General features: G+C 72.6%; 725 protein-coding genes, 1 other RNA gene, 4 pseudogenes and 1 riboswitch (2 of these 731 only partly in view). Of the genes and pseudogenes, 344 read left to right on the top strand and 386 right to left on the bottom strand.

Annotated elements, in window-relative coordinates:
- The 10 genes from WMF31_RS13450 to WMF31_RS13405 all read right to left on the bottom strand — a co-directional run.
- On the bottom strand, positions 1-727 hold the 5' portion of the coding sequence (locus tag WMF31_RS13450) for a PrsW family intramembrane metalloprotease (RefSeq protein ID WP_436602316.1). Its footprint begins 347 nt before the window's first position; 727 of the gene's 1,074 nt are visible here — the first part of the coding sequence; it begins with the start codon at positions 725-727; its stop codon lies off the left edge, out of view.
- Positions 728-1,730: 1,003 nt separating this feature from the next.
- The gene (locus tag WMF31_RS13445; protein ID WP_436602315.1) at positions 1,731-2,420 is read right to left on the bottom strand and encodes a LolA family protein; all 690 of its coding nucleotides are present in this window, start codon (positions 2,418-2,420) and stop codon (positions 1,731-1,733) included.
- A gap of 370 nt (positions 2,421-2,790) precedes the next feature.
- A complete protein-coding gene (gene ruvC / locus WMF31_RS13440; protein WP_436602314.1) occupies positions 2,791-3,330 on the bottom strand; it encodes a crossover junction endodeoxyribonuclease RuvC in 540 nt (179 codons plus the stop codon).
- A 4-nt stretch (positions 3,331-3,334) separates the two neighbouring features.
- Positions 3,335-4,843, bottom strand: a complete 1,509-nt coding sequence (locus WMF31_RS13435; protein WP_436602313.1) for an FAD-binding oxidoreductase — start codon at positions 4,841-4,843, stop codon at positions 3,335-3,337.
- A 116-nt stretch (positions 4,844-4,959) separates the two neighbouring features.
- Positions 4,960-7,221 (bottom strand): hypothetical protein, encoded by a 2,262-nt coding sequence (locus WMF31_RS13430; RefSeq protein ID WP_436602312.1) that lies wholly within the window; start codon positions 7,219-7,221, stop codon positions 4,960-4,962.
- 40 nt (positions 7,222-7,261) lie between these two features.
- The gene (locus tag WMF31_RS13425; protein WP_436602311.1) at positions 7,262-7,459 is read right to left on the bottom strand and encodes a hypothetical protein; all 198 of its coding nucleotides are present in this window, start codon (positions 7,457-7,459) and stop codon (positions 7,262-7,264) included.
- Between the two features lie 312 nt (positions 7,460-7,771).
- Complete coding sequence (locus tag WMF31_RS13420; RefSeq protein WP_436602310.1) at positions 7,772-8,272, bottom strand: hypothetical protein; 501 nt, start codon at positions 8,270-8,272, stop codon at positions 7,772-7,774.
- Between the two features lie 1,248 nt (positions 8,273-9,520).
- On the bottom strand, positions 9,521-9,976 hold the full coding sequence (locus WMF31_RS13415) for a MerR family transcriptional regulator (RefSeq protein ID WP_436602309.1): 456 nt from the start codon (positions 9,974-9,976) through the stop codon (positions 9,521-9,523).
- The gene (locus tag WMF31_RS13410; RefSeq protein WP_436606555.1) at positions 9,973-10,956 is read right to left on the bottom strand and encodes an aldo/keto reductase; all 984 of its coding nucleotides are present in this window, start codon (positions 10,954-10,956) and stop codon (positions 9,973-9,975) included. Before WMF31_RS13410 ends, WMF31_RS13415 begins: the two co-directional genes overlap by 4 nt.
- A gap of 149 nt (positions 10,957-11,105) precedes the next feature.
- On the bottom strand, positions 11,106-11,561 hold the full coding sequence (locus WMF31_RS13405) for a GFA family protein (RefSeq protein WP_436602308.1): 456 nt from the start codon (positions 11,559-11,561) through the stop codon (positions 11,106-11,108).
- A 113-nt stretch (positions 11,562-11,674) separates the two neighbouring features.
- On the opposite strand from WMF31_RS13405, the gene WMF31_RS13400 reads away from it, so the two are divergent.
- Positions 11,675-12,712: a helix-turn-helix transcriptional regulator gene (locus WMF31_RS13400; protein WP_436602307.1), complete on the top strand. Its 1,038-nt coding sequence runs from the start codon at positions 11,675-11,677 to the stop codon at positions 12,710-12,712.
- 87 nt (positions 12,713-12,799) lie between these two features.
- Here the strand turns inward: WMF31_RS13400 and WMF31_RS13395 are convergent, their stop codons facing one another.
- Entirely contained in the window at positions 12,800-13,345 is a 546-nt protein-coding gene (locus tag WMF31_RS13395) for a response regulator (protein WP_436602306.1), read from the bottom strand.
- A gap of 24 nt (positions 13,346-13,369) precedes the next feature.
- Here WMF31_RS13395 and WMF31_RS13390 point away from each other — a divergent pair, with 24 nt between their 5' ends.
- On the top strand, positions 13,370-14,701 hold the full coding sequence (locus WMF31_RS13390) for an ATP-binding protein (protein WP_436602305.1): 1,332 nt from the start codon (positions 13,370-13,372) through the stop codon (positions 14,699-14,701).
- Positions 14,702-14,848: 147 nt separating this feature from the next.
- A complete protein-coding gene (locus WMF31_RS13385; protein ID WP_436602304.1) occupies positions 14,849-16,891 on the top strand; it encodes a membrane dipeptidase in 2,043 nt (680 codons plus the stop codon).
- 99 nt (positions 16,892-16,990) lie between these two features.
- Here the strand turns inward: WMF31_RS13385 and WMF31_RS13380 are convergent, their stop codons facing one another.
- Positions 16,991-17,506, bottom strand: coding sequence for a hypothetical protein (locus tag WMF31_RS13380; protein WP_436602303.1), 516 nt, complete (start codon positions 17,504-17,506; stop codon positions 16,991-16,993).
- 584 nt (positions 17,507-18,090) lie between these two features.
- On the opposite strand from WMF31_RS13380, the gene WMF31_RS13375 reads away from it, so the two are divergent.
- Complete coding sequence (locus tag WMF31_RS13375) at positions 18,091-18,477, top strand: hypothetical protein (protein WP_436602302.1); 387 nt, start codon at positions 18,091-18,093, stop codon at positions 18,475-18,477.
- Positions 18,478-18,524: 47 nt separating this feature from the next.
- On the top strand, positions 18,525-19,436 hold the full coding sequence (locus tag WMF31_RS13370) for a hypothetical protein (RefSeq protein WP_436602301.1): 912 nt from the start codon (positions 18,525-18,527) through the stop codon (positions 19,434-19,436).
- A 420-nt stretch (positions 19,437-19,856) separates the two neighbouring features.
- Here WMF31_RS13370 and WMF31_RS13365 read toward each other — a convergent pair whose 3' ends face one another.
- Positions 19,857-20,321, bottom strand: a complete 465-nt coding sequence (locus WMF31_RS13365; protein ID WP_436602300.1) for a transposase — start codon at positions 20,319-20,321, stop codon at positions 19,857-19,859.
- A gap of 495 nt (positions 20,322-20,816) precedes the next feature.
- Between WMF31_RS13365 and WMF31_RS13360 the strand changes: the two genes are divergently transcribed.
- Positions 20,817-21,866, top strand: coding sequence for a PEGA domain-containing protein (locus WMF31_RS13360; RefSeq protein ID WP_436602299.1), 1,050 nt, complete (start codon positions 20,817-20,819; stop codon positions 21,864-21,866).
- 443 nt (positions 21,867-22,309) lie between these two features.
- Here WMF31_RS13360 and WMF31_RS13355 read toward each other — a convergent pair whose 3' ends face one another.
- The 4 genes from WMF31_RS13355 to WMF31_RS13340 all read right to left on the bottom strand — a co-directional run bounded on the left by WMF31_RS13355 (position 22,310) and on the right by WMF31_RS13340 (position 25,291).
- On the bottom strand, positions 22,310-23,158 hold the full coding sequence (locus tag WMF31_RS13355; protein ID WP_436602298.1) for a hypothetical protein: 849 nt from the start codon (positions 23,156-23,158) through the stop codon (positions 22,310-22,312).
- 56 nt (positions 23,159-23,214) lie between these two features.
- Positions 23,215-23,724 carry a transposase gene (locus WMF31_RS13350; protein WP_436602297.1) on the bottom strand — a complete coding sequence of 170 codons (510 nt, stop codon included), beginning with the start codon at positions 23,722-23,724 and terminating at the stop codon, positions 23,215-23,217.
- A 6-nt stretch (positions 23,725-23,730) separates the two neighbouring features.
- Complete coding sequence (locus tag WMF31_RS13345; RefSeq protein WP_436602296.1) at positions 23,731-24,933, bottom strand: endo-1,4-beta-xylanase; 1,203 nt, start codon at positions 24,931-24,933, stop codon at positions 23,731-23,733.
- Between the two features lie 91 nt (positions 24,934-25,024).
- The gene (locus WMF31_RS13340) at positions 25,025-25,291 is read right to left on the bottom strand and encodes a DUF6289 family protein (protein WP_436602295.1); all 267 of its coding nucleotides are present in this window, start codon (positions 25,289-25,291) and stop codon (positions 25,025-25,027) included.
- A 494-nt stretch (positions 25,292-25,785) separates the two neighbouring features.
- Between WMF31_RS13340 and WMF31_RS13335 the strand changes: the two genes are divergently transcribed.
- From WMF31_RS13335 to WMF31_RS13325, 3 genes are all read left to right on the top strand, one after another.
- On the top strand, positions 25,786-25,914 hold the full coding sequence (locus WMF31_RS13335) for a hypothetical protein (protein WP_436602294.1): 129 nt from the start codon (positions 25,786-25,788) through the stop codon (positions 25,912-25,914).
- Positions 25,915-25,955: 41 nt separating this feature from the next.
- Positions 25,956-26,561, top strand: a complete 606-nt coding sequence (locus WMF31_RS13330) for a DJ-1/PfpI family protein (protein WP_436602293.1) — start codon at positions 25,956-25,958, stop codon at positions 26,559-26,561.
- A gap of 73 nt (positions 26,562-26,634) precedes the next feature.
- Positions 26,635-27,462 (top strand): hypothetical protein, encoded by an 828-nt coding sequence (locus WMF31_RS13325; protein ID WP_436602292.1) that lies wholly within the window; start codon positions 26,635-26,637, stop codon positions 27,460-27,462.
- A gap of 127 nt (positions 27,463-27,589) precedes the next feature.
- Here WMF31_RS13325 and WMF31_RS13320 read toward each other — a convergent pair whose 3' ends face one another.
- Complete coding sequence (locus tag WMF31_RS13320; protein ID WP_436606554.1) at positions 27,590-28,039, bottom strand: integrase core domain-containing protein; 450 nt, start codon at positions 28,037-28,039, stop codon at positions 27,590-27,592.
- Positions 27,955-28,350: pseudogene (locus WMF31_RS13315) on the bottom strand (DDE-type integrase/transposase/recombinase); the annotation flags it as partial. The gene WMF31_RS13320 and the pseudogene WMF31_RS13315, both read right to left, overlap by 85 nt.
- A gap of 332 nt (positions 28,351-28,682) precedes the next feature.
- On the opposite strand from WMF31_RS13315, the gene WMF31_RS13310 reads away from it, so the two are divergent.
- Positions 28,683-29,864, top strand: coding sequence for a formylglycine-generating enzyme family protein (locus WMF31_RS13310; protein ID WP_436602291.1), 1,182 nt, complete (start codon positions 28,683-28,685; stop codon positions 29,862-29,864).
- 611 nt (positions 29,865-30,475) lie between these two features.
- Here WMF31_RS13310 and WMF31_RS13305 read toward each other — a convergent pair.
- Positions 30,476-30,631, bottom strand: coding sequence for a hypothetical protein (locus WMF31_RS13305; RefSeq protein ID WP_436602290.1), 156 nt, complete (start codon positions 30,629-30,631; stop codon positions 30,476-30,478).
- Positions 30,632-31,047: 416 nt separating this feature from the next.
- Positions 31,048-32,364 (bottom strand): glutaredoxin domain-containing protein, encoded by a 1,317-nt coding sequence (locus WMF31_RS13300; protein ID WP_436602289.1) that lies wholly within the window; start codon positions 32,362-32,364, stop codon positions 31,048-31,050.
- A gap of 338 nt (positions 32,365-32,702) precedes the next feature.
- Between WMF31_RS13300 and ppsA the strand changes: the two genes are divergently transcribed.
- The 12 genes and pseudogenes from ppsA to hypE all read left to right on the top strand — a co-directional run bounded on the left by ppsA (position 32,703) and on the right by hypE (position 45,304).
- Complete coding sequence (ppsA, locus tag WMF31_RS13295) at positions 32,703-35,114, top strand: phosphoenolpyruvate synthase (RefSeq protein ID WP_436602288.1); 2,412 nt, start codon at positions 32,703-32,705, stop codon at positions 35,112-35,114.
- Positions 35,115-35,193: 79 nt separating this feature from the next.
- The gene (locus WMF31_RS13290; protein WP_165373332.1) at positions 35,194-35,670 is read left to right on the top strand and encodes a Crp/Fnr family transcriptional regulator; all 477 of its coding nucleotides are present in this window, start codon (positions 35,194-35,196) and stop codon (positions 35,668-35,670) included.
- Positions 35,667-36,836, top strand: a pseudogene (locus WMF31_RS13285) (4Fe-4S dicluster domain-containing protein); the annotation flags it as partial. The gene WMF31_RS13290 and the pseudogene WMF31_RS13285, both read left to right, overlap by 4 nt.
- A gap of 153 nt (positions 36,837-36,989) precedes the next feature.
- Positions 36,990-37,679, top strand: a complete 690-nt coding sequence (locus WMF31_RS13280; RefSeq protein WP_436606553.1) for an FAD/NAD(P)-binding protein — start codon at positions 36,990-36,992, stop codon at positions 37,677-37,679.
- Positions 37,680-37,686: 7 nt separating this feature from the next.
- A complete protein-coding gene (locus tag WMF31_RS13275; RefSeq protein WP_436602287.1) occupies positions 37,687-38,469 on the top strand; it encodes an oxidoreductase in 783 nt (260 codons plus the stop codon).
- Complete coding sequence (locus WMF31_RS13270) at positions 38,459-39,778, top strand: Ni/Fe hydrogenase subunit alpha (RefSeq protein WP_436602286.1); 1,320 nt, start codon at positions 38,459-38,461, stop codon at positions 39,776-39,778. The genes WMF31_RS13275 and WMF31_RS13270 overlap by 11 nt, the downstream gene beginning before the upstream one ends.
- Positions 39,775-40,257 carry a hydrogenase maturation protease gene (locus tag WMF31_RS13265; RefSeq protein ID WP_436602285.1) on the top strand — a complete coding sequence of 161 codons (483 nt, stop codon included), beginning with the start codon at positions 39,775-39,777 and terminating at the stop codon, positions 40,255-40,257. The genes WMF31_RS13270 and WMF31_RS13265 overlap by 4 nt, the downstream gene beginning before the upstream one ends.
- Positions 40,239-40,505, top strand: coding sequence for a hydrogenase/urease maturation nickel metallochaperone HypA (locus tag WMF31_RS13260; protein ID WP_129349994.1), 267 nt, complete (start codon positions 40,239-40,241; stop codon positions 40,503-40,505). Before WMF31_RS13265 ends, WMF31_RS13260 begins: the two co-directional genes overlap by 19 nt.
- Complete coding sequence (locus tag WMF31_RS13255) at positions 40,505-42,919, top strand: Kae1-like domain-containing protein (protein WP_436602284.1); 2,415 nt, start codon at positions 40,505-40,507, stop codon at positions 42,917-42,919. The genes WMF31_RS13260 and WMF31_RS13255 overlap by 1 nt, the downstream gene beginning before the upstream one ends.
- A 2-nt stretch (positions 42,920-42,921) precedes the next feature.
- On the top strand, positions 42,922-43,149 hold the full coding sequence (locus WMF31_RS13250; protein WP_436602283.1) for a HypC/HybG/HupF family hydrogenase formation chaperone: 228 nt from the start codon (positions 42,922-42,924) through the stop codon (positions 43,147-43,149).
- A complete protein-coding gene (hypD, locus tag WMF31_RS13245; RefSeq protein ID WP_436602282.1) occupies positions 43,146-44,258 on the top strand; it encodes a hydrogenase formation protein HypD in 1,113 nt (370 codons plus the stop codon). The genes WMF31_RS13250 and hypD overlap by 4 nt, the downstream gene beginning before the upstream one ends.
- Positions 44,255-45,304, top strand: a complete 1,050-nt coding sequence (gene hypE, locus WMF31_RS13240; RefSeq protein ID WP_436602281.1) for a hydrogenase expression/formation protein HypE — start codon at positions 44,255-44,257, stop codon at positions 45,302-45,304. The genes hypD and hypE overlap by 4 nt, the downstream gene beginning before the upstream one ends.
- 46 nt (positions 45,305-45,350) lie before the next feature.
- Here the strand turns inward: hypE and WMF31_RS13235 are convergent, their stop codons facing one another.
- Positions 45,351-46,124 (bottom strand): hypothetical protein, encoded by a 774-nt coding sequence (locus tag WMF31_RS13235; protein ID WP_436602280.1) that lies wholly within the window; start codon positions 46,122-46,124, stop codon positions 45,351-45,353.
- Between the two features lie 403 nt (positions 46,125-46,527).
- Here WMF31_RS13235 and WMF31_RS13230 point away from each other — a divergent pair, with 403 nt between their 5' ends.
- The 3 genes from WMF31_RS13230 (at position 46,528) to WMF31_RS13220 (ending at position 50,726) form a co-directional block, all read left to right on the top strand.
- Positions 46,528-47,523, top strand: a complete 996-nt coding sequence (locus WMF31_RS13230; RefSeq protein WP_436602279.1) for an MBL fold metallo-hydrolase — start codon at positions 46,528-46,530, stop codon at positions 47,521-47,523.
- A 222-nt stretch (positions 47,524-47,745) separates the two neighbouring features.
- Complete coding sequence (locus WMF31_RS13225; protein ID WP_436606552.1) at positions 47,746-49,218, top strand: serpin family protein; 1,473 nt, start codon at positions 47,746-47,748, stop codon at positions 49,216-49,218.
- Between the two features lie 140 nt (positions 49,219-49,358).
- Entirely contained in the window at positions 49,359-50,726 is a 1,368-nt protein-coding gene (locus WMF31_RS13220) for a serpin family protein (protein ID WP_436602278.1), read from the top strand.
- 24 nt (positions 50,727-50,750) lie between these two features.
- Here the strand turns inward: WMF31_RS13220 and WMF31_RS13215 are convergent, their stop codons facing one another.
- Both WMF31_RS13215 and WMF31_RS13210 read right to left on the bottom strand, forming a co-directional pair.
- Complete coding sequence (locus tag WMF31_RS13215; protein WP_436602277.1) at positions 50,751-51,602, bottom strand: DMT family transporter; 852 nt, start codon at positions 51,600-51,602, stop codon at positions 50,751-50,753.
- Positions 51,603-51,747: 145 nt separating this feature from the next.
- Positions 51,748-52,830 carry a phosphotransferase gene (locus WMF31_RS13210; RefSeq protein WP_129350021.1) on the bottom strand — a complete coding sequence of 361 codons (1,083 nt, stop codon included), beginning with the start codon at positions 52,828-52,830 and terminating at the stop codon, positions 51,748-51,750.
- 49 nt (positions 52,831-52,879) lie between these two features.
- Between WMF31_RS13210 and WMF31_RS13205 the strand changes: the two genes are divergently transcribed.
- Positions 52,880-54,079: an acyl-CoA dehydrogenase family protein gene (locus WMF31_RS13205; RefSeq protein WP_436602276.1), complete on the top strand. Its 1,200-nt coding sequence runs from the start codon at positions 52,880-52,882 to the stop codon at positions 54,077-54,079.
- Positions 54,080-54,137: 58 nt separating this feature from the next.
- Here the strand turns inward: WMF31_RS13205 and WMF31_RS13200 are convergent, their stop codons facing one another.
- The gene (locus WMF31_RS13200) at positions 54,138-54,740 is read right to left on the bottom strand and encodes a GrpB family protein (RefSeq protein WP_436602275.1); all 603 of its coding nucleotides are present in this window, start codon (positions 54,738-54,740) and stop codon (positions 54,138-54,140) included.
- Positions 54,741-55,300: 560 nt separating this feature from the next.
- Between WMF31_RS13200 and WMF31_RS13195 the strand changes: the two genes are divergently transcribed.
- Positions 55,301-55,918, top strand: coding sequence for a hypothetical protein (locus WMF31_RS13195; protein WP_242515178.1), 618 nt, complete (start codon positions 55,301-55,303; stop codon positions 55,916-55,918).
- Between the two features lie 298 nt (positions 55,919-56,216).
- Here the strand turns inward: WMF31_RS13195 and WMF31_RS13190 are convergent.
- Positions 56,217-56,330 (bottom strand): annotated as a pseudogene (locus WMF31_RS13190) (hypothetical protein); the annotation flags it as partial.
- 72 nt (positions 56,331-56,402) lie between these two features.
- On the opposite strand from WMF31_RS13190, the gene WMF31_RS13185 reads away from it, so the two are divergent.
- From WMF31_RS13185 to WMF31_RS13160, 6 genes are all read left to right on the top strand, one after another.
- On the top strand, positions 56,403-56,732 hold the full coding sequence (locus WMF31_RS13185; RefSeq protein WP_129350034.1) for a hypothetical protein: 330 nt from the start codon (positions 56,403-56,405) through the stop codon (positions 56,730-56,732).
- Complete coding sequence (locus tag WMF31_RS13180) at positions 56,729-57,268, top strand: hypothetical protein (protein ID WP_436602274.1); 540 nt, start codon at positions 56,729-56,731, stop codon at positions 57,266-57,268. Before WMF31_RS13185 ends, WMF31_RS13180 begins: the two co-directional genes overlap by 4 nt.
- Positions 57,222-58,070, top strand: coding sequence for a hypothetical protein (locus tag WMF31_RS13175; RefSeq protein WP_436602273.1), 849 nt, complete (start codon positions 57,222-57,224; stop codon positions 58,068-58,070). Before WMF31_RS13180 ends, WMF31_RS13175 begins: the two co-directional genes overlap by 47 nt.
- Positions 58,071-58,114: 44 nt before the next feature.
- Entirely contained in the window at positions 58,115-58,534 is a 420-nt protein-coding gene (locus WMF31_RS13170) for a GFA family protein (RefSeq protein WP_436602272.1), read from the top strand.
- Between the two features lie 350 nt (positions 58,535-58,884).
- Positions 58,885-61,659, top strand: a complete 2,775-nt coding sequence (locus WMF31_RS13165) for a Kelch repeat-containing protein (RefSeq protein WP_436602271.1) — start codon at positions 58,885-58,887, stop codon at positions 61,657-61,659.
- Positions 61,660-61,897: 238 nt separating this feature from the next.
- The gene (locus tag WMF31_RS13160; protein WP_436602270.1) at positions 61,898-62,515 is read left to right on the top strand and encodes a hypothetical protein; all 618 of its coding nucleotides are present in this window, start codon (positions 61,898-61,900) and stop codon (positions 62,513-62,515) included.
- Between the two features lie 380 nt (positions 62,516-62,895).
- On the opposite strand, the gene WMF31_RS13155 is transcribed toward WMF31_RS13160, so the two are convergent.
- The 4 genes from WMF31_RS13155 to WMF31_RS13140 all read right to left on the bottom strand — a co-directional run bounded on the left by WMF31_RS13155 (position 62,896) and on the right by WMF31_RS13140 (position 68,949).
- Positions 62,896-63,891 (bottom strand): zinc-dependent alcohol dehydrogenase family protein, encoded by a 996-nt coding sequence (locus WMF31_RS13155; RefSeq protein ID WP_436602269.1) that lies wholly within the window; start codon positions 63,889-63,891, stop codon positions 62,896-62,898.
- A gap of 152 nt (positions 63,892-64,043) precedes the next feature.
- Positions 64,044-65,000: a formylglycine-generating enzyme family protein gene (locus WMF31_RS13150; RefSeq protein WP_436606551.1), complete on the bottom strand. Its 957-nt coding sequence runs from the start codon at positions 64,998-65,000 to the stop codon at positions 64,044-64,046.
- A gap of 119 nt (positions 65,001-65,119) precedes the next feature.
- Complete coding sequence (locus WMF31_RS13145; protein ID WP_436602268.1) at positions 65,120-68,275, bottom strand: hypothetical protein; 3,156 nt, start codon at positions 68,273-68,275, stop codon at positions 65,120-65,122.
- 503 nt (positions 68,276-68,778) lie between these two features.
- Positions 68,779-68,949, bottom strand: coding sequence for a hypothetical protein (locus tag WMF31_RS13140; RefSeq protein WP_436602267.1), 171 nt, complete (start codon positions 68,947-68,949; stop codon positions 68,779-68,781).
- Positions 68,950-69,241: 292 nt separating this feature from the next.
- Here WMF31_RS13140 and WMF31_RS13135 point away from each other — a divergent pair, with 292 nt between their 5' ends.
- Positions 69,242-70,948: a glycoside hydrolase family 25 protein gene (locus WMF31_RS13135; RefSeq protein WP_436602266.1), complete on the top strand. Its 1,707-nt coding sequence runs from the start codon at positions 69,242-69,244 to the stop codon at positions 70,946-70,948.
- Positions 70,949-70,981: 33 nt separating this feature from the next.
- Here the strand turns inward: WMF31_RS13135 and WMF31_RS13130 are convergent, their stop codons facing one another.
- Both WMF31_RS13130 and WMF31_RS13125 read right to left on the bottom strand, forming a co-directional pair.
- The gene (locus WMF31_RS13130; RefSeq protein WP_436602265.1) at positions 70,982-72,325 is read right to left on the bottom strand and encodes a CotH kinase family protein; all 1,344 of its coding nucleotides are present in this window, start codon (positions 72,323-72,325) and stop codon (positions 70,982-70,984) included.
- 569 nt (positions 72,326-72,894) lie between these two features.
- Positions 72,895-74,190, bottom strand: a complete 1,296-nt coding sequence (locus WMF31_RS13125; protein ID WP_436602264.1) for a DUF2403 domain-containing lipoprotein — start codon at positions 74,188-74,190, stop codon at positions 72,895-72,897.
- A gap of 153 nt (positions 74,191-74,343) precedes the next feature.
- On the opposite strand from WMF31_RS13125, the gene WMF31_RS13120 reads away from it, so the two are divergent.
- Positions 74,344-75,474, top strand: coding sequence for a hypothetical protein (locus WMF31_RS13120; protein ID WP_436602263.1), 1,131 nt, complete (start codon positions 74,344-74,346; stop codon positions 75,472-75,474).
- 697 nt (positions 75,475-76,171) lie between these two features.
- Positions 76,172-77,767: a hypothetical protein gene (locus WMF31_RS13115; RefSeq protein WP_436602262.1), complete on the top strand. Its 1,596-nt coding sequence runs from the start codon at positions 76,172-76,174 to the stop codon at positions 77,765-77,767.
- A gap of 79 nt (positions 77,768-77,846) precedes the next feature.
- Here the strand turns inward: WMF31_RS13115 and WMF31_RS13110 are convergent, their stop codons facing one another.
- A complete protein-coding gene (locus WMF31_RS13110) occupies positions 77,847-77,996 on the bottom strand; it encodes a hypothetical protein (protein WP_436602261.1) in 150 nt (49 codons plus the stop codon).
- On the opposite strand from WMF31_RS13110, the gene WMF31_RS13105 reads away from it, so the two are divergent.
- Positions 77,995-79,188: a serine/threonine-protein kinase gene (locus tag WMF31_RS13105; protein ID WP_436602260.1), complete on the top strand. Its 1,194-nt coding sequence runs from the start codon at positions 77,995-77,997 to the stop codon at positions 79,186-79,188. The genes WMF31_RS13110 and WMF31_RS13105 overlap by 2 nt on opposite strands.
- Positions 79,185-79,376: a hypothetical protein gene (locus WMF31_RS13100; RefSeq protein WP_129350080.1), complete on the top strand. Its 192-nt coding sequence runs from the start codon at positions 79,185-79,187 to the stop codon at positions 79,374-79,376. Before WMF31_RS13105 ends, WMF31_RS13100 begins: the two co-directional genes overlap by 4 nt.
- Before the next feature lie 338 nt (positions 79,377-79,714).
- On the opposite strand, the gene WMF31_RS13095 is transcribed toward WMF31_RS13100, so the two are convergent.
- Positions 79,715-80,350, bottom strand: a complete 636-nt coding sequence (locus WMF31_RS13095; RefSeq protein WP_436602259.1) for a ribosome-inactivating family protein — start codon at positions 80,348-80,350, stop codon at positions 79,715-79,717.
- A gap of 366 nt (positions 80,351-80,716) precedes the next feature.
- Here WMF31_RS13095 and pdxH point away from each other — a divergent pair, with 366 nt between their 5' ends.
- Positions 80,717-81,310 (top strand): pyridoxamine 5'-phosphate oxidase, encoded by a 594-nt coding sequence (gene pdxH / locus WMF31_RS13090; RefSeq protein WP_129350086.1) that lies wholly within the window; start codon positions 80,717-80,719, stop codon positions 81,308-81,310.
- Between the two features lie 72 nt (positions 81,311-81,382).
- Here pdxH and WMF31_RS13085 read toward each other — a convergent pair whose 3' ends face one another.
- Positions 81,383-81,736: an HNH endonuclease gene (locus WMF31_RS13085; RefSeq protein ID WP_129350089.1), complete on the bottom strand. Its 354-nt coding sequence runs from the start codon at positions 81,734-81,736 to the stop codon at positions 81,383-81,385.
- A 154-nt stretch (positions 81,737-81,890) separates the two neighbouring features.
- On the opposite strand from WMF31_RS13085, the gene WMF31_RS13080 reads away from it, so the two are divergent.
- Both WMF31_RS13080 and WMF31_RS13075 read left to right on the top strand, forming a co-directional pair.
- The gene (locus WMF31_RS13080; protein WP_129350092.1) at positions 81,891-82,304 is read left to right on the top strand and encodes a secondary thiamine-phosphate synthase enzyme YjbQ; all 414 of its coding nucleotides are present in this window, start codon (positions 81,891-81,893) and stop codon (positions 82,302-82,304) included.
- A 386-nt stretch (positions 82,305-82,690) separates the two neighbouring features.
- Positions 82,691-83,890 (top strand): cytochrome P450, encoded by a 1,200-nt coding sequence (locus WMF31_RS13075; RefSeq protein ID WP_129350095.1) that lies wholly within the window; start codon positions 82,691-82,693, stop codon positions 83,888-83,890.
- Between the two features lie 79 nt (positions 83,891-83,969).
- Here WMF31_RS13075 and WMF31_RS13070 read toward each other — a convergent pair whose 3' ends face one another.
- The gene (locus WMF31_RS13070) at positions 83,970-84,425 is read right to left on the bottom strand and encodes a globin domain-containing protein (RefSeq protein WP_436602258.1); all 456 of its coding nucleotides are present in this window, start codon (positions 84,423-84,425) and stop codon (positions 83,970-83,972) included.
- A 311-nt stretch (positions 84,426-84,736) separates the two neighbouring features.
- On the opposite strand from WMF31_RS13070, the gene norR reads away from it, so the two are divergent.
- Complete coding sequence (gene norR, locus WMF31_RS13065) at positions 84,737-86,290, top strand: nitric oxide reductase transcriptional regulator NorR (RefSeq protein WP_436602257.1); 1,554 nt, start codon at positions 84,737-84,739, stop codon at positions 86,288-86,290.
- Positions 86,291-86,296: 6 nt separating this feature from the next.
- Here norR and thpR read toward each other — a convergent pair whose 3' ends face one another.
- On the bottom strand, positions 86,297-86,881 hold the full coding sequence (gene thpR / locus WMF31_RS13060; RefSeq protein ID WP_436602256.1) for an RNA 2',3'-cyclic phosphodiesterase: 585 nt from the start codon (positions 86,879-86,881) through the stop codon (positions 86,297-86,299).
- Positions 86,882-86,908: 27 nt separating this feature from the next.
- A complete protein-coding gene (locus WMF31_RS13055; RefSeq protein WP_436606550.1) occupies positions 86,909-88,861 on the bottom strand; it encodes a M2 family metallopeptidase in 1,953 nt (650 codons plus the stop codon).
- A 311-nt stretch (positions 88,862-89,172) separates the two neighbouring features.
- Between WMF31_RS13055 and WMF31_RS13050 the strand changes: the two genes are divergently transcribed.
- Positions 89,173-90,213, top strand: coding sequence for a phosphatase domain-containing protein (locus WMF31_RS13050; RefSeq protein ID WP_436602255.1), 1,041 nt, complete (start codon positions 89,173-89,175; stop codon positions 90,211-90,213).
- Between the two features lie 2 nt (positions 90,214-90,215).
- Here WMF31_RS13050 and WMF31_RS13045 read toward each other — a convergent pair whose 3' ends face one another.
- The 6 genes from WMF31_RS13045 to WMF31_RS13020 form a co-directional block, all read right to left on the bottom strand.
- Positions 90,216-91,046, bottom strand: coding sequence for a glutathione S-transferase family protein (locus tag WMF31_RS13045; RefSeq protein WP_436602254.1), 831 nt, complete (start codon positions 91,044-91,046; stop codon positions 90,216-90,218).
- 44 nt (positions 91,047-91,090) lie between these two features.
- Complete coding sequence (locus WMF31_RS13040; protein WP_436602253.1) at positions 91,091-92,560, bottom strand: alpha-amylase family glycosyl hydrolase; 1,470 nt, start codon at positions 92,558-92,560, stop codon at positions 91,091-91,093.
- A 175-nt stretch (positions 92,561-92,735) separates the two neighbouring features.
- Entirely contained in the window at positions 92,736-93,692 is a 957-nt protein-coding gene (locus tag WMF31_RS13035) for an MYXO-CTERM sorting domain-containing protein (protein WP_436602252.1), read from the bottom strand.
- A 116-nt stretch (positions 93,693-93,808) separates the two neighbouring features.
- Positions 93,809-94,414, bottom strand: coding sequence for a hypothetical protein (locus WMF31_RS13030; RefSeq protein ID WP_436602251.1), 606 nt, complete (start codon positions 94,412-94,414; stop codon positions 93,809-93,811).
- Positions 94,415-94,476: 62 nt separating this feature from the next.
- Positions 94,477-97,662, bottom strand: a complete 3,186-nt coding sequence (locus WMF31_RS13025) for a hypothetical protein (RefSeq protein WP_436602250.1) — start codon at positions 97,660-97,662, stop codon at positions 94,477-94,479.
- 92 nt (positions 97,663-97,754) lie between these two features.
- Positions 97,755-101,141: a hypothetical protein gene (locus tag WMF31_RS13020; protein WP_436602249.1), complete on the bottom strand. Its 3,387-nt coding sequence runs from the start codon at positions 101,139-101,141 to the stop codon at positions 97,755-97,757.
- 3,081 nt (positions 101,142-104,222) lie between these two features.
- Here WMF31_RS13020 and WMF31_RS13015 point away from each other — a divergent pair.
- Complete coding sequence (locus tag WMF31_RS13015) at positions 104,223-105,179, top strand: hypothetical protein (RefSeq protein ID WP_436602248.1); 957 nt, start codon at positions 104,223-104,225, stop codon at positions 105,177-105,179.
- Here WMF31_RS13015 and WMF31_RS13010 read toward each other — a convergent pair.
- Entirely contained in the window at positions 105,161-108,430 is a 3,270-nt protein-coding gene (locus tag WMF31_RS13010) for a hypothetical protein (RefSeq protein ID WP_436602247.1), read from the bottom strand. The two genes, WMF31_RS13015 and WMF31_RS13010, sit on opposite strands and share 19 nt — an antisense overlap.
- A gap of 149 nt (positions 108,431-108,579) precedes the next feature.
- On the opposite strand from WMF31_RS13010, the gene mug reads away from it, so the two are divergent.
- The gene (gene mug, locus WMF31_RS13005; protein ID WP_436602246.1) at positions 108,580-109,158 is read left to right on the top strand and encodes a G/U mismatch-specific DNA glycosylase; all 579 of its coding nucleotides are present in this window, start codon (positions 108,580-108,582) and stop codon (positions 109,156-109,158) included.
- A gap of 294 nt (positions 109,159-109,452) precedes the next feature.
- On the opposite strand, the gene WMF31_RS13000 is transcribed toward mug, so the two are convergent.
- Complete coding sequence (locus WMF31_RS13000; RefSeq protein ID WP_436602245.1) at positions 109,453-109,959, bottom strand: hypothetical protein; 507 nt, start codon at positions 109,957-109,959, stop codon at positions 109,453-109,455.
- A gap of 310 nt (positions 109,960-110,269) precedes the next feature.
- Here WMF31_RS13000 and WMF31_RS12995 point away from each other — a divergent pair, with 310 nt between their 5' ends.
- The 3 genes from WMF31_RS12995 (at position 110,270) to WMF31_RS12985 (ending at position 114,169) form a co-directional block, all read left to right on the top strand.
- Positions 110,270-112,726 (top strand): PAS domain S-box protein, encoded by a 2,457-nt coding sequence (locus tag WMF31_RS12995; RefSeq protein ID WP_436602244.1) that lies wholly within the window; start codon positions 110,270-110,272, stop codon positions 112,724-112,726.
- A 371-nt stretch (positions 112,727-113,097) separates the two neighbouring features.
- Complete coding sequence (locus WMF31_RS12990; protein WP_436602243.1) at positions 113,098-113,610, top strand: YtxH domain-containing protein; 513 nt, start codon at positions 113,098-113,100, stop codon at positions 113,608-113,610.
- A gap of 10 nt (positions 113,611-113,620) precedes the next feature.
- Entirely contained in the window at positions 113,621-114,169 is a 549-nt protein-coding gene (locus WMF31_RS12985) for a hypothetical protein (RefSeq protein ID WP_436602242.1), read from the top strand.
- A gap of 219 nt (positions 114,170-114,388) precedes the next feature.
- Here WMF31_RS12985 and WMF31_RS12980 read toward each other — a convergent pair whose 3' ends face one another.
- Both WMF31_RS12980 and WMF31_RS12975 read right to left on the bottom strand, forming a co-directional pair.
- Positions 114,389-115,507 carry a CBS domain-containing protein gene (locus WMF31_RS12980; protein ID WP_436602241.1) on the bottom strand — a complete coding sequence of 373 codons (1,119 nt, stop codon included), beginning with the start codon at positions 115,505-115,507 and terminating at the stop codon, positions 114,389-114,391.
- Positions 115,508-115,867: 360 nt separating this feature from the next.
- Positions 115,868-116,062: a hypothetical protein gene (locus WMF31_RS12975; protein WP_436602240.1), complete on the bottom strand. Its 195-nt coding sequence runs from the start codon at positions 116,060-116,062 to the stop codon at positions 115,868-115,870.
- Positions 116,063-116,351: 289 nt separating this feature from the next.
- Between WMF31_RS12975 and WMF31_RS12970 the strand changes: the two genes are divergently transcribed.
- From WMF31_RS12970 to WMF31_RS12955, 4 genes are all read left to right on the top strand, one after another.
- The gene (locus WMF31_RS12970) at positions 116,352-116,915 is read left to right on the top strand and encodes a hypothetical protein (RefSeq protein ID WP_436602239.1); all 564 of its coding nucleotides are present in this window, start codon (positions 116,352-116,354) and stop codon (positions 116,913-116,915) included.
- 157 nt (positions 116,916-117,072) lie between these two features.
- The gene (locus tag WMF31_RS12965; RefSeq protein ID WP_436606549.1) at positions 117,073-117,582 is read left to right on the top strand and encodes an ATP-binding protein; all 510 of its coding nucleotides are present in this window, start codon (positions 117,073-117,075) and stop codon (positions 117,580-117,582) included.
- A 283-nt stretch (positions 117,583-117,865) separates the two neighbouring features.
- The gene (locus WMF31_RS12960) at positions 117,866-118,324 is read left to right on the top strand and encodes a hypothetical protein (RefSeq protein ID WP_436602238.1); all 459 of its coding nucleotides are present in this window, start codon (positions 117,866-117,868) and stop codon (positions 118,322-118,324) included.
- Between the two features lie 198 nt (positions 118,325-118,522).
- Entirely contained in the window at positions 118,523-120,649 is a 2,127-nt protein-coding gene (locus tag WMF31_RS12955; RefSeq protein ID WP_436602237.1) for a serine/threonine-protein kinase, read from the top strand.
- A gap of 58 nt (positions 120,650-120,707) precedes the next feature.
- Here the strand turns inward: WMF31_RS12955 and WMF31_RS12950 are convergent, their stop codons facing one another.
- Entirely contained in the window at positions 120,708-121,070 is a 363-nt protein-coding gene (locus WMF31_RS12950) for a hypothetical protein (protein WP_436602236.1), read from the bottom strand.
- Positions 121,071-121,637: 567 nt separating this feature from the next.
- On the opposite strand from WMF31_RS12950, the gene WMF31_RS12945 reads away from it, so the two are divergent.
- Complete coding sequence (locus WMF31_RS12945) at positions 121,638-122,252, top strand: pentapeptide repeat-containing protein (RefSeq protein WP_436602235.1); 615 nt, start codon at positions 121,638-121,640, stop codon at positions 122,250-122,252.
- On the opposite strand, the gene WMF31_RS12940 is transcribed toward WMF31_RS12945, so the two are convergent.
- Entirely contained in the window at positions 122,230-122,412 is a 183-nt protein-coding gene (locus tag WMF31_RS12940) for a hypothetical protein (RefSeq protein ID WP_436602234.1), read from the bottom strand. The genes WMF31_RS12945 and WMF31_RS12940 overlap by 23 nt on opposite strands.
- 94 nt (positions 122,413-122,506) lie before the next feature.
- The gene (locus WMF31_RS12935; RefSeq protein WP_436602233.1) at positions 122,507-123,097 is read right to left on the bottom strand and encodes a TetR/AcrR family transcriptional regulator; all 591 of its coding nucleotides are present in this window, start codon (positions 123,095-123,097) and stop codon (positions 122,507-122,509) included.
- Between the two features lie 157 nt (positions 123,098-123,254).
- Between WMF31_RS12935 and WMF31_RS12930 the strand changes: the two genes are divergently transcribed.
- Both WMF31_RS12930 and WMF31_RS12925 read left to right on the top strand, forming a co-directional pair.
- Entirely contained in the window at positions 123,255-124,265 is a 1,011-nt protein-coding gene (locus tag WMF31_RS12930; RefSeq protein ID WP_436602232.1) for a saccharopine dehydrogenase NADP-binding domain-containing protein, read from the top strand.
- 48 nt (positions 124,266-124,313) lie between these two features.
- Positions 124,314-125,330, top strand: coding sequence for a hypothetical protein (locus tag WMF31_RS12925; protein ID WP_436602231.1), 1,017 nt, complete (start codon positions 124,314-124,316; stop codon positions 125,328-125,330).
- 167 nt (positions 125,331-125,497) lie between these two features.
- Here the strand turns inward: WMF31_RS12925 and WMF31_RS12920 are convergent, their stop codons facing one another.
- Positions 125,498-125,674, bottom strand: coding sequence for a hypothetical protein (locus WMF31_RS12920; protein WP_436602230.1), 177 nt, complete (start codon positions 125,672-125,674; stop codon positions 125,498-125,500).
- A 427-nt stretch (positions 125,675-126,101) separates the two neighbouring features.
- On the opposite strand from WMF31_RS12920, the gene WMF31_RS12915 reads away from it, so the two are divergent.
- Positions 126,102-127,877 carry a pectate lyase gene (locus WMF31_RS12915; protein WP_436602229.1) on the top strand — a complete coding sequence of 592 codons (1,776 nt, stop codon included), beginning with the start codon at positions 126,102-126,104 and terminating at the stop codon, positions 127,875-127,877.
- Positions 127,878-127,883: 6 nt separating this feature from the next.
- Here the strand turns inward: WMF31_RS12915 and WMF31_RS12910 are convergent, their stop codons facing one another.
- The 6 genes from WMF31_RS12910 to WMF31_RS12885 form a co-directional block, all read right to left on the bottom strand.
- On the bottom strand, positions 127,884-128,714 hold the full coding sequence (locus tag WMF31_RS12910) for a phospholipase D-like domain-containing protein (RefSeq protein WP_436602228.1): 831 nt from the start codon (positions 128,712-128,714) through the stop codon (positions 127,884-127,886).
- Positions 128,715-128,855: 141 nt separating this feature from the next.
- Positions 128,856-130,334: a DUF2330 domain-containing protein gene (locus tag WMF31_RS12905; protein WP_436602227.1), complete on the bottom strand. Its 1,479-nt coding sequence runs from the start codon at positions 130,332-130,334 to the stop codon at positions 128,856-128,858.
- Between the two features lie 150 nt (positions 130,335-130,484).
- Positions 130,485-131,954 (bottom strand): methylenetetrahydrofolate--tRNA-(uracil(54)-C(5))-methyltransferase (FADH(2)-oxidizing) TrmFO, encoded by a 1,470-nt coding sequence (gene trmFO / locus WMF31_RS12900; RefSeq protein ID WP_436602226.1) that lies wholly within the window; start codon positions 131,952-131,954, stop codon positions 130,485-130,487.
- A 76-nt stretch (positions 131,955-132,030) separates the two neighbouring features.
- The gene (gene topA, locus WMF31_RS12895; RefSeq protein WP_436602225.1) at positions 132,031-134,652 is read right to left on the bottom strand and encodes a type I DNA topoisomerase; all 2,622 of its coding nucleotides are present in this window, start codon (positions 134,650-134,652) and stop codon (positions 132,031-132,033) included.
- A 127-nt stretch (positions 134,653-134,779) separates the two neighbouring features.
- Positions 134,780-135,778 carry a DNA-processing protein DprA gene (locus WMF31_RS12890; RefSeq protein ID WP_436602224.1) on the bottom strand — a complete coding sequence of 333 codons (999 nt, stop codon included), beginning with the start codon at positions 135,776-135,778 and terminating at the stop codon, positions 134,780-134,782.
- Between the two features lie 86 nt (positions 135,779-135,864).
- Entirely contained in the window at positions 135,865-136,602 is a 738-nt protein-coding gene (locus WMF31_RS12885) for a hypothetical protein (RefSeq protein ID WP_436602223.1), read from the bottom strand.
- Between the two features lie 79 nt (positions 136,603-136,681).
- On the opposite strand from WMF31_RS12885, the gene WMF31_RS12880 reads away from it, so the two are divergent.
- Together WMF31_RS12880 and WMF31_RS12875 are read left to right on the top strand one after the other, a co-directional pair.
- A complete protein-coding gene (locus tag WMF31_RS12880; protein WP_436602222.1) occupies positions 136,682-137,686 on the top strand; it encodes a hypothetical protein in 1,005 nt (334 codons plus the stop codon).
- Positions 137,683-138,486, top strand: a complete 804-nt coding sequence (locus WMF31_RS12875) for a glycerophosphodiester phosphodiesterase (protein ID WP_436602221.1) — start codon at positions 137,683-137,685, stop codon at positions 138,484-138,486. Before WMF31_RS12880 ends, WMF31_RS12875 begins: the two co-directional genes overlap by 4 nt.
- Before the next feature lie 61 nt (positions 138,487-138,547).
- On the opposite strand, the gene WMF31_RS12870 is transcribed toward WMF31_RS12875, so the two are convergent.
- The 3 genes from WMF31_RS12870 to WMF31_RS12860 form a co-directional block, all read right to left on the bottom strand.
- Positions 138,548-140,056 carry a protein kinase domain-containing protein gene (locus WMF31_RS12870; RefSeq protein ID WP_436602220.1) on the bottom strand — a complete coding sequence of 503 codons (1,509 nt, stop codon included), beginning with the start codon at positions 140,054-140,056 and terminating at the stop codon, positions 138,548-138,550.
- 152 nt (positions 140,057-140,208) lie between these two features.
- Entirely contained in the window at positions 140,209-141,099 is an 891-nt protein-coding gene (locus WMF31_RS12865; protein ID WP_436602219.1) for a LolA family protein, read from the bottom strand.
- A 177-nt stretch (positions 141,100-141,276) separates the two neighbouring features.
- Complete coding sequence (locus WMF31_RS12860) at positions 141,277-143,091, bottom strand: HTH domain-containing protein (protein WP_436602218.1); 1,815 nt, start codon at positions 143,089-143,091, stop codon at positions 141,277-141,279.
- A 764-nt stretch (positions 143,092-143,855) separates the two neighbouring features.
- On the opposite strand from WMF31_RS12860, the gene WMF31_RS12855 reads away from it, so the two are divergent.
- Positions 143,856-144,248, top strand: coding sequence for a hypothetical protein (locus tag WMF31_RS12855; RefSeq protein ID WP_436602217.1), 393 nt, complete (start codon positions 143,856-143,858; stop codon positions 144,246-144,248).
- Between the two features lie 190 nt (positions 144,249-144,438).
- Here WMF31_RS12855 and alaS read toward each other — a convergent pair whose 3' ends face one another.
- The 3 genes from alaS to WMF31_RS12840 all read right to left on the bottom strand — a co-directional run bounded on the left by alaS (position 144,439) and on the right by WMF31_RS12840 (position 150,594).
- Positions 144,439-147,186 carry an alanine--tRNA ligase gene (gene alaS / locus WMF31_RS12850; RefSeq protein WP_436602216.1) on the bottom strand — a complete coding sequence of 916 codons (2,748 nt, stop codon included), beginning with the start codon at positions 147,184-147,186 and terminating at the stop codon, positions 144,439-144,441.
- 102 nt (positions 147,187-147,288) lie between these two features.
- On the bottom strand, positions 147,289-148,128 hold the full coding sequence (locus tag WMF31_RS12845; protein WP_436602215.1) for a HEAT repeat domain-containing protein: 840 nt from the start codon (positions 148,126-148,128) through the stop codon (positions 147,289-147,291).
- Positions 148,129-148,392: 264 nt separating this feature from the next.
- Positions 148,393-150,594: a TIGR04551 family protein gene (locus tag WMF31_RS12840; protein ID WP_436602214.1), complete on the bottom strand. Its 2,202-nt coding sequence runs from the start codon at positions 150,592-150,594 to the stop codon at positions 148,393-148,395.
- A 614-nt stretch (positions 150,595-151,208) separates the two neighbouring features.
- Here WMF31_RS12840 and WMF31_RS12835 point away from each other — a divergent pair.
- The 3 genes from WMF31_RS12835 (at position 151,209) to WMF31_RS12825 (ending at position 154,283) form a co-directional block, all read left to right on the top strand.
- Positions 151,209-152,000 (top strand): OmpA family protein, encoded by a 792-nt coding sequence (locus WMF31_RS12835; RefSeq protein ID WP_436602213.1) that lies wholly within the window; start codon positions 151,209-151,211, stop codon positions 151,998-152,000.
- 114 nt (positions 152,001-152,114) lie between these two features.
- The gene (locus WMF31_RS12830) at positions 152,115-153,665 is read left to right on the top strand and encodes an ATP-binding protein (protein ID WP_436602212.1); all 1,551 of its coding nucleotides are present in this window, start codon (positions 152,115-152,117) and stop codon (positions 153,663-153,665) included.
- Between the two features lie 174 nt (positions 153,666-153,839).
- Positions 153,840-154,283 (top strand): iron chaperone, encoded by a 444-nt coding sequence (locus tag WMF31_RS12825; RefSeq protein ID WP_436602211.1) that lies wholly within the window; start codon positions 153,840-153,842, stop codon positions 154,281-154,283.
- A gap of 260 nt (positions 154,284-154,543) precedes the next feature.
- On the opposite strand, the gene WMF31_RS12820 is transcribed toward WMF31_RS12825, so the two are convergent.
- Positions 154,544-155,395 (bottom strand): SDR family oxidoreductase, encoded by an 852-nt coding sequence (locus WMF31_RS12820; RefSeq protein ID WP_436606548.1) that lies wholly within the window; start codon positions 155,393-155,395, stop codon positions 154,544-154,546.
- A gap of 151 nt (positions 155,396-155,546) precedes the next feature.
- Here WMF31_RS12820 and WMF31_RS12815 point away from each other — a divergent pair, with 151 nt between their 5' ends.
- The 4 genes and pseudogenes from WMF31_RS12815 (at position 155,547) to WMF31_RS12800 (ending at position 159,109) form a co-directional block, all read left to right on the top strand.
- Complete coding sequence (locus tag WMF31_RS12815) at positions 155,547-156,479, top strand: AraC family transcriptional regulator N-terminal domain-containing protein (protein WP_436602210.1); 933 nt, start codon at positions 155,547-155,549, stop codon at positions 156,477-156,479.
- Positions 156,480-156,514: 35 nt separating this feature from the next.
- Positions 156,515-156,928: a protein kinase domain-containing protein gene (locus WMF31_RS12810; protein WP_436602209.1), complete on the top strand. Its 414-nt coding sequence runs from the start codon at positions 156,515-156,517 to the stop codon at positions 156,926-156,928.
- Between the two features lie 122 nt (positions 156,929-157,050).
- Positions 157,051-157,809: pseudogene (locus tag WMF31_RS12805) on the top strand (AAA family ATPase); the annotation flags it as partial.
- 568 nt (positions 157,810-158,377) lie between these two features.
- Positions 158,378-159,109: a tetratricopeptide repeat protein gene (locus tag WMF31_RS12800; RefSeq protein ID WP_436602208.1), complete on the top strand. Its 732-nt coding sequence runs from the start codon at positions 158,378-158,380 to the stop codon at positions 159,107-159,109.
- Positions 159,110-159,172: 63 nt separating this feature from the next.
- Here the strand turns inward: WMF31_RS12800 and WMF31_RS12795 are convergent, their stop codons facing one another.
- The 5 genes from WMF31_RS12795 to WMF31_RS12775 form a co-directional block, all read right to left on the bottom strand.
- Positions 159,173-159,382, bottom strand: coding sequence for a hypothetical protein (locus WMF31_RS12795; RefSeq protein WP_436602207.1), 210 nt, complete (start codon positions 159,380-159,382; stop codon positions 159,173-159,175).
- A 125-nt stretch (positions 159,383-159,507) separates the two neighbouring features.
- Positions 159,508-162,207 carry a valine--tRNA ligase gene (valS, locus tag WMF31_RS12790; RefSeq protein ID WP_436602206.1) on the bottom strand — a complete coding sequence of 900 codons (2,700 nt, stop codon included), beginning with the start codon at positions 162,205-162,207 and terminating at the stop codon, positions 159,508-159,510.
- 239 nt (positions 162,208-162,446) lie between these two features.
- Positions 162,447-163,184, bottom strand: a complete 738-nt coding sequence (locus WMF31_RS12785) for a ferredoxin--NADP reductase (RefSeq protein ID WP_436602205.1) — start codon at positions 163,182-163,184, stop codon at positions 162,447-162,449.
- A gap of 327 nt (positions 163,185-163,511) precedes the next feature.
- The gene (locus tag WMF31_RS12780; protein WP_436602204.1) at positions 163,512-164,489 is read right to left on the bottom strand and encodes a YegS/Rv2252/BmrU family lipid kinase; all 978 of its coding nucleotides are present in this window, start codon (positions 164,487-164,489) and stop codon (positions 163,512-163,514) included.
- 134 nt (positions 164,490-164,623) lie between these two features.
- Entirely contained in the window at positions 164,624-165,343 is a 720-nt protein-coding gene (locus tag WMF31_RS12775) for a glutathione S-transferase family protein (protein WP_436602203.1), read from the bottom strand.
- 299 nt (positions 165,344-165,642) lie between these two features.
- Here WMF31_RS12775 and argC point away from each other — a divergent pair, with 299 nt between their 5' ends.
- From argC to WMF31_RS12760, 3 genes are all read left to right on the top strand, one after another.
- Positions 165,643-166,596 (top strand): N-acetyl-gamma-glutamyl-phosphate reductase, encoded by a 954-nt coding sequence (argC, locus tag WMF31_RS12770; RefSeq protein WP_436606547.1) that lies wholly within the window; start codon positions 165,643-165,645, stop codon positions 166,594-166,596.
- An 86-nt stretch (positions 166,597-166,682) separates the two neighbouring features.
- The gene (locus tag WMF31_RS12765) at positions 166,683-167,369 is read left to right on the top strand and encodes a helix-turn-helix transcriptional regulator (protein ID WP_436602202.1); all 687 of its coding nucleotides are present in this window, start codon (positions 166,683-166,685) and stop codon (positions 167,367-167,369) included.
- 100 nt (positions 167,370-167,469) lie between these two features.
- Positions 167,470-168,891, top strand: coding sequence for a sigma 54-interacting transcriptional regulator (locus tag WMF31_RS12760; RefSeq protein ID WP_436602201.1), 1,422 nt, complete (start codon positions 167,470-167,472; stop codon positions 168,889-168,891).
- 170 nt (positions 168,892-169,061) lie between these two features.
- On the opposite strand, the gene WMF31_RS12755 is transcribed toward WMF31_RS12760, so the two are convergent.
- Positions 169,062-170,810 carry a glycoside hydrolase family 5 protein gene (locus tag WMF31_RS12755; RefSeq protein ID WP_436602200.1) on the bottom strand — a complete coding sequence of 583 codons (1,749 nt, stop codon included), beginning with the start codon at positions 170,808-170,810 and terminating at the stop codon, positions 169,062-169,064.
- An 852-nt stretch (positions 170,811-171,662) separates the two neighbouring features.
- On the opposite strand from WMF31_RS12755, the gene WMF31_RS12750 reads away from it, so the two are divergent.
- The gene (locus WMF31_RS12750; protein WP_436602199.1) at positions 171,663-172,268 is read left to right on the top strand and encodes a hypothetical protein; all 606 of its coding nucleotides are present in this window, start codon (positions 171,663-171,665) and stop codon (positions 172,266-172,268) included.
- An 89-nt stretch (positions 172,269-172,357) separates the two neighbouring features.
- On the top strand, positions 172,358-173,029 hold the full coding sequence (locus WMF31_RS12745; protein WP_436602198.1) for a hypothetical protein: 672 nt from the start codon (positions 172,358-172,360) through the stop codon (positions 173,027-173,029).
- Between the two features lie 93 nt (positions 173,030-173,122).
- On the opposite strand, the gene WMF31_RS12740 is transcribed toward WMF31_RS12745, so the two are convergent.
- From WMF31_RS12740 to WMF31_RS12715, 6 genes are all read right to left on the bottom strand, one after another.
- Positions 173,123-175,642, bottom strand: a complete 2,520-nt coding sequence (locus tag WMF31_RS12740; RefSeq protein ID WP_436602197.1) for a substrate-binding domain-containing protein — start codon at positions 175,640-175,642, stop codon at positions 173,123-173,125.
- 204 nt (positions 175,643-175,846) lie between these two features.
- Positions 175,847-176,224, bottom strand: a complete 378-nt coding sequence (locus WMF31_RS12735; RefSeq protein ID WP_129350253.1) for a hypothetical protein — start codon at positions 176,222-176,224, stop codon at positions 175,847-175,849.
- Positions 176,205-176,663 carry a hypothetical protein gene (locus WMF31_RS12730; RefSeq protein ID WP_436606546.1) on the bottom strand — a complete coding sequence of 153 codons (459 nt, stop codon included), beginning with the start codon at positions 176,661-176,663 and terminating at the stop codon, positions 176,205-176,207. The genes WMF31_RS12735 and WMF31_RS12730 overlap by 20 nt, the downstream gene beginning before the upstream one ends.
- Positions 176,664-176,914: 251 nt before the next feature.
- Positions 176,915-179,389, bottom strand: coding sequence for a SpoIIE family protein phosphatase (locus tag WMF31_RS12725; RefSeq protein WP_436602196.1), 2,475 nt, complete (start codon positions 179,387-179,389; stop codon positions 176,915-176,917).
- A 17-nt stretch (positions 179,390-179,406) separates the two neighbouring features.
- Positions 179,407-179,784 carry a hypothetical protein gene (locus WMF31_RS12720; RefSeq protein ID WP_129350259.1) on the bottom strand — a complete coding sequence of 126 codons (378 nt, stop codon included), beginning with the start codon at positions 179,782-179,784 and terminating at the stop codon, positions 179,407-179,409.
- Positions 179,765-180,289 carry a hypothetical protein gene (locus WMF31_RS12715; protein WP_436602195.1) on the bottom strand — a complete coding sequence of 175 codons (525 nt, stop codon included), beginning with the start codon at positions 180,287-180,289 and terminating at the stop codon, positions 179,765-179,767. The genes WMF31_RS12720 and WMF31_RS12715 overlap by 20 nt, the downstream gene beginning before the upstream one ends.
- A gap of 617 nt (positions 180,290-180,906) precedes the next feature.
- Here WMF31_RS12715 and WMF31_RS12710 point away from each other — a divergent pair.
- The gene (locus WMF31_RS12710) at positions 180,907-181,242 is read left to right on the top strand and encodes a hypothetical protein (protein ID WP_436602194.1); all 336 of its coding nucleotides are present in this window, start codon (positions 180,907-180,909) and stop codon (positions 181,240-181,242) included.
- Between the two features lie 50 nt (positions 181,243-181,292).
- Here the strand turns inward: WMF31_RS12710 and WMF31_RS12705 are convergent, their stop codons facing one another.
- The 5 genes from WMF31_RS12705 to WMF31_RS12685 all read right to left on the bottom strand — a co-directional run bounded on the left by WMF31_RS12705 (position 181,293) and on the right by WMF31_RS12685 (position 184,484).
- Positions 181,293-181,463, bottom strand: coding sequence for a hypothetical protein (locus WMF31_RS12705; RefSeq protein WP_436602193.1), 171 nt, complete (start codon positions 181,461-181,463; stop codon positions 181,293-181,295).
- Between the two features lie 564 nt (positions 181,464-182,027).
- On the bottom strand, positions 182,028-183,278 hold the full coding sequence (locus WMF31_RS12700; RefSeq protein ID WP_436606545.1) for an RHS repeat-associated core domain-containing protein: 1,251 nt from the start codon (positions 183,276-183,278) through the stop codon (positions 182,028-182,030).
- Positions 183,279-183,454: 176 nt separating this feature from the next.
- Positions 183,455-183,757, bottom strand: a complete 303-nt coding sequence (locus WMF31_RS12695; protein WP_436602192.1) for a YrhB domain-containing protein — start codon at positions 183,755-183,757, stop codon at positions 183,455-183,457.
- 35 nt (positions 183,758-183,792) lie between these two features.
- On the bottom strand, positions 183,793-184,092 hold the full coding sequence (locus WMF31_RS12690; protein ID WP_436602191.1) for a YrhB domain-containing protein: 300 nt from the start codon (positions 184,090-184,092) through the stop codon (positions 183,793-183,795).
- Between the two features lie 11 nt (positions 184,093-184,103).
- Positions 184,104-184,484 carry a toxin glutamine deamidase domain-containing protein gene (locus WMF31_RS12685; protein WP_436606544.1) on the bottom strand — a complete coding sequence of 127 codons (381 nt, stop codon included), beginning with the start codon at positions 184,482-184,484 and terminating at the stop codon, positions 184,104-184,106.
- 121 nt (positions 184,485-184,605) lie between these two features.
- Between WMF31_RS12685 and WMF31_RS12680 the strand changes: the two genes are divergently transcribed.
- Entirely contained in the window at positions 184,606-184,782 is a 177-nt protein-coding gene (locus tag WMF31_RS12680) for a hypothetical protein (protein ID WP_436606647.1), read from the top strand.
- Between the two features lie 520 nt (positions 184,783-185,302).
- Here the strand turns inward: WMF31_RS12680 and tnpC are convergent.
- The 7 genes from tnpC to istA (WMF31_RS12645) all read right to left on the bottom strand — a co-directional run bounded on the left by tnpC (position 185,303) and on the right by istA (WMF31_RS12645) (position 194,776).
- Entirely contained in the window at positions 185,303-187,348 is a 2,046-nt protein-coding gene (gene tnpC, locus WMF31_RS12675) for an IS66 family transposase (RefSeq protein ID WP_436600076.1), read from the bottom strand.
- A gap of 254 nt (positions 187,349-187,602) precedes the next feature.
- Positions 187,603-187,947: an IS66 family insertion sequence element accessory protein TnpB gene (gene tnpB / locus WMF31_RS12670; protein ID WP_436600077.1), complete on the bottom strand. Its 345-nt coding sequence runs from the start codon at positions 187,945-187,947 to the stop codon at positions 187,603-187,605.
- Positions 187,944-188,360, bottom strand: a complete 417-nt coding sequence (locus WMF31_RS12665) for a helix-turn-helix domain-containing protein (RefSeq protein ID WP_436600078.1) — start codon at positions 188,358-188,360, stop codon at positions 187,944-187,946. Before WMF31_RS12665 ends, tnpB begins: the two co-directional genes overlap by 4 nt.
- A gap of 99 nt (positions 188,361-188,459) precedes the next feature.
- Positions 188,460-191,528 (bottom strand): RHS repeat domain-containing protein, encoded by a 3,069-nt coding sequence (locus WMF31_RS12660; RefSeq protein ID WP_436602190.1) that lies wholly within the window; start codon positions 191,526-191,528, stop codon positions 188,460-188,462.
- Positions 191,513-192,493, bottom strand: a complete 981-nt coding sequence (locus WMF31_RS12655; RefSeq protein ID WP_436602189.1) for a SpvB/TcaC N-terminal domain-containing protein — start codon at positions 192,491-192,493, stop codon at positions 191,513-191,515. The genes WMF31_RS12660 and WMF31_RS12655 overlap by 16 nt, the downstream gene beginning before the upstream one ends.
- Before the next feature lie 37 nt (positions 192,494-192,530).
- Positions 192,531-193,292 carry an ATP-binding protein gene (locus WMF31_RS12650; RefSeq protein ID WP_436602188.1) on the bottom strand — a complete coding sequence of 254 codons (762 nt, stop codon included), beginning with the start codon at positions 193,290-193,292 and terminating at the stop codon, positions 192,531-192,533.
- Positions 193,289-194,776, bottom strand: a complete 1,488-nt coding sequence (istA, locus tag WMF31_RS12645) for an IS21 family transposase (protein ID WP_436602187.1) — start codon at positions 194,774-194,776, stop codon at positions 193,289-193,291. The genes WMF31_RS12650 and istA (WMF31_RS12645) overlap by 4 nt, the downstream gene beginning before the upstream one ends.
- 225 nt (positions 194,777-195,001) lie before the next feature.
- Between istA (WMF31_RS12645) and WMF31_RS12640 the strand changes: the two genes are divergently transcribed.
- A complete protein-coding gene (locus WMF31_RS12640; RefSeq protein ID WP_436601510.1) occupies positions 195,002-195,292 on the top strand; it encodes a hypothetical protein in 291 nt (96 codons plus the stop codon).
- 829 nt (positions 195,293-196,121) lie between these two features.
- On the opposite strand, the gene WMF31_RS12635 is transcribed toward WMF31_RS12640, so the two are convergent.
- The 4 genes from WMF31_RS12635 to WMF31_RS12620 all read right to left on the bottom strand — a co-directional run bounded on the left by WMF31_RS12635 (position 196,122) and on the right by WMF31_RS12620 (position 205,043).
- A complete protein-coding gene (locus WMF31_RS12635; protein WP_436602186.1) occupies positions 196,122-196,400 on the bottom strand; it encodes a hypothetical protein in 279 nt (92 codons plus the stop codon).
- A 550-nt stretch (positions 196,401-196,950) separates the two neighbouring features.
- Entirely contained in the window at positions 196,951-197,460 is a 510-nt protein-coding gene (locus tag WMF31_RS12630) for a hypothetical protein (RefSeq protein ID WP_436602185.1), read from the bottom strand.
- Between the two features lie 1,129 nt (positions 197,461-198,589).
- The gene (locus WMF31_RS12625; RefSeq protein WP_436602184.1) at positions 198,590-203,344 is read right to left on the bottom strand and encodes an nSTAND1 domain-containing NTPase; all 4,755 of its coding nucleotides are present in this window, start codon (positions 203,342-203,344) and stop codon (positions 198,590-198,592) included.
- A 334-nt stretch (positions 203,345-203,678) separates the two neighbouring features.
- Complete coding sequence (locus WMF31_RS12620) at positions 203,679-205,043, bottom strand: RNA polymerase sigma factor (RefSeq protein WP_436602183.1); 1,365 nt, start codon at positions 205,041-205,043, stop codon at positions 203,679-203,681.
- Positions 205,044-205,610: 567 nt separating this feature from the next.
- Here WMF31_RS12620 and WMF31_RS12615 point away from each other — a divergent pair.
- Both WMF31_RS12615 and WMF31_RS12610 read left to right on the top strand, forming a co-directional pair.
- Positions 205,611-206,123 carry a hotdog fold domain-containing protein gene (locus WMF31_RS12615; RefSeq protein WP_436602182.1) on the top strand — a complete coding sequence of 171 codons (513 nt, stop codon included), beginning with the start codon at positions 205,611-205,613 and terminating at the stop codon, positions 206,121-206,123.
- Positions 206,124-206,293: 170 nt separating this feature from the next.
- Positions 206,294-207,781 (top strand): hypothetical protein, encoded by a 1,488-nt coding sequence (locus WMF31_RS12610; protein ID WP_436602181.1) that lies wholly within the window; start codon positions 206,294-206,296, stop codon positions 207,779-207,781.
- Positions 207,782-207,895: 114 nt separating this feature from the next.
- Here WMF31_RS12610 and WMF31_RS12605 read toward each other — a convergent pair whose 3' ends face one another.
- Together WMF31_RS12605 and WMF31_RS12600 are read right to left on the bottom strand one after the other, a co-directional pair.
- Positions 207,896-209,242 carry a DUF5690 family protein gene (locus tag WMF31_RS12605; RefSeq protein WP_436602180.1) on the bottom strand — a complete coding sequence of 449 codons (1,347 nt, stop codon included), beginning with the start codon at positions 209,240-209,242 and terminating at the stop codon, positions 207,896-207,898.
- A 225-nt stretch (positions 209,243-209,467) separates the two neighbouring features.
- A complete protein-coding gene (locus WMF31_RS12600) occupies positions 209,468-210,217 on the bottom strand; it encodes a class I SAM-dependent methyltransferase (RefSeq protein ID WP_436606543.1) in 750 nt (249 codons plus the stop codon).
- Positions 210,218-210,821: 604 nt separating this feature from the next.
- Between WMF31_RS12600 and WMF31_RS12595 the strand changes: the two genes are divergently transcribed.
- The 5 genes from WMF31_RS12595 to WMF31_RS12575 all read left to right on the top strand — a co-directional run bounded on the left by WMF31_RS12595 (position 210,822) and on the right by WMF31_RS12575 (position 221,976).
- Positions 210,822-211,388: a BON domain-containing protein gene (locus WMF31_RS12595; RefSeq protein WP_436602179.1), complete on the top strand. Its 567-nt coding sequence runs from the start codon at positions 210,822-210,824 to the stop codon at positions 211,386-211,388.
- 176 nt (positions 211,389-211,564) lie between these two features.
- Positions 211,565-212,425, top strand: a complete 861-nt coding sequence (locus tag WMF31_RS12590; RefSeq protein WP_436602178.1) for a glycine zipper family protein — start codon at positions 211,565-211,567, stop codon at positions 212,423-212,425.
- Between the two features lie 173 nt (positions 212,426-212,598).
- On the top strand, positions 212,599-214,818 hold the full coding sequence (locus WMF31_RS12585; RefSeq protein ID WP_436602177.1) for a hypothetical protein: 2,220 nt from the start codon (positions 212,599-212,601) through the stop codon (positions 214,816-214,818).
- 12 nt (positions 214,819-214,830) lie between these two features.
- Positions 214,831-220,503, top strand: coding sequence for a DNA repair ATPase (locus tag WMF31_RS12580; protein WP_436602176.1), 5,673 nt, complete (start codon positions 214,831-214,833; stop codon positions 220,501-220,503).
- Between the two features lie 261 nt (positions 220,504-220,764).
- On the top strand, positions 220,765-221,976 hold the full coding sequence (locus WMF31_RS12575; RefSeq protein WP_436602175.1) for an FIST signal transduction protein: 1,212 nt from the start codon (positions 220,765-220,767) through the stop codon (positions 221,974-221,976).
- A 71-nt stretch (positions 221,977-222,047) separates the two neighbouring features.
- Here WMF31_RS12575 and WMF31_RS12570 read toward each other — a convergent pair whose 3' ends face one another.
- On the bottom strand, positions 222,048-223,010 hold the full coding sequence (locus WMF31_RS12570) for an L-lactate dehydrogenase (protein WP_436602174.1): 963 nt from the start codon (positions 223,008-223,010) through the stop codon (positions 222,048-222,050).
- Positions 223,011-223,170: 160 nt separating this feature from the next.
- Between WMF31_RS12570 and WMF31_RS12565 the strand changes: the two genes are divergently transcribed.
- From WMF31_RS12565 to WMF31_RS12550, 4 genes are all read left to right on the top strand, one after another.
- Positions 223,171-223,512 (top strand): ArsR/SmtB family transcription factor, encoded by a 342-nt coding sequence (locus WMF31_RS12565; protein ID WP_436602173.1) that lies wholly within the window; start codon positions 223,171-223,173, stop codon positions 223,510-223,512.
- On the top strand, positions 223,512-224,003 hold the full coding sequence (locus WMF31_RS12560) for an SRPBCC family protein (RefSeq protein WP_436602172.1): 492 nt from the start codon (positions 223,512-223,514) through the stop codon (positions 224,001-224,003). The genes WMF31_RS12565 and WMF31_RS12560 overlap by 1 nt, the downstream gene beginning before the upstream one ends.
- 159 nt (positions 224,004-224,162) lie before the next feature.
- Positions 224,163-224,609 carry a CoA-binding protein gene (locus WMF31_RS12555; protein WP_129350325.1) on the top strand — a complete coding sequence of 149 codons (447 nt, stop codon included), beginning with the start codon at positions 224,163-224,165 and terminating at the stop codon, positions 224,607-224,609.
- A 149-nt stretch (positions 224,610-224,758) separates the two neighbouring features.
- The gene (locus tag WMF31_RS12550) at positions 224,759-225,796 is read left to right on the top strand and encodes a PA0069 family radical SAM protein (RefSeq protein ID WP_436602171.1); all 1,038 of its coding nucleotides are present in this window, start codon (positions 224,759-224,761) and stop codon (positions 225,794-225,796) included.
- 114 nt (positions 225,797-225,910) lie between these two features.
- Here WMF31_RS12550 and WMF31_RS12545 read toward each other — a convergent pair whose 3' ends face one another.
- On the bottom strand, positions 225,911-227,236 hold the full coding sequence (locus WMF31_RS12545) for an extracellular catalytic domain type 1 short-chain-length polyhydroxyalkanoate depolymerase (protein WP_436602170.1): 1,326 nt from the start codon (positions 227,234-227,236) through the stop codon (positions 225,911-225,913).
- 785 nt (positions 227,237-228,021) lie between these two features.
- On the opposite strand from WMF31_RS12545, the gene WMF31_RS12540 reads away from it, so the two are divergent.
- Together WMF31_RS12540 and WMF31_RS12535 are read left to right on the top strand one after the other, a co-directional pair.
- On the top strand, positions 228,022-228,795 hold the full coding sequence (locus WMF31_RS12540) for a HAMP domain-containing protein (protein WP_436602169.1): 774 nt from the start codon (positions 228,022-228,024) through the stop codon (positions 228,793-228,795).
- A gap of 25 nt (positions 228,796-228,820) precedes the next feature.
- The gene (locus WMF31_RS12535; protein WP_436602168.1) at positions 228,821-229,279 is read left to right on the top strand and encodes a tellurite resistance TerB family protein; all 459 of its coding nucleotides are present in this window, start codon (positions 228,821-228,823) and stop codon (positions 229,277-229,279) included.
- Positions 229,280-229,288: 9 nt separating this feature from the next.
- Here WMF31_RS12535 and WMF31_RS12530 read toward each other — a convergent pair whose 3' ends face one another.
- Together WMF31_RS12530 and WMF31_RS12525 are read right to left on the bottom strand one after the other, a co-directional pair.
- Positions 229,289-230,896 (bottom strand): NFACT RNA binding domain-containing protein, encoded by a 1,608-nt coding sequence (locus tag WMF31_RS12530; protein WP_436602167.1) that lies wholly within the window; start codon positions 230,894-230,896, stop codon positions 229,289-229,291.
- A 20-nt stretch (positions 230,897-230,916) separates the two neighbouring features.
- Positions 230,917-231,645: a hypothetical protein gene (locus WMF31_RS12525; protein ID WP_436602166.1), complete on the bottom strand. Its 729-nt coding sequence runs from the start codon at positions 231,643-231,645 to the stop codon at positions 230,917-230,919.
- 113 nt (positions 231,646-231,758) lie between these two features.
- Between WMF31_RS12525 and WMF31_RS12520 the strand changes: the two genes are divergently transcribed.
- The 4 genes from WMF31_RS12520 (at position 231,759) to WMF31_RS12505 (ending at position 237,332) form a co-directional block, all read left to right on the top strand.
- The gene (locus WMF31_RS12520; RefSeq protein ID WP_436602165.1) at positions 231,759-232,493 is read left to right on the top strand and encodes a formylglycine-generating enzyme family protein; all 735 of its coding nucleotides are present in this window, start codon (positions 231,759-231,761) and stop codon (positions 232,491-232,493) included.
- A 316-nt stretch (positions 232,494-232,809) separates the two neighbouring features.
- The gene (locus WMF31_RS12515) at positions 232,810-233,583 is read left to right on the top strand and encodes a TPM domain-containing protein (protein WP_436602164.1); all 774 of its coding nucleotides are present in this window, start codon (positions 232,810-232,812) and stop codon (positions 233,581-233,583) included.
- A 283-nt stretch (positions 233,584-233,866) separates the two neighbouring features.
- Positions 233,867-234,625 (top strand): hypothetical protein, encoded by a 759-nt coding sequence (locus tag WMF31_RS12510; protein ID WP_436602163.1) that lies wholly within the window; start codon positions 233,867-233,869, stop codon positions 234,623-234,625.
- A 598-nt stretch (positions 234,626-235,223) separates the two neighbouring features.
- Positions 235,224-237,332, top strand: a complete 2,109-nt coding sequence (locus WMF31_RS12505; protein WP_436602162.1) for a DUF6055 domain-containing protein — start codon at positions 235,224-235,226, stop codon at positions 237,330-237,332.
- A 28-nt stretch (positions 237,333-237,360) separates the two neighbouring features.
- Here the strand turns inward: WMF31_RS12505 and WMF31_RS12500 are convergent, their stop codons facing one another.
- Positions 237,361-238,380, bottom strand: coding sequence for a Rieske 2Fe-2S domain-containing protein (locus tag WMF31_RS12500; RefSeq protein ID WP_436602161.1), 1,020 nt, complete (start codon positions 238,378-238,380; stop codon positions 237,361-237,363).
- A 448-nt stretch (positions 238,381-238,828) separates the two neighbouring features.
- Complete coding sequence (locus WMF31_RS12495; RefSeq protein ID WP_436602160.1) at positions 238,829-239,749, bottom strand: transposase; 921 nt, start codon at positions 239,747-239,749, stop codon at positions 238,829-238,831.
- A 472-nt stretch (positions 239,750-240,221) separates the two neighbouring features.
- Between WMF31_RS12495 and WMF31_RS12490 the strand changes: the two genes are divergently transcribed.
- Positions 240,222-241,193: an aldo/keto reductase gene (locus WMF31_RS12490; RefSeq protein WP_436602159.1), complete on the top strand. Its 972-nt coding sequence runs from the start codon at positions 240,222-240,224 to the stop codon at positions 241,191-241,193.
- A 60-nt stretch (positions 241,194-241,253) separates the two neighbouring features.
- Here the strand turns inward: WMF31_RS12490 and WMF31_RS12485 are convergent, their stop codons facing one another.
- The 4 genes from WMF31_RS12485 to WMF31_RS12470 form a co-directional block, all read right to left on the bottom strand.
- Positions 241,254-242,114 (bottom strand): carbohydrate ABC transporter permease, encoded by an 861-nt coding sequence (locus WMF31_RS12485; RefSeq protein WP_436606542.1) that lies wholly within the window; start codon positions 242,112-242,114, stop codon positions 241,254-241,256.
- Between the two features lie 5 nt (positions 242,115-242,119).
- Positions 242,120-243,118, bottom strand: coding sequence for a carbohydrate ABC transporter permease (locus WMF31_RS12480; RefSeq protein WP_436602158.1), 999 nt, complete (start codon positions 243,116-243,118; stop codon positions 242,120-242,122).
- The gene (locus WMF31_RS12475) at positions 243,115-244,503 is read right to left on the bottom strand and encodes an ABC transporter substrate-binding protein (protein ID WP_436602157.1); all 1,389 of its coding nucleotides are present in this window, start codon (positions 244,501-244,503) and stop codon (positions 243,115-243,117) included. The genes WMF31_RS12480 and WMF31_RS12475 overlap by 4 nt, the downstream gene beginning before the upstream one ends.
- Positions 244,504-244,795: 292 nt before the next feature.
- Positions 244,796-245,536: a TetR/AcrR family transcriptional regulator gene (locus WMF31_RS12470; RefSeq protein ID WP_436602156.1), complete on the bottom strand. Its 741-nt coding sequence runs from the start codon at positions 245,534-245,536 to the stop codon at positions 244,796-244,798.
- A 451-nt stretch (positions 245,537-245,987) separates the two neighbouring features.
- Here WMF31_RS12470 and WMF31_RS12465 point away from each other — a divergent pair, with 451 nt between their 5' ends.
- Positions 245,988-247,208 carry a cytochrome P450 gene (locus tag WMF31_RS12465; RefSeq protein ID WP_436602155.1) on the top strand — a complete coding sequence of 407 codons (1,221 nt, stop codon included), beginning with the start codon at positions 245,988-245,990 and terminating at the stop codon, positions 247,206-247,208.
- Positions 247,209-247,239: 31 nt separating this feature from the next.
- Positions 247,240-248,148 (top strand): phosphotransferase, encoded by a 909-nt coding sequence (locus WMF31_RS12460; protein ID WP_436602154.1) that lies wholly within the window; start codon positions 247,240-247,242, stop codon positions 248,146-248,148.
- A 79-nt stretch (positions 248,149-248,227) separates the two neighbouring features.
- On the opposite strand, the gene WMF31_RS12455 is transcribed toward WMF31_RS12460, so the two are convergent.
- The 4 genes from WMF31_RS12455 to miaB all read right to left on the bottom strand — a co-directional run bounded on the left by WMF31_RS12455 (position 248,228) and on the right by miaB (position 252,095).
- The gene (locus tag WMF31_RS12455; RefSeq protein WP_436602153.1) at positions 248,228-249,655 is read right to left on the bottom strand and encodes a VanW family protein; all 1,428 of its coding nucleotides are present in this window, start codon (positions 249,653-249,655) and stop codon (positions 248,228-248,230) included.
- Between the two features lie 161 nt (positions 249,656-249,816).
- On the bottom strand, positions 249,817-250,017 hold the full coding sequence (gene thiS / locus WMF31_RS12450) for a sulfur carrier protein ThiS (protein ID WP_129350378.1): 201 nt from the start codon (positions 250,015-250,017) through the stop codon (positions 249,817-249,819).
- A gap of 7 nt (positions 250,018-250,024) precedes the next feature.
- Complete coding sequence (locus WMF31_RS12445) at positions 250,025-250,591, bottom strand: gamma carbonic anhydrase family protein (RefSeq protein ID WP_436602152.1); 567 nt, start codon at positions 250,589-250,591, stop codon at positions 250,025-250,027.
- Position 250,592: 1 nt separating this feature from the next.
- Entirely contained in the window at positions 250,593-252,095 is a 1,503-nt protein-coding gene (gene miaB / locus WMF31_RS12440; RefSeq protein WP_436602151.1) for a tRNA (N6-isopentenyl adenosine(37)-C2)-methylthiotransferase MiaB, read from the bottom strand.
- A 504-nt stretch (positions 252,096-252,599) separates the two neighbouring features.
- Between miaB and WMF31_RS12435 the strand changes: the two genes are divergently transcribed.
- From WMF31_RS12435 to WMF31_RS12425, 3 genes are all read left to right on the top strand, one after another.
- Positions 252,600-254,432 carry an AMP-dependent synthetase/ligase gene (locus tag WMF31_RS12435; protein ID WP_436602150.1) on the top strand — a complete coding sequence of 611 codons (1,833 nt, stop codon included), beginning with the start codon at positions 252,600-252,602 and terminating at the stop codon, positions 254,430-254,432.
- A gap of 175 nt (positions 254,433-254,607) precedes the next feature.
- Positions 254,608-255,570, top strand: a complete 963-nt coding sequence (gene pip, locus WMF31_RS12430) for a prolyl aminopeptidase (protein WP_436602149.1) — start codon at positions 254,608-254,610, stop codon at positions 255,568-255,570.
- 356 nt (positions 255,571-255,926) lie between these two features.
- Positions 255,927-256,436 (top strand): host attachment protein, encoded by a 510-nt coding sequence (locus WMF31_RS12425; RefSeq protein ID WP_436602148.1) that lies wholly within the window; start codon positions 255,927-255,929, stop codon positions 256,434-256,436.
- Here the strand turns inward: WMF31_RS12425 and WMF31_RS12420 are convergent.
- Positions 256,402-257,895 carry an OmpP1/FadL family transporter gene (locus WMF31_RS12420; protein ID WP_436602147.1) on the bottom strand — a complete coding sequence of 498 codons (1,494 nt, stop codon included), beginning with the start codon at positions 257,893-257,895 and terminating at the stop codon, positions 256,402-256,404. The genes WMF31_RS12425 and WMF31_RS12420 overlap by 35 nt on opposite strands.
- Before the next feature lie 5 nt (positions 257,896-257,900).
- Positions 257,901-261,809: a hypothetical protein gene (locus WMF31_RS12415; protein WP_436602146.1), complete on the bottom strand. Its 3,909-nt coding sequence runs from the start codon at positions 261,807-261,809 to the stop codon at positions 257,901-257,903.
- A 253-nt stretch (positions 261,810-262,062) separates the two neighbouring features.
- Here WMF31_RS12415 and glmU point away from each other — a divergent pair, with 253 nt between their 5' ends.
- The 3 genes from glmU to WMF31_RS12400 all read left to right on the top strand — a co-directional run bounded on the left by glmU (position 262,063) and on the right by WMF31_RS12400 (position 266,168).
- Positions 262,063-263,487 (top strand): bifunctional UDP-N-acetylglucosamine diphosphorylase/glucosamine-1-phosphate N-acetyltransferase GlmU, encoded by a 1,425-nt coding sequence (gene glmU / locus WMF31_RS12410; protein WP_436602145.1) that lies wholly within the window; start codon positions 262,063-262,065, stop codon positions 263,485-263,487.
- 123 nt (positions 263,488-263,610) lie between these two features.
- On the top strand, positions 263,611-265,230 hold the full coding sequence (locus WMF31_RS12405) for an ATP-binding protein (RefSeq protein ID WP_436602144.1): 1,620 nt from the start codon (positions 263,611-263,613) through the stop codon (positions 265,228-265,230).
- Entirely contained in the window at positions 265,227-266,168 is a 942-nt protein-coding gene (locus tag WMF31_RS12400; protein WP_436602143.1) for a response regulator, read from the top strand. Before WMF31_RS12405 ends, WMF31_RS12400 begins: the two co-directional genes overlap by 4 nt.
- Before the next feature lie 39 nt (positions 266,169-266,207).
- Here WMF31_RS12400 and ribA read toward each other — a convergent pair whose 3' ends face one another.
- The 8 genes from ribA to WMF31_RS12360 all read right to left on the bottom strand — a co-directional run bounded on the left by ribA (position 266,208) and on the right by WMF31_RS12360 (position 275,314).
- The gene (gene ribA, locus WMF31_RS12395) at positions 266,208-266,900 is read right to left on the bottom strand and encodes a GTP cyclohydrolase II (RefSeq protein WP_436602142.1); all 693 of its coding nucleotides are present in this window, start codon (positions 266,898-266,900) and stop codon (positions 266,208-266,210) included.
- 374 nt (positions 266,901-267,274) lie between these two features.
- Complete coding sequence (locus WMF31_RS12390) at positions 267,275-269,077, bottom strand: acyl-CoA dehydrogenase (protein ID WP_436602141.1); 1,803 nt, start codon at positions 269,075-269,077, stop codon at positions 267,275-267,277.
- 399 nt (positions 269,078-269,476) lie between these two features.
- On the bottom strand, positions 269,477-269,668 hold the full coding sequence (locus WMF31_RS12385; RefSeq protein WP_436602140.1) for an addiction module protein: 192 nt from the start codon (positions 269,666-269,668) through the stop codon (positions 269,477-269,479).
- 263 nt (positions 269,669-269,931) lie between these two features.
- A complete protein-coding gene (locus WMF31_RS12380) occupies positions 269,932-270,201 on the bottom strand; it encodes a hypothetical protein (protein WP_436602139.1) in 270 nt (89 codons plus the stop codon).
- 9 nt (positions 270,202-270,210) lie between these two features.
- Positions 270,211-273,402: an efflux RND transporter permease subunit gene (locus WMF31_RS12375; RefSeq protein ID WP_436602138.1), complete on the bottom strand. Its 3,192-nt coding sequence runs from the start codon at positions 273,400-273,402 to the stop codon at positions 270,211-270,213.
- A complete protein-coding gene (locus WMF31_RS12370; RefSeq protein WP_436602137.1) occupies positions 273,399-274,694 on the bottom strand; it encodes an efflux RND transporter periplasmic adaptor subunit in 1,296 nt (431 codons plus the stop codon). Before WMF31_RS12370 ends, WMF31_RS12375 begins: the two co-directional genes overlap by 4 nt.
- Positions 274,695-274,754: 60 nt before the next feature.
- Positions 274,755-275,048: a Uma2 family endonuclease gene (locus WMF31_RS12365; protein WP_436602136.1), complete on the bottom strand. Its 294-nt coding sequence runs from the start codon at positions 275,046-275,048 to the stop codon at positions 274,755-274,757.
- Entirely contained in the window at positions 274,970-275,314 is a 345-nt protein-coding gene (locus tag WMF31_RS12360; protein ID WP_436602135.1) for a hypothetical protein, read from the bottom strand. The genes WMF31_RS12365 and WMF31_RS12360 overlap by 79 nt, the downstream gene beginning before the upstream one ends.
- Positions 275,315-275,474: 160 nt before the next feature.
- On the opposite strand from WMF31_RS12360, the gene WMF31_RS12355 reads away from it, so the two are divergent.
- A complete protein-coding gene (locus tag WMF31_RS12355) occupies positions 275,475-276,158 on the top strand; it encodes an HAD family hydrolase (RefSeq protein ID WP_436602134.1) in 684 nt (227 codons plus the stop codon).
- 162 nt (positions 276,159-276,320) lie between these two features.
- Here WMF31_RS12355 and holA read toward each other — a convergent pair whose 3' ends face one another.
- From holA to WMF31_RS12340, 3 genes are all read right to left on the bottom strand, one after another.
- Complete coding sequence (holA, locus tag WMF31_RS12350; protein ID WP_436602133.1) at positions 276,321-277,394, bottom strand: DNA polymerase III subunit delta; 1,074 nt, start codon at positions 277,392-277,394, stop codon at positions 276,321-276,323.
- Between the two features lie 69 nt (positions 277,395-277,463).
- The gene (locus WMF31_RS12345; RefSeq protein WP_436602132.1) at positions 277,464-277,646 is read right to left on the bottom strand and encodes a hypothetical protein; all 183 of its coding nucleotides are present in this window, start codon (positions 277,644-277,646) and stop codon (positions 277,464-277,466) included.
- Positions 277,643-277,987, bottom strand: coding sequence for a hypothetical protein (locus WMF31_RS12340; RefSeq protein WP_436602131.1), 345 nt, complete (start codon positions 277,985-277,987; stop codon positions 277,643-277,645). Before WMF31_RS12340 ends, WMF31_RS12345 begins: the two co-directional genes overlap by 4 nt.
- A gap of 254 nt (positions 277,988-278,241) precedes the next feature.
- Between WMF31_RS12340 and WMF31_RS12335 the strand changes: the two genes are divergently transcribed.
- Both WMF31_RS12335 and WMF31_RS12330 read left to right on the top strand, forming a co-directional pair.
- Positions 278,242-279,498, top strand: a complete 1,257-nt coding sequence (locus WMF31_RS12335; RefSeq protein WP_436602130.1) for an SLC13 family permease — start codon at positions 278,242-278,244, stop codon at positions 279,496-279,498.
- A gap of 601 nt (positions 279,499-280,099) precedes the next feature.
- Positions 280,100-280,861 carry an SDR family oxidoreductase gene (locus WMF31_RS12330; RefSeq protein ID WP_436602129.1) on the top strand — a complete coding sequence of 254 codons (762 nt, stop codon included), beginning with the start codon at positions 280,100-280,102 and terminating at the stop codon, positions 280,859-280,861.
- Positions 280,862-281,083: 222 nt separating this feature from the next.
- On the opposite strand, the gene WMF31_RS12325 is transcribed toward WMF31_RS12330, so the two are convergent.
- From WMF31_RS12325 to WMF31_RS12300, 6 genes are all read right to left on the bottom strand, one after another.
- Positions 281,084-281,752, bottom strand: coding sequence for a hypothetical protein (locus tag WMF31_RS12325; protein ID WP_436602128.1), 669 nt, complete (start codon positions 281,750-281,752; stop codon positions 281,084-281,086).
- A gap of 600 nt (positions 281,753-282,352) precedes the next feature.
- Complete coding sequence (locus tag WMF31_RS12320) at positions 282,353-283,303, bottom strand: OmpA family protein (RefSeq protein WP_436602127.1); 951 nt, start codon at positions 283,301-283,303, stop codon at positions 282,353-282,355.
- 16 nt (positions 283,304-283,319) lie between these two features.
- Positions 283,320-283,760 (bottom strand): DUF4398 domain-containing protein, encoded by a 441-nt coding sequence (locus WMF31_RS12315; RefSeq protein ID WP_436602126.1) that lies wholly within the window; start codon positions 283,758-283,760, stop codon positions 283,320-283,322.
- 89 nt (positions 283,761-283,849) lie between these two features.
- Positions 283,850-285,634, bottom strand: coding sequence for a DEAD/DEAH box helicase (locus WMF31_RS12310; RefSeq protein ID WP_436602125.1), 1,785 nt, complete (start codon positions 285,632-285,634; stop codon positions 283,850-283,852).
- A 235-nt stretch (positions 285,635-285,869) separates the two neighbouring features.
- Positions 285,870-287,849 carry a glycoside hydrolase family 9 protein gene (locus WMF31_RS12305; protein WP_436602124.1) on the bottom strand — a complete coding sequence of 660 codons (1,980 nt, stop codon included), beginning with the start codon at positions 287,847-287,849 and terminating at the stop codon, positions 285,870-285,872.
- Between the two features lie 158 nt (positions 287,850-288,007).
- Positions 288,008-288,907, bottom strand: a complete 900-nt coding sequence (locus WMF31_RS12300; RefSeq protein WP_129350464.1) for a 1,4-dihydroxy-2-naphthoyl-CoA synthase — start codon at positions 288,905-288,907, stop codon at positions 288,008-288,010.
- 297 nt (positions 288,908-289,204) lie between these two features.
- Here WMF31_RS12300 and WMF31_RS12295 point away from each other — a divergent pair, with 297 nt between their 5' ends.
- From WMF31_RS12295 to WMF31_RS12275, 5 genes are all read left to right on the top strand, one after another.
- Complete coding sequence (locus WMF31_RS12295) at positions 289,205-290,404, top strand: PAS domain S-box protein (RefSeq protein ID WP_436602123.1); 1,200 nt, start codon at positions 289,205-289,207, stop codon at positions 290,402-290,404.
- 45 nt (positions 290,405-290,449) lie between these two features.
- Positions 290,450-291,547 (top strand): fibrinogen-like YCDxxxxGGGW domain-containing protein, encoded by a 1,098-nt coding sequence (locus tag WMF31_RS12290; RefSeq protein ID WP_436602122.1) that lies wholly within the window; start codon positions 290,450-290,452, stop codon positions 291,545-291,547.
- Between the two features lie 74 nt (positions 291,548-291,621).
- Entirely contained in the window at positions 291,622-292,140 is a 519-nt protein-coding gene (locus WMF31_RS12285; protein ID WP_436602121.1) for a hypothetical protein, read from the top strand.
- 14 nt (positions 292,141-292,154) lie between these two features.
- Positions 292,155-292,805: a hypothetical protein gene (locus tag WMF31_RS12280; protein WP_436602120.1), complete on the top strand. Its 651-nt coding sequence runs from the start codon at positions 292,155-292,157 to the stop codon at positions 292,803-292,805.
- A 96-nt stretch (positions 292,806-292,901) separates the two neighbouring features.
- Positions 292,902-294,989, top strand: coding sequence for a protein kinase domain-containing protein (locus WMF31_RS12275; RefSeq protein WP_436602119.1), 2,088 nt, complete (start codon positions 292,902-292,904; stop codon positions 294,987-294,989).
- Positions 294,990-295,010: 21 nt separating this feature from the next.
- Here the strand turns inward: WMF31_RS12275 and WMF31_RS12270 are convergent, their stop codons facing one another.
- Together WMF31_RS12270 and WMF31_RS12265 are read right to left on the bottom strand one after the other, a co-directional pair.
- On the bottom strand, positions 295,011-295,922 hold the full coding sequence (locus tag WMF31_RS12270) for a hypothetical protein (RefSeq protein ID WP_436602118.1): 912 nt from the start codon (positions 295,920-295,922) through the stop codon (positions 295,011-295,013).
- A gap of 185 nt (positions 295,923-296,107) precedes the next feature.
- Positions 296,108-300,085 carry a serine/threonine-protein kinase gene (locus tag WMF31_RS12265; protein WP_436602117.1) on the bottom strand — a complete coding sequence of 1,326 codons (3,978 nt, stop codon included), beginning with the start codon at positions 300,083-300,085 and terminating at the stop codon, positions 296,108-296,110.
- Between the two features lie 170 nt (positions 300,086-300,255).
- On the opposite strand from WMF31_RS12265, the gene WMF31_RS12260 reads away from it, so the two are divergent.
- Positions 300,256-301,731, top strand: a complete 1,476-nt coding sequence (locus tag WMF31_RS12260; RefSeq protein ID WP_436602116.1) for a serine/threonine-protein kinase — start codon at positions 300,256-300,258, stop codon at positions 301,729-301,731.
- A 336-nt stretch (positions 301,732-302,067) separates the two neighbouring features.
- On the opposite strand, the gene WMF31_RS12255 is transcribed toward WMF31_RS12260, so the two are convergent.
- From WMF31_RS12255 to WMF31_RS12210, 10 genes are all read right to left on the bottom strand, one after another.
- A complete protein-coding gene (locus WMF31_RS12255; protein WP_436602115.1) occupies positions 302,068-302,202 on the bottom strand; it encodes a hypothetical protein in 135 nt (44 codons plus the stop codon).
- Positions 302,203-302,671: 469 nt separating this feature from the next.
- Positions 302,672-303,265, bottom strand: a complete 594-nt coding sequence (locus WMF31_RS12250; protein WP_436602114.1) for a hypothetical protein — start codon at positions 303,263-303,265, stop codon at positions 302,672-302,674.
- Positions 303,266-303,857: 592 nt separating this feature from the next.
- Entirely contained in the window at positions 303,858-304,223 is a 366-nt protein-coding gene (locus tag WMF31_RS12245; RefSeq protein WP_436602113.1) for a hypothetical protein, read from the bottom strand.
- A 996-nt stretch (positions 304,224-305,219) separates the two neighbouring features.
- Positions 305,220-306,821, bottom strand: a complete 1,602-nt coding sequence (locus tag WMF31_RS12240; protein WP_436602112.1) for a Kelch repeat-containing protein — start codon at positions 306,819-306,821, stop codon at positions 305,220-305,222.
- Positions 306,818-308,326 carry a hypothetical protein gene (locus WMF31_RS12235; protein WP_436602111.1) on the bottom strand — a complete coding sequence of 503 codons (1,509 nt, stop codon included), beginning with the start codon at positions 308,324-308,326 and terminating at the stop codon, positions 306,818-306,820. Before WMF31_RS12235 ends, WMF31_RS12240 begins: the two co-directional genes overlap by 4 nt.
- Positions 308,327-308,526: 200 nt before the next feature.
- Positions 308,527-309,051: a hypothetical protein gene (locus WMF31_RS12230; protein WP_436602110.1), complete on the bottom strand. Its 525-nt coding sequence runs from the start codon at positions 309,049-309,051 to the stop codon at positions 308,527-308,529.
- A 798-nt stretch (positions 309,052-309,849) separates the two neighbouring features.
- Positions 309,850-311,229: a DUF1552 domain-containing protein gene (locus WMF31_RS12225; protein ID WP_436602109.1), complete on the bottom strand. Its 1,380-nt coding sequence runs from the start codon at positions 311,227-311,229 to the stop codon at positions 309,850-309,852.
- Position 311,230: 1 nt separating this feature from the next.
- The gene (locus WMF31_RS12220) at positions 311,231-312,787 is read right to left on the bottom strand and encodes a DUF1592 domain-containing protein (protein WP_436602108.1); all 1,557 of its coding nucleotides are present in this window, start codon (positions 312,785-312,787) and stop codon (positions 311,231-311,233) included.
- A gap of 478 nt (positions 312,788-313,265) precedes the next feature.
- Positions 313,266-315,914 (bottom strand): S8 family serine peptidase, encoded by a 2,649-nt coding sequence (locus WMF31_RS12215; protein ID WP_436602107.1) that lies wholly within the window; start codon positions 315,912-315,914, stop codon positions 313,266-313,268.
- Between the two features lie 576 nt (positions 315,915-316,490).
- Positions 316,491-317,561: a class I SAM-dependent methyltransferase gene (locus WMF31_RS12210; RefSeq protein ID WP_436602106.1), complete on the bottom strand. Its 1,071-nt coding sequence runs from the start codon at positions 317,559-317,561 to the stop codon at positions 316,491-316,493.
- A gap of 116 nt (positions 317,562-317,677) precedes the next feature.
- Here WMF31_RS12210 and cysS point away from each other — a divergent pair, with 116 nt between their 5' ends.
- Complete coding sequence (gene cysS, locus WMF31_RS12205; RefSeq protein ID WP_436602105.1) at positions 317,678-319,216, top strand: cysteine--tRNA ligase; 1,539 nt, start codon at positions 317,678-317,680, stop codon at positions 319,214-319,216.
- Between the two features lie 73 nt (positions 319,217-319,289).
- On the opposite strand, the gene WMF31_RS12200 is transcribed toward cysS, so the two are convergent.
- The 4 genes from WMF31_RS12200 to WMF31_RS12185 form a co-directional block, all read right to left on the bottom strand.
- Positions 319,290-320,105 (bottom strand): arylamine N-acetyltransferase family protein, encoded by an 816-nt coding sequence (locus WMF31_RS12200; protein ID WP_436602104.1) that lies wholly within the window; start codon positions 320,103-320,105, stop codon positions 319,290-319,292.
- A 132-nt stretch (positions 320,106-320,237) separates the two neighbouring features.
- Complete coding sequence (locus WMF31_RS12195) at positions 320,238-321,311, bottom strand: type IV pilus twitching motility protein PilT (RefSeq protein WP_436602103.1); 1,074 nt, start codon at positions 321,309-321,311, stop codon at positions 320,238-320,240.
- A 1-nt stretch (position 321,312) separates the two neighbouring features.
- On the bottom strand, positions 321,313-323,205 hold the full coding sequence (locus WMF31_RS12190) for a PilT/PilU family type 4a pilus ATPase (RefSeq protein WP_436602102.1): 1,893 nt from the start codon (positions 323,203-323,205) through the stop codon (positions 321,313-321,315).
- Positions 323,206-323,402: 197 nt separating this feature from the next.
- Positions 323,403-323,936 (bottom strand): hypothetical protein, encoded by a 534-nt coding sequence (locus WMF31_RS12185; protein ID WP_436602101.1) that lies wholly within the window; start codon positions 323,934-323,936, stop codon positions 323,403-323,405.
- 759 nt (positions 323,937-324,695) lie between these two features.
- Between WMF31_RS12185 and WMF31_RS12180 the strand changes: the two genes are divergently transcribed.
- The 4 genes from WMF31_RS12180 (at position 324,696) to ilvD (ending at position 328,416) form a co-directional block, all read left to right on the top strand.
- Complete coding sequence (locus WMF31_RS12180) at positions 324,696-325,481, top strand: class I SAM-dependent methyltransferase (RefSeq protein WP_436602100.1); 786 nt, start codon at positions 324,696-324,698, stop codon at positions 325,479-325,481.
- Between the two features lie 48 nt (positions 325,482-325,529).
- Entirely contained in the window at positions 325,530-325,766 is a 237-nt protein-coding gene (locus tag WMF31_RS12175) for a hypothetical protein (RefSeq protein WP_129350521.1), read from the top strand.
- 316 nt (positions 325,767-326,082) lie between these two features.
- Positions 326,083-326,403, top strand: coding sequence for a hypothetical protein (locus WMF31_RS12170; RefSeq protein ID WP_436602099.1), 321 nt, complete (start codon positions 326,083-326,085; stop codon positions 326,401-326,403).
- A gap of 90 nt (positions 326,404-326,493) precedes the next feature.
- Positions 326,494-328,416: a dihydroxy-acid dehydratase gene (ilvD, locus tag WMF31_RS12165; protein WP_436602098.1), complete on the top strand. Its 1,923-nt coding sequence runs from the start codon at positions 326,494-326,496 to the stop codon at positions 328,414-328,416.
- Between the two features lie 31 nt (positions 328,417-328,447).
- Here ilvD and bluB read toward each other — a convergent pair whose 3' ends face one another.
- A complete protein-coding gene (gene bluB / locus WMF31_RS12160) occupies positions 328,448-329,125 on the bottom strand; it encodes a 5,6-dimethylbenzimidazole synthase (protein ID WP_436602097.1) in 678 nt (225 codons plus the stop codon).
- Positions 329,126-329,385: 260 nt separating this feature from the next.
- On the opposite strand from bluB, the gene WMF31_RS12155 reads away from it, so the two are divergent.
- Together WMF31_RS12155 and WMF31_RS12150 are read left to right on the top strand one after the other, a co-directional pair.
- Positions 329,386-330,354: an FAD-dependent oxidoreductase gene (locus WMF31_RS12155; protein ID WP_436602096.1), complete on the top strand. Its 969-nt coding sequence runs from the start codon at positions 329,386-329,388 to the stop codon at positions 330,352-330,354.
- Positions 330,355-330,955: 601 nt separating this feature from the next.
- Positions 330,956-331,999, top strand: a complete 1,044-nt coding sequence (locus WMF31_RS12150; RefSeq protein WP_436602095.1) for a fatty acid desaturase — start codon at positions 330,956-330,958, stop codon at positions 331,997-331,999.
- 147 nt (positions 332,000-332,146) lie between these two features.
- Here the strand turns inward: WMF31_RS12150 and WMF31_RS12145 are convergent, their stop codons facing one another.
- Positions 332,147-332,836: an alpha/beta fold hydrolase gene (locus WMF31_RS12145; RefSeq protein WP_436602094.1), complete on the bottom strand. Its 690-nt coding sequence runs from the start codon at positions 332,834-332,836 to the stop codon at positions 332,147-332,149.
- Between the two features lie 539 nt (positions 332,837-333,375).
- Here WMF31_RS12145 and WMF31_RS12140 point away from each other — a divergent pair.
- Together WMF31_RS12140 and WMF31_RS12135 are read left to right on the top strand one after the other, a co-directional pair.
- Entirely contained in the window at positions 333,376-335,415 is a 2,040-nt protein-coding gene (locus tag WMF31_RS12140; RefSeq protein ID WP_436602093.1) for a hypothetical protein, read from the top strand.
- Positions 335,416-335,682: 267 nt separating this feature from the next.
- Positions 335,683-337,911 (top strand): thrombospondin type 3 repeat-containing protein, encoded by a 2,229-nt coding sequence (locus WMF31_RS12135; RefSeq protein ID WP_436602092.1) that lies wholly within the window; start codon positions 335,683-335,685, stop codon positions 337,909-337,911.
- Positions 337,912-337,980: 69 nt separating this feature from the next.
- On the opposite strand, the gene WMF31_RS12130 is transcribed toward WMF31_RS12135, so the two are convergent.
- The 3 genes from WMF31_RS12130 to WMF31_RS12120 all read right to left on the bottom strand — a co-directional run bounded on the left by WMF31_RS12130 (position 337,981) and on the right by WMF31_RS12120 (position 344,507).
- Entirely contained in the window at positions 337,981-341,982 is a 4,002-nt protein-coding gene (locus WMF31_RS12130; RefSeq protein ID WP_436602091.1) for a serine/threonine-protein kinase, read from the bottom strand.
- Between the two features lie 8 nt (positions 341,983-341,990).
- Positions 341,991-342,827: a hypothetical protein gene (locus tag WMF31_RS12125; protein ID WP_436602090.1), complete on the bottom strand. Its 837-nt coding sequence runs from the start codon at positions 342,825-342,827 to the stop codon at positions 341,991-341,993.
- A 786-nt stretch (positions 342,828-343,613) separates the two neighbouring features.
- Positions 343,614-344,507, bottom strand: coding sequence for a hypothetical protein (locus tag WMF31_RS12120; RefSeq protein ID WP_436602089.1), 894 nt, complete (start codon positions 344,505-344,507; stop codon positions 343,614-343,616).
- A gap of 188 nt (positions 344,508-344,695) precedes the next feature.
- Here WMF31_RS12120 and WMF31_RS12115 point away from each other — a divergent pair, with 188 nt between their 5' ends.
- Positions 344,696-346,090: a serine/threonine-protein kinase gene (locus tag WMF31_RS12115; RefSeq protein WP_436602088.1), complete on the top strand. Its 1,395-nt coding sequence runs from the start codon at positions 344,696-344,698 to the stop codon at positions 346,088-346,090.
- A 130-nt stretch (positions 346,091-346,220) separates the two neighbouring features.
- On the opposite strand, the gene WMF31_RS12110 is transcribed toward WMF31_RS12115, so the two are convergent.
- Positions 346,221-350,051 carry a protein kinase domain-containing protein gene (locus WMF31_RS12110; protein ID WP_436602087.1) on the bottom strand — a complete coding sequence of 1,277 codons (3,831 nt, stop codon included), beginning with the start codon at positions 350,049-350,051 and terminating at the stop codon, positions 346,221-346,223.
- A 185-nt stretch (positions 350,052-350,236) separates the two neighbouring features.
- The gene (locus WMF31_RS12105) at positions 350,237-351,160 is read right to left on the bottom strand and encodes a hypothetical protein (protein ID WP_436602086.1); all 924 of its coding nucleotides are present in this window, start codon (positions 351,158-351,160) and stop codon (positions 350,237-350,239) included.
- A 361-nt stretch (positions 351,161-351,521) separates the two neighbouring features.
- On the opposite strand from WMF31_RS12105, the gene WMF31_RS12100 reads away from it, so the two are divergent.
- From WMF31_RS12100 to WMF31_RS12085, 4 genes are all read left to right on the top strand, one after another.
- On the top strand, positions 351,522-351,842 hold the full coding sequence (locus tag WMF31_RS12100; protein ID WP_436602085.1) for a hypothetical protein: 321 nt from the start codon (positions 351,522-351,524) through the stop codon (positions 351,840-351,842).
- On the top strand, positions 351,814-352,686 hold the full coding sequence (locus tag WMF31_RS12095) for a protein kinase domain-containing protein (protein WP_436606541.1): 873 nt from the start codon (positions 351,814-351,816) through the stop codon (positions 352,684-352,686). The genes WMF31_RS12100 and WMF31_RS12095 overlap by 29 nt, the downstream gene beginning before the upstream one ends.
- A gap of 579 nt (positions 352,687-353,265) precedes the next feature.
- On the top strand, positions 353,266-354,093 hold the full coding sequence (locus WMF31_RS12090) for a TIGR02452 family protein (protein ID WP_436602084.1): 828 nt from the start codon (positions 353,266-353,268) through the stop codon (positions 354,091-354,093).
- A gap of 152 nt (positions 354,094-354,245) precedes the next feature.
- Positions 354,246-355,280: an aspartate-semialdehyde dehydrogenase gene (locus WMF31_RS12085; RefSeq protein WP_436602083.1), complete on the top strand. Its 1,035-nt coding sequence runs from the start codon at positions 354,246-354,248 to the stop codon at positions 355,278-355,280.
- 152 nt (positions 355,281-355,432) lie between these two features.
- Here WMF31_RS12085 and WMF31_RS12080 read toward each other — a convergent pair whose 3' ends face one another.
- Positions 355,433-356,092 (bottom strand): histidine phosphatase family protein, encoded by a 660-nt coding sequence (locus WMF31_RS12080; RefSeq protein ID WP_436602082.1) that lies wholly within the window; start codon positions 356,090-356,092, stop codon positions 355,433-355,435.
- Here WMF31_RS12080 and WMF31_RS12075 point away from each other — a divergent pair.
- Together WMF31_RS12075 and WMF31_RS12070 are read left to right on the top strand one after the other, a co-directional pair.
- On the top strand, positions 356,079-356,258 hold the full coding sequence (locus WMF31_RS12075) for a hypothetical protein (RefSeq protein WP_436602081.1): 180 nt from the start codon (positions 356,079-356,081) through the stop codon (positions 356,256-356,258). The genes WMF31_RS12080 and WMF31_RS12075 overlap by 14 nt on opposite strands.
- A 218-nt stretch (positions 356,259-356,476) precedes the next feature.
- Positions 356,477-358,537 carry a hypothetical protein gene (locus WMF31_RS12070; RefSeq protein ID WP_436602080.1) on the top strand — a complete coding sequence of 687 codons (2,061 nt, stop codon included), beginning with the start codon at positions 356,477-356,479 and terminating at the stop codon, positions 358,535-358,537.
- A gap of 79 nt (positions 358,538-358,616) precedes the next feature.
- On the opposite strand, the gene WMF31_RS12065 is transcribed toward WMF31_RS12070, so the two are convergent.
- Positions 358,617-359,174: a GNAT family N-acetyltransferase gene (locus tag WMF31_RS12065; protein WP_129350570.1), complete on the bottom strand. Its 558-nt coding sequence runs from the start codon at positions 359,172-359,174 to the stop codon at positions 358,617-358,619.
- A gap of 2,299 nt (positions 359,175-361,473) precedes the next feature.
- Between WMF31_RS12065 and WMF31_RS12060 the strand changes: the two genes are divergently transcribed.
- Both WMF31_RS12060 and WMF31_RS12055 read left to right on the top strand, forming a co-directional pair.
- Positions 361,474-362,328 carry a hypothetical protein gene (locus tag WMF31_RS12060; protein ID WP_436602079.1) on the top strand — a complete coding sequence of 285 codons (855 nt, stop codon included), beginning with the start codon at positions 361,474-361,476 and terminating at the stop codon, positions 362,326-362,328.
- A 607-nt stretch (positions 362,329-362,935) separates the two neighbouring features.
- Positions 362,936-364,162, top strand: coding sequence for a glycosyltransferase (locus WMF31_RS12055; RefSeq protein WP_436602078.1), 1,227 nt, complete (start codon positions 362,936-362,938; stop codon positions 364,160-364,162).
- 170 nt (positions 364,163-364,332) lie between these two features.
- Here the strand turns inward: WMF31_RS12055 and WMF31_RS12050 are convergent, their stop codons facing one another.
- Together WMF31_RS12050 and WMF31_RS12045 are read right to left on the bottom strand one after the other, a co-directional pair.
- A complete protein-coding gene (locus WMF31_RS12050; RefSeq protein ID WP_436602077.1) occupies positions 364,333-365,400 on the bottom strand; it encodes a serine/threonine-protein kinase in 1,068 nt (355 codons plus the stop codon).
- 466 nt (positions 365,401-365,866) lie between these two features.
- Positions 365,867-370,714, bottom strand: coding sequence for a hypothetical protein (locus WMF31_RS12045; RefSeq protein ID WP_436602076.1), 4,848 nt, complete (start codon positions 370,712-370,714; stop codon positions 365,867-365,869).
- Positions 370,715-371,153: 439 nt separating this feature from the next.
- Here WMF31_RS12045 and WMF31_RS12040 point away from each other — a divergent pair, with 439 nt between their 5' ends.
- On the top strand, positions 371,154-371,675 hold the full coding sequence (locus tag WMF31_RS12040; RefSeq protein WP_436602075.1) for a hypothetical protein: 522 nt from the start codon (positions 371,154-371,156) through the stop codon (positions 371,673-371,675).
- Positions 371,676-371,706: 31 nt separating this feature from the next.
- Here the strand turns inward: WMF31_RS12040 and WMF31_RS12035 are convergent, their stop codons facing one another.
- From WMF31_RS12035 to WMF31_RS12015, 5 genes are all read right to left on the bottom strand, one after another.
- A complete protein-coding gene (locus tag WMF31_RS12035; RefSeq protein ID WP_436602074.1) occupies positions 371,707-373,239 on the bottom strand; it encodes a hypothetical protein in 1,533 nt (510 codons plus the stop codon).
- Positions 373,240-373,336: 97 nt separating this feature from the next.
- On the bottom strand, positions 373,337-374,830 hold the full coding sequence (locus WMF31_RS12030; RefSeq protein ID WP_436602073.1) for a hypothetical protein: 1,494 nt from the start codon (positions 374,828-374,830) through the stop codon (positions 373,337-373,339).
- 368 nt (positions 374,831-375,198) lie between these two features.
- Positions 375,199-376,596 carry a B12-binding domain-containing radical SAM protein gene (locus WMF31_RS12025; RefSeq protein WP_436602072.1) on the bottom strand — a complete coding sequence of 466 codons (1,398 nt, stop codon included), beginning with the start codon at positions 376,594-376,596 and terminating at the stop codon, positions 375,199-375,201.
- Positions 376,597-377,169: 573 nt separating this feature from the next.
- Positions 377,170-378,573 (bottom strand): sigma 54-interacting transcriptional regulator, encoded by a 1,404-nt coding sequence (locus WMF31_RS12020; RefSeq protein ID WP_436602071.1) that lies wholly within the window; start codon positions 378,571-378,573, stop codon positions 377,170-377,172.
- A complete protein-coding gene (locus tag WMF31_RS12015; RefSeq protein ID WP_436602070.1) occupies positions 378,570-380,090 on the bottom strand; it encodes a protein kinase domain-containing protein in 1,521 nt (506 codons plus the stop codon). Before WMF31_RS12015 ends, WMF31_RS12020 begins: the two co-directional genes overlap by 4 nt.
- Before the next feature lie 300 nt (positions 380,091-380,390).
- Here WMF31_RS12015 and WMF31_RS12010 point away from each other — a divergent pair, with 300 nt between their 5' ends.
- The 4 genes from WMF31_RS12010 to WMF31_RS11995 all read left to right on the top strand — a co-directional run bounded on the left by WMF31_RS12010 (position 380,391) and on the right by WMF31_RS11995 (position 386,809).
- On the top strand, positions 380,391-380,780 hold the full coding sequence (locus WMF31_RS12010; protein ID WP_436602069.1) for a hypothetical protein: 390 nt from the start codon (positions 380,391-380,393) through the stop codon (positions 380,778-380,780).
- A gap of 44 nt (positions 380,781-380,824) precedes the next feature.
- A complete protein-coding gene (locus tag WMF31_RS12005; RefSeq protein WP_436602068.1) occupies positions 380,825-381,658 on the top strand; it encodes a PspA/IM30 family protein in 834 nt (277 codons plus the stop codon).
- A gap of 13 nt (positions 381,659-381,671) precedes the next feature.
- On the top strand, positions 381,672-384,500 hold the full coding sequence (locus WMF31_RS12000; RefSeq protein WP_436602067.1) for a cation-translocating P-type ATPase: 2,829 nt from the start codon (positions 381,672-381,674) through the stop codon (positions 384,498-384,500).
- Between the two features lie 365 nt (positions 384,501-384,865).
- Positions 384,866-386,809 (top strand): hypothetical protein, encoded by a 1,944-nt coding sequence (locus tag WMF31_RS11995; RefSeq protein WP_436602066.1) that lies wholly within the window; start codon positions 384,866-384,868, stop codon positions 386,807-386,809.
- Between the two features lie 132 nt (positions 386,810-386,941).
- On the opposite strand, the gene WMF31_RS11990 is transcribed toward WMF31_RS11995, so the two are convergent.
- The 4 genes from WMF31_RS11990 to WMF31_RS11975 all read right to left on the bottom strand — a co-directional run bounded on the left by WMF31_RS11990 (position 386,942) and on the right by WMF31_RS11975 (position 394,317).
- Positions 386,942-389,884 (bottom strand): SBBP repeat-containing protein, encoded by a 2,943-nt coding sequence (locus WMF31_RS11990; protein WP_436602065.1) that lies wholly within the window; start codon positions 389,882-389,884, stop codon positions 386,942-386,944.
- Between the two features lie 961 nt (positions 389,885-390,845).
- Entirely contained in the window at positions 390,846-391,934 is a 1,089-nt protein-coding gene (locus WMF31_RS11985; RefSeq protein ID WP_436602064.1) for a hypothetical protein, read from the bottom strand.
- A 130-nt stretch (positions 391,935-392,064) separates the two neighbouring features.
- Positions 392,065-393,162, bottom strand: a complete 1,098-nt coding sequence (locus WMF31_RS11980; RefSeq protein WP_436602063.1) for a hypothetical protein — start codon at positions 393,160-393,162, stop codon at positions 392,065-392,067.
- Between the two features lie 45 nt (positions 393,163-393,207).
- The gene (locus WMF31_RS11975; protein WP_436602062.1) at positions 393,208-394,317 is read right to left on the bottom strand and encodes a hypothetical protein; all 1,110 of its coding nucleotides are present in this window, start codon (positions 394,315-394,317) and stop codon (positions 393,208-393,210) included.
- Between the two features lie 231 nt (positions 394,318-394,548).
- Between WMF31_RS11975 and WMF31_RS11970 the strand changes: the two genes are divergently transcribed.
- The 4 genes from WMF31_RS11970 (at position 394,549) to WMF31_RS11955 (ending at position 398,799) form a co-directional block, all read left to right on the top strand.
- Entirely contained in the window at positions 394,549-395,901 is a 1,353-nt protein-coding gene (locus WMF31_RS11970; RefSeq protein ID WP_436602061.1) for an RNA polymerase sigma factor, read from the top strand.
- Positions 395,902-396,109: 208 nt separating this feature from the next.
- Positions 396,110-396,853 carry a hypothetical protein gene (locus tag WMF31_RS11965; RefSeq protein ID WP_436602060.1) on the top strand — a complete coding sequence of 248 codons (744 nt, stop codon included), beginning with the start codon at positions 396,110-396,112 and terminating at the stop codon, positions 396,851-396,853.
- 544 nt (positions 396,854-397,397) lie between these two features.
- A complete protein-coding gene (locus WMF31_RS11960; RefSeq protein WP_165373353.1) occupies positions 397,398-397,559 on the top strand; it encodes a hypothetical protein in 162 nt (53 codons plus the stop codon).
- A gap of 13 nt (positions 397,560-397,572) precedes the next feature.
- Positions 397,573-398,799 (top strand): MFS transporter, encoded by a 1,227-nt coding sequence (locus WMF31_RS11955; protein WP_129350605.1) that lies wholly within the window; start codon positions 397,573-397,575, stop codon positions 398,797-398,799.
- 109 nt (positions 398,800-398,908) lie between these two features.
- On the opposite strand, the gene WMF31_RS11950 is transcribed toward WMF31_RS11955, so the two are convergent.
- Positions 398,909-399,493: a hypothetical protein gene (locus WMF31_RS11950; RefSeq protein ID WP_436602059.1), complete on the bottom strand. Its 585-nt coding sequence runs from the start codon at positions 399,491-399,493 to the stop codon at positions 398,909-398,911.
- Positions 399,494-399,507: 14 nt separating this feature from the next.
- Between WMF31_RS11950 and WMF31_RS11945 the strand changes: the two genes are divergently transcribed.
- Positions 399,508-399,678, top strand: coding sequence for a hypothetical protein (locus WMF31_RS11945; RefSeq protein WP_165373354.1), 171 nt, complete (start codon positions 399,508-399,510; stop codon positions 399,676-399,678).
- 25 nt (positions 399,679-399,703) lie between these two features.
- Here WMF31_RS11945 and WMF31_RS11940 read toward each other — a convergent pair whose 3' ends face one another.
- Positions 399,704-400,651 (bottom strand): D-2-hydroxyacid dehydrogenase, encoded by a 948-nt coding sequence (locus WMF31_RS11940; protein WP_242515215.1) that lies wholly within the window; start codon positions 400,649-400,651, stop codon positions 399,704-399,706.
- Between the two features lie 371 nt (positions 400,652-401,022).
- On the opposite strand from WMF31_RS11940, the gene WMF31_RS11935 reads away from it, so the two are divergent.
- From WMF31_RS11935 to WMF31_RS11915, 5 genes are all read left to right on the top strand, one after another.
- Positions 401,023-402,783: an SUMF1/EgtB/PvdO family nonheme iron enzyme gene (locus tag WMF31_RS11935; protein ID WP_436602058.1), complete on the top strand. Its 1,761-nt coding sequence runs from the start codon at positions 401,023-401,025 to the stop codon at positions 402,781-402,783.
- A 152-nt stretch (positions 402,784-402,935) separates the two neighbouring features.
- Complete coding sequence (locus WMF31_RS11930) at positions 402,936-403,790, top strand: ABC transporter ATP-binding protein (protein WP_436602057.1); 855 nt, start codon at positions 402,936-402,938, stop codon at positions 403,788-403,790.
- A gap of 46 nt (positions 403,791-403,836) precedes the next feature.
- A complete protein-coding gene (locus WMF31_RS11925; protein WP_436602056.1) occupies positions 403,837-404,469 on the top strand; it encodes a Uma2 family endonuclease in 633 nt (210 codons plus the stop codon).
- A gap of 217 nt (positions 404,470-404,686) precedes the next feature.
- Complete coding sequence (locus tag WMF31_RS11920; RefSeq protein ID WP_436602055.1) at positions 404,687-407,902, top strand: CARDB domain-containing protein; 3,216 nt, start codon at positions 404,687-404,689, stop codon at positions 407,900-407,902.
- A gap of 189 nt (positions 407,903-408,091) precedes the next feature.
- A complete protein-coding gene (locus WMF31_RS11915) occupies positions 408,092-410,023 on the top strand; it encodes an ABC-F family ATP-binding cassette domain-containing protein (protein WP_436602054.1) in 1,932 nt (643 codons plus the stop codon).
- Positions 410,024-410,045: 22 nt separating this feature from the next.
- Here the strand turns inward: WMF31_RS11915 and WMF31_RS11910 are convergent, their stop codons facing one another.
- The 5 genes from WMF31_RS11910 to WMF31_RS11890 all read right to left on the bottom strand — a co-directional run bounded on the left by WMF31_RS11910 (position 410,046) and on the right by WMF31_RS11890 (position 417,286).
- Positions 410,046-412,250 (bottom strand): catalase, encoded by a 2,205-nt coding sequence (locus WMF31_RS11910; RefSeq protein ID WP_436602053.1) that lies wholly within the window; start codon positions 412,248-412,250, stop codon positions 410,046-410,048.
- A 198-nt stretch (positions 412,251-412,448) separates the two neighbouring features.
- The gene (locus tag WMF31_RS11905; RefSeq protein WP_436602052.1) at positions 412,449-413,549 is read right to left on the bottom strand and encodes a sugar ABC transporter permease; all 1,101 of its coding nucleotides are present in this window, start codon (positions 413,547-413,549) and stop codon (positions 412,449-412,451) included.
- Positions 413,546-415,069: a sugar ABC transporter ATP-binding protein gene (locus tag WMF31_RS11900; RefSeq protein WP_436602051.1), complete on the bottom strand. Its 1,524-nt coding sequence runs from the start codon at positions 415,067-415,069 to the stop codon at positions 413,546-413,548. Before WMF31_RS11900 ends, WMF31_RS11905 begins: the two co-directional genes overlap by 4 nt.
- A 196-nt stretch (positions 415,070-415,265) precedes the next feature.
- On the bottom strand, positions 415,266-416,177 hold the full coding sequence (locus WMF31_RS11895) for a hypothetical protein (RefSeq protein ID WP_436602050.1): 912 nt from the start codon (positions 416,175-416,177) through the stop codon (positions 415,266-415,268).
- Positions 416,178-416,593: 416 nt separating this feature from the next.
- The gene (locus WMF31_RS11890; protein ID WP_436602049.1) at positions 416,594-417,286 is read right to left on the bottom strand and encodes a DUF4142 domain-containing protein; all 693 of its coding nucleotides are present in this window, start codon (positions 417,284-417,286) and stop codon (positions 416,594-416,596) included.
- A gap of 437 nt (positions 417,287-417,723) precedes the next feature.
- Here WMF31_RS11890 and WMF31_RS11885 point away from each other — a divergent pair, with 437 nt between their 5' ends.
- Positions 417,724-420,060 carry a DNA polymerase II gene (locus tag WMF31_RS11885; protein ID WP_436602048.1) on the top strand — a complete coding sequence of 779 codons (2,337 nt, stop codon included), beginning with the start codon at positions 417,724-417,726 and terminating at the stop codon, positions 420,058-420,060.
- 25 nt (positions 420,061-420,085) lie between these two features.
- Here the strand turns inward: WMF31_RS11885 and pgm are convergent, their stop codons facing one another.
- A complete protein-coding gene (gene pgm / locus WMF31_RS11880) occupies positions 420,086-421,732 on the bottom strand; it encodes a phosphoglucomutase (alpha-D-glucose-1,6-bisphosphate-dependent) (RefSeq protein ID WP_436602047.1) in 1,647 nt (548 codons plus the stop codon).
- Between the two features lie 66 nt (positions 421,733-421,798).
- Entirely contained in the window at positions 421,799-422,701 is a 903-nt protein-coding gene (locus WMF31_RS11875; RefSeq protein WP_436602046.1) for a hypothetical protein, read from the bottom strand.
- 144 nt (positions 422,702-422,845) lie between these two features.
- Between WMF31_RS11875 and WMF31_RS11870 the strand changes: the two genes are divergently transcribed.
- Positions 422,846-424,000 carry an alkaline phosphatase PhoX gene (locus WMF31_RS11870; protein WP_436602045.1) on the top strand — a complete coding sequence of 385 codons (1,155 nt, stop codon included), beginning with the start codon at positions 422,846-422,848 and terminating at the stop codon, positions 423,998-424,000.
- Positions 424,001-424,014: 14 nt separating this feature from the next.
- Here the strand turns inward: WMF31_RS11870 and WMF31_RS11865 are convergent, their stop codons facing one another.
- The 6 genes from WMF31_RS11865 to WMF31_RS11840 all read right to left on the bottom strand — a co-directional run bounded on the left by WMF31_RS11865 (position 424,015) and on the right by WMF31_RS11840 (position 430,729).
- Positions 424,015-425,217 carry an oxygenase MpaB family protein gene (locus WMF31_RS11865; protein WP_436602044.1) on the bottom strand — a complete coding sequence of 401 codons (1,203 nt, stop codon included), beginning with the start codon at positions 425,215-425,217 and terminating at the stop codon, positions 424,015-424,017.
- A 99-nt stretch (positions 425,218-425,316) separates the two neighbouring features.
- On the bottom strand, positions 425,317-426,072 hold the full coding sequence (locus WMF31_RS11860) for an STAS domain-containing protein (protein WP_436602043.1): 756 nt from the start codon (positions 426,070-426,072) through the stop codon (positions 425,317-425,319).
- A 350-nt stretch (positions 426,073-426,422) separates the two neighbouring features.
- On the bottom strand, positions 426,423-426,965 hold the full coding sequence (locus WMF31_RS11855; protein WP_436602042.1) for an N-acetyltransferase family protein: 543 nt from the start codon (positions 426,963-426,965) through the stop codon (positions 426,423-426,425).
- A gap of 50 nt (positions 426,966-427,015) precedes the next feature.
- Positions 427,016-428,137 (bottom strand): galactokinase, encoded by a 1,122-nt coding sequence (gene galK / locus WMF31_RS11850; protein ID WP_436602041.1) that lies wholly within the window; start codon positions 428,135-428,137, stop codon positions 427,016-427,018.
- The gene (gene galT, locus WMF31_RS11845; protein WP_436602040.1) at positions 428,134-429,237 is read right to left on the bottom strand and encodes a galactose-1-phosphate uridylyltransferase; all 1,104 of its coding nucleotides are present in this window, start codon (positions 429,235-429,237) and stop codon (positions 428,134-428,136) included. Before galT ends, galK begins: the two co-directional genes overlap by 4 nt.
- 220 nt (positions 429,238-429,457) lie before the next feature.
- Positions 429,458-430,729: a patatin-like phospholipase family protein gene (locus WMF31_RS11840; RefSeq protein WP_436602039.1), complete on the bottom strand. Its 1,272-nt coding sequence runs from the start codon at positions 430,727-430,729 to the stop codon at positions 429,458-429,460.
- Between the two features lie 233 nt (positions 430,730-430,962).
- On the opposite strand from WMF31_RS11840, the gene plsY reads away from it, so the two are divergent.
- Complete coding sequence (gene plsY / locus WMF31_RS11835) at positions 430,963-431,637, top strand: glycerol-3-phosphate 1-O-acyltransferase PlsY (RefSeq protein WP_436602038.1); 675 nt, start codon at positions 430,963-430,965, stop codon at positions 431,635-431,637.
- 33 nt (positions 431,638-431,670) lie between these two features.
- Here the strand turns inward: plsY and WMF31_RS11830 are convergent, their stop codons facing one another.
- Complete coding sequence (locus WMF31_RS11830) at positions 431,671-432,888, bottom strand: purple acid phosphatase family protein (RefSeq protein WP_436602037.1); 1,218 nt, start codon at positions 432,886-432,888, stop codon at positions 431,671-431,673.
- A 261-nt stretch (positions 432,889-433,149) separates the two neighbouring features.
- Here WMF31_RS11830 and WMF31_RS11825 point away from each other — a divergent pair, with 261 nt between their 5' ends.
- Both WMF31_RS11825 and WMF31_RS11820 read left to right on the top strand, forming a co-directional pair.
- The gene (locus WMF31_RS11825; RefSeq protein ID WP_129350675.1) at positions 433,150-433,581 is read left to right on the top strand and encodes a hypothetical protein; all 432 of its coding nucleotides are present in this window, start codon (positions 433,150-433,152) and stop codon (positions 433,579-433,581) included.
- Positions 433,578-434,414, top strand: a complete 837-nt coding sequence (locus WMF31_RS11820) for a class I SAM-dependent methyltransferase (protein ID WP_436602036.1) — start codon at positions 433,578-433,580, stop codon at positions 434,412-434,414. The genes WMF31_RS11825 and WMF31_RS11820 overlap by 4 nt, the downstream gene beginning before the upstream one ends.
- A gap of 83 nt (positions 434,415-434,497) precedes the next feature.
- Here WMF31_RS11820 and WMF31_RS11815 read toward each other — a convergent pair whose 3' ends face one another.
- From WMF31_RS11815 to WMF31_RS11795, 5 genes are all read right to left on the bottom strand, one after another.
- Entirely contained in the window at positions 434,498-435,670 is a 1,173-nt protein-coding gene (locus tag WMF31_RS11815) for a glycosyl hydrolase family 8 (RefSeq protein WP_436602035.1), read from the bottom strand.
- Positions 435,671-435,776: 106 nt separating this feature from the next.
- The gene (locus WMF31_RS11810) at positions 435,777-436,550 is read right to left on the bottom strand and encodes a hypothetical protein (RefSeq protein WP_436602034.1); all 774 of its coding nucleotides are present in this window, start codon (positions 436,548-436,550) and stop codon (positions 435,777-435,779) included.
- Positions 436,547-437,107 carry an RNA polymerase sigma factor gene (locus WMF31_RS11805; RefSeq protein WP_436602033.1) on the bottom strand — a complete coding sequence of 187 codons (561 nt, stop codon included), beginning with the start codon at positions 437,105-437,107 and terminating at the stop codon, positions 436,547-436,549. The genes WMF31_RS11810 and WMF31_RS11805 overlap by 4 nt, the downstream gene beginning before the upstream one ends.
- Positions 437,108-437,336: 229 nt before the next feature.
- On the bottom strand, positions 437,337-438,317 hold the full coding sequence (locus WMF31_RS11800) for a hypothetical protein (RefSeq protein WP_436602032.1): 981 nt from the start codon (positions 438,315-438,317) through the stop codon (positions 437,337-437,339).
- A 132-nt stretch (positions 438,318-438,449) separates the two neighbouring features.
- The gene (locus tag WMF31_RS11795; protein WP_436602031.1) at positions 438,450-439,097 is read right to left on the bottom strand and encodes an HAD family hydrolase; all 648 of its coding nucleotides are present in this window, start codon (positions 439,095-439,097) and stop codon (positions 438,450-438,452) included.
- Between the two features lie 106 nt (positions 439,098-439,203).
- Between WMF31_RS11795 and WMF31_RS11790 the strand changes: the two genes are divergently transcribed.
- The 4 genes from WMF31_RS11790 (at position 439,204) to WMF31_RS11775 (ending at position 444,505) form a co-directional block, all read left to right on the top strand.
- A complete protein-coding gene (locus tag WMF31_RS11790) occupies positions 439,204-439,986 on the top strand; it encodes an ABC transporter permease (RefSeq protein ID WP_436602030.1) in 783 nt (260 codons plus the stop codon).
- A complete protein-coding gene (locus WMF31_RS11785; RefSeq protein WP_436602029.1) occupies positions 439,986-441,050 on the top strand; it encodes an ABC transporter substrate-binding protein in 1,065 nt (354 codons plus the stop codon). Before WMF31_RS11790 ends, WMF31_RS11785 begins: the two co-directional genes overlap by 1 nt.
- 154 nt (positions 441,051-441,204) lie before the next feature.
- The gene (locus WMF31_RS11780) at positions 441,205-442,797 is read left to right on the top strand and encodes a hypothetical protein (RefSeq protein WP_436602028.1); all 1,593 of its coding nucleotides are present in this window, start codon (positions 441,205-441,207) and stop codon (positions 442,795-442,797) included.
- Positions 442,798-443,371: 574 nt separating this feature from the next.
- Complete coding sequence (locus WMF31_RS11775; protein WP_436602027.1) at positions 443,372-444,505, top strand: SMP-30/gluconolactonase/LRE family protein; 1,134 nt, start codon at positions 443,372-443,374, stop codon at positions 444,503-444,505.
- A gap of 31 nt (positions 444,506-444,536) precedes the next feature.
- On the opposite strand, the gene WMF31_RS11770 is transcribed toward WMF31_RS11775, so the two are convergent.
- The 3 genes from WMF31_RS11770 to WMF31_RS11760 all read right to left on the bottom strand — a co-directional run bounded on the left by WMF31_RS11770 (position 444,537) and on the right by WMF31_RS11760 (position 448,496).
- The gene (locus WMF31_RS11770; RefSeq protein WP_436602026.1) at positions 444,537-446,939 is read right to left on the bottom strand and encodes a glutamine amidotransferase; all 2,403 of its coding nucleotides are present in this window, start codon (positions 446,937-446,939) and stop codon (positions 444,537-444,539) included.
- An 82-nt stretch (positions 446,940-447,021) separates the two neighbouring features.
- On the bottom strand, positions 447,022-447,849 hold the full coding sequence (locus WMF31_RS11765; RefSeq protein WP_129350707.1) for a DUF4159 domain-containing protein: 828 nt from the start codon (positions 447,847-447,849) through the stop codon (positions 447,022-447,024).
- Between the two features lie 8 nt (positions 447,850-447,857).
- Positions 447,858-448,496: a hypothetical protein gene (locus WMF31_RS11760; protein WP_436602025.1), complete on the bottom strand. Its 639-nt coding sequence runs from the start codon at positions 448,494-448,496 to the stop codon at positions 447,858-447,860.
- Between the two features lie 140 nt (positions 448,497-448,636).
- On the opposite strand from WMF31_RS11760, the gene WMF31_RS11755 reads away from it, so the two are divergent.
- Both WMF31_RS11755 and WMF31_RS11750 read left to right on the top strand, forming a co-directional pair.
- The gene (locus WMF31_RS11755; RefSeq protein WP_436602024.1) at positions 448,637-450,103 is read left to right on the top strand and encodes an N-6 DNA methylase; all 1,467 of its coding nucleotides are present in this window, start codon (positions 448,637-448,639) and stop codon (positions 450,101-450,103) included.
- Entirely contained in the window at positions 450,100-451,431 is a 1,332-nt protein-coding gene (locus WMF31_RS11750; protein ID WP_436602023.1) for a restriction endonuclease subunit S, read from the top strand. The genes WMF31_RS11755 and WMF31_RS11750 overlap by 4 nt, the downstream gene beginning before the upstream one ends.
- On the opposite strand, the gene WMF31_RS11745 is transcribed toward WMF31_RS11750, so the two are convergent.
- Together WMF31_RS11745 and WMF31_RS11740 are read right to left on the bottom strand one after the other, a co-directional pair.
- A complete protein-coding gene (locus WMF31_RS11745) occupies positions 451,428-452,099 on the bottom strand; it encodes a hypothetical protein (protein ID WP_165373357.1) in 672 nt (223 codons plus the stop codon). The genes WMF31_RS11750 and WMF31_RS11745 overlap by 4 nt on opposite strands.
- A gap of 275 nt (positions 452,100-452,374) precedes the next feature.
- Positions 452,375-452,965: a hypothetical protein gene (locus WMF31_RS11740; RefSeq protein WP_436606646.1), complete on the bottom strand. Its 591-nt coding sequence runs from the start codon at positions 452,963-452,965 to the stop codon at positions 452,375-452,377.
- Between WMF31_RS11740 and WMF31_RS11735 the strand changes: the two genes are divergently transcribed.
- The 10 genes from WMF31_RS11735 (at position 452,868) to trpS (ending at position 463,350) form a co-directional block, all read left to right on the top strand.
- Positions 452,868-453,410, top strand: a complete 543-nt coding sequence (locus WMF31_RS11735; protein ID WP_436602022.1) for a hypothetical protein — start codon at positions 452,868-452,870, stop codon at positions 453,408-453,410. The genes WMF31_RS11740 and WMF31_RS11735 overlap by 98 nt on opposite strands.
- 130 nt (positions 453,411-453,540) lie before the next feature.
- Positions 453,541-453,762: a hypothetical protein gene (locus WMF31_RS11730; protein WP_436602021.1), complete on the top strand. Its 222-nt coding sequence runs from the start codon at positions 453,541-453,543 to the stop codon at positions 453,760-453,762.
- Positions 453,763-453,860: 98 nt separating this feature from the next.
- Positions 453,861-455,516 (top strand): phospholipase D-like domain-containing protein, encoded by a 1,656-nt coding sequence (locus tag WMF31_RS11725; protein WP_436602020.1) that lies wholly within the window; start codon positions 453,861-453,863, stop codon positions 455,514-455,516.
- A 117-nt stretch (positions 455,517-455,633) separates the two neighbouring features.
- Positions 455,634-456,941, top strand: coding sequence for a diaminopimelate decarboxylase (lysA, locus tag WMF31_RS11720; RefSeq protein WP_436602019.1), 1,308 nt, complete (start codon positions 455,634-455,636; stop codon positions 456,939-456,941).
- A gap of 252 nt (positions 456,942-457,193) precedes the next feature.
- A complete protein-coding gene (locus tag WMF31_RS11715; RefSeq protein WP_436602018.1) occupies positions 457,194-458,222 on the top strand; it encodes a GAF domain-containing protein in 1,029 nt (342 codons plus the stop codon).
- A complete protein-coding gene (locus tag WMF31_RS11710; protein ID WP_436602017.1) occupies positions 458,219-458,455 on the top strand; it encodes a hypothetical protein in 237 nt (78 codons plus the stop codon). The genes WMF31_RS11715 and WMF31_RS11710 overlap by 4 nt, the downstream gene beginning before the upstream one ends.
- 196 nt (positions 458,456-458,651) lie before the next feature.
- Entirely contained in the window at positions 458,652-458,870 is a 219-nt protein-coding gene (locus WMF31_RS11705; RefSeq protein WP_436606540.1) for a hypothetical protein, read from the top strand.
- Positions 458,871-459,289: 419 nt separating this feature from the next.
- A complete protein-coding gene (locus tag WMF31_RS11700) occupies positions 459,290-460,549 on the top strand; it encodes a DUF3237 family protein (RefSeq protein WP_436602016.1) in 1,260 nt (419 codons plus the stop codon).
- Between the two features lie 204 nt (positions 460,550-460,753).
- Positions 460,754-461,953 (top strand): MFS transporter, encoded by a 1,200-nt coding sequence (locus tag WMF31_RS11695; RefSeq protein ID WP_436602015.1) that lies wholly within the window; start codon positions 460,754-460,756, stop codon positions 461,951-461,953.
- A 320-nt stretch (positions 461,954-462,273) separates the two neighbouring features.
- Entirely contained in the window at positions 462,274-463,350 is a 1,077-nt protein-coding gene (gene trpS, locus WMF31_RS11690) for a tryptophan--tRNA ligase (RefSeq protein WP_436602014.1), read from the top strand.
- Positions 463,351-463,359: 9 nt separating this feature from the next.
- Here trpS and WMF31_RS11685 read toward each other — a convergent pair whose 3' ends face one another.
- Entirely contained in the window at positions 463,360-463,503 is a 144-nt protein-coding gene (locus WMF31_RS11685; protein ID WP_436602013.1) for a hypothetical protein, read from the bottom strand.
- Entirely contained in the window at positions 463,500-464,165 is a 666-nt protein-coding gene (locus WMF31_RS11680; RefSeq protein WP_436602012.1) for a hypothetical protein, read from the bottom strand. Before WMF31_RS11680 ends, WMF31_RS11685 begins: the two co-directional genes overlap by 4 nt.
- A 232-nt stretch (positions 464,166-464,397) precedes the next feature.
- On the opposite strand from WMF31_RS11680, the gene WMF31_RS11675 reads away from it, so the two are divergent.
- Positions 464,398-464,652: a hypothetical protein gene (locus WMF31_RS11675; RefSeq protein WP_436602011.1), complete on the top strand. Its 255-nt coding sequence runs from the start codon at positions 464,398-464,400 to the stop codon at positions 464,650-464,652.
- A 22-nt stretch (positions 464,653-464,674) separates the two neighbouring features.
- Here the strand turns inward: WMF31_RS11675 and WMF31_RS11670 are convergent, their stop codons facing one another.
- Positions 464,675-464,863 carry a hypothetical protein gene (locus WMF31_RS11670; protein ID WP_436602010.1) on the bottom strand — a complete coding sequence of 63 codons (189 nt, stop codon included), beginning with the start codon at positions 464,861-464,863 and terminating at the stop codon, positions 464,675-464,677.
- A 777-nt stretch (positions 464,864-465,640) separates the two neighbouring features.
- On the opposite strand from WMF31_RS11670, the gene WMF31_RS11665 reads away from it, so the two are divergent.
- Entirely contained in the window at positions 465,641-466,282 is a 642-nt protein-coding gene (locus WMF31_RS11665) for a hypothetical protein (RefSeq protein WP_436602009.1), read from the top strand.
- A 101-nt stretch (positions 466,283-466,383) separates the two neighbouring features.
- Positions 466,384-467,082 carry a hypothetical protein gene (locus WMF31_RS11660; RefSeq protein WP_129350756.1) on the top strand — a complete coding sequence of 233 codons (699 nt, stop codon included), beginning with the start codon at positions 466,384-466,386 and terminating at the stop codon, positions 467,080-467,082.
- A 529-nt stretch (positions 467,083-467,611) separates the two neighbouring features.
- On the opposite strand, the gene WMF31_RS11655 is transcribed toward WMF31_RS11660, so the two are convergent.
- The 6 genes from WMF31_RS11655 to WMF31_RS11630 all read right to left on the bottom strand — a co-directional run bounded on the left by WMF31_RS11655 (position 467,612) and on the right by WMF31_RS11630 (position 475,360).
- Positions 467,612-469,276: a cation:proton antiporter gene (locus tag WMF31_RS11655; RefSeq protein WP_436602008.1), complete on the bottom strand. Its 1,665-nt coding sequence runs from the start codon at positions 469,274-469,276 to the stop codon at positions 467,612-467,614.
- A gap of 232 nt (positions 469,277-469,508) precedes the next feature.
- A complete protein-coding gene (locus WMF31_RS11650) occupies positions 469,509-470,891 on the bottom strand; it encodes a TAXI family TRAP transporter solute-binding subunit (RefSeq protein ID WP_436602007.1) in 1,383 nt (460 codons plus the stop codon).
- Between the two features lie 56 nt (positions 470,892-470,947).
- Positions 470,948-472,051, bottom strand: coding sequence for a metallophosphoesterase family protein (locus tag WMF31_RS11645; protein ID WP_436602006.1), 1,104 nt, complete (start codon positions 472,049-472,051; stop codon positions 470,948-470,950).
- A complete protein-coding gene (locus tag WMF31_RS11640) occupies positions 472,048-473,220 on the bottom strand; it encodes a hypothetical protein (protein ID WP_436602005.1) in 1,173 nt (390 codons plus the stop codon). Before WMF31_RS11640 ends, WMF31_RS11645 begins: the two co-directional genes overlap by 4 nt.
- 152 nt (positions 473,221-473,372) lie before the next feature.
- Positions 473,373-474,425 carry an ABC transporter permease gene (locus WMF31_RS11635; protein ID WP_436602004.1) on the bottom strand — a complete coding sequence of 351 codons (1,053 nt, stop codon included), beginning with the start codon at positions 474,423-474,425 and terminating at the stop codon, positions 473,373-473,375.
- Positions 474,425-475,360: an ABC transporter ATP-binding protein gene (locus tag WMF31_RS11630; RefSeq protein WP_436602003.1), complete on the bottom strand. Its 936-nt coding sequence runs from the start codon at positions 475,358-475,360 to the stop codon at positions 474,425-474,427. Before WMF31_RS11630 ends, WMF31_RS11635 begins: the two co-directional genes overlap by 1 nt.
- A gap of 290 nt (positions 475,361-475,650) precedes the next feature.
- On the opposite strand from WMF31_RS11630, the gene WMF31_RS11625 reads away from it, so the two are divergent.
- Genes WMF31_RS11625 through WMF31_RS11615 form a run of 3 tightly spaced genes read left to right on the top strand, consistent with a single transcriptional unit; the run spans position 475,651 to position 480,399 of the window.
- Positions 475,651-477,441, top strand: coding sequence for a protein kinase domain-containing protein (locus tag WMF31_RS11625; RefSeq protein WP_436602002.1), 1,791 nt, complete (start codon positions 475,651-475,653; stop codon positions 477,439-477,441).
- A gap of 5 nt (positions 477,442-477,446) precedes the next feature.
- The gene (locus WMF31_RS11620) at positions 477,447-478,589 is read left to right on the top strand and encodes a tetratricopeptide repeat protein (protein WP_436602001.1); all 1,143 of its coding nucleotides are present in this window, start codon (positions 477,447-477,449) and stop codon (positions 478,587-478,589) included.
- Position 478,590: 1 nt separating this feature from the next.
- Complete coding sequence (locus tag WMF31_RS11615; RefSeq protein ID WP_436602000.1) at positions 478,591-480,399, top strand: hypothetical protein; 1,809 nt, start codon at positions 478,591-478,593, stop codon at positions 480,397-480,399.
- 251 nt (positions 480,400-480,650) lie between these two features.
- Here WMF31_RS11615 and WMF31_RS11610 read toward each other — a convergent pair whose 3' ends face one another.
- On the bottom strand, positions 480,651-481,169 hold the full coding sequence (locus tag WMF31_RS11610) for a hypothetical protein (protein WP_436601999.1): 519 nt from the start codon (positions 481,167-481,169) through the stop codon (positions 480,651-480,653).
- 491 nt (positions 481,170-481,660) lie between these two features.
- Positions 481,661-482,791 (bottom strand): sugar ABC transporter substrate-binding protein, encoded by a 1,131-nt coding sequence (locus WMF31_RS11605; RefSeq protein WP_436601998.1) that lies wholly within the window; start codon positions 482,789-482,791, stop codon positions 481,661-481,663.
- Positions 482,792-483,677: 886 nt separating this feature from the next.
- On the opposite strand from WMF31_RS11605, the gene urtA reads away from it, so the two are divergent.
- The 5 genes from urtA to urtE are packed head-to-tail and all read left to right on the top strand — an operon-like array spanning position 483,678 to position 488,675.
- Positions 483,678-484,976, top strand: coding sequence for an urea ABC transporter substrate-binding protein (gene urtA, locus WMF31_RS11600; protein WP_436601997.1), 1,299 nt, complete (start codon positions 483,678-483,680; stop codon positions 484,974-484,976).
- 46 nt (positions 484,977-485,022) lie between these two features.
- Positions 485,023-485,919, top strand: a complete 897-nt coding sequence (gene urtB, locus WMF31_RS11595; RefSeq protein ID WP_436601996.1) for an urea ABC transporter permease subunit UrtB — start codon at positions 485,023-485,025, stop codon at positions 485,917-485,919.
- Between the two features lie 12 nt (positions 485,920-485,931).
- Positions 485,932-487,080, top strand: coding sequence for an urea ABC transporter permease subunit UrtC (gene urtC, locus WMF31_RS11590; protein ID WP_436601995.1), 1,149 nt, complete (start codon positions 485,932-485,934; stop codon positions 487,078-487,080).
- 60 nt (positions 487,081-487,140) lie between these two features.
- The gene (gene urtD, locus WMF31_RS11585; protein ID WP_436601994.1) at positions 487,141-487,968 is read left to right on the top strand and encodes an urea ABC transporter ATP-binding protein UrtD; all 828 of its coding nucleotides are present in this window, start codon (positions 487,141-487,143) and stop codon (positions 487,966-487,968) included.
- Between the two features lie 5 nt (positions 487,969-487,973).
- Positions 487,974-488,675 carry an urea ABC transporter ATP-binding subunit UrtE gene (gene urtE / locus WMF31_RS11580; protein ID WP_436601993.1) on the top strand — a complete coding sequence of 234 codons (702 nt, stop codon included), beginning with the start codon at positions 487,974-487,976 and terminating at the stop codon, positions 488,673-488,675.
- Between the two features lie 146 nt (positions 488,676-488,821).
- On the opposite strand, the gene WMF31_RS11575 is transcribed toward urtE, so the two are convergent.
- Entirely contained in the window at positions 488,822-489,787 is a 966-nt protein-coding gene (locus WMF31_RS11575; protein WP_129350796.1) for a DUF4423 domain-containing protein, read from the bottom strand.
- A gap of 108 nt (positions 489,788-489,895) precedes the next feature.
- On the opposite strand from WMF31_RS11575, the gene WMF31_RS11570 reads away from it, so the two are divergent.
- From WMF31_RS11570 to WMF31_RS11550, 5 genes are all read left to right on the top strand, one after another.
- The gene (locus tag WMF31_RS11570; RefSeq protein ID WP_436601992.1) at positions 489,896-490,594 is read left to right on the top strand and encodes a hypothetical protein; all 699 of its coding nucleotides are present in this window, start codon (positions 489,896-489,898) and stop codon (positions 490,592-490,594) included.
- 452 nt (positions 490,595-491,046) lie between these two features.
- Positions 491,047-492,381, top strand: a complete 1,335-nt coding sequence (locus WMF31_RS11565) for a DUF4215 domain-containing protein (protein ID WP_436601991.1) — start codon at positions 491,047-491,049, stop codon at positions 492,379-492,381.
- A gap of 49 nt (positions 492,382-492,430) precedes the next feature.
- A complete protein-coding gene (locus tag WMF31_RS11560) occupies positions 492,431-493,492 on the top strand; it encodes a hypothetical protein (RefSeq protein WP_436601990.1) in 1,062 nt (353 codons plus the stop codon).
- A gap of 514 nt (positions 493,493-494,006) precedes the next feature.
- Positions 494,007-494,414, top strand: a complete 408-nt coding sequence (locus tag WMF31_RS11555) for a hypothetical protein (protein ID WP_129350810.1) — start codon at positions 494,007-494,009, stop codon at positions 494,412-494,414.
- Positions 494,415-494,447: 33 nt separating this feature from the next.
- On the top strand, positions 494,448-495,023 hold the full coding sequence (locus tag WMF31_RS11550; protein ID WP_436601989.1) for an HPF/RaiA family ribosome-associated protein: 576 nt from the start codon (positions 494,448-494,450) through the stop codon (positions 495,021-495,023).
- A 70-nt stretch (positions 495,024-495,093) separates the two neighbouring features.
- Here the strand turns inward: WMF31_RS11550 and WMF31_RS11545 are convergent, their stop codons facing one another.
- From WMF31_RS11545 to WMF31_RS11525, 5 genes are all read right to left on the bottom strand, one after another.
- The gene (locus WMF31_RS11545; RefSeq protein WP_436601988.1) at positions 495,094-497,244 is read right to left on the bottom strand and encodes a protein kinase domain-containing protein; all 2,151 of its coding nucleotides are present in this window, start codon (positions 497,242-497,244) and stop codon (positions 495,094-495,096) included.
- A 138-nt stretch (positions 497,245-497,382) separates the two neighbouring features.
- On the bottom strand, positions 497,383-498,453 hold the full coding sequence (locus tag WMF31_RS11540; RefSeq protein WP_436601987.1) for a protoporphyrinogen/coproporphyrinogen oxidase: 1,071 nt from the start codon (positions 498,451-498,453) through the stop codon (positions 497,383-497,385).
- 76 nt (positions 498,454-498,529) lie between these two features.
- Positions 498,530-498,943 carry a hypothetical protein gene (locus WMF31_RS11535; protein ID WP_436601986.1) on the bottom strand — a complete coding sequence of 138 codons (414 nt, stop codon included), beginning with the start codon at positions 498,941-498,943 and terminating at the stop codon, positions 498,530-498,532.
- A gap of 124 nt (positions 498,944-499,067) precedes the next feature.
- Positions 499,068-500,549, bottom strand: coding sequence for a hypothetical protein (locus WMF31_RS11530; protein ID WP_436601985.1), 1,482 nt, complete (start codon positions 500,547-500,549; stop codon positions 499,068-499,070).
- A gap of 158 nt (positions 500,550-500,707) precedes the next feature.
- Positions 500,708-502,366: a Ppx/GppA phosphatase family protein gene (locus tag WMF31_RS11525; RefSeq protein WP_436601984.1), complete on the bottom strand. Its 1,659-nt coding sequence runs from the start codon at positions 502,364-502,366 to the stop codon at positions 500,708-500,710.
- A gap of 51 nt (positions 502,367-502,417) precedes the next feature.
- Between WMF31_RS11525 and WMF31_RS11520 the strand changes: the two genes are divergently transcribed.
- The 5 genes from WMF31_RS11520 to WMF31_RS11500 all read left to right on the top strand — a co-directional run bounded on the left by WMF31_RS11520 (position 502,418) and on the right by WMF31_RS11500 (position 507,276).
- Positions 502,418-503,041 carry a hypothetical protein gene (locus WMF31_RS11520; protein ID WP_436601983.1) on the top strand — a complete coding sequence of 208 codons (624 nt, stop codon included), beginning with the start codon at positions 502,418-502,420 and terminating at the stop codon, positions 503,039-503,041.
- Complete coding sequence (locus WMF31_RS11515; protein WP_436601982.1) at positions 503,038-503,304, top strand: hypothetical protein; 267 nt, start codon at positions 503,038-503,040, stop codon at positions 503,302-503,304. The genes WMF31_RS11520 and WMF31_RS11515 overlap by 4 nt, the downstream gene beginning before the upstream one ends.
- 88 nt (positions 503,305-503,392) lie before the next feature.
- Complete coding sequence (locus WMF31_RS11510; RefSeq protein ID WP_436601981.1) at positions 503,393-503,569, top strand: hypothetical protein; 177 nt, start codon at positions 503,393-503,395, stop codon at positions 503,567-503,569.
- Positions 503,570-504,939: 1,370 nt separating this feature from the next.
- Positions 504,940-506,295 (top strand): hypothetical protein, encoded by a 1,356-nt coding sequence (locus WMF31_RS11505; RefSeq protein ID WP_436601980.1) that lies wholly within the window; start codon positions 504,940-504,942, stop codon positions 506,293-506,295.
- Positions 506,296-506,670: 375 nt separating this feature from the next.
- Entirely contained in the window at positions 506,671-507,276 is a 606-nt protein-coding gene (locus WMF31_RS11500; protein WP_436601979.1) for an N-acetyltransferase family protein, read from the top strand.
- 10 nt (positions 507,277-507,286) lie between these two features.
- Here the strand turns inward: WMF31_RS11500 and WMF31_RS11495 are convergent, their stop codons facing one another.
- A complete protein-coding gene (locus WMF31_RS11495; protein WP_436601978.1) occupies positions 507,287-508,903 on the bottom strand; it encodes an ABC-F family ATP-binding cassette domain-containing protein in 1,617 nt (538 codons plus the stop codon).
- Complete coding sequence (locus WMF31_RS11490) at positions 508,900-510,036, bottom strand: AraC family transcriptional regulator ligand-binding domain-containing protein (RefSeq protein WP_436601977.1); 1,137 nt, start codon at positions 510,034-510,036, stop codon at positions 508,900-508,902. The genes WMF31_RS11495 and WMF31_RS11490 overlap by 4 nt, the downstream gene beginning before the upstream one ends.
- A gap of 457 nt (positions 510,037-510,493) precedes the next feature.
- Here WMF31_RS11490 and WMF31_RS11485 point away from each other — a divergent pair, with 457 nt between their 5' ends.
- The 3 genes from WMF31_RS11485 (at position 510,494) to WMF31_RS11475 (ending at position 514,417) form a co-directional block, all read left to right on the top strand.
- Positions 510,494-512,671: a membrane dipeptidase gene (locus WMF31_RS11485; protein ID WP_436601976.1), complete on the top strand. Its 2,178-nt coding sequence runs from the start codon at positions 510,494-510,496 to the stop codon at positions 512,669-512,671.
- A gap of 216 nt (positions 512,672-512,887) precedes the next feature.
- Positions 512,888-513,499 carry a cytochrome P460 family protein gene (locus WMF31_RS11480; protein WP_436601975.1) on the top strand — a complete coding sequence of 204 codons (612 nt, stop codon included), beginning with the start codon at positions 512,888-512,890 and terminating at the stop codon, positions 513,497-513,499.
- 156 nt (positions 513,500-513,655) lie between these two features.
- On the top strand, positions 513,656-514,417 hold the full coding sequence (locus tag WMF31_RS11475) for a methyltransferase domain-containing protein (protein WP_436601974.1): 762 nt from the start codon (positions 513,656-513,658) through the stop codon (positions 514,415-514,417).
- An 86-nt stretch (positions 514,418-514,503) separates the two neighbouring features.
- Here WMF31_RS11475 and WMF31_RS11470 read toward each other — a convergent pair whose 3' ends face one another.
- Positions 514,504-515,118 (bottom strand): methyltransferase family protein, encoded by a 615-nt coding sequence (locus WMF31_RS11470; RefSeq protein ID WP_436601973.1) that lies wholly within the window; start codon positions 515,116-515,118, stop codon positions 514,504-514,506.
- A 77-nt stretch (positions 515,119-515,195) separates the two neighbouring features.
- Here WMF31_RS11470 and WMF31_RS11465 point away from each other — a divergent pair, with 77 nt between their 5' ends.
- Together WMF31_RS11465 and WMF31_RS11460 are read left to right on the top strand one after the other, a co-directional pair.
- On the top strand, positions 515,196-515,870 hold the full coding sequence (locus WMF31_RS11465) for a TetR/AcrR family transcriptional regulator (RefSeq protein ID WP_436601972.1): 675 nt from the start codon (positions 515,196-515,198) through the stop codon (positions 515,868-515,870).
- Between the two features lie 54 nt (positions 515,871-515,924).
- Positions 515,925-517,814: a hypothetical protein gene (locus tag WMF31_RS11460; protein WP_436601971.1), complete on the top strand. Its 1,890-nt coding sequence runs from the start codon at positions 515,925-515,927 to the stop codon at positions 517,812-517,814.
- 46 nt (positions 517,815-517,860) lie between these two features.
- On the opposite strand, the gene WMF31_RS11455 is transcribed toward WMF31_RS11460, so the two are convergent.
- From WMF31_RS11455 to WMF31_RS11445, 3 genes are read right to left on the bottom strand one after another with little or no spacing between them, the layout of a single operon-like run.
- The gene (locus WMF31_RS11455; protein ID WP_436601970.1) at positions 517,861-518,973 is read right to left on the bottom strand and encodes a formylglycine-generating enzyme family protein; all 1,113 of its coding nucleotides are present in this window, start codon (positions 518,971-518,973) and stop codon (positions 517,861-517,863) included.
- Positions 518,970-520,289, bottom strand: a complete 1,320-nt coding sequence (locus WMF31_RS11450; protein ID WP_436601969.1) for a radical SAM/SPASM domain-containing protein — start codon at positions 520,287-520,289, stop codon at positions 518,970-518,972. The genes WMF31_RS11455 and WMF31_RS11450 overlap by 4 nt, the downstream gene beginning before the upstream one ends.
- Positions 520,286-520,921: a hypothetical protein gene (locus WMF31_RS11445; RefSeq protein ID WP_436601968.1), complete on the bottom strand. Its 636-nt coding sequence runs from the start codon at positions 520,919-520,921 to the stop codon at positions 520,286-520,288. Before WMF31_RS11445 ends, WMF31_RS11450 begins: the two co-directional genes overlap by 4 nt.
- A gap of 246 nt (positions 520,922-521,167) precedes the next feature.
- Here WMF31_RS11445 and WMF31_RS11440 point away from each other — a divergent pair, with 246 nt between their 5' ends.
- Entirely contained in the window at positions 521,168-522,493 is a 1,326-nt protein-coding gene (locus WMF31_RS11440) for a cytochrome P450 (RefSeq protein WP_436601967.1), read from the top strand.
- Here the strand turns inward: WMF31_RS11440 and WMF31_RS11435 are convergent.
- The 4 genes from WMF31_RS11435 to WMF31_RS11420 all read right to left on the bottom strand — a co-directional run bounded on the left by WMF31_RS11435 (position 522,483) and on the right by WMF31_RS11420 (position 526,484).
- Positions 522,483-523,487, bottom strand: a complete 1,005-nt coding sequence (locus WMF31_RS11435; RefSeq protein WP_436601966.1) for an endonuclease/exonuclease/phosphatase family protein — start codon at positions 523,485-523,487, stop codon at positions 522,483-522,485. The genes WMF31_RS11440 and WMF31_RS11435 overlap by 11 nt on opposite strands.
- Positions 523,488-523,876: 389 nt before the next feature.
- Positions 523,877-524,911 carry a Kelch repeat-containing protein gene (locus tag WMF31_RS11430; RefSeq protein WP_436601965.1) on the bottom strand — a complete coding sequence of 345 codons (1,035 nt, stop codon included), beginning with the start codon at positions 524,909-524,911 and terminating at the stop codon, positions 523,877-523,879.
- A gap of 360 nt (positions 524,912-525,271) precedes the next feature.
- Positions 525,272-526,240 (bottom strand): LysR family transcriptional regulator, encoded by a 969-nt coding sequence (locus WMF31_RS11425; protein ID WP_436601964.1) that lies wholly within the window; start codon positions 526,238-526,240, stop codon positions 525,272-525,274.
- Between the two features lie 115 nt (positions 526,241-526,355).
- A complete protein-coding gene (locus WMF31_RS11420; protein WP_436601963.1) occupies positions 526,356-526,484 on the bottom strand; it encodes a hypothetical protein in 129 nt (42 codons plus the stop codon).
- A 611-nt stretch (positions 526,485-527,095) separates the two neighbouring features.
- On the opposite strand from WMF31_RS11420, the gene WMF31_RS11415 reads away from it, so the two are divergent.
- Positions 527,096-527,575, top strand: coding sequence for a transposase (locus WMF31_RS11415; protein WP_436601962.1), 480 nt, complete (start codon positions 527,096-527,098; stop codon positions 527,573-527,575).
- A 477-nt stretch (positions 527,576-528,052) separates the two neighbouring features.
- Here WMF31_RS11415 and WMF31_RS11410 read toward each other — a convergent pair whose 3' ends face one another.
- Positions 528,053-528,343: a hypothetical protein gene (locus WMF31_RS11410; RefSeq protein WP_436601510.1), complete on the bottom strand. Its 291-nt coding sequence runs from the start codon at positions 528,341-528,343 to the stop codon at positions 528,053-528,055.
- A 225-nt stretch (positions 528,344-528,568) separates the two neighbouring features.
- Between WMF31_RS11410 and istA (WMF31_RS11405) the strand changes: the two genes are divergently transcribed.
- On the top strand, positions 528,569-530,056 hold the full coding sequence (gene istA, locus WMF31_RS11405) for an IS21 family transposase (protein ID WP_436600151.1): 1,488 nt from the start codon (positions 528,569-528,571) through the stop codon (positions 530,054-530,056).
- On the top strand, positions 530,053-530,814 hold the full coding sequence (locus WMF31_RS11400) for an ATP-binding protein (RefSeq protein ID WP_436601961.1): 762 nt from the start codon (positions 530,053-530,055) through the stop codon (positions 530,812-530,814). Before istA (WMF31_RS11405) ends, WMF31_RS11400 begins: the two co-directional genes overlap by 4 nt.
- 22 nt (positions 530,815-530,836) lie before the next feature.
- Here WMF31_RS11400 and WMF31_RS11395 read toward each other — a convergent pair whose 3' ends face one another.
- The 3 genes from WMF31_RS11395 to WMF31_RS11385 form a co-directional block, all read right to left on the bottom strand.
- On the bottom strand, positions 530,837-531,949 hold the full coding sequence (locus WMF31_RS11395; protein ID WP_436601960.1) for an IS4 family transposase: 1,113 nt from the start codon (positions 531,947-531,949) through the stop codon (positions 530,837-530,839).
- A gap of 424 nt (positions 531,950-532,373) precedes the next feature.
- The gene (ltrA, locus tag WMF31_RS11390; protein ID WP_436601959.1) at positions 532,374-533,666 is read right to left on the bottom strand and encodes a group II intron reverse transcriptase/maturase; all 1,293 of its coding nucleotides are present in this window, start codon (positions 533,664-533,666) and stop codon (positions 532,374-532,376) included.
- A gap of 662 nt (positions 533,667-534,328) precedes the next feature.
- Positions 534,329-534,655: a DUF6968 family protein gene (locus WMF31_RS11385; RefSeq protein WP_436601958.1), complete on the bottom strand. Its 327-nt coding sequence runs from the start codon at positions 534,653-534,655 to the stop codon at positions 534,329-534,331.
- A gap of 1,926 nt (positions 534,656-536,581) precedes the next feature.
- Between WMF31_RS11385 and WMF31_RS11380 the strand changes: the two genes are divergently transcribed.
- From WMF31_RS11380 to WMF31_RS11365, 4 genes are all read left to right on the top strand, one after another.
- Positions 536,582-538,330 carry a serine/threonine-protein kinase gene (locus WMF31_RS11380; RefSeq protein WP_436601957.1) on the top strand — a complete coding sequence of 583 codons (1,749 nt, stop codon included), beginning with the start codon at positions 536,582-536,584 and terminating at the stop codon, positions 538,328-538,330.
- Between the two features lie 10 nt (positions 538,331-538,340).
- Positions 538,341-539,330, top strand: coding sequence for a tetratricopeptide repeat protein (locus WMF31_RS11375; protein ID WP_436601956.1), 990 nt, complete (start codon positions 538,341-538,343; stop codon positions 539,328-539,330).
- Between the two features lie 38 nt (positions 539,331-539,368).
- The gene (locus WMF31_RS11370; RefSeq protein ID WP_436601955.1) at positions 539,369-541,036 is read left to right on the top strand and encodes a hypothetical protein; all 1,668 of its coding nucleotides are present in this window, start codon (positions 539,369-539,371) and stop codon (positions 541,034-541,036) included.
- A gap of 135 nt (positions 541,037-541,171) precedes the next feature.
- Positions 541,172-541,936, top strand: a complete 765-nt coding sequence (locus tag WMF31_RS11365; RefSeq protein WP_436601954.1) for a hypothetical protein — start codon at positions 541,172-541,174, stop codon at positions 541,934-541,936.
- Between the two features lie 27 nt (positions 541,937-541,963).
- On the opposite strand, the gene WMF31_RS11360 is transcribed toward WMF31_RS11365, so the two are convergent.
- Positions 541,964-542,131 carry a hypothetical protein gene (locus WMF31_RS11360; RefSeq protein ID WP_436601953.1) on the bottom strand — a complete coding sequence of 56 codons (168 nt, stop codon included), beginning with the start codon at positions 542,129-542,131 and terminating at the stop codon, positions 541,964-541,966.
- A gap of 439 nt (positions 542,132-542,570) precedes the next feature.
- On the opposite strand from WMF31_RS11360, the gene WMF31_RS11355 reads away from it, so the two are divergent.
- The 3 genes from WMF31_RS11355 to WMF31_RS11345 all read left to right on the top strand — a co-directional run bounded on the left by WMF31_RS11355 (position 542,571) and on the right by WMF31_RS11345 (position 545,580).
- Complete coding sequence (locus WMF31_RS11355; RefSeq protein WP_436601952.1) at positions 542,571-542,735, top strand: hypothetical protein; 165 nt, start codon at positions 542,571-542,573, stop codon at positions 542,733-542,735.
- A 180-nt stretch (positions 542,736-542,915) separates the two neighbouring features.
- Positions 542,916-544,352 (top strand): S41 family peptidase, encoded by a 1,437-nt coding sequence (locus WMF31_RS11350; RefSeq protein ID WP_436601951.1) that lies wholly within the window; start codon positions 542,916-542,918, stop codon positions 544,350-544,352.
- Between the two features lie 88 nt (positions 544,353-544,440).
- Positions 544,441-545,580, top strand: coding sequence for a hypothetical protein (locus tag WMF31_RS11345; protein WP_436601950.1), 1,140 nt, complete (start codon positions 544,441-544,443; stop codon positions 545,578-545,580).
- Between the two features lie 220 nt (positions 545,581-545,800).
- On the opposite strand, the gene WMF31_RS11340 is transcribed toward WMF31_RS11345, so the two are convergent.
- Positions 545,801-547,441 carry a glucose-6-phosphate isomerase gene (locus WMF31_RS11340; RefSeq protein WP_436601949.1) on the bottom strand — a complete coding sequence of 547 codons (1,641 nt, stop codon included), beginning with the start codon at positions 547,439-547,441 and terminating at the stop codon, positions 545,801-545,803.
- A 227-nt stretch (positions 547,442-547,668) separates the two neighbouring features.
- Here WMF31_RS11340 and WMF31_RS11335 point away from each other — a divergent pair, with 227 nt between their 5' ends.
- The 4 genes from WMF31_RS11335 to speD all read left to right on the top strand — a co-directional run bounded on the left by WMF31_RS11335 (position 547,669) and on the right by speD (position 552,609).
- Complete coding sequence (locus WMF31_RS11335; RefSeq protein WP_436601948.1) at positions 547,669-550,584, top strand: 2-oxoglutarate dehydrogenase E1 component; 2,916 nt, start codon at positions 547,669-547,671, stop codon at positions 550,582-550,584.
- On the top strand, positions 550,581-551,045 hold the full coding sequence (locus tag WMF31_RS11330) for a PaaI family thioesterase (protein ID WP_436601947.1): 465 nt from the start codon (positions 550,581-550,583) through the stop codon (positions 551,043-551,045). The genes WMF31_RS11335 and WMF31_RS11330 overlap by 4 nt, the downstream gene beginning before the upstream one ends.
- Before the next feature lie 211 nt (positions 551,046-551,256).
- A complete protein-coding gene (locus tag WMF31_RS11325; protein ID WP_436601946.1) occupies positions 551,257-551,973 on the top strand; it encodes a hypothetical protein in 717 nt (238 codons plus the stop codon).
- Positions 551,974-552,249: 276 nt separating this feature from the next.
- Positions 552,250-552,609 carry an S-adenosylmethionine decarboxylase gene (gene speD, locus WMF31_RS11320; protein ID WP_436601945.1) on the top strand — a complete coding sequence of 120 codons (360 nt, stop codon included), beginning with the start codon at positions 552,250-552,252 and terminating at the stop codon, positions 552,607-552,609.
- Between the two features lie 92 nt (positions 552,610-552,701).
- On the opposite strand, the gene WMF31_RS11315 is transcribed toward speD, so the two are convergent.
- Positions 552,702-554,126 (bottom strand): peptide MFS transporter, encoded by a 1,425-nt coding sequence (locus WMF31_RS11315; protein WP_436601944.1) that lies wholly within the window; start codon positions 554,124-554,126, stop codon positions 552,702-552,704.
- 888 nt (positions 554,127-555,014) lie between these two features.
- Here WMF31_RS11315 and WMF31_RS11310 point away from each other — a divergent pair.
- The 7 genes from WMF31_RS11310 to WMF31_RS11280 all read left to right on the top strand — a co-directional run bounded on the left by WMF31_RS11310 (position 555,015) and on the right by WMF31_RS11280 (position 562,768).
- A complete protein-coding gene (locus WMF31_RS11310) occupies positions 555,015-556,145 on the top strand; it encodes a hypothetical protein (RefSeq protein ID WP_436601943.1) in 1,131 nt (376 codons plus the stop codon).
- Positions 556,146-556,271: 126 nt separating this feature from the next.
- Positions 556,272-556,811: a hypothetical protein gene (locus WMF31_RS11305; RefSeq protein WP_436601942.1), complete on the top strand. Its 540-nt coding sequence runs from the start codon at positions 556,272-556,274 to the stop codon at positions 556,809-556,811.
- 182 nt (positions 556,812-556,993) lie between these two features.
- Positions 556,994-558,400, top strand: coding sequence for an endo-1,4-beta-glucanase (locus WMF31_RS11300; protein ID WP_436601941.1), 1,407 nt, complete (start codon positions 556,994-556,996; stop codon positions 558,398-558,400).
- A 649-nt stretch (positions 558,401-559,049) separates the two neighbouring features.
- Positions 559,050-560,366 carry an SGNH/GDSL hydrolase family protein gene (locus WMF31_RS11295; RefSeq protein WP_436601940.1) on the top strand — a complete coding sequence of 439 codons (1,317 nt, stop codon included), beginning with the start codon at positions 559,050-559,052 and terminating at the stop codon, positions 560,364-560,366.
- 382 nt (positions 560,367-560,748) lie between these two features.
- Entirely contained in the window at positions 560,749-561,117 is a 369-nt protein-coding gene (locus tag WMF31_RS11290) for a hypothetical protein (protein WP_436601939.1), read from the top strand.
- 172 nt (positions 561,118-561,289) lie between these two features.
- Positions 561,290-561,784, top strand: coding sequence for a thiol peroxidase (gene tpx / locus WMF31_RS11285; RefSeq protein WP_436601938.1), 495 nt, complete (start codon positions 561,290-561,292; stop codon positions 561,782-561,784).
- 102 nt (positions 561,785-561,886) lie between these two features.
- Complete coding sequence (locus WMF31_RS11280) at positions 561,887-562,768, top strand: 1-acyl-sn-glycerol-3-phosphate acyltransferase (protein WP_436601937.1); 882 nt, start codon at positions 561,887-561,889, stop codon at positions 562,766-562,768.
- Positions 562,769-562,804: 36 nt separating this feature from the next.
- Here the strand turns inward: WMF31_RS11280 and WMF31_RS11275 are convergent, their stop codons facing one another.
- The gene (locus WMF31_RS11275) at positions 562,805-563,851 is read right to left on the bottom strand and encodes a glycosyltransferase family 4 protein (RefSeq protein ID WP_436601936.1); all 1,047 of its coding nucleotides are present in this window, start codon (positions 563,849-563,851) and stop codon (positions 562,805-562,807) included.
- Positions 563,852-564,066: 215 nt separating this feature from the next.
- On the opposite strand from WMF31_RS11275, the gene WMF31_RS11270 reads away from it, so the two are divergent.
- Positions 564,067-565,614 carry a dockerin gene (locus tag WMF31_RS11270; protein WP_436601935.1) on the top strand — a complete coding sequence of 516 codons (1,548 nt, stop codon included), beginning with the start codon at positions 564,067-564,069 and terminating at the stop codon, positions 565,612-565,614.
- A gap of 213 nt (positions 565,615-565,827) precedes the next feature.
- Here the strand turns inward: WMF31_RS11270 and WMF31_RS11265 are convergent, their stop codons facing one another.
- Positions 565,828-566,904 carry a sigma factor gene (locus WMF31_RS11265; protein ID WP_436601934.1) on the bottom strand — a complete coding sequence of 359 codons (1,077 nt, stop codon included), beginning with the start codon at positions 566,902-566,904 and terminating at the stop codon, positions 565,828-565,830.
- Between the two features lie 106 nt (positions 566,905-567,010).
- Here WMF31_RS11265 and WMF31_RS11260 point away from each other — a divergent pair, with 106 nt between their 5' ends.
- The 4 genes from WMF31_RS11260 (at position 567,011) to WMF31_RS11245 (ending at position 571,177) form a co-directional block, all read left to right on the top strand.
- Positions 567,011-567,595, top strand: a complete 585-nt coding sequence (locus WMF31_RS11260; protein ID WP_436601933.1) for a L,D-transpeptidase family protein — start codon at positions 567,011-567,013, stop codon at positions 567,593-567,595.
- Positions 567,596-567,914: 319 nt separating this feature from the next.
- Positions 567,915-568,493 (top strand): RNA polymerase sigma factor, encoded by a 579-nt coding sequence (locus WMF31_RS11255; protein WP_436601932.1) that lies wholly within the window; start codon positions 567,915-567,917, stop codon positions 568,491-568,493.
- Positions 568,494-568,647: 154 nt separating this feature from the next.
- Positions 568,648-569,277: an RICIN domain-containing protein gene (locus WMF31_RS11250; protein ID WP_436601931.1), complete on the top strand. Its 630-nt coding sequence runs from the start codon at positions 568,648-568,650 to the stop codon at positions 569,275-569,277.
- Positions 569,278-569,689: 412 nt separating this feature from the next.
- Positions 569,690-571,177 (top strand): hypothetical protein, encoded by a 1,488-nt coding sequence (locus tag WMF31_RS11245; protein WP_436601930.1) that lies wholly within the window; start codon positions 569,690-569,692, stop codon positions 571,175-571,177.
- Between the two features lie 131 nt (positions 571,178-571,308).
- Here WMF31_RS11245 and WMF31_RS11240 read toward each other — a convergent pair whose 3' ends face one another.
- From WMF31_RS11240 to WMF31_RS11200, 9 genes are all read right to left on the bottom strand, one after another.
- Complete coding sequence (locus WMF31_RS11240; RefSeq protein WP_436601929.1) at positions 571,309-571,707, bottom strand: 6-pyruvoyl trahydropterin synthase family protein; 399 nt, start codon at positions 571,705-571,707, stop codon at positions 571,309-571,311.
- 9 nt (positions 571,708-571,716) lie between these two features.
- Entirely contained in the window at positions 571,717-572,799 is a 1,083-nt protein-coding gene (locus WMF31_RS11235; RefSeq protein WP_436601928.1) for a zinc-binding dehydrogenase, read from the bottom strand.
- Positions 572,783-573,472, bottom strand: coding sequence for a RibD family protein (locus WMF31_RS11230; RefSeq protein WP_436601927.1), 690 nt, complete (start codon positions 573,470-573,472; stop codon positions 572,783-572,785). Before WMF31_RS11230 ends, WMF31_RS11235 begins: the two co-directional genes overlap by 17 nt.
- A complete protein-coding gene (locus WMF31_RS11225) occupies positions 573,469-573,618 on the bottom strand; it encodes a hypothetical protein (protein ID WP_436601926.1) in 150 nt (49 codons plus the stop codon). Before WMF31_RS11225 ends, WMF31_RS11230 begins: the two co-directional genes overlap by 4 nt.
- 132 nt (positions 573,619-573,750) lie before the next feature.
- Positions 573,751-574,026, bottom strand: coding sequence for a hypothetical protein (locus WMF31_RS11220; RefSeq protein WP_436601925.1), 276 nt, complete (start codon positions 574,024-574,026; stop codon positions 573,751-573,753).
- 346 nt (positions 574,027-574,372) lie between these two features.
- Positions 574,373-574,897: an SRPBCC family protein gene (locus WMF31_RS11215; RefSeq protein ID WP_436601924.1), complete on the bottom strand. Its 525-nt coding sequence runs from the start codon at positions 574,895-574,897 to the stop codon at positions 574,373-574,375.
- Entirely contained in the window at positions 574,884-575,240 is a 357-nt protein-coding gene (locus tag WMF31_RS11210) for an ArsR/SmtB family transcription factor (protein ID WP_436601923.1), read from the bottom strand. Before WMF31_RS11210 ends, WMF31_RS11215 begins: the two co-directional genes overlap by 14 nt.
- Before the next feature lie 666 nt (positions 575,241-575,906).
- A complete protein-coding gene (locus WMF31_RS11205; protein ID WP_436601922.1) occupies positions 575,907-576,104 on the bottom strand; it encodes a hypothetical protein in 198 nt (65 codons plus the stop codon).
- A gap of 10 nt (positions 576,105-576,114) precedes the next feature.
- Positions 576,115-577,275 (bottom strand): glycoside hydrolase family 11 protein, encoded by a 1,161-nt coding sequence (locus WMF31_RS11200; protein WP_436601921.1) that lies wholly within the window; start codon positions 577,273-577,275, stop codon positions 576,115-576,117.
- Here WMF31_RS11200 and WMF31_RS11195 point away from each other — a divergent pair.
- From WMF31_RS11195 to WMF31_RS11165, 7 genes are all read left to right on the top strand, one after another.
- Complete coding sequence (locus WMF31_RS11195; protein WP_436601920.1) at positions 577,265-577,444, top strand: hypothetical protein; 180 nt, start codon at positions 577,265-577,267, stop codon at positions 577,442-577,444. The two genes, WMF31_RS11200 and WMF31_RS11195, sit on opposite strands and share 11 nt — an antisense overlap.
- A gap of 1,042 nt (positions 577,445-578,486) precedes the next feature.
- Entirely contained in the window at positions 578,487-578,804 is a 318-nt protein-coding gene (locus WMF31_RS11190) for a hypothetical protein (RefSeq protein WP_436601919.1), read from the top strand.
- Between the two features lie 224 nt (positions 578,805-579,028).
- Positions 579,029-579,529 carry a hypothetical protein gene (locus WMF31_RS11185; protein WP_436601918.1) on the top strand — a complete coding sequence of 167 codons (501 nt, stop codon included), beginning with the start codon at positions 579,029-579,031 and terminating at the stop codon, positions 579,527-579,529.
- A gap of 194 nt (positions 579,530-579,723) precedes the next feature.
- Positions 579,724-580,164 (top strand): response regulator, encoded by a 441-nt coding sequence (locus WMF31_RS11180; RefSeq protein ID WP_436601917.1) that lies wholly within the window; start codon positions 579,724-579,726, stop codon positions 580,162-580,164.
- Positions 580,161-580,292, top strand: a complete 132-nt coding sequence (locus WMF31_RS11175) for a histidine kinase dimerization/phospho-acceptor domain-containing protein (RefSeq protein ID WP_436601916.1) — start codon at positions 580,161-580,163, stop codon at positions 580,290-580,292. The genes WMF31_RS11180 and WMF31_RS11175 overlap by 4 nt, the downstream gene beginning before the upstream one ends.
- Positions 580,289-580,777, top strand: a complete 489-nt coding sequence (locus tag WMF31_RS11170) for a sensor histidine kinase (RefSeq protein ID WP_436601915.1) — start codon at positions 580,289-580,291, stop codon at positions 580,775-580,777. The genes WMF31_RS11175 and WMF31_RS11170 overlap by 4 nt, the downstream gene beginning before the upstream one ends.
- 140 nt (positions 580,778-580,917) lie before the next feature.
- Positions 580,918-581,043, top strand: a complete 126-nt coding sequence (locus WMF31_RS11165; protein ID WP_436601914.1) for a hypothetical protein — start codon at positions 580,918-580,920, stop codon at positions 581,041-581,043.
- A gap of 303 nt (positions 581,044-581,346) precedes the next feature.
- Here the strand turns inward: WMF31_RS11165 and WMF31_RS11160 are convergent, their stop codons facing one another.
- The 4 genes from WMF31_RS11160 to WMF31_RS11145 form a co-directional block, all read right to left on the bottom strand.
- Positions 581,347-582,477, bottom strand: coding sequence for a substrate-binding domain-containing protein (locus tag WMF31_RS11160; protein ID WP_436601913.1), 1,131 nt, complete (start codon positions 582,475-582,477; stop codon positions 581,347-581,349).
- 79 nt (positions 582,478-582,556) lie between these two features.
- The gene (locus tag WMF31_RS11155) at positions 582,557-582,784 is read right to left on the bottom strand and encodes a hypothetical protein (protein ID WP_436601912.1); all 228 of its coding nucleotides are present in this window, start codon (positions 582,782-582,784) and stop codon (positions 582,557-582,559) included.
- A gap of 808 nt (positions 582,785-583,592) precedes the next feature.
- Positions 583,593-584,825 (bottom strand): hypothetical protein, encoded by a 1,233-nt coding sequence (locus WMF31_RS11150; RefSeq protein WP_436601911.1) that lies wholly within the window; start codon positions 584,823-584,825, stop codon positions 583,593-583,595.
- 458 nt (positions 584,826-585,283) lie between these two features.
- Positions 585,284-585,571 (bottom strand): hypothetical protein, encoded by a 288-nt coding sequence (locus WMF31_RS11145; protein WP_436601910.1) that lies wholly within the window; start codon positions 585,569-585,571, stop codon positions 585,284-585,286.
- On the opposite strand from WMF31_RS11145, the gene WMF31_RS11140 reads away from it, so the two are divergent.
- Positions 585,558-585,932 carry a hypothetical protein gene (locus WMF31_RS11140; RefSeq protein WP_436606645.1) on the top strand — a complete coding sequence of 125 codons (375 nt, stop codon included), beginning with the start codon at positions 585,558-585,560 and terminating at the stop codon, positions 585,930-585,932. The genes WMF31_RS11145 and WMF31_RS11140 overlap by 14 nt on opposite strands.
- Here WMF31_RS11140 and WMF31_RS11135 read toward each other — a convergent pair.
- Complete coding sequence (locus WMF31_RS11135) at positions 585,875-586,150, bottom strand: peptidase inhibitor family I36 protein (RefSeq protein WP_436606539.1); 276 nt, start codon at positions 586,148-586,150, stop codon at positions 585,875-585,877. The two genes, WMF31_RS11140 and WMF31_RS11135, sit on opposite strands and share 58 nt — an antisense overlap.
- A gap of 374 nt (positions 586,151-586,524) precedes the next feature.
- On the opposite strand from WMF31_RS11135, the gene WMF31_RS11130 reads away from it, so the two are divergent.
- The gene (locus WMF31_RS11130) at positions 586,525-586,899 is read left to right on the top strand and encodes a hypothetical protein (RefSeq protein ID WP_436601909.1); all 375 of its coding nucleotides are present in this window, start codon (positions 586,525-586,527) and stop codon (positions 586,897-586,899) included.
- A gap of 114 nt (positions 586,900-587,013) precedes the next feature.
- Here the strand turns inward: WMF31_RS11130 and WMF31_RS11125 are convergent, their stop codons facing one another.
- A complete protein-coding gene (locus WMF31_RS11125) occupies positions 587,014-587,919 on the bottom strand; it encodes a DMT family transporter (RefSeq protein WP_436601908.1) in 906 nt (301 codons plus the stop codon).
- Between the two features lie 335 nt (positions 587,920-588,254).
- On the opposite strand from WMF31_RS11125, the gene WMF31_RS11120 reads away from it, so the two are divergent.
- Positions 588,255-588,950: a hypothetical protein gene (locus WMF31_RS11120; RefSeq protein ID WP_436601907.1), complete on the top strand. Its 696-nt coding sequence runs from the start codon at positions 588,255-588,257 to the stop codon at positions 588,948-588,950.
- Between the two features lie 275 nt (positions 588,951-589,225).
- Here WMF31_RS11120 and WMF31_RS11115 read toward each other — a convergent pair whose 3' ends face one another.
- Positions 589,226-590,137, bottom strand: coding sequence for a glutathione S-transferase family protein (locus tag WMF31_RS11115; protein ID WP_436601906.1), 912 nt, complete (start codon positions 590,135-590,137; stop codon positions 589,226-589,228).
- Positions 590,138-590,481: 344 nt separating this feature from the next.
- Here WMF31_RS11115 and WMF31_RS11110 point away from each other — a divergent pair, with 344 nt between their 5' ends.
- The 4 genes from WMF31_RS11110 (at position 590,482) to WMF31_RS11095 (ending at position 594,977) form a co-directional block, all read left to right on the top strand.
- Entirely contained in the window at positions 590,482-592,110 is a 1,629-nt protein-coding gene (locus WMF31_RS11110; protein WP_436601905.1) for a long-chain fatty acid--CoA ligase, read from the top strand.
- A 57-nt stretch (positions 592,111-592,167) separates the two neighbouring features.
- The gene (locus WMF31_RS11105; protein WP_436601904.1) at positions 592,168-592,632 is read left to right on the top strand and encodes a PaaI family thioesterase; all 465 of its coding nucleotides are present in this window, start codon (positions 592,168-592,170) and stop codon (positions 592,630-592,632) included.
- Between the two features lie 134 nt (positions 592,633-592,766).
- Positions 592,767-593,840 (top strand): 1-aminocyclopropane-1-carboxylate deaminase/D-cysteine desulfhydrase, encoded by a 1,074-nt coding sequence (locus WMF31_RS11100; RefSeq protein WP_436601903.1) that lies wholly within the window; start codon positions 592,767-592,769, stop codon positions 593,838-593,840.
- 279 nt (positions 593,841-594,119) lie between these two features.
- Entirely contained in the window at positions 594,120-594,977 is an 858-nt protein-coding gene (locus WMF31_RS11095) for a fibro-slime domain-containing protein (protein WP_436601902.1), read from the top strand.
- Positions 594,978-595,295: 318 nt separating this feature from the next.
- Here the strand turns inward: WMF31_RS11095 and WMF31_RS11090 are convergent, their stop codons facing one another.
- Together WMF31_RS11090 and WMF31_RS11085 are read right to left on the bottom strand one after the other, a co-directional pair.
- Positions 595,296-597,581, bottom strand: a complete 2,286-nt coding sequence (locus tag WMF31_RS11090; RefSeq protein ID WP_436601901.1) for a M20/M25/M40 family metallo-hydrolase — start codon at positions 597,579-597,581, stop codon at positions 595,296-595,298.
- A 65-nt stretch (positions 597,582-597,646) separates the two neighbouring features.
- Positions 597,647-599,911 (bottom strand): tripartite tricarboxylate transporter TctB family protein, encoded by a 2,265-nt coding sequence (locus WMF31_RS11085; protein ID WP_436601900.1) that lies wholly within the window; start codon positions 599,909-599,911, stop codon positions 597,647-597,649.
- A gap of 349 nt (positions 599,912-600,260) precedes the next feature.
- On the opposite strand from WMF31_RS11085, the gene WMF31_RS11080 reads away from it, so the two are divergent.
- Positions 600,261-600,548, top strand: coding sequence for a hypothetical protein (locus tag WMF31_RS11080; RefSeq protein WP_436601899.1), 288 nt, complete (start codon positions 600,261-600,263; stop codon positions 600,546-600,548).
- Positions 600,549-600,582: 34 nt separating this feature from the next.
- Here WMF31_RS11080 and WMF31_RS11075 read toward each other — a convergent pair whose 3' ends face one another.
- A complete protein-coding gene (locus WMF31_RS11075; RefSeq protein ID WP_436601898.1) occupies positions 600,583-601,701 on the bottom strand; it encodes an SMP-30/gluconolactonase/LRE family protein in 1,119 nt (372 codons plus the stop codon).
- Between the two features lie 212 nt (positions 601,702-601,913).
- Positions 601,914-603,128: a drug/metabolite exporter YedA gene (yedA, locus tag WMF31_RS11070; protein ID WP_436601897.1), complete on the bottom strand. Its 1,215-nt coding sequence runs from the start codon at positions 603,126-603,128 to the stop codon at positions 601,914-601,916.
- 155 nt (positions 603,129-603,283) lie between these two features.
- Here yedA and WMF31_RS11065 point away from each other — a divergent pair, with 155 nt between their 5' ends.
- The 5 genes from WMF31_RS11065 (at position 603,284) to WMF31_RS11045 (ending at position 610,088) form a co-directional block, all read left to right on the top strand.
- On the top strand, positions 603,284-604,732 hold the full coding sequence (locus tag WMF31_RS11065; RefSeq protein WP_436601896.1) for a PLP-dependent aminotransferase family protein: 1,449 nt from the start codon (positions 603,284-603,286) through the stop codon (positions 604,730-604,732).
- A gap of 285 nt (positions 604,733-605,017) precedes the next feature.
- Positions 605,018-606,661: a hypothetical protein gene (locus tag WMF31_RS11060; RefSeq protein WP_436601895.1), complete on the top strand. Its 1,644-nt coding sequence runs from the start codon at positions 605,018-605,020 to the stop codon at positions 606,659-606,661.
- Positions 606,662-606,752: 91 nt separating this feature from the next.
- On the top strand, positions 606,753-607,193 hold the full coding sequence (locus tag WMF31_RS11055) for an Rrf2 family transcriptional regulator (protein ID WP_436601894.1): 441 nt from the start codon (positions 606,753-606,755) through the stop codon (positions 607,191-607,193).
- A gap of 206 nt (positions 607,194-607,399) precedes the next feature.
- Complete coding sequence (gene trxA / locus WMF31_RS11050) at positions 607,400-607,723, top strand: thioredoxin (RefSeq protein WP_165373372.1); 324 nt, start codon at positions 607,400-607,402, stop codon at positions 607,721-607,723.
- Between the two features lie 475 nt (positions 607,724-608,198).
- Entirely contained in the window at positions 608,199-610,088 is a 1,890-nt protein-coding gene (locus WMF31_RS11045; RefSeq protein WP_436601893.1) for a serine/threonine protein kinase, read from the top strand.
- A gap of 19 nt (positions 610,089-610,107) precedes the next feature.
- Here the strand turns inward: WMF31_RS11045 and WMF31_RS11040 are convergent, their stop codons facing one another.
- The 9 genes from WMF31_RS11040 to WMF31_RS11000 form a co-directional block, all read right to left on the bottom strand.
- Complete coding sequence (locus WMF31_RS11040) at positions 610,108-611,637, bottom strand: hypothetical protein (protein WP_436601892.1); 1,530 nt, start codon at positions 611,635-611,637, stop codon at positions 610,108-610,110.
- 13 nt (positions 611,638-611,650) lie between these two features.
- Entirely contained in the window at positions 611,651-613,381 is a 1,731-nt protein-coding gene (sat, locus tag WMF31_RS11035; protein WP_436601891.1) for a sulfate adenylyltransferase, read from the bottom strand.
- A 132-nt stretch (positions 613,382-613,513) separates the two neighbouring features.
- Positions 613,514-614,077, bottom strand: coding sequence for a Mov34/MPN/PAD-1 family protein (locus WMF31_RS11030; RefSeq protein WP_436601890.1), 564 nt, complete (start codon positions 614,075-614,077; stop codon positions 613,514-613,516).
- Positions 614,071-615,021: a PLP-dependent cysteine synthase family protein gene (locus WMF31_RS11025; RefSeq protein WP_436601889.1), complete on the bottom strand. Its 951-nt coding sequence runs from the start codon at positions 615,019-615,021 to the stop codon at positions 614,071-614,073. Before WMF31_RS11025 ends, WMF31_RS11030 begins: the two co-directional genes overlap by 7 nt.
- The gene (locus WMF31_RS11020; RefSeq protein WP_129351067.1) at positions 615,018-615,338 is read right to left on the bottom strand and encodes a hypothetical protein; all 321 of its coding nucleotides are present in this window, start codon (positions 615,336-615,338) and stop codon (positions 615,018-615,020) included. The genes WMF31_RS11025 and WMF31_RS11020 overlap by 4 nt, the downstream gene beginning before the upstream one ends.
- Before the next feature lies 1 nt (position 615,339).
- Entirely contained in the window at positions 615,340-615,618 is a 279-nt protein-coding gene (locus WMF31_RS11015) for a MoaD/ThiS family protein (protein WP_129351070.1), read from the bottom strand.
- The gene (locus WMF31_RS11010; RefSeq protein WP_436601888.1) at positions 615,611-616,402 is read right to left on the bottom strand and encodes a HesA/MoeB/ThiF family protein; all 792 of its coding nucleotides are present in this window, start codon (positions 616,400-616,402) and stop codon (positions 615,611-615,613) included. Before WMF31_RS11010 ends, WMF31_RS11015 begins: the two co-directional genes overlap by 8 nt.
- Positions 616,399-617,451 (bottom strand): cysteine synthase A, encoded by a 1,053-nt coding sequence (cysK, locus tag WMF31_RS11005; RefSeq protein ID WP_436601887.1) that lies wholly within the window; start codon positions 617,449-617,451, stop codon positions 616,399-616,401. The genes WMF31_RS11010 and cysK overlap by 4 nt, the downstream gene beginning before the upstream one ends.
- Positions 617,452-617,461: 10 nt before the next feature.
- On the bottom strand, positions 617,462-618,052 hold the full coding sequence (locus tag WMF31_RS11000) for an RrF2 family transcriptional regulator (RefSeq protein ID WP_436601886.1): 591 nt from the start codon (positions 618,050-618,052) through the stop codon (positions 617,462-617,464).
- Positions 618,053-618,234: 182 nt separating this feature from the next.
- Between WMF31_RS11000 and WMF31_RS10995 the strand changes: the two genes are divergently transcribed.
- Positions 618,235-619,923: an acyl-CoA dehydrogenase family protein gene (locus tag WMF31_RS10995; RefSeq protein WP_436601885.1), complete on the top strand. Its 1,689-nt coding sequence runs from the start codon at positions 618,235-618,237 to the stop codon at positions 619,921-619,923.
- Positions 619,924-620,405: 482 nt separating this feature from the next.
- A complete protein-coding gene (locus WMF31_RS10990; protein WP_436601884.1) occupies positions 620,406-621,209 on the top strand; it encodes a helix-turn-helix domain-containing protein in 804 nt (267 codons plus the stop codon).
- 19 nt (positions 621,210-621,228) lie between these two features.
- Here WMF31_RS10990 and ptsP read toward each other — a convergent pair whose 3' ends face one another.
- From ptsP to WMF31_RS10955, 7 genes are all read right to left on the bottom strand, one after another.
- The gene (gene ptsP / locus WMF31_RS10985; RefSeq protein WP_436601883.1) at positions 621,229-623,118 is read right to left on the bottom strand and encodes a phosphoenolpyruvate--protein phosphotransferase; all 1,890 of its coding nucleotides are present in this window, start codon (positions 623,116-623,118) and stop codon (positions 621,229-621,231) included.
- A 158-nt stretch (positions 623,119-623,276) separates the two neighbouring features.
- Positions 623,277-623,561, bottom strand: a complete 285-nt coding sequence (locus tag WMF31_RS10980; RefSeq protein WP_129351088.1) for an HPr family phosphocarrier protein — start codon at positions 623,559-623,561, stop codon at positions 623,277-623,279.
- The gene (gene rapZ, locus WMF31_RS10975; protein ID WP_436601882.1) at positions 623,558-624,613 is read right to left on the bottom strand and encodes an RNase adapter RapZ; all 1,056 of its coding nucleotides are present in this window, start codon (positions 624,611-624,613) and stop codon (positions 623,558-623,560) included. The genes WMF31_RS10980 and rapZ overlap by 4 nt, the downstream gene beginning before the upstream one ends.
- Positions 624,610-625,905 (bottom strand): HPr(Ser) kinase/phosphatase, encoded by a 1,296-nt coding sequence (gene hprK / locus WMF31_RS10970; protein WP_436601881.1) that lies wholly within the window; start codon positions 625,903-625,905, stop codon positions 624,610-624,612. Before hprK ends, rapZ begins: the two co-directional genes overlap by 4 nt.
- Positions 625,902-626,381, bottom strand: a complete 480-nt coding sequence (locus tag WMF31_RS10965) for a PTS sugar transporter subunit IIA (protein WP_129351096.1) — start codon at positions 626,379-626,381, stop codon at positions 625,902-625,904. The genes hprK and WMF31_RS10965 overlap by 4 nt, the downstream gene beginning before the upstream one ends.
- 340 nt (positions 626,382-626,721) lie before the next feature.
- Positions 626,722-627,087: a ribosome hibernation-promoting factor, HPF/YfiA family gene (gene hpf / locus WMF31_RS10960; RefSeq protein ID WP_436601880.1), complete on the bottom strand. Its 366-nt coding sequence runs from the start codon at positions 627,085-627,087 to the stop codon at positions 626,722-626,724.
- Positions 627,088-627,264: 177 nt separating this feature from the next.
- On the bottom strand, positions 627,265-627,609 hold the full coding sequence (locus WMF31_RS10955) for a sigma-70 domain-containing protein (protein WP_436601879.1): 345 nt from the start codon (positions 627,607-627,609) through the stop codon (positions 627,265-627,267).
- 297 nt (positions 627,610-627,906) lie between these two features.
- Between WMF31_RS10955 and WMF31_RS10950 the strand changes: the two genes are divergently transcribed.
- Entirely contained in the window at positions 627,907-628,773 is an 867-nt protein-coding gene (locus WMF31_RS10950) for an oxygenase MpaB family protein (RefSeq protein WP_436601878.1), read from the top strand.
- 201 nt (positions 628,774-628,974) lie between these two features.
- On the opposite strand, the gene WMF31_RS10945 is transcribed toward WMF31_RS10950, so the two are convergent.
- Positions 628,975-630,069, bottom strand: coding sequence for a serine/threonine-protein kinase (locus tag WMF31_RS10945; RefSeq protein WP_436601877.1), 1,095 nt, complete (start codon positions 630,067-630,069; stop codon positions 628,975-628,977).
- 146 nt (positions 630,070-630,215) lie between these two features.
- Here WMF31_RS10945 and WMF31_RS10940 point away from each other — a divergent pair, with 146 nt between their 5' ends.
- On the top strand, positions 630,216-631,247 hold the full coding sequence (locus WMF31_RS10940) for an isocitrate/isopropylmalate dehydrogenase family protein (RefSeq protein ID WP_436601876.1): 1,032 nt from the start codon (positions 630,216-630,218) through the stop codon (positions 631,245-631,247).
- A 131-nt stretch (positions 631,248-631,378) separates the two neighbouring features.
- On the opposite strand, the gene WMF31_RS10935 is transcribed toward WMF31_RS10940, so the two are convergent.
- Positions 631,379-631,822: a gamma-glutamylcyclotransferase family protein gene (locus WMF31_RS10935; RefSeq protein ID WP_436601875.1), complete on the bottom strand. Its 444-nt coding sequence runs from the start codon at positions 631,820-631,822 to the stop codon at positions 631,379-631,381.
- A gap of 203 nt (positions 631,823-632,025) precedes the next feature.
- Between WMF31_RS10935 and WMF31_RS10930 the strand changes: the two genes are divergently transcribed.
- Complete coding sequence (locus WMF31_RS10930; RefSeq protein ID WP_436601874.1) at positions 632,026-633,351, top strand: PAS domain-containing protein; 1,326 nt, start codon at positions 632,026-632,028, stop codon at positions 633,349-633,351.
- A 102-nt stretch (positions 633,352-633,453) separates the two neighbouring features.
- Here WMF31_RS10930 and WMF31_RS10925 read toward each other — a convergent pair whose 3' ends face one another.
- Positions 633,454-634,191, bottom strand: a complete 738-nt coding sequence (locus WMF31_RS10925; protein WP_436601873.1) for a DUF2378 family protein — start codon at positions 634,189-634,191, stop codon at positions 633,454-633,456.
- 307 nt (positions 634,192-634,498) lie between these two features.
- Positions 634,499-635,044, bottom strand: coding sequence for a DinB family protein (locus WMF31_RS10920; RefSeq protein ID WP_436601872.1), 546 nt, complete (start codon positions 635,042-635,044; stop codon positions 634,499-634,501).
- Positions 635,045-635,186: 142 nt separating this feature from the next.
- Between WMF31_RS10920 and WMF31_RS10915 the strand changes: the two genes are divergently transcribed.
- Complete coding sequence (locus WMF31_RS10915; protein ID WP_436601871.1) at positions 635,187-635,582, top strand: VOC family protein; 396 nt, start codon at positions 635,187-635,189, stop codon at positions 635,580-635,582.
- Between the two features lie 133 nt (positions 635,583-635,715).
- Positions 635,716-636,486, top strand: a complete 771-nt coding sequence (locus WMF31_RS10910) for a M15 family metallopeptidase (protein ID WP_436601870.1) — start codon at positions 635,716-635,718, stop codon at positions 636,484-636,486.
- Positions 636,487-636,575: 89 nt separating this feature from the next.
- On the opposite strand, the gene WMF31_RS10905 is transcribed toward WMF31_RS10910, so the two are convergent.
- Together WMF31_RS10905 and WMF31_RS10900 are read right to left on the bottom strand one after the other, a co-directional pair.
- Positions 636,576-637,064 carry an acyl-CoA thioesterase gene (locus tag WMF31_RS10905; protein WP_436601869.1) on the bottom strand — a complete coding sequence of 163 codons (489 nt, stop codon included), beginning with the start codon at positions 637,062-637,064 and terminating at the stop codon, positions 636,576-636,578.
- A gap of 61 nt (positions 637,065-637,125) precedes the next feature.
- Positions 637,126-639,894: an ATP-binding protein gene (locus WMF31_RS10900; protein ID WP_436601868.1), complete on the bottom strand. Its 2,769-nt coding sequence runs from the start codon at positions 639,892-639,894 to the stop codon at positions 637,126-637,128.
- Between the two features lie 99 nt (positions 639,895-639,993).
- Here WMF31_RS10900 and WMF31_RS10895 point away from each other — a divergent pair, with 99 nt between their 5' ends.
- Positions 639,994-641,145 carry a hypothetical protein gene (locus tag WMF31_RS10895; protein ID WP_436601867.1) on the top strand — a complete coding sequence of 384 codons (1,152 nt, stop codon included), beginning with the start codon at positions 639,994-639,996 and terminating at the stop codon, positions 641,143-641,145.
- A 9-nt stretch (positions 641,146-641,154) separates the two neighbouring features.
- Here the strand turns inward: WMF31_RS10895 and WMF31_RS10890 are convergent, their stop codons facing one another.
- Entirely contained in the window at positions 641,155-641,781 is a 627-nt protein-coding gene (locus tag WMF31_RS10890) for a hypothetical protein (RefSeq protein WP_436601866.1), read from the bottom strand.
- 209 nt (positions 641,782-641,990) lie between these two features.
- On the bottom strand, positions 641,991-643,295 hold the full coding sequence (locus tag WMF31_RS10885; RefSeq protein ID WP_436601865.1) for a penicillin-insensitive murein endopeptidase: 1,305 nt from the start codon (positions 643,293-643,295) through the stop codon (positions 641,991-641,993).
- Positions 643,296-643,489: 194 nt separating this feature from the next.
- Here WMF31_RS10885 and WMF31_RS10880 point away from each other — a divergent pair, with 194 nt between their 5' ends.
- The 6 genes from WMF31_RS10880 to glmM all read left to right on the top strand — a co-directional run bounded on the left by WMF31_RS10880 (position 643,490) and on the right by glmM (position 649,949).
- A complete protein-coding gene (locus WMF31_RS10880; protein WP_436601864.1) occupies positions 643,490-644,248 on the top strand; it encodes a CoA transferase subunit A in 759 nt (252 codons plus the stop codon).
- Between the two features lie 30 nt (positions 644,249-644,278).
- Positions 644,279-644,944, top strand: coding sequence for a 3-oxoacid CoA-transferase subunit B (locus WMF31_RS10875; protein WP_436601863.1), 666 nt, complete (start codon positions 644,279-644,281; stop codon positions 644,942-644,944).
- A gap of 10 nt (positions 644,945-644,954) precedes the next feature.
- Positions 644,955-645,812, top strand: a complete 858-nt coding sequence (accD, locus tag WMF31_RS10870; RefSeq protein WP_436601862.1) for an acetyl-CoA carboxylase, carboxyltransferase subunit beta — start codon at positions 644,955-644,957, stop codon at positions 645,810-645,812.
- Complete coding sequence (locus WMF31_RS10865; RefSeq protein ID WP_436601861.1) at positions 645,809-647,131, top strand: bifunctional folylpolyglutamate synthase/dihydrofolate synthase; 1,323 nt, start codon at positions 645,809-645,811, stop codon at positions 647,129-647,131. The genes accD and WMF31_RS10865 overlap by 4 nt, the downstream gene beginning before the upstream one ends.
- A gap of 82 nt (positions 647,132-647,213) precedes the next feature.
- On the top strand, positions 647,214-648,266 hold the full coding sequence (locus WMF31_RS10860) for an SDR family NAD(P)-dependent oxidoreductase (RefSeq protein WP_436601860.1): 1,053 nt from the start codon (positions 647,214-647,216) through the stop codon (positions 648,264-648,266).
- A 246-nt stretch (positions 648,267-648,512) separates the two neighbouring features.
- A complete protein-coding gene (glmM, locus tag WMF31_RS10855; protein ID WP_436601859.1) occupies positions 648,513-649,949 on the top strand; it encodes a phosphoglucosamine mutase in 1,437 nt (478 codons plus the stop codon).
- 35 nt (positions 649,950-649,984) lie between these two features.
- Here the strand turns inward: glmM and WMF31_RS10850 are convergent, their stop codons facing one another.
- The gene (locus tag WMF31_RS10850; RefSeq protein WP_436601858.1) at positions 649,985-650,977 is read right to left on the bottom strand and encodes an ABC transporter ATP-binding protein; all 993 of its coding nucleotides are present in this window, start codon (positions 650,975-650,977) and stop codon (positions 649,985-649,987) included.
- Entirely contained in the window at positions 650,974-652,401 is a 1,428-nt protein-coding gene (locus tag WMF31_RS10845; RefSeq protein WP_436601857.1) for a sigma-54-dependent transcriptional regulator, read from the bottom strand. The genes WMF31_RS10850 and WMF31_RS10845 overlap by 4 nt, the downstream gene beginning before the upstream one ends.
- A 352-nt stretch (positions 652,402-652,753) precedes the next feature.
- Between WMF31_RS10845 and WMF31_RS10840 the strand changes: the two genes are divergently transcribed.
- The 3 genes from WMF31_RS10840 to aat all read left to right on the top strand — a co-directional run bounded on the left by WMF31_RS10840 (position 652,754) and on the right by aat (position 657,599).
- Complete coding sequence (locus WMF31_RS10840; protein ID WP_436601856.1) at positions 652,754-655,612, top strand: carboxypeptidase regulatory-like domain-containing protein; 2,859 nt, start codon at positions 652,754-652,756, stop codon at positions 655,610-655,612.
- Positions 655,613-655,811: 199 nt separating this feature from the next.
- Positions 655,812-656,813 (top strand): glycosyltransferase, encoded by a 1,002-nt coding sequence (locus WMF31_RS10835; protein ID WP_436601855.1) that lies wholly within the window; start codon positions 655,812-655,814, stop codon positions 656,811-656,813.
- Positions 656,814-656,876: 63 nt separating this feature from the next.
- The gene (aat, locus tag WMF31_RS10830; protein ID WP_436601854.1) at positions 656,877-657,599 is read left to right on the top strand and encodes a leucyl/phenylalanyl-tRNA--protein transferase; all 723 of its coding nucleotides are present in this window, start codon (positions 656,877-656,879) and stop codon (positions 657,597-657,599) included.
- 63 nt (positions 657,600-657,662) lie between these two features.
- Here the strand turns inward: aat and rbfA are convergent, their stop codons facing one another.
- The 7 genes from rbfA to WMF31_RS10795 form a co-directional block, all read right to left on the bottom strand.
- Positions 657,663-658,037 carry a 30S ribosome-binding factor RbfA gene (gene rbfA, locus WMF31_RS10825; protein WP_436601853.1) on the bottom strand — a complete coding sequence of 125 codons (375 nt, stop codon included), beginning with the start codon at positions 658,035-658,037 and terminating at the stop codon, positions 657,663-657,665.
- Positions 658,034-658,429: a DUF503 domain-containing protein gene (locus tag WMF31_RS10820; protein ID WP_129351161.1), complete on the bottom strand. Its 396-nt coding sequence runs from the start codon at positions 658,427-658,429 to the stop codon at positions 658,034-658,036. The genes rbfA and WMF31_RS10820 overlap by 4 nt, the downstream gene beginning before the upstream one ends.
- A gap of 9 nt (positions 658,430-658,438) precedes the next feature.
- Positions 658,439-661,609 (bottom strand): translation initiation factor IF-2, encoded by a 3,171-nt coding sequence (infB, locus tag WMF31_RS10815; protein ID WP_436601852.1) that lies wholly within the window; start codon positions 661,607-661,609, stop codon positions 658,439-658,441.
- Between the two features lie 15 nt (positions 661,610-661,624).
- Positions 661,625-662,785, bottom strand: coding sequence for a DUF448 domain-containing protein (locus tag WMF31_RS10810; protein ID WP_436601851.1), 1,161 nt, complete (start codon positions 662,783-662,785; stop codon positions 661,625-661,627).
- 30 nt (positions 662,786-662,815) lie between these two features.
- Positions 662,816-664,459, bottom strand: coding sequence for a transcription termination factor NusA (gene nusA, locus WMF31_RS10805; protein WP_129351166.1), 1,644 nt, complete (start codon positions 664,457-664,459; stop codon positions 662,816-662,818).
- A gap of 30 nt (positions 664,460-664,489) precedes the next feature.
- Positions 664,490-665,110 (bottom strand): ribosome maturation factor RimP, encoded by a 621-nt coding sequence (gene rimP, locus WMF31_RS10800; RefSeq protein ID WP_436601850.1) that lies wholly within the window; start codon positions 665,108-665,110, stop codon positions 664,490-664,492.
- 314 nt (positions 665,111-665,424) lie between these two features.
- Positions 665,425-666,633 (bottom strand): NAD(P)-dependent oxidoreductase, encoded by a 1,209-nt coding sequence (locus tag WMF31_RS10795; RefSeq protein ID WP_436601849.1) that lies wholly within the window; start codon positions 666,631-666,633, stop codon positions 665,425-665,427.
- A 37-nt stretch (positions 666,634-666,670) separates the two neighbouring features.
- Between WMF31_RS10795 and WMF31_RS10790 the strand changes: the two genes are divergently transcribed.
- A complete protein-coding gene (locus tag WMF31_RS10790; RefSeq protein ID WP_436601848.1) occupies positions 666,671-667,759 on the top strand; it encodes an FG-GAP repeat domain-containing protein in 1,089 nt (362 codons plus the stop codon).
- Here the strand turns inward: WMF31_RS10790 and WMF31_RS10785 are convergent.
- The 3 genes from WMF31_RS10785 to WMF31_RS10775 are packed head-to-tail and all read right to left on the bottom strand — an operon-like array spanning position 667,722 to position 671,897.
- Positions 667,722-669,539 carry a hypothetical protein gene (locus WMF31_RS10785; RefSeq protein WP_436601847.1) on the bottom strand — a complete coding sequence of 606 codons (1,818 nt, stop codon included), beginning with the start codon at positions 669,537-669,539 and terminating at the stop codon, positions 667,722-667,724. The two genes, WMF31_RS10790 and WMF31_RS10785, sit on opposite strands and share 38 nt — an antisense overlap.
- Positions 669,540-669,551: 12 nt before the next feature.
- Complete coding sequence (locus tag WMF31_RS10780) at positions 669,552-670,196, bottom strand: hypothetical protein (protein WP_436601846.1); 645 nt, start codon at positions 670,194-670,196, stop codon at positions 669,552-669,554.
- 15 nt (positions 670,197-670,211) lie between these two features.
- Positions 670,212-671,897, bottom strand: a complete 1,686-nt coding sequence (locus tag WMF31_RS10775; protein WP_129351178.1) for an FHA domain-containing serine/threonine-protein kinase — start codon at positions 671,895-671,897, stop codon at positions 670,212-670,214.
- A 1,173-nt stretch (positions 671,898-673,070) separates the two neighbouring features.
- Here WMF31_RS10775 and WMF31_RS10770 point away from each other — a divergent pair.
- From WMF31_RS10770 to WMF31_RS10740, 7 genes are all read left to right on the top strand, one after another.
- Entirely contained in the window at positions 673,071-674,837 is a 1,767-nt protein-coding gene (locus WMF31_RS10770) for a protein kinase domain-containing protein (RefSeq protein ID WP_436601845.1), read from the top strand.
- Positions 674,838-674,950: 113 nt separating this feature from the next.
- Positions 674,951-677,476 carry a TonB-dependent receptor domain-containing protein gene (locus tag WMF31_RS10765; protein WP_436601844.1) on the top strand — a complete coding sequence of 842 codons (2,526 nt, stop codon included), beginning with the start codon at positions 674,951-674,953 and terminating at the stop codon, positions 677,474-677,476.
- 8 nt (positions 677,477-677,484) lie between these two features.
- The gene (locus WMF31_RS10760; protein WP_436601843.1) at positions 677,485-679,038 is read left to right on the top strand and encodes a hypothetical protein; all 1,554 of its coding nucleotides are present in this window, start codon (positions 677,485-677,487) and stop codon (positions 679,036-679,038) included.
- A gap of 82 nt (positions 679,039-679,120) precedes the next feature.
- Positions 679,121-682,828: a S8 family serine peptidase gene (locus WMF31_RS10755; protein ID WP_436601842.1), complete on the top strand. Its 3,708-nt coding sequence runs from the start codon at positions 679,121-679,123 to the stop codon at positions 682,826-682,828.
- Positions 682,829-682,864: 36 nt separating this feature from the next.
- Positions 682,865-683,152 carry a hypothetical protein gene (locus WMF31_RS10750; RefSeq protein WP_436601841.1) on the top strand — a complete coding sequence of 96 codons (288 nt, stop codon included), beginning with the start codon at positions 682,865-682,867 and terminating at the stop codon, positions 683,150-683,152.
- A 60-nt stretch (positions 683,153-683,212) separates the two neighbouring features.
- Positions 683,213-683,548 (top strand): hypothetical protein, encoded by a 336-nt coding sequence (locus tag WMF31_RS10745; RefSeq protein WP_129351192.1) that lies wholly within the window; start codon positions 683,213-683,215, stop codon positions 683,546-683,548.
- Positions 683,549-684,056: 508 nt separating this feature from the next.
- On the top strand, positions 684,057-684,791 hold the full coding sequence (locus tag WMF31_RS10740) for a high-affinity nickel-transport family protein (RefSeq protein WP_129351194.1): 735 nt from the start codon (positions 684,057-684,059) through the stop codon (positions 684,789-684,791).
- On the opposite strand, the gene WMF31_RS10735 is transcribed toward WMF31_RS10740, so the two are convergent.
- The 5 genes from WMF31_RS10735 to WMF31_RS10715 are packed head-to-tail and all read right to left on the bottom strand — an operon-like array spanning position 684,760 to position 689,559.
- Entirely contained in the window at positions 684,760-685,533 is a 774-nt protein-coding gene (locus WMF31_RS10735) for a response regulator (protein WP_436601840.1), read from the bottom strand. The two genes, WMF31_RS10740 and WMF31_RS10735, sit on opposite strands and share 32 nt — an antisense overlap.
- 4 nt (positions 685,534-685,537) lie before the next feature.
- Complete coding sequence (locus WMF31_RS10730; protein WP_436601839.1) at positions 685,538-686,686, bottom strand: sensor histidine kinase; 1,149 nt, start codon at positions 686,684-686,686, stop codon at positions 685,538-685,540.
- Positions 686,683-687,213 (bottom strand): Rab family GTPase, encoded by a 531-nt coding sequence (locus WMF31_RS10725; RefSeq protein ID WP_436601838.1) that lies wholly within the window; start codon positions 687,211-687,213, stop codon positions 686,683-686,685. The genes WMF31_RS10730 and WMF31_RS10725 overlap by 4 nt, the downstream gene beginning before the upstream one ends.
- 3 nt (positions 687,214-687,216) lie before the next feature.
- Complete coding sequence (locus WMF31_RS10720) at positions 687,217-688,923, bottom strand: OmpA family protein (protein ID WP_436601837.1); 1,707 nt, start codon at positions 688,921-688,923, stop codon at positions 687,217-687,219.
- Positions 688,924-688,977: 54 nt separating this feature from the next.
- Positions 688,978-689,559, bottom strand: coding sequence for a hypothetical protein (locus WMF31_RS10715; protein WP_436601836.1), 582 nt, complete (start codon positions 689,557-689,559; stop codon positions 688,978-688,980).
- A 278-nt stretch (positions 689,560-689,837) separates the two neighbouring features.
- Between WMF31_RS10715 and WMF31_RS10710 the strand changes: the two genes are divergently transcribed.
- Entirely contained in the window at positions 689,838-690,812 is a 975-nt protein-coding gene (locus tag WMF31_RS10710; protein WP_436601835.1) for a hypothetical protein, read from the top strand.
- 87 nt (positions 690,813-690,899) lie between these two features.
- On the opposite strand, the gene WMF31_RS10705 is transcribed toward WMF31_RS10710, so the two are convergent.
- From WMF31_RS10705 to WMF31_RS10695, 3 genes are read right to left on the bottom strand one after another with little or no spacing between them, the layout of a single operon-like run.
- A complete protein-coding gene (locus WMF31_RS10705; RefSeq protein ID WP_436601834.1) occupies positions 690,900-691,595 on the bottom strand; it encodes a hypothetical protein in 696 nt (231 codons plus the stop codon).
- On the bottom strand, positions 691,592-692,812 hold the full coding sequence (locus tag WMF31_RS10700; RefSeq protein WP_436601833.1) for an MbnH family di-heme enzyme: 1,221 nt from the start codon (positions 692,810-692,812) through the stop codon (positions 691,592-691,594). Before WMF31_RS10700 ends, WMF31_RS10705 begins: the two co-directional genes overlap by 4 nt.
- Positions 692,813-692,835: 23 nt before the next feature.
- Positions 692,836-693,834, bottom strand: coding sequence for an MbnP family copper-binding protein (locus WMF31_RS10695; RefSeq protein WP_436601832.1), 999 nt, complete (start codon positions 693,832-693,834; stop codon positions 692,836-692,838).
- A gap of 299 nt (positions 693,835-694,133) precedes the next feature.
- On the opposite strand from WMF31_RS10695, the gene WMF31_RS10690 reads away from it, so the two are divergent.
- The 3 genes from WMF31_RS10690 to WMF31_RS10680 are packed head-to-tail and all read left to right on the top strand — an operon-like array spanning position 694,134 to position 698,019.
- Positions 694,134-696,287 (top strand): TonB-dependent receptor, encoded by a 2,154-nt coding sequence (locus WMF31_RS10690; protein ID WP_436601831.1) that lies wholly within the window; start codon positions 694,134-694,136, stop codon positions 696,285-696,287.
- Between the two features lie 8 nt (positions 696,288-696,295).
- On the top strand, positions 696,296-697,165 hold the full coding sequence (locus WMF31_RS10685) for a hypothetical protein (RefSeq protein WP_436601830.1): 870 nt from the start codon (positions 696,296-696,298) through the stop codon (positions 697,163-697,165).
- Positions 697,162-698,019, top strand: a complete 858-nt coding sequence (locus WMF31_RS10680) for a hypothetical protein (RefSeq protein ID WP_436601829.1) — start codon at positions 697,162-697,164, stop codon at positions 698,017-698,019. Before WMF31_RS10685 ends, WMF31_RS10680 begins: the two co-directional genes overlap by 4 nt.
- Positions 698,020-698,101: 82 nt before the next feature.
- On the opposite strand, the gene WMF31_RS10675 is transcribed toward WMF31_RS10680, so the two are convergent.
- The 7 genes from WMF31_RS10675 to WMF31_RS10645 form a co-directional block, all read right to left on the bottom strand.
- Entirely contained in the window at positions 698,102-699,850 is a 1,749-nt protein-coding gene (locus tag WMF31_RS10675) for a serine/threonine protein kinase (RefSeq protein WP_436601828.1), read from the bottom strand.
- Between the two features lie 108 nt (positions 699,851-699,958).
- Positions 699,959-701,188: an NAD(P)/FAD-dependent oxidoreductase gene (locus WMF31_RS10670; RefSeq protein ID WP_436601827.1), complete on the bottom strand. Its 1,230-nt coding sequence runs from the start codon at positions 701,186-701,188 to the stop codon at positions 699,959-699,961.
- Between the two features lie 52 nt (positions 701,189-701,240).
- Positions 701,241-702,005, bottom strand: coding sequence for a class I SAM-dependent methyltransferase (locus tag WMF31_RS10665; RefSeq protein ID WP_436601826.1), 765 nt, complete (start codon positions 702,003-702,005; stop codon positions 701,241-701,243).
- A 79-nt stretch (positions 702,006-702,084) separates the two neighbouring features.
- Positions 702,085-703,110, bottom strand: coding sequence for a dipeptidase (locus WMF31_RS10660; protein WP_436601825.1), 1,026 nt, complete (start codon positions 703,108-703,110; stop codon positions 702,085-702,087).
- Between the two features lie 59 nt (positions 703,111-703,169).
- Positions 703,170-703,487, bottom strand: a complete 318-nt coding sequence (gene sugE / locus WMF31_RS10655) for a quaternary ammonium compound efflux SMR transporter SugE (RefSeq protein ID WP_436601824.1) — start codon at positions 703,485-703,487, stop codon at positions 703,170-703,172.
- Between the two features lie 21 nt (positions 703,488-703,508).
- Positions 703,509-703,576: riboswitch (guanidine-III (ykkC-III) riboswitch) on the bottom strand.
- A gap of 84 nt (positions 703,577-703,660) precedes the next feature.
- Positions 703,661-704,398 carry a pyridoxine 5'-phosphate synthase gene (locus WMF31_RS10650; RefSeq protein WP_436601823.1) on the bottom strand — a complete coding sequence of 246 codons (738 nt, stop codon included), beginning with the start codon at positions 704,396-704,398 and terminating at the stop codon, positions 703,661-703,663.
- A 318-nt stretch (positions 704,399-704,716) separates the two neighbouring features.
- Entirely contained in the window at positions 704,717-705,058 is a 342-nt protein-coding gene (locus WMF31_RS10645; RefSeq protein WP_436601822.1) for an SPW repeat domain-containing protein, read from the bottom strand.
- Positions 705,059-705,446: 388 nt separating this feature from the next.
- On the opposite strand from WMF31_RS10645, the gene WMF31_RS10640 reads away from it, so the two are divergent.
- Entirely contained in the window at positions 705,447-706,598 is a 1,152-nt protein-coding gene (locus tag WMF31_RS10640) for a THUMP domain-containing class I SAM-dependent RNA methyltransferase (RefSeq protein ID WP_436601821.1), read from the top strand.
- An 81-nt stretch (positions 706,599-706,679) separates the two neighbouring features.
- Here WMF31_RS10640 and WMF31_RS10635 read toward each other — a convergent pair whose 3' ends face one another.
- Positions 706,680-708,728, bottom strand: a complete 2,049-nt coding sequence (locus WMF31_RS10635; RefSeq protein WP_436601820.1) for a protein kinase domain-containing protein — start codon at positions 708,726-708,728, stop codon at positions 706,680-706,682.
- A gap of 503 nt (positions 708,729-709,231) precedes the next feature.
- Here WMF31_RS10635 and WMF31_RS10630 point away from each other — a divergent pair.
- The 3 genes from WMF31_RS10630 (at position 709,232) to WMF31_RS10620 (ending at position 716,483) form a co-directional block, all read left to right on the top strand.
- Entirely contained in the window at positions 709,232-714,208 is a 4,977-nt protein-coding gene (locus WMF31_RS10630) for a hypothetical protein (protein WP_436601819.1), read from the top strand.
- A 240-nt stretch (positions 714,209-714,448) separates the two neighbouring features.
- Entirely contained in the window at positions 714,449-715,033 is a 585-nt protein-coding gene (locus WMF31_RS10625) for an N-acetyltransferase family protein (protein ID WP_436601818.1), read from the top strand.
- 262 nt (positions 715,034-715,295) lie between these two features.
- Positions 715,296-716,483, top strand: coding sequence for an MFS transporter (locus WMF31_RS10620; RefSeq protein WP_436601817.1), 1,188 nt, complete (start codon positions 715,296-715,298; stop codon positions 716,481-716,483).
- A gap of 36 nt (positions 716,484-716,519) precedes the next feature.
- Here WMF31_RS10620 and WMF31_RS10615 read toward each other — a convergent pair whose 3' ends face one another.
- On the bottom strand, positions 716,520-717,746 hold the full coding sequence (locus tag WMF31_RS10615; RefSeq protein ID WP_436601816.1) for a M14 family metallopeptidase: 1,227 nt from the start codon (positions 717,744-717,746) through the stop codon (positions 716,520-716,522).
- Between the two features lie 114 nt (positions 717,747-717,860).
- Here WMF31_RS10615 and WMF31_RS10610 point away from each other — a divergent pair, with 114 nt between their 5' ends.
- The 3 genes from WMF31_RS10610 to WMF31_RS10600 all read left to right on the top strand — a co-directional run bounded on the left by WMF31_RS10610 (position 717,861) and on the right by WMF31_RS10600 (position 721,673).
- Positions 717,861-718,391 (top strand): hypothetical protein, encoded by a 531-nt coding sequence (locus WMF31_RS10610; protein WP_436601815.1) that lies wholly within the window; start codon positions 717,861-717,863, stop codon positions 718,389-718,391.
- Between the two features lie 72 nt (positions 718,392-718,463).
- Positions 718,464-719,060 carry a Uma2 family endonuclease gene (locus tag WMF31_RS10605; RefSeq protein ID WP_436601814.1) on the top strand — a complete coding sequence of 199 codons (597 nt, stop codon included), beginning with the start codon at positions 718,464-718,466 and terminating at the stop codon, positions 719,058-719,060.
- Between the two features lie 144 nt (positions 719,061-719,204).
- Positions 719,205-721,673 (top strand): fused MFS/spermidine synthase, encoded by a 2,469-nt coding sequence (locus WMF31_RS10600; protein WP_436601813.1) that lies wholly within the window; start codon positions 719,205-719,207, stop codon positions 721,671-721,673.
- 71 nt (positions 721,674-721,744) lie between these two features.
- Here WMF31_RS10600 and WMF31_RS10595 read toward each other — a convergent pair whose 3' ends face one another.
- Positions 721,745-722,548, bottom strand: a complete 804-nt coding sequence (locus WMF31_RS10595; protein WP_436601812.1) for an OmpA family protein — start codon at positions 722,546-722,548, stop codon at positions 721,745-721,747.
- 230 nt (positions 722,549-722,778) lie between these two features.
- On the opposite strand from WMF31_RS10595, the gene larE reads away from it, so the two are divergent.
- A complete protein-coding gene (larE, locus tag WMF31_RS10590) occupies positions 722,779-723,639 on the top strand; it encodes an ATP-dependent sacrificial sulfur transferase LarE (RefSeq protein ID WP_436601811.1) in 861 nt (286 codons plus the stop codon).
- 149 nt (positions 723,640-723,788) lie between these two features.
- Positions 723,789-724,094 (top strand): hypothetical protein, encoded by a 306-nt coding sequence (locus tag WMF31_RS10585; RefSeq protein WP_436601810.1) that lies wholly within the window; start codon positions 723,789-723,791, stop codon positions 724,092-724,094.
- Here the strand turns inward: WMF31_RS10585 and WMF31_RS10580 are convergent.
- From WMF31_RS10580 to WMF31_RS10565, 4 genes are all read right to left on the bottom strand, one after another.
- Positions 724,060-724,671: a hypothetical protein gene (locus tag WMF31_RS10580; protein ID WP_436601809.1), complete on the bottom strand. Its 612-nt coding sequence runs from the start codon at positions 724,669-724,671 to the stop codon at positions 724,060-724,062. The two genes, WMF31_RS10585 and WMF31_RS10580, sit on opposite strands and share 35 nt — an antisense overlap.
- A 303-nt stretch (positions 724,672-724,974) precedes the next feature.
- Entirely contained in the window at positions 724,975-725,820 is an 846-nt protein-coding gene (locus WMF31_RS10575) for a pyruvate, water dikinase regulatory protein (protein ID WP_436601808.1), read from the bottom strand.
- A gap of 101 nt (positions 725,821-725,921) precedes the next feature.
- Entirely contained in the window at positions 725,922-727,025 is a 1,104-nt protein-coding gene (gene dnaJ, locus WMF31_RS10570; protein ID WP_436601807.1) for a molecular chaperone DnaJ, read from the bottom strand.
- A 52-nt stretch (positions 727,026-727,077) separates the two neighbouring features.
- Positions 727,078-728,817: a class I adenylate-forming enzyme family protein gene (locus WMF31_RS10565; RefSeq protein ID WP_436601806.1), complete on the bottom strand. Its 1,740-nt coding sequence runs from the start codon at positions 728,815-728,817 to the stop codon at positions 727,078-727,080.
- A gap of 47 nt (positions 728,818-728,864) precedes the next feature.
- Between WMF31_RS10565 and WMF31_RS10560 the strand changes: the two genes are divergently transcribed.
- The 3 genes from WMF31_RS10560 (at position 728,865) to WMF31_RS10550 (ending at position 732,295) form a co-directional block, all read left to right on the top strand.
- Complete coding sequence (locus WMF31_RS10560; protein ID WP_129351254.1) at positions 728,865-729,269, top strand: PilZ domain-containing protein; 405 nt, start codon at positions 728,865-728,867, stop codon at positions 729,267-729,269.
- Positions 729,270-729,328: 59 nt separating this feature from the next.
- A complete protein-coding gene (locus WMF31_RS10555) occupies positions 729,329-731,575 on the top strand; it encodes a hypothetical protein (protein ID WP_436601805.1) in 2,247 nt (748 codons plus the stop codon).
- Positions 731,576-731,731: 156 nt separating this feature from the next.
- The gene (locus tag WMF31_RS10550; RefSeq protein WP_129351258.1) at positions 731,732-732,295 is read left to right on the top strand and encodes a hemerythrin domain-containing protein; all 564 of its coding nucleotides are present in this window, start codon (positions 731,732-731,734) and stop codon (positions 732,293-732,295) included.
- A gap of 50 nt (positions 732,296-732,345) precedes the next feature.
- Here WMF31_RS10550 and WMF31_RS10545 read toward each other — a convergent pair whose 3' ends face one another.
- Positions 732,346-733,455, bottom strand: coding sequence for a hypothetical protein (locus WMF31_RS10545; RefSeq protein ID WP_436601804.1), 1,110 nt, complete (start codon positions 733,453-733,455; stop codon positions 732,346-732,348).
- Between the two features lie 75 nt (positions 733,456-733,530).
- Here WMF31_RS10545 and WMF31_RS10540 point away from each other — a divergent pair, with 75 nt between their 5' ends.
- A complete protein-coding gene (locus WMF31_RS10540; RefSeq protein WP_436601803.1) occupies positions 733,531-733,836 on the top strand; it encodes a PilZ domain-containing protein in 306 nt (101 codons plus the stop codon).
- A gap of 43 nt (positions 733,837-733,879) precedes the next feature.
- On the opposite strand, the gene WMF31_RS10535 is transcribed toward WMF31_RS10540, so the two are convergent.
- From WMF31_RS10535 to WMF31_RS10525, 3 genes are all read right to left on the bottom strand, one after another.
- Positions 733,880-735,154 carry a FecR domain-containing protein gene (locus WMF31_RS10535; protein WP_436601802.1) on the bottom strand — a complete coding sequence of 425 codons (1,275 nt, stop codon included), beginning with the start codon at positions 735,152-735,154 and terminating at the stop codon, positions 733,880-733,882.
- A gap of 35 nt (positions 735,155-735,189) precedes the next feature.
- Complete coding sequence (locus WMF31_RS10530; RefSeq protein ID WP_436601801.1) at positions 735,190-736,140, bottom strand: RNA polymerase sigma factor; 951 nt, start codon at positions 736,138-736,140, stop codon at positions 735,190-735,192.
- A 383-nt stretch (positions 736,141-736,523) separates the two neighbouring features.
- Complete coding sequence (locus tag WMF31_RS10525; RefSeq protein WP_242515245.1) at positions 736,524-736,910, bottom strand: hypothetical protein; 387 nt, start codon at positions 736,908-736,910, stop codon at positions 736,524-736,526.
- Between the two features lie 101 nt (positions 736,911-737,011).
- Between WMF31_RS10525 and WMF31_RS10520 the strand changes: the two genes are divergently transcribed.
- Together WMF31_RS10520 and cdd are read left to right on the top strand one after the other, a co-directional pair.
- The gene (locus tag WMF31_RS10520; protein ID WP_436601800.1) at positions 737,012-737,863 is read left to right on the top strand and encodes a purine-nucleoside phosphorylase; all 852 of its coding nucleotides are present in this window, start codon (positions 737,012-737,014) and stop codon (positions 737,861-737,863) included.
- Positions 737,860-738,342 (top strand): cytidine deaminase, encoded by a 483-nt coding sequence (gene cdd, locus WMF31_RS10515; protein WP_436601799.1) that lies wholly within the window; start codon positions 737,860-737,862, stop codon positions 738,340-738,342. Before WMF31_RS10520 ends, cdd begins: the two co-directional genes overlap by 4 nt.
- A gap of 94 nt (positions 738,343-738,436) precedes the next feature.
- Here cdd and WMF31_RS10510 read toward each other — a convergent pair whose 3' ends face one another.
- On the bottom strand, positions 738,437-741,532 hold the full coding sequence (locus tag WMF31_RS10510; RefSeq protein ID WP_436601798.1) for a response regulator: 3,096 nt from the start codon (positions 741,530-741,532) through the stop codon (positions 738,437-738,439).
- A gap of 195 nt (positions 741,533-741,727) precedes the next feature.
- Positions 741,728-742,852, bottom strand: coding sequence for a 6-phosphofructokinase (locus tag WMF31_RS10505; RefSeq protein ID WP_242515247.1), 1,125 nt, complete (start codon positions 742,850-742,852; stop codon positions 741,728-741,730).
- A 350-nt stretch (positions 742,853-743,202) separates the two neighbouring features.
- Between WMF31_RS10505 and WMF31_RS10500 the strand changes: the two genes are divergently transcribed.
- A complete protein-coding gene (locus tag WMF31_RS10500) occupies positions 743,203-744,435 on the top strand; it encodes a lysylphosphatidylglycerol synthase transmembrane domain-containing protein (protein WP_436601797.1) in 1,233 nt (410 codons plus the stop codon).
- Positions 744,436-744,468: 33 nt separating this feature from the next.
- On the opposite strand, the gene WMF31_RS10495 is transcribed toward WMF31_RS10500, so the two are convergent.
- Positions 744,469-745,950 (bottom strand): Do family serine endopeptidase, encoded by a 1,482-nt coding sequence (locus WMF31_RS10495; RefSeq protein ID WP_436601796.1) that lies wholly within the window; start codon positions 745,948-745,950, stop codon positions 744,469-744,471.
- Between the two features lie 263 nt (positions 745,951-746,213).
- On the opposite strand from WMF31_RS10495, the gene proC reads away from it, so the two are divergent.
- From proC to rnpB, 3 genes are all read left to right on the top strand, one after another.
- Positions 746,214-747,071, top strand: a complete 858-nt coding sequence (gene proC / locus WMF31_RS10490) for a pyrroline-5-carboxylate reductase (protein WP_436601795.1) — start codon at positions 746,214-746,216, stop codon at positions 747,069-747,071.
- 136 nt (positions 747,072-747,207) lie between these two features.
- Positions 747,208-747,684, top strand: a complete 477-nt coding sequence (locus WMF31_RS10485) for a hypothetical protein (protein ID WP_436601794.1) — start codon at positions 747,208-747,210, stop codon at positions 747,682-747,684.
- Positions 747,685-747,982: 298 nt separating this feature from the next.
- Positions 747,983-748,447, top strand: an RNA gene (gene rnpB, locus WMF31_RS10480) — RNase P RNA component class A.
- A 66-nt stretch (positions 748,448-748,513) separates the two neighbouring features.
- On the opposite strand, the gene WMF31_RS10475 is transcribed toward rnpB, so the two are convergent.
- Complete coding sequence (locus WMF31_RS10475; RefSeq protein WP_129351283.1) at positions 748,514-749,365, bottom strand: sigma-70 family RNA polymerase sigma factor; 852 nt, start codon at positions 749,363-749,365, stop codon at positions 748,514-748,516.
- Positions 749,366-749,825: 460 nt separating this feature from the next.
- Positions 749,826-750,149 (bottom strand): iron-sulfur cluster insertion protein ErpA, encoded by a 324-nt coding sequence (gene erpA / locus WMF31_RS10470; RefSeq protein WP_129351285.1) that lies wholly within the window; start codon positions 750,147-750,149, stop codon positions 749,826-749,828.
- A 265-nt stretch (positions 750,150-750,414) separates the two neighbouring features.
- Here erpA and WMF31_RS10465 point away from each other — a divergent pair, with 265 nt between their 5' ends.
- The 3 genes from WMF31_RS10465 (at position 750,415) to WMF31_RS10455 (ending at position 756,205) form a co-directional block, all read left to right on the top strand.
- Positions 750,415-751,491, top strand: coding sequence for an ArsR/SmtB family transcription factor (locus tag WMF31_RS10465; protein WP_436601793.1), 1,077 nt, complete (start codon positions 750,415-750,417; stop codon positions 751,489-751,491).
- Positions 751,488-755,237 carry a methionine synthase gene (gene metH, locus WMF31_RS10460; protein WP_436601792.1) on the top strand — a complete coding sequence of 1,250 codons (3,750 nt, stop codon included), beginning with the start codon at positions 751,488-751,490 and terminating at the stop codon, positions 755,235-755,237. Before WMF31_RS10465 ends, metH begins: the two co-directional genes overlap by 4 nt.
- Positions 755,238-755,398: 161 nt before the next feature.
- Positions 755,399-756,205, top strand: coding sequence for a class I SAM-dependent methyltransferase (locus WMF31_RS10455; protein ID WP_436601791.1), 807 nt, complete (start codon positions 755,399-755,401; stop codon positions 756,203-756,205).
- Positions 756,206-756,237: 32 nt separating this feature from the next.
- Here WMF31_RS10455 and WMF31_RS10450 read toward each other — a convergent pair whose 3' ends face one another.
- Both WMF31_RS10450 and WMF31_RS10445 read right to left on the bottom strand, forming a co-directional pair.
- Complete coding sequence (locus WMF31_RS10450) at positions 756,238-756,912, bottom strand: glutathione S-transferase family protein (protein WP_436601790.1); 675 nt, start codon at positions 756,910-756,912, stop codon at positions 756,238-756,240.
- Positions 756,913-757,025: 113 nt separating this feature from the next.
- The gene (locus tag WMF31_RS10445; RefSeq protein WP_436601789.1) at positions 757,026-757,853 is read right to left on the bottom strand and encodes a DUF3025 domain-containing protein; all 828 of its coding nucleotides are present in this window, start codon (positions 757,851-757,853) and stop codon (positions 757,026-757,028) included.
- A gap of 434 nt (positions 757,854-758,287) precedes the next feature.
- Here WMF31_RS10445 and WMF31_RS10440 point away from each other — a divergent pair, with 434 nt between their 5' ends.
- From WMF31_RS10440 to WMF31_RS10425, 4 genes are all read left to right on the top strand, one after another.
- Entirely contained in the window at positions 758,288-759,169 is an 882-nt protein-coding gene (locus WMF31_RS10440) for an MBL fold metallo-hydrolase (protein WP_436601788.1), read from the top strand.
- A gap of 68 nt (positions 759,170-759,237) precedes the next feature.
- Positions 759,238-760,596, top strand: coding sequence for an allantoinase AllB (gene allB / locus WMF31_RS10435; RefSeq protein WP_436601787.1), 1,359 nt, complete (start codon positions 759,238-759,240; stop codon positions 760,594-760,596).
- The gene (locus WMF31_RS10430) at positions 760,575-762,128 is read left to right on the top strand and encodes an allantoicase (protein ID WP_436601786.1); all 1,554 of its coding nucleotides are present in this window, start codon (positions 760,575-760,577) and stop codon (positions 762,126-762,128) included. Before allB ends, WMF31_RS10430 begins: the two co-directional genes overlap by 22 nt.
- Before the next feature lie 463 nt (positions 762,129-762,591).
- The gene (locus WMF31_RS10425) at positions 762,592-763,299 is read left to right on the top strand and encodes a TetR/AcrR family transcriptional regulator (protein WP_436601785.1); all 708 of its coding nucleotides are present in this window, start codon (positions 762,592-762,594) and stop codon (positions 763,297-763,299) included.
- A 395-nt stretch (positions 763,300-763,694) separates the two neighbouring features.
- Here the strand turns inward: WMF31_RS10425 and uraH are convergent, their stop codons facing one another.
- Positions 763,695-764,036 carry a hydroxyisourate hydrolase gene (gene uraH, locus WMF31_RS10420; RefSeq protein WP_129351301.1) on the bottom strand — a complete coding sequence of 114 codons (342 nt, stop codon included), beginning with the start codon at positions 764,034-764,036 and terminating at the stop codon, positions 763,695-763,697.
- A gap of 298 nt (positions 764,037-764,334) precedes the next feature.
- On the opposite strand from uraH, the gene WMF31_RS10415 reads away from it, so the two are divergent.
- Positions 764,335-766,569 carry an alkaline phosphatase D family protein gene (locus tag WMF31_RS10415; protein ID WP_436601784.1) on the top strand — a complete coding sequence of 745 codons (2,235 nt, stop codon included), beginning with the start codon at positions 764,335-764,337 and terminating at the stop codon, positions 766,567-766,569.
- Positions 766,570-766,833: 264 nt separating this feature from the next.
- Here the strand turns inward: WMF31_RS10415 and WMF31_RS10410 are convergent, their stop codons facing one another.
- Together WMF31_RS10410 and WMF31_RS10405 are read right to left on the bottom strand one after the other, a co-directional pair.
- A complete protein-coding gene (locus tag WMF31_RS10410) occupies positions 766,834-768,117 on the bottom strand; it encodes a hypothetical protein (RefSeq protein ID WP_436601783.1) in 1,284 nt (427 codons plus the stop codon).
- Positions 768,114-770,018: a hypothetical protein gene (locus tag WMF31_RS10405; RefSeq protein ID WP_436601782.1), complete on the bottom strand. Its 1,905-nt coding sequence runs from the start codon at positions 770,016-770,018 to the stop codon at positions 768,114-768,116. The genes WMF31_RS10410 and WMF31_RS10405 overlap by 4 nt, the downstream gene beginning before the upstream one ends.
- 298 nt (positions 770,019-770,316) lie before the next feature.
- Between WMF31_RS10405 and hisF the strand changes: the two genes are divergently transcribed.
- From hisF to WMF31_RS10390, 3 genes are read left to right on the top strand one after another with little or no spacing between them, the layout of a single operon-like run.
- Positions 770,317-771,114 carry an imidazole glycerol phosphate synthase subunit HisF gene (hisF, locus tag WMF31_RS10400; protein WP_436601781.1) on the top strand — a complete coding sequence of 266 codons (798 nt, stop codon included), beginning with the start codon at positions 770,317-770,319 and terminating at the stop codon, positions 771,112-771,114.
- Positions 771,111-773,264 (top strand): hypothetical protein, encoded by a 2,154-nt coding sequence (locus WMF31_RS10395; RefSeq protein ID WP_436601780.1) that lies wholly within the window; start codon positions 771,111-771,113, stop codon positions 773,262-773,264. Before hisF ends, WMF31_RS10395 begins: the two co-directional genes overlap by 4 nt.
- 33 nt (positions 773,265-773,297) lie before the next feature.
- On the top strand, positions 773,298-773,681 hold the full coding sequence (locus WMF31_RS10390) for a DUF533 domain-containing protein (protein WP_436601779.1): 384 nt from the start codon (positions 773,298-773,300) through the stop codon (positions 773,679-773,681).
- A 52-nt stretch (positions 773,682-773,733) separates the two neighbouring features.
- On the opposite strand, the gene WMF31_RS10385 is transcribed toward WMF31_RS10390, so the two are convergent.
- A complete protein-coding gene (locus tag WMF31_RS10385; protein ID WP_436601778.1) occupies positions 773,734-774,996 on the bottom strand; it encodes a hypothetical protein in 1,263 nt (420 codons plus the stop codon).
- A gap of 175 nt (positions 774,997-775,171) precedes the next feature.
- Positions 775,172-776,047 (bottom strand): aldo/keto reductase, encoded by an 876-nt coding sequence (locus WMF31_RS10380; RefSeq protein ID WP_436601777.1) that lies wholly within the window; start codon positions 776,045-776,047, stop codon positions 775,172-775,174.
- A 237-nt stretch (positions 776,048-776,284) separates the two neighbouring features.
- On the opposite strand from WMF31_RS10380, the gene WMF31_RS10375 reads away from it, so the two are divergent.
- From WMF31_RS10375 to WMF31_RS10365, 3 genes are all read left to right on the top strand, one after another.
- Entirely contained in the window at positions 776,285-777,916 is a 1,632-nt protein-coding gene (locus tag WMF31_RS10375) for a delta-60 repeat domain-containing protein (protein ID WP_436601776.1), read from the top strand.
- 166 nt (positions 777,917-778,082) lie between these two features.
- Positions 778,083-779,582 (top strand): imelysin family protein, encoded by a 1,500-nt coding sequence (locus tag WMF31_RS10370; protein ID WP_436601775.1) that lies wholly within the window; start codon positions 778,083-778,085, stop codon positions 779,580-779,582.
- Complete coding sequence (locus WMF31_RS10365; RefSeq protein WP_436601774.1) at positions 779,569-781,005, top strand: HTTM domain-containing protein; 1,437 nt, start codon at positions 779,569-779,571, stop codon at positions 781,003-781,005. Before WMF31_RS10370 ends, WMF31_RS10365 begins: the two co-directional genes overlap by 14 nt.
- Before the next feature lie 18 nt (positions 781,006-781,023).
- On the opposite strand, the gene WMF31_RS10360 is transcribed toward WMF31_RS10365, so the two are convergent.
- On the bottom strand, positions 781,024-783,162 hold the full coding sequence (locus tag WMF31_RS10360; RefSeq protein WP_436601773.1) for a TonB-dependent receptor family protein: 2,139 nt from the start codon (positions 783,160-783,162) through the stop codon (positions 781,024-781,026).
- A 724-nt stretch (positions 783,163-783,886) separates the two neighbouring features.
- Between WMF31_RS10360 and WMF31_RS10355 the strand changes: the two genes are divergently transcribed.
- Complete coding sequence (locus WMF31_RS10355; RefSeq protein WP_436601772.1) at positions 783,887-784,087, top strand: hypothetical protein; 201 nt, start codon at positions 783,887-783,889, stop codon at positions 784,085-784,087.
- 1 nt (position 784,088) lies between these two features.
- Here the strand turns inward: WMF31_RS10355 and WMF31_RS10350 are convergent, their stop codons facing one another.
- The 5 genes from WMF31_RS10350 to WMF31_RS10330 form a co-directional block, all read right to left on the bottom strand.
- A complete protein-coding gene (locus WMF31_RS10350; protein ID WP_436601771.1) occupies positions 784,089-785,045 on the bottom strand; it encodes an FAD binding domain-containing protein in 957 nt (318 codons plus the stop codon).
- Complete coding sequence (locus WMF31_RS10345) at positions 785,042-785,527, bottom strand: (2Fe-2S)-binding protein (protein WP_436601770.1); 486 nt, start codon at positions 785,525-785,527, stop codon at positions 785,042-785,044. Before WMF31_RS10345 ends, WMF31_RS10350 begins: the two co-directional genes overlap by 4 nt.
- Complete coding sequence (locus WMF31_RS10340; protein WP_436601769.1) at positions 785,524-787,830, bottom strand: xanthine dehydrogenase family protein molybdopterin-binding subunit; 2,307 nt, start codon at positions 787,828-787,830, stop codon at positions 785,524-785,526. Before WMF31_RS10340 ends, WMF31_RS10345 begins: the two co-directional genes overlap by 4 nt.
- Before the next feature lie 149 nt (positions 787,831-787,979).
- The gene (locus WMF31_RS10335) at positions 787,980-788,636 is read right to left on the bottom strand and encodes an NTP transferase domain-containing protein (RefSeq protein WP_436601768.1); all 657 of its coding nucleotides are present in this window, start codon (positions 788,634-788,636) and stop codon (positions 787,980-787,982) included.
- On the bottom strand, positions 788,633-789,580 hold the full coding sequence (locus WMF31_RS10330) for an XdhC family protein (RefSeq protein ID WP_436601767.1): 948 nt from the start codon (positions 789,578-789,580) through the stop codon (positions 788,633-788,635). Before WMF31_RS10330 ends, WMF31_RS10335 begins: the two co-directional genes overlap by 4 nt.
- Before the next feature lie 187 nt (positions 789,581-789,767).
- Between WMF31_RS10330 and WMF31_RS10325 the strand changes: the two genes are divergently transcribed.
- Positions 789,768-791,687 carry a HEAT repeat domain-containing protein gene (locus tag WMF31_RS10325; protein WP_436601766.1) on the top strand — a complete coding sequence of 640 codons (1,920 nt, stop codon included), beginning with the start codon at positions 789,768-789,770 and terminating at the stop codon, positions 791,685-791,687.
- A gap of 1,752 nt (positions 791,688-793,439) precedes the next feature.
- Here WMF31_RS10325 and WMF31_RS10320 read toward each other — a convergent pair.
- The 11 genes from WMF31_RS10320 to WMF31_RS10270 form a co-directional block, all read right to left on the bottom strand.
- Positions 793,440-794,753, bottom strand: coding sequence for a hemolysin family protein (locus tag WMF31_RS10320; protein WP_436601765.1), 1,314 nt, complete (start codon positions 794,751-794,753; stop codon positions 793,440-793,442).
- A 60-nt stretch (positions 794,754-794,813) separates the two neighbouring features.
- The gene (locus tag WMF31_RS10315; protein ID WP_436601764.1) at positions 794,814-796,187 is read right to left on the bottom strand and encodes a glutamate--cysteine ligase; all 1,374 of its coding nucleotides are present in this window, start codon (positions 796,185-796,187) and stop codon (positions 794,814-794,816) included.
- Between the two features lie 30 nt (positions 796,188-796,217).
- Entirely contained in the window at positions 796,218-797,159 is a 942-nt protein-coding gene (locus WMF31_RS10310; RefSeq protein ID WP_436601763.1) for a homocysteine S-methyltransferase family protein, read from the bottom strand.
- Positions 797,160-797,354: 195 nt separating this feature from the next.
- Positions 797,355-800,207, bottom strand: coding sequence for a VWA domain-containing protein (locus tag WMF31_RS10305; protein WP_436601762.1), 2,853 nt, complete (start codon positions 800,205-800,207; stop codon positions 797,355-797,357).
- Positions 800,204-802,108 (bottom strand): vWA domain-containing protein, encoded by a 1,905-nt coding sequence (locus tag WMF31_RS10300; RefSeq protein ID WP_436601761.1) that lies wholly within the window; start codon positions 802,106-802,108, stop codon positions 800,204-800,206. The genes WMF31_RS10305 and WMF31_RS10300 overlap by 4 nt, the downstream gene beginning before the upstream one ends.
- Before the next feature lie 5 nt (positions 802,109-802,113).
- Positions 802,114-803,067 carry a DUF58 domain-containing protein gene (locus WMF31_RS10295; protein ID WP_129351349.1) on the bottom strand — a complete coding sequence of 318 codons (954 nt, stop codon included), beginning with the start codon at positions 803,065-803,067 and terminating at the stop codon, positions 802,114-802,116.
- A gap of 18 nt (positions 803,068-803,085) precedes the next feature.
- The gene (locus WMF31_RS10290) at positions 803,086-804,090 is read right to left on the bottom strand and encodes an AAA family ATPase (protein ID WP_129351351.1); all 1,005 of its coding nucleotides are present in this window, start codon (positions 804,088-804,090) and stop codon (positions 803,086-803,088) included.
- Positions 804,091-804,162: 72 nt separating this feature from the next.
- Entirely contained in the window at positions 804,163-806,085 is a 1,923-nt protein-coding gene (locus WMF31_RS10285; protein ID WP_436601760.1) for a hypothetical protein, read from the bottom strand.
- Between the two features lie 377 nt (positions 806,086-806,462).
- Positions 806,463-807,710: a response regulator transcription factor gene (locus tag WMF31_RS10280; RefSeq protein WP_436601759.1), complete on the bottom strand. Its 1,248-nt coding sequence runs from the start codon at positions 807,708-807,710 to the stop codon at positions 806,463-806,465.
- A gap of 222 nt (positions 807,711-807,932) precedes the next feature.
- Positions 807,933-808,598 carry a hypothetical protein gene (locus tag WMF31_RS10275; RefSeq protein WP_436601758.1) on the bottom strand — a complete coding sequence of 222 codons (666 nt, stop codon included), beginning with the start codon at positions 808,596-808,598 and terminating at the stop codon, positions 807,933-807,935.
- Entirely contained in the window at positions 808,598-809,203 is a 606-nt protein-coding gene (locus tag WMF31_RS10270) for a hypothetical protein (protein WP_436601757.1), read from the bottom strand. Before WMF31_RS10270 ends, WMF31_RS10275 begins: the two co-directional genes overlap by 1 nt.
- 455 nt (positions 809,204-809,658) lie before the next feature.
- On the opposite strand from WMF31_RS10270, the gene groES reads away from it, so the two are divergent.
- The 3 genes from groES to WMF31_RS10255 all read left to right on the top strand — a co-directional run bounded on the left by groES (position 809,659) and on the right by WMF31_RS10255 (position 812,264).
- Positions 809,659-809,949, top strand: coding sequence for a co-chaperone GroES (gene groES / locus WMF31_RS10265; RefSeq protein ID WP_020738934.1), 291 nt, complete (start codon positions 809,659-809,661; stop codon positions 809,947-809,949).
- Between the two features lie 33 nt (positions 809,950-809,982).
- Positions 809,983-811,611 carry a chaperonin GroEL gene (gene groL, locus WMF31_RS10260; RefSeq protein WP_436601756.1) on the top strand — a complete coding sequence of 543 codons (1,629 nt, stop codon included), beginning with the start codon at positions 809,983-809,985 and terminating at the stop codon, positions 811,609-811,611.
- 119 nt (positions 811,612-811,730) lie between these two features.
- Complete coding sequence (locus tag WMF31_RS10255; protein WP_436601755.1) at positions 811,731-812,264, top strand: GNAT family N-acetyltransferase; 534 nt, start codon at positions 811,731-811,733, stop codon at positions 812,262-812,264.
- A gap of 218 nt (positions 812,265-812,482) precedes the next feature.
- Here the strand turns inward: WMF31_RS10255 and WMF31_RS10250 are convergent, their stop codons facing one another.
- Entirely contained in the window at positions 812,483-813,010 is a 528-nt protein-coding gene (locus WMF31_RS10250; protein WP_436601754.1) for a TrmH family RNA methyltransferase, read from the bottom strand.
- Positions 813,011-813,025: 15 nt separating this feature from the next.
- On the bottom strand, positions 813,026-813,811 hold the full coding sequence (locus WMF31_RS10245; protein ID WP_436601753.1) for a PDZ domain-containing protein: 786 nt from the start codon (positions 813,809-813,811) through the stop codon (positions 813,026-813,028).
- Positions 813,812-813,906: 95 nt separating this feature from the next.
- Here WMF31_RS10245 and asnS point away from each other — a divergent pair, with 95 nt between their 5' ends.
- From asnS to WMF31_RS10225, 4 genes are all read left to right on the top strand, one after another.
- Complete coding sequence (gene asnS, locus WMF31_RS10240; protein ID WP_436601752.1) at positions 813,907-815,244, top strand: asparagine--tRNA ligase; 1,338 nt, start codon at positions 813,907-813,909, stop codon at positions 815,242-815,244.
- 518 nt (positions 815,245-815,762) lie between these two features.
- Complete coding sequence (locus tag WMF31_RS10235) at positions 815,763-816,500, top strand: class II glutamine amidotransferase (RefSeq protein ID WP_242515251.1); 738 nt, start codon at positions 815,763-815,765, stop codon at positions 816,498-816,500.
- A gap of 292 nt (positions 816,501-816,792) precedes the next feature.
- A complete protein-coding gene (locus WMF31_RS10230; RefSeq protein WP_436601751.1) occupies positions 816,793-817,254 on the top strand; it encodes a hypothetical protein in 462 nt (153 codons plus the stop codon).
- 41 nt (positions 817,255-817,295) lie between these two features.
- Positions 817,296-818,210, top strand: a complete 915-nt coding sequence (locus WMF31_RS10225) for a patatin-like phospholipase family protein (RefSeq protein WP_436601750.1) — start codon at positions 817,296-817,298, stop codon at positions 818,208-818,210.
- A 13-nt stretch (positions 818,211-818,223) separates the two neighbouring features.
- Here the strand turns inward: WMF31_RS10225 and WMF31_RS10220 are convergent, their stop codons facing one another.
- The 5 genes from WMF31_RS10220 to WMF31_RS10200 all read right to left on the bottom strand — a co-directional run bounded on the left by WMF31_RS10220 (position 818,224) and on the right by WMF31_RS10200 (position 824,274).
- On the bottom strand, positions 818,224-818,709 hold the full coding sequence (locus tag WMF31_RS10220; RefSeq protein ID WP_436601749.1) for a hypothetical protein: 486 nt from the start codon (positions 818,707-818,709) through the stop codon (positions 818,224-818,226).
- A 115-nt stretch (positions 818,710-818,824) separates the two neighbouring features.
- Positions 818,825-820,741 carry a beta-ketoacyl synthase N-terminal-like domain-containing protein gene (locus WMF31_RS10215; RefSeq protein ID WP_436601748.1) on the bottom strand — a complete coding sequence of 639 codons (1,917 nt, stop codon included), beginning with the start codon at positions 820,739-820,741 and terminating at the stop codon, positions 818,825-818,827.
- A complete protein-coding gene (locus WMF31_RS10210; RefSeq protein WP_436601747.1) occupies positions 820,738-821,652 on the bottom strand; it encodes a hypothetical protein in 915 nt (304 codons plus the stop codon). The genes WMF31_RS10215 and WMF31_RS10210 overlap by 4 nt, the downstream gene beginning before the upstream one ends.
- Positions 821,649-823,982 carry a beta-ketoacyl synthase N-terminal-like domain-containing protein gene (locus WMF31_RS10205; RefSeq protein ID WP_436601746.1) on the bottom strand — a complete coding sequence of 778 codons (2,334 nt, stop codon included), beginning with the start codon at positions 823,980-823,982 and terminating at the stop codon, positions 821,649-821,651. Before WMF31_RS10205 ends, WMF31_RS10210 begins: the two co-directional genes overlap by 4 nt.
- A gap of 25 nt (positions 823,983-824,007) precedes the next feature.
- Positions 824,008-824,274: a phosphopantetheine-binding protein gene (locus tag WMF31_RS10200; protein ID WP_165373379.1), complete on the bottom strand. Its 267-nt coding sequence runs from the start codon at positions 824,272-824,274 to the stop codon at positions 824,008-824,010.
- Between the two features lie 84 nt (positions 824,275-824,358).
- Between WMF31_RS10200 and WMF31_RS10195 the strand changes: the two genes are divergently transcribed.
- On the top strand, positions 824,359-825,150 hold the full coding sequence (locus WMF31_RS10195) for an enoyl-CoA hydratase/isomerase family protein (protein WP_436601745.1): 792 nt from the start codon (positions 824,359-824,361) through the stop codon (positions 825,148-825,150).
- 172 nt (positions 825,151-825,322) lie between these two features.
- Positions 825,323-826,165 (top strand): RNA polymerase sigma factor, encoded by an 843-nt coding sequence (locus tag WMF31_RS10190; RefSeq protein WP_436601744.1) that lies wholly within the window; start codon positions 825,323-825,325, stop codon positions 826,163-826,165.
- A gap of 67 nt (positions 826,166-826,232) precedes the next feature.
- Here the strand turns inward: WMF31_RS10190 and WMF31_RS10185 are convergent, their stop codons facing one another.
- Entirely contained in the window at positions 826,233-827,774 is a 1,542-nt protein-coding gene (locus WMF31_RS10185; RefSeq protein WP_436601743.1) for a flavohemoglobin expression-modulating QEGLA motif protein, read from the bottom strand.
- A gap of 128 nt (positions 827,775-827,902) precedes the next feature.
- On the opposite strand from WMF31_RS10185, the gene WMF31_RS10180 reads away from it, so the two are divergent.
- Positions 827,903-828,937, top strand: a complete 1,035-nt coding sequence (locus tag WMF31_RS10180) for an AAA family ATPase (protein WP_129351389.1) — start codon at positions 827,903-827,905, stop codon at positions 828,935-828,937.
- 90 nt (positions 828,938-829,027) lie between these two features.
- Here the strand turns inward: WMF31_RS10180 and sixA are convergent, their stop codons facing one another.
- Positions 829,028-829,531, bottom strand: a complete 504-nt coding sequence (sixA, locus tag WMF31_RS10175; protein ID WP_436601742.1) for a phosphohistidine phosphatase SixA — start codon at positions 829,529-829,531, stop codon at positions 829,028-829,030.
- 100 nt (positions 829,532-829,631) lie between these two features.
- Positions 829,632-831,530 (bottom strand): MopE-related protein, encoded by a 1,899-nt coding sequence (locus WMF31_RS10170; RefSeq protein WP_436601741.1) that lies wholly within the window; start codon positions 831,528-831,530, stop codon positions 829,632-829,634.
- Positions 831,531-832,330: 800 nt separating this feature from the next.
- On the opposite strand from WMF31_RS10170, the gene WMF31_RS10165 reads away from it, so the two are divergent.
- Positions 832,331-832,891, top strand: a complete 561-nt coding sequence (locus WMF31_RS10165; protein ID WP_436601740.1) for an SMI1/KNR4 family protein — start codon at positions 832,331-832,333, stop codon at positions 832,889-832,891.
- Positions 832,892-832,956: 65 nt separating this feature from the next.
- Positions 832,957-833,982 carry an RluA family pseudouridine synthase gene (locus WMF31_RS10160; RefSeq protein ID WP_436601739.1) on the top strand — a complete coding sequence of 342 codons (1,026 nt, stop codon included), beginning with the start codon at positions 832,957-832,959 and terminating at the stop codon, positions 833,980-833,982.
- Here the strand turns inward: WMF31_RS10160 and WMF31_RS10155 are convergent.
- The 3 genes from WMF31_RS10155 to WMF31_RS10145 form a co-directional block, all read right to left on the bottom strand.
- A complete protein-coding gene (locus WMF31_RS10155; protein WP_129351399.1) occupies positions 833,963-834,226 on the bottom strand; it encodes a hypothetical protein in 264 nt (87 codons plus the stop codon). The genes WMF31_RS10160 and WMF31_RS10155 overlap by 20 nt on opposite strands.
- A gap of 95 nt (positions 834,227-834,321) precedes the next feature.
- Entirely contained in the window at positions 834,322-835,911 is a 1,590-nt protein-coding gene (locus WMF31_RS10150) for a hypothetical protein (protein ID WP_436601738.1), read from the bottom strand.
- Positions 835,908-836,567, bottom strand: coding sequence for a Maf family protein (locus tag WMF31_RS10145; protein WP_436601737.1), 660 nt, complete (start codon positions 836,565-836,567; stop codon positions 835,908-835,910). Before WMF31_RS10145 ends, WMF31_RS10150 begins: the two co-directional genes overlap by 4 nt.
- 167 nt (positions 836,568-836,734) lie before the next feature.
- Here WMF31_RS10145 and WMF31_RS10140 point away from each other — a divergent pair, with 167 nt between their 5' ends.
- Positions 836,735-838,756 carry an OmpA family protein gene (locus tag WMF31_RS10140; protein WP_436601736.1) on the top strand — a complete coding sequence of 674 codons (2,022 nt, stop codon included), beginning with the start codon at positions 836,735-836,737 and terminating at the stop codon, positions 838,754-838,756.
- On the top strand, positions 838,753-839,658 hold the full coding sequence (locus WMF31_RS10135) for a PCC domain-containing protein (protein ID WP_436601735.1): 906 nt from the start codon (positions 838,753-838,755) through the stop codon (positions 839,656-839,658). Before WMF31_RS10140 ends, WMF31_RS10135 begins: the two co-directional genes overlap by 4 nt.
- 52 nt (positions 839,659-839,710) lie before the next feature.
- Here WMF31_RS10135 and WMF31_RS10130 read toward each other — a convergent pair whose 3' ends face one another.
- The 10 genes from WMF31_RS10130 to WMF31_RS10085 form a co-directional block, all read right to left on the bottom strand.
- Entirely contained in the window at positions 839,711-840,304 is a 594-nt protein-coding gene (locus tag WMF31_RS10130; protein WP_436601734.1) for a polysaccharide biosynthesis/export family protein, read from the bottom strand.
- A complete protein-coding gene (locus WMF31_RS10125) occupies positions 840,304-841,695 on the bottom strand; it encodes a hypothetical protein (protein WP_436601733.1) in 1,392 nt (463 codons plus the stop codon). Before WMF31_RS10125 ends, WMF31_RS10130 begins: the two co-directional genes overlap by 1 nt.
- Positions 841,696-841,733: 38 nt before the next feature.
- Positions 841,734-842,309: a hypothetical protein gene (locus tag WMF31_RS10120; RefSeq protein WP_436601732.1), complete on the bottom strand. Its 576-nt coding sequence runs from the start codon at positions 842,307-842,309 to the stop codon at positions 841,734-841,736.
- A gap of 221 nt (positions 842,310-842,530) precedes the next feature.
- A complete protein-coding gene (locus WMF31_RS10115; RefSeq protein WP_436601731.1) occupies positions 842,531-843,976 on the bottom strand; it encodes an AgmX/PglI C-terminal domain-containing protein in 1,446 nt (481 codons plus the stop codon).
- Positions 843,977-844,177: 201 nt separating this feature from the next.
- Complete coding sequence (locus WMF31_RS10110; RefSeq protein ID WP_436601730.1) at positions 844,178-844,768, bottom strand: hypothetical protein; 591 nt, start codon at positions 844,766-844,768, stop codon at positions 844,178-844,180.
- 8 nt (positions 844,769-844,776) lie between these two features.
- On the bottom strand, positions 844,777-845,031 hold the full coding sequence (locus WMF31_RS10105) for a hypothetical protein (RefSeq protein ID WP_436601729.1): 255 nt from the start codon (positions 845,029-845,031) through the stop codon (positions 844,777-844,779).
- The gene (locus tag WMF31_RS10100) at positions 845,028-846,398 is read right to left on the bottom strand and encodes a tetratricopeptide repeat protein (RefSeq protein ID WP_436601728.1); all 1,371 of its coding nucleotides are present in this window, start codon (positions 846,396-846,398) and stop codon (positions 845,028-845,030) included. Before WMF31_RS10100 ends, WMF31_RS10105 begins: the two co-directional genes overlap by 4 nt.
- Complete coding sequence (locus tag WMF31_RS10095) at positions 846,395-850,753, bottom strand: tetratricopeptide repeat protein (RefSeq protein WP_436601727.1); 4,359 nt, start codon at positions 850,751-850,753, stop codon at positions 846,395-846,397. The genes WMF31_RS10100 and WMF31_RS10095 overlap by 4 nt, the downstream gene beginning before the upstream one ends.
- Complete coding sequence (locus WMF31_RS10090) at positions 850,750-853,122, bottom strand: tetratricopeptide repeat protein (RefSeq protein ID WP_436601726.1); 2,373 nt, start codon at positions 853,120-853,122, stop codon at positions 850,750-850,752. Before WMF31_RS10090 ends, WMF31_RS10095 begins: the two co-directional genes overlap by 4 nt.
- A gap of 62 nt (positions 853,123-853,184) precedes the next feature.
- Complete coding sequence (locus tag WMF31_RS10085; protein ID WP_436601725.1) at positions 853,185-854,030, bottom strand: hypothetical protein; 846 nt, start codon at positions 854,028-854,030, stop codon at positions 853,185-853,187.
- 547 nt (positions 854,031-854,577) lie between these two features.
- On the opposite strand from WMF31_RS10085, the gene WMF31_RS10080 reads away from it, so the two are divergent.
- Complete coding sequence (locus WMF31_RS10080; protein ID WP_436601724.1) at positions 854,578-855,198, top strand: RNA polymerase sigma factor; 621 nt, start codon at positions 854,578-854,580, stop codon at positions 855,196-855,198.
- 6 nt (positions 855,199-855,204) lie between these two features.
- On the top strand, positions 855,205-856,239 hold the full coding sequence (locus tag WMF31_RS10075; RefSeq protein ID WP_436601723.1) for a zf-HC2 domain-containing protein: 1,035 nt from the start codon (positions 855,205-855,207) through the stop codon (positions 856,237-856,239).
- Positions 856,240-856,314: 75 nt separating this feature from the next.
- Here the strand turns inward: WMF31_RS10075 and WMF31_RS10070 are convergent, their stop codons facing one another.
- Together WMF31_RS10070 and WMF31_RS10065 are read right to left on the bottom strand one after the other, a co-directional pair.
- Complete coding sequence (locus WMF31_RS10070) at positions 856,315-856,815, bottom strand: TIGR02266 family protein (protein ID WP_436601722.1); 501 nt, start codon at positions 856,813-856,815, stop codon at positions 856,315-856,317.
- Between the two features lie 140 nt (positions 856,816-856,955).
- Positions 856,956-859,712, bottom strand: a complete 2,757-nt coding sequence (locus WMF31_RS10065) for a glycosyltransferase family 39 protein (RefSeq protein ID WP_436601721.1) — start codon at positions 859,710-859,712, stop codon at positions 856,956-856,958.
- A 411-nt stretch (positions 859,713-860,123) separates the two neighbouring features.
- On the opposite strand from WMF31_RS10065, the gene era reads away from it, so the two are divergent.
- The 3 genes from era (at position 860,124) to WMF31_RS10050 (ending at position 863,763) form a co-directional block, all read left to right on the top strand.
- Positions 860,124-861,098 carry a GTPase Era gene (gene era, locus WMF31_RS10060; protein ID WP_436601720.1) on the top strand — a complete coding sequence of 325 codons (975 nt, stop codon included), beginning with the start codon at positions 860,124-860,126 and terminating at the stop codon, positions 861,096-861,098.
- Positions 861,095-862,573 (top strand): ribosome biogenesis GTPase Der, encoded by a 1,479-nt coding sequence (gene der / locus WMF31_RS10055; RefSeq protein ID WP_436601719.1) that lies wholly within the window; start codon positions 861,095-861,097, stop codon positions 862,571-862,573. Before era ends, der begins: the two co-directional genes overlap by 4 nt.
- Positions 862,574-862,761: 188 nt before the next feature.
- Positions 862,762-863,763, top strand: a complete 1,002-nt coding sequence (locus WMF31_RS10050; RefSeq protein WP_436601718.1) for a PfkB family carbohydrate kinase — start codon at positions 862,762-862,764, stop codon at positions 863,761-863,763.
- A 123-nt stretch (positions 863,764-863,886) separates the two neighbouring features.
- On the opposite strand, the gene WMF31_RS10045 is transcribed toward WMF31_RS10050, so the two are convergent.
- Both WMF31_RS10045 and WMF31_RS10040 read right to left on the bottom strand, forming a co-directional pair.
- A complete protein-coding gene (locus WMF31_RS10045) occupies positions 863,887-865,113 on the bottom strand; it encodes an ArsA family ATPase (protein ID WP_436601717.1) in 1,227 nt (408 codons plus the stop codon).
- A gap of 110 nt (positions 865,114-865,223) precedes the next feature.
- Positions 865,224-865,715: a hypothetical protein gene (locus WMF31_RS10040; protein ID WP_242515264.1), complete on the bottom strand. Its 492-nt coding sequence runs from the start codon at positions 865,713-865,715 to the stop codon at positions 865,224-865,226.
- A gap of 101 nt (positions 865,716-865,816) precedes the next feature.
- Here WMF31_RS10040 and WMF31_RS10035 point away from each other — a divergent pair, with 101 nt between their 5' ends.
- Complete coding sequence (locus WMF31_RS10035; RefSeq protein ID WP_436601716.1) at positions 865,817-866,542, top strand: tyrosine-protein phosphatase; 726 nt, start codon at positions 865,817-865,819, stop codon at positions 866,540-866,542.
- A 125-nt stretch (positions 866,543-866,667) separates the two neighbouring features.
- Here the strand turns inward: WMF31_RS10035 and WMF31_RS10030 are convergent, their stop codons facing one another.
- Positions 866,668-868,008 carry a serine/threonine-protein kinase gene (locus WMF31_RS10030; protein ID WP_436606538.1) on the bottom strand — a complete coding sequence of 447 codons (1,341 nt, stop codon included), beginning with the start codon at positions 868,006-868,008 and terminating at the stop codon, positions 866,668-866,670.
- Positions 868,009-868,422: 414 nt separating this feature from the next.
- Here WMF31_RS10030 and recA point away from each other — a divergent pair, with 414 nt between their 5' ends.
- The 4 genes from recA to WMF31_RS10010 all read left to right on the top strand — a co-directional run bounded on the left by recA (position 868,423) and on the right by WMF31_RS10010 (position 872,523).
- Entirely contained in the window at positions 868,423-869,589 is a 1,167-nt protein-coding gene (recA, locus tag WMF31_RS10025; RefSeq protein WP_129351435.1) for a recombinase RecA, read from the top strand.
- A 20-nt stretch (positions 869,590-869,609) separates the two neighbouring features.
- Positions 869,610-870,113 (top strand): SixA phosphatase family protein, encoded by a 504-nt coding sequence (locus WMF31_RS10020; protein ID WP_436601715.1) that lies wholly within the window; start codon positions 869,610-869,612, stop codon positions 870,111-870,113.
- Between the two features lie 410 nt (positions 870,114-870,523).
- The gene (locus WMF31_RS10015) at positions 870,524-871,264 is read left to right on the top strand and encodes a hypothetical protein (RefSeq protein ID WP_242515265.1); all 741 of its coding nucleotides are present in this window, start codon (positions 870,524-870,526) and stop codon (positions 871,262-871,264) included.
- A gap of 284 nt (positions 871,265-871,548) precedes the next feature.
- Complete coding sequence (locus tag WMF31_RS10010) at positions 871,549-872,523, top strand: HDIG domain-containing metalloprotein (protein WP_436601714.1); 975 nt, start codon at positions 871,549-871,551, stop codon at positions 872,521-872,523.
- Positions 872,524-872,715: 192 nt separating this feature from the next.
- Here WMF31_RS10010 and WMF31_RS10005 read toward each other — a convergent pair whose 3' ends face one another.
- On the bottom strand, positions 872,716-873,450 hold the full coding sequence (locus tag WMF31_RS10005; RefSeq protein WP_436601713.1) for a hypothetical protein: 735 nt from the start codon (positions 873,448-873,450) through the stop codon (positions 872,716-872,718).
- Between the two features lie 113 nt (positions 873,451-873,563).
- Here WMF31_RS10005 and WMF31_RS10000 point away from each other — a divergent pair, with 113 nt between their 5' ends.
- The 5 genes from WMF31_RS10000 to WMF31_RS09980 all read left to right on the top strand — a co-directional run bounded on the left by WMF31_RS10000 (position 873,564) and on the right by WMF31_RS09980 (position 878,439).
- Positions 873,564-875,000 (top strand): hypothetical protein, encoded by a 1,437-nt coding sequence (locus WMF31_RS10000; RefSeq protein ID WP_436601712.1) that lies wholly within the window; start codon positions 873,564-873,566, stop codon positions 874,998-875,000.
- Between the two features lie 127 nt (positions 875,001-875,127).
- A complete protein-coding gene (locus WMF31_RS09995) occupies positions 875,128-876,342 on the top strand; it encodes a serine/threonine protein kinase (RefSeq protein ID WP_436601711.1) in 1,215 nt (404 codons plus the stop codon).
- Between the two features lie 103 nt (positions 876,343-876,445).
- Positions 876,446-876,913, top strand: coding sequence for a peroxiredoxin (locus WMF31_RS09990; RefSeq protein WP_436601710.1), 468 nt, complete (start codon positions 876,446-876,448; stop codon positions 876,911-876,913).
- 344 nt (positions 876,914-877,257) lie between these two features.
- Entirely contained in the window at positions 877,258-877,716 is a 459-nt protein-coding gene (locus WMF31_RS09985) for a hypothetical protein (protein WP_436601709.1), read from the top strand.
- 30 nt (positions 877,717-877,746) lie between these two features.
- Positions 877,747-878,439, top strand: a complete 693-nt coding sequence (locus WMF31_RS09980; RefSeq protein ID WP_436601708.1) for a phosphoribosylanthranilate isomerase — start codon at positions 877,747-877,749, stop codon at positions 878,437-878,439.
- 35 nt (positions 878,440-878,474) lie between these two features.
- On the opposite strand, the gene WMF31_RS09975 is transcribed toward WMF31_RS09980, so the two are convergent.
- The 3 genes from WMF31_RS09975 to WMF31_RS09965 all read right to left on the bottom strand — a co-directional run bounded on the left by WMF31_RS09975 (position 878,475) and on the right by WMF31_RS09965 (position 881,601).
- Positions 878,475-879,743 (bottom strand): glycerophosphodiester phosphodiesterase family protein, encoded by a 1,269-nt coding sequence (locus tag WMF31_RS09975; RefSeq protein ID WP_436601707.1) that lies wholly within the window; start codon positions 879,741-879,743, stop codon positions 878,475-878,477.
- Positions 879,744-879,847: 104 nt separating this feature from the next.
- A complete protein-coding gene (locus WMF31_RS09970; RefSeq protein ID WP_436601706.1) occupies positions 879,848-880,603 on the bottom strand; it encodes a metallophosphoesterase family protein in 756 nt (251 codons plus the stop codon).
- Positions 880,600-881,601: a hypothetical protein gene (locus WMF31_RS09965; protein ID WP_436601705.1), complete on the bottom strand. Its 1,002-nt coding sequence runs from the start codon at positions 881,599-881,601 to the stop codon at positions 880,600-880,602. Before WMF31_RS09965 ends, WMF31_RS09970 begins: the two co-directional genes overlap by 4 nt.
- Positions 881,602-881,819: 218 nt before the next feature.
- Here WMF31_RS09965 and WMF31_RS09960 point away from each other — a divergent pair, with 218 nt between their 5' ends.
- Both WMF31_RS09960 and WMF31_RS09955 read left to right on the top strand, forming a co-directional pair.
- Positions 881,820-883,226 carry an NAD-dependent succinate-semialdehyde dehydrogenase gene (locus WMF31_RS09960; RefSeq protein WP_436601704.1) on the top strand — a complete coding sequence of 469 codons (1,407 nt, stop codon included), beginning with the start codon at positions 881,820-881,822 and terminating at the stop codon, positions 883,224-883,226.
- A 311-nt stretch (positions 883,227-883,537) separates the two neighbouring features.
- Complete coding sequence (locus tag WMF31_RS09955; RefSeq protein ID WP_436601703.1) at positions 883,538-883,891, top strand: DUF1801 domain-containing protein; 354 nt, start codon at positions 883,538-883,540, stop codon at positions 883,889-883,891.
- A gap of 55 nt (positions 883,892-883,946) precedes the next feature.
- Here the strand turns inward: WMF31_RS09955 and WMF31_RS09950 are convergent, their stop codons facing one another.
- The gene (locus WMF31_RS09950; protein ID WP_436601702.1) at positions 883,947-886,373 is read right to left on the bottom strand and encodes a substrate-binding domain-containing protein; all 2,427 of its coding nucleotides are present in this window, start codon (positions 886,371-886,373) and stop codon (positions 883,947-883,949) included.
- A 206-nt stretch (positions 886,374-886,579) separates the two neighbouring features.
- On the opposite strand from WMF31_RS09950, the gene WMF31_RS09945 reads away from it, so the two are divergent.
- From WMF31_RS09945 to WMF31_RS09930, 4 genes are all read left to right on the top strand, one after another.
- Positions 886,580-887,557: a fumarylacetoacetate hydrolase family protein gene (locus WMF31_RS09945; protein ID WP_436601701.1), complete on the top strand. Its 978-nt coding sequence runs from the start codon at positions 886,580-886,582 to the stop codon at positions 887,555-887,557.
- Complete coding sequence (maiA, locus tag WMF31_RS09940) at positions 887,554-888,231, top strand: maleylacetoacetate isomerase (protein ID WP_436601700.1); 678 nt, start codon at positions 887,554-887,556, stop codon at positions 888,229-888,231. Before WMF31_RS09945 ends, maiA begins: the two co-directional genes overlap by 4 nt.
- A 206-nt stretch (positions 888,232-888,437) precedes the next feature.
- The gene (locus tag WMF31_RS09935; protein ID WP_436601699.1) at positions 888,438-889,589 is read left to right on the top strand and encodes a 4-hydroxyphenylpyruvate dioxygenase family protein; all 1,152 of its coding nucleotides are present in this window, start codon (positions 888,438-888,440) and stop codon (positions 889,587-889,589) included.
- Positions 889,589-890,749 carry a homogentisate 1,2-dioxygenase gene (locus WMF31_RS09930; RefSeq protein WP_436601698.1) on the top strand — a complete coding sequence of 387 codons (1,161 nt, stop codon included), beginning with the start codon at positions 889,589-889,591 and terminating at the stop codon, positions 890,747-890,749. The genes WMF31_RS09935 and WMF31_RS09930 overlap by 1 nt, the downstream gene beginning before the upstream one ends.
- Before the next feature lie 10 nt (positions 890,750-890,759).
- On the opposite strand, the gene WMF31_RS09925 is transcribed toward WMF31_RS09930, so the two are convergent.
- From WMF31_RS09925 to WMF31_RS09915, 3 genes are all read right to left on the bottom strand, one after another.
- Complete coding sequence (locus tag WMF31_RS09925; RefSeq protein ID WP_436601697.1) at positions 890,760-891,866, bottom strand: deoxyhypusine synthase family protein; 1,107 nt, start codon at positions 891,864-891,866, stop codon at positions 890,760-890,762.
- An 80-nt stretch (positions 891,867-891,946) separates the two neighbouring features.
- Entirely contained in the window at positions 891,947-895,267 is a 3,321-nt protein-coding gene (locus tag WMF31_RS09920; RefSeq protein WP_436601696.1) for a hypothetical protein, read from the bottom strand.
- A 150-nt stretch (positions 895,268-895,417) separates the two neighbouring features.
- Positions 895,418-896,494, bottom strand: a complete 1,077-nt coding sequence (locus tag WMF31_RS09915) for a DUF72 domain-containing protein (protein ID WP_436601695.1) — start codon at positions 896,492-896,494, stop codon at positions 895,418-895,420.
- Positions 896,495-897,066: 572 nt separating this feature from the next.
- On the opposite strand from WMF31_RS09915, the gene WMF31_RS09910 reads away from it, so the two are divergent.
- Entirely contained in the window at positions 897,067-897,474 is a 408-nt protein-coding gene (locus WMF31_RS09910) for a hypothetical protein (protein WP_436601694.1), read from the top strand.
- A gap of 503 nt (positions 897,475-897,977) precedes the next feature.
- On the opposite strand, the gene WMF31_RS09905 is transcribed toward WMF31_RS09910, so the two are convergent.
- Together WMF31_RS09905 and WMF31_RS09900 are read right to left on the bottom strand one after the other, a co-directional pair.
- Positions 897,978-898,157, bottom strand: coding sequence for a hypothetical protein (locus WMF31_RS09905; RefSeq protein WP_129351493.1), 180 nt, complete (start codon positions 898,155-898,157; stop codon positions 897,978-897,980).
- A 149-nt stretch (positions 898,158-898,306) separates the two neighbouring features.
- The gene (locus tag WMF31_RS09900; protein WP_436601693.1) at positions 898,307-898,804 is read right to left on the bottom strand and encodes an RNA recognition motif domain-containing protein; all 498 of its coding nucleotides are present in this window, start codon (positions 898,802-898,804) and stop codon (positions 898,307-898,309) included.
- Positions 898,805-899,496: 692 nt separating this feature from the next.
- Here WMF31_RS09900 and WMF31_RS09895 point away from each other — a divergent pair.
- Entirely contained in the window at positions 899,497-900,093 is a 597-nt protein-coding gene (locus tag WMF31_RS09895; RefSeq protein ID WP_436601692.1) for a glutathione S-transferase family protein, read from the top strand.
- Positions 900,094-900,111: 18 nt separating this feature from the next.
- Here the strand turns inward: WMF31_RS09895 and trxA (WMF31_RS09890) are convergent, their stop codons facing one another.
- A complete protein-coding gene (gene trxA / locus WMF31_RS09890) occupies positions 900,112-900,519 on the bottom strand; it encodes a thioredoxin (protein ID WP_436601691.1) in 408 nt (135 codons plus the stop codon).
- Positions 900,520-900,710: 191 nt separating this feature from the next.
- The gene (locus WMF31_RS09885) at positions 900,711-901,607 is read right to left on the bottom strand and encodes an undecaprenyl-diphosphate phosphatase (RefSeq protein ID WP_436601690.1); all 897 of its coding nucleotides are present in this window, start codon (positions 901,605-901,607) and stop codon (positions 900,711-900,713) included.
- Between the two features lie 450 nt (positions 901,608-902,057).
- Here WMF31_RS09885 and WMF31_RS09880 point away from each other — a divergent pair, with 450 nt between their 5' ends.
- Positions 902,058-902,453, top strand: coding sequence for a cupin domain-containing protein (locus tag WMF31_RS09880; RefSeq protein WP_436601689.1), 396 nt, complete (start codon positions 902,058-902,060; stop codon positions 902,451-902,453).
- Positions 902,454-902,514: 61 nt separating this feature from the next.
- On the opposite strand, the gene WMF31_RS09875 is transcribed toward WMF31_RS09880, so the two are convergent.
- Positions 902,515-903,000: a VOC family protein gene (locus WMF31_RS09875; protein ID WP_436601688.1), complete on the bottom strand. Its 486-nt coding sequence runs from the start codon at positions 902,998-903,000 to the stop codon at positions 902,515-902,517.
- Between the two features lie 695 nt (positions 903,001-903,695).
- On the opposite strand from WMF31_RS09875, the gene WMF31_RS09870 reads away from it, so the two are divergent.
- Positions 903,696-904,691 carry a trypsin-like serine protease gene (locus WMF31_RS09870; protein ID WP_436601687.1) on the top strand — a complete coding sequence of 332 codons (996 nt, stop codon included), beginning with the start codon at positions 903,696-903,698 and terminating at the stop codon, positions 904,689-904,691.
- A 731-nt stretch (positions 904,692-905,422) separates the two neighbouring features.
- Here WMF31_RS09870 and WMF31_RS09865 read toward each other — a convergent pair.
- Entirely contained in the window at positions 905,423-906,319 is an 897-nt protein-coding gene (locus tag WMF31_RS09865) for an SDR family oxidoreductase (RefSeq protein WP_436601686.1), read from the bottom strand.
- Between the two features lie 114 nt (positions 906,320-906,433).
- Between WMF31_RS09865 and WMF31_RS09860 the strand changes: the two genes are divergently transcribed.
- Positions 906,434-907,360, top strand: coding sequence for an AraC family transcriptional regulator (locus tag WMF31_RS09860; RefSeq protein ID WP_436601685.1), 927 nt, complete (start codon positions 906,434-906,436; stop codon positions 907,358-907,360).
- A gap of 970 nt (positions 907,361-908,330) precedes the next feature.
- Here the strand turns inward: WMF31_RS09860 and WMF31_RS09855 are convergent.
- The 3 genes from WMF31_RS09855 to WMF31_RS09845 all read right to left on the bottom strand — a co-directional run bounded on the left by WMF31_RS09855 (position 908,331) and on the right by WMF31_RS09845 (position 913,957).
- Positions 908,331-910,745: an arylsulfatase gene (locus WMF31_RS09855; protein ID WP_436601684.1), complete on the bottom strand. Its 2,415-nt coding sequence runs from the start codon at positions 910,743-910,745 to the stop codon at positions 908,331-908,333.
- Positions 910,746-911,389: 644 nt separating this feature from the next.
- The gene (locus WMF31_RS09850; RefSeq protein ID WP_436601683.1) at positions 911,390-912,355 is read right to left on the bottom strand and encodes a calcium-binding EGF-like domain-containing protein; all 966 of its coding nucleotides are present in this window, start codon (positions 912,353-912,355) and stop codon (positions 911,390-911,392) included.
- A gap of 522 nt (positions 912,356-912,877) precedes the next feature.
- Positions 912,878-913,957: an AraC family transcriptional regulator gene (locus WMF31_RS09845; protein WP_436606537.1), complete on the bottom strand. Its 1,080-nt coding sequence runs from the start codon at positions 913,955-913,957 to the stop codon at positions 912,878-912,880.
- Between the two features lie 298 nt (positions 913,958-914,255).
- On the opposite strand from WMF31_RS09845, the gene WMF31_RS09840 reads away from it, so the two are divergent.
- A complete protein-coding gene (locus WMF31_RS09840; RefSeq protein ID WP_436601682.1) occupies positions 914,256-914,486 on the top strand; it encodes a hypothetical protein in 231 nt (76 codons plus the stop codon).
- An 18-nt stretch (positions 914,487-914,504) separates the two neighbouring features.
- On the opposite strand, the gene WMF31_RS09835 is transcribed toward WMF31_RS09840, so the two are convergent.
- The 3 genes from WMF31_RS09835 to WMF31_RS09825 form a co-directional block, all read right to left on the bottom strand.
- Entirely contained in the window at positions 914,505-915,458 is a 954-nt protein-coding gene (locus WMF31_RS09835; RefSeq protein ID WP_436601681.1) for a rhamnogalacturonan acetylesterase, read from the bottom strand.
- A 501-nt stretch (positions 915,459-915,959) separates the two neighbouring features.
- Complete coding sequence (locus WMF31_RS09830) at positions 915,960-916,718, bottom strand: ferritin-like domain-containing protein (RefSeq protein WP_436601680.1); 759 nt, start codon at positions 916,716-916,718, stop codon at positions 915,960-915,962.
- Positions 916,715-917,938 carry a hypothetical protein gene (locus WMF31_RS09825; RefSeq protein WP_436601679.1) on the bottom strand — a complete coding sequence of 408 codons (1,224 nt, stop codon included), beginning with the start codon at positions 917,936-917,938 and terminating at the stop codon, positions 916,715-916,717. The genes WMF31_RS09830 and WMF31_RS09825 overlap by 4 nt, the downstream gene beginning before the upstream one ends.
- A 719-nt stretch (positions 917,939-918,657) precedes the next feature.
- Between WMF31_RS09825 and WMF31_RS09820 the strand changes: the two genes are divergently transcribed.
- A complete protein-coding gene (locus tag WMF31_RS09820) occupies positions 918,658-919,323 on the top strand; it encodes a response regulator (RefSeq protein WP_436601678.1) in 666 nt (221 codons plus the stop codon).
- A 146-nt stretch (positions 919,324-919,469) separates the two neighbouring features.
- On the opposite strand, the gene WMF31_RS09815 is transcribed toward WMF31_RS09820, so the two are convergent.
- Complete coding sequence (locus tag WMF31_RS09815) at positions 919,470-920,291, bottom strand: helix-turn-helix domain-containing protein (RefSeq protein WP_436601677.1); 822 nt, start codon at positions 920,289-920,291, stop codon at positions 919,470-919,472.
- 283 nt (positions 920,292-920,574) lie between these two features.
- Here WMF31_RS09815 and WMF31_RS09810 point away from each other — a divergent pair, with 283 nt between their 5' ends.
- Positions 920,575-921,825, top strand: a complete 1,251-nt coding sequence (locus tag WMF31_RS09810; protein WP_436601676.1) for a hypothetical protein — start codon at positions 920,575-920,577, stop codon at positions 921,823-921,825.
- 489 nt (positions 921,826-922,314) lie between these two features.
- On the top strand, positions 922,315-922,746 hold the 5' end (the start) of the coding sequence (locus WMF31_RS09805) for an NACHT domain-containing protein (RefSeq protein ID WP_436601675.1). The gene runs 459 nt beyond the window's last position; the window shows 432 of its 891 coding nt (coding positions 1-432); the start codon lies at positions 922,315-922,317; its stop codon lies off the right edge, out of view.

Here is a 922,746-nt window from a genome sequence, read left to right as displayed (position 1 = left end):
ACAGGAGGAGCCACGGAATGAAGACCTCCCCCATCGCGCGCCCGAGCGCGGTCGGGAGGAAATTCCACACGGCGTGGAGCGCGACGCCGAGCAGGTAGCCGCCGATCGGGGCCGCGATGCGCACCCACGTCCTCGACGACTCCCGGGCTAGCCCGAAGCCGATGCCCGTCATCGACGTGAACAGCGGGTGGAGCCACGGCGTGAAGACGCCCCGCAGGACGAACGTGCCGGCGAGCACGTCGCCGCCCTGCATCGCGGCGCGCGCGTAATACAGGACGTTCTCCACCGCGGCGAAGCCGAGCGCGCAGAAGGTGGCGTAGATGATGCCATCGACGATGCCGTCGAACTCCCGGCGCAGGAAGTAGAAGAAGCCGAACACGCCGAGCCCCTTCCAGAGCTCCTCCGCGAACGGCGCGCTGATCGACGCGCTGACGAGCTCGCCCATCGGCGCGCCGAAGCTCGCCGCGACGCCGACGTGAACGACGGTGTTGATCACGATCGAGAAGCCGGTCGCCGCGAGCGCCCCCCACAGGAACGCCATCAGCAGACACCACCACGGCTCCGGATCGAACCTGTCGATGATCGTCGGGACGAAGAGATAGATGGCGAGCGGCGGGAACGCGAAGAGCGCCCCCACGACCATCGCGCTCAGCATGTCCCCCTCGGCGCCGAGCACGCCGAGGAGGGCGAAGACCACGTTGAGCACCGCGCCCGCGAGGATGCCCATGGCCCACAGCCAGAGGCCGGCGAGGCGCCGGCGTCGGTCCGGATCGGGCTTCCGGACAGCCGCCGGATAACCCGGGAGCGGATGCGCATGCCCAGGTTGCGGCAGCGGGGTGAGATGCGGCGCGAGCACGGGGCGCAGAGGAGGGCCGGGCGGCACGGGAGCGCCGCGCTGCGGCTGGCCGCCGTACGCGGGCATCGGCGCGCCGCCCAGCGACCCGTACCCCTGCGGCGGGTGCCCTTGCGGCGGGATGCCCTGCGGCGGATGCCCCTGCGGCCCTGCCCAGTGCGGCGGATGCCCCTGCGGCGGTTGCCCCTGCAGGCCCGCCCAGTGCGGCGGGGGCCCCTGCGGCTGCGGCGGATGCCCCTGCGGCCCCGCCCAGTGCGGCGGGGGCCCCTGCGGCGGGACGCCTTGCGGCACCGGCCCGCGGTCCGCCGGCCAGTGCGGCGGCGGGCCCGAGGGGGCGGGCCAAGCGCCCTGCGCCGGAGCCCCCACGGGGACCTGCCCGCCGCCATGCGCGTGCTCCCCCGGGCGCTCCGCCGGCCGTGGTAGCTGCGGTGTGCCGGGGGAGGCAGGGCGATGCCCGCGAGGATGGTTCATGGCTCGAGCGCCCTCGCGAGGTCCCCGTGACGGCCGCTGTCCTTGCGACCGAGGCGACCGTCCACCCCACCCGTGGCGCCGGCGGAGCCGACGACGATCGGCGGGAGACAACGGCATGCGCGGAGCTGTCGTTCAAACCCGTCGGCTCGTGGCATTTCAACTTTTCTAACACGCGGCGACGCGCAGGGCATACCTCCCCGGGGCCACCTCGCGGGGCGCGCAAGCGTGGGCGCCAGCCGCATGATCACCGAGGTCGGCGCCTGGCCGCGGTCCGGACCTGGGCCAGGCCGCGCGCCGACTCCGGCGCCATGCCGCGATCCGGAGCCGTGACCGGGGTCGGCCACGGCGCCGACTGGCGGACGCCATCAGGGCGCCCGGGGGACAGGGGTGGGGAGGTGAGACGACGTCAGGGGCGGACGACGCGCGTGCCGGGAGGCGGCGCGAACTCGAACTCGGCCTTCGGGACAGGCTGGTTCACGACCGGCGCCGAGAAATCGAACCGGTTCCGGTTGCCCTGCGCGTCGAGGATCAGCACGCGACGGACCTGGTTGGTCCGCCCGTCGACGTAGAGGAGCATCTTCTGATAGGCCGGGGTCGCCTCCTTCGGCGTCCCCTCGAGGACATAGCCGCCCTCGAACTTCATCTGCGCGGCGTCGAGCAGGCGGAGCGAGAAATCCTTCGTGAGCTGCCCCTTGCCCATCAGGAACGAGAGCGCCGCCGGGTACTGCGACCCCTTCACCGGCGTCTCGAACATCTGCTCGTTCTCCTTCTCGTAGACCTTGATCGTGACGCCGTCGGAGACGACGCGGTTCCCGTTCGGCGCGTCGTAGGTCCAGCTCATCTTGCCAGGCTTCTCGAAGATCACCTTGCCGGTGGAGACCTTCTTCACGTCCTGGACCTTGATCGTGTACGTCTGCTTGAAGGTCGCCTTGAAGGTCCTGGTGGAGTCGTAGAACTGCTGGACGCGCCTGCCGAGCTCCTCGGCGGTGGGGCCCGCGGCCTGGGACTCGCCCGCGGTCGCGACCACGACCGTGAGGGGCGCCGTCAGCCCGATGAGGCACGCGGCAGCGAGGCGGTAAAGTGAGGTTCGCGTCATCCTTCCCGATCTCCTTTGATGTCCACAGGCGCCTGGCCTGGGCTCCTCGTGAGCCAGGGGCGCCGGCGTTCGCTCGCCGGCTCCCCTCTCGGCCGCCGCCCTCGCAGGAGGCCGGGGCGCGCCGCTCTGTTTTCGATTTGGACGCGGCGCGAGCGCGACCGATGCAGCCCTCCATAGCACACGGGTCGTGCGCCCGGACCGCCCACGCCGCCGGGCGGGCCCGGCGGCAGGTCGGACCCACGTTGCCGGACCCACGTTGAGCCGTTGCCGGACCCACGTTGAGCCGAGGCGGCCCGCCGCCGCCGGGGTTGACCCGGCGCGTCCCAGGTTGAGCCGAGGCAGCCCGCCGCCGCCGGGGTTGACCCCACGTTCAGCCGAGGCGTACCCGCCGCTGCCGGGATCGGCGCGGCGCGGGCGCGCCCGACGCCGCCAGGGCCGCCGCGAAGCTCGCGGCGCTGAGGTGCGTCATGGCGATGGCCAGCGCGTCGGCCGCGTCCGGCCGCGGGGGCGCGGCGAGCCGCAGGACCGCGGTCATCACCTGGGCCACCTGCGCCTTCTCGGCCGCGCCCCGGCCCACGATGGTCCGCTTGACCAGGGCCGGCGGGTACTCCGCGACCGGCAGGCCGGCCCGCGCCAGCCGGAGCAGCACCACGCCGCGCGCGTGGCCGAGCTTCGCCGCGCTCTGCGCGTCCTTCGCGAAGAACAGGCTCTCCACCGCCGCCGCGTCGGGCGCGTGCGACGCGATCACGCGCTCGAGCGCGTCGTCGATCTCCACGAGCCGGTCGGCGAACGTCCCGCTCGTGTCGACGTCGATGACGCCGTGCGCGACGTGCTCGATGCGCGTGCCCTGCCGCGCGAGCAGCCCCCAGCCGAGGTGGCGCGACCCGGGATCGATGCCGAGGACCCGCATCCGCTCAGCACGCCCCGTGCGACGGGGCCACGGCGTGGGTCGGGAAGCCGGGCGGCCGGGGGATCGGCTCGCCGTGCTCGCCGCGCTCGACCGCCTCGAGCGCGCGCCGCGGGAAGATCTTGTGCGGGTTGAGCAGGCCCTTCGGGTCGAACACCGCCTTGATCCGGCGCTCCAGCGCGATGAGCTCCGGCGACTGCTCGAGCGCGAGGAACTCGGCCTTCGACGTGCCGATGCCGTGCTCGCCGCTCAGCGTGCCGCGCATGCCGATCACCGCGCGGAACAGGCGCGACAGCGCCGCCTCCACCTGGGGGACGAGCTCCGGATCGCTCCAGAGCAGGTTGACGTGGAGGTTGCCGTCGCCGGCGTGGCCGTAGGTCAGCATGCGGACGCCGGTCGCCGCCGAGATCTCCGCGACCTCGTCGAGCAGCGCCGGGATCTTGTCGCGCGGGACCACGACGTCCTCGGAGATCTTGAAGCGCGCCATGGCGCGCGTCGTGGGCGAGAGCTGCCGCCGCGCCTCCCAGAGCCGGTCGCGCTGCGCCTCGTCCTGCGCGACGAGCACGTCGAGGGCGCCGGCGTCCATGCAGACCTCCCCCACCCGCTCGGCCTGGACCTCGCAGTCCGCGGGCTCGCCGTCGACCTCGATGATCAGCATCGCGCCCGCGCGCTCGTCGACCCCGACGCCGCGCGCCCGCACCGCGTCGAGCGTCGGGCGGTCGAGCAGCTCCAGGCAGCGCGGCACCACGCCGGCCGCGACCAGGGCGCTCACGGCGCGGCCGCTCGCGCGCACGTCGGGGAACAGGCAGAGCAGGGTCATGACCGACGGGGGCTTCGCGATGAGCCGCAGCGTCGCCTCGGTCGTGATCGCCAGCGTGCCCTCGCTGCCGACCAGCAGCGCCGTGACGTCGTAGCCGGTCACGCCCTTCACCGTGCGCCGGCCGGCGCGCAGGCGCGTCCCGTCGACCAGGATCGCCTCCAGGCCGAGCACGTACTCCCGCGTGACGCCGTACTTGAAGGCCCGCGGACCGGCGGCGTTCTCGGCGATGTTGCCGCCGAGCGCGCACATCTTGAGCGAGTTCGGGTCGGGCGGGTAGAAGAGCCCCTCGGCCTCCACGGCCGCGTGCAGGTCGGCGAGGATCACACCCGGCTCGACGACCGCGACCTGCTCCTCGCGGCTGATCTCCTTGATGGAATTCATGCCGATCGTGGCGATGACGATCCCGCCCGCGACCGGCACGGCGCCGCCCGACTTGCCGCTGCCGGCGGCGCGCGGCACGACCGGCACCTCCGCCTCGCTCGCCGCCCGCACCGCCTTCTCGATGTCGGCCGCCGACGACGCGAGCACCACCGCGTCCGGGGTCACCGGCGGCTGATCCGACTCGTCCCCCGCGTAGGCGGCGCACCCGTCGGCCTCGGTGATGACCTTCGACGGGCCGAGCGCGCGCTCGAGGAGCCGGCGCGCCTTGTCGATGGCCAGCGCCGACGGGCGGGGAAACGTGGGGTGAAGTCGCATCGGCCCTATTTACCGCGGATCGGGCGGCGATGCTGCGGGATCCGCGCGGGCGGGCTGGGGCGCGGGGGCGCGCCGAGCCATCGAGCAGGCGCGGGGTCGCGCGCGGCGCCGCGCCGTCAGAGCAGGTCCAGGAAGGCGAGGAGCGCCTCGATCTCGCCGGGATCCAGCGCGGCGAGGCCCGCGCCCGCGGGCGCGCCGTCGTGGAAGAAGGCGCCCTCCGCGGCGGCGGCGCCGGCAGGGGCGGGCCGCGCGTCGAACCGCGCCCGCTCGAGGACCTCGCGCAGCGTCTTCGCCGAGCCGTTCGTGAAGTACGGCCTCTTCTTGTAGAGCCGCCGGAGCGACGGCACCCGCGCCCCGTCCTCGTGCACGTACGGCACGACGCCGGTCTTCTCGTAGCCGGCCCTCCCCCACACGATCGCCCCCTCCGGCGCGAGCACGAGCGCCTCCCAGCGCTCGAACGGCACCGCCGACCCGGGGTCGTCGCTCTTTAGCACGGGCGCGTGGCAGCGCGCGCAGCGATCGTGGAACACCCGGGCGCCGGCGCGCTCCAGCGCGGTGAAGCGCGCGCGGCCCTGGGCGGCAGGGTTCCTGCGGTGCGAGAACGCCATGAGGAAGCTCATGAGCGCGCGGCGGAGCGCCTCCGGGCGCAGCTCGGCGCGCCCTTCGCCGGTGACGCCGAGCTCCGCGAGCCACGGCGCGTCCCCGGGCGACAGCGAGAACCACGGGTCGTGGCCGCTCCGCGCGCCGGCGACGCGGAACTCGTTGTCCGCGACCGCGGTGAGATCGGGATCGAGGGCGCGGGAGAAGTGGGGGCGGTTGTTGAACAGGCCGAGCAGCGGCTTGGTCGTGGCGCGCACGTCGCCCCGGCCCGTGTGGTGGGTGCGGCCGTCGACGTAGCCCTCGAAGTGGCACGTCTCGCACGTGAACCGGCTGAGCGGCCCGTCGGTCCTGTTCCACGGCGCCATGAGCGACGTGAAGAACAGCGCCTCGCCGAGGCGGACCTCGGCGGAGCGGCCGTCCTCGCCGTCGTCACGGACCGGGCGCTTCGCGACCGCACCGCCGTCGCCGCCCGCGTCGAGCAGCCACGCGTCGAGCAACGGGTTCGCGTAGGCGAGGGCGCCGCCGCCGAGCGGGGCCATGGCGGCGACGCCGGGCGCGAGCGGGCGCGTGGTCACCTCCGGCGAGGCCGAGAGGCCGGCCTCCGTCGCGCGAAAGACGAGCTCGGCGCGGCGGTCGCCGCCGTAGCCGGTCGCGATCACGCGCGCGCCGGCCGAGCCGGGGAGCGCAGAGAGCGCGATCGCCTTCGGGGTGAGGACGCCGTGCTCGGAGACGTTCACGGCCGCGAGCCGCGTCACCTCGGGCCGGGCCCCCGCGGTGACGCGGTAGAGGAAGACGAAGGAGTCGATATAACCGAACGAGCCGCCGGTCCGATCGAGCGGGTGATCCTCGACGCCGCCCGCGGCGAGCAGGAGCCCTCCTCCGAGCCCGTCGCCACCGGGCCGGTCGCCTCCGGGCCGGTCGCCTCCGGGCCCGCCGAGCTCGAGCGCGTCGAAGCTCCAGATCGGGCCGTCATGGCGGATCCGCGCCGCGCCGTCCGGGAGCGGGTGGCCGTCGGCGCCGACTGGGAGCACGACGAGCGTGTGGTCGAGGAGGCAGTTCACGAGGAGGTGGCGGCCGAGGCGCACGACGCGGATCGGGCCGGCGCCGATCGGCAGCTCCGCGCGCTCCACCGGGAGGCGTCCATCCGCGCCGGCGGGGCCGGGGCGCAGCGTGAGGAGCGCCCCGGCGCGCTCGTCGAGCGCGTAGAGGACGCCCTCGGGGCCGGCGGCGAGATCGCGGACGCCGTGGAGGCCCGCGAGCTCGATGCGGCCGGCGGGCTCGAGCGCCGCGCCGCGGAGCGCATAGCGGAAGAGGACCGGCGACGCCTCGCCGCTCGCGTAGACGTCGCCGGAGGCCGTGACCGCGACCCCCGTCGGCGAGGCGGGCGCGGGGGCGCGGGAGAGCTCGCGCAGCGAGGCGTCGAGCAGGACGAGCGCGTCGCGGCCGCGGAGCGGCGAGAGCAGCGCGGGGGCGGCGGGCGCGGCGGGCGCCTCGGGCGCGGTCGGGCGGCCCGCGGGCGCCACCGGCTGGAGCGCGATCGGATCAGGTCCGAGCAACCGATCGGAGCTGGGCAGGCGCGCGAAATCGGTGGCCGCGCGGCGGGTCGCCTCGAACCGCCGCAGCGGCGTGAGCGGATCGGGATCGCCGCCGCCGCCGGGAGCCGGCGACCCGGAATCGGGATCGCCGCCGCCGCCGGGAGCCGGCGACCCGGAGCGGGCGTCGCAGGCCGCGGCGGCGAGGGCGATGGACAGCGCGAGCGCGAGGTGCTTCGCGTTCATGCCTCGAGCAGGCGGGGCGGCGGGCAGCGCCGCGCGAGGATCACCAGCCGCCCGTGCTGGCGGGCTTCGCGGTCTCGGCGGCCGCCGGCTTCGCGGGCTCGGCCTTGGACGCGGGCTGCGCCGCCTCCGCCGTGGCGGCGGCCTTGGTGGGATCGGGCTTCGGCTGCTCGGGCTTGCTCTCGCAACCGAAGGCACACACGGCGCCGAGCGCCACAAGCACGGTCAAGAATGTCTTCATGGGGCTCCTCCTCGATGAGCGGGCACAGCGAAGCACATCCGTCCGGGCCCCGGAAGAGCATCGTTCCGTCCGCAGGGAGCACAGACGGCACGCGGGTTGCTCGTGAGGCAGCCGGGGGTCAGCGGAGCGGGCGCCGGGCGTCGTTCAGGCGAGATGCGCTGCGGGAGCCGGGCGCTGTTCAGGCGAGATGGCGTGCTCCGAGCAGAGGCAGCCGCCCCTGAGGCGGCGCCTCGATATCGAGTGAGAGGAAGCGGAGAGCGCTGCGCTGGGAGGAGCCCGAGGGGCTCTTCCCAGCGCAGGCCCTGCGTCCTTTCACTTGCCGAACCAGTCGATGAATTGCTGGCCGAGCTCGCGGCGGCCCTTGTCGTTGGCGTGGCAACCGTCGCTGTTCTCGTCCGCTGCCAGCGGGCCCAGGCTACCAGGGTAGATGACGTTCAGGCTCGGGTCCGCAGCGGCTTCCTTGGCGATGCGGTCCGTCTTGTCCGGACCGCCGTTCCCCGCGAGGAAGCAGCTGTTCGGGTCGTCGTAGAGGGGCTGGCCGGTGATGTAGATGGTGGCGTTGGGGGCGCGCGAGCGCACGTTGGCGATGATCTGCTTGGCCTCGTCCAAAGTGACCATGTTGGAGAAGATGCACAGCATCACCCAGACGGCTTCCGGTTCGCCGTACTGGCTCATCGCGTTCTCGAACGCACGCCACACGCCGTCGCTGTTGTTGGCCCAGTTCTGGACGACCTGCCCGTTGTACTGGCCGATGGGCGGCCACAGCCGTTCTCCGTCGAGCATCTGGTAGCCCTCGGCCACGTTCACCGACATCGAGCAGCCGAGGTAACCGAGCGTACGCGCGCCTCCAGTGGACGGCATGAAACCGCCCGCGCCGTCGGTGCCCCCGGTGCCCGGGGCTCCGCCCGTGCCGACGGCTCCGCCCGTGCCTCCGCCCGTGCCGGGGGCTCCGCCCGTGCCGGGGGCTCCCCCCGTACCGGGGGCTCCGCCCGTGCCGGGGGCTCCACCGCTCGTGGTTCCTCCCGAGCTCGCTTCGCCGGCGCCATTTCCTCCAGCGCCGGCACCTTCAGCCGGGGAGCCACCGGTACCAGGATCCGTACCCCCGGTCTCGACTCCGGCGCCTCCCGACCCCGAGCCACCGCCCGGATCGTCCTCTGAACCGCAGGCTCCGAGGCAGAGCATGGTGATCCCCAGAGCGCAGCGTGCAACCCATCTGCAGGAAGGAATAAGAGAGTTCATCTTTGGCACTTTCGTGTGAAAGGGGCAGCCGTTGGTCAGGACCGCGCGAGGCTCTCAGCTCCGCCATCGGTCACCCCCGTTCTACTGCCGGTGCAAACCGTGGGTAGCCGGTGAGATCGTCGCTGCCCCCCACGGACAAATTTGTCATCCCCCCTCAGCGGACGAATCAGCGCGTGTTTCCCCGGCATGTCACGAGGAACGCGCCGCTGGCCGCCGCTGGCGGAGGGCGAGCGGGGGGCCAGAACGCCGATCACGTTGAAGTTCCGCAGCGATCAGCCGATGGGAGAGAAGACCGCGAGGGCGCATCTCTCAGACTGACGATGGCTCCCTGGTGATGATTGCCGCCCCCCGGGCATTCGTGTTAACCGTCAACCAAGCTCGTCCGGTCGCGCTCGAGGCCCGAAGCCCGAACCGCCGCCCCCTCAGCGGTCACCGACGTGAACGTGGGCGTGGACGTCTGAGCGTCCATGACATCTCGCCTAACCTTGCGAAATCCCTCACATTTGCCCTGGGGAGCAAAGTCCTATCATTTCGAGGACTTGAGCGAGATGTGACGGATAATGAGACGTCCACGTCCACGCTCCGCGATGGATCCGCCGAGGGCCATAACCTTTTGAATTTGTACGAGCTTCATCCCGTTCGGCGATGTAGCAGTGCTCGTCAGGGGTCCGGTGTCAGCTGGGGAGATTTGCGCGGCGTGGAGGCAAGGGATTGCTGTTCTGAACGGGCGAGAACACCGCAATTGCGCAAGCGCAAAGGGAGCACATCACGAGGGATGACCCGACAAGGAGGCACGCAAGGCCGCCCCGGAGCGCGCTCCGCTCACCCGCGCTTGCGCGCCCCGCGCTCGAGCTCCTGGTACATACGCACCTTCTTCTCGATGATCTCGAGGTGCGCCTCCTGCTCCGCGAGCTTCGCCGCCACCTCGTCGCGGTGCGCCTCGAGCAGCGCGCGCCGCTCGGAGATCGTGTCGTCCCCTCTCCGCACGAGCGCCGCATAGGCGAGCATGCGCCGGATCGGCATCCCCGTCGCGTGCAGCTTGCGCAGGAACTCGACCCACCGCACGTCGTCCGGGCCGTAGCGACGGTGACCGCTCCGCGCCCGCGACACCGGCCGGATGAGCCCGATGCGCTCGTAGTAGCGGAGCGTGTGCGCGCTCGTCCCGGTCGCGGCGGCGACCGCCGCGATCGTCAATGCCGCGGCCGCCTCGGGGCCCGGCCCGGAGGCGCGCGGCAAGCGCGGCGCGCCCCCGAGCGGCGAGCGTGCCGCGGCCCTCACCGGTTCACGAGCCCCATGACGGCCTCCGGATAGCGCAGGCCGGCGGCCGCGCCCTTCGGCATCACCGCGTCGAGCCGCGCGAGATCGCCCGCGGAGAGCGCGATCGCCTCCGCGGCGACGTTCTCCTCGAGGTAGCTCCGGCGCTTGGTGCCGGGGATCGGGACGATGAAATCCCCCTGCGCGAGCACCCACGCGAGCGCGAGCTGCGACGCCTTCACGCCCCTCTCCCGCGCGAGCTCCTCCACCTTCGCGACCCGATCGAGGTTCTTCTGGAAATTCTCGCCCTGGAAGCGCGGCGACGTGCGGCGGTAGTCGTCCGGCGCGAGATCCTCGAAGCGCTTGATCTGGCCCGTGAGGAAGCCGCGGCCGAGCGGGCTGTAGGCGAGGAAGCCGACGCCGAGCTCGCGGCAGGTGGCCAGCACCTCGTCCTCCGGATCGCGCGTCCAGAGCGAGTACTCGGTCTGCACCGACGCGAGCGGGTGCACGGCGTGGGCGCGCCGGAGCGTCGCCGCGCTCGCCTCCGAGAGGCCGATCGCCCGCACCTTGCCGGCCTTCACGAGATCCGCCATGGCGCCGACGCTCTCCTCGATGGGCGTCTTCGGGTCGACGCGGTGGAGCTGGTAGAGGTCGATGACGTCGACGCGGAGCCGCCCGAGGCTCGCGTCACAGGCGGCGCGGATGTACTCCGGAGCGCCGTTGATGCCGCGGATCGCGCGATCGTTCGGATCGCGGACGATGCCGCACTTGGTCGCGAGGACGACGCGATCGCGGCGGCCCTCGATGGCGCGGCCGACGAGCTCCTCGTTCGTGAACGGACCGTACATGTCCGCCGTGTCGAGCAGCGTGACGCCGAGCTCGAGGGCGCGGTGGATGGTGGCGATCGACTCGGCCTCGTCGCGGGGGCCGTAGAAGTCGCTCATGCCCATGCAGCCGAGACCGATGGCAGAGACCTTCAGGGGACCGAGCGTGCGCGTGTGCATGGTGGGCTCCTCCTCGCCGCGGAGATCGCCCGCGGCGACGCTGTTGACGAACGCCACCGTAGGAGTTCGAGCGCGCTCGAAGTCAAGGGGAGGATGCACATCCGCGCGGGCGGCCGCGATTCATCGCTCGCGGCAGGCCCGCGCCGCGCTCAGGCCTGCTTCACGGCCGTGAACGGATCCACGTACGGAGCGGCCCCGATCTGCTCCCACGTGTCGTGGAGCCCGTCGTGGTACGTGACCGGCACCCCGGTGAGGTCCGCGCCGTCGAGGCAGTTCAGGTTCACGGAGTAGAACTCCCCGCCGAGCTCCGGGATGTCCCCGTGCCCGAAGACGCGGAGGCCACAGGTCTTGCAGAAATGGGCATGGCCGGCCCCGGTCCGCGAGTAGCCGCCGAGGACCTCCTGGCCGGCGACGAGGCGGAAGGCGCCCGGCCTCACCAGGGTGCCCCACCACGCGGTCTTCTTGCAGATGGTGCAGTTGCACCGGGTCGTCCCCTCGCTCGGGTCGAAGTCGGCCTCGAAGCGCAGGGCGCCGCAGTGGCAGCTTCCCCGGTAGGTCCGGACACCAGAGGTCATCGTCGTTTGCGCGGAGGCGGTGTTGGTCATGGGCGGATGCTCCAGGGATGGGGGCGGGCGCGCTCGGGCGCCTCGCCCGTGGGATGAGGGGAAGCTACGATGGGTCGCGGACAGATCCGGTCCTCGATGGAGACGAGCCGCACATGATCCAGACCTCCGCGCGCCTGCTGAAGCTCCTGTCGCTGCTCCAGTCCCGGCGCTTCTGGACGGGCGGGGAGCTCGCCCGCGCGCTCGAGGTGACCGAGCGCAGCGTCCGGCGCGACGTGGACCGGCTCCGGAGCCTCGGGTACCCGGTGCACGCGACCACCGGCGTCGGCGGCGGATACCAGCTCGGCGCCGGCAAGGAGCTGCCGCCGCTGCCGCTCGAGGACGACGAGGCGGTCGCCGTCGCCGTGGGGCTGCGCGCCGCGGCGACCGGGCCCGTGAGGGGGCTGGAGGAGGCGTCGGTCCGCGCGCTCGGCAAGCTCACGCAGGTGCTCCCCAAGCGGCTCCGGCGCAAGGTGAGCGCGCTCGACGCCGTGAGCGTGCGGATGGGCGACGCGGGGCCCACCTTCGACGCGGACGCGCTGGCCGTGATGGCGAACGCGTGCCGCGACGCCGAGGTGCTCTGCTTCGACTACAGCAGCCGGAAGGACGAGGCGAGCGCGCGCCGCGTCGAGCCGTACCGGCTCGTGCACTCGAGCCACCGCTGGTACCTCCTCGCGTACGACCTCGACCGGGGAGCCTGGCGGACGTTCCGCGTCGATCGCATCCAGGGGAGGCCGAGGGCCGGGCGCCGCTTCACGCCGCGCCCGCTGCCCTCCGACGACGTGGCCGCCTACGTGGCGCGGGCGGTCTCGCCGGAGGCGTACCGAAAGCGCGCGCGCGCGACGGTGCACGGCCCCGCGCACGCCGTCTCGGCGCGGCTGACCTGGGGGGCCTGGCAGGTCGAGGCGCTCTCGCCGGACCGGTGCGCGGTCTCCTCCGGCGGCGCGAGCCTCGCGGAGATCGCGTTCCAGCTCGGGTTCGTCGGGTTCGACTTCGAGGTGCACGAGCCCGCGGAGCTCGTCGAGCACATCCGCCGCCTGGCCGAGCGCTTCACGCGGGCCTCCACGGCGAGCCGCGACGCGCGGCCCGCGGCGCGGGCCCCGGAGCAGGCCCCGGAGCGCTCCGCCGCCCTCACGCGAGCAGATCCGGCTTGAAGAGGAGCGCCACCGCGAGGCCCAGATTTCTTGGCGTCCTCGGCGCCCTGGCGGCTCCTCTCTCGCTCGATCGACGTGATCGGCGCTCTACGAGCGCCGCCGGAGGATGTGCTGGAGTAGCTGGCGCGAGATGCTGAGGAGCTTCGCCGCCTTCCGCCGGTTTCCTCCGGCGCGCGCGAGCGCCTCGTCGACCATGACGGTGCGCACCTGCTCCTCGACGTCCTGGATCGACGCCCGCCCCACCGCCGCGCGCACCTGCGGCCGGAGATCGGGCGGCCGGGCCAGCGCGTCGTCGATCGCGCGCTCCAGCTCCTCGAGGTGCAGCGGCTTCGCCAGGAACGAGCGCACGCCCATCTGGGCGAGCCGGAACGAGACCGCCGGGCTCGCCGAGCCGCTGATGGCCACGATCGTCGGCGCGACAGCGCAGGTCATGGCCCGCTCCACGACGTCGACGGCGTCCCCGTCCGGGAGCATGACGTCGGCGATGATCCCTTGAAACACCCCGCCCGCGAGCGCGCGATGCGCCTCGGCCACCGACGCGCAGACGATGACCTCGGCGCCGCGCGTCTCGAGCGCCTCGCGCAGCGCGCGCCGGAGCCGCGCGTCGTCCTCCACGATCAGCCAGCGCAGCATCGCGTGATAGCATGCCCCCGGTCCATGGAGGCGCATAGTCTCAAGAGGGCGGAGCGGGCCAGCCTCCCGGCGCTGTCGACCGAGGCCCAGCTCGACGCCCTCATCACGCGCGAGGCGCTGCGGGGCGAGCGCACCGCCTCGATCGCGCGGAGCGTCTTCTGCGCGGCGCTCCTCGCGCGGTTCGTCGCCGTCCACACGCCGATGGCGCCCGGCTCGTACGCCCGCGTGTTCATCGAGGTTCCGCTGCTCCTCGGCGCGGTCGCCGCCTCGCTGTACGTGTGGTGGAGGAGCCGGCGCATCGACGCCTCCCCCCACCTGCTCCTCTTCTCGGTCGGCGTCGACGCGCTCCTGTGCTTCCTGGCGCTGCTGCCGAACGTGCTCTGGCCCTGGGAGGGCTACCCGGGGATCTTGCAGTTGCCCGATACGGCCGCGCTCCTGATCACGGTGTCCACGAGCGCGTTCCGGCTCGTCCGCCGGGCGGTGCTCCTCGCGACGGCGGCGAACATGCTCTCCGTGCTCGCGCTCATCGCGCTCGATCGCGCGCTGAACGGCAGCCACGACCACGATCTCTGGATACCAGCGTCGCTGTTCTTCATCCTGCTCCTGACGGCCGCCAGCGCGGCGCTCCTCGTCACGACGCGCACGCTCCGCGTCGTCGAGCTCGGGGCGCGCTCCACGCTGCGCACAGAGCGCGCGCAGCGGAATTTGAGCGTCGTGCTGCACGAGCACCACGACGTGAAGACCTCGCTCTCGGCCGCCCTCATCGACGCCGATCTCCTCCGGCGGGAGCTCCTTCGGGTCGAGTCCGCGAGCGCCGAGCGCATGTTGCGAAAGCTGGAGCAGCTCCGTGAGAGCGTCGAGGAGGTCGCCTCGACCATGGGGCACATCCGCGAGCGGACGATCCGCGAGCTCGACGCGCTGCGCGCGGCGGCCCCCGCCGAGATCGGCGAGGCGACCCGCGGCGCCCTCCGGGTCGTCCGGCGGCGCTATCAGGCGGTGAAGGTCGACGTCACGGAGCGCGCGGAGCGCACCGCGGTCCTGTTCGCGGGGGGGCACGACGTGCTGGAGCGCGTGCTCCTGAACCTCCTCGTCAACGCGTGCGAGGGGACGGGCGAGCGCGGGGCGTCCAGCGTGACGCTGGACGCGCGGCCGCTGGGCGGCGGGCGGGTGGCCATCGAGGTGAAGGACGACGGCCCAGGGTTCCACGACACGCCGCGCCCGAAGCCGGGTGGGTCCGGACAGGGGCTCGGCTTCGTGGCCGGCATGGTGGAATCGAGCGGCGGGCTCGTCCTGCGCGCCAACCTCCCGGGGGGCGGCGCCAAGGTCACGCTCGAGCTGCTCGAAGCCCCCGTGTGACGGCGGAGCGCACCAGCGCACGGCGCCCAGCCAGGGGGGCAAAAACATTTGCCCTCATCGTACCACGGGCCATGCGGTACGCCTCGGTGCCGAAATGGATGCTCGCGTGGACTCCATCGCCCGCAAACCTCTGAAGGATGACTCTTTATGAAGAAAGCCAGCCCGATGACAGGTCCTGTATCGGCTCCAGCCTGGAGCGCGCTCGCCGCGGTCGCGCTGACGCTCGCGGCCTCCGGCCCGGCGAGCGCACAGGCGCGGCGCTCGCCGATCTTCGATGCCGCGCTGAACGCTCCCGGCCGACCGCTGCGCGGGTTCGCCGATCTCCACACCCACCCGATGGCGCACCTCGGCTTCGGGGGGCACGTGCTCCACGGCGCTCCCGACGTCGACGTGCTCATGGCGCCGGGGACCATCTACGATCCCAGCGGTCAAGGCATCTCAGGCGCCACGTGCAACGGGTCGATGCGGCGCGCCGCCAGCATCGCGGAGGCGCTGGGGACCAGCTACAGCACGCACCGAGGGCACGACCTCCTCAAGAACAAGTGCGGGAACCACGTCCGCCAGATCGTGCTCGGGGAAATGGCGAAATCCCACGGCATCCGCTCGTTCCAGGTCGAGCGCCCCGTGGGATACCCGACGTTCGCGCACTTCCCGGCGCACAACGATATCCTGCACCAGCAGATGTGGGTCGACTGGATCCGGCGCGCGAAGGAGGGGGGCCTCCGGGTGATGGTCGCGCTCGCCGTCAACAGCCGCACGCTCGCCCACGGCGTCGAGGCGAGCCCGCCCATCGACGACAGGGCGTCGGGCAATCTCCAGATCGACGAGCTCGTCCGCTTCGTCGGCAAGCACGGCACGTGGATGGAGATCGCGCGTTCATCCGGCGATCTCCGGCGCATCGTGGAGCGGAACAAGCTCGCGGTGATCGTCGGCGTCGAGCTGGACGACATCGGCAACTTCGTGTGGAACAAGACGGCGCCGACGGAGGCCCAGGTGCGCGCGGAGATCAGGCGCCTGCACGGCCTCGGCGTGCGCTACGTGTTCCCGGTCCACCTCACCGACAACCGCTTCGGCGGCGCCGCCGCCTACGAGGACGAGGTGGCGCGCGCCAACCGCTTCCAGACGGGCAAATGGTGGGACCTCGAGTGCTCCCGCGGAGAGGGCATCACGAAGCGGATCCGGTCGGGGAACGATCTCTTCAAGCTGATGAAGCTCGGCGCCGCCGGCGGTCACATCCCGCTCCCCAGCTGCAAGCCGGGGGAAGGCCACAAGAACCGCCTGGGGCTCTTGCCCATGGGCCGCGTCGCCATCAACGAGATGATGAAGCTCGGGATGATCATCGACATCGATCACATGTCCCAGAAGATGGTGAGCGACGTGCTCGCGTTCACCCGCTCGACGCCCGGCGGCGCGTACCCGCTCGTCTCGGGGCACAACGGGCTCCGCGGCTCGAGCGGCAACGAGAACGGCCGGACCGCCGCTCAGTACACGGAGATCGCCGCGCGCGGCGGGCTCGCGGGCGTCGGCTTCGACGGCTCCGACGCGCGGAGCTTCCTGCGGAACGCGGCCGCCGCGGCGGCGATCACGTCGGGCGGCAAGCCGCTCCAGATCGCCCTCGGCTCGGACATCAACGGGATGGTCGTCATGCCGCGCTCTCCCGAGTGCCAGGCCCCCCGGGACCAGGTGGTGACGGTGCCAGGCGACGCCTGGCGCCACCCGCCCGCGCAGCTCCGGTGCACGGGGGGGAGCGAGATCGACGTGCGCTCCGCGCGCATCGGCTGCCTCGACATCCAGACCAGCGGAAACCTCACGGGCCTCGTCGGCCGCGCTTGCAACGGGAAGACGTCCTGCTCTTACAAGGCTCCGACCCCCGACGAATACAGCCGTGCCGGTGTACGGGCCGCGACGCGCACGTTCTGTACGCAGGCCATGGAGATCGTGTACCGATGCGTCGCTCCGGCCGCCCGGGCGTGCGTCGATTACTCGAGCTTCCCCAAGGCCCGGATGGGGAGCCGCTCGTGGGATTACAACGAGGAGGGGGTCGTCCACATCGGGCTCTTCCCGGACTTCCTCAAGCACGTCGAGGCGCTCCCGGGCGGAGCGCAGCTCATCGACCGGCTCTACAACGGCGCCGAAGGCTTCGCGCAGATGTGGGCGAAGGCCGAGGCGGTCGGCCGCTCCGTCCGCTGATCCGTGAACGTCCGTCCCGGAGCTGGGGCGCTGCAGAGGACGAGGTAGGCGGCGGAGCCGGCCACCGGCCCCGACGTGGGGCCGGTCCAGGTCCCGCCGCTACTGGCGCAGCCAGGCCACGATGAACTTTGTCGTGTTCTTCCCCGGGTTGAACATGTCGCCCTCGTTGATGGTCGCCGAGAAATCGATGATTCGGTCCCCGGACTGGGACGCGCTATACCCGACAGCGCCGTTGTGGCCATCGATTTGCACGGTGATCGAGCCGGGGACGATGTTCGTCGGGCTCGCGATCTGCCTGAAGCAGCCCCGCGTGCCGGGCCAGCCGCTGTTGCAGGTCACCGACGAGATACCTATCCCGAGCGCCTGCTCCGCCTCGCCCACGGCCTCATCGCTCAGCGCCTCATCGCCCAGGGCCTCATCGCCCTCCTGCGCGATGCAGCCGGCGAGCGCCATGGAAGCGAGAATGGCGATCGCCCCCGTGAGCTTCCTGAGGAGCTTCGCGCCCCGGCCCCCGCCGCTCGAACGAGCTCGTCGCCCATCGCTGGGCCGGGCCACGGTGAGGTTCTCCTGGCATTCGAGGAGCGCGTCTTTTCCACCCTTGATGTCGTGTGTCATGTGGTGCCTCTGTTCATGCTTCCGGTGTTTGTCGTTCCAGCGGCGTGGCCGTGGCGAGCGTCTCGTCGGCGTCGCGCGCTACCTGGGCGCAGGCGCGGAAGCCGACGCGCCGACCCACCACGGAGAGCCGGGGATCCCCGCCGGATCGGCCACGGGCAGTCGTCCCTCTCGTGCAGGCCGGAGCCAATGCCGGGCCTGCGGCGAGATGGCGCTATCCGGGCCGATCTGTCCCTCAGGCGTTGCTGGTCGCGGAGCTCGTGTGAGGACCGCGCCTTGGCGAGGAGGTAGTACCGCACGGTCAGATGCACGATAAGGGCAAATTTTCTTGCCCCACCGGGCAAATCTTCTTGCCCCCACGCGCATGCGCGCCTTGCGCCCCCCGCTGCCGGACCCTCCGATGCGTAGCAGCGGGCGCGCTGCTGCCCTCAGGCGCCGAGCCGGCCTCCGCATATCTCGTTGTCAGCTCGGGTCAGACGCGGCGAGGTACGGAAACCGTGTCAAACGTACGCGCCGCGTGCCGCGGGGCGCTCCGCTCGGGTGAAAGTTGCCGCCCGGTCTGCTCCGCACCACATTCCACCACCTGCATGGCCTCAGAACGCAAGGCCCACCGCGGCCTCACCCTCGTCGGGCTCATCCTGTCCCTCGCCATGGCCGCCCTCGAGTCGACGGCGGTCGCCACCGCGATGCCGACCGTGATCGGCGACCTCGGCGGCATTCGAGAGTACGCCTGGGCCACGACCGCCTGCCTGCTCCCCTCGTCGGTGCTCGTCCCCATCTGCGGCGATCCGTCGGTCGTGCAGCACCTCGGGGAGGCGCTCACGTCGGGGCTCACGACGGTGCTCTGGATCATCGCGGCCATGGGCGTGGTCGGGTTCATCTCGGCGCGCTGGTTTCCGCATGTGCCCCTCCAGGCCGGGGAGGACAAGGCCGTCGCGCCGCCGAGCTCCTCCTCACGGGGCCCTTCGTTGTGAAGGGGGGAGTACGGGGAAGAGGGGGGGCTGCTTGTGAGCGGAGACCCATGAGCTGGTTGCGGGCGATCGCGGGGGCGGGGCTGTGGCTCGCGATCGGCGGGGCGGGGTGCGAGGACCAGCGTATCGTGATCGGTGCGCTCGCGCGGGGGCACGACGGGGGCGTCGCGGGCGCGCCAGAGCGGCCGCGGTTCGAGGCGCCGACGGCGATGGCGGAGCTCAACAGCAGCGGAAGGGAAGAGGACCCGACCCTCACGGACGATCTGCTCGAAATCTATTTCATGTCCGATCGCGGGGGGAACCGGGACATCTGGACGTCGCGGCGGGCAGCGGTGGGCTCGCCCTGGGACCCGCCGCGCGCCGTGGAGAACATCAACCTGGCCGAGAGCATCGAGGATACCCCCTGCGTCTCCGGGGATGGGCTCCGGATCTGGTTCTACAGCAGGCGCGAGCCGGAGGGCATCTGGCTGGCCGAGCGCGAAAGCCGGGACGACCCGTGGGGAACGCCAGCGCACGTGGACACCCTCGCCGTCGAGGGCGCCACGGTGATGGGCCCTCACGTCGATCCCGCAGGGCTCCACGTCGTGACCGGCGTCACGCCCGCGGACGCGGAGACGTACCTCGCGATCGCATCGCGCGAACGCCCGGAGGACGACTGGAGCGCGCTCGCCCCGCTCGCCGGGCTGGACGGCCCAGGCGACGAGGGCGGCCCGTTCCTGTTCGATGACGGCAAGCAGATCCTGTTCCGATCGAGCCGCGCGGGAGGGGGAGACCTGTTCTGGGCACGGCGGGCAAGCGCCGAAGCGACGTTCGAGGAGGCAGCGCCGCTCGAGGAGCCGGTGAACCTCCCCGGGGAGCGCGAAACCGATCCACACCTCTCACCGGACGGCTCCGTCCTGTATTTCGCATCGACGCGGACCAGCGTCGCCGACCTCTACGAGGCCCGCCGCGCCGCGCCTTGATTCGCGAGGCTACACCGATGAGCATGAATCGAAAGCGGTCCTCGGCGGCGACCTCGACGACGGCGGGCCTCTTCGCGCTGCTCGCGGCCGGATACGCGCGGCGGAGCGCTACGTGGCGCCGGGCGGCAGCGATTCCAATCGCGGAAGCATGGACCAGCCGTTCGCCACCTGATGCATCCCCTCATATAGTCCCAAGAATTTCACGGGTCACGGCGTGCTCACGGAGCACCTCGTCGTACGCTGTCATGAGTTGAACAAGCCGCTCTTTCCGCATGTTGGGAATGGCCGTGCACCAGCAGCATCCCTGGTTATAGAGCGACAAGGCTCGATGCTTCACGGTATTGGTCTTCAGGAGGCGATCGAGGCCGGCCCGTTCTCCTGCCTCCCCAAGGAGCGTCAGGAGCACGCGCGCAAAGGCAGCTATAAGCAGGGGTCGGTCGCGTCGGGCAGTGTCGCCAATATGGGTGACGGAGAGACCCATGCCAATATGCACTCGCGAAACCGAATGATGTAGTCCCAGCCCAGCTTGGCGAGATGTGCGTACCGCTCCTGGTCGCCGAAGCCCCGGTCCGCGAGGAGTGTTACTCGAGCTGCTTTCGGGAGGATCTCGTGCAGCCGCTCAATCACCTCGTCTTCATAGGCGTTGCGCTTGCCAGCCAACGACGACTTCTTGACCGTCTTCTGAGGGGATCTGTCAGGAGCCGCCCTGGTGGCTCTCGGCAACGCCCCGTCGTCTACGCGCTCACCGCCAGCCAGCCATCGGTCGGCCGTCATCTTGTGGACGCCGAGCTCCGTGGCGATCTCGGTCGGCGTCGCCCCCGCCCGGGAACGCTCCCTGGCGTACGCCTCCGCCCGCTCCCGCAGCTCGCTCGGGTACTTTCCCACGGCTCTTCTGCTCTCGATACCTCGACAGCTCGGGACGCATCTGCACCAGCTCCCTGCTTCCTGGCATCGCTCGCCCCTCTTCGCTCGGCGAGGGCACGGCTCTTCGCTGAGGTCGCGTAGCGTGAAACCGAATCTGGCCAAGGGAAAGACGTGGTCTGCGGAGCGGCTACAGCTCGACTGGTAGCATGGCTACCCGCTCGTCTGGTGCCTGATGCTGGCGAGCGTCATCGGCCTGCTCGCCTACTACCGCCGCAAGGGCTGGCTCGGGAAGGGCGGCGACGACGGCTGAGCCGACGCGGCGCGCGACCGGCCGCCTCCGCGGCGGCGAACGGCATGTGCGGGCGCGGATCACACGGTCGGATGGAGCGCGGGCGTGGACGCAGGCCTACGGGAGCGTGGCGTGACGAATCTACCAATTGACTTGGGATCGCCGCAGCAAGTATCTCATAGTGCGTGCGTCGCCTGATCTCCTGGCTGCTGCCATGTGCTCTCGCGATGTCCGTCGCTGGTGTCGGGAATACGGCGAGCGCGGACGAGCCCTACCACGATCGGGACGTGCGCGCGGCGTCGATGACGGCGGGGCTGCTGCGCCGCGCCAGGCAGGCGCACGCGGCCAGGCGGCTGGTGACGGCCGCGGCGACCTACGAGCGGGCGCTGGAGGCCGCGCAGGGGGCGTGGACGACCGACGCGGAGCGGGCGACGATCGCCGGTGAGCTCGGGCTGGTCGAGCTCGCGCTGGGGCGGCATCGGGACGCGGCGACCCACCTGGCGCAGTGCCTCCAGCACCGGGGCGTGATCAGCGGATGGCTCCGCGGCCAGGTCGATGATGGCCTGCAGCGCGCCGCGAAGCGCGTGGCGACGGTCTACGTAACGACCAATCCGCCGGGCGCCGAGGTCCTGATCGACGGACAGGCGCTCTCCCCGCCGGAGCCGGTCCACGAGGTGTTCGTGGAGCCGGGGGAGCACACCGTGCGGGCGCGGCTCGATGGGCACGAGGAGGCGGAGCGCTCGTTCACCGCCGAGGCTGGCCAGACGCACCCGATCGTCCTCAAGCTGCCGCGCCTCCCGGAGCGCGTCGCGCGCGCGCCGGAGGCGGCCGCTGCTGCGCCGCTCTCGGCGGCTCCGGCTGCGCCTCCGGCGGGGTCGACCTTCCCGCTGACGGAGCTGCGCATCGGCGGGGTGGCGCTCACGACGGCGGCGGTGGCGGCCGGCACGGTCTTCCTCCTGCGGTCCGGCGTCCTGCGCGACGACCTCGCCGCGCAGGAGGCCGCGCTCCGCCGCGGGGGGTGGGACCCGTTCGCGTGCGGGAGGGCGGACGCGCCGCTGGCCTGCACCGAGCTCCGCGACACCGCCGAGGCGCGGGACCTGTTCCGCGGGCTCGGGGTGGGGACGCTGGTGGCGGGCGGCGTCTTCGCGGCCGTGACGGTGGCCGCGTTCCTCGCGGAGCCGTCGTCCATGGCGAGCGAGCCGGCCCGCCAGGGCGTCCGCGTCGTGCCGGTGATGACGGCAGAGCGGGCGGGGGTCTTCCTTCAGGGCACGTGGTGACGAGGCACGTCGTGCTTCAGCGACGACGGAGCAGCGACATCCGACCACCGCACGGCGCGGCGCGTCGGGCAGGCTCACATAGATGCCCCCGGTGGTGTCCTGCAGGGCGAAGCCCTGATCTCCGGTCGCCGAGTTGAACGTGCCGGGCGCGACGGTCACGACCCCCTCGACCGTCGCCACGGAGCCCTCGGCCAGGCCGCGGGCCTCGGCGACGGTGGCGACAGCCTCCTGTTCCGGAGAGGCTGGCTCTCCGCTGGCGCCGCAGCCAGCGGTCGCGAGGATCCAGGTGGCGGCGGCGATCGCGGCGGGCTTGCGGGCCGAGAGGTGTCTACGCATCCATGGTCTCTGACGCCGCTACGCGCAGGGGACATGCGGTCACGCGTCGCGCTCCGCCGGCGAGGCGCCGGGCCCACGAGGAGCGAGTGCCCCCCGGCGCGTCGGCGTCACTCGCTGACAAAATCCACTTCCTCATGGCCGCACAGCTTGCAAGTCCGCACCCGAGGGACGTGGGCGCCCGTCCTGATGCCCGCATCGTTGCTCGGGAATTTCTCGACCCGCCGCGAGCCCTTGCGGCACCCGGGACAGCGGCGGTCGGTAAGGAGGAACCATGCCGACAGCACGGCGCCGGGCCAGACGGCGTAGCTACCCAGACGAAACCAGCCCGAGGTCTCCTCTCCGGCAGCATGGAAGACGACGGGGATGGCCATGGTGACGAGACCCGCGATCGCCGTCGCGATCACGGAATAGTGCGTGCTCCTCAGCTGGTACATCCGCAGCAACAGGGGCCATACAGCAGCGAAGCAGACGAGAGGCATCGCGATCGACGGTTGCTCCCGGTGATCATAGACGAGGGCAGCAGACACGACGACCGCCGGAACGAGCAGGATCGTCACGAAGATCTCTGCGGCGTGCCACCGGCGCGCTTTCGCGGCTCGCTCGGCGGCCGGCGACTCCGGCCTCCAACACATTGCCATGAAGCCTCCCGGCCCCGCCGGCACCACACGGCCCCCGGGCGTCTGCATGGCCGTCGCCCTCTCCTGCTCCGAAGGGACCGACTCCAGCAGGAGATTGGGATACGCGGGCGCAGGGGCCGGACCAGCGCCCGCCGCGCGGGTCGCCGCCTTCTCCTGCCGCTCCACGGCCTCCCGGAGCTCCGCGATCTCCCTGTCACGATGTGCGATCTGCTCCTCCAGCGCCTTCGCGCGCATTCGCACGGCCTCCAGCTCTCCCCTGTATGCCGACATCCTGGTCTCCCGTGCCTGCGCTGCTCCGAGCGCGGCGGTCCTCGTCAAGGGTCTCGATCGTCAGGCGGTTTCCAGCGATCCAGGCTTTGCAGCAACCGGGAACTCTAGCCAGCTCTCGCCCTCGGCGTCGAGGAGAGCACATTCACGCCGGCCCGGACGACGGCGGCGCTACCGCTCTCGAGCTCCGTCGCGACCGCCGTCGCGCGTCGCCCCGGAGCGCCGCCGCGCCCAGCGCGAGCACGGCGAGCACGCCCGGCCGGGCGTGGGGTGAACGCCGGCCGCGTGCGTCGCGCTCGTCCATGGCGCCGTCGCCTCGTCGCGGGCGAGCCTGGCTTCGCTGGGCGCGGGCCGATGCGCTTACGCCATGGACTTGCGGACGCGAGCCCCCCTGCGTACTTGACCGTATGAAAGCGCGGCGGCGGGACGCTGGCCGCGAGCCGACACAACAGCGAGAGCGGATCCATGTCGACCGCGACGGTCCCGTCGGCGAAGGCGCGCTTGAGCGACAGCCGTACCAGGCCGTCCTGCTGCAGCTCGACGCGCTCCTGGGCGATCTCGGAGGGGTGGCCGCCTCCGGCGCAGGCAGACCTCGAGCTCGAGCGCTCACCACGCACGCGGGATCACTGGCCGCGGCCGAGGAAGTCCATCAGCCAGGCCATGGCCGGCCGCATCGTGCCGTCCGGGTGCATGAGGCCCGTGTTGTCTCGCCAGGTGGAGCCGACGATGTAGCCGTAGAAGGTGATGCCTTTGACGGCGCTGTGGTTGTAGAGCATCGTGAACTGCTCCTCCATCACCCTGCGCTGCTCGTCGTCGTCCGCGATGTCGATGTCGAGCTCGGTGATGTACACGGGCAGGCCCATGGCGGCGAACCTGTCGAGGAAGCCCCTCACGGTGTCGGCGTCCTTCTTGTACACGTCGTGGGCCTCCGCGCCGACGGCGTCGATCGGGGCGCCCGCCTCCAGCGCCGCGCTCAGCATCGCGACGAAGCGGTCGTGCTCGCTCTCGTACTCGATGATGTTGTAGTCGTTGAGGATCAGGGTCGCGCCCGGGCAGAACTCGCGAGCCCACTTGAAGGAGTTGACGATCCAGTCATGGCCGCTCTCGCCGGCGCCGCCGATGGCCTCCTTGAAGGAAGGCGTGGTGTGGGGCGGCGGCTCGTTCACGACGACGATGTACTTCGTGTCGGGGTACCGCTGACAGAACGCCTGCATCCAGTCCCTCACGGCCTGCCGCCGCGCCTCCGCGGGGAGAGGCCCGAGCCAGCTCGGGGGCGTGGCTCCCCACACGAAGGAGGACTGCGCGAAGGGGATGTCGTTGTCCTGCGCGTATTTATAGATCGCGTCGAGCCTGCTCCAGTCTCGCTCGCCGCGGGACGCCTCGACAGAGCTCCACCTGCCCTCGATCTCGGGCGTGATCTGGTCCCAGTACCGGACGAAGCCGTCGCGCACGGCGCGATCGGTCGTGATGTTGCCGACGAACTTGCCACCGCTCGTGCTGCTCGACCCGCCCGACCCGACGCCGGAGCCGCCGGCTCCGGAGCTGCTCGCGCCTCCAGAGCCGCCGTCGCCCGAGCTGCCTGCGCTCGACGAGCCGCCCGCACCAGAGCCAACAGCGCTCGTGCTGCTCGTGTCAGCTCCGCCGGCGCCCGTCGTGCCAGCGCCGCCGCCATGACCGCCTGCGCTCGACGAGCCGCCAGCGCTCGATGAGCCGCTCGGTGCATCGTCGCCCCGGTCCACCCGGCCAGAGCAGCCCGAGAGGGCCACGATTCCGAGCGCGATCCAGGCTGTGCCGTACAGCCATCGAAAAGAACGGTTCTTGTTCATGGCGACCTGAAGCATCCCCTCGGATCGATCACGAGCCGTGCCATGGATAAGGCGGCCTTCGGGGCGGCCGCGCGTCACCGGGGCGCCTCCCTCAGCGAGGAGGCGGGGTGCAGGTGAAGCACCCGCCGCACTCGTAGTGCTGCGTCGTGGTGCCCCACGCGATCCGGTTGTTGCAGCAGTCGCGGCCGTACTGGCCGACGACGGTGGTGTAGCTCTCGTCGCTGTAATAGGTGCAGTTTCCCCCCGGCGCCGCCTCGCTCGAGGGGACCAACAGGGCAGTGGTGCCCAACATCGCCGCGCCTGCCGTCAGGGCAGCGAAGAAGTAACGAACGCGGGCAGCAGGGCTGAGACGACGCATGGACGCTCCTCTTGCAATGGGGGGCCTGTGTCGGCCTCCGAAGCTATGCGAGGCAGCTTAGACCGCTCGCTCGGCTCGAGCAAGCGCGCCGGTCGGAGCGGCCTTTGCGGAGCTCTGTAACGCATGATCCGCCCGACGGTGTGCTCGAGAACCCGACCGACCTCGCGCGTCTGCAGGTGACCGAGCTGCGAATCCGCGGCAGAGCAGGCGTGCGCTGGTCGAGCGGCCCTCGCGGCGAGCGCGCGCACGCGCGGTGCGCCTGCGCACAACGCTTGCAAGAGCTCGCAGGAGAGCGCTGGGCGCGCCGCGAGAAGGGCGTCGCGAGGTCGGCTGAAACAGGAGGGGCCCCGGCCGTGCGGCCCGAGGCGACGGCAGGGCGGCGCGCCCCCTCCTCGAGGGAGCACGCCACGGGATAGGGCCCCTCAGCGCGCCGACGCGCGGCTCGCGGAGCGGGCCTCGGGGCGCGCCCCCGCCGTCACGCGAGGAGATCCGGCTTGAAGAGGAGCGTCACCGCGAGGCCCAGCACGGCGACGCCGCTCACGAGCTTGATCACCTGCTACCGCGACGTGTTCGCCCCGGAGCGCCTGCTCCGGCACCTCGACGAGCGTGAGGGGCGCGCGTGAAGGGAAAGGAGGGGACAGCGAGGACAGGGGAGCAAGAGACGATGAAGACGAGAGGCAAGGTGGGCGTGCTCATCGAGGAGCATTTCGACGCGACGGAGCACCGCCGGTTCAACGCCTATTTCCCGGAGCGCGGCTACGAGGTCGAGTACCTCTCGCATCTCTGGGGCCAGCCGGCGCTGCGCTTCGGGTCGACCCCCGAGGGCGGCGTCGTCGAGGAGGAGGTCACGGTGACGGCCGAGGTGGCGGCGGCCGATCCCGCCGCGTACAGCGGGATCATCGCCATCGGCGCCCACGCCATGGATCGCCTCCGCCACGAGCCGACCGTGCGCGCGGGCCGGCGCAACGAGGCCCCGGCCGTGGCCTTCCTGCGCCGGGCGGCGGCCGTGACGAGCCTGCCGGTGGGCGCCATCTGCCATAGCCAGTGGCTCTTCTGCGCCGCGCCGGAGCTGCTCCGCGGCCAGCGGGTGACCTGCGCCCACAACATCCTCTGCGACGTGGAGAACGCGGGGGGCGAGATCGTCTACGAGGGCGATCGCACCGCCGACCTCGTGATCGACGGCTCGCTCGTGACGGCGCGGCACCCGGAGGTGGTGGACCGCTTCATGGCGGCCTTCGCGGACGCGATGGATATCTGCGCGCGCGGGTGAGCCCCGTCAGGACGCGAGCTTGACAAGCCGGCGCACCTCGCGTCCCATTGAGGGCTGCCACGAGGAGGCGGCCATGGCGAACCCCTATCAGCGCATCTGGGAGCACAACGGCAGGGATCCCGACAAGGACGCTTACACCCTCCCCACGGACATGGTCCTGCCGTCGCACGACGACTGCCCCGGCCGCAGGATCATCGCCCGCACCGCGGCCCACGCGGGCCAGAACGCGATGACCTTCGCACACCTGTTCGCCGCCTTCACCGAGGCCCGGTTCACCCAGCACTGGACCTGGCAGCCCGCCTCCGGCGGCTGGAATACCTACGGCCTGCTCGACGATACCAAGACGCGAGGCGAGTGCCTGCACTTCGCGAAGAACCTCTGGTTCCTGGCCCGCGCGCCCGCGCCCTGGGGCCTCGGCCTGTCCCGGGACCAGATCCGCACCAGCACCTACAAGGGCGCGGCCGGCGAGGGCTTCGTCTCCGCGCACAACGGCATATTCCTCAACCTGCGCGCCAACGTCGCGGCGGCCCAGGGCTACGTCGGCGCTCCGCTGTATTGCTGGGCCGACCACAAGACCGTCCTCTACAACGGCCAGTACTGGGATCCCTGCTATGTCACCCAGTATGCCGCGGAGGCCAACATGGCGCTCTACCAGCTCACCGGCCGGTACGTGCGCACCGACTCCGACGGGGTGTGGGACCTGAACAACAGGACGACCCTGGGCCTCCAGACCGAGGGCAAGACGGCCGAGAAGGCCACGCGGAACGGCCGGTACTTCTATTTCAGGAGGGTCGTCCCCCGGGAGAACCGGGGCGCCCACATCTCCTTCGAAGGGCCGATCGACGAGACGCGCCTCGAGCTGATGCGGTCCGCTTCGCGGGGGATCCGGCTCGTCCGCTGACGGCCGCCCCTCGGGCGCCGCGCGGCGGCTGGTCGATGCGGCTGGTGGCCCCGTCGAGCAACGCGCGGTGGCGATGGTGCTGGAGGCTGTCTACGGTGGGTGTCAAGACAGTTGTCCGTTGATTCGCTCACGTCGTTGTGAGTGCTTGAGGCTCGTGCGTGTGGGGGTTGAGGGTCACAGGACCGATGGGCGTCCAGTTGCGTGTCTGGCCGCTCCAGCGCCGGGGCGTCCTGCGGCGGGCCCGCTGGTAGAGGGCGTGGCGGACGGCGAGCAGCGCGCTGTCGCGACCGCGGTGGCGGTCGTTGGGCGTGACGAAGCGGATGCTGCTGTGCAGGTGCTCGCCGTTGTACCAGGCAACGAAGCGCTCGACCCACTGGCGCGCCTGCTCCACGGTAGCGAACGGCCGGCGTGGGTACTCGGGCCGGTACTTGAGGGTGCGGAAAAGCGCCTCCGCGTAGGGGTTGTCATCGCTGACGCGAGGGGGCTGAAGGAGGGCACCACGCCCAAGCGCTGAAGGGTGGCGAGCATGGTCGAGCCCTTCATCGGCCCGCCGTTGTCCGCGTGCAGCACAAGGCAGCCGGAGCCCACGCCTTCGCGGCCGCAGGCCTGCTCGACGAGCCGAGCAGCAGCGAGCATCGACGCCTCGATCTCGACCGACCAGCCGACAATCTTGCGGCTATAGATGTCCACGATCAGGTACAGGAAGTAGAGCGCTCCGCGCACCGCGCTCCTCAGGTAGGTGATGTCCCAGCACCAGACCTGATTGGGCCTTCTGGCGACGAGCGCGCGAGGACGATGGACACGTGCCGGTCGAGCCGGATTGCGGTGCGCCAGCAGCCCCTGCTCGCGCAGGACGCGATAGAAGCTCGACTCAGAAGCGACATACACGCCGCGATCGGCCGGGCGCGGCACGATCTGCTTGGGCGAGAGATTGCGGAAATCGAGGCTGTGGGCCGTCTCGTCGATGCGCCGGCGCTCGGCCTCGGTCAGCTCGTGCAGCGGGGCGTGGCGCGGTCCGGCTCGACCGTCCTCGCCGCCGGCCTCGGCTCGCCAGCGGGCCACGGTGCGCGCGCTGAGCCCGAGCGCACGGCAGGCCGCCGCGAGCCTGGCGCCGCTACGGACGGCCTCGTCGATGAGCTCGAGCGTCACCTGTCGGTCTCCGCGTCCGTGTCGTCGTCCCCGTCCCCCCAGATAGCCTGGGCTTTTTTTGGAGCACCAGGATGGCCGCCGCCTTGTCTTTGCGCCGTAGCTGCCTCTCCAGCTCCCGAACGCGCCGCGACGGGGCCGAGCGGTGCCCGGGCTTAGCCGGCCCGCCCAGGGCCTCCAGCGCGGCCTCGCACCACTCGGCGAGCTGCGCCTCGTGCAGCCCCTCGGGGGAGGGCGGCGCCGGCGGGGAGGGCGGCGCCGGCGGGGAGGGCGGCGCCGGCGGGGAGGGCGGCGCCGGCGGCTCGTGGAGCGCTTCGGGAGGCGGCGGCGCGGGCGGTGTGTCCGCTCCCGACGGCGATTCCTGCGCGGGCAGCCTCGATTGTGGGGGCATCTCGTGCTGCGCAAGCCTGCTCGTGCCGGGCGGCAGCTTCCTCATGGGCCGAAGCACCACCATCGGCGATACGGACTATGCTCCCCGCGGCAACGCTCCGGAACTCCCTGAGCACACGGCGATGGTCTCGGACTTTCACCTTGACGTCTTCGAGGTGTCGATCGGTCGTTTCCGCAACTTCGTGCGCGCGTTCGACGGCACCCCGCCGGCGATCGGCGCCGGCAGCCATCCGCTGATCGCCGGCAGCGGCTGGCAAGCCGCGTGGAACACCGCGCTCCCGAGCTCGCAGGCGGGCCTCATCAGCAACCTGAAGTGCGACGAGATGTACCAGACGTGGACCGATTCGCCGGGCGAGAATGAGAACCGGCCGATCAACCGCGTGAGCTGGTACGAGGCGTTCGCCTTCTGCGTATGGGACGGTGGGTATCTGGCGACAGAGGCGGAGTGGGAGTACGCGGCCGCCGGTGGGGGTGAAGATCGGCTTTACCCCTGGGGAGGGTCGTTGCCCGGCGGACCCGAGCTCGTTGCCTACGCCTGCGGCGGCGATAACACGCCAGGCTGTGCGCTGACGGACATCGCCCTGGTGGGCACGATGTCGGCGGACGTCGGGCGATGGGGACACCGCGATCTCGGCGGCAACGTGGCCGAGTGGAACCTCGACAAGTGGGATCCCAGCTGGTACTCGGGAGCCGGGAGCGTCTGCGACGACTGCGCGAACGTCGTCGTCGGCGGGCGGCGCGCGATCCGGAGCGGCATCTTCTCGCACGACGCCACGAACCTGCGGGCCGCGAACCGGAATTACTACGACGATCCACCGGCCGCGGTGAGCACCGTCGGAGTTCGCTGCGCGAGGAGCACGCCATGATCTCGAGCGGCGCGGATGCGGCAACCGCGCCACCGCTCGGCCATGGAATACCGTAGCGACCCGGGCTCAGGCCGGCGGCTCCGGCGGACCGAGCAGCGGGGCCTCGCCCTGCAGCCGCATCAGCAACAGGCGGTAGGACTACACGGCGCCCAGGATCAAGGCGTAGGTCCGGATGCCCTCGAGGTATTCGTAGCCGAGCCCCCGCCACCAGGCGCCGCGCTCCCTGTGGCCCCCTCCCCCGCATGGGTACCGCGAACGCCCCCTCCCCCGACGGCGCTCTGGCCTGCGCTGCGCCCCCGGCGCGGCCCTCCTGCTGGCCGCCTGCGGCCCCGCGCCCAGCCTCGGCGAGCCGCGCGCGCCGGAGCCGCCGCCCGCCGCCGAGACGGTGTACAGCGCGCAGGCCAATCAAGCCGGATCGCAGCGCGAGGAAGCGTAGCGCAGCAAACCGAAAGGGTGGACCGGGAGCGTCGTGATGGCTCGATCCTGGGTCGAAAGAGCGTGGTCCGGGCGGCGCCGAGCGCGCTACGGGGCGCATCGGCGTGCCGTGGGCACACGTGCCCGTCCGGGCGTTGGTCTGGCCCGGGAGGCGCGTCACGAGACGCTATGCGGGGTCACCGAGCGCCTTGCGGCGCAGAGCGGTGCTTTTCCAGTACGGTGGCCGCCGCGTGGACGCTGGGAGAGCGTGCTGGAACATCGGTCGGCTCGCCGAGCGCGGAGAGGAAGCGGGCGATGTTCCTTGGCTCGGTCACCATGGCGACGAGCTTCATCCGTCCCTTGCAAGTTGGGCACTCGAGGACATCGATCGGGCGGCGGCGCGGCAGGCGCTGGGCGGGGCTCGGGCTTCAGGAACACCGGCGCGGCCGCGCTCCGCGTGTCGTAGCTGGGCACGTGCACTTCCTCGTCGCCGACGCGCGCCGCCACGCGCAGCGAGACGAGCGCGCGGGCGCTCAGGGCCTCGACCCGCGCGGCGCTCCGCAGCGCCTTGTCGACGAGGTAGGCGTTCGGCCCCTCGCCCCCCGGACGCGAGGGAGCGGATCGCCGCTCCGACTTGCGAGCGGCTCCACCCGCTCCCGCACCGTGACCCGTGCGGCCCCCTCCTCGAGGGAGCACGCCACGGGATAGGGGCCCCCCCGGCGCGCCGACGCGCGGCTCGCGGAGCGGGCCTCGGGGCGCGCCCCCGCCGTCACGCGAGGAGATCCGGCTTGAAGAGGAGCGTCACCGCGAGGCCCAGCATGGCGACGCCGCTCACGAGCTTGAGCACCCGGCCACCGCGCTCCGTCAGCTTGTGGTGGCCCAGCGTGACGACCGCGATCGTCACCATCACCGCGTCATCGGCCATGTAGGCGACGTTGTAGAGCGCGAGGTAGGCGTAGTGCTGCCACGCGGGGAGCCCCTGCATCGTGAGGATCTGCGTGTAGACCGCGGGGAAGCCCGCGGTGCACAGCAGCTCGACCGTGTTGACCAGCACCGCCAGGACGATCACGCCCCCGAGCGCCCCCGCCATGTGCTCCGCGCGCAGGATGGCCCGGACGCGCGCGTAGATCCCCGGCTTCGCGCGCTCGGGGATCGTGAGCGAGATGCCCTTCTTGAACGCGAAGAACTCCTTCACGTTGATCGCGCCGACGACCGCCGCGATCACGCCGAGGGCGATCTGGACGCCCCGCGACAGGCCGATGAGGAGGAACACGTTCAGCCACGCCGCCATGAAGGCGAAGTACGCGAGGCCGCTCACGACCACGAAGGTGGCCGCGATGAGCGCCATCTTCCTGCGACTCTTGAGGTGGACGAGCATCGAGAGCAGGAACAGGAGCACCCACATCGCGCACGGGTTGAAGCCGTCCAGCAGCCCGAGCACGACCGTGAAGAGCGGCAGGCCCAGGCGGGACGCGCTGACCCGCCCGAGCGCGCCCGTCTCGACTTCGTCCGCCGCGAGCGCCGGCGCGCCGGCGGCGCCCTCGCACGGCTCGGCCTCCTCGGCCGAGCAGGCGGCCGCCTCCGGGTCCGCGGCCCCCGCCGGCTCGCCCCCGTCGAGGATCGCGCGGAGCCTCGGGCCGCTCGTCTCCCGATCCTCGAAGCCGATGACCAGCCGATCGCGCGCGGGAAAGTAGAACGCCGGCACCGAGGGCACGCGCACCGCGTGGCGCGTGGCCAGCGTCCTGAGCCGGGCCCGCGCCGCCGCGTCGACGTCCACCGGGTGGACGGTCGCCCTGAGCGCGGGCCGCTCCGCGGCGAGCTCGTCCAGGAAGGCCCTGGCGTCGGCGCAGCGGGGGCAGCCCTGTCGCGAGAAGAGCTCGATGTCCGGCCGCTCCGGCGCCGGCGCCTCCTCCGCGCCCGCGCGGCGCGGGGCGAGGGCGAGGGTCGCGAGGAGGGCGAGGAGCCACGCGGCAGCGAAGCGCCACCACGCGGAGGCCCGGCGCCCTGAACCGATCGGGCGCCCGCCCCCCGACGAGGACGCCGCGCGGCGGCGCGCTGCGATCTGCCCACGACATGCCGAGGTCATCCCTGTCTCCTGCGCCGCGCCCGCGCCGTGCGGCGGGAGCGCGATCCCAAGGGATCCATCGCAGCCGCCATGCCAATCCCAGGCGCATGCCCGGCGAGGCGCCCCTCCCCGCCGCCTGCGCCGCCTGCGCCGCCCGCGCCGCTCCCGCCGGCTCCGCCCGCTCCACCCGGCTCTCCCCGCTCCCCGGAGCTCCCCGCGCAGCGGCTGCACGCCGGCGCACGTCGTTCGCCCCCTGGCTCCCTCTCGTTGCCGCGCAGGCCTGCCCTCGCCACGGGCGCGTGACCGGGCGCGATCGCGTGGGTCCCCACCCCGGCACGGGCGATGCTTGGCCGCCGGGCATGCGCTGGATTCGACGCCTTGAAGACGTGGCCATGAACGATGTTCCCCTCGTGGGCGGCAAGAACGCCTCGCTCGGCGAGCTCCTCAGGAACCTCACGCCGCTCGGCGTGAACGTGCCCGCCGGCTTCGCCGTCACCGCGGAGGGCTACCGGCACTTCGTCGCGAGCGCCGGCCTCGGCGCGCGCATCCGCGAGGCGCTCGCCGGGATCAACAAGGACGACGTCGACGATCTCGTGCGACAGACCGCCCGGATCCGCGAGCTCATGCTCGGGGCCCCGCTCCCGCGCGACCTCGAGGACGAGCTCGTCGCGAGCTACCGCGCGCTCTCCCAGCGCTACGGCGAGGACGCCACCGACGTCGCGGTGCGCTCCTCGGCCACCGCCGAGGACCTGCCCAACGCGAGCTTCGCCGGCCAGCAGGAGAGCTTCCTCAACGTGCGCGGCGCGGTCTTCGTCGTGGAGGCCGTCAAGAAGGCGTTCGCGAGCCTCTTCACCCCGCGCGCGGTCAGCTACCGCCTCGACATGGGCTTCGACCACGAGGGCGTCGCGCTCTCCGTGGGCGTGCAGAAGATGGTCCGCGCCGACCTCGCGAGCGCGGGCGTCATCTTCACGCTCGACACCGAGAGCGGCCACCGCGGCATGATCCTCGTCTCGTCGAGCCTCGGCCTCGGCGAGAGCGTCGTGCAGGGCCGCGTCGTGCCCGATCTCTTCCACGTCCACAAGCCGACCCTGCGCGAGGGCTTCCGCCCGCTCGTCCGCAAGACGCTCGGGACCAAGGAGATCCGCCTCGTGTACGACGAGGGGAACCGGCAGGTGAAGAACGTCCGCGTCCCGGACGAGGAGCGGGCGCGCTGGTCGCTCAGCGACGACGACGTCCTCACGCTCGCGCGCTGGGCCGCGCTCATCGAGGAGCACTACGCGCGCGCGCGGGGCGAGGACACGCCGATGGACATCGAGTGGGCCAAGGACGGGCGGAGCGGCGATCTCTTCGTCGTGCAGGCGCGCCCCGAGACCGTGCACAGCCAGCGGAAGGCGCCCCGGGTGCGCCTCTACCACATCAAGGAGAAGGGCGAGCGCCTCGCGACAGGGCTCGCGATCGGCGAGAGCATCGCCGCGGGCCGGGCGAGGATCGTGCGCGATCCGCGGCAGATCGGCGAGGTGAAGCCCGGCGACATCCTGGTCACCGAGACGACGGATCCGGACTGGGAGCCGATCATGAAGGCCGCGGCCGGCATCGTGACCGAGCGGGGCGGGCGGACCTCCCACGCGGCCATCGTCGCGCGCGAGCTCGGGCTCCCCGCCGTGGTCGGCGCGGGCGACGCCACCCGGACCATCCCGGAGGGCGCGGAGGTCACGATCTCGTGCGCCGAGGGCGAGGCCGGGATCGTCTACCGGGGCAAGCTCGCGTACGACCTGCAGGAGATCGATCCGGCGGCGCTGCCGCGGCCCCGGACGCAGATCATGCTCAACGTGGGCAACCCGGAGCAGGCGAGCCACCTGTCGCTCCTGCCGAGCGCCGGCGTGGGCCTCGCGCGGATGGAGTTCATCTTCGCGAGCTACGTCGGCGTCCACCCGCTGGCGCTCACCCGGTACGCGACGCTCGCCCCCTCCGTGCAGCGCGAGGTCGACCGCGCGACCGCGGGCTACGCGGACAAGACGTGGTTCTTGGTCGACCGGCTCTCGCAGGGCATCGGCACGATCGCGGCGGCCTTCTGGCCGAGGCCGGTGATCCTCCGGTTCAGCGACTTCAAGACGAACGAGTACGCGCGGCTGCTCGGCGGGGCGCGGTTCGAGCCGAGCGAGGAGAACCCGATGCTCGGGTGGCGCGGGGCGAGCCGGTACTACCACCCGGGCTACAAGGAGGGGTTCCTGCTGGAGGTCGCCGCGGTCAAGCGGGTGCGCGAGGAGTTCGGCCTCACCAACCTCAAGGTGATGATCCCGTTCTGCCGGACGCCCGAGGAGGGCGACCGCGTGCTCGAGGCGATGCGCGCGGGCGGGCTCGCGCGGGGCGAGCGCGGGCTCGAGGTCTACGTCATGGCCGAGATCCCGTCGAACATCCTGCTCGCCGAGGAGTTCGCGCGCCGCTTCGACGGCTTCTCGATCGGCTCGAACGACCTGACGCAGCTCATCCTCGGGGTCGACCGCGACTCGGCGACCGTCGCCCCGCTCTTCGACGAGCGCAGCGGGGCGGTGAAGTGGGCCTGCGCGCACCTCATCGAAGCGGCGCACGCGGCCGGTCGCAAGGTCGGCATCTGCGGGCAGGCGCCGTCCGACTTCCCCGACTTCGCGGCGTTCCTCGTGGAGCGCGGGATCGACTCGCTGAGCCTCAGCGCCGACGCGTTCGTCCGCACGACGCTGCGCGTGCACGAGGTCGAGCAGCGCGCGGGCGCGGGCGCGGGGGCGGCGCGGTGAGGGGCCGGGGGCGAGCCCGCGAGGTGAGGAAATGTCCGGATGGCCACGCGGCCGCCCCGGGATGCACAATGGCGGCGTCATGAGCCAGGGATCCGTCGACCCCGCCGTCGTTGGGCGCCTCTCCGTGTTCGCGGGCCTCGGCGAGGCGTCGCTCCGCCGCGTCGCCGCCCTCGCCGTCATCGAGGAGCACGCCGCGGGCTCGATCCTCTTCCGCGAGTCCGATCCGTCCGCCGATGTCCTGTTCGCCCTCGAAGGGCGCGTGTCGCTCAGCATGCGCCTCGGCGACGCGCGCCACGTGACCGTCCTGTCGCTCGGCCCGGGCGAGCTCGTGGGCTGGTCGGCGATGTTCGAGGGCAGCCGCCGCGTCGCCAGCGCGCGGGTCACCGAGGCGGCGTCGCTGCTGCGCCTGCCGGGCCGCGCGCTGCGCGACCTGTGCGAGGCCGACCACGACGTCGGCTACGCGGTCATGCGGCAGCTCGCGGCCGTCCTGGCGCAGCGCCTGCATGACACCAGGCTCCAGCTCATGGACATGTTCGGCAAGGAGCAAGGGGCATGACCGACGCGGCCCCCGTCCCGGCGCCCACGACGGCGGCGCCGCCCGGCGAGCCTGGCGTGGCGCGGCCGGTCGTGCTCGCCCGCGGCGATCTCGGCCGGCTCTTCGACGCGCTCCGCGCCGAGGGCTACCGCGTCGTCGGGCCGACCGTGCGCGACGGCGCCATCGTGTACGACACGATCGAGGGCCCGTCGGAGCTGCCGATCGGCGTCCGCGACGAGCAGGCGCCCGGGCGCTACCGCCTGGTGCGCCGCGGCGACGACGCCTGCTTCGGCTTCGTGGTGGGGCCCCACTCCTGGAAGAACCTGCTCTTCCCGCCAGAGGAGCGGCTCTACGAGGCGACGCGCCGCCCCGACGGCCGCGTCGGCTTCACCCCCGTCCTCCCCGCCGATCCGCCGTACGCGTTCGTCGGCGTGCGCGCGTGCGAGCTCGCCGCCATCGAGGTCCAGGACCGCATCTTCGCCGAGGGCCCGGCGATCGAGCCCCGCTACGCCGCGCGCCGCCGCCGCGCGTTCCTCGTCGGCGTCAACTGCCTCGAGCCGGGCGATCTCTGCTTCTGCGCGTCGGCCGGCACCGGGCCGCGCGTCGATCACGGCGCGGACCTCACGCTGACCGAGCTCACGGACGTCTTCCTCGTCGAGGCGGGCTCCGAGCGCGGGCGCGCCCTGCTCGAGCGCCTCCCCACGCGGCCGGCCACCCTCGCCGAGGTCGACCGCCTCGAGCAGGGCACGGCCGAGGCCCGCGGCCGGATGGGCCGCGCCATGGACATGAACGGCCTGCCCGACCTGCTCTTCGGCAACCTCGACCACCCGCGCTGGGACGACGTGGCCGCGCGCTGCCTGTCGTGCGGCAACTGCACCCTGGTCTGCCCGACCTGCTTCTGCTCGTCGGCCCACGACGCGTCGGACCTCTCGGGCGCCGAGGCCACCCGCGTCCGCACGTGGGACTCGTGCTTCTCCGAGGAGCACGCCGCCATCCACGGGCAGAACTTCCGCCCCACCCTCAAGGATCGCTACCGCCAGTGGCTCACCCACAAGGTCGGGTCGTGGGTGCCGCAGTTCGGCGTGTCGGGCTGCGTCGGGTGCGGGCGGTGCATCGCCTGGTGCCCGGTGGGCATCGACATCACCGAGGAGGTCGCCGCGATCCGCGCGGACGCCCGGGCGCCGGCCGCCCTGCCGGCGCACCGCCCGCCCGCGGCGGCCGCCGAGGACGCGCTCGTCCCCACGCCCGCGGTGGTCAGCGCGGTCGTCCGGGAGACGGCCGACGTCGTGACGCTCCACATCACCCCGGCCGCGCCGATCCGGCACGCGCCGGGGCAGTTCATGATGCTCTCGCTCCCCGCGATCGGCGAGGTGCCGATCTCGATCTCCGGCGCCGACGACGACGCCCTCGAGCACACGATCCGCGACGTCGGCGCGGCGACGCACGCGCTCGTCGAGCTCGCCGCGGGCCAGGAGCTCGGCCTCCGCGGGCCGTACGGGACCGCGTGGCCGCTCGACGAGGCGCGGGGCCGGCCCGTGGTCGTGGTGGCGGGCGGCATCGGGCTCGCCCCGCTCCGCGGCGCGATCCGCGCGATGCTCGACCGGCCGAAGGACTACCCGAGCGTGCGGCTCTTCTACGGCGCCCGCACGCCCGACGACATCCTCTTCGTGCGCGAGATGCTCGGCTGGGTGGACCGGCCGAGCTTCCGGATGGATGTCACCGTCGATCGCGCGGGCCCCGGCTGGCGCGGCCACGTCGGCGTGGCGACGCGCCTCCTGCGCCGCGAGGCGCTGCCGGAGGACGGGACGTACCTGCTCTGCGGCCCCGAGGTCATGATGCGCTTCACCATCGAGGCGCTCGCGGCCGCGGGCGTCCCGGCCGACCGCATCCACGTGTCCATGGAGCGGCACATGAAGTGCGCCGCGGGCTTCTGCGGGCGGTGCCAGTACGGCCCGTGGTTCATCTGCAAGGACGGCCCGGTCTTCCGTTACGACCGGCTCTCCCTGCTCTTCGGAAGGGAAGGGTTCTGAGCGCCCCATGACGTCCCCGCGCCGCCCCCGCCTCGCCGTGTTCAAGCTCGCCTCCTGCGACGGCTGCCAGCTCACGCTCCTCGACTGCGAGGACGAGCTGCTCGCCGTGGCCGGCGCGGTCGACATCGTGCGGTTCGCCGAGGCGACGTCGCGCCCCGACGACGGCCTCCCGTTCGACCTCGCGCTCGTCGAGGGGTCGGTCTCCACGCCGGAGCAGCTCGAGCACGTGCACCGCCTGCGGGCGCGCGCGAGGCGGCTCGTCACCATCGGCGCCTGCGCGACCGCCGGCGGCATCCAGGCGCTGCGCAACTGGGCCGACGCCGAGGAGTACCTGCGCGCGGTCTACGCCCGGCCGGAGTACATCCGGTCGCTCGCGACCTCGACGCCGGTCTCCGCCCACGTGCCCGTGGACTTCGAGCTCCGCGGCTGCCCCATCGACAAGGCGCAGCTCCTCGAGCTCATCACCGCCACCCTCGTCGGCCGGCGCCCGGCCCTCCGCAACGAGAGCGTGTGCATGGAGTGCAAGCGGCGCGGCAACGTCTGCGTGATGGTGGCGAAGGGCGAGCCGTGCCTCGGCCCGGTGACCCACGAGGGCTGCGGCGCCCTGTGCCCGAGCTACGATCGCGGCTGCTACGGGTGCTTCGGCCCGCGCGAGCGCGCGAACACCGGCTCGCTCGCCGGCTGGTTCATCGCGCACGGGATGGTGCCGGAGGAGGCGCTGCGGAGGTTCCGCGGGATCAACGGGTGGGCCGAGGCCTTCCGCGAGGAGAGCGAGCGGCATGAGCGCTGAGGAGCGGGTCTACAAGGTCGACGTGCTCACCCGCGTGGAGGGCGAGGGCTCGTTCTACCTGCGCGCGCGGGGCGGCGCGATCGAGGAGGCGCGCCTCGCGATCTTCGAGGCGCCGCGCTTCTTCGAGGCGCTCCTGCGCGGCCGCGGGATCCACGAGGTCCCCGACATCGTCGCGCGCATCTGCGGCATCTGCCCGGTCGCGTACCAGATGAGCGCGGTGCGCGCGATCGAGGGCGCCCTGGGCCTCGCCCCGAGCGAGCCCGTCCGCCGCCTGCGCCGCCTGCTCTACTGCGGCGAGTGGATCGAGAGCCACGCGCTCCACGTGTTCCTGCTGCACGCGCCGGATTTCCTCGGGTACCCGAGCGCGATCGAGATGGCGAAGGACCACAAGGACGTGGTCGAGCGGGGGCTGGCCATGAAGAAGGTCGGCAACGCGCTCGTCGCGCTGCTCGGCGGGCGCGCGATCCACCCGGTGTCGCCGCGCCTCGGCGGCTTCACCCGCGCGCCGAGGCGGCGCGAGCTCGCCCGGATCCGCGACGATCTCCGCCGCGCGTGCGACCAGGCGATCGAGGCGGTGCGCTGGACGGCCGCGCTCCCGGCGCCCGACTTCGAGCAGGACTACGTCTTCGTCGCGCTCGCCGGCGGCGACGCCTACCCGCTCGAGTGGGGCGACCGCATCGCGATCACCGGCCGCCCGGACGTCCCCGTGGAGCAGTGGGAGCAGCACTTCGTCGAGCGCCAGGTGCCGCACTCGACCGCGCTCCAGTGCCGGCTGGCCGACGGCTCGCCGTACCTGTGCGGCCCGATGGCGCGGCTCGCCCACCACACGGACAAGCTCCACCCGCGGGCCGCCGAGGCGCTCCGCGAGAGCGGGCTCTCGGCCCCGGGATCCCTGACCACGAACCCGTTCCGGTCGATCATCGTCCGGGCGGTCGAGATCGTCCACGCGCTCGCCGAGGCGCTCGACCTGGTGGACGGCTACGAGGAGCCGGACCGCCCCTACGACGAGGTGACGCCGCGCGACGCCGTGGGGTTCGGCGCGACCGAGGCGCCGCGGGGGCTGCTCTGGCACCGCTATGCGATGGGGGCCGACGGGCTGGTACGGGAGGCGCGCATCGTGCCGCCGACCTCGCAGAACCAGGCCCGCATCGAGCGGGACCTCGTGGGGATCGCCGGGGAGCTGCTCGCGCTCGATCACGGCGCGGCGACGCGGCGCTGCGAGCAGCTCATCCGGGCCTACGACCCGTGCATCTCGTGCTCGACCCACTTCCTGAAGCTCACGATCGACCGCGAGGGGGGGTCGCCGTGAGCGGGGGGCCGCTCGTGATCGCGCTCGGCAACGAGGCGGCGGGCGACGACGGCGCCGCGCTCGCCGCCGCGCGGGCGCTCGCGCAGGACGGCGGCGTCGACGTGGTGCTCGCCGGCAGGCCGGGGGTCGCGCTCCTCGATCTGCTCGACGCGGCGCGGCCGGTGGTGCTGCTCGACGTGGTGCGCGCGGGCGGGGCGCCGGGCGCGATCGTGTCGCTGGGCCTCGGCGAGGCGCTGGACCGCGCCGCGCCGGGGCCGCACGTCTCGTCGCACGGCTTCGGCCCGGCCGAGGCCCTGGAGCTCGCGCGCGCCCTCGGCCGGCCGCTGCCGCGGGGCATCCTCGTCGGCATCGAGGGCGCGCGCTTCACCGCGGGCGCGCCGCACTCGGACGCCGTGGCGCAGGGCATCCCCGCGTTGATCGAGGCCGCGCGCGCCGCGGTGGCGGCGCTGAGGAGGGAGTCATGCACGAGCACGGGCTGATCCAGCGGCTCCTCGCCCGCGCGCTCGCCGAGGCGGAGCGCCGTGGCGGGCGCCTCCGCGGGGTGCACGTGCGCCTCGGCGCGCTCGCGAGCGCCACGCCGGAGCACTTCCGCGAGGACTTCGAGCACGTCCGCGCGGAGCTCTCCGCGGGCGACGTCGCGCTCCATGTCGAGGTCGCGCCCGAGCGCCCGGCCGGGGTCGAGCTCGTGTCGATCGACGTGGCCGGCGCGGCCGGCCCGGCGGGCTGATGGAACGGCGCCGCGGCCGCGTCGAGGGGGTCGCCCAGGGGGTGGGCTTCCGGCCGTTCGCGGCGCGGCTCGCGCGCGAGCTGGGCCTCGCCGGCGGGGTGCGCAACGAGGGGGGCGCGGTCGTGGTCGAGGTCGAGGGCGACCGGGAGCGGCTCGACGCCTTCGCCCGGCGCCTCGAGGCCGAGGCGCCCGCGGCGGCGCGGATCGATCGCGTGGCGTGGGCCGCGGTCGCGCCGCGCGGCGCGCGCGGCTTCCGCATCGACGAGAGCGACCCGGGCGGCGCGCCGAGGCTGACCATCCCGCCGGATCTGCGCGCGTGCGAGGGATGCCTCGCGGAGGTCGAGGATCCGGGGGCGCGGCGCCTCGGCTACCCGTTCACGAGCTGCGCGGCGTGCGGCCCGCGCTTCACGATCGTCGAGGCGCTGCCGTACGACCGGCCGCGCACCACGATGGCGCGCTTCGCGATGTGCGCCGCGTGCCGGCTCGAGTACGACGACCCGGCCGACCGGCGCTACCACGCCCAGCCGATCGCGTGCCCGGCGTGCGGGCCCGCGCTCACCCTCCGCGACGCGGCGTTCGCGCGGCTCGCCGGGGGCGACGACGCGCTCGCCCAGGCGTGCGAGGCGATCCGCCGCGGCGGCATCGTGGCGCTCAAGGGGCTCGGCGGTTACCAGCTCCTCTGCGACGCGCGGGGCGAGGCCGCGGTCCAGCGGCTGCGCGAGCGCAAGCGGCGCGCCGAGAAGCCGTTCGCGGTGATGGTGGCGGAGGTCGCCGCGGCCAGGGCGCTCGCCGCCGTCTCCGCGCGGGAGGAGGAGGCGCTCACCTCCGCCGCGGCGCCCATCGTCCTGCTGCGCCGGCGCGGCGACGGGCTCGCGCGCTCGGTCGCGCCCGGCAGCGCCCGGCTCGGCGTCATGCTCCCGGCCACGCCGCTGCACCACCTGCTCGCGCGGCGGCTCGGGTTCCCGGTGGTGACCACCAGCGGCAACCTCCACGAGGAGCCGATCGCCGCGGACGACGAGGACGCGCGGCGCCGCCTCGGACGGATCGCCGACGTGTTCCTGACCCACGACCGGCCCATCGCGCGCCGGTGCGACGACGCCGTGGTGCACGTGGTCGACGGCCGCGTCCGCACGCTGCGGCTCGCCCGCGGCCTCGCGCCCGTCCGGGTCGCACTCGGGTCAACCTCGGTCGGGGCGACCTCAACCTCGGTCGGGGCGACCTCAACCTCGGTCGGGGCGACCTCAACCTCGGTCGGGGCGACCTCAACCTCGGTCGGGGCGACCTCAACCTCGGTCGGGGCGACCTCAACCTCGGTCGGGGCGACCTCAACCTCGGTCGGGGCGACCTCAACCTCGGTCGGGGCGACCTCGACCTCAACCTCGGTCGGCCGCGCCCTGCTCTGTGCGGGCGCGCACCTCAAGAACGCGCCGGCCGCGGCGGTCGACGGGGAGGCGGTGCTGTGGCCCCACGTCGGCGACCTCGACACGCAGGCGGCGCGGGACGCCCTCGACGAGGCGCTCGCGGCGCTCCGCGCGTTCCTCGCCCTCGACCCCGCCGCGGTGGTGGCCGACGCCCACCCGGACTACGCCTCGACGCGCTGGGCGGAGCGCTCGGGGCTGCCGGTCGTCCGGGTGCAGCACCACCACGCGCACGTGGCCGCGTGCCTCGCCGAGCACGGCGGCCGCGAGGCGCTCGGCGTCGCGTGGGACGGCGCCGGGCTCGGCGACGACGGGACGATCTGGGGCGGCGAGCTCCTCCACGTCACGCCGCGCGGCGCGCGCCGCCTCGCGCACCTGCGCCCGTTCCCGCTCCCGGGCGGCGACGCCGCCGCGCGCGACGGGCGGCGGGCGCTCGCCGGCCTCCTGGTCGAGGCCGGCCTCCCGCTGCCCGGGGGCGACCGCGATCTCGGGCGCTTCGCCGCGGTCGCGCGCTCGGCCCGCCTCGCGCCCCGGACGAGCAGCGCGGGGCGGCTGTTCGACGCGGTGGCCGCGCTCACGGGCCTCCGCGCGCGCGCGTCGTTCGAGGGGCAGGCGGCGCTCGCGGTGGAGCACGCGGCCGAGCCCGGCGCCGAGCCGTACCCGTTCCGCGTCGACGGGCCGTCGATCGACTGGGCGCCGATGCTCGCGCCGATGCTGGCCGAGCGCGGCGACGCGCGCCGGGTGGCGTCCCGGTTCCACGCGACGCTGATCGCGATGATCGTCGAGGTCGCCGTCCGGCACGGCGCCCGCGTCGTCGCGCTCGCGGGCGGCTGCTTCCAGAACGTCCTCCTGGCCGAGGGCGCGGCGCGCGCGCTGCGCGAGCGCGGCCTCTCGGTGCTCCTGCCCGCGGCGGCGCCGCCGGGAGATGGAGGGCTCGCGCTCGGCCAGGCCTGGGTGGCGAGCCACCTCGCTTCTCTGCCAAGATCGGCGCGCTGATCATGTGCCTCGCCGTCCCTGGCCGCCTGCTCGATCGCGCCGAGGGCCCCACCGGCCTCCCGGTAGGCCGCGTCCACTTCGGCAGCGTCGTCAAGGAGGTCTGCCTCGCCTTCACCCCGGACGCGCGCCCGGGCGACTACCTCCTCGTCCACGTCGGCTTCGCCATCCAGCGCCTCGACGAAGAGGCCGCGCGCCGCACGCTCGAGCTCCTCGCGGAGACCGCGCCGTGAGGTACGTCGACGAGTTCCGCGACCCCGCGCGCGTGCGGCGCGTGGCCGAGGCCCTCGACCGCGCCGTGACCCGCCCGTGGACCGTGATGGAAGTCTGCGGCGGGCAGACCCACGCCATCGCGCGCTACGGCCTCGACGCGCTCTTCCCGCGCGGCCTCTCGCTGGTCCACGGCCCCGGCTGCCCCGTGTGCGTCACCCCGCTGGAGGTCATCGAGGCGGCGCGCGCCATCGCGCTCACGCCGGGCGTCATCCTCTGCGCCTACGGCGACATGCTCCGCGTCCCCGGCGCGCGCGGCGACCTGCTCGAGGCGCGCTCGCGCGGCGCGGACGTGCGCGTGGTGCTCTCCCCGCTCGATGCCGTCCGCCTCGCCCAGGCCTCGCCGGATCGGCACGTGGTCTTCTTCGGCGTGGGCTTCGAGACCACGGCGCCGGCCACGGCCATGGCCGCCGAGCTCGCGCGGCGCCTCGATCTCGGCAACTTCAGCCTCCTCGCCGCCCACGTCCGCGTGCCGCCGGCCATGGCGCTGCTCCTCGCCTCGCCCTCGTGCCGCGTGCAGGGCTTCCTCGCCGCCGGGCACGTGTGCGCCGTCGCCGGCACGGGCGAGTACCCGGCGATCGCCGCGCGCTTCGGCGTGCCGATCGTGGTGACCGGCTTCGAGCCGCTCGACATCCTGCAGGGCCTCTGGATGCTCGTCCGCCAGCTCGAGGAGGGCCGCGCCGAGGTCGAGAACCAGTACGCCCGGTCCGTGCCGGACGAGGGCAACCCCGCGGCGCGGGAGATGGTCGCCCGGGTCTTCGAGCCGGCGGATCGGCCCTTCCGCGGCCTCGGCGTGGTGCCGGCCGGCGGCCTGCGGATCCGGGAGGCCTACGCCCGATGGGACGCCGAGCGGCGCTTCTCGCTGCGCCTCGCTCCCTTGGACGAGCCCGGCCGGTGCCGGGCCGCCGAGGTGCTGCAGGGCCTGCTCGAGCCGACCGCGTGCCCCGAGTTCGGCCGCGGCTGCACGCCCGACAGGCCGCTCGGCGCCCCGATGGTCTCGACCGAGGGCGCCTGCGCCGCGTACTTCAGGTACCGCCGGGCGCGCCGCGCGCCCGGCGAGGAGCTCCCGTGAGCGACGCGCCCGACCTCACCTGCCCCCTGCCCTGCTCCGACTACCCGCGCGTCGTCCTGGCGCACGGCGGCGGCGGCCGGGTGATGCACCGCCTGATCCGCGAGCTCTTCGTCGCGGCGTTCGACAGCCCGTGGCTCGCCGCGGGCCACGACGGCGCGGTGATCGACCCGGGCAGCGGGGCGCTGGCGCTCACCACGGACGCGTTCACGGTCCGCCCGCTGTTCTTCCCCGGCGGGGACATCGGCAGCCTCGCGGTGCACGGCACGGTCAACGATCTGGCCATGTGCGGCGCGCGGCCGCGCTACCTCACGGCGTCGTTCGTCCTCGAGGAGGGGCTCCCGATCGACGAACTCCGGCGCATCGTGGCCTCGATGGCGGGCGCGGCGCGCCGGTCGGGCGTCGCCGTCGTGGCGGGCGACACCAAGGTGGTCGAGCGCGGCAAGGGCGACGGGGTGTACATCGCCGTCACCGGCGTGGGCCAGGTCGAGAGCCGCGCGCCGATCGCGCCGGAGCGGGTGCGCCCCGGCGACGTCGTGCTGGTCAGCGGGCCGGTGGGCGATCACGGCGTCGCGGTCATGACCGCGCGCGAGGGGATCGGCATCGAGACCGATCTGGTGAGCGACTCGGCGCCCGTGGCCGACGCGGTGCTCGCGCTGATCCGGGCGGGCGTCGACGTCCGCTGCCTCCGCGATCCGACGCGCGGCGGGCTGGCGACGGTCCTGTGCGAGATCGCCTCCGCCGCGGGCATCGGCGTCCGCGTGGCCGAGGAGGCGATCCCGGTGCGGCCGGCGGTGGCCGACGCCTGCGAGCTGCTCGGCCTGGATCCGTGCTACGTCGCCTGCGAGGGGCGGTTCGTGGCCTTCGTCCCGGAGGCGGACGGCGAGCGGGCGCTCGCGATCTTGCGCGCGACCCCTGGCGGCGAGGGGGCGCGCCGCATCGGCCGCGCGACCTCGGAGCCCCCGGGGACGGTGGTGCTCGAGGGCGCGCTCGGCGGCGAGCGGGTGCTCGACATGCTCTCGGGCGAGCAGCTCCCGCGGATCTGTTGACGGTGACCGGCGGCGTCGACCGGTGGACGCCCCCTCGCGGGCTCCATCAGGGCTTCGCCGCCGGCGCGGCGTGGTCGCGGCGCACCTCGGCGTGCCCGTTCGCGAGGAAGGCGTCGATCACGGTCGCGTGGGCCTGAATCAACCGGACGACCTCGGGTGACGTGGAGGTCTCCTTCACGCGGACGCCCTTCTCGGTGGGGGTCGTGGTCATCGCGATCCGGTCGGCGTGGGCGAAGATCGCGGCGAACAGCGGATCTCGGGCGTGGATCGGGCGGCGCTCCTCCATGCGGCGGCGCATCGCCTGCACGTGATCGCGAATCCCCTGCGCCACGGCCGGATCATCGGATTCGGTCAGCGTCTCCACGCCGTCGGGCAGCATCGTGACCTGCCGGCGAATCTGCCCGCGGTGATCGAGCAGGTAATGGAACAGCTCCCTGTCCGACGAGCCCGCGGGGTCGCCGCCCATGGGCCCGTGTCCACCGGGCGCGCCCGTGCCGTCTCCGCCCCTGTGCGGCCCCGCGCCGTGCATGCCGAGGTGCGCGCCGCCGCCGTGGCGCCCCATCCCGGCCATCCCCCCGTGGCCCGCGTGCATCCCTCGGCCCTCGCCTCCGTTCCCGTGGCGCGGCGGGCCGCGGTGACCTCTGCCGTGGCCGCTGCAGCAGGCACACGACGCCCGCTCCTTGCCCGCGCATCCCTCGCGGGCGCAGCCCGCGTGGGCCCCGCCGCCGGCCGTCGCCACGCCCGCGCCCGGCTGGGCCGCGCACCCCGCGAGCGCCAGCGCCATCCCCGCCACCAACCCGATCTCTCGCACCTTCTTCATGACGTCCCATCTCCCTCTCGCGGCGACGTGCAAGCGATGTACCCATCGCGGACATCACGCGCGCTCCGCGCGCGCGACGAGGCGGCGCGCAGCGAGGGAGGGTGCACCACGGCGCGATTCACGGGGGCGCGTGATCCGGAGCTCGGCGGCGCGGCCTGCGGGATCGCGGCCTGGTCTCCTCCATGAGGACGCGGGGATTGCGCGCGTATGCAGCCCGTGCGCCGGCGATGGGGCGGGGCTCTCTCGCCATGCCGCCCGAGGCCTCTGGCACGGTCATCGCAACGATGCGGCGAGGCGGCCATACGCCTTGAGCTCGCGCTGTCCGCAAGCGCGCGATCGCCCCATCACCGCGCGTGCGGTGATCGTGTCCATTCGGGGCTCGACGTCCCGGGAGGTAGTTCCCATGTTGTTTCGACAGCTCTTCGATCCCACCTCGTCCACCTACACCTATCTGCTGGCGGACCCCGAGACCCGCGAGGCCGTGCTCATCGACCCGGTGCGCGATCAGGTCGAGCGGGACATCGAGCTGCTGAGCGACCTCGGCCTGAAGCTCGTTTATACGCTGGACACGCACGTGCATGCCGATCACGTGACCTCCGCGAGCATCCTCCGCCGCCGGCTGGGCAGCAAGACCGTGCTCTCGGCCAAGGCCAGCGTGGCGTGCGCCGATGTACCGGTGAAGCAGGGCGACGTGATCCGGTTCGGCCGTCAGGCGCTCGAGGTCCGCGAGACGCCGGGCCATACCGACGGCTGCGTCACCTACGTCACCGCGGACAGGTCGATGGCCTTCACGGGCGACGCATTGCTCATCCGGAGCTGCGGGCGGACCGATTTCCAGCAGGGCGATCCGCGGAAGCTCTATCGCTCCGTGCGCGAGCAGATCTTCACGCTGCCCCCGGAGACGCGCCTTTACCCCGCCCACGATTACAAGGGGCGGACCGTGACGACGGTCGCCGAGGAGCTCCGGCTGAATCCGCGCCTCCGCAGCGAGCGGACCGAGGAGCAGTTCGTGAAGATCATGAGCGAGCTCCACCTCGCGAAGCCGAAGCAGATGGAGATCGCCGTCCCGGCGAACCTGCAGTGCGGGACGCCCGACCGCGAGACGATGACCGGCGAGCCGAAGCCCGAGCGCGCCTGGGCGCCCGTGACCCGGACGGCGACGGGGACGCCCGAGGTGCCGCCGGAATGGGTCGCGGCGCACGGCTGCGACGTGCGGCTGGTCGACGTGCGGGAGCCCGAGGAATACGCCGGGTCGCTGGGGCACATCGCCGCGGCGGAGCTCGCGCCGCTCGGGCGGCTCCAGGACGTATCCGCGACATCCCGGCGGCCGGCGGCTGCGGCGCCTGACGCCGCGAGCCCGGGCCTCGCCTCGCCCGAGCGCGCGCCCCCGGCCTCCTGAGCGACCTCGGCCAGGGTGGCCCAATCCGGCTCAACGCCGTGCACACCCCGTCTCGAGCCGTGATATCCGCTCATTCAGCGCATCGTGGGGCACTCCATGGCTGGCGCCGCTGGCGCTGCATGGCACACGCCTCGAGCGACGTCGCGATTTCCGCGCGGAGACGCGCTGGCACACAGCCTGCACATGCCCGGCGTCATGCGAACGACGATGGGCTTCTTGGCAATGTTTGTATCGGCTCTTCTGGCATGCGGCCCGAACGAGGGCGGGAATGCGGGAGGGGGCGGCGCCGATCAGGGCGCGGGTGCTGGCGGTGGCGGCTCCAGCCAGGGCGGCGGCGGCTCCAGCCAGGGCGGCGGCGGCTCGAACCAGGGCGGCGGCGGCTCGAACCAGGGCGGCGGCGGCTCGAACCCGGGCGGCGGCGGCTCGAACCCGGGCGGCGGCGGCTCGACCGCGGCCCCCGTCGAGTGCTTCGAGGTGAAGCCCGGCTGCATGCTGCCCTCGGACACGACGCGCATCACGACCCCGGATGTCCCGCCGGAGGACCTGGAGTCGCTGTCACGCAACAACGCGAGCTTCGCGCTGGACCTCGGGCGCGCGCTCCGCAGCGCGGCGGACAACGTCGTCTACGCTCCCTTCAGCGTCTCGACCGCGCTCGCGATGGCCTACGCGGGCGCGCGGGGCGCCACGGAGGAGGCGATGGCCAAGGCGATGCGCTTCGAGCTGCCCCAGGAGCGGCTGCACCCGGCGTTCAACCACGTGGACCTCGAGCTCCAGGGGCGCGCCGGGGACCCCGACGACACGACGGGGCGCGGCTTCCGGCTCCGCACCGCCAACGCGATCTGGTCGCACATCGGTTATCCGATCGAGGAGCCGTTCTTGCAGGCGCTCGGCGAGAACTACGGAGCGCACGTGTGGCTCGCCGACTTCGATCGCCCGCCGGAGGCCGAGGGCCTCATCAACGCGTGGGTGAGCGACCGGACCGAGGGCAAGATCCCGAAGCTCCTCGAGGACGTCCTCGACCCGGAGTCGCGGGTCGTGCTCGTCAACGCGATCTCCTTCGAGGCCGCGTGGAGCGAGCCGTTCTCGGAGCGCGCGACGAAGCCCGACAGCTTCCGGCGCGGCGACGGCATGAGCGTCATCGCCCAGATGATGCGCGGCACGCAGGACACGCGCCACGGCGCGGGCGACGGCTGGGAGGCGGTCGAGCTCCCTTACGCGGGGGTCCCCGTCTCGATGTTCCTCGTGATGCCCGCCGAGGGGACCGCGGACGCGTTCGAGGAGTGGCTCGACGGCGAGGCGCTCGAGGAGATCATCGCCTCGATGCAGCAGCGGTCGGTCGACATCACGATGCCGAAGTTCTCGTTCGGCTCGTCCGCCTCGCTCAACAAGGCGCTCGGCGAGCTCGGCATGGAGATCGCGTTCAGCGGGGAGGCCGACTTCACGGGCATCTATCGCGAGCCAGGAGGGATGCAGATCCAGCACGTCATTCACAAGGCGGTCATCGACGTGGACGAGGCCGGGACCGAGGCGGCGGCGGCGACGGCGGTCGTCCTCGCCGTCAGCGCCTCGGGCGCAGGCCCCCTCCCCGAGCCTGCGACGATCGTCCTGGACCGCCCCTTCTTCTTCTTCATCCGCGATGTGCCCACGGGGGCGATCCTCTTCGCGGGACGCGTCAACGATCCGACAGCGCCCTGAGATCGTGCCACGACTCATCGTGGCACAATCCGCAGCGAACGCCCTGCCTCGACTTGGCACAACCAGAGACATAGATACCATCTCAGCGAGAAGTCTCTGTGCCACACTCTCTGGCACGCAGCCTGCTACGACTCAGCCTCATGAGAACGACCATCGGCTTGGCAGCAATGCTCATGTGGGCTCTTGTGGGGTGCAGCAGCTCGAACCAGGGCGGCGAGACGGGCGGGGGCGGCTCGCATCAGGGTGAGGGGGGCTCCAACCAGGGCGGGGGCGGCTCGACCGCGGCCCCCGCCGAGTGCTTCGAGGTGAAGCCCGGCTGCGTGGTGGCCTCGGACGCGGAGCGCATCACGACTCCGGACGTCCCGGCGGAAGATCGGGAGTCGCTCGCGCGCAACAACGCGAGCTTCGCGCTCGACCTCGGCCGCGCCCTCGACGGCGCGACGAAGAACCTCGTCTACTCGCCGTTCAGCGTCTCGACCGCGCTCGCGATGTCCTACGCGGGCGCGCGCGGCGACACGAAGGAGGCGATCGCCAAGGCGATGCGCTTCGAGCTGCCGGAGGACCGCTTGCATCCGGCGTTCAACCATGTGGACCTCGAGCTCCAGAAGCGCGCCGAGAGCACCAGGGAGGGAGGCGGCTTCCGGCTCCGCACGGCCAACGCGCTCTGGTCGCAGCTCGAGCTCACGCTGCAGCAGCCGTTCTTGAAGGTGCTCGTCGAGAGCTACGGGGCGCCCGTGCGGCTCGCGGACTTCACGAACGCGGAGGAGGCCGAGGGCCTCATCAACACGTGGGTGAGCGACCGGACGGACGGCCTGATCCCGAAGCTCCTCGACGGCAACGTGGAGCCGCTCACGCGGCTCGTCCTCGTCAACGCGATCTCCTTCAAGGCGGCGTGGAGCGAGCCGTTCAAGGAGGAGGCGACCAAGCCCGGGGCGTTCGAGCGCGCCGACGGCACGAGCGTCACCGCCCAGATGATGCGCGGCACGCAGGAGACACGCCACGGCGCCGGCGACGGCTGGGAAGCGGTGGAGCTCCCTTATGCGGGGACCCCCGTCTCGATGGTCGTCGTGATGCCCGATCCGGGGACCGCGGACGCGTTCGAGGAGTTGCTCGACGGCGCGGCGCTCGAGGAGCTCCTCGACTCGATGCAGCAGCGGTCGGTCGATATCACGATGCCGAGGTTCTCGTTCCGCTCGTCCGCCTCGCTCAAAGAGGCGCTCCAGACGCTCGGCATGGGGGTCGCCTTCAGCCCCGACGCCGATTTCAAGGGGATCATCGCCGAAGGCGAGCTCAATATCCAGGACGTCATTCACGAGGCGCTCATCGACGTGGACGAGGCCGGGACCGAGGCGGCGGCGGCGACAGCGGTCCTCTTCGAGGTCACGGGCGGGGGCGCCCCCGAGCCTGCGGAGATCGTCGTGGACCGCCCGTTCTTCTTCTTCATCAGGGACCTGGCGACGGAAGCGATCCTCTTCGCGGGGCGCGTCAACGATCCGACGGCGCGCTGAGGGCGAGCGACCGGCGTTGGCCTCTCATGCCCCCGCGGCCGCCGGGCGCGACGCCTGCACCGTCCGCCAGGCGGTCGCGCCGAGGATGACGGCGCCGCCCACCATCGACCAGACCCCGGGCCGCTCGCCGACGAGGAGGAGCGCCCACACCGGGTTGAGCACCGGCTCCACCAGCACCAGGAGGGAGGCCTCGAGGGCCGGCGTGTGGCGCACGCCTCGGCCGAAGATGGCGTAGGACAGGCCGATCTGCACCGCGCCCAGGAACACGAGGAGCCCGACGTCCAGCGCTCCTGGCCGGGCCGCGCTGCCCAGCGCGAGCGGCAGGGTGCCGAGCCCCGCGAGGAGATTGCCCCAGAGGAGCACCACGGGGTTCTCGTCCTGGGCCGCCCGGAGCCCGACGAGCGCCAGCGCGAACATGACCCCGGACACGAGCGCGAGGGCGTTGCCCAGGAGCTGTCCTGCCGAGAGCTGGTCGAGGAAGAAGAGCCCCATTCCGGCGACGAAGACGGGAACGGCGAGCTTCTCGCCGCGCGAGGGGCGCTCGCGGAGCAGCCAGGGGCTGAGCAGGAGCACGTACAGCGGGGCGGTGGACTGCAGGAAGATGGCGTTCGCGGCCGTGGTCAGCTTGGTGGACTGCACGAACAGCACCATGGTCGCCGCGCTCGCCGCCGCGGCGCCGAGGGTGCGCCACGTCGGGAGTCGGCGGGCGCCCGGCAACGCGAGGCCCAGCACGAGCGCCGCGATGAGCGAGCGGCCGCAGGTGACCTGCCATGCGTTGAGGGAGATCAGCTTGATCCCCGCGCCGCCGGTCGACCAGAGGAGCGCGGCGGTCAGGATCAGCAGTCGAGAGCGGACCGTGAGGGGCAGAGAACTCATGAGGCTGCGTGTGTCCCGATCCGGCGGCGCGTCCTATACACGCCCGGACAGGCGCCGTAAATGGCGGTCACTCGCGTCTCCAGCGCCGCCTCTCTCCGCGCCGCTCGTCCAGGTCGCGGGCCCCGGTGAGCCCGGCAACAGCGGTTCAGCGCGGCGAGATCCCCGCGATCCCGCAGGCGAGCTCGGAGAGCATCGTCACGGCCGCGCCGTACGCGCCGGCGTCCTCGGAGCTCGCGTTGCCCTGCAGGCTCCGCTTGTAGACCCCCTGGGCGATCGCGGCGAGGCGGAAGATGCCGAAGGCCATGAAGTACGGCCACGCCTCGATGTCGTCGCGACCGGAGAGCTTGCAGTAGGCGGCGACCATCTCGTCCTCGGTCGGGATCCCGAGCGACGCGACATCGACCCCGGCGAGGCCGCCGCGACCGGGGAGGTTGATGCGGTACCCCATGCAGGCGTACGCGAGGTCGCTCACCGGATGTCCCAGGGTCGAGAGCTCCCAGTCGAGCGTCGCGAGGATCTCGGGGGGAGAGCCGGATGAAAAGACGAGGTTGTCGATCCGGTAATCGCCGTGGACGAGCGTCGTCTCGTCGTTCGCCGGGACGTTGGTGGACAGCCAGCGCCTGAGCGCCTCCATGGCCGGCACCTCGCCCGTGCGCGAGGCCTCGTACTGCCTCGACCAGCGGTCGACCTGTCGCGCGACGAAGCCGCCGATCTTGCCGTGATCCGCGAGCCCCACGGCGGCGAAGTCGACGCGGTGGAGCGCCGCGAGCACGCGGATGGTGTCGGCATAGATCGCGCGGCGCTCCTCGGCGGTCCCGACGTCCGGCAAGGTCGGATCCCAGAAGATCCGCCCGGCGACGTACCGCATGACGAAGAACGGTGTGCCGATCACCGCGTCGTCCTCGCAGAGGGCGAGCGCGTCCGGCACGGGCACGTCGGTGTCGCGGAGCGCGCGCAGGATCCGGTATTCGCGCTCGACGGCGTGCGCGGACGGAAGGAGCTTGCCGGGTGGCTTCTTTCGCACGACGAGCTCGAGATCGCCGCCCGCCCCGCCGTGGACGCCCACCCAGTACGTCGGGTTCGACTGGCCGCCCTTGAACTGGGCGACGGTCACGGTGCCTCCCGCGCAGCCCTCGACGTGCTCGGCGAGCCAGCGGCCGAGGGCCGCCTCGTCGATCCGGTGCGCCTCGCGGGGCGCGCGGGTGCTGCTCGGCGGGGTGAGCGTCATCGCACGTCCGACCCTATCACGCAGGGCGCCCGCCTCCTATACTGCCGCCGTGACGATCTCGTTCGAGTTGCCCCCCGAGCTGGCCGATCTCCGCCGTCGCGTGCGCGCGTTCGTCGACGAGCACGTCATACCGAACGAGGCGCGGATCCACGAGGAGGATCGTGAGCGACGGAAGGACACGCTGACGGCGCTCCGCGAGCGCGCGCGGGCCGAGGGGCTCTTCGTGCCGCACCTGCCCGTGGAGCACGGCGGCCTGGGGCTCGGCATCATGGGCATGTGCGCGGTCTTTCGCGAGATGGGCCGCTCGCCGCTCGGCGCGGCCTGCTTCAACTGCGATGCGCCGGATCAGGGCAACATGGATCTTCTGCTCAAGGCGGCCTCGCCCGCGATCCGCGCGAAGTACCTGGCGCCGCTCGCCCGGGCCGAGATCACGAGTGGTTTCGCGATGACCGAGCCCGCCCCCGGCGCCGGCGCCGATCCGTCGAACCTGCGCACGCGGGCGGCCCGGGTCGACGGCGGCTGGGTGATCGACGGCCACAAGTGGTACACGACCGGCGGCGGCGAGGCGGCGTTCCTCATCGTGATGGCGCGGACCTCGGAGGATCCCCGCACCGGGGCGACGATGTTCGTGGTGGATCGCCACGCCGAGGGCGTCGAGCACGTGCGCGACATCCCGGTGATGAGCCCGCCGGTGCTGGCGCACCGCGAGGCCGAGATGCGCTTCCACGGGGTGCGCGTCGGCGACGAGGCGGTCCTCGGCGGCGTCGGCGAGGGCTTCCTCCTGGCGCAGCGGCGCCTCGTGCCGGCGCGGCTCACGCACTGCATGCGCTGGCTCGGCTGGGCCGATCGCGCGCTCGCGATGTGCCGCGAGTACGTGCTCACGCGGGAGAGCTTCGGCAAGACGCTCGCGCACCACCAGATGATCCAGAAGAAGCTCGCGGACGCGGCGTCCGGCCTGCACGCCGGCAACCTGATGACGCTGCACTGCGCGGCGATGCTCGAGCGGGGCGAGGAGAAGGAGGCGCGGCCTTACTCCTCGATGGCGAAGAACCACGTCGCGCGGCTCCTCTGCCAGGTGCTCGACGACGCGATCCAGATGCACGGGGCGCTCGGGTACAGCGAGGACATGCCGTTCGCGATGTGGTACCGCCTCGCGCGGTCCGCGCGCATCGCCGACGGGCCGGACGAGGTGCACGACGTCGTCGTGGCGCGGGACTTCTTGCGAGGCGCGTTGACGACGCTGATCTGAGGGGGAGAGGGAGAGCCGGAGAGGGAGAGAGAGCGCGCGTCTCCGGCGGAGCGCGGGATCAGCGGATGAGGCCGTTCGCGCGGAACATGCGGTCGTAGATGGCGCGGATCACGGGCTCCTTGTGCCTGTTGTAGTCCATCACGGTGCCGCCTCGCGCCGAGATCTCGGCGGCGGCCGCGAGCTTGGCGCGGCGGTAGAGGTCGAGCTCCTCCGGATGGTCGATGAGCCACTTCCGGAACATGCGATGGCGGATCACCTCCGGGCAATCGGGGCCGAAGACGTGCACGTTGCTGTGCGGCTCGGCGAGGGTGAGGAGGCGGTGCTCGTGCCAGTCCGGCTCGCGGACGACCAGCGTGAATCCGGCGCTCGACAGGGCGGGCACGTACGCGCGCTCGTCGGCGGGATCGGCGACGGTGAGGTCGACGTCGATCGTCGGCTTGGCGGGCAATCCCGGCACCGAGGTCGAGCCGACGTGCTCGATCGCGAGCGCGGCGTCGCCGAGGGCGGCGCGGATCCGCTGCGCGACGAGGTCGAACTGCTGCGGCCAGCGCGCGTCGGGGTCGACGACGGCGATCGGCGCGGGCCTGGGGGGGCCGTTCACCCAGGGGTCGTGGTCGGGGGCGGGCTCGTGGTGCTTGGTGATCTCCTCGGGGGTGGGCATGGTGCGGGGCAGAGAGTGTAGTACACGACTGGTCGAGGTTGTCCCTGGGTGGTGGGGGGAGGAAAGGTCTTCCGGGCTGCCCGGCGCGCGGCGAACACCCCTCCGGGGACCTACGGGATCGACGCAGAACCAGGAACCAGGGATCCGGGAACGGATCTGGGCGGCGCTCGGTGTCGCCGTGTCGCCGTAACGGCTGCTCGGATCACGTCGGAATACGCGGAGATGGCGCGCGATGGCGTCCGTCGGGCGGTCGCGCAGCAGAGCGTGGGGTTCTCCTCACGCCAGCAAGGCGACGCTTCCGGCTGCCGAAGAGGCCTCGGCCGTCCGCTGACGTGGCAGCTCCCAGCAACGTAGCCAGCGGCTGCAGCGCGCCGCATCGTTGCGTCGTTCGGTTCGTCCGATCCCCTCGTATCGGAGGCTTGACATGGCGGGTTGTCCATTGGTACCTCCTCACGATGCGTAGGAGAGACACAAAATGCAGATTCGAATGCATCGGCGGTCCACGGATGCAATGCACGATACCCCCCTCTCTGCAGGGACCAGCGTACCGATGAGGCACCATGTCACGACCAATTGTTCATGACTTTACCCGGGCCGTCCAGCGCCTGACCTGGGTGAAAGAAGCGCGCGCCTACCACGTGTCCGCAGAGAATCGGCTCGTTGCTGAGACTGGGGTCCACGCAGACTCGCTGCGGCAGGGGCTCTACCTGTATCTGTACAGCAACAGCGGTGAGACCCACCCAATCAGAAACAAGAATAGACACCACCACCCACCGGACGGTGCCGTGATCTGTCCGCCCGGCTACTGCACGCTCAAGAGTGGCATGTTTCGACACGGCTTGCATGAGCATATCAGGAGGAACGTTCATGCCCATCTCTGGCGTCCAGATGCGACCCCCCGGCAAGACCATCTTACCCCGCAGGTGATAGCTTGGTTCCTCGTGTTTGAAACCGATCCGCTTGGCCCTCCACCGCTCGGCGCAAGGCAGAAAACTCGGGAGAAGTATTACAACTTCATGGTTCGAAAATGGTTATCCGAGCGCAACCTGAACGACCCTCGACAAAGCGAGCTATCCGAGCATCGCTGGATTCCTCCTCATACGACAACGCCTCCGCTTGCTCCGGAGGATGGGCGGGGGTTTCTCGAGAACCTTCTCGCGAGCAATCCGGACTGGTAGGCTCCTGGGGCACGTGAAATTGTCTAGGAGGCTGACATGGTGTGCTCGCCTCCGCTCGCCACGTACGGAGAGACGACTGCCTAAAAAAAATAACGTTTTCGCGGCGGCGGAGCGGCGCTCCGACCTGCGTTGAAACGCAACTTCGTCGATCCGAAGCAAGTCGAACACCTTCCAGTCGCGCTGCATGGTGTGGCTGAAAAAGAAGCGGAGCGCGTGCTCGGCGATGTTGATGCTCGATGGCGCCAGCTTCCTCTCGGAGGTAGAGGAAGTATGCGCGGACGTCCTCGTCCGTGATCGCCTCCGGCTCCCGCGCTACCCGATCGATGAACTGCCGCACCGCGAGCAGGTATCCCTCCTGCGTCCGCGGTCGAAGGTCGCGCAGCCGCTGGGGCAGCGACGACGCCTCGCGCATGCGCTCGCCGCACGTCCGCCAGCGCGACCACGTCGTGGTTGTCAGGGCAACCCTCGGAGGGTATGATCGAGCATGCCGTCGAAGGATCAGGTCGCTCGGGAGCTCATCGCGGAGCACTTCGCGATCGAGCCGCATCTTCAAGCTGTCTATCGCATCGTCGCGGATAACGAAGCCAGCGCGACCGAGCCTATCAAGCTGCTGGAGGTCAACGCCGCGACCGTGGCCACGGGAGGCGTTACTCCGTTCGAGTTTGCGCCGACCCAGGACGTTCCATTCCCAACGGTCATCGCTGAAGTGACGCCCGCGGAGTTCGAGGCGCTTCAGACGGATGGTTCGAAGCTTCCGAAAGGTTGGAGGCTGGACCGCGCGCAGAGGTTTACGCGCGACGAGTTGGCAGCGTGATGGACGCTGAGGTTAGACGTCAAGCCTTTGCCGTTGCGTTCGCGACTCAAGGGCGGTCGGATTGGGACGTCTACAAGCATTTCTCGGCGCTCACGAAACCCAGCTTCCCGCAATGTCACACACTCCACCACCTCCAGATGGCGACCGAGAAGATCGCCAAGGCGTACCGCATCCGCGACACCGCCGCGGACGTGGACGAGCTGGTGAAGCATCACACCGGGTTCGTCGAGTTCATCAATCAGTTCTTCCGCTGCGAAACGATTCGGAACGAATATCGAGGGCAGGACGCAGCGCTGCAGACTCTTCAGCGGAATGCGACAGCCCTCGCTCGGGAGATCGAGAAGCTCGCACCCGCTACCGGCCGACTGTCGTCACCCGAGAACGCCGAGTATCCGTGGGAGCGTGACGAAAAGATCCTCGTTCCGTGCACCTTTGATTTTCCGAACCTTACCATGCTGCGGCAGGCAAGCGGTCGGGCGGTCATGAACCTTGTTGAGCGAGCTTTTAACGATTTCGAGCGATTGCGCATCCAGTAGGTCACATACGCTTCCCTTATCGGCGGGCGAGTGCTCGATGGCTGCCGCCCAGCCATCTGTTGTCGTCCTCGAGGTCCAGCGCGACGTGGATCCGGACAAGAAGTTCTCGTGGCCGATGTACGTCACGGGCGTGCGCGCCAGGAGGCGCTGCGCCACGGTCGTCCTCGTGGTCGCGCCGGACGCTGGCGTGGCCGCCTGGGCGGCGGAGAGCATCGACCTCGGCCTGGGCGTCGGCAGCATCAAGCCGCTGGTGCTCGGTCCGGCCGTCGTCCCCGAGATCACCGACCCGGCCGTTGCGGAGAAGGAGACGGAGCTCGCCGTGCTGTCGGCGGTGGCGCATGGCAACGGGCCGAACGGGCTCATCGTGCTCCAGGCGGCGCTCGCGGCCCTGGGCCGGCTCGACCAGGAACACGCGATGGTCTATTTTCAGCTCATCTGGGACGGGTTGCGCGAACCCATGCAGCAGGCTCTGGAGGCGGTGGTCATGGAACGGCAGATCGAAGGTGAGGCGAAGCTTCCCCCGTTCGTGCAGAGGCTCATCGATCGCGGCATGCGCGAGGGCGAGCTCAAGGGCATGCGTGAGGGAAAGCTCGAGGGCATGCGCGAGGGAAAGCTCGAGGGCATGCGCGAGGGCGAGCTCAAGGGCAAGAAGGAAACCCTGCTGCGGCTGCTTGCGCGCGCGGGGATCGTGCTCACCGAGGACGAGAGCGCGCGCATCCAGGCATGCTCGGACGTCGCGACCCTCGACCGCTGGATCGAGAACGTCCTCGGGGCGAAGACTGCCACCGAGGTGCTCTCCTGACGGTTGCTGCTCGGCGCATCGTCGGGCACATGAAGAGAGGACATATGAACGAGCCCTGCATTCACGGTAGTTGCCTTTGCGGAACGGTGACGTTCGAGGTCCGCCCGCCGTTCCAGAAGATGATCCATTGCCATTGCTCGCGGTGTCGCAAGGGCACCGGCACGGGGCACGCAACCAATCTGACCGCCGATCCCGGCCAGCTCCGGTGGCTGTCAGGCGAGGCGGCCATCACGCGCTATGACCTCCCGACGGCCAGGAGCTTCGGCAAGTGGTTCTGCAGCCGCTGCGGCTCTCCGGTCCCGCGCCTGACCCGCAACGGCAAGATCATGGTCATCCCGGCCGGCTCGCTGGACGCGGCGCCGCCGATCGACCCGACAGATCACATCTTCTGGGGATCCAGGGCGTCGTGGGGGTGCCCCAGCGGAGGGCTTCCAACGCACGATGAATATCCGGCGTCGTGGTAGGGCGTGTGCCTGACGGGTACTGCGTCACCCAGGCTCGTCCCGGGGTCGTCGCGGTGGGGCCGGGGCGCAGCCTGGCCACAACAGGCCCCTTCCCGGCCGTCCCGGCTCTCCCATAGGAAGTATTCCTCGGCGGTCGCTTTTCCTTAGGAGCCAGAACGTCGAGGCCGCTATCGTCTGGTATGCGTTCAGCCTCATTCTTACGCCACCTCGCCCCCGTCCTCCTCGTCGCGCCGCTCGCCGCGGCGCTCGGATGTGATGGCGCCGGTGCCCCGCGAAGCCGCGCAACGGAGCGCGGCCTCGGGGCGGCTGCCGCCGCGCTCACGGCGCCACGCTGGGACGTGGCGCCGCCGATGAACGTCGCCCGGCGCAGGCACACGGCGACGCGCTTGCTCGACGGGCGGGTCCTCGTGGCCGGCGGGACGAGCGCGACGGCCGAGGTGTACGACCCCGCCACGAATACATGGGCGCTCGTCGCGCCGATGAGCACGCGGCACACGGGCCATACCGCGACGCTCCTGCCGGACGGCAGGGTCGTCGTGGTCGGCGGCGTGACCGACGCCGTCGAGATCTACGACCCCGCCACGGACACGTGGTCGCTCGCCGCGCCGCTCCTCTCGCCGCGCGAACATCACACCGCGACGCTCCTGCCCGATGGCCGGATCTTCGTGGCCGCCGGCGAGTCCGAAGAGGAGTTGATGCGCTCGAGCGAGATCTACGATCCCGTCACGGATACGTGGACCGCCGCGGCCCCGATAGCGCAGGCGCGCACCTCCCACGCGGCCACGCTCCTGCCGGACGGCAAGGTCCTCGTGGTGGCCGGCGCGGACGCCTCCGGCGACCCCATCGGCAGCGCGGAGCGCTACGATCCGGCAACGGATACGTGGACCGCCGCGGGCTCGATCCAGAACCGGGAGGGGCACACCGCGACGCTCCTCGGCAATGGCAAGGTGCTCGTCGCCGGCGGCTACACCGATTATGGCGGCGAGGGATTCACCTCCACGAACCGCAGCGCGGCGCTCTACGATCCGGCGAGCAACACCTGGACGGCCGCGACGCCGATGAACGTCCCCCACCACAGGCACACGGCCACGCCGCTCGCCGACGGCCGGGTGCTGGTCGCCGGCGGCGGCGCGCTCACGGAGGTCTATGATCCGGCGAGCGGGAGGTGGTCGCTCGGCAAGTACCTGAACACGGACCGGAGCGGCCACACCGCCACGGCGCTCGCGGACGGGCGGGTGCTCGTGGCCGGCGGCGAGAGCGCGAGCGTCGAGGTGCTCGCCCTCGCGCCCCCGGGCGATCCTTGCCTCTTCGCCGGCGAGTGCGCGAGCGGCTTCTGCGTCGACGGCGTCTGCTGCGACACCGCGTGTGACGCGGGCTCGTGCGACGCGTGCTCGGTGAACGCGGGCGCGTCGGCGAACGGCACGTGCACGCCGCTGAGCGGCGCCGCGTGCGGCAGCGCCGACGGCTGCACGGCGAACGGCGTCTGCCAGGCGGGCGCCTGCGTCGGGGACACGCCGGTCGGCTGCCAGTCCGCGTGGACGCCGGCCGGGAACATGCCCGTGCCGCGGCACGACGGCACGTGGGCCGAGCTCGCCGATGGCCGCGTGCTCGTGGCCGGCGGGTTCGACAACAACTGGGACGACACCCTGTCCGCGAACCTCTACGATCCGGCGACGAACGCCTGGAGCGACGCCGCGCCGCTCTCGCAGGCGCGCCGCAAGCCCGCGTCGATCCGGGTCTCGACCGGCGAGGTCCTCGTCGTGGGCGGCGACTCTCCGTCGACGGCCGAGGCCTACGATCCGGCGAGCAACACGTGGACGCTCACCGGCGCCATGGCCGCGCACCACGATCCGAGCGTCGCGCTCTTGCAACTCCCGGACGGTCGCATCCTCGCCGTGGGCGGCGGGACGGCGGTCGCCGAGCTGTACGATCCGGCGACGCGATCCTGGGCCGCGACGGGCTCGCTCGGCGCCTCGCGCTCGGGGCCTTCGGCGGTCCTCTTGCAAGACGGGCGGGTGCTGGTGAGCGGCGGCGCGGGCAATCCGGCGACGGCGGAGCTCTACGATCCGGCCACGGGGGCGTTCTCCCCGGCCGGGACGCTGACCTTCGCGCATTCCGGGCACAGGGCGACGCGGCTGCTCGACGGCAGCGTGCTCGTGGTGAGCGGCGACGGCGCCGATCGGTATGACCCGGCCACGAATACCTGGACGCCCACGCACGCGTTGCTCATGCCGCCCGCCGATTTCACGGCGACGCTGCTCGGCGACGGTCGGGTGCTGGTCACGGGCGCGCCGAACGTCCCGCACGCGCAGGTCTATGATCCCGCGACGAATGACTGGACGGTGACCGGGCCCCTGGACGTCGCGCGCCGGCGTCACACGGCCACGCTGCTCGGAAACGGGATGGTGCTCATCGCGGGCGGCACGGAATGGACCGGCGGCGACCAGTGCGATCTCCGCAGCGCCGCGGTGTACGACCCCGTGACGAACGGCTGGTCGATGGTGCAGACCATGAGCAGGCTGCGCCGCTCGCCGTCGTCCGTGCTGCTCGATGGCAATCGCGTCCTGGTCTTCGGGGGGCTGTCGGGGAGCTGCTCGTCCAGCGACGGCGACCCCGAGGCGCATGCAGTCGCGGAGATTTACGAGGGCGGCGTCACCCCGGAGGGCAGCGGCGGGAGCGGAGGCGCAGGCGGCGCGGGCGGCGCCGGTGGGGCCGGCGGAAGCGCAGGCGAGGGCGGCGCGGGCGGCGCCGGTGGGGCCGGCGGAAGCGGAGGCGCAGGCGGCGCGGGCGGGGCCGGCGGAAGCGCAGGCGAGGGCGGAAGCGGAATGGGCGGCGCGAACGGCGCCGGTGGGTTGGACGGAAGCGGAGGCGCGGCCGGCGCCGGTGGAATGGGCGGCACCGATGGCGGTACCGGCGGTACGGCCGGCTCCGGCGGTCAGGGCGGTATGGGTGGCGTGAGCGGCACCGGCGGTACGGGCGGCACCGGTGGTACGGGCGGTACGGGCGGCGGCGAAGAGCTGGGCGGCGGCTGCAGCGCCGCAGGCGGATCCGCGGAGAGCAGCGGGCGCGGCTTCGCGGCCCTCGTGGCCCTGGGCGTTCTCTTCGCGCGCCGCCGCAGGCGCTGAAACGCAGAAGGCCCCGCGATGGCCCGCAGCCGCGGAACATCGCGGGGCCCCCGCGCCGGGGATCATCGGACGGAGACGCCGAGCTCATGGTCGTGAACGCCAGCCCCCCTGACCGTCGCCCTCGATGTCAGCCTGATCGCCCCGTCACCCGAGGTCCGATCGTGACTCGCAATGACACAGCATACCAGCGTTTCCCACACGGCCGGAGCCGGCATGCCCCGTGCTCGACACGGCGGCCATGACAGGCAAAACCTTTCTCTGGTTGGCTCGTGGTGGCTTTATCGCATGGGCGGCGCTGGGAGCGGCGGCGTGCAGCGATGACGGCGATGAGCCGGCGATCGCGGATTCATCCAGCACCAGCGGCGCGGGTGGGAGCGGCCGCGCGGGTGCAGGTCCGGGAGGCACCGGGAACGGCGGCGACGGCGGCAGCGCCGCGAGCGCAGGGGGCGGCGGCGACGGCGGCGGCGCCGCGAGCGCAGGGGGCGGCGGCGACGGCGGCAGCGCCGCGAGCGCAGGGGGCGGCGGAGCCGGGGGCGAGAGCAGCCATGGTCTGACGTGCCGTGACTCGAGCTTTCCGGTGTTCAGCAAGGCCTGCGAACAGGCCAGCGACTGCGTCGTGCTGGAGCACATCACCAGCTGCTGCGGAGATCTCCTGTTCGTCGGCGTGGACGCCGAGGACAGGGACGCGTTCGAGTCCGCCGAAGCGATCTGCGCCGCCACGCACCCGCCGTGCGACTGCGCCGCAGGTCCGCCGCTCGCGGAGGACGGCAAGGCGCTCGACAACCCGAGCGAGGCGGCAGTCGTGGCGCGCTGCAAGGAGGGCTCCTGCACCACCGAGATCAGAGTTCTACCCTAGCACGACTGCGGGGAGTTGCCCCGGATCAGCAGAAGAACCGCCATGGCGCCAACGAGGCCAAGAAGAGAGGGGAAGGGTTGTCCCTCCATTTCCCCTTCTACTTCCCTGGTTTCTTGGCGTCCTTGGCGTCATGGCGGTTCGCCGCTCGGCCCGACTTCCCGCAGCAGCGCTGGCCCGGCTCTCGCTTGCCCGTCGCGATGAGCGCGATGTAGCTGCCCCGACGAGATGAGCGTCGACAAGGTGCCTGACCCCAGGGGTGACCGCGTGAGGGTCGTCCTGCACGGCAAGCTCCTTTGCTGCCGCACGTGGTGGCGGGACGGCTCGCTGCTCCCTTCATGAAGGGGCAGCGAGCATGAAGGGGCAGCGAGCCGTCCCGTCCTTCACGACGGCACGAGCACCGCCGCCCCGGAAAATCGGCCGTTCCGCAGATCGTCGAGCGCGGTGTTGGCCGCCTCCAGCGGGTAGACGGTCACCTCGGTCCGCACCGGCACCCGCGGCGCGATCGCGAGGAACTCCTCGCCGTCCCGGCGCGTCAGGTTCGCCACCGAGCGCACCACCCGCTCGCCCCACAGGAGCGAGTACGGGAACGAGGGGATATCGCTCATGTGGATCCCCCCGCACACCACGACCCCGCCCTTGCGCACCGCGCGCAGCGCGGCGGGCACGAGCTCGCCGGCCGGGGCGAAGATCAGCGCCGCGTCGAGCTCCTCGGGCGGCGCGTCGAGGGAGAAGCCCGCCCACGCCGCCCCCATCGACAGCGCGAACGCCCGCGCCACGTCGTCGCCCGGCCGGACGAAGCCGAAGATGCGCCGGCCCTCGAAGCGGGCCACCTGGACCACAAGGTGGGCGGCGGCGCCGAACCCGTAGATCCCGATCCGCTCCGCGTCCCCCGCCATGCGCAGCGTGCGGTACCCGATGAGCCCGGCGCAGAGCAGCGGCGCGGCCGACAGATCCGGGAAGCCGTCGGGGATGGGGAAGCAGAAGCGCGCGTCCGCGACCGCCAGCTCCGCGTAGCCGCCGTCGATCTGGTACCCGGTGAAGCGCGCCCGGTCGCAGAGGTTCTCCCGCCCTGCGCGGCAGTGCGCGCACGCGCCGCAGGTCCACCCGAGCCACGGCACGCCCACGCGTGTGCCCGGCGCGAACCGCGGCCGCTCGCCGGCCGCGGGCACCTCCTCGAGGACCTCGCCGACGATCTGGTGCCCGGGCACGAGCGGCAGCCTGGGGTCCGGCAGCTCGCCGTCGACCACATGCAGATCGGTGCGGCACACCGCGCACGCGCGCACGCGGAGCAGCACCTCCCCCGGCCCCGGCCGCGGGGCGGGCCGATCCTCCAGGACGAGCGGGCTCTTCGGGGCGTGGAGGACGAGGGCGCGCATGGCTTCTCGCCGAGTATAGGCCGCGGGCCGCGGCCATCGCCTCGGATCGCTCCACGACGCGCCCTGCCGCGGGAGGTCCGCAGCAGCCCGCTCGCCGGGCCTGAGGATGGCGCGAGGCGCCGCCGCCCAACCAGGCGCGCGAGGGCGGGGTCTCACTGGATGGTTCGGACGAGCCGGAAGCCGACGCCTCGGTGCACCGCATCCGATGATGGGTAGTTCTGGCTGGCCGCTCGCAGCTGATACCTCGATCCCGCGGCGTTGCCTCCTCGGGTCACGCGCAGATCTTGCGGCGCGTCGGTCCTCACGGCGATCTCCGTGGCAGGGTTCGTGACTGGCCCCTCGACCTCGCGAAAGACGGGTCGATCACTGGTCCACTCGGAGGCGTTGCCGAGCATGTCGAACAGCAGCCAGCGGTTGGGGCGCTTCGTCCCCACGGGGTGCGTCCGCCCTCCTGAATTCACGTCATACCATGCGATGGGCTCGAGGCTCGGCTCGGGGTCGTAGCGCGCCTCCGGATTCGCTCCGGTGATGTCACCTCCGTAGTATGCCGTCCTCGTCCCCGCGCGCGCGGCGTACTCCCATTCTGCCTCCGTCGGCAGGCGATAGCCCTCGCACTCGTAGACGCTCGCCGCGCCGCCCGCGAGGTCCACGCGACCGCAGACCACGCCGCGGCCCAGCTCGCCTCGACATTCGGAGAGCTCGTAGCAGGGCGCGAGCGGCGGCTCGTGACGTGCGGAGAGCAGGTTCGCGAACAGGAGGGCCTCGAACCACGTCGCGTAGCGGAGCGGGCACTCGTCGTCCTTGCAGGTCACCGGGCCTTCCTGCACCTTCTCCGGCTTCTCTGGCATGACGCTGACGAGCTCCGACCACCGCTTGCGCGTCAGCTCGAACTGCCCGATCTCGAACCCGCGCTCGAGCGTGACCGCCCTCGCAACCTCGGTGTACTGACCACGCCAGAGCTCGCTCTCCGGCGAGCCCATGATGAAGCAGCCTGGCGGGATGCGACACCAACCGTCCGCGCATTCAGCCACCACCGCCGGGTGCCGACACACGGCCCCGTCGGCGGAGGCAACTTCCCAGCCAGTCACCTCCGGGCCGACCGGATCCATGTTGCTTCCAGGCACGACGGTTGGCTCCGGGCGCTCCGCCCTGGGCTGGCAGCCGAGGGGTACGACCAGGAGAGCGCAGAGAGCGACACCGATCGCGCACGTCATCGAACCGCTCGTATTCATGGCACGTCGCTCACCCCGAACTCGTCACCCAGGTTCTCGAAATTCTCCGCCGCCTCGGGGGTCTTGAACCCCTCCGTCACGAGCAAGGCGACGCCGTCGAGCAGGCTCTCGTGGTCCAGTCCGCCATCCCAGCTGACGCGCTTGTCGGTGCAGGCCTGGATATTCTCCGCCGATTCGCTGCACGCGGCGATGTAGGCGTTGAAGATATCCTTCATCCTCCAGCGCTCCGCCGAAATCGGGTGGTTGTCGATCCGGTAGAGGAACTCCAGCCAATCGTACTCGGTGCCGAACGAGAGGAGGTCGGCGGACGAGCTCTCGTCGATGCAGTGCGTGTTGCGCCACCGGACCGCCTGCTTGCAGCTCACCGGGATCGGCGGCTGGTTGACGTAGAGCTCGGTGTCCGGGTCGAGCGCGCAATCGGTCACCCCCGGCATACACGCCGTGCTTGATATCGGCTTGTAGTAGACGAACGTGCAGTCCGACTCCATGTCGGCGTTGAAGGCCTTGGCCGCGAAGTACTGAGCAAACCCCTCGATCTGCGCGGCGTTCGGCTCCTCCATCGATTGCAGGCAATGGAGCCGCTGATCGGGGGGGACGCCATCGCAGCGGCAGAGCGCGGGCTGGCTGGGGTCGCCCGCGCCGCAGCCGTAGTTCTGCCGCATCAGCCCTTGACCGTTGCCCTGAATGAAGTGACCGAACTCGTGTGCGACGATGTACTTGAAGCGGGTCGTCGAAGCGACCAGCCCGTCAGGCTCCAGGATCAGCGAGTTCTGGCTCCTGCAGCTCGTCTGGAGCTGCTCCCCCGTGCAGGGATCGCTGGTGAGGCAAAATTCGTCGACGACGATCTGGACCCGACCATCGCCCTCGTAGCGATGATCGATCATCGCACGTACGATGCCAAGCTCACCTCCGCTCGCGTCTTCACGCTGGAGCATCTGGCTGATCGCCGCGCTGGTTCGGGTGATCGAGTTGTGCTCGGTGAAGACCGGGCGGAGGGGCGCCGGAGGCATCGCGGGCCAATCGATCTGGCGGGCCGAGCACGTCGCGTCGGTAACGCTCCCGAGGTTCTCCGCGTAGATCGCGCACATGGAGGCCGGCCCGCTCTGCCCGGTTTGCCGCACGACGACGTTGGCCCCGGTGAGCTCCGAGCCGTTCATGGCGCAGTTGGTCCCCGCAGGGTCCAGGCAGTGCTGGCTGATGACGCGGGTCGCGATCTGGAGGTCGGTGCCCAGCTGCCAGTGCGAGCGAACGGGGAGCTTGGGTCGCGGGACGCAGCCGTTGCGGTCGAGCACCCCGCCGCGGTCGAACAACACGCCGGTCGAGTTCGTCATCGTGATCTGGTAGCGCGCGAAGCTCGCCGGGACCGGCTGCACCGCCTTGCCAGCGAGGAAGTCCTCGCTGCCGACGCCAGTCCAGGGTCCAGAGTCGATGAACTGCGCGTTCCAGTCGAAGCAGATGTCCGGGCTCGCGATCGGCGTCGCGGTGAAGCACATGCGGCCGCCGTCGATGCACGTCTCGTTCGCGGCGGTGGCGCCGGAATAAAGATCGACGTCAAACTCGTAGTCCTGGAGGTCTTCGTCCCCCAGGCAGAACCATGCGTCGTCGTCGTCCACGTCGACCGAGACGTGGACCGTGGTCCGGTCGCGGGCGACCTGCACCGTGCCGCTGCTCGCCTGCCCCTTGTCCTGACCGTCAATGACGAGCTTGGCGACGAACGGATCGACCGTACCACACAGCCCCTCGCTATCATCGAAGTTGAGCGAGGTGACCGTGAACGTGAAGGCGGCGGGGCCCGCCTCTTCGTTGCTCGTGTTGCCCACTTGCGGGCCCACGAAGTCGCCGTACACCTCCGATGCCAGGTGCGACGTGGCAGACGTCGTCACCTCCGGCGCGAGCTGCGCGCTCACGGACGAGAGCGACACGCTCGCGCGCTCGATGGGGACGACGGCGGGCGACGGGGTGGGCTCTCGCTCCGGGGGGACATCTCCCAGATCGCAGGCGGGGCTGGACGAGCTCGCGGTCGCCGTCTCTCCGGCGAGCTGCCACTTGAGGCTGCCGCTCAGATCGAAGGGCGCGAAGAACACATTGTCATGCGCCCCGGGCAAGAGCGTCGTGGGCGGCGCCACGTCTCCCGCAGGGACGAGCTGGTTGGCGGGGCCGAGCGGCACCGTGACCGGGAAGTCGCTCTCGTTCTCGTAGCCGAAGAGGGCGGCCCCCGCAGGGTGCTTGAAGCGTCGCACGCACTTGACCACCGGGTGAATGTTCAGGACGTCGTACCAATGGTCGAAGGGGTCGAACGTGATGGTGGAGCCCGCCTCGGCGGCATCGACCGTTTGCCCGAAGAATGCCCCTCGATGTCCGGGCGACCCGACCGGCGCGAGGCGCAGGGTCGCGCTGGGCGCCACGAGGGTCCCGTTGAACGCGGACTCGATCGAGACGGTCCCGGTCCCGAGGTAAGCCAGGAAGAAGCTGCTGTCCGGGCCGACGATCTGAACTCCACCTTTGAAATCGAGCAGCTCGCGTACATAGACAATGACCGGGCCGGCCGACGTGTCGAGGCGGGCGATCGACTGAGGCTGCATCTGGAGCTGATCGAGATAGTACGTGCCCGAGCTGAGGTCCAGCGTGCTCCGAGCGCCGACGGCGACGCTCGTGTAAGCTCCCGGGGCCAGCGAGGCGGTCGTGTCCGGTCCGACGGGCGGTACGCTGACGGTCGACGGGAACTCGACCGTGAAGCGCAGGCTCTCGAGCGGACCGAGGGGCGTGGCCGAGAGCTCGGTCCCGATGATGTCCGCGCCGGCTTGCTTGGTGATGGCGCCTGCCGCCTGAACCGTGCCAGTGGCCTGCGACTGGCTCCCGAGCCAGACATCCCCTCCGCCGATGAGCGACCCCGTACGGGTCCCGGCGTTGACCTCGAGGAGGCCTGTGCCGATGTTCACCGCCGCCGCCGGCGCCCCGTTCGCGTCTTGCAGCGTGGCCCCGCCGGCGATGCGCAACGATTGCGACGCATGAATGGCGACGTTGCTCTGTGAAAAGCCTGCTGGGAACCCGAGCGCGATCTCGAGCTGGGTCGAGAGCGCTTGCTTGGCCGTGGAGACCGCGACCTGCGCCGGAGCTTCCCCCTCGGGCGTGCCACAGCCTACCACGCTCACGCTCGCTGCCAGCACCAGAGCCCGCGCGAGCCGCGCTCGAAACCTGCAAGCGTCGATCCTCGTCCTTTCCCCTCCGTCAGCGGCAGAAGAACCCAGCCTGGTGCGTTCCGGCAGCTCGATCACTTCATTTTTTACGATTGTCATATTGGTCATCCGTGTGAATCTGGCTCATGCCAGGTCGTGCGATGCCTCGAGGATCTCGAAGAAATACGAGCAGTGGCCGCTGAGTCGCTGCCTCGTGGTGATTCGATGCTTCGCACGCCTGATCGCCGCGCATGCGCGACGGATCCCGAATGCTCGTGGATCCTGCGAGCACGGCGCGCCGGCGCCGTTGTGGAGAGCGCTGCTCCTCGGCCGCTCGGAGCGGCACATTGCACTCCATATGCCAGGCGCGGAGGCCGCTCGATTCTCGATCCGCCGCGCTTCACGCGCTGGACGACGGGCCGCTCGCCGCCGGGCGCGGCCCGTTTTCCATGACATGTCACGGGTCGCGGCGTGACATGTCACGGATCGCAGCGTGACATGACCCACGTGAGCATCACGCCCAGCGGGGCGGCCCCGAGCGGGTGGCCCGGGCCGCGCTCGCGGCGGCCCGCGACCAGCGCCACGCCGAGGCGGACGCCATCGAGTCCCCTGCCCTGCGCCACAGCTTCCTCGAGGTCGTGCCGGAGCACGCCCGCCCCCTCGCGCTCGCAGCGGCGTGGGGCGTGGCGGACGGATGATCCCCCGGATCGGCGCGATGTCGCGCATGCCCGGGATCGCGGCGCCGGCCTCGCTCGCCGCCGGCAGAGCGGGGAACACCGCGCCGCGCGGACATATTGCCTGACGAACATGCCGAGTCGCATCCCCCCGCCGGCGCGTCCTCGCGCGCACAGGCTCGCTTTCCGCGAAGGCAAGATTCAGCTACCTTGCTCGTTCGGACACGGCGCACGCACGCGCCGCGTGCCAAGGGGATAGGGGGGGCTCATGCTGAGCGGTGCCGACGTTTCGGTCCACCAGGGACATATCCAGTGGGACGCATTCGCCCCACAGCTCGATTTCGTCTTCATCCGCGCGACCTACGGCCCCGCTGCGGTCGACAGGAAGCTCGCGTACAACCGCGTCGAGGCCGCGCGTCGAGGGCTCATCCGGGGGTACTATCACTATGCGCTCCCGGGCCTGGATCCCCTCGAGCAGGCCCAGAAGGTCTGCAGCGTGGTCGGCGCCCTGGAGCCGGGCGAGCTCGATATCGTGCTCGACCTGGAGGAGACGCAGCACGAGCGCGACAAGGGCCATCGCTGGACGCAGGACGACACCCTGGCCCTCCAGGAATGGACACGGCGCTTCGTCCGCGAGGTGAAGGCGCGTTATCCCGGCCGCTCGGTCATCCTCTACACCCGCCACAACTTCTGGCACCAGCATCTCGGCGGCAGCGCCGAGCTCGTCGACTGCCCCCTGTGGATCGCGAATTACACGTACGGCAGCGATCCGGTGACGGCGAGGCCCCCGGCCGACCCAAAGGAATGGGCGGCGTGGGCGCAGAAGAAGCCGCTCGAGGCCTGGGATCCCTGGGCCGCGTGGTCGTTCTGGCAGATCACGGCCAGGGCCGTGATGCCGGGCGTCACGGCCAACACCGTCGACGCCAACCTGTTCAACGGGACCCGCGGCGACCTCCTTCGCCTCGCCCGGCTCGAGGCCGGGCCGCCAGCGAAGGGGCCGCAGCCCACGGCCGACGCGCTGTGCCTGGGGCCGCCCTCGCCGGCGGACGACCGGTATGTCGTCGGCCCCGAGGTGCGCCTGACCGACCCCGGCCCGTCCGCCGACGGCGCGGCGGCGTTCTTCGCGGCGGCCGACGCGTCGACCCGGACGGCCGCGCCGGTCGCGCACGCCGAGGTCACGCCCGTGCTCGACGGGACGGGCCTCGAGGCGCTGCCGCCGCGGGCGCCGGACGCGATGACCGGCACGCAATTTCACGAGCGGGCCCGGGGCCTGTCGCTTTCGGCGCGCGAGGCGCTGTTCTTCGAGGAGGTGCTGCGGGGGAACGTGCCCTCCTTCCTGCGGCGCTTCCATCACGTCACGGTGGAGGCGCCCGATGGAGAGCAGGGCGTCGTGTACGTGTGCGCCGACTACCTGGCCGTCGGCTCGGACACCGACTTCCTGCGCATGCCGCTCACCGGCGTCACCGCCCAGCGCGTCGCCGACGCCTGCGGCTGCGTGCTGCCCACGAAGAAGCTCGTGAAGGACATCTATGCCGCCTCCCGGAAGCAGACGGCCATCCCGTTTCCCCCCGAGGACGGGACCAGGATGGCCACGATGGATCGGTTCCTCGAGCATCACCTGGCCATCGAGCAGCGTCGGATCGGCGAGCTCGGCGAGCTGCTCGCGGGCCACAAGAAGGACGTCGTGGTGACGAACCGGCTGCGCCACCACCCGCGGCGGCTCGCGATCTACGGCTTCCACAGGGCGGACGGCGCGCCGTGGCAGCCGCTCGACACGTCGCTCGATCGGCGGTTGCCGCACGAGGACACTTACGTCGATTACAGCCACGGGGCGCGGCTGATCGGCGGCCTGATGGCCCTCGGGCCCGAGCACCGCCGCGTGCCCGACGTGCTCCTCGATCCCGCGCTGTGCGACCTCCTGAGCGACGAGGGGGTCATCCGCGCGCCGAGGTACGAGGTGCGCGCGCTCGGGTGACCCGCGCCCTCCGATGCCTCTGCGGCGAGCCCGCTAGTCGCCGCGCTCCGCGTCGCCGAGGAGGCCCTTCAGGCGGGCTCGCATCTGCGACAGCTCGCTCTTGAGGATCCCGACGTCCCGCCTCCACGTCGTCAGGTCGGGCCCGTACGGGTCGTCCTCGACGGCAGCGCGGATGAACCCCGCGTAGCGGTCCACCTGCTCCTCCAGCCGCCCCTCGCTGAACGGCCCCTCGAGCAGCTCCCGGACGGCGCTCCGGTAGCCCGCGAGGTCCTGGCGCAGGGCGCTGAACAGCACGTCGCAGCCGGGCGCGAGCACCTGATTCTTGCCCTGGTACACGTCGAAATACGCGGGGCAGGTCGCCGGCGTCTCCGCCCAGCGCGGCACCTCGCCGAAGAACCGGGAGGCGCCCCAGCTCAGGGTGTTGTCGAGATCCCACGGGACGAGGCGGAACTTGCCCGACGAGGGCCCCTCGTAGAAGAAGAAGTTGTGGTTCTCGGCGGAGCCGTCCTCGCCGACATAGAACGTCGTGATCCCGTCGAAGTTCAGGATCGCGTCGTCGACGGCCATGTAGCGCTGCAGCTCTTCGATATCGGTCCACCTCGACAGCGCGGCGAGGCGGTCCGCGTCCTCGGCGGACTCCAGATCCTTCGCGAACGCGATGAAGCGCTCGTGCGAGGCGGTCTCCTCGTTGGTCTCGAGCCTCTCGGCGTAGTAGTCGTCGTCCGTCGAGACCGGCCAGGCTGCCTCGTAGAGGCTGCCGTCCGGATCCTCGGGGAACCGGTTCTCCGTGAAGCGGCCGTCGACGTCCTCGACCATCGCGAAGAGGCCGAGCGGCTCGCCGTTCACGTGCAGCGTGGCCCACGCGCTCCTCGGGGCGACCACGCCCATGTCCCGGTAGAGATCGTAGGCGATCCGCTCGTGGATCTTGGTGGGATCGCGCATCATGGCATGAAAGTTCAGGCGCTTTTGCCGATGGAGGCGCTGTCCGTCGACGTACTCGTCGAGCTTCACCTTCATGCTGAGCTTCGGGCAGGGGAACGGTGTCTGCTCCTCGAAGCACATCTCGAGGGTGCCGTAGCCGCCCTTGAAGCGCAGGCCCACGAGGCCCAGGCTGCTGCCCCGGTAGCACGCCTGGGCCTCGACGTACTCTTCCTCGCGGGCGTTCGCCCGGAGCTCCGCCCAGGTCTCCTCGTGGAGCCGGAAGTCGAAGCGCGGGATGTCGCTGGCCGCGTACAGCGCGTCCGGGTCGCCGTCGGCCAGCGCGGGGTCCGCCGGATAGCACGGCAGCGTCACGCCCTCCCCGGCAGCCTCGTCCCCGCAGCCCGCGCCCAGCGCGGAGGCGGGGAGCGCGAGCAAGATGCAACAAGTCCTTTTCATGAGCCTCTCCTTGTGGGCGGCGACGAGGGCCGTGACGTCCGCGGGGCGCGAGCCCCCTGCCAGCGTGGGGCGTCAGGCTGGCCAGCGCCGGAGGGGCGCCCGACCGCGCGCCACGCGCGTCGATTGCCCCCCATACCGCTGGCGTGCGTGTCTCGATGACTCACCTCACCTCGATCAAAACCCACGCCAGAGCACGAGCAATGGCCGTTCCATCATGTCGCTCGAGCGCTGCGGTCTCGACCGTCATGCGGAGAACGTGCGACCGAGACGCGGCCAGCGCTGCTGCGGGAAGTCGGGCCGAGAGGCGAACCGCCATGACGCCAGGGGCGCCAAGAAACCAGGGAAATTGAAGGGGAAGAATGGAGGGACAACCCTTCCTCTCTCCTTGGCGTCGTTGGCGCCATGGCGGTTCTTCTGCTGATCCGGGGCAACTTCCCGCAGGAGTGCAAGGCGGTTCGTCGTCAGGCTCGCGTGCGGGTGGCTGTATGCCGGCGGTTGCGCTGGTGCGCGAGCGCTTGCGGCGGCGCGCAGGCGGTTGCGCCGGCGCGCGTGGGCCCGCGCTGGGCGGCTCACTCCGGCAGGCGCATCGCGAGCAGGGCGTCGATCGCCTCGCGCGAGAGCCTGCCCGGCAGATCGGGGAGCATCTCGGCGGCGGCGGAGGGGATCCTCTCGGGGTGGATGACCGCGACCTGGATCGCGCGCCGCGCCTCGTCGAGCAGGATCATGAAGTAGCGATCGCCGCGCGGCCGACGCCACGTCGGGCAGCCGTCCGAGCGCCCGCCGGCCTCGATGACGGGCCCCTCGTCGTAGGCCTTCTGCGCGCACGCGTCGACGACCTCCACGTCCTCGGCGAACGCGTCGCGATCGCAGCCGGCCCCGCAGACGCTGCCGCCGAGGTGTCCTTCCTGGTACGAGCGGACACCGGTGCTCATGAACTCGCGGTTGCTGTGCTCGTTATTGTCCATCACGACCTCGAACACGTTGATCTCGCCGCAGCCGTCGCCGACCGTCCCCGTCTTCGAGTAGCAGTTGCAGAGCCCGTTCCACTTGCGTCCGCCGTCGCGAACCAGCTCGGACGCGACGAACGCGACCCACGGCCCGGGGTGGCCCTGCCCGCCGCCGTCGCATGCCTCGACGTCCGCGTCGTCGAACGTCATCGAGGCGAGAAAGACGACGAGCTTCGAGCCTGCCCAGCCGAGGTGCATGACGCCCGGGTCGTCAGGGCAGTAGTAGTCCTTGCCGTCACTGCACTGGAACGGCCGGTCCTGCGTGAAATACGTGACGCAGTCGTTCTTCGTGAGGTCGCCCGTGAAGTCGGCGGACGTGTTCTGCCCCTCCGTGACGAGCAGGTTCGAGCCCACGCCGCGCCTCGCGTCCCACGAGGAGACCATCTGCCAGGCGGCCGGGTCGCCGCCGGGCTGGTAGACGGCGAGCTGCTTGACGCGGATGGCCTTCATGACGAGGGTCATCTCCTCGTCGAACGGAGCGAGCGCGTCGCTCGTCGTGTGATGCTCCGTCATGCAGCAGTGCCCGCCCCACGTGTCGCTGCCGTCCTTGTAGTCGCACGCCGGGTCCCCGGGCGCGCGGTCGATGCGGCGAGGCCACCAGCCGGGCGCACCGATGTTCGTGAACGTCATCGTCCCGCCGCGCGTCGGCGTGCTCGGCTCGGGGACGTGGGGGCCGAGGCCCCCGCCGGCGCCCGTCGCGCCGCTGGACGGGCCCCCGCCGGCGCCCGTCGCGCCGCTGGACGGGCCTCCGCCGGCCTTGCCCCCTCCGCCGCCCTCTCCTCCGAGGTCGCCTCCGTCACCGCAGGCACACGCGAGGAGGACGAGAGCAACCTGCAAGGAGAACGATGAGCGCCTCATGTCCGGGAGTGTTTCCGGAGCGCGCTGGATCCGTGACGAAAAACGCCGGGGGCACCGCCGGAAGGTCGCCGCGAGGCGCACACCCGCGCCGGTCGGCCCCGGCTTGAGCTGCCGCTCGTCCAACCAGGCGCCGGGAGTGATAGCCTCCGGTTCATGACAAGACTTCGTCTCGCGACTCGAATGTGCGCTGTCCTCGCGGCCCTCTGGCTGCCCGTCATCGCCTGCTCGGCGGCCGGCGGTGACGGAGAAGGCAACACCGCGGGAGATGGCGAGGGCGGCGAGAGCGCGAGCGGCGCCGGCGGCAGCAGCACCAGCAGCACCAGCAGCAGCGACGGGTCTGGCGACGATTTCGGGCTGCCGGGCTCGGATCCGGAGAGCCCGCCGCCGGCCGACGCCGGTCAACCCACGACCTGCGACGACGACGGCAACTGCACCTGCATCACCATCGCGTCGATCGGCCACGAAGGCGTCTGGGGTCCGTGCAGCAGCGACAGCACCACGGCGCTCCAGAACTGGTTGAACACGCAGAGCACGGCCCAGGTCGACAACTACAACACGGAGAAGCCCACGCTCACGCCGGAGTTCCTCGCCAGGTACGACGTGATACTCCTCCAGTGGATGGTGACGAAGGGCGCGCAGAACGACGACGGGGAGCCCTGGCAGTTCACGGCGGACGAGGTGAAAGCGCTCGAGGACTGGGTCAACGACGGCGGCGGCATCATCGCGCTGAGCGGTTATCAGTGCAATGGACAGGGGTGCACCATCCACGACGTCACGGCGACCAACCAGCTCCTCTCGTTCACGGACATCCAGTTCAACGCCGACAGCGTGCTGGATCCCGCGCAGAGCGGCTGCCCGAATTGCAACTGCTGGGGCGGGCCCGTGCCGGTCGGCGGCTCCCTCCCCGGGAGCGTGGGCGCCTGGAACCAGGACTCGCCGATCGGCAAGAACATCCAGAGCGTGGGCGCCTACGTCGCGCGCTCGATCCAATCGACGACCGCGACCGTCGACTGCACCGACGGCACGAACAATTTCGCGGTGCACAAGGAGGTGGGGAAAGGCCATGTCGTCGCCTACGGCGACGAGTGGGTGACCTACTCGGGCCAGTGGCTCGGGACGGCGGCGTGCCTCAATCCCCAGATGTACACGGACCCGAACAGCCCCTGCTATCAGAGATCGGCGGCGCAGATCTTTCAGATCTCGCAGTTCTGGTACAACGCGCTGAAATACGCGGCGTCGTCGGTCGAGTGCTTCACGATCGAGGATCCGGTCATCATCAGGTGATGCCGGGAGACCGGACGGCCGAGCACGTGATTTGCCAGGATTTACCAGAGAGAGCGCACGCCCCGCGAGCTCCCTCTCCATCGCGGAGAGCGGCGCGCCCAGGTGCGACCGGCCTGCGCGCGCCGTCCCGCTCGCGGCTCGGGGCGGGGCCGCGCGCGATGCGCCGAAGCGCCTGGGCTTCCTCCTCGCCCGCCCTGGGGCCCGTTCCTGCTCGACGCCGAGGCCGGGGCGCAGATGCCGCTGCGACCCGGGGAGCGCTGGCCGCGCCGCAATGATGCCGCGCGCCAGCACAACGCGCTGCGGCAAGCTGTTTATCGCCCCGCCGGGCGCGAAGCCGGGCCGCTTTGGACGAATTCCCGCAAGCTGTGCAGTGAAGGCGACCTCTTCAATACACGGACAAGTTATTGATACAGCGTCACTTTCCAGGCGGGAGGCGGATCGCGCCAGAACCCCTCTGCCACCTGAGCGGAGCGTGGCGATTCACCCTTGACATCGTAAAATGTCTTTACTTTCTCTTTCTCCTCGGCTTATCCATAGCCGGCGACGAGCATTCGGCGACAATTTTACACCCGCTTCTCTGGCCGGGAGCCTCGTGCTAGGCAATACGACCAGATGTCGGCCGATCCCCCATCTTGCGTCTCTCCCAACGGCTGCGCGGGAGCATGCTCCCGCCATTCAGCGATTACTTAGGAGCACCATGCGAATCAACGATCTGGCAGGCCTGTCCACCGCGTCATTCGGCAGGGGTTCGCGGCGCACGCTCGGTCTCCTCTCGTGCGTGACGCCCTTGCTGCTGGGAGCCTGCGTCGTCGGCGTAGATCCCGACGCCGGGGGCACCGCTGGCGCAGGTGGGAGCTCCGGCGGAGTGGGCGGCGCCCCCTCCGGCGCCAGCGGCGGCGACGCGCCCACCTCCACCACGACCTCCTCGTGGACCGGCACCGGCGGCGTCGGCGGCGGTGACCCGTCCACCTCCACCGCGACCACGGGCTCCTCGTCCACCGGGGCTGCGGGAGGCGGCGCCGGCGGCTCGAGCGCGACGGGCAGCACACACCCGAAGGATCATTGCGTGGACGGCTATGATCCCCATCCCAGCGACGAGACGATGAAGGACGGTCCGGCGGAGTACATCAAGAACGGCCAGATCGATCTCACGGTCCAGCCGGAAGTCATCGCCTGGATGGAAGAGAACGAGTGGCAAGCCGCCCACTTCGAGTGGCACAGCATCCGGCGCTGCGGCCCCGGCGGGCTCGGCGGGAGCAGGGTCGATATCTGCAATTCGGCGGTCCCGGTCCCGCCGGATCAGGAGTGCAAGACGACGGGCGACGGCTACCAGTTCCTCGCCATGCACCGGCACATGATCCAGTCGCTGAAGCAGCTCTGGCCGAAGCACTCGGAGCAGTTCGAGGGCTTCGAGAAGTTCCCCACGACGGCGGAGGAGCTGCCCGAGCAGTGGAGGGCGGACTTCAGGCCCTGGAGCGCCACGACGCTCGCCAACGCGAAGATCGCCGACGAGATCGACAAGCCGGAGAACCTGAGCCGCTTCCCGGACGAGGGCGCGCTCGGCATGTGGATCCAGTGCTTCGCCGGCACGGCCATCCCCGGGAGCAGCGAGCGGGCCAGCGGCCTGCACGGGGATCTCCATTTCAAATGGGTGCGCCCCAACAACACCGATCACGGCGTCGGCAACCAGTTCACGAACATCGACAACTACATGTTCTGGAAGCTCCACGGCTGGATCGACAAGGTCTGGGAGAAGTACCGCGTCGCCAAGGGCCTGTCCCCCGACGATCCGAAGCTGAAGGACGACATCGCGGCCCAGTGCTACGAGATGGACGCGATCGCGCGGGTCATCAATCCCAGTCTGGAGCCGAACCCGGGGACCTCCACGCCCACCACGGAGTCCGGCGTGTTCCACACCGCCGTCCGCCCGATCTTCGAGAGCGCGGTCCACAAGTGCAGCGGTTGCCACGCTGCGCCGTCGACGGGTCCCCACGCAGGTCTGTCGCTCGGCGGCGACATCAGCTCGGCGGACATCGTCGCGGGCCTCGTCAACAAGCCGTCCAGGGGCGGCGGGCAGTTCAGGCTCGTGGTGCCGGGAAATCCGGACCAGAGCTGGCTCTACCTCAAGGTCGCGGGGACGGCCGCGAGCGCGGGGTGCAGGCCCTCCGCCACGGCCAGCTGCATGACGGGCGTCATGCCGCAGGCCGCGGACGGCAAGCCGAGCCTGACGAGCGCCGAGCTCGCGACCCTCCGCCAGTGGATCCAGGACGGCGCGCCCGCGCCGACGCAGTAGTCGACCCGCCCCGGTCCGCCGCCCCCACGGCCCGCTCGCCCCTGCTCGGGAGCGGCCCGTGGGCGGCAGGCGGGCGCCTTCACCCCGCCGCCTGCGGGAGCTCGTCGACGATCGGGGCCACGGCGCGGAGGCCCTGCGGGGACGGCAGGCGCGAGACCTGATCGGGCGTCCGGAGGTACGCTACCGGGGCGCGCAGCGCGACATCGCCCGAAGGGTTCCCTCTCGCCATGGTCCACACCACGCCGCCTGCACTGCCCTCGCCCGGCACGGTCCTCGGGGGCGACTTCCGCATCGTCCGCCCCCTGAGCCAGGGGGGCATGGGCGCCGTGTTCGTCGCCGAGCAGCTCTCCACGGGCAAGCAGCGCGCCGTGAAGCTGATGCACGCGCAGCTCGCGCAGGACCCCCGCTTCCGCGAGCGCTTCGAGCAGGAGGCGCGGGTCGGGGCGCGCATCGAGAGCGACCACGTGGTGGAGGTGGTCGCCGCGGGCGTGGATCCGGCGACGCAGGCCCCGTGGCTGGCGATGGAGCTGCTCGACGGCGCCGACCTCGCGGCCGTGGTGGCGCAGCGCGGCCCGCTGCCGCCCGACGAGGTCCGCGAGCTGATGGGGCAGCTCGGCCACGCGCTCGGGGCGGCCCACCGCGCGGGGGTCGTGCACCGCGACCTCAAGCCCGAGAACGTCTTCGTCGCGCGGCCTCGCCAGCAGAGCGTCCGCTTCAAGGTGAAGGTGCTCGACTTCGGCGTCGCGAAGGTCGTGGCCGAGACGCGGGCCTCGTCGGTGATGACCGCGTCGGTCGGGACGCCGCTCTGGATGGCGCCCGAGCAGACCGAGCTGGCCGCGCGGGTCACCCCGGCGTCGGACGTCTGGGCGCTCGGGCTGCTCGCCTTCTACCTGCTCACCGGGCGCATGTACTGGGTCGAGCCGAGCCGCGGGCCGAGCGCCTCGGTCATGTCGCTGATGCGCGAGGTGCTGTTCAACCCGCTGGACCCGCCGTCCGCCCGCGCCGCCCAGCTCGGCTGCCTCCACCTGATCCCCGCGGGCTTCGACGCCTGGTTCGCCCGGTGCGTCGCCCGCGACGCCGGCGCGCGTTTCCCCGACGCGGCGCAGGCCATGGCGGCGCTCGATCCCGTGCTCGGGGCGGCCGCGCACGGGCCGGGGGCGGCCGCGCACGGGCCAGGGGCGGTCAGCAGGTTCGCGGCCCCGCTTGCCGCCCAGCGCACGCCGGCCCCGCCGGCCCCCACGGGCCCGGTCTACCCGACGATGGTCGGCACCGAGGTGGGCGGCGTGGCCGGCGGCCCCTCCGCGCGGGTCCCGGTCCCGCCGCGGCGCAGGGCGCCCGCGGGCGTGGTGCTCGCGATCGTCGGCGGCGGGCTGCTCGTCCTCGCCGCCCTCGTGATCGGCGGCCTCCTGCTCGTCCGGTGACCTGGACGCCGAGCACGGGCACGCTGCGGGGGGTGGGCCTCCGCTCAGGCGACCAGCTCGTGGTGAGCTGGTCGCCGGGCGAGCAGGTCGGCGTGGCGAGCCCTGCGATCGAGGGCAGGCAGCTCGCGGGGCGGTGGGCCAGCCTGGGCCGCAGGCTCGCGGGGGCCGAGACGCTGGTGCGCCGGTGAGCCCGCGGATGGGTGGGGCGGGACAGCTAGGTAGCCAGGTCGGCGCGCGGGCGTCGTGGAAGAGCGAGCCGCTGCCCTCGCGCGAGGTGCTGCACAAATCTCGTTGTCAGTGCTCCCGGCTTTGTCAGGATGGGACGATCCGGATGCTGGAGATCTGAACGAGCGCTAGCGCTACTGCGGGAAGTCGGGCCGAGAGGCGAACCGCCATGACGCCAAGGGCGCCAAGAAACCAGGGAAGTAGAAGGGGAAATGGAGGGACAACCCTTCCCCTCTCTTCTTGGCGTCGTTGGCGACGTGGCGGTTCTTCTGCTGGTCCGGGGCAACTTCCCGCAGTAGCGCTAGCGCCCGAAGTGGTGCCAGGTCTTCACCTCGAGCTGGGATGGACGCTCCTTGAGCTTCTTGCGCTCGCGCAGGTCCTCGGTCTTGCGGTTCCACGAGGTCACGTCCTCCTCCCAGGCCTTGAAGGCCGTGAACTTGGCATTGGATTCGTCATTGACGATGCCGCGCATCGTCATGAAGATAGGCTTGAAGCGCATGGCCTCGCTCACGAGCAGGGCCATCGCCAAAAAAGGCAAGGAGAGGCCACCCCAGTTCTTCGTGCCCACGTGGCCGCTGAAGGCGGTGATGGCGTCGACGATGGTCTTTCGCTTGATGGCCGAGCCCTTCGCGCTGCCACTCACGTTCGCATAGTTCACCGGCATGCTGAGGCGGGTCCCGAACGAGCTCGGGGCCTGATCGTCGAAGGCGAAGACGTGGTCCGCGGCGTTCTTGAAGCCGACCAGATAAAGATCACTCTTGCGGAGGTAGAGGACGCAGCTCGGGCCGTTGGAGCCATCTTTGACGGTGACGGTGTGCTCGTCCGCGGATGTGGTGTCGCAATAACGGTAGCCGGCGGCGCTGACCAGGGTCAGCGCCAGCCACATGTTGGTGTGGGTCTCGTGGTATTTCTGGATGTCGAGGTCGTAGTTGGCCATCGCGACGTTGCTCCGAACGAAGGACGGGTCGATCCAAGAAGGGAGGACGATGGCAGGCTAAACGAGGCGCGCGGCGGCGGGCAAACCTGCGCTGCGCCTCCGGCGGAGGTTGGCCCGCCCGCCCCGAGACGCGTCGTCATCCCCGGCGGCGCGACGCCGCGGCCCCGCCGCGTCGCCGGGGCGGCGGAACCCCCGGGGGGCGACGGCGCGGCCCCGCCGCGTCGCCGAGGCGATCGGACGGCTTCCTCCTTGGCATCGCTGGACCGCCCCCGCGCGTCGCTCGGGGACGCGGCGCGCGGGCGGCGGCGAGCGGTCCGGGTTCGCCAGGAGCGCGTCTTGCCTGTATATGCATGCCGCGATCGAGCCATGACCACCCAGCCGAACCCGACCGATCCCTTCGCCCTCGCGCGCGCGCTCCTCGAGCAGCGGCGGACCACCGAACCGACCGACGCGACCGCCATGACGCTGGCCACCGTGGACGCCTCCGGGCGCCCCTCGGCGCGGCTGGTGCTGCTGAAGGGCATCGACGAGCGCGGGTTCCTGTTCTTCACCAACTACGCGAGCCGCAAGTCCGCGGAGCTCGCGGCGAACCCGTTCGCCGCGCTGTGCATCCACTGGGCGAAGGCCGCCGAGCAGATCCGCGTGGAGGGGCGCGTCGAGCGCCTCAGCGACGCGGAGTCGGACGCCTACTTCGCGACCCGCCCGCGGGGCAGCCAGATCGGCGCGTGGGCGTCGCGGCAGAGCGAGCCCTTGCCCTCGCGCGAGGTGCTGCTCGAGCGGGTGCGCGAGATCGAGGCCCGCTTCGAGGGCCGGCCGGTGCCCCGGCCGCCGTTCTGGGGGGGCTTCCGCGTGGTGCCGGATCGCATCGAGTTCTGGCGAGGCCAGGAGAGCCGCCTGCACGACCGCGAGGTCTACCTCCGCGACGGCGACGGCTGGCGCGTCGAGCGGCTCTACCCCTGAGCGCGGCGGAGGCGGCGCCCCCGCCCTCCTCCGCGCCCGAGCACGACCTGGCGCTCGCCGCCCGCGGCGACGCTACGGCCCGGCGCGGCGGAGGCGCCTCGCCTTGCGCTCCCGGAGCCGCTCGATCACGGCGAGCAGCTTCGGGTCGTCGCGGCGCCGCACGTCGAGCCGCATCCCCTTCAGCGCGTTGCACCGCCCGCACGCGAGCGCCACGTTGTCGAGAGCGTCCGTCCCGCCGTGCGTGCGCGGGACGATGTGCTCCACGGTGGCGCGCTGGATCGGCTCGCCGTCGAGGCCGACCACGACGTGCGACTGGCAGTGGATGCACTTGCCCACCCACGCCGCCTGGCCGCGGATCTCGGTGCGCTCGAACGTCGCGTCGGTCGCGACGATATCCAGGATGAGACGCCGGCGCGCGGCCTTCACGGCGCTCGATCGTAGCCGCCCGGCGCGCGATCCGCACGCGGTTCGCGCCGGGCCGGGAGGTGGGCTATGGAGCCGGCCGGATCCGGCGGGCTCGCGGCGGCAGGCGACCGCGGCCGCGCGAGGACGGCGCGCTGCGTGGCGCGCGGGAGGAGCCATGAAATCGAAGACCGAGTATTTTTACTTCGAGACCCGGGCGAAGCGCGAGCTCATCAACATCACCGACCGCGTCGCGGCCGTGGTGACGGCGAGCGGCATCCAGGAGGGCATGGTCCTCGTGAGCGCCATGCACATCACCGCCGGCGTCTTCGTGAACGATCACGAGCCCGGCCTGTGGGAGGACATCTGGGCGTGGTTGCAGCACCTCGCGCCCGAGGGGCCCGACTACAAGCACCACAGGACCGGCGAGGACAACGGCGACGCCCACCTCAAGTCGATCCTCGTGCACCACCAGGTGATGGTGCCCATCACGGCGGGGAAGCTCGATCTCGGGCCCTGGCAGCAGATCTTCTATGCGGAGTTCGACGGCAAGCGGCGCAAGCGCCTCGTCGTGAAGGCGATGGGGGACTGACGCCGGGCGTCGCCCGACGCCCCTGCGCCGCGCGCCCCGCACAGCGTCGCCCCACGAGGAGGCCGTACAGCGCCGATCACGCCGGGATTCGCGGGGATCAGCCCGTGAGGGGAACCGCGAGGGCACGAGGGCGCAAGGGATACAGGGGAGAGGGAGACAGGCCTCTCTCCTCCTCCTCGCGCCCGTCGCGCCCCCGCGACTGGCTCTCTCCCGGCGTCCGTGTGCTCGGCTCACGCACTGGCGGATTCAGCGGGCAACTCGACCTGTTGAATCCGCGCGGGTCGGATCGCCGCCGGGGCCCAACTTGCGCCTCGCTTGCCGGTTGGCTAGTCTGGAAACGACGCGCATGAAGTATTCCCTCATACACCATGAGTCGAGGTGGACCCATGTCGGCCGATCCCGTTCTGACGCTTCCCGTGGCCCGAACCTGCCCGCATGCGCCGCCTGCGGAGCACCGCCGGCTCCGCGAAGAGGCCCCCGTCGCCAAGGTGAGATTGCCTGATGGTAAAACGGTGTGGGCCGTCACCAGCCACAAGCACATCCGGGCGGTCCTGTCCGATCCTCGGTTCAGCTCCAACCGGCGCGCCCCCGGCTTTCCCACGCTGTTCCGCGAGAGTCCGCCCCCGAGCGATTTCAAGCCGTTGCTGCTCGATCTGGATCCGCCCGAGCACGGGCCTGCGCGCCGGGCCGTGCTCGGTGAGTTCACGGTCCAGCGGATCGCCGCGCTCGCGCCGCGCATCCAGCAGATCGTGGACGAGCACATCGACGCCATGCTGGCCGGGCCGCGCCCGGTCGATCTCGTGCAGGCGTTCTCGCTGCCCGTGCCCTCGCTGGTGATCTGCGAGCTGCTCGGCGTGCCCTACGCCGACCACGAGCTCTTCCAGACGCGCTCCGCGCAGCTCGTGAGCCGGAAGACGCCGCCCGAGGCGGTCATGCAGGCGTTCGGCGAGCTCATGGCGTATCTGGGCGAGCTGGTGGTCCAGAAGGCGCAGAATCCCCCCGACGACCTGCTCGGCCGCCTGATCCTCAAGCAGCGCGAGCACGGCGATGTCGATTACGAGTCCGTGATCGGCATGGCGTTCCTGCTCTTGCTCGCCGGGCACGAGACCACCGCGAACATGATCTCGCTGAGCACGCTGGTGCTCCTGCAGCATCCGGAGAAGCTGGCCGCCCTCCGGCAGGACCCCTCGAAGACCGTGGCCGCCGTCGAGGAGCTCTTGCGGTACTTCACCATCGCGGAGCTCGCGGTCGGTCGGGTCGCCAAGGAGGACGTGGAGATCGGCGGCGCGCTCATCCGGGCCGGGGAGGGCGTCCTCACGCTGGCCAACACGGGCAACCGGGATCCGGAGGTCTTCGAGGACCCCGACGAGCTCGACCTCGAGCGTGGCTCCCGGAACCACCTCGCGTTCGGCTTCGGCCCGCACCAGTGCCTCGGTCAGAACCTGGCCCGGCTGGAGCTGCAGATCGTCATCGACACGCTGTTCCGGCGGATCCCCGGGCTGCGGCCCGCCGTGCCCGTGGAGGAGCTCTCGTTCAAGGACGACTCCATCGTCTACGGCATCCACGAGCTCCCGGTCACCTGGTGAGAGCGCGGCAGCGGAGCCGCTGCCGCGCGCCCTGGGCGTCATGGCGGCTCGCCTCTCGGCCCGACTTCCCGCAGCAGCGCTAGCTGCTGGCCTGCGCCCCGGCGCCCGCCGCGGCCTCGGGCCGGCCGTACTGCTTCGCCCCGCGGATCATGAGCGACGCGATCGCGTTGAGCGCGTCGGTCCAGGCCTTGTGGTGCTCCGGGGTCCAGTCGGCGCCGGCGGCCTCGCCCAGCGCGGAGATCAACGCGTCGGCGACCCACGGGTACATCTCGTCCGTGACGCCGTAATCGACGTGCTTGGCCCCCATGGCCATGAGCTTCTCCTCGAGCCAGGACGCGTCCTCCAGCTTGTCGATGACCGCGGCGAGCGCCTCCGCGAGCATCTTCTCCTGCTGCGCCTGGCTGTTGCGGCCGAAGAGCGGCTTCACCTGCGGATACCTCGAGAACAGGATCCCGTAGAAGCGATGGGTGATGTTGGGCTCCCTCTCGAGCACGAGCTCGAAGCTCTCCCGCAACAAGCGAACGTTCAATCCCATATGAAACCTCCGAGCGGGGCCGCATGCCCGCGCGCCAACGGTCTTGCCCGCCGCCTCCGCACGAGCTGTGCCATGGACGCCCCCGGGGCCGATCGCCGGCGGATTCCACCGGGATCCGTCGAGACGCCGCGCCGGGCGGCCGGCCGCGGTTTCCTCCAGGAAACCCGCGCCGCCGGCGGGCGCGGCGGCCCGGAGGGCGCCCAGCCGACGGTGCGCGGTCGTGCGCGCTTGCCCTGCCGCACGGCGCGGTGTTTCCTACCGCGGTGTCCCCCAGGAAACCTCGACCGTAGCCGTCTCCCCGAGGAACCCGCGTGACCCTGCTCGACGCCGTGCTCAGCCTGTCCGAAGCGCCCTCCCGCCACGAGGCGCTGCAGCGGATCCTGCGCGCGCTCGCGCGCGTGACGGCGGCGGACGCGCTCTCGGTGCTCACGGCCGCGGACGACGGCTCGGTCGCGGTGACCGCGCAGATCGGGCTCTCGCCGGCGACGCGGGGGCTCTGCTTCCGGCCGGCGGAGCACCCGCGGCTCCGCCGGGCGACGCTCGCGACGGGGCCGATCCGGTTCCTCGATCCGAGCGAGCCCGACCCGTACAACGGCTGGCTGCTCGGCAACGCCGGCGAGATCCACCCGATCCACGCCTGCATGGCCGTCCCGCTCCGCGTGGAGGACCGGCTCGCCGGGCTGCTCACGCTCGACGCCTGCGATCCCCACGGCCTCCGCGATCTGCGCGACGAGGAAGCGCGGGTGTTCGCGGGGCTCTGCGCCGCCGCGCTGCGGCTCGACGCGTCGCCGGCGTCCGCCCCGGAGGCACGCCGCCTGGTCTCCCCCGCCCCCGGCGCCCCGGCGGTGCCCGGCCGGTCGCTCGGGATGCAGCGGGTCGAGCGCGAGATCGCGGTGCTCGCCCCGCTCTCGGTGCCGGTGCTCGTCACGGGCGAGACGGGTGTGGGGAAGGAGCTCGTCGCCCGCGCGCTGCACGAGCGGTCGCCGCGGGCGAGCCGGCCGCTCGTGGTCGTCAACTGCGCCGCCATCCCGGCGCAGCTCGTCGAGTCGGAGCTCTTCGGCCACAAGAAGGGCGCCTTCACCGGCGCGACGGCGGCGCGCGCCGGCCGGTTCGAGGCGGCGCGCGGCGGGACGGTCTTCCTCGACGAGGTCGGCGAGCTCCCGCTGGCGGCGCAGGCGCAGCTGCTCCGCGTGCTGCAGGAGGGGGAGATCCAGCCGGTCGGCGACGATCGGGCGCACCGCGTCGAGGCGCGGGTGGTCGCGGCCACGAACCGCGATCTCCGACGGGAGGTCGACGAGGGGCGCTTCCGCGCCGACCTGTTCCACCGGCTCTGGGTCTACCCCATCTGCGTGCCCCCGCTGCGCGAGCGGCGCGAGGACATCCCGGCGCTGTGCGAGCGCTTCGCCGCGGGGTTCGCGGTCGAGCTCGGCGCGAGGCGGGTGGATTTCACCGAGGCGGCGCTGCGCGCGCTCGCGCAGCGCGACTGGCCGGGCAACGTCCGCGAGCTGAAGCACGCGGTCGAGCGCGCCGTGCTGAGCCGGACGGTGGCGGACGGCGAGGGCGCGGCCGGCCGGGAGCTCGTCCTCCGCCTGGAGGACGTCGAGCCGTGGGCGGGCGAGCGCTCCCGTGCGCCCCGGATCGAGCCCCCCGGGCCGTGGCCCCTGGACGCGGCGCGCGAGCGGCCCGTGGAGCCCCTGGCCGAGACGCTGGAGCGGGCGCGCCGCGAGGCGTTCGCGCGCGCCTTCCAGGCGGCCGGCGGCAACGCCGCGATGGCCGGCCGGCTGCTCGGCCTGAGCCGCTCGTTCGCGTACAAGGAAGCGGTGCGGCTCGGGCTCCTCCCCGGCCCGGAGCCGCAGCGGCGCTGAGGCGCTCTACCGCCCCGGATCCGCGGCGCCGATCCCCTCCAGCGGCACCCGCGCGAGCGCCGTGTAGCGCGCGCCCTTCGGGGTCAGCTCGCTCTGGTAAACGACGAGCTCGCGCACCTGCGTCTCGCCGAAATCGACGCCCTCGATCCGCTGCGCGCACGCCTCGAGCGCCGGATCCCCCCGCGGATCCCGCGAGCGCGCGAGCGTGAGGTGCGGCGCGAACGGGCGATCCTCGGGCACGTAGCCCGTCGACAGCGAGAGCGCCTGCTCCAGATCGCGGTGAATCGCCGTGAGGGCGCTCACCGCGCCGCCCACGCCGAGCCAGAGGACGCGCGGACGCCGCCGCGTGCCGAACGCGCCGCCCTTCTCGATGCGCAGCGTGAGCGGCCGGTGGAAGCCGGCGACGCTGGCCGCCGCGATGACGAGCGGCAGCCGCTCCTCTCCGATCTCGCCCATGAAGGCGAGCGTGATATGCAGCCCAGCAGGCTCCACCCACTTGGCGGACGGAGCCAGCGGCGAGATCTCCCGGAGGAGCTCTCCGACCCTCGCGAGGAGCTCGGCTCCCGGATCAACAGCGACGAAGACGCGCACAGCTCACCTACGATCACCTACGGCCAGTTACCACCCACAGACTTCACCCTTGTTCTGATCCTTCAGCCATTTCCGGAGCGGCTCGAAGTACTCCAGCATCGCGCCCGGATCCGCCTCGGTCTCCCCCGTCATCACCTGGAGCGCCTCCTGCCACGTGCGGCTCGCGCCGAGCGACAGCATGGCGCGCAGCTTCTCGCCCGCCGCCTCGCTGCCGTAGATCGAGCACGTGTGGAGCGGCCCCGTGTGCCCGGCCGCCTTGCACAGCGCGCGGTGGAACTGGAACTGATAGATGTGCGCGAGGAAATACCGGGTGTAAGGGACGCCCGCCGGGACATGGAACTTCGCCCCGGGGTCGAAGTCGGCCTCGGTGCGCGGCACGGGCGGCGCGACGCCCTGGTACTTCAGCCGCAGCGCCCACCACGCCTTGTTGTAGTCCTCCGGCCTCGTCTTGCCCGCGAAGACGTCCCACCGCCACTGATCGATGAGCTTGCCGAACGGCAGGAACGCGACCTTGTCGAGCGCCTGCTTGAAGAGGACGTTGATCTGCCCCTTCTCGTCCGCGGGCAGCCGGTCGACGAGCCCGAGCGTCTTCAGGTAGCTCGGCGTCACGGAGAGGGCGAGCGTGTCCCCGATCCCCTCGTGGAAGCCGTCGTTCGCGCCCGACTGGAACAGGATCGGGAGCTTGTAGTACTGGCTGTAATAATAGATGTGCCCGAGCTCGTGGTGGATCGTGATGAGATCCTCCTCGGTCGGCTCGATGCACATCTTGATGCGCAGATCGTTCCGGTCGCCCACGTCCCAGGCGCTCGCGTGGCAGACGACCTCGCGATCGGCGGGCTTCTTGAACAGCGACCGCTCCCAGAAGGTGCCCGGCAGCGGGTCGAGCCCGAGCGAGGTGAAGAACCGCTCGCCGAGCGCGACCATCTGCTTCTCGTCGAGCTTCTTCGCCTTGAGCTTGCCCGTCACGTCGAGCGACGGCTGGCCCTTGTACGGCTCCATGAGCGGGTAGACGTTCGACCACTGCTGAGCCCACATGTTGCCGAGCAGGTGCGCCGGGATCGGGGCCTTGTCGCCGATCCTGTCCTTGCCGTGGATCGCCCGCAGCCGCGCGCGCACGTAGCAGTGCAGCTCGTCGTAGAGCGGCTTCAGCTTGCCCCAGAGCCGATCGGTCTCGGCCTCGAACGCGTCGGGGGGCATGTCGTACCCGGCGCGCCAGAGCGCGCCGAGGTCCGGGAAGCCGATCTCCGCGGCGCCCTTGTTGCCGAGGGCGACGTAACGCTCGAACTTCGGCCGGATCGGGGGCGCGATGGCGTGCCAGCCGGTCCACGCCTCGAGCAGCTCGTCCCACTTGCGGCTGGTCCGCAGGATCCGGGAGAGATCGTTCAGCGTGAGGCACTCCGGCGCCGCGGCGCCCGCCTGGGCCTTCTGCCCCGCCGCGGCCCTCGCGGGCGCGGCCCCGGCCGGCGCCGCCCGATCCGCGGCGCCCTTCGGGCAATACTTGCCCTTGCCGTACATGCTCGTCATCTCGATCGCGAGCGCCGCGAGCTCCGCGCGCTCGGCGGGATCGCTCGGGGCCGGCAGCGTGGTCCCGACCTTGAGGAGCGTGAGCTGCCGCGCGAGCTCCCCGGGCAGCGCGAGCCCGTCGAAGCGCCTCGCCGCCTTCATCGTGCGGTTGAGGAACTCCATGGTCGCCTCGTCGGCAGCGGCCGCGAGCGCGTCGGTGTCCTCGGTGATGAAGTTCTGGTTGACCCACGCCGCGCGCGCGGACTGGAGCCGCAGCCGGCGCAGCTCCCTGTCGACGTCGGCCAGGAACGCCTGCGCCTCCGCCGGGGTCGGCGCCGCGGCCCGCTGGGACGCCGCCGGCGCGCCCGCCGTCGACGCCGCGGCCGCCCCGGACGCTTCTCCACCCGGGATCGTCGGCGCCGCGGCCGGCGATCCGGCGCCGCCGCAGGCCGTGCCGAGGCCGAGCGCGACCAGCATCCAGGGGCGCAGGAGGGGTGTCCGGGCGAGGGCTTTGCGGATCACGGGCCCTTCATACACGCCGGACCGTGCCGAGGGAACCCGGAGCGACGCGCCGCCGCCGCGGCGCGCCCCCGCCCCGCTGCCTCCCTCGCGACCGGGACGAACCGGCCGCCGTGACGGCTGCCAAGCCGCCGTGAAGTGCCGTTACAATGCGGACCCACCATGAGGAATGCGCCCGCGCCCTGGCCCACGACCCCGGCGATCCTCGGCGTCGCCCGAACCCTGCACGGCGCCGCGCCCTGCGGCCGCGGGCACACCGGGGGACGGCGATGAGCGACCTCGAGAATTTCTCGTTCGTGATCCCCGGCGAGCTCGCCGGCATGGCCTACCCGCACGCGCCGCGGGCGCTCGCGGAGCTCGTGGAGCTCGGCTTCCGCAGCGTGGTGTCGCTGTCGCGGCGGGCGCCTCCGCCGGGCGCGCTCGGGCCGCTCCTCCACCTGCACTGCCCGCTCGCCGACTTCACGCGCATCCCGAGCCTGGATCTCCTGCGCGCCGTGGCGTTCCTCGGGCGCGCGCCGTCGCCGATCGTCGTCCACGGCGAGGGCGGCGTCGGGCGCACCGGCGTCGTGCTCGCGTGCCGCCTGGTGTCGCTCGGCCGGTCCGCGGCCGAGGCCGTGGCCGAGGTGCGGCGCGCGCGGCCCGGCTCGATCGACGATCCCGAGCTCGAGGCGTCGGTCGAGGAGTTCGAGCTCTTCTACCGGGGCCAGCACGATCACGCGACGCTCGCGCCCTACAACCTCGCGCCGGCGTCGCCGCTCGATCGCGTCGTGCACGGCGCGGAGCGCCCCGGCTTCGGCATGGCGCTCTGGTCGGCCTCCGGGATCCGCTCCTCCGTGAGCGTGCCGCCGCGGGCCGGGGACGCGCCCGACCCGAGCGAGGCGCCCGTGGAGGCGTGGCTCGGCTTCATGGCGCGGCAGGGCATGCGCGAGGTGCTCTGCCTGCTCGACGACGACGAGCTCTCGGCGCTCCGGGTCCCGCTGATCAGCCGCTACCAGCGCGAGTTCCTCCGCGTGACGCACGTGCCGCTCGAGGGCGGCGCGCTCCCCACGCGGGGCGCCCTGGAGCGCGCGATCGCGGCGCTCCGGCGCGCCGAGGAGGGCGGCGCGCCCGTCGTGGTGCACTGCGCGTCGGGCGCGGGCCGCGCGGGCGTCGTGCTCTCGGCGTGGCTGCGCGCCCGGTACGGCCTCGACCCCGACGCGGCGATCGCGACGGTCCGCGAGCACGCGCGGCGCTTCGGCGCGCGCCGCGAGCCGCTTCAGGCGGGGCCTCCCGTGCGGGAGCTGCTCGCGAGCGTGCGGGCCGGCGGCTGAGATCACGCGGCGGCGTCGGCCGCCCGCCGCGCGCGCTGCTCGCGGTACATGCGCAGGCCGAACGCGCCGGCCGGCTCGGCGCGGAGCGCCTCGACGAGCGCGCGCAGGGCGGCCGGCAGCCCGGCGAGCTCGGGGAGCGGCACCGGGTGATGCTCGGGCAGGAGCACCGGCGCGGCGAGCGCGGCGAACGTGAGATCCGCGGCCGAGAACCGGTCGCCGGCGAGGAACGGGCGCCCGTCGCGGAGGCGCTCGTTCACCGCGTCGAAGGCCGCGCGGATCTCGCCCCGCGAGCGCTCGGCCGAGGCCGCGTCGATGCGCATCGCCCGCCGCATGACCGCGCGGGCGACCGGGAAGTACGCGCGGAACATGCGCGGCCCGAACCAGGGCGGCGGCGCCGCGGCGCCGCCCTCGGGCGAGCGGAACGAGCGCGCCATCAGCGAGAACGCGGCCGCCTCGTCCGGCAGCAGGTGGAAGTACACGACGCGGCGGGTCGCGGGGCCGAGATCGCGATCGAAGCGATCCTCGAGCGACGCGACCTCGGCGCGGAGCGCGCCGGGCGCGCGCGGGAAGAGCGCGCGCCCCGCGGGGACGAACGCGTCGAGGTAGCGCAGGATGTCGGTCGAGTCGGCGAGCGCGCCCGACCGGGTGACGAGCACCGGCACGGTGCGGCGGCCGCCGGCGCGGAGCGCGGGCAGCGCGTGGGCGAGCGGGAGGTGGCCCTCCTCGCGGTACGGCACCCCGGCGCGATCGAGCGCCCACCTCGCCTTGTCGCAGTAGTGGCTGAACGGGATGGTGATGAGGCGGAGGGGCGCGCCGGCGCCGTGATCGGTCATCGAGGAGCTCCGTGCGTGGACAGACCCGGGCCGGCGACGCGCCCTCAGCGCCGGATCTCGAAGAGGTGGAGGCCGTACGCGGGCAGCTCGACGCCGAGGCCGCGCGACGGGTCGACCAGCTCGTCGCCGTCGCGCGGGTGCTCGTTGCCGGTCATGAGGTCGACGAGCAGCACCTTGCGGCCGGCGACGCCGGCGACGTCGAGCGGGATGCGGCACCCGCCGCGCGACGGGGCGAAGTTGACCACCGCCACGAGCGGCGCGGCGGTCCGGGGCGCGCCGCGGGCCGGGAGCGGCTCCCAGCGGTACGAGACGAACGCGTCGGCGCCCGGGCCGCGCGGGGCGAGCGTGGCGAAGCTGCCGGTGCGCAGGATGGGGCGGCGCACGGCCGCGAGCAGCCGCTCGTGAAAGGCGAGGCACGCCTCGTCGACCGGCTCGGCGGCCGCGCGCGCGAGGTGGAGCGAGGCGCGCACGGTCCGCCCCTCGATCTGGCCGTGGTGGATGAAGCGCATCCCGGGCACGGTCGCGGCGATGAACGCCGCGGCCCGCCGCCGGTCGGGCGGCAGCACGGCCGCGATGCGCGGCTCGTCGTGGTGCTCGATGAACCGGATGCTCCGCCGCTGGTAGTCGGGCGTCGCCCCGAGGTGGCCGCGGACCGACGACGCCGAGGCGTGGCTCAGCCGATCGTAAAGGCTCCTGTCGAAGGTGTAGTCGAACCCGAGCATCTGCAGGCGCCACTCGAGATCCCAGGCGGCCTCGGCGACGAAGACGAAGCCCGGGTGATCGCGGCGCACGGCGTCGATGGCCTCGGCCCAGAACTCGCCGCTGGCCTGCGCCTGGCCCGGCGCCGGCGGCCGCTTGGACCACGTGCGCCGGAAGTCGTCGTCGAGCACGAGCATCGCCATGTCGCAGCGGACGCCGTCGCAGCGCGCGGCGATGCTGCGGAGCGCCTCGATCGACACGGCGCGCGTCTCGGCGAGGCGGAGGTCGAGCTGGGCCGTGTCGGGCCAGGGCGGGAGGTAGGGATCGCGCCCGCAGAGCGGGGCGCCGTCGTCGTCGGCGATGAAGCACGCGGGCCGCTCCTTCACCCAGTGGTGGTCGCGCGCGACGTGGTTGGGGACGTAGTCGAGCAGGAGCCCGATGCCGCGCGCGGCGAGGCGACGGCGCAGGTCGGCGAGGCCGGCGTCGCCGCCGAACGCGGGGCTCACCTCGTACCGCGCGATCGCGAACGGGGAGCCAACCACGTCGGCCTCGGTCCAGTCGGGCAGCACGCGATCGTACTCGGCGCGCAGATCGGGGTGCGTGCGCGAGATGCGCGGGCCCTCCTCGCCGAGCGTCCACACGCCCATCAGGTACACGTAGTCGACGCCGAGCGCGGCGAGCCGGTCGAGCGCCGCGTCGGGCACGCTGGCGAGCGTGACCCTGGCCCTCTCCGTGCGAGAGAGCTCGTGGAGCCAGACGCGCGCGAAGATCGCGTACAGCAAGGGATGCTGGTGGGCGGGGACTAGGGAGCTCATCGAATGACTCGGGACGGCGGGCCCGCGAGGAGGTCGCGGGCGGGCGGCGTCGGCTGGATTGTCGGCGGGCTCGGGTGCTCGCCGCAAGGGCGATCGGAGGACGCGGGCGTCGTCGCCCCGGGGCGTCCGCCCCGGCTGCCGGCGCCACCTCATCGCGGCGCCCGCGGCGCGCGCCTCACCGCGGCGCGCGCGGCTCGCCGCGGGGCGCGCGGCGCCTCCGGGCGAGCGCGGCGACCGCGCCCAGCGCGACGAGCGGCAGGGCGAGCGGCGTCGCGTCCTCGTCCGGCGCCAGCCGGCAGCCGCAGCCGCCCTGCTTCGGCTCGACCGGGGGCGGCGCCTCGTCGGGCGGCGCCGCCTCGCTCATCGCCTCGTCGCTCGGCGCCTCCGCGTCCGCCTCCGCGGGCTCGCTCTCCGGCGCCTTCTCCGCCGCGTCGCCCTCCTCGGCGCCGTCCTTCTCGGCCTTGTCGTCCGTCTTCTTCTTCGTGCCGGTGAAGACGATCGCGCGGCGGTCGATGACCTCGTTGTCGCCCAGGAGGGTGATCTTCTGCTTCGAGCCCACCTGCACGCCGTCGCTCGCGCGCTTGATCACGAGATCGTACTCGCCGGCCTCGAAGCCCCGGTCGCGCCGGAGGACGAAGTCGAACTTGGTCCTCGAGAAGATCTTGCCGCTGCCGTCGGAGAAGCCGACGTCCATGCTCTCGTTGATCGACTGCTGGTTGTGCAGCGGGATGCGGTTCAGGATCGGCTTGTCGGGCGACTGGTCGGTGAGCGCCCGCTCGTAGTGCACCGTCGGCGTGAACGAGAACAGCATCGGGATGTGCGCGAGGTGCGGCGTCCCTCCGTAGTTGATCGTCATCTTGAGCTTCCAGCGGCCGTCGTTCTCCTTGGGCGAGCGATCGACGATGCTGACGCTGCCGGCCGCGTGCGCCGCGCGCGCGGGGAGCCACGCGCCGAGCAGCGCGAGCGCGGCGGCCACGAGGCGCGCGAGCAGGAGCCGGCGGCCGCCGCGGGCGGGGCGGCGCGCCGTGCCGAGGTGGGCAGGGGCGAGGCGATCGTCGGATCGCCGCGCGGCGCGCGGACATCGCGCGCCGGGCTGGGACAGGAGACCGGTTCGAGATCGGGCGGTTCGCATGCGCAGCACGCTACCAGGGATTTCATGGAAGCGAGCCGCCGGCGAGCGGGGCGACGCGCGGGATCACCGCGGGGGGTCACCGCCGCGCGCGGGCGTCGCGCCGCCGCGCGCCGGCGTCACTCCGGGAACCAGAGCAGCTCGTCGGAGGTGGGCTTGTAGCAGGCCTGGCGGCCGGCTTCCTCGTTGTCGGTGCAGCTCGCGTTGTCGAGGCAGTCGATGATCTCGTAGCGGCCGCCGGCGTTGTAGATGGTCGTGAACATGACCCGCTGGGCGGACTCGAGCTTGCTGAACGCGTCCTTGCAGACGGCGACCGGCACGTTCTCGCAGCGGAGCATGCGCGCGCAGCGCGACTCGATGACGGGCTTCGCCGTGGGCTCGTCGGGGTTCAGGTTGACGGCCACCTCGTCGTTGCACTCCAGGATGATCTGGTCCCGGTCCGGAGAGCTCTCGGCGGCGGCCTCCATGCGGCGCGAGAAGCAGCTCGTCATCGCGCGGAGGTACGTGGGCGAGGAGGTCGGGTACGCGGCCTTGCACGCGCTCATGTGCTCCCAGGAGTCGCCGGCGCGATGGAGCCTCGCGAGCGCGGCGCACCACTCGGCCTGGGCGGCGGCCACGGGGCCGCGATCGGGGAAGTTGGTGGGCCTCGCGGGGCAAGCGGAGAGGACTCCGAGCATCGACGCGGCCACCGCGATCGGCAGGGCCAAGGATCGAAGGGCGGGCATGGGCGCGACCCTACCACGAGTGCCGCGCGGAGACGGAGTCTCCGCCGACGCGGCGTCGCCGGTCACGGCCGGTCCGGCAGGATCGCGCAGCCGAGCCGCGCGCCCCCCCCGCGGAGCAGCGCCCCCCCGCCCGGGCCGAAGGTCACGCCGAGGTGGGGCCCGCCCTCGGGGCCGACGCGGAGCTCGAGCGCCTCGACGCACAGGGCGTCGCGGTCGCCGGCGAGCAGCGCCGTCGCGGGGACGTCCTCCTCGAACAGCGGCGCCCCGGTCCTCGCGGCCACCCGGAGCGTGGCGGGCAGGTCGGCGATGAAGCGGTGCGACGGCCGCGCCCCGCCGCAGGCGCCGGCGCCGATCTCGCCGAGCGTCGCGACGGAGCCGAGCGGCTCGAGCGGGCCGACCTCGGCGCGCGCGAGGTCGAGCGGCCCGGCGAACACCTCCCCCGATGCGGCGGAGTAGCCGACGAGGGCGACGCCGGGCGCGTCGAGCCGTCGGGCGAGCGTGAGCCGCGTCCCCGCCACGCCGGGGACGGGCGCGAGCCCGGCGATCGGGAGCGTGGCCTCCCGGGTGGCGAGGAGGAGCGCCCGCTTACCGGCGTCGAAGGCGAGCAGGTCGCCCCCCGGGAGCTCGGCGGTCACGGCGAGGGTGCCGGCGTGCTCGAACGGCCGCAGCGCCGGCCGCGCGGCGCCGGCCAGCAGGCCCCGGGCGCGCCGCGCGCGGCGCGGCCCCCGCGGCTTCTGCGGCGGCGGGTCGAGGAGCAGCAGCAGATCCGCGGGGGCGCCCGCGCCGGGCGCGAGCAGCACCGGGACGGTCTCGCCCGAGGCCCAGGTGAGCGAGCGGTCGCGGAGCGAGACGCGGCGCGGCGCGGCGGACCTCGCGAACGGCAGGAGCACGTCGGCGGTGAAGACGCCGGCGCGGAGCGAGCCCAGGACGGGGGACGGCGAGGTGAAGAGCGAGACGACGGGGGGCGCGCCGGCGGCGGGCCGGCCGGGCGCGGGCTCGCCCGGGGCGGGCGGAAAGGACGAGGCGTCGTCCTCGAGGCGACAGGAGACGAGCAGCGGCGCGGCGGCGGGCGGCGCGGGGCTCGCGGCCGGGGTGAAGGGCGGCGCGCCGCGCGGCCGCGGCGGAGGGCCGCCCCAGCCGAGCCGGACGAGGCCGTGGTCGCCCATCGCGCAGCCGATCGGGGAGCAGGCAAAGGGGGTGCTCTCGTCGAGCGGGGGCTCGATCCCGCGGGCGGGCGGCCCCTCGACGGGGCGCCACGAGCGGCCGCCGTCGGTCGACTCGAAGAAGGCGGGCGGGTCGTCGCCGGTGGCGGCGAGCGCGAACCGCCCGCCGACGACGACGCGCGCGACGGCGGGCGGGAGGGGAAACACGGTGAGCCTGCCGCCGGGCTCGATGCGCAGGCCGGCGACGCGGCCGCCGCGACGGCGCGAGCGCGGCCGCGCCGCGGGCGCGCGCCCGTTCACGCCGGGCGCGCCGCGGGACAGCGAGGCGGGGTCGGCCTCGTCCGGCAGGTGGAGCCAGCCGCGCACGGCGCCGTCGTCGTCCTCCCAGAAATCGCTGTCGATGAGGCGCGGCGACGCCGCGGGATCGGCGGGCGCGGGAAAGAGGCCGCCCGCCAGCGCCGGATCGTCGTCGCGCGCGCGGATCACGCGGACACCCTCGGGCGCGCCGGGGGCGCGGCGCGCGCGCGCCATGCCCGGGGCCGCGGGGCGCGCGGGGGCGCGGCGCCCCTCCAGCACGAGCGCGGTCACGGCGCCGCCCTCGCCGGGGATCCACCGGTAGAGGCGGCGGGCGTCGTCGCCCTCGATCCGGCGCTCGATCCAGTCGCCGCCGGCGGTGCGCACGCACACGCGCGCGACCGGGGCCGCCGCGGGGTCCGCGCCGGCGGACGCCGCGCGCGCCGCGCCGGCGGCCCGCCCGCCCCGAAGAGGGGGCCACGGGCCGGAGCCCCGGGGCGGCCTCCCGTCGTCCGGCGGCGCGGCGTCGTCCGGGCCCTCGGGGAAGTCGTGGAGCCCGGGCGGCGTGCTGCCGCATCGACCGGCGAACGCGAGGCGGCCGCGGTCGTCGCCGAGGAACGCGCCGCGCGGGGCCGCGAGCGGATCCGGGTCGCGATCGGGTGATGGGAACGTCGCCTCCAGCCTCGGCGCGGAGAGCGTCGCCTCGAAGCGGAGCACGTGGGCGGCCTCGTGCGCGCACGCGAGCAGGACGTCGTCGCCTGCCCGGAGCGGCTGGCAGCGCGCGTCGCGCCGGTCGAGGCCCGCGAGCTCGGCCTCGGCGAGCGGGCGGCCGGTCGCCGCGGCGAGGACGGCGACACCGTCGTCGCGGGCGACGAGGAGCCGGCCGCCGGGGAGGAGGGCGCCGGTCGCCGCGGCCAGCGCGAGCGCGCCCGGGGCGAGCGCGCGGCCCGCGGGGGCGTCGTGGAGCGGGTCGCGCGTCGCCGGGACGTCCAGCGAGGGCGCCGGGGTGCCGCGCGGCGGCGCGGGCGCGGCGGGCGCGAGGCCGGCGGCCGTGACGTGGAGCGCGGGGGCGCCGGACGGGGCGAGCAGCGCGACGGCGTCGTCGCGCTCCTGGAGGAGCGCCGTGACGAGCCCGTGCGTCTCGAGCACGTCGATCCAGGTGGCGCCCGCGTCGAGCGTGACCGAGGCGCGGCCGGCCATGTCGAGGCGCGCCGCGCGGCGCGCGTCGAGGGCCACCGCGTCGGCGACGCCCGCGACCCCGAAGCGGCGCAGGGAGAGCGTGGCGGGGTCGAGCTCGAGGAGGCCTCGATCGCTGCGCAGGAGGATCGACGCGAGGTACGGCCGCGCGCCGCCGGGGGCGCCGACGTCGGCGACGGGCGCGAGCGCGCCGAGGAAGCCGCCGGCGCGGTAGACGCGGCCCTCGGACCACAGGACGAAGCCGCCGCCGAGGCGCGCCGGGATGGACCGGAACCCGCGGAGCGGCTCGGGCGCGGGCGCGGCGGCGAGCACGACGCCGCCCTCGAGGCGCACCCGGAGGCCCTCGTACAGCGCGGGCTCCGGGCGAGGATCGGGCGCGCCGTCGCGGTCGTCGCCGGCGGCGTCGAAGAGGACGCCGACGCCCTCCGTGAGGACGTAGCGCGCCGGAGCGAGCGGCGGCGCAGCGGCCCGCGGCGCGGCGGCGGCCCGCGGCGCTGCGGGCCGCGGCGCGCGCTCCGGGGCCGCGCTGCATCCGGCGGCGAGGGCGAGCGTGACGACGAGGACGGCGCGGGAGGGCCCCCTGGATGGGCTCACCCAGCGCACTGTAGAGGATCTGAAAATACACCGCCGCGCGCTCGTGGTCGAACCGTCCGCCCCGCCGCATGCCCGCGCGGATTTCCCTCCTCTCACCGCGCGATCGCCTCGCACCGGACCGGCTGCCGCACCTCCTGCCCGGGCTGGATGAGCACCAGCGCGCCGCCTCCCGCCCCCGGCGCCGGCCCGCTCCATGCTGGAACGACGCCCGATCGCCCGCGGCCGCCCGCGTCGCGCCCGCGGTCGCCCGCATCGCGCCCGCGGTCGCCCGCGGCGTCCGCGCCGAGCGGGGCCGCCGGGTTCGGCCCGGCGAAGCGCACGAGGAGCTTCTTCAAGGCCCCGGGAGGCTCGTAGTAGCCGAAGTCCGCCTCGAAGCGCTCGTCCCGCACGTTGAGCTCGATGGCGTCGAGGCACGCGCGGTCGCGCGACCACCGGATCACCGCGACGCCCGCGGTGCCGGCCTCGGTGACCCCGGGGAGCGCGCCGGGGACGAGGCCGATCTCGGCGTCGAACGGCAGGACCACGCGGGCGTCGTCGCGGCGCGGCGCGCAGCGCGGCGCGCTCCCCACGTCGAGCTCCCCGAGCGGCGCGAGCGCCTCCTCGGGGCCGAGGGTGCCCCGCTCCGGATCCACCGCCGAGAGCACCGCGCCGCCGGACCTCGCGACCGCGACGAAGACCGGCGCGCCACCCCGCGCGCCCGCGCCGTACGCGAAGCGCGCCCGCTGGGACGTCGTCCCCGCGACGCGCGCGGTGCGCTGCGCGCGGAGCTCCTTGAGCACCGGCGCGCGCGCGCCGGGCCACGCTCCCGCCGGCGCCGCCGCCCCGGGCCGCGCGCCCCCGTGGAGATCGACCGCGCTGACCACGAGCCTGTCGTGCCGGGGGCTCAGGAGCATCACGCGGCCGCCGAGATCGACGCCGACCGAAGGCCGCGCGGCGCAGCCGCCGATCGATCGCGTCACGCCCGCCGCGTCCAGCACGCTGGCGAGGCAGGTCTCCTTCGGGCCCACCGCGACCGGGGCCACGCGCCCCTCGCGATCGATCACGTGCCCGAGCTGCGCCTCGTAGGGCCGGTACACGAGGCCGGCCAGCCCGGCGCGCGCGAGCGGCACGCGCGCGCGGTGGATCTCGGCGCGCACGTCGAGCGGGGCGATCCAGGCGAGCTCCGCGTCGGCGCCGGGCGCCGGCAGCGCGCCGCTCCCGGGCGGCAGCGTCAGCGCCCCGATCGTGCCGAGCCGCAGCGGGCTCGTGGGGCCATGCGGCGCGGCGACGGCGCCGAACCACCCCGGCGACTCCGGGACGCGCGCGGCGGCGAGCGGCCCCGCGAAGGCGCACGCGAGCCGCACGACCGGCGGCGGCGGCACCGGCCTCGAAGGCGCCCTGCGCTCGCGCAGGGATCGCCCGGGAGGAGGCGGCCGGAGAGCCGCCTCGGGCGACCGCGCCCCGGGCGGCTGCGCCTCGGGCGGCCGCGCCCCGGGCGGCTGCGCCGCGCGCGCCGCGTCGGAGGGCGCGGCCGACGCCCACCCGAGCCGGAGGAACACGCCGACGCGGCAGCCCACCGCCGAGCAGCGCTCGAGGTGCGCGACCCCGCGGCCCGGCGGCGGCGCGACCGGCGCCCAGCGCTTGCCGCGATCGACCGTCTCGAAGAGCGCGCCGTCCTCCGTCGCGGCGAGCGCGAAGGGGCCGGACGCCGCGATCGCGGCGGCGCGCGCCGGCGTGGGGAGGCGGCGCAGCCGGCCGGCGGGGTCGATCGCGATCGGCGCGACGCCCGCGCCGCCGTTCACCGGGAGCCACCCCTCGATGCTGCCGTCGGCGAGCGCGGCGAGCGCGCGCGAGAGCAGCGCCGGGCTGCTGTCTCCGTACCGGGGGAGCACGAGCGGCGGCTCGCTCCGCGCGAAGCGCACGACCCGCAGCGCGCCGCGCGCCTCGACGCGCTCGCTGTCCCGCAGGAACGCGCCGGGGCGCGCGACCAGGGCGACCGCGCCCCCGCCGCGGCGCGGGATCCAGGCGAGCACGTCGGTGGCGTCGGCCGGGTCGAGGCGGTGCTCGACCCAGGCGCCCGGCCCGCGCCGGACGCAGAACACCGCGCTCTGCTGCGCCGAGCCCGGGGAGACCGGCGCGCGCGAGATCGCGTCGAGATCGAGCCGGGGCCTCGGCAGCCCCTCGCACGGCCCCACGTAGCCGAGCGCCTCGCCGTCGACCCCGACGAAGCGATCGGTCCCGGGCTCGCGCGCCGGCCGGAGCTCGAACGTGCGCTCGATCCGGGGCGCGCCCGGCCCGCCGGAGAGGTCCACGACGCTCGCGCGGTCCGGGCCCGTGCAGACGGCGAGCAGCGCGTCGGCCGCGCGGAGCGGCGCGCACGCGCCGCTGCCCGGCGGCAGGGCCGCGACCGAGGTGGCGCGCCCGGTCGCGAGATCGACGCGGCCGACGCGGCCGTCCGCGGCGATCACCGCGCCGCCGCCGGGGAGTGGCAGGCCCGAGGTGACGGCCTCCTCGAGCTGGGTGAACGGCGCGCGGTGGCTCCACCGGGGATCGCCGTCGGCCGGCGGCCGCGGGCGCGGGGCGCGGGGCTGGCCGAGGCGGCCGCTCGCGTCGAGGACGCGCTCCATGCCGCCGTCCAGGGAGACGACGATCTCCTCGCCGCGGACCTCGAGCGCGGTGGCGTCGCCGAGCTCCGCGGTGACGTCGCGGTAGGAGGCGCCCGCGTCGAGCGTGAGGAGCGCGCGCCCGAAGGCGGTGAGCGCGAGCGCGCGGCGCTCGCTCGCCGCCGCGGCGGCGACCACGGACGGGAGGCCGAGCGGCCGCAGCGCGCCGCTCGCGCCGTGGGCGGCGAAGCTCCCGGCCGTGGTGATCAGGCCGAGGCCGTCGAGCCACGGGAACACGCCGGCGACCTCGCCGGGCAGGGTGCCGAGCGCGCGGAGCTCGCCGGAGAAGGTCCGCGACGCGTGGAGATCGCCGCCGCTCCAGAACAGGTAGCGCGGCCCGGGGGGCGCGCCTGTGCCTGCGCCCGCGCCCGCCCAGGCGGGGAACGCGGCGCCGCCGGCGAGCTCGGGGCCCCCGGAGCCCACCGGCACGAGCTCCTCGAGGCCGCGCAGCTCGACGCGCTGGCCGTCGATCACCGCCCGTTCGACGCCCTGGCCGTCGATGATCGCGCGCTCGACGAGGCCGAGCTCCGGCGGCGCGACGTACCGGACCGGGCCGAGCGCCGCGACGGAGGCCGCGCGGCGCGCCGGCGCGGCCGCGGCGTGCGGCGCGGCCGCGGCGTGCGGCGCGGCCACGGCGTGCGGCGCGATCACGGCGTGCGGCGCGATCACGGGCGGCGGATCGGCCCCCCCGCAGGCCGCGGGCGTCGGCGCGACGAGGAGCGCCAGCGGGAAGAGCGCGCGCGGGCGAGGAGGCGTCCTCGCGCTGCGCCGGCGCGGGAGGCCGGGCGGCGCGCCGGCCGTGTGGAGGTGCGTGCGCTTCGCGTGGATCAAGGCCATGGCGGCGGTCCGCCCGTACCACCGAGGGTAGGGCGAGCGCGCCCGGATCCTCAACAGCGCATCGGGGCGAGCGCGCGCCGCGGGAGGAAATGCGGCCGCGCGATCCGGGCGCGCTCACGCGAACGTGGTCTTCGCGGAATCCTGGGCGAACCTGGGCGATGCGGCACGAGCGCGCCGGAGAAGGAAACCGCCAGGGGTCTGGATGCGTGGAACGAGAGCGGCCGCGAAGCCCGCGATGGCTGTCGACGGCCGCCCTGTGGCGACCCCCGGCGGCGTGATGCGCCTGCGAGCGCCCGCTCGCAGCCTTCGGCGGGCCGTCCCTGCGCCCGGCGGAGTGACACTACGTGTGTACAGACGTTTACAGGAGAGCATGCGGAATGACACTACGTGTGCCCGAACGTTTACAGGAGAGCATGCGGAATGACACTACGTGTGCCCGAACGTTTACAGGAGAGCATGCGGAATGACACGACGTGTGCCCGAACGTTCACAGCGCGGGGTGCTGATGAACGCGCTCGCAGGCGACGTCGTGCAGCCCATCGCGCGCGGCTGCCAGCGCGCTCTCACGGCGCGACGTGCACAGGCAGCCGTGCGGCGTGTCCCTGTGCGGCCGCGTCGGCGGGATGACGGTGGGCGGGCATGCGCAAGCCGACGTATACGTCGCCGGCCCGCTGGGGGTTTCGGTGAGCGCCCATGTGGACTGGATCGGTGGGAGCAGCCTCGTGCTCCCAGACCACGTGTCCATGGTCGTCGTTGCCGGCCCTGTGCTTCGATGAAGTATCCCGCGAGCTCGAAACGAAGCCTGTTGCACGAACGGTCTTACGCAACGTGGATTGCTCAGGAGATCGAGTCGACCGCCCAGCGCTGCGGTACCACCACGACTGCGGGAAGTTGCCCCGGATCAGCAGAAGAACCGCCATGGCGCCAACGACGCCAAGAAGAGAGGGGAAGCGCTGCCCCTCCATTTTCCCCTTCTACTTCCCTGGTTCCTTGGCGCCCTTGGCGCCATGGCGGTTCACCTCTCGGTTCGACTTCCCGCAGTAGCGCCACGCATTCGGGCGCGGGCTCCGCCCGAACGCGAGCCCATCCTCGGCGGCGACGTCCGTCCGCCTCGACCTCCACGCCCCGCCGCGGGGGCTTCGCCGCGCTCACACTCGAGAACTCCCGCCCCGGGCGTGACAGCGCGCCGAGCACGCTCAGGGCTCAGGGCTCAGGGCTCAGGGCCACGCCGACCTGCGCCTCGACCTTCGATGGTCCGCGCCCAGCTCGGCCGCGACGATGTGCAACCCGCTGCGCTCAGCTCGGGCCCGGCTTCGGACCGGGGCGAGGTGGACAAGCCGCCGCCGCAGGGACGCAATCCTTGCCCTGAATCCCAGTTGACATCGCCCCCCCCGCACACGCATCTGGAAAAACTTGGGGGTGGGGCATGCGCAACAGGCTGAAATTGAAGGCAATCCCTGCTCTTATTCCTCTCGGTCTCACGGTGTGGGCGTGCAACTACGACGTGGGTGAGTGCTATCTCAGGGGGGACGGAAGGCACAGGGGCCGGAGACCCCTACCCACCGGGGTCAGCAGCCACGGGGGACTGGCACGGAAACGGTGACGACGTGGGGAGCGGCGCCACGGAGGAGATGGCAGGGTGCACGCCCGACAAGACGTGCACAGACATGTTCGTCGACTGCCAAGAAATCGGCGGCGAGCGCATCACGGGATATCCAGGCTGCGACAAATGGCGCCACACATCGCGCAAGAGCTGCCTTGAAGCCTGCCAATCGGGCACACCATACCCGCCTGCGTGCAAATGCAGATCATGCGGATTCAGATGATGAACAAGCCGACACAGGGCGCAGTCTACGTTGCCATGGGCAGGGTTGCCGGAGCGGCTCTAGCCAAGGTTGCATCCCCCGTCGTGGTCGACGATGACGTTCTCCTGCTGGGGCCATCAAGAGGCGATCCCAAACGTCATCGCGCTGCGCGCGTTAGATACTTGGGCGGAGAGCCGTCTACCGATCTCAATGAAGAGCTTGCGCGTCCTGATGGGCCGCCGGTCTGCGTGGCGCTCCCACCGACACCACGCGGCCTGCTGAGCCTCTGTCGGATCTGCGCTTCCGTGGTCGAGCGAGGGCGCGCGCTGTTCGTCGTTGATCTCGGCCCGGACGCCGCCGGAGCATTTCCGCAAGGGCCCGGCCCAGGCAGGGCCACATCCCTCGATGTCGCGGAGGCTCTGCGACGCAAGCCGCCTGTGGTCCCATGGTCGAAGCTCGAGACAACCCTCGCGGCCACGCTCTGGAGATTGTGGTGCCGCCGCTCGCCCGTCGCCTTTTCCAGGCTCTGCGCATCTGGGAGCATGTTCCACCCGCAGCTGGCCAACCTTGGGCGTTATCATGCCGGACTCTTTCCACGACGGGCAGGCCATGGGCTCTTGCTATCGCGCTTTGACGAGCTCCTCCTGCGACAGCTATCGCGAGAGTGGCTCTCGCCGGTCAAGGTTTTTGTCAACGCGATCAACGCTGAATCCGAGCTCGACGCATGGCTCTCACACACGGGAGACCTGTACGTGGCCAAACGGCTCAATGATTGGCATCACCACACGCGAGGCCGCATCATCGAACGCCGGAACGCGCATCACCCGAGACCTTCCGAGATGACGAGATGGTCCTTTCGATGGCGCGCGGGCAGCGAGAAAATCCTCGACGCGCTGCCGAGCGTGCAAGCGGCACCCCCCGTATCCATTGGAGGTGCCACCGCGTATGATCCCGACCACGTATGGGTATACCAATTGAATGCACGAGGCACACCTTACCTGAGCCGATCTGGCGCCGCATCGTCGGGCGACAGGCTGGAATAGGACCTCACGGATTTCTCGCGGTATTCCGGGTCTCCAGCGCTGCCGCGCGGGCCCTGCGGAGGAGACGCCCTCTCGGATCAGGACCACGGCAGCGGTGTTCCGCGCTCGACGTCCCCCGCGCATCGAGCGATGAAAGCGATCGATAGACGTCACGAGACGTCCTGACAGCAGAGCACGAAAGCGCGAGCGCCGTTCAGCTCGCCGGGCTACCCTCGCTCCACCACGGAGGTACCATGCATCATCTCCGCCCGGTGAACACCGTATCGAGCTTCGTCCTGCTCGCCGCGGTCACGTCCTGCGCGTCGGGGTGCGGCGCGAGCGAGGGGCCGGACGGCTCCGGAAAGGCGGCTCCGGTCACGACGTTCGAGGCGACGGCAGGCCCGTGGACCCTCGATCCCGGAGGCGAGAAGACGGAGTGTATCGTCTTCCGGCTGGACAACCCCGAGGGGGCCTTCATCCGGCGCCTCCGCGGGTGGCTCGGCGATGGCTCCCATCACATGACGCTTTACAAGTCGGTCGATGCGTTCGAGCGGCGCGAGCCGTTCCCGTGCGCGGCGTTCGAGAGCTCGTTCAGGGGCGACCGGCCGATCTTCATCGCCCAGCAGCGGCAGACGGAGCTGTCGTTCCCTCGCGACGAGGAGGGCACGCCGATCGGGTTCAGGATCGAGCCTCATCAGATGGTGCGGATCGAGATGCACTACGTCAACATGTCGCCCGATCCGACCAGCGTCGAGAGCCGGATCCTCCTCGAGACCGTGCCGCTCTCGACGAAGGTGGTCGAGACCGACATCGCGTTCTGGACCACGTTCGACATCGAGATTCCGCCCAGCTCGGCCCACGCGACCGAGGTGAAGTTCACCCGAGGCCTCGAGGGCTCGCGATCGTTCGCGCTCACCACGCACCAGCACCACCTGGCGACGAGGATGCGCGTCTGGCACGCGGACAGCGCGAGCGACGCGGAGGGGCGGCTCGTCGCGAACAGCACCGACTGGGCGAATCCTCCGCTCGAGATCTTCGATCCTCCGCTCGCGTTCGGGGATGGAGGCAAGACAGGGCTCGCGTTCCAGTGCGAGTGGACGAACCCGACGCCCCGCACGGTGACGGTCGGTGAGAGCGTCGAGGACGAGATGTGCCTTTTATGGCACTACTACTATCCGTCGAGGGGGTTTCACTACGTCGTGGTGCCCTGAGAGGAGAGATCGCGATCCGCCCGAACGCCCAGCGTGCACGTGAGCCGCTGCATCATCCCCCTCGTCCTCACGACCCCCTCCCCCGCCGGAGCGCTCTCCCCTCTGCCCTGCCCTCTCGGCGCGGTCCACCGCGCGACCAGCGCGGCGCTCTCGACGGCCTCCCCTCTCCGCCGCGCGTCGCCGACCGCGACGTTCAACGCCTCGAGACACACCCTCTCCCTCCCCCACCGCACCCGCGCAATCCCCCTCTCCCCGAGCGAGATCGCCGGCATCGCCCGCCGATCGAGGCGAAGGGCGCCCGCGGGGTCGACCGCCACGACCGCGCGCCACGCGCCCTTCATGGCGCGGCAGCGCGCGTCGCTCGCCGCGGTCAGCGTCGCCCAGGGCGCGAGCGCGACCACCTCGCCCGGCGTGCCTCCCCTGGGGTCGAGCAGCGCCACGCCCGCGGTCTCGGGCGCCACGCCGTCGAGCACCACCACGCCCCTCTCGCCGCCGTCCCCCAGGGCGAGCGCCATCCGCCGTCCGCGCAGCTCCTCGCGGTCGAGGCCGATGATGCGCGCAGGCCGCAGGGGCTCCGGCGTGTGCTCCTCGAGGGCCATGCGGCGCCGCTGCTCGCCGAGCACGAGCGCCCGCCCCGGACCGAGCAGCAGGCCGGACGCCCCGCCGAGCACGCCGTCCCCGGGGCCCCGGCGCGGCTCGAACACCGGGAGCGCCCGCGCGCGCTCCGGGCCGAGCAACAGCTCGCCCGCCTCGGTCAGCACGAGCCACGCGACCTCGCCGCCCGCCGCGAGCAGCGGCACCGCGGCCGTACGCTGGGCGGCGCGAAAGCCGCGCAAGGTGAGATCGGTCGCGTCCAGCCGCACGACCTCGCCGCGCAGGTCGAACGGAGGACGGAACAGCGCGCTGTGCGTCCGGATCGGCGCGATCGTCGCGCCGCCCCCCGCCGGCGCCGCGCCGCCGCCCGCCGGGGCCGCGCCGCCCCCCGGCCGCAGCGCGCCGGGCGGCGCCAGCGCCCCCGCCCGCAGCGCGCCGCGCGCAGGAGCCGCCGCGTCCGCGACGATCTCGAGCGGTTCGCCATGGGGCGTGGGCACGGACCACCGCTCCGCGCCCGGGCCGACCTCGGGCTCACCGCCCGGGAGCGGCCCCGGGAGGCCAACCGGCGCGCACGACAGCACCGGCAGTTCGGCCGGCGACCCGGACCGCGCTGGCGGCGCCGGCGGCGCAGGCGGCGCCGGCGGCCGGTCGACACCGCCCGGGCACGCGGCCGCGCCCGGCGCGGCGTCGGGCCGGCTCGCCGTCCGCGGCCAGCAGCCGGCAGACGGCCCGGCAGCGACGGCGGGCGACGGCTCGCCCGCGCCCCAGCCGAGCCGCACCACGCCGGTCAGCGCGCAGCCGAGCGCCGAGCAGACGCCGCGGAACGCCGACGGCGGCACCGGCGACCGCCCGGCCGCGCGCCACGTCCGGCCGTGATCGAGCGTCTCGTAGAGCTCCGCGCGCCGCGTGACGAGCAGGCCGTGATCGCCGGTCACCACCATCCCCGCCGGATCGGGCGGCAGGGCGTGGGGCGTCACCGACCCGTCCCGCGCGACCGTGACGCCCAGGCTCGCCTGCCCCACGGGATCGGACCACTCGACCGACGAGACCCACCCGTCGACGCCCCCGTCGTCACGCGCGCGAAAGCGCCGGTCGACGAGCACCCCCGCGCCGTCCCGCGACGGCGGCGTCCAGTACCAGCCGGGGAGCGCCCGGCCGAGCCGCACGATCTCCACGCCCCCCTCGTCGCGGCCCCGCGGCGCGCCGACCGGGGCCGGCAGCGCGTCGCGCTCGCCGCGCAGGAGCGCCACCGCGCTCCCGTCGCGGCGCGGCGCCCAGGCGACGAGCGCCTCGCCCTCGCCGACCGGGACCGCGCGCTCGACCCAGACGCCGGGGCCGCGCCGGACGCAGATCGTCGGGTGGACGACCGCCTCGCGGAAGCGACGGTCGCGCTCCTCGTCGCTGACCACCCGCTCCTCCGCGGCGCAGCCGCCGACGAAGCCGAGCGCGCCGCCGTCGTCGGCCACGAAGAACCCGTCGCCGCTGAAGGCGCGCTCCCTCCGCGGCGCCTCGCCGCGCTCGGAGCGCAGGACGTAGCCGCCGGGGCGCTCGGCGTCGTCCCACGCGCACAGGAAGAGCAGCCCGTCGTCCGCGCGCATCGGCGCGCAGCTCAGCCCGTCCGGGAGCCAGTCGGCGACGGGGCCCCGCGTCGCCCCGGTCCGCGCGTCGACCCGCGCGACGACGCCGCGCCGGAGCACGCCGAGCGCGGTCCCGTCCGGCAGGAGCGCGCCGGCGGAGACCGCCGCGGCGAGCGGCGTGATCTCCGCGGCGGCCCACGCCTCCCGCCCGGGCGGCGCGCCCGCGAAGCGCAGGGCGAACGAGCCCGAAGGCGACCCCATCGCGCCGAGATCCCCGTCGGGGCGGCCCAGCCCGCCGTCCGGCAGGATGGCCACCCGCCCGAGCGCCGTGACGAGGGAGAGCGCGTCCGGTGCGACGCCGATGCCGCGCGGCGCGAGCCCGATCCGCCGGCCCACGTCGATCCACGTCCTGCCGCCGTCGGCCGTGGTGGCGGCGCGGCCGAAGACGTCGAGGCGCACCGCGCGCGCCGCGTCCAGGGCCGCGAGATCGTGGATGGCCGGCGTCCCGAGCGCCCGGCCGCGATCCTCGCCCGCGAGGAGCACCCGCGGCCCCTGGTCCGTGAAGATCACGACGCCCTCGAGGCCGTTGCGCGCCCCCCGCACGGCGCGGGCGCCGCCCCCGAGCGCCACCTCGGCGAGCGGTCCCGTGAAGTCGCGCGATCGGAACGCGCGGCCCCGGGACCAGTGCAGGAAGCCGCCGCCGAGGCGCGGCGCGATGGCGAGCGAGCCGACGAGGGGCTCGCCGGCGGCCCACAGCTCGGCCTCCCAGGCCGCCGCGACGACGCGCCCGCCGGCGGCGAGCTCGAGCCGCGCGCCGCCCGCGACCACGCGCTCGGCCACGGCCGCGCCCGGTCCGTCGTACGTCACGCGGAACGCGCCCTCCGCGGTCCCGTGGAAATAGCGCGCCCCGGCCGGCGCCTCGCCGGACGCAGGGGTCGCGCCGGCCGCGGCCTTCGCGCGCGCGGCCGGCGCGCGGGCAGCGTCGCGACCCCCGGGGACCGGGCCGGGCGCGCGTGCACAGGCAGCCGCCGAGAGGGCCGTGAGCAGACCGAGGGCGCGCGCCAGCATCGAGGGACGCATGACGGTATCCTCTGCGGCGACGCCGTAAAGAGAGCTGAACCACCCCCGCGGGTCGCCGGACGCGAAAGGCGCCGCGCGCCGCGGTACGCTGCGGCCCGCAGCGCGCTGCGGCCCGCCGCGCTGCGGCCCCCTCCCCTCCCGAGCAGCCTGTGCCCACCCCTCGCCGCCTCCGCCGCCCCACCCAGGAGGAGCTCCTCGCCGCCGCCGGCAAGACGGTGCCGGACATCCTCGCCCCCGACCTCCGCGTCCTGTTCTGCGGCATCAACCCGGGCCTGTACTCGGCGGCCGTCGGGCATCACTTCGCCCGCCCCGGCAACCGGTTCTGGCCGGCGTTGCACGCCGGCGGCTTCACCGATCGCGTGCTGTCACCGTACGAGGAGCGCGCGCTCTTGAGGCTGGGTTACGGGATCACCAACGTGGTGGCCCGCGCGACCGCCTCCGCGGACGAGCTGTCGACGGACGAGCTCGCCGCGGGCGGGCGGGCGCTCCAGGCCAAGGTGCGGCGTCACCGGCCCCGCTTCCTGGCCGTGCTCGGGATCGGCGCCTACCGGAGCGCCTTCGGGCGCCCCCGCGCCACGCCTGGCCTGCAGCCGGAGATGGTCGGAGATACCCGGATCTGGGTGCTGCCGAACCCGAGCGGGTTGAACGCCAACTACCAGCCGCGGCAGCTCGCAGCGATGTTCCGCTCGCTGCACGACGCGGCCGTGTCCGACCTCGCCCCGCCGTGATCGCCGGCGCGCCCGCCGAGGTCCTGAATCAACCAAGCTCGTTCGTCCGCGCTCAGGGCACGGAGCCCGCCCCCCCAGCGACCACCAACGTGAACGTGGACGTCTGAGCGTCCATCACATCCCGCCTAACTTCGCGAAATCCCTCGCATTTGCCCAGAGAGCAAAGTCCAATCATTTCGAGTGCTTGAGCGAGATGTGACGGATGATGAAACGTGAACGTGGACGTGGTCGTGAACGTTCAGGTTGGTGACCGCTGGGAGCGGGGGAGGGCGGAAGGGCGCAGGGAGCCGCGTCTTAATCCGGCAGCGCGTTCTCCTCCTCTTGCGGCACCTTCGCGCGCGCCCGGCGGGCCTCCTCCCGCAGCGTGGCGAGCCCGGGCGGCCCCTCGGGCGCGCGCGCGCTCCGGCCGCCCAGCGCGGCGAGCCAGGCCAGCGGCGAGTCGGCCGCGCGCTGCGCGACGAAGAGGACTCCGCGCGTCGTGTACTGCGCACAGCCGTCCTCGCACACGGGCAGGACGAGGCGGAGCCCCCCGCCGACGCCTCGGCTCACGAGAGGAACCACGCGAGGCTCCCCCGCCTGAGGGAACACGACGATCTCGATCGCACGCTCGATCAGCACCGCGAGGGTCGGCCCGGACGCCTCGGGCGGCTCGGGGAGCGGCAGGGGCGCGCGCTCCTCCGCGTCGACGCGGCCCGGGGGGAGGGCGAAGAGCCCTGCCCCATCGGAGGCGCTCGCCGGCGACGAGGGCAGCACCCCGGCGAGCGCTCCGATCAGACAGGCCAACGTGAGTCCGATTCGCATGCGTGGCTCCCTCGACGGCGGCTCCGGAGTCACGTCAGCAGGCCCCATGCCAGCCGCGGCCGCCGGTGGGCGCGGGCTCGACCTCCAATAGCCACCCTCCGCGCGCCGCGCGCGACGGATCGCCACGGCGCGGCGGCCGCGGGGGAGCTCGGCAGTCTGCTGCGGCCCCGCGGGCGCCGCTCCCCCTTGCCAGGCGGCCGGGGCGCCGTTAACCGTCTCCGGCATGCCCGACCGAAAGCCAGGGCTGGCCTCTCACGAAACGAAGGCTCCCCTCCACCCCGGCGCCGCCCCCTCGACCCCCCCCGAGCCCGTGGCGAGCATCCTCCTCGTCGACGATCACCGCGCGAACCTCCTCGCCCTCGAGGCCGTGCTCGATCCGCTCCGCCAGCGGCTCGTCGCTGCACAGTCCGGGGAGGAGGCGCTCGAGCACCTCGCGCGCGAGGAGTTCGCGCTGATCCTCATGGACGTGAAGATGCGCGGCCTCGACGGCTTCGAGACGGCCGCCCGCGTGAGGGGGCTCGATCAGGCCCGACACACGCCGATCATCTTCATCTCCGGCCTGCCGGAGGACGAAGATCGGCTGTACCGCGGCTACGCCCAGGGCGCGGTCGATTACGTCGTCAAGCCGTACAACCCCGACATCCTCCGCGCGAAGGTGGCCGTCTTCGTCGAGCTGCACCGCAGGGCCGAGCAGATCAAGCGGCAGGAGGCGGCGCTGCGCCAGCTCGAGCGCGAGGCGAGCGACGAGGTGTTCCGGCGCATCATGGACACGAGCATGATGGGCCTGCTCTTCAGCGACTACGAGGGCCGCGTCCTCGAGGCGAACGACGCGTTCCTGTCGATCGTCGGCTACACCCGCGAGGACCTCAAGGCCGGCCTGCTCAACTGGCGGCAGATCTCCCCGCCGGAGTACGAGCACGTGCACCACGACGCGGTGAGCGAGCTGAACCTCCACGGCGTCACGAAGCAGTTCGAGAAGGAGTACATCCGCAAGGACGGCACGCGCGTGTCGGTCCTGGTGGGCTCGGCCCGGGTCGAGAAGCAGCGGCGCAACCTCACCTACGTGCTCGATATCAGCGAGCGCAAGCGGGCCGAGGCCAACGTCAGCCTCCTCGCGAGCGCGGGGGAGATCCTCTCGTCCTCGCTCGATTTCCGCGAGACGCTCCGGCAGCTCGCCGAGCTCGTCGTCCCGGTCCTGTCCGACTGGTGCGCGATCGACATCCAGGCGCAGGACGGGCCCATCCAGCGCGTGGCCGTCCAGCACACGGACCCGCGCAAGGTGGAGCTCGTCCGCGAGATCGAGGCGCGGTACCCCGTCGATCCCGACGCCCCCCGCGGCGTGCCGAGGGTGCTCCGGACCGGGGCGACCGAGTGGCTCGCCGAGATCGACGACGCGCGGATCGTCGCGGCGGCCCGGGACGAGGAGCACCTCCGGCTGGCCCGCGAGCTCGGGCTCCGCTCGTACCTCATCGTGCCGCTGGCCGCGCGCGGCCGCGTCCTCGGCGCGATCACGCTCGCGCACGCGGAGTCGGGCCGCCGCTACACGAAGGCCGACGTGCAGTTCGCCGAGGAGCTCGCCCGGCGCGCCGCCCTCAGCGTCGACAACGCGCTCCTGTTCGAGCGCGAGGTCACGGTCCGCAAGGAGGTCCAGACGCTCGCGGAGGAGCTGAAGCACAGCGAGGCGCAGTTCCGGCTGCTCGCCGAGACGATGCCGCAGCTCGTGTGGACGAACCGGCCGGACGGCCACCACGAGTACTTCAACCGGCGCTGGTACGACTACACGGGGACGACGCCCGAGGACACCGCGGGCGAGGGCTGGAGCCGGATCATCCACCCGGACGAGCGCGCGCAGGCGCTCGAGAGCTGGCGGGAGGCGCTCCGCACGGGCGAGCCCTACGAGAGCCAGTGTCGGCTGCGGCGCGCCGACGGGGTGTATTGCTGGTTCATCGGCCGGGCGGTCGCCGCGCGCGACGGCTCGGGCCGCATCGTCCGCTGGTTCGGCACGTACACGGACATCGACGAGCAGAAGCGCGCCGAGGAGGAGCGGCAAAGGCTCGTGCAGGCGCTCGAGCGCAGCAACAAGGAGCTCGATCAGTTCGCGTACGTCACGAGCCACGACCTCAAGGCGCCGCTCCGGGGCATCGCCAACCTGTCGCAGTGGATCGAGGAGGACCTGAACGACAAGATGACGCCGGAGAGCCGGAGGCAGCTCGACCTGCTCCGCGGCCGCGTCCACCGGCTCGAGAACCTGATCGACGGCATCCTCAGCTACTCGCGCGCGGGCCGCATCCGCGAGAAGCCCGAGGCGATCGACGTGGGCAAGCTGCTCCGGGAGATCGTCGAGCTGCTCGCGCCGCCGCCGGAGACGCGCGTGGCGATCGCCCCCGACATGCCCACCCTCGTCACCGAGCGCGCGCCGCTCCAGCAGACGTTCCTGAACCTCATCAGCAACGCGCTGAAGCACGCGGGGCGCGCCGATCCGGAGGTCCGGATCGGCGCCCGCGACGCCGGCCCGTTCTGGGAGTTCTCGGTCAGCGACAACGGGACGGGCATCGCGCCCGAGTACCACGATCGCATCTGGGGCATCTTCCAGACGCTCAAGGCGCGCGACGAGGTCGAGGGCACCGGGATCGGGCTGTCGGTCGTCCAGAAGATCGTCCTGAGCAAGGGCGGGCGCGCGTGGGTCGAGTCCGCTGTCGGCGCCGGCGCCACGTTCCGGTTCACCTGGCCGAAGGTCGAGGCCCGGGAGCCGTCGTCCCCGGGGTGATCCCGCGGGACCGCCGCGCCTCTCGGGGCCGCGCGCCGCGGCGGTGCGGCCGGGCCGCCGCCCGGCACGGAGCTTGAACTGCCCCCCTGGACAGCAAGCGGCTTGAAGGGATCGAGCGCCGCTGACGGCGGCGTCGAGGAGGCCCTGCGCCTCCTCCATGGCTCCTTCACGGCGCCCGGCGTCACGCCGCCCGAGGCGCGCCACGACAGATGTGGCATTTCGTCACGCGCCTTTCGCGTGCTCGATCGGCTGCATCGTGGACATGCGGCCGCGCGGGGTGTTCCTGCGTGTTCCTGCGGTTGGTCCGGCACCTGCAATGCCTCCCGGCACGAACCGGCGGGCGTCATGTCCGTCACAAGGAGACGAGAGCCATGTCGAACCGATTGAACGATGCGGTGGGGACTGCGAAGGTTGTCTACGAGTCCGCGAAGGACGGCGCGGGCGTCGCGGCCACGAGCGCGAGGGCGACGCTGTTCGACGTCGCGAAGGCGGCCGTCGGGATCGCGACGACCATCAGGGCGCTGGGCGTCGACGACGCGCTCGGCTGGGTGGGGCTGTCGCGCAAGCGGAGCCCGATGACGACGATCGCGGTCTTCGGCGCCGGCGTCGCGCTGGGCGCGGGCGTGGCCGCGCTGCTCTCGCCGACGTCGGGCGAGGCGCTGCGCCGCGACCTCCTGAACCGCCTCGACGGCCTGAAGCACAAGGCGGGCGACGCGCTCCGGCAGGCCGGCCGGGAGGCCAGGCAGGCCGAGCGCAAGGTCGAGGAGAAGGTGAACGAGACGGTCGACTCGATGAAGGGGGCGGTCAGCTCGCCGGAGGCGAGCGCCGGGAACTCGCATTACGGTCTCGAGGGCTCGGGCGAGCGCGGTCACCACCTGAGCTGAGGCGCACTCCGTGTGGCTCGAGGCCATCATCACGCGGGAGGATCTCGCCCAGGTCCTGGGCGAGCTCCTCCCTGTCAAGATTCACCTCGACGACGACGAGAAGACCGACCGGTGGCTCTACCTCGACCGGGCGACGGCGATCACGCTGGTCGAGGACATGGGGTTGCGCGTGAGCTGTCCCGCGGAGCTCAAGTGGTCGATCGCGGGCGTGACTCCCACGATCAAGCTCGATGAGCTCACGGTGCTGATCTCCCCCGAGATCATCGAGAAGAACAAGGGGAGCGTGCTCGGGTTCAACCTCGAGCTCGAGGCGGCGGACATCCGCGGGATCCCCGCCATCATCGACAACACCGTCGTGAAGGCGGTCAACTCGGCGCTCGCGAGCAAGAAGCTCGAGTGGAACTTCACGAAGACGCTCACGCACACCGTGGGGCTCCCTTCCCACCTGGAGCCGATCGAGGGGCTCCACATCGGGGTCGCGTGGGGCAAGCGGCGCATCGGTCAGGAGGCGCTCGCGCTCGTGGTCTCCTTCAAGCTCAGTTTCGTGCGCAACGACTGAGGTCGGGGCGCGGCAGGCGCGGCGGCGGAGGCTCGCCCGGAAGGCGCTCGCCCGGAGACAGAGCCGGGATGAGGTGGCTCCGAGCGGACGCGCCGGCGGGTGGGGCCGTGTTCGAGCAAGAGGGCCCACGCTCCTCCGGCGCCGGAAGAGCGTGGGCACATGGGAGCTCGGCAGCCCGCAATCGGGCCTTTTCGGGGCGAGCTGACCGGGAAGCCCCGGTCAACCCGCGTGGGGCACCAGGCGGATCGCGGGGGGACGGCCGCGGAGACCGCCCATGAGCGCGCCGGCGATGTCGGAGTGCTTCACGAGGCCGAGATAGCTCTCCCCGTCGAATACGGCCACCACCGGGGTATTCTTCTCCACCATCCGCCGGCCCACCTCGTCCAGCGAGACGTCCGCGGCCACGCGTGGGACATCGCAGCGCATGATCCAGGCGATGAACGCGCCCTGCTCGCCCGCCGCCAGCGCTCGCATGATGTCCGCCCGCGTCACGATGCCGATCACCCGATCCTCGTAGACCACCGGGAAGTCCGGCTCGTGGCTCACCAGGATGCGGCGCGCGGCGTCGCCCACGAGCTCGCCTGGCCAGAGGTGGACCGCCCTGCCCTCCAGCGGCCGACGCTCGGACAGCGGCGCGAGCGGCGCCATCACCGCCTGCGCCGCTCGCCACTCCCGCCTCGCCCCCAGAAAGAGCAGCGCCGATAGCGCGCAGACCAGGAGCTGATCGCCGAACAGGCCGAGGAAGAACAGCACCGCCGCCGTCCCCTGCCCGAGCGCCGCCGGGATCGACGCCGAGAGCCACGCGCCGGCGACCGGCGACAGGACCTCGCGCAACACGCGCCCGCCCTGCAGCGGCGACGCGGGCACGCAGCCGAGCACGGCCAGCCCGAGGTTCACGCTGGCAATCCACGCGATCGCGGTCTCGCGCGAGGGCGCCTCGGCGGCCTGAAGCGCGGACGCCCACGGGAGCTCGCCCCCGCGGTGCGCCGCGACGAGCAGGAAGGACACCGCGGCGAGGGCGAGGTTCGCCGCGGGGCCGACCAGGCCGCGCCATGCCCCGCCGTCGACAGGACACGATCGGCGCGCGACCGCGCCAGTCGGCGAGAGCAGGATATCGCGCACCCCGGGGCCGAGGCGCCGCGCGACGAGCCCGTGAACGAGCGCGTGCAGCGCGACGCAGACGAGCAGCGCCCCCCCGAGCGCGCAGCCGAAGAGCGCGCCGCCACCGCCGTGCCGCGCGCCCCACTGGAGCGCGCCCAGCGGGATGACCAGACCGAACGCCGCGTGCACAGTCACATCGATTCCGCCGATCCGCCTGATCCTGATGACCGAATTCATGGCGTGTCGCTCCTGGGTGCTCGCGCAGGCAGCTGCGCAGGGGGGCAGTTCAGAGCTGCCAACGCCCCCTCCCCCAGGGGCGTGGCGAGGACCCTCGTCGCGCGGTCAACGGCTGACGGGCTATTTCCCGAATCTTTCTGATTTCACTGCAAGCCATATGCCGGTTTTCTGCTCAGGCTGCGCGCTGTCCGCGCGCAGGTCGCGGCGAGGAGACGCGCGGCCGGGCGCGAAGCCGCGTCGGGCCTTCGCTGGTCGTGACGTCGAGCGACGTGCTGGAGAGAGGGCCAGTGCGCGGGCGCGGCGCGGCGGAAGAGCGCGCCGGCAGCGCCGCACACCGGGGTGTCGCGGTGTGGCATTTCGCTACCTGATCGACTCGAAGCGCGGGAGCACGAGCGCGCCCGCGATCACGAGGAGCCCCCGCGCGACCCGCTCGAGCGCGCGGGCCCGGGTCCGGAGCGCGCGGGGGGACGGACGCCGCGGGGCTCCGGGCCCGCGCGGCGCCGTGGCGAGCGCGGCAGGGAGATCCGCTGTCGACAGGAGGCGCACCGGGCTCATCCATCGTGTGCGCCGCCGCAACGGCACGGGCCGTGCCGCCGTGTAGGCCCCCGCCGCGCCCCGCCGGACGTCCACGCCATTTCCTGGCCATTCTCCGGGAGTACGCGCTCTCGCGGAGGACGATCCAGGGTGGAGGCGCCTTTGTCACGCTGTGGCAAAACGCTACATCCGCGCCCGGCGCCGCCATCATCGTCCCAGCCGGCGACCTGCGCGCGCGCGGCATGTGACGTGCACCTGCACAACGCGGAGAGTCGGAGCTCCGTCGGGGGACACAGCAAAGGACCCGCCTATGTCAGAGCGCATCTGCCAGGTTGATGATTTCGTGCGGCTCACGGAGGAGACGGAGCGACTCGCGAAGCATGTGGAGGACCTCCGCCACCGGATCGCCGCGACGAACGCGAAGCGCCGCCCATCCTCCGGCACGCTGCCTGCGCAGAACGGCGCCGTGAACAGCGCCCCAGGCGAGGCTCCGTATGGCTCGCTGTCGGAGCGGCCGCCGCACGGGCCGCTGTCGGAGCGGCCGCCGCACGGGCCGCTGTCGGAGCGGCCGCCGCACGGGCCGCTGTCGGAGCGGCCGCCGCACGAGCCGCTGTCGGAGCGGCCGAGCGGCTCGCGGGCGGAGCGGCCGAGCGGCTCGATGGAGCGACCGCACCACCCTGCGACCCCGGTCCCCGAGCGGACCTCGTGCCTCGCCAGCGTGTCGCGGTGGCTGCCGCCGCTCAGCCCGGCGCAGGGCGCCGTGGACTCGGACGCTCACGAGGGCATGTCAGAAGCAGGGCGCTACTGCATCATCTCGCCGCGCAGGGAGCGAGCCCCTGTCCGGCCGAAGCCGCCGAAGTCCGACGTGGCCTGAGACAGCGCACCATCATCCACCTCCGCCCCTGCGCCGTCGACAGGATACGGTGGCGCAAAGCTTGCCAGTCCGCGCGCCTACGGTGGATGCACGTTCCGGCACGTCGCCGAGGCGAAGAGGCTCGATTTCGAGCTCTCCGCCGGATCTGCCGCCCGTGATGTCCACCGACGAGACGGGGCTTCAGCAGGTGCTCAAGAACCTGCGCTCGAACGCCTTCAAGTTCACCGAGCGCTGCAAGGTGATCCTGGAGGTGACAGTCGCCCGGGAGGGCTGGAGCCGTGAGCACGATGTGCTCAACCGGGCCGACGCGGTGATCGCCCTCTCCGTCCACGACACGGGCATCGGGATCGCGCCAGACAAACAGCAGATCATCGTCGAGGCGTTCCAGCAGAGCACGAGCCGCAAGTACGGGGGCACCGGGCTCGATCGTGGGGAACGACGTCGTGTTCGCGCGCTCCCTCGTGGACGTCGCGCGGGAGCGCGGCTTCAAGGCGGTCGTCGCGCTCCGCGGCGCGGCGGCGCTCTCGCTGATGCGGGAGCTCCGGCCGTCGGCGATCACGCTGGACATCAGACCTCGACGGGTGGCGCGTCCTCGACCGACTACCTCTCGAAGCCGGTCGACACGGAGCAGCTGCTCGCGCTGCTCCGGCTCTGGCTGCACCGCTGAGCTCGTCGCCCTCGCCGACCGGCGCCGCGCGCGGCTCCCCCGCCGGGCGCGGCCGGCGGTTCGCATGCGCAGCGAGCGACGCCGCGATGTGGCGTCCCTGCACGAGCGCCCCGTGCGGGCCGTCCGCAACCGACGCCGCAGCCGCGGCCGGAACCGCGGCGGTGTTCCCTGGCACGCCCCCTGCTGTTTGGCGAGGGAGTCCAGAATACAGCGCGGGGACGCGTCAGCGCGGGATGATCGTCGAAAGGAGTTTTCTGTGAGGGCAAGGCTGGTGGCCGGTCTCATGAGGACACGCGCGGACGCCGAGAGGGCGGTCGAGCGCGTGATGCGTTACGGGTTCAGGCGCGACATCATCAGCCTGGTCGCGAGCGACGCGGCGCCCGGCCAGGAGCTCGAGCGCGGGGGCGAGGCGCTGGGGTCGCTCGCGGCCGCGATCGGGGCGGTCAGCACGACCGTGGTGGTCGCCGGCCTCGGGCTCGTGACGGCGGGGCCGCTCGCGGCCGCGCTCGCGGGCGCGGGCGACGCGCCCTGTGGGCTCGTCGGCGCGCTCGCCGGCGCGGGCGTCCCCGAGCACCGTGCGTGGGCCTACGAGGCGGGGCTGCGTGAGGGCGCGGTCCTCGTGGCCGTCCATGCCCACTCCGAGCGGGACGCGGAGATCCTGGCGCTGATCCTCGAGTATGCCGGCGCCGAGGACGTCCGGAGCGAGAGCGCTCCGAGGCGTCCTTACGACAGCTTCATTTAGCTTGCCCGCGAGCGGCGAGCGCGGCCGTCGCGTGGCAAGTTGCCCCGTTGAGGCGCCCTGGCGCGTTCGCCGCCACGAGCGAGGTCAGGCGATCCCCGAGACAGGTTCCTGGCATGGGCGATGCTCCAGATCTCGCGTGGGACGCGTGGAGCCGCAGGGCGAGCGGTTGGACGGCCGGAGCAGGCGTCAGGAGAGCGCATGTCGAACAACATGACCCAGGAGCTCGAGCACACCCTCGGCGAATGCTTCGAGGCCGGCGCGATGATCGGGGACAAGTACCAGCTCCTGCGCAAGGCGGGAGAGGGGGCGATGGGATCCGTCTGGGTCGCCGCGAACACGGCGCTCGAGGCGAACGTGGCGATCAAGGTGCTGCGGCCCGAGATGCGCTCTCCTCCCATCGCGGAGCGGCTCCTCCGCGAGGCGCGCGCCGCGGCGAAGCTCAGCCATCCCGGGATCGTGCGCGTCTTCGATCTCGGCAAGACCGAGTGCGGGACGCCGTACATCGTGATGGAGCTCCTGGAGGGCGAGGCGCTGCGGGATCTGCTCTGTCGGGAACAGCGGCTGACGCCCGAGGCGGCGGTCGCGATCCTGCTGCCCGTCGCGAGCGCCATGCACGCGGCCCACGAGCGGGGCATCGTCCACCGGGATCTCAAGCCGGACAACGTGATGCTCACGGACCAGGGCGGCGGGCGGATCCAGACGAAGGTCGTCGATTTCGGGATCGCGAAGGTCACGTGGACAGAGCCGGAGTCCGGCGCGACGGGCGCGGCGGTGATCGGGACGCCGCAGTACATGCCGCCCGAGCAGGCGATGGGGCAGGGGCGTATCGATCACCGCGCGGACATCTGGGCGCTCTGCACGATGCTTTACGAGGCGATCGCGGGCGAGACGCCGTACGCCGACGAGAAGGGGTTCGGGACGCTGCGCGCGATCGTGCAGGATCCGGTGCCGTCGCTGGTCGAGCGGCGCCACACGGATCCGGCGCTGTGGGCGATCATCGAGCGGGGGCTGCGCAAGGCGCCCGCGGAGCGCTGGGCGAGCATGCGAGAGCTCGGCGTCGCGCTCGCGACATGGCTCGCCGCCCGCGGCGTGTCGGAGGACGTGTGCGGGGCGTCGCTGCGCGCGCAATGGCTGGACGAGCGGGGCAGCCAGGCGCCGGCGCCCTCGCCGCGGCCGGCGGCGAGCTCGGTGCCGACGCTGCACTCGCGCCGCGCCGACGATCCCCTGGAGCGGCCGCCGCGCGCATCGGCGCGCCCGGCGGCGCCGGAGGCGGCGGCGCGCAGGGCGGCGCCGGAGGCGGCGGCGCGCAGGGCGGCGCCGGAGGCGGCGGCGCGCAGGGCGGCGCCGGAGGTGGCGGCGCGCAGGGCGGCGCCGGAGGTGGCGGCGCGCAGGGCGGCGCCGGAGGTGGCGGCGCGCAGGGCGGCGCCGGAGGTGGCGGCGCGCAAGGCCATCGAGGAGAGCGGCGAGCGCGCGTGGAGCGAGGCCACGGTGAGCCTGCGCGAGGCGGCGGCGCCGCCGCTGCGGCCCACGTTGCGGGAGCGCTACCCGCTCCGCGGGGTGGCGGCGGCGGGGCTCGTGCTGCTGGCGGGGGTGGCGACGTGGAAGATGGCGCTCTCCGGGTTCGCTCTCGAAGCCGAGCGGACGCTTGCGGCTCCGGCCGCGCCCGCGCCGCCCGTGGACGAGGACGAGGCGGCGCCTCCCGCACGGCCGATGGCCGAGCCGAGCTCCGTCTCCGTGACAGCCCGCATGGCGAGCGGGTTCGTCGCACCGCCGGTGGTCGCGCCCGCCGCGCCCCCCGCTGCGCGCACCGGGAGGGCCGCTCCCGCAGCCCCGCCGGCATCGCCGGCGCCGGCGGCGCCGCTGGCGCGGGCGGCGTCGCCGGCACCGCCGGCGTCGTCGGCACGGGCGGCGTCGCCGGCACCGGCAGCCCCGGCGACGCCGAGGACGGCGGACCGGCTGGCCGCGCCGGCGCCGAGCGCGCCGCCGGGGCTGCCCGTGGCCAGCGCGGGCCTCTCGGCCGAGGCGGGCGCGGACGCCGCGGCGCCGCGGCTCCCGGTGCAACCGGCCCCGGACGGCTCGCCGCGCGAGCCTGACAGCGCGCGTTGCCCCGACGGAGGGCAGGAGGGCGGGGCAGCGGCCTGTCCGCCCCGGGAGACCCGGGAGGAAGCTCGGGAAGACGCCTCGACGGGCGTGGTGGTCGACGGCCAGGACGACGCCGGGGCGGCCCCGGAGGAGCCCGAGGCGCACGGCCCACCTGCCGACGAGGCGCCGGTCGTGGACGCCGGGCCGGCGGAGGGAGCGCCGCGCCCTCAGGCGACGCCGTAGCGGTCCGGGGCGACGGGGATCGCCCTGCCGTCTCGGTCTCTTCGACCCGAGCGCTCCGTCAGCGATAGCCGCGGAGGCACGCGAGCAGGCTCGGCGTGGGCTCCCAGCGGCACTGGCCCAGGACGTCGCGCGAGCAGATGCCATAGGCCTGGTAGCAGGCGTGGAATTCGCTCCACTCGCAGGTCGTCATGACCGGCCGATCCGAGCAGACCTGCCCTCCGCAGCCTGTCACCATGCAACCGCCGGTCGCGATGGCCGCGGCGCTGCTCTCGCCCACGTTCTCGTCGCCGTTCTCCGCCGGTTCGGTGTCCGTGTCCGCGCCGGCGGGCCCGGGATCGCAGCCGGCCATCGCGGCGAGCAGGGCGACGGGGACGGCTGCGCGACAGGCGCTCTTCCAGTGCTGCGTGATTCGATGTTTCATCCTCGTTCCCCCTCGTGATGGCGCGTTCCCCCGCCTGATGCCGGGCCGACGTCCAGCCCTCCTCGTGCCTGGTCTGGGGCCGGAGGGGAGTCGCGCCAAGCGGGGCGCGCCGGAGGGCATGGCCGCGCCACGCCGGTGAGCGCGGCTCCCCGATCCCTGAACGCGCTCGGGAAGATGCTTCTCGCGCATCTCCTCGGCTCCTCGGGGAGATCGAGGGAGAATGCCCGCGAAAGCGACCATTCGCGATTCTCGTTTCGGCTCTCCGCCAGGCTCCAAGCTTTCTCGGGCGAGACGTCCATGGGTCGAATCTCCGCATCCCACTCCGGGTACCCGCCGACCTCCTCGTGCACTGAGAGCGCCTCTCAAAACCTCCCGCCGCCAGGCGGCCGAGGGGGGGCGCATCGCGTCGTTGCTCCTCGTCGCCCTACTTCAGCCCGCGCGGCTCCGACGGGTGCGCACGCGGGGGGCAGCGCCTCGTCCAGCAGCCAGATCGACTTTGCTCTTTCTCATTGACAACGACCCGACGCACAGTAGGCTTCGCCCAATATCCATGATTTCCATATCCGGATGGTGACTATGGATCCGTTCGAGGGGAAGGACTTGTTCGACGGTGAGACGTTCGATGGGCTCACTCTGGAACGAGCGGACCTGAGCGACCGAGAGTTTTACCATTGTGTATTCCGGCGTTCGAAGCTCACCGAGAGCCGCTGGAGGCGCGCTCGGCTCGAGAGCTGCGTGTTCGAGAGATGCGATCTGACCCAAGCCGACCCCACGATGCTCTCGCTGCGCGACGTGGCATTCAACTCCTGCAAATTGACGGGCATCAACTGGACGAACATCGCAAAGTTCCCCGACATGTCGTTCGAGGACTGCGACATGCGATACAGCATCATGGATTCGCTGGCGGTGCGCAAGACGCGCTTCGAGCGGTGCGCGATCACTGAATCGGCGTTCGCCGCGACGGACCTCGTCGGATCCGTGTTCGAGGAGTGCCGCTTCGCGGGGACACGCTTCGAGCAGTGCGACCTTCGAAACGCGCAGTTCCCTCGGTCCCATGATCTGTTCCTCGATCCGGCGAGGAACAACGTGAAGGGCGCACGCGTTCCGCTCGAGACGGTGCTCCTCCTCGCGGCCTCGTTCGGCATGCACGTGCTCGGCTTCACGGAAAAGGACGGCGGATGACGTGATCGCCGTCGATGTCCGCGGCGGCCACCGCGCCGCGGGGCTCATCGCGCGCGAAGGGAGCCGCCCGCGCCGTCCGCACCAGCGCGCCGGCGACCTGGATGTCGACGCATGACGTCGCTTTCCAGGGGCCGAGTCGCATAGAAAAATGTTCGGTCAACCCAGGGCAGGTCCCGCAGTCGAGGCTTGACGTCTCCGAAGCGTCTGGACCTTCTCCCCGGGCCTCGCCCTGATTCGCGTCACCGCGCGCGGGCTCACGCCTTCGCCGGGAGCCACGCGACGATGAGGGACGCGAGCGTCTCCGCGGCGGCCGCTTCGCTCGTTCGCCCGCGGAGCATCTCGCTCGCGATCGCCTCGGCGGCGCCGATGATCCCGACGCAGCGAAGGTGGAGCTCACGCCCGGGCAGCTTCGCGTACGCGGCGAAGGTGTCCCGGTAGATGGCGGCGTACTCGTCGAGCACGCGTTGCCGGAAGCCCTCCATCTCCTCGTCGCCCTTCAGCGCCGCCGTGATCGCGTACCACTCGGGGCCGACCGTGGTGTAGCAGCTCATGTACGCGCGGCTCGCGACGCGCGCGACGTCCGCGAGGCGCGCGGGCGCGCGCTCGAGCGCCGCGAACATCAGCGCCCGCTGCCGCACGTCGATGCGCTCGCACAGCGCGATGAGGAGCCCCGAGCGGGTCTTGAAGTGCTCGTAGGCGATCGGCTTCGTGACGCCGGCGCGCTCCGCCACCCGCCCGAGCGTCAAGGCGTCGGTCCCCTCTTCCCGGATGATCGCGAGCGCCGTCTCGAGGAGCTGCTCGCGCCGCTCGGCCTTCGGAAGCCGCTTGTTCGATGTGTCGCTCATGCCGCCCTCACCCTGCGACCGCCCCCGCGACCCGCACGGCGAAGAACGCCGCGGGCAGGCTTGACAGAACGATCCTCCGCTCACATTACTCTTGGTAACTTACTGACAGTAAGTTTAGCACGCCCAGCGGGACGCGTGCGAGAGGAGCTCATGGGTCATGAAGAACGGCACGGGGCAGTCGGTTCTCATCGTCGGAGGGTCTGGCTTCGTGGGCGCGCTGGCAGCGAGGACGCTGCGCAGGCTGCACCCCGGCCTGCCGATCACGATCGGCGGCAGAGATCTCGCGAAGGCCGCGGCGGTCGCGGAGCGGCTCGGCCGCGCCGATGCCGTCCGCGTCGACCTCGAGCGGGCGGATCTGGGGCAGCGGGCGGGCGAACGTCACGGCGCGGTCGTCATGTTCGTGAAGGACGAGCGGATGAACGCGCTCCGCTTCGCGCAGCGAGCGGGCGCCGCCTACGTTGACATCTCGACCGCGGGGTTCGAGCTCGCGCCCGAGGTGGCGCTCTACGCAGGGCGCCCGGAGAGCGCGCCCGTCCTGCTCGCGAGCCACTGGCTCGCCGGCTCGGCCACCTTGCCGGCGCTGCACTTCGCGAAGGGCTACGCGCGCCTCGAGAGCATCGCGATCGGCGCGGTCCTCGACGAGGAGGACATGGGCGGCCCGGCCGCGTACGCCGACTTCGAGCGCCAGTCCAGGGCCGGGCAGATCGCGCTCATCCTGAAGGACGGCAGGTGGATCGGGGCGGGCGGGGAGGACGCCTCGCGCTCGTTCGTGACGGTCGATGGGACCGAGGTGAAGGGCCAGGTCTATCCGCTGCTCGATCCCCTGAGCCTCGCCGCGGCGACCGACGCGCGCTCGATCCGCTTCGACCTCGTGGTCGGCGAGACGGCCACCCGCCGGCGGGGCGAGCCGTTCTCGACCGAGATCGTGATCGAGCTCGAGGGCGTGCGAAAGGACGGCTCGCGAGGGCGCTCGCGTCACGAGCTCGTGCATCCGGAGGGCCAGGCGCCGATGACCGCCGTCGGCGTCGCCGTGGCGGTCGAGCGGCTGCTCGGCCTCATCGGCGGCGAGCGCGTGGCCCCCGGCCTCTACCACCCGAACGCGCTGATCGAGCCCGAGCACATGGTCGCGCGCCTCGCCGCGTTCGGCACGCAGATCCGCAGCGCGTGAGCGCGCTCGATGGAACATCACGAGGACCATTCAAGACAGGAGATATCCGTGACAACTGCACTTAAACCCGTTCTCCTCCTGGGTGGCTCGGGCGTCGTCGGCTCCCGCGCGGTCGCGGCGCTCCGCCGGCTCCAGCCCGATCTTCCGATCGCGATCGGCGGCCGCGACCTCGCGCGCGCGAGCGCGGTCGCGCAGCGCGCGGGCAACGCGACCGCGCTCAAGGTCGATCTCGATCGCGCGGACCTCGGCGCGCCCGCCGGGGCGGCGTTCAGCGCGGTCGTCACGCTGCTCAAGGACGAGACGCTGAACTCGATGAAATACGCGCAAGCCCACGGGCTCCCGTACGTCTCGTTCTCGGATTACCTCTTCGAGATCGGCCCGGAGGTCGCGCTGTACGTCCAGGCGCCGACGAGCGCACCCATCCTCTTCCTCGGCCACGCGCTCGGCGGCGCGGTCACCGTCTCGGCGCTCCACTTCGCGCGCGAGCTCCGATCCATCGACACGCTCGACGTGGCGGTCGTGGTCTACGACGACGACCACGGCGGCCCCGCCGCGCACGCGGACATCGAGCGCGGCGGGCGGGTGCCGAACACGCTCCTGCGCAAGGGCGGTCGATGGATCTGGGCGTCCGGGGACGACGCGGAGCGCACGGTCACGGCGGCCGACGGCACGGAGCATCGCGGGCGCGCCTACCCGCTCCTCGACGTCGTGAGCCTCGCGGCCGCGACGGACGCCCCGAACGTCCGCTTGGACCTCGTGGTGCGCAGCGCCGCGAGCCGGCCGGCCGGCAAGCGTCCGTCGACCGAGATGATCTTCGAGCTCGACGGCGTCGGCGCGGGAGGAGAGGAGCGCCGGGTCCGGCACGAGATCGCCGACGACGAGGACCTCTCGACGTTGAGCGCGCGCGGCCTTGCGCTCGCGGTCGAGCGCCTCCTCGGGCTCGCGGGAGGGCCGCCCGTCGCTCCGGGCCTTTACAACCCCGAGACGATCCTCCATCCGGCAGACGTCGTTCAGAAGCTCGAGGCGTTCGGCGCTCGGATCGCGCGCGACGTGCGGAGAGGGTGATCGACGAGCGCCGCTGGCGAGCGCCGAGGACCGACGCGCGGTGCGTGGGAGGAGCAGGAGAGCGCAGGGGGACCATGAACGGCTCGGCGTCGACGCGCACGATCCGCCCGTCGCCCGAGGCCGCGAGCTCCCCGACGAGCGCGCGGGTCGGCGCGTACCGGGCGCGGTTACTGCAGGCCGAGCGCGAGCTCGAGCCCGTCCGCCGTGGTGGCCCGCTCGAAGCTCACGGTCGTCGCGCCGCGCACGAGCCCATCGATCGCCCGGCGAAAGGCCCTGATTCGCTCGACCGCCTGCGCCCCCCGTGAGAGCAACCGAGGTGTCGTGGAGAGGGTTGAGTCGCTCACGTGCCAACGGGCCTCGTGTGTCAACATCCGGTTGACACCGTGGACACCCCTACGTGACGGCGGCGATCGCGCCTTTCGGCCGGAGAGGACGGAAGGCGGTTCCTCGGCGGAAAAATGCAGCAGAGGCGCGCGATTCAGGCCATCGCGTCGGCGGCGCTCGGTGGCCCGCGCGTTGCTGATACGCTCGCGTGACCGTCGCGCGGCGAAGCGCCGCATCGGGCCCACGCGCCGGGGGTCGAGTGCGGTGTCCGCACGGAGATGACCCGAGTCGTCAGGGCGAAGCGTCCTCTCGAGTGGACCGTTCGACAGGCTCGATGGGCCGACCATCACGGCCATGACCAGCACCGGTCACCGGCACGATGGCCATCCTCCAAGTCGAGCGGCACACCATCAATCAGCTTGATCCTTATTACTCCCTGGAGGTCGTTTGCAATACCGGCTCCGTTTCACGCGCACCATGCCCCTGGGCGCGCTCTCTCTCGCGGCCCTGATGGCCGCTCTTTCCTCCTGCGGTGACGACACCGCCGGCTCCACCGCCGGCGGCTCCTCGTCCAGCGGATCCGGCGCAACCGGCGGCGGATCCAGCGCATCCGGCGGCGGATCCAGCGGATCCGGCGGCGGATCCAGCGGATCCGGCGGCGGATCCAGCGGATCCAGCGGCGGATCCAGCGGATCCGGCGGCGGATCCAGCGGATCCAGCGGCGGATCCGGTCCCTCGCCCAGCACCTCCAGCGCCTCATCGGGCGGCGGGAGCTCATCCTCCGGCGGCTCCGGCAGTCCCGGAGCTTCCGGGGACTGTATCGACCTGGTGACCAACCCGGAGATCAACTGGCGCGAGTCGTCGTTGCAGAGCGATCAGGAGATTGTTCAGTGTCTGGCGGAGACCCTGGGGCGGCCCGTGGGTTACGGGGAGAGAGCCCTGGGCGGCTTCGACCCCGATGGCAACAGCCGCCTGACGGTGATCACCACCCGCTCGAACGTCTCGGTGGAGCAACAGATCTACGACGCCGTCACCGGTGACGAGCACAACTGGGTGGTCTTCGACAAGGACGATTTCAAGAGCGATCACGACATCGCCATGTACCGTCTAAAGTGCAGCGAGCCCGCGGTCCTGGCCAAGCTGGGCGCCACCGAGCGGCAGTGCGTCAATTACCAGGAGTGGTGCGACGCCAAGGGCGTGCCGGCGGCCGACTGCGAATATCAGTTCTTCAACGTCGCCATGAACGACGCCGACCTGCCCGTTCGCAACGTGGTGATCGGCTCCAACACCACCATCGACGGCCGCATGAGCCGCGCGGTCTTCCGCTTCAGCGGCTTCGCCATAGGCCGCGACAGCACCGGCACGCCGACCCAGACCTCCGAGAGCGTGATCCTCACGCACTTGAGCTTCAAGGGGGCCGGGCACGTGGAGGACCATGGCCTGGATCCGGACATGATCCGCTCCACCGGCGCGTCCCACGACATCTGGATTCACAAGAACAGCTTCAGCCTCACCGGGGACTCCGCCTTCGACGTGAAGGTCGGCGCCCACGACATCACCATGTCGTTCAACCGCGTCCTCGACGTGAAGCGGGCCACCCTGCATGGATCCAGCGACAGCCACACCATCGACACGCAAATCACCACCACCATGCACCACAACGCGTTCGTCACGAGCGGGTCGTTCTACGACGAGGGCCGCGGCACGGCCCGGAGGGTGCCTTTGCTGCGCCATGGATCCTCGCACATGTTCAACAACGTGTTCGTGAACTACTACAAGGACTTTGCCAGCGTGCGGATGGGCGGCACCTTGCTGTTCGAAGACAATGTCTTCCTGGGCGGAACCCCGGTCCAGAGCGAGAAGAGCGACCTGGGCGCCGCCTTCGACGAGTGGGTGACGCGCCGGCTCTCCGGCAACGTGGTGGACGACGGCAGCTTCACCACCACCGGCTCTTTCGCCTGGTTCTCCGACGACGAGTGCATCATCGACCCGACCTACAAGGCCGCAGTCCTGGCCGGCGGCGGCGCGGCGCGGGATCTCTCCCAGGATTACTCGGAAGAGTCGCGCGCGCTGATTGGCATGCACAAGCTCGGCGCCGGCCAGGACCTCGTGGACTACGTCAACGCGACGGCGGGCAAGTATGGCGCCGTTCCGTTCAACTCGCCTCTCTCCGAGGGGCGCGACGCCATCCTCGGATTGCCACGCGACGCCTGCGTTCGCTAGCCCTATTCAGATCCCGAGGGCCTGCAGCAGCCCGCCGTCGCGCCCGTGGAGCTCGCCGCGCCGGCGGATGCCCGCGCGGCGGGGCTCCAGGAGGTCCAGGCTCACGCTCCACAGCGCGTTCCTCACCCGCTCGATCACCCCCTGCCTGGGCAGGTCGTCGAGGCGCACGGCCGCGCTCCGCTCCACGTCCCGCTCGAACAGCAGGGCGGCGTCCCTCACGAAGGTGGGCTGCTTGACGATGAGGTTCGCCTCGCTCACGCACCGCAGGCTCGTCGGGTTCATGTTGAAGGTCCCCACCGTCGCCCAGTCGTCGTCGATGACGGCGAACTTCGAGTGGAGCATCGACGGCAAGAACTCGTAGATCTGGAGCCCGCTCTCCAGCCACGATCGGCACCTCGCGAGGCTCGCGCGGCGGACGCTGGGGAGGTCGGAGTCGCGCGGCACGATGATCCTCACGTCGATCCCGCGGCGCGCCGCGTCCATGAGCTCGCGCTCCAGGCCGCGGGGCGGGCAGAAGTACGCGTTCTCGATCCACACCCGGCGCCGCGCCGCGCGCACCCGCTCCAGGTGACGCTCGTAGATCAAGGGCGGCGGCGCGGGCGCGTCCGTGATGAACTCCACGTCGTCGTAGACGCCCCCCGTCCAGTAATCGAAGGATCGCCCCGCGGCCTCGTCCGCGAGCATCCAGCGGCGCTCGAACACCCCCGCCATGTCGGTCACGCACGGCCCCGCCACCCGGCTACAGACCTCGTGCCAGCCGCCGCCGCCCTGCTCGCGCGGGAGCCACTCGTCGGCCCACGCGGCGCCGCCGACGTAGCCCGCGCCGTCGATGACCACGATGCGCGCGTGCTCCCGCGGGAACAGCGCGCCCCCGCGGACCTCGAGACGGACGGCGATCTCGCCATCATCCCGGAGGGCGGCCAGGGCCTGCCCGTGCCCCGGGGCAGGGACCGGACGCGGGGCTCGCCTGAGCGCCGGTCAGGCCGGGCCGAGGCGGCGCGCGCCGCGGCGGGCGAGGATGGCCGCGAGGGCGAGGGCGCCGAGCGCCCCGCCGACGGCCGCGCCCCGCCGCCGCGCCCGAGAGGCGCCGTCGCCGTCGAGGAGCGGGGTCGCCGCGCCGCAGAGCGCCTCGGCGTGGACGCTCACGCGGGCGCGCAGCCAGTTGTCGACCGGGGCCTGCTGCGGCGCGGGGCTCAGGACGAGGTCCGTGTCGAGCGCGGCGCGCGGCAGGTTCGCCTCGAGGCGCGTGAGCCAGACGTCCCTCGGGTGCAGGCCGATCATCGCGACCGCGAGGTCGTCGAGCGGCCCGCACGCGAGCGCGCGCGCGTCGATGTCCGCGGCGGCGACCTCACCGCAGCCCGGATCCGACAGCGGGGCGCCCGCGGGGCACGGGTTCGCCACGACGCGGCCGTCCGTCGCGAGCCCGGCGAGGCGCGCGGCGCACGCGGCGTCCTCGGTCTCGCCGTTCGCGAGCCCTTGCTGGACGTACGCCGCGGCGATCGTGTCGACCGGGGTCGTCGAGCCGCTCGTGGTGTACTGCACGCCGAACGGCGCCGCGGAGCTCGACACGCGCGAGAGCAGCGAGCCGCGCTGCGCGTAGGGGGTGAGGAACGCGCGGCCGCCGTCGGCCGCGGCGAGCGCCTTCTCGCGGAGCACGCCGTAGTTCGAGTCCTGCGAGGCGAAGTCCCACGCGAGCAGGTCGTGCGGGACGCTCGCGGCCGCGAACCCGTCGGGGGCGAGGCGCGCCTCGCTGATGGTGAACAGGGTGATGGCGACGCTCGCGCCCGTCCCGGCGGCGACCATCCGGAGCGGCAGCGTGGGGCTCGCGCCGGGCATGACGACGCGCACCGGCTTCATCTCCTTGACGTCCTTGCCCGGCTGGAGCTTGAGGGCGATGAAATCGAAGCCCTCGGCGACGTAGGCGTCGATGACCGGCTGCGTCGACGCGTCGACGCCGAAGCCGTTCGCGTCGAGCCACGCGTTCAGCGCGCCGGGCGTGTCGGTCGCGAGCGTCGCGGTGTCGTACGGGCCGACGGTGCCGCGGTGGAGCACCGTGACCTGATCGCCCCGCGAGAAGCCTCCGGCGGAGTCCGCGGCGCTGGCCACCGCGCCGCAGCCCACCCCGCCGCCCCCGCCGCACATGGAGCTCGGCGGGGTGATGCGCACCGACGTGGCCGCGTCGAGCGTCTCGAACCACGCGTCCGAGCCGACCTCCAGGGTGGCCCCCCGCTTGACCGGCAGCACCCAGGCGAACTCGCTCGGCTCGCCGGCGTACTGGATCTGGTCCCAGAGCACCGACTGGACGGGCGAGACGGAGAGCACCATGCGGTGCGCGTTGACGACGGTCGTCTCGGTGACCGGAGCGAAGCAGCCGCCGCACGCGAGCGCGTCGCGCGGCGACAGGAGCAACGCGGAAGGGGCCGAGAGCGCGAGCACCGCGAACAAGCGAAGTTTCATCGACGTCCTCCATGGGCGCGGGTCCACGCGCGGACCCCGGAGCGCGCGGACGGCGCGCGGCGCACCACGGCCAGGGTATCGAAGCCGGCGCGGGGCAGGTGGCCTGCGCACGATCGGGGCGGCGCGGCCGCGCGCCGCCCGCGACCGCCGTCAGACCTGAGCGCGCCAGGCGTCGATGTCGCGGAGCGCGCGCTCGGCCATGGCCTCGTAGCGGGCGCGCTTGCGCAGCTTGCCGTGCGCGGGGTCGAGCGGCGCGATGTGCGCCCAGGTGATGTTCGACGGCTGATACGACGGCTGCTTCCGGCCGAGGTGCGTGAGGATGCCACCGAGCGCCGTCGTGGGCGGCGGCGGCTGGAGCGGCGCGTTGCGGAGCTTCTGCGAGAGCAGGACGGCGCAGACGAACCCGGCCGCGGCGCTCTCGACGTACCCCTCCACGCCCGCGATCTGGCCGGCCAGGTGCACGCCGGGCAGCGCGCGCAGCTCCATGGCCGGGCCGAGGAGCGCCGGCGCGTCGACGAAGGTGTTCCGGTGCACGGAGCCCATGCGAAGGAACTCGGCCTCCTCGAGGCCGGGCACCATCCGGAACACCCGGAGCTGCTCGGCGTACTTCATGCGCGTCTGGAAGCCGACCAGGTTGTACGCGGTCGCGGCCTCGTCCTCCGGGCGCAGCTGGAGCACCGCGTAAGGGCGCCGGCCGGTGCGCGGATCGGTGAGCCCGACGGGCTTCATCGGCCCGTACGCGAGCGTCTGCTCGCCGCGCGCCGCCATCACCTCGCAGGGCAGGCACCCCTCGAAGTAGCGCACCTCCTCGAACGCGCGGGCCTCCACCTTCTCGGCCTCGACGAGCGCCCGCACGAACGCCCTGTACTGCGCCTCGTCGAAGGGGCAGTTCACGTACGCCTCGTCGCCGCCCTCGGCCTCGTCGCGGCGCTCGGCCTCGTCGCGGCGCTCGGCATCGCCTCGGCGCTCGGCCGCGTCGCCGCCATCGGCCACGCCGCGGCGCTCGGCCGCGTCCGCGTGCGGGCCGGGCCGCTCACCGCGGGCCGCGCCCCCCTTGCCGTAGCGCGACTGCTTCCACACGCGCGACCAGTCGAGCGAGTCGGCGCTGACGATGGGCGCGATCGCATCGTAGTAGGCGAGGTGCTCGGCGCCGACCGCCGCGGCGAGGCTCGCCGCGAGCGCGTCGGACGTGAGCGGGCCGGTCGCGAGGATCACGGGGCGCTCCGCGGGGATCTCGGTCACCTCCCGCCGCTCCACGGTGATGCCGGGGTGGCCCTCGATCGCGCGGGTCATCGCCTCGGCGAACCGCTCGCGATCGACCGCGAGCGCGCCCCCGGCCGGCACCGCGGTCTCGTCGGCGCACCGCAGGGCGAGCGAGCCCACGCGCCGGAGCTCTTCCTTGAGGAGCCCCACCGCGTTGCTCAGCGCGGCGCCGCGCAGCGAGTTCGAGCAGACGAGCTCCGCCAGCCGATCGCTCGTCTGCGCGGGGGTGCGCCGGTGCGGCTTCATTTCGACGAGGCGCACGCGCAGCCCGCGCTGCGCGAGCTGGTACGCCGCCTCGCAGCCGGCCAGGCCGCCGCCGACGACGACGACGTCGTACGGGCTTTCCGATGGATTCATGCAGCTCACCAGGAGGGGGACAGGGACGAACAGGGGGGAACAGGAGCGGGAAGGATGGGGCGACGGCGCGCCCTTGTCAGCTCGCCGTGCGGCGGGCGCGCGCGGGCTTCTCGGCGGCTCCCCGCGCCCCCTTGGCCGCGCCGGGGCTCGGCGACGCGGCCTCTTCCGCCGGCGCGGCCTCGGGCCGCTCGGCCGGCGTGGACGCGGGCCGGATGGCCGACTGCGCCGGGGCGCCGCTCGCGACGCCGGCCGCCGCGTCCTGCGGGGCGGCGCCCTCCGCGGCGGCGCCCTCCTCCCCTTCTCCCTCGACGATCTCCTGCTTGAAGCCGCAGTCCTTCGTCGCGCACACGAGCATCGCCTTCTTCCCGGCGGTGCGGGTGACGAACTTCGCGCCGCACGAGGGGCACGGGATGGGCACCGGCTTCTGCCAGAGCTTGAAGTCGCACTTCTGCTCGGCGTTCCAGTTCGAGCAGCCGTAGAAGGTGCGCCCGCCCTTCTTGCGGGGCCGGATCTCGATGAGGTCGCCGCCGCACTGCGGGCAAGCGACGCCCAGCGGGACCGGCCGCGTGTTCTTGCAGGTGGGGTAGCCGGTGCACGACAGGAAGTCGCCGAAGCGGCCCGTCTTGATGATCATCGGCTTGCCGCACTTGTCACACGAGATGTCGGTCTCGCGGACGGCGGCGGCCCCCCGGGCGTCCGACAGGTCGCGCGTGGCCTTGCACTTCGGGTAGCGCTCGCAGCTCAAGAACCAGCCGTTCTTGCCCCATTTCTTGAGCATCATCGACCCGCACTCGTCGCAGACGATGTCGGTCTTCTCGGCCTCGGGCTTCCACGGCGCGAGCTTCTTCGACAGGTCGAGCTGCTCCTTGAACCTCTTGTAGAAGCGCTTGAGCAGCTGCTCCCGCTTGAGGTTGCCGGCGCCGACCTCGTCGAGCTCCTCCTCCATCTGCGCCGTGAAGTTCGGATCCATGATGTCGAGGTTCGAGCGGACGAGCCCGTCGACCACGAACTTCCCAAGCAGCGTCGGCTGGAACGCGCCGCCGTCCCGCTTCTCCACGTACGCGCGCTGCTGCACCTTGCCGATGATCTCGGCGTACGTCGACGGGCGGCCGATGCCGCGCTTCTCCAGCTCGCGCACCAGCGAGCCCTCGTTGTAGCGGGGCGGCGGCTGCGTGAACTTCTGGTCGGTGACGACGCCCGGCGGCGCCACCACGGCGAGCGCCTCGCCCTCCTTCATGTCGGGCAGGAGCGCCTCCGCGTCCTCCTCGGCCGAGGGGCCGGGCGCGGCCGCGCCGGCCTCCGCGGCGCCGGCCTCCGCGGCCTGCGCCACGACGCCGCCCTCCGCCGCGGCCGCGCCGGCGCCGTTGCTCTCCTCCTCGCCCGCGAACTCCTGCTGGCCCTCGGTCACCTGCAGCCAGCCGGCGAACTTGAGGATCCGCCCGCTCGCCCTGGCGAGGTAGCTCCGGTACGCGGGCCCCGCGACCGTCGGCGTCACGTCGATCTCGACGGTCGTGCGGTCGTAGACCGCCGGGTTCATCTGCGAGGCGACGAAGCGGTTCCAGATGAGCTTGTACAGCTTGTACTGCTCGTCCTTGAGGTGCTTCTTGATCGAGTCCGGGTGGATCTCGACGCTCGTCGGCCGGATCGCCTCGTGCGCGTCCTGCGCGTTCTTCTTCGACTTGAAGACGTTCGGGCGCTCGGGGACGAACTCCTTGCCGTACCGCTTCGCCACCACCCCGCGCACCTCGGCGATGGCGTCGTCGCTCACGCGCGTCGAGTCGGTACGCATGTACGTGATGAGGCCGACCGGGCCGCCGTCGCGCTTGAGATCGATGCCCTCGTAGAGCGCCTGGGCGATCTGCATCGTCCGCTTGGCGCCGAAGTGCAGGTAGTTCGTCGCGTCCTGCTGGAGCTTGGAGGTGGTGTAGGGGGCGGGCGGGTTGCGCTTCTGCTCGCGCCGCACGACCTTCGCCACCTGGAAGCGGGCCGACTCGAGATCGGCGCGGACCCTCGCGGCGACCTCGCCGTTCGTCACCTCGAGCTTCTTCCCGTCGGCCAGGGCCACCTTGGCGACGAACGGCGCGCGGGCCGGCGGGCTCGCCGCGGTGAGGCCGACGGCGATGTTCCAGTACTCCTCGGCCACGAACGCCTCGATCTCGCGCTCGCGATCCACGATGAGCCGCAGGGCGACCGACTGCACCCGCCCCGCCGACAGACCGAACGCGAGCTTCGACCACACGAGCGCCGAGACGTCGTAGCCGACGATGCGGTCGAGCACGCGCCGCGCCCGCTGGGCGTCGTAGAGGTTCTCGTCGAGCTTGCGGGGGTTGTGGACGCCGTGGTCGACCCCCTTCTTCGTGATCTCGTGGAACTCGACCCGCGCCACCTTGAGCTTCGGGTTCTTGATCTCCTCCGAGATGTGGAACGCGATCGCCTCTCCTTCGCGATCGGGGTCGGTCGCCAGGAGCACCTCGTCCGCCTTCTTCGCGGCGGACTTGAGCTCCTCCAGGACCTTCTCCTTGCCCTCGATCACCTCGTAGGTCTCGGCGAAATCGTTCAGCACGTCGACGGCGTTCTGCTTCTTGGGCAGATCCTTGACGTGGCCCTTGGAGGCGAACACCTCGTACCCGTTGCCGAGATACTTCTTGATGGTCTTCGCCTTTGCCGGCGACTCTACGATGACGAGCGTCTTGGCCATCACCACCTTCTGAGCAACGAGATCAGGGCTTGTGAGGAATGAAGGGCGACCTTCGGTTCGAGGGAGACCCCCTCGCGAGGAGGCGGCTCCCCGAAACCGCACAGGGAGGGTGAGCCGGCGCGCCCCTTCAACGAAGAGCCCGCCGAAACAACCCGGCGGGCCCCTCTACTACTACGGCTTGGAGCGTCAACGTCAAGAGTGCCTCCACGGCGCGCCTGGGCGGAAGCCCCGTCTTTTCGCAGACCTCATCCACGTGCGACGGCCGGGCGCCCAGGGCATCGAGGACGGCGCGCTCCTCGGCGCCCCGCTCGCCGCCGGCGCCGAGGCCGCGCGCGGGCGCGCCTTCCCCCGGCGGCGCGGGCGGCGCGCTCGCCAGCGCGGCGGGCGGCGGCGCGGGGAGCGGCAGCGTGGAGCAGGCGGGCGGGGCGCCGCGGGGAGAGCGCCGCGCCCGCCTGCGCGGCGGCGGCGCCGGACCGCCGAGGACGTCGATGACGTCGGCCGCGCGCGTGATCGGGCGCGCGCCGGCGACGAGCTCCATCGCGCAGCCGACGCCGCGCGGGTCCCACGGGGCGCGGGGGACGACGCAGAGGTGGCGCCCGAGGCGACGGGCGGCCGCCGCCGTCGACCGGGCGCCGCTCTCGATGCCCGCCTCGACCACGACGGTCGCGCGCGTGAGCGCCGCGAGCACGGCGTTGCGCTGGAGGAACAGGCCCGGCAGCGGCGGCGTGTCGTCGGGGACGCGGGCGAGCAGCGCGCCGCCCGCGGCGACCACGCGATCGAAGAGCCCCGCGTGCTCGCGCGGATAGGGGTGTGCGTGGCCGCTGCCGCTGACGACCACGGTCGGCGCGCGCGCGTCGAGCGCGCCCTCGTGCGCGGCGGCGTCGATGCCGCGCGCGCCGCCCGACCAGATCGAGAAGCCGGCCTCGCCGAGCGCCGCGGCGAGCCCGCGCGTGAACCGCAGCGCCTCGTCGCTCGCGGCGCGCGTCCCGACGATCGCGACGCCCGGCGCGGCCGGGAGCGCGCCGCGCAGGTAGAGCGTCGGCGGCGCGACCTCGGCCTCCGTCACGAGGGCCCAGAGGGGCGCGGGGTAGGATGGATCGGCGGGCAGGATCTCGATCGACGCCATACGCCGCGTGTCGACCGGCGCGCGGCGCGAGTTGCGCGGGGTGAGCCCCGCGCGCAGGGGTCGCCGCGCGCGCGGCGATCGCCGCGTCACGGGGTATCTGCGGGCGGGGACGCGCTCGGCGGCGCCGTGTCGGGCGGGGACGCGCCGGGCGGAGCGGCCGGAGGCGCGCGCCGGTAGCCCTGCACGAGCACGACGCCCTCGCCGCGCCGCACCTGCGCATGGAGGCCGAGGGCGAGCGGCGCGGCGCCCGGGTTGGAGAAGCACGCGCCCCGGCCGCCGATCACCGCGATCGGGCCGCGGTCCGCGTCCTGGGCCACGATCTCGAGCGCCGGCGGCGCGCCCCTCGTGAGGAAGAGGTCGACCTCGATCACGCCGAGGCCCCCCTGCGCGATGAACGCCGCGCACTCGCCGGGCGCGACGCGCACCGGGATCGCGCCGCTCGCCCCCTCCGCGAGCGCGAGCGACGCGACCTCGCCCCGCGGCTCCATGCCCCTCGCCTCGCCTCGCGCGGTGTTGGCGAGCGCGAGCGCCGTCACCCGCGGCACGGGCGCGCGCGCGGCCGCCGGCTGCTGCCCCGCGCGGCTCAGGAACATGCGCGCCGCCTCGGGATCCGGCGCGGGCGCATCGCTCGGCGGCGGCGGGTTCCGCGGCGCGGGCGCGGGCGCGGGCGGCGCAGGCGCGGGCGGCGGGCTGGGTCGCAGGACCGCGGCGCCGCGCCCCGAGGCGCCGCCGCAGCCCGGCGCGGCGAGCGCGAGCGCCGCGGCGAGCAAGCAGGGCGCCGGCCTGAACGGATGATGCTCGAGCGAAGCGGGGGCGCGCCGCACGGCGCCGACCTTACCAGAACCGTCGCGCGGCGCTCGGTCCGCGAGCGGCCGGCCGTGGGCCGTGCTACCCCCTCGCCCGATGAAACCCAGGGACATCGTCGTCGCGACGCACGGTCATTGCTTCGACGGCATGGCGAGCGCGGCGCTGTTCACCCGTTTGATGCAGGCGCTGCGCCCCGGCGAGCCGCTCGCGCTCCGGTACCGCTCCTGCGGCTATGGCCCAGGCATGACGATGATCCCGCCCTCGTGGCTCGACGGCGACGAGAACGCGATCCTCGACTTCCGCTACACGCCGACGAAGAAGCTGACGTGGTACTTCGACCACCACGTCACGGGCTTCGGCTCGGACGCCGAGCGCGACGCGGCGCTCGCCGGCGCGTCGCGCTCGCCGCGCGCGGGCGACGCGCCGCACGTCTTCTACGACGCCGCCTACGGCTCGTGCACGAAGCTCATCGCGGACGTCAGCCGCGAGCACTTCGGCGTCGAGATGGCCGGCGTCGAGGAGCTCGTCCGGTGGGCCGACCTCATCGACACGGCGCGCTTCCCCTCGGCGGAGGCCGCCGTGAGCCGGGAGGAGCCGATCATGCAGCTCGCCTCCGTCGTGGAGCACCACGGGGACGGGCCGTTCCTCGCGTCCGTCGTGCCCCGGCTGGTCGAGCGGCCCGTGAGCGAGGTGGCGCGCGCGCCCGACATCCAGGAGCTCTGGCGGCCGCTCTCCCTCTCGCGGCAGACCTTCGTCGAGCGCATCGGGCGCGGCGCGCGGAGGCTCGGCCGCGTGGTGCTCGTCGACCTCTCCGACGCGCCGCTCGAGGCGGTCGGCAAGTTCATGACGTACGCGATGTTCCCGGACTGCGTGTACTCGGTCACGCTCTCCCGGCAGAAGCAGCACTACAAGCTCTCGGTCGGCTACAACCCCTGGTGCGGCGTCCCGCGCGATCGCGACATCGCGGCGATCTGCCGCCGCTACGAGGGCGGCGGGCACCCGGCGGTGGGCGCGGCGTCGTTCCCGCTCTCCGCGCTGGAGCGCGCGCGCGAGGCGGCCCAGACGGTCGCCCGGGAGCTCGACGAGGAGCCGCGGGCGTGACGTGGGCCGAGCTGCGCTTCCGCCGCGGCGCGGGCGCGCCGGGGCCGGCGGCGCCGCGGAGCTCGGCCGGGAGGGCGGGCGCGCGCGCGCCGCTCATCATCGGGCACCGGGGCGTGCGCGGCGAGGGCGCGCCCCCGGAGAACACGCTCGCCGCCTTCGAGGAGGCGGCCGCGCAGGGCGCCGACGCGATCGAGCTCGACGTGCGGGTGTGCGGCTCGGGCGAGGTCGTCGCGCTGCACGACCCGGACCTCGCGCGGGTGACCGGAGGCGCGGATCCGCGCGCGGCCGCGGCGCTTCCCTGGGACGAGCTCCGGCGCGTGGATCTGGGGGGCGAGCGGGTGCCGCTGCTCGCCGAGGCGCTCGCGTTCGCGCGCGGGCGGCGGCTCGCGGTCAACGTCGAGATGAAGCGGGACGTGCCCGACCGCGCCGCCGTCGTGCTCGCGACCGCGCGACTCCTGCGCGCCTGGGATCCGCGCCACGCGGTGCTGGTCTCGTCGTTCGATCCGGTCATGCTGGCCTCGCTCGGGCTCATGGCGCCGGCCGTCCCGCGCGCGCTGCTCGTGCACCGGAGCCGCTACCACGACGCGGCCGTCCGTCTCCCCCCGGTGCTCGGCTCCTTCGCCGCGCACGTCGAGCGGACGATCGCGTCGCCCGAGCGCATCGCGCTGCTCCAGCGCGCGGGGCGCGTCGTCAACGTGTGGACGGTGAACGATCCGGGCGAGGCGCGAGATCTCGCGGCGCTCGGCGTCGACGGGCTGATCACCGACGCGCCGCGCCGCATCCGCGACGCGCTCGCCTGACGCGCCGCTACCGCCCGACGCGCCGCCACCGTCGGACGCGCCGCCACCGTCGGACGCGCCGCTACCGTCGCTGCCAGGGGTCGACGAGCTCGTGGGTCCGGCGCGGGCGCTTTCGTGGAGCCGGGCGCGCCGTCGGCGCCGGGCGCGCCGGCGGCGCCGGGCGCGCGGAGGACGCCGGCTCCGCCGTAGCCGACGGCGCCGACGTGGGCGAGGCGCTCTCCGCGGGGGGCGCCTCCTCGCCGCGGGGCGTCGCCGCCGGCACGGCCACGCGGACCACCTCGACCGAGCGCGGGGCCGCGCTCTCGGCCACGGGCTGAGCCGGAGCGGCCCTGGGCGCGGCCTGCTCCTCGCCGGCCGGGCGGCGCAGCGCGGTGAGCGCGATGGCCCCGCTGACGACGAACAGCGCGACGCACGCCAGCAGCCAGCGCCGCGTCGCGCTCGCCCGAGGGGGCCGCTGGATCTCGTGGAGCTCCCCGGCCGCGGCGACCGTGAGCGTGCCGGGATGGAATGGACCGGAGAGCGGCGCGGGATCGGCCTCCTGCGGGGGCGGCGCCGCGCCGTCAGGCACGGCGGCGGAGGGGTCGGGCCCGGCGACCGAACGGACCTCGCCGGGCGGATCGTGCTCGCCGCCGTACGGCGACAGCCCGAGCAGCGTGCCCGTGCGCGACGTCGGCGGCGCCGCCCTCGGCGCGGAGGGCACCGGCAGCGGGATGCCCACGTCGCCGGCTGCGGCCACGAAGGCGTGTGCCATCTCCTGCGCCGACTGGAAGCGCTGGGACCGGTCGCGCGCGAGCGCGCGCTGGAAGAAATCGTCGAGGTCCGCCGGCAGATCGGGCGCGAGCTGCGTCGCCTTCGGGATCGGATCGACGAGGATCCTCGACAGCACGGCGCCGAGCACGTCGCCCTCGAACGGCAGCCGGCCGGTGACCGCGCGGAAGAGGATGACCCCGAGCGACCACAGGTCGCTCCGCGCGTCGAGGTTCTTGTCGCCGCGCGCCTGCTCCGGGCTCATGTAAAATGGGGAGCCCAGGAGCTCGCCGGTCTTCGTGGTCTCGTCCGTGATCGGCGTGCCGCGCAGCTGCTTGGCGATGCCGAAGTCGAGGACCTTGAGGATCTCCTCGTCCTCGTCGGCCCGCGCGAGGAACAGGTTGCCGGGCTTGAGATCGCGGTGGACGAGCCCGGACTCGTGCGCGCGGCGCAGCGCCTTGCCGGTCTGGACCGCGATGAGCGCCGCGTCGGCGACCGGGATGCGCCGGAGCCTCCGCAGGCGGCGGCTGAGATCCTCGCCCCGGAGCAGCTCCATGACGAGGTACGGGACCGTCCCCTGGATGCCGTAGTCCTGCACGCTCACCACGTGCGGGCTGCCGAGGGTCGCCGCGGTGCGCGCCTCACGGTAGAAGCGCGCGCGGAACTCGGGCGAGGCCGCGTGCTCCGGGTCCATGAACTTGATGGCCACCGGCCCGCCCAGCTGGACGTGGCGAGCCGCCCACACGGAGCCCATCCCACCGCGTGAGAGCGGCGCCTCCAGGCGGTATTTCTCGCCGACGATCGTTCCCGGCTCGACGTCCATCGCCGACTCCTCCCGCCATGGCGAGGTGGATTGCGCATTTTTAGACGCTCGCGGGAGCGGCGTCCACGCCGTAAGGCGAAAGCTGCAGGGTACCGAGAGACCGCCCCTTGCCCGACATCATCCCCTCAGCGGGGAGGAGGCGCCCGGCGCTCTCAGTCCCTGCAATCGACATAACGGCGGGTGACGCCGCCGGGAACCGGCTGGATGAACGCCCCCGGCACGAGGGGCGGATTCCACCGGGCTTCCTTGTACTGAAAGATCATGTCGTCCTCGGTGTTGGGCACCCGCATGCGGATCGAGCGAGGGATCTCGGCCTGACAGGCGCCGCCGCTCGGCGGGATGGGATCGTCGATGCCCTCCGGATCGACGCGCGGCGGCGCGGTGCGGATCGCCGCGTGATGGCTCAGCTCGGCGTGATACAGGTCCACGCCGCGCTGCGTGACCCGGACGTCCCTGACGCGCAGCTGCTGCTGGCTCCACGGCAGGCTCCAGTCCCCCGGGCGCGGCTCGAGGTGGATCTCCTCCGTCGCGTCGCGCGTGCTCTGGATGAGCACGCGGTAGAAGCCGTCGCCGTCCCAGGCGATCGAGGCGCCCTGGGGCTCGTGCGCGAGGACCGGCGCCTCGCCGCGGAGCAGCGAGACGAGCGCGTGCCCGGGGATGGGCACCTGGGTGAGCCGCGCCAAGTTGCACGCGCTCGCGGGGCCGTGCAGAAACTGCTTTTCGCCCACATCGAGCATCTGGAACAGGCTGCCGTTCGACGTGAGGGTGTAGAGCGTCGCGCCGAAGGGGCTCACGACATCGAAGCGGACCCGATCGGGGTTGACCGCCAGGAAGTACAGGTCGCCGCGGATCCTCCCGTGGCGCGAGAAGTGATCGATCTTGGCCGTGCCCTGGACGCCGTTCACGCACGCGTACGTGGCCTTCATCCGGTCGAGCGCCGCGTCGGCGGTCGGAAACCGGGACGGGGGCGGGTCCACGGCGGCACAGCCGGTCACGAGCACGGCGAGGGTTGTTGCGGCCCAGGCGGTCGCGCGATGGCGCATGGGCGCGGACGCTGACAAGGATCGCAGAGCCCGTCAACCGCGGAGGCGGCGCGAACACGTCGCTTCCGTCATCGAGGAGATGGGGACGAAGAGAGGGGGACGGCAGGGAGGGTCCGGGGTGCCTGCGCCGCACGTCCGGCCGGGGCGAGACCCCGGCCAGACACGAGCGCCCCCGGATCAGGACGCCCGGAGCGCCTCGAGCAGATCGATGTCGGGGATTGCGATCGGGAGGCGAGCGCGCACGACGGCGACATCGTTGTCCTCGCAGAGGCGTGCCACCGCGAGCCCGTCGAAGAGGGAGATGGGCGCGGTCCCGGGGATCGAGGCCTCCTCGCGCGCGCCGGAGAGCATCTGACCGGCGGTCAGGATCCAGCCGGCGGTCGCGGGGCCGTAGTGGTGGAGCGAGCCGCGGAGCTCGGTGACCCGCTCGCGGCCGACCTCGCGGCCGTCCCGCCGGATGACGAGCGCCAGCTTGATCTCGTCGCCCGCGGTGCGGAGCGCCCCGGAGAAGTGGCTCTCGCCGCCCGGCGCACCGGCGCGGCGCACGGTGCGCAGCTGACCCAGCCCGATGCGCTCGAGGGCGAGGACGCAGACCTCGACGAAGGCGTGGCCCGGGAGCTCGGCGAGCTTCCGCACGAAGGCGCGCCGCGCGGCCTCCCGGTAGCGCTCCACCGCGGCGAGCGCCTCCTGCTCCAGCCGCGCGAGGTCGCCCGAGAGGAGCCAGTCCGTCAGCGCGATCCTGCCGCCGGCGAAGCGGAAGCGAGGCCGCTGCCCCGCGGCGATCCGGCGCGCGTTGTCGGCGCGCACGGCGGCCGCGACCTGGGACTGCACGAGCTGCGCGTCGCCGGCGAGGCGGCCGCGGCGCTGCGCCGTCTCCGCGATCTGCCGGAGCGAGACCGCGCCCGCGTTCCTGTCGAAGGTGGAGAGGATGCCCGCGACCGCGTCGGCCAGATCACGGCCGGCCAGATCGTCGAGCGCATGCCCTTCCCCGCCCGTGAGCTCGATCACCTGCGGGCCGCGGTAGACCGGCTCGCCGCCGAAGCTGTCGGTCCGCTCGGGCCGCTCGGCGCGCTCGATGCGCTCGGAGCGCGGCGGCTCGCGGCCGTTCTCGCGCCGCGCCTCGAACACCGGCGTCGCGACGTACGAGGGCAGCCCGCCGGTGCTCACGCCGGCGTCCGCGGTCCCGCGGCCGCGCCGGCGGCGGCGGCGGCGGCGGCGGCCCTCGCCCGGCTCGCCCGACGAGCCGGGCGTCACCCGGTCGTCGCCGCCGAGGATCGGCTGATCGTCGTCGTCCTCCTCGTCGAAGAGCTCCGCCGCCCCGGCGACCGCCTCCGCCCGCATCGCCTCGTCCGGGCCCGGCGGCTCCGCATCCTCGAGCTCGGCGTCGGCGTCGTCCTCGTCGAGGTACGCGGTCGCGGCGCGCGGCGAGGAGGGCGCCGGCGCCGGCACCGGCTCACGCGCCGCCGGGATCTCCACGCCGTTCAGCCCGGCCGCGCTGTGCGGGCCGGACACGACCTCTCCGCTCGGGGGCACCGCCTGCGCCTCCTCGTCCGCCTCGTCGGCCTCCGCCTCGACCTCGGCCGCGCCCGCCTCGACCTCGGGCTCGGCCGCGAAGGCGCCTGCCTCGCTCTCGTCCGCCACCGCTTCGTCGTCCGCGCTCACCTCGATCGCGACCGCTTCTTCCTCGTCCTTGCGCGCCTTGGGCGCCTCGGGCTTGCCGCCGCGCTTCGCCTTCTTGCCGTCGAGCCCAGACTTGATCGTCTTCTCGTCCCACTCGCGGAGCGCGAAGACGCCCGGCTTGACCCGCACCAGGGGATTGTCCGCCGTGTCCTTCTTCAGCGTCGCGGCGAGGCGGGCGCCCATCGTGACCTCTGGGCTCTTTCCAACGTGGCTAAGGAGGTTCTTCTCGATCGCGATATCGGTGATCTCTTTATAGTGAAGCGGTCTGCCGACGAGGCGAAGCACCTCGGCGGCTGCATCCGTGAACGTCATTTTGTTCGCCCTTCGGGCGCGCCGCCCGGCGGGCGCCCTCGTCGTCCCCATCGCGGCCGCCCCGTCCAAAGTGGCTGACGAAGCGCGCGGGATACCCCACCGCAGCCGGGAAGCGCACATTCGCTCCCACTCGGCCACGACGCGCGGAACGGCGTGCTCGTAGCATGCTCGCCAGCGGCGGTCAACGGGCAGCGCGATCTGGCTCAGGAGCAGCCGCTCGCCGGCTTCGCGCGCGCGGAGCGGAGGCCGGGCGGCATGAAGCCCGGGTCGGCCGCGCGCTGCGGGACGCCGGCTGGCCGCGCGCCGGGGGCGCGCCGGCTGGCCGCGCGCCGGGGGGCGCGCCGGCGGCCGCGCGCTGCGGGGGCGCCGGCTGCGGCTGCGCGCGGCGCGAGCGCGCTCCGGCCGGCTCCGCGTCGACATCGATGTACAGAGGCGGTGACGATAACGGCTGTCGGACAGCCCGGAGCACCGGATTCACCGAGGGTGGGAGATGGGTTGAGCGCTCTCCGCCTGACGCGGCGCGGGCGGCGTGGGCGCGAGATGATGTGATGATGGAGAACGCGATCGGGCGTGACGCGCCACGCCGGAACACCGCGCCGGGCGCCGCGGACGTCGCGGGGCGCTCCCGGACGGCGCGCCGCCCGGCGCACGACCTGGGCGCGCGGCGAGCGGCGCACCCAGGTCGCGCGCTCTCCCCGGCGACAGCCCGCGACATCGCTATTTGCGCTTTGCGATCTCCTCGATAAGGGGGTTACCCTGGGGGGGTGGAGCTTTCGCGGCTACTCGATGAGCTCACCCTGGCGGCCAGCAGGGTCGGCATCGCCGTGAGGATGGAGGCGTTCGATCCGCACCTCTCCGACGCGCGCAATCCCCGCGGCGGGCTCTGCACGGTGCTCGGCAAGCGGCTCATCCTGGTCGACGCCAATGCGTCGCTGCCGGATCGCATCGCCACGGTCGCGGCCGCGCTCGCGCGCGTGGATTTGGAGTCCGTGTTCCTGCCGCCGATCGTCCGCGCGACCATCGGCGCCCATGCCCGCGGCGGGCGGCCGCGAGCGCCCGCGCCGGGCGAGCCTGTGAGGCTCTCCTCGCGCCGCGGGAAGGCCGGAAAGGCCCAGAGGCTGCTCCCGCTCGCCCGCACCAAGTGGCGTGACGCCTGAGGGGCCGAGCCCGGCGCTGGCGCTACTGCGGGAAGTCGGGCCGAGAGGCGAGCCGCCATGACGAAAAGGGCGCCAAGAGACCAGGGAAGTAGAAGGGGAAAGTGGAGGGACGACCCTTCCCCTCTCTTCTTGGCGTCGTTGGCGCCGTGGCGGTTCTCCTGCGGATCCGGGTCAACCTCCCGCAGTCGTGCTAGGCGAGCGCGCGCTCGACCTCGCCGTAGGTCGCCGCGATCGCCGCGTCGAGCTGCGCCACGTCGGTCCCGCCGGCCTGCGCCATGTCCGGGCGGCCGCCGCCCGAGCCGCCCACGATGCGGGCGATCGGCTTGATGAGCTCGCCGGCCTTGAGCCGCTCGGTCGCCGCCTTGGACAGCATCACGGCGAGCTGCGCCTTGTCGCCCACGGCCGCGCCGAGCAGCACCGCCGAGCGATCGCCCAGCTTGTCGCGCAGCTTCTCCGCGAGCTCGCGCAGCGCGCCCGGGTTGGTGCCGTCCGGCACCCGGCGCGCGAGCACCTTGATCCCGCCGATCTCCCGGGCGCCATCGAGCATCGCGTCGATGCCGCCGCCCGCGCCCTGCCCGGGGCCCGCCCCCTCCAGGATCCGCCGCTCGAGCTCCGCGACCTTCTTCTCGAGCTCCCGCTCGTGCGCGACGATCTTGCCGATCTTGTCGGCGAGGTCGCCGCCCTGCGCCTTCGCGACCTGCCGCGCCCGCGCGAGCTCGGCCTCGACGCTCCGGGCGTACGCGAGCGCGTTCAGCCCGGTCGACGCGAAGATCCGGCGCACGCCCGCGGCCACGCCGCCCTCGCTCGTGATCTTGAACAGCCCGATGTCCCCGAGCGCGCGCGCGTGCGTGCCGCCGCAGAGCTCGACCACCTCGGGGGTCATCGTGAGCATCCGCACGGTGTCGCCGTACTTCTCCTCGAAGATCGCCATCGCGCCGCGCCGCCGCGCCTCCTCCATCGGCAGGACCTCGGTCGTCACCTTCGCGTTCGTGAGGAGCTTCTCGTTCACCAGATCCTCGATCCGCGAGATCTCCTCGCGGGTGAGCGGCCGGTTGTGCGTGAAGTCGAAGCGGAGGATGTCCGGGCCGACGCGCGAGCCCTTCTGCTGCGCGTGCTCGCCCAGCACCTTGCGCAGCGCCCAGTGCAGCACGTGCGTGGCCGAGTGGTTGCGCCGCGTCGCCGAGCGCGCCGCGTGATCGACCGCCAGGTGGACGCGCTGCCCCACCGCGATCGCGCCCTCGCGGACCACGCCCTCGTGCACGACCAGCCCGGCGAGCGGCCTCTGCGTGTCCGTCACCTCGACGCGCAGCCCGTCCGCGGTCACCTCGCCGACGTCGCCGACCTGGCCGCCCGACTCGGCGTAAAACGGCGTCTCGCGGACGACGATCTCGACCGTCGCGCCCGCCTCCGCGCGGTCGACCAGGGTCCGCACCTTGCGCGCCCTGTCGCCCTCGCCCTCCAGGTCGACGCGGAGGACGGCGACGACCTCGCTGTCGCCCTCTTCGTGCTCGTAGCCGGTGAACCCGACCGGCTGCGCGAGCCGCGCGCGGGCCTCGCGGTGCGCGGCGGCCACGGCGGCGGTCGGATCGATCGGGCCGTCGGCCTCGGCGGCGCCGTGGATCAGCGCCTCGGCGCCCGGCACGTCGACGTCGAAGCTCGACTCGGCGCAGATGACCTGGGTCAGATCGAGCGGGAAGCCGTAGGTGGTGTACAGGTCGGCGGCCGCGGCGGCCGGGAGCGTCTTCTCGCCCGACGAGCGCATCTCCGCGAAGCGCTCGTCCAGGATCTTCATCCCGCGCTTCAGCGTCGACCGGAAGCGCACCTCTTCATCCTCGGTGACGCGCGCGATGAGCTCCCGCCGGTCCCTGAGCTCCGCGTACGTGTCGCCCATCCTGCGGACCACCTCGAGCGCGACCTCGTGCAGGAACGGCCGATCGATCCCGAGCCGGTGCCCGTGGCGGATCGCCCGGCGCATCACCCGGCGGAGCACGTACTCGCGCCGCTGCCGCTCGGGCATGATCCCCTCGGCGATCAGGAACGCGGTCGTCCGCGCGTGATCGGCGATGACCCGCATCGACACGTCGTCGTCGGCGCTCCCGCCCGTGTACGATTTCCCGCTGATCTCCGCCGCCTTCTCGACGAGGCCCCGGAGCAGGTCCGTGTCGTAGTTCGACGTCACGCCCTGGAGCACGCTCGCGAGCCGCTCCAGGCCCATGCCGGTGTCGATGCTCGGCGCGGGCAGCGGGACGAGCGGGCCGTCCTTCTCGACGCGCTCGTACTGCATGAACACGTTGTTCCAGATCTCGGTCCAGCCGGTGCCGTCGATGCGCGGCTCCTCGCCGAAGCGCGAGACGTCCGGCTCGTTCCCGTGGAAGAAGTGGATCTCCGAGCAGGGGCCGCACGGGCCGACATCGCCCATCGTCCAGAAGTTGTCGGCCTGGCCCAGGCGCAGGATCCGGTCGTCCCCGAAGCCGGTGACCTTGCGCCAGATCGCCGCGGCCTCGTCGTCGGCGGGGAAGCCGCCCTCGCCGTTGTAGACGGTGACCACGAGGCGCGAGGGAGGGATGTCGAACACCCGGGTCAGGAGCTCCCAGGCGAAGGCGATCGCGTCCTCCTTGAAGTAGTCGCCAAAGCTGAAGTTGCCGAGCATCTCGAAGAACGTCTGATGACGGGCGGTGACGCCGACGTTCTCGAGGTCGTTGTGCTTGCCGCTGATCCGGATGCACTTCTGGCTCGATGCGGCGCGCTGGTAGGGGCGCCTGTCCTTGCCCGTGAAGACGTCCTTGAACGGCACCATGCCCGCGTTCACGAACATCAGCGTCGGATCGTTCTGGGGCACGAGCGGCGCGCTCGGCACGATCTCGTGCCCGCGCTGGGCGAAGAACTCGAGGAATGTGCGGCGAAGCAGGTCGGAGCTGGCAGGCGTTTCGATGGACATAGGAGGAGGCGCGGTCTAGCACGACCGGAGGGCGGCATCCCACCTCCGCTCGCGCCGACCGCCCGCGGCCGCGCCGGTCAGCCGGCCAGCCGGCCGCGCCCGTCAGCGGCCGCGCGGGACGACGCTGCTGCCACAGGCGGCCTCGAGGGCCAGGGGGGCCCCCTTCAGCGCGCTCTCGATCGCGCCCGCGACAGCGTCGCTCTGCAGCTGGGCGAGCGCCTGCCGGCCCCGGGCGCGCCGCGCCTCGGCGAGCGCCTGGGCCGAGCCGGAGATCGAGCCCTTCAGCGTCTGGCTGGGCATCTCGCGGATCACGTACTCGACCCGGGCCGCGTAACCGACCCCGTCCGCCCCGTGGCGCCGGCTCAGCTGGGTGACCGAGCCGTCGATCGTAAAGGCGGGCAGCCTGCGGCTCTTGCCCTCGGCCGCCACGTCCAGGCCGTCGGCCACGATCTCGATGTCGGAGAGCTGCGCCACCCGGTCGCGCGTGTGCCGCCGGAGCAGCGACCCGAGCGTCGCGTCCTTCACACCGGAGCGGTTCTCGAACTTGCCCAGACGGACCAGGAAGCGCGCCTTCGAGGACCGCCTCGAGAGCCGGTCGATGGCGCCCTGGATCTGGCGCTTCACGCCGGCGGACGACTCGGCGGCGAGCGCCGCCTTGAGCGCCGGGACGGCGGCAGCGTTGCCCTGCACCTTGAGCGCGGCCGCGGCCGCGGCCCGGACCGCCGGGTGCGGATCGCGGAGCGCCCGCTCGAGGGCGGGCCGCGCGCCGGCGCTCTTCGACTTGCTGAGCGCCAGCACCGCCGCCACCCGCACCCGGTAATCCTTGCCGATCGCGAGGTCGCGGAAGGCCGAGCTGTCCCTGTCCCGGGCGGTCGACGGGGACGTCGACCCCACGACCACCGATGTCGCCAGGACCATCGCAATGAAGAGACGACGAAGCATCACGTCCCTCCGGAGATAGGGCGGCTTTCACCACCTCATCTCCAAGGTGAATCCATCCAGTCCCGCGACGCGCCCGGCGCGCAGACGGGCTTATCCTTGGCCAGGACGGTCGCGGGATCAAGGCCCCCGGTGGCCCGGAGCGCTCATGCAGGAGTCATGACGACCGCCGCGGGGGGGCCACATGGCCGCCCAGAGCGCCCATTTCCAGACATACTGTGACAGATGAGGTCAGTCTGCGCGGCGGTTCTGCTCCGCGGATCGCGCTCAGAAGAGGATTCCGAGATACCAGCGCACCGTCTGCGCGGTCTCGAGGTCGACCTCTCCCTCCGTCGGATCTCCCGGCAAGTGGTCGAGCCCGCCGAGCGGAAACAGCACGCCATACTGCAGCGCCGTGTAGAAGCCGCCCATCTTGTCCGGATCGTCGTTGAGCGTCCCGTCCTTCGACTGGAAATAGAGCTGGAAGTTCAGCTCGATGCCGAGATCCCGGGCGTTCCCGGGCGCCTGGACGAACTCCGAGGCGCGGCTCCAGATGGCCGAGGCGCCGCCGCCGAGCCGCTGACCGTTCTTGTCACGTGCGAAGTCGTAATCGACGCCGGGACGGAAATAATAGGCCCCCTGTACCCGAGACAGGATGTTCCTGAACAGGATCTGGTCGACCCGGTAGTCGGGGTGGAAGCGGAACGTCGAGTACGTGCGATCGGTCGAGTTCTGGGGATCCATGCCGCCGCCCTGCGGCTCGAGGGACGGCACGTCGTCGTCGCCGGTCGCGTAGCCGAAGCCGAAGTGCAGCCGCAGCCGGTCCTCCATGGCGCGGAGCTCGGTCTGCGTCGCGATGCCGAACTGGCGGATCCCCCAGCCCGCGTCGTCCGGCGAGAGGGGGTTCCGGTAATCGCTGTCGTCCTGGGTGCGGGTGTCGAGCGATCCGTAGATCATCGCCGCCTCGAGCTCGAAGCGGAACTTCTTGTAGAGGAGCTGGAGCCACACGTCGGGGAGGATCATCTCCGCGCCCCGGTGCACGTACCCCGCCGCGATGTCGTCGGCCGACTGGCCCAGCGCGGCGGAGCGGTCGCCGCCCGACCTGTCGTTCGCGAGCGCCTGCTTCCGGTAGGCGAAGTAGACGCCGCCGTTCACGACCGCGTTGCCGCGGGCGAGCTCGAGCTTCTGGAGCTCCGGGTTCTTGCGGCGGACGGCGACGAACACGTACTGATCGACGTCGTCGCCCTGGGCGAGATCGTGCGCCTGGCCCTCGAGGTTCTGGAGCGAGTAGCTCGTCGCCCCCTCGTTGGCCCAGTCCCACGCCCCGGCGAAGTAGAGGTCGTATTTCTTGATGCCCGTGACGAACATCAGCCGGTCGACCGTCGACTGATAGTCGGAGTCGTACCCGTCGCCGCTGTTTGCCACCATACCGAGGCCCCAGTGGTTCGGCATGCGGCCGAAGCGCAAGAGGCCGATCGGGGTCATGTACTCGCCCCAGATCCGCTTGACGGTGATGGAGTCGGTCGGCGCGTTCACGCCGGCGCTCGGCGCCCACTGGGTGCCGGCGAAGGCCCCGAGCGGCGAGTAGCCGCCCCGGCGGACCACCTCGTAACCGCCGTTCGCCCCCGGGCGGTTCGCGTAGCCCTCGGGCGTCGAGCCGAGCACGACGTTGTCGAGGAGATCGATCTGCGAGAGGATCCGCAGGTTGTCGCTGATGTGCAGCTCGGGGTTCAGCCGGAATCGCATGTTCGCGCCGGCCTGGGTGTCGCTGTCGCACGACCGGAACGAGCGCGTGCCGTCGCTGTTGTAATCCGGGTCGCAGAGCTGGACGGAGTGGGCCGGATCGTAGGAGTTGTCGAGCGGCTGTGGCCAGAGCGCCCCCTCGCGCGCGTCCTGTCGGCCGAGGGCGAAGCTGTTGAAGAACTCCCACCGCAGCCGGTAGTAGCCGTGGAACTCGAACGTCGGCCGCGCGTGAGACCACCAGTCCTCGGCGTAGACCTCGCTGGGCCGGGCGCCGATCTCGCCCTGGGTCGCCTTGCGCTCCGGCTCGGCCGGCGCCGGCCCTTCCGAGGCCGCCGGCCTGGCCGGTTGCGGCGCGGACGGCGCGGCGGCGCCGGGCGCCGGCATGAGCGGCTCGCGGCTCGCGGCGGGGGGCTCGAGGGCCTCCACGTCGTTGCCGCCCACGGGCGGCGGAGCCGCATCCGGCGTGGCGGGGGCCGCGCCCGGCTGGGCGGCGCCGGGCTGGGCCGGCGCGGCGGGCGCGGCGCCCGGCTGGGCCGGCGCGGCGCCCGGCTGGGCGGCGCCCGGTTGGGCGGCCGCGGCGGGCGCGGCGCCGGGCTGGGCGGCCGCGGCGCCCGGCTGGGCGGCAGGCGGCTGCGCGGGGGCCGCGGGCGCCTGCGCTGGCCGGGGCGCCGGCTGCGCGGGCGCCTGCGCTGGCCGGGGCGCCGGCTGCGCGGACGCGGAGGATGCGCCCAGCACGAGCGCGAGCACGAGACCCGACCGGAGGCGACGGCGAGGGGTGCCAGGGCTGCACGACGTTCCCGGAGACCGCAACGAGATGGGCATCTGCTTGGTTTCGTTCGCGCGTTGTCTGCCCCGCGCGCAGGAAGAGGTTGAAGGTGCGAGACGCGGTGGCCCGGAGGCCGGGGGCCGATGTCTCATGCCCGGCCGGTGTGGTCAAGGCGCCGCTCGGCCCCCGGGCCCTGGAACGCGACCGCCCCCCCGGGACCGCTCGCCCCGGCAGCCCGCAGCGCGCGCCTACCGGCGTCCTCGGCGGGCGCCTACCAGCGTCCTCGGCGGGCGCCTACCGGCGTCCTTGGCGCGCCCGCCTGACGCCCTCGGCGCGCCGCCCGGCGCCCTCAGCGCGCCGCCCGTCAAGCGCGTGATCCCGCGCCCGGCCAGGGAGCCCGAGCAGGCCACGGGCCACGGGAGGCCGCCGCTCCGAGGCGCCGCTCGGCCTGCCCCGTGGCCCGAGGTCGCGCCGCGCCGGCGTGGCGGACGGCGGGCGGGCGCCGTCCTGCCCTCTGGATCTCTCGCCCGAGCTGGGCGAGGCTGTGCGCCAGCAGCATCCCGCTCCGCCTCGAGGAGCCATGGAGAAAGCGCTCATGAACCGGACTCTCATTGCACTACCCCTCGCGCTCGCGTCGCTGTTCGCCACGGGCTGCGGCCACTCCGAGCAGGAGTGGAAGGCGCAGCTCGCCAAGTACAACGACCTCCAGAACCGGAGCCAGAAGAAGGAGGCCGAGCTCGAGAAGGAGCTCGCCGCGGCGAAGCAGCGCGTCGAGGAGCTCGAGAAGCAGCTCGCGGAGCAGGGCGCCGACATCTCGAAGATGAGCTCGACGCTGGAGGACCGCGAGAAGGCGCTGGCGGAGTACAAGGCGCGCGCGAAGCAGCTCGAGACGATCCAGGCGCGGTTCAACCTGCTCAGGAAGAAGCTCGAGGGGCTCGTCAAGCTCGGCCTGGAGGTCCAGGTCCGCAGGAACCGGATGGTCATCTCGCTGCCCGGAGATGTCCTGTTCGACTCGGGCAAGGACACCCTGCGCGAGGACGGCCAGGAGATCCTGAAGAAGATCGCGGACGTGATCCGGAGCGACAAGTCGCTGGTGGACCGCGATTATCAGGTCGCCGGCCACACCGACAGCCAGCGGTACAAGAACGGGCCGTTCTACGACAACTGGGGCCTGTCGCTGATGCGCGCGCGGGCGGTCTTGATGTTCCTGATCGGGAAGGAGGGGCGGCTGCCCATGAGGCACTGGAGCGCGGCGGGGTTCGCGGACACGGACCCCGTGGCCTCGAACAAGACGGCCGCGGGCATGCAGAAGAACCGGCGGTGCGATCTCATCGTGTTGCCGGACGTGGACGAGATGCTGGACCTCACGAAGCTCGCCACCAAGTAACCGGCGGGGCGCGGCGAGGGGCTGTGCCGGACAGGCGGCGCCGGGGGCGCGCCGGCGTTGCCTGCGCCGCCACGCTGGTCAGCCGACGCCCGGCTCCCTAGACTCATCGCCGCGATGCCCCGCTGGTTCAACACGGCAGGCCCCTGCAACCCGGCCGATCATTACATGCTCCCGGCCGAGGAGCGTCTGCCCGGCGTGCGGGAGCTCATCGATCGCAAGGCCTATTTCGTCCTGCACGCTCCACGGCAGATCGGCAAGACGACCTCGCTCCTGACGCTCGCCCAGGAGCTCACGCGCGAGGGGCGCTACGTCGCCGTGCTCGTGTCGGCAGAGGTCGGCGCCCCGTTCCCGGACGACCCCGGCGCTGCGGAGCTCGCGATCCTGGGCGAGTGGCGCGGTACGGCCTGCTCGCAGCTCCCGGCCGCGCTGCAGCCGCCGCCCTTTCCGGAGGCGCCCGCCGGCCAGCGCATCGGGGCCGCCCTGCGCGCCTGGGCGCAAGCCGCGCCGCGGCCGCTCGTCGTCTTCCTCGATGAGGCCGACGCCCTGCGCGACGCGGCGCTCATCTCCCTGCTGCGCCAGATCCGCAGCGGCTACCCCGGCCGCCCGCACGGCTTCCCGCACGCGCTCGCCCTCATCGGCCTGCGGGACGTGCGCGATTACAAGGTCGCGTCCGGCGACAGCGACCGGCTCGGCACGTCGAGCCCGTTCAACATCAAGGTCGAGTCGCTCACGCTGCGCAACTTCACGCGCGAGGAGGTCGCCGCGCTCTACGCCCAGCACACCTCCGAGACGGGCCAGGCATTCCGGCCGGACGCCGTCGATCGCGCCTTCGAGCTCACCCAGGGGCAGCCGTGGCTCGTCAACGCGCTCGCCCGCCAGCTCGTCGAGGTCCTCGTCACGGACCGCGCGCGGCCGATCACGCGCGCGGAGGTCGATCGCGCCAAGGAGATCCTCATCGAGCGGCAGGACACGCACCTCGACAGCCTGGTGGACCGGCTGCGCGAGCCGCGCATCCGCGCCGTGATCGAGCCCATGCTCGCCGGCACCGCGCTGCCCAGCGTGCCTCCCGACGACCTGCGTTTTGCCATCGATCTCGGCCTCGTGCGCATGACCGCGGAGGGCGGCCTCGACGTCGCCAACCCCATCTACCGAGAGATCATCGTCCGCGAGCTCGCATTCCCGATCCGGGCGTCTCTCCCTCAGCTCAAGGCCACGTGGCTCACGCAGGACGGCCGCCTCGATCCGGATCGCCTGCTCGACGCGTTCCTGTCCTTCTGGCGGCAGCACGGCGAGCCGCTCCTCGGCGCGGCGCCCTACCATGAGATCGCGCCGCACCTCGTGGTCATGGCCTTCCTCCACCGGGTCGTGAACGGCGGCGGCACCATCGATCGCGAGTACGCCATCGGCCGGGGTCGGATGGATCTCTGCGTTCGTCATGCCGGTGAGACGCTGGCCATCGAGCTCAAGGTCTGGCGCGACGGCCGCCCCGATCCCCTCGCCGAGGGGCTCACCCAGCTCGACGACTACCTGGCCGGGCTCGCGCTGGATCGCGGCTGGCTCATCGTCTTCGATCAGCGCTCCGGACAGCCCCCCATCGCCGAGCGCACGCGCCGCGAGCGGGCGCTCACCCCCGCCGGCCGCGAGGTCGTCGTGATCCGCGCTTGAGCGGAGGGGGCCCGGAAGTGTCCGCGCGCGCCGCGGAGCGAGCGTTTGGCGGCGGAGCGACCCCACCCCCTTGTAGAGTGCCTCAGCGCGATTCGCTGGTCCCGTTGTGCCGGTACGACGGGCAAGGCAAGGTCAGCTACGCGCGCCATCGCCGGACATGCTAAGTCTTCGCGTATGCCGACCCCCAAGCCCGCTGATGTCGATGCGTACCTCGCTGCCCAGCCTCCCGAAGTCCGCGCCGCCCTCGTCAACGTCCGAGCCGCGATGCGCCGCGCTCTCCCAACTTCCGTTGAAGCCATCAAGTACGGAATGCCGGCGTACCTCGTTGATGGCCGCGCCGTTGCATCCTTCGCGGGATGGAAGGACCATTACGCTCTCTACATCGTCTCGTCTACGCTCTTTGAAGCCATCACGAAGGATCTTGAAGGCCGCGAGGCGAGCAAGGGAATCATCCGCTTCAAACTCGACGAGCCCGTGCCCGAGTCCGTCGTGGTGCGGCTCTCGGAGTGGAACGCCGTCGCTGGCGGTATCGCCTCTGACGTCCCGAAGAAGCCGACGAAACCAAAGGCAGCTCCTTCGCCTACTCCAAAGCGCAACACTCAAAGACGAGCGCCTTGACCGGTTCTTGACGTCGATACAGCGCATCGCGATCCCCGCAGGCCTAACTATCATTCGACTGACCTCGACGAGCAGGTCGAAGCCATCCAGGATCCCTCCTTCCGGACTGCCCAACACCCCTCGACCGAGGCCGGCCTAGCACGGTCCGGAGCCGACCAAGCGACTCCGCCTGTGCCACCGTGTCCCGCTCCGGCTCCAACATCGCTGTAGGGACCATGCTCTCTCGATCGCCTCGTCGTCGATCACGACGCGCTCCTCGGTCAGATGATGCCGCCGTTCGCGAAGATCGTCTGTCCGTTGACCCAGTGGCAATCGTCGCCGCACAGGGCCGAGATAACGCTCGCGATATCCGATGGCTCGCCGATGCGCCTGTGCGGCGTTCGCCGCGCAAAGCCCGCGATCTGCTCAGCGGTCTTGCCGTCCGTGAACAGGGTTGTGTTCACCACGCCCGGCGCGATCGCGTTCACGGAGATTTGACGTCCTTCGAGCTCTCTCGCGAGGACGTTCGCGAATATCTCCTGCGCGCTCTTGGTCGCGGCGTAGGCGCCGTACGTGGCCGTTCGCAGCTGCGTGATGCTCGACGACAGCGTGATGATCCTGCCGCCATTCCGTACTCTCCTCGCTCCTTCGCGCAGGACGAAGAAGCTGCCCTTCTGGTTGACGTCGAGCATCCTCGCAAAATCCGAGTCGCTCATCGCGTGGAACGGCGCGAGGCGCATGATGCCGGCGTTGCTGATGACAACGTCGACGCCCCCAAAGGCGCGCTCAGTCTCGTCGAATAGCCGTCGTACCGCGTCGACCTCGCTGACGTCGGCCTGTACCCAGATCGCGCGTCCGCCAGCAGCCTTGATCTCGTCGACCACTGCGGCCGCCAGGTCGCGGTTCTTTTCGCAGTTCACGGTCACGGCGAATCCATCGCGAGCGAGCCGCTTCGCCGTGGCCGCCCCGATCCCCCTGGATGAGCCGGTCACCAGCGCCACCTTTCCGTTCGCCCGCGGCGCCTCGGCCTGCGCACATGCTACCGCAGCGACGCCAGCGACCGCCATCGCGGGTGCGAGCGCCGCGGCCCCAGCCAGGAACCTGCGCCGCGAATCGTCCTCAGAGCCCGACATGTTCCATGCCCTTTCTGCGTTGGTTGCGGGCTTCAGCATGCTCGCTCGTTCGGCCCCCGTCCTGCCTGGTCCCATCCAAATATTGCCTAATCCTTCAAGGCGAGCTACCGTCTCCGTCGGCGCTCGGGGCTGGACGGCGAGAGGCGAGGCGATGGACGCACTTCGGCGCGCGGTGCGAGACTACGCGAGCAAGCACGCGAATGGAGACGGGCTGGCGCTCACCGAGGTTCCGGGCCTGCGCATGATGTGCGCGCAAGCGCCGAGCGTCCCGCTCCACTCGATCTATCGACCGTTGGTGTGCCTTGTCCTTCAAGGTGCGAAGCACATGCTCGTTGGCTCGGAGGAGCGGATCGTCTCTCGCGGCGATTCGGTGATAGTCACCGCAGACGTGCCGGTCGTCGGGCGAATCGTCCAGGCGAGCCCGTCAGAGCCGTACCTGGCCCTGGCGGTCGAGCTGGACGTCGCGCTCATCAGGGAGATCGCCGCCGGATTGAGCTCGACGGCCGAGGACATGCCGAGCGCGCCACCTCTCCTCACCACGAGCATCGACGAGGTGGTGCTGGACTGCGCATTGCGTCTGATGCGATTGCTCGGCCGACCCGAAGCGATTCCACTGCTCCATCCAGGGATCGTGCGCGAGTTGCACTACTGGCTGCTGTCTGGGCCCCACGGAGCGGCGCTGCGGGCTCTGGCGCTGCCCACGAGCAGCGCCAGCCGGCTCGCGGCCGCGATCGCGATGCTGCGAGCGGAGTATCGGACGCGTATCCCGATCCGTCGCTTGGCGAAGAGCGCGGGGATGAGCTTGACGGCGTTTCACGTGCAGTTCAAACAGCTCACATCGTTGACGCCGGTCCAGTTCCAGAAGCAGCTGCGGCTGATGGAGGCACGACGACTCATGGTGCATGAGGCCGCATCAGCGACAGCGGCCGCCTTTGAGGTGGGCTACGTGAGCACATCACAGTTCTCTCGCGAGTACGCGCGGTTCTTCGGCGCGCCTCCGAAGCGGGACGCCCATCGGGCACGTTCCGCGCTGTCATCCAGGACACCGACCCGGCAGCGGGCGGCGATGAGTGTTTCGAAGTGATCGCACGGCCACGAGCAGCTAGGACTCGCAGGTCCGTGGTCGATCCGTCGGAGCCGCCCGGCCATCGCGGGGTGCTGCGGCGGCGCGCGCGAGGGCGGGAGGCTGAGGCGCCCGTCACGCTCCGGCTGTCGGGGATCGTGCAGTATGTGGCGCACGGGGTGACCGGCGCAGGACGGCCATACCTGGCCATGCAGTGGCTCGATGGCGTCACCCTGGAGGAGAGGCTCGCGGAAGGGCCGCTGTCGATCGCCGAGAGCGTGATGCTGGCGGCGACGCTCGGCGAGGTCCACCGGCTCGGCATCGTCCACCGCGACCGGAAGCCGAGCAACCTGATGCTCGTGGGCGGCGCCATCGACCGCACGACGCTGCTCGACTTCGGCATCGCGCGCGACCTCCGGCTCGCGCGGAGCCTGACGGCGCCCGGCGCGATCCTCGGCACGCCCGGGTAAATGGCTGCTCATCGCGCTGTCCGGCTCCGGGGCCCCGATGGATCTCGCCGCGCGCGCGGCCCGCTGCGCGCTCGCCTTGCGGGCAGCGCTCGGCGGCGTCCCCGTGTCGGTCGCCACGGGGCGTGGCAGAAATCGCCGGACGTCTGCCGGTCGGTGCCTTGATCGATCGCGCGGTGCAGCTCTTCTCGCAGCGCCCCGGCGCGCCCGGCTCGGGCATCCGGCTCGACGGCGCGACGGCGGGCCTGCTCGCGAGCCGCTTCGAGATCGCGCAGGGGCCCGATGGGTGCTGGCTGCGCGGGCCGAAGACGGAGCCGGACACAGCCCCCAGGCTGCTCGGGAGGCCGACGCCCTGCGTGGGGCGCGAGCGCGAGCTCTCGCAGCTCTCGACCGAGTGGCGCCACTGCGTGGACGAGCCCGCCGCGAGCGCCGTGGTGGTCATGGGCGCCCCGGGCCTCGGCAAGTCGCGCCTCGCGTGGGAGTTCCTCCGTGCGCTCAAGGACGGGGGCGACGCGGTCGAGGTCTGGATCGGCCGGGCCGACCCCATGGCCGCAGGCTCCGCCTTCGGCCTGCTCGCCCAGGCGCTCCGCCGCGCCATGGGCATCCTAGACGGCGAGCCGATCGAGGTGCGGCGGCGCAAGGTGCTCACCCGGGTCGGGCAGCTCGACGGGCTCGGGGGCAAGCGTCCGCACATCGCCGCGTTCCTCGGCGAGCTCGTGGGCGCGACGTTCCCCGGCGAGGGCGACGCGCAGCTCCAGGCGGCGCGGAAGAACCCGGCGCTGATGCGCGACCGCCTCCGCGAGGCGTTCGAGGACCTCGTCCGGGCCGAGTGCCAGCGGCGGCCGGTGCTCCTCGTGCTGGAGGACCTGCACTGGGGCGACCTGCCCACGGTGACCCTGGTCGACGCGGCGCTCCAGCACGCGAAGGATCTGCCTTTCTTCGTCCTGGCGCTCGCCCGCCCGGAGGTCCACGAGCTCTTTCCGGCGCTCTGGAGCGAGCGCAACGGGCTCCGGATCCGCCTCGCGCCGCTCTCGCGGCGCGCGAGCGAGCGGCTCGTGCGGCAGGTGCTCGGCGACGGTCTGGGCGCCGGACAGATCGAGGAGCTCCTTTCGCGCGCCGAGGGCAACGCGTTCGTGCTGGAGGAGCAGATCCGCGCGGTCGCCGAGGGCAGGAGCGACGGCATGCCCGAGACGGCACGAGCTGGAGCGCTGGACGGCCGTGGCGGCAGACGCCGAGGCCTCGGACGCCAGTCAAGACGCGAAGCTCGGCTGCCTCGCCGATGCCGCGGGCGTGTTGATGCTGAGAGGTCACTACGCCGCTGGTGCCACGCTCCTCGACATCGTGGAGCGCACCCCCGCGGAGGCACGAAATTTGGGGCTCGTCGCGAAGATTCAAGTGGCGCGCGCCTATCGCGCGATATGCGCGGGCGATCTCGGTGCCTGCGCGGGCAGCATGGAAGCCGCTATCCTCGCGTCCGAGCAAGCAGGCGATGGTCGCAATGCATGCAGCCACCGCGCCGGCCTCGGCGGCATCTACGCGGAGCTCGGCGAGCTCCAGCGGGCGGAGGGGATGCTGCGCGCGGCGCTGGGGGAGGCCGACCGGATGCACCTGCTCGAGCTGAAGCTCGGCGTGCAGGCAAACCTCGCTCACGTCCTCGCGTGTCGCGGCGATCTGGCCGACGCCCGGGCGCTCGCCGAGGAGGCTGTCACGTCGAGCCGGCAAGCGGGCCTCGTGCGCACGGAGCTCTTTGCCCGCTGCTACCTCGCCAACATCTACGTCGTGATGGGCGATCTCGAGGTCGCCGAGCGCGAGGCGCGCGCCGCGGTGGCGCTCTCGCCGGTCGCACCGACGCTGGGCGTACAGGCCTTCGCTGTCCTCGCGCGCGCGCTGCTGGGGCTCGGGCGCATCGACGAGGCGGTCAGGACTGCCGCCGAGGCGAACTCCATCCTTGCGTCGTTCGGCACCCTCGAAGAGGGCGAGTCGCTGGTCCGGCTGACATTCGCCGAGGCGCTCGCCGCGAGCGGCAGACACGAGGAGGCCGCCGCCGCGATCGCGGCGGCCAGGACAGCGCTGCTCGCGCGCGCGGACAAGCTCAGCGACCCGACCTGGCGCGAGCGCTTCCTGCGCGACGTGCCCGACAACGCCCGCACGCTCGAGCTCGCGCGGCGGTGGCTCGGCGGCTGATCCCGCGACGGGCGGCCGCGGCTCGCTCCGCGGCGCGCGCGGACACTTCCGGGCCCCCTCCGCTCAGGCGCGGATCACGACGACCTCGCGGCCGGCCGGGGTGAGCACCCGCTCGCGGCGCGTGCGCTCGGCGATGGGGGGCTGTCCGGAGCGCGGATCGAAGACGATGAGCCAGCCGCGATCCAGCGCGAGCCCGGCCAGGCAGTCGTCGAGCTGGGCGAGCCCCTCGGCGAGGGGATCGGGGCGGCCGTCGCACCAGACCTTGAGCTCCATCCAAACGAGCCTCGTGCCCAGCTCGCCGGCGCCCACCTCGACGCCTGCGGTCACTCCACGGTCGACCAGGGCGAGGGGAGGGCGCTCTCCCGGGCGCCCCCTCCCCTGGCCCCCCGGCGCCAGCCTTACTCCGTGGCCGCCGCCTCCCCCGCCCCGGCCGCCGCTGCCGCCCCCGCCGGTTCCACCTCGCAGCGCACCACCATGAGCTCGCCGTCCGCCAGCTCCGCCCGCTCCACGAGCTCGTGCCCGCCCGCGCGCACCGCCGCGAGCACGTCCCCGAGCGCCGGCCTGAGCCGCGAGAGCGTCGCCGCGTTCCCGGCCAGCGACAGGTGCGTCACCACGCGCCCCACGCTCGCGCCGAGCTCGCTCTTGCGCTTGTTGACCGCCGCCATCGCCGCCGCCGCCACGTCGAGCAGCCCGGGATCCGACGGCGCCGCAACCGCCGCGAAATCCGTCGCCCCCGGCCAGGGCGCCCGGTGGATCGACGGCTGCCCCGCCTCCTCCGCGTACACCCAGCGCCACACCTCCTCGGTGATGTACGGCAACACCGGCGCGAACAGCCGCAAGAGCACCGAGAGCCCGAGCCGGAGCGCCGCCACCGCCGAGCCGCGCGCCGCCTCGCCGGCGCCGCCCTCGCCCCGCGCCCGCGCCTTCGCGAGCTCCAGGTACGCGTCCGTGAACCAGCGCCAGAAGAAATCCTCCGTGCGCTCGAGCGCCGCCGCGAACTCCTGCTCGTCGAACGAGCGCGTCGCGTCCGCCACCACCGCCGACAGCTTGTGCGCGAACGCCCGGTCGAGCTCCTCCGAGATCGGGTATACCTCCGCCGACTGGCTCAGCACGTACTTGCTGGCGTTCCAGATCTTCGTCACCAGGCGCTTGCCGATCTTCAGCACCTTCTCGTCAAACGCCGTGTCCGTCCCGAGCCGCGCGCTCGCCGCCCAGTAGCGGACCGCATCCGACGAGTAGCTGTCGAGCAGGTGCATCGGCGTGACGACATTGCCCTTGCTCTTCGACATCTTCTTGCGATCCGGATCGAGGATCCACCCCGAGATCGCGATGTGACGCCACGGCACCGACGCCTCGTGCAGCATCGCCTTCGCGATCGTGTAGAACGCCCACGTCCGGATGATGTCGTGCCCCTGCGGCCGCAGATCGGCCGGGAACAGCCGCGCGTGCCGCTCCGGGTCGCGCCCCCAGCGCGAGCTGATCTGCGGCGTGAGCGAGCTCGTGAACCACGTGTCGAACACGTCCGACTCCGCCGTGAACCCGCCCGGCTGGTCGCGCTGCGACGGCTCGTACCCCGGCGGCACGTCGACCGTCGGATCGACCGGGAGCATCGATCGCGGCGCGACCAGGGGCCTACCGTGATCCGGCTTCCCCTCGGCGTCGAGCGGGTACCAGACCGGGAACTGCACGCCGAAGTACCGCTGGCGGCTGATGCACCAGTCGCCCTGCAGGCCCTCGGTCCAGTTGCGGTACCGGAGGCGCATGTAGTCCGGGTGCCACTGGATCCGGTCGCCGTACTCGAGCAGCTCCGCCTTCTTGTCGGCCAGCCGGACGAACCACTGCCGCGTCGGCACGAACTCGAGCGGCTGGTCGCCCTTCTCGAAGAACTTCACCGCGCGCTCGATCGGCTTCGGCTCCCCGCGGAGCGGCGCGCCGGAGCCGGGCGCCGCCGCCGACTCCTCGCGGCGGAGCAGCTCGACCACCGCCGCGCGCGCCTGCTTCACCCCCTTGCCCACGAGCGACGCGTACGCGGCGTTGGCCGCCGCCGGATCGCGGCTCTGCCAGTCGCCCTCCCCGAACGTCACCGGCAGGACACGGCCGTTCTTGCCGAGCATCTGCCGGAGCGGCAGCCTCTGCTCGCGCCACCAGACCACGTCCGTCGCGTCGCCGAAGGTGCAGACCATCAAGATGCCTGTCCCCTTCTCGCGATCGACCAGCGGGCTCGGGAAGATGGGCACCGGCGCGCGGAAGATGGGCGTGAGCGCCGTCTTGCCGAACAGGCGCTGATACCGCGGGTCCTCCGGGTGCGCCGTGACGCCGACGCAGGCGGCGAGCAGCTCGGGGCGCGTCGTGGCGATGACGAGCTCCTCGCCCGTCCCCTCCACCGCGAACGTGATGTCGTGGAACGCGCCGGCCTGCGGGCGATCCTCGACCTCGGCCTGGGCGACCGCGGTCTGAAAATCCACGTCCCACATCGTCGGCGCGAAGACCGAGTAGAGGTGGCCCTTCTCGTGCAGATCCAGGAACGAGAGCTGCGCCGTCCGGCGGCAGTGATCATCGATGGTCGAGTACTCGTGCCGCCAGTCGACCGACAGGCCCACCCGGCGGAAGAGCGCCTTGAACACCTGCTCGTCCTCGCGCGTGACCTTGTGACAGAGCTCGATGAAGTTCGGCCGCGACACGATGCGCGGCGGCTCCTTCTTCATCACCTCCGGCGAGGCCTGCGGGAGCGAGAGGCCGCGCTCGTACGGGGTGCGGACGTCCGTGCGCACATGATAGTAGTTCTGCACGCGCCGCTCGGTGGGCAGGCCGTTGTCGTCCCAGCCCATCGGGTAAAAGATGTTCTGCCCGCGCATCCGGCGCTGCCGGACGATGACGTCCGTGTGCGTGTAGCTGAACACGTGGCCGATGTGCAGCGAGCCCGAGGCGGTCGGCGGCGGCGTGTCGACCACGAAGGTCTCCTCGCGGGGGCGCGACGGGTCGTAACGGTAGGTCCCGTCGGCCTCCCAGGCATCGGCGAGGCGCAGCTCGGCGGCAGGCGCGTCGAAGTGCTTCGGGAGCGTCGCGGGATCGATGGTGCGGAACGTCTTCTTGGTCACGTGGTCACCTGGCGAGCAGACCCCGCAGGAACGCCGCGGGGGGCGCGCATCCTACGTCGTACCCCGGGCGCCGCTCAAGGCGCGGCGCCGGGATCGCGAGCGCCGCAGCGCGCTCGGGCGCGAGCGTTGCACCGGCGGCCCAGGCCGGCAACCGCACGGTGACCGCAGGGGCCGCCGGCTCGCCGGGGCGCTCGTCCCCGAGGGAGCCGGTGATCGGTCGACCCCGAGGGAGCCGGTGATCAGTCGAAGCGCTCGACGTGGACGTGCTTGCGGGGGACGCCGAGCTCGCCTCGGGCGAGCCCGCGGACCGTCGAGACCATGCGATCGAGGCCGCAGATGAAGAGGTGCGGGGCCGGATCGCCGCTCTCCTCGGCGAGCGCGCGGTAGAGCTCGGGCACGTGCGCTTGCACGTAACCGCGGCGGCCGGACCAGGAGGGCCCGCCGCGCGAGAGCGTGATCTCGTAGCGGAGCCGGCCCGAGCCGCGCGCGAGCGCCTCGAGCTCGTCGCGGTAGATGATGTCCGCCTCGAAGCGCGCGCCGAACAGGATCCACAGCGGCGGCGCGGAGAGGCCCGCGCGCAGCGCCGCGAGCAGCATGCTCCGGAGCGGCGTGATGCCGGTGCCGGTGGCGACGAGCAAGGCGGGCGCGGGGTCCCCGGGGTCGCGGGTGAAGAGCCCGTGCGGGCCGATCGCGCGGAGCGCCTCGCCGCGCTGGAGCTGGTGCAGGTACTCCGAGCCGACCCCGCCCTCGACGCGCGTGACGGCCAGATCGAAGCGCGGCGAACCGTCGGGGGGCGACGCGATCGAGTAGGCGCGCTTCACCTCGCCCCCGGGCAGCGGCAGGACCAGGTTCACCCACTGCCCGGGCTCGAACGAGAACGCCTTCGCGTCGGCGCGCTCGAACGAGAGCTCACGCACCGACGGGCTGAGAGGGCGCGCGGCGACCAGGCGGGCTTCGAACGGTTCGGCGTGGGTCATGGGCGTCTGACGCTGCTGCCGGCGCGCGACGGCGCGCGGCCGTGAGGTCATTACCGCACCCTTTGCCCCGACCCAACTGCCATCGGAGACGGGGTCGCTCGCCGCGCCCCGGGATGCGGGGGGGTATTTCCTCGTGATTTCAACCTGTTCGGTGCTCCAAAACGAGAGGGTCGTCCACCGGGAACCGGGGCGGCGACGCAGGACTGACCTCGAGCGGGACTCGACAGGAAGGCGAATCGGCGGCCCTCCTGGAGCGGAGACGAGGCGCCGACTTGCGAGGACAGCCGCGGCGACCGCGAAGGTCATGGGCCGCGCCGCCGCGTCACCTCACGCCTTCGGCTCGACCTCGAGATCGGGCAGCCCTTCCAGCTTCACCTCGCCCTCCGGGGCGGGGGGCGGGGCGCGCCCCTCCTCGCGGCGGGGAGCCAGGACCCGGAGGGCGCGCGGGAGGCACTCGACCACGAGCGGCGTGGTCCCGGCCTCCTCGCCGTCGATGAGCACGTGCTGGGGCGGATCGGTGGTGAGGCGGAACCTCCGGGCGGCGAGGAATCCGATGTTGTCGCGCTCGACCGGCTCGCCCTCCATCGCGGTCTTCAGCAGGTGCAGGCCGGCCGCGACCGCCTCGACCAGCGTCGTGGCCGACACGATGGTCAGATCGAGCCGACCGTCCTCGGGCGAGACGACGGAGGGCCCCTGCGCCAGCACCGTGCGCACGGGCGCCATGTTCGCGATCGTCACGGCGGTGGCCCGGCAGTGGATCCGCTGATCGTCCGTCTCGATCTCGACCCCGAACGGCGAGAGGCTCATCAGCTTCTTCAGCCCGGTGCCGACGTACGCGAGCACGCCCCAGCGCTGCTTCAGCTCCTGCGGCGTCTCGCCGACCGTGTCGGCGTGGAGCCCGACCGCGGAGAGCAGGACCATCGTCCGCCCGTTCGCGCGGGCGACGTCGATGGCCAGCGGCTCGCCGCGGGCGAGGACCTCCAGGGCCCCCTCCAGGGTGTCCGGGATGCCCAGCGTGTGCGCGATGGAGTTCGCCGTGCCGAGCGGCAGGACGCCGAGGCAGACGTCTGTCCCGACGAGCGCGGACGCGACGCTCGACACCGTCCCGTCGCCCCCTGCCGCGATCACCAGCGACGCGCCCTCGCGGCAGGCCGCCTCGGCGCACGCCGCGGCGCTGCGGCCCGGCGCCGTCTCGTAGATGCGCAGCGCGAATTCGCCCCCGAGCCGGGCGGGGAGCGACTCGACCCCATCGCCGGCATGACCCGCGGCGGGGTTGAGGACGAGCGCCGCTCTCCGTCCGGTCATCCTGCCATCCTAGGGCACGCGGCGCCGGGGCGCGAGCCGCGCTGGCCGCGGAGAGCGCCCCGGCGCCCGGGGGCGCGCGGCGCCGGCCTGGGCCGCGCGGCGCGCCCCGGCGGGCGAGGGCCCGCGCGCGGCGATCAGCGCGGCGCCTCCCACGGGTGATCCGGGTAGAACGCCCGCATCATCCGCGCGGTGTACGCGACGAGGTTCGCGGAGCCCTCGGCCCTCGTCCGCAGCGGCGAGTCGAAGAACGGCGTGAGGACCCCGGCGAGCATCGCGAAGGCGGTCGCGTCGACGCCCGCGGGGCGCTCGCCGAAGAGGCACGGCTTGTCCCCGAGGATCGTGGAGAGCGCGGCCAGCGAGCGCGCGCCGAGCTCGACGATCTCCTCGTCCGAGTGCCGCGTGACGCCGACGGCGCGGTACGACTCGCGCACGCGCGCGAGCAGCTCCTCGCGCAGCTTCGGGCGCAGCTCCTCGGGCGCGCCGTCGACGAAGTGCGCCGGCCCCTTGGCGAAGTTCTCCGGGATGAGCCAGCGCATGCGGCCCGAGATCGCGGCGAAGTGGTTCTCGAGCATGCGCTCGACGGCCCACGCCTCGGCGCGCTGGCGCGCGTCGAGGCCCGCGTCGAGATCCTTGCCGTGCTTCCTCTCGAGGTGCTCTCGGATGAAGTGCGAGTCGGCGATGCGGGCGCCGTCGTCGTCGATGTAGGGGAGCTGCCCTTTCGGCGACGCGTCGGGGCGCCCGCGCTCCTTTCTGTAGGGCAAGCCCAGCAGCTTGAGCTGGACCTCGGTCTTGGTGACGTAGGGGCTGGCCTCCGGCAGGCCGAACATGGGGCCGAAGCCGTGGAGCGTGATCATGGGCAATCTCCGGGTGCTCTCGAGTCCGCCGTGGACCTCGCCCGATGTAGCCCGGCCCTGCTGACAGCCTGGTGTCAGCAGCCTCGCGCGGCGCGGTGGTGGCCTCGCCTGGGGGGCTCACCTCCGGGGCTTGCGCTCCGGCGGGCCTATCGCGTGGCCCGCCTGCACTCCAGCCCCTCCGGTGAGCCCCCAGGCGAGGCCACCACCGCGCCGCGCCGATCGTCTCCCTCCAGGCCTCCGGGCCCCGCGGGCGGGCAGAACCCCTGGTCCCGCGGGCGGGCTCGGCGTATGGACAGGCCATCATGCATCGGGTGTTCATCGACGGACAGGAAGGAACCACGGGTCTCCAGATCCGGGAGCGGCTGCACGGTCGCCCCGACCTCCAGCTGCTCGAGATCGACCCGGAGCGACGCAAGGACCCGGCGGCCCGCCGCACGCTGATCAACGAGGCGGACGTGCTCATCACCTGCCTGCCCGACGACGCCGCGCGCGAGTCCATCGGCCTCATCGAGAACCCGAGGACGCGCGTCATCGACCCGAGCACGGCGCACCGGACCGCCGACGGCTGGGTGTACGGCTTCCCGGAGCTCCGCCCCGGGCAGCGCGACGCCCTCCGGGGCGCGCGGCGCGTCACGGTCCCGGGGTGTCACGCGACCGGGTTCCTCGCCCTCGTGGTCCCGCTCGTCGCAGAGGGCCTCCTGCCCAGGGACGCCCGCGTGGTCGCGCGCTCGCTCACCGGCTACAGCGGCGCCGGGCGCAAGATGATCCAGGCGTACGAGCAGGCCGACGCCGCCCGCCGCGAGCAGCTCCGCGGCTCGCGCCCGTACGCGCTCACCCTGCAGCACAAGCACCTTCCGGAGATGCGCGCCCTCGCGGGGCTCGACAGGGCGCCCCTCTTCGAGCCGGTCATCGGCAACTTCTACAAGGGCATGCTCGTCTCCGTGCCCCTGTTCGCCGACGCCCTGAGCCGGCCGGCGACGCCCGCGGCGCTGCACGAGCTCTATGCGTCCTTCTACGCCGGGGAGCGCTATATCCGGGTGATGCCGCTCGGCGGCCAGGACGCGCTGGACGGCGGGTACCTCAGCCCCCTCGAGTGCAACGACACGAACCGCCTCGATCTGTTCGTGTTCGGCAACGCGGAGCAGCTCCTGCTCGTGGCGCGCCTCGACAACCTCGGCAAGGGCGCCTCCGGCGCGGCGGTACAGAACCTGAACCTGATGCTGGGCGCGCCGGAGCACACCGGCCTCGACTGACCCCCCACGCCGCGCCGGGGCCCGGGGCCGTCGTGGACCGCGGTGGATGCGGCCCCGCCCCGCGGACGCCCCGGCGCCCGCTCCTCGTGCGACGCGCCGACCGCCTCTTTCAGATCCTCCAGATCCTGCGTCGCAGCCGGGCGCCGGTCACCGCGTCCGCGCTCGCGGAGGAGCTCGAGATCTCGACGCGCACGGTCTACCGCGACATCGCGGACCTCCTGGCCCAGCGCGTGCCGATCCGCGGCGAGGCCGGCACCGGCTACGTGCTGGAGCGCGGCTTCGACATGCCCCCCTTGATGCTCACGCCCGACGAGATCGAGGTCGCGGCCCTCGGCGCGCAGTGGGTCGCCCACCGCGGCGACGCCGCGCTGCGGAGGGCGGCGCGGGATCTCATCGCGAAGATCGCCGCGACCGTGCCCGAGCACCTCCGCCACTTCGTGCTCGAGCCGACGATGGGCGCCCCGCCCGCGCCGGACCAGGCGCCCGACGCGCTCGACATGGCCGCGGTGCGCGCCGCGATCCGCGCCGGTACGAAGATCGCGCTGCGCTACCGCGACGAGCGGGAGCGCGAGAGCGAGCGCGTCGTGTGGCCCGTCGCGGTGGGGTATTTCGAGTCGACGCGCATCCTCGCGGCGTGGTGCGAGCTCCGCCAGGACTTCCGCTACTTCCGGACCGACCGCGTGCTCGGCGCGACGTTCCTGAAGGAGCGCCACGGCGAGCGGTCGAGCGCCCTCCGCGCGCGCTGGCGCAAGACCGTGGCCCCAGGGCGGTGATCCGCGGGAGGACAGCCGCTGTCGCGGCGGCATGACAGCGGCCCCGCGGGCGCGCCGGTTCCGGGTTGACGCGGCACTCCTCAGGGGCACCATGGCGCTCATGGGCGACGATTCCGGGGCGGCCTGCACGCTCACGAGCTTCGATCAAGGCCGCGCTCTCCGGCTCCCGGCGCTCTGCGTGACGGTCACCCTCCCGGACCGGCGCACGCTCACCGCGCCGCTCGATCTGCGCCCCCTCGTCGTCGGGGCGGGCGCGGACTGCGATCTGGTCCTGTCCGATCCCCGCGCCTCGCGGAGGCACTGCGAGATCCGGATGACCGAGCGGGGGATCCTCCTCCGCGACCTGGGCAGCAAGAACGGCACGCTGGTCCGCGACGTCCGGATCGTCGAGGCCTTTCTCCCGCCCGGCGTCCCCGCCACGGTCGGCGGCTCCGAGATCGTCGTCGGCCCCGCGGGCTCCGCGGCGGTGCTGCCGCTCTCCGCGGCGAGCGCGTTCGGCGAGGCGGTGGGCCGGAGCCTGACCATGCGCGCCCTGTTCGCCAGGCTGGAGCGGGCGGCCCCGACCGACGAGACCCTGCTCCTGCTCGGCGAGTCCGGCACCGGCAAGGAGGTGCTCGCGCGGGCGATCCACGCCCGGAGCCCTCGCAGGGACGGGCCCTTCGTGATCGTGGACTGCGGCGCCGTGGCCCCGAATCTGGTCGAGAGCGAGCTCTTCGGCCACGCCCGGGGCGCGTTCACGGGCGCGGCGGCGGCGCGGCCGGGCCTGCTCGAGCAGGCGAACGGGGGCACGCTCTTCATCGACGAGCTCGGCGAGCTCCCGCTCGACCTGCAGCCGAAGCTGCTCCGCGCCATCGAGGGGCGGCAGATCCGGCGGCTCGGGTCGAACGAGTGGCTCCCCTTCGACGCGCGGATCGTGGCGGCCACGCACAGGAACCTGCGCGCGCGGGCGCAGGACGGGTCGTTCCGGGCCGATCTCTACTTCCGGCTCTCGGTGGTGGAGGTCCACGTCCCGGCGCTCCGGGAGCGGAAGGACGACATCCCGCTGCTCGTCGAGCGCTTCCTGGCCGGGCGCGATCCGCCCCGCGCGCTCGCGGACCTGCCGCCGGGCGCGCTCGCCTTGCTGGAGGCCCACGACTGGCCCGGGAACGTGCGCGAGCTCCGGAACACCGTGGCGCGCCTCGTCCTCTTCCCCGAGCTGCTCCACGAGATCGTCGGCGCCGCGCCGGGGGCGGGGGCGGAGCCGCGGGCGACCCCCGGTCCGGATCGCGAGGGCCAAGACCCGTCCGGCGCGGCGCCCTCGGGCGCACCGGAGGCGGGCCCCGGGGAGGCTCGCCTCCGGAGGCTCCTCGAGCTGCCGCTGCCGGAGGCGCGGGAGGCGGTGATGGAGGAGCTGGAGCGCGCTTACGTGACCGAGAAGCTCCGCCAGCACGGGGGCAACATCTCGCACGCGGCCGACGCGATGGGTGTCTCCCGCCAGCTCGTCCACCGGCTGATCCAGCGCTACGGCCTGCGCGCCCGGTGAGCGAGCCGGTGGACGGCTCAGCAAGGAGGAAGATGATCCGGCACCTCGGGAACAGCCTGACCGACAGTCCCGCGTGACGGCCGTCGCCCGCGCGGGACCGGGGCGCCGGGCAAAAGAAAATCGCCCGCAGGCCAGGGCCCGCGGGCGATCCTCATGAGTCGCGAGCCGGTCTACTTGAGACGGGCCAGCATCTCGACCTTCTCCGTGTCGAGCCCCTCCCACGTACCCCAGCCCGACTTGTCGGCGTCGGTGTACTTGTGGTTGTAGAGCCCGCCCGTGTCACCCGACTCGGGGTTGATGGACCAGTAGGTGAAGTCCGTCATCCCCTTGGCGATCAGGTAGTCCACGTAGATGTTCTGCCACTCCCAGTCGTAGCGCTTGCCGGCGGGCAGGTGCGACCAGAGCTCGGCCAGCGCCGGCTCCATCTCGTTCTTCGGCCAGTCCTTCACGCCGCCGAACTCGCCCGTGATCACGCAGAACTTCTCGTCGTGCAGGAACCCGAAGTGCTCGTCCCACTGCTTGCGCAGCGTCGCGACGGCCTCCGCGTTGCTCCGCTCCACGATCAGCCCGCACCCGGCCTTGGCGGCCTCCTCGTCCTCGAGCCCGACGCACTCGGGCTTGGACTGATCGACGTGCTGCTTCTGGACGAACACCGCAGGCCCGTAGGTGTGCGGCGAGAAGCAGAGCCGATTCCTGGGAATCTGGATCGGGTACTCCTTCTGCCCGTAGAAGTTCTCACCCCAGTTCGGGTTGAGGTTCTCATCGCCGTGGGGCTCCGGCTCCAGCGTCAGGCCGCTGGCGCCCTCGGGCTGGTGGCTGCCCGACACGCCCTGGACCACGGCGATCATGTCGTCGTTCTCCTCGGCGATGACGTCGTAGCACGCCTTGGCCATATCGGCCCACTTGCGCCAGCTATACTTCCACGGCTCGTTGAAGCAATCGATGCCGATGATGTTGTCGATATTGAGCTTCTTGGGCAGCTGCGCCATCTTGCGGATGTCCGCGAGCCACTTCTCCATGCTGTAGGCGTCCTCGCCCTGAGTGCAGTTGTAGTCGTCCGCCTTGTACTCGTAGTTCTCGCGGTTGCTGTCCACGTAGGGCGGGGAATCGTCGAGCCGGCCCGCGCGCCACCCGAGGTGGTTCGAGCAGGAGTGGATGCCCAGGATGACGTACAGGTTGTTCTGGTCGGCCTTCTTGAGGAAGTCCTCGAGCGCCTCGTAAGCGTTGGCGTACGGGTACACCTCCTCGTTGTTGTTCCTGATCCGGGGCGAGGTGGTGCTGTAGTTGCCGTCCGGGTGGTTGGCGACCAGGGTCTGCGGCGCGATGGGGAGCCGGATCGTGTTGAACTTGAGATTCGAGCTCGTGAGCTCCTTCATCGTGTCCTCGATGGTGCGCGGGGCGGAGCTCTCCGCCCACCACATCGATCCGATGAAGAGCTCCATGGCGCCGGGCCGCTCGAGATCGTCTTGTCCCTCGAGACCGAACCAGTTGCCGCCGCGAACCTGGAACGGCGTGCCGTTGTGCATCAACTTGCCCGTATTGCGGTCGACGCGGAAGATTCCGTCCGGGCTGCCATCCGTTTCCGGCGTGGGATCCCCATTGGGGTTGGTGGTGCCGCCGCCGGAGCCCGAGCCCGAGCCCGTGGTGGCGCCGCCGCCGACGCCCGAGCCCGTGGGGGAGCCGCCGCCGACGCCCGAGCCCGTGGGCGTGCCGCCGCCGACGCCCGAGCCCGTGGGCGTGCCAGCGCCGACGCCGCTGCTGGTCGGGGTGCCAGCGCCGACACCGCTGCTTCCCTCGGCGCCCGTCGAACCCGCGCCCCCAGCCCCCGAGCCGGAGCTCGAGTCGCCGCCGCAGCCGATGCTCAGCAGACCGGCGATGCACAAGGAAAACGGATAGATCAAGCTTCTTCGCATCATCATAGGTTCGCTCTTCTTGTTAAGCACGAGTTCAGCGCACGGCGCACGGCTTCGAGCGATCACGCCCGTGCTCGGCTGCAAGCAAGTCCAAGAACAACGCTTGTTGGCGCTCGAGAGTCAGCCCTGCGCAGAATCCGCAAACAGGCAACAACGACCGGTTGCCAGCCCGGCGTTATTCATTACCCGTTCTGAAACAGGGGGTCAAGGCGAGACGTGGCCCCTCGGGGCATGGGCGAATTACTGACATAGCGTTGCTTTTCTCCCAGAGCGGATCGCATCGGGCGCTGTTGTACATCCGGGGCGTGCTGCGTGGCGGTGCGATGAGGCCGCCGGGCGCGGCTCGACCTTCGGGGCGCGCCGGGACTTCCAGGCCGTGAGCGCGCGCCGTGCTCCCCGGCCCGATGGGACTGGCCACGATCGCTGCCCGGTTTGACGCGGCGCACGCGCGTTGCCCGGCGATGACGCGAGCGCCCTGCAGGCGCTCACACGGGCCACCTCACGACGCCTTGCGGCATGCCTCGCGCCCCCCGCTGAAGCACCGCTTCCACCGCTTTCCACGATGGATTCTCCCCTTGGGATTTTTCATGTTGCCAGAAGCTGCTGAATCCGCTCGGCGACGCACGCAGTCGCCGAGGGCGCCGGCGCGAGCCGCACGCCCCGTCCTTGCCGCTCCGCCTCCGGTCGCGCGGTCGCGCTGCCGCGAGATTCGCGGTTGACGCGCCCCGGCCCGCTCCTAGCATGGGTCGCCATGCGGCGATCTGGCTGGCTGGCGCATCCTCCGAGGCGTTCACCCCCCCGCGCGGGCCGGCGTCGCGGCGCGCGGCCCTCGGCCCCCCAGGGGCCGGCGCGGGCCCGATGAGGCTGCCGCGCCGCGAGCAGCGACTCCGGCTCGCGGTCGTGCTGTGGGGCGTCCTCGGCGTCGCGCTCGTCCTGGTCGAGGCCGTGTACCGCCTCGCGGCAACGGCCGCGCGCTCCCTGACAACCCACACGCTCACGACTGGCCAGCTCACCTTGCTCGCGGTCTGGACCGTCGTGATCGCCTATGTCGAGGGGTATCGCGGGTTTCAGCAGCGCTTCTCACCGCGGGTCGTGGCGCGCGCGCTCTACCTCGCGGAGCACCGGCGGCCGCTCCACGTCGCGCTGGGGCCGCTCTTCTGCATGGCGCTCTTCCACACAACGCGTCGCCGGCTGATCGCGACCTGGGCGCTCACCCTCGGCATCGTGGCGCTCATCCTGCTCGTGCGGCAGATGCCCCCGCCCTACCGCGCGATCGTCGACGCCGGCGTCGCCCTGGCGCTCGCCTGGGGGACGATATCCATCCTCGTGTTCCTCGCGCAGGCGCTCGCGGGCCGCCCGCCCGGCGTGGCCCCGGAGGTGCCGGGCGAAGCGCCCCGCCTCGCTGGTCCTGCGGACGAGATCGCCCATCGGGCAGCCGGGGCAGGCAGCGCCTGCGATCCGTGATCCCGGAGCGCGGGCGAGCGGGCCCGTCGACGCGATCGCACGTCGCGGGCGCCGTTGCGCGCCGCGCGCATCCGATCGACCCTCTCCGCGTGCGCACCGTGCTCGTGGCCCTGCTCCCGCTGCTCGCAGCCTGCGCGCGCCCGGACGCCGCGCCGGCCGACGACGATGCCGGCAGCCATCCCCCCTCGACGGGAGACGTCGCCGCGCCCCCCGGCGAGCGCAGCGCCCACCTCCCGCCCGCCGGGGCGCCGGCCGTGGGCTCCGCCGAGCCGGAGGCGCTCGCGGAGCTCCTGGCCGCCGCGCGGGGAGCGGCGCCGGCGCCAGGCGACGGCGCGACCGCGGCGAAGATCGGCACGAGCACCGGCGTGCCGGCGCCCTCCGCGAGCCAGGGCCCGCCCGAGGCGACGCACGAGCCGGCCCCGCGGCCGCGCGTCGAGGTCGGCGCGCCGCTGTCGCAGCGCGACATGTCGAGCCCGGCCATCGAGAAGGCGGCGCGGGCGCAGCTCTACTGGAGCCTCGTGCAGCGCTGTCGCGGCCCCGACGGGGAGATGCTGCCGCCCGACGCGATCCGGGTGGAGTTCAACGTCGACGCCGAGGGGTACATCGTGGTGCCGACCCTCATCGGGAGCGCGGCCGATCCCCGCCACGACGAGGCAGCCACGTGCATGCGGCGAGAGCTGTCCGGGTCGGCCTTCCGCGCGCCGCCCGGCGCTCGAGGGCTGCCGACCCGGGTGAGCGCGACCGTCCCGTCGGTGGATTGACCCGGGAGAGGCCGGCGGACACGCCGCAAGGCCGGCGGACACGCCGCAGGGCCGGCGCCGGCGCCGACAGGGGCGAGGGCCGCCGCGAGGGCGCTACGCGGGCGCGCGGTACCTCGCCACGACCAGCGTGATGTCGTCGTCCGGGCTCGAGCACCAGCCCTCGATCTCGCCCAGGATCCGGTCGCGGATCACGTCGACGGGCGCGGCCTGCGCGGCCTCGATCGCGGCGCAGAGGCGCGCCGGCCCGAACGGCTCGCCGTGGGCGTCGCGCGCCTCGATCACGCCGCCGCTGTAGAGCACGAGGACGTCCCCGTCCTCCAGGACGAGCTCGTCGTCTCGCGTCAGCGCGTCGATGGCGGGCTGCGCGCCGATGAGGCCGCCCGCGCCCGGGATGCGCGCGCAGCGCCCGGTGCGCGCGGAGCAGACGAGGAGCCCCTCGTGCGCGCCGGCGAACGTCACCCGGCCGCCGCGCTCGTAGCGCAGGAGGAGGAGCGTCGCGTGCTCGTCCCGCTCCATGCGGGTGCGGACGTTCTTGTACACCGCGGCGTTCAGCGCGATGAGGATCCCGCGCGGGCTCTCGGCGAGCCCGCTGCGCGCCATCACCGAGACCATGCTCTGGATCATCAGCAGGATGAGCCCCGCCGCGAGCCCGCGCCCCGCGACGCCGCCGATCCCGAGCCAGCCGCCGCCGGGCGTCGCGATGACGTCGTAGTAGTCGCCGCCGACCTCGGCCGCGGGCTTCATGATCGCGCTGAGCTCGAGCCCCTCGACGTCGAGCCGCTCCGGCACGAGCGACGTCTGGATGCGCGCCGCGACGCGGCTCTCCTCGCGGACCTTCTCCTGCTCCAGCCGCTCGCGCAGCTCCACCTGCCGCACGACCTCCCGGTGCAGCGCCGCGCCCTGCATCGCGGCGCCGAGCTGGAGGCGCAAGGCGTCGTAGATCATCTCGTTCGCCCGGCTGTCCAGCACCGCGACGCCGAACTTCTCGACCTCGCCGGAGGCGACCGGGAACGCGATCGCGCTCCAGCGCCCCGCGCCGCTCAAGAACCCCGGGGGCGCGAGGTGGCGCGCCGGGAAGCGCGCGGGCGGCGGCTCCACCTCGCGGCCCTCCTCCATCAGGAAGAACGACCTCATCATGGTGCGCTGCGGGTTGTCGAAGAGCGACACGGCGACGCGCGAGAACTGCATCCTCGGCAGCTCCTCCGCGAGCATCGACCGGAGCACGGGCAGGCTCAGGCACGTCGAGAAGCCCCTCGATCCGTAGCTGAGCTCGACCGAGGCGAGCTCCACCCTGAGCCGCTGCTCCCCCTCGGTGTGCACGGACGCGCTCCCGACGAGGATCCGGGCCGCGTGCCAGATCGGCTCCAGGGCCTCGTTCACGGCGGCGTCGCCCTCGCGCTCGATCGGCCTGTAGAGCGCCGCGCGCAGGAGCGAGATGACGGCCTGGAACTGCTCGAGGAGCACCCCCTCGCGGCGCGCGACGTCGAGGAGCGCCTCGAGCGCGCGCAGGAAGCGGCCCGCCTCGCCCGCGAGCTCCGCCTCGAGCGCCGAGAGCAGCGCGCCCGCCCAGCCCTCGAGCGAGCCCGCCGGGACCGTGACGGCCCGCTTGAGCGAGAGCTCCAGGGCCGCCCGCGCGCCCGCGGACGAGCGCGGCCCGCGCGGCTCGGCGAGGTCCGAGGGCCAGCGCGACGCGCGCCCCTCATGCCCGCAGCCGCACGACTCGCGGCGCGTGAGATCGACCTCCACGAGCCGGAGCTCCGGGGCCGCCTCGCCCGCGACCATCCGCACGACCGTCTCCAGGGCGAGCTCCCCGAGCCGCTTGGTCGGCTGGCGGACCGTGGTCAGCGACGGCTTCGCGAAGCGCGCGACGCCGACGTCGTCGAAGCCGCACACGAGGACGTCCTCCGGGACGCGGAGCCCCTGCGCCTTGAGCTGCTCGATCGCCCCGAGCGCCATCCTGTCGTTGGCGGCGGCGACCGCGTCGAGCTCGACCCCGCGCGAGAGGATCTCGCTCATGGCGCGGCGCCCGCTGTCGATCGAGAACTCGCCGAACGCGAAGAGGCGCTCGTCGAGCGGGATCGACCGCGTCGAGAGCGCCTCCCTGTGGGCCCGGGCGCGGAGCTGCGCCTCCTCGTTGTTGGCCGGCCCGCTGATGTACGCGATCCGCCGGCGCCCGTGGTCGTCGGCCATGTGCGCGACCGAGAGCTCGCTGCCGAGGGCGTTGTCGATCATGAGGCTCGGGACGCCCTCGACCGCCATGCCGATGCTGCAGACGGGCAGCGGCGCGTAAGACCGGCAGAACGCGCGCGTGGCCTCGATGCCGACGTGGTGGCAGAGCGTCGACGACGCGATGATGATGCCGTCGACCATCTCCGCGCCGATGAGGCGGTAGAGATCGTTCCAGGCGGCGCCCTCCTTCCCGCCGGGGGCGAGGAGCTCCCCGAACGCGAACGCGATCAGGAGGTTGACGTCCTGCGCCTGGGCCGCGCGCTCGACGCCGGCGCGCACCTCCGACTGGTAGTCGCCCACCACGTTGTTCATCAGGAGGGCGATCGTCGGGCGCACCCTCCCGGAGCTGTCCGCGACCCCTCGCGCCCCCCTCGCGCGGCTCATCGATCCCGGCCCACGCTCGTTCCGGCGCGGCCGCCCGCCGCTCGCCTGGACCCGGCGCCATGGGGAGGCAGGGAGTGGCGACCAGCGCTGGCCCTCATGACGTGATCGCCATACCAGCGCGCGCGGCCCCGGGCCAGCCCCAACTCCCGTGCTCGCGGCCGCTCCCCCGGCGCTCCCCCCGTCATATGGCCTGTCGCGCTCGGGTCAGACGTCCTCGATCGAGACCAGCTCCGGCGACATCCGCTCGAGCGCCGTCAGGCTCCGGCGCTGCCACCCGAGCCTCGCGTCCGTGATGAACCGGATCTTGCTCTTGACGCCCTGGCTGGCGAGGCCGCCGATGAAGCTGACGAACGCCTTGAGGCAGCTCGAGTTCAAGAAGTAAAGGGCCTTCACGTCGAGCTCGATGGCGCGGAGGGAGCGGCCGATCACCTCTCCCTGGAGCGTCTTGAGGTAGGCGCCGAGCGGCCCGGCCGCCGCCATGTCGCCCGTCCCGGTGAGCTTGACGACGAGCCGATCGTCCCTCAGGGCCGCCTCGATGCCGAAGCTGTCGGTGACGACAGGCTCAACCTTGAAGCTGCTCATCCGCCCTCCACCTCTCGACCGGCGCGTGCGCGATGATCGTCAGATGATTGCCCTCGATCATGTAGTCCATGTCGAGCCCGCCCTCGGCGCGCACCCGCGCGAGGCCCAGCCCCGATACCCCTTCTATCATCGCCGTCTCGCTGATGAGCTCGTCGTAGTGTTTCACCGGATCACTCGCCGTCTTCAGCTCCCAGAGCCGCCTCTCCACCTCGCGCAGCCGCTCGGGCGACGCCTCGTTGCGCGCGCAGATCTTCATGACGCACGCGCGCTCGTCCGCCTCTTCCAGCGCGAGCTCCAGACTGACGCGCGGGCCGCTGGAGTACTTGATGATGTTCTCCGCGAGCTCGTGCGCCGCCATGTAGAAGCGCGAGCTCACATTCGCGTCGTCCAGCACCATGCTGCAGAAGCTGGACACGAGCCGCAGCACGGAGTTGGCCATCCGCTCGCTCGGAAAGAAGGTGATGCACAGGAACAGTGAGCCGCTCTGCCCGCTCTGGCACGGTTGGGACGCTGGCACGATGGGGAGAGGTTACGTCTTTCTTGAACCGGATCCAATCCCTTCGCGTGCGGGACATACGTGGCGTTCATGTAGGCGCGCGAGACGCATCGAGCTCCCAGAGCGCATGTTCACCCTTCCACCCCCGCTCGCTTGCCGCGCCGCGGCGCGCCGCGCGGAGGCGGCCTCGGCCGCTACCGGGGCGCGTGATACCTCGCCACCACGACGGTGATGTCGTCGTCCGGGCTCGGGCACCAGCCCTCGACCTCACCCAGTATCCGGCGCAGGATCGCGTCGACCGGCGCGGCCTGGACAGCCTCGATCGTGGCGCAGAGCCGCTCCAGGCCGAACTGCTCCCGATGCGCGTTGCGCGCCTCGGTCACGCCGTCGCTGTAAAGCACGAGGACGTCTCCGTCCTCCAGGACGAACTCGGCGTCTCGCGTCATCGCGTCAATGGCGGGCAGCGCGCCGATGAACACACCCGTGCTCTGGATGCACACACAGCGCCGGGTGCGCGCTGAACAGACGATGATGTCATCGTGAGCGCCCGCGAAGGTCACTCGCCCGTCACGCTCGTAGCGCAGGAGGAGGAGCGTCGCGTGCTCGTCCCGCCGCAGGCGGCTGCGGACATTCTCGTACATCGCCGCGTTCACCGCGCAGAGGATCCCGGCGGGGCTGGCCTCCGGCTCGCTGCGCGCGAGGGCCGAGACCATGCTCTGGATCATCAGCATGAGAATGCCCGCCGCGAGGCCGTGCCCGGCGACATCGCCGATCCCGAGCCACCCGCCCCCGCGCGTCGCGAGCACGTCGTAGTAGTCGCCGCCGACGTCGGCGGCGGGCTTCATGGCGGCGCAGAGCTCGAGTCCGTCGATCTCGAGCTGCGCCGGGACCAGCGTGGTCTGGATGCGCGCCGCGACCGCGCTCTCCTGGCGGACCTTCTCCTGCTCCAGCCGCTCGCGCAGCTCCACCTGCCGCACGACCTCCCAGTGCAGCGCGGCGGCCTTGATCGCCGAGCCGAGCTGGAGGCGCAGCGCGTCGTAGTTCATCTCGTTCGCCCCACCGTCGAGCACCGCGACGCCGAACTTCTCCGCGTCGCCGAAGGCGACCGGGAGCGCGATCGCGCTCCTGCGCTCGGGGCCCCACAGGAACCCTCCGGGCGCGAGGAGGCGGGCCGGGAAGCTCGCGGGCGGCGGCTCCACCTCGCGGCCGTCCGCCATCAGGAACAGCGGCTTCATCGTGGTGCGCTGCGCGTCGTCGTAGAGCGACACGGCGACGCGCGAGAAGCGCATCCTCGGCAGCTCCTCGGCCAGCATCGACCGGAGCACCGGAAGGCTCAGGCACGTCGAGAAGCTCCGCGCGCTCCAGCTCAGGTAGAGCGAGGCGAGCTCCACGTCGAGCCGCCGCTGCCCCTCGGCGCGCACGGACGCGCTCCCGATGACGATGCGGGACGCGTGCCAGAGCCGCTCGAGCGCGCCCGCGGCGCTCCCGTCCCGGAGGTCCCCGGGGCGCGGCCGGAAGCGGTCGCGCAGCAGCGTGATCGCGCCCTGGAAGTGCTCCAGCACCGCGCCCTCGCGGTCGGCGGCGTCGAGCAGCGCCTCGAGCGCGCGCAGGAAGCGGCCCTCGTTGCCCGCGAGCTCCTCGTCGAGCGCCGAGAGCAGCGCGCCGGGCCAGCCTTCGAGCGAGCCGGCCGGCATCGGGACGCTCTTCTCGAGCAGGCGCGCGAGCGCCCCGCGCGCGTCCTCGAGCGAGGCCGCCTCGCGGCGCGCCGCCGCGCTCGGCGGCGCGCTCGCGGCCTCCACCTGGTCGCCGCAGCCGCAGGACTCGCGCCGCGTGAGCTCGACCGGGAAGTCGCTGCGCTCCGGGACGGCCTCGCCGTCGAGCATGCGCACGATGGTGTCGACGGCGCGCGCGCCGAGCCGCTTGATAGGCTGGTGGATGGTGGTCAGCGACGGCTTCGTGAACCGCGCGATCGCGGCGTCGTCGAAGCCGGCCACGAGGACGTCCCTCGGGACGCGGAGGCCGCGGGCCTCGAGCGCCTCGATCGCCCCGAGGGCCATGTTGTCGCTGGCGGCGATCACGGCGTCGAACTCGACGCCGCGGTCCAGGATCTCGCGCATGGCGGCGCGGCCGGAGTCGAGCGAGAACCCGCCGAAGGCGAAGAGGCGGCCGTCGAGGGGGATGGCCCGCGCCGCGAGCGCCCGCCGGTACGTGGCGGCGCGCACCGCCGCCTCCTCGTTGTCCGCCGGGCCGCCGATGTACGCGATCCGCCGGCGCCCGTGCTCATCGACCATGTGCGCGACGGAGAGCTCGATCCCGAGGGCGTTGTCGACGACGAGGCTCGGGATGCCGTCGATCGCCATCCCGATGCTGCAGACGGGCAGCGGCGCGTACGACCTGCAGAACCGCTGCATGCCCTCGACGCCGACGTGGTGGCAGAGGGTCGCCGAGGCGACGATGATGCCGTCGACCGTCTCCCTGCCGATGAGCTGGTAGATGCTGTTCTGGGCGGCGCCGGTCGCCCCGGGGCGGGCGAGCGTCTCTCCGAAGGCGAAGAGGAGGTTGACGTCGTGCGCCCTCGCGGCGCGCTCGACCCCGAAGTGCACCTCGGACTGGTACTCGCCGCGGACGTAGTCCATCAGGAGGGCGATCGTCCTGCGCTTCTTCGTCACGGCGCGCGGCCCTGGGATCAGACGTCCTCGATCGAGACCAGCTCGGGCGACATGCGCTCGAGCGCCGTCAGGCTCCGGCGCTGCCACCCGAGCCTCGCGTCGGTGATGAACCGGATCTTGCACTTGATGCCCTGGTTCGCGAGGCCGCAGATGAAGCTGATGAACGCCTTCAGGCAGCTCGAGTTCAGGAAATACAGGGCCCGCACGTCGAACTCGACGGCGCTGGCGGAGAGGCGGATCACCTCCGTCTGGAGGCCCTTGAAATAGAGGGCGAGCGGCGCGGCCGCCGCCATGTCGCCCGTCCCGGTGAGCTTGATGACCAGGGTGTCGTCCCTCAGGGCCGGCACGATCCCGAAGCTGTCGGTGACGACGGACTCAACCCTCAAGCTGCTCATCTGCCCTCCATCTCTCCACCGGCGCGTGCGCGATGATCGTGAGCTCGTTCCCCTCGATCTTGTAGTCCACGTCGAGCCCGCCCTCGGCGCGCACGCGCGCGAGGCCCAGGCCCGACACCCCCTCTACCATCGCCGTCTCGCTGATGAGCTCGTCGTAGTGCTTCACCGGATCGCTCGCCGTCTTCAGCTCCAGGAGCCGCCGCTCCACCTCGCGCAGCCGCTCCGGCGACGCCTCGTTTCGTGCACGTATCTTCATGATATAAGAGCTCTCGTCCTCCTCCAGCGCGAGCTCCAGGCTGACGCGCGGACCTGTCGAGTACTTGGTGATGTTCTCGGCGAGCTCGTGCGCCGCCATGTAGAATCTCGAGCTCACGTTCGCGTCGTCCAGCACCATGCCGCAAAAACTGGAGACCAGCCGGAGAACCGCGGAGGCCAGCCGCTCGCTCGGGAAGAAAGTGATGCACAGGAACAGTGAGGCATTCTGGCTCGGTTCGGGTGCTGACACGATTGGAGCAGCGTACGTCGTTCCCGGAGCGGAGCCAATCCCTTCTGCGCGGCGCGCCAGGTAGCGTCCATGTGGGTAACGCGGCGCCCCGCGGGCGCGGGCGCGGGCGCGGGCGCGGGCGGCGGGGCGGCGGGCGATCCGACGCGGGCGGCGAGAGGGCGCCTCTCGGGAGAGCGGCCCGGGGGTCGTGGGGCCGGGGAGATGGCGCGCGGCGAGATCGAAGGTGCGCGCGGCGGCGGGAGCGCGTCGAGCGGCGCGGCGGACATCGATGCTGGCCGGCGTCAGGCGTGTTCGCGCATCGAAGTGTGATCCAGGCAACGGCGGCGATGCGACGCAGGATCCATGGCGTGTAACATGAACAACAGCAACGATACGATTCCGACTTCATGGAGCGCGTTGACGCGACGCATCGGTTCGTCAAGGGCGATCTTGGTGTGATCCGGAGGGCCCTCGCAGGCGCCCATGAGATCGTCGCGAACGTCCTCGCGCATACGTCCCCTGCGCGGTCGAGGGCGGCGCCATACCCGCCCGTCGGTCTGCGCGCATCACCGGCGCCCCACCGGGTCACCTGGTTGCCGTAGCGCCGCGCGCCCTCGCCGATCACGCCGGCAACGCCCGTGATCGCCCGCCACGAGGTCGCCCCGAAGCTCGCTACGCGGGCGCTGGCGGCGGCGAGCACCCCCGCCTCGGCCGCCATGCCGTACATCGCCACCGTCAGCGCCGCGGTCGAGATGCCGAGCGAGACGTTGATCGCCGTGTCGCCGTTCTCCTGCAGCCATGCGTCGACACCATCGTCGATCAGGGCGCGCGCGACCGCATCGCCGCCCGCGTACCCGGGTCCGGTGAACTGGACCCCGGTCGGCGTCGGGGTCCGGTACGAGTCCGGGGTCAGGTCGGGCAAGGTCGTGCGGACCTGGGGCCACGACGCGGGGCCCTCGCCCAGCGCTGTGTAGCTCCCGAACGAGAGCTGGAAGGAGCCGAGCGTAAAAGCGCCCACCTCGGTTCACATGGCGATACGGAACCGAAGCAGGCAACGTCCATCCCCGTCGATCACCCCACGAGAATGCGTCGAAGAAGGGCTGAGGAAGCGGCGCTGGTCCGGATCGTACGCGCGCCCGCCCATCTGGATCAGCCCCATGGGCGCGTGCTCGACCCCCGCGAAGCCGAGCGTCAACTCCGTCCAGGTACCCGTCCACGCGCTCCCATCCGCCTCGATCGGGCGGCCGAACGGCTCGTGGTGGAGCCGCTCGGGCGCCGCGTCCGGCGGGAGCGGATCGTATCTGTAATGTAGTAGCAGTCAGCGCGAAACATCATCCCGTTGAACGTACGGGTGCCACCCCTCTCAGCTTCATCTTTCTCAGATACGCAACAGATCTCATCTCGGGACAATCGAGAACCGCTTCCTGAAAGACTGAAGGCGGGCAGTAACCGTGAGCATCAACGTAGTGCGCGATCATGCCTGGAGCAACGTACACTTCGTTGTCCGTGGGAACGAAGAGGTTACTCGACCCAACACGAATCGTCACATCTTCAAACCGAACCTCAGCGGGCCCACCAGTGAAGCGACAGTATGGGCACTTCTGATACCCTGCAACAGCAACGGGCTGCCACGGGTCAGAAAGAAGACGCATTAGCGCCCCCAAAAAAAAAATCCCTTGACACCAAACCTGTTGCAAATGGATAACTTGGGTCGTGCCACCCAACCGCACGCAGAATATCTTGCCAGCGGCCGAAGTAATCACATGGACTCAGATCTGGATAGTAAACCACAACCCCTCCAATCCTTACAGCCCGGACTTAAACAGCTCCCATCTACCATTAGTCCAAAAGTTTCCGGCACTATCAATATAGACAACGTCCGTCGGAGCAAGAACCTCAACCCCGAGTTTGTTCGCAATATTTTTTGCGAGCCCAGTCGCACAAGCCCCGAGTTGCATGCGATCAGACGAACAGGCTGTCCATTGTAACCAGCAGACCGCTGGATGAACTTGGCTAGCGCTCGACGGCTTACGCTCAACCACTGACCGCCACGAATGACATAGGCGGCGCTCGCATCGGCATGGGACACGATATTGAAATAGCCACCGCTCTGGGTTGGTACCGCTGGTCCGTACTGGGCCAGCAAATCCATATCGGCGCTGAGCGTCGGTGCTGCCCGTACGAGGGAGGGCGCCGCCGCGTCGGCACCTCCTCCAGCCCCGCGCACCACCTGCGCGCCCCACCGGGTCACCTGGTTGCCGTAGCGCCGCGCCCCCTCGCCGATCACGCCGGCAACGCCCGTGATCGCCCGCCACGAGGTCGCCCCGAAGCTCGCGATCCGGGCGCTCGCGGCGGCGAGCACCCCAGCCTCGGCCGCCATGCCGTACGTCGCGACCGTCAGCGCCGCGGTCGAGATGCCGAGCGAGACGTTGATCGCCGTGTCGCCGTTCTCCTGCAGCCATGCGTCGACACCATAGTCGATCAGGGCGCGCGCGACCGCATCGCCGCCCGCGTACCCGGGCCCGGTGAACTGGACCCCGGTCGGCGTCGGGGTCCGGTACGAGTCCGGGGTCAGGTCGGGCAAGGTCGTGCGGACCTGGGGCCACGACGCGGGGCCCTCGCCCAGCGCTGTGTAACTCCCGAACGAGAGTTGGACCGAGTCGACCGTGAGCGCGCCCGCGTTCGCGAAGACGCCGCACAACCAGGCGGGCGGCACCCAGTAGCCGGTCGGGTCCGTCAGCGTCGCCGGGTTGTTGTGGGCGTAGCTGTAGCGGTGCCTCGCCTGGTCGAAGTACGGGTCGCTCACCAGCGGGTCCGGGCTGAGGAAGCGGCGCTGGTCCGGATCGTACGCGCGGCCGCCCATCTGGATCAACCCCATGGGCGCGTGCTCGACCCCCGCGAAGCCGAGCGTCAACTCCGTCCAGCTACCCGTCCACGCGCTCCCATCCGCCTCGATCGGGCGGCCGAACGGCTCGTAGTGGAACCGCTCGGGCGCGGCCCCGGGGGGCAGCGCCTCATATTTTGTGATGTATATTAGCGCCTCACACCTGGCGCTGAGCCATGGCTCGCATGTCGTAAACGAATCGGTGTTCGTCTAATCTTACATCGAGAAGCGGATTAGAAGCCAATCTTTACGATGGGCACGACGAGCGACCTTCAGCGATGGATGGGCACGACGAGCGACCTTCAGCGATGGACGAACTCTTCCTGCTCCCCCACTCGGCGCAGCTCCGCATCAAGGCCTTTCGCTGTTCCCACCTCAACAATTCTCTCCCTAGATACATCCGCAATCAGGGAACCATTACCACCAAAGGCATACATCATGTCACCAGCTTCAACAAAGCGACGAGACTCGTAAAAAAACACCCAGCCATAGGGCCGCTCTTTGGTCAACTCATCCAAGAAAACCACGACATCTTCCCCAAGGCCATACTTGCTCTTCAGATGAGACCGCGCTGCCTGCAGCGCCTGCTCCTTTGTCCACGTCATTTTGTCCTCATCAGCCAGAAACCCAATGACCCGAGTCACTTACCGAGCAGCCCTCGCTCCCGCTCAAAGACTTCCACCTCCACCGCACCGGGGCGAGCCGACCCTAACTCGAAGACTTCCCCCGTTTCTGACAACACGACAACCGGCCCGCCTCCAATTAGGGAGTGAATCAACTCGCCCGTCTCGACATACCGCCGCGAATTGTAAAAGATGACCCAGCCGTACGGCTTCTCGATCGTCTTCTCGTCGAGAATGACCACGCCACCTTCACCCCCGACAGATCGCGACTTCAGGATGCTGAGCACTTTATCCTTCGCCTCTGAATACGTGACCATCGGCCGTCCTCCTAATACGTCCGGAGCAGATACAGCGCGTCGTACGCTTCAAGCGCGGCGGCGCCACCCGTTTGCCCGTCGAGAAAACGGATCACCCCACCTTGATTGACGACGTTGAAGACATGTCCTTGCTCATCGACTCGTGTTCCCCAAACAATCCCGCGAGAGCCCGGCCCCCAGTTGCCCATCATAGTGCGAATCCCGCTGTACCCGTTCGCAGGAATGAACGACCTGCCAGGGTAGTGAGCGAGAATGTCCGCAGCGCTGTACGGGCCACCCCCGATTGCAGAAGCTGGATGCCCTCCGAGGGTCGCATCCGTCGCGATGGCACACGCCACGCAGTTCTGTCCTCCACGAAGGACGTTCACGTTGCGGATCGACCCCGCAACCATGTTCGGTGCCCTCTCTGCAGCCGAGGGCACGCCCCTGGCGGCGCGCACCACCTGCGCGCCCCACCGGGTCACCTGGTTGCCGTAGCGCCGCGCCCCCTCGCCAACCACGCCGGCAACGCCCGTGATCGCCCGCCACGAGGTCGCCCCGAAGCTCGCGATCCGGGCGCTCGCGGCGGCGAGCACCCCCGCCTCGGCCGCCATGCCGTACGTCGCGACCGTCAGCGCCGCGGTCGAGATGCCGAGCGAGACGTTGATCGCCGTGTCGCCGTTCTCCTGCAGCCATGCGTCGACACCATAGTCGTAGCCGCTCCGCAGAACGCGTTCTGAAGCGTGCTTGTGGAAGGCGACCCCGTGCGTAGAGTCGCGGTGCGATGACGAAGCGACGGAGCGGGGAGGAGGGAGTCGAGATCCCGAGCCTGACAACGGCGGTGCTGACGCTGTCTGCGCCGCACGTCGCGTGGCAAGGTCGCGAGGACGCCCCCGCCCGCGCGAAGGGGCAACCGCGTCGCGCGGCCGGGCAGAAGGAGCGCGCGGGAGCAGCCGACGCCGCAGGCGTGCGGCGCCGCGAGAGCGCCGCCCTCCCGTCCGCGGAGGAGGTGGGCGGACGGCGGCCGACGCGAGGCGCGGACAAGCAGCGCGGAAGCGATGCGACCCGAAGGCCCCCCGCCAGGACGAGCTCGACGGCGGCCGGGCAAAGCGACGACAGCGCCGGCTCGACGAGCCGACGCTCCTCGGCGCGGAAAGGACGCGCGCCTGGCTCGGCCGCTCCGAACGCGACGAGCGCTGTGGGCGCGATGGAAGCGGGCGACGCGGCGCGATCAGCGAGCGCGCAGGACGAGCCGCGAGCCGGTGATCCGAGCCAGGTCCAGGTACTTCAGCCGCCCCTCGGCGATGAGGCGTTGTCGCGTCGCGACCCAGTTCTTGGGACTCAGGTCGAGGATGCGGCTGAGCGGATAACTCGGAGCCACGGTCAGGATCTCCTGCAAGTAAAGCTCGGGATCGAGCCCGTGCACCTGGCAGGTCGCGATGAGCGACGTGATGGCGCACGCCCGGACCGCATGCTCGTCGCTGCCGTGGAAGAGCCAGTTGCGCCGCCCCTTGACGACGCGGCGCAGCGCCCTCTCGGAGGCATTGTTGTGGATGGGGATCTCCCCGTTGGAGAGGAACTCGCAGAGCGCGGCCCTCTGGTTGTGCAGATAGACCAGCCCTTCGCGCAATGGCGAATGCTCCGGGACGACCTGCCGCCGCGCCTCGACCCACGCGAAGAGCTTGCCAATCAGCGGTGCGGACTCGCGCTTCCGGATCTCGAGGCGCTCGTCGGGGCTGCACAGCGCGCATTCCTCCTCGACCCGGAAGAGCGCCTGGAGGGTCTGGAGCGCGAACGCCGCCTCCTTGCCCGCCCCGGCCTTGAACGCCTTGAAGAAGCGCCTTCGTGCATGGCTCCAGCAGCCGGCCTCGCGCGCCTTGCCCGGCCCGAACAGCACGTTGTGGTTGGACGAGGCATCGGCGACGAGCGTCCCCTGGTAGCCGCCGAAGAGCTTCGTGACGGTGGGGCCGTCGTACGTCGGTGTATAGCGAAACAGCACCCCATCGCCCGGCGCGACCAGGACGAAGACATGCCCGTAGCGGTGCTTCTCCTTGGCCCGGATGGCGGTGCCCGTCGCATCCATGGCGAACCACGACCTCGAGAGCGCGTCGCTCCAGATGGCATCGGCGATGCGCATCGCGATGCCACCACAATCGTACTGCCAGCGTGTCATGTTGCCGCGGCCGATGCGGAAGCCGTGGCGCTCCGACTCCACCTCTTGCCGGTAGTAGGGCGTGTGGTAGTCGAGCTTGTGGACGAACAGGTGGGCCAAGAGGCTCGGATCGGCAAGGCACCTGTCGATCGGGCGCTCCGGCAGCGAGGCGATCTTCACCGGTCCGCCGCTGTCCTCCGCAGCGTCCGACTCGGGCGTGTAGCGAACGAGGACGCCGTCGACGAAGGGGCTTCGCTTGAAGCCCGTGTCCGCGGGGATCCCCAGGAGCTCGTGCTCCCGCACGACGAGGGGCTCGTCGAGCTCGCGCGTGAGGGCCGGTCCACCGGCTGGCAAAGGAGCAGGCTCCTCGCCCGCTCCGCTGCTCGCCGCCGGCGCTTCCGCCTTGGCCACGTACTTGGGGCGACGCCAGATGATCTCCACGGGGCCGCCGCGCCGGTGGCCGATCACCGAGCTGTCTTCGGCGCCCACACGCTCGAAGCGCTCGATGCCTTTGAGCAGCACCTCCGGCGGCAGCGACTCGATGACTACCCGCGGAATGACACTGATGCGGCGGCGCCCGTGCTCGTGGCGCTTGGCTCGTTTGCCTCCTCCGGGATCCGAGCCGGAGGAGGATTCTGCCGTCCCCGCGCGCTCCGGCGGGCTCGCGGGGCCCGGCGGCGGGCTGCTGACCTCGTCTGCGTCTGCTTCGGGCGAGGCGTCGAGGCCCTCGGCCTGCGGTGCAGCCGCCCCCGAACAGGCATCGGGCTCCCCGGCCAGCGAAAGCCGCAGCTGGTCAGGCGAGACTCGCTCGGAAACATGGCGCCGGAACCCGATCTCCAAGGTCCGGATCGTCTCCTGCAGCTGTTGATTATACGCCTTGAGCGACTCGACAGAGCGAGCGAGCTCTTGCGCCTGCTGCGCCGCCGTCGAGAGGTCGGCCAGCCTCGCCTCGAGCTCCTGCACCCGCCGGAGCAGCGCGTCGACCACCGACGCGGCGTCGGCGGGGCTCCCCTGTCCTTGTCCCCTGGCCTGGAGATAGCCGAGCACGAGCGCCGCGCCGTCAAGGCGCTCTGTCTCCGCTGGCTGCGGCAGCTCGGTCTCACCGGGTCGGGTCGTCGAGGTCAAGGCGCGCCATGAATGCCCCCTTTGCTTGCGCTTGGCAAGTACCTTATGTAGACAATATTCGCTGTCTTTGATGAGAATTTCTCACCGAAGACGGGAATGCAAACAGGCATGGTGCGCCCTCGGCGCCGCGCTCTCGCGAGGTCTTCGGGATGATGCAGCTCGTGCCCTGATCCATCTCCGCATCGGGCTGCGCCGGCCACCATCGGGCTGCGCTGGCGCCGGCAGCGCGGTGAACGAGCGGCGGCGCAGACGCCTCAGTGGACCACCCGGCGGCGGCTTGCCAGCTCTTCCACGGGTAGACCGGCGAGCAGTTGCGCGAAGTCGTGTGCTGACAGCTCGATACACTTGCCGTCGGCCTCGGTGAACGAGGGCAGAACAAATGCACCCTTCGAGAGACGCTTGTACAGGATTGTATACCCGTTGCGGTCCCACCAAAGTGCCTTCAGCCGGTTGCGCCTCTTATTGAGGAACAAGAACAGCGCGCCACTGGCCGGGTCCAGACACAGCACCTGCCGGGTGATCGCGGCGAGCCGGTCGAATGCGCCACGCAAGTCCACTGGACCGACCGCCAGATAGACGGCTATCGTCGCGGGGGTCACCGTCCCCTCCGCAACGCTTCGATCGCTTCCACGAGGTCGCGCGCGCCTATCCCACATACCTGCATCCGCGTCCCATCGGTAAATGCGACGTTGAGCCGCAAAGACGGCGCTTCTCGGCGCTCCGGGCGCACCACGACGGGTAGGAACGGAACATCCTGTTGAGCCGCCTTGGTGGCTCCTGGCAACGCCCCGTCGTCTACGCGCTCACCGCCAGCCAGCCATCGGTCGGCAGTCATCTTGTGGACACCGAGCTCCGTGGCGATCTCGGTCGGCGTCGCCCCCGCGCGGGAACGCTCCCTGGCGTACGCCTCGGCTCGCTCCCGCAGCTCGCTCGGGTACTTCCCACGGCTCTTCTGCTCTCGATACCTCGACAGCTCCGCACGCAGCTGCACCAGCTCCCTGCTTCCTGGCATCGCTCGCTCCTCTTCGCTCGGCGAGGGCACGGCCCTCACCGGACGTCGCGTAGCGTGCAACCGAATCTGGCCAAGGGAAAGACGTGGTCTGCGGAGCGGCTACCCATAGTCGATCAGGGCGCGCGCGACCGCATCGCCGCCCGCGTACCCGGGCCCGGTGAACTGGACCCCGGTCGGCGTCGGGGTCCGGTACGAATCCGGGGTCAGGTCGGGCAAGGTCGTGCGGACCTGGGGCCACGACGCGGGGCCCTCGCCCAGCGCTGTGTAGCTCCCGAACGAGGGCTGGAAGGTGCCGAGCGTGAGCGCGCCCGCGTTCGCGAAGACGCCGCACAACCAGGCGGGCGGCACCCAGTAGCCGGTCGGATCCGTCAGCGTCGCCGGGTTGTTGTGGGCATAGCTGTAGCGGTGCCTCGCCTGGTCGAAGTACGGGTCGCTCACCAGCGGGTCCGGGCTGAGGAAGCGGCGCTGGTCCGGATCGTACGCGCGGCCGCCCATCTGGATCAGCCCCATGGGCGCGTGCTCGACCCCCGCGAAGCCGAGCGTCAACTCCGTCCAGCTACCCGTCCACGCGCTCCCATCCGCCTCGATCGGGCGGCCGAACGGCTCGTAGTGGAACCGCTCGGGCGCGGCCCCGGGAGGCAGCGTCTCGTCGAATCGCACGGCGGTGCTGCCGAGCGCGTCAGGCACGAGGTAGCTCACGCGGCGGCCGCTGGCGTCGAGGATGATGTCGGCCACCGGTCCATCAGGCCCGTGCACGTGGTGGACATGGGTCTCGCTTGTCTGCCCCGCCCTGTGCCGCTCGTAGAGGCCCCCGACGTAGATCCGCTCCAGGATGCCGAGCGGATCGGCCTCGCGGAAGCGCTCGCCCGACGCCGTGTACTGGTAGTGCCACCAGACCGAGCTGTTATCGCGCCGCACCCGACGCGGCAGGTCGAACGCGTTGTACGTGATGCTGCGACCGCCGGCCCGGATCTGGCGCCCGCGGTGGTCGTAGTCATACGTCACGCCGCCGGTCGAGTGGTCCAGCTTCTGCGGACCGGCGACGCCCCGATCGACGAACTCCTCGAGGACGGTCGCGCCGCTCAGCACCTTCTCGAGGTTGCCGATCCGATCGTACACGAAGCTCCGCGAGAGCGAGGTCGCGCCGCGCGTGTTGGTCCAGTGCCGCAACCGGTGCAGCTCGTCATACTCGAACATCTCGACGCGGCCCACGACATGATCCTCGCGCCGCTCGACGTTGCCGTTCGGGTCGGGCGTGTACTCGATGTCCATCAGGTAGTCGCTCGGACCGCGGTAGGTTTGCAGGCGAATCGGCCGCCCCATCGCATCGTACCTGGCCGCGTAATAGGCGAGCCCGTCGCCGAACTCGCCGGCCTTGAGCGCGCCGTCGGGCGTGCGCTCGGTGATCGTCCAGAGCGGCTTCGGAGCCGCCGCGTCCGTCGCGTCCTCCACACGCTTCACGTACGCGCCTTCATAGACATTGGCGATCACGAGGCGTTGCCCGTTGGCCTCCGGGTAAATGGTCTTAACAACCCGGCCGTAGTCGTCTCGCTCCAGGTCGAGCTCGAACCATTCGTCCCTTTGCGATGTTACCCAGCTGCTGCCACGGATCCGCCCCGCGTCATCGTAGCGATAAACCACCAGCGGGCCGTCTGCGCTGAACTCCTTCGCGAGCTTGCCAGTGCCGTTAGGGGCATCCCACTTGAACGTCACGAGGCCGTCGACCGTGTCCATTCTTCGGATGCGACCGAGCACATCGCGTTCATAGACCGTCGCGTCGACCGTGCCCGTGCCGCGCTCGGCGCGACGGATCTCACCGAAGCCGTTGTAGAACAGCCGCGTCGTCCCGACGTTCGGGTCCTCCTCGCGCACCCTGCGGCCGAGATGGTCATACCAGAGCTCGGTCACGTTGTTGTCGGCATCTCGGGTGATCCCCGGCAGATCGAACGGCTTATACTCAATCCGGGACGACAGGACCTCCACCCCGTCGACGACGGCGTAGGTCTCGACGAGGCGGCCATCAACGTCCACGATCTGGCGCTTTGCGGCGCCCTTCGCGTCGTAGTGGGTCGCCTCGAAAAGCCCGGCGTACGTCGTCTCGAGCTTCGTACCGTCAGAGCGCTGGACGCGGCGCGGACGGCCAAGCGTATCATACCAGTAGTCCGCCCCTCCCCCGGAGGATTCCACGCCATCGGACCAGCCCGAGCGACTGTGCAGATTTCCGAGGACGTTGTAGGACACCCTCATCTGCTTCACGTTCCCATCCATGCCGCGGACCGTGCGCATCGTCGGCCGGCCGAGTTTGTCAAACAGCGTCGAGCGGACGTCCCCGGACGCGGTCGTCGCTGTCACGTCGAGATGCCCCTCGGATTGCTCGAGATAGGCGAGCTCGACGTTATCTCCTCCCTCCACCGCGGTCCCACGTGGGCGACCGAGATCATCATAGCGGTACAAGGTCTCGACCCCGTCGGGGTTGGCCTCCGCGAGCAGCAATCCGTAGGCCGGGTGGTGGATGAACGTGGTCGTGTGACTGAGCCCGTTCCACTCCCGCGACGGGAAGATCTGCTCGCCGGTCCGGTCGTGCCAGTCAATCCCGGTGAACCGCGGGTTGTCCACGCCGGGCGTGGTCCGGGTCACGCCCGTCACCTGGCCGTAGCTGCCATACGCCGGGTCTCGCTCGTACGTGATCGTCTGCTTGATGTCGTCGATCTGGCTGTCCGGCTCGATCCATTGCGTGCTCAGCCGTCCCTCGGAATCGTGCTGGAACCGCACATGGCGGAAAGACGGCGCGCCGTGCAGGCTCGGGGTCCACGAGCGGAAACGATAATCCCTCGGCAGATCGACCAGCCACGAGGTCGTGTTTGCCGGCTCGAACTCCAGCGTGAACTCGCTGCGGACACCGCCCTGGGTCGTCGCAATTTGCGCGATCACATTGCCATAGTCGTCGAACGTCGGGTCGATTTTGCGCTTGCGGGGCGCGAGCTCGGGTCTCTCGTCGACGCCGCTAACGTAGTCCGTCGCACAGGGCTGCCTTGAATCCTGGACCACATCGACGTCCTCCTCCCACTCGAACACGTCTGTCGCTTCATCGTTGACGACGTAGGTCCTGTTGCCGTTGAGGGACTTATGGTGCAAGTCGTGCTCGACGTAGACTACGCGAGCGCGCACCGGCGTCTTCGGGAGCTCGCGGCCCCACCCCTCGAGGTCGAGGACGAATACGTCTCGCCGCTCACGCGGCGCGCGATGGGATCGGGCCGAGCTTTGTACTTGAACACGATCTCGCGCTGCGCCGCCGCGCCGCTGCTATGAAAGGTGTACTGGATCGACTGGACGAGAGGCGGCGCTGTGTCCCGGTACGCGTAGCGGGCGATGTTCCCGGATCGGTCGTGCTCCTCGGCGAGCGGGAAGCTATGCGTCTTATCGTCGCCATTGTCAGATACCCTTCCGTAGTACCGGATCCGGTGATCTTTCAGATACACCTTCCAGTTGAAGTCCGAGTGGCTGAGGCGCACGATCTTGGCGATCATGTCGTTCTCGGTGCGGAATTCACGCTCCCCGATCTCCACCATCAGCGCTCCGTCCAGGCAGAGCCGGTCACCTTCGGCGGCGAGCTCATCGGTCGCGACGATCGCGTCGCACGGATGAATCGCCGAGAGCCCGCCAACGTTCCAGCCGACGCCGAGCGGACCGTTGCCTGCGCGGCTCGAGTACTCGAGAGAGAGCTGCGGCGTCACCTCGCCGCGCCCAGGGGGGACTTCGAGCGGCAACGCATAGTGGTAGGACCCGTCAGCGCGCACCTCGCCAGATCCCGGCAGATGGTCGCGCGCGGTCGCCGGCAGGATGTGCGCGGCGGGATCTAGATCGGTGAACACGTGCGCCGGGTCGGGCGGGACGTAGGTCTGCTGCTGCGTGACCTGCGCGATCTGCGGGACCTCGCTGTCGCCGTGACAACCGGCGAAGCTGGCCATCACGACGCAGGAACCCAGGAGGTATGCCGCGAAGCGTGCGTTCACGGAGGCCTGTTGATGATCCCGGCAACCCGCGGGAATTCGGTGAAGTTCACCGGTGAAATCCGCAGTCGATGCCGGTGAAGATCGTGTCGGCTGCCGGTGAAGTTCACCGGTGAAATCCACGTCCGATGCCGGTGAGGTATCCCGGGAAAGAGGCGGCTCAGCGCTTCTTGGCGCGGCGCTGCTTGGTGCGGAGGGCGCTCAGCTCCTTGGCTTCCTTGAGCCGGTAGCTCTCGGCCTCGATCTCGATCACCTCGGCGCGGTGCACGAGCCGGTCGACGAGCGTGACGACGCACGCGGCGTGCGGGAAGACCTGGCCCCAGTCGGCGAAGGCCTTGTTCGTGCTGAGCAGGATCGGCCTCCGCGCCTCGTAGCGACGGGTGACGACCTCGAAGAGCAGGTCGGCGTAGCGGCTATCGTAGGAGAGGTAGCCAACCTCATCGATGCAGAGGAGCGCGGGGACCGTGTAGCGGCGCAGCCTTCGCGCGAGCGCGGCGGAGGATTCCTGCGCGGCGAGGTCGGCGAGCATGTCGCTCGCGGTCGAGAAGCGGACCGTGTGGCCCCGGACGACAGCCTGGTGAGCGACGTTCTTGAGGATCATGGTCTTGCCGACGCCGTTGGGGCCGACGAGCACGGCGTTGTGGCCGGTGGCGACGAAACCGGGGGTGAACAGGTCGTCGACGGCCTCGCGGTCGATCTTCTTGGGCCAGGACCAGTCGAAGTCGCTCATGGGCTTGAAGGTGGCGACGCGGGAGTTCTTGAGGCGGCGTTCGAGGCTGCGCTTGTGGCGCTCGCGCTCCTCGATGGCGAGCACCTCGTGAAGCCAGGGCTTGTCGGCGAGCTCATCCAAGCAGGCGAGCAGGCCGAAGAGACCGAGTCTCTTGAGACGGGACTTGGTCTCGGTGGGCGTCAAGTCGGTCATGGCGTCGAGTCCTTCTTCAGGGCGTCGTAGGTGGCGAGTGAATGCGGCGTGACGACGACGTTGGCGTGCTGGCCGCGCGTGACGGGGATCGAGACCGGAGGCGGCAGACGGCGCTCGGAGCGGCGGCGGTCGATCACCTGGCGGACGGCTCCGACGTGGATCGTGTCGCGCTCGAGCACCTCGACGAGGGCCTCTTCGAGCTCGGCGGCGCCGACGGCGTCGAGCATCTGCAGAAGCCGAGCGATCGCGCTGCCGACGTTGCCGCCGCGCTCGGCGACGATGCGCAGGAAGGCCTGGCTGCTGCGGGCGGCACGGGCGAGGCGATCGAGGCCGCGGTGCTCGCGGGCGCGGCGCTTTTCGTCGACGAGGCGCTGGATGTGCTCGGGCTGCTCGATCTGCTGGCCACGGTCCCACGAGCGGGCGTGGGTCGCGACGATCTCGTTGCCGTCGACGATGCGCACCTGATCGAGGTCGGCGAAGACGACCAGCGTGCGGCGCGTGCGGTCGTGGGGGACGGAGTAGTCGTTGAGATCGAAGCGCGCGTAGGGGGTCTTTCCGATCTCGACCTCGACGCGCTCGTGGGCCGGGAACGGCGTGTCGGGGTGTTGCAAGAGCACGCTGCGCTCGTCGTCGAAGGCCTGGCGTACGGTGCGGCTGCGGTCCTCGACCCAGGAGCGATCGAGCGCCGCGGAGCTTGTCCACTCGGCCGCTTGCCGGTTGAGATCGTCGAGGTCGGCGTAGGCCCGGGCCTCGAAGAACGCCTCACGGACATAGCGGATGGCGCGCTCGACGCGGCCCTTCTCGTTACCGCGGGCGACGGCGACGGGGCGCGGCTCGAAGCGGTAATGCGCCGAGAGATCCAGCAGCATGGGGTGGAACCGGATCGCGTCGCCGTGGCGCTCCACGACGGCACTCTTGAGGTTGTCGTAGAGCAGCACGCGTGGAACACCGTCGAACTCGGCGAACGCCTCGACGTGCCCGCGCACGAAGAAGGGCATCGCCGCGCCCGGGAAGAAGCGCAGGAAGATCCGCCGCGAGTAACTGAGCACCATGACGAAGGCCCAGAGCGGTCGCCGAGCCCGGCCGATAGCCAGCTTGCCGAAGTGCGCCCAGTCGACCTGCGCTTGCTCGCCGGGCAGCGTGCGGAGCCGCTGGAATGCCTCGGCCGGCTTCTTGGGGCGGAGGCGGCAGATCACCCGGCGCAGATGATCCGGACCGCCCGGATAACCGCGCTCCTTGAGCATGACGAAGAGGCGACTCGAGCGCAGCGAGGGATACTTGCCGAGCTGCTCGACGATGAACGGCACGAACGGGTCGACCATGGACGGGCGCGGCGCGACGACCTTCGGGTCGACGCCCGCTTGCCCGAGCACGCGCTGCACGGTGGTGTGGTGCAGCCCGAGCTGGCCGGCGATGGTGCCAACGGGCCACTTCTCGCCGTGGTAGAGGCGCAGGATCTCGGCCTCCTTCTCCTTGGCGATCACCGCCACCTCCCGTCACCGCGGTGGCCCTCGTGGGACGCGGGGAGCGCGTCGGTGGAGAGCTGGCCGAGCGCGCCGCTCGCGCATGGCCCAGTGTGGAAGCCGCGCTCCGCAGAGCGAGCAGCGGCCGACATCTCGGATCCGATCGTCATCGTTGTCCTTTCGGCCGGGGGTGATCTCCGGCGCGACCTGGGACATCGACGCGGCCGCGGCTTCCGTCACCCTGTGATGCGTCACTTTCTGCGCCGAGAACTTGTCCCGCTGCCGCTCGCGGTACCGGGCCTGGCGAGCGGCATGGAGGCGGCGAGCGCGAAGCCGGGTCCGATAGGCGGCGCCGGCGCGGCGGAGCGACTCACGACGCCGGAGCGGGCGGCAGTCGAGGCAGAGGCGCTGGCCGCGATCGCAGCGACGGCAGAGGCGAAGCTGGACGCGGCAGCAGGCGCAGAGGGCGAGGCGGTAGGTGGACGAAGGCAACGAGCTCCATGCCGCCGATTTCTGGACCTGGAGCCCGGCTTGTGATGAGGGTGGGGGACTCCGACAAGGCGGAGCTCCAGAAGGCCCGAGGGTGGCAGCCCTCGGGCCTTCGACTTTTCGGCGGGCCCAACGTCTACGCTGCGGAGGCGAGCGGGGCCCAGATCGGCGCAGGTGGTGCGGGCGGTGAACGGTGAACGCTGGCGATCACGCGGCCGCGGTCTTCACCGATCGGACGCGGGACGCGATGATCACCGACAGACACAGAAGCAACATCCGAGACACGGACGCACAATCCAATAAAACACCTCGGAACGCGTCACAACTCAGCAGCAAGCTTCGCCTTCCGCTCGCCAGAATCTCTGATATTCGCTGCATCCGAAGATGGCATATTAAGCGCCATGCTTCGCCGGGAATCAGAAAACCACGTAAGCATCTGGCGACCAATGTCGCTTACGTGGTCATTTCCTTTTCGATCTACGCACAGGCAAGAGTCGACACCGCCAATTTCCACTGAGTAGCCTCGGTGCGACAATTCGGGCCTGGTCCTACGGAGCGGCTATTGGCGGTACTGATTATTGCGCCCAAGAGTTAGACGTGGTGAAAGCTCTCGGGCGTCGCGAACGACCGCGGTACTGCGGACCCAGCGGTCCGGCTCGGCGGGGTCGGTGCTCGCGAGGGCGCGCTCCCGCGCTGCCGCGGGCCACGAGACCTCCAGCCCGTGCCTCTGGACCAAGCAGCGACGGTCGGCTACCCCATCAGTAGTTCATCTTACAAACGGGCGTGCCGTCCGTCTTCGAGCAGCACCCGGGGCGGGGAGCCGAAGGCGAGTACGCCTCCCCAGCGACGAGGCAGGCTTAGCGCATCCGCGGGTAGCTCACTCTCCCTCCTTCATTCGCGGCTCGAGGGGCGGATCGAGCGCATCGCCGTGCAACTCGCGCAACAGGATCGCCGCGTGCCGAGCTCCGCTCTCGATCGCGTCGAGAGGATCTTCCCCAGATACATTGTAATTGCGCCCGTCGACTTCCACAGGGACAACCCAAGGCCACTTTTTCTCCGGCGGGTTTCGGGTCGGCTCGTGGATGCGAACCACGATGTCGCGCGGCTCGCCGTCCTCTCCGGTCACCTTGAAGACTAGTTCGATCGTCACTTGCACCTCCTGTCGCAGTCTTTGAGGCATCGCCCAAGTTCTTCGGTGCATTGGCTCCGACAGTTCCTGTCCCCCTTTGGACAGTTGTCGTAGCACCGTTCCCAGAGCTGATCACACTTCTCCTTACATGCCTCTTTGCAGTCGGACGACCTTGAGCCTGTCCCCCACTCACAAGAGCCGCAGGACTGCGCTTCGGAGTCCTTCCCGACTCCGTAGGCCATCTCGCAATAGTCCTTGGCTTCATCGAGTGACGCATGCTTGCCCTGGTACAGGGTCGTGCAGGTAGCTGCGCTTCCACCACAGATGCTCGAGCCGGCCTTCCATGTGACCGTACACGTCACCGTTTGCGAGGCGCACAGATCATAGGAACCATAGTTACCGTCGGTGCTTTGCGGCTTCCGCGGCACGTTGCCGAAGCCTCCTGCCCCCGTCGGGTAGATGATGCCGCCGCCGGCACCGCTCGTTTCATCACCGGGAAGCCAGCACTCACCGACGTCGAAATTGCAAGCGACAAGACCAGCGATAAGACCGACAAGCAGGACCGCAAAAGCTCTGTTCATTTCGACTCTCCCCCAAATCTCCAAACAGGCCCAGCAGCGACCATCGCCACCCAGCTACCATGAAGCACACGACTATCTCCACCAGCCCAATCCAGGTTAGCGCTCACGGACACGCCCAGGGGCTCGGAGAAGTACCAGTCGGCCTGGGCGTGACCGCCCGGAGCAACCCCCACCACTCGGTTGCAGCTCATGGGGCCGCACACCGGCATCGCGTAGATCGACACGGATGGCCCGAGGCTCGCCTTGCCCGTCTTCCAGGCGTACACGAGGGAGATTGCTGTTCGATCGTAGATCCCGACGCGAGAGCCAGGAACGACGCTGAACATGTTGTGGAGCTCGATCTGGAAATCCTTCTCTCGGCGCCAGAGCAATCCGCCGAAGGGGCTCAGCGCGAGCCTCGGGCCAGTCCCGATCTGGAACCCGCCCACGCTCACGCCACCGCTGAGCTCGAACGCCCTTGCCGGCGCCGGAACGACGACGAGCGCGCAGGCACAGACGCACAGCACGAGCGCCTTCGCCTGCCTCTTCGGCCCGTGGCCCGTGCTTCACCCCCCATGGGCACCGTCCTCCTGCTGGAAGCCGGCGTCAACCGGTAATCCAGGACCCAATTATGTCCACACTGTCACCACGCCTACGGCGAGCCGTGCGCTGGCCCGGAGGGGCTCCAACCAGTGCTTACGAGCATCGTCCTGGGTTCGTTTGTCTCCGTGTGACCTCCGTGTGCCCCGACGTCAGGGCACGAGACTTCACGAGAGGGCACGAGAGGGTACGGGAGGAATCGAACCCGCGATGGCGTCTGACACCGCTCCGACGCGTCCGACGCGGCGATCGCCGTATCTCTCGCGCATGCTGGTCATCGGATCAGATCCGGGTTCGATTCCCGGCGCCTCCACTCAGAAGACACGGCGAGAGCCGTGTCTTTCTTCTTTGTGTGACCTGCGTGTGACCTGACATTCTTTGTTGCGATGCTGGTTTCTGGAAGAGATAGACGTGAGATGGAGCACTTAGCCCGGATTTCGCGCCGCTCGGAGCGTCCGATCGACACTTTTCCGTGTAATTTCAAGTGGTTGCATTGCACCAAGGCTTGCCCGGAAACTCACCCCGCGGTTGAAATCTGGAGCAGTCGCCTCGCTTTCGCAGGAGCCGTCAGATCCAGGTTGGATCGCCACTGACGAGGCGGATGTGGCGCGAAGTAATCGCTTAGAACGGGCGCTGCGGGTGACGCCAGGGCACGGGCTCCACGAAGCTCCACGGCGGACACCAGACCGGCGGGGCGGCCCACCGGTCCGAGTCCGCGTGCTGGCGTAGCCCGGGGGGCCGAGCAGCGGACGCTACGTCATTTCCGTTCAATCAATCAGCATGGGACGGCCGTCGTGCTGGAGCCGCTCTCTTCGGTAGCACCGGGTGCGCTACACCTTCCGAGTGCTCCGCGTCATTCCAGCAGATCGCATGTCACAGCGGAGGAGATTGCCCTGCTGGAACGACCTGCGAGCCAGCAACGAGCGCTGACCTCTTCGTGCCGACTCTACTCGGCTGCCCGTAACTGGTCTGGTTTGGGTGACGATGATCACCAGCTGTCGCTGGATCCTCAGCGACACCCCATCGCCGATCGTCCGGCCCCCCTCCCCCCTCCGCCTACGGCCGCGCCACGAGCCGCTTGTCCTGCGCCCTCAGGTTCGACACCGCCTCGCCCACCTGCCTCGCCAGGGACGGCCCGCGCGGCACCACGAGGCCGCTCGGCCCGCCCACCCGGCCGAACGACCACGACAGCACCGAGCCCTCGGCGTCCCACGCCGCCAGCCGCTCGCGGCCCTCGGACGGCATGGTGCCGACGATCTCGCGGCGCGAGAGGTCGAGCACCGCCAGCCGATCGGTCGAGGAGAGCAGCATCGTCGCGCCGTCGGGCGAGGCGGCGAGGTCCTCCCACTCGGCCCCGATCGTGCCCTCGAGCACCCGCTCCGCGGCCCCCGAGCGGCGGACCACCACGACGCCCGTCGCGTCCGCGAAGGCCACGTCGCCCGGCAGCGGGCCGTCCCCGATCGCGGTCGCCCGCGGCGTCGCGAAGCCGAGCACCCGCACCTCGCTCCGCTCCTCGTCGAGCCGCGCCACCGCGCCCGAGCTGAACGCGAGCCACAGGCCCGGGCCGACGCCGCCGCGCGCGGGGCTCGGGCGCGCCTCGTAGACGTAGCCGTCGGCCACCGTCATCGTGCGCGACGACAGGTCGCCGAGCGAAATCGCGACGAGGTCGCCGCCGAGCTCCTGGACGAACAGCGTCCGGCACGCGGCGTCGACGCCGAGGACGAACGCGGGCGTCCTCGGCACCGTGGCGTGGGTCGCGCCCGTCAGGGCGTCGAACAGCCGCCACGCGCCGCCGTCCCTCCGGTACGCGAGGAGGCGGCCGTCGTCGCAGCGGCGCAGCAGGGCGCCCGGCCGCGCGGCCATCCGGCGCCGCGTGCCCTCGTCGTAGAGGCGCACCTCGTCGCCGAGCTGGATGGCCACCGTGTCGCCGCTCCGCAGCACCGCGGCGGCCGAGGCGCTCGCGTCGCGGATCTCCGGGCCGCCGAGCGGGTCGCGCCCCTCGAACCGCAAGAGGTGCTCGGCGGCGGGCGGCCCCGGGCTGAACAGCACCAGGTCGCGCGTGAGCACGCGGCCGTCCGGGAGCCTCCACCCGCCCAGGAAGACGTGCGGGCCCACGTCGCGCGCGGCGATGTCGCTCGCCTCGCCGCGCGACCTGAGCGGCCGCGGCGCGCGCCGGCCGAGGGGCGCCTCGCACGGCGAGCCCTCGGGCGGCGGGTCGCTCGCGGCGCGCCCGCCCTTGCGGAGGTAGTGCCAAACCCCGCCGCTGGCCCCGCAGACGCCCAGATCGAGCCCGCCCGCGTCCCAGCGCGCCGACGCGGGCGCCGGGTTCGTCGCGAGCTCCAAGAGCGGCGGGTCGGGCCGGTCGAAGGCGTGGATCGACGTGCGGCCCTGCTGCACCAGCGCGATCACCGGGTCGCGCGGGCTGAAGCGCCCGAGCACGGCGGGCGCGCTCAGGAGGACCTCGGCGCTGTCGCGCATCGCCGCGCCCCCGGCTCCCCCGGCCGCGCTCGCAGCACCCCCGGCGTCCCGCGCCGCGCTCGCCGCGTCCCCGGCGCTGCGGCCCGGCGCCCAGAGCAGCGCCCTGCGCCCGAGCACCGCCGCCACGCGGGCGCCGTCCGGCGAGACGCCGAGCACGTTGCCGCGGAACGGGTGCCGGTCCACCGCGCCCTCGCCGCCGCCCCGCCGCATGTCCCAGCGGGCGATCCCGCCGTCGGTCGAGCAGGCCAGGACCGGCGCCGCCTCGGCCACGTGCACCGCGCTGCTGCAGCGCACCGGCGCGACCGCGGCCAGCGCGACCGTGCCCCCCTCCCGCAGCCGGAAGACGCGGACCTCGCCCGTGACCGAGCGCGTCGCCACCGCCGTGTCGAACGCGAACGGCACCCGCTCGACGTGCGGCGCGTCGTGCGGCCGCAGCGCGAGCACACGCGGCGTCCTCGCGGGCGCCTCGACGCTCTCCGGATCGACGTCGAGCGCCACGTCCTCGAACACCTCGGGGTCGGGCGGGGTCAGGTCGGCCACGAGCATCGCGCCGCCGGCGCCGGCGACCACCCAGCGGTCGTCCCACGGCAGCGCCGGCGCCATCACGCCGTCGAGCGTCAGGAAATGCGCGCGCGGCAGGCCCATGGCCGCGACCGCGAGGTCGAGCGGCAGCGCCCCGTCGGCCGCGCGCCGCTCCATGGCCGCGGCGATCCACGCCGCGCGGTGGTACGGGTCCTCGGTGCGGCGCGACTTGCCGATGAGCTCGGCCAGGTCCGCGCGCTCCTCGGCGGCGCGGCGCGCCGCCTCGACGCTCGCCTGGCGCGCCGCGCTCCACCGCTCGGCCGCGATCGCCGAGGCGGCCGCGAGCCCGAGCGCCGCGGCCGCGCCGATCCTCTTCGCGCGCTGGGCGCGGGCGCGCCGCACGCTCTCGCGCACGAGCGCCTGCTCGCGCCGGGGCAGCCGCGGGGCCCCGCCCGCCTGCACCTGCTCGAGCAGGTCGCGCCGCAGGAGGAAGTCCGGGCTCTCGCCGGACCGATCCCACACGTCGGCCGCCTCGCGCAGCCGCTCGAGCAGGATGAGCCGATCCATGTGCATCGCCCGCGTGGCGGCGAGGTGCGGCCAGCCCGAGGCCAGCGCCTCGTGCGCGAGCTCCACCGCCCGATCGCGGCGGACGAGGAGGCGCGCGCGCTCCAGGGCGCCGAGCACGGAGGCGGCCTCGGCGGGCGATCCGGGGCCGCAGGCCGCCTCGACGAGCTCCTCCTCGACCCAGCGCACGCGCGAGCCGTCCATGGCGCCGAGGCGGAGCAGGAGCTCGTCGGCGATCGCCCGGTCGTGCGGGGTGAGCGACGCGAGGGTCGCGTCGGCGTGCCGGGCGAGGGCGCCGCGCACGCCGCCGAGCTCCCGCCAGGCCTCGCCGCGCAGCGCGCCGCCCGGGTCGCGCGCGCTGCGCCACCAGTCGGCGAGCGCGAGCGCCACGAACGACAGCGCCGCGCCGCCGCCGCGGAGCTCGCGCTGCACCTCGGCCGTGACGTCCGCGAGGCCGCGCACGGCGGCGCCGGCGAGCGCCGCGGGGCCGGCGACGAGGTCCTTCACGGCGGCCGCTGCCGGCAGGCCGACGTAGCGCAGCGCCGCCCGGAGGCCGCCGCCGACCGGCCCGGCGAGGAGCGCCGCGGTCTGCTCGTCGGCCTCGTCGAGCACGCCGATGAGCCGCAGCCCCGGCCGCGCCTCGCCCGTGGCGAGCGCGAGGGCGAGGTCGGCGAGGCGCCCGCCGCCGAGGGGCGCGATCGGGTCGACGACCAGCGCGATCCCGACCGGCGACGCCATGCAGAACCGCGTGAGCGCGGCGAGGTCCGCCGCCTCGAGCTCCGGGGAGACGGCGGCGAGCGCGCGGGCGAGGGCGCGGTCCGGGTCGCCGTCGGGCGCGACGCGCGCCTCGACCCAGTCGTCCTTGTGGTCGACATGGCGGCGCGCGAGGTGGGGCACGAGGCCGGCGGAGGCGAGCGAGGTCTTCCCGGCGCCGCGCGGCCCCTGGAGGAGGACGCACGGCTCGAACTCGAGCTCGCGCCCGAGGCGCGCGACGTCGTCGTCGCGCCCGAACAGGAGCCCTTCCTCGGCCGACGAGAGCGGGGCGAGGCCCCGGTACGGGGGGTCGGGGACGCCGTGGGGACGCTCCCAGACCTCGTCGAGGACCTGCTTGAGCCGCCCCGGCGCGACCCGGCGGTGCGCGGGGTCGACCGAGAGCAGGCGCGTGAGGAGCGCGAGCAGGCCGCGCGGCAGCCGCGCGGGGTCACGCCCGAGGTCGCGCATGGCGCCGCGCAGGGTGGCGCTGCGGAGCGCGGCCCACCAGGCGGTGACGCGCGTGGGATCGGAGCAGTCCTCGGGCTCGTCGGGGGCGTCGTGCGGGAGGCGCCCGGTCGCGAGCTGCGCGATGCACACGGCGAGCGCGTACGCGTCGGTGGCGGCGGAGGGCTCGGCCATCTCGAGCACCTCGGGGGCCATGAAGCCCGGGGTGCCGATGACGTCGCGGGCGGCGGCGGGGCTGCTCGCGCCGGCGAAGGCGCGGCGGGTGGACGCGTAGACGTCGCGCTCGACGAGGAAGGCGGTGCCGTGCTCACCGCGGCGGATGGGCGCGTGGGCGTCGTGCTCGACGAGGTGGGCGGTGCCGTGCTCGCCGCGGCCGTCGCCCGCGCGGCCGCCGGGGCCGCCGCCGACGCGGGCGGCCGGGGGCGCGCCGGGGGCGCGCGAGCCAGGGCCGCCCGGCGAGGTGCCGGCGCGACGCGAGATGCCGAAGTCGAGCACCTTGATGGCGCCATCCTGGGAGAGGAACAGGTTGGCGGGCTTGAGGTCGAGGTGGACGACGCCGCGCGCGTGGATGACGTCGAGCGCGCCGGCGACGTCGCGGGCCCAGGCGACGACGCGGCGCCAGGGGATGCGGCGCCGGAACCGGAGCAGGTCGGCGAGGTTTCTGCCCTCGAGGAGCTCCATCGACACGAACGGCGCGCGCGGGGCCTCGTGGAGGATGCCGGCGGCGTAGATGGTGACGAGCGAGGGGTGGCGGAACGAGGCGAGCAGCTTCGCCTCGTCGGCCCAGTCCGCGGCGCAGGCGAAGTCCGAGACGAGCAGCTTGAGGGCGACTTCGCGGAACGGCGTCCCGTCGGGCAGGAGCTCCTCGGCGCGCCACACGTCCCCGAAGCCGCCGCGGCCCAGCCGCACGCGCAGGCGGTAGCGTCGATCGAGGACGTCGCCCGGCGCGTGCGCGAGCCCGCCCGGGGGGAGGGAGACGACGCCCGGATCGCTGGAGGAGCTCCCCTCGTCGATGAGCGTGCGGTCCATCGCGAGGCCACGGTATCACCGGCGCGGGGAGAGCGTCGTCCCCCAATCGCCCGCTCGAGGCGCAGGACCGCGCCTGTCCGGGGCCGCGTGATCTCGAGCTCACGCCCGTCATCGACGCTGGCGGGCGGCCGGTGAGACAGGCATCCATGCGAGAGGGCGGCGCCCCGCCGGACATGAGCTCATCCGCGCTCGGCACGGGCGCCGATCCAGCGAGCGGCCGTGGAGCCGGGGGCGCGTCTCGCCTCGGCGCGCGCCTCCGGCGCCATGGGCGCTGAAGGCGTTTGCGGCCCTGCCGGCCTGCGCGCGCCGCAGCGCGACGCGCGCAGGCCGCGGCTCACCGGGTGGGCGCATCCCGGTCCAGCCCTTCGAGCAGCTTGGGATCGATCGTGGGGTCGAACCGAGCGCGCGCGAGCCGGGCGCGCGCCTCGCTGTAACGCCTCGCCATCCAGAGCGCCCGGATCCAGAGCACCCTCCGCTCCGAGGCGAAGGCGCTCGCCGGAACCTCGCGATCGTAGCGCTCGAGCTCCTGGATCGCCTGGACAGGATCGCGCCGGTTCACCGCATCGCTGCACAGCTTGAAGAGCGAGACGTCGAGGCTGCTGGCCAGTGAGAAGGCGTCGTTCGTGGGCGCGGGCGGCGCCGGCGCGCGGACGCGCGCACGCTTGCCGCCGGTGGCGCGCACCTGCGGCGGGCGGACGACAGGCGCAGGCGCGGCCGGCGGGGGTGGCTCCGGCGCGGCAGGGGGCGGCGGCGGTTCGGGGGGGGTCACCGCCATGACGATGGACCGGACAGGCATCACCTGCGGCGGAGGCGGCGGGTCCGGGGACCCCAGCCAGGCCGTGCCAGCGACGACGGTCGCCGCGGCCGTCGCGGTGACGGCGGGCGTCGCGCCGACGGTCGACCGCAGAGGGGCGAGGCGTCGCCATATCGCCTTGAGCCACGTCACGGCGTCGCCGACCCCCTTGCCGGCGCCGATGGTCGCCGTCTTGGCGCTGGCCACCTCGAACGCGCGCACCGACTCCTGCACGCCGCGGACGACCGCGAGCCGGACGTCCTCGGGTACGCGGGGCGCGATCCGCGCGGCGGCGAAGAGCGCCGCCACGTCGAGCGGCAGCACGCAGAGCGAGCCTTCCTTCTTCCGGTCCTCGCGCCTGCGCTTCACCACGATGTCGTGGAACAGCGAGAGGGCGCGCGCGCGCCACTTGTAGGCGGTGGACAGCGGGACGCCGCGCTGCTCCGCGAGCTCCGCCATCGGGATGCCGTCGAGGTCGTGAGCGACGAGGATCGAGTACGCGTCGACGTCGAGCTGCTGCAGGAGCTCGAGCACCATGAGCCGCTCCTGCTCCACCATGATTAGCTGGTCCGGGGGCTGGGACTGGTCGACGAGGGGCGGGAGCTCCTCGTCCGTCACCAGCTCTTCGTAGCGATGCTGGGCGCGCTCGCGGTAGTGCGCGGCGGTGTGGACCGTGATCCGGTTCAGCCAGCGCTCGGGTCGCGAGATCGCGGGGTTGTAGTTCTCGAAGCTCTGGTACGCAGAGAACAGGATGTCCTGCGCAAGATCTCCACGGTCGCGCAGAGGAATTCCCAGGCGGGTTAACCAGCGCCATACAAGCGCAAATGTCTTCGCACGAAAGAGCAGCTCAAAGGCTCGCTCCTTCTCGGGTGGTCCACCTTGGCCCGGCCGGCGAGGTCGCGTCATACCAGGCCAATTCCGGACGCCGGCGAGCGTTTGCCGGCCCGGGCACACCGCCCACGGCAGGCGCCGGCCCCGGGCCGCCGCTCCACGGCGCCAGAAGGCCGGAAATCGACGCGATCGCGCCGTGGGCGCTGCGCCGGGAGGCCGGGGATCACATCGATACATTGAATAAATTACACACAAACAATTCTTGCGACAAATTGTTGTACAGATAACATTAGCCCTGGGTTGGACGGGGCGGATGGGGCAACCTCAACCCGGGTTGGACGGGCAACCTCAACCTGGGTTGGACGGGCAACCTCAACCTGGGTCGGCAACCTCAACCTGGGTCGGCAACCTCGACCTGGGTCGGCAACCTCGGTCGGGCGGGGGCGGGGCGCGGCACAACCTGGGCGCAACCTGGTCGGGCGTGGCACAGCCCGGGTCGGGCACGGCACGCCCACGACGGCGAGCGATCCGCGCGGCCACCGGATCCCTCCGGGAGCCCCTGCGCCCCGGGTCCCATTCGAGGTGCGCCGCCAGGCGAATTGAGGCACTGTGCGATCGCCGCCCCCGGGTGGCTCACCCCCCATGAAGCTCGCCGACCTCTCTCTCGCTTCGATCGCGGCGACCTCGCGCCGCAACACCCTGCGCGACCTCTGGGACAGGCTGCACCGCCTGCCGGGAGGCAAGCGCCTGTTCAGCCGCCTCATCGGCGCGATGGCCCCCTACACGGACACCATCCGCGCCGACGTCGAGCTCCTGGAGCGCGGCCGCGCGGAGGTATCCATGCGCGACCGGCCCAGGTTGCGCAACCACCTCCGCTCGGTGCACGCCGTCGCGCTCGTCAACCTCGCCGAGCTCACCGGCAACACGGCCCTGTCCTACGCGCTGCCCGACGATGCGCGGTTCATCGTTGCCGGCCTCTCGATCGAGTACCTGAAGAAGGCCCGCGGCACGATCCGCGCCGTCTGCGAGTGCCCTGTCCCCGAGAGCAGCGAACGCAGGGAGTACCAGATCCCCGTGAGCCTCCGCGACGCGACCGGCGTCGAGGTCGCCCGCGCCACCCTCCGCAGCCTCGTCGGCCCGAAGAAGCAGGCTTGAGCCTCATACCAGACCTCCACACACACACGAGCCCTGAGCCTCGGAGAGCCACCTCACCTCATGGGTCGATTCTGAAGTTCCTACCCCCTGCGACATCCGGGTACGGAGCAGGAGCTCGAGTCGAATCCCGCGCTCGACAAAGGGCGCCCGGGATGTTTCGATCCTGTCTTATGGATAACCGCTCAACGATGGTGGCGCTCGCCGCGACAGGAATCAGCGTGTTCTTCGCGGCGTGTGGTGGAGCCGGCGGCTCGGTCTTCGGCGGCGGTGGAACCGGCGGAGATGCGGCGACGGCGAGCACGGGCTCGGACTCGGGCACGGGTGCTGGCGCGGGCTCGGGCTCGGACTCATCGGGGACAGGCTTTGGCACGGGCTCGGGCTTCGGGGACACCGGCGATGGCGGCGCGAGCTCCGGGACGCTCAGCAGCGGCGCGGGAGACGGCGCCGGCGGCGGCACGTCGTGCGCGGGCGAGACGAGCACGGCGGAGCTCGTGCCGCTCGACCTGTACATCATGCTCGACGCGTCGGGCTCGATGGAGGACCGGCTCCCGACGCGCGACACCAAGTGGGAGGCCGTCACCGAGGCGCTCGAGGCGTTCTTCACCGACCCGCAGTCCGCGGGGCTCGGCGTCGGGCTCCAGTACTTCCCGCTGCGCGATCCCGACGTGCCCGCGACGTGCACGTCGAACGAGGAGTGCGGCGCGCACGGGCCGTGCAAACTCCGTATCTGCCGGAACGACCCCCGACTGCGGTACTGCGCCACCGACGCGGACTGCATGCGCGGCGACAGCTGCGTCGCTCTCGGCGTGTGCAGCAGGAGCGGCAACCTGTGCACGGACCTGGGCGAGAGCTGCTACCGGGGCGGTATGTGCGAGGCGGTGACCGAGAGCGAATGCCAGAGCCCGCTCTCGTGCGACGCCGAGGTCTACGCGGCGCCCGCGGTCGACATCACGCCGCTCGACGCCGCGAAGGCCGAGGAGCTCATGGCGTCGATCGCCGCCCAGGATCCCGATGACGGGACGCCGACCGCCGGCGCCCTCGCCGGCGCGATCGAGCGGGCCCGCGCCCACGCCCTGGCGAACCCGACCCACCGCGTCATCGCGGTGCTCGCCACCGACGGGATGCCCTCCCTGTGCGATCCGCAGGACGGCGACGGCATCGCGGAGATCGCGAGCGCCGGGCTGAACGGCTCGCCGAGCATCTCCACCTTCGTGATCGGGGTCTTCGACGGCAACGACGACGGCGCCGAGGCCACGATGAACCGCATCGCCGAGGGCGGCGGGACGCAGGCCTTCTTCATCGACACGAACACGGACGTCTCGAGCGCCTTCCTCGAGGCGCTCAACGAGATCCGCGGCAAGAGCCTCGCGTGCGAGTACCAGGTCCCGACGCCGTCCGCCGGCCAGTCGCTCGACTACGGGACGCTCAACGTCCAGCACACGCCCCCGGACGGCGGCGCGCCGGCGACCATCTTCTACGTGGGCGACGAGGCGAGCTGCGACGCGGTGGCCGGCGGCTGGTACTACGACGTCGATCCCGCGACCGGCAGCAAGCCGACGAAGATCGTGATGTGCCCGGCGACCTGCTCGCAGTTCGGCAAGGGCGGGCAGGTCGAGCTCAAGGTCGGCTGCAAGACAGAGGTCCCGCCGGTCCGCTGAGCGGGCGCGCGCGCCCCTCCCCGCACCCGCTCCCCTCCCCGCCCCCAGCCCTGTTGCCAGCGTGATCGGGCCGTGCCCCGGCCAGGTGACGGCCGTGGTCGACCTCGGCCGCGGTCAACCTGGTTGCTCGCCGGCAGGCTCCCGAGGCCCGCCCACCGCGCGCGAGGTCGCGAGGCGGTCCGCGCGGGTGCGCAGCCAGAAGTAGCCCGCCGACGCGGCGAAGAGCGCCGCGCACACGAGGGCCATCGCGTAGCTGAACCCGAGGAAGAACTCGATCCACGAGCGCTTCGGCTGGCCGAAGCTCTTGTAGAGCAGCACCATCACGCTCCCCAGGTAGCCGAACGCGTCGGCCGCGGTGATCAGGAAGCCCGCGGTCGCCACCGAGCCCAGCGCCGCGATGAGCCGGTCGAAGAGCACGCAGTTGTACGGGACGTAGCCCACGTACAGCCCGAGCCCGACGCTGATCATCCACGCGACCGGGCCGATGACGCCGGCCTGGAAGAGCGCGGTGCTCCCTGCGACGAGCACGGCGCCGGCGAGCATGAGGCCGTGGACCGCGAGGAGCGCGGCGCGGTTGCTGCGGATGCCCATCATCAGCGCGACCGCGACGAGCGCGCCGATGGCCACGGGGATCTCGGCCGTCGTCAGGATCGCCGGCTGGTCGGCGTAGCCCACGGCGTCCCAGATCTCGCGGGCGAAGTTGTCGCGGAAATCGCGGTAGGCGGTGAGCACCATGTAGCCGACGACCAGGGTCACGAGCCCGCCCGCGTTCGCCAGGAAGAACGCGCGCCGCGCGGCGCGGTCCATGGGCGCGCGCCGGGTCCGGAGCGCCTCGTCGTCGGCCGAGGGCGGCGGGATCTGCGCGAGCATCCAGATCGACAGGAGCAGCGGCGGGAAGAAGAGCGCGCCGGTCAACGCCGGCATCCACGCCTCCGGCACCCCCCACCCGAGCGTCAGCTTGCCCACGGTCTTCACGAAGCCGCTCGCGACGATGAAGCTCACGCAGAGCCCGGCGCCGAGCAGGTCGCTGACGCGGCGCCCCTCGAGGAAGCCGAAGACGAGGCCCCAGACCATCCCGAGCGGCAGCCCGTTCAGCACGAGGAAGGCCGCGGCGTGGGGGGCCGGCGCGAGCGCGAACAGGACGAGCGCCGCCTCGCTCACGCCGATGCACGCGAGGATCGCGAGGGCGCGCCGCTCGGGGCGCATCTCGGAGACGATCTTGATGCCGAGGAACTTCGAGGCGCAGTACCCGAGCCCCTGGGCGATGAGGTAGAGGCTCTTCAGATCGAGCGGCGGGAGCAGCGGCAGCGCGACCGCGCCCTGGAAGGTCCCGACCGCGAACGGCTTGCGGAACGCGTACATGCAGAAGTACGTCGCGAACGCGGCGAGCACGGCGAACGCCGTGAACACCGGCGCGGGCGCTCGTTCGAGCCATCTCGTCACGCGTCGCTGGGCCGGCATGGGAGCTCCGAGGCAGGCGCGAGGAGGGCCGCGCGGCCCGAGGGTAGCCGCGCCCCGCGCGGGCGCGCGTGAATTTTCGGCGAGGCGCGCGGCCGGATCCGTCCCGTCTCCCCTGGCCCTGGCCGGGCGTCCGGCGGGCGAAGCGGGTACTGCGGCGAACCGCTCTTCGTGGGCCTCCGGGCCACCACCCGACGTGGAGCCAGGGACGGCGCGGCCGACGCGGCGCTACGCGCTCGCGCGCCGCGGCCGCGTCCCCTCGACGGCCCGGAGGACCATGCGCTGCTCCTCGGCCGATTCGCGGCACCAGCGAGGGTAGTCGCGCCGCGCCTCGTCGCGCTCGAGCTCGCTGAGCGCGCCGGCGGCGATCATCGCAGGGCCGCATGCGTCGATGACATGGAGCCAGATCTCGAGCGCCGCCTCGAAGCCCGGATCGCCCCGGCGCGCCGCTTCGTCCTGGTTCGTGACGCGGACGTCCGCGAGGCCGTGGGCCGCGAAGCGCTCCGCGAGGGTGTCGGCGAGGGAGTTCTCCATGCCGAGGCCCGCTCGCCACGCGAGGAACGCCGCGTAGAACCGCGCCACCGAGGCCGGAGGCTCCGGCCGCCAGCGCAGGCGCTCGTGGCTGTAGTCGAGCACGAGGATCGTGCCGCCCGGCTTCGCGGCCCGCGCCATGCGCGCGAGCGCCTCGTCGAGCCGCGGCACCCACTGGAGGGTGCGCGCCGCGGTGACCACGTCGAAGCGCGCCTCCGCGTCGAGGGTGAGCACGTCACCGCACGCGAAGGACAGGCCGGCCTGGCCGGCGAAGCGCGCCGAGGCCCGCGCGATGTGGCCTTCGTCCCGGTCCAGGCCGAGCACGGCGCCGCCGGGCCGCACCGCCTCCGCGATACCGCGGGTGATGCCGCCCGTCCCGCAGCCGATATCGAGCACCGACAGGCCCGGTCGGAGCAGCTCCGCGAGGCGACGGTGATCCTTGGCCAGGGTCCGACGGTCCAGGACCGCTCCCGACGACTGATGCTGCTGGACCCTGGCTGTGCGAGAGCATGGTCGAGGCCGAGCGGCTGAAAGTCAATGTCTGGCGGACGACCTCGACGGAACGCGTCGGCGGATGGCGCCGCGGGCGCCTGCCGCCCGCAGGGCGACAATGGCAGGAATTGCCCACGAGACACCGTCCGGCCTGTCGCCCTGTCGCCCTGTCGCCCTGTCGGCCCGCCGGCCTGTCGCCCCGGAGCGCGGTCGGGCGAGGCCCGATGTGCGGTTCACCGCTGTGGCGCAACGTCTCGATGGGGCGCCTCGTCGCCGGGCGATGGGGCAGTTTGCGACTCGGCGTCTGGGCGGACGCGAGGGCAGCGTTCCTGAAGGGGATGTGAAACACGACGCGGCTGGATCTGGAATGCGCCTTGCGACATCCGGGCGCGCTGGGGCCTCCGTTCCTTCTGGCAGCGCGGGAGCGGACAGGAGCGGATCACAGGGCGGCCTTTCTCTGCTGCCGCCATGCCTCGAGCGTCGACCGGATCATGGACGGGGAGCGACACGGGCGCGTCGCCGTGTCCCTCGTGTCGCACAGGGAGAGAACGGAGGGGTCATGCCTCATCGTCACGGATGGATCGACGAGGACAACAACGCCGGGCGAGGACGCGACCGCGAGGGGGCCGGGCGCCCCCCGGAACATCGGGGAGAGGAGGCGTATCGCAGCGAGCGCGGGGCCTCCGGGGATGCCAGCTACGGCCATCGCGGCAACTACGAGCAAGTGCTGCAGCGAGACGACGAGCCCCAGGCTCGGCGGGGCCGGCCGGGGGAGCACCGCGGCGGGTGGGCCGGGCAGGAGCTCGGCGGGCCGAGCTTCCACCCCGGCGGACAGCATCGCGGGCTCGGCGGCGCGCGCGGCCGCCCGCCCGAGGGATACAAGCGCCCGGACGAGCGGATCCGTGAGGACCTCTGCGAGCAGATCGCCGAGTGCCCCGATCTCGACGCGAGCGACGTCGAGGTGATGGTCCAGGACGGCGAGGTCACCCTCTCCGGCACCGTCCGCGAGCGCCGCTTCAAGCACCAGATCGAGGCGCTCGCGGAGCGCGTCTCCGGCGTGACCGACGTGCGCAACGAGATCCGGCTGCAGCGCGGCCAGCAACCGGGCGGGCCTGCGGCGCCCTGAGCCGAGCATCCGCTCACCCCAGCCTCGACCGGGAACGTCAAGCCTTTTCCACGGCGCGCCGGGCCGCAGATTTTGGCCCCATCGCCACCCTGCCTGTGATCCAATCGGAGCGCAGGTCGCGGGCGCCGCGTCGCGCGTCGATCTCTCCTGCGCCTGCCCCCTGCTCGCGTCTGCCCATGGCCGAGGTGCTCGCCGCGTCGCTCGTGTTCCCTGCCGTGCTCTTCACGGTCGTGCTCGCGCTCGCGCTCATCTACTGGCTGTTCGTGCTCGTGGGCGCGCTCGACCTCGACGTGCTCGGCGGCGCCCACGGCCACGTGGTGCCGGACCTCGAGGGCGTCGCCAAGGGCGCGCTCGAGGGCGTCGCCAAGGGCGCGCTCGAGGGCGCCGCCAAGGGCGCCGCGGAGGGCCTGGCCGACGGGGGCCATGGCCCGGATGGCGTCGGCTCGCTGCTCTCGGCGCTCGCGCTGCACCGCGTGCCGGCGACCGTGGCGCTCACGCTGATCGCGGCGTTCGGCTGGTTCACCAGCGTGCTCACGACCCTGCTCGCCGAGCCGCTCTGGGCGGGCCTCGGGCTCCCCCGCTGGGCGCTCGGCCTCGCGGTGCTCGTGGGCTCGCTCGCCGCCGCCCTCCTGCTCACCTCCCTGGCGGTGCGGCCGCTCGGCCCGCTGTTCGTGACGCGGCACGCCCCGTCGAAGCAGGACCTCGTGGGCCGCGTGTGCGTCATCTCCACCGGGCGCGTCGACCAGCGCTTCGGCCAGGCCGTGATCGACGAGGGCGGCGCGAGCCACATCCTCGACGTGCGGTGCGACACGCCCGGCGCCCTCCGCCGCGGCGACCGCGCGCTGCTCGTGAGCTGGAGCCCGGACGAGGGTGCCTTCGGCGTCGAGCCGCTCGATTCCCTGCTCGGCCCGCCCCCCGCCCTCGGAACGCGCGTCGCGCCCGTCGTGAACGAGGCGCGCGCCGCCTCCCCGGACGGATCCGAGGAGGAGAGCGCCCCCGCGGCCCGCGCGGGCGACGTGCGCCAGCGCGGCCGCTGAATTCCCGTCGCGCGGGAGGATTCGTGTACGCTCGGCCCCGAGGGGGCATCATCCGGCCCCCGACCCGGATCGGAGCGGGCCCGGGTGCGCGACCCTCGATCACGCGATCACGCGATCACGCGATCACGGGGGCCGGCGCCCTCCCCTCCGCCGCCAACGCGAAGGAGCCCCGCGTGCCCACTGTGACCGTCCCCCTGATCCTCGTCCTGGTCGGTGTCCTCGCCTTCCTCGTCCTCGGGATGCTGGTCATGTACGCCAAGTTCTACCGCCAGGTGGATCAAGGCAAGGCGCTGATCATCAACACGAGAGGCCAGGAGCCCATCGTCACCTTCACGGGGACCCTGGTCCTGCCGATCATCCACCGCGCCGAGTACATGGATATCTCGGTCAAGACGATCGAGATCGACCGGCGCGGCAAGGAGGGCCTCATCTGCAAGGACAACATCCGCGCGGACATCAAGGTCACCTTCTTCGTGCAGGTGAACAAGACCCAGGACGACGTGCGCACGGTGGCGCGGACCATCGGCTGCGCGCGCGCCTCGAACCCCGAGACGCTCGAGCAGCTCTTCGCCGCGAAGTTCTCCGAGGCGCTCAAGACCGTCGGCAAGCGCCTGAACTTCGAGGACCTCTACATGGAGCGGCAGAAGTTCAAGGACGACATCATCGACGTCATCGGCAAGGACCTGAGCGGGTTCGTGCTCGCCGACGCGGCGATCGACTACCTGGAGCAGACGCCCATCGAGCTGCTCGACAAGGACAACATCATGGATGCCGAGGGCATCCGGAAGATCACCGAGCTGACGGTCGCGCAGAACGTGCTCACGAACGATCTCCGCCAGAAGGAGCGGATGGAGATCGGCAGCCAGAACCTGAACTCCGACGAGGCGATCTTCCGCTTCGAGCAGCGCCGGGCCGAGGCGGAGGCGAAGAAGGCGAAGGAGATCGCCGTGGCGCAGGCGCGCGAGCAGAACGAGGCGGCCCGCATCACGAGCGAGGAGCGCAAGAAGACGCTGCTGCTCCAGGAGAAGAACGACGAGGAGGCCGCCATCGCCCGCGAGATGAAGGAGCGCGGCGCGCTGGTCGCCCAGAAGAACAAGGAGCGGGAGATCGCCGTCGAGACCGAGCGCGTGCAGAAGGCGCGGCAGCTCGAGGTCGTGAGCCGCGAGCGCGACGTGGCGCTCCAGCAGATCGCCCGCGAGAAGGAGCTCGAGGTCCAGAAGAAGGACATCGCCGACGTGATCCGGGCGCGGATCGCGGTCGAGAAGACCGTGGCCGAGGAGGAGGAGCGGATCAAGGACGTGCGCGCCGTGGCCGAGGCGACGCGCCTGAAGGACGTGACGCGCATCAACGCCGAGGCCGAGGCGCAGGAGCAGCTCGTCAAGCACATCAAGGGCGCCGAGGCGAGCGAGGAGGCGGCGAAGTTCCGGGCGCGCGAGAAGCTCATCACGGCCGACGCGGAGCTCGAGGCGAGCGAGAAGGCGGCGCGCGCGAAGATGCGGCTCGCCGAGGGCGTGCAGGCCGAGGCCGCGGCCGAGGGGCTGGCGCGCGTCCGGGTGAAGGAGGCCGACGCGCAGGCGGTCGAGAAGCAGGGGTTCGCCGAGGCGCGCGTGACGCTCGAGAAGATGCAGGCGGTCGCGGCCGGCGAGGAGAAGCAGGGCCTCGCGCGGGTGATCGTCAAGGAGGCCGAGGCGGTGGCGATCGAGAAGCAGGGGCGCGCCGAGGCGCTCGTCGCCAAGGAGCGGCTCCTCGCCGAGGCCGCCGGCATCGAGCAGAAGGGGCTCGCGGCCGCGAGGACGCGCGAGGCCGAGGCGCAGGCGCTCGAGAAGACGGGCCTCGCCGAGGCGGCCGCGATCAAGGAGCGGCTCCTGGCCGAGGCCGCGGGCACGGCGGAGAAGGCCGCGGCCATGAAGGCGCTCGACGGGATCGGCCGCGAGCACGAGGAGTTCCGCCTCCGCCTCGAGAAGGAGCGGGCGGTGGAGCTCGAGGCGCTGCGCATCCGCGCCGAGATCGCCCGCGCGCAGGCCGAGATCCTGCGCGGCGCGTTCGAGCAGGCGAAGATCAACATCGTCGGCGGCGACGGGGCGTTCTTCGAGCGGTTCGTCAAGGCGGTCAGCCTCGGCCAGGCGGTCGACGGGATGGTCGACCAGAGCGCGACGGTGCGCGCCCTCCTCGGCGACTACCTGAACGGCAACGCGAGCCTGCCCGAGGATCTGAAGCAGCTCGCCGGCCGCAACGGGCCGCCCTCGGGGAGGCCGGACGCCACGGTGTCCGGGATCCTGAGGGGGCTGCTCTCGAGCGCCGACGACGACGGGAAGAAGAAGATCCAGGCGCTCGCCGACAAGGCGCGGGAGCTCGGCCTCGACGACCTCGTGCAGCGGGGCCCGCGGGCCTGACACGGAGCGTGCATGGTGTCGACAGGGGCCCTGGATGGCGCGGCCCGGGCGGCGGGATCCCCCGCCCCGCAGGCGGCCGACTCGCTGGATGGCGGCAATTACGAGGTGATCCGCCGGCGCCTCGTCGAGCGCGCCGAGGAGCTGGGCCGCCGCGCGGAGGCGCTCAACGCGCGGCGCAAGGAGGTGTTCGGCGGCTCGGACCTCGCGCTCATCGAGAACGCGCGCGTCCGCACCGAGAACAACTGCCTGCCGCGCGACATCGTGAGCATCCGGGGCAAGCTGCTCGTCGGCTACCTCGTGTTCATGGGGTTGAAGGAGGTGAACGTCGGCGACGTCTTCAGCCTCCACCGCTTCACCAAGGCCGACGGCGCCCTCGACCTGTCGCCCGTCCCGCTCGACGAGGGCAGCGCCTTCCTGAGCGACCCAGGCTTCGTCAAGGAGTTCAAGGACCTCCACCGCTACGTCAAGGAGCCCCGGCTGCTCCAGCTCCGGCGCAGCGACACGCGGCTGCTCGCCATCTTCCAGGTCGGCGCCACCGAGCGCGACGTGAAGGTGTTCCGCTGGAGCATCGACCCGGCCGGGCGCGTCCGCTACCTCGACGCGCGCGGCGAGGAGGACAACGTGCGGCCGCGGCCGCACGACTTCGCCTGGACGCAGACCACGCGCGACGACCACGTGCACGGCAAGCACCCGCACGTGTCGATCGCCGGCGAGATCTTCGTCGAGACGGTCGGGGGCGACCTCACCGTCAAGATCGAGGACAACACGACGACGGGGCTCGGCATCTACCACGAGCCGGTCGACGACCCGGGCCAGGCGCTCGACGACGCCGACATCCAGTACGCCCGGCTCGGGCCGCTCATCCTGCTCAAGATCAAGCCGTTCCGGGAGCCGTCGTACCGCTACCTCGTCTACAACGGCCGCACCCGGAAGGTCACGCGCATCGACGCCATCGGGCACGCGTGCCTCAGCCTGCCGGAGGACCAGGGCATCGTCTTCCCGAGCGGCTACTACCTGGTCACCGGCGAGACGAAGCGCTTCGAGGGCGCCGCGGAGAGCCTCGAGTTCGAGCGGGCCATCCGCTCGCCCAACGGCGAGGACGTGCTCTACGTGTTCCACCGGGTCGTGGACGGGCGCTACGTGCTCCTCCCGTACAACCTGATCCGCAAGGAGGTCGCGACCCCGATCCAGTGCCACGGGTACAGCCTCTTCGACGACGGCAAGATGGTGATCTTCCGGGCCGTGGGCGACGAGCCGACGCGCGTCCACCCGATGCAGATCTGGCAGACGCCGTTCACGACCGCGGAGTTCGCGGCCTCGGCCCCGACCGACGGCTCGTACCTCGCCAAGGTGGGCAACGCCGATCTCGTGCGGGGCATCTCCGACGCGCTCAGCGTGCGGCGCGCGGCGATGAGCGCGTCGCCGACCCGCCAGACGTACGAGGATCTCATCAAGATCGCCGGGCGGATGATCGACGCCTACTACTGGCTCGGCCACGCCGAGGCGGGCGACCTCCTGTCGACCGTGAACGAGCTCCGGGCGATCTCCGAGAGCATCGTCGACGAGTTCGAGAAGGTCGAGGCCATCAAGGTGCGCGCGGCGGGCGCGCTCGCCGAGGCCGAGGCGGCGCAGCGGGCGCTGCTCGGCGGCGTGCGGCCCGAGGACGCGGCGAGCGTCGACGCGTTCCTGAAGGCGCTGACCGCGCTGCGGAGGCAGCGGGGCCACCTCATCACGCTGCGCGAGCTCAAGTACATGGACCTCGCCCGCGTCGACGCGCTCGAGGCCGAGATCGTCGCGCGGACCGACGAGGTGAGCGCCGCCTGCGTGACGTTCCTGCTCGGCGAGCAGGCGTTCCGCCCGCTGGCCGACCGGCTCGCCGCGCTCATCGCGCAGATCGAGGCGGTCGGCAAGTCGCCCGAGCTCGCGCCGTTCGCCGCGGATCTCGACGCCGTGAACGAGGGGCTCACGGTGCTCGCCGAGATCGTGGCGGGCCTGAAGGTCGACGATCCCACGGCCCGCACCCGGATCCTGGAGGGGATCAGCGAGGTGTACGCGCAGCTCAACCGGGCGCGCGCGACGCTCGGCGCCCGCGGCAGGGACCTCCGGGGCGCCGAGGGGCGCGCGGAGTTCGGGGCGCAGTTCAAGGTGTTCGGCCAGAGCGTGGCGAGCGCGATCGCGGCCTGCGACACGCCCGAGCGCTGCGACGCCGAGCTCTCGAAGCTGCTCGTCCAGCTCGAGGAGCTCGAGGGGAAGTTCGGCGAGTTCGACGAGTTCCTGGGCGAGCTCGCCCAGAAGCGCGAGGAGGTCAACGACGCGATCGCGGCGCGGCGGCAGGCGCTGCTCGACGAGCGGCAGCGGCGCGTCTCGAACCTCGTCGCCGCGGCCGACCGGATCGTCCAGGGGGTGGCGCGGCGGGCGCGCTCCTTCGCGGGCGTGGACGAGCTCAACACGTACTTCGCGTCCGATCCCATGGTCGCGAAGATCCGCGATCTCGCCGCCCAGCTCCACGCGCTCGGCGACAGCGTGAAGGGGGACGAGGTCGAGGCGCGGCTCAAGTCGGCGCGGCAGGACGCGCAGCGGGCGCTGCGCGACCGCGAGGATCTGTTCGAGGGCGGCGGCGGCGACGTCATCCGGCTCGGCCGCCACCGCTTCAACGTGAGCTCGCAGGCCCTGGAGCTCACGCTCGTCCCGCACGGCGGGGGGCTCGCGCTGCACCTCACCGGGACCGATTTCTTCGAGCCGATCGAGGATCCGGCGCTGGAGGCCGCGCGGGACCTCTGGGACCAGGAGCTCGCGAGCGAGACGCCGGCGATCTACCGGGGCGAATTCCTCGCGGGCTCGATGCTGATGGACGCGGAGGCGGGGCGGCGGGGGCTCACGATCGAGGGGCTCCGCGAGGCGTCGCTCGGCCCGGGCGGGCTGCTCGCGGCGGTGCGCGCGTACGCGGAGGGCCGGCACGACGAGGGTTACGAGCGCGGCGTCCACGACGCGGACGCGGCGCTCCTCCTGGAGCGGCTGCTCGCGCTGCGCGCGACCGCGGGGCTGCTCCGGTTCGGCAGCGCGCCGCGGGCGCTCGCGTGCCTGTACTGGGCGGGGCTCGACGCGCGCGCCCGGGAGCTCCTGCACCGGCGGGCGCGGAGCCTCGGCCGGCTCGCGGCGCAGCTCGGCGAGGACGAGGCGCGGGCGCGGCTCGCGGGCGAGCTCGCGGAGGGCGTGGCCGCGGCCGCGGTGGCGCACCGGCAGCGGCCGAGCGCGGCGGACGTGCGCGGCGCGGCGCGGTACCTCGTGGAGGAGCTCGCGGCGGAGCGGGTGCGGTTCGTGACGAGCGCGGCGGCGCTGGCGCTGCGCGACGCGCTGCTGGCGCACCTCGACGACGCGGGGGGCCGGGCGGCGCTCGAGGACGACCTGCGACAGCTCGAGAAGCACCCGGCCGAGCGGCTGGAGCTCGCGCTCGCCTGGCTCACGGGCTTCGCCGAGCGGGGCGCCGCGGCCGGCCACGACAGGGGCGCGGCGGTCGGCCGCGAGGGCGGATCCTCCGGGGAGCCGGGCGCTGCCCTGCGCGACCTCGCGCTCGAGGCGGCGGTCGTCGTGGTGACGGAGCGGCACGTGGAGCGGGAGCCCAGCGCGGCCGTGACCGAGGCCCGCGTGGAGGGGCTGCTCGGCCAGCACCCGCGCATCAAGGAGCGCGCGCTGGTCCTCCGCCTCGACGAGTTCCTGAGCAGGATCGAGGACTTCGTGCACGAGCGGCTGCCGCGCTACCGTGCCTACCGCAAGCTCCGGAGCGAGATCGTGCACCGGGAGCGCAAGCGGCTGCGGCTCGAGGAGCTCGCGCCGCGGGTGCTCACGTCGTTCGTGCGCAACCGGCTCATCGACGAGGTGTACCTGCCGCTCGTGGGCCAGAACCTGGCGAAGCAGCTCGGCGCGGCGGGCGACGCGAAGCGCACGGATCTGATGGGCATGCTGCTGCTCATCTCGCCGCCGGGCTACGGCAAGACGACGCTGATGGAGTACGTGGCGAGCAAGCTCGGCCTCACGTTCATGAAGGTGAACGGGCCGTCGCTCGGCCACGAGGTGACGTCGCTCGATCCGGCCGAGGCGCCGAACGCGACCGCGCGGCAGGAGGTCGAGAAGATCAACCTGGCGTTCGAGATGGGCAACAACGTGATGCTGTACCTCGACGACATCCAGCACACGAACCCGGAGCTCTTGCAGAAGTTCATCTCGCTGTGCGACGGGCAGCGCCGGATCGAGGGCGTGTGGCGGGGCCGGACGAGGACGTACGATCTCCGCGGCAAGAAGTTCTGCGTGGTGATGGCGGGCAACCCGTACACGGAGTCGGGCGCGCGGTTCCAGATCCCGGACATGCTGTCGAACCGGGCCGACACCTACAATCTGGGCGACATCCTCGACGGCAAGGAGGCGCTCTTCGCGCTGAGTTACCTGGAGAACGCGCTGACGTCGAACCCGACGCTCGCGCCGCTGTCGGGGCGCGCGCCGGGCGACACGCGCGAGCTCATCCGGATGGCGCAGGGCGAGGCGGTGGCGCAGACCGAGCTCGAGCACGCCTACTCCGCGGCGGAGGTCTCGGAGATCGTGAGCGTGTTCGAGCGGCTGTTCCAGGTGCAAAAGGTGCTCCTGTCGGTGAACCTGGAGTACATCAGGAGCGCGTCCCAGGACGACGCCTTCCGGACCGAGCCGCCGTTCAAGCTGCAGGGCAGCTACCGGAACATGAACAAGCTGGCCGAGAAGGTCGTGGCGGCGCACACGCGCGAGGAGATCGAGCGGCTCATCGACGATCACTACGTGAGCGAGGCGCAGACGCTGACGACGGGCGCGGAGCAGAACCTGCTCAAGCTCGCCGAGCTGCGCGGCCGGATGACGCCGGAGCAGCGGGCGCGGTGGGACGAGATCAAGAAGGGGTATCTGCGGCTCAAGCACCTGGGCGGCAAGGAGGAGGATCCGGTGGTGCGCGTGACCGGCACGCTCTCCATGCTGGGCGAGCAGCTCGAGGGCATCCGCGGGGCGATCGGGAAGGCGGCCGCGGTGGCGCAGGCGGGCGACCTGCGGGCGCGGGAGATGAAGCAGTGGCTCGCGCCGGAGATCGAGCGGCTCTCGGCGGCGCTCCGGGGGGTGGCGCAGCCGAAGGTGGAGGTGTCGGTCGAGGCGGATCGCTCGGCGTCGGAGCTGGTCGGCCAGCAGCTCTCGCTCCTGGAGCGGGTCGTCTCGCCGCTCGCGAAGGCGACGACGCAGAGCGCGTTCGGCATCCGGGCGATCGAGGCGCAGATCGCGGAGCTCGGGCAGGCGCTCCGGGCGATCGACGAGCGGGTGCGCGCGGCGGCGCGGCCGCAGAGCCAGCCGCCGCCGCCGCGGTTCGAGGCGCGGGTCGGGGCGGAGTCGGCGGCGAACTTCTACCGGACGGCGCCCGGGGCCGACGTCGTGGAGCAAGGCGGCATCTTCGTGCCGACCTCCCGGCAGCCGCCGGCGCGGGGGACGGCCGTGGCGATCAGGATCCCGTTCCCGGAGGGCGGCGAGATGGACGCGATGGCGGTGGTCGAGTGGACGCGCGAGTCGGAGGGCGACGGCCCCCCCGGGTTCGGGGCGCGCTTCGTGCGGCTGTCGGTCGAGCAGCGGGAGCTCGTGGAGCGGTTCGTGCGGCAAAGGGAGCCGATGCTGCGCGGCGGCTGAGGGGGCACACAGGCGCCGGGGGGCGGAGCCCGACCCAGGTTCGGCGGCGCCCGGCGGCGGAGCCCGACCCCGGCGGAGCCCGACCCAGGTTGGGCGGAACCGGACTCACCAAAGCGAGCAGGCGCACGCGGCAGAGGCCGCGTGGGGGGTAGAGCACCGTCCCGCGCGCATGGTATCAACGGGCCGCGACGCGTACCGCCATCAGGTGGCCTGGACTCGACGCCCGGCGCTCACGCGCCGGGCACGCAGGAGCTTCGGCGCATGAAGATGATGACCCTCGGACCCTTTGAAGGGAACGCGTGGCTCTTGGGCCGAAAGATCGAGCGCGCGGTCGCGGAGTGGAGAGAGTCGGCGCGGCTCGCCCTCGTGGCCATGCCCAGCGGGACGCGGCACGAGGAGTACCTCGCGGCGATCGAGGACGCGACGGGCGTCCCCGTGGTCGGGGCCACCACCGGAGGAGCGTCCTTCACGGAGCGCGGCTTCAGCAGGAGCGGGATCTCGTGCGCGTTCCTCGGCGGCGCGCACCTCGAGGTGGCGTGCGGGGCGGCGCGCGAGCTGCGCGCGGACCACGGCAGGAGCATCCGGGCAGCGCTGAGCGACATCGATGAGGCCCACTCGAGCAGCGGCCCGCGCAGCGCCGCGCCGAGCTCGATGCTGGTCCTCGCCGACGCCTTCGCGTGCGACGGCGACGAGCTCGCCACCTGCCTCCGCCAGGGCGTGCCGCCGCACACCCGCGTCTTCGGCGGGACCGCGGGCGACGCCTGGAGCTTCGAGGGCGGGGCGCGCGTGTTCGTGGATCGCAAGGCGCTCACGGACGCGGCCGTCCTGGTGCGCCTCACGCACCGGCACCGGGTGAACATCGACGTGCTCCACGGGTTCCGCGCGGCCGAGGGGGCGCGGGATCTCACGATCACCGACATCGAGCGGAACGTCCTGCGGACGCTCGACGGGCAACCCGCGGCGCGGGTGTACGAGGAAGAGCTCACGCGGCTCGGGCTCCGCTCGAGCGGCGAGGGGTTGCTCCAGACCATGGCGAAGCACGCGCTCGGCGCGAGGACGCCCTTCGGCGAGGCGCTGAAGATCCGGGCGCCGCTCGCGGTCCGGGCGGACGGCGCGGTCGTGCTGACGGGCGGGCTCTCGCGCGGCCAGATGGTGCGGATCGTGAACGCGCCGGGCGACTCGCTGCTCCAGGCGGCAAAGAGCCTGTCCACCCGGGTGCTCGGGTCGCTGCCGGCGGTGTCGGGAGCGCTCGTGTTCGACTGCGCCTCCCGGCTCCGCCTGCTCGGCGAGCACTACCGCGAGGAGGTGCGCGCGCTGCTCTCGCCGAGCGCGCCGTCGCACCCGACGTTCGGGATGACCTGCTACGGGCAGATCGCGAAGTTCGGAGGGAGCGTGGAGGCATTCCACAACACGAGCGCCGTCATGGCGGCGTGGAGCGAGGCCGATCAGGGGGCGGGGTCGCCGGGCGCGTGAGCCGCTCCCGCGGGTGAGCCAGGGGGCGCCGAGCTCTCAGCCCGAGAGGGGGTCGCGATCGAGGTGCGCAATCAGAACCCGAGCGACCTGACCGCCTTGCGGATCGTGTCCGCGCTGGCCCGGACGCCGGCCTCCTCCTCGGGGCTCATCGGGATCGGCAGCTGCGACCCGACGCCGGAGCGGTTCACGACGCACGGCACGCTCAGGCACACGTCGTCGATCCCGCGGTAGCCGCTCAGCAGGCTGCTGACGGGCAGCACGCGGTTCTCGTCGCGGAGCAGGGCTTCCAGGATCTTGGCGGTCGCCAGGCCGATCGCGTAGTTGGTCGCGCCCTTGCCGGAGATCACCTGGGCGGCGGCGTTCTTCACGTCCAGGAAGATCTCCGTCCGGTCGCGCTCGGTGAGCTTTCCGTGGCCGGCGACAGACCACTCGTCCAGCGGGATGTTCGCCACGCTCGCGCTGCTCCACAGCGGGACCTCGCTGTCGCCGTGCTCGCCCGCGATGTAGGCGTGGACGTTCTGCACGGCCACCTTCAGCCGGCTGGCGATCAGGAACCGGAAGCGGCTGCTGTCGAGCACCGTGCCGCTGCCGAGCACGCGGGCGGGCGGGAGGCCGGTCAGCTTGAGCGTGACATAGGTGATCACGTCGACCGGGTTCGTCACCAGCAGGAAGAGCGCGTCGGGCGCGACGGCCTGGAGCTTCGGCAGGAGGGAACGGCAGATCGCGACGTTCGCGGTGGCCAGGTCCATCCGGCTCTGACCGGGCTTCTGCTTCGCGCCGGCGGTGATGACGACCACGTGCGCTCCGCGGCAGATCTCGATGTCGTCGCTGCCCTCGAGCGTGGCGGCCGGGACGAACTGCAGGCCGTGGTTCAGGTCGAGCACCTCGGCGTCGACCTTGGCCCGGTTCACGTCGAACAGAGCAATCTGCTTCGCCACGCCGCGGAGCAGACACGCGTAGGCGATCGTCGCGCCGACGCTGCCGGCGCCCACCACCGCGACCTTGCTGGGAGAGACGGACTGGTGCTCAGGCATACCGATCGAGGTAGCGCAGCGGAGTGACCAGACCAAGCCAAATCAGACCGTTCCAGGCGGCGCACCTCGGCGACCTCGGCGAGGCGACGGACCTGCCCTGAAGGGCGCCCGGCGATCCGGCGCTTGACAGTTATATGCACGATCGTGTATATACACATCAATGCAACTGGACGTCTTCCAGGCGCTCGCCGATCCGACGCGTCGTCGCATCGTCGAGGCCCTTCGCGATGGCGAGCAGCAGGTTGCCGACGTCGTCGAGAAGGCCGGGATCCACCAGTCCGGCGTCTCGCGGCACCTCCGCATTCTCGCGGAGTCGGGCTTCGTCTCGATGCGACCGGACGGACAGCGCCGCCTGTACGCCTTGAAGCCGGAGCCGTTTCAAGAGCTCGAGACGTGGCTCAACCAGTACCGAAAGCTGTGGGACGCGCGGCTGGATCGCTTCGGAGCCGCGCTGGAGAAGAGACAACAGGCTCGTCGAGCCAGAAAGAGGAGCGAGCAGTGATGAGCAACGAGAGCAAGCCGCGCGCCGAGGCGAAGGTCGTCATCGAGCGCACCTACCGGGTGGGCATCGAGGACGTGTGGGACCTCTGGACCACGAAGGAAGGCTTCGAGTCGTGGTGGGGGCCGCAGGGCTTCCGCGCCGAGGTCCAGGAGCTCGACGCGCGTGCGGGCGGAGCGCTTCGGTACGAGATGATCGCCGACTCGCCGGAGATGATCGCGGCGATGAAGCAGATGGGCCAACCGACGTCCCACGCGACCCGCTCTCGCTTCACCGAGCTGAAGCCCCGCGAGCGGATCGTCCTCACCAACGTCATCGACTTCCTCCCCGGCGTCGCGACTTACGAGAGCGACATCGCCGTGGACTTCTTCACGGTCGGTGACCGCGTTCGCATGGTGGTCACGCTGGATGCCATGCACAGCGAAGAGTTCACCAGGATGCAGAAGGAAGGCTTCACGAGCCAGCTCACCAAGCTCGACACGCGGTTTTCGTAGGCCTCTCGGCCGGCGCCTGTCCCCCGCGGGCCACGACGGCCGACGCTGCCTCGCGGAGGGCTTCACGGCGGCCTCAACCGCGGTGAGGCTCCGGTGAGGCGTCGAGGTCTCGCCCGGAGAGCTTTCGCCAGGCAACGCCGCAGGGCGTAGAATCCCGCGATGAACGACGTTCGCGACATCAGCCATGACGAGGCGCGCGTGGCGGAGCTGGTCCGCTCCGCGCGCCGCGTCGCCGTGCTCGGCATCAAGACCGAGGCGCAGGCGGACCAGCCTGCGTTCTACGTCCCGAGCTACCTGCAGGGCGCCGGCCTGGAGGTGATCCCGGTCCCCGTCTACTACCCCGACGTGACGACCCTCCTCGGCCAGCCGGTCTACCGCCGCGTGGCCGACGTCCCGGGCCCGGTCGACATCGTCGACGTCTTCCGGCGCGGCCAGGACGTCCCCGCGCACCTCGACGATCTCCTCGCCGCCAGGCCGCGCGCCGTCTGGTTGCAGACCGGCATCCGGAACGACCAGGTCGCAGAGCGGCTGATCGAGGCCGGCATCCTCGTCGTGCAGAGCCGCTGCCTCATGGTCGATCACCGCCGCTTCGCCGGGCGCGGCTGAGCCCCCCGCCACGCGCCGCACCACCCGCGCGCGCCTCGCCGTGGTGCCCGCCGGGCTCGTGACCTGAACAGACGCTCCCCACCGGGGCCAGGACGCGCTACGCTCGACGCGGGCGCCGCGGTCACCGGCGCCCCCCTGCCCGCCCGCCCATGCCGCGCCCCGTGAACAACCCTCCGAACCCGTGGTCGTCGACGCACGTGGACTACCTGGAGGAGGCGCCTCCGGCGACGCTGCAGGTGTTCGAGGAGCAGGCGCGCTCGATCATCACCTCGAACGACAGCCCCGATCTTCCTTTCCGCTTCAGCGTCAACCCGTACCGGGGCTGCATCCACGCGTGCGCGTACTGCTATGCCCGCCCGTCGCATCAGTACCTCGGGTGGGGCGCCGGGACCGATTTCGATCGCAAGATCGTGGTCAAGACGAACGCGCCCGAGCTGCTCGAGCGGGAGCTCGACCGGCCGAGCTGGCAGGGCGACACGATCGTGTTCTCCGGGAACGTCGATTGCTATCAGCCGCTCGAGGCGAGCTATGCGCTCACGCGCCGCTGCCTCGAGGTGTGCCTCGCCTTCCGGAACCCGGTCTCGCTGATCACGAAGGGCGCGCTCGTGCGGCGCGACGTGGCCCTGCTCGGGGAGCTCGCGCGGCGCGCGCGCGCCCGCGTCCACTTCAGCATTCCCTTCGCCGACGACGTGGTGGCGCGCAAGATGGAGCCCTACGCGAGCCGCTCGTCGCTGCGCTTCGAGGCGATGCGCGCGCTGTCCGAGGCGGGCGTGCGGACCGGGATCTCCCTGTCACCGATGATCCCCGGGCTGAACGACAGCGACGTCCCGGAGCTGCTCGAGCGGGCCCGCGACGCCGGCGCGGAGAGCGCCTTCATGATGCCGCTGCGCCTGCCGCGCGAGGTCCTCCCCGTGTTCGACGAGCGCCTCGAGGCCGCCTTCCCGGAGCGCGCCGGCAAGGTCCGGCGGGCCATCCAGGAGCTGCGGGGCGGCAAGATGAACGAGGGCGCCTTCGGGGCGCGCTTCCAGGGCATGGGGCCGCGCTGGGCGGCGATCCAGCGGCTGTTCGAGGTGCACTGCCGGCGGCTCGGGCTGAACGCCGGGCGCGGGAGCGAGGAGGAGGTCGGCGAGGGGGAGCGCTCGACCTTCCGGCGCCCGAGCCGCCAGGGGACGCTGTTCGATCTCTGAGCTCGACAGCAGCGCAGGCTCGAGGAGCCCGGTGCGATCGAGGAGCAGCGCGAGGAGCAGCCGCTCGGTCCTCTGCGCTCTCTCCGGCCCGGGCCCTGCATCGGCGCTGCGCGCTTACGCGGCAGATCGGCGGCGACGACGGACCAGCGCGCCGAGCCCTGCCACGAGCAATCCGACGAGCGCGCCGCGAGGCCGCTGACCGCTCGCCGCCAGGGTACAGCCGCCCCCATCCGCATCGGACGGCGTGCCGTCGGAGCCTGTCGTGGCCGAACCGCCCTCTCCGGAAGCGGTGCTCCCCCCCGCAGTGCTCGTCGAGCCGCCCGTGGCTCCGCCCGCACCGTTCGCCGCGCCTCCGGTGCCGACTACGCCACCCCCTTCGCCGGAGGCGCTGCCACCTTCGCCGGAGGCGCTGCCACCTTCGCCGGAGGCGCTGCCGCCTTCGCCGGAGGCGCCGCCGCCTTCGCCGGAGGCGCCGCCGCCTTCGCCGGAGGCGCCGCCGCCTTCGCCGGAGGCGCCGCCGCCTTCGCCGGAGGCGCCGCCGCCCCCGCCCTCTCCGGTGGCCGGAGGATCCATATCGAGCCCGAAGAAGCGCACGACGTCGGCCCACAAGCCTCGCCCCGAGAGATCGTGCGGGGCGCCCTGCGCGACGTTCGTCTCCAGAACGAGCTCTCCCGCAGCGTTCTTGTAAGAGATCCGAGTCCAGGTATCCAGCGAACCCCTGAAGCTGCCCGTCGTACCGTCGGTGTCAGTCAGACCAAGGACGTTCGTCCACTGCGCGACCTCGGCAGGAAAGTTCGGATTGTAGGTGAGCGTGTCATCGCCCGTTCCGTGCCAGAGCTGAACCCGAGGCCGTTCGCCGGTGAAGCCCGGATGCGCATTGCGCACGATGTCCCCCCACTGGGCAGCAGTCCTGTTGCCAGGGGTTGACCAGCCATAGGCGTTGCCTCCCGTCCAGGCTCCAGCGGGGACACCGGCCAGCACGGAGCCCCCGGCAAAGACGTCCGGGTAGGCGGCAAGGAGCGCATTCGTCATGCAAGCGCCGGACGACGCGCCCGCGGCGAAGACCCGGGCTGCATCGGCGTTGTTCTGTGTGATGACGTACTCGACCATCTTGGTGATGGCCTCTCGCTCCCCGCTGCGCGCGGGCGTCGCGTCAAAGCAGTTGCCGCCCGCCTGCGGAGTGATGATGACGAAGCCGTGCTGATCCGCCAGAGCCTGGAACCAGCCGTGAGCGTTTGCGGCACGCCCACTGCAGTAGTGCAGCGAGACCACGATCCCCGGCGAAGCGTCGACGTTGTCGGGGACGTAGAGGTCCATCGCCGTGTTCCCGCCGTACCTGACGTTGGTCTGCCACGAAGCGGCCAATGACGGCGAAACCCCGAGCAACACGGTTGCGAGGGAGGCAACGGCGGGGGCGACGAATCGGAGCTTGGTGGTCATTGGCTGGATTTACCTCGCCGATTCTATATCAGCAGAAGTCGACCGGTGGAACAGAAATCGCGACCAATCGACCCTCGATCCGTCACCTCTGTTCCTGATTTGCATTGCCGCGGTGCGGCTCCCGCGCACAAATATTCCTGTCATATTTTTGCAGAACAGGCCGGGCGCGTGGGCGAAACAAGCCCGCTCGCTGGGCGAGGAGGCTTGACGCTTCGGAAGGACCCGCCAGCGTCGCGGGCATCGCAGAAGATCCGGTTGTCGTCGCGCTGCTCCCAGCGGGTCGCGACCCGCCAGTCAGGATCGGTGGCGACGGGACAGGACGGGCCGGGGCGCAGGGGAGCCCGGAGAGAGCGAGCGAGGAACACTGCATGTCTTCGAGCGAGCTCGACCGACGGTCCGGGCCGCGCAGCAGCTCGTCGGACAGAGCCTGGCCGCGGCGTGGCCGGCCGCGCTCGCCGGATCGCCCGAGCCGGCCCCTCGCGTGCCCCGCGCGCCCACGGGGCGCCGCGGTGGTCGCAGGTAGCCGAACGACGGCTCGCCCCCCCGCGGCCACGCGCCGCGCCCGCGAGGAGCACCGGTCCACGCGCTCGGCGGACAGCCGCGGAGCTCTCCTCGCACCGCGCCCGCGAGGGGCACCGCGGCCCCGCTCGCGATGGGCCTTGCGACCGACGCGAAGAATGGGGTACCACGGAGAGCGCAGTGCGTTTCCGGGGGTCGCACCGGGGCGGCCCGCTCATCGCCCATCCTGCGCACGCGGCGGCGCCATCCGCCGCCGACGAGACCTCATGACCTCTCCCGCCCAGGATCGCACCACGCCTCGCTCGCCGAGCCGCCGCAGATTGCTCCTGAACCCGCGCTTCCAGCTCAAGTACACGGGGCTCCTGGTCGCGGTGGTGCTCGCGGTCATGACCGCGCTCGGACTCGTGATCTGGCGGACGGCGGGCGTCGCGACCGAGCAGGCGCAGATCGCGGCGACCCAGGCGGAGCGCGCGCTCACCGAGGCGGCGAACAGCGCGAGCATCCTGAAGATGAGCGCCGCGGCCCTCGGCGGCGACGAGCTCGGCAGCACCCTCGAGCAGGAGCTCGAGAAGACGAACCGCGAGCACCAGCAGAACCTCGCCGAGGTCGCCGCGCGGCGCGCCCACGTCGAGGAGCAGCGAGAGCGCCTCCTCTACATCCTGGTCGGCGGCGGCGCGCTCCTCCTCGCCATCCTCGGCGTGCTCGGCGTGTTCATCACGCAGCGCATCGTCGGGCCGGTGCACCAGCTCAAGCGCCTGTGCCGGCAGGTCGGGACGACGCGGCTCACCATCGGTGAGGGGCTGCGCAAGGGCGATGAGCTCGGAGACCTGTTCGACACGTTCGTGCAGATGACCTATTCGCTCAAGGCGCTCCAGACAGGCAGGCTCGCCACGCTCGACGCGGCGATCGAGAAGGCCGAGGCCCAGAACGCCTCGGCCGAGGTCCTCGCCGGGCTGCGCGCGCTGAGGGCGCAGCTCTGCCTCGGCCTCGACGAGTCCGAGACCGTGCGGCGCCGCGCACCGAAAGGCGGTCAGGGATGAGGCGAATCGCCGTCACGGAGCCGACATGAAGCCCCCCGCGTTGGTCCAGCAGGCGGCCGGCTTGCTCCGCGCTCGCTTCGACCTGAACGAGTACAACCCGACCCCGATCGTCGATCTCGGCGCGCTCGTGGCGAACGCCGACGGCAACGTCGACGCCGAGGAGCTCGATGCCCTGCGGCAGCTCATCGAGCCGATGCTCGGCGCCGAGCTCAACGCCGAGCTCGTCCGCTACCTCATCGAGGCGAGCCTCAAGGTGATCGCGGCGGCGGGCGTCGAGCCCCGGGTGCGCCTGCTCGCCGAGATCCTCATGGATTGCGACGCGGTGGAGGAGGGCATCATCGTCGCGCTCGCGGTGGCGCACGCGAGCGAGGGGCTCTCCGCGCCCGAGCGCGCGGTCATCGAGTCGCTCGCCCGCGCCGCCCGGCTCCCGCCGGGCCGGCTCGATCGCCTGAGCGACGACGTCCGGGCGGCGTTCGCCACCTGAGGCGCGGCGTCACCCCTCTTTCTTGGTCGCGAGCAGCCGCGAGAGGCGTTCGCCCTCGATGCGGACGGCGATCACCTTCTCCCGGTCGAAGCTCACCGCGCCCGGCGCCGCGCCGCGCGGCTTGCGCACGTAGCGGCGCGGGACATAGCTCACCTCGCACACCGCCTCGCCGCGCGCGTCGCTGAAGTGCGCCGCCAGGGTCGCCGCGTCGACGAGCGCGTCGGCGGGGCAGCTCGCGCCCTTCGGGAGCGGCACGACGACGTGCGCCCCGACGACGCCCTTCGCGTGCAGCCAGAGGTCGTGCGGCCGCGCGTGCTTCGTGGTGAGCGCGTCGTTGTCCTCGGCGCCCCGGCCGACGAGGATCGCCGCGCCGGAGGCGCTCCGGAACACGTGAAACGGCCGCCGCGGCGCGGCGCGACCCGCCCGGGCGCCCTGGATCCCGGCCGGCCCCGGTCCCCCCGCGCGCTCCTCCGCGACGGCCGCCCCGAGGGCGCGGGCCCGCTTCGCGAGCGGCTCGAGCGCCTCGGGCCGCGCCTCGGCCGCGGCCACGTCCGCCGCGAGCGCGGTGATCGCGGCGAGGGCGCGCTCGGTCTCGGCGAGGCGGGCGCGCATCACGGCCTCGCCGCGCTGGTAGCGCCGCGCCCTGGCGAAGAAGGACTCGGCCTGCGCCTTGGCCGGGCGCGCCGGGTCGAGCGCGACCTCGATCGGGCCGCCGGTCTCCCAGTCGTCGAGGAGCGCCTTCGCGGCACCCCGCGGCACGCGCGCGCCCTGGGCGAGCAGGAGCTGCCCGATCTTCTGGAGGTACGAGACGCCCCCGAGCCGGCCGAGATCGCCGCGCACCGCCTCGGCCCTGCGCTCGAGCGCCGCGCGCCGCGCCTTCACGGCGCGCGCGAGCGCCGACTTCTCCTGCCCGGCGGCGGCCTCGTCGCTCGCCTCGACCAGCGCCGCGCCGGCGGCCAGCGGGTCCGCGGGGTAGGCGATCTGCGCCGGCGGCGCGCCCCCCTGCGGCGGCCAGCGCAGGATGAGGTGGCCGGCGGCGTCGAGCAGCCGCGCCTCGCCCCGGCGCCCCGGCGCGAGCTCGAGACGCGCGCCTGGCGCGGGCCCCTCCGCCGACGCGAGCTCGAGCTGCGCGCCTGGCGCCGGCCCCTCCGCCGGCTCGTGCGCGGGCCGCGCGGCCGGCGCGCGCGTCGCCTCGCCCGCTGTCGCGCTGCCGCCCTCGGTCGCGCCGCCGACCACGGTTGCGCCGCCGACCACGGTCGCGCTGCCGACCACGGTCGCGCTGCCGCCCGGGAGCGGATCTCCCGCGATCACGGCGATGCCGTCGCCTCGCACCTCGACGGCCAGCACGCGGCGACCGACCAGGTGCGCCCGCATCGCGGCGACGAGCGGGTGCGACGCCCCGGCGCGGAGCCGGGGCAGCCGCGGCAGCACCCCGACCCCCGCGACGCGCGGGCCGAGGCCGGCGCCGAGCACGCGCCGCATGCCGGCGTACAGGGCGAGCGCGACGAGCCCCGTCGCGGGGCTCGCGTGCGCCGCGTCGATGCGCGCCCCCACGCAGCCCGCGAGCGCCTCGGCGAGCGCCCTGCCCTGCGCCGCGCTCGATGACCGGTCCTCCATGGCCGCGCCCCGTCGGTCCCTCAGCGGAACCGCTCGAACAGCGGCTCGCAGCAGCCGTGGGCGAGGTCGCACGCCGGGCCGGAGTCCTCGCAGATGGCCCCGGACACGCCGTCGATGATGCAGTCGCAGAGGACCGTGTCCGGGCGCCTGCCCGGCCCGCACAGGGCCAGGAGCTCGACGCCGCCGCACGAACCCTTGCAGTTGCAGGCCCTGTCGCTGTTGCCGACGCACTCGAGGCCAGGGCAGGCGGAGCTGGCCGCACACCGCCAGAACTCACGCGCGACGTCCTCGCATTCGGGCGTGTGCAAGTCGCACCGGCGCACGTTGGCCATCGAGCAATCGATGTATCTCACGAGCTGCTCGTCGCACCCCTGCGCCCGGGACAGCAGCGGCTCACAGAACGCGCGGGCGCAATCGCCCGCGTCCCCCCCGCAGGTCGACGAGGTGAGCTCGCAGAAGGACTGGCACATCGACCTCGGATCGCCGCCGCCCGCGCCGGTGGTGGCTGCGATCGCCGAGCTTGTCGTGGTCGTCGAGCTCGCGCTGGAGCTCCCCACGCCGGCGCTGGTCACGGCGGTGCCGGTGCCGCCACCCGCGCCGCCGGCGCCGGTGGTGCCGATGCCGGTGCCCGAGGTGGGGATGCCGGCGCCGGTCCCGGTTGCGCCGTACTCTGCGCCGTCGGGGAGCCCATCGACGACCACGTTGCCGCCGCAGGCGCTCGCCCATGCGAGCGCGGCGAGCGAAGCCATGCTCATCCAAAGCCCCGTCGTTCTCATCGCACCAGACTACCGCGTTGCGTGCGCGATCGCGAGCGCGCCGCCGGCGCGTGCGGCGCGCGCGGCTTTGCGATAGAGGCTGCGGCGTGCTGCTCGACCTCCTGCTCGCCCAGCTGCTCGCCCAGGCCGACCCGCTCCCCGGGCCCAGGCCCCCGCCGGCCTGCCCGGCCGACATGGTGCTCGTGGAGGGCACGCACTTCGAGGACGTGCAGCGCATCTGCACGAGCTACCGCGGCGGCCACTGCTACGGCTTCTTCCCCGGGCTGTTCGCCGCCGAGCCGCGCGCGACGCCGGTGCGCACCTGCATGGACCGCCACGAGTGGCCGAACCGGGCCGGCGCGCTGCCGGTCGTGATGCTCCGCTTCGTCGAGGCCGAGCGGGAGTGCGCCGCCCTGGGCAAGCGCCTCTGCACCGAGTTCGAGTGGGAGCTCGCGTGCGAGGGGCCGTCCGCCCTCCCCTTCCCTTACGGGTACGCCCAGGATCCGGCCGCCTGCAACGTGAGCAAGCCGTACCGGGGCATCAGCGAGCGGCGGCTCGCGTCGCGCGATCCGGCCGTGCGCGCCGCCGAGACGCAGCGGCTCTGGCAGGGAGAGCCGTCGGGCTCCTACCCCGCGTGCGTGAGCCCGTACGGCGTTGTCGATCTCGTGGGCAACGTGGAAGAGTGGGTGTCCACGTCGCGCCCCGAGTGGCCGCACCGCTCGTCGCTGAAGGGCGGTTACTGGTCCAAGCCGTGGGCCGGGTGCCGCGGGACCAACGACTCGCATGGACCGATGTTCCGGTTCTACGAGGTCGGCTTTCGCTGCTGCAAGGATCCCACGTAGCGGCCGCCTCGCCCCGCGGCGCGCCGGCCATCCCGGGCGGGGCCGACGCCCCCCCGGGCGCCGGGGCGACGGCGCGCTCCGCAGGACAGCGACAGGGGATCTGGGCGCGCCGGCGCGGAGGAGCATCCGTTGCCTCCTCGCCCCGCCGGCCGCGCGTCGAATCCTGGCCATGGGATTGATCTCACACTTGACCCGTGATTTCCTCGCTCGGATGAGCTCGATTCGACTTCTGGGGAGGTGGCCTGGGGTGGGTCCGGTGGTGGGGTGTGGCCGCGGAGCGCGGCGCCTCATCGCCGCCGCGCTCGGCGTTGCCGTGATGTTCCTTGCGCTCTCACGCGCGCTCGCGGCGCCGGCCGTGACGATCCAGGCCGCGGTGACCGACCTCGCGGGCGTGCTGGCGCGGGAGGAGCGCGACGATCTCGCGCGGAAGCTCGTCGCGCACCGCGAGAGGACCGGCGTGCAGATCGCGGTCCTGCTCGTGAGGACCACGGGCGGCGTGCCCATCGAGGATTACTCGCTGGAGCTCGCCGAGGCCTGGGGCGGGGGCACGAAGGGTCGGGACAACGGGGTCCTCTACACGCTGGCCATCGACGATCGGCGGATGCGCATCGAGGTGGGCTACGGCCTGGAGGACATCCTGACCGACGGCGTGTGCCGGACGATCCTCGACGCGTCCCGCGACGACCTCCGGCGCGCGCAGTACGGCGGCGCGGCGCACCTCGTGGTGGACCGGCTGATCGCCCTCACGGCGGGCGAGAGAGCCATGCCGGGCTGGATGCCGGCGGGGCTGGTGTCGCCGTCGCGTCACCTCACGGCGCGGTACATCGCGCATTACGGGCTGGGCGCGCTGATCGGTTTCCTGCTGGGCTCCACGATCTGGCGCGCGCGGCGCCCTCCTGCCACGACGGGAGAGCCCGAGCGGCAGGCCACGCCCGGGCGGGGGAAACCGCGTGTGGCCATCAAGGTCGTCCTCGCCTTCATCGTCGTCCCCGCGCTCGCGGTGCTCGCACCGGCATGGTTTACGGGGCGCGCTCCGAGGCCGCCGCCTCGATGTACCTCTCGCAACAGGCAGGCTGCCTCTTCGGTGTGATGCTCCTCTCTACGCTGCTGGGCTTGCTCGGCGGGCTGAGCTTCTTCCACGGGCGAGCGCAGGCGGAGCTCCAGACGCCCTGGAAAGCGTTCTTGAGGACGCTCGGCGTCGCGTTGGGCCTCGTCCTCCCGCTCTGCAGTGGCCTGGTCGAGCTCGCTGCCGCGCGGGCGTCGCTCTCCTTCCTCACGTTCTTCGCGAGCTTCGTGACGAGTTTCGTCACGAGCCAACTCTTCTTGCTCGGCCATTCGTCCGCCAACGGTTCGGGCGCATCGTCGGGCTCATCGTGGAGCTCGTCTTCCGGGTCGAGCTCATTCTCCTCGTCCTCGTCTTCCTCGTACTCATCGTCCTCTTCTTCCTCGTCCTCGAGCAGCGATTATGGCGGCGGCGGCTCCTTCGGGGGCGGCGGGGCGAGCTCGAGCTGGTAGGAGGACGATCGATGAAGGGACGCACGCCGGAGTTGCAATCGGAGCAGGCGGGGGCGGTCGATCACGAGGACGTCGACGAGGTGATCGCGCTCGCCGCGCGCCTCGCCGAGGCGGACAAGGATCGACTTTCGGTCGAGGATCTCGAGCGTATCGGCGCCGAGCTCGAGATCCCGCCTCACCAGGTGCGCCGGGCCGTGGAGGAGCTCGGGAGGCGACGGCAGCGCGAGGCGGCGCGGAAAGCCGCGACGCGGCGGCGGCTCGGCTGGGCGGGCGCTGCCCTGTCGGCGCTCGTCCTCTTGCTCGGCGCCCTGACCCTCTCGGCGCGCGCCTCGCTGGAGCAAGCGCGCGCGGAGGTGGAGCGCAGGAGGGCGCAGGTCGAGAACGTGGTCGAGCGGCGGGAGCGCACCCGCGCGCGCCACGAGGGCGCCGCGCCCTCGCCCGAGCGCGACGCGGAGCTCGCCGGCGCGGACAACCGGGTGAGCATCGAGCGGCGGCGCTACGACGAGGGCGCCAGCGCGTACAACGCGCTCGCCTCGGGGCTCTCCGAGCAGCTCGCCGCGCGCCTCTTCGGCCTGCCGGCGCGCGTGCCGCTCTCGAACGAGATCGGCTCCTGGTAGGGCGCGGTCCGCGCCCGGGGAGCGACGCGCCGGATCAGCCCCATCGTCTCCACTCCACCCGCACAGGCAGAGAGCGCCGTGATCTCCAGCGCGATCCAGGTGGCACCACACAGCGATCGAGAAGATCGGTTCTTGCTCATGGCCTATTCGCAACGCGCCGCAGCACCGCACGGCGGCACCACACGACATTGCACTCGAAGCTGAACATTGCGAGCAGACGACAGTGGCTCATGAGAACGGGAGGCCCACGGAGCGCGCCGGTCGCCGTCAGTCGCGAACGGCCAGCCGTGAACGCATGCGGTGCTCGTTCGTCCGGGCTCTCGGGCAGCCGCCATCATCGCTGCATCGCGCGGCCGGGCAGCCAATCGCTCCGGCCGACTGCCGACGAGTCGACGCCGCCGTCGCGGGGCGGTCGCCGCGGCAGTGGACGCGTCATTTCGCTTGCCCGACGAGCGCATCCCGAGCGAGCATATGGCATCCATGACCATGCTCCATGGCCATGATGCGCAACCATGCTCTCCCTGAGGGATCTGCCCATGGAAGCCAGGTATGCGAGGAATTTCGGCACACGCTCCGCGCTTCGTTCGAGAGGCGGCTCATGAGCCGCTCGGCGCTCATCCTCGCTGGTTTACTCGCCGCGTGCGGTCCATCACCGGAGGAGCGTGAGCCAGCGTCGGCGTCCGGCAGCGGCGGCTCGGGGGCGAGCGCAGGCAGCGGCGGCTCGGGGGCGAGCGCAGGCAGCGGCGGCTCGGGGGCGAGCGCAGGCAGCGGCGGCTCGGGGGCGAGCGCAGGCAGCGGCGGCTCGGGGGTGACCTCTGGCGCCGCTGGTGCCGGAGGAGCAGCGGGGGAAACATCAGGGACAGGCGGTTCGACCACGGGCGGCGGCTCGACGGCCACCGCAGGCGGCAGCTCCGGCGCCTGCGAGCAGGGCACCACGAGCACGACCTGGGCGACGAGCTGCCAGACCACGCCACCGAGCTGCGCAGCGGGTGCCTGGACGGCGCCGCGCGGCGGCGGTGAGACCAAGGCGCCGCTGCGCCACGAATCCGCGCACTTCGCCTTCTACTGGCCAGACGGCACCAACATCACGGTGAGCCAGGCGCAAGCGGCTGCAAACACGCTGGAGACCATCTGGGACGCGTACTTCGGCGCCCCGATCTTCTTCCCCGAGCCGTATTGCAACTCAACAGACAAGTGGAAGGCCGCGGTTCACTTCGACAACGACTTCCCGCTCTGGGGCGGCGGCTGGAGCCGTGACGGCATCAGCTACATGGGGATGTGGGTCGGCCCCGGCGCCGCGAGCGACCCGTGGGGGCTCGCCCACGAGTTCATGCACGGCGTGCAGGCGATGACGCAGGCATTCCCGGACTGTGGCGGGGTTGGCTGCTGGATCTTCGAGAGCCACGCGAACTGGATGCCGCACCAGATATGGCGGGACGACGTGCACTGCTCGGAGATGCTGCCGAACATGCCGCACCTCTACTACGGCAACACGCGCAACCGGTACTGCAACTGGCAGTTCTTCGAGTTCTTGAAGGACAAGCACTGCTATAACGCAGTGAACGACATGTGGAGCTACCAGGCTCCGCGCGGCCAGCGCGATCCGTGGGACAAGCTCACGCTGAGCCGCGGCTGGGACATCGAGCAGCTCAACGACCTGTTCGGCGAGTGGGCGATGCACAACGTCACCTGGGATTACAGGGACCCGCCGCCAGCGGACGGGAGCGATCAGTCCAGCGTGTATCGCAGGGCTTACGGCTCGATCGAGACCGATCCGACGGCGAGGGGTCGTACGGAGCGGCGCCTCCGTCTCACGCGGCTCGAGGCGCTCGCCCCGGACTGGGCACAGAGTCGCCGCTTCGTCTCGCCATACCACTGGGCGCCGCAGCGCTGGGGTTACAACGTCGTGCGCCTGCACCCGCAGTCGGACGCGACCAGCGTGCGGGTGGTGTTCCGGGGTGTCACGCAGGCCGGCGCCGACTCCGGCTGGCGCTGGGGCCTCGTGGCGACGGACCCGGAATTGACCAGCGCGCGCTACAGCCCGCTGCAGCGAGGGGCCGACGGCGAGCTGGACTTCTGCGTCGGCCAGGGCGAGAACGTCTACCTGGTCGTGGTCGCCACGCCGACCGAGTACCAGAAGCTGGTCTGGACGAATCCTTCGGACGGTCCGGCGTACCCCTCGATCTATCGCTATCCGTACATGGTGCAAATCGAGGGGGCGTGGCCCGCCGGGTTCCAGGGCGGCCGGCTCGAAGACTGTCCGTCGGGCACGGTGAGGCATTCGAACGGAGGCGGCTGCGCGCCCTCGGGCACGCCGTCGAGCGTCTACGTCGGCCCCTACGCCAGGATCCTGGGCGGCAACGTGCGCGGGGACGTCCGCGTGGAGGATCACGCGACCCTCATCAACGGTTCGATCTCCGGCGGCCGGATCGGCGCGCTCAGCCTGGTTGGGCAAGGCGGAGCGGGCATTCCGGCGCGCGGGTTCGACGTGGCCGGCTCGGCGCTCGTGCAGACCACATTCTATCCGCTCGGCTGGTTTGGCACTGGCCAATCCGTCTCCGGAACGGCGCGGCTGCTCGGGGATGTAGAGTTCGTTGCTTCGTCGAAGTCGAGCAATACGTTCTATGGATTCGTTCCCAACGACTGGGATGGCGCCTCGACGGTAACCGAGGTCACGGTCGCACCACCGTACGCCTGGCGGCCTTGAGGAGGCGACCCGACCCAGGGGTCGCAGATCAGCCAACGTGGGTCGGGTCGCGCCGGCCAACGTGGGTCGGGTCGCGCCGGCAGGTCGCGGCGGCGCGAGAGCCCTTGAGTTCGCCCAGGTAGTAACGGCGGAAGGCGAGCGTTGCGCGGTCGCTCGCGACGCTCGCCTCTTCCTGCGGCTCGGGTACCTCGGACGGACGGGACGACTCCACCACGGCGCGGTCCTCCAGGAGGATGCGCTCGTTGAACAGGGTAGAGAGACGCGTCAGCGGGTTGAACCGGCCGAAGCCCCGCGTCGTGATCAGCAGCATCCGCGTCCTCGCGGCGTCAACAGGAACGCAGAACATGTGCATCCGGAGATCGCGGCCGGGGATGTTGATCTGGAGGACCATGCCGTTGGGACGCACCCAGTCGAGGGAGACCTCTTGCCGGTCCTCGCCGTCGAGCCGCGCGTGGACCCGCATCCCTGAAGGTGTTCCCGTGGTGTCGACGTGCATCACCGAGCCGGGGCGGAGCGCGCGGCGCATGTTCCGTCCGATCGTCGCGCGGTGAAGGAATGGAAGGTGAGGAAAGTCGAGCATGTTTTCCATCGCACGTGTCCAGTGCGTTCTCCATTCCTGCGTGAGGACCGAGCGCGAGAGCCGCGCATCGAGCAGTGCAGCCGGGACGCATGGCGCTCCCGCTCTCTCGACGCCCGGCTCGGTGAACAGCCAGAGCAGGCCCCCGAGTTCCTGGACCGGCAGCGCCGTCGCCGCGTGGAGCCTTCGCTTCTCCGGCGGCACCTCGTTGAGCGGGATCGTGCGGCACGCCCCCTCGGCATCGAAGCGCCACCCGTGGAACGGGCATTCGATGCACCCATCCGACCCCACCCGGCCAAGCGAGAGCGCCACCCCGCGGTGCGGGCACCGGTCGATCAGAGCCCCCGTACGGCCGCCCGCATTGCGGAACAGCACCACGTCCTCGCCGGCCACTCGAACCGATAGCGGCTTCCGTCCGAGCCGGTCCGCGACCTCGACCGGCGTCCACACCCGCGCGAACCCCTCGAACATGACAACCTCCGGCGGTGCATGATGAACTTGGTGCGCAGACCCCGACCCCGCAGACCCCGACCCAGGTCCCAGGTTGGCGCGCGGACCCCGGACCCCGGACCCCGGACCCCGGACCCCGACCCTGGTTGCGATGCCTCGGACCCAGGTTGCGATGCCTCGGACCCAGGTTGCGATGCCCAGACCCCGACCCAGGTTGGCGCGCGGACCCCGGACCCCGACCCTGGTTGCGCGGACCCCGACCCAGGTTGCGGTGCCTGGCGATGCCTGGTGCCTCGGACCCAGGTTGCGGACCCCGACCCTGGTTGGCGGGCGCCACCCAGGCTGGCGGGCGCCCTGGTTGGCGGGCGCCCTGTGTCCCGACCCATGTTGGCTATTGCGGGTTGGGGTGATTGCCCAGGTTGGGGTTGCCCTGCCCAGGCCCAGGTTGGGGTTACCACGCCATTCAGCTCTATGTTGCGATCACCACGTCATTCACGCTGGCGCCGTGAAACGTGCGCATCCACCACGTCCCCACTGGAAACAGGACGCTGCGCACACCAGCACGCCATCGTTCGAGCGCCGCCCGGTAGGATGTGCGAAACGCACGCACAGTGGCAGCAGCCGAGCGCCGTGCGTCGCCCTGATCTCGGCCAACGGCGAAGGTCGGGTTGCGCTCGCGCAGCCCCTCGAAGCTCGTGGCGCGGTCGTAAGGGGAGACCTTACTAGCCCGCTCGGCTCCCATGAAGCGGAGCCCTTGCCGCTCCACCTCCGCACGAGCCTGCGTCTCCAAGCGCTCGAGCTCGGCTGCGACCTGACAGCGAAAGGCCTCCGCATTCTCCTGGTCAATGCCCGGCGGCAGCGCGAGCGGAAGCGTCGCTTCCTCGGTCCACTGCGGATTCTCCGGGTCGAGATACACCGACGGACGCGTCGCATGGAGCGCGCCACGGCCCAGCTCCCCCACATCCACCTTGGCGCCCGGCCATTCCTTCGCATGCCCGACCAGGCCAGCGGATACAGGGTTCGCGAGCACGTAGGCGATCTTTTCCACAACCGCTGCCTGCGTCAGCAGTCGTACCGCGCTCGTGGCCTCATGGTCCCATACCGGCCCCTCCCACTTCCGCAGCACCTTCGTGCCCAGCGCGATGATGCGGTGGAAGAATTGCAGGAAGCGCGGCAGCACGCCCTGCACATCGGTTACGACCAGGTGCAGATGCGTTGACATCGCGCAAAGGGCATGCACCTCGACGCCGTAGCGGCGGGCCGAGACAGCGAGGGCATAGACCAACAGCTGGTTGATGGCCGCATCGGGACGCAGCAGCAGGTGCCGGCGCAGCACCCGACGGGTGAGGAGGTAGGTCGCGCCTGGAGTGATCTCGCGTGGCTGGCTCATGGCCGGAGCGCAGAAACAAGCAGCGTGCCGTGAGTCATAGTTAATCATTTCAATAATTTGCCTCGCTCGTAGGTTGGCGCTCGCCGAGCTCCGCCAGGTTCCGCCATGCTCGGCCGGCGCGCGCACTGCCGCCTCCACCCGCGTTGCGCCGCACCGCCTGCACCGGCACCGCCCGAACCTGGGTCGGGTCGCCCCGGCACCGCCCGAACCTGGGTCGGGTCGCCACCCGAACCTGGGTCGGGTCACGTCAACCTGGGTCGGGTCACGTCAACCTGGGTCGGGTTACGCGGGGTCGGGTTACGCGGGGTCGGGTTACGCGGGGTCGGTCACGCACGGGATCGGGTCACGCACCCCGAACCTGGGTCGGGTCACGCCTCGGCCGCCCGAACCTGGGTCGGGTCACGTCAGGGTCACGTCAACCTGGGTCGGGTCATGGGTCCACGGGTCCGCGGGGTGCTACGCTCCCGGCGCCATGGACTACCGCCATCTCGGACGCACCGGGCTGAAGGTCAGCCCCCTCTGCCTCGGCACCATGAATTTCGGCCCGGAGACCGGCGAGCCCGACAGCTTCGCCATCATGGACCGGGCGCTCGAGCACGGGATCAACTTCTTCGACACCGCCAACGTCTACGGCCGGAAGCGCGGAGAGGGGATCACCGAGCAGATCATCGGGCGCTGGCTCGCCCAGGGCGGCGGCCGGCGGGACCGCGTCGTCCTCGCCACCAAGGTGTACGGCACCATGGGCGAGGGCCCGAACGACGCGAAGCTCTCGGCCTATCACATCCGGCGCGCCTGCGAGGAGAGCCTGCGCCGCCTTCAGACCGATCGCATCGACCTCTACCAGATGCACCACATCGACCGGGGGACGCCCTGGGACGAGATCTGGCAGGCGATGGAGCAGCTCGTCCGCGAGGGCAAGATCCTCTATGTCGGCAGCAGCAACTTCGCCGGCTGGCACATCGCGCAGGCGAACGGCCTCGCCGCGCAGCGGCACTTCCTCGGCCTCGTCTCGGAGCAGTGCCTTTACAACCTGAACGCGCGCACGGTCGAGCTCGAGGTCCTGCCCGCGTGCCGCGCGTTCGGGCTCGGCGTGCTGCCCTGGAGTCCGCTCGCCGGCGGGCTGCTCGGCGGCGCCCTCCAGAAGGTGCGCGAGGGCCGGCGCTCCTCCGCCGACGCGCAGGCGCGCATCGAGAAGAACCGCCGCAGGCTGGAGGCTTACGAGGCGTTCTGCGCCGAGCTCGGCGAGAGGCCGGCCGACGTGGCCGTGGCCTGGCTGCTCCAGAACCCGGTCGTGACCTCGCCCATCCTCGGCCCGCGCACCATCGAGCAGCTCGACGGAAGCTTGCGCGCCCTCGAGATCGAGCTGTCGCCGGAGCACCTGAAGCGGCTCGACGAGATCTTCCCCGGCCCCGGCGGCGAGGCGCCGGAGGCCTACGCCTGGTAGGCTCGCTCCCGGGCCGCCTCCGCCGAGCCCCGGCCTCGGCCGGCGGCTCAGGGCGCCCGATCACCCTTTCAGCCCCGTGCGGGCGACGCCCTCGATCACGTACCGCTGCGCGGCGATGAACACCGCCAGGATCGGGGCGCTCGCCACCACGGCCCCTGCCGTGACCAGGGCGTAGTCGGTGGTGTGGGCTCCCTGCAGCAGCGCCAGCCCGGGCGAGAGCGTGAGCTTCTCGGGGTTGAACAGCACGTAGATGGGCCAGAGGAAGTCGTTCCAGTTGCTGAGCAGGCAGAGCACGGCCAGCGTGGCCAGGGCCGGCTTCGACAGGGGCAGCACGATCTTCCAGAACACCTCGAGCCGGCTGGCGCCGTCGAGCGCGGCGGCCTCCTCGAGCTCCCGCGGGAACCCGAGGAAAAACTGCCGCAAGAAGAACACGCCGAAGGCCGAGGCGGCCGGCGGCACCACCAGCGCAGGCAGCCTGTCGAGCCAGCCGAGCTCCCTGACGATCAGGTAGTTCGAGGGCAGGAAGATGACCGGCGGGATGAACAGCGTCGAGACGATCGCGACGAGCACGAGCCGCTTGCCGCGGAACTCCATGCGCGCCAGCGCGTAGGCGGCCGGGGCGGCCGTCGCCAGCACGAGCAGCGCGTGGGCCACGGCGGCGAGGACGCTGTTCAGGAGCCAGCGAAACACCGGCGTCCGGGAGCTCGCGCTGGCGAGCGCCTCGTAGCTCTCCAGGGTGACCTGCGTCGGGACCAGGGTGGGAGGCACCGCCGTGGCCTCCGAGGGCGACTTCAGCGAGGTGAGCACCATCCAGATCACCGGGGCGATGTAGGCCACCGTGAGGAGGATCAGCGTGGCGTACGACAGGGCTCTCCCGGCGCTCCGGCGGCGGGCGACAGGACGACGCTCCTCGCGCAGCAGGAGGCTCACGCGCCCTCCTCGCCGCGGCCCCGGCCGAAGAACAGCAGGAACGTGCCGAGGTTCAGGAGCGCGAGGAAGAAGGCGTGGACATAGCTCATCGCCGCCGCGCTGCCGAGCCGGAAGTTCCGGAACCCTTCCTCGGCGATGTACATGATGGTGGTGCGGGTCTCGCTGCCCGGTCCGCCCCCGGTGACCAGGTACGCCTGCCCGAACATGTTGGCGGACGCGAGCAGCGTCATCGTCACGACGAACACGAACACCGGCCTGAGCCCCGGCAAGGTGACGTGCCGGAACTGCTGCCAGCGGGTAGCGCCGTCGATCCGGGCCGCTTCGTAGAGCTCCCGGTGGATGTTCTGCAGCCCGGCCAGGTAGATCACGGCGTTATAACCGAGGGTCCACCACACGGTCATGCCCACCAGCGAGATCCACACCCAGGGCGTCGCCGTGGTCCAGCCCGTGTCCGAGGGCAACCCCACCTTCCCGAGCAGGTGATTGATCGCGCCGACGTGCGGATCGAGCAGCAAGCGCCACATCAGCGCCACCACCGCCACGCCGAGCACGTAGGGCGCAAAGAACATGGCGCGGAAGAACGACCGGCCAGGAAAGCGCCGGTTGAGCGCCAGCGCGACGAGCAGCGGAAACGCCACCAGGACGGGCACGCTCAGCGCCGTGAAGATCGCGGTGGCCCGCAGCGATCGCCAGAAGTTGCCGCGGATCGGCGAGCCGGACCGGAACAGATCCACGTAGTTGTCGAGGCCCACCCAGGGCTTCCAGGGCAGGAACGGGTCCCAGTCATGGAGGCTGATCCACAGGCCGAGGAAGATCGGCACCACGACGAAGAGGCCGAACAGCGCGAGGTACGGCGCGAGGAACAGGTAGGGAGTCCATGCCCGCGAGCGCGCGAAGCGGCGCCGGAGCCGGCCGGCGCTGGTGGCGCTCTGCTCGCCGCCCTGCGCCCCGGCCTGGCCTGGCTCCTCCACGAGGGGCGCGTCGATCGCGGTCACGTCGCCCTCCCGAACTTCCTCAGGTTGTCCGAGAGCAGCGCGTCAGCCGCGCGGGCCGCGCGGTCCAGGGCCTCCCTCGGCGGCGCCCTCAGCAGCACGGCCTCGTTCACCGCCAGATCGAGCGTCGACGCCCTCACCGAGTCGATCCCGGCGATCGCCGGCGGGAAGCGGACATGAGGGATCTGCGTGGCGAAGATCGCCTGTTCCGTCATGCGCAGGAACGCGGCGCTCTCCCGCGCTTCCCGCCGCGCCGGCACCATGCCGGCCTCCGCCCACTCGATGGAATGCCTGCTGAGCCAGTCGAGGAAGACCACCGAGGCCTTTAGGCGGCGCTGGCCGTCCCGTGGCTGTCGGGGGAGCACGAGGTTGTGCGAATTGCCCCAGACCGCCTCCCGCGGGCCGATCGCGGGCACCGGGGCGACGCCCCACTCGAGCCCGGGGATCGCCCTGTAGACATGGATCATCCAGATGCCGTTCCAGAGGAAGGCGTTCCGGTTGTTGGTGAAGGCGATGCTGTCGGCGTCCTGGCCGACGTCGCGCGGGCTGTAGCCCCGCTGGATCAGCTCGATCATGAAATCGAGCGCCTCGACCCCGGCTTCGGAGTTGAACGTGGCCCGGGCGCCGTCCTCGGAGAACAGCTCGCCCCCGAGCTGCCACAGGAGCGACTGGAACATCAGCCCGCCGGTGAACAGGACCGGCGACACCCACGATCCCTGGATCCCCCTCCCCTTGAGCTGCTCGAGGACGGCCAGGTAGTCGCGCCGGGTGCGGGGCAGCGCCGCGTCGCCGAGACCGGCGTCGGCGAGCACGGTGCGGTTGTAGTAGAGGCCCAGCGGGTGGACATCGAGGGGAATACCGTAGCGATGCCCCCTGAAGACGCCCGCATTCCAGAGCGTCCGGGAGAAGTCGCCGGCTCCGAGGCCGAGCGCCTCGACCACCTCGTCGAGCGGGAGGATGGTGTGATGGACCGCCGCCGTGGCCAGCTGGTCCGCGTGCATGACGGCCACGTCGGGCCCGTGGCCGCTGTCGACCGCGGCCGGCAGCTTCTGGTAGAAGTCGCCCCATCGGGTGACGCTCATCCGCACCGTGATGTTGTCGTGCTCGCGGTTGAACCGCTCGAGGAGCCGCTCCATGGGCGGCCTGTCGCCGCCGGTGAAGCCGGTCCAGAACGAGAGCTCGAGGGCCGGTCCGGCGTAGCCCCGGCTGCCGCCAGCGGCGACGGCGGCCTGGTCGCGCACGTCGACCGGCTCGCCACGGCAGCCGAGGAGCAGCAGGCCCGACGTCGCGCCCAGGGCGGCGAGGACGTCACGCCGGCTCGCCTGCCGCGCTCGATCCCCCTGTGCTCCCGGTGCTCGCCGTGCTCCCGGCGCTCGCGTTCTCTGCATTGGCCCTCCGCTCACGCACGCAGTCCCGCCGCGGGGGGCACTCGCTATCGGCCTGTTGCCCGCGACCGAGCTGAGCCGCAACTCACCCCCGGTCCCTCGGCTACTGGCGGTTTACATCGGCGCCATTCCACGTCCAGCAGAATATGCTCATAGCGGACAGACGATCTCGTCCGTGGGCGAGCGCTGTCGTTGGCTGGCTCCCCGCGCGGGCGCTCTTCTCCAGCGATCTCGTGGAGGGCGACGGTGATTTCGGCCGGGCGGGCGCGTGGGTGCCGTGCGCCGCCGGCGGGGATCAGCGGTGCGCCGGATCGCGCGGCGCCGGCGCGGCGGTCGCCGGCGGCTCCGGCGGGCCGGGGGAGGCGGCTCGGAGGACTGCGCCGCCGCTCTTCGCGCCGACCAGGACCGTATCGACGACCGCCTGCAGGACGCTGTCGTCGACGGGCTCGCGCAGCTGGAAGAGGCGGTGCGCGAGGGGGCTGCGGATCATCTCGATGATGAGCCTGAGATCGCTGCCCCGAGGCAGCTCGCCGCGCGCGACGGCGCGCTCGAGCACCTCCCGCCAGGGGGCGAAGCGCTCGCCATCGCACGCGCGGGCGAACGCCTCGACCTCCGGCAGGTGCAGCTCGGCGAGGAGCACACGGTAGATCCCGTGGCCCACCGGCATCGACGCGACAGCGACGATCCGGCGCACCAGCTCGAGCAGGTCGAGCCGCAGCGAGCCGGTATCCGGCGCCTCGCCGTCGCCGTCGACGAGCGAGCGCAGGGTCGCCTTGACGAGCTCGGCCTTCGTCGGCCAGCGACGGTAGACGGTCGTCTTGTTCACGCCGGCCAGCGCGGCCACGTCCTCGATCCGCAGCGCCATGTAGCCCACGCGCGCGAGCTCCGCGGCGGCCGCGTGCATCACGGCGCGCACGACGCGCTCGCTGCGGCCGCCGGGTCGTGCGCCGCGCGCGCCAGTGCGTCGCCGGGGCGTGGGCGCGGGCTCCGTGGCCGACGGATCATCGAGAGAGGGTTCTGCGACGCTCTGCGTCATGGCACCGCCTTGAGCGAGGTGGGAATGGGATGCGGCCCTATTATGGCAACATTTGGTTGCCTTTGTTGAGACCCATGGTAAATCCAACATGCAACTGCATGTTGCCTTAATCGAAGCCACCGGGCACCCCAACCTCGGTCGGGCACCCCAACCTCGGTCGGGCACCCCAACCTCGGTCGGGCACCCCAACCTCGGTCGGGCACCCCAACCTCGGTCGCGGGCACCCCAACCTCGGTCGGGCACCCCAACCTCGGTCGGGCACCCCACCCCAACCTCGGTCGGGCACCCCACCCCAACCTCGGTCGGGCACCCCAACCTCGGTCGGGCACCCCAACCTCGGTCGCGGTGCCCGCTCGCGCGGGTGGTCGCGCCGCATGGTCGCGGCGGGGTGAGCATCGCGGTGGGCGGCGACGCGCGCTTGCGCCCGTGCAGGACGGAACGGAGGGAACTCATGCATCGCACATTCAATGTCTTCACCCCCGAGGTCATCGAGAACCCCTACCCCCAGTACGCCGAGCTGCGCGAGAGCGCGCCGATCTGCCGGCTCGAGCCTTACGACGCCTGGGGCGTGACCCGCTACGACGATGTCGTGCACGTCCTCAAGCACCCGGAGCTCTTCTCGTCCTCCGGCACCTTCCAGGCGAGGGTGCGGATGCAGGACGAGCGGCTCCAGCGCGAGCCCCTGATCATCAGCGAGGTGAACGTCATCTCGACCGATCCGCCGATCCACACCCAGCTGCGCAAGCTCATCAGCGGCGCGTTCACGCCGAGGGCGATCGCGCGGCTGGAGGAGCGGGTCCGCGCGATCGCGACCGAGCACATCGACCGCATCCTCGCGAAGGACACCTTCGACCTGATGGAGGACCTGGCGGTTCCGTTGCCGGTCACGGTCATCGCCGAGATGCTCGGCGTCGACCCGTCCCTGCGCGCAGATTTCAAGCGCTGGTCGGACGACGCCGTGAACGCGGGCATCGGGCGGCTCGGCGACGGGGAGGTCGAGCACATCCTGCGGAGCCGCCGCGAGATGCGCGCCTACTTCCGGGAGGCGCTCGCCGAGCGGAAGCGGCGCCCGCGCGAGGATCTCATCGGCGACCTCCTCCGCGGCGAGGGGGAGTACGGCGCGCTGACGGAGGATGACGTGCTCGGCATGGTGGTCCTCCTGCTCGTCGCGGGCAACGAGACCACGACCAACCTGCTCGGCAACGGCATCGCCACGCTCCTCGATCACCCCGACGCGCTCCGGCGTCTTCGCGAGGATCCCGCCCTGATCCCGGGCTTCATCGAGGAGGTCCTCCGCTATGATGGACCGGTGCGGATGCTCACCCGCCGGGCGACCCAGGACGTGACCCTCGCCGGCATCACGATCCCGAAGGATTCGATCGTGATGCCGATCGTCGCGTCGGCGAACCGGGATCCCGCGCAGTTCCCCGATCCGGACAGGTTCGACATCACCCGGGAGCAGCGCGGGCACGTGGCGTTCGGCCACGGCATTCACTTCTGCGTGGGCGCGCCCCTGTCCCGGCTCGAGGGCAGGATCGCCTTCGAGGAGATCTTCCGGCGGCTGCCTCCGTTCTCGCGCGAGCCAGGGCCGCTGATGTGGAACCCGTCGGTCTCCCTGCGCGGGCTGAAGAGCCTTCCCCTGCGCTTCGACCGGAGCGCGCCGGCCGCGTGACGCATCCCCGGGAAGGGAGCCCCAGGAGACCATGACCGCGCCCTGGATCGCCGAGCACCGCATCCCCGACGCGCTCGCGGCGCAGCTCATCGGGGACGCGTTCCCGGCGCTCCGCCCGGTCCGCCTGGAGCTCCTCGGCGAGGGCTGGGACAACGTGGCCTACCTGGTTCATGGCGAGCTCATCTTCCGGTTCCCGCGCCGCCAGGCGGCCGTCCCGCTCCTGGAAAGGGAGCACCGCCTGCTCCCGGCGCTGGCCCCCCGGCTCCCGCTCGCCATCCCGGTCCCTGAGCTGTTCGGTCGGGCCGCAGCGGGCCCGTATCGCTGGCCGTTCCTCGGATACCGAAACGTCGCGGGAGAGACGGCCTGCCGGGCGAACCTCGACGAGCGCGAGCGGAGCGCGCTCGCCGCGCCCCTCGCGCGCTTCCTGGCCGCGCTCCACGCCTTTCCGACCGGAGAAGCGAGGCGCCTCGGCATGCCCCCGGACCCCATCGGCAAGCTGGATCTCGCGGCGAGGATCCCGCAGGCGCGCGAGCGCCTGGAGAGGATGCGCGCGCTCGGCCTGCTCCGGGACGTTCGACCCTGGTCGGAGCGCCTCGAAGCGGGCGCCGATCTCCGCGCGTCCGAGGATCTCCGCGTCGTCCATGGAGACCTGTACGCTCGGCACCTCCTGGTGAGCGCCGGCCCGGCCCGGGCGCTCTGTGGGGTCATCGACTGGGGCGACCTTCACCTGGGTGACCCCGCGGTGGATCTGAGCGTCGCGCACAGCGTCCTCCCGCCCGAGGCGCACGACACCTTCCGGGCGACCTACGGCGAGATCGACGAGCGCAGGTGGGAGCTCGCGCGGATCCGGGCGATTCATCACTCCGCGGCGGTGGTCCTGTATGGCCACGATATCGGAGACAGCGCCCTCGTGCGCGAGGGGCTTCGGATCTTTCGCTGACGCTGGCGGCCTTGCCTCCGCGCACCGCTCGCCGCCTCCCCCTCACCGAGGGCCCCGCGCGGCGGCCCTCGCGCCCGCCTCACATCGAGTAACCGCCCCCCTGCCCCTCCGGCGACGGGCTCTCCTGCTCGTACAGCTCCTCCACCGTCTTGGTGTGCTCCGAGAGCGGCGGCAGCTCCGAAGGATCATAGTCGGGCGCGACCCAGAAGACCTCGGGCGCGGGCTTGTACTCGCTCGTATAGCTTCGCTCGCCGATCCTGCCGTCCTTGTAACGGAGGGTGACGAACGATCTCACGTCGTACCCGCAAGAGCCCTTCTGATGACGGCGCACCTTGCCCTCGGAGAGCTCGGACTTCACGTAGATCCGCCGGACGAAATCGTCGGTGTGCTCGGCCGCGACGTGGTGCTCCACCTCCGCCACCGGATCGCCGCCCAGGATCTCGACGCGGATCACCGTGGGCGTGGGCAGGTACGCTCGGATCATGATCGGGAACGGCAGCGTGTTCCTGATCTTCAGATCCGACTCCGGATAGGTCACCATCGCGTCGAGGCCCATGGGGATGTAGGCGCTCGGGCGGGAGTGGCTCTGCCGGTCCGGCGTGTCGAGCGCGCCGAAGAGCGACGCGGCGTAGAGCGTGCTGGAGACCTGACAGGTCCCCCCGCCATAGCCGGGGATCATCTCGTCGCCGAGGATCTCCGGGGCGATGGTGAACCCGTTCTTGCGCGTCCGCGGGCCGACGTGGGTGTTGAACGAGAAGGTCTCCCCGGGCGCCAGGATGGTGCCGTCGATCCGGGCCGCCGCGTTCGCGATGTTGGCCGCCCGGCCGGCCTCCTTGCCGTGCCGCTTGAACTTCGTCTCGTAGACCGCAACGACCTTGCTGACGTCCACGTTCACCAGTTCCGAGACCACGACCGCCGGCGCGATGGGCCGCACCGCGAGCGCGACGACCTCCTCCTCGTCGTGGCTCCCGGCCCGCAGCGCCTCGATCGACGCCTCGATGTCGAGCTCCCGGCCGGGCTGCTCCGGGATCTTGCGCCGGTTCGCGAGATCGAGGCGCGCGTCCACCGGCGCCCGGTAGACCTGGGGCGCGAGCCGCTCGAAGAGCGCGCGGGCCCGCTGCTCGTCGAGCGACCAGACGAGCGGCACGTCGATCTCCCCGCGCCGCGCCCGCCGGGCCTCCCGGATCCGGCGCAGCCAGGGCCCCTCGTGCCCGACGCGCTCCGCGGCCGCGAGCGTCGCCGCCACGTCGACCTCGACGCCCGCCTCGCCCAGCGTCGCGGTGAGCGCCACGTCGTCATGGTGGAACCGGACGACCCGCTCGCGGAGCGCGTCGCGCCTCGACCCGAGCCAGGCCGCGGGCGAGGCCCCGTCCGGCACGACACGCTCGTCGATCGAGAGCCCACGGACGATCGGAGAGGCCGGCAGCGCCTCACGCACCGCCACGGCAGCGCCCACGCCGGCGGACGCGCCGAGCGCCAAGACCAGGACAACGGCCCTCGTATCCACGGCGGCTCGCCATGGTAGCCGGATCCAGGACGAGCTGGAAGATCGCTGGACCTCGAGCGACCGGAAAAAAGAAGGCGCCGCCTCCGGAGAGCGGGCCCCAAGGAGGCCTCGCCTCCGGAGAGAGCGCTCCCGCCGAGCGCCGGAGCCCTAGCCGGGCGAGCTCAGCCGCCGCCCACGAAATGCACGATCTCGATCACGTCCCCCTCGGCGAGCTCGGCGGCCGTGTGCTCCGCGCGCGGCACCACCTGGCCGTTGCGCTCCACCGCCACGGGCCCGTCGGTCAGCCCGAGCAGCTCCACGAGACGTCGCACCGTGACCGCCGCCGGCACCTCACGCGCTTCCCCGTTCACCCTGATGTTCATGCTCCCCTCACCTCCCCCCCGAAGCGCCCCGCGCGCCGCTCGCGGCCGCGGCCCCGGCGAGCGCCGCCCGGAAGCGCCGCGCGTTCTCCACGTAGCTCGCCGCGCCCATCCTGCCGAGCTCGGCCTGCTCCGGCCTCACCTCGCCCACCACCCTCGCCGGGTTGCCGCGCACCAGCGACCGCGGCGGGATCACCTTCCCCGGCGGCACCACCGCGCCCGCGGCGATCACCGACCGCTCCCCGATCCTGACGTTGTCGAGCAGGATGCTCCCCATCCCGATCAGGCACCCGTCCTCGACGACGCAGCCGTGCAGGATCGCGCCGTGCCCGATGGTCACGTCGGCGCCGACGATCGTCTCGGAGACGCCGCCGGTCAGGTGCAGGCACGCGAGATCCTGCACGTTGGTCCGCGCGCCGACGCGGATCGCGCCGATGTCTCCGCGCAGCACCGCGCCGAACCACACGCTCGCCTCGTCGCCGAGCTCGACGTCGCCGATCACGGTCGCGTTCGGCGCGAGGAAGACGTCGCGCCCGAGGCGCGGCGACACCCCGTCGAGATCCAGGACGAGCGCCACGTCAGCCTCCCTCGGCCGAAAGCACGGGCAGCGCGCGGCGGGCCGGGCGCCCCGGCTCCGCGCCGCCCCGCTGCCGCGGCCGGGCCGCGGCGCGCGCCGCCCCGGTGAGCTCGGCCTGCAGCGAGTGCTTGTTCGCCCGCACCACCGCGACCTCCACGATCTCGCCGAGCAGATCGAGCTCCTCCGCGCCCTCGATGTGCGCGATCTCGTGGCGGCCCGTCCGGCCCGACCAGAGCGCGCCGCCGGGGCCGCCGTGGCCGCGCTCCTTGTCGCGCCCCTCGACGAGCACCTCTTGCGTCGTGCCCACGAGGCCCTGGAGGTGCGCGGAGAGGAGCGCCTCGCTCTCCTCGAACAGCCGCGAGAGCCGCGCTCCCTTCACGTCCTCCGGCACGTCGTCCGGGAGCCTGAGCGCGGGCGTGTGCGGGCGGCGCGAGTACTTGAAGCCGAACAGCCCCTTGAACCCCACCTCGCGCACGAGCGACAGCGTCGCCGCGAAGTCGTCCTCCGTCTCGCCCGGGAAGCCCACGATGATGTCGGTCGACAGCGAGAGCCCCGGGACCGCCGCGGCCAGCGCCCGCGTCCGCGCGACGTACTCGGCTCGCGTGTAGCGGCGGATCATCCGCCGGAGGACCCGGTCGCTGCCCGACTGCACCGGCAGGTGCACGTGCCGCGGCAGCACCGCGAGCTCCGCGTGCGCGAGGATCAGCGAGGGCGTGAGGTGCCGCGGGTGCGGGCTCGTGTACCGCAGGCGCGCGAGGCCGGGGACGTCCGCCGCGATCCGGCGCAGGAGCGCCGCGAACTCGCTCTCGTCGGGGTCGTCGGGGCTCGCCCCGGGGGCGGCCGGCAGCGCGCCGAGCGGGTCGCGGTAGCTGTTCACGGTCTGGCCGAGCAGCGTGACCTCGCGCGTGCCCGCGGCCACGAGGCCCGCGATCTCGGCCACGATCTCGTCGCTCGGCCGGTACCGCTCCGGTCCGCGGGTGTACGGCACGACGCAGAACGAGCAGCGCTCGTCGCAGCCCTTCATGATGGTGACGAACGCCGTCGGCGCGCGGCCCGGCGCGCCCTGGGCCGACGCGCCCTGGGGCGGCGACGCCGCGAGGAACCGGGGCGCCTCGGTGTCGAACACGGTGCGCGCGATCGGCAGCCCGCCGAGCGCGAGATCGCCGAGCAGGCCCGGCAGCTCGGGGATGTTGTCCGGCCCGACCACCACGTCGATCGCCCGCATCTGCTTGAGGAGGCGCTCCCCCTCCTGCTGCGCCACGCAGCCCGCCACCACGAGCACCCGGTCCGGACGCTCTCGCTTCCAGCGGGCGAGCCTCCCCACCTCGCTCCGCAGCTTCTGCTCGGCCTTCTCGCGCACGCTGCACGTGTTGAGCACGAGCACGTCCGCCTCGTCGGGGTCGCCGGCCTCGGCGTAGCCGGCGCGGCGGAGCACGTCGTGCATCCGCTCGGAGTCGTGCACGTTCATCTGACAGCCGAACGTCGTGATCGCATACCGGGGCATGGAAGCGAGGACCCTCTAACAGAAGGGGCCCGAGGCCGCCACCTCGCGCGCCGCGCGGACGGATCCGCCGCCAGGGCCCCGGGGCATGGCTCACCCGGCATGGCTCACCCAGGTTGGGCATGGCTCAGGTTGGGCATGGCTCGCCCAGGTTGCGGCCCGGCTCACCCAGGTTGCGGCCCGGCTCACCCAGGTTGCGGCCCGGGTCACCCAGGTTGCGACCCGGCTCCCAGGTTGCGGCCCGGCTCCGGGCCCGGGCTCACCCAGGTTGCCGGGCCCCGGGCTCACCCAGGTTGTGCCGGACGCGCCCGTCCCGGACGCGCCCAGGTTGCCGGACGCGCACCGGCCTCGCGCCGACGGCTCAGGCCGTCGCAGGCACACTGGACAGATCGGACGCTCGCTTCCGCCGATGCGCGCGGCCGGGCGCCCCGCGGCGCCGCGAATCGCCAAAAGGACGCAAGCGGCACGCGGTACCATGATAGAAAAAATCGAGGCGGAGGAGACGCGATGGCGAAGCTGGAGAACCTGGTAAAATTGCTCGATCGCTCGGTCGATCTGTATGGCCCCCGGCCGCTGTTCGGCACCAAGACGGAAGGCCGCTGGGACTGGATCACGTACGCGGAGTTCGGGCAGCGCGTCACCAGGTTCCGCGGCGGACTGGCCTCGCTCGGGATCCAGCGGGGCGACCGGGTGGCCCTCATCTCCAACAACCGCGTCGAGTGGGCGGTCGCGGCGTACGCCTGCTTCACCCTGGGGGTCGCCGTCGTGCCGATGTACGAGGCGCAGCTCGCGAGCGAATGGGCGTTCATCATCAACGATTGCGAGGCCGTGGCCGCGATCGTCGCGACGCCGCAGATCTTCGAGAAGTGCAAGGAGATCCCCGAAAAAGCGCCCTCGCTGAAGCACCTCATCTGTCTGTTCGAGCCGAACGGCGGCGCCGAGGCCCCCTCCGCGCGGACCACCTCGTACGAGGCGCTCCTCGAAGCGGGCGAGGAGAGCCCGGCCCCGGCCATCGAGCCGACGTCGCGGGACACGGCGTGCCTCATCTACACGTCCGGCACCACCGGCCATCCCAAGGGGGTCATCCTCTCGCACGGCAACATCGCCTCCAACGTCTGCGCCGTGCTCGAGCTCATCCCGTTCGGCCCCAGCGACCGGAGCCTGTCGTTCCTCCCCTGGGCCCACTCGTTCGGGCACACAGGGGAGCTCCACGTGATGATCACGGTGGGCGCCTCGATGGCGATCAGCGAGTCGGTCGACCGGATCATCCCGAACCTCGCCGAGGTGCAGCCCACCGTGCTGATGAGCGTCCCGCGGATCTTCAACCGCATCTACGAGGGCGTGCACAAGCAGATGTCGGAGAAGCCGGCGCTCATCCAGAACCTCTTCCGCGCCGGGCTGCGCGCCGCCACGAAGCAGAACCGGGGCGACGCGCTCGGCCTCGTCGAGCGGCTCACGCTGGCGGCGGCGGACAGGGTCGTCTTCTCGAAGATCCGCGCCAAGTTCGGCGGCAAGCTGAAATACGCGATCAGCGGCGGCGCGGCGCTCTCGCGCGAGGTGGCCGAGTTCGTGGACGCGCTCGGCATCACCGTGTACGAGGGCTACGGCCTCACCGAGACATCGCCGATCGCCGCGGTCAACTACCCGGGAGCCCGCCGCCTCGGGAGCGTGGGCAAGCCGATCCCGGGCGTCCGGATCGTCATCGACAAGTCGGAGACGCACGACCCGAAGCAGGGCGAGATCGTCGTCCACGGCCCCAACGTGATGATGGGCTATTACAAGCGCGACGAGGAGAACAAGGCCGTCTTCACGGAGGACGGCGGCTTCCGCACGGGCGATCTCGGCTACCTCGACGAGCAGGGATACCTCCACATCACCGGACGCATCAAGGAGCAGTACAAGCTCGAGAACGGCAAGTACGTCGCGCCCGCGCCGCTCGAGGAGAAGCTCAAGCTGTCCCCGCTCATCAGCAGCGCGATGGTCTACGGCGACAACCGCCCCTTCAACGTGGCCTTGATCGTGCCTGAGATGGCGGAGCTCACCGCGTGGGCGCGGGGCGAGGGGCTCTCGTTCGAGTCGCCCGAGGCGATGCTGAAGCACCCGCGGGTGATCGCGCGCGTCCAGGCGGAGGTCGACAGGTGCTCCAGTGATTTCAAGTCGTTCGAGAAGATCAAGAAGGTCGCCCTCACCGCCGAGGACTTCACCGCGGAGAACGGCATGCTCACGCCGACCCTGAAGCTGAAGCGGCGCGTCGCCCTCCAGAAGCACAGCGCCACGCTCGAGGCGCTCTATGCCGGCGCGGCGCGGGACGAGCGGCGCGACGCCGCGTCGCCGGGCTGAGCCCCCGGCACACCGCCGCCGCCCGGGGCCCCCGGCGCATCGCCGCCGCCCGGGGCCCCCGGCGCATCGCCGCCTTCCTCCCTCATCCGCCCTCCGCCCACATCCTCTCCCCTCCGGGCGCGCGTTCGCGTACGCTGGGCGCTGGCCAACGGTCAGGACCACGGATGGGAGCGGGATGACGACGACAGGCACCCCCAGGCGAACGCTGTATCCCGAGATCGAGCCGTACCGCGCCGGGCGGCTGCGCGTCTCCGATCTTCACGAGATCTATTTCGAGGAGTCGGGCAACCCGCGCGGCAAGCCGGTCGTCTTCGTGCACGGCGGCCCCGGCGGCGGCACGGAGCCGAAGCAGCGGCGGTTCTTCGATCCGGCCGCGTACCGGATCGTGCTCTTCGACCAGCGGGGCTGCGGCCGGAGCACGCCGTACGCGAGCCTGGAAGAGAACACCACCTGGCACCTCGTCGCGGACATGGAGGCGCTGCGCGAGCACCTCGGCGTCGAGCGCTGGCAGGTGTTCGGCGGCTCGTGGGGGAGCACGCTCGCCCTGGCCTACGCCGAGAAGCACCCGGAGCGGGTGACGGAGCTCGTGCTGCGCGGCATCTTCCTCCTGCGGAAGCAGGAGCTCGACTGGTTCTACCAGCGGGGCGCGAGCGCCATCTTCCCGGACGCGTGGGAGGAGTACCTCGCGTTCATCCCGGAGGCCGAGCGGGGCGACCTGCTCGCGGCCTACCACCGGCGGCTCACGAGCCCCGATCCCGAGGTGCGGGGGCGCGCGGCGCGCGCGTGGAGCGTCTGGGAGGGGCGGACGAGCTGCCTGTTCATCAACAACGACCTGGTCGCGAAGACGGCGGGCGACGAGTTCGCGCTCGCGTTCGCCCGCATCGAGTGCCACTACTTCGTGAACAAGGGCTTCTTCGCGACGGAGACGCAGCTGCTCGACGAGGTGCACCGGATACGCCACATCCCGACCGTGATCGTGCAGGGCCGCTACGACATCGTCTGTCCGGCGGAGAGCGCCTGGGCGCTCCACCGGGCGTTCCCCGAGGCCGATCTGCGCATCGTGGCGGACGCGGGGCACTCGGCGATGGAGCCGGGCATCCTGCACGAGCTGGTCGAGGCGACCGACAGGTTCCGGTGAGGCGCGCCACCGGACGCCGGGGGGAGCGCGCCGAGGCCTCACGGCCGAGCCTGATTTGCCGCTCCACGACCGAGCCTGGCTCGTCGATCCACGGCCGCGCCCGTTCCTCCAGACCATGGCCGAGCCTGGGATAACCGCGGTACGACAAACACCGTATTTCGCGCTCCTCGCCGTCCTGACAGGCGCCCTCGCCCGCGCTCGTTCACGCTGGATTCGGACCCGAGCGGCCTCCCTCGACTGCCTGGCTGGCGGCGTTCGGGCTCGGTCTCCCACGCTCGGTCGCTCCGGCCGCTTGCGCCACGTGGTGTCGGTCTCTAACGTAGACCGAGGGAATGTGGAATTCCCTGTGGAGGCTTATGGCAACCAAGGCAGCACGGAAGACGTGGATCCTGGTCTCCGACGCGAGCCGGGCCCAGCTCTACCGCGAGGAGCCTGCGGGCAAAGGGTTTACCCTGCTCGAGTCCTATGATCACGAGGAGAGCCGCGCGCGCGTGCGCGATCTCATGGCTGACGCGGCCGGCCGGAAGCCGAACGGCACCCCGGGGGGCAACGGGCTCATCCCGGGCGCAGGGGGCGGCGCTGGCGCCACGTACCTCGGCCGCCCCGGCGCCGCGCCCGACACCGACCCGAAGGAGGTCGAGGCGCAGAAGTTCGCGCACGAGCTCGCGGACGTCCTGGAGAGGGGGTTGAACGACCACGCCTACGACGCGCTGGTGCTCATCGCGCCGCCGCAGTTCCTCGGCCTGCTGCGCGCCACGGTGACCAAGCAGGTCAGCCATCGCATCGAGTCGAGCGTGGACAAGGACCTGAGCTGGCTGGACGGCCCCCGGCTCACCGAGCGCCTGCGCGAGCTGCGGGCCGGATAGGCCCGCTCCCCTCGAAGGTGTACGCGACGCCGAGCCCCACCACGTTCGCGCGGGCGCTGTAGGCGCCGCCGTTGATGGTCACCGGGCTCCTCGGCGGATTGGCCCGCACCGGGCTCAGCTGCGGGATCCGCGCGTCCTCGGGGCGGACCCTCCCGTCCGCGGCGAAGACGTGCGCGTAGCTCGCGTCCACGCGCCACGGGCCGAGGTGCACGCCGAGGCCGGCCGCGGCGGTCAGCCTCGGCGTGTCGATCGTGAGGACCGACAGGTACGCTTCCGGGACGGCGCTCTCCTCGAGGCTGAGCCCGGCCCGCAGGTCCCATGCCCTGCCCAGGAGCTCGACGGCGTACTCCCCGCCGAGCCTCGCGGACAGCGCGTTCCGGAACCTCCGCGGAAACACGACCCTGGGGACACGGAACTCCTCCGGGAAGCCGGCGACGTCCCGCAACACCACGCCGTCGGGCTCGACGCGGATGTCGTCGTGCAGGCTCCACCCCTCGAGGCCGAGCCCGATCTCCACGCGCAGCGCCTCCACGGGCCGCGCCTCGACGCCGACGCGCAGGAGGTACGGCAGCTCGAACGACACATCGGCGTCCTCGCCCTGCTGGGTGGCGCGCTCGAACACGGGCGCCGCGGGGAGGCGCGCCCGGAACGTCGCCGGGGCGCGCACCCAGACCGGGAGCTGGAAGGCCGCGCCGACGCGCCACCTCGGACTCGGGATCCAGAGCGCGCCGAGCTGGCCGGTCGGCGCCACGATGGGCCCGACGCCGAGCTCGGAATGGATGTCCCACTCCGGATCCTCGGGGGCGCAGAACATCCGCTCGGGGACGCACCCGGAGACGGCCACCCGGCTGTTGAACGTGCCGACCAGCGCCCCGAGCGAGGCGCCGAGGCGGAGCGCTCGCGACGGCGCGTAGGCCGCGCCGGCCCCGACGAACGCGAGCGCCGAGCCCTCGAGCGACAGCAGCGCATAACGCTGCGGCGCCGGCTCGCCCTTCACCTGCTCCGGATAGCTGGAGATGGGCGCATACGGCGCCCACATGCCGCCCCAGACGACCCATCGATCATGCACCTTGAACGAGGCGGCGAGCGTGGGGATCGGCAGCACCGGCGCGCTGCCGGTCACCGCATCCATCGTCTGCACGAAGCGCGCCCCCGTCGGCTCGCCGGTGTTCGGGTCGAGCTGCCGCACGATCGCCTGCCGCGTGTGCTCGCCGCGCCACGCGAACAGCCCGACGTCGACGAGGAGCTGGCTGCCCGCCTCGTAGACGCCCGCGGGGTTGTAGGCGATGGCCCCGAGGTCGTCGCCGCCGGCGATGTAGGCCCCGCCGCGGGACAGCGGGCGGACGCCGCGATCGGTGAAGTACAGCCCGGCCGCGCGCGCGTCGCGCGGGGGCGAGAGGAGCGCTCCCGCGGCGAGCGCCGCGGCGAGGAGCGCGGCGCGGTTCGTGAGCTTCTGCATGGGGCTCACTCGCGAGGTCGCTCCTGGAGAATGGCGTAGATCTGCTCGAGCCCGCGCGTCTCGTCGAGCAGGAAGCCTCGCGCCGCCGTGAACACCTGCTGATAGTCCCCGGCCGAGAGCGGGCCTGTGCTCTCCGCGTCGACGCGGTTCACGTCGGCGATCGCCTCCAGGAAGATCTGGATCGGCGCGCGTCCGTCCGCCATCGGCGAGACGAGCGCCGGGAGCACCTGATCCATCACGTGGTACCGGTCGTATCGATCCTCGTTGAGCGCCTGGAGCACCTTGAGCCCGGTGTCGGCGGCGCCCGGCCCGTCGGGATCCCCCTCCGGGCTCAGCGCCACGGCCCCAGCCCGGAGGAGCGGGGCGAGCACGTCGTCGCCGGCGAGGATCTGGAGGCCGTCGACCGCCGTCGCGAGCAGCGACCGGAAGGCAGGGCCGCCTTCGCCCCCGCCGAGCAGGTGCGTGAGGAATTTCTCGATCTCCCGCCGCGCCGGCTCGTGCGCGCGGAGCGACTCCATGACATCGACGAGGCCGGCGAAGAGCGGGTGGCTCAGGAGGTCGGCCGCCTTCGCGCCGAGCTCCTCGCGCGCCCACGCGCACCGCCCGGTCGCCTCGCGATCGGGGCAGCGCGCGTTCAGCTGCTCGCGCAGCGCGCGCAGGACGACGGCGCCGATCCTCGGGAGCGCGCGGTTCTTGAACCGGGTCTCCGGCCCTGAGCCCTCGACGGCGAGGAGCGTGTCCAGGAGCTCGTCCAGGGCGCGCGCCCACTGGCCCTTTCGCGCCATGGCGTCGGGGGCGCTGCTCTGCGCGAAGCGCGCGTCGATGGCGTTCAGGGCGTCGGCGACGAGCGTGAACACGGTGAGCTGCTCCTGGATCCGGCCGTCGGCCCAGGTCGCCGTCTTCCTCCCCCGCCGATCGACCATGCCCACGCTCGCGGCGTGGCGGGTGCTGAAGACGATCCGCGCGAGCTTCTCGAGCGCCTCGGCCTGCGTCCATGCCCGGCCGGCCGCGGGACCGCGCTGCACCGTGATCCTGGCCGACGGGTCGACCGCCATCCGCGCGAACGCGACCGTCGACGGGAGGACGTCCTCGGCCTGGAGCGCGTCGGCGAGGAGCGGCTCGTACGAGCTGGCCCCTGCCTCCGAGCAGTACGCGGGGTTCGTCGCCGGCGTGCCGCGCTTCTCGCACTCCGGGCCGTGCTCCTTGCCTGGCCAGTGCCGGTACGCCGTGCTGAGGAGCTCGATGAGGAGCTCCTCCCCCGTGGTGTCCGGCGCGACCGCGGCGAACGCGCCCACGATCGGGCTCAGGTACTCGCCGAGCCCCAGCCGCTCGATCAGGTAGATCGAACCCGGGTTGCGGATCCGGAGCAGGTCCGCCGGGGAGCTGCACGCGTTCACGCCGGCCGCGTTCCGCGGGCAATGGTTCGTGCCGGCGGGCTCGAGCGTCCCCGAGATGAAGAGGTTCGTGGTCTCGTTCGTGAGGTCCCGCAGCGGGTCGAGGTCGACCAGCCCGGGGAACCTCTCCGAGTCCGCCCCGAAGTAGATGAGCCGGCCCAGCGCGGCCGGCGTGGGGTGGCGCGTCAGCCCCTCGATCCCGCTGGCCAGCTCGAGCACCGAGTCCGTGACGAGCGGCCCGAGGATCGCGGGCTTCATGACGAGCTCCGCCCGCTTCGGGTCGCCCTCGGGGAGGAGGGAGTCGAGGTAGAAGGCGGCCAGGTTGTCGATCTGGAACAGCTCGCACTCGGCGTACTCGACGAAGGGCACCGAGAGGCCGAACGCGCTCACGGTCGCGCCCTCCTTGTTGCACTGCCGGACGCCGGCCGTGTCGTGGAGGAGCTGGAGCAGCCGCTCCATGCCCGAGCGGTTGTCGCCGATCCTGGGCCGCTGGAGATCCACCGGGGTCCGCGGGTCGGCCGTCGAGGGCGCCCCGACCGTGAGGTTGATCGACGGGCCGTTGAGGTCGTCGGGGTTGTACGCGAACCGGTCGCGGGTCCTGAGCATCGTCGCGACCGCGTCGCCGATGTGCCGCGCGCCGCCGCGCGGGGTGACGAGCGACTCGCTCCCGAGCGCTCTCAGGAGGCGCGCCACGAGGCCCGGCTGCTCGACGATCCGGTCGAGCACCGCCGCCACCTCGTCCCAGAGCGGCGCCTCGCCGTCGATCTGCGCGGGCGGCTCCTTGCCCTCGGCCGCGAGCCGGTCGTGCTCGCGGGCGAGATCGCGGATGCGCAGGGCCGCGCCGGTCATGCGGGCGAGCTCGGTCTCGTGGTTCTCGAGCAGATCGATCATCGCGACGAGCAGGGCGTCCGAGTCCCTGTCGGCGAGCACCTGGCCGAGCGCGTGCGCGAGGTCGGCGAGCGGCGAGTCCTCGCCGCGGAAGCGGCGGTAGGAGACGCAGCGCGCGCACGCGGGCGCGGCCAGCTCGGCCAGCGGCTGCGCGACCGCGTCGCGCTCGAAGTCGTACCTGGCCTGCTCGCGGTCGCCGTAGAGCAGGTACGCGCCGGCGAGGGCGTACATGAGCCCCTCGTGCTCGGTCTTCCACGGCTCGGGATCCGCGCCGCCCGCGTAGCGGGTCGCGTCCACGAGCGGCGCGATCGAGCGCATCGCGGCCGCGGCGAGGGTGCGCGAGGCGTCGATGTACGTGTAAAATTGCGGCAACAGCCCGAACCCATCCCGCGGCTGCGACGAGGCGACGCCCGGGATGGCGAACGGCGGATCGACCGGGACGGGTGCGCCGGACGCGTCCACGAAGCGGCCGAACGGGTCGACATCGGCGAGCCCGTCGCCGTCCCTGTCGGCGAAGGGCGCGGGGACGCCGCCCGCGAGGAGCACGAAGCCGCGCCGGTCGCGGCGCGCGATGAAGCTGGGCGGGGCCGAGCCGCTCCCAGGTTGGGTCCCGCTCCCGGGTTGGGTCCCGCTCCCAGGTTGGGTCCCGCTCCCGGGTTGGGTCCCGCTCCCGGGTTGGGTCCCGCTCCCGGGTTGGGTCCCGCTCCCGGGTTGGGTCCCCGCGAACCGCGGGTCCTCCGCGAGCGCGACCGCGCCCAGGAGCTCGGCCAGGGTGCGCGGCCGGTTCGGCTGCGCGGTGGCGGGGTCGACGACGAGGGGCTCCTCGCGCGATGTCGTCGGCTCGAACGAGAGCAGCTCGCCCTTCCCCGCGGCGAGCAGCGCCTGGAGCGCCGGCGCGCCCGCCCCGCCGGGGCCGAGGATCTCGAGCGCCGCCCGCGTCAGGGCGCGGAGGCCGGGGTACTCCAGGGCCGTCCGCGCCGCGCCGAGCGCCGTGTCGGCGGGCCGGTACCCCCGTCGCCCCTCGATGTACGAGAGCTTCCCGGTCGCCTCGTCGCTCCCCGCGAACGCCGCGAACAGCCGCCCGAGCGCCCGCGTCGACTCCGGCACGACCGGCTTGCCCTCCGGGTCTCCCGGGTTCGTCTGGTAGAGCGCCGCCAGGGTCTGCGACAGGCTCAGGAAGGCGTCGTGCAGCCGGATCGTGCCGCCCCCCTCGCCCGGCGCGACGTTGTCGATCTCGATGTCCGGCACCGCCGCGTTCACGGCGCGCACGAGATCGCCACGCCACCGCGCCATGGCCTCCACCTTCGCGACGCCGAGCCTGCGCACCCGCTCAGCCCGCTCGCCCGCGACAGGCGGCAGCCGCGAGACATCGACCCTGTCCTCGTAATGCCCCTCACTGTCGTAGTGGCACACGCGCTGGTACGAGGCGCCCAGGTGGTCCTCGTTCAGGCTCGACGCGCCCACGCGGTCGCAGAGCACGCCGAAGACGTCATCGCCCAGCGTCGCCCTGGGAGGCGCCCTCCGCGTCGTATCGAGCGGCTCGTGACACGATGCGGCCACCGCCCCGATCGCGGTGAGCGCCACCACCCGAAACAGGCCAGCGGCCGAGGAACGCAGCGTGCGCCTGCGCATGACAACCTCCCCAGGAAGCCGCCAGGGTATACTATTCCGCTCCAGGTGCGTAGCGACTTCGCTCCGGCGCGGCCCGCGGGCCGCGCGGGCCGCGCGGGCCACGGTGGCCAAGGACGTGCGCACCGGAGCGCGCCGGCGCTGGCCCTGGGAGCCGTTGACGCGCCCCCGAAGCCGATGACGCATTGCGTCCGCAGCGCATCCTCTGCACGGCGACGGGGACGACGGCGGGTCTCCGGGGGTAGGCTGTGCGGCGATGGCGACCGCCCACCAAGCCCCGCTCACCGCTGTCGTTCTCGCTGCCGGACAAGGGACCCGGATGAAGAGCACCCGGCCGAAGGTGCTCCACGAGCTCTGCGGCCGGCCGATGATCCACCACGTCGTCGATGCCGCGCTGGCCGCCGGCGCCTCGGATGTGGTGGTCGTGGTCGGCCACGGCCGCGCCGAGGTCTCGGCAACCCTGGACAGGGCGTTCGGCGCCCAGGGAAAGAACGTGCGCACCGCGCTCCAGCCCGAGCAACGCGGCACGGGCGACGCGGTGCGCTGCGCGATGCCGCACCTCGCACCGGGCGCGGAGGCGGTGCTGATCCTGTGCGGCGACACGCCGCTGCTCGATCCGGAGCAGCTCAAGTCGCTCCGCGGGGCCCTCGACGCCGCGGGCGACGCGCCGCTCGCGCTGCTCACCGCGAAGCTCGCCGATCCGACCGGGTACGGCAGGATCCTGCGCGACGGCGCGGGCCGCGTCGTGGGCATCCGCGAGCACAAGGACGCGAGCGCCGCGGAGCGCGCGATCACCGAGGTGAACCCCGGCGTGTACCTCGCGCGCGCCGCGTTCCTCGAGCGCGCGCTCGCCGCGCTGACGACCGACAACGCGCAGGGCGAGCTCTACCTGACCGACGTCGTCGCCCAGGCGGCCCGGGCCGGCGGCGCCGCGGCGGTCGTGGCGGACGACGTCGGGTCGCTCGTGGGCATCAACGATCGCGCGCAGCTCGCCGCGGCCGAGGAGGTGCTCTACGGCCGCATCGCCGACCGGCTGCGCAAGGGCGGCGTCACGATCCGGGCGAGCGCCCGGATCGACGCGGGGGTGGTCATCGAGCCCGATGCGGTCATCGAGCACGCCGTGGTGCTGCGGGGCGCGACCCGGATCGGCGCGGGCGCGCGCATCGACGTGGGCTCGGTCCTCACCGACGTGGTCGTCGAGGCGGGCGCCCTCGTGAAGCCGTACTCGGTGGCCTCGCGGTCCACGATCGGCGCGGGGGCGCAGATCGGGCCGTTCTCGCACCTCCGCCCGGACAGCGAGATCCAGGCCGACGCCCACGTCGGCAACTTCGTCGAGACCAAGAAGACGGTGGTCCGGCGGGGCGCGAAGGCGAACCACCTCGCCTACCTCGGCGACGGCGACATCGGCGAGGGCGCGAACGTCGGCGCCGGGACGATCCTCTGCAACTACGACGGCTTCCGGAAGCACCGGACCGAGATCGGCGCCGGCGCGTTCATCGGCAGCGACTCGCAGATCGTCGCCCCGGTGAAGATCGGCGCGGGCGCCTACGTGGCCACGGGCACGACCGTAACCCGCGACGTGCCGGACGACGCGCTCGCGATCGGCCGGGTGAAGCAGGAGAACAAGGAGGGTTACGCCGGCAAGCTGAAGGCGCGGCTGAAGGACGCGGCGAAGAAGTAGGTCCTCGCTGACCGAGCTCGCCGGCAGGGCCGCGAAGGACGCGTGGCAGGCGCCGTCGCTCGACCCTGGCGGTCCGTCGACTGTGGTTGACTCGGGGCTGCCGGCGCGCCTGATGTAACGGCCATGGGGTACCTAGAGAGGCTCCGGAGCTACCTCGAGCGCGTCGCGCGCGCGCCGGGTGGGCTGTCCGCCGTCCATGTCGATCTCGCAGCGCATCGGCGTCACTTCGCCGCCGCGTGGGAGCGCGTCGTGGCCTCCAGGGGGGCGCGCGCCGGCGACACGCCGCCAGCGCCGTGGGAGCTGGACATGTGGCGCAAGGAGGATCAGCTCCTCTACACCATGCGATCGGACCTGCCGACCTTCGTGGAGGAGGTCGCAGATCAGCTCGTCGAGTCGCTGGTGCCGGACGCGTCCGCGGACGAGCTCGGAAAGCTCGTCAACGTCGCGATCAGCTTCGGTATCGGTGCCGAGGACACCTCGGGTGCCCCCGGCCTCGATCAAGAGATCGGCAGAATCGCCGAGGCTGCGTGCGCGCGGCTGCAGCGCTCCCAGCAGCGGTACGGGTGGGAGTCGCCAGCGCGCTACGCCTTCGAGATCCGGGCGACCCGGAAGCACGCCGACCGGTACACGCTGACGAGGAGCGGCGCCACGCTCCTCAGCCTCCCGGGTCTCGACGCAGTGCGTTGGCTCCTGGCGCTGGAGGCCGCCCAGTCGCTCGGGCCCGTCGACGAATGGCGAATCTCCCCGGAGCTCGCCGCGCAGCTGCTCAAGGAGCCACAGCGCGAGGTGGATGTGGACGAGCTGCTCGATGGCTCATGGCCCTTCTCGCTGGCCACCGTTCGCCGCCTCGGTGCGATAAAGCTGCTCCAGTACCAGGGCCAGGATCTCGAGCGAGGGTTCAGGGGCTGGTCCTACACCGTCTTCGATCGGGCCCGGCCCCTCCTGGAGGACATCGCCGAGCAGCGCGCGACGCCGTTCGCGGTGCTCGCCGACGCGCTGCTGCGGGACGAGGTCGCGCTCGCGCTCGACAGCATCCGCCCGGATCCAGCGCGGGCGCTCCGGGAAAGCGCGGCAGCCGCCACGGCGCTCCAGGCCCGGATGGTCGTGCACGAGATCCGGAACGCGCTTGTTCCCGCCCAGATCGCGCTGTCCCGCCTGGTCAGGGAGCTCGGGCACGCGATGGACGGCGAGCCGCTCCAGCGTCATCGCGGCCGCGTGGATGCCGGCATCCACCGTGCGCTCGCGTTCGCGGACGAGATGCTCCGGGTCGCCAACCTCGGCGTGGAACCGGCGGCGCCCTTCGACGTCGCCGCCGCGCTCCGGGACGCCATCGCGGGCCTCGCCGCGGAGCTGAACGGCGGTCTTCGTTGCGCGCCGCTCGAGGGAGCGCCGGCCGTCGTCGGCCCCCGCGGTCGGTTCATCCTCGCCATCACCAACCTGCTGCGGAACGCCGCGCAGGCCGTGGCGGGGCGGGACGGCATCGTCGAGGTCTCCCTCGAGCTGAAGGACGACGCGCTCGCCCTCCGCGTGGACGACGACGGCCCCGGCGTACCGCCTGATCAACGCCGCGCCATCTTCGAGCCCGGGGTGGCGTTGCGCGCGGGTGGCAGCGGGCAAGGCCTGGCGCTGGTCCACCAGGTCATCGAGGGGGAAATGTCCGGGTCCGTCGCGTGCATGGAGAGCCCGCTCGGAGGCGCCCGCTTCGAGATCGTGATACCGCTGCAGAGAGGAAGGACCCCATGAGCGGCGACGGACGCATCCTCATTGTGGACGACGATCCGGCCTTCCTGGAGACCTACGAGGAGCTCCTCGCGGCCGAGGGTCACGCCGTCGAGACCGCCACCACCCACGCCGACGCGCTGCGCCGGCTCGACGAGCCGGGCTGGGCGGTCGTGCTGGTGGACCAGAAGCTCCAGGGCCCAGGCGGCCCGGATACGGGCCTGGGCCTCATCGACGAGGCCCGCCGGCGCGCGCCCGGCGCCAAGGTCCTGCTGGTGACCGCCTACGCTTCCAGGGAGGCGGTCGAACGCGCCTTCCGCGAGGGTGCCTACGACTACCTCGAGAAGACCGCCGTCTTCGAGGCGCTGCTGCGGGTCAAGGTGCGCAACGCGATGGAGACCGTCCGGGAACGGTGGCTCGCGACGCTGGAGACGGACGAGACGGAGCAGGCGATCCGGGCGACGTGGACGGCCGCGCAGACGGAACGCGATCCGAACCGGCGAGGCATCCTGCTCGAGCGCCTCATGGCGCTGCTCCTCAAGACGGTCCCAGGCTTCGAGCGCCTGGACACCCGGATCCGGAACGAGGTCGAGGAGATCGACATCATCGTCCAGAACAGGTCCACGGACCCGTTCTGGCAGAAGGAGTCGTCCTACTTCCTGGTCGAGTGCAAGAACTGGTCGAAGCACGTGGGGAGCAAGGAGCTCCGGGATCTCTGGGCCAAGATGGAAGGCCGCTTCGATCGCTGCCGGCTGGCGCTGCTCGTCGCCCCGGGAGGCATTGCGGACACCGTGCGCCAGCTGCAGCTCCGCAAGGCAGAGAAGGGATTGCTCGTGGTGCTGATCGGGCCCGGCGATCTCGACGATCTGGTCCAGCGGCGAGATCGGAGCGAGGCGCTCCAGGAGCTGCACCGCCGCGCGGTCATGGGTGCGACCGCGCGGGAGGGCGACGGGCTTTCGTGATCCGAGCGAGCAAAAACCGCTACCCCGCGGCCTTTGCTCTCACTCGGCGTCGCTGCTGGCCGCGGAGGCGGCGGCGCCCAGCGCGCCGTCGCGCAGCGACGGGATCGCGTGGCCCATCCGGAGGCGCTTCGCCTCGAGGTACGGCGCGGAGAAGGGGTTGGCCGGGATGATGGCCGGCGCGCGCGAGGAGATCCGCACGTCGAGCGCGCGGAGCGCCTCGACCTTGTCCGGGTTGTTCGTCATGAGCCGGATCGACTCGATGCCCAGGTGCTCGATCATCGCGGCCGCGGGCTCGTAGCCGCGGGCATCGTCGGGCAGCCCGAGGAGCCGGTTCGCGTCGACCGTGTCGTGGCCGAACGCCTGGAGCTGGTACGCGCGGATCTTGTTGGCGAGCCCGATGCCGCGCCCCTCCTGCCGCAGGTAGAGCACCACGCCGAGGCCGCAGCGGCCGATCTCGGCCTGCGCCGCCTCGAGCTGCTCGCGGCAGTCGCACTTCAGGGAGCCGAACACCTCGCTCGTGAGGCACTCGGAGTGGACGCGGAGCGTGACGTCGGACTTGCCGCGCACGTCCCCCATGATCAACGCGACGTGATCGGGCGAGAGCCCTTGCTCGGAGCTCGTCGCACCGCCCCAGCGGAACACCAACATCTGAAACGTGCCGTGCTTCGTGGGCACGGGCGCCTGCGCGCGGATATCGAGCTGAGGCCGGATCGCCGTCGTCGGGACGTGCATCTCGCTCTCCTGGTGGAGGAGTCTCGGGTCGCTTGTCATGCAACGGGCGACGCATCGAGCCGCCCGCTGCGCTCTGTTATGTCCAGCCGCCGTGTTTCGGGGCATCGATCTGGTAGCGTAAGCGCGGAGCCGAGACAAGGTTAGCTCTCCAGGTTGTTGCCCTGGGGACACTCCGGGGCCATCGCACGGCGCCACGGTCGCGGGGCGCCCCTTCCCCCGTGAGGCGCCGGATCGCCGGCGCTCCGCGACGTCCACCCGGCGGCCGAGCGCTCCTCCCCCGGGGCGCCGGAGGTGCCAGCGCCGGCGCTCCGCGACGTCCACCCGGCGGCCGAGCGCTCCTCCCCCGGGGCGCCGGAGGTGCCAGCGCCGGCGCCTCAGAACCACGCCGGCTGCATCCTGGCGTACGAGTCCTCCCCGGATCGGCAGAGCGCCGCGAGCGCCTCGACGCGCGGCAGCTCCGTCGCGAACCAGTACTGCGCCGCGCAGAGCTTGCCCTCGTAGAAGCCGGCGGGCGGCGCGCCCCTGGCCAGCCCTTCCCGGGCGGCCGCGGCCATCGCGAGCCACTGCCAGGCGACCACGATGACGGCGGTGAGCTCCAGGTAGTCCGCGCTGTGCCGCAGCATCCCCTCGACGTCGCCGCGCATCCCCGCCCCGCCGAGGTGCGCCGTCAGCTCGCCGAGCAGCGCGAGCGACGCGGCGAGCCGCTCGCCCCAGGCGGGCTCGACCCCGGCCCGCGCCGCCCGGCCGATCGCCTGCTGGATCTCCTCGCCGAGCGCCGCGAGCGCCGCGCCCCCGCCGGCCACGACCTTGCGGCCGAGCAGGTCGAGGCTCTGGATCCCGGTCGTCCCCTCGTGGATCGTGTTGAGCTTCTGATCCCGGAGCCACGCCTCCGGCAGGTGCTCGCTCGAGTAGCCGTACCCCCCGTGGACCTGGATCGCGAGGGCGTTCGCCTCGAACCCCTTCTCGGCGGGGAAGGTCTTGGCGATCGGCGTGAGCAGGTCGAGCAGCCGCGCCGCGCGCTCGCGCTCCTCCGCGCCCGCGGCGTGGGCGGCGAGATCGGCGCAGCGCGCGGTCGTGGCGACCAGCGCGAGGCTGCCCTCCACGATGGCCTTCTGCCGGAGCAGCATCCGGCGCACGTCGGCGTGCTCGAGGATCGGCACCTGCGGCGCCGTCGGGTCCTTCGCGCCGAGCGGCCGGCCCTGCCGCCGGGTGAGCGCGTAGCCGAGCGCCTCGTGGTAGGCGACCGAGGCGGTCGCGGCCGCGTTGACGCCCACCATGATCCGGGCCTCGTTCATCATCTGGAACATGTACGCGACGCCCTGGTGGGGCCGCCCCACGAGGTAGCCGTGGCAGTCGTCTTTCTCCCCGAAGCTCAGCGAGAGGCTCGGGAGCCCGCGCCAGCCGATCTTGTGGATCATGCCCGCGACCTCCACGTCGTTCGGGACGAGCCGCCCCTCCTCGATCCGCCGCTTGGGCACCGCGAACAGGCTCACCCCCTTGATGCCGGGCGGCGCGCCGTCGATGCGCGCCAGCGTGAGGTGGACGATGTTCTCCGTGAGGTCGTGATCCCCGCCCGAGATGAAGATCTTGGACCCACGGACGAGGTAGTGCCCGGCGTCGGTCGGGGTCGCGCGCGCCTGCACGTCGGCCAGGCTCGAGCCCGCCTGCGGCTCGGTGAGCGCCATGGTCCCGGTCCACTCTCCGGCGTACATCCGGGTCATGAAGGTGGTCTTCAGGGCGTCGTCGCCGAACGCCTCGATGAGGTGCGCGGCCCCCGTGGTCAGGCCCAGGTAGCCGCACGCGCTCAGGTTGGCCGCCATCAGGTAGGCGCCGGCGAGCGTCGCCACGACGAGCGGGAGCTGCTGGCCTCCCACGGCGGCGGGCCGCGCCGCGGTGAGCACGCCGAGGTCGACCATCGGCTGGAAGACCTGCTTCAGCAGCGGGTGCACCGAGATCGCGCCGTCCTGGAAGCGGGGCGGCGCCTCGTCCACCGGCCGGTAGGTCGGGAACAGCACCTCCCGCGCGAACCGCCGGCAGCTCTGGAGGTAGAGATCGAACGTGTCGCGCGCGTGATCGGCGAAATGGGGGAGCGCGCAGAGGCGGGGCGCGTCGAGCACCTCGTAGAGGAGGAAGTCGACGTCGCGGTCGTTGAGCAGGGGGTTCTGCGGGGCGGTCATGGGGTGCCTCGCCGATGTTGGCGCAACGCCAGGCGCCGATGAAGCGGGATGTCGAGGTCTTGTCCCGGCCATGGTCCGGCGAGCGTGGGCTGGGCGGACGCGCGCCGCGGGATCGTGACGGCGCAGCGGGCGAAGCCGCCGGCATCGCGGCGGAGGGCGTCGTCAGCCGGCCGGAGGCCCGTCGTCAGCCGGCCGCGAGCCATCGTCAGCCGGCCGGAGGCCCATCGTCAGCCGGCCGCGAGCCATCGTCAGCCGGCCGGAGGCCCGTCGTCAGCCGGCCGCGAGCCATCGTCAGCCGGCCGGAGGCCCATCGTCAGCCGGCCGCGAGCCATCGTCAGCCGGCCGGAGGCCCGTCGTCAGCCGGCCGCGAGCCATCGTCAGCCGGCCGGGGACCCGTCGTCAGCCGGTCGCGAGGCTCGCACGAAGGTCGGCCTCGACCTCTCCCCAGGACCGGCCAGCGTCCGGTGCTGCTTCGTAGTTGGCGAGCCGACGGCCGAGCTCGGCGCTGTGCCACTCGGGTACCGGCACATCGTCCTCCCTCGCCGCGATCCGCTCCCAGAGCGCCTGGACGTACTCGATCTGCTCGTTCACGGTGAGCTCGTCGAAGCCAGGCGGCGGGTTCTGGATGGCTCTTTCCGTGGTCAGCAGGATACCCCAGGGGCCCGCAGCGGCGCAGCGCCTGGTCGCCGCGGTCAAGAGCGAGCGGCGCCGACGGCGAGCCACGCGCCGCGGCACCGTCACGCCGATCCGGCACCGCAGCGCCCGCCGGTGACGTTCCACTTGGACCCGAAGGCGGCCCTGGCGTCGAGGTCGGTGCGTCGCTCCCCCGGATTCCGACCGTGCTGCGATACGCGTCATCTCGGCGTCGAGATCGCCTTCAGCAGATCAACGAAGCTGGGCTGGCTGACGACTTGGCGGCGTGCTGCCGCGTGGTAGGCGCGGTCAGCACCAGCGCCGCGTTGGGCTGTGTCCCGAGATCGCACAGAATTGCGCGGTCTCTCTTGTTGAAGCTGCTCCTTGAACCACTTTGCCATCTGCTCGAGCTGGTCTTCAGCAAACTGCTTTGCCAGAAACTCATTGAGGCGACGCGGGTCTATCTCTGCATTCCCGGAGCGCGAGCTCAACGACCGACGCTAGCCCTCGGGCGCGGCCGGGTGCGCCGGCGCCACGGGGTGCTCGCCGCCCCGCCGCCGGAGCCGCGCGAGGCGCGCCCGGAGGTCGTCCGCGACCACGTAGAACGCCGGCACCACGAGGAGGCTCAGCGCCGTCGAGACGACCAGGCCGCCGATCACCGCCGCCGCCATCGGGGCCCGGATCTCGGAGCCGGGGCCGAGCGCCAGCGCCGCCGGGACCGCCGCCATCATCGTCGCGGTCGACGTCATCAGGATGGGGCGCAGCCGCACCGGGCCGGCGCGGAGCATCGCCTCGCGGGCGCCCAGCGCCTCCCCTTCCCCCTTGCCGTGCCCGCCTCGAACCTCCAGCGCGTAATCCACGAGGATGATCGAGTTCTTCTTCACGATCCCCATGAGCAGGAGGATCCCGATCATGCTGAAGATGTTCAGCGTGTGCCCGGTCAGGTGCAGCGCGAACGCCGCGCCCGCGATCGACAGCGGCAGGATCGTCAGCACCGTCACCGGGTGCAGGAACGAGTTGAACTGCGACGCCAGCACCATGTAGGCGACCAGGATCCCGAGCACGAGCGCGAAGAGGAGCCCGCCCATCGACTCGCGGAACGTCACGCTCGCGCCGCCCAGCACCACGCGGTAGCCGGGCGGCAGGTCGCGCCCGAGCTCCTCGACCCGCGCGACCGCCTCGCCCTGCGCGCGCCCCGGCGCGATGTTGCCGTAGATCGAGATCGCCCGCTCGCGGTCGCGGCGCGTGATCGCCTGCAGCGCGGGGCGCTCCTCGTACGTGATGACCGACGTCAGCGGGACCAGCGCGCCCGAGGCGCTCCGCACCTGGATGCGCGCCAGGTCCTCGGGCCGGCTCCGCTGGTGGGCGAGCAGGCGCGCGCGGACGTCGATGCGGCGGCCGTCGTCGTTGTACTTCCCGACGCGCCCGCCGCCGATCAGCGTGTTCAGCGTCGTCGCGATCGCCTCGACGCTCACCCCGAGGTCCGCCGCGCGCGCCCGGTCCGGCACGATGCGGAGCTCCGGCATGCCGAGCTGGTAGTCGGTGTCGAGATCCACGACGAGGCCGCTCTGCGCGAGCTCGGTCCGGATGCGCTCGCTGTGCCGCGTGAGCTCGTCCCAGTCGGGGCCGCGCACCGAGAACTCGACCGGGAACCCGCGCTGGGCCGTGAAGCCGGACTGGGAGAGATCCTGGACCACCGCGCGCAGGCCAGGGTAGCTGTTCAGCTCCTTGCGGAGCTCGGCCTGGAGCCCGGCCTGCGACAGCGTCCGCTCGTCGCCGGGCTTCATCGTGATGAACAGCACGCCCGTGTTCACGGCGCCGCCGCCGAAGCCGCCGACCACCACGAACACCCGCTCGATGGCCGGATGCTCGTTCGCGAACCGCTCGGCGCGCTGGAACAGCCGGTCCGTCTCCGCGATGTCCGAGCCGATCGCCGTCTGCAGGCGGACGAGGAGGCGCCCCTGGTCCTGCGACGGGACGAACTCCGTCGGGAGCCGCTGCAGGGTGACGATCGAGGCGGCGAACAGGGCCGCGCCGAGCACCACGACCGCGAGCGGGAACCGGAGCGCCCGGGCCAGGAGGAAGCGGTAGCCGCGCGCGAGCGCCTCGAAGCCGCGGTCGACGAGCCGCCCGAGGCGGCTCCGGCCCTCGCGCGAGACGTCGAGGATCTGCGCGCAGCGGGCCGGGGCGAGCGTGATCGCCTCGAGGTACGAGAGGAGCACCGCGATGCACAGGGTCACGCCGAACTGGAGGAAGAACCGGCCGACGATCCCGTCCATGAAGACGATCGGGATGAAGATCGCGACGACCGCGAGCGTCGCGGCGAGCGCCGCGAAGGTGATCTCGGCCGTGCCCTCGCGGGCGGCGCGGACGCGGTCCTTCCCCCCCTCGGCGTGCCGGTGGATGTTCTCGAGCACCATGATCGCGTCGTCGACGACGATGCCCACGGCGAGCGAGAGCCCGAGCAGCGTGAAGGTGTTCAGCGTGAAGCCGAGGAAGTAGATCGCCGCGACCGTGCCGAGCAGCGACATCGGGATCGCCAGGACGACGTTGAGCGTGCTCGAGAGCGAGCCGAGGAACATCCAGCAGACGAGCGCGGTCAGCGCGACGGCCATGCCGAGCTCGAGCTCGATCTCGTGGACCGACTCCTCGATGAACTTGGTCGAGTCGAAGTTGACCCCGACGGTCATCCCCTCGGGCAGGGTCTTCTCGACCTCGGCGAGCGCCGCCCGGACCCCCTTCGCGACCTCGACCGCGTTCGAGCCGCGCTGCTTCTTGACGCCGAGGCCCTGCGCGGGCTCGCCGTTCACCCGCGCGAGCCGGCGGACGTCCTCGAAGCCGTCCTCGATGAGCGCGACGTCCTCCAGGTACACCGTGGCGCGCGCCGACGACGGCGGGCCCGCGGCCGCCCCGGGGGGGCCCGCGGCCGCCCCGGTCGCGCCCGGCGGGCCGCCCTCGCGGACGACGATCTTCCGGAACATCTCGAGGTCGAGCGCCTCCCCCAGCACCCGCACGTTCAGCTCCCGCCCCTCGGTCTCGATCCGGCCCGCGGGGAGCTCGATGTGCTGGCGGCCGAGGGCCTGGGTCACGTCGACCACGGTGAGCCCGTGGGCGGCGAGGCGATCGGCGTCGATCCAGATGCGGACGTTGCGCTCCAGGTAGCCGCCCAGCATCAGCTCGCCGACGCCGGGCACGGTCTGGAGCTTCTCCTTCAGCCGGTAGCGCGCGACGTCGGCGATGAGCTGGGGAGAGAAGGGGCCGGAGAGGCCGACCCACATGATCGGCTGGTCCTCCGGGTTGCGCTTGGAGACGACGGGCGGGTCGAGATCGGGCGGCAGGCGCCGCTGCGCCTGGGAGATCTTCGTCTGCACGTCCTGGAGCGCGACGTCGACGTCGCGCTCCAGATCGAGCTCGATCGTGACCGAGGCGCTGCCCTGGCGCGACGTCGACGTGATCGACCGGATCCCCTCGACCTGGACGACCGCCTCCTCGATGGGCTCGACGACGTCGTGCTCCATGATCTCGGGGGCGGCGCCCTCGAGCGTGGCGGAGATCGAGATGGTGGGGAAGTCGACGTCGGGGAACTGGCTGATGCCGATGCGCGACGCGGCCACGAGGCCGAAGACGATGGTCGCCGCCATCAGCATCCAGGCGAAGACCGGCTTCTTGAGGCAAGCTTCAGTGAGGCTCACGGCGCGCTCCGGGGCGAGGCCGGCGGCGTGGCGCCGGGGGGCGAGGCCGGCGACGAGGCGCCGGGGGGCGAGGCCGGCGACGAGGCGGCGGCGGGGACGGTCGGCGGCGCGGCGCCGGGGGGCGAGGGCGGCGCCTCGCCGGCGTCCGCGCCGTCGCCGGCCGCGGCGCCGGGCACGCTCCCGGGCGGACTGACGCGGACCTTGGCGCCGTCGCGCAGCGCCTCGGCGCCGCGCACGACGAGGCGCTCGCCCACCGACAGCCCCGACATGACCTCGACGCGGCCGTTCGCCGTGCGCAGCCCGAGCGAGAGCACGCGCTCGCGCGCGACGTCGCCGTCGACCACGTAGGCGAGGAAGCCGCGCTCGCTGGGCCGCACGGCCGTCAGCGGGATGACCGGCGCGTCGCCGCTCGCGCCCACGGGCACGGTCACCTCGGCGAAGGTGCCGGGGCGGAGCGCGTCCTTGCCCTCGCCCTGCACCTCGCCGGTCACGGCGACCATGCGCGTCGCCGGGTCGGCCGCGTCGGCGACGTGCGTCAGCTTCGCGGTGAAGGTCCGCGCGTCGCCCTTCACCGTGAAGCGCGCCTCCATGCCGGGCCGGACGCGCGGCGCGTCGGAAGCCGGGATCTGGAAGCGGAGCAGGAGCGGGTCGCGGCGGAGGAGCGTGGCGAGCACCGTCCCGACCGCGACGTGCTGGCCGGTCTGCACGGTGCGCGTCTGGATCTTGCCCTGGATCGGGGCGCGCACGTAGGCGTCGCGCAGGTTCAGGAGCGCCTGGTCCACGGCGACCTTCGCCTCGGCGACCTGCGCCGCGGTCGTCGCCGCCTTCGAGCGCCAGGACGCGATCTCCTCCTTGCTGAAGACCCCCTCGGCGCCCTCGGCCTCGCGCCGCTCGAGCCCGGCGGCGGCCTCGGCCTGCGCGGCGGTCACGCGGTCGAGCGTGGCGCGCGCCGCGCGGACCGCGAGGTTGTACCGCGCCGGGTCGATCTCGACGAGCACCTGCCCCGCCTTGACCTCGTCGCCCTCCATGAACCGCACCGCCTCGACGACGCCGGCGACGCGCGCGGTGAGCTGCACCTGCTCGAAGGCGTCGACCGTGCCGACGGCCGGCACGGCGTACTCGACCCGCTCCGCGGTGACGGGCACGACCTCGACGGGGAAGCTCATCGCCTGCTTCCCCTGCCTGCGCCCCTGCTCGGGCGTGGCCTCGCCCCTCTTGCACGCTGGAGTTCCGAAGAAAGCGAGCCCCGCGACGAGGGCGAGCGCGGCGATGCGGATCCGTTGGAGCACCATCGAGCCGAAGGCTTAGCGCAACTCGCGGGCGAGGGCGCGCGCTTCGGGCCGGGCGCGGGGCTACTCGAACAGGTCGGCCACCTTGCAGGAGAACCCCGGCAGGACGTCGCCGCCGTCGACGAGCTCATCGCGCCCCAGCACGCGGAGGTGGTTGGGGGGCGTGAAGACCATGAGCCGCGCCGGCTCCGGATCCAGCACCCACACCATCCTCGCGCCCGCCGCGAGGTACTCCAGCGCCTTCTTGGCCAGCTCGGAGGCGGACTGGCTGTCGCCGATCACCTCCACCGCGACGTCCGGCGCCCCCTCGAGCCACCCGTCGGCGCCGCGGCCCTGCGGTTCTCGCTCGGCGCGCACGATGGCCACTCGGGGCCGCGCAGCGTGTCCGGATCGTGGCCGAGCTTCGTGCCGGGATCGCCGACGGCCACGCTCCAGCCGGGATGTGCGCGCGCATAGAGGCGCAGCAGGAGGTACGCGTTGCCGGCGATCTTGCCGTGTCGCCAGGTCCTCCTCGTCACCGGGACCCACCTCCCCGCGTCGAGCTCGCCAGGCGCCTCGTCCGGGTCGAGCCGCGCGGCGGCCTCGAACGTCATTCCCACCTGTCGCGCTGCGGCGTTGCTCATGCTGCGGGCCTCGCCCGAGGATAGCGCGGCGCGCGGGGAGTAGACACCCGTGCGTGCGCTGCCGCGGCCCGGGATCGCTCCGACCGCCGCCGCGCCCGCTCTTTTGCCGGGGCGCGTCCGCCCTCGCCCTCCCGCCGGGACGCATCTACGATTGCGGGGCATGCGCCCCACCGTCCTCCTCTGGGACATCGACGGCACCCTGCTCTCCACCGGCGGCGCGGGCCGCCGCGCCATGGAGCGCGCGTTCGATCGGCACGCCGGCCGCCGCGACGCGTGCGCGGCGTTCTCGTTCGATGGCATGACCGATCGGGCCATCCTGCGGGCAGGGCTCCTCTCGATCGGGCACGACGCCACCGAGGACGCGATCGACGCGCTCCTCGCGATCTACGTCGAGCTGCTCGCCGAGGAGATGCTGGCCGCCGGCGACACCCGGCTCCACCGCGGCGTGCTCGAGGCGCTCGACGCCGCCGCCCGGCGAGCGCGCTGCGCCGTCGGCCTCGGCACGGGCAACGTCCGCGCGGGGGCGCAGGCGAAGCTCACGCGCGTCGGCATCTACGAGAGGTTCGCGTTCGGCGGCTTCGGCTGCGATCACGAGCGCCGGGACGAGCTCTTGCGCATCGGCGCCGCGCGCGGGGCGGCGGTGCTCGGGGCGCCGCCCGAGGCGTGCCGCGTCGTGGTCATCGGGGACACGCCGAAGGACATCGCGGCCGCCCAGGCCATCGGGGCCGAGTCGATCGCCGTGGCGACCGGCAGCTACGACGTCGCGGCGCTCGCCGCCTGCGCCCCGACGCACCTCTTCGGCGATCTCGGCGCGGAGGGTGCGCTCGAGGCGCTGCTCGGTTGACCCCACCCCCACCCCCACCCGGCGCCGGGGCCAGGGGGCGGGGCGCCGTGGGGGCTCCCCGGAGGGGCTTTCGTGCAGGCGAGCCACGACAGGGGCTCGCCGGAACGAGAGGCCCCGGAGGCGAGCCCCCACGGCGCCCCGCCCCCTGGCCCCGGCGCCCCCTCAGCGCGAGCACATCTCGATGAGCATCGTCTCGAGCACCGCCTGCGCCGGGCGGCGGCTGCTCTTCAAGGCGAGATCGGTCTCGGCCAGGACGCGCATCCAGCCCGCGAGCGCGCCCCTCGGGAGCCCGCGGATCGTCTGCGCCACGTCGTTCACCTTGTAGGGCGACACGCCGGCGCGCTGCGCCGCCTCGGCCTGGCTCGCGCCCGCGGCGAGCGCCGACTCGAACTTCACCATCTGGCGGACCGACCACGAGACCGCCCCGAGCAGGCGCAGCCCGCCGTCGCGCGGGTCGTACGCGTCGGCGAGCACCGCGAGCGCGCGGTCGAGGCGCCGCCTGCCGAGCGCGTCGATGAGCTCCCAGACCGTGCTCTGCCGGACGCGGATGACGACCTGCGCGATCGCGTCCTCGGTGATCGGCTGCTTCGGCCCCACGTACAGCGAGAGCCGCTCGATCGCGTCGACCACGTAACCGAGCTCGGGCCCGGCGATCTCGGCGAGCTGATCGGCCACGTCGCTCGCGATGGGGTTGCCCTTCTCGCGGGCGATGGAGGTGATGAAGCCGGGCAGGGCGCGGCGGCTCAGCGGCTCGCACGCGACCAGGAACTCCCCCTTCTTGGCCGACGTGACGAGGCGGCGCTGGGCGTGGAGCTTCGTCGCCACGAGCACGAGCACCGCGCTCGGCGAGGGCGCCTTGGCGTACTCCGCGAGCGCGTCGAGCGGGCTCGCCTGCCTCGACGCCCCCCGCTTGCCGCCCGCGCCGGCGCGCTCCTCCGCGCCGCCGCCCTCGTCGCCGCCGTCGTCCTTCTTCTCCCAGCGCTCGACGCCGCGGACGAGCACGAAGCGGCGCGGGGCCATCATCGGGAGCATGCGGGCGGCGCCGAGGATCGACTCGATCGGCGCGTCGCCCGCGAGGAACTTGTCCTCGTTGAAGCCGGCGATGCCCCCCTTCGCCGCGGCTTCCCGGAGCGCGTTCACCACGCGATCGACCAGCCAGCGCTCCTCTCCCAGAACGAGGTAGACCGGGCGAAGGGCGCCCGAGGCCGCTTCCTTCAAGGCTTGGTCCGGCGTCACCGCTCCGGCATCGGGTGGAAAGGCGGGTGCGTCAAGCGCGACGCGCGCGCCCGGGCGGAGGGGCGCGGCTCACGGCAGCGAGAACGGGACGTCGACGCGCACGGTCGCGCCGGGAGGCGGAATGGCGATCGGCGGGAGCGCGGCGGCGAGGCAGGCCGTGACCTCGGGGCGCGAGGTCTCCCGGTCCTCGATCAGGCCGCGCGCGAGCTGCCGGCCTCGTGCGTCGAAGGTGAAATTGAAGACGTACTTCACGACGCGCGGCTCCGGCTGCGCCGCGACCGCCGGCGCGTAGCAGCGCGACCGGAGCGCCGCGCGATGGGCGTCGAGCGCCCGCGGTGCCGCGCGACCTCGTCGCGCGGCACCGCGGGCGCGCTGGCCGGTCGAGCGCCCTCGTCGGCCGGCGCCGCGGGCGCGACGGCCGGGCGCGCGACGGCCGCGCCGGGCTCACCCCGCCGCGGCGGCGCCTCCTCCCCGGCCGCAGGCGGCGCCGGGGCGCGCTCGGCCGGGCCGTGGCGGAGGCCCAGGTAGACCGCGGCGGCGATCATGGCGCTGCCGAGGAGGATCGCGGTGGGGGTCGAGAGCTGCTTGCCCATGCCTTGCATCCGGCGGCGCCCGGGCGAGCGCCGCGACGGGGCCGATCCACGGCCCTCGTGCCTTAGCCGGAATGCGCGCCGGCGGCGAGGCGGCCGCGGCGCGAGGCAGCCGCGGCGGTAAGGCGGCCGCGGCGGTGAGGTGGTCACGGCGGTGAGGTGACGGCGGCGCGGGAGACATTCGCCTCGCCGCCGGCGTGGGCGCGGGCACCGCCGCCGTTTGACGCGCGTGGCCCCTGCCGCTCTGATGCCGCGCCGTGTGGCCCGTCCTCCTCGTATTTGTCGCGACGTACATCCTCATCGCGGCGCGGCGCCTCGCGATCCTCCCGATCGGCCGGTCGGCCGGCGCCCTCGCGGGCGCGTGCGGCATGGTCCTCCTGAGCGCGCTGATCCCGGGCGCCGGCCTGACGCCCGACGAGGCGTTCGCCGCGATCGAGCCGAACACCATCGGTCTCCTGCTCGGCATGATGCTGCTCTCGGCGTCGCTCGACGCGACCGGGGTGTTCGAGCGCGCGGCGGCGTGGGTCGCGCGGCGCGACCTGTCGCCGGTCCGCCTGCTCTACGTCGTCACGCTCGGCTCCGGGCTCGCCTCGGCGGTGCTGCTGAACGACTCGGTCTGCGTGATGCTCGCGCCGCTCGTCGACAGGACCGCCCGGCGCGCGGGGCTCGATCGGATCCCCTACCTCCTCGCGCTCGCCATGGGCGCCAACGCCGGCAGCGCGCTCACGCTCGCCGGCAACCCGCAGAACATGCTCGTGGGCCACCTCTCCGGCATCTCCTACCGCGACTACCTGCTGGAGGCGGGCCCGGCCGCGCTGATCGGGCTCGCCGTGACCGCCGTGGCGCTGCACCTCCTGCTCCGGCGCCGGATCGCGGCGCGGGCCGCCCCGCCCGCGATCGAGCCCGTGTGGGAGCCCGCGCCGCCGTCGGGCGGGCGGCCGAGCGCCCTCGTGCCCCTCGCCTGCCTCGCGGTCGTGTCGGTGCTGTTCGTGCTCGGCGCCAACCTGGCGTGGACGGCGATCTGCGGCGCGGCCGCGGCCATCCTGCTGCACCGGCGCGACGCGGGCGGCCTGTTCGCCCGGGTCTCGTGGCCCGTGCTCCTGTTCTTCGGCGCCCTCTTCATCGTCGTGGCCGGCCTGCAGAAGACCGGCATGCCCGAGCAGGCGCTGCGCGCCATGAGCCCCCTCCTGCCCTCGGGGCCGACGCTGGGCGTCGTCGGGCTGAGCCTCGCCCTGCTCGTCGGGTGTCAGATCGTCTCGAATGTGCCGTTCATCCTGCTCGCGGAGTCGTACATCCAGAGCCAGCCCGATCCGCACCTCGCCTGGATCGCGACCGCGCTGATCTCCACCCTCGCCGGCAACTTCACGCTGCTCGGCTCGGTGGCGAACATCATCGTCGTGGAGACCGTGGGCGCCGAGCGCGAGATCGGCTTTCGCTCGTACGCCAGGGTGGGTGTCCCGGTGACGCTCGCCTCGTGCGCGGCGACGCTCCTCTGGCTCCTGCTCGCACGCTGAGCCGGATCGCGGCGCCCGCCGGCGCGGCGGCGCTCCGGGCCCGCCGCCGCCGCCGGCCCGAGGGGCCGCGGCGCGCGCGGGTGTCGCCGCCGCCCTCGTGATGCACCCCGGTCGCGCTCAGAGCGACGCGTGCCCACGCTCGCGGGAACGGCGATGCCGCGCCGCGGCGTGCGTCAGGTGCCGCACCGGGGACCTGCGCCGGACGTCGAGCCACGCGTGGAGCATCGTGATCCCCACGGCAGTACAGAAAGCGGGGCCCATGAGGAGCAGAAGGAAGGGCTGCAGAGCTCGTCGCATCGCGTGCGGATTCATGTGGTCCAGCATACGACGGCCGGGGTTTGTGCAGTAGCGCAATGCGTCGCCAGCCCCTCAACGCTCCGCAAAAATCAGGTATCCCCCGGTATCGCCCAGGCGAATGGAACGGAAAAGTATTGTATTGCTGGATCTCGCTCGTTGACACGTCCCTTGACCGACCTCGATCCGCTGCGTGTGAATGGGCGCGGCATTGCGCCGACGGGACGCTCCCGGAGGCGCGCCTGCGCGCGCCGCTCTCTTTCGCGGCGGCGAGCGAACCGCGGTCCCAGCCCCCGGAGAGGCCTTGATGGCACATGATCTGTCGGAACGAGTCGTCCTTGTCACCGGAGCCTCCCGCGGCCTCGGTGAGGCCATTGCCCGCAAGCTCGCGGCGTGCGGCGCGCGGGTCGCCGTCAACTACTTCGGCAGCGCCGACAAGGCGCGGCGCGTGGTCGAGGACATCCGCCGGGACGGCGGCACGGCCGAGGCCTTCATGGCCGATGTGCGCGACGAGCAGGAGGTGGCCGGGCTCGTGGAGCAGGTGCGGGCGCGCTTCGGCCCCCTCGATACCCTCGTGCTCAACGCGACCGGCCCGCAACCGTACGTCAAGGTGGAGGACCTGACCTGGAGGGATTGCCTCGATCAGCTCGAGTTCTTCGTGAAGAGCCCGGTCCTCTTCGCGCGGGCGGTGGTCCCCGGGATGAAGGAGCGCCGCGCGGGCCGGATCATCCAGATCGGGTCCGAGGTCTTCGAGCAGGGCGTCCCCGAGTTCTCCAGCTACGTGTCGGCCAAGGGCGCGCAGCTCGGCCTGACGCGCTCCTGGGCGCTGGAGCTCGGCCCGTGGGGGATCACCGTCAACCTCGTGGCGCCCGGCTGGATCCCGACCGAGCGCCACGCGGCCGAGGGCCGCACCGAGGCCCAGAAGGAAGCCTATGCGGCGGGCGTGCCGCTCCGCCGCATGGGCCAGCCGGCCGACGTGGCCGAGGCCGTCGCCTTCCTCGCGTCCGACGCCGCGAGGTTCATCACGGGCCAGAAGCTCAGCGTGAACGGCGGCAGGACCCTCGCCTGAGGTCGTGCCAGGGGGCGCGCGGTCCTCTTCCCTCTCCCCTGTGGGGCCTAGCACTGCTGCGGGAAGTTGCCCCGGAGCAGCAGAAGAACCGCCAGGGCGCCAGCGACGCCAAGAAGAGAGGGGGAAGGGTTGTCCCTCCATTCTCCCCTTCTACTTCCCTGGTTTCTTGGCGCCCTTGGCGTCATGGCGGTTCGCCTCTCGGCCCGACTTCCCGCAGCAGCGCTAGCAGTCCAGCTCGACGAGGTTGCCGTCGGCGTCGACCGAGATCTCGAGCTCCACGTCGCCGATCACGAGGTTCGCCTCGTAGGAGAGCCGCCCGTCGTGCAGCTCCTCGTCGAGCTCCACGATCGAGCCGCCCTGGGCCGCGTGGAGGAGGGTCAGGTAGGCGCCCGGCGGCAGCATCTCCAGCGTGATGTCCCGCTCGATCAGCGCGCCGCGGGCGTCGATCCGGAGCGCGTAGATCCGCGCCCCCTTCCAGAGGACGGCCTCGTAAACGGTCTCTCCGAGGTCCTCCTCTTCCTCCTCGCGCACCTCCAGGATCGCCCCGCCCGCGGCCTCCCTCTCGATCGCCCTGCGCGCGGGCTCGGGGACGCTGTCGAACGCCACGATCCAGGCCTCGACCTCGCCGCCGATCACGTTGCCCGCGGCGTCGAGCTCCACCTCGCGATAGACGTTCCCCTCGACGAGATCGATCTCGTACGTGACGCGGCCGCCGTCGACGCTCTCCTTCACCTCCAGGACGGTGATGCCCTTTCCGAGGCTCGCCAGCGCCGCGCGGACCGGCACCGGCAGCTCATGGACGGGGATGACCCGCTCGCGATCCCCCGCCGCGCCGCCGCCCGGATCCGCCTGCACGCTGACCGGCGAGGCTCCGTGGCTCCTGGACGCCACGCACGCAGCGACCGCGGACGCCGCGCGGGCAGCAGCGGCGAACGCCGCGTGGGCAGGAGCGGCGGATGCCGCGCACGGGGACCAGGCCAATACGACCGCAATCGGTAGGTTCAGGATAGCTCTGTACGTGCGCATGAGTCCCCCCATGGGTCGATATACCAACGCGTCCAAACACCGACACGTCCCCACGCAATGCAGCGATCGGTCCACGTCGATTTCAGTGCGTCATCGACACACGTCAGCGATGAAGATGTGTCTTGGACACTACCGTACGTCCACGAAGCGCCCGCAGGGAGCGCGCAGTCCGACCCCTCTGGATGCGCCGAGCGCTGCCCGATTCGCGCGCTTACGCCAAGGGCATACCCATGCCACCCGAGCCGGCTCCGTGGGCGCTGGCGCCGCCGCGGCCTCGGGATTTCCCGGTCCGGGTGGCCGGATCGAGGTCAACGTCGGTCGCGCTCCGCGCGCCCGGGATTACCCCGGATCCAGAGAGGCGGCTCCAGGGATCCTCGACCGCGAGGAAGGACTGCCCGGAGATCCGGTGTCGCGCCGGCGGGCAGGGGGCGATGTCATGTCAGGGGAGCGTGGAGGCAGGGAGCCTCACTGCTTCGTGGTGGGATTGACGATGATCTCGACACGCCGGTTGTTGGCGCGGCCCTCCGGGCTCGAGTTGTCCGCCACGGGGCGGTCCGGCCCGTGGCCGACGGTCGAGATCTTGTCCGCGGGGAGCCCCACGCTGATGAGGTGGCGCTTCACCGAGTCCGCGCGCGCGAGCGAGAGCGTGCGGTTCGCCTGGGAAGAGCCGGTCGAGTCGGTGTGGCCCTCGATCCGCAGCGGCGGCGACCCCTGGTCCTTCAAGGTGGTCGCGATCTGGTTGAGCTTCTCCTTGGCGATGGGCAAGAGCTCCGACTTGCCCGACGCGAAGAGCACCGCGCCGGAGAGCGTGATGACCACGCCGCGCTTCTCCTCCTTGACCGCGGCGACCTCCTTCAGGCTCGCGAGCGCCGCGTTCGCGACGCGCTCGGCCTCGCGCCGCGCCTCCTCGGCCTCCTTGCGGGCCTTCTCGGCCTCGGTGCGCGCCTTCTCGGCCTCGGTGCGCGCCCGCTCGGCCTGGGCGCGCGCCTGCCGCTCCCGCTCGATCTGCTGCTGGCCGCTCTGCAGCGCGTCCTTCGCGCTCTCGAGCTGCTGCTGGGTGAGCTCCCTGTAGCTTCGCTCCGCGTCGGCCTTGTCGCGCTGCGCCTGCTGCAAGCCCGCGGCCGCCTCGGCCTGCCGCGCCTTGCGGTCGGCGATGTAGGCGAGATCGCGCGTCCGCTGGGCCTCGGGCTCCTCGTCGAACGCCGCCTCGGCGCGCGAGAGCGCCTGCTTCGCGGTGTCGAGCTGGGCGGGCGCGAGGCGCGTCGCGGGGCCCTGGCTCGCGCGCGCGTAGCTGGCGCGGGCCTCGACGAGCTCCTTCGGGGGGAGCGTCGCGCTGCACCCCGACGCGGCGGCGAGCACCACGCAGAGCGCGATCGGGCGGCGCAGCAGCGACAGCTTCCTGGATCTCGAACGCATCACGTCACCTCCCGCCTCACTGGGCCTCTCCCTCGGGGGCCTCTTCCTCGTCGGGGGCCGCGACCCCGGCCTGCTCCAGCTTCTCGACCTGCGCCGTCGCCTCCTCGGCCTCGGCCTCCGTGGCGCGCTGCTTGGCGATCGCCAGCGCGAGCTCGGCGTCCGCCTCGGCGCGCTGGAGCACGCGCTGGGCGGCCTCGTTGTCCTCCGCCTCCATCAGCGCCTTGGCCTTCTCCATCTGCTCGCGGGCGAGCTTCAGGTGCAGCATGGCCTGAGGATCGGACTCGGCGCCCACCTCCTCGGCCGCGCGGATCGCGGCCTGTGAGGCGGCGAGCTGGTCGTTCGGCGGGGGCAAGCTGCCACCGCACCCGACCGCGGCGAGACCGAGCAGTCCGGCGAGCACCGCGACCAGGCTCGCGGGACGGCGGTTGGCTGGTGTGTGGTTCGGGCTTCGGTTCACCCGGACTTTGTACAACACCTGGAGGCGGCCGAGAAATCAGGAAAACCCCCGACATTCCCGGCGGGTGGTGGTCGGCGCGGAGCCCCGCGCTACTCGACGCGCGCCGAGCTCGCGCGGACGATGCGGATCCGCGCGTCGCGCGCGTCCGGCCTGGTCACGGCGCGCGCGAACTCGGGCGCCGCGGGGGAAGCGACCTCGACGACCGACGCGGTGCTGCCGATCCGGATCGCGCCGATCTGCCGGCTCGACACGCCGCCGCGGCGGCACACGAGGGCGAGCAGGCGCCGGGCGTCGGCGCCGTGGCGCTCGCCCCAGTTGACCTGGAAGGGCACGAAGGGAAAGCGCGGGGCGTGCTCGGCGTCGCCGCGACGAGCGGCGGAGCGGGCCCGCGCCGGCGGCGGCTCGGACCGGGGCGACCGGGGCGGGGCGACCGCGGTGACGGGCTGCGGCGCGCAGGGGCCGACGTGCTTCGCGCGGGCGAGGAGGGCCGCCACGAGCTCGGTCGCGTCCATGTCCGCGAGCAGGCGCTCGGCCAGCTCCCGGAGCCGCGCGTCGGGCGCGGGGCCGGCAGCGCCGCGCGCAGAGCCCGCCTCGCCGGGGCCGCGCGCAGGGCCCGCCTCGCCCGCGCCCTGCGCCTCGCCCGCGCCGCAGCCCCGCGCCGCGGCGAGCTCGGCCGCGAACCGCTCGTCGGCGGCGCGCAGCACGTCGGCGGGCGACGGGACCGGCCGGAACGTCGCCTCGACCCGCGCGCGCCGGAGCAGCCGCAGCACGTGCTCGCGCGCGAACGGCGCGACCAGGAGCACGCTCGTCCCCTTGCGGCCCGCGCGCCCGGTGCGCCCGCTCCGGTGCGTGAAAATCTCCGGATCGCCCGGGGGGTCGGCGTGGATGACGCGCCCGACGTCGGGCACGTCGATGCCGCGCGCGGCGACGTCGGTCGCGACCAGGGTGGTGATCGCGCCGGAGCGGAACGCGTCGAGCGTCCGCGTGCGCTCGCGCTGCTCGAGGTCGCCGCTCAGGGCGCGCGCGGGCAGGCCCAGGGCGGTGAGCTTGTCCGCGAGCTCCGCGGCGCCCTCGCGCGTGCGCACGAAGACGAGCGTGCGCTCGCCGGGCGCGAGGAGCAGGAGGTTCACGAGCGCCGCGTCGCGCTCGTGCGGCAGCACGAGGTGGGCGACGTGCGCGATGTCGCCGTTGGCCGCGCCGGGGCGCGTGCCCTCGACGCTCACCGCGTCGCGCTGGAAGCGATCGGCGAGCGCGCGGACCTCGCGCGAGAAGGTGGCCGACACGAGGTGGGTCTGGCGCTGCTCCGGCATCCGGCCGGCGATCGCCTCGAGCTCCTCGCGGAAGCCGAGGTCCAGCATCTGGTCCGCCTCGTCGAGGACGAGGGCGACGACGCCGCGGGGATCGATCGTCCCGCGCTCCAGGTGGTCGACCAGGCGGCCGGGCGTGCCGGCGATGACGAGCGGGTCGCGGCGCAGCGAGCGCGCCTCGGCGCCGAAGCTCGTGCCGCCGGTGACGCACGCGACGCGCGCGCCGAGCGGCCCGAGCAGCCAGCCGAGCTCGCCGGCGATCTGGGCGGCGAGCTCGCGCGTCGGGGCGATGATCACCGCGGCCGGGGCCGCCGCGGAGCGGGGCGCGCCGTCGGGCCCGGCCGCGGCCGCGCGCCCGGCGAGGGCGCGCTCCAGGCGAGGGGCGAGCGCGAGGCCGACGGCCACGGTCTTGCCGGAGCCGGTCTGCGACGAGATGCGGAGGTCCCGACCGTCGAGATCGGGGGCGAGGACGGCCTGTTGAACGGGCGTGAGGGAGGTGAAGCCGCGGCGGGCGAGCGCGCCCGCGAGCGGCGCGGGCAAGGCGTCGAGCATTGGGTCGGGATTCATGAAAGCCGCGCAACCTAGCAGAGGACCTGGGCGGTTGTCGCGCGGGATCGGCGCGGCGCCGCCGGAGCTCGGCCGCTCCGGTGGCCCCGGCTACACCGGTGATGCCGGCTGCTCTTGGTAGGCCCGGCTACACCGGCAAATCCGGCCGCGCCTGGTCCTCCCTCCCCTCCCGCGCGCGGCGCGGCGCGCCGCGGCAGGCGGGCCGTGCGGTCCAGAGGCCGCACGGCCCTTCAGGTCACTGCGACCCGGCCTGGGCGCCCTTCTCGTCGAGCCAGGCCACGGTCCACGCGAACGGGCCGTTCCAGTTGATGGTGATCTCGTTGACCGACCACGCCTCGATATGGTCGATGTAGCACTTCTGCGGCGCGCACTCCGGATCGATCTGCTCCATGGCGATCGGATCCTGCCGCGCGGTGTTCGGCCCGCCGGAGACCGCGCCCGGAGGCGGTGCCGGGTAGTCCGGGTCGAGCTGGGCAGCCCAGAAGCGATGATGCGGGTTCTCCAGCGGGACCTCGCCGTAGCCGGAGACATAGCACTTGTCCATCGCGTTGCGCCCGAGCAGGTAATCCGCGCCCGACGCGACCCCGTCGAAGTACTTCTGCTCCCCGGTGAAGTCGTGCGCCAGCGCCAGGACGATCATGTTGTTGAGCACGAACGAGTTGGAGCCCCAGGGATACCCGTTCTCGTCGGCCAGGAACGGGACGCGGTACCCCTCGGCGTTCATCACCTCGAGGTACTTGTCGGCGATGGCGACCAGCTTGGTCCGGGCCGCCTCGCGCTCGGTCGCGGTGGCCTCGGCCGGGACCACGGCCAGCGAGATGGCGCCCAGCCCGTCGACCTGCCCCCACGTCATGGCGCTGAACGAGCCGGTCGCGCCGAGGAGCTCCTCGCTGTACGGCGAGGCGGCGAGCTCGTCGCGATAGGCGCTGTCGCCGGTGGTGATGAGGAGCTCCGCGGCCGCCCAGTAGAACTCGTCGCTGAGCTCGTTGTCGCCGTAGGCGCCTCCGCCCTGCACCGCGCCCTCGTTCGGGATGACCTCCGGGTTCTCCTTGGCCGCCGCCCACGCCCGCTCCGCCGCCTCGAGGCAGGTCGCGGAGAACGCGGGGTCGAGGTCGCGGAAGATGCGCGCGGCCTGGGCCGCGGTGGCGGCCAGGTTGAGCGTCGCCGCCGTGCTGACCGGGCGCAGGAAGCGCGGCTGCGGATCCTCGTGCGGCGGCAGCGGCAGGCCGGTCCACTCCAGATCATGGATCTTGTGGTGCGCCATGCCCGCGTGGATCTCCCCTTCCGGGACCTGCATCTTGAGGAGGAACTCGACCTCCCAGCGGGCCTCGTCGAGGATATCGGGGATGCCGTTGCCAGCCTCCGGGATCTTCATCTTCCCGTCGGCGAAGTCCTCCGCGTTCTTCCCGAGCGCGACGGCGCGCTCGTACTGGTTCAGCAGCGTCCAGGCGGAGATACCGCCGTTCACCACGTACTTGCCGTGATCGCCGGCGTCGTACCACCCGCCGGTGACGTCGAGCGTGTAGTCGCAGTCGAGGTCGTCCCCGCAAGGCGCCTCGTCCGGCAGGTGCCCCGCCGGGCGCGCGTGCGCCGCGCCGACGTACTCCTCCTCGATCTCGATGCCGGAGCGGTTGTGATAGAAGTACGCGAGCGCGTCGTACTTCATCTGCGCGTAGATCGACGGGCTCACGTCGAACGGGTGGCTGGCCTTCTCCCCGACGCGCAGCGTGTAGCCCTCACCCGCCGTGGTGAACTCGCTGAAGTCGATGATGTGCACGTGCTCGCCGGAGCTCGCGTCCGCCCCCACGACCTCGGTCGCGCCGCTCGCCACCACCGCGCCGCCGGCGTCGACGAGCTCCCACGGGTGCGGCTTGTCCGAGGCCGCGACGACCGTGGCGACCTTGGCGGCGTTCGGCAGATAACCGACCTGGTTCGCGCGGATCAGCTCGTCACCGGACGGCTCGACCGTCTCGACCGGCTCCCCGCCGCCCTCGCCGGCGCCGCCCTCGCCGCCTTCACCGCCGGCGCCGCCCTGGCCCTCGCCGCCCTCGCCGCCGGCGCCGCCCGACGCGCCCGCCCCCCCCGTGCCGGTGCTCGACGGGTCGTCATCACCGCAGCCCACGGCGGTGAGCCCCCCCACGAGCAAGAGGAGGAGCGAGCCCCCCAGAGAGAGCCATGAACGCTTCCAACCAGCGGACCTCGAAGCACAACGCATGATGAGCATCTCCAGATGAAGTTGACCGTCGTGCGACAGAAACGATGCGCACGACCCCCTGCGGCAGGGCTACCTTTGATAAAGTCGATGGGGATGTCAAGCGTGGAGCAGGACTCTCCACGCCCTGACAAGGCGGTGGGGCACGCGACGCGTCGACGTCAGTAGTGCCAGGGGAAACGCGTGAAATCCGGGCGGCGCTTCTCCAGGAAGGCGTCTCGCCCCTCTCTCGCCTCCTCCGTGCCGTAGGCGAGCCGCGTGGCCTCTCCCGCGAAGAGCTGCTGTCCGACGAGCCCCTCGTCAGGCAGGTTGAACCCGTACTTCAGCATCCGCATCGCCGTCGGGCTCTTCGAGTTGATGATCGCGCCCCACCGGAGCGCCTCCGCCTCGAGCTCGGCGTGCGGGACCACGGCGTTGACCATCCCCATGGCCGCCGCCTGCTCTGCCGTGTAGTCCAGCCCCAGAAAGAAGATCTCCCGCGCCTTCTTCTGCCCGACCTGGCGCGCGAGCAGCGCGGAGCCATACCCGCTGTCGAAGCTCGCCACGTCCGGGTCCGTCTGCTTGAACATCGCGTGCTCGCGGCTCGCCAGCGTCAGGTCGCAGACCACGTGGAGGCTATGGCCGCCGCCCGCCGCCCAGCCGGGCACCACGGCGATGACCACCTTGGGCATGAACCGGATGAGCCGCTGCACCTCCAGGATGTGGAGCCGGCCGAGCCGCGCCGCGTCGACCTGCCCCGCGCTCTCCCCTTCGTACTTGTAACCGTCCTTGCCGCGGATGCGCTGGTCGCCGCCGGAGCAGAACGCCCAGCCCCCGTCCTTCGGAGAGGGCCCGTTCCCGGTGATGAGCACGCAGCCGACGTCGGCGGTCGTGCGCGCGTGCTCGAGCGCCGTGTAGAGCTCATCCACGGTCCTCGGACGAAATGCGTTGCGCACCTCAGGCCGGTTGAACGCGATGCGCACGGTGCCCTGATCCACGGCGCGGTGATAGGTGAGGTCCTCGAACGAGAACCCGTCGACCTCACGCCAGCGCGCCGGGTCGAAGATCGCAGAGACGGTCATGATCCACTCCTCCGGGCGCCGACCCTACCCGCCCCACCGTGGGCAGGCAACCTCGAACACCGACATTGGGAGGAAGTCAGCGGCAGAGGCGCACCCGGCCCGGCCGCTCCGCCCCGGCGGCGCCCGATCCCCTTGACTTCAAACGCGATCTCGGAGACAAGCAGGCTGAGACACATCGATGGAGCGACCTCGCTTTGGAGCGGAACCTGGCTCGCTCGCGCCTGGCGGCGCGCGGGCGGGGCACCTCGGTCTGCGGGACAGGGTGGTGCGGCGCGTCGAGCCCGCTCCGGGGAGGAGATGGTCTTGAGCCACGAAAAGCTGTTCCAGGTCTCGGCGGGGCTCCTGGCGACGGCGGACGCGAGCGGCCGCTTCCAGCACCTGAACCCGGCCTGGGAGCGGACCCTCGGGTGGACCCTCGACGAGCTCAGGTCCAGGCCGTTCATCGAGTTCGTCCACCCGGGCGACCGGCAGGCCACGCTCGCGCAGACCGCCGAGCTCTTCAAGGGCCGCGCGACCGACCGGTTCGACAACCGCTATCTGTGCAAGGACGGGTCGTACAGGTGGCTCGGCTGGAGCGCCGAGGTGGACATGAGCGAGCCCGCCCCGGAGCGCCTGATCTACGCCACGGCGCTCGACGTGACGGCCGACCGAGAGCGCCTCTCGCAGCTCGCGCAGACGATCCAGCAGGCGAGGGTCTACGAGACCCTGTTCCGGGTCTCGGTGGGCCTGCTCGTGACCCTGGACATGAACGGGTATTTCCGGCACGCGAACCCCTCGTGGGAGCGGCTCCTCGGCTGGTCTCCCGCGGAGCTCACCTCGAGGCCGTTCATCGAGTTCGTCCACCCCGACGACCGCGAGAGCACGCTCGCGGAGGCCGCCGCCCTGTTCCAGGGCAAGACGGTCATCCGGTTCGACAACCGCTACGCGTGCAAGGACGGCTCCTACAGGTGGCTCGCCTGGACCGCGTACATGGATGCAGACGTGGACGGGTCGGCCCGCCTCGTCTACGGCACCGCCCACGATGTCACCTCCTACAAGGAGCTGCTCGGGGAGCTCGAGCGGACGCTCGCGCGGCTCCGCGACACGATGCAGGCGATGTCGACTCCGCTCATCCCCATCACCGACCGCATCGTCGTCATGCCGCTCGTGGGCCAGATGGACCCGGAGCGGATCAGCCAGGTGATGTCGGTGGCGCTCGAGGGGGTCCAGTCCACCCAGGTCGATGTGGTCATCCTCGACGTGACCGGGCTCAAGGACATCGACACGAGGGTCGCCGCCGCGCTCGTCGACACGGCCAGGGCGCTCTTGCTGCTCGGCGCAAGGACGGTCCTGACCGGCATCCGGCCGGCGGTGGCCCAGACGCTCGTCGGGCTGGGGCTCGATCTCTCGGGGATCGTGACCAAGGGCACCCTGCAGAGCGCCATCGCGTTCGCGCTGCAGGCCGGCCCCGCCGCCGCCGCGCCCAGCCCGCCGGCGCACCGCGCCGGGCGGCTCTAGGGCGCGCGGACACGCGCGCTCGCGTCCATGTCCATGGAGGATGGCATGCTGTCCGGCAGAGGTTCGATCGCAGGGGCCTGCTGCGCAGCCGTCGCGCTGCTCGCCGCCATGCCGGCGTGCTCGACGAGGGTGCGGAGCTTCGGTCAAGACGGCGCGGGCGGCGGGGCCATCACCGCGAGCGCCGGAGAGGGCGGCGCGGCCACCACCGCGAGCGCCGGAGAGGGCGGCGGGGCCACCTCCGCGAGCGCCGGCGGGGACGGCGGCGGGCGCGCGTGCGAGCCCGACGACCAGGAGGCCTGTTACGGCGGACCGCCGGGTACGCTGAACCGCGGAGCCTGCCGCGCCGGCGTCAGGACCTGCGACGCGGAGGGGACGGGCTACGGCCCGTGCGAGGGAGAGGTGTCGCCGGCGCCCGATCGCTGTGACACCGCCGAGGACGAGGACTGCGACGGTGAGGTCAACGAGGGGTGCCGTTACGCCCGGTGCGCCGACGTCCCCTCCGGCGCGCCGAGCGGCGTGTACGCGCTCGATCCGGACGGGGTCGGCCCGCAGCCCGAGCTCGCCGTCTACTGCGATCTGGAGACGGACGGCGGGGGGTGGGCGCTCGTCTATAGCAGCGTCGGCTCCGAGGACGGGGAGACGCTCCCCTTCTGGAACATCCCGTACGCCGACCGGCTCGGCGCGAAGGGCGCGCCCGCGCCCCACCAGAATCATTACCAGGGCGCGCTCTACCTCGTCGGCCGGGAGTACCGCGATGAGATCGAGGATCTGGAGGGCACCGTCAAGGAGGTCATGCGCGCGACCGCGGGCGGCATCGACGCGGAGACCATGAAGCTCCTCGATCCCGCGCACGTCTCCGGGGACGCCGACGTGTTCTATACCCAGTTCTTCTCGGGGTGGTCGTCGCCCGACTTCGACGGCGACACGTACGGCGCGGGGAACTGCGCCGCGGAGCTCGAGGACGTCACGCAGCACTACGCATCTTGCTGCACCTACAACCTCGGCGCGGACCTCAACGCGCCGTACGACGACGGCGGCTGGGGGCCTCACCTGCTGGAGAGCGTCGCGGCGCGGCTCGGGCTCTCCGTCGACGGCGCGGGCTCCACGCGCGTGAGGCGAATCTCCCGCTGGACTCGGTGGTGAGCCGCGCGCCGCCCGCCGCCGCGCCCCCACGGATCCCGTGACAGCCCCCGTGGAGCTGGTATGCTGCCCCGGCCATGCGCTTCTATGCCTTGATACTGCTCACGCTCTTCGCCGGCCTCTGCCTGGCGAGCTGCTGGACCAGCGACGCCTGCGTGGAGGGGGACGCGTGCGAGTGCTTCGACGGCGACGAATGCTATCTCGGCTGTAACGGTGACAACTGCGATCAGCGCTGTCATCACATGAACCGATGCGGCGCCGTATGTGAGCACGGGTGTGACTTCGAGTGCTTCGACGTCGACGAGTGCTCGGCCTCCTGCGGGGACGACTGCAACCTCGAGTGCCATCACACCGCGGCGTGCGGCGCCATCTGCGAGCGCGACTGCCGGTTCGACTGCCATGACACGAGCCGGTGCGGCGTCGTCGTCGGGCCGGGCAGCGTCGTGAGCTGCCGGAGCGTGGCGACCTGCGAGGTCGAGTGCCAGGGCTCGTGCGAGGTGTACTGCGAGAGCGTGGACGATTGCGACGTGACGTGCTCCGACGGCTCCCGGGCGGCCGAGTGCTCGGACCGCATGCGCGCGTGCGGTGGATGCTGAGGAGGCCTGAGATCATGCTGACTTCGTTGACTTCGCAGCTTCGCGCGCCGCGCCGGCTGGCAGCGGCGGCGCTCTCGTTCCTTGCGCTGACGATCGGGTGGGTAGAGATCGGGGCCGCGCAGATGACGATCCGCCGCCCCGGCGATCGCCCCGATTACAAGGTGGAGCTCGAGCCGCACCTCCTCATCGCGCCGTTCGAGCCGCTCGGGCCCGGCGTCGGCACGGGCGTGGGCGCCGGGTTCCGCGCCACCATCGACATCGTCCCCGAGGGCTTCATCAAGCGCATCAACGACTCGGTCGGGATCGGCTTCGGCATCGACGGCATCCACTACGGAGGGAACGGCAACTTCCGCGGCGACTGCGCGCGCTTCGAGGGCGGGCCTGCGGGCACGCGCATCTGCACCGAGGTCGACACGTACGGGGACGCGTCCAACTACGTGTTCGGCGAGGCCGTGATGCAGTGGAACTTCTGGCTTCACCGGCGGTGGTCTGTCTTCGGCGAGCCGGGGCTCGCGTTCTATCTCGGCGATCTGGGCTATCGCTCGCGTCCCGGGGTCTCGCCGGTCCTGTTCATCGGCGGGAGGTTTCACTTCACCGAGAATGTCACGCTGACGCTCCGGCTCGGGTATCCGGCGTTCTCGCTGGGGGTCTCGTTCCTCCTGTGAGCCGCGCCGCCGGCGACCAGCGCCTCTCCCGGCGTCTCCCGCCCGGCGCGCCGCTCGTGTCCCCGGCGCGCCGGCCGACCTGATATCCTCCCCGGCATGCCGGAGACGCCGCGATCCGAAGGGCCTCAGGGCTCGTCCGTCGTCGAGGACCTCACGGTGCCGAGGCTCGGAGCGCCGGCCGCGCCGCCGACGGGAGCGCCGGCCGCGCCGCCGACGGGAGCGCCGGCCGCGCCGCCGATGGAGGAGCTCTCGAGCTCGGCGCTCGTCGAGGACGTCGAGGCGGCCGCGGCGCGGGGCGCCGGGGGAGACGCGCTGATCGGGAGCCTGATCTCCGGGCGTTACCGCATCCACGAGCTCATCGGGGAGGGCGGGATGGGCGCCGTCTACCGCGGCGAGCAGGTGCTCCTCCGCAAGCAGGTGGCGATCAAGCTGCTCAGGCCCGTCGCCCGGAGGCTGCCCGAGCTCGTGGCGCGGTTCGAGCGCGAGGCGATCGCGGGCGCGCACATCCGGCACCCCAACGTCGTGGCGGCCATCGATTTCGGCCAGCTCGACGACGCGTCGTACTTCCTCGTGCTCGAGTACGTCGAGGGCACGCCGCTCAAGGACGTGATCGCCGCGGGGCGGCTCGCGCCCGCGCGGGCGCTCCGCGTCGCGCGGCAGCTCGCCTCGGCGCTCTCGGCGGCGCACGAGAAGGGCATCGTGCACCGGGACGTGAAGCCCCTGAACGTCCTGCTCGACGCGCAGGATCAGGTCAGGCTCATCGATTTCGGGCTCGCGAAGGTCGATGTCGATCTCCTGTCCAGCCAGAGCCGGAACACGACAGGACCGCGCCCCGCCCTGACCAGCGCCGGAGAGATCTTCGGCACGCTCTCGTACCTCGCGCCGGAAGCGCTGCGCGGGATGGACGCGGTGGACGCGCGCGCGGACCTGTACGCGCTCGGGATCGTGCTCTACGAGATGCTCACCGGACAGCACCCGTTCGACACGAAGAGCGTCGTGGCGCGGCTCAAGCAGCACGGCGCGGCGGATCCGCCCCCGCTCCGCCTGCGCGCGCCGGACCTGGTGGTGCCCGCCGAGGTCGAGCAGGTCGTGATGCGGCTCATGCAGCACGACCCGGGGCTCCGTTACCGGTCGGCGACCGAGGTCATCGCGGCGCTCGATGAGGGCCTCGCGGCCCTCGCGCGCGCGCCGGCCATGGCGGCCCCGGCGGCCGTGTCGGCGGCCATGCCGGCCCCATCGGCCATGCCGGCGGCCGTGCCGGCCCCATCGGCCATGCCGGCGGCCGTGCCGGCCCCACCGGCCGTGCCGGTCCCACCGGCCGTGCCGGGCGCGCCGACCTCCCCCGTCGCGCCCGGGCTCATCGGGCCTCCCCCGCGCCCCGCCTGGTCGGGGCCCCGGGCGACCTTGCTGGCGCATGCGCACCGCCCCGCATCGTCGACGCGCTGGATCCCGATCGTGGCGGCGGTGGCCGCGATCGCGGCGGTCGCCATCGGGGGCTCGCTCTGGCTCGTCCTCCGGCGTCCGGAGCCGACCCAGGCGGCGCCCGCGGCCGCCTCCGCGGTGGCTGCACCGGCGCCGCCGGCGCCTCCGCCGGCGACCGCCGCGGCGAGCGCGCCGGCCGAGGACGACCCCCGCGGCGCCGCGGGGCTGCGATCGCAGCTCAGCCGGGCGGTGGCGACGAGGAACTGGATGCTCGGGGCGCGGTCGGTGCTCGAGCTCGCGCGGGTCGACCCCGAGCTGCTCCTGAGCAAGGGCCTGCGCGAGGAGCTCCTGTCCACGGTGGCGGGGATCGGGTTCGAGGAGGACAACGAGGCGGCCGACGAGGTGTTCGACCTGCTCACGAACGGGCTCGGCACCGGCGGGCTCGACGTGCTCCTCGACCTCGTGCGCGCGCGCGGCGGCACGAAGGCAGCCCGGCGGGCCACCGAGATCCTGACGCGGCCCGAGGTGATGGCGCGCGCGACCCCGGCGCTCCGTATCGCGTTCGACTTCCGCCGGGCCACGTGCAGCGGCAAGCGGGCGCTCTTCGAGCGCGCCGCGGCCGAGGGCGACGAGCGCACGCTCTTCGAGCTCCAGGTGTTGCACGGCGCGCGGTGCAGGAGGAAGCACGACCCGTGCTGCTTCCGCGAGGACAAGGCCATCGCGGAGGCGATCGAGCGGCTGAAGGCGCGACTCGGGACCTAGCGCACCCTCGGCCGGTGACGGTCAGAGCAGGCCGCACCCCGGATAGAGCGGCAGGAGATCCTCGTCGCGGACCTCGGTCCGGATCGTCTCCGGGTACCGGGTCCCCCAGATCCCGAGCAGCGACCCGAGCAGCGGCGGGAACGTGTAGCACGTCTGGTCTCCGTTCGTGTCCTCCACGCACGAGAGGTCGCACAGCCCCAGAAAGGCGATGCCGCACGGCTGCACCTTGCCGCAGAGGCGCTTCGGCTCGAGGAGCGCGAGGTCGAGCGGACAGCTCGAGGACAGCGACGACAACGTCCCTCCGAGATCGGGATCGATGCAGGCATATCCGACGATGGCCCCTTCGTCGAACGCGTTGCCGAACATGGTGGCGTCTCGGACGCGGAAGTCCGCGGCGGGCGCCTCGTCCCTGGAATACGCGAGGGCGGGATGCCTGCCCTCGAGGAGGATCTCCACATGTTCGCCGGAGCCGTTCATGTGCTGAAACAGGCACGCCGAGACCCAGCGCTGCTCCGATACGTCGAGGTCGCGCTCGGCCCACGCCGGCGCGAAGCCAAAGGCCCCGTGAAACGCCTCGCCGTCCGGAGCATGGACCACCTGGTCGGGCAAGAGCGCGCAGCGGACCGTGTAATCGAGCACGCTCCTCCCACCCTCGGTGTCGAGCAGCGGCGTCTTCACCAGCTCGCCGTGGCGGCCCGCCAGCGCGGCGCGGCCGAGCGCCTTGAAGGCCTCCCGGTTGGCCGGAGCCCAGAAGTCGGCGGGGCGCATCCCGTTGGCCCCGATGGGCACGATCATGCGCGTTCCGAGCGTCATCTCCGCGGCCCCCTCGGCCGGCGATTCGCCCGGGAGCCCCCCGGAATCGTCCGGGCCGATGCACCCCGTCATCAACGCACCCATGAAGAGGAGCCCACCAGCGAAGGATCGGATCGACATGAGTCCTTCCTCCGGGAGAGCGTGGAACCGAGAGCAACCCGGTACTCACCCCCTCCCGCGACACTGGAATTCTCTCATTTCACGATAAGGCACGCAATGCGGAAACGGAGTAGATCTCCTGCGCACAAAACGCAGGGATCCATACGGCATCACCCGACCGCGACACGGGCAGCGCCTTGATCCCGTCAGACCGAGTGGCGCCCTGCAGCGCCGGGGACGCCCTGCACATCCTCCAGCGCGCGCTCGAGCTCCTCGAACCGGGACAGCCACATGGGACACTCCCCGCGACGCGCGCGCGCCATGGCCAGCGCGTCGCGGGCGTCGTCGCAGCGTCCCCGGCGCAGCGCCGTCCGGGCGCGCCAGTACAGGAGCCGCAGCGTGTTCTCCGTCGAGCGCTGCTGCTCCGCGAGCTGGATGGCCTCGCCCCAGGTGAGCGACGGCGCGCGGGCGGGCCGGACCCCGAGCTCGGAGAGCACGAGGCTCAGCAGGCTGTGATCGGCGGTGTCGGCCGGCCCGAGCGCGCACGACCGCTCGACCCAGCCGAAGATCTGGCTCGCCTCCTCGTGCTCGCCGAGTTCCAGGAGGATCGACGCGAGCAGGATCGCCGTCTCGGCCATCGGCCGCTCCGAGGACTGCTCCTCCAGCCACCGGGCCCGCCGCGCCAGCGCGCACGCCTCGCGCTGCCTGTCGCTCCAGTAGAGCAGCACGGCGACGTTGTACGAGGCCATCTTCTCCAGCCACGGATTGCCGATCTCGCGCGCCAGGTCGACGGCGCGGCGGAGGTCGTCGACCGCGCCCGGCAGCGACCACCGCGAGATCCACAGCGCGATGCGGTTGACGTAGGCCGCGCAGAGGTGAAACGCGTCGCCGGACGCCGTGACCAGGTCGATGAGCTCGCCGAAAGTGGACTCGGCCTCCTCGAGGCGCCCGGCGAACGCCAGCTGGAACGACAGCATGTTCAAGGTGAGGACGCGCGCGTCGTAGTCCCCGAGCTCCGCGGCGCGCCGGGCGCACGCGGTGAGCTCCGCGACCGATTCCTCCTGCCGCCCCAGCCGCCACAGCGTCCGCGCGTCCGCGACCCGGAGGCGCAGCGCGAGCCAGGGCGAGCCCTGCGCCTCCACGAGCGGGCGCGCCTCGTCCACCCGGCGCGCCGACTCCTCGAACTCGAACGCCCAGTCGAGCGCGGTCGCGTCCTCGAGCAGGAGGCTCGCCCTCCCCGGCGCGTCGCCGAGCGCCTCGGCCAGCGCGAGCGCCTCGCCGAAGTCGGCGCGCGCCTCGCGCACGCGGCACATGCGGTACCGGCTCCTGCCGCGCCCGGCGAGCGCGCGCGCGCGCCGCCGCGCGTCGCCCGGCTCGATGACGTGCAGCGCCGCGTCGTAGCGCTGGTCCGCCTCCACCGCGCGGTGCCGCGCGGACGCGAGATCCCCGAGGGCGAGGTAGGCGTCGGCCGACTCGGCGCGCTCGCCGCACGCCGCCGCGTGGCGCGCGAGCGCGCGCAGCGCCTCAGCCCCGCCCGCCGCCGCCCGCGCCCGCCAGTACGCGAGGGCGCTCCGGTGAATCTCCACGCGCTGCGCCGGGTCGAGCATCTCGTACACGGCCTCCTGGAAGACCGCGTTCTGGAACGCGTGCCGGTCGTCCGCGCGGCCCCCCGGGTCGTGCTGCAGGATCCGCCGCTCGACGAGCGCCGAGAGCCCGAAGCCCGCGTCGACCAGCGGGCCGGCGCCGCCCGCGCGCTCCAGGCCGTCGAGCACCGCCTCGAGCTCGGCGCGGTCGAACGACATGCCGAGCGCCGAGCAGACCCGCGCGCACGCCGCGAGCTCCGGCGGCAGATCGTCGAGCTGCCGCGCCGCGAGCCACTGCCACGCCGGCGAGGGCGGCAGCGCCTCGACCTCCGCGGTCGCGACGTAATGGCCGCCGCCGGCCCGCCGGCGCACGACCCCCGCCTGCTTGAGGGAGCGGACGATCTGCCGCAGGCAGTCCGGGTTGCCGCCCGCCCAGCGGGCCAGGCGGCGGAGGGTCTCCGCGGGCGGGTACTCCGCCGGCAGGAGCAGGCGCGACGCGAGCTCCATCGCCGCCTCGTCCGCGAGCGGCGCGAGCGTCACCCGGGTGTGGCGCTGGTTGCGCCGGCCCCAGCGCGGGCGGGCCTGCGCGAGGCGAGGGCGCGCCGCCACGACCACCCAGAGCTTCACGCCCTCCCCGTCGAGCGTGGCGTACTCCAGGGCGTCGAGCAGCATGTCGTCCGCCTGGTCCGCGTCGTCGAGGATCACGGCGAGGGGGCCGCGGCGCGCCCGCTCCCGGAGCGCCCCGGCGAGCGCGAGCATCAGGCCGTGGCGGCCTCCCCCGGGCGCCCGCGCGCCCCCCGCGTCCGCCCAGCCGAGCGCGGCCGCGACGGCCTCCCAGGTCGCGCCCCCGAGCGCCTCGCCGAGCCGCGCCACGCAGAAGCCCCGCGGGTCCGGGGGGCGCGCTCCGGACGCGTCGAGCGGCGCGTCGAGCGCGAGCCGGAGGAGGGCGCGCACCGCCTGCGCCGCGCCGCCGTGGATCGGGTGGAGCGCGCGCACCGCCGCGACCCGCGCGTCCGGGGCCGCCGCGCCGGCCACCCGGGCCGCCTCTGCCGCGAGGCGGCTCTTCCCGAGGCCGGCGTCCCCGAGCAGCGTGAGCAGGCCGGGACACGCCCCGTCGAAGGCGTCGGCCGCGCTCGCCGCGAGCGCCGAGAGCACGTCGCCGCGGCCGAGCAGCGGCGGCTCCGCGAGGCTCGCCGGGTCGTCCGGCGGCGTGGGGGCGGCCTCGTCGTCGGGCAGCGCGCGCCGGAAATCGTCGGTCATGACGAGGCCGCGCCACGGCTCGGCCGGCAGCCACGTCTCGGGGCGCTCGACCGGCGCGCCGTACGCGGCGTGCAGCCCGCCGGCGGCCCGGCGCAGCCGCACGCTGGCCACGTGCAGCGCCACGCGCGCGCCGCCGGGGAGCGCGAGCTCGCGCGCCGCGGCGAGGGCGGCGCGGGCCGGATCGTCGACGTCGCGCGCCGGGAACACGGCGAGGTGGCGCTGCCCGCGCTGCCGCGCGAGGAACCCGCGGCGGCGGCCGACCGCCGCGATCACCGCGCCGCCGCCCGCGCCGACCTCCGCGAAGAGCAGCGCGACCGGGTGGCGCCCGTCGGCGACCGCGGCCGACACGGGGCTCGAGCTCCGCCGCGTGGACCGTGGCGCCGAGGGAGGGACGGAGTCGGCGGCGCGCCCGTCGCAGAGCGCGCGCAGGGCGCGCCGGAGCGCGGCGGCGCTCTCGGGGCGGCGGGCCGGGTCCTTGGCGAGGCAGGCGAGCGTGAGCTCCTCGAGCGCCTCGGGGACCTCCGCGAAATGGCCCGGGCGCGGGGGGCGCAGCGCCAGGTGGCCGTGCTCGATCTCGTCCCGGCCGCCGACGAACGGAGGCCGCAGCGTGAGCAGCTCGAACAGGATCACGCCGAACGCATAGAGATCCGCGCGCGCGTCGATCCGCGCGGCGTCGCCCCGGAGCTGCTCGGGCGCCATGTACTCCGGCGTCCCCAGGACATCGCCGGCGCGCGTCGCGGCCACGAGCGCGGGCGGCTCGCGCGCGTCGCCGAGGCGCTTGGCCAGGCCGAGGTCGAGCAGCGCGACGCGGCCGCCCGCGCCGAGGAGGAAGAGGTTCTCGGGCTTGAGGTCGCGGTGAACGACGCCGCGCGCGTGCGCCGCCTCCACCCCGGCGAGGAGGGCGTCGGCGAGCAGGGCCGCGCGCGCGGCGTCGAGCGGCCCGGGCTGCGCCGCGAGCTCCTCGGCCAGGGTCGCGCCGGAGAGCCGCTCCATCGCGACGAACGGTTCGCCCCCCGCGAGCTGGCCGTGGCCGTACAGCCGCGCGACGTGCGGCGCGCCCACGCGCTCGAGCAGCTCGGCCTCGCGCCGGAACCGCTCGCGGACGACCGGCGTCGCCAGCCGCGCCACCTTGATCGCGGCCGGCGCCCCGTCCTGGTCGCGCTCTGCGGCCCAGACGTCGGCGAAGCCGCCGCGGCCGAGCACGCCGTCCAGCGTGAAGCCCTCGATGCGCGGCGCCGCGGGCGGCGCGATCGGGCTCGGCGCAAGCGGCGGAACGAAACCGTCGCGCGCGCACGGCGCGCCCGGGATGAGCCGCCCGTGACATACGGCGCAACGGTGCATGATCCGGCTCGATCTGGCGAAGCCGAGGGTCGCGTCGGACGCCGGCTCGAGCGTACAGTAATGCGCGGCGCCAGCGGCTGCCACGTATGGACAAGCCATCCCGACCCGATGCGCTGCCCCTCGCCGTACCGCCGGCGGAGCCGCCCGAGAGGGACGAGCCGCCGGCGCGCTTGGCGCCGACATGGGGGCTGAGCACGCTCGATCCGGGCGATCGGGGCGCGGCGCACGCCGGCGCCCTGGCCGGCGCGGCGCTGCGGGCCGGCGAGTACGTGCTCCACGACGTCATCGCCGAGGGCGGGTTCGGCGTCGTCTACCGCGCCGTGCACGCGACGAAGGGGACGCCGGCGGCGGTGAAGCTGATGCACGAGGAGCTCGTCTCGCGCGCCGATGTGGTGCTCCGCTTCCAGCGCGAGGTGGACACGATCGGGCGCATCCGGCACCCGAACGTGGTCGAGATCCTCGATGTCGGCCGGCTCGAGGACGGGCGGCCTTACTTCGCGATGGAGCTGCTCCGGGGCAGGAGCCTCGAGCAGCACCTGGGCGCGCGCGGCCGGCTCCCGGCCGACGAGGTGCTCGCGATCCTCGAGCCGCTTTGCGGCGCGCTCGCCGCGGCGCACGCGCTCGGGATCGTCCACCGGGACGTGAAGCCCTCGAACGTCGTCCTGTGCGAGGGGGCGGCGGGGCTCCGGGTCGTGCTGCTCGACTTCGGCATCGCGAAGCTGCTCGACGCGACGGACCTGTCGCTCACCACGTCGCGGCACGTCGTGGGGACCCCGGCGTTCATGTCGCCCGAGCAGCTCCTGCAGCGGCCCGTCGACATGCGGACGGACGTCTACGCGCTCGGCGCGCTGCTCTACACGATGATCGCGGGCTCGATGCCGTTCTCGGCGAGCGCGTACCCCGTGCTGCGCCACCTGCACCTCCACCAGGCGCCGCCCCGGCCGAGCCTGCACGCGCCGGTCGATCCGGCGTTCGACGACATCGTCGTGCGGGCGATGAGCAAGGATCCCGCGGGGCGGTACCCGGACGTCACCGCGTTCCTCTCGGACGTCCGGGCCGCCACGGCGCGGGTCGCCCACGCCGACGCGGGCGAGGCGGGGCGCGTGAGGCGGCTCGCGCTCGGGCTGCTCGTCGAGGTTTTCGCCGAGGCGCGCGCGCTCGAGGCCCCCACCGACGCGTTCCTGGCCGATTTCGAGGCCGTGCTCCCGCGGGCGATGACGGAGCTCGCGGCGGCCGGGTTCACGCCGCTCGCGGTCACGAGCACCAGCGCGCTGCTCTCGGCGGACTGGCCGCGCGACGCGCGCGCCGCCGACGAGGCGCGCGGCCGCGCGCTCGCCGCCGCGCTGTCGCTCCACGAGCGGCTCGACCCGCCGGGCGAGCGCGACCATCGCGTGGGCGTCCGTTTCTGCCTGCATGCCGGCGAGGTGGTGGTCACCGAGGACGGCGCGGTCGTGGGCGGGAGCGTGCTCGATCTCCCGTCGTGCCTGCCGGAGACGGCGGAGTCAGGGATCTACGCGTCGCCGGCGTTCCTCGGGGGCCTCGGCTTCGCCTCGCGGCGGCTCTCGGCGGCCGAGGGCGCGACGCTCCCGATTCTCCGCGTTCTCCCCCTCCCCTCCAGCGGTCCCCAACGACCACGACCACGTTAACGTCCACGTCTGAGCGTTCATCACATCCCGCCTAGCCTCGCGAATCCCTCGCATTTGGCCCAAGGGCAAAGTCTAATCATTTCGATGATTTGAGCGAGATGTGACGGATGATGAGACGTCCACGTTGGCGTCCACATGAAGGTGAACGTTGGTGACCGGTGGGGGGCAGGGGTTGGGCGTCGTGCCGTGAGCGCGAACGAACGAGCTTGGTAAATACCGAGAAGGGAGATGTGAGAGCAGGACGACAGATTGAGTCTCGGAGCCCATGGCCGCCACGCCACACCCGCAAGTGCGTGGCATGGCGCGCTGCTGGCGGTCGCGGCGGCGCCGGCGAGCTCAGGCGATGCAGCAGAACGTGGACGGCTCGGCCGGCTGGAGCTCGCCGGCGGGCTCGCCGCCCTGCGGGGCGCACGCGCCCGGCTGCACCGCCACGACCGCGGCCGACTTGCCGTTGGGGCCTCGGCGGGGCAATCGGGGGTGGCCTCCAGCGGGCCGAACCAGAGGAGCGCCGGGCCGGACCAGCCGAGCGGCGCGGGGGGGACGCACTGGCCGGAGCACAACGCGCTGTGCGCCTCACCGCCGGCGCCGCCCTCGCCCCCGGTGCCGCCCCGCCCGCCCTCGCCGCCGGCGCCCCCTCGCCGCCCTGCCCGCCCTCGCCGCCGTACTTCTCGCACCACTCCGGAAAGTGGATGCGCTCTTCGTCCGAACATGGGCCCTCGATGTAGATTGGGCCTGTGGAGCACCCAGCGCTCAACAGCGCTCCAGCAAGGGCAAAACTCGTTACGCGCATGCGTGGTACCCTACGTGAACGATGATACTCAGCGCAAGGCGGGTGTCCGCCTGCGAGCCTCGCAAGGCCTGAACATTCCGTTGATCGAGAAAATTTTCTCATACTTTCCCACCTTCGGGGACGGCAGATGTCCTCGCCGTCGGATTCCCCTCACAGGTTCAGTTGTAGACCCATCCCGAACGCAACACCGATCGCGGGAGCGCTCCAGACCGGGCGTTCTGATTCGGTGATGCCTCCACGGCGGAGGAGCGACGAGTCGACCAAGCGCTGAACCGCCTCGGTATACCCGTACCCGGAGAGGCTCTCTGAAAACGGCCACGTGACGCCCGCTCGCACGCCGATTCCGGCACGAAGATAGAGCTGCGATCCCACACTCCTTGGAGCTTCGGGCACGGCACGGCGCATGCCGAGCTCTCCGACCCCGCACGCAAAGAGAACAGGCCGGTGAAGGCACAGCGCAGCGTTCGTGGTGAGCGCCGACGTCGCCACACGCACGTGCCCCACCTGGGTCGACAGCGAGGAGAGCCCGCGGACCTCCAGCGCGACCGACCCTGCCGGCCAGCGTCCCGCGACCGACAACGCCGGTCCCACCGCAACGCCGGGCGTCAGCCCCAGCGCCATCGTGGCGCCGGCGCCGACGGTCCAGCGGAGGCGCTCCGCCGCAGCCTGCCCCGCGCTGCTCGGGGGCGGCGCCCGCACGGAGGGCAGCGCGCGCGCGGGCGGCACCTTGTTCGGCGGGCGCACGGGCGGCGCTGTGCTCGGCGGCGCGGGCGGCGCCTCGCCCGGCGGCGGCGCCGGCTGCCCCGCGCACGGGCGCTCGGGGGGGGACACGGCGCCTCCGCCGGCGTCGTGGGTTCTTCCTGCGCGGCCGGCGCTGCCTGCGGCGGCGGGCGCTCCCCCGTGTCGTCGAGCTGCACGGCGATCGACAGGGCCACCGTCGAGACCAGCGTCTTGCAGTCAGCGCGAGTCCTGTAGCCGTCGGCCCAGAGCACCAGGCCGCGGCGATCGCGGAGGTAGATCGACGCGATGAGCTCGTCCTGCCCCTGCTTTATCGACGCCGCCACCGTGAGCGGAGCCTCCGCGTCGAAGGGGTCGAAGCCCATGCGCCGGGCGGTCTCCACGCGCAGAAACTGCGCATCGGGGCAGCGCTCGGCGCCCGGGCCGCGCGTGAGCTCGATCCGCACGCGAGTCCGGCGCGGTCCGGATCGGCCCGGACCGGCGCGGCCGCGAGCAGCGCGACGAGGGCCGCGACCATCGAGGCGAACGCTGCTCGCCATGCCAGCTTTCCCCGTCGCGGGGCATGCGACGCGCTGCGCGCGCGACGGCGACGCTGCGCTCATCGCCGATCGTGCCCCGCCGTGCCGCCGGTCGTCGTGACCGGCAGCGCCTCCGCCCTCGACCGCAGCCGCTCGCGCAGCAACGCCAGCCGGCTCCGTGGAAACCGCCGCGCGTGCGCATCGAGGTGCTCCAGGGCGGCGGCGCGCTCGTCATGCAGCAGCGCCTCCCTGGCCGCATCGAGCTGCGCGAGCTCCTCGTCGAGCCGCTCCTCGCCCGGGTTTGCGGGCGCCGGAGCGCGCCTCGAGGCGGCGGACCTGCGCTGGCCTGGCCCATCGGCCGCCGGTGCTGCGGGCGCCCGGGGGCCCTCGGGCTCGTCGGAGTGCGGCGCGGCACCGAGATCGCCCCGGGGTTGCGGCTCCGGCACCGGGGCCGGAGGTGCGCTCCAGGTGATGGCGGACCTGCCGCCAGGCGATCCCGAAGAGCCACGAGGACTCGGCTCGCCAGTTCTTGCCGAGCTGCTGCGGTCGAGAGGGCTCGGGCGTGCCCGCGGGTGCGCTGCGCGGGCGCGGAGGCGTGTCGCTCGGTGCGCTGCCCGCCGCGACGTCGGCCTGCTCGGGCGCCGCGGCGGAAACCAGGACGCCGACCGAGCCCGGCGGGGCCGCGGCCCGCGCGCCGCTGGAGCGCATGGGGTCGTACCGGGGGAAGCTGCGGTAGGCGCCCAGCAGGACGTCCTGGCACAGGTCGTCGAGGTCGTCCTCGGCGACACCGAGGTACCGGAGCATGTCCGGGAGGACGTGAACGGCGGTCGCGTGCATGGACGGCCAGCCGCTGGGCTGGACCGGGGCGCTCGGAAGACGAGAGGGGCTCATACTCAGAGTTACGGGGCGTTTCCCGCGGCCGTCACGGAATCGGACCGGCCCTCCCGGACACGCACCCGCCCATCTGGACACGCACCCCGCCCATCTGGACACGCACCCCGCCCATCTGGACACGCACCCCGCCCATCTGGACACGCACCCCGCCCATCTGGACACGCACCCCGCTCATCCGGACATCCCACCTCGAGCCACTCGCCCCCGGTGTCCCGCCTTCGCGCCCAGATCCGGCGTTCGCGTTGGACCCATCGCTCCGGATCGAGCTCGTCCTCATGGCTCCGCGCCGTGCCCCGGCGGGCACGGGACGCAGGAGGAGGGATCGAGGAACCATCACGGGAAAGCAGCCAGGGAAAGGCCACGAGCGCTGGGTCGAGCTCGCAGCCGAGAGGGGCCGCCCCGGCAACCCGCTGAAGGTGTCGTACGCCGCGGGTCTCGGGGGCCGAGGGGGCGACGATCCGGATGCGCCGCGGGCTCCCCCCCGGGCGCCGCTGCCGCCGCGCGGAGGCCCGGCGGCGAGCGCGTAGGGCGACCCCGCCTGGAGCGGCTTACGCCGGGTCGCCGCCGTGGCCGCTGGTGATGGCAGAGCGCCGGCGCAACCGCACCATGGCGAGCCCTCCGAGGACGAGAAGCCACGGCGCCGCGCCCTCGCTGGCGGGCGTCATGCGGCAACCGCCGCATCCTCCTCCGCTCGGGATCTCGCCGCCGCCTCCGATGCCTGCCGCCGTGCTCGTCGCGGGCGCGCCCCCTTCGCCGCCGCCGGCCTCGCCGCCACCACCTCCGACGCCTGCCGCCGCGCCCGTCGCGGACGCCCCCCCTTCGCCGCCGCCACCGCCCTCGCCTCCCTCGCCGCCACCGCCCTCGCCTCCCTCGCCGCCACCGCCCTCGCCTCCCTCGCCGCCACCGCCCTCGCCTCCCTCGCCGCCACCGCCCTCGCCTCCCTCGCCGCCACCGCCCTCGCCTCCCTCGCCGCCACCGCCCGGCGCGCACGCGCCGTCCTGGCACACGCCGCGCGCCGGACGCTGCCCAGGGGCATAGAGCCACGCGTGAGGGAACCAGACGTAGTCGCCGCCTTCGCCGCCGACGACCAGCACGCGGCCGTCCTGGAGCGCCGTCGTCGCGTGCTCGAAGAGCATCTGCGGCAGCGGCGCCGCCGGCGCCCAGCTGTTGCTCGCCGGATCGTAGATCTCGGCGGCGTGATCGAGCGGGCCCCTCGGCCGCATGAGCTCACCCACCGCGTCGCCCACCACGAGCACCCGGCCGTCGGCGAGGAGCGCCGCTTCATGCGAGTCCCGGCCGACGCGCATCGGCCCCGTCGCGGTCCAGGTGTCGGCCTCCGGGTCGTACACCTCCGCCGTCGTCCTGTGGTCGTGCCTGCCCGATACGACGAGCACGCGGCCGTCGTGCAGCAGCGTCGCCGTGTGGCGTGCGCGGCCGATGATCATCGGGGCGACGGGCGTCCAGGTGTCGGCCTCCGGGTCGTACACCTCCGCGGTCACGCCGGCGTCGGCTTGGGGGGGGTCCGCTCCCGCCACGAGGACCCGGCCGTCCTGCAGCAGCGTCGCCGTGTGCCCCTCGCGCGCCACGTTCATCGGCGCGGCCGCGGTCCAGGTGTCGCGCTCCGGATCGTACAGCTCGGCGATCGCCGAGGCGCCGCCGCCCGCGACCAGCACCCGGCCGTCCGCCAGCAGCGCAGCAGCGAAGTTCACGCGAGGCTGGCGCCTGGGCGCGGCGAGGTTCCACGCGCCCGTCCCCGGGTCGAGCCGCGCCGAGGCCTCCCACGCTCCGATCATGAGCGCCGTGCCGTCCGCGAGCGGCACCAGCATGAGCCCAGGCGGCAGCGAGCTCACCGGCCCGGTGTCCTGCCACCGGTCCGTCCGCGGGTCGTAGCGCCTCGCCACCGGGCGCGGGGCCTCGAAGCTCGACGCGCGCTCGGTCCCCACCACGAGGACGGTGCCGTCCGCGAGCCGCGCGGCCGCCGGCTGGCCCTCCAGCGTGGAGTCCATCGACCTCGCGGCCTGCCAGGCGCCGGGCGTGCCCGGGAGCGCGCAGCGCGTCCCGTCGGGCCGCTCGGCCGCAGGCCCGGAGCACCCTGCGGCAGGGTCACACGCCGGCGCCTCGTGGCAGTCATCGACGGGCTCGCACGTCACGACAGCGGTCGCGACGCAGGCGCCGCCCTCGCACGCGCTCGCCGCCGAGCACACCTCGCCACGGTCGCAGGGCGTGCCGTCCGGCGCGGGCGCGCCGCCGACGCAGGCGCCCGCCTCGCAGACGCCCCCACGCGGCACGCGCCCGCGTCGTCGCACGCCGCGCCCGAGAGCGGCGTGCACACCCCGTCCTGCGACGCCCCCGCCGCGCGCGCGCACGCGTCGCACGGCCCCGCGCAGGCCGCGTCGCAGCAGACGGCGTCGGCGCAGAAGCCGCTCGCGCAGTCGCCGTCCTCCGCGCATGCCGCGCCGCGCGGCGTGCGCTCGTGAAAGAGCACGGCCGTCGCCGTCCTCACGGGCGTGCCCGAGGACGGATCGTCGCCGTGGACGTAGCCACCGGCGATGAGCACGCTGCCGTCGTCGAGCAGCGTCGACGTGTGGTAGGCGCGCGCGACGCTCGGCTGCGAGGAGCCCGCAGGCGGGCGGGGCAGCTCCGCCCAGGCGACGAGCGCAGGGTCGTAGACCCACGCGGCAGGCAAGATGCTGACGCGGTCGGTGTCGAAGGGCGCGCCCCCTCCGATCGGCCCCGAGGAGACATGGCAGCTGTCGCCGGTCATGCCCCCTGTCCAGAGCACCTTTCCGCTCGGGAGCAGCGAGGTGGATATCCCTTCGACGGGAGTCTGCGTGCATGGCTCGCCGAGGAGCGCCGTGATTCGAAGCGACGTCAGCACCCAGCGATTGAGCCTGCGGAGGTAGACCTCCGAGAAGATCTCGGATTGCTCGACAAAGGAGCTGCTGCCCACGACGAGGAGATCGCCTCCCGGGAGCGGTGTCGCGCTCTGGTCGACGTATCCCGGGACGTTGCGGTCGACGGTCCGCAACCAGGTGTCGATCTCCGGAGCGTAGATGCTGCTGCGGTTGCCGGCCACCACCAGCACCCGGCCGCCGTCGAGCAGCATCGCGTCGACGGACGCGGCCCGGAGCGTGGGGCCGGGCGCCTGGATGACCGTCCAGCTCTCCGAGGCGGGGTCATAGAGGTTCCCCACGACGGCGCTCGGGGTGTTCGAGAGGTTCGAGAACGCGCCGAGGACCAGCAGCTTGCCGTCCGGCAGGGCCACCGCGGACGGGTTCCAGACCCGGATGGACGGCGGCGGCAACGACCTCCAGCGGTCGAGCGCCGGCGCGTAGATCGCGACGGACGCGCCGTCGGTCGCGAGGACCTCGCCGCCCGGCAGGCGCACCGTCGCGAGGGCTCCGCCGAGCACGGTGCCGAGCGGCGCCGTGGGCTCCCACGACCTGCTCGCCGGGTCGTAGATCTCCGCATCGGGTCCGCCCCCGACGACGAGCACCCGGCCGTCCTGGAGCAGCGAGGCCGCGTGCTGGGCGCGCGGTGTGCTCATCGGCGGCGCCGCCTCCCAGGAGGGCGCGCTGGCCGCCAGGGCCTCGCCTGCAGGCAGCATCCACGGCGCGCACGCCAGCGCGAGCTTGAGCATCGATGCGAATCGCATGGGTCCTCCCTTGCCTGTGTCCGCCTTCGGTGCTCACCGACGGAAGGCCGTTCAGCCAGGCGAAAGAAAGCAGGGGACGAAGCGCTCACCGTGCAGCGTGAGCGGATGAGGCCCCCACGACAACGCCGCCAGGCGGCGACGGAATCGCACCATCCCCTGCTCACCAACGAGCCGGAGCGGCCCGCGTAGCCGGGCCAGGGTCAATCGCAGGTCCCGGTGACTGGATTGCAGTAACATGAGATGCACTCGCTGTCCATCGAGCACGTCTCCCCGCCCAGAGAAGAGCCGGTACACCAGGGGTCCGGCGCCTCGGGGCAGAGGGAATCGCCGAGGCCGGCGGCCCCCGAGCAGTCACCGCACGCCAGGTTGAGGCAGTCCGCCGTCGCGATCGAGGTGAACGACGGCGCGCCGCAGTGCTCGGGGCTCGTGCAGGTCGTGACCGAGTTGCCCTGGTGGAGACAGCCGACGAGGCAGGAGCAGTTGGCGTCCTGGGAACAGGCCAGGTACTGCTCGCAGCAAAAGACCTTGGCGCACGCGATGCAGCCATCGTCCGCCGCCGTCGGATCGCAGGACGTGACACCCTGGGGCCGAACCTTGGGCGGCTCGACGTTCAAGGGAGCCCTCGCGTCGCCGGTGTTCTTGCACGTCGTGCCGACGATGTTCTGGTCTTGGGGTTTCAGCCTCAGTATCGCCTCCTTGTTCGCCGCAACGATCGCAGATTGCATATCGCCGGCGCACACGTAGTTGACATAGGCCATATAGCACGCAGTCGCTCGAATGCTACATTGCCATCTAGTTTGACCCGCGGGGCAATTCGGCACCATGTCACACGCTGGCAGGTTCGAGAGCGCGACGACGCCCCGGCTCAGGGCGGACCTGCGTCCACCAGATCCGAAGGCTTTAATCCGTCTCGTTGACATACGCAGACTCCCTCCTGTATCCTTTTGTGCCAAACGCACAAAACTCCGTCAGGGGGCGGGCAGCCCATGGAGAAGCACTCCACATCGGAGAGACACCTGGGATTGTCACGGGTTCTATACCAGAACCATTCCCGCGAGATGTCACACCCGGCCAAGGCCAGCACAAGGATGGCGAGGATCGGATGGATTTGACGGCACATTACCATTTCGTCTGGCCCTCGGGGCGCTTGGGTCCCAGGTTGCACGCTGACAGGATCGAGAGTGCGCCATGGCGCGCTTCCCGGCGCGATGGCTCATCGATCACGGGTGGGTTCGGGGTGCCGGGCGGGTTGACCCATCGTCAGGCGTAGGCCCCCGGAGAGGGTGTTCGTGGCGTGGGGCGGCGCGGGGGACGGACCGATGTCCGAGCCCGAACGACGCCCCCTCTCCGGCGTGCGGCGCACGCCGGAGAGGGGGCGTCCCAGGCGAGTTCGGTGGGGCCCCCGCGCCGTCCCACGCCACGAACACCCCCTCCGCGGGCCGGGCAGCCTGGCAAGACCGCCTGGCAAGACCACCTGCGCACGCCCCCCGGGACGCGCTCGCGCGACGCGGTACGACGCGATCTCAGGTGAGCCCGGGCAGCGGCCCGGTGCTGAACTCCGGGTCACCGAACGTCGTGTCGTCGGTCCCCATCGCGTTCGCGATCGTGACCAGCAGATCGTTGTGCTGGCGCGCGCGGCCGCCGTTCGCCAGGTAGTCCACGAAGCGACCGGTGCGGAAGACCCCGCCCGCGCTGCCGGCGAGCAAGAACGGCATGTTCGTCAGCGCGTGCTGCGTCGACTCGCTGATCTCCGTGACCCACAGGACCACGGTGTTGTCGAGCAGCGACCTGTCCCCTTCCTTGTACGAGTCGAGCTTCCCGAGCAGGTAGGCGAGCTGCTCCGCGAACCAGGTGTGGATCTTCGTGTACTTCGCCTTGCCCGCGTCGTTCCACTGGTGCGAGATGGCGTGATGGTTCTCGGTGAGCCCGAGGAACGGATAGAGGTGCTCGCTCTCGGCGTAGGACCACTGGATCGTGACGATCCGGGTGAGATCGCACGCGAGCGCGGCGGCCGCGAGATCCATCTGGAGCTGGCCGATGGCGGGCATGTTCGCGTCATCCGAGAGATCGATGCGCGCCCCCAGCGCCGGCGGCTTGCAGAGCGTGACCGGGGCGCCGGTGCCGTCCGGGGCGCCGCCGCCGGCCAGGCGCTGCTCGATCTCCCGGATCGACTGCATGTGCGCCTCGAGCTTGATGCGATCCTCCGCGCCGATGCGGGGGCGCACGTCCGCGATCTCCTCGCGGAGCAGCTCGAACACCGTCCGGCGCTGGGCGCGGAGCCGGTCCAGCGCGGCGGAGCCGCCCTCGGAGCCGCCCTGGCCCGGCACCGCGGCCCCGAAGAGCTGCTCGAAGGTGTCGTACGGGTCCTCGCGCGGGGGGATCGGCTGGTCGGGCGCGCTGTAGCAGAGCCGGCCGCGCACCTCCGCGTCGCGGACCTGCACGCCGAGCTCCAGGGTGCGGAACAGCGTCGAGGGCTTCAGCTTGTTCGCGATGTGCTGGTCGAGCGAGATCCCCGACGCCCAGCCCGCGTTGTTGGACATGAAGCTCCGGAAGTTGCCCTTGAGCAGCGCCCGCCCCGTGAGCAGGCCGCCGATGCCCCGCGCGTGCTCCGAGCCGATGTTGGAGTTGACCACGACGTTCATGTTGATCCCGCGCAGCGGGATCAGCTTCGACTTGAACGGCTCCAGCTTCTCCAGCAGCGGGCTCAGCTTGAAGTTGGTCTCCGTGCCCGTGGGCATCCATTGCGACTCGAGCGTGCCGTTCGGCGTGTAGAACACCACGAAGCGCTTGGGCGCCACGGCCTCGTCCCCGCGGGCCAGCTCGGCGTTGAGCAGGGGGATCGCCGCCGTCGCCGCCAGCGAGCCCTGGAGCAACCGCCGTCGAGTGATCAATCGCGGTCTCATCTCATTCCTCCTCTGCTGCGATCGCGCTGCGGTACATGAACGCCTCGGTCTGCGTCGTGGCCACGATGAGCTCCACGAGATCGCCCTCGGAGCCGTGGAACCCCGCGCGCAGATCGTCGAGCGAGCACGCGTCGCCGGGGGCCTCGAAGCGCCCCGCCGCGTAGCGGAACCATTGCGACGCGAGGCACTCGCGGACCTGCGCGCTCCCGGCGAGCCGCTCCGCCAGCGCGCGGACGCCGACGAACGGCCCTTCCATGTCCTCGGACCCGACGATCTCCCCGGAGACGTCGATGACCTGCCCGCCCTCCTCGGTGCGGTACGCGCCCACGGCATCGAAGTTCTCGAACACGAAGCCGATGGGGTCCATCAGCTTGTGGCAGCCGGCGCACGTGGGATCGGACGCGTGCTGCTGGTACCGCTCGCGCGCGGTGACGCCTTGCTCGCCCGTGGGCGGCGTGAGGTCGACGTTGTCGGGCGGCGGCGGCGGCTCCTGGCACATGAACTTCGTCCGGATGGCCTTGCCGCGCAGGACCGGAGAGGTCGAGTCCGGATGCGCGTGGACGGCCAGGAAGGCCGGCTGCGTGAGCACCCCGGCGCGCTGGTCGGGCGGGAGCTCCACGAGCTGGGGAGCGGTCGTGCCGGGCGGGACGCTCACCCCGTACAGCCGGGCGACCGACTCGGTGGCGAAGCCGATGGGCAGCGTCAGCAGGCTCGAGAGCTTGCGGTCGCCCGACCACAGGACGTGCTCGACGAACGCCGGCGTCTCCGCGCGCATCCCGGCCACGAGCTCGTCGTCGAACCCGGGGAACGCGCCCTCCTCCCTGACGATGCTGTCCAGCTTTCCGAGGTTGAGCCACTGCCTGTAGAACTCCGCGATCGCCAGGCGCGCCTTCGGGCTCTCGAGCATCTCGCGGGCTCGCTCGGCGAGCTGCTCGCGGGTGTCGAGCAGGCCGGCCTCGGCGGCGTCGAGCAGCGCGTCGTCGGGGGCTGACGCCCAGACGAGGTAGGAGAGGCGCGACGCGAGCTCGTACGGATCGAGGCGCACCCGCGGTGCGGCCTCCTCGAGATCGTGGCGCAGCTCCAGGCGGAACAGGAACTTCGGCGACTGCAGGATGGCCCGGAGGACCACCTCGACGCCCTCGCGCAGCGACCCGCCCGTGCGCCCCGCCGCGTAGGCCCGCATGAGCCGATCGATCTCGGCCTGCGAGAGCGGCCTGCGGTACGCGCGCCGGCCGAAGCGCTCGATGAACTGCCGCGCGCACGCCTCCTCCTGCGCGACCTGCCCCTCGACGGCGGCCGGATCGCACGGCAGCAGCCGCGAGAGATCGCCCGCCACGGCCTCGGCCGCGAGCGCCTCGGCGGCCAGGAGGTACTTCTCGGCATGCAGCGGAGATACGGTCAGCACCGAGGCGTTGTTGTTGAAGCCGCCGGCGACCTCATCCGCCGGAAACTGATCGGCCGGGGTGAGCGAGGTGCCGAGGAGGTCTCGAACGGTGTTGTTGTATTCGAACCGCGTCAGTCGCCGTTGCGGCGCAAGGAGCCGCTCGGTCCCGCACACCGCATGGGCATCTCCCTGTCCGGACCCCGAGCCGTCCGGCCCTGAGCCGTCCGGTCCTGAGCCGTCCGGCCCAAAGCCCGCCGCTCCGATGTTTCCGTCGCATCCGACCGCGAGCGTCAGCGCGAGCGTCACGAGAGGCGCGCGAAGAGCTCGCCAGTGACGATATCCCAAGTCAGCCATACCGCGACCTCCTACCGTCGGGCCCCAACCTACGGTGAGGTCTCGCCAGGCGTCAAGCACGGCCACGTCATTGCACCGCACGAATTGCCAGCGCGCATTGGCCGGGGAGCGCCCGCAATGGAATCATCCAATCAGGGAGTCCACTCCGGCCGCATCGCGGAGCTCACCCCTGTCATCATCGAGCTCAACCGCTCTCCGGCGCGCCGCGCCAGGGCGGCGCGCGGGGATGCGCGCCGCGTCATGGCGGCGCAACCGGATGAACGGGAGATGGACGAGCGGGAGGTTTCGAGAGGTGCTCTTATTCCACGGCGCGTGTCAGGAGCGCGTCCTGCGGCGCCGAGATCGTCGCGTCCGGCGCCGGGAGGCCGTCGCCGGCGTGGAGCGCGTGCCCGAGCCGCCTCTCCCTGCGCGGCGGCTCGAAGCGGATGGACAGCCCCTCCGTGACGACCGGGCGCGCGAACGAGTACTGGAACGCATCATTGCCGCGCTGGTCCTCGACGCCGAGGGTCGCCACCCCCCCGTTGCCCAATCCGGGCGCCCGCAGGTACGAGAACACGATGTCGCCTGTCCGTTCGTGAAGCTTCACCTCGAACGTGATCCTCATGGTGAGGTCGAGGAAGAAGGTGACGTCCTCGAACTCGATGACGAACACGCGATGGGGGGCGGCCCCGATCACGCGCGTCTTGATCGCGCTGTCCTGGTCCACGACGAGATCGTTCCAGAACGGGTAGATGGCGGCGTTCGGCGCGCGCGGGTCCGGAATGGGCACGTTCACGGGGGCGGCGTCCGGCTCCCGGAAGCTCAGGAATCCGTTCGTCGAGACATGGGCGGCGTCGTAGGAGCGCCCGTAAAGGGGGAAGGAGAACGGCAGGGGAATGCTCCGCGTGGCGTCGTTCCCGACGAGCGGCAGGACCTCGGTCGCGTCGACCCAGTCGAGGGGAATGCGCTCGCAGCGATAGCCGAACCGGTCCCTCCGCGCGCGCAGCGTGAAGTCGGCCCTGGCGCCGCGGCGGACGACCACGGTCCGGGTCCTTTCCTCGTGGCACCCGTCGAGGGTCACGCGCACGCGGTAGCGGTCCGCGGGCACGCCCGGGATCCTGTAAAAGCCGTCGTCATCGGTCGTGACGCGCTCGAGCGGCGTCCCCAGGACCTCGACGCTCGCGCCGGCGAGGGGCCTCCCGCGATCGTCGCGCACGATGCCGATGAGCGAGGAGCGCCGGACGGGAGAGAGCCTGAACGCGCGGAAGGTGGTCTCGTCCTTTTCGATCCCGACCGAGGCCGTGGCCGGCTCGTAGCCGAACGCCTTGGCCACGAGGCGATACGCCTCGCGCCCGCGGCGGTGCCCCCGATCGACCGGCAAGGAGATCGTGTACGCGCCCTCCTCGTCCGAGGACGTGCTGCGGGTCAGGCCGTCGTCGCGTCGCGTCGCGAGGATCGTCGCGTGCTCCAGCGGCCTTCCGGTGCCCGCTTCGAAGACCTCGCCGATCAGCTTGCCCGCGGACGGTCGGGCCGCCAGGACCGCCCGGAGCGCGTCGATCCGGCCGTCGCCGTACGTGTTGTTCGGATCGCCGTCCCGAGCGCCGCCGCAATCGAAGCTCGGGCGATCGAGGGCGGTCCGCCGGATCAGGTCGAAGGACCGCTGGACGTCGCCGAGGAGATCCGGGGCGACCGACCAGAGCAGGGCCAGCGTGCCCGTGACATGGGGCGCCGCCATCGACGTGCCGCTGAAGACCGCGTATCCGCCGGGGATGCTGGAGCGCACGTCCACGCCGGGCGCCGTCGCGTCCGGCTTGATGATGCGGCCAAAAATCGGGGCCGCGGGGCCACGGCTCGAGAAGGGGGCGATCTCATCCATCATGTCCGTGGCGCCGACGCCGAAGGACTCGGGGTAGTCGCCGGGCGACGCCGCGGTCCCGCAGGCCGGCCCGGCGTTGCCGATCGCGAACACCGGGGCCATCCCCGCGGCGCGCCAGGCCCTGACGATGTCCCGGAAAATTGGATCCCCCCCGGGGCCACCCCAGGAGTTGTTGATCACGTGAGGCCGGAGCGAGGGCTTCGGGTCGTTCCCGTGCAGATCGGTCGGCGCCAGCATCCACTCGCCCGAGGACACGAGCGCCGCGAGCGAGCACGCCAGGGACTCGCACCCCTTGGCGGTGATCCACCGCGCGCCCGGCGCCACACCGATGTCCTGCTCGAACGGGCCGAGGCCGTCGCCGCCGACGATGGTGCCCATGGTGTGCGTGCCGTGGCCGTTGTTGTCGCACGGCGGGCTGCCGGGAGGCCCGCAGATCCGCGAGGGATCCCAGAAGTTGTAGTCGTGCTTGAACACGCCGTCGCCGAGGTTGCCCCGGTACTGGCGCACGAGCGCCTCGTGCTCGAAGGCGACGCCCGAGTCGATGCTCCCCACGACGATCCCGTCGCCATCACCGAGCTTTGACCAGACCTGATCGGCGCGGATCCGGGCGATGTTCCACTCGGGCGTGCCGCTTGCGCCCGTCCCGCCGCCGATGGGCGTCGGGATGGAGAAGGCGACGTCGGGGACAATGGCCTCCACCTCGGGGCGCCGCGCGAGCTCGTCGACCAGGTCGCGCTTCCCGGTCGTCTTCACGGCGTTGGCGATCCAGTGGGGCCGAGGCGTCGCTCCCCGCGCGCGTATCGCGCCGATCACGCCGCGCTGGCTGCGCTCGGCCACGTCCTTCAGCCGCTCGACGACGTATCGGCCTCTCGCGTCCCAGTCGTCGATGGAGTACGCGGCGCGGAGGTCCGCTCGCTCCGCGAGGACGACCCAGAACGGCGCCTCTGCTCCGTCCGCCACGCTGGCGAGCACGGCCTCATCCACCTGCGCGTGCGGGGGATCGTCCTCACCGACACAGCCCAGGTGCGAGGCGCTGAGCGCCACCAGAAGCAAGCATGCAATCCATCCGATCTTCCGGAGGACTTCACCCATGGTTCCCCCCAATTCTAGGATTTTTCAACCCTGGTGTCGTTCGATGTGGGAGCCCCGACACCGGTTCTGGGAGGCGGGAGGAATGCCTCGCTGCAAAGGCATGGGCGTGCTGGGCGAAGCGGCTTCGAGCCCGGGCGAACGTCGCGCCCTCGACATCCGACCTTCGCCGCATGCAGCCGCTTGCCGTGACAAGATTCCGCAGTTCGCGATGACTTATCTCAAGCGTGCAGCGTCCTGGAAGAGCGCCTGCTGACGAACCAGGCCGCCGAGCCGGCGACGTTCTCCTGCTCTCCCGTCTCCCGCATCGGTATTACCCAGGCTCGTTCGGTCGCGATCAGGGCTCGAAGCCCAACCCCACCAGCGCTCACCAACGTGGTCGTGAACGGGGTCGTGGTCGTCAGCGCTGGTGTTCGAGCGGAGGTTGACCGACGGGCGTGCGGTGACACGCATGCGGGAGCGGCGTCCCGAGGCGGTGCTCGCCTGGGACGAGCTGACCGCGTCGGCCTGACCCTGCGCTCCCCGGCGTCTCATCCAGGGAGCGCAGGCGGCCTCGCAGTCAAGGCGCGGGCGCCGGGATCAACGCGCCGGCTTGGTGAACTTGAGCGTCATGCGATCGCTCTCACCGATGGCCACGTACTTCGCCCGGTCCTTGTCGCCGAGCCGGAGGTTCGGCGGCAGCGTCCAGACCCCTTCCGGGTGATCCTTCGTGTCCTTCGGATTGGCGTTCACCTCGGACTTGCCGGCGAGCTTGAAGCCGGCCGCCTCGACCTTCTGGATCACCCACGCCTCCGGCAGATACCCCTGCTTCGCGCTCTCGTCGGGGTTCGCGTCGGGCTTGGCGCGGTGCTGCACGATCCCGAAGACGCCGCCCGGCTTGAGCGCCTTGAACGCCTCCGCGACGTACGCGTCGAACTTGCCCCGCTGGTGCCAGCCGTGCGCCTCGCGCATGGCGATCACGAGATCGACCTTGCCCTCGAGGCCGAGCTTCGGGTTGTCGCGGTCGATCACCACCACGTCGACCTTGCCGAACAGCTCGGGCGACTTCTCGAGCGCGCGCTTCAACCGCTTGCCATAGAGCGTGGCGCGCGAGTCCTCGGGGCCGTTCGGATCGAACGACGTGACCATGAGCTTCCCCTTCTTCGCGAGCGCCGGGGCGAGCAGCTCCGTGTACCAGCCCCCGCCGGCCCCGAGCTCGAGCACGGCGCTCGTCGGCTTGAGGCCGAAGAACTCGAGGGTCTCGACCGGGTGCCGCGCCGCGTCCCGCTCCGCGTGGCCCGGCACGCGGTGCGGCGACTTCAGCGCCGCGCGCAGCGCCGCGCCGGCGCTCGGGTGGTTGGCCTCGACGAGCGCCTTCACCTTCGCCTTGAGCGCGTCGTCGAACCGCGCGGCCTCCGCGGCGGCCTTGGCCTCCATGGCCTTCGTGTCCTCGGCGAGCTTGGCGAGCTCCGCCTTCTTCTTCTCCTCTTCCGGGTCCGCCTTGGGCGGGGCCTCCGCCTCGGGCTGCGCGCTCGCCGGGGCCGCCGGCGGCGCCTGCGTGGGCGCCGCCTGCGCGGGCGCGGCGCCGCTCTCGACGGGCGGCGGGTTGGACGCGCACGCGGCGAGCGCACCGGCGAGGACGAGCAGGATGGATCTTGAAGTAGAGTGCATGCCGGCTGCGTAGATCGAAGCACGGACGGCCGCAAGGCCGCGTTGACCGGGCGGCGCAGCGGGGGTAGCGTCAGCGCCCCTCGGCGGGGAGAGCCCGCACATCACGCAGGTGGACGATGCCGCTCAGGGTCCATAACACGCTCACGAGGAAGAAGGAGCCATTCGCTCCCGCGCAGCCGAAGGTCGTGCGCCTCTACACGTGCGGTCTCACGGTGTATGCCCCGATGCACATCGGCCACGCGCGCACCTACTGCTTCTGGGACGTCTTCCGCCGCTACCTCGAGTACCGCGGCCATCACGTGCTGAGCGTCATCAATTACACCGACATCGACGACCGCATCCTGCAGCGCGCGAACGAGCGCGAGGGCGCCGTCGACGTCGCCGAGCGGAACATCGCCGCGTTCCGGCGCGACTGCCGCAGCCTGCATATCAAGGACTACGCCGTCTACACGCGCGCCACCGACTTCGTCGACGAGCAGGTCGACATGATCCGGCGCCTGATCGACAGGGGCCACGCCTACGCGGCCTCCGGCGAGGTCTTCTACGAGGTCGGGACCTGCGCGTCCTACGGCGAGCTCTCGGGGCGCAAGGTCGAGGACCAGGAGGTCGGCGCGAGCGGCCGCGTCGAGGAGGACTTCGCGCGAAAGCGGAGCCCGGCGGACTTCACCCTCTGGAAGCCGACCGAGGCCGGCCAGCCGAGCTGGCGCACAGGGCAGGACGCGTGGCCGGCCGGGCGGCCCGGCTGGCACATCGAGTGCTCGGCCATGAGCACGGCGCTGCTCGGCGACCATTTCGACGTCCACGGCGGCGGCATCGACAACATGTTCCCTCACCACGAGAACGAGATCGCGCAGAGCGAGCCGCTCTGCGGGAGGCCCTGGGTGCGCACCTGGCTCCACCCCGAGCACCTCGATCTCAAGGAGGTGAAGATGTCGAAGAGCCTCGGGAACGTGATCTCCGTCGAGGAGCTCCTGGCCCGGCACGGGCACGACGAGGCGCGCTGGTTCTACGTGACGCACCACTACCGGAGCAAGCTGCCGTTCAGCTGGGAGCTGGTCCAGCAGTCGGCCCAGGGCTACGCGCGCATCGAGAAGCTCGCGGCGGTGCTCGCCGAGAAGCTGCGCGGCGCCGACGAGCCGCCCCTCGCCGCCGGCACCTACGCCTCGCTGCGGCCCGAGGAAGAGCGCTTTCCGCGGATGCGCCACCATTACGTCCACGGCCGGTTCAAGGCGCTGACCGAGCGATTCCTCGCCCGGTTCATCGAGGCCATGGACGACGACCTGAACACGCCGAACGCCGTCGCCGCGTTCTTCGATTACGTGAGCGCGCTTTACTCGGCGGGGATAGAGCAATGTGACGATCGCGCGTCGCTGCTCGCCGTCTATCGCGCGATCGTGCGGCACCTCGCGGTGTTCGGGGTGGAGATCGCCGAGCCCTCGCTCTATCCGGCGCTCGTGGCCGACTACGCGGTCGCCCCGGCCCAGGGCGCCGAGGGGCGCGGGGGCGACGCGGCCATCGATCGCCTGGTCGCCCTGCGTCAGACCGCGCGGAAGGCCAAGGACTTCGCGAAGGCGGACGCCATCCGCGACCTGCTCGCGGAAGCCGGGGTGGTGCTCGAGGACACGGCGCAGGGCCCGCGCTGGACCCTCGCTTGAGGGCCGTCGCGCGGCGGCGCCGCGACGCGCCCTGTCGATAGAGCACGCGCCGGCGAGCACGCGCCGCGCGTCGTCAGCCGTCGAGGCCCGCGCAGGAGAGCTGCGCGCCGGGCGGCAGCTCCAGCCCGAAGCGGTCCTTCAGCACGGAGAGGATCTCGCCGCGATCGAGCTCGACGCGCTCGACGCGGCCGCCGCGGGAGACAGCGAGGCTGCGATCGCGCAGCGTCACGCGGCCCTCCGGCGAGGGGAGCGCCGCGACGAGGTGGTTCACGAACATCGAGTCCGGGTGCGTCGAGGTGTAATGGTTCGCCACCTCGTAGTCGGCCGGGTAGTGCTCCTCCAGCGTGAACGCGTAGAGATCCTGCCAGCCCTCGCGCGTCCTGGACTCGAGCACCCAGTACGCGCCCTCGCGGCGGAGGCGGTAGGCGTCGGTCGACTGCGCCTGGATCTCGCCCTCGACGAGCCGGACCGGGTACACGATGCCCGGGCCGCCGAAGCCGACGTCCACGAGGAACGGGCCCTCGGGCAGGTCGACCTGCGCCAGCATGTGCGACCGCGGGGTGATCTCGGTCCTCTGGAACCGCACCCGCGCCGAGAGCGTCGTGACCTTGAACCCGAGCCGGCGCAGCACGGCGACGAACAGGGTGTTCTGCTCGAAGCAGTAGCCGCCGCGGCGCGCCGTCACGAGCTTCGCCTGCACGCTGGCCAGGTCGGTGCGGATCCGGCGGCCGAGCAGGACGTCCGCGTTCTCGAACGGGATCGTGCAGACATGCGCGGCGTGGAGCGCGTGGAGGACCTCCCGCGTGGCGGCGAGCGGGCCGCGGTACCCGATGCGGGTGAGGTAAGCGTCGAGATCGAGGGAGCTTGTGGCCTGGGTGGCAAAATTCATGGTGTGCGCCTCACGAAAAGAGCTGCCCGGGCGAGCGATGCGCGCCGAACCAAACCTTCATGGGGGCGCCGGGGGGGCCGTGTCAACCGCTCGATCCGTCGAACGAGCGGGGGATCCCCGGGCGGCGACGTGTCAGGAGAAGGCCTGCGCGTCGGGGAAGAGCCGCTGGAAGCTGTCCTTGTCAATGGCCCTCTCGAGCGCCGCCTGGACCGAGATGACGTCCTTCTTCACGAGCCGCTCCAGGGCCATGTCCATGGTCTGCATGCCCGCCGAGCGGCCGGCCTGCATCAGGTTGGTGATCTGGAACGTCTTGCCCTCGCGGATCATCGCGGACAGCGCGCTCGAGCCGACGAGGATCTCGTGCGCGGCGACGCGGCCCGCGCCGTCCTTCGTGCGGAGGAGCTGCTGGGCGATGATCGCGGCGAGGCTCTCGGCGAGCATGCCGCGGACCTGGAGCTGCTCGTCGGCCGGGAACGCGTTGATGATGCGGTCGATCGTCGCGGCGGCGCTGTTCGTGTGGACGGTGCCGAAGACCAGGACGCCGAAGCTCGCGAGCTGCAAGGCGAGCTTCATCGTCTCGTTGGTCCGGAGCTCGCCGATCAGGATCACGTCCGCGTCCTCCCGCCCGGCGCTGCGGATCGCGCTCGCGAAGCTCCCCGCGTCGGGGCCGACCTCGCGGTGCGTGACATGGGCCCGGATGGGCGTGTGCACGAACTCGACCGGATCCTCGATCGTGAGGACATGACAGGCGCGCGAGCGGTTGATGTGATCGATCATCGCCGCGAGCGTCGTGGATTTGCCGGATCCGGTCGGGCCCGTGATCAGGATGAGCCCGCTCCTCCGGTCGGACAGGCGGCGGACGATCTCGGGGCAGCCGAGGTCGTCGAGGGAGAGGATCTTGCTCGGGATGGTGCGGAAGACGGCGGCGAGCCCGGTGGTCTTGTAGAAGTAATTCGCGCGAAAACGGGCCTTGTCCTCGTACGAGTAGGCGAAATCGAGGTCGAGCTGCTCGACGATCCGCCGCTTCTCCTCGGGGGTCGTGATCTCGAAGAGGAGCGCCTCCATCTCCGCCGCGTCGAGCGGCGCGTCGCGCAGGGCCACGAGCTCGCCGCGGGCGCGGACGAGCGGCGGATAGCCGATGCCGAGGTGCAGGTCGCTGCCCTTCCTGGACAGGAGCTCGTCGAAGAGGCGATCGATCCGCGCCACGCTAACCTCCCTTCTTCCCGAAGAGCGCGCCCGCGCGCTCGAAGAGGCCCTTGCCCGCCTCGGGGGAGGCGGGCCTCGCCGCGTCGGGCGGCGGCGCGGGCGGCCGCCGGTCGGGCGTGAGCGCGGGCTGCCGCTTGCCGGTGAGGACGGCCTCGAGCTCGTCCGGCGCCTCCGCGACCGCGAGCGCGGCCTCCAGCGTCGTCTTGCCGCCGCGGACGAGCTCCGCCAGCGAGTCGTCGAGGCGGATGATGCCGAGGCTCTTGCCCCGCTGCTGTAGGCTCGGGATCTGGAACGTCTTGGAGTCGCGGATGAGGTTCCAGAGCGCGACCGAGCCGGGCAGGACCTCGGCGGCGGCGACCATGCGCCTGCCCCCCTCGCTCGGCAGGAGCCGCTGGCTGACGATGAGCCGGAGGCCGCCGGCGAGGGTGACGCGGACCTGCTGCTGGTCGCCGGGGGGGAAGAGGTCGATCAGGCGATCGATGGTCTTCGCCGCGCTCGGGGTGTTCATCGTGCCGAGCACGAGGTGGCCCGTCTCGCTCGCCGAGAGCGCCATGCGCACGGTCGCCGTGTCCCGGAGCTCGCCGACGACGATGACGTCCGGATCCTCGCGCAGCGAGGCCTTGAGGGCGTTCTCGAACGAGCGGGTGTGGGTGCCGACCTCGCGCTGGCTGATCATGGCCTTGCCGCGCGGGTGGATGAACTCGACCGGATCCTCGACCGTGATGATGTGGTGGCTGGTCTCGCGGTTCAGGATATCGACGATCGCGGTCAGCGTGGTGGTCTTGCCGTGGCCCGTCGGCCCGGTGATCACGATGAGGCCCTGGTGGTGGCGGGCCGCGAGCCCGATGGCGTCGGGCAGGCCGAGCGACGCGAGGGTCGGGACGCTGCGCGCGATCAGGCGGAAGCAGCCCTTGTAACCGCCGCGGTGGCGCGCGACGTTCACCCGGAAGCGGCCGAGGGCGCCGAGCTCCAGGGCGAAGTCGCAGGAGCCCTCGGCCTCGAGCGCCGGCGCGAGGCGCGCGGGGACGCGCGGGAGCAGGTGGGCCTGGACGGCCGCGGGATCGAGCGGCTCGCCGTGCGGCACGAGCTCCCCGCCGATCCGCAGGAGCGGCGGTCGGCCGGCGACGAGGTGGAGGTCGCTCGCGCCCTGCTCGCGCGCCAGGGCGAGCCAGCCGTCGAGGGCGCCCGCGGGGACGTCGGCGGCCCCCCGCGGCCGGCCCGCCGCGGAGGCCGGCCGCGCGCCGGCGCGGGGCTCGACGGCCGCGGCGGGCGCGCGCGCGGCGAGCGCGGTGCGCTCGATGGCCGGCGCCTCCTCGGCCCGCGGATCGAAGCGCGCGGTCGAGGGGCGGACGGCGCGGGGCTCGGCCGGCGGCGGCGCGCCGCGGAGGTCGAGCGCGGCGTCGGAGGAGCTCGTGCGCTTCACGCCGGGGTCGCGCGGCGGCGAGCGCTGGCCCTCCTCGGGGGCGAGGTGCTCGCGCATGGAGAGCTGCTGCGACGGGCGGCCCGGGGGCGCGGCGGGCGCCGCCGGCGCCGCGCCGGCCGGAGCGGCGCCGGCCGCGGGCGCGGCGGCGGCGATCGCGGAGGACGACGGCTGCTGCATCCGCGTCATGCGCGCGTGCACGAGATCGCCCTGGCGCGCGGCGACGACCGCGATGGCGCCGATCCCCTCGACGCGGATGTGCCACTGGGACGGCTTCGCGCCGAGCGTCTCGATGAAGCGGCCGCCGCCGAGCGCGCTGAGGAGCAGGAGGATGTCGTCGGTGGAGAGGGCGCCCGGGTCCACCGCCTGGAAGGCGCCCGAGACCTTGACGCTGGGCATGCGCCCCGTGGCCACGGCGAACTCCGTCACCTCGGGGCGGTTCAGTTGCGAGAGCCAGGATCGAAGGGCGTTCATGGGCGTCGCTCGTCTCCGCCCGTCGACTCTATCAACGATGAGGCTCCGCGTTCGAAAATGTCGTGCGGCGCCGGGGAGATGCGCGACCGGACCTACATGCGCGCGGCGTGAGCGCCCCCGCGCCGCGGGGCGACGCGCGGTGCCCGCCGCGCGCCGCTCCCGCCGCGCGGCGCGGGGGCGACCGGACGGCCGGAGCGCTACTGGATCGCGAGCTTGAGCCGCGCGCCCTTGACGAAGTGGCTGGGCGCCTTGCCTTTCGCGCCCGGCGGCGCCTCGGGCTCCGAGTCGATGGTGAGCTGCATGTTGCCGGTCGACTCGATCTTCTTCATCGTCACCCGGGCGATCTCGACCCATCTCGTGGGCATCGCGCCCTTGGGATCCTCGATCCTGCGGAAGAGCACCGCCTTCGTGCCCGCGGCGACCGGCTCCTCGGTGGTCGCGACGAGCGGCAGGAGGGTCGCGGTCTTCCCCGTGCGGGAGACCAGCATTCCGTAGACCTCCACGGAATACCTGTCCCACTCGTTCGAGCCCGATGCGGCCGCGGCTCCCGAGAGGGGCGCGCTCTCCCCGGTCCCGGCCGGCGCCGGGGCGCCCCTCGGCGAAGCCTGCGGCCGCGCGCCCTCCTGCTCGGCCGACGCCGCGGCCGGCATGACGGAGAGGAGCGCGGCCGCCCCCGCAGCGACGAACGATCGCGAGCCCCTGGAGAGCCAGTTACCGACTGTGTTGCGCATGCACTCCGCTCCTTCGTTCGACGTGATCCCGCGGCCTGCTCTCACCCGGACAGGCCGCCAACGTTGCCTGCAAAAACTCTTCAAGATGCCAGAGACTGGCGCGCTCTACAACCCATTTCCCCGCCGCTCTGGCCTGCCGCTCTGGCCTGCCGCTCTGGCCTGCCGCTCTTGGCGTTGGCGCCGCGCCCCCAGGACCGCCAGGGCGACGCCGGCAGGGCGCCGCGCGGGGCGGCGGCGCGGCGTGGCGAGCGCACGCTCCTGGCTCCGTGGGGCGAAGACGTGCCTCACCTGCCTTGCCTGAAAACGCCTGTTCGCGGGGCCACCTGGCTCGACCGGCCCGCGGCGCGAGCCGTCAGCGCGCCTCGCGCCGCGTCCCCCTCGCGCGCGGGCGACCGGCGTGACCGGTCAAGGCCCGCCGTACCTCGATCTCACCCGTCCGACCCAAGGGCTGCGCAGCGCAGCGCGACATCTCCCTCCTCGACACCGCTCCGGGATCATCCCCGATGCCTTCCAACATCGCCGATGCGAAAACCGATGTCGGAGTGAAAGTCGCCTTTGAAGCAAGATATCATGGCGCCGTCAAAGGCGAACAGAAAATTTCGAGCGTGGATGATTCCGGTGCGCTCGAGTGCGCGCGAGGTCCTCCATGTGGTCCTGGGCATGGGGTCCTGGGGGCCCCCGGCCCCCGCGCCCGGCCCAGCGACGACGTACCGCCGGCCCACCCGGAGCGATTAGGATGGCCGCGGAGGAAGAGCGCCCATGCCCACGGTCGCCGATCACTACGACAGGCTGCTCGCCGCGCATTACTCGAGGATGTTTGGGGATCATGACGCCAAGGTCGCCGAGCAGCGAGCGCTGCTCGAGCGCCTCGGCCTGCGGCCCGAGGGCTCGGCCGAGGCGCTCGACCTCGGGTGCGGCTCCGGCTTCCAGTCGATCGCGCTGGCGCAGCTCGGGTTCAAGGTGAGGGCGGTCGATCTCTCGGACAAGCTCCTCGGCGAGCTCGCCGCGCGCCGGGGACAGCTCCCCATCGACGTGGTCCAGGGCGACCTCCTGGACGCGCTGGAGCGACCCGGCCCTCCGGCCGAGCTCGCCGTCTGCATGGGCGACACGCTCCCCCACCTGGGCAGCAAGGCCGACGTGGAGCGGATGTTCGCCGGCTGCCGCCGGCGGCTCGCGCCCGGCGGCCGGCTCGCGCTCACGTTTCGCGACCTCACCCGCGAGCTCGAGGGGGTCGACCGCTTCATCCCCGTCCACGACTCGGCGGACGTGATCATGACCTGTTTCCTCGAATACGAGCCCGAGACCGTCAAGGTGCACGACCTCGTCCACACGCGCAGCCCACAGGACGGCCGGTGGACGCTGTCCGCGAGCTTCTATCGCAAGCTGCGGCTCTCCCCCGACTGGGTCTCGGAGAGGCTCGAGGCGGCCGGTCTCCGCGTCTGCCATCGCGAGATCGCGCGCGGCCTCGTCACCCTCGTCGCGCGCTCGGAAGCCGACGTGGGCCGGGACACGAAGGCCGATACGAGCGCCGCAAACGGAGGTTGATGGATCCGATGCGACGGCGCTACCTTGGGATATGGGAGGATGAGACCCATGTCCGAAGAAGCAAAGAAGACAGGCATGGCGGACGCCGGGCAAGCTGCGCTCGCCGGCAAGCCGTCGCGGGATGAGGTCCAGGACCTGCGGCGCGAGCGGGACGAGGCGCGCCAGATGCTGGTCGCGCTGGTGAAGGGCCTCAAGCGCGCGTCGTTCCGGCACGGGACCTACATCGACGGGCTCGGCGCCGCGATGGTCGCCGTGGAGCGGTGGTCCAGGACGCACGATCGTTGAAACCACGTCACCCGGCCCCCCCGCGCGGCGCGGCCGGGCCGGTGCGTCACAGACGGGTCTCCCCAGCGTTCCTCACCTCGCCGACATCCATCGTCGTCGATTCTGCTCGTTCCCCTCTCGTCGCTTTCCCATCGCTGTCGACTCTCCGCGTTCCCCTCTCGTCGCTCTCCCTTACCCGGAGCTCGATTACCCGGAGCTCGATCCGGGTTTCGCGGCCTGTATTCGGTGGACGGCCGCCAGCCAGCCCCGTGGTGACGATCGGGGCGCCCTCGGCGTCCAGGTCGGCTCGCCGTCGCGCGCGTCGCCGCGCTCCGTCGTGGGCCGCTCGTACACCCGGGCGCCTTCGACGAGGCGGAGCGGCTCGGCCAGGGGGGAGCTCGCTTCCTTCCTCGAGCGCCGTCGCATCCCGCCGAGGCACGCCGGCTTCCAGGCGGGCGCGTACGCCGCGGCCCGCGAGCTCGTCGAGGCGCACGAGCGCGCCGGCGCCCACCTCCCCCGGCCCCGCCTGATCGCGGCGCTCCGGGAGCTGCGGGGCGTCGATCCCGGACCTGGCCCGGCGACCCCGTTCGGAAGAACCGGCGCGCCGGCGCGTACGGGGCGGGCCTCGCCCGCGTGGATCCGGCCTCGATCGACGTGACGCCCGTCTCCGCGTGGGTCGAGATCGTCCCGTGACGCCGCCCCCGCCTGTCGGCTAGGCGCGAAGGCTGGAACGGAGTAGGTTCCGGGCATGGCCGGATACCGCAGTCGAACATCCACCCAGGGACGCAACATGGCAGGGGCGCGCGCGCTGTGGCGCGCCACCGGCATGAAGGACGCGGACTTCGAGAAGCCGATCGTCGCCATCGCCAACAGCTTCACGCAGTTCGTCCCGGGGCACGTCCACCTCCACGACGTGGGCCAGCGGGCCAAGAAGGTCATCGACGCCGCGGGCGGCTGGGGGGTCGAGTTCAACACCATCGCGATCGACGACGGGATCGCGATGGGCCACGCCGGCATGCTCTACTCGCTGCCGAGCCGGGAGCTCATCGCCGACAGCGTCGAGTACATGGTGAACGCGCACTGCGCGGACGCGCTGCTCTGCATCTCGAACTGCGACAAGATCACGCCGGGCATGCTCCTCGCCGCCATGCGGCTCAACATCCCGACCGTCTTCGTCTCCGGCGGCCCGATGGAAGCGGGCAAGATCGCCGGGACGCACGACCGCGACGGCAAGCCGCTCGTCCGCAAGCTCGACCTCATCGACGCGATGATCGCCGCGAGCGACGACAAGGTGACCGACGCGGATCTCGCCTCGCTGGAGCGGTCCGCGTGCCCGACCTGCGGGTCGTGCTCCGGCATGTTCACGGCGAACAGCATGAACTGCCTCAACGAGGCGCTCGGGCTGGCGCTGCCCGGCAACGGGACGCTGCTCGCGACGCACGCGATGCGCTGGGAGCTCTTCGAGGAGGCGGCGAGGCGCGTCGTGGCGATCGCGCAGCGGCACTACCTCGAGGGGGACGCCTCGGTGCTGCCGCGGAGCATCGCGACGTTCGAGGCGTTCGAGAACGCGATGGCGCTCGACATCGCGATGGGGGGCTCGACGAACACGGTGCTCCACCTCCTGGCGATCGCCCGCGAGGCGCAGGTCGACTTCAGGATGTCGGACATCGACCGGCTGTCGCGCAAGGTGCCCAACATCTGCAAGGTGGCGCCGTCGTCGCACCACCACGTCGAGGACGTGCACCGCGCCGGCGGCGTGCTGACGATCCTCGGGGAGCTCGATCGCGCGGGGCTCGTCCACCGGGAGGTGGGCACCGTGCACGCGCGCACGCTGGGCGAGGCGATCGACGAGAACGACATCCGCCGCCCCACGGCCACGCAGGCCGCGAAGCAGCGCGCGCTCGCCGCGCCGGGCGGCGTCCCGACGACGGTCGCGTTCTCGCAGGACAGGTACTTCGCCGAGGCCGACGGCGACGTCGAGGGGGGGTGCATCCGCGACGTGGCCCACGCGTACAGCCAGGATGGCGGGCTCGCCGTGCTCTACGGCAACATCGCGAAGGACGGCTGCATCGTGAAGACCGCGGGCGTCGACGCCTCGATCTGGAGGTTCGAGGGGCCCGCGCGCGTGTTCCACTCGCAGGAGGCGGCGTGCGACGCGATCTGGAACAACCAGATCCGCTCGGGCGACGTGGTCGTCATCGTCTACGAGGGGCCGAAGGGCGGGCCCGGCATGCAGGAGATGCTCTATCCGACGTCCTTCCTGAAGGGGAAGGGGCTCGGCAAGGCGTGCGCCCTCATCACCGACGGCCGGTTCAGCGGCGGGACCTCGGGCCTGAGCATCGGGCACGTCTCCCCGGAGGCGGCCGAAGGCGGGGCCATCGCGCTCGTCGAGGAGGGCGATCGCATCCGGATCGACATCCCGGCGCGGAGCATCGACGTGCTCGTCAGCGACGCGGAGCTCGAGCGCCGCCGCCGCGCGGCCGAGGCGCGGGCCGACGACGCGTTCAAGCCGAACCGCGACCGGAAGGTCTCCCCTGCCCTGCGGGCCTACGCGCTCATGGCCACGAGCGCCGCCCACGGCGCGGTCCGCGACGTCGGCCAGATCGAGCCGAGCCGACGCGCCACGGGCGCCGCCGAGGCGGCCGCGCCCGCGGCCGCCGGGCGCAAGTAGCCCCTCGCGGGCGGGCGCGGCCGCGGCGCCGTCACGAGGAGCCGGGATCGCCTGAGGCCGCGCGGTCCTCCGGCCAGGCGTTCTCGGCGACGAGCTCCGAGAGCGGGCGGCGCGACGCCCAGCCGCACGCCTCGAGCATCGGTCGCTCGTAGAACTCGGCCACGTGGCCGACGCAGAGGATGGCGAGCGGCCTGCTCCCCGGCGGCATGCCGAGCAGCGCGGCGAGGCGGTCCGGCTCGAAGAGCGACACCCACCCCACGCCGAGCCCCTCCGCGCGCGCGGCGAGCCACAGGTTCTGGATGGCCGCGGCCACCGAGGCCACATCCATCTCGGGCAGCGTGCGGCGGCCGAACACGTGGGCCTCGCGCCCCGCCATCAGGCCGACGACGAGCAGCTCGCCGCACTCGAGGATGCCCTCGACCTTGAGGCGCATGAACTCGTCCTCGCGCTCCCCGAGCGCGCGCGCCGTGGCGAGGCGCTCCGCCTCGACGAGCGCGTGGATGTCGCGCCGGAGGTCCGGCGCGGTGATCCGCACGAACCGCCAGGGCTGCATCATGCCCACGCTCGGCGCGGCGTGCGCGGCCGCGAGCAGCCTGGCGAGCGTCTCGGGATCCACGGGCGCGGGGAGGAAGTGGCGCATGTCGCGGCGCTCGTAGATGGCGCGGTACACGGCGGCGATCTCTGGATCATCGAAGCGGTAGTTGGACATGGTCTCTCGCATGGCGCGGCGGGCCGCCGGACCGAGGCGAGCCCGGCGCGGCGGACGAGACTGCGTAGCACCGCTGGCGCGGGCGCGGCAGCTCGCGCAGGGCGGCCTTCGCGATCGCGGGCGCGGCGCGCGATCACGTGCGTGGCGCGCGGGTAGCGCGGGTAGTAGGATGACGTCGCGGACACGGCGGGCGCGCGATGGCCACAGCGGCGCGCGACCCGCGCGCTCGACGCGGCGCGGCCGCGTGCTAGAGCGCGATCGTGAGCGCATCGGGCAGCCGGGCACCGGCGCAGCAGATCACCGTCGTGGGCGCAGGCGTGATCGGGTTGACCACGGCGGTCGTGCTCCAGCGCGCCGGCTACCGGGTGCAGGTCGTGGCGGCGGCGCGCGGCGAGCACACGACGTCGGCGGTCGCCGGCGCGCTGTGGTTCCCTTTTCAGGCGAGCCCGCCCGAGCGCGTCAACGCGTGGTCGCGAAGGAGCCTCGATGAGCTCACGCGCATCGCACGGGAGCACCCGGAAGCGGGCGTGGATCTCCTGACCTGCTACGAGGCCGCGGACGACACGCGGCCGCCGTGGTGGGCCCCGAGCGTGCCGGACCTCTCGCTCGATCCCGCGCCGCACCCGCTCGGCGCGCCGTACAGCCTCCGGTTCACGGCGCCGCGCGTCGACCCTGCGCTGCACCTGCCGTGGCTCGAGGCGCAGCTCGAGAGCCCGGTGCGCCTCGAGCGCGTGCGATCGCTCGCCGCGGTCGAGGGCGCCTGGGTCGTGAACTGCACCGGGCTCGGGGCGCGCGCGCTCACCGGCGACGCCGAGCTCCTCGCCGTCTACGGCCAGGTCGCCATCACCGAGCCAGGCGACCTGCCCCTAGATGTCGCACTGGGTGATGAAAGGGACGAATCGGCCCTTGTTTATGTCATTCCGCGTCGCCGCGAGGTGGTGATTGGCGGCTGTGCGGTTCCGTCCGCTGACAACCGTCCTTTGACGCCGGACCCGGCGCGTACTGACGCGATGCTCCAGCGGGTGCGCGCAGCCGGGCTCAGCCCAGGTCGCTTGCTCGGCGCCCGCGCTGGACTGCGCCCGGTGCGGAGCTCCGTGCGGCTGGAGCGCGAAGGGCGAATTATCCACAACTATGGCCACGGCGGCGCGGGATATACGCTGGCATGGGGTTGCGCCGACGAGGTGAGGACGCTGCTCCGGGACGGCGTCGCGCCGGGGTACCGCTCGTAGAGAGTTGATCACGTCAAGCACTGTTCTGACGCGGTCCCGGCCTCCCTCCCTGGTGGCCCGGCTGTTCGCCAGGCTCGTCGCAGGCGGCTGCCCACGCGCGGCGGCAAGGTGGCCGATGGCCGATGGCTGATACCTGATGGCTGATGGCTGATGGCTGATGGCCAGGTTGGCCACCATGGCCAGCGTTGGCCAGCGTGGCCAGCGTGGCCAGCGTGGCCAGCGTGACTAGCGAACAGCGCCGACGCGCCATGCTACCGATGAGGCCGCCCGCTGCAATCCAGCTAACCAGCGGCCCAACGCATTGCACCGAAAGTCCCGTTGTACTCCTGTTGCCCGGCTGCTAGATTGAATTCGTGCTCGCCTTCGAGCAACTCCTGTCATCTCTCGCGGTGGAACCGCCCGTGGCGATCCCCTGTTCATGCGAGGGAATGGTGGTGGGGGAACGCGCGCTGGATATCGCCGGATCCTGACGACCGCTCGAGCGATCCCCCCAGCGCGTGATCCCGAGGTGGTCGAACGTTCGCTTGGTCTTGGGCACCGACGTCCATCGTCCGCTATCACAAAAGCAAGGTCCGGAGCTTCCCCTGGGAGTTGGAACGCCATGAACTACGACGAGAATCGACTCAGTCGTCCGACGGGGCGGCCTGCGGTCTTTCGTGTCACGATGAACAACGACGAGAATCGCCCCAGTCGTCCGACGGGGCGACCGTCGGGGCGGCCTGCGCTCTGGAGCGTCCTCCCGCTGGCCAGCGGGCTGCTGCAGACGCGGCCGATCGAGTGGCCGTCGCTGCTGCTCTTCGCGGGGTCCTACGCGCTCTGGGCGGCGGCGCTCTGCGCCGGCGTCGCGGGCCTCCTGTCGACCGCGCCGGCCGTGCTCCTCGCGGCGGTGGCCGCGTACGCCGCCTTCACGCCGATGCACGAGGCGGCGCACCGGTCGCTCGCGCGGTCCGCGCTGCTGAACGGCGTGGTCGGGCGGCTGAGCGGGCTCTTGCTCATGGCGCCGTTCCTGGCGGTGCGCCACTTTCACCTCGAGCATCACAAGTACACGAACGAGCCGGGCCGCGACCCCGATCACTGGAGCGGACGCGGCCCGTGGTGGCTCCTGCCGCTCCGGTGGGCGACACAGGATCTCCACTACTATGCTCTGTTCCTGCGCTCGTACCGCGCGCAGAAGCGCAGCGAGCGGATCGAGACGGTCGCGACGCTCGCGGCCATGCTCGCGCTCGTGGCGCTGGCCTTCGGGCTCGGCCACGGCCGGCTCGCGCTCCTCTACTGGGTCCTGCCGGCGCGGCTGGCGATCTTCTTTCTCGCGTTCGCGTTCGACTATCTGCCTCACTACCCTCATCGGGTGACGGCGGCGGAGGACCGCTATCGCGCGACGCGCGCGGTCGACAGCGCGCTCCTGAACGTGCTGCTCTTCGGCCAGACCTATCACCTGATCCACCACCTCTACCCGGCCGTGCCGTTCTTCCGTTACCGGACCGTGTGGAAGCACCAGCGCGAGGAGCTCATCCAGCTCGCGTCGGGCAGCCTCACCCCGCCGCGCCTCCCGTCGATCGCGCCGTCCGCCCTCACCCCGCCGCGCCCACCGGCGATCCCCCCTCCGCCCCCCGTGCAGACCGCGCCCGAGCTCGACGCCCTCTGATCCCGCCGGCCGGCCCCCGCGGCGCGCCCCTCTCGCCTGCCTGCGCGGGCGTCGCTGCCCCGAGGGTCGCGCCGCGCGCGACGCGGCCGCGGTGACGTCGCAGGCGAGGGAGACGAGCGCGCCCGCCGAGATCGCGCGCGGCCCGCGCTACCCGCTGCGGTCCTCCATGAACCGCGCGAGCACGTCCGCGAACTCCGCGGGTCGCTCCACGAGCCAGTCGTGGCTCCCTTTCGTGGAGACATGGAGGATCGAGCCGGGGATCAGGCGTCGAAGCGCGAGCGCCGAGCCGAGCGGCGTCGTGTGGTCGCGGGCGCCCCACGCCAGCAGCGTCCTCAGGCGAGCGCGCCCCACGAGGGCAGCGTAGCCGCTCAGCTCCGCCATCGCCGCGATCCGCAACAGGCTCAGCGCGTTGCGCGTGTGGAAGATCAGGTTGTAGAGGAGCCCGGGCCCGGCGTACGCCGAGAAGCGAGGCTCCAGCGACACGTCGGCCGCGCGCGCGAGGAGGAGCGCCAGGATCGAGCGCGGCGGGTTCACGCCGACGGAGTTGACGAGCACGAGCCCGGCGAGCCGCTCGGGGTACATCGCGCCGACGACGAGCGCCGCCGCGCCGGACAGCGAGTGTCCGATCAGCGTGACGCGCTCGAGCTGGAGCACCTCGAGCGCGTCGGCGATGCAGCGCGCGTACCGCTCCAGCGTCCACGGCGCACGGAGCCTGGAGCCGCGGCCGGATCCGGGCAGCTCCACGACGAGCACCCGGGCGCGCTGCGCCGCCTCCTTGACCGTGGGCCGGTACGACGTGCCGCGGATCAGCATGCTGGGCAGGAGCACCACCGGCATTCCGCGACCCGTCTCGGTCACATGAACGACCTCGCTCCCGACCCGGATCTCTCGCCCGCGGCTCTCCTCTGGCGCTCGTCGTCGCGCCGCGGAGCCGGCGGACGTGGGTAAGATCTTCTCTCTTCGCGCCGGTCGCGGCCCGGAGAGGCTGGCAGGTCCGAGCGAGACACCGAGGCTCGGTCCGATGATTCCAGGTCGTCGCGCGCGCTCGCTCATGATCGATGACCCGATGCCGGGCGTGTGCCAGGGGTCGCGCGGCGCGGGCCGCGACGAGAGCGCGACGCAGAGCTCCCGGCGGCCCCGGCGCGCGCCGCCCCGGATCCTGGAAGGCGGTTGAGTCAATCCGGAGCCGCGCTAAGCTCTCCGAAACAGCGGCGATCTCCAGGCTCAAGGGGGTGCAGCAGGCGTATCGCCACGGACCAGAGAGCCGGCGCCGGCTCGCTCGGACAACCAGTCATTCCGTCATGGATAGAAGCGACATGTCGAGGTCCCGCCCCACGCCCGGCTCCGGGAAGACCGCTGAGATTCGGGACTCTTCGGTGCTCCCGGTCCCCGCTGCGCTGGCCCTCCTCGCCCAGAATGCATGGGGGACGGACGCGCCGCCCGCCACGGACGCCCCGTGGGCGTATGCCCTCATCGCCGCGCTCGGGCACCTGCCTCCCGCGATCGAGATCGCCGCGGCCACGCTGCGGCGGACCGGGATGTCGGCCGAAGCGTACCTGAGGAAGCACGCGGCACGGCTGGCGTCCGGGGGAAGCGAGGAAGAGATCGTGGCCGTGGTCCTCGCCGAGGCGCTGGACGCCGCGGGCGAGGAGGCGCGCGGCGTCGCGCGCGCGCTCGCCGTGCTGCCGGCGGCGAACGTCCCGCTGGAGGTGATCGCGGCCGCCGCGGGGAAGCCGGCGCCGTCCACGGCGCGGCCGCTGCAGTCGCTCGTTCATGGCCGCCTGGTGACGTTCCAGAAGGACGCGCTGGCCTACCTGCTGAACCCCGTCGTGCGCGCCGCGATCCGCGGGGACGTGGGCGGCGACGCCGCGCTGTGGGACGCGCTGCACCGGAGCGCGGCGGACGCGATGCAGGCGCTGCTCTTCTGGACGGCCGCCGTCGAGGGACGGCCGGAGGCGGCGATGCGCCGGCGCGTGGCGAGCGAGCTCTTCGCCGCCCTCGACACGGCGCCGTTCCAGGAGGGCGCTCGCGGCGCCGAGGTGCTCGCGCGGGCGCTCGTCGACGCCTGCACGGTGCTCGATCTCGGGCTCACCATCGAGATCCAGGAGCGGCTGCTCGAGGGGGCCGCGCGGCTCGCCGGCGAGGCGCTGCGCGCGCGGGCGCTCGCGGCGCTCGATGCCGCGCGGCGCCCGACCTCGGAGCCCGCGGGCAGGCGGCGGGGGACCTTCGGGACGCTCCGGGCCACGCCGGCGGCCCGCGAGCGCGGCCGCCCGGGGCACCGCGATCTCCTGCGCAAGGCCCTCCGCGCGAGCGCGCAGCGCGGCGCGGCCCGGTACGCGACGCCGGCCGAGGACGACGGCCTGCGCGCCGCGAAGGAGCACCTCTCGCGCGGCTGCCTCCGTCTCCACGAGGGCGCGCTCGACGCGGCCGCGGCCGCGTACGGCGACGCGCTCGCCGCGCTGGAGGCGGCCGGCGATGGGCGCGGCCAGGGCATCGCGCTCCTGCTCCGCGGCGAGCTGCGCCGGCGGCAGGGCGACCTCGCGGCCGCGTCGCGCGATCACGAGCGGGCGCTGCCGCTCTTCCGCGCGGCGGCCGACCGCGCGGGCGAGGCGATGGGGCTGCTCGCGCGCGGGAGCCTCCGGCTCGATGAGCGCGACGCGGAGGGCGCCGCGGCCGACTACGACTGCGCGCTCATGCTCCTCAGGGCCTGCCGCGATCGGATCGGCGAGGCCAACGTGCTGAAGGCGCGCGGCGATCTGTGCTTCATGCAAGACGACCTCGCGGGCGCGGCGCGCGACTACGATCGGGCGCTCTACATCCTCGAGGGGGTGGAGGAGCGCGTCCTCAGCCAGCTCCGCTTTCCGCCCGGCGGCCGCGAGGAGCGCCGCGGGGCGATCGCCCGCGCCCGCGCCGCGCGCGAGCACCTCCCGCAGCAAGAGCTCCTGCGGGCGCTCGGGTACGAGCAGACGCACGCCCGCACGTGGCAAGCCCGCGGCGACCTGCGCCTGCGCGAGCGGCAGGCGGCGCTGGCGGCGCGCGACTACGGCAATGCGATCCTCCTCTACCGGGAGAGCGGGGATCGCCGTGGCGAGGCCGCCGCGCTCAAGGCCCGCGGCGATCTGCGGCGCCAGCGGGGCGCGCTCCCGGGCGCGCAGCGCGACTACGACGATGCGCTCCGGCTCTTCGAGGCCCTCGCCGACGGCCCCGGCCAGGCCGCCGTGCTCAAGGCGCGCGCGGACCTGCGCTGCGAGCGAGGCGACACCGCGGGAGCGGCGCTCGATTACACGAGGGCGCTCGCCCTCTTCGACGCGACCGGCGACGGCGCCAGCCAGACGAGCATAAGGACCGTCCTCGCGGGCATCTCCCCGCGCCCCGACGATCCTCCGCGCCCCGTCAGAGCGGCTGTCCCGCGGTGAACGAGAGAATCCGCCGACGCCCCCGGAGCGGCCAGTGCGCCGGATCCACGACGCCCCGCTGGGCGCGGTGACACGCCTGCGCGCGCCCCGAAGCGACCTTCTGCGCTGTCGGATTGGGGCTCACCGCGGCGCCCGGCGAGCGCATGATCAACCTGCTTTGTGATTCCGTCGGTTCACCATCCTGCGCTAGGGTTCACCTGTCCGGAGATCCCGCCCCGGCACCCAGGTGGCCCCGTGCGACGACGCCGCTCATCCTTCGGTATCAGCTTGCTCTTGGTCTCGCTCCTGCCCTGGACGGCGCTCGCCCTGCCGACCGTGACCGGATCCGCCCCGGAGCTCGGCGCGTGGGACATCCTGCGTGGCGCCCCGCTCCGCGACGACGGCGTGGCGCCGGACGCGGTGGCCGGCGACGGCACCTTCACGGCGACCGTCTCGTTCGCGGCGCCCGGCGACGTCGAGTACAAGGTCTCGCGGAACGGGGTCGACCTCGAGGACGGCGGGCTCGGCACGGTCACGGGCGGGAATCTCCGGTTCACGCTGGCGGGCGGGGCGGCGCCTTACGACGTCACATTCTACTACGACACACGCGATCTGACCGCCCAGGGGTTCTTGCCGGCGACCGAATCTGCCTCGGACTCGCGGAGCGCGTCGAGCAGGGCGGACGGCTCTGCGCAGGTGTGGGTCGCCGTCGGAGACTGGCAGGGGGCCGTCGGCGACACCGACTGGAACTCGTCCTCGCTCGTCACCGTCGCGCGCGACGACGGCCTGCTCGGCGATCTCGTCGCGGGCGACGGCGTCCACACCTATCGCTTCGTGGCCGAAACCGCCCTCTCCGGCGCGCGCTTCAAGTTCGCGGCGCAGGGCCCCTCGGGCACGGAGCTCGGGGCGAACGGCTGGAGCTACGCCCCCGAGGACTCGTCGCACGGCGCGTTCAGCGCGGCGGCGGGGCAGGTGGTCACGCTGGAGCTCGACGCGGCCCGCGGCCGCATGCGCGCGCGGGTGTCGAGCCCGGCGAAGCTCCTCCTCACGGAGCTCCTCGTCCACCCGGCGTCCGCCGAGTTCGTGGAGATCTACAACCCGGGCAGCGCCCCGGTCGACCTGTCCGACTACTACCTCGCGGACTACAGCCTGTATTACCAGCTCGTCACGGCGAGCCCCGCGCTCCCGAACACGAACGATTTCCTCGTGCGATTCCCGGCCGGCGCCGAGATCGGGCCAGGGGAGATCCAGACCGTGTCGCTCGGCGGCGCGGAGTGTTACCGTACGGGGTGCGAGGAGAGCAAGGCGTTCGGCGGCTGGGGCTCGCACCCTACTTACGAGATCTACAACGCAGGCACGTTCGGGGCCGGCGATGCTGAAGAGGGCAAGTCGTCCGCCGTGGTGCCCGACATGCGGGTGCCGCTCCCCGGATCCGTGGGAGAGACGCGCGGGCTCACGAACGATCACGAGTGCCTCACCCTCTTTTACTGGGACGGCGTGAGCGACCTCGTCAAGGACGTCGATTATGTCTTCTATGGCTCGTCGGGGCCGAACCGCCCTGTCGACAAGACGGGAGCGTCGGCCGACGGGCCGGACCCGGGGGGAGCGCGGAGCGCCTACCCCGACGACGCGGCCGACGACGTCGCCCGGCACGCGCCGCTGTCCGCCGCCGGCGGGAGCTGCCGGCGGGACTTCACTGAAGGCGCCCAGATCGCGGGCGGGGGGAGCGGGGTGACCGGCGCGGTCGAGACCAGCGAGCCGCTGTCGTCGACCTGGGCCGCGTGCGCCGCCGCGACGCCCGGCGAGATCGATCTCGACGGCGACGGCGTGCTCGCGGGCGACAATTGCCCTCGGACGGCGAACCCTGATCAGGCGGACTCCGACGCGAACGGCGTCGGAGACGCCTGCGACCTCGACGACGACGAGGACGGCATCCGCAATGGCGCCGACAACTGCCCTTACGCGCCCAATCCGATCCAGACCGACTCGGACGCTGACGGGAGGGGCGACGCTTGCGACGTGGATTCCATCGATGTCGACGCCGACGGCGTGCTCGACGCGCTGGACAACTGCCCTGCCGTGGCGAATCCAGCGCAGGTCGATACCGACGCCGACGGCGTGGGAGACGCGTGCGACAACTGCCAGGCCGTGGAGAACCCCGACCAGACCGACACGGAGGGCGACGGGGTCGGGGACAGCTGCGACGCGGACGACGACAACGACTTCCTGAGCGACGTGGACGATGACTGCCCGCTCGCGGCCGGTCCGCGCTCGAACGGAGGTTGTCCAGGAGGGGGGATGGGCGGCGGCGCGGTCACGGCGGCGTCGAGCTCGATGTCGAGCGCGACATCCTCCGGCGAGGCGTCGTCCTCGTCGGGCGGCGGCCCCCCGTTCAGCGGCGCAGGCAGCTGCGAGTGCCGCGCCGCGGGCAACGCGCCCCCGCACGGCGGACGAGCTCCGTGGCTCGCGCTCGCCGGCGGGGCGTTGCTCTGCATGCGCCGCCGGATGCGTGCTTGAGGGCGAGCGACGGCGCCCCCCCCGGAACCGCGGTGATCCCGCTCATCGCGCCCGGCATGAGCCGCAGGGTCAGCCCTCCCGCTGCCGCTCGAGCCGCTCCCGCATCACGTTGGGGATCCTCCCGGCGACCTCGATCGCCCTCGCGAGCGCCGCCCTCGCGTCCAGGTGGCGGCCGCGCCGCGAGAGAGCGCGCGCACGGGCCTCGATGACCTCGATCTGCTCCTGCCCCACGGAGAAGCGCGCAGAGCGCTCCTCGAGCTCGTCCCACTCCGCGTCGCTCGCCTCGCGCGTCGCCAGCTCGATCATCGACCACTGCACCTCTTCCGCCGGCGCCATCTCCATGCCCTCGCGCCCCTCGGCGGCGGCCCTCACCTGCTGGCTCCGGATCGCCTCGATGATCTCCCGCGCCTTGCCCTCTTCACCCCGGTAGAGCAGCAGCCTCGCCAGGAGGAGCTGCACCACCGGCCGCGCCTCGTCCCCTCGCTGCTGGCGCTCGAGCGACACGGCGCGCTCCACGTGCGCCATCGCCATGTCCAGGTTGCCCATCAGGTAGAGGTACTCGCCCAGGTTGAACTCCCCCACGAGCTCGAGCATCCCCAGCCCCAGCTCGCGCGAGATGGAGAGCAGGCGGCACAGATCCAGGATCATCCCCTCGTTGTCGCCGAGGCAGGCCCGCAAGAGCGCCCGACCGTTGATCGCCGGCCCGAGGTGCAGGAGATCGCCGCGCCCCTCGGACATCCGGATCGCCCGATCCAGCACCGCCCCCGCGTCGTCCAGCCGCCCGAGCCCCGGATAGATGAACCCCAGGAGGAGCAGCGACACCACCAGCGTCTCGTACCCCTCGTCGCCCAGCGCCTCGGCCTGGGCCGCGGCGCTCTCGAACTGCCGCGCCGCCTCCTCCTCGCGGCTCTCGCGGTGCAGCGAGCGCGCCACCGCCATCGCGAGGCGCGCCGAGAGCGCCGGCGGCAGCTCCCCCTTGACGAGCGCGTTCGCCTCCTCGACCCGCTCCTTCGAGCGCGCGTAGTCGTCCATCCAGTCGAGCGCCGTGGCCTCGTCGAGCAGGATCTCGAGCAGCTCGGTCTCGTTCCCCTCCTCGATCGCCATCGCGCGCGCGCGGTCCAGATCGCCGAGCGCGTCGTGATAGCGACCCAGCCGGTAGCGCATGAGCCCCCGGCCCCGGTACGCCGCCCTCCGCCGCGCCCCGCGCTCCTCGACGGGCTGCGCCAGCGCGCGGCTATAGTGGAGCTCCGCCTCGACGTACGCGTGCCGCGCCCGCGCCCGCTCGGCCAGCTCCAGGTAGGCCTCCTCCGCCACCCGAGCGAGCCCCGCCTCGGCCGCGTGGTGCGCGATCTTGAAGCGCCGCTGCTCGCGGCTCTCGTGGGTCGCCTCGCGGTGGTGATCGTACGCCGCCAGGTGAATCTGCCGCCGCTCGACCTCGGAGACGCCCCGCGCGATCGCCTCCCTCACCAGCGCGTGGCGGAAGCTCAGCCGGCCCCTCCGATCGACGACCAGCATGCCCGCCTCGACCAGCCGCTCGGTCCCGACGCGCGCGTCGAGCGGAAACGCCGCGCCGTCGCCGCGCCGATCCAGGTGGCTCAGCACGCCCACGATCTCGTCGATCGACACCTCGGCGCCGAGCAGCGAGACGAGCCGCGCGTGCGCCCCGAGCGCCGGTCCGAGCGCCGCGATCTCGCCCTGCGCGAGCGGTTCGATGTGCGGCAGCGCCGGGAGGCGATCGAGCTCGTCGGTCGCGAGGTACCACGCGTCGCCCCGGGGGTGCCGGCGCAGGATCCCCTCGCGCTTGAGCCCGTGCACGAGCTCCACGAGCAGGAGCGGCACCCCCTGCGAGCGCTCCAGCAGGCGATCGATCGCCGGCTCGGGCACGTCCCGCGCGGGCAGGAGCAGCCGCCGGCACAGCGCCCGCGCGCTCTCGGGATCGAGCGGGCCGAGCCGCACGGCCTCACGCCGCGCGGCCCGCTCGCCCCAGGAGGGGTGCGCCTCCGCGAAGGCCGAGCGCCCCATCGCGCAGATCCACAGCGGCGCGGCCGCGTCGGCGAGCGCCGCGTACTCGAGCGCCGCGAGCGTCGCGTCGTGCGCGTAATGCGCGTCGTCGAGGACGACGATCACGGGCGACGAGGCCGCGCGCCGGCGCAGGCACTCGCCCGCCGCGCGCACGCGCGCCGAGCGCAGCGCGCCCGGCGCGGCCTTGAGCGCCTCGATCTCCGGGAAGACCTCGCCGCCCGTCCGCTCGTCCACCCAGCCGAGCGCCATGGCCAGCCCCGAGCCCAGCACCTCGCCGAGCACCGGACCGAGCTGCCCCGCGAGCGCCGCCCGGGCGCCGCTCTCCGGCGGCACCTCGGCCACGTCGAGCACCTCGCGCACGAGCTCGTGGAGCGTCGCGTCCTCGACGCCGCTCGTCGGCTCCTGGCCGCGCAGCTCGATCAGGCGGACGTGCGGCAGGCGCGCCCGGAGCTGCTTGCCGAGCTCGGCGAACAGGCGGCTCTTCCCGTACCCCGGCTCGCCGACCACGGACACGACCGTGGGCAGCTTGAGGCGGAGCGCCTCCTCCGCGCTCTCCAGGAGCTGGTCGAGCACGTCGCGGCGGCCGATGAACGCGTCCGGGATCGTCTGCTCGCGCGACGTACCGGCGTTGCTGGACGTCTCCTCCGCGGCCGCAGGGGGCGCCTCGGGGAGCGCGGCCGCGGCCGCGGGCGTGAGGAACGAGCCCACGGGACCGGAGGCGGACGGCCACCGCTCCGCCCGGGAGAAGAGCGGGCTCAGGAACCGCAGCGCCCCGTCCGGCCGCGCCTGGACCGAGACGGGCGCGAGATCGATGAGGACCCGCTCGCACAGCCCTCCCCGCAGCAGCTCGTCGGCCGCGCGCCGAGCGTGATGCGCCGGGTTCCCCGCGCTCCCGTGGCCGAAGACGGCCGCGTAGCGCGAGCCGGAGGCGTGCGCGAGCTCGCCGCCGAGCGCCCGGATCCGGCGCTGCACGGCCACCCGATCGGCCGCCCCCTCGAAGAACAGGATCCCCACCGCGCGGCGCTGGACGCCGCCCGTCGAGCGCAGCATCGCGCTCTCGCTCGGCGCGAGCTCGTCCCCGAGCGCGCGCTCCAGGGCGCTGCGGAGCTCGGTCGCGCTCGCGAACCGGTCGCTCCGCTCCTTGGCCAGGCAGCGGTGCACGACCTCCTCGATCGCCGCGGGCACCGCCGCGCGCGCCGACAGGCGCGGGGGCCTGCGGCTCTTGTGATCCTCGAGCACGGCCGCGCGCGGCCCCCAGAACGGAGGCCGGCCCGCGAACAGCTCGTACAGGATGACCCCCATCGCGTAGATGTCCGTGCGCGCGTCCAGGTCCGCCCGCCCGGCGGACTGCTCCGGCGCCATGTACTCCGCCGTCCCCAGCGCCAGATCCGCGTCCAGCGCGTCGTCGCGCCGCCCGACGACGCGGGCGATGCCGAAGTCGATCAGGGTCGCCTGCCCCGCGCTGTCGATGAAGATGTTCTCGGGCTTGAGATCGCAGTGCACGTAGCCGCGCGCGTGCACGGCCTCCAGGGCCGCGAGCGTCGCGAGGCCGAGGCGGCCGACCTCGTCGATGCCCGGCGCCGGGCGCGCCGCGAGGCGCGCCGCGAGCGTGGGCGCGGCGATGTGCCCGATCACCGCGTAGGGCGAGCCGTCGTCGAGCAGGCCGTAGGCGTGCACCGCCGGCACGTGGGGGCCCCCCACGGCGAGGAGCGCGTCGATCTCGCGCCGGAGGTACACGCCCGCGTCGCGCCGATCGGCGCGCGCGAGCTTGATCGCCACGGGCGCCCCGCCGCCCTCGGGCTCGGCCTCGAAGACGGTGCCGAAGCCGCCGCGCCCCAGGACCCTGCGGGTCTGGTAACCGTCGAACCGCGGCTGCGCGACGAGGACGACCTCGGTGATGTCCAGCGGGGCCGCCTCGTCGAGCGGCCGCGGCTCAGGCTGCGGGCACTCGGGGCACGCGCCCTGGTTCCGCCGTCCACACGACGGGCATCGCCGGGCTTCGATGGGTAAGCAAGCTGGACCCTCGCCGCGAAGGGCTTCGGAGCGCATTGCCCCTCCTAGGGCACGAACGTCGTGAGCACGTTATAGTTATTGTAGCTGCCGATGCCACAGCTTCTGAAGTGGTTGCTGGGGACGGCGTCGTTGGAGGGGTCCACCACGCACCAGTACTCGCACGGGCCCACGAGGGTGATCGCGCCGCACGGCCTCGCGATCGGGTCCCCGGTCGCAGGATCGGCCTCGATGTGCCCCACCGCACATTCACGTCCCATTTCCACCGCGCGGGTCCAGCCATCGGAGTAGCAGGCGCGCACCCATGGCGTCGACGTGAACAGGTTTCCCCAGAACGCCCCCTCCCTGAAACTGTACGTCGTGCGCTCCGCCTCTGTCGAGCCCGTCTTCAGGTGGGTGCCGCGTGCGGAGATCATGACCGAGGCGCCGTACCAGTTGGTCCGGGAGGCGAGGCACGCCGTGACCCATTCCCTCTGGTAGTCGTCGGCGAGCGGGTGGTGCACCCACCAGTCCGCGAACCCGAGGTCGCCGTGGTACACCTCCTGGTGAACGGTCCCGGCGCTGTCGGTCCAGGAGAACGAGAACGACTGGTCCGGCCTCAGCGCGCAGCTCACGATGTAGCGCAGGAGGTCTCTCGACAGGGCGCCTCGCGTCCCCGGATCCGTGATGGCCGACATCGCGTTCGGGCTGAGCGCGTTCGGGCTGAGCGCGTTCGGGCTGAGCGCGTTCGGGCTGAGCGCGTTCGGGCTGAGCGCGTTCGGGCTGAGCGCGTTCACGAGAAGGCCGTTGCCGTTGATGATCGCGCCCGTTGCCTCGTCGACGAGCTCCTCCGCGCTCACGCCGTCGCCTTCGGCCACGGCGCACGCTGCAAAATTCAAGGACATGGTGCAAATCGACAGGGTTCGCATCCATCCAGCAAGCATCATGGGGCCCCCTTTCCACGGTGGGTCCAGGCGTTCAGAGTCGAGGGACGGCAGCGATCATGTTATCATTTAAAGATGCATCTGTGAATGTCATTCATCGGATGCCCTGCATACCCGACGCACCGCAGGCGTCGACGCGTTGAAGGAAGACGAGAATTGATCGCGCTCGGACTTCGAGCGGTCCGACGTGCAGGCGGTGCTGGCGCTATCCACGCCGCGATGCACGCCGGTTCAGGAGAGCCCGCCGCCGTCGCGTGCTCACCGAGGCGGTGGCCCAGGCCGCGCTCGAGTAGAGCGGCGCGCGCTCGAAGTCGAAGGGTCGCGTCGATCGTCCCATCGCAGCAACGAAAAAATCGACCACTCATGTGAAACGAACCACCACTGCGCGCATGGAGTGGAGCGCCTCGCGGCATGCGATCCATGCGAAGCTCCGCGCCGACCACCTGCTGGCTTATGCCCAGGACACCATCGCTCCTGATTCCTGAACAAACCTCCGCTGGGCTGAACCGCTTCAGCGCTCCGTGGGGCCCGAGCACGCCGGCGAGCCGCTCGCACCGATCAGCGGACCGACGGTGGAAGATCTCGGTGATGTCCATGGGGGCGTCGCCCTCCGGCCGGCGCGAAGGCGCGGCGTGCGCGCGGGGCACGGCCCCTCGTCCGCCGCCGGAAGGGTGAAGGCGATGAGTCCCCGGAGGCGCGCGGCCTGCTCGTCGATCCTCGCTCGCGGGCCTCCGGGGCGCGCCCGCGTCAGGGCGCTGTGATGAAGGACGTGATCACCTGGTCTGTGCGTATCCAGGGCGAAGACGCGGGATCTTCAAGGCACCCGCGGTAGTACCCCGTCTCGACATCCGCCCAGGTGCATACCTCCTCGCAATCGCCGGCGAGCGTGATGGCACCACACGGCTCAACGGTCTCGGCCCCGGTGTCGGGGTCGACGCTGACGACATGCCCGGCCGCACAGTCACGCAGCACATCGCGCGCGCGGGCCGCGTTGGCCGGGGTGTGGCAGGCGCGCACGAACGGCGTCAGGCCGAACAGGTTGCCCCAGAACGCGCCCTCTCTCAGCGGGTAGACCGAGAGCTCCGCCGGCCCCGCGCCCAGCGCAGGCTCGCCGCTGAAGCGCAAGGAGACCATCACCGAGACGCCGTACCAGTTCGTCCGCGCCGCGAGACAGGCCGTGAGCAGCTTCTGATAGTACACGTCATTCGATATGCCACCATAGATCCACCACGGCACGATCCCGAGCTCGCCGCGGAAGGTCTCTGCGTGGACGACCCCGGTGCCGTCGGTCCACGAAAATGAGAACACCTGGTCGCGTGAGAGGGCGCAGCTCACGATGTAGCGCACGAGCTCCCTTGACAGGGTGCCGCTTGGTCCTGGATCCTGGATGGCTGCAAGCGCGTTCGGGCTGAGCGCGTTCGGGCTGAGCGCGTTCGGGCTGAGCGCGTTCGGGCTGAGCGCGTTCGGGCTGAGCGCGTTCGGGCTGAGCGCGTTGGCCAGGAAGCCATTTCCGGCGAGGACCGCGCTCTCGTCTCCTTGGATGAGCTCTTCCGACCCCTCCTCAACTTCGGCGCCGATGCAGGCAGCGGTGAGCAGAGGTACTGCGAGGAGCGCAACAGTCCGCGTGCAGCAAGGAATCATCAGGGGTCCCCCTTTCGACGCTGGGTCCCAGCGTTTCAGGTCGAGTAGCGGGAAAGTTTAAGTTACCATTCGGTAACGCTTCTGTATATGGATTTAACAATCCATCCTTCCAGTTCCTTCAGCTCGATACTCGAAGCACGCTGGCGGCGCACCCTTGACGCACACGACGCGCCGCATAAAGAGGCACGATGACAGAAGATGAGGAAGAGACCAGGCCGTTTTCGGACTTCGAGAGGTCGGCCTCGCGCGGTGAGCTTCCACCGGGCACCCCGGCCGGCGAGTACATCCTTGAAGGATTCATCGCGCGCGGCGGCTGCGGTGTGGTCTATGCGGCGAGGCACACCCGTTCAGGGAAGCCCGCCGCTGTCAAGGTGCTGAGCGAGGCGGTGGCCCACTCTCGCCGTGTGGTCGAGCGCTTCGCGCGCGAGATCGAGGTGCTGCGGTCGATATCCCACCCCAACATCGTGGAAATCTACGAGGTGGGAGCGCTGAACGACTACCAGCCCTTTTACGTCATGGAGCGCCTCGAAGGCCAGACGCTAGATGCCCTGATCCGCGCCGAGACGCGGCTCGCGCCCCGCGAGGTGCTGGACCTGATGGAGCCAGTGTGCGCGGCGCTCACAGCGGCACACACAGCCGGGATCATCCACCGGGATGTCAAGGCGAGCAACATCTTCATCTGCTCTGGCGTGCCGCGTACCGTGAAGCTCCTCGATTTCGGGATTGCCAAGATGATGGCCCCCGAGGAGGGCTCCACCTGGCTCACCACGGCCGGGCGTATGCCCGGGACGCCATCCATCATGGCGCCGGAGCAGATCCTGGGCGGCCCCATCGATGCACGGGTGGATGTCTATGCGCTCGGCGTACTCCTCCATCGCATGTTGGTGGGTCGATTACCGTTCCATACCCACGACATGGACGAGATGGTGCGGAAGCACCTGGAGGAGCCGCCGCTGCCGCCGAGCCTGCGGGTCCCGCTGCCCATCGAGCTCGACGCGGTGGTGTTGCGGTGCATGGAGAAGCGGCGGGAGCGGCGGTTCGGGTCGGTCGACGAGCTGATGCGCGCGCTCCGGGAGGCCATCGGCGGGCCCTCGTCGAGCGTGCGGAGCGGGCCCGATCCGACGCAGTCCGCCGTGGCGGTGTACCTCGAGGTCCGGATGCGCGGCGGCGGCGTCGACGATCTTGACGACGCGCTGGCCGCCGATATCGGCCAGGTGCTCGACATCGGCGAGTCGCAGCTCGCGCGCGCGGGGTTCATCCTAGCGTCGATCACGGGCAACGAGGTGCTCGGCGTGCGCCTGCTCCCGACGGACGCGGACGAGGAGCGGCGAGAGCGGCGCGCGGCGCTCGCGACCGCGGCGGCGGTGCACGAGGCGCTGGCCCGGCGCGCCGACGCGAACCCGCGCGTGCATGTCAACGTGTGCGTGCACGCGGACGAGGTGCAGGTGCGCCCCGCGCTTCAGATCGAGATCACGGGAGGCGCGCTGCTGTGCGCGGGCCTGTGGGCGCCGGGAGCCGAGGTGCAGGGGGTGTTCGCGACGCCGAGCGCGACCGCCGGGTTGCTCGCCGAGGAGCTCCCCTAGGTCCGCGTCGCCCGAGCTCGTCCCTGGTTCGTCGCGGAGGGGCCGGAGCGCAGGCGGGCGACACAAGGGACCCGCCGGAGCGCAGGCCCCGTGAGTGACGAACCAGGAACCAACTTGGGGGGACAGCGTACTACGCGCCTCGCTGCCGCTCGATCCGCTCGCGCATCACGTTGGGGATCCTCCCCGCGGCCTCGCTCGCCCTCGCGAGCGCCGCCTTCGCCTCCTCGTGGAGGCCGCGCCGCGAGCGCGCCCGCGCTCGCGCCTCGATGACCTCGATCTGCTCCTGCCCCACCGAGTGGCGAGCGGACCGCTCCTCGAGCTCGTCCCACGCCTCGTCGCTCGCGTCCCGCGTCGCCAGGTCGATCATCGACCACAGCACCTCTTCCGCCGGGGCCATCGCCGTGTCCTCGCGCCCCGCCGCGGCGGCCTTCGCCTGCTGCGCCTGGATCGCCTCGATGATCTCGCGCGCCCTGCTCTCCTCGCCGCGGTAGAGGAGCAGCCTCGCCAGGAGAAGATGCACCACCGGCCGCGCCTCCTCCCCGCGCTGCTCGCGCTCCAGCACCACGGTCCGCTCCACGTGGGGCATGGCCGCGTCCAGGTCGCCCATCAGGTAAAGGTACTCGCCCAGGTTGAACTCGCTCACGAGCTCCAGCATCCCGAGGCCCAGCTGGCGCGAGAGGGTGGGCAGGCGGCACAGGTCCGAGATCATCCCCGCGCTGTCCCCCTGGCACGCCCTGACCAGCGCCCGGCCGTTGATCGCTGGCCCGAGGTGCAGGAGATCGCCTCGCTCCTCGCACATGCGGATCGCCCGATCCAGCACCGCGCCTGCCTCGTCCAGCTTTCCCAGCCCCGGATAGATGAAGCCCAGGAGGAGCAGCGACACCACCAGCGTCTCGTAGCCCTCGTCGCCCAGCCCTTCTGCCTGCGCCGCCGCGCGCTCGAACTCCTGCGCCGACTCCTCCTCCCGGCTCTCGCGGTGGAGCGAGCGCGCCACCGCCATCGACAGGCGCGCCGCGAGCGCCGGAGGCAGATCGCCCGGAGCGAGCGCCCCCGCCTCCTCCACCCGCTGCTTCGATCGCCCGTAGTCGTCCATCCAGTCGAGCGCCGTGGCCTCGTCGAGCAGGATCTCGATCTGCTCGATCAGGTCGCCCTCCTCGACCGTCATCGCGCGCGCGCGATCGAGATCCCCGAGCGCGTCGTGGTAGCGGCCCAGCCGGTAACGCATGAGCCCCCGGCCCCGGTACGCCGCCCTCCGCCGCGCCCCGCGCTCCTCGACCGGCTGCGCGAGCGCGCGGCTGTAGAAGAGCTCCGCCTCCACGTAGGCGTGCCGCGCCCGCGCCCGCTCGGCGAGCTCCATGTACGCCTCCTCCGCGACCGTCGCGAGCCCCGCCTCGGCCGCGTGGTGCGCGATCTTGAACCGCCGCTGCTCCCGGCCCTCCTGGGCCGCCTCGCGGTGGTGCTCGTACGCCGCCAGGTGGATCCGCCGCCGCTCGGCCTCGGCGACGTCCTGCGCGACGGCCTCCCGCACAAGCCCGTGCCGGAAGCGCAGCCGGCCCCTCCGATCGCCGACCAGCACGCCCGCCTTCAGCAGCCGCTCGGTCCCGACGCGCGCGTCGAGCGGGAAGGCCGCGCCGTCGCCGCGGAGATCCAGCTGGCGCAGCACGCCCGCGATCTCGTCGAGCGACACCTCGGCGCCGAGCAGCGAGACGAGCCGCGCGTGCGCCCCGAGCGCCGGCCCGAGCGCCGCGATCTCCGCCTGCGCCAGCAGATCGAGCGCCGGCAGCGCAGGGAGACGCTCGAGCTCATCGGTCGCCAGGTACCACGCGTCTCCCCGCCGGTGCCGGCGCAGGATCCCCTCGCGCTTGAGCCCGTGCACGAGCTCCACGAGGAGCAACGGCACCCGCTGCGAGCGCTCGAGCAGGCGATCGATCGCCGGCTCCGGCACGTCCCGCGCGGGCAGGAGCAGCCGCCGGCACAGCGCCCGCGCGCTCTCGTCGTCCAGCGGATCGAGCCGCAACACCTCGCGCCGGGCGGCGCGCTCGCCCCAGGAAGGGTGCGCCTCGGCGAACGCCGGGCGCCCCATCGCGCAGATCCACAGCGGCGAGGCTTCGTCCGCGAGCGCCGCGTACTCGAGCGCCGCGAGCGTCGCGTCGTGCGCGAAGTGCGCGTCGTCGAGGACGACGATCACGGGCGACGCCGCCGCGCGCCGGCGCAGGGACTCGCCCGCCGCCCGCACGCGCGCCGAGCGCAGCGCGCCGGGCGCGGCCCGGAGCGCCTCGATCTCGGGGAAGATCTCTCCGCCCGTCTGCTCGTCCACCCATCCGAGCGCCATCGCGAGCCCCGAGCAGAGCTCCTCGCCGAGCGCGGGGCCGAGCCGCTCCGCGAGCGCCGCGCGGACGCCGCTCTTCGGGGGCTCCTCGGGCATGCCGAGCGCCTCGCGCACGAGCTCGTGCAGCGTCGCGTCCGAGGCGGCGCTCGTCGTCTCGTGCCCGCGGAGGTCGATGATGTGGGCGTGCGGCAGGCGCTCCCGCAGCTGCTTGCCGAGCTCGACGAAGAGGCAGCTCTTGCCGTGGCCGGGCCCGCCCGTCACGGAGACGGCCGTGGGCTGCTTCAGGCGGAGCGCCTCCTCGGCGCTCTGCAGGAGCCGATCGAGGATGTCGCGGCGGCCGACGAACGCGCCGGGGCGCGTCGCTTCCCGCGACTGGTCCTCGATGCCCGGCGGGAGCTCGTCGCCCGCCGCGACGCGCGACGGATCCGGGAGCGCGGCCGACGCCTCGGGCGTGAGGAACGGCCCGAGCGGCCCGGCGGCGGAGGGCCACCGCTCGGCGCGCGAGAAGAGTGGGCTCAGGAGCCGCCGCGCCCCGTCCGGGCGCGCCTGGATCGACACGGGCGCGAGATCGATGAGGACCCGCGCGCACGTCCCGCGTCGGAGCAGCTCGTCGGCCGCTCGCCGCGCGCGGTGCGCGGGGCTGGCCGCGCCCTCCTGGGGGAAGGCGCCCACGTAGCGCGCGCCGGAGGCGTGGGCGAGCTCGCCGCCGAGCGCCCGGAGCCTGCGCTGCACGGCGACGCGATCGGCCGCGCTCTCGAAGAACAGGAGCCCCATCACGCGGCGCTCGATGCCGGCCACGGGGCGCGGCGCCTCGCGCCCGCTCGTCGTGAGCTCGTCCCGGAGCGCGCGCTCCAGCGCCACGCGGAGCTCGGTCGCGCTCCCGAACCGCTCGCTCCGCTCCTTGGCCAGGCAGCGGTGCACCACCGCCTCGACCGCCCGCGGTACGGCCGCGCTGGCCGAGAGGCGCGGCGGCCTGCGGCTCCGGTGGTCCTCCAGCACCGCCGCGCGCGGCCCCCAGAACGGGGGCCGACCCGCGAAGAGCTCGTACAGGATGACGCCCATCGCGTAGATGTCGGCGCGCGCGTCGAGATCGGCCCCCCCGGCGGACTGCTCCGGCGCCATGTACTCGGCCGTCCCCACGGCGAGGTCCTCGTCCTGCCCGTCATAGCGCCGCCCCACCACGCGGGAGATGCCGAGGTCGATGAGGGTCGCCTTCGCCTCGTCGACGAGGAGGTTCTCGGGCTTGAGATCGCAGTGCACGTAGCCGCGCGCGTGCACGGCCTCGAGGGCCGCGAGCGTCGCGAGCCCGAGCCGGGCGGCCTCCTCGAGCTTCGGCGCCGGGCGCGCCGCGAGCCGGGTGGCGAGCGTGGGCGCGGCGATGTGCTCGAGCACCGCGTAGGGCGAGCCGTCGTCCAGCGCCCCCCACCCGTGCACGGCCGGCACGTGGGGGGCGCCGACGGACGCGAGCGCCTCGATCTCACCCCGGAGGCGATGGGCCGCGCCGCGGCGGTCGGCGCGCGCGAGCTTGATGGCCACGCGCGCCCCGCCGCCCTCGGGCTCGGCCTCGAAGACGACGCCGAAGCCGCCCTGCCCCAGCGTCCTGCGGGTCCAGTAGCCGGGGAAGCGAGGCAAGGCGACGGGGACGACCGCCGTGATGTCCGGGGGGATCGAGGACTGGCCGGCGGGAGGCCGAGCGGACGGCGCGCACTCGGGGCACGCACCCTGGTTCCGCCGCCCGCAGGCCGGACAGCGCCCCGCTTCCCGGGCCGCGCGTCCCGGCGCCTCGCCTCGCAGGGCTTCCGAGCGCATTCAGGCCCCTAGGGGGAGGGGGCGGGCGTCAAGAACGTGGTCATCACCTGGTCCCAGCGCTCCCAAGGCGAGGCCAAAGGATCCTTGAGACACCCCCTGTAGAAGCGGTTCGTGTAGTCCGACCCGTTGCACACTGTCTCACAGAAGCCCACAATCACCATGGGACCACACTGCTGAACGGTTGTCGCCCCGGTCACCGGGTCGACGCTGAGGTGACCGACCGCACAGTCGCGTTGCGCCTGGCGCGCGCGTTCGATGCTCCCTGGGTCTGATGAGTAGCAGGCCCGCAGAAAGGGTGCCTCCGCCGTGGAGAACACGTTGCCCCAGAACGCGCCCTCCCTCACCGGATAGGCCGTACGCTCCGCCTGGTCCGCGTTCATCTCGTTGTTGCGCAGGGAGATGCTCACCGAGACACCGTACCAGTTCATTCGCGCGGCGAGGCAGGCCGTGATCTGGCTCTGAACATAGGTGTTGTTGCTGTAGGCGGTGCCGAGGGGGGTGGTCGTCCACCAGGGCGCGTACCCGAGCTCACCGCGGTACACCTCCTGGCGGACGACCCCGTCGCTGTCGGTCCATGAGAACGAGAACGTCTGGTCGGGGCGCAGCGCACAGCTCACGGTATAGCGCAGGAGATCCCTCGACAGGGCGCCGTTCGCTCCCGGATTCTTGATGGCCGACAGCGCGTTCGGGCTCAGCGCGTTCGGGCTCAGCGCGTTCGGGCTCAGCGCGTTCGGGCTCAGCGCGTTCGGGCTCAGCGCGTTCGGGCTCAGCGCGTTCGGGAGGAAGCCGTTGTCGCTTTCGAGCGCGCTCTCGGCCTCGAGCAGCGCTTCCGACTCAGCATCGAGCTCGGCGCCGATGCAGGCGGTGGTAACCAGAGGTGCTACGAGGAGAGCAGCGAGACGCGTACAGCAAAGTTCCATGACGGTCTCCACCTTTCATCGCGGACTTGTGAAACGAGGTCGAGCTATGGGAAAGTTTAAGTTACCATTTGGAAACGCTCCTGTGTATGCCTTCGTATACTTCATAAAAACTATTATCTGATCAAAAAACTGTTGCTTGATTGGACCCACGCAGCTCGCGCAACGCACGCGCAGGAGGTGCGACGTCAACACACCATGCGAAGAGGCGACATGACCGACGACGAGGCCGAGACCAGGACCCTCTGGTATTCTGAAAGGCTGGCCGCGGGCGGCGAGCTCCCGCCGGGCCCCCTGGCCGGCGAGTACATCCTCAGAGGGGCTCACCGCTCGAGGCGGCTGCGGCGCGGTCTATCCGGCGCGGCACAGCCGCTCGGTGAGGGGTGCCGCGGTCAAGGTGCTGAACGAGGTGGTGGCCCACACCACCCGCGTGCTCGAGCGGTTCGCGCGCGAGATCGAGGTCCTGCGCAGGCTCTCCCACCCGAACATCGTCGAGATCTACGAGGTCGACAAGCTCGACGATCACCGGCCTTCGATGCGATGGAGCGCCTCGAGGGCCAGACGCTCGACGCCTTCATCGAGGCGCGAGACCCGGCTCGCGCTTCGCGATGCGCTCGGGCTGATGGAGCCTGTATGCGCCGCGCTAGGGAGCTGCGCATGCAGCGGGGATCATCCACCGGGATGTCAAGGCGAGTAACATCTTCATTTGCTCGGGCCAGCCGCGCACCGTAAAGCTGCTCGATTTCGGCATCGCAAAGAGGCTGGCCCCCGAGGAGAGCTCGACCTGGTTCACCACCGCCGGCTGTATGCCCGGGACACCATCGATCATGGCCCCGGAGCAGATCCTGGGCGGTCCCCTCCAGGCCCGCGCGTGGAGATCTATGCGCTTGGGGGACCTCTCCACCAAATGTTCGGAAGTCAGTGACCATTCCACACACGCGACACGAACGAGACGGTGCGGAGGCACCTGGAGGAGACGCGGCTTCCCCCCGAGCGTGCGAATCCCGCTGTCTCCCGAGCTCGACGCGGTGGTGGTGCGGTGCCTGGAGAGGCTGCGGGAGCGGTGCTACGGCGCTGTCGAGGACCTGATCGCACGCTCAGGAAGGCCATCGACCGGCCGTCGTCGGTGGCGCCGAGCGGCCCCTGTATTTCAGGTGCTCACCTCCGGGGCTTGCGTTCCGGCGAGCCCCTTCCGTGGCCCGTCTGTGCTCCAACCCCTCCGCGACGAGCCAGGGACGAGTTCGGGCGACAATGCAATCCTCCAGCGCGGGCTCGACCGCCACGGGCGCGCGGGGTCGAGCCCGAGCGCCTGGCCCGTCCCTCGCGTCGGAACGAGCGCGCCCCGGACGCGCGCCACGGCCGTCAGGCGGACGCCCCGAACCGCCGTGCGCTCCGCACAACGCGCCGTAGAGCGCCGCGGCGCCGCGAACCATGGGGGGTGTCGCCATCGACGATGTAGATCCTCATTTCCGGCTCCTGGTACGTGCGCGCGGAGAACGACATTCTCCTTCGCCCGCCATCGATTTGCCACCCCGCACTGACAGGGACGGAAGCGCGGCAGACAGACACGCTCCCTCCCGCCACCCGGGACGTCATCATGCCTCGTCGCCGCGGCTCAACACAGCACCATGCCCGGATCCCGCCGCTCCGCGGCGGCGCGACGGTCGGAGCACCCCCGAATTGAACGTCGAGACCCGGGCCCGTCTCTCTACGGAGACTCCTGCACGCAACGCGTGCCTCCTCGTCGGACTGAAAACGATGCTCATGAAACAAATCACACGAGAGGACACCGTGAGACATGGCCATGCGGTGGCGCTCACGGGTGTTATAGGTCGCGCATACGGTGTTGTTCGAGGGAGGGGTCCCATGATCGCGACAACCAGCCTCTGCGACTCGCTCGACGCATTCCTGGCCTCCTGCCCGGACATGTATCCGGCGGATGGCGGCCTCCGCGCGCCCCTCGCCGGGCGGCTCCGCGTGATCGCGCCGGCGCGGCGCCCGCGCCGCCCGGCTGCCAGCGCGCCCGGGCGGCGCGGCCCATCCTCGGAGGCCCCGCCGAGGCCGCCGGAGGCGGCGCATCGCGCTGGACGTTGCCCCGTGGCTCGCCGATCCTCGGGCGCATGAGGCTCACGGGCATCGCGGCGGACACCGTGCAGATCATCAATCGAGGCGAGTACGTCGCGCCGTCGGGCGCGACGGTACGCATCCACGACCGCGTGCGCGCGGCGGTGATGGGGTCCGTGCTCTACCGGCCCGGGTCGCTCGACGCATGGGAGCCGGGCGAGCGCCTCGATACGGCGGCCAGGCTCGAGGTCACGAACGAGACCACGGGGGCCGCGGGGCGGCGCCTCCTCGAGCAGGAGGGCGAGCCGCGCGTCCTGGCCCTCAACTTCGCGTCCGCCAAGAACCCGGGCGGCGGATTCCTGCGCGGGGCCAGGGCACAGGAGGAGGATCTCGCCCGCTGCTCCGCGCTGTACGCGTGCCTGGTCGAGCAGCGCGAGTACTACGCGCAGAACCGCGCCTCGGGGTCCCTCCTGTACACCGACCACCTCATCTACTCGCCGGACGTACCGTTCTTCCGGGACGAGCAGCACGCGCTGCTGGAGCGCCCCTTCGACCTGTCGATCATCACCGCGCCGGCGCCGAACGTCGGAGAGGTGATGAAGCGGGACGAGGCGGCGGCGCGGGACATCCGCGCGACCCTGGAGCGCCGCGCGGCCATGGTGCTCGCGGCGGCGGGCGCCCACGGGCACCGGTGCCTGCTCCTCGGCGCGTGGGGGTGCGGCGTCTTCCGCAACGATCCGCGCGAGGTCGCGGACGTCTTCGCCCAGTGGCTCGAGCACGCGCGCTTCCGCGGGGTGTTCTCGCGGGTGGTCTTCGCGGTGTACGACCCGGGGAGCGACCGGACGAACTACCGGGCGTTCCAGGAGCGGTTCGCGGGGGCGTAGGCGGCTCCGCCGGCGCGGGGGAAGGGGTACACGACCGCGGCCGTCACGGGCATTGCGCTCCGCGGCATCGGGGCCGCCGCGCGTCGCTCGCCCTCCGGCGGACGCGACGGGCCCCTCGTCGACCGGGCCTCACTCTGGTACAAAGCGTCCCCATGCGAATCTGCATCCTCGGCGCTACGGGCCTCGTCGGTCGCGAGACCATCACCCTCATCGCTCGGGCCTGGCCCGGCGCAACGCTCGCCCTGTTCGCGAGCCGGGACCAGGAGCTCGCGCTCGACGGCAAGTCGTACGAGGTGCTCGCCGCGTCGCGCCTCGAAGCGGCGGACGCTCCCCGCGGGGATCTCGCGTTCGTGGCGCTGGATGACGAGCACAGCAAGCGATACGTCCCGCGGCTTTTGGAGCTCGGATACCGCGTCATCGACAAGAGCAACACGTTCCGCGCCGACCCGAAGGTGCCGCTCGTCGTGGCCGGGGCGAACTCGGACATCGTCGACGACGCGGTCCGGCTCGTGGCCAATCCGAACTGCACGACCATCCCGCTCATGCTCGCGCTCTCGCCCCTGCGTCGAGAGCTCGGGCTGAGCGCGGTCACGGTGAGCACGTACCAGGCGGTCAGCGGCGCCGGCATCGCCACCCTCGACGCGTTCCTCGCGGAGTCGCGCGATGGCTACCAGAGCCTCGATCGCCTGGGGCTCCCGTTCAAGGCGACCGGCTACGCCGGCAACACCGTCCCGCACAACGGCGGCACCGACGAGAGCGGCTTCTCCTCGGAGGAGCGGAAGCTCATGTTCGAGAGCCGCAAGATCCTGGCGATGCCCGCGCTCGACGTCTCCGCGCAGTGCTGCCGGGTGGGCGTCGCGGTGGGTCACTACGAGAATGCGTGGATCACGTTCGAGCGCCAGGTCGATCTCGAGCGGGTGGCGAGCCTCCTGAGCAACCCGGCGGAAGCGCCCTTCGTGAAGTACCTCCCCGGCGCCGCCGGCGAGGGCCTGAGCGCGCTGCACTGCGTGCAGGACCGCGACCGCGCGCTCGTGGGGCGGCTCCGGCCCGATCCGCGGGACCGCGGCAGGAAGAGCGTCTGCCTCACGGTGGTCGCCGACAACCTCCGGCTCGGCGCGGCGACCAACGCGGTCCGCATCGCGACGCGCTGGTTCAAGAGCGCCGATCCGGATCTGCAGGCCCCCTGACGAGAGGCGCGAGCTCCGCGGTGCTCGCGTGGACCTCGTGCCTGGCGCCGACGCCGCGGGTCGGCCCGTCGCGTGAGGATCTCGGCGCGGCGCCGGTCGAGGGAGCCAGCCGCCCGCCCGTGTTTGCCCCAGCGCGCTGACGGCGTGTCGCCTCACGCCGGAGGCGCCGCGAGCGCTTCGGCCAGGGCGTCGCCGAGGTGGGCGGCGTCGTTCCAGACCACGAGGCGGTAGCGGCGTTCGCCGTCGCGCTCGACCAGACACACGCCGGTGTTCGCCGGCACCTGGAACGCCCGCAGCCCGCCGGCGCCGATCCGGAGCACCCGCCCGATAACGCTCTTGATGGCGGCGCCGTGAGACACGACGCCCACCGCCTCGCCCGCGTGACGCTCCGCGATACGGTCGAGCGCGCGCGTCATGCGGTCGCCGAGCTCCGCGTAGGTCTCGCCGCCGCCGCGCCGGATATCGTCACCGCGCCGCCATGCGGCCCATTCGTCGGGGTAGCGGGCCTGCACCTCGGCGCGGCTCAGCCCCTGCCAGCCGCCAAGGTGCACTTCCCGGAGCTCGGGGTCCGCGATGGCCTGAAGGCCCAGCGTGGATGCGAGGATCTCCGCCGTCTCCCTGGCGCGCTCGAGGTCGGAGCAGTAGACGCCGGCGAGCCGGATCCGGGCGCCCGCGAGCCGCGCCGCGAGCCGCGCGGCCTGGTCGCGCCCCCTCGCGTTGAGGCCGCGCCCTCCTTGCCCCTGGAAGACCTGAGCCCGGTTGTCCTCGGTCTCTCCGTGGCGGATGAGGATCAGCTTCGTGGTGGCGCGCATGATGGGCGCGCACTCTACCGGCAAAGCGCTCGACGCGCGACCGGCCGGCGCCGCGACGCGCAAGGACACCGAGCGCGAACACCTGACCTCCGAGGTGCGCGCGCCCCCCGTCCTCGCCCGGGAGCGGGAGCGTCGACAGGGCTCGACCGCCTCGACTTTGTCTTGAACCGTAATCGAACCGCTCGCGCGGCCCGGAGATGCAAGCCCAGAGCACTGAAACGACGCCCGTTCCCGATAGCCTCCGCGCCGTCATCCAGGACCTCTCCAGATCCATGCGAGTTCATCGATCCGCCGACGAGAGCACGATCCAGCGAGACGGCTCGCTCGGCGAATACACATGAATCCAGGCTCCATCACGAAATGAGACAGGGGAGCGGTTCGGGCGTGGGTGGGAGCACGGGCGCGGGCGTCGGCCCTGCCACGGGCGTGGGCGGCGGCGGCACGGGCACGGGCGGCGGCCCCCCTGTCGCCTCGGCCGGGTGCGATCTCGGCTACAGCGAGCTCCCGGACGGCAAGGGCGGCCTGAACGTCGAGGCGGTCTGCCTCACGGACGACCTGGGCTTCGACAGGAGCGCGTCGCTGGAGGCGTTCAAGACGACCGTCTACCCGCTGCTGCGCGAGAACTGCGCCGGCTGTCACAGCACGGAGACCCGCGCCCAGGCGCCGATCCACGCCGACGCCGATCCGGTGCTGGCCCACGCGTACGCGCTCACGCGGGTGAACTTCAAGAAGCCGGTGGACTCCAAGCTCGTCGTGCGCATGGGCATCGACCGGCACAACTGCTTCGGGAGGGACTGCAAGGACGCCAGCGCGCGGATGCTCGCCGCCGTCGAGTCGTGGGCCGACGCCGTCGAGCCGAGCCTCCCGGAGACCCCGCGCCCCGTCCCGGCGAGCGAGGAGGTCAGCGAGGCGCAGGTCAAGGCGTGGATCGCGGCGGACAAGGCCAAGGTCGCGCCGGCGGACGCCGAGTTCATCAAGTACGCCTCGCTGCACGAGATCCACAACGCCGGCGTCTCCGCGGAGGAGATGAACGTGGCCCGCGTCGGGCTCTCGAAGGCGCTGAACTCGACCGCGCGCTGGGCGCCCGTGATCGTGAACCCGGTGGACATCAACGGCAAGGGCATCGTCTACCGCTTCGATACCCGCGATTACTGGGGCTACAACAAGGGCGTCGAGAAGCTCCACTTCGGCGGCTCGGACGACGACGTCTTCTTCGGCAGGACGAGCGTCAACTACCTGGGCGAGCCGATCGGCAACGACATCACGACGAAGGAGAAGTACAGCTACACGGCGGAGGTCCAGGAGGACCCGAGCTTCGCCAAGCTCGTGTGGGGGCGCGTCCTCGCCGGCAACGTCGAGGGCGCCACGGACGGCGGGGTGCTGCCGCCCTACGTCGACGGCTTCAAGACGGACTACATCGAGGCGAGCCAGCTCGTCTACACGCTGACCCGTCCGGACGTGTACAACGCGATCATGGCCATCCCGTGGTACGCGCAGATGCTCGAGGACGAGCTCGGCGTGATCAAGGACCAGGGCATGAAGTCGTACGAGTACATGGTCACGTACCAGGCCATCACCGTCGACTCCCGCATGTACTGGCGCGCCAGGACGAAGAGCGGCGGGTACTACTGGAAGACGTGGGACATCTTCTCCGGGCAGCTCGCCAACGGCGTCAGGACGATCGAGCAGGCGTACGAGACGGGCCAGATCCGGTTCCCCTTCTGGGCGCACCCGATCCCCAAGTTCATCCGCGGGACGGGCGGCGGCGTGACGCCGCAGACCTACAGCTTCGTCGCGACCCTGGCGCAGCCGTACGGGACCGAGCCGGCCGGGTGCGACGGGCAGACCAACTTCGGCGGCGATCAGTTCAAGAACTGCCGGTACTACACCGGGACCGAGGGGCTCCAGCAGTCCGCGGAGGAGGTCATCTGGGATCTGCCGAACGGCCTGCAGGGCTACTCCCTCTGGGGCGGCTTCAACCAGCGCCGGGTCGACGCCTTCGTGAACATCGTGCGGGATCCGCGCATCATCCGGGACGCGTCGGACGCGCAGATCGTGAGCCAGACGGACTTCGCCACCCCGGACCGCCGCCTGAACACCGGCAGCTCGTGCATCGGCTGCCACGCGGACGGCATGAACCGCGGCGACAACGATCTGCGCGACTGGCTCGACGCCGGCGACGCCCGCCTCCCGAAGGGCAAGCACGGCGTCGACGGGTGGGTCGACGACCCGGAGACCGTGGCGCAGGTCAAGGAGCTGTACCCGCCCTCGAGCGTGATGAGGCCGCGGATGGAGGACGATCGCCGCGTCTTCCTGGCGGCCATGGCGAAGATGAAGCGCGAGATGATCCTGGGCACGGACAAGAACCTGTACGTCGAGCCCGCCATCTGGACCATCGAGTGGGCGCAGAAGTTCTACAAGTACCCGCCCACGCGGTCGAACTGATCGCGGCGCGCAGCACCCCGTGGGCCCGGGGCGCTGGCCAGCGCCCCGGGCCTCGCCCGTCGGGCGGCCGGCGCGCGCGTCATCGGGCCGCCGGCGCCCCGGGCCTCGGGAGCTCGAACCCCTGCGCCGAGAGCCCCTTGAACACGGTCGGCCCCGTCCGGCGGAAGCCGAGCTTCTCCAGCACCTTGATGGACGCCACGTTCTCCGGCATCGCGTGCGCGACGAGGCGCGGGAGCCCGAGCTCCTCGAAGGCGTGACGGACGCACGCCCCGGCCGACTCGGTGGCGTAGCCTTCACCCCAGTGCCTCCGGAAGAAGCGGTATCCGAGGTCTGCGACCTCGAGATCCTCGTGCCACCTCAGCCCGCACCAGCCGAGCTCCTCTCCCGTCCTCCGGTGGAGGACGACGAGCCGCCCCATGCGCCAGGCCTCGAACTGGTGGATCAGCCGCTCGACGACCGCGCGCGCCTCCGCCTCGCTGGCGAACGCGGCGTCGCCGGTGTAGCGGACCACGTCAGGGTCCGAGTTCAACTGCATCATGAACGGGACGTCGGAGAGCCCGTGGGGGCGGAGGACCAGGCGCTCCGTCGAGAGCACGACGACTCCCTCGTGAGGTGTGTTCGTCTCGCGGTCAGACATTCCCCCATGATATCAGGTTCGCCACGGCCTTGTCGGCGGGCGCCTGACACTCCGCCCGGCGGACGCCGGTGGTGGCCCGGGCCGTCTCCGTTGACGCTCGGGCGCGCGGCTCTCGATCGACTACCGGGCGGATGGGAGCACCGAGCCGTCCACCTTCTCGCCGCGCTGCGGCTTCACCGCCGAGCTCGTGCTCACCCAGACCGGGGCTCGCCTCGGGGTCGGCTGGTACAACGTCGACCCCGCCGCCACGGCGCCGCCGGCGCTCGAGGAGTGTGCCCGAGCGGGCCCCTGCGCGGTGACGCGCGGAGGTCGCCGGCGCCTTCCGGCAAGACGAGCGCGCTGCGCGCGCTGATTCGCCCGATCCCCGACACGTCGTCGAGCTCTCCGGGGCCGTGATGGTCTCCTGGTTTCCCGCTCGGACGCGGTCCATCGCCCACCGGCGCGGCGCCCCCCTCTCCCGGGCCAACGCTGGACGCGGAGCCGGGGACGGACCTGGGCGACAATGCACCAGGATGCCGGACAGCCTGAAACTCGTCCAGGCTCAGCAGGCTTCGCCGCCCGCCGGATCCGCCGGTGAGCGAGCTGAAAGCGGTTGAATGCGGGAGGACGAGAGATCGCGAGGGATGCAAGGAAGAGAGAGTTCTGTCTCCTATGGCCACTGCGGGAAGTCGGGCCGAGAGGCGAACCGCCATGACGCCAAGGGCGCCAAGAGGGAAGCAGAAAAGAATGGAGGAACACCCCCTTCCTCTCTTCTTGGCGTCGTTGGCGCCATGGCGGTTCTTCCGCTGATCCGGGGCAACTTCCCGCCGTAGTGCTCTCCCCTGTGTCCCTCGCGCCTTTGCGGCGTTGTCCCCCATCGGCGACAGGATAGTTCATCCTTCGCGCCCTCTGCGCGTTCGCAGGCTCGTGACGCTTGTCGTTCCTCGTCCCAGGCGCTCGCGAGCTGCCCTCGGCGCGCCGCGTGGCGCCGATTCCTCGCGAGCGGCGCGGCGGCTTCCGGCGTGCTGGTGACGATCGCGATCGTCAATCCCTCCGCATGGGGGCTTGGTGAACCGTCCCCATCAACTTAGGATCGCTCCAGACACAGCACATCAGCGACCGGAGCCTTCGAGCGCTGGTGGCCTCCGACCATGTCCATGTCGTGCCGCGGCGTCCGGATGTCGCGCCGATGAACCAGCCTGGCTTTCCGTACCGGCAACTGGTGAGATTCTCGTCGAGTGAGGCGGGCCGGGGCACGCGCGAAGATCCGCGCCGCCCCCGCCCCCGCCAGGGGCGCTCGCCGCCTGGATTCCACCGGTTCCGAGCACGGCTGTCTGCGGGCTCGAGCGCTTGAAGCTCGGAATCGAGAGAAAGGTGGAATCACATGCGTAAGTATCGAGCGAGTGCGATTTCTGCAGGAATCCTGGCCGGGCTTGCGGGCATGATGGCCAACGCAGGCGTCGGCTGGGCTGGCGACAACCAGCAGATCAAGGCGGACTCCGACTTGATCTACACCTGCAAGCAGAGGCAGACTGGACAGCTCCGGATCGTGGCCGGCCCGGGCCAGTGCCTGATTTCGGAGGACCAGGTATCGTGGGCTCAACCGGGCAAGAGCGCCATGGGCCCGCAGAAATTCAAGGGTGTTCAGGGCGCGCGTGGTCCCCAGGGTCCTCGGGGGCCCAAGGGCGAGCGCGGCGAGCGCGGTCCGCAGGGGCCCAAGGGCGAGCGCGGTCCGCAGGGGCCCAAGGGCGAGCGCGGCGAGCGCGGTCCGCAGGGGCCCGCGGGCGCCATCGGTCTCCAGGGCCTCAAGGGCGTTGACGGCGCTCGCGGACCCCAGGGGCCCAAGGGCGAGATCGGACCCCAGGGCCTCAAGGGCGCTGACGGCGCTCGCGGACCCCAGGGGCCCAAGGGCGAGATGGGTCCCCAGGGGCCCAAGGGCGAGCGCGGTCCGCAGGGGCCGCGGGGCCCCGCTGGCCCCAAGGGCGAGCGCGGCCCGCAGGGGCCCGCGGGCGCCATCGGTCTCCAGGGCCTCAAGGGCGTTGACGGCGCTCGCGGACCCCAGGGGCCCAAGGGCGAGATGGGTCCCCAGGGGCCCAAGGGCGAGCGCGGTCCGCAAGGGCCGGCTGGGCTCGTTGGACCCCAGGGCCTCAAGGGCGTTGACGGCGCTCGCGGACCCCAGGGGCCCAAGGGCGAGCGTGGCCCGCAGGGGCCGCAGGGCCCCAAGGGCGAGCGCGGTCCGCAAGGGCCGGCTGGGCTCGTTGGACCCCAGGGCCTCAAGGGCGTTGACGGCGCTCGCGGACCCCAGGGGCTCAAGGGCGAGATGGGTCCCCAGGGACCCAAGGGCGAGCGCGGTCCGCAGGGCCCGGCCGGCCCCAAGGGCGAGCGCGGCGAGCGCGGCCCGCAGGGCCCCAAGGGCCCGGCCGGCCCCAAGGGCGAGCGCGGCCCGCAGGGGCCCAAGGGCGCCATCGGCCTCCAGGGCCTCAAGGGCGCCGACGGCGCTCGCGGACCCCAGGGCCCGGCCGGCCCCAAGGGCGAGCGCGGTCCGCAGGGGCCGCAGGGCCCCAAGGGCGAGCGCGGTCCGCAGGGGCCGCAGGGCCCCAAGGGCGAGCGCGGTCCGCAGGGGCCCGCGGGCGCCATCGGCCTCCAGGGCCTCAAGGGCGCCGACGGCGCTCGCGGGCTCCAGGGGCCGGCTGGTCCCAAGGGTGAGATGGGTCCCCAGGGGCTCAAGGGCGAGCGCGGTCCGCAGGGCCCGGCCGGCCCCAAGGGCGAGCGCGGCCTCCAGGGTCCCGCTGGCCCCAAGGGCGAGCGCGGCCTCCAGGGTCCCGCTGGCCCGAGGGGACCGCAGGGAGAGCGTGGTCTGCAGGGGCTCCCGGGATCGCCCGGCATCACCAAGGTCCGCGTCGTCTCCCTGACGCGCCAGGCGGCGCCCGGCAGCCAGCTCGTCAACGTCAAGGTGCTCTGCCACGCCGGCGAGGTCGCGCTCAGCGGCGGCTTCACGATCTCCGCTGGAGCGCAGGCCACCTCCAGGGTGATCGAGAGCTCGCCGGTCGATTCCGCCGAGGAGGGGCGCGGGGGCTGGACGTCCACCGCCGTCTTCGAGGGCGGATTCGGCAAGAAGGGGAGCAGCGCCGCGCTGACCACCTTCGCCGTCTGCGCCGAGATCCCCGAGCGCTGAGGCCGTCCACGCGAAGCGCCCTCACGCGAACCGCGTGAGGGCGCCCCCCCTCGCCAGCTGTCCTTTCTCCCCCGTGCCGACGCCGCCCGAGCGGGACAGCTGGCCCCTCCCCGCCCAGCTCGCCCCACACGCCCTCACTCCCGGCGATTCAATGCGCCTCGGGATCCCGAGCAGTCGCTGCCCTCCCGGGCGTGACGCAGCTCGCACACTTTTCGCAAGCCTCCACGCCGGTGCCATCGTGACTCCTGGGCTCTTCCACGACGACGTAAAGTTTGCGCCGTCTCCGCGGTCTTTCCGCGATTTCTGCTGGATTACTGCGCTCCCCTGTCCGTTGATCCCACGGGGGTGCCGCAGCGCGCTCAGCCTCGGTGGTCGCCGTTTGCCACATCTGTCGCCATCTGCCACAGCGGTGATTTCACGTAGTCAAATCGAACAACCAGGAAGGCATCCCCTCACTTCAACCCAGAGGTAAGAGACATGACATGGAGAGACGCAGAGAGATCTCCATGGCTCATCCTCTCTATGGTAGCTTCCCCCTGGGCCTGACGACACGAAGGAGGGGTTTCTCTCAGATCAGACCACACGCGTCCGATCCCACCCGATGACAATGAATAGCGCCTACGCCATGAAGAGCTCCCCGCCTGCACCGACGACCCGCGCGCGCCGCAGCCGGCTCGTGATCGCGCATGTGCTGAACTCCTTCCACGTGGGGGGCGCCGAGCAGGTCGTGGTGGATCTGGCCGGGCTGCAGCGCGCGGCGGGGCACGAGGTGCTCGTCGTGGGCATCGCGACGAACCCTGACGGCCCGCGCGCGGATCAGCTCCGGGAGCGCGGCGTCGCGGTGCACATGGTGCCGAAGCGCCCCGGGTTCGACATCACGCTCCCTGGCAGGCTCGCGGCGTTCTTCGCGAGGCACGGTGTCTCCATCGTGCACTCGCACAACCAGCTTCCGCTCATCTATGCGACCGCGGCCGGCCGGCTCCACCGCGTGCCTGTCTGCCACACGCTGCATGGCGCCATGCTCGATCAGGGGCGGAGGGCCTGGCTGCGGCACCTCACCGCCAGGCTCGTCGATGCGCACGTGGCCGTCTCGGAGAAGACGGCCGACTTCATGAGGAAGCACAACGAGGTCCCGCTCTCGAAGCTCCACGTGATCTTGAACGGGATCGACCTCACCCGGTTCGGGCCGGACTCCGCGGCCCGCGGCCGGATCCGGGCCGAGCTCGGGATCCCCGAGGGCGCGTGGGTGGCCGGGGCGGTCGGGCGCCTGTCGCAGATCAAGAACCACGCGCTCCTGCTGCGCGCGGCCGCGGGGGTCCTTTCGGACGACGGGCGCCTCCTCCTCGTGGGCGACGGGCCCGAGGCCGCGCCGCTGCGCGCGCTCGCCGGGGAGCTCGGCATCCGCGACCGCGTCGTGTTCGCCGGCGAGCGGCACGACGTGCCGGAGCTCCTCGCGGCGCTCGACGTCTTCGTCCTGTCGTCCAACTCCGAGGGGCTGCCGCTCTCGATGGTCGAGGCCATGGCCACGGGGCTGCCCGTGGTGTCGACCGCGGTGGGCGGCATCCCTGACCTGGTGGCCGAGGGGGAGACAGGCCTGCTCGTGCCGGCCGGCGCGGCGGACGCGCTCGCTTCGCAGCTCGCCGCGCTCAAGGCGGATCCCGCGCGGGCCGCGGCGATGGGGAGGCGGGGGCGCGCGCTCGCCCTCGGGCGCTACTCGGCCGAACGCATGACGGCGAGCTACATGGATATCTACGACGCCCTCCTCTCGCGGCGGACGCCGGAGCGCGGAAGCGTCCTCCGGGCGAGCGCCCTCCTCGCCAGCTTCCACACCTAGAGCGGCGGTCGCCCGCTGCGGATACGGGCCCATCTCGGCGTTTTCGGTGCTCGGCATACTGGAGTACGCCTGCGCGCCGAAAACGCCGATCTGGGCCCGTCTCCTGTGCGGGCGACCGCCGCTCTGCGAGGTGGGGCGGGAGACCGAGAGAGAGGCGAGGTGCGCGGAGATCACGGGGCGCGGGGGAGGGTCGAGATCGCTCTGGGGAGCGTGGCCAGCGACGCGGGCGGCGAGAGCCCCGAAGCCCGGGCAGGGCGCGTCGGGGGACGACCTGGCGACGGTCGTGGGTCGGGCGCGTCCCGGCACCGTGGCGCGCTCTGCGGCGGCGGCGGCGCGCTCTGCGGCGGCGGGCTCGCGACCGCCGCTGCGGCCAGCGCTTCGCGGACCGCGGCCTGCATGGATCGGGCGTCCGGCCAGCGATCCGCCTGGGCGAACGCGAGCGCGCGATCGACCAGACGCACCACCGCCGGAGGCATCGACGGGTCGACCTCGGCGAGCGACGGGATCGGACAGGTCATCCGCAGGAAGAACAGCTCGTTCACCGTCGGCGCGTCCTGTACGTACCGGTTCGCGAGCAGCGAGAACATCGTCGCGCCCAGCGCCCAGATGTCCGTCCGCGCATCGACGAGATCCCAGCGCGCGCGCGCTTGCTCGGGCGGCATGTAGGCCGGCGTGCCCATCGCGCGGAGCCCGACCAGCGAGGTCTGCCCCGAGGGGACCCGCAACCGCGCGATGCCGAAGTCGAGGATCTTCACCCCGCGATCGCGTGTGATGAAGAGGTTGTCAGGCTTCAGGTCGCGGTGAACGATGCCCTTCTCGTGCGCGGCCGCGAGCACGCCGAGGATCTGCTCGCTCACGAGCAGGACCTCGGCGAGCGGCAGCGGGCCGCGCTGCGCCTTCCAGCGCTGGAGGAGATTCTCGCCGTCGAGGAGATCCATCACGAGAAAAGGCGACCCATCCTCCGCCACGTCGTCCGCGAGCACCGCCGCCACCCCGGGGTGACCGACGGCGTTCGCGATGTCCTTCTCGCGGAGGAACCGGGCCCGGTCGACCTTGTCCCTCGCGCGCTCGGGGTGGAGCAGCTTGATCGCGACCCGCTCGCCGCTCCGGTGCGTCGCCGCGTACACCGCGGCCATCCCCCCGAGGCCGATCAGCGCGTCCAGACGCCATGCGCCCCGGAGCACCGTTCCCACGCGCGACTGCGCACTCCGGACGAGCGTGTCATTCTCGAACTCCATCGCTGGCTCCTTCCATGCCCTCGGGCAACCAACCCTTTCGAGTGCCCACGACGCAAGGAGGCCCATGGCTCTTCACGTCCCCGATGGGTGATGGCTCTCCATACGGATCGGCGCTTCACGACGGCAAGCTGGGGGTGCACCCTGTCGGAACCGCGACCTGCCGGCCGTCGTGCGTCACCAGCAGCGGAGACGCCTTGCGCGAGCGGTGTCCAACGGCACGTCATTTCATGGAAAAGTACAGCAAGACCCGCGCCACGCGGGTCCGCTCGGGAGCGCAGCGAGGTTCGAGCGCTCCGCTGTGGCGGATCGCCTCGCGGGACAGAATGCCTCGACCATGGCGTCGCCGCAGGCCGCGGTGCTCTCGAGTTGGCCGCGGGGAGGGAGGCAGCGCGCTCGGCCCAGGGAGCGCGGGCGCGCCCTGGCCCTCCGCCCGGAAGGGGCGCGCTGCCAGCGCCCGCCCGCGCGCTCAGTAGAGGCCCCTCATCGTCGGATCGCCCAGCTCGTAGGCCGACAGCGCCTGGCGGATGAAGACCGGCACGGAGATGTAGCCCTCGAGCGCGACGCAAGCGCGGTTCGAGGAGCAGGTGCAGCTCGCGAAGTCGCTGTAATCGTCGTCGCTCTCGTCCGAGTCCGCCTTGCAGCCCGGCACGCCGTCCCGCTCGACCTCGCCGTCCGGCGCGACGGGAGCGACGGTCGCGTCCCACCGCACGATCGGCTGCCCGTTCTGCGGGCTCAGCCTCGCCTTGTGCCAGTCCGCCTTGCCGTCGCCGTCGAGATCGGGGCCGGGCTCGGTGACGTACGCCCTCGCCAGGAGCTCATTGGCGTACTCCAGGACACGCGCGCCGACGCCCTTCTGCACCACCTTGCCAAAGAGGGTCTCGGTCCCGTACGTCTTCGCCACGAACACCTTCCCGGAGGGGTGGTGGAGCTCGATCCGGTTCGGGAATCCAGGATCGGAGTCCGCGCCCACCTCCCAGACTTGCATCATGTCGAGCCAGCGCTGCTTCTGGTTCTCGGGCAGGTACAGCAGGGTCCAGGCGATCATGAACTTCTGCTGCTCCCAGCCGATCTGCGGGTCGAGGATGGCCACGCGGGCCGGGGCCCGCGGGCTCCACGGCGCGCGGTCGGTCGCCCCGTACGCGCTGCACACGATGCTCCCCGCGCCGGGGAAGCAGCTCTCCGGCCCGCCCCTGCTCCACCACGACGTCCAGCCCAGGGCGCTGGCCGGGTACCCGCTCGCGTCCTTGATCGGCCGGCCCTCCTGATCCGCCTCGATGCGCACGCCCTTGATCGCGTCGTCGCCCGTGAGGCCGTTGGCGAGCCAGCGGCGGTACCCCTCGGGGAAGACGTCGGCGAGCGAGACGGCGCGGTAGCGCGCGTCGAGGAAGTCGTGCCGCGAGTCGCTGACGAAGTTGTCGACCGACTCGGTCATCAGCATCGGCACCCACGCCTTGTCGTAGTAGGAGCCCGCGTTCATCGTGTACGACGAGTCGAACTCGCCCTTGTCCTCCGCGAGCGCGCTCTCGAGCGGCTTGCCGCCCAGGGCGATGTCCCCGAAATACCCCGTCGCGCCGTTCGGGATCACCACGAGCGGCGCGCCGGGCCTCCCGAAGACGTCGCTCGACGACCGGAGCACCGTGTCCCCTTTCGGCAGGAAGTGCTCGCCCGGCTGCGGGCGCGCCATCTGGAGCGTGAAGTGATCGAACGCGATCCCGGCCGCGAGGACGTTCTCCCTGAACAGGCTGCCGGCGGCGTAGACCCAGAAGGTGTCGAAGTCATAGCCGCGCTCCAGCGCGTACTCGCGGTAGACGTTCGCGAGCAGCCCGAGGCCCTTCGCGCCGTCGCGCATCTTGGCGTTGTAGCGGTTCAGCGTCCGCTCCGACGCCGTGCGCACGCTGAACGACTGCCGGTCGCGCCGGTAGTTGTCGAAGATGTGGTTCACCTCCTGCTGCGTGATGAAGAAGTTGAAGAGCTCATAAGCGTCCGCGCCGTTGTCGTGCCGGTACACGCTCAGGTTGCCGAGGTCCGCCCACCGGTCCGTCGCGAAGCCGTAAGGGACGCGGGTGCGCCCCGCGGGGTCGACCGAGGGCCCTTTGGCGTCCTCCGGCGTGCGCAGCGCGCGCCACGGGACGTAATCGACCCTCTGCTGCCGGCACCGCGTGTACTTGCCGTCGACCGGCACGATGTGCCCGTCGAGGACGGGGTGAAAGGCGCCGTCCCGCTCCTCGTCCCAGGTCGCGGGCCTGAACGCGCCCGGGTCGACCTCGACGCAGGTGTCCGGCCGGATCAGGTCGTACTTGCCCTGGAGCTCCGAGTAGTGGATCTCCTTGCCGCCGTGCTCGGGCCGGAAGCCGAGGATGCCGCCGAAGTCGTCGACCTTGGCGAGCATGCCCTCGCCGCGCGGGGTCGACGCCCTGTAGGTCGGGTCGGCGTGCACGGCGACGACGTCACCGTAAAACATGCGGGCCGCGGCGAAGTCGTAGGCGCCGAGCCCGAGCAGGTCCTGCGTGGGCTCGCCGGCGTAATCCATGACCGACGAGTGCATGAACATCCAGAGCAGGTTCTTCTGCTCGTCCTCGGTCACCGGATCGAAGTAGCGGGGCCCGACGCAGGACGCGCCGTCGTCGGACAGCGTCTCGCACGGCGTCCTCACCCGCCCGTTGCTCGTGCGCAGCTGCCAGTACTGCGGCCGGTAGCCGAAGGCGTCCGACGAGCTCACGAAGTTGTGGCGGAGGCCGATGGAGTGGCCCATCTCGTGGATGATCACCGCGTAGTGCGCCCGCTGCGCGAGGTAGCGCCGCATGGCCTCGGCGCGCCGCGCCCGCTCGGCGGCGCCGCCCTCGCCGAAGCGGCCGTGCTGGCGCGCGAATTTCTCCTCCAGGATGTCCGCCAGGCTCGCCGTCGCGAGCGGCGCCGGCGCCTCGTGCATCACGCACGCGCCGCGCTCCGCGAGCGCGACCTCCCTCAGGTTCCTCAGCTCGCGCTGCACGCTCGGGTTCGCGCCCCGGAGCGGCGAGGCGACGTTCATCACCTCGTCGGTCAGCGGCAGGCCGCTCACGCCGGTGAGCTCCTGCATCCGCTTCGTCGTGAGCTCGGCCTCGAGCGCCGTGCCCACCGCGGACCTGCGGCGCGCCGCGTAGACCGCGCGCATGCTGTCCGGCGCCGTCGCGTCGGCGGCGATGGCGCGCACCTCCTTCGCGATCCGAAAGAGGTCCTCGCGGAGCTCCGGATCCCGCGCGAGCCGCCCGACGCCCTCCGAGACGGCGTCCGGGTCCACCCCGGCCATGCCGGCGACGCGCCGGTCGAGCTCTCCCCGGGTGAGCCGCGGCAGCGCGCCGCCCCGCGACGCCCCCTCGCTCGCCTGCGCCCACGCGCGGACGTGGTCGCCGTCGGTCACCTCGTCGGTCCGGAGCTCTCCCTTGATGTAGCGGACGGCGTCGACGACGCCCTGGCTCCAGAGGTCGTTGACGTGCGTCCAGACATTGATGCTCGCGGCGACCTTCTCGCCGGTGAGCGGATCCTCCGAGTCGCTGTAGATGCCCCAGGCCGAGGGCGACTGCGGCGCCTCGATGTTGTTGATCTGGTGGTAGCGGAGGTCGCCGATCCGCACGTTCAGCGCCTCGCGGCAGGCCTTCAGGAGCGCCTCGTCGCGCCCCGCCGCCTCGCGCCGCGCCTCGTGGCACATCCTGGCCGTCACGCCCTCCGGGAGCCGCGGCCCGCCGCACGCCTCCGGGTCGGCCGCCTCGACGGGGCTGTGGCAGACCACGATCATCTCGGGCATCTTCGCGAGCGCGACGACGCCCGGCGCGTAGCCGCGCCGCGCGCCGAGGTCGTCCGCCAGGGCCTCGCAGCGCTCCCCCGCGTACGCCGCGCCGCGCCGGCACGCGTCGACCTCGCGCGCGAGCGCCACGGCGTCGGCGCCGTCGTCCATCTGCCCGTCGTAGACCGGGAACGCCGCGCCGCAGCGCGCGGGCTCGCCCCCGGTCCGCACGCACTCGGCGTACTTCGCCGTGACGACGGCGCTGCGCAGGGCGACGTCCCACTCGTGGGCAGCCCGGTCCGTTGCGTCGAAATAGTCGGGGTTGCTGCCGGAGGTCACGTACCACGGCTGCGGCACGGCCGTCCGCCGCTGGTACGGCAAGGTGCAGCGCTGCTTGAAGGTGTCGCACCGGGAGCCGGGGCCCACCGTCACCACCTCTCCCCCCGACTCCATCGTGGCCTCGGTCACGGCCTCGCACTCGTCCTCGGTCCCGTTGCCGTCCTCGTCCCGGTGCGGATCCGCGCCGAGCGGGGTCGTCTCGGGCGTGAAGCACGGGATCTCGCCCGTCATGCCCTCCGGATCCGCGTAGTAGTGGCTGCGCTCCCAGAGGTTGTAGCGGGCGATCATGCGGTGCCACTTGGTGTCGCTCATGCCGTAGTTGCGGGCGTACCCGTAGCGCTCCCGCACGAAGGCCCCGAACGCCTGGAACCGGTAGCCGTCCCACTCGGCGGGCTCGTAATCCCGGTCGACGACGCGGCGGAACGACTGCCGGAGCGTGATCTCGACCGGGTTGCACGAGCCGACCGGCGAGGTGCCGCCGGAGAAATCCGCGTCGAGCATGCAGGCCGGGAAGCGATCGACGCCCCAGCCGAGGTGGCTCAGGTCGATGAGCTGGGGCATGGCGAACGCCTTGTTGGTGACGTCGAAATACCCCTCCTTGACGTCGAAATGGGGCGCGTCGGGGTGGCTCGGGTCGTTGACGTAATACGAGAGCGGCTCGTACTGCACGCCGCCGTGGACGCCGATGAGCGACAGCGTATCGAAGTCGTAGGAGTCGACGTTCAGGTTCCTCGACCAGTCGACCCGCATGTACTCCCGCTCGTACCAGGGGCGGTCGGTCGTGTTCTCGACGATGACGTTCATCTCCTCCCCTGTCGTCGGGTTGTACTCGCGCGTGACGTCGAAGTGCGAGAGGATCTGGTAGGCGACGGCGACGACGCCATCGTCCGTGGCGGCGCCGGCGCCCTTGCCGTCGGTGTCGTCCACGCGCTCGTAGGTGATGCGCCCTATCAGCAGGTCTTCCTGGATGACCCACTTGATGCGCGCGACCTCCGCCTGCGCGTACGAGGACGAGAAGAGGCCGTCCTGCGCGGCGCCATAGCCCACATCGATGACGGTGGTCCGGGCCCAGAACTCCGGATCGTCCGCGGTGCTCTGCAGATCGTCGCCGACGAAGAACGACTTGGCCAGCGCGTTCGCCTGGACCCGGTTGAGCGACGGCCGCTCCTCGGCGCAGCCCGCGGCGCCCCCGATCACGCAGATGGCCACCGCCATCGATGCTCGCCTCCCGATCAAACGCATTGCAGAGTCCTCCTCCGGCAGCTCGGCACCGAGCGCGCGTGCCCCCATGAAAACCTCGGCGTCCTCACGCGATCTGGGTTGAGGGCCGCGGCTCGTGCGCGACTCCCGTGTCTGCCCGACCGCGGGGTGACCGCGGCACGTCGCGTGCCACCCATGGATCACCGGCGGACCCCGGATGGCCCAGTGATGGATGCACAGAGAGCGCGCTGCATCGTGGCGGCAGACCGCCGCGCGCGCGGGCGGCGCGCGGCCGGGGCTCTCCTCGTCAGGACGGCCCGGCGACGCCGGCCGGCGTTAGGAGACTGACGGCGCGAAGCAGCGTGATCTGCCGGCCGGGGCGTGCGCTCCATCGGGAGGAGCCGCGGGGCCCGGGTTGCGGTATTCAGAGCCTCACCCGCTCGGGAGGATCGCAGTGCCAGATGGACATACCCTGCTCTCGAACGCCGACGGAACCATCCGGGCCGACGGCCCGGACGTGCTCGTCTGCGAGTGTCGGGGCGACGGGATCGACCTCGCGGTGCGGCGCGTCGCCACGTTCGCGCTCGTCGTCTCGCTCATCATCGCGGGCCTCGTGACCGCGCGCGCGGCGCCCTTCCCGATCGTCTTCATCGCGGTCGCCTGGTCCGCATGCGCGATCGCGGCGCTGCTGCTCGTGCGACGGCGCCGCCGGCTGCACGGCGTGTTTCGCCTCGACTTCGAGCGAGCCGAGCTCACCCAGGAAGGGATCGGCTTCCGGCGCACCTTTCCGATCCAGATGATCGCCGGCGTGTCGACGCCGCCGGCCCAGGACGCGGAGGCCGACGACCCCGGCCTCTCGCCGCGCTGGCTGCTCCTTCACCTGTCGAACGGGGAACGGCTCCGCCTGGCCAAGGCGCCCCCCTATGCGCTCGGGCCGGCGCTCGCCTTTCTCCGGCGAGCCGGCATCGAGGCCTGAGGGGGTGCTTCCCGGGGGCGCCGGGGCGCGCTCAGGGCGCGGGCAGCCTCGGATAGGGCGGGCCGAAGTGCCTCGTGACGTCCCGGACCGTCGAGAGGTACGGCGTCTTCATCGCCGCATCCTGGTAGATCGGCCGGACGATGCAGGCGTTGTCCCCGCACTCCCCCGGGTCGGGGAAGACCACGTCGGCGACGAGCCAGAAGCGGTCGCCGTCCTCCCCCGGGAGGAACGTCACGGGCTCCTCGGGGTCGTAGAAGCCGGTCGGCCCGAGGCTCGCCCTGAGCTCGCCGTTGCAGAAGATCTTCACCCGCGGGTGCACACCGAACGACACGTCGCCGCTGAAGTAGTGCACGCCCACCCGCATCCAGCCGGCCCTGGGCGGGAAGTCGACGTTGATGTTCTCCGGGGCGCAGAAGCGCGGATCGTCAGGGTCGGTCGCCTCGTGAGCGCAGGAGGCGTTGTCGAGATCGAGCCGCGGGTTGTGGCAGCCCCTGTCGAGGGCGCGCCACATCTGCCCCACGCCGCGCGGGGCATGGAAGCAGGTGTTGTTGGCCTCCTCCGGATCCAGGTACCAGCTCACCGGCTCGGGGGGTGTCGCCGCGTCGCTGAACCAGGCGATGGCCGGGCTGCCCCCGAGGCTGTCGATGGTGCAGTTGCCGTAGCCGCACGCGACGTCCGAGCCGCCGATCCTCCACGGCTGCGTGTTGTTCGGCTTGTGCAGGTAGAGGTCCAGATCGACGCTGATCGGCGCGTGCTCCCACTCGAGCTCGACGCGGAGGCCGCGCGCGCCGACGAAGAGCGGGTAGCTGCACGTCCCGACCTCGCCGCTCGCGAGGCGCTTCGTGTACGTGACCGTGTACTCGCCCGACTGCAGCGGCTCGAAGTCGTCGGGCGGGTCCGCCCCGCCCACCGAGGGGCACGGGTCCACGCCCGGCGGGCAGGCCACCGTCCAGGCCTCGGCGCCCGGGGCCGCGTCGGCGCTGAACGCGCCGGTGCCCTTCTTCAGGTCGACGGCGGCGAACGGCGCCGCCTGGATCGGGTGGCAGCCCCGCGTGTCGTTCATGAAGCAGCCCTCGTCGGCGTGCACGCCGCCGACGCACGGCCCCCACGTGCCCATCTCGTCGCAGAGCTGCGTGCCGGGAAAGCAGCCCGGGGTGTCGCGGTACGACGGATCGCCGCGGAAGCAGGGGTGCGCCTGGCCCGGGAGGCAGGCGCAGATCTCGTCGATCACGCCGTCGCAGTCGTCGTCCAGGCCGTCGTGGCTCACGCCGAGCTCGTCCACGCCGCAGAGCTCCGTCGGGCCGCACGCGCTCCCGCACGGGTTGACCGCCACATCGACGCGGTCGCCGGACCCGCTGTCGAGGTCGATGCCGCCGCCCAGCCCATCGAGGCCGCCGGCCGCGCTCGCCCCGCCCCCCCCGCCCGCCTCGCCCGCGATCGCCGCGCTGTCGAGCGAGAGGCGCTTGCCCTCGGCGCTGCAACCGGCCGCGACGCCGGCCCCTGACGCCCCGACCGCGAGCGCGAGCGCGAAGTGGAGCACCGAGCGGACACGAAGACGAGACATCCTACCTCCACGAGAGGCCCCCTCGGCGCGGCGTCGCGCCGGGAACGCGCCGCACGGCGCCGCGGCGGAGCGCGCCCGAGCGCGGCGCGTGTGCGGCTCAGGGCAGCGGCGGATAGTCTGGGCCAAAGCTCTCCTCGACGAACAGCTCGGTGGTGAGCCGCGGCGACTTCGTTTCTTCCTCGTGATAGATCGGCTGGACGATGCAGGTCTGCTGGCCGCACTCGTCGGGCTCCGGGAACAGCACGTCGGCGACGAGCCAGAACCGAGTCCCGGCGTCCCGCGGCGCGAACGTGACGGGCTGCTCGGGGGTATAATACCCCTTGGGCCCGAGGTCGGCCCGCAGCGCTCTGTTGCAGTAGATCTTCACCCGCGGGTGGACATCGTCCCTCGCGTCGAGCGCGCCGTAATAATGCACGCCGATCCGCATCCACTGGTCGCTCGGCGGAAAGTCGACGTTGATGTTCTCGGGCGCGCAGAAATCGGGCTCATCCGGATCCGTGATCGTGGGGTCACAGCTCACGTTGTCGAGGTCGAGCCGGGGGCTATGACAGCCCTTGCGGAGGCTCCGCCATGCCTCTCCCACGCCGCGGGGGGCGTAGTAGCAGGTGTTGTTGCTCTCCACCGGATCCAGGAACCAGTTGACCGGATCGGGCGGCGTCGAGAGGTCGCTGAACCAGCGGATCTGCGGCTCCTCCGCCGACAGGTCGTCGACGGTGCAGTTGTTCCACCCGCAATCCACGGCCGAGCCGGCCATCTCCCAGGGCTGCATGCTGACCGGCGCGTGGAGGTGCAGGTCGAGGTCGATGCTGCCGCGGTCGTGCTCCCACTCGAGCTCGACGCGGAGGCCGCGCGCGCCGACGAAGAGCGGATACTCGCAGCTCTCGGTCCCGCCGTTCGCGAGGCCCTTCGTGTACCTGACCCTGTACTCGCCCGATTGAAGCGGCGTGAAATCGTCCGGGGGGGCCTCCCCCTCGACGCCGGGGCACGGGTCGATGCCCGCGGGGCAGGTCACCTTCCACACCTCGGTGCCCGCGACCGCGTCGTCGCTGAACGAGCCGGTGCCCTCCTTGAGGTCGACGTTGGCGAACGGGGGCGCCTGCATCGCGTGGCAGCCGGTGGCGTCGCTGGAAAAGCAGCCCTGGTCCGCGTGCAGGCCGCCGACGCACGGGCCCCACGTGCCGGTCTCGAGGCAGAGCTGGGTGCCGGGAAAGCAGCCCATCGCGCTCCGGTACGACGGATCGCCGCGGAAGCAGGAGCTCGCCTGGCCCGGTATGCAGGCGCACTCCTCGTCGATCATGCCGTCGCAATCGTCGTCGAGGCCGAGGTTGGCCTGGTCGCACAGCTCCGTCGGGCCGCACGCGCTCCCGCACGGGTTGACGGCGACATCGGACGTCGGCGCCGGCCCCCCGTCGCTGGGGAAGACGTTGCCAAACCCGTCGTCGCCGCCGCCGCCGCCCCCGCCCCCATCGCCGCTGCCGTCATCGAGCACGCCGTGAATGCCCGCCGCGCTGCAGCTGACCGCGGCGCCAGCGCCGGACACCGCGGCGCCCATGAAAATGAGGAGCGAGGAGGAGAGACGAGGACGACGCATGAGACCTCCGTTCGAGGGCGCCTCGACCGCGTGTCCAAGCGGGCTCATCCTCCGCCCAGACACCCAGCATTCGAGGAGCTCGCGCGAGTGTAGCAAAATCGTGATGCAACAGCGCCACTGTATCGTGACCCTGGATCGCACGTCGTGCGTGCGCCGGCTTTCAACGATACCGGATCAGTCGATTGTTCGCGCCTTGCGGGGAATCGCGCTCGTTTCAGCCATTGACGCACGGCGTTTGCGGCATTTGCAGGGAGGAGCGCCTCGGCGGGGCGCCGCGCGGCGTCGGGCCACTGGCGCTCTCCGCCGCCGCGTCGTGGCGCGCGCCCGTGGGGGCGCGGGATGACCTCATCGCGGTGGATGTGCGCGCTTCATCCGATGACCGGGAGCTGCCTTCCGCCCTTCGCCCGGGTCGGCGGGGGCTCTGGCTGCGCCGCGGACAGAGCGGCCGTGTCCTCGATGGACACGCCGGACCGGAAGCGCTGCTCGCCGCCCGCGATCTTGCGGTGCGCCAGCGTGTGCTGCATGAAATTCAGCGGCCAGAAGCCCGCCAGCTGGATCCAGCTCGACTGCCGCGTCAGGGTGAACCTGCGCCACATCGAAGAATACGAATAGAATTTCGTCCACGCCGACACCCAGCCCTCCCGGAGCTGCTCCCGGGACATCCGCCTGGGTACGAAGTAGGGTGAGCCGGCGTCGTGGTCGCGGCGCAGCCACCAGCGCTCATCCGTGAGGCGCCCCTCCGCCTTGAGGCGCCGGTAGAGCTGCGTCGCCGGATACGGGGTCAGGATGGCATACAGCGCCATCGTCAGCTTCATGTCGATCCCGAACTCCACGGTGCGGTCGAACACCTCGGGATCGTCCGTGTCGAACCCGAAGACGAAGCTCCCCCAGACCGAGATGCCGTGGTCGTGGAGCATCGCCATCGTGTCCTTGTACTGGGACGGCCGGTTCTGTCGCTTCCCGGTGAACTTGACCGTGTCCTCATCGATGCTCTCGAAGCCGATGAAGAGCGCCTTGCACCCGCTGTCGGCCATGAGCTTCACGTTCTCGAGGCGCTTGACGGCCGCGAGCGAGCACTGGCCTATCCAGTGCTTGTTGAGCGGGACCATCCGGGTGAACAGCTCCTTCGAGTAAGCCCGGTGGATCATCACGTTGTCGTCCGCGAACAGGATGAGCTTGCCGAGCGACCTGAGCTCGCTCAGCACCTCGTCGGTCGGGCGGAACCGCATCGTGGTGCCGTTCGCGGTCGAGACGCTGCAGAACTCGCACGGGTACGGGCAGCCGCGCATCGTCTGCACGACCTGAAACGGGATGTATTTCTTGGAGGTGAACAGATCCCGGCGCGGCGGCGGCTTGCCCGCGAGGCTCGGCAGCTCCGGGCGGTAGATCGGCCGGAGCTCGCCGCGCTTGGCGTCCGCGAGCAGGACGGGCCAGGCGTCCTCCGCCTCGCCGACCACGACGGCGTCCGCGTGCTGCATCGCCTCGTCCGGGCAGGCCGTGGGGTGGATGCCCCCGAGGACGACCTTCACGCCGCGGCGGCGGTAGGCGGCGGCGATATCGTAGCTCCGGCGGGCGGTCTTGCTATCGACGCTGATGCCCACGAGGTCCACGTCCTTGACGTCGCGCTGGAGATCGAAGGGCCGCACGACGTCGTCGGTGTAGATGACCTCGTCCTCGGGCGGCGTGAGCGCCGCGAGGGTGCCGAGCCCCACCCGGGGCAGGTAGGCGGAATCTTCGCTTGCCGTGGCGATGAGCTCGATCTGCATGGCAGACCGTGCTTATCACGGCCCCGCGCCGGGCCGAACTTCCCGCGGCCGGCGGTCGAGGATCTCGGCGCGGGCGGCGGGCTCGGCGGGGTGGGTGTCTGTGATGATCCTGGTTGCACGCGCCGGCGGGTGGGGTCGCGCGCGCCGGCGTGGCGCGGGCGGGCGCTCGGCCATCCGCCAAGACGGAAGCCAGGGAGCTTGCGCATACAACACCACCCGGCATGTCTCCCTTCGGGCCATGCCACCTGAGACGTTTCGTCGCGCGCCACACGAGGCGCGCCTGAAACCTCGAGCCCCCTTGGACCTCATGGCACCTCGGTCGGTGCTCGGCGCGCCCGCCCGCGCCACGCCGGCGCGCGCGACCCCACCCGCCGGCGCTCACCCCCCCGGGCGGCTTGCCGCTCGGGCGCAAAAGCGTCGCGAGGGGGCCGGTTCGACCATCACGGCCTCGACCAGCATCTTGCGGTCGGCACTTAATTAGTAGTATTTACCAAGTCCGTGGACCCCGTTGAACAGCGCCCCGCCCGCGGTCGTCGATGCGCGCCGCCGGCGAGCCCCGACCGCGGGGACCGGTCACTCCTGCTCCTGCTTCGCGCCGATCCCGTGGCGGCGGAGGTAGGCGCGCACGTGCGCCCGCTCCATGCCGGCGCGCCGCGCCATCTCGCTCACGTTGCCCTTCGCGTCCTCGGACAGGGCGGCGAAATAGTCGCGCTCGAACCGCGCGAGGACGTCGCGCTTCGCCTCCTGGAACTGACGGCCTTTCAGCGACGCGAACGAGCCGAGGGAGCCGCCGCCGCCGCTGGCGGCGCCCGGGGGGATGGAGGGCGACGAGCCGCTCGTGACCGGCGCCTCGGTGAGCGCGCCGAGGTGCGCGGCGATGTCGATCTCCTCCCCCTCGCCCGCGAGCGCGAACGCGACGGCCACCGCGTTCCTGAGCTCGCGGACGTTGCCCGGCCAGTCGTGGCGCATCAGCCGCTCGAGCGTGCTGTTCGAGACGCGCTCGTACGCGCTCTCGTCGCCGAGATCCTTCAGCATCCGGCGCACGAGCACCGGGATGTCCTCCACGCGCTGCCGGAGCGCCGGCAGCTCGATCTTGATCTGCGCGACGCGGAAGTAGAGGTCGCTCCGGAAATTGCCGGTGTTGACCGCCCGCACGAGGTCGCGGCGCGTCGCCGCGAGCACGCGCACGTCGACCTCGCGGTAGCTCGAGCCGCCGACGCTCTTGATGCGGCGCTCGGCCAGCGCGCGGAGGAGCTTCGGCTGCACCTCGAGCGGCAGCTCCCCGAGCTCGTCGAGGAAGATCGTCCCGCCGTCGGCCTCGATGAACGGCGACAGGCGCTTGTCGACCGCGCCCGTGAACGCGCCGCGCTCGTGGCCGAACAGGGTCGCCTCGGCCAAGGTCGGCGGGATCGAGCCGCAGTCCACGACCACGAACGGCTTCTTCGAGCGGGCGCTCGCCATGTGCAGCGCCTGCGCGACGAGCTCCTTGCCCGTCCCGGTCTCGCCCGTGATGAGCACGGTGAGATCGGTCGGCGCCATCTTGGAGAGGCGCTCGAAGATGGCGCGCATCCCGGCGCTGCTCGCCACCAGCGGGCCGAACGACGGGATCGACGAGACCGTGATGCGCTCGGGGCGCAGCGGCTCGAACTGGATCTCCGTCTCGCCGAGCCTGAGCTTCGTGCTGGTGAGCAGGTAGATGTCGCCGACCCGCACGCCGCCGACGAACGTCCCGTTCCTGCTGTCGAGATCGCGGACGCGGACGCCCTGCTCGGTGGCGACGAACTCGGCGTGCACCGCGCTCACCTTCGCGTCGTCGAGGACGAGCTGGCACGCCGCGTTGCGGCCCACGATGACGGGCTCGGTGCCGATCTCGACCCACCCGCCGCTGCGCGCGGCCGACGACTTCGTCGGACGGATGCGCCCTCCGCGCACCTCGACCCTGTTCTTCGTGCCTACCGTGGCGTCGAGCAACTTCACTGCCTCTCTGTCTTGCGGCGCGAGGGCGGGCCCTCTGGCCGGGGAATCTCGACGCCTCCGGTCCTGCTCGGCGACGCCGGCGGCGCGCCGGCCCCCGCCCTGCTCGGCGGCGGCGGTGGCGGCGCGGCTCCCCCCATCCTGCTGGGCGACGCCGGCGGCGCGACCGCCCCCGCCCGGCTCGGCGGTGGCGGCGGCGCGGCTGCCCCCGCCCGGATCGGCGACGCCGGCGGCGCGGCCGCCCCCGCACGGCTCGGCGGCGCCGGCGGCGCAACGGCCCCCGCCCTGCTCGGCGGCGCTGGCGGCGCGCCGGTCCCCGTCCGGCTCGGCGACGCTGGCGGCGCGGCTGCCCCCGCCCTGCTCGGCGACGGTGGCGGCGCTCCGCCCGTCCTGCTGGACGGCGCCGGCGGCGCCGCGCCTCCGGTCCTGCTGGACGACGCCGGCGGCGCCGCTCGCCCCGTCCTGCTGGACGGCGCCGGCGGCGCCGCGCCTCCGGTCCTGCTCGGCGGCGGCGTGGCGCCCCCGTTCCTGCTGGACGGCGCCGGCGGCGGCGAGCTCTGGCCGGCGTCCAGGTAGCCGCCGTTCTCCGTCATCGTCGGCGGCCCGTCGACGACCGTGGGGTTGTCTTCCACGAGCGCGTCGGGCACCTCCGACGGGCACCTCGCCCGCTGCGAGCGCCGCACCGCGCGCGTGATGTTCGCCGGCTGGATGGCGCGCCAGCTCTCGAGCGCCTCCGCCGCCGAGCCGAAGCGCCGCTCCCGCTGCCGATCGAGCGCCCGCTCCAGGAAGCGCTCGATCCCCACCGGCCACTTCTCCCCGGTCGCCTCCGCGAGCGACGGCGCCGGACGATCGAGCTTCATCGCGACGAGCACGGCGGCCGTCGCGCCCTCGAACGGCAGCCGCCCGGACAGCGCGCGGAAGGCCACCGCGCCGACGGCGTAGATGTCGGCCCGCTCGTCCGCCCGCGCGGCGCCCCGCACCTGCTCCGGCGCCATGTACGCGAACGAGCCGAGCGTCGCGTCGAACGCGGTGAGCGTCGGCTCCTCCTTCTCGCGCCGGGTGAGCTTGGAGATGCCGAAATCCAGGATCTTCGCGCGCTCCCGGCGATCGGGGAGGCCGAGGTGCTCCAGGTAGATGTTGCCCGGCTTGAGATCGCGGTGGATGACCCCCGCGGCGTGCGCCGCCACGAGCCCCTGGAGCACGTCGTCGATGATCGGCCCGACCTCGCTGAACGGCAGGTACTGCTCGCGCTTCAGCCGGTCCGCCAGCGACTCGCCGTCGAGCTGCTCGAACACGAGCAGGGGCGCGCCGTCCTCCGTCTCGCCGACCTCGAGGAGCTGGCAGACATAGGGGCTCTTGATGGCCGAGGCGATCTTCGCCTCGCGATCGAAGCGCCGCACGAGGTCGGGCTTCATCGCGGCCCGCGCGAGCAGGACCTTGATGGCCACCGGCTGCATGTCCGATTCCCGCGTCGCGGCCCAGACCTCGCCCATGCCGCCCCGCCCGAGCAGGCGGGTCACACGATAACCAGCAACAATGTCGCCCGGGTGGATCGCCACGTAACCTGGATCGGGACCGTACCACCGCGCCCCTCGAACGGGGGAGAAAAAAGCGAGAGGCATGGCAAACCGCGAGATTCCGACGCGCGCGGCGCGGGCGTCGCTCGACGCGTCGCCGCGGCGCCCGCGACCGCGGGGCCGAGGCGCCCGCGCGGAGGCTGGCGATCCCGCCGCGCCAGGGGCCGGGGCGCCTGGTGGAGGGGCCCCCGCCTGCGTGCGGAGCTAGCCCGACGCGACATGATTCTGTAGGCTCGCCGCGCCATGCCGCGCACCGCCGAGGACGTTGAGACCTATCTCCTGCAGCTCGATCGCCGGTTCGAGAACGACGCCGGCACCTACCTCGTCTCGGGGGGCCCGGACGCGCCGCCGATCGCCATCCGCGTCGATCCGCCCATCGTGGCGGTCCGCGTCGCGATCGGCCCCGTGCCCACGGACCAGGCCCACCAGACCAGGCTCTTCCGCCGCCTCCTGGAGTACAACGCGACCGATCTCATGCACGCTTCCTACGGGATTGAAGCGGACACCGTGGTGCTCTCGGCGGCGCTGGAGCTCGAGAACCTCGACATGAACGAGCTCGAGGCGATCCTGAGCGACATCGACCTCGCGCTCGCCCGCCACATCTCCGTGCTGCACGATCTCGCGCTGAGCTGAACAGGACCCGCCGCGCCTGGTGACCCCAGAGTTGGAGCTGATCTATGGGAATTTTCGCGCGCCTTGCGACCCTCATCAAGTCGAACCTGAACGACCTCATCAGCCGCTCGGAAGACCCCGAGAAGATGCTGAACCAGGTCGTCATCGACATGTCGAACCAGCTGATCGAGGCGAAGAAGCAGGTCGCCGTCTCGATCGCCGACGAGAAGCGGCTGGCCAAGCAGGCCGAGCAGGAGGCCGCCAACGCCGCGGAGTGGGAGCGCAGGGCGATGCTCGCGATCAAGGCGGGGGACGACGCGCTCGCGAAGGAGGCGCTGAACCGCAAGAAGGAGCACGACCAGCTCGCCGCCTCCTACAAGGACCAGTGGCAGAAGCAGAAGCAGGCGGTCGATCAGCTCAAGACGGCGCTGCGCGTCCTGAACAACAAGATCGAGGAGGCCAAGCGCAAGAAGAACGTGCTCATCGCCCGGAAGAAGCGGGCCGAGGCGCAGAAGGCGATCCAGGAGACCATGAGCGGCCTCAACAACGCCTCCGCCTTCGAGACGTTCGACCGGATGGCGAACAAGATCGACCAGATCGAGGCCGAGGCCGAGGCGGCGGGCGAGATCGCCGAGCAGTACACGGGCGACACGCTGGCGCAGAAGTTCGGGCAGCTCGAGGCGACGGCGGGCGCGGACGACGAGCTGCTCGCGCTCAAGCGGAAGATGGGCGTCCTCCCGCCCGAGCCGCCGCCCGCCGCGCCGCCGCCGCAGGTGCGCGTGGCCGGGGCCGCGGGGCCGGCCGCGGCGCCCTCCCCGGCCGAGCAGGACGAGCTGGCGGCGGCCCTCGCGGAGCTCGAGGCGGAAGAACAGCGTGAACAGGCCCGGATGAAGCGCTAGAGCACGACCGCCCATGAGCCAAGCCGCCACGGCGATCCGCCGACCCGAGCCCGAGTCGGGCTCCTCCGACCTGTCCGTCCCCATACCCGTGCATGCCGAGGAGGTCGGCGCGTTCCTGGAGCGCGTCGGGGTGAGCTCCGCCGGCGGCCTCACCGACGCCGAGGCGCAGAGGCGCCTGGCCGAGCACGGCAAGAACCGCCTGCCCGAGACCAAGAAGAAGAGCGCGCTCGTCCGGATCCTCGAGCAGTTCGCGAACCCGCTCGTGCTCACGCTCCTGGCCGCGGCGGCGATCGCCGTGGTCGTCGGCGTGACCGCCGACCGGACGGAGAGCTTCCTCCACCGGTTCGGCGACGCGATCGCGATCCTGCTCATCGTCGTCCTGAACGCGTTCCTCGGGTACTACCAGGAGCGGCGCGCGGAGGCGGCGCTCGACGCCCTCCAGAAGCTCAGCGCGCCGAACGCGCGCGTGCGCCGCGGCGGCAAGACCCTGGTCATCCCCGCCGAGGACGTCGTCCCCGGCGACATCCTCGAGCTGGAGGCGGGCGACGCGATCGCGGCCGACGCGCGGCTCGTGCAGACGATCAGCTTCGCGACCGAGGAGGCGGCGCTGACGGGCGAGAGCGCGGCCGCGGTCAAGGACGCCCTCGCCCCGGTCGCGCGCGACGCGCCGCTCGGGGACCGCGTCACGATGGTCTTCACGGGCACGAGCGTCGTGCGCGGCAAGGGGCGCGCCGTGGTCACCTCGACCGGCGTGAGCACCGAGCTCGGCCGCATCGGCGAGATGATCCGGTCGGTCGGCGAGCAGAAGACGCCGCTCGAGGAGCGCCTCGACCGCTTCGGCGCGATCATCCTGCGGGTGTGCCTCGCGCTGTCCGCGGTGCTCCTCGGCTGGGGCTTCCTCCGCGGCGGGAGGCCGTGGCACGAGCTCCTGCTCGAGGGCGTGAGCCTCGCCGTGGCGGCGATCCCCGAGGGGCTGCCCGCCATCACGACGATCACGCTCGCGCTGGGGATGCAGCGCATGGCGCGGCGCGGGGCGATCGTGCGCAAGCTGCCCGCCGTCGAGACGCTGGGCGCCGCGACGGTCATCGCGTCGGACAAGACGGGCACGCTCACGCAGAACGAGATGACCGTCCGCAACCTCTACGCGGGCGGCCGCCGCTTCACGGTCGCCGGCGAGGGCTACAGCCCGATCGGCGCGATCCGCGACGAGAAGGGCGCCGAGGTCGCCGAGCTCCCCGCGCCGCTCATGTACCTGCTCTCGACGGCGGCGCTCTGCAACAACGCCTCCCTCCACGAGGACCAGGCGACGGGCCGCTGGACCATCGTCGGCGATCCGACCGAGGCGGCGCTGCTCACGGTCGCCGCGAAGGGCGACCTCTCGCGCGAGTCGGTGGCGCCGTCGCACGCGTTCGTGCACGAGCTGCCGTTCGACAGCGATCGCAAGCGGATGACGGTGATCACGCGCGACGATCGCGGCCGCGACATCGCGCACGTCAAGGGGAGCGTCGACGTGCTCCTGCCGCTCTGCGTGAAGTTCGCCGACGACAAGGGCGTGCGCGCGCTGACCGACGACGACCGGAGGGCGATCCTCGCCGAGGCCGATCGCCTGAGCGCGAACGCGCTGCGCGTGCTCGCGATCTGCCGCCGCGTGCGGGTCAGCATGAACGAGGACGACGTCGAGCGCGAGCTCACGTTCCTCGGCCTGGTCGGGATGATGGACCCGCCGCGGCCCGGGGTGAAGGAGGCCGTGGCCGAGTGCAAGCGCGCCGGCATCCGCGCGGTCATGATCACCGGCGACCACCGGCTCACCGCGACGGCGATCGCGAAGGAGATCGGGCTCTGGGACGAGGGCGACGAGGCGCTCAGCGGGTCGGAGCTCGCGGCGATGAGCGACGAGGAGCTCGCGCGCCGGATCATGCACCTGCGCGTCTTCGCCCGGACGACGGCGGAGCAGAAGCTAAGGCTCGTGCGGGCGTTCAAGGCGCACGGCCACATCGTGGCGATGACGGGCGACGGCGTGAACGACGCGCCGGCGCTCCGCGAGGCGCACATCGGCGTGGCGATGGGGCGCGGCGGCACCGACGTGGCGCGGCAGGCCGCGGACCTGGTGCTGGCCGACGACAACTTCGCGACGATCGTCGAGGCGGTGCGCGAGGGGCGCGCCATCTACCGGAACATCCAGAAGTTCATCTTCTTCCTGCTCTCGTCGAACATGGGCCTGCTCGTGGCCGTGTTCGTGGTCTCGTTCTTCGGCAAGTGGCCTCCGCTGACGCCGCTCATGATCCTGTGGATCAACCTCGTGACCAACGGCCTGCCGGCGCTCGCGCTCGGCATCGATCCGCCGGATCCGAAGCTGATGTCGGAGGCGCCGCGCCCGCGCGACGAGGGCCTGCTCATCCGGCGCGACTACCTGGGCATCCTGTACGTCGGGACGTTCATGGGCCTCGCGGCCGTGGCGCTCTACGCGACGTCGGCGCAGGACGAGCAGTCGCTGCTCCGCACCCGCGCCCTCGCGTTCTCGCTGCTCGCGCTCTCGCCGCTCTTCCACGCCTGGAGCTGCCGGAGCCCGGTGACGTCGCTGTTCGGGTCGAAGCCGCTGATCAGCGTCCCGCTGCTCCTGGCGGTCGCGGCGAGCGCGGCGATCCACCTCGTCGCGCTGCTCGTGCCGGCGCTGCGGCCGGTCTTCCGCACGTACGCGATGTCGGCGGACGAGTGGATGCTCCTGCTCGTCCTGTCGGCGCTCATCGTGCCGGCGGTCGAGATCGCGAAGCTCGTGTACCGCCGCATCCGCCCCGCCGACGCCGGCGCGGGGGCGCTCGCGGCCCCGGCCGCGCACCGCTGATCCTCCGCGCCACGGGCCGGGTGTGGCCGGCCCTCCTCCCCCCCTACTCCAGCCGCTGAACCAGGCCTCGCCGATCGGCACGGCGGGGGGGTGCTGCCCGCTGGGGGCTCACCTCCGGGACCTGCGTTCCGGCGAGCCCCTGTCGTGGCTCGCCTGCACTCCGGCCCCTCCGGTGAGCCCCCAGCGGGCAGCACCCCCCCGCGGGTGTACAGCACCGGTGCACGGGCGGCACGGCATCAGCGCACGGGCGGGCTCGAGCGGTCCTTTTTCTGGTGCCCAGGAGGGCACTCGATGCGGACGATCCGGAAAGAAAGGGCTCGTGGTAAGAACAAGCGGGCGCGGAGAGGCGTCCAAAGCCGAGCCTTATGCGACGTCGAACCCCCTTCTTCCGTGCGCCGGGGGCCCCTGCCCCCGGCGCTGGCCTCGCCGTCCTCGCGTCGGTCGCGCTGACCGCCGCCGCGCCCTCGCCCGCCCTCGCCGCCGGCACGCCGCTCGCGGCGCCGATGATCGACGCGAAGTCGATCAAGCTCGACGGGGTCCCGAAGGAGTGGCCCGTGGAGCTCTCCGCCCTCCGCTTCAAGGTGAAGGGCAAGCCGGGTCGGGCCGACCTCGCCACCCGGGCGGCCGTCGCGTACGACGTCGCGCGGGTCTACGTCGCGGCCGACGTCACCGACGACGCGCTGCGCGGCGGCGCCGACCACGTGAAGCTCGTCCTCGGCTTCCCGGGCGGCAAGGTCCAGGCGGTCGCGCTCTACCCGGGCCAGCCGGGCAAGAGCGCGGGCAGCGCGAGGCTCCCGGGCGGCAAGGCGGTGGCCGGCGCCAGGGTCATCGAGGCGCCCCGGAGCGGCGGCTACACGCTCGAGGCGAGCATCCCCTGGTCGGCGTTCCCCGAGGCGGCGACGACCCGGATCGGGCTGCGGGCGGGGCTCTTCGTCCACGACGCCGACGCCTCCACGGCGGTCGAGGCGATCGTGGGGACCGCCGCGTCGGAGGCGTACGCGTCGCTCGCGCCGCTCGCGACCGAGCCCGAGCTCGCGCTCGCCGACGGCCTCCTGAAGAGCAAGGGGATCCGCACCGCCCCGAGGTACGATCTCGTGGCGAACGTCGCCGGGGACGCGATGCGGGAGCGGGTGATCGTCCACGGGCGGTACCTGATCGTCCTCGGCCCCGGCTTCCGGCAGGGATCGCAGTACTACTTCGAGGACCTCGGGGTCGACGCCGGGGAGGGGATGCTGCCGGCGCTCACGCTGCGCGATCTCACGGGCGACGGCCAGGCCGAGATCATCCTCCGGAAGCGATCCGGCGGCGGCTCCAGGTACCGCGAGGTGATGCACGTGCTGCACTTCGGCGCCGGCGACACGCCGCGGCCGATCTTCCAGCACGAGGTCGCGATCGCGACGGAGAAGGGCTCGGTCGTCAACCAGGTCGACTTCGTGCCCGACGGCGGCAAGTCGGCGATCCGCGTGCGGCCGGGCAAGGCGACCCGCTACGACGCGAGCAGCTACGCGGAGCCGGTGGAGACGACGTACGATCCGCTGCTCCTGCCGTGGGGGCCGATCAAGTCGCAGCTCTACAAGCTGACCGGGGGCGCGTATGCGAAGGCGAGCGAAGAGCGGCAGGCGCCGGCGCCCGCGCCGCGCGCCGCACGGGAAACGACGCGGTCCGCGGCGAAGCCCGCGCTCTCGCCGGCCCAGATGCTCGACCGGGTGTACGCCCTCTACCGGCGCGACCGCGGCGCCTCGTCGCGCAAGCCGCGCTTCGATCTCGGCGCGGACGTGGCCGGCGGCCGCGAGCCCGAGCGGGTGCTCCTGCACGACCGCGACATCGTGGTGTTCGGCAAGGGCTTCCGGGGCGGCGCCGGCTACTCGTTCATGACGCTCGCCCAGTTCGCGTCGCCGGCCGACATCCGCGCGGTGAGCGCGCGCGATCTCACGGGCGACGGCAAGGCGGAGATCATCGTCCACGGCACCGTCCGCGCGCAGGCGCCCCGGGAGGCGGGCCCCGGGACCGTGGATCGCGACGTGGTGCTCGTCTTCCGGGTCGCGGGCGAGAGCATCCAGCGCATCTTCGCGGCCGAGGTCGCGCGCAGCATCGGCAGCAAGAAGATCGTCGGCGAGCTCCGGTTCGTGCGCGCGGGCGACAAGCTGGGGATCGAGCTCGCGCCCGGGCGGGCCGTCGAGTGGACCGAGCAGACGTACCCCTTCAACCAGGACAAGGGGCCCGTCGGCGGCTTCGAGCCGCTGCTCCTGCCGTGGGGCGGCGCGCAGCCGGTCCGGTACGTGTGGAACGGGTCGAGCTTCGCCCGGTAGGCGGACAGGCATCCTCCGCTACATCTCGCTTTCATTCCCATCCACCAGCAGGAGAGTCGCAAAGACGCGCGTGCCCGGGCGGCGCAACGCGGCTGAGCCCGTCGAGGTTATTTCACGCTATCTCGGGGGACGTCAGCGCCCCTGGACCTCGAAGTTGGTCACGCCCCAGCCCTCATCGAAGAGGCCGGTCAGCCCGGTCGCGGACAGGTCGAGCGCGAGGTCGGGCGCGGAGTGCGGGAAGACCAGCTTCATGCGGTACACGGAGTCGCCGTACGGATAGGCGAGGGTGTTCACCTCGAGCGCGCCCGACCCGGCCAGGCTCCCGTCCTGCGGATAGCTCTGGGAGCTCAGGGTGTTGGAGAAGGTCTCGCTGAGCAGCTCGACGCCGTCCGCGGAGGCGGTCCAGACGCTGGGGCCAAAGGGGCCATCGCCATCCCAGGCGTTGATGAGGTAGAGGTCGAAGCTGACGGTCAGCTCGGTGTGGGGGGCGAGATCGTTGAGCGTCAGGTGCGCCGTCTCGTTGCCGAACTGCCCCAGGAAGGTGCGGTCTCCGAGCGGGGTGACGCTGATGACGATGGACTCCCACTCCGGGCCGATGGATCCGGTGAAGTTGTTGAAGTAGACGCTGCGGGGGCTGTTGATGACCGGCCCGCCCTGCCCGTGGCTCGCGAGATCCGTGGCGACCTCCTGGGCCGAGTCCGCGAAGCTCGGGTCGCCGGTGAGGCCCACGTCGAGGATGCACGTCTGCTTGACGACCTCGTCGGTGATGCCGGCGCAGGCCTGCTCGCCCGCGGCCCTCTGCGCGGGGGTCAGGTTGTTGAGCCACGCTGGCTGCGCGGGACCGGCCGGATCGCCGCACGGCGTGCCCTGCTGGATGAGCGCGACGTCGCCCTGGGCGGCGCCCACCCGCCAGACGTCCGCGTAGCTGTTCGTGTCCTGGTACATCTCGAAGAACGTCAGCCCGCTGCTCAGCGCGCTGCCGTCCCGGGCCATCATGAACTCGTTGGTGGGGTCGTTATCGGCGTTCCCGAAGAGGCCGACCATCTTGCCCACGCTGGCCGGCGGGACGAGGAAGAGCATGTCCAGGTACAAGCCGAGGACATAGCTCCTTGGATGCAGCGCCAGCCGCTCTCCCGTCGGCCAGGCCAGCACGGTCCTGCCGCTCGCGGACTGGTAGACGCTCCCGCCGCCGGCGAGCGCGAGCGCGCCGCTCGACGGCACCGTCGTCTGTTGCCCGTTCAAGTAGAGCGCGCCGTTCGCGTGGAACTCCACGAGATCACCCGCGATGCGCGCGCCCACGGCCCGGCCGGTCGAGACGCCCGGCGACACGGGGCACTGCCGGATCTGGATCTCCAGATCGGGAGTGGCGGTGCTGGTCGCCATCACGAAGTCGCCCTCCCCCTGGAAGTCGAAGGCGACACGATCGAAGCTGACGTAATGGGGGTCTCCCCAGCACACGGCAGGCTTGCAGGACGGATCCGGGGTGTCCACGCGGCACCCCTTCATGACCTTGACGAGGAGGGCGTCGCTACCCCCGCCGCCGAAGGAGTGACCGCAGAACGGCGCGTCCGTCCTGCCCGTCAGGAAGACGTTGCCCCTCGGGTCGACGGCGACGCCTTGTCCCGCCTCCATCGCGTCCGTGCCGATGTACTCGGTGCGCAGGTGTGCCCCCGCCGTGCTGTACTCGCGCAGGTACATGTCCACGCTCCCGAGGGGCGCGTCGGAGTCGAGGTCGCGGGAGGTCTGGCCGGTCAGCACGACCGATCCACCGACGACGGCCACCGACATCGCGGAGACGTTCTCGCTCGCCGCTGTCTGCCGGATCCATTGCGTGGTGAGGCTCGCGTCCAGCTTGGCGAGGAAGGCGTCATACCTCGTCGAGGAGGCGTAAGAGGGGAAGTTCCCGTTCGTCGTGCCGGAGACGTAGACGACGGTCTCACCCGACTCCACCGCGGTCGTCAGGCTGAACGCCTGGTCCTGGAGGTTCGTGCCGAGGAGAGCCACCCCGCCCAGAGCACCGTTATCGCTGTAGCGGGCGACAAAGGCGTCAGCGCTGCCGCCTGCGTACGGTTGGCCTGCCAGCGCGCTGGTGGTGTAACCGGCGACGTAGACCTGCCCATCGGCTCCGACGGACACGCTGCGCGCGATGGTCGTCCTGTTGTTCACTCCGAGTTGCCTGGTCCAGACATGAGCGCCGCTCGCCGAATACTTCGCCACGAACAGCGACGTGGTGCCGCTCGTCGGCGGCGGGTTCACCCCGGCGAGATTCCCGCCTGTGGAACCCACCACGTAGACGCTGCCGTCCGGTGCGTGGGCCACAGACCACGCTTGATCCAGCGCAGCCGTACCGAACTGGCGCCGCCATGCCTCGGTCCCGTTTGCGTTCAGCTTGACGAGGAAGACGTCCGAAGATCCCTCGTGCTGGCCGGCCTCGATCGCGCCGCTCGTGTGGCCGACCACGTAGAGCGACTCGTTGCCGCTCGTGGGGCACTGGGCCGAGGAGACGGCGACGCTCGTCGCCTGGTCGCCCGCCGACGTGCCGATCTGCACGCCCCAGAGCAGGTTCCCGTCCTGCCCGACCTTGCGGATGAAGGCGTCACTCATGCCGCTGTTCACCTCGCCCGAGATGGCCCCGGTGGTGGACCCGACCTGGTAGACGGCGTCGCAGGACGCGGCGACCGCGTTCCCGAGGTCCGCGCCGGTCGTGGGAGTCTCGTCATGCCACGTGAATCCCTCGAAGCTGGGGCAGGTCGCGTTCAGCAAGGGGAGAGGGAGGCCCTTCGCGCTATCCCCCCCCGTGGGGTCGAACGGGAGGGTGGACAGGGGGGAGTCATCCTCCTTGGGCCTCAGCTCCTCCTCGGTCGCGCTGGTATCGTCGTTCAGCTCGCCGGCGGGGGCGAGATCATCCCCCGCCGCTCCGGAGCCGTCGTCCCCGGAGGAGATCGGCGCAGCCTGGTCGGGCTGGGGACCTCTCGTCGAGCCCACCGGCAGAGGATCGCCGGTCGAGCCGCTGCAAGCGGCGACGCCCGCTGCCAGGATGCACACGGAGAGCGTCTCAGAGTGAAATCGTTTCATGCTTGAACCTCGCAGTAAATGATGTCGACGCGACGCGGCCCCGAGGCCGGGAGGATCCGATGTTTTCATTCTCTTTGTTGGTCTCCCCCGTACACTCCAGCTTGTGTGAGGCCGCGAGCCCGGCCTCGACGCCGCCGGTCCTCGACGAGCGTGCGCTCCTCGTCGCCGAAGGCGCAGAGTTTCCGGATGGCTCCTCATCGCGCTCCGATTCTCGCGGGGGCCATGAGCAACGAGCGTGCCGGACCTTTCAAGCTTCAGATCTGCACCACCTATCCGCAGGCGAGCTCCTCGGCTGAGCCCGTAGCGCGCGCAGGTGAGCGCCGATCCCGGGACGGGATTGTTCCGCCCCCGTGCAGGGGGCACATGCGGCAGCGTGCTCGTCACCCAGGGACGCAGCGCTTCATCCAGCGACGCGGGCTCTATCGCGGGCCCCCCTCCCCAGCTGGACGCCGTGGGGCGCCCTCGGCCGGTGCGCTGCCGCCCCGCAGTCGGCGTCATGACGAAGCGAGGCCGAGTTGCTGCTCGTCCGGGAAAGCGGCGCGCCTGGCGGACCGAATGATTTCGAGAACTTACGGTCGTCGTCGTCGTGGCTGTGGGGACGGTGGGCAACCCGCAGGGTTGTCCGAGGGCCTGTGGGCAAGCTCGATCTTGAGCTTGTCCACAGGCCCGGCAGTCTCCACAGCCAGTGCTCCAGCTTGGCGTGCGCAGGGGCGGCCGCTTTCGCCGTCAGGGCGTGAAGTGACACCTGTGCGCTGCTGGTGTCGCATGCTCGACGTGGCCCAGAACACGGGCGACGGAGCTACCCCTGCGAGATCATTCGGCCCGACTTCCGACGAAGAGCCGTAAATACGCCGGCCCGAACTTCGACGAAGGGCTAGAATACCGCGCTGGAACAAAAGACGCCACGAACACTCTTTTGCATCACAGCGGCCCCCAATCGTCCATCGCGCTCACCGAGCCGTCATTCTTCGGGCTCCGGCAGGCAGCAGACGACGGTCGGCTTCGGTTTCCCGCCGACCGGGGTGCAGTGCGGGTCCTCCTTCACGACCCATTCCGCGCTCAGGCTGCCGAGCGCCGGCCCGGGATCGAGTGGCACGCAGGCATTGCCCTCGCCGAGAGCCACCTCCGCCGTCCCGATGAGCGCGCTGTCGCTGCACGCGCTGTCCGCATAGGCGCTCACCCGCGCCGCGCACCGGCCCGGTGTCGTGGTCACGCAGCCGCACGGCTCGCAGTTCTGAGGGTCGGACGGATCTCGTTTATAAAAGAGGAACTTCTCCGAGAACATCGGGCGCTCTCCCGGTGGGGCAGGCGGATGACAGCCCTGGTCACCTTCGACCTGCGCAACAACGCAGTAGCGCCACCCTGGGGGCACATGGGCCTCTTGCTGGTTCAGCATGCAGGCATCAAAGCGGTTCGGGCACAGGCGGTCGACCACCGTACCGAGACACGCGACCGCGACCTGGGCGGGCCCTTCCTGGCTCGGGGGCCCATGGCGAACGATGGGCTCGCAGAACGACTCGAGCATTGGCCCGATCCAGATCGAACCGACCCGCGATGACGGCACGGTGCCTGGCGATGTGCAGCGCCCGTTCCAGTTGTGAGGCGGATTGAACGGCGTGTTCGTCGCCTCCGGGATCTGCGCGCAGGACCAGAGGGAGTTCGCCGCGACCGTCCGCGGTAACCCGCAGCTTGTCACTCTGCAGTTGCACTCGCCGCAAAACTCTTCGCTGGGCCGGCTCGACCGGAGCTTCGTGAAGGTCACCGGGACGAAGCTCTGAGGCTCGCCCGTGTCGGGATCATCCGCCATGAGGTCCGTACACGACGGCTCGGACTCTTCGGGCCCCATCCATAGGAGCAGCGGCGGGGAGAAGAAGCCCGGTCCGTCGGGGAACACGCATTTGCCCCAGCAGACGCCGTTGCTCGTACCGTCGGGGTTGACGACCGGGCAGGGATCCCACGGTTTTCCGCACGGCTCCTCGCTGCCGCAGCCCCCCGCGGCCACGATGCCGACCAGCGCGAGCGCGCTCAACAAACACAAAAGCCCCCGCATGCGTCGTGATCCCATCTCGACCTCACCGCTTTCCTCGGCCCGCCCGCGACGAGCGCGCGTGTCCTTCGCCTCCAGGGGGTTCCCGGCGCGACGCAGCCGTCGCCCCGGCGCCCTCGCTCCGCTGGCAGCATCACCGTCCCCTGGGCAGACAGCAGATCGTCTCCGCCCCCTCACCATCCAGCTCGCCCACCGGGCTGCCCCCCTCCGGCGTGCAGCTCCCGGGCTCGTTGACGATCCACGTCGCGCTCAGGCTGCCTAGCGTGGAGCCCGGCTCAGGGCTCACGCAGATCCCTGTCTGAAAGACGCTGATGCCGACGAGCGGATCGCTGCACGCGTGGTCCTCGTAGGCCCACACGAACGCCTCGCACCGGCTCGCCTCGGGCGGCTTGCAGGTGCACGGCGCGCAGGCGCGCGTGTCGTTCACCGCCGTGTAGAACACCCCCAGCTTCTCCGAGTAGGTCGGCCAGGGGCTCCCCGGCTCCGCGGGCGGCTCGCACTGGACCTCGGCCCCCGACTTGCGGACGCAGTACCTCCACCCCTCGGGCAGGTGGTCCTGCTGCTGGTAAAGCATGCAGATCTGGCTGGGCAGCGCGCACAGGTTGGGCACCCGGTCGCCTCGGCAAGCGACCGCGACCTCGACCGTGAGCGCATCGCGGGGCACCGGAGCCTCCTCGGTCACGGGCATGCACGGCTGCACGCGGGTCGGACCGATCGCGAACGAACCGAGCTGCTCCGGCTCCACCCGGCCCGGCGATATGCACGCACCGTCCCAGCCCGGCGGGGGCGCGAACGGCGTCCGCGTCTCCTCGGGCACCTCCCCGCATGCCAGCGAGGTCGCCGTCACCTCGGACGGCAGCGCGCACGACGGCGGGGTGCACGCGCACGTGGGGCAGTCGTGGTCGTTGCGGCTCGGCGTCCGCCCCTTGAACACCGCAGACCCATCGACGAGCCGCACCACCTCGCCCGACGTCCCGGGGACGGCCCAGACGAGATCGTCGCACGACGGCGCAAACAGGTCGGGCCCCGTCCAGACGAGCTCCGGCGGGCGGAAGTCGTCGGGCGGAGCAGGCACGCACTCGCCCCAGCAGCGCCCGTTGCTGGTGCCGTTCTCGTTGACGATCTCGCAGACGAGGTCCTCCGCGCAGCGGTGCTCCCCGCCGCCGCCGCACCCGCCCGTCGCCGCCAGGCCGCCCGCACCGAGCAGCGCTCCCCCCGCTATCCGTCGCAACCTGCTCCGCATCCTCATCCCCCCTCCCCCGGTCTCCTTTGCCGCCTACCAGGCGCCGACCACGACGATGCCCCCGCCCTGCGCCGTCGCGATCGGCACCGCGCGCACGGCGCTGCTGCCCGGCGCCGGGGCCCACCAGAACGACGAGATCGCCACCGCGCCGGCGACGCCCGCGCCGATGAAGCTCGCCCAGGCCGCGGCCTCGAGCGTGTCGCGCGCGCCGTTCTCGTCGGCCAGCACCGCGCACGCCGCCTCGTGCTCGGGGTACAGGCATGCCGCCGGCCCGCCGCGCCGCCGGATCGCCTCCGCCTGCGCCGCGGCCTCGTTGCCGCGCGCCGCCGCCGCGATCGTGAAGCCCGCGCCGATCGCGACGCCCGCCAGCGCGAGCCCGAGCCCGCCGAGGCGAAGGACCGTGCCCGCCGCCCGCCCCCCGGCCTCGGAAGGCGCGGCGGACATCGGCGCGGATGCGCCCGCGGCGGACACCGGCGCGGATGCGCCCGCGGCGGACACCGGCGCGGGCGCGGGCGCGGGCGGGGCCGCGGCCGCGCCCGCCGGCGGCGGCGCCGGCTCGAGGTGCATGCCGATCATCGACGCGTGGCCCCGCCTCGCCTCGAACGGATAGACGCCGTCGACGTAGCCCTCGAGCTTGCCGCGCGCCTCGTGCGGCCCCGGCTCCACGTAGACGAAGTAATCGGCCTGCCCCTGGCCGATCTTCCGGCCGTCGACGAACACCTCGGCCTCGGGCCGGCTCACCGCGATGGTCGCGGACGCGACCTCGCGCTCCGCCCGCGTCAGCCCCTCGGAGAAGCGCCGCCGCGCCGCCGGCGCGAGCGCCTCCGGGACCAGCAACGACGCCCGGAGATGCTCTGCCGCCTCCCGGAGCTTCCCGCGCGCGAGCTCCGCGAGGCCGAGCTCCCCCGCGAGATCCGGCCGCGGGTCCGCCTCCCACGCCGCCCGATACCACGCCGCGGCTTCCTCCCACCGCCCCGCGCGCCGCGCCCGCTCGCCCCGCGCGAACGCCTCCTCGGCCCCGGAGCGCGCCGCCTCCTCGCCGGGCTCGGGAGCATAAGGATCCTCGTCGTCCGCCAGCGCCGCGTGGCTCCAGACGACGGACGCCATCACCGCGGCGAGCCCCCCCCAACGCCGGATGAGCATTTGTGCCGCACCTTACGCGGGGGCCCTTTCCTGGTCAACCCGCCCTGCCCCTCCAGAAGCAGCAAATAAAGTCCAGCGGCCGTGGAATCTACGCCGCTCATGCGGAATGCGTCCGTCCTGCTGGGCAGAGCGCGTCGGGTGCGCTTGTGGGAACGCAACGCGACGGGATCAGCACAGCGCGCTGTGACGATTTCCAAATACCGAACAGGCACGGGACGTAACTGGACTGGTATGGGGAAACGATCTCGCACGACCGACGCTGTCACCGGGGAACAGGAAACGCCGCTCACCCTGGAGGCGATCCTCGCCGAGCACCAGGAGGTCATCCAGCGTTACGTGGAGCGTCGGGGGTTCCGGGGCGCGGACCGGGACGACATGGTCCAGGAGATCTTCCACGGCGCCGCGCGGTCGCTGCACCGGTTCGATCCCCGGCTCGGCACGATGCGCGTGTGGCTGCTGCGCATCGCGTTCAACCTGACGTCCAAAGAGCGCAAGCGCGCCCATCGCCGCCATGAAGAGCTGTGGCCGGCGGAGGCGCTGGATGGGCTCACGAGCGAGGCGCCGGACTCCGAGACACGGCTGCTCGCGGCGCAGCGGAGCGAGGCGCTCGCCGGGTGGCTCCAGGAGGTCCCGCCGCTGCGACGGGACATCCTGGTCGCGCACGACCTGGAGGAGAAGACGCTCCAGGAGATCGCCGAGCGGCGCGCGATGTCGAGCAACACGGTGTGGAACCACCTCCGGCTCGCGCGGCTGAGCCTGAAGGCCGCAGAGCGCCGCCACCGGGCGCGGCACCGTGGCCGCGGGGTGCTCATCGCGCCGCTCGCCGCGGCCTTCGGCGCGCCCGAGGCCCGCGCCTCCGGGGACCTGCTCCGCGGTGGGCTGCTGCGGCGCGCGCAGGGGTGGATTCGCCGGGGCCTCCGGCGCGTGCTGTCGCATGGCCAGGCCGGAACGGGGCACGGCGAACCCGATGCGGCGTGTGGCGACGCCGGCTCGGCGGCGAGCGCACCGCGCGCCTCGCCCGTGAGCTCACGGCCCCTCCGAAGGCATGCGGCCGCCGTCGCCGCCGGCGTCACGGCCGGCGCGCTGCTGCTGCTCGCCCCTTTCGAGAGCAGCGATGTCCGGGAATCACCGGCTCATGCTACCGCGCTGCGCGCTCCGCAGATCACGTCGACCGCCCCGCGCGGTGAGGCATTTCGCTCGGTCCCGGGCACGCCCTCGAAGGAGGTGGCCGCCGGCGCTGCAATGGGTGCGCTGGAGGCGCCCTCGGAGGAGCTGGCCGCCGTCGCTGCAATGGGCGCGCTGGAGGCGCCCTCGGAGGAGCTGGCCGCCGTCGCCCCCATGGGCGCACGAGAGACCTCGATCCACGCCTCGGTGAGCCCGCGGCGGGCGCCGCGTGGCCCCGGCGTGCGGCTCACGCCCGAGCTCCGGCTGATGCGGCGGGCGATAACGACGCTCGCCACGGGTCGGCACCACGCGGCGCGGCTCCTGCTCGAGCGACACCGGCGCGAGTTCCCCGTGGGGGCGTACGCAGGAGATCGCGAGACGCTCCTGCGACGCCTCCCCCTCGCGGCGCGCCCCGAGTGATGCCGTCCAGCGGGGCGCACGCGCCCCGCCTGGCCGAGGAGGACGAGGGTCGAGCCGCGAGCGGCATCGAGGAGGCCTCGCGGAGCGCCCTGCCCTCGGCCAGGGCCGCCCGCGCCCCCACCGATGGACGAAATCCTGCCATCGCATTGCCATTGCGGAGCGAGCTCTGCGAACGTTGCGTCGTTTTACCCAACCCAAGGAGGCGCCTGTGGCAGACCCCTATATCGATCCTTTCGAGACGAAGATTTACGGGAAGTTCGCGCGCGAGCAGATGGCCGCGGTCCTGATGGGCAAGATCCCCGCCCTCGACGGCATGATCGCGTTCGCCATCGACAGGCAGCTCGCCGCCGATCAATCGATGGCGGACGTCCTCGATCGCCAGCCGAGGCCCGCGCCGCGGCTCGACAGCGAGGCGGTGCTCGGCGAGGCGCGGGACGTCATCGTGCGGTTCGCGTCGTACCTCGACTCGCTGAAAGGGAGGCCCGTGGACCCCAGGGTCTTCTTCCGCGGCGAGACGCCGAGCGTGCTCGCGCGCCGGCGGCTCACGAAGCTCACCGCCGGGGTCGGGCACATCGCCGAAGAGCTCGAGAAGCACCGGGACAAGATCCGGGGCGCGGAGCCGTGGCAGGCCGAGATCCGGGAGGTGCACGAGAAGCTCGTGGCCCTCGAGCGGCAGCAGCGCGCCTCGCGGGTCGAGCGGATCGAGCTCGGCCCCGAGGTGTCGACCGCGCGCGAGGCGTGGCTCGCCGTCTACAACGCCAACAAGAGCCTCGTGCGCGGGCTGCTCGCCCACCTCGGCAAGCCCGAGCTCCTGCCGCACATCTTCGACGACCTCGCCGAGGTCCACCGCGTGAGCGGCGTGAGCGACGCGCTGCCGCCCGGCCAGTCGGCCGCGCCGGCCGAGCCGCCGGCCGCCCCGGCCGGCCAGCCCGCGATCCCGGCGGGCGCCTGATCCCCGGGGCCCGCTGCAACGCTTGATGCAAGCGTTGCAGCGGGCGACTCGGTCGCCCAGTCGGCCATTTCAAGGCTTGAAGCGGTCGACTGGGCGGCCGGGTAGCACACTTCAAGCGTTGAAATGGCCGACTGGGCGGCCGAGTAGCACGTTTCAAGCGTTGAAATGGCCGACTGGGCGACCGAGTCGGCCACTTCAAGCCTTGAGGTGGACGGCGAGGCGGCGGGGATCGGGATCTCGAGCGCAGCGAAGGGGTCCCCGCCGCGCCGGCGGGGCGCCGGCTCGGTCGGCGGGCCCGAGGAGCTCGCGATGCGCCCGCGATCGCGTTCGCGATGCCCGAGCCCAAGGGCGTCCCCCACCCGATGCCGCGCGCCGAACGGCCGACGCGCAACCGGACAACCGGATCGCGCGCCGGCAAGGACGCGGTCCCGCGCAGCGCTCGGGCCAGCTCGGGAGGCGGCGAGGAGCACAACCGATTTGCGTCCTTGACGATGCCCTCTCCGGACTCGACAAGCGACGACACAGCCACAAGTGGACGATCATCATGGCCACGACGAGCGACCACAACACGTCCGAGGCCCCGCTTGCCAGTGATGAATCCGAGCAGGAAGAGGCGGTCCGCGAGGTCTACGAATCCTTCGCCGATGCGCCGCCGCTCTACCGGCTCGGCCACCACGTGCTCGTCGAGGCGGTGAAGCCGCGATGAATCCGCGGACGGCATGATGGCCGCTGCGAACGGCGGAGCGTCCGGCGGACGGCGCGCCGGGATCCAGCTTGGCGCCCTGCTCGTCGCCGCTGCGCTGTGCAACGTCGCGTACACGATCCTCATCCCGTTCGTCCCGACGCTACAGCACAGGTTCGGGATGACCCCCGCCGCCATCGGGCTCACGTTCGGCGCGTTCTCCGCGACCAAGGCGCTGGCGCAACCCCTCGGCGGCTGGACGGTCGACCGGCTCTGCGCCCGAACCGTGGCCGTCGCCGGGCTCCTCGTCAGCGCCGCCGCGACCGCCGCCCTGGCCGGCGCGAGGGACACGGGCGAGGTGATCGGTTATCGGATCCTGTGGGGGCTCGGCGACGGCTTCGCCGCGCCGGCGCTGTACAGGCTCGCCAGCGCGCTGGGCGAACGGGATGGTCACGAGGCCCGCGTGCTGGGTTGGTTCGGCTCGGCGGCGGTCGTGGGGATGGCGCTCGGCCCCGGCGTGGTCGCGGCGTTCGCCGACACGCTGACCTTCCCCGCTGCTTTCGCGCTCGGCGCCGCGCTGACCACCGGCGCGGCCGTGGTCTTGTGGTGCGCTGTCGCGCCCGACCTCGGCCGTGCGCCCGCGCGGCATCACGGCGCGGATCTGCCGGAGAGCGCGCCGGCGAGCCGTCCAGGGACGTGGCTGACCGTCGTCGGCTTCGGGCTGCTCGACTTCGTCAACAACTTCATCTACGCGGCGCTGGAGCCGACACTGCCCCTCTACGCCACCAGGACACTGCGGCTCGACGCTCGGACGGTCTCGCTCCTGTTCTTCGTCGGCCTCGCTGCGTCTGCCGCGATCTACGCGATCGGCGGGCGCCCTGTGCAGCAGCATGGCGAGCGGGCCGTGGCGACCATCGCGCTCTTCGTCCAGGCCGCCGCGCTCACGGCCGCCGGGGCGAGCGCGGTGGCCGGTGTCCTGGCCGCATCCTTCGTGCTGCTCATGATCAGTCAGCCGCTGGTGTACGTCGCGGCCCGCAGCGGCGTCACCGCCGTGTCCGGGCGCGGCCAGGGCAGGGCGTTCGGCCTCTTCGGCCTGATCTCCGATCTCGGCTGGGTCACCGGGCCGATCGTCGTGACCCCGCTGCTCAACACGATGGGCGGATCGGTGCTGTTGCTGCTGGCGTTGCTCGCGGCGATCACCGGTGCGACCGCCTGGACGCTCGCCGGCCGGCGCAAGGCCCTTCGCAGCGTCGTGCCGAGATGAAAGCGCATGACGGCGACACACGGCCTACCGCGCCGCACGCAGCGCTCCAATGGACCGTACATTGCCTGGTGATCTGCTCGCAGGAGGTGTCGGGCCTGCTCCTTGCGAGTCAACTCTCCGCGGCAGCGCGGCCCTTGCCGGCGCGCCGGGGCTTCGCCTTGGCGATCGAGCGGCTGCCGGAGGCGTGCTCGTCTGAGGACCGGTCCTGCTGATGCTGCTGCTCGACGAGCCGGACCAGATCGGACGCGACCTCCAGCACTTCAGGAGGGGCATGAACGGGTTGCCCGGCGAGCTGGCGGAGCGCGACGACGAGCGGCTCGAACAAGGTCCTGGCCGGGGATGCCTCGAGGAGGGCCAGCGCTCTGTCGACCTGCCCCTGCAGGATCCCCGCCATCACATCGAAGTGATCCCTCCGCTCCTCCGGCCCGAGCCCCTTCGCCTCCTCCGCGATCCGCTCCAGCAGCCCCACAAGCCCCTCCCCCTCGTAGAGATGGACCATGAAGTCCACCACCGCCCGCACACGCGCCGCGCCCGCCCCGCGGCGCCGGAGCAGGTGATAGATGTTGTAGAGCCGCTCGCTCAGCCGGTACCTGAGCTTCCGCCCCTGCCCCTCCTCGACCACGGCTCCGCGGCCCACGAGCCGGTGCAGCAGCGCGCTCGTCTGGTTGACCTCCATCCGCGCGGCTTCCGCCACCTCGCAACCTGGAGGTGCGCTGGTCAGGGCCCCAGCGGCGGCCGCGCGCGGGGCAGCGCCCTGTCCTGTCGTTCACGTTCGCGATGGGGCCCAACGCGCCCGACCGGGAGGCCGCGGTGTGGGGCGATCCCGGCGACTACCGCATCGCCTCGCGGATCGTCGGCGAGCCGTGGCCGTTCCGGTGAGAACGTCATCCCCGCCCCCCTGCTCTCAGATCACCCGGTCGAGGAGCGGCTCGCCCCGCTCGAACCGCCGCAGGTTCGCCAGGAAATGCTCGACCTGCGCGACCGGCTCCTCGCGCCGGCCGCCGGCGGTGTGCGGGGTGATGGTGCAGCCGGGGGCGCGCCAGAGCGGGTGATCGGGCGGCAGCGGCTCGGGATCCGTGACGTCGAGGTACGCGCCGGCCAGGCGGCGCGCCTCGAGCGCCTCGAGCAGCGCGGCCTGATCCACCGTGGCGCCCCGGCCGACGTTGAAGAACCACGCGTCCGGGCGCATCCGGCCGAGGAGCGCGCGCGAGACCAGTCCGCGCGTGCCCTCGACCTCCGGCAAGGTCGACACCACGTGATCCGCCCAGGCGAACGCGTCGCCCAGCGCCTCCCTCGCGACGACGCGGCCGGGCTCGTCGCCGCGGGGGCGCGCGCGCAGGACGCAGAGCTCCACCTCGAACGGGGCCAGCAGCGCGGCCAGGCGGCGGCCGATCGCGCCGAAGCCGAGCAGGAGCACGCGCCGGCCGCGGAGCAACGCGCTCGTCGACCGCACGGCCACGTCCGGCCAGGCGCGCGGGCCGCGCTGGTTGTCGAGGCACTCGGGCAGGCGCCGCGACGCCGCGAGCAGGAACGCGAGCGCGTGCTCCGCGCAGGGGTCGGCGTACGCGCCGCTGCTCGTCGTGAGGGCGGCGCCGCGGGCGGAGAGCGCGGCGCGCACGGCCGCCACGTCGTAGCGGGCATACCCCGCGGTGCTCAGGTGCACCCACGCGAGGCGCGGGGCCGCGCACACGTCGTCGGGGTGCGGCTGGCCGAACACCACGTCGGCGCCGAGCACGACCGGATCCCGCCCGACCACGGCGAGGTTCTCCGCGGAGCGCGCGGCCGGCAGCGCCAGCGCGTGCGGCACGACCCCCTCGGCGAGCAAGCGCTCCGCCTCCGCGGGGAAGGCCATGGTGCAGGCGATCACCAGCCGACGCGCGGGCGCGCCGCCCCCCTCACCCATGAGACACCCGCCCGAGCTCACGCATCCACGCCTCCTCGCCCGCCGCGAGCCGGAAGAGGCGACTCGTACGGGACACCGCCAGAACGCCACGGGGCCAGTCGTCCATGCGCCGGATACTACACGCCCCTCGGTCGATGTCCCGTCATCGCGGTCCGCGACGCGCGCCGCGGCGCTCGCACGCGCCGCTGCGCTCGCGCGCGCCGCGGCGCTCGCTCCCGCCGCCACGCCGGACGCGCCGGCGCAGCGCCCCGCCCCGGCCGCGGCGCCACACATTCGCCGCCCACCGCCGCCCCGACCTGTGCCAGACTCGCCGCCGACCGATGGGCCAGGACACCTCTCCCCGGTGCGCCGGCTGCCACGCTCCGCTCCCGGAGAACGCCCGGTTCTGCCCCTCGTGCGGCCAGCTCGCCGCCGCGCCCGGCCGCGGCTACTCCGCGACCGGGCTCCCCGACACCGAGGGCGCCGCGGCCCTGCCCCTGCCGCCCGTGCGGCTCCTGCCCGGGACCGAGATCGGCGTCTACCGCGTCGAGGCCGCGCTCGGCGAGGGCGGCATGGGCGTCGTCTACCGCGCCCACGACCGCGCGCGCGAGCGCGTCGTGGCCCTCAAGTGCCTGCACTCGAACCTCTCCGGCAACCCCGAGATCCGGCGGCGCTTCGCGCGCGAGGCGCGCGTGCTCCGCTCCTGGAGCCACGAGCACGTCGTCGCCGTCCACGACTTCGTCGAGCGCGATCACCTGCTCGCGATCGTCATGGAGTACGTCGAGGGGACGACGCTGGTGCGGCACCTCGAGAAATGGCGCGGGCGCATGCCCTTCCAGGAGATCCGCGCGCTCCTCGGCGGCGTGCTCGACGCGATGGATCAGGGGCACCGGATGGGGATCGTCCACCGCGACCTCAAGCCCGACAACATCCTCGTGACCGCCTCGATCGACGGGCTCTCGCCCAAGATCGTCGACTTCGGTATCGCCAGGATCCTGGAGGGGACCACCTACACCCTGAGCGGCGCGTTCCTCGGCACGTGCTGTTACATGTCGCCGGAGCAGGTCAAAAACCCCCACGCCGCCGACCCGCGCTCGGACATCTACTCTCTCGGCGTGACGCTCTATCAGCTCTCGACAGGGCAGCTCCCGTTCGACGGCCCCAATCACTTCGCGGTGATGATGTCCCACGTCGCCGATCCGCCGGCGCCCCCGAGCGCGATCCGCCCCGACCTCCCCCCGGCCCTGGAGCGGCTCATCCTCGACGCGCTCGCCAAGGATCCGGCCGAGCGGCCGGCGTCCTGCGCGGCGTTCCGGGCCCGCCTCGACGAGGCGCTCGCGGACTTCTCCCCCGCCCCGGCGCGGCCCGCCTCCGACGGGCGGCAGCTCGCGCCGACGGTCCGCGAGAGGACCGGCGAGCAGATGATCCTCGTGCCCGGCGGGCCGTTCCTCATGGGCCAGCAGCGCAGGACCGTGCACGTCGACGCCTTCTACATGGACCGCACGCCGGTCACCAACCGGCAGTTCAAGGCGTTCGTCGACGTGACGGGATATCGGCCCGACGACGCCGACGCGAGCCGCTTCCTCGCCCACCTCCGGCGCGGCGAGATCCCCGCGGGCCACGAGGACCACCCGGTGGTGTACGTGTCGTGGGACGACGCGCGGGCCTACGCGAGCTGGGCCGGCAAGCGCCTGCCGACCGAGGCCGAGTGGGAGAAGGCCGCGCGCGGCACCGACGGCCGCAAGTACCCGTGGGGGCGCGCCGAGCCGGGGCCGGCGCGCGCGAACTACGGCAGCCGCGACGGCGGGACCGTGCCTGTCGGCTCGCTGCCGCAAGGCGCGTCGCCCTATGGCATCCTCGACCTCGCCGGCAACGTGTGGGAGTGGTGCGAGGACTACGACGATCCGCACTTCTACGCGGACGGGCCCTCCCACAACCCGCGGAACACGCGCCCTCCGGACCGGCCGCTGCTCGTGATGCGCGGCGGATCGTGGATGTACGGCGCGCGGTCGTTGCGCACGTGGGCGCGCACGAGCTTCGAGGCGCGCTACCGCTTCGCCGACGGCGGCTTCCGCTGCGTGCGCACGGCGTCGTCGGGCTGATCGACGCGAGGCGCCCGGGCGCGTGTGGGGGCGCGTGTGGAGAGGGAGCGCAGGCCCGATAGCGCATCACGAGAACTCCTGGCCACGCGGCGGCGGCGCGGATAGAACGCCGGGCGCTGGCACGGACGGCGCTGGCAGGAAGATCGATGTCGATGAAGAGAGCGACGACGAACGGCGGTGTCCGCGTGCGGCTGACCGGCGTCCGGCGCGTCTTCCCGGTGCAGGACGACGCGGGCGGCGCGCGAGGGGGCGGCGCCTCCGGCGTGGTCGCGCTCGACGGCATTTATCTCGACGTCGCGCCGGGCGCGTTCGTCGCGCTGCTCGGGCCGTCGGGGTGCGGCAAGTCGACGCTGCTGCGCCTCGTGGCCGGGCTCGACCGCGCCGACGCCGGCGCGGTCGAGGTCGAGCTCGACCAGGACCCCGGCGGCGCGGGCGGCGCTCCCGGCGCGGGCGGCGCGGGCGGCCCGCGCGCGCCCATCGCGTACGTCTTCCAGGACGCGCACCTCCTGCCCTGGCGGAGCGTGCTCGACAACGCCGCGCTGCCGCTCGAGCTCTCCGGGACGCCGCGCGCCGAGCGCCGCGAGGCGGCGTCCGCGGCGCTCGCCCAGGTCGGCCTCGCCGACGCCGGCGCGCGGTACCCGGCGGAGCTCTCCGGCGGCATGCGCATGCGCGTGTCGCTGGCCCGCGCGCTGGTCACGCGCCCGCGGCTGCTCCTGCTCGACGAGCCGTTCGCCGCGCTCGACGAGCTCACCCGCAGCCGGCTCGACGACCAGCTCCGCGCCCTCTGGGCCGAGCTCGGCATGACGGTGCTCTTCGTGACGCACGCGATCACCGAGGCCGCGTACCTCGCCCAGCGCGCCGTCGTGCTGTCGCCGCGGCCGGCGCGCGTCGTCGAGGATCGCGCGCTCGATCTGCCGGCGGAGCGGACGGGCGCGCTGCGCACGGAGCCCTCGTTCGCGCGCGAGGTGCGCGCGCTGCACGACGCGCTGGAGCGGGGCGGGGCGTGACGCGCGGCGCGCGGCGGGCGAGGCGCCCGATGCTATGCTCGGCGCCGTGGAGCCGCTCTCGACCGCATTCCTCTCCGAGGACGAGTACATCGCCCGCGAGCGCGCGGCGGACGGCAAGAGCGAGTACCTGGACGGCCGCACCCACGCGATGGCGGGCGGCAGCCCACGGCACAACCTGGTGGCGGCGAACCTGACGGCCGCCATCCGCACGCGGCTGCGCGGCAAGCCGTGCGTCGCGCTGAGCAGCGATCAGCGCATCCTGATCGAGGACACGGGGCTCTACACCTACCCCGATCTCGCCGTCGTCTGCGGAGGCGTGAGGGTCCACCCGGTGTTCACGGACACCGTCGTCAATCCCACGGTGCTCGCGGAGGTGCTCTCCCCGTCGACGGAGGCATACGATCGCGGCGCCAAGTTCGCGCACTACCGGCGCATCGAGTCGCTGCGCGAGGTGCTCCTCGTCGCGCGCGACGAGCGCTTCGTGGAGCGCTTCGTGCGCCTGGACGGGGGAGACACGTGGCGGCTCGACACGTGGGCGGACGAGGGCGCCGCGGTGCCCCTCGAGAGCGTCGGCGTGCAGGTGCCGCTCGACGAGATCTACGAGGGCCTCGAGCAGCTCCCCCCCGAGGACGCGCCCCCGCCGCCGAAGCGGCTGCCACGGCCGAAGCCGCGACGGTGAGCGCGGCGCGCGGCCCACCACGGACGTACCGCGCGGCGCGCGCCCCTCTCCTCCGCCGTCACGGGCCGCCGCCGCGCGCGACGCCCACCGTGGGCAGAGCTCCCACTCGGCGCGCGGCGCGGCGCGTGAACGCGCTTCCCTGTCGTCGGCACGCCCGTACAATCGTCTCATGCCCACGTCCTCCAGGCGGTTGCTTCCCCTTGCGCTTCCTTGGTTCGTGCTCGCCGTAGCGGCCTGCGGCGATCCGGGGACCACGACGCCTGCCGGCTCGAGCGGCGGCGACGGCGGCGCGGGCGGAGGAGGCGGAGAGGGCGGCGACGGCGGCAGCACGACCGACAGCACCGGCGTCGGGTTCGGCGGGGCGCCGACCGGAGAGGGCGGCGCGGGCGGCGCCGAGGACCCGTGCGGCGGCGCGCAATGCCGGCCGGATCAGCGGTGCGAGGAGCGGTCCGGCGAGGGCGTCTGCGTCGACAACACCTGCGAGGACCTCACCTGCAGCGCGACCGAGGAGTGCCAGATCACCCCCGAAGGGGGCGCCATCTGCGCCGATAACCGCTGCCGCAGCGACCTCGAGTGCCCCATCAACCGGTACTGCGACGGCGCCGTCTGTGTCGCCGATACCTGCACCGCCGGCGAGAGGACGTGCGACGGCGGCAGCCTCCTGCAGTGCGTGTCGAACGGCAGCGAGGCGCGCGCGCTCTTCACGTGCGGCGGGAGCGCCTATTTCGAGAGCGCCTGCACCGACGACGGCGCGGGGAACGCGAGCTGTCCCTGCGAGGACGACTGGGACTGCCCCACCCACGCCTCGTGCGAGGCCGGCGCCTGCTCCGGCACCGGCGACGCGCCCACGTGCCTCCTGCCCCCGGTGCCGTTCTCCAACGTCCCGCCGCAGATCGAGATCCAGTGGGGAGGAAAGGACATCGCCGCCCCGAACGCCGCCGGCAGCCCGTTCCCGATGTCGGCGCAGAACGTCATGACGCCGGCCGTCGCCAACCTCGACGACGACAACGGCGACGGGCTCATCAACGAGCTCGACTTCCCCGAGATCCTCTTCACGACGTTCTGCGGCACCGAGTACAAGAGCAACGGCGTGCTCCGCGCGATCCACGGCGGCGGCCCCGGCAAGGGGCGCGACTACTTCGCCGTGCTCGGCGACAAGGTGTGGCGCGAGGGCGATCCCATCGACGTGCCCTACGCCTGCGACGACGCGACGCTGCGGCCGACCTCCGCGCTGGCCGTCGGCGACCTCGACAGGGACGGCGTCCCCGAGATCGTCGCGGTCACCGAGGCGTCGGGGCTCCAGATCTTCAGCAACACGGGCGAGACGCGGCTCCTCGCGAACAACCTCTGGACCGGCTACGCGGAGCCGGCGCCGGCGATCGCCGACCTCGATGGCCAGGGGCTCCCGGAGATCGTGATCGGGCGGCACGCGTTCACGCTCCACGTCGACGAGGCGACCGGCGCGCTCTCGATCCTCGACCATTTCGAGGGGACCCAGATGCACGGGATCCAGGCGAGCGACGCGCTCAACTCGTTCGGGCCGATCACGTGCGTCGCGAACATCCAGGGCGACTCCCGGCTGGAGATCGTCGCGGGCAGCAGCGCCTACGTCCTGCCCCGCCCGCCGGCCGGCGTGACCCGGAGGTCGGAGTGCGCGCCCCCCTACGACGATCCCGAGGCGGCCGCGTTCTGCGCGGGCGAGCTGCGCCTCGTGTGGGACGGGCAGGCCGTGAACGGCGCGGCCAACATCCCGACCGCGCAGCGCGACGGGTTCTGCGCCGTGGCCGACGTGCTCGGCGAGGACGGCGCCTCTCCCGGCCCCGACACCCCGCTCGATCAGGTGCCGGAGGTGATCCTGATCAACAACGGGTATTTCTACGTGCTGAACGGGCAGGACGGCACGATCCTGCGCCGCACGATCATGGGCCAGGGCGCGTCGACCGGCGGCGGGGCGCCGAACGTGGACGACTTCGACGGCGACGGCTTCCCCGAGATCGGCACGGCGTTCGGGCGGCGCTACGTGATGTTCGACCTCCAGCCGCCGACCGCGGCGTGCCCGGCGTGGCTCAACCCGCTCGAGGACGACGGCCCGGAGCCTGGCAATCCGCCGCGCGCCCCGAACGGCAAGGCGTGCCAGACCGACGAGGACTGCGGCGCCCCGGGCGAGGCGACGTGCAACCCGCAGACGGGCGCCTGCGTCTGCTATCACAACGGCTGGATGCGCGTCACCGAGGACAACTCCAGCCGCGCCACCGGCTCGAGCGTGTTCGACTTCAACGGCGACGGCGCCGCCGAGGTCATCTACAACGACGAGTGCTATTTCCGCATCTACGACGGCGTGACCGCGAGTGTCCTGTTCAAGGAGCACTCCCCGAGCCGCACCCGCACCGAGTACCCGGTCGTGGCCGACGTCGATAACGACGGCAACGCCGAGATCGTGTTCGCCACGTCGAACGAGTCGGACCACTGCGACGAGGGCCGTGATTTCAACAACGGCCTCGAGGTCTGGGGCGATCCCAACGACCTCTGGGTCCCGGCCCGCCGCATCTGGAACCAGCACGGCTATCACGTGACGAACGTGCTCGAGAGCGGCGCCATCCCCGCGCAGGAGCCCGAGAGCTGGAAGTCCTACGGCGGGCGCGCCTACAACCTCTACCGATCGAACCCGCGGTCGTCCGGGATCGCGCCGGACCTCGCGCTGAGCGGCATCCAGATGGCGTCGCCCGACGCGACCTGCGGCGAGCTCACCGACAACATCGACATCACCGTGCGCGTCGAGAACCAGGGCGACCTGCGCGTGGGCCCCGGCGTCGTCGTCAGCTTCCACGGCGAGTGGGACACGCCGGCCGCCTCCGCGCCGCTCCTCGACGCGGGCGGCGCGCCCCTCCAGGCGGTCCTCCGGACCAGCATCGAGCCGCACAGCTCCCTGCTCGTCACGGTGAGCTACAGCGCCGGGAACAACCCGCAAGCGGCGCTGCCCGCCCGCGTGCGCGCGGTCGTCGACGAGGGCGGCGTGGAGCGCGAGTGCAAGGAGGACAACAACGAGCAGACCGTCGCCGTGGACGCCGGCGGCGCGCGCCCGGACCTCCAGCTCCAGATCGGCCGGGTGGCCACCGCGCAGTGCCCCCAGGGGCAGGTCGACGTCCCGACGACGGTCGTGAACGCCGGGTCCGCGCCGGCCAGCAACGTGCGGGTCCGGTACTACGCGGGCGACCCCGCTCAGGGCGGGAAGGTGCTCCACGAGGAGGTCATCCCGGGGCCGATCGCGCCGGGGGCGAGCGCGAGCGTCACCGCCGCGATCAAGAGCTTCCCGTGGAACCTCTCGATCCTGATCCACGGCGTCGTCGATCCGGACAGCGAGATCGACGAGTGCAACGACGGGAACAACCGGAACGCCGCGCCGGACAAGGTCCGGTGCGAGCGCGCCGACTGACGCGCCGCGCGCGGCCGGTGGCGCCCGCGTGCCCCGGCCGGCGCGCGGCCGGGCGGCGCGGCGGCGCGCGAACGCCGTGCGCCTTCTGGGCGGGCGGGGTGCTATGCCTGTGCGCCGCGCCCCCGCGCGCGCCCGGGCCCGCCGGCGGTGCCGCGCGCCGGCGCGCGGCGCGACCAGGACCAGAAGGCCATGCTCGGAACCTCGAACCTCGCGAAGTCCTACGGTGACCGGACCCTCTTCGAGGGCGTCTCGCTCAAGCTCAACGCGGGATCTCGCTATGGCCTGGTGGGCGCCAACGGCTCGGGGAAGACCACCTTCCTCAAGATCGTGGCGGGCGACGAGCCCGCGACGGACGGGAACGTCAGCCTCCCGAAGGACGCGCGCGTGGGCGTGCTCCGGCAGGACCGGTTCCTGAGCGACGAGCAGGTGATCCTGGATCTCGCGATGATGGGCGACCGCATCGTGTGGGACGCGCTCGTCGCGTCGCGCCGCCTCGCCGAGGACGGCGGCGGCGACCCCGGCCGGCTCGCCGACCTCGAGGACCAGATCCGCGCCCACGACGGCTACACCCTGGAGGCGCGCGCGAGCGCCGTGCTGGAGGGGCTCGGCATCCCGGTCGAGGCGCACCGGAGGACGCTCTCCACGCTGTCGGGCGGCTTCAAGCTGCGCGTGCTCCTCGCCCAGGTCCTGCTCGGCGGCTCGGACGTGCTCCTGCTCGACGAGCCCACGAACCACCTCGACATCCTCTCGATCCGGTGGCTCGAGAGGTTCCTCGCCGGCTACAGGGGCTGCGCCGTCGTCATCTCCCACGACCAGCGCTTCCTCGACAACGTGGCGACGCACATCCTGGACGTCGACTACGGGACGATCACCCTCTACACCGGCAACTACGCCGCGTTCGTGGTCGAGAAGCAGGCGATCCGCGAGCGCAAGGAGGCGGAGATCGCGCGCGCCGAGAAGATCATCGCCGAGAAGCGCGCGTTCGTGGAGCGGTTCGGCGCCAAGGCGACCAAGGCGAAGCAGGCGCAGAGCCGGCTCAAGCAGATCGAGCGGATCGAGGTCGAGGAGCTCGCCGAGACGTCGCGGCGCACGCCGGTGTTCCGCTTCGGCATCCAGCGGCCGAGCGGGCGCGACGTGCTCGAGGCGCGGGGCGTCTCGAAGGCGTACGGCGACAAGCAGGTGCTGCGCGACGTGTCGCTGTCGGTCCGGCGCGGCGAGCGGGTCGCGGTGATCGGGCCGAACGGGCTCGGCAAGTCCACGCTGCTCAAGATCCTCGTGGGCCGCCTCGCGCCCGACGCGGGCTCCGCGTCGTGGGGCCACGAGGTCCGCGTCGGCTACTTCGCCCAGGACCACCGGGAGCTGCTCGACGACGCGGCGATGACCCCGCTCTCGTTCCTGTGGGCGGCGTGCCCCGACGAGTCGCCGAGCTACGTGCGCGGCCAGCTCGGCAGGGCGCTGTTCTCCGGCGACGACGTGGAGAAGAGCGTGGGCTCGCTCTCCGGCGGCGAGGCCGCGCGGCTCATCTTCTGCCGCATCCTCGTGGAGCGGCCCAACGTGCTCGTGCTCGACGAGCCGACCAACCACCTCGACCTGGAGGCGATCCACGGGCTCGTGGAGGGGCTCAAGGCGTACGAGGGGACGGTGATCTTCGTCTCGCACGATCGCTTCTTCGTGTCCGAGCTGGCGACGCGGATCCTCGAGGTCACGCCGGGCGGGCCGCGCGATTTCCCCGGCACCTACGAGGAGTACCTGGCCGGCTGCGGCGACGATCACCTCGACGCCGACGCCGTGGTGCTCAAGGCGAAGCGCGAGCACCAGAAGGCGGCGCCGGCGGGGAGCGAGGCCGCGGGCGGCTCGTGGGAGGAGCAGAAGCGGCGGCGCAACCGGCAGAAGGAGCTGCCGGCGCGGCGCGACAAGGTGCTCGCGGCCATCGAGGCGGCCGAGGCGCGCAAGAAGGCGATCTTCGACCTCTACTGCAGCGACGGGTTCTTCGAGCGCACGGACAAGGCGGAGATCGCGGCGCTCAAGGCCGAGGAGGAGGCGCTCGGGCCGCGCATCGACGCCCTCATGGCCGAGTGGGAGCAGCTCGAGCAGGAGATCGCCGAGCTCGGCGCGGGCTGAGCGGCGCGCCGGGCGCCCTGGCTCAGGCGGGGATCTGGGCGATGCCCTCCCGCTCCCAGTGGCGGTGCTGCGCGATCGCCCGGATGAGCTCCGCGCTGAAGGGCGCGAGCCCCGCCGCGGGGTCGCGCAGGGTGACCACGCCCTTGTCCGACAGCGGGGGCCCCGAGGGCTGCGCGGCGGCCAGGGCCACGCCCTGGATGGACGATGACGCGAGGAGCTCGACCCCCTCGCCCGTCGCCCCGATCGCCTTGCAGTGCTTGAACGCCTGGTTGACGAAATGCACCGCCGCGCCCAGCCCCGAGAGCGTCTCGACGCTCTTTCGCCCGCCGGGGACGTAGACCGCGTCGAACTGGACCGAGCGCGCCGTGAGCAGCGACATCTCGGCCTCCACCGTGCTGCCGTCGTCGGCGGTGACCGGCCCGAGCGACGTCGACACCACCCGCGCGTGCGCGCCGGCCGCCTCGAGCGCCGCCCGCACGGCCGCGAGCTCGGCGCCGCTGAACCCGTCCGCGGCGAGCACCGCGACGAGCCGGCTCTTCACGGTGTCCTTCACCGTGTTCTCCATGCTGAGCGCGGGCGACGCGCTCACCGAGCGCTTGCCCGCGGGCGCGCCCGCGGCCTTGCCGCCCGCGGCCGTGCCGCCCTTCGAGGGGACCTGGGGCTGGATCGCGGGCACGGCGACGCCGACGCCCTCGGCGACACGCCGGCCGAGCTCGGCGTCGATCTCGGCGAGCCGCGTGACCATGCGCTCGCGCACCTGCTTGCTCGCGACGTTGCCGAGCTCGAAGCGCGCCGCGTCGACGAGGTGCCGCTTCTCGGGCTCGGAGAGGCTGTTCCAGAAGAGCCGCGGCTGGGTGAGGTGGTCCTTGAAGCTCGCGCTCCGCTCGCGCACCTTCGGCCCGGCGACCCGCTCGGGGTAGTGCACGAAGGCGCCCGTCGTGAACGACGCGGTCATGGGACAGCCGCCGCCGAGCGAGTTCGGGACGTAGTGCGCCCGGCCCTGCTTGATCCGCTGCTGCATGAAGCCGTCGCGGTTCTGGTTGTGCACCGGGGCGAGCGGGCGGTTGATGGGGATCTGCGCGAAGTTCGGCCCGCCGAGGCGGAGGAGCTGGGTGTCGAGGTACGAGAAGTTCCTGATCTGGAGCAGGGGGTCGTCGGTGAAGTCGATCCCGGGCACCACGTTGGCCGTGTGGAACGCGATCTGCTCGGTCTCCGCGAAGAAGTTGTCCGGGTTGCGGTTCAAGGTCAGCTTGCCGATGCGGCGCACCGGCACGAGCTCCTCGGGCACGATCTTCGTCGCGTCGAGCAGATCGAAGTCGAAGGCGAACTCGTCCTCCTCCTCGATGATCTGCACCCCGAGCTCGTACTCGGGGTAATCGCCCCGCTCGATGGCGTCCCAGAGATCGCGGCGGTGGTAGTCCGGGTCCCTCCCGGTGAGCTCGTGCGCCTCGTCCCAGACGAGGGCGTGCACGCCGAGGAGCGGCTTCCAGTGGAACTTGACGAAGCGCGATTTGCCCTGCGCGTCGACGAGGCGGAAGGTGTGGACGCCGAAGCCCTCCATCATGCGGAAGCTCCGCGGGATGGCGCGGTCCGAGAGCACCCACATGGCCATGTGGGTCGACTCCGGCATGAGCGAGATGAAGTCCCAGGCGGTGTCGTGCGCCGTCGAGGCCTGCGGGATCTCCCGGTCCGGCTCCGGTTTGAGCGCGTGGATGACGTCCGGGAACTTGATGCCGTCTTGAATGAAGAAGACCGGGATGTTGTTGGCGACGAGGTCGAAGTTCCCCTCCGGGGTGTAGAACTTCGTCGCGAAGCCGCGCACGTCGCGGACCGTGTCCGCCGACCCGCGGGAGCCGACCACGGTGGAGAACCGCACGAAGACGGGCGTCTTGACGCTCGGGTCCTGCAAGAACCCCGCCTTCGTGTACTCGGCCATCGACTCGTAGACCTGGAAATAGCCGTGCGCCCCCGATCCGCGCGCGTGGACCACGCGCTCCGGGATGCGCTCGTGGTCGAAGCGCGTGATCTTCTCGCGCATGTGGAAGTCTTCGAGGAGCGCTGGCCCCCTCTCGCCGACCTTGAGCGAGTCGTCCGTGCTGTCGATCCGGATGCCCTGGTCGGTCGAGAGGACCGTACCTGTCAGATCCTCGCGGTGGGGCTCCAGGCTCTCGATCTTGGCGTTCGCGCCGCCCCGGGGGCCCGCGCCCTTCTTGCCTTGCTCGGCCATGCGTCCTCCTCGTTCTCCTGCCGGCCAGAGGCCTGCGCAGGTGGCGATTGGATGCGTGGGCGAGGGGCGCGTCGCGCCGAGCGCCCCGGCGCGGGCGAGGCGTCGAGCGGGGGAGTCGAGGGCGGAAGAGGAACGTCGCCGGCGGCGGGAGGTGGCGAGGGCGCCTGTCCCACGCCGCCGCGCATCACCGGGGGTCGATCAGTGGCCCCGGTCCTTGCGGGTCGCCATGTCGATGCCGACGGCGAGCACGAGGATGATGCCCTTGATGATGGGCTGCCAGAAGCTCTCGGTGTTCATGAGGCTCATGCCGTTGTCGAGCGAGGCCATGACCAGCGCGCCGAGCAGCGCGCCCCCGATCGTGCCCTGCCCGCCGAGCAGCGAGGTGCCCCCGATGACGGCCGCCGCGATGGCGTCGAGCTCCATCATCCGGCCGGCGTCTGACGTCGCCGAGCCGACGCGCGCCGTGAGCACGACGCCCGCGATGCCCGCCATCACGCCCATCAGCGTGAACACGGCGATGAGGTGCCGGTTGATGTTGATGCCGGAGTAGAAGGCCGCCTCGCGGTTGCCGCCGATGGCGTAGAGGTGCCGCCCGAACGCGGTGTGCTTCGCGAGCACCGTGAACACGGCCGCGAGCACCAGGACGAGCAGGACCGGGAACGGGATGCCCTCGTACGCGTTCATCAGGGCGGTGAACCCGACCGCGAGCGCCGCGAGCCCGAGCCACGGGAGGCGCGCGGGGCCGCTCGCGCGCGTCCCCTTGTACAGCAGGAAGAGGCAGAGCACGCCCGCGCCCGCCCAGCCGAGCGTGTGCGGCACGTAGGCCTGGCCCACGAACAGGTAGGGGCGCGCCGGCGAGACGGACACGCCGCCCGTGGTGCCGAGCATCGCGCCCTGGAAGATGAGCATCCCGCCGAGCGTGACGATGAATGGGGGGATCCGCAGCCGCGCCACGAGCGCGCCCTGCACGAAGCCGAGCGCCGCGCCGAGCAGGAGCGGCAGGATGAACGCCGCCGGCAGCGGCCAGCCGAGGTTCACGTAGATCATCGCCGACGCCGCGCCGAGCAGGCCGGCGAACGCGCCCACCGACAGGTCGATCTGCCCGGCGACGATCACCAGCACCATGCCGATCGCCAGGATCGAGGTCACCGACATCTGCCGCGCCAGCAGCGTCAGGTTGCGCGGCGTCAGGAACGTGCCGTCGGTCGTGATGGAGAACGCAATCCAGATCGCCAAGAGCGAGCCCACCATCGAGAGGGCGCGCCAGGGAACACGCATGCGAAGCTTCGCCTCGCTCATTCCGTCACCTTCCTCGTTGCTGCGGCCATCACGCGCTCGGCCGTGGCCTCCTGTCGATCGAGGCAGGCCGTCATCCTGCCCTGGGAGAGCACCAGCACGCGGTGGCTCATCCCCAGGAGCTCCGGCAGATCCGAGGAGACGAGCACCACGGCCAGCCCGTCCGACGCGAGCTTGTGAATGAGCTGGTAAATCTCGGCCTTGGCGCCGACGTCGATGCCGCGGGTCGGCTCGTCGAGCAGGAGCACGCGCGGCCCCGCCATCAGCCACTTGCCGATGACGATCTTCTGCTGGTTGCCGCCCGAGAGCTGGTTGGCGAGCGCGAGCGGCCCCGGCGCCTTGGTCCGGAGCGCGCGCATCTGCTCGACCGCCGTCGCCTCCCTGCCGGCGTGATCGATGAACAGCCCCTTCACGAACCGCCGCAGCGTCGCGAGGGTGATGTTGTCGAGCAGCGTCGACTCGAGCACGAGGCCGTAGCGCTTCCGGTCCTCGCTGACGAGCGCGATGCCCGCCGCGATCGCCTCGGCGGGGGACTGGAACGGCGGCGACGGCGGCTGCCCCCGCACCGAGAGCGAGCCGGTGACGCGGCTCGCGGCCGCGCCGAAGATCGTCGAGACGAGCGCGGTGCGCCCCGCGCCCATCAGGCCGCCGACGCCCAGCACCTCGCCCGCCCGCACCTCGAAGCTCACGTCGCGCAGCACGAACCGCCCGGGGTGCCCCGCGTCCTCGACCGACCACCGATCCACCGAGAGCGCGACCGGGCCCTCGGGCTGCGGCGGACAGGGATAGAGGTTCGTCACCTCGCGGCCGACCATCAGCGAGATGACCTTGTCCGGCGAGAGCTCCGCCCGCGGCTGCGTCGTGATCGACCGGCCGTCGCGCAGCACCGTGATGCGATCGGCGATGTCGAAGACCTCCTCGAGCCGGTGGCTGATGTAGATGCACGAGACGCCGCGGGCGCGCAGATCGCGCAGGAGGGCGAGCAGCGTCTGCACGCCCGAGTCGGTGAGCGCCGCCGTGGGCTCGTCGAGCACGAGGATCCGGGCGTCCTTGAGCAGCGCCTTCGCGATCTCGACCATCTGCTGCTGGCCGATGCCAAGGTCCTTGATCGGGCGCCCGGGATCGACGTCGAGCCCCACCCGCTCGAGCGCCCGCCGCGCCAGGGTCTGCACCTCGTCCCAGTCGATGAGCCCCCCGCGGACCGGCTCGCGCCCGAGCACCAGGTTCTCTGCCACCGTGAGCTCGGGCACCAGCGCGAGCTCCTGCGCGATCAGCGCGATGCGGTGCTCCTCGGCGCTGCGCATGCCGCTGAACTCCACCAGGCGGCCGTTCAACAGGATCTCACCGCCGTAGGTGCCTGCCGGGTAGTAACCGCAGAGGATTTTGATGAGGGTACTCTTACCAGCGCCGTTCTCGCCGCAGAGGGCGTGAATCTCCCCCTCCCGCAGGTCGAAGGACACGCCGTCCAGCGCCTTGACGCCGGGGAATTGCTTGGTGATCGATGCGAGCTCGAGGAGGGGCATTGTCCTGGGAGCAGGTGCGGGCGCTGCCACGTTTACCCGGAGCGCCCCGGCGATGCAAGCACTTATTTCAGAGCGCTGTTCGATGGGCGGGCCGCGGGGCCCCGTTCGCCGCGCGGGCTACGTGGACACGCCGACGGCGCAGCGTGGCAGAGAGCCCTCGACGCGAGGGCCCGTGGGGAGGCGGGGGCTCAGGGGCTCAGTTGTAGAAACCGATGTCGTCGATGTAGAGGTCGAACTGGGGCACGGTGCCGAACTGGAAGCTGATGGAGTAGAGCTTCGTCGTATCGATCTGATCCGTGGCCGCCGGGTCGCCCCAGCCGCCCTGCTTCAGGTCCGCAAAGGGGATCGTGAACTGCTGCCATGCCTCGGTGAGGGTGATCTGCTTTTGCCAGTTGTCGCACTGATCCGAGCAAACGCCGCCCTCCGGGACCGTGCTCCGGTCCGAGATCATGACCTGGGCGCTCGTGGCGGAGCCAGCGCCGATCTTGGCCCAGAACGTCACGCCGGTGTACGCCGAGGCGTCATAAGCGATCTTGGTCCCCTCGGGGCTGTTCAGATCGAAGCCGAACGCAGCGCCCCACGTCTCGAAGCCAGACCCCCACGAGCGCGCCGCCATCGTGCTCGCCCCGCGCGCGGGCTCGAGCGCCGTCATGGTGAAAGGCTCCTCCCCGGTCCCCTCCGGATCGGGCGGAGGCATCTGCTCGGCCCCCTCCGTTCCGTCATTGAAGGTGTACCAGTACCCGACCCGGTTCCCCTCGGCCAGGATGCCGTTGTTGTCGTCCTCCATGTCATCGATCATCTCGATGGTCTGGGGGGCGCCGCCGCCCGAGCCCGTCGTCGCCGTCGTCGAAGAGGTCGTATCCGTCCCGGTCCCCGTCGTCGCCGTCGTCGTCGTGGAGGTCGTGTCCGTCCCGGTCCCCGTCGTCGCCGTCGTCGTGGAGGTCGTGTCCGTCCCGGTCCCCGTCGTCGCCGTCGTGGTGCTCGCCCCGGTGCTGCCCGCGCCGCCCGAACCGTCGTCTTCGGCCGCGCCGGCGCACGCCACGAGCGCAGCCGCGCCCAGACCACAGAGCGCCAAGCCAAAACCCCGCAAGAAAATTCTATTCTTCATATCTTCGTGTCTCCGTAAGTACCGCACGCAAGCCAGGCCTTACCCCACGCCGGACATCATGGTTCAAGGCGCCCTGGCCCCATACAGTATCGCCCGGGCGCGCTTCACCCGCAACCTCCTTCTTTCCGCGCTGGAATCGGTGTTTCACGCGCGCCATGGAGAGCGCGCTCACCGCGGAGTCCCGGATGGGCCCGCTCGCAGCGACGATGGAGTCCCCGGAGCATCGTTGAGACGTGAGCGGCTGGATCATCGCGAGTGGCCATGTCCTTGCAACGCGCCCTCGCGGGCTCTCTCGACGAGGCTCGTGGGAGGGACGATGGCAAAAAGGCCATCCGGCGGGCGCGCGCCGCGGCGCAGCGAGGCGCGCGCCGTCCTCCCCGACCGGGCGGGGCAGGGGCTCGCCGGGGGACGCGGGATCAGCGGCCTTGCGAGGGAGGCGCCGCCTGGCCCTGCGCGAGCTTCGCCTGGAGCGCCAGCGCGTGCGCGATGTGGTTCTCCACCTTGCGGCGATAGCGCTGGAACTCCTCCTTCAGGGCCTCATTCTTCACCTTCGGGATGAGCTGCTCGTCGAGCAGCCGCAGGATGAAGCGATGCGATTTGATCTCGGTGGCGAGGTACACTCGATCGAAATCCCTGGGCGACTGCTTGCTGAGGAAGCTCGCGACCATGGAGGAATGGCCGCTGAGCATCGCGCTCGCCCGCGTCGGCTGCGCCTTGATCCCGAGACGCTGGAGAAGCGCGCTCAGGCGGCGCTCCGACTGGCTGTGCGACGCGATCGTCTCACGCGCGAAGTCCCTGATCTCCCGCGTCCGCGCCTGCTTGCGGGCGACGGTCTCCATGGAGATCACGTACCGGTTGAACCCCGAGATCACCCCCGCGAGGGCGCCGTCCGACACCTCCTGCTGCCGGCTCCCCCGCTGCTGGAGCGCCCGCTGCTGGAGCGCCCGCTGCTGGAGCGCCCGCTGCTGCTGCCTCACCTGCAGCTGGCCGTGCTGTCCTCCGCGATGAGCGTGATCCACGACCTCGGACGCCGCCGCGGTGCCGCCGATGACGCTCACCGCCAGCGCGGCGAGCATCGCCGCGCGATGCTTGAAATGATGGCGCATCATGGTCCTATCCTTCCTTCATTCCCGCGGCGCGCGTCACGAGCGAATTCACGGACGCCCGCGGGAGCTCATCACGTCTCAAGCAAACCGCGGACCCGCTCACGACGGAATCGGCGAGAGCGCATTGCCCGTCCCGGACCTCGAGCGGGCGCACGGAGAGCAATCGCCGCGCACCAGGGCGAGTCACCGGCGCGCTCTCCAGCGCTCTCGTGTCGATGTCCGACGCCCCTCGCCATCCATGCAAAGAAGCGACCTGCGCGAGAGTCGATCTCTCCGGAAGAGGCCGGTTTCACCCGCCCTCGCGCCGCGCCGGGAAATCCTTTGGGCGGGCGGCGGGAGGGGTTGCGGGGCGCGTTCGCCGGTGGTCAAGTGAGGCGTGGCGCGGAGAGGCCCTGGCCGCCTCGCGCCGCGGCGACGAGCTCGACCGGAGGCCCTGGCACATGGCGGACCGCGGCTTCATCCTCACGCCCACCTACCGGATCGTCGCCGGATGCCCGGAAATCCATCTCTATTCGGTGATGGAGGACGGCGAGCCGGCGCTCGTCATCGAGGACAGGTTCAGGCCCTACTTCTTCGTCCGCGCCCGCGACGAGGACGCCGCGCGCCGGCTCGCCGGCGGCCGCGCCTCGCCCGCGCCGCTCGCGACGCTCGACGGCGAGCCGGTCCTCCGCGTCGACGCCGCGCTCCCCCGGGACGTCGCGTCGCTGCGCGCGCGGCTCGGCGACGCCGGCGTCGAGTGCCTCGAGGCCGACGTGCGCTTCGCGTACCGCTTCCTCATCGACCGCGGCATCCGCGGCGCGTTCGAGGTCACGGGGCCGTTCGAGCGCCGCCGCGGCACAGGGCGCGTGTACCGCAACCCGACGCTCGCCCCGGCCGCCTTCGTCCCCCGCCTGCGCGTGCTGTCGCTCGATATCGAGACGAGCCTCGACGGCGAGCGGCTCTACTCCATCGGCCTCGCCGGCGCGGGCGGCGACCTCTGCCTCCTCGTGCGGGACGGGCCGGCGCTCGACGGGCTCCCGGCCCACGTCGAGCAGCTCCCCGACGAGCGCGCGGTCCTCGAGCGCTTCCTCGCGCACGTGGCCGAGGTGGACCCCGACGTCCTCACCGGCTGGAACATCCCGGATTTCGATCTGCCCGCGCTCCAGCGCTACTGCCGCCGCGCCGGCCTCGCGTGCGCGCTCGGCCGGGGCGACGACGAGCTCGCGATCCTGCGCGATCCGGGCTTCTCGCGCGAGGCGCGCGCCGTCCTGCCGGGGCGCGTGGTGCTCGACGGCCTCGCGCTCCTCCGCAGCGCCTTCATGCGCCTCGACGATTACCGCCTCGAGACCGCCGCGCAGGCGATCCTCGGGCGCGGCAAGCTGTTCGGCCCCGACGACCGGGGCGCGCAGATCGAGGCGTCGTACCGCGACGATCCGGCGCGGCTCGCCGAGTACAACCTCGAGGACGCCCGCCTCGTCCGCGATCTGCTGGAGAAGACCGGCCTCATCGAGCTCTCGGTGCGGCGGAGCCTGCTCACCGGCATGCAGCTCGACCGGGTGGGCGCGCAGATCGCCGCGGTCGACTCGCTCTATCTGCCCGCGCTCCGCGCCCGGGGAAAGGTCGCGCCCTCCGTGTCGAGGGGCGCGCCGGACGAGGAGGTCGAGATCGCCGGGGGCCTCGTCCTCGAGCCGCTCCCCGGGCTCTATCGCAACATCCTGGTCTACGATTACAAGAGCCTTTATCCGAGCCTCATCCGCACCTTCAACATCGACCCCGTGACCTTCGCCGACGGGGAGGGCGCGCCGCCCGAGGCGCTCATCGTGACGCCGGGCGGCGCGGCGTTCCGGCGCGGCGAGCCGGGCATCCTCCCCGAGCTGGTCGCGCGGCTCTGGGACGAGCGCGCCGAGGCGCGGCGGGCGGGCGACGAGCGCGGCGCCCTGGCCACCAAGATCCTCATGAACTCGCTGTTCGGCGTGCTCGGCTCCCCCGCGTCACGCCTGTTCTCCCCCGCCATCGCCAACGCCATCACGAGCGCCGGACAGCACGTCATCCAGCTCGCGGCGAGGGCGGTGCGGGACGCGGGACACCGGGTCCTCTACGGCGACACCGACTCGCTGTTCGTGGACATCGGCGAGCCGGACGCCGCCCGCGCCCGCGCCCGCGCCGAGGAGCTCCGCTGCGCCGTCTCGGCGGCCGTGTCCGCCGAGATCGCGCGTCGCTTCGGCTGCGAGAGCCGGCTGGAGCTCGAGTTCGAGAAGGTCTACGCGCGCTTCTTCCTGCCCGAGCTGCGCGGGGCCGCGCAGGGCAGCAAGAAGCGGTACGCGGGCCTCGTCGCCGGGGACGGGGGCGACCGGCTCGAGATCGTCGGGCTCGAGGCGGTGCGCAGGGACGCGAGCGCCGTGGCGCGGCGCTTCCAGCGGGAGCTCCTCGACCTCGTCTTCCACGATCGCCCGGTCGAGGGCTTCGTGCGGGGCTTCGTGGCGGAGCTCCGCGCCGGCCGCTTCGACGCGGAGCTCGTCTACAAGAAGGCGCTGCGGAAGCCGCTCGGCGCCTACACGAAGACCACGCCGCCGCACGTCAAGGCGGCCCGCAAGATGGGCGGGGACGTGGGCCGCATCGTGGCGTATGTCATCACCCGCGCCGGCCCCGAGCCGGCGGGCGCGACGACCGCGCCGCCGGACTACGATCATTACGTGTCGCAGCAGCTCAGGCCGATCGCGGACTCGGTGCTGCGGTGGCTCGGCGGGGCCGACTTCGACGCGATGACCGGCGCGCGGCGGCAGCTCTCGCTGTTCTGAGCTCTCCCCCCCGCGCGCGCGGCGCTCACCTCGCCTTGAGCGCGTCGGCGACCATCGCGCGCGCCTCGTCGAGCACGCGGTCGAGGTGCGCCTGATCCTTGAAGCTCTCCGCGTAGATCTTGTAGACGTCCTCGGTGCCCGACGGCCGCGCGGCGAACCAGCCGTCCTCGGCGACGACCTTGAGCCCGCCGATCTCGCCGCCGTTGCCGGGCGCGCGGGTGAGCTTCGCGGTGATCGGCTCGCCCGCGAGGGTCGTGGCGCGCACCGCGTCGGGGGAGAGCTTCTTGAGCACGCTCTTCTCGGCCGGCGTGGCCGGCGCGTCGATGCGCTTGTAGAGCGGCGCGCCGAAGCGCGCTGTCAGGTCGCGGTAGTGCTCGGCGGGGTCGCGGCCGGTGCGCGCGAGGATCTCGGCGGCGAGCAGGTCGAGGAGGATGCCGTCCTTGTCCGTCGACCACACCTCGCCGTTGCGACGCAGGAACGAGGCCCCCGCGCTCTCCTCGCCGCCGAAGCCGAGCGAGCCGTCGAGCAGCCCGTCGACGAACCACTTGAAGCCGACCGGCACCTCGCAGAGCGGCCGGCCGAGGTGCTTCGCCACCCGGTCGATCATGCTGCTCGAGACGAGCGTCTTGCCCACCGCCGCGTCGGGCCGCCAGAGCGGGCGGTTCTGGTACAGGTAGAACACCGCCACGGCGAGGTAATGGTTCGGGTTCATCAGCCCGGCGCTGCGCGTGACGATGCCGTGACGATCCGAGTCGGCGTCGTTGCCGAACGCGATGTCGTAGTCGCCCTTGAGCGCGATGAGGTTCGCCATCGCGTACGGCGACGAGCAGTCCATGCGGATCTTGCCGTCGTGATCGAGGGGCATGAAGCCGAAGGTGGGGTCGACGACCTGGTTCACCACCGTCAGATCCAGCCCGAACTTCTCGGCGATCGGCCCCCAGTACGCGATGTTCGAGCCGCCGAGCGGGTCGACGCCGAGGCGCAGCTTCGCGCCGCGCACGGCCTCGAGATCGACGACGTTGCCGAGATCGGCGACGTAAGGGCCGATGTAGTCGTACGGGTGGGTCGTCGGCGCGCGCAGCGCGGCCTCGTACGGGACGCGCCTGACGCCCGCGTTGCCCGCGCGGAGCAGCTCGTTGGCGCGATCCTCGATCCAGCCGGTGACGGTGGTGTCCGCCGGCCCCCCGTTCGGCGGGTTGTACTTGATGCCGCCGTCCTCGGGCGGGTTGTGCGAGGGCGTGATCACCACGCCGTCCGCGAGCCCCGAGGCGCGCCCGCGGTTCTGGGTGAGGATCGCGTGCGAGATGACCGGCGTCGGCGTGACGCCGCCGCGCTCGGCGATGAGGACGTCGACGCCGTTGGCCGCGAGGACCTCGATGACGCTGCGCTGCGCCGGCTCCGAGAGCGCGTGCGTGTCCATGCCGAGGTAGAGCGGGCCCGTCGTGCCCTGCTTCGCGCGGTAATCGCAGAGGGCCTGGGCCACCGCGAGGACGTGCGCCTCGTTGAAGCTGCGTCGCGCGGCCGAGCCTCGGTGACCCGAGGTGCCAAAGGCGACGCGCTGCTGCGGGTCGCTCGGGTCGGGGCGCTCGCCGTAGTACTGCGCGCGCAGCTTGTCCGGATCGATCAGCACATCGGACGGGGCCCTGCGGCCCGCGAGGGGATGGAGCGCCATGGGCGTTCGCATAGTCGAGAGCGCGGAGCGAGCCAACCCCCGCACGACGCGCCGCCGCGCGCGATATCAGAGCGGGCGGTCCCTCGCCGCCGCCTCGAGCCACGCAGCGCACGCGCCGTCGTCGGCGGGCGGCGCCTCGCCCTTCAGCAGGTACCACGCCTCGCGGTGCAGCGCGCGGCCGCCGGGCTCCACGCGCTGCAGCGGCCCGAGCGACTCCACCTCGAGCATGTCCTGGTTCGTGAACGTCTCGAAGTTGCACCCCATGTCCGGGTACGTGGCCCCCTCGACGAACGGGAACCGCTTCAGGAACACGTTGCCGTGGTTCGCGTACGCCGCGACCCCCTGGCTCACGAGCATGCCCACCTTCTGCGGGCCCTCGCCGGCCACCTGCCGCAGGCGAACCACGCGCTTGCCGAAGGTCCATCGGGGATCGCTCATGTCGCTGTAGGACCAGAGCACGAGCGGCCGCGCGGGCAGGACGCGCTCGGGGTGAGGGAAGAACGGCGCTTGCGGGAAGATGCACTCGCCGCCCCCGGCCATCACGGAGAGGGCCCACGGCGTGAACTCGACCGCAAAGGCGCCCTGGTTCTCGATCGCGTGATCGAGGACGAACCTGCCGGCCGCGACGTCCGCCGTGATGCGGAGCTCCTTCTGCATCCCGTTCCTGTCCGGCGGGGGGCGGAAGACGTGGGTGTCCCCCTCCTGCCTGTGCTCCACCGGGTCGTTGTCGGGCTGCAGGGTCCTGCGCTCGTCCTCCGGGCCGATCCAGAGCCGGTGACCGCCATAGAACCGGTAGTCGGTGCCGCCGGTCGCGCCGAGATCGCCGGGGATCTCGGCGAGCTCGTTCGGGCCGCCGATGACCCCGTACCGGATGATCCGCGGGCCGACGTCGAGCGTGACGATGAGCTCCGTGTCGCCGCAGACGAGCCGGGCGGCGTGCTGCCAACCACCGTAGGGGATGATCTCCATGACCGCGGTCTCGTAGCGCAGAACCGGAGCGGGGTTCAACCCCGACCATCACCCCGCCGCGTGCAACCGGTCACACCGCGCCGTCATCGAAGCTACGGCGAGGTGTGACGCGATTGCCAACAGGCGACGCGGACAATCGCGCGCATGAAACGTCGCGACCTCTTGCGCACCTCCGCCGCCACGGCGGCCTTCGCCCTCGGCTCACGGTTCTGGCGACACGCCTTTGCCGCGCCCGCCCGCCCCGGGACGAGCCCTTACGGCCCCCTCGCCGCCACGCCCGACAGCAACTGGCTGCGGCTGCCCGCCGGCTTCACCTCGCGCGTGATCGCGATGACGGGGGTGCCGGTCGCCGGGACCTCGCACATCTGGCATGTGGCCCCGGACGGCGGGGCTTGCTTTCCGCTCGCCGACGGGGGCTGGGCCTATACCTCGAACAGCGAAGTGCCGTTGATCGGCGGCGCCGCCGTGGTGCGATTCGATGCCGGGGGGCGCGTGACGGGCGCCGACACGATCCTGAGCGGCACGACCTCGAACTGCGCGGGCGGCCCGACCCCGTGGGGGACATGGCTGTCGTGCGAGGAATGGGACGGAGGCAACGTGTTCGAGTGCTACCTCGACGGACGGCCGGCGGAGCGGCGCTCCGACCTCGGGACGTTCGCGCACGAGGCCGTCGCCGTGGATCCCGACGAGCGCCGCCTGTACCTGACCGAGGATCGCCCGAACGGCAGGTTCTACCGCTTCACCCCGGATCGCTATCCGTCCCTGGCCAGCGGGCGCCTCGAGGCGGCGCGCGTCAGCTTCGGCGCGGACCGCCTGAGCGGCACGGTCACCTGGACGCGCGTCGAGAAGTGGCTCCCGGCGGCGCTCAACCCCTTCACGTCCGGGCGCACCACGGCCTTCGACGGCGGCGAGGGCTGCTGGTACGACGATGGAGTCGTGTACTTCACGACCAAGGGGGACAACCGGGTCTGGGCCTACACGCCGGCGAGCTCCGGCATCGAGTGCATCTACGCCGCCGATCTCTACCCGGAGTCCCCGCTGCGCGGCGTCGACAACCTCGTCGTCTCGCGCTCCGGCGACCTCTTCGTGGCCGAGGACGGCGACGACATGCAGATCTGCCTCATCACGCCGGACCGCGTCGTCGCCCCGTTCCTGAAGCTCGAGGGGCACGCCGGCTCGGAGATCACCGGCCCGGCATTCAACCCTGCCGGCGACCGGCTCTACTTCAGCTCGCAGCGCGGGCTGGACGGGATCGGGATCGGCGTCACCTTCGAGGTGAGCGGCCCGTTCCGGCGCTGACGGCCGCCCTCGCCTCACGCGCGGGTGCCGACGAAGCGCTCCGGGGGCGCGAAGTCGGCCGGGTGTCCGCCGAGGCCGAGCGCGATGGTGCGCTGCCAGTGGCGGTCGCCGAGGGCGAACGCGAGGTCCTGCAGGGAGGGGATCGCGTGCGCGCGGCTCGACGCGGCGGCGACCGCGCGGACCAGCGGGACCGTGAGGCGCGAGCGCGACCGGGGCACCCCGAGCTGGTCGGCGAGCGCCTCGCCCAGCACGGCGCGCGAGATGCTGGCGAACACGGACGCGACCTGCTCGGCGCGCCGGCGCTCGCGCTCGGTCCGCGCGCCGCGGACGGCGTGGTGGAGGAGCGCGTCCACGAGCGCGCGCGAGTCGTCGTCCGGCGCGCCCTGCGTGGCGAAGATCATCTCGGCCAGGCGCAGGGCCTCGGCGTAGGACCCGGGGATCAGCTCGGGCTCGACGCCGATGACGTACGCGACGTAGCGCCAGAGGTGGACGAGCTCCTCTCTCTGGGCGGGCGAGACGCGGTAACCGAGCTTGTCCAGGCCGTCGAGCACCGCGACCGAGAAGAGCAGCGCGGTCGCGACCATGTCGTGCTGGTTGATCGGCTCGCCCCAGAGCGCGGTCTGCCAGCCGCCGCTCGCGCGGACGAGCCGCCGCACCTGGGCGTGCATGACGCGCACCTTCACGGTGATCGCGAACCCCTCGCCGGAGCGACGCATGCCGCCCGGCTGGCTCACGGCGTGGACGAACCGGCCTGTCTCGGCGAGGCGACGCGCGGCCTGCTCGCGGAGCCTGCCCGAGAGGACGAGCGGCTTGTTGCCGCCGGGCGAGGCGTACCCGAGGATGAGCGACTGCATCGCGAGCACGATCCTGCCGAGCACGCCCGTCCGCAGGAACATCGTCCCGCCGCGGCGCACCGCCTCCCAGTCCACCCAGAGCGGCACGTGGTCGACCGCCGCGAAGAGCGCGCGCACCTCGGCGGGCGCGTCGGGCACGGCGTCGATCCCGCGGGCGAGGGCGGCCTCCAGGAGGCGGAACCCCTGGCCTCGGGGCATCGTGGCGCACGCGTCCACGACGGCATCGGCGAGCGGATCGACGCGGAGGAGGAAGGGCGCGAGGCGATCGAGCTGGTCTCCGAAGCGGCCGCGAGCGGCCGCCGTGTCCTGGAAGCGCGCAGGGATCAGCGCGTCTCCCGTGCGGTGATGTCGCTCCCTCTTCACACAGCCGGGCTCGTGCAAGGCCTGGACCGCTGGCCCGACAGGCCACGAGAAGGCATGATCTTCACTCGACTTCGACCGGGTCGTCCGCTGGCCTGGCCGTCACGAGCCCCTCGGACGGAGAGCGCTGGATTCCCCTTCAAGACGGGAGACGGGCTCAAGAGCGAAAGACCGAGAGAGCTCGCTGGCCGTCGTCGGCGCGAGGCCGGTCGCCTTCCGCCGTGACAGGCAGAACCTGAGCCCCTCCCGGAGGCTGCGCATCGGACGCAGCTCGTCGAGCGAGACGCCGATCGTGACGAGCGTCTCGGCGACGTGGCCGCCCAGCCCCGTGACGATGCAGCTCGCGCCGAGGAGCCGCACGGCCTGGGCCAGCTTGACGAGGTGCTGGGCGGTCATCGTGTCCACCACCGTCACGCCGGTCAGATCGAGGATCACCCACTCGACGTCGCTGTCGTCCGCCACGCGCGCGAGGAGCCGCTCGGTCACCTCGACGGCCCGCATCGAGTCGAGGAGCCCGACGAGCGGGAGCGTGAGGATACCTTGCCAGACATCGATGATCGGCACCGAGAGCTCCCGGATCGCGACCTCCTGGCGCTGGATCGTCCGGAGCTGGGTCTCGAGCTCGCGCTTGGAGGCGGCGAGCTCGTCGAGCGCCTGCGCGCTCTTCTGCTTCGCCTCCGAGAGCTCCGACAGGAAGACGCGCAGCGCCTCCTCGATCACCCCGAAGGTGTCCTGCTCGACCGACTCGAGGTGCTTCAGGGCGAGCTCGATCTCTCCCGCGGAGGCCAGCGCGATCGCGTCGATGACACGCTGCATCCGGAGCTCGTCGAGAGAGACCGCGTTCTCGAATTCGTGCATGGGTTCCTGTGCGCACAGCGGGGTTGGACTGCGGGACGGCGCGACGCCCTGTCGCTCCGGGGAGGCGCGGCGTCCGGTTCACCGGCGAGCTGATGATCGGAGCTGTTCGTGGCGCACGAGCTCACACGCCGAGCGCCACCTTACCTTGCACCTTGTTTTCCCGTTTGCTGGACGACCACCACGGCACTTGCGCTCGATCCAGACGAGATCAATAGCCGATCTCCGGCACGACGGGAAGGGAGCGACGCCCTCGCGCCCCGCGCCGGCTCCCCGGGGATCGCGCGATCTCGCGGCGCGCGCGACCCCACGCGGTCGAGCGCGCCGCTCCCCGGCCACCCATCGATGCGCTCTTACTCTCCTCCACCGATCGCCGCGATCGGGCCGAGGGGCCTGACGAACGCGACGCGGTCCAGCCCCGGCCCGTCGTAATCGCGCTTCACGGGTCGACCGTCGACCTCGAAATCGCCGGGCTCGGCCCGGAACCCGAGCCGGTGGTGGAACGCATACGAGCCCGTGTTCATGGGCGACGTGACGGAGCGTACCGCCGTGCACCCGAGCGCCGCGGCGCGCGCGAAGAACCGCTCGTAGAGCGCGCGCCCGACGCCGCGCCCGCGCAGCTCGGGCCGGACGCCGACGAAGTGGATATAGGCGTCTTCAGGGTGGCTCTCGGAGCGGAACCCCACGAGGAAAGCGGCGATCTCGCCCTCTTGCTCGGCGATCTCGCTCAGCGGCCCGAAGTGCTGAAAGAACAGCCGAGGGAGCAGGAGCGAGCGCTCCAGCTGCCTTCGGGCGCGCACCTCGGGCGACTCGTCGCCGAGCGCCCCCGCCCACCAGGACGAGAGGACGGACAGCACGCGGCCGTGATCGGGCTCGACCACCGAACGAAATCTCATGGCATCAAGCATCCATGTCTCCTAGCACGCCGCGGCGCGCCGCCCTCCGCTCAAGCGCCCCGCTCCGGGACGAGCACCCTCCCCCGCTGCCCGGCGGTGTCGTACTCGCGGCAAACGCTCTCCCCGATGGCCGCCGCCTGCCCGGACGCGACGAGCGCCACGCAGGCGCCGCCGAAGCCCGCGCCGGTGAGGCGCGCGCCGAACACGCCCGGCGTCGCCTGGAGCAGCGCGACCAGCGCGTCGAGCGCCGGCACGGACACCTCGTAGTCGTCGCGCAAGCTCGCGTGCGACGCGTTCATGCGCTCGCCGAACGCCCCCGCGGAGAGCCCCTCGGCCGCCTCGAGCACCCGCCGGTTCTCGGTGATCACGTGCCGCGCCCGCCGCGAGAGCGGCTCCGGCAGCGCCGCCGCGGCGGCCGGATCGGGCACGTCGCGCAGCGCGCGCGCGCCGAGCCGCCGCGCGGCCTCCTCGCACTCGGCCCGCCGCTCGTTGTAGCCGCTGCTCGCCAGCGTGCGCGCGACGCCGCTGTCGATGACGAGGATCTCCGCGCCCGCGGGGAGCGGCAAGAGCCGCCGCGCGAGCGTGCGCGTGTCGAGGAAGAGCAGGTGCCGGGCGTCCGCGAGGCTCGACGCCATCTGATCCATGATACCGCAGTTCACCCCGGCGAACTCGATCTCCGCGCGCTGCCCGAGCTCGGCGATCCGCTCGTCCGAGAGCGCCGCGCCGGTGAGGGACCGCAGCGCGCGCAGGGCCGCGACCTCCAGCGCCGCGCTGCTCGAGAGCCCTGCGCCCATGGGCACACGGGAGCTCACGTGCACGCAGAGCGGCGGCACAGCGAACCCCTCGCGCTCGAAGAGGCGAATGCAGCCGAGGAGGTACCGCGCGAAGCCCGGCGGCGCCGGCTCGTCCGCGGCGCCGCCGGCGGAGAGCGTCGCGCGCTCGTCGAGATCGGCGGCGTAGAGGTGATGCCGCCCATCGGGGCTCGGCCCCAGCGCGACGGTCGTGCGCTGCGGTATCGCGGTGGGCATGACGAATCCATCGTTGTAATCGGTGTGCTCGCCGAGCAGGTTCACGCGCCCGGGGGCGCTCTCCCGGACCGCGGGCGCCGCCCCGAAGACGGCCTCGTAGGCGCGCGCCCCCCCTGCCCCGCCCTCCGCCGCCCCGCCGCTCATCGCGCCTCCTCCTCGGCCGACAGGTCGACCGGCACGGCCGCGAGCTCGCGCGCCTTGTCCTCCGGCAGCACATCCATCGCGAACATCCCGGCGCCGAGCTCGGTCCCGGCGAGGTACTTGAGCTTGTCGGGCGTCCGGTACGGCGGCCAGAGCTCCGCGTGCAGGTGCGCCTCCGGGTGAGGCTCGCCGTCGGTCGGCGCCTGATACCAGACCTGGAGATAGGGGAGCTTGCGACCCCACAGCCCATCGTATTTCAGGACCGTCGTCTTGAGCGCCCGCGCGAGATCCGCGCGCTGCTCGGGCGCGAGATCGCAGAAGGTGGCCACGGGCCTCGTCGGCGCGACCCACGCCTCGTACGGGTAGCGGGCCCAGGCGGGCACGAAGGCCACGGCGTGGTCGCCCTGATAGAGCATCCGCGCGCCCTCCTCGATCTCCTTCCGGATGAGGTCCTCCAGGAGCCCCCGCCCGTGCTCCTTCCAGAACGCCTCTTGCTGCGCCAGCATGCGCGCGGGGATCGGGGGCACGAACGGATAGGCATAGATCTGCCCGTGCGGGTGGTGCAGCGTGACGCCGACCTCGACGCCGCGGTTCTCGAAGGGCATCACGTAATCGATGTGCGGCAGGCCGCCGATCTCGCGGGTGCGATCCGCCCAGACCTCCAGGAGGAGCTCGATCTGCGAGAGCGGGAGCGCGCCCAGCGAGGCGTCCGCGTCCTGCGTGAACACCACGACCTCGCAGACCCCGGTGGCCGGGGCCGTCTCGACCAGGCTCGCGGGGGGATCGTGCGCCGTCGTCACCAGGGTGGGAAAGCGGTTGTCGAAGACCGCGATATCGTAGCGCCCGGCCGGGACCTCGGTCGGGAACGCCGGATCTCGCGTCGGCCCGAGCGGGTTGTACTCCGGCGGCGGGAGGAAGGTCCGGCCTTGCCGGTGGCTCGCGTAGGCCACCCACTCTCCGCGCAGCGGGTGCCAGCGGAGGTGGGGATTGGCCTGGAGCGGCTCGCTGCTCGGGCTCGGGGCATCGAGGTCGCCCTCGATGGGCAGCCTGCTGTACACCGTCAGCTTGCGTCCGTCGGGCTTCTGCAGGGTCCTTGCGTGCACCTCGGTCTCCTATCGATGCCCGGGCATGACAGCAAGAAGCGTGCGCCCCCGACGTCACCCCCCTGGCGAGGCCGCCCGCGCGGTGGAGGAGGGGCACGCTGGGGGCTCCCCGGAGGGGCTGGAGTGCAGGCGGGCCATCAAAGGGGCCCGCCGGAACGAGAGGCCCCGGAGGGGAGCACCCCACGCGCCCCTCCTCCACCGCGCGGGCGAGCGGAGCCGCTCAGCTCGCGCGATCCTCGAGGGCCCTCGACGCCAGCGCGGCGTCGAAGAACGCGCACAGCTCGTCGTGCCGCGCGCGCGCGTCGGCGCGGCCTACCTCGATGAGCCGGCCCGCGAACTCCCCGTCGAACAGGAGGTAGGACAGGAAATCGGCCTCGCGCCGCTCGTCCCCCTCGGCGAGGCGCCGCATCACCCGGCCGAGCACGCTGGTCGTGCGCGCGCGGAACGCCGGGGATCGCACGAACTCCGCCGACAGCCCGCCGATGTCCTCGGACGCGCGGATGAGCAGCGACCGGAGCGGCCGGAGCGTGCGCCCCGGCGGGAGCGCCTCGTTCAGCTCGCCGAGGAAGCCCTCGCCATAGCGGCGCTTCCCCGCCTCGAGGATGCTGTTGATGCTCTCGAGGCGCGCGATGTCGTTGTCGATCCGGTCGAGCATCAGCGCGTTCAGCGCCTTTCCGAGCACGAAGAGCGGCCCCGGGAAGCTCGGCGCCTCGCGCTCGGCCGTGCGCGACGCGGGCTCGATGTAGCGCGGGTTGACGACGATCACGCCGTCGGCCCCGAGCCGCCGCGCCGGCGACAGCGGGACGTTCTGGCGCAGCCCGCCGTCGCAGTAGAGCTCGCCGTCGATGCTGACCGGCCGGAACAGGATGGGGACCGCGGACGAGGCGAGCGCGTGGTGGGCGCGGAGCGCGGCGGCGCGCGGGGCGATCGTCGGGTCGTGGCTCCAGGGCGGCAGCCCGGGATCGCGGCGGTGGACGAAGACGACCGTGCGGCCGCTCTTGACCAGCGTCGTCGACACGGTCACCGCCGACAGGAGCCCCCGGGCGAGGTGCTCGTCGATGCGCTCGAAGGGGACGGCGTCCTCGATCTGCCGCTCGAGGCCGGACGTGTCGAGCAGCGCGGGGTGGCGGCCGCTCGAGGGCGGGCTCCCGCCGGCGCCGCGGAGCAGGTCGTGCCCGACCGCGAGCACGCCGCGCACGTCGAGCCGCACGAGGTCGTCGATGCGCAGGCGCGTCCACACGTCGGCGAGCCGGCGGGCGCGGCTCCGCGGCTCGTCCGCGAACGCCGCGAGCCCGCAGACATTGATGGCGCCGACCGAGGTGCCGCACAGGATATCGAGCGGGACGTCGCGGCCGAGATCGCGGGAGACCTCCTCGAGGATGTGCTGCACGACGCCGACCTCGTACGCGCCGCGGGCCGCGCCGCCGGCGAGCACGAGCGCGATCTTGGGCGAGCGGCCATTCCGGGTCGAGGCGGGCGAAAGGTCGGCCATGCTCGCAGAGTACCATGGTCGCCCTCGCCGGAGCGGCCCTGAAGCGCGCTCGCGCGCGCCGCGTGTGCGTCCGGCGCGCGCGTCCCAGGGGGGCGCGCCACGTGCGCCATGTATGCTGTTGCACGCGTCGCGTGGCATTGCGCTGTATCCTCGCGCTCCAACTACATCCGCCGTCGTCGCGCGGCTGCGCGACCGTGTGCTACATCCACCGCGCGCGGGAATGGAGGCGTCCGATGACGGCAATCTACCTGGTCCTCGCCTACCTCCTCGGAGCGATCCCGACAGGCTACCTCTATGCGCGCCTCGTGCGAGGGGTCGATATCCGCGCGATCGGCTCGGGGAACATCGGCGCGACGAACATCCTGCGCGCCTTCGGCTGGAAGCCCGGCCTCGCCGTGCTGGCCGCGGACATGGCGAAGGGCGCGGTGGTGGCCGGGCCCCTCGCGTCATGGCTCGGCGGCGCGCCGGGCGGGTGGGTCGCCGCGGCGGGCGGCCTTGCGGCGGTGCTGGGGCACGATTACACGGTGTTCCTGGGGATGAGGGGCGGCAAGGGCGTCGCGACCTCCTGCGGTGTGCTGCTCGTGCTGGCGCCGCGGTCCACGCTCGCGACGCTGGCCGTCTTCGCGGCCGTCGTGCGGGCGACCCGCAGGGTCTCCGCGGGCTCCCTCGCCGGCGCGCTCGGACTGCCCCTCTTCCTCTGGCTGCTCGGCGAGCGGCAGCCCCCGGTCCTCTGGCTCTCGCTGCTCCTCTGCGCGTTCATCTGGCTGAAGCACACCCCGAACCTCCGGCGGATCCTCGCCGGGACCGAGCCCACGATCTCGTTCGGGAGGCGGCGCGAGCCGATGCGGGACGAGGGAGGAGCCGGGGCGGCGTGCGCCGGAGCGCCCCGCGAGGACGAGCGGCGCTGAGCCCCGGACCGAGCCGCTCCCCGGGCGGCGCGCTCATTTGACGAGGGTCGTCGCATAGAGCACGACGCCGCGCCGGTCGATGAACTCGAAGCGCAGCGCGCGCCCCTCGAGCTGCATGTAGGCAAAGCCCTCGATCTCGTCGGTGTAGAAGAGCTGCTTCGGGTCGGTCGGGACGAGGGCAGACGCCGGGCGGGTCTTCGAGCCGGCGCCGCTGACGGCGAAGTACGTCCCGGGGCAGCGCTCGTCGCGCCCCTTGTCGATGAACTCGAGGTTGTGATCGTGACCGGCCATGTACATGTCGGCCCCGCAGTAGATCGCCTGCTGCATGTCGAACATCCCGGGCGGCTCGTTGTCGAAGAAGTGCTCCCCCGAGGTGTAGCGGGGGTGATGGCCGAAGACGATCTTCCAGGTGGCGTCCGACGCGGCGACCCGCGCGCTCATGTCGGCCGCCTGATCTCCGGAGATGAAGTCGACGGTATCGATCCCGAAGAGGTGCACGTCGCCGATGCGCACATCGTAATACGGCGCGGGCATGCGCCACTTGTCGCTCCTCCGCATGCCCGGCCCGTCCCCCACGGGCAAGAGGGTATAGGCGATCTGCGCCTGCCGCGCGCCGTTGCTGGTGGGGCCGTGGTCGTGGTTGCCGAGCACGGCGAAGAAGGGGAGGCCGTTCAGTCCTGGCCTGTCATACGGCTGCTCGAACTTCGGCCCCCACTGCGGGTCGTCGGTGGCGAGCACGCCGTGATTGTAGAAGTTGTCGCCGTTCATCATCACGGCGTGACAGCCGCCCACCGCGAGGCATTTCTCGCTCATCCTGTCGGCGACCTCGTTCTGCGCGAGGTTGCCCTCGCCGGTGTCGCCCACCGCGATGATCCGGGCGTCCCGGCCCGCGCCCTTCGGGCCGCCCGCGCCGCCCGCGCCGGCCCCGGCCTCCGCGCCAGCGGCGCCGCCCCCGCCGTCCGCGCCGGCGGCCGCGGTGCTCCCGCCGCTCGTGGCGGTGCCGCTGCCCTCGTCCGCGCCGGCGGCCGCGGTGCTCCCGCCGCTCGTGACGGTGCCGCCGCGCTCGCTCGCGCCGCCCGCGCCGGTCCAGTCACGCTCTGTCCCGGGCTGCGCGCCGTCGAGCAGGGTCGTCGCGAGGTCCGCTCGACCGCAGCTCACGGAGGCGACGGCCGGCCATGCGAGGAGGATGGCCGCCGCGCGCCTCACGGCGCCGGCGAGCGGACGTGCTGTCACCGCACGAGGAGGCTTCATCAGGCGTCCATTCTATCGAAGGCCGGCCGCCGATCCTTCATCACGGTCGGACATCGACCGTCCGCGCACGCGAGCGGGAGCGAAAGGCCCTGACATTTCTCTTGACAGACGCGGAGTCCGAGCGTATCGAAGTTGAACATCACTTTCAATATCAACAACGAGACGGAAGGAACCGAGGATGCCTCCTGCCCGATGCTCACCCCGATGCGCGGCGCGCACCGCGCGCCCCTGGTCCGGCGCGCACAAGGAAGAGGGAGCCCTGTGAGCGCCCGCGCTCCCCTCCCGCTGGGCCTCCAGCGCCCGTCCGCCGTCGAGCCTCCGCGCGCCGAGGGCTGGCCTCCGCCGCCGCACGACCCCCGGGAACGCGAGCTGGCGCTCCTCGTCGCGGGCTGGGAGGTGCGCGTCTTCGGCGGGCGGAAGTTCGCGTATTTCGTCACGCGCGGGTTCTGGCACCTGCAGCTCTGGCACCCGGAGGCGCGCGTGTCGGTGCTGACGCCGTCGCGGCTCACGCGCGGGCTCTACGAGGCCTATCCGATCGCGAACTGGAAGGCGCAGGCGCCGGACTACGACCGGCTCGTCACGCTCCTCGGTGGGCTGGTCGCGGCGAAGCTCCCGGACCGCGCCACGCTGCTGCGCCTGGAGCGCGCGCTCGTCACCGAGGTCGTCCGCGGCAGCGGCGGGGTGCTGTCGTGAGGCGAGGGAGCCCGGACGGGCTCGCGGGGCCTGCGGTCCAGCCCGCCCAGGGGGACGGCGTGGGCACCATGGCCGTCTCCCGGGACGCGGTGCTCTCGCTGGTCGGGCGCGCCGAGGCGCGGGTCCGGTTCCCGGAGCTCGGCTTCGCCGACCCGTGGGCCGAGGCGATGCTGGCCACGCTCGACGTGGATCCCGCGGGCTTCGACGAGCGCGCGCTCCGGATCGCGACCGAGCGCACCATGATCGTCGACGGGCTCGTGAGGTCCTTCTTCGAGCGGAACCCGCACGGCCTCGCGATCGCGCTCAACGCCGGGCTCTGCACGCGGTTCTCGCGGATCGACAACGGGACGCTCCGCTGGGTGGAGCTCGATCCGCCCTGCGTGGCCGAGTTCAAGTGCGCGCGCCGCCCCTGCCGCCCGTCGGAGCGACACGTCATCGCGAGGTGCTGCTCGATCGCGTGCACGGGCTGGATGGACTGCCTGCGCCACGCCGGCGACGTGCCCACGCTCCTCGTCGCCGAGGGCGCGCTGCAGCGGCAGCCGCCCGGGGTCGTCGATGCGTTCCTCACGAGCGTGTCAGCGCGCCTCGCGGAGGGGACAGAGCTGATCCTCGATCACGGCGCCGCTCCCCCGCTGCGAACGCCGCCGCGGCGGCGCGCGTGCCTCGAGATCCCGCACCTCGACGGGTCCGTGGCGCGCTACCCGCGGCTCCATCTCATCGACCCCGACGAGCGCACGCCGGCGCTCCAGCGCCTGCTGTGCGGGCCGAGCGGGGCGCCTGGCCGGCCACGGGGAGCAGGCCTGTGGCCCGTCCTCCACCTCCGCTTCGAGTAACAGCACCGGACGAAACCGCAAGGTCTTGTCCGGTGCTCCGCGCCATGATGGGACGTAGACGCGTGCGCCGCGCCCCCGGGAGCTCAGTACACGCGGAACTGGCCGCTCAAGGTCAGGAGCGCAACCAGATGGAGGAGCCCCGGGTAATAGCGCGCGTCGCCGACCTGCAACTCCTCGTTCCAGGCGGCCTCGATGAACGCGGCCCGCTCCTCTGTCGTCGCGACGAGGCCGGTGACACCGTTCACGGTGACGAGCGCCGCCATCTGGCCTCCAACGATGGCCTTCCCGTCGAGCGTGTACGACGCGACGTACTTGTCGATCCCCTGCCCGGAGAAGAACGTCAGCAGCCGGTCCGCGTGCTCCACGAGCCACGGCTCCGTCCCGAACCACAGGTGGTCGATCGCCATGTTCATCTGCGTGCGGTAGGACTCGGACCCGAAGAAGTCGGCGCCGAGCACGGGCGATCCGTCGAAGTAGGCGCGCACCGGCGTGAGCCCGGTCGTCGGATGCGCGACGCGCTTCCAGTACTCCCGCGCGCTGGCCGCGGCCTCGTACCAGAACGGGTCCCCCGTGGCCTGCGCCCAGAGCTCGTAATACGCGGGCATCTCGTTGGAGGGACGCGTGAGCTTCGACGACGCCACGTGCGGAAAATCAAACGCGAGCTTCGTCGACGCATCGAAGGTGTTCGTCACGCCGTCGACCACGCCGCCGTTCTGCTCCTCCTTGTACCGCATCACCTCGAGCGCGGAGAGGGCGTCGGCGCCGTAATCGATGGATCCGGTGTCGCTCCCCCAGCGGCCGTGGGCGAGGAGCAGCGCCATCGCGATCTGCTGCTGGCCGAACGGATCGGCGCACGGCACCGGGCCGTTCCAGGCGTCGCACTTCGACAGGAAATAGCCCTCACCCGGCCCGGACGTGAACTCCAGCTCGCCCTTCGTGTATCGCCATAGCCGGTCGAACTCATCGCGCTTGTCGAGCTGGACCGCGATGAGCATCCCGTAGCCGATCCCCTCGGTCCGCACGTCGCCGTGATAGACGTCCTCGATGTAGGCCTGGTCGTCGCCGACCTCCACGTAGATGGCCTCGTTTTCCGGGTCGCCGTAGAAGAGCTGGTCGAAGCTGGCGTCGAGCCTGTCCGCGATCTCCTCGTCCGTCAGGCCGAGCACGTCGCGGAGCGCGTTGGGGTACTCGTCAGGACCCGAGAGCGGGCGGAGGTCGTCGCTCTCGCGGGGCCGGTCGTGGCCGATCGAGTCCACCGTGGTCCCGCATCCCGCCGGCACGACGCAAAGCGCCGCGCACACGCAGCAGGTGCGAAACGCTCCGCGGAGCCAACGGAGGAGAGCGGGGCAACGCATGACCCACTCAGTTGTTTATGTAACGTCGGACCCTGGATGCAAGCACGCTGTTGGGATGCCGGCGCAAGAACGCCTCGGCGCGCTGCGTCGCGGCCTCGCGCCGGCCGCTCCTGGCGAGCGCGTCGATCCGCAGCACCTCGGCCTCGAGCCTCAGCAAGCCGCGCGGGTGGGCGCGCCCGTAGGCGTCGAGGTGCGCGAGGGCGCCCTGGGCGTTGCCGCTCGCGAGCGATGCGCGCGCCGCATCCAGGGCCTTCAGCTCCGTTTGCAGAGCTGCGCTGGCGCTGGACGGCTTCGCGCCTGACCTGGCCGCCGTGCTGGCACGGCCGGCGCTCCGCTCGGCCGGCGCCGGGGCAGCGGGCGCCTCCGGCTGGACCGCCTCCGGAACGGGCGGCGGCGGGCGCGGCGTCGCCCTCGAGATCGGGCCCGCCAGCGCGTCGGTGAAGCGCTCGAGCGCCGCGGGCGGCGGCGCGTGGTGCGCGCGCCAGGCCAGGTACCCGGCCGGGATTCCCGCCAGCGCGCCCACGGTCGACAGCGCGACGAGGACCTTGGTCCACCCGAACGTCGCGGTGACCGCGGTCGACGACGCGGCGGTCTGCACCGCGGAGATCGCCGGAGGCGCCGCGAGACCGGCGGCGGAGAGCGTGGCCGCTCCGGCGATCCCCAGCGCGGCCAGGGTCTTTGCGCGTGTCTCCGGAGCCACCCGGTACGACACGCCGGCGTTCAGCAGCGCACGCTCGAGCTGACTGTCGCTCTCCTCAAGTAGGCGGCGCGGTTCGGTCATCGTTTCCCCTCGCTCGTGACGAGCTCGAGCGCTCGGACGCGCTCGCGAAAATCGGCCCTGGCCCTGCGGAGCCTGGAGGCCACAGTCCCCTGCGGGATCCCGAGCACGCCGGCGATCTCCACCATGCTCATCTCCTCGAACTCGTACAGCACGAACACGGTCCGCAGGTCCTCATCCATCTGATCCAGCACCTGGTCGAGCATCTGCCGGGCGCGCTTCTGGCTGGTGAGCTGCTCGGGCGTCGCCGAGTCCACGACGTCGGGCGGCTCGGCCGCCGGGACCTCGCGCCGCCGCGCAGCGCTGCGGCGCGCGTGGGCGGCGACGTGAAGCGCGATCTGGAGCAGGAAGCTCTTCTCGGCACCCGGACGCATGTCGTCGAGCCGCCTGGCAGCGGCGATGAAGGTGCGCTGCACCGCATCATCGATCTCCGCGGCCGGCGTCCCCGCGTTGCGGAGCACGCGCCCGATGAAATCGATGTGCGCGTCCACCAGGCGCCGCAGGCGCCGATCTCGCTCGCTCGATCGCACGGCCGGAGGCACGGTGTCCGCCGGTTCCATCTCAGGCAACGCGGCCGACGCCACGACCCCGACGCCCACGCTTCCGCTCACGACCAGAGGGGGCATGAGACCCGGTGATCATGGATTGGATGGGAAAACGACCGGCACGGGCTGGAACGGAGCAGGTGCCACGCGCCGGCCGGGTCGGTGTTCCTGCCGCACGGCGTCAGGATGACGTCCATGGAACCATAATTCCCAGGCCACGCCGGAGTGATCACGGGTGCCTGCATCAAAAGAGGTGTGTGATCCCGAGGCCTACCAGCGGCGATATCACCGGAGTTTCGCCGACGTTTACCTCGGGAGACAGGAGGATGAAACGCCGGTGAACGAGCGGCGCGCTGATGCCGGCCTCCAGCTCGACGGCCGTGCCCCCGCCGAACGATGCCGCGGCGCGCACGAGGCCTCCGGCGCTCCACCACGACCGCACGACGGACTCCGGGTACATCACCCCGCGTCCCGTGGCCGCGAGCCAGCCGACCGCCGTCGTCGCGCACGGCTGCACGCCGAGGAACCCCGTGATCTGCCAGCGGAGCGGGCAGGCGGCGAGCGCGGCGGCGGTCCACTGGATGTCGGCGTTGCCCGCGCTCTGGAGCAGGTCGTTGCGCGCGTGGATCAGGGCGACGCCGAGGGACGGGCTGAACACGTCGTCCATGCGCTGCTGCGTCATCCGGGCGGCGAGCGCGCCGCCGAAGCTCACATGCGGCGCGACGACCTGCGTGAGCACGGCATGAGCGCCGATCTCCAGCCGGAACGGCGGCGCCTCGCGCGCCGCATCGGCGGGGGGCGCCGGCTCCCGCGGCGCGGGGGCAGCGGGCGGCGGCGCGACCGGGACGGGGGGCGCGCTCTCCGCGACCACCTCGTCGACGGCGAGCGACGCGGTGAGCGAGAGCGCCTGGACCACGGTGTCGCACGAGGCGCCCTTCACGGTCCGGGTGTCCGTCTCGCCGCGCTCGTGGATCACGCGCAGCTCGCCGTGGACGCCGGAGCCGGAGCGCGACAGCCGCACGTGGACGTTCCAGCTGCGCTCGCCCTCGGTCGCGAGGCGCACGCGGTCGGTCCGGGCGCGGAGGGCTTCGTAGAACGCCGCCGCCGTGGAACAGCCCGCCGGGGCCTCGAAGTCGATGCGGATCGGGATCGGCGCCGGCGCCGCGGCCGAGGACCAACCGAGGACGACCAGCTCGACGAGCGAGATGCCGCCACCGGGAGCCACGGGCGGAAGGTGACACGATCTGTTCGCGCCGCGCCAGACTCATGCATCCGCCGGGCAGCGACCTCGCAAAAATCGACCCGGGCTGCGGCGCCGGCGCGCCGTCGAGGCGTCTGCGCGGCGGTGAGGTGGCGTTCACGACCAGGCTCCGCTCAGCCGGACGAGCACGTCGCGCAGCGAGGCGAGCGTCTCGTCCGCGCCGGTGAAGTCCGAGGACGCGGTGAGCGGCGACGGGACGACCCAGCACGAGAGGCCCGCGGCCTTGGCCGAGCGCAGCCCGCGCTCGGAGTCCTCGATGACGAGGACATCGCGCGGGGCGAGCCCCAGCCGCGCGCAGGCGACCCGGTACGGCTCCGGATCCGGCTTGGCGCGCGCGTACTGCTCGCGCGTGAGCGCGAACTCGAACCACCGGAGCAGGCCCGTCGCCGCGTGCGCGCGGTGGAAGGGCTCGGGCTGGCTGCTCGTCACGATGGCCATGCGGAAGCGCGCGGCGAGCGTCGAGACGACGTGGCGCGCGTCCGGCAACAGGGTGTCGCCGCGCGCGATCAGCTCGAGGTACCTGCGATCCCTCGCGCCGGCCAGCGAGCGCACGCCCGCCTCGTCGACGCCGCGCGCGCTGGCGAGGTGCCAGGCCCCGCGGCTCTCGACGAGGAAGAGCCGGCGGTAGTCCTCGACCGTCAGCTCGACGCCGACCGACGCGAGCGCCTCGCGCGTGGCCTGGAAGTAGAGCCCTTCCGTGTCGACGAGGACGCCGTCGTTGTCCCAGAGGATGGCCTTGAACATCCGCCGGCCCTCCTAGCGTCGCCCCTCGAACCCGGCAAGCAGGCGCGTGCTCCTCCGGCGGGTACCACTTCCTGGCGCGGCGGCTTCGCGCTACAGGCATCCCGCCGTGCGACCCACTCCGCTCCAGGCCGTCGCGCCGCCGCTCGCCGCGCTCGCGTTGCTGCTCGCGCTCTGGGAGGCGCTCGCGCGGGCGCTCGGCGTCCCCGCCTACCTCCTGCCGCCGCCCTCGGACATCGCGCGCGCGGGCGCGGCCGACGCGGCCGCGCTGCTCGCCGGCGCCGCCACCACGGCCAAGGCCGCGCTCGCCGGGTTCTGCCTCAGCGCCGCGGTCGGCGTGCTCGCCGCGATCGCGCTCGCCTCGTCGCGCCCGCTCGAGAGGGCGCTCTACCCGTACACCGTCTTCCTGCAGACCGTGCCGATCGTCGCCATCGCGCCGCTGCTCGTCCTCTGGTGCGGCCCCGGCCTGCGCGCGGTCGCGGTCTCGGCGTTCATCGTCTCCGTGTTCCCGGTCATCGCGAACACGCTCACCGGCCTGCGCTCCGTCGAGCCCGCGCTGCGCGACCTCTTCCGGCTCTACGGCGCCCGCCGCCTCGCCACGCTCCGCAAGCTCGAGCTGCCGTCGGCGCTCCCCCACATCGTGACCGGGCTCCGGATCGCGGCGGGCCTCGCCGTCATCGGGGCCATCGTCGGGGAGTTCGTCGCCGGCTTCTCCGAGGACGGCGCGGGCCTCGGGATCCTGGTCCTCTCCGCCTACCGCCAGCTGCGCACCGATCTGCTCTTCGCCGCGGTGCTGCTCGCGTCCGGGCTCGGCCTCGCGCTGTTCGGCGCCGTCGACCTCGCCGGCAGGCGGCTCTTGCGGCGCTGGCACCCTTCGGAGATCAATCGGTGATGCACTCCACCGCACGTCGCCGGCCGTTCCTCCAGCGCCTCGCCGCGCTCGCCGCCCTCCCGCTCCTCGCCCCGGCCTGCTCCCGATCGCAGGCGCCGGGCGGCGACGGGAGCTCGCCGTCCCCCTCCGCTCCCGGCGCCCAGGGCGCCCCTCCCGGGAGCGCGCCGGCGGCCCCCGGCGGCGCGCAGGCCGTGAAGGTGAAGCTCGCCCTCAACTGGGTCCCCGAGCCCGAGTTCGGCGGGTTCTATGCGGCGCGCGCGTCGGGCGCGTTCGCGAAGGAGAACCTCGAGGTCGAGATCCTCGGCGGCGGCGCGGGCGCGCCGGTCGTCCAGATGGTGGCCGGCGGGCAGGTCGACTTCGGCATCTCCGGCGCCGACGAGGTGCTCACCGCGCGCGCCCGCGGCGCGGACGTGCTCCCCCTCTTCACCGTGTTCCAGACCTCGCCCCAGGCCATCATGACCCACGCGAGCCGCGGCGCGAAGGGCATCGCCGACATCCTCAAGTCGGGCACGCTCGCCATCGAGCCCGGGCTGCCCTACGCCGCGTACCTCAAGAAGAAGTACGGCTTCGACAAGGTGAAGGTCGTGCCGTACGACGGCGGCGTCGCCCGCTTCGTCGCCGACAAGGACTTCTCGCAGCAGTGCTTCATCACCGCCGAGCCGATCGCGGCGAAGCGCAAGGGGAGCGACCCCGCCACGTTCCTCGTGGCCGACGAGGGGTTCAACCCGTACGTCGCGGTCGTGATCACGCGCGCGGCGCTCTGGAAGGAGAACCCGGAGCGCGTCCGCGCGTTCGTCCGCGCCGTGCGGCAGGGCTGGCGCGCCTACCTCGACGATCCGACCCAGGCCAACGCGGTCATGGCCAAGCTCAACACCTCGATGGACGCGGAGACCTTCATCGCCGCGGCGGAGGCGCAGAAGCCGCTCATCGAGACCGCCGAGACGAAGGAGAAGGGCCTCGGCGTGATGACCCGCGCCCGCTGGGAGACGCTCGCGAAGCAGCTCGTGGACCTCGGCATCCTCGAGAAGATGCCGCCGATCGACGATCTGCTCGTCGCGCTCTGATCGGCGCCGCGCCGCGCGCGAGGTCGCCGGCCGCGCGAGGTCGCCGGCCGCGCGAGGTCGAAGACCTCCGCGCGGGAATTCGTCTAGAATGCGGCCCCGGTCGTCGCGCTCCCACGGCGCGGCCGCGCCGCAACGCAAGGGGAAAGCGCCCTACATGGCTCTCACGCACCGACCTCGGGCCAGCCGGCTCCCGTTCGCCTCGCTGACCTTCGCGGCGGCGTATGCGCCCGCCGCCCTCGCCTGCGCCTTCGCCCTCGGCGCGTGCGGCAAGGAGTTCACGGCCCACCCGCCCGACGCATCGACGAGCACGGGGGGCGGAGGGATCGGCGGCGGCGAGGGCGGCGGCGGGGGCGGCGGGGGCGGCGGGGGCGGCGCGGGCGGCGGGACCGGCGGCGGGTGCCCGGGCGGCGGCGCGGTGTGCGGCGCGGCGTGCGTCGATCTGGAGACGGACGCGGAGCACTGCGGGGCGTGCGACAACGCCTGCTCGACCTTCGGCGGCACGTCGATCTGCCGCGACGGCGCATGCCAGCCGCCCGTGTGCGAGCCGGGCCGCGGCGACTGCGACCGGGATCCAGGGAGCGGCTGCGAGGAGGATCTCTCCACGAGCGCCGCGCACTGCGGCACCTGCGACAAGCCCTGCGCGGGCCAGTGCGTGCGGGGGGCGTGCGCCTCCCCCGTGCAGATCTCGGTCGGCGCGGATTACACGTGCGCGGTGCTCTCGGATCAGACCGTCTGGTGCTGGGGCAGGAACACCTGGGGCAACCTCGGCGACGGCACGCGCCAGCAGGATCGGCCGATCCCGCGGCAGGTCATGGGCCTCGCCGGCCACGCCGTGCAGGTCGCGGCGGGCCTCTCGGCCTCGCGCACGCACACCTGCGCGGTGCTGACGGACGGCGCGGTGGCGTGCTGGGGCGCGGGCAACAGCGGGCAGCTCGGCGACGGCAACACCGCGAGCTCCCTCGTGCCCGTCCGCGTCAAGGATCTCACGACCGCGACACGGATCGCCGTCGGCGCGGCCCACACCTGCGCGGTGACGAGCGCGCACGCGCTCTGGTGCTGGGGCGAGGGCGGCGACGGCCAGCTCGGCTACGGCGGCCACGACGACCAGGCCGCGCCCCTCGTGATCCTGGACGGCGTGGAGACGGTCGCCGCCGGCCTGGCGCACACCTGCGCGGCGATGAGCGAGCGCATGGGCGAGAGCAGGATGCGCTGCTGGGGCAACAACCTCGACGGCCAGCTCGGGCTCGGCGACTTCTCGGCGAAGAGCACCCCGACGCTCCTGGCGAGGCTCAGCAGCGTCGCGCACGTGGCGGTGGGCACGCTGCACACGTGCGCCGCCCCGCTGAGCGGCGTGGCCTCCTGCTGGGGCAAGGGAGATCACTTCCGCCTCGGGACAGGCTTCGAGGCCTCCGAGGCGTTCCCCCGGGAGGTCCCGGAGGTCGTGGACGTGGCAGGGCTCGCGCTCGGCGCGAGGCACTCCGGCGCGGTGCTGACCGGCGGCGAGGTGCTCATGTGGGGCGACAACGCGAAGGGGCAGCTCGGCAACGGGACGCTGGATCGAGCGCTCACGCCGCAGCGGATCGAGCTGCCCAGCGCCGTCGCGCTGGCCCTCGGCGAGGACCACAGCTGCGCGCTCACGCGCTCGGGCGAGATGCTCTGCTGGGGCGACAACACGAACGGTCAGCTCGGCGACGGGACCACCGAGCAGCGGCTCGCGCCGACGCCCGTCCGCTGGCCCGCCCGCTAGCGAGCGGCGGGCACCCGCTGCGGAGACGGGCCCACCTCGGCGTTTTCGGTGCTCGGCGCACTGGAGTACGCCTGCGCGCCGAAAACGCCGATCTGGGCCCGTCTCCTGTGCGGGTGACCGCCGCTCGGCGGCGCGTGGGGCCGTGACGAGGGGAGATCGGAGCGACGCGAGGGGGAGAGCGAGAGTGGCACGCTCGGGATGCCGAGAGACGCACGTCGAGGGCGCAAGGGCGGCGCGACGGGTCGCATGAGCAGGTGAGCAGTCCCCGGGGGGGGCGCACTGGGCACGTGATGCCCGCGCTTGTCAATTACAGGCGATAACAAGGGGATCCGCGTCGACTTCTTGCGCCGCGATCGTGCTCGAAGAGGCGTCGGGCACGCCGCGCAGGACCGATGCGAATCCATGAGTCGCGCCGATTTGACTCGACATTCGACTGGCCCATCGGCATATACTGAAGCCATCGTGGAATTTTCTTCGACTTGACACAATCGGGCAATTTGCGGCTCGGTGATGTCACGTCGATCATTTCAAACGAACCCCGGTCCGTCACCCACGGACACAGGAGGCGCGCTCCATGTCGCATCACATGCTGTCCAAACTATCGTATTCCATCGGGAAAGGGCTTGTTTATGGCGCATCATCGTTCCTCTCGATCGCGCCGGCGCTGATCCCAAGTCCGGCTCGGGCGGAGGGGGGCTGGTACGGTGAGGTGAAGACGTTCGCGCAGCTCCCCGCCCATCCCGGGTACCCTGAGGGGATCGCGGTCCATGGCAATCGGGTCTTCGTGTCGGGCGCGGCGACGTTCGGCACCGCAGGGAAGGGCCCGTCGAAGATCTTCGTCTATGACAGGGACAGCAAGGTCCACAAGACGACGATCGTCGTGATGGGCGAGAGGCTCGGCGAAGAGCACGCGCTGAGCAGCATTGCAGTCGACGGCAAGGGGCGTGTGTACGCGCTCAGCACACAGCTCGGGCTGCTCCGATTCACCAAGGTCGGCCGCTGGTACGTCCAGGAGCGCTACGGCCGTCGGCTGCCGGATCTGCCTGCGTGCGTGGACGTCTCGCCGGGGACCGCGTGCTCACCAACACCGTTCGACATGCCGCCTCTCCCGAACGACATCGTCTTTGACGAGGCCGGCAACGCTTACGTATCCGACTCGTTCCAGGCGACGCTCTGGCGCTACGGCCCCGGAGGCGGCAGGCCGGAGATCTGGTTCCAGAGCGCTGCGCTCTCCGGAGAGGCAACACAACCGTTCGGCGCGAACGGACTCCGGCTCGACCCGCAGCGGGAGAACGTTTACGTGTCGGTCACCTTCTCACTCCAGGATCCGAGCCTCGGATACATCTACCGGATCCCCTTGGTCGAGCATCCCGACGAGGCCGATCTGGAGCAAGTCCACAGGTACGAGGATGGCGCGGCGCCCGACGGGTTCGCCTTCGGCAGCTCGGGGAAGCTCTATGTCACGCTCGCGGGGGCCAACGCGATCTCGGTGCTCGACGAGGACGGGAACGAGACGACGCGCATCCACAGCCCGCCGGGCGCTTCCATTCCCCTCGACGCCCCCGCCAACGTCGCCTTCAATGACGCGGCGAAGACGCTGCTCATCGTGAACCACGCGCTCTTCAGCGGGGAACCTGGCCATTTCGCGGTGCTGAGGGTCTGGGTCGGCGACACGGCGGATCCGCTGGAGAAGCCCTGGCTGCGCTGAGCGGAGGATGGACGGGCGAGGCCGCCGCGGCTCAGGCGAGGCCGCCGCGGCGGCGGACGATCCAGTGCGCGCCGAGCGCCACCGCGGCGGCGAGCGTCCACGCCCACGGGGGCAGGAGCGGCGCGACGTGCCGCTCGGACGCCACCTGCGTCGCGGCCGGCAGCGGCAGCGAGGCGGCGGCCGACGGCAACACCGACGCGCCGCCCGTCGCCCCGGCGATCGCCTCCAGCCGGGCGACGTCCGGGCGCGGATCGGCCCACTCGTCGCCGCCGCGCTCGCACGCGAAGTCGCGCCTCGTCGTCGCGCGCTTCGGATCCCCGCCGTCGCCGGCGGCGCCCCCGGCGGGGGCGATCTCCACCGTGGCCGCGTAACCGCCGGGCTCGAACCGGCCGGCCGCGAGCTCGACCGGCTCGCCGCCGTCGCCGACGCGGGCCCCGAGCGTCCGCACGACCGCGCCGCTGCCGAGACGCGTGATCGTCACCTTCGCCTCGCCCCGCTGCCCGGCGAGAGGGCGGAGCACGAGCGCCGTCTCCTCGCCCGCGATGCAGCCACCGCGCGGCTCGATCGTGGCCGGCTCGAAGCGGGGATCGCGCATGAGCCAGCCGAGCAGGGCGTCCCAGAACGCGCCGTGCGCGCGGCCCGCGGAGCTCGAGGCGAACGCGCTGAACAGCAGGCGGTGGCTGCCGTCGAGGGTCAGCGCGATCGTCCGGCCGCTCTGGTGCTCGCCCAGCGCGAGCACCGGCATCGGCGCGCCCGAGGCCGTCGTGCGCGTCGGGTGCGTCATCAGCACGGTCGCGCCGGGCAGCGGATCGCCGACCACGTTGGTGCCCGGCATCTCCGGCATCCGCTCTCCGATGAGCGCGAGCAGCGGCGCGAGCACCGGCGCGGTGCGCCCCGCCGCGGTGATGCGCGGCGCGAAGGCGCCGAGGTCCACGGCGGGGCCCCGGCCGATGTCGAGATCCACCGGCAGCACGCGGGCGAGCCGGGTGCGCGCGTAGTTGCCCTGCACGAACGCGTTCGGGCCGCCGACCATGATGAGCCCCCCGCCCTTCTCGACATACTGGGCGAGCGCCGGGAGGTGCTTGGTCAGGCCGTACGGCGCGGCGTCGAAGTCCTGCAGGACGACCGCGTCGAAGCTCGACAGGTGCACGCTGAAGAGCTCGTCCACGGGAAACGGGATCAGCGCGAGCTCGTCGGACGACGCGTTCACCTCGTCGCCCGGCGTGCGCAGGATGAAGAACGCGACGACGTCGACCGAGGCGTCGGCCTTGAGCCACATCCGGAGCGCGCGCACGTCGTACGTCGGCCGGCCCGCCACGTGGAGCACGCGGATGCGGTCGCGCGCGACGTCGAGGGTGATGTACCGGACGTCGTTCTCCGGGAGCTCGTCGCCGTCCGGCGCCTGGATCGCGACCTCGAGGATGCGCGTGCCGGCGCGATCGAGCGTCACGCCGAGCTCGACCGTACCGGCGCCGTCCTCGATCCGCGCCGCGCCCGTCGCGAGCGTCGTGGGCGCGCCCTGCTCGCGCAGCTCGCGCACCGCGACAGGGACCTCGGCGCACGCGAGGCCGCCGCTGCAGCCGATGTCGATCCGCAGCGAGAGCGGCTGGTGGGCGACCGCGGCGCCGGAGGTCCGAACCGCGCGCACGCTGGCGTCGCGCACGGCCTCGGTCGCGACCGCGACCGTGTGCACCGGCACGTCGAGCCCCTCCAGGGCGGCGCGCGTCGCCGCGGCGGTGTCGTCCGGGCCGGGGCGGTCGAGGCGGCCATCCGAGACGACGACGAACGCCGCGGGGCGCTCGTCCGCGGCGCGGGCGAGCGCCTCGAGCGCGGCGCTGAGGTCGGAGCGCCGCTGCGGCCGGCCTGACGCGGGCGGCGCGGCCGCGGGGGCGCCGGCGTCCGCGCCGGGCGCGGGCGCGGCGGCGGAGGCGGGCGCGGACGCGGCGGCGGAGGCGGACGCGGCCGCGGCGCCGGGGGCCGACGCCGGCGCGCCCGCGGCGCCCTCGCCCGCCATCGGACCGTCGGAGAGGAGCGGCGCGCCCTCGCCGAACAGGTAGCGGGAGAGCCGGACGTCGGCGCGCTTGCCGAGCTCGGCGAGCGCCTGCGCCGCGCTGTCGCGGCGGGTCCCCGCGAGACCCGGCAGATCCATCGATCGGGAGCCGTCGACCAGCACCACGACCTTCGGGCCCACGAGGCTCCCGCGCGACGCGACCACGACCGGGCGGAGGATGGCGGCGAGCAACGCGAGCACGGCGAGCGCGCCCGTGAGCGCCGTGCCGAGCGCCGCCCGGGAGCCGCCGGCCGCGCCGTCGCCGCGGCCGCGCGCGCGCGCGAGCTCGACGACGAGCAGCCCGAAGCTCACGGCGGCGACGGCGCAGGCGATGGCGACGACCAGGGACGAGAGATCGCCCGACGGCGCGAGGCTACGGGTCACGGCCGCCCCGGGAGCGCGTCTGCGTGAGGTGCCTCATGAGCTCGGCCTCGTCGCACGTGAGCCGCCGCCGATCGTATCGACGTCATGGCAACCCCGGCAGCGCGGGCGTGGCGCGGGGGCGCGCGTCGTCGACGGCGCGGCGCCGCATCAGGAACGGCGCGTGCACCTGATCGTCCTTGTAGTTCGAGCAGAGCACGTACATGGCGATGTTCACGGCGAGGCGGAACGCGCGCTCGCGCTGCGCCTCGCCCCCGGGCGTGACCTCGACGCTGGCGCCGCCGGTCTCCGAGCGGGCGAGCGCGCCCGCGAGATCGTGGTCGGAGAAGATCACCTGCGGCATGCCGCCGCGCACGATCGCCGAGAGCTTCTCTGGCCCCGCGACGCGGCCCACGGCGCGCTTGAGGAGGTAGAACGAGCGGAAGACCACGTTCTCGGTGCCGATCGGGATCGGCGAGCCCTCCGGCAAGACGCGGGCGAGCTCGCGCCGCGCGGCGCGGCCGAACTCGCCGCGCTCCGGGGCGAAGTCGTCGACGAGCAGGACGCCGCCCAGCGCGAGGAAGCGGCGCAGGCCGAACACCTCGCGCGCGGTGAGCGGCGGGATGTCGCCCGCGCCGCCCCAGAACGCGAACGGCTCCGCCAGGAGCGCCGGATCGTCGGCGCGGACCGTGGTCGGGCTGCGACGCGCCGGGGCGCTCGTCCGGCGCTCCAGCTCGAACGACCAGCGCGCCGGCGCGGTGGCGCGCACGCCCTCCCACCGCGCGTTGCCCGTGAGCAGCGGCCGCGGGTTCCACGCCCCCTCCTCGCCGAAGGCGCGCACGGGGCGCGGGATCGCCGACAGGAGCAGCGCCGAGACGAGCACCAGCGCCGCCGCGGCGAGGCGGCGGGGGCGGAGAGCGCGCGCCGGCCTCATCCGTCGACTCAATCGAAGTCCTCGACCCGCCACACGCCCGCCTCTCGCCGGAGCTTCACCTCGTGCCCGCCCGGGATCTGCACCGTGGCGGAGTCGCCCGCAATCCTGACCTCGAGGCCCTCGGGCTGGGCGAGCCCCTCGACCAGCGAGCGCAGGTCGCCCTCGATGGCGCCGCGCGTGGCCGGCGTGAGGACGCGCAGGAGGCCGGCGTAGCTGCGGCGCGCGAGGACGCGCCGGAGCTGCTCGAGCGCCTGCTCGGGGGTGCGGCCGCCCGCGGGCAGCGCGTCGGCGGCCGAGATCCGGAAGGCGCGCTCGCGATCGTCGAGCTCGAGCGTCGCGATCTCGCCGTCCGGGTACCGGACGCGCGCGTGGGTCTTGATCACGACCCCGGGCGCGGTGACGCTGCGGGCCTGCTCGGCCAGCTCCGCGCGCGCCTCGGCCACGCGCCGCCGCACCTCCTCGCGCGACAGCGCGGTGCGGCTCCGCTCGCTCAGCATGCCGTAGATGGCGTCGGCGTCGCCGCGCGCGGCGGCCGCGGCGTAGGCCCGCACGGCCTCCTTGGGGTCGGGGAGCGACGGCGCGCAGGCGGCGGCCGCGGAGGAGAGCGGCAGCAGGAGCGCGAGCAGCGAGGCGTGGGCGCGCGGCACGGGCCGAGCCTAGTACATCGGCGGCGGCGCGTCCCGGCGCCGTGGCGAGCGCGGCGATCGCCGTGGGACCCGGCTGTGCTAAGGCGGCGCGCTCCACCGCTTGACGGCCCCGGCCGCGGACCGAACGAAGCCACCGCCGCATGACCGACGTTGTTGGAAAGCTCTGGGGGTTCTGCCACACCCTCCGCCACGATGGCATCGATTACGGGGACTACATCGAGCAGATCACGTACCTGCTCTTCCTGAAGATGGCCGACGAGCGGGGCATCGACCTCTCGCGCGTCGAGCACAGGACCGCCCGCGGGAAGGTCGAGGTGACGGACTGCTCCTGGCCCGCGCTCCGCGCGGCGAGCGGGCAGGCCCTGCTCGACCGCCACGCCGAGATCCTCCGCCGCCTCGGCGAGGCGCCCGGCGTCCTCGGGGAGATCTACGCGGGCTCGCAGCAGCGCTTCAAGAGCCCCCTGAACCTCAGGAAGCTCATCGACCTCATCGACGACGTGTCGTGGACGCGCCTCGGCGTGGACGTCAAGGCCGCCGCGTACGAGGGGCTCCTGGAGAAGGCCGCCGCCGAGGGCAAGAAGGGCGCGGGGCAGTACTTCACGCCGCGCGCCCTGATCCGGTCGATCGTGCGGTGCATGCGGCCCGATCCGCGGAAGAAGCGGGGGTTCACGCTCTGCGATCCGGCGTGCGGAACGGGGGGCTTCCTGGTCGCCGCCTACGAGTGGCTCGCGGCCGAGGCGAACGGCGCGCTCGGCCGCGACGTGGCGAGGCGCGTCAAGGCCGAGGTGTTCCACGGCACGGAGCTCGTCGCCCGGCCCCGCCGGCTCGCGCTCATGAACCTGGTCCTCCACGGCATCGAGCCGAAGATCGCCCTCGGCGACGCCATCTACGACCCCCCGACGGGCGCGCGGTTCGACGTGATCCTGACGAACCCGCCGTTCGGCACCCGGGGGGCGAGGCAGGCGCCGGCGCGCGACGACTTCGCGATCGCGACCTCGAACAAGCAGCTCAACTTCCTCCAGCACGTGATGACGCTCCTCAAGCCGGGCGGCCGGGCCGCGGTGGTGCTCCCGGACAACTGCCTCTTCGCGGACCAGGCGGGCGAGGTCCTCCGGGTCCTGACCGAGGGGTGCGATCTGCACACGGTGCTGCGCCTGCCGCGCGGGACGTTCACCCCGTACTGCCCGGGCGTGAAGGCGAACGTCGTCTTCTTCACGAAGGGCGCCGCGACGGAGGAGGTCTGGATCTACGACGCGCGCACGAACGTGCCGTCGATCACCAAGAAGGGCCGGCCACTCTCGCCGGCGCACTTCGAGGAGTTCGAGCGGTGCTACGGCGACGACCCCGACGGGCGGGCGAGGCGCGACGCGGGGAGCTCCACGGAGGGCCGCTTTCGCCGCTTCACCCGCGCCGAGATCGAGGAGCGCGGGTTCAAGCTCGACGGGCTCAGGTGGCTCAGGGAGGAGTCGCTCGACGACATCGACGATCTGCCCGAGCCGGAGGAGCTGGCGACCGACGCGATCCAGGAGCTCGAGGGGGCGATCGCCGCGCTCTCCCGGGTGCTCGTGCTGCTCGACGGCGGGGCGCCGAGGGCGGCGGAAGAATGAGCGGGCGCCTGCCCGAGGGGTGGTGTGAGACGACGCTCGCCGCCCTCTGCTCGCACAGGAGCGGGAGCTCGAAGCTCATCAAGGGGAAGCTCCACGCCGAGGCGCGGCCCGGGCGCTACCAGGCGTTCAGCGCCTCCGGCCCCGACGTGTGGCGCGACACCTGGGAGCACGAGGGCGAGGCGATCGTCGTCTCGGCCGTCGGCGCCCGGTGCGGGAAGGCGTTCAAGGCGCGCGGGCGATGGTCGGCGATCGCGAACACCCACGTGGTCTGGCCGGACACGCGGGTCCTCGACCTCGATTACCTCTTCCTTCACCTCAACGACGAGGGCTTCTGGGCGAAGGGCGGCTCGGCCCAGCCGTTCGTGAAGGTGCGCGAGACGTTCGCGCGCCCCTTCCCGCTGCCCCCGCTCGCCGAGCAGCGCCGCATCGTCGCGAGGGCCGTGGCCGCGCTCGCCGAGGTCGGCGCGGCCACGGCCGGGCTGACGAGGGCGACGCGCATCCTCAGGCGGTTCCGGCAGGCCGTGCGGGCGGCGGCGTGCTCGGGCAAGCTGACGGAGGCCTGGCGCGCGTCGGGCCCCGCCCCGGAGGCCGCCACGACGGCCGAGGAGCTCTGGGGCTCGCTGCGCGCGGCCTCCCGGGCAGACCGCGACGCCCTGGAGCGCGACGTGCCCGCGTCGTGGGCCGTCTGTCCGTTCGGCGCGCTGGTGGACAACCACGATGGCCGCCGCGTCCCCGTGAAGTCCGCCGTTCGGCGCCGGCGAAAGGGGCCGTATCCGTACTACGGGGCTTCGGGCATCATCGACTCGATCGACGATTACCTGTTCGACGGCGACTACCTGCTCGTGGCCGAGGACGGCGCGAACCTCCTGTCCAGGAGCACCGCGGTCGCCTTCCCTGCGAGCGGCAGGTTCTGGGTGAACAACCACGCTCACGTCGTCCAGCCGAAGGCCGGCGTGGTCCTCGGGTACCTCGAGCTCTCCCTGAACTCGCTCGATCTGCAGCGCCATGTCACCGGCTCCGCGCAACCGAAGCTCACCCAGGCGGCGCTGAACGGCATCCCGCTGCCGGTGCCGCCCGAGGAGGAGCAGGCGGAGATCGTCCGCCGCGCGCAGGCGCTCTTCGCGCTCGCCGCCGCGATCGAGCGGCGCGTGGTCGCCGCCGCGGCCCGGGCCGACAGGCTGCCGAGGGCGATCCTCGCCAGGGCGCTCTCGGGCGAGCTGGTCCCGACCGAGGCGGCGCTGGCGCGGGCCGAGGGCCGGGGCTACGAGCCGGCGGAGGCGCTCCTCGGCCGCATCCGCGGTGAGCGGGCCGAGCCCGAGGCGAGCTAGCGCGCCCGCTGCGCGCCCAGCGCCAGCATCGCGTCCCAGAACATCTTCTCGTAAGCCTGGAAGAGCCGCGTCGTGCGGCGGACCGCCCGGGGCTCCACGCCGCGGTCCAGCCCGTCCTGCAGGATGGCGATCGCCGTGTCCTCGAACGACGGCAGCGCGGCGAACGCGTCCAGGAACGCCGTGTGCTCCGGCTCGAAGCCGTGCCGCTCGCGGAGCGCCCGGCTCATCCTCCCGCAGTTGAACCCCCAGGCGGGGAAGTTGATGAGCAGCGCGCACGCGATCTCGGCCGCCGACGCGTTCGCCGCCGCCCAGGCCATCTGGGCGGCGTAGGCGAACCCCTCCGCGGTGACCTCGTACCGATCCAGGTCGTCGGGCGTCATGCCGAGCTTCCGGCCCATGGCCGCGATGCCGCCGGGCGCCGCGAGCTCGCCCAGGAGGACGCCGCTCCAGAAATCGCGAAAGGGCGTGTCCGCGAAGCGCTGGAGCATCGTCGCCATCGAGCGCAGATCGCTGAGCGCCACGTGATGCTGATGCCCGGGAAAGGCCCTCAGCCCCTCGAGCGTCACGTCGCCCCGCGCGATGGCGTCCGGGTACGGGTGGTCCCTCAGCCGATCATCGATGTTGCGGAGCTCCTCACGAATGTCCTTCACCAGCGCGGCCGCCTTCATGGATACCTCCTCCGGGTGCGGCATCCATCCTACCGGCGCATCACGGGAGGGTGGCGAGGTTAGGAAGCGGTGGCCGGCCACGCCCACAGTCACACAGTAAGTTTTCAACAAGGATGGATCCAGACGAACTGCGGCCCGGGGGTCGACGAGTTCTGGTAAAAGCACAAGGCCGCTCCGGGCGCGAATCGCGCCCCGGCGCGGGCAGCAAGTTCACTCAGGACGGCCGGCGAACGAGCTGCGCCGCGGCAGCGAGCGAGCTCGGGCGAACGGGCCCATCACCGATCGAGCTTTGACATGATCTTCCTTCGTGAAAGCGCACGTTTCACCCTGACCTGCCTCTCCTGCCTGGCCCTCGCGACCGCGACGACCGTCGCGGCGACGGGCTGCTCGGACGACGCGGATGGCGTGTCGACCACGGAAGGGTCCGGCGGCAGCGGCGGGGGGGCCGGCGGCGCCACGAGCGTGAGCTCGGGCGCGGGGACCACCACGACCACGGGCGCCGGCACCACCACCACGACCACGGGCGCCGGCACCACCACCACGACCACGGGCGCCGGCACCACCACCACCGCCAGCAGCACCAGCGCCACCACTGGCACCGGCGAGCCGGCGACCAGCAGCACCACGACCACCACCGGCGCGGGCGGCGGGACGCCGACCGGCGCGTGCCCGGCCAGCGCGACGTTCTGCTCCGGGTTCGAGGGAGAAGGGCTCCCCGACGGCGCGACGTACCGCCCCTCGTACCAGCAGGCCGACGCGCTGAAGAACATGGAGATCGACGCGTCGATCTTCTTCGCCGGCTCGCGCTCGCTGCACGTGAAGCCCGGCGGCAGCGGATACGACTGGAGGATGCTCTCCGTCGACACGCCCGGGCCGACGTTCTGGGTCCGGCTCTACGTGCGCAGCAGCGTGGATATCGGCCAGGCCGAGCACAACGCGTACTTCCAGGCCATGACCGGCACCGGCGAGCCGAACGAGGGCCACAACGTCGAGGTCGCCGAGCAGTACTGCCAGATCGTCCTGAACCTGCACGACGCGGTCGTCCTCTCCGAGGGCGGCAGCACGGCGTGCGGCAGCGGCGGCGTGTCCCTCCCGAAGGACACGTGGCACTGCATGGAGGCCTATTTCGACGGCACCAAGGGCGATGTCCAGGTCTACGCCAACGGCGACAAGATCATCGACAAGACCGGCTGGGAAAAGCTCGACTTCAAGAGCTTCAGCTTCGGTTACCTCGGCTTCCACGGCCCCGCGCGGTCGATGTGGTACGACGACGTGGCCGTCGCGCCGGAGCGGATCGGCTGCGCCCCCTGAGGCGGACGAGCGCCGGCGCGTCGAGGGCCCGCTTGCCCTCGCGCGCCGCCGGCACCATGGTCGAGGTGGCCGGGCGCGCCGCCGAGGCGCGGCCGCCCGCCGGCGGCGATGAACTGGGATGGTCGATGCGATGGCGTACTTCGTTTTCCGGAATTTCCCCGACAATACCCCCATCCCCGACGACTGCTATGGCTGCGACGGTACGCCGGACTGGGCGGCGCTGCTGGAGTGGATATGCCCCGATCTCTCGCGCGACGAGGCGGAACGGCTCGCGGCGATCGGCGAGGCGAGCGGGCGCGGGCCGAACCTCGCGGGCCTGAAGCGGCTCGTCGAGGAGCACGCGAGGCCGTAGGCCGCGCGACGCCGGCCGGACCGGCCCGGCGCTCCCGTGACGCCCTGGCCGGACGGCCCGATCGTCGTTGCCGTCGTTGTCGTCGTTGAGGAGGGGCGATGGGCAGGATCCTCGATCCCCGACGTCACACCTGGTGCGTCACCCCGGTGGAGGACATGGGCCTCCTGGTCGACGCCGACGAGTATTATCCGGAGTTCTACCGGGTCGCGAGCAAGGCGCGCCGGCTCCTCCTCCTCGCCGGGTGGCAGTTCGACAGCGACGTCGCCTTGCTCCGGGGCGGCAGGGAAGAGCGGGTCTCGACGCCGATCACGCTGCTCAAGTTCCTGGACGACCTCTGCGAGAAGAGCCCCGATCTCCAGATCTACATCCTCGCATGGGATTTCCACCTGGTGTTCGCGCTCGAGCGCGAGTGGCTGCAGCAGCTCGTGTTCCAGTGGACGAACCATCGGCTGCACTTCCTGTTCGACTCGAGCCATGTCGAGCGCGCCTCGCACCACCAGAAGTTCGTGGTCGCGGACGGCGAGCTCTCGTTCCTCGGCGGGCTCGACCTCTGCGATCACCGCTGGGACGACCGCCGCCACGCGAACAAGAACCCGCTGCGCGTCAGCCGCGGCGCGCCGCACAAGCCGTTTCACGACGTGCAGGCCTACCTCCGCGGCCGCGAGGTCGCCCGGGCGCTGACCGAGCTCTTCCTCGATCGCTGGCGGCGGGCCGGCGGCCCGCCCATCGTGTTGCCCGACCTCGAGGGGGCCGAGCGCACGTTCGCCGGTGACCGGCCGGAGGGCGGCATCCCCCTCCCCGCCCGCGAGGTCACGCTGAGCCGCACCGATCCGCGCGGCGCCCCGACCGGCGCCGCGCCCATCACGGAGATCCGCGACCTCTTCGTCGACGCCATCGGCGCCGCCGAGCGCTTCATCTACATCGAGACGCAGTATTTCACCTCTCACGTCGTCGCCGACGCGCTCGAGCGGCGGATGCGCGCCGAGGGGCGGCCGGTCCTCGATATCGTGCTCCTCTTGAACCTGGAGGCGGAGACCGTGAAGGAGCAGATCGCCGTCGGCCTCTCCCAGGCCAAGGTGCTCGGCAGGCTGCGCGCGGCGGCGGCCGAGACCGGCCATCACCTCGGCGTCTATTACACCCTGCCGGACTGCGGCGAGGACGAGACGGCCGAGCGCGCCACCTACATCCACTCGAAGGTGATGATCGTCGACGATCGCTTCCTCACGGTGGGCTCTGCCAACCTCACGAACCGCAGCCTCTCGATCGACACGGAGCTCAACGCCTCGGTCGAGACCGACGATCCCGGCGACGCGCTGGGCCGCGGGATCCAGAGGGCGCGTGCGTCGCTCCTCGGCGAGCACCTGGGAGGGCCCGACTTCGACCGGACGGAGGACCTCGTGGCCCACCTCGACGCGCTGGCGAGCCCCCCGGTCGGCCCGCGCCCGCCCGGCACATCGTGCCGGCTCCGGCGCCACCCCTCGCCCACGGAGGACGAGCGCGTCCTGCTCGAGGTCATCGACCCACACAAGCTCCCGTTCGACCCCGCCGCGGTCGAGGACATCGACAGACGCCAGGGCTCGCTCTTCGTGGGCGGGCTCGGCGCGCTCTTTCGCCATCTCGTCGGCCTCGACGCCCAGGCCGCCGAGCCCGAGCGCGAGAGCGAGCGGGACAACGAGCGCAACGAGCGCAACGAGCGCAACGAGCGCAACGAGCGCAACGAGCGCAACGAGCGCAACGAGCACGAGACGAAGTAGCGAGTGACCTCGCGCCCGCCTGTCGTCCCGCCCGAGGCCCAGCTTGCTCGCCGGCGGCGGCACATGGTAAAAGGGCGGGCTGCGAACGCTCTTTCAGCGTTTCAGGCGACGAGGAGTATGCAAGAGGCAGAGATCAAGATCGGGGGTATTTCGGTCCGCGACCTCGCGGAGCAGTACGGGACGCCGCTCTATGTCTACGACGCCGAGCGCATCCGGGATAACTTCCGTCGCCTGAGCAGCGCCTTGCGCGGCCACTACCCGGAAGTGTCGGTCTATTACGCCATCAAGGCGTGCAACAACCTGGAGATAGCGAAGCTCCTCGTCGAGCAGGGCGCGGGCATCGACGCCGCGAGCCCGAACGAGATCCGCCTGGCCCAGGCGCTGGGGCTCTCGGGCGAGCGGATCCTCTACACGGGCAACAGCCTCTCGGACGACGACCTGGCCGCCGGGCTGCGCGCCGGCGTCATCTTCAACGTCGATGACCACGGAGTCCTGAAGCGCCTGTTCGCGCTCGGGCGGCCACGCTGCATGTCCTTCCGGATCAACCCGAGCAGCGAGGACATCGCCACGCCCGATCTGACGCCGTTCGCGGGCCCGTCCGCGAAGTTCGGCATCCACCCTCGCTTCGTGGAGGAGGCATACCGCACGGCGCTGGAGAACGGGGTCGAGCGGCTCGGGGTGCACATGATGCCTCACTCGCAGGCGAGCAAGCCGGAGAGCTTCGCCCACGTCACCGGGAAGCTGCTCGACCTGATCGGCCCGGTCGCCCGGAAGCTCGGCTTCCAGCTCGAGTTCCTGGACATCGGCGGAGGGCTCGGCATCCCCTACCGGAGGGAGCTGCCGCCGCTCGACGTGGACGCCGTCGCCCGCGAGGTCGCCGCGGTGGTCCGCCGGAAGTGCGCGGAGCACGGCCTCAAGACGCCCCGCCTCGTCATGGAGCCGGGGCGGTACTTCGTCGGCGACGCGGGCTACGTGCTCGGGCGGGTGATCTCGATCAAGCAGGGATACAGGACGATCCTCGGGACGGACATCTCGATGAACACGATGGCGCGCCCGGTGATGTACGGCGCGTACCACGAGGTGCGGATCAACGGCCGCGGCGGCCAGACCGCGCCGATGGCGATGACCGGCCAGGTCTGCGAGAACACCGATATGTGGATCAGCGAGCGCGAGTTCCCCGCGGAGGTCGCCGAGGGGGACGTGGTCGTCCTCATGGACGCTGGCGCGTACGGTCATGTGATGAGCTACGACTACAACGGTCGGCTGCGGCCCGCCGAGGTGCTCGTCGACGGCGGGCAGAGCCGGCTCATCCGGCGGCGCGACACCTTCGAGGACCTGGTGTCGCGGATGTGCCTCTCCGAGGACATCCAGAAGCGCCTGCGCGAGGCCGCGGGCGAGGCGTCGGGCCAGGCCGCCGGCGGCTGAGCCTGCTGGCTCGCCCCGCCGCGGATGGCCTGATCCGGGCGGCGTCGCCGGTGCGACGAACGCAACGAACGCAACGAACGCAACGAACGCAACGAACGCGCGCCGCCCCCTCGGATCGCGGCGCGCTCCGGGTCCGGGGGAGCCCGCGGCGCCCGCGTGCGGTAAGCTCTGCGCACGGGCGCCGCGCGGCGCCTCGCCGAGGCCGCGGCTCCCCCCCGGGGGGCCGCGGCCTCCCCTGGCAAGAGCTTCCCCATGGCCGACTTGAACGATCCCGCCCGCCTCGCCGAGCTCCACCACCTCATGCTGCGGGCCGACGCGGACGCCCTCCTCGACGACTGCGTGGCGCGCGCGGCCGAGCTCGCGGGGGCGCCGATCGCGCTCGTGAGCCTGGTGGTGCGGCACATCCAGCTGTTCCGTGCGCACCGCGGCTTGCCGCCGGAGCTCGCGGTGAGCTGCGCGACGTCGCGGAGCAACTCCTTCTGCCAGCTCGTGGTGCGCGACGAGGCGCCGCTCGTCATCGAGGACGCGCTGCGCGACGCGCGCGTACCGAGGGAGCTCGTGGAGCACTACGGGATCCGCGCGTACGCCGGCGTGCCCATCCGGGTGGGCGGGCACGTGATCGGCTCGCTCTGTGTGATCGACCACGCGCCCCGCCGCTTCGAGCCGGGCGTCGTCGACGGCCTGAGGCAGCTCGCCGTGGAGGTCGCCGAGCGGCTCGCGGCGCTCGGCGGCGGCGCGCCGTCGGCCTGCCACGCCGTCGAGGAGCACCTGCTCCGGCTCGGGGAGACCGCGCGCCTGCTCGAGCAGGCGCTCCGCGCGATCGGCCCCGCGCTCGCCCAGGCGCAGGCCGCGGCGGCGACGCTCCTGGACGCGCCGCGCGGCGCGCTGAGCCCGGACGATCTGCGCGCGGCGGTCGCGTGCTATCGCGACATGTTCGCGATCGCCGAGGAGATGGCCGGCGACGCCATGGCCGTCGCGGCCTCGGCCTCGGCCTCGATCGAGGAGGCGCGCGAGATCGCGGAGCAGACGCGCGCCCTCGCGCGGGATCTGGTCGAGATCGGCCCGCTCGTCCGCCTGGCCGAGGGCGTGCTCGAGGGCACGCTCGACGAGGGGAGCGCCGCCAGGGCCGCGCTCGTGGCGCGCGAGGCGCTCTCGGCGCACGAGACCGCTTCGGCGGCCGTCCGCCGGATCCTCGCCACGGCCGCGCGCGCGCGGGCGGCGATGACCTGCGGCGCCGGGCCGGGCGGGGCGGCGCCGGGGCCGGACAGGGGGGCGCCATGAGGGGCAGGGCCTATCACCTGTTGCGCTCCTGCCTCGGCGACGAGAACCCGCCGAGCGCGCGCAACGCATTCATCTATGCCCGGGTGATCATGCGCGCGCGCGTCGTCCCCGAGGACATCACGCCTGTGCTCGATGACCCGGAGATCGAGCGGAGGATCGAGCGCGCGCTGGAGGAGATCCTCCCGCGGAGCCGCGGATCGGAGTCGGAGCTCGGCGGGGCGCGATCGCCCTGAGGGGATCCCGAGCTGCGAGGGCCGGCGTGGAGGAGAGGGCTCGTGCGTGGGCGCACAGCGGAACAGCCCCCCTTCGCGTGGCGCGCCGCACGCCGCGCCCGAGGCGCCGCCGGATCTCCATCTTGCGATCGGCGCCAGCTCTGGTTATGTGCGGGGCGCCGTTCGTGGGACGGCGAGAAAAGGAGTCGTGATCCAGATGAACATCAACAAGATGCTCGACAAGGCGTACGAGGGCAAGTCGTTCCGGGAGCTGCTCGACGCCCCGGTGGACGCCCTGGAAGGCGTCTCTGCGGGGGACGCGAAGCTCTTGAACGAGGCGTTCCGTATCAAGACGATCCGCGACCTCGCGAACTGGAAGCACGCTCGCTGGGCGCAGGCGATCGCGGTCGCGGCCGAGACCGAAGAGACGAAGTAGAGCGCCCCGGCGGCTGGCCGTTGCCCCCAGGGGGCCGCCCTCACGCCACGGCCCGCGCGGGCCGCCACAGACACGATTTCAGCACCAACCCAGTTCAACCCTCGCCAGAATTATCCAGCCCACCGACGTGGGCGTGACGTCTCGCGCCGAGGCATAGGCGAGTATGCCTATGCCTCGAGCCAGAGGGCTCGGGTACGACGTCGTCGCGATCGCTTGCGTCGGGCGATGCGAGAGCGGACGACGATCCTGGAACAGAGAGGCGGCGACGAGTGGAAACGGGTGGTCGGTGGCGCCGGCGGCGGGGCGCCCGGCCTCGGGGGAGGCTGGCGCAGGCCGCGTGGGCGCCGCGAAGGAACGGTATGCTCTTACCTGAATGGATGGATCCGGCGATGAGGATTGGGCATCTGCCAACGAAGCTCTTGACGATTGGAATCCTCGGCCTCTGCCTTGGGGGGTGCGGTCAGTCGAGCGAGGAGGGCAGCGGAGGGACGACGAGCAGCGGCGCTGGCGGCGCGGCGTCGGGCGGTCCTGGTGAGACGACCGGCGCCGGTGGCGACGCCGCCACGGGCGGCGCGGGCGGCGCGGGCGGCGGAGCCACCGGAGCCGGTGGCGCCGTGGAGGCCGGCGTCAGCAGCGGCAGCACCGGCGAGATCGTCGGCGCTGGCGGCGGCGGCGCCGGCGCCGGCGGGATCGGCGGCGCGGGCGGCGGCAGCGGCGGCGGCGGCGAGGCGACGATCGTCCCCGATCCATCGTGGACCTGCGGCATGCCCGACGGCATTCCGCTCCCCACGCTCGGCGAGCTCGTCTTCCGGGCGACGCTCGAGCTCGGCGAGACCCGCGATGTCGGGACCACCCAGTTCGGACACCGCCGCCTCCTCGACGTGAAGGGGGGCACGCTCACGGGCGACGAGATCGAGGCCACGTTCCTCACGGGCGGCATGGAACTCGAGCTCACGCTGTCGAACGGATCCGTCGAGCTCGAGGAGATCAACATCCTGAGGGCGAGCGACGGCACCCTCATCTACCTGCGGAGCTGCGGCGTCGCGCCCGCCGGCGATGCGGTCGTCCGGGTCGTCCCGGACTTCGAGGTCGCGGAGTCGAGCTCGCTCGCCTGGCTCAACACCGGGAAGTTCGCGGGCACCCGCGTCGTCGACGCCGCGGCGGGCACGGTCCAGATCGACGTCTACGACATCGCCGAGGTGGCCGTCGGAGAGCCGAAGATCCAGCTCAAGGATCCCGAGGGCGTCCCCAATCAATCGTGGGAGTGCTCGACGGCGACCGGGGCGAGGGGCTCGAGCGTGTTCACCGAGTCCGTCACGCTCGGCTCTTCCCTCTCCGTCGGCGCGAGCAAGCGCGGCACGCGCAACATCATTCCCATCACCGGCGGCACGGTCACCGGTGGGACGCTGCTCAGCGGCCTGTCGGGCTCGGTGCTCCCCGGAGGCGGGGACTACCAGCTCCTCGGCTCGAGCACGATCCTGGACGCCAGGTACGCGCTGTCCTCGAACGACGGCGAGATCATCGTGGTGAGGAACTGTGGACCGTTCGGCGCGCTCGTGCCGGTCTTCGAGGCGCGCGCGGACGGCCCGTACGCGCTCCTCAATACGAACGCGTATGTGAGCTCCGACCCGGGGTTCGCGTCGGGCGGGGTGAGCCTCACCTTCTATGAACGCAAATAGAGCAGCCGGTCCGCGGGCACACCGGCGCCTTTCGTGGTGACAGACCGTACCGCCGCGGAAGCGCCGGCCTCCCTGGTGCTCTTCAGCACGGGTGCTTGACCACGAGGATTGGCCTTTGGACGGTCCTACGCGATAACCGCACCTCTCAGGCTTCGACCAGATGCAACAATCCCGGACAACGGGACGGAAACGGGAGATTTCCTCATGGGCGCATCGCCCCCTCACGCGTCACGCAGCACCGTCACGCTGTCGCTGTGCTTCCTGATCGCCCTGCTGGAAGGGTTCGACATCCAGGCCATCGGCGTGGCCGCCCCCCTGCTGATCCCCGCGCTGGGCCTGACGCCCGAGCAGGCGGGCGTCGTGTTCGGGGCCGGCATGGCCGGGCTCGTCTGCGGCGCGCTGGCCGGCGGCTGGCTGGCCGACCGCATGGGCCGCAAGCCGCTGCTGATGATGGCCGTCGGCGTCTTCGGCCTGTTCACGCTGGCCACCGTGGTGGCGGGCGGACCGGTGTCGCTGGGCCTCTACCGGCTCCTGGCCGGGGCCGGCATGGGAGCGGCGATGCCCACCCTGGTGGCCGTCGCCCTGGAGATCGCCCCGCCCGACCGGCGGACCCGCACCACCACCTTGATGTTCAGCGGCATGCCGGTCGGCGGCGCGCTGGCGGCGCTGTTCGCGGCCGGTATGCTGGGACGCTTCGGCTGGCACAGCATCTTCCTGGCCGGCGGCGTGCTGCCGCTCTTGCTGCTGCCGGCCATGGCGTGGCTGATGCCCGACAGCCGCGCGGCGGCGGCCGGGGGCGCCCAGCGATCGGGCAGCGCGCAGGCGCTCTTCGGCGATGGCCGGCTGCTGGTCACGGCGCTGGCGTGGTTCACCTCCGGGCTGACGCTGCTGGTGCTGTATCTGCTGCTGAACTGGCTGCCGTCGCTGGTGGCGGCCAAGGGCCTGGGCGGCGTGGGGGGCGCTGGCGCCGCCTTCGCCTTCAATGCCGGCAGCGTCCTCGGCTGCTGGGTCATCGGCGTGCTGGTGGACCGGCTCGGGCCGCGCCTCCCCATCATCGCGGCCTATCCCGCCCTGGCCCTGTCGCTGTTCGGGCTGGCGGGGGCCGACAGCCTGCTGCCGGTGCTGGCGCTGGCCGGCCTGGCCGGCTTCTTCCTGCTGGGCGCGCAATATTCGCTCTATGGCGTCATCCCGCTCTATTACCCGGCGCGGACGCGCGGGCTGGCCACCGGCGCATCCATCGCCATCGGCCGGCTGGGTTCCATCGGCGGGCCGCTGGCGGCGGGCCACCTGCTGGGCCAGGGCTGGGGCCCTGCCGGCGTGGCCATGGCCATGGTGCCGGTGGTGCTGTCGGCCGGCGTGGCGGCGGCGTTGATGACCCTCCGCGGCCGCTATGCCGGTGATTGAGGGAGGCGCGGCGGCGCTCGATCGACAACGCTTGTGGCGGACCTATCGAGTCGACGTGCTCTCCTGCGCTGGCCGTCATCAACGACGATCTTGACCGGAGGGTCCTGGAGTCCCTCGGTATCGAGCCCGAGGCGACGCGGCGCGTCCGCGACCATCACTCCTGCGGGAAGTTGCCCCGGATCCGAAGAGCGAGGACCGCGTCGCGCGGCGATCCGCCACGCTCGCCGGGCTCCGCGCCCTCGGCGTGGCCCCTCGGCCGCGCCTTGAAGTGACCCCCGGTCTCATCTATACTTTACCCACGAGTTGCCATGAGTCTTGAAATGGAAGAAATTCACCCGGGTTCGTTCGAGGCCACGCAGGAGCGGAGCCTGAAGCTCGAGCAGGACCTGACCTTGAATCCCTCGAGATACCGGGTCCTCACCGGCGACCGCCCGACCGGGCGCCTCCATGTCGGACACCTCTTCGGCTCGATCCAGAACCGGGTCCGGCTCCACAAACTGGGGGTCACCACCTTCATCGTCATCGCGGATTACCAGGTGCTCACCGACCGGGACACCTTCGAGGCGATCTCCGAGAACATCCGGCAGCTGACCATCGACTACATCGCCGCCGGCATCGACCCGGACGACGGCAAGACCTTCATTTTCCCCCATAGCCACGTGCCGGAGCTCAACCAGCTCCTCCTTCCCTTCCTGACCCTCGTCACGATGGCCGAGCTGGACCGCAACCCGACCGTCAAGGAGGAAATCCAGGCGGCCGGGCTCAGCCGGATCAACGCGGGCATGTACACGTATCCCGTGCACCAGGCCGCGGACATCCTGTTCTGCAAGGGCAACGTCGTCCCCGTCGGCAAGGACCAGCTCCCGCACCTCGAGCTCACCCGCATCATCGCCCGCCGCTTCAACGAGCGCTTCTCCGCGAGCCGGGCGGTGTTTCCGGAGCCGCATCCGCTGCTCAGCAAGGCGCCGGTCATCCTCGGGCTCGACGGCGGACAGAAGATGAGCAAGAGCCGCAACAACGCGATCCTGCTGAGCGCGACCGAGGACGAGACCGCGGCCCTGATCAAGAGGGCGAAGACCGACGGCGACCGGCTCATCACCTTCGATCCCGTCAAGCGCCCCGAGGTCTCGAACCTCCTCTCGCTCATCTCCCTGTCGACCGGGCGCGCGCCCGAGGAGATCGCGGCGAAGATCGGCGACGGCGGCGCGGGCACGCTGAAGAAGACGCTGACCGAGACGCTCAATGAGTACCTCAGGCCGCACCGCGCGCGCCGGGCGGAGCTCGAGGCGAACCCGGACTACATCCACCAGGTCCTGGTCAACGGCGTCGCCAAGGCGCGGGAGGTCGCCTCCGCGACGCTCGACGAGGTCCGGGACGCCATGAACATGAGGATCTGACCGCGGGCGTCAGGCGAAAAAGCCCGGCAGCGGTCCGCAGGTCGGCTCGATGCCGATGCCGGTCGCGGCGTGGCCGAGCGCGTTCATCACCGACGTGAGCGGCTTGTTCGAGCTCTGCGCGGTGGTGTTGTGGATGTACTGGCCCACGTTCACGCCGCGTCCTCGGCCGCGGTCTTGTCCTTCTTTTTGACCTCCACCCGGGCTCCGGCCGGGGTCAGGTTCTCGAGCAGCCACTCGCTCGTCCGCCGGAGCTGCTCGATCTTCTCCCTCGTGAACGGGTGGAGCCCGTTGAGCTCGTCGGCGTGCTGCGTGAACAGCGCCGCGAGCTCCATGCCATCCCGCGCCATATCGTATTTCCCGGAGCCGGCCCGGATCTGCGCGACACGCTCCCTGTCGAGGAGGCCGCGCCGGGCGAAGAGCTCCGCCTGGGTCAGGAGATCCTCGCGCGGCCCGCCGATCTCCTTCAGCGCCTTCTCGATCTCCTTCGGGCCCGCCGCCCGGGGCAGCGCCTCGCGCACGGCAAACAGGAGCGCACGGGCGAGATCCGGCAACTCCAGGAGCTCGTCGACCGCGATCCTGGGCAGGTGCTCGCGCACGGCCTTCACCTGCTCCTTCGTGCCGAGCACCGCCGCGACACCGCGCTTCACGTTGACCAGCACGAGGCGCGGAGCGGCGCGGCACGCCTGCACCGCGTCGGGCGGGAGCCCCGCCCCGATCGGCTGACAGTGCCTGTACAGGGCCTGGTAGCTCCAGGCCCCCTCCTCTGCCCTGCCCTGCGCCGGGGACTTCGCGGGTTGAGCCTTGGATTTCGCCATGGTCGCCCAAGCTACCAGGCTCAGCCAGGAGCCGGGAAGCCCTCCGGCGCCGGACTTCGAGGCACAAAATCAGGCACCCCTGCCTGCGCGGGAAGGCGCGCGACCGCCGGAGGAGACGCGTTTGGATCCCAAACCACACCAAGCCCCTCGTCTCGCAGCCCATCGTGGGTGCCAGCCCACACCGAATTCCAGGAGAACAGCCTGATCGGCCTGATCTTTTGGTTCCAGCCCGGTGCCGGCGCTCCTCGATCCCTGGCGGACCCGGGCGCTTGCCTGCCTGCCCGGCGCCCACACCGAGTGCCCGGGCGACCGGAGCACCTGCACGCCGTCGCCGGAGCAGCCCGGGGTCCCGCCGCCCGGCGTCGCCCTCGGCAGCAAGTCGGCGGGGGTCGTCGCCGTGGATCCCGGCGGCTGCGCCCCGAGCGGCGGCGAGCCGATCGGCGAGCTGCTGCCGGCCGAACCGTCGACGTTCTGCTGCCAGGCATAGGGCCCGCGAGAAGAACAGGCGATCATCGCCTCGCGCTCGGCAACAGCTCCACCCGATCCGCGAGCGCTCCGCGCTCCTGGTTGCGGAGGGCCGCGATCAGGGCGCCCGCGACCGGCCCCGAGCCGACCGTCGGCCCGAGCAGCTCACGCACCCAGAACGCCATGATCGACCCCGCGAGCGTGCCGCGCCCCTCGGCCCGAAGCCGCTTCACGGCCGCGTAGGCCCGGACGTCCGAGGGGCGGCTGCGCGCCAGTGTCCGGGTGCGCTGCCCACGAGCATTCGCGACGTCAACCGCACGCATCGATCGGCCCCCCCGCCGATCCCCTGGAAGCGAAGCGATATCGTCCGCGACCGGCCGCGCGCGCGTCATCGCTTGCGCGCGACGTCCTGGACATCGCGCGCGTGCCTCGGGGAGCTCGACGCGCTCGCTCGCGACGTCTGGCGGCGGCCATGTGCACGGATTCAGCGAAGAACGACAGCCTTTCCTGGATCCTCCTGCCTGCTTCTTGAGGCCAACGCGAGCCACCACCAGATACCCCTGAGAGCAAGAGCCGATGACCGCAGCACTTCGTCGTTCAAGGACAAGCCATCCCTGCCTCGCCCATATTATTTCCGCGACGGTACTATCCCAAACCGGATGCACGATCTTCGACGAAAGACCAACACCGACGTGCATGGATCCATCCCCTGAGTGCGTGGCACTGTGTGTACAGGGACCCGGATCCCCTCAGCCAATCTACTGCGGGAGAACGACACCATAACAACAACGATTCCTGGATATCCTAGGCACAGAGAACTGCGACAAATGGCGCGAGTCACTACCCCCCCAGCAGCGACCCCAGTCTAACCATCACCCCCCAAATGGTTGGAATAACACCAATCAAAAAGGACCCCTGCTACTACTAGCTCACACCACCCTGGAGACCCATTTTCACCACACCAACTGCCTCTCAGACGACGATCACCATCACCCCGCAACATTCGACAGATGCGAACCTCACCGACACCGACAACATGGATTGGATTGGGATCCATCGCGGTCGCCGCACTCGCGGCGGGATTCATTCTGGGAAGAATCTCGGCAGAGAGCGACAACCGGCCTCACCCGCACCAGGACGTCGCCAGCAAGGACGATCCCGATCTTCGGTCGACTCTGAGCGCCACCCGGAAACGGTTGGCCAGCTGTGAAAAGACCCTCCAGCGTCGCGATCACCATCTTCAGACGAGAGAGGAAAAGCCCCACGCCAACGAAGACAAGCCCACCCATTCACCGGAGCCAGAGTTTCCGAAGCAATGCATCATCGCATCGGCAGCGACGCAGGTGCACACGCTGTCCGCCAATCGCACGAACTTCAGGAGACATTTCGACGCATACAAGGCAATACTCGGTAGCAGCACGATCGACTGCGAAACCGTCTTGAGCATTCGAGACCTAGCCCGGAACCAACACTCGATTTGTGCCGCCATCGCAAGATCCTTCGAGGATGGGTCACACTCAGATCTCACGAGCGATATTCGCGGCATCGACGCGATGGAAAATGCCTATATGCTCAGGAACGAGTACGGCGACATCGATATTAATGAGCTAGTGAAGAACCCGGAGTGCATAGCCCGCATACAGACCGAATGACTCGAACCTATTTCGCGCCACCGTTCATCTCGCGGGAGCCATCGCCCCGCCGTTCGAGCAGGCCAGGGCAGCCATTCTTGCGCGCGCTATCAGGGCTTGCAGTGTTCTCCCTTGCCGCTCTGGCATCAGCGCAAGAGCCACGGCCCCCAGAGAAATTCCACTGGGGCGGCCTCTACCTCAACGGTGTCGTTCAGACAAAGCTCCCCCATCTCGCGAGATTCGGAGCCACGTATGGCGGCGGAACGGCTCCGGGGGCTGTCCATACAGTCATGGTGAGCTTCGGACAGACCGCGAGTCCCACCCAGGAGCTCAACATCGGGTATTTCATAGGCATTGGAGTGGGCAAGGAGAACATGTCGACGATAGAAGACAAGCAATTGGGGATCCATGCCACGTTCGAAGCCGGACCGTTCCGGACGAGCGCGGCCACCAGCCTTCAACTCTACAAATTGATCGGAGCCGTTCTTCCCATGTTCACCACGACCTTGAGGCCGCAGGGTACCCTTGTCCGGACCACGCACGTCGATCTGTTCCTCGGCGGAGACGTCTATTCCCTCAACGTCAACGCCCAGCTCGGCTTCACGTGCGGATTACGGTTCAGGGACATAAGAATATTCGATCGGAGCATGGATGGACTCCTGTCGATCACGGAGATGAACGCTTGGACCAGCGTTCCAACGCATGGAACCATCTGGGCGGCCTACGTCGAATCGCGCCTCGGGATCGTCGTCGATCTGGAGTCCGACAAGGGAGACCATGGGGAAAAGCGCGACCGGATCCGTGAGTATGGGCAGCTCTGATCGGTCGCGCCCGGGACGCCGCTCGCCTTGTCGCTCTCGCTCAGGCTGGTTGCGATGCAGGTGAGAACTCGGCTCACTCGTCCTCGAGCGGCTTGCAGCAGTAGACCGCCGGGATCAGCATGTCGGCAAACGACGGCTGGCGTTTGGTCCAGTACCACCAGGGGCGAGCCAGCGCCCCGCGGGAGCGAGGGCGGTCATCGCGCGGGCTGCTCGCCCTGGCCGCCGCCCTTCGAGCGCGCCCGGTGCCGCGCCCGGTACGCCGGGGGGCTGACGCCCTCGGAGCGCCGGAGATGCGGGGGCGCTCCTGCGCGGTCGGGACCTCCTCACCGGCGCACGCCGGGAGGGCAGCGGAGAGACAGGCGAGGCCTGCGGCGAGCAGGCTCTGGCGTGAGTGCATGATCGTGCTCCTCGGGTCGAGTACGCCCGGCGTCGCGCCGGGTCGTGCGCCTACCGTGCGCGCGATCGGCGGCCGGCGCGCGCCCCGCGCGCTCAGCGATTCGCCCGAAACGCTCACACGGCGGCGCCGCGCTCAGGCGTGCGCGCGACGCGCCGTGGCGAGCGAGCGCTCGATCACGTCCGACTCCACCCCGAAGCGCTGCAGCGCCCGGCGGCCCAGCTCCAGCGCGAGCTCCATCTCGCCGACGACCGCCTCGTCCGCGCCCCGCGCGTGCAGGAAGGCGCGGTCCTCGTAGCTGTGCGTCCGGGCCAGCACGGTCGCCGCCCGGCTCACCTCGCGGGCGTGCTCGAGCGCCCGGCGAACCGCCATCCGCTCGGGGATGCAGAGGATCAGGAGGTGCGCCGTGCGCAGGGAGGCCCGGTCGAGCACGTCCGGCAAGCCGGCGTCCCCGAACAGGGCCGAGACGCCCCGCGCGCGGAGCGACTCGACGACCCTGAGGTCCTCCTCGATGACGACGAACGGCTTCCTGTGCTGCTCCAGGAGCGCGCAGACGATGCTCCCCACGCGCCCGTAGCCACAGACGATGGCGTGGTCCTCGATGGCCGAGGGCCGCGCCGCGTCCGCGTCCCGCGCGGCGCCGGAGCGCCGGGCCTGCACCCGGCGCAGCAGCGCGGGCGCGAGGCCGTTCACCAGGGGGGAGAGGAGGATGGTCACCACCGTCGCGCTGAGCAGCAGGTTGAAGATCGGCCGCGACAGGGCGCCCTGCTCGAGGCCGATGCGCGCGAGCAGGAACGAGAACTCGGCCGACTGCGCGAGCGCCGCGCCGATCAGGACCGAGAGCCGCGTCGAGCACCCGAGCCAGCGCGCGAGGACGGTCGTCACCGCCCCCTTGACGAGGACGATCAGCGCCACGGTCACGAGGACGAGCGCCCACGCGTCGAGCACGAACGCCGGATCCAGCAGCATGCCGATGGAGACGAAGAAGATCCCCGAGAAGATGTCCCGCATCGGGATGGCGTCGCCCAGGATCCGGTGCGCCAGGTCCGACTCGCCGACGACGACGCCGGTCAAGAACGCCCCGAGGGCGAGGGAGACGCCCAGCAGCGAGGCGCCGCCCGCCATGGCGAGGGCGAGCGTGACGACCGCGAGCGCGAAGAACTCCCGGTTGTGGAGCGCGGACGCGCGGCGGAGCCCCCACGGCACGACCCAGAACGACAGCGGCACGACCACGAAGAAGAACAGCGCCGCCTTGCCGAGCAGCGGGCCCACGGCCGTCGAGCTCGGCGACAGGAACGCGAGGACGGCGACCAGGGCCACGGTCGAGATGTCCTGGACCGAGGACCACGCGATCCCGAGCTGGGCGTGGCGGCTGTCGAGCTCCCCGCGATCGGAGAGGACCTTGCCGAGCACGGTGCTCGACGAGTTCGAGATGACCGCCCCGAAGGCGTACGACTCGAGGGGACCCCAGCCGAGCGCGCGCCCGACCAGGTAGCCGAGCCCGATCATCACGGCGACCTGGAGGAGCGCGCCCAGGATGGCGACCCGGCCGGCGCGGACGAGCGCTCGCATCGAGAGCTGCGCGCCGATGACGAACATCAGGAAGATGATGCCGAGCTCGGCCAGCTCGGCGATGGCCTCCGTCTGGCCGATGATGCCCGGCGTGAACGGGCCGATCGCGACCCCGGCGAGCACGTAGCCGAGGATGAGCGGCTGGCCGAGGCGCAGCGCGACGGCCGCGCCGATCAGCGCGGCGACGAGGGCCGTGACGAGGTGAACGAGGAGGCCGCCGTCCTGCATCGGCTCACCCGAGAGGTGCCAGCAGCGCGGCCCGCGCGATCCCCGATCCGAAGACCGGAGAGGGGCCCCTGGGGACGGGCAGGAAGCGAGACATTCCGGGCGTATAGCACGCCCGAACCCCCGGCCCGGCGCCCCGCCGCGCCGCGTGACGAGCAGGGCGACGACCCCGGCGAGCTCGACCGACAGGACACGCCGCGCTGGCCGAGCGCGCGGGGCGCGCCGCCGCGGGGCGCTACGCGACGGGCGGCGGCGGCGGCGGCGCCGACGCGGTCGGCTCGCCCTCGAGGCGCCGGCGCACGTACCCGAGGTGCAGGTAGAGCTCGTAGAGGTTCGCCATCGCCCCGAGCGGGACCGAGACGGTGGCGAGGCTCTCCTCGAGCTCCCGGAGCTTCGCGGCGAGCTCCGCGCGCCGCGCCGGATCCACCGGGCGGGACAGCTCCTGCTGGGCGCGGTGCAGGACCTCGTAATGGCGGTAGATCCGCGCGCGGACGCGCCAGGTGTAGAGGGGCTGCGCGATCTTGAGGACGGAGAAGATCACCGTCGCCAGGGGGAGCAGCATGAGCTTGAGCCGGCTCACCATCGACGCGGCCCAGAACGGCAGGAAGCGCCGCAGGAACGAGGGCCCCTCCTCGAGGTAGCGCCGCGCCTCGGGGTGGATCGGCGCCTCGACGAAGCGCGCGGACGGGAACTCGCCGGGCGCGTCGAGGAGGTTGCCCTGCTCGTGCACGGCCTGGGCCGCCTCGAGCAGGAGCGGGATCAGCGCGGGGTGGAGCGCCTGGCTGGCGACGAGCGCGGCGGGCGGGGCGAGCAGCGGGCGCGGCGCGGGCGGGATGTTGCGCTCGAGGTCGAGCAGGCCCTCGCTGAGCGTGACGCTGGTGAGGTAGGGGTAGCGGCGCGCGAAGCTATCGTGCTGGCGCAGGTCCATGAGGTGCACGCCGTCCTCGCGGATGAGCGCCTGCACGTGCGACGAGCCGGGGCCGACGATGAAGAAGGCGGCGTCGACGCGGCCGGCCAGGAGCGCCTCGGCGGCCTCGGGATCGGTCAGGGACGCGAAGGGGACGCCGGCCGCGGCCTGCGCGCCGGCGGTGACGCCGCTGTCCGCGAGCAGCCGCAGCGCGACCACGCGGGTGCCGCTGCCCTCGGGGCCGACGGAGAGGCGCTTGCCGGCGAGGTCGGTGAGGCGCTCGAGCGGCCGCTCGCCGCGGTGGAAGATCCAGAGCGGCTCGCGGTAGACGCTGGCGAGGCTGCTCAGGCGATCGCGGGCCTCGGGCGGCATGGCGCCGCCCTGCACGAAGGCGACCGAGACGTCGCTCGCCGGATCGAGCAGGAGGGCCACGTTCTCGGCCGAGCCCGCGGTCTCGCGGACCTCGAGGGAGATGCCGTGCCGGGCCAGGTACGCGCGGTACTGCTCGGCGAAGGCGTGGTAGCGGCCGCTGGCCTGTCCGGTGGCGATGGTCAGCCGGCGGGGCGGCGGGGGCTCGACGAAGAGCAGGTAGGTCACGACGAGCGCGACGACGCCGAGGACCAGGAACGGGGCCCAGACGCGGAGGAGCTCCCTGCGGTGGCTGTCGGCGATCTCGCGGCGGAACTGGCGGCGGAAGGGGAGTCGGATCATGGGCCGCTGGCCTCGGGGTGTCTGCCTCGTGGAGGTCCGCGCTCGCCGCCGGGTGCTCAATCCACGCGGACGACGGCGACCTGCGATACCCTGCCGGGGGGCTCGACGTCGACGGTGACGAAATGACGCCCGACGCCGTCGAGCCGCTCGGGGATGGCGCCGCCGCCGCCCGAGATGTACGCGGGGATCCCCGCGTTCTCGAACGCGTAAAACGAGTGGATGTGGCCGTAGAACGTGAGGTCCACGCGCCCGTCCGCGAGCATCGTGAGCAGCTTGTTCGCCTCGGCGCGGCTCGCGAAGGCGCCGTTGCGGGAGCCCACCGGATCGAGGGGCGCGAGGTGCATCGTGACCACGTGCAGGAGCTCCCGCCCCTCGGCGAGCCAGCCGGAGAGCCACCCGTAGGCGAGCGGATCGATCGTCGCGCTCGCCGAGTCGAGCATCGTGAACTGCACGCCCCGGAAGACGAAGCGGAAATTCCCCCGTCCGAACCACTCGTGGTAGAGGTCGTCCCGCGTGCCGAGCTCGTGGTTGCCGAGCGTCGCGTAGCAGGGGAAGGCGAGCGTCTTCATCTCGCGCTGGAACCGCTCGAGCTGCTCGGCCGAGCCCCGCGAGGTGAGATCGCCGCTGATGAGCGCGAAGCGGATGCCCTCCGCCTCGTTCATCTTCGCGTAGATGTCCTGCACGCGGTCGATGTCCTCCTGGACATCGGCGAAGACCGCGAACCGCCACGGATCGAGCCGCGCCGCGTCCGGCGGGCGCAGCGAGAGCGTGGCCTCGGCGCCGGGCGGCACGGTGAGGCGGAACGTGCGCTGCGTCGGGAACGGCGCCTCGACGAGCGCCACGGGCACGCGCTTGCCCCCGGCGTGGGCCGACAGCTCGGCGTCGGCGAGCATGTTCTCGATCGTGACCGTCCACGGCCCGCCGCCCGGGTCGGCGAGGCGGACCGAGAGCGCGGGCGCGCTCGCCCACAGCGAGAGCTCGCCGGGCGCGAGGCGGCGGATCGCCGCGAGCCCCTCGTCCACGACGACGCGCGCCTCGCCCGTGGAGGCCTTTCCCACCTCGAGATCGCGGCGCGCGCGGCCCTCGGCCACGTCGAGGCACGAGAGCGCGAGCGGCGCGGTCAAGAAGAGGAGCACGAGGAGCGGGTCTCTCACGGTCATGGCGATCCTCCGGGGCGCATGAGCAGCGACAGGCGCCCGACATACGCGGAGCCCGCTCGCACGTCGGCGAGCAGGCCCCAGCGGGGCGAGGCATCGAGCCGGCCCTGCAGGCCGATGTGGCCGGCGACGCCGCTGCCCAGGCCGGTGATCTTCGCGCCGGCGGCGTAGCCGTCGTGCCGGTGCTCGTAAAACGCCTTGGCCTCGCCGCGCGGATACCCCTCGTGCCCAAGGTACATCCCGAAGGCGAAATGCGGGATCAGGAGCTCGTTCCCCTCGAACGGCCGGCGGCCGTGGCGATAGGCCTCGATCCCGATCCCCCAGCCCATCTCCGCGAACGAGCCCCGCAGCGTCGGCCCGATGTGCGCGAGATCGAGCCGGCCCTGGACCGAGACCTCGCCGGTGGTGATCGAGAAGCCGTCGGAGGTGTAGCGGTGATGGGTGAGCGCGGCCTCGATCTCGAGGAACGAGCCGTCGGCCGCGCGCGGGCCGTCGGGCGTGCCGGGCCCGAGGAAGCGATAGGCGGTCTCGGCGCGGAGGCGCACGTTGTCGTCGTTCAGGGCAAACCAGCCGGAGCCCGAGAGCCGGAGCGAGCGCAGGCGCAGATCCATGCCCGGCACGAGGAAAGAGCGGTAAGCGAACGTGGGGTCGTGGACGTAGGCCACGCCGAGCTGCGTCTCGACCCAGGGCAGCGCGGTGCGAGGGCTGCCCGTGCCGCCCTCGGGGGCGAGCACGCCATAGAGATCCGCGAGGAGGGAGATCCCGAACAGGCCCGCGCCCGTCACCGTGGTGAGGATGATCGGGGCGATGACGCGCCGCGAGGCCCCGGAGACCGCCGCGCCCCCGAGCCCGCCGACGACGAGCCCGGTCCCCGCGCCCCCGAGCGCCAGGAGGGACAGGCCCGTGCGGCCCTCGCCCACGAGAAAGTGCCCGCTGCCGTGCACGAGGAGCCCGGGGATCACCGCGCCGGTCGCGGCGAGGGCGCGCCGCCCGGGGGAGATCGCTTGCCCCGCCTGTGCCGCGCTCGCCGGCGCCACGCTTGACGCTTCGGCGGGAGCGGTCGGATCCGGGGAGGTCGGTAGAGCCTCGGCCTCGTCGGCGTGGGCCGGCGCGGCAGCGAGGAGCGCGAGCAGGGCGAGGAGGTGGCCTGTCGTACGCGAGGGCCTCAGCATCAGATCTTCGTGAAGGGTGCCTACCGTGGCACAGCCGCGCGCTAGAACAAAGAACCTCTGGGTACTCTATGCCTCTATGGTCCCTCCTCCCATGAAACCAGCCACGACGTGGCAGTTCACCACGCCCCCCCGCGCCGGCGCCGTCCTCCGGCTCACTGCCAGCGGAAGATCTTGAGCCCGACCGCGAAGGAGACGACGCCCCAGACGACGAGCACCGCGAGCTCGGGCGCGAGCGCCGAGAGCGGCGCCGCCTCGAGCATCACGCCGCGGAGCGCGTCGTTCAGCGCGGTGAGGGGCAACGCCTGGATGAGCGGCTGGACCGCGTCGGGGAAGCGCTCGGTCGAGAAGAAGACGCCCGAGAAGATCCACATCGGGAACGTCGCGAGGTTGATCAGGCCCGACACGCCCTCGATCGTCCGCGGCCGCGCGGCGAGCAGCAGGCCCAGGCCCACGAAGCTCATCGCGCCGATCAGCGAGACCAGCCCGAGCGCCGCGATCGAGCCGGCGATCGGCACGTCGAGCAGGAAGAACGCGAACAGGACCAGCGCCGTGACCTCGAGCGCCAGGAAGACCAGCCGCGCGCCGATGTGCGCGGTGAGGAGCTGCCAGCGCCGCATCGGCGCCGCCACGAACAGCTTGAGCAGCTTGCCGATGCGCTGCTGGACCAGCGAGAAGCCGATCGCCCAGATCCCCGTCGACATCAGGTTCATGCCGAGCAGCCCGGGCACCAGGAAATCGACGTAGCGCGACCCCCGCTCGGTCATCTCGAGCTCGGCGGCGCGGAACGCGTCCGCGCGCCCCGCGGCGCGCTGCAGCGCCTGATCCACCTCGAGCCGCGCCACACGGCTCTCGGTCCGCGTCGGATCGAACCAGTAGGTGGGCGGATCGGTGTCCAGCACGACGAGCGCGACCCGCCCGGCCCTGAGCTCCTGCCGCGCCTCTTCCCGCGGGGCCACGCGGGGCAGCACCCGCCCCGACGCCTCGAGCGCCGCGCGCCGCGCCTCGGCCCCCGCGCCCGCCTCCACGCTCACCGGCACGGGCTCGGCCGGCTGCTCCCGGAACGCGACGGCCAGCGCCGCCGAGAGCAGGATCGGGAACACGAACATCCAGAAGAGCGCCTCGGGCTCGCGCAGCGACTCCGCCACCCGCGCCCGGGTGAGGAGCACGAGCGGCGCGGCGCGGAGGGAACGGAGCCACCTCGCCATCACGAAACCTCCGCCCCTTCGAGCCTCCGCCCGGCGAGGGCCATGAACACGTCCTCCAGGCTCGCGTGGTGCGTGGCGAGCCGCCTCGGCTCGACCCCGCGCGCCGCGCAGAGCGCGAGCAGCGGCGGTAGCACGCGCGCGACGTCGCGCACGGTCAGCCGGAGCGTCCCCTGCGACAGGCGCGCCGCCTCCACGCCCGGCAGCCCCCGGAGCTCCTCCTCGACGAGCTCGCCCTCGACCTCGAGCTCCACGACGTGCTCGGCGCCGAGCGAGGCGACGAGCGCCGCCGGCGTCCCCTGCGACAGGATCCGCCCGCGGTCGACGATCGCCACGCGGTCGCAGAGGCGCGCGGCCTCCTCCATGTAGTGGGTGGTCAGGAGGATCGTGCGGCCGCGCGCCTTCAGATCCTCCACGATGCCCCAGATCTCGCGGCGCGACGCCGGATCCAGCCCGGTGCTCGGCTCGTCGAGGAACAGCACCTCGGGATCGCCCGCGAGCGCGCACGCGAGCGACAGCCGCTGCTTCTGTCCCCCCGACAGCGCGCGCACGAACGCGCGCGACTTCTCCTGCAGGGACACCTGGCGCAGCGCCGCGTCCGGGTCGAGCCCGCGCGGGTAGAAGCTGCGGAACAGCGCGATCACCTCGGACACCCGGAGCTTGTCCGGGAAGCGCGTCTCCTGGAGCTGGATGCCGAGCCGCGCGCGCAGCGCGATGCCGTCCCCGACCCAGCGCTCCCCGAGCACCTCGACCTCGCCCCCGTCCGGGCGCGTCAGCCCCTCGAGGATCTCCACCGTGGTCGTCTTGCCGGCGCCGTTCGGGCCGAGCAGGCCGAAGCACTCGCCGCGCCGCACCTCGAGGTCGAGCCCGCTCACGGCCACGACGTCGCCGTACCGCTTGACCAGACCGCGACAGACCAGGGCGGGAGCGGCTGACACGGCGGGCATGTATCGCGGAGCGCGCCGGAAAGGAACCCGCCCGCGAGGCGTGCCGGGCGGCCGTGCCCCCCGGGGAGCGCCCTCGACAGAGGGGGTGCGGGCCCAGGCGCCCACAGGCGCGCCGGAAAATTCGACAAGCGACGCGACGCATTGCCTCCCCGGAGAATCGAATCCCGCCAGAGACCTGCGGCCGATGCCTCGAGCGCGGCCCCGCAAGGAACCCTCCGGTCCGAGATCCCGTGGCTGACCGGTCTGCAATCCCGGAGCGACAGAGTTGGAGGGGGCGCGTGGTGAGCGATGAAGAGGGCGTGGTTCCTGTGCGCTGCGGCGAGATCGTCGCGGAGCGCTACAGGGTGGAGCGGCTGCTCGGGACCGGGGGGATGGGGACCGTCGTCGCCGCGAGGCACCTGTCGCTCGGCGAGCTCGTCGCCATCAAGTTCATGCGCGCGGAGTACTGCGGCAACCCGCAGCTCCTGCGGCGGTTCCAGCGCGAAGCGCGCGGCATGTTCCGGCTGAAGACCGAGCACGTGCCGCGCGTCTTCGATCTGGGCACGCTCGCGCCGCGGCCGGGCGTCGCGCAGCCGGTGCCGTTCATCGTCATGGAGCACCTCTCGGGCAACGACCTCCGCTCGATCGTGGAGCGCCGCGGGCGGCTCCCGGTCCCGGAGGCGGCCGAGTACGTCCGGCAGGCGTGCGCCGCCGTGAGCGAGGCGCACGCGCTCGGGATGGTGCACCGGGACATCAAGCCCGCGAACCTGTTCCTGACGTACCGGACCGACGGCACGCCGCTCATCAAGGTGCTCGACTTCGGCGTCGCGAAGTTCACGACCGCGAGGCCCGAGGACGAGGGGCTCGAGCTGACGACGGCGCGATCGGTCATGGGCTCTCGCCGCTACATGGCGCCCGAGCAGATGCTCACGCCCAGGGACGTCGATCTGCGCGCGGACCTCTGGGCGCTCGGCGTCGTGCTCTACCAGCTCGTGAGCGGCGCGCTGCCGTTCGGCGCGGAGACCCTGGAGCAGCTCGTGCTCGTCGTGACGGAGCAGCCGCCGCGGCCGCTCCGGAGCGCGTGCGCCGATCTGCCCGACGGCTTCGACGAGATCGTGATGCGCTGCCTCGAGAAGGACCGGCGCCTCCGCCCGGCCTCGGCCGGCGAGCTCTCCGCCGCGCTCGCGCCGTTCGCGCTGAACGGGCCGCCCGACGCGACGCTGCCCACGGCGGTCCACCGGAGCGAGCCGACGTTCACGTGGCGGGAGGAGCGGCTGCCCACGACCGCAGATCGGCCGGCCGTGGACAAGCGGCCGGAGCGCCGCCGCGCGCCGCGGACATGGTTGACGGGCACGGCCGGTACGCTCGCCGCGGGCGCCGCGCTGCTCGGGGTCGTCCTGCCGTCGGGGTGGTCGCGCGCGCCGGGGGCCACCTGGGCCGACGGCGCCGGCGCGCAGCGCCTGGCGGGGGTGCCGCAGGGGCTCGCCGCGGAGCCGCCGACGGCCGCGGCGGCGGGGCCGCTCGAGGCGCGCCGCGACGCGCTCGCGCTGGACGGCGCGCAGCACGCGGTCGCGGGCGGCGCGTTCCAGGCGAGCGCCGGGAATGCGCCCCTCGTCGCGAGCGATGCGGCCTGCCTCCTCGGGTCAACGAGGACCGCGCCGCCCGCGGCGGCGAGCGCCGGGCAGACGCAGCGCGCCCCCGCGCCCCCGGGCCGGCGGATGGGGATGCCGGACAGCGGGGCGCCGCGCCGGGCGCCCCCGCAGCGCCAGGAAGGCGCCGCGCGGTCCGGCGATGCGCCCTCGCCGTCCGCTGCGGTGCGGGGGTCCCAGAGGCGCCCTTCCCCGGCCGCCGCGGCGTCCCCGGCCGCCCCGGAGGCGCCGGCATCTCCGGCGCCCCTCGCGCCCGGGGCGGCCCATGCCGCGCCCGGGGCCTCGGCCGCTCCCGCGACGCCCGCGGATCCGGCCGCTTCCGCGGCGCCCGCGGATCCGCCGGCTCCCGCGGCGCCCGCGGACCGCGCCGCCGCCCCCGGCGCCGCGGGAGCGCCCGGCGCTGGCGCCCGGACGGCCCCGGAGGTCCCGGACAGCCCCTGGTGATCGCCATGCGCGGAGAAGCTCGCCCGACGGCCCCCTCTCGTCGCCCGCGCCGGCGCGGGCCGCGCCTGCGCGGGCTCGCCTGCGCCTTCGCGGCGGTCTCGCTGCCGCTCTGGCCGGCGAGCGGCGCGGCCGGCGAGCCCGCGGCCGCCGGCGAGCCCGGCGCGGCCGGCGAGCCCGCGGCCGGACACAAGGACCAGGTGCTCGCGCTCTACCAGGTCGCGAGGGAGCTGCTCGAGGCGGGGCGCGCCGCCGAGGCGTGCGCGGTGCTCGAGCAGGGCCGGCGGCTCGATCCGACGGCGATGAACCTCCTCCTGCGGCTCGGCGACTGCCTCGCGCGCACGGGCAGGACCGCGAGCGCCTTCAACGTGTTCAACGAGGCCGCGGCCGTGGCCAGGAGCGCGGGCGACTCCCGCGCGGCGCGCGCGGCCACGCTCGCGGCGGAGCTCGAGCCGCGGCTCTCGCGCCTCGAGATCGCGGTCCCCGCGGCGGACGCCCCGCCTGGGCTCGAGATCCGGCGCGACGGCGTGCTGGTCCTGCCCGAGCAGTGGGGGCAGCCGATCCCGGTCGATCCGGGGCCCCACACGATCGAGGCGCGGGCGCCCGGCAGGAAGCGCTGGTCCGTGACGCACACGGTCGCGCCGGACGGCGGCCGCGTGGTCGTCGACGTGCCCGTCCTGGAGCAGGAGCCGCCGCCGCTGCGCGCCGGGGCGCCGGTCGCCCTGGGGCAGGCGCCTCCCGCCCTTCCGCTCGCCGTGGCGCGGGGCCGCGGCGCGGGCGACCGGGACCGCGGCGCGGGCGGCGCGCAGCGGCTCGTCGCGCTCGCGAGCGGTGGCGTCGGCCTCGTCGGGCTCGGCGTGGGCGCCGTCTTCGGCGCCCAGGCGCTCGCCCGCCGGGACGCCTCGAACCGGGGCCACTGCGACGCGCAGAACCGCTGCGACGCCGCCGGCGTCGCGCTGCGCGCGGACGCGCAGGCGGCCGGCACCGCCTCGACCATCGCGTTCTCGTCCGGCGCGGCCGCGCTGCTCGCCGCCGGCCTGCTCTACTGGACCGCGCCGCGCCGGCCCGCCGGCGCGCCCGCGCGCGGCGCCACCGTGACCGCCGTGGCCGCCCCCGGAGCGTTCTCGCTCGTCGCAGGAGGGAGCTACTGACGTGGGCGCGCGCGGCCCGATCGGGATCGGCAGGCCGCTCGCGCTCGCGGCGCTCGGCTGCGTCGGGTGCAACGCGCTGCTCGGCCTCGAGGACGGCATCCTCGTGGAGGACGGCGCGGGCGCGGCGCAGCGCTGCGAGCCGCTCTCGGTCGCCGCCTGCTACGGCGGACCGCCGGAGACCGCCGGCGTCGGCGCCTGCCGGGCCGGCGTCCGGCAATGCAGCGCCGCGGGCGACGGCTACGGCCCGTGCGAGGGCGAGGTGACGCCCGCGCCGGAGCGCTGCGGCAACGCCCTCGACGACGACTGCGACGGCGCGGTCGACGAGGCGGAGGGCGGCGAGGACCCCCGCGATCCTGCGGGCGGCGCGGGGTGCGCCTGCGAGCCGGGGGTGGTCGAGGCGTGCCCCTACGGCGGGCCGCCGGAGACCGCCGGCGTCGGGGCGTGCCGGGCCGGCCAGCGGACGTGCGGGAGCGACGGCCGCTGGGGCCCGTGCGCCGGCGAGATCACGCCGCGCGCCGAGGACTGCGCGACGCCGGCCGACGAGGACTGCAGCGGCGGGCGCGACTGCGGCGCGGTGCTCTCGGGCGGCCTCCTGGGCGGCGCCGGTCAGGAGCGGGCGCGGGCGCTCGCGGCGGGCAGCGGGGGCGCCGCGATCGTCGGCGGCGAGTTCGAGGGCGGCCTCGATCTCGGCGCCGGGCCGATCGCGAGCGGCGCCGAGCGGGACGTGTTCGTGGCGCGGATCGAGGCGGACGGCGCGGTCTCGTGGGCGCGGCGGCTCGTCGACGAGGGCCACGGCAGGCTGCGCGCGCTCGCCGCGGATCCCGGGGGCGAGGTGGTCCTGACCGGCGATTTCCAGGGGGTGATCGGCGGCGCCGGGCTCACCACGCCCGATCTGCGCGGGTTCGTGCTCAAGCTGGACGCGCGCGGCGGGGTGCGGTGGGGGGCGACGCTCCACGGCGAGCCGCGCGACGTCGCGATCTCGACGGCGGGCGAGGTCGTGGTCGCGTCGTCGCTCGCGGAGCCCGCGGGCGGGAGCGACGTGGCGGTGGCGCGGTTCAGCGCGGGGGGGCTGCCGCTCTGGACCCGGGTGTTCGGCGGCGCGGGGGTGCAGGAGCCGACCGGCGTGGCGATGGACGCGCGCGGGCGCGTGGTCGTGACGGGGAGCTTCGAGGGCGAGCTGGCGCTCGGCGAGGGCGCGCCCCGGCTCTCGTCGGCGGGGATGACGGACGTGTTCGTGGCGCAGCTCGACGCGCACGGCGAGCCCATCGCGTCGCGCGCCTTCGGCGACGGCCGCGAGCAGCGGGGGGGCGACGTCGAGATCGGGCCGGACGGCGGGATCGCGCTGAGCGGGACGTTCGAGGGCCTGCTCGACGCGGGCGGCGGCGCCCTGCTCGCGGACGGCGTCTCGGCGTTCGTGGTCGCGCTCGGGCCCGCGCGGGAGCACCGCTTCAGCCGGGCCTACGGGGCGCACGCGCCGCCGCGCCTCGCGCTCGCGGCGGACGGCGGCCTGGTGCTCGCGGGCGACGTCGACAGGCCGGTCGATCTCGGCGGCGGGCCGCTCGACGGCGAGGGCGGCGGCGCCGACATCGTCGTGGCGCGGCTCGACGGCGAGGGGCGCCACGTGTGGAGCACGCGGCTCGGGCCGGGCGCGCGGCGGCGCGGCGGCGAGCGGCGCACGGCGGGCGTGGCGGTCGATCCGGACCGCGGCGGTGTCCTGCTCGCGGCGACCGTGGAGGGGAGCGTGAACCTGGGCGGCGTCACCGCGGCCTCGGCGGCGGCCGATCTCCTCCTCCTCCGCCTGGCCCCCTAGTACTACAGCCGCGGCTGTAGTACTAGGGCGACAAACGGGGTGAAGCCACCTGAACAGTGCAGAAGCTCAACCGCCAAGACACCAAGGACGCCAAGGAGAGAATCAATTCTTGGCGTCCTTGGTGTCTTGGCGGTTGAGCTCTCGCTTGTTCAACGTGATCGGTGCACTAGCCAGAAAAAGGACAGGCGGCCTGCGAGAGGTCGCCTGTCCTGCCTGGTTCGCCGGGTTGGTACGCCAGGACCGATGACGGATTACTGGCAGGCGTCGCCGCAGGTCATGAGCGCCTTGCAGCCGTCAGCCTCCCTGCAGGCGTCCGCCGCGGCGAAGTAGCAATCGTTCGTCTCCTGAGCATCGGCCACACAGGCATCGCAGTTGGCGTTGTCCACATCAGGGTTGATCGCCGTGTCCCCGCAGACGTCGCTCTCCGCATCCGTGGTGTCGCACACGTCCGCACACGGCGACTCCGCGACGCACCCACAGTGCCAGTACATCAGTTTACCGAGCTCCTCATTCTCGGCGGCGTGCTCGGTAGAACAGCAGTTGAAGCAGGCGTCGCCAGTCTCCTCGGCGCACGCATTGGTGGTGTCGCCGCCGCCCTCGCCGCCGCCCGTGCCGCCCGTGCCCCCCCCCTCACCCGTGGTGGTGGTGGTCGTGGTGGTCGTGCCGCCCTCGCCGCCCGCGCCGCCGTCGCCGCCCTCGCCGCTCGTGACCTGACAGGCCGCCATCGCACACACGCTGACCAGGATCGCGGCAAAACCGAAAGCTTTCATGAATCCACCTCCAGAAAGAATGATTGCGCTGCCCGGATTGAACACGACGCGTCGGACGACGTCGCCGGGCAACGCTCCCTCCGCACTTCAGCGCCACCGTCGGCGCCAGGTTCCGTTCCTACACCAGAAATTTCCGTGACGGTATCCGCTGCGTGCTTACAGCTGCGCATCCGCGCCGTCGACAGTCGCTCGATGAACGTCGCGCCTCCCCACCATGGGACCCTGAGCGGCAACGCCCCGAGACAGATCGACCGTCAGCGGCTTTGTGCAACAGGAGCAGACCCTAGCACACGGGAGGCGCGGGAGATCAAGCGCTCCGGCGTGGATAACCTGCTCCAGGGAAATGCACGACAACCACGGGCGACCTCTGCCGTAGGGGTACGACACGAGGTCACCTGTAGAGCCCGCTGGCCCGGTGTCGCCTCCGGACGATCGAGCCCTCGCTCCGGCAGGGCGCGGGGCGGCCGGCCCTCGAGCTCGGGCGTCCCCCGCTACTGATCCGCGTCGATCGAGCCGAGGAAGTCGTTATAGGCGTCGATCTTGTCCGCCGGGACCACGTCGACGCCGGTGTTGATGCGGCTCTCGTCAGCCATCTGCGGGGCCAGGATCTGCTTGGTGGCATCGAGTCCGATGCTGTTGATGCCATAGAGGATGTAGGGCACCAGGTACCCCTGGTAGTACTGCCGCTGGATGTGTGTGGCCTTGATGCGTCCCTGGCGCATGTAGTCGACGGTCTTCGGATCGAAGTCGAAGGCGACGATGGGAATGTCCAGCTTGCTCGCGGCCTCCGCGGCCATCGCGCACCGGTACGAGATGTTGAAGAGGCCGAGCATGCCGACGACGGGCGGGTCCGCGGACTCGAGCTGGGCCTGCATCCCTTCGACGTCCTCGGCCTCGCCCGTGCTGGTCCAGGTGGCTTGACGCACCAGGACCTCGTAACCGGCTGCCTCGAGGACCTCCCGGGCGCTCAGCGTCCGCTCCATCCCGCTGACCCATTCGGTCTCCTCGCTGCCGTGGAGGATCACCGTTCCCGGCGCCGCGGGCAGCATCGCGAGCAGGGTCTCCCCCGCCTTCCTTCCGGCAGCGACGTCGAGGATCCCGACGTGGAGCGAGCGCCTCGTGGTCGGCACGTCGGTGTCGAGCGTCACCACGTGGACCCCCCTCGCGACCGCGTCATCGACGGCGGCTGTCTGGACGTTGCTGAAGGGCGCGAGGCCGAGCCCCTCCGCCCCGTCCGCCACCGCCTGCTCGATCTGTCGATTCTGGAGCTCTACCCGCTCCATGTGATCGAGCTCCTCCGTGGCGGGCCCGATCACGCTGCCCAGGACCCCGAGCTCGCCCATGGCTCGGGTCGCGGCCCGCATGACCGGCGACCAGAAGCCGGTGGCGTCCTTCAGCAGGATCGCCATCTGCATTGGCCGGCTCGGGCTCCTGTTGAGCGCTGTGACGAGGCGGTCGATCGTCACCTCGAGATCCATCGGAGTGAACTCGTTGCTGGAGGTCGAGATGCGCCGGATGGGGGCGGCCTTCGTGCCCTCGTCGGGGGCGTCGCCCGATCCGCACGCCGCCGTCGTCAGCGTGAGCGCGAGAGCCGTCATCTCCCATCGTGCATTCCTCGTCATGAGACCTCTCCTCGTCCGTGCCAAACGCGGTCGTTCAGGAGCCGCCGGTGGCGCGCTGCATGGCGCGCGTGACCTCCCCGTCGCGGGGATCGCCCGCCGCCGCGATCCTCCGCCTCCTCGGGCAAGCGCTCCGTGCTGCTCATGGACTCCACCCTGCCCGATCCTGCCGTGTCGGTCGACACAGGGTTCTGGCCAGCGTTCGCCACGCTACTCGGTGGCTCCCGCCCTTGATAGATCTTTGTGCCGCCCTGAAGCGCCGTGTCGCCTCGCTCACCCCGCGGCGGGAGCGCGGATGGGCCGTGTGCGGGAAGGCCAGAGTCACCCACACCGTATCGCGTCGAGCGACATCGGCGTTGCCAGCGCTCCCTGGCTCTCTCCTGCTCTCCCCGGCGCTCTCCTGCTCTCTCCTGCTCTCCTCGTCACGCACGCCCGCTGGCCCGTGCTCGCTCGTCCCGCCGCGACCGGCCCCGGAGCGCCGGCCGGCGGCGAGCCATCCATCCCCGGCGGACCGCGCGGGCCCCGCCTCCGCCCATCCGGACGCGCCGCGGCGGCGCCGGAGCCCGGGGCGTTCTTTGTGATCCGGAATCCAGCCCTTCGTCGAAAAGCGCGTCGTGTCGCCGGTCCGGCGCACATTTCATCGCAAGGAAACCTCCCGGAAACCTGGAGCTGGGCAAAGAAGCCTCACCAGGACATCACGTCGCTGGCCCTCGCCCGAGGGCAGGGCCCTGCTGCGCAGGGCGGTCCTCCGGCGCCCGGCCGGGAGGCGACAGCGGTTCGGTCGCTGACTCCCAGGCTCCCCAACGGCTCTCGTGCAGTCGGAAACCGCCGCGCCGCGTCGATGCAGGGCATCGGACGGGCTGCCGGCACCCGAGGAGGAGGATTGACCATGTTCACGTCTGGGTTCGGCGGTGAGGAGCGGCCGGCGGCGGGCTCCTTCAGGCGGCGCGCGATCTGCGCCGCGGCGGCGGCCCTCGCCGGCGCGGCCCTGCTCTCCGCGTGCGACAAGTCCAGCCAGGACGCGCCCGCGTCCGGGGCGCCCGGGGCGCCTGCGTCCGAGGGCGCGACCATCAAGGTCGGCGTGCTCCACTCGCTGAGCGGCACCATGTCGATCAGCGAGGTGGCGGTCAAGGACGCGACGCTGCTCGCCATCGACGAGATCAACAAGGCGGGCGGCGTGCTCGGCAAGCAGCTCACGCCCGTCGTCGAGGACGGCGCCAGCGACTGGCCCACGTTCAACGAGAAGGCCAGGAAGCTCCTCCAGCAGGACCGCGTGGCGGTCGTGTTCGGCGGGTGGACCAGCGCCAGCCGCAAGGCGATGCTGCCCTCGTTCGAGGAGCTGAACGGCCTCCTGTTCTACCCGGTGCAGTACGAGGGCCTGGAGCAGTCGCCCAACATCTTCTACACCGGCGCCGAGCCGAGCCAGCAGATCGTCCCCGCGGTCGATTACCTGCTCGAGAACGGCAAGAAGCGCGTCTACCTGCTCGGCTCCGACTACGTCTTTCCGCGCACGGCCAACAAGATTATCAAGGCGCAGCTCGCGGCGAAGGGCGGAGAGCTCGCCGGCGAGGAGTACCTGCCGCTCGGCGGGACCGAGGTCAGCACGATCATCAGCAAGATCAGCGCGGCGAAGCCGGACGCGGTCTTCAACACGCTGAACGGCGACAGCAACGTGGCGTTCTTCAAGCAGCTCAAGGACGCCGGGCTCACCCCGGACAAGCTGCCCGTCCTCTCGGTCAGCGTCGCCGAGGAGGAGGTGCGCGGCATCGGCGCCGACAACATCGCCGGACACCTCGTCTCGTGGAACTACTACCAGACCACGGACACCCCCGAGAACAAGAGGTTCGTCGACGCGTACAAGGCCAAATACGGCGCCGACCGCGTGACGGACGACCCCATCGAGGCGGGCTATTTCGGGGTCTTCTTGTGGAAGCAGGCCGTCGAGAAGGCGAAGTCGACGGACGTGGACAAGGTGAAGGCGGCGGTCCAGGCCGGGGGCATCGAGTTCGCGGCGCCCGAGGGCCTGGTCCGGCTCGACGGCAAGAACCAGCACACCTGGAAGACGGTGCGCATCGGCCGGGTCCGGAAGGACGGGCTCATCGAGGAGATCTGGAGCTCGGGGAAGCCCGTCCAGCCCGATCCGTACCTCACCGCGTTCGCCTGGGCGAAGGAGCTCGCCGCGCGGTAGCGCGGCGGGGAGCGGCGCGGCGCCTCGACCAGTCGGGAGCTCTCTCATGAACGAGCTAGTCCTCCACGCCTTCAACGGCATCAGCCTGGGGTCGATCCTCCTGCTCATCTCGATGGGCCTCGCGTTCTCGTTCGGGCTGATGAACGTGATCAACATGGCCCACGGCGAGTTCATCATGGCCGGGGCCTACACGACGTACGTCGTCGGACGGCACCTCGCGCCGCTCCTCGGCGGGACGGAGGCCGGGCTCTGGTTCCTGCTCGCGCTGCCGGCCTCGTTCGTGGTCGCCGGCGCGCTCGGGCTCGCCCTCGAGCTGTCGCTCGTCCGCTTCCTGTACGGCAGGCCGCTCGACACGCTCCTCGCCACGTGGGGCGTCGGCCTCGTGCTGCAGCAGGCGGCGCGGAGCCTGTTCGGGGCGTCCAACGTGCAGGTCTCGAGCCCGGCCTGGCTGCGCGGCGGCGTCCAGCTCGCGGGCGGGCTGCAGCTCCCCTACAAGCGCGTCTTCCTCATCGCGCTCGTCGTCGCGTGCATCGCCGCCGTCTACGCCTACCTGCACCGCTCCGCCGGCGGCCGGCGGCTGCGCGCGGTGATGCAGAACCGGGAGATGGCCTCGTGCCTCGGCGTGCGCACGCGGCGGGTCGACGCGGCGACGTTCGCGCTCGGCGCCGGGCTCGCCGGGGTCGCGGGCGCTGCGCTCACGCAGCTCGGCTCGATCGGGCCGTCGCTCGGGACGAACTACATCGTCGACGCCTTCATGGTGGTCATCCTCGGCGGCCTCGGGCGGCTCCCGGGCACGGCGGTGGCGGCGCTCGTGATCGGCGTCGCGAACACGGCGCTCGAGCTGTCGACGACCGCGTCGCTCGGCAAGGCGCTCGTGTTCGCGCTGGTGATCGCCTTCCTGCAGTGGCGGCCGACGGGCCTGCTCGCCCTGCGCAGCCGGTAGAGAGGGTTCGCCATGACCGGTCGAGACTCCGCACTTCGCACCTTCCTCTGGGCCTGGGGAGCGCCGCTCGCGGTCGCGCTGCCGCTCCTCGCCGCGCCGCTCGTGCTCTCCGACTTCCGCCTGAACCTGCTCGGCAAGTTCCTCACGTACGCCATCGTCGCCCTCGGGCTCGACCTCATCTGGGGTTACGGCGGGATGCTCAGCCTCGGACAGGGGCTCTTCTTCAGCCTCGGGGGCTACGCGATGGCGATGTACCTCAAGCTCGAGACGTCGGGCTCGCGCCTGCCCGACTTCATGAGCTGGAGCGGCCTCGAGGCCTTGCCCCTCTTCTGGGAGCCGTTCCGCTCGCCCGTCGTCGCGATCGCCGCCGCCGTCCTCGCCCCGATGGCGATCGCGTCCGCGGCGGGCTACCTCGTCTTCCGCAGCCGCGTCCAGGGCGTCTACTTCTCCCTGATCACGCAGGCGCTCACGCTGATCGCCTCGATCCTCTTCATCGGCCAGCAGGCGCTCACCGGCGGCACGAACGGGATCACGAACCTCAAGACGATCTTCGGCTTCCCGCGGGGCGGGGCGGCGACGCAGACGGTGCTCTATTTCGTGACGCTCTTCTGCCTCGGGGCGCTCTACCTGCTCTGCCGGCGGCTCACCCAGTCGCGCTTCGGGCGGCTGCTCGTGGCGATGCGCGACGACGAGAACCGGGTCCGCTTCCTCGGCTACGACCCGGTCGTCCTGAAGACCCTCGTGTTCGCGCTCTCGGCGGGCATGGCCGGCGTCGCGGGCGCGCTGTTCGTCTGCCAGGTCGGCCTCATCTCGCCCTCGTCGATGGGCGTCGTGCCGTCGGTCGAGATGGTGACCTGGGTGGCGGTCGGCGGCCGCGGCACGCTGCTCGGCGCGATCGTGGGCGCGATCGCGGTCAGCCTGGGCAAGAGCGCCCTGAGCGAGTCGTACCCCGAGCTGTGGCAGCTCGCCTTCGGCGCGCTCTTCGCCGCGTCGGTCGTGCTGCTGCCGGCGGGCCTCGCCGGCTTCGTGCGGCGCGCCGCGGCGAGGCTCGCGCCCGGCGGCGCGCGCCGCGCGTCCGTCCTGCGCGCCGGCGCGGCGGCCGCCGAGCGGGCGGCCCCGGACGAGGCCGAGCCCGAGGCGAAGCCGGCGCCCGGGCGCTGAGCCGGGGGCGTCGAGGATGAACGGAAGCGGACGGTGGATGAACGAGAGAGGAGCGACGCGATGAGCGCTGGCAACATCGTCGAGGTCCAGCGGGTGACGGTGAGCTTCGACGGCTTCAAGGTGCTGGACGAGCTCGATTTCTCCATCGGGCGCGGGGAGCTCCGGTTCCTGATCGGGCCGAACGGCGCGGGGAAGACGACGCTGCTCGACATCCTGACCGGCAGGACGCGGCCGTCGAGCGGACGGGTGGTGTTCCACGGAGGTGGGGAGTCCGGGCAGGAGCGCGTCGAGGCGCACAGGCTGCCGGAGCACGCGCTGGTCCGGCTCGGGGTCGGGCGGAAGTTCCAGACGCCCGCGGTCTTCGGCAGCCTCACGGTGCTCGAGAACCTCGAGGCGGCGCTCGGCTTCCGGGAGAGCGCGCCGCGCCTGCTGCGCGGGCTCTCCGCGCAGCAGGCGCGGACGATCGCCGACACGCTCGATCGCATCGGGCTCCGCGCGCGCGCGGACACGCGGGCCGCGGTGCTCGCGCACGGGGAGCGGCAGTGGCTGGAGATCGGCATGCTGCTCGTGCAGGAGCCGAAGCTGCTCCTCCTGGACGAGCCAGTGGCGGGGATGACGCGGCGGGAGCGGGACCGCACGGGGGAGCTCGTCCAGGAGATCGCGCGGCACCGCTCGGTGCTGGTGGTGGAGCACGACATGGAGTTCGTGCGGCGCTACGCGAGCACGGTGACGGTGCTGCACGCCGGCAAGCGGCTGTGCGAGGGGCCGGTCGAGGAGGTCCAGCGCGACCCGCGGGTGATCGAGGTCTACCTCGGCCGGGCGCACGACGCCGCCCGCGCTCGGAATGGCGGCGGCCGCGGCGCCGCGGCGCATCCGGAGGAGCGGTAGAGAGCATGCTGATCGTCGAGGATCTTTCGGTCTACTACGAGGAGAGCCGCGTCCTGTCGCGGGTGAGCCTCGACGTCGCGCCCGGCCGGGTGTCGTGCCTCCTGGGCCGCAACGGGGTCGGCAAGACGACGCTGCTCAAGGCGATCATGGGCGTCCTGAAGCCGCGGCGCGGGAAGGTGGCGCTCGGCGGGGTGGACCTCACCTCGCGCTCGCCGAGCGACAGGGCGCGCGCGGGGATCGGCTACGTGCCGCAGGGGCGGGGGATCTTCCCCCACCTCACCGTGCGGGAGAACCTGCTCATGGGGTTCGAGGCGAAGCGCGATCCCACGCCGAGCCCGGCGGCCGAGGAGGAGATGCTGGAGATGTTCCCGGCGCTCAAGGTGATGCGCGGGAGGGCGGCGGGGACGCTGAGCGGCGGGCAGCAGCAGCAGCTCTCGCTCGCGCGCGTGCTCCTGCGCAAGCCGAAGCTGCTCTTGCTCGACGAGCCCACGGAGGGGATCCAGCCGTCGATCATGCAGGAGATCGGAGAGGTGATCAGGGGGCTCGGGCGGAAGGGCGACATGGCGATCCTGCTCGTCGAGCAGTTTTTGGATTTCGCGCTGTCGACGGCGAGCGAGTACTTCATCATGGATAACGGGGGGATCGTGCGGCGGGGGAGCGTCTCGGAGCTCGACGACGAGACCGCGCGGGAGTTCCTCTCGGTGTGAGGGGGGCGGCGCGGGTGGTGGGGCCCTCGGGGTACTCACCTCCGGGGCTTGCGTTCCGGCGAGCCCCTTTTGTGGCTCGCCTGCACTTCAGCCCCTCCGGTGAGCACCCCGAGGGCCCCACCACCCGCGCCGCTCGACGGGGGAGATCACCCCCCGTCCAGCGGGAAGAGCTGCAGGTTCACGACGACGACCCGCTCGGGCGGCCGCGACTCGGCGATCACCGCGCGCATGCTCTGGAAATAGCTCACGTGGAGCTCGGAGAGCCGCGCGAGATCGGCCGCGGAGATCGTGAACACGTTGAACGAGAAGCGGCCCTCGGCCCTGCGCGTCAGCCGCTCCAGCCCGACGCCGGCCCAGAAGCACTTGAGCCGGTGCTCGGCGTCCGGATCGGGGCGCGTGTCCACGGTCCTTATCGGCGTGACGATCCAGCGCCCGCGGCGCCTCCGGATCTGGCCGGCCTCCGCGAGGCGGTGCAGGCAGCGCGCCTCGTCCTCGACGGGGAACCCGAGCCGCCGCGCGATCCACCCCGGCTCGTGGCGCGGGAGCGCCCGGTACGCCGGCATCTCCAGGGCGAGCAGGATGGCGGGGAGCAACGGCTCCTCGTAGACGGCGCGGCGCTGGGCCTCGAGCGTGCGCCACGCCGCGCTCGTCGCCGGGAGCGCCGCCGGGTCCGCGAAGAGCGCGACGAAGTCGAGCAGGCGCAGCGAGCAGGCCTCGACGAGCCGCAGGAAGTCCGGGAGCCGCGGCTCCGCGGCGCCCGAGAGCCAGCGCGCGACCGCGTAACGGCTCCTGCCCGCGCGCCGCGCCACGTCCACGATGGGCGACATCGCGCGCGTCTCGGCCAGGAACGCCGTGACGCCCGCGGGGGAGGCCGGGTCCGTGTGCGCGAGCCAGGCGGGCGGCGACGGAAAGAAGCGCCCCAGCGCCCCCGCGACGTCGACGCCCGCGCGCCGCGCCGCGACGAGGAACGTGGCCGCTGTCGGCCACCGCCGCCCGGACTCCCACGTGTAGACCACGTTGGTGCGGAACCCGAGCCGGCGGCTGAAGGCGACCTGGGAGCGCCGGCCCCGGAGGGCGCGGATCAGCTCTTTCGCGAGAGATTCATGGTCCACGTATCGCAGGATCGCACATCCGAGGGTCTTGTTGCGGTATGGAATGTGCGAACCTGAGCTGGCGTGCCCCCGCGGGCAGACGCAAGGTTGGCCGCAGGAGGTCACGAGATGATTGCTCGACGTCGGCTTACTTGTTCTTGGGCGCGCGCGGTGATGGCGAGCCTCGCGCTCTTCGGGTGCGTCGATGACGCCGGCAGCGGCCCGCAGGGCGGCCAGATCGGCGGAGTTTATACCGAGGGAGGGAGGTGCGAGGATCAGAAGCAGCCCATCGGCGAGGCCGACGTCTCCCCGCTGGGCTTCTCGGCGAGCGAGGTGCTCGCGTCCATCGCCGGTGAGCGAACGGCGCCGCTCACGTGGGCGAACGGCGGCAGCACGACGGTGACCGTCCTCGTGGGCGCGCCGACCGCCGTGCGCTTCGTCGAGTCCACGCGCGTGGAGGACAGCGATCCGAGCGGCGTCGAGCCGGCGTTCGCCGTGGACTGCTCCGATCACCTGGAGATCGATGTCCCCCTGTCGTTCGCGACGGCGGACGGGGCGTTCGCCGAGTCGCTACAGGTCACGCTCAGGGCCACGGAGGCCGGCACCGCCCGCTTCCACCACGAGTTCGACCTCGCAGCGCTCGAGGGCTCGTACGAGGTGACCGAGGTCGATCCCTCGGCGTACAAGGAGGTGTCCGTCTACCTGCGCGGCACGATCGGCGAGAGCGCCGTCACCGGCGAGATCGATGGCACCGCGGAGAGCCACCCGAGCGGGAGCGGACCGGACGCGACGGTCTCGGCGACGCTGTTCGAGGTCGCGACGTTCTGATCCCGCGCCGTTGCGCCGGGGGCACACGGCGCGGCGGCGCCCGGGACGCCGCGCCGCGCGAGGGGGCCGCGCTCAGCCGAAGGAATCGAACGCGGTCCAACGCGGTCCCGGCGCCCTCGCCGCGCGCGGCGGCGGCCTGGAGCGGGTGTGGGCCGGGCCTGGGACGCTCGCCTCCGGGCCCTGCGCTCCGGCGGGCCCCTTGTGTGGCCCGCCTGCGCTCCAGGCCCTCCGGCGAGCGTCCCAGGCCCGGCCCACACCCGCTCTCGATCACGCGCCCGTCCAGGAGGATGTCCGGGTCGAGCCTTGCGGCGCCCCATCGCGGCGCGCTGACGACGTAGGTGCGGAAGAGGGATTGGCAGGAGACGCGGTTGCGCGGAAGATGATACGGCGCTGCGCCGTGGGGTGGGGTCCACCTCGCGTTCCAGCCAGTCTCTTGTCGTTGGAGCGAGCGAATGGACGCACGACTTGTTGCAGGTCTCCTCGTGCTGGCCCTGTCGGCCATTGCAGGTTGCGGGGGCGATGATGACGGTGAAGGCGGCGCGGGTGTCACGGGAGTCACGGGCACGGGCGGCGCGGGGGGCGCCGAGCCCGCGGGCGCGGGCGGCCACGGCGGCTCCGAGCCCATGGGCACGGGCGGTCACGGCGGCTCCGAGCCCACGGGCACGGGCGGCGGTGACGGCGGAGGCGGCGGAGGCGGCGGCGGCGACGGCGGAGGCGGCGACGGCGGCGACAGCGGTGGTGACGGCGGCGGCGACGGCGGCGACGGCGGCGACGGCGGCAGCGGTGGTGACGGAGGAGGGGGCGGCGACGGCGGCGAGGGCAGCGGCGGCACCGACGAAAGGACGGAGGCGCTCTGCGATGACGGGCTCGACGACGACGACGACGAGCTCACCGACTGCGATGATCCCGACTGCGCAGAGATCTGCGCCGCGCCCTTCGCGGAGGTCTGCGCGGCCGCGCCGGCCGCGACGGAGCTGGTCTCGGGCGACACGTCCTCGGGCACCGACCTGTTCCAGGGCACGTGCAACGCCGGCCTCGGGCTGGAGCAGCTTCACGTGTACACGCCGCCCGACGGGCAGTCGGGCACGCTGATCGTCGTGCTCGAGTCGGAGACCGACCAGGGGATCTACGCGCGCTCGGTGTGCGCCGACCGGCGCGACGAGGCCGAGATCGCCTGCGCCGATATCAACGGGGCCGGGTTCGCCGAGGCGTTCGCGATCGCCGTCGACGAGGGCGAGTCCGTGAGCGTCTTCGTCGACGCGTACATGCCGGGCGAGGAGGGGCCTTACACGCTGGAGCTCTACCTCGATGAGGCGATCTGCGGCGACGGCGAGACCACCCTGCCCGAGCAGTGCGACGACGCCAACACGGAGACCGGCGACGGCTGCGACCGCTGCGTGGCCGAGCTCGACGTGCTCTGCGAGGAGGCCGAGGTCGTGGAGAGCGGGGCCGCGATCCAGGGCGACACGTCGACCGGCTGGAGCGCCTTCACGGGTAGCTGCAACCGCCCGCGGACGCGCGACAAGGTCTACCGGTTCACGCCGCCCAGCGACGGACAGCTCACGGCGCGCCTGTGGTCCGAGGCCGATCACGTCCTTTATCTGCGGACGAGCTGCGCGGACCCGGGCTCCGAGGTCCTCTGCGTGGACGACGCGCTCGAGGGGGAGGAGCTGCTCGACGCCAGGGTCGCTGGCGGCGAGCCGGTCTACCTCGTCGTCGATGGCTACGGGTCACCGGAGAACATCGGGTTTTACGACCTCGAGGTCCAGTTCTCCCCGGGCCCCTGAGCGCCGGCGCCGCGCTCCTCCGCGCCGGCGGATGCGCTACGCTGCGCGCGTGCGCCCTCCGACCCGGACACAGCCCTCTCCCCGCAACCTCGTCATCGCCTCCGCCGCCCTGCTCGCCGTGGGGGCCTGTCAGCCGGCGCCCACGCCGCCGGCCCGCTCCTCCGGCGACGCGCCGGCGCACCACGGCGCGACGGGCGCAGCAACGCCGCCCGCGCCCCGCGGCCCCGCGCCGGCGGCGCCCGGCGACGCCCCGCCCCCTCGGGACGGCGCCGCGCCGCCGGCCCAGGTGGCCGTCGACGCCGGCGCGGCGGGCGCTGCGCTCGACGGCCGATCGCCCGTGCGGCTCGCGCCGCCGCCGTTCGCTCAGGCGCTGTTCCGGCCGGCGCCGGCCGGTGGCTCCAGCGCGCCGCGCCTCGTGAAGATCGCAGAGAAGAAGAACGCGATCACGGACCAGGAGGCGTGGTTCACCCGGAACGGTCTCTCGCTGCCGATCCTGAGCGTCCCGGGCTCCCCGCAGCGCGGCGACGGCGCCCTCCCCTCCTTCGTTCCCGCGCGCCACGGCGATCACAGGCTCGTCAGGGCCATCGATCACGGAGACCACCTCGCGCTCTTCTACGGTCCCGACGCCTCCGAGGCGCGCCTCGTCGCGATCCTCGACGGGGCGCACAGGGTCGTCGCCTTCCTCGATTTCGACAGCTTCCTCACGCCCCCCGAGCACGATCCGAAGGAAGCCCGGTTCGTGCGGGGCCAGGTCCGCTGGGCCGTGGCCAGAGACGGCGTGCTCTACGTCTCGACCGGCCACAGCACGTACGCGGCCTCGTCCAGGGGCAAGAACGCCTATCTGTCGGCCCTCGATCTCGCCACAGGCCAGCTCCTCTGGCAGAGCGCGCCGCTCGTCTGCAACGCGGAGAACTTCGTCCTGCGCGGAGATCATCTCCTCTGCGGCTACGGGTTCACGGCGGAGCCAGACTTTATATTTGTACTCGAACGCACAACCGGCACGATCGTCTCGAAGATCCCGATCAAGAGCGGGCCAGAGGTCCTTGTCGAGAAGGACGGGAAGCTCTTCGTCCGCACGTACGATACGGATTACGTCTTCGAGATCCGCTGACCCCGCAGCCGGATCGCGGGCCGCGCGCCGCCCCGCGCTGGCGCGCCGGGCGCTCGCCTCCGGGGCTCGCGTCCGGGCGAGCTCCTTTTCTTTCTGGCCCGCCTGCGCTTCAGCCCCTCCGGTGAGCCCCCGGCGCGCTGCGCCGGCGCTGCGCCGCCCGCCGCCCACGCCCCGGTCGAGGATCACGGCGGTCCGGTTCGCCCCGGCGCCGCGCCACCCGGGCGCGCACGATCGGGGCAGATGGGCTCGTGGATGAGCCCGGCGCGGGACGCCCCGCGTGTCGCAAAGTGCCCCGTCGAAGATCATCCCGGCGCCGCCGCGTCCTCCCCGGTCCCGCCTGCGCGCCGGCCAGGAGTTTGCGCCTCGAGCGCAGAACCTGCGCCTGACCGCGGAAGGGATCGCTCCGCGCGGCCTCACCTCCGCTCGACCACGCGGGCGCGCTCCGCGTCGCCGCGCGGCCGGATCACCATGGCAGCGATATTGCTAGTCATTCTCCCGAGCACACGAGGTTTTCATGGTCGCGAAGAGCAAATCCTCGGAACCTGCACCGCAGGCGCAACAGAAACACCCCGATGAGCTGCAGCGCGATTTGAACCCGAACCACATGGCCGGGCAGAACATCGGGGCGGGTCCCTCGACCCTCGATCCCCAGGTGAAGCTCGCGTCGGACATCGAGGAGCTGACGCGTGAGCTCCAGGATTTCACGGCGGACGAGCTCCGGGAGATCCCGGTCCTGCCCGCAGGAGCCCGGCTGCTGCAGGACGCCGTCCACGTCGATCTGGCAGACCCGGAGCGGCGCGCCTTCCGGGCAACCGCGCAGAGGACCGCGGGGCCGGAGCAGCACCTGGTGCCCAAAGCAGATGTCCCTCACATGGTCTGGAACCGGCTGGTGCGGGTCAGCGATCCGCAGCGACTGCAGTGACGCGTCCGAGCGACGCGGAAGAAAGGAGCGAGCATGCAAGTGGAGCTCACCTTCCGACACATCGGCAAGAGCCCCTCTCTCGAAGCGCTGATCCGTGAGCAGACGGACAAGATCCAGCGCTTTCACGATCACATCAACAGCTGCGCCGTGGTGGTCGAGCGCGACCATGCCAGCCAGGGGACGGGCGGTGAATACCGCGTCCGCATCGATCTCCACGTGGCCGGCAAGCAGGAGATCGTGACCGAGGAGCGGGCGGCCAGGGACCTGCTCCCGGCGGCGGTCCGCGACGTGTTCCAGCGCGCGGCGCGCCAGCTCAAGAAGCTCGCGAGCGAGCAGCGGAACGATGTGAAGGCGCACCCGGCGCAGGACACGGCCGGCGTGATCACGAAGCTGTTCAATGACTACGGGTTCATCACCACCACCGATGGCCGGGAGATCTACTTCCACGAGCGGAGCATGGTGTCGGCGCCGTTCGCCGACCTGAAGGTCGGCATGGGCGTCGCCTACACGGAAGAGGAAGGCGACAAGGGGCCTCAGGCGAGCACGGTGCGGATCGTGGACGCCCGCGGCGGCAACCGCAGCCGGGCGCAGATCCCGACGCTCGGCTAGCCGCGCCGGGCCAGCACGACCGCGGGAAGTCGCCCCGGTTCGCCTCTCGGCCCGACCTCCCGCAGCAGCGCTAGAACAGCCTCCTGCCGCGGCGCAACGGCGGGAACGGCGGCGGGGGCGGCCCTGGATCCGCCGGGGGCTCGATCGGCGGCGGCGGGAGCTCGTCTCGCCACCCCGGGCCCATGCTCCCGTCCACCGGGGCGCCGGGCGACGGCGGCGCCCTGGACAGCCGCGCGGCGCACGCGTCGCGCTGCGCCTCGAGCTCGTCGATCTGCGCGAGGGTCTCGCCGAGCTTCCGCTCGAGCAGGAGCGCGCGCATCGACTCGCCCCGGAGCTCCTGCCGGGCGGTCCGGAGCTCGTGCTCCCTCGCGCCGAGGATCGCCCGGGTCCGCTCGCGCTCCTCCTCGGCGCGCCCGAGCTCGCGCAGCAGGTGATCGCGCTCGACCGAGAGCGCGGCGATCTCGCGCTCCAGGGCGTCCTTCGACTCGGCGTACCGCGCGTCGGCCTCGGCCTTCGCGGCGGCCGCGACCCCGGCCGCGCGCCGGGCGCGGAGCTCCGCCTGCTCCGCCAGGCGCTTGGCCTCGGTCATCGCCTCCCGCTCGGAGTTGGCGCTCTTCGCGTCGTCGCTCGCCTTCATGGCGAGGGCCAGCGCCGCGGCGGTGGCGCGCTGCGCCTCGCTCATCTTCTGCAGCGCCTCCTGCGCCGAGGCGTTCGCGGCCGCCTCGAGCCGGCTGTGGTCCCGCGCGGCGCGCTCCGCGGCCTCGGCCGTCCTCCGCGCCCGCGTCGCGTGCACCCAGAACACGGTGGTGGTCGCGACCATGCCCATGAGGACGACCACGCCGAGGGCGAGCAGCATCCGCGTGAAGCGCTCGCGCCGCGCCTCCGCCGCGGAGGCCGCCTCCAGGAAGCCGCGCTCCAGGGCCGAGAGGTCGTCGATGTCGCTCGACCACGCGGTGAGCTCGTGCAGCGCCTTGCCGCGCGGCAGGAGCTTCGGCGCCTTGCCGCCGCGCACCCACCGCGAGAGCGCCTCGTCGAACTCCTGCTTCGCGCGGCCGAGCCGGTGCAGCGCGGCCGCGACCTCCGCCATGTGCGGCCGGGCCTCGGGCTCGAAGGACAGCACCCGGTGGACGAGGGCCACGAGGTCGGGCGGCGTCCCGGCGCTCATCGGCGGCGGCCACGCGCCGCCCGGCGCGTCGGGCGTCCGGCCCTCGAGCAATTCGACCAGGATGACGCCGAGCGAGTAGACGTCCGCCTTCACATCGACGCTCCCGGAGTGGCGCTCCTGCTCCGGCGCCATGTAGCTCCGCGTCCCGAGCCCCCACACGCCCTCCTGCGTGAACGGCATCGTGGGCTGTCCGGCGCCCTCGCTCGCCGGCGCGGGCTCGGCGAGGCCCCGAGGCGACGAGGCCGCGGGGCGCTCGAGCGGCGCCTCGACGGACGACGAGGGCGAAGGGTGCTCGAGCGGCGCCTCGACGGTCGCGTGGACCACGGCGGGACGCTCGGCGCTCACCGCGGGGACGCTCCGGAGGGCCTCCTCCTCGGCCGCCTCGCCCTCCGCCGCGAGCACGGGGGCCGCGGCCACCGTCGCCACGGGCTGCGCCGAGAGCTCGGTGCGCGCGGCGAGCGCGGGCGCGAGCGGGCCGCTGCCGTCCAGCTCCAGGACCTCCGGCAGGCCGCCCCAGAGGACCTTCGCGATGCCGAAATCGAGGATCTTGACGCGGCTGCCCCCGGGGGCGAGCTCGTCGTCGATCACCAGGATGTTCTCCGGCTTGAGGTCGCGGTGGACGACCTTGGACGCGTGGGCCGCGGCCATGGCCGAGGCGATCTGGTAGCCGAGCCGCACCACCTGCCGCGGCCGATCCGCCGCGGGCACCGCCTGCACCCAGTCGCGCAGGCCCCGGCCGTCCAGGTACTCCATCACGATGTAGGGCGAGCCGTCCTCGAGCTCGCCGGAGTCGAAGACGCGGACGATGCCGGGGTGGTTGATGATGTTGACGGCGATCGCCTCCTGCCGGAAGCGCGCCACGACGTCGGGCCGGCGCGCGTAGTCGCCGAGGAGCACCTTGATCGCCGCGCGCGCCCGCGTCTTCTGGTGGCGCGCCCGGAACACGCGCCCCATGCCGCCGCGCCCGATCTCGCCCTCGATGATCCAGCCGCGCAGGGCGCCAGGAGACCGCGCGGGCTCGTCCTCTGCGCGCTCGAGGGCCGGACGCATCTCCATGCCGAGCGATCCTGCACGCGCCCGCGCCCGGGCGGAAGGGCCGAACCGCGCGCGGCGGGGCTGGGACCTCCCCGGAAGGGCAGCTCCTCCCGCCGGGGAGGGAATTCCGTCCAGGTTGGGCCACAGCGCGCCGAGGCGCTACAGCGCGTCGAGGCGCGCGGCCGCTGCCTCGGCGGAGCGCACGGCGGCGTCGATGCCGGAGCCGTGGAACGCCGAGCCGGCGAGCAGCACGCCGCGGCCCTCGAGCGACCGCTCGAGCTCCCGCACGCGCTCCTCGTGCGCGGGCGTGAAGACCGGGAGCGCGCGCGGCCAGCGCGAGACCCACGCGCGCTCGGGGGCCCCGTCCACGCGCAGCACGCGCGCGAGCGACGCCTCCGCGCGGGCCGCCCACGCGGCGTCCCCCATCCGCTCGAGATCCGCCGGCTCGGGCCGGAAGAAGAGGCGGAGCGTGACGTGGCCGGCGGGCGCGCGGCCCTCGAACTTCGAGGTCGTGAACGTGCACGCGCGGAAGCCGTGGCGCTGGTGCGCCGCGGCGACGATGAAGCCGGTGCCGTCGAGCGGGTGCTCGATCGCGGCGCGCGGGTACGCGAGCGAGACGGTCACGCTGGAGAGCGTCGGGGCGCCCGAGAGCGCGCGCGCCGGCTCGCCGAGCAGCGCGGCCGCGCCCGCGGCGGGCGTGGCGATCACCACCGCGTCCGCGTCGAGCGCGCCACCCCCCGTGAGCGAGAGCCGGTGGCCGTCGGCGACGCGCGCGAGCGAGGTGACCGCGGTGGAGAGCCGCACGTCGACGCGCGCGTCGACGATCGCGCGCGCGAGCGCCTCGACGAGCTGCGCCATCCCGAGGCGGAACGTCCGGATGCCCTTGCCGAGCTCGCCGCGCGGCACCTGGAAGCCGAGGAACTCCGCCGCCTCGCCCGGCAGGAGCTCGCGCAGCGGCCCGCCGTCGAACCCGAACGACCGATAGGTCTCCTGGCCGACGAGCTCCCCCCCGATGCCGAGCGCGCCGGCCAGCGCCGGAACCGCCTCGCTCCGCGCGATGAACCCCTCCGCCCCGTGCTCCACGACGAAGCCGCCGCCCCGCTCGGTCCAGAGCTGTCCGCCGAGGCGCGGCGCCGCCTCGACGAGCGCCACCTGGTCGCCCGCCGCCGCGCGCCGGAACGCCACGATGCACCCGGACAGGCCGCCGCCGACGATGGCAACACGTCGCATCGGCGCTCTATACCACGACGCCCAGGACACCACGACGTCCGGGGCGGCCTCCGCAGCGCGCCGCGGGGGCGCCGCCTCAGCCGAGCTGCGCCAGGAACTTCCGGAGCTGCTGCGCTTCCACCATCGTCATCACCGGGACGAGCCAGGCTTCGAGCGATGTGGTGTCACGAAACGCCTTGCGGCTCGAGTTGTGCGCGTCCCGGATGAGCCGCTCGACCTGGAGCCCGAGGATCGCGTTCGTCACCGGCAGCAAGTACGCCGTCCGATGCACCGTTGCGTTCTGGACGCGCATCATCTCCAGGAACTTCTCCGCGCTCTCGGGCGCGAGCACGTCGACCTGGAGCAGCTCGATGCACACGACCGCCCCATGGCGGTTCTGGGTGACGATCCCCTGGATCTTGGCAATGCACGCGTCGACCTCGCCGGCCGGCAGCGGTGTCCCGAGCCTCACCTCGATGAGGCGACCAGCCCTGTTGTCAACCGAGTACATGAGCGGAGCTACTCTAGCGTAGACGTCCGAACCGCAGCTCGTCAATCAACGGTGCATCGCTCGCCGTGCGCGCGCATACGTTGGCGACTCTTTATGGGCCAGCGCAGAAACGCCCGAGACGTGCTCAAACGTCCGACGAGAAAATCACCTTGCCGGGGCGCGCCTCTTCTTCGGAAGCGGCCTCGCGCTCGGCCTCCAGGGCCTTCGCCTCGGTCTCCAGCTCGGGAAAGCGATATCGGATCCCCTCCCCCGCCTCGAGGTCGACATCGCCCCCGAGCGCGACCACCTCGCGGGTGATCTCCTCCGAGCTCGGCGCCTCGCCCGCCGCGTCCTGCCAGGCCCGCGCGAGCTCCGCCTCGGTGATCGGCGCCCGGCCCCTCGCGCCGACACGGGAGAGGATCGCCCGAAGCACGGCCCGCCGCGCGTTCTGCCGGCCGATCCGCCGCCGCTTCAGCGGACGCAACAGCGCACGACCGAGCGGGAGCGCAAAGAGCGCGAGCGAGAAGACGAGCGGCACCACCCCGAGCGCGACCGCCGTCCCGGCGTCGGGCAGCTCGGACATCGGCACACCGCGGGCCAGGAGCCCGAGGTTGTCTATCGTGAGGTGCGCGCCGAGCGCATAGAGGCTCATCACCAGGTTGAACCCGTTGAGCGCCACGATGAGCGCGTTCACCCCACCGCTGTTCCCGGTCAACGGCGGCAGCTCCTCGCGCCGGCCCCAGACCGGCGCCGGCGCCGGCGACCACGCGTCCGCCGCCGTCCTCCGGATCGCCTCGAACCGGTAAACGAGGCCCCCCTCCTCCGACACGTCGACCGTGCCGTCGTAGTCGAGCATCAGCCGCGCCATCAGCGGATCCGCCTGATCGCGCGGCAGGCCCGTCACGCGCATCACGTCCGCGAGCCCGATCCGGCCCCGCTGGGCGCGGATCTCGGCGAGGATCAGCTTCTCGTGCTCCAGCGGATCGCGCGGCGCCGGCGTCGGGCCGAAGAAGAAGCGGTTCACCTTCTCGTAGAAGGGTGTCTCGTCCTTCCTCCGCCGCTGCCCGAACGCCCCGCGGTGGTCCTGAGACGACGACCACGACGAGCCCGCCGTCCACACGAACGGCGAGAAGGGATGGAACGTCCAGAAGATCGCGTCGAAGACCACGCGAAACAGGAGATAACCGACGAACGAGCCGGAGAAGCCGCTGCCCTCGCGGGAGTCGCTGTTCGACCGGGCGAACATCTGCGCGATCAGGATCCCGAGGAAGATCACGACATAGGCGATCAGCACGATCGCGATCCACGCGCGCACGAGGAAGCGGGCGACGCCGGCCGCGCCGCGGAGGACGGCGCCGAGCGCGCGCTCGAGCCGCGTGCGCGTCTGCCACGGCTTCGTGAAGCCGTGCGGGAAGCGGAAGAGCAGCTCTCCTTCGGTCGTGGCCTTGAGGTGACCGCGGTACTCGCTGACGAGCAGGTGCAGCCCGCTCTCCGCGTCGCGCAGCGGCAGGCCGCTCCTGGCCGAGGCGTCGGCGAGCGTCAGATCGCCGGTGTGCCCGCGCAAGGCGGACTCCAGGATGCCGGCGGCGCGGCGGGCTTCCATGAGCTTCGGAGATTTCAGCGTCAACGGTCGCTCGCCCTCCTCCGGGTGCGGCGCAGCCCGGCGGTCCACCCGCCCCGCCCGCGCATGGCGGCCGCCCTCCTCCGTGGAAGGCGCACGCCCCCCCGAAATTCATGGCCACGCCCGGGGCGCGGCGCAAAGGCCGGCGCGACTTTTCCGAGAGGTCAGCCGCCCGGGAGCGCGCCGGCCGGCGGCGGGTGCGACCTCGGCGTGGCGTCCGCGATCCGCACCTCCAACCCGAGCGCGTCGCGCAACATTCCCGCCTTCGCCACGACCGTCCACTCCTCGAGCGCGCGGTCCTCCGCGCCCTGCACCTCGAGCACCAGCGTGTCGCCCTCGATGCGGCCGCTCACCCCCGCGACCTTGGCCCGGTGCTCGCGATCGAGCGCGTCCGCGATGCGGAGGATCGACGCCATCGCCTTCACCTTGGAGCGCGCCTCGCGCGAGAGCGCGCGGAAGTTGTCGTGCTCCATGCTGGGCGGGGACTTCCGGTGGTAGCGCGCGACGTTCGCGACGAGCGCGCGCTCCTCGGGGGTGAGGCCCATGAGGTCGCTGTGGATGATGACGTAGTAGCTGTGCTTGTGGTGCCCCTCGTACCGGACGAAGTCGCCGACGTCGTGGAGCAGGGCCGCCGCGCGCAGGAGGATCCGGTCGCGCGGGCCCAGCCGGTGGCGCGGCGCGAGGTCGTCGAAGAGCCGCTCGGCGAAGCGGGCCACGAGCGCGCCGTGCTGCTCGTCGAAGTGGTAGCGGCGGCCGAGCCGGACGCAGGCGTCGGTCACCGCGGCGGCCTCGCCGCGGAAATCGGGCCCCAGGAAGTGGGCGTGGGCGAGGTCGACGAGCACGCCCTCCTTGAGCCCGACCCCGGGCGCGATGATGGCCGGCTGCGGGAACACCTGCACGATGCGGCTCAGGATCGCCGCGGCGGGGACGATGGTGTCGGCGCGGTCGGGGCGGAGGCCGTAGACCTGCGCGCGCTCCTCGGGCGTCCGCGCCGACATCTCGTCGAGCAGGCGGAGCATCGCGGGCACGTCGATCGCCCGCCCCTCCGGGAGCGCGCCCGGCGCGGGGCAGAGGTCCGCGAGCGTCTCGATGTTGCCGCCCGTGCCCACGAGCAGGTCGAGCCCCGCGCCGCCGCAGAGCAGCTCCACGATGTCGCGCGTGGCGTCGGCCGTGACGCGGTCGACGTACTCCTCGAGGAGCCGCCGGTGCCCCGCGTCGACCGGGCGGCGCGCGTCGAGGAACGTCTCGACCAGCCGCACCGTGCCCACCGGGAGCGAGCGCGAGAAGACCGCCCCGCGGCCGCGCAGCAGCGTGAGCTCGGTGGAGCCGCCGCCGATGTCGATGAGCAGCGCCGTCCGCGCGCCGAGCGCGACGCGCTCGCGGACGGCGAGCTGGACGAGGCGCGCCTCCTCGACGCCCTCGATGATCTCGACGTGGACGCCGGCCTCGCGCGCCGCGCGCTCGACGAAGAGGTCGCCGTTCCGGGCCTCGCGCGCCGCGCTCGTCGCCACGGCGCGGTACCGATCGACCTTGGCCGCGTCCATCGCCGCGCGGAAGCGCCGGAGCGCCTCGCAGGCGGCGCCGATCACCCCCGGCTCGAGCTCGCCCTTCGTGAACACGTCGCGCCCGAGCCGCACGGGCGCGCGATCCGCGTGGACGTCCCGGAACGGGTGAAAGCGCGGCGCGTCGAGCGCCCCGCCGGGCGGCGCGGGGAGCGCCGGATCCCGCCCGGCGCCGAACGCCCCGAGCGCCGGAGGCTCGACGTCGACGATGCGAAGCCGGATGGCGTTGGATCCGATGTCGATCGCAGCGAGCCGCGCCATGCCGGGAGAAGTAGCGAAGCCCGGGGCGGTTGGCTACTCTCATGCCCGCTCATGTGGAGGAAGCTTCATTGCGGGTCGGGGCCCCGCCTTCGCGGTCCCCTTCGTCATCGTCTCTCGACGGGCGCGCCCGGGCGGGCTCGGGGCGCGCGCCGTCTCCTCGCGTGCGCGAGCGCGGCGGCGCGCCTCGCGCTGACGGCCCCGGTCGCGGCCGCCGCGGCGCTCGCGCTCGCCGGGTGCGGCCCGGGCGAGGCGCGCGCGCCGAACCCGGTGCGCGCGCTGGACGAGCGCAGGGCGATCGAGGTGATCCGGAGGGCGATGGCGCAGGAGGGCGCGCGGCCGGTGCTCGGGCGTGAGGTCGAGCTCGTCAGCGGGCAGAAGATCCGCATCGACGTCGGCGTGCAGGGCCGCGCGTACGGCGTCGCCTACGTGACCGAGGAGGACGCCCGGGCGCTCGGCGCCGCGATCCCGCCGGCGAACGGGCGGGACGAGAAGCTGCGCATCGTCCGCGGCGGGCCGGACGGGGCCGCGCGCATCGTGCTCCTGTATCAGGACAACTACGTGTACGACGACCTCGTCGGCGAGTCGCACGAGCGCACGACGATCACGGCCGAGCGCCAGCTGACGCGCGACGTGAAGGACTTCATCACCTACGCGCGGACGCAGAAGTTCCAGTGAGCGCGCGCGAGGAGGGCGCGCGCCGCCCGGCGCGCCGCGGGGGGCAAAGGAGCGAGGCGGAGCGCCGCGCGCGCCGCGCGCTCGGCGGCGGGGGCCTGCTGCTCCTCACCGGGCTCGCGCTGGTCGGCGTCGGGCCGTCGGACGCGGGCATGGGGCTCACGGTCCTGGCGCTCGCGCTGCTCATCTACGGCATCCACAGCTTCGGCCGGCTGGGGCCGGAGCGGCACGCGCTGGACGAGCGGGCGGCGCCCCCCTCGTCCTGAGAGCGCGGCGGGGCGCGGCGGCCGAGCGGGCGCGGCCCCCTGTGTTGAGGCTTGCGGAGCGCGGCGCGTTCGAGCAGCATCCGCCGCCATGCATCGCCCCACACGCCAGCACCAGCACCTCACCATCAAAGTCGCCCAGAAGCAGGAGCGGAGCGCCCGGAGCTCGCGCAAGCCCGGCCGCAAGACCAAGCGCTGGAGCAAGTGGCTCACGGCGTACGCGCCGCTCGTCGCCGGCGCCGAGGCGGCCGCCACGGCCGCGAGCTGAGCCCCGCCGCGCCATCGCATAGAGGGCACCGCGCCCTGCGGCGCCCCGCCCTCCCCTCCTCTCCTTCCGAACATCCCCCCCACGAAGACATCGCGAGCCGGCGCGCGCCGCCCTCTGCGCGATGGCGCGGCGCCGCCGCCCGCGCGCGGCCATTTTCTGATGGGGGCGCGCCGCGTTCGCCACAGAGCCAAGGGAATCGCTTCTCCCGATGTCAGATCGGCCGAGCGCCAGGCCGCCTGTCACCTGGTCCGCGCGAGACGAGCGCGCCGGCGCAGCGCGCGTCGCACCCGACGCGTGAACGGGAAGACTCCATCTCTCGCGCAAGGAAGGTTGCATGGACGCTCGTGACCCGGACCTCAGGAACCCCCTCTGCGGGGACGCCCCCGATGGCACGGACAGCCCGCGCCAGGTCAAGGCGGGCTCACCGGCGACGCCCAGACCCTGCCCGGCGCGATGCAGTTCGTCCTCTGCTCCGGCGACTCCAACGAACCGCCGTGAAGGCGCCTCCCACGCCCACACCAGCGGCGCGCTGAGTCCCGCGCCATCGAGAGGCTCGAGCTGTCCTTCGGATCGAAGGGCTCGACGGGCTCCGCCGCGCACGCCCGCAAGGCCTCGCGCCGCGCCGGGAGCGGGAGATCTTCGCAAGTCAGGAGAGCGTCACGGGCAAAGCGGGCGCGCCCGTGGGCGGAGAAAGCGACGGAGACCACGTGGCCGGGCGAAGGGGGCCGGTGACAGGCGTTGTCACCAGGGACAGCGCGAGCTGCGCCGACGCTCGGGTCGGTGCCGTCCGTGTCGGCGCCGAGCGGCTTCCGTGCACCCGACAAAATGGACGCAGCGTCAGACGCGAACTTTCCTTTACAAGAGAGATTTACCCACTATCTATTGAGACCATAAAATCGACACAATCTCTCGCTTGAGATCCATTCAGGAGAGGAGACCTGGGTGGAGCCGCAGCGGCGCAGCGCGCGAGGTCGGCTCGTTCGACCAGGTGTCAACGATACCGCGCCGGCGATCCGGATGATCGCGCACGAGGGGTGGGGGGGGGGACCATGAAAAGGACATTGCCGTCAATACTCTCGCTCGCATCGATCGGACTTACGTTCGTTGCGTGTGTCCAGGAGCAAGATCCGGGATATGGCCTCAGCACGTCTTCAGCGACTCGGGTGCCCCAGAGGGCGACCCTCGGCGGTGGCCTGTTCGCCCGTTTGTCCCAGGGCGTGAGCGTCCGGTACTGGATGTCCAACCCCGATCGGGCGCCGATACACCTCCAGCAACGCTTCGGCGAGCTGCAGCGGGCTCTGCTCAGCGCTCGCACGGCTCCCGCGCGGATGGCGCCGACGGCGGATCTATTCAACCTGGATAAAGTGGGCTTGCCGCAGAACGAAGAGTCGGTCACGGCATGTCGCTCGGACATCGACATCGTGCTGGGCGGGACGAACGACTACCGGGGGCTCCTCGACCCGCTGTCCAATTTCACGGGCTGGCACCTGTCGACCAACGGCGGGGCGACCGTCAGGAACGAGGGGCGCCTGCCCACGGTGACGGTGGGCGGGATCGATCTCCCGTCGGGCGGAGACCCGGTGGACGTGGCGGACGGTGACTGCCAGCTGTTTGCTGGCAGCCTCAACTACGACCCTGTGGACCCGTTCAACAACCTGAACGCGATCGGGGTCTATCGCAGCGATCCCGCGACGCTGGCCCGCTGCCCCGGCGGCTCGGATCCCTCCTGCTGGCCCGTGCGCCGGGCGGTCGCCGTGTCCCGACCAGGGCACTTCCTCGACAAGGAGTGGATCGACGTCGGGGTGAGCGGCGACGCAGGCAAGGTCGTCTGGGCCGTCTACGCCGACTTCGCCGTCGACGAGTCGGCGCCGCTCGGGTTCACCTCCGCGAGCATCTACGCCGTCCGCTGCGATGCCGACCTGGAGAGCTGCACTGAGCCCATCCTGATCAGCGGCGACGACCAGGACGTCCAGTTCGGGGACGTCACCATCGGTCCTGACGGCCGCGTCTACATCACGTGGACCGAGATCCTGGGTGAGCTCGAGGGGACGCCGCAAACGTTCATTCACAAGCTGCGGATCGCCCCTGCCGGCAGCACCGATTTCGGGGACGAGCAGGTCGTCTACGAGGAACGCCAGGCGATCCCCTTCGGTGGCTCACTCCACGCGAACGACTTCCGGGTCGCCACCTACCCGAAGCACGCTGTGCGGAAGACGGACTGCGGCGGGACGCGCGTCTTCGTCGTGTGGGACGCGTGCGCGGTGCGACTCCTGGGCGAGATGTCGTGCCAGGAGCCGCAGATCAAGCTCGTGTACTCCGATGACGACGGCCGGCACTGGAGCGATGTGAAGATCCTCTCCGTAGAAGGAGACAACTACTTCCCCACGATCGCCGATGACCCGCTGGGGTCGAGCTTGGCGCTTGCGTGGTTCACCAACCGCCACGATACGAGGTTCCACAACCGGCAGGATGTCGAGCTCGTCTCGGTGGATCCATCCAGCGGCGAGGTGACCAGGCGGCAGCGCATCACCGGGATATCGAACGAGCCGGAGGCCGACCCGCTGCTCGGCGGCTCTTTCATCGGTGACTACATCGAGGTGTTCGCCCACCGCGAGGCCGCCTATGTTCACTACAACGCGAATTATCGGCAGGTCCAGCTCCTCGGGGAAGGATTCCGCATCCCCCAGCAGGACAATTTCCTGGCCAGGCGCCGGTTGGATCACTGACGCGGCCCGCTCCAGCGATCAGGGCGGCCAGGCGGCTTGAGCCGGCGCGGCTCGGGAGACCTGGTGCGCCGGAGCCCCGGCGAAGGGAGCGCTGGCAGCCCACGAGGCCGTGGCTCAGCGCCGCCTGGGAGCGCACGCGCGGCGCTCCTCGCCCCCGACGTCGCACACGCGGCGATCGACGATCCGAGCGCGCTCCGCGCGCTCCCGGGACGCGGTCCCGACAGGGCGCGTTGGTCGCCGCTCCAGGATTGCGATCTCGAACGAAGACAGGCACCCTCCTCACGTCGAAGGGTGAGGGACCATGAGCAGCGTCGAGAGCCGGGGAGAGCGCGCCCGCGAGGCACCGGCGCGGGGGCCGTCCCGTAAGGGGACGCCGTGAGCGCCGGGGCCGAGCTGCCGCCGTTCCGCGCTCGGCCAATCGCCGAGGACGGCCTCGCGCCGCTCTCGTACGCAGGCGACGGGGTGCGCATCCGGCTGGCGGCGGAGGCCGATCTCCCGGCGATCGAGGAGATCTACGCGTTCTATGTCGAGCGCTCGACCTGCACCTTCGCCACGACGGTCCCGACCGCGGCGGAGCGCCGGGCCTGGTTCCTCGCGCACGGGCCCTGCCACCCCGTCACCGTGGCGGTCGACGAGGACGGGACGGTGGTCGGCTGGGGCGCGCTGTCCGCGTGGAACCCGCGCGAGGCGTACGCCCGCTCCGTCGAGGACTCGGTCTACGTGCGCGAGGGCCGCCACCGGCGCGGCCTCGGGCGCCGCCTCCTCGCCGATCTGGTGCGCCGGGCCGAGGAGCTCGGCCACCGGGCGATCATCGCCCAGATCGCGGGCGACCAGGCGCCGAGCGTCGCGCTGCACCGCGCGCTCGGGTTCGAGGAGGTCGGGCGGCTCCGCGACGTCGGGTACAAGCTCGAGCGCTGGCTCGACGTGATCCTCATGCAGCGGCTGCTCCGCCGCCCGGAAGGCCCGGCCGGCGGAGCCTGACGCCTCGCTGCTAGGCCCTCGCGCCCTGCGCGGCGGCCGGCTTCCCCGGGCCCTCCAGGAACTCGTCGTACGTCCCGTTGAAGAGCTGCGGGCCGCTGGACGACAGCTCGAGCACGCGGGTGCCGAGCTTGCCCACGAAATGCCGGTCGTGGCTCGTGACGACGACCGTCCCCTTGTACTCGATGAGCGCCTGGAGGAGCGCGTCGATGCTCTCGACGTCGAGGTGGTTCGTCGGCTCGTCGAGCACCACCACGTTGTTCTTCAGCAGGATGAGCTTCGCCAGGAACAGCCGCGCGGCCTCGCCGCCGGAGAGGTTCTCGGTCTTCTTCAGCCCCGCCTCGCCGCTGAAGAGCAGCTTGCCGAGCACCGAGCGGACGTGCTCCTTCGGCGCGCTCGGGTCGAAGCGGTACAGCCACTCGTACGCCGTGTAGCCGGGCTCGATCGCCTCGTGGTGATCCTGCGCGAAGTAGCCGACGCTGGTGTCGTGGCCCCAGGTGACCTTCCCGGCGTCGGGCGTGAGCTCGCCGACGAGGAGCTTGAGGAGCGTCGACTTGCCGATGCCGCTCGGCCCGATGACCGCGAGCTTGTCGCCGCGGTTCAGGTTCATGTCGAGCCCCTTGAGCACGCGCAGGTCGCCGAAGCTCTTCGCGAGCCCCTCCACGCGCAGCACGTCGCGGCCGGAGGGCTTCTCGATCTCGAACTTGATGTACGGCCGGACCACGCTCGTGCGCTTCACCTGGATGCCGGCCTCGAGCTTCTCGATCTCCTTCACCCGCGACTGGGCCTGGCTCGACCGGCTCGCGCTCGCGCCGAAGCGGGCCACGAAGTCCTTGAGCTCGGCGATCTTCTTCTTCTTCTGCGCGGCGTCGGCCTCCGACTGGCGCCGCCCGGTCGTCTTCTGCTCGATGAAGTCGTCGTAGTCGCCCGTGTAGAGCGTGACCGTCTGGTAGTCGACGTCGGCGACGTGGGTCGCGATCGCGTTCATGAAGTGCCGGTCGTGGCTCACGACGAGGAGCGTGCCGCGGAAGGTGTCCGTGAGGTACGCCTCGAGCCACCGGATGGAGTCGAGGTCGAGGTGGTTCGTCGGCTCGTCGAGGAGCAGCACGTCGGCGCCCGCGAAGAGCGTCTGGGCGATGAGGACGCGCAGCTTGTACCCGCCGGCGAGCGTGCTCACCGTGCTCGTGTGCCGCGCGGTCGCGATGCCGAGCCCCTCCAGGATCTCGGCCGCGCGCGCCTCGGCGGTGTAGCCGTCCTCCTCGCCGATGGTCCCCTCGAGCTCGGCCAGCCGCATGCCGACCTCGTCGGTCATCTCGCCCTCGAGCAGCCGGTCGCGCTCGTGCATGGCGTCCCACAGGGCGCGGTTCCCCATGAGGACCGTGTCGAGGATGCGGCAGGACTCGTAGGCGAAGTGGTCCTGCTTCAGGACCCCGACGCGGAGCTGCTTCGGGATCTCGACCGAGCCCTGATCCGAGTCCTCCTCGCCGGCGATGACCTTGAGGAGCGTGGATTTCCCCGCCCCGTTGGCGCCGACCAGCACGTACCGCTTGCCGGGGTCGAAGCGCATCGAGACGTTCTCGAAGAGAATTTTCGGACCGTACCGTTTGGTGAGCTTTTCGAGCGTGATCATCGAAGGCGCGGGGAGTAGCACGTGCGCGCGCACATTTCCGGCGAAAATGAGCCCGCGGCCCCCCCGGCGCCGCCCTGCCGCCGGGCCGTCACGGCGGCCGTTGCGGGCCCGCCGGCGGCTCCCCTGCCCTCCCCTGCCCCGGACGTCGCGCCGCCTCGCCCCCTGGACGGCCGCGGGGCGCCGCCATCGGCCGCGGCCACGGCGCCGGGGGTCAGCCCCGTCCACCGCTTGAACGCGCGATGGAAGGCGCTGGGGCTCGAATAGCCGAGCTCGTGGGACACCTCCTTGAGCCGGGCGTCCCCCAGCGCCTGCCGCGCCCTCTCGAGCCGCAGCTCCTGCAGGAGCTCCCGGTGGCTCACGCGCGCCGCGGAGAGGCGCCGCTGGAGCGTGCGCGCGCTCATGCCGAAGCTCTCGCCGATGCGCGCGAGGCTGGGGTCGCCCGCATCGAGGGCGAGCGCGAGGGCGTGCCGGAAGGCCGCCACGAGCTCGTCGTCGTGCGCGACCGTCCCACGGACGTCGAGGCGAGACAGCGCGGCCTCCGCCTGCGCCACGAGGATGCTCCGGAGCGCCGGGTCGTGGCTCTCGACCTTCGCCCGGACGATGTCGCGATCGAAGATCAGCTCGTCGAGGCCGCCCCCGAACCGCACCGGGGCGCCCAGGACCTCCTCGTACGCGCTCACCGCGGCCGAGGGCGCGTGCGCGAACCGGATCAGCCGCGGCGCGAACGCCGGACCGAACATCGTCCGCGCGCGGTCGACGATCAGCCCAAGCAAGAGCTCCGCCAGCGAGGGCAGGCCGCCGGGCGCGGCGTGGCGGACCCGGAAGCTCCGCCGGTCGGCCTCGGTCCAGACGCGCCCCGCGTCCGCGAGCAGCGGCAGGTACCGCGTCAAGAGCTCGAACGCCTCGGCCCCGGTCGTGCTGGTCTTCGCCAGGTAGTCGAGGAGGTCCAGGCTGCCCGGCGGGAGCTTTCGGGCAGCGCGAAGGCTCAGGAGAGGACCTGCCGCCCGGTCCGTCAGCCCGCTCCACGCGCGGCGGACCACGGCGATGGGGACGCGGGCGCCCCGCTGCTCCAGGAGCCCCGTGGGGAGCGCCATCAGGCGCCGGACATCGGCGGCCTCGAGCCCGTCTCTCACACCCGCCGTCGCGAGAACCCGCAAGAACTCCGTGGACCCCGAATTGTAAGCAGGCACGATGACGCATTATGAGAGCGTGTCGCAAAATGTAAACGCTCATCCGGCCGACACCGCTCGTCAAGCAGCATCCTGAGCGTCATAGATGCCTGTGACAACCACCATGGCCCTCAGGACCGTACCGATGACCTGCCCCGACGCCCTCCCGGAATCCGCACCATCAGCTCACCCCGACACGGCGCCTGGCCGGCGCCGCGCGCGATCGCGCGCGGCCGCCGCCCTCTGCGCCCTGGCCGCGTGGATGACCTCCGGGTGCGACGCTTCCGTCACGCCGCCGGCCGGCGGGCGAGGCGCGATGGACGGGCTCCCTCTCTCGGCCTCACGCGAGCCCGCCGCCGGGACGAGAGCAGCAGAGTCCATCGCCTCGGCCGCGCTCCCCTCGACGTCCGGAAGAGCCCCGGTGCGCGGGTTCGCGGATCTGCACTTTCACATGATGTCCGAGGAGGCGTTCGGCGGCGGCTGGCTGCATGGCAAGCACGACGGCCCCGGCGCCCTGGATGACTGCGACGGCGGGATCCCCGACAGCGATCACGCGCGCCTCCGGCAGAACCTCGGCGAGCTCCTGGACCGGTGCCCGCAATCGACGATGCTCGACTTTGCCACGAGCGGCGCGCTGTCGGCGCTCGTGGGGCTCGGGGGCGGCGTCGTCGGCTCCGAGGCGATGGGCAAGATCGAGGGCACGGACGGCGACACCGGGCTGCACCTCCACCGGAAGGGCTCCGGCGAGGGGTGGCCGCGCTGGGACACCATCGCGCATCAGCAGGGACACGTCGACTGGCTGCGCAGCGCGCACGAGCGCGGCCTCAACCTCATCGTGATGTCGGCGGTGAGCTTCGACTGGCTCTGCTCCATCCTGCCGGAGCAGAACCGCGCGCGCCCCTGCGACGAGATGGCCGACGTCGACCTCCAGATCCAGATGACCCACGCGCTGGTCGCCCGGAACGCCGGCTGGATGGAGGTCGCGCGCTCGCCCGCGCACGCCCGGCAGATCATCGGCGCCGGCAAGCTGGCCGTCGTGCTCTCCATCGAGGCGAGCCACCTGTTCGGCCGCGACGTCGACGCGGCCCGGATGCGCGCGGCGCTCGACAAGTACCACGCGCTCGGCGTCCGGACGCTGCAGCCGGTGCACCAGGTCGACAACGCCTTCGGCGGCGCGGCGCTGCACAACCCGATCCTCCAGTTCGCGCAGTACACCGAGACGTGCTTCATCGACACCGACTGCGACGCCACCCTGGCCGGCGTCACGCTCGGCATGGATGTCGACGAGCGCTGCCACAACATGCGCGGGCTGACGCCGCTCGGCGAGCAGCTCATCGGCGAGATGATGGACCGGGGGATGCTCATCGACGTCGCCCACATGGCCGAGCGGGGCGTCGATCGCGCCTTCGAGCTCTCGCGGGCGCGCGACTATTATCCCATCTACATCTCCCACGGGCACTTCCGCGAGATCATGGGTCCGGAGGTGGCGGAGACCGAGAAGTCCACGCCCGCGCGCGTCGTCCGCATGATCCGACAGACCGGCGGGATCTTCGGCCTGCGCACCGCGCACGACGAGACCCGGCAGTACACCCGGAGCCCGGTCGAGAACAGCTGTCAGGGCTCGTCGCGCTCCTTCGCCCAGGCCTACGACTACGGTCGGCTCGGCCTCAAGGTCCCCATGGCGTTCGGGGCCGATCTCAACGGCTTCATCCAGCAGACGCGGCCCCGCTTCGGCGAGGACGGGGCGTGCTCCGCGGCGTTCCGGGCGGAGGCCGATTGCCAGGCCAAGGACCAGCGCGATCACGGGCCTGGCCCGCTGGGCGCCGAGTTCGACGAGAAGGGCCTCGCGCACGAGGGGATGCTGCCCGATCTCCTGGCCGACCTCGACCGCCTGGGCGTGGACACGTCGGCCCTGCGCTCCTCGGCCGAGTCGTTCCTGCGCATGTGGGAGCGCGCGGAGGGCCCGCGCTCGGGCATGGCCGATCCCGCGACCGACCTGGACGAGGGCGGCATTGCCCCCTTCGTCCCCGCGGAGGAGCGGGAGCTCGCGTATCCCACGAAGTGCGGCGCGGCCTACTGCCCGGGCTTCCAGGAGCTCGGGGGCCGCTGCCGCTTCAACGAGGAGTGCGCGAGCGGCCAGTGCACGGCCGTCGCCTGCAACGCGATCCCGGGCCGCTGCGTCTGCAACGATGACGCCGATTGCGGCGGCGGGTACTCCTGCGCGCTCAGGACGCCGGGGGTCGGCGGCGACAACGAGTGCGTGCCGGCCAGGGCCGATCACGAGACCTGCACGCGCGACGGCCAGTGCGCGTCCGGCCGCTGCGGCGGCTTCATCGCTGGCACGGGCTGGTGCTACACGCCCGGGTCCAGGTCCATCGGCCAGGGCTGCCGCGTGAACGCCGAGTGCCCCAGCGACCGCTGCGGCGATCTCACCCGGACCTGCCTCTGCCGGTACGACGAGCACTGCGCCGCGAACCAGTTCTGCGGCTGGGGCGCCAACGACGGCAAGTGCATGGACAAGCGCCCCCGGGGCGGGGCGTGCACGAAGGACAGCCACTGCGCGTCCGGGACCTGCCGGATCACCTTCACCTGCCGCTGAGCGCCGCGCCGCGCGCCACCGCATGACAGGACGGCGGCGCCGGGCCCTGGCCCGCCGCCCGCCCCGCGCCCCTCCCGCGGTCGCCTCCTCCGCGAGCCCTCGCCCCCCGGACGCCTGCGACACGTTGACGCTGCGGCGACGTGACGCATCTGGTGGACAGTCATTCTCCTGGATGATGGAGCCATCTACGCTCGTGAGAGCTCCTTGGAGGAAGATATGCACAAGCCCTTGATTCTCTCCGCTGTCCTGTCCTTGATCGCGCTGGGCGCCCCGGCGTGCACCGAAGCGGAGGCGGCCCACCCGGAGGTCGAAGACGCGCCCACCGATCCGCGGTTCACGGCCGACGGCCGGCTCATTCGGCCCGATGACTACCGGGAGTGGATCTATGTCACCTCCGGGCTGGGCATGAGTTATGGCCCGGAGACGCCGCCCGGCGATCCCCCGTTCGACAACGTCTTCGTGCACCCCGACGCCTACGGCGTGTTCAAGGAGACCGGGACCTGGCCTGACAAGACGATCTTCGCGCTGGAGCTCCGCGGCTCCGCGGGCGAAGGCTCGATCAACGAGGCCGGCGCATATCAGACCGGCCTCATCACCCTCGAAGCGTCCGTCAAGGACGAGGCGCGCTTCCCCGAGGCGTGGGCGTACTTCGGGTTCGGGACCCCCGAAGGGACGCTCGCGGAGACCGCGGCCCCCTTGCCGAAGGAGGCCTGCTTCAACTGCCACGCGCAGAACGCCGCGGTGGACAACACGTTCGTGCAGTTCTACCCCACGCTCTTCGAGATCGCCGAGCGCCACGGGACGCTGAGGCCGGATTACCCCAAGTGACCGGTCGTGGCCAGGGCGCGGAGCGATTCACGCCGGCGGTGCGCGCGGTCCGCGACAAGATGATGCGACGGCGGCGTGCTCCGTGGCATCATCGCCCCCGTGCCGCGCGCCGCCTCGACGGCTCGACAGCGGGCACTTTCCTCGGGAATCACGCCCATGCCCTGGAACCCGGACCGTTATCATCAATTCCAAGCCCAGCGCAGCGCGCCGTTCGACGACCTGCTCGCCCTCGTCCACGCCCGGCCAGGTCTTCGCGTGGTGGACCTGGGGTGCGGGACGGGGGAGCTCACACGCTGCCTCGCCGACGTCCTGCCCGGCTGCGACGCCCTCGGCCTCGACCTCTCTCCCGAGATGCTGGAGCGGGCGCGCGCGCATGCCCGGCCGGGGTTGCGGTTCGAGCAGGGCGATCAGGCGGCGCTGCGCGGGACCTGGGATCTCATCTTCTCCAACGCCGCCTTGCAGTGGTCCGAGGACCACGCGGCGCTGCTCCCGCGCCTGTTCGCGTGCCTCGCGCCGGGCGGGCAGCTCGCCGTCCAGGTGCCGTCGAACCACGCGCACGTCTCGTACCGCACGATCCTCGAGATCGCCGGGCAGGATCCCTTTCGCGGCGCGCTGGGCTCGTGGACCCGGACGACGCCCGTGCTGCCGCCCGAGACCTATGCCGACCTCCTGTTCAGGCTGGGCGCCGAGGAGATCGTCGCCTTCGAGAAGGTGTATCCCCATGTCCTCGAGAACGCGCAGGCCGTGGTGGACTGGATCTCCGGCACGGTCCTGGTGCCCTACTTCGAGCGGCTGCCCGAGGCGCTGAGATCGGACTTCTCGAGCGCGATCCTGAGGCGACTGCAAGCGATCTGGCCAGAAGGTCCCGTGTTCTATCCGTTCAAGCGGATCTTCTTGTCCGCCATCCGCCCGCGCTGAGGGGTGCCATCGGGCCAGCCCCCCTGCCCCCGCCACGCACCGCCGACCCGGCCGAGAGAGGATATTTCTCCCGGTTCCGGCCGCGCTCACGCCCGCGCCCGGAGCCGCCCGATCCACGGCAAGAACCGCCCGGCGCGCGCGGCGTAGCGCAGGTACTCGCCGCCGTGCACGCGCGCGAGGTACGGCTCCTCCACGAGCCTCACCTGGAGCTCGACGGCGATCACGAGCGCGGCGACCGCCGCGAGCGCGAGCGCGCTCGGGGCCATGAGTGCGATCCCGAGCACGGCCAGGACCATCGCCGTGAAGATCGGGTTGCGCACCTGCCGGAACGGCCCCGCCGTGACCAGCGCCGTGCGCGCCCCGGGATCGACGCCGATGCGCCACGACGCCCCCATCGCGAGCTGCGACCAGAGCGTGAGCGGCAGGCCCGCGGCGAAGAGCAGCGCGCCCAGCGCGGCGACGAGCGGCCGGTCCAGCGCGCCCACCGGCCGCGCCACGCCGGCCAGCGCGAGCAGCGGCGCCGCGCCCGAGAGGACGAACGCGACCACGAAGAGCGCGCCCCCCATCCACCGCAGCGACAGCGGCGGATCCGTGACCCCGACGAAGCCGGTGCTCCCCGTGCGGCGGCGCTGGACCACCGAGCGAAGCATGAACGCGACGAGCAGGTAAAGCGCCCAGGCGACGACCGCGAGCGACGACATGATCTTGCCTCCAGGTGGGTGTCGCGACAGTATCCGAGCATTCGCTCGGGTTTTCAGCTCGGGTTCGGGAGAGGGCGATGGGCGCGGCCAGGGCGCGGGTTCGACCGAGGAAACTGCCGGTCCAGCGGCGATCGCGGCAGACCGTGGACGCCATCCTCCGAGGGGCTGCTCGGGTTCTGGTCCGCCGCGGGTGGGCCGGCATGACGACGAACCACGTGGCGGTCGCGGCCGGGGTGTCGATCGGCTCGCTGTACGAGTACTTTCCGGGCAAGGAGGCGCTCGTGCTCGCGCTGGCCGAGCGCCACCTCGACGCGGCCGAGGCGAGCCTGCTCGCGCACCTCGGGGAGGTGCTGCCGCGGGCGCTCGCCCTGCCGCTCGGCGAGGTCGTGCGCGCGCTCGTCTCCGTGATGGTCGCGCTGCACGCGGAGGATCCGCGGCTCCACCGCGCGCTCTTCGAGGTGGCGCCGCGGCTGCCGGAGCTCGCGGGGCGCGTGCGGCGGCTGGAGGAGGCGTCCGTGCGCATGCTGGAAGGGCTCCTGCGCGCGCACCCGGAGGCGCGGGTGCGCGACGCGGGCCTGTCGGCGCGGCTCGTGGTCGAGCTCGTCGAGGCGCTGACGCACCGCTGGGTCGTGGGCGCGGACGGGGCGCCGGTCGCCGCGGACCGGATGGCCGACGAGCTCGCGGCCATGGTGACGGGGTACCTCCGCGGCGCGGAGCGCGCGGCAGGCGGCGCCGGCCTCGCGGCGACGTGATCGGCCGGTCCGCTTGCCAGCGGCCCCGCTCGGGCGCGACGATGTCGCCTCTCCATGAAGCGCGCCGCTCTCCTCCCGCTCGCCCTCCTCGCCGCATGCGCCAGCGCTCCGGCTCCCCAGCCCGCCCCCGCCGCGCCCCTGCACGTCGCGGCGCGCCCGGACGGCGCCGAGCCCGCGGCGGCGCGGCCCGCGGAGGCGCGGCCGGTGAGCGCGCCGGCCGAGCTGATGATGGTGCTGCGGGTCGCCGATCCGCGGCGGACCTGGCAGCACGCCACGCAGCACCTGGCGAGCACGCCGTTCGGCCAGTCGCTGCTCCGCGCGGGCCCGATGGGCCCCGACCTGCTGCTCGGGCGAGCGATCGGTCCGGCGCTCGCCGACATGGTCGATCTGGGCAAACCGCTCGACGTCGCCGTGCTCGACGTCGCATCCCCGCGCTTCGTCTTCTCCCTGTCGGTCCCGGAAGAGAGGGTGCCGCGGCTCCACGAGCGCTTCGTCCTCGAGAAGCGCAGCGGCCTGCTGCGCGTGGAGCGCGCGCGCGAGGCCGACGCCGGGGCGCCGCCCCGCGCCTGCGCGTTCGAGCCCGGCGAGCGCAGGGGCAGCGCGCGCCTGCTCTGCGCGGAGGGCCAGGAGGATCTCGAGGTGACCGCGCCCTACCTCGTCGAGGTCGTGGGCCGGGAGCCGCTCGAGGCCGACGCGCGGCTCGAGATGCCGGAGTCGGGGATCCGCGAGGCGATGGAGCGGGGGCGCGCCACGCGCGACGACGGCGCTGAGAGCTACTCCGCGCGGATGGGCAGGGAGACCGGCGAGCGGTTCGTGGGCGACATCGAGGACCTGCGCCTCGACGTGACGTGGGGCCGCGCGGACGTCGAGGTCGGCCTCGGCCTGCGCTTCGCGAGCCAGCGCTCGCCGCTCACGCGGGCCATCGTGCCGGCCGCCGTCGGGGGCGCGGCGCTCCCGCCGGCGTTCCTCCGCCTGCCGGCCGACACGGCGCTCGCCCTCTACACCCAGGGCGCGTCGCGCGCGGAGCTCACCCCGCTGCGAGACACCTTCTTCGGGTGGCTCCGCGACGACATGGTCCGCGGCGGCTACGACGCCGCCCGGCTCGACCGGTTCTTCGAGCACCTCGGCGCCCTGGTCTTCACGGGCGGGCCGGTGGTGTTCGGCGCGGGCGGCGACCGCGCCGCGGCGGAGAAGGCGCTCGCGGCCTACCAGGGCGGCGGCAAGGGCGCGCAGCGCGCGCAGGCGGCGGCGCGCCGCGCGCTGCAGGGGTGGTTCCTGGTCGCGATCGAGGAGCCCGGCCAGACCTGGACCGCGGGGGTGAAGGAGCTCCTCCAGCTCGGCGACGAGCTCGACCAGCACAGGGCGCCGGGCGCGGGCACGACCGGCGACGCGCCGGATGGCCGCAAGCGCGGGGACCGCGCCCCGCGGAGCCCCCAGATCGTGCTCGCCCGCGCGCCCGCCGCGCTGCCCGCGGGGACGATCCACGCCGAGCTGCGCTCCAGGCCGGCCGCGAAGGACGGCCCGCCCGCGTCCACGACCCACGTCTACGTCGTGCCGGCCGGCCAGCGGACGTGGATCGGCGTCGGGAAGGACGACGCCGCGGTGGTGGCGCGGCTGCGCGTCGCGACGGAGGCCGGGCGCGACGCGCGGACGCTCGGCGCGGCGCCGGGCGTGGAGGCGCTGCGGCAGCGCGGGCTCCACGCCGGCGCGCTCCTCTCGCTGGCGGGCTGCGCGCTGCTCGCCGCGCGCGGCGACACGCCGGCAAAGCTCTCGGACGCCGCCGAGACGCTCGCCCTGGTCGCGGCGCTGCCCTCGCGCGGCGAGAGCGCGATCCCCGTCACGGTCACCTCCGAGGTGCTCGGGTCGGGCGCGGCGCGCGTCAGCACCCGCGCGCGGCTGTCCCCCGCGGCGCTGCAGGACATCATCACGCTCCTCTCGCGCTGACGCCGCGCGACGGGGCGGCGGCGGAGGGGCGTCCGGGGCGCGGGGCTCACCGCGCTCCGGGGCGCGTGACGCGGCACAGCCGGAAGCCGATCGTCGGATCGCCGCGCAGGTCCGGCGGGCTCCCCATCCGGAACGAGACGCGCACGGCCCACGCGCAGTCGGCCCAGGAGCCCCCGCGCAGCACGCGCTGCCTCGCCGCGGCCGGCCCGCCCGGGTCGGCGCGCGGGCTCTCGGCGTAGTAGCGCGCGTCGTACCCGTCGCCCGTCCACTCGCGGACGCCGCCGCTCATGCCGAACAGGCCGTACCCGTTGGGCGGCACGCTGCGCGGCGGCCGGATCGAGAACGCCTCGAACCGATCGAAATCGCAGCGCGCCGCGGACGGCGGCGCGTCGCCCCAGGGATAGGGGCGGCCGACGAGGCCGCCGCGCGCGGCCTTCTCCCACTCGGCCTCGGTCGGCAAGCGGTACGTGACCTGCTCCCCGGAGAGCGCCTCGCCGAGCGCCGCCGCCTGATCCCACCCGACCGCGACCATGGGCTTCTGGTCGTAGGTCCACGGGCGCGCCGGATCGCCGCGCGCGACCTCTCCGAACAGCGCGCTCGCCGCCACGGCGCGGTCGCCGGACCGCCACGCGACGTCCGGCGCGTGGGCGTGCCAGTCGCGCGCCGCGAGCGTCTCGGACTCGCAGTACTGCCGGCGGATCTTGTGGTCGTTGAGGAGCCTGAACGTGTCCGGATCGGGCCTGCCCTTCTTCTTCGGCTTCGGAGGGGGCCCGCCGTTCGGCGGGGGCGGCCAGCCCATGAGCGCGTGGTACGCGGACCACGTGATGGGCACGTCGGTGATCCAGAACGCGCCGAGCTCCACCGCGTGCACCGGCCACTCGTCGACGTCGCCGTCGTCCGCGCCCATGAGGAACGGGCCCGCGGGCACATAGCGGAACACGAGGCCGTGCTCCTCGATCCGGAGCCGGTCGAGCAGGCGGCCGCGCGCCGCGGCGAGCGCCGGGTCCCCGGGCGCGAGGCCGAGCGCGGCGTCATAGGCGGTGGCGGCCAGCGCGAGGCGCCCCTCGCCCTCGAGGCGCGCGGCGAGGGACACGAGCTCCGCGGCCGAGGGGAGCGCGCGGTCCGCGGACAGGAGCCAGGTCGCGTCGAGGGCGCTCACGGGAGCCTCCGCTGCGCGCGCAGGACGGTCAGCGGGTTCTGGCGCTGCGGCGCCGCCTCGTGCCGCGCGAGCCACGGGTCGGGGGCGTTCACGTCGCCCGCCATGACGAGCGAGCGCGCGCGGCACCCGCCGCCGAACGAGGCGGTGCCGGCGCCGTCGCCGGGGAGGCCGCGGATGGCGCGGAGGCGCTCGCTCGCGCGCCAGATCTGCTCGAACGGGGCGCGGCGGAGGTTCTCCGCGACGAAGCCGGGGCCGAGGAAGCTGCACGGGTTCACGTCGCCGCCGACCGAGATGGAGCACACGGTGTTGCCCGCGCCGCAGCCCCAGTTGTCGTGCACGACGGCCCGCGTCTCGCCGCGGCTCCTCGGCGAGAAGGGGTCGATCGCGCGCGCCGCCGTGGCGCGGCCGTCGCCGGTCGCGCCGAGCGTGAAGAGGGCCCCCAGCGCGGCCTCGTAGTCGTCGAACGACGGCCACAGCTCGGGGCGCGCCCCGGCGGCGCCCACGGGGTAGAGCGGCCGGAGCACCGCGGTGTGCGCGCCGGCGGCCGCGGCAAGCTCGGCGAACGCCGCCGCCTCGGAGGCGTTGTGGCGCATGACCGTGAACGCGAGCGAGAAGCGCGCGTGCCGCCGGAGCATCGCGACCTTCTCCAGCACGCGCGCGAACGTGCCCTCGCCCCGGACCGCGTCGTTCGTCTCGGCCGTGGCGCCGTCGAGGCTGACGTTGAGCCACACGAGCGAGCGCTCGCCGAGCTTCCTCGCGGTCTCCTCGGTGAGCAGGAGCGCGTTCGTGGTGAGGCACGGGTGCAGGCCGTGCGAGGTCGCGAGATCGAGGAGGTCGAACAGATCCTTGCGGAGCAGCGGCTCGCCGCCGGTGAGCCCCAGCCGGAACGAGCCGAGGCGCGCGAGCGAGGCGAACAGCGCGTCCAGCTCGGCGAGGGTGAGCGGGGGCTCGCGGCGCGGGAGCTCGCCCGCGAAGCAGTGCGCGCAGGTGAGGTTGCACGCGGCGACGACCTCGAGGTGCACGGCCAGCGGCCCGGTGAGGTGATCGGCGGGCGGCGCGACGTCGAGCGCGACGCCGTCGAAGAAGAGGTCGTGCGTGAAGAAGGCGCGCTCGTACAGGGCGGAGGCGAACGCGGCGAGCGCGCCGCGGCGCCCGGGCGGCGCGGCGTCGACGATCGCGCCGATCGGGGTCGCGCGGGCGCGGAGCAGGACGTCGGTGGTCTCGTGATCGAACGGCAGGTAACGCGACGTGCGGCGATCGAACACGGTCGACCCGAAGTGCTGCGGGACGAGGACGAGCGGCGGGCGGGCGGTCACGGCGCGCCCCCGAGGTCGACGTCGAACGAGCACCGGACCCAGAGGCCGCCGCGCGCGTCCGGCAGCTCGACGACGCGGGCGCCGGTCCTCAGGACCTCCTGGAGGTGCCAGCCGGCGCCGCCCTCCCGGGCCGCCTCCGCGGGCGCGAGCGCGCGCCAGCCGCCCTCGTCGAAGCCTGGCAGCTTCCATGCGTCGCCGCCGGGATCGCGGGAGGTCCCGACGATCGCCGCGCCGACGCCCGAGCGGACGTCGAGGCTGCGCCCGATCGACCTGTCGCGCCGGGGCTCCAGCGTGCTGCCCGGCTCGGTCTCGTCGGAGTAGCGGAGGGAGAGCGCGAGCCGGGCGGGCGCGCCGCCCTCGACGCGGAGGGCGAGCGCGAGGACGTGCGCGCCCGGGCGGGCGTCGATCCGGCTCGATCGTACGGGCGCGCCGTCGAAGAAGACCTCCGCGTCGCCCGCCGTCCAGAGGCGCAGCGAGAGCGGCAGCGCCTCCTGCGGGTCGATCCAGCGGAGGATGCCGCCGCCGCACCCCGCCGGGACCTCGCAGCTCGAGTAGTCCTCGAGCACGAGGCGCTGCGACGATTTCTCGTAACGCGCAAGGTCGTTGACGACGAGCTCTCTCTTCCTGGCCACGCGCCGAGGGTAACAGGCCGCGTCTCCGCGCCAACGCCTCTCTTGCCGCTCCCCCGGTGAAGCGGGCGGCCTGAGCATGTCTTGACAAGGGAAACGGCGTTTGTTCCCCTCGACAGGCTCCGTTCATCCATCGAGGAGCCATGCCGGAGGGCATGCGGCGATAACTTCATCCGAGGGAAGCCCGGCTCCGTCGGCGGGATACGGCGAGACCGACACCCCGAGCGCCTCGAGACAGGAGCACGTGTCATGGCGATCCGCACGGTCGATGATGCGACACCGTCACCCGTCGCCCCGCCGAAGGCCTGTCCGGTCTCCCGCATCGGCGCGGAGTTCAACCCGTTTCACGGCGCGCAGCTCGAGGATCCCTACCCGTTCTATGCGCGCGCTCGCCGGGAGGAGCCTGTCTTCTACAGCCCCGTGACCCGGCTGTGGTACGTGACCCGGTACGACGATATCGTCGCCGTGCTGAGGGATCCGGCCCGCTTCTCCTCCGCGCAGTCGGTCGATCTCCCGCTCGATTTCACGCCCGAGACCCGGGAGGCGATCCGGACGAGCTACCTGTCGCGGTGCTCGCTCATCGACAACGACCCGCCGTCGCACACGCAGATCCGGCGCATGGTCAACAAGGCGTTCGCGGCGCGGCGGATCGCCGATCTCGAGGCGCGCGTCCGCGCGATCGCCGCGGACCTCATCGATCGGTTCGCGGCGCGGGGCCACGCCGATCTCGTCGAGGAGCTCGCCTTTCCGCTGCCCATGCGGGTGATCCTCAGCGTCCTCGGCGCGCCGGAGGGCGATCTCGGGCAGCTCAAGCGGTGGTCGGACGACTGGATGACGCTCGTCGCCGTCCAGCTCACCCCCGAGCGGCAGCGCGAGGTCGTGGGCCGCCTGCTCGAGTCCGAGCGCTACTGGACGAGCCTCATCGAGGAGCGGCGCGCGCGGCCGCGCGACGACCTGCTGAGCGACCTCGTCGAGGCGTCGCAGGAGGAGCAGCCTCCGGTGCCGCTCTTGCAGCTCGTCAACGTCTGCGCGGTCCTGGTCCTCGCCGGCCACGAGACGACCATGAACCTGCTGGGCCTCTGCGTTCATCGGCTCCTCCGCGAGCCCGACGCGTTACGCCTCGTCGGCGAGGACCCGGCGAACATCCCCGGGGCGGTCGAGGAGACGCTGCGCGCGGACACGTCGGTTCATGCCCTGATGCGCACCACGACGGCGCCGGTCGAGGTGGGCGGGGTCAAGCTGCCGAAGGGGGCGCAGCTCGCGCTGCTGTTCGCCTCGGCGAACCACGACGAGGCCCATTTCCAGGACGGCGCCCGGTTCGACCTGCGCCGCGAGGACGCGACCCGGCACCTCGCCTTCGGCCACGGCGTCCACTTCTGCGTCGGCGCGCCGCTCGCGCGGCTGGAGGTGCGGGTCGCCCTGGAGCTCCTCATCGAGCGCCTGCCGGGGCTGCGGCTCGTGCCCGACCAGGAGATCACGTACGTCGTGAACCCGATCCACCGCGGCCTGAAGGCGCTGCAGATCGCGTGGGACGCGCGCGGCGACGAGGGCGCCCGCCTCGCCCTCAGGGCCTGAGGCGCAGCCTGGCCGTCACGGGGAAGTGATCCGACGGATAGCGGCCGTCCTGGTGATGGCGGATGATCTCGGCCATGAGCACCTCCGTGACCGGCGCCGGGGGTGCGAAGATGAAATCGATCTTCTCCCCGTCCTCGACGCCGCTGAACCTGTTGAAGGTCCCGACCGTCGCCTCGTCCGGGTAGAGGACGCGGAACGTGTCCACGAATCCCGGAGGGGCAGGCACCGGCGCCGTCCCCTCGCTCGCGCGCGCCGCCTCCCCCTTGACGTAAAGGACCGCCGGATTGCGCTCGCCCGCGTTGAAGTCCCCCGTGAGGATCACCGGGTCGGGGTGGGCGCGCCGCGCGATCCTGTCGGCGATGAGCTCGACGCTCCGCGCGCGCGACGGCTGGGATTCGTGGTCCAGGTGCGTGTTGAACAGGTAGAAGCCGCGGCCGGAGCGCTTCTCGACGAGCCTGGCCCAGGTGCAGATCCGCACGACCACATTCCCGAAGCTCCTGGATCCGGGCATCTCCGGGGTATCGGAGAGCCAGAACGTGCCGCTCTCGTCCACATCGAAGCGATCCTCGGCATAGAGAATCGCCGAGTACTCCCCTGCCTCGACGCCGTCGTCGCGGCCGACGCCGAGCTCGGCGTACGGGAGCGCGCCGCGGAGATCATCCATCTGGGATCTCAGCGCCTCCTGAAGCCCGATCGCATCGGGGTTTGCGTCCCGGATGACCTGATAGACCATCTCGCGGCGATTCGGCCACGCATCGATACCGTCCGCGCGGTTTGCATAGCGGATGTTGAAGGTCATCAGGTCGAGCTCCACCGGAAGGGCCGTGACGGCCCCGCCCGCGCCGCCCGTCCCACCCATGCCACCCCCCTCACCGGGGCCGCCCGCGCCGCCCGTTCCCCCCGCGCCGCCCATTCCACCCACGTCGCCCTCCTCGCCGGCGCCGCCCTCCTCGCCGGCGCCGCCCGCGCCGCCCGTTCCGCCTGTTCCGCTCATACCGCCTGTGTCCCTGGCATGCCCCCCGCCGCCTGGCTCGCCGCCGCATCCGAAGAGAAAAAGCGTTGCTGTTGCGAGAAGGAACGATGTCTTCAAGCTCGTCATTCTTTCCTCGTCAAGCAGCCCGAGAGGCTGGCGACCGGGCCCGCGAGATCGTCCGCATGCCCGAGATCCTCCGAGGCAGGGGGCGTGTCCCCGTTCGAGCGTGACGTCAAGCGCGTCGCCGCCGCGCCCCGGGGATCCGGGGGTGGTGGTCGCGTTCAGGGTGCTCACCGGAGGGGCTGGAGTGCGGGCGGGCCACCAAAGAGGCCCGCCGGAGCGCAAGCCTCGGAGGTGAGCACCCCGAACGCCCCCCCCGTCGGGCGATGGCGAGGCGCGCGGCGCGGAGCTCAGGGCCTGAACGCGTCCGCGACGTCGGTCGCGCCGAAGCCTTGCTGCGTCCCGCCGCCTGGAACGTAGATCGTCGCGCCGACCGCGGCCGCGCCGGTGCCGTGGCGCGGCGTCCGCATCGGCGCGAGCACCTCCCACGCGTCGCGCGCGGTGTCGTAGGCCTCGTTGTCGTCGAAGATGCCCGAGGTCCCCGGCTCCTGGTTGCCCTCACCGCCGATGACGTAAATCGTCTCGCCGATCACGGCCGTCGCGACGCCGCCGCGCGCCGTCGGCATCGGCGCGCGCGTCGACCAGGCACCCTCCGCGAGGTCGTACGCGAACACCGTGTCCGCGACGTTGTCCTGGCCGTTCGCCCGCCCACCGAGCACGTAGAACGTCGAGCCCACGACCGCGCCGGCGACGTGATCGCGCGGCTCCGGCAGGTCCGGCAGCGCCTCCCACGCCCCGGTCGCGACGTCGTACGAGGAGAACGTGGGCACCGTGTCCTGGAAGGGGGACGACAGCGAGCGCAGCCCCCCCGCGAGGTAGATCTTCGTGCCCTTCGTGCCGACGGCGGCGCTCCCGCGCGCGGTCCCCTCGGGCATGGGATCCAGCGCGGTCCACGCGTCCGTGGCCGGGTCGTACTCGAACGCATCACCGATGGCCATCCAGGGGAAGTCGCCGATCATGCCGCCGAGCAGGTAAATCTTGCCGTTCACGGCCGCGACGTTCGCGTGATTCAGCCCCAGCGGCAGCGGCGCGGCCTCGGACCACGTGCCCGCCCGAGGATCGTAGACCTCGACGCGCCCCGTGTTCCGCTGGTCGGCGTCGAGGCCGGCGATGACATAGACCTTGCCGTCGAGCGCGACGACGCTGTGCTCCTGGCGCGGGCCGACCGCGATCGGGGCGAGATCGCGCCAGCCCTCGCGGGCGCCGCTATCCATGCCCTCGCCGGAGGCCGCGCTGCTCTCGCCCACGCTCGACCCATCGTCGACGCAGGCCGCCGTGGCCAGGGAGAGGCAGAGAGAGATGCAGAGGGGCGTGATGAATCGCATGGGTGTTCTTTCCTTCCGGTGTTCGGTCCAGTGAGCCCGTGGTGGCGGCGCGACGTCGCGCGTCCGTCGCGCACGACGGCATGTGGAGGAGCGGCGCGCGGCCCGCGCAGCCCGCCTCGCCCGGCGCCAGGATCGCGATCGCTGCGCCAGGCCGACGATCGGCGTCCAGCGCCGCCTTCATGAGGCCTTGTCTCCGTGGTGCCGCAGGGCCGTGGACCCCGCGGCAGCCGGGAGATCGCGCCGCGCGGCTCGCGTCACGCGACGGCGTGTCGCGCCACGCGGCGGCCTCGCGTCGACACGGCAGAGCGTAACGTCGGCGCCGACGGCGGTCCACGCCGCGCCGCGCCTGGATCGCTGTTACTATGTATCGACCGCGTCGATAGCCTGGTCGGGGAGCGGGCGCGGCGCCCCGGCGTGGAGCTCGCGGCAGCTCTCGGCGATGCACCTGCGGAGCCAGACGTGCGCGGGATCCTTCTGCCGCGTCGCGCTGAACAGGCACGAGAACGAGAAGGGCGGGACGGCGAGCGGCGGCTCGAACACGCGGAGGCGCAGGAGCGGCGCGGTGGCGCGGACGAAGCTGCGCGGCAGCGTCGCGATCAGGTCCGTCTGCGCGACGACGAACAGGGCCGCCGAGAAGTGCGGCATCCGGAGCACGACGCGCCGGCGGTGTCCGAGGCGCGCGAGCTCGTCGTCCAGGGGGCTCCCGGGCAGCTCATAGGGCGCGACGAGGACGTGCCCGGCGGCGGCGTACGCGTCGAGCGTGACGCTCTCCCCGATGCGGGGGTGGTCGCGGCGCGCGATGCACGCGAACGGCTCCTCCAGCAGCCGCTGCGCGACGAGGCCGGAGAGCGGCTGGAACCTCACGCCGAGGGCCACGTCGATCTCGCCCGACTGGACCGCCCGGTCCACATCCATCCTGAAGGAGCGCAGGACGACATCGACGCCGGGCGCCTCGCGGCGGAGCCGCGCCATGAGCGGCGGCAGGATCACGATCTCGGCCCAGTCAGGGGCGGAGATCGTGAACGTCCGCTCGAGGCGCGACGGCTCCACGCCCGTCGCCTGCTCGAGGAGCTGCTCCAGCGCGTCGAGCCGCGCGCGCAGCGGCGCCGCGAGCTCCTCGGCGAAGCTCGTCGGCCGGAGCGCGGCCCCGGCGCGGACGAAGAGCGCATCGTCGAACACCTCGCGAAGCCGGCCGAGCGCGTGGCTCACGGACGACTGCGCCCGGCCAAGGCGCTTTGCCGCGACGACGGTGCTCTGGCTCCGGAGCAGCTCGTCGAGCACGACAAGCAGGTTCAGGTCCACGGACGCGAGGCGGGCGCGGCGACTCATGGCGCGAGCAGTACCTCATTTTCACCGAGGCCGGCCCCGCGCCCAGCTCGGCCCTGGGTGGGGGGGTGGTCATGACCGGCCGACGCTGACCGGAGCCGCTGTCAGCGGCTGGCCCTCACAGCCGAGCGAGCCGTCCCTCTTCGAGCAGCACCCAGGGGGCTGAAGGCGAGTACGCCTCGGTCCCGGCGATGGGCAGGCCTGGCGCATCCGTGAGCTGGTCGAGCCCCTTGTCTCGGAGCCGCATCCCACGTTCCGTGAGGCGATAGACCTCCGACAGCATCGGGTAGCCTGCGCCAGGCGGCTTCGGGCCAGGCGCACGCTCCACGGCCGCGCTTGCATCGTGGTCCGCCCAACGCTCCAGCCGGCGTGGTAAGAACAGGTCGCCTGTGCAGGAGAGCAGCTGCCACAAATCCATTCCAGATCGCAAATCACGCCCGGCCACCGCGAGAGGAGTCTGCCACTCTCCAGACAGGAGGGTCATGAGCAGCTCGTCGAATCGACTGAGACGCAGGGCCCCTTCCGCAGTCCTTCTTGGAAAGAAGGAAGAGAGGAATGCCCATAGCGGAGCGAGCTCTGGAAACCCTTCGACACCACGTACGCAGCTCCGCGCGAGCCGCCTCGGGTCCGCTGCGGTGTACTGGCTCCAGAGGCGCACGGCACGCTGGTAGCGTTCGCGCGGCCAGGGGCGCGCTCCGCTGAGCCGCGCCGGGAGGGTCCCCAGCTCGGAGGCGGAGCACCACGTCGGCACGGCAGACTCGCGCGTATCCAGCCCGCGAGATCCCTCTGTGCCAACGTCGGGTGAGACAGGCTCCCCCTGGAAATCTGTGGTGAGAGGGCGGAGAATGGACCTGACCCATGCCGAAGCCTTCCCATCTCCGATCCGTCGATCCTACCCCCACCCCAGCGGCGCAGGGCGCTGCTCCCCGCCCGAGTGGCGTCGCCGTCGAGACCCTGCCGAAGCCGGGCAAGAGGCGGAAGTTCTCGGCGGCTGAGAAGCTGCGCATCGTTCGCGCAGCGGCCGCGTGCACCGAGCGCGGGGACATCGAGGCGCTGCTGCGCCGCGAGGGCATCTACAGCTCCCTCCTGGCGGCGTGGCGCAAGCAGCTCGCCCTTCACGGCAGCGAGGCTCTCGCGGGCGCAAGCCCGGCCGCAAGCCGAAGCACGACGCGAAGGACCGGCGCATCGCCGAGCTTGCGAAGCGCTCGGCGCGGCTCGAGGAGAAGCTCGCGCTCGCTGAGAAGCTCATCGACCTCCAAAAAAAAGTCTCTGCCATTCTGGGTGTCAATCTCACGACCGACGAAGAGCGCTGATGGACGTCATCGAGGAGCTCGATGACCCGCACGTCCCCATCGCCCAGGCGTGTGCGGCGCTCGGCGTCAGCCGCGCCACGCTCTACCGGCAGACCCAGCCCGCGAAGCCGCCCGCGCTGACCGAGCCCGCTCCGAGCCCACGCCGGCTCAGCGACCCCGAACCTGATGCATCCCCTCATATAGTCCCAAGAATTTCACGGGTCACGGCGTACTCACGGAGCACCTCGCCATACGCTGTCATGAGTTGAACAAGCCGCTCTTCCCGCATGTTGGGAATGGCCGTGTACCAGTAGTGTCGGTGATCATCACGTCCCGCGTCCGATCGGTGAAGACTGCGGCCACGTGATCGCCGGCGTTCACCGTTCACCGCCCGCGCTTGCGCCGATCTGGGCCCCGCTCGCCTCCGCAGCGTAGACGTTGGGCCCGCCGAAAAGTCGAAGGCCCGAGGGCTGCCACCCTCGGGCCTTCTGGAGCTCCGCCTTGTCGGAGTCCCCCACCCTCATCACAAGCCGGGCTCCAGGTCCAGAAATCGGCGGCATGGAGCTCGTTGCCTTCGTCCACCTACCGCCTCGCCCTCTGCGCCTGCTGCCGCGTCCAGCTTCGCCTCTGCCGTCGCTGCGATCGCGGCCAGCGCCTCTGCCTCGACTGCCGCCCGCTCCGGCGTCGTGAGTCGCTCCGCCGCGCCGGCGCCGCCTATCGGACCCGGCTTCGCGCTCGCCGCCTCCATGCCGCTCGCCAGGCCCGGTACCGCGAGCGGCAGCGGGACAAGTTCTCGGCGCAGAAAGTGACGCATCACAGGGTGACGGAAGCCGCGGCCGCGTCGATGTCCCAGGTCGCGCCGGAGATCACCCCCGGCCGAAAGGACAACGATGACGATCGGATCCGAGATGTCGGCCGCTGCTCGCTCTGCGGAGCGCGGCTTCCACACTGGGCCATGCGCGAGCGGCGCGCTCGGCCAGCTCTCCACCGACGCGCTCCCCGCGTCCCACGAGGGCCACCGCGGTGACGGGAGGTGGCGGTGATCGCCAAGGAGAAGGAGGCCGAGATCCTGCGCCTCTACCACGGCGAGAAGTGGCCCGTTGGCACCATCGCCGGCCAGCTCGGGCTGCACCACACCACCGTGCAGCGCGTGCTCGGGCAAGCGGGCGTCGACCCGAAGGTCGTCGCGCCGCGCCCGTCCATGGTCGACCCGTTCGTGCCGTTCATCGTCGAGCAGCTCGGCAAGTATCCCTCGCTGCGCTCGAGTCGCCTCTTCGTCATGCTCAAGGAGCGCGGTTATCCGGGCGGTCCGGATCATCTGCGCCGGGTGATCTGCCGCCTCCGCCCCAAGAAGCCGGCCGAGGCATTCCAGCGGCTCCGCACGCTGCCCGGCGAGCAAGCGCAGGTCGACTGGGCGCACTTCGGCAAGCTGGCTATCGGCCGGGCTCGGCGACCGCTCTGGGCCTTCGTCATGGTGCTCAGTTACTCGCGGCGGATCTTCCTGCGCTTCTTCCCGGGCGCGGCGATGCCCTTCTTCGTGCGCGGGCACGTCGAGGCGTTCGCCGAGTTCGACGGTGTTCCACGCGTGCTGCTCTACGACAACCTCAAGAGCGCCGTCGTGGAGCGCCACGGCGACGCGATCCGGTTCCACCCCATGCTGCTGGATCTCTCGGCGCATTACCGCTTCGAGCCGCGCCCCGTCGCCGTCGCCCGCGGTAACGAGAAGGGCCGCGTCGAGCGCGCCATCCGCTACGTCCGCGAGGCGTTCTTCGAGGCCCGGACCTACGCCGACCTTGACGATCTCAACCGACAAGCGGCCGAGTGGACCAGCTCCGCGGCGCTCGATCGCTCCTGGGTCGAGGACCGCGCCCGCACCGTGCGCCAGGCCTTCGACGATGAGCGCAGCGTCCTCTTGCAATACCCCGACACGCCGTTTCCGGCCCACGAGCGCGTCGAGGTCGAGGTTGGAAAGACCCCCTATGCGCGCTTCGATCTCAACGACTACTCCGTCCCCCACGACCGGACGCGCCGCACGCTGGTCGTCTTCGCCGACCTCGAACAGGTGCGCATCGCCGACGGCAACGAGATCGTCGCGACCCACGCCCGTTCGTGGGATCGCGGTCAGCAGATCGAGCAGCCTGAGCACATTCAGCGCCTCGTCGATGAGAAGCGCCGCGCCCGCGAGCACCGCGGCCTCGATCGCCTTGCCCGCGCCGCCCGCAGCAGCCAGGCCTTCCTTCGCGTCATCGCCGAGCGCGGCGGCAACGTCGGCAGCGCGATCGCCCGGCTTCTGCAGATGCTCGACGCCGTCGGCGCCGCAGAGCTCGAAGAGGCCCTCGTCGAGGTGCTCGAGCGCGACACGATCCACGTCGGTGCCGTCCGCCAGGTGATCGACCGCCGCCGCTCCGAGCGCTGCCTGCCCCCTCCGGTCTCGATCCCCGTCACGCGCGGCCAGCACGCCAACGTCGTCGTCACGCCGCATTCACTCGCCACCTACGACGCCCTGAAGAAGGACTCGACGCCATGACCGACCTGACGCCCATCGAGACCAACTCCCGCCTCAAGAGACTTGGTCTCTTCGGCCTGCTCGCCTGCTTGGAAGAGCTCGCTGACAAGCCCTGGCTTCACGAGGTGCTCGCCATCGAGGAGCGCGAGCGGCACAAGCGCAGCCTCGAACGCCGCCTCAAGAACTCCCGCGTCGCCACCTTCAAGCCCATGAGCGACTTCGACTGGTCCTGGCCCAAGAAGATCGACCGCGAGGCCGTCGACGACCTGTTCGCCCCCGGCTTCGTCGCCACCGGCCACAACGCCGTGCTCGTCGGCCCCAACGGCGTCGGCAAGACCATGATCCTCAAGAACGTCGCCCACCAGGCCGTCGTCCGGGGCCACACGGTCCGCTTCTCGACCGCGAGCGACATGCTCGCCGACCTCGCCGCGCAGGAGTCCTCGGCCGCGCTCGCGCGAAGGCTGCGCCGCTACACGGTCCCCGCGCTTCTCTGCATCGATGAGGTTGGCTACCTCTCCTACGATAGCCGCTACGCCGACCTGCTCTTCGAGGTCGTCACCCGTCGCTACGAGGCGCACAGGCCGATCCTGCTCAGCACGAACAAGGCCTTCTCCGACTGGGGCCAAGTCTTCCCGCACGCCGCGTGCGTCGTCACGCTCGTCGACCGGCTCGTGCACCGCGCCGAGGTGATCGAAATCGAGGCCGAGAGCTACCGGCTCAAGGAAGCCAAGGAGCTGAGCGCCCTCCGCACCAAGCAGCGCCGCACCAAGAAGCGCTGAGCGGCCTCTTCACCGGGAAAATTCACCGGCATCGGACGCGGATTTCACCGGTGAACTTCACCGGCATCCGGCGTGGTCTCCATCGGCACCGGCTGCGGATTTCACCGGTGAACTTCACCGAATTCCCGCGGGTTACCGAGATCATCAACAAGTAGCACCCCTGGTTATAGAGCGACAAGGTTCGATGCTTCACGGTATTGGTCTTCAGGAGTCGATCGAGGCCGGCCCGTTCTCCTGCCTCCCCAAGGAGCGTCAGGAGCACGTGCGCAAAGGCAGCTATAAGCAGGAGTCGGTCGCGTCGGGCAGTGTCGCCAATATGTGTGGCGGAGAGACCCATGCCAAAATGAACGTCCTTGACGTCGCGAAACGTCTGCTCGATGCAGAAGCGACGGCCGTAGAGCTTGACCACCTGGCTCGCCGTCAGGTCGGCACGGCTGGTTGCGAGGCACCAGGGCTCCTTCATCCGCTTGTCGTGAACGAGCACGACCGCCGCGATGGCCGTCTTGTCCTGCGTGACCCGGACGTTCTTCAGCATCTTTGCCCGTCCGGTAGATGCGAGCCACTCGCCTGCAGGACGCGCGGTGTCATAAGCATCGGTGACGACGATGCACTCGCGGAACCGAATGATGTAGTCCCAGCCCAGATTGGCGAGATGTGCGTACCGCTCCTGGTCGCCGAAGCCCCGGTCCGCGAGGAGCGTTACTCGAGTTGCTTTCGGAAGGATCTCGTGCAGCCGCTCAATCACCTCGTCTTCATAGGCGTTGCGCTTGCCAGCCAACGACGACTTCTTGACCGTCTTCCAAATAAGCGGCGTTGCTCGCCCGTGACGAGTGATCAAGTGCAACGCCAGCGTGGCGTGGTCATCGACATCAAATTCCGTCCAGTCGAGAGCGACCAGCATCTCCTCTCGCGGCCCCACCACGAAGCGAACCCAAGCGTCGAACAGAAGCCATGGGGACACATTGTTGTTACTCAACAGGCGATCAACTTGTTTGGTCGCGTGCTTGGGGCTACCGTCTCTTGCCCACGCCATCCCTCGCCCGATCACGTGAATGCAAAGGGAGACGGAGTGCAGAACGCCCAGGGTTGCCAGCGACAAGGACAGCACGGTCTTGACGTGCAGGTCGACTTTCACAGCGGTGTGAAGGAACCGCTCGATGCTACTCGCGCTGAGCCCTACGCGCTCGAGTTGCCTGCGAGCCCTCATCGAATGCGACCGCTCCTCCGAGCGCGTCGTCGTCAAGTTCCCCGTCGCCTTGCCTTCCGTGCACGCGTCGACGCCCGCCGATTGCCTCATACTGATACTATTCCGGCCAGCGACTGCAGATTCTCACGTGTTCGTCGTCGGCTCACCCGAAACACCTGAGTTTCGTGGGTCCATGTAAACGATTGCCCCACATTGGCGCCCGGTGGAAGCGGTGGGCCAGCGGCGCGGGAATCGACGAATTTGCCGTATAAAATGGTGGAGTAGACCCCAGCCCGCCGTGCATGACGCACGGGCCAGCAGCCCCTCATCAAACCGTACGTGCGGATCTCCCGCATACGGCTTCCCTCGACGTTCACGTTGTACCCCTTGAAGGTGCCGGTCGGAGCGCCCGGGGGAGGTAAAACCGCTCCAGACCGTGCTGGCCATAGAGTGTTCCCCGGTGCGTGAGCGACCACGCCGGGCGACGGAGGGCGTGCTTGCGCGCCCACCATCGCGCCATGCGCTGCTGCACGAAGTAGTCGAGATCGGCAAGCGCCCGAGGGCGGACCTGTCGGAAGTAGTTCCGAGCACCCCGAATGTAGCCGTTCAGATCAGCGATCATCGCCTCTAGGCTCATCCAGGTGCGTCGTGTCCTCCGACGGATCTCGTCACGGATGCGCTTCGCGGTCTTGCCGGCAAGGTCAAAGACGTAGGGCCGATACCGCCAACGCACCTGATGGCCAAGGAAGGCGAAATCCTCCTTCCGGGCGTTCAGGATGCGCGTCTTCTCGGGATGCAGCACCAGCCCGAGTCGGCCCACGATCTTCTCCACCCACGCCATCTCTTTGTCCGGCTTACGAGGCGTGAGCACCGCAAAATCATCCGCGTACCGGATCAGTTGTCCTGCGAGTTCTCCTCGTTCGACCCGTCGCCGGAAGTTTCGATCCAAAAGGTGCAGATACAGGTTCGCCAATAGCGGCGAGATGACGCCGCCTTGCGGCGTCCCCTGTCGGTTCTGCCGCGGGTGACCGCCCTCCCGCTCCTGTACGATGGGCGCTTCGAGGAAGCGCTTGATCAGCGCCAACACCGCGCCATCGACGACACGCTCCGCAACTGCCTTCATTAGGTGGTCATGCGGAATTGTGTCGAAGTAAGCGCTGAGATCGGCGTCGATCACCCAGCCCATCCCCTGCTCCAGCGCCTCGCGCATCGCCCGCAGCGCTTGGTGGGCGCTTCGCTTCGGACGGAAGCCGTACGAATCCGGCTCGAAATCCGCCTCGAAGATCGGCTCCAGCACCAGCTTGAGCGTCGTTTGCACGATGCGGTCGCGGATGTTGGGAATGCCCAACGGCCGCTCCCCGCCGCTCAGCTTCGGGATGTACACCCGTCGGACCGGTCCCGGTCGATACATCTTCGCTTTCAGTTCATGGTGCAGCTCCTCCAGCAGCGCCGTCGCTCCGTTCGCCTCGATCATCTCGAAGGTCATGCCGTCGGGTCCTGGAGCACCTCCGTTGGCTTTCGCCAGCGCATAGGCGTGGACCAAGATGTCCGGCCGGCAGACCTTGTCGTAGAGCGCGTAGAAGCGGAACTTCGGCTCCTTCTTGGCGCGCAGGTACAGCGCCCGTTGCAGTTCCCGGATCTTTGTCGGCGTTCCTAGTGTTGCCACAATCGCCTCTCCTTCCCCGCAGGGGTCGCATCGTCGAGCAGGGCCCCTTCCCTCCGGCGGCTTTCACCGCCTTCTTCGGTACTACGAACCCTTCCGACTCCTCGCCGGCCCGACCATCTCGGCTTGCGACCTTGAATGATCCGTTGCAGTTGCCAGCCACACCGGGCGAGGTCTCCCGTGTTCAGCGCGTTCCTGTTGCGACGTGCTGCCCCTGCTACCCCGGGAGAGCGCAGCGGTGCGTTGGTCGAGCACCTTCCCGCCACGTGCTGCCTTCGCCGATTCCCCTAGCGGCTCGGCCTCTCCGTTGATTGACGAGGCTACATCTGGGTTCGCTTCGCGCTGCGGCCCGTCGCTTCGCAGCCGTGGATTGCCGCCCACAGCTTTCCGGCCCCGCTTCTGCTGGATACCTCGCGGCATCACGCAGGGGACCTGCCTACCTATCTTCTCGACTTTTGACAGGGTGAGCTCCTCTCATCTCACAAGGAACGCGCCGCTTTCACGGCGCACAGGGGATCTGTCAGGAGTTAACCTAAATGTCTGCTCGATCATCGCCTACACCTTCGTCCCATGCGTCCTCGGCGTTCGCCGAGCGGCGCGAGTTCGATCACCACGCGGCAGCGTGTCCCCCGCCCAGGGGTGCAATAGCATCGAACTGGTGGGCTTCAGGGGGTTGCTGAAGAAGTCCCGAACCCGAGGTCGTCCTCTCCGAGCCATGTCAACCTGGCGCCGGCTGGGGCAAGTGTAGTCAGGATTTGCGGCACCACCCAGCAACCCGCGAGCAACGCCTGGAGTTCGTCGACACCATGAAAATGGCGAGAGTACAACTCATCGAATCCATCGATCTCAACTAGCACCCGGAAGTCCCCGCCCGGGACGGGATCGCGCTCTGGCAACCCGATACGAACGACGATATCGTGAACGGCGCTCGACCCAGCCAGGGCCATTTGGAGCGTGCGCGTCAGCGCTCTGGGAGCTGCGTGCGTGTTCATCGGTTAGCCCTTACATTTCTTGATGCATTCAACATAGGCGTTGTTACATGCCTCCCAACATCTCCGACGAGCTGGCTTATCCTCCACAGGGAGCTTGCGACATTCCGCTTCGCAAGCTTCCGCCCTTTCTTCGCAAATTCTCCGGCAAGAGTTGCTGGACGAGTTTGTCCCCCACTCGCAAGAGCCGCAAAACTGCGCTTCGGAGCTCTTCCCGACTCCGTAGGCCATCTCGCAATAGTCCTTGGCTTCATCGAGTGATGCATGCTTGCCCTGGTACAGGGTCGTGCAGGTAGCTGCGCTTCCCCCACAGATGCTCGAACCGGCCTTCCATCTAACTGTACACGTCACCGTTTGCGAGGCACACAGATCATAGGAAGCATAGTCACCGTCGGCACTTTGCGGCTTCCGCGGCACGTTACCGAAGCCTCCTGCCCCCGTCGGGTAGATGATGCCGCCGCCGGCACCGCTCGTTTCATCGCCAGGAAGCCAGCACTCACCGACGTCGAAATTGCAAGCAACAAGACCCGCGAAAAGACTGACGAGCAGGGCCGCAAAAGCTCTATTTCGACTCTCCCCCAAATCTCCAAACAGGTCCAGCGGCGACCATCGCCACCCAGCGACCATGAAGCACACGACTATCTCCGCCAGCCCAATCCAGGTTGGCGCTCACGGATACGCCCAGGGGCTCGGAGAAGTACCAGTCGGTCTGTGCGTGACCGCCCGGAGCAACCCCCACCACTCGGTTGCAGCTCACGGGGCTGCACACTGGCATCGAGTAGATCGACACGGATGGCCCGAGGCTCGCCTTGCCCGTCTTCCAGGCGCACACGAGTGGAGATTGCGGTTCGATCGTAGATCCCGACGCGAGTGCCAGGAACGACGCTGAACATGTTATGGAGCTCGATCTGGAAATCCTTTTCTCGGCGCCAGAGCAACCCGCCGAAGGGGCTCAGCGCGAGCCTCGGGCCGGTCCCGATCTGGAACCCGCCCACGCTCACGCCACCGCTGAGCTCGAGCGCCCTTGCCGGCGCCGGAACGCCGACGAGCGCGCAGGCACAGACGCACAGCACGAGCGCCCTCGCCTGCCTCTTCGGCCCGTGGCCCATGCTCCACCCCTCATGGCCACCGTCCTCCTGCTGGAAGCCGGCGTCAACCGGTAATCCAGGGCCCAATTATGTCCACGCTGTCACCGCGCCTACGGCGCGCCGTGCGCTGGCCCGGAGGGGCTCCAATCCGTGCTTATGAGCATCGGCCTGGGTTCGTTGGTCTCCGTGTGACCTCCGTGTGCCCCGACGTCAGGGCACGAGACGCCACGAGAGGGCATGAGAGGGTACGGGAGGAATCGACCCCTCGATGGCCTCTGACGCCGCTCCGACGCGTCCGACGCGGCGTCAGCCGTATCTCTCGCGCGGGCTGGTCATCGGCTCAGCTCCGGGTTCGATTCTCGGCGCCTCCACTCAGAAGACACGGTGAGCGCCGTGTCTTCTGCTTTTTAACGGCCGCCGAGAGCACCGCCGGAAGCGTCTCCGAATCGTCCGGCCGACCAGAGATCGCGGGGTCAGCGTCCATGATCGGCAGGTTGACGCCGCCCTCACCCCCCCTCGAACGCCGCGCAAACCCCCGCCCGATCCCATCATCCTGCTCCCCCACCCCGCGCGGCGCCCCCCTCTCCCGGCGCCTACCGGATCGACGCAGAGCCAGGGTCAGCCCAGGCGGCGCGGGACACGCGCCCAGGGCGCGCGGGCGTGCGCCGAGGGTGGACGGTTTCACGCCCCGCCGCGCCGGACCGGGTTAACATGCGCCCGTCATGCCTTGCGCCCCCGTCCGCCATCGCTGGTCCGCGCGCCGCGCCGGCCTCGCGGACCGCGCCGGCCTCGCCGGCGAGGCGGCGCGCCGCGCGGCCCGATCCGGGGGTGAGCTCCGCCGATGACCCGGGTCAACGTGGAGGGGCCGCGGCCCGACGCGCTGATAGGCCACGTCCTGCGCGGCAAATGGCGCCTCGATCGCCTGCTCGGCGCCGGCGGAATGGCGGCGGTCTACGCGGGCACGCACCGCAACGGGATGCGCGGCGCGGTGAAGATCCTCCGCCGCGAGCTGTCGGAGAACGAGGAGGCGCGCTCGCGGTTCCTGCGCGAGGGCTACGTCGCCAACCGGGTGGATCACCCGGGCATCGTCCGGGTGCTCGACGACGACGTGACCGAGGACGGCGCGGTGTTCCTGGTGATGGAGCTGCTCGAGGGCGAGACGGTCGAGGCGCGCCGCGCGCGCGCGCCGGGCGGGGTGCTCGGCGTCTCCGAGGTGCTCGCCATCGCGGACGAGCTGCTCGACGTGCTCGCCGTGGCGCACGAGCGCGGGATCGTGCACCGCGACCTCAAGCCCGACAACCTGTTCCTCACGCGGCAGGGGCAGCTCAAGGTGCTCGACTTCGGCATCGCGCGGCTGAACGAGCTCTCCGGCCCGACGAACGCCTCGACGCGCGCCGGCACCCTGATGGGCACGCCGCAGTACATGCCGCCGGAGCAGGCGAAGGGGCAGTGGGACCGGGTCGACGCGCGCACCGATCTCTGGGCCGTCGGGAGCACGATGTTCCACCTGCTCTCCGGGCGGTACGTGCACCAGGCCGAGACGCTCCCGCTCCTCCTGCTCGCGGCGATGACGCAGCCGGCGCCGCCGGTGGGCAGCGTCCTGCCCGCCGCCCCCGCGGCGGTCGCCGGCGTCATCGACGTGGCGCTCGCGTTCGATCCGGAGAGGCGCTGGCCGAGCGCGCGCGCGATGCAGCGCGCGCTGCGCCAGGCGCGCGGCGGCGCGGGGCTCGACCCGGGCCCGGGCTCGCGCCCGGAGCTCGCGCATGCGCCGATGCTCTCGGAGCCCGCGCACGCGCCGATGCTCTCCGACGCTGCGCGCGCGCCGATGCTCTCCGACGCTGCGCGCGCGCCGATGCTCTCCGACGCTGCGCGCGCGCCGATGCTCTCCGACGCTGCGCGCGCGCCGGTGCAGGCGCGAGGCCCGGGGAGCGGGCCGCGGGGCACGGAGTTCACCGCGGCGGGCACGGCCAGCGGCGGCACGGTCTCGCCGATCGTCCCGGAGCGCCCGGCCAGCGCGCCGCGCCCGGCGCCGCGCGCGGCGGCCACGGTCGCGCTCGTCGCCGGCGCCGGCGTGCTGGTCGTGGCCGCCCTCGGGGCGGTCGCGTGGTGGCACAGCGCGGGCGCCGCCGCGGACGCGCCGGACCTGTCGGGCGCCTCCGCGGCGCAGGCCGAGCCGGGCCCGCCCGCGGCGCTCGCGACGGCGACGGGGGCGGCGGATCCCGCGGCGCCCTCCGGCGCGGGCGCGCCGGAAGCGCCCCCGGCCCCGGCGGCCCCGGAGATCGCGCCGTCCGCGCCGGCGCCCGCGATCACGCCGGCGACGGCGCCCGCTTCGCCGGCGAGCGCCTCCGCGTCCACCGCGAGGCCCGCCGCCGGGGCCAGGCCGACCGCGCCTGCCGCGACGGCCGCCAGGGCGCCTGCCTCCACCGCCAGGGCGCCTGCCTCCACCGCCAGGGCGCCTGCCTCCACCGCCAGGGCGCCTGCCGCGACCGCCAAGGCACCTGCCCCCACCGCCAAGGCGCCCGCCGCGACCGCGGTGAAGGCGCCACCCGCGCCGACGCCCGCGGCGGACCCGTACAGCCGGAGATACTGAGGTCGCACCGATGCCCCGATCGAGCTCACGGAGACGATATCCGGTCGAGGCGCTCGCCCCCCTGGCAGCCGCGCTCCTCGCCTGCCCTGTCGCGTCCGCGCAGCCGCGCGATCCGACGGCCGCGGAGGCGCTGTTCGAGGCCGGCCGGGCCGCGCTGCTGGCGAACGACTACGAGGCGGCGTGCCCGAAGCTCCGGGAGAGCTACGCGCTCGACCCGGCGCCCGGGGCGCTGCTCAACCTGGGCGATTGCGAGGAGAAGCGCGGCAGGATCGCGACCGCGTGGGCGATCTTCCAGCAGCTCGCGCGCGAGCTGCCGCCGCACGACGATCGCCGGCCGATCGCGCGCTCGCGCGCGGCGGCGCTGGAGGGCCGCGTGCCGAGGCTCGTGATCCGGCTCGCGCCCGGCGCGCCGGCGGGCACGGCCGTCCAGCGCGCGGGGGTCCCGGTCGGCGCGGGCTCGCTGGGCTCGCCGCTGCCCATGGATCCCGGCGAGGTCGAGGTGACGGCGACGGCGCCGGGCTGGCAGCAGAGGACGTTCCCCGTGCGGCTCGTCGAGGGCGAGCTGACGGAGGTGATCGTCTCGCCGGAGCCGCCCGCGGCCCGGGGCGGCGGCGCGGGGCCTGCCCTCCCGCCGCAGGCGCTCCCCCCGGAGACCGGGAGATCCTCCGCGTGGCGGACGGCCGGGTGGATCAGCGCCGGCGTCGGCGCGGTCGGGATCGGCGTGGGCGCCGCCTTCGGCCTCCGCGCGATCGGGAAGAAGGGCGACGCGGAGGCCCACTGCGACGCGGCCAACGTGTGCGCGCAACGGGGCCTCGATCTGCAGCGGCAGGGCGTGGCCGCCGGGTCGATCTCGACGGTCGCGTTCCTCGCGGGCGCGGCGGCGCTGGGCGGCGGCGCGGTGCTCCTCCTGACGGCGCCTCGCGCGGCGCAGCGCTCGCCGGCGCCCGGCGCGACGATCGGGGTGGTGCCGGGAGGGCTGGTGGCCACGGGGGTCTTTTGACGACGGCGGCGCGGGCGCGGCGCCATGGGAGAACCGGGATGAGGGAGCGCGATCTCCGGAGCGTTCGGGCCGTGTGCGGCGCTGGCCTGGTCGCCGTCGCCGCCGCGGGAGGCTGCAACGCGATCATCGGGCTCGAGGTCGGCGAGCTGGCCCCCTCGGAGGCCGGCGCGGGCGCGGCCTCGTCGAGCGCGACCTCCGCGGCGGGCGGCGGCGGCGGCGCGGGAGCTGGTGGCGGCGGCGCGGGCGGCGACGGCGCGGGAGCTGGTGGCGGCGGCGGCGCGGGCGGCGATGGCTCGGGCGGCGACGGCGCGGGAGCTGGTGGCGGCGGCGCGGGAGCTGGTGGCGGCGGCGCGGGCGGCGGCGAGGAGGCGCTCTGCAGCCAGGACCGCGAGGGCGCAATCCGCGCGCCGGCGGGGGTCTGGGACAGGGTCGTGGGCACCGAGGTCACCGACATCGAGGCGCAGGACGACGCGGTGACCGCCCTCGTCAACCACCGGGGCGCGCTCTCCGTGGCGCGGTGGAGCGCCGCCGGGGCGCGCGACGAGGGCTACGGGCTGACGGCCGGCGCCGCGCTGTCGGGCGACGTCGTGGGCGCCCACCTGAGCGTCGGCCCGGACTTCGCCTATGTGACCGGCTGGTCGAGGATCAGCGTGGACCTGTCCCCCACGCCCGGGGAATGCCCCGTCGAGGTGGCGTCCGGCGGCCTCAACCGCGCGGGCTTCCTCGCGGCGCTCGACGGGCGAGGCCATTGCCGGTGGGTGTGGAGCACGGAGGCCACCTCGAGCGCCACCCCGCTCGGCCTCGCGGCGACCGCCGACAGGGTCGTCCTCGCGTTCTCGGTGGGGGGGCTGAGCATCCTCTCCGACCGCTGCGCGATAGGGGCCGACGACATGACGGTGTCCACCGTGGTCGCCGCGTTCAGCGCCGAGGGCGAGTGCCTGTGGAGCCACACGCTCGGGGCGACGGACGCCATCACCGTCGGAGAGGTCGTCATCGACGAGGAGGACGATCTCGTCCTGGTGGTCGGCGATTACGACACAGCGAACGCGCCTGTCACGATCGGCGGGCGGAAGCTCTCCTCGCAGGCTCGTGATGTGTTCGTGGCGCGCATCGGGCTGGACGACGGCGTCGCGCAGGACGTCCTGGCGCTCGAGCGCGCGGGGAGCCAGGTATCGGCGCGGCAGGGCGCCGCGCTGCTCCCCGGCGGCGATCTCGTGGTCGCCGGCACCTACTCGGGGTCTCTCGATTTCGAGGATGTCTGCGGGCCGATGCCCGAGGCCGCGTCGCACGCGAACGCCTTCGTCGCGCGCGTCTCGGAGGCGGGCGTGGTCTGGAGCCGCGGGTTCGGCGACCTGACCTCGGATCAGCTCGTCGCCAGCGTGGCCGTCGACCCGGCGGGCTCGATCCACGTCATGGGGACGTTCGACGGCGAGATCGATCTCGGGCGCAGCGGGACGCTCACGAATGCGACAGGCCTGATCGTGAGCTTTCTGATCGTGCTCGACGAGCGCGGCAATGTCGTCTCGGCCTTCGCGCTCGAGGGGACCGGCACCACCGCCCTGTGGGCCGCCGCGCCGGGCGCGACGCCCGGCGCTCCCTTCCACATCGCCGGCACGATGTCGCGGAGCCTCGATCTCGTGCCCAGCGCGCCCGACGAGGACGACGCGGAGCACGGATTCATCGTTCAATTGCGGGGCGCGCCGTGATCCGCGCCGCCCGGCGCGCTGAAGCGCGAGGCTGCGACATTTCCTCACGCCCCCCCCGAGGCTGCGAGCCAACCACCTCGCCGCGCGTTCCGGCGAGCGGTTGACGCCGGGAGAAACCGTGGGATTCAATCGGGGATGCCCTCGATCCATCGATGGTTCGCGCTCGTCGCGCTGCCCGCCGCGACGGCCGCGATGGGCGCCGGGTGCGGCTTCCCCGAGGTGGTCTTCACCGGAGAGGCGGGCTCCGAGAGCACCGGCGGGGGCGGTGCGGGCGCCGTCCCGTCGACGGGCGCGGCGACCGCGTCCGATGCGGCGGGCTCCGGTGGGGGCGCGCCGAGCGCGGGCTCGGGCGGCAGCGGGGCGGCGTCGGGCGCTGGCGGGGCCGGCGGCGACGCGGCGACCTCGGGCTCCGGCGGCGGCGGTGGGGCCGGCGGGGTCGGCGGCGACGCGGCGACCTCGGGCTCCGGCGGCGGCGGTGGGGCCGGCGGGGGCGCGGCGGCCTCGGGCTCCGGCGGCGGCGGTGGGGCCGGCGGGGGCGCGGCGGCCTCGGGCTCCGGCGGCGGCGGCACCGTCGACTGCGACGCGGACAAGGACGGCTATCTGTCGATCGGCTGCGACGGCGGCACCGATTGCAACGACAACGACGCGCGGGTCCACCCCAACCAGCCCAGCAAGTTCTATGACGAGCCGATCTCCCCGGCTGGCGGCTTCGATTACGACTGCAGCGGTAAGGAGGAAAAGGAGCTCCCCTCGACCAGCTGTTCCGGCCTGGTCTGCGCGGCGGTGACGAACGTGTTCCTGACCGACGTCCCGTGCGGCAACATGGGTTCGTTCGGCGACTGCAATGCCCTCTGCCAGTTCACCCCCAGGCACACCGCGCTCGTCAGGGCATGTCACTGAGCCTGCGCCGCCACCTCGCACGCTCGCTCACCCCCCGGGAGAGAGCTCGACCGGATAGACGATCGTGGTCGTCGCCCCGATGCCCGGGAACACCAGCGCTCTCGTCGCCGCCACCGCGCACGCGTGCATCTGGGGTGGGCGCCGGCGGCAATGCGGCGTGGCGGCGACCTCGGGCTCCGGCGGAGGCGACGTCATCGAATGCGGCGGGGACGAGGACGGCGACTGTCGATGGATTGCGAGGGCGGGACCGACTGCAACGTCCGCGTTGCGCCGGTCCACCCCAACCAGCCCGGCACGTCCCACGACGAGCCGATCTCCGCGAGAGGCGGCTTCGATGAGGACTGCAGCGGGAACGAGGAGAAGGCTCTCCCCGCGGTCACCTGTTCCGGGCTCTCCTGCGCGACCGGGATAGCACGTTTCTGACGGACGTCGGATACGGCAAGGTAGACCCGCTCGGCGACTGCAATGCCCTCTGCCTGCCGGGCGTCCGACACACGCGATCACGAGGGCATCTCATTGAGCCTGCGCCGACTCGGGGACGGCCACGACCTCGTCTGGGTTCACGGACGTATCGCTCAGCCTGTCTCCGGTTCTTTACCATGCCGGCACGGACGGCTTCGCGCATTGGGTCACCGTGTTCGCGGACATCCTGCGCACCGCCGAGGACGCGCTCGTGGCGCACGGGCTCTCCCGGAAGCGCGTGCCCGCGGCCGTCGCGGAGCTCGACGCCCTGGTCGAGCGCGACGACGCGGCGGTGTTCTTCTGCTGGAACCGCGCGCGCGCCGTGCGCCCGAGGTAGCGCCGGTCCAGGGCCTCGGGGCGAGGCGCGCCGTGAGGGCAGCGGGAGCCGATCGCCTTGGCGCGCCCCGCCTCACGCCGCAGCGAGGCCCTGGAGCTCGCCGCGGCGGCGTGATCGCGATCACGCGCTCTCGCATCGCCGCTTGCCTCGACGCTGCGCGCCGTCGCACCTTCGCGCGCCATGTCCATCACGGGATCGCTCCGCCGCCCGCGCCCCGTCGCGGCCGCGGCGCTCGTCGCGGCGCTCGCGTGCGCCGCGCTCGGGTGCGCGCAGCCGCCGGCGCGCGCACCCGTCCAGGAGCCCGCGCCGTACCGGAGCCTGCGCATCGCGGACGGCGACTTCGATCGCGAGCCCCGGACCGTCTCGGCCGAGGACGCGCTCCGCGATCTCGACGACGCGCGCTACGCCTTCGAGCAGGCTTACGCGGGGCTCGACGGGCGCGCGCGCGCGCCCTCCCGCGCGGCGATCGCGCGGGATGAGGACGCGCTCCGCGGCCGCGCGGCGTGGCGCCCAGGCGACTTCGCCCGGCTCCTTCGCGACCTGTTCGCGGTCCCCGATGGTCACCTCGCGTTCGGCCACGGCGGCCGCGCGCCCCTCCGCCTGGCCGCGGCCCCGCCGCGCTCGCCGTCCCTCCTCGCGCGCACGACCGCAGCACAGGTCGCGTCGCTCTCGAGCCTCTCGTCCCCTGTGAATGCGAACGACGCGCCCTCCTCGCGCCTCTCCTCCCCTGCGGAGCTCCCTCTCGTCTCGAGCGCGACGCGATGGCTCGATCCATCACGCCGCCTCGATCCATCGCCCCACCTCGGCCACCGCCCGCCCGTCGAGCTCACGCGGGGCCGCGACGGCGTCCCGGTGCTCGCCATCCGCACCTTCGACAGCGCCGCCGCCGCGGCCCTCTCGGCGCTGCCCGCGCTCGCGGGCGAGCTCCGGCGCGCCCCCGCCTTCGTCGTCGACCTGCGGGGCAACACCGGCGGCAACTACCTCTTCGCCGAGCGCTTCGCGCTCGCGCTGACCGACGCGCCCCTCCGGCGGCTCGACGAGCGCGAGGTCCTCTCCGTGACGGCGGCCGAGGGCCGCGCCAACAGCGTCCGTCGGCGGCTCGCGCGCGGCGACGTCCCGGCGGACGCGCTCCCGCGCTTCCACGAGCAGCTCGCCACGCTGGAGCGCCTCGCCGGGGCGCTGCGCCTCGGCCCGCACACCGCGGCGCCGCGCGTCGACCTCACGACCCGCGGCGCCGTGGTCCGCGGGCGCGCGGCGGGGCCGCTCCGCGGGCGCGCCGTCTTCCTCGTCGACGGCGGCTGCGCGTCGGCGTGCGAGATGCTGCTCGCGCTGGTGCGGCAGATCCCCGGCGTCCTCGTGGCCGGGCAGAACACCCGCGGCGGGATGAGCGTCGGCGAGATCGCCTTCTTTCAGCTCCCGCGCTCGGGCGTCGCCCTCTGGCTCGGCACCCGCGCGTTCCGCGATCCGCTCGGCGACTTCGTCGAGACGCGCGGGTTCGAGCCCGACGTCCGGCTCGATGGCCCCGACCCGGTGGGCGACGCCGCGGCGCTCGCGCTCCGCGGGTCGCCCGGCGGCGCGGCCCGTCGCGCGGCGTCGTCCTCGTGCGCGCGCCGTTGAGTTCGCGAGCGCCCCACGTATCCTGGCCTCGTTGCGCCGAAGCCAGCCGCAGTACCTCGGAGTCGCTGCGAGCGCGACGGGAGCCAGCATGCCGATCAGGCCAACCGAAGGGAATGTCGTGCCGCCGCGCCACGACCCTGCGCGGCGCGCGCGCGTCGCACGGAGGGTCGCGACGCCCGCCGCGCGGGCGGTCACCGTGCTCGCCGCGCTGCTCGGGCTGAGCGCCCCGGCGGCCGCGCAGGCGCCCGCGGCGCCCGCGCCCGCAGCGCCCGCGCCCGCAGCGCCCGCGCCGGACATCACGGCCGCGCCGAGCGCGCAGCCGGGCGGCGCGGTCATGCCGATCCCGCAGGGCTACTACCGCCCGCCGCCGTCGCTCCCGCCGTGGGCCAATCCGTGGAGGATCGCGTACGAGCCGGGGGATCCGATCCCGCGCGGCTATGCGCTCAAGACCAGGGCGGACCGCTCGCTCGTCGGGGCGGGGATCGCGACGTTCAGCGTCCCGTACGCGATCTCGTTCACGGTCGCGGGCGTCGCGACGCTCGTGGACGACGGCGACGACGGCGAGGAGTTCGCGCCGCTGTTCATCCCGTTCGTCGGTCCGATGATCGCGCTCTCCACGCTCGAGGCCGAGGACTCTGGCGTCTTCTGGCTCACGGTGAACGCGGTGGCGCAGGTGGGTGGCCTGCTCCTGTTCGCCGCCGGCCTCGCCAACGAGGACGTCTACCTGGAGCGTCAGGTCCAGGTGGGTCACGCGCCCTACGCGCCGCCCGTCCTCCTCGGCCTGCCGCGGACGCTGCCATACAAGGACGACGCTCCGGCGCCGCACGGCTATCGCCTCGGGACGCAGATGAACCGCAGGCTCGCGCGCGCGGGGGCCATCGTCCTCGGGAGCTCGTGGGCGCTCGCGGCGCTCACGGCCGGGACCGTCCTCTCCGAGGGGAGCAGCGAGAGCGAGAGCTACGCGCCGCTGCTCGTGCCCGTGGCCGGCCCGTTCATCACGCTCGGCACCGGCGAGGACATCGACTTCAGCGACGGCGACGGCCGGCTCTCCGGCGCGCTCGTGCTCGTGGATGGGCTCGCGCAGGCGACAGGGCTCGCGCTGCTCGTCGCGGGGCTCGTCGCCAACCAGAAGATCTGGGTGCGAGACGACATCCCGCAAGGGGCCTCGCTCCCCGCACCGGAGATCCTCGTCGGCCCGACGGGCGGGACGCTCCGCTTCCGCTTCTGATCAAGTCGGACAAGGGGATGGCGAACGCCGACCCCTTCAGGCCGAGGAGACGGCGAACGCCGACCCCTTCAGGCCGAGGAGACGGCGAACGCCGACCCCTTCAGGCCGAGGAGACGGCGAACGCCGAATCCCCTTCAGGCCGAGGAGACGGCGAACGCCGTCCCCTCGATCCCCGCGCCGCCCCGCGCGGCGGGCGCGGCCCGGCGCTCGCGGAGGCGCCTCAGCGCGCGCGCCGGTACGTCGCGTCGAACGGCGAGCCCCCCTGCGGCACCTCCTGGGCGACGCCGCGCTCCGGGTTCGCCGCGAGGTGGCGCAGGATCCAGAAGACCGTCTCGACATCGTCGGAGCCGGCCGCGCGGGCGACCTCCTCGAGCGACATCGCGCGGCCGCCCGCCGCCGGGAGCGCCGCGAGCACCCTCCCCTGGAGATCCAGCACCTCCTGCGCGGCCTTCTTGCCCGCCTCGACGCCGGGCTGGTGGTAGGCGTTGATGTTCACGAGCGACGCGTACAGCCCGACCGCCCGCTCGTAGAGCGCGATCAGCATGCCCACCGCGCGCGCGTCGACCGATTCGATCGTGATCGTGATCGACTCGCGCCCGCTCTCGGTCAGCGCCTTGCGCGTCCCCTGCAGGAACCCCGACAGGTAGTCGCCCGTCGTCACGCCGGGGTCGACCTCGATCCCGCCGCGCGGCGGCGCCCGGTCCTGCAGCACCTCGATGAACGTGACGAAGAAGTTGTCGAGCCCGTCGCGGAGCTGCTGCACGTACGCGTGCTGATCGGTCGACCCCTTGTTGCCGTAGACGGCGATCCCCTGGCAGACCTCCTTGCCCTGCCGGTCGAGCCGCTTGCCGAGCGACTCCATCACGAGCTGCTGCAGGTAGCGGGAGAACAGCTCCAGCCGGTCCTTGTACGGCAGCAGCACCATGTCCTTACGCCCCACGCCGCCCGTCGCCGCGTACCAGGCGAGCGCGAGCAGCGCCGCCGGGTTCCGCGGCACCTCCTTCGCGCGCGTGACCTCGTCCATCGCGCGCGCGCCCTCCAGCATCTCCAGGATAGGCAATCCCTGGAGCGCCGCCGGCAGCAGACCGACCGCCGAGAGCTCGCTCGTGCGCCCGCCGACCCAGTCCCACATCGGGAACCGGGCGAGGAAGCCGTGCTTCGCGGCATAACGGTCGAGCTCGCTCCCCTCCCCCGTCACCGCGACCGCGTGCGCGCCCAGCGAGAGGCCGACCCGCCGGTACGCCGCGTCCAGCTCGAGCATCCCGTTGCGCGTCTCCTTCGTCCCGCCCGATTTCGAGATGATCACCGCGAGCGTCGCGTCGAGCTCGTCCCCGATGGCGTCGAGCGTCCGGTCCATCCCGTCCGGATCGGTGTTGTCGAAGAAGTAAAGCTGCATCCGATCGGCCGGCGAGCCGAGCGCCGAGGCGACGAACTGGGGCCCGAGCGCCGAGCCGCCGATCCCGACCACGAGCACCTTGCGGAACCGGGCCGCGCGCTCGGGCCGCACCCGCGCCCCGTGCACGTCCGCGGCGAAGCGCAGGATCCGGGCGTTCGTCGCCTCGATCGCGGCGCGCAGGGCCGCCTCGGGCGCGAGCTCCGGCGCGCGGAGCCAGTAGTGGCCGACGCGGCGGCCCTCGTCGGGGTTGGCGATGCTCCCGCCCTCGAGCGCCGCCATCTCGGCGAAGGCGGCCTGGATCCGGGGCTCCATCCCGGCGAAAAAGCCGTCTTCGAAGCGGATCCGGCTCACATCGAGCCAGAAGCCGAGGCTCGGGTCGTGGAAGAGGTGGTCCCGGAAGCGGGCGAAGGGGGGGTGGACGGCGTGCGCCGCCCCTCGACCCCCGGTTGCGCGGTCTTGATCCATGGGCCTCCTTCTACCGCTTCTCCCCACCGTTTCTCCAGGCGCTCGGTGGTGGGTGCGGTGTGGGGGGCTCGCCGGAGGGGCTTGCGCTCCGGCGAGCCCCCCACACCGCACCCACCACCGGGCGCTCGGCCCCTTGTCCGGGCGGAGTTCCGCCCCATGAGCCCGAGTCTCCGGAAAACGACTCTAGCGTGCGGGGCCGACCCGCGTTATTTGCAGGCCGAACCACGATGCAGCTTGATTTCGGAATCAATGCAGGGCTCGTCGAGGAGCTCTATGCCCAGTACCTCGAGAACCCGGAATCGGTAGACCCCGGCTGGCGCACGTTCTTCGAGGGCAAGAACGGCGGAGCCGCGCCCGTCAGGCTGCCCGCTCCGGCCGCACTACCGAGCATCCAGCCGGAGCTGGTCCGGCGGGTGGAGCCGGCGAAGCAGACGAACGGCGAGGCCGCGAAGACGCTGGAGGCCGCGTTCGCCCGCACGCTGAGCGAGCACCCGAGCTCGACCGAGACGTCGCGTGACCTCCAGGTGCTCGCGCAGGCGGCGCTCAAGGCGCGCGTCTACGCCCTCGTGAACGCCTACCGCGTGCGAGGCCACCTGTTCGCGCACGTCGATCCGCTCGGCCTGCCGCCCGCGACGCCGCCGGAGCTCGACCTCACGAACTTCGGGCTCCGCGTCGAGGACCTCGACGTGGCGTTCCCCACGACGGACCTCGCCGGCGTGCCGCCCGTGCTCACGCTGCGCGAGATCATCCGCCGGCTGGAGGAGACGTACTGCCGGTCGATCGGCGTCGAGTTCACGTTCATCGAGGAGCCCGAGGCGCGCCTGTGGCTCCAGCAGCAGATGGAGTCGACGCGCAACCGCCTGACGCTCGACCGGCAGACGCAGCTCCGGATCCTGACGAAGCTCTCCGACGCCGAGATCTTCGAGCAGTTCATCCACAGGGCCTACGAGGCGGGGACGAAGCGCTTCTCGCTGGAGGGCGCCGAGAGCCTCATCCCGCTGCTCGACCTGCTCATCGAGCGCGCCGGCGCGCACGAGGTCGACGAGATCGTGGTCGGCATGGCCCACCGCGGCCGGCTCAACGTCCTCGCGAACATCATGGACAAGAGCCTGCGCGAGATCTTCGCGGCGTTCGAGGACAAGGACGCCGAGCGCCACCTCGGCAGCGGCGACGTCAAGTACCACCTCGGCTACTCGACGGACCGGAAGCTCGAGAACGGGCACAACATCCACCTCACGCTCACGTTCAACCCGAGCCACCTCGAGTTCGTGAACCCCGTCGTGCAGGGGCGCGTCCGCGCGAAGCAGGACCGGCGGCTCGCCGACGGCACCCCCGACGCGCGCCGCCGCGTGATGCCGCTGCTCATCCACGGCGACGCGGCGTTCATCGGGCAGGGCGTCGTCGCCGAGACGCTCAACATGATGAACCTGCGCGGCTACACGACCGGCGGGACGATCCACGTCATCGTGAACAACCAGGTCGGGTTCACGACCGATCCGAGCGAGGCGCGGTCGACCCGCTACGCGTCCGACATCACCCGGATGCTCAAGGTCCCCGTGTTCCACGTGAACGGCGAGGACCCGGAGGCGGTCGCGCACGTCGCGCAGCTCGCGATCGACTACCGCACGCGCTTCCGCTCGGACGTGGTCATCGACATGTACTGCTACCGCCGGTACGGCCACAACGAGGGCGACGAGCCGCGCTACACGCAGCCGCGCATGTACGCCGCGATCGACAAGAAGCCGACGGTCCGGCAGGTCTACGTCCGGCGGCTCCTGGAGCTCGGGCAGGTCACCTCGGAGAAGGCCGAGGAGATCGTCGTGCGGCGCCGCGAGGCGCTCGCGGCCGCGCTCGACGAGGTGAAGCAGAAGGGCTTCGCGCCGGTGCTCTACTCGATGGGCGGCGTGTGGACGCACTACCGCGGCGGCGCGGACGCGGCGACGCCGGAGGTGCCGACGAGCGTGCCCGCCGAGAAGCTCATCGCGCTCTCGGAGCGGCTGCTCGAGCTGCCCGAGGGCTTCAAGGCGCACCCGAAGGTCCTGCCGACGCTGAGGCAGCGGCACGAGCGGCTCGTCTCCGGCGAGCCGTTCGACTGGGGCACGGGCGAGATGCTCGCCTACGCGTCGCTGCTCGCGGAGAAGACGCCGGTGCGGATCTCGGGGCAGGACGTGCAGCGCGGCACCTTCAGCCACCGGCACGCGGTGCTCCGCGACGTGGAGACGGCGGCGACGTACGCGCCCCTGTCGCGCGTGGCCGCGGCGCCGGCGCGCTTCGAGGCGTACAACAGCCCGCTCAGCGAGGCGGGCGTGCTCGGCTTCGACTTCGGCTACAGCCTCGACTACCCGGACGGGCTCGTCATCTGGGAGGCGCAGTTCGGCGACTTCCTGAACGGCGCGCAGGTCATCGTCGATCAGTTCCTCACGTCGAGCGAGGACAAGTGGCACCGCCTGAGCGGCCTCGTGCTCTACCTGCCGCACGGCTACGAGGGCCAGGGGCCGGAGCACTCGAGCGCGCGCATCGAGCGCTTCCTGCAGAACAGCGCCGAGGACAACATCCAGGTGTGCAACCTGACGACGCCGGCGCAGCTCTTCCACGTGCTGCGGCGGCAGGTGCACCGGCCGTGGCGCAAGCCGCTCATCATCGCGACGCCGAAGAGCCTGCTGCGCGTGCCCGCGACGTCGAAGGGCCCGCACCGCCCCGTGTCGACGATCAAGGACCTCTCCGAGGGCAAGTTCCACCGCGTGCTGCCCGACACGAGCGGGGTCGATCCGGCCGACGTGAAGCGGATCCTGCTCTGCTCGGGCAAGGTCTACTACGACCTCGCGATCGCGCGCGAGACGCGCGGCCTGAAGGACGTGGCGATCCTGCGGCTGGAGCAGCTCTTCCCGCTGAACGACGAGGTCGTGAGCGCGCTCGCGCCGTACAAGGACGGCACGCCGCTCGTGTGGGTCCAGGAGGAGCCGCGCAACTACGGCTCCTGGTACTACATCCTCGCGGTGCTGAAGCAGCGCATCGGCGACCGGCTCCCGCTCACGTGCGTGAGCCGCGCGCCGAGCGCGAGCCCGGCGACGGGCTCGCGGGCGAGCCACCTGCTCGAGCAGAAGATGCTGATGGACGCGGCGTTCGTGGGGGGCAGCCCTTGAGCGGCGGCGCGAGCCTGCAGGACAGGTACGCGCCGAGCAACCGCTGCTTCGGCTGCGGGCCCGCGAACGACAAGGGGCTCCGGCTGAAGAGCCGCGTCGACGGGGACGCCGTCGTCTGCGACTTCACGCCGGAGCCGCACCACGAGGCGTTCCCTGGGGTGCTGAACGGCGGCATCATCGGGGCGCTGCTCGACTGCCACTCGAACTGGACCGCGGCCTACCACCTCATGCAGGCGCGCGGGGCCGACGCCCCGCCGTGCACGGTGACGGCCGACTTCCACGTGACGCTGAAGAAGCCGACGCCGCTCGGTCCGGTGCACCTCCGGGCGCAGGTGGCGGAGGCGCAGGGCGATCGCGTGGTGGTCGAGGCGACGCTGGAGGCGGGCGGCCGGGTCACGGCGACGTGCCGCGGCACGTTCGTGGCCGTCAAGGAAGGGCACCCCGCCTTCCACCGCTGGTAGGCCGGGGAGCGCCCGGCGGGCCCCTCCTCCCGCCGCGGTGAGCGGCGGGCGGCCTCTCGCGCCGTCGAGCCGCCCGTCCGCGACCGAGAAGGCGGTGCTCGCCGCCTCCGTGGCACACGCGATGCTCGCGCCCCGGCGAGCGGGGTTCCCGGTGGACGGGTCGTATCCCCGGCCCCGACGCCCCGTGACGCCGCGAAGAGGAGGAATCGCAATGAAGGCAACGACCGGGGTCGTGGTCGCCACGGGCGCGCTCGCCGTGCTCTCGGGGCGGGTCGCCTCCGCGCAGGGGTTCGAGGGCGACGTCCCGCCGAGCTACCTGAGCTCTCCGCTCCGGGCGCCGGGCAATGCGCTCGAGCTCGGGGTCAGCGCCGGGTACGCGCAGGGGTTCGGCGACATCGCGGGCGGGCGGAGCCTCCGCGACGTGTCGGGCGCCGGCACCGCGGTGGCGGTGAAGCTCGGCTACCGCGCGACGCCGAAGCTCGGTCTCGGGCTGACGTCGAGCTACGAGGAGTACATGGCCACGGGCCCCGAGCGGCAGAGGACCGACGTCCGCGGCATGACGGTGGGCGTGGAGACGAGGTTCCACCTCGCGCCGTTCGAGCGCGTCGATCCGGTGATCTCGCTGGGCAGCGGCTACCGGGCCTTCGCGACCGACGCGCCGGGGCAGCGGCGCGACACGATCACCCACGGCGTCGAGCTCGCGCGGCTCAACGCGACGATCGACGTGAGGATGTCGGACAGCGTGGCGCTCGGCCCCTCGATCGGCGGCGGGCTCAACGTGTTCCTCGTGGAGAGCGCCGGGGCCTCGGGCCGCGCGCGCGAGGTCCGGGACAGCCGCGTGAACAGCTTCGTGTTCGCGGGGCTCGAGGGGCGCTTCGACATCGGCGGGCAGCGGGTGCGCGAGGTCGTCGTGGTCAGGCGGCGCTGAGACCAGCCGCGGGAGGTCTCGGGAGGTCTCGCGGAGCTGCCCGGCCGCGGGCGTGAGGAGGGGCACCGGGGGCTCACCTCCGGGGCCTGCGTTCCGGCGAGCCCCTGTCGTGGCTCGCCTCCACGCCAGCCCCTCCGGTGAGCCCCCGGTGCCCCTCCTCACGCCCGCGGCCTGCGGTCCTTTCCACTGTCCGGGCGGCGCCGATTCCGCGCCCACGCCGCCCGGCCTCGGCTACCCTGCGGCGCGCGCGGCGCGGCCGCCGCGCGCTGCTCCCCGATGCGGTTGTACGTCGCCCTCGCCCTCTTTGAAGGCTGTCCCCCCGGTTTCCTGAACAGCCCCGCCGCGCTCCGCGCCGTGCTGGAGGCGGCCGTCGCCGCCGGGCCGTTCACCTTGCTCGAGATGGTGGTCGTCCCGTTCTCGCCGCAGGGGATCACCGCGTGCGCGGTCGTCGGCGAGTCGCACGTGGCGCTGCACTCCTGGCCCGAGTCGGGCCGGCTCTTCGTCGACATCGCCTCGTGCAGCACCCTGGAGAGCGTCCGCCGCGCCGTGGCGGCCGTGAGCAACGCGCTGCCCGAGGGCCGCCTCGCGACGCTCGACGAGCGCATCGTCGACCCCGCGGGGGCGCAGGCGCCCTGACGCGGCGGCGCCGTGCGGGCGCTGCGCCCGCACGGCGCCGCCCCCCTCGGCAGGGGGGCGTCACCGCGCGCCGCGGCCGCCGGGGGTCCTCGTCAGTGGTTGCCGAGCACCCGCCGGAGCGGCTTGTTGAACGCCCACATCGCGACGCCGGCGCCGACGCCGAGCACGGTGAGCATCAGGAAGAACATGTCCTTGGACCAGCGGGTGTAATAGACGCCGAGGTAGCCGCTCAGCAGGTTGCCGAGGAAGCTCGAGACGAACCACATCCCCATCATCATCGACACGATCCGCACGGGCGAGACCTTGGTCACGAGCGACAGGCCGATGGGCGACAGGTAGAGCTCGCCGATGGTGAGCAGCAGCGTGCAGAAGAGCGGCCAGAACAGGCTGCCCTTGCCGTCGCCGACGGCCTGCGCGCCGAGGATCATCACGATGAACGACAGCCCGAGGATGGTGCAGCCCATGGCCATCTTCGAGACGCTGGTCGGCTCGGTGCCCCGCCTTGCCTGCCAGCGCCAGAAGATGTCGAGGAGCGGGGCGAACAGGATGATGCAGAGCGGGTTCCACGACTGGAACCACGTCGAGGGGACCTGGAAGCCGAGGATGTTGGGCCACACGGTCTTCTCGTCGGCCCAGGTCTGCATCGTGTTGCCCTGCTGCTCGTAGACCGCCCAGAAGACGATGTTGAGGGCGCAGAGCGCCACGAGCGCGCCGACGCGCTGCCACTCGTCGCCGGAGAGCGGCTGCTTCTGCTCGCCCGTCCCCTCCGCCGTCTTCATCAGGTTGTCCTTGGCGAGGTACTTCTGCCCCAGGATGTAGACGACGAGCCCGAGGCACATCCCCACGCCGGCGGCCGCGAAGCCGTAATGCCAGCCGTAGAGGGCGGCGAGCGTGCCGCACACGAAGTTGCAGATGAAGGCGCCCAGGTTGATGCCCATGTAGAAGATGGTGAAGGCGCCGTCGCGGCGCGGATCCCCCTTCGGGTACAGGCTGCCGACCTGGGTCGAGATGTTCGGCTTGAAGGCGCCGTTGCCGAGGATGAGCAGGAGCAGCGCGAGAAAGAACGAATTCTCGAACGCCATGACGAAGTGTCCGATGGCCATCAGGCTGCCGCCGACGATCACCGTCTTGCGCTGGCCCCACACCCTGTCGGCGAGGATGCCGCCGAAGAACGGCGTGAGGTAGACGAGGCCCGTGTACCAGCCGTAGAGGATGGACGCCTGCTCGCTGGGCGCGCTCGGCAGGAAGGCCCTGATGAACTCCCAGCCGAGCACCGAGTCCGGGCTACCCGGGACGAGCTCGCACGGCGTCGCGTGCTGCCGGCACCCCTGGTACACCTCTCGTGCGGTGACGAACAGATAGTTCGCCATGTACAGCTTGAGGAGGCCGCGCATCCCGTAATAGGAGAAGCGCTCCCACATCTCCGCGAAGAAGAGGATCACGAGCCCCGGCGGGTGCTTGAAGCGCCTCTCGAAAGCGGTGACGGGGAGGGCCGGGTCGGTTGCTTGCTCGCTCAATGCCAATCTCCACGAGCCAGGACCACGCTGCGTGGTCGTCGGGTGATGCAGGGGATCGTGGGGCGTACGGCCCCGGACCAGCGCGATGCTAGTCGATCCGCGCCCATCGCGTCACGCCCTTGTTGCGCGCGGCACCGACCCGGGCGAACGGGGATCCTGCGTGGGCGATCTCGCGGCGCGACCATTGGCCATGGATGGCCCGGGTAAGGAAATCACGTAGAACGGGGCGCCCCCTCCGGACCATGCCGCCGCGCGGGGCGGCGAGCGCGCGCTCCACCCGGCTGCGCGCGGCGCCCTCCTGGCGTCGGGTCCCGCATCTCCTGGATCCGCCGCGGGTCGCGCCTGTGAGCGGGCCCTGGCGGGCTGCCGGCTGCCCGGCCCGTCCGATGGACGTCTGTGCCTCGGTCCTGCGGTGATCTCCGCGGAACCAGGGAAAACCCTGGATGCCGCACGCCCCGCCCGCGGCTCCCCCGGCGGTCATCCACAACGCATGGCCGTCCCGTTGAACGTGGACGTGGTCGTAGCCGGCTGACGTGGACGCGGACGTCCGCGTCCCATTCACGAGGGCTCCTGGCCAGCGCGCCCGCCAGGCGGCGGCGCCCGGGAGCCTCCCTGGCCGCGGACGTCAACGCCTGACCGTACACGTCCACATTCACGCGGAACGTCCACGTCGACGGATCGAGCTCCATCACCGCTCGCCCAGCCTCAGGATTCCCTTTTTCGGAGACTCGAACGAGAGGTGACGAATGATGAGCCGCGGGCGCGGCCGCGAGCGACGGAGTCAGCGTCGTCCTCGCAATGTCCGCGTGGCCGCCACCCTGTTCAGCCGCTGTCGATCTCCATCCGTCGCACTTCCGATCCCCCGCCCCCAGCCACAGGGTCTCTCGAATGCAGATCCACGATCTCCGCTCGATCTCCCGGCACATCACCCGTTCGAGACATCTGCTCTGGATTCCTCTCCTCTCCGCCTGTGTCGAGGCCACCCCCTCCCCGCCCGCGGCGTGCCCCGCCGGCGAGGAGCATTTCCGCGGGCGATGCGTCTCCCCGGCCGCGCGCTACGAGCCTGAAGAGCGCATCGACCACGACAACGTCGTCGCCTTCGGCGAGCCGCTCACGCGGCTCTCGCTGCCGGAGCCGCCGCGCAGCGGCTTCCGGATCATCGCCCCTCCGCGCACCCTCGCGCCCGGCGAGGAGGCGATCTTCTGCCTCTCCTGGCCGTTCCCTGCCGTCGAGCACGCGACCGTCTACGCGGCCCGCCTGTACACGACGGCCGGGCTGCACCACAGCAATGTCATCGCCAAGCCGGTCGATCCCGATCTCGGCCCCAATCCCTACCCGGGCTGTCACCCGGGCGCCGACGACCCCTTCAAGGACCTGCCGGAGATCATCCCGGACGTCCTCTTCGCGAGCTCCACCCAGGTCGTCGGCGACGAGACGCTCGTCTTCCCGCCGGGCATGGGCTTCGCCCTCGATACGTCCCGCGAGATCTCGACGAACATCCACCTGCTCAACCCCTCGCCCGAGCCGGCCGTGGTCGAGGTCGCCTACGACTTCTTCACCATGCCGCTCGCGGAGCGCGCCGAGGAGCTCGTGCCGTTCGTCATGAACATCAACGACTTCCTCGTCCCTCCGCGCACCACCCGGAGCGTCGGCGCGACGTGCTCGACGTTCGGCGGGAACATCGTCTCTCTCATGCCGCACACGCACCGCTACGCCGACGCCTTCGACGTGGATGTCGTCCGCGAGGGCGGCGAGGCGCGCATCTACGCGGGCGGCGCGTTCGACCTGGAGGGCGATATCCAGGTCTACGATCCGCCGATCGCGCTCGGTGACAGCGACTCCATCCGCTACGCGTGCAGGTTCAGGAACACGTCGGACCACGATCTGACGTTCGGCTTCGGCGACGACGAGATGTGCACGCTGTTCGGGTACATGTACCCTCCGGAGAAGCAATTCGGGGCGTTCTCCGCGCGCGACGGCGAGCCGTGCCTGTCGCTCGGGCTCGGCGCCTTCCGGTGAGGCGCTGATCGCCGCCGCCCGCCGCCGCGCCGCTCGCCTGGCGCTCCCCCCCCGCGCGCCGGCCGAAGGCCGTCCGGCCCACGCGCTCGCTACCGCCGCGCGCTGGAGCGCGCTAGGTTGCCCGCCGTGAGCGCCCCTCGATCGTCCGGCTCCCGCGCTGCGCTGCTCATCGGCCTGCCCGTGCTCGCCCTCGCCGGGGCGGTCTTTCTCGTGACAGGCGAGGACGAGCGCCCCGCTCCCCCCACCCCCCGCCCGGCCCGCGCGGAGTCCCGCGCGGTCTCCGCGCCCGAGCCGCGTCACGCCCCCCCGCCCGCCGCGCCGGCGCCCCGCGCCGCCGCCACCGCGGAGGCCGCGGCGGCGCCGCCCCGGGCCGAGCCGGACGAGGACCCCGAAGCCGGCGTCATCGAGCGGATGCGCGCCGCGCTGGAGGCCGACCCCGAGGAGGTGCTCCGCCTCGACGACGCGGCGTCGCGCGACCTCGACGACGGCGCGCGCGCCGCCGAGCGCGGCCTGCTCCGCGTCCGGGCGCTCGTGCGCCTGAGCCGCGCCGGCGAGGCCCGCAGCCTCGCGGAGGAGCTCGTCGAGCGCTACCCCGACGATCCGTCGGCGAAGAGCGCCGCCGCGTACATGGGCGTTCACCCGAGGCCGCGCGGGCCATCCCGGTAAGGCGCAGCACACGGCGGGGCCCGTCGCGACGCTCGGGCGGCCACGCGGAGATCGGTGTTCTTGCGATATTCGAGCCGGAGCAGAACGTTGCGCGCCGGGTCGTAGCGCATTGCGCGCCGAGTCACTGAACCGATTAAGAAAACAGTGGTCTTGGCTCGCGCTCCTGGAGATAATTCCCCGCCATGAGACCTTGGCTTCTACTCGGGCTTCTCCAGCTCTCCGTGGCTGGATTCGGTTGTGTCGGCGCGCAGGAGGACGACGGCCTGGACGGGGCGGCGGGCGGCGACGCGGGGAGCGGCGGCGGGGCGACCGGCGGCGGCCCTGCCGGGAGCGGCGGCGGGGCGACCGGCGGCGATCCTTCGGGCACGGGCGGCGGGGCGACGAGCGCCGGCACGGCGAGCACCGGCAGCGCCACGACGGGCGCCGGCACGACGACGAGCACCGGCAGCGCCACGACGGGCGCCGGCACGACGACGAGCACCGGCAGCGCCACGACGGGCGCCGGCACGACGACGAGCAGCAGCACGGCGACGGGAGGTGGCAGCGCCTGCGCCGACGAGGACGCCTGCCCGTTCGACGGAGGGGTCGAGATCGCGTGCCGGCTGCGCTTCATGTACGGCGTGAACTACGCCTGGCGCGACTTCGGCGCGGATTTCAGCGGCCAGCGCCAGTGGAGCCAGGCCGGCGTCTCGGGGAAGCGGGACCAGGTGCTCGCCGACCTGCGGGACATGCGCGCGCACGGCGTCGACGTGGTCCGCTGGTGGATCTACCCGCGGTTCCAGGGGGAGGCGGTGACCTTCGACGGGCAGGGCAACCCGACCGGGCTCGGGGGCACCTCGAAGCAGGACCTCCTGGCGGCGCTCGAGCTCGCGGATCAGGCGGAGGTCAACGTGATGTTCACGCTGTTCTCCTTCGACGGCTTCTACAAGACGACGCACAACCCGCCGACCGGCCTGTCGGTCGCGAGCATGGGCCCCATCGTCGCGGATCCGGCCCGCCGCGCCAAGCTCATCGAGAACGTGGTCCGGCCCATCGCGCAGACGGTCGGGTCGAGCCCGCACCGAGATCGCATGATCGCGTGGGACGTCATCAACGAGCCCGAATGGGCCATGACGGGGCCGAGCCTCTACGGCGGCGACCCGCCGTTCGAGGGCGACGCCAGCAAGTTCGATCTGGTCACGCACGCGCAGATGGAGGCGCTCGCCAAGGAATCGGCGGCCGTGCTGAGGGAGGAGACCGGCGCGCCCGTGAGCGTCGGGAGCGCCGCGATCAAGTGGGGCCAGGCGTGGACGCACGCGGACGTCGACTTCTATCAGGTCCACATGTACGGGTGGGTCAACGAGTACTTCCCGTACACCAAGCCGCTCTCCGAGTACGGCCTGACGGACAAGCCCGTCGTCATGGGCGAGTTCCCCATCAACATGGATGGGATGAACGTGACGTACGACACGTTCGTGAGCGATCTCTACGACATGAGGTACGCGGGCGCGCTCTCCTGGTCCGTCACCGACCGGAACTTCCCCTGGTCGTCCCACAAGGCGGCCGTCAAGGCGTTCGCCGACCGCTACCCCTGCGAAACCCGTTACTGAGACGGCTTTCACCCGCGAGGAGCCGGATCAGGACGTCGTACGAATCCACCCTCTCACGTCTTCCCTCTCCCGTCTTCCCTCTCACGTCTTCCCTCTCCCGTCTTCCCTCTCACGTCTCACGTCTTCCCTCTCACGTCTTCCCTCTCCCGTCTTCCCTCTCCCGTCTTCCCTCTCCCGTCTTCCCTCTCACCTCTTCCCTCTCCCTCTTCGTGCGCGTGCGCGTGCGCGTGCGCGCTCATCCCGTGCTCGTCCTCGTACGCGATCGTGTTGAGCACCCGCACGATCACGAACTCGCGGACGAGCCAGAAGCGGATGACGAGAGACGTGCAGGGGACCAGCGCGCACGCGCACGAAGAGGCCAGACGAAGACGGGCGACGGGAGAGGAAAGACGGGAGACGGGAGACGGGAGACGGGAGACGGGAGGGTTCTTGATAGCTTGATCCGGCTCATTGTGGCCGACGCTACCGAATTCCGCTCGGCGTCGCCCGCAACAGAGGTGGGGGAGGGAACCGCTCCAGGGCGCCGCGCTGCCATCGAGCCCGGGCGACCACGACGCCGCAGCCCGCTCCGCCCGGGCGCGGATCTGCTTCTGCTGGCAAAAGAAGATCGCAGTTGTCTGCGCCGCGGGGTTGCAGCATCCTCCCGCGCATGACCACACAAGCTTACTACAATCTTCCGAGGCTCGCGGGCGCCCTGTGCATCGCCTGGTCGGCGCTGGCCGGGTGCGGGGACGAGTCCGGCGACACGACGGCCGGCGCCGGCGGGGGCACCACGAGCGCCACCAGCGGCGCGGGCGGCGAGGGCGGCGACTCGACCACCGCGAGCACGAGCGGCACCGGCGGAAGCAACGAGGGCGGCGGCAACGAGGGCGGCGGCAACGAGGGCGGTAGCAACGAGGGCGGCGGCAACGAGGGCGGCAGCGGATCGGGCGACGCGACCATCCGCTTCATCGGGCGCTTCGACACCACCGACCCGGCCGGCCCCCGCTTCGGGTGGCCCGGGAGCGCGATCGTCACGCGGTTCTCGGGGACCGGTATCCGCGCCCGCTTCAACGACGAGTCGCCCCTGAACGACGGGCCGAATTACTTCGAGGTGGTGATCGACGGCGAGTCCCAGGGCGCGCTCGAGGTCAGCGGCCCGGACAAGGTCTACACGGTCGCGGAGAACCTGCCGGACGGGGAGCACGATCTGCTGCTCCACCGGCGGACGGAGGGGCTCATCGGCTGGTCGCAGTTCCTCGAGTTCATCCCGGAGGAGGGCGAGCAGCTCCTGCCGGTCGCACCGGCGCCCGACCGCCGGATCGAGGTGATCGGCGACTCGATCTCCGCCGGCTACGGCGTCGACGGCCCGGACGAGACTTGCCCCTTCACGAGCGCCACGGAGAACAACTACCTGACCTATGGGCCGATCGCCGCCCGGCAGCTCGGGGCGGACGCCACGATCATCGCCTGGTCCGGCAGGGGCGCGTACCGCAATTACGCGGACGAGGCGGCCCCGACCATGCCGGAGCTCTACGGCCGGACCCTCCCCGACGAGGCGCAGCCCGCGTGGGACTTCTCCTCCTGGGTGCCGCAGGTGGTGGTGATCAACCTGGGGACCAACGACTTCAGCGTCGACAAGGACGGCAAGGGGGTCAATCCGGGCGAGCCGTTCCGCGAGGCCTACGCGGGCCTCGTCGAGACCGTCAGGACCAATTACCCGGATGCGCTCATCTTCTGCACGGTGGGCCCCATGCTCAGCGACGGGTACCCCGAGGGCACGATGGCGCTCAGCACGGTGCGGTCCTACATCACCCAGGTGGTGGAGGACCGCACCGAGGACGGCGACGACAAGGTGCGCTACCTCGAGTTCCCCGAGCACGACGGGACGAACGGGCGCGGCTGCGACTGGCACCCGAGCGCCAAGACGCAGCAGCTCATGGCCCAGCAGCTCGCCGAGGCCATCAGCGCAGAGCTCGGCTGGTAGACACCGCGCGACGGCGGGGCGGCGCGTCGTCGCGCCGCCCGCGCGCGCCGCCGGCTGTGGCATTCCGCGCCACGTGACCACGTCCTCACCGCCACGCGCCCCAGGACGCCCCGATCTCGATCAACCCTCCTCGCCGGCGGGTGGTGGTCGCGTCCGGGGGGCTCACCTCCGGGGCTTGCGCTCCGGCGGGCCTCTTTCTGGCCCGCCTGCCCACCAGCCCCTCCGGTGAGCCCCCCCCAGACGCGACCACCACCCGCCGGAGCACGGATCACGCGGCGGATCCCGCGCTGGTACGCGCGGTGCATCGCTCGGCGCGAGGACATCGAGGGCGGCGCTGCCAGGAGCGCGTGGGAGCGGGCGCTGCCGAGCGAGGAGATCATCCATGCACACCAAGCAAGACGGCACCCGGCGGGCCGCGAGCGGGAGTCACGGCCGAGGTTTCGAGGAGGCGGCGCGCCAGCGCGCGGAGCGCCCGGACACCGGGAATGCGTTCATCCCCGATCCGAACGACGGCCCGCCGAGGGTCGTGGACGAGTTCGCCGAGCAGATCGCCGAGCACTATGTCCAGTCGGCGACGTCGGGCGTGGACACCACGGAGGAATACGAGGACCACATCGAGCCCGAGGAGATGGGGGGTCCGTTCCTCATCACGACCGCCGCGCAGGAGCTCGCGGACGACACCGACGCGACGAACCCCGAGGACGCCGAGGTCGAGCCGTTCCCCCGGGTCACGCGCGCGCCCCTGCCGTGACGGGCGGCCCCGGCGCCGTGCGCTCGCCGCTCGCCGGCGGACGCGCTCCGACGCGCGGAGCGTGCCAGTCGACCGCGGCGGCCTGGCGACGCCGCACGGATCCGCTTGGCATCCGCGCTCCGCGCGCGTAGGACGGGCCCTGCCGTACAGGTGCACAGAGGAGAAAGCGACCATGGCCCAGACCAAGTTCAAGGGAAGCGCTGTTCACACGGTCGGCGAGCTGCCGCAGGTCGGCGCGACCGCCCCGGATTTCGCGCTCGTCAAGACCGACCTCTCGGAGGGCAGGCTCTCGTCGTATTCCGGCAAGAAGGTCCTCAACATCTTCCCGAGCGTCGACACCGGCGTCTGCGCGAAGTCCGTGCGCACCTTCCACGAGCGCGCCGAGAAGCTCCCGGGGGTGACGGTGCTCAACATCTCGGCGGACCTGCCGTTCGCGCACGGCCGCTTCTGCGGGGCCGAGGGCATCGAGAACGCGGAGAGCCTCTCCACGTTCCGCGGCGATTTCGGCGAGAAGTACGGGGTCAAGCTGGTGGACGGCCCGCTCGCCGGCCTCCTCGCGCGCGCGGTCCTCGTGCTCGACGAGCAGAACAAGGTCGTCCACGCCGAGCTCGTGCCGGAGATCGCGCAGGAGCCGGACTACGACGCGGCGCTCGCCAAGGTGAAGTGATCCGGCGGCGAGGCGCCGTCGGCCCCCCGCGCCCGCGCCGCCCTCGAGGCACGGGCGCCGGGCTGGCGCCGCGCGCCGACTCCGGGTAGAGACGGCGGCCTCATGGCCGCATCCCTCGACAGAGAGCTCGCGAGCCTGTCCGGCGAGGAGATGGTCGCGGCGCTCGGCCTCGGCGGGGCGCCCGCGTGGGTGCGCCGCGCCGGGCGCGCCGCCTTCGCCGTGCCCTCGTGGCCGCTCGGGCGCGTGCTCGCGCGCTTCGACCGGCGCACGGGCGAGGCGGGGCTCCACGTGGCGGCGCGGGAGGCGCTCGCCGGGTTCGGCGCGCGCCTTCGCGCCGACTCCCCACCTCCTCCGCGCGGCGCGCTGCTCGTCGTCTCCAACCACCCTGGGGCCTACGACGCCCTCGCGCTGATGGCGGCCCTCGGCCGGGGCGACCTCATGATCGTCGCGGCGGAGCGGCGGTTTTTGCGCGCGTTGCCCCACGTGAGCCAGCGGCTCCTGTTCGTGCCCATCGACGAGGGCGGCGGCGCGCGCGCGCTCGCGGCGCGGACCGCCAGCGTGCGCCGCGCCCTGCGGCACCTGCGCACGGGCGGCGCGCTGCTCCATTTCCCCGCCGGTCGCATCGAGGCCGACCCCGCCTTCGCGGGCGCTGGCGGCGCGCCGCTCGGCGCGTGGCACCCGAGCGCCGGCGCCCTGCTGCGCGCGACCGCGGCCGCGGGCGGGCGCGTCGCCGTCGCGATCGTCTCGGGGGTGCACTCACCCCGGGCGAAGCGGCTCCTCGTCACGCGCTGGGCCGAGCGCCGCGGGATCACCACGCTGGCCCCGCTCCTGCAGATCGCGCTGCCCGGCTTCGATGACGTCGAGGTGCGGGTGCGGCTCGGCCCGGCCCGCGAGGCGGCCGCGGTGGTGGACGGCCTGGACGATGACGCGTCGCTCACCCGGCGGCTCCGGGACGAGGCCACGGCGCTGCTCCCCGGTCCATGACAGCCCGCCCCGCCCCGGCCCCAGGGACGCCCCCGCTCAGCGCCCCGCTGCAACCCGCGCGAGCACCCCGCGCACCGCCGCCGCCGTGCTGTCCCAGCCGGGCAGCCCCGCGGACCGGACCACCGCGGCGCGGCTCATGCTCGCCCGCAAGGTCGCGTCCGACAGGAAGCGGGAGAGCACCCGCACGAGCCCGTCGCCATCGTCCCAGAGCAGCGCCTCCGCGCCGTCCTGGACCACCTCCCCGATCGCGCCCACGCGCGCCGCGAGCACCGGCACCCCGGCGCGCACCGCCTCGGTCAGCACCATGCCGTACCCCTCGAGCGACGAGGGCAGCACCAGCGCGTCCGTCTCCGCCAGCGCCTCCGCCAGCGCCTCGTCGCCGAGCACCCCGGGCGCCGTCACGCGCGCCCGCAGGAACGCCGAGCCCTCGATCGCCCGGCGCACCCGCGCGGCATAGGCCGGGTCCCGCGTCACGTCGCCGATGAGCGCGAGCGTCGCGTGCGCGCTCCCGACCCGCTCGAACGCCGCGAGCAGCTCCAGGATCCGCTTGCGCGGGATGAAGCTCCCCACGAACGTCAGCCGCAGCAGACCGTCGCCCCGCCCGGCCCGCGGGCGCAAGGCGAGCCGGTCCGCGCCCGGCGCCGCCACGTCGACGCGCCCGAGCCCGTGCTCGCGCCGGAGCCGCGCCGCGGTCGTCGCGCTCGTCGCGACGTGCGCCTCGCACAGCCGGAGCACCGCCGCCTCCTCGAGCGCGACCGCCGTGCGCCGCGGCCCGGGCCGGAGCTCCCACGCGCTCAGGTGGTGCACGAGGAGCACGCGCGCGATCCGCCGCGGCAGCGCCGCGAACGCCGGCCCGAGCTCCGGGAAGCAGAGCTCGTCGCCCACGACCACGGCCGGATCGAGCCGGGCGAGGCGCCGCGCCAGCGCGAGCCCCGACAGCGCGCGCGAGAGCGGCGCCGGATCCAGGGAGACGACCTCGACCACGTCGCCCTGCGCGCGCAGCCGCTCGATCACGAGCCGATCGTAGATGTACCCACCCGTGGTCTGCTCCAGGGCGCCATAGACGATCCAGGCGATGCGCATCGGCCAGCGGCTCCGGCCTGCGCGTCCTACTCGCCCTCGCGACGCGCGGCAACGGCTCGTCCTCGCCGCGTGACCGCTTTGTCAAGACTGCAAACCATCCTATCCTGCGCGCCGCACGAGCTGGGCTGCTGCGGCGGTGATTCGAACGATCGCCGGGCGCGCCCGCGGAGACTCACGGACATCGCTGGACCGCCGAGGCGGCGGCGAGGGACCTCATGCGAAACCGACGCTTCCTGGACCTGAGTTTGCGACCTCTTGCCGTTATCGTCCTCCTCCTGGCCGGGTGCGGCGACTCGGATGGGTCCAATGCCCCCGTCGATGCCACGAGCTCCGGGGCTCAGACCTCGACGACCGGCGCCGGCGGCTCGGGCGCGGGCGCCGGCGGCGCGGACGCCGGCGCCGGCGGCGCGGACGCCGGCGCCGGCGGCTCGGGCGGGGATGGCACCGGCGGCGCCGGGGGCGACGGCGCCGGGGGCGCGGACGGCACCGGGGGCTCGGGCGGCGGCGCCGCGCCCGTGGCGGCCTGGGACTGGAACGGCATCGTCGGCACCGGACAGAGCCTGTCGGTCGGCGCCGAGGGCACGCCGGCCGGCGGGACGCAGCAGCGCTTCAACAACCTCAAGCTGTCGCTCGGGGCCGCGGGCGTCCCCCCGTTCGACCCGGCGCACGCCGCGCTGTCGCTCGTGCCGCTCGTCGAGCCCATCCGCGCGTACGCGACGACGTACCCGAGCGCCTACCCGAAGAACATCTACGGCGAGACCCCGCACACGGCGATGGCGGACCAGATCTCGACGCTCTTCCAGGCGGCCGCGGGCGGCGATTACGTCTCCGTGCACACCGTGGTCGGCGAGAGCGGACAGGGGATGACCTACCTCCGCAAGGGCGCCACCGAGACGGTGAGCGGCAACCAGTCGCAGGGCCGCGCCTTCGCGGCGACGCTGTTCGAGGCCGCGGCGATCAAGCGGCTCGCCGACGCGGCCGGCAAGACCTACGGCGTCGGCGCCGTCGTGATCACGCACGGCGAGGCCGACGCGGGCAGCCCGACGTACGAGGACGAGCTCATCCAGCTCTGGTCCGACTACAACGAAGACATCCAGAAGATCACCGGACAATCGCGGAGCATTCCGCTGTTCGTGTCGCAGCAGCACTCGGTGCCCACCGAGGCGGGCTCGCGGTCGGCGTCGACCCAGGCGCAGTGGCACGCGGGCGTCGAGCGCCCGGGCGACGTCGTCTGCTCCGGCCCGAAGTACCAGTATCCGTACGCGCCCGACCACGTCCACCTCACGGCGAAGGGGTACGAGCTGCTCGGCGAGAAGGTCGGGCAGATCTACTTCGAGAAGGTGGCCCGCGGGGACGACTGGCGGCCGCTCCAGCCGACGCGGGTCGAGCGCAGCGGCCGGGAGATCACCGTGCATTTCCACGTCCCGGTGCCGCCGCTCGTCTGGGACACCGCGATGCCGGCCCCCCACCAGACGGCCTATACGGAGTGGAAGGACGGCCGCGGCTTCGAGGTCTGGAGCGGCGACACCCGCATCGCGATCAGCGGGGTGGAGATCGCCGGCAACACGGTCAAGATCACGTGCGCCGGCGATCTGCCCGCGTCCGGCGTGTGGGTCGGCTATGCGGCGACCTCCGACGGGACGCAGATGGAGGGCGGCACCACGCGCTGGGGCCTGCTGCGCGACTCGGATCCGTTCGTGGGCTCCGTGACGGGCGTCGCCCAGCCGAATTACGGCGTGGCGTTCGAGATGAGCGTGCCCTGATCCCTCGATCCCTCGGACGGGCTGCGCCCGGGCGCCGCGGGGGCGGCCCCGCGCCGCGCGCTCGCAGCGTCGCCTGCGCGAGCGCGGTCACGGCGCTCGAGCCCGGGCGTGCTCCGGCGATGCGCCGGCCTCCGTGATTCGCCGCCGCAGCGCTCGCGCCCGGGCGTGCTCCGGCGATGCGCCGGCCTCCGTGATTTGCCGCCGCAGCGCGCCCTACTTCTGCGTCGCTCCCTTCTTCGGTTCGAGCCAGGGCGCCTCCATCCGCGGAGCCGTCTTGCCCTCCTTGGTGGGCAGCCTCTTCAGCGCCTTCGGCGGCGCCGTGGGCTTGCTCGGCGGCCCCGCCTTGGGCGCCGGCTGCGGAGGCGCTTCGGGCATGGGCCGAGGGCCCACGTTCGACCTCTCGCGAAGGACGGGCGCCCGCGTCTCCGGCGTGGGGGCCGGGGCCTCCGGCCCGGGCGCCCGCGTCTCCGGCCCGGGCGGCGTCTGCAGCGCCTCCTGGGCCCGCGCGCGCGCCGCGGCGATGTCCGGCGCGCTGTCGCCCGCCGCGTCGAGCCTCGCCGCCTCGTCCAGCCGATCGAGGCACCGGCGCCACGCGGCCTCGTCGCAGGCGCGCAGCGCGTCGACCCGCAGCGCGCGGGCGCGCTCCAGCGCGTCGCGCGGCGGCTCCTGCTCGAGCGGCGCGGTCGGCGCGGGCTCGGGGAGGGGCGCGATCTCCGCCGGCTCGTCCGGCGAGCGCAGCAGCCGCGCGAAGAGGAGCACGAGCAGCGCCAGCGCGGCGACCGCGGCGAGCTCCGCGCGCCAGCGCTCGCGCATCCAGCGCCGCATCCGCGACACGCGCTGCCGCACCCGGGCGGCCGGCACCTGCGCCTCCGCGGCGATGCTCTCCAGCTTCTCCCCCTCCCCTTCGCGCGCCATCCACGCCAGCGTCTGCCGGGCCTCGCGCGTCGCGGACGCCTGCTCTTCCGCCCAGCGCGCCAGCTCGCGCGCCTCGACGGGTGGCGGCCCGGTGGGCACGTCGGGCAGCTCGACCGCGGTCTCGCGCGACGCGCGCCGGTGGTGGTCCGCCGCCTTGTGGCGCGCGATCCCGAGCAGCCAGCGCCGGAGCTCTGCGGGGTCGCTCGGGCGCGCGGGCGAGGCGAGCGCGTCGCACAGGACGGTCTGGACCACATCGTCGACCTCGGCGCTGGGCACCCGCCGGCGCACGAAATCCACGAGGGCGCGGCGCAGCGCCGAGTCCGCCAGGGGGTTCGACGCGCGGGGGGAGTCCTCGGTGGGCATCGGCGTGCTCATGACCGCTGCATCGCGCGGAGCGCGCGGAGTGTGACGCGAGCGCTCGAGAATACGCTACGCCTCGCCCGGGCGTCACACTCCGGCGCGGGCTGCCGACCGGGGCAGCATGCGCCTCCACCGCCTCGCTGCCTTCGCTGCGGCGCCCCTCGCCGTTTTCCTCACCCTCACGACCCCACGCCCGACCGCCGGCTCGCCGGCCAGCGCCGGTACCGCCGGCCCTCCGGGACGAACGCCAGCCGCCCCCCCTCGGCCCCGCGTCACCGAGATCCGGATCGACAAGAGCGACCACACGCTGGAGCTCGTGGCCGGGGACGAGATCCTCAAGACCTACCGTGTCGCCATCGGGCCGGGCGGCCCGGGGCCGAAGCGCTACGAGGGCGACCGGCGCACCCCGGTCGGGACGTACCGAGTCGCCGGCCGCTTCAAGGGGCAATTCCATCGGTTTCTCCTCGTCAGCTACCCGAACGAGGAGGACCGGCGGCGCTTCGCCGCGCTGAAGCGCCTCGGCGAGGTCCCGCCCGGCCGCGGCATCGGCCACAGCATCGGGATTCACGGCGTCGGAGGCCGGCAATCCGCCGGCGTACACAAGGAGAGCGACTGGACGCTCGGCTGCGTCGCCCTCGACGACGACGAGATCGACGAGATCGCGCGGCTCACGCCCGACGGTACGCGGATCGTGATCACCGACTGAGATCGGGCCAGGACGCGACTCTACGCCCCCTCGTCGCATTGCCGGGCCTGTAGGACAACCGGCGACCAGGCGTCGCTCGCACAAAATATTCCACCAAAACTGTTGCCTTTCTTGAGATCTTCTTCGAGGAAGCGTGTCACCCGCTGCGGGCTGCGGCGTATTTCAGGGCACTGCCGGTGGGAGGACGATGATAGATCACGCGACCGGGCGCCTCACACGCCTACCGGGGGGCGCGCATCGCCCGGTCGCGCCCTGGTGGAGCGTTGCCGCTGGGCGCCCCACGTGCGAACGCGCGGCAGCCATCAGCTCGCCTGGATCCATGAGCATCCGTGCGGAACGAGACGACCTCGACGAGATCATGCAGCGGTACGCGCTGGGCGAGGACGACGTCTTCGATCGGCTCTACGCGCTGCTGGCGCCCCGGCTCTACCGTTTCTGCCTGCGTCTCACAGGGGGTGCTCCCGAGGCCGACGATCTCTTCCAGGAGAGCTTCCTCAGGATTCACCGTGCGCGCGCGTCGTACATGGGCGGGTCCAGCGTGTTCCCCTGGGCGTTCGCGATCGCGCGCTCGCTCCACCTCGATCGGCTCAGGTACCGACGCCGGCATCCCGAGGACGTGGCGCCGACGGGCGATCCCGTGGTGCACGGCGCGTCGGCCTACGCCTCCTGCCCCGAAGCCGAGGTCGGAGCCCATGAGATCCTGAAGATCGTGACCCTCGAGCTGAACAAGATGTCCGAGCTGAGCCGCACCGCGTACCTCTTGCTGAAGGAGGAGGGCCTCAATGTCTCGGAGGCAGCCGCCGTGCTCGGCACGTCGACGGACGTCGTGAAGCAACGCGCGCATCGCGCAATCACGCGCAATCACGCGCAATCACGCGCAATCGACACAGGAAACTGACACGAAATCGACGCGCGGAATGAACACACGGGATCATCACGCGGCACGAAACGGAGCCACCTCCTCGTCGCTCGGCGCGCCACAATGCGAGAGAAGCGGCGTCCACGGAGACCACTTAACACTTATTCACTGGCAACTCCTACTGCCATGACACATGAAACAGGAACAGACATTGACTCCGTCGAGCAAATGCCTGGCAATCAATCCCAACGAGGTAAAGACAACGAATCTTTCCATGTCCATGGTCGTGCTCGCTGCGTGCTCCGTTCTTGCCGGCTGCGTCGGTGACGCGGTAGAGGCCGATGAGCTGGAGATCGACAGCGACCAGGCCGCGCTCGAGGAGCTGGCAGGTCAGCTCAAGTCGACGGCTGGCGCCTGCCTGGGCGTCGATCCCACGGAGGGCCCGGGCGGGGCGGTCAAGGTCGTCAGCTGCACCCCCAGCGCGACGTCCGCGCCCGACTGGATCTTCCACAAGGACGGGGCCCTCGTCCTCATCGAGAATGCGGTGACCGGCAAGTGCATCGACGCCCTCGATTCGGGCGCGACGTCTGGCACGCCGCTGGTTCAGGCCGATTGCCGGTTCGACGCCGCCTTCGGCGACAGCCAGCTCTTCCACACGATGGCCCGGATTGGCTCTTACGCGCTGCAGCCCACGCACGCGCGCGACCCGTGGCCCGGGCAGTGCATGACCGTTCCGGGTGGCTCCACCACCGAGGGGGTCGAGGCAGAGCTGCAGGCGTGCGCCAACATCCGTGCGGCCCAGTGGTTCGTGATCCCGCGGTGACGGCGGCGCCGCCGCCCTGACGAGCCGGCGCGCGGCGCCCGGCGCGCGGGTGGCATCCAGCAGCGGGCGCGGCGCCTGTGCGTCGCGCCTGCGTCTTTCCGGGGCACCGATCCGGCGCGGGCGCGACGAGCGCACCGCGGCGCTCCGGCGCTTCGCAGGACGCGCAGGTACTCCATGGTACGGCGCGGTGAGATCCTGAATCGGACCGCCTCGGCACAGGCTGCCTGGCCGGTCTCGCGACCCCGGTGTTGTCGGCCTCCCTCCCTGCTTTTCCCCGCAAAGTCTCTGCGACCGGGCGGTGAATCCGCTAGTCTCAGCGCCTTTGCGCGTGCGCGCGCCGACTCACACAAGGTCACGAGGGATACAGGATATGGCTCTACGCAACATTGTAGCTCCGCTCACTGCGATAGGTGTGATGTTCCTCGCCGCGTGCGACCCCGGCAATGCGCCTCCGGGTGGCGGCGGCGCGGGCGGGGGCGGCGGCGCGGGCGGCGGCGGCGGCGCGGGCGGGGGCGGTGGCGGCGGCGCGGACGGTGGCGGCGGCGCCGGCGATGGCGGCGGCGCGGGCGGGGGCGGCGGCGCGGGCGGTGGCGGCGGCGCGGGCGGGGGCGGCGGCGCGGGCGGCTCGGCCGAGCCGCGGTGTGGGGCGCCGTCCGGCGAGCCGACGATCCACGAGGGAGACCTGAGCGAAAGCGAGACCTGGACCGCCGCGGGGAGCCCGCACATCGTGAGCTTCCCTGTCCGGCTCCTCGACGGCGTGACGCTCACGATCGAGCCCTGCGCCGAGGTGCTGCTCGAGGAGGACACGGGGATCGCCGTGACCGGCGAGGGCGCCGAGCTCCGGGCCGAGGGCACGGAGACGCGGCCGATCGTGTTCCGCGGCAGCGACGGCGCGCGCTGGAACGACGTGCACGTCGCCTGGCCGGGCAAGGCGACCCTCCGGCACGTGACCCTGGAGGGCGGCGGCGGGGATCGCTTCCACGCGAACGCGACGCTCTCCGCCTACGGCGCGTCCGTGACGCCCGCGGCGCCGGCCCTCCTCGTCGATCACGTGACGGTGCGCGGGTCGCTCGGCGCCGGGGTCCTCCTGCTGTGGGCGTCGGCGTTCGCCGAGGGCTCGACGGACCTCACCATCACCGAGAGCGGCAGCGAGGAGCACCCGTATCCGCTGGAGCTCGGCGAGCAGGCGCTCGGCTCGATCCCGACCGGCGTGTACACCGGCAACCGGAAGGACGAGATCCTGATCCAGGACGAGGGCGCCAACCAGGCCTCCGGCCTGCAGCAGGACGCGACCCTGCGCGACCGCGGCGTGCCCTACCACTTCGGGGACTGGCAGGACGCCCGCTTCAACATCGGCGGCGGGGGCGAGGAGGCCCCCCTGACGACGCTCACCATCGAGCCCGGCGTCACCCTCCGCTTCGAGCCCGGCACCTGGATGCGGATCGAGCGGTTCACCGGCGAGTTCGCGGCGAGCGGCGCCCTCCGCGCCGTGGGCACGCCGGAGAAGCCGATCGTCTTCACCTCGGCCGCGGAGGACCCGGCGCCCGGCGACTGGGGCGGGCTGTGGTTCGGCGGCATCCCGCGCGACGAGAACGTCCTGGAGAACGTCATCATCGAGTACGCGGGCTACGACTGCAGCTGCTCCCTGCTCACGTGCAACGACATCGAGGAGTTCGAGGGCGCCGTCATCTTCAGCCAGGAGCCGAGCCGCGCGTTCATCCAGCGGTCCACGTTCCGCCACATCGCCGGCCACGGCGTCACGCGGGGGTGGGTCGGCACGTCGGAGCCCGATTTCGTCACCGGAAACACGTTCGAGAGCGTGACCGGCTGCGCGCAGACGCGCCCCTGGATCGAGGGCCAGCCGTGCTACGACCCGCTGCCCGCCTGCCCGGAAGGGTGAGCGTGTCCTGCGCGTGAGCGGCGCGCCGCGCGCGTGCCTCTGGCCGAGAGCGGGCTATCGCCGCCTCCCACGCCGCGCAGGCCCCCCTCTCCGGGGCCTGCGCGCTCGGCGCGGAATCAGAGGATCAGGGGCTACAACGAGCGCTCGAAGCCGGCGTAGGCCGACGGCGACTCGCGGACGAGCACCCGCAGGGTGGCGCCCGGGGGCGGCGCCTCGCCCGCGGGGAGCTTCGCGAGATCGTCGGCGAGGAGCGCGGCCACGTGCTCGGCCACCCGCTCGGTCGTCGAGGTGCGCCCGGGGAACGCCGGGTGCTCGTCGAGGTTCCGGTAATCGAGCGTGTCGAGCGCCCGGCGCAGCGCCGCGCGCAGCGCGCCGATGTCCATGACGACGTGGTGCGGGCCGAGCGCCGTCGCGCGGATCTCGACGTCGACGGAGTACGTCGCGCCGTGCATCCGGGTCGCGGGGCCGAAGAACGGGTCGGAGAAGCTGTGCGCGATCATGATGTGATCGCTGACGCCGAGCAGGAACATGGCAGACCTCTAGGTGTTCGCGGTGTGTCGTGATCCGTACTGGAAGACCGAAAGGAGCCGCGCCCCGGGCTCGGCGGCGAGCGCGGCGTACAGCCGCGGCGCGGCGTCGAGCGGGACGGGCGGGTCCAGGAGGGCGTCGAGCGCGGCGTCCTCGAGGAGCGCGCGGACGAGCGCGAAGCGCCGCGCGGGGTCCCAGCGGGGCGCGCGCTCCGGCGGGAGGGTCGACACCTGGCTCGCGCGCAGGCGCAGCCGCCGCCGGTGGAACTCCGCGCCGAGCGCGACCGGGCTCGTCCGCGCGCCGTAGAACGACGCGACCGTCACGGTCGCCTCGCGCCCCGCGTGCGCGATCGCGCGGTCGAGCTCGGCGGGATCGCCCGTCGCGGCGATCACGACGTCCGCGTCGCCGCGCGGCCGGTCGTCCTCCGGCCGCGCCGCCGCGGCGGCGCCGAGCGCGAGGCCGGCCTGGCGCCGCCTCTCGCTCGGCTCGACGAGCCGCACCTCGGCCGCCCCCGCGCGCCGCGCGAGCGCCACGACGAGCAGCCCCACCACCCCTCCGCCGAGCACCACCACGACGTCCCCGAGCCCCACGCCCGCGTCCCACACGCACGTGACGGCCGTCTCCAGGTTCGCCGCGAGCACCGCGCGCTCGGCGGGGATGGAGCGCGGGAGGCCGCGCGCGGCGTCCGGACCGAGGACGTGCACGTCGCCGTGCGGGGCGAGCGCGAAGACGCGGTCGCCGGGCGCGAACGCCGCGCCCTCGCCGCGGGCGACGACCTCGCCCACCCACGCGTAGCCGTAGCGGCGAGGGTAGGTCGGCGCGCCCGGCGCATCGAGCGACGGATCGAACGGCGTTGGCCCCTCGCCGCGATAGAGCAGGAGCTCCGTGCCCTGGCTGATCCCCGACGCGAGCGCCCGCGCCACGATCTCGCCGGCCCCGGGCTCCCGCGGCGGGGCGCCCAGGCGCACCTCGACGAGGCCCGGACGAACGAACCAGAGCTCCCGGCAGGGCGCCAGGGGCGCCAGGGGCGACGCGGGCGCCGGGGGTGATGCGGGCGCCGAAGGCGGCGCGGGCGGGTCAGTCGGGATAGCCAATCTCGCCTCGCAGGAGCAGATTACCGCCGAGCAGCTCGACGGCCGGCTCGCGCAGGTCGATCGCCGCCGCGTGCGGCGCCTCGCCCAGCGCGCCGATCGCGGCGATGGCGGAGTCGCCGAAGAGGCGCGGCGCGATCTCGACCTCGGCGCGGTCGGCGAGCCGCGCGCGCAGGAACGAGGTGAGCACGGTGCCGCCCCCCTCGACGAGCAGCCGCCGCACGCCGCGCGCGTGGAGCTCGGCGAGCGCGTGCGGCAGCGAGACGCGGCCGAGCTCGGAGGCGGGCACGACGACGACCTCGACGCCGCGCGCCTCGAGCCGCGCCCGCGCCCCGTCCGGCGCGCGCCCCCGGGCGCCGAGGACGAGCACGCGCCCGCCGCCCGGCAGCCCCCGGCTCGCCGGCGCGAGGAGGCGCGCGCCGTCGGGCAGGTCGAGGGCGCTCGCCAGCACCACGCGCATCGGCTGGGGCCCCTCGCAGGCGCGCACCGTGAGCAGCGGGTCGTCGACGACGATGGTGCGGCGCCCGACGAGCACCGCGTCGTGCTCCGCGCGCGCCCGGTGGGCGTGCTGGATCCCCGCGGGCGTGCTGAGCACCACGCGCTCGCCCGGCGTGGCGATGCGGCCGTCGAGCGTCTGGGCGAAGTGGAGCGTGACCCGCGGGCGCGGAAGGCTCATGGCGCGCTCGCGGGCGTGCCCCCGGCGCGGGCGAGCGCGCGCCCTGCGGGATCGAACGCGCGCGCGGCGGGTACGAGCGCGCGCGCGTCGCGGGCCGAGGGGGACTGCGTCGTCGTCCCGAGCCGGCAGCGGAGCCTCCGGATCACGGCGCCACTCTAGACCAGAACGCCCGATCCGTGGAGGACCGCACGTCCCCACACGGGGCGCGCACGGCGCTCGCTGAGGCCGCCGCTCGGCACCGGATCGAGCAGGGACCTCGGTTCGCCCGCGGGCCCCTCTCACTGAACGTGCGCGAGCGCCTGCTCGAGCTTGGCCTCCTCTCCGAGGGCGTCAGCCTCCACGAGGCGATTGTGCGCGAGCCGAATCACGAACCGATGCCCTGCGCTCAGCAGTTGCGCGAACAGGCCGTAGTCGTCGCCTTCGCGGTCCATGACGTGCACCACGTCGTGCGGAGCAGCGCCCAGCGCCGCGACTCGCTCCACCTGCTCTCCCCAGCGGTCGTGCTCGTTGTCCGTCGTGCCGTCGTCGCGCACGTGCGTGCTCAGATCGAGCACGCCGAGCGGGCGGCGCGTTCCATTGGCGTCTGCGTGCAGGGGGTCCGGAGGAGGCAAGCCTTCTCGGAAGCCGCCCTGGCGAGTCGGTCGACGTTCTCGCAAACGCCCGACCGCCCGTCCATCTGGAAGCGCGGGTCGGTTGCGCATGGCCGCAAGAGGATCCACTCGAACGAACGCGGTGACGACGCGTGCATTTGCAGAGAATCCCGCCCGAGCTCCGCGCCCTCTTCGCGCGCGTGCCGAGGCGGCGGCCCTCGTGCGCCTCGCGCCGCCCGCGTGAATGCGCAGCGCCGAGAAGGAGGACCGCGCTCGTCGCGCTCCCCGGCGCCCCTCCCGCGCGATGGCTTCAGGACGATCGCGCCGTCGTACCAAGCGTGACGAGGAGCTCATCGAGCTGCTCGAACGTCTCGCCCATCCCGCTGTACGCGCCCGAGGCCAGGGCGGCGTCGCGCGCCTGCTTCGATCGATAGAGCTCGTGCAGCACCTGCAGCGTCTTGCCGCCTTTTTCCTCGAGGGTCACGGTCGTGACGGCGCCATCGTCGCCCGCTTCGTCGTTCGTCCACACGATGCGCGAGTGCGGTGTCACTTCGAGGTACGTGCCGAAGAACGCCATCGGCTGCGCGGCATCGTGACCAAAGACCAGGCGGTAGCTGCCGCCGGCGCGAATATCCGCTTCGTAGGAAAGTAGAGGCACGGGCATCGACTTCGGTATCCACCACCGCCTGAACAGCTCCGGCGTGGTCCACGCCTGGAACACGATGCGCGCCGGGGCATCGAAGGTCCGTGTGACGACGATCTCGCGATCGGACCTCGGCTCCACCGTCGTGCGATTACTCGTCAATTTGGGCTCACTCTCTTTACTTGCGTCCATCGACGTTCTCCTTTCGTTTCAGTTCCTCGATGACCTTGTCCAGCTCGTCGAAGCGCGCGGCCCAGAGCTGGCGGTACCTCTCGATCCACGCCGTCTCTTCGTCGAGCCGGCGCGGGCCGAGCTTGCAGGTACGCACGCGGCCGACCTTCTCGGTGGTGACGAGCCCGGCCCGCTCGAGGACGCCGACGTGCTTCTTCATGCCCGTGAGGGTCATGTGAAACTTCTCGGCGAGGTCCGTGATCGAAGCGTCGGCTCGTCCGAGCTGCTCCAGAACGCCGCGCCGGGTCGCGTCGGAAAGCGCGGCGAAGGAAGCATCGAGGCGGGCACTCGAATACTGAACCATGTGGTTCAGTATATGACGCGCGAGTCGGCGTCGTGCAAGAGGAGTATCGAGCGCGTGCTGCGTCGCGGGCCGACTTTGATTCAGAAATTTGCGACCATTTGCAGTAACAGCGGAATGCAGCTCGGCGTCGCCACCCCGCCTCGCCGGGCCAACGCGCCCCCCGCCGCGGGGGTACGGGGCCAGCAGGCGGTTGCGGGTAGGAAGCGCCAGGGCGTTGCTGCCGGTCGCGTCCGTGCCCGGCGCCCGTCCTCGGCGGCGCAGAGCGCGTCGGCGATGGCGCAGAACCCCGGTGGCCACCACGACGCCGAGGCGCGGGTGCACCGCGGCGGCCGCGCCCTCGGAGCGGAGGGCGTCGTGGCTCGCCGTGGCCGGCGGCTACGCGGCGTCGACGTCGAACGTCATCTGCTCGTCGGTTGGGTCACGCGCAGCAGCGCGCGGAGGTGGCGCCGTAGGAAGCCCGAGGTGGGCCAAGACTTGGTGCCGGCTCCGCGGTCGGTCACGGTCTCGAGGATCTTCAAGCGCCCCTCGCACCTGGGACACTGGAGGGAGTCGGCGCCGAAGGTCCGGTGGAGAAGAAGATGCCAGTCGATGCTTTCTCGTCCGCCTTTGCGTCGTCACACGCCTTGTTCTTCGCGAGCCGCGTGCCGCCTGCGGGCGGCTTCGGCGTCACGAGGGGGGCGCCACGGCGAGCGGGCAGCGAAGACACCGTGGTAGGTGATGGTGCTTGGTGGCGCGCGCGATCTCCTCCGCGAAGATGCGCCCCACGGCCGTCCGCACGTCGGGCTTGGCGGCGACGAGGGCACGCAGATCGAAGGGGCTCAGCTCGCCGGGATCATTCGGCCCGATTTCCGACGACGAGCCCATTTCCTTTCGTTCAGGGCGTCTCGTCCCAAACGCGACCAGATGCAGTTCCATTGCTACCGGGGTTGAACACCTCGACGGCCATGACCTGATAGGTGGGATCGTCACTCGCATCCAGATTGTTCATATTCGGAAGAGTCCACCCGGTGTCAGCCCATGCCTTCACGTGATCGGCGAATATGATTTTGTGGTCCTGTCCGAGGGCCTGCTGCCGAGCAGGCTTGCTCCAGTATTGGTAGAAAGTGGAGCGACCATTGATAGAGGGCTGCTGCTGCCGTGTCGAGCGGTAAGTGGAATACTCGACCCCATTGCTCATGAAGGACTTGCCATAGGTAGCCCCCTGGCTGGGGTCATAACTCCATCGCTGCAGAATGTAATACTCCACCAGGTGTGCCGGGTTTGAAGTGGGCATATTCTTGTCGTACCCCCAGCCGTACAAAGTGAGATAGCTCGCGCCACTGTCGCTGTTGAATCGGTAGCCGATCACCCTGTTCTCATCCCCGTAATGCCATCCTGGACCACCGACATAGTTATATCCACCGCCCTGCCAGGCCACGCTGAATTCGCCGTTCGGGTCCACGGTCAAAGATGTCGAGCCGCCATCTTTCCAGTGCGTGAAGAAAAGATCACCGACATGGCCCGTTGCGTGATTTGAAGTGATCACGGTTTTCTCAGTGTATTTCTGAGTGTAGGCCGAGTACTTGGAGAGATCGGGGGCGGGTGTAGCCGTTGTGTCCAATTCTCCATCGTTGGAGAAAATAGCAAATCCTGCGATGGTGGGGTTCTCTATGCCCTCAATCAGCTCAATGGTGACGCCGCCGTCATTTACCGCAATATCCGCAAAGGTCTCCATGTAGCCCGTGCCATGACCGACCTCGGCATAGAGATCCAGATTGCTGATAACTGTGTTTCCTTCAATCGCAACGCTAAAGCTGCGCGACCCAGCGCTATTGTGAGCGATTTCCGCGAAATGCAACTTCACGGTGAAGTTGCCATTGGCGGTAACCGGGACTTCGTAGCTGAATGAGCCGTACCGCTCTGTTTGATAGAGCTGCCCACCAACGACGGGGTCTTGCGTGCTATTGGTCGTACCACCGCTGGCATATTTGTCCGCCTGGTACTCTACGCCGTCAATTGTTGCGCTCGAATTGCTGCCGGAGTTGATGGCGACCACCAATGCGAGATCGCCAACGGAAGAACCGGAGCCGCTCGACGACGTGCCAGAGCTGCTCGACGACGTGCCAGAGCTGCTCGACGACGTGCCAGAGCTGCTCGACGACGTGCCAGAGCTGCTCGACGACGTGCCAGAGCTGCTCGACGACGTGCCAGAGCCGGAGCTGTAGGATGAAGAGCTGCTAGAAGACGATGAGCTGCTCGATGGCTCTGCGGTATTGGTGCCACCGTCGCAGCCTGCTAGCGCGACTGACGCGAACGTCGCTATGAGCCAACGAGAGAATTGCTTCTGATTCGAATTTGTCATGAATCTTCTCCAAGATTGCTCGCTGACGATTGTTGTCATATGATGTTTCGCGGCTCATCTTCGAGCCGCGCCGAGCGCTTCTCGAGCGCGACGATGCGCCGGTCCTTCGCGTCCTGCTCCGGCTTGCGACCGGGCTTGCGCCCCGCGAGAGCCTCGCTGCCGTGGAGGGCGAGCCGCTTGCGCCAGGCCGTCAGGAGGGAGCCGTAGATGCCCTCGCGGCAGTTGCCCTCGCGGCGCAGCAGCGGCTCGATGTCCCCGCGCTGGGTGCACGCGGTCCCCGCGCTGGGACCACGCGGCCGCCTCGCGAACGATGCGCAGCTTCTCCGCCGCCGAGAATCCGCCGCCGAGAACTTCCGCCGCTCGCTCGGATTCGGTGCGGTCTCGACGGCAACGCCGCTCGGGCGGGAAGCAGTGCCCTGCGCCGCTGGGGCGGGGGTAGGATCGACGGATCGGAGATGGGGAGGCTTCGGCACGGGCCAGGTCCATTCTCCGCCCTTTCACCACAGATTTCCAGCGGTAGCTTGTCTCACCCGAGGTTGGCACAGAGGGAGCGGAAAACGCCACCAGGCTTGAGACAGGCCGGACGAGAATCCTATGAGCGGATCGCGCAGAGAGGCGCGTTCCGGCGCTGGGACGTGAGCGGCAGAGGTCGCGCCGCGGTGGGCCGTGGCACCGCTCGGCGGCGCAGAGCGCGTTGGCGATGGCGCAGAACCCCTTTGGCCACCACGACGCCGAGGCGCGGGTGCACCGCGGCGTCCGCGCCCTCGGAGCGGAGGGCGTCGTGGCTCGCCGTGGCCGGCGGCTACGCGGCGTCGACGTCGAACGTCATCTGCTCGTCGGTTGGGTCACGCGCAGCAGCGCGCGGGGGTGGCGCCGTAGCAAGCCCGAGGTGGGCCAAGATCTTGGTGACGGCTCCGCGGTCGGTCACGGTCGCGAGGATCTTCACGCGCCCCTCCCACTTGCTCGTGTCGGGGTTCCTGCTCGTGATGCTCACCCTGGAGACGCACAACCCGATGGGCCTCGCCATGGAGACGGTCAGCGCGCTCGGCACGACCGGCCTCTCGGCGAACGTCACGTCGTCGCTGAGCGCGCCGGGGAAGCTCGTGCTCACGCTGGCGATGTTCATCGGCCGCATCGGGCCGCTGACGATCGCGATGGCGCTCGCGAACCGGGCGCGGTCGCAGCTCTACAGGCTGCCGGAGGAGAAGATCGGTATCGGATGAGCGGGGGCGCGGGGGCGCTCGGCGCCGGGCGGCGCGGGCGCGCCCGGCGGCGCGAGCGTGGCAATCGTGCTGCGCCCCCCGCCGGGGCGCCTCCGGCGACGATCGCGCGAAGGGACGGCGAGCCCCGCTCCATTCAAGGACGGAGGCGCCCCGCGCCCCGCTGGCCGCCCTCCGCGCGACAGCCCACGACGCGGCCGCGCGAGGCTCACCTGAGGAGATCCGTCATGACGTATCGCAGATCCGTTCTCGTGCTCTCGCTGATCACCCTCGGCGGCGTGTCCGCCGGGTGCGTCCCCTTCGGCGACCCCGAAGGCCCTGGCGCCAGGGGCGTCGTCTCGCTCGGCGAGGGCGTGAGCACGAGCGAGCTCAAGACCCTCCAGGTCCGCGCCATCCCGGCCTCGGAGCTGCCGTTCGACGACGAGAGCCCGCAGTTCACCCGACCCGATCTCGCCGCCGACGATCGATGGCACGCGCTCTCGGAGCCCCTGGACGGGCTGAGCTTCCCTCATCCGTACGAGATCGGCGACGTCGTCGGCACGACGGATCACAAGCGCTGGCGCCTGCTCGCTTGGCTCTCCGCCGGCGAGGACGCGCAGGCCGACGGGCCAGAGAGCGGCGAGCCCTACGGGACGACCACGTTCGATATCGACAGCTGCGGGCGCCACGGCGGGTACTGCACGGTCACCGACGGGGTGAACGTCACCGTCGATCGGATCGCCCCCTGACAGCGGCCGCCGCGCGGGACGCCGCCGGATCGCCGCTTGTCCTCTCGCCCACAACGGCGCCGGCCGTATGCGACACGACTACCCACGATGAAGCGCGCGATGGCACGCGGCCTCCTGTGGGCTCACGCACTTACACAGCGAAAGCTTGACGTTCGGGACGGTTGAAGTCCTACTGGCGTACTCCAGAGACCGCCATGCGACCGCCCCAGTCCCCCGCCCTCGTGCTCATCGCGGACGACAATCCGCTCAACATCGAGGTGCTCTGCGGCGCGCTCTCCGACGAGGGGCTGAATCTCGCGATGGCGGGCGACGGCGAGGAGGTGCTCGAGGTGGTCGGCCGCGAGGAGCCGGATCTCATCCTGCTCGACGCGCTCATGCCGAACCTCGACGGCTTCGAGACCTGCAAGCGCCATCGGCTCGGGCGCTCCGTCCCCTATGCCGCGCTCGCCCAGGCCTTCTCGGGCCTGCTGAACAACCTGACCGCCAGCCTCAGGTGCAGCGCAAGACGGAGGCGCTCCAGGCCGCCAACGCGCGCCTCGAGCTGGAGGTCGAGCGGCGCACCCAGGAGCTGCGCGCCGCCAAGGAGGCAGCGGACGCCGCCAACCAGGCGAAGAGCACCTTCCTGGCCCACATGAGCCACGAGCTGCGCACGCCGCTCAACGGAATCCTCGGATACGCCCAGATCCTCGAGCATTCGAGCTCGCTCTCGGGGCGGACAGGGACGGGGGCCAGACCATCCGTCGCTCGGGCGAGCACCTCTTGACCCTGATCAACGATGTCCTGGATCTGGCCAAGATCGAGGCGGGCAGGATCGACTTGACCCCGAGGGACGTCCAGTTCGAAGCGCTCTTCGGCATCGTGACGGATCTCTGCCGCGTGCGGGCCGAATCCAAGGGGCTCGCGTTCTCGTCCGAGATCACGGGGCCGGCGCTCTCTCATGTTCACGCCGACGACAGGCGCCTCATCCAGGTGCTGCTCACCCTGCTGGGCAACGCGATCAAGTTCACCGAGCGCGGCCGCGTCGGCCTCCGCGTCCACGTCCTGGAGGGCGGCGGGCCCGAGCGCACCGTGCGCTTTCGCGTCGAGGACAGCGGCCCGGGCATCCCGCCCGGGCACCAGCAGCGCATCTTCGAGCCGTTCGAGCAGGTCGGCGGCGGGGTCGCGCGCACCGAAGGGACGGGCCTGGGGCGAACCATCACCCGGCAGCTCGTCGAGCGGATGGGCGGCCGCATCGGGACGAGCGGCTGAGACCGTGGCTGGAGCGGCTCTGTGCGCTGGCGAGGGGCTTTCAGTTCAAGGCGATCCGCGCGCTGCTCGCGAACGGCCATCGAGGCGCCTCGGCCTGAGCCGCGCGCGGCGGTCCGCACTGGCTGCCCGAGGGGGAGACGGTGACGTTCCCCGTGGCGTGCTCGACGGGCCTCGCGCGCGAGGGCTGGAGCGGGCGCGACGACTTCACGACGTACGAGGAGGAGATCGCGTACGTCAAGGCGTGGATCTCCGAGCGCTGCAACTGAGGAGCCCGGAAGCATCCGGCTCACCGCGTGTGCACTGCGCGCTGCCGCCTTCGGTGCCACCCATCGCGGCCCCTCCAGCGCCACCCGTCCCCGCGCCCCCCGAACCGCCGAGAGGTGCGTCGCCTCCCCACGTGCGCGCCTGCGTCAGCTCTTTCGCTGGCGGTCTGCGCGGCCGGTGAACCGCGTCGGTCCTGCAGATCACCCCGGGCAGCGTCGCCCCGATCCAGGCGCCTTCCCGCTGCGCGCTCGACACGTTCCTGGCCGCCTCGCCGGAGGGCACCCCGGTGTCCTATCCGCGCGCCGCTACTGATTCGTGCCGATCAGGTCGAGGAAGGTGATGTAGTCGTCGACCTTGTGCCCCGGGACCACGTCGAGGCCGAGGTCGAACCGGCTGTCGTCCACCATCTGCGGAGCGAGGATCGCCTTGGTCACATCGAGGCCGATGGTCTTGAGGCCATAGAGGACGTAGGGCACGAGGTACCCTTGGTAGTACTGCCGCTGGACGTGCGTGGCCTTGATGAGCCCCTTGCGCATGTAGTCGACGGTGTTCGGGCTGAAGTCGAAGGCGACGACCGGGAGGTCCGGCCTGTTCGCGCGCTCGACGGCCGTCGCGCACCAGTACGAGACGTTGAACATCCCGATCAACCCGACGACGGGCGGCTCCGCGGCCTCGATCTGGGCCCTCATCCATTCGATGTCCTCGTCCGCGCGCTCGTACAGCCAGGTGACCTGACGCACCAGAGGCGTGTAACCGGCCTCCTCGAGCACGCGCTGGGCGCCCTGCGTCCGCTTCAGCCCGTCGTCCCACGACGGGTCGAGGTGGCCGTGGATGATCACCGTACCCGGCCCCTGGGGAAGAAACTCGAGCAGGGTCTCCCCCGCCGTGGTTCCGGCGGATTCGTTGATGGTTCCGACGTAGATCGAACGCTTCGAGGCCGGCAGGTCAGTGTCGAGCGTCACCACATGGACCCCCTTGGCGACGGCCTCATCGATGGCGGCCGCGTTGCGTGCGCCGAAGGGCGAGATGCCGATCCCTTCGGAGCCCTCCATGACCGTATTTTCAATCTGTTGGCTCTGGAGCTCCTCCTTCTTCTGCTGATCGTCCGTGTCAGCGAAGGACCCGACCACGTTGCCCGTGGCCCCGATCTCGCCCATGGCTCGGTTCGCCCCCGTGGCGATCGGCGCGAAGAACTCGGAGAGGGTCTTCAGGATCACCGTCATCTGCATCGGTTCGATGGAGCTCCTGTTGATCTCGGCGACGAGGTTGTCGATTGTCGCCTCGAGATCCATCGGGATGAACTCGTTTCGCGGAGTCGGCGTCCGTTTGATGGGCGCTGCGTCCTCGCCCGCGTCGGCGGTGCCGTCCGATCCGCATGCCGCCGTCATCAGCGCGAGCCCTAAGGCCGCCATCCAGCATCGTCCAATCGTCCTCATGAGACCCCTCCTCTTCCGTGAGCCGTGCGGTCGTGCACGGCGATGCTGCGTGAGAATCGCGCCTCTCTCCCGATCGCCGTCAGGCGGGACAGCGGACGGCGGCGCGGGCGAAATCGACGAAGGCGCCGCCGTCGATCCTCCACTGTTGTATGAAGTGATGCTCGTTCGCGCCGTAAGGATCGAAGTCGCCGCCGGAGGAGGGCAGGAGCCCCCCGATGACGACCGCGTCCTCGGGGTGATCGGGCCCCGTCGGCGAGCAATTGGCCGAGAGCAGGGACGCGAGCCCCACGAGCAGCCCGGTCTCCAAACAGTCCGTGCGTCGGCCGTGAGGAGCGGCGCACACGCCGGCTCGACGGGGGCGATGCGGCGCGGCAGGCATCCCGAGGTACATACTCGACCTTCGAGACACGCCATCACATCGAGGACTGACCTGTCAAGGGCGCACGAGCACACATCGCGATTCCTGAAACGGGCGACTCATGATGGGATGCAACGCAGAACACGTCTCACGATACCGCTCCTCGGAGACCGAGGCGTCTGTCCGTGGATCGCGGTGCAGGCAGGGAGCGCCAGGGCGTTGCTGCCGGTCGCGCCCGTGCCCGGCGCCCGTCCTCGGCGCCGCAGAGCGCGTCGGCGATGGCGCAAACCCCGGTGGCCACCACGACGCCGAGGCGCGGGTGCACCGCGGCGTCGAAGTCGAACGTCATCTGCTCGTCGGTTGGGTCACGCGCAGCAGCGCGCGGGGGTGGCGCCGTAGCAAGCCCGAGGTGGGCCATCGACCTGAGCGTCGGGCCCAGCGCTCTGGTCGGGCTGTGTCTCCGGCAGGGGCTGCGTGAAGCCGCGTCGCCGGATCGAGCGCCGCGCGTTCGCGGCGACGCGGAGGGCCGTCCCGTAGAGGAACGTCAGCTCCGAGCCGGGGCGAACGCGGTCGAGTTTCTGGGTGGCCCGGCGAGCAGCGAGATCCGGAGCGTCGCCCGCTCCAGCGCCCGCGTTCCGGTGAGCGCGCGCGGCGAGACGCAGTTTTGGCAAGCGCCCGTCCCCTCTCTCGAGGTGAAGCGCTGCCCCCCGAGGTCGTGCTCGCGTCTCTCCTGGAACGAGCGCTACGCTGGCCGAGGCTACGGCGCAGCGCCGATCGGGCCGAACATGCGGAAGAGGTCGGGGGGCGATGCGAACGTGACCGCCGAGAGGAAGTAGCCGCCCGCGGGGTGGTGCGAGCAAGCACCCGCGAACACGCCCTCACCCGCGTCGATCCGCGCGACGACGAGGGGCGCCCCCAGGGCGTCCCGCTCGACACCGTCGCCCGCTCGAGGGAACACCAGGCACCCGCGGTAGCCCGATCCGGTGACGTCCCCCGGCAACGAGACCGGTCCCGCCGGTGACGCGATGAGATACCGCTTGCCGCCGCTCGCGAACAGATGCGCCGCGTTCAGTTGGAGTTCCTCGCCTCCGACGCAGGGTGCGTCCGCGGCCTCGAGCAGCGTGCCAGCGTGGGACCAGGAGGCACCGTGGTCGAGCGAGCGCAGGAGCTCGATGCGGATCCCGTGCTGCGATCCAGCCGGAGCTACGCAACCGACCGCGAGCTCGAGTGCGCCCGTTTCCGGGTCGAACGCCCCTGACGGCTCCGTGAGCGCGACACAATCCTCGAGCCTGCCGAGCGCGGTCGTCACCTGGGGCGCTTGCAGCGACGAGGGCCAGGCCGATGGCCACCCGATGAGCGGCGCCGGCGCCGACCACGGCCCGGCGGCGGTCGCTGCGGTGCCCATTCGCAGCTGACCGTACTGGTAGCGGAGCCGCGGCGTGTTCGGGTCTTCGGGATCTGGCGCGAGCACGATGTAGCTGTGCGTGAAGAGCTTCCATCGCCTGGAGGGCTCCGGATCCGCGGGATCTTCGACCAGGCCAGAGACCTCGTGCACGAGCGTCGCGTCGGCGCAGGTCCCACCCGGACAGTCCGCGTCGCCGGGGGCTTCCACGAGCAGTCCCTCGTCGGGCAAGTTGGCGATGGCCGCGAAGACGAAGCTCGCGCCGCTGTCCGTGGACACGGCGATCCGCGTGTGGAGCTTCCGTCGTGCGAGATCGACGCTGGTGTAGCTCATCGCCAGGGAGCCATCCGTCGCGCTGACGAGCGAGGGGTCGAAGGTGCCGATCTCCGAGCCCGGTGGGTCGTCCACGACGCGGAGGCGCGCGACGTCGCCATCGGGATCCACCATGATGGGCGCCGGGAGGACCACGGGACACCCCGTGGCGCCGCCCTGCCCACCGGACGCGGTGTCGACGCCACCGGTCGCGGTCCCGGCCGCGCCGGCCGGGGTTTCCTGGGCGCCGCCCCCCTGGGCCGCTCCCCGACCCACGCTCCCACCGGCGCCGGCCGGGTCTGCGGTGCCACCGTCACCGCCGCCGGGGGGAGACGGTGTGGTCGAGGTGTGGCCGCTGTTGCACGCCGCGCCGGCGAGCCCGAGCGTCCAGGCGATCGCCCAGCGGCTTCGGCGCCCAAGGAGGCTCGTGCGTCGCCCTCCGCGCGGCGCACCGCCAAGCCCAGCCTGACTCTTCATGCGTCCAGGCTGCCTCAGGCGGCGGCCGGTGACCAGCGTTGCGCTGTGCCCCTCACTCGAACTGCGCCGTCCCGGCGGGTAGGGAGCGCCAGGGCGTTGCTGCGGGTCGCGCCCGTGCCCGGCGCCCCTCCTCGGCGGCGCAGAGCGCGTCGGCGATGGCGCAGAACCCCATTGGCCACCACGACGCCGAGGCGCGGGTGCACCGCGGCGCCCGCGCCCGCGTGGCGGAGGGCGTCGTGGCTCGCCGTGGCCGGCGGCTACGCGGCGTCGACGTCGAAGGTCATCTGCTCGTCGGTTGGGTCACGCGCAGCAGCGCGCGGGGGTGGCGCCGCAGGAAGCCCGAGGTGGGCCAAGTTCTTGGTGACGGCTCCGCGGTCGGTCACGGTCGCGAGGAGCTTCGAGCGCCCCTCGCACCTGGGACACCGGAGGGAGTCGGCGCCGAAGGTCCGGCGGAGAAGAAGATGCCAGTCGATGCGGCGCGATCCGGCGAGGAGCTCGCCGTCGAGCAAGCGCCCCCGATGCGCGACGGTGATGCTCGTGGGCATCACGACGTGGGGCGTTGGCGAAAGCAGCGACGCGGCGGGCGGCGCCGGTGCTTCGTTCTCCGTCGGCTTTGGCGCCGTGGTGCGCTCGCGCGCCGGTGCTTTCTCGTCCGCCTTTGCGTCGTCACAAGCCTTGTTCTTCGCGAGCCGCGTGCCGCCTGCGGGCGGCTTCGGCGTCACCGAGGGGGCGCCACGTCGAGCGGGCAGCGAAGACACCGTGGTAGGTGATGGTCGGGTAGAACGGTGGAGGTATCAAGGCCGCGAGGCAGCCCGCGGGTGCTGGAACACCCCGGGCCGCGTGGCGAACTACCTACATGAGCAGGTGTACGAGCTTATCTCGTCGTTCCAGGAACTTCCGACATAGGGCACGTCGCCAGAAAATGAAGCCTGTGGTCCGCGATAATTTGCATGCTTCCATACATTCAGAACACAGCCAGGCTTAACCCTCACCGATGAAATGACATCGTTCCACAGATTTCCGACAAATGCATCGCGACCGGTGGACACTCCCCTCCGCTCACCCTTGAAATCTCTGTGTTCATAGATGGTCGCGCATGTTCGCGCAAATGCGGGAGATGACATTCCCATGATCCCGACGGAGAGCAGGCATGCAAACGAGAGGCTTGTCGCGGAGCGGCGATGCGTGTTCATGAGTTCCTCCTGGCGTCTGCCTGGCATCAGGCATGCCATACTGCTGTGAGCGCAGCTGTCACGCGCGGTCGATCTTGCACGAGTAGTTCGGATGTCGGGCAGTTGCCAAATCGGGTACGGATCCCCCCGGGGAAGCCGGGGGCCTTCGGAGCAGGGGCCGCTCAAAGCGGCGGGATCGTGGGTCGCTCACGAGCGGCCTGGCGAGCCTCACCCTGCGCGACCTGCTCCACGGCGGCGAGGTGCGCGTCCGCGCGCGAGCCGGCTCGCGTTCCCTCCGCTCCTGGGATCTGGTCGCCGCTCGCGTGGTGCAGAAGGGTGCCTCCGGCGATCCCGAGATCGACGGAGGCATCTTCCCGATCCTGCCCCGCCTGCGCGATCCGCTGGGCGAGCCGGACGATGTGGCGGAAGCGCGGACACTCCGCAGGCCGAAGGAGACTCCGATGTCCGATGCCCATCAGCCGAACCGCGATCTGGCCGCGCTGTGGAACGATGCCAGCGGGCGCATCTGGGTGGAAATGCGCGAGTGCTCGATGACCTGCTGGCGCCGCTCGCGGCGCCGCTCCTGGACAGCGCACGTCGGCGCACCTCGACGACGCCGGGCCGGACGAACCAGAGCTCCCGGCAGGGCGCCGGGGGCGACGCGGGCGCCGGGGGCGGCGCGGGAGAATCAGTCGGGATAGCCAATCTCACCTCGCAGGAGCAGGTTGCCGGAACGCGCGCGCGGCGGGAGCGGACGCGCGCGCGGGCCCCTTTCACCGGACTGGACCTGTGAAAAGAGAGGGTGCCGGTGAGCGTCAAGGTCGTTGTCGCCGGGTGGCGAGATACAGCCCCGAAAGGACCAGGGCCGCGCCGATCCAGTGGTACGCCGCGAAGGCCTCGCGGAGGAACAGCCAGGCCATCACGGCGGTGTAGATGGGCGAGAGATAGAGCATCAGCCCGGCGCGGCTCGGGCCCAGGTGTTTGGTGACGTAGCTGTAGGTGGCATAGGCGCCGGCGCCCGGCACGACGACCAGGGTGAGGACGGCCGCCACCGTGCGGGCGTCGAAGACCGGCGGGCCCTGCTCGACCAGCTCCCAGGCGAGGAAGGGCAGCATCACGATCACGCCGGCCGCGGCGATGGCGGTCAGCCGGGCGTTGACGCCGAGGCCGCTGGGCCAGCGCTTCAGCAGCACGGCGTAGAGCGCCCACGACATGGCGGCGACCAGGATCAGCAGGTCGCCGGCGCTGAAGCTCAGGCGGAGCAGCGTCGCCGGATCGCCGCGCAGCACGATGACCAGCACGCCGGAGAGCGCCAGCGCCGCGCCGAGCGCCTGGCGCGGGCTCAGGCGCTCGCCGAACATGGCGCGCGAGAGCAGGATGATGCCGATCGGCGAGAAGGAATAGAGCAGACCGATGTTGGTCGCCGTGGTGCTGGCCGCGGCGAGATAGACGCCGGCGCCGCAGATGCCCATTCCGAGCAGGCCGAGGACGAGCAGGCCGCGCCACTCGCGGGCCAGCGCGGCGCGGCGCTGGCGCAGCTCGGCGCCGCAGAAGGGCAGCAGCAGCAGCACGACGCCGGCCCAGCGCAGCTCGGCCAGCGCCACCGGCGGGATGAAGTCGGCGGTGGCGCGCGCCAGCACCATGTTGGTGGCGAACATGGCGGGCGTGAGGAACAGCAGGACGTGGGCGATGCGCCGGTCGCGGCCGGAGGCGGAGTCCATCGGCGCGCAGACTAGTACGTTGTCCCCAGGACCGCGCCGGCCGGGCCCGCCGCTCCAACTGGCGAGGCGGACACGACCGCTCCGGAGTAACCCAGCACACCCATCACGGCCTCCGGCGCGCGTCCGCGGGACCTTCCGGCGCGCTCGGGAAGCTTCCCGAGCGCGCCGGAAGCTTCTGGCGCGCGACGGAAGCGTTCGTCTGGGCGACGGAAACTCTCGTCCGGGCGGCGGAAGCTCTCGTCCGGGCGACGGAGGGCTCTCTTCCGGCGACGGGAGCCCTTGCGCGGCCCACCTCCCGCTTGCGGCGCGGGGCCGCGCGCTCTAAGCGGGCGGCGATGCCGATCGGCTGGCCTGAGCTCACGGCGCGCTGCGAGCGCGCGGGCATCCCGCTGCGCGGCGGGTTCCACCCCGGCGAGGGGGACGGCGTCCCCGCGGCCGGGGCGCTCCCCGCGGGGACGCTCGTCCTGCTCGGCAACGCGGGGCCATCCATGTGGCGCGCGTTCTCGCGCGCCCGCGAGGGCGCCCCCGATCTCGCGCTCGACGACTGGACCCGCACGGTGGTCTCCGCGCTCGCGGCGGAGCTCGGCGCGACGGCCCTCTTCCCCTTCACCGGCCCACCCTACTGGCCGTTCCAGCGCTGGGCGCAGCGGGCCGAGGCGGTGTCTCCCTCGCCGCTCGGAATCCTCATCCACCCGCGGTTCGGCCTCTGGCACGGCTACCGCGCCGCGCTCGTCTTCGCAGAGAGGCTGTCGCTCCCGCCGCGCGAGGACCTGCCGAGCCCCTGCGCGTCCTGCGTCGACAAGCCGTGTCTCCGCGCCTGTCCGGTGTCCGCGTTCTCCGCCACCGGCTACGATGTCAAAGCCTGCATAGGCCACCTCGACACCGACCCTGCCGCAGAGTGCATGACCCGAGGATGCCAGTCACGCCGCGCATGCCCGATCGGACAGGAGAACATCTATCTTGAGGAACAGCGCCGGTTCCACATGAGGGCGTTCCGAAGCGCGGCACCGCCAGAGAGAGGGCGAGAGTAGCGTTGCCAGCGCCATCGAGCCGGGTGAGCCTCCCCCCTCTAGTATTGTCTCCTCCCGTCTCCCGTCTTCCGTCCTCGTCTGGCCTCTTCGTGCGCGTGCGCGCTCATTCCGTGCGCGTCATCGTGCTCGTGAGCGATCGTGTTGTTCGCCCACACGATCATGAATGCGCGGACGGATGCCGAAGAGGAGGACGACGCACGCTCACGCGCATGAAAGACGGAAGACGGAGGACGGAAGACGGATATGACCTCAGCGGCTCCGGCGCCCGGCGTGGCTCACTGCCTGCTGACGCGATACCCCTCTCGCGGAAAGTGCACCGCGATCTCCCCCACGACCGGATCCCGGCGCCGGATCGTGATCTCGTCGGCCGACAGCCTCACCACGACCCCCCGGGTCTCCTCTGGCCCGTAATCGTCGGCGACGATCGTCACCGTATCTCCCGGCGAGATCCCCTCTCCTTCGACAATCTCGCCTCCGGCGACGTCCTCCGGCTCCGACGCGCGGGCGATCGCGAGCGCCTCGGCGGCGCTCATCGGTCGAACGTCGCCGGGGCCGAACCCCTCGATGCGCTTGAACCACGCGGCGAGCGCCGGCCTCGCCTCGACCGCGGCGAAGTGCCGGGCGCTGTGCTTCATGAACCACACCGGGTGAAAGCACGCCGCGTCCGCGATCGAGAACGCGTCGCCCAGCAGGAACGGCCGGTCGCGGAGCTGCGCATCCAGCCGATCGAGCGAGAGCAGCGCCTGGCTCAGCGCGTGCGGCGCCGCCCGGCGCATCGCGTCCTCGCTCAGCGCAGGCGACATCGCCGCGCGGTCGACCAGGATGCCGGGCGGAAGATCCTGGAGCCGCTCCACCACCACCGACGGCACCGCCCGCGGCATCAGCCGATGATCCGCCCAGTCCTCGATCACCCTCGCCAGCCCGGCCTGGCCTTCCGGGATGCACGCTGGCTCGGGCCGCAGCTGCTCCAGCCGACGCGCGATGCACGCCGTGTCACAGTAGATGTCCGCTCCGATCTGCAACACCGGGATCCGCCGGTACCCCCCGGTGAGCGGAACGAGCTCCGGCTTCGGCGCCACCATCGGTTGCTCGACCGATCGCCACGCGATCTTCTTGTACGCGAAGATCCGGCGGATCTTCTCCGCGAAGAGCGATAGCGGATAGTGATGAAGAATGATCTCGGACATGGTTGACCTCGCACGTTCTCGACCCTCGGGCCGGCGGTCATCCTAGAGAGATCGCCCCCCGCCGTTCTTGGAAGATTTTGCGACGCCCCCTCCCCCGCGCGCGCCCAGGCCCTGGACGAGGCCCGCCGGCGCGACGACGCCGGCGCGGCGGCGCCTGGCCGCGCGCGCCGCGAGCGCATCCCCGAGATCCCCTGCGCCGCGTCCCCACGATCCTCCGCGCCGCGCGCGCGCGAGCCGCTAGCCTACGCCTCCGGGGGGCCGCGCCGCGCCTTCGCGGCGCCGCGGAGAGCCCTCCTGACCGAGACAGCGCCCCGCGCCCCGCGCGGGACAAGGAGGCACCGCTCATGTTCGCCGGCCGCATGATGGATTATCCGCTGACGCTGACGCACTTCCTCGAGCGCGCGAGGACCTATCACGCGCGCCGCGAGATCGTGACCCAGAACCCGGACAGGACCTGCTCCCGCTCGACCTACGCCGATCTCCACCGCCGCGCCGCGAAGCTCGCGCACGCCCTCACGCGGCTCGGCGTCGGCCCGGGCGACCGCGTCGCGACGCTCTCGTGGAACCACGCCCGGCACCTGGAGCTCTACCTCGCCGTCCCCGCCATGGGCGCCGTCCTCCACACGCTCAACCTGCGCCTCCACCCGAACGAGCTCGCGTACATCGCCGCGCACGCCGAGGACAAGGTCGTCGTCGTCGACCGCTCGCTCCTCCCGCTCTTCCGAAAATTCGAGCCGCAGGTCCGCTGTATCCGGCGCGTCATCGTCATCGGCGACGACGGCCCCGTGGACAGCGACGGGCTCGACTACGAGGCGCTGCTCGCGCCCGAGCCGGATCACTTCGACTTCCCGCGGCTCGACGAGCGCTCCGCCGCGATGGTCTGCTACACGTCCGGCACGACCGGCAACCCCAAGGGCGTCGTCTACAGCCACCGGTCGCTCGTCCTTCACACGCTGGTCTCGTGCATGCACGACACGCTCGGCTTCCGCGACCGCGACGTGGTCCTGCCGGTGGTGCCCATGTTTCACGCGGCGGCCTGGGGACTGCCGTACTCGGCGGTCGCGGCCGGCTCGAGGCTCGTCCTCCCCGGCCCGCACCTCGACCCGGCGTCGCTGCTCGATCTCATGGCCAGAGAGCGCGTCACGTTCGCCGCCGGCGTGCCCACGATCTGGCTCGGCATCCTCGCGCTCCTCGACGAGCACCCGGAGCGCTGGGATCTCTCGGCGATGCGCTCGATGGTGATCGGCGGCGCCGCGGCGCCGCCCGCGCTCATCGACGGCTTCCTCTCGCGCCACGGGCTCGTGGTCACCCACGCCTGGGGGATGACCGAGACCAACCCGCTCGGCGCCGTCGCGCACATCCGGAGCACGCTCGACCTGGACGCCGCCGCGTCGCTCGACGCGCGCGCCTCCCAGGGCTACGCGGTGCCGTTCATCGAGCAACGCCACGTCGGTCCGGACGACCGGCCGCTCCCCTGGGACGGCGCCACCATGGGCGAGCTCGAAGTGCGCGGCCCCTGGGTCGCCGCGTCGTACCTCGGCGGCGAGGGGGAAGATCGCTTCACGAAGGACGGCTGGTTCAAGACCGGCGACGTCGTGACGATCGACGCCGACGGGTACATGCGCATCACCGATCGCGCGAAGGACGTCATCAAGTCGGGCGGCGAGTGGATCAGCTCGGTCGCCATCGAGAACGCGCTCATGAGTCACCCCGCCGTGCTCGAGGCCGCGGTGTTCGCGGCGCGCCACCCGACCTGGGGCGAGCGCCCGCTCGCCGCCGTCGTCCTCCGACAAGGCCAGACCGCCTCGAAGGACGAGCTCTGCGCCCACCTCGAGCCTCGCTTCGCGAAGTACTGGCTCCCGGACGACTACCTCTTCCTCGACCGCATCCCGCGCACCTCGACCGGCAAGTTCCTGAAGTCGAAGCTGCGCGACGAGTTCGGCGATCTGCTCGATAAGCGTGCCTCCGGCTGACGCGCTCCGGCTACGCGCTCCCGCGGCGCGCCGGCGGGCCGTGCTAGGCTCGGCGTCATGGCCGATGGGGAACCGGAAGACGTCGCCGCGGCGCTCAACGCCGCGGGCCTCGACGGCTGGATCACCGCGATGGGGCTCCGCCTGATCCGCGCCACGCGCGACGAGGTGGAGGCCGAGCTCACGATCGGGCCGCAGCACCGGCAGGCCTACGGCATCGTGCACGGCGGCGTCCACGCGGGGATCGTCGAGACGCTCGCGTCGATCGGCGCGGCGCTCCACGCGCTGCCGGAGGGCCGCTCGGTCGTCGGCCTCGAGAACCACACGAGCTTCCTGCGCGCGGTCCGCTCCGGCCGGCTGCGCGCCAGCGCGCGGCCGCTCGACCGCGGCCGCCGCACGCAGGTCTGGGAGTGCTCGATCCACGACGACGAGGGCCGGCTCTGCGCCTCGGGGCGCGTGCGCCTGCTCGCGCTGGAGCCGGACGCGGTGCTCGCAGGGCAGCGCGCCGCGGGCCCCCCGGCCTGACCGCCGCCGCGCGCGCCGCGCCCGTCCAGCGCGACGCCGCCGCTGCGCTCGGGGCCCCCTTACGCCGTCGCGCCTCCGAAGATCGCCTGACACCGATGATCGCCTGACGCCGCCGCTCCTCCGAGGGTCCCCTGATGCGCGATCGCACCGCAGAGCTCGATGGTATCCCCCGGCTCGGCTGGATCCGCGAGCCGTCGCCGGTCGCGGCGCTGCCGCGGCTCGCCGCCGCGCTGGGCCTCGATCACCTGGGCATCAAGCGCGACGATCTCTGCGAGCCCCACCACGGCGGGACGAAGACCCGGAAGCTCGACTACCTGCTCGCCTCGCCTCCCTTCTCGACCGCGGCGGCGTGGTCCACGGCCGGCGGCATCGGCTCGGGCAACGCGGCCGCGCTCGTCGCCGCGGCGGAGCGGCTCGGCCGGCGGGTGCGCGCGCACCTGTTCTGGACCGACGTCTCCGAGGCCGTGCTCGAGAACCTCGCGTTCACCGCCTGGGGGCCGGCCTCGATCCGCTTCTATCCGTCGCGGCTCGCGCTCGCGCTGGCGCGCCCCTCGCTCCTGCTCCCGCTCCGCGCGCGCGACGCCGAGGGCGCGGCGATCGTGCCGCCCGGCGCCACGTCGCCGCTCGGCATGGTGGGCGTCGCGCGCGGGGCGCTCGAGCTGTGCGCGCAGGTCCGGGCGGGCGAGCTGCCCGAGCCGGCGCGCGTCTATGTCCCGCTCGGCTCCGGCGGCATCGCGGCGGGCCTCGCGGTGGGCCTCGCGCTCGGCGGGCTGCGCTCGAGGGTGGTCGCCGTCGCCGTGGTCGAGCGGATCCTCGCCCCGCGCTGTCGCCTCGTCGCGCTCACGGCCTCGCTCCGCGCGTTGCTCGAGCGCGAGGGCGTGGCGCCGGTGCCGCCCGCCGCGCCCATCGATCTCGTCCACGGGTACGTGGGCCGGGCGTACGGCGCGCCCACGCCGGCGTCGCTCGCCGCCTGCGAGGCGCTCGCCTCCGAGGGCATCGCGCTGGAGCCGGTCTACACCGGCAAGGCGATGGCCGCGCTGATGGCGCACGCGCGCGCGCGCCGGCTCGGCCCGGTGCTCTTCTGGCAGACGGCGCGGCGCGGGCCGCTGCCCCGCCCGGACGGCACCTGCGACCGGCTCCCGGCCGCCCTGGCGCGACGACTCCGCCGCATACCGGGCGCCTGTTCTCCCACAGGCGCGCCGCGCTGAGCAGTCTCCGGCGCGCCGCGCTGACCGCGGCGGACATGAACCGGGCGACTCTCACCCGTGCGGTGCGCTGCGCCGAGGCTCGCCCAGGAGCGCCGCGCTCTGTCCGCGGAAATCTTCACCTCGGAACCGCGCTGTCGCGCGCGTGTGACCTGCGGGCGGGCTGATTTGTGGTTCGTTCCGCGCACCTGACGAGATAAGATGATCTCCCCACCTGCGCCGTGGCAAGGCGCCCACGCTGGCTGCCCTGGCGCCTGCCAGGCATGAATAAGGAGTCTTTGAATGCTTCGACCGCTGCGATCGGGATGGTGCGCTCCGCTTTCGATATTGCTGCTCCTCGCCGGGGTCGGCTGCGGCAGCGCTGACGGCGGCGCGCGCGGGTCCGAGGGCGCCGGGGCCGGCGGCCCCGGGCCTGGCGCGGGCGCGGGCGGCGATGACACGTTCGGATCTCTCACGACGGTGGGGCCGGGCGCGGGCAGCGGCGGCGGGGATGACTGCACCCCGAGCCTCACGGGCATCGTGCGTGACTTCCGCGCGTACGACGGCGGCGACGGGCATCCTGACTTCGAGACGTTCACCGGCAGCGGCCTGAAGGGCATCGTCGAGGGCGAGCTGGGGCCGGATCGCAAGCCGGTGTATGCGCACCCGGGGGGCACGGAGCACACGACCGGGCCGGACGAGTTCAATCAGTGGTACCGCGACGTCGAGGGGGTGAACCAGCCGATCGAGTTCACCATCACGCCGACGATCGACGCGAGCGGCCTCGCGACCTACGACAACAGCAGTTTCTTCCCCATCGACGGCAAGGGCTTCGGGAACCAGGGGAACAGCCATAACTATCACTTCACGTTCGAGCTCCACATGACGTTCACGTACCGGGGCGGCGAGGTGTTCTCGTTCACCGGCGACGACGATCTGTGGGTGTTCATCAACGACAAGCTCGCCATCGATCTCGGCGGCCTGCACAGCGCCCTGTCGGACGAGATCGATCTCGATGAGCGGGCCGACGAGCTCGGTCTCGAGCCCGGCGGTGAGTACTCGCTCGATTTCTTCCACGCCGAGCGGCACACCACCGCGTCGAACTTCAAGATCCAGTCGTCGCTCGCGTTCACGAACTGCGAGCCCATCTTCGTCGACTGAGCGCGCCCCATTCCCATCCAGCCCCGCGCCGCCCCCCGTCGTCCCAGCGAGCGCGATTCCAGGCCCCTGAAGACCACCGCAGCCCCTCATCGCAGGCCCTCGGAGGGACCGCATCGGGACCGCTGCAGAACAGAACCCAAATCATCAACACCGTAGGCCCCCAGAGGGGGTGTTCGTCGCGCGTTGTGGGGACGGGCCGTGTCTGAGCCCGATTGCCATGAGTCCTCCGGCTCCGCCGGAGGGCTCATGGCCCAGGCGAGTTCGGCGGGGCCCCACAGCGCGCGACGAACACCCCCTCTGGGGGCCGGGCCCCCTCCGCTAGAGCCGGAACGACTGGCTCACGAACGTCGAGTCCGCGAGCCGGAACGACGCCCCCATGATCTCCTTCGGCCGCGGCTCGCGCAGGAGCTCGCGCGGCAGCTCATACGTCCGGTCCACGAGCCGGATCTCGATCGGCCCTGCCCCCGCGACCTCCAGCGACCACTCCACCCCTCCCGCCGGCACCCCCATGTACGTGAACCCCCAGCCGCCCGCCGCCGCCCCCGCGCGGACCGGCTCCCTCACGCGCCGGCCGTCCACCTCGGCGCTCCTCACCGCGGCCGGTGACATCACCCAGGCGAACAGCCAGGGCGCCCCCCGCGGCGACGCGACGCGGAGCCGGAGCGTCCTCACGCCGCCGCGCGTCTCGTCGCTCGTCACCGTGAGCGAGGGCTTCGGGAGCGCGACGACCTCCGCCTCGCTCTGGCGCGTCAGGGGCACGAACGGCACCAGGAACGAGGGCGCCTGCGCGCGCTCGGCCGGGAAGAACGAGGCGGTCCACGGATCGAGGTCCCGGTCGGCCGAGAGCCAGTGGGCCGTGCCCGCGGCGCCGTCGAGCGCGTAGGCGAGGCTCGCCGGCCGGGGCCGCGCCTCGGAGAAGCCGCTCGTGGCGCAGGCGACGGCGAGCGCCGCCGCCCCCGGGAGCGCGAAGGCGAGCGACAGCCGCCGCGACCGGCCGCCGCCGAGGAGCTCGGCGTGCGGCAGGAAGAGCCCGAAGACGAGCGCGATCACGAGCGCCGGCGCCGCCGCCATCGGCAGCCCCAGCGCGACGAAGAGCAGGTACGGGCCCGGCACCGCGACCGCGATGCCCGGCGCCGCGGCGGCCACGAGGAGCGCGGCGTCCCCGGGCGTCTCCGGGGCGCCGCCGCGGCGGATCGCCACGGCCAGCAGGCCGAGCAGGGCGGACGCGAGCGGAAACGCGAAGTAGAAGCTCGCGCCCGGCATGGCGAGGCTGGTCGCGACGAGGAGCACCAGCCAGAGGAGCAGCGCGCCGAGGGCGAGCTCGCCCGCCCCGAGCCGCCTCCGGAGGAGCCGGTAGCCCGCCGCCGAGGCCGCGAGCGCGACGAGCGCGAGCGCGACCCGGTACGCCGGCGCGTTGTACGGATCGAGCGGCATCACCCGCAGGGCCGGGTGGACGCGGAGCAGGATCCACGCGAGGCCGCCCACCGCGGCGGCGACGCCGGCGATCAGCGCCGCGAAGGCGAGCGCGCCCGCGGCGCTCCCGCCCGGCGAGGCGACCCGCCGCCGCCGCGCGAGGAGCGCGACCGCCACGAAGAGCCCGGCGAGCAGCGCGGCGATCGGCGGCGCCCAGGGGACGGGGTACGCGACGACGTGGGTGCCCCACGTGTTGAAGAACACGGCGTCCGCGCTGTCCGGGCGGCGCAGATCGAGCGCGCCGAAGCGCCGCGCGAGCGAGAGCGCGTAGTCCCCGGCGTGCTGCACGCTCCGGAGGTCCAGGTTGCTCACGGTGTCGGACGGCGCGTGGTAGTGCGCGACGCCGTCGCTGAAGGCGAAGTTCAGCCCGGGGATCCCGGCCGCCTTGAAGACGCTGAGATCGGTGCTGTGCCCCATGCGCCGCGCGACCTCGGAGAAGAGCGACGAGGCGACCGGGTGGGGCGCGAACCGGGCGAGCTCGCGGACGGGCCAGGCGTTGCCGGGGCCGGTGTCGAACATCGCGACCACGCCGCCGGCCCCGCGGGCGTCGAAGTTGAGCGCGATCCCGATCTCGCCGCGCCGCGGGTGCTCGTCCATGAACGCCTCGCCGCCGAGGACCCCGCCCTCCTCCGCGTCCGTGAACAGCAGCAGCACGTCGTTCCGCAGCGGCGCGCCGCTCTTCAGCGCGCGCAGCGCCTCCAGCAGCACCGCGACGCCGCTGCCGTCGTCCGCGGCCCCGGGGCTGCCCGGCACCGAGTCGTAGTGCGCGACGAGCGCGACCGCCCCGGTGCTGTCCGTGCCCGGCAGCCGCGCCACGATGTTCTCGACGCGCGCGGCGTCGTACGGCAGGCCCCACCGCGTGCCGAGCACCGAGGCGCGCTGCACCTCGGCCTCCACGCCGAGCTCCGAGAGCCTCGCGAGCAGGTCGTCACGCGCCCGCCGGTGCGCCGCGGAGCCGGTCGGGCGCGGCTCCGCGGCGATCCGCGCGAGGTGCCGCAGGGCCCGCTCGGCCGAGAACACGCCGGGCGGGGCGCTCTCCGGGACGACGTCCGGCGGGCGGAGCTCCGCGAGGCGGAGCACGACCAGCGCGAGCAGCGCGAGCGCCACGGCGAGGCGGAGCGGCCAGCTCATGGGAGCCCCCGGCGCCGCCCGCCCCGTCTCTGTGGGCTCCGATGACATGCCCGCCCGTGCCGGGGCTATAGCTCGCCCGTCGCGCGACCTCCGGGCCTTCCGTCGCCGTCGCCGTCGGGCTTGCGCGCGACGCGCTCGGCCGCCCGCCGGTAGAGCTCCGCGAGCGGCGCGCGGTGCGCGGCGAAGAGGAGCGCCGCCCCCGCGAGCCACAGGAGCCCGAGCGGCAGGAGCGCCGAGGACGTCACGTAGACGAGCACCGGGCGGAAGGCGCGGTCGCGCGTGACGAGCTCGCGGCGCACGTGCAGGCTCCTCGCGTAGCTCGGGAGCGACAGCGCGACCGGCGTCACCCCCTCCAGCACGGCGCCCCCGGGCGCGAGGGCGCTCGTGGCCTTGGACGACGGCTTGACGTCCGCGGACCGGCTCGCGGCGGGCGCCGACGCCGTCTCGTACACGGCGCCCACCGCTTGCGGGTAGCGCCCCGCCGAGACCGCGAAGAGCCCGGCCAGCAGGGCGAGGCAGCCGGCGCCGACCAGCACCGCGATCGCGACGGCGCGGGCCGTGCCCCGGAAGAGCCGCCCCGCGAGCCACGCCACCCCGGCCGTCGCGATCCCGACGAGGATCGCCACGAACGTGGCGGGGGCCACGAACCACAACCCCGCGAGGACCAGCCCGCCCAGCACGCGCAGCGCGCGCAGGCGCCCGCGGCCCGGCGCCCCGCCCGGGCGGACGGCGATCCACGCCGCGAGGAAGCCGAGCACCACCGCGACGGCGTCGCCCGCGTCCGCGAACCACACCGGCCGGTCGCCGCCGAGCAGCGCGAGCGGCACCACCCGCTGGGGCATCCCGACGGTGAGCGCCACGTGGCTCGCGGTGAGCGGATACCGCGGCATCGGCAGCGAAAGGGTGCCGCCGAACGGGCGCAGGGCCGCCTGCGCCAGCGACTGCACCTGGATCGAGTGGCTCCCCGTCTGCAGCGGCACGAGCACCTCCTCCGCCGCCGCCGCGCCCTGGTGCATGATCCGCTGGGCCTTGCCGTCGGTGGCCAGGTAGATGGGCCGCCCGCCGGGCGCGTAGGACAGGTAGTCGATGCCGTTGTTCTCGTAGGTCAGCGCGTCGTCGGCGACGAGATCGCCGCGCTCGGTCAGCACCAGCGTGCGGCGGTGGCCGCGCACGACCGCGGCGAGCACCTCGACGCTCGCGAGCGGCTCGACCGAGACCTCGACGCGCTGCCCCCGCTGCACGAGCAGGAGCCGCGACGTCGCCTGCGTCGGCGGGATCGGCGACTCGGCCGCGTCGACCTGGCGCGCGTCGCCCTTCACGGTCAAGCGGTGCTCCGCGTCGGACTCGAACAGCCACCACTCATAGGCCGAGCGCGCGTCGGGCGTGAAGGAGCCGACCTTCGGGAGCGTGCCCGAGATGGTCATCTCCGCGGTGCGGCCCGAGGTGGGGAGGACGAGCTCGCCGCCCTCGACCCGGAAGCCGCTCGCCCCGGACACGTCGAGCACCTTCTCGCCGAACGCGAGCGGCAGCCGCACCACGCCGAGGTCGGTGCCCGACCGCATGACGAGCCGGTACTCGAAGCCGATCTCCCGGCCGATCCGCACCGCGCGCGAGAGCTGGAAGACCGTGGGCCCCGCGCTCTGGGCCGCGTCCCCGTCGCGGCTGAAGTGGAGCGTCGCCCCCGAGAGCCCCGAGAGCCGCGACCCCTCCACCACGGCGCCGTCGATGACGTCGGCCTCGAAGCTGTTGAGCGGGCCGGGGATGGTGAGCGTGAGGTCGCCCTGGAGCTCCATCGTGCCCCGGAGCACGAAGCGGCGCGCGGCGGTCCAGAGGTAGTAATGCCCCGCCGCGAAGCTGATCGGCGCGGGCTCGCGGCGGGCCGCGGGGCGCCCGTCGGCGTCGAGCACCGCCTCGACGCGGACGTGCTCCGGGGGCCCGAACAGCGGCACGGCCACGGGGCCGTCCGCGAGCACGGCGCCGGAGAGCTCGAAGTGGAGCGGCCCCTCCCCCACCGCGCCCGTGATGCGCAATCGATCGAGCGCGTAGCACCGCTCGACGCACGCCTCCGATCCGCGGCGCAGATCGAGCCAGCGGGAGAGCGTCTCGAGCTCTCCCGCCCACGAGCCCGGAGGGATGCCCTGCGCCGCGGCCCGCGGCGCGGGCGCCGCAGCGCGCGGCGCGGGCGCCGCGGGCCCCGGCGCCGGGCCCGGCGCGGCGGGAGGGTCGGCCGCGGCCTGCCCCAGCGCCGGCGAGGGGAGGGCGAGCAGCAGCACCACGAGGAGCCAGAGGAGCCTTGAAGGCGCAGCAACGTTCCAGCGCGCTAGCGACACGGGGAAACTCCCTTCCTTGATCTGCCGGGCGAGCGGGGTGGCCGCCGCAGGGTCTCCATCAAACCGCCGAGTGAAAAAGGGTCGCAACAAAAACGACACCGCCACTTGACCGATAATGCATTGCGTCGTAGCTGTGTTGGGACGACGCGTTCGTGCCCTCGACGGAGCCGTGACCGCGGCCCCGCCTGCCGGCATGGTCGCGCCGTACGGCCCCCGCGCTCCAGTGCCAACGCATCAACACGGGCCCGCGGAGCGGGCGACGCGCGGGGCATGGGGGTCTGAGCTCCAATTCATGGTTTCTGGACGCCCGCGGCCAGCGCGGGAGACACACCAAAGTGGGAGGAAGATCATGAGTGAGACCCAGAGCATCACGGAGCCGAAGGCCGAGAGCAACGTGAATGGGAGCGCGGCAGCCACGCCGCCGGCGGAGGCGAGCGCCTCGAAGGCGTCCGGGCCCGCGGCGCTCCTCGAGACGCTGCGCGAGCGGGGCACCGCGTGGGCGGAGGTGGCCATCGGGTACGGGCGGATCGCGCTAGAGAACACGGCGCGCGCCCTCGATCGGACGGCCGGGAAGCTCGGCGAGCTCCAGGAGAAGCTCAAGAAGGGTGACGTGGCCGCCGTCGAAGGCGCCCGCTGAAGGCCGGGTCCCGCGCGCCGCCGGAGAGCGCCCGTCAGGGCGCTCGCGGCGGCGTGGGGACCTGTGCCCCGGCGATGCCCGCGGTGACGGCGTAAATGGATCCGGGCGCGCCGCCCACGTAGAGCGCCTTCGCATCGAAGCCGGGGCCCGCCCCGAACTGCGCGTTGGAGACCGCGGTCGGGAAGCTCGCGAAGAGCTCCGGCTCCTCCGCGGCCGCGCCGCCGCGATCGAGCCGCACGCGGTAGAGCGTCGCCCCCTTGCCATCCACCACGTAGAGATGACCGCAGACGTCGAGGGCGAGCCCCGCGAGCTCCGCCCCCGCCACCGTGGTCACGAGCGCCGGCGCCGCGCCGGGCGCGGCCGCGTCGATCCTGCGGATCTCGCCGGCGGCGGCGTTCGTGTAGAAGACGACCCTGCGCGCCGGATCGAAGAGCACGCCGTCCGGCTGGCTCACCGCGGGGGCGCCGCTCGCGATCACGGAGACCGCTCCATCCGGACCGAGGCGAATCACCCGGTCGGCGGCCGTCTCCGTTGCCCAGACGTTGCCTTCCGCGTCCGGCGACAGGCCGTTCGGGGCCGTGAGGCCCTCGACGTAATCGCTGACGACGCCGGCCGTCGAGATCTGGACGACGGCGCCCATGTCCGGCAGCGCGGCGACGAGGGTCCCGTCGGGCCGGTACCGCAGCCCGAGCACGCGCTCGCGCAGCGACGCGAAGTTGGATGTCCGCCCGGTGGCGTCGAAGCGGATGAGGTTCGGGCCCTGCCTGGCGACGAGGTGGCCCTGGCCATCGAACGCGAAGTCCTCGCTGCCGCTGAACACGTCCGTGACCCGCACCGGCTCGATGGGTCCCGCGGGGAGCACCGCGCACTCGCCCGTCGGGCCGCTGCCCGCGCCCGCGCCCTCGCCGCCCTCACCGCCCGCACCCTCGCCGCCCGCACCCTCGCCGCCCGCGCCCGCGCCCGCGCCCGCTGAGCCCCCGCCGTTCCCTTTCTCGTACCCGCCGGCCGCGCCCACGCTCGCCGTCACGCTCGTCGCGCCGCCGCCCGGCCCCGATGCGCCCGCGGCCGCGCTCCCCGCCGCGTCGCCGCCGCACGCCGATGGCGCGCCCAGAAGGAGCAGCGCCCACCCGCGCAACCGGTGACCTCTCTTCATCTATCCTCGCCTCCTCGAGGCACGCTACACGACATCCCTCCTCACTGCCTACGGAGGAGGGCGCGCTGAGGGGAGGACGCCGGCGCGCTCCCCTCGCCTCCGTGGGCCATCCGGGACGCGCGCCGCCGCGCGGCGCTCCGAGCCTCGTCGCCGCGCGGCGCTCCGAGCCTCGTCGCCGCGCGGCGCTCCGAGCCTCGTCGCCGCGCGGCGAATCACCGTGAGGGACGCGCCCTCGATACGAGGATGACGCCGGCGCCGATGATGACGGCCGCCGCCCACGTCGCCGCGGAGGCGCGCTCGCCGCCGAGCAGGATGCCGAGCGCGATGGCGACGATCGGGTTCACGTAGGCGTAGCTCGTCGCGATCGCCGGGCGCGTGTTCCTGAACAGGAACGTGTACGCGCTGAGGGCCACGATCGAGCCGAACACCGCGAGGTACGCGAGCGCGAGCAGCGAGCGCGGGGACGGCGCCGCGGCGAGCTGCTCGCCCAGGAGCGCGCTGATCCCGAGCATCACGGCGCCGGCCGTCAGCATCTCCGCGGCGACCGCCATCGGCCCGTCCGGCAGCGGCAGCGAGCGGCTGTACACCGAGCCGAGCGCCCACGACACGGGGGCGAGCAGGATGAGCAACGCCCCGGCGTGCTCCGCGTGGAGGTCGCCGCCGAGGTGGAGCAGCGCCGCGCCCGCGAACCCGACGAGCAGCCCGATCCACTCGCCGCGGGAGACCTCCGGGGCCGCGGCCTTCGCCTCCCCGGCGCGCCGGCCCCGCGCGCCGGAGGCCGTGGTGAACAGCGCGACCCAGAGCGGCATCGTGGAGACCACGACCGCGGCGACGCCGGAGCCCACCCACTGCTGCGCGACGACGACGAACCCGTTGCCGAAGACGAGCAGGAGGACCCCCACCCGCGCCGCCGCGCCCCATTGCCGCGGCGTCGGGCGGGGGGCGCCGCGCAGCCGGAGCGCCCCGTACAGCACCGCGCCCGCCAGCACGAAGCGCACCCCCGCGAGCAGGAACGGCGGCAACGCCTCGAGCGCGATGGCCACCGCGAAGTAGGTCGAGCCCCAGATCAGGTACACCGCGGCGAGCGAGAGCAGCACGAGCCAGCTCCCCCGCGCCCGCTCGAGCGCGGCGCGCACCGCCGCGCGGGCCGTCCTCCCGGCGCCCTCCGCCGCCACCGCGATCTGCGCCGGCTCGAGCGCCTCCACCACGAGGAGCCCGCGGCCCTCGCCGCCGTAGCTGGAGCCCGCCTCCAGCACCACGTCGTCCGGCTCCCCCTCGCGGGTGATCCAGACCGAGCCGGCGGTGCAGCTCAGGAGCAGCGGACCGCCCCGGAGGCGGTGCGTCCACAGGGCCCCCTTCCCCAGATCGATCCGCGACGAACCCCGGACCCGCGATGGCGCGTCCGGCTCAAGTGAGGCCAATTCCATGACCGCGAGCTTGGAGCGCGCCGGGCGACCGGCACAGAGGCAGTCTTCCCGGCATTGAGGCCAGTACAGTTTCGGGAATCGCCAGCTGTACCGGTCCTCACCCTCGCCGGCTGTGCTGGTGTCGCCGGGATCGCCCGGCTGTACAATCTTCCTTCGTGCAGGCGCCCATCGAGCAACAGGACGATGCCCACCTCTACGACCGTGTTGCGGCGCACATCGCCGCGCTGATCGCGCGCGGCACGCTGCGGCCCGGCGACAGGATCCCGTCGGTGCGGCGGCTCAGCCGGCAGCAGGGCGTCAGCGTCGCGACCGTGCTGCAGGCGTACCTGCAGCTCGAGAACCGCGGCCTCATCGAGGCGCGCCCGCAGTCGGGGCACTACGTCCGCGCCCGCCGGATCTCGGCGCTGCCGGAGCCGCGGGCCGCGCGCCCGACCAGCTCCGCGTCGCGGGTGAGCGTGAAGAGCCTCGTCACGAAGGTCTACAGGGCCGCGCGGGATCCGCACATCATCCCGTTCGGGGCGGCGTGCCCGAGCCCCGAGCTCCTGCCCACCGACAAGCTGAACCGCATCCTGAGCGCGATCGCGCGCGGCGCGGGCGGCGCGGGCGTGGCGTACGATCCGCCGCCCGGCCTGCCGGCGCTCAGGCGGCAGATCGCCCGGCGATCGGTCGAGTGGGGCTGCGCGCTCTCCCCCGACGACATCGTGACCACGGTCGGCGCCATGGAGGCGCTCCACCTGTGCCTGCGCGCGGTCGCGCGCCGCGGTGACACCGTGGCGCTGGAGTCGCCCGCGTACTACGGGCTCCTCCAGCTCATCGAGAGCCTCGGCATCAAGGTGATCGAGATCCCGGCGCACCCGCGCACGGGCATGGACCTCGACATGCTCGAGGAGATGCTCGACCGGCATCGCATCAAGGCGTGCCTCGCGATCCCGAACTTCAACAACCCCCTCGGCAGCGCCATGCCCGACGAGGCGAAGGAGCGGCTCGTCGCGATGCTCGCGCGCCGCGAGGTGCCGCTCATCGAGGACGACATCTACGGCGACCTGTACTTCGGCGACGTCCGCCCCCGTCCGGCCAAGGCGTTCGACCGCAAGGGCCTCGTGATGCTCTGCTCGTCCTTCTCGAAGACCATGGCCCCGGGCTACCGGGTCGGCTGGACGGCCCCCGGCCGCTTCCGCGACGAGATCGAGCAGCTCAAGTTCGCGCAGAGCATCGGGGGCGCGACGCTGCCGCAGATGGCGATCGCGGAGTTCCTCGAGAACGGCGGCCACGACCACCACCTGCGGACGCTGCGGCGCCGCCTCGCCGCCCAGGTCGCGCGCATGAGCGAGGCGATCGCCGAGCATTTCCCCCCCGGCACCCGGGTCTCGCGCCCCGCGGGCGGCTTCGTGCTCTGGATCGAGCTGCCGCCCGGAACGAGCGCGCTCGCGGTGCACGAGCGCGCCCTCGAGCACGGCATCAGCGTCGCGCCGGGGCCGATCTTCTCCGCGAAGCACCGGTTCTCGAACTACATCCGGGTGAACTGCGGCTACCCGTTCTCGGATCTCATCGAGCACGCGGTCGGCACGCTCGGGCGGATCTGCGCGGAGGCGGCCGAGGCATGACCTCTGGCGCCCTGGATGCCGTACCCGCCCTGAAGTAGAACCTCGTGTCGCGCTCCGCGCCTCGACGAGCCCACGCCCTTGCGTCCCCGACACCCCGCGCCCCGCCTTCCGCCCGCGCACCGTCCCGCGCCTGTGCGCGGTCCCGCGCCGACGCCCGGTCCCGCGCCGACGCCCGGTCCCGCGCCGACGCCCGGTCCCGCGCCGACGCCCGGTCCCGCGCCGACGCCCGGTCCCGCGCCGACGCCCGGTCCCGCGCCCGCCCGCGCGGCTTGCGCGTTCGCGGTCGTGCTCGCCGCCCTGCCCGCCTGCGGCGCGGGCGCGCGCGCACGCGCGGCCGGCGCGCAGGCGCCGGAGGCGCTGCGGGTCCTGCCCGATCGGATCGACGGGAGCACCCTGCTCGGCCGCGACGCGGAGCGCGCCGCCCAGGCCGGCGCGGGGCCGCTCCGGGTCCTCGGCGCGGACATGGCGTCCGACGGCGATCGCCTCGGCGCCTTCGTCGAGGTGCCGGCCGGCGAGTGCATGCTCGGGATGGCGCGCGTCTCGCCCGGCATCGGCGACGTCGATCTGTTCGCCTTCGAGGACGACGGCAGCGCGTTCTCCACGGACGAGGCCGCGGACGCGCGCGCCTCCATCCTCGTGTGCCCGCCGCACCCGCGGAGGCTCTACGTCATGGCGCGCGTCATGTCCGGCGCGGGGGCGGTGAGCCTCGGCGTGCAGAGCGTGCCGGTCAAGGCGGCCGATGCGGTCGCCCGCGCCGTGGGCGCGCGCGGTAGGGTCGGCGACGAGAGCGGCCGGCTCGAGTCGTGGCCCGGCCTGGAGGCGAAGATCCGCGCGCACCGGGCCGCGATCGGCGCGCGCTGGGAGGACACCCGGCGCATCGCGCTGCCCGTGGGCTCGAGGACGGCCAGCCGGATCGGCGCCACGCTCGAGGGCGGCCGCTGCCTCGACGTGCTCGTCTCCCCGAGCAACGAGGTCGCCTCCCTCGAGGTGGTCGCGGAGGACGAGACCGGCCGGATCGTCGCGCGCGCCCGCGAGCGAGGGCCGGATCGCTCGCTGACCCTCTGCTCCACCGTCTCCATCGATCTCTCGATCGCGGTCCGCTCGCGCGGCACGCAGGGCCTCGTGGCCGTGGTCGTCGGCCGCTCGCAGCCGGGCGCCGAGGCGGAGATCTCCCACGCCACGCCGATCGAGCGCGTCACCGAGGGCCGCGAGCTCGCCGAGGCGCGGGCGGCCCACGGCCGCGCGCTCGCGGGCCTCGGCTACGGCGCGCCGCGCGTGTCGACCGGGGCGGCGCGGCTCGGGAGCCGCACGACGCTGCCGATCGAGCTGCCGGCCGGCTGCGCCCGGATCGACGTGCTGGCCGGCAAGCCGCTGGCCGACGTGCTCGCGGAGCTCTGGAGCGACGACCACGCCCTGCTCGGCCGCGCCCGGGGCGGCGCCCGGGCGACGCTCTTCACGTGCGGCGGCGGCGGCCCCGCCCGCGTCGACGTCGAGTCGATGGCGCGGCCCGGCCCCTTCGCCGTGGAGGTCCGCAAGGAGCCCAAGGCCCCGCCGGCGCTCGTCGCGCACCCGCTCGCGGCCGGGAGGCTGCTCGGGCGCATGAGCGCCACCGGCCCCTCCGGCGCCGCGGCCGCGGAAGGGGTGAGGGTCGTCGCGCTCGACGCGGCCCGCCTCAAGATCCTCCCGCTCCAGATCCCGGCCAACACGTGCGCCGAGGTCATCGCGGCGCTCGACGCCGAGGGCGTCGGCCTCGACCTCCGGCTCGTCGACACCTCGACGGGGGAGAGCTCGCTCGCCCGCGCGCGCCACGTCGTCTCCGACAGCCGCTGCGCGGGCGCGGCGCCCGTCCCCGCCTCGATCGAGCTCCGGCTCGCCGCCGGCAAGGGAGGGGCCCTCGTGCTGACCCGCACCTCGCCGCGATCGCCCTGATCCGCGCCTCGCCGCGATCCCCTGACCGGGCGCGCGCCCGGTTGACGACGGATCCCGCGAAGCGCAGAGAGGTGGCTCAAGGGATCGTCCGGTGTCCTCGGGTCGCTTCGCCATCGCCACGCACGCGCTCGCGCTGCTCGCGCGGGCCGACGCGTGCTGCGCGAGCGACGAGCTCTCGAGCAGCATCAACACGAACCCGGCCTTCCTGCGGCGCATCCTCGCGCGGCTGTCGCAGGCGGGGCTCATCGAGGCGCGGGAGGGCCGCGCCGGCGGCTATCGCCTGGCGAGACCGGCGAAGGAGATCCGGCTGAGCGAGGTGTACGCCGCGGTCGAGCCGGAGGGCGCCATCGCGCCGAGCCCGTGCGAGCCGGACACGCGATGCCCCATCGGCGCGGGCATCCGGCGGGCGTTCGACGAGGTGGCCGAGGCGGCCAACGAGGGGCTCTTGCGCGGGCTCTCGCAGAAGACCGTGGCGGACATCGCGCTGCGGGCGCAGCGCCTCGGCCGGACGGGGCCGGCCAGGGCCGGCTGATCTCGCAGGAGCCCGGCCCGCGCGGCGGCGCCGCCGGCCCGGGGCGCGCCGCGCGACAGCGGATCCGCGCCGCGGCCCCCCCCCTGGCGAAAACTGAAACCGTACTTATAACAGTTCATGGCAGCGGCCGACGGGGCGGCCGGCGCCGAGCGGGCCCGTCGCGGCCGGGACCATCCATCCCCGAGATGCACCGAAAGGACAGCACCATGGCCAGCACGAACGTCATCGAGGTCAACGATCTGAACTTCGCGAAGGAGGTCCTGGAGACGCAGACGCCGGTGCTCGTGGACTTCTCCGCGTCGTGGTGCGGCCCCTGCAAGCGGCTCGCGCCCGTGGTCGACGAGATCGCCGACGAGACGGCGGGGCAGATCAAGGTGGTCAAGATCGACGTCGACGAGGCGCCCGCGATCACGAAGCAGCTCGGGATCCGGAGCGTGCCCACGGTGGTCGCCTTCCAGAACGGCGAGCCGTCAGGGAAGCACGTCGGCCTCGCCACCAAGAAGACGCTGCTCGCGCTCGTCGGGCGCTGAGCGCGCGCTCGTCGGACGCGCTGCGCCCGCGGCGCCCCGCGCGCCGCGGCCGGACGTGAGCGCACGAGCACCGCCGTGGGGCACCGCCGCCGAGCGCCCGACCTCTGCGCCCTTTCTCGCACCACCGCGCGCCGCCATGTCGGCAGCAGAGGCCTCGCGGGCAGCGTCGCTCGCGCGCTGCCCGCGCTGTCCGTGGACGCAGCACCCCGTTGACATCACCCCCCGATACGAGATCCTTCGGTCAAGGAAGCCCAGCAATCCGCAGCGCAGCTCGCGTCCGTCCGTCGATGGGTCCGGGGGCCGCCAACGCGGAGCCCTGCCGGTGCGGGGTCTTGCTGGCACGGCGCGACTGAGCCTGGCTTCCCGAAGGCCAATGGCTCTGTTCGACGACGATTTCGAGACGCTCGAGCAGCTCCCCGAGATGCGAAAATCGCGGGGAAGGGGCGGGGATTCGCACGGACAGAGCCCTGCGCCCGTGAACCCCGGGCGCGGCCGGGCGGAGCTCTCGGAGCTCACCGGCGACGGCCCCCGCTACGAGATGCGCGCGCTCCTCGGCGTCGGCGGGATGGGCGAGGTCCACTTCTGCCGGGACCGCCGCATCGGCCGCGACGTCGCCATGAAGGTCATCCGCGCCGAGCACCAGGGCGACACCACGCTCCGGCACCGGTTCATCCGCGAGGCGCGCGTCCAGGGCCAGCTCGAGCACCCCTCGATCGTGCCCGTCTACGACCTCGGCGTGGACGCCAAGGGCTCGGCGTACTTCACGATGAAGCGCCTCCGGGGCCTCACGCTCGCGCGGATCCTGAGCGAGCTCCGCGAGGGCGAGCCCGCGGCCCTGCAGAGCTTCTCGCGCCGCAAGCTCCTCACCGCGTTCTCCTCGATCTGCCTCGCCGTGGACTTCGCGCACGCGCGCGGCGTGCTGCACCGCGACCTCAAGCCCGCGAACATCATGCTCGGCGACTTCGGCGAGGTGTACCTGCTCGACTGGGGCGTCGCCAAGCTCATCGACACGCCGCTCCAGATGCTCGACATGGGCGAGGATCCCATGAGCACGAGGACCATCCCGGGCGATGTGCTCGGGACCCTCGGCTACATGTCGCCGGAGCAAGCGCAGGGGTGCGTCGACACGCTCGACCCGCGCAGCGACGTGTACTCGCTCGGCGCCATCCTCTTCGAGCTCCTCACGCTGCAGCCGCTCCACCCGAAGCGCGACCGCAACGAGATGCTGAGCTCGCTCCTGCAGGGCGCCGACGCGCGGGCGTCGGTGCGCGCGCCCGAGCGCGAGGTGCCCCCGGAGCTCGACGCGATCTGCCTGAATGCGACGCGGCGCGATCCGCTCGAGCGCTACCCGTCCGCCCGCGCGCTCTACGAGGCCGTCGAGCGGTTCCTCGACGGCGCCCGGGACGTCGAGCTGCGCCGCGACCTCGCCGCGCGGCACGCGAGCCTGGCCGAGGAGAAGGTGGAGAAGGCGCTCGCCGGCGGGAAGGAGGCCGAGAGCGCCCGGAAGACGCTGCTCAGCGAGGTCGGCCAGGCGCTCGCCCTCGACCCGTCCAACGAGCGCGCCCTCGAGACGCTCCGGCGCACGCTCACCGAGCCGCCGCGCGAGCTGCCGCAGGAGGTGCTCGCCGAGCTCGACGCGGCCGCGGCGGCGCGGCACCGGCTGCAGCTCCACGCGGGCGTCCGCGCCGAGCTGCTCGCGACGGCGATCGCGACGCTCGTGGCCGCGCTGTGGCTCGGCGTCCGGGAGTGGAAGGTCTTCGGCATGATCCTGGGGTTCACCGCCCTGGCGGCGGGGATGAAGCTCGTCGCGGCGCGCGTCGTCCACCGCCCCTCCGCGGAGTGGTACGCATACGCCGGGTTCGTCTTCAACGTGCTCGCGTTCCTGTTCGTCGGCCGCGGCTTCGGGCCGCTGCTCTTCATGCCGATGCTCCTCGTCATCTTCACGTACGGCAACTCGTTCACGTACAGGACCGCCTACCGCGTCGCCGTGGTCGTGACCGGGTGCGTCGCGGTGCTGCTCGCCACGTGGATCGAGTACGCGGGCGTCGTGCCGCGCTCCTACGAGTTCACCGACGGCGCGATGATCATCCTGCCCCAGGCGGTCGAGCACTCGAAGGTCCCGACGATGACGGCGCTGACGCTGGCGACCCTGTTCATGCTGGTCGTCCCGGCGTTCATGATGGGCCAGCACCAGCACGCCCTGCGCGACGCGGAGCGGCGCGCCTTCCTGCAGGCGTGGCAGCTCCGCCAGCTCCTGCCGGAGCGGGCGCAGCCGGGCGCCGTCGCCGGCCCCGGGTCGGAGCAGGCCACCACGCGCGGCCCGAGGAGGCCGCAGCGCGGGGCGCGCCGCGGCGCGCCGGGGTGAGCCTGCGAGCGCGGCGGCCTCAGTCCATCGGCCAGACGGCGAGCACCCAGACGGGCGCGCTGCCTCGGGCGGCCACGCGGATGGCCGCGCTCTCCTCGATGTCGGAGCAGAAGGCGACGCCGGCGCCCTCGCCGCGCTCGCCGGCGTCGTCGCGCGCGGCGCGGTCGCCCACCTCGGCCGAGATCCTGAGCACGCGCACATCGCCCCGGACCAGCGCCGCCGCGGCGAAGTAGCAGCGGCCCGGCTCGATCGGGACCGGGATGAGCGTGTCGCCCTGCGCGCCGACGGCCTCGGCGATCGCCTGCGCGCGCGGCGCGGGCGCGTGGCGGCGGTGCAGCGCGGCGGCCAGGCCGCCCCGGACGCGCGCGCCGAAGTGGCCGGGCACGAAGGCGGGCAGCGGCCAGTGCGCGTCGGACAGCACGACCTTCACCGGGCCCGCGGCGCCCAGGAAGGGCACCTCCACCACGGCCGGCTCGCCCAGGCAGAAGTCGAGCCGCGCGTCGGGCGCGTCGGACCGGTCGCGATCGAGCACCCGCCCCGAGCCGGCCTCGCGCGCCTCGGCGTCGACGTCGGTCGCGCGGCGCACGGTGGCGCGCGGCACCTGGGCCATCAGGTCGAGCCGGTGACAGCCCTCGGCGAGCTTGATCGAGAACTGCCCCGTCCCGACCACCGAGGCGTCCATCTCGGTCTGCACGACGCGCGAGGCCCCCTCCGCGCGCGCGCGCCGCGCGGCCCGCGCCGCCCGGGGGTCGAGCGGCCCGGGGTCGGCCGGCCGGCCCGGGTCGCCGCGCGGCGCGACCGGGCCGAACACCCGCTCCGGGAAGATCGACGCGATGCGCGCGGGCGGCCCGCTCGACGCCGCCACGACGATCTCGAAGGCCGCGCGCGGCGAGATCACGTCGATCACCACGCGGCGCAGCTCATCCCGCAGCGGACCGCACCGCGTGACCGAGGCAGCCCCGGCGACGCTGCGGACGCGGCGATCGTCCTCGGGCGCCTGGCCGCGCAGCCGGTGCGCGAGCGCCTCGAGCGCGGAGGTGTCGTCCAGGAGCGGCTCGGGCTCCAGCGTGAACTCCACGACGCGCGGCGCGAGGACCGCGACGGTGAGGCACTCGGCCACCGCCGCGGCCGCCGGATCGCCCGCGGCGCGCGCATCGCCGGCGGTACGCGCATCGCCGGCGGTACGCGCAGCGCCCGCGGTGCCCGCAGCGCCCGGAACGCCCGCGGTGCCCGCAGCGCCCGCGCCGCCCGCAGGACGCGCGCCGCCCGCGCCAGCGCGCGCCGGCGGCGGCGGGGACACCGCCACCGCCCTGGAGCGGCCGTGCTCGACGAAGATCGGGGGGAGGCGCGCGACCCGCGCGCCGGAGAGCGACCACATCCGCGCGAGGCGCGCGGCGTCGTCGCCGAGGTCCGCGCGCGCCGGGGCCGCCGTGAAGAGGCCGGCGAGCGCGGCCATGACGGAGACCGCGGAGGCCGCGGCGCGCGCGCCGCACGCGAGGCCCGGGGCCGCAGGGCGGCCCCGCTCGACGACGCCGCGCGCCGCTGCCATCACGCCTCCTCGCCTACGACCGGCTGCGCATCGCCTCGATGAGGATGCGCGCCACCTCCGGACGGGAGAACTCCGGCGGGGGCAGCTCGCCGCGCTGGAGCATCTCGCGCACCTTCGTACCGGACAGGTTGACCTGCGTCGACGCGTCGCCCGGCGCCGTCTTCGCGGTGGCCATCGCGCCGACCACCTTCGAGTAGAACGCGTTCTCGAAGCAGAGCGGCTGGATGCCGAGCTCCCCGGGGCTGAAGGCATTGAACAGCTCCTGCGCGTCGTACGTGCCGTAGTAGTTGCCGACGCCGGCGTGATCGCGCCCGACGATGAAGTGCGAGCAGCCGTAGTTCTTGCGCGCGATCGCGTGGAAGATCGCCTCGCGGGGCCCCGCGTAGCGCATCGCCGCCGGGTAGATCGAGAGGAGCACGCGATCCTTCACGTAGTAGTTCGCGATGAGCTCCTCGTAGCAGCGCATCCGCACGTCCGCCGGGATGTCGTCCGACTTGGTCGCGCCGACCAGCGGGTGGATCATCAGCCCGTCGCAGATCTCCAGCGCCGTCTTGGTGATGAACTCGTGCGCCCTGTGGATCGGGTTCCGCGTCTGGAAGCCGACGATGCGGCGCCACCCCTTCTCGGCGAAGTACGCCCGCGTCACGGCCGGGCTCCGGTCGTACGCCGGGAACGGCGACGCGACCGGCCGCTCGAGCACGCGGATCTCGCCGCCGACGTACACGGGCCCCGTGCTCATCAGGTAGGCGACGCCCGGGTGCTTCGTCTCGGTCGTCCGGAAGACCTCCTGCGCCTCGAGCTCCTTGTTCGGCCGCCACTTGTCGTTGAGTTCGATGACCGCGACGATGCGTCCGTCGCGCGCCCGGAGCGCGGCCTCGGCGCCCACGCGGAGCCCCTCCGCCGCCTGCTCCGAGACGGCGAGCGTGATCGGCATCGACCACGGGAGGCCGTTCTCGAGCCGCATCTCCCGCACGACGCGCAGGTAGTCCTTCGAGCTCATGAAGCCGCGCAGCGGCGAGAACGCCCCGACCGCGATCATCTCGACGTCGCTCTCCGTGCGCTCGTCGAGATCGATGACCGGCAGCCCCTTCGCCCGCTCCGCGAGCGCCGCCTTCTCCGCGCCCTCGACCCAGCGGCTCACGAGCTCGCCGCCGTGCGGCGCGATGAGCCCGCGGGCCCCCGCCGCCGCCGCGCCCGGCGCCACGGCCACGCCGCCGCGGCGCGGGATGTACCCGAGCTCCTCGAGCTTCGCGAGGATCTTGGCGAGGCTCTCCTCCTTGGTCTCCTTGTCCGTGTGGACGACCACCTCGGGGTTCTCGGGCGCCTCGTACGGGTCGTCGATGCCGGTGAAGTTCTTGATCTCGCCCGCGAGCGCCTTCTTGTAGAGCCCCTTCGCGTCGCGCTCGGTGAGCACGGGGATCGAGCAGGAGCAGTACACCTCGACGAAGTGGGGGATCTGGGCCCGCTGCTCGTCGCGGATCGCCTTGTACGGGCTGATGGCGGCCGTCATCGCGCACGCGCCCGAGCGGGCGATGAGCTTCGCCACGTATCCGATCCGCCGGATGTTCGTGTCGCGATCTTCCTTCGAGAACCCGAGGCCCTTCGAGAGGTTCGTGCGCACCTCGTCGCCGTCGAGCACCTCCACGTGGACGGCGCGGGCGCGGAGCTCGGCCGAAAGCATCGCCGCGAGCGTGCTCTTGCCAGCGCCGCTCAGACCGGTGAACCAGACAACAAAACCTGACATTTAGGCAACTCCTTCGGTGATCAAGGGACTAGGGGCTCGGCCTCTGGGCCTGGATGGCAGCGCCCTGCGAGTGACGCTGGCACGTGGGCCGCGGGCGCGCGCCCCGGCTCGACGAAAAAGCGACGCGGCCGCTCAATCGATGACGGAGAACGTCGACGCGACGAACGCGGCGCCGTCCCACACGAAGAGGCGGTGCTCGGCGATGTAGGGCCGGCCGTCCGGACGCCCCGCGCCGCCGCGCACGCTCGTGACGAGGAACGCGAGCGGGAAGGCCGGCCCGGGCCCCATCGTGATGGCGCCTCCCTCCTCGGCAGGCGGCTCGCCGCCGCTCATCATGGCGGCGTCGGTCGGGCTGAAGTACGCGCCGGCGTCGAGGTGCGAGTGATAGAGCACCTTGACGGGGCGGCCCTCCGAGGCCCCCTTCTCGACGGCATCGGAGAAGCGCTTGCCATTGAAGTCGAAGAACGTCCGCGCCGTCCGGAAGTAACGCTCCGGGTCGATGGCGTGGAGCTTGTTCGCGATGTTCTCCATCCGGACGTGCTCGTCGCAGAGCAGCGGCTCGGCCGCCGGCCCCTTGAGGTACCCGCACGCCTCCTCGTCGCGCGCGTAGCCGGCGAGCGCCTCGTCCTCGACCGCCTTGAGGACGCTGGACTTAAGGAACACCCCGCCCGCGGTCCAGGGGTGAGCTGTCACCATACGTAGCGCTTCTCCCATTTCATCGGTGCAAAGTAGCGATCGCCCCGGTCCGGGACAATCGCGACCACGCACCCGCCCTGCTGTTCGCGGTGCAGGCGCTTCGCCACCTCGACCGCCGCGAAGACGGCCGCGCCGCCCGAGTGCCCCACGTGGAGCGCCTCCTCGCGCGCGAGCTGGTCGGCCATGTCCCAGCCCTGCTCCGTCGTGATCCGCATCGTCTCGTGGTACGCGCTCGCGTCGTGGATGCCGGGGACGAGCGAGCTCGGCAGGTGCTTGAGCCCCTCCAGCCCGTGCAGCGCGTCGGCGGGCTCCACGGCGATGCAGCGGATCGGCCGGTGGTGCTCCCGGAGCCGCCGGCTCGTCCCGACGATGGTGCCGCTCGTGCCCAGCCCGGCGACGAAGTGCGTGATCCGGTCCCCGACGGCCTCGAGGATCTCCCTCGCCGTGCCGTGGTAGTGCGCGAGCGGGTTGTCCTCGTTCGAGTACTGGTCCGGGTAGAAGTACCGCTCCGGGTCCTGCTCGACCAGCGCGCGCACGTGGCGGATCGCGCCGTCGGAGCCCTCCATCGGGTCGCTGAAGATGAGCTCGGTGCCGAACGCCCGCGCGATGTCCTTGCGCGCCTTCGACACGTTCGACGGCATCACGAGCGCCACGCGGAAGCCCATCGCCGCGCCGAAGAGCGAGTAGGCGACGCCGGTGTTGCCGCTCGTCGAGTCGATCAGCGTCTTCTGGCTCGTCAGGCGGCCGTCCGCGGCCGCGCGGCTCATCATCCGCAGCGCGGCGCGGTCCTTCACGGAGCCGCCCGGGTTCGCGAACTCGAGCTTGGCGTACACCTCGACCGACGGCGCCTCGCGCGCCACGCGCGCGAGGCGCACGAGCGGCGTGTCGCCCACGGCGTCGACGACCGACGCCATCCGGCGGGAGCGGGCGAGCGAGCGCCTCACGACGGCCTGCCCTCCGCCGCGGCGCCGTGGAGCCCGAGCGCGGCGCGCAGCTCGGCGAGCGCCGCCCGCGCCCCGGCGAGCACGGCGCGCGCCGCCGGGGCACGGACGAGGTCCGCGGGCGCGAGCGCGTCGACGTCGATCGCGCCCTCCGCGAGCGCGCCGAAGCCGGCGCCGCGCGCGTAGCGCGCCGCCACCTCGTGCGCGAGCGGGGCCGCGCCCTCGCCGAGCACGCGCGCCGTCGCCGCCCCGAGCCTCGCCTGCCCCTCGGGGCCGATCTCCGCGAGGAGCACCTGGCGGAGGTAGCGCGGGTCGATCACCTCAGCCTCCGGCGATCGCGGGCACGATCGCGATCTGATCGCCGCCCTTCACCGGCGTCTTGAGCCCGTCGAGGAACCGGATGTCCTCGTCGCCGACGAAGATGTTCACGAAGCGCCGCACGCCCTTCTCGTCGAGGAGCCGGTCGCGGATGCCGGGGTAGCTCTTCTCGAGGTTCTCGATGATCTCGCCGACGGTGCCGCCGGCGGCGCTCACCTCGTCCTGCCCGCCGGTGAGGGTGCGGAGGGGGGTCGGGATGCGGACGGTCGCGGTTTCAGCCATGGTCTTGCTCTCCAGTGTTGAGGTGGGCCGGGGAGCCGCTCCCGCGGTCCCCTTCAGCGCACGAGATGACATAGCGGGATACGTCGAGGGTCGCGATCGTGGCGCGCTCGCCGCACAGGGCGCAGCCGGGCCGCGCCGCGACGGCGACGCTCCGCAGCGTGTCCGAGCGGCCGTCGTAGGTCGCGATCCGGCCGAACACCGACGCGTCGCCCGCGAGGATCGCGAGCGCCCGGTCGGCCGCGATCGCGCCGGCCACGCCGCACACCGGGCCCGCCACCCCGGCCGTCGCGCAGTCCGGCGCCTGCCCGGCGGGCAGGTCCTCGAAGAGGCAGCGGTAGCAGGGGGCGCCGGGCCCCGGCGCGGCCATCACGGTCGCGCGCCAGCGCACCGCGGCGGCGTGCACGACCGGCGCGCCGGCGAGGTGGCAGGCGTCGGCGATCAGGAAGCGCGACGCGAAGTTGTCGGTCGCGTCGACGACGACCGAGACGCCGTCCAGGAGGTCGGCGGCCGTGGTCGGCGTGAAGCGGCCGGGCCGGCGGTCCACGCGGATCCCGGGGAACCTCCGGCCGAGCGCCTCGGCGAACGCGTCCAGCTTGGGGCGGCCGAGGTCGGCGTCGTCGAACAGGATCTGCCGGTGCAGGTTGGTGATCTCGACCTGGTCGTCGTCGGTGATCCGGAGGTCGCGGACCCCGGCGGCGGCGAGCGCGAGCGCGGCGGGGTGCGCGATGCCCCCCGCCCCGACGACGAGCGCGCACCCGCGGATCGCCTCGCCGCCGCCGCTCATCGGAAGTACTCGTCGAGGCTGAAGTACCGCTCGCCGGTGTCGCAGAGGACGGTCACGACGCACGCGTCCGGGCCGAGCTCGCGGGCGACGTCGAGCGCCACCCGCACCGCGGCGCCGGCGCTGATGCCGACGAGCAGGCCCTCCTGCCTGGCGAGCGCCGCCTTCGTCTCGTACGCGGCGCGATCGGTCACGGTGCGCACCTCGTCGACGACGCTCGCGTCGTAGTTGTCGGGCACGAACCCGGCCGCGAGCCCCTGGATCTTGGTGGGCCCGCGCTCGCCCCGCGAGATCGTCGCGCACGACTCCGGCTCCACCGCGATGACGCGCGTGGCCGGGCGCACCCGCTTGAGCACGCGCCCGATCCCGCTCACCGAGCCGCCCGTGCCCACGCCGGCCACGAACGCGTCGATCGTCAGCGACCGCCGGGGGCCGCTGCTGGCCGTGCCGGGCGGGTCGAGGTCGGCCATGGCGTGCAGGATCTCCCGCGCGGTCGTCTCGGCGTGCGCGCGCGGGTTGTCGGGGTTGTCGAACTGGCTCGGCAGGATCGCGCCCGGGATCTCCGCCGCGAGCGCGCGCGCCTTGGCGATGGCGCCCTCCATCTGCAGCTCGGGCTCGGTGAGCACGACCTCGGCGCCGTAGGCCTCGAGGAGCTGGCGCCGCTCGAGGCTCATGCTCGCGGGCATCGTCAGGATGCACCGGTAGCCCTTGGCCGCGCAGACGATCGCGAGCCCGATGCCGGTGTTGCCGGACGTGGGCTCGATGATCACGCCCGAGCCCGGGCGCAGCTCGCCGCGCGCCTCGGCGCCCTCGATCATCGCGAGGCAGATGCGGTCCTTCAGCGAGCCGCCCGGGTTCTGCTGCTCGGCCTTGCCGAAGACGCGCCCCCGCGGCGCCTCCGCGTCGAGGCGCCGGATCTCGAAGAGCGGCGTGTCGCCCACGAGATCGAGCACGCTCTCGACGACGCGCGGGTGCGAGGGCAACGGGGGGAGCGCGGTCGCCGCCGCGGGGCGGTCGCCGGAGAAGTGCACGGTCGGGTCGGGCTTGCTCATGGCGGTCGGCTCAGATCACGTAGGTCGACCGCTCGGGCCGCCCCTTGCGGCGGACGCCGAGCGCGACCCCTCGCTCGCAGACGTCGGCGATCGACACCGAGTCGAAGCAGCGCTCGATCGCCGCCGCGAGATCCTGGAACACGGAGGTGAGCGGGTCGGGCGGCGCGCTCCCCGGGCGCTCGTCGTCCGGCGCGAGCACCGCGACCGGCCCCTCGAGCGCGCGGACCACGTCGCCCAGGCTGATCTCGCTCGCGGGCCGCGCGAGGTGGTAGCCGCCGCGCGGCCCCCGCTTCGAGCTGATGAGCCCGGCCTTCTTCAGGTCCTGGAAGATCTGCTCCAGGAAGCGGGCCGGGATGAGCTCCCGCTCGGAGATCTCGCGGATCTGCGTCGGCCGCCCCTCGTTGTGGAACGCAATGTCGAACAATGCGCGCACCCCGTAGCGACCCTTGTTCGAGAGCTTCACCGCCATCGATATGCATTGGTACATCGGAGAAGTCAAGAACAGCCCGATCCACGACTTGACGTTGTTCTCGTACGACGACGCACCGGCCCGCACCGCGGAGGCCGCCTGGTCGGGGTGAAATTGCCAGCCGAGCTTCATCGATCGCCGGATCGCCGCGACGCGGCTTCGGCTTCCTGTTGAACCGGAAGGGACGGGTTCAGTAGCTTCGAATCCATCGAGGCTGCGAGTCGCCGCGCGTGGCCGCATGGGCGCGCGGAACGCGATCGGCGCGCATGCGCCGCATTGTTCGGGCCGCGGCGCACCAACCTAGGAGTCGGCCGGTGGCTTTCTATCAAGACCCCCCCACGCTCGGGAACCAGTACGACGACGACCGGGTGCTGCGGTCGTACCTCGCGCGCGCGCTGCCGCGGGACGTGGCCGCGGCGATCACCCCCTCGCTGCGCGAGATGGGCGCGCTCGCCGGCGGCCCCCTGTACCGGCTGCAGCTCGCGGACCGCACGAGCGAGCCGACGCTCACGTCGTGGGACGCCTGGGGCAGGCGGGTCGACCACGTCGAGGTCACGGCGCTCTGGAAGGAGGCGGCGCGGATCGCCTGCGAGCACGGGGTCGTGGCCACGGCGTACGAGCGGGCGCACGGGGCGTTCTCGCGCATCCACCAGTTCGCGCTCGCGTACCTGTTCGACGCGTCGAGCGACGTCTACACGTGCCCGCTCGCGATGACCGACGGCGCCGCGCGGGCGCTGCTGGAGAGCGGCAACCGCGCGCTCATCGACCGCGCCGTCCCGCGGCTCACGACCCGCGATCCGGCGAGCGCCTGGACGTCGGGCCAGTGGATGACGGAGCGGACCGGCGGCTCGGACGTGGGGAGGACGGAGACCGTCGCGCGGCCCGGACCGGACGGGACCTACCGGCTCCACGGGACGAAGTGGTTCGCCTCGGCCGCCACGTCCGAGATGGCGCTCGCCCTGGCGCGGCCCGAGGGCAACCCGGAGGGCAGCCGCGGCCTCGCGCTGTTCTACGTCGAGCTCGCGGGCGAGGGCGGCCGGCGCGAGGGCGTGGTGCTCCACCGGCTGAAGGACAAGCTCGGCACGCGCAAGCTCCCGACCGCCGAGATCGGGCTCGAGGGCGTGCTCGCGACGCCGGTTACCGGGCTCACGAACGGCGTCCGGGCGATCGCGCCGATGCTGAACGTGACGCGCACGTGGAACGCGGTCGCCGCGGTCGCCGGGATGCGCCGGGGGCTCGCGCTGGCGCGCTCCTACGCCCGGCGCCGCGTGCAGTTCGGCACCGCGCTCGCGGACAAGCCGCTCCACATGGACACGCTCGCCGAGCTCCAGGCCGAGTTCGAGGGCGCCTTCCACCTCACCTTCCGCGCCATCGAGCTGCTCGGGCGCGAGGAGACGGGCTCGCTCACCGAGTCGGAGGCGAAGCTGCTCCGGCTGCTCGTGCCGATCGCGAAGCTGACGACCGCCAAGCAGGCGGTCGCGGTGCTGAGCGAGGTGCTCGAGGCGTTCGGCGGGGCCGGCTACGTGGAGGACACGGGCCTGCCGCGCCTCCTCCGGGACGCGCAGGTGCTGCCGATCTGGGAGGGCACGACGAACGTGCTCGCCCTCGACGCGCTGCGCGTGATCATGAAGGACAGCTCGCTCGACGTGCTGGCGGCCGAGGTGGCGCGCCTGCTCACCGGCGTGGTCGAGCCGAAGCTCGCCGAGGCCGAGACGGCCGCGTCGCGCGCCGTGTCCCACGCGCGCGCGTGGATCAAGGAGATGGCGGGCACCGACCGCCCGGGGCTCGAGGCGGGCGCCCGGCGGGTGGCGATCACGCTCGGCCGGGCGCTGGAGCTCGCGCTGCTCGTGCGCCACGCGGCGTGGGCGATGGACCGCGAGCGCAGCCGGACCGCGCTGGCCGCGGCGGTCCAGTTCACGCGCAACGGCGTCGACTGCATCCGCGACCACGACCGCGACACCATCGAGGCGCTCGCCGAGGTGGGGCAGACGCCCGACACCTGAACACGCGACGCCCACGAACACTGAACAGAACCCCCATCACCCCCACCGCGGACGCCTGCCAGCCCCTCGATCCGTCCTCGTCCGCACGGGGCGACGATTTTTCCATCCTCCTGGCGCGCACCGATCTCCACCAAAAATTCAATTGATTGCGGCCACTTACAAGAAAACGCCGCTGCGAGCTCGGGACGAGATTTGTCCTATCGTCGCGCGAAGGCACTAGACGGAACTAACTGAACGGGCATACAGTAATGCCGTTGCTGCGGCGCTGAACGCGTGCCCGCGGGGACGACGTGCGAGCGGCCTGGCCATGGGAGGTCGGCGCCGCGGGCCCGGTGCCCCCGGCGGGTGAGATCCGCCTGCGGGCGCCGATTCCGGCGCCGGTGAGGGACCTCGTCCGCCCTGGGGACGGCTCGGGCTCGCGCGGCCCCGGAGCACGCGTGCGGCGTTCGCCAGCGCACACGACGAGCTTGCGAAGGGGCGAGATGAAGACGGAATACACGCTGCTGTCCGGCGAGACGGTCGAGTTCGCGACGCCGGTCGGCGAGCTCGGCGACTTTCTGCGCCGGGTGCTGGCGGCGGCGAAGGAGCCCTCGGTGACCGAGGCCGACCTGAACGATCTGGTGTTCGGCCCGGAGAACCCGCTGCTGAACAGGACGGTGATGGCCGGCCGGAGCGTCGCGACCGCCGAGGTGTATCGCGATCCGATCTTCCACGTGATGCTCGACTGCATCGCGCGCAAGCGGCGGCCGACGGAGCCCGCGGCGTCGTCGCGGGCGCGTTACACGATGACGGTGCCCGACGCGGCGCAGCAGCTCGGCATCTCGGAGAGCGCGGTGCGCCAGGCCATCTACGCGGGCCGCCTGCGCGCGAGCAAGGAGGGCGGGACGTACTACCTGGACCCGCGCTCGGTCGGGGGCTACCGCGTGAGCAAGCGAGGGCCAAGGCGGCAGGATCAGGCGGCCAAGGGCCCGCCCGGGGGCGTGCTCGACGCGCGCATCGGCTCGGGGCCGGACGCGAGCTTCCGGGTGAAGCACAGCCGCGACGAGTTCGAGCTCACGGAGCGGCACGGCGCGGAGTGGACAGGCACCATCCCGCCGGGGTGGCGGCGCATCGCCATCCTCGGCACGACGAAGGAGCGCTCGCGCTACTGGGAGATCGAGCCCGCCGAGGGCGAGAGCGTCCTGCACTTCGAGGGCTTCTATCTCCGCGGGGGCTTCCGCATCGTCGAGACCGTGAGCACCTCGCAGCGCGCCGAGGCGGCGTTCAAGGCGTTCCAGCCGCGCTGAACGCGGGGAGCTCGTCAGGTCATTTCGCCTCGCGCTCGCCCGTCAGCAGATCGTAGAGATCCGGCGCGAAGGCCGCGGCGACGCAGCACTCGACCTCCTCCGCCGTGGCGCACGTGAGCGCCTCGGCCGCGACCGCCTCGGCCTCCGCGACCGTGACGCGCCGGAGCGTCTCCTTGATCTCGGGGATCGCCGCGGCCTCCATCGAGAAATCGCGGATGCCGAGGCCGAGCAGGAGCAGCGCGGCCAGCGGATCGCTCGCCATCGCGCCGCAGATGGAGACCGGGCGGTCGAAATCCTGCCCCGCCTGGATCACCTTCGAGATCAGCCGGAGGATCGACGGATCGAACGGCGAGGCCAGGTACGCGAGCGAGCGGCTCGTCCGGTCGACCGCGAGCGCGTACTGGATGAGGTCGTTCGTCCCCAGGCTCAGGAACGCGGCCTCGCGCGCGAAGTGGTCGACCATGATCGCGGCCGCGGGCACCTCGATCATCACGCCGAGCGGGATCTCGTCGGCGCACGGCTGCCCGCGGGCGCGCACCTGCTCCTGCGCGCGGCGGAGCAGCGCGCGCACCTGCCGGAGCTCGCCCAGGCCGGCGACCATGGGGATCATGATCCGCACGTCGCCGTACGCGGAGGCGCGCACCATGGCGCGCAGGTGCTCGAGGAACACGTCGGGGCGCGAGAGCGCGAGCCGGACGGCGCGGAGGCCGAGCATCGGGTTCATCTCGGGCGGCACCTGGAAGGTGGAGACGAACTTGTCGCCGCCGATGTCGAACGTGCGCAGCGTGACCGGCTTCGGGCGGAGCGCCTCGACCACGGCGCGGAAGATCTCGAACTGCTGCTCCTCCGAGGGCGGGGACGTGCGATCGATGTAGAGGAACTCGGTCCGGTAGAGGCCGATGCCCTCGGCGCCCTGGTCGCGCGCGAGGATCGCCTCGGCCGGGAGCTCGACGTTGGCCCGGAGCGAGACCCGGATGCCGTCCTTCGTCTGGGCCGCGCGGTGGCGGGCCTCGGCGAGCTCCTTGGCGAGCGCGACGTGGCGCTCGGCGCGCGCCCGCGCCTCGGCGAGCTCGACCGGCCCCGGGCGCACGATCACCGCGCCGCGCAGGCCGTCGATCACGATGAGGTCGCCCGTCGACACGCGCTGCAGGAGGTCGCTGACGCCCACCACGGCCGGGATCTCCAGCGCGCGGGCCATGATCGAGGTGTGGCTCGTGCGGGTCCCGACCTCCGTGACGAAGCCGACGACCGGCTCCTCGACCATCGCGGCGGTGTCGGCCGGCGACAGGTCGTGCGCCACGAGGATCGTCGGCCCGGAGAAGCGCGGGAGCGTGGCGCCGAGCGTCGCCGGCAGGACGCTCACGCCCTGCAGCTCGCTCAGGCTGCGGGTCGAGAGCGGCGAGGCGTCCGGCGAGGACGGCGGCTCCTTCGGCGGGGCGCTGAACGCGCGCAGCAGGCGCTCGGCGACGAACGTGAGATCATGGCTGCGCTCGCGCAGGTACGGGTCGTCGAGCGAGGCGAAGCGCGCCGCGATCGCGTCGCACGCGACGGCGACCGCCCACTCGGCGCAGCGCCGCTCCTCGGTGACCTGGCGCTCCACGGCGTCGGCGAGCGCCTCGTCGCCGAGCATCAGCAGGTAGGCCTCGAGGATCGACGCCTCGGCGCGGTGATCGCCGACGCGCTTCGCCATGTCGCGGAGCTCGCCCTGGGCGCGCTCGACCGCGGCCGCGAAGCGCGCGAGCTCGGCCTTGACCTCGCCGGAGCCGACGCGGCGGCGCGGGTGCTCCGCCCTCTTCGCGCCGACGACGACCGCGGTGCCGATGGCGACCCCGGGCGAGCCGGCGATGCCCCGCAGCGTCTCCATCCGGGCGCCGGGCGCCGTCGAGTCGCACCGACAGCCTGACGCCATCGCCTCCCCCCGCGCGCCGGGCGCCGCCGGGTCGCCCCGGCCGCCTGGCGCCAACCCCTCCCCCCGCGCGCCGGGCGCCGCCGGGTCGCCCCGGGCAGCGTCCGCCGGGACTGGAGGATCGCCTGGACCCTCCGCGGAGAGCGCGTTCGGGCCGCGCGTCACTCGGGCTCTCCGAAGCGCGACGCGATGAGCTCGCCGATGGCGGACACCGCCTCGGCGGCCTGGTCCCCGGTCGCGTGGACCTCGATCTGGGTGCCCATCGAGCCGCAGAGCAGCAGCACCCCCATCACGCTCTTCGCGTTCGCCGACTGCCCGTCGGGGCCGGACAGGGAGATCTCGCAATCGTACCGCCCGGCGAGCTGCACGAGCTTCGTGGCTGCGCGGGCGTGCAGCCCCCGCGCGTTGATGATGGTGAACCGCCTCGTCACCGCGTCGCTCGTCACCGCTCGCCCCCCGTCACGCTCTCCTCCGGCGCCGGGCGGGGCTCCGGCGCGGCCGCCCCCGGCTGCGCCCGTCGGAGGTCGGCGCCCGCGACCCCGGCCATGACCTCGCCCGCCCCCGAGGGTACTACACTCGCGCTCGCTCGAGCGACGTCCCGATGCACGACCGTGATCGGGAGCCCCGTCTTCCGCCGGAGGCTGTCGCTGAGCACGTTGGTGAGCACGACGGATCGGTGCCGGCCGCCGGTGCACCCGATGCCGACGGTCAGGTAGCTCTTTCCTTCGCTGGCGTAGCGCGGCATGCAGAACGAGAGCAGCTGCTCTGTTCTGCTGATGAACTCGAGGGCGTCTCCGTTCCTCAGGATGTAGTCCCGGACGGGCTCGTCGTTGCCGGTCAGCTCCCGGAGGCCGTGGACGAAATAGGGGTTGTCGAGGAAGCGGACGTCGAAGAGCAGATCCGCGTCGAGCGGGATGCCGTACTTGTAACCGAACGAGACGAACCGGGTGGACATCCGGGGCACGTCGACCTTCCCCGGGCGCAGCCGCTCGATGACCACGCGGCGCAGGTCGTGCGTCGACAGGCGCGTGGTGTCGAGCTGGATGGTGGCCCTGGCCCGCAGCGACGCGAGCCGCTCGCGCTCGAGCAGCACCCCGTCGAGCATCGCGATGGCGCCGCTGCCGCCCGTCGTCAGCGGGTGCGGGCGCCTGGTCTCGCTGAAGCGCCGGAGCAGCGTCTCGTCCGAGGCGTCCAGGAACAGGATCACCACGTCGCGGCCGACCCGGATGGAGTCGAGCGCCGCCGTCGCGCCCGCGAGGAACGAGCCGACCCGGACGTCGATGCCGAGCCCGATCCGGGTGATCCCGCCCGCCTCACACGCCTCCACCGCCGGCCGGACGAGCGAGGTGGGCAGGTTGTCGACGCAGAAGAAGCCGAGATCCTCGAGGGCGTGGAGCGCCGTCGACTTGCCCGCGCCGGACAGGCCCGTGACGACGACGACGCGCCCCGGCGCGCTCGCGGCCGGGCCCTGCTGGGCGCTCTTGCTCGTGTCGCTCACCCTCGCCTCCTCGGCCGCGGCAGGCTCACCGACGATTCGGTCGCGACGAACCCGGAGCCCGGGCGATCCGGGGGCGGGTGGCCCCGCTCCCCGGGCTGCCGGAAGGCGCTGCTGGGCGGATGGTGCGGCTCCACGCCGCCGGCAGGCCGCGGGGCGCGGAGCGCGCCGGGCTGCGCCGCCCCCCGCGGCGACGGTTCCTCCGCGAGCGTCACCGGCGGCGGCACGGACGACTCCTCCTGCGAGCGATCGCGGAGCAGCTCGCCCTCGACGTTGCCGAAGAACTCGCGCGCCGCGTGGAACCCGGCGTTCCTCAGCAGCTCGTTGCGGGCGGCGACCTCGAGGATCGACGCCATGTCGCGGCCAGGACGCACCGGGATCACGAGCTCCCGGATCCGCACGCCGAGGATGGTGTGGTAGCGATCGTCCAGCCCGAGCCGGTCGTACTCGGTCTCCCTCGACCACTCGACCAGCTTGACCACGACGTCGATCCGCTTGCGCTCGCGGATCGAGGTGACGCCGAAGAGATCCTTCACGTTGAGGATGCCGAGGCCGCGCACCTCGAGGTGGTACCGGAGCAGCTCCGCCGGGGCGCCGAAGATCATGCCGGGCGGGCGGTAGTCGCACTCGACCGCGTCGTCGGCCACGAGCCTGTGGCCGCGCATCACGAGATCGAGCGCGCACTCGCTCTTGCCGATCGCGCTCGACCCCATGAGCAGGAGGCCCACGCCGAAGACGTCGACGAGCACGCCGTGGAGGCGCAGCCGCGGCGCCAGCCGGTCGTCGAGCAGCGCGTGGAGCGCGGTGATCGTGGCGCTCGATCGCACCGCCGAGACGAGCAGGGGCGTCCCGGTCTCCTCCGCGCACTGCGCGAGCTCCGGCACGGGGACGGCGCCGGCGCCGGGCGCGCTCGCCTCGAGCGGCTGGTCGCCCTGCGTGAGGATGAGGCACGACAGGCCGAGCCCGAAGAAGCCGCGCAGCGACAGGAGCCGGTCCTCGCGGGAGAGCTTGTGGAGGAACGAGAGCTCGGTCTGCCCGAGGATCTGCACGCGCGTCGGGACGATGCCGTGGAAGTGGCCGACGAGCGCGAGCCCCGACTTCTGGATGCGGGGGTTCATGACGAGCCGATCGAGGCCCGCGGCGCCCGCCAGCAGCGTGAGCTCGATGCCGAGCGCCTCGTCGGCCATCAGGCTCCGCACGGAGATCGAGGGCTGGTCGAGCCGCACCGCTCCGGCGGAGCGCGGCGCCCGCCCGCCCCCGCGCCCCTCGTGCCTGCCGCCGTGCTCTCCGGTCATGACGTCGACCTCCCCTCCTCCGCGGCGATGAGATCGAACGCCGCGCGCCCCGTCGAGGCGCCGAGCAGCCGCCTCCGGAAGGCCTCGTCACGCAGCAGGCGGGAGATGCGCGCCAGCGTCTTGAGGTGCTCCCCGGTGGCCCGCTTCGGCCCGATCACGGCGACGAGGATGGACACCGGCGCCCCGTCGATCGCGTCGAAGTCGATCGGCTTCGGGCAGAGCAGGACGGCGCCGGTCAATCGCTCGACGCCCTCCATGGCGCCGTGGGGGATGGCCACCCCGCCCCCGACGCCCGTGGACTGCAGACGCTCGCGCTCGACGAGCACCCGCTCGATGTCCTCGGTCTCGACCCTCTGCTGTCCTGCCGCGAGCAGGGCGGCGAGCCGGCGGAGGGCCTCCGCCTTGGAGCGGACGAGCCCCTCCTGCTCGCTGGCGACGGAGACCTGGTGCGCGGACAAGATGTCGCAGACTTGCATGCTGATTTCGGCGCTCTAACGAGGTGAGAGGGCACGGGGACGGCGCACGCGGAGCTCGGCGAGGGGCCGAGCGTGCCGATGGATCCATCGTACCCTGAGGACCTCGGGGACGCGACTCAAGGAGGCTATCGCGGCGAGGCGTCCCGGAGGGCGGTGATGTTCAGCCTCGCCGCCGGCGCGGGGCTGCCGCGCGCCCGCTCCGGCCGAGGAGGGCAGCGCGCCCCGGCCCCGGGCACCACCTGCCCGGGGCCGGTGGGTGCGCCGCGCGTCGCTCTCTGGCGAGCGTCCGGCGCAGCCTCAACCGGGCGCCCGGCGCAGCCTCAGCGGCGAACGCGGCGGCTCACGAGCGAGAGCGCGCCGCCGCCTCCACTTCCCGTTCCACCTCGGCGGCGTACTCGCCGGCGCTCGTGCCGCCGCGCTTGCGCGCTATGGTGTGCCCCTTGCCATCGCGGATCTGCCGCTCGAGCTTGTCGTGCACCATGTCGATCGACGCGTACATGTCCTCGCCCCGCTCGGTCGCCTGAAACGCCAGGCTGCCGGAGGAGATGCGGACGTCGGCGACGTGGGTCAGCCCCTCGACGGAGAGGGTCACCTGCGCCGTCATCGCCTGACGGAGAAATTTCTGGAGTTTGGCGACCTTCTCGTGCGCGTACTTCTTGACGGCCTCGGTACCCACCATGTGCCGGAACGTGATCGTGATGTTCATCGGGCCCAGCCTTCCTTCCCTGACGCGTAGAGGAAACCATCGACTACGGCTACAGAGCACCCCTCCATCTCCATAATAACACTAACCTCCAGCTCGGGTCTGCCCTCAAAGCAGCGCATCGTTTTGTTCATGTCGGTCCCGGTGAGCGCGCCGCCGGGACGCTCTGCGTCAGCGAGATCAACAAGGCATGGCGCGGCCGGCTTGTTCCAGCGCCCGGCGCACCGTGTGCGGGGCGTGACCCGAGGCCAGGGCGATCTCGCCGACGGTGGGCCTGCGCCCGAGCTCGGAGGTGAGCCGCCGCGCGCTGACGAGGACGGCGCGGAGCACCTCGACGTCGCCCGACTCGAGCGGCTCGGCGACGCGCAGGCCCGCGGCCTCGAGACGGTCGATGAGGTGCTCCACGTCCTCGTACGAGACCGGCCGTCGACCCACGACCTCGGCGATGTCGTTGAGGTCCACCCGGCCGGTCGGCTGATGGCGTGTGAGGAGCTCCTGGAAAATGTCGTCGATGACAGGCCGCACGGAGCCAGGGTGGCACCTGCGCGCCGCGCGCGCACGCCGGGGCGCGCTCCCGGGAGCGCGGCGCCCCGAGCGCCCCGCCCGCCCGCGCGCGGTCAGGCAAGCCTGCCTGGCCTCGCGAGGCGCGCGGAGGGCCACCGCCCCGGTCGCGCCCGCCCCCCTCATGACGCGCTGCAGGCAGGGAGCGCCCGGCGCGCGCGCCGCCATCGCCCCTCGTCGGTCAGGCGGCGCCCGCGCCGCGAACACGGGGCCAGGATCGACACGACGGCTCGATCGAGCTGATAGGATCGGGAGATCCCCATGCGCTGGGCTCCTCCCGACTCGCGTTCACGCCATGCGATCCGCGACCATATCGCGGCGAACCTCGACCCGGTCGCCGATCACCAGGAGATCACCTTCCTCTCGACATGCCATGATTTCCCCTGGGACACGCGGCGCGCCCTGGAGCTCGCGCTGCTCCGCGTCTTCGGCGTCGCCAGCACATCGGCGCTCCTGGTGCAGACTGGCGAGCTCCTCGTGCGGACGCAGAAGCGTTATGACGACACGGTCCTCCTCCTCGCCGAGATGCTGGAGAACGGATATGACAGCGAGCGCGGACGGGCGGCGCTGCGGCGCATGAACCGGCAGCACCATCGTCACGTCATCCCGAACGACGAGTACCTCTACACGCTATCGACGTTCATCTTCGAGCCCATCCGCTGGAACGAGCGCTTCGGCTGGCGCAAGCTGATCGAGAAAGAAAAGCTCGCGTCGTATCATTACTGGAAGCAGGTCGGAGCGCTCATGAACATCAAGGACATCCCGCCGAGCTACGAGGCGTTCGAGCGCTTCAACCTCGATTACGAGGCGGAGCACCTCTGGTTCTCGGAGGACAACCGCAGGCTCGCCGTGGCGACGCGGGACATGATGCTGGGCTGGGTGCTGCCGAGAGCCCTGTGGCCGCTCGGGGCGGCGGTCATGCACGCGCTCCTCGACGATCGCCTGCTCGAGGCGGTCGGGCTGCCGCGTCCGTCCCGCGCGATGCGCCGCATCGTCGAGGCGGCGCTACGCGCGCGCGGCTCCCTGCTGCGGGCGATGCCGCCCCGGCGCTCGCCGCACCTCATCACGAAGAAGAGGAACCGCACCTACCCGGACGGCTACCGCATCGAGGACCTCGGCGCGCGGTGACGAGCACACCTCTGCTCTCAAAGCAAGCCCGCTCTTGCGGCCAGGGAGGCTCGAGAAGCTCTTTTCAGAGAGGTTTCAGAGATTCGTTCAGGGACGTTTGAGATGCTTTTCAGAGAGGTTTCAGAGATTCGTTCAGGGACATTTGAGATTCTTTTCAGAGAGGTCCCAGAGGTTCTTTTTCATGAATGTTTCAGGAACGATTCAGGGTAGCTGGCGGCGCAGGAACTTCAGGGCCTCACGCGCGGCCGGGCTCACCGGCTCGTAGGCGTCCGGGGTCTTCCTGAGCACGGCCCCGACCGGCTCCCCGGCGCGGACGCCGAGGATGCGCTCGACATCCTCCAGCAGCGATTGCATGGAATCGAAGCGGTTCCCGGGCAGCTTGCGCAGCGCCGTCTCGACCAGCGCCTCGACGCGGGGATCGATGTCGGGGCGGAGCGCGCTCAGCCGGGGAGCCGGGGCGCAGGCGTGCTGGGCGACGACCACCACGTCGTCCGGCGAGGAGAACGGCAGCTGGCCAGTGAGCATGCGGAACAGGGTGACGCCGAGGGCGTAGACGTCGGTGCGGCCGTCGATGGGATCCGCGAGGGCCTGCTCCGGGGCCATGTAGGGGACCGTGCCGAGCACGATGCCGGTCGCGGTCGCGGGGCCCGATCGCACCTTCGCGAAGCCGAAGTCCATCATCTTGAGCACGCGCGGGCCGCCCCCGGCGCTGACGAGAAACATGTTGTCCGGCTTCACGTCGCGGTGGATGATGCCGGCCGCGTGCGCGGCGGCGAGCGCCGACGCCGCCTGCCGTACCAGCGACAGCGCCATTGCCTCGCACACCGCCCCCTCGCGCCGGAGCAGCGCGCCCACGGACTCGCCCGTGAGCAGCTCCAGCACGATGAACGGAGCGCCGTCCGCGCGCTCGCCCGCGTCGAGGACCTGGATGATGTTGGGGTGCCCGAGCTCGGCCGCCACCTCGAGCTCGCGGAGGAAGCGCGCCCGCTGGGCCCGGTCCGCGGCGAAGCTGCGGTTCAAGATCTTGATCGCGACCTGCTCTCTCGTGCGGCTGTCCGCCGCGAGGTAGACGCGCGACATGCCGCCGGCGCCGATGAAGCCCTGGATCACATACCGATCCTCCAGGACGGCGCCGAACTGCCGCGTCGGCCTCGCCGGCGGGGCGGCCGAGAGGGTCTGAACCAGGCGGGCGCCGTCCTCGGGGCAGAAGCCATAGGACCGGTCGGCGTACGCGCGGCGGCAGCGCGGGCAGATCATGGCGCGCGTCATCATGACGGCGGGCGCGAGATTCCTCAAGACGCAAGGGGCCTCGAGCATTGTCCGCCCCGGCTGCGGTCATGGGGCGTCTCGCCGCCAAAGCGTGGTAGATCGCCGAGCGGACGTCGGCAATACGTGCGACTCTCCCTGGCCGCACGATTCACCCCGAGACCGAGAGACAGCCCGTGACCTCACAGAAACATCCCGCGACCCTCATCCCCGGAGACGGCATCGGCCCCGAGATCGTGGAGGCGACGCTGCGCGCCCTCGACGCGCTCGGCGCGCCTTTCGAATGGGAGACGTGCGTGGCCGGCATGGCCGGCGTCAAGGAGTTCGGCGACCCGCTGCCCCGGGTCACGCTCGACAGCATCCACCGCACGCAGCTCGCGCTCAAGGGGCCGCTCGAGACGCCGATCGGCGGCGGATACCGCTCCTCCAACGTGCGCCTGCGGCAGGAATTCAAGCTCTACGCCAACGTGCGGCCCGCGCGCACGCTGATCCCCGGCGGCCGCTACGAGAACATCGACATCGTGCTCGTGCGCGAGAACCTCGAGGGCCTGTACGTGGGCTTCGAGCACTACATCCCCATCGGCAGCGACGAGCACGCGGTCGCGATCGGCTCCGGCGTGAACACCCGCGTGGGCTCGCGCCGCATCGCCGAGTTCGCGTACGACTACGCGGAGAAGCACGGCCGCAAGAAGGTCACCATCGTCCACAAGGCCAACATCATGAAGGCCCTCACCGGCCTGTTCCTGGACACGTCGCGCGAGGTGGCCAGGACCTACGCCGGCCGCGTCGACACCGACGAGCGCATCGTGGACGCGTGCGCCATGCAGCTCGTCCTGAACCCGTGGCAGTTCGACGTCATCGTCACGACCAACCTGTTCGGCGACATCCTGTCGGACGAGCTCGCGGGCCTCGTCGGCGGCCTCGGCATGGCGCCGGGCGCGAACATCGGACAGCACGCCGCGATCTTCGAGGCGGTGCACGGCTCGGCGCCGGACATCGCCGGCAAGGGCGTCGCGAACCCCATCGCGCTGATGCTCGCCGCCGCGATGATGCTCGATCACGTGGGCCAGCGGGAGCTCGCCGGTCGCCTCCGCGCCGCCATCGACGCGGCGCTGAACGTCGACGGGGTGCGCACCCGCGATCTCGGCGGCAAGGCGGACACCCGGGCGCTCACCGACGCCGTCGTGGCGCGCATCAAGAACGGCTGAGCGGGCGCCGCGGGCCTCGCGCCCGCGGCCGCCTCGGGATCAGCCGCCGCCCGAGGGCGGGTGGTGCGGCCGAGCCAACCCCGGGCGGCGTGATCGAGCGAGCAGGGCGCGGGGGCCGTGCTCGTCGGTGCTCAGCGGGGGGGATCGAAGCGGCGTTTCGCCCAGCTCACGAGCGGGCTGTTGTCCCGGGTCCGCGCGGCGCCGGGCGCGCCGCGGCGCCTCCGCCAGTCGCCTTCGCGGACGCGGCGGCACCCGGCCGCCTGCTCCATCGAGAGGAGGTAAGCCTGGGCCTCCCGCCCGTCGGCGAGGCGAACGGCGGATCGCCGGTGCAAGATCGGGTGACCTCGGTGCACGTCGAGCGCGGCGAGCGCGGCGGGCGCGATGGCGTAGAGCTCGCCGACCACGGCGACGAGCCCGCCCTCGACGAGGGCGCCGCTCGTACCGAGGTCGACGAGGGCGTACTGGGCGGTCGTGGTCGCCTCGCCGAGCGGGCGGGCTGCCGCGAGCCACCCGTGCTGGTCCTCGCCCTTCATGAGGTTGTCGTAAACGAAGAGCGCGATCTCGCTGGTGGTCATCGGTCGTGGTCCTCGGACGGGTTCGGCGGCCGGGCGAAGACCCTCGCAAAGCGAGAGAGCGGGCGCAAGCTCGGCCGGTGAGCCGGTGAGGACGACGACGGGGCCGCGGGGAGCTGCAGCCCGACAGGAACGTTGCACTTTCTTCGCGTTCGTCCGTCTTGCAACCACGGGAGCGCTCCGTCTAGACTCCATCGTCTGACAAAATGGCAGACGATGGGCTGGGGGAGAATGGGCGGCTCAGGTCAGAGATCGCCGCGCTGCACGCGCGCATCCAGGAGCTGGAGAGGGCGCTGGCGGAGCGGTCATGCGGCCGCGCGGCCGAGGAAGTAGCGCGGCGCGACGCGGCGAGCGCGGACGCTCACGCCACGCTCGCCGCGCTCGCGTGGCTGCTCACGCCGGAGCCGGCGCGGATCCACTGGCGCCCCGACGGCACGGTGACGCGCTGGAACGACGGCGCCGAACGCATCTTCGGCTGGAGCGAGGGCGAGGCGGTCGGTCGCGGGCTCCCCGACCTCGTGGCCGCAGATCCCGTGTCGCCGGACGCGGCGCGCGCGTTCGTGCTCGACTGGGCGGAGAACCGGTTCGCCTCGGTCACGAGCGAGGGTCGGGCGAAAGACGGGCAGGCGCGCCTCTGCCGGTGGAACCACGCGGTGCTGCGCGACGACCGCGGCGCCGTGCGTGAGATCGCGGCGATCGTCGAGGACGCCAGCGACCCGCCGTGGAGCGAGCACGCGCTGCTCGGGCGGCTTCAGCTGCTCCTTCAGTTGGTGGACCACTCGCGCAACTCCATCTTCGTCAAGGACACCGACGGACGCTATCTCTTCGCCAACCGCGCTCACGCGGAGGTCTATCAGCGGCATGTCGTCGAGATCATCGGCAAAAATGAGCATGAGTTGAGCCCCCTGGCGCCCGAGGCCATCGACGAGGTCGTGGCGAGAGAGCGCGCTGTGCTCGCCGGGGGGGAGGCGAAGCAGTACGAAGAGATGCTGCAGCTCGGCGGCGCGCGGATTCATTTCCACACGGTCAAATTCCCGATCCTCGACGAGCGCGGCGCGCCGATCGGCCTCGGCGGCGTCGTCACCAACATCACCTCGCTGAGGGAGGCGGAGGCCGAGCGGACCGCGCTGCAGGAGAAGATCATCGTCGCCCAGCAGGCCGCCCTCCGGGAGCTGTCCACGCCGCTCATCCCGATCGCCGACCGGGTGGTGGCGATGCCGCTGGTAGGGACGATCGACAGCGCGCGCGCGGAGCAGATCATGGAGGCGCTGCTATCCAGCATCAGCAGTCAGGGCGCCCACACCGCGATCCTGGACGTCACCGGCGTGCGCGCGGTCGACGCGCACGTCGCCGGCGCGCTGACGCGGACCGCGCGCGCCGCCCAGCTGCTCGGCACCCACGTGGTGCTCACGGGCGTCCGCCCGGAGGTAGCGCAGACGCTGGTCACGCTCGGCGTCGACCTCTCCGGGATCACCACGCTCAGCACCCTGCAGAGCGGCATCGCGCACGCCCTCCTTCGCACGAGGCACTAGCGACGAACGGCCTGAATCCGTCTGGAAGCGCAGGACCTCGGACCAGGGCGCGACGCGCAGAATGCTCCGCTCCCGGCCGCGCGGCCCCCCGCCAGCGCCCCGCTACCAGCTCACCACGAACCGAAGCGCGTCCGGCGAGCGCACGTCCACGGCGACCGTCGGCTTGGCCCCGTACCCCATGACGAGCGCCTCGAAGTTGCCGAGCGGGTACTCCAGCACGCCGCGGTAGCCGCTGATGTCGATCTGCACCTCCGACGGCCCCAGCTGGCGCGCCCGCGCCGTCGGGCCCTTCGTGAGGGCGCCGAGGCTGCCCGTGTAGCGCATCAGCGCGGCGCCCGGGTCGGTGGCGAGGTGCATCGTGATCCGGCCGAGCGCGCTCTCCCGGAAGGCGGAGACCTGCTGCCGGGCGAGGCGGCGGTAGGCCTCCCGCGAGCTCCGGTTCGGGTGCGACAGCCGCGCGGCCGCGTCGTAGAGCCGCAGGAAGTCGCGCATCGGGTAGTCCGAGAACGGCAGGTAGAGCCCCCCGCGCGGGGGGCTCGACAGGGTGGCCACCACCTGCGTGAAGCGCTCCCCGAGCGTCGCCGCGAGCGCGTTGAAGAACATCCCCTTCACCGCGTGGAACTCGGGGACGCTCGCCAGCACGGCCTCGATATCGATGTTGCCGAGGAGCGAGTCGGACGGACGCACCTCGAAGGAACCGCCGCTCGACCCGGCGAACGGGCCCTCGCCGACCGTCACGCTCGCCGGCATGATGCCTCGAGTCACCGTGCGCAGGACACCGCTCCTGGGGACCGGGGTCTCGCCTGCTTGCACGCGCTGGTCGCTGCGGACCTCTTTCATGGGGAGCTCACCGCGGAAAGTCCTCGACGCAACGGACCGCTTGCGGCAGCCACCGCAGCGGAGACAGTGCTCTTCGTTCTGCAATGGCCATGCCCGCCGTCTCCGGAGCGCTTCACCGCACGAACGCGGGGGGTGGTCGCGGATTTTCCTTGCATGGATGCAAGGCCGCTTCAGGCATGCAAGCGGCGGCGTTGCTCAGGGCGGTTCGGGGCTCCGCTCCAGCCGGGCGCGCGCGTACGCCCAGGCACAGATCCACGCGATCGTCGCGCCTGGAAGCCTGGAATCTCGGCCCCGGGGACACACCGCGTCAGCGCACCGGGAGACCGAGCTCGCGGAGCTCCGCCTCGCGCAGCGGCAGCTCCTCGGCCAGGAAGAACTCGTCGAGCTGCGGCGGCTGGACGCGCGTGCCCGAGAGCATCGCGTGCGCCTGCCCGCGGTGGTGGATCTGGTGGACGAAGAGGTGCAGCAGCACGCCCCCCACGCGATCGACCTGAACGTGCGCCTCGCGCTGAATTTGCACCTCGCCGTCGAGCGCGGCCTCGTCCGGGAGCGCTTCGCAGAAGGCGATCAGCCGGCGATCGGCCTCGCGCTGCGCCTGGCGCAGCGCAGCAAAATCGGCGAACGGCTCCATGTCCGCGAAGAGGGTGAGGCCGCGTCCGCCGCGCTCGAGCGCGTCCAGGTAATACCAGTCGACCAGCAGGATGTGCGTCAGCGTCTTGTGGATCGACGGGAAGAAGCTGGTCCGCTCGGCCGTGAGCTCGGCGGAGGAGAGCTCGGCGCACGCGCGGTGGAGCCGGTGGTTCGACCAGGCGTTGTTCCGGGCCATGGCGCGGAACGTGGTGAGTGTGTCCATGCGCGGGAGTATCGCGCGCCGCGCACCTCCGGTCATGCGCGCCGGCAGGGGCGCCGAACGGCCGCTGCTGACAGCACGGTGTCAGCAGCCCGGTCGTAGGGTGCCGTCGAGCGCGGGCGGAGGGCCCGCGAGGAGGACGACCATGAAGACAGGGTTCGGCGGCGCGATCGTGTATGTCCCCGATGCGGTGGCGGCAGCGGCGTTCTACGAGCGCGCGTTCGGTATGGAGCGCAAATTCGTCTCCGACAGCAACGCCTACTGCGAGATGCACGGCGCGCTGCCGCTCGGGTTCGTGCAGGAGGCTTTCGCGCAGGAGGGCATCGGCGCGTTCGAGAGGAACCGGCGCGAGGCGAAGCCCGCGGGGATCGAGCTCTGCGTCGTCAGCGAGGACGTCGACGCGGCGTTCGCGCGCGCGGTCCAGGCCGGGGCCGCGCCCGTGGCCGAGCCACACGACAAGCCGTGGGGCCAGCGCGTGTCGTACGTGCGCGATCTCAACGGCGTGCTCGTCGAGATCTGCTCGCCCTGGAGCGTGCCCTGAGGCCGGGCGGCGCCCGGAGCGCGTTCGCCGGCGTACATCGCGCCGGAGCGCCGCGTCGGAGCGCCGTGTCGGGCGCGCGGGCGCGCGCGGCAGGCCCTTGCCGCCCCCGCGGCGGCCTGCTTAACCTCCGCGCGTGAACGCGAACGGCCGGACACGAGCGCCCCTGCTCGTCGCAGCAGCGCTCGCCCTGCTCGCGGCGGGCCCCCTGGGCCTCGACGGCGGGCCCGCGGCCGAGGCGAAGGAGAGCGTCCAGGGCAAGGCGAAGACGAGCAAGACCAAGGCGCGCAAGACCAGGACGAAGAGCGTCCTGTGCCGCCTGCAGAAGCCGCAGAAATTCCTCAAGCGGCGCACCTTCGTCCGCAAAGGGGTGCTCAACCCGAAGAAGCACGCGAAGGCGGTGCGCTACCTCGCCGAGCACTACGGCCACGTCGAGACCGAGGAGACGCGGCGCCATAACCCCGAGAGCGCCTACTCCCACGCCACGACCGTGCGGTTCATGGGCCTGCCGATCTCCATCCACGAGAAGATCGCGCCGGCGCTCCACTGCGTGGAGAAGCGGATCCGCAAGACGTGCCGCCGCAAGGCCAGCCGCTACACGCCGCGCGCCGTCGGCGGGTTCCGCACCGCGAACAGCTACCGCGGCGCGGAGATCTCCAACCACCTGTTCGGGATCGCCATTGACATCGACCCCGACCGGAACCCGTGCTGCGGGTGCGTCGATCCGTGGCCCACGAGCCCGCTCTGCCAGGAGAAGAAGCGCAGCGCCTACGAGCGCACGGCGCTCTCCCGCTGCTGGATCAGGGCGTTCGAGCGCTACGGCTTCGACTGGCTGGGCCACGACGAGCTCGAGGACACGATGCACTTCGAGTTCCTCGGGAACCCCGACCGCATCAGGGCAAACTAGCACGATTGCGGGAAGTTGCCCCGGATCAGCGGAAGAACCGCCATGGCGTCATGGCGGCTCACCTCTCGGCCCGACTTCCCGCAGCGGCGCTAGGGCGTTCTTCCCTGCTGGCGCCGGGCGAGCCGGCGCGCGCGCCGCTCGGCCGCGGCCTCGGCGAGGCGGCGATCCTCGTCCGTCTCCAGCCGCAGCGGCGGCACCGCGGTCGGCCGCAGCGACGCGTCGACCGCCACGAGCGTCACGAAGGCCGTGACCATGGGCCAGACGTCGCCCGTCGCCGCGTCCTCGCCCTCGACCGACACCAGGATCTCGAGCGACGTGCGGAACGTGGCCGTCACCCGCGCGCGCAAGCGGACGACCTGCCCGACCTTGATGCCGCGGTCGAACGAGAGGTCGTCGATGCCGGCGGTGATCACCGTGCTGCCCGTGTGCCGCTGCGCGCAGATGGCGGCGCACAGGTCGATCCAGGCGAGCACCTGTCCGCCGAAGATCGAGCCGAGCGCGTTCGCGTGCGTCGGCAGGACGTACTCGGTCATCGTCGTGACCGAGTCCGCGGCGCGCTTGTCGTGGTGGGCCTTCACGCGGGAGGCGTATCACGGGCGGCCCCCCGCGTCAGAGCGCGCTGGCCCGCCCGCCGACGCCTCAGCTCGTGGTCGACGCCCGGTCGGAGCCCGACCCGGCCGCCGGCTTCGGCGGGCCCGTCGGGAGCGTGGCGTCGTCCTCGAGGCGCACCAGCGAGACCTTGAGCCGCGCGAAGATCGCCTCGGCGCGCTCGTTCATCGCCATCGCCTCGCGCCGCGCCGCCATGTTCGCGACGAAGCTGCGGTCGGTCGTCAGGAACCTCGCGTAGGCCTGGAAGGTGCGCGCGAGCTCGAGCTCGTTCCCCGTCTCCTCGAAGATGCTCACCGAGCGCGCGAAGTAGGCGCGCGCGCTCTTCGTGTGCGCGCTGCCCCAGCCGCCCGCCGCCGTGATCTCGCCGAGCGTCCGGAGGGCGACGCCGAGGTGCACCTTGCTCCGGACCGACGCGAACAGGTCGACCGCCCGGCTGATCGAGTCGCGCGCCTTCTCGAGATCGCCGCGCAGCATGTGGGCCTTGCCGAGCGCGCGCCGCGCCTCGGCGAGGCCGAGCCGGTCGCCGAGCTCGTCGCAGAGCTCCTCGGCCTCCTGCAGGACGCGCACCGCCTCGTCGGGATCGCCGCTCCGGTAGTACGACCCGCCCATGTTCGTCAGGATGAGCGCCGTGCGGTTGCGATCGCCGATCTGCCGCGCCACCTCCAGCGCCTCCCTGAACAGCTCCAGGGCGCGGCGATCGTCGCGCTGATCCTGGGCGAGCGTGCCGAGGTTGTTCAGGCTCATCACGACGCCGAGCAGATCCGAGATCTCGCGCCGGATCGCGAGCGAGCGCTCGAACGTCGCGAGCGCCTGCTTGACCTCGCCCGAGTCCTGCATGGCGAGGCCCAGGTTGTTGAGCGACAGCGCGATCGAGCGGCGATCCCCCATCCGCTCGCGGCGGACGAGCGCGTCGCGCAGCCACTTCAGCGCCTCCTGGTACTCGCCCCGGAGCCAGTGCAGCTTGCCGATGTCGTCGATGGTCGAGGCGACCCCCCGCTCGTCGCGCGCGCCCTCGAACAGGCGGAGCGCGGTCGTGAGGTGCTTGCCCGCCTCGTCGAGCGAGCCGCTGTCGCGGTACAGCCGCCCGATGCGGTTGTGGGCCGCGCCGCCCTTGCGCCGGTTGTCGAGCCGGTAGGCGAGCGTCAGCATCTCGCGGAAGGCGGCGAGCGCGTCGTCGATCCTGCCGGCGAGCTGCAGCACGTCGCCGTAGTCGTGGAGGGCGTCGATGCGCCGCGCGACGTGCGCGTCGCCGAGCAGCGCCAGCCCGCGCGCGTAGTACTCCGCGGCCTTCGCGTTCGAGTAGCGCCCGCGCGCCACGTCGCCGGCGTCGAGCAGCGCGAGCCCCGCCCGCACCGCGTCGCCGACGCGCTCGCGGTGCGTCGCGAGCTGCGCGAGGAGCTCCTCGCTGGCGCGCACCGCCACCTGCTGCTCCAGCCACTCGGCGATCGCGTGGTGGTACCTGCGCTGGGCCGCGGCGCTCATCCGCTTCTGGAGCGCCTCGCGCTCCTTGTCGTGCACGAACACGTACTCGTCGGAGCCCGCGAAGCTCGACTCGCTCTGCTTGCGCAGGTAGCCGCGGTCGCACAGCGCGCGGAGCGCGGCGTGGATGCGGTCGAGGTCCCGGTCGCTCTGCTCCTCGCCCCACAGCTCGGGCGCCTGGCAGCCGGCCCGGCCGAGCACGAACAGCGCGCCGCTCCAGAACACCGGGCCGATGGTCGCGGCCTGCTCGAGCAGCTGCCGGCTCTCGTGGTCGAGCGCCGCGAGGCGCACGTTCACGGCGTCCTCGACCGTCATCGGGAGGCTCGCGGTCGACAGCTTGCCGAGGTGCACGCGCCAGCGCGGCCCGCCCGCGGCGTCGGGCGCGAGCTCCTCGAGCACCCCCTGGTCGTGGCAGATGCAGACCATCTGCTCGAGCAGCGCCGGGTTGCCGTTCGCGAAGGCGCACGCCGCCTCGACGAGCTCGGGCGGCGCGCCCGCCTCGGCCTGCGGCTCCGAGCCCGCGGCGTCGGGGACGAGGTCCTCGCTCCCGCGCGCCACGCACGGCGCGAGCAGCGCCCGCGAGAGCTCCGCCGCCTCGGCCTCGCGGAGCGGCGTGAGCTCGATCAGCGTGTGCCGCCGCTCGCCGAGCTTGCCCCAGTCTTCCTGGCGGGTGAGCAGATCCGGGCGCGCCACGCAGAGGACCAGGACGGGCCCGGTGAGGTACTCGACGAGGTAGCGCAGGAGCGCGAGCGAGTCGTCGTGGGCCGCGTGGAGATCCTCGAAGCAGAGGCACACGGGGCCGTGCGCCGCGTCCGCCTCGAGGAACGCCTTCAGGACGGCGCGGCGGATGAGGTCGGCCTGCGCCGGGTCGTCCTGCACCGCCCGCGTGAGGGGGCTGTCGCCGAACGCGAGCCCGATGAACTGGCCGAGGAAATAGATGACGTCCCCCACCTTGCGGTCGTCCATCACGTGCGCGACCTGCGCGCGGACCTCGGCGCGGGCGACGTCCTTGTCCGCGCCGTCCAGGAGGCCGAAGCGCGCGCGCAGGAGCCGCGCGAAGATGCCGTACGCGGACGGCAGGTCGCGGGCGCTGCCGGCGTAGACGCGCAGCGGTGATGCGCCGCGGCGCCGCTCGAGGAACTCGTGCACGAGCCGGCTCTTGCCGATGCCCGGCGGGCCGACGAGCGTCACGGTCCGGGTGGAGCGCTCCTCCTCGACCGCGTCGAGGGCGCGGGCCAGCGACGAGAGCTCGGCCTCGCGCCCGATCAGCGGTGCGCGGGCGGGCGGCGCCGCGCCAATTGCACTGTCCTCTCGGCTCATCTGGCAGGTCTCCACGTCCCCGGGGGCCGCGCTCGGGACACGATGCCTGGAGCCTATACCAGGTTCGGCTTCGGTGGCGCGTGCGGTAAGCTGCGAGGCGTGGACGCCGAGGGAACGGGGACGCCGCGGAGCGCAGGCACCACGGCGCGCGATGCCGCCGAGATCCGCGGGCGCATCACGGCCTGCTTCAGCGCGGTCGAGCTGCGCCGGTTCGCCGAGGAGCTCGGCGAGCCGGGCATCCCGTGGGACCGCGGGATCCAGGGGGCCACGCATGAGCTGGTCCGCCGCTTCGAGCAGCGGGGCGAGCTCTGGGGGCTGGTCGCGCAGCTCCGTCAGGTGAGGCCGCTCGTCGAGTGGCCCGACATGCCGACGGTGCCGCCGCCCACGTCGCTCGCGCGGGCGGCCGCGGACATCCCGCGGCCGGCGCCGCTGCCGAGGATCTCGCCGCTGCCGGTCGCCTCGCCGCCGCAGCACGCCCCGACGCTGGGACCACCGCCGATCCCGCCGACGACGCGGACGCCGGCCGTCCCGGGGGCGGCGCTCACGAGGGCGCGCTCGCCCGACGCCCGCGAGCCCGCGCACGGTCCGCCTGGAGCTCCGGGCGCCGCCGCGGGACCGCCGGATCGGGGGTCGCGCCGCATCGATCCGAGGCTGCTGCTCGCCGCGCTGGGGCTCGTGGTGGCGAGCCTGATCGTCGCGTTCCTGATGGGCAGGGCGTCGAGCGAGCCGACAGGAGAGGCGGCGCGAGCGGGCGAGCCGGCAGGAGAGGAGGCGCGAGCGAGCGAGCGGGCCGGAGAGCCGGCGCGAGCGAGCGGCGCGCCGACCTCGTCGCGGCCTGAGGGGATCGCGGCGCGCGCGGCCGCCGCGGTCGCGCGGCGGGTCGAGAGCGTGGCGCGGGTGTGCGAGATCCCGCCCGGGCCAGCGGACGACGTGATGCGCCGCGCCTTCGAGCGCTGCGGGCCGGCGTCCCTCGCCGCGCAGCGCGCGGGGCGGGCAGCGCCGGCAGCGCCGCCCGGCCAGCCCGCCGCGGAGGAGGCGCGGGCCCAGCCGGCCCGCGCTGCCGCGGCGGCGCGCGCGCCCGCAGCGGCCGGCAACGCCGGGTGCCTGGGCGCCTGCGAGCGGCGACACCGCGCGTGCCGGGCGAGCGAGTGCGGCGAGGAGCCCACCCAGAGCAGCCAGTACCAGCGTTACCAGGCCTGCCTGTCGACGTGCCTCGAGCGGGCCTCCAAGTGCCGCCTCGGGTGCCTGTGACGCCAGGCTTCAGGCCGGCGGACGGCCGCGCCGCATCACGTTGACCGTGGCGGTCGGCTCGTGCTCGGGGCAACCGGTGCGACCGGATCGGCTCGGGTCGAAGTCGATGCGGAGGCAGGTCTTGCAGACGCAGAGATAGGCGTCGTGAAACGCGCGGTGGCTCAGGATATCCGCGGCGAACAGGCTGAGGACGATGTCGCCGAGCTGCTCGTCCTCGCGCGGGCACGGCTCCCAGAGCGCCGGATTCCCGGCCCGGCGCACGCGCGCGCCGGCGATGGCCGCGGTGAGGAAGCGATCGTCCGCGGCAGGAGGCATGAAGGCGCGGAGCGAGGCGAGCACCCGGTACCGCGCGGCCTCGACGATCTCCTGGAGCTCGGGCTCGTCCGCGCCGGCGGGCGCGGCCGGGCCGAGCGACACCGGCAGCGAGAAGGCCTCGGTCACGTGCGTCGGGCGCCGCATCCACCCGGGCCGCACGAGGTGCTTCTCGAACCACCCCGCGAGCGCCGGCGCGCTCCGCGGCGGCTTGTCGATGAACGTCAGCGCCGCGAGCAGCGCGCGGCGATCGTGTTCGCCGGCGACGAGCGATGGAGTCGATGGAAGGGTGGGAATCGAGGTGTGCGAGACCGCTTGCCGCATGAGCACCCCCTGTCCGTCGCAGTCTGCACGAGGCCTTCCGCCCAGGGCCAGCAGCCGCAGCGCCCGTACCGAAGATTGCGGGCGTCCCCGCGACGCGACGCAGCGTATCCATCTGTCCAGGCCGCCTGCGATGTCCCTGCTGCCTGCGATGTCCCTGCGCCGGCGGCGTCCCTGCTGCCTGCAGGGCGTGCGCAGGGGGCGCGGCGGGGTCAGTCCGTGATCTTGAGCGCGCCGCTGTCGTCGAGCGCGCGCCCCGCGTCGAGGCCGTCGGAGTCGGCCTCGAGCGCCTCCTGGGTCGTGGACGGCCGCAGGAAGGACAGGTCGACGGCATCCCTCGGCGGCTGCGCGGCCGCGCGGGCGGCGGCGGGGGGCAGCGCCTCTCGCGCTCCGGCCCGCTCCTCTCGCGGGGCGGCGCGGCGCGCGCCTCGCTCGCGGCGCGCGGCCGGTGGCGGGTCCGCCCGGCGCCCCTCCTGCCTGGCAGGATCGCGCCGGCTCGATCCGGCCTCGCGGGGCCGCTCCGGCGCGGGGCGCGCGGCCGGCTTCCGGGCGCGCGCGCCCGGGGTCCGGCGCGGCGTCGCCACCTTGCCTGCGCTGGCCACCCTCGCCGCCTGCGCGCGCGTGCGGGACGAGGGCGCGTTCTTCGCGAGCTCGATGCAGCGGCCGCGCGTGGCGCGGGGGCAGGAGATGCGCACGTGCATGTGATCGTCGTGCGGCTCCCCGCCGGTCGGCTGCATCATCGCGAGCTGCGCGCGGACGATCAGGGCGCGGGAGACGCCGATGCGCTTGGCGTAGGTGATCAGCGCGTGCCGCAGCGGATCGGCGATGAAGATGTGGCTCACGTGGGCGCGGGGGTCGGTGAGCAGGTGCTGCACGAGCAGCCAGTTGCGCGGCAGGTCGAAGCGCACCCCGGGCCGGCTGGTCGAGGCGAGCCGGGCGTTGAACCGGAGGAACGTCGGCGCGTGGACCTGCTTGCCCCGGGCGTCGAGCGCGTAGAAGCCGAGGTCGACGTCGCGGCCGCTCTCGTGAGAGCCGTGGCGGTGGACGTCGCCGCCGCCCTTTCGCGACAGGTCGCCGACCTCGAGCACGGCGCCCGGATAGCGCCTGGCCACGCCGCGCGCCGCGCGCTCCACCATGCCGACGAGCGCCGGCAGCCCCCAGCGGACGTCGGCGCGGGCGTAGGCGGGGACGACGCGGATCTCCTTGCGCGAGGTGTCGAGCCGCACGCCGCCCTCGAGGCGCCCGTCGTTGGGGTGGCCGACCGACACGGCGGGGATCCGGGGCGCGCGGGTCTTCGCGGGCTCGGCTGCCCGCCCGGCGCCGCCCCCGCGGTGGCGGCGGGCGTCGGCCGGCTCCTTCGCGCGCCGCGCGCGCGGCGCGGCGGGGCGCGCGCGCGCGCCCGCGGCGGACCGCGCTTGCTGCGAGCGCGCCGGCGCCTCGGGGGCCGCTGCGGCTGACCGGAGACCGGGGAGAGAGAGCGCCAGGATCGTGAGCAGCAGCAAGAGCGGTCGAGGCACACCGGTCCGTTACGGGGTTTCCAGAGGGTGGGCCAAGAAGCCGGCGTGCCCTGGCCGACCGGCGGGACCGCATCGCTCTGAGGGGAGCGCGACCGGCCTGGCGGACGCCGCCGCGCCGCCACCGCGTCGCGTCACGAGGGGGCGGAAGCGAAGCCTTTTGCCGCGCGGCCAGTTGGGCTACCTCTTGGGCGGCCATGGACAAGGTCTACAAGAGCGCCCTGGATGCCGTGCGCGACATCCCGGGCGGAGCCACCCTCCTCGCGGGCGGATTCGGCCTCTGCGGCATCCCGGAGAGCTGCATCGCGGCGCTCCGCACGCTCGGCACGAAGGATCTCGTGGTCGTGTCCAACAACTGCGGGATCGACGGCTTCGGGCTCGGGATCCTGCTCCAGAACCGCCAGATCCGGAAGATGATCTCGTCGTACGTCGGCGAGAACAAGGAGTTCGAGCGGCAGTACCTGAGCGGGGAGCTCGAGGTCGAGCTGACGCCGCAGGGCACGCTGGCCGAGCGCATCCGCGCCGGCGGCGCCGGGATCCCCGCGTTCTACACCCCGACCGGGGCCGGCACGGCGATCAGCGAGGGCGGGCTGCCGGTGCTCTATCACCCCGACGGCACCGTCAAGAAGTACTCCGAGAAGAAGGAGATACGGCGGTTCGACGGCCGCGACTACGTGCTCGAGCCGGCCATCCGCGGCGATTACGCGATCATCAAGGCCTGGAAGGGCGACCGGTTCGGCAACCTCGTCTATCGCCACACCGCCATGAACTTCAACCCGATGATGGCGATGGCGGCCAGGGTGACGATCGCCGAGGTCGAGGAGCTCGTCGAGGTCGGCTCGCTCGACCCGGACCACATCCACACGCCCGGGATCTTCGTGCACCGGATCTTCCAGGGCGAGCGCTACGAGAAGCGGATCGAGCGGCGCACGGTGCGCAAGGCGCCTTCGGCCTGAGCCGCGCGCGGCGCAGGGACAGGGGACACGATGGGACTCACGCGGGAACAGATCGCGCAGCGCGCCGCGCTGGAGCTCAGGGACGGCTACTACGTCAACCTCGGCATCGGCATGCCGACGCTCGTCGCCAACTACATCCCCGCCGGGATCGAGGTGGTGCTGCAGAGCGAGAACGGGCTGCTCGGCATCGGCCCCTACCCGATCGAGGGCGCCGAGGACCCGGACCTCATCAACGCGGGCAAGGAGACCGTGACCATGCTCCCCGGCTCGGCGATCTTCTCGAGCGCCGACTCGTTCGCGCAGATCCGGGGCGGCCACATCGACCTCGCGATCCTCGGGGCCATGGAGGTCTCGGAGAAGGGCGATCTTGCCAACTGGATGATTCCCGGCAAGATGGTGAAGGGGATGGGCGGGGCGATGGATCTCGTGGTGAGCGCGAAGCGGGTCGTCGTGGTCATGGATCACGCGGCCAAGAACGGCGCGCCGAAGATCCTGAACGAGTGCGCGCTGCCCCTCACCGGGCGCGGCGTGGTCCACCGGATCATCACCGATCTCGCCGTGCTCGACGTGACGCCCGAGGGGCTCGTGCTGCGCGAGCTCGCGCCCGGCGTGAGCGCCCGCGAGGTGCAGGAGAAGACACAACCAACCGTCCGGGTCCCCTCCGACGTGAAGGAGATGGCCCTGAGGAGCGCCTGAAGGTTCGCCGATGACCTGGCCCGAGAAGACCCTGCCGACGACCGACGCGAGCGAGAAGCGCTCGCTGGGAGCGGGCGTGTTCCGTCGCTGCGACGGCTGCGCGCACACGCACGACGCCGCCGAGCTCGCGCGCACCTTCGAGGTGTGCTCGCAGTGCGGCCACCACCACAAGCTCGACGCCGACGGGTGGCGGAGGCTCTTGCTCGACGACGGCGAGCTCGCCCAGTGGGACGACCACCTCGTCCCGAACGACCCGCTCCGCTTCAGCGACGGCAAGAGCTACCGGGACCGGGTCGCCGCGCTCCACAAGAAGCTCCGCGCGAAGGAGGCGATCGAGATCGGCCGGGCCAGGATGGACGGCCGCGACGTCGCCTACGGCGCGTTCGTGTTCGCCTTCATGGGCGGGAGCATGGGCTCGGTCGTCGGGGAGAAGATCACCCGCCTGTTCGAGCGCGCGGCCCGGGAGGAGCTCCCGGTGGTGCTCCTCCAGTCGTCGGGCGGCGCGCGCATGCAGGAGGGCATCCTGTCGCTGATGCAGATGGCGAAGAGCGTCGCCGCGCTCGAGCGGTACCGGAAGACCCGGCTGCCGTTCCTGTCGGTGCTGCTCCACCCGACGACGGGCGGCGTCGCGGCGAGCTTCGCGTTCCTCGGCGACGTCAACATCGCCGAGCCGAAGGCGCTCATCGGCTTCGCCGGGCCCCGGGTCATCGAGAACACGATCCGGCAGACGCTGCCGGCCGGCTTCCAGCGCGCCGAGTTCCTGCTCGACCACGGGATGGTCGACCTCATCGTGCCGCGGCTCGAGATGAAGGCCCGGATCGGGACGCTGCTCCAGCACCTCTCGGACGGTCGCCGGGCGCGGCGATGACCTCGCCGGCGCCGCGGCTCTCCGCGCTGCTCGCGGAGCTGGGGCAGCGCGCGCCGCGGGGCATGGTGCTGGGGCTCGACCGGGTGCGCGAGGCGCTCGCGGCGCTCGGCGATCCCCACGCGGCCGCGCCGGCGGTGCACGTCGCGGGCACCAACGGCAAGGGGAGCGTGTGCGCGATGGTCGAGTCGGTCGCGCGCGCGGCCGGGCTCCGCACCGGCCTCTACACGTCGCCGCACCTGTCGCGCTTCGCCGAGCGCATCCGCATCGGGGGCGAGGCGATCGGCGACGCGGCGTTCGAGCGCGCCCTCGCCGCCGCGCTCTCCGAGGTCCCCTCGCCGCTCACGTTCTTCGAGGCGCTCACCGTGGCGGCGTTCGTGGCGTTCCGCGACGCGGAGGTCGACCTCGCGATCGTCGAGGTGGGCCTCGGCGGCCGGCTCGACGCCACCAACGTCATCGAGGCGCCGCTCTGCACGGCGATCACCTCGATCGCGCTCGACCACGAGGCCCTGCTCGGCCCGACGGTGGCCGACGTCGCCCGGGAGAAGGCGGGCATCCTGAAGCCCGGCGCGCCCGCGGTGCTCGGCCCGCTCACGCCCGACGCCGACGCCGCGATCGAGGCCACCGCGCAGGCGATCGGCGCCGGCCCGCGCCTCCGCGTCGCGCCGGCGGGGCGCGACGCGCGGCCGGGGGAGATCACGGTCGGACGCGGCCGACGCGACGGGCGCGCGACGCGCGTCGCCGGGCCGGGGCATCGCGAGGTCGAGGTGGAGCTCGGCCTGCGCGGCGCTCACCAGGCGGAGAACGCGGGCGTGGCGTGCGGCATCGCGTGGCAGCTCGCGGCCCGGTGGCCCGCGCTCGAGCGAGCGCTCCCGGCGGGGCTCGCCGCGGCCCGCTGGCCTGGCCGGCTGGAGCGGCTCGAGGCCGGCGCCGCCCAGGTCCTGCTCGACTGTGCGCACAACCCGCACGGCGCCCAGGCGCTCGCGGCGTGGCTCGACGAGGAGGGCCCCGGCGCGGCGCGCACCGCGCTCGTGTTCGGGGCGATGTCGGACAAGGGCTGGGGCGAGATGCTGAAGGCGCTCGCCCCGCGCGCGCAGCGACGGTTCTACGTCACCCCGCGCGGCCGCGCGGCGGCCCCACTCGAGGCGCTGCGCGCGATCGCGCCGGGCGAGCCGGTCGGCGATCCGGGCGCGGCTGTGGCGCGGGCGCTCGAGGGCGCGGCGCCGGGCGGGCTCGTCGTCGTGGCCGGCTCGATCTACCTGGTCGGCGAGGTGCGGTCGGCGCTGCTCGGCATCACGCCGGATCCGGTCGTGACGCTCTGAGCGCGGCCCGCGCGCGATGTGCAGGCGCGTCGCTGCCGCCTGCCGCGACGCCCTGGCACGGGCGATGCCGTCATCGACGGCCATGGCATCCAGGAAACGTCGCTCGCCGGTGCTCTTCACGGCGGCCGCGCTCGGCGCGGTCGCGCTCGCGCGGACGGCGGTCCGCGCGCTGCGCAGGATCGACCTGCGGGGCCGGGTCGTCGTCATCACGGGCGGCTCGCGCGGCCTCGGCCTGCTCCTGGCCGAGGAGTTCGGCCGGCTCGGCGCCCGGGTGGCGATCGCCGCGCGCGACGCCGAGGCGCTCGACCGGGCGGCGCAGCGGCTGCGGGCGCGCGGCGTCGAGGTGCACGCGGAGGCGCGCGACCTCGGCGACCGCGCCGCGGCCGAGGCGTTCATCGACGGCGTGGCGCGCGCCTTCGGGCGGATCGACGTGCTCGTCAACAACGCCGGCGTGATCCAGGTCGCCCCGATGCGGGACCTCCGCGTGGAGGAGCTCGAGGAGGCGATGCGCTCGAACCACTGGAGCGCGGTCTACACGACGCTGCGCGCGCTGCCGCACCTCGATGAGCAGGGGCGGGCGGCGCGGATCGTGAACGTGGTGTCGATCGGCGGGCGGGTCGCCGTGCCGCACCTGCTCGGGTACAACGCGTCGAAGTTCGCGATGATGGGCTTCTCGGAGAGCATCCAGGCCGAGCTCTCTCACGGCGGCGCGAGGGGCCCGCGCGTCACGACGGTGATCCCCGGGCCGATGCGCACGGGGTCGATTTACAACGCGGAGTTCGGCGGCAGCCGGCAGCGCGAGTTCGGCTGGTTCGGCCTCGCGTCGTCGATCCCGATCGCGACGATCGACGCGCGGCGCGCGGCGCGGCGGGTGGTGGCGGCAGCGCGCGAGGGGCGCGCCGAGGTGAAGCTCGGGCTGTCGGCGCACCTCCTGAGCTGGGCGCACGGGGTCGCGCCGCAGACGACGGCGCGGCTGATGGGCTGGCTCAACGCGCTCCTGCCACCGGCCCGCGGCGGCGCGGGCACGACGCGCGGCCGGGATCTTCGCGCGCCGCTCCAGAGCTCGGTCCTGCTGCGCCTGAGCAACGAGGCGGCGCGGCGCAACAACGAGGCGCCGCCGGAGGCGGCGCGGTAGCGAGCTCGGAGCTCCAGGGCGCGAGAGCGTCCACGTCACACCGCCTCGCGGCGGCGGTCGCGAAAGGCCAGGGGGCGATGGCGTCCACGTCACACCGAGGCGCGGCGGGGGTCTCGCCGGCGGCGGCGCGCCACGCCGGCGTGGCGCAAGGACACGACCGCGCCGCGCGGGCGGAGATTGGCCGTAGGCTGGATTGGCAAAGGTTGCTAAGGGTGGTCTCCTCAGCCCAGACCAGAGAGAGGGACCGTGCCGAAGCAGACCAGGAAGGATCATCAGGGCGCCGCTCCGTCGGCGACGGGCGAGCCGCAGAAGCCGGGCCGCAAGCTCTTCGGGACCGACGGGGTGCGCGGCGTGGCGAACCAGCCGCCGATGACGCCGGAGATGGCGCTGCGCCTCGGGCGCGCGATCACGTTCGTGGCGAGCCGCGGGAAGTCGAGGCAGGTGCGGGTGGTGATCGGGAAGGACACCCGGCTGTCCGGCTACATGCTCGAGACCGCGATCGCGTCCGGCGTGTGCGCCATGGGCGGGCGCGTGATGCTGAGCGGGCCGATCCCGACGCCGGCGGTCGCGCAGCTCACGCAGAGCATGCGGGCCGACGCCGGCGTCGTGATCAGCGCGAGCCACAACCCGTATCAGGACAACGGCATCAAGATCTTCGGGCCCGATGGCTACAAGCTGCCCGACGCCGAGGAGGAGGAGATCGAGCGGCTCATGGAGAGCCACGAGCTCGACGAGGCCCGGGTGATCGGGGCGGCGATCGGCAGCGCCGTGAAGCTCGACGATGCGCGGGGGCGGTACGTGGTGTTCTGCAAGAGCACGTTCCCCGCGGCGCTGTCGCTCGACGGCGTGAAGATGGTGGTCGACGCGGCGCACGGGGCCGCGTACCGCGTGGCCCCGGCCGTGTTCACGGAGCTCGGCGCGAACGTGACCGCGCTCGGGGTGAAGCCGAACGGCCGCAACATCAACCGCGAGACGGGCGCGCTGCACCCGGAGCACGTGAAGGCCGAGGTGCTGAAGCGCGGCGCGGCCATCGGCATCGCGCTCGACGGCGACGCGGACCGGGTGATCATGGTCGACGAGCGCGGCGAGGTGGTCGACGGCGACGCGATCATGGCGCTCTGCGCGCTCAGGATGCTGCGCACGGGCAAGCTGCCGCGGAACACGATCGTGACGACGGTGATGTCGAACCTCGGCCTGGAGCGCGCGCTCAAGGCCCACAACGGGCACGTCGTGCGCACCGCGGTCGGGGACCGCTACGTCGTCGAGGCGATGCGGAACGGCGGCTACTCGTTCGGGGGCGAGCAGTCGGGGCACCTCATCTTCCTGGACCACGCGACGACGGGCGACGGCATCGTGGCGGCGCTGCAGGTGCTCGCGATCATGATGGAAGAGGACAAGCCGCTGAGCGAGCTCGCCTCGAAGGCGATGCAGCGGGTGCCCCAGGTGCTGGAGAACGCGACGTTCGTGACCCGGGTGCCGCTCGACAGCATGCAGCGGACGCGGATCACCGTGGATCGCATCGAGAAGACGCTCGGGGACCGGGGGCGCATCCTGGTGCGCTGGAGCGGGACGGAGCCGAAGCTCCGCGTCATGGTCGAGGGCGAGGACGCGTCGGCGATCGGGGCGTACGCGCTCGAGATCATCGAGGCGGCCAAGCAGGACGTCGCCGGCGCCACGGCGTAGCGGGTCGCTCCGGGCTGCCCGGCCTTCGTGGCTGGCTAGAGCGCTCGCCGCATGAAGAGATCCTCGAGGGTCTCGCGGCGCGGCGTCACCTCGACGACCTGCGCGCCGGCCGCGAGCGAGCGCTCCAGCACCTCGCGCACGCGCGCCTCACCCTGCACGTCGACCACCACGACGTCGCCCCGGCGCGAGGTCGAGAGGCCGCTCGCGCGGAGCTCGTCGAGCAGCCCCTCCCCCGCCCCCGCCAGCGTGACGTCGGTGCGCAGCACGTCGCCCCGCAGGAGCTGCCGGATCGCGCCGCTCACCACCACCTTGCCCTCGCGCAGGATCGCCACGCGATCGCACATCGCCTCGACGTCGCTCAGGATGTGCGTCGAGAAGAAGATCGTCCGGCCCTGATCGCGCTCCGCGAAGATGAGGTCGCGGACCTCCTTGCGCCCCACCGGGTCGAGGCCGCTCATCGGCTCGTCCAGGATCAGCATCTCGGGATCGGCGACCAGCGCGGCGGCGAGCCCCGTGCGCTGGAGCATCCCCTTCGAAAGGCGGCGCACCTGCCGGTCCGCCGCATACGCGATCTTCACCTGATCGAGCACCTCCATCGCCCTCCTGCCGAGGGCCGCGCCGCGCATCCCGGACAGCCGGCCGCAGAGCTCCACGAACTCGCGCGGGGTGAGGTAGGGGTAGACGTACGGGTTCTCCGGCAAAAAGCCGATCCGCCGCCGCGCCTCGGGCGACGGCACGCGCGCGCCGAACAGGAACGCCTCGCCGCCGGTCGGGGCGATGAGGCCGGTCAGCATCTTGATCGTCGTCGTCTTGCCGGCCCCGTTCGGCCCGAGGAAGCCGAAGATCTCGCCGCGGCGCACGCCGAAGCTCACCCCCTTGACCGCCTCGACCGCCTTCCGGCGCAAGAACCCCACCCGGAACGTCTTCAGCAGCCCGCGGACGTCGATCAAGAGCTCGCCGCCCTCGCCCGAGCCAGGCCGAAGGGCGCGCTCGTCGCGCGCCTCGCCTGCGATCTCGGCTCCGCTCATGCGCCCTCCTCGCCCTCGCGCTGCTCGCCCGCCGACGCGTCGCCGGGCCGCCCGCGGCTCCGCGCGCTCGCCGCGCTGTACTCGTGCAGCTTGTACTGGATCTTGCGCGGGCTGATGCCGAGGATCGTGGCCGCCTTCGACGTCGAGCCCCTGCACGCCTCGAGCGTGCGCAGGATCGCGTAGCGCTCCAGGTCGTAGATCGTGCTGCCGGGGATGCGCGGCATCGCGTCGACCGCCTCGGCCGGCTCCGACGACATCTGCGCCGGCAGGTGTCGCAGCTCGATGCGCGCGCCGTCGCAGAGGACCGCCGCCCGCTCGATCGCGTTCTCGAGCTCGCGCACGTTGCCGGGGAACGAGTAGGCCGTGAGCGCCGAGAGCGCCTCGTCGGTGAAGCCCTCGATCCGCTTGCCGTTCTCCTGCGCGTAGCGGCCCAGGAAGAACGTCGCGAGCTCCGGGATGTCGCTCTGCCGCTCGCGGAGCGGCGGGATCTCCAGCGTGACGACGTTGAGGCGGTAGTAGAGGTCCTCCCGGAACAGCCCCTCGGCGATGCGCTGGCGCAGATCGCGGTTCGACGCGGCGAGGATCCGCACGTCGACCTTGAGGGTCTCGTTGCCGCCGACCCGCTCGAACGTCCGCTCCTGCAGGAAGCGCAGGAGCTTCACCTGGGTGGCGAGCGGGATCTCGCTCACCTCGTCCAGGAACAGCGTGCCGCCGCTCGCCTGCTCGAACCGCCCCTCGCGGCGCCCGACGGCGCCGGTGAAGGCGCCGCGCTCGTGCCCGAAGAGCTCGCTCTCCAGCAGCGACTCGCTCAGCGCGGCGCAGTTGAGCCGGACGAGCGGCGCCTTCGCGCGCGGGCTCGCGCGGTGGATCATCTCGGCGATGAGCTCCTTGCCCGTGCCCGTCTCGCCCACGATGAGCACGCTCGCGCGGCTCGGCGCCACCTGCTCGACCAGCCGGACGAGCTTCACCATGCTCGGGTGGCTCGCGATCACGTGGCCGAACGCGTTGCGCTCGCGCAGCCGCTCGCGCAGCCGCGAGTTCTCCTGGAGCAGCCGGGCCCGCTCGACCGCGCGCTCGACCACGACCGCGAGCACGGAGAAATCGAGCGGCTTCGTGAGGTAGTTGTACGCGCCCTTCTTCACCGCCTCGACGGCGCTCGAGATGGTGCCGAACGCGGTCATCACGACGAAGGTCGCGTCCGGCAGCGCGAGCTGCGCCTTCTCCATCATCCGGATGCCGTCGAGCCCGGGCATCTTGAGGTCGGTCAGGACCACGTCGGGCGCGAACTCCTCGAGCTTGCCGAGCGCCTTGAAGCCGTCGGCCGCGGTCTCGGTCGTGTACCCCTCCTCGCGGAGGATCTCGGAGAGCGCCGCGCGCGCGTTCGCCTCGTCGTCGACGATCAGGATGCGCCCCCGGGATGCCATGGTGGCTTTCCTAGCATGTGCTCCCCGGAAATTGGGCGTCGCTCGCCCCCCGGCCCGAGCAGCGCTCGGCGCCGCGAGGCGCGATGGCCGAGCACGTTTGCGACCGGGTCGCCGGCGCGACGGCGCGGCGCCCGCGCCGCCTCGGCGTGATCCGCGGTACGCCCGGGCGACCGCGGATGATCGCGCGGCGACGCCGCCGTTGGAGCGCCGCGCAACGGCGCTTGTCGCGGCTCTGCCGCTGTCGAAACCGCTGTTTCGTGCACCGCTCGGAGTGATACAACGGGCCGCGCGCGAGGCCTGCACCGTCCCGATTGGCGGGCGTTTCCTTGATTGGCTTCGCGGACGAGGCTCGATGCACACGCTTCTGAAGGTGTTTGCCGGCAAGCCCCCGCGCGCTGCGCTCACGGCGCTGCCGCTCGTCGGCTCTCTCACGCTCGCGGGCACCGCAGAGGCGCAGCAGCCGCAGCCGCCCTTCGGACCGCAGCCGCCTCCCGCCCAGCCCGCGCCGCCTGGGCCCTTCGGGCCGCAACCGCCTCCCGGCCAGCCCGGCCCCTTCGGGCCGCAGCCGCCCCCGGGAGACGCGCCGCCGCCGCAGCTCGGGCCGCAGCCGGGCTTTCCCGGGGGCCCGCCGCAGCTCGGGCCGCAGCAGCCGGGCTTCCCTGGTGGCCCGCCGCAGATCGGGCCGCAGCCGGGCTTTCCTGGAGGCGACGCCCCGCAGCAGTTCGGGCCGGCGCCGTCTCCTGGCCAGCCGCAGCCGGACGCGAGCTTCTCGTTCGGCGCGCAAGCGTCCGCCGACGAGCAGGGCGCCCGGGCCGGCGCGACCGCGTCGAGCTCCGCGGCGTGGAGCGAGCAGGAGCGCGCCCTCTCGCTCATCGAGCAGCCGAACCTGTGGGGCTCGACCGGCCTCCTCCGGACGTCGTACGCGGGCTCCGGCGCGCCGGGCACCTTCCGGGTGTCGTTCCTGCTCGACTGGTTCTCGACGAGCGGCTTCCTCTGCGATCCGGCGGAGTCGACGCCCGCCGGCCAGCCGATCACCTGCGGCCCCGACGCGCAGGAGGACTCGGCGAGCCACGTGGGCGCGTTCTTCGCGCTGAACGCGACCCCCCTGCCGTTCCTCGAGGGGTACGCGTCGATCCGCACGTTCGCGAACGCGAACGATCAGGGGCGCCCCCGGCTGCTCCAGGTGCTCGGCGACACGACGCTCGGCGTGAAGGCGTTCACGCCGCAGAAGATCGCCAAGCGGTTCACCTTCGGCGGTGAGGCGCAGCTGCTCCTGCTCAACGGGACGGGCGACGTCGGCCTGGCGGGCGGCGGCACGAGCGCGGTGTTCCGCGGGCTCGCGTCGCTCGATCTGCGCAAGCCGGCGGGCAAGGGGTTCCCGCTGCGGGTCAACCTGAACCTCGGCTACAAGCTCGACAACTCCGGCGTCGTCGTCGAGGAGGTCGAGAAGGAGCGGGCCAAGGCGTTCAGGGACGGCCGCGATCGGCAGCCGATCTCCCGCATCGAGCGGTTCGGGCTCGGGATCAACCGGGTCGACTTCTTCCAGACGCACCTGGGCGTCGAGGTGCCGCTGCCGAAGGTGCAGCCGTACCTCGAGTACACGCTCGACATCCCGGTGAACCGGCAGGGCTACGAGTGCCACACGAGCCGCGTGTCGCGCGGCGACGTCTGCCTCGGGCTCGACGATTTCGCGGCGCCGGATCCGCAGAGCCAGGGCGGGCCGGGGTACTCGGCGGTGCCGTCGCGGCTGTCGCTCGGCGTGCGGGCGACGCCGTTCGAGAAGGCGTTCCGCGGGCTCTCCGCGCACGCGGCGTTCGACCTCGGCCTGTCGGCGACCTCGGTGTTCATCGAGGAGGTCGCGCCGCAGGCGCCGTGGTCGCTCTACCTCGGGATCGGCTACGCCTACGACACGAAGCAGAAGGAGCCGCCGCCGGCCGCCGCGCCGCGGATCATCCGGGAGCCGCAGATCGTGCCGGCGCCCCAGAGCTTCGTCCGCGGCCTCGTGCACGAGCAGAACAAGCCCGACGCGCCGGTCGCCGACGCCATCGTGACGATCGAGGGCGTCGCGCAGCCGCCGTACGCGACAGGCCCGGACGGCCGCTTCCTCACGCGGCACCTCGATCCGGGGACGTACACGTTCAACGTCCGGGCGACCGGCTACAAGCCGGGCACCTGCCAGGCGACGGTCCCCGCCGGCGGGGCGGCGCCTGGGCAGCTCGGGGCATTCGGCCCGCAGCCTGCGCCCTTCGGCGCGCAGCCGGGGCAGCCCGGCGCCTTCGGCCCGCAGCCGGGCCCCTTCGGCGCGCAGCCGGGGCAGCCCGGCGCCTTCGGCCCGCAGCCGGGCCCCTTCGGCGCGCCGCCGGGGCAGCCCGGCGCCTTCGGCCCGCAGCCAGGGCCGTTCGGCCCGCAGCCGGGGCAGCCCGGCGCCTTCGGCCCGCAGCCCGGCCCCTTCGGTCCGCAGCCGGGGCAGCCGCCGTTCGGCCAGCCGCCGGGGGTGCCCGGAGCAGCGCCTGGCCCGGTGCAGCCGCAGGGGCCGACGTTCGTGGACGTCGACTGCTCGCTCGAGGCGCTGCCCAAGACGGGCAACGTCGTCGGCACGGTGAAGGACGCCGAGAGCGGGGACGCGGTCGCCGGCGCGACCATCCGGCTCGTCGACGAGGCCGGCCGCGAGCAGACGGCGACGAGCGACGCGAGCGGCGCGTTCCGCTTCGCGGAGCTGCCGGCCGGCGCGGTGACGCTCAAGGTCGAGGCGCAGGGCTACATGAACCACGTGAACCAGGCCGAGGTCCGGACGAACGAGGACACCCGCGCCGCGCTCACGGTGAACAAGCGGCCGAAGGTGTCGCTCGTGAAGGTGCAGGGCAACGAGATCAAGATCTCGAAGCAGATCCACTTCGAGACCGACTCGGCGAAGATCCTGGGCGACTCGAACGCGCTGATGGAGGAGATCGCGGACGTGCTCCAGCGCAATCCGAACATCCGCAAGGTCGAGATCCAGGGGCACACCGACAATACGGGCGGGCGCGAGCACAACCAGACGCTCAGCGAGGCCCGGGCCAACTCGGTGCGCGCCTGGCTCGTCCGCGCCGGCGTCGACGGCGCGCGGCTCGTCGCGAAGGGCTACGGGCAGGACCGCCCGATCGCGCCGAACGTCACACCCGCGAACAAGGCCAAGAACCGGCGCGTGCAGTTCATCATCCTGGAGAAGTGAGCCGGGCCCGCCCCCGGGCGGCGCGAGCACCGGCACATCACGCACCTCGGCAGGTTCACGTGGCCGAGGGGCGCCGGTCCCGCTCGCGGCCGCGACCCCCCTCGCGGGGACCGGGCCTCGAGGGGGACGCGGCGGAGCGGGCTCGCGGCGCGAGCCCCTTCTCCTGGACGCTGCGCCGGCGCGCCGTCATGGTCTCGGCGTGACGCCGCTCGTCTCCGTCTTGCTCCCCTACAGACAGGCGGAGGCGACCATCGAGGAGGCGCTGGAGAGCGTGCTCGCCGAGCGCGAGGTCGACCTCGAGGTGATCGCCGCCGACGACGGCTCGACCGACGCTGGGCCGGCCACGGTCGCGCGCATCGCCCGGCGCGATCGCCGCGTCGTCCCGATCGCGACGGGGGGCGTGGGGATCGCGCGGGCGCTCTCCCGCGCGGCGGCGGCGGCGCGCGGCGAGCTGTTCGCGCGGATGGATGGCGACGACATCTCGCTCGGCGGGCGCCTCGCGCGGCAGGTCGAGGCGCTCCGGCGGGATCCGCGGCTCGGCGTCGTCGGGACCCGCGTCGAGGCGTTCGCGTCCGGGCCGATCGGCGAGGGCATGCTGCGCTACGTGGCCTGGCTGAACTCGATCCTCACGCCCGAGGATCACGCGCGGGAGATGTTCGTGGAGTCCCCGCTGTGCCACCCGTCGGTGATGCTGCGGCGGAGCGCGCTGGAGCAGGTCGGCGGCTTCCGGGACGCGCCGTGGGCGGAGGACTACGACCTGTGGTTGCGCCTCGACGCGGCGGGCGTGCGGATGGCGAAGCTCCCCGAGCTCGGCCTGCGCTGGCGGCACCGCGAGGGTCGCGCCACGTTCGCGGATCCGCGGTACGCGATCCTGCGCTTCCTCGAGGCGAAGGGGTACTACCTGGCGAGGAAGCTGGACAGGACGCGCCCCGTGGCGGTGTGGGGCGCCGGCAAGACCGGCCGGCGGCTCGCGAGGGAGCTCGCCCGGAACGGCGTGCGGCCGGAGCGGTTCGTGGACATCGATCCGCGGAAGATCGGCCGGGTCGCGCAGGGCGCGCCGATCGTCGACCCGTCGCGCCTCGCGCGGGGCGCGCAGACCCTCGTGGTCGCCGTGGGGGCGCGGGGGGCGCGCGCGCTCATCCGCGATCACCTCGCCGCGCGCGGCTTCGTCGAGGGCTCGGACTATGTGTGCGCCTCCTGAGCGCGCGCCCCGAGCGAGTATTTGCAAGCGCGCTCCCTGATGGGAGGATTCGGCCCCACGACCATGCGCGTCCCGGTGCTCACGAGCCAGCTCGATTTCCCTCCGCCCGAGCGCGCGACCCCCGAGGGGATCGTGGCCGTGGGCGGCGAGGCGTCGCCCGAGCGGCTCCTCGCCGGCTACCGCAGGGGCATCTTCCCGTGGCCGCACGAGGGGCTGCCGCTGCTCTGGTTCTCTCCGGATCCGCGCTTCGTCCTGCCGCCGCGCGAGGCGCACGTCCCGCGCTCGCTGCGCAAGCGGATGCGGCGGGGTGAGCTCGAGGTGCGGACCGACACGGCGTTCGTCGAGGTCATGCGGGCCTGCAGCGAGGCGCCGCGGCCAGGGCAGGACGGCACGTGGATCACCGAGGAGCTCGTCGCCGGATACACCGCGCTGCACGCGGCCGGGGTGGCGCACAGCATCGAGAGCTGGTCGGACGGCGAGCTCGTCGGCGGGCTCTACGGCGTGTCGCTCGGGCGGATGTTCTTCGGCGAGTCGATGTTCGCGCGCGCCCCCGACGCGTCGAAGGTCGCGTTCGCGACGCTGCTCGGGAACCTCGTCGCCTGGGACTTCGCGCTGGTGGACTGCCAGGTGTACACGGACCACCTCGACCGCTTCGGCGCCGTGGAGTGGCCGCGGCGCGAGTTCCTCCGCGCGCTCGCGAAGGCGCTCGACGCGCCGACGAGGCTGGGGCCGTGGCGCTTCGATCTCGCGCCCGACCAGGCGGTCGAGCGGCTCATCTCGCGGTGACCGCGCGACGCCCGGCTCGTCCGAACCGCCCCTCGGCGCCCCGCCCGGGCCGGGACCTCGGCCCTACGAGCGCTCCCCGCCCGAGCCGTCCTTGATCTCGCGGAGAAGCTCCTCGATCCGCCGCTCGGCGTCCGGCCCCTCGTCGTAGAAGAAGCGCAGCGTCGGGACCACGCGCAGCCCCATCGTCCGGGCGACGTCCCTGCGCAGCCGGCCCGACGCGGCCTCGAGCCCCTTGAGCAGGGAGCGGCGCGACGCCGCGTCCTCCGCCCCGAACTCGTGCCGCACGTGGACCTTCGCGCTCTGCAGATCGTCCGTGAGCTCCACGCGCGAGACCAGCACGCCGGAGAGGCGCGGGTCGCGCAGCTCCCGCAGCAAGCTGGACAGGTCTTCCCGGAGCCGCTCGGCGACCCGGGTCGCCCGCTTCACCATGCCGCTCATTCGTCGTCCTCTGCGTCCTCGAGCCTGTCGTAGGTCGCTCCCAGATCCGGATCGTCACGCCCGAGCGCCTGCTCGATGCCGCCCTGCACCCCCGCCCCTCCCTCGCCGAACGGCACGATCTCCGTCGCCCGATCGGTGAGGACCGCGTGAGGCAGCGACCCGGCCATCGCGGCCACGTCCGCGAGGACCTTGTCGCACATCGCCGCCGAGTTCGAGACGACCGCGACGCCGAGCGTGGCCCGCCTCGGATCGTCGAGCACGCCGACCTCGGCGATCGACACGCGCATCCGGGCCTGCGCCCGCTCCTTCAAGGAGCGCACCACGCTGCGCTTGTCCTTGAGGGAGCGGGCCCCGACGATATCGAGGCGGAGGCGGAGGACGCCGACGAACATCGAGGCGCCTCAGAGCTTCGTCTTGACCTCTTCGATCTCGAAGCTCTCGATGATGTCGCGCTCCTTGATGTCCGAGTAGCCCTCGAGCGAGATGCCGCACTCGAACCCCTCGACCACCTCCTTCACGTCGTCCTTGAAGCGGCGCAGCCCCGAGAGGCGCCCCGTCCAGACCACGGCGTTGTCGCGGATCAGCCGGGCCTCGGCGGCGCGCTTGATCGAGCCGCTGATCGCCATGCAGCCCGCGACCGTGCCGGCCTTCGTGATCTTGAAGACCTGGCGCACCTCCGCGCGGCCGAGGACCTTCTCCACCTTCGTGGCAGGCAGGAGCCCCTCCATCGCGCTGCGGATGTCGTCGACGGCGTTGTAGATGATGTTGTAGAGCCGGATCTCGACGCCCTCGCTCTCGGCCAGCGCGCCCGCCTTGCCGGCAGGCCGGACGTTGAAGCCGGCGATGATCGCCTTCGATGCGACCGCCAGGTTGACGTCGCCCTCGGTGATGCCGCCGACGGCCCCGTTCACGATCGTGACCTTCACCTTCTCGGTCGAGAGCTTCGCCAGCGCGTGGGTGATCGCCTCGACCGAGCCCTGCACGTCCGCCTTGATGATCAGCTTGAGCTCGAGCTGATCGGCCTCCTGCAGGTTCTTCGTGATGGCCTCGAGCGAGACGCGCGAGTCCTGCGGGATCAGCGTCTTGGACGCCTTCTTCCGGCGGGTCTCGGCGATCTCCTCCGCGGTCTTCCCGTCCTTGACGGCGTGGACGGGATCGCCCGCGCTCGGCACCTCGTTCAGGCCGAGCACCTCGACGGGCGTCGCGGGGCCGGCCTCGGCGACGGAGCGCCCGAGCTCGTCGGTCATGGCCCTGACCTTGCCCCACGCGGCGCCGGCCAGGAGGATGTCGCCCGTGCGGAGCGTGCCGTCCTGGACCATGACGCGCGCGACCGGGCCGCGGCCGCGATCGAGCAGCGCCTCGATGACGGTGCCGCTCGCGCGCTTCTTCGGGTTGGCGCGGAGCTCCTGCACCTCGGCGAGGAGCAGGACCGACTCGAGGAGCTGGTCGATGCCCTGGCCCATCTTGGCCGACACGTGGCAGAAGATCGTCTCGCCGCCCCACTCCTCGGGCTGCAACCCGAGCGAGGCGAGATCGCGCTTGATCTTGTCCGGATCGGCGTTCGGCTTGTCGATCTTGTTCACGGCGACGAGGATCGGCACCTTCGCGGCCTGGGCGTGCGAGATCGCCTCCTTGGTCTGGGGCATCACGCCGTCGTCGGCGGCGACCACCAGGATCACGATGTCCGTGAGCGAGGCGCCGCGGGCGCGCATCGCCGTGAACGCCTCGTGGCCCGGCGTGTCGAGGAACGCGATCGTGCCGCGCGGCGTGTCGACGCGGTAGGCGCCGATGTGCTGCGTGATCCCGCCCGCCTCGCCCTCGGCGACCGTGGACTTCCTGATCCGGTCGAGCAGCGACGTCTTGCCGTGGTCGACGTGACCCATGACGGTGACGATCGGCGGACGGCTCTCGAGGTCCTCGTCGGTGTCGGTCCCGGCCTGCATGGCCGCGGTGAGCGTGTCCTGCTCGCTGACGGCCACGTCCTCGACGCTCCAGCCGAACTCGCTCGCGAGGATCTTCGCGGTGTCGGCGTCGAGCGTGCTGTTGATGTTCACGCCCGTCATGCCCATCGACAGGAGGCGCATGAGCACATCGGTCGCCTTGAGGCTCATCTTCGCGGCGAGCTGCTGGAGGCTGACCTGCTCCTCGATCTTGATGACCTTCTTGTGCGAGGCCATCTCCTGCGTGGAGACCTGGACGGGCTTGCGCGGGACACCGCCCCCGCCCCCCGGGCGCTGGCGGAAGCCCCCCGGACGCGTGTTCCGGCCGCCCATCGGCCGGCCCCCCGGGCCGAAACCGGGGCCGCCGGGCCGCGCTTGCTGCGCGCTGGCGCGCGGGTCGTACGTCGTACGCCGCGCCGGCGGTGTGCCGGTGCGGGCCGCAGGCATGGTGACACCAGGACGCCCCTGCCATACCTCGATGCCGGTCTTCGGCGGCGAGGACGGGCGGCGCGGCGGCTGCGCGGGCGCGGCCGCCGTCTCCTCCGGCTTGCCGGCAGACGGCGACGCGGGCGGCGGCGCCGGCCGCGACGGCGCGCGGGGACCGGCGCCCGCCGGCCCCGCAGCCTGCGCCGCCGGAGCGGTAGACGGCCGCTGAGGCACGGTTGGCGCAGACGTCGGCCGCGATGCAGCCTGCTGTGCCGGCGTGGGCGCGGCAGGCGCAGACGTCGGCCGCGATGCGGTCTGCTGCGCCGGCGTGGGTGCGGCCGCCGCAGCAGGCGCTGGCGCGCTGGCCGCCTTCGCCGGGGTGGGCGCAGTCGCGGCAGACGCAGGCGCAGCCGCGGGCGCAGCCGGCGCCGGAGGGGTGGGCGCAGCAGCCTGCGCCGGGGTGGGTGCGGGCGCGGCCGGCGCAGGCGCCGCAGGCGCAGGCGCGGCGGCGGCCGCCGCCGTGGGCTGCTCCGCCGCGGCAGGCGCTGGCGAGACGGGCTTCGCGTCGGTCGAGGCCGCCTTCGCCTCGGCCGGCGCCTGCGCGGGCGCCGCGGCGGGCGTGGGGGGCTCGGCCGCAGCGGCAGCGACGGCCGGCGGCGGCGCAGCCGGTGCGGGGGGCGCGGCGGCGGGGGCCGCGGGCGCCGGCGCGCTGGGCGCGGGCGCAGGCTCGCGCGGGCTCGCGGCGACCGGCGGCTCGGGGGCGGGCGCCGGGGGCGCTGCGACGGGAGCGGTGGGCGGCGGCGGAGCGGGGCGATGGGCCGGCGCTTCTTCCTGAGCAGCGCGCTCGGGCGGCGGAGGAACCGGAGCGGACACTGCCGAGGGTCGAGAGGGCGCCGGGGCGGGCGTCGGGGCGGCGGCGCGCGCGGGCGCCTCGGCCGGCTCGGGCCCGCGGCCCGGCGAAGAAGGCTCGGGCTCGGCCCCGGGCCGCGCGCGACGCTTCACGACCGTCGGGCGGATCCGCTCCTCCACCACCTCAGGCGACTTCTGCCGCTCGAGGTGCCGCTTGACCCGCTCGACGACGTCGGACTCGACGGCGCTCATGTGATTGCGCACGTCGCCTATACCCATGGACTGGAAGAGCGCGACCAGCGTCTTCTGGTCCATGTTGAGCTGCTTGGCGACCTCGTAGACCCGGACTTTGCTCATGCACCTCGCTCCACGTTAACCAATCCGCCTCACCCATCCGCGCGGGCGACGATTTGCGGCCACTCTGTCCACCGTCGGGGCGCGCCCGGGTTCCCCGGACTCCGCCCGCCTGCCCCCGACCGCGCCGCCTTCCCCGGTCTCCGGCGCAGTAGCAAGAAACCGACCGGCCCCGCCCCTGGATGCCGGCCGTTCCTCGCGGCTGCCAGGCGCGCCCTCCGGGCTGCCGGGTTGTTTCCCGGCCTCCTGGGGCGAAAGGCGAGCGCCGGGCTCGGGGTGCTCGGACGCCACCCCCGGTCTACCCGGCCGACGGCGATGCTCCGGGCCACCATGGCCTGGCGCTGTCTTCAGCGGTTCCGGGTTCCCGCCCTCTTCCGCGCGGGCGGGCGCATGGCGCGCCGGCCGCCCCCGCCGGCCGGGGCTGCCCCGCTCACCCGTCGCAGGATCCTCCCCCCGCTCGATGCGGGCGCAGGTGTCCACGACATGGACCGCGCTCGCGACGGCGGCCGCGATCGACGCCGAGGAGATGGCCATCACGGCCACGCCGCGTTCGCGCGGGCCGCCGGCGAGGGCGCCGAGCACCTGCTTGCTGCCCCAGGCGACGGCGCGCCCCTCCGCGATCGCCCGCCGGACCTCCGGCAGATCGGCACCCGCCGCGGCGTCACACGCGACCAGCACGAGCGAGGCCTCGCCCCGCGCGCACGCCCCCGCCACAGCGTCCGCGCCGATCGCCGCGCTCTGCGCGCGGACGGCGGCGCCGACGAGCCCCTGGATCCGGCGATCGGTCGCCTCACGGATCGCTCGCGCCAGCGAGACGACCGTGAGCGGCGCCGCGCCCTCCGGGGTCCCCTCGCCCGCACCCTCCGCGGAGGGGGCCGCGCCGTCGAGGCCCGCGCCGCCGAGGATCGTGTGGACGCGCCCCTTCGCCGCGCGGGCGAGGCCCCGGGCGACCGCGGCCGAGAGGCACTCCCGGCGCGGGTGCACGTGCGCGCCCCGCCCGAACCCGCCGTCGCCCGGATCGACCGCGATCACGCCGGAGGGGCCGAGGATGAGCCGGACGAGCGGGCGCGCGCCGCGGGCATCCGCGACGTCGACGCGCTCCCCGCAGCCGACGCACGTGCGCACCCGCCCCCTCTCCGAGGGGCCGCGCTCACCCGCGCCGTTCTGTCGACTCACCACCGATTCCATCCTCGATCCCCTCGGCATGCGCTAGGCGTGCCTCGCCTCCGCGGCGCGGCGAATGTCCGCCCGCGCTGCATCGAGCACCTTCTGCTCACTCTCAACGAAATCTCGCGCGCCCTGCTTGATCGCGCGCGCCTTCTTAATGCCGAGGCCCGTGCGGATCGCCAGCCGATCCTCGTCTTCTCGGAGCAAATCCTCCACGCTCCGGTACCCGGCCTCCTCGAGCAGCACCACGGTGCGCTCGCCGACGCCGCGGATGAACATCAGCCGCTCGCGATCGGTGAGCGGCTCGGTGCGCGAGCTCGCGGCGCGGATGCGCTCCTGCCGGAGCCGCTCCATGGTCGTGTCCGCCTGCGACTTGATCCGCTCGGCGGCCTCGGCGCCGCCGAGGCCCGGGATGGCGGCGAGCTCCTCGATCGAGGCCTCGCTCACCTCCTCGAGCGCGCGGAAGCCGAGCCGGTACATGGACTTCGCGATCTGCTCGGTCACCCCGTCGATCTGCTGGAGGGCGGAGATCGCCTCCTCCTCCATCTGCTTGAACTTGGTCTCGCTGATGATGTCGAGCTTCCAGTTCGTCAGCTGCGCGGCGAGCCGCACGTTCTGTCCCTTGCGCCCGATCGCGAGCGACAGCTTCTCGTCCGGGACCACGAGCTCCATGCGCCCGTCGGCCTCGTCGACGATGACCTTGTGCACCTCGGCCGGCTGGATGGCCGCGATGACGTACCGCGCCGGATCCCGGTCGAACGGCACGATGTCGATCTTCTCGCCACGGAGCTCCTGGACCACCGCCTGCACGCGCGACCCCTTCATGCCGACGCACGCGCCGACCGGATCGACGTCCGCGTCGCGGCTGGTCACCGCGATCTTCGAGCGGGCGCCCGGCTCGCGGGCGACCGACACGATCCGCACGATGCCCTCGTAGATCTCGGGCACCTCGGCCTCGAAGAGCTTCTCGACGAGCCGGGGATCGGAGCGGGAGAGGATGACCTGCGGGCCGCGCGCCTCCCGATCGATGTCCTTCACGTACGCGACGATGCGATCCCCCGGCCGGTACGTCTCGCGCGGGGTCTGCTCGCGGAACGTGAGCACGCCCTCGGTGCGGCCGATGTCGACGATGATGTTGTTGCCCTTCTCGAACCGCCGCACGATGCCGCGGATGAGCTCGCCCTTGCGGTCCTTGTACTCGTTGAAGATGAGATCGCGCTCGGCGTCGCGCACGCGCTGGAGCAGGACCTGCTTCGCCGTCTGGGCGGCGATGCGCCCGAACGTCGTGCGGCCGTGCTTGAGCTTCAGGATGTCGCCGTATTCCTTGTCCTGATCGCGCGCCTTCTCGGCGTCCTCGGGGCGCCAGAAGACCTGGAAGCCGAGCTCCTCGCCCAGGGTCGCGTCGAGCTTGAGCTTGTTCACGTCAGCGATGGAGATCTCGCGCTCCGGCTCCGTCACGGCCTCGACCACGGTCATGTACTGGAAGAGATCGACCTGACCGGTGTCCTCGTTGAAGCGCGCCTCGAGCTCGCGGGTGGGGCCGAAGACGCTCTGCGCGGCCTTCAAGATCGCGGCCTCGATCGTCTCGACAAGGATCTTCTTGTCGATCCCCTTCTCCTTCGCGACCTGATCGAGGATGCTGCCGAGGCTCGTCTCCGAGGTCGGCATCGCTGCCATCGTTGCCATGACGTCCCTGTCTCCTGATCTTTCTGCTCTCTACTTGCGCTTCTCGGAGCCGCGCTCGCTCCGCTCTGGAGCCGCCTCCGCGAGCCGCTTCGCCGGCCCTGGCCCCTTGGCGGCCTCCTTGCCCTGCCGCTGCCCCTTCCTGGGCTTGGGCTGCGACGTGAGCTCGAAGACGAGGCGCGCCTCCACCACATCGGTCAGCGGGACCTCGATCCGCTTGCCATCGACCAGGACGGCGACCTGCCCCTCCGGGGCCTCCAGGAGCTCGCCCCGGAGGAGCCGCTGGCCGTCCGGCGCCGGGCGAGACAGCTTCACCTTGGCCGTCCGGCCGCGGAAGCGGGCGAACTCGGCCGCCGTGCGCAGCCGCCGATCAAGGCCTGGAGAGCTGACCTCGAGGTTGTAATGATGGGCAATGAGGTCCTCCACGTCGAGGACCGAGGAGACGTCGCGCGAGACGTCCGCGCAGTCTTCCAGCGTGACGCCGCCGGCGACGTCCGCCGCGCCCTCGCGCTCGATCGTGATCCGCAAGGTCCAGCCCGCGCGCTCCGTGACCCACTCCAGATCGACGAGCACGACCCCGTGCGAGGCGAGCACCGGCACGACCGCGTCGCGGACGCGCCCCAGATCGAATGCGGCTCTGGTCGAAGACTCCATCGGTTGCTGCATCTGTCGGAAGGTCACCCTCGGCGAATCCGGGGACCCTCGGCGCCACGCGCCCCGAGCGGTGTTGCCCGGCGCCCCTGCGCCAAAAAAAAAGAGCCGATTCCCGAACTGGGAACCCGGCTCGCGGATCCGCCTAGTTGTCGGCGGACAACCTAGTCGAATGCTGACCTTCATGCAAGGGGGGATACGGGCAATCCGCCCCCACAGGGACGGGGATCTCCCCCGCCGGCGCGGTGCCGCAGCGCACCACCCCGGATGCTCCGCGAGGGCCCGTGAGCCCCGTCGCCGCCGGACGGCGGCCTGCCTTACGCCAGATTGGGCAGCGCGACGATATCCACGTGGAGAACCTCCTCGAACGCCGCGATTTCCTTGAGACAAGCCTCGCTCGGCCGCCCGGAGACCCGCATCTTCGTGCACGTGGCCGTGGCGCCATCGAAGACGGTGTTTGAAATCTCCTCGATGTTGATCCCGTGCCGTTTCATGACCATGAGCGTGTTCGCGAGGACACCGACCTTGTCCAGCATCCGGACGACGACCGCATAGCGAGCGGGCGAGGTCGCGCAGATGTTGACCACGTTGGGCACGTCCTCCTCGGTCATGAAGGAGCGGATGATCCGGGCCGTCTCCTGGGCGACGGCGCGCTGGGCCTGCTCGGTCTGGGCGCCCACGTGCGGCGTCCCGTAGACGATCCCTCGCCCGAGGATGCGCGCGTCGAACGCCCCCGAGGACTTGCCGGGATCGCCGGCGAACACGTCGAGGCCGACCCGCAGCCCCTTGCGGGGGATGAGCTCCTCGAGCGCGGCGTAGTCCAGCAGGTCGGGGCGCGCGGCGTTCACGACGATGGCGCCGTCGGGGAGCGCCTCCAGCACGCGCCGGCTGACGATGCCGCGCGTCTGCGGGGTGGACGTCAGGTGGATGGTGAAGATGTCCGAGCGGGCCGCCAGCTCCTCCAGCGTCCGGGCGTGGCCGACGTCCAGCTTGGCGGCGCGGCCCGGCGTCAGCGAGCGCGACCAGGCGTGGGGCACGAGGCCGAACGCCCGGGCGCGCAGCAGCACCTCGCGGCCGATCGCGCCGAGCCCCGCGATCCCGATGCGCCGCCCGTACAGGCCGCGGGCCACCGAGTACTTCGCCTTCTCCCAGCGGCCGGCCTGGAGATCGACCGTCGCGTCGACCAGCCGTCGATCGAGCGCGAGGATGAACGCCATCGTGAGCTCGGCGACCGCCGTCGCGTTCTTGCCGGGACAGTTCGCCACGTAGACGCCGCGCGCGCTCGCCGCCGCGACGTCGATCGTGCTCACTCCGACGCCCGCCCGGACGATCAGGTTGAGCTGCCGTCCAGCCTCGATCGCCGTCGCCGTGACCTCCGTGGAGCGGACGACCAGGATCCCGACGCCGTCCAGGGCCGCCGGCAGCGTGTCCCTGGTAAGCTCCGGCCGGGACTCGATCTCGATCCCGAGCACCTTGAGCTCTTCCAGGGCCGAGAGATCCAACTTGTCGGCAACTAGCAGGCGCATGCGAGCGGGAACGGTAACAGAAAAGCTCGCGCTGACGATGGGCGTTCTGGCCCTCTCCTGCGCCAGCGATCATCAGGTCTCTCCCTGGGGCGCCGCGCGCAGGCCGACCCTCGGCGCGTACGTCGCGCCGGCCGATCTCGACGCTCAGCTACGCGCCATCGACCTCGAGGTGGCCGAGCTCGGGCTGTCGCTCGACGTCGAGCTCCGCGGCGCGCTCCCGCGCGGCCGCGGCGAGGTGGTGGTGCGCGGTTACAGCGGGACAGACGCGCTCGGGCGCCGCACGTCGGCGGTCCGCGTGGCCACGCCGCGCGGGGTGGTCATGGCGGCCGGGCCTCTCGAGGGCGCGCGCGCGGACCGCCGTCAGGCGACCCAGCTCGTGCCGTCGCTCCTTCCAGGATCCGAGGCGGACCCCGCGCACGACGAGCTCGGCGTGTTCCGCTCCGGCACCGATCTCAACCGCGACGACGCCCCGGACGTCGTGCTCAGGAACGAGGCCGGCGAGCTGGAGATCTGGGCCGTGCACCCGCTCGGCGCGGCGCGGTACGCCGTGGAGATCGCCACGCCCCCGCGGTTCGCGCTCGACGTCGACCGCGACGGGTTGCTGGAGCTCGCCGGCCGGGTGCGCGTCCCCGAGCGCGATCCCATCGGTCCGGATCTCCTCGACGTCGCGTCCTTCGAGGGCGGTCGCTACACGCACCGGGGCGACGCCGCGCGCGCGTTTCACGCGGCGCGCGCGGGCGAGGCCGCCGGCCCGGGCAAGCCGCCGGCGCGCTCGAAAGACGACGGCAAGCCGCCGGCGCCCCCGAAGGACGACGGCAGGCCGCCGGCGCCCCCGAAGGACGACGGCAGGCCGCCGGCGCCCCCGGAGGACGACGCCACGCGCCTGCGGCGCGCGCTGGAGCGGGCGTGGCACGCGCGGCTCGCGGGCAGGCCGGCGGAGGACACGCTCGCGGCGCTCGACCGCGAGCAGGTGCCGCCCGCGCTCCGCGAGGCGTTCGCGGCCCACCGCGCGCGGGTGGCGGGGGTGGCGCCGGCGAGGCCGACGGGCGCGGCGACGAGCGACGGCCCGCGCGGGCCCGGCGGCGCGCCTACTCGTCCGCCGGCAGCATCGGGAACGCCTGATTGAACGTGACGACGATGTCGCCCGGGAGAGAGTCGGCCTCCCTGTGGCCGCGCGTGAGCGGGATGCCCCAGTCGGCGCGCATGACGACGCGGTTGAGCTGCGGGAAGAGGAACCGGATCCCGAAGCCGGCCGACTGCTTGAGGCGCAGGTCGTCGAAGCCGTCGAACGCGTCGCCCACGTCGAAGAACGCCGCGCCCGCGAGCTGGCACGACCAGACCTCGAGCGGGCGGGTCCTGAGCTCCAGGTTCGCGGAGAGCACGTCCTCGCCGAGGAACGCCCCCGTCGGATAGCCGCGCAGGCGCGTGTCGCCGCCGAGCTGCGATCTGCGGTTGAGGTGGTTCCTGTAGCGATCGAGGAGCCGCGCGTCGAACACCAGCCGCCCGACGCCGAAGCTCGGCGTGTGCACGCGCGCACGCACCTCGAGCGAGGCGTCGGCGATCCGCGACGGCTCGAGCTCCGTGACGCTCTCGACCACCGCGCGCGCGAGGCCGTCGCCGAGCGGGACGGTGTACGCGGCCGCGGCGGAGATCCCGAGGAAGCTCCGGGTCGAATTGAGCGCGGTCGTGACCGGGTACACGAGGATCGAGAGATCGTGCCCCAGCCGGTAGTCCTCCTGCAGCGCGAGCGTGTTGAAGTCGAGCACGCGCAGGAAGCGGGTCGAGTACGTGGCGTACCTGAGCGTCGGCGCGACGCGGGTGTCGCTCACCGGCATCTCGCGCCGCTCGAACTCGGCGACCGCGGCCGGCGCGAGGCCGGACCGGTCGTCGAAGCGGTAGAACCTGCGGCTCGCCTCGACGCCCACCGAGAGGTCGTGCTTCACGCCCGGGGACCGCGCCGCGCCGCCGCCGAAGCTGCGCGTGACGACGTACCTGCCGACCAGGAGATCGCTCCGGTAGCTGTACGGGATGCCGTCGCGCTCCGGCGTCGCCTCGGCGTCGAAGCGGGCCAGCTCCGCGCCGACGAAGCGGCGGGTCACCTCGTCGCGCCAGCTGATCTCGGCCTCCCAGGCCCACTCCGCCGACGAGGCGTAGAGCGGCTGCCCGTAGAGGAACGCGCCGCTCGAGCCCTCGAGCTCCCCGGTCTCCCGGCCGAAGATCGCGTTGAGGTCCGTCTTGAGCCGCACGTGGCTGCCGCCGATGCGCGGCATCGCGTACGCGACGCCGAGCGAGAGCGCCCCGGGATCGAGCGCGAGCTGCGCGGCGACGGCGTGGTGGACGCCGAGCAGGTTCTGCTCGCTGGGCTGCAGGAACAGGTACTCGAGCTGCCCGCCGGCGAAGCGGTAGTCCGTGTTGAGGCGCAGGCTCCAGACGTCCTTGGTGGCGACGACGACCCGCACCCGGCCCGGGGCGCTGCCCCGCGCGGCGAGGACGAGCACGAGCGAGAGCTGGCTCAGGTCGCGCAGGTTCCGCGCCGACTCGTCGGCGAGCGCCTGCTCGTACGGGCGCCCGACGGCGAGCAGCACCTCGCGCCGGATGACGTACGGCCGCGAGAGCGCGTGGAACCAGTTCAGGAAGCGCGGCGCCGGGTCGCGATCCTCGATCACCTCGAGCGGGACCACGTCGATCGCCTCGACGATCTTGCCCTCGGGGGCAGGCTCGAGGGTCGCGCCGAGGCGCGCGAGCGCGCGCTCGATCGTGTCGCGCTCGTAGCTCGAGTAGCCCTCGAGCCGAGGGGCCTCGGGGGGCGCCGCCGGCGCGCGCGGCTCGGCGCGCGACGCGGTCGCGGACGTCGCGCCGGCGGCCAGGAGCGCGAAGCGCATCACCGCGATCGACGCGCCACGCACGATCCGCTCGCCTCAGAAGGAGTCGCCGTCGCTGGGAGGGTACGTCGCCATGACGTTGATCTTGTACTTCACGTACTGGTGCGGGATCGCCGCCCAGTCGGGCTTCGGCATCGCCCGCTTCACGCACCGGATCAGCTCCCTCGTCCTCGTGCGCTTCACCGTCGTCGACTTGCCCGCGTAGAGGTTGGTGCGCTTGCGCCGGAAGTCCATGTCGAGGACGAAGCTCACCGTGATGCTCGACTTGCCGGTGGGGGCGCACGGGACACTGTCGCGGATCGCGCGCGCGAGGGCGTCCTCGAAGAACGTGATGTGATCGCAGCGATCCGGCGGCGTCGTGCCCGGGCCGGGGTTCTGGCACCGGATCGTGGTGAACGGCGAGAGCGTGACGCGCTCGGGCTGCCCGGCGTCCGCGTCCGCGGGCACCCCGGCGTCCAGGGCGAGCGCGCCCGCGTCGACCGTGGCGGCGTCCGCGGACGGGATCGACTCGGGCTTGGGGCGGCGCCAGAGATAGAGCGGCACCGCCACCACGATGAGCCCCGCGACGAGCGCGATGATGATCTGGAGCCGCACGGGGCGCTCGCTGCCGCCGCGACCGAGGTAGCGGTACGGCGAGGGCTGAGACGGCGGGCTGGACGGGAACGGAGGCCGGCTGTTCATCAGACGCGTTCAGGGTCAATCGATGAGCGTCCGCGCCGGGCGCCCGGGCTCGCCTTTCACCAGCGTCGCGCCGAGCTCGAGCGTCTCGGGGAGCATCCCCTGAACCTGCGCGACCACCTGCTCCACCACGTGGCGAGCCTCGTCGATGCTCGGCCCGACGATGGAGACCACGAACTTGAGCGGCCCCGTCCGGCCCGCGACCGCGGGCGTGAGGCTGAGCAGCAGCATCTCGGTCAGATCGATCACCCGCTGCGCCGCCTTCCGCAGGGCGAGCATCTCCAGGATGGTCGGGCGCTCGCTGACCTGGCGGTTCGGCCCGCGCAGCTCGTAGCGCGCGACCTGCATCGGCACCTCGGCCCAGTCGGCGAACAGGCCGTCCTCGTCGATCGCCTTCATCAGGTGCTCGCGCACGAGCAGGCCGGTGAGGCCGTCGCGCTTCGCGAGGTACTGCCGCGCGCGCCGGTGCTGCGGCGAGTCCGGACCGAACGTCACGAGCTTCATCCGGCACTCGCCGACCTGCACCTCGCCGCCGTGCAGCAGCGAGACCTGCGCCTTGCGCTCGTAGTTGAAGTCCGCGTACGTGCCGTTCGTGCTGCCCTGGTCCTCGATGAGCCACGAGCCGGTCTGCCACTTCAGGATCGCGTGCGCCCCCGAGACCGTCGCCTCGGGCACGCACAGGCTCTGATCGCTGCGCCGGCCGAGCGCCAGCTTCGTGTCGTGCAGCGGGAGCAGCGTGCCCACGATCTCGGGCGCGTTCGTCGCGTACGTCACGAGCAGCGACTGCGCCCCCGGCGTGAAGTTCAGCTTCAGCGCGCCGCCCGGCGGCGGGCCCGGGTCGAGCCGCTCGCGCGGCAGCTGGATCGGGCTCGTCGTGAGCTGCGACGGGTTGAAGAAGCGCATGTGCCGCGCCTGCGGCCGCATCGACGGGTCCTCGTTGAGGCCGCGGAAGATCTGCCTCACCTCGTCGATCGACAGGCCCGCCGGCACGTCGAACATGATCTGCTGCTTCATCGTCTTGAGCCGCGGCTTGTAGCCGGGCTCGGGGACGCGGCAGGTCCACATCTCCCAGAGGGTCAGCGCCATCGCGTACACGTCGTCCTCGGGGCTCGCGCCGCCGTTGCGCAGCCGCTCGGGGGACATGTAGTTCGGCGTCCCGCCGTCGGGCGGCGCGCCCGGGCGGCGCGCCGAGGCGCGCGCGCGCTCCTGCGCGAAGCCGAAGTCGAGGATCACCGCGCGCCCCTCGGAGACCATCACGTTGCCGGGCTTCAGATCCCCGTGCACGAGGCCCTGCGCGTGGATCGCCGCGAGGCCGTTGCAGACCTCGCTCGCGATCTTGCGGAACTCGTCCGCCGAGTAGCCGCCCTGGGCCTTTCGCTTGCGGATGTGCGTGTGCAGCGTCTGCCCGGGGATCTGCTCCATCACGAGGATGGGGCCCCAGGGGCTCGGCGCGAGGTCGTGCACGCGGCAGACGTTCGGGTGGCCGACCGAGCGCGCGAGGAGGAGCTCCTGGCGAAGCGCCTCGTCGTCGCCGGGCATGCGCGACTCTTCGCGGACCACCTTGAGCGCCACGGTCTGCTGCGTCGAGCGATCGAAGGCTAGGAAGACCTCGCCCATGCCGCCCTTACCGAGGCTCTGACGGATATCGTAACGGTCGTTGATGACCGTTCCGGCAGTGATGGGAGGAGGGGGTGTCTTGGTCACGGCCCGCGGTGGATCAAAAAGGAGCGCGAACCGGCGCGTGCCCGACACCGGCTGCGGCGCACAGCGTCGTCCATCTCCACGTGGAGCGCAACGGTCGTTCTGGGGGACAGGCCGGACACAGCGCCATGCCAGCCCCCGCCCCGCTGGTTTGGGCCGATTTTGGGCCGAGATCGCTCCCCCGGACGCTCCCGCAGCCGGGACGCTTGACGAGGGCCGCCGATTTGTTTACGCGGCCCGGGCAGCCCGCCGGCCGGCGCGCGCCGGCGCCGTCGTCGCCTGGCATCGCGCGCGGCGCCGGGCCAGCGGGGCGGTGAAGCCGAGGAGCTCCTGAACGAGCGCGTTCCCCCGGAGGCGCAGGGAGCCCCCGTGCCCGACGGGCGCGCGACGGCGAAGCGGTGCGATGTCAACGGCTTCCTCTCGGCCTCCGCCCCAGGCGAATCGCCTGCTCCCTCTCAGCGCCTCGCCGGTCGGCGACCCCGCCACGGAGCCAGGCGGACTCTGCAGGTCCGGCCGCTGCGGCTCCGCCTGACAGGACGCGCGGTTCCCGGTTCCTGGACGACCTCTCCCGGTTCCTGGACGACCTCTCCCGGTTCCTGGACGACCTCTCCCGGTTCCTGGACGACCTCTCCCGGTTCCTGGACGACCTCTCCCGGTTCCTGGACGGCTTCCCTCGCTTCCTGGACGGCCTCTCCCGGTTCCTGGACGGCTTCCCCCGCTTCCTGGACGGCTTCCCCCGCTTCCTGATCCGGGTCGATGGCGCCGGCCCGGTCACCGCGGATCGCCGCGGCCACGTGTTCGCCGCACCCCACGCTGCGGCGCACAGCAGGCCGCACGCGATCCGTCCACAGGCCGCGCCTCGCCTGTTCGAGACTCCGCAGGACCGCCCCAAACGACCTCATCACGCGCGGTGGCTCACATCGATCACCGAAAAGCCATGTACGTTCCTGGATTGACGGTGTGATTGACACCTGCGCCAGGGCACCTGTGCCGCGGCCACCCTGGGAGTGGCCAACCGTCCAGACGGCAGCGCGCCGCACCGCGCTCCGCGCATTTCATCCATGTGTCACGGCACGGCAGATTGACACATCAGAGTCGCCTCAGTCACACTGCTCCCGAGGCGGCTCTTGTGTGTCCAATCTTCACCTCCTCCCGCTGCCCGAGGAGAGGCACAACATGCCTGATGGCCGACAGCGAGAGATGACCGGCGGCGCGAGGACCTCGAAGCCCGCCGCGGCGGACCCGCTGCTAGGGCGTGTCATCGACGGCCGCTTCAAGATTGTCAGCGTCATCGCGCGCGGCGGCATGGGGAAGGTCTACAGGGCCGAGCAGGCGCCGCTCGGCCGCATCTGCGCGCTCAAGGTGCTGAGCCCCAAATACGAGGGAGATCACGACCCCGAGTTCCACAGGCGCTTCTTCCTCGAGGCGTCGACCGCGGCGAAGCTCTCGCACCCGAACACGGTCACCGTGTTCGACTACGGCCAGAGCGACGACGATATCTATTACATCGCGATGGAGTACATCGAGGGGAAGACCCTCCACCGCGTGCTCCGCGAGGAAGGGCCGTTCTCCGAGGCGCGCACCGCGCACATCGCTCGCCAGATCGGCCGGTCGCTCCGCGAGGCGCACGGGCTCGGCGTCGTGCACCGCGATCTCAAGCCGGGCAATGTGCTGCTCGTCGATCACGAGGATGAGCACGATCACGTGAAGGTGCTCGACTTCGGGCTCGTCAAGGACACCGAGAGCGGTGAGGACCTGACGCAACGGGGCCTGTTCATGGGCTCACCGAAGTACATGGCGCCCGAGCAGATCACCGGCAGCGAGGTGTCCGCGCGCACCGATATCTACTCGCTCGGCGTGATGATGTACGAGATGCTCTCGGGCAAGGTGCCCTTCGACAAGGGCGCGAGCGTCGGGACGCTGATGTCGCATGTGAACGATCAGGTCCCGCCCATGCAGCGGCACAACCCGGCGCTCTCCATCTCGCAAACGATGGAGGCGATCGTCCTTCGATGCCTCGAGAAGGATCCGGCGCAGCGCTTCTCGTCGATGAACGAGCTCGTCGCCGCGCTCAAGCTCACCGGGGACGGCCCGGCCGCGCGCGAGCCGGGCGAGAGCCTGCCCACGCTCTCCGGTCTGGCGAGCTACCGCCCATCCATCCCTCCGCTCTCGACCACGAGCGACTTCCCGGGCGTCGCCGTGCCGGGCTCGTCGCCCCCCACGAGCGCCGCGGGCGCCTGCGCAGGCCCGCTCGCCACCGACACCGCGCTCCAGCCGCAGGCGGCGGCGCCGCTCTTCGTCGCGCCCACGATCACCGATTCCATGGGCGCCGATCCCACGAGGGCCGATCTCAGGACGTCGCGCCCGGCGCCGCCCCTGGAGGTGCTCTCCACGACCGCGACCGGCACGGGTCCGGGCCGGAAGCTCGCCCCGTGGGCGATCGCCGCGGTCCTCGCGACCGGGGTGGGCGCCGCCGCCGTCGCGGCGTCGCGCCCGCACGCCGCGCCGCCGACGAGCGCCGCGGCCTACGGCCCGAGCGCCGCGGCCGGCGGTCCGAGCGCGGCGGGGGGCCCGCGCGCCGCGGCCGGCGATCCGAGCGCGGCGAGCCCGCCGGCCGCCGGGACCGCCCCGGCCGGGGCCGCGCCGCACACGCTGCGCGTCGAGAGCGCGCCGCCCGGCGCGGCGGTCAGGGAGGGCAACCGGGAGCTCTGCGCCGAGACGCCGTGCGAGATCACCTGGCGAGGGGCGGCGGCCGCGCCCACGGCGGAGCACGATCTCGTCTTCGAGAAGAACGGGTTCAAGCCGGCGACGGTGCGCGTCTCGGGCGCCGAGGAGAAGGTGCGCGCGCGGCTCGATCCGGTCGTGATCCCGCCGGTGGGCGCCCCGAGCAAGCCCCGATCGAGCCCCTACAAGCCCGCTCCCTACAAGACCAATCCTTATTGATTCGGGGCGCGCCGCGCGTCGGCTACGCTGCTCGCCGTGCCCCGCCGGCCGCACCCCCTTCGCGCTCGCCGGAGGAGCGATCCGGGCGCTCCTTCGATGGTTGAGGCTGTTCGATGAGATCTGGGAAGCTCTTCGCCTGCGCCGTCCTCCTCGGCGCGATGACCGCCGCGCGCGGCGCGCTCGCCGACGCCCGCACCGAGGCGCGCCTCCACTTCAGGGCAGGCATGGAGCTCATCGCCCAGAAGCGGTTCGAGGAGGGCATCCGGCAGCTCCAGAAGGCCCACGAGATCCTCCCGCACCCGAACGTCGTCTTCAACATCGCCCGCGCGCACGCCGAGGCGGAGAACATCGAGCAGGCGATCGCCGCGTACCGCGAGTACCTCGCGAGCGATCCGCCGGACCGGGTGCAGGTCACGCGGTTCGTGGAGCACCTGGAGCAGCGCCTCGCGGCGCAGCGCGCCGCGGCGGCCCCCGAGGCGCAGCGGCCGGCCGCGCCCGAGCCGCAGCGGCCCGCGCCGCCCGAGCCCGCGCCGGGCGGCGGCGCCGGCGCCCCCACCGCCGCGCAGCCCGGCGCCGCCGAGGCCGCGGGGCCGGCGCCCGCGCCGCCGCGCGAGCGCGGGGCCGACGCCGCGAGGCTCGCCAGCGCGGCCCGCACCGAGGACGTCTATCAGGAGACCGTCGTCACCGCGTCGCGCGGCGCCCAGAGCCCCCTCGACTCGCCGAACTCGACGACCATCGTGACCCGCCAGGACATCCGGCTCTCCGGCATGACGCGCATCCCGGAGCTGCTCCGGCGCGTGGCGGGCATGGACGTCATGCAGATCACGGGCGGCGACGAGAACGTCTCGATGCGCGGCTTCAACAGCCGCCTCGCGAACAAGCTCCTCGTCCTCGTGAACGGCCGCACCATCAAGAACGACGTGCTCGGCTCGACCTTCTGGGAGGCGCTCTCGATCGACGTCGATCAGATCGAGCGCATCGAGGTGGTGCGCGGCCCGGGCTCGGCGCTGTACGGCGCGGACGCCTTCGCCGGCATCGTCAACATCATCACGATCGAGCCCGGCGCCGGCGAGAGCGGCTTCCGCGCCGGCTACGGCGACCACCAGCAGGGCTACGGCTCGGTGTGGGCGTCCGCGCGCGAGGGCGACTTCGCCTACCGCCTGTCGGCGGGCTACACCCGCTATCCCCGCTGGACGCGCGAGGTGGCCGACGATCGCATCGACCTGGAGAAGAGCGATCTGGATCAGGACCTCGGCGCGCAGAACGTCCGCGTCGACCTCCGCGCCTCGCAGCGGCTCGGCCCGGGCCGCGAGCTCGCGATCGGCGGCGGCTACGCCCGGAGCGAGCTCGACATCTACGGCATCGGGCCGTTCAACGACTACAACCTGGAGGTCGAGACCTCCGACGTCTCGATCGCGTACCTCAGCGACAACGTCAACGCGAGGACATACTACTCGCGCCTCGACGGGCGCTCGCAGCTCAACGCCGCGTACCTCGGGCACACCCTGTACGCGGGGCGGCCGCAGCAGCACATCGTGAACGCCGAGCTCGAGTTCGTGAAGACGCTCCGGGCGCCCGCGCCCGTCGTGCACGACTTCCACATCGGCCTCGGCTACCGGCTCAAGGCGACCGCGTGGAGCTACCTCGACGAGGGCATGCCGATCGAGCACCACGGCTCGGTGTTCCTCCAGGACTCGATGAGGCTCGGGGCGCACGTCACGCTGGTCGCCTCCGGGCGGCTCGACTACGTGCCTTACCTGGAGCGGCTCATCCCGTCGCCGCGCGGCTCCCTCATCATCAAGCCGACCGACCGCCAGGCGATCCGCCTCTCCGGCTCGACCGCCTTCCGCTCGCCCACGGCGCTCGAGGCGTACGTCGATCTGCCGATCCAGCTCGCGCTCCCCGGCCTGGAGCTCCTCTCGACCACGAGGTCGCCGGGGACGACCGACGTCCTCCTCGATCCCGAGCAGATCATCACCGCCGAGGCGAGTTACCTGAACCAGCAGAGCGACCACTTCGAGTTCGAGATCACGGCGTACTACAACCGCGTGAGCAACCTCGTCGTGCTGGCCGAGCCAGCGCCCATGACCCTGTCCGAGCGCGCCGCGGGGCTCGGCGGGCTGAACCCGGAGACGGGGCGCTACACGTCGGGGTTCGGCGGCTTCGAGAACCAGTGCGACATCTATCACGTCGTCGGCGGCGAGCTCGGCGGCCGCGTCTACCCCGTCGAGGGCCTCGACGTCTTCGCCAACTACGCGCTCAACCTCTCGCAGCAGCAGCGCCCCGACGGGTGCGGCGCCCTCGAGGACGAGCGCACCAGCCAGCACAAGGTGAACGCGGGCGTCCAGGTCCGCACCCCGGTCGGCGTCGACGGCGAGGTCACGCTCCACTACCAGTCCGGGCAAACGTGGACCGAGCAGGTCCCGACCGGGACGGTCATCGCCACCGGGCGCTACGCGCTGCCCGCGTACACGCTGCTCAACGCGCGCCTCGGCTACCGGTTCCTCGACAACCGCGCCGAGATCTCCGCGACCGTCTTCAACGCGCTCGACGGGCTCGGCGACGAGCCGCTCCAGATGCACCCGTTCGGCAACCGCATCGGCCGGCGCTTCATGGGATTCTTCCGGTACTCGCTCTAGGCACCTCCATGCTCGGACCCAGCCCCCGCACCGGCCCGCTCCTGCTCGGCGCGCTCCTCGCGGCCCTCCCCGGCTGCGAAGGGGCGGACGTGTTCATCCCGCTGCCCGCGCAGAGCGGCCCCGCCGGGGTGCTCGACGGCACGGTGACGTACTCCGGCCCGCGGCCCTGCACGAAGGACGGGCGCGTCGTCGGCGCCGCGATCGTGCTCGGCTTCGACGCGCGCCGCCTGCCGCCGCCGGAGGGGCTCGGCGCCTCGGCCGCGAGCCTCGACGTGATCCCGGGCGACGAGCTCTTCGGAGGCCTGGGCCCGGCGCTGCGGCACGCGCCGGACGGCGCGCTCCTCTGCCCCGAGCCGGACGAGCCGCACGTCACCGTGAGCGGCGCCTTCCGGCTGTCGCCGCTGCCCGCCGGCACCTACCAGGTCCGCGGCTTCTACGATCACGACGGCGACTTCGACCCGCTCTTCGGCATCGCCAACCTGCCGACCCAGGGCGACGTGGGCGGCGGCGCGATCGAGAACGTGGGCGAGGTGCTCGCCGGCGCCCCGCCGCGCTACCGCGAGATCGCGCTCGGCACGCCGTCGGCCGGCGGGGCGCTCGAGATCCCCGAGACCGGGGCGCGCGTCAGCGGCATCGCGGTCACCTTCAGCCTCCCGTTCCCGCTGGAGCGGCCGATCTTCCATGTCGCCGAGCTGATCGCGCCGTCCGGCGTCACGCCGCGCCCGGACGAGGTGGTCATGGCGTCGGACTACTGGCTGGACACGTTCAGCCCGACCGATCCCGAGGGGACCGAGGCGTCGCTCCTGCGCCTGCGGCTCGCGGCCGGGCTGCCCGCGGGCGAGATCGCGGCCGCGGCGAAGCCCCCGCTCTCGCTGCCGGTGGGCGGCGCGACCGCGTCGACCCTCACGTACGCGCGGCAGGACGTGAACGGCGACGGGGCGCTCGACGCCGCAGATCACGTTCCCGACGCGGCGCTGCTCCCGGCGCTCTTCCCCATGGCGGTGTTCGCGAAGCTCGAGGGCGACGCCGGGCTGGTCAGCCAGGCGGCGCCCACGGTCCTCCTCCAGGGGCTCACGATCTACGAGGACCTCCCGACCACGGCCGGCCAGCTCGGCTCGGACACGCTGAACGACCCGAAGGAGAGCGCCCTCATCGGCATCCGTCCGGCCGCGCTGTGCCTGCCCCCGGAGAGGCCGGACGAGGGCGTCCTCGTCCTCAGCCGCAAGAGGGACAGGAACGACAACGAGATCCTCCCCGAGCGAGACGTGCCCGAGGTCGAGGCGGCCCTCTCGGCGCAGCTCGGGCGCACGATCACGATCGCCTACGGCTGCCTGCCCGAGGGGCGCTACGCGCTCAGCCTCGTCTACGGCACCGGCCAGGCGTGGACCGTGCCCAACGAGGCCGGGGTCTGCGCGCCGTCGGAGCCCCGGACGTCCGCCGGGGTCTGCGGCCAGCGGCCGCGCCTCGCGTCGCAGGACGTCGTCCTGCGCATCGGTCCCCCGGACGACCCGGTGTACTGCGCCCAGAACCCCACCCCGGAGCCCTGCCTGCCCCCGCCCTGAGCGCCGGCGCCTCCACGCGCGGCGCGGCTCGCCCCAGCGCCGGTCTCCCCTCGCGCGCAGCGACCGATGGTAGGTTGCCGGCATGCGCAGTACGCATGTCCCTTCGCTTGCTTTCCTCGGGGCGCTCGGCGGCGCCGCCGCGGGTGCCGTCGTTCCGTCCGACGCGGCTGCCGGCTGGCCGCCGCCCCTGTCCGCCAGCGCGGAGGACATGGCCGACCCGGCGCGCTGGCCAGCCGATCCCACCTACGGCTACTCGGACACGCAGAGCGGACAGTGGAGCCTCTACTCCTTCGTCCCGACCCCGAGCGGGGACGTCCGCCCCCGTCCCGAGGAGTCCGCCGCCGGCATGTCGATCGATCTCGCCTGGCGGCTCACCCAGGGAGACCCGCGCGTCCGGATCGCCATCACCGATTCCGGCATCCTCTGGGAGGAAGACGACCTCATCGAGAAGGCATGGCTCAACCAGGGTGAGCTCGCGTCGCACAAGCCGCAGCAGGCGGACGGCAGCGCGTGCGGCGGCGAAGGCGAGCTCGCCGGCTTCGACTGCAACGGCGACGGGGTGCTCACCGTCTCGGATTACAAGGACACGCCGGCGCTCGCGCTGGCGTCGGGAGGGCGGCCGAGGGGCGACAGGAACGGCAACGGCCGGCTCGACGCCGGCGACCTCATCCTCCACTTCTCGGACGGGCTGGACGACGACAACAACGGCTACACCGACGACATCGCGGGCTGGGATTTCCTCAGGAACGACAACGATCCGTTCGACGACACGAGGGACGGCCACGGCACCGAGGGGGCGAAGATCTCGGCGGCGCAGACGAACAACGGGGTGGGCGGCGCGGGCGTTTGCCCGCATTGCAGGTTCATCCCGCTGCGCGTCGGCGACAGCCGCGTCGCCGACGCGCAGGACCTCGCGAAGGCCATCCTCTACGCGACCGACGCCGGGGCCGCCGTCGTGCAGTGTCCGGTGAGCGCGGTCGACAACACCCGCTTCATCCAGGCGGCGCTCGACTACGCCCACGACGAGGGGACGCTGGTCGTCACGTCGATGGGCAACGGGGGCTCGCGCCACCACAGCGCGCCCGCGCTCAACAACCACACGCTGCCCGTGCACGCCGTCCGCTACGACGGCCGGAGCGTCACGACGTCGACCACGTTCGTCGACGCCGCGCCGTGCTCGAACTTCGGCGGCAACAACCTGCTCTCCGTGTCGAGCGACGGCTGCTCCGGCGAGGCGACCGCCGCGCTCGCCGGCGTGGCCGGGCTGCTCTACGCCGCCGCCCTCGAGTACCGCGCGCCCAGGTCCCCCGGGGAGATGCCGCTCTCCCCCGCGGAGATGCAGGGCCTGCTGTTCACGACCGCCGACGACATCGACGTGCAGGGGTCGCGCGAGCCGGGCTCGCCGTACCGGGCGTCGCAGCCGGGGTTCGATCAGCGGTTCGGCTACGGCCGCGTCAACGCGAACCGCGCGGCCGAGGCGATCCGCGCCGGGCGCGTCCCGCCCGAGGTCGACCTCACGTCGCCGCGGTGGTTCGAGGTCCTCTACCGGGATCAGGTCCAGGGGCCGATCCCCATCGAGGGCACCATCTCGGCGAAGCGGGCGAGCGCCTACGCGTACTCCGTCGCGTGGGCGCCCGGCGTGCAGCCGCGCGACGAGGACTTCACGATCATCAAGCAGGAGTCGAACGTCGCCCCGACGGTCAAGACCGGCAGCAACGGGCCGCTCGCCACGCTCGACATCCGCACCATCGACGTGGCCCACCCCCGCGACCCGGACAGCCTTCGCGGCGAGAACGATCGCGCGATCACCGTGCGCGTCCAGGCGACGGCCCGCTACGGGGGCGACGTCGGCGACGTGGACGGCGAGGCGCGGCGCACGTACCACGTCGCCGAGGATCCGACGCTGGTCCCCGGCTTCCCCTACCCCGTCGGCGACAGCGGCGAGGGCAGCCCGAAGATGGCGGACCTCGACGGCGATGGCGTCCGCGAGATCGTCTATCCGACGGCCGGCGGCGCGCTGCACGTGCTCACGATGACGCCGAGGGGACCCGAGCCGCTGCCGGGGTTCCCGTTCCTGACCGAGCCGGTCGACGGCCTGGTCGCGGCGGGGTCGAGCCAGGACGCGCCCGTCTATCTCGACGCCCCCGCGTACGCGAGCGAGCACATGGACGGGGCGCTCGGCCGCGAGCCCATCCTGAGCGCGCCCGCGATCGCGGATCTGGACGGCGACGGCGCGCAGGAGATCGTGATCTCGACGTGGCCCGGGACGATCTACGTCGTCGACCTCGACGAGGACGATCTGATCGCCGCGGGGTGGCCGAAGCGCCTGCCCGAGGTCCCCGTCTGCCCGCTCGACCTCGCCGCGCCGCCGCCGAGCGCGCCGTGCGTGCCCAGGGACGCGCGGATCGCCCGCGGGGCCCTCGCCTCGCCGGTGCTCGCGGATCTCGACGGCGACGGCCGGCTCGACGTCATCCAGGCGGCCTTCGACGGCAAGATCCACGCGTTCGATGCCCGCGGCGACGCGCTGCGCGGCTTCCCGGTGGAGGTGCACTACGCGGGGCCGCTCGCCGAGGAGCCGGCGCGGGGCCGCCTCCTGGCGACGCCCGCGGTCGCCGACTTCAACGGCGACGGGCTGCCGGATCTGCTCGTCGGGTCGAGCGAGCGGCTCGGCGACGGCGGCCAGGCCGGGGCGGTCTACGTGATCGACGCGCGCGGGACGAGCGCGCCGTCCGGGCCCGTGCTCGCCGGCTGGCCCATCTCCGTGGCGTCGCGGCCGCTGGTCCCGCTCGTCGCCGAGGGGATCACGGCGTCGGGCGCGGTCGGGCGGTTCGGCCGCACGCTCGCGGGCGTCGTGCAGGCGAGCGGCGCGCTGCCGCTGATCCTGCCGCGCGCGCCCGGCGACCAGGAGGAGCTCTCGGCGACGCCGTCGGGCGCGCTGCCGCGCGCCCAGGGCCGCGCGCAGGCCGGGCTCCACCCGGCGTTCGGGCCGCTCTCCCGGGCCGAAGGCGCGGGGGCGATGCTGCCGCTGCTCTCGCACCCCGCGCTCGGCGACGTCGATCAGGACGGCACGCCGGACATCATCGCCGCGGGCGCCACGGAGGCAGCGGCGCTCGCGCTCGCGGGGGCGCGCGACGCGGGGGCGCGCGACGCGGGGCCGACCGGGGTCCACCTGCTCGCCGTGTGGAGCGGCCGCTCGGGCGCGATGCTGCCGGGCGCGCCGTTCGTCCTCGAGGATCACGCGCTCGGGAACAGCCAGGCGGTCGTCGATCTGAACGGCGACGACTACCCCGAGGTGCTGACGGGATCGAGCGGCTACTTCCTCCACGCGTTCGACGGGTGCGGCCGGGAGCCGCCCGGGTTCCCGAAGTTCACCGGGCAGTGGATCGCGACGACGCCGGCCGTGGGCGACATCGACGGCGACGGGACGCTCGAGGTCGCGGTGGGGACCCGCGACGGCTGGCTCTTCGCCTGGCGCACCGGGGCGACGGAGGACGCGATCGTCGCCTGGGAGAGCATCCACCACGACAACCGGAACACGGGCAACCTCGAGACGCCGCTCGACCAGGGCAGCGCGCGGCGCGCGGCGCGCCCGCTCACGGTCGAGGCGTGCGCCGGGCCGGCCCCGAAGGAGCCGGCGCTCCTGCGCCTGAGCGGGGGCTGCGCGTGCGCGGCCCCGGGCGGGGACGAGGCGCGGCGCGGGTCGGGCGATCGCGGCGAGGGCGCGGCGCTGGGCGCGGCGCTGCTCGGGGCGGCCGCGCTGTGGAGGAGGCGGCGGAGGGCGGAGGGCTGAGGGGCCAGGCGCGGGCGGGAACGAGGGAGGAGGGAGGTGCGCCACGATGACAGCGACGCGGCGAGCGCGGCCTCGGTCCATCGCTCCGTGGCGCGGACGCTCCAGGGCTTCGCCGCGGGCGAGGCCCTCGCCGAGGCCGCGGCCCTCGCGGAGCGCGAGGGGATCCTCCACGAGGCCGCGGCCCGGCGGAACGAGCCGCTGTTCCGGGAGGACGCAGCCCGCCTCGCGCGCCTCCGCGCGCACATGGGCGCAGAGCGCGGCCTCGGCGATCCGCTCGTGCTCGCGATGCTGCTGGAGACGGCGGGACGATCCCACCTGCGCTGAGGCGCAATCGGAGCCGCGCACGGGCGTGGACCGCGCCCCGGTGGTACCCTCCCCAAGGCCATGACAGAGAGAGTCTCACCGACCGGTCGCGCTGCGCTGCGAGAGTCGCTGCTCCAGTTCTCCGCCTTCGCCGATGCGCTCGAATCCCGCGCCATGCGCGAGGCCATCGAGGCGTGCATCACCGTCCTGGACGCTCCGGGGCCGCTCGACAAGCGGGTGCTGGCACCATGGCTCAAGGTCGTCCACGAGCGCGCGGCAGACGTCTTCCGGCGGGGCATCCGCGAGACCACGGGGACGCTGCGCGCGCAGATGATGCATGGATTGAAGCAGGCGGAAGAGGACGCGCACTGGATGCAACAGACCATCGACGCGCTGAGTCGAGATCACGTGAACTAGCGGCCGAGACAGCGCCTGTCGGGCCGCGGACAGGCACGGTGGGCACAGGGTCGCTGAATTCGTCGGGGCAGGCCGGAAGCTGAATTCGTCGAGGCAGGCCGGAAGCTGAATTCGTCGAGGCAGGCCGGAAGGAGCGCGCCGGGCAGGGCAGGACGGTTTCCGTGGATGCGCGCGCCATTCGAGCCCGTGCGCATCAGGTGTCACGGGGTCATGGCGGTGGGCTCGTCGATGTCTTGGATCTCGGCCGGGAGAGCTGGCCGTTCTTGACCTGATCTCCGGAGCGCTCCGGGAGCTTCCGTCCGCCGGACGAGAACGAGCACCGGCGCGGTGAGCGAGGCGCAGCGGGCCTGCGCGGAACGACGCGTGCGCGGAACGACGCGTGAACGACGCGTGAACGACGCGTGGCGGCGCTCGGTCACCCTACGCGTGGCGGCGCCCGGTCGCCCTGGAACGGGCCTGTCCCACGCCGGCGTGGCACGCCATCCGCGGCCCGTGCTACGAACCCGGCATGATCGCCTCGGCATTTCCGCTGCTGCTCCTCGGGTTCTCTCTCGGCATGCGCCATGCGACCGACGCGGACCATGTGATCGCGGTCGCGACGATCGTGAGCCGGGTCCGGAGCCTCGGGGTGGCGCTGCTGATCGGCGCGATGTGGGGCCTGGGACACACGCTCACGCTGATGCTCATCGGCGGCGCGATCCTCCTGTTCGGGCTCGCCGTGCCGCCGCACGTCGGCCTGGCGATGGAGCTCACGGTCGCGTTCATGCTGATCGGCCTCGGGGCGTACCACCTCAGGCGGCTCTACCTGGCCATCCGCCGCGGCGAGCCGGCGGACCCGGGCGCAGAGCATAACGCCGCTCACGCGCACGACCTCGGCTGGGCGGACCGCGTGTTCGGCGGGTCGCGGGTGTACGTGAGCCTCCGACCGCTGCTCATCGGCGTGGTCCACGGGCTCGCGGGCTCGGCCGCGGTGGCGCTCCTCGTGCTGACCACGGTGCGCGATCCGCGGTGGGGCGTCGGCTACATCGCCCTGTTCGGCGCGGGCACGGTCGCCGGGATGATGCTGATCACCGGGGTGCTCGCGCTGCCGTTCGCGTACACGCGCGCCCGCTTCGGCGGGATGCACCGCGCGCTCGGCGCGGCCTCTGGCCTCCTCAGCGTCGGGTTCGGCCTGTTCCTCGCCTACGACATCAGCATCGGGTCCGGGCTGTTCACGGCGAACCCGCAGTGGACCCCCGGCTGAGCGCGCGCCCGGCCGGGCACGACGGCGCCGCCGCGATGTGCGCGTCGATCTGCGTCAAGAGCCAGTCCATGAACTCGTCCTTCAGGATCGTCTGCGCCACGTGCAGGTCGGTCCAGACGGGCGCGCGCGCCGCCGCCCGGTCGCTCGTCTGCACCACCACCGGGATCGCAGAGAGCCGCGCGTCGTCGCGCATCGCGCGGATGAGCTCCACCCCGTTCATGACGGGCATGTGGACATCCACGATGGCCAGCGCCACCGGCTCGTTCGACAGGAGCGCGAGGGCGTCACACCCGTTCTCGGCCTCCAGCACGGTGAAGCGCGGCTCCAGGATCATCCGGTAGCAGCCGCGAATGTCGGCGTCGTCGTCCACGACGAGGACGGTGACGCCCTCGGCCGCGGCGCCGAGCACGCGGGTCACCGCGTCCCGGAGCTCCGCCGCGGTGACAGGCTTCTGCACGTAGCCGGCGACCCCGCGCAGGATGGCCTCCGCCGGCTTCTGCAGGACGGACACGAGCATCACCGGCACCCGCTCGCGCGCATGCACCAGGCGGCTGAAGGCGAGGCCATCCATCTCGGGCATCAGGAAGTCGGCGAGGATGAGGTCCGGCTTCCAGCTCCTCAGCAGGTCGAGCGCCGCGCTCCCGCTGCGCACGGCCCGGACGTCGTGCGCCGCGCCCTCGAGCGCCTCGGCCATCCACGCGAGCGTCCCCCCATCGTCGTCGACCAGCAGCAGCTTCGCCATCGCGTCACTCCCTCCGCTCCTGCCCCTCGGCCTCGGCGCCCCCCGCCGGCTGCGCCGCGCCGACACGCCGCAACCGGAGCCAGAACCTCGCCCCCCCTCCCGGCCGCGCCTCGTACCCGATCGCCCCGCCCCACCGCTCCACCGCGATCCGGGCGCCGTAGAGCCCGAGGCCGCAGCCTGCCCCCGGATCACGGCCGCGCACGAACTTCTGGAACAGGCCCGGAACGAGGGCAGGCGCGACGCCCGGGCCCTCGTCCTCGACGAGCACGCGCGCCCACCCGGGCTCTTCCTGCACCAGGACACGCACCGACGTCCGCGTGGGCGCGAAGCGGAGGGCGTTCTCGATGAGGTTGGACACCACGCGCGCGAGCCTGCGCTCCTCGGCGATGACCTCGCACGGCTGCCCGCCGCCGATCTCCGGCGGGCCCTCCAGGTGGACACCCCGGCCGCACGCGACGGGCACGAGCGACTCGATCACCTGAGCGAGGGCGTCGCTCAGGCTCGCCGCCACGGTGACGTCGTCGTACGAGGCGTCGAGCGCGGCCCGCTCGGCGGTGAAGGTGTCGAGGATCTCGCGGATGAGCTCGCGCTGGCGCAGGGCGGCCTTCAGCGCGACCCCCACGAGCGCCGCGCTCTTCTCCGGGAGCGGCTGCTCTCCCAGCAGGGAGAGGGCGCCGAGGATGCTGTTGAGCGGGCCCGAGAGGTCATGGACGATGCAATGGACCAGGACGTCCTTCCGCTCGACCTCGCGCGACAGCGTCTCGTGCACGAGGCGCAGCTCGCGCGCCCGCTGGAGGACGCGGCGGCGCTCGTGGAACAGGGCGTCGTTCCGGGTGATCACGAGCAGCGGCGACGAGCCCACCCGGAGCGCCGTCGCCTCGAGGTGCAGCTCCTCGTCGTCCTCGGTCATCTGCGTCCAGCAGTCGGACTGCGCACGCCGCGCCCCTTCCGTGGACCAGGCCCGCTCCGCCTCCGGGAGGAACACCTCCAGGAACGGCAGCGCGCGGTCGATCTGGAGCGGCCTGTCGCGCCACGGCGGCTCGATCCCGAGCCGGAGAAACCACGGCGGCGGCGCCTCGCGGACGACGAAGCGGCCGTCGTGCAGGCGCTCGAGCACGAGCTGGTCCAGCGCCGCAGAGAGACAGGCGCTCACGTCCACCCCCCTCGCCGCGAGGGCGCCTCGCTCGCCAGGATCGCGCACGCGAGCGCGCTGAACGCCTCCTCGACCCCGGCGCCGGTCTTCGCGCTCGTCCTCGTGACCAGCAGGCCGGCGCGCCTCAGCGCCGCCTCGGCGGCCTCGTCGATCTCCCATGTGGCCATGAGGTCGGCCTTGTTCAGGACGAAGACGGCGGGGACCGCCCCCGCGGCCGCCTGCGCGGCGTCATGCAGGCGGAGCGCCGTCTCCACCGTGGCGCGCCGCGTGCCGTCGACGACGAGGAGGAAGCCCGACGAGCCGCGCAGGTACGACATCTGGACGCTCTGGAACTCGTCCTCTCCGCTCAGGTCCCAGAGGATGAGATCGAGCTCCTGGCCGTCGCACCTCACGCGCCTCGCCTCGATCGTCACGCCGATCGTCGTCCGGTACGCCTCGGAGAAGATGCTGCGCACGAAGCGGGCGACGAGGCTCGTCTTGCCGACCCCCGTGGCCCCCAGCATGCAGACCTTGCGCTTCTCCCCCATGGCCTAGTCCGCCTCCGCCGCGCGCAGGTCCACCACGAAGGTCACGCTGCGCGCGCGCCGGACGCCCGCGCCGATCGGGCGCAGCCGGTCCGCCGGGACGCCGAGCGCGACGAGCTCGGCCGCGACGCGCTCCGCGCGGGCGAGGCTGAGCGCCCGGTTCGACGCCTCCGCGCCGACCGGATCCGCATGGCCGATCACGCGGATCTCGGCCGCCATGCCGGCCTCGGGCGCGCGCGCGAAGAGCTGCCTGGCCGCGGCGGCGACCTCGGCGACGCGGGCGCGATGCCCGGCGGCGACCTCGACGGCGCCGCGGTCGAAGGGGAGCGCCGCCTGCTCGATGGCGCTCGCCGCGGCGCGCACCCGCGCGATCGACTCCTCCGCGTGGAGGCGCCCGTCGTCGAGCGCCTCCACGCCCGGGAGCAGCGCCGCCGCCACCCTCGCGCGCTCGATCCAGCGCTCGGGCGCGACCCCGCTGGCCACCAGGGTGTTGCCGCGGAGCACGAGGGAGACCCTCGGCGGCGGGCGCAGGGCCCGCTCCACCCGGCGCGCGACGATCTGCGGGGCGAGCGAATAGAACGGCTCGAAGCGCAACGTGACGGCGGAACGCGCGGGGCCGCCGCGCGCGATCACCGCCCTCGGATCCGCGGCGAGGGGATCTCGCAGGCCCGTGAGCACGGCCTCGCCCGCCCGCCGCTCCGCCGAGATCACCAGGATACCGGGCTCGCTCCGCAGCGCCTCGACGGCCTCGGCGAGGCGGCGCTGGTTCTGCCGCGAGGCGTACGCCCAGACGCCGAGCGCGGTCGCGAGGCCCACGGCCGCGAGGACCGCCGCGGCGCGCGCGGCCCGCCCCCTGCGCGCGGCCTCCTTGCGTTGCTGTCGCAGGCAGCCGGCGAGCAGGTCGCGGCTGCCCGAGAACGGCGCCGGATCACCGCGGAAATCGGCGAGCTCGCGGCCATAGAGGAGATGGACGTGCTCCAGGGTCTCGCACAGGTGGATCTCGTACTCCTGCGGCGCCACGCCGCGCACGATGGCGACGAGGAGGGCCATCGGGCCCTGCTCGACCCAGCCCGTGAGATCGCCCGCGCGGAACTGCTCGAGCCGCGCCTCGGCCCGAAAGGCGTCGTGGGCGAACGCGTCGATGGCCGCGAGCATCGCCGAGATCTGATCGGGATCTCGGACGGGGATGTCCTCGGCGCTCAGGTGCTCGAGGACGATCCCGGTCCCGCGGTGGACCAGGAAGAGCTGCTCGGTCCGGTAGACCATGGTACGGAGCAGCACCACTTCCGCGAAGGGGCGCCCCGTGCGCCACGCCTCGATGCGCCAGCGCACGCTGCGCGGGGAGAGGCTCTGCTCGAGCGCCTGGTTGAGGCGCTCGATCATCGTCCGGAGGATACAGGCCACCGACCTGCGCAGCGCCGGCCCCATGGCCGGGCTGATCGCGTCCGCGAACGCCGCCGGATCCCTGCGCACGCTCTCGTGGATCGCGCTGGAGAGGAGCGGCTCCATCGCCCACGAGAGCGCCTCGCCTTGCTTGCGGCTCTCGATCACGGCCTCGGGGAGCACGTCGGCGACCATCCCGGTCATGTGCTGGTCGAGCCGCTCCTCGAGCCGCCGGATCCGGCGTTGTTCCGGGCCGACGAGCAGGGGGCGGAGGTCTTCGAGCGTCTTGGATGGCGGGGGTGCCGCGCGGCGCGCCCTCGGTTGCCCCATCGTTCGCCTCCGAGCTTCCACGGCCGCGTCGCCCGCCGGAGCGGCGCCGCGGGTTCACGCGGCTTCGTCCGAGCTCCGCTCCGTCTTCTGGTGCCGCTCCGCCTCCACCCGCTCGGACGTCGGCGCCTCCGGCGCGATCACGCCGGAGCTCTCCTCCCAGGCCCCGGCGAGCTCGCGCGCGAGGGCGGCGCTCAGCTCGTCGCGCGTGCGCTGCGTCTCGTCGAGGAACGATTTGGACTGCTCCAGCAGGAGCTGGCGGAACTCGCGCTGCGTCCGCACGACGAGCTCCTCCAGCCGCTGGATCCGCTGCTCGAACAGCCTGAGCGCTTCCCGCGACTCGCGCGCGACGTTGCCGAGCGCGCAGGCGTCGGCCGACCGGTGGGCCTCGAACGACGTGCTGAGCGCCTCGATCTCCTTGCGCACGTGCGTCTCCAGCACGTCCAGCCGCCGCCGCGCCTCGCCCCGGAGCTCCTCCGCCTGGGCGGCGACCTGGGCGTCGGTGTGCATGAGGCGGCGCGCGAGCTCGCGGAGCTGGGCGCCGCACAGGATCTCGCGGACCTGCTCCAGGCTGTTCGTGGTCGCGGCCTCCGCGTGTCCTGCGGCGATCTCGTGATCGGCCCGCCCGCTCGTTCTCATCTCGATCCCCCTCTCCGTGCGTTTCGCGCGTGCCCCGTGAGCGAGCCCGAGCTCGCCCGCCATGGCGCCCGGACCGTCGCGCGCGCGGCGCATGCGCCAGCTCGCTCAGCGCCTCCCCCTCCCCTCGCCAGGTGGCCCCTTGTTCATCGCGTCACGCATCGCGCGGTACATGGGTCAGCGACATGGCCGCTGGTAGCCCTCGCGCGGGCGGGGGATGGGGCCCCTGGGGCGCTGGCCCCGGAGCCGCTCGGCCGCTCCAGGCCCGGTAAGATGCGCTCATGCAGACACCGCGCATCGTCCTTTCGGCCGCGGTCCTCCTCGCGGCGTGCGGCGGCGCACCGGCCAGCAGCGCTCCTGTCGCGGCGGACCCCGCCGTCGGTGGCCCCTCCCCTTCGTCCCCGGCGGCTCCCCCCTCCGCCCCCCCGACCGCGACGGCTCCGCCCCCGACGGCCGCCGCGGCGGCGACCGCCGCCGCCGTGCCTGCGCCGGCGCCGTGCGGCGCGCTGGGCTGCCTCGCCTTCGACGAGCCGGACCGGGCGTTCGCCCACGTGCTCGGGGACGGTCCGCGCGTCCTCGCGGTGGGCGAGTCGCACGCGCAGCAGGGCGCCGAGGGCATCCCCTCGGCGACCCGGCGGTTCACGGAGCGCTTCCTGCCGGCGCTCGCCGGCCGCGCCTCGGACCTGATCATCGAGCTCTGGGTGGCGGATCCGCGCTGCAAGAAGGAGCAGGCGGCGCGGGTCGAGGAGGAGCAGCGCGCGGTCACCCAGGGCCAGGCCGCGGACAACCAGGGCGAGTTCCTCGCGCTCGGCCACGCGGCGAAGCGGCTCGGCATCCAGCCCCACGCGCTCACGCCCTCCTGCGACGAGGTCGACGCCATCGCGCGCGCGGGGGCGGACGCGGTGCCCGCCATGCTCGAGATGATCGCGCGCCTGACCGCGGCCAGGGCGAAGGCGCTGCTCGGCCGCGAGGACAGGGCCGGCAAGATGATCGTCGCCTACGGCGGGGCGCTGCACAACGACATCGCCCCGCGTCCCGGGCGCGAGCGCTGGAGCTTCGGACCTGAGCTCGCCGCCAGCACCGGGGGGAAGTACGTGGAGCTCGACATCATCGTCCGCGAGTTCATCAAGGACACGGCGCCGTGGCGGGCGCTGCCGTGGTATCCCCACTTCGATCGGGAGGAGCACCCGGACAGGACGGTGCTCTTCAACCCCGCGCCGGGCTCGTACGTGCTCATCTTCCCCCGCACGCGCTGAGCTCTCCGGCAGCTCGTGGGGCGCTCCGGGCTGGGTTCGGGGCGGGATGGAGCTCAGGGCGGGATAGAGCTCAGGACGGGATGGAGCTCAGGGCTCGATGGAGAAGGTGACCGGCTCGCCGGCGAACGGCCCGCCGCCCGGCGCGATGCGGTTGTTCTCGAACACCGCGTTGGTCACGTGGACCGTGATCGGCGCGCCGGCGGAGCGGAGCTCGTCCCAGGCCGCCGCGTCCGGCGTGTAGCTCAGCTTGGTCGTGAACACCCGGAGCAGCCCCTCGCGCGCCTCGGTCGAGAACACCAGGAAGTACGCGCGCCCGTTGATGGGCGTCCCGTGGGCCCGCGCGGCGCGCACCGGCCCGAGGAGCGCGCCGAGCTCGGCCCACACGGGCGCGTGCGGCGCGCCGCCGTCCCGCGCGGCCGGCAGGGCGCCCGCCGCGCGCCGCAGCGCCGGCCCGGCCGGCGGCGCCGTCCGGATCGCCGCGCCCCCGACATGGAAGGACAGCGCCGGCGGGGTGTCGCCGGGCAGCGCCGCGCCGTCCTCGGGCGCGTCGAAGACCGTCCCCTGCGACGCGTCGGTCTTCGGCTCCGCCGCGAGCAACGCCACCAGCGCCTCGTCGGTCGCGCCCCCCTCGTAGATGACGTCGTCGAGCTCCGCCCCGGCCGACGTCCCGCTCGACCCGTCGTCGTGACCGCCGCCGCACGCGCCCGCGTACAGGACGCCCGACGCGAGGGCCGCCATCGCGGGGACGAGGAGCGCGCGGCGCGCCCATTCCCGCCGGCTCATGGCGCCTCCACCCACGGATCCGCGAAGCGCGGGTCCGTGAGGAACTCTTCATCCGTCAGGCTCTCCAGAAAGGCGATCATGTCCGCTTTCTCCTCCGCTGTGAGCTCGAAACCCCTGATGAGCTCGCTCTTGTACCTGTTCTCGCTCCCCACGCCGGCATACGGGCCGGACTCGATCGTCCGGCCCCCCGCGGCGTAATGGTCCAGCACGCCCTCGAGCGTCGCGATGCTGCCGTCGTGCATGTACGGCGCCGTGAGGGCGATGTTGCGCAGCGTGGGCGACCGGAATCGGCCCATGTCGGTCTCCTGGCCGGAGACCTCGTAGACCCCGGCGTTCCCCGGCGGATACGCGCCGTTCCCGTCGATGTTGTAGAGCCCCGTGTTGTGGAACATCACCTCCTCGAAGGTCGTGCCGTCGTGCGCCACCGAGTCCGACAGGTTGAAGCCTCCGTGGCAGTGGAAGCACTCGAGTCGCTCGGAGAAGAACAGGTCCTTGCCGCGCAGCGCCGCGGCCGACATCGCCGACGGGTCGCCGCCGTAGCTGTACCGGTCGTACGGCGATCGGTACGAGAGCAGCGACCGCTCGAACGCCGCGATCGCCTTCGTGATGTTCGCGAGGCGGATGGGGTCGGCGTCGCCCGGGAACGCCGCGGGGAACAGATCCTGGTACAGCGGCTCGGCCCGGAGCCGATCGAGCATCTCCTCTTCCAGGCCCGCGAGCCCGAGCTCGACCGGCGTCTCGCCGAACATGGGCCCGAGCGCCTGCTCCTCGAGCGAGTCGATGAGCGGGTTGCCCCAGGTCAGCGTCGTGAGGTATGCGACGTTGGCCAGGCTCATCGATCCGCGCGTGTGCAGCTCGCCCGTCGACCCTTCCGCGACATCGAGGCCGTCGGTGAACGCGAGCTCCTGGCGATGGCACGAGCCGCAGGAATAGGTCCCGTTGCCGGAGAGGCGCCTGTCGTAGAACAGCCGCCTCCCGAGCTCGACCTTGACCTCCGACATCGGATTGTCCTCCGGGACCCTGGGCACCGGGAAGCCCGGCGGCAGCCCCCAGTCGTATACGCCGGCGTCGCCCCCCCCGCCGCCGGCGCCCGTCCCCGCAGGGTCCCCCTCGCGCGCGTCCGGTGAGGCCTCGTCGTCGCCGCAGCCGCCGGAGAGGACGGCGAGCGCGGCGAGGACAGCGGAGGTCGTCGCGAAGCGGCGGAGGACGATTCGCATGAAAGGAATCGACATGGTGGCGCCTAGTTTATCCGGAAGAACGCCTGATGCTCGGGCCGCGGCGAGCCGTCGGTGGTGTCGATGCCGAGCCGGGTGAAGACCGGCAGACAGTCGGGATCCGTCGGGTCCGACATGCACCCGGGCTGCCCGCCGGCGTTCGCCCCCACCTCGCTGTCCTGCACGAGCGCCGCGTAGTCGACGAGCACCTTCGTCGAGAGCGGATCGATGTCCGTGAACACGATCTCGGCCACGTTCGGACGATCGCACGCGGCGACCCCGCCGTCGTCGTCGGCGATGCAGCCGGTGCTCCCGACGTGCACGATGAAGCCGTCGTCGCCGGCCTCGGGGACGCTGTCGATCCGCAGGAACTTGTAGCCCTGGTTCCAGTTCCACCACAGCCCCGTGAGGTTGAGCGGCGACTCCGCGGTCGCCGCGTTGCCGTGATTGAGCTCGAACGGGACGCCCATCTTGAACGACAGCCCGTCGTACTCCCCGGCCGGCACCCGCCCGCGCACCACGCCGTTCGTCGGCTGCGTCCCGTTGGCGCAGCCGCCCGACTTGTCCTCGAAATCGAGGAGCACGACGTCCTGGTACTGCCACAGGCCGTCCTGATCGAGCGAGACGGGCACGTCCTCGCCGTCTGCCCGTCGCAGGCGCACATCGTGGATGTAAAGGCGGAAGTCGGTGATCCTCACCTGCGTCGCCGAGAGGCCAACAGCGTAGGTGTCGCTGCAGGAAAACACGCTGTCGAAGACGCGGCCCTCGAACTGCAGCTCGACAGGGATCGTCCCGTCGTCGCCGCCGCCTGTCCCGCCGCCCCCCCCGGCGTCGCCTGTCCCGCCGCTCCCCCCGACGTCGCCTGCCCCGCCGCTTCCCCCGGCGCCGCCCGTCCCGCCGGCGCTCGTGGAGGCCGATGTGCCCGAGACAGGGTTCACCCCGCCATCACCCCCACAGGCCAGCAGCGAGAGCACCGCCCCGGCCAGCGGGAACAGGAGACGTGATGCACGAAGACCGAATTTCATGGGAGCCCTCCTGAAGAACGACGCACGCCACGCTAGGCCACGCCGTAATGCACTGGGAATGCGGCATCTTGTCGCAATCTGCTACAGCGGTCCGCTCCAGCGCGCGGGTTGCGTCGACATCAAAAAAGAACCTTCTGCCGATATCCCCTCGCCCCCACGGGTCGCACGCGGGACCGGGACGGCCGCACGCGCCGTTCCCCTGGAGCGTCGAGCGAACGCGCGGACATCGCGCGAGGCGAGGTGCGCTCCCGCAGTGTGGCACGATTTTGTAGAATCGTGCTACGGTCCGGCCCGCCCGGATGCCCCTCTCCCTTCGCACGGCGCTCGCGCCGCTCCTTATCACCACGGTCGCTGTGCCGGCGCGCGCCGGCGACGGGGACCCGCCGCCGCCGGCCGCCGCCGCGGCCGAGAGCTCCTCGGCGCGAGCGCCGGCCGGCGGCGACGCCTCCGGGGCGGCTGGAGGTGCCGCGCCCGTCACCGTCGTCGTTCAGGGCGCGGCGCCGCCGCGCAGCGCCTCGGAGGCGGTGCGGGGGCGGGCGGAGATCCAGGCCGCGCCGCACCGCACCGCGAGCGACGTCATGCAGCTCGTGCCGGGCGTGTTCGCCACCCAGCACAGCGGCGAGGGCAAGGCCCACCAGATCTTCTTCCGCGGCTTCGACGCGGTCCACGGGCAGGACATCGAGATCTGGGTCGCGGGCGCGCCGGTCAACGAGGTCTCCAACATCCACGGCCAGGGGTACGCCGACCTCCACTTCGTGATGCCCGAGGTGATCCGCGAGCTCCGCGCGCAGCCGGGCTCGTACGATCCGCGCCAGGGGGACTTCGCCGTCGCCGGGACCATGCGCTTCGAGCTCGGCTACGACGAGCCCGGGATCACCGCGACCGCCGCCGCCGGCTCGCACGGCGCGCGGCGGCTCTTCCTCGCCTACCACCCGACGGCCGCCGAGGAGTCCACGTTCGCCGCCTTCGAGGCGTACGCGACCGACGGCTTCGGCCCCGCCCGCGCCGCCAGCCGGAGCTCGCTCATCGCGCAGGGCGTCTACCGGCCGCTCGACGGGCTCGCGGCGCGCGTGATGGTGTCCGCGTCCGCCTCGCGCTTCGGCTCCGCCGGCGTGCTGCGCCTCGACGACCTCGCGTCGGGCAAGGTCGACCGCCTCGCCTCGTACGACCCCAGGCAGGGGGGCGACGCGTCGCGCGCGCAGCTCGTCCTCGACCTGCGCGAGGCGGGCGAGCGCGGCGAGGGCCTCTCGATCGCGCCGTTCGTCGTGCTGCGCGCGCTCCGGCTGCGCTCGAACTTCACCGGCTACGTCGCGGATCCGGTCGCCGGCGACTCCACGCAGCAGCTCAACGAGGCGACCACGCTGGGCGCGACCGCCTCCTACCGGCTCAGGTTCCCGCTGCTCTCCGAGCGCGACACCTTCGAGGCGGGCGTCGTCGCGCGCACCGACTGGATCGAGCAGTCGCAGCGGCGCCTCGCGGCCGTCGACGACAGGCCGACCGCGACGCTCGTCGACGCGCGGGTGCGCGCGACCGACATCGCGGGCTACCTCGACGCGTCGCTCCGGCCGCTGCGGCGGATCACGCTGCGCGGCGGGCTGCGCGTCGACGGGCTCGCGTTCCAGGTCCGGGACAACGTCACCCTGGGCGCGCAGGCGCGCGGCGCGCAGGGCGTCCACGTGGGCGGCAAGGGCACGCTCGACGCCGCGCTGCTCCCCGGGCTGCGCGCGCTCGTCAGCGTGGGGCAGGGGTTCCGCTCGCCGCAGGCGCGCAGCCTCGGCGAGGGCGAGCAGACGCCGTTCGCGCGCGCGCTCTCGGGCGAGGCCGGGCTCCGCTACGCGGACGAGGCGCTGCGCGCGTCGGCCGCGCTGTTCCACGCGCGCCTCGACCAGGATCTCGTCTTCGACGAGGCGACCGGACGCAACGAGCGCGTGCCCGCGACGGCCCGCACCGGCCTCGCCCTCGACGCCGTGGGGCGCCCCGCGCCGTGGCTCGTGTCGAGCGTCGGCCTGACGTACACCCGGGCCGCCTTCACCGCCGCGGGCGGGCGCACCGCCTGCGGCGGGGGCTACGCGAGGGGCGATCTCCTCCCCTTTGTCCCGCAGGTCGTCGCGCGCGCCGATCTCGCCGTGACGCCGCGCCTCGGCGCGATCCTCGGCCGGAGCGTCGAGGCGCGCGCCGGGGCCGGCGCGACGCTGCTGCACCGCCGGCCCCTGCCGTGCGGGGAGATGGGCCACGACGCGCTCCTCACCGACGTGACGGCGCGCCTCCGCTACCACCGCGTCGAGCTGGGGCTCGACGTCCACAACCTCCTCGACGCGTCCTGGTTCGACGGCGAGTTCGTGTACCCGTCGCGCTTCACCCGCGGCGCGGCGCCCGACCTGCTGCCCGCGCGGCACGTGACCGTCGGCGCGCCGCGCAGCTTCCTCGCCTCGCTCACCCTCCACATCGGATGAGGTCCTCGATGACGTCCAGCACAGCACCATTCCCCCCCGGGCGCCTCGCCGCGGCGCTCGCGGCGTGCGCGCTCGCCGCCGGGTGCGGCGCCGGCGACGGCGACGCGACGACCGGCCGGCGCCTCACGCACGCGACGCGGATCACCGCCGACGCGGCGTCGGTCGAGCCGTTCACCACCGGGCTCGGCTGGCGCGTCGCGCTGTCGAAGGCGTACCTGTCGGTCGGGGCGCTCCACTACTTCGAGGGCGCGCCGGTCACGGCCCGGCGCGGCGGGCCGGGGCGCGGCGCAGATCCCTCGCTGCTCGAGCGGCTCGCGCGGTGGGCCGTGCCCGAGGCGCACGCCCACCCGGGCCATTACCAGGCCGGCGAGGCGCGGGGCCAGATGACGGAGCCGGCCTCGGTCGACCTGCTGCGCGGAGCGACGGCGCTCGCGGACGCGGACGCGGTGAGCGGGCTGGTCCGCTCCGCGCGCTTCACGTACGGCGCGCCGCCCCGGGGCCCGCTCGCCGCCGAGCTCGATGGGCACGTGGTGGTCGTCGAGGGGCGCGCCGAGAGGGACGGGGCGTCGCGCGTGTTCCGCGCGCGCGCCGGGGCGAACGACGTCACCGGCGACGCGACCGGCGAGCCGGCGGTGGAGGGGTGCGTCTTCGAGGAGGTCTTCATCGACGAGCCCGGCGTGGTCACGCTCGCGGTGAAGCCCGCGGTCTGGCTCGATCAGGTCGACTTCGCGGAGGTGAGCGAGGGCGACGACGGCGAGCCGATCGATCTCGAGGCGGGGAGCCAGGCCCTGCGCGGGTTCACGCGGGGGCTCAGGAAGGGGACGGCGTACGCGCTCTCGTTCGCGCCCGGATCCCCGGAGGAGGAGGAGGAGCGATGAGGATCCATCAGGGCGTGCGCGCGGCGGCGCTGTCGCTCGCCGCGGCGGCGCTCGCCGGCTGCGGCGACGGCGGCGCGTCGGGGACCGGGAGCGTGGCGTTCTCGACGTGGGGAGAGGAGTACATCGAGCAGGAGATCCCGGCCGCGGATCTCGAGGACGGCTGGAGCATCCAGTTCCACAAGTTCCTGCTCGTGATCCGGGACGTGACCGTCGCCGATCACGGAGGGGACGTCGGCGCGCGCATGCAGGGCTCGATCCTGGTCGACCACACGACGCCCGGCGCGAAGCCGGTGGCGACGTTCCACGACCTCGAGGCGGGGCCGTGGGAGCGCGTCTCCTACGAGATCGGCCCGCCGGACGCGGACACCGCGCTCGCCGGCGCGACCGAGGCGGACGGGGAGCTGATGCGGAGCGCGGGCGCGTCGGTGCACGTCGAGGCGACCGCGCGGAAGGGCGACGTCGAGAAGCGCATCGACTGGACGTTCACGGCCGCGACCCGCTACGCCGACTGCGCGGGCGAGAAGGACGGCAAGCCCACGGAGGGCGTCCTCGTCACGAACGGCGGCACCGACACCGTGGAGCTCACGATCCACGGCGATCACTTCTTCTACGACGACCTGCAGGCCGCCTCCGCGAAGCGCCGCTTCGGGCCGATCGCCGCCGCGGACGCCGACGACGACGGCGAGGTCACCCTCGAGGAGCTCGCCGCGGTGCGCCTGGTCGAGATCGAGGACGGCCCGTACGGGACGGGCAGCGCCGGCAACGTCGACGACCTCGGCGCCTTCGTCGCGGCGCTCGCGCGCACGCTCGGGCACTTCCGCGGCGAGGGCGAGTGCACCTCCGGCGATCCCTGAGCGGCGCGGCCGAGCGACGCGATCGACGGCCTCGAGCGGACGCCGCCGAGGGCCCGGCGTGGCCGCCGGCCGCCCTCGCGGATCACTCGATCGCGACCGTGGTCGAGACCTGCTGGAGCTCGCTGCCGTCGAACGCCGGGACCCGCGCCAGGCCGAGCAGCCGCTGCACGCAGAGCCCGGCCGGGGTCGACCCGACCCGCGGATCCATCGACACGCGCTGCACGGCGCCCGCGGGGTTGAAGTACACCTTCGCCGCCACCGCGCTGGGCCCTGCGCTGCCCTTGCAGTGGATCCGCGCGGACGCCGCCTTCTGCTCCAGCGATGCATGGGCGGCGGCGGGATCGAACGGCCGCGCCGCGCTCGGCCGCGAGGCCGTCACCGGGGCGGGCGCGCCGGCCTCGCGCGTGGGGCGCGGGACCCGCGGCAGGGTCACCGGCATCGGCTTGTGATCGAGCACGGGCGCCCTCTCCCCGTCGTCCGCGGGCGGCGGCCAGCGCGCCGCGTCGCCGCCCACCGGACCGGCCACGAAGGGGCGCGCCGGCTCGGGCAAGCGCTGCGCGACGCGCACGGCGCGGGGCTCGCGGCCGGCGCTGAACGAGATCGCCCCCGCGACGGCACCGCCGAGCAGGCCGACCGCGACCAGGAGCGGCCCCCACCTGGCCTTGCGCGGAGCGTCCGCCGGCGCGCCGCCCGCGCGGGGTGGCTCGCTGCCCGCGGCGACCGCCGCGCCCGGCCCCGGCTCCGAGGCCGCCGCGGCGCTCGACGGGGCGCGCCGGCGCGCCGACCCGGGCGGGCGCGGCGTGTCCACCGACGCCTCGGTCGGCCCGGTCGTCGACAGCGGCGACGTCGGCTCTGCCGGCGCGGCGGGCCCCGCGGCGGACGGCGAGACCGAGATCCGCGTGGCGCTGGCGCGCGCGACGAGCGCGCGCCGCGGATCGACGAAGAGCGCGGGCCCGAGCGCGTCGAACGCCTCCTGCGCCGTCGAGAAGCGCTCCGACGGGTCGCGCGCGACGCAGCGCGAGAACCAGGCGTCGAACGGGTGCACGATGCAGCCGGCGCGCCCGAGCGCCGTCGCGCGCGTCGACGCCGGGTCGAGCGGCTCGAGGAGGATCTCGCGGAGCAGCACCGGCATCGCGGTGCCCATCGGATCGTTCGCGGCGCGCCAGTACATGCGCCCCGTGAGCATCGCGAACGCGATCAGCCCGAGCGCCCACACGTCGGTCGCCGGCGTGATCTGCCCGCGCGCGTCGGTCTGCTCCGGCGCCATCCAGAGCGGCGTGCCGAGCGACGCGGTCGCCATCGTGTTCGCCTCCGCGGCGATCTTCGCGATGCCGAAGTCGAGGACCTTGACCGACCACGGCGCCGTCGCGCTGTGCGTCTTCGCGAGGAAGATGTTCTGCGGCTTCATGTCCCGGTGGACGACGCCCGCGCGGTGCGCCGCGCCGAGCGCGTGGCAGAGCTGCTCGAAGACGGCGTGCATGTCCTGCGGCGAGAACAGCCCGCAGCGCCGCAACCGCACCGCGAGATCCTCCCCCTCGAGCAGCTCCATCGCGAGCCACGGCACGCCGCTCTGCGCGTCGACGCCGGCGCCGATCACCTGCACGATGTGGTCGCTCTCGACCAGCGCGCCGACGCGCGCCTCCTGCTCGAACCGCTCGCGCAGCCGGGCGTCCGCGCAGAGCTGGGGGTGCATCAGCTTGAGCGCCCGCAGCTTGCCGGTGCTCGCCTGCTCGGCGACGTACACGGCGCCCATGCCCCCGGCGCTGAGGGGCCGAACGATCCGGAACTCCCCGAAGAGCATCCCGATCGCCGGCTGGAACGGCGCGATCATGGCGGGCGATGCTAGCACGCTCGCTGCCCCGCGGGTGTCCGCGCACACCGCCGCCGCGCGCCGCTGGAGCGCGCGAGCGCGGCCTCGATCCGCGCGGCGATCACGCCGCTACGGGTGCGCGGCGGCGCGCGGCGGGAGCCGCGCGAGGAGGCCCTCGATCCCGATCTGCCCCGCGACGAGCGCGCCCGTCGCCGCGGCGCGGAGCGCGCCCCGGAGCGGCTGCGGCTTGCCGGCGAAGTGGCGCATGCCGACGCGCAGGAACGAGGGCTCGTCGCGGAGGTAGCGCTCGATGCGCTCGCGCGCCCCGCCGTAGAAGCCGCGCATCACCCGGCGCCGGAAGCGGAGATCCAGGCCCAGCATCGACCCCTCCACGCGCTCCCCCCAGTCGAGGAAGCGGCGGTCGCCGGCGTCGAGCCGCTCGGCGAGGTACTCGCCCGCGAGCGCGCCGTACGCGATCGCCTGGGCGATCCCCTCCCCCAGCATCGGATCGATGCCCGCGGCCTCGCCGACGAGCAGCGCGCCGGGCCGCGCGATCGGGCCTCCGCGATCGAAGCCGCGCTCGGCGAAGCGCTTCACCCGGTAGCGGCCCGGATCGAGGCCGAGCGCCGACAGCCTGCGGCGCAGGACGAGCTCGGCGTCGGGCGCGGGGCGCGCGGCGGGGGCCGCGCCGTCGTGCAGCACGTACGCGCCCCGGCAGACGAGCTCGCGCCCCTCGACGCGCGTGGGAAAATCCCAGAGGTAGCCGGCGAAGGAGCGATCCCGCATGTCGAAATGCAGCAGATCGCGCGCCGGATCTCGCGCGACGGGCTCGGTGTCGACCTCGACGGCCTGCGCGCGGAGCCTGCCGAACGAGAGCCCCATCGCGCGGCGAACGACGCTGCCGACGCCGTCGGCGCCCACCACGACGCGGCCGAGGATCTCCCCGGCCGAGCCCTCGAGCCGCGCGCCGCCCGGGCCCAGCGCGACGCGCGTGACCCGCGCCCCCTCGACGATCCGGACGCCGCGGGCGCGCGCGGCGAGCGCGAGCGCCCGATCGAACTCGACGCGCCGGACCACGCGGCCGATGTTGCCCTCGCGGAGCGTGATCTCGCCGTCCTGGAACGCCGCGCTGACGCCGTTCACCGGGACCGAGGGCACGTCGATCGCCACCCCGATGGCCGAGAGCGCCCTGTCCGCGCGCGCGCCGAGCCCGCCCGCGCAGCATTTGTCCCGGGGGTAGCGCGCCTTCTCGAGGACCACGATCCTCTCGGCGAGGGCCGGGCGATGGTGGGCCAGGAAGAGCGCCGTGCTCAGGCCCGCCGGTCCGCCGCCGACGATCACGACTTCGTTCGCCGACATGCGGCGCCCGCTCTAGCACGGCGCCGGGCGCGCGCTCCAGCGCGGCGGCCCGTCAGCGCCGCTCGTACGAGGCCACCAGCGTGCGGTACGGGAAGAGGTACACGCTCTTGCCCGCGAGCTCCGGGTGAGACGTGACGAGCTCGCGGACCTCGTTCAGCACCGCGTACCGCTCCTGCAGCGGGAGCGCGGCGATGTAGCTGATCGAGGCGACCCGCTCGAGGAGCCCGCCCTCGTCGAGCTCCTGCGCGTGGGTGAGCTCGTGCTCCCCGAGCGGCGCGAACAGGCGCGTCTCGGAGAAGCACCTCCGCCACGCCCCGAGCCGGTGGAGCGGCGCGTCCCGGCCGTGGCCGTCGAGGATACGCGAGATGCGAGCGACCCAGTCGACGCGCTCGTCCCGCACGTTCCAGAGGAGGGCGAGGCGCCCCCTCGGCCGGAGCACGCGATGGATCTCGGCGAGCGCGAGATCGCCGTGGAACCAGTGGAACGCCTGCGCGGCGGTCGCGGCGTCCACCGACGCCTCGGGCAGGGGGATGGCCTCCGCGACGCCGTCCACCACGGTGGCGGACGGGACCATCTGGCTCAGCTTGCGGCGCATCCCCTCCACCGGCTCGAGCGCGATGAGCCGCGCGCCCGTCGGCACCAGGAGGCGCGTGAGCTTGCCGGTCCCCGCGCCGAGATCGAGCACCGTGCTCGCGGCGTCGATGCGGAGCGTGTCGCGCAGGAGCGCGATCGCGCCGCGCGGGTAGTCGGGGCGCCCCTTCTCGTAGGCGTCCGCTGCGGTCGCGTAGCCCTGTGCGGCGAGTCGATGGAGGGTCATGGTGGCATCCGCTCGGCGTGGAGATGAGCTCGCGCAGCGTCGGAGCGACCACCCACCCCGACGGTCCTGTCGAGAGAGGCTACGCAACCGAGCGCGCCGTTGGAAGCGGGTTGTCGCTCAGGACGCGCATCACGTTGCCCCGCAGCAGCTTGCCGATGACTCGCTCGCCCACGCCGGCCCGGAGCAGCGCATCCGTCAAGAGCGGAAGGTGCGCGGCGTCGCGGAGATCGCGCGTCGGAACGATGAAGCCGTCCCAATCGGATCCGAGCGCCGGGGTGTCCTCGCCGGCAACGTTGATGATGTGCAGGAGGTGCTCGATCACGGGGTCGAGCCCATCGGCGCCGAGGTACAGCGGGCAGAAGATGATCCCGGCGCACCCGCCCCGGTCGGCGACGGCGCGGAGCTGGTCGTCATCGATGTTGCGCCAGTGCGCGAACGCGCCGGCGACGCCGGTGTGGCTGACCATGGGGGGCCGGCGCGCGAGCGCGCACGCCTCGAGGAAGCCTGCGCGGTTGATGTGCGCGAGGTCGACGATGACGCCGAGGTCCTCGGCGAGGCGCACGACCTCGCGGCCGAACGGGGTGAGGCCCTCGCCGTCCCTGCGGCCGCGGCCGTAGGCGGGGTAGCACGCCTCGTTGGCGGTGAAGTGGCAGAGCCCGAGGTAGCGCACGCCGCGTCGGGCGAAGCGCTCGAGCGTCTCGAGCTCGCCCTCGAGCGCGTGCGCCCCCTCGATCCCGAGCAGCGCCGCGACGGCGCCGCGGGCCCTCGCCGCGTCCACGTCCTCGGCCGTCAGCGCCTTGACGAGGCGCCCGGGCTGCGCGAGCACGGCCTGCTCCAGGAGGTCGATCTGCTCGTGGACGACGGCGGCGAGCCCGCGCCGCTGCCCGATGGGCAGCGAGACCAGGCCGAAGAACTGCGCGCCGACGCCGCCCTCGACGAGCCGCGGGACATCCACGTGGCCGCCCAGCGCCGCGAACGGCAGCGGCGGCTCGTGGCGCTCGTGCAGATCGTACCCGACCCAGCGCGACCACATGAGGCTGTCCGCGTGAAGATCGATGGCGGGGAACTGCGCGTGCAGGGCGCGGGCTTCGGGGGTTCCGTGCATGGCCGGGAAGGCTAGCCGAGCCGGGGGCGATCGGCCGCGCGCCGGGGGGGCTGCCGCGCTCAGGGGCTCGACAGCTTGAGGCCGAGGATGGCGAGGACGAGCAGCCCGAGGAAGCCCAGCCGCGCGGGCGTCGCCGGGTCGCCGAACAGGACGATGCCCGCGACGGCCGCCCCGAACGCGCCGATGCCGACCCAGACGGCGTAGGCCGTCCCGATCGGCAGGGTGCGCGCGGCGACCGAGAGGAGGTACACGCTCACGACGAGCGCGGCGATCGTGAGCGCGCTCGGCAGCGGTCGCGTGAAGCCTTGTGTGTACTTGAGCCCGACCGCCCAGCAGACCTCGAGCAGGCCGGCCAGGACCAGCATCAGCCATGACATGACGATTCACCTCGTGATGCGGCTGCGTCGTCTTGTCCTGACCGGGTACGGCGCGTCTCGTCCGGGGCCTCGCGCCTCACGCGAGCGCCGCGCGGACCCTAGCAATCGGGGCTGGCTGCGCAACGCAGGAGCGGCGCCCCTCGACCGGAGCCGTGGAGTCGGCGGCGCAGCGCCTACCGCGCTCCCTTGTAGCGCCCCTCGACCGCCATCAGGTAATCGACCACGGCCTGCTGCATGCCGACCTCCAGCGCGTGCGCCACGAGGTGATGGCCGATCGACACCTCCTGGATCTCCGGCGCCTCGCTCACGAGCGGCCCGAGGTTCGTCACGGTGAGGTCGTGCCCCGCGTTGACCCCGACCCCCGCGGCCGCCGCGGCCTTCGCGGTCGCCACGATCCTGTCGAGCTCCGCCCGGTGATCGCCGCGATCGAACGCCTGCGCATAGGGCCCTGTGTAGATCTCGATGCGATCGGCCCCCAGGTCCGCGACCACCGGCACCACCGCCGGATCCGCCTCGACGAAGAGGCTTGTCCGGATCCCCTCCTCCTTGAGCCGCTTCACCACCGGCTGGAGCAAGAAGCGCCACCGCGCGACGTCCCAGCCGCGGTGCGACGTGAGCTCCCCCGGCGTGACCGGGACGAGCGTGCACTGCGTCGGCCTGAGCTCGAGCGTGAGCTCCACGAACTCCTCGCGGATATCGCCCTCGAAGTTCGTCTCCACCGTGGTGATGTGGCGCGCCACCGCCCGCGCATCGTCCGGCGTGATGTGCCGCCGATCGGCCCTCGGGTGGATGGTGATGCCGTGCGCCCCGTAAGAGACGATCTTCTGGGCGAACGAGAGGACGTTGGGGGCGTCGTGACCCCGCGAGTTCCGCAGGAGCGCGATCTTGTTCACGTTGACGCTGAGCTTCATGGGGACTCCTCTCGCGAGGCGGCGCGCGGCTTTCGCGGCGTCGCTATACACGATCGCCGCTGCGAGGCGAACACGCGCCGCGCGCCAGCGCGGGTCCCGGCCGCGCGGGAGGCGCCTCCGGGCTCCCCGGCCCCGGGAGAGGGGGATCGCGCGGCGGCGCGGGGGACGGACAATGCCTGAGCCCGATTGCCCGCACCCCTCCGGCCCTGCCGGAGGAGCGCGGCTCAGGCGAGCTCGGTGGGGCCGCCGCGCCGCCGCACGATCCCCCTCTCCGGGGGCCTGCGCGATCGGTGCGGAGCGAAGCTCAGGCGAGCGGTGCTAGACGCGCGGCGCCGTCGGCGAGCCGCGGACCGCGGGCGTGGACGGGAGGAGCGACACGATGAGGATGCCCACGGCGACGAGCGCGTTGTTCCAGACCGTTCCCGCCGACAGCGCCGGTATCCCCCAGGCGCTGACGAAGAGCCAGATCGCCAGGATCGTGTTGAGGTAGCGCACCTTGGGCGCTCGCAGCGCGATCAGGGCGAAGAGGACGCACAGCGCGCCAACGACCCAGGTGTTCGTGAACTGCCCCTGGCTGTGCGGCCAGAGGAAGGCGGAGATGAACAACCAAATCCCGAGCGCGATGTTGATGCCCCGCGCAGCCGTCATCTGATTCTGCATGACTTCCCCTCCTTTCCCATCGCCGCGCCGGCGCCCTCCGCCGCGCGACGCAATCTCCCGCCCGCCGCGCTCGCGGGCGAGGTCCCTCTTCAGGCGCCCTCGAGGGCCTCCTGGGGCCCTGACAGGGGCCGAGCCCGCTCCCCCCTCCTCTCGAGCCCCGGCGCGCCTGCGTCTGCCCCGCACATCAAAGAGCTCTTGCCTCGGTGTGCGAAACCGGTGCCAGGACCGCCGCGCCCGCGCCCGGCGGACGCGCCCGGCGGCCCGCGGCGCGCGCTCGGTGCTGCACGCCGGGAGCTCACCGGAGGGGCTGAGGCGCGGGCGAGCCACGGAAGGGGCTCGCCGGAACGAGAGGCCCCGGGGCGGGCTCCCGCGTGCAGCACCCCCGATCGTGACGGCCGACGCCCGGCCCATCGGCTACAAGCCCGTCGCCATGGACTTCTTCGCGACCGCCGCCAAAGGCACCGAGCCAGCCCTCCGCGACGAGCTCCGCGAGCTCCGCTTCCGCGGGGTCCGCGCCGATCGCGGCGGGGTGCACTTCGCCGGCGCGCTCGACGAGGGGTTCCGCGCCTGCGTCGAGCTCCGCACCGCCGTGCGGGTGCTCGTGGAGCTCACCTCCTTCGACGCGCCGAGCGGGGACGCGCTCTACGAGGGCGTCGCCGGCGTCGACTGGGCCCCCTACCTGAGCCCGGTCCACACGCTCGCCGTCCGCGCCTCCTGCCGGTCGAGCGCCCTGACCCACACCCAGTTCATCGCCCAGAGGACGAAGGACGCCATCGTCGACCAGATCCGGCGCCGCGTCGGCGCCCGCCCGTCGGTCGACCTCGACGATCCGGACCTCGCCCTCTTCGTCCACCTCGTCCGCGACCGCGCGACGCTCTACGCGGATCTCGGCGGCGCCGCGCTCCACCGGCGCGGCTACCGGACGCACATCGGCGGGGCGCCGCTCAAGGAGACGCTCGCCGCCGCGCTGCTCCGCCTCTCCGGCTGGGACCGCGCCCGCCCGTTCGTGGATCCGATGTGCGGCGCCGGCACCATCGCCCTCGAGGCCGCGCTCTGGGCCCGGGACATCGCCCCAGGGCTGCGCGCGCAGCGCTTCGGCTTCGAGCGGTGGGCCTGCCACGATCAGGCCGCCGCGCAGCGCGCGACCGCCCTCCGCGACGCCGCCCGCGCGCGGATCCGGCCCGAGGGTCCCCCGATCCTCGCCGCGGACATCGATCCTCGGGCCGTCGACATCACGCGCGGCAACGCCCGGATGGCGGGCGTCCAGATCGAGGTCCGCTGCCAGCCCATCTCCTCGCTCTCCCCGACCACGCCGGCGGGCCATGTCCTGACGAATCCGCCCTACGGCGAGCGGCTCCCGGGCACGCTGGCCCTCTACCGCGACGTGGCGGCCGCGCTCTCGCGGCTCCCGGGCCATCGCGTCGCCCTCCTCGCCGGCACCGAGGAGATCGAGCGCGCGATGCGCCGCCGGCCGGAGCGATCGCTCACGGTGTTCAACGGCCCGATCGAGTGCCGGCTGCTCACGTACGACATCCCCTGAGGAGCGCGCCGCGGCGTCGCGCGCGGGCGCGCGGCAGGCGTCGCGTGGGCGCGCGGCGGGCGCCGCGGGGTGGCCCGGGCGTCAGAGGAGGCGCATGACGAGGAACATCGCCGCCGCCGTGAGGATCATCCCGGCGACGAAGCCGATGAGGAGCCCGCGCTTGCCGGCGAGCCAGCTCGGCTCCGGCGGCGCGGGCGGTGCCTTCGGCGCCGCCGCCGGAGCGGCCGGCGCGGCCGGCGCGGCGCGGCCCATCGGGCCCGGCGCCGCGAGGGTGGACGCGAACGCGAGCGGCGCCGCCCCCGCCGTGGCGGCCGCCGCCGTGGTGACAGCCGCCGGGGCCGCCGCGGCGGCGCCGCCGGCCGCGAACGGGCCCGCCTGGACCGCCCCTCCGGCGCCGCCGGCCGGCGCTGCGACCACGACGCCGGCCGCTCCCGGGATGCTCGCCTGGAGCTCGCCCGGCTGCACGGTGGGCAGCGCGCTGTCCACCGGGCCGTAGGCCGGGCCATAGGGCGAGGCCATCCGGAGCGTCCCGGTGGGGCGCCTCCGCCCGTCCAGCGGCGCCGCCGCGGCGTCGAGCACCGGGCTCTGCGGCGTCACCGGCGGGGCCGCCGGCGCGGGGTCGACGCGCACCAGGCCGACCTCGGCGCGCTTCTCCGGCGTGCCCAGCCCGAAATCCTCGGCGGAGCGGAGCGTCGACTTCACCTCGCGCCCCGGCGGCGTGAGGTCCAGCTCGCCGCCCTCGTCGTGGTGGACACGGACCCGCGGCGGGGCGAGCAGCTCGTCCCGGCGAACCATGGTGAGCGTGCTGTCGTCGTCGCCCGGCTCGTCCGACGCGCCCGACATGGAGAGCCCATTTCCCGAGAGCAGCGCCTCGCTGGCGCCATGGGTCCAGGACGGGAGCTGCAGCGAGATCTCGGGCACCGACTCCGGCGCCCAGCGCTGCGGCTCGACGTCCGCTCCCCGGCCGACGACCGGCCCGTCGAGGGTCGGAGGGAGCTCGGGCGGCGGCGAGGCGCTCGACGCCGGCGGGGGTGGCGCGGCGTCGGGGCCGGGCGAGCCGGACACGAGCGTCCTGGCCGACTCGGCCGCCGCGCCGGTCGCGATCTCCAGCCCCGACGGCGCGGTCGGCGCGCGCTCCAGCGCCTGTACCGGCGCGCGCCCCGGCAGCACCTCGCGCGGGATCACGGAGCTCGGCTGCCTCGCCGACATCGGCCCCAGCCCAACCGCCGCGTCGGGCAGGTCCGCGAGCAGGCTCCGCAGCGCGTCCCCGAGCTCGCGCGCCGTCTGGTGCCGATCCGCCGGCTGCTTCGAGAGCGCCTTGAGGAGGAGCGCCTCCAGGCGGGGATCGATCCCCGGCGCGCAGCCGCTCGGCGCCGGCACCGGCGCGTGGATGTGGAGCGTGGCGGTGTGGAGCGGCGTCTCGCCCTCGAACGGCAGCCGCCCGGTGACGAGCTGGAACAGCAGCACCCCGCACGTGTAAAGGTCGGACCGAGGATCGACCGGCAAGAGCCCGCACTGCTCGGGGGACATGTAGGCCGGTGTGCCGATGAACGTGCCCGCGCGCGTGACCACGGACATCGGATCGAGGGGCGCGTCGCCCGCGTCGCGGGACGACTCGGTGTCCAGGATCTTGGCGATCCCGAAATCGAGCACCTTCACGCGCTCGCCGCGAGGGTGCGTCGGATCGGCGATCACCATGACGTTCTCGGGCTTCAGGTCGCGGTGCACGACGCCCATCTCGTGGGCGACCGCGAGCGCGTCGCACACCTCGGACAGGATGCGGACCGCCCGCGCCTGGCCGATGGCGCCGTGGCGCTCGAGGAGCGCGTAGAGGTCGTCCCCCGCGAGCAGCTCCATCACGATGTAGCTGAGCGGCCCCTCGACCCCGTACTCGAAGATCTTGACGGAGTTCGGGTGCTTCACGCGCGCCGCGGCCTTCGCCTCGCGCTGGAAGCGCCGGACGAACGCGCGATCGGCGGTGAGCTGCGGGCTCATGATCTTGATCGCCACCCGGCGGGGCTCGGCGTCGCGCTCGGCGACGAAGACGCTCGCCATCCCGCCCTCGCCGAGGAGACGCGTGATCGTGAACCGCCCGGCCACCTTGCGGCCGAGGAGAGCCTCATGCCTCATGCGCCCGGTACCCGCGGCCCACCGCGCTGCTCGTTGGCCCGCGGGCGACCGGCCTGCTCGCTCACCCGCGGGCGGCTGCGGCGCCCGCTCCACGGAGCGCAGCGGCCAGGGCTGTCCGCGCGCAGACGCGACCCGCGCGCTCGATGCGAGGGGGACTCCACGCGGCGACCATACCAAAGAACGTGACAGCGGACGACTTGTCGTCCCCCGCCGCTGGCGCGCGGCCGCCGGCGAGCCCGAGCTCGAGCCGTCCCGACCACCGCTGCCCCGGAGCCGGGCACGGCCCCGGGCAGCGCGGCCGCAGTTAACTCTTTAACGCCACCCCGGGCGCCCATGTACGACATGGGCTCAACTCATCGAAAGAGCGCGCGATCTCACGCTGGCAACGTTCTTGCTTTGAGGCGCGGGCGGCACGGGAGTACCGAACGCGCGCCCGCGCGCGCGTGTTCGCGAAGGGCCGGCTTGTGCGTCGATGTCGACAGGCAGCTTCCGGAGGATCGTTGATGAATCGAATTTGTAAGCGTGCGGTGCTCCTCGGCGCCGCCGCGCTGGCCGTCGTGGGGGCGGGTTGCGCGGAGGAGCGGGACCCCATCAACAGGTTGCAGAAAGGCGGGCTCCACAAGTCCTTCTTTGTCGGACGTGAGCTGATGGACATCGCCGACGACCCCGAGTTCTACATGCGGGGCACGGTCATCGACGTCGGGTACGGCGCCGCCCAGAATGGCCTCTTCACGTCCACGTACGCGCAGCCCGTCTCCCGGATCAAGTGGGAGATCACCGAGCACCAGCTCAACGCCCGGCTCGCCTACGAGCGCATCGAGGGGACCGACGGCAAGGGCAACACCTACGACGGGCTCACCAAGAAGACGACGAACGACGGCCAGATCGTCGCGAGCTACGCGATCGAGTCGCACTTCGACGTCATCTACGAATACAACCCGACGACCGGCGAGAAGATGAACGTCGTCGTCGAGAACACGACCGACAGGCCCTGGTACCAGCGCGAGCACATGCGCGTGGACTGGTCGCGCAACCTCGCCACCGACGCCTACAACTTCGACACGCTCTCGCAGCTCGGCCTCTACGGAGGTGTCGAGTACGAGCCGCTCGCTTATTACGTCGCCGACGACGACACCTCCGCGGACCGCCCCGTGTTCGATCCGGAGGGCGGCTACTTCGACGTGACCACCAAGGCGTTCGCCACGCCCGCGATGCTGGACCTGTCGAGCCTCGGCTGGGGGATCGATCGCTTCCCGGCCTGCATGCTCCCCGGCGACTTCGCCGGCGGCACCGACCCGTACGGCAACTGCAACCCGGTCGAGATCACGCTCCGCCACTCGTTCAAGAGGGTGGTCGACACCGACTACGAGCCGGTCGATTTCGACGGCGTCAGGTTCCAGGCGTTCGGCATCTTCAACTTCGACTACCGCTACGGCTACGAGCGCAACTACGGGATGCTGGACAACCAGTGGCGGCGCTTCGCGGCCCGCTACAACCTCTGGAAGCGCAGCCACTACTACGACGACCCCGAGGCGATGGAGGGGCCGATCGCCTGCGCGACCAAGGAGACGACGGGGGACTCCGGCGACCCGAACCGCGACGAGGACGGCGACGGCACCGCCGACGAGTGCGCCGCGGCCGGCCCGGGCTCGCAGTGCGACATCTTCAAGCAGAAGTGCACGCTGCCGTACGCGCAGCGCGAGGCCGTCACCATCCCCTGGTACATCGGCGGCAACACGTCGGAGGACCTCTTCGAGGCCACGAACTGGGCCACCGAGGAGTGGGATCTCGCGATGAAGACGGCGATCCAGACGTCGCGCCTCGTCGAGTGCCGGAAGACGGGCGGCCAGGACTGCGACGCGCGGTACCCGATGTGGAAGGGCCAGCAGGACGACATCGACGAGGCCGTCGCGATCTCGCGCGAGCTGAACGCCTGCCGCCGCGCGAACGGCTGGGACGCGCCGCAGTGCGACGACGCGGCCAGGGCGGCCGTGGCGGATCTCTCGCAGCGGCGCGGCAACGATCCGGCGACGCTCGCCATCGCCGACGTCGTGACGCAGCCGCCGGTCATCGTGCTCTGCCACAACCCGGTCGTCGACGCCGATCACCCCGCCTGCGGCGAGCCCGGGCTCGCGCCGCGGCTCGGCGACCTCCGCTATCACAGCGTCCTCATCATCGACAAGCCGCAGACCCCCTCGGCGTGGGGCATCATGGTCGACGGCGACGACCCGATCACGGGCGAGAAGGTGGCCGCCAGCATCAACATCTGGAGCCACGTCACCGACACCGCGGCGCAGCAGCTGCTCGATCTCGTCCGCTACATCAACGGCGAGCTGCCGACCTCCGAGATCACCGAGGGCAAGTACGTCCGCGACTGGGCGCAGGCGAGCCGCCTCTCGGGCGGCGGGAGCGGCCCCACGATGACCCGGGAGGAGGTCACGTCGCGCCTCGCGAGCGCCACGAAGCTCGATCCCGAGGAGTACAAGCAGCGCATCGCGCAGGGCGTGTCCCCCGAGCTCAAGGCGCTGCTCAAGCCGATGAAGGCGGAGCTCGCCGACATCGCGGTGCGGGCCGACGTCCCCTCCCCGCAGCAGGCCATCGTCGGCGCGCGCATGCGGGCCGCCCGGGGCAGCCTCGCCGAGGCGGAGCTCATGAACCCGGCGATGCTGAAGCTCGCGGGCATCCCCGCCGGCATGCCCGTGGAGGGTCCGCTCGCCGACGCCGCCTCGCCGTTCGCGATGAACAACCCGAAGGTGCAGTCGCAGCTCCGCCGCATGCACGAGAGCGCGCTCGCGGAGCGCGGCGCCTGCATCCTGCACGAGGCCCCCGAGGCCTCGGCGATGACGGGCCTCGCCGAGGCGCTGCGCGAGAAGTTCCCCGTGGGCAAGGACGAGACGCCCGCGGCGCGGCAGGCGCGGTACGAGCGGATGTTCAAGTACATCCAGCGCCGTTACCAGTACGCGGTCATCGCGCACGAGATGGGGCACTCGGTCGGCCTCCGGCACAACTTCGTGAGCACCTACGCCTCGCTGTTCTTCCGGCCCCAGTACTGGCAGCTCCGGACGAGGAACGGGAAGGTCGAGGCGCCGTGCACCGGTGAGCCGGGCGAGGATCCGGCGGAGTGCGTCGGCCCGCGCTACTTCGACGCGCTGACCGACGAGGAGCAGAAGAACATGATCTGGATGTTCCAGCACTCCACGGTCATGGACTACCCGGGCGACGTCTCGCAGGACCTGGTGGGCCTCGGCGTCTACGACTTCGCCGCCGCGCGCTTCTTCTACGGCGACACGGTGAGCGTCTACGACAACAACAACCGCCACTACCTGGCCGGCGCCAGGATCGGCGGCGGGCTCCTCGCCGCGACCGACTCCTTCGGCGGGCTGGCAGGCATCAAGTACGGCAACTACAGCCAGCGCGCCGACGGCGTCACGGACTTCCACTACTCGCAGCTGCAATCGCAGTACGAAGTCATCCGCGATTGCTACGAGGTGTCGCCGGCGCCGCCCTCGACCTGGAACGAGGCGCTCGACGGCAAGTGGCACCCGGTGATGGACGGCGGCATCGTCACCGTCGACGGCGAGACGAAGCGCTGCCGCCAGCAGCCGGTCGACTACGTGGGCTGGCGGCACCTGCGCAAGCCGGAGGCGGGCGAGACCTCCCTCGTGGCCTTCCGCGGCGGGCCGGCGGTCGACGAGAAGAGGCGCGTCCGCGTGCCCTACGCGTTCGCGAGCGACAACTGGGCCGACACCGGCAACGTCTCGGTCTTCCGGCACGACAACGGCGCCGACCCGTACGAGCAGCTGATGTTCCTGATCACCTCCCAGGAGAACAGGCACATCTTCGACAACTTCCGGCGCGGCCGCACGACGTTCAGCGTCCGCGGCGCGGCGGACCGGTCCTACGGCCGGTACAACGAGAAGCTGCTCGGCATCGCCGGCGGCATCGGGTTCTACGGGACGATCTACCAGGATCTCGCGACGAACCAGGGCCTGTCGTTCGACACGCTGTGGCCGCTGCTCATCGACGGGGACCTGGAGGAGAACGTCGTGGCCGCCACGGTGGCCTTCGACCACTTCGCCCGGCAGCTCGCGCGCCCGGAGGACGGCCCGCACTACCTGCGCAACACGGGCGCCATCGACCCGAACGACCCGTGGTCCGAGTGGCGGGTCCTGCGCTCGGACAAGGACAGCGACGACTACGGCGCTGGCACCGACTTCGGCGAGCTCGAGGGCACGACCAACAGCCCCGTGCTGGTGCAGATCCCGAACGGCTCGACCGGCTACCTGAAGGACATCGGGTTCGGCGGGCACCCGCTCGAGAACGCGAACTCGGACGACAACGGCGACTTCGACACCGACTTCACGATCAACGCGGGCAGCTACTACGACAAGATCCACACGGCCATCCTGCTCTCCCAGTCGGAGGACCGGTTCGTGAGCAGCTCCCGCCGCGATTTCTACGACGCCCGCTTCCGCGCGGTCGGCATGGCGGACGTGCTGCCCGAGGGCTACCGCCGCCTGCTCGCCAACGCGCTCACCGGCGATCGCGCGCTCCTCGCGCCGCGCCTCGAGGCCGACGAGAACGGCTTCCCGGTGCTCGACGCGGACGCGGAGGACCCGAACGACCCGCTCGCGAAGGAGTTCCCGGCGCGCCCGATGGGGTGGGTGAGCTGGTGGCCGAACGAGGGGCCGAAGGTCTGCTTCCCGAGCAACGGGAGGAACCTCTGCTCGAGCTACCTCGGCGGCGACTTCGACCCGGAGACCGTGCCTCGAACGATCCCCGTCGATCCGCAGGTCGGCTGGGAGGTCCAGAAGTTCCTGATCGCCTGGACGCTCGCGTACATCCCGGCGAACGGCAAGACGCACTGGCTGGACATGATGCGCATCTACCGCCTCGGCACCCACTCCGACCCCGGGATCGAGCAGCGCATCGAGTGGCAGGATCCGACGTCCGGGCAGATCTACTACGCCCGCACGTACGGCATGGAGTGCCTCTTCGGGACCGGCAAGAGCAGGGCCGACTGCCAGGCCTCCGGCGGCAAGTGGGTGCAGAAGGGAATCGCGGCGCGCGTGCTCGAGTACGCCAACGAGCTCACCGCGAAGGGCTACCAGCTCGACCCGAGGTACGAGGCGCAGCCGGGCATCCCCGAGGACGGGGTCGTCGCGGATCCCGCGTTCACCGCCGGGTACGGCCCCGGCTTCAACAAGTACGGCCGCGCGATGGTCGTGCACCACCCGGACGGCACCCCGATCGTCAGCCACGACCCCATGATCAAGGACGTGGACCCGACGACGGGTGGTCTGGTGGATGTGCAGCCGTGCGATCAGAACATCGACCCGACCTGCACGCCGCTCACCATCCACAAGAACCACTACGCGTACGAGCTGAGGAGCTACAAATCGGTGCCGGACTACATGCTCAAGATGATGGCCAGGTTCGGCCTCGCCGATCCGGATCAGCTGGGCGTGTTCCCCGAGTGATCCGCCCCTCGCCGTGACAGGGCCCCGCGCCGGGGCCCTCACCCCTCCTTCTCTCGCCTCTCCTTCCCTCGCCTCTCTCCTCTCCTTCCCCTCCTCGTGAACGCGCGCGGGCCACGGTCCGCGCGGCGCGTCCAGCCCGCGGCCGTCGGCCATCGGGCAGAGCTCGCCCCGCCGCCTTTCCAGGTCGCGCCGGCGCGACGGCGGCATTACCGTTCTCCACGGCGCCGCGCGCGCCATGGCATGGCCCTCTCCCCCGCCCTTCCCACCATCGCTCCGGCGCAGCGCTCGGACGCGCGGGCCTTCGCGGCCTACCTCGTCGAGCACATGGCCGAGTCCGGCCGGCAAGGCGTCCCGCACTTCGCCGTCACGACCTCGCTCGTCCCCGAGGAGGTCGAGCAGAGCGCGCTCGACCGCTGGAGCCGCGCGCTCAGCGAGCCGCTCTGGGGGCGGGCCTGGCTGCTCCGGGTGAGCGCCCCCCGGACGCGCATCATCGGACACATCGAGCTGCGAGGCGGTCGCGTTCCGTCAGAAAATCACCGTGCGGTCGTCGCCATGGGCATCCTCGGCCCCTACACGGGCCAGGGGCACGGCCGGCGCCTGCTCGAGACGGCGATCGCGTGGGCCCGTGACGAGGCGGGCCTCTCGTACCTCGATCTCGGCGTCTTCTCGAACAACGAGCGCGCCCGGCGGCTCTACGCGCGCATGGGCTTCATCCCGGTGGGCACCCGCGAGGACGCCTTCCGGGTGGACGGGGTCCCCCTGGACGACATCCAGATGACCCTCGCGCTCCGCCCCCCCGGCCAGCGCACCACGCCCGTCCGCTGAGCGGCCGTGCCACCGCGCGGCGCCCCGGGCGCCCGGCGCGGCGCCCCGGGGGGTCGGGCCGGGAGGGGCTTCTGCGGCCTCGGGGCGCCCGGGCCGCCTCGAGCGCCGCGTGGCCCCGAGGCGCCGTGGAGGGTACCCATCGCCGCGCGGATCGGTCATGACGGTACCCGCCGTTCTGGGCGCCTGTCTGTCGATCCGGCCTCCCTGCCGGCGTCGGGTGCCTCCCGGCCGCCACCGCAGTCCATCGCCACCGAAAGCCACCATGCGCCGCTCGCCGCTTCTGCCGATCTTCCTGACTGTCTTCGTCGATGTCCTCGGCCTCACGCTCGTCCTGCCGCTGCTCCCGTTCTACGCCGAGCACTTCGGCGCCACGCCGCTCGTCGTCGGCCTGCTCGCGGCGAGCTACGCCGTGTGCCAGCTCGTCTCGGGGCCGATCCTCGGGCGGATCTCCGACCGGGCGGGCCGCAAGCCGACGCTGCTCGCGAGCCAGATGGGCACCTTCATCGGCTTCCTGGTGCTCGGCTCGGCGGACTCGCTCTGGATGCTGTTCCTGGGGAGGATCATCGACGGCCTCACGGCCGGGAACCTGACGATCGCGCAGGCGTACATCAGCGACGTGACCCGGCCGGAGGAGCGCACCAAGGCGTTCGGCCTCATCGGCATCGCCTTCGGCGGCGGGTTCCTCCTCGGCCCGGCCATCTCGGGGTTCCTCGCGCACCGGTTCGGCTACGCGTCCCCGGCCTTCGGCGCGGCGGCGCTGTCGCTGACGGCGATCATCCTGACGGCCGCGCTGCTGCCCGCGAAGCAGCCCGCGCCGGCGGCCTCGCCCGCCGGCGCTGCGCCGCCGGCGCCGCTCGGCCGCGGCAACGCCTTCCGCCGGTTCTTCGACCGGCCGCTCCCGCGCCGCCGGTTGCTCGAGTTCCTCGCCTTCTCGCTCTCGTTCTCGACGCTCATCGGCGGCCTCGCGCTCTTCCTGGAGCGGCGCTTCGCGTTCGACGTCGAGAAGACGGGCTACCTCTACGCCTTCTCCGGCCTCGTGGGCGGGAGCATCCAGGGGGGCATCGGCCGGCTGGTCAAGCGGCTCGGCGAGGAGCGGCTCGCGCGGGTCGGCTTCTCGGCGATGGTCGTCGGCTACGGCCTGCTCGGCGTGGCGTACGACCTGCCCACGCTGCTGCTGCTCGTGGCGGTGGCGGCGTTCGGCGCGGCGGTGGTGCGGCCGAGCATCACCACGCTGCTGACGAAGAGCGTGGGCCGCGACGAGCAGGGCGCGGCGCTCGGCGTGAGCCAGTCGCTGGCGAGCGTCTCGCAGATCGTCGGTCCCATCGCCGCCGGGTGGCTGATCGAGCACCGGGCGCTCGCGGCATACGGCCTGATGGCCGCGAGCTTCGCGGCCCTCGGCGTCCTGCTCGGCGCGCAGAAGATCCCGGCCGGCGAGCCGGTCGAGTCCTGAGCGGCGCGCCTCCGGGGGGTGGGGGCCTCCGGGGGCTCAGGCGCGCGCGCCCTTCACGAAGGGCACGACCGCCTCGACGAGCGGCGGCATCACGTCGTCGAGCCTGCGGGGGTTCTCCCAGGCGAACGGCTCGATCAGGCGCGACGGGCGCAGGCCGACGCGGCGGCGCGAGCACTCCACGATGAGCGACAGCGCGCCGTGGCGATCGTGGAGCCAGTCGACCTCCAGGCCCGCCTTGCGGAACCCCCAGGCGGAGCGGACGTACGACATCGCGCGGTACGGCCTGCGATCCGCGGCGCGCGCGACGCGCAGGGCATAGGCGTGGTGCTCGGCGACGTCGTCGACGGGCCAGAGCCGGTGCGCGGGCGGGTACAGCACGGCGCCGCCGGCGCTGTGCAGCGACAGCGCGCGGTCGATCCGGCGCGAGGACAGCGCGTGCGCGATGGCCTCGACCTCCGGCTCGCTGCCCGGGCGGCTGCCGGGCGAGCAGACGAGCCCGACGAGGCGCTGCACGACGCCGCGCTCGTACCAGCCGGCGTCGAAGTTCCGGTTGAGGTCGACGCCGCGGGCGTTGCCGCGCACGTACCGGTGGCGCCCGGCGCGGAGGTTCATCTCGACGCGGAGGAGGCCGTCGGGGTTCATGATGGGGACGGCGAAGATCGATCGGCCGCCGAGATCCTCGGCCACGAGGCGCTCGAGCAGCGCGAGGTGGGTCTCGATGCCGATCCACCCGAGCGGGTGGATCCCCGACAGGATCACGGTCGTCCGCCCGCGGTCGCGCAGCCAGGCGCCCGCGGGGGCGCCCTGGCCCGGCGGACCGGCGCGGTCGGCCGGCAGCGCGAGGGCGGGCTCGTCCGGCGCCGGCGCGTCCGGGCCGCCGGGCGCGCCGATGCCGTCGCGCGCCCCGGGGGGCGGGGCGCCGTTCAGGGATCTCGCCCCGCCGTGGGACGACCTCGCCGCGCCGTACGCTGACAGCATCGCGAGGCCCGCGCCCGCCCGGCCCAGGCCCGCGCCCGCCCGGCTGGAGGCGCCGATCTGCACGGCGAGCAGCGGCTCGCCGCGGACCGAGCGCCCGATGAGCGAGAGCTGCGCGCCCCGATCGGCGAGCCGATCGAGCGCCTCCAGGAGCTCCCCGTACCCGCGGTAAGGACCGAGGCCACGGCGGGCGAGCAGGCGCGAGAGGGGCGTGCGGCGATGTACGAACAGGGCCGCCCTCAGGGCCGCCCGGCCTCGCTCTCCCGACTCCTGATCGGACTCCGGCATGCAGGGCTCACCTTTACCTCAGATGGGGGGAATCATAGAGCACCGGTCGCGTGTTCGCGCGCTTCGGAGCGGGCCGCTGGCCAGCCCCGGATCGCCGTGACAGCGGGCTCAAGCATGGAATTCGATGACAACGGGTGGGCCATTGGACGGATCGAGTTGCTGCCGGCCAGCCACGGCTGGTCGCTGCTGTCGCCGGAGCCCGAGGCGCGGATCGAGGAGCACCGCTGGGCGCACCAGGCGCGCGTCTTCTTCGGCGCGGAGCTCGCGCTGGTGCAGAAGAAGTCGTACCCGTCGGGGGCCACGCCGATGGTCGACGCCGTGGAGGTCGACGTCGCGCGCGCCGGCGGCGCGCCGAGCCGGGTGCTCGTGCTGACGGTGCCGCTGGATCGCGCGCCGGAGGTGCGGGCGGCGGCGGCGGCGGGCGTGCGGGCGATCGGCGGGCGCGGGTTCGACGCGCTGCTCGCGCGCGCGCGGCGGGCCTGGCAGGTGCGCGAGCCGCAGGTCGCCGGCGACGATGCGCGCGCGCCGCTGACGGTGGCCGCGATCCTGGCGGCGGTGCTGCTCGCGCCCGTGGTGCCCCCGGGAGAGGCGACGATCTTCGGGGTGAAGGGGGCGCGGGAGCGGCTCTCGCGGGCGGGCCTCTGACGGGGCGGCGCGGGTCAGGCGCGTCCGTCGGGCGTCCGCTCCCTTCATCGGGTACGATCCGCGGAGGTCCCCATGTCGCTCGCCCCCACGCTCGTCCGCCCGGCCACGCTCGCTGACCTGGAGGCGCTGCCGCCGACGTGGCGCGGCGAGATCCTCGACGACACGCTGTACGCCTTTCCTCGCCCGCGCGCGCCGCACGCGAGCGTCGAGGGCCTGATCACGACCGACCTGACGAACCCGTTCCAGCGCGGGCGCGGCGGCCCCGGCGGCTGGTGGATCCTCCCCGAGCCGAGCATCCAGCTGCCGCGGGCGCCGGAGGTGTCGCCCGACATCGCGGGCTTCCGCCGGGACCGCCTCCCGACGCTCCCCAGCGACGGCCCCATCACCGTCGTGCCGGACTGGGTCTGCGAGATCCTGTCGCCCAGCACCGCGAGCTACGACCAGATCGTCAAGCGCCGCTTTTACGTCAGGATCGGCGTCCAGCACATCTGGTACGTGGACCCCCGCGACCGGACGCTCCTCGTCGCCCAGCACATCGACGGCAGGTGGATGGAGCTCGGCCTCCACGGCCAGGACGAGCGGGTGCGCGCCGCGCCGTTCGACGCGATCGAGATCGACCTCGCGGCGTGGTGGGACGGCCTCGCGCCGGGAGCGAGCGACGATCCCTGACGGCGGGCGCCGCCGGCGCGGACGCCCTCCTCCGGGGGCCGAGGCGCCACGGAGCGGCGCGCCAGCCAGGCTCTGCCGGCGCCCCGGCCCCTCCGCGACGAACCTGGGACGAACCCGGGCGACGACGTACTAGCGTGCGCGCCCGTGCGCTCCCGCTTCCCGCTCGTGGCCGTCCTGTTCTTCGTCTCTGGCGCCACCGGGCTCCTCTACGAGGTCGCCTTCTCCAAGCAGCTCGCCTACGTCTTCGGCGCCACCGCCTACGCCGTCAGCACGGTCCTCGCCGCCTTCATGGGCGGCCTCGCGCTCGGCGCGCACCTCGGCGGCCGCCACGCCGCGGCCGCCCGCCGTCCGCTCGTCGCCTACGGCGTGCTCGAGGCCATCGTCGGCGCCATCTGCGCGGTCTCGCCGTTCCTGTTCGAGGCGCTGACCTCGGCCTATGTCGGCGTCGTCCGCGCCGCGCCCGACTCGCTCGCGCTGCTCACCGCGGCGCGCGCCGCGCTGACCGCCCTCGTGGTCGTCGTCCCCACGGTCGCGATGGGCGCCACGCTCCCCGTGCTCTCGCGCATCCTCCGCGCCGAGGGCGCTCCCGAGGGCGGCGCGCCCCCCTCCGAGCACGACGCCGCGCGCCGCCTCGCCTCGCTGTACGCCATCAACACGGCCGGCGGCGCGGCCGGCGCGCTCTCCGGCGCCTACGTCGTCCTGCCGCACCTCGGCATCCGCGGCGCGCTCTGGTCCGCGGCGATCGCGAACCTCCTCCTCGGCGCCGTCGCCGTCGCCGCCGGGCTCCGCGGCCCCGCGCTCGGCCCCGCCGCCGCGCCCCCCCGCGCCCCGGACGCCCGCGCCGCGGAGGCCGGCGCCACGGCGGCGCGCGCCGCGGAGGCCGGCGTCCCGGCCGACCGCGCCGCGGAGGCCGGCGCCCCGTGCGCTCCCCTCCCGGCCGCGACCGGCCCCGCCGAGCCGGCCTTCCTGCTGCTGCTCGCGTTCGCCTCGGGCTTCCTCGTCTTCGCCGCCGAGGTGGTCCAGACGCACCTGCTCGCGCTCCTCATCGGCAACAGCGCCTACGCCTTCGGGCTGATGCTCGCCGTCTTCCTCGTCTGCCTCGCGGCGGGCGCCGCGCGCTCGCCCGCCCTCGCGCGGCGCCACGGCGACAGCGCGCTCTTCCGCGGCCTCGTCGCCGCGGCCCTCTCGCTCGCCGCCACCATCCCGCTCTGGGATCAGCTCCCGTGGCTCTTCGCGTTCGCCGGCGAGCACGTCCACGGGTGGGCCGGCCGGGAGGGGGTCCGCGCGCTCGCCGCGCTCGCGATCCTCGCGCTGCCCACGCTGTGCATGGGCCTCACCTTCCCCCTGCTCCTCGCGCGCGCCGCCGCGCACGCCGACGTCGCCGCGCGCGTCGGCAGGCTGACCGCCGCGAACACGCTGGGCACGATCGCCGGCTCCATCATCACCGGCTACCTGCTCCTGCCCGCGCTCGGCTCGGAGCGCGCCCTCGTCGCGATCGCCCTGGCCTTCGCCCTCCTCGCCGTCCTCGCCGCGGCGCGCGCGGGCGTGGAGCCCCGCCGCGCCCTCGCGCTGGCCGCCGCCGCGGCCGTCCTCGCGGCGCTCGCGCCCCGCTGGGACATGGCCCGCATGACGAGCGGCGCGAACGTCTACTTCGCCATGGGGCCGCGGCCCGAGCGCCTCGACTTCGTGCGCGAGGACGTGCACGGCGGCGTCACCACGGTCGCGCGCCGCGCGGGCGTCACGACCCTGTACACGAACGGCAAGTTCCAGGGCGACGACGGCCCCGAGATGACGGCGCAGCGGCGGTTCGCGCATTTCCCGTCGCTCTTCGTCCGCGAGCCGCGGAGCGCGCTCGTGATCGGGCTCGGCACGGGCACGACCACCGGCACCCTCGCGGCCTACCCCTTCGCGCGCATCGACGTCGCCGAGATCTCCCCGGCGATCGTCGAGGCCTCGCGGCGCTTCTTCGCGGGCCCGAGCCTGGGCGCGCTCGACGATCCCCGCGTGCGCCTCTCGCTCAACGACGGCAGGAACGAGCTGCTCGTCGCGCAGACCCGCTACGACCTCATCGCCATCGAGCTCACCAGCGTCTGGTTCGCGGGCGCCGCGAGCCTGTACAGCCGCGAGTTCTACGAGCTCGCCCGGTCGCGGCTCACCGCGGACGGCGTCCTCCAGCAGTGGGTGCAGCTCCATCACATCCGGCGGCGGGAGCTCGCCGTCGTGGTGCGGACCATGCGCAGCGCCTTCCCGCACGTGGCGCTGTTCGTGGGCGGCGCGCAGGGCATCCTGGTCGCGAGCGCCGAGCCGCTCGTCGCCTCCGGGGCGCGCCTCGCGGAGCTCGAGGCGCGCCCCGCGGTCCAGGCGACGCTCGCCGGCGCGCGGCTGCCCGACCTGCTCGACGACCTCGTGGCCTCGGGCGAGGAGCTCGATCGGTTCATCGCCGACGCGGCCGAGGACGGCGGTCCGATCGTGTCCACGGACGACAACCTCTACCTCGAGTACGCCACCCCGAAGGGCAACGTGCTCCCGTACGACGAGTCGCTCGCCGCGTCGCTCGCGCTCCTCGCGCAGTACCGGACGCGGGCGCCGCGCGCGCGGCACCTCGCGCCGTGAGAGGTGGTGGGGCGCGTCGAGGGCTCAGCCCCCGGCCGCGAGGGCCGCTCAGCCCACGCCCGCGAGGCCGCTCAGCCCCCGCCCGTCGGCGACGCGCCGTCCTTTGCGGGCGCGCCCTCCTTGGCCGGCGGGAGGGGCTCGCCCTCCTGCGCCGCGTTGCCCGGCGGCCCGACCTGCACCGGCTTGATCTCGTCGCCGGTGGCCACGAAGCCCTTGCGGGGCGGCGGCGCCGGCCGCTGCCGCGCCTGCTCGGCGCGCAGCTTGCGTTCTTCCAGGCTCAGCACCTCCAGCGCGAGGCCGCCCGCGTACGGGTCCTTGCCGAGGAAGGGGCGCCCGTTCACCTCGGCCACGTGGAACTCGACGCGACGGTTCTCGCTGCGCCCCGCCGCGATCTCGTTCGGCCCGAGCGGGCGCGACTCGCCGAAGCCGACCGCGATGAGCCGGGTGCTCTCGATCCCGCGGTCGACCAGCCAGTCGGCGACCGCGAGGGCGCGCTGCGCGCTGAGCTCCTGGTTGTGCTCCTCGCTCGCCTGCGCGTCGGTGTGCCCCTCGATGCGCAGGCGCGTCACCTCCGGGTGCTCCTTGAGGAACTGGAGCAGCGTCTCCAGCGTCTTCTCGCTGCCCGGCCGGATCGCGGCCTGGTTCGTGTTGAAGACGATCTTGCCCTCGATGAAGACCTGGCTCTCCCCGCCCTTCTCCGACCACGGGCGCTCCGGATACCAGCGTGGGAGTGCGCGCTGCTCCTCGGCGCGCGGCAGGTCGCGCGGCGGCAGCCGGTTGTCCCCGCATCCGTGGCCGGCCTGCACGACGGCGATCGCCGCCGCGACGGCGAACGGCAGGGCGGTGCGTCCTGCCTGCTTCCTCTTCGAGTCCATCTCGTCCTTTAGCGTGTCAGAACCGGCGCTCGAACCGCAAGTAAACCTGGCGGCAGCGGCGGCGGGGCCCGTGGGGTGCTCCCCGGAGGGGCGCTCGTGCCGGCGGGCCACGAGAGGGGCACGCCGGAACGCGAGCCCCGGAGGCGAGCGCCTCATGGGCCCCGCGCCCCGCCACCGCTGCCGCGGGGCCGACCGGCGCGCCGGGCGGCTTGTGGTAAAGGAAGGATCCCATGCCTGCGCCGTCGCTCACCGCCGAGGGCTCCCCTGTCGATCACAAGCTGGCCGGCCTGCGCGCCCGCCTCCGGGAGCTCGGCTCCGTCCTCGTCTGTTATTCCGGAGGGGTCGACAGCGCCTTCGTCCTCGCGGTCGCCCATCAGGAGCTCGGCCCGAGGGCCGTCGGCATGACCGCGGTCTCGCCGAGCCTCGCGCCGGCCGAGAAGGAGGAGGCCGCGGCGATCGCCCGGCTGATCGGCGCCGATCACCGGCTGGTCGAGTCGTCGGAGATCGACGACCCGAGCTACGTGGCGAACAACCCCGACCGCTGCTTCCACTGCAAGAGCGAGCTCTACCGGATCGCCGCGCGGAAGCGGGCCGAGTGGAGCCTCGCGGCGATCCTGAACGGCACCAACACGGACGACCTCGGCGACTACCGCCCTGGCCTCGAGGCGGCGCGGGAGGCGGGCGTGCTGAGCCCCCTCGTCGAGCTCGGCTTCAGCAAGGCCGACGTGCGCGCCGGCGCGGCGCGCGTCGGCCTGCCCATCTGGGACAAGCCGGCGGCCGCCTGCCTCTCGAGCCGCATCCCCTACGGCACCAGCGTCACGCGCGAGCGGCTCGCCCAGATCGGCGGCTTCGAGGCCGCCCTGCGCAGCATGGGGTTTCGCCAGGTCCGCGTCCGCTACCACGACGAGCTCGCCCGCATCGAGCTCGACGCGGGCGAGCTCGCGCGCGCCGCCGAGCCGTCGATCCGCGCCGAGATCGTGGCCGCCGGCAAGCGGCACGGCTTCCGCTACGTGACGCTCGACCTCGGCGGCTACCGGACTGGCAGCCACAACGAGGTGCTCGTGGGCCGCGCCCTCAAGATCGTGAGCTGACCCCGGCGGAGACGCGGAGCGCGCGGCTCGCGGCGGCTCCGCCGGGCGCCCGATGAGGGCGACCTCCGCGGCCCATGACGCGGCGCCGAGCGGGTGACCGTGGCCTCGCATCCGTTGCCACGCCGTGGGGCTCGCCGCATACTCGATCCATGAGCGAAGCCACCGCTGAGCCGATCGTCATCTACCGCAGCGTCAACCGTGACGGCGCGACGTTCGCGCTCGAGCCGCGGTCGCTCGATCGACTCCGCACCATGTTCGGATCGGCGGTGCGCGCTCGCGACCGGATCTTCATCGCGCACGAGACGCGGGCTGACTACGAAGAGGTGCAGGGGAGCATCGCGCCGCAGATCGTGATTCTCCTGACAGGCCTCAGCGAGGATCACCTGCGACCGCTCGGCGGCGTCGTGTTCCGCGACCCGGTCAGCGAGAAGGATCTCCCGCGGACGGCGGCATAGGCTCGGCTGCGCTGCCGTTCCCGACGCTGCCTGGACCGCCCTCGACGACACACAGCTCGTCCGGCCATCGGTCGAGGTAAAGGTCGAGGGCACCCCCCCAGCCGTGTGCAACGTTCGTTTCGAGCTCGACATCCACGGCGAAGATGAGCGTGTCCGTGGTCGCGTCTTCGTCGGAGCGCGGGCGCCGCCCTGAGCTGGTTCGCGCCATCGCGACATAAGCTTCCCTCATCTGGAACAGATCCCGGCGCGGGATGATGAGGGATCTCCAGCTCGCCGGGAGCCGCACGAGGAGCATGTAGAAGAGCTCTATGGCCTGCTGCGTCCGCAGCTGCTGACGCGACAGTTTGAACGTGGCGCGCACGCGCCTCGCGCCCGAGCTCTCCATGTGGCCCTCGATCGGCTCGGCCTTCGCGGTCTTCACCTGAACCCGGCGCGTCGTCTTGTCGCGGTCGTCGATCACGAACGCGTCATCGCCCACGTCGACCACAGGCACCGCGACGTTCCAGCCGCGCAGCAGCAGCTCCGACATCGCGTGGTACTCGCCCGCCCTCCCGAAGTGTGTCCTCTTGCTGATCATTTACCCGTGCTGGATCTTGGCATGTCGGGGCGCCGCCCGTGGCACGAAGGTCTGGACACGCCGCACGCCCATCTGGACACGCCGCACGCCCATCTGGACACGCCGCACGCCCATCTGGACACGCCGCACGCCCATCTGGACACGCCGCACGCCCATCTGGACACGCCGCACGCCCATCTGGACACGCCGCACGCCCATCCGGACACGCCGCAGCCCATCCGGACACGCCGCAGCCCATCCGGACACGCCGCTTCCCTGCCTTCGCGCCGTGCGGCGGCGCCGCACGTGCCCGCCCGCGCGGCCTCACATCAGCGTCGCGCGCGCCGCCTTGGCGCGCTCGTCGCGCTCCTTCATGTGCTCCAGGATGATCACCGCCGTCTCCTCGATGGCGCGCCCGGTGACGTCGACCACCGGCCACTCCGGGTGCGCGTCGAAGAGCCGACGCGCGAACTCCAGCTCCTGCCGGACGTGCTCGCGCATCGCGTAGTTCGTCTCCGCGGGCATCCCGAGCTGGCGCAGGCGCGCCTGCCGGATCTCGCAGAGCTGGTCGATCCCGATGGTGAGGCCCACGATCCTGTCCTGAGGGGCCTCCATCAGCTCGAGCGGCGGCGGGACGCCGAGCACCAGGGGGTAGTTCGCGACCTTGAGGCCGCGCTGCGCGAGCAGCGTCGAGAGCGGCGTCTTCGATGTGCGGGAGACGCCCACGAGGACGATGTCCGCCTTCCTGAAGTTCCGCGGCTCCTTGCCGTCGTCGCTCTTGACGGCGAACTCGACCGCCTCGATGCGCCGGAAATACTCCTCGCTGAGCGGGAGCATCGCGCTCGGCAGGTTGATCGGCTCCCGGTCGAGGAAGGTGCCGAGCCGGACGATGAGCGAGCCGATCAGATCGATCGCCTCGATGTTCAGCTCGGCCGTGGAGGCGTGGACGAACTCGCGCAGCTCGGGGCTGACCACGGTGAACACGACGAGCGCGCCCTCCCGGGCCGCGCGCTCCAGCACGGGCCGCGCGACCTCCTGCATCCGCACGCGGGTGTGGAGGCGGATCTGCACGCCCGCCTTCGGGTACTGGAGCAGCGCCGCGCGTACGGCCTTCTCCGCCGTCTCTCCCGTGGAGTCGCTCAGGACGTCGATGAACTTCGGCTTATCCATGTCCGATGCTCCCCCTCGCCATCTCGGCAGCGGCGCTCGAGGCAGGGCCCGTGCCTCGGTCAGTCAGGGACGCAGAGGATCGCCCGCGGGCGCGCGCGCCGTCAACCGAACAGCCCTCTCAGCTTCTCCATGAACGAGGACTGCTGAGGTTGCACGTTCTCGCCGAGCTCCTTCGCGAGCTGCGCGATGAGCTCCTTCTGGGACGCGGTGAGCTGCGTCGGCACCTCGACGCTCACCTCGACCAGCTGATCGCCGCGCCCGCCGACGACGCGGCGCGGTATGCCCTTGCCCTTGATCCGGAGCACCGAGCCGGGCTGGGTGCCCGGGGGGATCCGCAGCTTGCCTTTGCCGTCGAGCGTCGGGATCTCCAGCTCGCCGCCGAGCGCCGCGCGCGCGAACGAGATCGGCACGGCGCACACGACGTCGTCGCCGATGCGGCGGAAGAGCTCGTGCGGCGCGACGCGGATCGTGAGCTCGAGGTCGCCCGGCCCGCGGCCCTCGCGGGAGGTGTTGCCCCCGCGCTCCACGAGCCGGGTCGCGCCGTTCTCCACGCCCGGCGGGATGGTCACCTCGATGGTCTTCTGCTTGGCCGCGAGGCCCGCGCCGCGGCACGTCTTGCACGGGTCGGTCACGATCCGACCCGAGCCGCGGCACCGCCCGCAGGGGCGCTCGATCGCGATCGGGAACATGCCCTGCTGCATGCGGACGCGGCCGCGCCCCGCGCACGCCGAGCAGCGCTCGGTCTGCGCCCCGGGCGCGGAGCCCGAGCCGGCGCAGTCGCCGCAGGGCTCGATGCGATCGTAGGTGATCTGCTTGGTGCAGCCGAACGCCGCCTCCTCGAAGCTGATCCGCACCTCTTTCTGCAGCGTCCCGCGATCGCCGACCCGGATGCCGAGGGCGCCGAGGAGGTCGCCGAAGATGGAGTCGAGGTTCAGATCGTGCATATCGAAGGGCACGCCCTGGAAGCCCGGGCCCCCGGCGGCGGCGCCGACGGCGGCCGGGCCGAATCGATCGAACGCCGCGCGCTTCTGCGGATCGCTCAGGATCTGGTACGCCGCGTTCAGCTCCTTGAAGCGGACGTGCGCCCCCTGATCCCCCGGGTTCTTGTCGGGATGGTGCTGCGCGGCGAGGCGCCGGAAAGCGCTTTTGATCTCATCCTGCGTCGAGGAGCGCTCGACGCCCAGAACTTCGTACGGATCCCGCACGAGGTGCGAAATAGCATCGATCGCCCCGCCGGGACAGCGCCTAGCAGGGCGCTCATTCCGCCGATTTCGCGTCCGCTCCGGCGAGGTCGCGCTTCATCACCTTGCCCGTCGGGTTGCGCGGCAAGGCGTCGAGGAAGACGACCTCGCGGGGGACCTTGGGGCCCGCGAGCTGGGCGCGGCAGTGCGCCTTGATGTCCTCCTCGCTCGCGGCCGCCCCGGGGCGCAGGGCGACGAACGCGCGCACGCGCTCGCCGAGGTCGCGATCGGGCGCGCCCACCACGGCCGCCTCGGCGACCGCCGGGTGGTCGTGGAGGACCGACTCGACCTCCGCGGGGTACACGTTCACGCCGCCCGAGATGATGAGGTCCCGCTTGCGGCCTTCGATGTGGTAGCAGCCGCGCACGTCGCGGCGCGCGAGGTCGCCGACCGAGAAGTAGCCGTCCAGCATCGACGCGCGCGTGGACTCGGGATCTCCGTGGTAGCCGGAGACGAGCAGGGGGCTCCTTGCGTAGAGCTCCCCCACCTCGCCGTCCCTGCACGGCCGCCCGTCCTCGCCCACGAGCAGGAGCTCGCTGCCGGCGACGGGGCGCCCGATGGTGCCCGGCGACGCGCGCAGATCCTCGGGGCCCGCGATCGTGACGATGCCCGTCTCGGTCGCGCCGTAGAGGTTGTAGAGCCGGTCGCCGAACACGCCCATCACCTCCGACGCGAGCGCCGGCGAGAGCGGCGCGCCGCCCGTGAAGATCGCGGTGAGCGACGACGTGTCGTGGGCGCGGAGGCGCGCCTCGCCGAGCTCGAGCACGCGCTGGAGCATCGTCGGGACGACGGCCGTGGTGGTCACGCGGTAACGCTGGATCGCCTCGAGGAAGAGCTCGGGCCGGAACTCCGGGAGGACGACGATCGTCGCGCCGAGCACGAGCGACATGGTGACGAAGCCGAACGCCGTGAGGTGGTAGAGCGGGCAGACGGCGAGGTGCACGTCGCCCACGCGCATCGGGGTCGCGCCGATCGCCCCGAGCGCCGACACGGCGGCCCCGCCGCCGAAGCCGCGCACCGCGCCCTTCGGCTTGCCGGTGGTGCCGGAGGTGTACATCACCACGGCGGCGCGCTCGCTCCGATCCGGCGCGGCGCCGCGCTCGGCCATGAGCTCGTCGAGGTGCGAGAAGCCCGGGGCGCGCTCGCCGATCGCGATCATGCGCTCGCGCGGGATCCCCTCGAGCCGCGGCGCGGCCTCGCCGATCACGTCCGCGATGTCGGAGTCGAACAGGAGCAGGCTCGCCCCGGAGTGGCCGGCGAGGTAGGCGAGCTCCGCCGGGGTCGAGCGCCACGAGGCCGTCACCACGGAGCCGCCGACGCGGGCGATCGCGACCTGGCAGATCAGGAACTCGGGGCGGTTCTTGAGCACGAGGAGCGCCGTCGCGCCCGGGTCGACGCCGCGCCGATCGAGCGCGAGGCCCAGCCGATCGATGCGCTCGTTCAGCTCGAAGAAGGAGTAGACCCGATCCTCGCCCCGGTCGTCCGCCGCGCCGCCGGCCGCGCGCGACGCGAGGCTCCGCGGGTCGACGACCGCGATCCGGTGCGGGCTGTTCTCGGCGTGAAACCGGAACAGCAGCGACGGGTTCGCCTTGCCCCGCGCGAGCTCGCGCGCGAGGACCTTGAGCCCCGGCCAACGCAGCGCGGCGAGGAGCCCCGACCGCGCCACCGCCCGCCCGGCCACGCGAGCCCCTTCCGTGAGAGCGCTCATCTTGCGCCGCCCGCCGGAGAGCGCCGCGAGCACGCGAGGACCATCCATGGGGGCGACTTTACTCTGGCTCGCGCGCGCCGTGATAGGGTGGCGCCGTGACGGAGACCGATCGCCGCTCTACCCCGCGCGCCGCCATCGAGCTGAGCGTGGAGTACAAACGATTGAACACGTTCTTCGCCGACTACACGCGCAACATCTCCAAGGGCGGGATGTTCATCGGAACGGATCGCCCGCTCGCGGTCGGCACCGAGTTCGTGTTCGCCCTCTCGATCCGCACCCTGCCGGAGCCGCTCCGCCTCCGGGGGCAGGTGAAGCGGATCGTGATGCCGTCCGAGGCGACGGAGGGCTCTCCGCCGGGGATGGGGATCGAGTTCCAGTACGAGAGCGACGCGGAGCGGGCCGCGACCGAGTCGATCGTCGAGCAGCTGATGATGAACGAGCTCGGGGAGACGCTCGCGTCCAAGCTGCTCGGCAGGAGGCTCGGCGAGGGCTCTCGGTAGCGCTCGGGCCCGGTCGCCGGGGGGTGCGCACGCGCGTCCCCCGTGTACACTGCCCCGCAATGTCGCCGTCGACCTTGTCCCCCCGGCGCCGTCTCGCCCGGGGCCTCGCCGCGCTCGCGCTCGCGCTCTCTCCCGTCGCCTGCGGAGCCTCTGGCCCGTCGGGGGCGAAGGGGCCGCCCGGCGCCGCCGAGGGTCGCGTCGCTCCGGTCGACGTCCGCGACGCCGATTTCTCCGCGAGCCTCTACTCGATCGTGCGAGACGGCGAGCCGAGCGCGCAGCGCGCGGGCCTGCTCATCGGCGTCGTCCGCAGGCAGCTCGCGCACGCCGCGGCGCGCTTCAACGCGGGGCACCCCGACCGCGGCCTCCAGAGCGTGCTCGGCGCGCTCTACCTCGTCCGGCCCGGCGAGGGCCGCGCCGAGATGATCGACGCCGTGGGCGAGCGCGCGCTCGCGGGCGCGATCGAGCGGCTGAGCCCCCGCGGCGACGAGGGGCGGGTGCAGGCCCTGATGGAGCTCCGCGCCGCCGCGCTGCCGCGCGGCAGCCGGGCCCGCGCCGAGGTCGACGAGCACCTCGCCGCGCTCGCCCGCTGGATGAAGGACACGCGCACCGGCGGGCCGCTCGAGCGGCTCGGCATGGACCAGCGCGCGTCGGTCGCTCGCGCCCTCGTCGACAGCCGCCCGGAGTCGATCCAGCGCGCCGCCGCCGCCACCGCGGCGTGGATCGACCTGGCGATCGAGTTCAACATCGAGTACCAGCAGGGTGGAAAGAGGCCGGAGCGAGACGAGGCCGTCGAGGCGGCGCGCGCGCTGGAGTCGGGCGGCGCCACCCTGGCCGCGCTGTTCCTCCGCCACGGGGACGCGAAGGGCGCCGTCGAGCAGATCGATCGCACGAGCGCGCGCCGGGTGATCCCGCCCGGGCTCTACCAGCGGCTCAAGGCCGCCGCGACGGAGGACGACGCGGCGTCCTGGCAGGCGCTCGCGATGGCGTTCGCGCACCACGCGGGGCAGGAGCGCGACGTCGAGACCGGGCTCTCGCAGGATCTGCTCGACGGGGCGCTCTGGGGCACGGCCCTCGAGGCCTACCGCCGCGATCCGCGGAGCCAGGACAGCGCCGCGCTCCTCTCACAGCTGATGATCCGCCTCGGCATGTCCGAGGCGACGCCGCTCGTGGTCGCGGGCGCGCTGGGAGACCGGCCGAGCCTCGACGCGCTCGGGGCGGCGCTCGGGCTCGTGCTGAGCGCGCTCGCCGAGGAGGCGTCGACCGACGACTTCGACGCGGCCCGGCGCACCTACCACGCCGCGGGGCCGCTGCTCGTGCTCGCGGATCGGGCGGCGCGCAGCGGCGGCGCGCTCGATCCGTCGGGCGCGAGCGTCCGCTCCCTCATGGCGTCGCTCGAGCTGCGCGCCGGCAACCTCGCGGCCGCGCTGCCGCTGCTCCGCGCGGCGACCGCGGCCGAGCCGACGGTCAACGGGCTCACGGTGCTCGCGATGGCCGAGCGGCAGGCGGGCGAGCCCCAGGCCGCCCTGGAGGACGTGCGACGGGCGCTGGGAGCGCCGGACGCGCGCACCTCGCTGCTCGACGTGATCCAGGCGCACGTACTCGCCTTCGAGCTGCACCGCGACGCTGGCACGCACGACCGGGCCAAGGAGTCCCTCGACGCAGCGCTCGCGGCCGCCCTCGACGCCCGGCAGCGCGCGCGAGATCCCGGCACGAAGGCGCGCGTCGAGCGGCTGCTCGGGCGCATCCTCGACGGCTACGGCGACGGGAAGGGGGCGGCCCGGGCGCACGAGCGCGCGTTCGCCCTCGTGACGGCCGATCCCCCGCTGCTCGGGGCGACGATGCTGGACGCAGTCGGGCGCGCGCTCGTCCGGCGCGATCTCCAGAGCGCGCGGCGGGCGCTGAAGCGCGGCCTCGAGGCGAACCTGGACGAAGAGGATCTCGTCTACGGCGGGCTCTGGGTCCTGCTGCTGGAGCGCTCGCTCGGCGTCGCCACCGACGGCACCGCGGGCCGCGCGCTCGAGGGCGCGACGAGCCGCACGTCATGGACGGGGAAGCTCGCCGCGTGGGCGAACGGCAAGCTCAGCGACGCGGAGCTCGGCAGGCTCGCCCAGAGCGCGGCGCAGCGCGTGGAGGCGCAATTCTACACGGCGATGGCCAGGAAGGCGGCCGGCGACGCGGGCGCGGACGAGCAGCTCCGGGCGGTGGCGAAGAGCCCCGTGATCGACCTGCTCGAGGTGCACCTCGCGCGCGACCTGCTGGCCCCCTCGCTGCACCTCGATCTGCCCGCCAGCGCGAGGCTCCCGTAAAGGTGCGATAAGGGTGCGATGTCGGCCCCAGCGCGCGCTTCCGGGGCGCGGCGGGGGGGAGCGAAGTGGAGGACGAGCGCCGCCGAGCGACGCGCGACCGCTGCTGGACAGGAAAAAGGTTCCCAGGCCCGCGCGGTCTTGATGAATCATTGCGTGATGCCCGATGACCGGAACGATCCGCTCGAGAAGCTCGCCGCCGCGCACCGGAGCCTGGAAGAGAACCTGAACGATCTGGCGCGCTCCGCGCGCTCCCTCGGCGATCCTCGCGGGCGCGCCGCCGCGCTCGAGGGGCTCTCCTGCGTCGTCGCCTACTTCGAGCGCTCGATGAGCCGGCACCAGGAGGACGAGGAGCGCTCGCTGTTCCCGCGGCTCGCGGTCCTGGAGTCGGTCGCGCCGACGCTCGATCGGCTCCGGCAGGAGCACAAGGCCCAGCGGCGCGCGCTCGACGAGCTGCGCGCCGCGATCGAGCGGGACGGCGGCGCCGACGCGGCCGAGGCGCTCCCCCCGCTGATCGACGGGCTGCGCGCGGCGTACCAGCGCTACGTGGCCTGCGAGGAGCAGGAGGTCTTTCCGGCGGCTCGCCGGTTCCTCCAGGCCTCCGCGATGCATTCGATCATGAACGAGATGGAGACGCGCCGGGGGCGCGGCGGGCAGGGCAACCCCGCCAAGGGCATCAGCGGCCGTCCATCCCGCCCTGGCGGCATGCGCCGGGGCCCGTAACGCGCCTCGCCGCCCTGGGGGGCGCGGTGCTAGTCGCGCGCGCGGCGGTGCTAGTCGCGCGCGCGGTCGAGCGCCGCGCGCAGGTAGTTCTGCGCTCGCAGCGCGTAGGCCCCGTCGGGGTGCTGCTCCAGGTGAAGGCGGAACGCCTCCGCCGACTGCGCGAACCTCCCCAGCCGGTACAGCGCGACGCCGCGGGCCAGCTGCCGTGGATACGCGCGGTCGAGCGCGGCGAGCTCGTCGATCTTCTTCAGCCGGTACTGCTCCTCGGCGCGCTGCGCCGCCCGGGCGCGCATCGCCGCCGCGAGCGAGCCTGGCCCCTGCTCCCCGGCCCGGTCGGCGCGCGCCGCGATCACCTCCGGAGGCGCCGCGAGCTCCTGCACGTCTCTTCCGGCGCGGAGCGGGCGCAAGAGCAAGAACCGGAACAGCGCGCGCTCCTCGTCGAGCGTCACGTCGAAGGGGCTCCGCTGGAGCCCCACGATGGCGCCCCAGCGCTTCTTGAAGAGCACCCCGAGCACCGTGCCATCCATGGCGACGCGGCGCGCCTCGCCGCCGCCGCGCCGGCTCGCCCCCCCTCTCTCCAGCCACGCGTTCCGCCGCAGCAACCCGACGAAGTTGCCGCCGAGCTCGCGGAGCTCCTCGGTCTCCTCGCCGGTCGCCTCGAACCGGCGCACCTCGCGGACGAACGACCTCTGCTGGTACGCCCGCAGCCGGAGCACCGCCTCGTCCCCCTGAGCGAGCGCCGGGCCCACGGCCGCGAGCACGCGCTTGCGCGCGGCGAACAGCTCGGCCTCCGTGGGGTCACCGCTCCCGTCCACGAGCCCGAAGGCGCGGAACGCGGAGCCGAGCTCGCGCACCTCGGCGTCCAGCCCGAGCTCCTCGGCCTCACGGGCGCGGACGCGGTCCGCCGCCCGCGCGCGAGCGAGCGCCCGCGCATCCGCGAACGGCAGCGGCATCTCGGTCGGCTCCACCGGCCGCGGCACGGCGAGGATCGCCGCGGAGCCCGCGATGAAGACGGCCACGAGCCCCGGCTCCCACCCTTCGAGGTGCCTCCTCCAGCCGCGGCGCGCTCCCGCGCCGCCTCGAGCTCGGGCGCCGGCGCGGCTCGACGGCGCCGAGCCCGGCTCCACGCGCTTGACAGCGACGCTCTCGGCTCGCGACATTGATCGTCTCCTCTGCGCCTCAGGATAACCCGACGCGAGCCGGGTTCCGTGCCGCGCAGTTCGCCAGGGAGGACCGTGCGAGATCACCGCAAGCACCCGCGCAAGCTCATCGGGCTCTCGATCGCCTTCCGGGTCGGGGATGGCCCGCGCATCGATGCGACGTGTCGCGACATCAGCCTCGGTGGGATGTTCATCGAGACGGCCTCGCCGGCCCCCTTCGGAGCGACCATCGAGGTGCTGCTGCCCCTGGCGGGCCTGAAGCAGGCCGCCGCGATCCCGTCGATCGTGCGATGGACCACCCCCGAGGGGATGGGGGTGCAGTTCGGGGCGATGGGCGCGCGGGAGACCTATGCGCTCACGCAGCTCCTCGGCTCGCGCTGATCCGCCGCGCCGCGCCTGGGCGGCGCGCTCAGGCGCGGCGCGCTCAGTCCTCGATGGTCAGCGGGATGTCGATCTGCTGCGGGCCTCCCGCGAAGCGCCCCCTGTAGAGGCCCTCGGCGCAGGCCTGCAACGCCGGCCGGAGCGGCGGATCGAAGCGCAGCGCCGCGATGCCGCCGTCGGGGCGCACGGAGATGCGCAGCGTCGAGACGATCGACCGGCGCACCGAGGACGAGCCGCGCGCGCTCTCGCGCGCGAAGCAGCCCGAGAGCGACGCCTGCACGGAGGCCGGGGTCAGCCTGGAGGGCAGCGGCGCCGCCCCGGCCTCGGGCGCGGGCGCCGCGGGGACGGGCGCCGGCTCGACGGACGACGGCGGCAGCGGCGCTTCGAGCTCCGGGGCGTCGGGTTCGGCGGACTCCGCGGACCTGGCGACCCCGGCGGGCTCCGCGGGCTCGGCGGACTGGGCGGGCTCCTCTGCCAGAGCGGCCACGGCCCGACCCGCGGCAGCCGTGCTCGGCGCCTGCGCGTCGGCGGCCGGCGGCCGCGGGGACGGCGCGGGCGTCGCCACGGAGGGGGCGCCCTCCGGCTGCGCAGGGCGCGGGAGGAGGCGGGCCTCGCGGCCGCCGTCGAGCGAGAACGTGCCGCGCGACGGCCCGACGAGGAGGCGCGCCGTGGTCGCGCCGCGGTACGCGGCGGGGCCGACCGCGACGGTGCCGTGCTCCACGTCGACCTCGACGCGGTCGTCGAGGCGGGTCACGGTGAACAGCGTCCCGTGCACCGCCACCCGGGTGCCGCCCACGTCGACGGCGAACGCCTCGACGAGCCCCTCCTGGGGCGCGCGCGTGACGACCTCGGCGCGCAGCGAGCCCTGCTCGAGCGCGACCACGTGGCCGACCCCCGCCGCGCCGACGGCGCGCACCACGACGCGGCTCCTCGGCAGGAGCGTCCAGCGCACGGAGCCGGCGTCGATGAACGAGACCGCGGCGTCCGCGGTCTCGATGGAATCGCCGGACCGGAGGGCCCGGAAGTCCCGATCGCCGGCCGCGCCGGCGCTCCCTGCGGCCCAGGGCACCTCGGCGAGATCGCGGGCGCGCGGCGCCGCGACGGACGCGACGGGGGGGGCCGAGCGGCTGGCCGCGAGCACCACGAGCGCGATGGCCGCCGCGGCCGCCGCGAACGCGAGCGCGCGCCCGAGCGGCGAGCGCTGCGGCCGCGCCGCGCGAACGGCGGGGGCGGGCGCCTCGAGCCGCGCGAACAGCTCGCGCTCGATGGCGTCCCAGCGCGGCTCCGGGGGCTCTTCGGCGCGCAGCAGCCGGTCCATGTGCTCGCGTGCCCGTTCGTATTGCTTTGCGCCGCTCACATGTCCTCCGTGTCGACGGCAGCTTTGTCCGCCGCGGGACACGCCGCCGCAGCGCCCCCGACGCCGCCCCGCGCGCGCGGCGCCCCCGGGCCGGCCGCGCCGTCGGCCCTGTCCTCGCCGCCCTCGGCCAGCTCGGCGGCGAGCTGGGCGAGCGCGGGCTCGCCGCGCATCATCGCCTCGACCTCGCGGCGCGCATAAAACAGCCGCGTCCTCACCGTCAGCACCGGCGCGTCGACGATCTCCGCGATCTCGGCGGGCGCGATCCCCTCGAGCTCGTGCAAGACGTAGACGATCCGCTTCTTCTCGGGGAGCCGCGCGATCACGCGGCGGAAGGCGTCGATCCGGCGCGCGCGCGCGGCGTCCTCGTCCGGGAGCATGCCGCGGTCGACCTCGAGATCGACGCTCGGCTCGCCGGCGAGCACCGGCCGGCTGCGCGCCGCGCGCCGGGCCATCAGCACCGCGTTGACCGTCACGCGGTGGAGCCACGTGGAGAACTTCGACTGGCCACGGAAGTCCTTCAGGCTCCGGTGGACCTGGATGAACACTTCCTGGATCACGTCCTCGGTGTCGGCGTTCGGTCCGAGCATCCTGAAGACGAGCCGCGCGACGTCGCGCCGGTAACGGCGGAAGATCTCGGCGAAGGCCGCCGGATCGCCGCTCTGGAAGCGACGGATGCACTCGCCCACGTCATCGGGCTCGGTCACGGGCGAGAGCCTAGCCGCGACCGCCGGCGTCATGGGGCTCGACGGCGACACGACCAGCGCCGGGCGACGAGACGGGTGGCCGCCTCCGAGCGCCGCGTCGAGCGGCTGCAGCACCAGCGCCGGACGCGCGTCCCCGGCGCCTCGCGCAGGCAGCTCGCCGTCACGGGGATCCGCCGCGCCGGGCCCGAGGAGGAGGAACGACTGCGAGAGGTGCGCCCAGAACGCCCCCCTCTCGATCGTCACGGTGCCCACGGAGGCGTTCGATGCGCCGGCCGCTCGGATCATTCATGTCGCCGCCGTGTCCACGGGGGCCCTCGGTGCGCCGGCCGCCCGGAGGATTCACGGGGCCCGCGCGGGGTTGCTCGCTCCGGCATCACGCCGGAGGCGCACAAAAGTTGTTCCTGAAGGCGCATCGGCGCGAATTTTCAGGACATGATCTTCATCGCCGTGTCGCTGACCGTCGCCCTCGTCGCCGCCGACCTGCTCGATCTGGGCTCCCGCCGCCGGGAGCGCGTCTAGGGACAAAAAAAGAGCGCCCGGCGAGCGCCGCGCCGAACAACGGTCGACGTGCGCTCAGGCCGGGCGGTCCTGCGATCGCGGGGAGCCTTCCGGTTCGTCCGGTCGGCTTACCCCGCGGCCTCGGCGCCCTCGGCCGCTGCGCCGCCCTTCTTGGGCAGGTCAAACAGCGCGGAGAGCCCCACCTGCTCCTGCTTCTTCTGCTCCAGGATGCGATTGACCGCGCGCAGGAGGCGCGTCTTCGCGGGGCCGCTGATCGGCTTGCCCTGGAGGGCCGCGTTCAGCGTCCGGTCGGTCACCGGACGGCCGCTGCGCGGCTTCTTGGCGCTGGCCGCCTCCTTCTTCTTTGCGGCGTCCTCGCTGCCGCGCGCCAGCCGCTTGGTCAGGCGGATCGACCGGTCCTCCGGCCGGAGCCGCTCGAGCTTGACCGACGCCGCGAGGATGCGGCGGGGGTCGATCTTCTTTTCCTTCAAGAAATCTTCGATCTTGGTGCCCATCGTCGTCACTTGCCCCGAAAGGGCCGCGACCCTATCACGCGCCGCCGCCCCGCGCATCTGCGACGTTTACCCCTCGTCGCGCCCTGGGGTAGCTTGTCTCGGTGACCACGCTCTCCGAGCTCGACGAGGCCGTTCGCGTCATTCGCCACCACGTCCCGGCGCCCCCGACCGTCGGCGTGGTGCTCGGGTCAGGGCTCGGGGGCTGGGGCGACGCGCTCGCCGATCTCGTCAAGCTGCCGTACGCGGAGATCCCCGGCATGCCCCGGGCCGCCGTCGTCGGGCACGCCGGGTTCTTCTGCGCCGGTCGCGTCGGGGACGTGCCGGTCGCCTGCCTGCAGGGGCGCGCGCACCTCTACGAGGGGCATCCGCTGGCGAAGGTCGTCTTCGGCGTGCGCGTGCTCGCGCGGCTCGGCTGCCGCGCCGTGCTCCTGACCAACGCGGCCGGCGGGATCCACCACGGCTTCGCCGCCGGCGACCTCATGCTGCTGATCGATCACCTGAACCTGATGGGGAAGAACCCGCTCGTCGGGCCGAACGACGACGCGCTCGGCAAGCGCTTCCCGGACATGACCTATGCGCACGATCCCAGGCTGCTCGAGCTCGCGCGGGCGGCGGCGAGCGAGGCAGGGGTCCCGCTGCGCGAGGGGGTCTACGCCGCGCTGCTCGGACCGTCGTACGAGACCCCCGCGGAGATCCGGATGCTGCGCACGCTCGGGGCCGATGCGGTCGGGATGAGCACGGTCCCCGAGATCATCGCGCTGAGGCACATGGGCGTCCCGGCCGCCGCCATCTCGTGCATCACGAACCTCGCCGCGGGGCTGACCCGGCGCGAGCTCGACCACGCGGAGGTCGAGGAGACCGCCCGGAAGGCGCGCGCACGGTTCTCCGCGCTGCTCTCGGCGTGGGTGCGCCGCGCGGGCGAAGACGCTGCGGCCAGGAGCTCCGCGTCATGAGCCGCGCGCCGCAAGCGCCCAGCGAGGCGCAGGCCGGACACGGCGAGGCGCAGGCCGGACACGGCGAGGCGCAGGGAATCGACTGGGCTGCGCTCGATCAAGCGGCCCTCGCCGCCCGCGAGCGAGCCTACGCGCCGTACTCGGGCTACGCCGTGGGCGCGGCGATCGTCGTGCGATCCGGCCGGGTGTTCACCGGCTGCAACGTCGAGAACGCCTCGTACGGGCTCACCATCTGCGCGGAGCGCTCGGCCATCGTGCAGATGGTGGCGGCCGGCGAGCGCGATCCGGTCGCCCTCACCGTCGCCACCAGCGGGCCCGTCCTGGGCAGCCCGTGCGGCATGTGCCGGCAGACCCTCGCCGAGTTCGCCAGAGATCTTCCGATCCGCCTCATCGCCGCCGGAGGCGACGCGCCGCCGCGGGGCACGTCTCTCTCGACGCTCCTGCCGGACGCGTTCGGGGCGGCGGCACTGGCACGCTGATCGCCCCTCACACCCCGGGAGCGGCGCGCCCGCGGGGCAGCGCGCCCCGCGGAGCAACGCGCCCGGCGGAGCAGCGCGCCCGCAGAGCGTCGGCTCACTCGATCGGCCGCGCCTCGGCCTGCTCGATCTGCGACAGCGCCGCCGCGAGCGCCTCTCGCGCGCGCTCCAGCGAGGTCCGGTCCTCGCCCCACTTCGCGCGCGCCTTCTGAAGGCGAGCACGCTCGACGGCCAGCTCCTCGGCGAGCCGCTCGCCCTGGAGCTTCAGCGCGTCGCGCTCCTCGGTCCGGCGCGAGAGCTGAGCGCCGAGCTCGTTCTCCCGCTGCTCGGCCTCGGCCAGGCGGCCCTGGAGCTCCGCAACGGAGCGCGCCCGCTCGGCGAGCTCACCCAGCAGGCGATCGCGCTCCTCGCCGACCGCGGAGAGCTCGCCCGCCCGCTGCGCCAGCTGCTGCTCGAGCTCCGCCGCGCGCGACTCGAGCTGCGCCACATGGCTGCGCGCCTGCCCGAGCTCGGTCGAGAGCCCGCGAGCGATCTCGTCCAGCTCGTCCTTGGCAGCCGCCCAGGCGGCCTCCCGCTCGGCGATCTCGGCCTGGTGCGCGGCGCGGACCTCCCCGAGCTCCTGCGCGTGCGCCTGCTCGGCGGCGCGCGCTGCCTGCGCTTGCTCCTCGAGGAGCTCGCGCTCCCGCGCCGCGAGGTCCTCCTTCGTGGCCTCGAGCGCCCGCGCGTGCTCCTCCGCCTGCGCCGCGAGCGCCCGCGCGTGCTCGATCCGGAGGCCGTTCAGCGCAGCCGCGTGCTCGCGGTCGCGCCGCTCCACCTCGCCCGCGTGCTCGCCCCGCAGCGCCTCGATCGCCGCGGCGTGCTCGCCCCGCAGCGCCTTGATCGCCGCGGCGTGCTCGCCCCGCAGCGCGTCGATCGCCGCGGCGTGCTCGCCCCGCAGCGCCTCGATCGCCGCAGCGTGCTCGGCCTGCTGCCGCTCGAGCGTGGCGGCCTGCTCGGCGCGCGCCCCGTGCAGCGCGGCCGCGTGCTCCGCCTGGAGCCGCTCGATCGCCCGCGCGTGCTCCTCCCGCGCCCCGTCCAGCGAGGCCGCATGCTCGCGATCGCGCCGCTCGAGCTCGCCCGCGTGCTCGCGCCGGAGCGCCTCGACGGCGCCCTCGTGCTCGCTCCGTGACGCCGCCATCGCCGCGGCGTGCTCGGCCCGCAGGCCATCCATCGCCGCGGCGTGCTCGGCCCGCAGGCCATCCGTCGCCGCGGCGTGCTCGCCCGCGAGCTGCTCCAGGGCCGCGGCGTGCTCGGCCCGCAGGCCATCCGTCGCCGCGGCGTGCTCGCCCGCGAGCCTGTCGGCGGCGGCGCGGTGCTCCTGGGCCTGCTGCTCCGCCCGGGCGGCGTGCTCGGCGTTGAGCCTGTCGATCTCCGCGCGGTGGGCCTGGGTCGCCTGCTCGAAGCGCTCCCGCTCTGCCTGCGCGCTCTCCTCGATCTCGCGCCGCGCCGACAGCTCGACCGCGGCGATCGCCTGCGCCTTCTCCTCCGCCGCGGCGCGCAGCGCGTCCGTGTGCGCCGCCTCCGCCTCCACCAGCGCCTGCCGGGCCGCCGAGAGCTCCGCGTCGCGCGCGGCGACCAGCGCCTGGAGCTTCTCGGTGCGCGCCTTGAAGTCGTCGGCGCGCTTCGCGGCGAGCTCCTTGTCCGCGCGCAGCGACGCGAGCTGCCCGTCGAGATCCTCGCTCGCGCGCTCGAGCTCCAGGATCCTGTCGATCTGGTCGGCCTTCTCGCGCTCGAGCGACAGCGACTGATCGCGGAGCTCCAGGAGCTCCTTGTCCTTGCGCGACATCTGATCGCGCAGCGCGAGGATCTCCTTGTCCTTCTTGTTCAGCGCCTCGCGGAGATCGAGGAACTCGCGGCTCGACACCCCGCCGGGCCTCGACGTCGTGCCCGCCGCGGCGAGCTTCGCCCTGAGCTCGTCGACCTCGCGCCGCAGGCGGGCCGCCTCCTGGCTGCCGTCGTTCGCGGTGGACAGCTCGCTCTCCAGGCGGAGCGACGTCGCGCGCGCGGCGTCCGCCTCCCTGGTGAGGCGGGCGATCTCGCCCTTCGACCTGTCCAGCTCGGCGCGCAGGCGCTCGATCTCGCCCGGGTCCGCGTCGGGGCGGGGCGGGGCGGACGGCACCGGGGTCATCCGCCCGCGCTCCGAGATCGGGGCGCGGTAGGCGGCGACCGGCGAGCTCACGGGCGGCGGCGCCGAGGCCGGCGCGGGCGGGGCGGGCGGAGGCGTTCGCGTCGACGGCGCGACGGAGGCACGGACCTCGGTCCGCTCGTCCTCCTCGTCGCGGATCAGCCGGGTGAACGCGCCTCCGATGAACTCGTCGATGTCCTCGTCCGCCTTGCCGGAGGCCGACCGCGCCGGGGTCACCGGCGGGGGCCTCGGCGGGCTCGACGCGCGCACCCGCGGCTCGGGCGGCGCCGAGAGCGGCGGGCTCGACGCGCGCACCCGCGGCTCGGGCGGCGCCGAGAGCGGCGGGCTCGACGCGCGCACCCGCGGCTCGGGCGGCGCCGAGAGCGGCGGGCTCGACGCGCGCACCCGCGGCTCGGGCGGCGCCGAGAGCGGCGGGCTCGACGCGCGCACCCGCGGATCGGGCGGCGGCCCGAGCGGCGGGCCCGACGCGCGCACCCGCGGATCGGGCGGCGGCGCTGGCGGCGGCGCGCTCGTGGAGGCGCCGGTCGACGAGACGGCCGCCGTGATGATCGTGGGGTCGCCGGAGTCCTCGTCGAGGTCGGCCTCGAGCACCTCGGCCTCGTCGATCATGATCGGATCGGCCTCGGCGTCCCCCGCGTCGAGCGGGACATAGTTGCGGATGTGCTCGAGGAGCTCGCCGAAGGCGATCGGCTTGTGGATGTAGTCCTCCGCGCGCGTCCTGAGCTTCCGGTGCTGCTCGAACGTCTCCTCGCTCGACTCGCTCGACATGATGACGAGCGGGACGTCCTTGAGCTGCGCATCCTTCTTGAGCTTGTTGCAGACCGAGAAGCCGTTCATCCGCGGCAGCTCGATCGACAGCAGGATGAGGTCGGGCCGATCGGCCGCTGCGGCTTGCAGGCCGACGTTGCCGTCGTCGACGACCTGAACGGTGCAGCCCAGACGACCCAATTCCGTGCGGAGCTCCCCGGCAAACGCCGGATCGCTCTCAAATACGAGGACCTTCGTCATGTTCTGGGGGTGTGCGCGGGTTCGGAGGGGAGCCCAAGATATCGGCCCCCGTCGACGAGTGTCAAACACGAGGCTGCCCGCGCCGACGGGGCCGTCTGGCCGATGCGTCAGGGGGGCGTGGCGGCGTCGGGGCTGGCGATCTGGGCCGCGCTCCGCCGTGGCCAGCGCGGGGCCGGCGGCCGCCGCGCGCGCAGATCAGGACGCGGCGAAGCGGCCGGGCGGCTCGTCGCCGAAGCACAGGCCCATCTCGCGGGCCGTGACGACCGTATCCGAGTCGAGCGGCACCGTCTTCGTCTTGCCGGCCACCTCGTCGAGCGGGACCAGCTCGATCCGGCTCCCTCGCAGCGCGACCATGCCGCTCTCGCACCCCTCCGCGAGGTACCGGACCGCGGCCGCGCCGTAACGGAGGGCGAGGAGCCGGTCCGCCGTCGTCGGCCCGCCGCCGCGCTGCAGGTGCCCGAGCACCATGGAGCGCGCCTCCTTGCCGGTGCGGGCAGCGAGCTCCTTGGCGACGCGCTCGGCCACGCCCCCGAGCACGACGGTGCGGCGGAACGTGTCGCCCGCGTCCTTGATGATCAGCTCGCCCCCTTCCGCGCACGCGCCCTCCGCCGCGACCACGATGGAGAAGCGCCGGCCGCGCGACTCCCGCAGGCGGATCTTCTCGGCGATCGGCTCGTACCGGAACGGGATCTCCGGCATCAGGATGACGTCGGCGCCGCCGGCGATCCCGGCGTTGAGCGCGATCCAGCCGGCATGCCGCCCCATCACCTCCACGACCATGATCCGCTCGTGCGCCTCGGTCGTGGAGTGGAGCCGATCGAGCGCCTCGGTCGCGATCGACACGGCCGTGTCGAAGCCGAACGTCATGTCGGTGCAGCACACGTCGTTGTCGATCGTCTTCGGCACGCCGACGACGAGCGGCAACCCGCGCTGGACGAGCTCGTGCGCGATCCGCATCGAGCCGTCGCCGCCCACCGCGATGAGCGCGTCGAACCCTCGCTCGCGAAAGCGCCGCACCAGCTCCTCGGAGCGGTCCCGGGGAACGAGCCCGTGCTCGCCGGGCGTCGGGTAGTGGAACGGATCACCGCGGTTGACGGTGCCCAGGATGGTGCCCCCGAGGTGCACGATGCCCCGCACCCGCTCGCGATCCAGCCGGATGAGCCCGTCCGGCGCGTCCTCGAGGAGCCCGCGGTACCCCTGCCGGATCCCCCAGACCTCCCAGCCGCGCTCGAGCGCGGCGAGCGTGGCCGCGCGGATCACGGCGTTGAGCCCGGGCGCGTCACCCCCGCCGGTATTGATAGCGATCTTGCGTGCCGCCATGAGGCGCGCAGCATTGCGAGCCCTCCTCGCCGACGCAATAGGCATCCCCCTCCCCCGGCCTGAATGGCGCGGAGCGCCCTGGGCCAGCGACCCCGCGCCGCGCGGCACGAGCACGATCGGCGGCGCGCGCAGGAGGCGGATCGAGCGCCCCCGCGAAGCGCGCTTCGCACCTGGATCAGGCGCGCTCCTTCCAGCCGGGAGCGCCGCGGCGGCGCTGGCGGGAGCGCCGTCGCGGCGATCTTCGCCGGACGGTCGCCGGCATCCTTCGCCGGACGGTCGCCGGCATCCGGTCGCGACCCCGCCGGCAGGGTATAGGCATGCGCGCGGTCGCCCCGGCCGCTTGCCCACGTATGAACCGCGCCACCCTGATCCGAGGCATCCAGCTCATCGTCACGCTGACGCTCGCGTCGTTCGCCTACGTGCTGTACGGCGCGATCAGGAGCGAGCAGGCGAGCCTCGCGGCCGGGCTCGCGCACGCGCGGCCGGGCTGGTTGATCGTCGCCGCCGTGCTGGCGCTGCAGGAGGGCGTGTTCGGGGGCCTCAGGATCTGGGTCCTCGGGCGCGTGCTCTGGCCCGGGCTCCGCCTCCGCACCGCGGTGACCTCGGAGTTCGTGCTGATGTTCTGCGCCGGGGTGACCCCGGGGCAGGCCGGCGCGGCGCCCTCGCAGATCGCGGTGCTCGCGCACGGCGGCATGCGGTTCGTCGACGTGGCCACGGCGGAGCTGCTCACGGCGTCGTGCACGGTCACCTTCTTCCTCGTCACGGCCGTGACCCTCTTCGCGCTCCGGCAGGCCGGGATGCTCGTCGTGCACGGCGGCGAGCAGCTCGAGTGGCTGCTCTCCGTCAGCGTCGTCATGTTCGGCGCGGCGCTCGTCGCGCTGCTCGTGGCGGCGGCGTACCCGCCGCTCCTCAAGGCGCTCGTCCGCGCGCTGTCGGCGCCGCTCGGCGCGCTCCTCCGCGCGGTCCTGCGGGGCGCCCGGCACGTGCCCAGGCTGCGGGCCCGCGCCGAGGCCGCGCTCGCCGCGCCCGGCAAGACGACCGCGCGCCTGCTGCGGAGCGTGGACGAGTTCCACGACGGCTTCCGCATCTACATGCGCCGCGGCAAGCGCGCCTACGCCGCCGCGCTGCTGCTCACGTTCGGCTTCTTCTGCTCGCGGTTCGCCGTGGCCTACTTCATCCTGCTCGGGCTCGGCATTCCGACCACGCCCTCGACCTTCGTCGCGGTGGGCCCGCCGATCGTCCAGGTCATCCTGATCCAGGCGCTCCTCAATTTTGCGCTGTACATGAGCCCGACGCCCGGCGCGAGCGGCATCGCCGAGCTCGGCTCGAACGCGCTCATGTCGCCCTGGGTCAAGGGCCCGTTCGAGCTGCCGTACCTCGTCCTCTGGCGCCTGCTCGCCCTGTTCCTGTGCATGTTCGTGGGGGGCGTCTACGTCTTCCGCTACCTCGGCGCCGACGTGCTCGAGGCGCGCGTGAAGCAGACCGAGGCGGAGAAGCGCGCGCTCGCGGAGCGCGCCGCCGACGCCCCGCCCGCGCTCGAGGGGCAGGAGGAGGCCGCGGAGCGGCGGCGCAGCATGGGGTGAGGGTGAAACGCGCCGCGCCTTCGCGATGGGAGATCAGCGGGCGGGGACGGGCACGGCCGCGAACTGGACGGCCTTCCCGCGGCGCACCTTGACGAGCGCCACCGAGCCTTCCTTGAGCTTGGCGATGGCCGCGCGCAGGCCGGCGACGTCCTTGATGGGGGTGCCGTTCACCTCGAGGATCACGTCGCCCACCTTGAGCTCCTGGACGTCGCTGCCCCGGGCGAACCCGTCGACCCGCACCCCGTCGCCAGCGACGTCGGAGACCTGGATGCCGAGCTTCTCGGCGCTCTGCTGCCGCTCGGGCCTCGCGCCCTGCCCCGGCCGCGCGCGGCTGGCCGCCTCGCTCGCCTCGTCCTGCAGCGCGTCCAGCCTGGCCACGATCTCGTGCCGCTTCTGGGCGCGCAGCACGGTCACCTCGATCTCGGAGCCGGGCGGGTTGCGCGCCACGAGGCGCGGCAGCTCCTCGGCGTGGTGGACCGGGACGTCGTTCACCGCGACGATCACGTCGCCGGGCTTGATGCCCGCGCGCGCGGCCGCCCCGCCGGGCTCGAGCTCGGCGACGAGCGCGCCCTTCGGCGCGTCCAGCTTGAGCGCGCTGGCGAGATCGCGCGTGATCGGCTGGAACAGGAGGCCGAGCTTACCGCGCTCGACGTAGCCCTTCTCGCGGAGCTGCGGGAGCACGTCCTTCAGCGCGTCGACCGGGATCGCGAAGCCGATGCCGTTCGCCCCCGCGCGGATCGCGGTGTTGATGCCCACGACCTCGCCCCGCCAGTTGAACAGCGGCCCGCCGCTGTTGCCCGGGTTGATCGAGGCGTCGGTCTGGATGAAGTCGTCGTACGGGCCCGCGCCGATCGCGCGCGCCTTCGCGCTCACGATGCCGAGCGTGACCGTGTGCCCGAGCCCGAACGGGTTCCCGACCGCGAGCACGTGCTCGCCGACGCGCAGCTGCTCGCTCGACCCGAGCGGCGCCACGGGCAGCCCGGAGGCGCCCTTCAGGTGGAGGAGCGCGAGATCGAGCTTGGGATCGCGGCCGACGACCTCCGCCTCGAACTCCCGCTCGTCGGCGAGCCGGACGCGGACGCCGGAGGCGTCGTGGATGACGTGCTCGTTCGTCACGACGTAGCCGCTCGGGTCGATGATGAAGCCGGTGCCGAGCGCCGTCTGCGGCGGCCGCTGGATCTGCGGGCCGAGCCGGCCTCCGCCGTGCGGACCGAAGAAGAACTCGAACGGATCGAGCCCCTGGCGGCCCCGGGATTCGTGCGTCGCGGTGATGTTGACGACCATCGGCCTGACCCGCTCGGAGAGCGCGGCGACGTCGAAGGTGGCCGGCACCGGCGCGGGCGGGAGGGTCACGGTCGACACCGGCGGCGTGGTGGGCGCGGCCGCGGCCGCGGCGACCTGGGTGGAAGGTGGCGTGGCGTGAGCCTGCTGGCCGCACCCGCCGAGCGACAGCGCGGTCAGCGAGAGCAGCGCGAGGGCTGAAGCGCGGGTGCGAGGGGAAACCGCTTGAATCATGGAATCTCCGTCGGGCAGTCGAAGGGGCCCCGTCCTGCCGTGGGCGAACGTGGGACCGACCGCGTTCATTCCGGCGCAGAAATAACGTTCCACGGCCCGCTGACAAGAGCGCTCGCCGCGCGCGGGAGGCGCGGCGGGCCTCGCGCCCCGCGCCGCGACGGCGCCGCCGTCCATGGCGTCACGCCCGCGCCTCGGCGGTGCGGTCGAGATTTGAGCCGCGGCGCGGGGAGGGCTGCTAGGGTGCGCGCTCCTGGAGGCCATCCATGCAGAGCGACGACGGGCGACTGCGAGATCGCAAGATCGGGTTTCTTGGCGGGGGCAACATGGCAGAGGCGCTCATCCGGGGCCTGCTCCAGGGGGGCGCCGTGGGCCCCGAGCAGGTCCGGGCGAGCGATCTGAAGAGCGAGCGCCTGGCGTTCCTCCGCGACCGCTACGGCATCGAGACCACCGAGGACAACGACGCGCTCTGCCGGTGGGCCGACGTCCTCGTCATCGCCGTCAAGCCGCAGATCGTCGATCGCGTCCTCGGCCCGATCGCGGCCGGGCTCGGCCCCACCGACGTCGTGATCTCCGTCGCGGCCGGCGTGCCGATCGACGCCATCGAGGCCCGCCTGCCGGAGGGCGCGCGCGTCATCCGGAGCATGCCGAACACGGCCGCGATCGCGCTCGCCGGCGCCACGGCGATCTCCGCCGGCAGCCACGCCACGGGCGACGATGTCGAGATCGCGCGGGCCCTGTTCCAGGCCGTGGGCCGCGCGGTCGTGCTGGACGAGTCGCTGCTCGACGCGGTGACCGGCCTGTCCGGCAGCGGCCCCGCCTACGTCATGCTGATGATCGAGGCGCTCGCCGACGGGGGCGTGAAGGTCGGCCTCGGCCGGGACGCGGCGCTCTTGCTCGCCGCGCAGACGGTGTACGGCGCCGCCAAGCTCCAGCTCGAGACCGGCGAGCACCCGGGCCGCCTGAAGGACATGGTGACGAGCCCCGGCGGCACGGCGATCGCGGGGCTCCACACGCTGGAGGCGGGCGGCCTCCGGCGCACGCTGATCGACGCGGTCGAGGCCGCGTCCAACCGCTCGGCCGAGCTCGGCGCGCAGATGGCGCAGAAGCTCCGCCGCACCTGACCCGGAGGCCGAGCTCCCCTCCCCGCCGGCCCGCGAGAGGAGGCGTCGCGACCGGGTGGATCGGCGGCACGAGCGGCGATCGCGCCCGGGATGGGCGCGGCTCCCAAGCTGCGCCCGTCTGCTGTATAAGGGGCCCGTGCTCCGCCCCGCCTCGCTGATCCCGCTGCTCGCCCTCGCCCTCGCGCTCGCCGCCTGCGAGACGACGATCGAGCAGGGCTGCCTCTCGGGCCCGTGCGGCTCCGACACCGCCGGGCAGGGCGCCGCGGGGGGGGACGACGCTCCGGACTGCTCTGCGACACCGGACGCGGGGTCTTACCCCTGCGAGGTGTACGAGGTGCTGAAGGCGAAATGCCACACCTGTCACAAGCCGCCGGATCAGGGGGGTATCCTGTTCTCGCTGCTCACGTTCGAGGACACGCGCGTCGCCGCCGACGACGGCCTCCTCCGCGTCGATGAGATCAGGGACGCGGTCGAGACGCGGCGCATGCCGCCCGTCGGCATCACGCTGACCGCGGACGAGGAGCAGGTGCTGCTCGACTGGCTCGGCGGCTGCGGCCAGCCGCTGCCGGAAGGCGAAGGGTGCGAGTGCAACGATCCCGCGGCCTGCCCCTAGGACGACGATCGGCTCGAGAATCCGCAGCAACCAGCCCGTGAGGGCGAAGACCGCAAGGGCACAAGGGACACGACGGAGGGTGGTGGTCACGTTTGGGGTGCTCACCTCCGGGGCTTGCGTTCCGGTGGGCCCCTTTTGTGGCCCGCCTGCACTCCAGCCCCTCCGGTGAGCACCCCAAACGTGACCACCACCCGACAGAGGGGGAACAGACCTCTCTTCCTTCGTTCCTTGAGATGTCTCTTCGTGCTGCATCCGGGGTGTTGGCGTTCTGCGATCTCTTGACTATGTTCGCCGCGTCGCAGCGGGACAGACGATCGCCGGCGACCGGGGAAACCCGGGCGCGGGAGGAAAGTCCGAGCTCCGCAGGGCAGGGTGCCGGGTAACGCCCGGTGAGAGCGATCTCGAGGAAAGTGCCACAGAGAACAGACCGCCGCGCCGTGTGCCCCGCAAGGGTGAGGAGCCGTTCGCCCCGCGGGGCAACGCTCCGAGCCTCCGCGGGCGCGCCGCGCGGCAAGGGTGAAACGGCGGGGTAAGAGCCCACCGCGCCCTTGGCAACAAGGGCGGCACGGCAAACCCCACCTGGAGCAAGGCCGCGTAGGGAGGCGTCCGCGGCGGCGACAGCCGTCGCGGCGAGGGTTGCCCGCCCCAGGCCTCCGGGTTGGCTGCTTGAGGCGCGCGGTGACGCGCGTCCTAGAGGAATGATCGTCGGCGCGAGGGGGGCGACCCCCCGCGCAACAGAACTCGGCTTATGTCCCCTGCGACCACGAGGCCCCGCTCCGGCGGGGCTTCGTGCTTCTGTGCTCGCCCGCCGCCCACCTGTGGCAACGCGCTACGCCGCCAGCGGCTGAAGCCGGTCGCGCAGCTTCTTCTTCGCCCGCGCCTCGAGCTGCCGCGCCCGCTCGCGCGACACGCCGAGGCGGCGCCCGATCTCGGCGAGCGACAGCTCTTCCTCCGGATCGGCCATCATCCGGGTCTCGACGATGTACCGCTCGCGCGGGTCGAGGTTCTCCACCGCCTGCGTCAGCCGCTCGCGGAGCAGCGCCCCCTCCTCGGCCCGGGAGAAGCGCTCCTCCTGGTCCTGATCGTCCGCCGCGAGCGTGTCGACCAGCGACCGGGCGCCGTCCTCGAACACCTTGGTGTCGAGCGACACGTCCCGGGCCTCCAGCCGGTGGGCCATCTCCAGGACCTTCTCGGCGGGCGCGCCGAACTTCTCGGCGAGCAGCCGGTCGCCCTCCTCCCCCTCGCCGACGAGCCCGGCGATGCGCGCCCGTTCCCGCCGCAACCGGAAGAACATCTTCGAGCGCAGCGGGCCCGAGCCCACCCCGACCAGGCTCCAGGAGTGGATGACGTGGTTCAGGATGTACGCCCGGATCCAGTAGGCCGCGTAGGTCACGAAGCGATTTCCGCGGTCCGGGTCGTACTTGCGGATCGCGTGGACGATCCCGAAGTTCCCCTCGGCGATGAGGTCGGCGAGCGGAATACCGTAGCGCCGGTAGCTGATCGCGATCGAGACAACATGCCTCAGGTTCGCGAGCGCGAGCGCGGCCGCGGCCTGCTCGTCGCCGTGGTCTCGCCACCGTCGAGCGAGCTCGACCTCCTCCTCGCGCGACAGCTCCGGGATCTGCCGAACATGCGTGATGTAGCGCGAGACCGCGCTGGCCTGATCTCGGGACGTTTGCACAGGGTTTCCTTCGAGGTCCGAGGACCCCGGTTCGGTTGATGAGGCCGGCGCACGCCGGACCTCGACTCTCGCGGGCGGGGCCCGACGCCGGGTCCCGATCGCGTTGATCGCCTCGCCGGCACTTGCCGCCGAAGTGGTTGGTTCGACATTCCAAAGGGAGCAGCCCACCAAAACCGCGATGCAGTTGGCATGCCGCCCCGGGCGGGCAGCTTGTGCACCGTGGCGCGAAGCCACGGCGCACGGCGGCTCACGCGCGCCCGCGCGCGCGCCGGAGAGAAAGGCGAAGGGCTAGAGAGCCGGGAAGGGCTCGATGCTCCGGACGGCCCCGCCCAGGCCGACCGTGTGCATCTCGCGTCGGCCGCGCCGGCAAGCAGCGGCGCGGACCGGGACAGAATGGGAAGCGCTCGCGGGGGGGCGAGCGCTTGCGCGTCAGACGAAGGTCAGACGGAATCAGACGGAATCAGACGGAGAACGACGACCCGCAGCCGCAGGTGCTCTTCACGCTCGGGTTGCTGAACTTGAAGCCCGAGCCGTGGAGGCCCTCCACGTAGTCGATCTCGGTACCGTCGAGGTACTGGAAGCTCAGCGGGTCGACGTAGAGCTTGATGCCCTTGTCCTCGAACTCCTCGTCGAACTCCGTCGGCTTGTCCTCGAAGTACAGGTCGTAGGAGAAGCCGGCGCATCCGCCGCCCACGACCCGCAGGCGCAGCCCCTGCCCCAGCAACTCCTCCGCGGTCGCGATCTCCATCACCTTCTCGGCTGCCTTCTGCGTGATCGTGATCATCCTGAAATCTCCTCTGCGTGCTCTGTCCGGCGGGGGACTGTAGGTCCTTGCCTGGGGCGATCATCCCCGTCGGATGACGAGCCGTGCGGTGAGCCCGGCCGGCCGCGCCCTGAGGTTGGGAGCTCAGAGCCAGCCAAAGATACGCACGTTCAGCGATGTCCGCCAGTACCTCAGCCGCGGCAGGTACGGCCGCGCGGGTCGCGCTTGACGCGCGCGCCCCGGACCGGCAGGCTCCCATCCGGCCATCCGGATTGGAAGATATCACGTGCCCGATCTCAGCGCCACGACCGAGCTCCTTCGCCTCCTGGGCGACCCGACCCGCGTCCGCCTGCTGGCGCTGCTCGGCCGCGAGGAGCTGACCGTCGCGGAGATCACCGACGTGACCCAGCTCGCGCAGTCCCGGGTCTCGACGCACCTCGGCAAGCTGCGGGAGGCCGGGCTCGTCCGGGACCGGCGCGACGGGGCCTCGTCTTTCTACACGCTGAGCCACGACGCGATGCCCGAGGAGGCCCGGCGGATCTGGGCGCTGCTCGAGGCGACCACGGAGGACCCGCTGATCGAGCAGGACCGCGAGCGCGTCCGCGAGGTCGTGCGGGCGCGCGCCGGCGGGGCGAGCTGGGCCGACTCGGTGGCCGGGCGCATGGAACGTCACTACTCGCCCGGGCGGACGTGGGAGGCCTCGCTGCGCGGGCTGCTCGGGCTGCTCTCGCTCGGCGATGTGCTCGACGTGGCGTCGGGCGACGGCGCCCTGGCCGAGCTCGTCGCGCCGCGGTGCCGCTCCATGACGTGCCTCGACGCGAGCGAGGCGGTGATCGAGGCGGCCCGGCTGCGCCTCGCGCGCCTCGGCAACGTCCGGTTCGCGCGCGGCGACATGCACGAGCTGCCGTTCGAGGCGGCGTCGTTCAATCAGGTGATGCTGATGAACTGCCTGACGTTCGCCCGCTCGCCGTCCCGCGCGCTCGCGGAGGCCGCCCGCGTGCTGCGGCCCGGCGGCGCGCTCGCCGGGGTGACGCTCAAGGCGCACCGGCACGAGATCGCGGCCGTCACGTACAGCCACGTGCGTTTCGGCTTCGAGCCGCGCGAGCTCCGGGCGATGCTCGAGGCCGCGGGCTTCCTCGTGGACGCCTGCGACGTGACCTCGCGCGAGAGGCGCCCCCCGCACTTCGAGGTCATCTCGATCCACGCCCGCCGGATCGACGGGGACACGGCCGCCCGCCCGGCCCGCGAAGCCGACGGCGGCGCGCCCCGGCCCGAGCAGGCGCCGCAGCAAGCACAGCAGCACGGCGGCCACACGGCCGCTGGTTCCGCGGTAAAGAAGCCCAGGAGAAGAGTAGAACCATGAACGGAAGCGAACGCCCCGCGCGCATCGACGAGCTCCTCGACACCCGGATCCTGTGCCTCGACGGCGCGATGGGCACGATGATCCAGCGCTACCGCCTGGGCGAGGCCGACTACCGCGGCGAGCGCTTCCGTGACCACGCGATCGACCTCAAGGGCAACAGCGATCTGCTCGTGCTGACGCGGCCGGACGTCATCGCGGAGATCCACGGCGCGTACCTCGAGGCCGGCGCCGACATCATCGAGACGAACACCTTCACCGGCACGTCGATCGCCCAGGCCGACTACCGGCTGGAGCCGCTCGCCTACGAGATCAACCTGACCGCGGCCCAGATCGCGCGGCGGGCGGCCGACGCGTGGACGGCCCGCACGCCGGACAGGCCGCGCTTCGTCGCGGGCTCGATGGGGCCGACGCCCAAGACGCTGTCGATCTCGCCGAGCGTGAACGACCCGTCGCTCCGCGCGGCCACGTTCGACGAGCTCCGGCGGGCGTTCGCCGAGCAGGTGCGGGGGCTCGTCGACGGGGGGGTCGACGTGCTCCTCGCCGAGACGTTCATCGACACGCTGAACATGAAGGCGGCCCTCGTCGCGATGGAGGAGGTGTTCGCGGAGAAGGGGCGGCGCCTGCCGATCATGCTCAGCGTCACGATCACCGACCGGAGCGGCAGGACGCTCTCCGGCCAGACGATCGACGCGTTCTGGACGAGCGTGGAGCACGCGAAGCCGCTCAGCGTCGGGCTCAACTGCGCCCTCGGCGCGAGCGAGATGCGGCCGTACCTCGTGGAGCTCGCGAAGCTCGCCCGCACGCGGGTGAGCTGCTACCCGAACGCGGGCCTCCCCAACGCCTTCGGCGAGTACGACGAGCTGCCCGAGACGACGTCGCGGCTGCTCGCGGAGTTCGCGGACAGCGGGCTCGTGAACCTCGTCGGCGGCTGCTGCGGCACCACGCCGGACCACATCCGGGCGATCGTCCGGGCGACGGAGAGGCTCAGGCCGCGCGAGGTGCCCGCGGAGGGCGACGGGTTCGCGCGCTTCAGCGGCCTGGAGACGCTCGTCATCCGGCCCGACACCAACTTCCTGATGATCGGCGAGCGGACCAACGTGACCGGCTCGGCCCGGTTCATGGAGCTCATCAAGAAGGGGGACTTCACGACCGCGCTGGAGGTGGCGCTCGACCAGGTGCGCGGCGGGGCGAACATCCTCGACGTGAACATGGACGAGGGCATGCTCGACTCCGAGCAGGCGATGACCACGTTCCTGAACCTCATCGCCACCGAGCCCGAGATCGCCCGCATCCCGATCATGATCGACAGCTCGAAGTGGTCGGTCATCGAGGCGGGGCTCAAGTGCGTCCAGGGCAAGGGGATCGTCAACTCCATCAGCCTCAAGGAGGGGCCGGAGGACTTCCTCCGGAAGGCGCGCGTCATCCGGCGCTACGGCGCCGGGGTCGTGGTCATGGCCTTCGACGAGGTTGGCCAGGCCGAGACGGTCGAGCGCAAGGTCTCGATCTGCCAGCGCGCCTACAAGCTCCTCACCGAGGAGGCGGGGTTCGATCCGGGGGACATCATCTTCGACCCGAACATCCTCGCGATCGCGACCGGCATCGAGGAGCACAACGACTTCGCCAAGAACTTCATCGAGGCGACGAGGATCATCAAGGCGACGTGCCCGGGCGCGCGCGTGAGCGGCGGCGTGTCGAACCTGTCGTTCTCGTTCCGCGGGAACAACGTCGTCCGCGAGGCGATGCACTCGGCCTTCCTGTACCACGCCATCCGGGCCGGCATGGACATGGGGATCGTGAACGCGGGGCAGCTCGCGGTCTACGAGGACATCCCGAAGGACCTGCTCGAGCGGGTGGAGGACGTCCTCTTCAACCGGCGCCCGGACGCGACCGAGCGGCTCGTCGAGTTCGCCGAGCAGGTGAAGGGCAAGGGGAAGAAGAAGGAGCTCGACCTCGCCTGGCGCGAGGGCACGGTCGAGGAGCGGCTGTCGCACGCGCTCGTGAAGGGCCTCGTCGACTTCATCGAGGCGGACGTCGAGGAGGCGCGGAAGAAGTACGAGAAGCCGCTGTCCATCATCGAGGGGCCGCTGATGGACGGGATGAGGATCGTCGGCGAGCTGTTCGGCGCCGGGAAGATGTTCCTCCCGCAGGTGGTGAAGAGCGCCCGCGTGATGAAGCGGGCCGTCGCGTACCTCCTGCCGTTCATGGAGGCCGAGAAGGCGGCGGGGGGCACGTCGTCGCAGGGCAAGATCGTGATGGCGACCGTGAAGGGCGACGTGCACGACATCGGCAAGAACATCGTGGGCGTCGTGCTCGGGTGCAACAACTACGAGGTGATCGACCTCGGGGTGATGGTGCCGCAGGACAGGATCCTGGAGACGGCGCTCGCCGAGGGGGCCGACATGATCGGGCTCTCCGGGCTCATCACGCCGTCGCTCGACGAGATGGTCAGCGTGGCGCGCGAGATGGAGCGGCGGGGCCTCCGGCTGCCGCTGCTCATCGGCGGGGCCACGACGAGCCGGCAGCACACGGCGGTGAAGATCGCGCCGGAGTACAGCGGGACGGTGGTGCACGTGCTCGACGCGTCGCGGGCGGTGGGCGTGGTGTCGAGCTTGCTCGATCCGAAGCAGCAGCAGGCGTTCGACGAGCAGAACCGGGTGGAGCAGGGCCGGCTCCGCGAGCTCTTCGCGCGGAAGCGGGCGAAGCCGCTCGTGACGCTCGCCGCGGCGGACGAGGGGCGGCTCAAGATCGCGTGGCGGCCGGAGGACATCGCGACGCCGACGTTCACGGGGCGGCGCGTGGTCGATGACGTGCCGCTCGGGGAGATCGCGCGGTACATCGACTGGACGTTCTTCTTCACCGCGTGGGAGCTCCGGGGGCCGTTCCCGCAGATCCTGGAGCACCCGCAGTACGGCGAGGCGGCGCGCGAGCTGTACGAGCACGCGCAGAAGGTGCTGCGGCGGATCATCGACGGCGGGCTGCTGAAGGCGCGGGGCGTCTACGGGTTCTGGCCGGCGAGCGGGGAGGGGCGGGACATCGTGCTCTACGCGGACGAGGCGCGCTCGCGCGAGCTCGTCCGGTTCAACATGCTGCGCCAGCAGCAGGTGAAGGCCGCGGGCGGCGCCGACGCCGAGGACGGGGTCGGCGAGAAGGCCGCGGGCGGCGAGAAGCCGCACCTCTCGCTCGCGGACTTCGTGGCGCCGCGGGAGAGCGGGCTCGCCGATCACGTCGGCGCGTTCGCGGTGACCGCGGGGCTCGGGCTCGACGAGGTGGTGCGCGCGTACGAGAAGGACAACGACGACTACAGCGCGATCATCGCGAAGGCGCTCGCGGACCGGCTCGCCGAGGCGTTCGCGGAGCTGCTCCACGAGCGGGCGCGGAAGGACTGGGGGTACGGCGCCGGCGAGGCGCTGACGAACGAGGAGCTCATCGAGGAGAAGTACCGCGGGATCCGGCCGGCGTTCGGGTATCCGGCGTGCCCGGATCACACCGAGAAGCGCAAGCTGTTCGCGCTGCTCGACGCGCCGTCGGTCGGCCTCGAGCTGACCGAGACGTGCGCGATGATGCCGGCGGCGAGCGTCAGCGGCATCTACCTGGCGCACCCGGCGGCGCGGTACTTCATGGTGGGGCGCGTCGGCCAGGACCAGGTCGAGGAGTACGCGAAGCGCAAGGGGATGCCGGTCGACGAGATGGAACGGTGGCTGTCGGCGAACCTGGGGTACGACCCGACGGCGGCCAGGGGCTGCTGAGCGCGCCTGAGGTCGAGGAGAACCTGCTGGGGAGGTCCTGCCGGGCGGCCCGGCGCGCGGAGAGGGGTTCTCCGGGGCCGGGCGGCCCGGCGCAGCCTCCCGCGCAGCCCACACCCCGCGGCGTCCAACGGCGCGGCGGGAGCCGTGATAGACAGGCGTCCATGTCCGAGGCCGAGTGGTTTGCCATGAACCGCAGCGCCTGGAACGCGCGGACCCCCGTGCACCTGGGCTCCAGGTTCTACGATATGCCCGCTTTCCGGGCCGGCGCGAGCTCGCTCAAGCCGATCGAGCTCGCGCAGGTCGGCGACGTGCGCGGAAAGACGCTCCTCCACCTCCAGTGCCACTTCGGCCAGGACACGCTCTCCTGGGCGCGGCTGGGCGCCCGCGTCACCGGGCTCGACCTCTCGGACGCGGCCATCCAGGCCGCGCGCGCGCTCGCGAAGGAGCTGTCGATCGACGCGCGCTTCGTGGAGGCCAACGTCTACGATGCGCCCGCGGCCCTCGGGGGCGAGACGTTCGATGTCGTCTTCACCTCGTACGGCGTCCTCGGGTGGCTCCCGGACATGGGGCGCTGGGCGCGCGCGGCCGCCTCGTGCCTGAAGCCCGGGGGCGTGCTGCACCTCGTCGAGCTCCACCCGCTGGTCTGGACCTTCGACGATGCGTTCGAGCGCATCGCGTATGCGTACGACGGGCACGGGGAGCCGATCCTCACCGAGCAGACAGGCACGTACGCCGACCGCGACGCGGCCGTGACGCTCAAGGAGGTCGGCTTCAACCACGGAATCGGGACCGTGGTCACGGCGCTCCTGGAGGCGGGCCTCACGCTGGAGCGGCTCCGCGAATTCGACTGGTCGCCTTACGACATCTTCCCCGACATGGAGGAAGGGCCGCCCGGGCAGTTCCGCATGCGAAAGTTCGGGCGGCGCCTGCCGCTCGTCGTGGCGCTCGCAGCGCGCCGGCGCGCCTGATCCCCCTCCCCCGGGCCGCCGCTGGTCGCTGGCTACAGGACGCTCGGCGGCGCGACGATGTGCGGGTTCACCCGGACCTCCTCGGCGGCGGCCGCGGACCAGCGCGCCATCGACGGGAGCGACGTGATCGTGGCCGTATAGGCGCGCGCGGTGTCGTCGATCTCGACGTCGTACGTGAGCAGGCGCGTCACGACGGGGGCGAACATCGCGTCGGCGATCGAGAAGGCGCCGAACAGGAACGGGCCCCCCTGGCCGAACCGCGCGCGGCAATCGCGGAAGATCTCGAGGACACGGGCGACGTCCCGGGCAGCGGCGCCCGAGAGCTCGCGCCGCGGATGCCGGCGCGCGATGTCCATCGACAGCTCCCGGCGCATGTCCATGAAGCCCGCGTGCATCTCGCAGCTCACCGCCCGCGCGACCGCGCGGGCCTCGCGCCCCTCGGGCCACAGCTTCGCCCCGGGGAAGAGCTCGGCCACGTACTCGCAGATGGCGAGCGACTCCCACACGACGAGCTCGCCGTGGCGCAGGGCCGGCACCTTGCGCGTCGGCGAGTGCTGGGCCACCCGGTCGACCCAGTCAGGGAGCTCGTAGCCGATCAGGTGCTCCTCGAACGGGATGCCCGCGTGGGACATCGCGAGCCACGGCCTGAGCGACCAGGAGGAGCGGTTCTTGCTGCCGATGTAGAGGTGGAGCGGGGCGGTGCTCATCGTCGGTTCTCCTTGTCACGATGGATCGTGCGCGGCGCGATCCGGGCGCCCCCGCGCTCGCGCGGATCGCGAGGGCGCGGCGCCGGCGACGGTGCAGGCGGAGCGGGGGCGCATCAAGGCGCTCCGCACAGGACGCGCTCGTCGAGGGGGAGGCGCCCGCTGCGCTCCGGGGCGGCGAAGGTGCCGGGCGCTCGCAGCGCGTCGCGGAGGCGCGCGTCGGCGAGCGCGACGCGCTCGGCGGACGCCGCCGGGATCGGCCCGGCGCACGGGATCGGCTGCACCAGCGCGTACACCGCCGGGCCGGGCGAAAGGAGGCTCTCGTACAGCGCGTGGCCGAAGACCAGCGCCGCGGCCTCGCCCCGGCGCACGGCGCCTCGCACCTCCTCGGCGCGGTCCCAGAGACCGGACGCGTCGTCGAGCGGAGCCGCCCGGCGCGCGTCGTGGAGCAAGAGGAGGCCGCCCTCGTCGAGCAGCGCGAGCCCGTCGAGCTCGCGCGTGCGCGACGGCGGCAGCACCTCGGCGCCGGGGTCGAGGCGCGCGGCGATCGATCGGTGCTGGCGGGCGTGGAGCTCGGCCTTGGCGCGCGGGAAGGCGCTCCACACGAGCATGTTCAGGAAGTCGTGCCAGTTGCTCGGCCGCGTGGGCACGCGGCCCTCGACGTGGATCCGCGCGTCGTAGAGCGCCGCGGGATCGACGGGGCCGCGCCGCCTGCGCCGCCGCGGCGTCGGCGCCTGCTCCGCGAAGCGCACGGGGAAGCCCGGGCCGAGCGCGCGGTTGTAGTCCTCGACCGAGGGCCAGGCGGCGAAGGTCGCGAACGCCTCGGCCCGGGGGCGGATGGGCCAGAAGAGCCCGCTCTTCTCGTAGAAGAGCGGCTCCCAGGAGAGAGACCTGCGCGACGGTGCGCCGGGGGGGCGCGGCGCAGCTCGGCCGGCGGCGCTCACCCGGCGCAGGATAGGAGGACGGCGGCGAGAGCTCAAGCCGCGGCGGCGCGGGAGGTCTCGACGGGCTGCCCGGCCCAGGGAGACGGTGTTCTCCGCGCGGGGTGGGGCCCCGCCGAACTCGCCTGAGACCTCTCCCCTCCGGCTGCGCCGGAGGAGAGAGATCTGTTGGGCTCAGACACGGCCCGTCCCCACCCCGCGCGGAGAACCCCCTCTCCCTGGGCCTGCGGGATGAGCGTGGAATCGGGAACGAGCCTGAGCGATGCGGTACAGCCGCGATGGCCCCTCCCGGGACTTCGCATTCCGCGTTTCGCCAGGCGACTCCGATCTTCCGGCCCGTGGAGGTGCCGCGCTGCCCGACAGAGGTGCAGGGGGAACGCTCGATTCACAAGGATCGGTCTCCACGCCCGCCTCGCGCGTGTCATCCTCCAGCGAATATGGCCCGCTTCGAGGAACGCCTGCCCGAGAACGCCCCTGGCGACTACTTCGTGGACCGGACGTGCATCGACTGCGATGTTTGCCGCCAGATCGCCCCAACCGTGTTCAAGCAAGCGCCCGCCGCCCGTCAGGCCATCGTCTTTCACCAGCCCGAGGGCCCGGACGAGCACCTCCGCGCGGCCATGGCCATGGTGTCTTGCCCGATCGCGTCCATCGGCACGACCGCCCGGCAGAGCTCGGGCGCCGCGGCCGCCGCCTTCCCGGAGCCGATCGCGGAGGGCGTCTATTACTGCGGCTACACCTCGGCGTCGTCTTATGGGGCGGCGAGCTACCTCATCCAGAGGCCCGAGGGCAACGTGCTCGTGGACTCGCCCCGGGCCGCGCGGCCGCTCCTCAAGCGGATCGCCGAGCTCGGCGGCGTCCGGACCCTCGTGCTCACCCACCGCGACGACGTGGCCGATCACCAGATCTTCCACGATGTGTTCGGGTGCGATCGCGTGATCCACGAGGCCGACGTCGACGACGGGACGGCCCCCGCCGAGGTGAAGATCCAGGGCGAAACCCCCCTCGCCCTCGCCCCCGATCTCACGGTGATCCCCGTCCCCGGCCACACGCGGGGCAGCGTCGCGCTGCTCGTCCGCGAGCGATACCTCTTCACGGGAGACCACCTCTGGCTCTCCGGCGAGACCGGCCGCCTCGACGCGTCGCGAGACGTCTGCTGGCACTGGTGGGCAGAGCAGATCCGCTCCATGGAACGCCTCCTCCAGCACCGGTTCACGTGGGTGCTCCCCGGCCACGGCCGCCGCTACCGCGCGCCCTCCGAGGAGGCGATGCGCGCCGAGCTCGTCGCGCTCATCGAGCGCATGAAGATCGCGCGCTGACAGGGAGAGCGAGCGCCGGCAGCGCCGCCCCGGCGGCTCGCCCGGCGCCGTGGTATCCTCTCCTCCCGATGACACCGGACCTCGTCGTTCGCGGGTTGCGGGTGCTCACCGGGGGCGCCGCGCGGCCGGCCTCGGTGCACATCCAGGGCGGCACGATCGTGGACGTCGCCGGCCACGACGAGGTGCCAGAGGGCTGTCCCGTCGTGGACGCGCCGGAGGGCGCGGTGGTGATGCCCGGGCTGGTCGACGCGCACGTGCACATCAACGAGCCCGGACGGACCGAGTGGGAAGGGTTCGAGACGGCGACGCGCGCCGCCGCGGCCGGCGGCGTCACGTCGCTCGTGGACATGCCGCTCAACAGCATCCCGCCGACCACGACCGTGGCGCACCTCGAGGAGAAGGCGCGGGCCGCGGAGGGGCGGTGTCGCGTCGACGTGGGCTTCTGGGGCGGCGCCGTCCCGGGCAACGCAGGGGAGCTGATTCCGTTGCTCGAGGCCGGCGCGCTCGGCTTCAAGTGCTTCCTGGTCGACTCCGGCGTCGCCGAGTTCGGCCACGTGGCCGAGGCGGACCTCCGCGCGGCGCTCGCGGCGCTCGCGGGCACCGGGGCGCCGCTGCTCGTCCACGCCGAGCTCCCCGGCCCCATCGACGCGGCGCGCGCGGCGATCGCGGGCCTCGATCCGCGGACGTACGCCGCCTACCTCCGCTCGCGGCCGCGCGAGGCCGAGGACGAGGCGATCGCCCTGCTCGCGTCGCTCTGCCAGGCGACGGGCGCGACCGCGCACGTGGTCCACCTCTCGTCGGCGACGGCGCTCGGCGTCCTGCGCGCGGCGCGCGACGGCGGGGTCGCGCTTTCCGCCGAGACGACGCCGCATTACCTCCACTTCGCCGCCGAGGAGATCCCGGACGGCGCGACGCCATTCAAGTGCGCGCCGCCGATCCGCGAGCGGGAGAACCGCGAGGCGCTCTGGGCCGCGCTGGAGGGCGGGCTCATCGATCTGGTCGTCTCCGATCACTCGCCGTGCACCCCCGAGCTCAAGCGGCTCGAGGCGGGCGATTTCGACGCCGCCTGGGGCGGGATCTCGAGCCTGGAGCTCGGCCTCTCGATCGTCTGGACCGACGCCCGCCGCCGGGGGATCCCGATCGAGCGGCTCCCGGGCTGGCTGTGCCGGGGGCCGGCGAGGCTCGCCGGGCTGCGCCGCAAGGGGGAGATCCAGCGAGGGTTCGACGCGGATCTCGTGATCTGGGATCCCGAGGCGAGCTTCCGGGTCGAGCCGCCGCGCCTCCAGCACCGGAACAAGGTGACGCCGTATGCGGGGGAGGAGCTCCACGGCGTCGTGCAGGCCACCTACCTCCGCGGCGAGAAGGTCTACGAGCGCGGGAGCTTCCCCGGTGAGGCGAGGGGGCGATGGTTGAAGCGAGAGGGGTGACGGCGCCGGCGTTCGCGGAGGCGCTGGATCTGGCCTCGGAGCGCCTGGGCGGCGCGGTGCTCGCGGCGAGCGACGAGTTCTTCGCGCCGAAGGAGAACCTGCTCAGGGCGTCGAGGCCGGTGTTCCTGGAGCACGAGTACACCGATCGCGGCAAGTGGATGGACGGCTGGGAGACGCGCAGGCGAAGGACCCCCGGGTTCGACTGGTGCCTCGTGCGGCTGGGGCTGCCCGGCATCGTCCGCGGGATCATCGTCGATACGGCGTTCTTCCGGGGCAATTACCCGGAACACGGCTCGATCGAGGCGTGCGCGGCGCGCCCCGACGCGCGGGTCGAGGAGCTGCTCGATCCGCGGGCCCGCTGGGTCGAGATCGTGCCGCGCTCGCCGCTCGCGGGCGACGCGCAGAACGCGTTCGCGGTGAGCTGCTCGTCCCGGTTCACGCACCTCAGGCTCAACATCTACCCGGACGGCGGGGTGGCGCGGCTCCGGGTGCACGGCGACGCCGTGCCCGACTGGCGCCGGCTGGACCGCCCGGGCCGGGAGATCGATCTGGCGGCGGCGGAGAACGGCGCCCGCGTGCTGTCGTGCAGCGACATGTTCTTCGGGGTGCGCCACAACCTCATCATGCCGGGTCGCGCGGCGAACATGGGAGAGGGGTGGGAGACGCGCCGCCGGAGGGGACCCGGCCACGACTGGGCGCTCGTGGCGCTCGCGGCCCAGGGCGAGATCGACCGCATCGAGGTCGATACCAGCCATTTCAAGGGCAATTATCCGGACAGCTGCATGATCGAGGGCATCGACGCGGCGGGGCGCTCCGCGGAGGAGCTCGCCGGTGTCGAGGGCTGGCGGGAGATCGTGCCGCAGACGAAGCTCCAGGCGCACACGCGCCATCTCTTCGAGGGAGAGCTGCGCGCGACGGGGCCGTTCACGCACGTCCGCCTGAACATCTATCCTGACGGGGGCGTGAGCCGGCTCCGCGTCCACGGCAAGGCGACGCGGAGCGGGGCGGCGGAGCAGCGGCTCCGCCTCCTCAACGCGCTCACGGCGCCCGAGGCGGAGGCGGAGCTCCGCGTGGCGTGCGGCGCCTCGGCGTGGGCGGCGCAGATGACCGAGGCGCGGCCGTTCCGCGACGAGGAGCACCTGCGCGCGACGGCGGAACAGGTCTTCGCGCGGCTCGGGCCGGAGGACTGGCTCGAGGCGTTCCGCGCGCACCCGCGCATCGGCGAGGCCCGGCCGGCGGACGAGGCCGCGGGGAAGAGCGCGCTCGCGCGGCGCTTCTCGAGCCAGGAACAGGCGGGGACGAGCGCGGCGGACGAGGAGACGCGGGAGGCGCTCGCGCGGGACAACCGCGCTTACGATGAGAAGTTCGGCCACATCTTCATCGTCTGCGCGACGGGGAAGAGCGCGGGCGAGATGCTGCAGGTCCTGCGCGAGCGGCTGGAGCACACGCCCGAGGAGGAGCTCGCCATCGCCGCGGAGGAGCAGCGGAAGATCACGGCGATCCGGCTGAAGAAGATGCTCCGGGGCGGGTAGCCGCGGGGCGGCGAGCGGCAAGCGGCGGGCGGTGAGCGGCGGGCAGCGGGCGGCGGGAGGGCCTTCCGGGCTGCCCGGCCCCCGTGGAGGGTGTTCGTGGGGCGGCGTGGGGGCCCCACGAACACCCTCCACGGGGGCCTACCGCTCTCTTTGCATCTTGCCCACTCGGACGTCGGCCCGCCCCCCACGAACACCCGCCACGGGGGGGCCTACCGCTCTCTTGTACCTGGCCCACTCGGATATCGGCCCTCCGGGTTCGTGACTCGATGGTCGGCGGCGAGCGGATCACCTTCCCGGCGACGAGCGCCTCGACGGATACAGCCCCTCGATCCCGATGACGGCGCGCCGGATCGACGACGCGCCGAACGCCGCCGGCCATCCGTGGATCGGAGTCGTGGATCGGAGTCGCCGCTCCTGCCGAGATTGAACCCGGATCGGCGGAAGCATAGAGCGCCCCCCGCTCATGGTGTCGACCCGAAGGCCATCCCGCGCCGCGGCCGCCCGGCGCGGCGACGCCAAGCCGCCCCGGCAGCGGCTCGACCTCGACGCTCGCCGCGCTCAACTGCTCGCGCTGGGGCTCGATCTCTTCAGCCAGCGGGCCTACGACGACGTCTCGATCGATGAAGTGGCCCAGGCCGCCGGGATCTCGAAAGGGCTCCTCTATCATTATTTTCCGACCAAGCGCGAGTTCTACGTCGCCGTCCTGAGGGAAGCGGCGCGCGAGCTCGTCGAGCGCTCGCTGGCCATCGACGACGTGCCCGTGTCCGACCGCCTGCGCACCGGGCTGGACGCGTACCTCGCGTACGTCGAGCGACAGGGGATCTCCTACGCGGCCGTCTTCCGGGGCGGCATCGGATCGAACGCCGAGGTGCTGGCCATCATCGAGGAGACGCGCAGCCGCTTCCTCGAGAAGCTGCTCGCCGATGTGCCGGTGGCGGAGCGCCCCCCGGCGCTCCGGATGGCGCTCCGGGGGTGGATCGGGTTCGTGGAGGCGACGAGCCTCGACTGGATCGAGCGCCACGAGCTCGACCGGGCGTCGCTGCGGGATCTGCTCGCCGATCTGCTGCCCGAGGTGGTTGAGGCTGGCCATGGTCCACGCGCGCGGACAGGGCGCGGCGAAAGCGACCGCCTGAGGCCGCTCGCCCCGTCCTGGTCAGGCATCAAGGGTTGACGACGAGTCCGCCTTCTGCCACGAGTCGGTCGCGCGCGCCTGGCGCGCGGAGAGCACGGCGGAGGCACCCGATGAGCACGGAGAACACGAACAACGGCGAGGACTGGACCTTTCCCAAGCTCCTCGCGCTCGCAGCCACGACGCTCGTCGTGGCCCTGTCGGTCATCTACACGATCGCCCCCTGAACGACGCTCCACGTAAGGGCCCGGGACCGCGGTGCCCGGGGACCCCCGCGGCTCGCTCCCTCTGGCAGAGGCGTGCTCCCGCTCCGCTTCTGCCGTGAGCCGCCCGCCACCGCCTGGCGCAGGCGGCGAACGCAACGGACCAGCTCACACACCCGCTCGGCCTGGTGTCGTGCTCGCCGCCTCGCGGCGGGACGGCGCGCGCGGGTGCGCTCAACTGCCGCGGTAGGTGGTGTAGCCGTGAGGGCTGAGCAGCAGCGGGACGTGATGGTGCTGCGCCGGGTCGCGGATCTCGAAGAGGACCGACACGGTGGGGTAGAAGCTCTCGACGCCGAGCGCCGCGAAATAGGCGCCCGTGTGGAAGGTGAGCCGGTAGATGCCCTCGAGGAGGCGCTCGCCCGGGGGGAGCAGCGCCTTCTGCCGGCCGTCGTCATCGGTCGCGCCGCGGCCTAGCTCCCGGTAGCCGCCGGCGCCCTGGATCTCCAGCACCACCTGCACGCCGCTCGCCGGGCGGCCCCGCGACGTGTCCAGCACATGGGTCGTGATCGCGCTCATCGTTCCCCTCCACGGCTCCACGGCCCGCGCCCCGCCGGGATGCGGGCCTGAGCCGGTGTCGTCTTATCACGCGCCCCGGCGCCCAGGGTGTACGCTGCGGCAGGCGGAACGCACACGAGAAGCGTCCTGACTCGGCACGTCGAGCAGCGCTCGCGGTCCTCGCGGGCGCCATCCGGCGGCCGGCGCCGCGCGCGCCGTCTCCGGGAGCGCCCGCGCGGCTGGGGCGCCGGGCGCCCCGGGGCGCCGCCATTGCATGCCCGGAGCCCGGGGTGTATCCGTCGTTGGAGGACCTCAAGCGATGATGAGACGCCGAGACTTTCTTCGCACCACCCTGGTCACCGCCGGCGCGGTGGTCGTGCCGGCCGCCTGCACCGACGACGAGCCGACCATCGGCGCGTGCGACGTGCACGACGCCGACGGGTTCTTCCCCCAGTCGGTGGCCTCCGGCGACCCGAAGCCCGACAGCGTCGTCTTGTGGACCCGGGTCGTCGACGGCAAGCAGCAGGCGGACCTGAGCCTGGCGCTCGCCGTCGCGCTCGACCCGGAGTTCACCCAGCTGCTCGAGCTGACGCCGGTCTCCGGGGGCCTGCTGACCGCCGGGTCGGGCAGCACGCGCGTCCTCGTCACGGCCCGGGCGGCGTTCGATCACTGCGTCAAGGTCAAGGTGACCGGACTCACCCCCGGGACCACCTACTATTACCGGTTCTATTACACGACGGGAGACGCCTGCTACCGCTCGCGCATGGGGCGGACGCGGACGGCGCCGGCGCCCGACGAGGACGTGCCCGTACGCTTCGCCTTCGTGTCGTGTCAGGACTACATCGGTCGCTACTACAACGCCTATGCGGCGCTGGCGAAGGAAGAGCTCGACTTCGTCGTCCACCTCGGGGACTACATCTACGAGACGACCGGCGACCCGAGCTTCCAGAGCGCCTCGAGCGAGCGAACGGTCACGTTCTCCGACGCGGACGGCGCCCTCGCGCTGACCTCGGCGGACGGCGAGCCCTATCACGCCGCCAGGACGCTGAGCAATTACCGGGAGCTCTACAGGACGTACCGTTCGGACCCGAAGCTCCAGGCGGTGCACGAGCGCTTTCCCATGATCGCCACCTGGGATGATCACGAGTTCTCCAACGACTGCCACGGCGCGACAGCGACCTATTTCGACGGCCGGCAAGTGGAGACGGACGAGGAGCGCCGCAAGGCGGCCAATCAGGCGTGGTTCGAGTACATGCCGGTCGACTACCCCGAGGGCGACGACTTCGCGTACGACCGCGAGGTCAAGCACCCGGACGACATCAAGATTTACCGGGACTTCACCTTCGGCAAGCACGTCCACCTCGTGATGACGGACCTGCGCTCCTACCGCGCGGACCACCTGATCCCGGAGGACGCCTTCCCGGGGAAGATCGTCGTCGACAAAGACAAGCTCAACGCCGTGCTCGGCGGGCCGCCCGTCTCTGCGAGCCCGTGCTTCGACATCGACGGCCAAGGCTACGAAGACGTCAAGAAGGCGCTGGAGGATGCTGCGTCCACGCTCGGGTTCGACCCGAGCTTCGGGTATGCCCCGAACGAGGGGGCCCGCCTGCTCAGCGGCACCTTCGTCAAGGCGCTCCTGGAGAGCATCAGCCCGGGGAGCACCGAGCAGATGCCGACCCTCTCCGAGACCGCGCTGGGCGGCATGGACCCCGGGTTCTCCTATGCCGACCTCGGGAAGACGGCGTTTTACGGCGCCATGGGCTCGCGTTACCTGGTCGTCAAGGACGTCTTCGATGTGGCCTCGACCCCTGTCGCCCAGGATGACCCGGCGCGCGCCGCCGTCATGGGGGAAGCGCAGGAGGCGTGGTTCTTGACCACGATGCAGGAGTCCAAGAGCACCTGGAAGGTGTGGGGCAACGAATACTGCCTCTCGCAGCTCGCCATCGATCTCACGACGACCGCCCTCGTGGACGAGCGGTTCAAGCAGCGCTTCTACATGAGCTGCGACGGCTGGGACGGCTTTCGCCACGGGCGGAACGAGCTGCTCGAGCAGCTCGCGGAGGTCGGCAACGTGGTGGCCATCACGGGCGATATCCACGCCTTCCTCGCGGGGACGCCGGCCGCGGACGGCGATCCATCGAAGAAGATCGTCGAGTTCGTCGGCTCGTCGATCTCGTCGAGCACGTTCCACTCGGGGCTCGTGCGGCAGATCGCGCTCGATCCGCTCCTGAGCACCGTCCCCGACGCGTCGTTCGTCGCAGAGAGCCTCGAGGCATTGCTCGTCGGCCACGACACCAAGATCAACCCTCACCTGGCCTTCGCCGATGCCAGGCACAACGGGTTCTGCATCGCGGAGGCGAACGCCACCGAGTTCGTGGTGAGCATGTACCTGATTCCCGAGAACGTGGCCGATATGCCGCTGTACGGCGAGGGCGATACGATCGAGGGGATGGTGATCGAGCGGTTCAAGACCGTGGCGGGCGAGTCCGAGCTGTACAAGGACGACGGCGGCACGTGGAAGAAGTGGGATCCGGAGGCGGTGAGCTGGGCCTGAGCCCTCGCCGAGCGCCGGGCAGCTCTCGATCACGCCACGAGGGCGCACGCTCTCGAACCCCGGTAGGCCCGGGGCGCGGGAGTGGCTCCGGGCATTGCCGGAGGGGCCAGAGCGGAGGCGGGCCACCAAAGGGGCCCGCCGGAGCGCCGGCCCCGGAGGCGATGCCCGGAGCCACCCCCGCGCCCCGGGCCGGGCCACCGGCGAGGCCTCCGGGATACCGCCGCGTGTGGCCCCTGGGACGGGAGCTCGGGGCGACGCCGTCCTCTAGCGCGCCAGCATGACCACGGTCCCGTCCCGACACGCGACCGCCATCCGCTCCTCGCCGGCCGGGATCACCGCGATCGGCGTCGAGCAGACGCGCTCCGCGGCGATCGAGACGCTCCCATCCACGCCGACGACGCCCGCGCGCCCGCCCGCCCGCGCGAACCCGACGCGGCCGGCGCGGTCGATCACGACCGGCGGGCTCGGCTTCGCGTCCACCGGGCCGAAGAAGCCGGCGCGCCCGCCGCCGGCGGGAAGAGCGGGCGGAGGCCTGTCGAGGGCGATCCGGAACGCCTCGTCGCCCGAGCCGTCGACCCCGAGGAGCAGACCGGCCGACGTCATGAGCACGGCCGTGCCACCGGCCCCGATCGCGGGCGGCCCGTCGAGCATGCCGAGGGCGCTCCCGACGCGGACGCTGGTGGTCCCGGTCGGCAGATCCAGCGCGACCAGGCGGCGGCCGTCGACGACCGCGAGCAGCGTCCGGGCGCCTTCGAGCACGGCGCCGTGACGGGGCAGCCCGCCGAGGGAGCCTAGCCGCCTCGGCGCGCCCGGCGGACGCCAGGCCAGCACCGCGCCCGACTCGGTGGTCACGAGCGTGCCCTCGGGGCCCGCGAGCAGGGCGCCGACCGCGCGGTCCGGGATCTCGACGCGCGCCCGCACGCCCCCGTCCGCGGCGAGCTCCACGAGCGACCGCCCCACGGCCGCCACGAAGCCGCCGTCGTCGAGCGCGAGCGGCGTGACGTCGGCATCCCGCCCCCGGACGCCGAGCGGCACGGCGAAGCGCACGCCGCCCGCGGGCGTGAGCCCCAGCGCGACGCCGGACGAGGTGATCATCGCGATGGTCCCGTCGCTGGTGATCACCGCCGGCGCGAGCGGCGCGCTGTTGCCGATGCGCACGCGCCAGCGCTCCCGGCCGTCCGACCCGAGCTTGACGATCTCGGGCACGGTCAGCGCGATGACGAGGTCGCCCCGGGCGTCCGCCAGCGGCGCCGCGTCGATGCCGCCGCGGAGCTGCCTCCGCCACGCCTCGCGCGCGGGGCTCGGCAGCGGCGACGGGGAGCGGCCGGTGCGGCGCGCGTCGAGCCGCTCGCTCGGGGCGAAGCCGCGGGGCGCGCCGACGATGACGGTGTGCGGCCGGCTCGTGTCGACGGCGTCGGCGAAGGCGAGCGGCGCCGCGACGGGGAGCAGGGCCGCGGCGGGGAGCAGGGCCGCGGCCGCGACGAGGCCCGCCCTCCACGAGCGGCGTGGCCAGCGCGGGGCGCGTCGCGGGGCGCGATCGGCGCTCACCGGGCCCCCTTCAGGGTGAACTCGACCGACACCTCGGGGATCTCGGCGCCGCCCGGCGCGACGAAGGGGGGCGCGACGGTGCCGTACGCGGTGAGGACATCCCCGCGCTGGGCGGGGTTCTCGGCGCCGTGGACGAGCCGGACGGTGCACGCCGCCAGAGGGCGCGGCGCGGCGCCCGGGCTCGATCCCGCGGCGGTCGCGCCGCCGTCCTTGCAGCCGGCGGCGCGCGGGACCGAGAGCAGGATCATCGTGGAATGGCCCTGCCGGCGCGCCTCGAGGACCTCGCCGCGCAGCGCGATCGGCTTGCCGACGAGGTCCTTCCCGCCGGCGGCGAGCTCGGCGTAGCCGACGGGGCCGCGCGCGGCGAACTCCTTCGCGGCGGTCTCGAGCCGGTCGACCCGGCGCACCGCGATCTTCGCGATGCGCGGGGCCATCCCCTGCATCTTGGCGCGCACCTCGAACTGGGTCGCGCCCACCGACGAGACGTTCATCACGTGCGCGAAGGTGCCGTCGGGGCGGACCGCGATCGGGTGCGCGCCGGCGAAGATCTGCGCCCCGCGGGCCGTGCGCCCGGCCAGCACGAAGCTCTCCTTGTCGATGACCACGCTCGGGCCGGGCGCCTCGATGGTGAGGGGCACGATGCCGACCGCGACGCTCACCATGCCCTGCTCGCGCGGCCCGTCGGGCGGCGTGACGGTGAACGGCACCTGCCGGCTCAGCGTCCTCGCGTCGTCCGAGGGCCCCGTGACCGCGCCGGTGACGTCGATCGACCGGATCGCCCGGCCGCTCGAGAGCGCGATCTCCTTGCCGTCGAGGAGCACCTGCGTGCCCGCGCTCGCCTCGACCACGATCTGGATGGAGGGGCGCTCCCCTTGCAGCGTGCCGAGGTCGGGGCGGATCCGGTACGCGACGTGGATCGAGACGCCGACCGTCTCGTCGCGCCCTCCCCCCGGGCGGTCGATGGCGACCTTCATCCGGTTCTCGCCGACGGAGAGCGGGCTCGCGAGCGGGATCTGCGCGACGCGGCCGGTGATCGTGGCGCGGTCGCCGCCGATGGACACGGTCGTGCCGTCGGGGCAGCTCTCGCACCGGAGCTCGATGACCTCGCGGCCGCCGGCGTCGGCGCGGGCGCGCGCGGTGACCGGGGGTGCGCTCGGCCAGAGCAGCGCGAACAGCACCGCGGCGATCGCGAGCACGCCGCCCGCGGCGACGACGGCGACGGCGCGGCGCGACGTGCGCGCGCGCCGGGGCGGCGGCACCATCCGCTGCTGCAGCCGGTGCGGGCGCAGCAGCATCGGGTTGGGCAGCGCCGCGGCGCGGGCGCGCACCGGCGCGATCGTCGCGCCGAGCTCTTCGGCCGGCTGGTAGCGCGCGTCGTGGTCGGGCGCGGGGTGAGGCGCGGGCGCCGCGACCCCGGGCGCGAGCGGCGCGATGCCAGGGCGGGCCACGCCGACCAGCGTGCGGGAGACGGCGGGGGGCGGCGCCGGGCGACGCGCCGCGCCGGCGCCCGGGGGCAGCACCGCGGTCTGATCGAGGGGGGGCGCGCCGGCTGCCAGGGGCGCGCCGGCCGCCGGGGGCACATCGAAGCGCGCGCCCAGTCCGGCAGCCGCCGGGGTCCCGACGACGAGCGTGCCTCCGGAGAGGCGCGGATCAGCCGGCGCGGGCGCCACGCCGAAGCTCGCGACGGGCATGCCGACGAGCGTGCGCGAGCCGGCGCCCGGCGCGCCGGCCATCGGCGCCGGCGGCGCGCTGCCGTTCGGCGCCGGCGCGGTGCCGCCGTTCGGCGCCGGCGCGGTGCCGCCGTTCGGCGCCGGCGCGGTGCCGCCGTGGCCAGCGCCGCCGGGGCCGGCCGAGGCGGACGCGAGGTGTCGGAGCGCGTCGGGGAGCGCGACGCCGACCATGGTGCGGGTCGCGGGCCTCTGGGCATGGAAAGCCCCGGGGCCGCCCGGCCCCGACAGCGCAGCGCCACAGTGCGGGCACATGATCGAGCCCTCGGGCGTGGGTTTCCCGCAGTGCGGGCAATGCATGGCGCCATGGTAGCGAGGAACCGCGGCGCGGTCAGGCTTCGGGCGCCGGGGCGCCCGATCCGCGGCCCGGGGGCGCCGTCCGCTCTGCGGGGCTCGCGCCGCGCGCGCCTGGGGCCGCCGGCGCCGCGCGCAACAGTTGGCCCGGACGCGGCAGGTACGCTAACGCGGACGCATGCTCGCGAAGCGCATCATCCCGTGCCTCGACGTCAAAGACGGCCGCGTCGTGAAGGGCGTCCGCTTTGTGGGGCTGCGGGACGCCGGCGATCCCGTCGAGGCCGCCCGTCGTTACGACGCCGAGGGCGCGGACGAGATCACGTTCCTCGACATCACCGCGTCGCACGAGAAGCGCGGGATCTTGCTCGACGTCGTGGCGCGGACCGCGGACGTGCTGTTCACGCCGCTGACGGTCGGCGGCGGCGTCCGGTCCGAGCAGGACGTCGAGGCGCTCCTCCATGCGGGGGCCGACAAGGTGGCGATCAACACGGCCGCCGTGAACGATCCCGACCTCGTGCGGCGCGCCGCGGACCGGTGGGGCTCGCAGGCGATCGTGGTCGCGATCGACGCGCGCCGCATCGAGGATCCCTCGCGCGTGGCCTGGACGGTGGTGACCCACGGCGGCCGGCGGGACACGGGGCGCGATGCGGTCGCGTGGGCGGAGGAGATCGCCCGCGCCGGCGCGGGGGAGCTGCTCGTCACGAGCATGGACCGCGACGGCACGCGGGACGGGTACGATCTGCTGCTGACCGCCGCCATCGCGCGCGCCGTGTCGGTCCCGGTGATCGCCTCGGGCGGCGTCGGGACGCTGGATCACCTGCGCGCCGGGCTCGTCGAGGGCGGGGCCGACGCGGCGCTCGCCGCGTCGATCTTCCACGACGGCGAGTACACGATCGGCGAGGCGAAGGCGTACCTCGAGGCGGCGGGGGTGCCGGTCCGGCCGGCACGCGCCGCGGCGGAGCGGGGGCTGTCGTGAGCGCGTGCGTCACGCTGGACGAGGTCCTCGCGGCGGCACACGCGCGCTGCGCCTCGCTGGTGCCGGAGACGTCGGGCTACCTCGCGCTCGCGGTGAGCGACGCGACGTCGCGCCTGCCGCTGCGGCTCGACGAGCGCGCGGTGCTGCTCACGACCGAGGGCACGGTCACGGTGCGCTCGCGCGGGGAGCCGGTGGCGCCCGCGGAGGCCGCTCGGCACCTGCGCGACCTGCTCGCGCGGCTGCTCGCCGCGTCCGCCGGGAGCATGCCGAACCTCACGGCGACGGCGCGCCCGCGCGCCGAGGCGGAGCGGGATCCGGATGCGGTCGCGCGAGAGCTCGAGGCCGCGCTGATCCCGGTGAACCGCCACGCCGCCCGGCGCGCGCTCGCGCGGCTCGCCCGCGAGACGCTGCGCGCCAGGGACGCCGGCCGGCTGCGGCGCGCGCGCGGCGAGGTCCAGGCGAGGCCGGCGGCGCCCGGCGCGGAGGCGGCGCCGCCGCAGCTCGCGGAAGCTGCCGGCGCAGCCGCGCCGCGCGCCGAGGCGGCCGCGCCGCCGCTCGCCGAGGCGGCCGCCGCGCCCGCGCCCGCCGGGATCGAGCTGCCCCTGGAGCCCGGGCCGGTGGCTCCCGCGGTGGTCGAGCTGACGCTCGACCCCGGGGAGGCCGCCTGTGACGACACCGGGCTGACGGTCCCTGCCCCGGCGATCGCCGACGACGCGGCCGGACCCGCAGCCTTCGAGCCGCCGTCCCACGCCGATCCGGCGCACGGGCACGCCGCGCACGAAAGCGAGCTGGCCGAGGGCTTCCCGGAGCCGACCCCGACCATCGTGCAGGCGGTGGTTGAGGTCGAGGTGGAGGTCGAGCCAGCGGCAGCGCTGGCGGAGATCCCGCTCATCCCGGAGCTCGTCGAGCCGGCGCGGACGGTCGCGCCGGTGGCGCCGATCGCCCCCGTGGCGCCGATCGCGGCCGCGGTGCTGGACGCGGCGGCGGCGGTCGATCCTGCTGAAGCGCGCGCCGTGCCCGCCTCGGAGACGGACGCCGTCGCGCGCGACACGGCGGCGTGCGATGGAGCGTTCACGAGCCCGGAGGGCATCGAGGCGATCCTCGTCGCGTTTTCCCCGGACCCCACCGGCGTCGTACCGCGCACGCAGGAGCCGACGCCGACGGTGGCCACGCCGGTCTGGACCGAGGCGGCGGACGCCGAGAGCGCTGTCGATGCCGGCATGGCGGTGGCGCCCGCCGGCGTCGCGGAAGACGCCCCTGCCGGCATCGCGGAAGACGCCCCCGCCAGCATCGCGAGCGTCCCGGCGGCCACCGTCGAGGCCTCGCGCGCGACGGCCGTCGCGACCGCCGATCCTCCGCCCGCGGAGGAGCCCGCGTCCCAGCTCACCCCAGCCTACGGCGGCTGGTCCTCCGCCCACCGCGAGGCGCTCGCCTCCGTGCCCTCCTGTCCTCGAGCCAGCGTGGCATCGCCCGAGGAATCGCCGGCAGCGCGGCACACGCTGCCCTGGCCGGTCCCGGCGAAGTGCGACGCGCGCGATCTGGCCGCGCCCCCCGCGGACGCGGCGCCGGCTGACGCGGCGCCGGCGGAGGAGCCGTGCCCGCCCGGCCTCGCCCCCATCGACGCCATCGTATGGAGCGCCTCGCGGAGAGCCCGGAGCGCGCCCCCTCCGGCCGACGGCGACGGCGCCCACGCCTCCCGGGTCGACGAGCTCATGGCGCGCTTCGTGGCGAGGTCGGAGCGCAGCACGCAGCGCCGCGCCGCGCGCAGCATGAAGGTGCTGGCCGGCCTCGACCCCACGCTCACGCCGCCCCCGGTCGCGGTCCTCCCGGCGAGCGCCGCGCTCGGGCTCCCGGGCGCGCGCCCGCCGGCCACCGTCACCCCGAGCGCCGCGAGCCGCCCCGATCCGTCCGAGGATGCCGCGCACGGGGCCTCGCTGGACGGGCGCAGCAGGCCGCCTGCGCCGCTCTGGACGCCGCGCCGGAAGGGGCTGTCCCTCTGGCTCGCGCTCGTCGCGCTCGCGCTGCTCGGCGCCGGGCTCGCCGGGACCCTGCGGCCGGACTTGTTCGCCTCGCTGGCGCAGCCGCTCGCGCGCGAGGCTCCTCACGCCGCGCCGCACGCGGCGGCGAAGGCCCCCCTCGCTCACGATTGACGCTGCCCCCCGGGAGCGATGAAGATCGCCGCCATGCAAGAGCAGACCATGGCGATCGTGAAGTCGCTCGTGAGCGTGGCGTGGGCGGACGGCGAGTTCCACGACGCCGAGCGCGAGATGGTCGAGGGCCTCATCTCGGCGTTCGAGGCGAGCGAGGACGAGGCGAAGGAGATCCGCGCCTACGCCGCCGAGAAGAAGACGCTGGACGACGTGCCCATCGGCCAGCTCGGCGGCGACGACCGCCGTGCGCTGCTCCAGCACGCGGTGCTGCTCACCTTCGTCGACGGCGAGCAGCACGACGCGGAGAGGCAGTACCTCGCCGCGCTCTGCAAGAAGCTCGAGCTCCCGGAGGGCGAGTCCGCGCAGATCATCCAGGCGGCCGAGGCCCGCGCCAGGCGGCTCCTTCCCCTGCTCTGACGCGGCGGACGCGGGCGCTGCGCCCGGACAGCGACCTGCGCCCGCCCCTCGCTCAGTCCGCGCGGAGCCGCAGCACCCGGTCGACGTCTCGCTCCTGCAGCTCCTCCTCGGCCGCCCTCTCGATCGCGTCGCGCAATGCCTGGTCGGCGCACGTGCCGGCGGCGATGCGGACGCGGCGCTTCAACGCGGGGTCGCCGGAGCTCGCGAGCGCCACGGCGGCGGCGATGCGACGCTCGGCGGGGGCCGCGCCGTCCTCGAGGACGCGGGCGAGATCGTCGACATCGAGGGCTGTCTCGCGGTAGCTCCCGCCGCCCGCGTCGCCGTGAGCGAGGCGGCCGAGCGCGCCGCGCCAGTCCTCGAAGGCTCGCCCCCTCCGGTCGAGCGCGCCGAGGCGCGCCGAGGTGCCCGCGTGACCGCGCGACGCCATCACCTCCTGCACGCGCGCGAGCAGCACGCGGGTGTCGGCGCCGAGGTGAACCAGCGGCGCGGCGCCGTGGCTCGCCGTCATCCGGGCAACGGTCGGCAGCAGGATGGACGTGCCGCCGACGTGATCGAGCCACACGCCGCGCGCGTCGGCGCGAGCGCCAGCCACCTCGGTGATGGGGATGAGGCGCCGGGTGGCGATCCCCTGGATCACGACTCCATCCGTGCCCACGAGCGCGGTCCGCGGCATCACGAGCTGGAGGATCGGATAGACGAGCACGAGCAGCACGAGCAGCGCCCCGAGGAATACCGTCGCGCCCCCGAGCGCCCACGCGAGCGGCGCCAGGCCGACGAGCGGGTACAGGAAGAGGCTCGCGAGCACGATCAGCGCCGCGCGGGCCCGGTGGCTGAGGCGCTCCGACAGGACGCTGACGAGGCGCATCCGGAAGGCGTGCTGATCCGCGGCGAAGCCCGCCGCGCGGAGGAGGAGGCCGGCCTCGTCGGCGTCCCGTACCCGCACCCAGAGGACGTCGCCGCCCTTCTTCCGGAGCACGACGTGATGGTGGCCGCCGAACGCGTCGATCCAGCCGTTCTCGAGCTCGCGTCGCGCGAGGAGCGTCCTCTGGCCCGCCTGCTGGATCACGAGATCGCCGTCCTCTGCGACCACGGTCGCCGGCCGCGCCGATCCGCGCCGGGGCGTCGGCGTCTTGCCGAAGGCGCGCATCAGGAGGAACGCGCCCGCGCCGCCGATCATGAACTGCGTCAGGGCGGCGGCGGGCGGCGCCGCGGCCGTGAGCGCGAGCCCGACCAGCAGCAACGCCCACGCGAGCCGGCGCGCGCGGCGCTCGCGCTGGAGGACCACGGCATGGCTCTCGAGCTGGAGGCGGTCCACGGAGGGGATTCTACAGCCTCGCCGAGGAGCCCGCGGCGAGCTCGCCGCATGCCCCCTGGGCCGCCGGCGGGGAGACGAGCAGCTCGGCGTTGCCACGATCGAGATCACGCGAGATCACGAGTCGTGCGCGCGGCGAAGGAGCGGTCGCGCAGCGAGCGAATCGCTCGCCGGTGTTCTAGCCGAGCTCGGCCGTGCTCCGGAACCCGAACCCCGAGATCGCGTTCATGAGCCGGTCCGCGACGCCCATGCCGCGCGCGCGCAGCTTCGTCCTGTCCCGCACGACGGCGCCCACCCGGCGCATCCAGGCGAGCTCTTCCTCGCTCATGGGCCCCGCGTCGAGGGCGGCGAGCGCCTGATCGAGCTGGCCCGCGTCCCTGGGGCCGGCCCAGCAGGCGTTGACGTCGGGGTTCGACAGGACGAAGCGGTAGCAGTCCGTGGCCGTCGGCAGCCGCTCGCCCTGCGGCACCAGCGCGCGATCGAGGAGCTGCCCCCACGACGTGGTCGTGTAGGTCACGATGCCGGGGCGCTCGGCCGGGAGGTGCGGGAACACGTCGCGCTCGGCGCCCGGGTGCGCCGCGTTGTAGCGGATCATCAGGAGATCCACCCGCGGATCGCGCGCGAGCGCGGGGAACGTGGGGCGATGATGGCAGGAGATCATCAGCTTCCGCGCGCGCCCGCTCCGGATGACCTCCGCCGCGGCGTCGAGGATCGACGCGCGCGGGGGCAGGTTCCACCACCCGAGCAGGAGCACGTCGGCGTAGTCGAAGCCGAGCTCGCGCAGCGCCTTGTCGAGCGACTTGCCGATGCCGGACGGCCAGCGCGCGTAGCTCTGGACGACCACCTTCATGCGCGCGCGATCGCGCGCGCCGAGGCGCTTCAGCGCCGCGCCGAAGTCGGCCGAGCGCAGCGAGCCCCAGTAGAAAAAGTTGACGCCGCGCTCGAAGGCGCGCTCGACGTCGCGTCCCGAGACGCCGTAGCCCGACGCGAGGCCGAGCGGCGCGACCTCGAGGTCGCTGCGGTTGAGGCGGACGGAGGACCAGGAGGTGAGCATCGGTCGAGGATCACCAAAGGTGCGGCTTCGATCCAGGCCCTTCGCGCGAGGCACCGGCCGCCGGCGGGACAGGGACAGCGGAATCCCTTGACAGGCCGCTCATCCTGCCAGTAGAGACGCCAATCTAAACGATTTTCACTTTCATCTTCGATGAAGGAGCCGTGGAACATGCCTGCGAACAGGACCTGGCTGTCCGCCCGACGGACCGCGCTTGCGACTCTCGGAATCTCCTGGTGCGTGCTGCTCGGCGGAGTTGCCGCATGCGGTGACGACTCCGAGGCCACCTCGGGGCCGGGAGGCGGCGGGGGTGCGGGTGGCGCGACCTCGACGAGCACCAGCGGCGGGGGCGGCGAGGGCGGTGAGAACGGCACCGGCGGCGAGGGCGGTGAGAACGGCACCGGCGGCGAGGGCGGTGAGGACGGCACCGGCGGCGCGGGCGGTGAGAACGGCACCGGCGGCGAGGGCGGTGAGGACGGCACCGGCGGCGCGGGCGGTGAGAACGGCACCGGCGGCGCGGGCGGTGAGGACGGCACCGGCGGCGCGGGCGGTGAGGACGGCACCGGCGGCGCGGGCGGTGAGGACGGCACCGGCGGCGCGGAGCCCTGGGCGCGCGGGTTCGCGGGCGTCGTGGCGCTCGACGAGGCCGCGGACGATCGCTTCTGGGCCGTGGCGTTCGACGCCGAGTCCAGGGCCTACGCAGCGGGGCACGTGGCCGTGGGGAGCGACACCTACATGGCGGTGGCGCGTTTCAACACCGACGGCTCGTTCGACACGACCTTCGGCACGAACGGCATCGCGAGGGTCAACGTGGTCGCGGGCGGCCCCGCGGAGACCGCGCGCGGCATCGTCCTGCAGTCCGACGGGAAGGTCGTGCTCGCCGGCAACGTCGAGCACGACCCGAGCCTGACGCAGCCCGACGCGGATCTCGCGGTCGTGCGGTTCAACGCCGATGGCACGCTCGACACGACCTTCGGCACGAACGGCATCGCCATCCACGATCTCGGCGCCGGCGAGGGCAGCACCGGCGACATGCTCTGGAACGTCGACCGCGACGCCGACGATCGGCTGGTCCTCTTCGCCGGCAAGAAGGCGGCCGACCGCGCCGACCGGGATCGCGCCATCGTGCGGCTCACCGCCAGCGGCGCGCTGGACACCACCTTCGCGACCGAGGGCGTTCACACGCTCGACGTCGACGGCCTGAACCTGGGCGACAACCCGCGCAACGGGTTCGTGCAGGCCGACGGGAAGATCGTCTCCTCCGGCTACACGAGCGTGGGCGGCAGGAACCAGATCGTGCTGCTGCGGCTGAACGCGGACGGGACCCCCGACACGACCTTCTCCGCGGACGGCGTCGTGAGGCTCTCGCCGTTCCCCGTGGGCATGGCCGAGGCCTACGGCGCGGCCCGCCAGTCGGACGGCAAATACGTGACCACCGGCTACGGGCGCGCCGAGGAGAGCGGCGCCGTGGATCTCGTGTCCTTCCGCGTCACGGCCACGGGCGGGTTCGACGCGTCCTGGGGCGTGAACGGCGGCGTCCTGCTCGACGTGGCCGGCGACAACGACCGCGGGCGCAACCTCCTCGCCCTGCCCGACGATCGGATCGTGATGGTCGGGAGCGCCACGCCCGCCACGGGGAACGTCGACGCGATGATCGCCGTGTTCGATCCGAACGGCGCCCCGGACACGCGCTTCGATCCGAGCGGACACCGGCTCTACGGCTTCGAGCGCTCCGACGACGCGCTCTTCGGGGTCGCGCTCTCGCCGGACGGCGCCTGGATCGCGGCCGCGGGATACCGCTCCGACGGCAACGGCCCCGAGGACGACGACGCGACGCTGGTCCTGCTGCCGGTCCCGGCGCAGCGGGACTGACAGGACTGACGGGCACCGACGTGACGGGCGCCGACGCGCGCCCCCCTCGCTCCACGTTGACGGGCAGGGGGGCGGCGGACGATCGTCGCGCGAAGCGAGCCGGGGCCGCCGCCATGGCGGCGGGCCCCGGGCGAGCCCCCTGACCCAGGAAGGTTGCATGACCCGCGTGAGGCCGAGAACGAACCGCGCCCGGAACGAGAAGGCGTCCCGCCGCCTCCCGGCAGCGCTCCTGCTGTCGCTCGTCGGCGTGACGACGGCCGTGGCCTGCCGCAAGCCGCCGCCGGACGAGGTGGTCTACACGGGCCAGAGCGCGGGCACGGTCGGCGCGCAGCCCCCGGGCACCGGCGGCACGCCCCCCTCGGGCGCCGGCGGCGCGCCCCCCTCGGGCACCGGCGGCGCGCAGTCCTCGGGCACCGGCGGCGCGCAGCCCTCGGGCGCCGGCGGGGCCGCGCCCGCGACCGGGAGCGGCGCCACGGGCGCCACGACGGCCGCTTCCACGAGCGCCGCGACCGGCGGCGCGGGCGGCGGCGAGCCGGGCGGCGCGCAGTGCGCCCCGGTCGCCGCCCCCGAGGGCCCCTTCACCAAGGCCGGGCTGCTCACGGCGGCCGCCGACTGCGCGCTGAACCGCGCCTGCGAGTTCGAGGCGCGGGCGCGCGCGCTGCACGAGAGCGCGTCCGCCCTCGCCCGCGCCCCGGGCGAGCCGAGCGCCGCCGCCGCGCGCGACGCCTGGCGCGCCGCCATCGCGGTCTGGCAGGAGGCCGAGATCTTCCGCTTCGGCCCCGCCGCGAGCTCCCTGCAGCCCGGGGGGCAGGACCTCCGGGATCAGATCTACTCCTGGCCGCTCGTGAGCCGGTGCAAGATCGAGGAGCAGATCGTCAGCCGGGCCTACGCGCAGCCGGGCTTCTCCTCGTCGCTCATCAACGCCCGCGGCCTCGCGGCGCTCGAGTACCTCGTGTTCTACGGCGGCAGCGACAACGCCTGCTCGCAGTTCTCGACCATCAACGCGGGCCGCACCTGGGCGGCGCTCGGCGCCGGAGAGCTCGCGCAGCGCAAGGCCGACTACGCCGCCGCGGCGGCCGCGGACGTGCTCGCCCGCGCGGGCGCGCTCGCGCGCGCCTGGGCGCCCGAGGCGGGGAGCTTCCGGGAGCAGCTCACCCGGGCCGGCCGCGGGAGCGCCGTCTTCGCGACCGAGCAGGACGCGCTCAACGCGGTGAGCGACGCGATGTTCTACGTCGAGAAGGAGCTCAAGGACTGGAAGCTCGGGCGGCCGCTCGGCTTCACCGAGGACTGCGTCACGCCCACCTGCCCGGAGGCGCTGGAGTCCCGCTTCGCCCTGGCCTCGACGTCGCACCTCCGGGCGAACCTGCGCGGCTTCCGGCGCCTGTTCCAGGGCTGCGGCGAGGGCGGCGAGGGCCTCGGGTTCGACGACTGGCTGCGCGAGGTCGGCTCGGCCGATCTCGCCGATCGCATGCTGGACGCGCTGTCAGGGGCCGAGGCGGCCGTGGAGGGGCTCGACCCGCCGCTGGAGCAGGCGCTCGTGTCCGACCGGGCGAAGGTCGAGGCGGTGTACTACGCCGTGAAGGCCCTGACGGACCTGATCAAGACGGAGCTCGTGACCGCGCTGAACCTCGAGCTGCCCCAGTCGTCGGAAGGTGACAACGACTGATCTCCCCGGCCGCGCGGGCCCCCGCGCGCTCGCGGCCGCGTGGTCGCGCGCCGCGGCGGCGCTCTCTCGTCCGGTCGACATCGCCTGGCTCGCGGCCTTCCGCGCCCTGTTCGGGCTCACGATGTGCGTGAGCATGGCGCGCTTCATCGCGTACGGCTGGATCGACCAGCTCTTCGTCAAGCCGAGCTTCCATTTCAAGTACTGGGGCTTCGCCTGGGTCGAGCCGCTGTCGCCCGCCGGGATGCACGCCCTGTTCTGGGCGCTCGCGGCGCTCGCCCTGGCGGTCTCCCTCGGCTTCCTGTTCCGCGTCGCGGCGCCCCTGTTCTTCGTCGGCTTCACCTACCTGGGGCTCATCGACGTCACGACGTACCTCAACCACTATTACCTCGCGAGCCTCCTGGCCCTCCTGCTCGCGGTGTCGCCCGCGCATCGCGCCTGGTCCATCGACGCGCTGCTGGCGCGGCGCCACGCGCGCTCCGTCCCGGCCGCGTGGCACCATCTGCTCCGCTTCCAGGTCGGCGTCGTCTACACGTTCGCGGGGATCGCCAAGGCCCACGCCGACTGGCTCCTGCACGCGCAGCCGCTCCGGATCTGGCTCGGGTCGCGCACGGACATGCCGGTGCTCGGCCCGCTCTTTGCGCTCCCGTGGGCCGCGCCGCTCATGAGCTGGGCCGGGTTCCTGTTCGACACCGGGATCGTCTGGCTGCTCCTGATCCGGCGGGTCCGCCCCTTCGCCTACGCCGTGGTGATCGTGTTCCACACCGTCACGCGCGCGCTGTTCCCGATCGGGATGTTCCCGGTGATCATGGTCCTGTCCGCGCTCGTGTTCTTCCCCGCGGACTGGCCGAGGCGGCTCCTCGCCCGGGCGCTCCGCGGCGCCGGGGCGCAGGCCGCGCGGGAGGGCGGCCCGGATCCCTCGCCGGCGACGCCGTCCGCCCGGCGGCTGCGCGCGCTGGGGCTCGCGCTCGGGGCCGCCTACTGCGCGGTTCAGCTCGCGATGCCGCTCCGCTTCCTGGCGTACGGCGGGAACGTGCGCTGGCACGAGCAGGGGATGCGCTTCTCGTGGCGCGTGATGGTCCGCGAGAAGAACGGGAGCGTCACCTTCGTCGTCCGCAACAAGCAGACCGGCCGGACGTGGCACGTGAGCCCGCGGGCGTACCTGACGCGCCTGCAGGAGCGCGAGATGGCGGGCCAGCCCGATCTCATCCTGCAGCTCGCCCGCCACATCCGGGAGGATTTCGAGCGCCGCGGCCGCGGGCCGGTGGAGGTGCGCGCCGACGCCCTCGTCTCGCTCAACGGCCGCCGCATCGCGCGCCTCATCGATCCCGCCGTCGATCTCGCGTCGGTCCGCGACGGCATCGGCCGGGCGTCCTACGTCCTCCCGGGCCCGGACGAGCCGCCGCCCCACCTCCGGCCGCTCTGATCCGGGGGGTGGGCCGCGTCAGAACGACGCCTTGGCCCCGACCTGGATCCAGCGCGGCGCGTTCGGCCGGGCGCCGAAGGGCCGGCGCGACACGATGTACTGGGAGCCGAGGACGTTCCGCGCGTTCACGTAGAGCACGAGCGGCCCGGCGACGCGCACCTTCCCGCTCGCGTCGAAGACGAGCTGCTCGTCGGTGGCGAGCGCCCGCGACATGGGCTCGCTGCCGGCCTTCTCGCGCATGGCCGACACGTAGCTCCCGCTCACGACGAGGCCGGCGCGCTCGTGCTCGACGCCGATCGAGAGGCTCGCCTGGTGCCGCGGGACGTAGGGCATCTCGTCGCCCTCCACGACCCGGCCGAAGATCGGGTCGTCCGAGGTGAAGCTCGTGAGGAACTCGGTCTGCGTGAGCGTGTAGGCCGCGGTGATCGGCAACGTCAGCGCGCCGAGCGGGATCTCGTGCTCGGCGTAGGCCTCGACGCCGTAGATCCGGGCCTCGCCCGCGTCGAACTGCCGGTCGAGCTCCGCGTCGAGGCAGCCGCTCGAGAGCGTGCAGACGTCCGTGATGTTCGAGTAATCGTTGTAATAGCCGATGATCTCGCCGCGCAGCGGTCCGTCGGCGAAGCGGGCGCCGCCCTCGTAGTTCACGCTGAGCTCGGGCTCCACGTGCTCGTCGCTCCCTGGCGCCGGGGGGCTGAAGCCGCGGTAGACGCCGGCCAGCAGCCCGAGCTCCTCGGTGAGCGCGTAGTACGCGCCCGCGCCGGGCAGGACCGCCTGCGCGAGCCGCTTCTTCTCGCTCCCGGCCGCGCGATCCACGAACGCGGAGCGCATGAGCTCGACGCGGACGCCGGGCGTCACCGTGAGCGATCCCCACGTGACGGCGTCGGTCGCATGGAGCGCGGCCGCCTCGGTCCACGCCTCGTTGAGCTGGGTCACGACGGTCGGGCCGCCGTCCGGCACGAGGGCGCCCCCGAGCACGTGAAACCCGTTCTCGCTGTGGCGGCGCTCGATCCGATCGTAGTGGAGGCGCACGCCGTACTCGAGGCGGTGCGAGAGCGGCCCGGTGGTGGTGTCCCAGCGGACGCGGGTCTCCACGCCCTGGGCGACGAACTCGCGCTCGTTGGGCCCGATGAGCAGCGCCTCCCCCGGCGTCGAGCTGTCGAGCTGCCCGGTCAGCACGGCGTAGTACACGGCGTTCTGCGGCGTGTCGGGCGCGGTGAGCACGTCGAACAGGTTGGCCCCGCGGAAGCCGTTCACCTTGCGCCACACGCGCGAGAAGTCGCTCCGGTAGAGGGTCGTCGTCACCGACATCCCGGGGAGCGGCTCGATCACGTGGGTCACGGCGGCCGCGATGCGGTGGTTCTGCATGCGGTCGAGCGCGCTCACGCCGTAGCGGCGGCGCGGGTCGTCCTCGAAATCCGCGTCCGTGAGGCCGAGGTACGTCTCGTTGGAGAGCTCCTCCGAGTAGGTGAGCTTGAGGCGGAGCTCGTTCCGGATGCGGGCGGTCGGGTCGACGAGGTAGCTGCCCTTGAGCATCACCTCGTTGCGGTAGAACCCGGTGTCCGCGCCGCGCGGGAGCTCCTTGAAGCCGTCGCTCCGGAGGTGCACGCCCTCGACGAGGACGTCCATCTGCCCGTCGCTCGTCCCGACGTACCCGTGCGCCTTGCCATAGCCGTACTGGCCGAGGGCGAGGTCCACCGCGCCCGAGGCGAGGGACGGGACGGCGCGGGTGACGAGATCCACCGTGCCGCCCACGGTCTGCGGGCCATGGGCGATGGCCCCCGGCCCCTTGATCACCCGCACGCTCGACATGCGCGTGATCAGGGGGAAGTAATAGGCCGCTGGCGCGGAGTACGGCGCGGGCGAGATGGGGACGCCGTCCTCCAGGAGCGTGACCTTCTTGCTGCGATCGGGGTTGACGCCGCGCACGCCGATGTTCGGCCGCAGGCCTACCCCATCTTCGCCCCTCACGTACACGCCCGGGACGCTGACCAGCACGGCGTGCGGGTCGTCGTGCTCGAAGCGCTCGAGCTGGCGTCCCTTGATCACGTGGGCAGAGCCCGCTGTCCTGGTCACGCGCGTGCCCGCGACCGTGACCTCCACCGGCGCCTCGCCAAGGGGAGCCGCCGCCTCCGGCGCAGCCGTCGTCTCGAGCTCCACCGGCGCCGCGGCGCTCCGAGGTGTCCCCGAGACCGGCGACTGCTCTGCGGCCTGCGGCTCTTCTGCTGCCCGCGGCTCCTCTGCTACCCGCGGCTGATCTGCGGCCCGCGACTCCTCTGCTACCCGCGGCTCCTCTGCTACCCGCGGCTGATCTGCGGCCCGCGGCTCCTCTGCTACCCGCGGCTCCTCTGCTACCCGCGGCTCCTCTGCTACCCGCGGCTGATCTGCGGCCCGCGGCTCCTCTGCGGCCCGCGGCTCCTCTGGGGTTGGTGAGCTCGGCTCAGGAGACTGTGCATGAGCTCGGGCAACGAGGAGCAGAAGCGCGGGCGCGGCGAGGCCAGGCCAGCGCAGGGAGGTGCAGAGCGACATGAATTGTAAAATTCTTACAAAACCAGAATCATCACGCCGCACGCTCGACGAAGCCTGCGACGTCCCCCCTCCAGGTCCCGCGACTATCACGGACCTGCGAAAGACTGAAAGTCAAAATCAATTAGAACCCGGGCGTCCCATGGCGGGCGTCCGGAGCCCCCGCCCCGGTCCGCTCGGGACCGAGCTGCCCCGCGCGAGAGGCCGGCCTCACCATCGAGCGTGCGGCATCTCTGCCACGGCCGTTCGCGCCGGGGCTTCGGCGCGATGTTGCAGGGCCGTCGCCGGGACGTCGCCCCTTCAGCGCATGTTCCCGCCGCTCTGGCCGTCCCGGAGCGTGCGTTGTTGAGGAGTGCTCATGAAGTACGACATCGGCATGATCTGCTCGGCCTGCGGCTGCGTCACCATCTTCCAGATCGAGGACAACACCCCGCGGCGCTGCGCCCGCTGCCACGATGTGGACGTGGATACGCCGCTCGCGCCGCGCTGCGAGCGGCCCGCGCCCCCCGGCCTGCGCGGTCGCCGGCAAGCGGCCCCGCAGCTCGACTGGATGGAGTGACTCAGACCGGCGCCCCGAGCTGCCGGAGCAGCTCGCGCACCACCGCGCGCGCGCAGTGCTCCCGGTAGGCCCGCGTCGAGCGCACGTCGTCGATCGGCGCGATGTCCTGCGCCACCGCGGCGTCGATCTCCGCCGCGGTGAGCTCGGCGAGCGGGCGCGACAGGCAGAGCGCGCGCACGCTCGGCAGGAGCGCCGTCGTGGGCGCCACCGACGCCATGCCCAGCCCGAGCCGCGTGAGCCGCCCGGATCGCACCTCGGCCACGCCCGCGAGCGCGACCTTCGAGATCGCCTGGGCCCGGCGCGCGCCGATCTTCCGCCAGTACCAGGGGGATCGCGGCGCCGGCAGCGCGATCTCCACGGCAACGATCACCTCGTCCGGCGCGCGCGACGTCCGCTTGTAGCCCGTCTGCAGCGCGCTCATCGGGATGCGCCGCTCCCCCCGGACGCTCTGCACCACGACGGTCGCGTCGTAGGCCGCGAGCGCGGCGACGCCGTCCGCGGCCGGCGACGCCGTGGCCAGGTTGCCGCCGAGCGTGCCGCGCGCCTGGATCTGCACCGCGCCCACGTCGCGGCTCATCCGTGCGAGGAGCGGCGCCCGCTCGCAGAGCACGTCGCTCCGGCGCATCTCCAGGTACGTGGTCGCGGCGCCCACCCGCAGCGTGTCGCCCGAGAGCGCGACGCCGCAGAGGTCCGGGAGCTGGGACACGTCGACGACGAGCGGCGTCGCCGCCGGCCTGCTGCCCGGCGTCGCCGCCGGCCCGCCGCCCGACGGCGCCGCCGGGCCGGGCGCGGGGGCCGCGAGCGCCGGGCCGAGCTCCTGCTCGACCATCCAGTCGGTGCCGCCGGCCAGGAGCGCGACCGGCGCGCCGAGCGCGGCCTGCTCCGCCACGAGCTCGCACAGCGAGCCCAGCCCGGACACGCGCCGCAGCTCGAACCGGGGGAGATCCGCGAGGCTCACGGCCCGGCCCCCCCCGCGCCGCCGCGGCGCAGCGCCGCCGCGGCGCGGACGCTCTCCACGATGCGCTGGTACCCGGTGCAGCGGCAGAGATTGCCCGCGAGCGCCTCGCGGACGTCGAGCTCCGACGGGTCCGGGTTCTTCGCGAGCAGCGCCTCGGCCGAGAGGAGCATGCCCGGCGTGCAGATCCCGCACTGCGCCCCGCCCTCCTCGACGAAGCAGCGCTGCAGCGGCGACAGGTGCCCCGCGCCGGCCAGGCCCTCGACCGTGATCACGCGCCGCCCGTCGCACTGGCCGATCGCGACCAGGCAGGCGTTCACGGGGTCGCCGTCGAGCAGCACCGTGCACGCGCCGCACTCGCCCTCCGCGCACCCCTCCTTGGTGCCCGTGAGCCCGAGCGGCCCCCGGAGCGCGTCGAGCAGCCGCGAGAGCGGCGGCAGGTCGACCTCGCGCGGCGAGCCGTTGACGACGAGCGAGATCTTCATGCGCGCTCCCCTCCCCCCGCGGCCGGCCGCGGCGCCGCGGCGCCACGCGCCGCCTCGAACAGGCGCTCCGGCGTGAGCGGCAGCGCGCACGCCGCGATCCCGGTCGCGTGCTCCACCGCCGCGGCCACCGCCGGGGCGCCGCCGTCCATCGGCAGCTCGCCGACGCCCTTGGCGCCGCCGCCCGGGCCGAACGGGAACGGCGACTCGAGCAGGGCCACGTGGAACGGCGGCGCGTCGAGCGACGTCGGGATGATGTAGTTGGTCATCCGCGGGTTCTTGATCTTGCCGTCGTGCCAGACGATCTCCTCGGAGAGCGCCCAGCCGATCGCCTGGAGGCTGCCGCCCTCGATCTGCCCCTTGCACATCACCGGGTGGATCGCCTTGCCCACGTCCGTAGCCGACCAGAAGCCGACGACCGTCACCTCGAAGGTGTCGAGATCCACCTCGACCTCGGCCACGTCGCACGCCCAGCCGAAGCACGGGTACGCGTCTCCCTTGTACGCCTCGTCGTCCCAGCGCACGTGGCCCGGCGGCTCGTACTGCTTCAGCGACGTCACCTGCCCCTCGCGCGCGAGCAGCCGATCGGCCGCCTCCTCGAACGAGAGCCCCGCCGGCGCCGCCGCCTGGCCGGCCCCCTGCCCGTCGTCTCCGGCCGCCTGCCGCCGCGCCGCCTCCTGCTCCTCGCGCACGCGGCCCGCCACCTCGCGCGCCGCGGCCTCGACGATCGAGCCGACCACCATCACCGTGCGCGACGCCACCGTGGGGCCCGAGTCGGGCACGGACGTCGTGCACGGCACCGCGAGCTCGACCCGATCGAGCGGAAGCCCCGCCGCGTCGGCGGCGATCTGCCGGAACACCGTCTCCGTCCCCTGGCCGATGTCCGTCGACGCCGTGCGGATGCGGAGCCGCCCGCCGGGCGCGAGATCCACCGCGACCTTGCCCTTCAGGGCACGCTCGCCCGATCCGGTGAAGCCCGCGCCGTGCATGAACACGGAGAGCCCGACCCCCCGCGCCACGCGCCCTCGCACGACCGGCCCCGCCGCGCGCTTCTGCCGGTAGCCGCTCGCCGTGATCGCCCGCTCGATGCACGCCTCGCCCGCGACGCTCTCGCGCAGCACCTGCCCCGTCGCGGTCGCGTCGCCGGGGCGCAGCACGTTCTTCGCCTTCAGGTCGAGCGGATCGCGGCCGAGCGCGCGCGCGACGCGATCGAGGTGCCGCTCGATGGCCCAGATCGTCTGCGGGGCGCCGAAGCCGCGGAAGGCGCCGTTCGGCGGCGTGTTCGTCGCGACCGCCGTCGCCTCGATCCAGACGTCCTCCCAGCGGTAAGCGCCCGCCGCGTGGAGCGCGCCCCGCGACAGGACCACCGGCGTCAGCGTCGTGTACGCCCCGCCATCCATGAGGATCCGGATCTTCAGCGCGCGCAGCGTCCCGTCCCGATCGCAGCCGGTCGTGATCTCGCACCACGCCGGGTGGCGCTTCGTCGTCGCCTCGATGTCCTCCGTCCGGTCATAGATCATCCGCACCGGCCGGCCGCTCTTCTTCGCGAGGAGCGCCGCGTGGAGCGCGAGGATCGACGGGTACTCCTCCTTGCCCCCGAAGCCGCCCCCGGTCACCGACTGCGTGACGTGGACCTGGTCGGGCGCGAGCCCGAACGCCTTGAGGAACGCCTTCTGCACGTAGAATGGGCACTGGAGCGAGCCCATCGCGTGCGCGCCCGCCGCGTCCCACCACGCGATGAACCCCTGCGGCTCGATGTAGAGCTGCTCCTGGTGGTGCGACGCGTAGGTCCCGGTGACCACGACGTCGCAGCGCGCGATCGCCGCGTCGATGGCCGCCTCGCCGCGCTCCCGGTCCGCGTCGGCGCACCCCTTGGTGATGAGGTACCGCTTGAAGACGTTGTCCTCGCCCCAGAGGATCTCCCGCCCCTCGAGCGCGGCGCGCGCGTCGAGCACCGGCGGCAGCGGCTCGATGTCGAGCGAGACGGCCGCGGCCGCCCGCGCGAGCTTCGCCCGGTCCGCGCAGCCGAGCAGCGCGATCGGCTCGTAGGCGTGGTTCACCCTGCCCGCGGCGAGGATCGGCTGATCCTCCTGGATCAGCGCGACCACGTTGACCGGGACGTCCTCGGCGAGCACCACCGTGACGTCGCTCCAGTCGAACGCGGGGTCGAGCCGCACGCCCCGGAGGATCCCGCGCGGCACCGGGCTGCGCACGGTGCGCCCGAAGATCTCGCCCGGCATCGCCGGCAGATCGTCCACGTAGCGCGACGCCCCGGTGACCTTGGGCGGGCCGTCGGCGCGGGGCACGCTGGTCCCCGCGGCAAGCGCTGAGGCTGGAGGGCTCGTCGCCATTCGTCTGCTCCTCCTCACCGACGATAGCCTGGTCCCGAGGGGAACGTCGACCCAGCGCCGCACCAACGACGCGCCGGCCCGCCGCCGGTCGACGTCGGGAGAGCTCAGGCCAGGAAGTGCGGCGGTCCCCCCAGCACCCGGATCACGTCGACCGGGACGTTCAGGTCGAGCAGCACCCCCGGATCGTCCACGTCCTCGTCCACGCACCGTTCCCCGAGCGACCTGAGGTGGTCCCGCAGCGGCGGCGGATCCGGCTCGAGGTAGCGCGCGAGCGCCTCGGCGCGCAGCACCACCGGGTGCCCGCCGCGGCCGAGGTGCCGCGGCCGCACCGCGAGCGGCGGCGCCGCGGAAGCCGCGGAAGCCTCGGAAGCAGCGCCCGCGTCGAGCCGCGCGAGCAGCCGCGCCACCGTGGCGGCGCTCGCGGGGGGCACGTCGACCGGCGTCACGACGACCGCCTCCGCGTCGCCGATGCGCGGCGCGGCGACGGCCAGCGAGCCGGCCGGCCCGAGATCATCCGGGGCGCTCCACGCGACCAGGTCGATGCCAGGCCGCACATGGGCCAGGAGGGCGTTCATGACGGAGCTGCGCACCACCACGAGCACCCGCGCGCTCTCGGCCGAGAGGCGCGCCTCCGCGTGCGCGACGGCCAGCGGCCGCTCGGAGCCGTCCTTCGTCGCCGCGGGCCAGGCGAGGAGGGCCTTCGGCCCGCCGAGCCGCTTGCCCGCGCCCGCGGCGAGCACGATCGTGACCACCCGCTTCATTCCGCCTGCTCCTCCCCTGCCGGCGCCCCGGCGATCGGCGACCACCGCGCGCGCTGGCGCCCCACGCGCCAGGCGACGAGCTCCGCCGCGAGGGCGACGCCGATCTCGGCCGGTGTGCGCGCGCCGATGTCCAGGCCGATCGGCATCCGGACCCGGGCGACGTCGCCCGCCGGCACCCCCTTCGCCTCGAGCCGCGCGCGCGTGCGCGCCGCCTTCGCACGGCTCCCCACCCCGCCCACGTAGCCGAAGCCGCGTGCGAGCGCCCACTCGATCGCCGCCTGGTCGAGGCCGTGGTCGTGCGTCATCACGAGCGCGGCCGCCTCGCCGAGCTCGCTCGGCAGGCCCGCCGTCACCTCCGGGTCGTCGTGGTCGGCAAGCACGACCCGCACCGGCTCCCCGATGCGCGCCGCCCCGGGCACGCGCGGCGCGCCGCCGGGCGCGGACAGCGCGGGCGCGGGGGCCGCGGCGGGGAGCACGCGGGCGGGATCGGCGGCGGCCGCGCGCGCGTCGCAGACGGTGACCCGGAAGCCGAGCGATGCCAGCAGCGGGGCGGCGAACGCGCCCACGTGCCCGGCGCCGATCACGAGGGCGTGCACCGCGGGCAGCATCGGCTCGATGAGGACCTCCACCGAGCCGCCGCAGCACATGCCCAGGCTCGGGCCCAGGCGGAACGTCTCGAGCTTCGGGGTGGTGGCGAGCTCGTCGAGGGCGCGCCCCATCATCCCGAGCACCGCCCGCTCGACGGCGCCGCCGCCGATCGTGCCGACCGCGGTGAGATCGTCGACGAGGCAGAGCTTCTGCCCCGGCGTCGACGGCGCGGAGCCGTGCCGCCCCACCACCGAGGCCAGCACCACCCGCCGCCCCGCCTCGAGCGCGTCGAGCGCCGCGCGCAGCACCTCGTGCGGTGAGGCCGTCCGCGGGATGATCTGGCTCAGATCCGGCATGAGGGAACTCTAGCGAGCCGGGGCCCGAAAACGAGAGCGCCCTGAGGCCCGGCGCGGAAAGAGCTTGCCGGGACGCCGCGCCTCTCGCGAGAGTCGGGCGCGCGCGGCGAGCGGCGCGCACGCGCCCTGGAGCCCGTCCGGCCGGCCCCGCCGGAAACCCCGTGAGAACGCGAAGAACCCAGACCCGATGAGCCTCCCCGCGACGCCCGAGCCCGACCTCCAGCGCTCCCTCTCCGATCCCGGCTTCACGCCGGGGCGCCGCCATTTCGCCACCCTGCTCGATCTCCTCGCGGCGGGCGGCGAGCCCGCCGCGCTGGCCGAGCGGGCGCTGCGGCGCGCCGGCGCGGCCGCGCTGCCCGCGGCGCTCGAGCGCGCGGCCGCCGCGGCGCCGGCGCAGCGCGCGCCGCTCACGCGGCTCGTCGGCAAGCTGATGGCCGCCGCGCCGATCGCGCCCGAGCTCGCCGAGCGGGCGCGCGACCACCTGCTCGCGCGCCTCGGCGACGACGATCGCCGCACGCGCCGCATGGCGGCGGTGGCGCTCGGCAAGCCGGCCGCGATGGACGCCGGGCGGCCGCGCGTCGGGGCGGCGCTCGCCGAGGCGGCGCGCGGCGAGCGCTCGCCCGACGTCCGCCGCGCGCTGATCGACGCGCTGGGCAAGGTCGGCGGCGGCGCCGCGCTCGACGCGCTGGCCGAGCTCGGGGGCGAGGACGACCTGGCCGACGCGCGCGCGCGCGCCGAGCTCCTGGCCAGGAGGACGCTGTCGCGCGGCGAGCCGTCGGCGATCGCCGGCGATCGCGCGCCGGAGCGCCCCCTCCGGGTGGCGGTGCGCGCGAGGCGCGGGCTCGAGACGATCCTCGCCGAGGAGCTCGCGGCGCTCGACCAGGGCTCGCCCGCCGGGGCGCTCGTCCCCGAGCTCCGGAGCGATCCCTGCGGCGGGACGCGCGTCGAGGTGACGCTCAGCGGCCGCCTCGACGTCCTGTTCGGGGCGCGCACGATGCTGTCGTTCGCGCTGCCCCTGCCGGAGCGCGCGCTCGACGCGGGGGGCGACCTCGCCGCGGTCGTCGCCGAGCGGCTGCTCTCGCGGGAGTCGCAGGACGCCCTGCGCCGCTTCACCCTGGGCGCGATCCGCTACCGCATCGACTGGGCCCGGGGCGGCAAGCGCCGCGCGGCGGTGTTCCGCGTCGCGACGGCGGTGGAGGCGGCGGCGCCGGAGCTCGTGAACGATCCGACCCAGAGCACGTGGGACGTGGTCGTCCACGAGGGCGCGGGCCGGGTCCGGGTCGAGCTCGCGCCGCGCTTGCCCGACCCGCGGTTCAGCTACCGGAGGGGCGACGTCCCCGCGGCCTCGCACCCGACGATCGCGGCGGCGCTCGCGCGCATCGCGGGGGTGCGCGGCGACGACGTGGTCTGGGATCCGTTCGTCGGCTCGGGCCTGGAGCTCTGCGAGCGCGCCCTGCTCGGGCCGTACCGGCGGCTCGTCGGCTCGGATCGCGATCCCCGGGCGCTCCGGATCGCGCGCGAGAACCTCGACGCCGCGGGCGCGCGCGGCGCGGAGCTCCTCCAGCGCGACGCGTGCAGCGCGCCGCCGCCGGGCGACGCGCCCACGCTGATCCTGACGAACCCGCCGCTCGGTCGCCGCGTCGAGCGCACGGGAGATCTCGACGCCCTGCTCACCCGCTTCGTCGAGAGCGCCGCGCGCGCGCTCGCGCCGGGCGGCAGGCTGGTCTGGATCTCGCCGTTCCCCGAGCGGACCGAGGCGGCCGCGCGCCGCTCAGGCCTCCGGCCCGAGGTGCTGCAGCGCGTCGACATGGGCGGCTTCGACGCCCAGATCCAGCGCTTCCACAAGGAGGCGCCCCGCGCGCGGGCGGGCCACGGCCGGGGCGAGGGTCGGCGCGAGGACGGCGGCCTCCGCCACCCTCCGCGGCGCGGCGGGCGCGGCGCCCAGGAGGCCCATCTGCGCGGCGAACAGCATCGCCCCGCCCGCCAGGAGGAGCGCCACGATCACCGCGATGATCATCCCGAGCCGCCCCGAGCGGTCGGGCGGCATGTCGCTCTCCAGGTCGACGCCGCCGGCCCCTCCGAACGGCGACGGGGGCGACGCGGCTGAGCCCAGCGCCGCCGCCTGAGCCGGAGCCGCGCTCGGCTGCGCGGCCAGGGCGCTCTGCGGGCGGGGCGACGCCTGCGGCGGCGGGCTGAACGCCCCGGCGGCGGCGGGCCCCGGGCCGATCGCCGGGCCGACCCCGGCGTCGCCGCCCCTCGGCGCGGAGGCCGCGCGCGCCCCTGCCCCCAGATCGAGCGGCGCCGCGGCCGCCGCAGCGGGGCGATCGTGCGCCCCCACGCCCGCGAGGGCCGGCGGCGAGCCGGGGAGCGCCGCCGCCATGGCCGGGTGCGGCGCCGCCGGCGTGTTCAGCGGGGCCTCCCGCGTCCGCGTGGGGACGTCGTCCTCGTCGTCCTCGGCGTCGACCAGCGCGGGCGCGTTCAGCGTGGGCGCGTCGAGCGTCAGCTCATCATCGAGGACCTCGGCGGGATCGACGAGGCGGGGCACGGCGTCGGCCTGCGCGTGCGAGCCCGCCCGCGGATCGCGCCCTGCGCCTGGACGATCGCGCCCGAGGAGCGGCGGCGCCGGCGCGCCGGCGGCGGACGGGTCCGGAGAGGCCGCCGCCTGCGACGCCGCGCTCACGCCGGGCCGGCCGGCGGGGCTCACCCGGTACGCGGCGGACGCCGTGCCTCCGGGTGGGGTGGCGGCCGCTGGCCCGGCCGCCACGTGGGCCCCCAGGGGAGGCGTCCCCCGCATGATCGTCAGCAGATCGTCCTCGGGCTCGCGGTCGTCGCCGAACGACTGCGTCAGCGGCACCGCCCCCACCCCCGGAACGCGCCCTCGCGCGACCGGCGCGCGGCCGCCCGCGGCCGGGGCGACCGCGGCCGCCGCGGCCCTGGGGACCGACGCGACGCCCGGCCTCGGGGGCGCCGCGCCGCCGGGCGCGGCCGGCGCCGCCGGGCGCGCGGGCTGCGCGGGCGTCGGCGGCAGACCGGCCTGGAGCGCCGCCGTGCGCTGCGCGATGAGCTCGTTGAGCTGTGCCGAGCTCAGCGGCGCAGGGCGCATCAGCGTGCGCACCTCGTCGTCGTCCTCGTCGTCGTTCGTCGAGTCCTCGTCGTCGAGCGGGAGCAGCGTGCGCGCCGCGGGATCGGGGTGCCACTCCTCGAGGGCGCGCCGGAAAGCGGCGGCGTTCGTCGTGCGCAGGGAGCGATCGCGCTGGAACGCGTCGTCGAGGACGCGCTGGAGATCGTCGTCGCCGACGTCGAAGACCGCGAGCGGCGCCGGCGAGGCGTTCGCGATGCGCTGCCGCGTCTCGGCGTCGCTCGCGCCGCCGAACGCGCTCGCCCCGGTGAGCACCTCGTAGAGCGTCGCCGCGATGGCCCACACGTCGTCGCCGGGCGAGAGCGTCCCGCCCGCGACGCGCTCGGGCGACTGGTAGGCGATGCGGCTCGGCGTCTGGCGCAGATCGGCCAGGATGGCCTTCGAGGTCCGATCGACGGCCGCCGTGAGCACGCACTCGGGCGAGATGGCGCCGTGCGCCACGCCGAGGGCGTGCAGCGCCTCGATCCTCTTCGCGAGGCGAATGGCCCAGCCCACGGCGTCGAGCTCGTTCAGCGGGCCATCGCGCGAGATCCGAGTTGCAAGCGTTTCCACTTACGGAGCCAGGGTAGTACCGGTCCGCGGAAGTTTGTACCTGGATCCGCGCGCAGCTCGCGCCCAGGACGGCCGATTCCGGGGTGCACGTCGCGCCGCGAACGTTCCGGGGCGGCGCCCTCGGGGGCGGCGCGGCCTCACGGAGGCAGCGGCGGGCGGCCGGTCACCTCACGGCCGCTCGCCCCCGGCCGCGTCGGTCGGGACGATGCGGACCCTCCGCACCCTCCGGCCGGCGACGTCCATCGCCACCAGCGTGTAGCCCTCGCACTCGACGCGCTCGCCCGCCTCGGGCGGGTGCTCGAGCCGGCCCAGCATGTAGCCGCCGACCGTCTCGACGGTCTTCACCTCGGGCCGCAGCGCGATGTGCGCGTCGCGCTCCAGGTCCGCGAGCAGCACGCGGCCGTCGACGTCGACGATGCCGCCGCCGCGGCGGTGGATGGGCGGCACCTCCTCGTCGTTCTCGTCCCGGATCTCGCCGACGATCTCCTCGATGAGGTCCTCCATCGTGACGAGCCCGATGAACTCGCCCGAGGCCGAGGTGATGATCGCCACGGGCACCTGGCGCGCCTGCATCTCGAGGCGGAGGCGCTCGACCGAGGTGTTCTCGCGCGCGAAGATCGGCTTGCGGAGCAGCTCGGCCACGCGCGCCGCGCGGCGGCGCTGGCTCAGGACGTCGAACAGGTCGCGGAGGTGCAGGTAGCCGAGCACGTTCTTGCCGTGGTCGTCGAGCACCGGGTACCGGGAGTAGCCGGCGTCGGCCACGATCCGCACCGCCTCCTCGATCGTCATGTTGGCGCGCAGGGTCGACGCGTCGGAGCGGAGCGACATCACGTGCCGCGCCGTGCGCCGGCGCAGATCGAAGATCCGCACGAGCATGCTGCGCAGCGCCGGGTCGAGCCCCGCGGGGCTCCTGGTCAGGAGCAGCCGGAGCTCCTCCGAGGTGTGCGCGATCTCCTCCTCGCCGACCGGCCGGAGCCCGAAGAGCCGCACGAACCCGTTCGCCATCGAGTTGAGCACCCAGATGACCGGCCACATCAGCACGAAGAAGAAGTGCAGCGGCCGCGCCGCCCAGAGCGTGACCTTCTCCGTCCGCTGGATGGCGAGCGATTTCGGGGCGAGCTCGCCGATCACGGTGTGGAGCGCCGTGATGCAGATGAACGCGATGCCCACGGCGATGGCGTGCGCGCCGACGCCCGACCAGGCGTCGAGCGGCGTGAGCAGCGGCTCGATGAGGTGCGCGAGCGCCGGCTCGCCGATCCAGCCGAGCCCGAGGGACGCGAGGGTGATGCCGAGCTGGTTCGCGGAGAGGTACGCGTCGAGCTGCTGCGACATCTGGAGCGCGAGCCGTGCCCGCGCGTCCCCGTCGCGCACGAGCTGCTCCAGCCGCGTCGGCCGCATCTTGACAATGGCGAACTCGGAGGCGACGAAAAACGCGTTCAGGAGCACCAGCAGCGCGGTGCCCACGAGATAGACCAGTGTCATGCCGCTCGACGTCCTCCGGGCGCGCCGGCCCCCCCGCGCCCCCTCGACGATGGGCCGCGCTCAGATCCGCGCACGGTCGAGGATCTTGCTTCGCAGGGCCGGGTCGTCGTTGCTGAGCCCCTCGACGAGCGCATCGGCCGGGGATTGCCCCTTGGCGATGAGCGCGCCGATCCGCTCGAGGTGGACGCGCTCGTCCTTGCCGTTCCGGTTCATGCGCGCGCGCCGCGCGAGGCCGCCCGAGGCGATCCCGAGGAGCCGCTCGGCCAGGGCCGCGAGCGGCTTGCCGCGGAACGTCGCGCGGAGCGCGCGCTCGGCGATCTGGGGGCGCACGGCCTCGAGCTCGTCGAACCGGAAGCTCTCGGACAGGGCGTCGGCCTCGTCGAGCGCGCGCGCGTCGTACAGGATCCCTGCCCACAGCGCCGGGAGCGCGCAGACCAGGTTGGCCGGCAGCGAGTCCGCGCCGCGCACCTCGATGGTCCGCTTCAGCCTGACCTCGGGGAAGAGGGTGTTGAGGTGCATCTCCCAGTCGGCGCGGGTGGCCCGGTGCCCCTGGAAGCCGCGCTCCAGGAACTCGCCGAACGTCTGGCCCGTGTTCTCGATCACGTCGCCGTCGCGCTTGATGAGGAACATCGGCGCCTCGAGCGCCCACGCGACGTAGTCCGAGAAGCGCCGGCCGCGCTCGAGCACGTTGCGGAGCAGCCCTTGCCGCGCCGGATCGACGTCGAGCCAGACCCTGGCGCGGTAGCTCCGCCCGCCGAACAGCGCCCCCTCGTAGAACGGGGAGTTCGCGAAGATCGCCGTCACGAGCGGGGAGAGCCGGAGCGCGACGCGGAGCGCGCGCATCGCCCCCTCCTCGGTGGCGTAGTCGAAGTTCGCCTGCACGGTGGCGGTGCGGCGCATCATGTCGAGGCCGTGCGCGCCGCGCGTCGGCAGGTAGCGCCGCATGATGGCGTAGCGGGCCTTGGGCACCCAGGGGAGATCGGCCTGCGCGGCGAACGGATGGAACCCGATCCCGAGCCAGGCGAAGTCGAGCTCGGCCGAGATGTCGCGCAGCTCCGCGAGGTGCCCGCACATCTCCATGCAGATCTGATGGATGTTCTCGAGGGGCGCGCCGGACAGCTCGAGCTGCCCGCCCGGCTCGAGGGTCACCGAGGCGCCAGCCCGGGCGAGCGCGATCAGCGGACCGCCGGGCGCCTCGTGCTCAGGGGTCCACCCGTGCCGCTCGACGAGCGCCTGGAGCACGGTCAGAACGCTCCGCTCGCCCTCGTAGGGGATGGCCGCGCCCGTCCTGGCGTCGACGCCGAACTTCTCGGCCTCGGCGCCGATCCGGTGGAGCGGCTCGGGCTTGAGGGCGTCGTGAAAGGGAAACAGCAGATCGTCGAACGTCTTCAGGGGTTCGGATCTCGACTCGCTCGCCTGGCTTGCGTCGGCCATCTTCACGTTTCCGGTTTGTGTCGTTCTCGCCTATAGCGCGCGCCTGAGCAGGGACGCGCGCTGCGTCGCACGGAGCATCTTCGCGAGCGCGCCGAGGTGCGCCAGCGTCGTCCCCGTTCCTCCCCCCATCATCCGCGCGCCCGCCTCGATGAGGCGCGCCGCCGAGGTCGCCCAGGCGTCGCACGCCTCGGCCGGCGCGAGGCGGTCGGCCCCGTCGCGCGGCGCGGGCTCGACGCCGAGCAGCAGGCCGATCTGAGCCTCGTGGGCGACGCTCTCGAGGCGCCGCAGGACGCCGAGCCCGAGATCGGCGGACGCGACCTCGAAGAGCAGCGCGTCCGCTCCGCTGTCGAGCGCCGTCCGGGCGACCTCCTCGATCCCCTCGCCGTCGATCGTGCGCCCGGCGCCGTCGAGCTCCACGAGCGCCCACGTCGCCAGCTGCGTCGAGCTGGCGCTGACCACCGCGGCGCGCCGGGCGAGCCGAGCGATCTGGGGAGGGACGCACGCCGCCTGGGCCGGATCGAAGCCGCACGCAACGAGGATCTCGCAGCCGGCCGCCACGAGCCTGGCCGCATGGACCGCGTAGTCTTCCGCAATCCGCTCGGCCATGGGCGCGGCAGCAGTGTGGCCCAGGATACCGGCGACCGCCACACGGCGCGGGGCCGCGCCTGCTGCTTCCGTTGCGAGCTCGACCGCGGTCCCCGTCAGCGCGGCGGCGCGGAACGCCATCCCGATGGGCGCCAGCGCGCGCGTCGTCGTCGCGGCGGTGAGCGCGCGAACGACGTCGACCCCCAGCGCGACCTCCTGCTCGTGGAGCTCCGCGACGGCCCGCGGCGACTCGCGGAGCAGCCGACCGACGGCGGTGTTGGAAGAGACCACCGCGCCCCGGCCCCGGAGCGAAGCGAGCGGATCGCCGCTGAGGATGAGCGGACGACCCGTCGGAGGCCGGGAGGTGGAGGCCTCGGGCGCGTTCACGTCCTTCGCTGTTTTCCAGGGCTCCTCTACCACCGGTCTATATGGGGAAACTAGCCCAAGACGAGCCTTCCGCGTCGCGAAATGGTGCAGACCAGCGGGCCAGGGCACAGCGAGCCACGCGGCGCGCTCGGGAACGGCCCGACGGACGCCGGTCTGCGTCGGGCGCGGCACAGGGGCGGAGCAGGGGATCCGCGGTCACTCTGGCCTCGGCTGTGCCACGGACCGCCCCGCCGCGGCGAGCCTCCTGCCACCTCCGTCGCGGCCCCGGCGCGCGACGAACTTCCTGTCGAAGAGCCGCACCCGCCGGACGAACAGATCGAGCAGGAAGACCGCCATGGCGGCATAGATGAACCGCGGCCAGAGCTCCTCGTGGAAGGTCACCTTCTCCCCGCGGGGGTCGAAGATGGCGGCCACGCCGCTCGGATCGACCCCACCGCCGGTCGACGCCGCGGCCTTCTCGAGCGTCGCGAGCTCCGGCTCGAAGCTGGCGTACTCGCGGGGGTACGGGTTCGAGACGTGGCCGTAGCTGACCGCGACGGCGCGGAGCGAGCCGTCCTCGGCCTCGCGCAGGTGCTCCGCCCGCAGCAGGAACGATCCGTACCGATCCAGCGGGAGCGCGACCTCGTACCGCCCCGGCGCGGTCTGGCGCATCTCGACGACCCGCGTCGCCCCGCCCGGCTCGGGCCCGATGATGCTGAGCCGGGAGGTCAGGTGGTTCTCGAACCGGTCGTCGGCCCCGAACGCATCGACGGACGCGCGCAGCTCGCCGCCCACGATCTCGGCCTTCATGTCGAGCTCACGCCGGTGCTTCGTGCGCATGTGCTCGTGGACGAGCTGACCCCAGAACCTCTCGAAGCCGGGCCAGCGCAGCCACTCCACGGCCCAGCGCGCCTTGACGTCGCTCGTCCAGGCCAGCGTCCAGCCGAGGCCGACGCGCCACCGCGCCAGGATCGGCTCCTCGGTGTCGCTCGTGAGCAGCTCCTGGGCCGGCGGCGGCTTCAGCTTGGTCGAGACGTAGCCGTGGAGGTTCGGCGCGGTGCGGACGTCGATGCCGCGGAGGAACGCCGCGTCGCCCACCTGGGTGACCGGGAACCACTCCTCGACCGCGGCGGAGCGCGCGATCATCTCGGTCTCCTTGGTGAAGATCCGCGGCAGGTTGTTCGGATCGGGGACCGCGTGGAAGCGCCCCCCGCCCACGTCGGCGATCATCTTGAGCAGCTGCTCGTCGAGGTCGTTCCCGAGCCCCACGGTCGTCACGGTGATCGACTCGGCGATCATCGCGGACACGAGATCGCGGATGCCGCCCGTCGACGCCTTGCCGTCGGTGAGGAGGATGACGTGCTTCTTGCGCGCCTGGGTCACCGTCATGTCCTGGTAGGCGGCGTCGAGCGCGGAGAAGATCTCGGTCCCGCCCCCCGGCTGGATGCGCGCGATCTCGCCGGCGATGCGCGAGCGATTGCGCGCGGGCTGCATCTTCACGTAGCGGGTCGGCGCCGAGTCGAACGCGATGACCTCGATCAGGTCGTCCGACGACAGGACCCCCGCGGTCGCCTTCGCCGCGGCCTTGGCCATCTCGATCGGCAGGCCGGTCATCGACCCCGAGCGGTCCATGACGAGCGCCATCGCGACGCTCGGCATGTCCTTCTTCCGCTCGTTGTCCATCCGCACTGGAAGGATCCGCTCGATGGTGGTGCGGTACCAGCCGCCGAGGCCGTAGCCGGACTCGCCGCCGGCGAAGAGGAACCCTCCGCCGAGATCGCGCACGTAGCGCTCGATGATCTCCTGCCCCTGCAGGCTGAGCGCCTCCTTCGGCGTGTCGGACACGATCAGGAAATCGTAGCGTTCCATCTCCTTGAGGGAGCCCGGGAAGCCGGCCGGCGGCCTGACGTCGACGTCGAACTGCTGCGCGGTGAGCGCGCTCGAGAGCGGGCCCGCGTGCTGCGGCGTCCCCTCGATGTAGAGCACCGACGGGCGCCCCGGCACGTCGATGGTGGTCGCGTACCGGTTGTTCTCCTTGAACTTGTCGTCCGCGATCTCGTCGAGCTCGAGCGCGTAGGTCACCTGCCCCGCGATGCGCACGACGCTCTTGAACACGACGTCGTTCGGCCCCGCCTTGAGCTCGAGGCTCCGGACGCCCTCGAGCCCGTTCAGCGCCTCGCCCTGGAACAGCCGCGCCCGGGCTCTGGTGGCGCGGCTGGCGTAGATGTCGGCGTGGATCTCGAACGTCTCGCCGACCTTCACCCGGTCCGGCATCCTGAGCTCGCGCACCGCGACCTCGGGCGGCGCGGGCCGCCGGTACGGGATGGCGAAGAGCCTCACCCCGAAGTCACGCGCCCGGTTCGCCTCGGCGAGCACGTCGCCGTCGGTCTGGACGCCGTCCGACATCAGCACGGCGCGCTTGAGGTAGCCGGGCGGGTACAGCCCGTAGGCGAGCTGCAGCGCCGCCTGGAGGTTCGATCCTGCGCCGAGATCGCCGCGCTGCCCCTTCTCGTCGAGGTGGCGCCCGATGGCCGGCGCGCGCCGCGCCGCGTCGCGGCCGGCCGCCTCCCCGGCGGCGCGCTCGACGAGCCGAGGCCGCCGCGCGAAGGTGATCACCTTGACGACGCCGTCCTCCGGCTTCTCGGCGAACGCCCGGTCGAGCGCCGCGCGCGCGTCGTCGAGCGCCTCGTCCGTGACCGACTCCGAGACGTCGATGAGGTAGACGGTGGCGACCTTCTCCGTGGTCGCGGTCCGCGCGAGCCGCGACAGCCCGAGCGCGATCAGCGCGACGAAGGCGATCCGGAGCAGGACCGAGATCACGCGCTGCGGGAGGGGGAGATCGGCGAGCGATCCCGCGAGCACGCCGACGAACCAGGGCGCGAGCAGGAGCGCGCCGAGCATCTTCGGGTTGAGGAGCTCGTACTTCACGCCCTCGCGCACCCACGTGAGCGTCGGATCCGGGTGCAAGAGGACGTATCTCCGGTACGCCCAGAACAGGATCCCCGCGAGGGCGACGCAGGTGATGGCCCACGCGACGACGCGGAATCTGCGGTCGCTGAACGCGCTCACACCGTCACCCTCCTGTGATACGTGAGCCACTCGATCGCGGTCACGAGGAGCACCGCCGCGAGCAGGTAAACCCAGAGCTCCCGCCGGACGCCGATCTTGAACTCGCTCACCGCGCCGGCGCTCTGGCCGCCGACCTTGAGCTCGGCCGCGGGGGCGATCGCGCTCTCCTCCGGGGCGGAGAGGTTGGCGGCGAACATGCTCTCCTCCGCCGCGCCGCCGGCGCCGACGCGCAGCGTGTAGAAGCCGGCGTGCTGCCCCAGGAACACGGCCCGCCCGTCCTGGATCGGGACGGTCCGCTCCGTCCCGTCGGGCTGCTCCAGGGTGGCCGTCTCCGCGGAGGAGGACGCCGGGATGTGCCACACGGCGCCCGTGCGGAACGAGGAGATGTAGCCCGTGTCCTCCTCCACGAAGTTGTTGATGGCGTTGAGCAGGAAGAGCGGCCAGGCGATGCGGAGGGGGAAGTCGCTCTCGCGGACGTCGAACCCCAGCGCGACGAACTTCACGCCGCCGCGCCGCCCCTCGATGAGCAGCGGGCCCTTGTAGCTCCGCCCGACGACCCTGTCTTCCTTGTCGCCCTTGAGCGCGTGGGCGCGCGCGATGTTCACGTCGCTGAGCGCCGTGTACCGGAGGAGCGGGTGCTTCGCGTCGAGCTCGTCGAACCCCAGGCGGTAGCTCGGATCGTCGTCCAGGATCTCCTTGCCCACCTCGAACGGGAGGTTGGCCCCGGTCGGGTTGAGGTAGAGCAAGCTCCCGCTCCCCGGCGCGACGTTCGGCGTCACGCCGTCGAAGATGGTCACGTCGAACGAGGAGCCCGCCGGGTAACGCTGCGGCTCGACGAACGTCACGTCGAGGTACTCGTCGAGGAGCAGCGCCGCCTCGAGGAACATGTTCCCCGCGGAGACGACCTGCACGCGCGCGCGGCGCCGCTCGGGCAAGAGCGCGTAGGCGCGGTCGTCCGCGGGCAGGTCGTCGGAGCTGCCGTCGGCCAGCGAGAGCCTCGCCTCGAGCGACTTCGAGGCGCCGGAGAGGTTCGGATAGAAGCGGGGCAGCTCCTCCTTGGGCTTGAGCCGGATGCGCGTCAGATCGGTGAGCTGGCCGTCGCCGAGCAGCGACAGCTCGAGATCGAGCGGCTCGTCGCTCGTGTTGGTGACCTCGAGCATCACCTCGTAGCGGCTCTTGTCGAGGGGGTAGCGCCGCACCGAGAACTCGGTGATGGCGGCGTTCCTCGCCCCCTCGCCGACGGGCAAGAACGAGAGCTTGACGTCGCCGAGGCGCACGGGCCCGCCGGCGTCGGCGGGCTCGCCGAGGGCGCCGTCGCTCACGACGATGATCTCCGGCGACGGCAGCCCGCTCAGGGTGTCGCTCGCGAAGCGGAGCGCGCGCGCGAAGTCGGCGGCCGCGTCGGTCGGCTTCACGGCCGCGACGGCCGCCTCGAGCTCCGCGATCTCTCCGGTGAGCGTGGACAGGGGCGTGACGGCCGCGTCCATCTGGGCCAGCAGCATGCGGTCGCTGCCGGAGAGGCCGCGGACCATCTTCCTGACCTCCTCCTTCGCGCGCTCGAGGCGCGAGGGCGCCACGTCGATGGCCTGCATGCTCGCGCTCGCGTCGATGAGGACGACGATGTTGCGCCCCTCGATGAGGTTCGCCTCCGGGCGCGGATCTCCGAGCGCGAGCAGGAGCAGCGCGAGCAGCGCGAGCTGCAGGAGCAGCGAGAGGAGCCGCTTGAGCTGCGAGAACAGGCTCGTCGCCTCCTTGTCCCGGAGGACGCGCTCCCAGATCTTCGAGAAGGGCACCGCGACAGGGCGCCGGCGCAGCTTGAGGATGTAGAAGACGACGACCACCGCGCCGGCGAGGGCGCCGATCTGGAGCAGGGTCGCGAGCGGGACGCCGGTGAAGTGCATGGCCGCTACCGGAGGAAGCCGCCTCTGCGGAACACGCGCAGGATCAGCTCATCGAAGGGGACGGACACGTCGGCGCGGAAGTAGCTCACCTGCCGCGACGTGCAGAAGCGGCGGATCTCGTCGAGGTACTGCTCGTACGCCTCGGCGTACCGGTCGAGCACCTTCGCCGTCACGGTGACCTCGCGCTCGTCGCCGGTCTCGCAGTCGTAGACGCGCACGTCGCCGCGGAGCGCGGGCCGGGCCTCGCGCGCGTCGACGATGTGGAGCACGAACGGCTCGAAGCGGTTGTACCGGAGCACGTTGATCCCGCGCTCGAAGCCCACCGGGTCGTACAGATCGCTGAGGACGACGGCGAGCCCGCGCCGCTTGTGCTGCGCCACGAAGGTCTTCATCGCCTCCCCGAGGTCGGTCGCGCCCTCGGCGCGCGCCTGCCCGAGGAAGCGGAAGATCCTGAAGATGCGGGCCTTGCCTCGCGTCGACTGCATGCGCCCGCTGATCTCGTCGGTCGCGGTGACGATCGCGATCCGGTCGAGGTTGGCGAGGCCCACGTAGGCCAGCGCCGCGCAGAGGCGCTTCGCGTGCCTGAGCTTCTCGCCGTCGCCGAACGACATCGACGCCGACGTGTCCAGGATGAAGTAGATCGAGAGATCTTCCTCCTCCTCGTAGAGCCGGATGAGGAGGCGATCGAAGCGCTGGTACGCGGCCCAGTCGAGGTACCTGAAGTCGTCGCCGGCGACGTAGTCGCGGTGATCGGCGAACTCGACCCCGGAGCCGGTCTTCTTGGTCCGCCGCTCCGCGCGCATCGCGCCCGAGAAGACGCGGCGGCTCACCATCGCGAGGTAGTCGAGCTTGCGCTGGAACTCGTCGTCGAAGAGCTCCTCGTCGGGAGCGGCACCGGAGAGCCCACGGACCCGGCGCAGCGGCGCAGCGGCCCTCTTGAACGCGTCGAAGAGCCCCATCTTACCTTCGGCGATCCCTCACTGGCTCTCCGGCAAGTGCTTGAGGATCGCCTGCAGCACCTCGTCGGTCTTCACCCCCTCGGCCTCCCCCTCGAAGTTGAGGAGCACGCGGTGGCGCAGCGCGGGCAGCGCGCACGCGCGCACGTCGTCGACCGACGCCGCGAACCGCCCCTCGAAGAGCGCCCGGATCTTGGCGGCGAGCAGCAGCGCCTGCGCCCCCCGCGGCGACCCGCCGAACTTCACGAACCGCTTCACCATGTCGAGGCTGCCGTCCTCGGTCGGGTGCGTGGCCTGGAGGAGCCGCACCGCGTAGTCCTGGACGTGCCTCGCCACGGGCACCTCGCGGACGAGCCGCTGCATGGCGACGATCCGCTCCTTGTTCAGGACCGGTCGCACGTCGATCGCCTCGGACCCGGTGGTGCGCTCGAGGATCGAGTTCAGCTCGTCGCGGCTCGGGAACGGCACCTGCAGCTTGAAGAAGAACCGATCGAGCTGCGCCTCGGGGAGCGGGTAGGTCCCCTCGCTCTCGAGCGGGTTCTGCGTCGCCAGGACGAAGAACGGCTCCTCCAGCGTGTAGCTCTGCCGCGAGACCGTGACCCGGTGCTCCTGCATCGCCTCGAGCAGCGCGCTCTGGGTCTTCGGCGTCGCCCGGTTGATCTCGTCGGCGAGGACGATGTTCGCGAAGATCGGCCCCTTGCGGAACGAGAACGCCCGCTGCCCGCCCGCGCTCTCATCGATGACGGTCGTGCCGATGATGTCCGCGGGCATCATGTCGGGCGTGAACTGGATGCGCGAGAACTGGAGCTCGAGCGCCTCGGCCATGGTGCGGACGAGCATCGTCTTGCCGAGGCCCGGCACGCCCTCGAGGAGCGCGTGCGAGCCGGCGAGCATGCACGTGAGCACCCCGTCGACCACGTCGCGGTTGCCGACGATGACCTTCCCCACCTCCTCGCGCAGCTCTCCGATGCCCGCGCGGAACTCGTCCACCTCGGCGCGCGCTGCTTCCTTCGTCTTCTCGGCCATATCATCCTGCGTGGAGCCCGCTGTCGCGGGGCGTCCGTAGAGGCGCGGTCGCGCTCGAGCCGCCGGCTCGAGTCACTCGCGCGGCCTGATGAGCTGGAAGTACCGGTTCACGTAGAACCGGTATCCGTCCGGGATCTGGTCCTTGTTGATCTGCTGCTCTGCGACGGTGTGATAGTCGGTGAAGACCTTCTTGTAGCCGGTCCCCTTGAACCCCCGCTCGGCGGCGCTGAGGATCACCTCGCTGTTCGAGGGCCCCTGCTGCGTGTCGAGCCCCTGCGCGTGGACGTCCTGGGTCCCCATCTTCGGGTCCGTGCGCTTGCCCGCCACCTCGCCGCCGCGCCCCGAGCCGGCGCCGTCGCCCCCGGGCTGGTTGCCGCCGGAGTTGCCCTTGTCGCCCCCCTGCCCGTTCTGCCCCTGACCTTGCCCGCCGGGCAGCAGGATCTTCTTGCCCCCGGGCCCGATCACCCACTGCTGGCCCTGGCCCTGGCCGTCCTTGCCCTGGCCGCCCTGCCCTTCCTGCTCGCCGTTCCCCTGCCCCTTTTGCCCCTGGCCCTGCCCCTGCTGCTCGTCGCCGCCGCCCTGGTTGCCGCGCGCCCGCTTGCCGAAGCGGAGCATCCTCGCCATCCGCTGCTGGCCTCCCTGGCCCTGCTGGCGCAGGAGCTCGCGGAGCTCCTCGAGCCGCTGGCGCAGCTCCTCCTTCTCCTTCTCGGACATCTCCTCCTGCTGCATCCGGTTGATGTCCTCGGCGGCCTGCTCGAGATCGTCCGCGGACATCCCGAGATCCCTCAGCAGATCTTCTGCGGCCTTGGCGAGCTCCCGGTCGAGCCGATCGAGCTGCCGGCCCGTCCGCTCCTTCTGCTCGGCGTCGCGGTCGAGCCGCTCCAGCTCGCGCTCCTTCTTCCGGAGCAGCCGCTCCTCCTCGGATCGCTGCGGGTCGCTCGCGGCGGCCTTCTGCTTCTGCTTGAGGAGCTGCTCACGCGCCTCGGCGCGCTTCTCGTTGATCGCGGCGAGGGCCTCCTTGCGGCGTGAGGCCGCCTCGGCGAGCGCCTTGCGCAGCCGCTCCAGCTCGGCCTTGTTGAGCTTCTGCTTCTTGTCCCGGAGCTTCTCGGCGAGCTCCTTCAGGTCCCGCTTCGCCTTCTCGAGGTCCTTCTTCTCGAGGGACTCCCCGGCGCTCTTCGTCAGCTCGCTCCGCTTGAGGTCGATCCCGGTCTCCTTGAGCGCCTCCTCGAGCGCCTTCAGGTCGGCCTCGGCGCCCTTGAGGAGCTCGCGCTCGATCGCCTCCATGCGGCGGAACGCCTCGGTCCGATCGAGGCGCTTGTTGGCGATGTCCTCGATGAGCTGGTTGAACCGCTCGACGGCCGCCTTCACCTCCGGGCTCTGGTCCTGCCGGTCGAGCGCCTTGGCCGCGTCCTTGAAGAGCTCGATGTCGTCGGGCGACATGGTGAGCGCGTCGATGGTCTGCGCGACGGGCGCCACCTTCCGCGGGGTGCGCACCTCGAGGAGCGCCACCGCGAGCAGGCCGAGGGCGACCGCGGCCGAGGCCGCGAGATCGCGCGGGAACGCGAGCGGCGCGGCGCCGGCGGGGCGGAGCCCTGCGGCGTGCTCGCAGGCGTCGTCGATCGCCGCCTCCATCAGCGGAGTGCGCTGCGCCGGGGGCAGCGCCTCGAAGGCGAGGGCGTTCGTCAGGCGGTCCGAGAGGCCGTGGTGCCGGTCGAGCGCCATCGTGCCGGACCGCGGGGGCAAGCGGCGGAGCATCGCGAGGGCGAGGGTGGCCAGCACGAGCAGCCCCGCACCGACGAGGATCTGCCGCGTCCGGAGCTCGCTCAGCTGCCCGGGCAGCGCCTTGTGGACCGCGAGCGTCCCGGCGGCGATCGCCAGCGCGAGGGTCAACGCGCTCGGCAACGCGCGCAGCGCACGCCCAAGCCGCAGCCTCAGCTCGACCGCGGAGGCGGCGCGGCGAATACGATCCAGGTGCTTCGTGCGAGAGTCGCTCACGGTGCTCGTCGCTCCGGGCGCCCCCCCGCGGGGCCCCTCGAAGTGGAAACGTCAGGGCATTGTACCTGCTGACGGGTCACGCGCCCGAAAGTTCCTGGGAGCGCGCGCGGCGCGTATGGGAGCGCGCGCGGCGCGTACGAGCACGACGCACGCCGCGCCTCGGTGATTCCCCGCGCGACGGCAGCATCCGCCGCGCGAGGGCAGCGTCCACCGCGCGCTCGCGTCGCGGGGGTCGCGACGCGCCGAGGGCGAAGGGCCGGACCCCGTCCCGATTTCGGACCGGACGGCGCCCCTGCGTCGGACTCAGCGGACGGACACGAGCGTTGTCGTGAAGGGATGACACCGGGCGCCGCGCGCAGCGCGGGCCCTGGGTGGGATCACGTCGCCGTCTTCTTCCTGGACGCGGCCCTCTTCGACGACGTCCTCTTCGACGCGACCGTCTTCCTCACGGCCTTCTTCTTCGGCGCGGGCCTCTTCGCCGACGTCCGCTTCGACGCGGCCGTCTTCCTCGCGGCCTTCTTCTTCGGCGCGGGCCTCCTCGCCGACGTCCGCTTTGACGCGGCCGTCTTCTTCGGCGCGGCCTTCTTCGCCGACGCCCGCTTCGACGCGACCGTCTTCCTCGCGGCCGTCTTCTTCGGCGCGGCCTTCTTCACCGGCGTCCTCTTCGACGCGGCCTTCTTCACCGGCGTCCTCTTCGACGCGGCCTTCTTCACCGGCGTCCTCTTCGACGCGGCCTTGTTCTTCGCGGCCTTCTTCGCCGACGCCCGCTTCGACGCGACCGTGTTCCTCGCGGCCTTCTTCTTCGGCGCGGCCTTCTTCTTCGGCGCGGCCTTCTTCGCCGACGCCCGCTTCGACGCGGCCTTCTTCCTCGCGGCCGGCTTCTTCGACGCGGCGGCCTTCCTTGCAGGCGTCTTCCTCGCCGGGGCGCGCCTCGCCGCCGCCTTCTTTTTCGTGGTGGCCGACGGCCTCGCGCGCGCACCGGAGGAGGGATCCTCGGCAGCCTCGCCCTCCTCGTCCGCGATGCGCGCCTGGACCGTGCCGCCGTCCGACAACGGTTCCGGATCGGACACCGGCTCCGGCTCCGATTCCGATTCCAGCTCCGGCTCCGATTCCAGCTCCGACTCCGGCTCCGATTCCAGCTCCGGCTCCGATTCCAGCTCCGGCTCCGGCTCCGATTCCAGCTCCGGCTCCGATTCCAGCTCCGGCTCCGGCTCCGATTCCAGCTCCGGCTCCGGCTCCGATTCCAGCTCCGGTTCCGGCTCCGATTCCAGCTCCGGTTTCGCGTACCGCGCGAGCGTCTCGCGCACGCGCTCATCGAGGTCCGACAGGTTGAACGGCTTGTTCAACCAGGCGTCCGCGGCGAACAACGGCGACGTCATCTCGTTCAGGTTCTCACCGATGCCGGTGAGCATGATGACCCCGGTGCGCACGAAGGGCCGGCCGTCGGCGCCGTCGCTCTTCAGCCGTTTGCAGACCTCCCAGCCGCTCATGCCGGGCATCATCACGTCCAGGATCACCAGATCGGGCACATGCTCGCGCGCGAGCTCCCAGGCGGCATCGCCCTCGGAGGCCTCGATCACGGAGAAACCAAGGTTCCTCAGGTGACGCGCAACGAGGCTCAACATCGCCGGCTCATCGTCGGCCACCAGCACGCGGGGCGGCGTCATGCTCGCGGAAGGCATCGTGGATGCGGATGAGAGTACGTGCGCGCGGATCGGTCAAGAGGTAACGCTCCGCGCAGCGGCTCGGGCCGGCGCGACCCGAGCCCGCCCCCGGCCTCGCCCCCCCTCGGGGACCGAGGCCGGGGGGGTGCTGCACGCCGCCGAGGACGCGCTCACGGGACGCGCTCACGCGGCGCGCGCGAGGGCGATCTTCTCGGTCTGCCCCGCCGCGTAGAAGCGGCGGAGCGCGGCCAGCAGCTCGGCGTGCCGCCCCCGGCGGGAGAACTCGGCCTCGAGCCGGCCCGTGAACCGCGCGGCCAGCTCGTTCGCGATCCGGTACCGATCGCCGGTCTCCGTGCCCGGGGGATCCATGAAGGCGACCCGCTCGAAGAGGCGAGCGCGGATCCGGGCGGCGCGCTCGGGCTCGAAGCGCGCCGGCCCCGGCCGGGCGACCTCGTGGTGCCCGGGATGAGGCGGACCGGGGAGCCCGACCTCCTCGGCCAGGCCGCCGTGGACGAGCAGCACGTACTTGTCGACCTCGGCCTGGAGCTCGAGCTCGAGCTGGGTCGTCGGGAGCTCCCTGCGCGCCCGCTCGGCCACGTAGAGAAAGTGGCTCACGCCCTCGACGATCTGGCAGATCTCGTCGAAGGTCCCCTCACGCCCCCGCGAGATCGCCCGGCGCGGCAGGTGCAGCGCCACCTCGATGTCGCCGTCCGCGTGCCGGATCAGCAGCGCTTCACGCGCCGCGCCGTCCGTCGGCCGGATGAAATCGTCGACGGCGGGCGCGTCGTCGAGCGCGTAGGTCCGGGCGAGGTGCCGCTGGATCCGCGCAGGAAAGGTCGCGCCCTGCATCAGTTGAGCCCACCGGTCCCGCGGCTCGGCACGAGCCCGCGCGCCCCCAGCTCCTCGGCGAGTCGGGAAGAGCCCGTACGAAGCCAGCGCTCGTACAGCCGGAGCACGGAGCGCTCATCCCGGGCGCTGGACGCGAGCGTCCCGTCCGCCACATCGTTCAGGACGCTCACGAACCGCTCGAACTTCTCGGCCAGCTCGGAAAGAACATCCGGGCCCTGGCCGACGCGCGCGTTGAGGCGCAGCATAGCGGCCGCATGGTGGTACGCGGACGAGCCGACCCCGACGACGTAACCACGATCGACGCCCTTGAGCTCGATATGGCCACCGAAGAAGCCGACCGCGTAGAGCACGCCGTCGCCGAGCGCGCGCAGCCGCTGGAAGCGCTCGGCCCCGGTGGACTCCAGGGCATCGCGCAGCAGAAAGGTCAGAGGCTGGTTGAAGGCGGACTCGACATGCTCGTCCGGGTGAGCGAACGCACAAAGCAGGCCGACGAGGTAACTTGACGCCGCCTCGGTCGCAGCGACGTTCCTGACGCGGAGCGCCTCGTCCACAACCTCCTGGAAATAGCGGGTCATGCTCGGGGACACGGAGATCGCTTGGCTCACGGGGGCACCTCACAGCTCGCGCGGGCGCCCTGGATACCGAGGTAACCCGGGCCACCACGCGCTCAGGTCGACCAGACACATCCTGTCGGCCTCCATGGGTCTGGAGACCGTGAGGGCTTCGCGTCACTGGGCTGCCGCATTTTCGCCCTCATGCGCTCAATTTAGCCCACGAACCTGGCCGAGCCCAGCTTCACGCCACGCGCTTTCCCTGCGATCTCCAGGACTTACAGCCACCGCTGCGCCTGGCTGCCAACGCGTCAAATACCGACCTGGGCCGCGCTTGACACCCCTCAGGGGGTGGCTATCTTCGGCGCCGCTCGCTAGCACTCGCCATAGGTGAGTGCTAGCAAAGTGCCCAGACTGCAATCGTACGGGACCTTGCGGCCTGCTCACCCGGGCCACCGGGTCCTGCCGTCTTGTGGGACGCGGCGCTCGTCCCCGGAGGATTCGCACACATGAAGATTCGACCGCTCCAGGACCGCGTGATTGTTCAGCGCGTGAAGGAAGAAGAGAAGACCAAGGGGGGTCTCTACATCCCGGACACCGCGAAGGAGAAGCCGATCGAGGGCACGGTGATCGCCGTCGGCAACGGCAAGGTCGGCGAGGACGGCACCGTGCGGAAGCTCGACGTCAAGGAGGGCGATCGCGTCCTCTTCGGCAAGTACTCGGGCACCGAGGTGAAGATCGACGGCGAGGAGCACCTCATCCTCCGCGAGGATGACATCCTCGGCGTGATCGAGAAGTGACGCGGGCGTCAGCAGGAACTTAGGAGAGACATCATGGCAGCCAAGGAAATCATCTACAACGAGTCCGCCCGCAGCATGATCCTCGCGGGCGTCAACGCCCTCGCCGATGCGGTCAAGGTCACCCTCGGCCCGAAGGGGCGCAACGTCGTCATCGAGAAGAGCTTCGGCTCGCCGACGGTCACCAAGGACGGCGTGACGGTCGCCAAGGAGATCGAGCTCGAGAACCGCTTCGAGAACATGGGCGCCCAGATGGTCCGCGAGGTCGCCTCGAAGACGAGCGACATCGCCGGCGACGGGACGACCACCGCGACCGTGCTCGCCCAGGCGATCTACCGCGAGGGCTCCAAGCTCGTCGCCGCGGGCCACAACCCGATGGAAATCAAGCGCGGCATCGACAAGGCGGTCGAGGCGATCGTCGAGCACCTCCGCGGCTCCGCCAAGCAGACGAAGGACGCGAAGGAGATCGCGCAGGTCGGCACGATCAGCGCGAACGGCGACGAGACGATCGGCAAGCTCCTCGCCGACGCCATGGAGAAGGTCGGCAAGGAGGGCGTGATCACGGTCGAGGAGGCCAAGAGCGCCGACACGACCCTCGACGTGGTCGAGGGCATGCAGTTCGACCGCGGCTACCTCTCGCCGTACTTCGTGACCGATCCGGAGGCCATGAAGGCGAACCTCGAGGACTGCTACATCCTCATCTCGGAGAAGAAGATCTCCAACATGAAGGATCTGCTCCCGGTGCTCGAGGCGATCGCCAAGGCCCAGAAGCAGCTCCTCATCATCGCCGAGGACGTCGAGGGCGAGGCGCTCGCGACGCTCGTCGTGAACAAGCTCCGCGGCACGCTGCACTGCGCGGCCGTGAAGGCGCCGGGCTTCGGTGATCGCCGCAAGGAGATGCTGAAGGACATCGCCGTCCTGACGGACGGCCAGGTGATCGCGGAGGAGCTCGGGCTCAAGCTCGAGAACGTCACGATCAGCGATCTCGGCCGCGCCAAGACCGTCATCATCGACAAGGACAACACCACGATCGTCGGCGGCCAGGGCAAGAAGGACAAGATCAAGGCCCGGCAGCAGGAGATCCGCGCGCAGATCGAGAACACGACGAGCGACTACGACCGCGAGAAGCTCCAGGAGCGCCTGGCGAAGCTCGTGGGCGGCGTCGCGGTGGTCAAGGTCGGCGCCGCGACCGAGACCGAGATGAAGGAGAAGAAGGCGCGCGTCGAGGACGCGCTGCACGCGACCCGCGCGGCCGTCGAGGAGGGCATCGTCCCGGGCGGCGGCGTGGCGCTCATCCGCGCGCAGAGCTCGCTCGACAAGCTGCAGGTCAACGACGAGCAGCGGTTCGGCGTGAACATCATCCGTCGCGCCATCGAGGAGCCCCTCCGCCAGATCTCGGCCAACGCGGGCGAGGAAGGCTCGATCGTCGTGCAGAAGGTCCGCGAGGGCAAGGACTCGTTCGGCTACAACGCGGCCTCGGGCGAGTACGGCAACCTGCTCGAGATGGGCGTCATCGATCCGGCGAAGGTCGTCCGGTCGGCGCTCCAGAACGCGGCCAGCGTCGCCAGCCTGATGCTCACGACGGAGGCGCTCATCGCTGAGCGGCCGAAGGAGGAGAAGGCGGCGGCGGGCGGCGCTCACGCGGGCCACGGCCACGACTTCTGATCGCGGCGCCGGCTGCTGAGCCGAGCGGGCAAGGGCCGGCTTCCCCTGGGGAGCCGGCCCTTCGCCATTTCGACTTCCGGCAGGCGGCGACGCGTGATCTGATCCGCCTCAGGTTCGCGATGAGCACCCTGACTACCGAGCGCCTAGAGCTCACCCCGGTCTCGCTGTCCCTGCTCGAGGCGGTCATCCGCGGCGATCGCCTCGAGGCCGAGGCCCTGTCCGGCGCGCGCTTCCCCGACGCCTGGCCCGGGCGCGCGCTCGTCGAGCGCGCCTTCAGCTCCCCGCTCGATCGGCTGCGCGAGGATCCGGAGGCCTTCCTCTGGGGCACGCGGCTGATGGTGACGCGCGAGCTGGGAGCGCGGGTCGTCGTCGGCAGCGTGGTGCTCAACGGTCGGCCCGACCCGACCGGCACCGTGGAGATCGGCTACGGCGTGGAGGGCAAGTCCCAGGGGCAAGGCTATGCGACCGAGGGGTCGCGCGCCGTCCTGCACTGGGCGTTGCAGCAGCCGGTGGTGAGGCGCGTGATCGCCACGACCCCGGCGTGGCACCGCGCGTCGCTCCGGGTGATCGAGAAGCTCGGGATGCGCCCCACGGGAACGCTCGAGCACGACCTCCTGGGCGAGCTCCTCGTCTTCGAGCGCTTCCGCGAGTAGCCCGCCACCGCCCGCGCCCGGGCGCCCCCGCGACGAGCCCGCCACCGCCCGCGCCCGGGCGCCCCCGCGATGAGCCCGCCGCCGCCCGCGCCCGGGCGCCCCCGCGACGAGCCCGCCGCCGCCCGCGCCCGGGCGCCCCGCGACGAGCCCGCCACCGCCCGCGTCCAGAAGCGGGTCGCCCGCGCGGGTGTCGCGCGCGGCGCGCTCCCCCGTGCGGCTCACTCTCCCACGCAGCTCACGCCGCCCCGCGGGTCGCGCCGCCGGGCCCACTCGCACATGGTCATGCCCGCGGCGATCGCCACCGGGTACGAGTGGTTGATCCCGTACATCGGGATCGCGATCACGTCCTCGCACGCGTCGAGCAGCACCCGCGGCAGCCCGTCGTCCTCGCTGCCGAAGAGGAAGACGAGCCCGCGCGGCAGCGGCGCCTCCCAGAGGGTCCGCCGCGCGTGGTCGCGCTCGACACCGATGAGCGGGCGGCCGCGCGCCGCCTCCAGGAACGCCGCCTCGTCGGGGCACTCGATGATGGTCTCGTACTTCTGCATGCCCATCGAAGCGCGCTCGTAATAGGGCTCGGTGCCGATCAGGAAGATCTCCCGCACCAGGAACGAGTGCGCGACGCGGATGATGGCGCCGATGTTGAACGGGTTCTTCGCGCGGCAGACCGCGACCGAGAAGTCGTGCCGCAGCGGCGCGAGCTCTTCGCGGATCTCGGCGGTGGTGAGCCCGAACGGCGGGATCTTCACGGCGTGCTGGTCCTCCTACTCGACGGCCCCGAACCGATCGAACAGCGGGTAGATGGGCCCCTCGTGGACCCGGATCCGCTCGGTCGCGCCGGTCTCGTGCTTGACCAGGAGCACGAGCCCGGTGCGCGGCACGGCGTCGAGCGCGGCGCGGACCTGGCTCGAGGAGATGCGCCGCACGGGGCGCCCGGCGATCTCCAGCACCTCGTCGCCCGGACGGAGCCCGGCGCGCTCGGCGGGCCCCCCCTCGATGATCCGCGAGACCACCACGGAGCCCGAACGCAGCTCGTACCAGAGGCCGAGACCGAACCTCGCGTGGGCGGGCTCGAACGCCAGCGTGAGCGAGCCGCCCCCGTTCAGATCGACATGGATCTCGCCGGCGGCGCGGTGCGCGTCGGTCGGTCGACCGATCTCGCGCACCCCGATCGGCTTGTCGAGGAACGGGTCCGCCTCCCAGACCTCCACGCGCAGCCGGTCCTCGGGCAGGATGCGGAAGTTCCCGCTGGGGCCACCGGGCCAGGTCGGCTCCAGGGTGTCCTCCTGCGCGTCGGTCCGGAAGATCTCCCTGCCGTTGACCAGGACGCGCGCGTACGGGTCCGGCAGCTTGCCCGCGCCCTCATCCCAGGCCCGACCGTCCCGGGTGCGCTCGGGGATTCGCGCCCAGACGATCCGGAGCCACCGGACGTCCTCGGGCGGCGGCGGGTGGAGCTCCAGCTCCGGCGGAGGGGCGCGGAGCGGGGTCGCGAGCTCGGGGTAAAGGACCGAGCAGCCGCCCGCGATGAGCAGCGCGAGGAACGCAGGCATGCAGAGCGCGCGACGCTTCCGTTGGGCCAAGATGACGCCCATTTTTGGCCGGAGCCGGCGTCAGCCGCAACTAAACCGTGCTATTTCGGGCGTGCATGCAGGACCTGCCCGTCATCGCCACCAGCGACCTCAGCGCGCACGTCGGCCGCACCGTCACGCTCCGCGGATGGCTCTACCACAAGCGCTCGAGCGGCAAGCTCCACTTCATCGAGCTGCGCGACGGCTTCGGCACCGTCCAGTGCGTGATGGCCAAGGGCGACGTCGGCGACGACGTGTTCTCGGCCGCGGACAAGGTCACGCAGGAGAGCGTGATCGAGGTCTCCGGCGAGGTGAAGGCGCACCCGAAGCGGGCCGGCGTCTTCGAGGTCGCGGCGTCCGGCTTCCGCCTGCTCGGCCCGACCGTCGGCGAGTACCCCATCTCGCCGAAGGAGCACGGGACCGATTTCCTCATGGATCACCGCCACCTCTGGCTGCGCTCGCGGCGGCAGCACGCGATCCTGCGCGTGCGCCACACCATCATCCAGGCCATCCGCGATTTCTTCGACGGGCGGGGGTTCACGCTCGTCGACGCGCCCATCTTCACGCCGAACGCGTGCGAGGGGACGAGCACGCTGTTCGAGACCGACTACCACGGCGACAAGGCGTACCTCACCCAGTCCGGGCAGCTTTACATGGAGGCGGCCGCGGCCGCGTTCGGGAAGGCGTACTGCTTCGGGCCCACGTTCCGCGCCGAGAAGTCGAAGACCCGCCGCCACCTGGCCGAGTTCTGGATGGTCGAGCCCGAGGTGGCGTTCATGGACCTCGACGGCGACATGGATCTCGCGGAGGACTTCCTCTGCTTCATCGTCGAGCGCGTCCTCGAGCGGCGCCGCCCCGAGCTCGCCGTGCTCGAGCGCGACGTCGGGAAGCTCGAAGCCGTCAAGAAGCCGTTCCCGCGCATTCGCTACGACGAGGCGGTCGCCCTCCTGAACGAGGCGCGCGCGGAGAAGCGGAAAGCAGGAGAGTCTGGCGTTCCGGACTTTCCCTGGGGAGAGGATCTCGGCGGCGAGGACGAGACGATCCTCTCCAGCCGGTACGATCGCCCCCTCATGATCCACCGCTATCCGGCCGGGGTGAAAGCCTTCTACATGAAGCGCGATCCGGCGGACGCCCGGCTCGCGCTCTGCGTCGATGTCCTGGCGCCGGAGGGCTACGGCGAGGTGATCGGGGGCGGGCAGCGCGAGGACGACCTCGCCACGCTCGAGCGGGCCATCGAGACCCACAGGCTGCCCCCCGAGGCGTTCCGCTGGTACCTGGATCTCCGCCGGTACGGCACCTCCCCGCACGCGGGCTTCGGGCTGGGCGTCGAGCGGAGCGTCGCCTGGATCTGCGGTCTGCCCCATGTGCGCGAGACCATCCCGTTCCCGCGCATGCTGAATCGCCTCGCGCCGTAGCTACCGACGGGGCGGCCGAGCGCTGGCGCGCGCTGCGGCATGCCACGGCGCGATGCGCCACGGCCGCGTCGACGCGACGGGCCAGCGCGGGGAAGCCCATGAGGCTAGCCGCTTCCCACCCTGTGCACGGTGGGAGATCGCCACGTGGGGGCGCGCCGAGTGAGAGGTGACGCGACCAGCACGACGCGCCGAGGGTGGTGTGGTCAGGCCTTGCCCGCAGCCGCCCTCGCCGCCGGGGGATCCGTTTTTGCTCCGCTTGCAGAGCGACTCTGTCGTATCAAGAAAGCATAGGGTGCAACCGGCGACCCGGGCTCGCTCGGCCTGCCGATGGAGCCACCCCTGCTTGCAGATGAGGGAGCGCTCTACCGGCGAGCCGGGCACTGCCCCCGCCTCCCCGACCAACTCGCGAGGACAAAGCTATGGCTCGTCTCGTCGGCTTCATCGGTAACCGTCCGGATCTCGGCGCGCGTGCGATCGAGCTCGAAGACCGTGCCCTCACGGTTCGCCGAAGGGAGGGCGTGATCCCTGGCTGGGGGGTCGGCTTCTACCAGGGAGGAGAGATCCTCTTGAAGCGCCGGCCGATCGACGATCGACCGGAGATCAGCCTGGTCGACATGACCAGGGACGTGCGCGCCGACATCCTCGTGGCGCATGTCCGGGCTGCGACGGTCGGCAGCCTGCGCACCGAGAACACGCACCCGTTCCGTTACCGGCAGTGGTTGTTCGCTCACACGGGCACGGTCGAAGGGTTCGCCCGGCTGCGGGGCCAGCTCAGCGACTCGCTGCCGCAGTTCCTCCAGCGCGACGTTCGCGGCGAGACCGACAGCGAGATCCTTTTCCACCTGTTCCTGTCCTTCCTCCACGACAGCGGCCAGCTGGATCGGCCCAACGTGGACGCGGCCAGCGCGCGCGCGGCCCTCCGGTCCTCCATCGCGCTCGTGGATCGGCTCTGCGCGGAGGAGGGGGCAGGGCCGAGCGCGATGAACATCGTGGTCACGAACCCGGAGTACCTGCTCGCGGCCCGCGGCGGCGCGGGGATGGCGTACCGTATCTACCAGGGCAGCGACGACATGGAGCGGCTGCTGAGCGACGGTGGGCTGGGCCGGATGCGCATGCCCGACTACGCCGCGAGCCGGCTGACGCTGGTCGCTTCGGACTTCGAAGACGATCTGGTCCCCGCGGGGTGGATCCCCGTCGGCGAGCGTGCGATCGTGACGTTCACGCGCGCCGATGAGCCAGCGATCGAGCCCATCTGAACGCCGTCGTCGCCCGCATCGGAACCTGGCGCCATCGCCGCCGATCGGCGTCCCTGGCTCTCCGTCATCGCGGCCGGCCGGCATCTCGGGCCGGCCGCTCGCGCGTCCCGCGCGGCGCATCGCCGTCGCGGTCCTCAGCGCGTCACTCGTGGGATGTGGGGTCGGAGGATCGGTTGCGTTTCCCACCGCCTCCGAGCTCCCGGACGAGCGTCGTCGCCCTGACGGCGTGGCGCTCGATCCGGCAAGCAGCCCGCCGCCACCGACGAACCAGGCCGAGGCCAGTGACAGCGTCGTGACCCTTCGGACGCCGCTCGGGATCGGCCTGGCGCTGGAGGTCGTGGCCGAATTCTTCAAACGGGTGGTCGCCGAGGACAGCGAGGCCCTGAGCGAGCTGCTGACGCGCGACGCCCTCGCGATCCACACGGGATCCGGCGGGCACGGGCAACCGCCGAACGCCGGCCTCTGGTGGGAGCAGCGGTTCCGGAGGCTCGAGTACGAGAAGCTCGCGGGTGAGCCCATCTACCGCGAATCGGACCTCCAGATCTTCCGGGCGGACGACGTGCTCGCGTCCCCGCAGCACCCCGCGATCCAGCCGGACACGCTGGACGATCAGGACGTCGTGATCCGCGTGCCCATCGTGACCGCGCGGGTCGCGACCGACCGGCTGCTCGGCGACGAGATCGTGGTCTGGCTGCGCCGAGATGGTCCTCGATTCAAGATCTACCGGCTGCTCGAAGACTTTCAGATCCAGTAATCTTTGCGCCTGTGCCGCATCTCCGGCAAGATCAGGGCTCGATGAACCGCCTCAAGGTCGCGTTCGTGGGCTCCGGTGGGGCGGCGCGCGGGCTGGCGCACCTCGGTGTGTTGAAGGCCTGCGAGGAGCTCGGAATCCATCCAGAGATCTACGTGGGCGCGGGAGCTGGTGCGCTGGTCAGCGCGACGTACGGGCAGGACATCCCGCTCGACGTGCTGCTCGACGCATACCGGCTCCCCTGGAGACGCCGTCACCGCGGACCCCGCCTGCACGTGTCGAGCTTCTTCGGGGCCCCTGCCCTGCGCGACCTGCTCGACCCGGGCTACCTCTGCTCGGGGGTGTTCTCGATCGACCGGCTCGAGCGCTACGTCCGCCGGACGTTGCCCATCAACGACTTCCGGCAGCTACCGCACTCGGTCTACGTGACCGCCGTCGACGTCGACAGCACGAGGCGCGTCGTGTTCGGCCCAGGCTACGACGAGGCCACGCCGATCAGCCAGGCGGTGGCGGCCAGCTGCTGCGTGCCCGGCCTGTTCCGGCCTTACCGCATCGAGGGGCGCTACTACCTGAGCGGCGAGGTGATCCGGACGCTCTCCGCCGATGTGGCCGTGAACGCCGGCGCGAACATCGTGATCATCTCCAACATCTACCGCCCGGAGGAGCGCGACGGGTCGCACCGCTCGATCGCGAGGAGCGGCGCGCTCAGCGTCGTCCGGCAGTCGCTCAGCATCCTGCTCGCCGAGAAGGAGCGCCGTGGGGTCGAGCTCCTCTCCAAGCTCTACCCGAACGTCACGTTCCTCGACGTGGCGCCCGCGATCGGGCGGTACAGCTACATGAACCGGTTCGCCGCGAAGCCGCTCATCCTGCGCGGCTACCGCACGGCGCTCCGCGTGCTCGCCGCCGCCAAGGAGCGGGGCGTCTTCGACATCCCGTCCTCCAAACGCGCCCTCAACTAGAGCGGCGGTCGCGCTACATCCCCGCGATGATGCGGTACTCGTTCTGGTGCTCCACCAGCTCGAGGCGGTTGTCGTCCACCTTGCGGCGCCACTCCTCGCCCTGGCGACCCGGGATGCGGTAGCTGGCGCTGTAGGTGTAGTCGACGTAGATGACGTCGTCCTCCTTGATGACGCGTCGGTAACGGATCTCGTAGCGGATGGCGCGCGCGTCCTGGAACTTGCCGGTCAGGTACTCGCGCAGGCCGGCATAGTCGAGATCGTCCGATGCATCGATGTTGCCGCCGTCCTCGTAGTACTTCGGCGAGGCGAGCTGGAGGAGCGCGCCGACGTTCTTGCTCTCCACCGCGTTGCGATACCGCTCGCAGAACGAGATGATCTTGCGGTTGTCCTCGCTGTCCTCGACATCCGTGTTCGGGATGTAGTGGGTCGCGCAACCGGCGAGGACGGTCGAGGCGACGACCAGGAACGAAGCGACAGCTTTGGTTTGGCGGCAGAGCATACGCGGGCAGGACAACGCTCGAGGGACGCGGCGGATTCCGGTCGGGGACCTTGCCAGATCGGAGCGCCGATCGGCAAGCGAAGCGATCACGACCACCGTGGATGCCCCGAACGGCTCACCCGTGCCGATCGAGCCAGCGGAGGAGGGCGAGGTGGCCGACGGGCCCCTCATGATCGACAGGGAGATCAGGGTCCACCTCGCGCAGACGCGCCGGGTCGCTTGGGTCGGCCTGAAGGAGGAGCGCCACGGCGCCACAGGCGAGCGAGCGCCCGCCTGCGCCGGTCAGATCGAGGAGCTCACGCGCGACCGGCCCCGCGTCGTCGGCGGCGAGGACGACCATGCGATCGGCGTCGGAGGTGGCGACCAGCCCGGCCGCGGCGCGGAGCGCCTCGAGCGCGCCGCCGAGCCCGGCGCTCACCGCGAAGCTCGGCCCGGTGAGCTGATACGCGATGGCGCACTCGCCCGCGATCGCGTTCGGCGAGGTGGCGGGGAAGAGGCGCGGCTCGACGAAGCGGGCGCCGCGCGCGCGACGGCGGGCGTCGTAGACCTCGTTGGTGTCGAGGGTGGCGAGCGCATGGCCGGCGACGATGCCCGCGCCCCGCAAGGCGTCGGCCCCGACCTGCGCGGCGAGGGCGACCACCGCGGACAGCCCGAGCCGGCAGAGCGCGTCGAGGCGCGCGAGGCGATCGCGCGCGATGCCGGTCGCCTCGGCGAGGCGCCCGAGGTCGACGTCGGCGCTCGTCACGCGCGCGTGCGCGCGGAGGAACACGGGGCGGGCGCGCCGGGGGCGGCGCCCGCTCGCGGACGACGTGAGCAGCAGGGCGGCGTTGGCGCCGCCGAACGCCGCCGACAGCTTGAGCGCGGCGTCGAGCCTTCGAGGCTCGGCGCGCGCGAGCAGGAGCGCCGGTGCGTCAGGATCGAGCTCGCCCTCGGACGCCGCCGGCGGGGCGACGGACGCCCTGAGGGCGGCCGCGGCCGCGAGCGACTCGAGCGCGCCCGCTGCCCCGAGCGTGTGCCCGATCTGGGCCTTGAACGGGTGGACCACCGGCGGAGAGGGGCTCGCATCCGGCGGCGCCTCGGGGCCGGGCGGCGGGCGGGGCGCCGCGAACACCGCGGCGATCGCGCGCGACTCCATCGCGTCGTTGTACGGCGTCGCCGTGGCGTGAGCGCTGACGAGCCCGACGCGCGAGGCGGGCCACCCCGCGTCGGCGAGCGCCGCGGCGCCGGCGCGCGCGAGCCCCGAGCCCGTCCGATCCGGGGCGGTGATGTGCACCGCGTCCGTCGACGCGCCGAAGCCGGCGACGCGGAACATGACCGGGGCGCCGCGGCGCCGGTCCTCGCGCACGAGGGCGACGATGGCGGCGCCCTCGCCGAGCGCCATGCCGTCGCGGCCGAGGCCGAAGGGGCGAGGCCTGGACGCCGAGGTCGCGCGGAGCGCCTCGAAGCCGGCGGCGACGAAGACGCTGAGGGCATCGTAGCCGCCGGCGAGCACGAGATCGCACGCGTCGCGATCGAGCCACCGGAGGCCGAGCCCGATGGCCAGGGTGCTGGCGGCGCACGCGGCGAGCAGGTGCGTGCGAAGCGGCGTCCGCTCGAGCCCGAACGCGGCGAGCGCCTCGTTGAACGGCGCGAAGTAGGCCGCGCCCCGGGCCAGCTCGGCGAGCGCGCTGGCCGGGGCGCCCTCGGCGCGGGCAGCGAAGAACCGCTCGGCGGTGAGCATGCCGCCGCTGGAGGTGCCGAGCGCGATGCCGAGGCGCTCGCGACGAAAGCCCGGGCGCGCGTCCTCCAGCGTCGCGAGCGCCTGCGAGAGCGCCGCCTTCAGGAGATCCGCGGCGCGATCGGCCCCCGCCGCCACGCCGAGCTGCGCGGGCGCGCGCGCGGCGAAGGGGCGCAGGAGGCCGGCGCGGGCGAGCTCCGCGTCGCGCGCGATGGCGACGGGCGCGGGCTCGCCCACCTCGGGGACGCGGTAGGCGAGCGGGCCGAGGCCGAGCGCGGAGACGGCGCCCGAGGCGATCACGCACGCGTCGCTCACGATCCACCCCCCGCGCGGATCGCGTCGGGATCGACGAAGGCGCGGGGATCCGGGGCGCGGCCCCGCTCCTCGGCCTCGCAGGTCACGGTGACGAGCAGCCCGGTCGAGGCCTGCGCGTAGCGGACGTCGCCGCAGCCCAGGCCCTCGGCGATGACGACCTCCTCGTCGAGCCGGCGCCGGCGCTCGCCCTCCCCGGCCGCCCACGTCGTGCGGCGCGCTCCGATCACGCCGCGATCGTTGACCCGCAGATCGATCACGGCGTCGCCGTCACGCAGGATGAACGCGTCCGTGCCGTCGGCGCGCTCGTACCAGAGCAGCGTCCCGGCCGCGGGGCGGAGCATCCACCAGCGGAGGAAATCCACCGGCAGGCCGCGGCGCGCGGCGCGCGGCGTCGAGGCGTCGCCGCGCCTCAGCAGATCGAGCGCGGGGACAGCGAAGCGGAAGCGATCGCCGCGCGCCCACAGATCGAGCGCGGTGGTGCCGCCCGGGCCGAGGAGGATCATCCGGAGCGCTCCGTCCGCGGCGAGGCCCGCGCTCCCCGCGGGGCGCGCGCGCCCATCGGCCGCCGGCGGGGCGATCGCGATCGCGCCGCGCGCCTCGAGCACCTTGCCCGTGCGCGGCTCGCGCAGCGCGAGGCGCACGCGGAGGGTGCGCGGGCCAGCCCCCTCGACCTTTCGCCGGAGATCGGCGAGGCGCCGGCGCCCCTCGCGCCAGGCAGGCGCGCCGCGCCGCGCGGCGGACGCGCCGGCCGACGGGTGCGGCAGGAGCAGCGCGAGCTCGGCGTCGAGCGGTCCGCCGCGCCGCGCGGCCGGCGCGGCGCAGGCGGCGGCGCACGAGAGCGGGAGCAGGAGGCACGCAGCGCGGACGAGGCGATGCGCACGACGGCCAGGCGCGAGCGGCGATGTCGTCACGCGTCGCCGGGCGCGACCAGCAGGATGGCGTATCCGCGGTCCGGCGCGCCGCCCAGGATGAGCACGCTCGCGAGGGCGCCGCTCGCGAGCGCCGCGACAGCCGCCGCAGCGGCGAACCCCCCGGCCCCCTCGTGGTCGCCCGCGCGCGAGGCCAGAATGGAGCGCGGCACCTCGGCCCACGGCGAGCCGCGCAGGCAAGCGACGAGGCGTTCCTCCTGCCGCCCGATGAACACGGCGGCCGGCGATGGGACGCCGTGCCGCGCGCCCTGCGAGGGGATCGCCGGAGGGCCGGCGGGCGCCGGCGCTCCCGCGAGCATCCCCACGCCGTCTCCGCGCCACGAGGTCCAAAAGGCCACCCTGGCCAAGGTGCGCGCCCCGCGCTCCCGCGCGTGCGCGTCGCTCTCGAAGAGGACCACGGCGGCGCCCTCGCTGCGCACACCGCACTGGGCGACCTCCGAGCAGATCGGGCCGAGGCATCGCTCGATCATCGGGCTCGCCTCCTCGACGCTGCCGGCGGCGAGCGCCTCCCCCTCCCCGGCCGTGATGAGCTCGATGGCCGTGACCATGGCCGCCTCCGCGGTCGCGCCGAGATCGGCCATGGCGAACACCGGCCCGCGGAGGCCCAGATAGATGGAGGCGTGCCCGACCGGGGACGAGGGGACCAGGTTCGGGAAATCGGCGGGGCTCGCGAACTTCGCGCCCTTGTCGTAGATGCGCCGCATGTACGCGGTCGAGGCGTCGACGCTGCCGAAGGACGCGCCGACGATCGCGCCGGGAAAGGCGCGGCTCGGCGTGACCGCGAAAGGAGGGGCGCCCGCGCTCGTCCCGGCGTCGCCCGCGTTCGCGCCGGCCTCGCCCTGAGCCGCCCCCGCGAGCCCCGCGTCCGAGATCGCCGTGAGGATCGCGGCGGTCGTCAGCCGGCCGGCGCGGTCGAGCCGCCGGGCGCGCGCGAGATCGAGGTGCGCGCCCGCATGGAAGGCGATGGCCCCCTCGGTCGGCGCGGGGCCTGGCTCGAGGTACGCGGCGCCGCCGCGCGAAGCGAGGACCCCGAGCGGACCGATCGTGGCGGCCGCGGTCACGACCACCGAGCGCCGCCGGGGCGCGCCGTCCGCGCCGGGCGGCGGCGGAAAACGACCGGCCTGCGCGAACACGAGCACGCTGTCCGTCCCGCCGAAGCCGAAGGAGTTCGACATCGCCGCCCGGATCGGCGCCTTGCGCGCCTCCTTGAGGTGCACGAGCTGGCACTCCGGGTCGACCTGCTCGAGGCCGCAGGTCGGCGGCATCACGCCGCGCGCGACGGCGAGCGCGGTGATCGCGGCCTCGATCGCGCCCGCGGCGCCGAGCGTGTGCCCGATTTGCCCCTTGGACGAGGAGACGGCGATGCGGTCCACCTCGGCGCCCAGGCAGGCGCGCAGGGCGGCGCTCTCCATGGCGTCGTTCAGGGGCGTCGCGGTGCCGTGCGCGTTGATGTAGTCGAGATCCGAGGGCGCGAGCGCCGCGCACCGGAGGGCGTCCCGCATGACGCGCGCGGCGGTGCGCCCCTCGCGCTCGGGGTTGGTGATGTGGTGCGCCTCGGCACCCGTCGCCCAGCCGCGCAGCTCGACGATCGGCTCCGCCCCGCGCGCGCGGGCGGCGTCCTCAGGCTCGAGGAGCAGGAACGCCGCGGCCTCGCCGAGGTTCAGCCCCGCGCGCCGCCGGTCGAACGGGCGGCAGGGCTCCGGATCCACGGCCGAGAGCGCGCCGAAGCCGGTGTACGTCAGCCGGCAGAGGCCATCGGCGCCCCCCGCGAGCACACAGGTGGACAGGCCGGCCCGGATCCAGGCCGCGCCCAGCAAGAGGGCGTTCGCGCCGCTCGAGCAGGCGCTGCAGACGCTCCTCGCCCGGCGGAACGGGCCGACGGCGGCGCGGACGTGATCGGCCGTCGACGAGAGCGGATGCGAGAGCATGCGCTTCAAAGGAGCGATCGCGCTGGGATCGTGCGATAGCCACGCGAGCAGCTCCTCGGTCTCGAACATCCCGGCGGTCGTCCCGCCGACCACGAGGTCCACCGGCGTCGCCCCGAGGTCGACGCCGGCGTGCGCGAGCGCCTCGCGGGCCGCGAGCACGGCCATCGCGTCGGTTCGAGACCACCCCTCGGCCTCGCCCGGCGGAGCGACCTCCTCCGGGGAGAGATCGCGGACCTCCGCGACCATGCGCCCGCGCGTCCCCGCGATCTCGAACAGGGACAGCGGCCGGAAGGCCCGCTCCCCTGCGATGAGCCGGTCCATCGTCGCCATCGCCCCGCGCGCCAGCGGCGAGACGACCCCGATGCCCGTCACCCAGATTCGCACGATGGAACGGCTCTCTCCGACCGGATCACGCCGCCGCGATCGACTTGGTGATGTGGGCGACGAGCGCGTCGACCGACGCGAAGATCGGCCTCGCCTCGTCGCCCTCCGGGATGCGGACGCCGAAGCGCTCCTCCACGCTCATGGCGAGCTGGAGCGCGTCGAGGGAGTCGAGCCCCAGCCCCTCACCGAAGAGCGGCGCGGCGTCGTCGATGTCTGCCGGCGTCTTTCCCTCGAGGTTCAGCTCCTCGACCATGAGCTCTTTTAACTTCTGCCGGACGTCCTGCGCGTTCATGGGCACGTCCCCGCGGGGTAGCACAATTCCGCGCCTTTCCACCAGAGGGCAGAACTTTTTCTGCCGGTTTGGTAAAGAGCGCCCATGGCCCTCGTCGACTACGCCACCTCCGCAGGCGTCGCGCTGCTCACGCTGAATGATCCCCCAGTGAACGGCTACACCCACGAGATGATGAAGGATCTCGACGCGGCCATCCTCGAGGCCCGCTTCGATAACGATGTACATGTCATCGTCATCACCGGGCATGGCGAAAAGTTCTTCTGCGCCGGGGCGAACATCAACATGCTCCGCGAGTCGGATCCGACGTTCAAATACTACTTCTGTCTCCATGCCAACGAGACGTTGAGCCGCCTCGAGCACACGCCAAAGCTCTGCATCGCGGCGCTGAACGGCCACACGGTGGGCGGCGGGCTCGAGATCGCGATGGCGTGCGACCTCCGCATCGCCCGCAAGCACGCCGGCAAGATCGGCCTGCCGGAGGTCGCGCTCGGCGTCTTGCCTGGCACGGGGGGCACCCAGCGCCTCGCCAGGCTCATCGGCAAGTCTCGTGCGATCCAGCTGATGTGCGAGGGTCAGACGTTCGATTTCGAGACGGCGCTCGCGTATGGCCTGGTGAACGACGTCTGGGAGACGGCGTCCCACGACGAGTTCATGGACCGGGTCCTCGCGTACAGCCACACGTTCACGCTCCCGGACCGCGCGGCGCTGGCGGTCGGCCGCATCAAGCGCGCCGTGCAGACGGGCTTCGAGATCGGCCTGGAGCAGGGGCTCGCCCTCGAGCGAGAGCTCCAGGCCGAGCTGTTCGCTTCGGACGACGCCCGCGAGGGGCTCGCGGCCTACATGGAGAAGCGGAAGCCGATATTCCAGGGCAAGTGAGCTCGCCGGCAGGGCGCGTGAGCTCGCCGATAGGGCGGCCTGCGGCCATGCCGTCCGCCCGTCCCCGCCAGAGCACGGTGCGATCCGTAACAAAAATCACAGATCAGGCACCGTTACTTTGTGGACCTGACGATTTTGAAATCAGCATAGGCTGCTGCACGTAAGTTCAGGCATGCAACAGCCTTCTGAGCACGCGCCGCCTCTCGAGCGGCCCAGCTTCGAGACCGTGTACACCATCGGCCTCTCGTTCCTCCGGCAAGCGTTGCGCTGGCTCGGAGTGGCGGAGCGCGACCTCGATGACGTCCTTCAGGACGTCATGATCGCCGCCTATCACGCGCTCGACGGCTTTGATCCAGGCCGCTGCACGGGCGAGGCGCGCGCCGCCCCTCGGCCTTGCGGGCACGGTCCGGCCGGAGGCCGCAGCGCTCCGCAGGTCGCGAGCGCGCTCTGCGAGCCCGTCAGGCGCTGGCTGTTCGGCATCGCCTGGCGGCAGGTCGGCCATTACCGTGATCGCGCCCACCGTCGCAGAGAGGTCACGGTGGGCGCCGGGACGAGCTGGCCGCTCGATCTGGCCGACCCGGGCCTGAGCTCGGAGCAGCTGCTCGCGCGCGAGCAGAGCGGCCAGCTCGTCGGCCGGCTGCTCGGCACGCTCGACCACGACCGGCGGCTCGTCCTGATCCTGCACGATCTGCTCGAGGTTCCCATCGTCGACATCGCGCGCGATCTCGAGGTGAACGAGAACACGGCGCGCAACCGCCTCCGGCTCGCGCGCGCGGACTTTCGCGTGGCCGTGAAGCGCATGAACGCCGAGGAGCGGCGCGCGCTCCGCGGCCCGCTGAGCCTCCCGGTGGCCGAGCGCTACCGGACGGCGGACGACGAGGCACTCATGCGCGCGGCCCGGAGCATCCCCGAGGTGCCGGACGCCGTGCGGCGAAAGCTCTGGAGCGCGATCACCCGCGCGACCACCGGCGCGCGCGCGGCCAGCGCGCAGCCCTCCGCGGCGCCGCCCGGGTAGGCAACGTTGCTCGAGGCGCGCCGGCCCCGAGGCGGGCGGCGCGCAGGTCGCCCGCGGGGCCATGCGGTCAATGCTCCAGCATCCTGCCGTAATACTCGGCGATCGCCGTCCCTCCCAGCCGGGAGAAGAAGGAAGAGTAGCAGATCCAGATCGCCAGCCCGTTCATGTCGTCGAACATCGGCGGGAGATACGGCGGCGGGCGAACGATACCGTCCGTCATGTGTGCGTGGAGGATCGGGACGTCCTCGTGCGCCACCTTCCCCACGAACAGGAACGGAATGAGCATTGCCCGGTCGTGCTGGATGGCCGCGCGCATGAAGGCGTAGTTGAGGACGATGCCCTTGCAGTAGCAGGCGTCCTTCGTGAAAGGCGCCCCTCCCGCGAGCACGCCGCCGCGGAAGACCCGTCGGGCGTTCTGGAAGCACTCCTCTTCTTCGTAGCCTTCCGTGCGATACCACTCGAACACATCGAGGAAGGACGCCCCGTCCTCCGCCTTGTCCACCGCGAGGATGCGGTCGTTCAGCTTCTTCGCGCGGCGCGGCGTGCTCCTGAACGTGAGGATCTCGACGAGGACCGCGAGCCCTTCCTGCACCGCCGTGGTGCGCGGCGGGCCTTTCGCGAGCCAGCGCGCCACCGGCTGCGCTTGCCCGTTCAGGCTGGTCGCAACGTGGACCCACCCCTCGTGCGCCTCCAGGATGTCGACGTCGCTCTTGGAGAACATCGCGCCGCTCCGGATCTTCACGTAGTCGCTGCCCGCGGCGGCGTCCGCGAGGAGCGAGTCGTCCACCTGCACGCGGATCGACGCGCCGCCGAAGAAGCGGTCGAAGCGGGCGTTCAGCTCCAGCGCGGCCATTTCTGCTGTAATTTCACGACGTTGCGATGGACCAAGCCGCTCGCCGCCGATCGCGGTCAGGAGGTCGTAGAGCACGAACCCCATGTCCCGTACGCTCGTCTTGCCGTCCGGCAGCTTGTCCTTCGGGGAGCCGTAGAGCTCGCGGGAGAGGGTGTAGAACGCCTTCGTCCCCCGCCCCATGAGCATGCTCACGACCTTCCGGTACTCGTCCGCGGTCGCGCGGAGGATCTGCCCGAGCCGGTCGCGCTTTCCGAGCTCCCGCTCGGCGTCGCGGAGGATCTCCTCGATCTCGCGCAGCTTGGCCGCCGGATCGAACCCCAGGTCGTCGGCGTAGGTTACCCTTGGCAGCTCGCGCTGCTTCGAACGCAGGAACTGCTCCTCGACGTCCGCCTCCCAGCGGAGCGCCTGGAGGATGCGGATCGGCCGCTGCGCATCGAGCACGCGCTGGGCCAGGCCCGCGAGGATTTCCTTGTAGGAGCGCCACGGCCCGGCGACCGGCGGGCGCGGCGCGCTTGGGATCGGCTCGTCGCGCAGGCTCAGCGATTCGAGCGGCGCCGACTGCGCCCGCCCGTCCTCGCCGCCCCCCTCTCCGCCGCCCTCGGCGGGCTCGTCCTGTCCCCCGTCCCTGGAGGCCTCCGCCCCCGCGACGTCGCCGCGCAGCTCGCCCGCGGGGTCGGCCGCCTGGAGCTCGGGCCGCGCCTCCCCGCTGACCGCGCACGCGTCCCTCATCTCCCGGGCCTCGGAGCTCTGCGCCATGACGATCCGATTGCTAACACCGGGCCACCTGCCGGATCAAACGCCGCCGAGCAGGGCGCCGCCGCGGCGACAGCGGGCTCGCCCGGTCCTTGTCGGCATCGCCGCCTCGGGGTACGAGGCCTGCCTCTATGAGCGACCCCGAGCACAGGAATGACGCCGAGGCGACCGACGACGACGGGTCGAGCGCCCTCTCCGACGCCGCGCTCCTCGAGCGCACAGCGGAGGGAGCCAGGCGGCTCCGCTCGGCGATCGCCAGGGCGGTGGTGGGGCAGGACGAGGTCGTCGAGGCCATGCTGATCACGCTCGCCGCGCGCGGACATGCGCTGCTCGTCGGCGTCCCGGGGCTCGCCAAGACGCTGCTCGTGTCGTCGCTCGCCAGGGCGCTCGACCTCAGCTTCGGGCGCGTCCAGTTCACGCCGGACCTCCTGCCCGCCGACATCACCGGGACCGACGTGCTGCACGAGCAGCACGGCTCCCGGAGCCTGCGCTTTCAACCCGGCCCCATCTTCCACAACCTCGTCCTCGCCGACGAGGTGAACCGGACACCGCCGAAGACGCAGGCCGCGCTGCTCGAGGCGATGCAGGAGCGCAAGGTGACCGTCGGGACCACCACGCACCCCCTCCCCGACCCCTTCCAGGTGTTCGCGACGCGAAACCCGATCGAGCAGGAAGGGACGTACCCGCTGCCCGAAGCGCAGCTCGATCGGTTCCTGCTCGAGATCCACGTCACCTACCCGAGCGAGGCCGAGGAGCGCGAGGTGGCGCGGCGGACGACCTCGGGGAAGCCGCCGGCGATCGAGGCGGTGCTCCGGGCCGGGGAGGTGCGCGCAATCGGCCGCCTCATCCCGAGGATCCCGGTGACCGACGAGGCCGTGGACCTCGCGGTGCGCCTCGCGCGGGCGACGCGACCGACCTCGGAGCGCGTCGCGCAGGAGGTGCGGGACTACGTGCGCTACGGCGCCGGGCCGCGCGGCAGCCAGGCGCTCGTGCTCGCGGCCAAGGCGCGCGCCGCGCTCCGCGGCGAAGCGGCCGCGGACGTGGACGACGTGAGGGCGCTGCTGATCCCGGCGCTGCGGCACCGGATCGTGCTCTCGTACCGCGCCGAGGCGGACGGCGTTCGCGACGTCGACGTGCTGAACGCCGTGGAGCGATCGGTGCGCTGAGCGGCGCCCGGTCCGCCTGCGCTCCGCGCCCGCGCGCCCCGCGCCGCGGGGGGCGCGCGAGCCAGGCGTCGGTTACCGGGATCGACGCGCCTAGTGCTGCGCCTCCTTCAGCGGGCTCACCGCCTTCATCGCCTTCCGATCCAGGACGAAGCGCAGCGCCCCCGGCCCGCGGCCGTCCCAGCTCACCGCCACGACGCCGCTCTTCTTCAGGCCCGTCCAGCCGACGTCGCCGACCAGCGCGGTCAAGAGCGCCGACAGGGAGGGTTCGTGCCCCACCAGCGCCAGCGGCTGCGCCCCCTGGTACTGCGAGAGCAGGCGCAGGATCTCGGCCGTGTCGCGGGAGGGAGAGAGCGCCGCGACCACCGACACCTCGTCCGTCAGCTCGGCCGCCTCGGCGATGATCTCCGCGGTCTGGACCGCGCGCACGAGGGGGCTCGTCCAGACCGCGGCGGGGCGCCGGCCCTCGCGCCTCGCGAGCCACCGGGCGACGCGTCGCGTGACCTTGCGCCCCTTGCCCGTCAACCAGCGACCGGCGTCGCCGAGGTCAGGCGCGTCATCCACGGCCTGACCGTGGCGAATGATGAGGATCTCCATCGTATGACCTTGGCCGGAGCGACCTCTAGCAGCTGAGCGCCGCGCGCGCGAGCGGCAGGCGAGCGCCGCGCGCGCGCGAGCGGCGCGCGGGCCGCGCTCGTCAGAACTCGCACTGGTGCGTCGCCGCGTTGCAGTGCGAGCCCGGGGCCACGAAGGGGCACACGCTCCCGAAGAAGGCGTCGCACGGCAGGCCGCACGTGTACGTGGTGTGCGTGTAGCAGATCTGGCCGCCGCCGCAGTCGGCGTCGGAGGCGCAGCGGCAGTTGAAGTCGTCGGGGATGCCGTTGCCGTTCTCGTCGACGCCGTCGCAGCACTCGGTCACGTAGAAGTCGCTCGCGCTGCAGTCGTCGTCGGCGCAGTCGATCGCGCCGTCGCAGTCGTTGTCGAGCCCGTCCGTGCACGCGACGGTCCCGAACTCGGGGCCGGGCGCGGCGCCGTTTGCGCAGCGGAAGCAGGCGCCGACGGCGGCGCAGTCGCGATCGGCGCAGTCGACGTGGTGGTCGCCGTCGTTGTCCAGCCCGTCGTCGCACACCTCGCGCGGGTTCGGGACGATCTCCACGTTGAGCGCGAAGGGCCCCTCGTTCGCGCCGCTCGCGGGATCGATCGTGTAGCCGTCGAGGAAGACGAAGTACGTGCCCGGGTAGAGGATGTCGAAGTCGAGCCGGGACGACCACGAGTCCCCGCCGCTGTCGTCGTCGCAGCCGATCTCCCGGCCGGCGTTGCAGATGCCGGTGCGGACGTAGAGCACCGTGTCGAAGCCCGAACCGATCGAGTCGAGGTGCACGCGCGACGGCGCGGTGAGCACGAAGTAGAAGACCGCCTCGCCGGCGTCGCCGCCGCAGGCGCCGCGGGTCTCGCTCACGTGGCCGGTGGTGTCGCCCGTGTAGGTGCCGGTCGCGGGGATGAGCTTCGGCGACAGGCAGCTGGCCTGCTCGAGCACGCACCGCGGGTTGCTCGCGCAGTCCGGGTCCTGGCAGTCGACCAGGCCGTCGCGATCGTCGTCGAGGGTGTTGTTGCACTGCTCCGGCGTCGGCGCGCAGCTCGGCGCGAACGCGCACGCGGCGTCGGCGCAGTCGACGCGCCCGTCGCAGTTGTTGTCGACGTCGTCGTCGCAGATCTCCGGCACGCACACCGCGCACGCCGGCGCGGTGATGCACTCTGGATCGGCGCAGTCGACGCGCCCGTCGCAGTCGTTGTCGACGCCATCCTGGCACCGCTCCGGCGAGCCGGGCGGGACGCACGCGCAGGGGAAGACGCCGCGGCAGTCCGGATCGGCGCAGTCGACCAGGAGATCGCAGTCGTCGTCCTGGCGGTTGTCGCAGCGCTCCGCGCGGGCGCTGCAGCCGCACAGCGGGTCGGCCGCGCAGTCGACGTCGTCGCAGTCGAGGGCGCCGTCGCAGTCGTCATCGAAGCCGTTGCCGCACTTCCCGGCCTCGGAGGCAGAGCAGCCGCAGGCCGAGGTCCCCGCGCACTCCTCGTCGAAGCAGTCGACGACGGTGTCGCAGTCGTCGTCGACGCCGTTCTGGCAGATCTCGCCGGAGGGGTCCGGGGTACAGCCGCAGGTCTCCGCGGCGGCGCACGCGGGGTCGAAGCAGTCGGCGACGCCGTTGCAGTCGTTGTCCGCCGCGTCCGTGCAGATCTCCGGCGCGCCCGGCCGGACGGCCGGGTTGAGGTCGTTGCAGTCGTCCCCGCCGCAGGTCGTCGGGCCTGCGCCGTCCCGATCGTCGTCGCGCGGCCCGTGGACGCAGCGCCCCTGCTCGCACGCGTCGCTGGTGCACTCGTCGCCGTCGTCGCAGTCCGTCGGGCCGCCGCAGGCCTCCGCGCCGCCCGCGCCGGTCGGCCAGCTCGAGCTCGACCCCTCCGTGCTGGTCGAGCCGGCCGCGCCGCCGGCGCCGCCGCTGGAGGCGGGGAGCTCGAGGAGGCTCGTCCGGCCGCACGCTCCCAGCGATGCGCCGAGCGCCGCGAACGCCCCCATCGCGAAGAAAAATCGTCGAACCAACGGGGATCGCGGAGGCGCGCCCCCGCTCCCTGCTGAAGAGCCCGGCTTCATCGCTCACCCTCTCGCGCCGGCCGCCGTGGGGCCACGCTGCACGGCCCACTTTACACGCCCGGGTTTCCAGGGAAGCAAGTCTTGATCCCCGGGCGCCCCCCTGGCTGTCGATGCTTCCGGGGCCACGAGCTCCAGAAGCACCGCGGAAGGGCGTGCGAGGCGGTGGCCAGGACGTGGCTGTCAGGCCCGGTACGTCGATCGGGCAGGATTGTGCCGCGGACCTGGTGATTTGCGCGGCGGACCCGGTTGCGGGTCGGCGCGTCAGCGTGTAACGAGGGCCGGTGGCAGCGCAGCTCCAGATCGAGTACGAGCGGCCACCCCCTGGCCTCCAGCGCGGCCGGTTCGCTGCGCCGCCATGGGTCGTTCTGACGGTTGGCGCCGCCGTGGTGCTCGTCGCGATCCTGCTGCTGAGCTTTCGGGCGCGGCGCGCCCTCCGCGCACGGGCGCGCGGCGGGCCACACCCTTCGAGGCGCCGGTGACGAGGCGCACGCCCGAAGGTCGCTCCAGGGAGGGGTTCAACACCGGTGCGATCGCCGGTTGACACCGAGCGGACCGGACCGGTAGGCACCATAGGGGACGCGCTCCCGGACGGCTGATGTAGAGTGCCGCCCGAGCGGGCGATGAGACCGCAACAACCTGGCCCGGAACACGGCCCTAGCGAGGCTGTTTTGGGTCCCGAAGATCGCCGCGCAACTGCGGCCCGTGGATACATGGCACCGATCGAACGTGGCGTTGAGCTTGTGCAGCGCGTGATCGCGCAATTGAAGAAGCGCCCTTCCAGCCAGACCGCCGTGGGGGCGAGCCAGGCGGCTCTCGACGCGCTCGAGTCGAAGCTCATGGTCGAGCTGCCGCCCACGCTGAGGACGTTCCTCGAGTTCGATTTCACGTTCGACAGCCTGGGCTCCCGGTTCAAGGGGCGCCATCGCTTCGGCCGGGACCCGTCGGCGCCGCGGCCGAAGCTCACCTCGGTGCGCAAGCTGGCCGAGGCGAAGACCGACCTCGGCTGGACCGAGTCACGGCTGCGCGGCAAGCTCGTGCGGCTGCCCAACCTCCCCGGGCACCCGTGGAACGCGCTCTACCTCGGCGAGGCGCGGCGGGACGGCGAGCTCGTCATCCTCGGGCTCGACAACGAGGACACGAACGTCCGGGTCTTCCCCCGCTACACGGCGTTCGACCTGTACCTCGTCGAGCAGTGCGGCCTCGCCCGGCTGTCCGAAGCGCAGCGGCTCGAGGATCTCGAGTCGCACATCGCGCTCAACCCGGAGCTCGGGAGCACCGAGGAGGACGACGAGGGCGACACGGAGTATTGATCGCATCGCAGCGCCGCGTTCGCGCCGGCGCCGCTCGGCTGCGGACGAGGCTCGTGACGAACGCGATGGCTGCCGGTGCGGAGGTGCTCCACGTCCGGGTGGGCGAAGCCGACCCGCGCGACCGGCTCGACAAGCTCGTCGTCCACCTCCTCGAGCGCGCCGGTCGCGCGACCTCACGCGCGGCGGTGCAGCGGTGGATCGCCGCGGGTCGGGTCCTCGTCGACGGGGAGCCCGCGCGCGCCTCGATCGCGGTGCGCGCGGGCGCCGACCTCGAGATCCGGCCGGAGGAGCCGCCGCCGTCCGGCGCGGCCGCCGAGCCCGAGGTGGCCGTCCCTGTGGTGTACGAGGACGAGCACCTGCTCGTGATCGACAAGCCCGCAGGGCTCGTCGTGCACCCGGCCCGCGGGCACGCGTCGGGCACGCTGGTCAACGGGCTGCTCGCGCTGCCCGGGTTCGCGCTCGCGCCCGCCGATCCGCGCGATCCGGCGGGCCACCTCCGCCCCGGGATCGTGCACCGGCTCGATCGAGGCACGAGCGGCCTGCTCGTCGTGGCCAAGGACGAGCCCACGCGCGAGGCGCTGAAGGAGCGGTTCGCGCGGCACGCCATCGAGCGCGAGTACGTGGCGATCGTGGGCGGCGAGGCGCGCGAGGCCACCTACGACACGCTCCACGGCCGCCACCCGACCGACAGGCTCCGCTTCACGTCGTGGATCCGCGACGGAGCCGGCGCCCCCGGCGCGCGCGCGCCGCGCCGCGCCGTGACGCACGTCCGCGTGATCGAGCGGCTCGGCGGCGCGGCCACGGTCGTCGCGTGCTCGCTCGAGACGGGCCGCACCCACCAGATCCGGGTGCACCTCGCCGAGCGCGGCGGGACGCCGATCCTCGGAGATCCCCTCTACGGCAAGCCGCCGAAGAGGCCCGAGCTGCGCGCGATCTCCGAGGAGCTGGGGCGGCAGGCCCTCCACGCGCGCGTGCTCGGGTTCAGCCATCCCGTGACGCGCGCGCCGGTGCGGTGGGAGAGCCCGCTGCCAGCGGACATGCTCGACGCGCTCGATCGGCTGCGGAGGCTCGCTACCAGATCTTCGATTTGATGTGACCCTTGGACTTGATCAGGATGTCCACGAGGGCGCGGTCGTAGAAATTCTTCTGGTAGAGATCGGGCGAGACGCGGCTCTTGTAGAGGGCGCGCCCCTCCTCGATCTCCTCGGTGAGGACGTTGAAGAGGTCATCCTGCTGGATGCCCTGCACGATCTTCTCCTCGTTGTAGAGCGAGAGATCGCTTGCGATGGCGCGCGCGAGGCGTCGCGCAGCCTCTTCCGTTTCAATCAAGGGCATCGGTCTCTCCTCCAGGGTTCGCCAGCCGGGGGCACGCGCTCCCGAGCCGAGGGGCGCCTAGGATGCAGCAGCGCGGGCGGCGCTGTCAAAGTCGCTCACGCTCCCGACGCGGAGGGCGGCGCGGAAACCGTGCTGCCAGCGGCGCCGGCGCCGCCGCTGCCGCTGCCATCCATGGCGCGCGGCGCGCCGGCGCGATGCCGCTCCGGGTCCTGCCGCGCCGCGGCGAGGGCGGCGAGCCCCGTGAGGAGCGGGAAGACGACGAGCGCGTAACGACCCGCGCCGAAGAACACGGCGTGGGTGAGCGCGGTCGCGGCGAGGACGGCGAGCGCGGCGCCGGCGAGCACAGGCGCCCGGAGGAGCGCGCGCCCCTCGAGCAGCGCGAGGCCGAGGAGCGCGAGGTATCCCACCCAGGCATGCACGTGCAGCGCGGCGACGACGCCCACGGCGAACAGCGCGAGTCGCGCGAGGGCGAGCCCGCGATGCGCGAGCGAGAGCTCGCGGGCGCGGCCCCCGAGCGCGCCGGGCGCCGGCGCCGAGCGGCGCAAGGCCCACACGAGGGCGAGGAGGAGGACGGCGCGCTCGAAGGCGGTCTCGACCGCGCCGAGCGCGACCTTGGCGGCCTCGCTGAAGGCCGCCGGGTTCGAGGCGTGCAGGTACCATCCGGCCGCGCCGCAGTAGTCGAACGTCGCCGCGAGCTTCCGGGGCATGAGCCCGAGCCAGGTGCCGGGGTGCTCCACGATGAACCGGCGCGCCTCGCGGCCGAAGCAGGCGTCCTTGCCGGCCTCGTCGAAGACGTCGCGGCAGGCCTCGGGCACCTGGATCGGCGACCAGGCGCCGGTGGAGGCCGGGTCCGCGCCGATGAGGAGGTTCCAGCCCCCGTTCACGCTGACCAGCGCGCACCGGTCCATCCGCGCGCAGTTGCGCGCGGTCCACGGCGCGCAGACGAGGAGCGCCGCGATCACGGTCAGCAGGATCGGCGCCGCGCGGCGCGCCGCCCGCGCAGCCTGTGCCGCGCGGCCCCGCGGGGCGGGCGCTCCGCTGGATCGAGGGGGGTCGCCGGGCGCAGGACCCAAGAGGGCGAGGCCGGCGAACACGGGCGCCAGCACGAGCGTCTGCGGGCGGACCAGCGTGGCCATGCCCACGAGCAGGCCGAGGACGACGAGCGGGGCGAGCGCGGGGCGGCGCTCGCGCGCCCACGCGGACGCCCACGCCGCGCAGGCGACGAGCGAGCCGGTGACCCCCTCGGTCATGAGCGCCGGGGTGTACGCGACGAGCCCGGGATGGAGCGCGACCAGCGCGCCCGCGAGCGCCGCCACGGCGCGCGATCGCGGCGCGGCGCGGGCCGCCAGGCGGTGGACGGCGAGCGCCCCGAGCGCGCCGAGCACGGCGTTCAGCAGCATCGCGCCCGCGGGGTGCGTGCCGACCAGCGCGTACAGCGCGCCGACCGCGCCTGGATAGCCGACCGGATAGTGCGCGGCGTACGTGACGACGCCGTCGGGCCACAGCCAGGTGTAGCCGAGCCCCGCCGCGATCCGCTCGGCGATGCGCTGGTAGTAGGTGGCGTCGGCGGTGGGCGGGAACCGCCCGGCCGCCCAGGCGACGACCGCGACCCGCGCCGCGAGGGCGAGGGCGAAGATCGCGACCCCGTCGCGCCGACGCGGGGCGGCGGGCGCGTCGCCGCTCATGACGGGCGCGCGGGCGACAGCGGGAAGCGCGCGAGCAGGCCTGTGGCCCGCAGCGCGGCGATCACCTCGCACGCGGGCAGGCCGACGACGTTGGAGTACGAGCCGTCGATGCGCGCGACCGCGAACGCGCCGACGCCCTGGATCGCGTAGGCGCCGGCCTTGTCGAGGCCCTCGCCGGTCGCCGCGTAGGACGCCACCTCGTCGTCGCCGAGCGCGCGGAAGCGCACCCGCGTCATGACGGTCTCGGCGTGGAGCGCCTCGTCGCGGCCCGGGACGGCGGCCGCGGCGAGCTCGATCCGGCCGCCGCCGGCGATCGCGAACCGGGTCCAGACCTGATGCTCGCGCCCAGAGAGGGCGCGGAGCATGGCGCGGGCGTCCGCCTCGTCCCGCGGCTTGCCGAGGGGGGTTTCGTCCAGGATCACCGCGGTGTCCGCGACGAGGACCGCGCCGGCCCCGACCGCTTGCTGCAGGCGGCGCGCGGCCGCGAGCTTCGCCAGCGTGATGCGCTCCAGGTAGGCCGCCGCGCTCTCGCCGGGGCGGCCCGACTCGTCGACCTCGGCCGCCGCAACGCGGAGAGGCAGGCCGAGCGTGGTCAGGATCTCCCGCCGGCGCGGCGAGCCGGAGCCGAGCAGGAGCGGATGCGATTCGTCGATCATGGGCGTGCGAGCGCGGGGGGCGCCGGCCCCAGCCGCGCATCGTCCTAGCACGGCTCGAGAGGGACCGCGGGGCACAGCGCGCCCCGGCGCCTCGAGCGCCCTCCGGATCGCGCCGGGACGATTGCTGTTTTGACTCTCACCCCGGCAGTAGTAGAGGGTCGGGCGCGATGCGCGCCAACCGGAGGCAGCCGGCACGATCAGGCCTCCCGCTGCTCTTGGCCTCCGGGCTCTTCGTGGCGGGTCTCCTCCCGACGCCGGCGCGCGCGGACGAGTGCGCGCCGGACCACGGGCTGTCGGGCTGCATCGACGCCGACAACCTCTGGCCCCACGCTGGCGGCGGCCCGTTCTTCGCCGTGGGCAGCACGGCGACGACCCCGAGCGCGAAGGCCTCGTTCGGCCTCGTGACGAGCTATCTGTCGCGGCCCGTGGGCCTGCGCGTCGCCTCGCCCGACCCCGAGGGGACGGTCGTTCACCTCCTGGACAACATGGTCGACGCGACCTTCCTCTGGTCGCTCGGCCTCACCGATCGCCTCGAGGTCACGGTCGCCGCCCCCGTCACGCTGTACCAGGACGGCGCCGGCTTCTCCGACGTGCACGGCACCGACGCGGAGCTGCCGCGCAGCGTGCTGCGCGACGCGCGCCTCGGCGCCGCGCTCTCGATCGTGCCGCCGCCCCAGCGCGGCCCCCTCGACGGCTTCTCGCTCGCCGCGCGCCTGGAGCTGGGCCTGCCCACCGGCGATGGGAGCGTGTTCGCCAGCGCCGGGACCGCCACCTTCGCGCCGAGCGTCGCCGCGGCGTACCAGCGCGGCCGCCTCCGGCTCGGGGCCGAGCTCGGCGCGCGGCTCCGCGGGTCGAGCGCGCTGGCGAGCACCGAGGTCGGCTCGCAGCTCCTCGGCGCGCTCGGCGCCGCGGTCGACGTGCTGCCGGACCGCTGGCTCACCGCCTCCGCCGAGGCGTTCGCCCTCTACACGCTGGCCGAGCAGCCCGCCGGAGACGCGGCGCTCGTGCCGGCGGAGTGGATCCTCTCGGCCACGAGCGCCCCGCTGCTCGCCGGCGATCTCTCGCTGTCCGCGGGCGGCGGCGGCGCCCTCCCCCTCGCCGGAGCGGGCGCGCTCACCGCGCCGCGCTTCCGGCTCAACCTGGCGCTCCGCTACGCCCCGACGGGGCGCGACGCCGACGCGGACGGCGTCCTCGATCGCGACGACCGCTGCCCGCTCGTCGCGGAGGACCGCGACGGCTTCCACGACGGCGACGGCTGCCCTGACCCCGACAACGACGGCGACCGCATCCCCGACGAGCACGATCGGTGCCGGGACGAGCCCGAGACGATCGACGGCTTCCAGGACGGCGACGGCTGCCCCGACGCCGACGACGACAGCGACGGCGTCCCCGACGACGCCGACGCCTGCAGGAACGCCCCGGAGGATCGCGACGGCTTCGAGGACAGCGACGGCTGCCCCGATCCGGACAACGACGGCGACCGCATCCCCGACGAGCGCGACATGTGCCCGAACGGCGCCGAGGACGTGGACGGGTTCCGGGACAGCGACGGCTGCCCCGATCCGGACAACGACATCGATCAGGTGCCCGACGCCGACGACGAGTGCCCAGGCGAGCCCGAAGATCGCGACGGCTTCCAGGACGACGACGGCTGCCCCGAGCCCGACAACGATGAGGACGGCGTGGCCGACGCGGTCGACGCGTGCCCTGTGGCCGCCGAGACGATCGACGGGACGAGCGACGCCGACGGCTGCCCCGAGCCCGGGGGCAGGTCGCTGCCGCGGTGGTCCGGCGAGCGGGTCATGCTCGACGGTCTGGTCCGCTTCCCCGCGGCGAGCGCGCGCGTGCCCCCCGCGTTGATGGCCCAGATCGGCATGATCGCCCAGCTCTTGCGCGGGCGCATGCCCCTCGATGTCGTCATCGTGGAGGCGTACCCCGATCGCCAGGGGGATCAGTCCGCGCGCGCGCTCGATCTCGCCGGCGCGCGCGCAAGCGCCGTCAAGGAGCTCCTTGCCGGCGCAGGCATCCCGGCGGACCGGATCACGGCCGCCGCCGGCGATTCATCGACCCAGCGCGCACCGGGCGCGCCCCAGATCGAGGTCACGGCCATCCGTGCTCGGCGCTCGAAAGCAAACCCTCGAGCGCCGGACGCAGCCGCCTCGACGACCGGAGAGAAGAAACAGCAATGATTGTCCTCGAGGCACGCCGTGCCCGTCATTTGATCGTCCGCCTCGATCGAGGCGAAGAGCTCCCTGCCGCGCTGGTGCGCGCCCTCGACGAGGCGGAGGCGCGCGCCGGCTGGGTCGAGGGGACGGGCTCGCTCGAGCGAGCCGAGATCGCTCTGTTCGACCAGGCCTCCCGCACCTACGCGAAGACGCGCGTCCTCGACGGCCCGTGCGACGTGGTGGCGCTCTCGGGGAGCATCGCGCTCCAGCAGGGCGAGACCTCGCCCCGCCTGTCGGCGACGCTCGCCCGCGAGTCCGGCGTCGGCCTCCAGCTCGCCGCCGGGGAGCTCGTGTGGGCGCGCGTCTACGGGCTCGAGCTCCGCGTCACCGTGTTCGACGACGTGCCGCTCGTGCGGGCTCCTGACGATCGCACGGGCCTGTTGCAGCTCGCGGCCCAGTCCTCCACGACCCCGGCGATCGTGAGTGAGCCGCCCCGCTCCGTGCCTCCGGCGCCGGCCGCAGAGCCGCCCCGCACCGTGCCCCCGTCCTCCGGCGCAGAGCCGGTCCGCACCGCGCCCTCGACCTCCGGCATCGAGCCGCCCCGCACCGCGCCCTCGATCTCCGGCGCAGAGCCGGTCCGCTCCGCGCCCCCGGCCTCCACTCTGGAGCCCGCCGCCTTGCCCCTGCCCCAGCGCCCGGTCCGTCGTCGCCAGGAAGAGGAGATCTATCCGGAAGTGGGTGACGGCGTGACCCACTTCCACTTCGGCGAGTGCATCGTGATCAGCTCCGACGGCGAGCGGATCCGCCTCCGCCAGGAGCGCGACGGCCGCGTGCGCGAGGTCTCGCTGACGATGCTCCGCATCGAGACGCCCACCGTGGACGCGGCGACGGGCAAGAGGCACTTCCGCCTCGCGCGAAAGAACTGAACGGGCCTCGCGCCGCCTCGAGGGGGCCGAGGCGGCGCGGAGACGCGGCCGCTCAGAAGACGCGCTGGGCGACGTTGATGGAGTCCCCTGCCTGGAGGGGCACGTCGGGGATCTTGTTGTCGATGATGTCCTCGACCGAGACGGTGGCGAACACCGTCTTGCCCTGGGACCTCCTGCGAATCGTGACGCGATCCTTGTCCGCGATGCTGTTGAACCCCCCGGCCATCGAGATGGCGCGGAGCAACGTCATGCCAGGCTGGAGCGGCAAGGACCCGGGCTTCTGCACCTCGCCGAGCACCTCGACCCGCTTCGAGTTGTACTCCTTGATGCTCACGCTCACGCTGGGATCGGTGAGGATCTGCCCCTCCATGAGCTTCGCGCGCACGAGCTCCGCGAGCTCCTGCGGCTCGAGGCCCGCGACCTTGAGCCGCTTCACGTAAGGGAAGTCGACGGTGCCATCCGGAGCGACGGTGAACGTCGTGGGGAGCTTGTCCTCGCCGACGATGCGGAGCTCGAACACGTCTCCGACACCGATGCTCGTCGCCTCCACGGGCGGAGGCAGGTTCACCGGCTCAGGCTGACGCGCCGAGCAGGCGGAGATCAAGAGCGCGAGCGCCGCGGCCAGCCACCTCTCAAAACGCCGCATCACATGAACCAACGCACGCCCAGGTAGGCCTCGAACTGCTGCCACCCGAGATGGTTCTCCACGTTCCCGTCGACCCCGCGCGCGGTCAGAGCGGTGCTGCTGACGTTGTTCCCGTACCGGATGGTCGAGTTGATCCCGAGGGCGTCCGTGATCCGATACTCGCCGAACAGAGAGGCATCGATGCGGACATCCGTCCAGGAAGGCTCAGCCACCAGGCTGGGGGTCTCCGGCGCGCCAGGGTAGACGATCGCCGCCACGCCGCCGTCGGCGATGAGCAGGAAGCGCCCGCCGAAGAAGTACGTCAGCTTCAGGTAACCGCGGTTGCGCTCGTAGTAGGTCCAGAGATAGCTATCGTGGAAATCGCGCGTGAAGCCGGCCGAGAGCGACGACAGCGCGAGCGTGGCGGCCTCCGGATCGGCCGAGGGGTTGGGCGTCAAGAACCACTTCAGCTCGAGCTGGCCGATGACGCTGTCGAAGTCGTTCACGGCGTCGACCTGGCCCTCTGCCGTGTAGAAGCTCGCGCCCCAGCCGGCCATCGCGAGGAGGCCGAACGACGGGGTCACAAGGCCGTTGATCCCGATCTGCGCGCGCAGCGGATGAGACGAGAGCTGCGAGGTCGGGTTCGGGTAATCGACGAACCCCAGCGACGCGTCGTAGATGAGCGCGGTGCGCGGCAAGAACCGCCAGCGGCCCCGCGTGCGGATCGAATGGTGCAAGTTGGTCAGGCCGCTGAACTCATCCACCTCGAAGAACGTGCCGAGGAAGCGATAGCCCAGCCGCCAGTCGAGCAGCCCCCCGCCCGGCGTCCACACGAGCTCCGCCCCCGCGTTCGCGTGGATCCGCCGGAAGCTTTGGTTCGAAATCCCGAGATCGGAGGAGGCGATGGTCCGGCCGAGCGACCCATCGAGGACCACGGACCACGGTCGTCGAGGCAGGATCGTGAGGCTGGCATCGAGCAGCCCCCCGATGTTCCGCTGATCGCTCAGCCGATCCTGCCCTGTCTCGGTGCCGGAGACCGGGAAGAACTCCTCGTAGGTCGCGGCGATACCGCCGCGGAACTCCACGTCCGGCGGCGGCGCGTCGGGCGTCACCTCCAGGCGCTGTCGGCTGAGCGTCGACAGCGAGAAGGACGGCGTGATCCGGAGCCGCATCGACCCCACGGGCCCGCGATCGAGCGAATCGATCACGTCATCCTCGGCCCTGCGGAAGAAGTTCGAGTCATAGCCGAACTCCGCGGCGACCCCGGGGTGCAGCTCCAGATCGCCGGCGCGTATCCCTATACCCTCGGTATAGCGACGATCCTTGAGCCAGGGCTGATCCTGCGCGAAGGCCAGCGCCGGGGACAGAGTGAACGTGCAGACGGCAGCGGCTATGATGGGACGAAGTTTCATCGCCTATTGGGCAGTGGCAATCCGGGAGAGGCGGTCGCCTACCTAAAACAGCTACTGCACGCAGGCGGCTCGATGATGATCTCGCTGACGGGGTATTCGGAAGGATCCTCCTTGGGGAGGTTCGGATCGATCGTCGCTGTCACAGCGCTGTCGCCGATGAAGCCAGCCTCCTGACCGATGCACTGGTTGGCCTCGGCCGTCAGCTGCTCAGTCCGCTGGCGCAGGACCGTCAGGATCGTGAATTCATGGTTGGAGAGATCGGCGTCCCGCCGATTCACGGCGAGCTCCAGCCCCTGTCGCCGCTCGCGGGCGGACCGGATGGCGACATCGATCTGATTCAGCTTGTCGTTGAGACAGAGCGTCTTCACGACATCGCGCTGCGAACGGGCCGTCTCGAGCTGGCGGCGCACCGAGGTGCGGGCGCCATCCATCCGGGCAAGGAAGGTCTCGCTCTGGGCAAGCTGCTCGGCCGGGGAGAGCGTGACCTGCCGCGCAAGCCCCGCAGATGCATCCGGCGGAGGCGCCGTCTGCGCCTGCGCAGCAGCAATGCCATGGCCGACCACGATCGAGATCAGCGCCACTGCTGCAAAGCCGGGGATCTGTTCGCGCTTCATCCAAGCCTCCGGAAGTCAGGCCCGCGAAGTATAAGTGCGGGCAGACGTGGTTGTCAAAACGCAATGAGCGTGCCGGGTAGCCAGCAGATCGAACCCATCAGGCGAATCCGTACGAGGTGCTCCCTCCTTGGATGCGTGAGACCGGCACGCCATTCAACTTCGGGCGAAGGCGAAGCGGATGAGGATGGCGGCCAGATCAGGGCCAGAGGCAGAGATCGGGGCTATTGGCTCACGAAAGTGACAGGGATCACAATCGTCGCGCCACCACCCTCCGGCGGCGCGAACTGCGCGCTCTGGACCCGGGCGACCACGCAGGAGATCACGGTCCCGGAAAGGGTGGATCCGCCCGAGGGCGTCGCCGAGAGCACCTCGCCGTTGGGGCCGATCCTTGCGGTGATCCTCACCGAGCCCTTCATGGTCGGATCTTCCTGAAGACCTTTGTTGTAGCAACGACGGAATCCCGCCGTCATCCTGGCGACGACGGCGGGGGCGTTCGAGACGCTCCCGCCAGAGACCGCGGCGCCGCCGACCTGGGCGTTGCCCACCGGTCCCTTGACCGCCTGGGCCGAGCCTGCGGTCGCCGGACCGCTGGTCCCCGTGTTGCCGATGGTCGCGAGCCCTCCGCCGCCGGCGGTGCCTGGCCTCACCGTGCCCCCGCCCGAGGAGCCCATGTTCAGGCCCGCCACGCCCCCTTTTCCGACGCCGGCCCCGGAGGCGGCTGCGTTCTCCAGGAGACCGGTCGGCACGTCCCCCGAGCTCAGGACGCTGGAGGTCGCGTTCCCGCTCGAGTTGAGCGCCGCCAGCATCTGGACGTCGAGCTGCGCGAGCTCGTTGGCGATCGCGGACGCGCGGGCGTCGCTCATGCCGCCGGAGCCCTTCCCCGGGCTGCCCGCGCCACCCTTGCTGCCGCCGCTGGCCGCCTTGGGCGCTTCGACCGTGGCCGCCGCGGTCGCGGCCGGCGCGTCGACCGTCTCCTTCGGCTGCTCGACCGGCGGCGGAGGCGGTAGCTGCTTCACGGACTCGAGCAGCTGCGCCACATCGACCTCATCGTCGACGACCGGGTCCATCCAGTCGGAGTAGATCGACCCCACGGCGCCGAAGTGGAACAGGAACGAGAACGCCGCGATGATCGTGGTCGTCCAGTCGATATCGCTCGCGATGCCCGACTTCACCGACACGGGCAGCTGCGGCTTGGGCTGCACCGGCGGCGGCGCCACGAACTGGAACAGGAACGTCGTCTCCCCCACGACGATCTTGCCGCGCGCCTCCTCGCTGAGCTGGACCTGAAACGCCTGGGTGTTGCCCACCGTCACGCGCTTCGCGGACGACTTGAGCGCGGAGAGCTCCGAGACGCCGGCCTTGAAGGCGACCCGACCGGTCATCCCCTCCAGGAAATTGAGGAAGTACTCGCCCCCCACGAGCTCGAACAGCCGAAAGCTCGGCGGGATGCTCTTGCTCGGGATGACGAACATGCTCTTTTCGCTGGGGCCGATGGTGACGTGCGTGCGCTGCTTGATGACGCGCTCCTCGATCACCTTTCCCCCCTGAACCAGGCCGATCCGGAGGACCTTGGGCCCCGTCGCCTGCGGGATGGCCCGCATGACCGCGGTCATCTGCCCGGGCTGCCCGGGACGTGACGGGGTGGGGTGCGGTTGCTGCTGGGTCATGGCAAGGGCCTCCGAGCGAGGGGGGACGAACCAGGGGCCGACGCCGACCGCAATCGGCAGGCGAAGCCGCGCCCCGCGGCCCGGCGGAGACCGGGCCTCGATCCGCGGAGAGAGCGCTGCACGGGTGACAGAACCACAGTTCCGGCGAGGGTACATGGACACGCTGTGGCGGTCCAGGAGCGCGCGCCGTGCGGAGGGGGCTCAGGGGTGCTTGCGGCGCGCGCGGCGTGACGATGCGGACGGCGCCCTGGCGACGCCGTCGAGCGCCGCTTCGTCGACGAGCGCCGCGGCGACGAGCGCGTCGATCGCCTCGCGCTGGCGCGCGGCGGCGGCCCGGCCGGCGCGCCCCGCCGCGGCCGACGCGATCGCGCCGGCGGCCCCCACGCCGAGGACCAGCGCGATGACCGATGGACCGCCCCGCGCGAGGAAGGAGAGCGTGGCCAGGAGCAGCGCGCCGAGCGCCGACAGGCGCGCCGCCGCAGGGGGCCATCCGGCGCCGACGTCGAGCCGCTGCTCGACCTCGGCGAGGAGCTCGTTCGCCGCCGCGATCTTCGCGCGGGGGTCGGCGGCGGTCATGACCGCGACGGAGAGCCGGTGCTCCCAGCTCTCCGGCGGCGACCGCCTCGCCAGCTCGGCCAGCCTCGCCTCGCCCGGCACCGCGCGGAGCGAGCGCGCGAGCTCCCTCGCGTCCCCGCAGGTCGCGCGCGCGATCCGCGCCGGGTGCTTCCAGGAGATCGCGGCGCAGGCGCCGCTCATCGCGAGCGAGAGCGCAGCGAAGAGCGCGGCGGACACGGCGCCGCCTAGAACGGCTCCTTGAAGATCGCCTGCTCGATGCGGTCCAGGAACGGCTGCCGCAGCTCGGCGAGCGTGAGCTTCGGCTGGATCCGGCTCACGTCGACGGCCGCGATCGGCTTCTGGATCCGGCCGGTGATCGTCACCTCGGCGAGGGTGATGACCCCGCGCTGCTTGCCCTTCTCCTGCGCGTCGGCCCGTCCGCCGTGGCCCAGGATCGCCAGCAGGACCGAACCCAGCGCCAGTGACCTGTACATGCTCATGGTGTCCCTCCCGTGTCGGTCGCGGCGTCCACCACGCCGCCGTCCGCCGCCGCGGCAGGGGGCGCGGGCGCCACCGGCTGCGCCGCGGCCGCCGCCGCCTCGAGCTCGCCTTGCTTGAGCTTGGCGCGGTTCAGGAGCTCCTCCGAGTCGTCGCGCTGGCCCTTGTTGCGCAGCTCCTGGAACTTCGTGAGCGACTGGATGGCCGCCGTCACCTGCTGCTTCGGCGTCATGCCGGGGACGCTGGGGGCGAACAGGTAGAGCAGGCCGAGATCGTAGTGGACCTGGGGCAGGTTCGGGTTGCGGGCGAGCACCCAGTCGAACTCGCGCTTCGCCTCGACGTAGCGCTCGAGCAGGCGGTAGGCGTCCCCGAGGTTGAGGTGCGCGGCGAGGTGCTCGGCGTCGAACCGGATGGCCCCCTCGAGGAGCGGCAGCGCCTCCTGGGCGTTGCCCGCCTCGAGCAGGAAGGTCGCGAGCTGCACCCGCGCCTCGACGAGGTCCGGGCGACGCGCCACCGCCTTGCGGAACTCCTCCATCGCCGCGGCGCGTTGCCCCTGCTCCCGGTAGATCAGGCCCCGGAGCAGCAGCGCCTCGGCGTTGTCCCTGTCGCGCGGCGGGTTCTCGCTGACCGGCTCGAACCCGTCCAGGATCGCCTGGAGCGCGTACAGCGCGAGGTCGAGGCGCCTGTTCCTGTAGTGGTCGCGCGCGATGATGACCATCGCCGGCCGGTAATCCGGGTTGATCTTCAGCGCCTCCTGCGCGAGCCGCTGGGCCGAGCCGGTGTCCCTCTGGAGCGACTCGATCTCGGCGAGCGTCGCGGTGATGGCCGCCGACTTCGGCACCTGGCCGCGCTTCTCGTTCAGGAGCCGCTCGGCCTCGCCGAGCTGGTCCTTCCTGGCGAGCAGCATCGCGTACGCGATGATGGCGGGCTCGTAGTCCGGCACGATCGTGAACGCCTGGCGGTAGCTCGCGCCCGCGCCGCTGTCGCGCAGCCGCTCCTGCACCACGCCGAGCGAGTAGAAGGCCTGGTGCGCGCGCGGGTCCGCCTGCGTCGCCTGCGAGAACAGGGCCCGCGCGCTGGCGAGGTCGCCGATCGCGAAGGCCTGCAGGCCGCTCTGGTAGAGCGCCGCCGCGCGGGCGTTCATGGCCGGATGCGCCCCCTGGGCGGGCTGATCGTACGGCCGCATCGAGCTCGGCGCGTCGCTCATGCCGTACGGCGCCAGGCCCGGCGGCGCGGCGGCGCCGGGCCCCGCGGGGTGGGTGGGCGCCCTGGGAGGCGGCGTCGCCTCGTCGCCGCAGGAGGCGGCGGCGAGCGGCGCCGCGAGGGCGAGCAGGGCGGCGAGGACGGCGTCAGGGAGGCGGCGCTTCATGGGACGACCGGCAGGGGCAGGGGGAGTCCGTCGGGCGCGAGCGGCGGGGTCATGCCGGGCCGCGTCCGGAGGAAGATGCCGTCCTTGTACTCGAACGGGCGCTTCGTCTCGGGGTCGATGACGCCCTGGCTCCACGCGCGCAGCTTGGCGTCGCCGAGGATGTCCGTGAAGAACGCGAGCCGCTGGATCGCGTGATCCACGGCCGGATTCCGGATCTTCCACGCCTTCGCCCAGACGACCGACTCGACGTAGAACTTGACCATCGCCTTGTCGGCGTCGTCGAGGAGCCGCTCGCGGGCGGCGCGCCACTGCTCGCGCCGGTTCTGGCGGAGCGCGTCGGCCGTCTCCTGGAGATCCTCGCGATCGCTCGTCTCGGCGAGCTTGAGCAGCCGCTCTTCCTTGTCGGTGTAGAGCCTGAGGCCCGGCGGACGAGCGTTGTAGAGGCCGGTCCGGCAGGAGTCGTAGAGCGAGCCCTGCCGCGCCCGCGCGGCCACCGACCAGGGCCGCGACTCGTAGGTGGTGATGACCTCCTGGAGCTCCTTCCAGTACCTGTCGTTGGCCTTGACGAGATCGGCCTCGAAGGCCTTCTTCACCCGGTCGATCACGCCCTCGTAGCGGTGGTGCCCCGTGTCGTAATCGAACTCGGCCTTGATTCGCTCATCGATGGCCTTGTAGGCGCACTCCGCGGCCATGTCGGCCTGCACCGACCCGAGGACCTTCGCCGTGTCGCCCGCGGCGGAGCGCCGGAACGCCGTGAACGCGTTCATGGTGTTCCTGCACCAGTCGCGCGCCTTCGGATCGCCGCCCGCGGCGCGCATCTTGGACGCGTGGTACGCCGCCTGGACGACATACCCGCTCGCGGCCGGGTTGTTCTTGTTGGCGGTGTAATACGCCTCCATCGACTGCATCGCCTTGTTGCGCGCGGCCCGGTTCGGGCCCTCGTCGGAGCCGCGCTCGTCCCAGGCCTTCATGTCCGCCGACGCGACCAGGAAATCGATGTCGGCCTTCTGCTCGGGGGGCGGGCTCAGGCTCATGAACGTGGCGCGCGATGCGGTCATTTTGTCGCGCTCACCGTTGTTCGCGTGGAGCAGCACCGCGTTCCGGGCCGCGTCCCGGCGCGCCGCCTGCTCGAACCGCGTGTTGCGCGCGATGGTGTCGTAGGTCTCGGCCGCGCTCCGGTAGTTGAAGAACAGGACGTACGCGGCGGAGAGCGCGTCGTACGCCTGCTTCAGGTACTTCACCCGCTCGGCATAGCGCTTCGGATCGGGGACCTTCGGGGGGGTCGCCTCCGGGTCGCCCTTCTCGAGCTTCGCCAGGTTCTCCTCGCTCCCGTACTCCTTGATGAACAGCGAGTACATGGCGATGGCCTGATCGTAGTCGCCGACCTGCTTGTAACAGTAGGCCCCGTTCATGGCGGCCTCCGGCGCCTCGTCGCGGGCCGGCGCCTTCTCGAGCGCGACCTTGTACAGCGCGGCCGCCTCGCGCCAGGCGGCGACGCGCTCCGGGCCGTCCGGCATCTTCTCGGCCTTCTCGAACGCCCGGGCAGCGTCGATGTAGTAGCCGCGCGAGATCGTCGGCCGGGCGATGTCGCCCTCCTTCAGCTTCTGCTCCTCGCTGACGGCGCAGCTCCGGGTGAGCGCCGCCTCGGCGAGCTTGCGGCTCTGCTCGACGTTGTTCTCGAGGTTCGACATCGTCGTGAGCCGCTCCCACGCCTTGTAGCCGAACTCCGTCTTGCCGCACTGCGCGTCGTAGATGGGCTCGAGCCGCCTGCGCGCCTCGGCGAACTGGCCGTAGAGGAAGTAGTAGTCGGCCGCCTGGAACGCGTACAGATCGATGTTCTTCGGGGCGTCGAGCGCGGGCGGGACGCGCTGGATGTACTCGTCGCGCGCGGTGACCGCGGCCTGCACCGGCCCGGGCAGCGGCTCGGCGACGACCCGCTGCTCGCTGCCCTCGCCGACGATCTTGACCTTCTCGCGCGGCTCGATGCCCTCGGCGCCGCCGGTCCGCTGGAACCGCTTGTGCTGGTCGAGGAGCGCCTGGTGGGCCGTGTCGACGACCATGTACGCTGCGGGCTGCAGGTACTTGTCGTCCTCGTTGGAGTCACGCACGCCGATCGCCGCGCGCCTCGCCGCGTCGACCTCCTGCGCCGTGGGCGAGCGATCCATCGCCACCGTGATGACGACCACCATGTGGAGCGCGTCGGCCAGCCAGTAGCGGCTCTCGTACGCGTCGGGGGCGTTCTCGTCCTGGCTCAGGTAGCCGGCCCAGCCCTGCGCGGCCAGGCGGTACTCGCCGAGCGCGCGCTCGAAGATCGGGTCGCGCGTCTCCTTCTCGTCGACGTTCAGCGCCTGCTGCACGAGGGCGCGCCCCGCGTTCGTGTGGTCGGCCGCGGCCCGCCGGAGCCCGCCGCGGACCAGCCGCTCGGCCGCCTGGATCGCCTCGGGGTCGTCCTTGTTGGCCTCGACCCACGGGGTCATCCCCACGTACTGGGCGAGCTTCGTGCGCGCCTCGAGCGCCTTCGCCGAGTTCAGCGCCCGCTCGGCCGTCCCCTCGCGCGACTGCGACGTGAGCGTGTCGTAAATGTCCGCGATCTGGTTCTGGACGACGGGCGCGTCGCGGTGCATCGGCCACTTCTGGAGGAGGATCTCGCTCACCTCGATCGTGTTCCGATACTGGTTGAGCTCCTTGAACTCCAGCGCGAGCGCCTTGTAGATCTCGACCGTCCACTTCTGATCTTGCGGGATCAGCCTCGGATCCTGGACACGCTCGATCGCGATCCGCATCTTCTGCTCCGCGATGCGGGGGTCGGTCTCGATATCGAGGACATCGTTCCTCGGGATGTAGGGCTCCTCCGGCCCGGGGCCGACGAAGTCCAGGTAGGTCAGCGAGCCAGCGATGTAGGTATACGCCTCCGCCCGGAAATCCGCGCCAGGATCCCCCGTCAGCTTCTCCTGCTCATCGGTGTAGCGGAGCAGCTCGATGAACTGGCGCACCGAGGTCTCGTAGCGCTGCTGCTTGAAGTACGTCCACGCGAGCTTGTACATCGCGACGCCGTGGACCGGGGGCTTCTTGTACTTGATCGACTGCCGGTATGCGGACTCGGCCCGGTTGTAGTTGAACGGGCCGCCGGCGCGGTCGATCTCGTTGAAGTGATAGTCGCCGATCTGCCACCAGACCTCGGCGATGTAGCGGGGCTCGGCGCCGAGCACCGTCTTCTGCGGGATCGGCTGGCACTCATCCGGGTAAGGATCGATGAAGGTCGTCTCGTCCTCGACGACGTCCGCATGCGCCCGCCCGGCCCGGCGCGCGGGCTGGCCCGCCCTGCCCGGCGTGGCGCCGATCGGCGTCGGATGGCGCGCCTCCCAGCCGGTCCAGTAATCGTCGTCGTGGTCCTGGGGGAGCTTGCCGACCGTGTCGCGCGTCGGGTCGTTCGGGTCGGGCTCGACCGGGTAGGGATACCTGTTGTGGCACACGAGCGAGCGCCACACCTGCTGCGCCTCCGGGAAGCGGGCCGAGTCGTTCAGCGCGTGGCCGAGGTAGTAATAGATCCCGGCGAGCTCGCGGTACTGCGGGAACTCGCGGATGACACGCTTGTAGAGCGCGATGGCCGGGAGCAGCGCCGCGCTGAGATCCTCGCTCGCGTCCGTGTCCGTGCGCGCGCGCTCCTCGTAGAGCGCGGCCAGGCGGAACATCGCGTCGGGGGTGTTCTCCGGGTGGGCGTTCGGGCCGCTGTAACGCTGGACGAACACCTCGAGGCGCCGGATCGCCTCTTCCCGGGCGTCGCGGAGCCCCTTCCTCTCCGTCTCGAGCTCCCGGTCGAGCGCCGAGAGGATGCGGCGGCGCCTGTCCTCGTAGTGGTGCTGGACGATGCGGGTGATGGCGCTCCGGTAATCGCGGGCCGCCTTCTCGTAGGCGGCCGCCTCCTTCTCGAGCGCGGCGAGCGCGGCGAGCTGCGCGGGCGTGGGAGGAGGAGGCGGCGGCGCCTGCTTGCGCCCCGTCGACACCGGCGGCGCGAAGGCGGGCACCTGCGGCGCAGGGGCGGCCCCGGCCGGCGCCGTGGCGCCCTGGGCCGTCGGCGCCGTGAGGGGCGCCGGCGCCGGCGCAGCCTGCGTCGCGGCAGGAGCGGCGGACGCCGCCGGCGCGGGCTGGCCGCCCGGCTGGGAGAGTGCGAGCGGCGTGACCGCGAGCACCAGGGCGAGGCTGGCCACCCCGAGCGCGCCGCGCGGGCGGCGGCGGCGCGGGCGGACGCCGCGCGGGCCGGGCGCGGCCCCTGATCCGAGCGACGGCGCCACGGCCCCCGCGCGCGGCGCCTCAGACGTCCGCGGCGCGCCCGCGCCGCCGTGCTCCTTGCTCACTTCTCATCCTCCGGATCGCCGCTGTCATCGAGGACCTCGTTGAGCTCCTCCCTGAGGACCCGATCCTCCCGGGCCCGCTCGACCTGCAGGCTGCGGACGCGCGTCATCTGCTCCTCGCGGACCTCCCACGCCTCCTCGGTGATGCCGACGTCGGCGCGCAGGATGATGTTCTTCAGCCTGTCGCGGACGAGGCCGAAGTTGCGCATCGCGACCTCGCCGACGACGAGGCGCGCCTCCCGGTCGAGCGCCTCGAGCTGCACCGAGTAGCCCACGACGTTCGCCGTCTCCCGGGCGACCGTCTGCCGGAGGCCCGCGGCCCTCTCGGCGACCTCCCCCTCGATGTCCCGGAGCGCCGCCTCGACCCGCGCGTCCGCGGCGTCGCCCGCGCGCAGCACGGGCGTGATCCGCCGCGCGTACTCCGCGAGATCCTGGCCGCCGGCGCCCGCCGCGGCCAGCTCGACCTCGCGCGTCAGCGCGTCGCGGTGGGCCCTGCGGACCTGCGCGTCCTCGATGAAGCGCTGATCGCCGAAGCCGACCTGGACCCGGCCCGCGCTGATCTGCTTGCGGAGCACCTCCGTCTGCTGGCGGTAGACCGCGAGGTCGCGCTCGTTCTGCGCGAGCTCGTGCTCGAACCGCGCGGTGCTCGCGGGATCCCGGACGACCCCCGCCTGCGGGCCCTCGCGGAGCACCCGCCTGAGGCCGTTGATCGTCGCCTGGAGCGTGTCCATCTGCAGCGTCAGCTGCTGCAGGCGCTGGGACTGCGTGTTCCACTGCTTGATCGCCTGCGCCTCGCGCTCCTGGAAGTCCGCGTCCGCGACGGGCACCTGGGAGAGGCGCCGCTCCAGCGCGCGCCGCCGCGCGCGCGCGCTGCCGATCTCGCCCGAGAGCGAGCCGTCCTCCACGTCGTCCATGCCCTGGCCGAGCGCGAGGCGCGCCAGCGCGACCCGGTTGAGCAGCGCGAGCGCCCGCTCCTCGCCGGCCTTGAGCTCCGGGAACGCGCGCACCCGGTTGGGCGAGGTGAGCACGGCGTTCAGCTTCTCGATCATCTCGTTCGACTGCTTGATCAGCTCGCGGCAGCGGTTGATGTCGTCGATCACCGCGAACGCCGCCGGGCCGTCCTCGGCCTCGCGCGCCCATTGCACCGCGAGCGGCGGGAGCGCGGAGGTCGTGTCCAGCGCCTCGATCTGCTCCTGGCTCAGCTTGTCGTAGTAGACCGCGGGATCGCTCGTCGCGCCGAGGAAGGCGTCGACGCGCGCGCGCATCGGGTCGTACGTGGCGCGGACCCCCTCGTACACCCTGAGCGACTTCTCGAAGCGGCCGGCGCGGAGCATCAGGTCGCCGCGGAGCAGCGAGCCGTCCGCGATGTTCTGGCTATCCGGCTCGGCGATGGCGAGGATCTCGAGCGACCGCTGGGCGCGGTCGACGTCGCCCAGGCGGACGTACACCCAGGCGAGCTCGTAGAGCATGGTCCCGAACTCGGGCGAGGCGCGGTCGATGTGGCCGTACGCCTGCACGGCCTGGGCCCACTGGTCGGCCTCGTAGAAGAGCCGCCCGATCGCGAGCCACGAGAGGTCGATGACGCGCCGGTGCTCCGGGGTGTCGGGCGGCAGCTGCGTCACCTTCTGGAACAGGTCGATGGCGGCGACGTAGCGCGTCTTGGGCACCGGGAGGGGCGCCTCGTCCTCCCTGGGCGGCTCCGGCGGGGGCGTCGCTTCCTTCACCGCGATCAGGGCGAGCAGGTATCTCGCCTGGTGGTAGTACTCGCTCCGCGGGTCGACCGCCCCGAGCGCGGCCTTCGCGCCGGCGAGGTCCTTCTTCACGTAGAGGCCCTTGCCGCGCGCGTACGAGAGGGCGCTCCCGGCCGCGGTGGGCGGGACGCCGTCCATCGACGCGAAGATGGCGTCGAGGGCGTCGTGGTCCTTGAGCCGGAGGCAGATGTCCACGAGCCGGCCGAGCGCCTTCTCCTGGTAGGCGGCGAACCGCGGCTCGGCGCCGCTCGCGACGATCCGCTGGAAGGCGCGGCGCGCCGAGAGGTACTGCTTCGAGCGGAAGTACGTCTCGCCGAGCAGCGTCAGCGCGTCGGGGAGGGCCGTCGGATGCTCGGGGTACTTCTCGACGACCTCGTTCAGCACGTTGGCCGCGCGCGCGTAGTCCCTGGAGCCCATCAGGAGGACGGCGTCCGCGATGCGCTGGGACGCGGTGCGCTCCTCGCCGCGCGATTTCTGGATGGCCGCCTGGATGGCGCCGAGCCCGGAGGCGACGCCGCGGATCTGCTGAGAGGCGCTCGTGTACGCGCGCTCGGAGTCCAGGGCCCACGCCTCGGAGGGGGCGGCGGTCGCGGCCGCGCCGAGCGTGAGCAAGCCAAGCAAGGCAGGGAGTACCCGCGATCCGGAGTCCCAGGTCATGGCGACTTGTCCTAACGAGCTCGATGCTACTTGCCACCCGCGGCGGCGGCCGGCTGCCCGGAGGTGTCCGAGAGGCCGCTCACGATCTTCTCGACGAAACGGACGGCGGGGCGCTCTTCGAGCGGGGTCGTGACCCCGCCCTTCTCGAACGCGACGGCCTGGAGGTTGATCGTCTTCCCCTCGACCGCGGTGAACGAGTGGCTGGAGCGCACCTCGAAGCGGTAGCCACGGAGATAGGAGAACACCCCGTAGCCGTTGCCCTGCAGGTTCACGAGCACCTGCAGCGTGTGGTCACCCGGCGGGACCGAACCGTTGAAGATCGGGATCTCGGCCTGCTCCGCGAGGGCGCCGGACTGATCGGTCTTGTTGTACTGGACGGCGCCGTCGAGCACGATGAGCACGCGGGTCACGCGGAACGCGCTTGACAGCTCGTTGTTGAACCGGATGGAGGCGCGCGAGCCGGCGCCGCCTCCGGAGAGGATGGTGTCGCTGAGGAGCGAGAGCCGCGTGTGGCTGCGGCGGATCTGCTCCTTGAGCTCGTCGATGCGCTGCTCCAGGTCCCGCAGCCGCACCGCGTACGTCGGCCCGTCCATCGCCGGCGCGGCGGCGGGCGCGGCCTTCGTCGTGGCCGGCGTGGCGGCGGGCGTGGCCGCGGCGCCGCCGGCGGGCGTGGCCGCGGCGCCCGTCGGGGCGGGCGCCGCGGAGGCGGCCGGCGCCGCGGAGGCGGCCGGCGCGCCCTGCGGGGCGGGCGCCGCGGACGCGGCGGGTGCATCGGCTTTGCCCGTCGCGCCGCCCGGGCTCTGGGCGAGGGCCGGCGTGACCATCAAGAACGAGGCCCCCACCCCCACTGCCAGCATCCTGATAAGTCGCATCGAAAGGCAACCTCGTGGTTTTACCCTCGTCGCAGAGGGGGGCGACCTCACGCCCGGTGCCCGGAGTCTAGTGGCGGCGGGCTTCGGAGCGCAACGACCTGGGCGAGCCCCCCGGCCCCGGTGGAGCGTTCCGTCGCTGCGCCGCAACGGCGGCGCGACATCGAGCAGCCGAAATCGTGCTGGTGCCCTGGCCCGGCGCACACCGTGGGGCGCCTATCCGGTCCGGCGGCGCGCTGTCCAGGAGCATTCCGTGCGGCCCAGGAGGGGTCCTCGCCCGGCCCCGCGCGCCCTGGCCGGCCCTCTCCGGGCGCCGCCGCAGGCTGCCTTCTCTGCTGCGGGCGAACCGCCGGCCCTCCCGCGGGCGAAGGGGGCTCGCTCGCTCGGGGGCTGATCCGCTAAGGTGCGCTTGTGTCAGGGGAAGGAGAGCTCCTCAGATCTTCGAGCCGCGCTGCGCGTCCGATCCGACATCGCGGTCGCCGCCACGAACCCGCCGCCGCTCGGGCCGCCAAGAGGACTGCGCACAGGCTCGGCCGCTCCGGGAGCTAGGATGGTCCCGATTTCTCGAGAGGAGGTCACCGACGAAGTCCTGATGATGCGCTTTCAGGGCGGTGATCGCGCCGCGTTTGCCGGGCTCGTCCGGCGGCACAAGACTGCGATCTACAACTTCATCCTGCGGCAGGTCCGCGGGCCGCAGGCCGCCGAGGATCTGGTGCAGGACGTGTTCGTGAAGATCGTGCAGAGCGCCTCCGACTTCAAGCATGAGGCCCGGTTCACCACCTGGGCGTACGCGATCGCGCGCAACGTCTGCATCGACCACCTGCGCAAGATGTCGCTCCGGCGCCACCCGTCGCTCGACCAGGGCTCCGGCGACGCCGGCGACGGGCCCACCCTCGGCGAGCGAACCGCGGATCAGGCCCCCCGGGCCGCGGTGGATCGGGCCGCGATCGGGACCGAGATGGGGCAGCTCATCCTCCGCGCGGTGGAGGGCCTCCCTCACGAGCAGCGGGAGGTCTTCCTGCTCCGGGAGATCGGGCGCGTCCCCTTCAAGGACATCGCCCAGATCGTCGGGGTGCCGGAGAACACGGTGAAGAGCCGCATGCGCTATGCGCTGGAGCGCCTCCAGGAGGCCCTCTCGGAGTACGAGGATTACGCGAGGGCGCTGCGCTAGCGCGCCGTGAGCGAGCTGCCTATGGACTGCGAACGATTCGATCAGCACGTGATGGACGCGCTCTACGACGAGCTCGACGAGCTGACGCATGCGGCCATGAAGCGGCACATGGAAAGCTGCGCCCGGTGCGCCTCGGCGTTCGCGGGGCTGCGCGCGACCCGCGACGTCGGCGCGCTCCCGCTCGAGGAGCCGGGCGAGGAGCTCGAGGCGCGGATCCTCGACGCGGTCGAGATCGCGCAGAAGAAGACGCCGTTCCGGCGCAAGGCGCTCCGCGCGCTGGCCTGGGCGGGCAGCCACGCGATGCGGCCGCAGCTGGCGATGGCGGCGCTCTTCGTGCTCGTCATCGGATCGAGCCTGCTGCTGCTCCGGCCCAAGTCGGGCGTGGCCCCCGTGCGGGTCACCGAGTGGGGCCGGCCTGCGTCGCCGCAGCTCGACCCGCCGAGCGACGCGCCACCGCCCGCGGCCGCCGCCCTCTCGGAGGACGGCGAGGGCCGGCGCGGGGCCGAGCAGAAGGCGCTCGAGGCGCCGAGGCCGCTCGAGGCGGCGAAGGAGAAGGGCGAGCGCGGGGCCGCGGAGCCGGAGGGCGGCGCGAGCGCCGCGCTCCGCGACGCACAGGCGGTGCAACGCAGGTCGGGGTGCGCCGCCGCGCTCGGCAAGCTCGACGAGGTCGGCACGCGGTATCCAGGCACGTCGGCCGCGTACGCCGCGATGTGGGAGGCGGCCCAGTGCCATCGGGCCGCCGGGGACGTCGCCAAGGCGCGCGCGCTGCTCCTCACGCTCCGTGCCGTGAGGGGCTACAGCGACCGCGCCGAACGCGCGCTCGACGGCCTCGATGCGAGCGCCGCGCGCGCGCAGGCCAAGAGCGCGGCCCCGGCGGGCGCGGGCTCCCTCGCGGCCCCTCAGCGCGCCATGGCGGCACCTGCAGCGCGCCCCGCCGCGCCGTCGGACGGGAGCGGCGCTCCGCAGGCGCCGGCCGCCGGCGCCGCCCCCGGGACCCAGCGCTCGCCGGAGCCGGCCGCGACGACCGACGCATCACGCTGACGCCGGCGCGGGGCAGGCGCGGGCCGCCGACCCGGGCCCGCGAACGGATGTGCCGCGCCGTGGGGGGCGCTGCCGTCAGTTGGATCTGCCCGGCGCGTCGCGGAGGTAGGCGATCGTCCTGATCGTATCGACGATGCGCTCGCGGTCGTCCGGCGTGAGATCGGCGAAACGGATCCCCATGCCCGGATTCGGGTTGTCGTGGAGGGGGCGCACCTCGTTGATCCACTGCACCGTGCCCTCGAGCACGTACGAGCCGTCGCTCCCGGGCGGCGAGAAGCGGAGCGTCAGCCGCGTGCCGATCGAGAGCGGCTGCGTCGTACGCACGAAGATGCCCATCTCCGAGATGTTCGTGATCGACGCATAGAGAAACGTGTCGTCGGTCTCGCAGTCCACGAGCCACGTGACGTCGATGCGCTCGGACGACCGTCGATTGAGCGAGTCCGGGGCGGGGGCGTCACACTCGACCTCCTCGCCGGTGTGATTCCCATCACCGTGGGCGCTGGCCTGCGCGCGAGCGGCCGACGCACCGCCCCGCGTGTCGGGCGGATGCTTCGAATCACCACGGCCCCCGGTCATGTTTCTGCGACTAGCCGCTTTCCGCACGCGTGTCGAGGGCGCTCGATGAGGACGGGCGCGCGCGCGCCGCCAGGGGCCCGAGCTCAGCAGCGAAAGCGCGCACGCCGCGTGCATCCGGTGAGCGTCCCGCGGGGGGCGGCTCACCGCACGCGAAGGACGCCGCCGCGGACGCGATCCTCGTGCGCGGGGCCGCGCGTCACCGGGAAGCGCGTCGCGCCGGCGAAGAAGCCGAAGTACAACGCGTAATCGCCCGGCGTGAAGTTGGGATCGAGCCGGATCTCGTGATCATCGACGAGGATGTCGCCCGGCTGCCACAGGCTCATCGGGTAACGCCCCTCGAGCACGGCATGATCGCCGTTGTAACGGCGCTGGAAGCCGTCGATGTGGACGAACATCTTCCAGTTTTCCGTGATCGGACGGTGAACGCGGAAATACGTCCGCAGACGGTAGACCCTCTGGGGGACCACGCTCGATACCTTCCGGCCGCCTTCGTCCGTCAGCTCCCAGCCGAGCACCTCCAGCTGGTCCTCGAACATCGCCTCGACCGGGTTCGCCGGAGCGGGGGGCTCATCGAGCACGACGCGGGCGAGCCAGCTCTCGTTCGGGCGGCCTCCGAGCTCGTTCGACGCCAGGAGGATCTGGCTCGATCGGCCGTCGAGCACGGGCAGGTTGCGCCGGTACCGAGCGCGGAAGAGGGCGTTCAGCCTGGGCAGCTCGCCGGCCTTCACGATGAGCCAGCGGCGCGCGGGGGGCGAGGGAGATCCGCCCGCGGCGTCCTCGCCCGCGGAGGCGGTGAGCCAGGCGAACGCCTCCGCGGCCTCGGAGAACGAGGTGACCGCGCCGCCCTGGTAGTAGGCCGCGGCGCGGCTCCGGACGCCCAGCGCCGCGAGCGGCTCGCCGGGCTTGCGCTGCGCCGCGTAGGACTCGAAGACCTCCTTCGGCGAGAGCTGGGCTGCGAGCGCCGGGTAATACCAGAAGCCCAGCACGGAGCCGGCGAGGAGGCCGGCGAGCAGCGTGCCGAGGGCGCGGGGCATGGCGGTGCGGGCGACGGCGAGGCGGAAGAGATCGCGCACCGCGATGAGCGCCGCGGGGCTCGCGGCGAGCAGCAGCGGCAGCGCCCACCAGGCGTTCATGCCGCCGGCGGCGACGCGGTCCGGCATGCGCGAGAGGGCGCCCCACCCGATGCGCTTGCCGACGAAGAGCATCGCGCCGAGGCCGACGAGCGCCGCCTCGAGGACGATCAGCAGGAAGAGCAGGTTGCCGCTCCAGACGCGGGCGAGCGCCGCGGCGCCGCCCTCGTACGTGCCCGCGAGGCGCCGCGCCCACGCCGCGAGGCCGCGGTCGAGCTGGCGCGGCTGCTCCTCGAACCAGGTGAGCGCCACGAGCCCCGCGAACGCGAGCAGGACCAGGCGCATCGCCGCGGCCGCCTCCTCCTCGAAGCTCTCCGGGAAGGCGGGCCTGTCCACGGAGAAGACGCTGAGCGCCCTGTCCGGCGAGAGGACGAGGTCGCGGTAGAGGACGAAGGCGAGCACGGCGCAGCCGACGGCGAGCGCCCGCGAGGCGGGCGCGCCGCGCTCGAGATCGCGGATCGCGAGCGCGGCGATCGCGGCGAGGAGCGCGGGGCCGCTGAACGGGAGCGCGCCGGCGTGCGGGCCGAGCAGCGCGAAGGCGCCGTAGGCGAGCGCGGAGGTGACGACGAGCGCGACGCGGACGGCGGCCTCGCGATCGAGCGCGAGGCCCGGCGCCGTCGCCCCCGCCGCGGCGTCGCCCTGCGGCGCGGAGGGGGCGCGGAAGATCCGGCCGACGGCGAACGGCAGGAAGGCGCTCCACGGGAAGAGCGCGTGCCCGAGCTGCCGCAGCGTGAGATCGAACGTGGACTCGACCGGCGGCTTCTCGAGGAGCGCCACGCCGAGGGCGCGGGGGAGCGGAGCGCCGGCGGTCGAGGAGGCGAGCACGAGGACGCCCTTCGCCGCCGCCGCGGCGCCGATCAGGAGCGCGGCGCCGCCCACGATGTCGCCGAGCGAGACCCGGGGGCGCGCCGGCTCGGGCCAGGCGCCGGACGTCCGCAGCACGAGCCACGTGAGGCCTGCGCCGAGCGCGGGCACGGCGACCCCGATCAGCAGGCCGCGGCTGAGGAAGCCGGCGGCGAGGCCGAGCGCGCCCACCGCGAGCCACGCGGCGGGCGCGAAGAGGGCGCCCCGCTGCGCCCGGGGCGCGCCCTCGACCAGCGCGCCGGTCAGCCCGCAGAACGCCATGGTGAGCGCGGCCATCGTGACGATGTCGCCGAGCATGGTGCGGGCCTGCATCACGTAGAGCGGCATGGTCACGAGCACCGCGACGCCGTACAGGCCGGCCCGGCGGTCGACGAGGCGCGCGAGGAGCTCGTGGAGCACGACCGCGCCAGCCAGCCCCCACAGCGCGAGCGGGAGGCGACCGGCCCAGTCGTGCAGGCCGAACAGCCGGAAGCCGAGCGCCATCGAGGTGAACCCGAGCTCGCCCATCCCGAGGTCGGTCAGGGTCGGCATCGCGGAGGCCGCGTCCGCGATCTCGAGGCCGCGCGCGCCGAAGGCGTGGATCGCGATCCGCCGGGCGAGGTCGGCGTTGTCGAGCTCGTAGGGATCCCAGATGCCGCTCTTGCCAAGGAAGGGCAGCAGCGCGACGGCCGAGAGCGCGAGGGCGGCGAGCCGCGCAAGACCACCCCCGGGGCGGGCTGCGGCGCCGGACCGGTCTGACGCCGGCGGCGCGGAGGACCGGTCCGAGGACGGCGGCGCGGCGGCCTCGGGCGAGCGTTCCTCGCGCGGCGGCGCCCCGCCGTGGGCCGGGGCCCCGCTCGCGTGCGGCTCGAGGATGGCGGGCGGGGCTCCGCGTTGCGGATCTCCTCGGTGGACGCTCGACATGCGAGGCATCCCCTTACCGCCTCCGCGCAGGATTGACCACGGATCGCAGGGAAGCGTTTGTAGCCCCCCTGGGCGTCTGCTATCGCGCGCGGCGTGGTGAAAGGCCGTCCCAAGAGCGCGCCCCAGGGCGCGAAAACGCGCCCGCGTGCGCCGAAGCCCTCCCCGGCTGCCCCCGGGCCCCGTCCTGTGCCGCAGGGCGGCCGCCGGACAGGGCCGTCGGGCCCAGAACCCCGCGCGAGCGCCGCGGCGCGCGCTGGCTCCGCGGCGCGCTCTCCGGACGGGGCCCGCGGCCAGGCCCGGCGTGGCCCCCGGAAAGGCCGGAGCGCGGCGGGGCGACCGCAGCCCGCGTCGCCGGCGGGCGCGCGGGGCGCCGGGCAGCAGCGGCGGCGGAGCGCCGGGCAGAGGCCGGCCGTGGAGCCGGACGCCCCGCTGCCGAAGCGGTCCGGGCGCGTCACCCTGGTGGGAAGGCCGAACGTGGGCAAATCGACGCTCCTCAACGCGGCGCTCGGTCACCCGCTCGCGATCGTCTCGCCGACGCCGCAGACGACGCGCGACGCGATCCTCGGGGTCGTGCACCACGGCCCGGCGGAGATCGCGCTGCTCGACACGCCCGGGCTGCACCGGCCGCGCACGGAGCTCGGGCGCGTGATGAACCAGGCGGCGCGCGAGGCCGCGCGGACCGCCGACGTGATCGTGTTCGTGACGGAGGCGCCGGATCTGACGCGCGTCCGGCGAGCTCCCGCGAAGGAGGGCGAGGACCTCCCGCCGCTCAGGCCGCACCCGGGCGACCTGGCGCTGCTCGCCGACCTGGGCAGCGAGGCCCCCGTGGTGTTCGTGCTCAACAAGGTCGACCGGGTGCGGGACAAGGCGCAGCTCCTGCCGCTCCTCGACGCGTTCGCCAAGCTCCGGGAGTTCGCGGCGATCGTCCCGATCTCGGCGCTGCGCGAGGACGGCGTGCAGCGCGTCCTCGACGAGGTGGCGAAGCTCTGCCCCGAGGCGGAGTGGGGTTTCTCGCCCGACGAGCTCACCGACAGGCCGACGCGCTTCTTCGCCGCCGAGTACGTGCGCGAGCAGATCCTCCGCGCGACGCAGGCGGAGGTGCCGCACGCGAGCGCGGTGCAGATCGAGCGCTACGTCGAGCCGACGGGCGACGGCGCGCTGCACATCGACGCGACGATCCATGTGGAGCGGCCGGGGCAGAAGAAGATCCTGATCGGCGCCGGCGCGGAGCAGCTGAAGCGGATCGGCACGGAGGCCCGGCTCAGGATCGAGGAGCTTGTCGGGCGGCAGGTGAACCTCAAGCTCTGGGTGCGGGTGACGCCGGAGTGGCGCGAGTCGCTGCAGCGGCTGGAAGAGCTCGGTTACAACAAGGGAGAGACCTCGTGAGCGCGTCGAAACCAGCGCTGCCCCGATCGACCCGGCGCGGCCAGGGCGCCGCAGGGGGCGGCCGCTCTGCGAAGAAGGGGCAGGCCGAGGAGGAGGTCGTCGCCCTCGAGGACGACGGCCCGGTGATCGCGCCGCCGCCGAGCCCGTCGTTCGGGATCGTGGCGCTGGTCGGGCGGCCCAACACCGGCAAGAGCACGCTGTTCAACCGGCTGGTCGGCAAGCGCGCCGCGATCGTGCACGACGAGCCCGGGGTGACCCGCGACCGCCACTACGGCGACGTCACGTCGCGGGGGCGGCGGTTCACGCTGGTCGACACCGGCGGGTTCGACCCCGAGAGCGACGATCCCATGCGGCAGGGGATCAAGCGGCAGATCGATCTCGCCATCGCCGAGGCCGACGTGATCGTGTGCGTGCTCGACGCCGTGACGCCGGTCACGCCGTCCGAGCACGCCGAGCTCGGCCTCCTGCGCCGCGCGGGCAAGCCCGTGATCTACGTCGCGAACAAGGCGGACTCGCCGCGCGCCGAGGCGGAGGCGGCGGAGCTCTACCGCCTCGGGATGGAGAGGCTCATCCCGATCAGCGCCCTGCACGGGCGCGGGATCTCCGAGCTGGAGATGGCCATCGAGGCCGCGCTGCCGGAGGAGCCCGTGGCCCCGGCGGAGTCGGCCGAGGAGGCGCTCCGCATCGCCATCGTCGGGCGGCCGAACGCGGGGAAGTCGTCGCTCGTGAACCGCATCACGGGCGAGGAGCGCATGCTCGTCGACGCGCAGCCGGGCACGACGCGCGATCCGATCGATACGCTGGCCGAGCGCGACGGAAAGCGGCTCCTGCTCATCGACACGGCCGGCATCCGCCGCAAGGCGAAGGTCGCCAAGGAGGACAGCGCCGTCGAGGCGGTCAGCGTGCTCCACGCGATCCGCGCCATGGAGCGCGCCGAGGTCGTGGTCCTGCTCAGCGACGCGGCCGAGGGCGTGGCCGAGCAGGACGCGAAGATCCTCGGCCTGGCGGTCGATCGCGGCCGCGCCATCGTGATCGGCCTCAACAAGATCGACCTGCTCGACCGCAAGGCGCTCGCGAAGGCGGAGGCGGACGCGCGCGACAAGCTCGCGTTCGTGCCGTGGGCGCCGGTGACGCACGTGAGCGCGCGCAGCGGGCGCGGCGTGGCGAAGCTCATCGAGACGGTGGGCCGGGTGGCCGACGCCTACCGGCGGCGCGTGCCCACCGGGGAGCTGAACCGCTTCTTCGAGCAGATCCTCCTGACGCACCCGCCGCCCACGCACGGGGGCCGCGCGCCCCGCCTGTTCTTCATCACGCAGGCCGAGACGTCGCCGCCGCTGTTCGTCGTCGTCGCGAGCGATCCCGACAAGATCCACTTCAGCTACCGGCGCTACGTGGCGAACCAGCTCCGGCAGGCGTTCGGCCTCGAGGGCGTGCCGGTCCGGGTGAAGTACAAGGAGCGCCGGCGGCGCGGCTAGGCCCCCCGGGCCCCGGGGGGATGGTCGCGCTCCTCCCCTCTCCCTCTCTCCCTTGCGTCCCTCGCGACGTTGCGGTCTCCTCTCCCGTGGTCTGATTTCTTCGGAATCTCAGCAGAATCGGTGCTCCTGGAGCTGGGCGCCCCGGCCGCGACGAGGACGGGGCGGAGCAGGCGGAGCGGAGGAGACGGATGCGCCACGGAAAGGTCGTCACGTTCGGCGAGGTCATGATGCGGCTCTCCACGCCCGGGTTCGCCCGGCTGACGCAGGCGGGCAGCTTCGACGTCGTGTACGCCGGCGCGGAGGCCAACGTCGCGGTGTCGCTGGCCCACCTCGGCGTCCCGGCCGAGCACGTGACGCGCTTCCCGGAGAACGACCTCGGGGCGGCCGCGGTCCGGGCGCTGCGGGGGCACGGCGTCGCCACGGAGCGCATCGTGTTCGGCGGCGAGCGGATGGGGCTCTACTTCCTCGAGAACGGGGCGGCGCACCGCGCCGCCCGCATCGTCTACGATCGCGCGGGCTCCGCGTTCGCCCACATCGCGCCGGGGATGGTCGACTGGGACGGCGCGCTGGCGGGCGCGGCCTGGCTGCACTGGACGGGCATCACGCCGGCCATCTCGCAGGGCGCCGCCGACGTCTGCCTGGAGGCGCTCCAGGCGGCCAGGCGGCGCGGGGTCACTGTCTCGGGGGACATCAACTACCGGAGGAACCTCTGGCAGTACGGGAAGACGGCGCGGGAGGTCATGCCCGCGCTCATCCAGCTCACGGACGCCATCGTGGCCGGCACCGGCGACCTCGAGAACTGCGTCGGGATCACGGGCGCGACCTACGAGGAGGCGTGCCAGCGGGCGATGGAGGCGTACCCGAACGTGCGCAAGGTGGCCTCGACCGAGCGGGAGGTCATCAGCTCTTCCCACAACGCGATCTCGGGCGTGATGTGGAACGGCGAGCGGCTGCTGCGCTCGAAGGAGTACGACCTGATCCCCATCGTGGATCGGATCGGGGCCGGCGACGCCTTCATGGCCGGCCTGATCTACGGCTGGATGGCGGGGAAGGACGACCAGGGCGCGCTGGATTTCGCGACGGCGGCGTGCGCCTTCAAGCACGCCGTCGAGGGGGACGCGAACCTCGCCGCGCCCGCGGAGATCGAGGCGCTGGTGCGGGGCGAGAACGTGGGCAGGCTGCTGCGGTAGCCCGCTCCCCCGGCGGACGGCGCCGCGCCACGGCGCCGCAGGCGACCGCCGGAGGGCCTGCCCGGAATCGGCCCAGCAGCCCGGAGGGCGTGCGCGGAGCCCGCTGGCACCGTGGACGAGCTTTCAGCCCGCCGCGCCGGGCAGCGGCGCCAGCACGTCGGCGATCCGCGCGAGGCCGGCGACGTCGTAGATGTCGTAGGGGAACGCCGGCACGTCGGCGCGGACGCTGCCGCCGCTCTGCTCGTCCTCCAGCGCCGCCTCGAGCGCCATCAGGTTCAGGTGGTCGAGCTTGCCCATGCGGCTCTCGTCCTCGGCGGCCTGGAGCAGCCGCGCCGCGGCCCCGGGGCCGAGCGCGAGGCCGCTCCCGTCGAGCGCGGCCGCGATCTCGGCCGCGCCGGGCAGCGCGCCGTACACGGGGTGGACGCGGTTCACGACGAACGCGTCGCGGCGCATGTCCTGCGCGCGCAGGCGGTCGGCGAAATACAGCACCTCGCGCACGCACAGCGGATCGGGCGTCGTGACGAGCACGTACGCCACGTCGGGGCCGCGCAGCGCCGACGCCACCGCGTCCGCCCGCTGCTTCCAGCCGCCGAAGACCGCGTTCATCTCGCTGATGAACGCCGCGATCTGCTCGAGGAAGCCGCTGCCGGTCAGCTTGCCGATGCCCCGCAGCACCGCGGCCGTCGAGCGCGCCAGGAGGTTCAGCGACAGCTTGCCGGAGCTCTGGAACGCCTGCACGAACCAGCGCGTCGCCGCGCTGTCGATGGCGCCGACCAGCCGCTCCGGCGCGTCGAGGAAGTCGAGCGCGTTCGCCGTGGGCGGCGTGTCGAGCAGGATGAGGTCGTAGCGCGGGTCGCTCCTCACGGCGTAGAGCTTCTCCATCGCCATGTACTCCTGCGTGCCCGCGAGCGACGTCGAGATGTACTTGTAGAGGACGTTGCTCAGGATCCGGTCTCGATGCTCGGGCGAGGGGGCGAGCGACGCGACCAGGCTGTCGAACGTCGACTTCGTGTCGAGCATCATGACCGTCATCGAGCCGGGCACGTCGAGCCCCGCCCGCTCGAACCGGGCCGGCTCGATCGTCTGCGCCTCCGTCTTCATCTCCTCGAGCCCGAGGCTCTGGGACAGGCGGCGCGCCGGATCGATCGTCAGGCACAGGACGCGCTTGCCGCGGCGGGCCGCGGCGAGGCCGAGCGCCGCGGTCGTGGTCGTCTTGCCGACGCCGCCGCAGCCGACGCAGAGGATCACGCGGCGGGAGGTGAGCAGCGGGGCCAGGCCGACGCCGTCCGCCGGGGGAGGCGCTGGGACGGCGGGCGGGGTCTCTCGGGAGGTGGCAGGCGGACCGGACATGACGCGCGACGCGGGTCGCGGCCCCTTACTAGCACGAACCGGGCGACGCGAGCGCGCCGGCGGTGGCGGCCCGCCGGGCGCGGAGGATGCGCTGGCGAGCGGGCGGGCGGTCAGGCCGCGGCGCGGAGGATGCGCAGGCAGCCCTCGGCCGCGCGGGCGATGGACGCGGCGCGCGCCGCCGTGCCGCCTCGGCCGCAGAGCAAGACCTCGGCGCCCTCGACCGACAGGCTCTGGACCTCGACGTCCTGGGTGAGCACCGCGATGCGCGAGTCGACCGCCGCGCTCTGGACGGCGTCCCGGTTCGCGAGGAGGGGGGCGTAGGCGGCGAGCTCCTCGCACGCGGGCCACGCGCCCGCCCCGGCCACGAGGCAGCCGCTGTCGTCCACGAGGACCACGACGTCGAGGTTCGCCTCGGCGCGGGTCGTCGAGAGCTGATAATGCAGCGCGGTGATCGGATCGTCGCTGCGGCGGCGGCGCCGCTCGGAGGCCGGGGCGCCCTCGCCGGCGCACGGCGCGCCCGGATCGAGCGGGCGCCGGGCGCCGCCCCCCGACCCGTCACCGCGCTGGCCGCCCGCGCAACCACCGGCGCCGGGCTGAGGCATGAGCTCTTGGTTCGATAACGACAGCGACACGAACACCTCCTCGACGCGAAGGATGGTCGCAGGGCGCGGGGTCGGCCAAATTTGCTAAGTTCGGGCCCGGGATGCGCGGCTTCATCGATCTCCACAGCCACTGGGTCGCGGGCATCGACGACGGCGCCCGCACCGTCGAGGAGAGCCTCGCGCTGCTCACCGCGCTCCGCGCCGCCGGGTTCGACACGGTCGTGGCGACGCCGCACATGCGGCCCGGGATGTTCGACAACACCCAGCGGAGCCTCCGCGCCGCCTACGACGCGACCTGCGCCGCGCTCGCCGGGGCGCGCGACCTGCCCGCGGTCGCCCTGTCGTCGGAGCATTTCTTCGACGACATCGTCTTCCAGCGCCTGCTCGCAGGGGACGCCCTCCCCTACCCCGGCGGGCGCGCGGCGCTCATCGAGTTCCCGAACCGGAGCTTCCCCCTCCGGGCGGCGGAGCGGCTCTTCGATCTCGGCCGCCGGAGGCTCCGCCCGGTCCTCGCCCATCCGGAGCGCTACGAGCCCGTCTTCGCCGATCCCACCTCGCTGGATCCGCTGCTCGACGCGGGCGCGGTGCTCCTCCTCGACGTCGCCGCGCTCGCCGGCAAGTACGGCCGCACCCCCCGCCGGGCCGCCGAGCGGCTGCTCGACGAGGGCTATTACTACGCCGCCTGCAGCGACGCGCACGCCGCGAGGGACGTGGCCGACGTGCGCGCGGGCATCGAGGCGCTCTTCGCGCGGGTCGGCGAGGAGGAGGCGAGGTTTTTGCTCATCGACGGGCCGCGCGCGATCCTCGAGGGGCGCGTCGAGGCGTGAGGCCGGGCGGCGGCCAGCGCCGGCCGCGCGCCCCGTCCGGCCCGGGCGCGGCCGGCGGCGGGTCCACGTCGCGGGATGCGCCCACGCCGCGACGGCGGAGATGCGGACGCCTCACCCGCGCCGGCTCACTTCCGGGGCGCCGTGGTCGCCGCGGCGCGGGGCCCCCGCGGCGGCGCGCTGACGCTCCTCTCGGCATGGACGCTCGTCCCGGCGTTGCCTTTCGCCCCGGCGTTGACGCTCGTCCCGGCGTGGCCCCCGGCCGACGCCGCCGGGGAGATGAGCTGGAGCGACCGGAGCGAGCCGTGCCCCACCGCCGCGGTCCCCGCGAGCACGCACCCGGCGACCACGACGCCCAGCGCCCACACGGCCTGCACCCAGATCCGCGGGCGTGGCACCGGCTCCGCCTCCTCCCCCGCCTCGCTCACCGGGTCGAGCGCCTCGAGGGCCGCGCGCAGCCGCTGCGTGCGCAGGTGCGACGCCCCCCCGAGGAGCTGCCCGATCCAGGCGGCGACCATCGCGTCGTTGCCCGGGTGCGCCGAGCCCGGGACCGCCTCCTCGAGCGCGCGCATGAGCTGCGACGCCGTCGCGGTGCGCGCGGTGGGCGACTTGGCGAGCGCCTCGGAGACGAGGCGATCGAGCGCCGGCGGGATCGGCTCCGGAGGGGGCGCCGAGCTCAGCCGCTCCGCGAGCCCGCGCCGGGACGGGACCGCGCGGGACGACAGCGGCGCGGCGGGCCGCTCGCTCGCGATGTGGGTCATCGTGCTCTCGCTGTCGTCGGCCTGGAAGGGGTGCGCGCCCGACAGGAGCTCGTAGAGCAGGAGCCCCACCCCGAAGAGATCGGCGCGGCGATCGCACGGCTGCCCGCGGATGTGCTCGGGCGCCATGTAGGGCGCGCTGCTCCTGAACAGGAACGCGCCCCCCTCGTGGCCCGCCGCCTCGCGGGCGCGGCCGCGGTCGCCTCGGGCGGCGCCCAGCCAGCGCTCCGACAGCCGCTCTCCCTCGAACTTCGCGATGCCGAAGTCCACCAGCCGGACCAGCCCCTCGGACGTGACGAGAACGTTGTCCGGCGACACGTCGTAATGCACGAGCTCCCGCGGATTCCCGAGCTCGTCCCGCAGCTCGTGCGCGGCGTCGAGCGCCGCGCAGATCTGGTAGGCGATCCTGGCCGCGGCGAGCACCGGCGCCGGGCGCCCGCGCGCGGCGCGCAGCACCGACGACAGGGGCTCTCCGCTCACCCACTCCATGACCTGGAAGAGCACGCCGTCCTGCGCGCCGAGATCGACGACAGGGACCACGTTCGGATGCCGGATGCGCGCCGCCAGCGCGGCCTCGTCCAGGAACCTGCGCACGACCTCCGGATCGGGGGAGAGCTCCGGGCGAAGCAGCTTGATGGCAAAGAGCTTCTGAAACCCGTGCTCTCGCCTGAGCCGCGCCGCCCAGACCTCCCCCATGTCGCCTGCGGCCACCCGCAAGACGAACTCGTACCGTCCCAGGGTAAACCCCGGGTAAAAACGCCCCCCGCCCCCCACCCTGTAGGTCTGGCCCAAGGGTGGCGAATTCGCCAGTCTTCATGCTGCGTGGCTATTACGATTGTTGCCTGGATTGTGCGACTCCACGGCAGCCGGGAACATCGCCTCCGCCCGCGACGCGCGCTGCCCTCGCGGCGCCTGCACCGGCGCGCGCACGGCCCTCCCGGCCCGCCCGCTGCGCGGACGTTTTCGGTCCTATCCGGGACGCCGGGGCCTTGCTTCCTGAACAACCGGACAGTAAAGGTCTGCCGGAATCTGTTGCCCCGCGCGTCGGGGCCCGCGCGTCGAGGCTCGAGCCCCGCGGTCCCCTTCGACCACCCTTCCCCTTCGGAACCCCTCCCCGAGGTACGCATGAGTGACGAGAAGAACACCAAGCAGAAGTCGGCCGCCCTCGAGCTCGCGATCGCCAGCGTCGAGAAGGAGTACGGCAAGGGGGCGATCATGCGCCTCAAGGACGGGCAGACGCTGCACGACGAGGTCGCGGCGGTGCCGAGCGGCTCGCTCGGCCTCGACATCGCGCTCGGCATCGGCGGCTACCCGCGCGGCCGCATCGTCGAGATCTACGGGCCGGAGTCGAGCGGCAAGACGACCCTCACCCTCCACGCCATCGCGGCCATCCAGCGGGCGGGGGGGACGGCGGCGTTCATCGACGCCGAGCACGCCCTCGACGTGAACTACGCGAAGAAGCTCGGCGTGAAGACCGACGAGCTGCTCATCTCCCAGCCCGACTACGGCGAGCAGGCGCTCGAGATCGCCGACATGCTGGTCCGCTCGAACGCGGTCGACATCATCGTCGTCGACTCCGTCGCCGCGCTCGTCCCCAAGGCGGAGATCGAGGGCGACATGGGCGACAGCCACGTCGGCCTCCAGGCCCGGCTGATGAGCCAGGCGCTCCGCAAGCTGACCGGGACGACCTCGCGCTCGCAGTGCCTGCTGATGTTCATCAACCAGATCCGGATGAAGATCGGCGTCATGTTCGGCAGCCCCGAGACGACGAGCGGCGGCAACGCCCTCAAGTTCTACGCCTCGGTCCGGCTCGACATCCGCCGCATCGGCGCCATCAAGGAGGCCGCGGCGGGCGGCAAGGAGCCGTCGGTCGTGGGCAACCGGACCCGCGTCAAGGTCGTGAAGAACAAGATGGCTCCCCCGTTCCGGGAGGTGGAGTTCGACATCCTCTACGGCCAGGGCATCAGCCACAGCGGCGACGTCATCGATCTGGCGACCGAGGCGAACATCATCGAGAAGAGCGGCTCCTGGTTCTCGTTCCAGGGCGAGCGCATCGGCCAGGGCCGCGAGAACGCCCGCAACTACCTGGAGCAGCACCCGGCGGTGCTCGACAAGATCGAGGGGCTGGTCCTGGCGAAGCACGGCATCGCCCGCGCCGGGTCGAACGCCGGGGCGAAGGCCGGGGCGAACGGGGCCGAGGCGCCCGCGCCGGCGAGGGGGCGCGAGGCCGCGGGGCGCGAGGGCGCCTCCTCCGGTCCGGACGCCCGGCGCGGCGCGGGCAAGACGAACTGACGCGGGCCCACGGCGCAGCCATGCACCTCTACGTGATGCGGCACGGCCCTGCGGAGGAGCGATCGCCGACCGGGCGAGACGCGGATCGGCGGCTCACCTCCGAGGGCCGGGATCGGGTGCGGCGGGTCTCGCTCGAGCTCCGCCGCCTCCGGGGCGGCGCCCCGCTGCCGCGTCTGCTCTCGAGCCCCCTCGCGCGCGCCCGCGAGACCGGCGAGATCACGGCCCCGATCTGCGGCGCGCCGGAGGTCGAGCTCCGGGACGAGCTCTCGCTCGACGCCGACCTCCCGCTCGCGCTCGTCGCCTCGCTCGCCCGGGGCGGCGCGGACGCGCTCCTGGTCGGGCACCAGCCGAGCGTCGAGCACCTCGTTCGCACGCTCGTCGATGCGCCCGGCCGGGCCGCGACGGGGATGCGGCTCAGGGGCTTCGTCACGGCGCTGGTCGTCGCCCTCGAGCCCGAGGCCGCGCCGCACGCCGACGGCCGCTGGCGCATCGCGCAGATCCTCGACCCCCACGCGCTCGGCTAGCGAGGGACGCGCTGTGCCATGGAGCAGCGGCGCGGCGCGGCTCCGCGCGTCCGAGGCGGAAGACGGCCCGGTTCGGCGCGCGCCGCCGGCGGACGCGAGGGCTCCGGGCAACGCGGTGAATTCACAGCGGAAATCCGGATCACCACCGGACGACGGCCGGGACGCCCGGAGGGCCCCGCAGGGCGGACCGATCCCCCGCGCATGTGCTCATAAAATTGAATTATTTCGATGACTTCGGCCGCTCGCTTGACAAGGATCCCCCCCGAGAATACGCCCAAATAAGGAGGATTGAGATGGCGGGACAGATGGTCTTCCCCTTCGCTCAACCCCCTCCAGGCCGTCTGTCGCGTGCCGGTGGGAAGGGCGCACCGCTTTCCCTGTGGCCGCGCGTCTCCCGGGCTGTCGTCCGGGTGCCCGATCCCCGACACCACCAGTTCCACATCGACCTGCCCGCGGGCCAGCCGCAGATCTACGTGCACGAGGGGGCGCGCCAGGCGCTCATCCGGCGCCTGGAGCTGGCCCAGAAGCGGCCGGTGCTCCTCTCGGTCACTGACAACTACCGGCAGATGATCTCGTCCTCGCTGCGCGAGGGGATCCTGCAGGCGCGGGTCCATCACATGTTCCTGGATGCGCCGGCGGTCGTGCAGGAGGCGCTCGTCCGGTACGTCGTGACCCAGGACCGGGCCGCGTCGCTCGTGGTCGGCCGGTACATCGACGAGAACGGGCACCGCATCCGGGCGAGCCGGCCGGTGAGCACGCCGCTCACGACGCAGGGGCGGACGCACGATCTGCTCAGCCTGTTCCAGAAGCTGAACCTCTCGTACTTCGGCGGCGCCGTCGACGCGCTGATCACCTGGGGCAAACGGACCAAGGCCAAGAAGCCGCGGCGCACCATCAAGCTGGGGAGCTACTCGGCGGTCGAGCGGCTCATCCGCATCCACCCGGTGCTCGACCGGCCCTGGGTCCCCCGCTACTTCATCTCCTACGTCATCTACCACGAGATGCTCCACCACGTGATGCCCGCGAGCCACGGCAACGGGCGCCGGATGCTCCATCCGCCCCAGTTCCTCGCCCGCGAGCGGCTCTTCCGTGACTACGAGCGCGCCCTCGCCTGGGAGCAGGCGCACGTGACCAGGCTCCTCCGCACCTGACCTGAGCGGCCCCATTCGCCCGCGGGGACGGGGCGCTCGGGGCGCTCCCCTCCGGGGCTTGCGTTCCGGCGAGCCCCTCTTGTGGCTCGCCTGCACTCCAGCCCCTCCGGGGAGCGCCCCGAGCGCCCCGCCCCCGCGGGCGGCCCTTCCCCCAATCGGCCAGCGCCGAGCGACGAACCGTTGCGCGAAGTACGAGCCGGCTCTAAACCGGCGGACCCTCGTGCGGCCGCGCGAACCGGCGTCGCACGGGCGAACCCCTAACCTTGAAAGTGTGGAAGGCCAGCGTGCAGCAGATTCTCACCCAGGAAGCGAGCCCCGGGCGGGCCATGGAGGCGCTCGAGTGGGCCGTTCAGCGAGCCGAGAGGGCGGACGTCGCGCCGCCCGGAACGAGCGCCGAGCTGCGCCCCTCGCCCAGGGTGATCTCCGGGAGCCCGGCCGACTTCAGGGCCGCGGCGTCCCTCTACCTGCCGGATGTCCGGAAGCTCCTTGACCGGATCATGATGAGCGAGGACGCCGAGGCGGGCCTCGACGCGCTGCTCGAGTCGGGCGCGCTCGCCGCGATGCTGCCCGAGGTCCAGGCGATGGTCGGGTTCGGTGACGGGGAGTGGCGCCACAAGGACGTGTGGAAGCACACGAAGCAGGTGGTGCGTCAGGCCGTCCCCCGGCTGGAGGTCCGCTGGGCGGCGCTGCTCCACGACATCGGCAAGACGAGGACGCGTTCCATCTCGCCGACGGGCGAGGTCCATTTCTTCGGCCACGCCGAGGTCGGCGCGCGGATGTTCGACAAGATCGACCGGCGGCTGCCGCTCTTCACGAAGGAGGCGTCGCTGAAGGGCAGCATTCGCTTCCTGATCCTGCATCACCTCCGGGCGAGCCAGTACGACGCGTCCTGGACCGACAGCGCCGTGCGCCGCTTCGCCAAGGAGATGGGCGCGTGCCTGAACGACGTGCTCGACCTGTCGCGGGCGGACATCACCACGAAGCGGCCCGAGAAGAAGCGCCGGGGTCTCAAGCAGATCGAGGAGCTGGCCGAGCGGGTGCTCCAGGTCCAGGCGGAGGACGCGGTCGTGCCGCCGCTGCCGAGCGGCATCGGGGACGCGATCATGAAGGTGTTCGGGATACCGCCGTCGCGGCGGGTCGGCGAGATCAAGCGCGGGCTCGAGGAGGCGGTCGAGGCCGGCGAGGTGCCGTCGCACCAGGACGCGGAGGTCTACCTCGCCTTCCTCCGCGAGAACGCGGCGCGATTCGGTCTCGTCTGAGGCGGAGGGGGTGTGCCGGGGTGCCCGGCCCCCGGGGAGGTGGTGGGGCCCGTGGGGGCTCACCTCCGGGGCTTGCGTTCCGGCGAGCCCATTGCGTGGCTCGCCTCCACGCCAGCCCCTCCGGTGAGCCCCCACGGGCCCCACCACCTCCCCGGGGGCCTACGGCGTGGAACCGACCCTGGGCGATGCGGATTAACGCAGCGGCGCCTCGCAGGTGGCGCAGCGCTCGGGGACGCCTTCCTTGTGGTAGACCTCGCCGCAGCGGCCGCAGAGCCGGGCGTCGGCCTCGAAGGCGATCAGCTTGTCCGTCGCCTTGCAACGGAGGCCGGCCACCTGCGGCGGCTCCAGCGAGCGCACCTCGCCGGCCGCGTCGTCGGGCACGGGCAACGCGTCCTCCTTGATGTCGACCGCAACCCCGGGGATGCGCGTCCTCACCTCGGCCAGGACGCGCGATGCCGCCGGAAGGTGCGCCCGCAGCGGGATCGCGATCGCCGTGCCGCTGCCCTGCACCGTGAGCGCCGCCTCCGTGAGCAGCAAGCCCGTCACCTCGTTCCAGCCGATGCGCTCGATCTCCGTCGGTCCGTTCTCGACGGCGACGCCGGCATCGCCGACGCGGATGGCCTTCATCGACCACTGCCCGAAGAGACCCGCCGCCGCGCCGAGAAGGAACGCGCCGAGGAGCAGGTACGGGGCGTAGGGGTGCGCTCCCGCCTCGTCGCCGCGGAACCACCGGCCGTAGACGCCCGCCCCGGCAAGGAGCGCCGCGACGGACATGCCGAGCAGCGTGAGGCCGAGCTCGAGCGATGCCTTCGGCTCGAACCGCCGCTCGGTCCGCGGATCGGTCCGCTGCCGCAGGAAGACCCCTCCGCCCTGCCCCGTGGAACCCGAGCCCCTGCGCTTGCGCTTCACCGGTCTGTCGGCTGCCATCCGCGGCTTCCTATCGGAGGAGACGCCGGGACGCAAAGGGGCTCGGCGCGAGCCGGCCCCGTCGATCCACGCTCCGCCCGCGCCGCCCGGGCCGAGCGGTATGCTCGGCGGCGATGACCGCGATGTTCCGGGCGGCGATCCTCGGGCTCCCCGCGCTCAGCATCGGGCTCGCGGCGCTCGTGCTCCTCGGACCGGGCGCCCCGCGCGGCGTCACCTTCGTGCGGGTGTGGGGAGCGCCCGTCGCCGGGAGCGAGGCGCTCTCGCTCCGCATCGAAGGCGTGCGCCGGCTCCACGGCGCCGACGACCCGGCCGCGCTGTCCGGGATCGGGGTGAGCGCCACGTCCGCAGGGTCGCCGCTCGATCCATGGACCGGCTCGACCGGCAGCGACGGCGTCGGCGAGGCGCTGCTGCGCGCGCCGGGCGGGCTCGCGGAGCCGGTCGTCGTGCGGGTGGCGCGCGGCGATGACGCAGGCGCCCTCCTGGAAGCGCGGGTGCCGTTGCTGGAAGCGCGGGTGCCGTTGCGCCCGCCGCCGCCCGCCGCCGAGGCGACCCCGCTCCCGGGCGTGACGCGCGGGGCGCTGCGCCTCCGGGTCACGGCCGCGCGCGGGGTCCTCGCGGCGCCGTTTCCCGAGGCGGTGCGCGTCGCGGTCGAGACGGAGAGCGGCGCGGCCGTCGCGGGGGCGCGCGTCGAGGCGAGCGCGGTGGGGGCGGATCTCGACGGGCAGGGCAGCGGGCCGGCGCAGGTCGAGGCGGATGCGCGCGGCGCCGCGGCGCTCACGGTCACGCCGCGGTCGCACGCCGTCGAGCTCACGGTGCGCGCGACGCCGCCGGCGGGCGCGCGACCGGGATCGCCGGCGGCCCCCGGCGCGACCGGCACCTGGGAGGGGAGGCTGCCCGTGATCCCGGGCGCGATCTGGCTCGACCCGGCAAGGCTCGCGGGCGATCCGCCGGCGCTGCGCCTGGTCTCGCCCGCGCCGCGGACGCGGGCGTACGTCTCGCTCGGAGACGCGCGCGGACGTCTGCTCGGGGCGGTCGTCCCGCTCGCGCCGGACGGCGCGGGCTTCTCCTCGGGCGAGCTGGCGCTGCCGGGCGAGCCGGCGCTGCGCGCGACCGGCTGGGCGGTCGTGGCGAGCGACCCTCACGAGCAGGGCGCGGGCGCGGTGGCGTGGCCGCTCTCGCCGGCCGCGGCGGTGGCCACGCCGCGGCGCGTGGAGCTGCTCGCGGACGGATGGCCGGAGGCCGAGGCGCGCGAGCGGGCGCGCGCCTCGCGGGCGCGGCGGAGGGGCCTGCTCGTGCTCGGCGCGGCCGCGGCGGCGGAGATGCTGCTGCTCGCGATCGAGGCCCGGAGCGCGCGGCGGCGGCTCGCGGCGCACCTCGCCGCCGCCTCGGGGGGCGCGGGCGAAGGCGGCGGCCCCGCGCCGCTGTCCAGCGAGGATCGCGGCCGCGTGCTCGCCGCGGCGCGCGCGGAGCCGCTGCTCTCGGCGCTCGCGCTCGCCGCGCTCGTCGGGCTCTCCTTCGCGGCGGTGGCGGCGCTGGCCACGTTCCGCTGACGCGCGGGCACGTGGTGAGGGCGCCCGGGCGGCGGGGCGCCGCCGCGTGGATTTCATCCGCGGCGCGCCCCGAGCCGCTAGACTGAGCGGGCGGGACGAGGCGGGGCGAGAGGACGACGGGCAGGGCATGTCGGAGCAGCAGCGGTACAGGGTCATCAAGCGCCTGGCCTCCGGAGGCATGGCGGAGGTCTTCGTCGCCGAGAGCGCGGGCATCGAGGGCTTCAAGAAGCAGGTCGCGATCAAGCGCGTCCTGCCGCAGCTCAGCAAGAAGGAGCAGTTCATCGCGATGTTCCTCGACGAGGCGCGCCTCTCGGCGCACCTGTCGCACTCGAACGTCGTGTCGGTGTTCGACATCGGCGTCGGCGACGGCACCTACTTCATCGTGATGGAGTACGTCGACGGCGCCGACCTCCGGGCCCTGCTCGAGCACCAGAAGAAGCTGGGCCGGCCGATGAACGTCGAGGTCGCCTCGTTCATCGCCGCGAAGATGTGCCAGGGGCTCGCCTACGCGCACGAGCTCTGCACCGCGGACGGCAAGCCGCTCCAGATCGTGCACCGGGACATCACCCCGGCCAACGTGCTGATCACCCGCTACGGCGAGGTGAAGATCGTGGATTTCGGGCTCGCGAAGGCGTCGAGCCAGCTCGCCGAGAGCGACGCGGGCATCATCAAGGGGAAGTTCGGCTACCTGGCGCCGGAGACGGTGCTCGAGCAGGGGGTCGATCAGCGGGTCGACATCTTCGCGCTCGGGATCATCCTGTGGGAGATGCTCGCCGGACGCCGGCTGTTCCTCGGCGACTCCGACTACATCACGGTGCGGCTGGTGCGGGACGCGGTGATCCCCTCGCTGCAGCAGATCAACGGCGAGGTGCCGCGCGAGCTGGAGCAGATCATCCGCCGCGCGCTCGCCCGCGACCCGGCGGCCCGCTACAGGACGGCGCGCGAGCTCGGGCGCGACCTCACCCGCTTCCTCTACCGCCACGGCCGCCCGGTGAGCGAGTACGACGTCGCGGCGCTGGTCGAGCGCGCCAAGGGCGGGCCAGCGCGGGCGGTCGACGGGACGCAGAAGATCGCCGAGCTCATCGACATGATGCTCCTCGAGTTCAAGTCGCTCACGAAGGAGCCGAACACGGGCGGCGGCGGCAGCGGGCTCAGCCTGCTGCCGAGCCTGGACACGACCACGAGCCTGCTCCACATGCCGACGCACTCGAGCTCGTCCCCCCCGGGCAGCGACGGGCCGCTCGGCGGGCTCGCCGACGAGCTGGAAGGGCCGGAGTCGCTCCACGAGGACGAGGCCTCCTCCTCCGTGGCGGCGTGGTTCCGGGGGTTGATCCCGCGCTGAGCCCGCGCGGGTGCGGCGCGGGCGAGGGCGTCGTACCGTTCGCTTCGCGATCACAGGCCGGGGGAGGTGCCTTCCTCCGGCCCTCAGGAAAGGCAAAGAGAAGATGAGCGTCGAGGTTGGCAAGCCGTTCCCGCGCTTCGCCCTGCCGAACCAGGACGGCAAGGTCGTGCGGCTCGAGGATTTCGCGGGCAAGTGGCTCGTGGTGTACGTCTATCCGAAGGACGACACGCCGGGGTGCACCGTCCAGGGCAAGTCGTTCACGGCGTCCAGGGAGGAGTTCGACAAGGCGAACATCGCCGTGGTCGGCGTCAGCGAGGACGACGTGGCGTCGCACAAGAGCTTCTGCGACAAGTTCTCGTTCACCATCGACCTGCTCGCCGACCCGAAGCACGAGCTCCTCGAGGCCGCGGGCGTCGGGCAGAGCGAGTGGAAGGGCACCCTGTACTGGGACCGGACGACGTTCGTCCTCGATCCGTCGGGCGTGCTGCGGAAGACCTACCTCAAGGTGAAGCCCGAAGGGCACGAGCGGGCGCTCCTCCAGGACATCCAGGAGCTCAAGGCCCAGGGCTGAGCGGGCAGGGGCGCGGGCGCGGGCGCGGGCGCGGAGAGAAGAGGTCTCGCCGAGCAGCCCGGCGCCCGGGGAGAGGGCTTCGCGGGGGCTCACCTCCGGGGCTTGCGTTCCGGCGAGCCCCTGTTGTGGCTCGCCTCCACGCCAGCCCCTCCGGTGAGCCCCCGCGAAGCCCCCTCCCCGGGCGCCTACCCTCCTTCCCAGGGGGACGCGGGCGGTCCCGCGCCAAGCCTGTGCTCTCGCTGGATTTGCCCGAGAGGCACCCCTATCCTGCCGCCTTTGTGGTTGCACGTCCTCCCCCGGGTAGAGCCGCCGCCCTCGCGGCGTTCCCTGCGCTCGTTGCGGCCGTGGTCGCCGTGGGCGCCTGCAAGGACCCGGGCGGCGGCGGGGCCGGCGGCGCGGGCTCGGGCGGCGCAGGCGGCTGCCCGAGCGTGCGAGAGGCCATGTTCACCATCACCGTGCGCGCCCCGGGGGGGTCCGTCCCGCCGGACACCACCGTTCACATCGCGTGGAGCGCCGCGGAAGAGCCCACGTTCGTGCTGAACGATCCGACCACGTGGAAGACGCTGGAGGAGGCCAACCTGGTGTGCGCCGTCGACCGGACGAAGCCCCCTCCCGACGCGCTGGAGGCGCTCGTCTGCGAGCTGTGGACAGCGGGGGTGACGCGGGTGGAGATCTCCGGGACGGGATACGAGGACTTCGAGCAGACACTGGCGCCCGTCATGAGCGAGGAGTGCGAGGCGTTCATCCCCCAGACGGTCGATATCGAGCTCGTGCCGGTCGTGGATGAAGGGATCGAGGAGTAGCTGGCAGGGGCCCCGGACGCGGTGGGCCCGATGCGGAGGTGGCGCGTGGAGGACATGATCCAGGTCGCAGGGGTGATCGACGCGGACGAGGCCGAGTTGCTCGTCGCGTGCGGCGTGACCCATCTGGGCTTCCCCTTCCGCCTGCCCGTGCACCGCGAGGATCTCTCCGAGCGCGCGGCCGCGGACATCATCGCCGCATTGCCGGCCTCGGTCCGCGGGGTGCTGATCACCTATCTCGACACGGCGGCCGAGATCGCGTCGCTCGCCGGCGAGCTCGGGGTCTCGTGGGTGCAGCTCCACGGCAGCGTGGAGGTGACGGCGCTCGAGAGGCTGAGATCGGCGCACCCCGCCTTGACGATCATCAAGAGCCTCATCGTGCGCGCGGGCGACGCGGCGGGAATGGACGCCGAGGTCGCGCGCTACGAGCCGTGGGTGGACGCGTTCATCACCGACACGTTCGACCCGGAGACGGGAGCCTCGGGGGCGACCGGGAAGGTGCATGACTGGGACGTCGATCGCCGGATCGTGGCGCGATCGCGCCGGCCCGTCATCGCCGCCGGAGGGCTCCGGCCCAGCAATGTCGGTGACGTCATCCGCGCCGTGCGGCCGGCGGGCGTCGATGTGCACACCGGCGTGGAAGGGCCGGACGGCCGCAAGCGGCGGGAGCTCGTGGAAGCGTTCGTGGCCGAGGCCCGTCGAGGCTTCGCGTCCATCAGAACGTAGCGCGACGAGCGGGGCGCAGAGCGTGGACCGCCCCTCTAGAGCCCCATGCAGCTCGCGTAGTAGGTCACCGTGGCGGGCCAGTCGGAGAAGACGCCGCGGACGCCCACCTGCTGCGCGAGCACGTCGAGCACGACCATTGCGTCCCCGTCGTTGTCGATGGCGTCCGCCACTGACTGATAATAATAGCCGCCGCCGCCCGCGAGGGGCCCCGAGCGCTCGAGGGTCCACGTGATGAGGTCGAGGCCCGCGGCCCTGGCCGCCTCGGCGTAGTCCGACGGCACGATCTCGCCGTCCTCGTCGAGCGCCACGAGCGCGAACAGGGGCGGCGCGACGATCTTCACGCCCTCTGCCGCGAGCTCCTGCATCCCGAGGACCGCCGCCTCGTACCCCTCCGGCGTGTCGACACGCTCGTCGAGGAACACGGCCTGTCGGCCGAACTCCGGCTCTCTGTCGAGCCAGTACAGCACGTCGTCGAGGTTGAAGGACTGCGCGTACACGCTCGCGGGATCGACGCCGGCCGCCCTGTACTCGTCGATCATCTGCTGCGCGTACGCCGCTCGATCGTAGTCGCCCTCGAACGGCATCTCCACCTCGGGCGCCTTGAGCTCGGGCGTGAACTTCACGCCCAGGCTCGAGAAGAGCGCGATGCTCTCCGCGTGTGTGAGCAAGGTGCCGCAGGCGGCGTAGAGATCCGTCCGAAAATCCGGCGTTGCGTTCATGTACTCGTCGACCGTGGCGGCGTCCGGGTTCGAGGCGTCCATCTTGCCGCAGAGCCGCTTGAACTCGGCGAGCGTGATGTCGCTCGTGCAGCACCTGGCCGACGCCGGCGTGCCCGCCTCGGGATCGGCCGGCGTGAACGGCTCCGAGCACTTCGCGGCGAGCTCCGGGATCGCCAGGATGTTCGTCGTGGTGTGGAGATCGCACTGCGCGTGTCGACACACGAGCCGACGGTCCTTGGTGAACGTCACGTCGCACTCGACGATGCCGGCGCCCATGCGCGCGGCCGCCTCGTACGACTCCCTGGTGTGCTCGGGGAACTGCAGGCATGCGCCGCGATGGCCTATCGAGAACTCGGTCCGACGAAAGGGCCCCTCGGCGCACGCCAGGAGCCGATCCTTGAGCGCGCCCTCGTCCATGTCCTCGACGAGGTAATGCGGCCGCGGACCGAGCTGCACGCTGGGCGGCGCCGCGGCGACCGCGGAGGTCTGTTCGATCCGCTCGTCGCCGGCGCACGCGCTCGCCATCGCGGCGGACAGGGCGATGAGGGCCATCGCGAGGCTCGTTCGGGCGCTCGTCTTCGGCATGGTGCGCTCTCCTCTGGTGGACGGCATGAGGGCGAGCACGCTAGCCGGGCGCGGACATCGACGCGTGTCCCGCGCGAAACAGGACGGTGTCGCGGACCGGGCGGCTACACGTCGATCACGAGGAACGGCCGCCCGGTGAGCTTCTTGAGCAGCGGCATGGCCACGTTGTAGACCGGGGTCCCGTTCGTCGTGCGCCCCTCCAGGGCCCCGTGGTGCGCGTGCCCGTGAAAGACCACGTCGGCGCCGTACAGGTCGATCGGCGCGGCCAGCCGGCTCGACCCGAGGAAGGCCCTTATCTCCACGTTCTCGCCCACCGTCGTCTCGACGATCGGCGTGTAATGCATGATCACGATCCGCCTGTCCGTGTCGAGCTGCGAGAGCGCCGCCTCGAGCTTCAGCGCCTCGCTCACGGCCTCCTGGACGAACGCCTTGAGCGGGACCTCGCCGAACGCCTGCAGCGTCGCGCTCCCGAACCCCCCCATGAACCCCTTCACGCCGGCCACCCCGATGTCATCGACCAGGATCAGGTGATCGCCGTCGAGCACCTCGACGCCCGCGTCGCCCAGGATCTTCGCGAGCTCGGCGCTCACGCCGCGGTCGAGGTCGTGGTTGCCGAACACCGCCGCGCACGGCACCGTCAGGCCGGAGAGCGCGTCGGCCAGCACCTTCGCCTCGTCCGGCTGGCCGCGGTCGGTGAGATCGCCGCAGATCAGCAGCAGCTCGGCCTCCGCGTTCACGGCCTTCACGAGCTCGCGCATCTTGCCGCCGTGCTCGGGCCGGCAATGCAGGTCCGAGGCCGCCGCCACGCGCCGCTTCGCGGGGACTCCGCCGCCGTTCCCGGCTCCGGATCCGGAGCTCATGACCTCGGCTTGCGGGCGCGCGTCGCCTCGCTCTCCGCCCCGGGGCGCTCCGCGCCGCCCGCGCCCCCGCCGCCGGCGGCCTCCCCCTTGCCGAGGAGCTGCCGCGCCCGCGCGGGCTGCCGGCGCTTCCGGCCGAGCGCCGCCTGCGCCCCGCCGTGCGGCGCGCCCGACGGCGGGGCGAGCCCGAGCTTGTCGTAGTCGTGGGTGTACTGGTGCCTGCTGATCAGGCTTCCCCGACAGACCCGGAGCGGCGCGTCGCCGGCCCGCGCCTGTTCCATCGTGCGCCGGCAGAGCTCCTCCACGAGCCACTCGGGCACCCGGCTCCGCGCGCCGGGATAGACGAAGCGGTACAGCGTGAGGTGCGCGAACAGGACCTCCCAGTGCGGCCCGAAGCGCTCGAGCAGCCGCTCCCAGTCCATCTCGTCGCCGCACGCGTAGATGAGGTGGTTCACGTCGGCGCCGTCGTACCGCTCCCGCTCGTCCACGAACGCCTTCGTGAAGATGATCTCCTCGGCCGGCGCGAGCAGGCAGGAGTGACCCAGGATCGTGGCCGGGCGCGCGTGCGCGAACCAGTCGCCGTCCACCACGGCCAGGCCGTTGCTCGACGAGAAGATGAGATCGATGAAGCTCTCGCCGGCGTACGCCTTGCCGATCCAGCGCGGGTCGAGCAGCTCCGTCGCGAACCCCGCCCGCTCGAGCACCCGGAACGCCGCCGGCACGTCCCGCTGATCCAGCATCAGATCGAGATCCTTCGTGTCCCGGAAAATGCCGGTGTACGAGAAGAAGGCGTACGCCCCCGCCACCATGAACGGCACACCGGCGGCGATGAGCGACTCCAGCGCCCTCTCCCTCACCTCGAGCTCGCCCGCGAGGGCGAAGGGGCCCTCGACGCCCTCCCGGGCCGGAGGCGAGAGCGCGACGTGGCCTTCGGCGCTCGTCGCCCGAGCCGGGACCACGCGCTCTGCGTCGGTCGTGGCAGGAACACCGCTGCGGACCATCGTTCTCTGCGTAATGAACAGGACGGGCGATGGCGACCCCTCCCCCTCACGCTCCCGCACGAGGTGCGCGAGGAGGCGAGGTGAACGGGCTCGTCCTCGCTGGCCATTGCAAGGGGAGGCGGGTCTGGCTCAAGCTCGCCTGCCTGGCTCGCTCGGCACGCGCCGAGCGGGCAGGCGACGGGGGCGCGGCCCCCGCTCTTCGAGGAGGAGGCACATCCGTGGACACCGTCATCGCGACGATCAATCCGGCTACGGGAGAGACGCTCGAGGCGTTCGAGCCCCTCTCGTCGGCGGCGCTGGAGAAGAAGGTGGCGCGCGCGCACGCCGCGTTCCGCGGCTTCCGACGGACCCCGATCGCCGAGCGAGCCCAGAAGCTCCGCCGGGCGGCCGAGATCCTGGAGGCCGAGAAGGAGCAGCTCGGGCGCCTGATGACGCTCGAGATGGGGAAGACCATCGGCTCGGCGATCGCGGAGGCCCAGAAGTGCGCGGTGGCGTGCCGCTACTACGCCGACAACGCCGAGCGCCTGCTCGCCCCCGAGGAGGTCGCGACCGACGCCGGCAAGAGCTACGTGGCGTTCCAGCCGCTCGGCCCGGTGCTCGCCGTCATGCCGTGGAACTTCCCGTTCTGGCAGGTGTTCCGCTTCGCCGCGCCGGCCCTCGTCGCCGGCAACGTGGGCCTGCTCAAGCACGCCTCGAACGTCCCCCGCTGCGCGCTCGCGATCGAGGACATCCTCCGCCGGGCCGGCTTCCCCGAGGGGGTCTTCCAGGCGCTGCTCGTCGGGGCGAGCGCCGTGCCGGGCCTCCTCGCCGACCCGCGCATCGCGGCCGCGACGCTCACGGGCAGCGAGGGCGCAGGGCGCAGCGTCGGCGCCGAGGCGGGCAAGCACCTCAAGAAGGTGGTGCTCGAGCTCGGCGGCAGCGATCCGTTCATCGTCCTGCCGAGCGCCGATCTCAACGCGGCGGTCGGGACCGCGATCCGGGCGCGCATCATCAACAACGGCCAGTCGTGCATCGCGGCGAAGCGCTTCATCGTGCACGAGGCGGTCGCGCCGGAGTTCGAGCAGCGCTTCGTGGCCGCCATGCGGCGCCTGCGGGTCGGCGATCCGATGGATCCCTCGGTCGACGTCGGGCCGCTCGCCACGCCCAGGGTCGCCGCGGAGCTCGAGGAGCAGGTGCGGGCGTCGGTCGCCGCGGGCGCGCTCCTCCTGACCGGCGGCAAGCGGCTGAAGGGGCCGGGCAACTACTTCCCGCCGACCGTGCTCACCGACGTCCCGAGCCCCTCGCCCGCCGCCGACGAGGAGCTCTTCGGCCCGGTCGCCGCGGTCTTCCGCGTCACCGACATCGACGAGGCCATCCGCATGGCGAACGCCACCCGCTTCGGCCTCGGGGCGAGCGCCTGGACCCGCGACGCGGGGGAGCGAGAGCGCCTCATCGAGGAGATCGAGGCGGGCCAGGTGTTCATCAACGGGATGGTCGTGTCCGACCCGCGGCTTCCGTTCGGCGGGGTCAAGATGTCCGGCTTCGGCCGCGAGCTCTCGTCCTACGGCCTGCGCGAGTTCGTGAACGTCAAGACCGTCTGGATCGCGAAGGACGAGCGGCCGCGCGGCGTGCCCGCGACCGAGTGATCCCTCCGCGAGCAACGCCACGGTTGCCCGCCCCTGACGGATGGCCCTGCACGCCCGCGCGCCAGCCTGGCGAGGCGGATGCAGAGGGGCGCCGACGGACGCCCGTGGAGGCGAACGGGCACGAGGAGCGGCGAACGGGCGCAGCCGGATGCAGGGAGCGGCGAACGGACGCCGTTGGACGCCGTCGGACGCCAACGGAGCATGGTGAACGCCGCCCGACGCCCGGGCGGAGCATGGCGGCACGACGTGCAGCCCGTTGCGTCTTCGTGGACATCGACCTACCGTCATGGGCTGTGTCGGACGATCCGGCCGTGGCCGCTCTGCTGAGCGAGTACCCTCCTGCAGCGCAGCAGCTGACGCTGCGCGTGCGCAAGCTGCTCCTCCGGATGATTCCCGACGTGACCGAGCACGTCTATCCGGGCTGGCGGATCATCAGCTTCCGGATGGGCGACCGGCACGAACACCAGATCTGCTGGCTCGCCCCGCAGCGCTTCGGCGTGAACCTCGGCTTCGAGCACGGCGCGAAGCTGCCCGATCCGAACGGCCTGCTCACCGGCACCACCAAGCAGGCCAGGAACGTTCATATCCGCTCCGCAAAGGACGTGGACGTCCCGAAGCTCGCCGAGCTGGTCGCCGCCGCCATCGAGCTCCACCGGGGCGATTGATCCCGCAGGCGCCTGGTGGAGGTGCCGGGGCCGCTTTTCGCGCCGCCCGTGCCGATCAGGATCGCCGGTAGACGAGCTGGCCGCCCGTCTTCCCGAGCGCGTACGAGAACCCGAGCTCCAGCGTGGAGCGGGTGACGATGTCCCCGAGATCGAGCCCCTGCTCCACCATCAGCCGCGCCGCCTCGGGCGCGATGCCGACGAGCACCACCTCGCTCCCGAGCAGCCCCGCGGCGCGCGCCGCCTGCACGAGGTGGCTCGCCGCGCTCGCGTCGACGACCGCCATGCCGGTCACGTCGATGATCACCACGCGCGCCTGGTGCTCGGTGATCTCCCGCAGCATGGAGTCGATGAAGCGGCCGGACCGCTGCGCGTCCAGCGCCCCGACGATCGGCATCACGAGGACGCCGCGCGCGACGGGCACCACCGGGCTGGACAGCTCGGCGATCGTGTCGAGCAGCGCCTCCTTCCGGCGGCTCAGGGCCTCGAGCTCCCGCGTCCGCTCCTTGATCCGCGAGAGCAGCCGCGCGTTCTCGAGCACGACGGCGGCCACGGACGCCACGCGCTCGAGCAGCGCCAGGTCGCCCGGCGAGCACGCGTCGGGCTGCGCGCTGCTCAGGACGAGCGCCCCGAGGACCGCGTCCCGGGAGATCAGCGGCACCACGGCCATCGTGCGCGCGCCGCAGAAGCGGGCCTCGGCGACGTCGCCGAGGCGCTCGACCTCGCTCGACGTCGTGTCGACCACGAGCGAGCAGCACGAGCGCAGCACCCGGCCCAGGAGCGAGTCCTCCGAGACGGGCGCGCGCTCGTCGTCGACGAGGCTCTCGCGCTCGGCCATGCCGATCACGAGGAGCTCGAGCCCGCGCCCGCGGTCCGCCGCGTCCGGCTTGCGGTTCGCGATCCTGCGCGCGGCGCTCATGGCGAGGTGGTCCGAGAGGGCGGTCGAGAACGGCGTGCGCTCGACGGTGACGAGGTCGACGCCCGTGTCGAGGAAGCGCGACGCCGGCAGCTCCGCGAGGGCCGCCGCCTCGCCGCGCGTGGCCATGTCGTGGAGGATCTGCACGCCGCGGTACCCCATGTCGTACTCGCGCTGCACGACCGCGGCGTGGATCACGCCGTCCTGGAGCATGGCGACCGTGGACGTGATGAGATCGAAGGCGATGAGCTTGAGGTCCCCCGCCCTCCCGAGCGCCCTCGACGCCTGGGCGAAGCTCGGGCCGTTCTCGCTGCACACCCCAAAGGCGCCGGCGAGCTCCGGCCTGCTCCGCAGCGTGGCGAGGGCGAGCTCGAGCCCGCGCTCCGCGTCGAAGTGGTTCTCCGACGGCGCGTCGACGTGGATCGCCGAGCCGCCGAGGGCCTCGCGGAAGCCCTCGAGGCGCCCCCGGGCGTTCGAGACGGCGACGGAGGCCGCCTGGGTGGCGACCACGCCCCCCTGCGGCAGCAGCCGCAGCATCATCTCGCCCGCGAGCCGCCCGGCGGCCCGGTTGTCGGTCCCGATGTACAGCGAGGCCTGGCTGCCCTCCACGGGCGGCGAGTCGATCGCGATCACCGGGATGCCCGCGGCCACCGCGCGCTGGATGTACGGCTCGAGCGCCGCCGCGTCGATGGGCGCGATGGCGATGCCGTCCACGCGGCGGCGGATCCCCTCCTCGAAGAACGCCTCCTGGGCCGCGGGGCCCGTGGCCATCCCGCTCTTGAACGTCACCCCGACGCGCAGATCGCGCCCCGCGGCCAGCGCGCCGTCGCGCACGTTGTTCCAGTACGCCGTCAGCGGCCTGCGCGGGGCCTTGTAGACGCGCAGCGTCCGCCGGGCGTCCGCCCCGTCTCCGCCCTCCCCGTCCTCCAGGATGGCCAGGTCGATCGCGCTCCACCGCGGGCCCGTCTGGACGCTCCTGATCCCGTCCGCGACCGTCTCGATGAGCTCGAGCAGATCGACCGACTCGGCGACGGCGCTCAAGACGTCCTCGAGCAGGCGCAGCTCCTGGGCGAGCTGCGCCTTCTCGTCGAACAGGCTGCGCCGCTCGAGCACGGCGCGCGCGCTCTCCACGATGGGGTCGAGCGGCGCGCGGTCGGCGTCCGAGGGCGGCGCTCCCTCCGGCAGCTCCAGCGCGAGGTACGCGCCCGGCGCCCCGAAGAGGCGCACCGGCAGGATCAGCACGCGGGCGCCCTCGGGCGGCCAGCCCGGCGACGCCGCCGCGCCGGGCAGGTGCGCCCGGTACCACGCCGCCGCCGGGACGACGCGCGGGCCGAGCGCCGCCTCGGGCGCCGCGGCGGGCCCGTACGGCGCCGACGCGCCGAGCTCCCCGCCGTCCGACGGGATGTGCAGCCGCCCCGGGACGATGCCGTCGAGCCCCACCGCCGCCCTGTACACGAGGCGCCGCCGCGCACGCACGAGGAGGCTCCCGCGCTCCGCGCCGGGGAGGCAGGCGACCGCGCGCTGCACGAGATGATGGAGCGTTGCGAAGACATCCAGCCCGGTGTTCATGCGGATCCGTTCGACCCGTCCTCGAGGCGCCGCCGCAGGACAGAGGGGCCCCTAGCAGGCGCGACGGAGCTCATCCTTGTCAAGCGGAGACGATCCGAAGCGGGGGGCCTCGTCCACGGATCGAGCGCGGCGCGCGCCGGGTTGAACCGCGTCGCTCGCCCGTGCTACCCGCCTGATCCCGACCCCTTCGAGGAGCTCGCGCCCGCATGAAGCTCGCCTCTCTCCGCGGCCCCGGCCGCGACGGCACGCTCGTCGTGGTCCGCCGCGACGGCGCGGCGTACGCGCCGGCCGGCGCCGCCTTCCCCACGCTCCAGGCCGCGCTCGACGACTGGGAGCGCGCCGAGCCCGCGCTCCGCCGCCTCGCCGACGCGCTCGATCGCGGCGCCGCGCCGGCGTCGCCGCTCGTCCCGGAGCAGCTCGCCGCCCCGCTGCCCCGCGCCTACGAGTGGATCGACGGCTCGGCGTACCTCCACCACATCGTCCTCGTGCGCAGGGCGCGCGGCGCCGAGCCGCCCGAGACGCTCACGACCGATCCGCTGGTGTACCAGGGCGGCTCCGGCGTCCTCCTCGGGCCGACCGACGACATCGTCCTGCGCGACGAGGCGTGGGGCCTCGACTTCGAGGCCGAGGTCTGCGTCGTCCTCGGCGACACGCCGCAGGGCACGACCCGGGACGAGGCGCACCGGCACATTCGCCTCGTCCTCCTGGCCAACGACGTGACGCTGCGCAACCTCGTGCCCTCCGAGCTCGCCAAGGGGTTCGGGTTCTTCTGCTCGAAGCCGGCCACGGCGTTCTCGCCGTTCGCGATCACGCCGGACGAGCTCGGCGACGCGTTCCGCGACGGGCGCGTCCACCTGCGGCTCCGCTCCACCTACAACGGCGCCCTCGTCGGCGATCCCGAGGCCGGTCCCGAGATGCACTTCTCGTTCTTCGATCTCATCGCGCACATCACGAGGACCCGCGGCTTCACCGCGGGTACCCTCCTCGGGAGCGGCACCGTCTCGAACCAGGACCCGGCGCGGGGCGTGTCCTGCCTCGCCGAGCGGCGCATGCTCGAGATCCTCGCGTACGGCGCGGCCACGACCCCGTTCATGAAGCCAGGAGACACGATCATGATCGAAATGCTGGATCCGTCGGGCAGGAGCCTCTTCGGGCGCATCGCGCAGCGGGTGGTGGCCGGATGAGCGCGCCGGAGCCGCGGCCCGCGCTGACGCTGTACAACTACTGGCGCAGCTCGTGCAGCTGGCGCGCGCGCATCGCCCTCGCCCACAAGGGCGTCGCGTACGCGTACCAGCCGGTGAACCTGCTGCGGGACGGCGGCGAGCAGCTCCGCGACGACTACCGGGCCAAGAACCCCATGGCGCAGGTGCCCACGCTCGAGTTCGAGCAGGGCGGCGCCGTCCGGCGCGTGTCCCAGTCGATGGCGATCATCGAGCTGCTCGACGACTGGTTCCCCGCGCCTCCGCTCCTGCCGGCCGATCCGTACCTGCGCGCCAAGGCGCGGCAGCTCGCGGAGACGATCAACGCCGGCACGCAGCCGCTGCAGAACACCGGCGTGCTCCGGTACGTGAAGGACGAGCTCGGCCGCGACGAGATGGCCTTCGCCAGGCGCTTCGTCGCGGCCGGCCTCGCCGCGTTCCAGGCGACGGCGGGCGAGCTCGCCGGGAAATTCTGCGTGGGGGACCAGGTCACGGTGGCGGACGTGCTCCTCGTGCCCCAGCTTTACAACGCGCGCCGGCTCGCGGTGGACCTCGCGCCGCTCTCGCTGCTCACGCGGATCGAGGCGGCGTGCATGGCGCTGCCGGCCTTCCAGACCACGCACCCGGACCGCCAGATGGACGCGGTCGCGGGCGCCTAGCACCGCGTCGCCCAGCGTCGGCCCTGGTGCTTCGCGAGGCGGAGAGTTGAACCACCGAGGCGCAGAGGACGCAGAGGAGAGGACGAATAATCAAAGAGCCTCTGTGTCCTCTGCGCCACGGTGGTTCCTCCTCCCAGGAGACCAGGTCGGCGATCTGGTGCTTGCTTGGCTTCCCGCGTTGACCCCGCACGTGACGGAGGATGCCGATGGCCAAGGTGGAATCGATCGGAATCAAGAGGGTGGAGGCGCTGCACTATTACGTGCGCGACCTGGAGCGGAGCCGCAGGTTCTACACGGAGAAGCTCGACTTCCACGAGATCGCCGCGAGCTCGCCGGAGCTGACGGCCGCGGCGGCGCAGCGATCGGTCGTCTTCCAGGCCGGCGCGTGCACGATCGTGTGCTCGCAGCCGATCGGCGAGGGCGGGCGGGCGTGGCGTTACCTGCGCAAGCACCCCGACGGCGTGGGCACGATCGTCTTCGAGGTCGAGGACATAGGCCGCGCCTTCCGGCTGCTGGACGGCCGCGGGGGCACGCCGATCGACGAGATCCACCGGGTGACGGAGGGGGGCGGCACCTTCGCCTCGTTCTCGATCACGACGCCGTTCGGCGACACCACCTTCCGCTTCGTGGAGCGGCGCGGCTACCCGTCGCTGTTCCCCGGCTGCGTGGCGTACGGCGCGCCGCGCGGGGGCGAGAACCGGCTCCGGATCACCGGGTTCGATCACATCACCTCGAACTTCCAGACCATGGCGCCCGCCCTGCTCTGGATGGAGCACGTGCTCGGGCTCGAGCCGTTCTGGAAGATCGAGTTTCACACGAACGACGTCGCGAGGGACGCAGACCACGGCTCGGGCCTGCGGTCCGCCGTGATGTGGGACCCGGCCTCGGGCGTGAAGTTCGCGAACAACGAGCCCTACCGGCCCTACTTCAAGACCTCGCAGATCAACGTCTTCAACGAGGAGCACCGCGGCGACGGCGTGCAGCACGTGGCGCTCGCCGTGGACGACCTCCTCGCGGCCGTGCGCGGGATGCGGGCGCGGGGCGTGGAATTCATGCCGACCCCGGCCGCCTACTACGAGCTCCTGCCCGAGCGCCTGCGGCAGCTCGGCGTCGGGTCGATCGACGAGGACGTCGCGGCGCTGCGCGAGCTCGAGATCCTCGTGGACGGCGACGGGGCGAGGTCCTACCTGCTCCAGATCTTCCTCAAGGAGTCGGCGGGCACGCACCGCGATCCCGGCGCCGGGCCGTTCTTCTTCGAGCTCATCCAGCGCAAGGGGGATCGGGGCTTCGGCGCCGGCAACTTCCGGGCGCTCTTCGAGAGCATCGAGCGGCAGCAGAAGGCGGAGGGCCAGGGCTGATGCTCGACCGCGTCGCCGTCGGGAGCATCCCGCCCAAGCACCACATCGCGCACCGGGGCGCGGCGGGGGAGCTCCGTTACGAGGAGTGCCTGACGCGCGGGGGCTTCGACGGCCCGTACACCATCGCCTACCACGAGCGCAGGCCGCACGAGCACCGCGTCGCCGAGATCGCGCACGGCTTCGCGCTGCCGGTCGCCGCGCCGCCGCGGCCGCTCGCGAAGCGGCACTACCGGTCGCAGGACCTGCCGCGGCGGGGCGGGCCCGCGATCGACTGCCGCGTGCCGCTGCTCTTCAACGACGACGTGGTGATCGGGATCGCCCAGCCGGACGCCGCCGATCCGGTGTACTTCGCGGACGCCGACGCCGACGAGCTCTTCTTCATCTTCCAGGGGGGCGGCGTCCTGCGCACGATGCTCGGCGATCTCCGCTTCGAGCAGGACGACTACGTCGTCATCCCGCGCGGCCTGTTCCACCGCTTCCTCCCCGACCCCGCGCCGCAGCGGTGGCTCTCGATCGAGGCCGCGGACCTCCACCTGCCGCGCAAGTGGCGCAACGAGGTCGGCCAGCTACGGATGGACGCGCCCTACTCGCACCGCGACTTCCGGCGGCCCACGTTCGTCGGCCCGCTCGACGAGGGCATCCGCGCGCTCGTGGTGAAGCGCGGCGGCGCCTTCCACGGCTTCACGTGCGCGCGCACGCCGCTCGACGTCGTCGGCTGGGACGGGGCGGTGTACCCGTTCGTGTTCCCGATCCTGCGCTTCCAGGCGCGCGTCGGGCTCGTGCACCTGCCGCCGGACTGGCACGGGACGTTCGCGGCGCGGGGCGCCCTGATCTGCAGCTTCGTGCCGCGCCCGGTCGACTTCCACCCGGAGGCGATCCCCTGCCCCTACCCCCACGCGTCCGTCGACTGCGACGAGATCCTGTTCTATTGCCGCGGCAACTTCACGTCGCGCCGCGGCGTCGGCCCCGGCAGCATCTCGCACCATCCGGCGGGCATCCCGCACGGGCCGCACCCCGGCGCGTACGAGGCGAGCCTCGGCGCCCGCGAGACGTCCGAGCTCGCCGTCATGCTCGACACGACGCGCCCGCTCACGCCCACCCCGTCCGCGCTCGCGGTGGAGGACCCGGGCTACCAGGACAGCTTCATCGCCGCCCCCTGAGCTGCCCGGGCTACTTCCTGGGCGTCTTCCCGAGCCGCTCGAGCAGCGCGCGCACGAGCAGCGGCCACGCGACCGTGGCGTCCGCGTACACCTCGGCGAAGCGGCCGCCCTCGTGCGGGGGCTTGAACTTCCCCCAGCTCACGCCCTCGGAGTAGGTGCAGCCGGAGAGGCCGCCCCAGTGCACGGGCTCGGGGCAGATGCGGACGCCGTACTGGAAGCGCGGGTGCTCGACCTCGATGCCGAGGCGGTCGCCGACGATGTCGTAGAACGGCGCGACCTGCTGCGCCCAGTTGCGCGGGACGCCGCCGCCGATGGTGAAGATGCCGAGGCGCTTCTTCTTGCGGACCAGGCGGGCGTAGCTGAGCAGGTCGAGGAAGGGGTTGTACGACGGCGGCGCGGCCTCGCGCCACACGTCGAAGCCCGGCGCGTCGCCGTGCTGCGCCTTCACCTTGCGCAGCATCCACGTCGCGACGTCCAGGCCCATCTCGCTGTCGGTGAACGCCGGCACGTAGACGGGGACGTCGTGGAGGTAGGCGCTCCGGAGCACGCCGGGCGAGTCGCCCATCTCGGCCAGGGCCTTGCCGAGCTGGCGGCAGATGATCTCGCTCGACCACGGCGTGGTCGGGTCCAGCTTGTCGAGCTCGTCGCGGACGAAGACCTCGATCGCATTGAGGTTCTTCTCCATCTCGAGCGTGTCGTAGACGCGGTTGTACCCCTTCTCGAAGTACGTCTCGTCGGAGATGGTCGGGTTCGCCTTGTAGTGGGTCAGGCCGACCGCCTCGCTGAGCCCGTGCGCCATGAGCGCGCCGGTGCTGACGATGCAGTCGATCATGCCGGCCTCGATCATCCGGACGATGACGACGCCCATCTTGGCGACCGTCATCGCGCCGGAGAAGGTCGCGACGACGAGGCAGTCGTCGTCGCGCACCATCGCCTCGAGCACGTCGCACGCCTCGCCGAGCGCGCGGCCGCTGAACGCGGTCTTGCTCATGGCGCGGATCAGGTCGTCGAACGAGCCGATCTTCAGCGGGTCGAGCGCCTCGAGCGGGACGAGCTTGTCTTCGACGCCGTCGCTGAGGTTGCGGTGCGAGGAACGCGGAGCCTTCGGGGAGGACATGGCGCGCGAACATATAGCCGCGCAAGGGGTAGGCCGTCGAGCCCGAAGGCCCCGGCTTCCGCCTCTCCCGTGAGGCGATCTCAGGGGCGGAGGGACAGCGAGCACGCGAGCCGGCGCAGCGGGCCGCCGCGCCGTCCGTCGTCGTCGCCGATGTCGTGAACTCCGCCCTCGGCGCGCCGCGCGGCGAGGTCGGCGCGCACGAACGCGAGCGGGCCCGGCCCCGGCGCTGCGCCCGGCGGCAGCGCGCCCCGCGCTCCGGGATCGAGCAGCGCGGTGATCCCCGTCACGCAGGCGTCGGCGCCTGACACACGGACGTCATAGACGGCCTCGCGCGCGGGCGTGGCGCGGCCGTCGACGATCACGACGGCGCTCGCGCGGCCCAGCAGGAAGCGCGTCCCGCGCGGCCGCGCGCCGCACGCCGGCAGGCGCGTGAGCGTCCGGCGGAGGCTCGGGGCGACCTCCCAGCCGTCGAGGGGCAAGAGCGGCGGGGGCGCTGCGGCCGCGCCTCGCGCGCCCTGCGCGGGCGGCGGGATCGGCACGGTGCGGCCGAGCGCGAGATCGCCGAGGTCGAGCAGCAGCGGGACGCCGGCGGCCGTCGGCGGCCCGAGCGCGCGCGCGCCGCGGCTCGCGAGCGAGGCGATGGGCCGCGGGGCCTCGCCGGAGGACCAGACGAGGAGCGAGGTGCCGCGGAGCCACGCGATCGGTCCGTCGGGCGCCTCGCTGAAGGCGACCTCGGCCTCGGGCAGCAGCGCCTCGGGCACCTCCGCGATCTCGGCGCCGCGGCCAGGCCTCGCCCGGATCAGCAGGTCGCGGCCGGCGGCGCGCACCCCGAAGAGGATCCGGTCGCGGGACGCCGCGAACCTCGTGAGGGTCGCGTCCAGCCCGACGCCGTGGGGCGCGGGGCCGGTCCACGATCGAACCCGGCCCTGGTGCTCCCCGGGATCGAACCACCGCAGCGTCCACGTCCCCCGGGTCGTCCGGGCGACCGGGCCCCGCTGGCCGGCGCCGGGCGCGGCGGCGCCGGGCGCGCGCACCTCGAGCGCGGCGACGGAGGAGAGCATGCCCCGGCGCGTGTCGCTCACGAGGGCGGAGACGGGTCGCTGGCCCGCCGAGCCGGGCCGCGCGTCCCCGGCGACGATCGCGAGCCGCTCCTGCGCGTTGCGCGGCGGCGGCACCCCCGGCCGGGCGCTCGACCCCGGCAGCGTCGTGCAGACGAGCGCGCGCTCCGGGAGCTCGGGCGGCGGCGCGCCGTGGGGCAGCAGCAGCGTCCCGGCCTGCGACGCCGGCGCGGGGGGCGCCCCCGGCGCAGGGAGCGCCCCCGGCGCAGGGAGCGCCCCCGGCGTGGAGCCCGCCGGTCCCCAGCCGACGCGGAGGTGCCCGTCGATCTTGAGGCCGACCTCGTTCACCGCCAGCGCGCCCGGCGCCTCGAGCAGGTCACCGAGCTCTGCGATCGCCTCCGTCACGCGGGCCGGGGTCTCGATCGGGAGCCACGAGCGGCCGGCGTCGGTCGACGCGAGCACCTGCGCGTCCCCGACGGCGACGCCGTGGCCGGCGTGGATCACGGCGCGCGCGGCGCCGTCCAGGCGAGCCCGTGAGGCCTCCCCGCGCGGCGGCGCGACGACGGCGGTGAGCGCGCCGTCCTGATCGGCCACCACGAACGACAGGGCGCCGTCGAGCCCCTCCTCGATGGGGCTGATCACGTGGAGATCGCCCCCCCCGCGGCGCAGCCCGCCGAGCGGGATCAGCGGCTCCTCCCTGCCGCGCGCGTCGATCACCGCGACGTGCACCCCGCGAGCGGCGCGCGCCGCGGTGGGGTCGCCGCCGCCCGCGCCGGGCGCGCCGCCCGCGCCGGGCGCATCGCCCGCGAGAGGCCCGGCGCCGTCGCGCTGGGCACCGTCGCGCGGGGTGCCGTCCCGGGGCGCGCGGTCGCTGTCCCAGAGGCCGCGCACGATCGCGATCCGGCCGTCGGCGAGCGGGCCCGCGCCGCGCCAGTGGATGTCGGCGCCCGCGCGGACGGTGATCCATCGCCCGCTCGGCTGGCGCACGCACGTGCTGCCCTCCTCGTCCGCGCCGCACGGCGCGAGCAGCATCGCGCCGCCGCTCGGGGACACGCGGAGCGCTGCCTCGCCGCTCCGCAGCACGACCGGCGGCTCGCCGCCGAGGCGGCCCCCGTCCAGCTCGACCCTCCGCACGCCGAACGGGTCGTGGAGCCGGTCCGACGCCTCGTCGCCGAGCGCGCAGGCGACCCACGCCGCGCGCCCGGCGCGGCCGACGCCGCAGGCGCTGACCCAGCGCCCGCGGCCGAAGACGGCGAGGTCGCGCGGCGCGCCGGAGGCGATGTCCACGCGGGCGAGGAGACCGTGGCTCGCCGCGATCGCGGCGCCCGCCCCCGCGGCGGCGCCGCCCGAGATCGCGACCTCGAGCGGAGCGCGCCCGGTCTCGTGGATCCAGCGGAGCAGCGGCGCGCCCTCGGCGGGGTCGGGCGCGCTGCTTCCGGGCGCGAGCCGCGTCTCGGCGACGAGGACGACCGCCTCGCGCCCCCCCGCGAGCGCGCCCGCGCCGTGCAGGAGCGCGCGCAGCTCGCCGCCGCGCAGGCGCAGGTCGGAGACGTGGAGCGGGGCGGCAGGGTCGGCCAGCGGGTCCTCGTCGCGGACCGGCGCCGCCCGGTCGCCTCGGCCCTCTGCCTCCGCGCGGCCCGTGGCGCACCGCGCCGGGGTGACGGGGCGCCAGGAGGCCCCGCCGTCGACGGTGACCGCGAGCCCCGCTGCCTCGAAGAGCCCGGCCCCTTGCTGCAGGTCGCGGAACGCCACCGCGCGGAGCGGCAGCGCGGGCAGGCCCGGCAGGGTGCGCGGCTGCCCCGTGTCGACGTCGAGGAGGCTCGGGAGCTCGGCGGACGCGTCCCAGACCGCGACGACGGAGGGCCCGCCGCCGATGCGTAAAAGCTCGGTCCCGGAGCGGGCGAGGAGCACGGGCGCGCCGAGCGGATCGTCGAAGCGATAGACGCCGCGGGTCCCGCGCCCGACGACGCGCGCGCCCGCGGCGGTGGGCACGAGCGTGAGCTCGAGCAGCGGCTCGGGGCAGGGCGCGGTCTCCGGCCGGACCGCGCCGTCGCTCGCGACGAGGACGCGCCGGCCGCCGACGAGCGCGAGGGTGCCGCCAGGGACATCGGGGCCGATCGCGGTCGCGCCGCTCGCGTCGACCCAGCGGGCGGGGGCGGCGGCCGCGGCGGTCGTGGGCGGCCCGGCAGCCGGCGCGGGCGCGCGGCGCTCGGCCGGCGCCGTCCGGGCCGGCGCGCCGCCGCAGCGGGTGAGCGCGAGCGCGGCGAGGAGCGCGGCGGCGCGCTGCGCGGTCCGGGGGCGCGCTGCGAGGCGGGGAGCCCCCGCCGCTCTGGGCTGCGACATCGCGGCGGAGACTACCGCGGATCCACGGCAGCGGCGGCGCCGGGCGGCGCGCCTCGCCGTGGAGACGCCGGATCACCGTGGGCTGCCTCGCGGGACCCCAGGGATGTCCGCGGACGCCGAGCGCCGCAGGAGCGGGGCACCTGCGGGGCGTCAGTGAATGGATGAAGCTGCCGGCGCCGGGGCGGCCTCGTCCACCGCGCGGGCGGCGTGGCGGGCGGCGACCAGCGCCATGAGCCCTTTCGCGCCGAGCACGGCGTGATCGGACACGCAGTTGTTGAAGATCACGTGCACCCGCTCTGCCTCGTGGGAGAGTCGCTCGACGGTCTCGGCCCAGGGATCGAGCTCCGCGGGATCGTAGAGATACCTGAACTTCTCGTGGACGCTCACCGAGGCGTCCCAGGTCTCGACGCGCCGGCCGTGGAAGCGCACCACGGCGAGGCGGGGATCGGCGACGAGGGGGGCTGGAGGCATGCTGTTCGCCTTGCCCTGGGGCTCATCGACGATCACGTAGAAGGCGCCGAGATCGCGCAGAAAGGCGATGACCCGCTCGATCCGGTCGGGGGTCCCCCACGAGGCGTGCCGGAGCTCGACGGCGAACGGAAACCCGTCCATGCGCGCGCGGCAGTCCTCGATGGCCCTCACGTGGCCGCGGGTGGCCGTGAACCACGGGGGGAACTGGAAGAGCACGTACCCGAGCCGGCGCGCCTCGCGGATCGGCGCGATGGCCCGCCGGAAGCGGTCCCAGAGCGTGTCTCTGGCCTCGGCGGGCAGATCGGCCGGGTAGAGGCGCTGCTTGTCGAGGAGCGCTGCGGGCAGGGCGCGCTGGAGGTCTGCGGGGAGGCGGGCGGGCTCCACCGGGTGATGGGTGAGCGGCGCGAACGCCTTGAGGTTGATCACGAAATCGGGCGCTGTCCGCTGGACCCACTGCTCGGCGACGGCGGGGCTCGGGAGGGCGTAATAGCTCGAGTTGACCTCGACCACCGGGAACTGGGACGCGTAGAACTTGAGCCGTTGCTCCGGGGTGGCCACGCCCTTCGGATAGAAGCGGCGGCTCTTGATCAGGGTGGGATCGGTCCACCCGGCGGTCCCGGCGAGGATGCGATCCAGGCGGGCGGGCACGGGGGCGCACGCCGCGAGCGCGGAGGCGCGCAGGAGCCGGTCCTCGATGGGATTCGGGGGTTCCTCTGGAAGCGACCGCGGGGGGTCGCGCAGGGGGGCTTGATGCATGATGGCCCCATCCTAAGGCCGCCCCCCGACAGCGGAAGCGCGCGAAGCGCCGCTGCCGCCTTCAATGCCTCCTGTCCGCCCCGTCCAGCTTCGCGGAATCGCGCCTTCGAAGACGTGGTGAACGCGTGAAGACCGATGAGGCGGCCGCGTGGAGCCGGCGGCCAGGCTCGGGGCGGCGTCGCCCGCGGGCTCATGCTCTCGTGGTCCACGGGCGAGTCGCAGCCCATTGCGATGAGCAACCGAACGTCCTCACACCTTGACGGTGCATTGCGCCGGCTCCCCCCGTCTCCTCACCTGCCGTGCAGCTCCTGCAGGATCAGCCACACGCGCGGCGCTGGACCGACCGAGGCAGCTTGTCGGGGCGGGGCAGCAGGCGGGCATGGGACCGCTCCTCGCTCGTTGACCTGCGATGGACTGTCCACAGCCGATCGCCCTGACGACGTGCTCTTCCGTCGTCCTGTGGCAGCTCGACGCGATCCTGGAAAACCCAGATTGTTCATGCGCCACCTCGACGCCTGCGCTATACTGGAGATGCAGGGGCTCGGTGCATTCCTGCGCGACAGAGGTGAGAGATGTATTCAGCGAACCGCCGCAGGAATATCGAGCGTGAAGAGCGCATGGCCCTCCGCGGGCAGCGGGAGCGAGCGGCCGGCAAGCTCCTTCAAAAGATTCCGGATCTCGAGAGCTTGAGCCTGGAAATCCGTGAGACACGGCCCAACGCGCCCACGAACGATACGCAGTACATCCGTCGTGTCGTCGTCGAGCACGCGCATGCGCTGTTCGAGATGCCGTGCTCGTACTCGTCCTGCGACAACGGCGGCTACGACGCGACGCAGGAGATCCTGAGCGCCCTCGCTGCGCGCTCGATGCGCTTCGAGGGCGAATGCGTTTGCCGGGGGAGCTGCGGCGGCGAGTTCTGCTCCAGGATCCTCCGGTATGTCGCCACGGCCACGTACCGGCCGCGCTCCGACGTGTCGTAGGGCGGCGTCACCTCCGCGAGACGAGCGCTTCCCGGCGCCCCGCTGCGGTCCGCCTCGCCCGGCGGGCCGAGCGGCGCCTCCGAGCTCGCCAGACGGTCTTCCGGCAACCCTTCGAGCCGCCCGGGGGCCTCCCCCGCTCGCGACGAGCTCGAAAGCGAGAGGACGGCGCGGTGGGCGCGAACGTCGCCGCCCCTGTCTCCGGCAAGGCCGATGTGCATCGTGCTCGACATGTCAGGCTCCTCCTCGACATGTCAGGCTCCTCTCGATCATCACGCGAGCATCACGCGAGTGGACGTTCGCGTTCAACGGATCGAGAGGGTTGCGGCGAGGAGCCGATGCGCTGCCCTGACGCGACGGACGGATCCCGGCGTCATGGGACGAACACGGTCTCTCGGGCCGGGCAGCTCGGCAGGCTCTACCGCGCTCCCGCGCGAGCAGCGCGGGACCTGGACAACACGCTACCAGCCCGGCCGCCGCGGCGCCCGGGCTCGGCGCCGAGCGGTTTACTCGATGGGCGGCTGAGGCCCGGGGACGATCCCCGCGATGTCCGGATCCTCTCCTGGCGCAGCGTTGGAGCCGGGGCCCTTCTCCCTGCGGCGTGCGAGGCGGTTCGCGTCTTTTTCGCGCTGCTTCTCCTGCCGCGCGCGTTCCTTCTGCCGCTTCAACGCTCCCTGCTTTTGCATGCGGACCTCTGGCCTTTCAGCGCCTTCCGGCGCGCTTCAAAGACAGGCGCGGCGGCGCATGGCCGCCGAAAGACAAGGCGCGGCGGCGCTCGGCCGCCGGAAAAGACAAGGCGCGGCGGCGCACACACGCCGCCGCGCCGCACGCGCGATCAGTACCGCTCGCGCCCGCCGCGGCCGCCACGGCCACCACCGCCGCCACCGCCGAAGCCGCGACCACCACCGCCGCCGCCGAAGCCGCCGCCGCCGAAGCCGCCGCCACCGCCGCCGCCGAAGCTGCGCGCCGGACGCTCCTGCGCCTCGTTCACCTTGAGCGGGCGGCCGTCGAGGAGGGCCCCGTTGAGCTGCGAGATGGCGCTGTTCGCGGCCTGGGCAGAGCCCATCGTGACGAACGCGAAGCCGCGCGGCTGCCCCGTCTCGCGATCGGTCGGCATCGCGATCTCACGGACCTCGCCGGCTGCGGCGAACGCGGCCTCGAGGGTCTCCCGGCTGGTGCTGAACGAAAGGTTTCCTACGTAGAGACGATTTCCCATGTCATCCTGCTTTTTTTCACGGCTTTCTGGTGCGCCAGGGGCGCTCTCGGCCTGCCATCCGACGAAGCCGTGACGGATCGAACGGAGACGTGCCGCGCGGAACTCCCGCGCGGTCACACGGTGCGTCGTCCAGTCGTCCGAGCGAGCTGAAGCCTCCCCACGTAAGGAGGGAGGAGGGAAAGCGTCGTGTCGAGGGCCAGGGACGTTCGTGAGAGAGAGCATCCTAGCCCGACGCGTCGTCCTCCGCAAGCGAGCCGTTCCGCCTTCCTCGGCCATCCCAGATCTCCCGGGGCGCCCGGAGCCGTTCGAGCGCGAGATCCGGCGATGTTGAGCGGGCGAGCCCGTGGATGACGTCGCGAGCGCGCGCAGTCGGCCGCGCTCGTTCGGAAGAAGTCAAGCAGCAACGTTGCGTTTCGCGCGACTCCAGCGACGCTCGTGACCGACTCGTGACCGTGGAGAGCCCCGGGGCCAGACCGGACCGAGCGCGCAGCGCATCGCCAGAGGACGAATTTGCGGTGGCGACGCGTCGCATCCATTGCTCTCCCCGCGCTCTTGCTCGGGCGGCGCTCGAGAGGGGCGAGCGCATGAGCGAGAGACAGATCGTCCCTCTCACCAGGGCAAGATCTGGATCGGTCCCGAGCCCGGCAGGTCATCATCCCAACAAGACATGCCCGAGTCGGGCCTACCACCGCGCCGGCGCGGTCGCTCGTGCGCCTTCTTCTTCCCGTTCCCGCGCGTTCCCGCGCGCGGGTGTCCCTCGTGCATCTTGCCGTTTCCGCGCGCGGGTGCCGTGGGCTAAAAGGCCCACCATGCTCACGCTCTTTCACGCTCCGCAGTCGCGCTCCTCGCGTATCGTGTGGCTCCTCGAGGAGCTCGGCGCGAAATACGATATCGTCTACACGAGCATCCCGCGGATGGACGGCTCGGGCGCCGCCGATCCCGCGAACCCGCATCCGGACAGGAAGGTCCCCGCGCTCCAGCACGACGGGGCGCTCGTCACCGAGTCGATCGCGATCATGCTGTACCTCACCGACCTCCACCCCGAGGCGGGCCTCGCGCCGCGCGTCGGCGATCCTCGGCGCGGCGCGTACCTGACCTGGCTCGCGTGGTACGCCGGCGTCGTCGAGCCGGTCGTCACGCTCGAGTTCGCGAAGGTCACCGACAACCCGGCGCTCGTGCACACCTTCCGCGGCCTCGCCGAGGTCCACGCGCGCATCGCCTCCGCGCTCGCGAAGAGCGACTACATCCTCGGGGGCGAGCTCACCGCGGCCGATATCCTCTTCGCGAGCCTGGGACGGTGGTTCCGCCCCGGCCTGCCGGAGGGCCAGCGCCTCGACGACTACCTCGCCCGGTGCGCCGCGCGCCCCGCCGCCGCGCGCGCGATGGCCAAGGACAGGCCCGGCTGAGCGCGCGCCGCGCGGCCGTCAGGCCCCGCCGCCCGCCTGGCCCTCCTCGGCGGCCTGCCTCGCCTCCTCCTCGGCCTCGGCGATCTTCGTCCGCACCTCGTTCATGTCGAGCGCGCGCACCTTCTCGATCACCTGATCGAGCGCCGAGGCGGGCAGCGAGCCCGCCTCGGCGAAGAGGAGGACCTTCTCGCGGAAGATGAAGAGCGTCGGGATGGAGCGGATATTGAAGGCCTGGGCCAGATCCCGTTGCTCGTCGGTGTTGATCTTCCCGAACACGATGTCCGTGTGCTTCTCGGAGGCCTTCTCGAAGACGGGCCCGAAGGTACGGCAGGGGCCGCACCAGGGCGCCCACCAGTCGATGAGGACGATGTCGTTCGACTCGACCGTCTGCTCGAAGTTCTCCGCGCTGAGCTCTGTGGTACTCATCGGCGGAGCATAGCGTCGACCCCCGCGCGTGTCCGCCGGGGCTCTCGGCTACGCGTGGAAGATGCGCCGCGCCCCGGGCAGGCGGCCTCGCGGGGAGGCGGCCTCGCGGGGAGGCGGCCTCGCCGGGAGGCGGCCTCGCGGGGAGGCGGCCTCGCCGGGAGGCGGCCTCGCGGGGAGGCGCTCGCCTCGAGCTATTCGCGCCGCAGGGCGGTCGCCGCGGCGTCCGCCTGCGGCCCCGGCGCGACGGCGGCGGCGCCGTCCGCCGTGGGGGCAGCGCGGCTCGCCAGCCAGAGCCACAGGACGAGCGCGCCGAGGGCGATGCGGTACCAGCCGAACGGCGCGAGGCCGTAGCGCTTGAGGTAGCGCAGGAAGACCGCGATCACGAGCAGGGCGACCGCGAAGGAGACCGCGAGGCCGACGGCCAGGGCCGTGGGGCCGCCGGGCGCGTCGAGCAGCGCGCGGCCGTTCTTGGCGAGGTCGAAGACGGTCGCGGCGCCGAGCGTCGGGATGGCGAGGAGGAACGAGAACTCGGCGGCCGCGGCGGTGCTGAGGCCGGAGAGCTGGCCGCCGACGATGGTGGTCATCGAGCGCGACGCGCCGGGCCAGAGCGCGAAGCACTGCGCGAAGCCGATCGCGGCGGCGCGGCGCGGCGTGATGTCCTCGAGGCGGGGGTCGCCGGGATCCTGCCGCCGGCTCCGGACGGCCTCGACGGCGATCATCAGGACGCCGCCGGCGATGAGCGCGACCGCGACCGGCCCCGGGCCGAACAGGTGCGCCTTGATGGCCTTGTGGAAGAGCAGGCCGACCACGGCGGCGGGGATGAAGCCGATCACGACGGCGAACGCGAGGCGGAGGCTCTCCGGATCGCGCCGGAGCACGCCGCGCAGCGTGTCGGCGAGGCGCGCGCGGAAATAGACGACCACGGCGAGCACCGCGCCGAGCTGGATGACGATATCGAGCGTCTTCGCCGCCTCGCTCTCGTGGCCGAGCCACGCGCCGAGCAGGATGAGGTGACCGGTCGAGGAGACGGGGAGGAACTCGGTCAGCCCCTCGAGGATCCCGAGCAGGACGGCATCGAACCAGAACATTGCGCCGAGTCTAGCCGCACGCGGGGCGCGGCGGATCGAGAGCGCGCTGCGAGGTCGCTGCGGCCGCGGGGCGGCGCTGTGGAGGTGCCGCGAGCTACCGCACGGGCCAACGACAGCGGAGGGGGTCGCCTCTCACCGACAGGGTCGGGCATCCACCTTCGGGCTTGACATCCCAGAATCCCCTGGAGAGTCCTCTGCCGCCATCCCCCCGAGGCCCGGCCTGGGTCTCGCTTGCCGAACCGTTCTGACCGTCCTCATCCCCCATCCCCTCGTGTTACCCCTGTCGCCTGGCCCGGATCAGCCTTGCCGAGGAGGCTGTCGACCCGAAGAAGATCACGCGCTCGAACCTGGGCACGATCAAGCGGACGACACTGGATCTTGCGCCCCAGACGGTGATCATCGGGAAAGAATCTACAATCACCGGCGCGCGCGAGGGGCCATGATGCGCGCATGACCCGACACGACAGCCACGCTTTTCATCTCTCCGACACCTACGTGCAGCTCCTCGACGGCGGCGCCGCGAAGCTGATCCCTGTGGACGCCGAGTTCTGGGCGAAGATCGGCGAGCGCGAGGAGCTGCACGCCGGCCGCATGGTGGGCCTCTTTCACATGGACGAGAGCCCCGATCACCGCGAGGTCCACCCCCGTGGCGACGAGCTCCTGATCCTGCTCTCCGGCGCGGTCGACGTCGTGCTGGAAGACGAGCGCGGCGAGCGCGTGATCGAGCTGCGCAATCAGGGCACGTGCATCGTCCCGCGCGGCGTCTGGCACGGGCAGATCGTGCGCGCGCCGAGCGTGATGATCTTCATCACGCCCGGCGAGGGCACCCAGCACCGCGCGTGCTGATCCCACGCGACGACCGGCTGCGGGCTCCCGCCGCTGCCCGTGGCGACGTGGCCGCGAAGGGCTACGAGCGGTAGGCCTGCTCGAGCGCCGCGATGTCCAGCTTGACCATCTTCAGGAGCGCGTCCGTCACCCTCTTCGCGCGGGCCGGATCGCGGTCGCGCATCATCTCGTCGAGCGCGGCGGGCACGATCTGCCACCGCAGGCCGAAGCGATCGATGAGCCAGCCGCAGGCCTGCGGCCGGCCGCCCCCCTCGAGGAGCGCGTTCCAGTAGCGGTCGAGCTCCGCCTGGTCGTCGCAGGCCACGACCATCGAGACGGCGTCGTTGAACTCGTGGTGGGGCCCGGCGCTGATCGCCTGGAAGCGCTGCCCGAGGAGCGTGAAATCCACGACCCTCACGGATCCCGGCGGCCCGCTGGGCGACTCGCTCCGGAGCTCGGTGACGTGGTCCACCCGCGAGCTCGGGAAGATCGAGACGTAAAACCTCGCCGCCTCTTCGGCCTCCTTGGCGTACCAGAGATGCGGGAAAATTTTCGCGGTGCTCTTCATGATCCTATCGTTCCTCCTCGGAGGCTTGGACTGCCGGTCAGGCCCAAACTCATCGGTCCCGGGAATTTTTTTCGACGATCCCGCAGGATCCGTGGGCGCGTGACACCCGGGGCGGAGGACTCGCTCGGCTCGCCGGCGCGCGCGCGTCGGGCGAGCGCCTTCCTGGGGTGCGCTGCAGCACATCCGCCCGTGATGCCGCGATGGCGGTCCGGTCCGCGTTCCGCCTCGAGGACCACGCGCGCTTGCGCAAGTCTTCGCACAAGTTGAGCAGGTCCTCGCACAACGGAGCGCCACAAGCGCACGGCGAGGCGCGTCGCGGGACCGTCCCGTGGTGCCGATCCATCGCCTGACGAGCGGCGCGCGCGGGCGGTGAAGGCCGCCGCCCGCTGCGCCCGAGGACTGGCCCGAGGGTTGCTCTCCTGTCCGACACCCGGCCTTGACCGGGCACGCAGCAACGAGCTTGCCTTCACCGAGGTCGAAGCGCGCGTTCGCGCTGGCCCAGGTCACCCCGCTGCGCTTCGCCCGCAGCGGCGATCCCGATCGCCGCGCGATCCGCTGGCCAGCGGATCGCGCGGCGATCGGGGCGACCCTCGATGGAGGCGAGACACGTCTCGTGGGGCTCGATCCCGCAGCGCTGTTCATCACCCATGCAGGGCATGACCCGCTCATAGCCAACCAGATCAGGGAGACATCACATGAAATCGACTCACGCTTTCGCAGCCGCCTTCTCTTTCTCCGTGCTCGCCACGAGCGGCTGCGCGATGGATACCGAGACCCCGGCCGGCTGGAGCGAGCCGGAGGACGGGGGCGCCGACGAGGTGGGCGAGGCGCCGCAGCCTCTCACCAGCTCGCCCGCGACCACCGCGGAGCCGTGGATCGTGAACCTGACGTTCACCGGCATCGGGTCCCGCTGCACGGCGTCCGTCCTCACCGCGCACTGGCTGCTCACCGCCGCTCACTGCGTCGACAGCCTTTCCCGGGGCGCGCTCACGACCGTCAGCGTCAGCACCCGCAACGCCGCCGGCTCGGTCGTGAACGTCTACACCGGCAATGCGCGCACGTACCAGCACACGTTTTATGATTCCGGGCTCACGCCGGACGTCGATAACGACATCGCCATCGTCCGGCTCACGGGCGCGGCCGGCGTCAACCTCAGCGTCACCGGCACGGCCAGGCTCTTTGGCTACACGTCGCCCTGGACGTCGAGCTCGACCAGCGACCGCGCGTTCTCGATCATCGGCTATGGCCTGTCGGCCGCGGGCTGCGGCGGCTCGGACAGCACGAAGCGCATCGCCACCGGCTTCGTCATGGACAGGGAATCGTTCGATGTGCTCAGCATCAAGTCGCCCTACGGGACAAGGCACACCTGCGGCGGCGACTCGGGTGCGCCCTGGCTCCTCACCCGGAACGGCGTGCGCATGGCCGTGGCCGTCCACTCGGGCCGCTACTACGACGCGCCCTCGTTCTCGATGAAGCAGCAGGCCGCGCTCATCCCGCCCAAGCGGACCTGGATGTACGAGACCTCGAAGGGAACGGGCCTCATGCTGGATTGCGGCACCGTGTGCACCGAGCGCGTGTACAACCCCGAGCCGCCCCCCGGCCCCGCGTGCCCCTCGGGACAGCACTGCTGCGAGCCCGGCGGCGGCACGACCTGCAACCGGTGCTTGCCGAACTCGGTCGCGTGCCCGTGAGGGCGCCTGGACCGTGCCGCTCAGGCTTCAGGCACAGGGATCCAGGTCGAGTTAGCGGATGACGAGCGGCTGCGACCTGCACCGCTGGCTTTGTCGAGCAGATCCGCGCCGAGCTCGGTCGGCTCGAGCTCGGCTGGTCGCGACGTATCCAGCTCGTCACCTTCCCTTCGACCAGCGTGTCGTGACCCCGGGGCGGAGGACCCGCTCGGCTCACCGGCACGGGCGCATTGGGCCGCCGCGGAGGCGCCGGGCGGACGGCGCGCTCACCGAGGAGGGACGCGCACCGCGAGGCCAGCGCCCGGCGCGCGCAGGGCGGCGCCAGGAGCGGCGCGCAGGCTGCCCCGGCCGCGCCGCCGGCCACGGAGGCGGTCACGCAGGCGGGAGCCGACGGCGGCGGCCCGGGGGCGCCCGCCTGAGGCGCGCCGGCGGCCCTCCACGCTGGCGGCGCCGCGGAGCGGGGGTAGAGTCTGAACATGGCCCCTGCTGAGGAAACCGACCGGGAAAACAGGGATGATCCTCCCTCGTTTCCATGGCGCCTCCGTTTCCGAGATTGCATCGGATGACGGCGCGATGCATGACGCGATATAGAGCGCGCTCCCCGGGAGGGAGGCCAGGGCTGCAACCGTTCGTCCGATTCGCATAGCCTGCACGACTGGGTGGTATCCCTCGCACGGCTGTTCACGCGTCGGCAACATCAAGATGCTCGGTCACATCGCGGAGTGCGACGCCGTTCACGACGTGTAGATGCCGGTTTCGAGATCCTCGAGGAGGCCCGGTGACTGCGGCTCCCACGCGAGTCGCGCCCGCGTGAGCGCGCTGGACGCGGGGTTGTCGATCGCCGTGAAGGGCGCGAACGGGCCGAAGTGCGCGCTGGCCTGCTCGGGCGTGAGCGACACCGTTGGTACGCCGAGTCCGCGGCCGATCTTCTCCGCGATCTCTCGGAACGGAATGCCCTCGTCACCGACGGCGTGGTAGCGCGTACCGGAAATTCCCTTCTCCAACGCGAGCCGGAAGAGGCGCGCCGCGTCGAGCCGGTGCACCGCCGACCATCGGTTGTCTCCCGCGCCGATGTAGGCCGATTTGCCGTGCTGTCGCGCCGCCTGCACGAACATCGCGACGAAGCCGCGTGTATCGCCGGGGCCATGCACCGACGGCGAAGGACGCACGACGCACGCGCGAACGCCACGCTGGGCGAAGGCGAGGACCGCGTTCTCCGACGGCACGCGGAAGCTCGCGGCCGACGCCGGATCGCCCGCGTCGTCCTCGGCACCGATGCGGACCGGCGCGAGGACCATCACGCCGCTGGTGCCGACGAAGGGCTTGTTTGTCCCTTCGAGTGCGCTGCCGATGGTGTCGATGGCGCGGCGATCCGAGACCATCGACTCGGCGAGGTCACCCGCCGCCCAGTCGTGTGCGAGATGGATGACGCCGTCGCTCGATCTCACGCCGGCCGCGAGCGCGGCCGCGTCGTTGAGGTCGCCTCCAAACGCCTCCGCTCCCTGCCGCGCCAGCGCCGCCGCCGACGCGTCGCTTCGCGCCAAGCCGACGACGTGATGCCCTGTGCGGAGCAGCTCCGCGACGACGGCCGAGCCGATGAAGCCAGTTGCGCCTGTGACGAACACACGCATGAAGGACCTCCTTGTTGTCCCCGCGCGACAGCGCCGGGAGTGATGGCGACCGTAGGCCGATCCTGCCGAACGAACCACGATGCGAAGTCCGTATTTTCTGCTAAAACGTCCCCAATGGACCCGCTGTCCGATGTGCTCTCGCTGCTGAGACCTCTGAGCCAAGTGTCTGGAGGTCTCGACGCGGGCGGCGCGTGGGCGATTCGATACGGGCGTTACGAGGGCATCAAGTGCTACGCGGTGCTCGCGGGCTCCTGCTGGCTACGCGTCCAGGGCGTTCGAAGGCCGGTGCGAATGGACGCGGGCGATTGCTTCTTGCTGCCGAGAGGCCGCTCGTTCGTCTTGGCCAGCACGCTCTCGGTGCGGCCCGTGCCGGCCGACGAGGTCTGGGCGAACGCGCGCCACGGCGACGTCCTCCGGTGCGGCTGCGGGGGCGAGTTCTTCCTCGTGGGGAGCCACTTCGACCTGGGTCGAGAGCACGGGGCGATGCTGCTCGGCGCCTTGCCGCCCGTCATCCGCGTTCGCGAAGCCGCTGCACGAGACGTGCTTGCGTGGTCGATCCAGCGGATGCGCCAAGAGCTCGGGGAGCGCCGACCGGGCAGTGCGCTGATGGTGCAGCACCTCGGCAACATGATCCTCGTTCAAGCGCTGCGGCAGTATCTCGTGGACGAGAATGCCGGCGGCGCCAACTGGCTGCGCGCGCTCGGCGACAGGCAGATCGGCGCGGCGATCACGGCCATGCACGAGGCGCCGGAGCGGGCGTGGACGCTGCCTCAGCTCGCGAAGATCGCGTCGATGTCGCGCTCGGTCTTCGCGCTCCGCTTCCACGAGAAGGTCGGCGTGACGCCGCGGGCGTATCTCACGCGGTGGCGCATGCTGCTCGCCGCCGAGCGACTCACGACCTCGCGCGACGTGATCGCGACGGTCGCCAGCTCGCTCGGGTACGAGTCCGAGAGCGCGTTCAGCCTCGCGTTCAAGAAGGTGCTGGGCTCGTCGCCGCGAAGGTATGCGCTCCGCCGCCGTGCATCACGCGCGACGGAGTGATGATGGCAGGTAACCGCCCGGGCGCTCGCGCTCCCCCGGATGCATTCGATCTGCCGCTGCCCCCCCGGGGGGGCCTCGGCTCACGCGTCGGTCGTCGGCGACTTGCCCCAGGCGTCGGGCAGCAGCTCGTCCAGGCGCGACAGCGGCCAGCCGAGCCGGGCGGCTTCGCTGACCGTCGCGGCGGAGGCGAACGCTCCCGAAGGCGTCTGGCTGGGCCATGCTGGGCCCGGCAGGGAATGTGACTCGGCCGAACAGCAACCGGAGACCATTGAAAGCACTGCTCTTCCCGTCGCGCATCCCTCGGCACCAGCGACGTTGCCCAAGCTCGTCCCGGGTTCGTCGCGGGGGGGGGGGCCGGAGCGCAGGCGGGCCCCAAAAGGAGCCCGCCGGAGCGCAGGCCCCGTGATCGACGACCCCGGGACGAGCTTGGGGGACGACGTACTAGCTCCGCCAACGTCTGGTCGTTCTTCTTCCAGCAGCGTGATCAGCGCCTCTGAGCCCTACGCGCTCGAGTTGCCTGCGAACCCTCGTCGAATGCGACCGCTCCTCCGAGCGCGTCGTCCTCAAGTGCCCCTTCGCCTTGCCTTCCGTGCACGCGTCGACGCCCGCCGATTGCCTCATACTGATACTATTCCGGCCAGCGACCGCAAACTCTCACGTGTCCGCCGTCGGCTCACCCGAAACACCTGAGTTTCGTGGGCCCATATAAACAATTGACCTACGATCGCGCCCGGTGGAAGCGACGTGCCTGCGGCGCGGAAGTCGACGAATTTGCCGTATAAAATGAGGGGATCTGTCAGGTACGGACCCATGCGGCAGGCAGCAGCATCAGCGATGCGACCGTCCCTCCCGACCAGGCTCAGCTTGTACCAAGCCCGGCTCACACCCGTCGTCGCCTCAGCTCCTGCCAACCGCCCGTGCAACAGGCCCCGGGCTCACTGCCACAGGGTGTGTGGCGTGACACGAGGTGTCAATGGATCGCCATCAGCGCGTGCAATCGCGGCTCGGGGCTCTCGATGCCGGGTGGCCCCGTTACCTCGATCTCCGCCCAGTCCACCTTGCCGGTGAAGCGGTTGTCCCCTGCGAGGTCCTCGCACAAGGGGCCGCCAGTCTTGTTGCCGACCATCAGGAAGGCGTCCACGTTGAAGATGACCGGATTGGTCCTGGGGATGAAGCCCTCGCCGAGCTGGACGTCACGCTCCCCGTCGTTTCGGAAGAGTTTCACCGTGCCGCCCTCGCCCGCCACTTCGCCGCCCTGGTAGTTGAACTCCATGCGGACCTGGTACGTGCCCGACGGCAGCAGCGAAGTCACGTCCTCCGGGTTATCCGCACGGACGTAGAAGACCTCGAGCCCCAGGTAGTTGTAGACGTATGTGAGAATTCCATTCTTGGCATAGAGGCCAAAGCCGCCGAAATCGTTGCCGCGGGCGAGGATCACGCCGTGCGCTGGCCCGGGCAGATCGGCTGGCACCGTGATCTCTGCGGTGATCTTGAAAGAACGGTTGAAGTTGTCGATCACGACCGAGTCGGCCACGAAGCTACCGTCGACGTACCTCTGGCGGCGGACGTCCTCCTCCTGGCCGGACGGCCCCGAGGGCAGGCGCTCTATCTTTCGGTCGTCGAGGGGGAAGACGTTGTAACGGGCCGCCTCGATCTGAAAAAGGTTCTTCAGCTCCTCTAGCTTGTCCGGGTTCTCTGCGGCGAGGTCCTTTGCCTGGGTCCAGTCCTGTTTCGGCAAATCCTCCGACTTCTCGGCATAGGTGAAGTAGAGCTCCCACGTATCCTCCGAGAAGTCCGGCAACTCGTCCTCCAATTGCCAGGGCTTCGAGTGGAGGGCGACGGCGGTCCAGCCTTCATGGTAGATGCCACGATTGCCGAACATCTCGAAGTACTGGGTCCTGTGGCGCTCGGTCGCGTTTGCGTCATTGAACGTGTAGAAGAAGCTCACACCCTCGATGGGCTTCTGCAGCACTCCGTCGACGCTCAACGGCTCCGGCAGCCCGATCGCTTCGAGGACCGTCGGGAGCACATCGGTCACGTAAGTGAACTGGTGTCTCAGCCCACGCGCCTCGATGCCCTTGGGCCAATGGACGATCATGCCGTTGCGCGTGCCGCCGAAGTGGCTGGCGACTTGCTTGGTCCACTGATACGGCGTGCACATGGCCTGGGCCCAGCCGATGGCATAGTGATTGTACGCCTTCTTGGTGCCGAATTCCTCGATGTGATCATTGATCAGCTTTATCTGTTCCTCCTCCCCCATCACGATGCCGTTGAAGCCGATCATCTCGTTGAAGGTGCCGAGAAACGTGCCTTCGGCGGAGGCGCCGTTGTCGCCGAGGATGTAGATGATGAGCGTGTTCTCGAGGACCTTGAGGTCCTTGAGCGTCTGGATCACCCTGCCGATCTGGTAGTCGGTATGTTCGAGGAAGCCGGCGTAAATTTCCATCTCGCGCTTCAGGGAATCCACGACGTCGGGATTCATCGCTTCCCAGGCTGGAACACCTTCGTTGGGAGACGTCAGCTGCGCGACCACCGGGATGACGCCTATGTCTTTTTGGCGGTTGAACGTGGCTTCGCGCAGGGCGTCCCAGCCGGCGTCGAATTGCCCTCTGTACTTGTTACTCCACTCTTCCGGGACCTGGTGGGGTGCGTGGGTCGCGCCGGGGGCGAAGTACATGAAGAAGGGCTTGTCCGGCGCGAGGGACCTCTGCGTCTCAATCCACTTGATGGCCTGATCGGCCAGATCCGTGGTCAGGTGATAGTTCCCGCGCTCCGGCATTTCGATGTGGGTCGTTCCATCGTAGAGGGTAGGGTAATACTGGTTGGTTTCGCCGCCCACGAAGCCATAGAACTTCTCGAACCCCATGTAGGTGGGCCAGTGGTCGAAGGGCCCCGTGGTGCCAGTCTCCCAGGCGGGCACCTCGTGGCACTTACCGAACTGGGCCGTCGAGTAGCCGTTGTACCTGAGTATCTTGGCGATCGAGGCGGCGCTGTTGGGGATCATCGAGGTGGCGCCGGGCGCCGAGGTGGCCATCTCGGTGATGCAACCCATGCCGACGGAGTGGGGGTTGCGGCCAGTCAGCAAGGCGGCGCGCGTCGGACTGCACAGGGCTGTCGTATGGAAGCGGGTGAACTTGAGGCCCGCCTCGGCGAGCTCCGTGGCTGTCGGAGTATTGATGGGTCCCCCGAAGGTGCTCGAGGCGCCGAAGCCCACATCATCGATAAGGATGATGAGCACGTTGGGGGCGCCCTCGGGCGGGCGGATCGGTAAGATGGGAGGGAATTCAGGACGCGGATCCGCGGCGTTGTACTTCGTCGGGCCGACATAGGGACGGTCGGGGATCGGCAGGATGTCGCGCTTGGGAAGGTCTCGATCTAGCGGCATTGATGACTCCTCATCGTGGCTGCATCCAAGTATCGTGGGCCCCCCATGGGCGCCAAAGGGACGCCCAAGAGAGACGAATGCCTGCACGTATATCAAGATAAACTTCGGGCTCTACACCTCGCTTGGCAGTGTGGTGATATTCGGCGGCTGACCCCCGCATCACGCCTTCGCGAGCCGCGCACGCGGATGCTGAGGTTTTTTCATCCAATCATCAGCATGGTTCTCCGTGCAGTGACTCGCGAAGACGCTGCGGAGGCGGGTGTGCTCCGCCCCGTCGGTGTTTTGCAAGACTGCGGCTTCGAGCTCCATCGCCCCGTCTCGCGACTGGTTCAGCCCTGCTTCCGTGGTCAGCCGTCGTGAACGACGCGGCGACCCTGACGAATTCGATGACGGAGCGATCTTCCACCATAGCTTCAGGCGAGGATGCAACAGCGACGAGCTCGTCCGCGCGCTTGAAGGCATGGAGGCCCCGCCTGATCGCAAAAGGACCGTTTTGTCAAAGAGCTCGTACAATCGGACTGCGCGAGCCAGGAACGGCTCCGAGAATCTTGACGTTGCGGAACGCGTTTGCATGTCCTATCCGCGTGGTAGACGCCGCGAGCCGCAGGCTCAGCTGCAGACGCCGCCCTGGGGCGTCGCCCAGCTCAGGGGCAGCTGCCGGCGAAGCTCAGGAAGCTCTGTACGCAGGCGTCCGCCTGAGCTTGGCTGGCGAGCGGCATGGAGGTGACGGTGTTGGCCATCGACGTGTATCCGCACTGGTCGGGCTGCGGGCCGAGCTGGGGGTTGTTGACAGCGAAATTGACCCAGGGGCCCTCGGGGCCACTGTCACTCTTCAGATAGTAGTAGATGCTGCCGGGCCCCATGGAACCCGAGTAGTTGATGCACCGGACGGGGGGGGCAGGGGGACCCCACCCGGGCATGCCATCACACGGGCACGCCGGCGCCGTGGGCTGGCAGGTGCCGCTCTCGCAGGTGAAGCCCGCCCCGCACGAGCCGCAGTCGAGCGTCCCGCCGCAGCCATCGGCGATCGAGCCGCAGGTCGCTCCCTGACCGGCGCAGGTGGTGGCGACGCAGGCGGGCGTCTCGCAGTTCGTCCCCGTCCAGCCGGGCGCGCACGTGCAGGTGTAACCGCTCTCGATCGCGGCGCAGGCGCCGCCGTTCTGGCAGGGGGCCGAGGCGCAGGGGTCGGTGCAGGTGCCGTTCTGGCACTGCAGGCCGTCGCAGCACGGGAGGGTGGCGTCGCACGGCGCCCCCACCGGCAGGCAGCCCTGGCCGTTGCAGGTCGGGTCGTAGAGCGGCGAGCTCGGGTCGGTGCTGGTGATGTAGTCGCCGTCGTGGGCGCTGTGCGCGTTGATGCACGCCTGGTCGCCGAGACGAAGGATCGTGTACGGCTTCGTCGCGGAGCCGGTGTGGTGGCAGATCTGGACCGTGCCGCTGGGATCGAAATAGGTGCACTGCTCGGGGGTGAGCGCGTCATGGGCCCCGCCCGCCTCGCTGCTTTCGTCGCCGTCGGCCGCGGAGGGCCCGGCGCTGGAGCAGCCCGCGAGCAGCAGGGTAGAGAGCGCCGGGATCGTCAGAGAGTGGAGAAGTGAGCCCGCGAGATACCGCATGAGAGGTCATCCTTTCAATGTCGTTCTTGCGCCGGCCGGAGAAGGGTCAGGTCGTCCTGTTCATGCTTGAGGCCAGCGTCGAATCGGCGCTTTCGGAGGTGATGTTGACGCAGAGCCCTGCATGTCATTCGGCGCGTGAGCGCCGACGGTTCCCGTGGCCCAGGTCCGGTCGCGTGCCGCCGCCTGCTGCTGCCTGAATGCCTCACCTGCGGAGGGCACGACGCACCGCCGTGACCGACCGCGGCGCCCCTGCCGGGATCGATGACGGAGCGACAATCCACCATAGGCTCAGGTGGGGATGCAACAGCGAAGAGCTCGTCCGCACGCTTGTCTTGCCGTTCGTGGACAGTTCACTGCCGTTTCTGGACAGGCGACATCGTTCGCGCACGCGATCGATAGCGAACTGTGCGTTACATCGAGGTCGACCCCGGCTGCCGGTACGCCATGGTGAGCTGCGGGCGGTTGGTCCGGGGTGGCGTTGTCGCCGGAGTTGTTGCTCGCGGGTGCCAGCGCTCGCGACGTTCAGGGCCGGCGTCGCGGCTGGAGGCGCGGCAGGCCCGCGGCCGCGCGCCCCGCGGACAGCGTCTCGGAGGGGCTCTCGCCGAACCGGCGCTTGTACTCGACGCTGAACCGTCCCGGGTTGCCGAGCCCGAGCGCGGCCACGACGCCCGCGACCGACGTGCCGGCCGAGGGCTCGGCCAGCTGGCGGCGCGCGAGCTCGAACCGGCGCCGCCGCAGGAAATCCATCGGTGGCATTCCCCGGCTCGCCACGAAGGCTGCTCGCAGGGACCGCTCCGGCACGCCCGCCGCGGCGACGATGTCGGCCAGCGTGATGGGCGCCGCAGCGTGCGCGGCCATGTATTCTTCAGCCTTGCGGACGCACGCCGGGGCCACGCGCGGCTGCGGTGCATCGAGGATCTCCGATAGGCTGTGCCGGGTGTGTACCAGGAGGCTCGTGAAGAGGGCACCACGCAGCCCGACAAGCAGCATCGGCGAGGCCCATGACTGCTCGATCTGGCGGCGGAAGAGCTGCGCGACCTCGTATACCGTGCGGCCCGGTCCGTCCTCGATGTCGAGCGCCGTACCGAACCGGATCGGGCCGCGCAGCGCAGCGCCCGTGAGCGTGGTGAAGTGGGCGTCGAGCGCTCCGCGGTCGATCACGAGGGTCCGCCCGTGAAACTCCCCGCCGACATCGAGCGAGCAGGATCGCCCTGGTGAAAACAGCGCGCCCCGCCGGCCCGGCACGACGCGGAAGGGCTCGCCCGCGTGATCGCCGGCGCTCTCGCCGCCGGCCGAGAGAGACAGGATGTATTGCTCCCCGACTGCCGGCACGAAGGCCCGCCCTCCGCCGGGCCAGTCGCCCGCCACGACACGGATTGTGCCGAAGGAGGCGACCTCCATCGCACAGCCGAAGGATGTGCCGCGCTTGGGCTCGAGGGTCGCGTCCACGTAAACGCGGCGGAAGGCCTCCCGAGCCTCGCCGACGTCGCCGGTGCACACAAGCTGAGCCCGCGCAATCCCCGCCCCCGGCGCCTGCACGGCGCGCGAGGGCCCTTCACCCCTATGGCTTGTCTGGACAGAGCGAGGCGCACGACCCGGCATTGGAGGAGAAGGAAGCACAAACATCGGATAGTGTAAATTCTTTGTGAACCAGCCAGGCAGACTTCCGGTACGAGATCGAGACCCAGGCGCGTGGGTCGCGACGACACCGCTTGAACGTCGCCAGCCGTTGAGCAACGGGCCCGATTGATGTCGAGTTATCCGCTGTCATGGATCTCATCATCCATGTTGCCCTGAGAGGCCGCAGGCGCTCCTCCGGAATGCCCTCGACTGCCTCGGGGCTGAACAACAACAGCTCTTCGGCGATGACGGCCTCTCCTTCCTCTCGGCCGAGCACGCCGTGCAGAACACCGTGATGGCCTCCATCGTCGAGCACATCGCGCAGGCGGGCCTGAAGCCCGAGATCGACGCGCTCGCCGGGCCCGAGCTCGTCGAGCAGATCGGCAACGTCCTGCCGCGCTACGACGCCATGGTGCGAGACAAGCTGCAGAAGGAGGCCGTCGCGACGTCGAACCTCGCCGACGACAGGCAGGATCGGCTCAACAAGACGGCCGACGATCCAATGGGTTGAAGCCCGCCGCCCCCGGCCTCACTTCCGGTACTGCGCGAGCGGCAGGCCGGCGTCCGCGGTGCCGTCCGCCACGAACCCGGCCATGATCCGGGCGCCTTTCTCCTGGAAATGGGTGCCGTCGACCGTGCCGTCGGCCCTGACCAGGAAGAAATCCGTGCCCGCCGCCACGCATCCGATCGTGCGCAGGTAGGCCAGGGTCATCTCGTTGAGATCGATGACGGCCACATCGAGCTCGTCGCCGAGCTCCCGCATCGCCTTTGCATGGGCGCTCAGGCCGTTGCCGAACTCGTGGCTGTCGCCGGTGCAGGAGCGCCGCGGGGGCGGCGTGACCAGCACCGGCGTGGCCTCGTGCTCCTGCGCCCCCTCGATGTACTGCCGGAGATACGATTTGAAGTCCGTCGCCGGGTCCAGATAGTAGGGGATCGTCTGGCCGTCGAGCTCGTAAGTCGCGTTCCGGTTGCTGTCGTTGGTGCCGAACTGCACGAGCAGGTAGTCGCCGGGCTGGATGTCGTCGAGCACGTCGTCGAGGTGCCCCTCGTCGATGAAGCGGCGCGCGGTCCGGCCGCCGATGGCCCGGTTCTCGACGTGCACCCGCGAATCAAAGAACTCCCCCAGAAACTGCCCCCAGCCCGCCTGGTGGATCGCGCTGTTCCTGTAGGTCTGGACCGTCGAGTCGCCGGCGATGTACACCGACACGTCGGGCAGCGCGGCGTCCCCGCCGCCGCCTCCATCACCGGCCCCCTCCCCGCCGCTGCCCGCGCTGCCGCCGCCGCTGGCCTCGCCGCCGCCCCCCTCTCCGGTGCCCGTCGATCCCGTGGCCTCACCGCCGCTCCCTGCGGTCGTGCTGCTGCTCGCGCCGCCCGCGCCGCCTGTGCCGTCGCCGCTGCTGGCAGCGCTCTCCGCCGGTGAGCCGCCGCCCTGGCCTGCGCCGGCCTCGCCGGCCGGGCTGTCCTCGCCGCCGCATCCGGCCATGAGCGCCACCAAAAGCAGCGCGCAGAAAGAAGCGGATGCTCGTCCAGAGAAAGGGAAGGTAGCTCGGTGCATGGATTCTCTCCCCTCCGCGACCTCGAGGCGTTGCGCCACGGAGTGGTTCGATGCGATCACGCCGCCGCGCGCGGGGGTCAAGCCCTGGGCCCCTCTGACGCGCTGCTACGCGCCCCGGTTCATGGGAGATGGGCCGAGCCTAGAGGGAGGAAGGGTCCGATGGCGTCCCTCGGAACGGCGGTAGGCCCGCGGCGAGGGGGTTCTCCGCGCGGGGTGGGGACGGGCCGTGTCTGAGCCCAGTAGATCTGTCTCCTCCGGCTCTGCCGAGGAGACAGATCTCAGGCGAGCTCGGCGGGGCCCCACCCCGCGCGGAGATCCACCTCGCCGCGGGCCGGGCAGCCCGGCACAACCTCTCTCCCCTCCCTTCCCTCCCCTTCCCATCTCCCTTCCCCGCGCCCGCGCCCGCGCCCGCAGCCCCCGCCGCCCGCCTCAGCTCGCCGGCATCCCCATCGACCTGCCGTCGCCGTGCGCCCTGGCCAGCACCGACGCCTTGACCCAGGCCCGCACCAGGCTGAGGTGCCGCGCCTCCGCCGCGCGCGCCTCCTGGAACTGCGCCACGATCTGCGCATCCCCCAGGCCCTGCACGAGCTCGATGAGCACATCCCAGGCGTCGTTGTCCGTCAGCTCCGCGACCAGCATCGCCTCCAACGCGTCCGCCACGTTCGTCCTCGGATCCGTCACGACCTGGATCAGCCCGCACGACGCCACCCCGTGCACGTCCGCCAGCGGCGTCTCGGCCGTCGGATCCGCGCCCAGCCGCCGGATCATCGTGGCCACCAGGAGGAAATGCGCCGCCTCGTCCTGGTAGATCCGCTCGACCTCCTCGCGCGTCGGCCCGCCCTCGAACGACCCGAGCGCGTCCAGCTTCGCGAGCACCCCCTTCCACAGCCGGCTCCCCGCCCGCTCGAACGCGAGCCGCTCCCCCAGCTTGTCGAGCAGCACGAGCGGCGCCTCGCCCTTCAGCGCCTGCACCGCCGCCTTCACCGCGCCCTTGAGCGTGCCCGGCGGAGGCATCGTCCCGACCCGCTCGTCCCGGCGCGCGTAGTGCGCGAGCAGGTTGGCGATCGCCGACTCGTCGCCCGCGCTGCTCGGCGGCATGACCGTCGCCCCCGCGACCACCTCCTTCGCGTCGATCGGCGACATGTCCATCCCGGTCCGGTTCATCCCCGCGATCGTCTCGGTCTTCATGCTGACCTCACCTGGCGCGCCCTCGCGCCGTTGCCGTTCGCCTGGTTGCCGCTCCCCGCCCGGACGGCGAGCTCCGTCCCGGGGACCCACACGTACCCCGCCGCCACCATCTCCGACGGCGACCCGCTCCGGTTCAGCCGCTCGCGGTAGGCCAGCGTCTCCGGCGACTCCGGCACCAGCCTCGGATCGACGAGGCTCATCCCGAGCGCGCGCAGGTGCGCCTCGCCCCGCAGCACGCGGCGCACGAACTCCCGCTGGCTCGCGAAGTCGACCGGATCGGGCAGCTCCGCCGGCAGGACCTCCGCCGGATCCCGCCGCTCGATCCGCTCGAACAGGCCGCGCACGTGGTGCAGGTGCCCGAGCTCGTAATCGACGAACCGCTCCCAGATGGCCCTGATCCGGGGGTTCGACTCGGACTTCGCGCAGCTGTGATACGTGTAGACCTCGTTCGCCTCGTGCAGGAGCCACTTCTCGAGCCAGCTCTCGTCGGGATCGATGATCGACTCGTACTGCGTGACGTGCTGCTCCTCGATGGAGGCGATCTCGGCGTAGAGCTGCCGCGCCATGGGATCGGCGAACGTCGGCCCCACGGTCATGTAGTAGTCGTGCGTCTGGTGCTCGGCCGCCATGATCGTGAGCGCGTGGAGCTTGCTGAGCGGCGCCGCCGTCCGCCGATCGTACGGGGCCCGCAGGTCGTCGTCGGGGTGGCGGTGCTCGACGCTCGTGGGCCTGCCGGGGCAGATGTCCGTGTAACACTGCAGGATGTTGTTCGCGTCCTTGCCGTGCACCCGGTCCATGAGCGCCGCGTAGCGGTAGAGGTGATCGAAGTCCTCGAGCATCCCGAACCGGTAGACCTGCGCCAGGTACTCGTCGGGCTCGCGCTGCGCGACCGCGGCGGTGACCTCGATGGCCACCTGCTCGAACCCGATGGTGGTCTCGAGCACCGAGAGATCGCCCGGCAGGAGCCAGTTCACCATCGTCTGCTGGTGCTGCTCGACCCGGCGGACGCGCGCGAGCTCCTGCTGGAGCGGCCCGTTCATCCGGGCGCAGGCGTGCGAGAACCGCAGCGACTCCGACTCGATGCCGTTCATCAAGATGATCCGGACGCGCGTGAACGCGTCATCGTTCAGCTTGCTCGATGGGGTGCCGACCAGCTCTCGCCAGTCGAACTGCTGCTCGTCGAGCGGGGTGCCCCGCTCCCTCAACAAATCGAGTGCCACGTTGACCTCCCGTGTTCGATGGTTCGCCGGCTGCAAGAGGCGCTCCACCGGGGGCGCGCGCGGCGCGGGCGGCGGGCGGCTCGCGGCGTCGAGGCAATTGGCCACATCTGTCGCAAGTTGCCCGGGACGCCGGCCGCGGGCGCACACGACGGCGCGCGAGCGCGGCGCGCGGTGACGAGGGGCGAGATCGCCGCGGGGGGACGGGCTCTGCGATTCGAGGGCAGCGGGCCGTCGCGCCGGCGCTCGCCGAGCTGGTCTCGCCTGGCCGCCTGGCCCCCGGAGAGGGCGTCCTCCGCGCGGCGAATCCCCTCTCCGGCGGCCTGCCGTGAAACCAGGGATGAGCCCGGTAACGCGATGGGCGCCCGGGAATGAATCTCGATACAGGCCCATTTCGTCGAGGCGCTGCGCAGGTCGTCCGCTGCGCTGGCGACCTCGGCAAAAATGATTCGTTCACGGCGCACCCTCGACGTCCAGAGCGACAGAGTTCGGCGCGAGAGCAAGCCGAACGGAACTCCAGATCTCGATGTCGAAACTTCGAGAGACCGTGTTGCGCGATTGACGCAAACAAACTCGGTCGTGTAGATCTCGTCTCCGGGAGCCGCTGGCGCCGGGGGGCGCCGGGACGGCACGTCGGAAAACACGCACGCGCGCCCGCGCGAACCGGCCGTGAGAGAGCGGCCCGGAGCGAGCGCGCGTGATCGTCGCAGGAGGCAGCCACCGTGTCAGCGACCGTAAGAGCTCATCGCACCTCCGCGCCCCGCAAGCACGCCCTGAGCTCATCTCCCCGGCGCAAGTACCGCATCCTCGTCATCGACGACGACGAGGGGGCCCTGAGCAGCATCTCGACGGCGCGCATCACGGACATCGACGTCGTGACATGTATGTCGGCGGAGCACGCGCTCAAGCTGCTCGAAGCGGCGCAGTTCCATCTCGTCTGCTGCAGCCACACGACGCCTGGAATGAAGGGGGATCAGCTCCTCCGGCTGGTGTCGAGCATGCCCGTTTACACGAGCTGCCTGTTGATCACCGAGGTGGACGATTACACGCCGGCGAGGGACGGCGGCCACTACCACGTCATGGTCAAGCCGCTCGACGAGGGCCGCCTCACGGCCACCGTGCTCCACCTGGCGCGCCTGACCGAGATGAAGCGCTCTGTTCACTCGATGACGGGCACCTTCGCGCCGCCGGATCCCGCGGCCTCCGGCGGAGAGCTCATGTCCTGCGACTGGTCCGACGCCGCGCCGGACTCGTCCTATCCGCCGAGATCCACGAGGCTCGAGCCCTGCAAGGCGCCCGCGGCCGCGCCGCCCGAGCCGCAGCAGGAGCCGGAGTCGACGAGGGCCGCCGCCCAGGCGCTCCGCCCCGTGAGCAAGTGCCGCAGGTGAGCCCGCCGGCGGGGCTTCCATCACGACAGGGCGCACGGCCCGGGGCGGGCGGCGAAGAGCCCGGGGCGGGCGCCTGCGCCCGGGGCGGGCATGCGCGCACGATGGCCCCGGGGACGCCGCGGCCATCGTAAAAACGTGGCGGCGGCTCAGCCCGGGAGCGGGACGTGGTTGCGCACGCGGCGGGCCGCGAGGTACTCGGCCGGGGTCAGGCCCGCGAAGGCGCGGAAGTCGTGGATGAAATGCGCCTGGTCGTAGTAGCCGCACGCGGCCGCGACCCCGGCCCACGAGACGCGCTCGCCCCGCTCGACGGCCGAGAGCACCTGCTGGAAGCGCTGCACGCGGCAGTAGCGCTTCGGCGTGAGGCCGACCTGCTCGGCGAAGGTGCGGATGAACCGCTTCGGGCTCATCCCGAGCTGCCCGATCACGTCGGCCACCGTGCGCGCGCGCGCCGGGTCGGCGAACGCCGCGAGCGCGAAATCGACCGCGGGGTCGCGGGCGAGCGGGCGGACGAGCCGCGCGGCGAGCGCGGCCTCGAGCGCGCGGAGCATGGCCTCGGGGGTCGTCGCCTCGAGGACGCGCTCGCGCACGAGCCCGGCGTCGCGACCCCAGATCGCGTCGAGCGGCACGTGGGCGCCGCCGAGCGCCTCGACGTCCGGGCCGACGAACGGGAAGGCGCCGCCCGGGGCGAACCGGACCCCGACGATCAGGCGCTGCTCGGCCGTGTCGATCGCGAAGTGCTCGGCGTGGGCGCCGCAGATCGCGATGCCGCCGCGCAGGCGATGGCAGCGGGCGCCGTCCCGGCCCTCGTACCAGCGCAGCTCGTCCTCGGCGAGGTTGATGAGGAGGCTGAGCGCGCCGGTGGGGAGCACCCGTTCCAGCTGGTCCGGCAGCTCGGGGGCCTCGTGGTACCAGAGCAGCTCGACGAAGCGGCCGAGAGGGGGAGGCGGCTTGTACGTGACGAAGTGCATGGCGGCGTCCCGTGAGCGGCAGTTTGCCACGAGCCGAGGGCGCGCGATATGGCGCGGCGAGGCCGCCCCGGGCGCGCGCGACCGCCGGGCGACCGCCGGCCGCCGGGACGAGCGCGATGGGATTGAACGATCGCCCCTCGTCCGGGCACTCCGCTCCCAGGAAGACAGGTCTGCTCCGCCGGCCGCGGCCCGGGAGCGCGCGCTCGCCTGCGCCCTGGCGCGGGGGCGCGCCGCCCGGCGCCCCGGCGCAGAGCACGGCCGGAAAGACAACAGGTTCGACGTCATGCGCAGCATCGCCCTCCTCGCTCTGCTCGGTGTCCACGCGCTCGCCGGGTGCTCCTCCGGGGGCACCGGCGCTCCGGGGCCCGACAGCGCCGACCACGAGCTCGCGCCGCCGCCGCCCGGCGCGGGTGTCCAGTACCGCATGGCCTCGACCGTGGGGCCGGGGCAGGAGATCGAGCGGTGCATGCTGGTCGTCGCGCCCCCCGAGGGGCTCTACGTGCGCGCCGACGAGGTCCGGTTCTCGCCGGGGAGCCATCATGTCGTCCTCTACAAGACCGATTACCGGGAGATCCCGACCGAGACGAGCGAGGGGATCCCGGTGGACGCGACCGAGGTCCACGATTGCAACAACGGCGCCACGGCCGCCTGGGATATCACCGGCGTGGTGGCCGGCTCGCAGTCGTACGAGGGCGACTCGTTCCTCGGCGAGCTCCCGGACGGGGTGGCCCTCCGGGTGGAGCCGGGCGCCGTGCTCGTCATGAACACCCATTATCTGAACACGACGCCGGATCCGCTCGAGACCGACGCGCGCGTGAACCTCTACACGATCCCGCCGGAGCAGGTGGAGCAGGAGGCGGGCATGCTGTTCCACTACAACCCGTTCATCCGGGTGCCCGCGAACGGGGCGGCGTCGGCGCGGATGCGGTGCCGCGTCGACGAGGACATCTCGCTCGTACGGGTCCAGTCCCACATGCACCGGCGCGGGGTGGGCTTCGCGGCCCATCGCGTGCGCGAGGACGGCGCCATGGAGGAGATCTACGCCAACGAGGCGTGGGAGCAGGTGCCCGCGAAGGTGTTCGCGGCTCCGCTCGAGGTGAAGGCGGGCGAGGCGCTCGATTTCCGGTGCGATTACGTGAACCCGGAGTCGCGCGAGGTCGCGCAGGGCCTGACCACGCGGGACGAGATGTGCATGCTCATCGGTCCTTATTTCCCGCGCCGCCCCGGGCTCGACAACTGCAACGGCGCGGGCGGTGTCCCCGCCGAGACGTGGATCGGAACCGGCGCGGCGACGTGCGCGGAGACGCTCGCGTGCGTCTCCGCGGCCGAGAGCGACGCGGACGTCTTCGGCTGCGTCGTGGATAGCTGCGCGGGGGCGGCGGAGGAGGTCTCGGGGTTCCTGCGCTGCCAGATGACCGGGGGCCACGGGGCGTGCGACGAGGCGTGCGCGGAGGGCGGGGACGGGTGCGCCGCGTGCGTGGCGGAGGCGTGCGGGGAGGAGGTCGCCGCCTGCGAGGCCGCGCGCTGCGAGTGAGGGGCGCCTTGGGGTGACGCGGGAGGCGAGAGGTCTTGCCGAGCTGCCCGGCCCCCGGCGAGGGGGTTCGTGGGGCGGCGTGGGGGCCCCACCGAACTCGCCTGGGATGGGGGGAGGTCTTGCCGAGCTGCCCGGCGGCCGGCGGCGCTCGGCTGCTGGACGCGCCGGAGGGCGATCTCTTGGATGCGGGCTCGTGACGGCGGCCGTGCGACAGGCGAAAGCCAGGGCTGGGCGAGGCAAGGCGGGCAAGGCCGCCCGGGCCAAGGTCACGCCCGTGACGACGCGCGCGGCGGAGACGCCGGAGGCGCTGCTCGATGGGATCCTCGCCGCGGCGCCGGAGAGCCCGCAGGCGAGCGGGGCGCTGCCCGAGGTGGTCCGGAGGAACCGGCGCGAACGGGCGAAGCGGCGGCTGCTCGATGCGCTCGCGGCGCGGGGGCCTTACCCGATGCCGGAGGTGCTGCGGGCGGAGCTGCGCACCCTCGTGGAGCGATGGGCGCAAAAGGGGTTCGAAGATGCCTTTCAGCCCCCGGGACCCCGGAAGCGATCGCTCGTGCTGCCGGCGCGGAGCACTGGTTCGGGGAAACAGCGCTCGGCCGTGGTCACGCGCTGCTCCTTGTCGACGGGCTCGATGAGGCACCGACCGAGGTGGCGGGGAAGGTGCTCCCGGCGCTCACGGCACTGCTGGATGCCTACCCGGGAAACCACGCGCTCGCCACGACGAGGCCGGCCGGCGCTCCGGGCAACGACGAGGCGGCGCCCAGGGGCTTCGCGCGTGCGCGGCTGTTGCCGATGACGCGCGAGGAGGTGGGCCTCTTCGTCGACCGATGGTGCCTGGCCGCCGAGCTGAGCCTCAGCAAGCCGCATGCGCAGGCCGAGATGGACGCACGAACCGCCGCCGACGACCTGAAAGAGCGAATGCGA

Source organism: Sorangium sp. So ce1036, assembly GCF_051369805.1.
GTDB lineage: Bacteria > Myxococcota_A > Polyangia > Polyangiales > Polyangiaceae > Sorangium > Sorangium cellulosum_F.
This window is presented reverse-complemented; position numbering and strand designations above follow the sequence as displayed.

What these genes read in the sequence shown, in the direction of transcription:
- WMF31_RS13445 (WP_436602315.1), bottom strand. Translation starts at nt 2,420, where the DNA reads ATGACGCGAACCTCACTTTACCGCCTCGCTGCCGCGTGCCTCATCGGG.
- ruvC (WP_436602314.1), bottom strand. Translation starts at nt 3,330, where the DNA reads ATGCGGGTCCTCGGCATCGATCCCGGGTCGCGCCACCTCGGCTGGGGG.
- WMF31_RS13435 (WP_436602313.1), bottom strand. Translation starts at nt 4,843, where the DNA reads ATGCGACTTCACCCCACGTTTCCCCGCCCGTCGGCGCTGGCCATCGAC.
- WMF31_RS13430 (WP_436602312.1), bottom strand. Translation starts at nt 7,221, where the DNA reads ATGAACGCGAAGCACCTCGCGCTCGCGCTGTCCATCGCCCTCGCCGCC.
- WMF31_RS13425 (WP_436602311.1), bottom strand. Translation starts at nt 7,459, where the DNA reads ATGAAGACATTCTTGACCGTGCTTGTGGCGCTCGGCGCCGTGTGTGCC.
- WMF31_RS13420 (WP_436602310.1), bottom strand. Translation starts at nt 8,272, where the DNA reads ATGTCGGTGAACGTGGCCGAGGGCTACCAGATGCTCGACGGAGAACGG.
- WMF31_RS13410 (WP_436606555.1), bottom strand. Translation starts at nt 10,956, where the DNA reads ATGCACACGCGCACGCTCGGTCCCCTGAAGGTCTCTGCCATCGGTCTC.
- WMF31_RS13405 (WP_436602308.1), bottom strand. Translation starts at nt 11,561, where the DNA reads ATGACCAACACCGCCTCCGCGCAAACGACGATGACCTCTGGTGTCCGG.
- WMF31_RS13400 (WP_436602307.1), top strand. Translation starts at nt 11,675, where the DNA reads ATGATCCAGACCTCCGCGCGCCTGCTGAAGCTCCTGTCGCTGCTCCAG.
- WMF31_RS13395 (WP_436602306.1), bottom strand. Translation starts at nt 13,345, where the DNA reads ATGCTGCGCTGGCTGATCGTGGAGGACGACGCGCGGCTCCGGCGCGCG.
- WMF31_RS13390 (WP_436602305.1), top strand. Translation starts at nt 13,370, where the DNA reads ATGGAGGCGCATAGTCTCAAGAGGGCGGAGCGGGCCAGCCTCCCGGCG.
- WMF31_RS13385 (WP_436602304.1), top strand. Translation starts at nt 14,849, where the DNA reads ATGAAGAAAGCCAGCCCGATGACAGGTCCTGTATCGGCTCCAGCCTGG.
- WMF31_RS13380 (WP_436602303.1), bottom strand. Translation starts at nt 17,506, where the DNA reads ATGACACACGACATCAAGGGTGGAAAAGACGCGCTCCTCGAATGCCAG.
- WMF31_RS13375 (WP_436602302.1), top strand. Translation starts at nt 18,091, where the DNA reads ATGGCCTCAGAACGCAAGGCCCACCGCGGCCTCACCCTCGTCGGGCTC.
- WMF31_RS13370 (WP_436602301.1), top strand. Translation starts at nt 18,525, where the DNA reads ATGAGCTGGTTGCGGGCGATCGCGGGGGCGGGGCTGTGGCTCGCGATC.
- WMF31_RS13360 (WP_436602299.1), top strand. Translation starts at nt 20,817, where the DNA reads ATGTCCGTCGCTGGTGTCGGGAATACGGCGAGCGCGGACGAGCCCTAC.
- WMF31_RS13345 (WP_436602296.1), bottom strand. Translation starts at nt 24,933, where the DNA reads ATGAACAAGAACCGTTCTTTTCGATGGCTGTACGGCACAGCCTGGATC.
- WMF31_RS13340 (WP_436602295.1), bottom strand. Translation starts at nt 25,291, where the DNA reads ATGCGTCGTCTCAGCCCTGCTGCCCGCGTTCGTTACTTCTTCGCTGCC.
- WMF31_RS13330 (WP_436602293.1), top strand. Translation starts at nt 25,956, where the DNA reads ATGAAGACGAGAGGCAAGGTGGGCGTGCTCATCGAGGAGCATTTCGAC.
- WMF31_RS13325 (WP_436602292.1), top strand. Translation starts at nt 26,635, where the DNA reads ATGGCGAACCCCTATCAGCGCATCTGGGAGCACAACGGCAGGGATCCC.
- WMF31_RS13310 (WP_436602291.1), top strand. Translation starts at nt 28,683, where the DNA reads ATGGCCGCCGCCTTGTCTTTGCGCCGTAGCTGCCTCTCCAGCTCCCGA.
- WMF31_RS13305 (WP_436602290.1), bottom strand. Translation starts at nt 30,631, where the DNA reads ATGAAGCTCGTCGCCATGGTGACCGAGCCAAGGAACATCGCCCGCTTC.
- WMF31_RS13300 (WP_436602289.1), bottom strand. Translation starts at nt 32,364, where the DNA reads ATGACCTCGGCATGTCGTGGGCAGATCGCAGCGCGCCGCCGCGCGGCG.
- ppsA (WP_436602288.1), top strand. Translation starts at nt 32,703, where the DNA reads ATGCGCTGGATTCGACGCCTTGAAGACGTGGCCATGAACGATGTTCCC.
- WMF31_RS13290 (WP_165373332.1), top strand. Translation starts at nt 35,194, where the DNA reads ATGAGCCAGGGATCCGTCGACCCCGCCGTCGTTGGGCGCCTCTCCGTG.
- WMF31_RS13280 (WP_436606553.1), top strand. Translation starts at nt 36,990, where the DNA reads ATGATGCTCTCGCTCCCCGCGATCGGCGAGGTGCCGATCTCGATCTCC.
- WMF31_RS13275 (WP_436602287.1), top strand. Translation starts at nt 37,687, where the DNA reads ATGACGTCCCCGCGCCGCCCCCGCCTCGCCGTGTTCAAGCTCGCCTCC.
- WMF31_RS13270 (WP_436602286.1), top strand. Translation starts at nt 38,459, where the DNA reads ATGAGCGCTGAGGAGCGGGTCTACAAGGTCGACGTGCTCACCCGCGTG.
- WMF31_RS13260 (WP_129349994.1), top strand. Translation starts at nt 40,239, where the DNA reads ATGCACGAGCACGGGCTGATCCAGCGGCTCCTCGCCCGCGCGCTCGCC.
- WMF31_RS13255 (WP_436602284.1), top strand. Translation starts at nt 40,505, where the DNA reads ATGGAACGGCGCCGCGGCCGCGTCGAGGGGGTCGCCCAGGGGGTGGGC.
- WMF31_RS13250 (WP_436602283.1), top strand. Translation starts at nt 42,922, where the DNA reads ATGTGCCTCGCCGTCCCTGGCCGCCTGCTCGATCGCGCCGAGGGCCCC.
- WMF31_RS13235 (WP_436602280.1), bottom strand. Translation starts at nt 46,124, where the DNA reads ATGAAGAAGGTGCGAGAGATCGGGTTGGTGGCGGGGATGGCGCTGGCG.
- WMF31_RS13230 (WP_436602279.1), top strand. Translation starts at nt 46,528, where the DNA reads ATGTTGTTTCGACAGCTCTTCGATCCCACCTCGTCCACCTACACCTAT.
- WMF31_RS13225 (WP_436606552.1), top strand. Translation starts at nt 47,746, where the DNA reads ATGTTTGTATCGGCTCTTCTGGCATGCGGCCCGAACGAGGGCGGGAAT.
- WMF31_RS13220 (WP_436602278.1), top strand. Translation starts at nt 49,359, where the DNA reads ATGAGAACGACCATCGGCTTGGCAGCAATGCTCATGTGGGCTCTTGTG.
- WMF31_RS13215 (WP_436602277.1), bottom strand. Translation starts at nt 51,602, where the DNA reads ATGAGTTCTCTGCCCCTCACGGTCCGCTCTCGACTGCTGATCCTGACC.
- WMF31_RS13210 (WP_129350021.1), bottom strand. Translation starts at nt 52,830, where the DNA reads ATGACGCTCACCCCGCCGAGCAGCACCCGCGCGCCCCGCGAGGCGCAC.
- WMF31_RS13200 (WP_436602275.1), bottom strand. Translation starts at nt 54,740, where the DNA reads ATGCCCACCCCCGAGGAGATCACCAAGCACCACGAGCCCGCCCCCGAC.
- WMF31_RS13195 (WP_242515178.1), top strand. Translation starts at nt 55,301, where the DNA reads ATGTCACGACCAATTGTTCATGACTTTACCCGGGCCGTCCAGCGCCTG.
- WMF31_RS13185 (WP_129350034.1), top strand. Translation starts at nt 56,403, where the DNA reads ATGCCGTCGAAGGATCAGGTCGCTCGGGAGCTCATCGCGGAGCACTTC.
- WMF31_RS13170 (WP_436602272.1), top strand. Translation starts at nt 58,115, where the DNA reads ATGAACGAGCCCTGCATTCACGGTAGTTGCCTTTGCGGAACGGTGACG.
- WMF31_RS13165 (WP_436602271.1), top strand. Translation starts at nt 58,885, where the DNA reads ATGAACGTCGCCCGGCGCAGGCACACGGCGACGCGCTTGCTCGACGGG.
- WMF31_RS13160 (WP_436602270.1), top strand. Translation starts at nt 61,898, where the DNA reads ATGACAGGCAAAACCTTTCTCTGGTTGGCTCGTGGTGGCTTTATCGCA.
- WMF31_RS13155 (WP_436602269.1), bottom strand. Translation starts at nt 63,891, where the DNA reads ATGCGCGCCCTCGTCCTCCACGCCCCGAAGAGCCCGCTCGTCCTGGAG.
- WMF31_RS13150 (WP_436606551.1), bottom strand. Translation starts at nt 65,000, where the DNA reads ATGGATCCGGTCGGCCCGGAGGTGACTGGCTGGGAAGTTGCCTCCGCC.
- WMF31_RS13135 (WP_436602266.1), top strand. Translation starts at nt 69,242, where the DNA reads ATGCTGAGCGGTGCCGACGTTTCGGTCCACCAGGGACATATCCAGTGG.
- WMF31_RS13130 (WP_436602265.1), bottom strand. Translation starts at nt 72,325, where the DNA reads ATGAAAAGGACTTGTTGCATCTTGCTCGCGCTCCCCGCCTCCGCGCTG.
- WMF31_RS13125 (WP_436602264.1), bottom strand. Translation starts at nt 74,190, where the DNA reads ATGAGGCGCTCATCGTTCTCCTTGCAGGTTGCTCTCGTCCTCCTCGCG.
- WMF31_RS13120 (WP_436602263.1), top strand. Translation starts at nt 74,344, where the DNA reads ATGACAAGACTTCGTCTCGCGACTCGAATGTGCGCTGTCCTCGCGGCC.
- WMF31_RS13115 (WP_436602262.1), top strand. Translation starts at nt 76,172, where the DNA reads ATGCGAATCAACGATCTGGCAGGCCTGTCCACCGCGTCATTCGGCAGG.
- WMF31_RS13105 (WP_436602260.1), top strand. Translation starts at nt 77,995, where the DNA reads ATGGTCCACACCACGCCGCCTGCACTGCCCTCGCCCGGCACGGTCCTC.
- WMF31_RS13110 (WP_436602261.1), bottom strand. Translation starts at nt 77,996, where the DNA reads ATGGCGAGAGGGAACCCTTCGGGCGATGTCGCGCTGCGCGCCCCGGTA.
- WMF31_RS13095 (WP_436602259.1), bottom strand. Translation starts at nt 80,350, where the DNA reads ATGGCCAACTACGACCTCGACATCCAGAAATACCACGAGACCCACACC.
- pdxH (WP_129350086.1), top strand. Translation starts at nt 80,717, where the DNA reads ATGACCACCCAGCCGAACCCGACCGATCCCTTCGCCCTCGCGCGCGCG.
- WMF31_RS13080 (WP_129350092.1), top strand. Translation starts at nt 81,891, where the DNA reads ATGAAATCGAAGACCGAGTATTTTTACTTCGAGACCCGGGCGAAGCGC.
- WMF31_RS13075 (WP_129350095.1), top strand. Translation starts at nt 82,691, where the DNA reads ATGTCGGCCGATCCCGTTCTGACGCTTCCCGTGGCCCGAACCTGCCCG.
- WMF31_RS13070 (WP_436602258.1), bottom strand. Translation starts at nt 84,425, where the DNA reads ATGGGATTGAACGTTCGCTTGTTGCGGGAGAGCTTCGAGCTCGTGCTC.
- WMF31_RS13055 (WP_436606550.1), bottom strand. Translation starts at nt 88,861, where the DNA reads ATGCTGGTCGCGCTCGGCCTCGGCACGGCCTGCGGCGGCGCCGGATCG.
- WMF31_RS13050 (WP_436602255.1), top strand. Translation starts at nt 89,173, where the DNA reads ATGAGCGACCTCGAGAATTTCTCGTTCGTGATCCCCGGCGAGCTCGCC.
- WMF31_RS13045 (WP_436602254.1), bottom strand. Translation starts at nt 91,046, where the DNA reads ATGACCGATCACGGCGCCGGCGCGCCCCTCCGCCTCATCACCATCCCG.
- WMF31_RS13040 (WP_436602253.1), bottom strand. Translation starts at nt 92,560, where the DNA reads ATGAGCTCCCTAGTCCCCGCCCACCAGCATCCCTTGCTGTACGCGATC.
- WMF31_RS13035 (WP_436602252.1), bottom strand. Translation starts at nt 93,692, where the DNA reads ATGCGAACCGCCCGATCTCGAACCGGTCTCCTGTCCCAGCCCGGCGCG.
- WMF31_RS13030 (WP_436602251.1), bottom strand. Translation starts at nt 94,414, where the DNA reads ATGCCCGCCCTTCGATCCTTGGCCCTGCCGATCGCGGTGGCCGCGTCG.
- WMF31_RS13020 (WP_436602249.1), bottom strand. Translation starts at nt 101,141, where the DNA reads ATGGCCTTGATCCACGCGAAGCGCACGCACCTCCACACGGCCGGCGCG.
- WMF31_RS13015 (WP_436602248.1), top strand. Translation starts at nt 104,223, where the DNA reads ATGCATCATCTCCGCCCGGTGAACACCGTATCGAGCTTCGTCCTGCTC.
- WMF31_RS13010 (WP_436602247.1), bottom strand. Translation starts at nt 108,430, where the DNA reads ATGCGTCCCTCGATGCTGGCGCGCGCCCTCGGTCTGCTCACGGCCCTC.
- WMF31_RS13000 (WP_436602245.1), bottom strand. Translation starts at nt 109,959, where the DNA reads ATGCGAATCGGACTCACGTTGGCCTGTCTGATCGGAGCGCTCGCCGGG.
- WMF31_RS12990 (WP_436602243.1), top strand. Translation starts at nt 113,098, where the DNA reads ATGTCGAACCGATTGAACGATGCGGTGGGGACTGCGAAGGTTGTCTAC.
- WMF31_RS12980 (WP_436602241.1), bottom strand. Translation starts at nt 115,507, where the DNA reads ATGAATTCGGTCATCAGGATCAGGCGGATCGGCGGAATCGATGTGACT.
- WMF31_RS12975 (WP_436602240.1), bottom strand. Translation starts at nt 116,062, where the DNA reads ATGAGCCCGGTGCGCCTCCTGTCGACAGCGGATCTCCCTGCCGCGCTC.
- WMF31_RS12970 (WP_436602239.1), top strand. Translation starts at nt 116,352, where the DNA reads ATGTCAGAGCGCATCTGCCAGGTTGATGATTTCGTGCGGCTCACGGAG.
- WMF31_RS12965 (WP_436606549.1), top strand. Translation starts at nt 117,073, where the DNA reads ATGTCCACCGACGAGACGGGGCTTCAGCAGGTGCTCAAGAACCTGCGC.
- WMF31_RS12960 (WP_436602238.1), top strand. Translation starts at nt 117,866, where the DNA reads ATGAGGACACGCGCGGACGCCGAGAGGGCGGTCGAGCGCGTGATGCGT.
- WMF31_RS12955 (WP_436602237.1), top strand. Translation starts at nt 118,523, where the DNA reads ATGTCGAACAACATGACCCAGGAGCTCGAGCACACCCTCGGCGAATGC.
- WMF31_RS12950 (WP_436602236.1), bottom strand. Translation starts at nt 121,070, where the DNA reads ATGAAACATCGAATCACGCAGCACTGGAAGAGCGCCTGTCGCGCAGCC.
- WMF31_RS12945 (WP_436602235.1), top strand. Translation starts at nt 121,638, where the DNA reads ATGGTGACTATGGATCCGTTCGAGGGGAAGGACTTGTTCGACGGTGAG.
- WMF31_RS12935 (WP_436602233.1), bottom strand. Translation starts at nt 123,097, where the DNA reads ATGAGCGACACATCGAACAAGCGGCTTCCGAAGGCCGAGCGGCGCGAG.
- WMF31_RS12930 (WP_436602232.1), top strand. Translation starts at nt 123,255, where the DNA reads ATGAAGAACGGCACGGGGCAGTCGGTTCTCATCGTCGGAGGGTCTGGC.
- WMF31_RS12905 (WP_436602227.1), bottom strand. Translation starts at nt 130,334, where the DNA reads ATGAAACTTCGCTTGTTCGCGGTGCTCGCGCTCTCGGCCCCTTCCGCG.
- trmFO (WP_436602226.1), bottom strand. Translation starts at nt 131,954, where the DNA reads ATGAATCCATCGGAAAGCCCGTACGACGTCGTCGTCGTCGGCGGCGGC.
- topA (WP_436602225.1), bottom strand. Translation starts at nt 134,652, where the DNA reads ATGGCCAAGACGCTCGTCATCGTAGAGTCGCCGGCAAAGGCGAAGACC.
- WMF31_RS12890 (WP_436602224.1), bottom strand. Translation starts at nt 135,778, where the DNA reads ATGGCGTCGATCGAGATCCTGCCCGCCGATCCATCCTACCCCGCGCCC.
- WMF31_RS12880 (WP_436602222.1), top strand. Translation starts at nt 136,682, where the DNA reads ATGAAACCCAGGGACATCGTCGTCGCGACGCACGGTCATTGCTTCGAC.
- WMF31_RS12870 (WP_436602220.1), bottom strand. Translation starts at nt 140,056, where the DNA reads ATGGACGTCGAGCCGGGAACGATCGTCGGCGAGAAATACCGCCTGGAG.
- WMF31_RS12865 (WP_436602219.1), bottom strand. Translation starts at nt 141,099, where the DNA reads ATGCGCCATCGCGCGACCGCCTGGGCCGCAACAACCCTCGCCGTGCTC.
- WMF31_RS12860 (WP_436602218.1), bottom strand. Translation starts at nt 143,091, where the DNA reads ATGACGTTCACGGATGCAGCCGCCGAGGTGCTTCGCCTCGTCGGCAGA.
- alaS (WP_436602216.1), bottom strand. Translation starts at nt 147,186, where the DNA reads ATGTCCATCGAAACGCCTGCCAGCTCCGACCTGCTTCGCCGCACATTC.
- WMF31_RS12845 (WP_436602215.1), bottom strand. Translation starts at nt 148,128, where the DNA reads ATGCTTCGTCGTCTCTTCATTGCGATGGTCCTGGCGACATCGGTGGTC.
- WMF31_RS12835 (WP_436602213.1), top strand. Translation starts at nt 151,209, where the DNA reads ATGAACCGGACTCTCATTGCACTACCCCTCGCGCTCGCGTCGCTGTTC.
- WMF31_RS12830 (WP_436602212.1), top strand. Translation starts at nt 152,115, where the DNA reads ATGCCCCGCTGGTTCAACACGGCAGGCCCCTGCAACCCGGCCGATCAT.
- WMF31_RS12825 (WP_436602211.1), top strand. Translation starts at nt 153,840, where the DNA reads ATGCCGACCCCCAAGCCCGCTGATGTCGATGCGTACCTCGCTGCCCAG.
- WMF31_RS12820 (WP_436606548.1), bottom strand. Translation starts at nt 155,395, where the DNA reads ATGTCGGGCTCTGAGGACGATTCGCGGCGCAGGTTCCTGGCTGGGGCC.
- WMF31_RS12815 (WP_436602210.1), top strand. Translation starts at nt 155,547, where the DNA reads ATGGACGCACTTCGGCGCGCGGTGCGAGACTACGCGAGCAAGCACGCG.
- WMF31_RS12800 (WP_436602208.1), top strand. Translation starts at nt 158,378, where the DNA reads ATGGAAGCCGCTATCCTCGCGTCCGAGCAAGCAGGCGATGGTCGCAAT.
- WMF31_RS12795 (WP_436602207.1), bottom strand. Translation starts at nt 159,382, where the DNA reads ATGGAGCTCAAGGTCTGGTGCGACGGCCGCCCCGATCCCCTCGCCGAG.
- WMF31_RS12785 (WP_436602205.1), bottom strand. Translation starts at nt 163,184, where the DNA reads ATGACCCACGCCGAACCGTTCGAAGCCCGCCTGGTCGCCGCGCGCCCT.
- WMF31_RS12780 (WP_436602204.1), bottom strand. Translation starts at nt 164,489, where the DNA reads ATGACCGGACGGAGAGCGGCGCTCGTCCTCAACCCCGCCGCGGGTCAT.
- WMF31_RS12775 (WP_436602203.1), bottom strand. Translation starts at nt 165,343, where the DNA reads ATGATCACGCTCCACGGCTTCGGCCCCATGTTCGGCCTGCCGGAGGCC.
- WMF31_RS12760 (WP_436602201.1), top strand. Translation starts at nt 167,470, where the DNA reads ATGGGCGACGATTCCGGGGCGGCCTGCACGCTCACGAGCTTCGATCAA.
- WMF31_RS12755 (WP_436602200.1), bottom strand. Translation starts at nt 170,810, where the DNA reads ATGATGATGCGAAGAAGCTTGATCTATCCGTTTTCCTTGTGCATCGCC.
- WMF31_RS12750 (WP_436602199.1), top strand. Translation starts at nt 171,663, where the DNA reads ATGAGGCTGCCGCGCCGCGAGCAGCGACTCCGGCTCGCGGTCGTGCTG.
- WMF31_RS12740 (WP_436602197.1), bottom strand. Translation starts at nt 175,642, where the DNA reads ATGAGCCGCGCGAGGGGGGCGCGAGGGGTCGCGGACAGCTCCGGGAGG.
- WMF31_RS12735 (WP_129350253.1), bottom strand. Translation starts at nt 176,224, where the DNA reads ATGAGCAGCTTCAAGGTTGAGCCTGTCGTCACCGACAGCTTCGGCATC.
- WMF31_RS12730 (WP_436606546.1), bottom strand. Translation starts at nt 176,663, where the DNA reads ATGGCCAACTCCGTGCTGCGGCTCGTGTCCAGCTTCTGCAGCATGGTG.
- WMF31_RS12720 (WP_129350259.1), bottom strand. Translation starts at nt 179,784, where the DNA reads ATGAGCAGCTTGAGGGTTGAGTCCGTCGTCACCGACAGCTTCGGGATC.
- WMF31_RS12695 (WP_436602192.1), bottom strand. Translation starts at nt 183,757, where the DNA reads ATGACGTGGACAAAGGAGCAGGCGCTGCAGGCAGCGCGGTCTCATCTG.
- WMF31_RS12690 (WP_436602191.1), bottom strand. Translation starts at nt 184,092, where the DNA reads ATGGTCACGTATTCAGAGGCGAAGGATAAAGTGCTCAGCATCCTGAAG.
- WMF31_RS12685 (WP_436606544.1), bottom strand. Translation starts at nt 184,484, where the DNA reads ATGGTTGCGGGGTCGATCCGCAACGTGAACGTCCTTCGTGGAGGACAG.
- WMF31_RS12665 (WP_436600078.1), bottom strand. Translation starts at nt 188,360, where the DNA reads ATGCCAGGAAGCAGGGAGCTGGTGCAGCTGCGTGCGGAGCTGTCGAGG.
- WMF31_RS12650 (WP_436602188.1), bottom strand. Translation starts at nt 193,292, where the DNA reads ATGACCGACTTGACGCCCACCGAGACCAAGTCCCGTCTCAAGAGACTC.
- WMF31_RS12640 (WP_436601510.1), top strand. Translation starts at nt 195,002, where the DNA reads ATGCGTCACTTTCTGCGCCGAGAACTTGTCCCGCTGCCGCTCGCGGTA.
- WMF31_RS12625 (WP_436602184.1), bottom strand. Translation starts at nt 203,344, where the DNA reads ATGGACCGCACGCTCATCGACGAGGGGAGCTCCTCCAGCGATCCGGGC.
- WMF31_RS12620 (WP_436602183.1), bottom strand. Translation starts at nt 205,043, where the DNA reads ATGACGCGACCTCGCCGGCCGGGCCAAGGTGGACCACCCGAGAAGGAG.
- WMF31_RS12615 (WP_436602182.1), top strand. Translation starts at nt 205,611, where the DNA reads ATGAAGCTCGCCGACCTCTCTCTCGCTTCGATCGCGGCGACCTCGCGC.
- WMF31_RS12610 (WP_436602181.1), top strand. Translation starts at nt 206,294, where the DNA reads ATGGATAACCGCTCAACGATGGTGGCGCTCGCCGCGACAGGAATCAGC.
- WMF31_RS12605 (WP_436602180.1), bottom strand. Translation starts at nt 209,242, where the DNA reads ATGCCGGCCCAGCGACGCGTGACGAGATGGCTCGAACGAGCGCCCGCG.
- WMF31_RS12595 (WP_436602179.1), top strand. Translation starts at nt 210,822, where the DNA reads ATGCCTCATCGTCACGGATGGATCGACGAGGACAACAACGCCGGGCGA.
- WMF31_RS12590 (WP_436602178.1), top strand. Translation starts at nt 211,565, where the DNA reads ATGGCCGAGGTGCTCGCCGCGTCGCTCGTGTTCCCTGCCGTGCTCTTC.
- WMF31_RS12580 (WP_436602176.1), top strand. Translation starts at nt 214,831, where the DNA reads ATGGTGTCGACAGGGGCCCTGGATGGCGCGGCCCGGGCGGCGGGATCC.
- WMF31_RS12575 (WP_436602175.1), top strand. Translation starts at nt 220,765, where the DNA reads ATGAAGATGATGACCCTCGGACCCTTTGAAGGGAACGCGTGGCTCTTG.
- WMF31_RS12570 (WP_436602174.1), bottom strand. Translation starts at nt 223,010, where the DNA reads ATGCCTGAGCACCAGTCCGTCTCTCCCAGCAAGGTCGCGGTGGTGGGC.
- WMF31_RS12565 (WP_436602173.1), top strand. Translation starts at nt 223,171, where the DNA reads ATGCAACTGGACGTCTTCCAGGCGCTCGCCGATCCGACGCGTCGTCGC.
- WMF31_RS12560 (WP_436602172.1), top strand. Translation starts at nt 223,512, where the DNA reads ATGAGCAACGAGAGCAAGCCGCGCGCCGAGGCGAAGGTCGTCATCGAG.
- WMF31_RS12555 (WP_129350325.1), top strand. Translation starts at nt 224,163, where the DNA reads ATGAACGACGTTCGCGACATCAGCCATGACGAGGCGCGCGTGGCGGAG.
- WMF31_RS12550 (WP_436602171.1), top strand. Translation starts at nt 224,759, where the DNA reads ATGCCGCGCCCCGTGAACAACCCTCCGAACCCGTGGTCGTCGACGCAC.
- WMF31_RS12545 (WP_436602170.1), bottom strand. Translation starts at nt 227,236, where the DNA reads ATGACCACCAAGCTCCGATTCGTCGCCCCCGCCGTTGCCTCCCTCGCA.
- WMF31_RS12540 (WP_436602169.1), top strand. Translation starts at nt 228,022, where the DNA reads ATGACCTCTCCCGCCCAGGATCGCACCACGCCTCGCTCGCCGAGCCGC.
- WMF31_RS12535 (WP_436602168.1), top strand. Translation starts at nt 228,821, where the DNA reads ATGAAGCCCCCCGCGTTGGTCCAGCAGGCGGCCGGCTTGCTCCGCGCT.
- WMF31_RS12530 (WP_436602167.1), bottom strand. Translation starts at nt 230,896, where the DNA reads ATGGAGGACCGGTCATCGAGCGCGGCGCAGGGCAGGGCGCTCGCCGAG.
- WMF31_RS12525 (WP_436602166.1), bottom strand. Translation starts at nt 231,645, where the DNA reads ATGGCTTCGCTCGCCGCGCTCGCATGGGCGAGCGCCTGCGGCGGCAAC.
- WMF31_RS12515 (WP_436602164.1), top strand. Translation starts at nt 232,810, where the DNA reads ATGTTCCTTGCGCTCTCACGCGCGCTCGCGGCGCCGGCCGTGACGATC.
- WMF31_RS12505 (WP_436602162.1), top strand. Translation starts at nt 235,224, where the DNA reads ATGAGCCGCTCGGCGCTCATCCTCGCTGGTTTACTCGCCGCGTGCGGT.
- WMF31_RS12500 (WP_436602161.1), bottom strand. Translation starts at nt 238,380, where the DNA reads ATGTTCGAGGGGTTCGCGCGGGTGTGGACGCCGGTCGAGGTCGCGGAC.
- WMF31_RS12495 (WP_436602160.1), bottom strand. Translation starts at nt 239,749, where the DNA reads ATGAGCCAGCCACGCGAGATCACTCCAGGCGCGACCTACCTCCTCACC.
- WMF31_RS12490 (WP_436602159.1), top strand. Translation starts at nt 240,222, where the DNA reads ATGGACTACCGCCATCTCGGACGCACCGGGCTGAAGGTCAGCCCCCTC.
- WMF31_RS12475 (WP_436602157.1), bottom strand. Translation starts at nt 244,503, where the DNA reads ATGCAGAGAACGCGAGCGCCGGGAGCACGGCGAGCACCGGGAGCACAG.
- WMF31_RS12470 (WP_436602156.1), bottom strand. Translation starts at nt 245,536, where the DNA reads ATGACGCAGAGCGTCGCAGAACCCTCTCTCGATGATCCGTCGGCCACG.
- WMF31_RS12465 (WP_436602155.1), top strand. Translation starts at nt 245,988, where the DNA reads ATGCATCGCACATTCAATGTCTTCACCCCCGAGGTCATCGAGAACCCC.
- WMF31_RS12460 (WP_436602154.1), top strand. Translation starts at nt 247,240, where the DNA reads ATGACCGCGCCCTGGATCGCCGAGCACCGCATCCCCGACGCGCTCGCG.
- thiS (WP_129350378.1), bottom strand. Translation starts at nt 250,017, where the DNA reads ATGAACATCAGGGTGAACGGGGAAGCGCGTGAGGTGCCGGCGGCGGTC.
- miaB (WP_436602151.1), bottom strand. Translation starts at nt 252,095, where the DNA reads ATGCCCCGGTATGCGATCACGACGTTCGGCTGTCAGATGAACGTGCAC.
- WMF31_RS12435 (WP_436602150.1), top strand. Translation starts at nt 252,600, where the DNA reads ATGGCGAAGCTGGAGAACCTGGTAAAATTGCTCGATCGCTCGGTCGAT.
- pip (WP_436602149.1), top strand. Translation starts at nt 254,608, where the DNA reads ATGACGACGACAGGCACCCCCAGGCGAACGCTGTATCCCGAGATCGAG.
- WMF31_RS12425 (WP_436602148.1), top strand. Translation starts at nt 255,927, where the DNA reads ATGGCAACCAAGGCAGCACGGAAGACGTGGATCCTGGTCTCCGACGCG.
- WMF31_RS12420 (WP_436602147.1), bottom strand. Translation starts at nt 257,895, where the DNA reads ATGCAGAAGCTCACGAACCGCGCCGCGCTCCTCGCCGCGGCGCTCGCC.
- WMF31_RS12415 (WP_436602146.1), bottom strand. Translation starts at nt 261,809, where the DNA reads ATGCGCAGGCGCACGCTGCGTTCCTCGGCCGCTGGCCTGTTTCGGGTG.
- glmU (WP_436602145.1), top strand. Translation starts at nt 262,063, where the DNA reads ATGGCGACCGCCCACCAAGCCCCGCTCACCGCTGTCGTTCTCGCTGCC.
- WMF31_RS12405 (WP_436602144.1), top strand. Translation starts at nt 263,611, where the DNA reads ATGGGGTACCTAGAGAGGCTCCGGAGCTACCTCGAGCGCGTCGCGCGC.
- WMF31_RS12400 (WP_436602143.1), top strand. Translation starts at nt 265,227, where the DNA reads ATGAGCGGCGACGGACGCATCCTCATTGTGGACGACGATCCGGCCTTC.
- ribA (WP_436602142.1), bottom strand. Translation starts at nt 266,900, where the DNA reads ATGCACGTCCCGACGACGGCGATCCGGCCTCAGCTCGATATCCGCGCG.
- WMF31_RS12390 (WP_436602141.1), bottom strand. Translation starts at nt 269,077, where the DNA reads ATGACCGCCCCGCAGAACCCCCTGCTCAACGACCGCGACGTCGACTTC.
- WMF31_RS12370 (WP_436602137.1), bottom strand. Translation starts at nt 274,694, where the DNA reads ATGGTGCTCCAACGGATCCGCATCGCCGCGCTCGCCCTCGTCGCGGGG.
- WMF31_RS12360 (WP_436602135.1), bottom strand. Translation starts at nt 275,314, where the DNA reads ATGAGCAACGCCGCAGCGCGACAGGTGGGAATGACGTTCGAGGCCGCC.
- WMF31_RS12355 (WP_436602134.1), top strand. Translation starts at nt 275,475, where the DNA reads ATGCGCCCCACCGTCCTCCTCTGGGACATCGACGGCACCCTGCTCTCC.
- WMF31_RS12340 (WP_436602131.1), bottom strand. Translation starts at nt 277,987, where the DNA reads ATGGGCAAGCAGCTCTCGACCCCCACCGCGATCCTCCTCGGCAGCGCC.
- WMF31_RS12330 (WP_436602129.1), top strand. Translation starts at nt 280,100, where the DNA reads ATGGCACATGATCTGTCGGAACGAGTCGTCCTTGTCACCGGAGCCTCC.
- WMF31_RS12320 (WP_436602127.1), bottom strand. Translation starts at nt 283,303, where the DNA reads ATGCGTTCGAGATCCAGGAAGCTGTCGCTGCTGCGCCGCCCGATCGCG.
- WMF31_RS12310 (WP_436602125.1), bottom strand. Translation starts at nt 285,634, where the DNA reads ATGAATCCCGACCCAATGCTCGACGCCTTGCCCGCGCCGCTCGCGGGC.
- WMF31_RS12305 (WP_436602124.1), bottom strand. Translation starts at nt 287,849, where the DNA reads ATGCGTTGTGCTTCGAGGTCCGCTGGTTGGAAGCGTTCATGGCTCTCT.
- WMF31_RS12300 (WP_129350464.1), bottom strand. Translation starts at nt 288,907, where the DNA reads ATGACCGTCTCTGCGATCTTCGACCCGGCGCGCTGGCGTGAGGTCGAC.
- WMF31_RS12295 (WP_436602123.1), top strand. Translation starts at nt 289,205, where the DNA reads ATGGTCTTGAGCCACGAAAAGCTGTTCCAGGTCTCGGCGGGGCTCCTG.
- WMF31_RS12290 (WP_436602122.1), top strand. Translation starts at nt 290,450, where the DNA reads ATGCTGTCCGGCAGAGGTTCGATCGCAGGGGCCTGCTGCGCAGCCGTC.
- WMF31_RS12285 (WP_436602121.1), top strand. Translation starts at nt 291,622, where the DNA reads ATGCGCTTCTATGCCTTGATACTGCTCACGCTCTTCGCCGGCCTCTGC.
- WMF31_RS12280 (WP_436602120.1), top strand. Translation starts at nt 292,155, where the DNA reads ATGCTGACTTCGTTGACTTCGCAGCTTCGCGCGCCGCGCCGGCTGGCA.
- WMF31_RS12275 (WP_436602119.1), top strand. Translation starts at nt 292,902, where the DNA reads ATGCCGGAGACGCCGCGATCCGAAGGGCCTCAGGGCTCGTCCGTCGTC.
- WMF31_RS12270 (WP_436602118.1), bottom strand. Translation starts at nt 295,922, where the DNA reads ATGTCGATCCGATCCTTCGCTGGTGGGCTCCTCTTCATGGGTGCGTTG.
- WMF31_RS12265 (WP_436602117.1), bottom strand. Translation starts at nt 300,085, where the DNA reads ATGCACCGTTGCGCCGTATGTCACGGGCGGCTCATCCCGGGCGCGCCG.
- WMF31_RS12235 (WP_436602111.1), bottom strand. Translation starts at nt 308,326, where the DNA reads ATGCGATTCGCATCGATGCTCAAGCTCGCGCTGGCGTGCGCGCCGTGG.
- WMF31_RS12230 (WP_436602110.1), bottom strand. Translation starts at nt 309,051, where the DNA reads ATGCAATCTGCGATCGTTGCGGCGAACAAGGAGGCGATACTGAGGCTG.
- WMF31_RS12225 (WP_436602109.1), bottom strand. Translation starts at nt 311,229, where the DNA reads ATGAGACCGCGATTGATCACTCGACGGCGGTTGCTCCAGGGCTCGCTG.
- WMF31_RS12215 (WP_436602107.1), bottom strand. Translation starts at nt 315,914, where the DNA reads ATGGGTGAAGTCCTCCGGAAGATCGGATGGATTGCATGCTTGCTTCTG.
- WMF31_RS12210 (WP_436602106.1), bottom strand. Translation starts at nt 317,561, where the DNA reads ATGCACTCTACTTCAAGATCCATCCTGCTCGTCCTCGCCGGTGCGCTC.
- cysS (WP_436602105.1), top strand. Translation starts at nt 317,678, where the DNA reads ATGCCGCTCAGGGTCCATAACACGCTCACGAGGAAGAAGGAGCCATTC.
- WMF31_RS12200 (WP_436602104.1), bottom strand. Translation starts at nt 320,105, where the DNA reads ATGAATTTTGCCACCCAGGCCACAAGCTCCCTCGATCTCGACGCTTAC.
- WMF31_RS12190 (WP_436602102.1), bottom strand. Translation starts at nt 323,205, where the DNA reads ATGAACGCCCTTCGATCCTGGCTCTCGCAACTGAACCGCCCCGAGGTG.
- WMF31_RS12185 (WP_436602101.1), bottom strand. Translation starts at nt 323,936, where the DNA reads ATGCGCAACACAGTCGGTAACTGGCTCTCCAGGGGCTCGCGATCGTTC.
- WMF31_RS12180 (WP_436602100.1), top strand. Translation starts at nt 324,696, where the DNA reads ATGCCCACGGTCGCCGATCACTACGACAGGCTGCTCGCCGCGCATTAC.
- WMF31_RS12175 (WP_129350521.1), top strand. Translation starts at nt 325,530, where the DNA reads ATGTCCGAAGAAGCAAAGAAGACAGGCATGGCGGACGCCGGGCAAGCT.
- ilvD (WP_436602098.1), top strand. Translation starts at nt 326,494, where the DNA reads ATGGCCGGATACCGCAGTCGAACATCCACCCAGGGACGCAACATGGCA.
- bluB (WP_436602097.1), bottom strand. Translation starts at nt 329,125, where the DNA reads ATGTCCAACTACCGCTTCGATGATCCAGAGATCGCCGCCGTGTACCGC.
- WMF31_RS12150 (WP_436602095.1), top strand. Translation starts at nt 330,956, where the DNA reads ATGAACTACGACGAGAATCGACTCAGTCGTCCGACGGGGCGGCCTGCG.
- WMF31_RS12145 (WP_436602094.1), bottom strand. Translation starts at nt 332,836, where the DNA reads ATGCCGGTGGTGCTCCTGCCCAGCATGCTGATCCGCGGCACGTCGTAC.
- WMF31_RS12130 (WP_436602091.1), bottom strand. Translation starts at nt 341,982, where the DNA reads ATGCGCTCCGAAGCCCTTCGCGGCGAGGGTCCAGCTTGCTTACCCATC.
- WMF31_RS12125 (WP_436602090.1), bottom strand. Translation starts at nt 342,827, where the DNA reads ATGTCCTTGAATTTTGCAGCGTGCGCCGTGGCCGAAGGCGACGGCGTG.
- WMF31_RS12120 (WP_436602089.1), bottom strand. Translation starts at nt 344,507, where the DNA reads ATGATTCCTTGCTGCACGCGGACTGTTGCGCTCCTCGCAGTACCTCTG.
- WMF31_RS12115 (WP_436602088.1), top strand. Translation starts at nt 344,696, where the DNA reads ATGACAGAAGATGAGGAAGAGACCAGGCCGTTTTCGGACTTCGAGAGG.
- WMF31_RS12090 (WP_436602084.1), top strand. Translation starts at nt 353,266, where the DNA reads ATGAGGCTCACGGGCATCGCGGCGGACACCGTGCAGATCATCAATCGA.
- WMF31_RS12085 (WP_436602083.1), top strand. Translation starts at nt 354,246, where the DNA reads ATGCGAATCTGCATCCTCGGCGCTACGGGCCTCGTCGGTCGCGAGACC.
- WMF31_RS12080 (WP_436602082.1), bottom strand. Translation starts at nt 356,092, where the DNA reads ATGCGCGCCACCACGAAGCTGATCCTCATCCGCCACGGAGAGACCGAG.
- WMF31_RS12065 (WP_129350570.1), bottom strand. Translation starts at nt 359,174, where the DNA reads ATGTCTGACCGCGAGACGAACACACCTCACGAGGGAGTCGTCGTGCTC.
- WMF31_RS12060 (WP_436602079.1), top strand. Translation starts at nt 361,474, where the DNA reads ATGGGTCCCCAGGGACCCAAGGGCGAGCGCGGTCCGCAGGGCCCGGCC.
- WMF31_RS12055 (WP_436602078.1), top strand. Translation starts at nt 362,936, where the DNA reads ATGAATAGCGCCTACGCCATGAAGAGCTCCCCGCCTGCACCGACGACC.
- WMF31_RS12050 (WP_436602077.1), bottom strand. Translation starts at nt 365,400, where the DNA reads ATGGAGTTCGAGAATGACACGCTCGTCCGGAGTGCGCAGTCGCGCGTG.
- WMF31_RS12045 (WP_436602076.1), bottom strand. Translation starts at nt 370,714, where the DNA reads ATGGCGGTGGCCATCTGCGTGATCGGGGGCGCCGCGGGCTGCGCCGAG.
- WMF31_RS12035 (WP_436602074.1), bottom strand. Translation starts at nt 373,239, where the DNA reads ATGTCTCGTCTTCGTGTCCGCTCGGTGCTCCACTTCGCGCTCGCGCTC.
- WMF31_RS12030 (WP_436602073.1), bottom strand. Translation starts at nt 374,830, where the DNA reads ATGCGTCGTCCTCGTCTCTCCTCCTCGCTCCTCATTTTCATGGGCGCC.
- WMF31_RS12025 (WP_436602072.1), bottom strand. Translation starts at nt 376,596, where the DNA reads ATGCAGATCGAGCTCATCGCCACGGCAAGCGAAGATTCCGCCTACCTG.
- WMF31_RS12010 (WP_436602069.1), top strand. Translation starts at nt 380,391, where the DNA reads ATGCCGCGCACCGCCGAGGACGTTGAGACCTATCTCCTGCAGCTCGAT.
- WMF31_RS12005 (WP_436602068.1), top strand. Translation starts at nt 380,825, where the DNA reads ATGGGAATTTTCGCGCGCCTTGCGACCCTCATCAAGTCGAACCTGAAC.
- WMF31_RS12000 (WP_436602067.1), top strand. Translation starts at nt 381,672, where the DNA reads ATGAGCCAAGCCGCCACGGCGATCCGCCGACCCGAGCCCGAGTCGGGC.
- WMF31_RS11995 (WP_436602066.1), top strand. Translation starts at nt 384,866, where the DNA reads ATGCGACGTCGAACCCCCTTCTTCCGTGCGCCGGGGGCCCCTGCCCCC.
- WMF31_RS11990 (WP_436602065.1), bottom strand. Translation starts at nt 389,884, where the DNA reads ATGAAACGATTTCACTCTGAGACGCTCTCCGTGTGCATCCTGGCAGCG.
- WMF31_RS11985 (WP_436602064.1), bottom strand. Translation starts at nt 391,934, where the DNA reads ATGCGGGGGCTTTTGTGTTTGTTGAGCGCGCTCGCGCTGGTCGGCATC.
- WMF31_RS11975 (WP_436602062.1), bottom strand. Translation starts at nt 394,317, where the DNA reads ATGCTCATCCGGCGTTGGGGGGGGCTCGCCGCGGTGATGGCGTCCGTC.
- WMF31_RS11970 (WP_436602061.1), top strand. Translation starts at nt 394,549, where the DNA reads ATGGGGAAACGATCTCGCACGACCGACGCTGTCACCGGGGAACAGGAA.
- WMF31_RS11960 (WP_165373353.1), top strand. Translation starts at nt 397,398, where the DNA reads ATGGCCACGACGAGCGACCACAACACGTCCGAGGCCCCGCTTGCCAGT.
- WMF31_RS11955 (WP_129350605.1), top strand. Translation starts at nt 397,573, where the DNA reads ATGATGGCCGCTGCGAACGGCGGAGCGTCCGGCGGACGGCGCGCCGGG.
- WMF31_RS11940 (WP_242515215.1), bottom strand. Translation starts at nt 400,651, where the DNA reads ATGGCCTTCCCCGCGGAGGCGGAGCGCTTGCTCGCCGAGGGGGTCGTG.
- WMF31_RS11935 (WP_436602058.1), top strand. Translation starts at nt 401,023, where the DNA reads ATGGGCCAGGACACCTCTCCCCGGTGCGCCGGCTGCCACGCTCCGCTC.
- WMF31_RS11930 (WP_436602057.1), top strand. Translation starts at nt 402,936, where the DNA reads ATGAAGAGAGCGACGACGAACGGCGGTGTCCGCGTGCGGCTGACCGGC.
- WMF31_RS11915 (WP_436602054.1), top strand. Translation starts at nt 408,092, where the DNA reads ATGCTCGGAACCTCGAACCTCGCGAAGTCCTACGGTGACCGGACCCTC.
- WMF31_RS11910 (WP_436602053.1), bottom strand. Translation starts at nt 412,250, where the DNA reads ATGGCCGAGCAAGGCAAGAAGGGCGCGGGCCCCCGGGGCGGCGCGAAC.
- WMF31_RS11905 (WP_436602052.1), bottom strand. Translation starts at nt 413,549, where the DNA reads ATGAGCGAGGCGAAGCTTCGCATGCGTGTTCCCTGGCGCGCCCTCTCG.
- WMF31_RS11900 (WP_436602051.1), bottom strand. Translation starts at nt 415,069, where the DNA reads ATGCCCCTCCTCGAGCTCGCATCGATCACCAAGCAATTCCCCGGCGTC.
- WMF31_RS11895 (WP_436602050.1), bottom strand. Translation starts at nt 416,177, where the DNA reads ATGAAGAATAGAATTTTCTTGCGGGGTTTTGGCTTGGCGCTCTGTGGT.
- WMF31_RS11890 (WP_436602049.1), bottom strand. Translation starts at nt 417,286, where the DNA reads ATGATGCGCCATCATTTCAAGCATCGCGCGGCGATGCTCGCCGCGCTG.
- WMF31_RS11885 (WP_436602048.1), top strand. Translation starts at nt 417,724, where the DNA reads ATGGCGGACCGCGGCTTCATCCTCACGCCCACCTACCGGATCGTCGCC.
- pgm (WP_436602047.1), bottom strand. Translation starts at nt 421,732, where the DNA reads ATGGCGCTCCATCCCCTCGCGGGCCGCAGGGCCCCGTCCGATGTGCTG.
- WMF31_RS11875 (WP_436602046.1), bottom strand. Translation starts at nt 422,701, where the DNA reads ATGGAGATCATCCCCTACGGTGGTTGGCAGCACGCCGCCCGGCTCGTC.
- WMF31_RS11870 (WP_436602045.1), top strand. Translation starts at nt 422,846, where the DNA reads ATGAAACGTCGCGACCTCTTGCGCACCTCCGCCGCCACGGCGGCCTTC.
- WMF31_RS11860 (WP_436602043.1), bottom strand. Translation starts at nt 426,072, where the DNA reads ATGCACGAATTCGAGAACGCGGTCTCTCTCGACGAGCTCCGGATGCAG.
- WMF31_RS11855 (WP_436602042.1), bottom strand. Translation starts at nt 426,965, where the DNA reads ATGAGATTTCGTTCGGTGGTCGAGCCCGATCACGGCCGCGTGCTGTCC.
- galK (WP_436602041.1), bottom strand. Translation starts at nt 428,137, where the DNA reads ATGAGCGGCGGGGCGGCGGAGGGCGGGGCAGGGGGGGCGCGCGCCTAC.
- WMF31_RS11840 (WP_436602039.1), bottom strand. Translation starts at nt 430,729, where the DNA reads ATGGCCGACCTTTCGCCCGCCTCGACCCGGAATGGCCGCTCGCCCAAG.
- plsY (WP_436602038.1), top strand. Translation starts at nt 430,963, where the DNA reads ATGACGGCAATCTACCTGGTCCTCGCCTACCTCCTCGGAGCGATCCCG.
- WMF31_RS11830 (WP_436602037.1), bottom strand. Translation starts at nt 432,888, where the DNA reads ATGAAGCCTCCTCGTGCGGTGACAGCACGTCCGCTCGCCGGCGCCGTG.
- WMF31_RS11810 (WP_436602034.1), bottom strand. Translation starts at nt 436,550, where the DNA reads ATGACCGAACCGCGCCGCCTACTTGAGGAGAGCGACAGTCAGCTCGAG.
- WMF31_RS11805 (WP_436602033.1), bottom strand. Translation starts at nt 437,107, where the DNA reads ATGGAACCGGCGGACACCGTGCCTCCGGCCGTGCGATCGAGCGAGCGA.
- WMF31_RS11795 (WP_436602031.1), bottom strand. Translation starts at nt 439,097, where the DNA reads ATGTTCAAGGCCATCCTCTGGGACAACGACGGCGTCCTCGTCGACACG.
- WMF31_RS11785 (WP_436602029.1), top strand. Translation starts at nt 439,986, where the DNA reads ATGCACTCCACCGCACGTCGCCGGCCGTTCCTCCAGCGCCTCGCCGCG.
- WMF31_RS11780 (WP_436602028.1), top strand. Translation starts at nt 441,205, where the DNA reads ATGGCTCTCACGCACCGACCTCGGGCCAGCCGGCTCCCGTTCGCCTCG.
- WMF31_RS11775 (WP_436602027.1), top strand. Translation starts at nt 443,372, where the DNA reads ATGTCGCATCACATGCTGTCCAAACTATCGTATTCCATCGGGAAAGGG.
- WMF31_RS11765 (WP_129350707.1), bottom strand. Translation starts at nt 447,849, where the DNA reads ATGAGGCCGGCGCGCGCTCTCCGCCCCCGCCGCCTCGCCGCGGCGGCG.
- WMF31_RS11755 (WP_436602024.1), top strand. Translation starts at nt 448,637, where the DNA reads ATGACCGACGTTGTTGGAAAGCTCTGGGGGTTCTGCCACACCCTCCGC.
- WMF31_RS11750 (WP_436602023.1), top strand. Translation starts at nt 450,100, where the DNA reads ATGAGCGGGCGCCTGCCCGAGGGGTGGTGTGAGACGACGCTCGCCGCC.
- WMF31_RS11745 (WP_165373357.1), bottom strand. Translation starts at nt 452,099, where the DNA reads ATGAAGGCGGCCGCGCTGGTGAAGGACATTCGTGAGGAGCTCCGCAAC.
- WMF31_RS11735 (WP_436602022.1), top strand. Translation starts at nt 452,868, where the DNA reads ATGGAGATCGACGCGTCGATCTTCTTCGCCGGCTCGCGCTCGCTGCAC.
- WMF31_RS11730 (WP_436602021.1), top strand. Translation starts at nt 453,541, where the DNA reads ATGGCGTACTTCGTTTTCCGGAATTTCCCCGACAATACCCCCATCCCC.
- WMF31_RS11725 (WP_436602020.1), top strand. Translation starts at nt 453,861, where the DNA reads ATGGGCAGGATCCTCGATCCCCGACGTCACACCTGGTGCGTCACCCCG.
- lysA (WP_436602019.1), top strand. Translation starts at nt 455,634, where the DNA reads ATGCAAGAGGCAGAGATCAAGATCGGGGGTATTTCGGTCCGCGACCTC.
- WMF31_RS11715 (WP_436602018.1), top strand. Translation starts at nt 457,194, where the DNA reads ATGGCCGACTTGAACGATCCCGCCCGCCTCGCCGAGCTCCACCACCTC.
- WMF31_RS11710 (WP_436602017.1), top strand. Translation starts at nt 458,219, where the DNA reads ATGAGGGGCAGGGCCTATCACCTGTTGCGCTCCTGCCTCGGCGACGAG.
- WMF31_RS11705 (WP_436606540.1), top strand. Translation starts at nt 458,652, where the DNA reads ATGAACATCAACAAGATGCTCGACAAGGCGTACGAGGGCAAGTCGTTC.
- WMF31_RS11695 (WP_436602015.1), top strand. Translation starts at nt 460,754, where the DNA reads ATGGGCGCATCGCCCCCTCACGCGTCACGCAGCACCGTCACGCTGTCG.
- trpS (WP_436602014.1), top strand. Translation starts at nt 462,274, where the DNA reads ATGGAAGAAATTCACCCGGGTTCGTTCGAGGCCACGCAGGAGCGGAGC.
- WMF31_RS11680 (WP_436602012.1), bottom strand. Translation starts at nt 464,165, where the DNA reads ATGGCGAAATCCAAGGCTCAACCCGCGAAGTCCCCGGCGCAGGGCAGG.
- WMF31_RS11665 (WP_436602009.1), top strand. Translation starts at nt 465,641, where the DNA reads ATGCGAACCTCACCGACACCGACAACATGGATTGGATTGGGATCCATC.
- WMF31_RS11655 (WP_436602008.1), bottom strand. Translation starts at nt 469,276, where the DNA reads ATGCAGGACGGCGGCCTCCTCGTTCACCTCGTCACGGCCCTCGTCGCC.
- WMF31_RS11650 (WP_436602007.1), bottom strand. Translation starts at nt 470,891, where the DNA reads ATGATCCGACTCCCCTTCCGCCGCCAGTTCCGCCGCGAGATCGCCGAC.
- WMF31_RS11645 (WP_436602006.1), bottom strand. Translation starts at nt 472,051, where the DNA reads ATGACCGTGAGAGACCCGCTCCTCGTGCTCCTCTTCTTGACCGCGCCG.
- WMF31_RS11640 (WP_436602005.1), bottom strand. Translation starts at nt 473,220, where the DNA reads ATGCTGAGGCCCTCGCGTACGACAGGCCACCTCCTCGCCCTGCTCGCG.
- WMF31_RS11635 (WP_436602004.1), bottom strand. Translation starts at nt 474,425, where the DNA reads ATGGCGAGGTGGCTCCGTTCCCTCCGCGCCGCGCCGCTCGTGCTCCTC.
- WMF31_RS11620 (WP_436602001.1), top strand. Translation starts at nt 477,447, where the DNA reads ATGCGCGGAGAAGCTCGCCCGACGGCCCCCTCTCGTCGCCCGCGCCGG.
- WMF31_RS11610 (WP_436601999.1), bottom strand. Translation starts at nt 481,169, where the DNA reads ATGAAAGCTTTCGGTTTTGCCGCGATCCTGGTCAGCGTGTGTGCGATG.
- WMF31_RS11605 (WP_436601998.1), bottom strand. Translation starts at nt 482,791, where the DNA reads ATGACGAGGAATGCACGATGGGAGATGACGGCTCTCGCGCTCACGCTG.
- urtA (WP_436601997.1), top strand. Translation starts at nt 483,678, where the DNA reads ATGTTCACGTCTGGGTTCGGCGGTGAGGAGCGGCCGGCGGCGGGCTCC.
- urtB (WP_436601996.1), top strand. Translation starts at nt 485,023, where the DNA reads ATGAACGAGCTAGTCCTCCACGCCTTCAACGGCATCAGCCTGGGGTCG.
- urtC (WP_436601995.1), top strand. Translation starts at nt 485,932, where the DNA reads ATGACCGGTCGAGACTCCGCACTTCGCACCTTCCTCTGGGCCTGGGGA.
- urtD (WP_436601994.1), top strand. Translation starts at nt 487,141, where the DNA reads ATGAGCGCTGGCAACATCGTCGAGGTCCAGCGGGTGACGGTGAGCTTC.
- urtE (WP_436601993.1), top strand. Translation starts at nt 487,974, where the DNA reads ATGCTGATCGTCGAGGATCTTTCGGTCTACTACGAGGAGAGCCGCGTC.
- WMF31_RS11570 (WP_436601992.1), top strand. Translation starts at nt 489,896, where the DNA reads ATGATTGCTCGACGTCGGCTTACTTGTTCTTGGGCGCGCGCGGTGATG.
- WMF31_RS11565 (WP_436601991.1), top strand. Translation starts at nt 491,047, where the DNA reads ATGGACGCACGACTTGTTGCAGGTCTCCTCGTGCTGGCCCTGTCGGCC.
- WMF31_RS11555 (WP_129350810.1), top strand. Translation starts at nt 494,007, where the DNA reads ATGGTCGCGAAGAGCAAATCCTCGGAACCTGCACCGCAGGCGCAACAG.
- WMF31_RS11550 (WP_436601989.1), top strand. Translation starts at nt 494,448, where the DNA reads ATGCAAGTGGAGCTCACCTTCCGACACATCGGCAAGAGCCCCTCTCTC.
- WMF31_RS11545 (WP_436601988.1), bottom strand. Translation starts at nt 497,244, where the DNA reads ATGGAGATGCGTCCGGCCCTCGAGCGCGCAGAGGACGAGCCCGCGCGG.
- WMF31_RS11540 (WP_436601987.1), bottom strand. Translation starts at nt 498,453, where the DNA reads ATGCGACGTGTTGCCATCGTCGGCGGCGGCCTGTCCGGGTGCATCGTG.
- WMF31_RS11535 (WP_436601986.1), bottom strand. Translation starts at nt 498,943, where the DNA reads ATGTACTCGGTTGACAACAGGGCTGGTCGCCTCATCGAGGTGAGGCTC.
- WMF31_RS11525 (WP_436601984.1), bottom strand. Translation starts at nt 502,366, where the DNA reads ATGGCGCGGCTCGCTGCGATCGACATCGGATCCAACGCCATCCGGCTT.
- WMF31_RS11520 (WP_436601983.1), top strand. Translation starts at nt 502,418, where the DNA reads ATGTGGAGGAAGCTTCATTGCGGGTCGGGGCCCCGCCTTCGCGGTCCC.
- WMF31_RS11510 (WP_436601981.1), top strand. Translation starts at nt 503,393, where the DNA reads ATGCATCGCCCCACACGCCAGCACCAGCACCTCACCATCAAAGTCGCC.
- WMF31_RS11495 (WP_436601978.1), bottom strand. Translation starts at nt 508,903, where the DNA reads ATGATCACGCTCGAAAAGCTCACCAAACGGTACGGTCCGAAAATTCTC.
- WMF31_RS11480 (WP_436601975.1), top strand. Translation starts at nt 512,888, where the DNA reads ATGCACAAGCCCTTGATTCTCTCCGCTGTCCTGTCCTTGATCGCGCTG.
- WMF31_RS11475 (WP_436601974.1), top strand. Translation starts at nt 513,656, where the DNA reads ATGCCCTGGAACCCGGACCGTTATCATCAATTCCAAGCCCAGCGCAGC.
- WMF31_RS11470 (WP_436601973.1), bottom strand. Translation starts at nt 515,118, where the DNA reads ATGTCGTCGCTCGCGGTCGTCGCCTGGGCGCTTTACCTGCTCGTCGCG.
- WMF31_RS11465 (WP_436601972.1), top strand. Translation starts at nt 515,196, where the DNA reads ATGGGCGCGGCCAGGGCGCGGGTTCGACCGAGGAAACTGCCGGTCCAG.
- WMF31_RS11460 (WP_436601971.1), top strand. Translation starts at nt 515,925, where the DNA reads ATGAAGCGCGCCGCTCTCCTCCCGCTCGCCCTCCTCGCCGCATGCGCC.
- WMF31_RS11440 (WP_436601967.1), top strand. Translation starts at nt 521,168, where the DNA reads ATGGCGATCCGCACGGTCGATGATGCGACACCGTCACCCGTCGCCCCG.
- WMF31_RS11435 (WP_436601966.1), bottom strand. Translation starts at nt 523,487, where the DNA reads ATGAGCGGAACAGGCGGAACGGGCGGCGCGGGCGGCGCCGGCGAGGAG.
- WMF31_RS11430 (WP_436601965.1), bottom strand. Translation starts at nt 524,911, where the DNA reads ATGCGATTCATCACGCCCCTCTGCATCTCTCTCTGCCTCTCCCTGGCC.
- WMF31_RS11425 (WP_436601964.1), bottom strand. Translation starts at nt 526,240, where the DNA reads ATGAGTCGCCGCGCCCGCCTCGCGTCCGTGGACCTGAACCTGCTTGTC.
- WMF31_RS11420 (WP_436601963.1), bottom strand. Translation starts at nt 526,484, where the DNA reads ATGCGGCTCCGAGACAAGGGGCTCGACCAGCTCACGGATGCGCCAGGC.
- WMF31_RS11415 (WP_436601962.1), top strand. Translation starts at nt 527,096, where the DNA reads ATGCCGAAGCCTTCCCATCTCCGATCCGTCGATCCTACCCCCACCCCA.
- WMF31_RS11410 (WP_436601510.1), bottom strand. Translation starts at nt 528,343, where the DNA reads ATGCGTCACTTTCTGCGCCGAGAACTTGTCCCGCTGCCGCTCGCGGTA.
- WMF31_RS11400 (WP_436601961.1), top strand. Translation starts at nt 530,053, where the DNA reads ATGACCGACCTGACGCCCATCGAGACCAACTCCCGCCTCAAGAGACTT.
- WMF31_RS11385 (WP_436601958.1), bottom strand. Translation starts at nt 534,655, where the DNA reads ATGAACACGCACGCAGCTCCCAGAGCGCTGACGCGCACGCTCCAAATG.
- WMF31_RS11380 (WP_436601957.1), top strand. Translation starts at nt 536,582, where the DNA reads ATGACCCGGGTCAACGTGGAGGGGCCGCGGCCCGACGCGCTGATAGGC.
- WMF31_RS11375 (WP_436601956.1), top strand. Translation starts at nt 538,341, where the DNA reads ATGCCCCGATCGAGCTCACGGAGACGATATCCGGTCGAGGCGCTCGCC.
- WMF31_RS11370 (WP_436601955.1), top strand. Translation starts at nt 539,369, where the DNA reads ATGAGGGAGCGCGATCTCCGGAGCGTTCGGGCCGTGTGCGGCGCTGGC.
- WMF31_RS11365 (WP_436601954.1), top strand. Translation starts at nt 541,172, where the DNA reads ATGCCCTCGATCCATCGATGGTTCGCGCTCGTCGCGCTGCCCGCCGCG.
- WMF31_RS11360 (WP_436601953.1), bottom strand. Translation starts at nt 542,131, where the DNA reads ATGACGTCGCCTCCGCCGGAGCCCGAGGTCGCCGCCACGCCGCATTGC.
- WMF31_RS11350 (WP_436601951.1), top strand. Translation starts at nt 542,916, where the DNA reads ATGTCCATCACGGGATCGCTCCGCCGCCCGCGCCCCGTCGCGGCCGCG.
- WMF31_RS11345 (WP_436601950.1), top strand. Translation starts at nt 544,441, where the DNA reads ATGCCGATCAGGCCAACCGAAGGGAATGTCGTGCCGCCGCGCCACGAC.
- WMF31_RS11340 (WP_436601949.1), bottom strand. Translation starts at nt 547,441, where the DNA reads ATGGATCAAGACCGCGCAACCGGGGGTCGAGGGGCGGCGCACGCCGTC.
- WMF31_RS11335 (WP_436601948.1), top strand. Translation starts at nt 547,669, where the DNA reads ATGCAGCTTGATTTCGGAATCAATGCAGGGCTCGTCGAGGAGCTCTAT.
- WMF31_RS11325 (WP_436601946.1), top strand. Translation starts at nt 551,257, where the DNA reads ATGAAGGCAACGACCGGGGTCGTGGTCGCCACGGGCGCGCTCGCCGTG.
- speD (WP_436601945.1), top strand. Translation starts at nt 552,250, where the DNA reads ATGCGGTTGTACGTCGCCCTCGCCCTCTTTGAAGGCTGTCCCCCCGGT.
- WMF31_RS11310 (WP_436601943.1), top strand. Translation starts at nt 555,015, where the DNA reads ATGCAGATCCACGATCTCCGCTCGATCTCCCGGCACATCACCCGTTCG.
- WMF31_RS11300 (WP_436601941.1), top strand. Translation starts at nt 556,994, where the DNA reads ATGAGACCTTGGCTTCTACTCGGGCTTCTCCAGCTCTCCGTGGCTGGA.
- WMF31_RS11295 (WP_436601940.1), top strand. Translation starts at nt 559,050, where the DNA reads ATGACCACACAAGCTTACTACAATCTTCCGAGGCTCGCGGGCGCCCTG.
- WMF31_RS11290 (WP_436601939.1), top strand. Translation starts at nt 560,749, where the DNA reads ATGCACACCAAGCAAGACGGCACCCGGCGGGCCGCGAGCGGGAGTCAC.
- tpx (WP_436601938.1), top strand. Translation starts at nt 561,290, where the DNA reads ATGGCCCAGACCAAGTTCAAGGGAAGCGCTGTTCACACGGTCGGCGAG.
- WMF31_RS11280 (WP_436601937.1), top strand. Translation starts at nt 561,887, where the DNA reads ATGGCCGCATCCCTCGACAGAGAGCTCGCGAGCCTGTCCGGCGAGGAG.
- WMF31_RS11275 (WP_436601936.1), bottom strand. Translation starts at nt 563,851, where the DNA reads ATGCGCATCGCCTGGATCGTCTATGGCGCCCTGGAGCAGACCACGGGT.
- WMF31_RS11270 (WP_436601935.1), top strand. Translation starts at nt 564,067, where the DNA reads ATGCGAAACCGACGCTTCCTGGACCTGAGTTTGCGACCTCTTGCCGTT.
- WMF31_RS11265 (WP_436601934.1), bottom strand. Translation starts at nt 566,904, where the DNA reads ATGAGCACGCCGATGCCCACCGAGGACTCCCCCCGCGCGTCGAACCCC.
- WMF31_RS11260 (WP_436601933.1), top strand. Translation starts at nt 567,011, where the DNA reads ATGCGCCTCCACCGCCTCGCTGCCTTCGCTGCGGCGCCCCTCGCCGTT.
- WMF31_RS11255 (WP_436601932.1), top strand. Translation starts at nt 567,915, where the DNA reads ATGAGCATCCGTGCGGAACGAGACGACCTCGACGAGATCATGCAGCGG.
- WMF31_RS11250 (WP_436601931.1), top strand. Translation starts at nt 568,648, where the DNA reads ATGAAACAGGAACAGACATTGACTCCGTCGAGCAAATGCCTGGCAATC.
- WMF31_RS11240 (WP_436601929.1), bottom strand. Translation starts at nt 571,707, where the DNA reads ATGTTCCTGCTCGGCGTCAGCGATCACATCATGATCGCGCACAGCTTC.
- WMF31_RS11230 (WP_436601927.1), bottom strand. Translation starts at nt 573,472, where the DNA reads ATGAGCCTTCCGCGCCCGCGGGTCACGCTCCACTTCGCCCAGACGCTC.
- WMF31_RS11215 (WP_436601924.1), bottom strand. Translation starts at nt 574,897, where the DNA reads ATGGACGCAAGTAAAGAGAGTGAGCCCAAATTGACGAGTAATCGCACG.
- WMF31_RS11210 (WP_436601923.1), bottom strand. Translation starts at nt 575,240, where the DNA reads ATGGTTCAGTATTCGAGTGCCCGCCTCGATGCTTCCTTCGCCGCGCTT.
- WMF31_RS11205 (WP_436601922.1), bottom strand. Translation starts at nt 576,104, where the DNA reads ATGGGCTCGTCGTCGGAAATCGGGCCGAATGATCCCGGCGAGCTGAGC.
- WMF31_RS11195 (WP_436601920.1), top strand. Translation starts at nt 577,265, where the DNA reads ATGGCGACCACCAATGCGAGATCGCCAACGGAAGAACCGGAGCCGCTC.
- WMF31_RS11185 (WP_436601918.1), top strand. Translation starts at nt 579,029, where the DNA reads ATGACGTATCGCAGATCCGTTCTCGTGCTCTCGCTGATCACCCTCGGC.
- WMF31_RS11180 (WP_436601917.1), top strand. Translation starts at nt 579,724, where the DNA reads ATGCGACCGCCCCAGTCCCCCGCCCTCGTGCTCATCGCGGACGACAAT.
- WMF31_RS11175 (WP_436601916.1), top strand. Translation starts at nt 580,161, where the DNA reads ATGAGCCACGAGCTGCGCACGCCGCTCAACGGAATCCTCGGATACGCC.
- WMF31_RS11160 (WP_436601913.1), bottom strand. Translation starts at nt 582,477, where the DNA reads ATGAGGACGATTGGACGATGCTGGATGGCGGCCTTAGGGCTCGCGCTG.
- WMF31_RS11140 (WP_436606645.1), top strand. Translation starts at nt 585,558, where the DNA reads ATGCTCGTGGGCATCACGACGTGGGGCGTTGGCGAAAGCAGCGACGCG.
- WMF31_RS11145 (WP_436601910.1), bottom strand. Translation starts at nt 585,571, where the DNA reads ATGCCCACGAGCATCACCGTCGCGCATCGGGGGCGCTTGCTCGACGGC.
- WMF31_RS11135 (WP_436606539.1), bottom strand. Translation starts at nt 586,150, where the DNA reads ATGTCATCTCCCGCATTTGCGCGAACATGCGCGACCATCTATGAACAC.
- WMF31_RS11125 (WP_436601908.1), bottom strand. Translation starts at nt 587,919, where the DNA reads ATGGACTCCGCCTCCGGCCGCGACCGGCGCATCGCCCACGTCCTGCTG.
- WMF31_RS11120 (WP_436601907.1), top strand. Translation starts at nt 588,255, where the DNA reads ATGCCGATCGGCTGGCCTGAGCTCACGGCGCGCTGCGAGCGCGCGGGC.
- WMF31_RS11115 (WP_436601906.1), bottom strand. Translation starts at nt 590,137, where the DNA reads ATGTCCGAGATCATTCTTCATCACTATCCGCTATCGCTCTTCGCGGAG.
- WMF31_RS11110 (WP_436601905.1), top strand. Translation starts at nt 590,482, where the DNA reads ATGTTCGCCGGCCGCATGATGGATTATCCGCTGACGCTGACGCACTTC.
- WMF31_RS11105 (WP_436601904.1), top strand. Translation starts at nt 592,168, where the DNA reads ATGGCCGATGGGGAACCGGAAGACGTCGCCGCGGCGCTCAACGCCGCG.
- WMF31_RS11100 (WP_436601903.1), top strand. Translation starts at nt 592,767, where the DNA reads ATGCGCGATCGCACCGCAGAGCTCGATGGTATCCCCCGGCTCGGCTGG.
- WMF31_RS11095 (WP_436601902.1), top strand. Translation starts at nt 594,120, where the DNA reads ATGCTTCGACCGCTGCGATCGGGATGGTGCGCTCCGCTTTCGATATTG.
- WMF31_RS11090 (WP_436601901.1), bottom strand. Translation starts at nt 597,581, where the DNA reads ATGAGCTGGCCGCTCCGCCTCGCCGTGGCGCTCGCGCTGCTCGCGCTG.
- WMF31_RS11080 (WP_436601899.1), top strand. Translation starts at nt 600,261, where the DNA reads ATGAGTGAGACCCAGAGCATCACGGAGCCGAAGGCCGAGAGCAACGTG.
- WMF31_RS11075 (WP_436601898.1), bottom strand. Translation starts at nt 601,701, where the DNA reads ATGAAGAGAGGTCACCGGTTGCGCGGGTGGGCGCTGCTCCTTCTGGGC.
- yedA (WP_436601897.1), bottom strand. Translation starts at nt 603,128, where the DNA reads ATGGAATTGGCCTCACTTGAGCCGGACGCGCCATCGCGGGTCCGGGGT.
- trxA (WP_165373372.1), top strand. Translation starts at nt 607,400, where the DNA reads ATGGCCAGCACGAACGTCATCGAGGTCAACGATCTGAACTTCGCGAAG.
- WMF31_RS11040 (WP_436601892.1), bottom strand. Translation starts at nt 611,637, where the DNA reads ATGGCAGCGGCGCGCGGCGTCGTCGAGCGGGGCCGCCCTGCGGCCCCG.
- sat (WP_436601891.1), bottom strand. Translation starts at nt 613,381, where the DNA reads ATGTCAGGTTTTGTTGTCTGGTTCACCGGTCTGAGCGGCGCTGGCAAG.
- WMF31_RS11030 (WP_436601890.1), bottom strand. Translation starts at nt 614,077, where the DNA reads ATGGTGACAGCTCACCCCTGGACCGCGGGCGGGGTGTTCCTTAAGTCC.
- WMF31_RS11015 (WP_129351070.1), bottom strand. Translation starts at nt 615,618, where the DNA reads ATGGCTGAAACCGCGACCGTCCGCATCCCGACCCCCCTCCGCACCCTC.
- WMF31_RS11010 (WP_436601888.1), bottom strand. Translation starts at nt 616,402, where the DNA reads ATGAGCGGCGGCGGCGAGGCGATCCGCGGGTGCGCGCTCGTCGTCGGG.
- cysK (WP_436601887.1), bottom strand. Translation starts at nt 617,451, where the DNA reads ATGAGCAAGCCCGACCCGACCGTGCACTTCTCCGGCGACCGCCCCGCG.
- WMF31_RS11000 (WP_436601886.1), bottom strand. Translation starts at nt 618,052, where the DNA reads ATGAAGCTCGGCTGGCAATTTCACCCCGACCAGGCGGCCTCCGCGGTG.
- WMF31_RS10990 (WP_436601884.1), top strand. Translation starts at nt 620,406, where the DNA reads ATGAAGACGGAATACACGCTGCTGTCCGGCGAGACGGTCGAGTTCGCG.
- ptsP (WP_436601883.1), bottom strand. Translation starts at nt 623,118, where the DNA reads ATGGCGTCAGGCTGTCGGTGCGACTCGACGGCGCCCGGCGCCCGGATG.
- hprK (WP_436601881.1), bottom strand. Translation starts at nt 625,905, where the DNA reads ATGACCGGAGAGCACGGCGGCAGGCACGAGGGGCGCGGGGGCGGGCGG.
- WMF31_RS10965 (WP_129351096.1), bottom strand. Translation starts at nt 626,381, where the DNA reads ATGCAAGTCTGCGACATCTTGTCCGCGCACCAGGTCTCCGTCGCCAGC.
- hpf (WP_436601880.1), bottom strand. Translation starts at nt 627,087, where the DNA reads ATGAACATCACGATCACGTTCCGGCACATGGTGGGTACCGAGGCCGTC.
- WMF31_RS10950 (WP_436601878.1), top strand. Translation starts at nt 627,907, where the DNA reads ATGCGCTGGGCTCCTCCCGACTCGCGTTCACGCCATGCGATCCGCGAC.
- WMF31_RS10935 (WP_436601875.1), bottom strand. Translation starts at nt 631,822, where the DNA reads ATGACCACCAGCGAGATCGCGCTCTTCGTTTACGACAACCTCATGAAG.
- WMF31_RS10930 (WP_436601874.1), top strand. Translation starts at nt 632,026, where the DNA reads ATGGCAGACGATGGGCTGGGGGAGAATGGGCGGCTCAGGTCAGAGATC.
- WMF31_RS10925 (WP_436601873.1), bottom strand. Translation starts at nt 634,191, where the DNA reads ATGAAAGAGGTCCGCAGCGACCAGCGCGTGCAAGCAGGCGAGACCCCG.
- WMF31_RS10920 (WP_436601872.1), bottom strand. Translation starts at nt 635,044, where the DNA reads ATGGACACACTCACCACGTTCCGCGCCATGGCCCGGAACAACGCCTGG.
- WMF31_RS10915 (WP_436601871.1), top strand. Translation starts at nt 635,187, where the DNA reads ATGAAGACAGGGTTCGGCGGCGCGATCGTGTATGTCCCCGATGCGGTG.
- WMF31_RS10900 (WP_436601868.1), bottom strand. Translation starts at nt 639,894, where the DNA reads ATGAGCCGAGAGGACAGTGCAATTGGCGCGGCGCCGCCCGCCCGCGCA.
- WMF31_RS10890 (WP_436601866.1), bottom strand. Translation starts at nt 641,781, where the DNA reads ATGCGGCAAGCGGTCTCGCACACCTCGATTCCCACCCTTCCATCGACT.
- WMF31_RS10880 (WP_436601864.1), top strand. Translation starts at nt 643,490, where the DNA reads ATGGACAAGGTCTACAAGAGCGCCCTGGATGCCGTGCGCGACATCCCG.
- WMF31_RS10875 (WP_436601863.1), top strand. Translation starts at nt 644,279, where the DNA reads ATGGGACTCACGCGGGAACAGATCGCGCAGCGCGCCGCGCTGGAGCTC.
- accD (WP_436601862.1), top strand. Translation starts at nt 644,955, where the DNA reads ATGACCTGGCCCGAGAAGACCCTGCCGACGACCGACGCGAGCGAGAAG.
- WMF31_RS10865 (WP_436601861.1), top strand. Translation starts at nt 645,809, where the DNA reads ATGACCTCGCCGGCGCCGCGGCTCTCCGCGCTGCTCGCGGAGCTGGGG.
- WMF31_RS10860 (WP_436601860.1), top strand. Translation starts at nt 647,214, where the DNA reads ATGGCATCCAGGAAACGTCGCTCGCCGGTGCTCTTCACGGCGGCCGCG.
- WMF31_RS10850 (WP_436601858.1), bottom strand. Translation starts at nt 650,977, where the DNA reads ATGAGCGGAGCCGAGATCGCAGGCGAGGCGCGCGACGAGCGCGCCCTT.
- WMF31_RS10845 (WP_436601857.1), bottom strand. Translation starts at nt 652,401, where the DNA reads ATGGCATCCCGGGGGCGCATCCTGATCGTCGACGACGAGGCGAACGCG.
- WMF31_RS10840 (WP_436601856.1), top strand. Translation starts at nt 652,754, where the DNA reads ATGCACACGCTTCTGAAGGTGTTTGCCGGCAAGCCCCCGCGCGCTGCG.
- aat (WP_436601854.1), top strand. Translation starts at nt 656,877, where the DNA reads ATGCGCGTCCCGGTGCTCACGAGCCAGCTCGATTTCCCTCCGCCCGAG.
- rbfA (WP_436601853.1), bottom strand. Translation starts at nt 658,037, where the DNA reads ATGAGCGGCATGGTGAAGCGGGCGACCCGGGTCGCCGAGCGGCTCCGG.
- WMF31_RS10820 (WP_129351161.1), bottom strand. Translation starts at nt 658,429, where the DNA reads ATGTTCGTCGGCGTCCTCCGCCTCCGCCTCGATATCGTCGGGGCCCGC.
- infB (WP_436601852.1), bottom strand. Translation starts at nt 661,609, where the DNA reads ATGAGCAAAGTCCGGGTCTACGAGGTCGCCAAGCAGCTCAACATGGAC.
- nusA (WP_129351166.1), bottom strand. Translation starts at nt 664,459, where the DNA reads ATGGCAACGATGGCAGCGATGCCGACCTCGGAGACGAGCCTCGGCAGC.
- rimP (WP_436601850.1), bottom strand. Translation starts at nt 665,110, where the DNA reads ATGGAGTCTTCGACCAGAGCCGCATTCGATCTGGGGCGCGTCCGCGAC.
- WMF31_RS10795 (WP_436601849.1), bottom strand. Translation starts at nt 666,633, where the DNA reads ATGCGCCTGCTAGTTGCCGACAAGTTGGATCTCTCGGCCCTGGAAGAG.
- WMF31_RS10790 (WP_436601848.1), top strand. Translation starts at nt 666,671, where the DNA reads ATGGGCGTTCTGGCCCTCTCCTGCGCCAGCGATCATCAGGTCTCTCCC.
- WMF31_RS10780 (WP_436601846.1), bottom strand. Translation starts at nt 670,196, where the DNA reads ATGAACAGCCGGCCTCCGTTCCCGTCCAGCCCGCCGTCTCAGCCCTCG.
- WMF31_RS10770 (WP_436601845.1), top strand. Translation starts at nt 673,071, where the DNA reads ATGCCTGATGGCCGACAGCGAGAGATGACCGGCGGCGCGAGGACCTCG.
- WMF31_RS10765 (WP_436601844.1), top strand. Translation starts at nt 674,951, where the DNA reads ATGAGATCTGGGAAGCTCTTCGCCTGCGCCGTCCTCCTCGGCGCGATG.
- WMF31_RS10760 (WP_436601843.1), top strand. Translation starts at nt 677,485, where the DNA reads ATGCTCGGACCCAGCCCCCGCACCGGCCCGCTCCTGCTCGGCGCGCTC.
- WMF31_RS10755 (WP_436601842.1), top strand. Translation starts at nt 679,121, where the DNA reads ATGCGCAGTACGCATGTCCCTTCGCTTGCTTTCCTCGGGGCGCTCGGC.
- WMF31_RS10745 (WP_129351192.1), top strand. Translation starts at nt 683,213, where the DNA reads ATGACAGAGAGAGTCTCACCGACCGGTCGCGCTGCGCTGCGAGAGTCG.
- WMF31_RS10740 (WP_129351194.1), top strand. Translation starts at nt 684,057, where the DNA reads ATGATCGCCTCGGCATTTCCGCTGCTGCTCCTCGGGTTCTCTCTCGGC.
- WMF31_RS10735 (WP_436601840.1), bottom strand. Translation starts at nt 685,533, where the DNA reads ATGGCGAAGCTGCTGCTGGTCGACGACGATGGGGGGACGCTCGCGTGG.
- WMF31_RS10725 (WP_436601838.1), bottom strand. Translation starts at nt 687,213, where the DNA reads ATGGGGGAGAAGCGCAAGGTCTGCATGCTGGGGGCCACGGGGGTCGGC.
- WMF31_RS10720 (WP_436601837.1), bottom strand. Translation starts at nt 688,923, where the DNA reads ATGGGGCAACCGAGGGCGCGCCGCGCGGCACCCCCGCCATCCAAGACG.
- WMF31_RS10715 (WP_436601836.1), bottom strand. Translation starts at nt 689,559, where the DNA reads ATGAGAACGAGCGGGCGGGCCGATCACGAGATCGCCGCAGGACACGCG.
- WMF31_RS10710 (WP_436601835.1), top strand. Translation starts at nt 689,838, where the DNA reads ATGCAGACACCGCGCATCGTCCTTTCGGCCGCGGTCCTCCTCGCGGCG.
- WMF31_RS10705 (WP_436601834.1), bottom strand. Translation starts at nt 691,595, where the DNA reads ATGAGCCGGCGGGAATGGGCGCGCCGCGCGCTCCTCGTCCCCGCGATG.
- WMF31_RS10700 (WP_436601833.1), bottom strand. Translation starts at nt 692,812, where the DNA reads ATGCGAATCGTCCTCCGCCGCTTCGCGACGACCTCCGCTGTCCTCGCC.
- WMF31_RS10695 (WP_436601832.1), bottom strand. Translation starts at nt 693,834, where the DNA reads ATGAAATTCGGTCTTCGTGCATCACGTCTCCTGTTCCCGCTGGCCGGG.
- WMF31_RS10690 (WP_436601831.1), top strand. Translation starts at nt 694,134, where the DNA reads ATGCCCCTCTCCCTTCGCACGGCGCTCGCGCCGCTCCTTATCACCACG.
- WMF31_RS10685 (WP_436601830.1), top strand. Translation starts at nt 696,296, where the DNA reads ATGACGTCCAGCACAGCACCATTCCCCCCCGGGCGCCTCGCCGCGGCG.
- WMF31_RS10680 (WP_436601829.1), top strand. Translation starts at nt 697,162, where the DNA reads ATGAGGATCCATCAGGGCGTGCGCGCGGCGGCGCTGTCGCTCGCCGCG.
- WMF31_RS10675 (WP_436601828.1), bottom strand. Translation starts at nt 699,850, where the DNA reads ATGATCGCGCCGTTCCAGCCGGCGATCGGGATGCTCTTCGGGGAGTTC.
- WMF31_RS10670 (WP_436601827.1), bottom strand. Translation starts at nt 701,188, where the DNA reads ATGTCGGCGAACGAAGTCGTGATCGTCGGCGGCGGACCGGCGGGCCTG.
- WMF31_RS10665 (WP_436601826.1), bottom strand. Translation starts at nt 702,005, where the DNA reads ATGACCCTCCATCGACTCGCCGCACAGGGCTACGCGACCGCAGCGGAC.
- WMF31_RS10660 (WP_436601825.1), bottom strand. Translation starts at nt 703,110, where the DNA reads ATGCACGGAACCCCCGAAGCCCGCGCCCTGCACGCGCAGTTCCCCGCC.
- sugE (WP_436601824.1), bottom strand. Translation starts at nt 703,487, where the DNA reads ATGTCATGGCTGATGCTGGTCCTGGCCGGCCTGCTCGAGGTCTGCTGG.
- WMF31_RS10650 (WP_436601823.1), bottom strand. Translation starts at nt 704,398, where the DNA reads ATGAAGCTCAGCGTCAACGTGAACAAGATCGCGCTCCTGCGGAACTCG.
- WMF31_RS10645 (WP_436601822.1), bottom strand. Translation starts at nt 705,058, where the DNA reads ATGCAGAATCAGATGACGGCTGCGCGGGGCATCAACATCGCGCTCGGG.
- WMF31_RS10635 (WP_436601820.1), bottom strand. Translation starts at nt 708,728, where the DNA reads ATGAGGCATGAGGCTCTCCTCGGCCGCAAGGTGGCCGGGCGGTTCACG.
- WMF31_RS10630 (WP_436601819.1), top strand. Translation starts at nt 709,232, where the DNA reads ATGAATCGAATTTGTAAGCGTGCGGTGCTCCTCGGCGCCGCCGCGCTG.
- WMF31_RS10625 (WP_436601818.1), top strand. Translation starts at nt 714,449, where the DNA reads ATGGCCCTCTCCCCCGCCCTTCCCACCATCGCTCCGGCGCAGCGCTCG.
- WMF31_RS10620 (WP_436601817.1), top strand. Translation starts at nt 715,296, where the DNA reads ATGCGCCGCTCGCCGCTTCTGCCGATCTTCCTGACTGTCTTCGTCGAT.
- WMF31_RS10615 (WP_436601816.1), bottom strand. Translation starts at nt 717,746, where the DNA reads ATGCCGGAGTCCGATCAGGAGTCGGGAGAGCGAGGCCGGGCGGCCCTG.
- WMF31_RS10610 (WP_436601815.1), top strand. Translation starts at nt 717,861, where the DNA reads ATGGAATTCGATGACAACGGGTGGGCCATTGGACGGATCGAGTTGCTG.
- WMF31_RS10605 (WP_436601814.1), top strand. Translation starts at nt 718,464, where the DNA reads ATGTCGCTCGCCCCCACGCTCGTCCGCCCGGCCACGCTCGCTGACCTG.
- WMF31_RS10595 (WP_436601812.1), bottom strand. Translation starts at nt 722,548, where the DNA reads ATGGACTCGAAGAGGAAGCAGGCAGGACGCACCGCCCTGCCGTTCGCC.
- larE (WP_436601811.1), top strand. Translation starts at nt 722,779, where the DNA reads ATGCCTGCGCCGTCGCTCACCGCCGAGGGCTCCCCTGTCGATCACAAG.
- WMF31_RS10585 (WP_436601810.1), top strand. Translation starts at nt 723,789, where the DNA reads ATGAGCGAAGCCACCGCTGAGCCGATCGTCATCTACCGCAGCGTCAAC.
- WMF31_RS10580 (WP_436601809.1), bottom strand. Translation starts at nt 724,671, where the DNA reads ATGATCAGCAAGAGGACACACTTCGGGAGGGCGGGCGAGTACCACGCG.
- WMF31_RS10575 (WP_436601808.1), bottom strand. Translation starts at nt 725,820, where the DNA reads ATGGATAAGCCGAAGTTCATCGACGTCCTGAGCGACTCCACGGGAGAG.
- WMF31_RS10565 (WP_436601806.1), bottom strand. Translation starts at nt 728,817, where the DNA reads ATGGATGGTCCTCGCGTGCTCGCGGCGCTCTCCGGCGGGCGGCGCAAG.
- WMF31_RS10555 (WP_436601805.1), top strand. Translation starts at nt 729,329, where the DNA reads ATGTCGCCGTCGACCTTGTCCCCCCGGCGCCGTCTCGCCCGGGGCCTC.
- WMF31_RS10550 (WP_129351258.1), top strand. Translation starts at nt 731,732, where the DNA reads ATGCCCGATGACCGGAACGATCCGCTCGAGAAGCTCGCCGCCGCGCAC.
- WMF31_RS10545 (WP_436601804.1), bottom strand. Translation starts at nt 733,455, where the DNA reads ATGTCGCGAGCCGAGAGCGTCGCTGTCAAGCGCGTGGAGCCGGGCTCG.
- WMF31_RS10535 (WP_436601802.1), bottom strand. Translation starts at nt 735,154, where the DNA reads ATGGACCGGCTGCTGCGCGCCGAAGAGCCCCCGGAGCCGCGCTGGGAC.
- WMF31_RS10525 (WP_242515245.1), bottom strand. Translation starts at nt 736,910, where the DNA reads ATGGGCACCAAGATCGAAGATTTCTTGAAGGAAAAGAAGATCGACCCC.
- cdd (WP_436601799.1), top strand. Translation starts at nt 737,860, where the DNA reads ATGAGCCGCGCGCCGCAAGCGCCCAGCGAGGCGCAGGCCGGACACGGC.
- WMF31_RS10510 (WP_436601798.1), bottom strand. Translation starts at nt 741,532, where the DNA reads ATGACGAAGGTCCTCGTATTTGAGAGCGATCCGGCGTTTGCCGGGGAG.
- WMF31_RS10505 (WP_242515247.1), bottom strand. Translation starts at nt 742,852, where the DNA reads ATGGCGGCACGCAAGATCGCTATCAATACCGGCGGGGGTGACGCGCCC.
- WMF31_RS10500 (WP_436601797.1), top strand. Translation starts at nt 743,203, where the DNA reads ATGAACCGCGCCACCCTGATCCGAGGCATCCAGCTCATCGTCACGCTG.
- WMF31_RS10495 (WP_436601796.1), bottom strand. Translation starts at nt 745,950, where the DNA reads ATGATTCAAGCGGTTTCCCCTCGCACCCGCGCTTCAGCCCTCGCGCTG.
- proC (WP_436601795.1), top strand. Translation starts at nt 746,214, where the DNA reads ATGCAGAGCGACGACGGGCGACTGCGAGATCGCAAGATCGGGTTTCTT.
- erpA (WP_129351285.1), bottom strand. Translation starts at nt 750,149, where the DNA reads ATGATCACGATCACGCAGAAGGCAGCCGAGAAGGTGATGGAGATCGCG.
- metH (WP_436601792.1), top strand. Translation starts at nt 751,488, where the DNA reads ATGAACGGAAGCGAACGCCCCGCGCGCATCGACGAGCTCCTCGACACC.
- WMF31_RS10455 (WP_436601791.1), top strand. Translation starts at nt 755,399, where the DNA reads ATGTCCGAGGCCGAGTGGTTTGCCATGAACCGCAGCGCCTGGAACGCG.
- WMF31_RS10450 (WP_436601790.1), bottom strand. Translation starts at nt 756,912, where the DNA reads ATGAGCACCGCCCCGCTCCACCTCTACATCGGCAGCAAGAACCGCTCC.
- WMF31_RS10440 (WP_436601788.1), top strand. Translation starts at nt 758,288, where the DNA reads ATGGCCCGCTTCGAGGAACGCCTGCCCGAGAACGCCCCTGGCGACTAC.
- allB (WP_436601787.1), top strand. Translation starts at nt 759,238, where the DNA reads ATGACACCGGACCTCGTCGTTCGCGGGTTGCGGGTGCTCACCGGGGGC.
- WMF31_RS10430 (WP_436601786.1), top strand. Translation starts at nt 760,575, where the DNA reads ATGGTTGAAGCGAGAGGGGTGACGGCGCCGGCGTTCGCGGAGGCGCTG.
- WMF31_RS10425 (WP_436601785.1), top strand. Translation starts at nt 762,592, where the DNA reads ATGGTGTCGACCCGAAGGCCATCCCGCGCCGCGGCCGCCCGGCGCGGC.
- uraH (WP_129351301.1), bottom strand. Translation starts at nt 764,036, where the DNA reads ATGAGCGCGATCACGACCCATGTGCTGGACACGTCGCGGGGCCGCCCG.
- WMF31_RS10415 (WP_436601784.1), top strand. Translation starts at nt 764,335, where the DNA reads ATGATGAGACGCCGAGACTTTCTTCGCACCACCCTGGTCACCGCCGGC.
- WMF31_RS10405 (WP_436601782.1), bottom strand. Translation starts at nt 770,018, where the DNA reads ATGGTCGGCGTCGCGCTCCCCGACGCGCTCCGACACCTCGCGTCCGCC.
- hisF (WP_436601781.1), top strand. Translation starts at nt 770,317, where the DNA reads ATGCTCGCGAAGCGCATCATCCCGTGCCTCGACGTCAAAGACGGCCGC.
- WMF31_RS10390 (WP_436601779.1), top strand. Translation starts at nt 773,298, where the DNA reads ATGCAAGAGCAGACCATGGCGATCGTGAAGTCGCTCGTGAGCGTGGCG.
- WMF31_RS10380 (WP_436601777.1), bottom strand. Translation starts at nt 776,047, where the DNA reads ATGCTCACCTCCTGGTCCTCCGTCCGCCTCAACCGCAGCGACCTCGAG.
- WMF31_RS10355 (WP_436601772.1), top strand. Translation starts at nt 783,887, where the DNA reads ATGAAGTACGACATCGGCATGATCTGCTCGGCCTGCGGCTGCGTCACC.
- WMF31_RS10345 (WP_436601770.1), bottom strand. Translation starts at nt 785,527, where the DNA reads ATGAAGATCTCGCTCGTCGTCAACGGCTCGCCGCGCGAGGTCGACCTG.
- WMF31_RS10335 (WP_436601768.1), bottom strand. Translation starts at nt 788,636, where the DNA reads ATGAAGCGGGTGGTCACGATCGTGCTCGCCGCGGGCGCGGGCAAGCGG.
- WMF31_RS10330 (WP_436601767.1), bottom strand. Translation starts at nt 789,580, where the DNA reads ATGCCGGATCTGAGCCAGATCATCCCGCGGACGGCCTCACCGCACGAG.
- WMF31_RS10325 (WP_436601766.1), top strand. Translation starts at nt 789,768, where the DNA reads ATGAGCCTCCCCGCGACGCCCGAGCCCGACCTCCAGCGCTCCCTCTCC.
- WMF31_RS10320 (WP_436601765.1), bottom strand. Translation starts at nt 794,753, where the DNA reads ATGACACTGGTCTATCTCGTGGGCACCGCGCTGCTGGTGCTCCTGAAC.
- WMF31_RS10315 (WP_436601764.1), bottom strand. Translation starts at nt 796,187, where the DNA reads ATGGCCGACGCAAGCCAGGCGAGCGAGTCGAGATCCGAACCCCTGAAG.
- WMF31_RS10300 (WP_436601761.1), bottom strand. Translation starts at nt 802,108, where the DNA reads ATGCACTTCACCGGCGTCCCGCTCGCGACCCTGCTCCAGATCGGCGCC.
- WMF31_RS10295 (WP_129351349.1), bottom strand. Translation starts at nt 803,067, where the DNA reads ATGGGGCTCTTCGACGCGTTCAAGAGGGCCGCTGCGCCGCTGCGCCGG.
- WMF31_RS10290 (WP_129351351.1), bottom strand. Translation starts at nt 804,090, where the DNA reads ATGGCCGAGAAGACGAAGGAAGCAGCGCGCGCCGAGGTGGACGAGTTC.
- WMF31_RS10280 (WP_436601759.1), bottom strand. Translation starts at nt 807,710, where the DNA reads ATGTTGAGCCTCGTTGCGCGTCACCTGAGGAACCTTGGTTTCTCCGTG.
- WMF31_RS10275 (WP_436601758.1), bottom strand. Translation starts at nt 808,598, where the DNA reads ATGCAGGGCGCGACCTTTCCTGCGCGGATCCAGCGGCACCTCGCCCGG.
- groES (WP_020738934.1), top strand. Translation starts at nt 809,659, where the DNA reads ATGAAGATTCGACCGCTCCAGGACCGCGTGATTGTTCAGCGCGTGAAG.
- groL (WP_436601756.1), top strand. Translation starts at nt 809,983, where the DNA reads ATGGCAGCCAAGGAAATCATCTACAACGAGTCCGCCCGCAGCATGATC.
- WMF31_RS10255 (WP_436601755.1), top strand. Translation starts at nt 811,731, where the DNA reads ATGAGCACCCTGACTACCGAGCGCCTAGAGCTCACCCCGGTCTCGCTG.
- WMF31_RS10245 (WP_436601753.1), bottom strand. Translation starts at nt 813,811, where the DNA reads ATGCCTGCGTTCCTCGCGCTGCTCATCGCGGGCGGCTGCTCGGTCCTT.
- asnS (WP_436601752.1), top strand. Translation starts at nt 813,907, where the DNA reads ATGCAGGACCTGCCCGTCATCGCCACCAGCGACCTCAGCGCGCACGTC.
- WMF31_RS10225 (WP_436601750.1), top strand. Translation starts at nt 817,296, where the DNA reads ATGAACCGCCTCAAGGTCGCGTTCGTGGGCTCCGGTGGGGCGGCGCGC.
- WMF31_RS10220 (WP_436601749.1), bottom strand. Translation starts at nt 818,709, where the DNA reads ATGCTCTGCCGCCAAACCAAAGCTGTCGCTTCGTTCCTGGTCGTCGCC.
- WMF31_RS10200 (WP_165373379.1), bottom strand. Translation starts at nt 824,274, where the DNA reads ATGAACGCGCAGGACGTCCGGCAGAAGTTAAAAGAGCTCATGGTCGAG.
- WMF31_RS10195 (WP_436601745.1), top strand. Translation starts at nt 824,359, where the DNA reads ATGGCCCTCGTCGACTACGCCACCTCCGCAGGCGTCGCGCTGCTCACG.
- WMF31_RS10190 (WP_436601744.1), top strand. Translation starts at nt 825,323, where the DNA reads ATGCAACAGCCTTCTGAGCACGCGCCGCCTCTCGAGCGGCCCAGCTTC.
- WMF31_RS10185 (WP_436601743.1), bottom strand. Translation starts at nt 827,774, where the DNA reads ATGGCGCAGAGCTCCGAGGCCCGGGAGATGAGGGACGCGTGCGCGGTC.
- WMF31_RS10180 (WP_129351389.1), top strand. Translation starts at nt 827,903, where the DNA reads ATGAGCGACCCCGAGCACAGGAATGACGCCGAGGCGACCGACGACGAC.
- sixA (WP_436601742.1), bottom strand. Translation starts at nt 829,531, where the DNA reads ATGGAGATCCTCATCATTCGCCACGGTCAGGCCGTGGATGACGCGCCT.
- WMF31_RS10160 (WP_436601739.1), top strand. Translation starts at nt 832,957, where the DNA reads ATGGCTGCCGGTGCGGAGGTGCTCCACGTCCGGGTGGGCGAAGCCGAC.
- WMF31_RS10155 (WP_129351399.1), bottom strand. Translation starts at nt 834,226, where the DNA reads ATGCCCTTGATTGAAACGGAAGAGGCTGCGCGACGCCTCGCGCGCGCC.
- WMF31_RS10150 (WP_436601738.1), bottom strand. Translation starts at nt 835,911, where the DNA reads ATGAGCGGCGACGCGCCCGCCGCCCCGCGTCGGCGCGACGGGGTCGCG.
- WMF31_RS10145 (WP_436601737.1), bottom strand. Translation starts at nt 836,567, where the DNA reads ATGATCGACGAATCGCATCCGCTCCTGCTCGGCTCCGGCTCGCCGCGC.
- WMF31_RS10140 (WP_436601736.1), top strand. Translation starts at nt 836,735, where the DNA reads ATGCGCGCCAACCGGAGGCAGCCGGCACGATCAGGCCTCCCGCTGCTC.
- WMF31_RS10135 (WP_436601735.1), top strand. Translation starts at nt 838,753, where the DNA reads ATGATTGTCCTCGAGGCACGCCGTGCCCGTCATTTGATCGTCCGCCTC.
- WMF31_RS10130 (WP_436601734.1), bottom strand. Translation starts at nt 840,304, where the DNA reads ATGCGGCGTTTTGAGAGGTGGCTGGCCGCGGCGCTCGCGCTCTTGATC.
- WMF31_RS10125 (WP_436601733.1), bottom strand. Translation starts at nt 841,695, where the DNA reads ATGAAACTTCGTCCCATCATAGCCGCTGCCGTCTGCACGTTCACTCTG.
- WMF31_RS10120 (WP_436601732.1), bottom strand. Translation starts at nt 842,309, where the DNA reads ATGAAGCGCGAACAGATCCCCGGCTTTGCAGCAGTGGCGCTGATCTCG.
- WMF31_RS10115 (WP_436601731.1), bottom strand. Translation starts at nt 843,976, where the DNA reads ATGACCCAGCAGCAACCGCACCCCACCCCGTCACGTCCCGGGCAGCCC.
- WMF31_RS10105 (WP_436601729.1), bottom strand. Translation starts at nt 845,031, where the DNA reads ATGAGCATGTACAGGTCACTGGCGCTGGGTTCGGTCCTGCTGGCGATC.
- WMF31_RS10100 (WP_436601728.1), bottom strand. Translation starts at nt 846,398, where the DNA reads ATGAAGCGCCGCCTCCCTGACGCCGTCCTCGCCGCCCTGCTCGCCCTC.
- WMF31_RS10085 (WP_436601725.1), bottom strand. Translation starts at nt 854,030, where the DNA reads ATGCGACTTATCAGGATGCTGGCAGTGGGGGTGGGGGCCTCGTTCTTG.
- WMF31_RS10080 (WP_436601724.1), top strand. Translation starts at nt 854,578, where the DNA reads ATGGTCCCGATTTCTCGAGAGGAGGTCACCGACGAAGTCCTGATGATG.
- WMF31_RS10070 (WP_436601722.1), bottom strand. Translation starts at nt 856,815, where the DNA reads ATGACCGGGGGCCGTGGTGATTCGAAGCATCCGCCCGACACGCGGGGC.
- WMF31_RS10065 (WP_436601721.1), bottom strand. Translation starts at nt 859,712, where the DNA reads ATGTCGAGCGTCCACCGAGGAGATCCGCAACGCGGAGCCCCGCCCGCC.
- WMF31_RS10050 (WP_436601718.1), top strand. Translation starts at nt 862,762, where the DNA reads ATGCGCCACGGAAAGGTCGTCACGTTCGGCGAGGTCATGATGCGGCTC.
- WMF31_RS10045 (WP_436601717.1), bottom strand. Translation starts at nt 865,113, where the DNA reads ATGTCCGGTCCGCCTGCCACCTCCCGAGAGACCCCGCCCGCCGTCCCA.
- WMF31_RS10040 (WP_242515264.1), bottom strand. Translation starts at nt 865,715, where the DNA reads ATGCCTCAGCCCGGCGCCGGTGGTTGCGCGGGCGGCCAGCGCGGTGAC.
- WMF31_RS10035 (WP_436601716.1), top strand. Translation starts at nt 865,817, where the DNA reads ATGCGCGGCTTCATCGATCTCCACAGCCACTGGGTCGCGGGCATCGAC.
- recA (WP_129351435.1), top strand. Translation starts at nt 868,423, where the DNA reads ATGAGTGACGAGAAGAACACCAAGCAGAAGTCGGCCGCCCTCGAGCTC.
- WMF31_RS10020 (WP_436601715.1), top strand. Translation starts at nt 869,610, where the DNA reads ATGCACCTCTACGTGATGCGGCACGGCCCTGCGGAGGAGCGATCGCCG.
- WMF31_RS10005 (WP_436601713.1), bottom strand. Translation starts at nt 873,450, where the DNA reads ATGGCAGCCGACAGACCGGTGAAGCGCAAGCGCAGGGGCTCGGGTTCC.
- WMF31_RS10000 (WP_436601712.1), top strand. Translation starts at nt 873,564, where the DNA reads ATGACCGCGATGTTCCGGGCGGCGATCCTCGGGCTCCCCGCGCTCAGC.
- WMF31_RS09995 (WP_436601711.1), top strand. Translation starts at nt 875,128, where the DNA reads ATGTCGGAGCAGCAGCGGTACAGGGTCATCAAGCGCCTGGCCTCCGGA.
- WMF31_RS09990 (WP_436601710.1), top strand. Translation starts at nt 876,446, where the DNA reads ATGAGCGTCGAGGTTGGCAAGCCGTTCCCGCGCTTCGCCCTGCCGAAC.
- WMF31_RS09980 (WP_436601708.1), top strand. Translation starts at nt 877,747, where the DNA reads ATGCGGAGGTGGCGCGTGGAGGACATGATCCAGGTCGCAGGGGTGATC.
- WMF31_RS09975 (WP_436601707.1), bottom strand. Translation starts at nt 879,743, where the DNA reads ATGCCGAAGACGAGCGCCCGAACGAGCCTCGCGATGGCCCTCATCGCC.
- WMF31_RS09970 (WP_436601706.1), bottom strand. Translation starts at nt 880,603, where the DNA reads ATGAGCTCCGGATCCGGAGCCGGGAACGGCGGCGGAGTCCCCGCGAAG.
- WMF31_RS09965 (WP_436601705.1), bottom strand. Translation starts at nt 881,601, where the DNA reads ATGGTCCGCAGCGGTGTTCCTGCCACGACCGACGCAGAGCGCGTGGTC.
- WMF31_RS09950 (WP_436601702.1), bottom strand. Translation starts at nt 886,373, where the DNA reads ATGAACACCGGGCTGGATGTCTTCGCAACGCTCCATCATCTCGTGCAG.
- WMF31_RS09945 (WP_436601701.1), top strand. Translation starts at nt 886,580, where the DNA reads ATGAAGCTCGCCTCTCTCCGCGGCCCCGGCCGCGACGGCACGCTCGTC.
- maiA (WP_436601700.1), top strand. Translation starts at nt 887,554, where the DNA reads ATGAGCGCGCCGGAGCCGCGGCCCGCGCTGACGCTGTACAACTACTGG.
- WMF31_RS09935 (WP_436601699.1), top strand. Translation starts at nt 888,438, where the DNA reads ATGGCCAAGGTGGAATCGATCGGAATCAAGAGGGTGGAGGCGCTGCAC.
- WMF31_RS09930 (WP_436601698.1), top strand. Translation starts at nt 889,589, where the DNA reads ATGCTCGACCGCGTCGCCGTCGGGAGCATCCCGCCCAAGCACCACATC.
- WMF31_RS09925 (WP_436601697.1), bottom strand. Translation starts at nt 891,866, where the DNA reads ATGTCCTCCCCGAAGGCTCCGCGTTCCTCGCACCGCAACCTCAGCGAC.
- WMF31_RS09920 (WP_436601696.1), bottom strand. Translation starts at nt 895,267, where the DNA reads ATGTCGCAGCCCAGAGCGGCGGGGGCTCCCCGCCTCGCAGCGCGCCCC.
- WMF31_RS09915 (WP_436601695.1), bottom strand. Translation starts at nt 896,494, where the DNA reads ATGCATCAAGCCCCCCTGCGCGACCCCCCGCGGTCGCTTCCAGAGGAA.
- WMF31_RS09910 (WP_436601694.1), top strand. Translation starts at nt 897,067, where the DNA reads ATGTATTCAGCGAACCGCCGCAGGAATATCGAGCGTGAAGAGCGCATG.
- WMF31_RS09905 (WP_129351493.1), bottom strand. Translation starts at nt 898,157, where the DNA reads ATGCAAAAGCAGGGAGCGTTGAAGCGGCAGAAGGAACGCGCGCGGCAG.
- WMF31_RS09895 (WP_436601692.1), top strand. Translation starts at nt 899,497, where the DNA reads ATGCTCACGCTCTTTCACGCTCCGCAGTCGCGCTCCTCGCGTATCGTG.
- trxA (WP_436601691.1), bottom strand. Translation starts at nt 900,519, where the DNA reads ATGAGTACCACAGAGCTCAGCGCGGAGAACTTCGAGCAGACGGTCGAG.
- WMF31_RS09885 (WP_436601690.1), bottom strand. Translation starts at nt 901,607, where the DNA reads ATGTTCTGGTTCGATGCCGTCCTGCTCGGGATCCTCGAGGGGCTGACC.
- WMF31_RS09880 (WP_436601689.1), top strand. Translation starts at nt 902,058, where the DNA reads ATGACCCGACACGACAGCCACGCTTTTCATCTCTCCGACACCTACGTG.
- WMF31_RS09875 (WP_436601688.1), bottom strand. Translation starts at nt 903,000, where the DNA reads ATGAAGAGCACCGCGAAAATTTTCCCGCATCTCTGGTACGCCAAGGAG.
- WMF31_RS09870 (WP_436601687.1), top strand. Translation starts at nt 903,696, where the DNA reads ATGAAATCGACTCACGCTTTCGCAGCCGCCTTCTCTTTCTCCGTGCTC.
- WMF31_RS09865 (WP_436601686.1), bottom strand. Translation starts at nt 906,319, where the DNA reads ATGCGTGTGTTCGTCACAGGCGCAACTGGCTTCATCGGCTCGGCCGTC.
- WMF31_RS09860 (WP_436601685.1), top strand. Translation starts at nt 906,434, where the DNA reads ATGGACCCGCTGTCCGATGTGCTCTCGCTGCTGAGACCTCTGAGCCAA.
- WMF31_RS09855 (WP_436601684.1), bottom strand. Translation starts at nt 910,745, where the DNA reads ATGCCGCTAGATCGAGACCTTCCCAAGCGCGACATCCTGCCGATCCCC.
- WMF31_RS09850 (WP_436601683.1), bottom strand. Translation starts at nt 912,355, where the DNA reads ATGCGGTATCTCGCGGGCTCACTTCTCCACTCTCTGACGATCCCGGCG.
- WMF31_RS09845 (WP_436606537.1), bottom strand. Translation starts at nt 913,957, where the DNA reads ATGCCGGGTCGTGCGCCTCGCTCTGTCCAGACAAGCCATAGGGGTGAA.
- WMF31_RS09835 (WP_436601681.1), bottom strand. Translation starts at nt 915,458, where the DNA reads ATGGCCGGATGCGGCGGCGAGGACAGCCCGGCCGGCGAGGCCGGCGCA.
- WMF31_RS09830 (WP_436601680.1), bottom strand. Translation starts at nt 916,718, where the DNA reads ATGAAGACCGAGACGATCGCGGGGATGAACCGGACCGGGATGGACATG.
- WMF31_RS09815 (WP_436601677.1), bottom strand. Translation starts at nt 920,291, where the DNA reads ATGCACTTCGTCACGTACAAGCCGCCTCCCCCTCTCGGCCGCTTCGTC.
- WMF31_RS09810 (WP_436601676.1), top strand. Translation starts at nt 920,575, where the DNA reads ATGCGCAGCATCGCCCTCCTCGCTCTGCTCGGTGTCCACGCGCTCGCC.